The following is a 922,500-nucleotide window of genomic DNA, read 5'->3' on the forward strand; positions in this document are numbered from 1 at the left end:
CCAGTCGATTTCTACCGCAACCCCAATATCGCGCGTGGTTATTCCATCGATTTCTCCGACATGTCGCAGTACGAGCCGCTCGATCTCTACAAACCGGTCTATGGCGCCAATCCTGTGCGCCAGTTGCAGCTCTACACCTCGAACAATACAGTGACGCAGTACACAGGCATCTACCTGCAGGATCACGTCCGACTGCCACAGCACTTTACCGTCACCGCTGGTGGCCGCATCGATTTCGCCAAGAACGAAAGCAAGGGTACGCCGAACCAGAACTCAACAGGTCTTACGCCGCGCATCGGTGTCACCTGGCAGGCCATTCCATCCACGACGCTCTATGCCAGCTTCAGCAAGTCGTTTATGCCACAGTCGGGCATGGTCTATAACGGCTCGACCACCGGGACCTTTGCGGCGCCCGAGCGCGGCCAACAGTGGGAAGGCGGTATGAAGAGCGCTGCATGGGGAGGCCGGCTGATGACGACTCTGGCAGTCTTCCAACTCAATCGTGGAAACGTATTGACCAGCGATCCTGCGCATCCCAATTTTTACCTCGTCACCGGAAAACAGCGCAGCCGCGGAGTCGAGTTGGAGGCGACGCTACATCCGCTGGCAGGTTGGAATCTGACGACCGCCTACTCTTACATCGACGCCGAAGTGACACACGATACGACCCTTCCCGTGGGAACCCCAACCATCAATGCGCCAAAGAATCTGTTCAACATCTGGTCGACGTATGAAATTCCACGCGGATTTGCGAGAGGTCTTGGCTTCGGAGTTGGCGGACGCCGTTATAGCGACCAGTCAGGCGACTTGGCGAATAGCTTCCAGCTTCCCGGATATGGAGTCGCCGATGCGTCAGTTACCTATCGCCGAGGCCCTTCCCAGTGGCAGGTCAATATGAACAACCTGGGCAACACACGCTATTGGGCCGGATCGTATAGCAATGTGTACGTGAAGCCCGGTGAGCCGCGTACGATTCGAGCCACAGTTTCATGGAACTTCTGATTCGGATTTTCGGATAGTTAGAAGAAAGCCCGGCATCGCGCCGGGCTTTTTGTTGAACGGAATAAAACAGCTACTCGGTCCAGCGCTTGAAGATCAGCGAGCCATTCGTTCCTCCGAACCCGAAGGAGTTCGAAAGCGCGTGGTCGATCTTCGCCGGTTGAGGCTTGTTGGGAACGTAGTTCAAACGGCACTCGGGATCGGCCTCGACGAGATTCATCGTCGGAGGAGCAATCTGGTTCTGCATCGCCATAATGGTGATGCCCGCCTCAAGACCACCCGCACCGCCGAGGAGATGGCCGGTCATCGACTTGGTGGAACTGACCAGCAGAGTTCCGTTCTTGGCACGATCGCCAAAGACGTTCTCGATGGCCTTCGATTCGAGAGCATCGCCCAGCGGAGTCGAAGTCGCGTGCGCATTGACGTAGTCGATCTTGTCCGGCGAGAGTCCGGCGGACTTCAGCGCATGATTCATCGAGCGATAGCAGCCTTCGCCCTCGGGAGCCATACCAGTCATGTGGTAGGCATCTGCCGAGAGACCGTAGCCAATCACCTCAGCAAGGATCTTCGCGCCGCGAGCCTTGGCAAACTCCAGTTCTTCCAGAATGAGGATGCCCGCGCCTTCGCCTACGACAAAACCGTCGCGATCCTTGTCGAAGGGTCGGCAGGCGTGCGTGGGATCGTCATTCCGGGTCGAGAGAGCCTTCATCGCGGCGAATCCGCCTACGCCCATGGGAGTGATAGCGGCCTCAGCGCCTCCGGCGATCATCACATCGGCATCGCCACGCTGAATAATGCGGAAGGCATCGCCAATAGAATGCGCACTGGTGGTGCAAGCAGTCGCAGTGGCCTCGTTTGGTCCCTTGGCTTTGAAGCGGATGGAGACATGACCCGCTGCCAGATTGACGATAGAACCCGGAATAAAGAACGGCGAGATCTTGCGGGGGCCGCCAGCAAGCATGGCGCTGTGCTCACGCTCGATGACATCGAAGCCTCCAATGCCGGAGCCGATATGGACTCCGACGCGATCGGCAATCTCGTCTGTGACCTGCAGGCCCGAATGCTTCATCGCCTCTTCCGACGCAGCCAAGGCAAAATGGATGAAGCGGCCCATCTTCCGGGCTTCTTTCTTGTCCACAAACTTCAGTGCGTCGAAATTCTTGACCTCGGCGGCAAAGCGCACGGGATGGCCGGTGAGATCGAATGCGGTGATCTCCGCCATACCGCTCTTGCCGGCCATCAGGCCGTCCCAAACCTCAGACGCAGTGTTGCCGACCCCGCAGATTAATCCGAGGCCGGTTACGACAACGCGACGCTCAAGCATGATTACTTCGCCTTCTGGTTCTTCTCGATGTACTCAATCGCGTCTTTGACGGTCTTGATCTTCTCGGCATCCTCATCGGGAATCTGGATGTCGAAGGCTTCTTCGAACTGCATGACGAGCTCGACTACGTCGAGCGAGTCGGCACCAAGGTCCTCCTGGAAGCTAGCTCCCGGGGTCACTTCGGCCTCATCCACCTGAAGCTGCTCGACAATAATCTGTTTTACCTTTTCATCAACTGCTGCCATGTCGTTCTCCTGTTTATGTTTCCTAGGGTCAAAACCGTTACGATACGCAAGTTTTCATGATCTCACGCAGACCAATCTCAAGCATACTGAGGGCCCAGCAGAGTGTAAAGCAAACCGGGGCTGCGGAAAATCAAAAGATCGAAAGATTTTTTCAATCGTCCTCGCTGGAAGCCGCAAGAAATGTTGTAATTCCGGCAGCCTGGTCGAAGTCAATCGGGATCGCGCCGGGGAGTGTCTTGTCAGTCTCTCCAACCTCGCGCAACGTCCGGTTAATGGCACGGGTCCGCACGCCCAGCTTCTGAATGGTGTTTTGCACAGTCCCAACCTGGGACTCCATCTTGGTCATTAGCGTCTCAAACGTGCCGAACTCCTTCTTGGTGCCTTCCAGCACCTTCCAAACCTCATCGCCTTTCTCCTGAATGGCAAGCATGTGGAAACCCATCTGGAAACTGGTCAGGATGGCCGATAACGTGCTCGGCCCCGCGATCGTGACCCGGCACTTCGATTGCACCTCGGCCTGTAAAGCGTCACGCCGCATCACTTCCGCATAAAGGCCTTCGGTGGGCAAGAACATGATGGCGTGCGGAGTGGTCTTTGGAGGATTGATGTACTTGGAACAGATGCGGTCACCTTCGGTGCGTATTGCCTGCTCGAAGGCTTTTCCAGCAGCGACGATTTGTTCAGCGTTGCCACTCTCATAAGCGACTTCCAAACGCTCCCAGTCTTCCCGGGGAAACTTGGCGTCGATCGGCAGTAATGTCTCACCCGAGTGCCCAGGAAAGCGCACGGCAAATTCGACAACTTCAAGCGAGCCTTCTTTGACACGCGCGTTGCGAATGAACTGGCTCGGCGCAAGCATCTGTTCCAGCAGCATGCCCAGCTGTACCTCAGCAAATCCGCCACGCGACTTCACATTGGTGAAGATACGGCTCAGATCCTGAACACCATCGGAGAGCTTCGTCATCTCGCCCAGGCCGCTGTGGACCTTGTTGAGCTGATCGGTCACCTGCCCAAAGCTCTCGGTCAACCGCGTCTGCAACGTATCGTTCAGCTTCTCGTCGACCGTCTGGCGCATCTTCTCCAGCTCTTTGGAGTTGTCCTCGTTCAGCTTGTTCAAACGGTTTTCGACAGCGGCACGCAACTGCTCCTGCAAGGCAGTATTACTCTGCATCAGATCGTTCAACTTCTTATTCAGCGTTTCGCGTAGTTCGGTGTGCTGCCTGCCCGTTTCAGAGGTAAACGACGTAACACGCTGCGAGATCGCATCCATTTGCTCCAGCACAGCCTTGCGAAGCATGTCGTCTGAGCTCTTATTGTCGGCGCGGAATCCGTTCAGTCCCGTCTGCAGAATCTGACCCAGCTCGGCGATATTTCGTGTGACTTCGCCACGCAGTGATCCAAAGTCAGCCGCGCTGGCCTCACGTGTCCGCTGCGCCTCGGTGGCAATATCGCTGCGCATCTGCGCCATCGATTCACGAATACCGCGGTCGAGCGCCTCGCTGCGTGCGTCCAGTCGCGTGATCTGGTCAGGAAGCTGTGCCAGGCGCTGATCCTGTGTCGGGGCCTGCGGTTTGCGGAGCAGCAGGACCACCACAGCAAGAAGAGTCACGACCTGACAGACAAGCAGAAAGATTAACATTTCGCATTTCCTTCGCCACAGAATAGCACTGGCCTGGGCCTTTTTAGCGGAGCAAAACAGAAGGAGAAAAAGATTCGCAGAATCAACGCAAGCCTTCGAGAAGGCGATCGGCTACAGATGTTGCCTCGATAGCAGCCTGTACATCATGAACCCGCACGATATGCGCTCCCGCAAGAACAGCTGCAACGTTCGCTGCAGTCGTTGTATTGAGTCGCGAGTCTTCCTTTTGAGTTGCAAGCATACGCACAAGGAAGCTCTTGCGGGAAGCCCCGACAAGAATAGGCAATCCAAGCTGATGCATCTCTTCAAGATGAGCGAGGATCGGAAAGTTTTCATCGAGTCGCTTGCCGAAGCCGATTCCAGGGTCAATAACAATGCGGTCGCGCTCTATACCGGTGGCCTCTGCTGCGGCGATTCGGTCACTGAGATTCTTGAGGATCATCGGCATCACCTCATCCTGTGAAAGAGGTGGAAGCGTGCGCCACTCTGAGGGTTTGCCGCGAGCGTGCATCAGAATACTGCCGCAGCGCAGACGGGCACAGGTGTGTGCCATCTCCTGATCCCAGAGATGACCGCTGACATCGTTGACGATCTCTGCTCCTGCTTCGATGGCGCGCTGCGCAGTGCCGGCATGGAAAGTATCGATAGAAAGAATCGCCTGTGGCCGTTCGCGCAGGATGGCTTCGATCACCGGCATCACCCGCGTTTGCTCTTCTTCGGCAGAGAGCGGCGTCGCGCCCGGGCGTGTGGACTCACCGCCGATATCGATGATGTCTGCTCCCTGATCGAGCATGGAGAGTGCGTGTTCGAGCGCCCGTTGCGGAGCCTCCTCCGGCGTGTAAAAGTGCCCGCCATCCGAGAAGGAATCGGGCGTCACGTTGAGAATGCCCATCACCAGCGTGCGACGTCCCAGCTCCAGAGAGCGGGTTTGCAGCTTCCATCGGGCATGAGGACGGGCGACAAAGGGCATAGAAAGATTTTAGTTGTCCCGGACCATCACACGCGCCATGCACTATCCTGAGCGCATGGCTTTCCCAGCCCAAACCCATGCCGTTACCGGCTTTCGGCCCCTCGGGTCCCGTTGGCTCGATGCGCAGGCATGGACCTTGCGCCGACTCTACGCTCTGCACCGTACACGCTCCGCTCAGCACCTTGAGACCGGAGCCCTCGGAGAACGCGAAGCACTCTTCTATCTCCGGCGCGTGGGATACATCATCGTTGCTCGCCGCTGGCGGACAGCCAAGCTACGCGGCGATCTCGACCTCATCGGCTGGCATGGCGAGACGCTTTGCTTCATCGAGATCAAGACCCGCAGCCAGCGCGATACCTTCGCCGCCGAGCTTGCCGTCGACGACGATAAGCAGCGTACCTTGCGGCGTCTTGCACGAGCCTATCTGCATCGCCTTCCCGTTGCGGCTCGCGAGGCTGCTACCCGGTTCGATGTCGTCTCGTTGTACCTTGCTGGCCCGCAATCTCAACCAGAATTCGTCCTCAACCAGGGAGCCTTCGAATGGGAGTGACCTATACCCAGGGAACCGATCCCGAGCTTCTCAATCCCGTGGAGCTCAGTCAGCACCTCTCCGCAACTCTTCGTAACTCCGTCGCATGGCTTGCCACTCTTTCCAATGCCGACGCAAGCGTGTCCGAGCGTGAAGGAAAATGGTGCGCAAAAGAAATCCTCGGCCACCTCACCGACTCCGCCGTTAACAATCTTGGCCGCATCGTGCGCATGCAGATTGCCTTCGAAGAGATGCCCGGATACGCGCAGGATTCATGGGTTCAGCTTCAGGACTACCGTGAGCGGGAATGGGCCGAGGTACTCGCGCTCTGGTTTGCTCTCAACGAACACCTCGTCTGGACGATCGGCCACATCAATCCACACAACCTCTCGAACCCTGGCGTCGTTGCCGGAACCCCACTGACCCTCGGCTTCCTCATTGAGGACTACATCGCCCATATGGAACACCATCTCACCGCTCTCAAAGCCTGGATCCACCCAGGAGAGAACTGAAAAATAGAGCTACTTGAAAAAATTTCTTGCACTTCCTTTTCTATTCATGCAATAACTACGTTATGCGTAGTACGCGTGGCGTAGTATCCAGACAATCCGAAGAACTTGGCCAGTACTCCGACCCTCCTCTGCTGGTTCTGGCAAGCCTCGCCAATGGACCAAAGCATGGCCACGCCATGATCGAGGACATCGTGTATCTCTGCGGCACCCGTCTTGGGCCGGGAACACTCTACGGAGCCATTACACGCCTTGAGCAGCAGAAACTTATCGAGCCTCTGCCTGCTGAGGACCGCCGCCAGCCCTATCGCATCACCGCGCAGGGTCTCCGCACCCTGCGAGCAAAACTCACCACTCTGCATCAGTTCTCAAAGATCGGGCTCAAACGTTTGGAGGCTTTATGAAGCCAATGCTCGCGGCTCTGCTTCTTCGTCTCTATCCGCGCATCTGGAGGGATCGCTATGGCACCGAGTTTAGGGCCGTGCTTGAGTCCTCTCCTTCCGGCCCGCGCGCCATTGCCGACATCCTCTTCAACGCTCTCTCTGAGCGCATCTTTCCTATCTTCGGAGGAACCATGGGACAGCAGACCTATCCCTTCAGCACCCTCGTCAGAAAGCCTACCGCCTTCCTTCCCATCCTCATGTCGCTCACCGCTCTGTCGGTCGTCGTCGTTACGCTCTCCGTCTTTGGTGTTGCGAATCAACCGAAGGATGAAGGAATCGCAGCTCACATCTGGCAGCTGCTTATGGCTGGACAACTTCCTCTGCTGGCATTTTTTGCGATCAAGTGGCTCCGTCGCGCGCGACGCCAGGCTCTTTATGTTCTCGCTTTACAGACAGGGGCTATCGTCGCTTCACTAACCCCTGTTTTTCTTTTTCATCTCTAATCGGGGCTTCCACAAAAAAAGAAGACCCAGCATCAATCGCTGGGTCCTTTCTTCTGTACATTCTTTTGAACTACATCCCGGTATAGGTGATGCGCCAGATCGCGTTATACGCATCATCGCTCACCAGCAACGAGCCGTCCGTTGCAGCCGTCACCGCAACCGGCCTTCCCCATACATCACCTGAAGGAAGAACGAAGCCGGTCATGAAGTCCTCGTACTCGCCCTTGGCGCGGCCGTTCGGCGTCATCGGCACACGAATCAGCTCATAGCCCACGCGAGCCGCGCGGTTCCACGAGCCGTGCTCCGCGGCGAAGAGGTCGCCCTTATACTCCGCTGGAAATTGCTTGCCCTCATAGAAAAGAATGCCGAGCGAAGCGTTATGCGGATTCAGCAGCACGTCGGGCACGATGACCTTGTCCTTCAGTTCCGGATGCTTGCCCGCATGACGAGGGTCCTGGTTTGCCCCCATATACCACCACGGCCAGCCGTAGAAGCCACCGGGCTGGACATGCGTAATATAGTCCGGCACCAGGTTGTCACCCAGCGCATCGCGCTCGTTCACCGAGCACCACAGTTCGCCCGTCTTCGGATGAATCGCTTCGCCAACACAGTTGCGAATGCCGTAGGCATAAACCTTCTGGCCGCTACCGTCCGGGTTGAACTCCAGAACATCGGCGCGGTTCTTCTCTGCCGGAGTCGTATCGGGATCATCGACGTTCGAACCCGAACCGACCGAAACCAGCATCTTCTTGCCGTCTAGCGTGAAACGAATATCGCGCGTCCAATGTCCCTTGCCGTTGGCTGGTAGATCAACGACGTGCTCCGGCTTGCCCGTGGCAACCAGATCGCCATCCTTATAGGCGAAGCGAACCACGGCATCGGTATCGCCGATATAGAGCCACTTCGGATTCGGTCCTGCCGGGTAAAAAGCGATACCGAACGGTCGGCTCAGCCCGGTCGCGTAGACGCTGGCCTTTTCTGCTTTGCCATCCGCGGTCATGCCACGCAAAATCGTAATCTGCCCCTTCATGCTTTCCGCAACCACGATGTCGCCGTTCGGCGCCGTGCGGATCATGCGAGGACCATCAACATCTTTCGAGTACAACTCGACCTTAAAGCCCTGCGGAACCTGCGGCCATACCCCCTCAGGCTTCGCGACGATCGTCGGGCCGTTACCGGCCGATTTCGTCGCATAGGGCTCCGGTAGATCGGCAACCGTGATCTTGCGCGTCAGGCCAGGCTTCTCGAACCGGAAGTCCGTAAACGGGGCCTTCGGTGGGGGAGCATCGAACTTCGCCTCCGATGCCTCGTTCTTCGCCGCAGGTGCCGCTGCGGCACCCGCACCCGAACCGCCGCCCAGTGACTTCAGATAGGTGACAACCTGCCAGCGTTGATCGTCTGTCAGAGTCGTTGCCCACGAAGGCATCCCGTTCGCCAGATCTCCCTTGGTGATGTACCAGAAGAGTTCACCCGGCTTTGCCGTCTGCGCCGGTCCGCTGGCAAGTGCAGGGATGTTGGCGACACCCTTGGCCGTAATGCCATGACAGCCCGCGCAACGCATCTCATAGAGTTTCGAGCCAGCCTCGGCGTCCGCCTTGGTCGTATGGGGATTCTCTTTCGATGCGGCGTCAGCCGGAGCATTATGAAAGCTCTGGGCCGACAATGAGCCAACCGCCGCAAAGACAGCGATGGCCAGGGTTGAGACAGATTTCCTCGGTTTCAAAGCGTCCCTCTCTTGTTGTTGAATGCCGTTTGCGAAGCGGAATGAATGTTTGACGTACGTCCAAACAGTGGCGTCAGGGAAAAACACTGAAAATTTCCACTTGCAACTTTAGCAGGTACAGGTTGCTGCTGGTATCGGGCAGCAAGTCCTGCATATTTTTTGGCGGATGCTGAATATAAGACAGATGACCCACTCAACGCAGCATCTTGCCCCAATCGCCAGATGCTGCGATACTTAATCGTGCACACCACGCACAAATTTCCAATTCAATTCATGAGGTCGCGGAAATGTCTGCAAAGTACATCTTCGTAACGGGCGGTGTTGTGTCTTCGTTAGGAAAAGGGCTCGCAGCGGCCTCGATTGGCTGCCTGCTTGAGGCCCGCGGACTCCGCGTCAACCTGATGAAGTTCGATCCTTATCTCAACGTCGATCCCGGCACGATGTCGCCGTTCCAGCACGGCGAGGTTTTCGTCACCGACGACGGCGCCGAAACCGACCTCGACCTCGGCCATTACGAGCGTTTCACCCACGCCAAGCTCTCCCGCGACAACAACCTGACCACCGGCCGCATCTACGAGCAGATCATTACCAAGGAGCGCCGCGGCGACTATCTCGGTAAGACCGTCCAAGTCATCCCCCACGTTACCAATGAGATCAAGAACGCCATGCGCAAGGTTGCGCAGGACACCGACGTCGCTATCGTCGAGATCGGCGGCACCGTGGGCGATATCGAATCGCTCCCCTTCCTCGAGGCCATCCGCCAGATGCGCCAGGACCTGGGTCGCGAGAACACCTGCTTCGTCCACGTCACCCTGATTCCCTGGATTGCCGCCGCACAGGAGCTGAAGACCAAGCCTACCCAACACTCCGTCAAGGAGATGCTCTCCATCGGAATCCAGCCCGACATCCTGCTTTGCCGCACCGAACGCGCCGTTCCGCGCGAGATGCGCCAGAAGATCGCCCTCTTCTGCAACGTGGAAGAGGCCGCTGTCATCGCCGCCCGTGATGTGCCCAGCATCTACGAGGTTCCCCTGAACTTCGCGCAGGAAGGAGTTGATGAGCTCGCCCTCAAGTACCTCCACATCGATGCGCGCAAGCCCGATCTCTCCCAGTGGCAAGACATCGTTCACCGCGCCTACAACCCCAAAGACGAAGTCTCCATCGGCATCGTCGGTAAGTACGTCGAGTACGAAGACTCCTACAAATCTCTTAAGGAAGCCCTGGTCCATGGCGCACTTGCCCACAACCTGAAGCTTCGCGTCACTTGGATCGAAGCTGAGGGACTGGAGACACAGGACGCCGAGGGCCGCCCCACGCAGGAGTATCGCCAGCAGTTGGAAGGATTCGACGGCATCCTCGTTCCTGGTGGCTTCGGCAAGCGCGGTATCGAGGGCATGCTCAACGCCATCCGTTTCGCCCGAGAGACCAACACTCCCTACTTTGGTATCTGTCTTGGCATGCAGACCGCCTGCATCGAGTATGCCCGCAACGTGGCTGGCCTCAAGGAGGCCAACTCCGGCGAATTCGACCCCGCCACTCCGCATCGCATCATCTATAAACTCCGCGAGCTGACCGGTGTGGAAGAGATGGGCGGAACCATGCGTCTCGGCGCGTGGCCTTGCGTGCTCGAGCCCGGCTCACTTGCTGCCAAGGCCTACGGCACCACCGACATCTCAGAACGCCATCGTCACCGCTACGAGTTCAATCGCGAGTACGAGGCTGTGCTGACAGGGGCAGGTCTGCGTCTTACCGGAACCACTCCCGACGCCACCTACGTCGAGATCGTCGAGATCCCCGGCCACCCCTTCTTCCTCGGCTGCCAGTTCCATCCCGAGTTCAAATCGAAGCCGCTCGAGCCACACCCGCTCTTCCGCGACTTCGTCGCCGCCAGCTACCGCAACCGCGAGCGCCGTGTTACGGAGCCCGCCGAGATTGCCAGCAGTCGCGTTAGCTAGTAGAACAAACGGGGCCCATGCACATCGACCTTGAGCAGACCTCTGCACCCAACAATCTACATAGCACCATCTGCATTATCGGCGCGGGGATTGCCGGTCTGGTGCTGGCGAAGCGTCTGGCGCACCAAGGGATTGATGTCTGCCTGCTGGAAGCTGGTGGACTCAAACCAGAGGAGCGCAGTCAGGCGCTCTACCGCGCTCACATCGCTCCGGGCGCCCAGGAGCATCACGGTGTCAACACCGGTCGCTTCCGCACCTTCGGCGGAACCTCTACCCGTTGGGGAGGGCAACTGCTGCCCTTCACTCCGGACATCTTCTCGCCCGGCCCTGGCCTACCCAATCTGGCGTGGCCCATTCCAGAGCGGGAGCTGACACCCTACTACGACGAGATTCAGCAGCTTCTCGGCGTCGATAGCCTGCCTTATACCTCTGAACTCTCCCAGGCGCTAGGCGCACCTCCGCTTCCCCCATCCGAAAACATCCGCGTGCGCTTCTCTAAATGGATCCCTTTCCAGCGCCGCAATCTTGGCCAGACCCTTGGCGTCGAAGCGCTCTCGCACCCCAAAATCACCGTCATCACCCATGCCAACACTGCCTCGCTCGAGGTCGATCCGACCGCGCCTTCGCGCATTGTTCGGGCCCGGGTACTCACTTACTCAGGACGCGAGCTGAGCTTTACCGCCGATCGCTTCATCGTCGCCTGTGGCACCATCGAGAGCAGCCGCCTTCTGCTGTGCTCTCCCTCTGTCCCAAATCCCTACGATCTGATTGGCCGGTACTTCCACGATCACGTCGTCTGCCATGCCGCCCAATTCCGTTCTCCAACCCGGGAGCGCGTCGCCCGTTTCATTGGCCCCTTCTTCGTCGACGGAACCATGCACACCTGCAAGCTCGAGGCCTCCGACCAGCTTCGCGAGCGCGAGAGACTGCTCTCCGTGATGTCCCACGTTGCTGTGGTCGAACCCGAGGACTCAGGCCCTGCCGCCATCCGCAACCTGATGTGGTCGCTGCAGCAGGGGCGCCTACGCGAAGCGCTCACACGCAATCTTGTCCCCATGATGCGTGGACTGGGCGAGGTCGCGCACCTGGCCTGGTCTCTGAAGTTCCGACGGCGACGTCCCATCAGCAAACGCGCCATACTTTATCTCAATATCGATGTCGAGCAGAACCCCGACCCCAACAACCGCATCACTCTGCACCCCACCGAACGCGACGCCCTCGGGCTCCCGATCACCGTTGTCGACTGGAGAATTGGAGAAGCCGAAAAACGGACGGTACTCGCCTACGCCAGGATCATCCGCGAGTACCTTACCGCGAATGGGCTGGACCCAGTAGACTGGGCCCCCGAATGGGCCGAAGGAAACACCCCTCCGCTGGTAGACACCATCCACGCAATGGGCGGCCTGCGAATGGGCGACGATCCTGCCACAAGTGTCGTCGACCGCAATCTGCGCCTGCATCAGCTGGAGAATCTTTATGTGGCCAGCTGCGCTGTCTTTCCTGCCGGCTCAAGCTCCAACCCAACCTTCACCATGGTTGCGCTTGCCATGCGACTGGCCGACCGGATCGCAAGCGAACTGCGCACGCAATAATCCGGTTCTGGAATCCTTATCCGACCTTTTCGGCCAGTGCCTGCATCCGGTTCCGCAACAGGGCAAGCTCCGCAGGAGTAAAGCGACATTCTGTAACTGCACGCACGTTGCTCTGAATGTGCCTTAGCTGCATCATTGCTGGAACCACAGCGCCCACACCGGTGCCATTGAGGATGCAATTAAGCAACACCTCTGGCAGTACCTGCGGGTCCGCCGGATCCAGCTTCTCTCGAAGCTCCTGCGGAAATCCCGGCGACGCATTGAGCGAGGCAATTAATGCCTTGCCTCCCGCAGCCCCCGTAGGACCGCCGTAGGGATGATTTCCCACCAGTAGAAGATCGTTATTTGCAGTGGTCGTCTTCACCATCTCCATATTTGAAGCATTCAAAGCAAACTGCGCGGTCGTCAGCATGGCCGGACGCTGTTCGAAGTAACGAAGAATCACCTCACTGTCACCCGAAATACCCGCCATTCGTACCTTTCCCTGATCCACCAGCTGCTGCATCGCCTCCAGGAGATCATCCTGTTCCAGCACTGAGATCGGCGCGGCATGCAACAGGAGCATGTCGACATAATCGGTCCTGAGCTCACGAAGGCTGGTCTCAAAGCTCGAATGCAGTGTCTGGACCGAAAACTGCCCCCCGACAAACTGCGTTCCCGCTTGCTTGCGGACCGCCCCGCGTAGCCCTGGAAATGCCTTCACAAGGCCACGCGCCAACGGCTTGAGTCTTTGCTTCCATCCTCCCTGCAATGACGGAAGAATTCCAAACTTGGTGCAGACCACCACCCGGTCACGACGTCCCGCGAGAAACTCCCCCAGGATGCCCTCTGCCTGGCCGTACCCATAGGATCGGGCCGTATCGAAGAAGTTGATTCCCGCGTCAAAAGCCGAACCCAGAGCCGAGAGGGAATCCTTCCGTGAAACCCTTCCCCCCATCGCGGAGCAGCCAAACCCCAGCACAGTCAACGGAAGCATCCCGGTAGCCTTGCTCTCCAGCGTCGGTATCCTATTCATCTCGTTATTCTAATAACCCGTTTTCAGAAAAAGTTCCGAAGCAAATTCTTGGGGCGCTGCGCGTTTCCCGTTTGCAAACGTCGTGTATCGCCCTGAATTCGTCACAAAGTGCGCTCTTTTTCGGCGCAACTCTTTGCACATTAAATGTGCATCAATCCACAGAAGAAACCTCTTTTCCTCTTCAAGAGTGACTTTCTCCTCTTCAAAGCCCTTCTTCTGCGCTCTGTCCGGGCTTCTCCTGCAATCCTCTGCATCCCTGCAGGAAATATTTTTCCCGTTGACGATCTGTAACTCATAGAAATACTTAGGGATATATCTCATTGTTTAGATCGAAAAGGAGAGTCCCTTGTTTCGTATGCGCAATTTTTTTTCTGCATTGGTTCTGATTTTTGGTTTGGCTGTGGCTCCGGTTGCCGCTCATGCGTCGCCTGTCACCTATAACCTCGCGCTCACCAACGTCATCGGAAACCTCTCCGGTGGAACCGGCTCCTTCACCATCGACGATTCACCCAGCGGGTTCTTCGACACCTTCTATCAGAACGGAACCCCCGGCAACGTTCTCGCTGACCTGACCTTCAGCATCGGCGGCAATACCTTTACTCTTGCCGATTCGATCGGGACCGCTTCCGTCAACTTTCTTCTCGGTAACGTTGCCAGCATCAACTATGCAGGCTTTCTCAACGGAAACCTGACCATCTCGCTGGCCTCCGGCTTCATGGGCTACACCTACACCGATTTCTTCGGGCAGGAGACCTCGACCGGTATCATCACCGCTTCGCAGGCAACTCCGGAGCCCTCGACGCTGCTTCTCTTCGGCACCGGAGCTCTCGGGTTCGCTGCCTTCGGTCTCCGCAAAATCGCCGCTTGAAAGAAGAATGTCCTCTCTTTAAAGGGGAGCCCAAATGCTCCCCCTTCATTTTTTACTGATATATCCCTCCTAGAACACCTTTCGCAGCCACTCACCCCAGTGAGATACCATCCCAATCAGGGATGACAACGCAATACAGAACCGCTCGAAGCTCTTGGGGAAGTCTTTTTGCCTTTCTGCTGGCTCTGTTGTTGGGAGCAGCCGCCCTGGCGCTCTTCTTGCGCAACGCGACCAACGGAACCATGGGACACCTTGCCGACCGAGTCCTCGGCCGTGAGACCGCCTACGACACCTCAGTTCCCGCAATCGTGCATCGTATCCAACGCCTCAGCCGGCTTGAGACCGTCGTCTATTCTCTCGACACCATCGTCGAAGGATCGAAATCCAGCGCCGTCCTTCCTGACCTTCTCGCTGGAGACCGCATCTTGCTAGTGGTCCATGGCCAGGCAATCGCTGGCATCGACCTGTCGCAGCTCAAGTCAGAAGACATTCGTATCACGAATGGGAATGGCACACGGACGATTCACGTCACTCTGCCCGCCTCACAGCTCTTCTCCACCACGCTCGACAACCAACATACCCGCGTCTACGCGCGCACCACCGGAATCCTCGTGCCGGTTGATCAGAACCTCGAAAGCGAGACCCGCGCCAAAGCCGAGCTCCAGTTGCAGCAAACTGCGCTCTCCGATGGCATCCTCGATACAGCACGAAAAAATGCGCGATCCACCGTAACGATGTTGCTCTACAGCTTGGGCTTCCAGAAAGTGGACGTCAACTAGACCATTTCGGATCCCGTCAAACGGGAATCTCCTGTGGCTCCTGCCAACGAGCTTCAACCTGCGCTATCATCCTTGCATGAAGTCCGCTTGCACCGAGGATTCCGCAGCCTCTGCCTTGAAGAACCTCCCATTTCCAGAAAACGAGGAGGAATCCGCTCTCTTTAAAACCATCGGCTGGGTTTCTGCCGGTCTTGGAGCGGTTGCTCTTGGTCTGTTTATTGGCCGTGAACTGCGTCAGCGATACAAATTCAATCGCCGCACCCCCTATGACTTCTACTCCCACTCCGGCGACGAAGAAGATGTCGACTTCGGACTTGGGACATAAGCCCTTTAGAACCAGCACGATCCTAAAACAATCTTCCCTGATTCCCAAAATGGGAATCCCCTGGTCGCACTCTTCCTCTTCAAGCGACAGGATATTTCGCGCAACTCTCTCGCCTTGATAAAGTAATAAGACACCCTGGGCTCACAAAATTCCCCCTTCAGATGGGATACACGGTATAGGAAATCTCCGTCTGACCCTTGGTGCTGCGCAGGTGACTCCCGTTGAGCAGGCAGCCTGAACGCAACTCCACACTCTGGTTTCCGGAGTTCCGACGGCTCGGCTGGCTCTTTCTGCGCCTGGCGGTCATGCTCTTCTGCGTTTCGCCTGGAACCACGACCACTTTTGCTCAACAATTCAATTTTTTTCATTACGGTCAGGAACAGGGGCTCAGAAACCTCGATGTTCTCGATCTGATCGAAGATAACTCCGGACTGCTGTGGATCGCCACGGAGAATGGCCTCTATCGTTACGATGGAGCCCAGTTCCATCGCTTTGGACCGGAAGAAGGACTGATGGAATCTCTGATTCTGGGACTCCATAAGGACGTCTCAGGCCGCATCTGGGCCGCTAGCGACGATCACATCTACTTCTTCGACGGCAAGCGCTTCACCGCAGCTCCTGCTGAAGGGCCCCCACTTCGGCTTCTGCCTGGAGAACCGATCCGCTCCATCGATCCCGACCATATTCTCTTTCTTGAGAGCGGCAGCCTGATGCTTCTCTCGCGGTCCGAAGATAAGACTGGTCGCCCATCATGGAAGCTGCAACCGTTCTTTACTGCTGCCGAGATCAGCGCCAAAACTGCGCTTGCGCATCTCCATAGTCTTCTCATCTCTGCCGATGGATTGAATCTCTGGCTGGGATGTGGACAGGCCCTTTGCCGCATCCGGAACCCGCTCGGGGGAGATTCCCGCCAGATCGAAGTATTTGCGAACACCCAGAACATTCCTTCCGACGACTGGGTCTCTCTCTTTGAAGACCGCAATGAAACGCTCTGGGCTCGCAGCAGTCAGCACATTCGTATTCTTGCTCGAAGCGACTCTACCTTTCGTACCCGCGACCTTCCCTCTGTCAATGGCGCGAACGCCTACCAGGACTTCGGCATCCTCACCATGGCCGAGGATCAGCAGGGCCGCGTGTTGACCCAGGCCAACCGTGGACTGGCTCGCTGGGAAGGCTCTTCCTGGAAGATCTTCGACTCCCACAATGGCATCGACTTCAAAGACGTCAGCGCCATCCTGGCAAATCGCAGCGGAATCCCCTGGTTCGGTACGCGCGGTCATGGAATCGTCCGCTGGCAAGGTTACGGAGAAGTCGAGAACTGGACGATCGCACAGGGACTACACGACGATGTCGTTCATTCCATCTTTCGTGACTCTCAACATCGTCTTTGGATTGCAGACCAATTTCAGGTCGAGCAGATGAACGATCTGGCCGGCAGGTTTGATGTTCCCCGCCTCTTCGAGGAGAAGCCGCTCCTGCATGGCATTAACTTCGCAGAATCTCCCGACCACTCGCTTTGGTTCTTTACAAAAGATGGGGAGGTCTATCGGACCGACCCTGCCCTCGAACGCATCGTTTTTTCGGAAAAGCTTCCCCCGCTGGCCAGCACCTTTACCGACTCTTCGCATCGCATCTGGGTTCTCTCACAAAAAGGCCTTTACGTCATCCGTAGACCGGATACTCCTTCGATCGATAAGATCGCCGATCCGCTGATGGCATCCAGCGCATGGGCTGATGCAGCAGAGAGCCCCGATCACTCCCTCTGGTTTCTCGGCGCACAATCTCTTTACCGTTTCACTCCATCGGACCGGCGCTTCTCGCGGATTCCACTCGATATCGCCTCCTCCTTCCAGATGCGCAACATTGCCGCCGCACCGGATGGCACTCTCTGGATCGGCGGGACGGCGGGATTGCTGCATCTGCAGATCGATGGAGATCATGTGACGGTTCTCGATTCCATCTCGAAGCCGCGCATTGCCTCATCCGACGTTCAATTCGTGCGGCTCGACACCCGGGGATGGCTCTGGGTCGGCAGCAGCGCGGGAGTGAATGTCTTCGATGGTTCACGGTGGCGCCTGCTCACCCGACAGGATGGCCTGGTCTCCACCGACACCAACCAGAGTGCCTTCCTCGCAGAAAGCGATGGCTCCGTTTGGATTGGAGCCAATGGCGGGGCAATTCATCTTCTACATCCGGAGCATCTCCTCTCTCCATCGCTCCTCGATGTCCGCTTTACCTCCGCGACCCTGGGAGACATCGCCCTCTCGCAGTACGAGACTCCCGAGCTTCCCTGGAAGAATGCCTCATTCAACGTCCATTTCACCTCGTTGAACTTTGCTCGAGACGGCAGCATCCGGTTTCGTTATCGTCTGGTCGGCAGAGAGAGCCGCTGGAGAGAGACGAAGGACCACCGCCTGCACTATTCAGGGATCGCACCCGGAAACTACCGCTTCGAACTTCAGGCCATCGATCTCGATCGGCAGAAGCAGTCCTCCGTAATCTCGCTGACGTTTATCGTGCAGCCTCCCTGGTGGCAAACTCCTGCCGTTTACATCATGCTGTTCGTCTTTATCCTTCTGGCCCTTGTTCTGGTCTGGCAATGGCGCGAGAGGCACCATCTCCAGCGTCAGCATCTGTTGGGGCAGATGGTGGCGCAACGCACCCAGGAGCTCGAAACCGAAAAGGCCGAGCTGATGGCAGCACGAGAGATTCTCAGCCAGCAGGCGACACGCGATGCTCTTACCGGCATCTGGAACCGTTCCGCCATCATCGACATCCTCGTCCGGGAGATGGACCGCGCGCGCCGCACCAGCGCGCCGCTTGCCGTAGTGCTGGCTGACATCGATCACTTCAAACAGGTCAACGATACGATGGGCCATCTCGCAGGAGACTCCATCCTGCGAGATGCCGCTCGACGCATGTTCCATAACATCCGCCCTTATGACTTCATCGGGCGTTATGGAGGCGAAGAGTTCCTCCTCGTACTGCCGGGACTGCCCTATCGCGATCCCAACGAACGGCTCAACCAGATCCTGCAGTCCATCTCGCACGAGCCATTTCTCTTCGAGGGACGCACCGTTCCCGTCACCTCAAGTTTTGGAGTCGCATGGTTAGCGGCCGAAATCTCCGATGTTGAAGACTTTATTCGTCGCGCCGACGAGGCACTCTATCGCGCCAAATCTTCCGGACGTAATCGCGTCACCTTCCACGAAGAGTCGCCACCCAATAACAAACCTGTAAGCTAACCGGAAACTGGCTCGGAACCGACATCCAATCGTCGGTTCACCAAACAAGAACGTGTCATCCTGAGCGAAGTGACCCAAGGGAACGAAGTCGAAGGATCTGTGGGAAGGATCTGTGATTGGTTAGCCTTCAATTCAACTACTCCCTCGCTCCTTGCCCTAGCCTATTGCACAGTCCTTCGCTCCCGTTCATTTACGATAGTCAGCGATGACAAAACCAGTTTTTCTCTTTCCAGGCCAGGGTTCCCAAACGGTCGGCATGGGCCGCGATCTCTACGACAATTTCCCTTCTGCACGCGCAGTTTTTGAAGAAGCCGACGACGCGCTCGGCTTCCCGCTCTCGAAGCTGATCTTTGAGGGGCCCGAAGACCAGCTCAAACTCACCGAACACACCCAGCCTGCGATCCTCACCGTCTCCGTCGCCGCCGCACGCGTTCTCGCCGAGCGCGGCCTCACCGCTACTCTCGCTGCTGGACACTCGCTAGGCGAGTACTCCGCGCACGTTGCCGCAGGCACCTTCAGCTTCAGCGATGCCGTCCGCACCGTCCGCGCACGAGGACGCTACATGCAGCAGGCCGTCCCCGCAGGCGAAGGAGCCATGGCCGCCATCCTCGGGCTCTCCGCACCGCTCATCCGCGAGATCTGCTCGCAGGTATCGGATCAACTCACCCCGCTCCCCAGAACCCCTGAGGCTCAGGACTTCAACCCCAACAGCGCGGTCGTCTCTCCTGCGAATCTCAATTCGCCTGACCAGACTGTTATCTCCGGCGCCGTTGGCGCTGTCGAACGCGCCGCAGCTCTATGCAAAGAGGCGGGAGCCAAGCGCACCGTCATGCTTCCTGTCAGCGCTCCCTTCCACTGCGCGTTGATGCAACCCGCGCAGGATGCACTCGCAAAAGATCTCGCAGCCCTTACCCTCAATGATCCTGCATTGCCGGTGGCGGCCAATGTGGACGCACGACTCGTCACCACCGCCGATGATGCACGGGACTGCCTCGTGCGTCAGGTCACCGGCTCCGTCCGTTGGGTCGAATGCATCCAGCTTCTCGCCGCACAAGGAACGACACACTTCATCGAAGTCGGCCCAGGCAAAGTCCTCACTGGACTCAACCGCCAGATCCTCGGCAAAGACTCGCCAATTCCTTCGCTCAACGTTGAAGACTCAGCATCACTGGAAAAAACATTGCAAAGCCTGAGCTAACTGAGACTGACATAAATAAAGAAGTGTCATCCTGAGCGAAGTGACCAGGGGGAACGAAGTCGAAGGATCCGCGTCTGTCGCCCCACAGACTTAACATCAGAAAGAAGAGAAGACTGTCGTGATACCTGCCCGTCTCGTTCGAAATCTAATTCCAGCAGTTCTTCTCTTCGGCACGGGCGTCGCTTTAGCGGCGCCCGTCGCCGGATACAAAATCGTCGCCAAATACCCACACTCCACCTCGAGCTACACCGAAGGTTTCTTCTATCTCGATGGACTCTTCTACGAAGGCACAGGGATGAAGGGCCGCTCTGCTCTGATGGTCATCAAGCCCGAAACCGGCAAGCCACTTCAACAACTTGATCTGCCTCCCTCGTATTTTGGAGAGGGCATCGTCGATTGGGGATCAAAAATCTATCAGTGGACCTGGCAATCGCACATCTGCTTCGTTTACGACCGTTTCACCCTCCGCCCGATCAAGCAATTCACTTACGCCGGCGAAGGTTGGGGTATGACTCGCACGAACAAAGAGATCATTACCAGCGACGGCACCGCGATCCTCCGCTTCCGCGATCCCGAGACCTTCAAGGAAATACGCCACATCGTCGTCAAGGACGGATCGACACCTGTGCAGATGCTCAACGAACTGGAGTACGTCAAAGGCGAGATCTATGCCAACATCTGGCACTCCGACCGCATCGCGCGCATCTCACCACAGGACGGCCACGTCATCGGATGGATTGATCTTGCGGGCATCCTTCCCGATAGCCAGAAGGTCGATGCAGAATCCGTCCTGAACGGCATCGCCTACGATGCGCAACATGACCGCCTCTTTGTCACAGGCAAGCAATGGCCGACCATCTTTGAGATTAAAATTGTCAATCAGCCAACCATGCTCATCAAACCATTAAGCCGTTAAGATTGACTACAAACAAGGAAGGAAACATCATGAAACCCGGCGACAAGGTAGAAGATTTCACTCTGCAAAATCAGGACGGTGAAGACGTATCCCTCTCGAACTTCAAGGGCTCGCCTGTCGTGCTCTTCTTCTATCCGCGCGCCGATACTCCCGGCTGCACCATCGAGTCCTGCGGCTTCCGCGACGCCTTCAAGAAGTTCCAGAAGGAAGGTATCGTCGTGCTCGGCATCTCCCGCGACACCGTCAAGGCGCAGAAGAAGTTCAAGGATAAATACGACCTCCCCTACGACCTTCTCGCTGATGACGAGATGACCCTCATCAATCGCTACGATCTCATCAAGCCGAAGAACATGTACGGCAAGCTGGTCAAAGGCGTAAAGCGGACCACCTATCTCATCGGCCCCGACCAGCGTTTGATCCACATCTTCGAAGACGTCAAACCAGAGGGCCACGCCGAAGAAGTCCTCGCCCTGCTCAAAAAGCAGTCGAAGAAGGATTAGTCTCTAACGAGGCTTATACTGTGTCATTTCGACCGGAGGCGGCCTCGCCGTCGAAGTGGAGAAATTCCCATTTCCTCCACGTGGATCATCTGCTGAGTGCCCATTCATGGAGCGATTTCATCGCGATATGAGTGGGTTCATTCGCGCACAACGCGGAACCCTACTCCAGCTCATCCAGCGTATTCGCCCAGCCCAGATCGCGCTCCGAGACGATCTGCCACCGTCCATCTGCACGCTTCAGCTGAAGCAGCGAAGGAACATACCACTGCGACGTCAGTTTGCCGTCCTTGCGAATGGTGAAGTGCTTAATCAGGTGGACAGAAGCTGTATCGTCTTTCTGCTGCACCTTGATCTGCTCCATCACAACAGACCACCCATCCGCTCGCTTTCCGATCTGAGACTGCTTATCCGCCAGAATCGAAGCCCGGCTAACGTCGTGACGAAGAAAATAGCGATCCACCGGATCTGCATAAAATCCCGCCTGCTTCGTGGCATCCGTCGATTGCAGCGCTGCCTCCCAATCCTTCACCATCCCCGTCGGCTCTTGTTCCTTGACCGGAACATCCACGGAAGCAACGGGAGCAGGAGCGGATTCCGCTGCCGCGGCGCCAGTCGGCTGCGTCGTTGGGCCTGGTTGTGTCTGCTGTGGTGCACTGCTATCGCCATGAGAGCCTCTCGGCAGATACAGCCACGCTGCAGGTGCCAGCACGAGCACGATAAATGCAGCTACCCACGCGCTCCACTGCAATAATCGCGACGATTTTTTCTCTTCCTCCACAGACTCTGGCTGACTCACAGGAGCCGCGACGAGCCTGGAGATTTTCGGAACCCCAGGTGAAGTCTTCTCTTTCGAGACCGTGGCCTTCTTCTCTTCCGCAACCTTCGCAGGAACAGCAACAACCGGTTTCGGCAGCAGCGCGCTCGCTTCCTTCTCCTCTTTAGCAACAACAGGCACTGTTACAACTCCATCTTTGATGGCCTTCTCTTCATCGCTCTTGTTTGCAACTCCCGCGATAATCTTTGGCTCTGGTACCTGCACCTCAACCACCATCGCAGGCTTCTCAGATTCCGCCTTAACCTCGGCGCGCTCCACTACGGGAATAGGCTCAGACACAGTAGCCTTCTCATACTTCGTCTCAACCTCGGCTGGCTCTGCTACAGCCGCAGCGGGTTCCAGTACAGCAGGCTTCTCCTCGCGAACTGTTTCCACCTTTACTTCCGGAAACGAAGGTGGTGGTGTGACCGGAACCTCGGCCGCAAATCGCATCTTTGGCAACTCATGGAAAGGTTCCGGATCTGCCGGCGGTGCCTTTGCAATCTCCCTGTGCGCTTCCACTGCTCGCGCCGAAACTGCCTTTACGCCGAGTTCCTCCCGCATCTCTGCGAACACGCGCTCCAATTTGGCCCGCACCACCGCGTCCTGCGGTGCATCCCCCAATAACGATGAGGCCTGATAGGCGATGTCTGCCGCGATCATCGTGAACCCATCCTCGACCTTCACGTCAATCACCGTCCGGTCGCGCCGGTTCATCGCTCGCGGCGAGGGCCCTAGGCCCATCAGCGTAATTCTGTCTCCCTCTCGCACCACTTCACTCGAAACCGTGCGTAACCGGTCTTCCATCGCCCGCAAAACAATTTCCGGATCTGCAACCGGAATCTTCTCGACCCATTGGAATTTCAAGTGATCTCTCCTGGAACCGGCAGTACTTCATCAACAACAACTTCTCTAAACCCAACAAACTGTCTTCTGACGAAAATTCGTATCGAAGTGATTCCCGCCCACTTTAAGCGTAACTCCCTGCGCGGGAATTAAAACTATGACAGCATTAAGACTATGCCTGATGGTGAGAGTCGAAGACCCACTGCGGGGGATGCCTTTCGTTCGCATAATTTTCGCTTGTATCAAAGCGCCCGCCTGATGGCCGTCATCGGAGCCGAGGCACAATCGGTCGCCGTCGCCTGGCAGGTCTACGAAATCACCCACTCCGCGCTTGACCTCGGACTCACCGGTCTCGCACTCTTCCTTCCCGGCCTGCTTCTTATGTTGGCCGCTGGACACGCCGCCGACCGCTTCGACCGCCGCAGAATCATCCTGCTCTGCTATGGCCTTCAGGCCATCTGCACCGCCGTTCTGCTCTGGCTTTCGTTCAGCACCTGGGCACTCGCCAACGGACGCGTCTGGCCCATCTACATTGTTCTGATCGGAATTGGCATCGGTCGCGCTTTCAGCGGACCTGCCTCCAGTGCCTTGCTCCCTTCGCTCGTCCCCAAGGATCACTTCGTGAATGCGGTCACCTGGGGAGCCACCGTTTATCAGATTGCTAATATGTCTGGCCCCGCTCTCGGTGGATTGCTCTACACCCTCCCTCTCTCGAGTCGTTTGGCACACTGGCGAGGAGCTCCCTCTGTCTATCTCCTCACCCTTCTCATGCTCTGTTGCTATCTCCTCCTCGTGGGTATGATCCGGCCCGAGCCAGTCGAAAGAAAGGCCTCCGGATTTAGTGCGCGTACCGTGCTCGCCGGACTCGAATATGTCTGGCGCACCAAGCTCCTGCTCGGCTCTATCTCGCTCGACCTCTTCGCTGTCATGCTCGGCGGAGCCGTAGCTCTGCTCCCCATCTTCGCCACCGACATCCTCCACACCGGTCCTCGTGGACTCGGCCTGCTTCGCGCCATGCCCTCTGTCGGAGCTCTCATCGTCTCGCTCACCCTCGTCGCTCGCCCTATCAAACGTCGCGCCGGGGCCAACATGCTCCTCTGCGTTGCTATCTTCGGAGCCGCCACCATCGTCTTCGGCCTCTCCCGCAATCTATGGCTCTCCCTCGTCGCACTCTTCATCACCGGAGCCGCCGATATGGTCTCCGTCGTTGTGCGCTCCAGCATCCTCCAGCTCGCCACCCCGCCCGAGATGCGAGGCCGTGTTTCCGCCGTGAACTGGCTCTTCGTCGGAGCCTCCAATGAGTTCGGCGAATTCGAAAGCGGCCTCACCGCCCACTGGTGGGGAGCCGTTCCTGCCGTCATCGTTGGCGGCATCGGCTCACTCCTCGTCACCCTCGCTGCGACTGTCCTCTTCCCCAGACTTCGCCGCGCCGACGCCCTCACGACCGAATCCCTCATGGAAGTCGAACGCGAACTCAGCGCCGCTGAACCTCTCCACTAAACTGTCCAATTTTCCCAGACGCGTCATTTAGTCTCTTCGACTACAAGTGTCGGGTACACCATTATCCGGCGGTTTTATCGCCAGATATGAGTTCATGTGCGCACGAGCGAAGCGCGTCGAACGGGGTGAAATCTCCACATCTGTCTCTTTCAGCTTTATCGTTCACAAATAAAACAAGTTTCTTGCAAGCAAAAAATTGTTTGACAGTACGGGTAGCCTCTCCCTACTCTGGTTGACGATTTCCCGATAAATTTTCACAGGCGGAGAAATAAATTCATATGCGAATCACCCACCAAATTTTGAGAGCGCCAGTATTCAGCCTGATCCTTTTTCTCCTTACCCTCCCCGCGGCCCATGCGCAGATCTCCTCGGCGGCCGTCAACGGCACCGTCCGTGATCAGGCAGGAGCGGCCATTCCGAACGCCGCCATCATCCTGCGCAATACCGCCACCTCCGTCGAGAGGACCACTACCGCCAATCAGGGCGGCAACTACTCCTTCCCCAGCGTCACCCCCGGCCGCTACACCCTGACGGTCTCTGCCCCATCCTTCCAGACTGAGCAGGTCAGCGCCTTCGACGTTGCCGTCGATCAGGTCATCGCCATGAACTCAACCCTCAGGCCTGGTGACGTCAAGGTCGCCGTAACGGTGGAGGCCGAAGGCGTTCAGATCGAAAGCTCCACCTCGCAGCTCGGCACTGTCATGGAACAGAAGAAGGTTCAGGATCTTCCCCTGAATGGCCGCAACTTTACTCAGCTGCTTACTCTTACCCCAGGTGCCACCCCCGTAACCGTTGGTCAGGCCAGCAGCAGTACAACTGCCATTACGGCAGGCTCCGCCTATTCGTTTCCGTCCATCAATGGCCAGCCCAATCGGTCGACCCTCTATCTCGTCGATGGCATGAACGACAATAACGCCTGGTTTAACTCCTACGCTGTCTCTCCCGTGATCGATGCCATCCAGGAGTTCAAGGTCAACTCCCACAACGACGCGCAGTACGGCCAGGTCACCGGCGGCGTCGTCAATGTCGCCACCAAATCCGGTACCAACGCCTACCACGGCTCTGCATGGGACTACATCCGCAACAACGCCTTCGATGCCCAGCCCTACTTCTCCGCGCTCTCGAACTATCACCTCAATCAGTTCGGCGGAACCTTCGGCGGCCCGCTCAGCATCCCCCGGCTCTACGACGGACACAACAAGACCTTCGTCTTCCTCTCCTATGAAGGAACGCGCTATAGCAAAGGCAACGGCATCTATTTCCTGCAACCCACCGCGGCACAGCTTGGCGAAAGCACCTGGGGTGGTCCGCAGAATCTCGCGTTCGGCGACTTCAGCACGGGCACGACTGGTGTCCAGGGTTGCTCCGACAAAACCGCAACCAGCACCGCGAAATGCCAGCTCTACAATCCGACCATCGCCAACACCGCCTCGAACCGTCCTGCCTTCGTCGGCAACCAGATTCCTGTCTCCAAAATGGACCCCCGTTCCGTCGCCGTCATTCATAAGATCTTTTCGGCCCCCGTCACCATCCCCAACTTTGCGCCCACACAGTACAACGGCGTCATCACCACGCCAACGCGACAGACCAGCCACAACTACAGCGCACGCCTCGACCAGCACATCGGCGACAGGGACTTTATCTTCTTCCGCTACAGTGGCATTAAGCTCACGACCACCTCGCCGGCAAATCTTCCTCATCTGATCAGCCTGAACGCCATCCCTTCCGAGCAATATGGAGTCAGTTGGCTTCATGTTCTCAATGCAAAGACCAGCATCCAGGTCCAATATGGAAGGACCCACGTTGGTCAGCAGGGCTCAACCCTCTATGACTTTGGCAACTCTGACCTGCTGGGAACATTCGGAATCGACCCATCCTTCTCCAGCTATGTCGGCAGCGTTTCTCTTTTCCCTTCGCTCAATGTCAGCGGCTACTTCAATGCCGGCGAAAGCAACAGCCCCGCCAAGAATCTCTCCAGCATTCATGAGTGGAAAGGACAGGTCATCCATACCCTCGGTCGTCACCAGATCACCTGGGGTGGAGGCTGGGACCAGGTCAACTTCGAACAGTATCAGCGCAATGGCTCCGTCACCTTCAACGGCGCCAGCACAGGAAACTTCGCCGGCAACCCCGGATCGACCGTTGCCTCCGGCCAGTCCACGCAGTCCGGCAACGGTCTCGCCAGCTTTCTGCTGAACTACCCCTCAAACTTCAACTTCCGTAACGTGCTCATCACCGAGCGGCCCGGCGGCATCGCCTCGGCCTTCGTTCAGGATTCCTTCAAGGTCACTCCTACTCTCACAATGAACATCGGCGTTCGTTATGACCGCGGCGTGATCCCGCAATATGGCACCGACGCGACGATAGGCCAGCAGGGTTCTCCCGAAACCGGCACCTTCGACTTCAACACCGGACAATACATCGTCCAGAAGCTGCCGCCGCTTTGCTCCGTGCGCGGACATGCCCCCTGCCTTCCCGGTACAGGAGCGTTGCCTCCCAACGTTGTCGTTTCATCCAACGGCAAACTCTACAAAGGTACGAAAACCAACGTTGGCCCACGCTTCGGTCTCGCCTACAGCGTCAATTCCAAACTCGCCCTCCGCGCCGGCTTCGGCATCAACTATGACAACTGGTCCGCTATCGTCCAGTTCCCGCAGAACCCTCAGGGCTCATGGCCCGACATTGGCACACGCGCCCTCGACAACACCAACACCCCTGGAACCAACTACACCTCCGCGCAAAATCCCTTCGGTTCCAGTTCCGGAAGCCAGCCTGCTCCAACCCCCTTCGACGCGACCAACGTCAACTACTTTGTCGATCCCAATATCAAGAACCCCTACTCCGAGCAGTGGAACCTCGGCATCCAGCAACAGCTCGACAATTCCACCGTCTTCTCGCTTAACTACGTCGGTTCGCAAGGTCACCGCACTGACATCGGTGGCTACACCAACATCGGCCAGCCCGGCCCCGGCACATCCTTCGCCGCCCGCCGCGCAGCAGGAACCGCAGGACAGCCCTTCCCCTATACCGTCCCGAACCGCTGGGACACCTCCAACGGCAACTCCAGCTACAACGGACTTCAGGCGTCTCTTCTGCGCCAGTTCCGCAACGGCTTCGGCTATACCGTCGCCTACACCTGGAGCAAGTCCATGGACTCCGGCCAGTCGGGCTGGTTCGGCGTTGAAGGCAGCCAACTGCAAAACCGCTATGACCTGCGCGGAAGCCGCAGCGTCTCCGCCTATGACATTCCCCACATGCTCGCCGTCGGGCTCAACGGCGATCTCCCCTTCGGCAAAGGCCGCCGTTACTACACCGGCAATCGCTTCGCGGATTTCGTCCTCGGCGGCTGGCAGCTCAACATGATCTTCACCGCGCGCTCCGGTCAGCCCTATAGCGTCACGGCGGCGGGCGACATCGCCAACGTCGGCAACGGCAGCACCTATGAGCGAGCAAACCTGGTCGGCGATCCCGGCCTCGAAAACGCCTCGGCGGCCAAATGGTTCAACACGGCAGCCTTTGCCATTCCCGCCTCGGGAACCTATGGCAACTCCAGCCGCAACATGCTCCGCTCACAACAGCTCTGGAACCTCGACACTTCGGTCTTCCGCAACTTCCCGCTCTATCGCGAGATGCAGCTCAACCTCCGCGTCGAATCCTTCAATGTCGCCAACCACCCCACGCTGTCGACTCCCAACGCAACCATCACCACACCCTCATCCTTCGGAACCGTCACCAGCGTCGTCGGCAACCAGCGCCTTATGCAGTTCGCCGCCAAGATCAACTTCTAGGATTCTGCTGACGCGTTTTCCGGGTTTCTAATAATCGTCGCTGCGGAATTTCTGCTGCTGCATTGCATCGACATATAGTTCTAGGTTGTATCTACATAAGATACCCATAAGGGATCGACAAATTGAGAAAGTTTCATCCTGAGCGAAGCCTCTCGCAGTCTCATCGCGAGCGGCGCAGTCGAAGGACTTGCTGTTGCTGACCTCGCCGATGTTTCTGCACTATTTTTCGCATCGCCAGAACTTGTCATTTCGACCGAAGCAACGGACAACTTTATCGTCCGTAGCTGAGCGGAGAAATCCGCTTCTCTACCCATACATCGGGGTGCCCCGGACCTTTGATGAGCGTTCCACTGCGAAAGACATAGCTTCTCCGAGATTGGCCCGGTTCAGCGGCGGGCTGGTTTAATCTTGATCTGAAGCTAGAAAATGACGATACTTACCTCCGCTGCTGCACTTTCTCCCAGCGAGCTAACTCAAACAACAGATCTCAATGATCGTTGTATTCAGACTTGATTTCCAACGGAGAAATGCCGATGCGTTCAAAATCTGTACTTGCTCTGATTGCTTTCACAGCATTATTACTGTTGCCCGCTCGTCATGCATTCGCGGGAATTTACTGTCAATCGCTTTGGGCTTCGGAACTGGTAAATGTCACAAATTACTGTAATTCAACCGGGCAGTCATATTCCGAGTGCAAAAAGGATCCTGTAACTATAGGTCTGTATGAAGATATGACATGGGATTACGTCGGATGCATGAATATGGTTTCCCACCCCTACAGCTACATCCAGACACCGGCGAGCCCTATACCAGTAGCGTGTTATTGGGCTTCGAACCCGAACACGATATATTGCGAATCGCGAGCGCTGGATCCCCGGCAGCTATTCCCATTTCGGGAATCCAAAGGGCAGGCGAAGGATTGCTCAGTCCCGGCACACCTTTTGTATAAGCGGCGGATGCGAGCAACCTAAATCATCTGATTGCGGCTTTGTAGGCCAATAGAATTGGAGCTATTTGAAACGCCTGGAAAATAAATTCCCAGGCGTTTCAATTTCAAGGCGTTCGGCATGCCGAGTGCCCCATACATGGAGCAGCCTTATAGCGACATGTGTGGGATCATTCGCGCGTCAGCGCGAACCCTTACCAGGATCGTCCTTTTCCAACGTGTCATTCCGACCGAAGCGCGCAGCGCGTAGAGGAGGAATCCCCGCATTTGGCTTCTCCTCGACTCCAGCGGGAACGAACCTCCCCCTTCCCTCGTATCTCGAGCCATGACGCGCCATCTCGCCGCTGTGTGCCTTGCCGCTATTGCGATCCCCTGCCTTGCGCAACACTCCGCTGAACCGGCACTTACCGCCGATGCCATCATGGCACGCGTCGCTGTCAACCAGGACCGGGCCGAAGCCGAGCGCGTTCACTACGTGTACATTCAGTACGCCCGCGTCCTCTCCCGCAGAGGCTCCACCCTGATGTGTGAAGAGATCAACGACTCTCGCGTCACCCCCTCTGCTTCTGGTTCCGACATCCAGCTTCTTCATCTCGATGGACGCCTCCTTCACCAGGACCAGTACGTTACCTACAACACCCTTCTCAACAAAACTAACGAGCCACCGGAAAAAGATCCCGACGAGTTTAAGGGAGAACAAATCGACCGCCACCTCGTCGAGAACATGCGTCGCAATCTCACCAATGACAAGTCCAAGGACGGACTCGCCACGCGACTCTTCCCCTTAACCTCGAAAAACCAGTCTGGATACCTCTTCCATCTCATTGGACGCGAACATAAAAACGGCCGAGACGTCTTCCACATCGACTTCCGTCCAAAAGAAAAAAGCGAATACGCCTGGAAAGGGGATGCCTGGATCGACGCCACCGATTTCCAGCCTGTTGTCGTCAGCACAGCGCTCGCCCGAAAGGTTCCCATCGTCGTCCGCACCCTGCTCGGCACAAATATCTCCGGCCTCGGCTTCACCATCGTCTACGCGTCGCAACCCGACGGAGTCTGGTTCCTCGTCAGCTTTGGCAGAGAATTCAAACTACGCGTCCTGTTTTTCTTCACACGCCAGATCGTCATCGACGCTCAGAATCGCGACTTCGAGAAAACTCACGTCACCTCGACCATCCTCCCCACTACTGCCGAAGCTACTCCTCAATAACGCGAAGTAAAAAAACGCTACTTCCTTTGTTGCCATTCCGTGGCAAAGCGAAGGAATCTGTTTTCGCGGCTCCCTGACCTCTCAAAAATCTCTGTCAAGCTAAAAATCGGATAAGTCATTCATCGACAGCAACATACATTTGCAGATTCATCTCCTTCGCCTCGATACAATAGATATAGAGATATAGGCGGAAAAGTTCGGGTAACTTCGCGTAAGCTGCTTTATTTTCAATATTTTGCGACTATCTCCTTTGTTTGCAATATTTTACGGTTTCGATCCGGAGATAAGTCGCCTGTTTTGAATATTTTGCTCACAATCTACCAGGGGTGAGGCATATTCGGTTGAATCCACTCCGTCCCTTCATTTAGGGTCGATGCGACACAATTCAGCTCTGCGGAGGCACCTTGGAGAACGGCAAAAAGGCGGCAATCGGTGGAACCCTCTTATTTTTCATCGTTGTAGGTGTGCGCGTCGGCATGATCTATCGCGAGCGCAACGCTCCCGAGAAACCCGCCGCCGCTCCTGCCCGCGAGAAGATCGCCGACGATGATCTCGTCTTCCTCAAGAAGAAGCGTCAGGACTCCATGGCCAACGCCCGTGAGCTGAACGGCTCCACCCTCTGGGTCTCCGCCGGCGGACAGATGGACTACTACCCGGTCTCCGGAAAGCGCGTCGACTATGCTAAGACCTCCGGCACACTGCTCGGAGCCCAAAAACTTGAAGTCAAAGACTTTACCGAACAGGTTGCTCCGAAAGCGGCAACGCATCGCATCCCCGGTGGCGACCGTCAGGTTCTGATGCTCTTCACTCTGCCCGATTCCGAAAAGCCGACACAGGTCTACGGCGTCCCCGTCGGGTATCACGAAAACGGACAATACACCTTCTACATCGACGAGATTTTCTTCTACGACGATCCTCATGAGCTCTACAAACACTGGGGGCCCGAAGTCTGGAAAGCCGTCGACTCACACCAGGTCATCCTGGGAATGTCGGAGCGGCAGGTACAGATGGCCCTCGGCCAGGTCTCCAAGAGCCTCTCGAACGACTACGGAAACCGCCTCGTCGTTTATGCGAACTTAGGCAAGCCCATCGCCGTAACCTTTGTTAAGAACAAGGCGACCGCCTTCCGCCCCGACCAGGGCTTCTAGGCAGTCTCCGATAAAAACTCGCGTAGTGAAATTAGGTGCCATTCTGAGCGAAGCTTCTCGCAGCTCCATCGCGAGAAGCGCAGTCGAAGGATTTGAGGTTAACTCCATCAAAAGCCGTTCGCTGTTTCAAGGAAGGTCTCCATGTCGAGAGTTCCAGCAAGCGAATCCCATCAGTCCACCTGGGCGCGGCCTGTCCTCTATATCCTGTGCCTCATCGCAGCCGCGGCTGCCTTGCGCCGGATCGTCGCCCTACTTCTCGTTGGAGCGTCCTCGCTTACGGGTCAGTACGCCAATCTGGACCGTGTCTTTGCAGAACACAAAGGCCTGACGCTGGCGCACATCGTTCCTGCGCTCGTCTTCGTGGTCCTGCTGCCGCTCTGGTTCTCCGCACGCGTGCGTTCCAGCGAACCGTTGCATCGCCGCATCACCGGGGCGCTCTTCGTCCTCGGCTTTATCGTAGGATTGACTGCCATCCCGATGGTGGCTCATCCCGTCGGAGGCGTTACGGAGCTCTCCGCCATCATCGTCTTCGACGGAATCTTTCTCTTCTCCTTCGTCCGAGCACTGATGCTCTTCCGCAAGCATGAGCCTCGCTATCGCGAATGGATGATGCGAGCCATCGCCGTCCTGCTGGGAATAGCAACGACGCGGCCCGTCATGGGAGTCTTCTTCGCGACCGCACGACTCACACACCTCGAGCCGCGACAGTTCTTCGGCATCGCCTTCTGGATCGGCTTCGCCGTAACGTATCTCGCAGGCGAGTGGTATCTGCAGCGGCATCCCGTAGAACTCAACACAGCCGCCTGAAAGATAAAGATCAGCCCGTATTCCGCAGCCCAGCGCTGATACCGTTGATCGTCGCCGAGATCGCCCGGTTCAGCTCAGCTGACTCGGCATCTCCTTTTGCGATAGCAGCGCGCTTCCGGCGGATCAGTTCCACTTGAATGAGGCTCATCGGATCGACGTAAGGATTTCGCAGCCGGATCGAGCGCTCGAGCACAGGATTCGTCTCAAGCAGCCGCTGTTGTCCCGTCACGGCGAGCAGCATCTTTTGAGTCAGCTCGAACTCCGCTTTAAGCATCGTGTAGACGCGCTCACGCAATCCTTGGTCCTCGACCAGCGAGGCATAGAGCTTCGCGATGCCGAAGTCTGACTTCGCCAGAGCCATTTCCACATTGCGAATGATGTCGACAAACAGTGGGAAGTTCCGCGTCATCGATTGCAACTGCTCCAGGCCGTTCGGATTCTCTTTCACGAATGAATCCAGCGCGTAGCCAACACCAAACCATGCAGGGACCAGTTGGCGCGATTGCATCCAGCCGAAGACCCACGGAATCGCGCGCAGATCCGCCATCGTCCGCTTGCCCGTACGTTTGGTGGGTCGCGAGCCGATGCGCGCATTCTCCAACTCTGCCACCGGAGTTGCCTGCTCGAAGTAGGTGAAGGTCTCGGGATTGTCGATGATGTGGCGCCGGTAGAACATGTACGAGGTCTCGGACAGCCGCTCCATCGCGGCCTCCCACTCCGGCGTAATCTCTCCGGTCAGGTGCGGAGTCGACGCCCCCTTCTGCAAGACCGCATCGGGCCGAGCGAGAGCGTCGAGCGAAGCCGCAATCATCAGCTCCAGGTTGCGTTCGGCCAGCACCACGTCGGAGTACTTCCAGTTCAGTACCTCACCTTGCTCCGTCAACCGCAGTTCTCCTGAGAAACTGTCCACCGGCTGCGCAAAGATGGCGCGATGCGTCGGACCGCCACCGCGACCGACCGTTCCTCCACGACCATGGAAGAGGCGTAGCGTCACACCACACTCTGCCGCGACGCGATGCAACTCGCGATGTGCCTTCCATATCTGCCAGGTGCTGGTGATCATGCCGCCGTCTTTGTTGGAATCCGAGTAACCCAGCATGATCTCCTGCCGATGTCCCCACGACTTCAGCAACGGCTGAAAGGCCTCACAGGACCATAACCTGCGCATGATGCCCGGCGCATTCTCCAGGTCTTCGATGGACTCGAACAGCGGAACCGGCTGCAATCCCGGATCTCCGTTCAGTCCCTCATTGTCGGCCTCAACCTTAACTCCGCCCAGTCTGGCCAGCCACAGCACGTTTAGCACATCTTCTGCGCACGTTGCTCCGCTGATCACATACTGGCGAATCGCCTCCGGCGGAAACTTCTGCTTCAGCTCCGCGATGGCGCGGAAGGTTTCCAGCACTTCTGCGGTCTGGGGTGAAAGGGCCGCTGGTAGCCGCAATCCAGAAGAATCAGTGCCCGCCTCCACACGTCCCGCAATCTCTGCGACGGCCGCCGCGTGTACCCGTGCATGCTGACGAATATCCAGCGTCTGCAGGTGCAGACCATAGGTGCGAACCTCAATCAGCAACGGATCGATCAGCATCGCGGCCAGCCGCTTGCCGCGATGCTGCATCAGGCTGTTGCGCAGTACTGTAAGGTCCGCCAAAAGATCGGCAGCCTTCGTATAAGGAGCCAGTGCAGGATTGGGGGGCAGCGGTACCGAACTCTGCGGAGTCGCACCCAGCCGCATCATGATGCAGGCGATCAACAGCCGCAGATATTCGAAGTGGAAACGCTCCTCAAGAGCCGTCTGGCCTGCGGTGCGAAGCTGCGTAAGGTATTGGTTCAGCAGCGTCTGCAGCTCCGGAGAGATTGGCACCTGTTGGGTGGAGCTGCCCAGTTGCTCAAAAACGTTCTGCAGGCGACGACGGTAATGGTTGACCAGTAACCCCTGCGCCATGGTCAACGCTTCGCGCGTTGTCTCCGCCGTTACAAAAGGGTTGCCATCACGATCGCCACCAATCCATGAGCCGAAGTGGACCAGTTGCGGCAGCTCGGTAATCGCCGCCTTCTTCTCTGGGTATTCCGCCTCGATTGCTGCCGCGACCTCGGTATAGAGCACAGGCAACGTATCGAAGAGTGAGGCCTCGTAGTAATCGAGCGCCATGCGAATCTCGTCGCGCACCATCGGCCGAGCACTGCGCACATCATCGGTCTGCCATAATGCTGTGATCTCGCCGGTCACCTCGCGCTCCAGCGCCTCCAGCTCCGCCTCAGGAACAGCGATGCGGTCCAACCGCTCCAGCAGGTCTGAGATCCGTCTGCGCTTGAACATCACCGAGCGCCGAGCCACCTCGGTGGGATGCGCGGTAAAGACCGGAGTAATCGCAATGCGCTCCAGCATCTCCAGAGCGTGTTTCGCATCGAAACCCGCTTCACGTAGCCTGCGCAGAGTTCCGCGCAGGTCGCCACGCAACGGAGCAGCATCGTTCAGCTGACTCGACTGCCGTCTACGCTTGCGATGATTCGTCTCCGCAAGGTTGATGAGTTCGAAGTAGAAGCTAAAGGCGCGGGCTAGCTGGTAAGCGCGCGTAAGGTCGTTGGCGTGGCTGTGAACGCGCTCCAGGGCCTGCTGCAAATTAGAGCTGGCCGCGGCATTCTCTCCAGATCCATCGGCCTCGCGCCGCGCAATGGCGGTGCGGCGAAGCTCTTCGACCGCGTTGTAGAGCTCTTCGCCCGACTGCTCCTTCAGGACCTCGCCCAGCAGCATGCCCAGGGAACGGACATCTCGACGCAGGGGAGCTTCTTTTAGCTCACCGGTTGTAGCCAGAATTTCAGAGAGGCGTTGCGGCCAGTTGGAAGGAGTCCAGAGCGACGGCATATCTTTGATTATGCACTGCGGACTGGACTCTCTGCCTGTTTGTGCCGGAGTTACATCACCATCGCCAGGCGTTCGAACTCCTGCTGCATCTGCTCGACCGGGTAGCGTGTGGATTCCAATCGAGAAGCGGTGGAGCGGGCGGCCGATCCGGAGACGCCATAACCCCGCGTTGCCAGGTACTGAATGATGACATCGGCAGCCTGCCAGGAATCGAGATGGGCGTTCAGCAGCTCTTCGCGCAAACCTGCCAGGTCGGCGGTCGGAAACTTCTCTACTCCGATGATGGATTCTGCTGTTGTCATCGCCCCTCCTCGACGAATGCGACTCCTGTTCCATTAGACGCGGATGAATATCCAAAGATTCGCCTGCGTTCTAAAGAACAATACGAAGAAAATGGGAAGAAAAGTTCCCTGTTTCAATGCAGATCGGCGACGTGTCATTTCTTTGTCATTTTCCGCCGCGATACCATGGAAGAGATATGGCAAATCTTCCTCAAGTACTGGATGGAGTGGCAATCGCCGCCGAGATTAAGGCCGAGGTGGCCCACGAGGTCACTGACCTTACCTCACGTGGAGTGCGTCCCGGTCTCGCAGTTATTCTCGTCGGCGAGGTTCCTGCCTCACAGATCTATGTTCGCAGCAAGGTAAAGACCTGCGGCGAATTGGGCATCTACAGCGAGATGCTGACCCCGCCGGAGAGCATCACCACTGAAGAGATGCTGGAGCTGGTTGCGAAGCTTAACGCCCGCGACGATATCGACGGCATCCTCATCCAGCTTCCTCTGCCGAAGCACGTCGACACCAAGCGACTGCTTGAAGCGGTCTCGCCCGATAAAGACGTCGATGGCTTCCATCCTGTGAATGCAGGTCGCCTGCAGAGCGGTCAGCCGGGACTTGCTCCGTGCACACCGGCAGGCATTATCGAAATCCTTCGCCGCACAGGGCTCCCCATCGCAGGCCAGAATGCCGTTGTTGTCGGGCGTTCGGACATTGTGGGCAAACCTGCCGCGCTGATGCTGCTGAATGAATCGGCGACGGTGACGGTCTGCCATAGCAAAACACGCGATCTTCCCGCGGTCACCCGCAATGCCGACATCCTGGTCGCCGCCATCGGACGACCCGGCTATGTCACCCCTGAGATGGTTAAACCCGGAGCCACGTTGATCGACGTGGGAATCAATCGCCTGACCGATGCAGCAGATGTTGAGAGGTTTTTTCCCAACGATGCCGAGCGCACCGCTACTTTCGCCAAGCGCGGTTCCGTAATCGTCGGCGATATCGACCCCGCAGCGTTTGCAATCTCGGGAGCATACACGCCCGTTCCAGGAGGCGTCGGAGCCCTGACCATTGCGATGCTCATGCACAACACTGTCAAAGCAGCCAAACTTCGCCGCGGCATCCCCACGGAGTCGCGCTAAATCCCATGTTGCGCGTTGGCCTCACCGGCGGGCTTGGCAGCGGAAAATCCACCGCAGCACGTCTCTTTGCGCAATATGGAGCCTACATTCTTGAGGCCGACGCCATCGGCCGCGAGATGATGCAGCCCGACGAAGCCGTTTACGCAGCCATCGTGGAGCACTTCGGCCCTGCGGTGCTGCGTGAAGACCGGCAGCTTGATCGAGCCGCCCTGGCTCGCATCGCCTTTACAGAAGGCCGTGTCGAGGAGCTGAACGCTATTGTCCATCCGGCAGTGATCGCCCGTCAGGCAGAGCTTGCCCAGGAGATCTTCGCCAGCGATCCCAGGGCCATCGTCGTTGTTGAGTCCGCACTCATCTTTGAGACTCGCCATACAGAGGTGAAAGACGGAGAATCCGCGCCCTGGCGCAGCCGCTTCGATTGCATCATCCTTGTGGCAGCCGCGGAAGAGGTCAAGATCGAGCGTTACCTGCAACGCATGGCCGCAGGGGCTCCGCTCACTCCAGAACGTCGCGCCGAACTCACTGCCGACGCCCGCAGCCGTCTTAGCCAGCAGATTCCCGACGCTCGCAAGGCAGAGCTCTGCGACTTTGTGCTCGTGAACGATGGCTCAATCGCCGAGCTGGAAGAACAAGTCGATGAGCTATGGCCTGTGCTCCAGTTTGCGTCGGTCAATACCTAATGACTATTTGATCTTCTCTCGAACCCTTACTCCCTTTAGCTCAATAAGTTGATCGGTCAAACGAGGAATGTGCGCTCGGGATCTCTGCCCTTTTCGGCGCCTGACTCGATACAATCGATTGAAGGTCCTATGGGAATGTCCAGAAATTCTACGATGAAATTTCGTCCCGTTCTTCTTGTACTGCTTCTTCTCTCCGGTTTTTATTATGTGACGACCCATTCATCGTCCACCGGAAAGCTCTTCCCCTGGCTTCAGCGCGCTCCTGCTTTCACAGGCGCAACCAATACCAATACCGCCGCGATCAGTGGCCCCGTGGGGAAGTTTGAGCTGACGGTGGCTTCTGCCGCTCCGGCCTTTGACTCGGAAGAGCAGCAGAACATCGCTGTCTACAAGAAGGTCCTGCCTTCGGTTGTGAATATCACCTCAACCGAGGTTGCTTTCGACTTCTTTTACGGTCCGGTTCCGCAGCAGGGCCAAGGCTCGGGATTCATTCTCACCAAAGATGGCATGATTCTGACCAATAATCACGTCATCGGAGGCAATCCGCAGCGGCTTGAGGTGATGCTTTCGAACAAGCACAAGTACAAGGCTCGTGTGCTTGCAGCGGACAAAAACCACGACCTGGCCCTGATCAAGATCGACGCGCCCGACCTGACTCCGGTTACGCTCTCCGACTCGCGAGGCCTGATGGTGGGACAGAAGGTTTACGCAATCGGCAATCCCTTCGGCCTGAATGGAACCATGACGCGCGGTATCATCTCGGCGATTCGTTCCGTCCGTGGACCACAGGGAAACCCGATTGAAGATGCCATCCAGACCGATGCTGCCGTCAATCCCGGAAACTCCGGTGGACCGCTGCTGAACTCGCATGGCGAGGTCATCGGAATCACCACGATGATCGCCAGCAACGGAGCAGAGCAGAGTTCCGGTATTGGCTTTGCCATCCCGATCAACACGGCACGGGCCATCCTCGATGACTACGCGAAGTATGGCTACATTCGCCGTCCATCGCTCGATATCGTTACGCTGCCCATCGGACCGGATATCGCCGAGCAGATCGGCCTGCCTGCCGATTACGGCGTTCTGATCGAGCGCGTTCTCCCCGGAGGTGCAGCCGACAAAGCCGGCCTGCGTGGCGGAACCCAGCGCGCATACCAGGGCAATATTCCTGTCATGCTGGGCGGAGACCTGATCGTCGGTATGGATGGACAAGATATCACCAGCCCACAGGACCTTTCCGCGGCGATGAACTCGCATCGTGCAGGCGATACAGTGACGATCACCATCTATCGCGGTCGCAAACGCATGGATGTCAAGGTCGTGCTCGGTGATGCTCGCGATCAGCAGGGCCGAGGCGGCCAAAGCGCGTAGAGGGACTACGACTTCGGCAGATATCGGCGATCCACGATATGGTATTTTCCGCTGAGCACTCGCGAGAGCGCTTCGGGATAGGCAAGATGCTCCTGCTCGAGGATGCGTGCCGAGAGCGTCTCTGCCGTATCTTCATCGAGTACAGGAACTGTCTTCTGCAGGATGATGACGCCGTGATCGACAGCCTCATCGACAAAGTGCACCGTACATCCGGCCACTTTGGCTCCATACTCGAAAGCCTGGTGCTGCGCATCGAGCCCAGGGAATGCTGGAAGCAATGAGGGATGCACGTTGAGGATGCGGTTCGGAAAAGCCTCCACAAAGGCAGGCGTAATGATCCGCATGTATCCGGCCAGACAGACCAAATCAACGCCGTAGTCGGTGAGCGCGGCAATCATCTTCGTATCGTGAGCCTCGCGTGCAGCTTGTCCTTTGCCCTCCTGCGGAATCGCCAGCGCATTCAGCCCCAGCGAATGTGCTGCCTCCAGACCTGCGGCATCGGGCTTATTGGAAATCACGACCGCAATCTCCGCGTCGCGAATACGCCCGTCCTCAATTGCCCGATGAATGGCAAGAAAGTTGGAGCCGCGCCCCGAAAGAAGAATTCCTAGCTTGTGCACTGTCGATTTCCTTTCGGCGAAGAAGATCAGTTATAGCTGACCTTTCGTTCGCCGCGAACCGTTCTGCCGATAATGTGGAACCGCTCGTTGGCGCGATTGAGGATCGCCTTGGCCTTCTTCACCTTTTCGGCCGGAACCACGACAATCAGCCCGATTCCCATATTGAAGGTCCGCAGCATCTCATCCTGGTCCACGTTCCCCAGCTTCTGTAGATGCTCAAATAGCGGCGGAACCTGCCAGGACGCCAGGTCGATCTGCGCTCCAATCCCCTTGGGGAAGATTCGCGGAAGGTTCTCGGTAATACCGCCACCGGTGATGTGCGCCATTCCGCTGACGACCTCGCCTGCCACCAGCTTCTTGATGATCGCCAGATAGCTACGGTGCACCTTCATCAGCGCAGCGCCGGTCTTATCCTTCAGCTCGTTCACATACTGTTCGGGGCCATACTTCGCTTCTTCAAACAGCAGCTTCCGCGCCAGCGAATAACCGTTCGTATGCAGGCCATTGGACGGCAAACCCAACAAGATATCGCCGATCTGAATTCCGTCGCCTGTAATGATCTTGTCGCGGCTCACTGCGCCGATAATCGTGCCTGCCAGGTCATACTCACCATCGCCATAGAAACCCGGCATCTGAGCTGTTTCGCCACCGATCAGGGCGCACCCATTCGCGCGGCAAGCATCCGAGATGCCCTGCACCACTGTTTCCACAACGGAGTTCTCGAGTTTGCCCGTCGCCAGATAATCGAGGAAAAACAGCGGAGTCGCGCCCTGCACCGCGATATCGTTCACGCAATGGTTCACCAGGTCCTGGCCTACGGTGTGGTGAATCCCCAGCTCGAAAGCCACCTTCAGCTTGGTTCCTACACCATCAGCCGAAGATACAAGCACCGGGTTGGGATATTTCTCAAGATCGAGTGCAAACAGGCCACCAAAGCCGCCGATCTCGCTCAGCACCTGCTTGTTGAAGGTCTTCCGCGCCAGCATCTTGATGCGGTGCTTCGACTTGTCTGCCGCGGAGATGTCCACGCCTGCGTCCGCGTAGCTGATCGACTTCTTCGAGGCAGCTCCTTTTTGCGCGGTCGCGCCACGCTGCTTCGCCTCCTCCGGCTTTCGCGTTTTGCTGTCTGGGGTGGTCGCGTCGGTCGTGGGGAAGTTCTCCGGCAAAGTACTCTCCAGGGGGAAATTTATGCAGAAAAGCAGAGATTCCAGTCTAGCAGGAGGAGGCGAAGCAGCGTTGAAACGCCCTTAATATCGCTCAATCCAGGGAAATCGGCCTCAGAATCCTCAATCGAACGTCACAAATCTAGCTCTCACCTCGGGCTGCGGAACAGGACAGATCTCGTATTTTCCGAACAACCGGTACCTTACCCTGGCTACAACGCCGTAACCTACCTCGCGCAGGGCATGAGGAATGGCCTTCAGGGTTCGCCCGAGTACTTTCCACCCCAAAAGCAGCAAAGTCTCTGCGACAGCATCCGACCTGCCGTAAATCTTCTGCTTGGGAGTCAGAGTATCGGTTATCAGTACGACCCCATCGCCAGTGGCTCTGCCGCCTGCAAGTTCCTGGGCAACAACACTCTGAAGCGGCGCAAACCGAAACATCCCCTCCCGATCGAAGCGCAAGACGAGCTGCACGATCCCATTACAGAGCGCGCATACGCCGTCGTACAGCAGGACAGGCCGCCCTGCAATCCTCGTCCGCTCTATCTCCGTCACAATCTCATCCTAGTTGCAGATTGTCGGGCAAGCTTCTCAAGCTGTAACCGCCAACCGGCAACTTATACTTAATACGATGTCTCTCTCGCACAGCCGCTCCCATCTTTTGCAGCAAAAAGCCGAAGCCATCTTCCCTGGCGGAGTGAACTCCCCCGTGCGCGCCTTCCGCTCCGTCGGTGGCGAGCCCCCTTTCCTCACTCATGCCGAAGGCGCGTGGCTCTACGACGAGGACGGCAACCGTTATCTTGACTTCTTTGGCTCCTGGGGGCCCATGATCCTCGGCCACGCCTTCCCGCCCGTCGTCGAGGCCATTCGCGAGGCAGCAGGCCGCAGCGCCAGTTTTGGGGCCTCCACCGCCGCCGAGGCTGAACTCGCCGCACTCGTCCAGCAGTGCTTCCCTTCAGTCGAAAAGCTGCGCTTCGTCTCCTCCGGCACCGAGGCCTGCATGACCGCCATCCGTCTGGCCCGCGGATTCACCGGTCGCAACTTCATCATCAAGTTCGAAGGTTGCTATCACGGCCACTCCGACTGCCTCCTCGTCAAAGCCGGCAGCGGAGTCGCTACCCTCGGAATCCCCGGCTCCGCCGGTGTACCTCCCGAAACCGTGATGTACACCTTGGCCCTGCCTTTCAACGATCTCGAGGCCGTTCGCGCAGCTTTTGCGGCTCATCCTGACCAGATCGCCTGCATCATCCTCGAGCCTGTCGTCGGCAATGCCGGAACCATTCCCCCCGCGCCTGGCTATCTTGAAGGTCTGCGCGAGATCACCCGTGAGCACGGCTCCCTGTTGATCATCGACGAAGTGATGACCGGCTTCCGTGTCACGCTTGGCGGAGCCCAACGCCTCTACAACGTCCAGCCCGACCTCACCACCCTGGGCAAGATCATCGGCGGCGGTCTGCCCTGCGGAGCCTTCGGCGGACGTGCCGATGTGATGAACTGCCTCGCCCCACTCGGCCCCGTCTACCAGGCCGGAACTCTCAGCGGAAATCCTCTCGCCATGGCAGCAGGAATCGCCATGCTCAACCACCTGATCGTCAACGAGCAGACGATCTATCCGCAACTTGAGCGCGCCACCGCCCAGATTGCCGAAGGAGTCGCCGCTATCGCTCGTGAGCGCAATATCCCACTGACCACCAACCGCGTCGGCTCGATGTTCACCTGGTTCTTTACCTCGCAGCCCGTTACGGACTTCGCCTCCGCCAGCACCTCAGATACCGCTGCCTTCGGACGCTTCCATCGCGCCATGCTCGATCAGGGAGTCTGGCTGCCGCCCAGCCAGTTCGAAGCTGCCTTCGTCTCCACCGCGCACACGGCGGAAGACGTCGCCTTCACCCTGAATGCCGCACACACAGCGTTGAGCGCATAGTCAGGCGGTTGGATGGATGGAAAACCGGCCCATAGGTCGATCTACCTAAAAGCCTGCTGTACCTGAGTGCTAGAATCCGGCCATCGAAAGGAGTGCAATCCACTCTTCCTATGGCCTCCAGGAGCATGAAATTCCTCCGCGCAGCTGCTTTTCTCCCGTTTCTCTTCGGCGCTTTTCTAACCATCTCTCCTGCTGTATCGGCACAGTCTGCGCCACAGACGAAGCTCTCCGTCCATTGGGAAGAGCTCACCGGCCCTGACTTCATCAAAGCCATCCAGCAGGCGCAAAGAACTTGCATTCTCCCGATTGGCATCCTTGAAAAGCACGGGCCGCACCTGCCGATCGGCTCCGATCTCCTCACCTCGCGCTATACCGCGCTGCACGCAGCCGAACAGCAATACGCCGTCGTCTTTCCCGAATATTACTTCGGCCAGATCGCCGAGGCGCGTCACGAGCCCGGCACCGTCTCCTATCCACGTGAACTACAGCTTGCACTGTTGCAGGCCACAACCGACGAGATGGGACGCAACGGCTGTAAAAAGATCCTGATCGTCAACGGCCACGGTGGCAACAACCACCTTCTGCCTTACTTCGCCCAGACACAGCTGGATAAACCGCATGACTACGTCGTCTACATCTTCGACCAGCGCGTTCCTGCTTCCGGTGGCCCGAAGAAGAAGACCACCAACGACCAGCACGCAGGCGAGAGCGAGACCTCCAAGCTGATGATCATCCGCCCTGACCTCGTGCACCCTGATCGCGCTGCCAACGAATCCGGCGCCGACCAACATCATCTGAACCTTCCCGAGGGTGTCTACACCGGCATCTGGTGGTACGGCCGCTTCCCCGATCACTACGCAGGCGATGGAACCGCCGCCACCCACGAACTGGGCGAGTACCAGATGAAATGGTGGGTCGATTCGGTCGCCAAAGCTTTGGCTGCCATCAAAGCCGACAACGACAGCCTCCGGCTCCAGAAGGAGTTCTTCGAAAAGGCGCAGCACCCGCTCGATACGCCACAGTAAGTCTCCTTCAGGATTACTTTTCCTTCAGCCGTTCAAGCAGACGGCTCAACACCTCGCGCTCCTCTACGGAAGGCTGGAAGGAGAGCGGCTTTCTTCGGATATAGCGCAGGTTCAGGTTTGCAATGTCCGACGCCATCACGATAAACAGATTGCCGGGAACATTGAACCAATACTCCTCGGCAGTCGTCGCAAGGTCTTCGGCCTTGGCCTTACGAAACTCTGCACGCTCAAATCGTCGCGGATTGGCCAGCGTGATGCTCTGCAGGGAGCCGTCTGCGTTCAGCATGCGATCCTGAATTGCTCCCTGATAGAGCCCGCCAGTCTTCGTCAGCACATCGGCCATGATGCGAAAGCTTCCCTCAGGCAGCAGCATGTCGCTGAACAGCAGGTCCCACTCCGAGATGCGTGGCACGATGGTTGCCAGCAGCGTGCGCATCCATCGTTTGTCCAGGTGCCGCCAGATGCGGTTGTAGTTCAGCACCACGAGGATGCGAACCAGGCAGGCAATCATCACAAGGAAGTAGAGCCGCCATAGGATGGCGTAGTTCATCCAGAAAAAAGCGTAGAGGCTCGTGAAGAACTGGGCGTGATGCGTCTGAAAGAAGTTGTCGCTTTGCAGCGCGGAGAAGACGATCTCCACATCGGCCTGCGTGCCGCGCGCCCATAACGCTCCCGTCCATCGTGCCCATGCAATCGCAAGCAACAGTGGAATCGCCGCCGCAAGGATAGAGCGGGCGACTTCTTCGGCATGGCTCTGCGACCTCGTCTTGCGAAAGACAACAAGATCGGCGGCCCAGCGTGCGATCAGGTTGGGGCCAAGCAGATAAACAGCGATGAGGAAGCTGACGAGTAGCGCCAGCAACGTGGTCTCCTAGGCGACAGCTTCGTGAAGGTCGGCGAGGTTCAGCGTAATCTCGCCGAACGAGGTTGGAATCACGGCCGACTCGTGCGCACGGAGCTGTGCCAGCACCGCGTCCTCATGCCGCTGAATAAATTCGATGATCTCGGCGCGCAGCCGCTTCTGGCTGGTGCCAACATTGGCATCCCGCAGCGAAAGCACGTACTCAAGCTCAGAGCTGCTCATATCGAAAAACGCCCTCAAACGCACTGCACGAAAATCAGTGCATCTCAAGATGAAGATACCACGGGATGTGGAAATCTGCGTGTCGAACTTCGGAAGAGCAGTTCAGAAGCTAACGATCAATCTCCACGTCAGAATCAGAACAACCAACAACAGCACCCAAAACACAACGTACAGGAGATAAGCTCTCCTGCCACGGGGCGAATATAAATGTGGCTAGAAGTGCTCCGACGATAACGACTGTAGTCTCACAGGTATCTATAGCAGTTCCTGGGCCTTCAACACCGCCGCCACAGCCTCATCTGCTGTCGCTCCGACCGCAGAAAGATGCCCCATCTTGCGCCCCTTACGCGGACGGTGCTTCTCGTAGAGATGCAGCCTTACCCCCGGAACCGCAAGCACACGGTCAAACCTTGGCTCCTTCGGGGAGCCATCTTCGTTGAGCCACACATCTCCCAGTAGATTCGCAATCGCGCACGGCTGCACGATCTCGACCGCGCCCAGCGGAAGATCGCACACCGCACGCACCAGTTGTTCAAACTGGCTGGTCACGCAGGCGCGTTCACTCGCGTGATAGCTGTTGTGCGGCCGGGGAGCCAGTTCGTTCACCAACACCTTGCCGTCCTTGGTGACAAACATCTCCACCGCAAGAATTCCTTCGAGGGCAAAGGTGTCGGCGATGCTCTCCGCAAGCTGCCGCGCCTCTGCGGCCATCGCATCCGTCAGCGGAGCAGGCATCACGCTCCAGGCCAGAATCTGGTTCTCGTGGTGGTTCCACGCCGCCGGATAGACCTTCACCTCACCCGAAGGCGAACGGGCCACCAGCACCGAGATCTCGCGCTCCAGCTCGATTGCCTTCTCGATGATTCCCTCGCACTCGCCAAGCGCTTCCCAGGCACCGCGCAGCTCCTGCTCCGGGTCCGCGCCAGCACGGAAACCGACCTTGCCCTGACCGCGTCCGTCATAACCTCCGGTCGCGCTCTTGCAGAAACATCGTCCGCCCAGCGCCAGAATCGCCTCGCGCAGTTCGACTATCGAGCGAACCGCGCGATAGTCGCCTACAGGAAAACCGTGCTTCCGCAGCCAGTCTTTCTGCTCGACGCGATTCTGAATCACAGCAAGCACGGCACGCCCTGGCCGCACTGGAGCGAAGTTTGCCGCAGCATCCATGCTGGCCAGCGAGATCTGCTCGATCTCCAGAGTCACAACGTCGCATCCACGCGCCAGATTTGCCGCCTCGCGCGCATCGTCCCAACTGGCCTCGATGCATCCGTCGACGACAAAACGCGCCGCGCACGCCGGATCTGGATCGAGCACCTGAATGCGATATCCCATCGCGCGCGCCGCCATTGCGGTCATGCGGCCGAGTTGGCCACCACCGAAGATGCCAATGGTTGCGCCGGGAAGAATCGGCTTCGCTGCTTTGACTGTTTTAGAATCCGCGCTCACGCCTTGGCTGCCCCTTGCTCTTCGTCGATCCCCTGAGCCAGCACCTCATCGCGTCGCGCCGCACGCCACGCCGCCAGCTTCTTTTGCAGAGCGGCATCGGTCGTCGCAAGAATCTGTGTCGCCAACAAGCCTGCATTAGCCGCTCCTGGAGCACCGATGGCCAGCGTGCCCACAGGCACACCCTTCGGCATCTGCACGATGCTTAGCAGCGAATCCATCCCTTGCAGGGCGGTCGCCGGGATCGGCACACCGAGCACCGGCACCACGGTCTTCGCCGCAACCATGCCCGGCAGATGCGCCGCTCCGCCTGCTCCAGCGATGATGACACGCAAGCCACGATCCGCGGCTGTCTGGGCATATTCGAAGAGAAGATCAGGCGTGCGATGCGCCGAAACCACACGAACCTCATGCGGCACGCCGAACTCGCGAAGCATCTCGACAGCGCCGCGCATCACCGCATAATCGTTGCGGCTTCCCATAATGACTCCAACCAGCGGTGAGGCATCCATGCGCTGATTATACGGGTTTTGCGGATGCTTCCTGCCAGCCCAAAGAGCCTCCAGTCCACTTACTTCGTGCCCACCAGAAACTGGTTGCCATCCGGATCGGCGAAGACCGCCGAAGTTCCCCAGCCGGCCTTTGCAGGCCCCTTCAGGATGGTCACACCTTTTCGCTTCATCTCGCCAACCGTCGCCTCTACATTGTCGGTCCAGAAGGTCATGTTCATCTGGCCACCGGGTTTGATCTCTTCTCCAAAACGGAAGAGCACTACTCGCGTATCCGCTCCGGGGATTCCAAGCTCGATCCAGCGCTGCTCCTCGCTGAAGGGCTGGTCCGTTACCAGCCGAAAGCCAAGCTTTTCGGTATAGAACGCGAGCGCACGGTCCTGGTCCAGGACAGGAATGCTAACGAACTTAACTCCTCGAATCATCGACCCCTCCTATGACAACTACAACATTGTCGGCAGGAGGGATCTTCTCTGGCAAGGTATCTATAAAATTTATTACTATAGTTTTTATGCACCATGTTGCCATCGATGACTACGTGCTTGATGTTCTGTTGCCAGACCTTACTGGACACGATCACTCCCCAGCGGCCTTTCTCGTCTACGTCATCCTCTGGACAAGGCTTTACCGCTCCGAGCAGCGAAGCGTTGCGATCAGCCTGCAGCAGTTTGTCGAATCCACCGGATTGTCGAAGACGGCGGTGCAGCGATCGCTCCAGTTGTTGAAACGCCGCAAACTGATCTCCATTACTAAATCCAACCGCACCGCCGTGCCTCGTTATACGCTGATGCGCCACTGGTTAAAGCGGCGCAGTCGATAGGCAACCTCACGGCTTCGCCCATACACTCGCGTTCAGACATTCCACCACGCCATCAATGATGCCGCTGAGCCCTGCCGTAAAGCGGTCAGCATCGGCGATCTGCTTTGTTGCAATTGCGTCCGTAATGTTGATAGCAGCTCCAACGACCTCAATGGCCGCCTTCTTCTTTTGCTCGCCGCTGCCCTCCCCAAAGAGGGCCTCGGCACCGTGAAGCGCGCCCGGAAGAAATGCCAGCGCGCGCAGAAAGACCTTCATGAAATCCATCGTCATTCTCCAGTTTTGTTTGGTTATCGCCGCAGATAGTTGATTGCCACATGTATCAGCGTCACCAGCGCCCCAATCGCCGTCGTAAATCCCTTCAAGCGCTGCACGCTACGCTCATGCCGTTCGACGCGCTCCTCCAGCTGCGTCAAGCGGCCTGGCTGGCCAATCCCCATCAGTTGGTCCATCTGACTCTTCAACACACGCAGATCGGCCAGCACCTTTCCTTCAAACTCCGTCATCGCACACCTCTTTTTTGTTTTCGTAATCAGCCGACCGGCAGATTGGTAAAGACCGCGCTCGAAAATCGCGAATACACCGGTGGATTCGAGTTGTCGTACATACGCACGTAATAGCGCTCCACCTGGGCTGCTCGCGGAATCGAAAAACTCCGCACTGGCGAACGCAACACGAGGTCCTGGTCAACACCGGCACCGAAGGCCCAGTCGCGTCGCCGCACCTCGAAGCCACCACCCGCGGGCGGATTGATTCCTGCATCCATCTGCAATGCCGTTCCTGTAGCACTGGTCACCTGCAACGACTGGAGGTTGACCAGTACATTTGCAGGCGTGCTGGCCGCTGTCTCGGGCAACAAGGCATCGACAGCGACACCCTCCGCGAGCTTCAAACCCAGGCTCTCAGCCCAATCGTTAGCAAAGCTGATGTGATAGCTCGCGAGCTCGGGGCGGGCATGGCCGTCTTCGACCACCACCTTGCGCACCAGCAGCTTCAACGTGTCGCCACCAGAGCCGATAGCGAGTACATCGCCAGGCCAGATGTCCGCACCGGGATTCATCATCGTGTACGTGCCTGCTATTGCAGCCGACCGGCTGGAAGCAAAGCGCAGAACGGCTAACGCAGCGGTCTCACAGTCCACCGAACTCCGTGCGAGTGGCTTGGCCACATGGCCCATCCACTGCGCCATGCCGGGCACTCCACCCGCGCTCTCTCGCGCAATGCTGGCTGCATCGCTCAGTCGAGCTACCGATCGCCTGCGTCCGCGATAGAAGACTGTGAACTGCTCACCCGCGACTGGAATCCTTCCCGCAAAGAAGGTGATCCTTCCCGCAGGCGAGACCATGCAGTCCACGCCCTCTCCAGCGGCTCCTGTCATCCGTACTGTCTGTGAGCCGCCCGGCAGAGTGCTGACGATCCACACCGATCCCGCCTGTGTAATGCGGCAGTACCCCACCGAGCCAGACAATGCCACGCTGTTCACAACAGCAAAGTTGCAGCTTGCCGGAGAGATCGCAACCGCGCCGGAGTAAAGCACCATTGCCGGAGTATTCGAGGCCGTGCCCTCATCCACCAACTCGAAGAGCAACGACATTGGTGCTGCAACTGCACCACCACCGTAGCTCTCGAGCACACCATCGACCATCGTCGACCAGGTCTGCAACACACGCTCGGTCTCTACGCAGTGCAGCCGCATCCGCAGAGTGTATTTGTGGCCGTTCTGGATCGTGAATGGCGTTCCCACCTCTGCGCCATTGATGAATGGAACCACAACGGTCGTGCCAGCGCTCTGCCGCACGTTGTATCCGGCAAAGCAGTTCCCGCTGACAACCTCGCCGTTATAAAGCCCGCACACGATTCCAGTGCTCGGGCTTGCAAGCTGCACGTTGCCTGCCTCGACCACCAGCGTTCCTCCCATCTCGATGGGATCGATGGCGGTAAGCGTCGTCTGACCGTCGAGCCCGTTGCCTCCAGTCATCGTCAATCCCGCTGACGTGAGCTTTAGAAACGAGCCAGGATCGGCGATCTGCCATATGCGCGGATTCAGCACGCCCTGGTTGAAGCTGTCTAAGAGCGCCTGCGAAGAACTGGCACTCGCAGCTGAATGTGTAAACCGTGTTGGACGATACGGTGCTTCAGCAAGATTGAAGACACTCGTTGTTCCATCACCTGCGAAGCTCTCAGCGATATACGCTGCAGGCTCCATTTCGCCGCTCAGCGTTACGTCATTGGCCAACTCGCGCACCGCTACCGTATTCAGCGCGGCAGGATTGAGCGAGCCATCGCCATCGCTCAGCACGTGCGTTACTGCACCCGCTGTTGCCAGGCTGACGGCTCCATTCAGCACACGGTACGAGGCATACGCTGCATTGGCAATCTCGCCTGCATTAGTCGACCACGACGATGTCTGCTTCGGAGCGAAGACCCCGACCTTCGCTCCTGCAACAACTGCATCGGTTGAGAACAACCCGGCATCGACTCGGTCCGTTAGGGTGCGGAGCAGATCTCCTGCCGTTTGACTCAACCCTGTGCCTCCGGGCGAGAGGCTCTGCTTATCAAGCAGCCATTCGTCGCTCACCGCATTGAACACAAGCCGATGCACTGGTCCCATCGTTGCCACACCTGCGTAGATGCGCGCTGGCTCCGTTGCAAGATAGCCGGTGAACAACACTGCGCCTGCATCCGAAGCCACAACCACACGAGCGCGCCGCGATGGAACCGGAAGACTCAATGCGCTTAGGTCAAGTAACCCCGTGCATCGCGAGGGAGCGTTCAGCGTACGCTCGATCTTCAATGGGCCATCGGCGGCGACGGCAGCGCTATAGTCGCGCGCGCCTGTTCCGTCCAGATTGTCGATCGTGATCCTCACAGACGTCCTCCCTCGTTGGCCTGCGTAAGCGGCGGAAGCCCGCGCATGGCCCGCACTTCATCCACAGTCATGACTCCCGTTTCGATCAGCGTCTTCTGGATCGCCGCCTCGCTCGCCTCGTCACGCCCCTCCAGCTCGTTGAAACAGAACTCGAACTCGCGCCAGCCCAGCTTCTTGCTGACCAGGTCGCGCGTGATGTGCTCGGCAACCAGCTTCGCTACTGGAACCACCGCGCTCTGAAAGGCCTCGTTCGCCAGCTCTGCTGCCGTAGAACGGTTCACATCGCCGGGAACACCCAGCAGCATCGGCGGAAGCTCAAATGCATTCGCGATCAGACGGATCAACATCTCCTGCCACTGAAGCCGAAGATCCGCGTCCGTACCTCCCGCAAAGCGCAGCACCTCGGGCTTGTTTTTGCTGCTCAGTACCGGGACGCGGCCAGTGCCTTCAATCTCGTCCTGCCACCAGCGAATCAGCCGGTCATGCTGCTCGGGAGTCACCTCGTTCAGCCACAGCGCATATTGCACCACGGAGTTCGAAGCCAGCCGCCCCGCATAGCGATTCGCACTCAGAAACTGGTTCACCGTCTCGAAGGCCACCTCCAGCCGGCCTAGACCGAACGGCGTATGTGTGCGCGGATTCAGCCGCACATACATCAGCTCGTCATCACGCAACGGAATCAGCGCATCGGTGCCCAATCTTCCCGTCGCCTGCGCATAACGAGGGCGTGCAGGATCACCATCCCAGCGCGTATCGATCTGGATGGTCGCGCCATCAACGGCCCACAGATGAAAAGGCCGCTCCGGATCGCCAGTGGTTTCCATCTCCACCGCACCGAATCCACCGACCAGCAGGTCTTCGATCACCTGCTCCCACAGCACGCGGAAGCTGTCGGAGACGTTTGGTTCTTCGAGACCGCTCCGCAGAATCAGCAGCCGCTCCTTAGCGTTCGCCACATCACTCATCTTGTAACCGCGACGGATACGAACCTGCCAGTCCATACTGGCGACTTTATCCTTCACCACATTGATGGCGCGACGCACCACGGGTGTCTCGGCAAACCGGCGAAGATTCGCCGGGGTCGGCTTAGGCAACGCATTCTGCCCAACGCGCGCTCCCTGATATGGGGAGAGAATCGCAGGCAGCGCCTTGGTCTTTCTGTCTCCCTGGCTGGCATTGATCTCAGCGGCATCGACGCTCGCAACCTTTTGCCAGATATCCTTTACTGTCTCTCGAATTCTCATTTCGCGTTCACCTCATTCAAGTTCAAAACAAAGCGGCATGGCCCGAAGGCCATGCCGCTTCTCTTTTCTCCTGCTCTCTGGCGCTTACACTCTCAACTCCAACCTTGCGGTCTCGGCCACGCGAGCCAGATCGCTCAACGTAACCACTCGAATCTGCTCGCGCTCCATCGCCTCTACGCCGAAGCGATAGCGTTCTGCTGATTCAACCTCTTCTTCCTTACCCTTTTTGACCGCTTCAACCACTGCGGTCAGCTCCAGGCGTGCGTTCTCCACGCGCTCTACTCCTTCGCGAAGCTGGGGCGCCGACCACGCCAGACTCTTGGCTGCTTCGACATCGCCTTCAAGCGACACTGCCTGGAACATTCGGATCAACCCGCCCTGCACGGCGCGATATCCACAATCGATCTTCATCGGATCACCAGGCCGTGTATAAGTCGAAGCCGCGATCCGCTTGCGCATCAATCCCCATACTCTCGCACGCTCAAACTCGTCGCGCATCACTTCTGCAATGGCTGCTCTGCCTGATTTCCTGCGTTCCTGCTTCACCTTCAGGGGCTCGACATACATCCGCATCAATTGCTCAAGCTCGGCAGTCATGTTCACAGCCAGCGAGGCCCGCGCTTCTGTGATCTGCACGGAGTTCGAAAGCGCGTCTTCAAGCAGTTGCATCACTGGTTTGGTATCCGCAGCGCCCAGCAGCAGGCGCTCGGCAATCTCGCTCTCCAGCGACTCCAGCAACCCGACATCTGCGTCAGCATCCATGCAGCGCACGCGGCTCCAGTCACGCGTAAAGCGCACCACGGTATTCGGCTCACGACTTGCAGGAGAATTCACTTCACGCAGCACCACGCCGATGTTGGTGAACTCGCCCTTCACCACATCCGGCACGTACCGGATGAGGAAGAATTCGCATTGAATACGATCAGGCATACCTCTACATCACCCATCCTCTCTCATTTGCCACCGTAGCAAATTGTTGAGAGACCACAACCTTCGCGGTCTGGTTCCACATCGGGAAAGGCTCACGGTTCGAATCGCGAAACGACGTGATCAGCTCGCGCACTCGTGATCTACGCATCAGCAGTTGCTCCATCAGGCGTTCCAGCACTAACGTATCGCCGCCGTACCATTCTGGCGGAACCTGCTCGGCAATCCTCCACAGCGTATCGGCCTCCATCGCTTCTATCTTGCTCAGCCAAGGCTCAAAGCTCTGCCATCCAGTCACACCTGCATAGACGCGATTGCGCTGGTAGACGCCGCGCAGCGGCGAATCGGGAAAGCTCCACTCGCCCGCATTAAAGCAAAATCCCTGATCGATGAAGCTGGCGCGGTATCTGCGCTCTCGTGGCCTTCGCTCGAAGACCGCCTGACGGCCGTTACAATTGCCGGTCCATTTATCGATGCACAACATCCCGGCGAACTCGCGCAGGTTCTTCACCTCGTCGAGCTGCGGATCTGGAAGATAGTCAACTACCTGTCCAGGCATCAATCCGCCGACAAACTGTGAGCCGAACTGTAGCCCCGGACTGTATCGTTCCCGCAGTCCACGAGGAAGCTCGACCGTCATCTCCGGAGTGTTCGCGACCAGCCACTCCGTCACCTCGACCACATCGCAGTCCGGAACAGTAAGCCCTGCGGCGGCAGCCAAGCGCGTGACGATGAACTCGTTCGCCAGCACACGGCGGTGCTGTGGGTTGTTCTGGAACTTCACCACCCACAGCTTGCTGTCCGAGCCCAGCATAAGCTGGCTCTGTGCCCCCCCGCGCATTCTTCGGATTGCCTGTACTGCCTGAATCGCCAACCGAACTTCTCCCCCGCTAAGAATACAAGTTGCGAGTTTGCTGTTGCTATACAACTACCTGAGCATCTCTGCTCTTACGGACTGCGCAATTGCCATAGCCATCACGCAATCGTCGTGCGCTCCATTTGCCGCACCGGTGCGGCCATTCGCCATCCGAACAAACGTCCTGCACTCCTCGAGCAGACGGCGACTCATGAACCGCCAGGGCGAGTCGACCAGCAGCGATCCGAGCTGCGCGATCATGTTCGGCTTATTGCCTGCCGTCGTCAGCCATCCTGCTACACCATCCATCTCATATACATTCGCATAGTGCTCAACGGTGCTTAGATAGGCCAGCACGGCCGCTCCGTGGTTATTGCGCTCCACAGCGATCTGCGCGTTGTTGTACTCCCGAGCCAATGAGGCCACGGCTTGTGCCAGTTCCAGCGGGCCGAGCCGCTGCTGCAACTCCGCGCATTGCAGCCCTGTGCTAATCTCGACCACTTGTACAGCAGCGAAGTCCCCTTCCGATCCCCCTCCCGCCGTATCCGCAGCAACGATATAACGACGATCGCTCTGGGGAGGCAGCCAGATATGGAGAGCACCGCCGCGACGTATTTCCAGTGGCTTCGGAGCCAGCTCAATCCGCTTCTCAATCGGCCCTACTTCGAAATAGCAATCACCTGTTGCACGAAAGCAACTTACAGCATCTTCCGCGAATTCCTGCGAACGCAGCCCCTGATAGCTGGCCTCGAGCGCGCGACGGAAGCCGATTTGTTCGTCCTTCAATCCATGCGCCAGCACTAGCACCTTCTCCTCATCGGTGAAGTCTGTAACCGGATCGGATACATAGACCTCCTCCATCCACCAGGGAAAGAAGTGACGCCTGGTCCCGTTGGCCTCGGCGCGATTCCACTCGTTGTAGAAGCAGCCATAGGCACCATTTGGAGTGGACTCGATCACCATCTCACCACTCGGGGAGAGCGCAGCGCGCAGCCCGGCCAGAGTCTCCTGCGCATCGCCGGGCCAGCGGCTTACCTCGCTCAGGTGCAGGTTCTGGATCGAGAGTCCACGGCCTGCTCCGGTCGCGTCCGCGCTCAGAATACGAAACTCGCTGTCGAGTTCGGGAAAGCACATCTGCCCGACATTGGCACGACTACGGCGCAGCGGACCTTCGCGTGCATCCTTGGGCAGATGCTCCCAGAAACGCTGCACCATACGGAAGATTCCCTCGGCAGCTTCGCGGGTCTGCGCCACCTGCACAGTCAGCGTGCCGCTTGTTGTGATCGTCTTCATAAACATTCGCGCTGCCACCCAGGTGGTGATGCCCATCTGCCGCGCCTTCAGCACAATGTTTCGTCGTTCTTTCTTCTGCTCGAATGTGCGTTGCACCGTGTTGGCCTTCAGCGGAATTACCTTGCCATTGCGGTTGCGCACCTTCATATGTGCTTCAATCGCGGTAATCATCCTCTCCGGGCTGGACTGGATCTCCTCGCCCAGCTTCAAGACTCCTGCTACATCCCAGATCATCTCTTCCCACCATTTCTTCTTTGTTCTCCCTGTCCACCCCAAAACGATGGCCGGTGCGCCGCAAATTAATCTGCGGCACCACCGGCCACACCGATACGATCGCGTTCAAGACTCTGAATGGAGAACAAAATATTCTCCATTCAGAGCAATTACATCTCCCAGTGGCAGCCGCTCACGTTCTTAGGGTTAGGTACATCCCGCAGCGTTAGCGTGCTATTTGCCGGAACAGTAACGACGCTCGCGAACTCCAGCCCGTTGATCAACTGACTGGAGTTCAGAGGAGCCACCGTTACCGTGTAGGTCGATTGAGGATTATTGATGCGATAGATCGCGCCGCTCTGTCCTGTGCAGTCCGGCAGCGTCATCACACCTGCATTTGCCAATCCGGAGAGCGATACCGCGCCGTCGGCTGCCGTCATGCTGTAAGGCAGTGCGGCAACAACATGTGGATTCGTCTCGTTGTAACCAAAGGTGTAGTTCAGCACGTTGCTGACGGCGTTCGCCAATAGCTGCTGACCTGCCTGGTTGGGATGCACTCCATCGGCATTGAATACCGAGGTGTTTGCATAAGCACCGTCTGCCCCGAGTTGAGGATTCGCAGCAAAGTCGACGATGCCATCCGCCCCGGCCTGACGTGCCTTACCCAGGACCAGCGCGTTATAGGCGTTCTTGTCGCTGTCGAGCAGCACGCTGCGGCCATCGACTCCAGTACGTGAAAGCATCGTCCCCACAAAGACCTTGCAGCCGGCTTGTTTCAGCGTTTGAATTTCCCCGGCCAACGCCGCAAAGGTCGTCGGCGCGTCGAAGCCGAAGCTTAGGTCGTTGGTTCCTGCGAAGACTACTGCTACCGAAGGTCCGCTGCTGGCCAGGCAGCGTTGTCCCACGCGGTTTGCCTCCGATCCGTTGAGCGCCTGAAGTAGAACACCATAGATGCCCCAGTTCTTCGTGGTATACGCTGGCTGATTGCTCAGCGAGAGCAGTGACGGCCACGGCGTTGAAGCGCCTGTGCCGAAGGTGATCGAGTCCCCGATTGCATGGAGTTGCGGAGTCGCCGAAACGATGGATTGCGGCGTTACCACCACTCCACGGTTGGCGACCTCATTGCGAATCGCCGCGCTGATCGTCTGCACATCAACCGCCGCCAGTTGCGTAGGATACGTGCGCAGGCGATAGAAGACACCGTTCAAGCCAGAGGTCGTCCATGGACTGACTCCGCTTGAGCCGAGATACAGATTGCCCGTCGTCTGCGCTCCGGCAGAGGTTCCTTCCTTGATGTATGAGGCCACCTCAACGCCATCGATGTAAAGACGGTCCAGCGATCCGCTGCCTGAGCCGAGGGTCACAGCCAGCACGTGGAAACCACTGATGAAGTTTGCCGCGCTGGTCACCGGATAGCCGTTGGTGTACACCCGCGGAGCATAAGTCTGCGGAATCAGATTATTGCCATCGGGAGTCGCGGACTGGTACATGAAGTTGAATCCGTTACCTCCCATCGAACTGGAGATCAACACCGGATAGCTATTGCCGGGCTGATTCCCTGCGGTCAACGGATTGATATAGACGGCCAGAAAAAACGTCCTGGTCGCGTTGAGTGCGGAAGGAAGCACGACTCCCTGTGCCGTTGCGAAGGAGAGTCCTGTCGAGGTCCACGTGGGCGTGGCGGCACCAGTCAACAGTGTGGCGTTGTTTCCATTCGTGGTGCTGTCGGCAACGGTTGTGCCTGCGCCTTGCAGGAAGTTGTAATCCGCCGTGGCGCCTGCAAGCAACGTACCTCCTGTGCCGTTTCCTGGCGGAACGGCCCAGGTTCCATCTTCGCGAAGGAAGCGCGTCGTGCCTGCGGTTGCGCCGGGATCGGGAACGGCCCCCTGCGCATGGCTCGCTCCCGACGCATTGAAGACAGGGATCTGCGAGGCAGCGATCGAACCGTTTAATGTTGTAGCGTTCACGGTTGTAGCGGTGATGGTCCCGGCGGCAAATCCCTGTGGCGTGAAGCTGTACCCTGTCCCGCGCAAACTAAAGTTGAGCGAGCTCGTGTTCGGAGCGAAGCTGATCGTATCCGTTCCAACCGATGAGTTCATCTCGAAGAGGTTGTAGCCGGAGTTCCAGCGCCCGCATCCGTGCGAATTACATCGGATGGCGAAGACGGCCCGCTCACCCGCATCGAGAATCATCGAGCGCTGCCAGACGCCTTTGGTTACCAAGGCTGCGTCGGGAGCCGTATGAGTGCCTCCGTTGCCGAAGTAGTTCGATGCCGGCACTGCATTGTTGATGAACCATCCCTGAAGACCTGGCCCGTTGTTCCCTTCGTACTGTATGCCGGTCATCTGGTAGGACGAAGGACGTGGAGTCGTCTGACCGATATATTCAACGTCTCCGCCCACCTTCTGCTGGTAATAATGTGGCTGCTCCACTGGATCGTTCGCAGCCCAGCTCACGTTGTTCGGCGCAAGTGTCATCTGCCCATCGACAAGTTTGGTCGAAGGATTCATGACGCTTAACACTTCAGCCATGGGATACAGCGCATAGCCACCCGTGAGCAGAGCAACCGTTCCACCGGAGCTTGTGCCATCCGCCCCATTCTGCGTATACGTCAGCTTATTGGACGCCGTTGTCGTCACAACATAGCTGCCGTTGAAGCTGGAGTCTGCAATTCCAGAGATGACAAGTGTCAACCCATTGAGGTCCGCAGGAAGATTGCCTGCCGTCGTAAGCGTTACTGTATTTCCGCTGCGCACGGCAGACGTAATCGGTAGCGCAATATTCGCGAAGGCTGAAGTACTGCTGTTGGCTCCCACGATGGGAGTTGAGCCTCCGGCATAGTAAAGCCCGGTGGAAGAATACGAACCGATTACAGGAAAGACCTGGCGGATTCCATTCGCTGTATCGACGGTCTGTTCCAGACCGTAGCCGCACAGGCCTCCAATCGCAACCGTTGCCTGCGCCGCATGCGCGCGTTTGAAGGTGAACTGCAGGTGCGTCGCATCGACGACACTGTAGTTCGCCATCTCATAGTCTTCAAAACCAAAGTTTGGCGCTGAGGGATCAGCCACGCAGGCCACTCCTGTTTGCGTGGGCGCTGACGAGGTGCTGGCAGAAAATCCTGCGGGCAGGCCCGTCGTATTGATGGCCAGGGTCACGGTTCCCGGAGCAATATCGTGGGCCTGTGATGGGGCGGCCTGCGCAAGCTGAAGGAAGATGCTAACCGGAAAGCTGGTTCCACTGAAGGACGCCGAGGCATTCGCTCCACTTGTTCCTGTTCCGATAAGCAAGCCTGCATTGAGAACGTTCGCCGGATTTGTGTTGATGAGATAACGGCCGTCTCCCTGGGTTCCTCCATTCGTCAGTGGAGCAATCGCGACAGAGGTTGAGCCTGGTGTACAGCCGGAGATACAACTTCCCGTGAAGACCCGCGGATCCTCACGGATCTGCAAATCCATTGGATGTGCTCCTTCATCGGCATTATCGCGGAAGCCACCAAAGGAACGGATGAATTGTGCTCCGGCCAGACAGTCGCCCACGCCGAAGCAACTGACATCCAGTGGTGCAAGCACATGCTGGCCCTGAGTGTTGTAGCGTCCATTGACCATCAAGGCACTGTAGCCCATCTTGAAGTAGGGCACCGTAGCATCGATGTTCTCTGGGAAATGATTGGAGCCGCCCGCAATGGCCTGGTGATCGATCTCGAGTCCAACTGAACCTGGAGTCTGCGTTCGTGTCGTCTGATGGATCATGGCAGTAGGACGAGTAGCTGTAACATTGATGACCTGTCCAGCCTCGAGGCCTGGAACCATGACGCTCTCGGGGTTCAGATAGCTGTCGCGTCGCTGCCCTCCGCGCATGTCCTCGATGTGAGTTCCGTCGTTCCACCGCGAAGGATAGTAGAGCTCCGGAGAGGAATAGTTCTGCTCTGCCTTCAACTCACAGCCACTGGCGCAGTCCGGGCTGGCCAACGCATTCGCGATTCCGTTCGCTCCACGACCATCCTGATACTGGCTGGCGTATTGCACGCCATTCAGCCGGTTCACTGACACCTGTGTTCCCGCAGGCTGCGCAATGGTCTGGTTTCCCGGAGGAAAAACACTGAGCTTTTGCGAAAGACCGCTTGCCACCGATGCGACGTTGACGTCCACATAGTTCTTGGTGGAGGCCTGCGAAGGAGTTGAAGGATCTCCGGCGAGCGTCAAGGCGCCGGTCATGGCATCGCCGGTCTTCTGGATATAGGGTGTTGAATCCAGTGGCTGACCTGCGACAGCGTTGGCGATTGCAGTATCGACATAGCTCTTGCTGACTGTCTGCATCGCCACAGCGGTAGGCAGAACAGCATTCCGTACTGCGCTGATGTGTACTGGAGCCGGGCTGACCGGAACCACCCAGTACTCGCGATCAGCCTTTCCGTCGTCAAGATGATAAATGACGGTGTAGTACGTCCCTACAGGATTGGCACCTGCATTGGGAGCGAGTTGGGTGTTCAGTACACCGGCCGAAGTCAACGTCACTGACGTACTGCCGCTGGTCACCGGTTGGCCATTGGCCGTGGTGAAGGTAGGCCAACTGATCAGAACTGTGCCCTTCGCGGGAGTCCCATCGGCACGATAGATTGTATCTGTAACTTGCGTGGTTACAACCTGAGCCACTGCGGTAACATTCGCGCCCACCAGCACAAGGATCGCAGGCACAGCCAGCAGGATGGAAACCAATATCCTTCCTCGTCTTCGTAAATTCATCGTCGTTCTCTTTCTTTGTTGGCAGAATCGAATTCAATTCGTTTTCAAGCAGGCAGATAGCTGCGGAAGCACAAAGCGCGTTCGCCATCGCTCGAATCGATAACAGGAAGCGCGCGAAACGCCCCGGCGAGCTTGATCCGCTCGAGTGGAGCGGCGATCGTCTCCATCGTTTCGGCAGCACTCTGCATGGTTTGCAGGCGCGGATAGTGATAGATCACACGGTCGCCTTGTTCGCCCTCATGGACAAAGAGCGCAGACCACTCCTGGAAGAAGCTGCTGCCTTCGCGATCGACAAACCCCGCCAGCCGCGAGACCTGCATGCCAGCAACGGGATCTCCTGCCAACAAAGACGACTCCAGCGCGAGTGTTCCGTTCTGGATCGATGCGATGCGACCCACGTTCAGCGAGATTCGCCGGATGTAGTTCACATCGCCATTCACCTCGGCAGAGTTAAGGAGATAAGCTCCGCTGATGCCGCTACCGAGATAGCCGGTCTGCCCGGTGTAGTCCAGATCGACAACAACGAGATCTCCCACAGAGAACTGGGGTGCGGCAGCACCAATCAAAAGCGACGACGCCGTCGATCCAGGCTGGACAGGAACAGCCACAGGCGCGCTTCCATTGCTGGCCAGCAGGTTCATCTGCTGTGACCCACAGGTGAGCGCCATCTGCAACTTGCCCCAGCACGTGAATTCAATCTGGACAGCTGCCTCGAATTCGGTGCGTACCTGCGTCGCAGTGAACGAAGGTGCGCCGGTACGCAGGGCAACGATGCCGTTCTTTGCGCCGTTGTTGCTGCGGCGAAAGTTCTCGCACCATCCCAGATCGATCCAAGGCGCCGGAGGAACATCGAGCGCAAACCGTCCATTCTGCGCAGCATCAAAGAGCGTTGGCGTTCCAGTGGCTCTGTTGACTGGAGCGAAGTAAGCGCGGATGCGTCGCGCTACAGGGGCAATCGAATGTGTAAGCGTACTCATTGCAGCCCCGCTTCCTGATAGCTGAAGACTTCGATAGTCGCTATCTGTTCCAGCTGTTCGCCGTTGACCGTAATCGCGCCAAAGTTGACGTCGTTCCAAAATATGTTCGTCCGCATAGGAGCGGGCGGAGTCGCGGTGTAGTCGGTCTTGATGGTGTTCTGTGGGCTCTTGTTAAGAGCCGCCGCAAGCTCGGCATCCATCGCTGCCATCAACCTGCCTCGATCCATGCTTCCGTTGTCCGCGTTTCCTGCGGTAGCGTAACGGATCTCGCAGCGCATGGAGACCAGCGGCATCGTCTGCTGTGTGTTCATGGAAGTCTCATTCCAGCGCAAGCGGAAGATATCGGTCAGTGGAACCGCTGTGACGAGCTCGTTCTCTTCGACCAGGACACCGGGCCGCGTAACACCACGCACCAGCACCGTGCGCGCTGGATTCAGCGCAGCGATGCGATCGCGCAGCGCGATATAAAACGTGTCCTTCGCACGTTGCATAAGATGGAATCCTTTCTATGGAGAGTTGGGCAGAGAACTACACCGTGTTCTTCGGCGGTTCGCGCAGAACGAGCTTGTAGGCATAGATCAGACCGCCAGCCTCAAGCTCGCTAACGTTGGTGATCGCAAGCAGAAGATCGTCGACCACAACGCCCGCGGCAGAGGCGAAAAATGTATTCGCTGAGCCATAGCTCAACAAACCGGCAAGTGCTTCCACCGCTGTTGCGGAGACCAGTAGCTCGCGGCGCTTTGCTTTGTCCCCGACCATCGTTGCAGTCGATGAGCGGAAGACGACAGGAGTCAGCTCAACATCCTGAAACTGTGGTGCAGCAAAGCCAAGCTGCTCTCCGGGATCGACAGCGTTCGCTGGCGCAGGAATGCGTAACAGAACAGAACGCGCGCCGGAGCCATAAAACATCGCATCGGTCATGCGGCGCAGCGCAACTACATGCAAGGGAGTGGTCATCGCAATCACCCCATCCTTTCCGCAACGTAAGGACGCAGAAGCTGCTGCACCTGATCATCGAGGAGCGAGCCGCTAAAGTACTCCATCTGCATGGTGTCGATGCGGCTGCTCTTCACGTTGACCGCAGGTGTTGCCTGAGCATTCTTAACAATCTGCGCACAGGCCACCTTGATCGCCGGTGGAATGACATCGAACCCGGAGGTATAAGTCACCTCGACTTCGTTGTAGTTAAGGCCGAAGAAGTTCGACGGAAAGGTAAGTTCGGCTGCGGCCAAATCGATATCGACACTCGCGGGATCGAGCATGCTCCAGCTTCCCGGCACCGCGAAGGCATAGGCCACCTGTTCACGAAAAAGATCGGGCATCTCTCCACGCCGTGGCCGCGTATAACGCACGCGCACCTGAGTCAGAGGAGAGCTTGCTCCATCCGCTGCGGCGAGCGGACGATAACTGAGACGCACACTCTGCGCTCCAGGCGCGAGGCGCATCCTCTCGACATATTGTGTAATCAGCAGGCTGGGCCGACGGCAATGAGCTTCCATCAGCGCCGAAGCCGCGGTAACCAGGTCGTCTGGTGTTTCGGCGCTCAGCCCGTACTGCACGTACTCTGTTGGCGACAAGTACCCCACAACACCTCCTTAGAAAAAGAGACAGGAACCGGACAAATGCTCCGGCTCCTGTCTGCCCTCAAAACCATCGAACGACTGCCTCGATTTAGCGGTCGACGAGAACTTCGCAGTGAGCGTAGCTGGCGCCCTTGACGACAAGTCCACCGAACTTGACCACGACATACTGCGAGGCCAGTGAGCCGGGAACCCCGAGCTGGAAGACGCGTGGGTTCGGATCGCCCAGCCAGTGGTACTCGATGAGGTCTTCGGTGACGATGTATGCGGGCAACACCGCTGTGCCTGAACCTGGTGTTCCGCTGTAGCCGAGTGTCCACTCTGGAATCAGAGGCAAATCGCCAGCCTGGGTCGAAAGCGTCTTGACGCTGAGCCCTGCAGCGATCTCCTTAGTGGAGAGAACAACGTTGAACTCCTGCTTCATCTCGCGATCGATCAGATCGAGCAACACAGGATTGGCATAGATTGCCGTAGGACGAACACCATACGACGTGTTCGAAAGCATCTTCGCAACTGTGGATTTCAATTTATCGACGATGCTATCGGAGGCCGCAACGGTGATGCTGTTGCCGCCAGCGGAGATCTGCGCAGTGGCGCCGAAGTATTGCGGCGTGGTTGGCGTGCTGAGGCTATTGTCGGTACCGTTCCACAGTGCAATGTCGTGCGTGCGCAGAACGCCGTCAACCGTGTCGGCAAGGTCCTTGGCCTGCAGATAAGCAAACTGCGACTGCTGCTGACCTAGCTCAAGATCGAAGAGGTTGTAATTGATCTGCGAGACCAGTGCCTTGAGAGGAACGCTGCGCTCGACGCGGGTTGGCGTAACAAGCGGTGCGACAATGTTGCGCGGATCGACGAAGCCGGAGGCAGCGGTCGGGGCCGGGATCGCCGTCTCCTCGAAGAAGCGCGAGGGATGACCCGTTGCTGGAACCTGCTTGATGCGACGGCCGAAGATGCCGCGACGCTGCACCAGATCGGTGATCTCGGACTGGTAGGCAGGAACCTCAATCGCTCCTGGCCCGAGGAAGTCGGCGGCGGCATAGATCTCAGTAAACTTCGCGTTCATGATTCTCCTTTTCAAAAACGAAAGGCGTGGCTCGTGGCCAACGCCTTTGGGTAATGTGGTGCGGTTCAGAATGATGGAAGACTTCTGTCGTTAGCTGAGCAGTCCAGCTCGAAGCAACCGCGCCTTCACGGCGATACGCTGCTCCAGGCTGAGGCTACCGAGCGCGGTATCGAGCGCGCCGGCATCGAGCGAGCTTACGGCGACTCCCTGCTTGGTGAGTAGTGTGGCCATCTCGGCAGGGATCGTCTTCCTGCGATTTATAACTTGTTCTGGAGCTTTTTCTGTTGCTGCGGCTTCCAGCTCGGCAATCCTTGCCTCAGCGGCAGCCAGACGCTCTTCGAGAGCGGCCTCGACCGTGGCAGAGATGCGCCCAATGGTCGTCTCAGCTGCATTCTGACGTTCGGCCAGGCGCTCCATTGCCTGCTCCAGCAACACCGCAGCGGCTGACAAACGAGCTACAGTCGATTCAAGCTCAACACTCTGTTCCAATTTCTCCATCTCCATTGGTTCCTCACTTGATTTGATTGTGTCCACCCACTGATAATCCTGATCTACGCCTTGATGGCGGATGCCTGCATCTGCTGCACGTTCAAAATGGCGACGACAGCAGAAACGATACTGGCGATGTAATTTGAATCGGCAATGATACCGGCTTTTGCGAGAAGCGTGGCCACGGTCCGTTCGGTGAGAAGCAGCACCTCAGCCAGCTTCTGAGGGCCGGTTCCACTTTGCGCTCCGCTGGCAGCGTACTTCTGCTCGATCAACAGAACAGCGTTCTGGATCAGCGTGGTCGCGTCGAGAATTTCAACGGCGATAGGCGCTGCTGAGGGAAACAGCAGCATGACCAGTTTTTCGACCGGCACTGCGTAGGCCAGCGCCCACTTCAATCCCTTGGCGAAGCCCTTGCCGATGGCTTCGAGTACACCGATAAAGCTCATGAGTTCTCCTTTGGTGTTTGTCATAACTAAATGCGAGGATTTCTCCACTTCGCTGCCGCCTAATGGCGTTCTCTTCGGTCGAAATGACGCTCTTCTAAGCCGTCGCTAATTTTCTTCGGGCCACGGGACGCCTCACACGAAAGCTGGTGTTGCGGTAAGCAGCCTTCTCGCGCAGCAAAATCGCGGCTCCGGTGAAGGTGGCGCGAGTCACAGTCCAGACGGAGGAGTGCATGTCGGCAACATGCGCGTCAGCGAGCTCGTAGCTCATCCCCATGGAGTCGGAGGCATGAAGTTTCTCTTCCAACTCAGGAAAGTCGCGCGCAAAGAGATAGCCGGAGACCGTGAGGCGATTGCCTTCGATCTCAGCGGAAGTGATGATGCCGCACTTCTGGCGAGCATTGTGGCCGTCCCATCCGGCCTTGTAATCGACTGCCATGCCGAGCAGACTGGGAAGCGCCTTCTCCGCCGCGCCGCGTGTCAGAATGACCCGGTGACCTCGCGCTCCATTGGGAGCCTTATCGCTGGCAACATCGAGCAGCGTGAGGACTCCTTCAAAGGGCAGCCGGTTGGGATGGCCGTGCACGACTGGAAACTCGACGGCCATCGCGTGAAGCTCCATCGCTGTACTGCGCTGCGCACTGGCTGCACGGCGATGGCGAAGTGTTGGATGCATGGGTTCTCTTCTCCCTTCCTGTTGGTAAGGATTCGTTCCTTAAAGCAAAACGGGAGAAGCCCGTTGGCCTCTCCCGTCTTCAGTCTTGATTACCTTTCCAGAATATCAAGTTGCACAGAGTAAATCCGCAACTTGGAGGGCAGAAAAAACTTCAATCACAACAAGGGTTTAGGGCCTATGGGCGGATTTCCACCTCTTGACAAGCCACGAAGGGTTCCAGCAGTTTGCGTTCGAGGAAGAGCGTCGTCAGCAGATCAAGTGTGCGCTCGTAACGACGCACCAGGGTCCAGACCGGCAGATGAAACATCTCGGCGGCTTCGCCCTGCGTGTACTCCTGCAAGGCAATGCGGGTGATAAGGGCGTTCTGTTCCAGGTCGAGCTGCTGAAGACATCGGCTGACGTCGTGAACAAAGATGACCACATCGTCGAAGCACTGCACGCGATACTGCGTGACTTTGCCGCGAAACATCTCCCGCCCCAGGAGAGAAGGAGCGCGTCCCGCCTCCATGGAGAGCTTCATGTAACGGCGCAGCAGGCCCTCGGTGTACTTCCGATAGAAAGCCACCTGAGGCAGAGTTTTGGGAGCAGGCTTCTTTTTGGCGGGTGCGGGTGTTTTCTTTCGTTGAACCGCTGCGGCTTCGATGCGTGGCAGAACAACAACGGCTGCGCTCATCGTGCACCTCCTGCGGCAGGTTGGATTTTGCAACGCGAAGCTCGTCGTACACCTGGTTTCGATCCGCGACGATTTCTTTCCCTGGGAGCTGGGAATTCGGCCAGGCGAGAGGCGCAGTGCCGGCAGTAGATTCCCTTCGTTGAGGCGCTCCGGAGCCACAGGGCTCCGCAGCCTTCACATACTTTCAGATCCAAACGCAAGTACTTCATGTAAGTCCCTTTCAAAGCGTACGTCTCCCCTGGCGGGCCTTGTGGTTTCAGTGGTCGAAAGGGCTCGCCCAGGATGCTATGGAGTGACGGCGTCTAATGGGAAGAGGAACTCTTCACCAGGCGCCTGGCCTCAATTGGTTTGGTTTCTTCATACAGCAACAACCGACCTTGGGATTCTTGACCTGTTTCCTCTTCCCCTGGCGAGCCAAAAAGGCACGGTTACGCGTTCCCCGGAGAAGATTTCTCCGTTGCAAGGGCGCCTTTCGGCTTTCCGGCGAAGAAGGAAAGTTTCAAGGTTATAGCTTTCGACAAAGTTAAAGTCAACTGGAATCTTTCCTCAGAGAAGCAAGAAAGATAAATCCATATTTCCTCTAGGATTAGAAGAGATACTGGTTGCACAAAGCTAAATTTTCGCCTAATCTTCGTCTTGCGAAATGATATTTAATTCCAGGAAAGTGATCTGAACATGAATTTCCAGGACCTTCACGAGCTCGTCCGGCAGGAGCTGTTACGACGCATCGAGCGTGGCACACTCACAGGCAGCCGCCTGGCGCAGCAGGCCGGGTTTCAACAGGCCCATATATCCAATTTTCTTAACAAGAAGAGAGCGCTTTCGCTGGAGGGTCTGGACCGCGTAATGGAAGCGCAGCGGCTGACGGTGGAGCAGGTCCTTCCGCTGGAGCTGGCTGGAACTTCAATGCCCGGAATTGAAGAGCAACGCGAGGAGCAGATGGAGGTGCCGATCGTCTCGTCATCAGCGGCAATGGACGATATGCAGATTGCGGCCTCGGAGGTGATCGAAACGGTGCCCATTTTGGCGGCGCGGCTGAGGGAGAACAGAGCCAAGCCCGCTCCACGACGAGGACAGTGGGAACGCTTCGTTGCAGTGCGCGTGGACGCACAACAGGCTGCCGCGATGGCGCCGGTCCTGGCCTTAGGGGCCTTGGCAATTGTAGATCGGCACTGGAACTCCCTGGCGCCGTATCGCGCGAACCAGCCGAACCTCTACGCAATCCGGTCGGGCTCAATGCTGATGTTGCGGTATGTGGACTTCGATGAGCGACACCTGATCCTGCGACCCTTCCTGCGAGAGTTTCCGGTGCAGCTGATAGGACTGAAAGAGGGAGAGAGTCCGGCGGATTACGTGGTGGGAAGAATCTGCATGGTGTTGGCGGAGGTGTGAGAGCCTGCATCGTGTAATTTATGAGCGTAAGGATCATGACTTAGCGCGGATCCACCGATCACATCGATTGGAAACGAATAGAGGGTTACCCGTGCAATCCTTGGGAATTCGCGGCCGTTTCTGCCCAACTTGGTAAACTTAATTAATGCTTGGAAAGTTTTATGCGAAGTGGATGTACGCCTGGGAGACGGCGCTGACCACTCGCGATACGAACCGCATTGTGCGGCCCCTGGAGTGGGGAGAGGACTGGCTCGAAGAGTTTGTTGCCAGCGCAGGATTAAGTGAGGCGGACTCAGAATTTGAACGCATGGTCCGGCTTAATGAAGCCATCGTTGGGCGATGCGAAGAGTTCTTCGGATACGAGACGCCGACAGACTACAGGCTGGAGCTTCGCTACCCGCAGCTCTTTCCTACGAATGTACGACCGGAGACCCTGGAGCAGGAAGCTGAGTACATCCGTCAGGAGGAGACGGGCGAGGGTGTACGGGCAGAGTTTCTGCGCTTCACCTCACCGCTACGGACGCGCTATCCAGAGAACGATATCGTGAACGCGCGGTGGTATCCGGCTCCTGCCCATAAACAACCTGGCAGGCCAAAACAGGCGATTATTGTCATGCCACAGTGGAACGCCGATGCCTTCAGCCACAATGCGCTCTGCACATTGTTCAACCGCTTCGGCATTTCGGCGCTACGGCTCTCGAAGCCGTATCACGATATTCGCCGGCCTGCGGAGCTGGAGCGCTCGGACTACGCAGTAAGCTCCAACATCGGCCGCACTATCGCTGCGTGCAGACAGGCCGTAATCGACATTCGTTGCTGCATCGACTGGCTGCAGCAACAGGGTTATGAGCAGTTTGGCGTGTTGGGAACAAGTTTAGGAAGCTGCTACGCCTTCATTGCCGCGGCGTTCGATCCGCGCCTGCAGGTGTGCGCCTTCAACCACGCCTCAACATGGTTTGGCGATGTGGTGTGGACGGGACAGAGCACGCGCCACATCCGCGCAGCGTTTGAGCAGGAAGAACTGACGCAGGCCGATGTGCGGAAGGTGTTCACTTCGATCAGCCCCATGTCGTACATGGATCGATTCGCCGCACATCGCAAGCAGGTCCTGGTGATTCACGCGACATACGACCTGACGTTCATCCGCGAATTTTCGCTCGATGTGCTGAAGAACTTCGATCGGCTGGGAATCGACTATGTCTCGAAGGTTCTGCCGTGTGGGCACTATACGACCGGCGAGACGCCATACAAGTACATGGATGGGTGGTTCCTGGGATCGTTTGTCTATAACGCCTTCAAGCGGCTTCGCGAGGAAAAGACCGAGGTAAACCAACCCGTATCGAGCCGGGTGGGTGAGCTTCGGTAGCTCACAGCAAGCCTAGCGCACGGCAAGACGAGAAGGTGGCGGCTGCGTCTCACTATGTCCTTCGCGAGCCCGAGCCAGTAAGGCCATCGTGCACGCAATGGGGAGTCCCATCACGTTGAAGAAGCAGCCTTCGATGCGCGGAATCCATCGAGCAGCATATCCTTGGATTCCGTAAGCTCCAGCTTTATCCATCGGTTCGCCGCTCGCAATGTACTGATTCAGTTCATCCTCGTGAATCAGATCGAAGTAGACCTGCGTAATTTCAACCTCGCTGAAGAGCCCTCGCAGCGAAACGGCAGCGATCCCTGTAAGAACCTGGTGCGTACGTCCGGCCAGCATACGCAACATACGGCGCGCATCAGCAGGATCGATAGGCTTACCGAGAATCTCGCCATCGCAGACGACGGTAGTATCGGCCCCTAAGACGACGAGATCCTGCGACTGTTCTGCTTTATGGTGCTCCCATACGGCCTGAGCCTTTTCGAGCGCGAGTCGCTGGACGTAGGTCGCCGGAGCCTCACCAGGCTGGGCGCTCTCATCGACGTCGGAAGATTCGACAGTGAAATCGAGCCCTGCGAGTTGAAGAAGCTGGCGGCGACGCGGCGAAGATGAGGCGAGGATCAGCATGGCATTCGAAAAAAATGAACTACACTCGATGCGTGCGTCGAGAACAAGTCTTGACGTATCGAATCAAACCACATGATATCTCAGGCAGCAAAACAACAGTTTTTCGTGAAGATACAGCGCGGCATGTGCAGGATCGCATTCCTTCTATGTGTTGGCCTGCTGCTTTCTCCACATCACGCCATTGCGGATACCTCTGCTGCGGCGTTGTTTGCAAATGGGACCGATAGCTATGCATGTTTTCGCATTCCAGCGATTGTAAGAACGCCAAAAGGAACCCTGCTCGCCTTCGCAGAAGCACGTCGGCATAACTGCGGAGACTTCGGCGAAGTTCGTATCGTGATGCGCAGCAGCCGCGACGAGGGAAAATCCTGGAGCCCTTTGACGACCGTAGCGACAAATGGCGAGTTACAGGCGGGCAATCTGGTACCCGTCGTGGACACCAGAGATCGGCGCTATCCCCGCGGCCGCATCTTCCTCGTCTACTGCACTGGGAACGCTTCAGAAGCTTCCATCCTCAAAGGAGAGGGCGCGCGGCGTATCTGGTATAGAACAAGTACCGATGAGGGCCTTACATGGGGCACTCCTGTGGAGATTACAGCCAACGTGAAACTCCCTTCGTGGCGTGGCTATGCGACGGGCCCTGGCCATGGACTCCAGTTGATGCACGGGCAACACGCCGGACGCATCCTGATTGCCGCAAATCACTCCGAAGGGAATCCGCAACCGCATGACCACTCCTATGACGCACACGCGTTCTATAGCGACGACCACGGCCAAACCTGGCACCTTAGCGATTCCATCCAATGGCCGGGAAGCAACGAAAGCACCGCCGCAGAAGCCGCTGACGGCGTTGTTGTCATGAACAGTCGCGACCAGAGTAAAGAGACTAGCACGCGCATTCTCGCCATCTCAAACGATGGCGGTGCACATTGGGCATCAACCTTTGTCGCAAAGGAACTGATCGATCCCGCCTGCGAAGGCAGCATGCTCAGTTATCGCTACGGCAAACGACAGGTACTCCTCTTCAGCAATGCGAGTGATCAAACCCAACGCATCAACCTGACGATCAGCGCTAGCTTCGACAACGGGAAAACGTGGCCAAAGCGCACCGTCATCGAGGAAGGCCCAGCGGCATACTCCGACATCGTCGCGCTAAAAGGCAAACAACTAGGCGTGCTTTGGGAACGCGGCAACGACGGTGGAATCTTCTTCACCGCGCAGCCAATTGATCCTCTTCTGCGCTGAGAGCCTACTTCGTTTTGGCGACAGTAACGTGCGCCTCCATCACATGCGTGGAACGCGGCGCAAGTGTGACGGTGTTGGGAGCAGCATTGACGGTCTCCACACAGATCAGCTTCTCCCACTCATCGGGCCCGAGGTCGGGTAGCTCACGCCAGGGATTGAAGACGACGGTCGTGTTGGAGTTCTTCTTTTCAATGGCGATCGAACGCTTGCCAGCCTTGTCATGAATCGTGCAGGTGGCGGTGGTGTTGGGATAGACACGATCCGTAAAACCAGTGGGAGTAAACGGAGCGTTCGCAGCTGGCTTGAAGCGGAAGTTGTCTGTCTTATCGATGTAGCCGGTGGGCTCAAGGCCCGTGACCATGACCTCACGGACATCAGCCACTTCAAAATAAGTATGCAGCGCCTCTTCAAAGACCAGGGGAGTTTCAGCTTCATTCGCAACGGCAAGACGCATCGTCAGTGTCCGGCCGAGGATCAGTTCAAAAGCAAGGCGAAAGTGATCGAAGCCCATCTGTCGGCTCAACTCCGTTGGACCGAGTGTGAAGGTCAGGTGAAGATCATCGCCTGCAAGCGCGGCAAAGCTCAGTGCCCAGTCCTGTATGCGCGCAAAGCCGTGTGAAGGACCCGGCTTGCCTTCGAAACGATCAGCCTTCGAATCCGTCGCGAACCATGGGAAAGCAATCGGCACGCCTCCACGCATGGGCTTCCCAGGGGCCATGTCGCTCTTCTGGCTCATGTAGAGCACAGGTTGTTCGCCGACAGGCTGCCAGTGGGCGAGATGAGCGCCCTGCAGATAGATTGTGGCGCTGGCGGCAGGCGCGGTAACGATGGCCCGGGTAAGTCCTTCGTGTTGGTCGAAGCGGAGGACGCCCGCAATTCCGAAGTGATCGTTGAGCTGATTCAAATCCATATCTGAACCAGTGTAGCTGCTTATGAAGAACTCAGAAGAAAAGCTCTACTTTTGCACTTGGGTTAAGGTTTTCAAGCGCTCTTTATCCAGCTTCAACACTAGATTCACGTTACGGTCAGCCACCTCGGCAACCTTATACTGTGACGCCGTGCCCAGCACCTGTGCGATCTCCGAAGGAGTCAGCTTGTAATCATCCTCAAGCCATGAAGCCATGTTCGATGTTGCGGCCCGAAAAGCATCATCGAGCGACCCTGCGATTCCGGTGGCGATGATCGTGGACCCATTCTCCACCCGAGGCTGTGGCGGACGCTTTCCGGGAATAACATCGACCGTGACCTCAACGTCCATCGAGGTCTCGAGAGCATTGCCATTCAACTCGCCATCGCCCTGCGCAGCGTGGCCATCGCCAAAGTAAAGCAGGGCCCCGGGATTGGACACAGGCAGGTAGACCGTCGCGCCTTCCGTGATCTCGTTGAAGTCCATATTGCCGCCATAGTAGCCGGAGTCTCCCGTAGGCGGAGGAGCCTGCGCAGGCCCTACTGCAGTGGCGACACAACCCAGCATGGGGCGCAGCGGAATCGTGTACTTCGCAAGATGCTCTGAAGGTTTCTCTGGAGTGGCCGTTCCTGCTGCCGTATCGAGATGCCAGCGGATTCCTTTGCCGTTGCCCTTTACTTTTACTGCAAGATTGCTATCGGTCGCGCGGTCCACAAGGGCGTCGTCGCTTCCTGCCCAGTCGCGATTCAGACGAAGGCGATTGATATGGACCACCAACGTATCTCCAGGCATCGCCGTTTCAACGTAGAAAGGGCCAGTCTGCGGATTGCCGCCAAGCACGCGTCGAACATTGTTGCCATCGACTCCCCCGGCATCGACCGTTGTCGTATGGATCGTATCGCCAGGATTGATGCGGAGGACAGGCTTGTTCAAAGGAGAAAACTGGCGATAGAAGATTGTAGGCGCGAACTCATGGCGTTGCGGCGCAGCCGTAGAACGCGCCGGGGCCAGCACCGCCGTGAAGGTGTACTTGAAGGGATGCGCCAAATCGTCTCCTCTGGTTTCAACCACATCGCCATAGAGTGTCCCGTTCTCAAGCCGGCCTGTAGCTTCCTCTGTGCCTCCATTCCTGTCCTTTGCAAGGAAGTGATACTGGCTGCCATTCACCTTACCTTCCAGGGGATCGCCGCCAAAGGTTCCCTTGAGCCCCTCCTCTTGTTGATTGAGATCTACTTTCAAATAGAGCGGCGTGCCAAAGAAATCAAGGGTCGCGAGCCATTTGCCTGCAAATGGAGTCTTCGTCGCTGGCACCTGCGCATAGACAAGGTTCGCAGAAAACAAAAAGCTGAACAGGATGAGACATCGTTTCATAAGAAACCCTCCGATGGTCACGTTATACGAATAATTTCGTATAACACAAGACGAATCGTCACTTTTCTGCTCATCGATCTAATAGATCAGGCTTTCGGGAGCTGGCTCGATTGCTCGTCTAACTTGTCGCTGCGGCAATTCCGGTCATCACGATCAGACCGAACAACCACCATCCCACGACGACCGCAGCGGCTTTTCCGCGTGAAACCTTGGCCACAATTGCCGTTCCGATGACGAGCAGTGCGAGTACCCACAAACCGATCACATCGAAGAAGCTGAGCAGGCTGCGCAGCCACGGAGCCGCATCGGGCACGTAGTAGGCGAGGTTTGTGCCCACCGGGTTCTGCATGTTGTAGCTGTCGATATTAACGCCGGCCATTAACAGCACAATCGCCAGCAGACCGCTGATGAGCTTTGGCAGCGAGGCATACATCCACACGGCGAACATCTGGCCGTAGGTTGTCTGCGCACCCAGGCCGAAGTTAAAACTCACCCAATAGAGAAGCGCGGCAGCAGCAACGAAGATGAGGATAAAGACAAACGAGTAGTAGCTGGTATAGCGATATCCCTTCTCCATTCGAAGCAACTGCGCTGCTTTCTGCTCTGGAGCGAGATTGTTGAACCGGTCTTCCTGCTTCGGGCTCTGGTGGATCTGGTTTTCGGCGACACGCACGAAGCCAACCTGCTTATCAACAGCGAACGTTGCGCCCACTGTAATCAACAGCATCAGGATAAACGGGAGCCACCAACTCGCGTTGCGCAGAATGTCGGTAAAGGTCTTTGAGGGTGCAACGAAGACATCGACAACGCGTTCGACTTCACTCAGCCCTGCATCCTGGCTACCTGCCACCGTTTCCACAGTCATCTGCACACGCCTTCCTGGAACTAGGATCTCAGCTGGAAAACATCGCTGGAGGATTTTAGCTCGAAAACCCGCGCAGAGTCAGCGATTTATTCGCTGCGAAGTGTTACCGCTGGGTCCACGCTGATCGCTGACCGGGCTGGGATAAGTGTCGCCATCAGGCCAACAAAGATCAACAGAAGGATCACCAGGCTGTAACTCAACGGATCATACGGACCAACGCTGAACAACAGATGTGACAACATTCGCGAGACCATCAGTGAGAGCGCCAACCCCACCAGAGTTCCACTTGCAATCAGCCGCAGACTTCTCCCCATCACCAACCGAAGAATATTGCTCCGCGTCGCGCCTAGAGCCATCCGTACTCCAATCTCCCGTTCGCGTTGCGCAACAAGGAAGGAGAGCAGGCCATAGAGCCCGATAATGGCCATCGCCAATCCTGTGATGGCAAAAAGGCTTACCAGCACGGTCTGGAATCGCGGCTGATCTTCCAGGCTGCTTACCCGCTCTTTCATTGTTGCGATATCGATCGGCAGGGTTGGATCCACCGCAGTAATGCGAGAGTGAACCCACTGCACTGTCGTTTCAATCGGTGCTGAACTACGGACAACAAAAATCACCGTCCGGCTCCAGACGCCATGCGTGTCCCAATGGTCGGAGCCGTAACGCCGGAGAAGATAATATTCGGGAACAGTCTTATCGGTTAGACCGCTGTTCCTTACATTGCCTGCAATTCCAATCACCGTATACCAAGGGGAATCCGGATCAAGCTTACCGAACCGCATTCGCTCTCCCAAAGGGCTCTGCCCTGGAAAGAGACGTTCTGCAAGAATCTGGTTCAGAATGACGGGGCGTTCACTTGAGGTCACCTCATCTTGGCTAAAGCCCCTGCCCTGCAGAATAGGAATCTCCAGTGTAGGAAAGTATCCAGGGGATACCCATCGGGATGTAATCACTTCACCTGCTCCTGCTGTCACAGGCGGCTTGCCCGCGACCACAACCTGATTGAGGCGCCCTCCGTTTTGATTCGGCGCAGGAGGGAGAGAATCGGTCACAGCAACAGCACTCACACCCGGACCGTATCTCAGTTGATCTTCAACGGCTTCAGAAAAATGCGCTTGGCCTGCAAGTTCCGGATATTTGTGTACTCCAAGCGTTACCCTTGCCGTAACGGTGTTATCCACGCGAATCCCCATCTGTTGATGGTCGAGGTTTCGGAAACTTCGCACCAGCAGCATCGCCACTGTCAGCAAAATCATGCCTGCAGCAATTTGACCTGCCACCAACAATTGCCTCACAGAGGCATGCGTCATTCTCTTCTCCGCGCGCCCGGTCAGCAGCTCTGCATTCGGCCGCTGCAATGCCGGTATCAGACCAGAGAAGATTCCACAAAGCATCGAAACCGCAAGGGTAAAACCAATCACCCTGAGATCGAGTTGAGCCTTATGTACAAACGAAAGTCTGGCAGGAGCAAGGGCAAGAAACAACCGCAACAACCCCTTAGCAAACAGATAACCTGCTACAGCACCGGCGATCGACAATAGCATCGTCTCCGTCAACGTTTGCCAGAACAATCTTGCTTTGCTGGCCCCCAAAGCCACCCTTACCGCCAGTTCTCTTTGCCGCGACGTGCCTCGCGCCATCAATAGACTCGCCACATTGGCACACGCGATCAGCAATACCGAGATGACGGAACCGAACAGGACCCAGGCCATCAACCGTACATTCTGTGTCTGTATGTCACGCAACGAACGTACGCTCAGATGGATATCCTTTCGAATGTCTGCGGGGATCTGTTTGTTTGCGTCATGAAACAGTGGTTCCATTGCAGACCACGCCTGTTCCAGACTGACTCCAGGCTTCAAGCGAGCAAATACTCTCCTTGGAGATCCATACCCGCCATTTGCACTATGATCGGCAACCTCGTCGATCATAATGGCGCGGAGTACATCCACGTTCTGTAGACGAGGCATCTCAAACGATTGGGGAAGAACACCGATCACACGAACCGGTTTGCCATCGATCTGGATCGTCTTGTTCAGGATCTTCGGATCAAGGTTGTAATGCGTGAGCCACAAGCGATACGAAATCAGTGCGACATCGGGACCGCCTGGACGAGCTTCCTCCGGTAAAAAATTGCGCCCGAGAACGGGCGTTATGCCGAGCGTGGAAAGGAAATTCCCTTCCACAGGCTCGCAGTCCAATTGCACGGGAGTGCCTTCTGTAAGGTCGCACTCGTGCGGCCCCGTCGCTTCGGAAGTTATCTCCTCAAATGGCTTCTGATTATCGCGCCAGATGTAGTAAGTATTCCCCATCAGAAATCCTTGGGTTTCAAGCGAATGCACCATTCCGACGGACACGAGCTGATCCGCATGTTCATACGGCAGGCTGCGAAACAGAATTCTGTCTACTACGCTGAAAACCGCGGTCGTCGTTCCAATGCCAAGCATCAGCGTGGCCACAATAGTCAGCGCAAATACCGGATTCCTCCGAAAACCACGAAGAGCATACCGCACGTCTTGAAATAATCTTTCGACCCAAAAGCCAGGGCGGCTCTCGCGACATTCATCTCTGGCTCGTCCCATCGCACCGAATGCGATTCGAGCTTGCCGACGCGCCTCTTCCGACTCCATACCTTGGGCAAGGTTTTCTTGCGTCTGCCGTTCCAGGTGAAATTGAAGCTCTTCATCCAGCTCAACCTCTTCGTTGCGCCGGATGATACGGCGGAGTAAAGCTTTCCATGCGCTGAACATCTCCATGGTCAGGCTCCCTTCAGAACCAGGGCGATGGCCGAGGAGAGACGCTCCCAGTTTTCCAGTTCCGCCTCAAGCTGCTTCTTGCCTGACTTGGTGAGCGAATAGAACTTAGCGCGACGATTATTCTCGGACTCTCCCCACTCCGCCTGAATCCAACCCCTGTACTCCAGTCGATGCAGCGCTGGATAAAGCGACCCCTGACCAATCTGCAGCACATCTCGCGAAATCTGCTGGATGCGTTGCGCAATTCCCCATCCATGCATCGGTTCCAGAGCAAGAGATCGAAGAATCAGCAGATCAAGCGTGCCTTGCAGAAGATCAGAAGACGGCGGCATGATGACTCCCCTTGATGATCGACAAGAATGCTCTTGCCTCCTGTCGAATGTCAAGGGGAACTTTAGCCTACTCGATGATGACGAGAACTTCTCCCGCATTGACCGTCGTATCCGCTAAGGCTGCGACCTTCACAACGCGACCTTCCTTGGGAGACTTCAGCTCGTTCTGCATCTTCATGGCTTCAATTACGATGATGCCCTGCTGCTCGGTAACCTCGTCTCCCTCTTTGACGAGCACGCGAACAACACGCCCAGGCATAGGAGCCTTTACAGAGCGCACTCCCATAGCTCCTTCATTCCTATTGCGGCGGCTTCGCAACGACCGCGGATCGTTCACTGCGAACTCTATTCGGCGGCCTGCAACGATTACAGCATCCCCGTCGAGGACGCATCGATACTGTTTCCCTTCGATCGCCAGCGAGAGCACTCCTGGACGAACCGCACAAACATCCGCATTGATAGGTTTTCCATCCAGCGTGCACGAGATCGAACCTTGATTCGGGAGCTGTGCAGGAAGATCAATACGCTTTTGACGCCCCTCAATCTCAAGCCAAAGAGTCATGCACGTACCCCTTCGCATCGGCCTGCAGTAATCCAACGGCTCTCCGCTGCCCCAGCGGTCGGAACAGAGACCTCACGCTGTTGTGCAGCAAACAGCGCTGCTGCAAGTACAACGACCTCTTCAGGCACAGCCGCTCCCTCCGAGACAGGGGCAGAGGCCAAAAGGCGTTCTAGGTAACTAGTATCGATACGCGCCGCACGGAAGTCTTCGTCAAGCAGGATGCGCTGGAAAAACGCAATGTTCGTTCGAATCCCCCCGACGACGTACTCATCAAGCGCACGAAGCATTCGCCTAATCGCAACCTCGCGCGTAGCCCCATAGCTGATCAGCTTCGAGAGCATCGGATCGTAATCCAGAGGAACGTTCCATCCTTCATATACACCACAGTCTTCGCGAATCCCCGGACCTGAAGGCTGCAAGAGACGCGTGATCCGCCCCGGCGAGGGAAGAAAGTTGTTCTCTGGATCCTCTGCATAGAGCCGGCATTCGATCGCATGGCCGCGAAGATGAATGTCCTCCTGCCGCAGGTCGAGCGGTTCACCCATCGCTACACGAAGCTGCATCTGGACGAGATCGAGCCCGGTGACCATCTCCGTGACCGGATGCTCCACCTGAAGGCGCGTATTCATCTCGAGGAAATAGAAGTTCTGCTCGGCATCGACCAGGAACTCCACCGTGCCTGCGCTCACATATCCCGCCGTGCGAGCGAGTCGAACCGCCGCTTCGCCCATCCTCCTGCGCAGGTCCTCACCCACAACGGCCGAGGGAGCCTCTTCGATGACCTTCTGATGGCGCCGCTGCACCGAGCACTCACGCTCACCCAGATACAGACAATTACCGTGCTGGTCGGCCATTACCTGGATCTCGATATGGCGAGGTCGCTCGATCAACTTTTCGAGATAGACCTCGCCCGAACCGAAGCTACGTTCGGCCTCACTGGAAGCAGTTGCATATGCTGAAGGAAGATCCGCGGCAGAAGTGACTGCGCGCATTCCTTTCCCCCCGCCCCCGGCGGCCGCCTTCAGCATAACCGGATAACCAATCTCTGCCGCAACCTGTAACGCTTCTTCTACATTGGCTAAACCAGTCACACTGCCAGGAACGCGCGGCATCCGAGCAGCATCCGCCGCCTGACGCGCTTTGGTCTTCGAGCCAAGCGCACGCATCGCACTGGCGGGAGGCCCAATGAATGTGATCCCCGCTGACTCACAGGCCTCCGCAAACGATGCATTCTCCGAGAGGAACCCATAACCAGGGTGGATTGCATCCGCCCCGACCTTCTTAGCAATCTCGAGGATTCGGTCGCCGCGCAGATAACTCTCCGCTGCAGGAGCTGGCCCAAGACGATAGGCTTCATCGGCATAAGTCACATGGAGTGCCGCCCGGTCCACATCGGAGTAGACGGCTACCGTCGCCAATCCCATCTCACAACAGCTCCGCATCACGCGCAGCGCAATTTCACCACGATTGGCAATCAGCACCTTTTTCATGCGGGCATTGTAGCGAGATTGAGCAATCGAATCTATGGCAACGAAAAAGGCCCCGCGAAGGGCCTTTTTCATTTCGAAACGATAAGACTACTGGAGAGTAACGCCACCCTGCGTCTTCTCTTCCTTCTTCTTCTCGTTCTCCTTGCGAGCGCCCATGGCCTTCTGGCTCCAGTCGTCGGCCTTCGCCAAATCATCCTTGCGGGCGCTGTCGTTGCCACACTCAAGGTTCGCCTTCTGACGATAGGAGAGATTCAGGTAGGACATAGCATCGTCGTAGGTCGGATTCAATTCGACGGCCTTGTTGAGATACTCAAGCCCTTCGGCAACCAAAGCCGTATTGCTATCCTGCAGCTTCTGGCAGGCAGCTTTGCTCTTCTTTACGTTGCCGTTGCCATCGTCGGTCATCCCCTCACCAGCAAGCACGGTACGAACGTTCTGATAGGCCTGCATCCAGTCCACGACACCAACGGTGTAATAAGCTTCAGCATCTTTAGGATCCAGAGCGATGACCTTCTTCTGGTATTCCTTCGCCGGCTCAAACTTCTTGGTGTTGAAGTTGATGGAGGCGATCTGCTTGAGCGCTGTTATGTCGTTCGGGTTGTTGGCCAGAACCTCTTGAAATCCTTTGAGCGCCTTATCCGCAAGGGCAAGATTCTCCGGAGTATCCAGGTTCGGAACGACCTGGTAGGAGTAGGCAGTTGCCAGATAAAGTTTTGCATCCGCGGAAGTGGGATCCAGGCTGATTGCGTTCTGGAAATGATTCACCGCTTCTTCATAGCGCGCATTTTTGAATGCCTGTACACCTTTTACCAGCTGGTCGCGTGACTTCAAGCGGTTGCACCCGGTTACAGAACCAAGCATCAGCGCCAGCAAAGCAGCCGTAACCGGAATCCGTGCGGTCAATTTCATGGGACGTGATATCTCCTTCAAATGGGCGCGTGTCGTCTGTGGACGGTAAAAATGATAAAACAAACGAGATTAATGCTTGCCGGTTGATTGTAAAGGTATACCGCTATCTGTGACTAGAGGCGGATGCCCTATTCCGACGATTCTTTCGAATATTCTCAGTACCAAACCTGAAGCGCAAACTCAACGGGGGCACTCAGGAAAAAGTAAATCTCTTCTCCACCGAAAATGCAAACGAATCGGGCGGCCGCTTTTATAGCCGGACCGCCCGAACAAAACTGGCGCGAGACCTGACTATTTACTGTCCTGCTTCGACTCGCGGAGTAATCAGACCGATATTGTCTACTCCAGCCTGATGGCCATAGTCAATCACTTCGGCAATCTTGCTGAAGTCTAGGTCCTTATCGCCCTTCACAAACATGACCTTTTCCTGGCGGGCCGAGAAGATCTCGACGAGCTTCGGTTCGATATCCTGTTTGTTGAAGGATGTCTCATTGATCTTGTACGAAGGAGCACCAGCGCCATTCGACAGGACCTGAACCACGATCGTCCGATCATTCGGCTGATCTTGGGTCTTATTCTTCGGAGGCTGCGGCACGAGCGTATCTAGTCCCTTCGGGGTCACCGGAACGATAACCATGAAGATGATCAGTAGCACCAGCAGCACGTCGATCAGCGGGGTGACGTTAATCTCGGAGACTGCTCCGCCTGAACTTCCAGCTGACATTCCCATAACAAACTCTCCTGATACTTCATCCTGGAGATTCCAGGCATCAAACCTTTAATTTCCTGTCGTACTGACAGTCTCTTCACGCTTTTCAGTCAGCAGCCCTAGCTGGGATACTCCCGCAGAGCGGATGCCATCCACAGCATCCATCACCTTGCCGTAATTGGCACGTGCGTCGGCCCGCATGTAGACCTCTTTTTGAGTCTTGTTTTCGAGCTTCGCCGAGATCTTCGGTCCCAAATCATCGACGGTGACCTGATCACCGCCGAGGAAAATATGGCCATCGCGGGTCACTGCGATCGTTACAGCATCTTCCTTGTTGGCATCTTCCATCACCACGGCCGAATCGGTCTTGGGAAGATCGACGTTCACCTTGTTGTTCAGCATGGGAGTGATCACCATAAAGATGATCAGCAGCACCAGCATCACGTCCACCATCGGGGTGACGTTAATGTTGGAGTTTACCTTGCTCCCCTCGTTTCGCGTTGCCATCGCCATAGCTTCTATACTCCGTCCGGATTCGCCGCGTTCCTGCTTCAGCGATCAAACCAGCGGAACAACCTTTTCTCTTGGTTTCCCTGGATACATTCAGTATCCAGGGAAACTTTCGAGCTGTGTCGTTCTCGCAGGGTATCTCAGTGTTTACCGGTGGCTCTGCTTGATGAAGTAGTCCACCAGCTCAGAGGAGCTGTTGTCCATCTCCACGTCAAAGGCCTCGACCTTGCCGGTGAAGTAGTTGAAGGTCATAACAGCCGGGATGGCGACGAGCAGACCGAAAGCGGTCGTTACGAGAGCTTCCGAAATACCGCCGGCAACCGCTCCGATACCAGAGGTCTTCTGCGTAGCGATCTGCTGGAAGGCGTTTAAGATACCGACGACGGTTCCGAACAGTCCGATAAAGGGGGCCGTCGAACCGATGGTCGCCAGACCACCCAAACCGCGCTTCAGCTTCGCATGAACGATCGCCTCAGAACGCTCGAGTGCACGCTTGGAGCTCTCGATCTGCTCGTCGGTGATTGCTCCGCCCGAACCGAAGCTGCGAAACTCTTGCAGACCGGCGGTGACCACCTCGGCGAGGTGCGATTTCTTGGAGCGATCGGCAACCTTGATCGCCTCATCCAGACGCCCATCCTTCAGTGCGCCGGCAACCTTCGGCGCAAACTCGCGGGACTGCTTGCGGGCGGCCGAAAAGTACAGCGCACGATCGATGATGACAGCCAGCGACCAGATCGACATGATGAAGAGAATGATGACGACCGCGCGGGCCAGATTACCCATGTTGCCCCAGAGCTGCAGAGGGCTGAATCCTACCTGCTGCTCTTGGAAGAAGAGGGCAAGCGAGGTGGGCACATGAGCCAGATTTGTGAGATGAGCGAGAATCACAGAATATTCCTCCTGGTTGGAACTCTAACCTTCGTACTGCACGCTCGAAAACTCCTCTGATGAGGTGTTCACGAGGAAAACATTGTCGTCTCGAACCGCCCAAACCGCAGGCGGCCCGCATGAAAGAACCTAGCCGCCAAAGTTGAAGTTGACGGTAATCGTGGTTTCCACCTCAGTGGGCTCCCCATTCAGAACGTAGGGCTTGTATCTCCAGTTCCGAACGGCATCGAGAGCGGCAGCCCGCAACATCTCAGGACCGCTGATCACCTGAAGGTTCTGGATCGTTCCCGCCTTCGAGATCACCGCATGAAGCACCACGGCGCCTGAAACGTGAGCGGCCTTTGCAATCGGGGGGTAGATCGGCTTCGGCTGAGAGATTGCCATACCGGCAACAACACCGCTCGAAACGCGAACCGGGCCCTTGGGCTTCTCAACCGCCTTGACGACGGGAACAGGAGCCGTTCCGATTCCACCCATTACTCCGCCAGGAACACCAGAACCGGATCCCATACCGCTCATACCGGCAACACCGGCCATCGTCGGAGGAGGCGCAGCCTCTTCCTTCAACATCTTGATGTCCTTCGGAATCTTGGTTGGAGCATGCAGGCCCTGGTCGATCTCCGAAACCATCTTGATTGGCTTAACAATCTGCTGCGGAGGGGGTGGGGGCGGAGGGGGCGGGGGTGGGGGCGGAGCCGTAAGCATGGCGGTCATCGCCGTCTTCGGCAGCGCCTCGGGATACAGCAGCGGGATCAGGATCAGCGTTCCAAGGATCGCTCCATTAAAAGCAAAGGTTGCGATCATCCAATACTTGGACTTGGTCTTGATCCTGCCACCGGATTCCATCAATGCGTCTTCAAACATATCCAGCCTCGCGAGGAAGAGCTATTTGTCTATAGACACCACAGCTTTTCCGTTTGTTCCCGATTTAAAGACTTCTTTCAGGAAAAAATTCTTAAGCCTTTACGCGCCGGCCCGTGGGGAGCGTCGCGCCCTTGCCATGCTTCGTCCGCCACTCCTGGTAAGCCACCAGCATCGGTGATGCCACCGCGATCGACGAGTAAGTTCCGATCAGGATTCCTACCACCAGGGCAAAAGAAAACCCATGAAGGACTTCGCCGCCGAACAGATACAGACTCAAAACCGTAAGGAATGTCAGCCCCGATGTCAGCACCGTTCGGCTCAGGGTTTGATTGATTGACTTATTCACAACATCACCCAGCGACTCCCGGCGAGATGTTGCCAGATTCTCGCGAATCCGATCGAAGATCACGATCGTGTCGTTCATTGAATAACCGATCAGCGTCAGGAGAGCCGCGATCACTGTCAGAGTGATCTCCTTGTTCGTCAGACTGAAGGCGCCCACCGTAATCAACGTGTCGTGGAAGACCGCAATGACCGCCGCCACACCATAGATCAGCTCAAACCTGAACCACAGGTAGATCAGCATCCCGATCAACGAGTAGAGTGTGGCCAGCAAGGCCTGCTTCTGCAACTGCTTACCCGCCGTGGGCCCGACGATCTCAACCTGCTCCACGGTCGCCTTCGAGTCGTGGTAGTCCTTTGCCAGCGCGCCCTCGACAGCCTGACGCCCCGCATCGTGGGCCTGGTCGGTCGCCGAAGAGATCGGCAACGAGATGATGACCTTGTTCGCCGCATGGCCGCTAGGATCGCTGACGCGTTGGATAGTTGCATTGTGCACTCCACCCTTATCCATCGCCGCGCGGATGTGGTTCTCATCCGGCGTCTTGTCGAAGGACACGCGAATCTGTGTGCCGCCCGTGAAGTCTACCCCCTTGGGAATTCCATGCCAGAACAGGATGCTCAGCACCCCGACAATAGAAAAGATCAGAGAAAACCCAAGGAAATACCACTTCTTCCCCAGCCAGTCGATATTCGTATTGCGAAATAATTCCACGTTGCTTTTCCTTATTACTTCCAAAAACCTGTCATTCCGGCCGGAGTGAAGCGGGGTGTAGGAATCTGCTTCTCCACCTCAGCCTCTTCCATCCAAAGCTGCCTAAATCGAGATCACCGCTCCGCGCTCCTTACCCTTCAGGTGGGAGTCGAAGATCACGCGCGAGACATACACCGCTGTAAACAGGTTCGCCAACAGACCGAACGCCAGCGTCACCGCAAACCCGCGAACGGGGCCCGTGCCGAAGAGGAACAGGATCAAGGCCGAAACGATAGTCGTAACGTGCGTGTCGATAATCGTAACCCAGGCGTGAGCGAATCCCTGCTGCACCGCAATCGCAGCCGACTTACCCGCGCGTAGCTCTTCGCGGATACGTTCGAAGATCAGCACGTTCGAGTCCACGCCCATACCGATCGTCAAAATCACACCGGCAATTCCCGGCAGCGTCAGCACCGACCCGGCAAATCCCATAAACCCGAGCAGGATCACGAGGTTGAGAATCAGCGCGAGGCAGGCGTTGATGCCGGCGCCGCGATAGTAAATCAGCATGAAGACCATCACGGCCAGAAGTCCGGCGACTGCCGCAACAATGCCCTGGCGGATCGAAGCCGCTCCCAGGCTTGGTCCAACGGTTCGTGTCTCAAGGAACGAGATCGACGCAGGCAGAGCTCCGGTGCGGAGCATCAGGGAAAGGTCCTGCGCCTGCTGCTTAGTAAATCCACCCTCAATCTCGCCGCGGTCGCTAATGGCCGAGTTGATGCTGGCCACCTCACGAACTTTGTTATCCAACACAATCGCCATCGAACCAGGGCTTGAGCTCGTCGCCGAGTGCGCACTCGTGTACGCGTAGAAGCGCTTGCCTGCCTCCGTTGTCAGCGTAAACGTAATGTTCGGACGGCCATTCTGGTCCGTCGATGGCTGGGCATCGCGGAAGTCCGTTCCCTCGACCTCGCTCACCCGCTTCAACAGCCATACCTGGTCAGGCGCGCCTGCAGAGGACGAACCATGTACCAGAATTGCGTCCGCAGGAATCATCCCGCCGTTCGACTGCAAAGCATCCTGGTCACTCGCAAAAGGACCGCCCACCACCGCATGAATCTCCAGCTTGGCCGTGGATTGGATCACCTCTTCCACGCGGGCCGGATCATCCAGACCGGGTAACTCCACCAGGATCTGGTTATCGCCCAAACCATACTTCTGGATCACCGGCTCGGTTACGCCCAGCTTGTCGATACGGTCACGGATCGTCTCGACGGAGGTCTCTACCGTTCGGTTGGTCAGGTCAGTAGCGGCAGACTGTTTCATCGTCAGCGTCTGGCTGCCGTCCGGATTCGTTCCCAGGTCATACGAGGAGTAGTTCAACCCGTTGAAGATCGTCCGGGCATCGCTGATCTTGTCGGTCGGAATCCCGGTCACGATGATCGTCTGGGGACGAGCCGAATCGGACCGCGCAGCCGTCACCCCCGAGATGCCGGCTGCCTGCAGATCGGTCTGCAAACGGGCCGCGTCGCGATCTACAGCCGAAGCAACGGCCTCATTCGTATGAACCTGGAGGACCAGGTGGGTTCCACCCTTGAGGTCCAGTCCCAGATTGATGCGCCGGGTGATCGATTCCTTCAGACCACCCTTCGGGATTCCTACAATGCCGTAGCAGAAGACCAACAGCACTGCAACGATGAATGCCGTTTTACCGGCCAGATTCTTTCCCATTGTCTCTCTTCACAGCGATACGGCAAGATCGCTTACAGCTTCTGCCGCATCCATTTCCTTATCAAATCTTTGTTTCTTCTTTTAAGCTGCCGATTCGTCTGTCGTCACGGCAGCGATCGCGCTCTTTACAAACTCCAGCTTCACGCCATCAGGCTGCACCCGAAGAATAACCGAATCGTCCTTAACCGACAGCACCGTGCCGCGGATTCCGCCATTCGTGGTCACGCGGTCTCCGGACTTGATCTTTCCCAGCATCTCCTGCCATTTTTTTTGCTTCCGCTGGTTTGGGACGATCATCAAAAAATACAGCACGATAAAGAACAGAATCGGCAGAGCTAGACCGCCAAGACTTCCCAGACCGCTCGTCGCGCTCTGCAACCACATTGCAACCATTCTTAAAAACTCCGTCCCTTGGGTGACATCAGGCACCGCGCTCAAAAGACGCGAAAATGCAGCCCTCCGCGGTTGAGGCTGTAATTTTGATGCCTAGCCCCTAAGCATCGCTGCTCATGCACCCCGGTGTCAAGAAAACCCCGGCCGTTCCTCAATCAAAATTCCCCCCGAAACCCTACTCTCCATCACCCAGCGAACGGAACGGACCAACGCTGAAATGGTCGAACGTTACCGAAAAATCCTCCTTACCCGGCGCTGCCGCCATCATGCCGATCCTGACCGGAACCTCCGGAGGAAAATACGCCTGACGCACCATCGTCCACGTTGCGTCGTCCAACGAGTAATCGATCTGCACCGTGTCCTTATGTCGTTGAAGACGCAGCCAGATCGACCCCGGGCGATTCACTTGCGGGATCACCGACCAATCCGAGGCTTCCCGCGTCACCACCGCACTGACATTCTGCTGCCCGTTCGCAAACTCAATCCCTGTCTTGATCCAGTTCTTCTCATCGATCCGGATCATCAGGCCGGCATGATGGTAGAGCTCGCGGTAGGTTCCTGCAATGCGGACTTTCGCCTCAAAATCGCCGATCTGTTCCACATATCGAAACGGCCCATTGTCCCGAATCGCCCCACTGTGCGTCACTCTCCAATAGTCTGTGCCCGCGGGGACCGTCACGGTCAATACACCGGACGACTCGCTCCATTGAGCAGGCTCATGTTCCCAGGTAAGTTGAATAGTCTGCCCGTTTAGTTCGAGAGCCAAGATGATCCCTCCAGCAGTTAGTCTATGCCACCAGAAAATCTCCGATCTTCTTTACTGAGAGCAGGAAGTATTGGTTGCCGTATCTCTTATCGCCTCTATTAAATGAGTCCTTTCCGGGAGCAGCATACTCCCATAGCCAAGAGGTCGCCCATGACTCCTTTGTCATCTTCTTCCATTGAGCGTTTCGCGGCCCTCCGGGCCTCCTTCCGCCGTCTTCACGAGTCTGGATTTTTCATAATCCCCAATCCCTGGGATGTCGGGACGGCCCGTTATCTTCGCTCGCTAGGGTTCAAGGCATTGGCCACGACCAGTTCCGGATTCGCCATGTCCAACGGTCTTCCGGATGCAGACTGGGCTGTACCCCGCGATGCCATGCTCGGACACATCCGCTCCATCGTCACCTCCGTGGACCTCCCCGTGAATGCAGACTTCGAGTCCGGCTACGCCCACTCCCCCGAAGATGTCGCCGCCAACGTCCGTCTCTGCGTCGCTACCGGAGTCGCCGGGCTTTCCATCGAAGACGCCACCGGCGACCCGAACCGCCCTCACTACGACCTGTCTTTGGCGACCGAACGCATCCGTGCGGCTAAGGAGGCAATCGGCAAATCGGGAGTCCTGTTGACCGCGCGCGCCGAGTGCTTCCTGACCGGTCACCCCGATCCCTTGCGGGAATCCCTCCGCCGCCTCGAGGCCTATGCCGTCGCCGGAGCCGACGTGCTCTACGCCCCTGGCGCCCGCACTCGGCCCGAAATCGAGGCCATCGTTAAAGTCGCGAATCCTCTTCCCGTCAATGTGCTGGTCACCTCCAGCGCGCCGCTCTCACTCCCCCAGCTTGAGCAGCTTGGCGTCCGCCGCGTCAGCACAGGCTCTGCCCTGGCACGCGCCGCCTGGACCGGCTTTATCGCCGCCGCCCGCGGAATGGCCCGCGAGCACACCATGGCGGGGCTGGATCACATCACATCTTTCGACGAACTGAATAGCTTCTTCCGCAAGGACCGCGCCGAACTCGCCATCGCCGAGGCCGATTCCACGCCGCCTGCAAAACCGTTGGGCTGATCGCTGGATATCATTTTGCTAGGGACTGAATAAACCCAGCATGTGTGGGGCATTCGCGCGTTAGCGCGAACCGCATTGTTAAGGGCATGGCTTCAGCCATGGCGTAAGAACCGCCGCGAAAGCGGCGACCGCTCTGCCGAAGGCCCCGGGTTCAAAACGAGTTTGCTCGTTGGGGTGGGAGATCGAAGCGCAGTCCGAAGGGACGGAGTGACAGGGTGTCATATGCGGTAAACACGCCACAAACCTCTGCACCACGAAATCCCCAATCCCCACGCGCCTTTCACCCGCCTTCCACCGCAAAAATTTGACACATCCTGCTATTCTTAAATCAGGAAGTACAACAGCGCCCGGCCAGTTGGCCGGGCGCTGCATTTAACTCATCTCATATGACACCCCTGAAGTTCGTCACGGAGAAAGTGTCATCCTGAGCGAAGTGACCAACGGGAACGAAGTCGAAGGATCTGCGGTTTCACTCCCATCAACCGAAGTACGCACCTAACTTATCTATTTCGAATACTTTGCACCAAAAATATGGGGGGGGAGCGTAACCCTCTTGGAGAGACAACTAAAAACACGCCTCTGCATACGGCACGAGGACTCGTTGCGAGGCATAAAGAACGATCTCCGTCGGATCCGATTTCAGTACTCCAGCACGGATAGCCTCGTACTCCAGAGGAAGGTATGCACTGATCAGCGTCTCCGGAATCTCCACCGAGTTCAGATTCCGAATCAGCGCTTCAACCGCCTGTGAAATCTCCGGAACGTTCCAGTAGTAGCGAATCCGGTCGCTATAGCTGTAAGTCCGCAAAATCCGCTGCTGTTCAGGACTTCCGTGATAGTGCCCCTCCCAGTCTTTGGGAGAAGCCAGCATCACCCTTTCGACGACATTGCGCAGATTGGACCGCTTTCCGTCGGGGACCAATTCATCCTCAATCCGCGTCAGTGCGAAGATCGCCTCTCGCATCGCAAAGGTGACCGCAGGCCCAACCTTCAGGATGGCGAATCCATCGCGAACCAGTTCGCGATAGGCCTCCGGCAGTTGATAGTCCGTGGAGTGTGCCTCGAAAACAAGGGGCCGACGCCTGTCGATCCATGCACTCAGCTCCCGTGCCTTGCCCGCGTCGTAGTGCGAGACGGAATCGTGATTGAACTCCACCCCAGGCTGCACCACCATCGCAACAACACGCGACCATGCATCTTCCAGGCCGTGTTTCGCGAAGACGCGGCGATGCACCTCATATGTCTGCTCCGCGTCGCTGGTAGCAGTGGCGTGAACACCGGAGATCGACTCCGTCGCTCCTCCCGGCGTAGGGACCTCGGTCCCGATGACATAGACCGGATGAACTTTCGCAGCAGCCGCAGCCTCTTCCGCTGCCAGACACAGTTGGGCCGATCGCTCTGCAACCGTTTCTACCGGAAGCGCCTCAGGATCTCCCGTGCAGGCCATGCTCGCATCGAGGTGAATCTTGGTGAATCCTGCAGCGGCGTACTCACGCACCATCGCTTCGGCAAGAGCCATCGCCTCCGTAGCGGGCTTCTTTCTCCACGGATTCGGCCCCAGATGGTCGCCCCCGAGAATGATGCGCGCCTCCGGGACACCCTCCTCCTTCGCGAGATTAAAAACCAGCTCTCGGAAGTCCTTGGGCCGCATCCCGGTGTAACCACCCTCCTGGTTCACCTGATTCGAAGTTGCTTCGATCAGAACCGGAGAACCGTCTTGGACAGCCTGTCGCAAAGCGGCGCGCAACGCCCAGGGATGCGAGGAACAAACAGAGTAGATTCCGCGGGAAGCTCCCTCCCCGGACCGGTTCTTAAGCAGATTCCTCAGGAGTTCGGACATTCAGATCACCAGCCAAAACGAAGTTTCGTGCGCTGGTTACCAATGATAACGAATAATATCTTTTCCTTTCTATTTCTCTTCTAACCCTGAAGAAGCCCGAGATCGATCTCGCCCATCTGTCCGGGCTCTGCAACGGCATCGATAGAGGCAATCTTTCCTCCGGAGAAGCCGAACTTCAGCACACGGAAGAGGCGGCCCTGCGGAGCAACCACCACTCCCACCGCACCTTCCACCAGCGCTGGAGCGGCAAATCGCGCCCCCTTGAACAGCGTGACTGCTTCCTGGGCCCACGTGCGAGCTCCATGTACCTCCATTGTGCCTCCGGAGAAGGAAGCGAATTTGTCAGCTCGAAGGACAAAGTCAGGATCAAGTACCGCAACCAATCCTTCAACATCTCCGGCACGAAGCGCCGCCAAAAAACGGCTAACGAGATCGCGCTGACGATTTAACTCGGTCTCATCGATCGCTGGAGCTCCCTGCACCCTTCTCCGTGCCCGGCTGGCAAGCTGCCGGACCGCCATCGCAGAGCGATCCAGAATGCCTCCAATTTCCTCAAAGGGCACAGCAAACAGATCGTGCAACACAAATGCGAGTCGCTCAGCAGGCGTGAGCCGATCAAGCACGACCATCAGAGCGAGCCCCACCGAATCGGCCAGCAAGGCCTCCCGCTCGGGATCACCACCGGCATCAGGCTTCGCGACCGGCTCCCGCACGCCCGGCTCAATCGGTTCCTCATGACGTGCCTTGCGAGAGCGCAGCATGTCGAGACATACACGAGAGACAACCGTCGTCAGCCATCCGCCAAGATTTTCAATCGCATTCGCATCCGAACGGCTGAGCCGGAGCCATGCCTCCTGCACCGCGTCGTCGGCCTCACTCGCCGAGCCAAGCATCCTGTAGGCCACCGCCCGCAGATGCCCGCGGTTCTCTTCAAATTGCCCCGCTAGCCACTCCTGTTCCATCGTCTTCTACTCCTTAGCCTTGTCCTGAACCATTAACGAATAAAGTTGTACGGATGTGACAAGTCGCGAAAAGAAAATTTCTCTCTGCTGTCACACTTCACCGAAACCCTTCGTCAGGGTGGTGACGGGAAGAACCCGAACCAACGCGAAGGAGAACAACCATGCAACCCCGAATCCCGAATATCACCATGCTTCTGCCCGAAGTCACACAATCCCTGATGGCACTGGGCGCAGCGGTCAAGAAAGAAACTGGCGTTCCATCCAAGACCCTGGGTATGGTGCATCTGCGCGCCAGCCAGATCAACGGTTGCAGCGTCTGCGTGGACATGCACGCCCGCGCTCTCAGGAATGAAGGTGAAACCGACGAACGGCTTATCTCCATCTCCGCCTGGCGCGACGCCCCCTACTTTACCGATGCAGAGCGTGCTGCGCTTGCGCTGACGGAAGAAGGCACCCGTATCGCCGATAAATCGGAAGCAGTATCTGACGAGATCTGGCGTGAGGCTGCACGGCACTATGACGATCGCGCTCTCTCCGTTCTCACGCTGCACATCGGAATGATTAATCTGTGGAATCGCCTCAACATCATCACTCGTCAAGTGGCGGGAGAGTGGCTGAAATCTGACGCAGCCAAAAAATGGCAGCAGGAGAACGCTGCTGCACTAGCGGCTCGATAAACCTCTGATGGCCAGCGCAGCTGACGCGCTGGCCTGTCTTTTTTATCCGACATGGGTGCTGGTCGTATCCAGCGCCTCCAGAAGTTCCCGCGTCTCGCTGAGAACATCTTCGGCCTTTGCACTGGTCAGAGGCCAACGCAGAACGCCCTGCGGAGTGAACTGTGCTCCGCGCTTCGTATTGCGGCTGACCAGCTTCATCAACACTCCGGGATCGACCGCATTTCCATTCGACGCCTCGCCATCGCGTTCGGCGAACTTCACGTGCAGCATCTCGACGAAGGTCTTAACCTTGTTCAACTCAAGCTGAGCGCGCTTGCGATCGATCTGCGCAATTCCGAGCAGTTGTGCGTGCAGACGAATCTCGCCAGCGCCAAGCAGGTTCTCCACCGATTCGGGCAGAGCGCCGTACCGGTCCTTCAGCTCTGCCCGAATCTCTTCGAGCTCCTGCAGAGTCTCTGCGCCAGCGATCTTCTTGTACATACGCAGCCGCTGGTTCTCTTCCGGAATATAGTCGGCATCGATGCGAACCGACACGCCCAGATTGACCACCGTAGTAGCGTGTGCGGGCATCTCCTCCTCACCCTTGATCTTGCGCACCGCCTCTTCGAGCATCGAGGTGTACATCTCGAACCCGATGGCCTCGATGTGTCCGCTCTGCTCGCCACCCAGCATGTTACCCGCGCCACGTAGCTCGAGATCGAGCGCAGCGATCTTGAAGCCTGCTCCGAGGTCCGAGAACTCTTTAAGAGCAGCCAAACGGCGGCGAGCAATCTCAGTCAGTTCCTTCTCAGGAGGAATCAGAAGATACGCATAGGCGCGACGATTGGAACGGCCAACGCGACCACGAAGCTGGTAAAGCTCACTGAGCCCATGACGATCTGCGCGATTGATGACGATCGTGTTCGCTAACGGAATGTCGAGGCCGTTCTCGATGATAGAGGTGGCGACCAGCACATCGTACTCGTGGTTCATGAAGGCGAGCATTACGCGCTCCAGCTCAGCCTCGGGAAGCTGACCATGACCGATGACGATGCGTGCCTGCGGAACCAGTTCGCGAATCTTCGATGCGATGTCGTAGATCGACTCGACGCGATTGTGCACGAAGTAAACCTGCCCTCCGCGCTCCAGCTCCATCTCAACAGCCGTACGGATGAGCTTGTCATCGAACTTCGCCACAATGGTCTGGATGGCCATACGGTCCTTCGGCGGCGTTTCGATCACACTCATGTCGCGCAAGCCGATCATCGACATATGAAGTGTGCGAGGAATCGGTGTAGCCGACATGCTCAAGACGTCAATCGCTGCCCGCATCTGCTTCAGCCGCTCCTTGTGGCGCACACCGAAGCGTTGCTCTTCGTCGACGACTAGTAAGCCGAGGTCCTGAAACTTCAGGTCCTTTGAGAGAAGGCGATGCGTACCAATGAGGACATCGACCTTGCCGTCTGCGACTTTCTCGAGAATCTCCTTTTGCTCCTTCGCGGTACGGAAGCGGGAGATCATCTCGATATTGACCGGAAAGTTGGCGAACCGGCGCTTGAAAGATTCGAAGTGTTGAAAGCTGAGGACGGTCGTCGGCGTCAGCACCGCGACCTGTTTGCTGTCCTGCACAGCCTTGAATGCGGCTCGCATGGCGACTTCGGTTTTGCCGTAACCCACGTCTCCGCACAGCAGACGGTCCATTGGACGCGTCGACTCCATGTCAGTCTTGATGTCCGCAATGGCACTGAGTTGATCGTCGGTCTCATTGAAGTCAAAGGCGTCCTCAAACTCGCGCTGCATATTATTGTCGGGCGAGAAAGGCGTGCCCTGGGCGGCTTCGCGCTGCGCGTAGAGCTTCAGCAGCTCGGCCGTCATATCGGCCATCGCCTTCTTGACCCGAGCCTTGGTCTTCTGCCAGCTCTGCGAGCCCAACTTATTAAGCTGTGGTGCAGGACCGGTCTCCGTCGAGCGATACTTCTGAATCAGGTCAAGCCGCGTAAGAGGAACGTAGAGCTTGGCCTCGTCGGCAAACTCCAGAATCATCAGCTCCAGCGGCGGTTGATCATTTTCTTCGATGACACGTAGCCCCATATAACGGGCGATACCGTGCTCAACGTGAACAACGTAATCGCCAACTTTGAGGTCGCGAAAATCGGAGATAAACGCAGATGACTTGGAGCGCCCGCGCCGCACAGTGCGCGGAGCGACATCGACCTCATCAGAAAGGTCCTGTGCACCGAAGAAGACGATCTGCTTCGCGGTCGCTTTGTCGAGATCGAGAATCTGCACACCCGCTGCGATCGGCGTCTTCACAATCACGGGAGTACGCAGGTCACCTGCCAGATAGCTCGACTCGGAGTAAACCGTCGATGAACCATGCTGGTCCGCGCGCGAACCCAGACGGTATGGGACCTGGTACTCCTGCAACAACGTAACCATCCGTTCGACCTCGCCCTGGTTGGCGGCGGCCAGCAGGATGCGCGCTTCCTGTCGCATGAGGTTGTTGATTGCCTCAATCAGTGCAGGAATGGAGCCATGAAACCGCTGCGTGGGTCGTGTAGCGAACTCAATCTCCGAGAGCTCGTTGCGCTCCGCATCAAGGACATCGACTGCGCCGAGTTGATCGAGATCGCATCCCGTCGTTCGGCGTAAACGATCTTCCAGGTCCCACGGCGAAAGATAGATGTCCTCAGGACGCACCAACGAGCCGATGCCAGAGCGATCGTGTCTCTGCTCGACCTTGTTCCACCAGCGCTCACCCTGGTTCTTGACCATTGCAGGCTCTTCGACAAAGACGCGTGTGGCCGTTCCCATCAGGTCGAGCAGGGTTTTGTTGGCTCCTGCAACCGGCGCAAAGAATTCCCATCCGGGAAATACGGTGGCCTCTCCCGTGCGCGTGGCCACGTGGGTCTGCAACTCTACAGGCTCTTCGCCACCTTCGAGCGCTGCACCGGCTGCTCCTGCGCGGGTCAGACGAGCGTTGATCGCGGAGAGAAGTTTTTCTGTAACCGGCGTCTCTGTAAGCGGAAGTAACAGGACGTGCTCCAAGGAAGCACTGGAGCGCTGCGTATCCGGATCGAAGCGCCGAATGGACTCAATCTCATCGCCAAAGAAATCAACGCGAACCGGACGCTCCTGCTCCGGAGGATAGACATCGACGATACCGCCGCGAATCGTCACCTGCCCGGGCATCTCGACCACATCCACGCGTGTGTAGCCCACTGAAAGCAGGTGCTCCAGCAGCATCTCAGGAATGTGTTCTTCTCCGACGCGGAGATGCAGGGCCAGCGCGGCATAGTAATCGCGGCCAAAGAGACGCATGCAGGCCGACTCGATGGGAGCGATTACCAGGCAAGGGGCATGGCCGGAGCAGATCTTCCACAGCGCAGCTGCACGCGTCTCCTGAATCTCAGAGTGCGGCGAGAGGTTTTCAAAGGGCAACACATCATGCGCCGGAAGCCGCAACACCTCTGACGGATCGAGTGCTCCGGTTAGCTCACAGGCAGCCAGCACCGTGGCATGGAGAGCCTCGGCGGCCTTGTTGTCAGCGACGACGACAAGCGCAGGAGCCTGCGCCGCACGAATAAAGTAAGGAAGATAGAGTGCGCGGGCAGTTGCCGTCAGCCCAGAGACACGACGACGCCCCGATCCGACGCTCAGGTGACGCCGTACACGCTCAAAGGCTTCAGAGTGTTCCAGGTCCGCAAGCAGTTCACGGACAAAGGGTAAAACCATGCTCTTCTGATTTTAGAAGAACCTTTCGGTTGCAGTATTTTTGTCCATCCCGTCTGCCAAAGTCGCCGGAACAGGCGTATCATCCACTGCGCCGCGGTTTCGCGACGCTGCCCGATGAATCGGGTTGTGCGAGAGTCGGACAGCATGTCTCATGCGGAGGTCTTCCAGATGAGCGTGTGGATCAAGGGCATCATTGTTGCGTTGGTATGCGTGCTTCCGCTGCTCGAGGGATGCACCCGGCACTCGAAGAAGGAACATTATTACCTCATCACCGTCAATGTCGACCTTCCTTACTGGAAATCAGCGAATGAAGGCTTCCAGAAAGCGGCGTCGGACTATGGCGTCTCGGCTGAGATGCGAGGCCCTTCTAGATTCGATCCACAGGCCGAAGTCCAGGAGTTCCGCACCGTCGTAGCGCGAAAGCCCGCCGGGATCCTGGTCTCGGTTACCAATCTCGACCTGCTTCGACCGGAGATCGACGAGGCAATTGCAGCAGGAATCCCCGTCATCACCATGGACTCCGACGCTCCGGCAAGTAAACGGCTCTACTTCATCGGGACCAATAACCTCGAGGCTGGCAGACTTGGTGGACAGCGCGTAGCTGCCCAGTTGAATGGTAAAGGTAACGTCGTCTTCTTCACCATGCCCGGCCAGCCAAACCTCGACGAACGTTTAAAGGGATATAAAGACGTCTTCTCCGGCTATCCCGAGATCAAGATCGTCGAGATCTTCGATATGAAGGGAGATTCCGGTCTCGCCATGGATAAGGCCCAGCAATATCTTGGCCTCAAGGGAAAGGACAGGATCGACGCATTGATCTGCCTGCAATCTTCTTCAGGAAGTGGCGTGGGTGAGGCGCTACGCCGTGCAAAGGCTGAGGGCGACCCCGGCCGTCTGCTGGTTGCGATGGACACAGATGATTCCACCCTGCAACTGATCAAAGACGGAGTGATCGATTCAACCATCGCGCAGAAACCTTACACGATGGCACTGATCGGCCTCAAAGCACTGGATCAGGTACACCATGACCCAGTCAAGCAAATGGGGGGCGACTACGCGCTGGATCCCTTCTCTCCCTTCCCGGCTTTCGTCGATACCGGCGTTGCCCTGGTCGATAAAAGCAACGTAGAGACGATCCTCACCCGCAAAGAAGCAGCCGGGCCATAACCACTGAAGGTGGATGGGCTTTCAAAAATAATTCGATAGCTAATTTATAGCCATGTGCTGTATCAGTAACAGATATGCGTTCGACTGTTGTTTTGCTTGCCTTTGCCCTGGTGATGTCCGTCATTCCGAGTTCCGGTCAAGAGACCCGACATACAGACTCCGCACTTCCCAATAAAACAGCCTCTTCTGTCCCTCCTGAATCGGCGTCAGCCGCGAAGCCGGATTATTCGGCTGAGTCGATCATCGTGGAACGGATGGACTCGATCTACCGATACACCGCAGATGGAACCGGAACACGCGAGACCACCGCTGTCGTTCTGATTCAATCGGATGCCGCTGCGCGTCAGTATGGAGTTCTGACGTTTCCATTCGCCGGCGACAACCAGCGCGTTGAGATTGATTACGTTCGCGTAAGGAAGCCTGATAACAGCCTGGTTGAGACTCCCGCCACAGACGCCCAGGAGATGCCGCAGGAAGTCACACGTCAAGCTCCTTTCTATAGCGATTTGAAAGAGAAGCAGGTTCCGGTGCGTAATCTCCGTCTCGGCGATCGATTGGAGTACAAAGTTCGCATCATTGACTCCAAACCGGAGATTGCCAATCACTTCTGGGGGCAGGACACTTTTGGAAGTTGGGCGGTCATCCTAAGTCAGAACATCGAACTCCATGTTCCAAAAGCGATCTATGTCAAAGTCTGGAGCCCAGAGCATGCTCCAGCCAAGACTGAGACGGGGGATGAGATCATCTACCGCTGGGCGGGATCGCATACGGAACCCACGGTTGGCAAAGACGGCAAAGCCATTCAGCGGGAGATCGACCCCAACGGAGAACTTCCAGATATCGCATGGACCACCTTCAAGAGTTGGGACGCCATAGGTAACTGGTATCAGGGGCTTGAAGCCGATCGCGTCGTGCCCGACGCGGCAGTAAAGGCAAAGGTAGCCGAACTCCTTGCGGGTAAATCAACGGATACCGAAAAAGCCCAAACACTCTACAGCTTTGTCGCCACACAGATTCGCTATATTGGCGTGGCCTTCGGGATTGGGCGCTATCAGCCACACCCAGCAGGCGAAGTGTTACGCAATCAATATGGCGATTGCAAAGACAAACACACTTTATTGGCTGCCATGCTGACTGCAGCAGGACTGCATCCTGAAGCATTCCTGATTGGCGCAGGAATTCGGCTGAACGAAGAAGTCCCCTCGCCCGCAGCTTTTAATCACATGATTACCTTTGTTTCGATTGGTGGATCTCCAGTGTGGCTGGATACTACATCGGAACTTGCGCCATATCGGATGCTGCTGCAAGTAATCCGAGATAAGCAAGCTCTGGTTGTCCCGGAAACAGGCGTGTCAAAGCTGGAGAAAACTCCTGCCGGCCTGCCCTTCACGCCTTTTACGAATTTCACCGCGAAAGGAACGCTGACGAAAGACGGCACCATGAAGGCGCAGATGGAATACGTGACCCGTGGAGACGACGAGATCGTCATGCGTACACTTCTACGTCAGGTTCCCCGCGGCCAATGGAAATTCAAAGAATTTCGCAGGGGTACGGTTTCGGTGGCACGACAAGCAATCCCGATGCAACCCGCCCTGAAATAACCAGCGATCCCATAAAGATCACGTATGACTACGAGCGAGAGAAGACAGGCGATTGGGAAAATCACAGGATCGTACCGCTGTTTCCTCTGATCTTTCTACCAACGGTCGATGAGAAAAAACCTCCAAAAAAATTCCCTATCCAGCTTGGGGAACCCAGAGTGGAGACATCTTTTACAACCATCAAACTCCCTGCCGGATGGGGAGCGGATCTACCAGCGGCTGTCCATCAAAAGACCTCGTTCGCCAACTTCGATAAGACATACAAAATCGAAGGAGACACGCTCACCATAGAGCGAAAAATTCAAATCCTGACCAAAGACGTTCCGGCAGCGAATTGGAAGGACTACAAGAAGTGGTGCGATGCCAGCTTCTCCGACGGCGAACCCTTCATCAGCCTCATCAGCACGGAAACCGATAAGAAGACTTCCACGACTTCTGACTCTGTTAACGCGCGCTCTGCAAATTTGCTCAGGCAGGCCTACGAACAGATTCAGCGTGGAGAGATGAATGCTGCAGAACAAACTCTAAACCAGGTGCAGCAGATCGATCCGAATTCGATCTGGTATTACCGTGCTCTATTGCCGTTACAAAGTATGAGAGGTAAGCAGGAAGAAGCAGCGGATACGATGCGGCATATCTTGAAGATGAAAGATGTAACAGAAATCGAAAAGAAGGCGGCCGCACAGATCTTCTACAGCCTCGGCCATTATGATGAGGCGCTCCCGTTATTGGAGGCGCAAATAGCGACGGAACCGGAAAACGAGAAGTTGCAGTTAGAGCTGGCCACTTCTCAGATGAGAACAGGAGCCGTAACAACAGGCAGCAAGTCGCTTCTGCCCCTGCTGGCAAAATCCAGCGACGAAAACACAATCAACAACGCTGCCTATGAGCTGGCTCTCGCAAACGTTGAGCTCGGAACGGCAGAAAAAGCTACCCGCGGCGTCGTAGATACGCTTACAACGGAGTCAAACTCTTGGGTAGTGAGTGCTTCAACAAAAGGCCAACAAATGAGGCAGTCCCTTTTAGTGGCAACATGGGACACGCTCGGCTGGATTCTTTACCGGGAAGGCAGGATTGAAGAAGGAGAGAATTACGTTCGAGCATCCTGGAACAATCAACAAGGGGGAGAATCCGGCCTTCATCTAGGTGAGATCGAAGAAAAACTGGGCCATAAAGCCGCAGCGATGGGCATCTATCAGATCGCGATGGGGACCTTCCCTCCAGAGACGCTGGTAAAACCCTCTGTCCAGATGAAGGAACAGAAAAGTAAGCTCGAAGAACATATCGCTGCTTTGAAAAAGCAAGGCATCGCTCCTCAGGTCCAGAATCCGCCGGTTGCCCTGCAGAAGCTTATGACAATGCCGCTCGGCCCCTGGAAGGGACGGAACAGCATGGTTGAATATACCTTTGTCCTCCAACAAGACAAGATCGGCGATCTGCAGCAAAGCGATCCAGAGGCTACAGCCATCACTGGAGGTAACGCAATGTTAAGGAAGGCGACCTTCAATCATTGGATTCCCAATGGCTCTGAAGCTCGGCTACTTCTCAAGGGAACATTGAACTGCCACGGCGCGGTTTGCGAGCTGGTTGTTCATCGCCACTAACCCGGCCATGGCACGTTCAATCGCTTCCATTCCTACGACGTTCGCTTGCGAAGATCGACTGCGCCCACTGCGGCGTGTTTTTCAATCTCAGCCAGCTCTGCTTCGGTAAAGGAGAGATTCTTCACTGCATCCAGCGAGTTCTCAAGCTGTTCCAAGTTACGGGCTCCGATCAACGCTGACGTAACGCGCGCATCGCGCAGAACCCAGGCAAGCGCCATCTGCGCCAGTGTCTGTCCGCGGCCTTGAGCAATCTCGTTAAGAGCCCGCACACGCTGTAGGTTGTCTTCGCTGAGAATCTCTTTCCTGAGCGAAATTCCTCGAACTGCGCGAGAGTCCTGCGGAATACCGTCGAGATACTTGTTCGTCAGAAGCCCTTGCGCCAGCGGCGAGAAGGCAATACAGCCTGCGCCGATCTCGTCCAGGGTGTCAAGCAGCTGCTCTTCGATCCATCGGTTGAACAGGGAATACGACGGCTGATGAATAAACAACGGGACACCTTCACTGCGCAGGATTGCCGCCGCCTCTCGTGTACGGTCCGGTGGGTACTGCGAAATCCCCACATAAAGCGCCTTACCCTGGCGTACGGCCTGGACCAGCGCTCCCATCGTCTCTTCCAGCGGAGTGTCCGGATCGGGACGATGCGAATAAAAGATATCGACATACTCCAGCCCCATGCGTCGCAGACTGTCATCCAGCGAAGCAAGAAGATACTTGCGCGAACCACCAATCCCGTATGGTCCCGGCCACATGTCCCAGCCAGCCTTGGTAGAAACAATCAGCTCATTACGATAAGGGCGAAGGTCCTTCTCAAAAATCCGTCCGAAGGTCTCCTCAGCCGAACCGTAAGGAGGGCCATAGTTATTGGCAAGATCAAAGTGCGTAACTCCACGATCGAAAGCGCGAAGGACCATAGCGCGGCCCGTCTCAAAGACATCGACGCCTCCAAAGTTCTGCCACAGACCGAGAGAGATCAGCGGAAGAACGATACCGGACCGCCCACAACGACGAAACTGTGCATCTTCATATCGCTTCTCATTCGCTACATAACTCATCAGACAAATCTCCTGGGATTAACTGCGCAAGACTGTCCTGCCACCCACTATTTCCACCATCCAGTCAGCCAGTTTCCCTTAGCTTACTGAAAAGTTGGATGACCTGGCATCTCACACCTGAATCATCTTCAGGACCTCCGCCGGAGAGAGCCCTCGCTGCCGCAGACTACGGATCGCGAGAGCATGGTGACGCTTTGCGAGTCGAATACCCTGTTCGTCACGCAATAACGGAGCGTGGAAGTAGGCCGGAGTTTGCAGACCGAGTGCGCGTTGCAGAAGAATCTGGCGCGCAGTGGATTTGAGCAGGTCGGCTCCGCGTACAACCTCGGTGATCTGCATCTCGGCATCGTCGACGACACAGGACAGCTGATAGCTCGGCAGAGAATCTTTACGCCAGATCAGAAAGTCGCCAAAGTCTTGGCCTGCGATAAAACTCTGCGAACCGAGGTTGCGGTCGATAAAGGTGATTGCCTCGCCGTCAGGAACGCGAAAGCGGTAGTTGGTGTTCTCTTGAAGAGATTGTGCAGGGGAGTTTGTCGCTGGCCGACACTTTCTGTTGTACACGGGTTCATCATCTACATTTCCAGGCTGATCTGCTTGCGTTTCTTCATGCGGTGCCTGCGTCATCTGTGCAAGATCTCTGCGCGAGCAGGTGCAGGCATAAGCATGGCCCGAGGCGAGCAGACGTTCGAAGGCTGCACGATAGAGCGCGATGCGCTCGGATTGCACGATCATCGGAAGTGTCCACTCTATGCCCAGCCATGCGAGATCTTCGATCATTGCATCGACGTACTCTTGCCTGGATCGTTGTGGGTCGAGATCTTCATTGCGAAGCAGAAGTGTACCGTTGTGCTGAAGTGCGCGCTGATAGGCTGTCCAGAAAGTAGCCGCATGGCCAAGATGGAGAAGGCCCGTGGGGGATGGTGCTAGGCGGCCGATGTAACGTTCAACACTCACTAAAGCAAGCGTACCTTACATATAGTCCACGCCATACTGCACTGGAATCTGCGTAAACGCGATGCGCGTCGGCGCGGATTCGCGTGCCGGCAACATACTGCCGAAGTGCAGCGTAGTGTGTCCGTATTTCAGGTTGAGCTTGTCCATTGTGGCCGAGAGTTGTGTGCGATTGTTGGGATCGCCGAAGAGCTCTTCCTGATGCCTGTTCTCGGGTACAAGATTGTGCAGAGTAATGCCAACAAAAAAGGGCCGCTGAAACTCCTGCCCTGTAGGACGCTGTGCCCAGATGCCACGCATCGCCTCGAGCAACGTGAGGGTGTCCTGAGATTCGCGGAAGCGCGCCTCCATCCCCCAGCCGGAGTGTCGGATTCCGCTGTTGTGGCGCTTCGAGCGGAGCTGCTCGGCCTGTTCGCGCGTCAGCTGGTAGCGGATGACGAACGACATGGAGCCTGCATAGAACTTCTCCATGCGCAGCCGCATCGCAGCCTTGTGGAGCAGCTTGTTGGCGACGGCCCATGCTCCTTCATCGCTGCGGAACTCGGGAGCCATCACATGCGAGTGGCCAAGCGATTTCTGTACGTCGCTGGAGACGGGAGCGCCATCGTCACCAGTGTTGCCTCCCCGCAACCAATGGTAGATGCGGTCACCCCATACGCTGTTCCATAGCTTGTGCATGCCATTCAGATCGAGCGCGAGCAACTGCTCCATCGTGCGGATACCCTTGGCATGGAGCCGTGCCTCAGTACGAGCACCTACGCCGGGAAGATCGCGCAGATCCAGATGAGCAATTGCCTTTGGCAATTGCGATGGCAGAAGCCCGATGAGGCCATCGGGCTTCTGCATGTCGCTGGCGATCTTTGCGAGGTAGCGATTCGGAGCCATACCGATAGAGCAGCGCAACGCCTCGCCGACATTTTTGTAGATCGATTGCTTGATCTCGAGCGCGATCTTGCGCGCGCGAGGAGGCTCCTGCTCACGGCCCATGAGTTCGCAACACATCTCATCGATGGAGGGATTATGTGAAACATGGCAGGCGAGCTCGACCGCGTCGTTGATTGCCTGTGAGTACTTTGCATACTCGGTGTGGCTGCCCTCAATAAGGATGATGCCGGGACACATCTTCTTCGCCTCGCCCACCTGCGTACCTGTCTTCACTCCGAGGGCCTTCGCCTCGTAGCTGGCGGCGATACAGCAGGTGGTGTCGGTCATCGTAGGAACAACAGCGACGGGCTTACCGCGATATTCCGGATGCAACTGCTGTTCGACCGAAGCGAAGAAGGAGTTCAAGTCGATGTGCAGATGGGTAAAGCGATCGGGATGGGGCGCGAAGGACATGGAAAGCGAATCTTCAAGAATTGTATTCGCTTTTTATTTGCCTTCATGAATTCTGTTTAATGGCTAGCCGTAGCAATTTCCGCAAAGCACTCTGCAAAGCTATTGGGCACTGAAGAGTCCAGCTTTTTCACCCATTGCACAATCGACGGCTTTTCATCGGGCGTGGCATAGCCTCCCCAAACATCGTGAAACTTTAAACCACTCGCATTCTGTGAATAGAAGAAGACACCTTGCTCAGCGCCAGATGGAGTGGCCCAGACCGCTGTCCAACTGCCGACCGTAATTGCTCTATCGATCCTGATCTTTGTAGGAGGTTGCCATTGGGTGAGATTGCTAGAGATCGAGCGAGCATACATCTTCTTTTCCGCTGTCGTCAGCGTCTTCTTCGCCGTCGCACAGGGATCGGCCGCAGCCGCCGTCAGTGTTGAAACCGCAAGAATCAATAACCCAATCCGCCTCATGTCTTTCCCTCCAGTCCATTGAAATCAATCCATAAAATTCTCTGTCAAGTACTGTTCGCGGGACAAAGCTCTGTAAGTTCCTGGAAAGAGATAGCTTACGCCGCATGGCCAGTTTGCCGATTAATGAGCCCCATTGGCTAAAATAGAAATATAAGCGGCAATAAAGATGAACCGGGCCAGGGGGGTCGGTTTTTAGCAAGTACAAAGAGATGAATACTTTACGTCTCTTTCTGATCTGTAGCGCAGTAAAATCAATACTTTACGAAGAGCCTCAACGGAAGTACCAGGCTAAGTCTAAACTATTGAATACTTTGCGTGAAAATTGAGGGAGGGGTAGGGTGCAGATCAGGTTGCACCCGAGCTTGCTAAAATCGCTGCCTATGGCGGCAACGGAACATCCCCCAACTTCTAAGAAGCCCGCAGCACACCAGATTCGCCTGACCGAGCTGGCTGCTCGTCATGCCATCGCCGAAGAAGGTGGTGGGCCGGAGCGACGCGCACGTGAGACAGCTGCAGGAAAGCTTTCCGCGCGCGAACGCATCGACCTGCTGCTCGACGAGGGCAGCTTCGAGGAAACAGATAAATTCGTCACGCATCGCGCATCAGATTTCGGCATGGACGAGCAGCGTGTCCCCGGCGATGGCTTCGTCACCGGTCATGGGCGCATCGATGGGCGCGTTGTCTTCGTCTTCGCGCAGGACTTCACCGTCTTCGGCGGATCACTCTCCGAGGCGAATGCAGCAAAGATCGTGAAGATCATGGACCTCGCCATGAAAGTCGGCGCTCCCGTCATCGGGCTCAACGATTCGGGAGGCGCGCGGATTCAGGAAGGCGTGCTTTCGCTCGCCGGTTATACCGATATCTTTCTGCGCAACACTCTGGCCAGTGGAGTCGTGCCACAGATCTCGGCGATCCTTGGGCCATGCGCAGGCGGAGCGGTTTACTCCCCAGCGATTACCGACTTCACCCTGATGACAGAGCGCACCAGCTACATGTTCGTCACCGGCCCGGACGTCATTAAAACCGTGCTGCACGAAGACGTCACGAAAGATGCGCTGGGCGGTGCGGCGACACATAACGAAATCTCAGGCGTGGCTCATTTCATGGCGCACGACGATCGCGAGTGCCTCGCAATGATTCGTGAGCTGGTTAGTTTCATCCCTTCGAACAACCTCGACGATCCGCCGCGTCGACCAACCAGTGATGATCCTGCGCGTGCCGATGCCGCGCTCGATACGATCATTCCTGACGAGTCGAACCAACCTTACGACATGGTCGATGTGATTACTCGCATCGTCGATGACGGCTATCTCTTCCAGGTACACGAGCACTTCGCGCGCAACCTCGTCGTTGGATTCGCCCGCATGAACGGTCGTCCTGTAGGCATTGTGGCAAATCAGCCAGCGGTGCTCGCCGGTGTGCTCGATATCGATGCGTCTGTAAAAGGTGCACGATTCGTGCGGTTCTGCGATGCCTTCAATATCCCGCTCATCACGTTTGAGGATGTTCCGGGCTTCATGCCGGGAACACGGCAGGAACATGGCGGCATCATTCGTCACGGAGCCAAGCTGCTCTATGCCTTTGCCGAAGCCACCGTTCCCAAGCTGACGGTCATCACTCGCAAAGCCTATGGCGGAGCCTACTGCGTGATGAGCTCCAAGCATCTGCGCACCGATGTAAACCTGGCATGGCCCACGGCAGAGATCGCCGTAATGGGCCCGGAGGGCGCGGTCAACATCGTTTACAAACGCGAGCTCGATGAAGTGCTGCGTCGCTCGCAGGCTGTGATGCCACAGGGAGTATCGCTCAGCGAAGAGCAGAAGCTGGAGATTCTAGCTGAAGCACGCACCGTGAAAGTCGAAGAGTTCCGCGAACGTTTCGCCAATCCATATGTGGCTGCGGAGCGTGGCTATGTCGATGCGGTAATCCGTCCCAGCGAAACGCGCCGACGCCTGAACACAGCGCTCGATATGCTGGCGACCAAGCGCGAAAAAAATCCGCCAAAGAAACACGGCAATATTCCGCTGTAGAACATCAACTCAAAAAGCGGAGAAACGCGGGTACTGGTTCTTACCTTCCGTTCCTTGTTCCCTGTACCCTGCTTTTATGTCTGCCCAAATCATTTCAACTGCCAACGCGGATCACTACACTTGGGGAAACCGCTGCGACGGCTGGTTTCTGGTTCGCACGCCCGAGCTGAATATCATCGAAGAGCGGATGCCTCCCGGAACCAGCGAGACGCGGCATCATCATGTGCGTGCGCGACAGTTCTTCTTCGTGCTCGAAGGTGAGTTGACCATGGAGATCGAGCAGCACAGGTTAACGGTGCACGCAGGCCAGGGAATCGAAGTCGCTCCCGGTCAACAGCACCAAGCCATCAACCGCGGTCCAACGCCGCTGCGGATTGTGGTGACAAGCCAGCCTCCAAGTCATGGCGACCGCATCGAAGAGACACCATAGGCGCTCTACCCCACTCGCCCTGCCGGAACCGCAGCCCTCTACTTGCCTAGCTTCAGATCGATGTAGAAGTGGTTTTTACTGTCGAAGGAGCTGATGGACTTCACAGCGCTCTTCTTGCCGTTGGATTCGGCCCAGATCTCATAATCGGTGTTCTGCGTCAGTTGGCCAAAACGGTACTCTCCCTGATCGTCGGCGATAAAGCTCTTCACAGAGAGCGTCCGCCCATCCTTCAGGTAAACCACAGCCCCCTTGATCGGAGCATTGTCGTGATCGGTAACTTTGCCTTCGACGACACGCTGTACGGGCCCACGTTGCTGCGCGATAGCCTGCGACCCTGAAATCACAGGGACAGCAGCCACAACTCCAAGAGAAGACATGACCAGAGCAGCTTTACCAAGACGGGAACGAAGCGACAGGAAATCCTTCATACGCCCAGTATACGGGGATTCCATTTAGGGGTGAGCAGAATCATTCCTCGTCTTCGCCCGACAATAGAGCTGAGTCTTCTTCGTCGTAGCCAGCCTCTTCTACCGCGACCAGTTCGAGAGGATCGGTAGAGACGACCTCGAGCTCGGTGCCGCATTCTTCGCATTGCACCGTCTCGCCCGCATCCAGGTCATCGTCGAGATCGATCGGGTAATCGCATTCCGGACATACCACAGCCATCACAAGCCTCCGCACTGGAGCGGGTGCGGCGAGCCAAATCGGTAAAACGGGCCCGCAGAACGCTCCGCTAATCATTAAGCGATTCCTCTCGATGGATCGTCAAGGGTTAGGATGGTAACAATTTCACCCGCTCCTTCAAAGGAGAATTGACGTGAACGTAACCTCCTGCTTGCGCCCGATTTACCTTGCCGGGCTTCTTCTTGCGCCTCTCGCTCCAGCGCAACAACCTGTGTCCCCTGCGCCGGTTGATCCTGCCATCGAAACCGCCCTTCGTCAGGTTTCCCCTGAACATGTTCAGGCCACAATCGAGAAGCTGGTGAGCTTCAACAATCGCAATACGCTCTCCAGCATGGAGGCTAACCTGAAGTCCGGCACCGGAATCAATGCTGCCGCGGACTGGATTGAGTCTGAGTTCACGCGCATCTCCGCGGATTGTGGCAATTGTCTCGATGTACGAAGAGATGAATTTATCGAGCAGCCACAACCCGGACCCCGCTCACGCATCCTGAAACCGACAAAGCTGACGAATGTATACGCCATCCTGCACGGCTCGGACCCTGCACAAGCAAACCGCATGGTTCTGGTCACGGGTCATTACGACTCGCGCAATACCGATGTGATGGACACACATAACCCCGCTCCGGGAGCCAATGATGATGCCAGCGGCGTTGCTGTCTCGCTCGAATGCGCTCGAGTGCTCTCAAAGCTGAAACCACCCTCTAGCATCGTGTTCGTTGCGGTTGCCGGCGAAGAGCAGGGACTGAATGGAAGTCATCATCTTGCAAAGCTGGCGAAATCGCAGAGCTGGCAGCTTGAGGCCGCGCTGAACAACGACATCGTCGGAGGCGACACTACGCCCGGCGATACCCAACAAAATAAGAATGTCGTCCGCGTCTTCTCTGAAGGCATCCCCTCGGCAGCCACGCCAGAACAGGCCACTGCACTGATCAACCTGGGTGCCGAAAACGACTCTCCCTCACGCGAGGTGGCACGCTCCATCGCCGAGATCGCCTCCACGTACTTCCCTCTAACGATGCAGCGCGCACAAGCCGGCAATCCGCCGCGCATCGCGAGAAGTAATTTGGTCCGGGCTGTCGAAAACTTTCACCCTGTGCTCATCTTCCGTCGTGATCGTTATCTTCGCGGAGGCGATCATTCAAGCTTCAACGCCGAAGGATTCCCTGCTGTTCGTTTTACCGAGTGGCGCGAAAACTTCAACCATCAGCACCAGAACCTGCGCACAGAGAACGGCATCCAGTATGGCGATCTTCTACAGTATGTCGATTACAACTATGTTGCCAACGTCGCGCGTCTCAATGCCGCAACTCTCGCCACACTCGCGTTCGCTCCCGGTATACCGCGGGAGGTTCACGTGGAAACCAACAATCTGGACAACAACACCGTTTTGACTTGGAGCGCTCCCGCTGGAGCCCCACAGGGAACAGCCTACGAGATTGTCTGGCGCCCCACAGACCAGCCGCTGTGGACGATGGTCCAAAACGTCGGAACAGCAACCAGAATCGAACTGCCGATCTCGAAAGACAATGTCATCTTCGGGGTTCGTGCAATGGATGCCGCTGGACATCGCAGTCCGGCCGTTATGCCAAACCCCTCCCGGCCCACGCGCAATTTTACGCAACCTGCTCAAAGCCCTAAGTCCTAAAATCTCTGCCGCCCTGCACGGAAGTCTTCCCTGTGATGAAATAAAGGTCAGGCTACGATGCGCCGTACAGGAAACATCTCGTTTGCCATGCCGTCCTTTGGAGGGGCCGTTCGCAGCCTCATCCTGCTCAATGTCGGTGCGTTCTTCGCCCTCGCCATTTTGTCGTGGATTTCTTCGGACCTCAGCCGCTTTCTTGGGACATATCTCCCGCTGGAGCCGCTGTCCGTCGTTCATGGACAGATCTGGCAGCTTTTTACTTACTCCCTGGTTAACCCTGGGATTCTTTCGTTCGCCTTCGCCATGCTGACGCTGTGGTTTACCGGCGCGCTGCTTGAAGGAAGTTACGGTAGACGGTGGTTTACAGAGTTGTACTGGACCTCGGTCGCCGGCGGCGCCCTCATCGCAACCGCGCTCTCGTTTACACACCTCTTCGGTCTTCGCCCGGACGTGATTGCCGTAGGAGCATGGGCCGGCATCTTCGGACTGCTCGTCGCGATCGCCATGCTCTTCGGCGATCAGGAGTTTCTTCTGTGGTTCGTGCTTCGCATCAAGGCGAAGTACATGGTTGCAATCTATATCTTGATCGCGGTCGCTGTTCTTTTGAAGGAAAAAGACAACTTCGGAGCATTAGTACAACTCGCCGGGGCTCTTTCAGGCTTTTTGTTTGTTCGCTTTGCACCGCGCCGTGGCCTTGCCTTTGGACTGACGGAACGCTTCTACGGGATACGCAACACCTATTACCGATACAAGCGCCGCCGCGCCGCGCGCAAGTTCGAGGTCTATATGCGCAAGCAGAATCGCGAAGTCCACTTCGACAAAGACGGACGCTACATCGACCCCGATGAGCTGCGGCGCGACCCAAATGACAAGCGCTGGATGAATTAACCCGTTTTCCAAATCCTTTCCACAGGAATTGGTTGAGGAATCGTCTTCTTCCCCTATAATTGCCTCAATTCGTTCTGACCTTACAGGTCGCCGTAATGCAGAGTTCCTCCCCGGTCCTTAGTCAGTAACCTTCCGTAAAAAACTGCCCTTGGCGTGTCAACCGTTAACGATAGCTCTGTGCCAGAGTAACGACAAATAACTCTGTGCTCAAAGCTGTAAGGAGTATTGTGTTCATGCCACGTAACCTCCCCATGGTGGCTCTACTTGTTTTGTCCGTAGGTGCATATGCATTCGGACAAGGTGCGTCTTCTTCGAATACACGCTACAGGATCGTGAAGCTCAAGGCACCTAAACCTGTCACGCCTCCCACAACGACACCAACCGATCCATCGACTCCTCCTACAACAACGCCGACCGATCCATCGACTCCTCCTACAACAACGCCTCCAACCGCCACTCCCACTGCCTGCAGTGGAATGGATCTGGGAGCAGGGGCAAACCTCAATGGATTTGTGCCATTTGAGACAACAAATCCATGGCGGCAGAACATCGCGAATGCCGCTATAGATCCGAATTCAAGTAACTACATCAACTTCATCGGATCATCGAATCTCTACGCTAACTTCGGCGCAGGAACCTATGACGGAAACATCATCGGCATCCCCTATACCGTCGTCAGCGGCTCACCCTTCACCAACATTGCCTATACGGACTACGGCGACGAGAGCGATCCCGGCCCCATGCCCATCTCCACCTCGACCCTGATAGAAGGTTCTCCGAATCCCGGCGACGGTGATCGTCACGTGCTCGTTTTGGATCGTGACAACTGCTGGCTCTATGAGATCGGCGGTGCCTATCCGCAGGGAGATGGGACCTGGCAGGCGATGGCCGGGGCCGTGTGGGATCTGACGAATCAGAACGCTCGCCCTCTCCGCTGGACCTCCACCGATGCCGCTGGTCTCCCGGTCTTTCCCGGCCTGGTGCGGTACGACGAGGTGGCAGCTGGCCACATCGATCACGCCATCCGCGTGACACTGCGGCGCAGCAAGGCAGCCTTCGTGGCTCCAGCTACACACTGGGCAGCGAACTCATCTGATCCGAATGCCGCTCCCATGGGCATGCGGATGCGGCTTAAAGCCAACTATGACATCTCGTCGTTCCCGCCACAGGCAAAGGTCATCCTGACAGCGTTGAAGAACTACGGTTTGATCATGGCCGACAACGGCAGCAACATGTTCATGATCGGCGCCCCGGACGATCGCTGGGACAACAACGACCTCACCTCGCTCAAGCAGGTTCCTGCCTCAGCGTTCGAGGTCATACAGTCGCCCGCGGTATATACGGCGGCAAATATTCCACAAGGGTCTGCTCCCAACATCACCAGTTTCACTGCAGATCATCTAACAGTTTCGTCTGGAACAGCAGTCACTCTAAGCTGGGCGGCCGATGGCGCAAGCTACTACGTTGTTTCGCCAGAGGTAGGGGCCGTGCGCGGAAACTCCGTAGCGGTTCATCCCACAACGACAACAACCTACACGCTGTATTCCACCAACCAGTTTGGTCAAAGCACAAGCACCATTACGATCACCGTGCAGTAAGCCAACTGTCATAAACCAGGCCGCGTTGGATCGACCTCCAGCGCGGCTTTTCTGCGTAACCGACTAAATGGCAGGGTGGCGTGTCCGATGGATATCGTCAACCACGGGCATGATCGCCAGAAGCATGAGAATCGCGGCAAGCGGCAAGGTAAACAGAAAGCCAACATACTTAAAGCCGAGCGCACCAGTAACGCCGCCAACAAAAAAGAGAACGATCAGCGAACCCAGCAGGCGCAGCTTCGACCATTCCTCTTGACCGTCGATCCCCCCGGGATCGTCCTTGTACTGCCTGCTGAAGATACGGCCCAGCGCAATACCGATATCCGTAACCATACCGGTAAGGTGAGTGGTCCGAATCACCGAGTCGGAGATCTTGGAGATGATAGCGTTCTGCAAGCCCATCGTGAAGCAAAGAAGAACGATGATGCCCAGCACATGGCCGCCGGTAAAGATTCTGCCTTTCGTCCCGAAGACAATCAGCATGCCAGCTTCGATAATGAGTGGCAAAGCATACTCGCTCTCAAATTGGCGCGCACGCGCCCAGCGCACCAGTAGCGTCGTTAGAAATGCTCCCGCGAGAAAAGAGAGCACCGAGACAAAACCATCGAACACAAGCCGCATCTGGGTGAGCGCAAAGTCGTCAGCCATCGTAGAGATGATTCCAGACATATGCGACGTGTAATGCCCCACAGCCAGCAGGCCCCCTGCATTCGTCGCACCCGCAATGAACGCCAGGTATCGTGCGAGGTGGCGGTTCGCCTTTTCGCTACGCTGGCTTCCGGTAAGACGACGCAGATAAAAGAGAGGCATAGGTTCGTCAGCTTCGTGGAGAAGTCTTCAGATGCAGCTCCTTCAACTGCTGCTCTGTCGCTGGACTGGGGGCATCGACCATCAGATCGATCGCCTTCGCAGTCTTCGGAAATGCAATGACCTCGCGCAGGCTCGTAGCTCCGGCAAGGATCATCACGATGCGGTCGAGGCCGAGCGCGATGCCGCCATGCGGAGGCGTACCGTATTCCAGTGCATCGAGGAAGAATCCAAAGCGCTCCTTAGCTTCTTCGTCGCTCATGCCCAACGAGCGGAAGATCTCGGCCTGCACATCCTGCCGGTGAATACGGATCGAGCCCGACCCCAGCTCCGTTCCATTGAGCACAATGTCATAGGCCAGAGCGCGCACAGATCCCTTGTCGTTGAACAGTGCGCCTGACTTGATGTCGTCCTCGTGAGGTGAGGTGAAGGGATGATGCGCTGCATTCCAGGTCTTCGCCTCTTCGTCCCACTCATACATCGGGAAGTCCGTAACCCAGAGAAACTTGTAGTCCTCTGCGGTCCCCGTCTGGGTAAAGCGCCCATGCTTGTCGGCGAACTTCTGTGCCAATTGCAGACGCAGTGCGCCCACACGCTTGTAGATCCACTGCGGATCGTAGTTCCACTTCTCTGGCGTTCCCAGCTTCGGCGTAACGACGACAACCAAGTCCTCTGCGGTTGCTTCCAGCTTCTGCGTAATCGTCGCTGCCAGTGGAGCAAAGGCTTCGTTCGTCTTCAGCCGTTCAGTGTCGAGCAGATCCAACCCTGTCTCACCAAAACCCGCGCGGACCTCGCTCAGCAGCTTCTTGCGCTCCGTTCCGCTCAGCCCACCGGACTTCGGAATGATGAATCCGAGGATCGGCAGCTTCTGCTCGATCTTCAGCGTTGTGCGCAGCTCGGGAGTCAACTCTTCCGTCAGCTCCATCATCGCAGGCAGACGCATGTCCGGCTTATCGATGCCGTACTTACGAATCGCATCGTCATAAGTCATCTGAATAAAAGGGGCCTTCAGCTCGATGCCTGCGGTCTTGAACGCCGCCGTCAGGAAGCCTTCCACCACCCGGAAGACCATATCCTGTTGCGGGAAGGTCATCTCCAGGTCGATCTGGGTAAACTCAGGTTGACGATCTGCGCGCAGGTCCTCATCGCGGAAGCACCGCGCCACCTGGAAGTAGCGGTCGAAGCCCGAGATCATCAGGATCTGTTTGAAGATCTGCGGCGACTGCGGCAACGCATAAAAGTCCCCGGGATGCACGCGACTCGGCACCAGATAATCGCGCGCCCCCTCTGGCGTTGAGCGCGTCATAAACGGCGTCTCGATCTCCAGAAATCCATTCTCTGAGAGATACTCCCGAATCGCGCGCGTCACGTTGTGGCGCGTCAGAAAGTTCTTCTGCATCTGCTCGCGGCGCAGATCGAGGTAGCGATACTTCAACCGCACCTCTTCGTTCGTAATCGCATCCTCGGCAGGAGAGAACGGAGGTGTCTTCGCCTCATTCAGCAGCAACAGCTCTTTGGCGACCACTTCAATGGCGCCGGTGTCCATATTCGGATTCTCGAGACCGGCTGCGCGACGGCGCACCTTGCCCTTCGCCGCCACCACATACTCCGGGCGGGCAGCTTCAGCCTTCGCATGGGCATCGCCGGAGATCTCCTTGTCCATCACGATCTGAGTAATGCCGGTGCGATCGCGAAGGTCCAGAAAGATGAGATTGCCGTGGTCGCGGCGCCGGTTCACCCAGCCCATCAAAACCACGTCTTGTCCATCCTGCTCCACACGGAGCTCGCCGCACCGATGGGTGCGCTGCAAGTTGCCTAAAAAGTCGAGTTTCACGATCTTTCTATTGTACGAAGCATTGGGCTGAATCGCTAAATTCCGCCCAATCCGGTCCCGGGTTGCCACTGGAATCGCCAGCGTTCGTCAATCACCGGGAATTGTCGTAACCTTTTGAGGCACCATCAGGGGGGACAACCGCATGCCGATGACTCGACGTAACTTCCTTCAGCAGGGCACTGTTGCCGCAATCGCACTCACCGCGGCTCCATCGCTGATGGCCGATCCGCTGGGCCTGCCCATCGGCTGCCAGACGTACCCCGTCCGCGCCTCCATCAATACCGACTTTTCCGGAACAATGAAGGGGCTCTCCGCGGCTGGCTTTCAAACCATCGAGCTTTGTTCGCCCTTCGCCTACAAGGATTTCTCCAGCCTCACGCAGTACAAGCCGCAGGAACTGCGCAAAATGCTGAACGATTACGGCCTTACCTGCATCAGCGCTCACTTCGGCACGGATGAACTGTTCAATCACGCTGAGGAACGGATCGCATGGGCCAAGGAGCTTGGGCTCACGCAGATGGCAACCGCCAGCCTCGGCTTCGGCACGCTGCGAAAGGGAGTTCCGCCCACCATAGACGACGTAAAACGTATCACCGATCTCTTCAATACCTTTGCCGCCAAGGCTCACAATTCGGGGATCGTTGCCGTGCTCCACAACGAAGGCTTTGAAGTGACCAGCATCGATGGCAAACGTGTCTACGATATGGAGATTGGATATCTCGACCCGAAGACCGTGAAGCTGCAGTTTCAAATCTCCACCATGCAGAATGGATTTGATCCACTGGATTACTTTGCTCGCTTTCCAGACCGTTACATCTCCATGCACTGCCAGGACTGGATCGTCGAACCCGATGGCAAGGCAAAGCAGGTCCCGCTGGGCAAGGGTGTCGTCGATTGGAAGAAGGTCTTCACCGCCGCAAAGAAGACTGGCATCAAGAACTACTTTGTTGAGTTGGAACAGGACCCCTCGCTGATGCCGCTAAGCATTCCTTACCTGAGGAGCTTGACCGTTTAGAAAAACATCTCTTCGTCAAAGATCGAGGGCAGCCTCTTGTGATGTGTCATTTCGACCGAAGGCGGCATAGACGCCGAAGTGGAGAAACCCGCTTCTCAACCACATGGCCCCCTCTAACCACCGTGTCATTTCGAGCGAAGCACGTTAGCGCGAGCCGAGAAATCCCCTCATTTTCCTTACAGCCACCCTCAAATCCGCTCCGCATGGGCCTTCACATACTCATCCAGCGAGTGGTCCGGGCCAATGTAGTGGAACTCCTCGGCATACTCTAGGCCGTACTTTGCCCCGATCTGCTTATCTCGTTCGACAAAGGCCGCCTGGATATATGCATCGATCGCTGCGTCTGAGTTCCCCGCAAAGGCAGGCACCCGCAGGCCACGCGCCGCCAGCGAATCATTCTCACTGCGCACCATATTGCCGATCATCGTCTTGCATGAGGCGATATACGCTGCCTTCTGCTTGATAGTGGGAGCGATATCGACCACCCGGTTGACCAACTGCGGACCGCGCGCGAAGTAATATTTCTCGCTCACGGAGTGTGGCTTAACCCCCACCTCAAACTGCTCCGGAAAATCCAGGTGGTCAGCGGACATCCAGCAGGCGGCCTCAACCGCCTGGGCAGTCACGTAATGGTCCGGATTCTCCTCATAGTGGCCCCACGGGTCATAACTCAATATGGTATCGACCTTCAGCAGTCGGAACAGAAAGATCAGCCGTACCCGAATCTCCATGCGGGAGATGTCATCGAGACCATGATTGCGGTATTGCAGGTCGTACCGTTTCTTCAGCCCAGCGACCTCAACGAAACGCGCGGCGTCCTTCTCATTCGCCAGAACAGTCTCACCCAGCGTCAGGTTGTACGAGTCCTTTTCATCATTGCTCACGCGGATAAAGTAGCCGGTGTATCCCTCGTTCAGCAGCTTCGCAACCGTACCGCCCGCGAAGATTGGGCCATCATCCAGATGAGGAGTAATCAGGGCGAAGACCTTGCCTCGCCCTGGTTGATTGAGATTGGAGCGCTCAATAACAGGAGGTTGCGGTGAGGGAAGTACCTGGGCACCGGATTGTGCAGTAGCGCCCGCAAAACCAGCGGCCGCAGCCATCTTGAAGAACCCTCTACGCTCCATCCAGTCGCTCCTTAGAATCCCCGTTCGGCTGCCGTATCGATATCCAGGAATACTAATAGAAGAGTGTCATCCTGAGCGGAGCAACTCGCGCTTTTTGCGAATTGCGAAGTCGAAGGATCTGCTTTCTTGCCTATGCGACCACAACCTTCTCCTGACAAGGATCAGAGCCCAATCACGGATTGGCCGATACAGCTTGCGACTTCAGCTTCGCCACCAGCTCCGCACGCGGAACCTTCTCCTGCTCACCTAGAACAAGATTCTTGACCGTCAGGATGTCGCTCTTTGCCTCATCCTCTCCATAGATCACCATGATCGGGGCCAACTTGTCGGCGGTATCAAACGCTTTTCGCAGCCTCCAGATTCCGTCGCCAATTTCAACTCTCAGTCCTGCGCGGCGTAGCTCCTGGGCCAGTTTCAAAGCGCCGGGATTCTGTGCTGCTCCCATAGGAGAAATAAAGGCATCCATCTTTCTGACGGCTTGCTCCCCAGCCTGTGCTTGAAGCGTCAGAATCAACCGGTCTTCGCCAATTGCAAAGCCAATTCCTGGGGCCTTTGGACCACCCAGCATCTCGCTCAACCCGTCGTACCGTCCACCGCCCAGCAGTGCGTTCTGTGTCCCCAGGCCGCTGCCATCCGGCACGGTGAACTCGAAGGTCGTGCGTGTGTAGTAATCCAGCCCACGCACCAAACGCGGTTCGAGGGTGTAAGGAACCCCACAGGCATCGAGCGCGGCCTTCACCTGCTCAAAGTGAGCACGCGAATCTTCATCAAGAAAATCGGCAATCTTCGGCAGGCGGTCGATGATCTCCTGATCATTGGGGTCTTTGGAATCGAGCACCCGCAAAGGATTCGTCTCCGCTCTCCGTTGATTGTCCTCGCATAGCTGATGCTTAACCGGGGCCAGCGCCTCGCGCAGGGCTTGGCCGTATCGCTTTCTGTCCTCCGCCGAACCCACAGAGTTCAGCGCCAGCCGCCAGCCTTTTACGCCCAACTCATCCAGCAGGGTCGCCAGCATCTCCAGCACTTCAGCATCGCGCAAAGCCGAGTCCGACCCCGAAAACGGCGGCCCCAATACCTCCGCACCAATCTGCCAGAACTGCCGATATCGTCCGCGCTGCGGACGCTCCCGCCGAAACTGCGGGCCAATATAGAAGAGCTTCTGCAACAGACCGCTTTCATCGAGGTGATGCTCAATGTAGGAACGCACTACTCCAGCCGTATTCTCAGGCCGCAGCGTCAGCGATTGCCCCTTATCGCTCTCTGCGCGTCCGCGATCATCCCATGTGTACATCTCCTTGGAGACAATATCGGTCTCCTCGCCAACGCCACGCGCAAACAACTCCGTGGCCTCAAACACCGGCGTACGAATCTCGCCGAACCCATACCGGGTAAAAACGCTCCGCGCCGTCGACTCAACTCGATTCCATAACTCTGTTTCGGGAGGCAGAAGGTCCCGCGTCCCCCGCACTGCTTTAATCGTTGCCATTACTCCTCCAGTGTAGCGAACGGGTTTCGATCGACTGAACGCTCACACTCGAAAATCTGGGTTGCTTTCGCAACGCGCCTCAGCTTCGGGCAGTGTCAAGCCCAATATGCACCTAAACCAAACAGATAGAGTAAGTTGCAGATTGCAGATTACCTGGTTCCTATTCGATACACTGTTAAGTAGCGCGAATCAGGAAAAGACCCTCGAGATCTTTGAGGCTCTTTTTTGAGGCCAATAAACCTTTTGTTTCAATACTTTACCTGTAAGTCTTTTATCTGGAATACTTTACACAGATATACCCTTATAAGTATTTCAAATCAGATACTTTAGCTTAGAACAAGGGGGAGGGGGTCCTCCCCTCGATCTCTAGACCAGGGTGGCGTCCAGCGTGATCTGGGCAGCCTTAAGCACCTTCGAAACCGGGCAACCGAGCTCAGCCTTATGAGCCAACTCATCGAACTTCGCCTTATCGATATTCGGGATCTTCGAGGTATTGGTCAGATGAATCTTGGTGATCGTAGGACCTTCGCCGTGCAGATCGAGCGTCACCACAGCCTTGGTCTCGATCGACTCAGGCTTGAATCCCGCTTCGGTCAGCTGTGCGCTCAGAGCCATCGTGAAACATCCCGCATGGGCTGCCGCGATCAGTTCTTCCGGGTTGGTGCCTACGCCCTCGGCAAAGCGTGCCGCAAAGCTGTACTGCGTCTCCTTGAGCGTGCCGCTCTGGGTGGTAATCGTGCCTTTCCCCTCTTTCAGGGTGCCATGCCAGATAGCGCTTGCGAAGCGATCCATGGAAGTCTCTCCTTTGGTTTCAAAAACACCGTGTTCTCGACAGTACATGATTCGATGCATTTTCCGCTGAACAGCAATGTTGAAAATTCTGGAAAAGCATAAGGACGATATCACCAACCTGGTTCTGGCAATAAAAAGGAAGGCTGCCTCATAGAGAGCAGCCTTCTCGATCTGGAATCACATCTCTGTATCGATTCGTGAGCCTATGCCTCCACACGGTCGGCAACCTTAAACTTCAGGCTGCCGTCCTTTCCGGCATCGACCACCACATGATCACCATGCAGCACCGTACCGTCGAGGATCTTCACCGCCAGCGGATCCTGCACCAGCCGCTGGATCGCTCTCTTCAGCGGACGTGCTCCATAAGCTCGGTCGTAACCGGCCTTGAAGATCGCCTTTCGTGCCGCATCGGTCAGCTCCAGCGAGATGCGACGATCAGCCAGCAACTTCTCCAGGTCCTTCAGTCGCAGATCGACAATATGCGTCAATTCCTTGTCGTCCAGAGGATGGAAGACCACGATATCGTCCACGCGGTTCAGGAACTCGGGCCGGAAGGTCTGCTTCAGAGCGTCAATCACACGCTCCTTCGCCTCCTCGAAACCCTCTTCACCCTGCGCCCAGGCGCTGGTCAGCTTGTCGGCACCGGTGTTCGAGGTCATAATCAGCACCGTGTTCTTGAAGTCCACCGTGCGGCCCTTCGAGTCCGTCAACCGTCCGTCATCCAACACCTGCAACAGCAGATTGAAGACATCTGGATGAGCCTTCTCGATCTCGTCGAACAGGATCACCGAGTACGGACGACGACGCACGGCCTCAGTTAACTGACCGCCTTCGTCATAGCCCACGTATCCCGGAGGCGCCCCGATCAACCGTGACACGGCATGCTTCTCCATGTACTCGCTCATGTCGATCCGGATCATCGCCTGTTCATCATCGAACAGGAATTCCGCCAACGCACGAGCAGTCTCGGTCTTACCAACACCCGTCGGCCCAAGAAAGATAAACGAGCCAATCGGACGCTTCGGATCGGACAATCCTGCACGCGAACGACGAATCGCATTCGCCACCACAGTCAAGGCAAGGTCCTGGCCAATCACGCGCTCGCGCAGACGATCCTCCATCTGCACCAGCTTCTGCGTCTCGCCCTCGAGCATCTTCGAGACAGGAATCCCCGTCCACTTGGAGACGATCGCCGCAATATCCTCCTCGTCGACCTCCTCCTTCAACATGCGTGAAGGCTTTTTGCCAACACCCTTCTTCGCATCGGCCTTGTCCTCACGAACAGCCTCTTCCTGCAGCGCGGTCAGCGCGGTCAGCTCGGCTTCCTTCTTCGGAATCTCGCCATACTGCAACTCGGCAGCACGCTGCAGGTTGCCCTTGCGCGTCTCCTCCTGCATCTGGAAGCGCAGCCCTTCAAGCTCTTCCTTCAGCTCAGCAATACGACCAATTGCACCACGCTCTTTTTGCCAGCGAGCACGCAGAGCAGCCGACTGTTCCTTGATCTCGGCCAGCTCCTTTTCAACTTCTTCCAGACGCTCCTGCGAATTCGGATCCTTCTCACGCTGCAACGCGGCACGCTCGATCTCGAGCGAAGTTGCACGACGCTCCAAATCATCGATCTCCACCGGCACTGAACCAATCTGAATCGCCAGCGCAGACGCTGCCTCGTCAACAAGGTCGATGGCCTTGTCTGGCAAAAAGCGATCCGATATGTAACGATGCGACAACGTCGCCGCAGCCACGATGGCCGAGTCCTTGATGCGCACCTTGTGGTGCGCCTCATACTTCTCCTTCAGGCCGCGAAGGATCGCAATGGTATCCTCCACGTTCGGCTCGCCAACATATACCTGCTGGAAGCGCCGTTCCAGCGCCGCATCCTTCTCGATGTACTTGCGATACTCGTTCAGCGTCGTCGCGCCAATGGCACGCAGCTCACCACGAGCCAGCGCAGGCTTGAGCATATTGCTCGCGTCCATTGCGCCTTCGGCGGCTCCTGCTCCAACAAGCGTGTGTAGCTCATCGATGAAGAGGATGATCTCTCCGTTTGAGGCTTCGATGTCCTTCAGCAACGCCTTCAGGCGCTCCTCAAACTCGCCGCGGAACTTCGCACCCGCTACCATCGAGGCCAGGTCCAGCGCCACCACTCGCTTGTTCTTCAGAATCTCCGGTACGTCGCCCTGCACGATTCGACGCGCCAGCCCTTCAACAATGGCCGTCTTACCGACGCCGGGCTCGCCGATCAGCACCGGATTGTTCTTTGTACGGCGCGAGAGCACCTGGATCACTCGACGAATCTCTTCATCACGCCCGATCACCGGGTCCAGTTTGCCCTTGCGTGCAAGATCCGTCAGGTCCTTGGCATACTTCTCGAGCGCCTGGAACTTACCCTCAGGATTCTGGTCAGTCACGCGCTGAGATCCTCGAACATCGGCCAATGCCTTCAGAATGGCGTCATACGTTGCACCAAACGAAGCCAATGCGCTCGCTACAGCATCGCCCTTCTGCTTGGCCAACGCCAACAGAAGATGTTCCGTCGAGACATAATCGTCCTTGAAGTTGTCCGCTTCTTTAAAGGCCTGCTCCAGCACCTTCTGGGTCGCCTGCGCCAATCCTGGCTGCGCCCCTCCCTGCACCTTCGGCAGCTTGCCGATTGCAGAGTTGATCCCGCTTAGAAGTTGCTCTACTGGCACACCCAGCTTGTCGAGCACCGGAATCACCACGCCTTCGCGGTCCTCAAGCAGTGCCGCCATCAGGTGCAGCGGCAGCACCTCAGGATTGCCGTTCTCCGCAGCATGCGATACCGCGCCCTGCACAGCTTCCTGAGATTTAACCGTCAGCTTTTCCCACTTAATCGCCATTCAAAACTCTCCTCAAAATCCATGTGGAGAACTCTGTCTCCAAATCCTATTCCTCACCCATAAACTTCTGCGCTCTATGCCTCATACGAAAAGACGGGAGACTGATTTGTCTCCCGCCATATCTATCCTGCATACAGCAGAGATCCACCATCCTTACGCCGCCTCAACCTGCTTGGCCGCCTGTTCACTCGCAGAAGACGATCCAACCTTGATCTTGACCTGCTTCGGCTTGGCCTCTGCCTTCTTGTTTAACGTGATCGTCAGAACTCCGGTGTTGTAATCCGCCGCAACAGACTCCGTATCGACTGTTTGCGGAACCGTAAAGCTGCGAACAAAGCTCCCATAACGGCGCTCAATGCGATGGAAGTTTTCCTCTTTCTCCTCTTTCTCGAACTTCCGATCGCCCTTTACGGTCAGGATCTGGTCCTCAAGCCGTACATCGAGATCGTCCTGCTTGATTCCGGGAACCTCGAGCTTCAGAATGACCTTCTGGGAGTCCTCATAGACATCAACCGGAGGAACGAAATTACCGGTTGTAAGTGCCTCATTCTGTTCGGCAGACCACTCAAAGTCTTGAAACATCGAGTCCAGGCGATTCTGCAACAGCGAGAGATCGCTGAACGGACTGCGGAAAGGGGTGAAACGAATAATCGCCATAATTGAACTCCTTCAATGAAATCAGTTACTTGGACTAAACCACTCGCTTGGGCTACATACATAAGACGTTTCAAGAGGTAAGGAGGTTGCAAAATATTATTATAACACACTCATATTTTATGAGTGTGTTATAATATATGACTAAATGCCCTAGGAACGGCATTCAACTTTGCTGTGCTAGCCTTGAATGGCTATGCACGAAGTCACCGTCTTTGTCGGTGGTTCAACGGGCTCTGAACCCTACTCTCCCCGAACATGGTCCGGTTCCTCCCCGTTTCTTCTCCGCGCCATGGAGTCAGCAGACCTGCTTAACAAGGCAGTTGGAATTCGCGTTCCTAGCCTTTCCAACAACTTACTGTTGGCCAAGAACTTCTCGCGGAACCGTGCCGTGTGGCGAAAGCACTTCTATTTCGATCCCGCATATCGGAAAGCGCTGACTCAGGCTGCCTCCCGTGTCTCAGACACCAGCCCGATCCTGATGCAGATCGGACATATGTTTTCCCTTCCTGAGGTTTTTCCTGCCCATAAAACGGTCTCCTACCACGATGGAAATCTGGCGGAACTATTAGCCAGCGGCTTTGGAATGGAAGGAGTCTCACGCACGAGAATTGATCAGGCGTTGCGCTACGAAGAGCAGGCGGCAAAGCAAATGACCGCAGTCTTCACCTTCAGCGAATATCTTCGTCAATCCTTTATCAAAAACTATGGTGTTCCTTCTGACCGGGTGTTCAACGTGGGCGGCGGAATTAATCTTGAAGAGCTGCCAGAGCTGACCCTAGAAAAGGACTATCACGCAGCTCGTATTCTATTTATCGGGACCGAATTCACGAGAAAGGGTGGCCCCCAACTCCTTAAGGCCTTCCGCATCGTCCGGCAGTCCATTCCTTCGGCGGAACTGCACATCGTCGGCCCGATGCAGCTCAACGACCTTCCTGCTGGCGCGGTCCTGCATGGGCATCTCTCAAAATCTGATCCGGAACAGCGTCGCAAGCTCGATTCGCTATTCCGCGAGGCAACGCTCTTTGTTCTGCCCTCGCTTTATGAACCCTTTGGAATCGCTCCCCTGGAGGCGATGCTCTATCGGCTTCCGGCTGTGGTCACCGATGCCTGGGCCCTACGCGAGTTTGTAATACCTGGGGTGAATGGAGCGCTGGTCGAGAAGGGCTCGGTCGAGGACTTGGCTACAAAGCTCATTCAACTGCTCTCCAACCCAGACAGCCTGGCCGAGATGGGACAGCGAGGACGCGAGACCGTGTTGTCCCGCTACACCTGGCCTTCCGTGGTCGATCGCATGGCTGCCATCGTTCGATCGCCAGCAGGATGCTTCTCCTCGTGATACTCCTGCTCGGTGTTGATCTCCCACAGCGCCGATTTATCGACTTTGCCAGCAACTAATCCATCCACTACAGCCATTGCAGTCAACATGCTGTGGTCCTGGTTGTTGTACTTATGCATGCCGTTTCTGCCGACCAGGAACAGATTCTCGAAGGAGTCCGTAAACTGACGCAGTTCGTCAAAGCGGTCGTATGTACCGAAGTACGCAGGATAGGTCTTGGGCACTCTTACAACATGGCCGTCGCTCACATCTTCGGCTCGCAGAATCCCAATCTTCGCGACCTCGTCAATGGCAAAGCGCTTCAGCTCCTCATCCGGCATCTTCCATAGTGGATCGGTGTCGTAACAGAAGTACTCCAGGCCAATCCACACCTTGTTTGGGTCAGCTACGAGATAAGGACTCCAGTTGTTGAAGATCTGTAACCGTCCCAGGAGCACGTCCGGTTCCTGCACATAGATCCATGTATCTTTCAACAAGCCGCCATCGGGTTCCTTAACCTTCAATCGGTCGGCCAGCAGGCCCACGGTAATGAAATCGCGATACTGCAACCCGTCACTGACCTCACGCACATTGGCGGGAACAGGAACATCCATAGCGCGAATCAACTCTTTCATCGGCATCGTGGAGAAGAAGTAATCCCCGGCGAAGCTTCTTCTCTCGCCAACCTCGTTCACAGCTTCGATCAAAATGACCTTGCTTCCCTCGCAGTGGATGCGGTCAACCTTCCATCCCATCAGGATCTCTCCGCCTCCCTCGCAAACGAGATCGGCGACATGTTCCCAAAGCTGTCCGGGTCCGAACTTCGGATACATGAATCTCTCGATTAAGCTGGTGTCTGTCTTCTTCTGTTGCAGATCGCCAGACTGCCGTTGAAAGGATTTTTTGACGAAGTGCTTCACAGCAGTCGTAAGGCTGAGCCCTTTGATTCTCTGCGCGCCCCATTCCGAAGAAATCTGATTGCAAGGAGTTCCCCAGACCTTCTCGGTATAGCTTTTGAAGAAGGTCAGATAGAGTTCCCGGCCAAAGCGATTGATCAGAAAATCTTCAAGGCTCTTCTCGGGCCTGACCTGCGTGATCTGAGATTTCAGATAGCTCAACCCAACGCGGAGAGTTCGCCATGCACCCAGGTTCTTCAATGTCGTCGCAGTTAATGTGATGGGATAGTCGAAGAACTTGCGCAGATAGTAAATGCGGCTCTTGCGTGGCCGGATCAACATGACCAGGTCTGGACTCTCCGGATCATGCGTAACCACAGTTTCAGTGTGGCCATGAGCTTTAAGATCTTCGATACCGAACCCGTCCACCTCTTCGGTTTCGGTATCGACTTCAAGCGGCCCCATGCCACGCAACGGTGGATGCTGTGGAGAATCTGCGGGGATCTCGACGACGCGTTGTTTGCCCTGATAGCTGATGATCGCATCGGGGTCCGCTTGCGGGGGCATCAAGTCGATCCACCACTGCATCACTCGATCGCTCTTCGAGAAAAACCGATGGCCGCCGATGTCCATCCGGTTTCCTTTGTAGCGAATCGTGCGCGAGATACCGCCGATCTCGTGGCTCGCCTCAAGAACAATAGGTTTGATCCCGGTACGGCGGAGAAGCTCGAGTGCAGCCGTCAACCCGGCTGGCCCGGCTCCGATGATAACTGCTTGTTGCATGAAATTCCTTTTAGAGATGTAAGGAGTGCAACTGTGCATCTCTGACGTTCTCAAAAATCTGGGTTCGAGAGGCAATTCTTATCCAATCTCTCAATGCCACAGTCTACCCCGCTGCAAGGCGGCGAAGACACAATTCATGGTGAGACTCTCTCAATGAGAATTGGGTGGTAGGAGAGTGGAAGATTTCCTCCCTTTTCTTTGCAAGAGATTGCTAACATCAGGAACATGCAGAGGGAAGAGACCTTAGCGCAAAACCAGGATAAAGGGGAAAAACTGGAATGTTCCCTGGATTGGGAACACCATCAGGTCTATTGCCCCACGTGTTCCTCCCGGCTTGAGGATAGCCGGTGCAAGCTGGTCTGTCGCACCTGCGGATACTTTCTAAGCTGCGCCGACTTCTACTGAAAGATCGGCTTGAAAGGCCCTACAAATCTATTCTTCCAGCTTGTCCTCGATTGCTTCGATAGCCTCTTTCCAACCTGCTTCCGTGCTTTCCGCAAACTCATCCAAGGCCTCGACAGCCGAAAGCCCCTTGCTGCGAATGAACTTCTTCAGTGCAGCAAGCTCTCCTTGCAGATGGTCCAGGATGGAATGCCCTGTTTCTTCGATACGTTCACGGATCGCTTCAACATCCATCTTCGGCTTTGGAGGTTCCTTGGGTTTACGCGGAACTCGACCCTCAAAGTTGAGATCGTCAATAGGGACGCGGAATCGCTCAAGATTCGTTCCGGGAATGCTGAGATTCACCTCGCGTCCGCTGTAGCTCACCGAACTGACGGTCCAAACTGTAGTACTGCCGTCAACAGTGACGCGATCGCCCACCTGTGGAGTTTCCGCCGCGGAGTGTTTTTCTGACTTCGAGCGTTCGCTCAGCGACTCAGCCAGCCTGGCGCTGATGTCGATGGGTTCGGCCTTCTTCTGTGATTTCTTTCTTGTTGCCATCGCTTCTCAACACTCCAGTCGCTCAGGCGATCTCGAACTTCCAGTTAGCTCGGGTTACATCGGCTTTCGTGCGTAACTGCACTCGATAAACTGCTGGCCCCCATGATCTCCGCATTCCCGCATCCTGCAGCTCCATCTTTTCCATGTTGAAGGCGAGCGCAGCCGCATCATACCGAAGCGAGACATCCTTAACACCTGCCTTCTCCGAATGAAGCACAAAGGCTCCTGAGCCACTCTCGGAGGGGATTCGCGATGTCATAAACGACAACGCGACAGAGCCGCTCTTCGTCAGCTCGAAGTCTTCCGCCAGACGCACGATACCAGCTTTGCGATCGAGCCGAATCTCGCGCATCCAGCGCTCCACACCAGCTTCTGGCGGATACGCTATAGCGAGATTTGCCGTCATGCCCGCGCCATCATCGCTGGTTGTGTACTTCACCTCACTGGCTGCATAAGGATTGCCTTCGTGCTGCATCACACCATTAATCGTTGGAAGGTTGTGGAATGCCGACTGCATCGTCCAGATGGTGTACCGTTCGGGGCTAAATGTCTTCGCGGTGTATGCCTCTACACCTACATCGATAAATACTGGCTCACCATCATGGAAGAGGATGAAGCTTCCTGAATCATTGTGTCCATGGCTGCGACCATTGCTAGCGGCCTGCACCGCGAGATAGAACCCGTCGGTCGTGCCAGCCTTCTCTCGTGCCGTCATCAGATGCAGTGCCGGATACCAGGAATCGCGGCCTAGAGCATCCACCTTTTGCGAGGTACGAATCTCACTGGCGCACAAAACATCCGGTAGTATGCGCGCCAGCGAAGGTAGCCCTGCGCCCAACGCGCGCTCCAACACAGTGGAGTTACCTGCGGCTCCGAGGCTGTCCTTTGCGGAATAGAATGCACCAAATTCACTCAGTGTAGGCAGCTTCGCGGCCATACCGTACCGGTACACCAGCTCTGGCGTGGGAGCATCTTCCATATGCGCATCGCCATAGTTCACATACGCGTGGCCTGCGATGTGTACGTCGGCGATGTACTGCCCCATCTTCCGTACAAACGGATGCGTCATCACATCTGCTGCCCCACCGGTCGCAGAAGCCAGTGTCCGGCAGCAATCGAAATACGAGCCCGGCGAGCGCTGCCAGTAAACAGGCCCCTCTTCACAGCCACCATCTGGCGAATAGTCACTTAGGAACTCATCCAGGCTGCGACAGCTCCTCTCGATCGCTTGCTGACGGCGTTCGGCATCTTCCTCCAACAGCAGATTCGTCATCAACCAATTGGAGTTAATCCAGGGATTCCAGTTATTCAGATGTCCCCGCTTTGGCTTCAAACCCATCCATCCAAAATCGTCTCGCATCAGCAGAGGATCAAGTACACGCCGTTTCGCTTCCAGGCGAATGCGCGGAACAATTCGCGGCGATACGCTATTGAGTCTCTCCGCGAGTAGGTACTCCACTAAGGCCATCGTTGAGGCCGTCTCTGCCGCGAAGAGATCGACGATGGGCTCTGCTACATCCGGCAACCCAATGCCCGCACGCTGCGCGCCGAGATGCGCTGGAGCTCCCCAGAAACTCTCCTCGCAGATCAGCCACGCACCATTGGTGATATCGTCCAGAAAACGTCCCTTGCCTTCGGCGCACTCTCCCAACACCAGATCGATCAAGCGATGCCGCCGCCCAAACTGCTGATCTTCGTAGCGAGAGCGATTTCCATTGCGTTTGTAATCGAGCGCAGTTGTCGCCAGCAGGGAAGGCCAGTCCTTGCCGTGCCACATCTCTGCACGCTTTACCATCGCGGCACGCAGATCTTCAGGCATCTGCATCCAGGCATCGCGTTCTGTCGCGCGCGGATAAGGATGCCATTGCCCCGGCAGTACCAGCTTGGTGCGCAGAAGCTCGGCGGTGAAGGTTGAAATCAGCAGATGCTTCGGCGGACCCGCAAGCTGATCTACGTCTTGCACAACTTCGCTCCAACCCGAGAGCGGTGAAAAGTATCCAGCTCCCCATAGAGCGGCTGAGCCACGCAGAAGATCGCGTCGATTCATGCCAACCACTATCGCATCTTGCAGGTAAAAAACGCTATCCCGCCAATTCTGTCCTGACTCGCTCCATCGTCGCAAGATAAAAATGGAGGTTGTGGATCGAATTGAGCGTCAGCCCCAACGGTTCGCCAGCAGTAAACAGATGCCGAAGGTAGGCCCGTGAGTACCGTGCGCAGACCATACAACTGCATGATGCATCAATAGGCCCATGATCCTCGGCGTACTCTTTACGTTTGATGTTCATGCGCACGATACTGCCATTTTCAGCGCGCGTAAACAACAAGCCATGACGCCCTGCTCGAGTGGGCAGGACGCAATCCATCATGTCGACGCCCATCTTGGCGTACTCTTCGATCTCGTCGGGATAGCCAACCCCCATCACGTAACGAGGCTTGTCCTTCGGCAACCATTCCAGCGTTCGCGCAATCATCTCGCGCGTCACTTCGCGCGGCTCGCCTACGGCCAAACCACCAATCGCGTAACCGGGAAACTCCATCTCGACCAATCGCTCAGCCGATTCCTTGCGTAGATCGACATACATGCCGCCCTGCACGATGCCAAAGAGGTTCTGCGTCGCTCCATTCAACTCTGCGTGCCACGGCACCTTGTGCTGGTTCGCTTCGAAGTGCTGCTTCGAACGTTCGGCCCACGCATGCGTCAGCCCCATGGACTCCTTCGTGCGCTCCCAGCTAGCCGGTGTCTCCACGCACTCGTCGAAGACCATCGCAATGTCTGCTCCGAGTGCGATCTGCACATCCATCGAGTGTTCCGGAGAAAAGAAGTGCCGCGAGCCATCGAGGTGCGAGCGGAACTCCACTCCATCGGGAGTGACCTTGCGCAGGCTGCTGAGGCTGAAGACCTGGAAGCCACCAGAGTCGGTCAGCATCGGCCGCTGCCAGCTCATGAAGCGATGCACTCCACCGAGTCGCGCGATTAACTCATGTCCTGGCCGCAGATAAAGATGGTAGGTGTTCGCGAGGATGATCTCTGCACCACGTTCTCCCGGGCCGATCTTCTCCAGCACACCTTGCTCTACTGTCTTCACGCTAGCCGCCGTGCCTACTGGCATGAACACTGGCGTCTGCACCACTCCATGCGGCAGCGTAAGCGCGCCACGCCGTCCGCCGCTCTCTGTAGTCCTGCTGATCTCGAACTTTAAAGCCATCTCTTTGATTGTAGAAGCATCCTTGCATGGCCGGGTTATAGTGGATGTCCCATGAACAAGCCTCTTCTGCTTGCGCTCTGCCTCACGCTCCCCGCAGCTGCACAAAACTTCTCTGGCCCCGCACCGCCTCCGCCGCCCCTGACCGGCAACTCACTCCAGAATCCCAACGTACCCGTCGGTACCCTCTCTGAAAAGCTGACGATCTCTAGCCATATCTACGATGGGATGACCAGCAACTACTGGATCTATGCCCCCGCCCAGTACGATCCCAAAACTCCTGCCGCCGTGATGGTCTTCAACGATGGTGGAGGATATATCAACCGCAAAGGGAATCACCCCGCCCTCAATGTGATCGACAATCTCATTGCACAACATAAGATTCCAGTGATGATCGCCATCTTCACGGATCCCGGCGATATCTCCGGTGCTCTCGGCACACCGACCTACAAATTCGTCGACGCTTACTCGAAAAAGTGGTCACGCACTCTAAAAGATTCGATGCGCTCCACCGAGTACGACACCGTTTCCGATCGCTATGCTCGCTTCCTGCGTGACGAGTTGTTGCCTGCAGTCGCCGCAAAGTACAACCTCCGCAAAGATGCCTACAGCCATGCCATCACCGGCATGTCCTCGGGAGGTATCGCATCCTTCAATGCAGCGTGGCAGATGCCTGATGAATTCAGCCGCGTCATCTCCTGGATTGGCAGCTTCACCGCCATTCAGTGGCATGAAGACCCTGCCGTAGCAGACGGTGGGCAGAACTATCCCGAGAAGGTGTTGCGTGAGCCGCATCGCAATATCCGCGTCTGGTTGCAGGATGGCGCTAACGATCAGGAGAACCCTCGCTACGGAAGCTGGCCGCTCGCGAATATTCGTCTGGCCAACGCTCTCAAGCTGAAGTCCTACGATTCTCACTTCAGCTTCGGAACCGGCCCGCACAGCCCAGGCGAAGGGGCAGCCGAATTCCCCGAAGAGATGATCTGGCTCTGGCGCGACTACGATCCCAGCCGCACCGACCAAACCTATACGCAAGATCCCGCAGAGGCTACGAAGCCGCCTTTCCGCGTTTCTATCTCCAACCGCGAAACGCACTAAATCCTAAAGCTATAGGCCACCAAAATGGTGGCCCATAGCTTGTGACAGTAGCAGTTAGGAGCTTTAGAACAATACCTTCGCACCGAACTGGATGATGCGCGGATCAAAGGTGCTGGTAATCGTTCCACCACTCTGTACGGTTACATTGTTACCGTTGGAATCCTTCGCAGTTGTATTTGCGATGGTTCCACCAGGCTGGGTAAAGTTTGTGTGATTGAAGGTGTTGTAAAGCTCTCCACGAAATTCGACCTTCATCCGCTCTACCGGAGTATCAAAGCGCTTATTGAAGGCGAGGTTTAGCGTCGTAAAGATTGGGCTTCGGCCTGGATCCCGTGACAGATTTCCGAAAGGACTATTTAGCACATTGTTGATCGTGCTTGAAGGGATCGCTATTGCTCCACCATTGGGATTACTCGCCGTATTGATGTTGATATATTGCAGCGAGGTCCCGTTTGATTTCGACTTATCCAGCGAATTCAGTTTCACTCCCGAAACACGATTCGGGCGATAAAGGTTCGATCCACGATAGCTGGCAGAGATGCCCGACACCTGATTGCCTGTTGGAGGGTTGTAGTTGATCTGGTAGGGGAAACCCGACATCGCCTGGTTGACCGCCGAAACCTGCCACTGACCAAAGACTTGATTTAGAACGCCGCCCCGATCCATATAGTGGCGACCACGACCAAAGGGAAGCTCGTAGACCAGCGAGGTCGTATTGACAATCGGCTGGTTGTACTCCGATTGTCCGTAATCGGCTGCCGGATTGCGATAGTCCTGCAATGACGGCGTATTGGCCTCGAGCGAAGCCCCTGAATTATCCAGTGCATGCGACCAGCTGAACGAGTTCAGCAACGTCAGACCTGCCACCATGCGCTGCTCATATCGCACCTGCAGAGCGTTGTAGTTGGAGTACGCTTCGTGCATCGCAATTGTGATATCGCCATAGGTTGAAAGAGGACGGGTAAATTTTCCGTTCGTAATCACCCTCGGATCAGCCTGATTGTAATTGGCGAATTGCAGCAACTTCAGACCGTGATTGCCCACATACGCGATGTCGAGCATCGTGTTCTTCATCAGCGTACGCTGCACATCCAGGTAGTAGTTATGCACGTAGCTGTCGCGGTATCGATTGGAATCGATATAAGCGACATTGGCCGTAATCGGATTGAAGTTCAACGTCGAGGCCGGGAAGCCCTGATCCATCGGCACATAGCTCGCGCTTCCACCCGCATTGGGAGCGCTCTGCGTCACCGTCACGAACAGCGCATTGGGAGGATTGATGGCAAGAATATTGCCTGAACCTGCGCGATCGTAGTGCGAATAGCTGATGCCGTAACCGCCACGGATCGCCGTCTTGTCATCCACTGCATAAGCAAAACCAAAGCGCGGAGCGAAATCGTTGCGATCCGGTTCATAGCCATATTTGTTCCCAGTGGATGACACCGGAACCATCGCCGTGCGTGGGTCCGAGGCATTTGCAAGCGACGGATTGAAGTTCGCCTGGCGGTTCTTCTCTTCCCAGTACGGCGTCGTGTACTCATAACGGAGACCAATGTTCAACGTCAGCTTGGGAGAGACCTTCCAGTCATCTTGCAAGTAAGCGAAGTTAGAACGGTTGCGAAGCTGCGCTACAAAGTAGCTCGACAGCGAGTAGGCGCTCGATGCTCCCCAAAGAAAGTCGGCAAAGCTGTTGTCGTTCGTCAATGTCTCCGAGGTCTTGCCTCCCACATAGTTGCGGCTGTAGCCGCCAGCAAAGGTGAAGCCGCCATAAAGAGGGTTCGTGTCCTGCACATCCATCCAGATCTGCTGGTACTCATAACCAGCCTTCAGAGAATGGTTCTTAACCACCCACGAGTAATTGACCTTGGGATTGAGCAGTGAAGGATTCTGGAACTGCGGGTTCGTCGTTTGACGCCCCAGTGCAGAGAAGCCCGTGATCGAGATGCCTGGAATGCCTCCGGCGACGAGTGGATCTGTCGGCAATCCCGGAAAGCTGAAACCCGGATTCGTACCGATCGAAAGCGAATACTTCCCTGCTCGCGTGCGCGAGAAGCCGAGACGTACATCCAGCAGCTGGTTCGAGCCAATCACGCGTGTATATCCGCCGGCGATCTGCTGGTCGAGAATCCGCTGCTTACCATTCGAGCTGCCGTCCAGCGGAAGACCGAAGATCGGGAAGTCTGTCGCATTCGTCTTCAGGTGTGAGGCCCGCACAAACACGGAGTTCTTAGAGTTGATGGAGTAATCCAGGCGAAGATCACCCTTATCGGTATAGTTGTTCGAGCGCTGAAAAGTAGTGAAGTTGCTGTTCGCCGCCGACGTCGGATTTAGCTGACCAATCAACCCTGCCATCGTTCTGGCAGAAGGTGAGATATCCGGTGCATTCAGGATCGACGTACCCGCAGCATATTTGGTCCCGTTATAGGGGTCGTAAACATCCTTGCTGAAGACCCCTTTCAGCTGGTTCGGCGTGGGCAGTGTCGCCGTTGAAATCTGCTTGCGTACCTGACGAAAACCCTCGTAATCAAGGAAGAAGAAGAGGTGGTCCTTAATGATCGGCCCGTTGAAGTTGCCACCAAACTGGTTGCGATTGTAGGAAGGCTTCTTTCCTCCCGGTGGACGGAAGAAGCCCGTCGCGTTTAGATCCGTGTTGCGAAGAAACTCGTACACACGTCCGTGGAACTGGTTGCCTCCCTGTGCAAACGCCACGTTGACCACTGCGCCTGAAGCGCGCCCGTACTCTGCCGTCTCGTTATTGGTCACAACCTGAAACTGCGCGATTGAATCTGGTGCAGGCTGGATGATCTGGTTCGAGAATCCCTGGTTCGATTCGCCATAGGCGTTATTGTCCATACCATCGAGCAGGAAATTGTTGAAGATCGAGCGCTGGCCGTTGACGTTGAACGAGCCCTCACGGGTAAGTCCCGTATTCGAGGTGCTGGAATAGGACTGAGTCGTCTGCCGGACACCGGTCGTCAGCCCAATCAGGTCAGAGTAGTTGCGGCTTACCAGAGGAAGGGCCGCCGTCTGATATTGCGTCACTACCTGCCCGCGCTGGCTGGTATCGGTCTCCACCTGCAGTGAGACGCCTGAAACTTCAACCGTTGTACTCGTCTCACCAATCTGTAGAGTAAGGTCGATTCTCTGACGGGCTCCGACCGATACCGAAATATCGGTTGCACGTCCCGGCGCGAATCCTGTCTTGGTCACCTCGATGTTGTACTGACCAACGCGCAGAGCCGGAACTTCATAATCGCCGCTGGTGTTGGTCTGGCGGGTGCTAACCACTCCGGTCGCGATATTTGTAACCTTGACTGCAGCATCGGGAACAACTGCACCTGAGCTGTCGTGAACCGTGCCTACAATGCTGCCATTTTCATACTGGGCCAACGCCGGAATAGGCAACAGGGTCAGGCACACTAGTGCCAATGTCAGGAAAAAGAGATTTCTGCGCATACAAACAAACTTAACGACGCCATGTATACGCACGATGACGGGATTGTGAATGGAAGATTGCATAAGGCGCTCCTTGAAAGAGAAAACTGGCGCGGCAGATCGTTTCTTAGCGGTTGTCTGCCGTCGCCCTTAACTGCTCTGGAACCAGCGGGCTCGACAACAGCTTCATCGAACCCGTCAGATAGTACGTCGGAATCTTCGGATGCTGCTCAGCGATCAGCCATAGTGTCCGAAAATCAAAGCTCTGCACCTCGGCGCGCGAGACCATCTTGTTCTGCTCGATCGCTCCGCACAGCGCATCGACAAACGCCTGAGGACCCACCGTGTGGTTCTTGTGCTCCTCGTCCGTCGCGATTCCTTCCGGCATGATCTTGGTCTCAATGTTGAATCGTGCGTGCGCAGCGTTTTGCGCTCGCTCTTTGGCATGAGCGGTGCCCTTACCTGGCCCCTTGGTGTAGTACTCCACGTAGAAGTTCACAAACCGGAAGAGCTGGGCCGCATATGTTGGAACGTAAGGGCTGATCAGGCCTTCCTTCTTCGCGAACGCTACCGCCACCGGCGACAGCGAGAGATCGTTCTTCTGCTCCGCGTCGAAGTGAACCTTGTCGCAGATAAATGTCTTCTGCGCATCGGTGCTGGAGATGTCCCGAAGAAAGACGCGGTTCTCCAACGTGTAGGGAGTACCATCCGCCCTGCGGCAGCTCTCCGGATTCAGAAACTGGTCGTGCCAGATCAGCGAGACTCCATCGGTTGTCACGCCGGTATCGGTCTCCAGCGTCGTAACCAACTGATCCAAACCGCTCTCAAACGATGGCAACGTGTTCTCCGGTCGCAAGCCACGGCCGCCACGATGCGCTGTCACATCGAATTTCGCCAGCCGCACTCGTTCTTCGGCTGTCTTCGCCGCATCACGCTCTTCTCCCACGACCTGCTGCAACAGGTCCGGCCGGTCCGTGATCAGCCCATCGACCCCCATGCGGATCTGTGTACGCATCTTCTCTGGATCATTGGTCGTCCACGGCACCACCTTAAAGCCGCGGGCCTGCAGCTCCTTCAGGGGAACTTCCCCGTTCAGGATGGTGGCATCCACAGGTGAGAGTACTGGTTGCACCGCTCCATGCGCCTTCGCGTGGACCCACGCCTTCTCCATCACCTGCAGGTAAGGATTGGTTGCCGCCTTCAACTCCTGTCCATTCGCCGCCATCGCTAACGCCGGAACCACCACTGCACTCAACAAAGCTCGTTTCATCGGTACAAACAGAATCAGCCTCTCAGGTTACGAAATCATGAACGGACAGCACTTTACTCTGTCCACTCTTCAATCGTCACCCTTTTTCCGAGGCTCTTGAACTCTATCCGTTAACGCTTACGTGAAGTTCTCTTCCTGGCAGACTTAGTTCTGGCGTTCGTCGGCTTCTTTTTCATCCAACCCACCAGTTCCTTCCAATCCTTCTCCGTCTGATCGGCATACGCAACAGCAAACTGCACCACGGCATCATCGAATCGTTGCGAGCCACCGAGATATCCCGCTAGTTCTTCGCAGTCACCCGACCTCGCATGCCCTCGCGCCAGCATCTCGCCACAAACCTCGGCGTACTCTAACAGCTCCGTATCTCGCAGATCTTCTACCTGAATCGACGCCTTGTGATCATTCAACTGACGCACGAGATAATCGCGTCCTTCCAACGTCGTCCAGCCCAAAAATGTATCCGACTGCAACTGCATGGCAATTTCACCCTCAACAACCCTCTGGCCCTGATGTCGTGGCGCGTTTCTGTCCTTCGCAAGATACGGAGCATATGCCGATACCGTTTCTTCCTTAATCTGCAGAAACAGTGGGTCCTTGGCTCCATTGCCTTCCATATAGATGCAGTAGTCTCGCATCCCGACCGACCCCGTCCCCACCACCTTGAACGCCACATCCTGTGGCCTATACTGCTCCAGAAACCTTCTTCGTTGCGGTTGAATACTCTTCTCATACGTCTTCAACGAAGCAATCACCTTCTTTGCTGCTGCGCCTGAAAGCCGCGTCAACACCGGAGGCTCCGACTTGAAGACTCGCTTCTTTTCGCCTTGCGATCTTCCAATTCGTTGCTTCTGCACCTCCGTCAATTGCTGTAGCGTATGTATCGGAGTTGCTCTCTCCGCCATCTGGAGCAGCCCGCCCACAGAGACTGTGCTCTTCAGTCGATGCACCTGATACCGCGCCATGTCCAGTACCGGCATCCGAGCAAACTCCAGCATCATCTCGCGATATCGTTCAACAAACACTCGCGCTGCATCGCGGCAATAAGGCTCCTTCTCGCCCGTCCCTCTTCCGGCAAGCATCAGACTCGTCGCCATGCGCTTTACATCCCACTCGAATGGGCCGCGAATCGTCTCATCAAAATCGTTGATGTCGAAGACCATTCGTCCATCTGGACCTGCGAACGCTCCCAGGTTCCGTACATGGGCATCACCGCAAAGTTGGCTTTCGATCCCTGTGTTGCTCAACCGCGAAAGGTCATAGGCCATCACTGGAACTGCACCGCGGAAGTACCCGAACGGCGAAGCCGCCATACGCGCATACTTCAATTCAATCAGAGAGGGCACCCTGCCACGCATTGAAGCCCTCATTAGCTCCAGTGTGTTCGCCTGACGTTTTTCAGGACTCCACACTGCATGGTCCGTTCTCCGGACCTGTTTCCGTTTTTGACGTCCTCGTTCCCAACGCTCTTTTGGAAGAAGCTTCATCGCATGCTCCTTAGGACAACCTACTCTCCGTCAACCGCCTGCCTCTCCATCCAACGCCGCGCTGCCTGCATCTGTGGAAGGTTCGGATCCGCACTGGCCCATACCTTCAGCAATCGCGCATAGTCTTGAGTCGTCTCGGCTCGGCGCCCTGCACCTGCGTCTGCCTGCGCCATTCCATACAGAGCGAAACCCGTGTTCGGACGCTGAGTCAGCGCTACTTCATAAGCCTTTTTCGCCTCATCAAAGCGTCGAGCCCACAACAGAGCATCGCCACGCGTCTCTTCCACAGGACGAATGTAGAACGGAGGCTCGCGATACCCCAGCTCCTTCTCCGCATCTGCTGCCTTGCTGAACAGTGCGTCGGACTCCACTCCGCGCCCTTCCGCCAGCAACACACTTGCGCGCAGTTCCATCGCCGCAACATCCAGATAGCTATACACCGGCATGGCCATCGCATCCTTCGACATCGACATCCCCGCCATTCCCGGCATATCGTCCGGCGGAGTCATCGGCTTCGTCTTTACGTAGACATCCAGCGCATCACTCTCCGTTCGCGCCCGCTTCGCATCTCCGCGCTCCAGTGCTGAAAGCCCCCGCGTGTAGTTCAGCATCGCATCGCGCAATTCCGTAAGGTTCTTCCATTCTGGATCAGGCTTGCTCGCCTCCAAAACTTGCGTCGCGTTCTCCCATGCTCCCGCCCGCAACAGCACCGGCAACGCTACATTCAGTCGCGTCATGCCATCCCGAGGACTATGCCGATACAACGTCGGTCCCACCTCACCGCGAGCCTTCGTCAGCTTCGCCGAGATCTCCATTGCCTCAGTCACTCTGCCCGCTTCCATCAGATCGGCAATCAGGTACATCAGGTTATGAACATAGTTCCAGTCATCCGCAACCCCTACACCCTGCGCGCGCATGTAGGCCTCATCTACATGCATCGAATTCTCAAAAGACCGGCGCGCCGTCTCATAGTCTCCTACGCGACAGAAGATGTGCCCTGGCATATGCACCATGTGTCCCGAGGCAGGCGTCAGCGCGCCGAGACGTTTTGCGCTCTCCAGCGCAAGCTCCGGATGATTGCCCGGCTCGACCGCATGGATCCAGTAATGATTGGCTGCGGTGTCGTCCGGATGCTCTTTCAGAATGTCCGTAAGAATTCTCTGCCCCTCAGCCGTACCCTGCCTCGGTTCGCCCTTTCTGTCGAAACCGTCCATCATCGATTCAGCCAGATAAATTCTTGCCTGCACATCCTCCGGCTCCATCTTCACTAACTTGCGCAGAACCTTCGTCTCGGCAGAATCCTTATAAGGCTCCGCTTTATTACCACCCGTATTCGGTCCATTCTTCGACCGTGCCGCATGCTGCTTCTGGTCCTCCAGCGCAGCTTCGATATAGAGCCGCTCCGCCTTCGTCGCTCGCTTTTTGTCCTTGGCCAGATCTGCTGCTCGCTTCAGCGCAGCCTCACCCCAGCTTTTACTATCCCCACGAAAGTTCGCCGTCTCGTATAGACCCCAGTAGCACATCACGCAATTCGGGTCAGAACGCACTGCCTGCTCGAAAGCCTTCGCAGCCTCGTAATCCCAGAAATCATGCCGAAGGTTCAATCCTTGAATGAACCACTCCCTGGCCTCATCGTTGGCTGCGGTAATCTTCATCGTGCTGTTACCGATACCGGTCATCTTCACCGGCGGAGGGAGCTTCTCCGGTACAACAATCCCCACTGCATCCTGCGCGCTCGTGCTGTGACACATCGGTTGCTGCGCTGCGATGGACCTCTGCACCAGTCCCATAACAACGACTCCCAGCACAACAACTTCTCGACACCCCATAGAACCTCGTCCAAAGCCAATCGGCGATATCCCAGCATAGTCTTCAGAAAGGCTTATCACCAGCAGCGCTTTTTGGTTCACCTTGGGGGTCGAATCCGGTTTCGTTCTCAGTGTGAAGACTGTGCCAAATCTCTCTCTTGTAGCTTGTAATACCGATTTCTCAACCAGAAAGCTACGTTAACGAGGGAGATCAAGGCAGGCATCTCAACAAGCGGTCCAACGACACCCACAAAGGCCTCCCCGGAGTTCAAGCCGAATACAGCCACCGCAACCGCGATTGCCAGTTCAAAATTGTTCCCAGCAGCCGTAAAGGATAGTGTCACCGACTGCGCATAGTCAGCGCCGAGACGTTTGCCCATCCAGAAACTGACCAGAAACATCACAGCAAAATAAATGACCAGTGGCACCGCAATGCGAACGACATCGAGCGGAAGACGCACGATAAGATCGCCCTTGAGCGAAAACATCACCAGAATCGTGAAGAGAAGTGCAATCAGGGTGAGTGGACTGATGCGCGGGAGAAAATGCAGCCGATACCATTCTTCACCTCGTGCTTTAAGTAGTAAGAAACGAGTCAGGAGACCGGCCATGAACGGAACACCCAGATAGAGGCCGACGCTCTTTGCCAGCTCGCCGATGCTGACATGGACGACTGCACCTTCAAGACCAAACCAGACCGGTAGCACCGTCAGAAATACCCAGGCATAAAGACTGTAGAAGACAACCTGGAAGATTGAGTTCAAAGCGACCAGACCGGCAACGTAATCCGTGTCTCCTTCGGCAAGCTCGTTCCATACAAGAACCATCGCAATACAGCGCGCAATGCCGATCAGGATTAGACCGCGCATATACGCCGGGAAGCCATGCAGAAAGAGCGTGGCAAGCCCGAACATCAACACCGGACCCACGAGCCAGTTCTGTACGAGCGATAGGCCAAGCACACGGCGGTTACGGAAAACCTCGCCAAGTTTTTCGTAGCGGACCTTGGCGAGCGGAGGATACATCATCACGATCAGGCCAATGGCAATCGGTAGATTGGTTGTTCCCACCTGAAAGCTGTTTACGAAGTCGGCCGAAGCAGGGATGAAATGACCGATCGCAACGCCGATTGCCATTGCCAGAAAAATCCATAGCGTCAGGTAGCGATCTAGAAAAGAAAGCTGTTTCCGCGCTGCAGGAGAACAGACTTTACCTTGCGTAAAAGGAATGGCTGCCATCAGCACGCCTCACAGCATTCGCTGGCAATCCCCGGCAACGGTGCGCCTTGTAATGCGGCGAACTTCGCTGGCGCACAACAAGCCTTCGTGAGTCGTGCGCTGTCAGCCCGCATCTCCTTCTCTTCTTTCAACCACAACATCGTCTCCCGCAGGATCTGTGTTGCTCCGATATGTGGAGGCATCGCGATCCGGTAATGCATCCACTTTCCTTCCCGTCTGGCCTCAACCATTCCGGCAGAACGTAAATAAGCAAGATGCCGCGAGATCTTCGGTTGCGGAAGCGCAAGGATCTCCACAAAGTAGCAGACGCAGATCTCCTGCTCGCCCATCAGGTTTAGCAACCGCAGTCGCGTTCTGTCCCCCAGCGCTTGAAAGAATCGCTCCATATCGTATGTCGCTTTTGCCATATTTACATATTCGTATTGACGAATACGAAAGTCAAGGAATATATTCGCTAAATCAGATATGTATTTCCTCAAAAAGGAAGAGAAAAAATGTCCGAACAAGTCATCGAATCTGTAAAAGCGAAATATGGAGCTGTAGCCGACAGCTCACTCTCGAATGACCATGCCGGCGTGCAGGCCGTTGCCGAGGCCTTTGGCTACAGCACCGAAGAGCTCACGTCCATTCCGTCTGGCGCAAACATGGGCCTCTCCTGCGGCAATCCCACGGCAACTGCGCATCTGAAAACCGGCGAAGTCGTGGTCGACCTGGGTTCGGGCGGAGGCCTCGATGTCTTTCTCGCAGCAAAGAAAGTTGGCCCCACAGGCAAGGCTATCGGTATCGATATGACGCCAGCCATGATCGAGCGGGCCCGAAATAATGCGACCTCGGGCGGCTACTCGAATGTTGAGTTCCATCATGCGACCATCGACCGCACCGGACTTCCCGATGCAACAGCGGACTGCGTTATCAGCAACTGCGTCGTGAATCTCGCGCCAGACAAACAGGCTGTCTTCCATGAGATCTTTCGCATCCTCAAGCCCGGCGGTAGAGTTGCGATCAGCGATATCGCCCTTAAAGGCGAGCTGCCCGAAGCTGTCGCAACCAGCCTCGCTGCTTATGTTGGCTGTATCGCTGGTGCAATTCCGATCGAACAGTACCGTACCGGTCTGCGTGCCGCCGGTTTCGAACACATTGAGATCATCGATACTGGCGCAGACCTCAATGCTTATACGAAGATCGAAAACCAGTCGGGATGCTGCTCGCCAGCAGGCGGCAACTCCGGAACCTCTTGCTGTAGTCCAAGCACAGCTACACTGCACGAAGACCTCTCCTCTTTGTTATCCACCTATGACGTCAACGCAGCCGCAGCAAGCGTGAAGATCTACGCACTGAAGCCGAGGACGTAATGAGAACCTTTATCTTTGCCTGTGTACACAATGCTGGCCGGTCGCAGATGTCCGCTGCCTTCTTCAACCATCTTGCCGACCCGCAGCGAGCCCATGCGATCTCCGCCGGTACGCAACCCGCCGAACGTGTACATCCGGTCGTCATAGAGGCCATGCGCGAAGTAGGCATCGACCTTGAAGGGATAAAGCCGCAGAAGCTCACTCAAGAACTCGCAACCGGAGCAGAGATGCTCATCACCATGGGCTGCGGAGACGAGTGTCCCTATGTTCCTGGTCTCGAGCGCGCCGACTGGCCTCTACCGGACCCCAAAGGTCAGGGCATCGAGGCAGTCCGACCCATTCGTGAAGAGATCGAACATCGGGTGCGGTCTCTACTGATGGAGAAACAGCTCCTCCCAACCGGGAGTCTCTGAGGTATCTTGTTCCAGCAGGCGATTCAACATCTTCTCTGCTGCGAGCGCGCAATGATCCGAACCCTCACCCTGGCTGCATTTCTCATCTGTTCTGGCGCAACTCTTCTTCCAGCCCCTGCGCAGACCTTTACGCTCCAGCAGGTCATGAGCGCTCCGTTTAACTCCGATTTACATGCCTCTCCCAAGGGCTCGCGCATAGTCTGGGTCGCCAGCCAGGAGGGCAAACGAAACCTCTGGACCGCCGAACTGAACGGATCATCGTCCGCAAAGCAGCTCACCAACTACACCGCCGATGATGGCCAGGACCTCAGCGACATCGCCTGGACTCCCGATGGAAGATCCGTCGTCTATGTGCACGGTGGAGACTTCGAGTTTCCAGGCCGGCCCGATCCCAATCCCGCCCTCATCGCCAGCGGAGTAGAACAGACCATCTTCATCGTCCCCATCGATGGCGGTCAGCCCCGTCGACTCGCAGCTGGACGCTCACCCAGTGTCTCTCCGGATGGAAAGACTCTCACCTTTCTCCATAAAGACGGCATCTGGAGCCTCCCTCTATCAGAGAACGACCCTAAGCCAGAACAGATCTTTCATGCGCGTGGGGAACTTGGCCCACCATTATGGTCGCCAGATGGACGTTACATCGCCTTTACCAGCGACCGCGGTGACCACGGTTTCATCGGTGTCTACTCCGTCAGCGAGAAGACCATCATCTACCTCGACCCGTCGACCGAAACCGACCAATATCCCGAGTGGTCACCAGACAGTCGGCAGATCGCCTTCATCCGCATCGCTGGAGAGTCCCGTCACCCGGGGGCACATCGCACCGGCGAGCCCTGGTCCATCCATACCGCAGATGTAACGACCGGAGCGGGCCACGAGATATGGCGCGCAGCAAAAGGGCAAGGCAGCGTCTTTCATGCTCTGGCTACCGAGGATCACCAACTCTTCTGGACACCCGGTGGCCATCTCATCTTCGCTTCAGAGCTCGACGGCTGGCTGCATCTCTATTCTGTTGCCGCGAACGGTGGAACAGCCACACTCCTCACTCCCGGAGACTTTGAAATCGAGCACGTTGCAACAAGTCCCGACCGCGCGAATCTAGTCTTCAGCTCCAATCAGGGTGACATCGACCGCCGACATGTCTGGCAGATTGCCGCAGACGGCCACGCCGCCCCACGACAGCTCACCAAAGGAGACGGCATCGAAGTCCATCCCGTCATAACTGATGGCGGAGCCGTTGCCGTGCTTCGCTCCGATGCACGTGTTCCGGTCCGTCCCGCACTTGTCTCCACGAACGGAGAGCTTCGCGACCTCGCACCCCAACTGGTGCCAGCAGATTATCCAGCCAACAAACTCGTGGTTCCACAACAGGTGATTCTCTCCGCGGCGGATGGTATGAAGATTCACGGTCAACTGTTCCTGCCCGCAACCGCGAACGATGGTAAGCGACACCCCGCGCTCGTCTTCTTCCACGGCGGCTCCCGACGACAGATGTTGCTGGGTTATCACTACATGGGCTACTACTCCAACGCCTATGCGATGAACCAGTATCTGGCCAGCCTCGGCTACATCGTTCTCTCGGTTAACTACCGCAGCGGTATTGGCTATGGATTGAGCTTTCGCGAAGCTCTGAACTATGGCATCAGCGGAGCAAGCGAGTACAACGACGTCCAGGGCGCAGGACTCTATCTGCGGAGCCGTTCCGATGTCGATCCAGCACGCATTGGAGCCTGGGGCGGAAGCTACGGTGGCTATCTGACAGCACTGGCCCTGGCACGCTCCTCAGACCTCTTCGCCGCAGGAGTTGATTTCCACGGAGTACACGATTGGTCTGCGCGTTTCCGCTCACAGTCCGGAGAAAACAGCGTAGACCCGAACATCGTTCGCATTGCCTTCGAATCTTCTCCCATGGCCTCCATCAAGACATGGAAATCGCCCGTACTCTTGATCCAGGGAGACGATGACCGCAACGTAGCCTTCTCCCAGACCGTCCGAATGGCAGCGGCGTTACGCGCCCAGGGAGTCGAGTTCGAGGAACACGTTTTCCCCGACGAAATCCACTCTTTCCTCATGCATCGTAGCTGGCTTACCGCCTACGGACTGACAGCAGACTTCTTCGGACGTCACTTCAATATGCCAACTTCAGATCGCCGATCTCAATAAAGAACCATCAGCTTAGCTGCGCCAGCATCTCCGTCACAGTTTGACCGAGCACCGGATGCACCCAGTCCGGAGCAATCTCAGCCAGCGGTTCCAGCACAAAACGCCGCGAATGCATCTCCGGATGAGGCAGGGTCAGCTCTGCCGTATTCAAAATCTTGTCTCCATACAGCAGCAAGTCCAGATCGATCACGCGCGGCCCTTTGGCGATCACCCGTTCGCGCCCCATCGATCGCTCAATCTCCAGCAAAGCGCGTATCAGCTCAACCGGAGTCAGTTCTGTCTCCAGAATCGCAGCCGCATTCAGGAATCGTGGTTGATCCAGGTAGCCCACCGGCTCGGTGTCGTAGAACCCCGACACAGCCCTAACCTGTCCAAGAGCCGCTAACCGTTGAAACGCCTCACGCAGGTTACCCTCTCGGTCGCCGAAACCCGAAGACAGATTCGACCCTAAAGCAATTGCCGCAGCGCCCATTAACTAGTCAAACCCGTTTAGACAGTTACCGGCTGCAGATGTGCCGGAACCCTTTCAGTCTTCATCTCCTGCGCTTCCTCGTGGCCATGCGCCAGCTCCCACGACGAACGGTCGCGCAACAGGCGTTGCACCAGGGCCGTATGCATTGCATGCCCAGCCCGTTCAGCCACAACACTGCCCTCGATACGCCTTCCCGCCAGGGCAAGATCGCCAATCAAATCCAGCACTTTGTGCCGCACAAACTCATCAGAAAATCTGAGCGGCCCGTTCTCCACCCCTGTGCGCGAAAGGATGATCGCGCTCTCATCGGAGACTCCGCGGATCAGCCCCATATTTCGGAGCATTGCCTCATCTTCCTTGAACCCAAAGGTTCGTGCCGGGGCGATCAGTTTTGCATAATCTCCCGCAGCCAGATCGATCTGCAATCTCTCATAGCCGATCGGTTCCGGGAAGTCGATGACGTAATCGATCGAGTAGCCCTCACCGGGATAAACGCCGATAAACTTCTCTCCATCCCGTACCTCAACGGGCTTCAGGATGCGCATGTACTCACGCTTGCGACGTTGCTGCTTTAAACCTGTCTCTTCAAAGGCGCGGATATACGGCAACGAGCTGCCATCGAGGATCGGTACCTCAAGGTTGTCGATCTCTACGATCACGTTATCGACGCCGTAGCCGATCAGTGCCGAGAGCAGATGCTCTGTCGTCGAGATCAGTACGCTGCCCCGCATCAGGCTGGTGGCATAACTTACCTTGGCAACGTTCCGCCCTGTCGCCGGAACTTCAAAATTATCGAGATCGGTCCTGCGGAAGACGATTCCTGAGCCCGCAGGAGCCGGGACGAATCGCATCGACACCGGTGCGCCGCTGTGTAGTCCTACTCCACAGAACTCAATCGCCGCGCGAACTGTTCGCTCAAAATGAGGGTCCGATGCCACCAGACAACTTCTCCGCTACAATCCGTCTGTTAGGTTACAGGGCTGTCAATGCCTTTTGGTGTGGCAAAAAAGACACACCTTCGCATCTCTTTCGGTTGTTTTACAAGGATTTCTTCAAGCTAAACTGTTTCCTATCAATAGGATTACAAAATGAACCCTCAGGCTATTCTCGCCAGCACGCAAACTGTACTCCCTTGGTTCCTGGACCATCTCGAGCAACTCGTCCGCGTAGAAAGCCCAAGTGAAGACCCTGCTGCAATTAACGTCGCCCAGGAGCTTGCGGCGAAGTGGGCAGTTGCATTAGGAGGCCGGGTTAAACGTCATCGGCAAAAAAAATTCGGGGATGTCTTTGAATTGAAATTCGGGGAACTTCGCTCCGACCCACGCTCTTCAAAGCAAAAGCCGATCCTCCTGCTCGGACATTTGGACACGGTCTGGCCGTTAGGTACCCTCAAATCCATGCCTTGGCGCGAAGCCGATGGCAAGATCTTCGGCCCCGGCACTCTCGACATGAAGGCCGGAGTGATGATGGCACTCGCAGCCGTCTCGGTCCTGCGCGATCTGAAACTTCTGCGCCCGATCACGCTGCTGCTGAACAGTGAAGAAGAGATCGGCAGTCCCATCTCACGCCCCATTACAGAACGGCTCGCCAAAGAGTCCTCCGCGGTCTTCGTTCTGGAACCTGCCCAAGGGCTGGCTTTGAAGACCGCGCGCAAAGGTGTGGGCCATTACGATGTGCACGTCACTGGTGTCGGGGCACACTCTGGCGTCGACTTCGAACGCGGCCACTCCGCTGTGCTTGAACTGGCGCGACAGATTGAGCGCATCTCCGGATTCACCGACCTCAAGCGCGGACTCACCGTAAACTGCGGAGTCATCTCCGGCGGAACCCGCTCCAACGTGATCGCCGCCGAAGCTCACGCCGAAGTGGACGTGCGCATCGCCCGCGCCAGCGACGAGAAGAAGGTCGATCGCCTCTTCCGTTCGTTCAAACCTATCGATCCAGCCTGCAAGCTCACCATCACCGGCGGAATCAACCGCCCCCCCATGGAGCGCAAGGCCGGAACCATCGCTCTCTTCAAACGGGCGAAACAGCTGGCTGCCGATCTGGGTTTCGATCTCGAGGAAGCTTCTACCGGTGGCGGCTCGGACGGCAACTTCACCGCCGCCTTGGGAATTCACACGCTCGACGGCATGGGAGCAATCGGCGCAGGAGCCCACGCCGCACACGAGCATATTGTGAAGGAACACATCGTTCCGCGCACGGCTCTCCTGGCCGCGATGATTGCCACTACACCTTAGACAATCATCGCACCCGGACCGGCGGAGCTATCGCGGAATCTGGTTCCAAATCGAGCGAGCCTTCGACTTCACTTTATCGGAAGCCGCAGCAGGATTCGATTGCGTCGCCGGTGTACTCGCCGCAGGAGCAGCCGTACGCGATGAATCTGCATCCGCATTGGCCGATGCTTCTTGCAGCACTGACTCAGTCGCCGGCCCATTCACACGGATCACCAGCGCACCGGAGGGATAGCCGGGCGACAGCGCTCCCATTACCAGCATGTACTCATTACCCTTGTGAAAGGTCCCATAACGAACGTCATCGTTAGTCGCATCCAGGCTATCAATCATCCATGAAGCCCAATTGCCGACATGGATGGAATCAATCGTGGGCTGGCTGAGAATCGTGGCCAACGAGTAACCACTGCCGCAGGTCTTGCGCGCGCAGCTCCATACCTCCGTATACCCTGCGGCTGTCAACTGACTGGTCAGTGTCGTGTATGTCGTCAGCGACGAAGCCGTTTTGGGTCCGGCATAAGCCAGCACATCAATTGGTCCAGTAACCGTTGTACTCTTGCCTAGTTCCTTGGAGTTGGACTCCACCGGTCCCAGCGGAATCGCATACTCATCGTTATCGATGTGTCTCGCTCCAATGATGAAGCTGTTAGTAGGCCGGGTGAGAACATGAAAATCCGAAGCGCCGGGAAAATCTGAAGTGGGCTCAGATGCCACTGCAACAGACACCGTAAACGCAAGAAGAACAGCAGAGGAGGACAGAAAACGATATACGCTCATTGACTTCCATTAAAAGACATTTCTGTTCATTTAGGATGAATGATTTTTCAGTAACTTCATTCAGGTCAAGGTTTAAGTCACGAAGACGAACAGTAGTAGCTATACTCGACGCACATATTCCTCTGAGCGAAAGAGGTTCCCAATGTCCCAACAAGCTCCATTGCGCTTTGTCTTCTATATCGCTGCACGGCCAGATAAAGTTTGGGAGGGGTTCGTCTCCCCGGAATCCAATCGCATCCTCTTTATGGGATCTGAGCTGGAAGTTGAGCTAAGGCCCGGTGGCCCGATGAACTGGATTGGCACTGGAGCGGATGGCAAGCGCACGACCTACGTTCGCGGCGAAGTCATCCAGGTCAAGCCGCACAAATTACTGCAATATACCTTCGCCACCTTTTCATCCACCAAGTTCTCTCGCGTCACCATAGAACTCGTGCCGGAAACCGAAGCCACCAAGGTCACAGTGACTCATGATCAATGGGCAGAGGACAATACCGACTACTCCCCCTGTTCGGATGGTTGGCCCCGCATTCTCTCTCGCCTCAAGACACTGATCGAAACAGGCAAAACATTTAAGCCACACTGAAATAATCCCGAGCGGAATTCCAGGTTCGCCGTCTTTACTGGATAGATGGACCCTATGGCATCGTTTGAGGAAAGCCTGGTATTGCTGTCTTCCATAAAGAGCGCCGAATCGGAGATCGACCTCGCCGCTCTCGTGGAAACCTATTCCTCGCTGCTTTATCGCGTTGCCTACTCCATCCTGCGTAGTCACACTGACGCAGAAGATGTTGTGCAGGAGAGTTTTCTTCGCGTGCTTCAGCATCGAGGAACGCTCCCGGTAATTCGCGACATGCGCATCTGGCTCACGCGTATTGCATGGAACCTCGCGATTGATCGCCGCCGAGCCACACGGACGACACAGATAGACGAAGCGTTCGCTGAGAGCCTTGTCGCCGCAAACCTACCCGCCGATCAGGCACTGGATGAATCTCGACGCATGAAGACAGTTCTTGATGAGATCGAACGGCTCCCTCTCGCCGAACGCCACGTCCTGCTGCTCTCTTCGCTGGAGGAGCTCAGTACTCCCGAGATCGCAACTGTCCTTGAAAGAACCGAATCCGCTGTTCGAGCCCTGCTGTTTCGTGCACGCACGCGCCTGCGCCAGAGACTTGAGAAAGGAGGAAGCCGATGAATCATCCGGAAAGAGATATCGAAAGAGTCCTCATGGGTCTGAGAGATTCACCTCTACCTCGGGGAATGGAAGATCGTATTCTTGCAGCACTTGGAGAACGCAGGACGCAGCCCTCTTCGAGATGGCTTGCGTTGTCATCAGCCAGCCTAAAGATTGCTGGAGCATGTTCTCTCGCGATGACGGCTGCGCTCGCCATTTTCTTCTTCAGCGGCAGACATGCAAAACATGCTTCGCAACCACCCGCCGCAGCCGTAGTCACTCCGCAGTCTTTGCTTCCGGGTGCGGGCATTGAACCCGTCACTAGCCACGCGCCGCCTCTTATCCGAGTGCCAAAACTCAGGCGAGTGCAGGCCGAACTCCCGCGGCAAGAAGCCGACGCAAACGAAGCTGTCCCCATCAGCACGCCCGCGCCTCCCATTCCCCTCACCGAGCAGGAACGGTTTCTGCTACGCATGACGCGTCAAGGCCGTACAGAAGACTTCGCTCAGATCAGTAACGACCGCAAAGCTGCAAAGGAAAAGCAGGACGCTGCTGAATTCCAGGCATTCTTTGAACCACCACCCATCAAAATCGGAGAAAGTGAATGATATCCGCACGCTCCCATATGAGCTTCATCGCAGGCTTTGCTCTCGCTACAGTCCTAACTCTCAATGCCTTCGCCCAAACTTCGGAGACCACGCTGGGACCGCAACGTCCACCCTATGGCCCTACCATCACTCGTGTCTTCCACCTTAAGAACATAACAATGCAAGCAGAGGCTAATGAGCTCCTCATGGCTTTGCGCAATAATGTGGATCCACGTGACCACATCACCCTCGTGCCTTCGCAGAATGCCATCATTATGAAAGCACCCACCGAGAGCATAGACACAGCCGAAAAAGTTATCAGCGAGCTCGACAAGCCCAGGAAGACCTACCGCCTCATCTACACTCTCATCGATTTCGCAGGTACAAAGCGTGTCGGCGACCAACACTACTCTATGGTTCTTGTCTCCGGTCAGCATGCCATCCTCAGACAAGGAGACAAAATACCCATCTTCACAGGGGCCACCCCGAAAGACCTTCAAAGCCAAGTCTCTTATATCGACATTGGAATGAATTTTGAAGCAACTATCGATGATGCTGCTGGCGTTCCCCGACTCAAGACTAAAGTTGAGCAGTCCAGCGTTGTCGAAGATCGCACCAGCGCCCTTGCGCAGGACCCCATCATCCGCCAATCTATCTTCGAGGGTAGTGCCGTTCTCGCCCCAGGTAAGCCCCTCACCATCGGCTCACTCGATATTGCTGGCACGACCCGTCGCATCGAGATTCAGGCAACCATCGAACTTCTCAACCCATAGGAGGAGCGTAGCCAGCACAAGAACTGTCTATCGCGAGCAGTTGCACGAAACCAGATGGCTTGATGGCATAGAACCATCCATTGCCGGGATGCAATGTCCATGTGGGTCGCGCTCCGGATTGCCCAGCTTCGCTGCTACTCTCGCTTCGAAATGCTCTGAGATGAAGTGCTCCAGCCGCTCAGCTTCGTCGTGCAGTTCTTCGATCGGATATCCGAGCACTTCAAAGAGAAATGTCTCGATCAGCCTGTGGTGCCGCACGATTTCCAGAGCTCGTTTACGCCCCGCGTTCGAGAGACGAACCCCGCGGCCACGTTCGTAATCAATCAATGGACGACGTTCCGCAGCCAGCTTCTGCAACATATTCGTGATGGAAGCGGGAGCCACCTCCAACCTCTCCGCAAGCTCTGAGCTGCCTACACGGCGCTGCTGTTCCCCTCCCAGGCGATAGATCGCTTTCAGGTAGTCGTCGATCGATTCGCTTGTGACTCTCTTTACCTGCACCTGGACATGTCCCGTCTTATGATTTAGGTTAACCTAAATTCAAAATTAGGCAAACCTAAATGATTCGCTTATTAAATTTTGGGGCACTTATTACCCTCTGCTCTCTTTCAGCATCGGGTCAACAACGCTCGCTCATGATCATAGTCGAGGATGCAACCGGAGCAATACTCCCTCGTGCGGAAGTAACTCTGCAATGTGCGGGACAGAGGGACCTCCGCCAGGTAACCGACACTCAGGGCACTGCGACCTTTACCGCTCCGGACACCGCTCCCTGCTCCGCGACCGCATCTGCCGAGGGCTTCGTTACCGCTACCCATATCTTTGCCGAAGAATCCCAGGTAGAGATACGTCTCGCAGTCGCAGCCAATACGCAGGTGACAGTCTCCGCCGGAAGCGAGCAACTCCAGGCCAACATCCCTACTGCTCAAGGGGTGCTCAGCGAACAGCAGATCGCTGCGATTCCTTTCTTCAACCGCGCTACGGGCTTCAGCGATTTGATTACTCGAACTACTCCCGGAGTCGCCGCCGACGCTAACGGCTTCGCCCACCCGCTGGGCGAGCACGCCGATACCTCCATCTCGCTCGACGGGCAGCCCATCACCGATCAGCAGGCCAAGGTCTTCTCCAATCAACTCGACACCAACATCATCCAATCCCTGACGGCCATCACAGGAGCGCCACCGGCAGAGTTCGGCGACAAAACCAGCCTGGTCATCACCGTGAATGCCCGCTCCGGCCTGGGACGAAGGCCCTCCGGGACCCTCTCCAGCGAATACGGCAGCTTCGGCACCTGGGGCACAGGCCTTGTGCTCGGAGCGGGCGGCAAACGCTGGGGTAACTTCGTTGCGCTCCACGGCGAGGGCTCGGGCCGTTTTCTCGACTCGCCCGAGTTCGTGCCTTTGCACGACCACGGCAACAGCGAAGGCTTCTTTGACCGCATTGACTGGCAGCCCGGTAATAAGAATCTCTTCCACCTCAATCTGGGCGGAAGCCGTTCGTGGTTCCAGACACCCAATAGCTACGACACTGCCGCCGCAGAGCAGGATCAACGTAGCCAGATTCGCAACGCGAACATCGCTTTCGGCTGGAACTACATCTTTTCGCCATCGCTATTGGCCGCTTTCACGCCCTTTTATCGACACGAAGAAGCGCAGTACTTCCCCTCGGCCAATCCTCTGGCCGACACCACCGCGACCATGGCGCAGAACCGTATGCTGACCAACACCGGCTTTCGTCTCGAGACCGTCTACGCCAAAGGCGTGCACACCGCGAAGATTGGTGGAACCTACTGGCACACTCTGCTACACGAGCGCTTCTCGATTGCCTTGACCGACCCGCTCTACAACGCGCCCTGCATCGATAGTGCGGGAAATTCAATCGTCGCACCTGGCATCTCAGACTCCAGCGATTGCGCAAAAGAAGACTACACGGCGAACCCTGCTTTTCTTGCTAATCTTCTACCCTACGATCTGACACGCGGCGGAACACTCTACGACTTCGACCAAACTGCCGATATCGAACAAGCGGCCTTCTATGCACAGGACGACATCAAGTGGGGCCACTGGCTCCTCAGCCCTGGCCTGCGCTACGACATCTACAACGGACTCAGCCGCGGACGCCAAATCCAGCCGCGCCTCGGCATCGGCTACCGTCTGGGTTCCACGTTGCTTCGCGGCTCCTATGCGCGGCTCTATGAGACTCCTTACAACGAGAACCTCATCTTCGCGAATGAATCGTCTGCCGACACCACCAGTAAAAATCCTTTCGCCACCTATCGCTCTGAACCTGTTCGTCCCGGTACACGCAACCAATTCAACATCGGCTTTGAGCAGAGCTTCGGTAATCACCTGAACGTCGACGCCGACTACTACTGGAAGTTCACCCGCACAGCCTTCGACTTCGACACGCTCTTCAATACTCCGATCACGTTTAGCGTGGCTTGGCGTAAATCGAAGATCGACGGGCTCGCTCTACGTGTCAGCCTGAACGACTGGCACGGCCTCAACGCCTACAGCGTGATGGGCCACGTGCGTTCGCGTTTTTTCACTCCGCAAGTCGGTGGACTCATCTTCGGCCCGCCCCCTCCCGTCCCAGTCTTCCGCATCGACCACGGCGAGGAGTTCGAACAGACCACCAACTTCCGTTATCAGCTTCCATCGCGTCTAGTCGGATCGCATCAGTTGTGGATTGGCGGCTCCTGGCGTTACAACAGCGGACTTGCTCTACCCGACACTGTGCCTACCTACCTCGATGCGCTTCAGCTCACAGCCAATCAGCAAGCTCAGATGGGACTCTTCTGCGCCAGCGAGCGTGCGACACCCAACTATGCCATTCGCGAGTGCAGCCCTGAGGCCTTTGGGGCCACACGCATTCGCATCCCTCCATACGGCACTGAGGACGAAGACCGCAATCCCGTCCGCGTGATGCCACGAACTCTCTTCGATCTCTCAGTCGGGAACGACAATATCTTCCATACTGAACGTTTCAGCGTCGGCGCGCATGTGACTGCAATCAATCTGACCAACAAAGACGCACTCTACAACTTTCTCTCCACCTTCAGCGGGACCCATTTCATTCCTCCCCGCACATTGCAGGCAGGACTCTCAATTCGTTTCTAGGGAAGATGCCTATTGGTTTGCCAGAAGATAGTTTCCGCCACTTGTAGCAACGACTCGAAAACGCTTCTCAAGCAAATTCGTCAGATGTGGCATGTCCGTTCCATAGACCAGCAAGTATGTCTGTTGCGGACGGAGCCATAAGTTCTTCAGCTCCGCATCACCAATGAATACCTGCCTTGCATCCGGAGCGTAGCTGCCGTACTCCAGGTTTGCGCTCCTTCCGTTCCACAACAGGGCTGTGCGATTTGTGTAAAAGAAGGTTGCAGAAAAAGCATAGTAGGCATCGCCTTCAATCAGCTGACCGGGGGGCGAGCTCTCCAGCGCCTCGGCCAGTTGGTAGGAGCCGAGATAAGGATCGAAAGTGATCAACGCCTGTCGTGCCGCCTGAATGAAGATCAGCATCGTCACTGCCAGCACCGCCACGATCGCTCCTGTTCTGCGAGCGCGAAACAGTCCGACGACTCCGATCAACAGAGCGCATCCGGCGAGGACCAGTGGCAGACGAAGATACGCAAAGGCGCGCAGCGTTAGATCGCTCATGTGACCAAGCGAAAGCGTATAAAGATTGGGATTCTGCGTCAGTGCGACTGAGATATCACCGGGCGTTGGCAGCTTCGCGGTATAACCCAGCAGGAAGACAACCGCCGCCAGACAGAACGCGAGGACAGAGCCTAACGCGATCCGCGCAAACTTTGGATATCTCTCCCGCGTCGCAAGCTGGCTGCCCAGCAGCATCGCCAGCGCAGGATAGATCGGAAGCGAATAGTACTCCTGCGTCGTCGAGAGCGTGAAGAAGCACAGGACGAAGAGAATCCATACCAGCGACAACAGACGCGTCCTGCCGGCACGATCATTGGCGCGATAACTCTGCCGGAAGGCCAGAGGAAGGGTGAGACTCCAGGGAAACAGCCAGACAAAATGCAGCAGCCAGAACCACAGCCGCGGAACCGTGTTGTAGTCGCGCGGATAGCGCATGTTGAGGAAGCGGAAGAGATGCTCGTTCAGGAAGTAGAACCAGAAGAAGCCGTGATACTCGCCTGGGCTCGAATGCATCGTCCAGTCGAAGTATGGCGGATTCCGCAGCGTAGCCAGGATATGCCACGGAGCTGCGATCACAAGCACAATGGCCAGGCCGCTCAGCGGGCGTAGTCGCCGCACAAGCTCTCGCAACGACGTCTGCCGAGTGATCGCCAGATAGATTCCTCCGATCACAACAGGAAAGACCGCTGCAATTAACCCCTTCAATAGAAGCCCGCAAGCCAGGCTGATGTACAGAATGAAGAACCAACGAGTAGGTCGCTGCTCTTCTGCATCCAGCAGGCGCAGCATCGCCCACAGAGCCAGCGCAATCGTCAGTGTCAGAGCGGCGTCGGGAATGAGGATGCGCGTGAAGAGGAAGATGCCGATACAGGTGGCAAGGATCGTCCCCGAGTAGATCGCTGCCTTTCGACCGAATGCCCACAGCGCAAAGCGCGCAGTCACCCAGCAAAGCGCGATGTTGATCAGTGCCAGCGGAAGTCTCGCGGCCCAGTCGTGCACGCCAAAGACCTTGTACGACACCGCCATGACCCAGTAGATCAGCGGCGACTTCTCCAGATAAGCAATCCCGTTAAGTCTCGCCGTCACCCAATCGCCGCTCTGCAGCATGTTGCGGGCGATCTGGGCCTGCACGGCGTCCACATCGTCCATCAGGTGCGGAGGACTCAGGGCAAGGGGGAGAAAGATGAGGCAGCTGACGAGAAGGACGATGGTATCTGCACGGGCATGCTCGAAAAATCTGCCGAGAGGTCCTCGGGAGCCTCGATGTCCTGTCCGCATTGGATCTTCCATTGCTTGATCCACAGAAACAACATCATCATGCCCCATAAGTGATACCCGTAGTTCGCCTTTCTTTCCATGTGAAGCGTTATCAACGATTGAAGATGACGCCAAGAGATGATGCCGCTCTCCTCGACCGTTTTCTGGTTCAGCGTATCCAACAGTAGAGGTTTCAGATGGCCGCGCAGCCAATCATGTACAGGAATATCGAGTCCCTGCTTTCGCTTTGCCGTAATCCTCTGCGGCAGTTTGTCCTTCATCAGGTTGCGCAGCAGCAGCTTAAGATTACGCCCCTGGATGCAGTAGTGGGCCGGAAGTGTGGCAGCAAATTCTACGATGCGATGATCCAGGAATGCAGGTCGCACCTCGAGCGAATGCGCCATGCTCATGCGGTCGACCTTTACCAGCAGGTTATCCGGAAGGAAATACGCCTGGTCGAACGCCATGAATCGCCGTACATCGCCGTGCGCGGGAATAGTGGCCAACAGCTTGAGCAGATGCGTGCCTCCCTGCGACAACATCAGGTCCTTGCGCTGCATCTGCGAAAAGGTTCCGTTCCAGAACACATGCGAACTGCGCTCGTCCAGCAGCGTGCCATATAGAAAGCGCTGTAATTTGTAATCCAGCCCGATCTTTTTGTTCGAAGCAGGCAGACGATTTGCAGAGTGCAGAGAGAGCCTGCGCAAGGTGCGCGGAACCATTCTTGCCCGACGAGCATACTTATCGGCCAGATAAGTGATGTAGCCGCCAAAGAGCTCATCGGCCCCTTCGCCACTCAGTGCAACCGTCACCTGCTTGGCCGACATACGCGACAGGTGCCACACCGGGACCGCTCCGGCATCGGCATTCGGTTCGTCGGCGTAGTAGGCAAGCTCCGCAATCGAATCCGGCGTTACGGTCGACGGCCCCAGATCCAACTCCTGATGGTCGGTTCCATAGGCCGTCGCCATCTCGCGCAGATAGGGCGCTTCATTGAACTCGCGCCCTTCAAAGGTGATCGAAAACGTCTTCAAAGGTGTGGATGCATGTTGGCTTGCATAGTGCAGGATGGTCGACGAGTCCATGCCACCGCTCAACCAGATTCCTACCGGGACATCGGCTGTCAGATGCTCCTTGACCGACTGTGAGATCAAATGACCCAGGCGCTCCGTCGAATCGGCAAGCGAGGTATGCGCGCTCGGATCGATTCGGTCCACCTGCCAATAGCTGTGTGTAGAGACCTCGCCATCGTGCCAGGTCAGAAAGCAGCCCGGCATCAGCTTCTGAACACCTGCGGCGAGGGTGCGCGCGCCGGGAACATAGTTCAGCCCGAGGTAGGCATCCAGCGCATCGACATCAATATGACGCGGAACCTCAGGATGGCAGAAGATCGACTTCACCTCGGAGCCGAAATAGATGTCACGTCCAGCCCGCGCATAATACAAGGGCTTGATTCCCATTCGATCGCGCGCTAGAACCAGGCGGCGGCGCGACTCCCTCCACGCGGCAAAGCCAAACATCCCGCGCAGCTTCTCGATGCAGGCCGTATCCCACTGCATAAAAGCACGCAGCACGACTTCGGTATCGCATGTGGTTCGAAAGCGATGTCCGCAGGCGATCAGCTGCTGCCGCAGCTCGGCGTGGTTGTAAATCTCGCCGTTAAAGACAACAACGACATCATTGTCTTCGGAAGTCAGCGGTTGCCCGCCAGCCGCCGTGTCGATGACCCGCAGCCGAGTCGCGCCAAGAGAGATCGAGGAACTTTGCCACACCCCCTGGTCGTCAGGACCACGGTGAATGATGGAAGCAACTGCCTGGTGAATCCTCTCGGGTAGAAAAGGACGTACAACGTGGGTAAATCCCGCAATTCCGCACATTTTTGGGGAAAGCCCTATCTATAATTTTTCCCAATATACGCGAAACTTTTTTCGAAATTATGTTTTTAAAGGAATCCTCCTGTTTTTTTTGTCATCAAAGAGCAACATTTCGACCTTAGATCACATCAAAAATTTTTTTAAGTCTTTATCGGATAACGTTTAGCGGGTTGCTGCGTCTTTAATTGGGTTTTCTCGGCCTTCAAACCGCAAATATCCCCACCGCTCAGGAACATGCATATTCACCACTCCCTGTGGCGACCAGACCCAGTTGTCCTCCTTCGGCTGCCCTGCCTTCCACTCCACCCGGCTGAAGTTGATCCTCCACTCCGTCCCGACCTTCGGCTTAGGCACAGCTTGGCGACTCGCAAAGGCAGTCCACGGGATCGCGATCTCCAGCGTCCATCCTTCATCCTTGTCCGCGGGATTGTTCAGGGTTCCCTGAATCGCGACAGCCGTCTTCGCCCCCTCCATCTCCCAGCTGTTATCGGCCTTGCCTCCAAAGCGATAAGGCTTGTTCAGGTAGAGGTCCCAACCGGTGTTAAGAGCATTCATCTCAAACTCGAAGTATCCCTCTTCCTTCGGCAACGGCTTAAGAAATACTTCGAAGTCGTTGTCGTGGAAGATCACCGAATCATGCTTTGTCAGAGTCGCCTTTACGTCCGGCTCCTCCAACTCGGCAGCAATATACAGATACTGGTCATCCCACAGCATCTTGGCTCGTGTACGGAAACGCGGCTTCAGACGGATGTCTCCTTCGATGTCAACAAAGTCATCGGTCCATGCGGCTTTCTTCCATGCCGCATCATCCAGCTTGCCATCGATATCGATCGGCCCCGTAGTTCGAGTGACCTGATAGACCTTCGGCTCCCCGGCAGGTGGAGGAAGAGGTGGTGGTTCTTTTACGGGTACATTCTGAGCCAGCAAAGACACCGAGCTGATGAAGGCACAAAAGACAAAGCCAGCACTCTTCGAAACAAAAAGCATCCAAGGCTCCTTCAAACAAATGTCAGAGAAACGATCTCAATATCATCTCTCAAGCCTTCCTTCGGATGAATCAGACTTCTGCCTTAGATTTATCCGTTCCAATCTTGCCGAACCCCGGATGCACTCCCGACGTCAGCCCCTGGCGCTCGGCCACACGCGCCAGCAACGATGCCAGGGTCTCCTGCTCCTCTGCGCTCAGGCTCTCGAACAGCGAACGCTGATGCTCACGCGCAACGCGGCCAATCGTCTCCAGCGCGACCTCGCCCTCCTTGGTCAGATAGAGCGCATAGAGCCTTCGGTCCGATTCCGAAGGTCGCCTCTCGATCAAACCGCGCTCCTCCAGCTCGTCCAGAACCCCCACCAGCCGGCTCGCATACATCCCCAGTCTCCGCGCAAGGTCCTGTTGCGATATCCCCGGCGAAAACGACAGTAGCCGCAGAATCCCCGCATCCTGGGGGCGAAACCTATGTGGTTTCAATGCTTCAGCAAACCGCATCGCCGCATGAGCCCCCACCTGGGCCACTAAAAAACCCGCCGAAGCCCCTCCTGGAATTCCTGATCTCGCCATAAGTTTGATTTTTTCATGAATCGAATGATTATTAATAGCAATCATTACATTATGTAATTATAATTTATCTCAGGAGCAACCCCCATGAGCTCTACTTCTTCAGTCCATCCTCCTTCCATCAAATTCCGTGGACCTCATCTCGGTATCGTCGGACTCGTCTTCGTCGCCCTGTTTGTCGCTGCACTCTTCCCGGTAACAGCCTTCGGCGGACTGCCTTATTTCCCCGGCCCCGGCGCAACCGTCGCAGAGATGATGAACTTCTTCTCCCGCCGTCAATCCGGAGTCCTCCTTTGCGCCTTCCTCCAGTTCGGATCCGCGATTCCACTGGGAATCTTTACAGCCACGGCATCCAGCCAGCTCCGTTTTCTCGGAGTGCGTGCCGCCGGAACCCAGATCGCTCTCTTCGGCGGCATCCTGACCGCAGCCAACATCATGATCACCTCTTCCTTCCTCTGGGCCATGATCTATCCCGGCGTCGCTCAGGACTCAGCACTCACCCAGGCCCTCTACCGAATCTCCTTCGGCCTCGGTGGTCCCGGTTTCTCTGTTCCGTTCGGCATCCTCCTCGCGGGCATCTCCGTCACGGCTGGCTTCTATCGTCTGCTGCCAAAGTGGATGGTCGTCCTCGGCCTCATCATCGCGGTAATCGGCGAACTGAGCTGGTTCGAAATGCTGAATATCCATCTGCTGCCTCTGATCCCGCTCACCCGTTTCCCTGGATACCTCTGGATCATCGCGGCTGGCTTCCTTCTTCCCAGAAAAAAGCTCATCCGAGCGAAGAGCTAATCACTCCAAAGGAGAAAGACCTACACCACTTGTCACTCACATCTTGACAATCAAGATGAGAAAGAATAGCGTCTCCTCATGGTCGACACCAACACTGATGTGATCCAGGGGACGCTGGACATGCTGATCCTCAAAACTCTGAGCCTCGGCCCGCTGCACGGATTTGGAATTGCACGGCGGGTCGAGCAGATCTCCAACGGAGTCTTCAAGATCAATCCCGGATCGCTCCTCACAGCCCTGCAACGCCTTGAGCGCGCTGGCTGGCTGAACTCCGCGTGGCGGCAGACGGAAAACTCGCGGAAGGCCAAGTTCTATACCCTCACAGCGGCTGGACGAAAGCAGCTAAAAGCCGAGATGACTGACTGGAACCGTCGTGTCGGAGCCATCGCACGGTTGCTCGAGATGGAGGCCTGAGATGTCCCTCTGGCGTCAGCTGAGCTATGGTCTTCGAGGGTTGCTGCAACGCCGGAAACGGCAACAGGACCTCGCCGATGAAGTGGCGCAGTTCTACGAAGATGCCGAAGCCGACTTGCGCGAGCGTGGACTCACTCCCGAAGAAGCAAGAAGAACCGTACGGCGCAACACAGGAGACATGGCCGCCGCGCGCGATCACGCGAGCGAATATGGTTGGGAGAACTGGATCAAAATACTCAGCGACGACCTTCGCTTTGCTGCACGACAGCTGGCCAGACATCCGGTATTTACTGCAACCGCCGTCCTCACGCTGGCCCTTGGCATTGGAGCCAATACAGCCATCTTCACCGTTGTAGAGCGAGTGCTGTTGGCCCCGCTTCCCTACAACAATGCGGAACGGCTGGCGTTCCTCAAGACCTATCGTAGCCAGATTGGCAGAGCAATTCCCAGAATGACAGGGCCGGATGTCGTAGACGTACGCGAGCAGATGAAGAGCCTGGAGGCGGTGAGTCTCTATCACGGCGGGAACATGGGCGTGCAGCTTGCCAACCATGCTGCCTACACCACCGTTACCATGGCAGATGCAAACTTTGCTCGCGTCTTTTCGCTGCGGCCTGTCGCCGGAAGACTCTACAACGATGCGGATGCCGGACACGCAGCACTCGTAAGCGAGCGATTTGCACGCGACAACTTCGGAACTGCGCAGGCCGCCATAGGGCAGGTCATGGGAGTGGAAGGAGACCCTGCGGAGATTGTCGGCGTATTACCCGCAGGGTTCGATTATCCCAATGGAGCGCAGGTGTGGCTTGCTGCTCCGCTGATGCCGCAATCCAAATCGCGGACGTCCTTCAACTACAAAGCAGTCGCGCTGGTACGCAAGGGGACAAGTCTCGCCGAAGCACAATCTGAGCTGGATACGTTGACCGCGCGCCTTCAGACCGCATACCCAAAAGACAACCATGGCAAAGCGCTGAAGATCGTATCCCTGAAGGAATCGCTGACCGGAGAGTCGCGGTCGACACTGATGCTCCTGTGGGCCGCTGCCGGGCTGATTCTTTTAATCGCCTGCGTCAATGTAATGCATCTGGAACTGGTACGCGCAATTGAGCGCCAAAGAGAGCTGGCGATACGCAGAGCTCTTGGTTCGTCGCGCTGGCGCGTCATGCAGCCTGTATTTCTGGAGAGCATCCTGGTGGCGTTGATCGGCGGTACCGCAGGAATTCTGTTGGCATTTCCCCTCGTGCGAGTGCTGGTCGCAATGGCCCCGAAGGAACTCCCACGAGCAAGTGAGATTCATCTCAACCCCTGGGTGCTCGGTTTTGCTTTTGCTCTCTCCGTGGCAACAGCAGTGATCTCTGCAATTCTTCCCGCAATGAAAGCGGCCAAAGTCGATCCTGCCGAAGCACTAAAGAGCGACTCTTCACGGGGAATCACTCGGCGTAACACCGGCTTCATGCGCGATGTTCTGGTGATCGCAGAGATTGCAGCAACGTTTGTGCTGGCCATCGGCGCGGGGTTATTGCTGCGCACCATGATGACGCTTCAGACAAACGATATGGGTTACCAAACCCGGCAGATGCTGGTCGTTGATGCCGATGCACCTGCAACCAGAGAAATATATGCGATAGATTCGAGCCATGTCGTAGGACTCTTCAATCAACTCTTTGTAAATCTGCGCAGACTTCCCGGTGTCGAGCATGTTGCAGGAGTCATGGGACTGCCGACAGGAAACTACGGCTCGAATGGCTACTACGACGTGCAGGGAGGTCTGCCCGTGGACCCGGAGCATCCGGCATGGTCGAACTTCACTGTGGCAAGTCCGGGATACTTCGCAACCATCGGGATCCCTTTGAAACGTGGTCGCGACTTCAGCTCAGAAGATACGCACGAAAGCGCAATGGTAGCAATCATCAGCGAATCGCTGGCCAGGCAGAGCTTTGGCGATTCTGATCCGATCGGCAAGCAGATTCGTTGTGGGTTGGACTCGGACAAGTGGATGACAGTTGTCGGAGTCGTTGGCGATATACGTCAGGAATCTCCAGCGGAGAAGCCCGGACCAGCGCTGTACATGCCGATGACACAACATCCTTTCTATGCCAACCAGATTCACATCGTGCTGAGGACAGCAGTAAAACCATTGTCCTTGATGAGCGCTGTAGAGGAACAGATTGTGCGCACAAATCCGCTGATCGCGCGACGCTATACAACATTGGACGCGTTACTGGATAAATCGCTGGCGGTAGAACGATTCCGCGCTGCGTTGATTGCATCGTTTGCCGGCATCGGTCTGCTGCTCGCGATGTTGGGCGTGTATGGAACGGTGGCCTATTCCGTTGCGCAACGAAGGTTCGAATTTGGAGTGCGCATGGCCTTCGGAGCAAAGAGAGAAGCGATTATGCAATCGGTGCTCGGTCACGCAGTCAGAATGGCCTCGATCGGAATCGTAGTCGGCGTCGTTCTCAGTGCAGCTCTGGCCCGACTGGTAGAGAGCATGCTGGTCGGCGTACGCCCGACAGACCCCATCAACCTGATCGTAGTAGCCGTTCTGATCCTGATCACCGCTTTAGGAGCAGCATTAGCCCCGGGATGGAGCGCGACACGCGTAAGCCCCATGGTAGCGTTGCGAGCGGAATAGCTCGATTAGGAAAAACCTTTGATTTAGGCTGCGTCGACATGTTTCGGGAGTCATCCCCTCCGGGAAATTAAAGGTTAAACAACTCCTCAATCTCGTGTCATTTCGACCGAAGCTGACGCCGTCAGGCGACAGCGAAGTGGAGAAACCCGCTTCTCTATCGATTCTTCTCTTCCATCACAATTTGTCGAGGCGCCCACGGTCGAGCTTCGTTAAGGGCATGGCTTTTGAGCCTGTCCTGAGCGCAGTCGAAGGATGCCGCAAAAATGTTCAGCACAGGAAGGGCTTTGGAAGGTATTGAAAAATCACCTGTTTTGTTAAGAGCATGGCTTTAGCCATGCCGCAAAGTTCAGTACTGGAAAGGGGCTTTAGCCCCTGAGGGCCAGAGCTTCTCTAAATCTCCTGTGGATTCGTTACTTCTGATACCTTCAAGGCACAATGATTCGTACGTTTCGCTTCACCGCTCTTCTGTCCGTTCTCGCCGTATCGCTAGTCCATGCTCAGACCAAGCCTCCGGCGTATACTCCTGCGGAACAGGCCGTCGTCGATCAGCTCAAGACACTCCGTTCGGTGCCTGATTCGCAACGAGGACAGAAGACCACGGATCTCGCTCTCCAGATTCGCTCTCTTCCTTCCACACCCAACAAACTGCGCCTGGCTGTGGGGCTGACTCATCTCTCCACAGAGGGCGACTTCGGCCGCCAGACACTTCAATCCGTCGCCGATACTCTTGCCTCCACCCTGACAGCCAATCCGCTTCCTCCGGCTAAAAATGGTGGCCCCGCCTCACCTTATCTCGATCTGGCAAAGCTCGTTCGGTACGAACACGTCACCACGAGCCTCAACGACCCACAGTACGCCCAGGCCATGACCCAGTTGACTGCCGAAGAGACTGAGATCGAAAAGGCCGACTTCACCTTGAACGATCTCAACGGCAAGCCCTGGACCCTGTCTTCTCTTCGCGGCAAAGTTGTTCTGGTCAACTTTTGGGCCACCTGGTGCCCGCCCTGCCGCAAAGAGATGCCCGATCTCGATGCCCTGGCGCATAAGTTCAAATCGAAGGGCCTTGTCATCCTCTCCATTAGCGACGAGGACGCTCCTAAGGTCAGTTCCTATATCTCGGCACACAATATCCGCTATCCGATCCTGCTCGACCCCGGCCGCAAGGTCACCGAGAGCTTCCATGTCGATGGCATTCCCAAGAGCTTCGTCTTCAATCGCGAGGGCAAGCTGGTGGCTCAATCCATCGACATGCGCACACGCGGACAGTTCCTCCAGATGCTCGCCGCCGCCGATCTGAAGTAATTACTTCCACTACTCCCACAGTGTCATTCCGACCGAGCGCGAAGCGCGAGTGGAGGAATCCCCGCATTTAATCCCTTGTCAAGCTCAAAACCACCCTAACCACCACAAACCAAAGCACATCTGGATTGCAGATCCTCCCTCTTCCTTTTGCTACACTTAAATCAGCAGCGAAAACCCCGGGCATCTGCCCGGGGTTTTCATTTAGGCCCGGTAAGTCCGAACCTAACCGACATGGATTGAATACTTTGCACAAAAACAGGGGAGGGGACCCTACGGCTCAGTCCCTCCCGGCCCATGAAGAATCGTCTGCTCCTGGTCCCACGGCATCATCTCGTACTCCTTCGGAGGAGTTTCGCCCGCAAGATAGCGTACGAAGTAGTCCCATCGCCGCCGGGTCATATACGGTGTCGCTGCTCCATAGCCATGCGCTACGTTCGGAATCAGCAATAGATCGAAGTCCTTATTGGCTTTGATCAATGCATCAACCACCAGCAGCGTATTGTTCATGGGGACGTTATCGTCCATCGTGCCGTGCGCCAGCAGAAGATGCCCCTTCAGGTTCTTGGCGTAGTTCTGGTTGGCCTGGCTGTCGTAGTTGCTCGTGCCGTCGGGATTCTTCACCTCAAGTCCGGCCCACTTCTCTGCCCAGTCGTCCTCGTAGTCGCGCTGATCGTGATTGCCGCTCTCAGCGATCCCGACCTTGAAGAAGTCCGGATACTTGAACATCGCTGCTGCCGTCGCATTGCCTCCACCGGAGTGACCGTAGATTCCCACCTTATCGATGTCGATCCACGGGAACCTCGACGCCAGCTCCTTCATCCCGGCCATCTGGTCAGGAATCGTGTTGTCGCCAAGATTCGCGTAGTAGTACTCGTGGAAGGCCTTCGACCTCCACGGAGTCCCCATGCCGTCGATGCAGACGACAATAAATCCCAGCTCGGCCAGCGACTGCATATCGCGGTGCGCCGCAGAAAAACTTCGGCTGCCGCATGAACCCGTCTGCGGCCCCGGATAAACGTTGTTCACAATTGGGTACTTCTTTGTGGAATCGAAGTTCGTCGGCTTGAACAGAAAGCCATAGAGGTCCGTCTTGCCATCGCGAGACTTCACTGTAATCGGAGTCAGCGGAACCCAACCTGCGGCGCGTAACCGTGTGATGTCCTGCTTCGTGACTTCGAACGCAAGATCGCCATCCGTCTTCCGTACGACCGTCGTCTGCGGCTCCGTTGGCGTGGAAGCAACGTCAATGAAGTACTTCCCGTCGGGAGAAGCTGACACCTCGTGGTCTGCATCCTCCGGAGTCAGCAGCTTCATCCCACTGCCGTCGAACCGAATGCTGTAGTAGTGGCGGAAGTAGGGATCGCGCCCCTTCTCCTTGCCTACGCCGAGGAAGTACAGCGTGCGCTCGGCAGCGTTCACCAACAGCACCTGGGTTACGTTGCCTTCGCCGTGCGTGATCTGGTTCTTCAGCTTGCCGGTCTTGCCGTCGTAGAGATACATCTGGCCCCAACCATCGCGCTCGCTAAACCACAGCACCTCATCGGTGCCCCACAGATACTTCCAGTTCACGCGATCGTTTCCGCTCTCAAAGAACTTCGGGGCCGTCTCGGTCATCACCTCGCGCACATCGCCGCTCTCAGCGTTCGCCACGCGAAGCCACTCCTGCTTGTGATCGCGCGAGGTCGAAACAAATGCAAGCTGTTTGCTGTCGTCGCTCCACTGCACGTCGTCCCACCCTCCGTTGCAGCTCACGTCATCGCAGATCGTTGAACGGTGATGGTCAGGTGGCATCTTCAAGCGAATCACCTTGCGCGTGTCCACATCAATCACTACGCGCTCGATCATCGTCACGTTCTCATCGCCAACCAACGGATACTTCCATGCCTGGAGCTGTGGATGACGATTCGTCACCGGAACCAGATACATCTCACCCACTTTGCGCTGGTCCTGCTGAAAGGTCGCGATCTTCTTCGAGTCCGGCGACCACAACACGATGGGACGATCGCTGTGCTGCCATCCTGCATTGTCAGTCGCGTATCCAAAGTCTTTTACACCATCGGTTGTAAGCTGCATCTCTTGCCCAGTCGCTGTATCGCGTGTCCACAGATTCCAGTCGCGAATGAAGACCGCTTCTTTACCATCGGGGGAGAGCTCAACTGGGGCTGTTGGGCCTCTGCGTGTAGCGCGAGGACCTGGAGCTACCGCTCCTGCCTTATCGGTCGAAGCGCATACCCCTGCACCACTCAAATCGCAACGCCAGTGCCTCGATCCGGTGGCAAGCGCTACAACCTTATCGCTCTCTGAAAGAGAGAACTCTGTGATTGGCAAATGATGCGAATTCAATTGCTCCTTCGGCTTCATCGCCGTTTGCAGAGCGACTGCCAGTTTTACATGATCGAATGCTGGTCCTTTGGTCTTCCTCTCTGGATCAACCAGGACGAATGTCGTTCCTTCAGCAGTATGGTCGCGATACCAGAAGCGTCCATCGCTCAGCCACACCGGATGCTCCACTGTATGGTCGACCAGAGGATTGACGTTGTAGTTCATAAACCGCTCGGCCCGCGCATAGTCCTCGAAGGTCAGCTGCCTTCCCTGTTGAGCGGTTCCCGCCATGCTCAACGACGCCAATAAGACTCCAGCCGTGACACACTTCATCCTTCCCGATGCCATGCATCTCTCCTTCTTCGGGTCCAGCAGTTACAGGGGTGTTTCATTTTACGTCGATGTTACAAGAAACAGGAGATAAGATAGTTTCATAGTCGATTGTTGCTCTCTCGCGGTTACACACCTGATTTGCCAGACAGTACATCTTCTAGATATCACTTTCCGTAGCGCTTTTCATGATGGCGAACAGATAACCTCGAACACTCTTGACGGCTTGCAGCCTTCTCCCCCTGGAGTGCAGATTTGAAGACTCAGATTCTCCACAAACATTACACCGCCCTGGATGGCCTGCGTGGGCTCGCTATTCTTATGGTGTTCTGCCGTCATGCCTTTCTGACAACCCACCTGCATTCTCTGCCTACACGAATTGTTGCGTGGCTTGGAACCGGCGGATGGCTTGGTGTCGATCTCTTCTTCGTGCTTTCAGGCTTCCTGATCACAGGGATTCTTATCGATTCCCTTGGCTCGAACCGGTTTTACAAGAATTTTTACATTCGCCGATCGCTGAGAATCTTCCCTCTCTTCTACGGTGTTCTACTGCTCTGCTGGATCCTGACTCCTGTTCTGCATCTGCAATGGAAACCGGGGCATCTTTCTTATCTTTTCTATTGCCAGAACATCATGACGAATCTCGACCCCTCCCTGACCTCCGTTCCTCCTGCGTTGAATCTGGAACACTTCTGGTCGCTGGCCGTGGAGGAGCAGTTTTATATGATCTGGCCGTTCATGATCGTTATGCTGCATGAGCCCAGACGGATCATGCGATTCTGCGTTTCGATGATAGGCCTCTCTCTGCTGCTGCGTTGTGTCCTGCTGTGGATGTATCCCTCGGATACGACAATCGAGTGGATCTACAAAGAGCTTCCGACGCATGCCGATGGACTTCTTATCGGAGCATTTCTTGCGGCCGGTCTACGGACCTGGAAGCATGAGGAGCTTTTATCCCGTTTCCGATGGCCCACGTATGCATCTGCCATCGGCGCAATTGCCATCGTTGCAATTACACGTCGGCTCGACTTTCACTCCTATCTGATGTCCTCGATTGGATACACCATTTCCGCCATCCTCTTCTCGTCCTTGCTCCTGAACTGCGTACTCCCTTCGACCAGGGCCTATCGCATATTCAGTCTGCCTGGACTTCGCTTTTTTGGCCGCTACAGTTACGGAATTTACGTCTACCACTTGCTCTTCAGTCCGCTTCTGACACTGATGCTGCACTGGTTGCAGGCACGAACTTCGCAAGCTGTAGGCGCCGCGTTGTATCTTTCGCTTTGGTTTGGGCTTTCGGTTACGATCGCCATGCTCAGCTATAAGTACTTCGAATCACCCTTGCTGAGATTGAAGGATCGATTTGCTCCACCAGAGAACAGGCCCCTCAATCCGTCGATAGACGGTCTGGCACGCGAGTCCGCACTGCAATAACATCGGGCCCCCATTTATTGATTCATCGAGGTGCTCAATTAACCTGCATCCTCTTCCGCTTTGATTTTCCAAAGCATCTGACGCAGTACGCCCATCCATACCGGAACATCGGCAGCCTGGAGCCCCATACGCAGTACCAGACGCCGTATCTGCTCCTCGCTACAGTTCGACGGATGTCTGCGCGTGTACTCCGATACCTCGAGCACTCTACGGAAGAGCTCTACGAAGCGTTCCACTTCTTCAGCGCGAGCCGATTCGCGAATCCCTTTAGCTGCATAGACTCCCTCAGTCCGCACCAGCTCATACAGACACACCGCAACCGCCTGCCCAAGGTTCATCGACGGGTGACGCATCTCCTCTTGCTGGTGCATAGGAATTGTCAGCAAACAGTGGCAGTAACTCAGCTCTTCATTGCTCAGCCCCGTCTTCTCGGAGCCAAACAACAACGCAACGTGACCATCCTGGTTGGCAACTTCTTCTAGGATCTTGTTTGTGGCCTCTGACAGCGCATAGAGCGGATGTTCCAACGCTCGCTCACCGACAGCAGTTGTTCCTACAACCAGCGTGCAATCTGCGATAGCTTCGGCCACAGTGATAAAACTCTCTGCCGATGTCAGGATCTCTACAGCGTCCACTGCAGAACGTGCCGCCTCTAAAGGAGGTGCATATTCGCTAACAATACGCAGATGGCGAAAGCCAAAATCGTGCATCGCTCGTGCGACTGCACCTATGTTGTTCGGATTGCGCGCTCGTACCAGCACGACAACCACCCGGTCCAGAAGTTCAGGAGTCACATCAGCCATTTTATGGGACAAAAAAGCGGCTCGAGATTACCCTCGAGCCGCCATCTTTCGGGCTTATTCTAGCGACGTTCCCGTTCATTGTTATGCGTATCGCGGTTGATCTGTTGACTTGCGCGATTCTGCTCTCGGTTGACCTGCTGGCGTTCCGGCTGGGTCAGATGACCGCCGTTCGCCTGTCGATCAGCACGAACCTGCTGGTTGATATGGGTTTCGTTGCGCTCGATGTTGCTGGTCTCGTGTGGGGTAAGTTGACCAGAACGAACCCCATTCGCGACCCGCTGCTGCTGCATGTTGCCGCGCTCCCCAACCCGAGACATCGCCATCGTCTGAGGACGCCCATGATTAGCCGAGGCAAGTTGCCCACGGTCGTTGCGCATCGCCTGCTCGTGCGACACCTGGTTTGAGGTGGGCTGGAAGCGACGTTCGTTGAAGGCCGTCTGTTCCTGAGCATTAGGACGCGCCTGGAGACCACCCTTGCCGCCGTTATAGCTCACGTGGTTGTTGACGTTATTCACTATGACGGTCTTGTTATAGACATTCGTCACCTTCGTGACATTGATATTGTTCACGGTGCGGTTGTAATAGAAGTTATTTCCATTCCAGTAGCCGCCGTGATATCCAACGCCGGTATATCCGAAGCCATAGTTCACACCACCATAGAAACCGATGTGTGGTCCCCAGTATCCGGCATGGAAGATATAGGCTCCGCCACTCCAGCCCCAATAACCGGGCGTCCAAAGCATTCCTGGCGCAGGCGCCATAACCCACACGCCGGGAACCCAGTAATATCCTTCAGGTCCCCAGGCCCAGTAGCCGGGAGTCCAGATATAACCTGCTCCAGGGCACATCGGCTGCGTGTAAACAGGAAGAACCGGGGGAGGCGTGTTCACCGAGATTCCAATTCCAATATTGACTGAGGCCATGGCTGCTGTAGGCAACGAAATAGCAACTGCAGTAGCCAGTAATATGGTGCGGACTTTCTTCAGGGAGAGCATCGTAGTAACTCCTTTAGAACATGCTGTTCAAAAAAAGGGACAGCTCAAAGTTCAGCGTTTGAGCGGGTCTTCTTGCGGCCCGTTCAGGAGACTTCCAGACGAATAAACCCATGTTGTCGCGCTAAGTTTTCTTAAACTTCAATTTCTACGTGCAACTCTTTTGGAAAAATTCCGTCGGTCACGGGCAACTCTTCCGTTGCATAGGCGCAGGAACAATCTCGCGCATCGCATCAGTGAAGAGAGTGCAGTTCGTTGGAACCGGAAGAAAGAGATTTCAACAGAGATTCCGGCTCCAGCACAATGCGATTACGCCCGGCTAATTTTGCCTCGTATAGTGCATGATCGGCACGACGCAGAGCGTCCTCCAGCGTGTCACCAGGATGAAGGATGGCAATTCCAAAGCTGGCCGTGAACCCCAAATTGTAGGGTCGTACAGGAATACTGAGAGCCGCCACACTCGAACGAAGACGTTCAGCGGTAATGACTGCATTCTCCCGGTTAGTGTTCGAGAGAACCACAATGAACTCCTCACCACCGAGCCTGGCCGCAAAATCATGACCACGCATCGCCGAGGTAAGAGCTTTAGCGACAGAACATAGAACGGTGTCTCCGGTCTCATGTCCATATTTGTCATTGATGTTTTTGAAATAATCGAGATCGATTGCCAATACGGCTAATGGAGTTCCCTCTCGTCGACTTCGTCCAATTTCCCGCGTGGACTGATCTTCCATGCCACGTCGGTTCAACAGTCCAGTGAGAGAATCAGTTCGTGCAAGTAGCTCCTGATTGGCGTAGAGGCGGCTAGAGGTCATCCAGAAATAGCCCACCGGAATTCCAGCAATCAAAATATAAAAACCTAAAAAGCCGATGAGTTGCGAGGAAGAGGCGACAAAATAGTCCTGCGGTAGACCCCAGAAGATAATGCCGACACACCGAATCGATGTCATTATGCCAAAGACGACATAGAGCGCAGCGGTCGCGCCACAAGGTATTCGCACAGCATCGTCGGCATAACGAATCAACACATACGCGGTCATAGCTGCTATGCCGGCAAACGCCAGACTCATAAGCAGAGATCGTGCCATATAACTCGGATGGATATGTGTGTAGTACGCCAGTCCAATGCTGGTGGGAATGAAAAAAAAAGCTTCGAGCCAACCAGTACGAAAGCCCTTTTTGAGAAAGGCCATAAAACAATGATGAACAAGGAGGAGAGCAGCAATCAGCATCACATTGCTGAGCACTAGAACGAAGAAATCCGGGATATGCCCCTGCTGCATCCGCAGCGCTGTACTCAAACCGCCGGTAGCGTATGCAATCGCCAATAAGAGGAACTGACGAAAGCGCTTATGGTGGAAGGCAATGACCGATAACCCGAGCGTACACCCAGCGAGCAAAAATATGTTGACGTACAGGATGGTGCGGACATCCATCGAATCTGCCAGGGCCCCGATCGAATTCTAAAACGGTGGAATCAGTATATGCTTCGCGGTTCTCCGACTATAAATGAAGTTATTCCAGATCTTTGAAAGCGCTTATTCCGGAGTTCTGCTGCTTATCGTGGTACTGACGATTGCCTGTCTCTGTCTGAAAGCCGTACGGCGAACCCGCATGGAAGTGGTCGAGCGCTCGATATATGAAACGCGACAGAGCTCTCATAACACGATAAGAGTCTTGTTTTCAGATTCTCTGCAGGGTTCGACTGAGCTATTATGCCAGCGTTGATCGAATGTCGTATAACGCAGAAGCAACGGGCTCAGCAGTTCATTTTTTACATTGTGTAAAAGGAGAGTCTTATGGCGAAGATGCGTGCCGTGCAGGTTCCCAAAGCTGGTGGCGAGTGGGAGTTGGTGGAACGGGAGATTCCGGAGCCCGGACCAGGTAAGGTTCGAGTGAAGGTGCACGCGTGCGGAATCTGTCATAGCGACTCTGTGACCAAAGAAGGCTTGTTTCCGGGAATTCAGTATCCGCGCGTGCCGGGCCATGAGGTGGTTGGTGTCGTGGACAAGCTGGGCGAGGGCACTAAGGGATGGAAGGTTGGCCAGCGCGTTGGTATCGGCTGGCATGGCGGCAACTGTGGTTATTGTCATAACTGTCGTCGTGGAAACTTCTTTGCTTGTACGAACGATCTGCAGACGACTGGGGTGAGCTTCGACGGTGGTTACGCGGAGTACATCGTGGCTCCTGCGATTGGGTTGGCGGAGGTTCCTGAAGGATTAAGTGCAGCAGAAGCAGCTCCGCTGATGTGCGCCGGAGTAACGACGTTCAATTGCTTGCGTAATGCGGGTGCGCAGCCGGGCGATGTAGTTGCGGTGCTTGGATTAGGTGGATTGGGACATCTCGGCGTGCAATATGCAGCAAAGATGGGAATGAAGACAGTCGCGATTGCGCGTGGAGCTGACAAAGCCGAGCTGGCAAAGAAGCTGGGCTCTGACATCTATATTGATAACCAGACTCAGGATCCGGCGGCCGAGTTGCAGAGGCTAGGCGGAGCGAAGGTTGTACTCGCCACCGTTACAAACGCGGATGCAATGGCAGCAGCGATGGGCGGTCTCGGCGTGAAAGGAACCTTCATGATTGTCGGCGCGGTACCGAAGGTAGAGGTTCCAGCGATTCAGATGATCCTGAACTCTCAGTCGGTACAAGGGTGGTATTCAGGGACCTCGATCGATTCAGAAGATACGCTAAACTTCAGCCTTCTCGAGGGTGTTCGCTCAATAAACGAAGTCTACAAATTTGAGCAGTACAAGGAAGCCTATGACCGGATGATGAGCGGGAAAGCACGGTTTCGGGTTGTAATGACCATGGAGTAAGCATCGCATTTGGGCAGGCTTTGAAGCCTGCCCCGCCAGTGTGCTGGAATCACCAGTGATCAGTGAAGGAAATTGAACGTGTTGGTAGCATCGTCGACGAAATAGACACCATCGGGGACCGCGATCAAGCCGAACAATGCACCTGCTCCTGGAGGCGGTCCGCCGGAGTTATCTACGAGTTTCACCGCAATCTGGCGGCCCGTTTCAGGGTTTATTTCGACGAGGTTTCCGTCGTTTCCATTCGCAGACACCAGGTGATGATTGGGGGTGAGCGTCATGCCCAATGGGTCATTGAGCGACCCTCCTTCGGACACCGTGCGGCCCTTCGACACATTTGTGCGGAAGAGTGCATTCGGAATTGCTGCTATGCGATTGGCAAGGCTATCTGCGACATATAGATTCCCTGTGAGATCGTCGAATACAACTCCTGTCGGTCCAATGACAAGCGCAGCAGGATCAGAGCGCTCAGGAAAACCGGAAGCAATAACAGTACTATCCAGTAACTGAGGGGATTGCCCATCAAGAGTTGCCAACAGCAACCGAACCACACTTCCTTCATTCACAACGTTTCCATTTGCGGCCACGGTTCCATTCAGCACATTTGTGACGAATAGAACGGCGAGAACGCCTCCATCGAGCGCGGTCATGTCCCACGGCCCGTTCAGGTGATGGTCTGAAAACGTCTCCACCACATCGCCCATGCTATTCAAAACGATGAGGCAGCCTGCCCCGGCGGTTGCCGCAGTGCCATCGGTTGTAGGTAGACTTCCAACAATGACAAACCCACTGCGTAGTGCGACGAGAGCAGTTGTCAGCCCAACGCCTCCTGGACAGGAGATTTTGGATGGGTCGATCTGGGAGAAGAGATTGGATGTTCCATCCGGAGCGATTTGAACGATTGTTGTTCCTATTCCCTGCTTATTCGCTCCATTGTTGAAATTACTAATTAGAAAGTTGCCTTCAATGAGTTTGCCCTTTGTCTCCGGAACCCGGGCGACCCCGTAGGGATTTTGGTCGCCATTTCCCGGTACCGTCGTACTGATGGTCGTTATCGTATTGAGAGGCTGAATAAAGGAATGATTCTGAGCAAGGGCTGCATCCGCTGTAACAAAAATCATCATCCATAGCACCAGGCCCAACACATGAGTTCGAGCGGAGAGGGGGTGTTTCGACTTCATGTCTTGCCTCCTTAGCGAGGAGCACAGCTATACGATCAGAGATGTGCAATCTCTATTGACGCTATGAATTTAGATTTTTCGCTCGGTAAGCGTTGTCACAAACTTTTCGCAATCTTGTAATTTTCTTTCGACTTAACAGCTTGCATCTCACCTCTATTTTTTCGGCAGCGCAAAAGCTACATAGCTACCACCGGACGGATCGTTCGATTTTCCGCCGCCTGCTGCGATTACCACGAACTGCCGTCCATCAGCTTCATACATCGCTGGTGTGGCGTTCCCTGCGGCGGGTAGCGTCGTTTCCCACAACAGCTTGCCTGTTGCTTTGTCGAAGACGCGGAACTTCTTGTCGTAGTTAGTGGCTGCGATGAAGAACAGACCGTTCGCGGTGACGATGCCTCCGCCGTAATTTTCGGAGCCAGTGTTGGCCTGCCCCTTCGCGACGAGCGCAGGATATTCTCCAAAAGGAATCTGCCAAACGATTTTTCCTTTATTTAAATCGATTGCGGAGAGCTGTCCCCAGGGCGGTGTGATCGCGGGATAGCCTTCTGAATCAAGAAATTTGGGATACCCGGCGATCTGATATTCAGCAGGCGGCGTCTGTAATCTGGCGGCCATCACGAGATCATCTGCGCCGTTGATCACATAGCGGGCGATGGCTCCAGCCTCCGGATTGCTGAGATTGGGAAATGCCGGCATACGACCGTTGCCACCATGGATGATCTGCGCAACCTCCTGCTCCGTATATTTCTGATCAATATCCTGAAGCGAGGGAAAGTCCGGAGGGGTGCCGCTGCGATCCGCTTTGTGGCATTGCGCGCAGGTGCTTTCGTAGAGCGTCTTGCCGCTGGCAACAGCGGCTTGCGGAGGACGCTTTACGATTTTGAGCACCCAGGCCATTTCGTTTGTGTTGACGTAGAGATATCCGGTCTCCGGATCGAAGGCCGGGCCACCCCATTCCTGCCCGCCATCGAAACCCGGAAAGATGATCGTGCCTTGCAGGCTTCCAGGAATAAACTGCCCATCGCTCCTGATTTTTTTGAACTGCTCCAGTGCCTCTTCGTGGGCCTTTGGGGTACGGGTGGTCAGGTCCTTTTCATCCATACGTTGACGCGCAAACGGAGGAGGAGCGACAGGCAGCGGCTGCGTTGGCGAGGTCCACTCGCCGGGAATATCGCTCTTGGGATACTTCTTCTCCTCGATGGGATACACAGGTTTTCCTGTAGCACGGTCGAAGATGAAGACGTAGCCGGACTTCGTTGTCTGCGCGACGGCATCGATGGTCTTGCCGTCCTTGTGCAGCGTCACCAGCGTGGGAGGAGCATTCAGGTCGCGGTCCCAAAGGTCGTGGTGTACCGTCTGGAAGTGCCAGATGCGCTTTCCGGTGTTGGCATCGAGCGCGACGAGAGAATCGGCAAAGAGATCATTCCCCGGTCGGTCTGCTCCATAGAAATCGGAAGAAGCAGAACCGAGTGGAGCGAAGACGATACCACGCTTGATATCGATGCTGAGCCCAGCCCAGTTGTTGGCTGCGCCGCTGTACTTCCACGCATCCTTGGGCCAAGTATCGTAGCCGAACTCACCTGGATGCGGGATAGTGTGGAACTGCCAGCGGATCTTGCCAGTGCGTACATCGAAGGCCCGAATGTCACCGGGATAGGCCGGGAGCTGCTCGGAGACGATGCTGCCGCAGATCAGCAGGTCCTTATAGATGGTTCCGGGGGTCGATAAGCCTACGGACAGTCCTTCGCCCTCGTGGCCCAGTCCTTCGCGAAGATCGACCTTGCCCTGGTCGCCGAAGCTCGAGATCAGTTTTCCGGTCCTGGCATTCACAGCGTAGAGATACTGGCGCATCGAGACGAAGATGCGTTCATCGCCTTTGCCATCGGTCCAGTAGGTGATGCCGCGATTTCGTGTACTGCCGATGATCTTGCGACCTTCGCTGGGATCGAAGACCCACTTCTGTTTTCCGGTCGCGGCATCGATGGCGAAGAGACGAACCTTCGGGCTGATGAGGTAAAGCGTGTCGCCAATTTTGATGGGCGTCGCTTCGAGCTCGGTATGAACGCCGGGCGTCGCGTCGCCTGTGTCAAAAGTCCAGGCCACTTTCAAATCCTTCACGTTCTCGCGGGTGATCTGCGAGAGCGTCGAGTAGTGGATGGAGTCGGGACCGCCTCCATAGGCCGGCCAATCGTTGCTGTTGCCTTTGGCCTGAGCGTGAGCAATGTTCCAGGGGGAAGCGATGATCAGAGCAAACGCAAGACTTTGCCAGGAACATAGGAGAGATGGATGGCGAGGCATGCATCCCTTCTACAACAAAAGTTCAGAGGTGAATTGCGTCTGTCTAAATAAGTCACTTCTGATTCTTTGTTCACCCTTTTTCATAGAAACCTTACCTTTGCTATGAGAGTAAGAGCCCCCTCCTCTGTTTTGGTGCAAAATATTGATTCTGAAATATTTAGCCTGGCATCTCCAATGCAAAATATTGACCAGAAAGGGTTTATCGGCAAAATATTGATAACAAACAAGATGGCCCCGGATTCTTCGGGGCCACTGCTTTTTCTGGTCTATTTCAAGTTTAGCAAACGAGATGGACTGAATCTGCAATCTCTATCTTGCTTGTTATGAGTTAATTACGCGGTTTAAGGACTTGACACGCGATCTTTTGACTTATTAGCCAAGAACGGCAGGCTTCAGGACCTCTTCGCACCACTGGCGGAAGCTGGTCGGGGTCGTATTTTCCGGAGTTCTTGGCTCAGCATTATCGAGGCCGTTGCTCTTAGCTGCGTACATGATTACTAATCTGTCCGCGAAGTGCTCACTTGCTCCAAACTTCAAGAGCTGGTCTTTGTAAACATCTGGAAGAAGTTGTTGGTAGGTGATCGGCTTTCCCAGGACCTCGGTCATGATGGCGGCCATGTCGTTGATGGACAGATTCTCCGGCCCCAATATTGCGACACCTCCCTGTCCTGTCCAGGAGCGATCGCGAAGAAGTCTGGCTCCGACTGACGCGATGTCGCGTGTGGCAACATAGGGAACCTTTACATCAGGGCGAGAAGGGAGAAAGAACATTCCCTGATGCTTGAGAGCGTCTATCTGCATGAGCATGTTCTCCATGAAACCGGGGCACCAGAGAGCGCGAAAGTCGACGCCGGATCTCTCGATCTCTTCGTCCTTCGCGAAGGAGTCGGAGACTACTCCCCCATCCATAGGAAGTCCTCTCCCCAGCGCTGATACAGCGACGACCCGCTTCACTCCCTGTTTTTTGATTGCGCGGGCCGCGGGTCGAGCGAATTGCAGATAGTTTTCCCTGACGTTGTTCGTTGCGAACGAAGGAGGGACAACGAGGAAGAGGCTCTCTGCACCTTGAAAGGCTCTAGACAATACACTTTCGTCGTCGCTGGAGCCCTGTATAACTTCGACCTTGCCCTGGACTTCCAGGGCGAGTCTGGCTGGGTCACGAACGATGACACGTACCGCCTCGTTGGCGGCAAGAAGATTTTGAACGACCTGCGATCCGATTTTTCCTGTGGGCGTGGTGACGACGATCATGAGGATTCTCCGTTTTAAGTAAACTATACTGTACCGTTTACTTAACGAGACTCTACCGTACCGTATACTTGCTGTCAAACGAATGAGACCAACAACCACCACCGGAGCAAGACGAGGCGAAAAGCTGCGCGAACATATCCTCTGGATCGCCAAGGATGTGTTTCTGGAGATGGGGTTCGAGCGGGCATCGATGGATGTGGTCGCCGCGCGCGCGGAGACCTCGAAGCGGTCTCTGTATGCTCACTTCGAGAGCAAAGAGAAGCTATTCCTGGCGGTGATCGAGCTGGTACGCGGACTCTTTCTTGGCAGATTGAAGATACCCGGCGACTATTCAGACAAACCTGCGGAGGCGCTGGTGATGTTCTGTGGCCGGTACCTTGAGGCCCTGCTCTACGAGAAGGGGATTCAGATGTGCCGCGTGAGCATGGCGGAAACTGCGAGGTTTCCCGAGGGAGCGGCGCAGTACTTCGACGTGCTGTTCACGCAGGTCGAGACCTTCCTGAGCGCCTACTTGAAGACAACCTTTGGGATCTCGACCCGGGCCAGTGTTGAGGCGACGCACAGGCTTCTTGGACAGACCCTTTATCCACATCTTCCCCGGGCACTCTTTGGCATCGATCCATTGATCAAAAGCCTTGATCGCGAGGCCATCGCGCCAGAGGTCGATCTGAAGTTGATTCGCAAGGCCGTTATGGATCTGATTGAGTCGCTGCCGACTAGCCGTGTTTCTTAACTTGTCGAAGATGAAATGCCTGAATCAAGGGGCTAAAGCCCTTCTCTTCACAGAACGTTATGGCACCCTTCGACTTCGCTCAGGGCAGGCTCTAAAGCCATACCCTAAAGTAGAGCGGCTCGAGCTTTCCACCCCAGCGAGCAAGTTCCGCCGGGACTCCGGTTTCGCTCGAATAGTCTCATTCATGCCGTAGGCATAAATGGAGCCCCCGGCATCGCGGCTAAAGCTTCGCACTTGCGGCACGTCCAGGACGTCTGATCCGAGTTGCTGAGGCATGACTACGGGCAGTTGCTCGCCCAGAGCGTTTTTCGAGGTTGAAAGTTATTTTTGTTTGGATGCGATTGCAACCGGATAGGTATAGACTGAAGCCTCGCCAGCGTTTGGCAGCAATGGTCTGCCGACGATTAAGACGCTGCAGTTCACCCGCGCTTCAGAGAAAAACAAGGAAAATCTGATCCGCCGTAAAGAAGTATCGGAGGCATCATGCGTTCTGAAGCGATTTTTCGTGCCAAAAAGACTCTCTCGAACAGCTATCAGCTCTGCCAGACGGCGGCGAAGGCCACACGCCGGATGCATGTCCCCTCGCAAAACCCTCAGGACACGATCAATAGCGCGTTCGAGAAGATCGCTGCGGATTCGCCGGTGGCGACCGTCAAGCCTACCAAGGTTTCGTAAACCAGGGTTCGAGCTGCGCTCGACTGATCCCACTCATGCGTGCGGCATGAATGGGGCACCAGAAGCATCGGCAAACTGCTGGAGGAGTACGGCCTGATCGGAAGAACAACCTTCGACACGTGAACGGCTAGTAAGTTTTGATGAAGCTTGCGGGCGTGCCGTCGGCGGGGTTCACGAAGTGGACGTCCTCGGGCGGGCGGCGTGGTGTGTCGATGGCGAGCACGATGTAGGGCTCCTCGACGATGCGTGGCATGGCATGCACGGTGTTCTTCTTGAAGAAGACCAACTCACCAGGGCCGATGATGCGCGGTTCGGAGCCTTCGATGTGGATCTCTGCGCGGCCGGTGAGGACGTAGAGGTACTCGTCGGAGCTGGTGTGGTAGTGAGCAGGCACGGCACGGTAGACGCGAAAGATGCGGCAGCTGGCGTCGTGCTCGTCGGTCAGGCGCAGGTCGGTGAGCATGGTCTCGGCCGTCTCGGGTAGCGTGCGGGCGAGGGCGGCGATGTCGAAGAAACGTGTCTCGGTAGACAAGGATTCTCTCTTTCTTTTCCATGTTTATGATGACTCAACAGGGCTTCGCTCGAATGCCCATTCATGGGTACCCGGCATTGCTTGTATCGTCGTCTATGTGGGCACCCCCTTGTTTTGTGCAAAGTATTCAAAGCAGATTATTTAGGTCTGGACTTCGGGCGCACCAAAGGAGAATATCCAAGTAAATCGACTTGGGATGCTCGCAAAGTATTGGAAATAGATTATTTACTGGATCAACAAGAAGCCCCGGCGGATGCCGGGATTTGCTTTGTTGAGCTACTTCTATTGTAGAAAATCGGGCTCTGGTAGTTCACACTTTTAGCCGGCTTATTTTCTGGCGAAGAAGTGATTTGGATGGTTTTAGATAGGAGATTTGGGGGATAGTTTTTCGCGGGTTGGGGGCTTGACAGGGTTTTCGGGATGTCTCGCCTTGAATGGCTGCTCGATATGGGGCTTATTTATTGAAAGGCAATTCGGTCGTTCCGCCCTTCGGACTTCACTCCAGCCTTCGGCAGAGCGGTAGCCGCTTTCGCGGCTGCTTGTTTCGGCACGGCTAAAGCCGTGCCCTTAAGCAAGGCGGTTCGAGCTTCGCTCTAATGTCCAATCATGCGCTAAGGCTGTATGAATGGGTACACGACCTCGAATTGTTCCACTGGAGTCTTTGAGGTGAATCATGGGATGGGTAGATTCTGCTGAAGTATCTAGGCGAGATCCTCCGTCTAAAGCGGAGATCGCACAAGTCGAAGACTATCGAAAACGCCGTGCCAAAGTGCGGTTTTACGCGGACGAAAACTTTCCAATGAAAGCAACTGAAGTACTTCGTGGCATGGGTTCCTCCGTAAAAACAGTACAAGAGGTTAGACTGCGTGCTCATCCCGACGAAAATCACGCCGCGTACGCTCTTCGCAATAGATACGTACTGGTCAGCTGCGACCGCGACTATCTCGATAATCGCCGTTTTCCTCTTATTCATTGCCCGGTTATCGTGGTTTTCGACTTTGGTGAGGGGTCGATTGCCGAAATCCGTGCAGCCTTTCGCTGTCTTACAAGAATGTTCGAGGCCCCTCAGTTCTATGGCAAGTGGATGAAAATCGAAGCATCGCGCAGCTCATGGACAGAATCCGCGCGTTTTCTTAATGGCACAACTGCTCGTTCGAAATATCGGATCTTTCGGGGGCAAATCCAAGAATGGGTAGAAAAAACAGAGGCGTAAGCGTTTTGAAAATGTTCTAGTACATACTAGATTTTGACAGATCCTTCTAATAGGGCGTCTCGCCATTCACCAAGCGTTTGGCCGTCTTCGAGTCTCCACTCGCGGGGGCCTGACGAATTGCGGTTATTCAGAACAGCCGCTGCTGCCGAAGGGCTTCGAAATACCACATCAGCTAAAAAGCGAATTCCACCGTCTGGTAATTTTTCGAGTTTCCCCTCATCGAGCAATTGTTGTCGCAGAGGTGCATATTGATTGACCTTAAAGACACTACCCGTCCCTGTAGAACCTTCTAAAACCACAATCTCGCCGTCTTCATAGTATGCGCGTGCAGCAACACCACTGCTGAGGTGGTTAAGAGTGAGCAGTACGCGTGGAGATGGTGTCAGCGTTGTGTCAGATATCAAGTTGGAACTAGAAGCTATTGTGGGAGGTGAAATCGAGGGCTTAGCCCTTAGGAATTCCATGCCTACAGTTGGTAAGAGAATTTGAATCTGTAAAAGAAAAAACTCCATACCAGACAAGTCTGCCTCAGGCAGAGATCCAGAAGGTGGTTCATTCCCATTCACAATTTGTGCTCGACCACTATTGCTAATGATTTGCACTAAGCGACTCTCTAAATATCTAACGTGCGCTTTAGTCAGATTCACGTCCTTTGACGTAATAAGACAAACCCGCTCCCAAAACTCTTTGTCGACATCTTTGGCGTGTTTTTTAACTCTGTCTGCTATGCAATCTCCCTCTCCAACATAAACAATGGAACGACCTGCTTCCTCACCAACTAAAAAATAAACGCCTGTTTTTAGGGCCTCTGGTCGTACCAAAGCCTCCTGAATTCGAGTGCGAGGCGCAACCAGAACGTGGCCTGTCCAATTGGGGATTTCTGCAGTCAGGAGTCCGGTTGGCGTCCCATCTACCAGAAAAAGTCTTATAGATCTGCCAGTCGACATGGAAAGCAGTATAGACGTACAAGAAGGCCGCGATTGCTCGCGGCCTTCTTGGTGTTCTGAATTGATGTTACTTAGACTTCCTTCACGCCATCCACGAACGCCTTCAGCTTGCGGGATCGGCTGGGGTGGCGGAGTTTGCGGAGGGCCTTGGCTTCGATCTGGCGGATGCGCTCGCGAGTGACCTGGAAGCTCTGGCCGACTTCTTCAAGCGTGTGTTCGGAGCCGTCCTCGAGGCCGAAGCGCATCTTGATGACGCGCTCTTCGCGCGGCGTCAGGGTGCGGAGAACCTGCGAAGTGTACTCCTTGAGGTTGACGCTGATGACCGCATCGCTGGGCGAGACGGCCATGCGGTCTTCGATGAAGTCGCCAAGGTGCGAGTCTTCCTCTTCTCCGATGGGGGTCTCGAGCGAGATGGGCTCTTGCGCGATCTTGAGGACCTTGCGGACCTTCGCGACCGGGATGTCCATGCGACGTGCGATCTCTTCCGACGAGGCTTCGCGGCCAAGCTCTTGCACGAGCTGACGCGAGGTGCGGATGAGCTTGTTGATGGTCTCGATCATGTGCACCGGGATACGGATGGTGCGGGCCTGGTCGGCGATGGCTCGAGTGATGGCCTGCCGGATCCACCAGGTGGCATAGGTCGAGAATTTGTAACCGCGGCGGTACTCGAACTTGTCGACCGCCTTCATCAGGCCGATGTTGCCCTCCTGAATCAGGTCGAGGAACTGAAGACCGCGATTGGTGTACTTCTTCGCGATGGAGACGACGAGGCGAAGATTGGCTTCGATCAGCTCGCGCTTGGCGCGCTCGGCGTCCATGTCGCCCTGGATCATCTCGCGCTGAGTGCGCTTGAGATCGACGAGCGAGATGCCTGCATCCTCTTCGAGGCGCTCGAGGTCGACGCGGCAGTTCTTCTGCTGGCGCTTGTATTCCTTCTTGAGCTCTTCAGACTTCGAGGCTTCGTGCTTGCTCTCGAGGGTCTTGATCTGGCGCTCGAGGGTGCGCATGGAGTCGACGGTCTTGTTGACCTTATCGAGCAGGCGCTTCTTCTCGGCGTTGGTGTACTTCAGCTCGCGGACGATACGGTTGATGAAGACGTGCTCGCGGCCGATGAGCCAGCGGTTCTTACGCACATCCTTCGCCTTGGCCTTGGCGTCCTTGCCATGCGGAGCGGCAAGCTTTTCTTCGAGCTGCGCGATCTTCTTCTGGTGTTTCAGGAGGACATCGATGCGACCGACGGTCTGCTTGACGCGTGCCTGCAGAATCTCTTCGGTAAGTTCTTCTTCATCGAAGGTGACGACTTCCTTGATGTTGCGGACGCCGCGGCGGAGATCTTCGCCGAGGGCGGTGATCTCGCGAATGACAATCGGCGAACGCGAGATGGCCTTCATCACGCGCATCTGGCCGCGCTCGATGCGCTTGGCGATTTCGACTTCGCCCTCGCGGGTAAGCAGCGGGACGGTTCCCATCTCGCGCAGGTACATGCGGACAGGGTCGTTGGTCTTTTCCAGCTGACCGGGTGAGAGATCGAGCTCGACGTCTTCCGACTCTTCGCCCATCTCGGAGTCGTACTTGTCGCGGTCGTACTTGTCTCCCGAGAGCACATCGATGCCCTGGGTGTTAATGGTGGTGAGCAGATCGTCGAGATCGTCGGGGGTGGTAATATCGCCCGGCAGAAGGTCGTTCACTTCGCCGTAGGTCAGATAGCCCTTTTCCTTCCCGGTCTCAATAATGCGGTCTACGTCTTCTTCGTACTTGTCGAGTTCTTCGGCCACGAGGGTGCGCGCTCCTGCAAAAATAATCTTTATTTGGGATGCCGCTCAGGCGAGCTCCTGTAGTATCCGGGCGGACTTATCCCTGGGTTGTTCCGTAATGGCAGGGAGCAGAGAGCGGTTTAGACCGCTATGGCCAAGCCGAGAGACCTTCCGAGAGGTTCGGCATTCTAAGGGCGTACTTCCCCAGCGAATCACAGGATACCACAGTATTTAGACGACTCAGGCGGAGAAAAGATTCGGTGGCGGGTCGCGCAGGGGCTCTCCACGGGCTCCGCCCTGGTGTGCGGGACAGCGGCGGGCGTGGATATCAGTGCCGTTGGAGCCATAATCGTGTCCGCAGTGGCTGCAACGAAGGTGGTAGATGGTCTGGCCGGGAAAGCTCTCGGAGGGAAATCCAGTGCGACGGATGACGACCTGACCGTGAGGATTGGTGAAGCCGGGATCTGTGGTTCTGTGGCGAGGCATGGCTATATGGATTGTAAATTCCTGTTAAATATGAATTTACACAGGATGTTCAGGGTCTTCTGTGTCCGCGAGACGCTTCAAAACATCACGGTGTTCGCGCATCACACAACTTATCGCTTTGCGCATCTCGGGCTCGATAGAAGAAAGATGTATGCCATTTGCCTGCTCTGTCAGGTAAAGAGTATCTCCAACCCTCACATTAAGGTGTTTCAGGCTTTCAGGCGGGAGAACGACTCCGAGTTCATCGCCAATGCTGATTATTTTGACTATCGCCATTCTTCCTCCTCTCAACGGACTAACAGCAGATCCTTCGACTACGCCTCTCGCGAAATGCCACGAGAGGCTTCGCTCAGGATGACACATTCAAGGTTTTGCTGCTAATTCAAGATGCCAGCGAAGAGGGTCGCGAGCGGCGAAGGCGAGCCATCAGGGCTGCCGGGCGTAAAGATTGTGGATAGTGCAACATGCTAGCAACAAATGCCGGGAAGGTATCGTCCGAGAGCCGAAGCGAGGCCGGCAGGACATAGAAATTCATCACTAGCTCGGAGAGCAGCAGTGAGGCTGCGGCCCAATTGAGATCACCATACTTCGCTGCCAGGTAGGTCACGACGACGGTCACACTAGTGCCGAACAAATACCACGCCGCCAGTCTTTGGTGCAGATTGACGGCCGTCAGCAGGGTGGAGCTGGTAGACCAGAGCGAATAAGCAACGACAACTGCGAGCAGGATGCTGAGCAGGGTCCGCTCCGGGGGAACGTGACCTCCGGTCCAGTGATTTAGGAACCAGGGGCCAAGCATGACCACCGCGGCAACAACGGCAAAGGCGACGATAAGTCCCATCTGGCAGGCGCGGCGGTGCAGGGTGCGGGTCAGGGCCATGTCCTTGAGTCCAAAGGCGTGCGACAGCTCCGGCCAGAAGGTGTTGTTGATCATCTGCACCATCTGCAAGGCTACGCGGGAGACGGTGCGGGCGGTTCCAAAGATGACGACGGCGGTGGGACCAAGGGCGTATCCCACGGCCATCAGGGTTCCTTGAAGATTGATCGCAATGCCGATGGGAAAGGCCATGAAGGCAAACGCAGGACCGCTAAGACGCTTAATTTCCGAGAAGGTTGCGTGCTCCCATCCATAGCGGATCCAGGGAATATCGCGTTTCACCATGACGCAAAGCACCAGGGTAATCACGATGTTTGCAGCAGCGAAGACGAGAGCTGTCTCGCGGGCTCCTCCCCCCATGCAGACCGGGACCAGCATCAGCGCGAAGGCGACAAGCGAAAACATGCTCTTCAGGAATGAGCCGTAGGGATAACGGCCGATGCAGCGATAGGCCGATTGCAACAGAGTTTCAAGCTGGCCCAGCAGGACGGAGCAACCGAGATAAAAAATGATCCACTTGGCATCGGTTTCGTTGATCTCGTGCAGCTTGAGCAGGCGGGCGGCGGGAAGGAAGTACAGCACTCCGGCAAGAAGCGCCATGCAGGCCAGGCAGATGAGCGTGATGAACCACCAGCAGCTCTGGAAGACGCGCAGGGCACCTTCGCGGTCTCCACGTGCGGCCATCATGCTCATCTCGTTGCCAGCGACGCTTCCGAAACCGAAATTGCTGACGTTCAGGTACGAGGGCACAGCGATGACGATCATCCACTCGCCGTAAAGGGGAACGCTCCAGAAGTGCAGAAAGACAGGTACCTGGACCAGCTGAATGATGGTGGTCGCAAGTTTGCTGATCCAGTTGGACAGAAAGCCTAAGGCGAGCCGTCGTTTGGTTGATGCGTCCATGCAGTTCCGATCTCAGCCTGACGTCGCTGGGGAGAGAGCGACCCTGTCGTAGAGACGAGCCGGTTTGGGGAGGTGGACAGGAAAAATCTCCGGAATCTCTGCGTGCCTGGAAGTGGAGATCTCAGAGAAGAGGGTCAAGAAGCTGGCCATCGCTATTCATTGTAGCAATCCAACTGTTACGACAATGTCAGTACTCGCGAAGACGACGATCAAGCTGAAGCCGTTCTTGCAGCAACTTCCCCAGCATCTCCTGGTCGTTACGGCGCTCCGCCTCGGCGATCAGGATGCGCATCTCGCGCTGGCGACGTTCGAGATAACGCCGCTCAAGAGTATGCAGCGCATCTTCTACCTGCTCGGAGAGAGAGGGGGGAGAGGAGATAAGTCCCTCGGCAGGCTCGTGGTGATGAAGAGCGCGGGCCAGCAGCACTCGACTGGGCTGATCGGGTGCAACATCAAGGGGATTTTCAGGCGCGGGGGCCAACGTGAGTGCTTCAAGAATCGGCGAGGAAGGCAGACCGTCGTACCACTCAGGATGCTCAGAAAGACGGGCCGACGCTAACTGGCGCGCGGAATCGTTTTCCGGCAATACGAGTGCACGGAGAAGGATGCGCTCGATCTCGCTGGCAGGATCGTGGCTGTGCGAGCGCACGCTTTCGGCACGTTGAATCGCTGCCTGGCGAAGCTCCTGACGAAGGATCGCGGAATCGATGCCGAGCTTCTGTGCGGCATCAGCGGCGAACTCGTCGCGTTGTAACGGCGATGGGATACGCCGGATGTGCGGAAGCAGGAAGTTCATCGCCTTGACCTTGGCTTCCGGAGTGCGTGCAGGAAACTCCTGGCGAGCTCGTTCGATGAGGTAGTCCATATAACGATGCGCGCTGCGCACCGCTCCTGTATAGCTCTGTAACCCACGCTCACGGATAAAGCGATCGGGATCAAGACCGTCTTCGAGCAGAACGATGCGGACATCGAAGCCTTCTTCGACGAGCATGGCCCCGGCTTTTTCCGCGGCATTGCGGCCAGCCGTGTCGGGATCGAAGTTCAGGATGACCTGTTTATTCGGCGTGAAGCGCGAGAGCAGACGCACCTGTGCTTCGGTAAAGGCAGTGCCCGAGGTCGCAATGACATTGCGAATGCCGGCCATGTAGACGGAAATGCAGTCCATCTGGCCTTCGACAAGAAGAGCGAAGCCGAGATTGCGAATCTCCTGCCGCGCCTTATCGAGATTGAACAGCACGTGGCCCTTGGTATAAATGGGGCCTTCCGGCGAGTTCATGTACTTGGCGATATCGCGGCCCTTCTCATCCTGCGTGTCGAGTGCGCGGCCGGTAAAGGCGATGGTCTTCCCTTGCTCGTTCGCAATAGGAAACATGATGCGCTTGCGAAAACCCGCGTAGAGCTGCCCTGCCGAGCCGTCGGCCTGCTCCTTCCATTTGAAGAGTCCGCTGGAACGAAGCACCTCTTCGGAGAAGTGCGGGCTGAGCGAGTTGCGCATGTGATTGAAGTCGTCCGGCGCATAGCCGATGCGAAACTTCTGGATGGTTTCGGCTGTAACTCCACGACTGGTGAGATACTCGCGTGCGCGTGCGGCCTCCGGAGACTTCAACGCAGCCTCAAAGTACTGTGTTGCGGCTTCGTGGATGTCGAGAAGCTGACGACGCAATCCCGCTTCGCGAGCCTCTTCCGGAGAGGTGAACTCACGCTTGGGAAGTGGAATTCCCATCTTCTGCGCGACAAAGCGGACTGCTTCGGGAAAGCTCAGATTCTCGAGCTTCATCACAAAGGTGAAGACATCCCCTTTTTCGTGACAGCCAAAGCAGTAGAAGTAGCCATGCGTCGCGTTGACCGAAAAAGATCCTGTCTTCTCTTTGTGGAAGGGACAGAGGCCAGTGTAGTTCTGCGCTCCTGTCTTTCGCAGCTTCACATACTCGCCGACAATGCGCACGATATCAGTCTGCTGCTTGACGAGTTGGGAAAAATTATCGGACACCGCTGAAGATTCAGTGTAGTCGATTGGCTTTAAGGCTTAACACTCGTTCAAGTCAATAACGCCGATATGAATGCTACCTTCGGTACTGTTCGTCGCTGACATGCTCCATCCAATCGACAACCTTACCGTCGAGTCTCTCCTGAATGGCGATATGGGTCATGGCTGTCGTCGGCGCAGCTCCGTGCCAGTGGCGCTCGTTAGGTGCGAACCAGACGACATCACCGGGAAGGATCTCCTCGACGGGACCACCTTCCCGCTGAACCCAGCCGCAACCAGAGGTGACGATCAGAGTTTGGCCGAGCGGATGCGTATGCCACGCGGTCCGGGCGCCGGGTTCGAAGGTGACGCTGGCGCCCTGCACAAAAGCGGGATCAGGAGCCTGAAAGAGTGGATCGATTCGCACCGTGCCGGTGAACCACTCGGATGGACCCTTCGCGGAAGGTTGTGTGCCGACTCTTTTGATCTCCATCGTTAATCCTCGATTCGCAATATTCTTCAAAATGGGTCGTAGCCGGGCTTCTTGTAAAGCTTGTCCCACTGATCCTGGATATCTGGTTTATAGACCTTCTCTGTCCAATCCTGCGCCTTAACCTCTTCAAATGCTACGGAGACCGACTCCTCTCCATAGTTCAGAACGGACATGATGTTGTTGGTTATTTCAGCGGCAAGCCTATTCTTTTGTTGTTCCGATTTTCCAGGCCACAGCTTCACGACAACATGAGGCATCGTTTCTGCTCCTTAAAAACTTTTTAATTGCATCGATTACTGAATTACCTTCTCCTGCGACATTGCTTTGGTCCGGTACGATTCGCGCCAAAGTCCCGGAGGAACGCCTTCCCAGGTACGGAAGGCACGGACAAAGGAGTTCGCATCCTCGTATCCAAGCAGGTAGGCGGCTTCGTTCAGCTCGAGAACAGAGCTGCTGAGGTAGTAACGCGCCATTTGATGTCTCGCTTCGTCGAGGACACGCTGGAAACTGGAGCCGGATTCCTGCAGACGTCGCTGTAACGTGCGCGAGCTCATATGCAGCCGACGCGCAATGTCGTCGATGGAAGGTCGATGGCCAGTCAGTTTCTCCTGAATCGCTCCACGAACTCGTTCCGGAAAATTCTCCTGATCTTCTTCCCCCTGCCGAAGTTGCTTAAGCTCCTGATCGAACTGCGGTGCAAGCATGTCAAGCAGCTCGGCGTTACGTGTAACGAAAGGAGCCTGCGCATCCGCGGCACGAAAGACAATGGCATTGCGAGTTGCTCCACTGATCACGGAACAGCCGAAGTGTCGCTCAATCACCTTCGAATGTGAACGCGGCTGCATGAACTCCACACGAAGCGGAGAGATATTTGTGCCCGTACCCAGACGTCCAATCGTTTGAACCCAGGCAAAGCAATGCTCCGTAAGCGTTGGGGGCTCGATCCCAAGTGCAAGTAACCAATTGAACTGAATACTCCACTCCGCTTTATCCGTATGCTGCACGATCTCTTCCGGACAGCAGAGCTTCTTATAGCGGGCCATGTGACTGATCGCTGTGCCGAAGTTCTCGGTTGAGAGAACAGCGATCCCCAGCGGATCAAAACGCTCGGGCCTTGTCTCGGTAGCGAGCCTCAGGCTGATGGCAGGATCTCCGCTGACCTCGCCGATGGACCGCCAGAGGGCGAAGAACTCCTCCGTGCTTAAGAGAATGCGTGTCTGCTGAAAGAGGTCCTGGGAGAGTCCGGCTCTGCGCAAAACGTCAGAGACACGGACGCCCAGTTCTTCCAATTTCGTATTGAGGCGGCCAGGAACTCGAAAGCGTTTATTCATGATTACTCGGACCGTAAAGAGGCCATATCGATAGTGAAGCGATACTTCACATCGGACTTGAGCAGTCTCTCGTAAGCTTCGTTGACCTTCTGGATGGGGATGACCTCCACATCGGCGGTAATGTTGTGCTCACCGCAGAAGTCGAGCATCTCCTGGGTTTCGGCGATTCCGCCAATCGGCGAACCGGAGAGGCTACGACGTCCAAAGATCAGACCAAAGGCAGGAATAGAGAGCGGTTTATCGGGTGCTCCAACGAGAGTGAGGTTGCCATCGATCCGGAGCAGGTTGATGTACGCATTAATGTCGTGGTCAGCAGAGACCGCATCGAGGATGAAGTCGAAGCTGCCAACATGCTTTGCCATCTCGTCTGCATTGCGCGAGATCACGACTTCATCGGCTCCGAGGCGCAATGCATCCTCTTTCTTGCTGGGCGATGTGGTGAAGACAACGGTATGAGCGCCGAAGGCATGGGCGAATTTCACGCCCATGTGGCCCAGTCCGCCAAGACCGACGATGCCGACCTTCTTGCCTTTGGTTACTCCCCAATGGCGCAGTGGAGAGTAGGTCGTGATTCCAGCGCAGAGCAGAGGAGCTGCCGCGGCAAGATCGAGGTTCGATGGAACACGCAGAACAAAATGCTCATCGACGACGATGGTGTCGGAATATCCGCCAAGGGTTCCGCCTCCCAACTGTTTGTCCTGCGAACCGAAGGTGAGCACCATATTGGGGCAAAACTGCTCCAGGCCGGCCTCGCACTGTGGGCAGGTACCGTCGGAGTCCACCAGGCAACCTACAGCGGCAAGATCGCCAGGCTTGAACTTGGTGACGGCATAGCCCACCTTCGTAACGCGGCCTATGATCTCGTGCCCGGGAACGCAGGGGTAGATCGTCGGCATGACGTCACTCCACTCGTTACGAGCGTAGTGAAGATCGGAGTGACAGATTCCGCAGAACAGAATCTCGATCTGTACGTCGTGCTCGGCTGGATCGCGCCGCGCGATCGTGGTGGGGGCGAGCGGCGATTTCGCACTAGCAGCGGAGTAGGCTTTTACGTTGTTCATGCCTCTACGTTAGATGTTGGACGTATGGCACGATATGCAAAATCCGCCATTCTATCTGCACAGCGCGCCAGACTTTCTGACTCACTTCTTCGAGCCATGGGATTGGAGATCCTGAAACTTCTGCAACTCTTTGGCTATACTGCCGTTTATGCTTCGCATCCTGGTTCTCAGCCTTCTCTCCTGCGCGCTTGCTGCACAGGCACAGCAGTACGATCTCGTTCTCCGCAACGGCCACGTCATCGATCCGAAGAACAACGTCGATGCCAAGCTCGACGTCGCCGTCCGCGATGGCAAGATCGCAGCGATTGAACCTTCGATTCCTGCCAGCGCGGCCAAGCAGGCCGTCGACATCTCCGGCCTCTACCTCACCCCCGGACTCGTCGATATCCACGAGCATGTCTTTATCGGGCTTCGTCATAACGCCTGGGGGAATGGCGATCTCTCCGTCCAGGCCGATGTCATGGCCACTCCCAATGGAGTGACAACGATTGCGGATGCCGGCTCCTCCGGCTGGCGCGACTTCCCTGAGTTCCGCCGCCGTGTGATCGACACCTCGAAGACGCGCATCTTTGCCTTCGTCAACATCGTTGGCGCAGGTATGGCCGCAAGCGACGATGCCGCCGAGCAGAACGAGCATGATATGGATCTCGATGCGCTCTCCAAACTCATCGAGCAGAACCGCGACATCATCGTGGGCATCAAGACTGCACACTGGGAGCAACCCAACTTCATCTCGGTCCGGAAGGCGGTTGAAGCTGGCACACGCAATCACCTTCCCGTGATGGTTGACTTCGGCTGGTTCGACAACAAATCGTATGAGGAGATGATCCGCACCATCCTGCGGCCGGGAGACATCAGCACACACGTCTTCCGCATGCCTGCGCCGCTGCTCACTCCCGATGGCAAACCTGCACCCTACATGCTCGATGCACGCAAGCGCGGCATCAAGTTCGATGTCGGACACGGCGGCGGATCCTTCAACTTTGCTCTCGCCGAACCGATGATCAAGGGTGGCTTCTTCCCGGATTCGATCTCGACCGACCTCCACATTGGCTCAGCCACGGGTGTGATGCTGAATATGCCGAATGTGATGAGCAAGATTCTTGCGCTCGGAGTTCCGCTCAAGGAAGTGATTCGCGAGTCCACGACGAACCCGGCGACAGAGATTGGGCATCCTGAGTTGGGCCAGATTGCAGTTGGCTCCGTAGCCGACATCGCTGTGCTTCGTGTTGATCACGGACACTTCGGTTATGCCGATCTTGCCGGAGGTAAGGTAGACGGCACCGAACGCATTGTGCCCGAGATGACCGTCCGTGCCGGTCATGTTGTCTTCGACCTCAACGCCCGCACGGCTGTGCCCTGGCGCGAAGGGCATCTGAAATACTCACCTCGATAAACCTTTCGACAGAAGCTTTACTCCAGAGGTACTGCATTCCGTATCCTCTGGAGTAACCTTAGGTTAAGGTCTGGTTATGGCGATCCCACATATTCGCCGGTACCTTCTCTTCGTTCCGCTGCTCCTTCCTCTCAGCGTGAACGGGCAGGTTCAGACGGTCGCTGACGACATGGAGAACTGCCGCGTCCACCGCGTCACGAGTCTCCCTGGAAGTCATCAGTTCGCCAGCGAATATATCGAAACCATCGCCAGCGATCCCACCAACGACAATCCAAACGTGATCTGGGGCCTCACAACTGATCTCAGCAATGCGCTGCCACAGCAAAGTCGAGCGATGTACATTTCGAAATCGACGGACGGTGGCGCTACATGGTCCCAGGTCGCGCGAATCGGTTCGAGATATTTCGACGAACACATCGGCGAGGGCATACGAAACGGATTGAGCATCTCACCGGGCGGTTCATCCTTTATCGTCACGACCCAACGAGGAGCCTTTGAGGTCATTCCGCAGCCGAGCATATCTTCACCGGTGGTGAAAACAATCGTCGGCCCGCAGGTTCCGGATTCGCCTCCTAAAATTCCTATCGCAAAGCATCCGGGCGATCCTGTCAGGGCAAACATCGTCCAGATGACCTCCGACGGCAAACACCTCATCCTCGGATATGGGTACTTCGATCTGGACCCGAAGCTCTTTACCTATCACAAAGACGGGGATGGCTCATGGGTCGAGGATGGCCCCCTGCCTCCCATTCCCACCGATATGGATCTCCTCTCTGTCCAATTCGATGAGCCGAAGCGCGCTGACCCTCGCTTTCTCTATGTGGGGACAGGCGATCAGGCCTACCTGCTGAACCTTCGCAGCATGAAGTGGAGTCGCATCGATGGTGTTGGGCCGGACTCCGCAATCCACAACATGAATGTGGTGGGAGGACTTCATCTTGCGGCCTGCTGGGGGATCTACAACCCTGTAGGTCCCGGCATGGTCGAGCGCGTGACCAATGCTCACTTCCTGCTGCATCGAACCTCTGACGAAGCAGGCTCCAACATCCGGGCGTATAGCGTTGAGGTTGATCCTGCACAACCAGACCATGAAGTGGTCACCTCTCTCACCGGGGTTTACATCAGCGACGACCGCGGCGAAACCTGGCGGAGGATCAACGATCTTCCCAATGAAGAGTTCCGCACCTCGCACATCAACTCCGACGGAAGCATTCTGGTCTCGGGAGTCGCGGGAACGTTCCTGATCAATCCTTTTTCCGATACATGCGAGCCGCATCTGAAGCGTCGCAAGAAGTGACCGCAGCTTTATCAACATCCCACTCTCGCTACGGAGTCATTAGCCACGAGACCTCATCAAACGTGTCATCTTGAGCGGAGCCCTGTGAGAGCAAGGGCGTAGTCGAAGGATCTGTGGTTTGCTTTGGTTGAGCAATAGAACTTCAGAAAGACCGCAGATCCTTCGACTGCGTTTGGCGCGTTAATGTGCGCCAAACTTCGCTCAGGATGACACTTTCTGAATAATCTAGCGAGCAAGTTGGCTCCGTAGCTTTGACCTTCTTCCGGACAGGTGCTACAGTCCTTCCATCTCTCCAATCGGGCCGCGTTTCTCAAATCTCTCCTCAGGAGAACCTCCATGAGAACGAAGCTCTTCCTTCTTTGTCTCGTTCTGTCTTCTTTTGCGATCCTTACCCCGGCCGTCCATGCGGATCTGCTGCCCATCGGAACCTACTGGCTTTCGGCCGATACGCCAACTTCGGGGATTCATTCCGGCTCCGATGTAGGCACCCTCACCGGAACCCTGACCTTCGATGCGTCTTCAATCCTCGTATCGGCTGATCTCGTCTTTGACGACATCACCTCGGGAAAGACCTTCTCCTTCACCAACCCCGGCGCCACCAACATCCAGATACCGCCGCCCCCGCCCGGCCTGGTCAGCGCGACCATCTATAACGCGATCAATCCCAGCGAGCTTTACCAGTTCAGCATCCGAATCCCGAGTAATTCGTCCGGCGTTTTCACACTCAACTGTGGAACCGACTGCGACACATGGATGCTCGTAAACGATGGCGGACCAACTCTGACGTATGTCGAGGTCGCCGGAACAATCACACCGGTTCCCGAACCCTCTTCTCTAATGCTCTTTGGAACAGGTCTCTTTGGAGCTTTCACTGTACTGCGGGCCATACATGCACACAGGAAACAGCGCGTGTAGCTTCTCCGCCTCGGCGGAATGCATGCGGGGCCAGACAACTGGCCCCCTTTTTTATCCAAACCGATTCGCGCTGCGGGCCTTTGCTTTGGCAGCTTCTTCTTCGCGATTCTTCGGGGGCGCAGTCGTCTCGAGCGAGGCAAGAAGCTGTGACGACACATGAACCACTCCGTCGATCGCTGCCAGAAATGCGGCTTCGTTCGCCTTAGAGGGCTTATTGAAACCGCTGATCTTTCTTACAAACTGCAGCGAAGCGGCCCGAATCTCATCTTCCGTCACGGGCGGGTCGAAGTTGAAGAGCATCCTGATATTCCGGCACATTTGCAGAACCTTCAGCGCAGAGATTGGCGAACAATCGATCCTTGTACTTCAACTTTACGCCCGTGCCTGATCTTCTCTCCCGCTATCGGTCACTTTTCACCACGGGCTTTCCCTTCTCGTTCCACTCAATTCGCGCCATCGGGGTGTGATGGTCATGAGTAAAAAGTACGAGCCAATTCTCCGGGATCGCCCTCTGATAGAAGCGTTTGCGTTGGGCGATTGTTTCCAACGGATCGAGATCGTATCCCATCACCCACGTAGGGTCGAGATGCGCCGTCGTTGGAATCAGGTCGGAGATGTAGCAGGCGTGCTGCCCACCGGACTCGATATGGACAGCCATCAACTGACGCGTATGCCCAGGGAAGAGTTCGACGGAGATCCCGGGAACGATCTCCGGGTTCTTCGCAATCCCTTCCGTCGTCAGCAGCGTCATCTGCCCCGATTCGATCAGCGGATCGTAGTTGGGCGAAAGATAGCTGACCCGGTCGCGGTCCAGTTGCAGATGTCCGTGCTCCACCTCACCACGATGCGCAAAGTAACGGGCGCGGGGAAACGTCGGGGTCACCGAACCATCCGGATGAAGTGTCGTGTTCCAGCCGCAGTGGTCAAAATGCAGGTGAGAGTTGATGACGATGTCCACCTCTTCCGGCTTCACTCCCGCAGCAGCAAGAGAGGTAGGAAGCAGCTCCTGATTCTGGTGGATCTCGCGCATCTTCTCGTTCTGCTTATTGCCGATCCCGGTCTCGATCACAACCGTATGGGAACCGGTACGCACGACAACCGTGTTCAACCCAAGCAGTATGCGGTTTAACTCGTCTGCCGGGGCGCGCTTCTGCCACAGTGTCTTCGGAACCACGCCAAACATTGCTCCACCGTCGAGGCAGTAGGGCCCGTCCGTGCACACGGTTAGATCGAAGCTGCCAAGCTTCGTGCGAGCGCGAACCAGATCAGAAATGCCAGGAAGGGAAGAAGAAGACTCAGCTATCATCCTGACCATGGTACGGCCAGGATGACCCCTTTTGGGTTGACCCGCCAGATCAGGCGGCTTGGCGAGGTACGCCGGTTGCAACGGACATCGCCTCAGCGCTGCCCGCCACCAGAGCTGCAGCCGGGGGGTGAGTTGCAACAAGCTCTGTCGTCATGGTGCTGACTGGGGTAGCCTGCTTGTTCTTGAAGCACTGACGGCACAGGACTGGTCGGCCCTGCGTCGGTTTAAACGGAACGGTGGTCTCGATTCCGCACTCCGAACAATTCGTCCGTGTCTCTGTACGCGAGATGCCTGCTGCGGCAGGACCGGAACCGGTACGCGCCGCGGCTGCGCCTGCCCGCTTAAACTTGCAAGGTTTGCACCGCTTTGGATCGTTCTTGAATTGTTTGTCGAAGAAAAAGAGTTGTTCGCCCGCAGTGAAGATGAACTCTCCACCACAATCTGCACAGGTGAGGATCCTGTCTACGAATTCCATAACCGCGTCTCCCGATCTGCGGAACAGGCAAACGCTCAAGCGGAATTTTGTTGGAATCTCCCGTGAGTAATCTACCTGCCGGATAGATGATCTAAACGCCTGGGAACCGCCATGAGGCGGAAAGCACTTCAATACAACCGGACTGCGAACCGGCCGACAGCGGGAGTCTATCGTCGGTTTGGTAAGCTGGGCCATCTCTCTTTGGTAACCTGCGAGAGATGGCCTCAGGTGAAACTTGTTAGTCCTGCTCTTTGCGGACCTTCTTACGATTGCGCTTGCGGGCAAGGGCTTCTTTTACGCGCCTCTTTTCGCCCGGCTTCAGATAGAAGGAGTGACGCTTGACTTCCTTGATGATGTCCTCGGTCTGCACCTTGCGCTTAAAGCGACGAAGAGCATTCTCAAGCGGTTCACCTTCCTGAACTCGAACCTCTGCCAATGAAAAACACCTCCAAACATACCCAGAGAGGGACAGCCTTCAGAATACCCCAAGTTCATACTGCATTTAAGGTTTTTCCTTGAAAATTGCTCGATTCCCCTTCTCACCTGCGAAGAATTGGCGTCTGGAAATCCTGTCAATAGTCGCCATAGAAGATAAGTCCTCTAAACCACACAAACGATTGCAGTAAGCAACATTTTTCAAAGTGCGGATTCGATACCCGCCGATTGTTATCCTTAAATCAGCGATACAACGAATCGATCCAGCATGGGAGAGAGCCATTCGGCTTCTCTCCCATTTCTTTTTCAAGGGAGAACGATGGCAAATCTTACCTATAGCGATGCAGGTCTGGCACTTACAAAACAGTTTGAGGGTTGTTCTCTGGAGGCTTACCAGGACCAGGCTGGCGTGTGGACCATCGGTTACGGCCATACCGGGCAGGTCAAGCCCGGCACGGCCTGCTCTCAGACACAGGCCGACGCCTGGCGACGCGAAGACATTGCCAAAGCGGAAACCTGCGTTCATCACCTCATTAAAATCCCGCTGACGCAGGGGCAGTTCGATGCGCTGGTGGACTTCGTCTTCAACCTGGGCTGCTCGAACCTGGCAGGATCGACATTGCTTCGCTGCGTGAATGCAAGACAGTTCGAGCAGGCGGCACTCGAATTCCTGCGCTGGAACCATGTAGGGGGTGTAGAGGTAAAGGGGCTGACACGACGCCGGAAGGCAGAGGCAGAACGATTCCAAAGTTCGACCTTGACGAGTTGAGTCTGAGCCTCTCTTCGGAAGCCTCTTACCTGGGTAAGTACGAAGCTAAGTATTGTTTATGGAATACTTTGCAAGGTTTATATACAAGGGGGCTCACCTATGCGATCAGCGCCGGATCGACCAGTTCAGCTCCGCTCCCGCCATGACAGTGCGACCCTGCACCGGCACACCGGGAACCTCCTGATACGAAGTATTCGTGAGATTGAGCACCCGCACATACGGGCGGAACTTTCCCGTATTACGGGCCAAAGCGACGTCCCATAGAGGGTAGGGCGACTGCGTGGTCTTCTGGATGACTGCAAGCTGGCTCCGTGCCACGATTTGACCCGGGAATTGCCCGCTCCATGCAATCAGCGCTGACTGCGCCGCGTAGTTGAAGGCGTACTCGGAGATCAGACCCGGCGGTGGCGAGGTGGCCTGCACCGCGGTATAGCCAAGCTGGAGCTGCTGCGAGGCGGGCAACCTTAGTCGCATGCTGGCCTCAGCACCGTTATAGGCGTTGTTGGCAACATTGACTGCCTGCCAGGGCTTGGAGAGGTCGTACTTCGAATAGTCGATGCCGTCCTTCAGTCGAAGATGGAACCCTGTAGCGCTCAGAGTGAAGGGCGAGTTCGCTGGAGTCCAATCAAACCCGCCCTCGTAGCTCCACGAAGACTCAGGCTTGAGGTGCGGATTCCCAACCGTCGCCGGATCGGAGTAGTAGAGGTCGAGGTAGGTTGGCAGGCGATAGCCATGCCCTACGGAGCCACGCAATCTCAACGTTCCGGTGAGTGAATATGCTCCTGCGACATTCGGCGAAAAGACAGAGGTGCCGCCGGAGAAGACCTGTTCGCGTGCTCCAAGCGAGAGCGACAAGCGCTTCAACGAACGCAGCGAGAGATTCACGTACCCTGCACCCTGATTGCGGGCATGGATGCCCAGGTTCGTGCTGTGGATGTCGTCGCCGTTCGCTTCAAGTCCATAAGAGAGCGTGGTGTTGGTTCCAAGCGCATCGGCGCGGCGTAGCGCACCCTGCCACGCCGTGGTGATGTGGTTATTACGGTAGTAGTTCGGTCGTTCGAGGAGCAGCACAAAGAGATCGGTATGGCGTCGATAGGCAAAGCTCGCCGAAGTGCGCTGACCAAGCTGCTGCTGCAATGCGGCAAACCAACCCTTGGTACGCTCCCACGAGTTGTAGTTTCCGTAGAACTGATTAGCCCCGTAAGGACGATCGCTAGTGGCAAGCAGGATGTCGGTCGTGCCGGGCTTCAACACACTCAGCCACGTCTCCGACGACAGCGCATTACTCGAGTAGTTGCGATTGTGGATGAAGCCATCGGAAGTATCGCGACTTCCGCTTAGCTCTTCGCTGATACGGCGGCTGCTCCAGTCCGCACGGAGATGGTTCTCCAACGATCCATAATTCCCTGCGCCGGACTTCGCAATCAGGCTGAAGCGCGTATCCGCGGGAGGCCGCTGCGTAATGAGATTGACGGCTCCTCCAATCGCGTCCGAGCCATAAAAGGTCGAGCCCGAACCATGCAGAACCTCGACGCGCGAAAGAGCATTCAACGGAACCGAGATATCGAGGTTCATGTGCGCCGTCTCAGGATCGTTGATACGAAGGCCATTCAGTAAGACCAGCGACTGCTCAAAGGTAGTTCCACGAATCGACAGGTCCGCCTGCACTCCATTCGCAGCGCGAGACTGCAGATTCACCGTCGTGTCCTGCCGCAGGTAGTCGGTGACGTTGTTGAAGAGCAGCGGCTGCTCGCGGGTATCGAGCGTCTGGACCGAACGATTCGACTCCGAAAGCGGAATCGGCGGGATGGCAGTCGTAACCGTAATGTTCTCCTGAACAGGAGCAATGGAAGTCGACTGCTGAGGTTGTTGGGCCCATGCAAACGTTGAGAGACCGGCGACGATCAAGAATGTTCTTGAATTCAACACAAGAACATTCTTGATCAGGAAATGTGGCTCCGCATGGGTAATTTTGTATAGATGTAAGTAATTGAACGTATCAACTAAAATCTCTTTGTATGCGTATCGAATCGTTTCTTGAGCAGAGTCCTGTCTTTCAGGTCAGCCGCATCGCCCGGCGTATGGAGTCCTCGCTGAACGCTGCGCTAAAGCAGGAAGAACTTATGTTCTCCGAGTCCCTGATGCTCGCGGCGATCTTTCTGGAGAAGAAGCGGGTTCGCCCCTCGGAGCTTGCACGTACCTTTGAGACGACACGCGGTAATGTCAGCCACATCGTTTCTTCGCTCGAGGCCAAACGGCTGGTTCGCCGCCGTATCGATCCCGACGACGCGCGCGGCTTTCTGTTGGAACTGGAGCCCGCCGGTAGGCGCAAGGCAGCCCGCGTGGCCGGCATCCTCGATCGCATGCAGTCCGGCATCGAGCGCGAGATCGGCGCTGCAAAGCTCGAAGCCGCTTTGCGCCAGATGGATGCTGTAGAAAAGCTCTGCGGACAACTTACTCGGGGATGATCTTGACGAAGATTCCGTTCGGCAGCGTCTGCCCTCCGAGCACGTGAACCACGCCATCGCGTGTAAATCCTCGCAGCATCGTTCCCGAGCTGGAACCAGCCGCACGGGGCGCGTCCGGATCAGGCGGAGCCGAGGACTTCGTTGGGTACGGAGTCGCTTTCAAAGGCGCTGGCGCCGGTTGGCCAGGAGCCTGCGGACGCTTCATCCCCCGATCCATCGCCTGATTGGCCAGCCGGTCAGCGTCCTTGTTCTTGTGCCGCAGAGCGTGGGAGATCTCAAAATCTTCCAGGCGCGCAATACGATTCTTCGCCTCCTGCCAGAGAGGCTTCAGGTCGGGTGAGTTAACCCGGTACTTGCCCTGAATCTGCTTGACCATCAGTTCTGAGTCCGAAACGACGCGCAAGCGTCTGTAACCGTGCTGTAAAGCGTAGTCCAATACACCGAGCAAGCCGGAGTACTCGGCGTAGTTGTTGGTACGGATTCCGAGGAACTCGCTCAACTCAGCCAGAAGCTCCCCGCCCGGGCCGGTAAAAACAGCCCCATACCCTGACGGACCGGGATTTCCCCGGGCCCCCCCATCGCAGTGGGCCGTGACCCATCCGGCCTGGCTGGAAGGCGAATCTGAAAAGAGGCTGGGAGCGGTCGAGCGATGAGACATAGATGTGAGTTTATAGGGAATCGTGAACGTTGAAGATGCGGATAGCAAATCATCCGTCTCACAGGCCTGGAACCGAAGAACAAGGACTGATTTGGCCTTGCTTACCTTTCCACAAGCAGGTGGGTCTATTTCTTCAGGAAGACATTGTTCCTGACTCCGGAGTCGGACGAATGAAGGTTGAAGCGATTGTGATTACCCCTGGCGGGGAACTGGCATCCAGGCTCTCCTCGAGTTCTCGAGGGCGGCGTCCCAGCCCCTTTGCGCTGGGTTTACAGGATGCGGCGGTAAAATCGTTGCCAGGCATGGCAAAGGCAGCGACCCAACCCGGCGCGAGAAACAAACTGACCCCGGCGCAGCTGGAAGCCCGTGCGCAACAGCGTATTGAGGACGATGAGCTGATCCGCGAGGCCCAAAAGGGCAACCGGGCTGCATTTGACGCCCTGGTGCGCCGCTATGACCAGAGCGTGCTGCGGCTGGCGCTCCACATGCTGGGAAATGAACAGGATGCCCAGGACGTGCACCAGGAGGCTTTCATCAAGGCCTACCGGCACCTGACGAATTTTCGGTTCGAGTGCAGCTTCTACACCTGGCTGTACCGCATTGTGACGAACCTTTGCCTGGACCAGCTGCGGCGGCGCAAGAGTCGGAGAGAGGATCCTTCAACGGTCATGGATTCCAGCGGCGACGAGATGGACCTGCTGGCTAATGTCTCCGACGATCGTTCGATGTCGAACCCGGCCCGGGAACTGGAGCGCAAGCGCATGGGCGAACGCATCCTGGCCGCGCTCGACAAGTTGACTCCGCGAGAGCGGATGGTTTTTGAGCTGAAGCACTATCAGGGATTGAAGTTGCGCACTATTGGCGAGATGTTGAATACGACAGAAGAGACGGCCAAAAATACTTTGTTTCGCGCGACCCGAAAATTGCGGGCGAACTTGGCCGAGCTGCGAGGAGCTTAGAAATTTGTAAAGAAAAAAACGGGCGAATCGATCGATACAGACCCGGGAGAACGATCAATTTTTGAGGCTGGTTGAGGTAAGGAACATGAAGTGCGAGATGGCGAGAGACAACGTAATCCTGGCGTACTACGGCGAGCTGCCGGACGAGTTGGCGAGCACGTTGGAGCAGCATCTGATGACCTGCGAAGAGTGCCGCGCAGAGTTGAGCGCCCTTGAGGGGATCGAGCCGCAGCTGGCGACGCTTCCCGTTGCGGAGCCAACACCGAACCTGCTGGCGCAATCGCGCATGCGTCTGGATGATGCGCTGGACGCGATTCCTCCTCACGGGTTCTTTACCCGTCTGCGGGCAAACTTTTTTCTCTGGGTGGGACACCTGCGCAGTGCGCCCGCCTTGGCCACGCTGCTTATCGGCGTGGGATTTATCGGCGGGAACTTCCTGAACCGTTACGAGGTCGCGAAGCAGCCTCAACCTCAGCCGGCCTCCACCAGCAGCGTTCCCGCCCAAAGCGTAGTCGCCAGCGTTACCGGCATCGATCGTACGCCGGACTCTGAGATGGTGCAGGTGCATTACAACCGCATCGTTCCTGAAACCATCGAGGGTTCTCTTGATTCCAAGGAAATCCGCGATCTGTTGATGAAGGCAACAACCTCTCCCACCGATGGCATTCGCGCCAACTCTGTCCAGCTGCTCGCCAGCGAGTGCAAAGCCGGCCATGAATGCGCAGCCCGTGACGACGGTAAGGGTGTCCGCGGAGCGCTTCTTGTCTCTCTGCGTTACGACAAAGACCCCGGGGTCCGGCTCAAGGCACTTGAGGGATTGGAAAGCTATATCGGGCAGGACCGCAGAGTTCGCGATGCTGTTCTCGAATCGCTCGCACATGACCCCGATGCACAGGTGCGGATGGCGGCAGTAAGCCTGCTGACCCCGGTCCAGCACGATTCCAGCGTCCGCCAGGTCTTGCGTACCGTTTCTACCCAGGATGAGAATCCCTATATCCGCACCGTGAGCTACAACACGTTGCAAGGATCGGATTCAATTCAATAGATTGGGTCTTTCCCCTTTTCGCTGCAAATCACACGATGCAAGGAATTACGCAATGAGTCACGCAAAGTCGTTCAGCGTTCTGGTTCTGGCAGCGGGAGTAGTCCTGCTGAATGGAGCCTCGTCGCTGGCGCAGCCTGGCCCCCTGCACACTTCCGCAATGCTGAGGGTGGTCGGACTCTCCGGAAAAAATTCTCAGGGATATCTCGGCGTTGATCTGAAGGACATCAGTGAAGATCAGGTCTCCGCGTTGAAACTGAAAGACACGCATGGGGCCGAGATCGTCGGTGTCGATCATGATGCACCGGCCTGCAAGGATGGCCTGGAGCTGCATGACGTGATTCTTCAGATGAATGGGCAGGCCATCGATGGCGAAACCCAGCTTCGACGCATGTTACGCGAGATGCCGGCAGGCCGTACCGTAACCTTCCTCATCAGCCGCGATGGCCAGCAGCATACGATTCAGACGCACCTTGCCAACCGGGAAGAGGTCGAGCGTGAGGCATGGGAGAAACACTACACGGTGCCTGAGCCCTCCAATAGCTCCTCTGCCGATGTCTCCCACCCGGGAAACTCCTTTCTTGCTCCCTCGAAGTCGACATCGGTCAAAGGGACCCATACTTTCCTGGGAACCACGGTGCTGGTCAGCTCCTCATATACCGGGGCAAAACTCGAAGTAATGGGGCCGCAGCTGGCGGAGTTTTTCGGCGTACAAGGCGGTACTGGACTCCTGGTGCGCAACGTTGAACCGAGCAGCCCTGCAGCTGACGCCGGTCTGAAGGCCGGTGACGTGGTCGTGAAGCTTAACGCTCTGCCCATCGCCAGCGGAAACGATTGGTCAAAGACGATTCACGAGAACCGGGGAAAGACCGTCAACGTCGTTATCCTTCGCGATCGAAAGAAACAGACCCTTACTCTGACTCCCGACACGAAGAGGCGCTCGGCCGTCACACCGTGGACCAGCCTGGAGGGCTACTTCGGCGATTCAGACCAGGCACAACAAACCCGCGCCATGCTTGCAGAACTGCAGCCCGTCTTCGACGCAATGGCTGCAAGGATGCGCCAACAGCTCGAGGATGTCCGCTTTAATCCGGAGACTGCGCAGATGATCGCTAGACTGAACGCATGGTCACACTATCCCGACTTTCAGCGCCAGATGAATCAGACCCGCCGACAGGTGATGGCTGCCGCCGAAGCGGCGCGCCATCAGCTGAACCCGCCGGTGGTTCGTGACAGGGTGAGCACCCTGCACCAGCAGATACAACACATGGTGAGACTGGACTAACCCTCCTCTTTTCCTTTCCTTTGTTGTATTTCCATGCGGTTCGCCCTGCTTTCGGAAACGTCAGTCACCCCTCTCCTGGCCCAGGGTTCGATATACTTACTTCTGGCATGTCTTTCGTCCTCAGCCCACCTATCAAGCGCAAGATGACTCTCCGCCGCCGGCTTAAAGCAGCGAACCGCCTGGCGCGTGAGGTCGAGTCTGTCGCTTCGGCCATCGCCTCGACGGACCACCCCTACATGGCGCAGATTGTGCCCATGCGGCGGTGTAATCTGGCCTGCGCTTATTGCAACGAGTACGACGACTACTCCGATCCGGTGCCGATTGATGAGATGCTGGGCCGCATCGATGATCTTGGCCGGCTGGGAACCAGTGTCATTACCATCTCGGGCGGCGAACCTCTGCTCCATCCCGATCTCGACCAGGTCATCGCGCGCATCCGCAGGACCGGAGCCATTGCGGGCATGATCACCAATGGCTATCTGCTCATGCCGGAGCGCATCCAGCGCCTGAACCAGGCCGGGCTCGATCACATGCAGATCTCGATCGACAACATCATGCCGGATGACGTCTCGAAGAAGAGCCTGAAGGTTCTGGATAAGAAGCTTCAGATGCTGGCGGAGCACGCCGACTTTCACGTCAACATCAACTCCGTCGTCGGTGGTGGTGTCTCCAATCCCGACGATGCTCGCGTGATCAGCGAACGCGCTTTGGCCATGGGTTTCAGCACGACCATCGGGATCATCCACGACGGCTCAGGCCAGCTCAAGCCTCTCGGTGATTCCGAGCGCAAGGTGTGGGACACCGTCCGCTCCATGACTCGTCGCAGCTACACTCGCTTCAATCAGTTCCAGGAAGCCATCGCCAACGGCCAGACCAACGACTGGCGCTGCCGCGCAGGCGGACGTTATCTCTACATCTGCGAGAATGGCCTCGTCCATTACTGCAGTCAGCAGCGCGGCTTCCCCGGCGTCCCGCTGTCCCAGTACACCACCGAGGACGTCAAGCGCGAGTTCCTTACCGAAAAGAGCTGTGCCCCCAGCTGCACCATCAGCTGTGTTCACCAGGTCAGCTATATCGATCACTGGCGCGCTCCACAGAATAGCGGTACGGTCACACCGGGTTCTGGTCACACACACGGTCAGCTCGTTCAGATTCAGTAGCAGGGAGGAAGGCGATGGGCCTTCGGCGTCTCGCAATTGCTGTCCTGGCCTCAATCCTTCTCTCCAGCCATGCCTTCCCCCAAACTGCAACTGCGCCGCAGGAGACGGAGACGCCGCGCCAGACCAGCAGGCCCTATACGGGCGACCTCTCCATCTTCGAATCTCCAGACCGCGACAAGAAGCTCCAGATCGACCGCGTAATGGATCTTCTCGATATCAAAGCAGGAAAGAACGTCGCCGATATCGGTGCTGGGTCGGGCTGGTTCACGGTACGCGCCTCAAAACGGGTCGGAGTGACAGGAGCCGTGATTGCCGAAGACATCAATCCGCTGGCCATCGAATCCATTGGCAAGCGCATCGCCAAAGAGAATCTAACGAATATCCGCACGGTTCTCGGCAAACCGGACGATCCGATGCTCCCGCCGGGTAGCGTGGATGCCGTACTTCTGCTGAAGGTCTATCACGAGATCGCGCAGCCTCTGGAATTCATGAAAAACCTCCGACCCGCGCTCCGCCAGGGGGCAAAGGTCGGCATCATCGACAGGAATGGAGACGGGACCAATCACGGCCTCGACCACCAGGTTGTCGAAAAAGAGATGGCTGAGGCTGGATTCCGCCTGTCCGCGACCTACGACTTTACGAAGGCGGACGGACAGGATTACTTCCTGATCTTTGTGGTGAAGTAGGTAGTCTCCAGCTATCGCTTTATTTCCAGACACTTATGGTTGTCGCCCTAAGTTTAAAAATATCTGTTGAATCTTTATCTTGATATCAAACATCTTTATATCAAGAAATATGACAGACACGACCCAACACGAACCTGATCTGAGCGGTATCCACCTTTGGCTTTTACTCTGGAAAGCCGCACGAGCCGTCGAGGCACACTCGACGCGCAGTATAGGCCGATTTCAGATGGGAGCGACAGACTTCGGCGTACTCGAAGCTTTGCTCCATAAAGGACCGCTGACCATCAGTGAGCTACGGCAGAAGGTGCTGCTGACCAGTGGCTCGATGACAACGGCTGTCGATCGGATGGAGACGCGCGGCCTGGTAGCGCGATCAGACGATCCAAAAGACCGTCGCACCCGCATCGTCGGACTTACGCCCGAAGGACGGAAGCTCATCGAGTGTGCCTTCACACAGCACAGCGAAGAGATGGAGGCAGCCCTGGCTGGTTTCAGTCAACAGGATCGTGCGCAGCTCTTGCCTTTGCTGCGGCGGCTGGGTCGTACTGCCGAAGCAACTTTTCACACAGCACCGCAAGTAACAGGCGTCAACGGACGCCGAAAGGAGTAACACAATGGCCACCACAACCACCACGCAGAAAAAAGTCCTCGGAACCTATGGGGCGGGTTCGAACCACTGGGTCGGCGACGGCTTCCCCGTCCGTAACCTCTTTCCCTCGAATGGAGTGCAGCTTGAGGTTTCGCCGTTCCTGATGCTCGATTATGCCGGACCGCAGTACTTCAAACCGGCGCCGAAGCCACGCGGAGTCGGCGAACACCCGCACCGTGGTTTTGAGACCGTGACCATCGCGTATCAGGGTTCAGTGGCGCATCGCGACTCCTCTGGAAACTCCGGCACGATCTATCCCGGCGACGTTCAGTGGATGACCGCTGCCTCCGGAGTTCTGCACGAGGAGCTGCACGAGGCCGAGTTTACGAAGAACGGGGGGACCTTCGAGATGATCCAGTTGTGGGTGAATCTGCCCGCGAAGGACAAGATGTCGAAGCCCGGGTATCAAGCCCTCACCAAGGAACAGATCCCTACGGTGAACTTCCCGACCGGCGGACATGCTCGCGTAATCGCAGGCTCACTCAACGGAACCAGCGGACCAGCAAAGACCTTTACTTCGCTCAACGTCTGGGACGTCATCCTGAAGGCTGGCGAAAAGGTTGAGCTCACTGTCCCCGAGGGACACAACACTGCAGTCGTACTTCGCAAAGGAGACGCCATAGTAAACGGAACCGCTACACTGACCGGCGAGGCTCGCATCGCGACCCTCGGCCGCGAAGGCGACACCGTCACGATCGAAGCCACTGCCGATTCCGAGCTTGTGCTGCTGAGCGGTGAACCGATCAACGAGCCCATCGCCAGCTATGGTCCCTTCGTAATGAACACTCGAGAAGAGATTGTTCAGGCCGTCGAGGACTTCAAGTCAGGCCGCTTTGGCAACCTGTAAAACAACCCAGGGCCTTCATCATTGAAGGCCCTTTCTTTTTCCCAAAGGACAAGCCATGTCATCCATATCGACCTTGTTGATCCGCAATCTTCATGATGTCTTTGGTGAAAACGATCCCGTGCGCAGGCGCGCTGCGATCGACGAGATCTACGCCGAAGATTCCGTATTCTACGACCCGAATAACGGGGTCTATCGAGGGCGTGACGAGATCGACCGTGTCGCAGGTGCGATCAAGGCGACTCATCCCGACTTTCAATATCAGCCCATTGCCGAACCCGAAGAATCGGGCGATGGCGGTCGCGTCTCATGGGTATCGGGCCGACCCGGTGAAGCACCAGCTTACGCAGGGACCGACTTCATCATTGCGCGGGACGGTCGAATTGCAGCCGTGTATCTCTTTTTCGACAAGCTACCCTAAGCCAGACTCTATTTACTTCTTCTGCATGGAGAGATACTCCACACACTGCCTCACTCCGTCTTCATACGGAGTCTTCTTTACCGTGCCAAGCAGCGTCGTCAGAGCTGTATCATCCAGCAGCACAGGATTCGTTTGCAGGTAATGCATCTCCACCAGTTCGCGCATAAATGGCTTGAAGAGTCCAATTACACGCAGCATGGTCTTGCCTGCTACACGAATCTTCATCGGCTTTCCCGTTAGCGCGAAGGCCATCTCGGCCATCTTGCGTTGACTCGTGATCCCTGCCCCGGCAAGATTCCACCAGTGGCCTCGTGCTTCTGGTTTTGCAGCCAGATCGAGAGCAACCGGACCCACATCGGGCACGAAGACAAACTCGTGCGGCGTATCGATCGGTCCCACCATGTCGGCGGTTCCTCCTGAAACTGCTGCCTTGAAGGCTCCATCGAGAAAGCTGGCCTCTACACCCGGTCCATAGAAATCCGGAAGCCGCAACACCACTCCCTCGATCTTTCCGGCAGCATCGGCAGCAAGCAGCAGGTCTTCCTGCTCCTTACGCATCTTGCCTTTGAAAGTTGTTGGATTGCGCGGATGCTCTTCTGTAACCTTTGCGGTTACAGGTGTTCCATAGGGATAGACTGTACCGATCAACAAGATGCGGCGCACATTTTCCGCAATTGCTCCATCCAGTGTTTTTTGCATTACCTGCGGATGCAGCTCGAAGTGGTTATAAGGCACACCGACAAGGTAGATCAGGGTATCGATTCCGCGTGCCGCTTCGCGAACCGATGCTGGATCATCCAGATTCCAGGTTGCGATCTCTACGCCAAAGCCGCCAAAGGTCTTCTCCAGACGTGCTCGATCGCGACCCACTACGCGATAACCCTCACCACGTTGTTGCAATGCGTCAGCCAGACTGCGGCCAATTGCGCCCGCAGCTCCAAACAGGGCAATCTTTGCCATAGGAACCCTCGACTGCGCTCTACACTAGCAGAGCTTTACTACAACTACATCGCATTCGCTTCCGGGAAGATCTGCTCTGATTTGGCTGCGATCACGCGGTAGAGCGCGAATTGCCGCGAGGTCTGTCCGCGAAGTTCGAATAGTAAGCTCGCGCGATTGCTGGCTTCCACATCGACAGCATCCACCAGCCGCATCCAGGGAGTGCGATCGAGATGCGCGGCATCGGTCACGCTGGCCAGCGCAATCTTCAACTCGCCCATACCATTGTCCTGCGCGACGATCGTCACATAGCGCATCACTGAACCTGTTTCGACCGTGTGGGCCATGTAGACATAGGTCGGTGAGCCACCGTAACTCAGCGTGTACCCCTTGAGCTCCTCGTCGGCAAGGGTGACCGGCGAGACTGTAGTGGCGTGGTGTCCCTTCGTGCCAGCGCGCTTCGCCGTTGTCTTGCTGACTTTGGGCGCAGGTGTAGATGCGGAAGCCTGCGTCGGGAGTGGCTTGTCCTCTGTGGTAACCGAAGACTTCTGCGGAATACCTCGCTTCAGCGTAGGAGGTCCGGAATCGGGAGTCGTGTCTGAGATCGTGCCTGTTGCGGGAGCCGTCGCGACGCCTGCAATTGCAGACGGTGGAGTTATGCCCGGCACCACTCCATACGCTGCCAGCTTCGCCCGTGCGAATCCCTGCATCTTGGTCAAAATCGCCGCATGCTCATTCGAGTCTTCCCACGGTCGAGCAAAAGGATGTGTATCGCGGTTTTTCGCATCCGAGACCGCCACCATCTGATGCATGTCCTTCGGAAGCCCCATCAGCTTCGGCATGTCCTCGCCACCATCCTTGTTTGCGTCTCCACGCTTCAGACGAGGACGATCAGGATCGTCATTCAGAGAGCCTGCTCCGGTCACGGTAGCAATATCGTTTTTCTTCTTCTGCTCCTTGGCTGCCTTTTCCTCTTCAGGAGAACGGCGTTTCAGCGTAGGACGTTCTGCGGGATCGTTGGAGGAGTCTGTCGTGCCGCTTCCGTTCCCCGAACCCGAAGAAGTTCCGGCTGTATCGTCTGGAGCGGTCCTGCGATGCATCGTCGGACGATCAGGATCGTTGCTGGAAGTGGTTGTATCGTTTGTATCCGTGCCCGATCCAGACTTCGTTCCCTGCTTCCCTGAATTCGTGCCCTTGCTTGCAGAGTTATCGCCGCTTTTATTTGTCAGGTGAGGTTTGCTCGAATCTCCTCCTGAAACCTGAATAACAGGAAGGTTCTTCGACGGCTTCAGAGCTGTCGCCGGTTTCGATGCAGCCAGTGGCTTATACGTGCCATAGGCAGTCCAGCCCGCATCGAAAGCCGGCCCTGGAGCACCATCCGGCAACCTGGCATTCAGGGCCGTCTCAAGCACAAGGTCCCCTTTGGGCAATCCGGCATCCTGTAACTGGTAGATATTCCCGGAGAGCAACGCAAACGGCACAGGCTGCGGTTTGTAGAAACCGGCATCTTCCAAGTCGCCATTGATGAACACCGTTACCGGAACAAAGCGGCTTCCGGTCGGTTTGGACAAATCCCCTGTCCACTCATACACGCCTACGGCCCGTACAACGGTCTCGGGCGTGGGAGCCACTTTATGGGTCTGGGCCACGCAAGTCGCTGTAGCAGCAAGGACAACACCCGTGATCGCGCTTCGTATCCGATCTTTCATCGCTGGTTAAGTTTAGACGCGATCTTGAGCGCAAAGTTGGGGTGCCAAGCCGTGCTTTACTCAGCCCGAAGAGCCTCCATCGGATCGACGGCTGCCGCTCGCCGGGCAGGGAGATAGGCCGCGACCAGACCGCTTGCCAGTAATAGCGCGGAAATTGAGGTTAAAGTCCAGGCATCATAGGCAGTTACCCCATAAAGAAAACCACTGACGAGCCTTCCGCTAAAGTAGACCAACGCAAGCCCGATCAGAGCTCCTGCAATCAACATGCGACCGGCCTGACGCATCACCAGCCAGAGTACCGCTCCGCGGTCGGCGCCCAACGCCATCCTCACGCCGATCTCGCGGGTACGTTGGGTAACCAACTGGGCCAGCAAACCGTAAAGCCCTGAGAGGCACAGCAGCAGGGCTGCACATCCGAAGACGACAAGAAGGCGCGCGATCAACTGTTGATTGCCATAGGAGTCTTCAACAATCTGATCCATGCTGGTAAAGGTAGTGTTCGCCAGCTCGGGACTCGCCTTGCGCATCAACTCTTTGATCTCCGGCACGATCGACGACGAAGGCCGTTCCGTGCGCACCACAAGGTCCATCGCGATGCCCTCTGCCATCTTGTAAAAGGTACTTACCGGAGTCAGTTGCGGAAGATAAATCTCGATCTCGGGTTGAGACTGCTTTGCTACTGAAACCTGCCGCGTATCGTCGAGCACGCCCACTACAATGGCAGGCTTGCCCTTTTCGAGATTGATCAGATGTTCGCCTATGACTTTATCTGGGTCATTCGTCAGGGAAAACTCCTTGACGAAAGCTCGGTTTACGACGACAACAGGTTGGGAGCCTGCCGTATCTCTTCCATTAAAAAATCTTCCTTTGAACATGCTGAAGCCAAACACTTTCTGTGCATCCGGCCCAACAACGCGGAGCGTAGCTCTGAAATCACGCTTCCTTACAGCATCGGCGCTGTTACCCTCTCCACCGAAGGAAAAGGTGACATTAAAAGTGTGCCCCAATGGAACCTCTGTCATAAGAGTTGCACTCTCCACCCCGGGTAGAGCCTTTACGCGCTCCAGTAGTGGAGTATAGAGCTTGCTCCCGAGGTCCTCTCCGGTAAAGCGGTACGAGGGAATCGCCATGCTTCCCACGAGGATGTGATCCGTCCTGAAGCCAAGCGGGGCATGGCGTAGAGCGTAGATGGTCCGCAGCAAAAGGCCGCAGGAGACGAGCAGCACCAGCGACATTGCGATCTGGGTTACGACCAGCAGGGAACGAAGCCTGTGCTGGTCGCGGGTGTGGCCGGCCTGTCCGCTTCCCTGACGCAAAGCCGGCTCAATCGACGCTCGTGCACTTGACCATGCAGGCCACATCGCAGAGAGAACTGCGCTCCCAATCGTTAGGACGAGCAGGACCAGAATCACTCTTCCATCCGGCATCACGCTTTTGATACTGAGTTGTGTTGCCAGACCATGAGCAAAGATCTTCAGCAGGCCGATGGCCAGACCCAATCCCAATAATGATCCTCCCGCGCTCAGCAAAAACCCTTCCATCATCAGCTGGCGCACGAGGCGTCCACGACTCGCTCCCAGTGCGCCGCGGATCGCGATCTCGCGCTGACGAACAGTGGCGCGAGCCAGCAATAGGCCAGTTACGTTGATGCAGGCGATAAGCCACAACACGCCCGAAGCACCAAACAACGCCAGCAGAGCATGTCTAACCTCAGGCTTAACCAGCGAATCCCCGTAAGGAGTTACCGTGGCCGAAGTCACAAGATCTCTCGAATAGGGATCGGTATAGAGCTTCGCCACATCGGCCTGAATCACCTTCATCTCGGTCATGGCCTCGGAGATGCGGACGCCGCGCTTCATCCGGGCAATTGCAATATAGGCTCTCACGGGATCGATGCGAGTATCGTCCGATTTCTGGAAGCGCGCTGCGCTCCAAACCTGAGGAAAGGATGTGCGCCAAGGGAAAGCAACGACACGAGGCATCACTCCCACCACCGTGTAGGGGTCGCCGCTGATCCGGACGATCTTGCCAAGGATATCTTTCCTTGCTCCGAAGGCATCGCGCCACACCGCATCGCTCAACACAATCGTGTTCTCATCACCGGCATGGGCAAAACGCTGGTCTTTGCTATCGGTAAAGCCGCGGCCAATTGCAGGGCTGACTCCAAGGACAGAAAACAAGTTTGTGCTGACCTGATAATGATCGATCTGCTCCGCTACAGTATCGCCTTCAAGAAAGGAGCGGCCATTCCCACGATAAAAACCGATGTCCTCGAAAGACCGCGTCCTGATCTGCCACTGTTCAATGTCTGGCCACGGTGTCTGGTCTCGGTCGCCGCGTCGGCCGGACTCCTGGATAGAGGCCAGCCTCTGCGGATCGGAGTAAGGCAGGACCTGCAGAAGAACGCGATTAACGATCGTAAACATGGCTGCCGTTGCGCCAAGTCCGATGGCAAGCGTCGTAACAACCATGAACGAAAATCCTGGCGACCGCCGTATCTGACGCCAGGCATATCGCAGATCCTGCATCAGGCGATCGAACCACTCCCATCCCCACATGTCACGCGTCACTTCACGGACCAACAGTGGATTACCAAACTCTCGTGCCGCCGCACGACGCGCCTCGTCGGGCGACTCTCCTTGTTCTTCCCGGTCTGCCGCAGCCATCGCCAGATGCGTCGCAATCTCTTCGTCGATGTCGTCCTTTCTGCCACGCCGGAGCTTCACTCCTCACCTCCAGCGGGAGAACCCTGCATCACGGCCGCAATCGCTTCCACCATCTGCTGCCAACGGCTGTGATCCGATGCAAGCTGACTCTTACCGGCCGCCGTGATCTGGTAAAAACGCGCCCGCTGATTGCTCTCGGTCTGTTTCCACTCTGAACTCACCCAGCCCTGCCGTTCCAGCCGGTGCAACGCCGGATAGAGTGAGCCGGTCTCCACCTGTAGAACTTCTCCCGATCGCGTACGCAGAGCCTGCACGATGCCATAGCCATGCTGCGGACCCCATTGCAGAGTCTTGAGGATCAGCATGTCGAGCGTCCCCTGCAACAGTTCGATTCTGTTCTGGTAGGTGTCCTTCCGCGCCATCGAGAGAAATTCTGCTCCTTCGTCAAAGATGTAGACACTCTACTCCCCAAGCAGTAGATCGTCTACTACCATCCATGCAATACATTCAATGCATGGCCTCCGATGCACTTCTGAAGATCGAGAACCTGTCTATCTCCTTTGGACAACACAAAGCCGTCGAGAGGATCTCTTTCCAGATTCAGGAAGGCGAGACATTGGGGCTGGTCGGAGAATCGGGCTCGGGAAAATCGGCGACCTCTCTGGCCATTCTTCGCCTGCTTCCTCCCACGGCAACAGTAACTGGCTATCTCGGTTTTGATAGTTATGATCTCCTCGCCCTCTCCGAGCCGGAGATGCGGCGTCGACGCGGCCGGGAGATCGCCATGATCTTCCAGGAACCCATGACCGCTCTCAATCCTGTCATGCCGGTGGGAACGCAGATTGCCGAAGCGGTACAAGCACATCACCCGGAGCTCTCGCGTCATCAGGTGCGCGACAAGGTGCTGGAGGCCATGCACGAGGTGGCTCTTCCTGAGCCCGAGCGCCGGGTGCGCGACTATCCGCACCAGTTCTCCGGCGGGCAGCGGCAGCGCATCCTGATTGCAATGGCCATCGTGAACCGTCCCCGGCTTCTCATCGCCGATGAGCCGACGACGGCTCTGGATGTGACGGTGCAAGCGCAGATCCTTGTACTGCTCAACCGCCTCCGCAAAACACATCATCTGTCGATGCTCTTTATCTCTCATGATCTTGCCGTGGTCAGTCAGGTGGCAGATCGGGTTGCGGTAATGCAACACGGCCATATTGTGGAGCAGGCTTCGGCGACTCAGCTCTTTCACGCGCCAGAGCATCCGTACACGAAACGTCTGCTGGCCTCGGCCCCCACGATGCAGACTGACCGTAGCCAGCCGCTGGCTACGTTGTCATAGTTAGCAGGAAGCACCTCTGGAAAGAGACTCAGAGTAAGCGTGTGATTCTGGTTTAATCCTTGCCATCCGTGGTCATCCGCGGTCGTAGATCGCTGTTGGAGCAATTTGCAGGTCTGCTTCAAAATCCTGTCAAGCCCCAAACCTATCTAACCTTCACAAATCAAACGACATCCGGGTTGCAATATTACCCTTGCGAACCTGCTACTCTTTAAGAGTAGAGAGAAAACAGAAAGAGGACCCTGGGAAGCCGCTCGGGATCTCTTTCATTAAGCCTTTTGTTTTCTATATTTTGGCATCTAACCCTTTTATTTAGAATATTTTGCGAGATAAAATTTCGATAAGCGCAACAAAATAAAAGGCTTGCCAGTTCAGCATGAGGGGGGACCGCTCTACATAGATTTGTCATCCTGAACGGAGATGCAGCGCAGAGCCTGACCTGAATAAAGACCTGTATTTTTGTTCTATCTTTTGGTTCGCATCTTCCATGCCGATCCGCAGCCAACTGGCTTGCCGTGATATCGGTACAGATCGGTGTTAAGTCTTTCCTCCAGCAGGATATGGGTCGCGCCTTTGAACCGGATCGGGGTAGACTAGCCGGAGGGCCGTCAGGCCACCCTTGGACCTCATGCGCGCCCTGATTCTCTCGGACATCCACGCAAATCTCGAAGCCCTGAACGCCGTTCTGGAAGCTGCAGCAGGAACCTATGATGTGCTGTGGAATCTAGGGGATGTCGTTGGTTATGGAGCCAGTCCGAACGAGGTCATCGAAATCATCCGCCCTCTGGCGCAGCTGAATGTCCGAGGTAATCACGACCGGGTTTGTTGCGGTCTGGCTTCGGCTCTGGGATTCAATCCAATTGCCCGCGCTGCTGCGAACTGGACCCATGATGAGATGACAGAGGAGAATCGCCAATGGCTGGCAGGGGTTCCGAAAGGCCCTATCCATCCGGAGGGTGTTCCGGGAATCGTTCTGGCGCATGGCTCGCCTCTGAATGAGGACCAGTACATCCTGACGATGCGGGACGCCTGGGCTCCTTTGCAACAGACCGGCATCGAGATCACCTTTATCGGTCACACTCACCTGCAAGGCGGATTCTGCCAACGTGAAGAACAGTGGCATGAACTTCGACCTCGCTATGAGACTCGCAATGATGCTGAAAGCTGGATCTTGCCCCTTCCGGAAAGGACCCGCCACCTGATCAATCCTGGTTCCGTCGGACAGCCTCGCGACCACGACTGGCGCGCGGCCTTCGCGATCTACGACAGCGAAGCGTCAGAGATTGTGTTCCATCGGGTTCCTTACGACCTGACGACCGCGCAGGGGCGCATCCTGATGGCAGAGCTTCCGGAAAAGCTGGCGCTGCGGCTGCGCGAGGGCCGGTAAAGACGGATATTCTGAAGGGGAATAACGCGGATAGGCAGGTTTATGTCGCTTTACAGCTACCGAAGTGCTGGGACTCTTCGTCAGAGCAGAGACTGCAATCTCAACAAGCTCCCCAATTCAATGAGATTTATTCCTTCTGCTTTTCTTCTAATTTTTTTGGGTATGACAGGCGCTAACAGTCTGGCCCAGGGTAGCGGCTGCAAGGATACATTAGCGATTGAAAGCCAATTTGCCTCGCCCATGGGCTCGACCTACGTGCCGCTGGATAGCTGGATTTATTCGGCAATCGACCGTTTGCATGGGCTTGGCTATGCGGACCAAGCCTATCTTGGGATGCGTCCCTGGACCCGCATGAGCATTGTGCATATGCTCGCCGAGACCGCGGACAAGATTGCAGATGCGAACGACGACGAAGCCTGCACGATCTTCCACAGCCTTCAACGGGAGATGGAACCCGATGTAGAGGATTGGAACGGATCGCGCGAGCCACGAACGAAACTTGAGAGCGTCTATACCCGGTTATCCGGCACAGCAGGAACTCCGCTGCGCGACAGCTTTCATCTGGGCCAGACATTCGTCAACGACTATGGCCGTCCTTACCATGAGGGTTTTAACAACATTACCGGCTTCAGTACGCGTAGCTCGGCAGGACGGTTTTCGCTCTACTTCCGCGGCGAATATCAGCACGCACCGGGAGCCCCGGGATATAACAACGCACTCAGTACGTTGCTCTCGAATAATGACCTCATCTCGTTCACAGACCATCCGAATCAGGCCACTATTCCTTCAGGGCCGATTCCGGCAGCAAATAACTTTCGGATTGTCGAAGCGAATGTTTCTTACCTTCTGTTAAACCACCAGTTCTCTTTTGGTAAGAGCGACCATTGGCTTAGTCCAGCGCAGGGCGGAAGTTTTGCCTGGAGCAACAACGCCGAGAACATCTACGCGTTTCAAATCGATCGCGTCGAACCTCTCTACATCCCGCTTCTCTCCCAGATTACGGGCCCCTTCCGGTATCAATTCTCCGTCGGTAGCTTGAAAGGGCACACGACACCGAACGCTCCGTGGATGCACGTCGAAAAACTGAGTTTCAAACCGACGGAGAACCTGGAACTGGGCTTTGGGAGAACCGTCATCTGGGGTGGACAAAGACACGTGCCGATCACTTTCGGAACCTTCTTCAGGAGCTTCTTCCATATGACCAATGTTTCGGCAGAAGAGAAGTTTTCCAGAAATGATCCGGGGGCACGGTTCAGCTTCTTCGATTTCTCCTATCGAGTGCCCTTTGCGCGGAACTGGCTCACTCTATACTCTGACTCCTTCGCGCACGACGATGTAAACCCCATCAGCGCTCCTCGCCGGGCAGCCATCCGGCCGGGAATCTACCTGTCGCATTTTCCGGGATTGAAGCAACTGGACTTCCGTGCCGAGGCGGCCAGCACCGATCCTCCGACGAGCCGAAGCAATAGCGGCGCTTTCATTTACGCCGAAGCTGTCCAGCTACAGGGCTACACCAACAAAGGATCCATCCTGGGTGACTGGATTGGCCGCGAATCGAAAGGCGGACAGGCGTGGCTTACCTATCATCTTTCGCCTGAAGAACAGGTGCAGGTCTCCTGGCGTGGAGCTAAAGCCGCGAAGGACTTTATTCCAGGCGGCACGACCCAGAACATCTTTCAGGTCTCCGCGATCAAGAGATTTCACAAGGACTTCGAAGTGCGTGGATTGTTCCAGCACGAGCAATGGAAAGCACCGGTGTATAAGCCAGGTGGCCAAAGCGACACGAGCGTTTCCATGCAGATTACCTGGTTGCCAAAATCTATAAAGTAACGCTCTTACCGCCTGAGCGAATTTATTTGGGCATGGGGATCGATTCAACCTTGCCTGTGGCTCGCTCCGTAAACCAGAGAGTATCGCCTGCGGGTTCGATGCCGGTCGGCGTCTTAAGCCCTTCTTTGAGAACAGTAACGTTCGCCTTGTCTCCGTTGACGGTGAGGGCCAAAATTCTGCCGCCGCCATTTTCGGCGACGAAGAGCTTACCGTTCGCAGCACGCATGCCATCGGGAGCTTTGACCAACTGGTCCATCCAGATATCCACGGGAGCACCGGGTTTTCCATCAGCACTTACCGGAATGCGGTAGAGCTTATTGAAGACGACGTTGTTCACATAGAGCGTGCCATCCAGGAAGGTAATGCCATCGATGCCATTGAGCGTCCGATGTTCCAGATAGAGCTCTGCGGTGGAGGCGCCTGCCGGCAACCGGAAAATCTTACCGTTCGCGGTGTCGGTTATATAGAGCGCCTTATCAGGCCCGATCGCAAAGTCGTTGCACATACTGTTGTCTCCGGGCAGGTTCCAGCGAACCTTCTGTGCTCCGGTGCGGAGGTCGAAGCCCCGAAGAGCGGTATGCCGTTGCACGGGAGTCGTGTTCGGCACCGGGGTAAGCTGACACGTCCACAATGTATTGCTGGCAGCATCCGCGAGCATGCCGAAGAAGAATGTTCCGGGGCCTTCGGCGCTGGCGTCGATGAACTTTTCTGCTGTGGAGGAACCCGAACGCACCCGATAGACGAAGGGCGAGCTGGCGCTACCGGCGATCAACACGCCTCCTGGCGCGACGGTCATGCTCTCGGGCTGCGACTTCGCATCGCCGATCAGGATCTCAGCAGCGGATGCGACCTGGGCAAGACTTATGATGAGAGCAATGCAGGTAGCCAGACGGCGAGCGTTCGAGATAGACATCGTAAAAATCTCCTCAGTGTGATCGATTCGTACCCATGCGATGCATGGTTTTCATAGACAGGTACGAGAGCTTGTGTCAAACGATCAGTCCAGTATATGGATGAGGTCAAGACTCGGCCACTTTCCGCCTGACGCCAGGATCGTCGCGGACATGGCAGGTCACGGCCTGCTACCCTATAAGAGTCCATGTTTCACCCTACAAATAACCTCAGAATCAAGTCCTCCAAGGTCGTCCTGCCTCCCGTCTTCCTCGAAGAGGAGATGCCCGTAACGGAGCAGAGCTCCAGTACCGTCTTCGAAACGCGGCGGCAGATCGGCAACATCCTTGAAGGCACGGATGACCGCCTGGTTGTAGTCGTCGGCCCTTGTTCCATTCACGACGTCGATGCCGCACGCGAATATGCTGCACGGTTGAAAAAGGTCAGCGACACGCTCGCCAACGAACTGCTGATCGTGATGCGCGTGTACTTTGAGAAGCCGCGTACGACTCTGGGCTGGAAGGGGCTAATCAACGACCCCTATTTCGACGAGTCGTTCCACATCAACGATGGCCTGCGCATCGCTCGCCATCTGCTGCTCGATCTCGCCAAGATGGGCGTCCCGGCAGGCACTGAGTTTCTGGACATGATTACGCCGCAGTACATCGCCGACCTCGTCAGCTGGGGAGCGATCGGAGCGCGCACCACCGAGAGCCAGGTACATCGCCAGCTGGTCTCCGGACTCTCGTGCCCGGTTGGCTTCAAGAACGGCACCTCGGGCAATATCAAGATCGCAATCGAGGCAATCGTCTCGGCCAACCACCCGCACACCTTCCTGGGAACTTCGGAGACGGGCCAGTCGGCGATTCTGTTTACGGCGGGCAATCCGGAGTGCCACATCATCCTGCGCGGAGGTGGGCAGGTGACTAACTTCGATGCAGCCTCGGTCCAGACGACCGCAGAACAGATGGAGAAGGCCGCCATCAAACCACGTATCATGATCGACTTCAGCCACGCCAATAGCGGTAAAGACTTTCGCAAACAAGCAGCGGTATGTCGCGACGTGCGGGAGCAGATCGCAGGCGGCGATAGCCGCATCATGGGCGTGATGATCGAAAGCAATCTGGTTGAAGGTGCGCAGTCACTGGTGAATGGCAAGGCTCATGTCTATGGACAGAGCATTACCGATGCCTGCATCGGCTGGCCGGAGACCGAGACACTGCTCGGCGAACTGGCTGAAGCAGTGGCCAAACGCAGGGAACTGCGTGAAGCACGCTAGCTGTTGAAGCTATTTAGTCATTGATCAACTTCATATAGGCGTAGTCGATCTCGGCAGCTTCAAGAGGCGTCATCCCGGTCATCGGTGGGTCCTGCTCGACGAAAAAATGCTCCACACCTGCGCGTTTAGCAGCGGCGAGGATGGGCTTGTAGTCGATGTGGCCCCGTCCAAGTTCGGTGGGATGCGGTGCCCCAGCACCTCCCATCGTGGTCGTCACCTTCGTTCCCGCAGGAAAGTCTTTGACGTGGATGACACGATAACGATTGGGATGACGCTGGAAGTACTGGATAGGATCGGCGCCGGCGGTGACCATCCATCCACAATCGGCCTCAAACTGAACTACCACAGGGTCCGTTTCAGCGAGCAGAATCGCATAGCCGGTCTCGCCGCCGCCAAGGTCGCGGAACTCGTGCGTGTGATTGTGATAGGCGAACTGGACTCCCGCCTTCTTTGCCTCTTCTCCAATGCGGTTGGCACGTTCTGCGATGCGCTTGAAATCGTCGGCGGTCAGGCTGTTGAGTTTTGCCATGATCTCGCCGAAACCACCCGCAGTGGATGGTGGGGCGCCGGACGCCGGCAGCAGGATGGAGCTCGCGGCATAAGGTACGCGTAGCGCCTTCGCCTCCTCCAGCACCTTGGCTGTCTCTTTGAAGCCAAACTGCAGATGCGCCGCAGGGCACTTCAGGCCTGCATCGTCAATGAGCTTCCGTAATGCGGCAGGAGTGAGATTGGCAAAACCCGATACCTCGACCTCCTGATACCCCAGCGCAGCAATCTTATGCAGGGTTCCGGCCGGATCTTTTGCCAATGGCTCGCCAACGGTGTATAGCTCCAGCCCGATAGGCGATGAGGAGGCCTCGGCCCATGCCCTGGAACCGAAGGATGAGGCAAGCACAACCGCTGTTGTCTGAGCGAGAAATTTCCGTCGTGAGGTCTTAGCCATGAGACAGGATCCCCCTTCCTGAAAAGAACAGGAATCACTATACCCCAGCGCTTGACTGGTTAGGCGTCAGTGAGTTAACGACGAAGTTGATGATTTTCTTCGAAGAGCCAAGACTAGACAAACGCCAATAGTTGAAGACTCAAACGGCCTGACTGCTAAATGCTAGCCAACTTTCGCAATTGTCTCCGGTAGGAGCCTCATAGCACGTTGTTCAGAGGCTGTGATAGTTTCGCCCTCAACCTCTTTCCAAGGTAAGGTGAGTCGCATATTCCGAAACCTTACGGTCGGTTACCGAATACCCAAGTCCCCGCAGATCCAACCCATCGAACAATGCTTCGCCCGTGCCTAAGAGAATGGGCGCCGACACGATGTGAAGCGAGTCGATTAATCCAGCCTGCAGATACTGTCGCACGGTCGACACCCCGCCTCCAATCTTGATGTCTTTCGTTCCCGCAGCTTTCTTCGCGCGATCCAGTGCTTCCTCGATCCCACCAGTAACAAAGTAGAAAGTTGTTCCCCCTTCCATGACGATGGGCTCACGTTCATAGTGAGTCAGGACGAAGGTCGGTGCATGATACGGCGGATTGTCGCCCCACCAGCCCTTCCATGAATCGTCCGGCCAGGGACCACGCACGGGGCCAAACATATTGCGTCCAAGGATGAACGCACCAAAGTTTTCCATTGCCCGAGAAGCAAATACATCGTCGATGTCACCAACCGATCCGCCCTCTTGCCCGACCATTGAACAGAAGGTCCTCGTATGGAAGTACCACTGAAAGAGATCCTTTCCTCGCTTTCCGAGGGGATCAGTCAGGCTCTGTTCGGACCCGGCGCCGAAACCGTCCAAAGAGACTCCAAATCCGGCGACTCGCACTCTTGACATATCTGTTCCTTTCTCTCGTTTTTGGTTGCTAGGCGGTCACTGTCAATCACGCTCGCTGTTCCTCCAACGCCATCGCGAGTACTTCCCATTCGGCCGTAAGTATCGCTTTCTCGCTACGCAGGTCGTCGAGCTCGGCGGCATCCTTCTGCGACTGTTCGGCGGAGACAAAATTGCCTAACCGCTCCTCAGCGGCGGCAATCTTCTCTTCGAGTCGCGGGATCTCCTCTTCAGCGAACCTGAGGCGGTCTTCCATCTGTTTGAGCTTGATGGGATTCAGCTTCTTCACCGAAGCGGAAGGGGGCTCTACGACAGCCACAGTAGCGACGACAGGCTCAGGCTCTGCAACTGGCGGCTTCTTGAGATCAACGATCAGCGACTCTTTCACCTTCTCGGGGCCGCCCTGTTTGCGCCACAGGTAATCCTCATAGTTGCCGGGGAAGATGTGGACGCGCTTGTCCTCGACCTCGAAGACGCGCGTGGCGAGGCCGTCGATGAAGTAGCGATCGTGCGAGACAAAGAGCACCGTGCCGGTAAAGTTGCGGATGGCATCGAGCAGCACATCTTTCGCGCGAAGATCGAGGTGGTTCGTCGGCTCGTCGAGCAGCAGCATGTTCGAGGGCGAGACCAACATCTTTGCCATCGCGTAACGGTTGCGCTCGCCACCGGAGAGCACGCCGAGTTTTTTGAAGACGTCGTCGCCAGAGAACATGAAACAGCCAAGAAGCGAACGCAATTCGACGACGGGGACCTTGGGAGAGGAGGCGGCAATGTCGTCGAGCATCTCGGCGTTGGGATCGAGCACCTTGTACTGGTCCTGCGCGAAGAAGTCGACCAGCGCATTGTGGCCGTAACGCACCGTGCCTGAGGTGGGAGCTTCCTGCTCGCTGAGCAGGCGGATGAGCGTCGATTTACCCGCTCCATTGGCTCCAACAAGTGCGATGCGGTCACCACGCTCAATGGTGAAATTGAGATTGTCGAGGATGGTCTTCTGACCGCCATCGGGCGTGGGATAGACCTTGGTGAGGTTCTGCACTTCGATGACGGTACGACCCGAGGCCGGCGGCTGCGGGATGGTGAAGTGAATCGTTGCTTCTTCCTCGGGAATCTCGATGCGTTCGATCTTTTCGAGTTCCTTAATACGCGACTGCACCTGCTTGGCCTTGGTCGCCTGGTAGCGGAAGCGATTGATAAAGGCCTCGAGCGCGTCGATGCGATCTTTCTGATTCTTATAGGCAGCGATCAGCGTGGTGCGGCGCTCTTCCTTCTGGGTAACGTACTTCTCGTAGTTGCCGTGGTAGACATGCATCCGCTTGTTCCACAACTCCACGATCTTGTTCACCGTCACATCGAGAAAGTAGCGATCGTGCGAGATGAGGATGAACGCATTCGGATAGTCGTGCAGATAGTTTTCGAGCCAGTTACGGCTCTCAAGATCCAGATGGTTCGTCGGTTCGTCAAGCAGCAGCAGCGAGGGTTTCTGCAGCAACAGCTTGGCAAGCGCGATGCGCATCTGCCATCCACCGGAGAACTCTTCGGTTTTGCGCTGCCAGTCCTCCTTCGAGAAGCCGAGGCCACCGAGAACGGCACCGACCTGTGCATCGAGCGTATAGATGTCGTGCACATGGAGCTGATCAGCGATCTCGGAGTAACGGTCGGCTGCGGCCTGATACTCCTTCGACTTGGGGTCCTTTTCGGACATCGTGGTCATCAGCTCGAGAGATTCGGCCTCGAGAGCGTGTAGATGTTCGAAGACGGAGAGGCACTCCTCAAAGACAGTCTTGCCGCGCATAGCGAGGCCATCCTGAGGAAGGTATCCAATGGTCATTCCCTTTACGCGCGTCAGCTGGCCATAGTCCAGCGACTCGATGCCAGCCAATACCTTCAACAGCGTCGATTTTCCGGTGCCATTACCACCCACCAGAGCTGTACGCTCGTTCGGCGTAATCAGCCAGTTCACGTCTTCATATAGGAGCTTTAGGCCAAAGCGTTTTCCGGCCGAGATGAGTTGCAGCATGCACTTCTATTTTCGCATCTCGGACGTGTGGCCGCTGTTGACAGCTCTACTTGTGGCGTTGTGCGGTCCACTGGCCCTCGGCCTGGCCGTCTACCTTCATACGGCCATGGCCAGAATCGTCATCGATCCATCCAGCGAGCCGCGTTGGAGCAGGTGCTGCACTATCGCGCCAAGTACCAGTAAAGACTAGCTCGACGTAACCATCGCGCCAGGTGCCACTGACAGGCAGGTTATCGCCAAGGTCGCCGGACCAGGTCCCGGAAAGCTTGTTATTGTCGCGAGTCAGGTTCATGGTGCCTTTCATTGGGCCAGCATCGGTATTGAAGGCTACATCCCACATCCCTGCGGCTTCGCCTCCATTTTTGATCGGTTCAGGCGCAGCGGACGTGATCTTCAGGTTGGAGAAGTAAGCCTCTTCGCCCATAAAGCTGTACAGACCGATGCCGCCCCGGAGGTCTTCGCCCTTCAGTCCATCGACGATAAGACTGGGATTCGGAGAGCCGTTGATGTACAGCTTCGCGCGACGTCCGTGGACTTCGATTTTGACCCTGGTCCATTCTCCAGGCTGCATATCGGTGTACGCCTCGTAAATTGCAGGCCACTGTGTGCGTAGGACGGGCCAGCCAAAGTCGGGTTCGGAACTGTATTGCACGGAATGATTGCGCATGGCCTGGTCTTCAGCCTTTGAGTTGCCGGGCCGGAGGTAGAAGAGCTCGTACCGCGAGGCGTCTGGGCGAGCGCGGAAGGCGATTCCGATGAAGCCCGGCATGCGTACCCCGGGAGGAGTCGTGATTTTGGCCGCAACATCGGCCTCGATAGTCCCGTCGCGAAATTCGACGTCCTTGAGAAGGGTGAATCCAGATCCAGTTTTCGATTGCGTGATGATATGCAGGGCTTTGCGGCCTTTATATTCGACGACCTCAGTTTTCGCTCCCCGTGGAATAAGGTCTGCGGTGTCGGTGAACGCAAAACTGCGCGGCTCCGAAGTGGGCTTCTGTGTCTGTTCTGCGGCAACGGAGGTTCCAACAGGGAGGAAGACAAGAAGGCTGGCGAAGGCGAGGAGCGACTTTGTCGTAAGCATCAGCGAGAACGGTAGTCCACATGATGGAATGTCACAAGCTATCTGTGACGAAACGAAAGGGATATGAGGTGAACCAGCAGGGTTTCCTGGCAGAGACAACAACAAAGCTGCTCCGATACACTCAACAGTGAGAGCTTGATGCCAGGTCAGCCCCAATTATTTCCGGATCACGAACCCACTGTATTGCCTCAGCATTCGGGGGATCCCGCAGAGCCGAAACGCGCTGCGGCCCCCGTATGGCTCCAGCGACTCTCTCTGTTTGTTCTGGTGCTGTTCTGTGTCTACCTGGGCGTGCTGGTGATGCTGCTGCCGTGGTGGACGAAGGTGTGGGACCACAACCTCTTCTTCCAGTCTCACCCAACACTGGGGACGATTCTGCGGAATGGAGCGGTGAAGGGTATGATCTCAGGGCTGGGACTGTTGGATATCTGGATCGGTATCTCCGAGGCAGTCCATTATCGTGACTATCGGGGATAAATGGCCCACTGTCTCCCTCAGTTGTCAGAAAAGCGATTCTTTGAAACCTTAAGTGACTAAGCTCAACCGACGGAGAACGGCGAAGATGGCGACCCCCGAACAACCCGAAGCTCTGGAAAGCGCTGCACTGGCTTATGAAGATCCCGCTTTTATCAACTCTCCGGATGCACGCATCCTGCGCATTATGGCCGAATATCAGGAGCCGCTGACGCGTTTTCGTCGCGAACGCATCCAGGACACGGTGGTCTTCTTTGGTTCGGCACGTTTTCGCGCGCTCGATGTGGCGGCGGCGAACTTCGAACTGCTGGCCAATACGGGATCGAAGGAGCGGGCCCCTGAACAACCAGCCCGGCTCGAAGAGATCGAGCGCGGGCAGGCGACGGGCGAACGGCTTCGCCTTGCAGGAGCGGCGATCGAGATGGCTTCCTACTATGAAGACGCGCGCATCCTCGCCAGCAAGCTCGCCACCTGGGCGAAGTCGCTGCCGGGACCGCGGCATCGTTTTGTTGTCACCTCAGGCGGCGGTCCGGGAATCATGGAAGCTGCCAATCGCGGGGCCTACGAGGCCGGCGCGAAGACGATTGGATTGAACATCAAGTTGCCCTTTGAGCAACAACCGAATCCTTACATTACGCCTTCGTTGAACTTCAACTTCCATTACTTTTTCATGCGCAAATACTGGTTCGCCTACCTGGCGAAGGCGTTGGTGATCTTTCCCGGAGGATTCGGGACGCTGGACGAGATGTTCGAGCTGCTGACACTGGCCCAGACCCATAAGCTCGCCAAGAAGATCACGACGGTTATCTACGGCACTCCATACTGGAAGAGCGTCATCAATCTGGACGTGCTGGCCGAAAAGGGAGCGATCGCACCAGCCGACCTGAAGTTGTTCCGTTTTGCAGACACTCCGGATGAGGCTTTTGAGATTCTCAAGGACGACCTGACAAAGAACCACCTGAACTCCGACTACGAGAAGATGCTGCAAGAGCGGGCGCGACGAGCTGCAGCAGAGCATCTCGTTCCGCACGATCCTCTGCCGACTGCACAGGAGCTGCTTGGCCCGGATATTGCGTCGACGCGATGACATGCAAGCGATTGGCGCATTTTTCACTGTCGGCATCAGCGCAAGTCGGTACTGTAACCAGCTCGGTTAATGGGTCTTATCGATATTCAAGCCCTGTTCTTGGTGCAGTCATCGCATCGTTACATAGCTCCTTCATACTGCCCCCGAGTAGCTAGAACGCTCGGAGGGCCCATGAGCCAGTCCACCATTTCGCATTTGTGGCGTGAACCGCAGGCCGCTCGCGGCTTTAATACCGGTGTTTCCCTACATAGCCATACGAATCAGTCCAAGGAGACACTAGACTTCATCGCCGAGCTCTCACGCGATTGGGGTCTTTTACAACCTATTATGCGTTGGGCCGAACAGCGTTCGCAGCGATCCTCGGGGATCAGCCCCGACTATGCCAACAGCTACTGGACTCCACCGTTGACCCCACGGCTTGCCTTCGATCTGGAGAGCTCACAGATCGAAGACCGCTTGCAGCTTCCGGCGCTGGTCTCGATCACAGACCACGACGATATCAGCGCACCCCTGCTGCTGCGCTCCGTACCTTCGGCGCGCCACATCCCGATCTCCGTCGAGTGGACAGTTCCGTTCTGCGAGAGCGCCTTCCATATCGGAGTTCACAATCTTCCTTCCGCGACTGGCGTAGAGTGGATGGAGCGTCTCCGAGCATTTACAAAGCTGACCATTGCGGAGCGTCCACCGAAGCTGCTGCGCGAGATCCTGGCCGAGTTGGATGAGATCCCCCAGGTGCTGATCGTCTTCAACCACCCCATCTGGGACTTATATCGCGTGGGCCGAGAGCGGCACCAAGTACTCGTCAATGAGTTTCTCGCCGTATACGGACAGTACATCCATGCGCTGGAACTGAATGGGCTGCGCGATTGGAAGGAGAACCGCGAGGCAGCCACACTGGCCGGCAAGTGGAACCAGTTGGTGATTTCCGGTGGTGACCGTCATGGCGTGGAACCCAATGCCAACGTCAACCTGACTCGAGCGACCTCGTTTACCGAGTTCGTTCACGAGGTTCGTCGCGAGCGTCAGAGCCACGTACTCTACATGCCGCAGTATGCCGAGCCGTGGAAGCATCGCATTCTCCAGTCCACGCTGGACGCCATCCGCAACTATCCTCACTTTCCAGAAGGCAGCCGTCAGTGGGACCAGAGGGTCTATCATCCTGATGCGGCCGGCAATATGCGCCCACTTTCTGAGTTGTGGACTTCGGAGGGCAATCGCGCTCCCTCTTGGATTCGTATGATTCTTGCTTGTGTCCGCATGATGGGAGCAGCCCCGCTTTCTGGAACCTTGCGCTTTGCCTGGGATGACTCCGCAAAGATGCGTGCGGATCTGGCACAACAGGAGATATAGAAGATATCCATCCGAACAGCGATGCCGTATGCCCTTCCGCTTGTTCTCTTATAAAGCATCTTTCGTGATCGGAGTCTTCTGTCTTCGGCTATGCTGATGTGCAGAAGGAGAAGGCATCCGCATGATTCACTTCGACTTAGCGCATCGCAAGGTTCATTACCCTGATGACCGCCGCTTCAGAATCTGGATCGACCGGCGTTTCGTCTATGCGTTCCTACTGCTCGTATTCGCCGCCTTCGCTGCTGCATGGATTCAGCGAATAGGTTGGGGCCTTCCGCATATCTCCATCAACCCAGATCTGGATCAGGGCAAGATCAGTGGCCCCCATGGCTTTCCTGGATGGATTCGCTGGACACACTTCTTCAATTTTCTCTTTCTTACCATGCTGATTCGTAGTGGTCTGTCGATTCTGATGGATCACCCCCGCCTGTATTGGAATGACGACTGCACCGCGAACTCCGAGTGGATACGCTTTACTCCTCTTCGAGTCCCAACGGACCGAATCTGGACCGCAAAGGATGATGCTCGATATATCACCCCGCTAGTTGGACTCCCTGGATACAGACATACAGTCGGCATGGCTCGTTCGTGGCACTTCATCAATGTCTATGGATTTGTGTTGACGGGTGTGGTCTTCGTGGTTGGACTTTGCACGACCGATCAGTGGTTGCGGCTGGTTCCCACATCGCCAGCAATCTTCAGCGAGGCATGGGCGACCTTCGTGCACTACGCAACCTTTACGCTGCCACCAGAGCCCAACGGATTCTACGGGTACAACGCGCTTCAACAGCTCGCTTATTTTTCCACTGTGTTCATCATGGCTCCGCTATCGATTCTGACCGGGCTGGCGATGTCGCCCGCCTTGGTGAACAGGGCACCATGGTATGCGCGGCTGTTTGGCGGAAGGCAGTCGGCGCGCTCGATTCACTTCCTGATGCTGGTGGGGTTCTCGGCTTTTATCGTCGTACACGTCACGCTGATTGTGCTGACTGGGTTTACCCGGAACATGAACCACATTGTTCTGGGCAAGGATGCAGCAAGTTCGCTCGGTCTATGGCTTGGGCTGACCGGAATCGCAGTTGTGGTTTGCGCATGGATTGTTGCTCATCTTGTGGCCTGGAAGTATCCGCGAAGAGTTCAGCACGCGCAGAAAGCCATATCGCAACCTGTGCGTCTTGCAACACTCAATCGGCTCTCTCCTATCCACACCTACACGCGCGATCAGATCTCTCCTCGTATGTGGCCCAACGGGATGCTTCCCCTAAGAGAAGACTGGAAGGCGCTACGCGACCAGGGATTTCGAGATTATCGACTGAAGATTGGCGGCCTGGTGGAGCACCCTCTCGAGCTCTCGCTGGCCGAGATGGAAGAGATTGGGCGCAGCGAAACCATTAGCATGCATCACTGCATCCAGGGGTGGTCAGGAATCGCGGGCTGGGGAGGAATCTCCTTAGCGAAGATCATCGAACTCGCGCATCCATACCCAACGGCCCAAACCATTGCCTTCTACTCCTATGGCGAAGGTTTATATGGAGGGACATATTACGATACGCAGTCCATCGAGAATGCACTGAAGCCAGGAAGTATGCTCGCCTATGAAATGAACGGCAGCAGGCTCAAAGAAGAGTATGGCGCTCCTCTGCGTTTGAGAGTGGACAATCAACTTGGATACAAGATGGTGAAGTGGGTCGAACGAATCGAGTTTGTGGAATCCGAGAAGGTCGTTGGTAAAGGAGAGGGCGGCAAGAACGAAGATGACGAATATTTTGATCTGTTACCGAATATCTAATGTCCAACTCTGACGCGCATCGTAATGCAAATACCAACTTTGCTCACGTCGAGCTTCTGCTGGAGAGGCTACGCCTGCCCTTCCTGTTGCGGCATCTTCCTTCAAAGCTCGTCTGGACAACTTACGTTTGCATCAATTGCTTCATCAGCATTGCGCTTTTAGCGCTGCTCGCCGAGGTCAGCGGAAGCCCTTTTGTCTTCCCCTCACTCGGCCCCACGGCATATCTCTTCTTCTTCTCTCCGCTGGCAGAGGTTTCCAGCCCCCGAAACACGATTCTGGGCCATGCAGTTGGATTGATCTGTGGGTATGGGGCATTCTGGGTTACCGGAATGCACGCTTTTTCTCAAGCGACAGGGCAAGGAATCTACTGGCCACGAATTTTTGCTGCCGCGCTGGCGCTTGCAGCGACCGGCGCCCTGATGGTGCTGTTCTCTGTCAGCCACCCTCCAGCAGGAGCTACTACACTGATCGTCGCGCTCGGAATCCTCGCAAAGTTTCAATACCTCTTCGTCATTGAAGCTGCCGTTGTTTTGCTCACCATCCAGGCTTGGGTCTTCAACCATCTGGCCGGATTACCTTATCCGAAGTGGCACACCCCAAAGGGATGAATCGCCGCATGCACAAAGCATCGCAAAGTCTTTAAACTCGTCACAAACTGTTTGACATAGATAATCTATGCCAGGTACGGTCGTATGACATAGACAGTCTATGTTAGGTTGAGGTGTCAAAAGTGAAACGCGATGAAATTCCCCCTGGAACGCTCTCCATGCTCATTTTGAAAGCGCTCTCACTGCATGGGTCGCTGCATGGATTCGAGATGGCGAACTTCATTCAGCAAAGCTCAGAGGATGTGCTTCAGGTGGAAGAAGGCTCACTCTACCCTGCATTGCAACGCATGCTCATCAAGGGCTGGGTGACAGCTGAGTGGGGAGTTACAGATGGCAATCGCCGCGCACGCTACTACAAACTGACCGCCTCGGGTCGCAAACAGCTTGCCACCGAACTCTCACAGTTTCAACGCGTCTTCGGGGCGATCAACCGCATCGTCCAGACTGCATAGGAGCCGGATATGTCTTTGAACGAAGCTCTACGACGCATACAGATGTTGTTTCAAGGCAATCGCTTTCAGCAGGACCTGGAGGAAGAGATGCGTCTGCATCGAGAGCTTCGTGAGGAAGAGTACATCGAGCGCGGCGAGAATCCAGAAGTGGCGCACAGAACTGCAAACCAGAAATTTGGCAATCCCACTGTACTTCGGGAGAAGAGTTATCGGGCTTGGGGATGGAATGGTCTCGCGACCGTTCTGCAGGATCTCCGCTATGGAATGCGTTCCATGATGCGCAGTCCCGCGCTAACGCTTGTGGCGTTGTTGTCACTGGCGTTGGGTATCGGAGCGAATACAGCCATCTTTAGCTTTCTGGATGCGGTGATGCTTCGTTCGCTGCCAATCAAAGATCCGAAACAACTCGTCCTTCTAGGAGAAGGACTCGATAGCGGCCAAACTGATCGTTACGGCTCGACCGATCTCTATTCCTACCCCTTCTTCCGGCAGTTGCAACAGAGAAACGCTGTCTTCTCTGATGTTGCGGCAGTTCTAAGCATGCGCAATGATGTTCACGGTACAGTCGACGGACGTGATGAGACAGAGTTAATCCATGCGCAGATTGTTTCGGGCAACTACTTCGCAACGCTTGGTGTGCAACCGGTGATGGGAAGAATGTTGAACGAGGCTGACGACAGCAGTGAGGGCGATCATCCCGTCGTTGTCATCAGTGATACGTGGTGGAAACGCGGGCTGGCAGGCGATCCCAATGTACTTAATCGCAAGATCAAATTGGGCACAACAACCTTCAACATCGTAGGCGTTGCTCCGGCCGAGTTTTTCGGAACAAAAGTTGGCGAGAAACCTGACATATGGGTGCCCGCTTCCATGATCCAGTCCGTGCCTCCGAACTGGAACTACTACAAACAGAACTTCTCACAGTCCTTCTTGATCGTTGGGCGCTTGAAACCGGGCACCACAATCAAACAGGCTACTTCAAATGTGGATGTACTTTATCACCAGATCATTCGCGGTTTCTCTGACGTGGATACCAGCAAGAGGAACATGGAACATCTGGATGAGGCGCACGTCCAGCTGACCTCTATGGCCACTGGCATCTCGGGTCTGCGTCAGACCTTCTCTGAACCATTAAAAATCCTGATGGCCATTACAGCGTTGGTTCTACTGATCGCCTGCGCTAATATTGCAAACCTGTTGCTGGCTCGCTCGACAGTGCGTGTACGCGAGTTCGCGGTCCGACAGGCTCTTGGCGCGCAGCGCGGTAGGTTGGTGCGGCAGCTACTAACAGAGAGCCTGCTACTAGCGACAATCGGCGGCATGCTTGGTGTTGCATTTGCCGCGTTTGCCAATCGCCTGTTGCTGCGCATGATCTCTTCTGGACCAGATGTGATTCCGCTGGATGTCTCGATCAACATGCGGTTGCTGCTGTTCTGCATGGCGATCACGGTTCTTACTGCACTTATCTTCGGTTGCATCCCGGCGTTGCGCGGTACGCGAATTGCGATTACAGAGACGTTGAAAGATGGCCGCAGCACGTCGAATACAAACGTGCGAAATCCGCTTGGCAAATCGCTCATCGTCTTACAGGTAGCGATTTCACTCGTGTTGATGGTGGGGGCGATTCTCTTCATACACAGTCTTGCCAACCTGAACAAAGTCGATACCGGTTTTAATCGCGAAGGCGTGCTGCGGATGGAGATCGACGCAACAGTAACGAACATCAAGCCTAGCGATCCGCGAATGATCTCTATGTTTAGGGAGATCGAGGAACGCGTGAGCACCTTACCCGGAGTTAAGGCTGCGAGTTTTGCTGCATTCTTCTACCACCAGGGAACCTGGAATAACAGCATTCATGTTCCTGGTGTTCCCTACAACGAGAACATCGACGTCAATCACAACGTCATTGGCGACGGCTACTTCAAAACAATGCAGATTCCTCTGCTGGCCGGGCGCAGCTTCGGACCACAGGACACGTCAACCTCGCAACGCGTCGCCATCATCAGCGAGAGTGTAGCCAAGAACCTCTTCCCAGCAGGCGTCAATCCGATTGGTCATCACTACTACACACCGTCGGAACAGCCTGCGAATGACCGGGTCGTCATAGGGATTGCGAAAGACGTCAAGCTCAGAAACCTGAATGAAGAACAACAATACATCGACTATTTTCCGAGCACGCAGTCTCCGTGGGGCTTCCAGCACTTTGCTGTGCGCTATGACGGGGATGTTACGATGATCGCAAATGCAGTACAGCAGACAATCCACAGCATTAACCGAACACTGCCGATCGGCAACATTACTACGCTCGACAAGCAGGTAGCCAGCTCAATCACCAATCAGCGTCTTGTGGCACAGCTCTCCGCTTTCTTTGGAGCACTGGCTGTTTTCCTTTCCTGCATTGGGATCTATGGTCTGATGTCGTATATGGTGGGCCGACGAACCAATGAGATCGGTATTCGTATCGCCATCGGAGCAACACGAGCAAACGTGCGTTGGCTGGTCATGCGAGAGATTGTGCTGCTGGTTGCTATCGGGGTCGCAATTGGAATCCCCGCTGCTTTCGCTGGAAACCATATCGTCGGCAGTATGCTCTTTGGCCTCAACGGAATGGATGTAGCCAGCTTGTTGTGTGCAATTCTTGCCTTGCTCGGTGTTGCTATCGTCGCAGGCTATCTGCCCGCGCAACGTGCTGCACGGGTCGATCCTATGGTTGCACTTCGCTACGAATGAGGGACCATTATCCTCCCAACTCCGTGATGTTAAAAATGCATGAATGTAAAACGGCGTCGAGAGATCGCGAGCCTCAAGTAAAGTATCTTCATGCGCATGCCGCGGGTAGCCTATCTTCCCGATTCCTTCCATGAGATTAACGGCGTTGCGCATACTAGTCGCAATTTCGCGGCCTATGCTGAACGGCATAACTTGCCCTTCCTTTGCATCCGCGCTGGCTCGCGTCCGCACCCCTTCGAACAGATTGCGGAACAGCGTACATTGGAGTTGCCGCGATCACGAGCAGCCTTTCAACTGGAGAAAGACCTCCAGTTCGATCCTCTCTTCTTCCGTCATGCCGGAACGATCAAACGTGAGTTACTTCGTTTTGCTCCAGATATTATTCACATCACCGGCCCCAGCGAGCTGGGCATCTTTGGTGCTTACTTCGCCTGGGAACAGGGGATTCCGCTGGCAGCCTCGTGGCATACCAATGTGCATGAGTACGCCGCCCGCAGGCTGGAGTGGCTGACACGACATCTTTCTCCAAGCTCTGCACACGGCCTTGAGCAACACGTTGAGGCTGGCTCCCTCTGGGCCACCGCGCGGTTCTACTCGCTTGCACGGGTGCTCTATGCACCGAACGAAGAGCTGTGTCACATGCTCGAGCAGGCTACACATCGCCGATGCCATCTGATGCAACGCGGTGTTGAAACAGAGCAATTCTCGCCAGCGCATCGCACGCGGCCTATCGATGATTCCACCCTGGTATTGGGTTATGTCGGAAGATTGTCGATCGAGAAGAACGTCGCCTTGCTGACACAGATTGAGCTTGCTCTCCTTGAGCGTGGCATCTCGAACTTCCGGTTTTTGATCGTAGGTCATGGAGCGGAGGAGGCTGCTCTGCGCTCAGCGCTCACCCACGCAGATTTACCTGGAGTCCTTCGCGGTGCCGATCTTGCCCGCGCCTATGCCAACATGGACATCTTTGTCTTTCCCTCGCACACCGACACTTTCGGTAATGTTGTGCTGGAGGCGTTATCGAGTGGCGTGCCGGCGATTGTTACCCCCGACGGTGGCCCGAAGTACATCGTGCGCGATCAGCAGACCGGTTTCATCGTTCCGGATGAAGGTTTCGTCCCGGCCATCGCAGCTCTCGCGCAGGATCGGAACCGCCTTACCGAGATGCGAGTCGCGACACGTGCCTATGCGCTTGCATGCAGTTGGGACGCAGTCTTCGACCGGGTTTACAAAGGCTATGAAGATGCGCTCAATGAAAAACGAGAAGCATCCTACGCGACTGATACACACGGGTAAACAAGAAGCTAACGGTTGGCCATGGAGCTATGGCGCGCGCTACGCAGTTCGATCGCCTGGGTTAGGATACGGTCCGCCATCGCGATCTTAGTGCTTTCCTGCAGTTCCGTCGTCTCCGCTGGAGTCAGGAACCACCCGGCATTACGATCTGAATCAAAGCCGGTTACAGTTCCCGAAACATCATTGACGACCAACGCATCGACACCTTTGCGTGCAAGCTTTGCTCGCCCATTAGCGAGTACGTTCTCCGTCTCCGCGGCAAAACCCACTACGAGGGTACCCGGCTTCTTTCGCTCGACAATCTCACGCAGAATATCGGAGGTCGGCTCAAGCTGGAGAGTCCGGGGACCTTCTCTCCTGATCTTTTGGAGCGACGCCTCGGCAACACGATAATCGCTGACGGCGGCAGCCATCACAACAAGACTGGCTTCCCCAAACCGGGCTAGCACGGCAGAGCGCATCTCCTCGGCGGTCGTAACCGGAATCATCTCGCACCCCTCTGGCATTGGCAACGATGTAGGTGCGCTAATCAGAATGACTCGCGCCCCACGACATCGCGCGCGGGCAGCCAGTGCGTAACCCATTTTTCCGCTGGAACGATTCCCGATAAAACGGACCGGGTCAATCGGCTCGCGCGTTCCGCCCGCAGTAATCAGAACCGTCTCCCCGGCAAGATCCTGCAATGGCGGGGTGTTATGCGAAAGCACCTCAGCAACTGCGGCGACGATTGAGCTTTCCTCCGCGAGGCGACCACCGCCAACCATCCCACAGGCGAGGTAACCGCTGTTTGGTTCTACGATAGTTACCCCACGTTGCCGAAGAACCTCAAGATTTGTCTGCGTGGCAGGGTGCTGCCACATGACGACATTCATCGCAGGAGCCACAATCACCGGAGCGGTGGTCGCAAGATACATTGTCGTGAGGAAGTCGTCGGCGACACCGTGGGCAAATTTGGCGAGGATGTTGGCGGTTGCAGGTACGACGATCAGGGCAGCAGTGGTTTGGGCTTCGTTAATATGCTCAATGCCTGAAACCTCACCGCCGGAGGCGCCTGCATCTTCGCTCCACAAGCTGGAGATCACCTTGTGGCCAGTAATCGCGGAAAAGGTTAGGGGCTGGATAAACTTCTCGGCTGCTTCGGTCATGACCACGTGCGGATCGAAGCCCGCATCCTGAAGCTGGCGCACGACTTCGACAGCTTTATAAGCTGCGATTCCGCCGGTAACCGCTACGGTGACCTTTACGCGCTCGGTAGCCATCTGCAACCCCTCCGCTTCTATATATACGCCTTTGTATGCTCGACCACGAGGAACAGCTGCGCAAGAGCGTGAACGTTATCATTCCTAACGAATTGCAGCCATTGCGGCGCGAAAGAGGGTTTCAAAGTCTTCAGCGACCGAGGAATCCTTTTCGATAGCAGTCTCTATGGCCTTCTGGGCGACAGGACGAGCATATCCAAGATTGACCAGCGCGGAGAGAGCATCGTCCCCAGCGGGTCCATGGTGCGGGCCTGCGACTGCTTGCGGCACAGCCATATCGTCAAGCTTGTCTTTCAGCTCAAGCACCACCCGCTCGGCGGTCTTCTTTCCGATCCCAGGGATCTTGGTCAGTGTGGCATGATCTCCGCCACGAATCGCAGCGACGAGCCGGTCGGACGAGATTCCGCTCAGGACGGTGATAGCGAGCTTTGGTCCGATACCGCTGATGGTCAACAGCCGCTCGAAGAGACGCTTCTCCTGAGTATCCGCAAAACCGAAGAGCGCAATCTGGTCTTCACGCACATGCGTATGGATGAACAGTTGGGCTTCAGCACCCTCAGCGGGAAGCTCGGAGAAAGTTGTGACCGAGATTGCGACGTCATAGCCGACGCCGTTGCAGTCGATGATGGCCTGGTTGGGTGTCTTGGAGAGCAGGCGTCCGCGAAGGTGAGCGATCATGCTTTCACGATTCTAACTGCCAGACCTTAAGCGGTCGCGGATTGAGACATGGAAAGGAACAACTCCATTGATGGTAGCCACGGACATCGCGTACTATCGAGCGGCAACAAGGACCCTAAAACAAGAACGCAATCTTTTGTCCGAGGAGGCGTGATGAAAGCAGATTCAAAGAGCTTCAACCCCTGGGTAAGGTTCTCTGCAATTACGGCGACATGCGTTGCCATGATGTTGCCCATCGTGCCTGGCGAAGCTTCCGGCCAGACGGACTTGAAGCCACAGACGATGCCTGGTATTGGACAGGTGGATGCTCGATATCTCTCCTACAACATTGAGGCGGTTGAAATTACGGGTGGGCGATTCTGGAAACCCTACAAAGACATCGAGGCCCAACAATCGGCGCGCACGGCGCAGGTAGACGAAAACCATACGGTAGGGATGGACCCAGCGTTGTTCCAGTATCGTTCTCCGATCAACCTGGAGAATCCTCGACTACGTAAGCTCACCTTGGCTCTGGGACCCGCGTATGTCCGGGTGAGCGGCACCTGGCGAAACAGCACGTATTTCCAGGACAACAATGAGCCCGCCCTGAAAGAGCCTCCGAAGGGCTTCAACAGCGTGATGACACGCGCCGAGTGGAAAGGCGTGGTGGACTTCTCTCGTGCCACGGATGCGCAAATCGTCACATCGTTCTCTATCAGTCCTGGAGTAAGAGATGCTGATGGCGTATGGACGCCACAGCAGGCAAAAGAGGTGCTGGATTACACGAAGCAGATCGGCGGCCGTATTGCGGCAGCGGAGTTTATGAATGAACCAACGTATGCAGTGATTGGTGGGGCTCCACGAGGATATGACGCGACTGCATTTGGCAAAGACGTCAAGGTTTTCAAGATGTTTTTGCGTGCCGAGTCTCCGGCAACGGTCTTCCTGGGCCCTGGCGGAGTGGGCGAAGGAGTCACACTGGTTGGCCCTTCGCAGATGCGAATGCTCAGCTCTGAAGATCTGATGAAAACGACTGGGCCTGTCTTCGATGCGTTTTCGTACCACTTTTATGGAGGAGTCTCGCAGCGCTGTGCAGCGGGACCTGCGGCAACAATGGGCACAACTGCAACGGATGCGCTTACTGCTGAATGGCTGGATCGCGCGAACAGGGTAGAAGCCTTCTATGCGAAACTCCGGAATGCTTATCTGCAAGGTAAGCCAATGTGGCTTACTGAGACCGGACAGACAGCCTGCGGAGGCGATAAGTGGGCCGCGGAGTTTGTCGATAGCTTTCGCTTCCTCGATCAGTTGGGCGCCCTGGCCCAGAAGAGTGTAAAGGTTGTAATGCACAATACACTTGCGGCGAGCGACTACGGTCTACTGGACGAAGAAACCCTGGAGCCACGGCCCAATTACTGGGCTGCACTGCTATGGAAGCGAACTATGGGAACGCGCGTGCTGGATCCTGACGTTGCTCCAACCGAAAATTTACGGGTGTTCGCGCAGTGCATGAAGGGTTCCCGCGGCGGGGTTTCGGTGCTGGTTCTGAACCTGGATGAAAAGCAGGAGCAGACCATCCAGTTTCCTCTGGCGGGCGAGCTCTATACGCTCTCGGCTCCGGCGCTGTCCAGCAAAGAGGTATTGCTCAATGGCATTGCGTTGAAGGCAGCTCAGGACGGAACGATACCTGCCCTCAAGGGAAAGGCCGTCAAAGCAGGTACGCTGCGCTTTGCACCATTAACGATCAGCTTTGTGACTTTGCCGGATGCGCAAAACGCAAGCTGCATGGAACCATAACAAGCTACGTGCTAGCGAGGCGAATCAATATACGCGTTGTTTCCAACGAGAAACCTTTTCGGTGTATCTTGGCAGATACCTATGCGAAACCTTCTGTGGAAGCCCTCTACACTCTTCGTCCCCGCTCTTGCCATTGCAATGGCTGCGCCTCTGGCCACTCAGCTCATCGCGCAGGATGCAGCCCCTAAGCCTCGGCATCAAGACACCGAGGTGTATGAGCCGGTGCCTCCGATCGTGACGCCGGGCAAAACCGATTCAGACCCTCCTTCAGATGCGATCGTACTGTTCAATGGCAAGAATCTGGACGAGTGGGTTTCCGCACAGGACCAGTCCCCGGCCAGATGGAATGTCCACAATGGCATCCTGACTGTCAGCAAAGAGAAGGGTGTCGGAAATATTGAGACAAAGAAGAAGTTTAAGGACTATCAGCTCCATATCGAGTGGAGGATACCGAAGGACATCACGGGATCGGACCAGGCGCGCGGCAACAGCGGTGTTTTTCTGGCCTCGACCGGTCCGCGCGACGACGGCTACGAGTTACAGGTATTGGACAACTATAACAACAAGACCTATGTAAACGGGCAGGTGGGCGCGATCTACAAGCAGGGGATTCCGCTGGCAAATCCGGCGCGCAAGCCAGGCGAGTGGCAAAGCTACGACATCGTGTGGACAGCCCCACGCTTCAATGAAGATGGTTCGCTAAAGACGCCGGCCTATGCCACAGTCTTTATGAATGGCGTGCTGGTGCAGGATCACTTCGAACTGAAAGGGCAGACGCTATACATCGGAAAGCCCTTCTACAAAGCGTACGATGAAGCCCCGATCAAGCTACAGGCGCACGGCGACAAGAGTGAGCCCATCAGCTTCCGAAATATCTGGGTACGGGAGTTGAACTTTCGGCCGGTAATGAAGTAAGTAAGTTATCACCCCTCCTTCACCAGTTGGAGGAGGGGTATGGGATCGTTCGATGGCATTCGTTAGCGTAACGCGATTGCGGGTCCGGTCACTGCGTTTCATCCCCTCATTTGCCGTTCACACACTGCGCTCCCGTCAACAGGTGAGGAAGGCACTGGGATTTGTGACCGGTGCCCTTCTGACTGATCGGAACATGACGTTTTGGACGATGACAGTGTGGGACTCGCAAGAGAGTATGCGAGCCTTCATGACAAGCGGAGCTCATAAGCGAGTTATGCCCTATCTGCTGAATTGGTGCGATGAGGCCTCGGTAGTGCACTTTACTCAGCCGGACGAAACGCTACCCAGCTGGGCAGAAGCAGATGCTCATATGCGCGAGAACGGGCGCGCATCGAAGGTACTGCACCCCAGTCCTCAACATGCCACTTTGAACTATCGCGCTCCGCGTATAACTGCCGGTGCACTGATCCGCCGGTAGCTTATGCCTTCACCGGCCAGGCGGTTTTGCCACCGTGATGATAGGCGAGATTCCCGATATGCCCTGCACGTGCCGCAGAAACACCGGTCTCCACAGGCGCATTGGGTTCCTTGCGACTCTTAATGCAGTCAAAGAAGTTGCGCGTGTGAGCAATGGTACCGTCTTCGAAAGACTCCTCTCGTAGTACAGGGTTCTTATCGTTCCTGACACCTTCGCGGTAAAGCGTCATGCCACTGCGAGTGAGCTTTAAAGTGGCTTCTGTGCCGCGGAACTCCAGGCCGCCATCATCAATTGAAGAGGCCATCATTCCTTCGTAGACGACGTCGAAATGGGGATAACGGAAGGCGGCCTGAATCGTGTCTGGGCACTCCCAGTCCTGATAGACGCGTTTATCACCGAGCATGAAGGCTGTGGTCGGTTCGTCGGACTTCATCGCCCAGTGGACGACGTCGATCCAGTGGGTGAAGAGGTCGGTCATGGCTCCGCCGCCGAAGTTCCAGAACCAGCGCCAGCGGAAAAATTTCTCGAGCGTAAAGGGCTGTTCCGGCGCTCCACCGAGCCAGCGATTCCAGTCGAGCTGCGACTGATCCACTGGCTTGGGTACCCAGCTGAAGCCGTAATTCTGCCACCAATAAGTACGCACCTGCGGTATCTTGCCCAACGCTCCGCCTTGAATCAGGTCGACTGCGTTACGAAAATGCGACCAGCTACGCTGCTGCATACCGCACTGGAGGACCTGTTTGCCGGAGCGCACGGCCCTGGTCAGCACGGCCCCTTCTTCGAGCGTATGTGTCACAGGCTTTTCGAGATAAACATCCTTGCCTGCGGCGAGCGCAGATGCTGCGATGCGTACATGCCAGTGATCGGGTGTAGCGATGAATACGGCATCGATCGTCTTATCGTCGGTTACCTCGCGGTAGTCAACATGTTCGGTTGCGGTTGACGCATTCGAACGAGCCTTGATCTCGGCACGACGCGGCCCATACACATCGCAAACGGAGACGATATCGAAAGGGACACCGGTCTGGTCGGCTGAACCCAACACTCCCTTCATACGGCCTCCGGCACCGATGATGCCGACGCGCAGGCGCTCGTTGGCGCCGAAAGCGCGGGTAGAAGCAAGCGCGGTCAAACCGCTAGCGACGAGGAAGCTGCGACGGTTGGTACTGAAGGACATAACTCTCCGGATTCTCCTCTTTGGAAGTCGGGAGGATGGTACCAGATGGAGGCATCTGGATTGAGAATGCTTGCGATCTAGGCCGCGTGCCTTCTTCTGGGAGTTTCGATATCCGGCAGAAGACCTGTGAGCAGACCAATAGCAGGCAGGTAAGCGCAAAGGTGATAGACGAAGAAGATTCCTTTCACATCGGCCATCTTGCCCAGGACCGCGGCTCCGATTCCGCCCATGCCGAAGGCGACGCCAAAGAAGAGACCGGAGATCATGCCGACGCGGCCCGGAAGAAGCTCCTGCGCATAGACCAGGATGGCGGAAAATGCTGACGAAATCACGAAGCCGATGATGAAGCTGAGAACTCCTGTCCAGAAGAGATTTGCGTAGGGCAGGATGAGCGTAAACGGCAGCACGCCGAGAATCGAGAACCAGATCACGAGCTTGCGGCCATAGCGATCGCCTGCCGAGCCTCCGATCAGCGTTCCAGCAGCCACCGCCCCGAGGAAGATGAAGAGCATGATCTGCGAGGTCTGCACAGAGACCTGGAAACGCTGAATGAGATAGAAGGTGTAGTAGCTTGTCAGGCTGGCAAGATAAAAATACTTCGAAAAAATCAGCGCGATCAGGACCGAGATGGCAACAGAGATTCTTGTGCGTGAGAGAGGAACGTGGGCGTGACGCTCCTCATTTTTACGCTTTGCGGACTCAGCCTGCCGTGCCTTGTACCAGCGGCCTACGCGCATCAGCACAACGATTCCAACGATGGCCGGGATCGCGAACCATGCCATTCCTTTTTGTCCCTGGGGCAGGACGATGAAGGCGGCCAGCAGAGGTCCGATCGCCGAGCCGGTGTTTCCGCCCACCTGAAAGAACGATTGCGCGAAGCCATGTTTTCCGCCCGAAGCCATGCGCGCGATACGCGAGGATTCCGGATGGAAGATCGCCGAGCCAACGCCAACCAACGAAGACGCGATCAGCAGCCAGGTGAAGTCCGGCGCAACAGCCAACAAAATCAGCCCTACGAGCGTAAACGTCATACCAACAGGCAACGCATAGGGTTTGGGCCGCGCGTCGGTGAACTGTCCGATCACAGGCTGAAGCAGCGAGGCCACGACCTGATAGGTGAGCGTGAGCAAACCGAGATGCGTAAAGTCCAGATGAAACGAGCTTTTCAGGATGGGATAGATCGCGGGCAGCAGCGACTGCACCATGTCGTTGAGCAGGTGGCAGAAGCTGATGGCAGCCAGCACCCGAAAGAGCGCCTTCGAAGGCCCCTGTAGTCGTGGGGCTTCAAACTCGGATGCAGACGATACATCAGAGGCAGGAAAGCTCGCGGTAACGGAGATCTCGCTCATAACGGGTATGTTTTTAGTGTACTTCCGGGTCGATCCAGGATCGATTTTTATGAATGAATCTAATGATTGGATAACGAGCGCACTGAGGAAGATGCGGAATCCACATCAGCGAAACGTCCATTTCTCGTTAAAATAAGAGGCGCAATGGCGTTTCCAATCAAAGTCTGTGTCGTGTGTCACGAAGAGTTCGAGCTGAAGCCCGATAAACCGGGTTTTGCCAATCGCTGTCCCGAGTGCAGCATGGAGGATGAGTCCTCCACGGGCGAGAATCGTGCGGCGGATGCCGCCGAGCGCGAGTACGAGCGTGGAGCCAACGAGGCTCGACGAAAAGCCATCCGCGACATGCTCTACCGCAAAGATAGTTAATTACAGGATGTAGCGGCTCAGGTCCTGGTCCTTCACGATCGAGGCGACCTGCTGCCGGACATACTCTGGATCGACTACGATCACCTTCTCGGCCCCGCTTTCTGTCTTGCGCTCAATCACGGGGAGCGGCGAAGCGGTTGGAGTCGAGGCGGAGATCTGCGCGACCACGCCTTCTTCCGTTGCCTGCGCCCGCGAAGCCTTCATCAGGTCGGGCGCCTGGAAGCTGATCTCGTCCAGCACGCGTTCGAGGATGGTGTGAAGCCGACGTGCGCCAATGTTCTCGGTCGTCTCGTTGACGCGGAAGGCGAACTGCGCCATTTCGGCGATGGCTTCCTTGGTGAATTCCAGCTTGAGACCTTCGGTTTCCAGCAGAGCTGTCGACTGCTTGACCAGCGAGCTCTTGGGCTCAGTGAGGATGCGCACGAAGTCATCGACGGTGAGCGATTGCAGCTCAACACGGATCGGGAAACGCCCCTGGAGTTCGGGGATAAGGTCCGAGGGTTTCGAGACGTGGAAGGCTCCCGCAGCAATGAAGAGGATGTGATCGGTCGAAACCATGCCATATTTGGTATTGACGGTCGTGCCTTCGACGATGGGAAGGATGTCGCGCTGCACACCCTCGCGAGACACATCGGGACCGTGCCCGCCCTCGCGTCCGGCGATCTTGTCGATCTCGTCGAGGAATACCATGCCGGAGTCTTCGACGCGCTCGACGGCCAAGCGGGTGACCTGATCCATGTCGATGAGGCGGGACTCCTCTTCCTGCACAAGATATTCGAAGGCTTCAGCGACCTTCATTTTGCGTTTCTTGGTACGTTGCCCGAAAAGACCTGGAATCATGTCCTTCAGGTTAATGTCCATCTCTTCGGCGCCCTGGTTGGTGATGATCTCGAAGCTGGGTTGGTTGCGGTCGCGCACGTCGATCTCGACGATACGGTCGTCCAGCTTCCCTTCGCGGAACTGCTGGCGCAATTTTTCGCGGGTGCGCTGTTCGCGGTCGCCGGGACGGTCTTCTGTCTGAGACTCAGGTGTAGAAGCCGGAAGCTGAATCACGTTGGTTCCCTGCTCATGGGTAGCCGCTGTTGTGACGGAAGCCGTGGGCGTAGGCGGCAGAAGCAGATCGAGCAGGCGGTCTTCAGCAGCGAGCTCGGCCTTGTCCTCCACTTCTTCGAGCTTCTCGTCACGCACCATGTCGATGGCGATCTCCACCAGGTCGCGCACGATGGATTCAACATCGCGGCCAACATAGCCGACCTCGGTAAACTTCGATGCCTCAACCTTAAGAAAGGGAGAATTGGTCAACTTGGCGAGACGTCGTGCGATCTCCGTTTTGCCCACGCCGGTCGGCCCAATCATGATGATGTTCTTCGGCATAATCTCGTCGGCAAGCTCGGGAGTGAGCTTCTGGCGGCGCATGCGGTTACGCAGCGCGATTGCAACAGCGCGTTTCGCGGCGTGCTGGCCAACGACGTACTTGTCCAACTCAGCGACGATCTCGCGCGGAGTCATCTCGTCGAGCGCAAGCGCTTGGTCTTCTGCTGTTCCGGGTAGGTAGATTGCCATCGGGTGAAGCTCCTGGGTGAAAGAGAGTCAGTAAGTTAGCACTATGAGTTCGCTTTCAGCTCCTCAATCGTAAAGTTCTGGTTGGTATAGATGCAGATGTCGCCGGCAATCTTCATTGATTTCTCGGCAACCTCGCGCGCGGAGAGCTGTGTATTCTCCAGCAGGGCGCGACCGGCGGCAAGAGCGAAGCTGCCGCCGCTGCCGATGGCACAGATACCTTCGTCAGGATCGATCACGTCTCCTGTTCCAGAAAGCATCAACGTCGATTTGGCATCAGCGACGATCAGGAGCGCTTCAAGCTGACGCAGCATCTTATCGGTGCGCCAGTCCTTGGCCAACTCCACAGCAGCGCGGCTCAGCTGGCCGGCGTACTGCTCCAGTTTGGTTTCAAAACGAGCAAAGAGCGAGAAGGCATCGGCGGTCGAACCGGCGAATCCGGCAAGCACCTTATCCTGGTAGAGCCGACGGATCTTCTTCGCGGAGTGCTTCATCACGGTTGATCCCATCGAAACCTGTCCATCGGCAGCCATCACCACCGAATCTCCCCGCCGAACGCAGACCACCGTGGTCGAACGGATGCGGCGCCCCTCCGCCAGATCGAGCGGATGAGCAACAGAACCAAGGGGCTGAGCAGGGTTGGAAGCGGATCGCGAGGTCGAAGGGGTACGTTTTTTGCTCACATCCCAGTATATCGCCGACGAAGGACTGCTTTTGACCATCCCATAAAGGTGTGCTGTTGTCGTAAAAGCAACATCCAATCAACCTGTTTATCCGCAAATTATTGACCTGGGCTATGCTTTGCGTAGACAGCCGTGTTCACCAACGTGCCAGAATACCTCTTGGTTCCCCTGCGCTCTCCTCGGAATGCCGCCCTTACAGCGGCTGCGACGATGGCCGTCGGAGGCCTTGTCTGGTATCTCTTTCGTCGCCCTCGCCCCACCGCGGAAGAGATTGAACGCACTCGCCGCGACCTGCTCGCCGCGAATGGCCGTATTACGGACGGCAGCATCATCGAGGCTCCTTTTACCCAGCAGGACGACTCTTCTTCCTCCCGGCAGGTCATCGTCTATAACTACCGCATCGCTGGAGTCAGCTATGAGGCAGCGCAGGATGTCGCGTCGTTGGGCGAACTGGTTCGCGATATTCGAACCGATCTTCCCATCCAGGTGCGGTATGAACCACATAATCCGGCGAATAGCATCGTAGTCGCCGAGGCCTGGAGCGGATTGCGACTCAGCTCCACACATCCCCATCCCGATGCGCAAGCAAACTCCGATTGATCCTGTAGATCGAAGTGGCTAGCGAAGACTACACTTGACCTATGCACATGGTCGCCACCCCGAACCGCCGGATGCAGCAGGTCCTGAAGGCGTCCATGGGCCTCACTGCCGCCTATGTTCTGGCAACGTTCCTCTTCGGTCTCAAAGCTCATTCCCTGGCCCTGATCTCTGAAGCAGGACATAACCTCAGTGATCTGCTCGCCATCGTCCTCTCCTACGTGGCGGTGTATTTTCAAGGCCGTCCCGCTACGGACGAAAAAACCTTCGGCTATCAGCGCGCAGGAGTTTTAGCTGCCTTCGTAAACGCGGCAACGCTGGTCGTACTCTCCGTCTGGATCGCGGTTACAGCCATCCAGCGGCTCAGCTCGCCGGTCGCGGTCCAACCCGAGATCATGATGGAGGTCGCTGTCGCCGGAGTATTGATGAACGGCACGGTCGCGGCGCTCCTATGGAAATTCTCCGGAGACGTGAATATTCGCAGCGTCTTTCTGCACATGCTGGGAGATACGCTCTCTACTGCTGCTGTTATCGTCGGCGGCGCAGCCATTCTGTTTACCGGAATGTCCTGGGTGGATCCCGTTCTCTCGCTCATGATCGCTGTGATGATCCTATGGAGTTCCGTCGGCATCCTGCGTGAGACACTGAACATCCTGCTGGAAGGTACGCCCAGAAACCTGCAACTCGGCGCCGTACGCCTGGCTATGCAGTCCGTTCAGGGAGTGCTGGATGTGCACGACCTTCACATCTGGAGCCTGGGAGCGCAATCCCATGCACTGGCCAGCCATGTAACCGTTGCGGAGATGCCCGCGTCGGAGTGTACCTCCATCCTTACCGAGATCAACTGTCGTCTACGCGACCGCTTCCATATCAATCACACGACGATCCAGTTTGAGACAACCGGATGCGAGACGACACACGGTTGCAGCTCTCCTCCCGAGCCGGAAGAGGTCGGTGCCCATGATCATCACCACCACGGCCACAGCCATTCCCACTAAACCATCTATGCGGGGCCGAAGTATCGCTTGAGACGAAGGAACCGCCGTTCGTAAAAGCGAAAACTCAGCCACGCGAGAGGGAACGTCAACATCAGGTTGCAGATCAAAATCGCAGCGTGAAGACCTCCCCTGGAATGGATATGTGTTTGCAAAAATGCCGCATAGATCACTCCCATCATCTGATGGAAGATATAGATGCCATAGCTGTACTTCCCCAACCAACGTAAGACGGACCAGTTCATTATCGACGCTGTTCTTGATCCGGGTACTAGCGCCATCGCGATCAGCGAAGTGCTGGCGAGGGCAAGTATGCTGTAGCCGAGACCATTGATAAGCCGGTTATCTTCCCAATTGAATGATCCCGTTTTCCAGGCGATTATCAGGCAAGCGACCACCGCCAAACCGAAGACTGGGGCAGCAGCGCGTAGAATACTCTCTCGATGTTTTCCACGAATTGCCAGAGCAAGCCACCCACCGGCAAGGAGAGCATCCGATCGGCAGATCGTCAATTTGTAGGTTGCCTCAAAGTTTGCTCCATGTGCTAGCAAAATCATCCTGGTTACAGGAGCGGTAAAAGCGAGGGCAAGCGCAACCCAGAGCAGCTTTCTACGATCTCGAACGAGAAACACAATCACAGGCCAAACGAGATAAAACTGTTCTTCGACAGCGAGAGACCATAGATGCCCCGTAATATCTTTGATCGCTGCAACCTGAGATCCATGCCACCACAAAGAGGTGTTCTGAAGGTAAAACAGGAGCACATAAAGCTGGCGTCCTGTATTCCATGTAGGACGAAAGACGAGGAAAAGAACAAACAGAACGCCGTAATACAGAGGGAAGATCCTCAAAGCCCGGCGCATGTAAAAATTTCGGAAGTAATGTTTACCCGTCAGCGAATCAAACAGGATTCCGGTGATCAGAAATCCGGAGAGGGCAAAGAACAGGTCCACCCCAATCCATCCCGCATTTTTAACTTTCAGAAGAAGATCAATAAAAAAAGACCCGGTAGGCCGGTTGCTGGACCATAACAGATGGACCAGCAGAACGAGAGTGATCGCAAGTCCGCGAACGCCATCGAGTGCCTGGATATGCGGCATCCTCTTTTCGTGCGAAACCGCCGATTCTCTTCCTGGCGTTGCAGCAAGTACCGTCTCAACCATTCGTACCCCATGTTTACGGCAACGAAGCCATCGCCCTGAATTCTTTTTGCCTGCGTCGCAACAGTCCAGACGGATAACGGCAGAATTTCAGCAAGGCAGAAATCTTTGTGGTCTTGTATTTTGTCGTGTTCAGACCGGCGGGAAAGGGGGAGGTTATAAAGAAGACCGCGTCACTGGACGCGGTCTTCTAAGTTGTATCTGTGAAGAATTAACGTGCTGCGGCAGGTTCGCCGATCTCTTGGAGTCGCTTCGCCAAGGTCTTTTCCAGATCCTCAAGCGCCTTCGAGAAGCCTTCGATGCCTTCCTTCAGTTTGTCGTTTGCCATGCGATCGGCGGCGTGCATCTTGTCGAAGGTCGCCTTGTCGACGACGATCTTCTCGATCTTCATCGTCTTGGCCTTCTCCGGGTCGAGCTTGCGTTCAAGCGTTCCGCTTGCGGCTTGAAGCTCACCGAGCAGCTTGGGTGCGATGGTCAGCAGATCGCATCCCGCCAGCTCGACGATCTCGCCGGTGTTGCGGAAGCTCGCGCCCATCACCTGAGTCTTGTAGCCAAAATGTTTGTAATAGTTGTAGATGGTTGTAACCGACTGTACGCCGGGATCGTCCGCCCCAACATAATCCTTACCGGTGTCTTTCTTGTACCAGTCGAGAATGCGGCCAACAAACGGGGAAATCAGGGTGACCTTCGCCTCGGCGCAGGCAATCGCCTGGTGAAGGCCGAAGAGAAGGGTCATGTTGCAGTGAATGCCTTCCTTCTCCAGAACCTCGGCGGCCTTGATGCCCTCCCATGTGGAGGCGAGCTTGATGAGAACGCGCTCGCGAGAGATGCCGGCGCTTTCGTATTGCGCAATGATGTCGCGAGCCGTCTCGATGGACTTCTCCGTATCGTAGGAGATGCGGGCATCCACCTCAGTGGAGACGCGGCCGGGAATAATCTCGAGAATCTTCTTGCCAAAGGCGACGGCCAGGGTCTTGAAGGCCAGCCCAGCAACCTGCTCATCGGTCGCGCTCGGGCCTGCATTTTTGCGTGCCTGCTGTAGCACATCATCAACGATGGACTGGTACTCCGGCATGCCGGCAGCAGCCTGAATCAGAGATGGGTTGGTTGTGGAGTCCGTCGGCTTGTACTGCTTGATGGCGTTGATATCGCCGGTATCGGAGACCACAGTGGTCATGCCACGAAGCTGTTCGAGAATTGTCGCCATAATCTTTGCACTCCTTCGCTGCTTACTTTGATTTTATCAAGCTGTGAAGCGTTACGCAGGCCCCCGGTACCGGGACAATGATAAAAAGACCTTCAAAATACAGGATTTACGCCTATTTAGAGGCAATGGCTTAACCCGTTCATATCAAAGGATTATTCAGCGCTGAAACTGTTCTTCAGCACGCCGAGTCCGGTGATCTCCACCTCAACTGTATCGCCGGTCTGCACCGGTCCTACTCCCGCAGGCGTACCGGTAGGGATCAGGTCACCCGGCTCAAGCGTGATCGAAGCTGAGATGTAGCGCAGCAGAAAATCTAAAGGAAAGATCAGGTCAGCCGTCGACCCATTCTGCTTCACCTGGCCGTTGAGACGTGTCGTTACTGTGACCGGATCGCCGTCAAGAGGATCTATCTCATCGGAGACGATAGGACCAACGGGGCAGAAGGTATCCCATCCTTTACCCCGCGTCCATTGCCCATCCGATTTTTGAATATCGCGCGCTGTGACGTCGTTGACGATGGTGTAACCACGAATGTAATCGAGCGGGTCCTCGGCAGGACTGAGATGGCTGCAGCGTTGACCGATTACGATTGCCAGCTCACCTTCGTAATCCACTCGCTTCGAAAGCGCAGGCATCTTCACCGTACCTCCCGGAGCAAGCAGCGACGACGGCGGCTTGAGGAAGAGCAATGGCTCCTTTGGCACTTCATTGCCCAGCTCTGCGGCGTGCTCGCGGTAATTACGACCGATACAGATGATCTTGGAGGGCGTAACCGGCGGTAATAAAGAGAGATTCGCGAGAGGCGTAGGAGTAAATGCCCTGTCCGCAGGCTGGTTCAAAGCGGCCAGGCAAGCCGCAAGGTCCTCTTCAGGGGGAGCCATCGACTGCACCGCCCAAAGGAGTCCGTCCCGCTCCTCAACCAGGGCATACTGAGCAACTCCATCTGAGAGGTACCTGCAGTACTTCATCGGCGGTTGTCCTTTCTTCTCCGAAAGAATATTTCAAAACTTCCTGGCCGTCTCGGTGACCTCGTTGGAAGGTGAACTCTCGTTTCCAGTGCCATCAACGGCAGTTACGCGGTACATGTAGGTATGGCCCACCGACGCTGTCGCATCGGAAAATCCAGGACCAACAACTGGGGTCGTCGTGATCCGACGGAACACATCCGAGGAGCCCTCCCGACGATAGACGTTGTATCCGACCAGATCAGTCTCCGTATTGGCCTGCCAGGAGAGATCGATTGTGGCAGTAGCGCCCTCTGTTCCGGGAGCAGCCGCCAGTCCGGTGGGGGCTGCCGGAGCAAAATGATCCGTCATGATCAGGGTGATCGGGGCAGAAAGCTCTCCACGCAGCTCGAACCTGTCGCCGCCGATCTCGACCGTTCGGATGCGCTGAGCGCGATAGCGATACTGCTGTCCGCGAATGGCTGTGCGATCCATGGTTCCTCCATGATCAACAGAATCAGCATCGGGATTAGCGGCGCGCAGTTTCACCTCGATCGGCTGTTCTTCAGGAAGAGCGACCGCAGCCTTTTTGGATGTCTTAGCGGTAGGTACCGAGAGAAGCGTGCGGTCCAATTCCATGACAGAGATTGCGTTCGAAGGCTGCCACTCTACCATCGCACCGGTGCGGGTCGGTGTCGCCTTCAATCCCATCACCATAGGCGGCGCCTCACCCGCGGGTACCAAAGCTGCTCGCGAGATACCCGCCGATCGCCCCTGTGGGTTCAGAATGCGAATACGGTATCCAAGCAGCACGACCGGATCATGCGTGAGAGCCGCGGGCAACTGGTCGTCGGCCTCGGTTACGCCGGACTTGACCGTAAGATGAAGCACAATGCTGCACCCGGGCGCCTCCTGAAGCGGCAGGGTTTGTCGCGAAGGTTTTACCGGAGCCGCCTCGGGCTTTGGAGAGATCTCACGGCAGATCTCCGCTGTAAGCGGAGAAGGAACCTTGAGGCCATCGGTCGTACGCTGCGGCGTCGTCCAGCGGAGATGGACGCCCTCGCCGACCCGGTCCGCCGTCAGGTCCGTAACCACCTCAGACAGATGAAGCGAGGGTGGATGCGGTGGACCAGGACTGGCGCAAGACGTCAGCAGCAGAACAAAAGCGAAGGCTGAGAGTGTGGAGATGCAGAGGCGTTGACGGCTCAATCGCAGGGCTTTGGGTGGGACTTGCATCCGTCTTCAGCCTAGCATCTTGTGCAATTTCGCTAAACCAGGCAGTGATCAGGGCCGCACATTCGTATTCACCGGCGTCCATAAGAAGAAACTTTGCGTTTATTCAAGGGTTTGGGCGACAATGACCTGCCAGTTCCGTTGTAGAAAGGATGGGAACGGATGTACTCTTCACTGCTCCTACTCTGTTTTCTGATCGGGTGTGTCGCCGGACTGCGCTCCATGATGGCTCCCGCCATCATTTGTGCGACGGCATACGTGCAATGGATTCACTTGGAAAAGACTCCTTTAGCTTTTCTGGACACGATCGCGGCTCTTTCAATCTTCACCCTGTTTGCCATCGGAGAACTGATCGTAGACAAGCTTCCGAAGACTCCTGCCAGAACAGCCCCCGTTGGACTGATCGCTCGTATCATCACCGGGGGGCTCTGCGGTGCGGCCCTCGCCATGAGCGCAGGAAAAGGAGTTCCTGTGGGAATCCTGCTGGGCTCGCTCGGAGGGATCACGGGGGCCTTCGTCGGCTACAACGTCCGGCATGGGTTGGTAACTCACATGAACCTGCCCGATTTTGTGGTTGCCGTCGTCGAGGACCTGCTGGCGATTTCCGGTGGACTCTTTGTGGTCTCCAAAATGTGACCGTAAAACTCTGTTTGTCATTCCGTAACGTATTGGAGGAATGGCAAAGAGCCGGAACTGGAAAAACCCGGCATTGCGGTGGCGAAGCTGGTAATTCCTTACTTCAGGGGCGAGAACGGCAGCGGACGCCACATCGTGTTGCTGATGTTGGCGACAATCTGCGAGTCCTTGAGCTCAGGCGGAGCGCTGAGTTTCTTCCACTCGGGGTCCGAGCCAAAGGCATGCCAGAGCTTTTCCCGCTCGGCAAGCGAATCGAACGAGAGCATATAGGTGATGTTTGGCTGACGCGGGCCAATCACAGATTCACCAATGAAGACAGGTCGCATCCCCAGGCGCTGAAAAGTCGCGATCTCGCCGTTGTTGAACATCCCTGACTTCTTCTGACGCGCCGGCACAGACTGCGACTGGTAGGTACGAAGTTCGAAGATGCGCGGTGGCCGGCTGGCGGCATCGTTAGGAAGAACAGCCGCAGGCAGGATAGCGAGACTCTGTAGCAAGCTGCTTTCAATCGTGACGAAGGGGAGGCCAGGGCCATCGTTGAGCGCCTGGAGCGCCTTCTGATGCGCGTCGTCAGTTTCGAGCGCAGCAAGAGCCTGCTGCATGGCAGCAAGATTGGTGTGCTGAGTGAGTGCCAGGATGGAAGGACCGTCGGGGCCAATAAGATTTGCAAGAGCAGCGACCGGCCTGGAAGACGCGCGGGTGAGCGCGGGGAAAAGTCCGCTCTCAAGGTAGTCCGAGACGCGCTTGACCTGCGACTCGTCACTATTGTGCAGGCGCCATGTGGTGAGCTCCAGGAAGCTCAGTGGTGTTGCGGCGGCAGCTTGGGACGAGGTAGCGAAGAGAGCAGACATAGCGGCTGTACCAGCGATAAGTTGACGACGATCCATAGAAGCTACGGTATCAGAGCAGTACATGTACGTGTATCTCGGTTGCTTCGTCGTGATGTTCGCCTTACTATCGCCTTGAGTGGATTTTTCAAAGACCAAGTCGAAGATCAATCTGAACGGTCCAAAGTCTGAAGCCGAGCGTCTGGTTTCTGCAGGACGCGTAGATGACGATGCCGCCTTCGATCTGAAACTGCGACCCACGCGTCTCAACGAGTTCATCGGCCAGACCAAGGCCAAGGAGCAGCTTGCCATCGCACTTGAAGCGGCAAGATCACGTGGCGAAGCACTGGATCACGTGCTCCTCTTTGGGCCTCCGGGATTGGGCAAGACGACGCTGGCAACGATCATCGCCAACGAGTTGGAGGTCGGCTTCCAGCAAACCTCGGGACCGGCATTGCAGATTCAGGGCGACCTGACGGCGATCCTCACCAACATCCGCGACAGGCAGGTGCTCTTTCTCGATGAGATTCATCGGCTACAGCCCGTGCTGGAAGAGAAGCTTTACACCGCGCTTGAGGACTACAAGCTCGACATCATGATTGGACAGGGTCCGGCAGCGCGTACGCATGTGATGGACATCAAGCCCTTCACCTTCGTGGCCGCGACAACACGCCCAGGGTTGCTCTCTTCGCCGTTGCGATCGCGCTTCGGCATCTTATTGCGGCTTGAGTTCTACACCGACGACGAATTGCGCTTTGTGGTGGAGCGATCGGCCGAGGTACTTGGCGTTCCGATCGATCACGATGGCGCAGCGGAGATTGCCATGCGCTCGCGGGGAACACCCCGTATTGCCAATCGTCTGTTGCGTCGCGTGCGCGACTACGCACAGGTTCGCGCGGCAGGAAAGATCGACCGCGATACGGCATGCAAGGCGCTCGAGCTGCTGGAGGTCGACGCCCACGGCTTCGACGAGCTCGACCGCCGACTGCTCCGCACCATCATCGAAAAGTACGATGGCGGCCCAGTCGGCTTGAACACGCTGGCTGCAGCTCTGGCCGAGGAGCAGGACGCTCTCGAGGAAGTCTATGAGCCATTCTTGATCCAGATTGGTTTTCTCGATCGCACGCCACGGGGCCGCGTGGCAACGCGTCTGGCCTATGAGCACCTGGGAATCGAGATGCCTCGGAAGCTCAGCCTGTTTTAACCATTGGAGCGCGGAAATAAGGAAAATTCCTGCATATCTCCTTGAGAAGGCTACAGATGTGGAATATCCTTCCCTACGGAAGAAAGAATAAAGTACACAGATGTATAGCATGGGCCTTGCATGGACTACACCACGTCTCACATTTCCTTCCTGGTCTCCGTCGGGTTATTCACGATCGCATTGTTTGCGCTCTCCCTTGCAGATCGTTGCGTAATTGGAGCTCGGTGGTTCGCTGCGTCAACGCTGATTGAGTTCATCAAGACAGCTCTACAGGGCCTAAATGGCCATATTCCGCGACTGTATACGGTTTGCCTCGCCAATGAACTAAACGTTTTGGCCTTTTTCGCCATGTTTCTGGGGTTCCGCTGGTTTGTGGTGCGCAGGCCATTCCGTGCATGGGGATGGCTGATTCCGATGGCAGCGACAATGGCAGTTTATCCCTTCATGTTCCTACTCAAGATGCGGAACTGGTCGTTCAGTGTGATCGGCCTACCCGTACTCGGCATTTGCCTCGCTACGATATTGGTACTGTGGCGGCAAAAGAATGAGCGCTTTGCGATACCGGCACGACTGACAGCTTTTTTGGTGGGGATTAACTTTGTGATGTTGCTTTACCGGTGCGTACTGTCGATTCGAGAAAATTCGGCGGTAGGTATAACGACACCGTGGCAGGACCCACGATGGATGTATTCCATGTTGGTGATTCTGTTTGTTGCCTATTGTTTGCTGCTCATGTACACGCTGTTCACTGTGTTGGAGATGCATGCGAACGTTACACATGTTGCTGGCGTGGATGCTTTGACAGGCGCATTGAATCGCCGCATGTTGATGAAGTATGCCTCCCGGAAGTTTGACCTGAGCCTACAGACAGAAAGGCCTTTGGCAGCGATCGCCGTGGACCTCGACAACTTTAAGCGCGTGAACGACACCTATGGCCATGGCGGCGGCGACGTTGCACTCTGCGCTTTCGTAGAACTGGTGAAGGAGACTCTTCGTCCTGATGATGTGATTGCACGCACCGGGGGCGAGGAGTTTGTGCTGGTCTTGCCAGGGATGGATAGAGATAGCGCCGCGGCACTGGCAGAAAACCTGCGATACAGCCTGGAGCAGATGCGCATTCATTACGATGGTCGGCTCATTACAATGACAACGAGTGCGGGCGTAACAGAGCGGCGGCCAGAAGACTCGCTGGCAGCAATGCTGGAGCGTGCCGATCGATTACTCTATCGAGCGAAGGCCCATGGACGAAACTGCGTTGTAACGGACGACCACTTGGCGCAACACCCGAAACCCATACTCGTAGAGAGGCTTCGGGGATCACGATCGCAGAGTGGAAAAATGGCTTAAGCCAGCGCACGGGCAAGACTTCCGCCTGCCGCAGCGAGCTTTGTTTCGGCAGACGCGCGATCCAAGCCAAGTTTCTGCATGGCAATCGCCACCTTCACGCTGCCTGCCTCAGTAAGTAGTTCCGCAGCTGTTGTCCGATCCACTTCTGTGGCCTCTGCAATAATCCTTTGGGCACGATCGATCAGCTTGTCGTTGGTCGGCTGCACATTCACCATCAGGTTGCCGTAGACCGCTCCGGTCCGAATCATCACGCCGGTTGAGAGCATATTCAACACCAGCTTGGTCGCAGTGCCCGCCTTAAGACGAGTGGAACCGGTAACCACCTCGGGACCAGTCACTGGAGCGATAGCAATCTCTGCAATCTGTGCCATCTCTGAGCCTTCCACACAGGTGAGCGAGATCACCAATGCGCCCATCATTTTGGCATGCTCCATCGCTCCAATCACATACGGTGTGCGACCACTGGCAGCGATCCCGACGAGGGTGTCCGGCGCTTCGTTCCTTCTAAAACCCGCTGTACTAAGGTCCAACGCGCCCTGCTCGCGCGAGTCCTCTGACTTTTCGCTCGACTTGCGCAGCGCCGAATCACCTCCAGCGATCAGCCCCTGCACCAGGGTAGGCGGCACCGAGAAGGTCGGCGGGCATTCGCTGGCATCCAGCACACCCAGGCGACCGCTCGTTCCAGCTCCGATGTAAAACAGTCGGCCTCCTCGTTCGAAACGCCGGGCAATCTCGTCGACCGCCTGCGCGATCTGCGGAAGTTCCTTCGCAACCGCCAAAGGAACGCTCTGGTCCTCCTGGTTGATGACCGTCAGCATCTCCAGTGTCGAAAGCTGGTCGATGTGGGTGGTGCGTGGGTTACGGGTTTCCGTCGAGAGCGTAGCGAGATTCAGATCAGCATTCATTCCTCTTCCATGATGGAGGACAAAGGCCACAAGAGCAATGGATACAGAAGACGAATGAGTGAATACAGATAGACCAATTGAGGAATACAGAAAAATAACGGCATACAGCAAAGTTCTTGATTCGACAGGAGTGCCGCCTTCCCCATGCGATATGCTGAACCGTCAAGCCCTGTATCAATGTAATTTTGTGCTGCACACTGCAACGTTCCGCAGTATGATCGCCTTCAACATCGGACGGAGGCCGCGCATGCACGAGACCATCCATGTAGGCGGGATGAATATTACGTTCCTCCAGACACGCCACGAAACTGCTGATGCGCTGGACGTCTTTGAGCTCACCATTCCTCCCGCGGCCAGTGTCGTCGTTCCCCATACGCATCTTCACTATGACGAGTGGATCCTCGGCATGGACGGCATCACCACCTGGACGATAAACGGGGAAATCCTTCTGATTCATCCAGGCGAAAGCCTCTCCATTCCTCGAGGATCTCCACACTTCTTTGCTAACCTGCACGATCAAGTCGCAAGGGTCATCTGCCTGCAAACCCCTGGTGTGATGGGACCGGAATACTATCGTGAGATTGCAGCCTTTTACCGTCCTGGCGATCCCGATTTGGCCTCGATCGGAAAGGTGATGCATCGGTATGGCGTAGAGCCGCTTATCCCTGCAAAGCAGCCTGATTCTTCCCAACTTACCAATCGGTAATCTATCCCTCTTCGTTTTGCAGGCGGCACCCGTCCGGTAGCTTACACTGCTTGCAGACGACCATGGCCATACGTCAGCTCATTACTGCCCTGTTTGGAATCGCTATGCTTTCTCCTGTTGCTCCAGCCCAAAGGGTCACCGCCGATGGCGCAGCCCAGACCTTCCGCTTCGTCTCCGATCAGTACTTCTCCGATGTCCTCTTCCACTTTTCGCCCACGTATGGCACACAGGCCGGATTGCATCAGTACGACATACATCTTGAGGACTACTCTGCCGCCGCGGTTCAGAAGCAGGTTGCCGCTCTGCACACCTACGAGAAGAAGATCGAAGAGATTCCCGCCGATGGGCTGGACGCCTCCGTTGCCGCCGACCGCGAGATTCTGCTCAACAGCATTCGGTCCCAACTTCTTTCTTTGGAAGTGATTCGGAACTGGGAAAAGAACCCGGACAATTATTCCAGCGGTATCACCAACTCCATCTTTGTCTTGATGGAGCGGCCCTTCGCTCCCGTGAACACGCGCCTACGTGCCACTGTTGAGCGCGAGAAGCAGATCCCGCAGGTCTTTATTGAGGCCCGCAAAAATCTCAAGAATCCTCCACGTATCTTTACGGAGATCGCGCTCGAACAAATCGACGGTCTTGTCAGCTTCTTTCAGAACGACGTTCCTGCTGCTTTTGCCGAGGCTGACGATACAAAAGCAAAGGCGGACTTCGCTCGTACCAATGCCGCCGTCATCCAGTCCTTGAAGGACTACGCCGCATGGATGAAGACGGATCTGCTGCCTCGTTCTAACGGCGATTACCGACTCGGCGCTGATACCTTTGCTAAAAAACTTTCCTACGACGAGATGGTCGATATTCCTCTGGATCGTCTACTGCAGGTCGCCTTTGACGATCTGCATCGCAACCAGGCCGAGTTTGCCCGTATCGCCAAAGAAGTCGATCCTAATAAGACTCCGCAGGAGGTACTGGCTGAGCTTGCCACGATTCACCCTGCCCCAGACAAACTGCTCGACTCCTTCCACAACACCTTCGACTCGCTGATCGTCTTCATCCGCGCGCACAACATCATCACCATTCCCAGTGACGTGCAGCCCACTCTTGAAGAGACTCCACCCTTCATGCGCGCCACAACCTTTGCTTCAATGGACCCGCCAGGACCATTCGAGACGCGTTCCACTAAGGCTTACTTCAACGTGACTCTCCCGGAAAAGGATTGGACAGCCGAGCACGTTGCCGAACACATGGCGAGCTTCAACACCGGCACCATCATCTCCACCAGCGTGCATGAGGCCTATCCGGGCCATTACGTGCAGTTCCTCTGGCAGAATCAGTTTCCGTCGAAGATTCGCAAGCTGATCGGTGCAAACTCGAACATTGAGGGATGGGCTCACTATACCGAGCAGATGATGCTTGATGAGGGATATGCGGCGCCACCTGCAAACGCCACTCCGGATCAGGTGCGCGAAGCGAAACTGATCCGCCTGGGCCAGTTACAGGATGCGTTGCTCCGTGACGCTCGCTTCGTCAACTCCATCAAGCTGCACACAGGGTTAGGCGAGCCGGACGGTAAGTGGACGATCGATCAGGCTGTGGACTTCTTCGTGAAGGAGGGGTACCAATCCCGCTCCGTGGGCTTGGTCGAAACCAAACGCGGAACCGCGGATGCAACCTATCTCTACTACACTCTGGGCAAGCTCGAGATCATGAAACTGAGAGAAGATCTGAAAAAGAAGCAGGGATCAGCCTTCAACTTGCAGAATTTTCATGACGACTTCATGCGGCAGGGTTTTGCGCCTATTAAGGTGATCCGTAAGGCTATGCTGCACGATAACTCGCCGGTGCTGTAGGAGTTTGCCGTTCAGGCAACCCGGAAAAGGCTTTTATCACCAAAAACTTAAGAGTCTTTAAAAGACGATCGCTATAGATCGATACTCTTGTAGTAAGAGAAATGAATTTACGACCATAGGAAACCTTCCCCATACATGTCAAAAAAGATTCGTAAAGCAGTCATTCCCGCAGCAGGACTCGGAACCCGTTTTTTGCCGGCAACCAAAGCCACTCCCAAAGAGATGCTCTGCCTCGTCGACAAGCCACTGATCCAATACGGCGTTGAAGAGGCCGTTGCCGCGGGCTGCACCGAGGTCATCATCGTCACCGGACGCGGCAAGACGACGATGGAAGATCATTTCGACAAGTCCTTCGAGCTCGAAGCCACGCTTGCTGCCAAAAACAAAACTGCGCTGCTTGAGGTCGCTCGTTCTGTTTCGAAGATCGCGAAAATTATCTACACGCGACAATCCGAACCGCTTGGTCTGGGACATGCCGTGCTTCAGGCAAAAGAGATCGTCGGCGATGAGCCTTTCGCAGTTCTGCTTCCCGACGATATCGTCGACGCAAAGATTCCCTGCATGAAGCAGATGGTCGAGGCGTTCGAGCAGACGGGCTCGTCCATCCTTGGATCTGAAATTGTCGAAGGCGATGCCATCTCCGCCTACGGTTGCCTCGCTGTCACGCCCGATACAAAGAACCCGCGCCTGCTCGCCGTCAGCGACATGGTCGAAAAGCCAAAGCCGGAAGAGGCTCCTTCACAGAACGCCATCATTGGCCGCTACATCCTCACCCCACGCATCTTCGAGATGCTCGAGACGATCACTCCCGGAGCTGGCGGTGAACTCCAGCTCACAGACGGTATCAAGGCATTGTTGAAGTATGAGAAGGTCTTTGGCTTCACTTACGACGGCAAACGCCACGATGCCGGCGACAAGCTCGGCTTCCTCAAGGCAACAGTCGAGTTCGGACTGAAGCACGACAAGCTGGGCGCAGACTTCAAGGCTTGGCTAAAGCAGTTCCCGCTCTAGAAACCCAGGAAAGGTACTATATTTTGAACGGCCACGAACGATCGGTGGCCGTTCAATGTTTACGGAGCAGATTCGATCAAAGGGTGGCGGAATGAAAAACTTCAACGAGCAAAGCGCTGTTCAATTTCTTAAGGACGTTCGCAGGCCATTGCTGACGCTGCATAAGTCGATTCTTGATCATGAGCGTGCCGCATATGAAAAGACCGTTGGACCGATTACGCCTGCGGCATTTCTGCAGGAGTTGATTAGCGGTACAAACTTCCGCTGGATCGCACCACTAACGACTGCCATCACGAGCATCGACGAGCTTCTCGACGAGAAAGAAACCACAGACGAAGAGAAAGTTGCCGGTGCACAAGCCATCTCCGCTCTGTTCGCACCAGATGCGCCAGATAACGCTTTTCGCCAGCGCTATCTAACGTTATTGCAGGAGAGTCCGGCCATCCTGCACGAACATAGCAAAGTGATTCAGGCTCTAAACAACGTCGGCTAAGCTAGCAAGCGGATCAGGATCTCGAATCTTTCATCGTTCGCCAATCATCGAACTATCCGTAAATAAATTACGGAGTCATCATGCCCTCACTCTTCGATCCCATTCAAGTCGGTGATCTTCAGCTTTCGAACCGCATCTTTATGGCGCCGCTCACACGCCTTCGCGGCACGCCCGACCACATCCCAACTCCCATCATGGCCGAGTACTACACGCAGCGCGCATCGGCCGGTCTGATCATCTCGGAAGGGACTCCGGTCGATCCCCTGGGAGTGGGCTATCAGAACGTTCCCGGCATCTGGTCGCGCGAACAGGCCGAGGCATGGAAGCCCATCGTCAAGGCCGTGCACGACAAAGGCGGACACATCTTTGCGCAGATCTGGCATGTCGGCCGCATTTCCGACCCCTCTTTGCTCAACGGCCAGGCTCCTGTAGCTCCCAGTGCCATCGCTGCGACGGGACACGTCAGCCTCTTGCGCCCGCAACGTCCGTATCCTGTTCCTCGCGCACTTGAAACCCACGAGGTCAAACAGGTTGTCGAAGCCTTCCGCCGTGGTGCACAAAACGCGCAAGCTGCTGGCTTTGATGGAGTCGAGCTTCATAGCGCCAATGGCTATCTGCTCGATCAGTTTTTGCAGGACGGCTCCAACCATCGCACCGATGAGTACGGCGGCCCCATTGAGAATCGCGCAAGGTTGTTGCTCGAGGCCACCGATGCTGCCATCTCGGTCTTTGGCCCAGGGCGAGTCGGTGTTCATCTTGCTCCCCGTGGCGATTCGCACGGTATCTCCGATTCGAACCTCACCGCGACCTTCAGCTACGCAGCTACTGAACTTGGCAAGCGCAGAATTGCCTTCATCGCAGCGCGCGAGCACGTCGGCCCTGACTCCCTTGGGCCCCATCTCAAGCAGCTCTTTGGTGGAATCTTCGTCGCCAATGAAGCCATCGACCAAAAGGTCGGTCAGCAGTTGCTCGACGAAGGAAGGGCAGACGCCGTAGCCTTCGGCAAGCTCTTCATCGCGAATCCCGACCTGCCCACCCGCTTTGCGAAGCACGCCCCGCTCAACCGGCCAGAGCCGAATACCTTCTACGCTCCCGGACCCCACGGCTATACCGACTATCCCGCGCTTGCTGAATAATCACCCATCCACAAAGGGCAGCGAACGCTGCCTTCTCTTTTCTGCATCCCATCGGATAGGCTCTGCTTCGATCTCGAAAACGAGAAGGAGACGATTCGTAATTATCGCCGCCGCGTCAAACAAGCCAACGAACTGAATTCACTCTTGGAGAGGAACTTCGTGAGATTCTCCGTGACGAACAGGACCACCTCAATGCCCTGGCAAACGGCACTCGGAATCGATACTCCTGACCCGGGAATTGCAGACGCATAATCGATAAAGCCCGCACGTGCTGCGGGCTTTATGCTTTAGTTTTTAAAAGGTAAATGCGATTCCCATCGTGAAACGGTCCTGGAGAAATTTCTTCTCTGGCCCCTCACGAATGATCATCGTGTCATACGTCGCATCCAGGTCATGCGAGTCGAAGCCCTCGTAGCTGTTCGCGATGATGTCAGGGTTCTTGCTCCACGTCTCTCGGAAGTCTGCCCGAAGCATAATGCGCGGCGTCACTCTGTACTTAATTCCCCCGCCATACTGTAGGCCGATCTGGAAGATTCCACCACCATCCAGTGGAGGCGTATTGCCGAAGTCGAATGCCGCTTTAAGCAGGCCAATATTCTTCAGACCCAGTGTGAACGGACCCGCGGGTTTCTTCAAGGGAGCGCCATTCAACGCCACAAGCTGCAACACGGGTCCCACAGCCGCATAGGGCCGCCATCGCGAGGTCGGCCGTGTCGGATGAATCAGCAGGTTGTATTCGAACTGACGCGTCACCAGGCCAACCGGAATGATATCGAGGTCATTTTCGTCAATCACGACATCCGTATCCGGAGGAATCGTCACATCCGCCGTGCCCAACCTGTACTTCACCTGCTGCCGGAAGTAAGAAAACTCGTTGGAGAAGTGTTTCCAGCTGTTGACCGTCACGGATCCACCCGCAGCCCAGCCGTCCCCTACATCGTCAGCAAGAAAGAGAAAGTAGGCATCTTTCTTCGGATCTGACGATATGTCCAGAATTCCAACGGCAGAGAGATAGCCTTCTCTCATGTGCATGTAGCCGCCTTGCAAGGCGAACTCGTATCGCGGCGGGTCCCACTTATGATCTTCCTTGGCCTTCCGGATCTCGGCCAGGTCCTCTGGACTGGGGGCCATACTCTGGTCTCCGGGCGCTCTGCGTTGCAACCCAGGATTGCTCCCATAGCCTCTGTAGTCCGAGCCGGAAGCATCGGTCTTGCGCCACGCCCCGGTATCCTGGGGAAGCTCGCTTGAGCTGCGCATAAAGTCCCGAACCTTCAAGCCACCCGAGATACCCTGGTAGATAAGGTTGCCGCGATAAAAGCTATTGCGGACGATCAGGGAGGTGTCGCGCGTCGATCTCTCCAGGCGGTTCGGTCGCGGAGCGGCCGTCTCCGGAGTCACCCTCGGATTGTCGCAGTTGTTGATCTTCAGCACCGCCGCTTCACCATCCGTCAGCAAGCGGTCTCCAGTGGAGTTGTACGCATCGCGTGGAACCCACGGACGCTCCACCATGTCCAGACTCTCCACGCAGCCCGTAAAGATAAGATCGTTGACCACCTTCGAGCGTTCATTGTCGATGTGCTGGTCGATCACATGGATAAATGTCTTCTGCTTTCTCGAAAATGCAATCCCGATATCCTGCGTCGACGACGAGGTCAGCACCGTCTTCCCGTCGTAGCGGTCTTCGGTCGGAAACACGCGAAGATGATGCCGCGCTGCAAACGTATTCGTCGTCTTGCTCAGCGTGAAGATCGGCGGCCGTTCGTCGAGCAGCAGCACCGACATCGGCGCTTGCGTGTATGTCTGGTTGCCCGTCAGCGTCTTCACCGTGCGGAAGGTCGAGCCCGCATACAGCTCATCGGTCTGTTGCCATCCTGCCGCTGTAAATGCGCGCCGCAACCCCGCAGGAGGCCCGATAAAGACAAGGTTCGTAAGGTCCGAAACCTTGTTCGATCCCTTCGTCCGCGTGCGGAATGGCAGCTTTTTCACGAACGCCTGCAGCTGTTCTCTTCCGGCAGCGTCGTGCTCCATCGGCAACACCGATGGAGGATACACGGTCGACGTGATTAACGGCTTCTTGTTCTCCAGGATCAGCTCCGTACCGCCCGGATACAGAATCTCCGACTCCGCTACACCCAGCACCGCAGGCCCAGAGGCCGAAGCGAAAACATAAGCTACGGGATCGATTCCCGCCAGTGACAGCACTCCATTCTCGACCGAGCTTCCAATCGTTCCCGTCGAGCGGATCCCTTGGATCTTGCCCTTCTCCGTAACCTTCTCCTGCGCGTTCTCCACCTCAAAGACGCGCGCATCCATCTCCAGCGTCCGTCCATCCGGAAGCGTCGCCTTGGTCCATTCAATCGTCAACGACGCCGTCTCGTGCTTGAAGCCCCAGCCCACGCTGTCGGCCTGAATGACCTTGCCTTCAAACTCTGCGCCTAGGGGAACTAGAATCTCTCCATCCACCACAACAGGAGTAATCAGGACTGCTTTGACCGTATTGCCTTCATGCGTCGTCCGCGACGAAAGATCTTCGGTCAGCCGTACAGAGATCTTCGCGCCTGCGGGTACTCCCTTCACCGCATTAAGTTCACTGATCGGAACCGAGTACTTCGCTGTCTCTCCTGTAAGGTCAAGGATCTCGCCGTTCGTGCTCCAGCGGCCTTTGCGCAGCGTGCCGTCTTTCAGCTCTGCCACCGTCTGTCCCGTCGGAAAGACCTGCATGTACTTCGGCGCAGTCTGCTCACCCTGCGGAGGTTCATAGATCGCGTGCAGGTCTGTCCCCAGCAGAACTCCTAGCTTTGCTGTCCTCTTCTCTCCGTTCGAGACGTATGTCAGGTTCTCATCATCTTGAAAGACAGGTGAACCGGCATTCCGCAGCAATCCCGGAATCGCCTGATCATCTCCCACAATCACCACAGGCGTTTCGCCGACCGGATCCGCTCCACTGAGCGCAAACGCCCATCGGTCATCATTGGCCTTCGTCTCCACCAGCGAAGCCGAGCTCATCGGAATCGTTCCCAGGTTCCGCCGTCGTCCGCTGTCCAGATCGTAGTAACGAAGGACATACCGCTTCGCATGGTTCTTCTCGTGCTGCAGCACAACAACGAGAACGCCCTCGCTTCCGCGCACCCTCCACGCAGTCACCGCATGAGGAGCAATCTTGCGGACCTTGCCCTTCTCCACCATCTGCGCCTGGCCATCTTCATGTCCGGGCTTGCGCACGATCGTGATCGGCACCAAAGAAGTAGCCTGCTTCTCCTGCCCATACCCCATCGGCACAACCAAAGCACTCAATAACAGCCAGCACAACATGCGAGAATCAACAGCCGTTCGCGGTTCCATACGGTCTCTCAGATTTTCTTTTTGAATAACGCGGGGTGAGGCCCACCACCGCCAGAAACATCATAAAGGAGCCGAAAGATGCGAGAACGGCCTAAACTATGCTCGCAGCAGCCTTTATCTACAACAAAAAAGCGGCCGGAAGACTCCGGCCGCGCCATAACTGCCACTTTCGTGTCAGATCTCCACGCGCTGAGCAAACACTCCCGCAAATGCCTTGCGCGTCGCTGCAAAGACCACTGCCCAAAGCAACGTCGTCACCAGGGCCAACGGCAATCCTTCCGGAGCCAGGAAGGCATGGAAGCAGATGATGTTCACGATCACTGGTCCTAGAAGAATCAGGGCCAACGGCACATAGCGGTTTGCTAGCAACAACACGCCTCCCAGCAGTTGCACCAGAAACACGATCACCAGGTAGTGCGAAACAAATAACGCTCCCATATACTGCCCGGCCAATCCCGTGGGAGGCTGCATCGGAATAAAGTGAAGAAACCCGTTCAGTCCAAAGACCGTAAACAGAAGGCCCAATAAAATACGTGCAATCGTAGAAGCAATCTTCATCGTTCTCTCCTTATCGCGGAACCGGACAGCCTTATGCTGCCAACGCTCTCACTTGCTCCAGGGTGGGTTTCAGAAACGCGTCGCGGTCCACAGCTCCACGGAGTACCTGCGCCGCTCCGCCTGCCGTGATGAACCGAACATCGGTAATTCCAATAAAGCGCAAAACGGCTTGCAGATAAGGCTCAACAAAGTTCAGCGCTGCAGCTGGGGTTCCGGCGTCGTATACACCGCCACTCGCAATAAGCACCGTCGCTTTCTTTCCCTTCAAGAGTCCTTCAGGACCGTTGGCTGTATAAGCAAAGGTCTTGCCGCCTCGAGCGATCTGGTCGATCCAGAGCTTCAGCACTGAGGGAATCCCAAAGTTATGCATCGCCACACCGATTAAGATCTCATCAGCCTGCTCCAGTTCAGCGATCAGGCTGTCGGACTCCGCAAGTAACGCTTTTTGCTCAGGAGTGCGCACATCGTCGGGAGTAAAGTTTGCACCGACCCATGTCTGATCGATCGGTTTCGAGGGCGACAGGCTAAGATCACGGCGAATCACCCGGCCGTCGGGGTTCTTTTGCTTCCACGTTGCTACGAACTCTCGCGTCAGCTCACGGCTGATCGAGCTTTCAAGAGGACTTGAATCGATATGTAATAAGGTCGGCATCTCTGATCTCCATAGACGACATAAGATGGATAAACCTCATTCGTCGTCTTCATCCCAGTAGACGACATTTGTTGCCCCGGCGATTCTTTTTCTCTTTGGTAGCCTCTAATACATAGACCGAATTGTTTTTCGAGTGAAAGAAAAGCGAAACTAAGTTATAAAGATTAGAAGAACTGGATAAGCTATGCCGATCTCAGACTGTGAAGTTCGCGACCCGCGCATCCGCAAGACACGCCATGCTCTCCAGGCAGCGCTCGGCAATCTGATGCAGCAGAAGAGTTTTGAAGAGATCTCTGTGCAGGACATCACTGACCTGGCCGACGTCAACCGCGCTACCTTTTACGACCACTACACCGACAAGTTTTCTCTTCTCGACGCCATGGTTGGTGGCGGTTTTCACAAGCTTCTGATTGAGCGAAACATTATCTTCGATGGGACCTGCCCATCAGCGGCCAGCGTGATTATTCTTGCCACATGCGATTACCTCACCACCAGCCATGCCCATGCGGATTGCAATAAGAACAGCGCTTTTGAACCCTTGATGGAAGCCGGAATTGTCGCCGCGATTCGACGTACCCTTCTTAAGGGAGTTGAAACCAAACCTGTTCCCGAAGGTCTTACTCCGGAGATTGTTGCCACCACCGCAGCGTGGGCTATCTTTGGCGCGGTGAAACAGTGGTTCTATACGCCGAACCGTCGGCCTGCTTCAGAAATGGTGCAACCGATTCTGCGGCTCATCTTTCCGATTCTGATGCCTGGAGGATCTCCCGATCAGCACCATCCATTGGAATCGTCCTTGGTCTCTGCCAACTAATCCCCACACCAAAATAAAAGCCCAGCAATTTGCTGGGCTTTTATTTTTTCCGACACTGTAAGGCTATTTCTGGGTGCCCGACGCATGTCGCAACTTGGAGTTGGCAGACGTTGCCGTCTTACCGGGCGTGCTGGCTGCAACCTGCGATTCCAGATTATCGATCGTCGTATACAGCTGGCTCATGTCCGTCACCTGAACCCAGGTCTTCTGGGTCACCACCCAGACCGTTGGCGTCTGAGTAATGCCGATTCGCTCGCCGAGTGTGTAGTCGGCATTGACCTCGGCATTGAACCGGCCTGCCGGATCGATGACAAAGGGCTCATTCAGCTTGTGAGACTGGAAGAACCGGCGCGTAAAGTTAGCCAGATCTTCCTTGGACGCGATGGACTGCTGGGCCGCAAAGACTGCGCCACGGAACTCATCGGCAACCTGAGGCGAGACCTTGTCCTGCAGGTAGCGGGCCGTGATCGCCGCGTCCCGGCTCCAGATATGCATCTTCAGCGGAAAGTCATAACGAACCACCGGAATCTTGTATCGTTCGGCTGCGGAGTGAACGATCGGATACGCATGGCTGCAAGCCGGACACTCCAGGTCTTCAAACTTGATAATGGCGATCTTCGCTCCCGCAGGCGGCTTGAGCGGAGAGGTGTCCTTGAAAGTATTTCCCGTATTTGGCGGGGCGGAGTACTGGGCCGCGGCTGGAAGGCAAGCGGTGGCCAGCAGAGTGGCGGCTAGAAGGATGCGGGTCATAGAGGTTGGACGCATAAAGCCTTTGTTTGTACCTGTATTGTAGATGAGTCGGGAAAGACCCAACGAACAATCAGATTTTCGCAACCCGGTTTGGGGGCAGGGAATCTAATTTCGAGAGAACACAGAAGATAGCATCGTTTTATCCGACTTTTCGATGAAAGTGGAGTTCCGTTCCTCAATGACAAGGAAGTATCTGCCGCTCGCTGCCGTCTGGCTCACCCTGATTGCGACAGCCCCGGCACAACAGACAAAGCCCGAAGAGCTGCCCTCTGCGCCCGAGCCGAACCTACCCGTTACGAAGTTGGCCGGAGGTGTTGTCATAGAACGGGCTACGTCGAATGCTCTTCCTTTGAGCATCGATGAAGCAATCGCCCGTGGGCTTGAACACAATCTCGGCATCGTACTCGACCTTCAAAACCAGCGTTTAGTCCACGGACAGGTCCTGCAGGTGAAGAACAATCTCCTGCCCAGCATGACCGCAGTCGCGAAGACCTCCACCCAGCAGGTCAATCTTGCTGCTTTGGGATTCAAGCCCAGCTCCATTAATATCCCGGGCTTCAACGGAAACTTCCCTACAATCGTAAAAGTCGACGTGACCTCGGCACAGCTGAACCTCTCCCAGCAGCTCTTCAACGTGCCAGCATACTTCTTATATCGAGCAGCGCAGCACGCCGATCAGGTTGCCTCCTGGACCACCCTCAATGAGCGTGGAACCGTGGCCCTGAACGTAGCGACCCAATACCTTCGCGCCGTCGCCGACGCAGCCGAGATCGACAACGCTCGGGCTCTCCTCAAAGCCGATCAGATCGCCCTGAATCAGGCCGTCGCTCAAAAGGAGGCGGGGGTTGGAACGAATCTGGACGCGCTCCGTGCTCGCGTACAGCTTCAGACCCAACAGCAGGCACTGATCAACGCCGAGAATACCTTCGCCAAAGACAAGATCGCATTGAATCGCCTTCTGGCACTACCCGCCGACCAGGAGCTTATCCTGACCGATAAGGCTCCCTATGCCGAATTCGCGGCGCTCCCCCTGGACGAGGCCATGAAGATCGCCTTCGAGCGACGCAAAGACCTCCGTTCACTTCAGTCCCAGATGGACGTGGCAGACCGGACTCTGAAGGCTGTGAAGTACGAGCGCTTGCCCTCGCTCTCCTTTAGTGGCGACTATGGAGTACTGGGAGAAACCCATGGCCTCTACCACGGTATCTTTTCCGCCACCGGAAAACTCTCCTTTCCCATCTTCCAGGAAGGACAGCTTCGCGGCGAGCGTGAAGTCGCTCAGGCACAGTTGAACGGCCTTCATCAGCAGATCCAAAGCCTCAAGGTCACCATCGAGCAGCAGATTCGCTCGGCGATGCTTGATGTTCAGGCTACGAATGAACAAGTCAACGTCGCTCGCAGCAACGTCGATCTCGCCACCCAGGCCCTACAGGACACGACCGATCGTTTCGCCGCCGGCGTTGACGATAACCTGCCTGTCGTCCAGGCTCAGGCCACCCTTGCAGCCGCACAGAGCAGACTGGTCGAAACCCTTTACCAGTACAACCAGGCCAAACTGACCCTTGCCCGCAACACCGGCGTCGTCGAAACCCAGTACAAGACTTACCTCGGAAGATAAAACGTATCGCTGTCTTCCCTCTGAATTGTCATTTCGACCGAAGTCCCGAAGGGACAAAGTGGAGAATCTCCGCATTCTTCCATCGTCATTCTGAGCCGCAGGCGAAGAATCCCTGTATCTTCATCTTCTGATCGCATCGACTTTATTTCTTCACCCATTCATATCGATACGACCTAACCCCACGCATCCACCCTGACAAACTTTACGTCGCGGTGTTTCTGGATCAACTTCTCTACGGCCCGCACGGTTTCAAGCCGCGGAGCACCCAGTCCGGTATGCCCACCATCGTGCAGCAGGATATTAGATCCTCGGCCCATTCGCCGGTTGCGCGCCACACCCTTTTCAACATGCGACGCAATCGCATCAGCGGAGATAGTGCGCCAGTCATAGCCCATCGCATTCCACTGCACCGAAACCATACCCAGTTCGCGTGCGGCGCGCAGCACGATTGGCCTCCTCGCTCCGTGCGGAGCGCGGAAATAATGGACGGGCTCTCCAAGAACATCCTCAAGGATGCTGCTCGTCATACCCAATTCTTCCCGGATGCGTTTTTCTGTCTGCCATGCCAGCCAGGGATGCGTGAGAGTATGGTTACCCACGAGATGCCCGGCTCCGGCGATCTCCCGAATAAGCGCCGGGCATTGCTTCGCAAAGCTGCCGATCACAAAGAAGGTCGCCTGGACTCCCGCACTGGCCAGAACCTCCAGCAAGCGAGGAGTCGCCTCAGGGTTGGGGCCGTCGTCAAAAGTTAGGGCAAACTCATTGGGAGTGGAGGGAGCGATCAGAGTCTTACCAAAGATCTGGGACCCCGGAGACAGCGCCGCCCAGGCCAGAGTCCCTCCTGCAGCCATCAATCCGATTCCTATAGCCAAAGCCGTTGGAATCGCTGGCGAAGCCACGGCCAGGGATGCAAGGTTGAATGACTCTGTTCGCACCAAAGCTCTCCTGATCCATCATCGCATTCTGCAAAGAGTCTCTTTAATCATGGACCCTCCAAAACCTTGTCAAGGCCTTAATCGACGTAAACAACACGATACAAACGAGATTTAGGTTGCAGAATCAACCTCTCCGATTCGCTATTCTATTAATAAGCAAAAAGCTCCATAAACCCCGATTCCCCTTGTTTCCATAACCCATTTGTTTTCTATATTTTGATATCTAACCGGCCTGTTTTCTATATTTTGCCGCACAGAATTCCAGTAACCGGCACAAAACAAATGGTTTATTCAAAACAAGCGACAGGGGGGCGAAAAGAAGCTAATGGGCCTGCATCCAGTCGCGCAGGATAACGGCAGCCGCGATCTGATCGATGACATACTTGCGATCTCGGTGGTCATGTCCAGAGTCATCAAGGATCTCGTTAGCTGCAACCGAGCTGAGCCGTTCGTCCCAAAGCTCCACGGGTAAACCGGAACGCGCCTGAAGCTCCTCGGCAAACTGCTGCACTTTAGCGGCCCATGGACTTACATCGCCTGACATGTGCAGTGGATTGCCGACGACGATCTTCGTCACTTCGTGCTTGCGAATCAGGCGCAGAAGACTCCGCATATCGTCACCGCGGCTCTTGCGCCAGAGGGTCAACAACGGCTGCGCGGTGTAACCCAGCGGATCGGAGAGCGCCACGCCGATGCGTGCCTTGCCGACGTCCAGCGCCATTACTCGTCCAGCAGTCATAGCTCTTAGTCTATCGGGCCACGCAATAGTGCCTGAGACTATGATTGTTCGCGAGATACGCCGATGAATAGCAAATGGCTGGAACGGCTAGGTACAGTGCGCGCCTGGATGTTAGGGGCTACTTTGATCGTCGCTGGAATCGTCTGGTTGGCAAAACGCTAGCTCCTTTCTACGAGAACAAACCTGCATTTCTTCCTGTAACCTCGCTGGCACGGCGGTGCTCTAACGATTCGATTGGGTAGAGTCCGCAACAGCGCTTGTATTCCGGTTTCATGACCCATCATTTGTTCATTAAGGAGATCTGCACATGTTCGATATGAAGAACCTCACACGGTTGAAGAAGCTGGATGAAAACGCACCCGAATCGATGAAAGCATTCTGGGAGTTTGATAAAGCGGCTTTTCAACCTGGCACCATCGATGGATTACATAAACAATTGATGGCGCTTGCGGTGGCGCTGACGACACAGTGTCCTTACTGCATCGAGTTGCATCGCCGCGCTGCCGTGCAGGCTGGCGCAACCGAACCGATGCTGGCCGAAACCGCTGTGGTCGCCGCCGCCATGCGTGCTGGCGCAGCTGTGACTCACGCAACACACCTGTTCAAAGACTAATGTTGCAGGGAACGATCGAAGTGCCATCCTTTATCAAAAAGGATGGCCTGATTATTCGGCTCCCACAAGGCGCGAGCACGCATTCCTGACGCGAAGCGCGTTTCTTGGAACGATGGGGCAGTGTATTCTGTGCGGGTGTCGAAACCAACTGGAAAATTGCTCTCTGCGAAAACCCCTGAGACCACCGAACTCTCGCGTGTCGATCGTCGTGAATTTATCAAAACGGGTTCTCTGGCCGCTGGTGCGGTCGCGTTCGGCGTGCCTGCGCTTTTGCGTGGACAGAATCTCAACAGCAAGTTAAACATTGCCTGCATCGGAATCGGCGGGAAAGGCCGGAGTGACACGGATGCCTGCGCCGGCGAGAACATCGTCTCGTTGTGCGATGTGGATTCAGGTTCCGCGGCTTATGAGACTCAGACCAAGAAATATCCGAACGCGAAGTTCTACAAGGATTTCCGCCAGATGCTGGATCAGATGGGCGATCGGATCGATGCGGTGACGGTTTCGACACCGGATCACATGCATGCAATCGTAGCGTCAATGGCGATGAAGAGAAACAAGGCTGTATTTTGCCAGAAACCGCTGACGCAAACGATCTATGAAGCGCGTTATTTGCGGCAGATGGCCCACAAGAGAAAACTCGTTACACAGATGGGCAATCAGGGCAGTGCCTCGGACGGTTTGCGTCGCGCGGTGGAGACGATCCAGGACGGACTCATTGGACAAGTGCATGAAGTTCACGTCTGGACGAACCGCCCGGTTTGGCCGCAGGCAATGGAGCGTCCAGCTGGAGAAGACCCAGTTCCTGCGACATTAGATTGGGATATGTGGATTGGACCGGCTCCAATGCGGCCCTATAAGGGCAGCCGCAATCCAAAGGATCGAGATGGAATTTATGAGCCGTTTAATTGGCGTGGCTGGCAGGATTTCGGCACCGGTGCGCTGGGCGACATGGCCTGCCACACAGTCAATATGCCGTTTCGCGCTCTAGATCTCGATCACCCGACAGAGATTGAAGCGATGCCTCTCGGCCCAATGAACAAGGAATCGTATCCCCTCGGCTCCAAAATCCGTTTCGCCTTTCCCAAACGCAAAGGCCGCATTCCCCTTGAGCATCCGCACCTGTTCCACCATTACAGAAAGATTGAGCACGACCCGGTGACACTGTGGTGGTACGACGGCGGCCAGCCTGACCCAGCAGCCCGTGGCGGCCATGACCTGAGCAACAAGCCGCCGATCGAATTGACCGCCGATATCGTCGCGCTGCAAGGCAAGGTTCCCAATAGCGGTTGTCTGCTGATTGGCGATAGAGGAACAGTGTTTTCACCGGACGATTATGGAACCAATTTCTTCGTGAAGCTGAAGGGCGAAGAAAAGTTCGTCCACTACCTCGAACACCCGGCTATGGCGCAATATCCGGAGCGGATCCCTCGCAACCTTCATCCCGGAAATCTCCTTCATCCTGCAAATCTCGTTCTTGCCCATGCGCAGGAATGGCTCACTGCTATCAAGGAAAACAAGCCGGAGATGTGCTACTCGCGTTTTGATGTCGCAGCACGTCTCACAGAGATCATGCTGCTGGGCTGCGTGTCATTGCGTGCCGGCCAGAAGATCGAATGGGACGGACCGAAGATGGTTGCGGAAAATTGTCCTCAGGCGGCGCAGTTTATACGGCGGCAAGACCGTTCCGGTTGGGATCTTTCCTGATGTACTATCCTCGACGAACCAAATAGGTATTACCGCTCAAAATGAATGGGAATAGCATATTGGCTCTGCATGTCGCGCAGTTTTAGAGCACTTCCAGAAGTTACTGGATGCTCTGGATTCCAATCCTGCTTAGTGCATATATGCCTTCTCCGCCCGTTACAAATCCTGCTTTACCGTGATCCACATGCTTATGATCACAAGCCCGAAGGCAGCGGCTAGAAAACCGGCGATAGGGAGGAGGGCATAGGTGTTCGTCCAAAGCATCGTCGCTCGGTCGAGGTAACGAGGGAAGAGCCCACTCATAAAGTCGGCTACATGCAGGGGGAAGCGTCTGAGACCGGGATAGCGAACCGCCGCGAGGTAAAAGACGTACGTGATATACGCGACGGCGAGCGAGACGTACTCACTGGGAAAGAGCACTGACGCGAGAAACGAGATGGCGTAGGTGAAGATGCCTCCTGCAGCCCATAGTGGGATGAAGCGCAGGGAGTAGCCCAGCGGGAGCTGTTGGCCAATTCCCTGCGATGCCGCGGTAACAACGAGCGACGGAATGAGAGCAAGCACAAACACCTGCAATACGCCGAGTACAGCTCGCGAGGCGATGAGGCTGGAGCGGCTGACTGGAAGCGCGAGCGTGAAGCCAAGCGTATTTTGCTTACGGTCGCGCTGTAATCCACCCAGCCCCAGAAGAAGGCAGCTGAGTTGCAGGATGCCACGCGTGGCTCCGCCGAAGATGGTCCAATGGATGTACTGTGTGTAATTGTGAACGTGCGACGTTGCATTCGCGATGGCGGGGTAGAGGCGGCTTTGAAAGAGTGTGTAGACCAGACACATCAGGGTGATGATGGCGGCGCTGAGCAGGAACCGCAAACTACTTTCACGCCAGGCTTTATACCAGAGCATATGTGCTCTCCTAGAAGTCGAGCGGCTGAATACGCCGTATAGCAAGAACAATAAAAACCGCGCTGACAGCAAGCATGATGGCTAATGCGAACCAGGGCAACGGAGCGACGAGCAGATGCTGGGTTTCGTTGAAAAAGGGCATATCCTCACCGTTGATAATGTCGAAGATGTCGAGCATGCGCAGGCGCGCGAACCAGGGAAGATTGAGCAACACACCATAGAGCATGAGCGATGGAATCGCGAGCAACACTGCGATATAGTCGCCCTCGATGCGATGGGCAAGCAGAAAAGTAAAGCCGTAAAAGATTGCACCGCAAGCAGCCCAGAGAGCGAAGAAGCCCGCCGTCTGCGCAGCCGGATAGAACTCGCCAACATAGCGCGATGTGAGGGGCACAGCGAAGATGGGTACAGCCGCGATGGCCAGCACACCACAATAACCAATAACGGCACGGGTGATCACGATACTCCGTCGACTGACAGGAAGCGCTAGCGTGAAACCGGCAGTACCGTGATTGCGCTCCTGCAACAGACCTCCGGAACCAAGGATGATGGAGAGAATGAGGAAGATATCGCGGCCGATGCTGCTGTAGACCGACTTCCAGACATAAGCGATGTAAGTCATGGGCGCGTCGGCATGGGTACGCATAGTGTGCTGATTGAGGACGATCAGCACACACGCAACAGTCATAGCAGCCATGCCGACAAGAGTGATCGTGCGAAGCTCGCGAAAAGATTTATACCAGAGCATCTTCGCGCTCCCCTTGCTGTTCCAGGCCACGCTGCTGATCCTGGCGATTTCGTTCATGCACCGTCTCCAGAAAAATCTCGCGAAGATTGACGGGAGAGATATGGATATCGACTGCTCCGCGATCACGTCCCATCTGAGAGATAGCATCGGCGTTGCTGCTGGCGAGGATAGTGATCTGACGGCCATCGCTGCGTATCTTCTCGACGCCGAGAATGGGCTCAAGTCGCGGCGCTACGGTAGAGAAGCCGAGGGAGACGCGGCGGTAGTTCTCGCGAATCTGCTCGAGCGACATATCGAGTACCGCAACACCGTGGTCGATCATCAGGATGTCGTCAGCGATGCGCTCTACCTCTGAGAGCTGATGCGAAGAAAAGAAAACCGTAGTTCCGTTGGCCGGTGCACTGACGAGCGTCTGCAATAGCTCTTCAATTGATACGGGGTCAAGACCCTCGGTGGGCTCGTCGAGAATCAGCAACTCCGGACGACGCGAGAGTGCAAGCAGGAGCGCAAGCTTCGTCCGCATACCTTTGGAGAGGGCCTTGACCTTGCGGCCAGGCGGAAGGCGGTATTCAGCGAGCAGACGACGCTCGACCTCTGGCCGCCAATCGCGATAGAAGGAGCGGGTGAAACGAATCAGCTCGGCGACAGTCATGTAACCGTAGAGACCCTTGTCTTCACCGACGTAGGCGATGCGACGACGGATCTCGATACTCTGCCTGGGATCGTCGATGCGGTAACCCAGGACAGTACCGACGCCAGAGGTAGGTCGGATCATGCCAAGAAGCATCTTGATGGTGGAGCTCTTGCCAGCGCCGTTCCGGCCAAGGAAACCGGTGATGCGTTCGGCACGAACGCGACAGTTGAGGTGGTCGACTGCGCGGAAGTTTCCGTAGTCTTTGGTGAGGTCAGTGGTATGGATGACACGCTCAGGAATCATGATTTCCTCGCAATAGCAGCCGTATGGATGAGCCGTGCTTCGAAGAGGCGGCGAATCTCATCAGCGGAGAACCCGTCATCAAGCAGTTCTTCGACGACGTCGCTGACGCGGGTTTGCGCTTTAAGCAGCTTGGCCGCCCGCTTACCGTTGCGCGGAGCCGTGATAAAGGCACCTGAGCCATGGCGCAGCTCCAGCAAGCCTTCGTGTTGCAACTCGATATATGCCTTGGCGACGGTGTTGTGGCTAATGACAAGCTCTTCGGCAAGAGTGCGAATACTAGGCATCAAATCACCCTCTTGCAGAACGCCCGTCTCAACAGCGTGGCGCACCTGTTCCATAAGCTGTAAATAGAGTGGATGACCTGAAGCGGGATTAAGTCGAAAGATCATGCCGCAAACTGTACCACAGTACTGGTACATTAAGTCAATCATTCAAATTCTTCTATCCGCAAAAATGTGTACCCTCGCCTTATATAGCCGACCCAGAACATCTATAGGCTTCGGCACAAAGGAAATTCCCTGGCCTGAGCCAGGGAATTAGATCGTTAAGACTAGGAAGAACTGGTTCTCTAGCGCCGTTTGGTGCGATGCGAACGTGCGTGATGGGAACGTTTGGCACGCGGCGAGTACGTCCATTGACGAACCGGCCCGACATCCACATGGATAAACTGTGCCTTCGGGTAATATCCCACGCCACCGGCGTCGAGCGACAGGGCGGCATCGCGCAACCGCGCAGCCGGGACTCCGGGAACACGAAGGTCGATCGCCTTGGCCTCGATGTGTTGCGAGTGCAGAGCAGCATTCGTGGTACCGCTCTCACGCAAAGCGTCATTGGTCTCCTGCGTACGATAGGCGGAAAGGATATTGACTGGGCTACCGACTTTGCCGACCTTCGCCAGCATCGTATGCAGCACATCGAAGGTGCGCGGATCGTACTCGCTCACCTCCTCGTTATGACTATCCCGGAGAAACTGATTCAGCTTGTCGAGAGCTTCGGGAATGTAAGTATCGCCGATGCGATAGACCACATCGAGGACCTCGCCGGTGTAGGTGCGCACCAGCTTCAACTCGTAGGGCTGACCGTCGGGGGTAAGCTCGTCTTCGTCGTCGGGCAGGAAACCGACAGCAGGCATCGTGACATTAACGAAAGCGTGTGCGAGCGTGTGCAGCCGAGGGTGCCTGCGGGCCGATGGCTTGCGAGAACTCGCTGCCGATGCCGGGACAACGCCCACGAGCACTACGGCAAGAAACGCGGCGAGTCTGCGCGAGCAGACAAACGACCGTACAAAATCAGACAACGAAAAAGGCAAACCGGAAACACTCCTGTAGGTATCGATACTGCATATGCAGATTGGGGGATGCAAATGCAGGTTCGCAATCTGCATTTGCATCCTACGATTGTACGAAAGAATCCGGAAGTGGGGATCTACAACAAAAGCGTAATTTTCCACCGTGGTTCCACATTAGGGACGGGGTCTGGTATTGGGCCGAAAGCGGACTTTTCTTCTGTGGCAACGGGGCAGCCTTCGGTCGGAATGACACAATGGCGGATTGTCCCGTTGCCTGCTAACTCACCGTCCTGCTATTGATACGCCTCCGGATGGATCGTGATAGAGTCCGGCGGGAAGCTCTCAGGCTTCGAGCCCAGCTGCCTGTTCGGCGTGTCGCCCATGGTCAACTCCAGTCTTCCCCCTTGTACGAGGTCGGAGTGCCGGAACCAGACGCGGTCGAGCGGCCTGCCGTTGAGCACGATCTTCTGCACATACTTGTTCTGTCGGGAGGCGTGCGGCGCGGAGATCACGAAATCTTTGCCGTTGCGCAGGTGAATCGTTACCTTCTCGAAGACCGGGCTGACGATATCGTAGGTAGGCACCGTCGGCGTGACGGGATAAAAGCCCATCATCGAGAAGACGACGAAGGCGCTCATGCCTCCACCGTCTTCGTCGCCGGGAATCCCTTGAAGCGTATCGGGAAAGAACGACTCCAGCAGCATCCGGACACGCTCCTGCGACTTCCACGGCGCGCCCAGCCGGTCGTAGATGTACGGGATCGCGAAGCTGGGCTCGTTGCCCATCGAGAACTGCCCCACCATCGAGGTGGAGTCGGGAAACTTCGCCTGGAACTCGTACTTCGAGCGCCCCAGCGGCTCGCGGAAGAGCTGGTCGAGGTTCGCCTCCGCCTTCTCCCTGCCTCCCATCATGGCGAAGAGTCCGGCGTAGTCGTGCGCGACGTCCCACGTGTAGGTGTAGCCGTTGTTCTCGTCGTAGTAGTCGCGCCCGCCCATGCCGCCGTCGAACTTCGGGTCCATCGGCTCAATCCAGTTGCCGGCGTCGTCCTTCGGCCACATCAGGGCCTTATCCACGCGGAAGAGGTTCTTGTAATTGGCGGCACGCTTCATAAAGAGTGCCTCGTCGTCGGGTTTCTTCAGCTCGCGCGCGAGCTGCGCAATCGACCAGTCGTCGAAGCTGTTGCCCAACGTAACCGGCACCGGCTGGCGCTTCTCAAACGGATGCACCTCTGCAACGGTCTCCTTCTCCCCCGGACGCAACGCAGGCATGTAGCCGTGCTGCGAGTAGAACTCATCGAGCGAGGTGCGCGGCCCCAGCCGCCACGGCAGCATGGTCACATCGAGCGAGCGCTTGCGGATGCCTTCATACGCCACCGGCAGGTCGAAGTCGCGGACGCCCTTGAACCAGGCATCGGCAAACCACGGCGCCGAGTGATTGCCGTTCATGCAGGCGTAAGGTCCCGTAAGAATGGTAAAGGTCGGCATGATGCCGCTCTGCTGATACATACGGACATACGATTGCAGCTTGTCCGCCTCCATCTGCGGATTGAGGATGGTCTGCAAAGGCTCGAGAGCGCGGAAGGTGTCCCATAGCCAGTTATCGACGTAGAAGGGGCGCGGATCGGTGTGCACCTTGTGGTCGAAGTTACTGTAGTATCGACCATCCTCGGTGATGTTGATCATGCGCTCGGAGCTGCGATAGAGCGCCGTGTAGAAGACACGCTTCTGCGCCTCCGTTCCGCCTTCGACGGTGATGCGGCCGAGCGTCTGGTTCCACTTTGCCTTGGCCGCCGCTTTGATGGCGTCGAAACCGGCTGAAGGAATCTCGTGCTGAAGGTTCTTCTTCGCCTGCTCCACGCTGATGAACGAGATGCCATAACGGAACTCAAGCGTGCGTGCCTTGCCCGAGAGTACGAGCCGCTGTTTGCCATTCGCGCTGGTCGAGGTAGCAGTCACCGGCGCGCTGAACTCGCCGTAGACGTAGGCCTTCATGCCATCGAACTGCTCCTCGCCTTCAACGATGTTGCCGTTATGCAAAGAGAGCGTTCCCGCAATCCGGTTCGCGAGCACCAGGCTGGCGCTGCCGGGGAAGGTGAAGCGGAAATAGCCCGCACGCTCGGTTGCGGTGAACTCCGTGACGTCCCCCGACGCGCGCAGCCGCGAGGAGTAGTAATACGGCGTCGTTGTCTCCTGGTCGTAGGCCGCCGGAGCGCCGTCGCCCGGCATGATGCTGAACAGCTCGCTGATGCGGTGCGAGCTGATGGTGAGCGGAAACCCGTGGATGCGGTCGTCAAGCGCGTCGGCGCGCAGAGGGTACATCCTGATCATGCTATTCGGCAGATAGACCGTGGGTCGCGTAGGCACCAGCAGAATGCCGACATTGCCGATCGTCGGATCGACATACTCCACCTGCGCGCGCATTTGTGTTGCCGCGAGAAGAACGAGGAAACAGAAAACCTTAACTACACCCTTTTGAGACCGCATCCGCCTGATAGCAATCTGTAAAGCCACGTGAAACCCTCATTGTTTGAACCAGATCATCATATCGTCTGGAAGCGGCTGCATCACACTCAACACTTTGTCATCCCGAGCTTGCAGCTCCTCCAATTGTCATCTGTCATCCTGAGCGAAGCGCTGAAAGCGCGTAGTCGAAGGACCTGCATTTTTGCTTCGCTCCCGAAGGCTGAATAGAGGGGCCAGCAGTAGCCTCAGTCCACTCCGAGGTCTTGCGCGATGCGGGCGCCGTAGAGAATCTCTTCCGGTTTTAAGGCTAGCTGATCAACAAAAACGGCCACCACAGCGTCCCATACGCTTTGGGGTGACCAGGGGAGGACTTCGGGCGGTGCTGGCAATGGCGTGTGCTTGTAGAGGAACAAGAATGTCTTTTCTTTTTGCGTGATCACAGGAAGCTCTGCCGAGGTAACGGGGACCCGAAGCGGAGTCACATTTACCTTCGAGCAGATAAGTTATAGAAGTTCCCCACGGTTCGGACAGCCGCGGCTTCATCATCTTCGATAGTTATGGCGAATAGTTCTTCTGCACGCAAGACGATCTCTACGGCGTCGAGTCCCATCGCTAGAGGTTAGCGCATCACAACTCTCCCCACTCTCCAAATTTGCAGTCCTGATCGTATTTGCACTCATTCCACCACGTTTGAGTGCAATGCGCTTAGGACTGCTACTCGCGATCATGGCCGTCAGCTACTTTGCTGTGAAGACATTTCTTTGAGGGAGACACCTTAATGAAAACAAAAAGCGACGACTCCATGAAGGAGCCGCCGCCTAATTTTGCACCGAAGGCGCGCGAAGCGCGCGTCCCGCCGAACGCGAAGTTCAGCCGATGTCTTCTGACCAGTTCTCGAGGTAGTTTTTGAAATCGGTCATGAACTTGCCGGCGTCAGCTCCGTCGACGATGCGGTGGTCGAAGCCCAGTGTGAAGCGCTGGATGTTCCGGATGGCGATCGAGTCGTTGCCGTCCTTGTCCGTCAGCACCATCGGCTCCTTATTGAGTCCGCCGATTCCGAGAATAGCGACCTGCGGCTGGTTGATGATCGGCGTGCCGAACTGCTCGCCGAAGATGCCCGAGTTGGTCAGCGTGAAGGTGCCGCCGGAGATTTCATCCGGGGCGAGCTTCTTACCGCGCGCACGGTCGGCCACATCGATGATGGCACGCGTGATGCCGAGGAAATTTCTCTCCTCGCACTGCTTGATGACCGGAACGATCAGGCCCCAATCCAGCGCGACGGCGATGCCGATGTTGATGTTCTTGTTGTAAAGAATCGCATCACCCTGCACAGCGGCGTTGACCACCGGATGCTTGCGCAATGCGACGATAGCAGCGCGGGTAATAAACGGCATGTAGGTCAGCTTTACGCCGTTACGCTGCTCGTACTTGTTCTTCTCCTTCTCGCGTAGCTTCACGATGCGGGTCATATCGACCTTGAAAACCGTGTGTACGTGCGGCGAGGTGCGCTTGGATTCGACCATGCGCTGCGCAATGATGGCGCGCATCTTCGTCATCGGCACCAGGTCGCCGGGCTGCGGCGCTGAAGCTGCCGCTGCAGGAGCAGCAGCGGGCTTGGCAGCAGGCGCTGCCACTGCGGGGGCTGCGGCGGGCTTGCCTTCGATATGGCCGAGGATGTCTTCCTTGGTAATGCGGCCCGCGGAGCCGGTTCCGGCAACCTGCGAGAGATCGACGTTGTTCTCCTGGGCGATCTTGCGAACCAGCGGCGAAGAACGTCCACGCTCGCCAGCCGAAGCAGCCGCGATAGGAGCAGCCGGTACAGGTGTTGCCGCAGGCGCGGCAGCGGCAGCAGGTGCAGCCTTCGCCGGGGCGGCAGCCGCCTTTGCAGCACCGCCACCAATGACGGCGACAACCGTATTGATGCCAACCGTGGTGCCCTCAGCAACCTTGATCTCCGTCAGCGTTCCAGCAGCGGGCGAAGGAATCTCAGCATCAACCTTGTCGGTGCTGATTTCAAAGATCGGCTCGTCGCGCTGAACCGAATCGCCAACCTTCTTCAACCACTTGGTGATGGTGCCCTCGGTGATGGACTCGCCCATCTGCGGCATCAGCACTTCGGTGCCGCCACCCGCCTCAAGAATAGTGCCTGCTGCGGCAGAATCCGCTTCCGCTGGATTGGCGAGTGTCGTCGCCGGAGCAGCCTCAGCGGCGGGAGTAACGGAATCGTTCTTTGCGGAACCGGCCGTCTCAACCGGTCCAGCCGCAGCGCCGTCAGCGTCGATAACGGCAACGACTGTGTTGATTTGCACCGTGGTACCTTCGGTGATCTTGATCTCCTTCAGGGTTCCGGCGGCAGGCGAGGGAATCTCGGCGTCGACCTTGTCGGTCGAGATCTCAAATAGCGGCTCATCGCGCTGGACACTGTCGCCCGGCTTCTTGAGCCACTTGGTGATGGTGCCTTCGGTGATGGACTCGCCCATCTGCGGCATAACTACATCTGTCGGCATGCATTTCTCCCTGAAGCAGTTGCGGGCGGGGGTTTAAACGACACTCCGTCCTGGCCCGGCTGATTAACCGAGCATACGAATGGGATTATACGGCGATTTCAACAGGACTGGCTTGGAGTCGGTGCGGTTAGCGGACGAAGTGTCCAACAAGCGGACAGATGACCTAGAAGAACATTACACCGAGGTTAACAGCGAGTAGAGCGGGCGTGCAGAGTTCATCTCTATAAGATCAATCGCCCATTTGTGTATATCGGAAATAATCTCCGACAATGTCGATCCCTTGTCTTCCCATTCGACATAGAGATAGCAGGCGGTCCAACACGCTCTTACAAAGGAGGCTCTAAATTATGAAATTGCTCACCTACCTCAACTTCGGCGGTAACTGCCGGGAAGCCTTCCGTTTTTATGAACAACATCTCGGCGGAAAGATCACTATGATCATGACCCACGCTCAGGTTCCCGGAGTCCAAAATGTTCCGGCTGACCGTGCCAATGATGTGGTGCATGCCCGTATGACCCTCGGTGAGACCGAGTTGCTGGCCTCCGACGTTCCACCCGAAGCAAACTACCAACCCATGCGCAGCGCCTATCTCTCGCTCAGTTTCGGAAGCACGGCAGAAGCCGAGCGCGTTTACGCTCTGCTTGCAGACGGTGGCCAGATCTTTATGCCCATCGCGGAGACCTTCTTCGCTTTCCGTTTCGGCATGCTGCGTGATCGGTTCGGAACCAACTGGATGATCGCCCACGAGCGCCCGATCCAGTAGCGCCCAGGATTTCAAAACTATGGTTAGATGAAGCGCCAAGAGCTGCCCTAAAGATACGATCGGTTTACAGTTCATTCAGATGAAGTACATAAGGTGGCAGGGATGGCGTTCAGCACTCTCGGCAGCGCAAGCGCTTAGCCTTGCGCTCGCAGCGATGTGGCTGCTCGCCGCCTTCACTCTCGTGGGACTGCGCTGGATCGATCCTCCGACGACCGCAGTACACGTGCAACGGAGGGTCCAGTCATGGTTCAGCTCCAGGCCGTATGAGCTGCGCTATCACTTCGTTCCGCTTACGCAGATTGCCCCCGACATACAGCATGCAGTAATCGCAGCCGAGGACGGACGCTTTTATCAGCACCATGGCTTCGATTGGCACGAAATCAAGATCGCTGCGGAAGAGGACAGGGAAGGCGAGCGCGTTCGCGGTGCCTCTACGTTGACGCAACAGTTAGTGAAGAACCTGTTCTTCGGTACGGGCAGGTCAATATTGCGTAAGGGAGCCGAGGCCTCGCTGGTTCCAGTGGCAGAGCTTATGCTCGGCAAGCGGCGGATTCTGGAGCTCTATCTGAATGTGGTGGAGTGGGGACCAGGAGTGTATGGCGCGGATGCGGCCTGCCAATACTACTACCGCGTTCCAGCCAGGCGTGTGAACCGGCAGCAGGCGGCGCGGCTGGCTGCGATTCTGCCTGCCCCGCTACGACGACGCCCGGAGAGGATGAATAGCTACAGCGGGATCATCCTGCAGCGTATGGCTCAGATGGGTTGGTAGGAGCTTGTAGGATAACTTCGTTTGCCGTGCCAACGGGAGCATAATGATCTGCGAAATCTTCTCTACTTTCCTGTGCCTCAGGTGAATCTATGAGACTCCTAGCAGGACTCATCGTAGTTGTGATCATCTTTTTCATGTTCAGACGCTTCTTCAGGGGTCGGTTGAAGCGAGAGATGCCGAAACGTGATGAAGCTCCGCCACCTCCGGCAACAACAAGCACCCATTCGTCCATGGGTACGACTGCCTCTCCACCGCCCCCCAGACCTTCGAGCACTCCGCTGCCGCCACCCATTTTTGAGAACGCTCCACATCCATCTGCGAGTGCTCCGTCGCCGCCACAGTCGACAAAACCTGTACCTCCGCCGCCGGCTCCTGCTTTACCGCATTTCCCTGCTGCGAGTGCGCCAGCGAATACGACTTCCTCTCCAGAGTCATCGGGCTACGTCGGACATGAATCGAGGGAGGGTGACCTCACGCGATCAGGAACAGTCCGAAAAGACGCTGCCACGCTGGTCCGGGTCTTCTATGCGACGGACAGATTGCGCGTTGAGGGTTCAACGGACAATGCCGCATACAACTGGGGCCGGTCACCCGAGGGAAGGCTGGAGTATGGCGAATGTCAGGTATCGATCCCTGCCGTTCATCTCCTGGGAAATTTCGAATCGCCTTCCTGGTTGAAGTTCGAGTTTCGGCCCGATCCCAACAAACACATCGTCCTGGCAAAAACTACGACACTTGAAGAAGATCTGTTCTTCGAAGAGGTGAGACAGTCCATTCTTAGCTCCAAAAAGAAGGATGCCTTCGTCTTCGTTCATGGCTACAACGTAACGTTTGAGGACGCTGCGCGAAGAACCGGGCAGTTCGCCTACGATCTGAAGTTTGTTGGAGCGCCGATCTTCTACAGTTGGCCCTCCAACGGCAAGGTCGCGGACTACCTGAAGGATGAGACGAATGCGGCCTGGTCCATTCCGCACTTTCAAACTTTTCTTTCTCTGTTGGCGCAACGAAGCAGTGCGGAGCGCGTCCACGTGATTGCCCACAGCATGGGCAACCGAGTGGTTTGCGAAGCACTGAGGCTGCTTAGTTCCGACCCTAGTAACGACATGCAGCTCAACCATCTTGTGTTGGCAGCACCGGATATCGACGCTGCGACGTTTGCAGAGCTTTCGCGGCTGCTGTGTAAGCGATCGGCCAATATCACTCTCTACGAATCACGAAACGATAAGGCTCTTCTGGCCTCGAAGAAGATCCACGGTTACGTCCGCGCAGGGGAGCCGTTACTTGTGCTTGAGGGACTGGATACGGTCGATGCATCGGCGATCGACACAGACTTTCTGGGACATTCGTATTTCAGCTCGGACTATGCGCTTTTGTCCGATATCCACTCGATGCTTTCCAGCGATGAACCCGCGGCCAGAAGAATTGGTCTGAATCTTAAACAGAGTGCCTCAGGTTCGTATTACGAGTTTCTTCCACATGGATGAGCTGCTGTCCGACAATCTGGGATTTTTGAGATATCGATCTACAAAAGCCGAATTAATGGTGGAAAGGTTAGAAGCAGGCTTCCCGTTAATAACGCCAGGGCTATCTTTACAGCAAAAGAACAGGATGGCGGACGTTTGCCCCAAAACACCGCAAGTCCGATCCATGACAAGAAAAAGATGAGTGTGCCGAAGAGAAGCACTCCGCTGAGCGCGCCCGATGGCGGGTAAACGCTGAGGAAACGATTGATCGCAGGACTGCTATTTCCGAGAAGATAGAACAGACCGAAGGCGAAGCATCCGACGGAAGACGCGACTAGCATGGAGCAGGCGGAGATGGAATTCGAACGATCCTGGCTCATCGCACCTCCATCGAAGAACTCACTGCATCGATTATGGGAGCAGATTTATTCAGCAAGGCTCCCGTCAGCCCGGCAACCCCGGTCGCAAAGAGTGCGGTCGCTGCAAAACTCAGGACTCCCAGACGCAACACCGGATACTCGCGCAACGCCGCGCGGCATCGGATAAAAAGAAAAGCTGCCGCCGTGAAGGCCAACGGCGCAATCAGGGCAATATGCTCCTTCCACTCCATGCCAAGGGAATGAAGCGGCGCTGTGGAAGCATGGGCGAGGAGAAATGCTCGAGGGTGCATGTGGATGTTGTCGCCTGCCGTCAGAGGAGAGCGATACCAGGGGTACACGACGAAGGTTCCCGAGATGACGGCAGCCCATCCGAAGAGCGCTGCACCGACGAGATAAGCCCGCTCCCACAAGGGAAGCCTCTCCGGCAAAGGGAGATGTCGATAGTAGCGAAGGCTCTCAAGGAGCAAAGCGTAAGAGGCCAGCAGAAAGAAAGCACCGAAGAACAAGCCGTGAAGCTCTGTCCAAAGTGCGTGATGCGTCATTCAGAATTCCTCCAAAGCAATGTAGACGATAGGCGAGGATATCAGGTCGATGCAAAATGTTTGTGAGTTTAAGAAGACTGGGACCAAACTACGACTGAACAACCGTAGACATCAATTCATCCAGTGAGTTGCTGGCGACGATCTGGCGTTCAAAGATGCGACCGAAGTTGCGCGCTGTGGAGTGGATCGCATTCTGCATCGTCGGCTGGCGAGCAGGATCGTCCGTAGGCTGTGCTTCGAGTTCGAGCGAGGTGACGGTGCGATCCGTAATCCCGCAGGGAACGATCAGGTCGAAGTCGCGCAAGTCGGTCGTCACATTGAGCGCGAAGCCGTGCGAGGTAACGCCCTGCGAGACGTGAATCCCCATGGCGCACAGTTTCTTCTCCTGCATGCTTCCGCTGGCAATCGTCCACACGCCGGTGCGTTTGGCGATGCGTTGCGCCGGTACACCAAAGTCATAGCAGACGCGGATGATGGCCTCCTCCAGCATGCGCATAAAGTCGACCGGGCCCAGATGTGGGCCTTTCTTGCCGGGCCATTCGCCACGCAGATCGAAGATCGGATAGCCGACGAGCTGTCCGGGGCCGTGATACGTCACATCGCCACCACGATTGATCTCGTGCAACTCGACACCGCGAGTAGCAAGAAGATCGTCGCTCGCAAGCACATTCTCGCGATGCGAGTTGCGGCCCAGTGTCAGCACAGGCGGATGCTCCAGCAATAACAATGTGTCGCCGATCAACCCCTGCTTGCGCGCATCGATCACACGCTTCTGGATAGCAAGACCTTCTGCATAGAGCACACGGCCCAGTTGAAGGAGATGGATGTAACCTTCGCTCACGCTTTTATTATCCGCCTCGCAGATGCCGCAGCAGCCGCGGATCGAAGTTTGCTCTGCTCGAATCGACAATGCGTATGTGTTTCGCGTCGCGATGCAAGGGGTTCAGCAGATAGTTAAAGGTGTTGGGCAGAATGGCCGAGGGAACGCGGGCCAGCGCAGTCTTGCCTGCTTTCAGCCAGGCATCGCCAAGGCTGCGGCTTATGTTGAGATCGGTCTTCCAGTCGTCGCGTTTACCGGAGACTAGTTCGTCGACGGCAACACTGGCCGGGGTCTCCACTCGCAACAATGTGTATGCAAACGGAAGCTCATCTTCGGTCAGCTCAAGATGAACGAGAACTTCAATCATCGCTCCGGCAGGTGATGCGGCAAGATAAACAATCGGTTTCCCCGCCGTGTGCCAACGCGCCGAGTACAGCAGGCCTCCCTCGCCTGAGAGCGAGCGGAAGTTGCTGATGCGCCAGAGTTCGAGCTTTGGTTCAGCCGCAGCCATCAGGCGAACATGCCGTATTCGATCTGTCCGAGCATCTCTTCCACCATGCGGCCGCCGAGATCGGTGCGCAGCATCTGCATTGGCGTGCGCTGGTCGAAGCGCTTCTTTGGCTTACCCAACCATTCGCGTGCATGTTCTGCATCGCCGAAGACCGAAACTGCATGATCGAAGACACGCACCAGCCTCGCGAGCTTATCGGACTCATCCGCCGAGAGCGACTCGCGGCGTGCACGGCGGTGCTTCAGCGTACGCGCCGGAATGACAACATCGTAGATGTCCTTCAACTCCACACCGGAGGCGGAGACAAAGCTGGTCATTGTGTCCACAGGGACTCCCGCCTCGACGCTCTCAAGGTTGAGATGCAAGCGAGCGGATAGCCTTGCGGAAGTACGGGATTTTGTGGCAATAGCCATATAGACATTATGCCATTAATATTTCGGCAAAATGCCTTCATGTTGCAGATCCTTTTGCCTTTTCTTAGGCAGTATCAAGTTTCTTGCAATCAAAAGAGATACGTACTCCACAAAGCAGCCAACAGCAAAGAGCTGACCTACTCCGTGAGGTTTTCGGCTTAGGTAAGTAGCAATTGTTGGTAGACACAGAAGATGAAGCGTAAGTGCCACCACTAGAAATAGCCAGAACGAATATGACCATTTAGTCCTGCTAGCCACAATGATTGACACAAAAATAAAGGCCGTCGCTATCCAAAGAATAATCCACTGATAGCTCATACCGTTCAGTGTGCAAACCACCAGGAAAATAATCGCTGCGCTGCTGATAACGATATATATCGCGAAAATCTTTGAGTCGCGATTGATGACGATTCGTTCGTGACATGGTGATGATCTTGAAGCAAAAGGGAGAGCCTCAATAGGCTCTCCCTTTGAATATAGGATGTTCTGCTACACGTTGATCGCTTTACCCTCAACGCTCGAGAACGCATCCAGCAGCGCCTCGGCCACTGTCGGGTGGGCGTGGATGGTGAACATCATCTCCTCGACTGTTGCTTCGAGCTGGAGGGCGGTGACGGCTTCGGCGATGATCTCCGTGGCGGCGGGGCCGATGATGTGCACGCCGAGAATCTCGCCGTACTTCGCATCGCTGACCACCTTCACGAAGCCGTCGTGCGCATCGAGGATCGTCGCCTTCGAGTTGCCGACGAACGGGAACTTGCCGACCTTCACGTTATAGCCCTTCTCTTTAGCCTGGGCTTCGGTGAGGCCCACGCTGCCGATCTGCGGCTCGCAATAGGTGCAACCCGGAATGCGGGCGCGGTTAATGGGCTTGGCATATTTACCAGCGATACGCGCGGCGACGACGAGTCCGGCCATCGCGCCGACGTGCGCTAATTGCGGCATGCCGCCCACAATGTCGCCGACAGCGTAAACGCCAGGCTCGGTCGTCTCCATCCACTCGTTCGTCATCACGAAGCCGCGCTCGGGCTTGATTGAGGTCTTCTCCAGGCCAATGCCTTCGGTGCGCGGTGCACGGCCCACGGCCATCAGCACCTTCTCCGCCTGCTTGGACTGCTGCTTGCCGCTGGAGTCGGTCCAGGTGACCAACGCACCCTGTTTGTTCTTTTCGATCTTCGTGTCTTTGATCGAGAGATTCACATCGATATTGCGCTTCTTGAACTGGCGCAACAGTTCCTTCGAGATTTCCTCGTCTTCCACAGGCACCACGCGTGGCAGCACCTCGAGGATCGTCACCTCGGCCCCGAAGCTGTTGAAGACACTGGCAAACTCAACCCCCACAGCACCCGAGCCGATAACGATCAGCGACTTCGGCATCTTCTCGATCTTCAGGATCTCGTAGTTGGTCAGGATCGTGTCGTCGGGCTTATAGCCGGGCAGCACGCGTGCATCCGATCCGGTGGCAAGCACGACCTTCTTCGCCTTAATCGTCTCCGCTTTGCCGTCGCTGAGTTTGACGTCGATCGTGTGGACACCTTCCTTCGCCGGCCCAGTCAGCTTACCGAAACCCTTGAAGGTGGTGATCTTGTTCTTCTTCATCAGGAAGTCGAGTCCCTTGGTGTGGCGCGAGATCACGTCGTCCTTGCGGGCGATAACATTCTTCCAGTTCAGCTTGGGTGCTGCGACGTCGATGCCGTAGCGGTCAGCATGCTTCAGATGGTCCCACAGCTCGGCAGAGAAGAGCATCGCCTTGGTCGGGATGCATCCCCAGAGCAGGCAAGTTCCACCGAGTCTGTCGTTTGCGTCGACCAGCGCAACCTTCAACCCATACTGCGCTGCGCGGATCCCACAGGTATATCCCGCAGGTCCTCCACCAAGGACCACTACATCAAAGATCGTATCTGCCAAAGCTCTCTCCTTCTCGTTACCCCAAACATTCTAGAGTACAGAAGCTGTCAAGTGCCTCGGCAGAAAGTCCTAAAAGGATGGATTGGGTCGATAAACGGACCTTCCTGAACTATGTATCGATATAGTGTTACCGACATGCGATTCTCCGCGCTGACTCTTTTGCTAACCCTCGCATTTTCAGCACAGGTAACTTTTGCGCAAACCAGACCTGCCACCAAGATCATCGTTGATACCGATGTGGGAGACGACATCGACGATGCCTTTGCCATCGATCTCGCGCTTTCGAGCCCGGAGTTGCAGATCCTGGGGATATCCTCGGCCTGGGGAGATACGACCTTACGCGCTCGCATGCTCGATCGCATGGTCTGCGAGACCGGACGCAAAGAAATCATCGTAAATTCCGGAATTTCAACCAAATCCGCTACCACCTTTTCTCAGGCTGCCTGGGCGAAGGCAGGAATAGAACACCCGCACGCGGACGCCGTAACCTTCCTGCTGGAACAGATCAAGGCACATCCGGGCGAGATCACTCTTCTTGCGATTGGCCCTCTTACCAATATCGGCGCCGCGATCGACCGCGATCCCGCGGCCTTCCGTAAGTTGCAGCGCGTCGTCCTGATGGGCGGCTCGATCCACCGTGGATATGGACCTGTAGGAACAGCACCCGAGCCCGAGTACAACATCGCACGCGATCCAGTATCGGCTCAGAAGCTGCTCCGCTCCGGTGTGCCGATCTTTATGCTTCCACTGGATTCTACGCAGATTAAATTCGATGCAGCAAAACGATCTGAGCTAGCTTCCATCAGCACTCCCATGACCGACGCACTGCAGGTACTTATTGCAGAATGGAGCCGTTCCACGCACCAGGACTCACCCACTCTCTTTGACGCCGTAGCCGCAGCCTATGCCATCGACGCCAAAACCTGCCCCATGACTCCACTGCATCTCGAAGTAGATGACAAGGGCATGATGCGTACGACCCCAGGCAGTCCCAATGCAAATGCCTGCCTCGAGCCCAAGGAAGATGCCTTCTTTTCGCTGTTGATGCCGCGATTACTGAATCAGCGACTCGTCGGAACAGAAACCTGTATCGCCGCGAAGTAATCTACTTCGCAGTCAGTGCCTCGAGCAGAGCCACAGCCATTGCATTCGTTGGAGTAGGAATGCCGTGTGCGTGTCCCTTTCGCACGATGGCTCCGTTGCGGGCGTCGATCTCCATCGGGCGGCCAGCAATCCTATCGGCATGGAGCGAATTGATCGAATCCGGAGCGGCTCTACGGCATGCGGACAGCACCTCTTTCGCGAAGGAATCTGCAAAAGCTGCGCCTTCAGCCCGGCCAACCGCAATGCACTCCCGCACCATATCGAGAGCAACCGCCCCAATCGCCTCTTCGCGAAGAACCCCTGCTGGCTTCAATAACAGGGCAGGAAGAGCGCCGACAGCATTGTGGCAGAGTTTCTTCCAGGCCACTGTCGTCCAGTCTTCCACTGCTGCAGCATCGGCAGCAGTCCCGGCAAAGAGATCTACAAACTCACGCCCAAGATTGCCCTCGGGAACGCGCAGGCTCATAGGACCACGTTGAACGATGTGATTTACACCTTCCTGTGAAGAGCGCCGTTCCGCAGGACAGTCCACGATCACCGGCACGATCTTTTCTTTGGCCTGATAAGGAGCGAACCGCTCACGATGCTCAACTCCGTTCTGCAACACAGCAACTGGAGCGCCTTTGGCGCAAAGTGCATCGAACCAGCGTGCCGTTGTTTCAACATCGTAGGCCTTCGTGGCAACCATCACCCAATCCACAGAACTCGCCTCTTCAGGGTGCGTAAGAATGGTCGCCTTGATGTGTATCTCCTGCTCCGGAGTCTGTACCACAAGCTGCTCAAGAGGCCGCCGCACGCACAACACAAGTTCATGGCGGCCAGCTGTCTGTAGCAACGAAGCAACAACACCGCCGATCGCCCCTACTCCAACGATTGCAATTCGTGCCATGCAGCGATTTTAGAATCTCAAACCATCCCATCGGTGACGAATCTCCATGTAGTCTCGAAGAGAACGCTATGAAAGCAACCGCCTGGGAGTTTCGTCTTCGTTACTGGATTCACCTCGTCATCTATGTGCTCGGCTTTACGGCTCCGTGGGACCGCTGGCTGCATCTGGATTCCATCCGGACATGGCAACTGATGGCTTCGTGGCCGGCAAGGAGCAAATGGCTGAGCTTCAGCAACGCAACGATTGCGGTCCTGGCCGTGGGCATTGTTCTTGCCCTGCTCGCCGCGTTGCTGCGGACGTGGGGTGCGGCTTATATGGACGCATCCGTGGTTCACCATACCGCAATGCACGGGGAGCAGGTCGTTGCCGATGGACCCTATCGCAGGGTCCGCAATCCCTTGTATGACGGGATGTTTCTCCACACATTGGCTCTGGCGTTACTGATGCCTCCGAGCGGTGCGGTCTTCGCCATCGTGCTAATCGGCGTGTTTCAGTTGCGACTGATCCTGGCGGAAGAGGTTTTCCTCACGGAAAAACTAGGGGAACCCTATCGCCAGTATTGCTCACGGGTCCCGCGACTACTGCCTGCCCTGCAACCGAAAATACCAGGATCAGGGGTGCAGGCGTCCTGGGGAATGGCCTTTCTAAGTGAGATCTATATGTGGGGCGTGTTCGTCTCCTTCGCCGCGCTGGGGTGGCGGTATAACTCCATGCTGATTCTTCAGGGAGTCATCGTCTCGCTGGGAGTTTCACTGGTGACAAGGGCGTTTCTTCCCAAAATGCGGGTTGCCGCAGAGTAAGCGATCACACGCTGCTTATTTAGACATAAATGGTTCAGCCACTCAACGACCTGAATAACTATGTCGATCTGAGACAGATGTCCGTTGCCTCTTAATCTGCACAATCGCTAGAATTTGGCGTTTGCCTTTGATTGCATAATCAAAAATTCACGCCAGCGCTCAGGACTTCCGAACAACGGTCCAATGGGTGTTCAGGGGTTATATGCTCGCCGAACGTTCGACACGGGTCCGTCTGTTTCTTGCCTTCTGGCTCTTCATTCTGAGTGGCGTTGCCTTTCTGGATCGCACCAATATCTCCATCGCGGGCCTGCACATCAGCACAGAATATGGTCTTGGAAATCAGCGGCTTGGCTGGATCTTCAGTGCCTTTCTGATCGGATACGCCATCTTTCAGCTACCGGCAGGATGGCTGGCGGCGCGTTTTGGCCCGCGTAAGGTCCTGACCGTCGGGGTGATCTGGTGGGCGGTGGCCACTGCGCTGACGGCGATCCTGCCGTCGGGGATTCCCCACGCTGTCTCCCTCTTGATTGCAATCCGCTTTGGCCTCGGCGCTGGAGAATCGGTGGTCTATCCCGCGGCAAATCAGTTCGTCGCCCGCTGGATTCCGACGGAAGAGCGTGGCTTTATCAATGGACTGATCTTTGCCGGAGTCGGTGCAGGAAGCGGTCTTACACCGCCTCTGCTGACCTGGATGATTACCCATCATGGATGGCGAGCTGTCTTCTGGTTCAGCGCGATCCTTGGCCTCGCGGTAGGACTCGTCTGGTGGTATGTGTCCCGGGATACTCCGGACGAACACCCCTGGATCTCTCCCGCGGAGCTGCGAGAGATCCACAACGGGCTGCCTGCAAACCCTATAGTGGCAACAGAAGAGGGTTCTGTTCCTGAAAAGATCTCCTGGAGCGCAATCTTTCATCGGCGCGATTTGGCGGCCCTGATGATGGGCTACTTCAGCTTTGGCTATATCGCGTGGATTTTCTTCAGCTGGTTCTTTCTCTACATGGCGCAGGTACGTGGCCTTGATTTAAGAGAGAGCGCACTTTTCACCATGCTGCCGTTCCTTTCGATGACAATTTGCAGCCTCGGTGGTGGAGTTTTGAGTGATCGGCTGACTCATCGCTTTGGGTTACGCGTCGGACGGTGTGCCGTAGCGGCTGCGGCGCTGGCACTCACCGCAATATGTCTTGTAGCCGGATCTCAGGCCGCGCATCCGCAGACCGCCGCAATTATTCTTGCGATTGGCGCGGGCGCTCTCTATATCTCGCAAAGCTCGTTCTGGTCGGTCTCCGCTGATATTGCGGGACACAACTCGGGCGTATTCTCCAGCGTGGTTAATATGGGAGGGCAGGTGGGTGCAGCGATTACCGCATCCTTGACTCCCTGGATCGCCCTACGGTTTGGATGGAATGTATCGTTTGGCGTGGCCGGCGCCCTAGCCGTCATCAGCGCCCTCTGCTGGTTGACGGTCCATCCAGAACGCCCCTTGGATACGAAGGGGGCTTGAGGTACATAACTTCATATAGCGCCGTTAAAACTAAGCGCCCACCCATGCTTTCCGCAGGAGTGGGCGCTTTAATTGAGATTGCTGTCGAAGTTAGAGCGCAGCTCCTCCAAGCAGGGCCGCGGCTGAGAACTGCGGAAGCCCGGTCCAGTTGGGGATATTGAACGGCGCACCAGGATGAGGAGAAAGTCCCGGATAGCTGTGGTGTTCGCGCAGCGCCTGCAGGATGTTGGGGAGGGTGTCATCCTGCTGATCGCGTGAAGAGCGTTCCCAGTAGAGAAGGAAGCCCTGCCCACACATGGGACAGTGAACGTCCGGAGTAGCATCCGTGGGTTTGCATAAGACCTGCATGGAGATTTCCTTTATAAGAGATGATCGCGTCTCAGGATGGACTCGAGGTTTTGTCTCTGGAGCGGTCGTGCGTATTTGTCATGTCCGTCTATCCGCAGTACGGATAGATATCTATGGATGGATGCGTGGAACCGGGGAGGAGTTGGCGCAGACGAAGCAAAACAATCTCTGCACTAAGAAATAACGCTGCCGGGTGAACAGAATATTAAGAAATGCAGTGGATGCAAGACGAGACAGAATATCTCCCATCCATTTCTGAGAGTCGCGTCCGGCAACACACTGATTATCCAGCGATTGTGTTCAGGTCCTCGATAGCTTCAGAAGGCAGTTTCAATCCAGCGGCAGCGATATTTTCGCGCAGATGCGTATGAGATGATGTGCCTGGAATCAGCAGGATATTCGGCGAACGCTGAAGCAACCAGGCCAGTGCCACCTGCATGGACGTTGCAGAGAGTGCAGATGCGGTGGACTCAAGCGTAGACGATTGCAGCGGCGTAAATCCTCCAAGCGGGAAGAAAGGCACATACGCAATCCCTTGTGCTGCGAGAAGATCGATAAAGGCATCGTCAGTACGATTCGCCAGGTTGTAGAAGTTCTGAACGCAGACGACAGGAGCAATCTTCTGTACCTCTTCAAGCTGTGTTCGTGTGATGTTCGAAAGCCCGAGATGCTGAATGAGGCCTTGTCGTTGCAACTCAGCAAGTACAGTGAAGGGTTCGCCGATGGAAGCTTCTGTCGGCTGGCTTACTCCACCTACGCGCAGGTTCACAATATCAAGCCGTTCTAGGCCAAGATTACGCAGATTGTCATGGACACTGTCGATCAGGCATTGCCGGGAAGTGTCGAGAATCCAGGAGCCATCGTCGCCACGGCGTGCGCCGACTTTGGTAACGATGGTGAGGTCCTCCTGATACGGATGCAGGGCTTCCTTGATGATCTGGTTGGTGACATGCGGCCCGTAGAAATCGCTGGTATCGATGTGGTTGACGTTACTTGCCACAGCCTCGCGCAACACGTCCACTGCTTCGTTGTAGTCGCGCGGCGGACCGAAAACATGGGGTCCAGCCAGCTGCATAGCGCCGTAACCCATACGGTTTACAGTGATAGAGGTATGGGGAAACGTAAAGGTCCCGCCAGGATGGCTCTTCAGATCGCTCATACGTGTTTAGATGAAGCGCGGTCCGCTCCAGGAGTTCGCATTTGCGAAAGCCACTGAAACCTCCACTGGAGCCTCGTAAATCGCCTGTGCAGGCGCGTTCGAGTGCAAGTGTGCAGGCCATTCGCGAAGCCGCTGTTCAGGTTTTGCTCAAAGAGGGTAAGGAGCGTCTTACAACCAGAAGGATCGCAGATCGCGCTGGCGTCTCCGTGGGAACGCTCTATCAGTATTTTCCAAATAAGAGCGCTTTGTTGCAGGCGGTGCTACGCGATCATCTTGAGGGAATCGCCGAGGCGCTTCGGGCGGCTTGCGAAGAGTGGAAGGGCGCGACACTCGATCAGATGGCTACTGGATTGGTCGATGACTTTATGAAGGCGAAGCTGCGTCATGTGGAGACCAGCAGGGCACTCTACTTCATTAGCGACGATATAGGTGGCGCCGCCATCGCCCGCCAGAACGCAGTGCACAATGTCTCCGCGGTCGCCGCGCTGCTGGAGTCCGCACCGCAGAAACTGATCGAGAGCCCACAGGTAGTCGCGTCGATTGTACTGGCTACCCTGGCAGGAGTAAGCCGGCGAATGCTGGAGGCCCGACTGCAAGACGGCGAACTCGAGGCGATGCAGCAGGGATTAAAAACGATGGTACGTGCCTATCTACAGGCGGTAACCAGCCCCGCCTGATCTTCCATTTTCCACCGGCGCCCTATACAGCTATAGGCATCTATGGAACATTCGCGCGCACCGCGAACACGCATCAGTATCCCAGAAAAGTAAAAGGCAGCGCTGCTTTGAACTCCTTCGCCACGTTGCCCGAAAACGTGTTGCTCTGGTCTTTTCCTAAATCGAGCTTTCTGACCCCGGTACTGGTGGAGAAATCGACGTCTTTGAAGTTGACCCAGAAAGTGTTGGGTGTGAGCGCAGATTCGAAGCAATAAATCAGGCGTTTCTGGTCAGCGACGGTGCGCCATCGCGTGGAGGAGATGTTGGGCTCGCCGGGAGTGGTGATGCCATAGGGCACGGAGACATTGCGCATGACGCTGAAGACGCTGGCGACCTCGATGTCGGGATTGTCGTCCTTCGGAATGGCATTGATGTAGAAGGAGGCACGTGCGAAGCGGTCGGCGGCTCGATTCGTACCGGGAAGAAAGGTTGTGCCCCCGATCTGTTTCCAGTATTGCTGTAGAGCAAGTTGCTCTTCAAAGATGGGGGAGTTGGTCATTACCTGGTAGCTGCGATTGTGGTGGATCACCTGCCGCCCCTCGATGTACTCCACAATGGCGCTGTCTCCAGTAGCGTCAGAGATGGAGAAGTGGAGCGTGGCCAGTCTTTCTTCGCCAGGAATGCTCGTAGTCCAAACAAGAAAAGGTTCTTTTTCAAGCGTGGAGACGGCCTCCTGCACGGTCGCGAAGTTGTCCAGGACATACTGGGCCCAGATGGAGAGCGGAAGAACAGGTTTGCTGCTGGAGTGAATGTCGGGATATTTCGATTCGACCAGCCACAAAGCATTGGCAACAAGGCCCTTTTCATTCATTCCATCCGTAGTTGCCGCCTCATATCCGGTCGCGACGACACTGCCATATTTGGAGGTCCATTCGAGGGAACGTGGATTGGCCTTACCCACATGATGAATGCCGCGAGGCAGAATGTAGAGGTTGGTCCCAACATCGACCTTCCAGTCCATCGTGCGGCCGGTAATAACCGCCCCATTTTCTCCAAGGAAAACTGCCCGGCTGCACGCATCAAGGGACTGGGTGGCAGAAACAAGCAATGCAGCAGCGAACGCGGAAGCCCTGAAGAATCCTGTATCTCTCAACATCGATCTCTCCTGTATATTTCTGATTTTTCTGAAGCGAACGTGAATTCGCGGTTCGGGCGCCACCATCATACTGCTGCCCGTGTCCCATCTTCGCGACGAAGCCGTTAAGGGTGGGTATTTGCGCAAGACGATGCGAACCAGAACCCAGGATCTTCAGGCAGAAATTGGTGCAACCGAAGCAAAGCAAATATGCTGGAGAGACAAGGTTTTTATGAGCGAGCAGATAAAGATACAGCTTCCGGATGGGTCGGTGCGCGAGGTTGCGCGCGGAACAACCCCATATGACATTGCGATGAGCATCTCTCCACGCCTTGCGGCGGCCGTAGTCGTGGCACGGGTCAAGCCGCTGACGCAGGAATCAGCGAATAACGAGGAAACGACCGACGAGACGGAGGAGAACTCCGAAGCCGCAATGTATGGCGGCGCTGGCGAGGCCGGCGAGCGGTTGGTCGATCTATCCGCTCCGCTCACCGAAGATGTATCGCTGGAGCTGTTGAAGGAAACCGACGCTGCTGCCCTCAAGGTGGTGCGGCACTCCGCCGCCCACGTCATGGCGACAGCAATCCTCGAGCTTTTCCCCGAAACCAGGTTGGGGCATGGGCCTGCAACCGATCAGGGATTCTTCTATGACGTCTACCGAGAGACTCCGTTCAGCGAGGCCGACCTCGCAGCGATCGAAACCCGCATGGCCGAGGTGGTCGCACGCGACGAAAAGTTCGTGCGCGAACATGAGTCTCGCGAGAAGGGGCTTGACGACTATAAGAAGCACGGCGACTTCATGAAGGTGCACTTCATCGAGAGGTTCACGAAGCCGGGTGATGAAATCTCGCTGTACAAGAATGGCAACTTCACAGACTTCTGCCGCGGGCCGCACGTGCCTTCGACGGGCCGTGTAAAAGCCTTCAAGGTGACCAGCATCGCCGGGGCGTACTGGCTGGGGGATGAGAAGAATCAGCAGTTGCAGCGCGTCTATGGCACAGCCTTCTTCAACGCGAAGGACATGGAGGCGCACTTCAAGCGGCTGGAAGAGATCAAGGCGCGCGATCACCGCGTTTTGGGCAAGCAGCTTGATCTGTTCTCGATTCAGGAGGTCGCAGGCGCGGGCTTGATCTTCTGGCATCCAAAGGGCGGGCTAATCCGCAAGACCATGGAAGACTGGATGCGCGATGAATGTATCCGTCGCGGTTACGAAATGGTATTTACGCCACATATTATGAAGCGGGAGTTGTGGAAGATCTCGGGCCATGATGGCTACTACGCGGAGAATATGTATCCGCCAATGGAGCTTGATGACGCCGAGTATCGGCTGAAGCCGATGAACTGCCCTGGCCACATCCTGATCTACAGGAACTCTCCGAAGAGCTATCGCGACCTGCCGCAGCGGTATGCCGAGCTGGGCAACGTCTATCGCTACGAGCGCTCTGGAACCATGCACGGACTCTTGCGCGTGCGCGGCTTTACGCAGGACGATGCGCACATCTTCTGCACTCCGGAACAGGTCGAGAGCGAGATTGCTGCATGCGTGGAGTTCGCTGACGAAGTCTTGAAGGCCTTCGGATTTGCGGAGTTCAAGGTCGAACTCTCTACCTGGGACCCGAAAGATCCAAAAAACTATGTCGGCAAGGCAGAGCACTGGGACGGCGCCGTGGCTTCGCTCGAAAAAGTGCTGGATGCCAAAGGAATCCCCTATCGCGTGATTCCGGGCGAAGCCGCCTTCTACGGCCCGAAGATCGACATCAAGCTAGTCGACGTACTGGGACGGCTGTGGCAACTCTCCACAGTGCAGTTCGACTTCAACCTGCCACAGCGCTTCGAGCTGGAGTACACCGGCGAAGACGGCGAGAAGCACCGACCAGTAATGGTGCATCGCGCTCTGTTCGGCTCGGTGGAGCGGTTCTTCGGCGTGCTGATCGAACACTATGCTGGAGCATTTCCGCTATGGCTGGCTCCGGTGCAGGTTGGCATCGTACCGATCAGCGAAAAGCACCTGGAATATGCAAAGAGCGTAAAGGCGAAGCTCGAAGCCGCTGGGTTACGAGTGGAGTTGGATGAGCGGAACGAGAAGATGAACGCAAAAATCCGCGAGTTCACTCTACAGAAGGTGCCGTTCGTCCTTGTCATGGGAGATAAGGAAGCTGCCGCCGAAGCAGTTAGCGTGCGGACACGAGGCAAAGGCGACGAAGGCTCCGTTGCTCTGACAAGCTTCATCGAGCGGGCAACCGCACTAGTGGCCAGCCGCGGCGTAGCGCTGTCGTAAGTTACAGATTGTCTGTGCAGGTTAGATTCTGATTTGTCGAATAAATCTGTAATCCTGAGCAAAGGCGTAGCCCGGAGTCGAAGGATCCGCATTGATTCTGCGGTTCCCGCCTTTACCGGGTTCCCCACCTTGGCGATGATTTCATCTCGCCAAGGTGGGTTCGCAGCCGACCTGAATCCACGTTATCAGTGCAAAATCGGTGTTAAGCCTTCCTCCCACCATGTCCGGAAATGCAAAAGAATTCAACTTCGTCTCTGCGAAGAGTAATATTTCTGCGCATTGCCGTAGCTTCCCAAATGGTGACTGGATACATCTAACAAATACGATCTGACGACTGACTTGAGCTTACGGATGGTTTTTCTCCCTATGACCACGATCCGACTTACAACCTGGATAAATGCACCGGTGGAGCGATGTTTCCAACTGGCAACAAGTATGGGGATGTCCTCGCCTGTCCTGCCCGCCTCAGGAATGCGGGTAGGCTCCTTACAGGCTGGAGACATCATCCGATGGCAAATGGGACTGGGAAAGGCCCGGCTCGAGTACCGTAGCCGCATCGACATTATCCGGCCCTACTCCTACTTTCGTGAGGTTATGGCCACCAAGGGTATCTTCCTCTATTACGAGCACGAGCATCACTTTGCGCGAATGGACGATGGAACCAGAGTGCGCAACGAGATTCGTTTTACTACCCGGCTGGGCGTCCTGGGACGCCCCTTGGAGCTCACCCTCTTCCGAACAGGCCTGATGCAAATGCTGGCCCGCCGGAATGCGCGTTTGAAGGCCATTGCCGAATCCAATGAGTGGAAAGGCTATCTTCAAGTAGCACCGGCCGTTGCGGGCCAGGGCAAATCGCAGGAGAAGTTTGCTGTTGCCGAACCGCAAAGCCGAATCAACATGCAACGTTTTGCGTAGTAATTTACGAAAACTCCTTCCTTCCCTTGAGCGGAAAGGGAAATCCGTTGCCCATTTTGTGTGCAAATTGCACACTTTCGGCGGCAAATCGGTTTGGCGCGGCAATTGCATTCATTCAGGGCAGTAAAACTTTCGGTGAGCGAAAAAGCCACCATGGGCCTTGGGTTATTCCGATGCGTCGCGTTTCTATTGCCTTACTTCTTCTCCTGGTCTTTGCCTCCGCTGCGACGGGGGTGCAAGTCCACGCCTCCACCGAGTGCGCACGCTGGGTTGCGGAGTATCGTGACGAGCTGGCACACTCCGACTTGGTGAAACGCGCAAACGCGGCGCGGCACCGGTTGCATCGCTATGTGCATCGCAAGGTCGCCGCCTTCCATCCTTCTCAGCCCAAGCCTCGAGTCCGGGTGCTTCCGGCTCGCTTCCAGCGGCCAAAGATGACCCGTGAAGAGTTATTACGCCAGCTCGAGTTTGCCTGCGGTGATCTTCCAGCAGATCCAGTAGAACTGGCCGAGAACGTCAAATTCCAACCCACCCCGGCCTTTACCTTTGGCATCGCCCCAGGCGATGACTTGACCGGCCCTCTGGGTGGAGGGGATGCTCCACAGAGCTTGCTGGCTTCAAATAACGGGCCAGGTTATGGCGGAAACTATCCGATCGGCGGTATTGGAGGATGGGGAGGTGGTGGCGGATCCGGCCCTAGAAACCCCGGCGGCAATGGAGGAAACAATCCTCCTGGAGAAGGCAATCCCGGCGGAGGGAACCCTGGAGGCGGAAATCCTCCGACAGCAGTAGCACCTGAACCGGGCAGCCTCTTATTGATGGCGACCGGACTGGTTGGGGCTGCAGGCGTGATTCGACGCCGCAAGGCATCCGGACGTTAGATATGCCTCAGCACCAACAGGTCTTCTGTTTCCCTAATCCGCTATGAGACGTTAACGGCGGCGGAACCGCTGGCGAATCGCCTTGACGCGATCTTCTTTCGTGGGCCCCGGAGCCGGTTTTTCTCCCTCGGGGTAAAGGACGACAAAGCGGCGAGCCCCGTCCCCTGAAGATTCCGTATGGAGGCCTGAGGACGCCAGCGCAAGATGCAAAAGGCGGCGCTCCCGCGAATTCATGGGGGAAAAACTATACGGCTGCCCAGTGCGCCGAACGCGCTCGATAGCCACCTCAGCCGCCATGCGAAGCTCCTGATTACGGAGGACCTTGAAGTTCTCTGCATCAAAGGAAATGCGATCGTGGTCTTCGTGCTCGAAGCGAAGGACCTTGGCTGCAAGGTGTTCAAGCGAAAGCAGCAACTCTCCATTGCGCGCAAGCAGTAGGGGAACATCGGGCCCAGAAAACTCAACCGAAATCTCGGCAGAAGAATCTGCGCTGGCAGGGGGAGTGTCAAGGATAGTGAACTTCAGATTCAGACGACCCGGAGAGGTGAGGGTCTGGAGGAAGTCAGCGACCTTCTTCTTTTTTGCTTCCAGATTTTCCATGGAAATATGCAAGTTCAGTATACGGAATTAAACGCTAAATAGCTTTCGGGACGACGCTGGTAATGGGAAAACTCGAGTCGTCAATCCATACAAAAAAGTTCTTATGGGTGACCGATTTGCTCCCAGATGACAGCCAGATGATGGTCGTCGTGCTCCGCAACAAAGTAAAGATGATCGACCAATCGCATCGGCGTCTTCAGGCGCGGGTGCGGAATGGTCCGCCCAAAGGGTTCAGGCCCCAAAGTCGCGATGCGATTGAGAAGTTGAATGCGCTGCGTGCGGAAGGCAAAAAGAATGTCTTCGAGCGGTCGGGCGTTATGGTTAGCTTCATCGGTGCGGCGATTCTGGAGATCCGTTGGTGTGAGGATCTCAGTATCAGAGACAAAATCGTTCACTCGGGCCAGCCATAGGGGTTCAAGATCAGCGAGATGACCGGCGTGCTCCTGTGCTGACCAGAGTGGACGGGATGGTCCGACCGGTTGAACATGAAGAGTTGACGGAAGACAATCGCGTAGCGCTTCGTCGAGCCGCGCTGGAGTTCCGCGAAGCCGGGCCAGCAGGTTCGGCAGTAGCTCACCAGGAAAAGTAAATTCAAAATGACGTTCAAACCAGGCAGGTGGATGGGTCATGAAACTTGGATGATTGGGCACTCGATGGGTTTCGAGAAGTAACACCGCTGTATCGACAAATGGGAAAGAATCTCTTCCCTCAAATAACGAGGGCTCCATCTCTGGAGCCCTCTGGCGTACTAATCCCTGTTAAAACCTTCTCAGCGTTTGCCTTGGATAACCGGCGCTCCAGCCTTGCGACGGGCGCGCTTTGCGGCGATCTCGCGCATCTCCTTGCCCAGTGAGGTCTGGTTCATGACCCACTGCTGCGCGATACCGAAGAAGTTGCTGGTCGCCCAGTAGAGGCCAAGGCCCGAAGCATATGTCAGGACAAAGTATCCAGTGACCAGCGGCATGGTGAAAGCCATCATCTTCTGCTGTTGCGGGTCTACACCCGGCGAAGGCGTGTAGTACTGCATCAGGAACTGGCTGATGACCATCACGATCGGCAGAATGTAATAGGGGTCCGAAGCCGTCAGGTCAGGAAGCCACGCCCAGTGTGCATGGCGCAGCTCGACGACCTTCGGGAGCATCGAGTAGAAGGCAAACAGCAGCGGGAGCTGGATCAGAGTCGGAATACAACCGCCGAACATGTTGACCCCGTTGTCCTTCTGGAGCTTCATGATCTCCGCGTTCATCTCGTTGCGCTTGGGGTCGTTGATCTTGTACTTCTTGTACCTCTCCTTGATGGCATCCATCTGCGGCTGAATGCGCTGCATCTTCAAGCCAGACTGCATCGTCTTGATACGCGTCGGAAGCAGAAGGATGTTGATCGCCAGGGTGAGCAGGATGATCGCCCATCCCCAGTTGGAGACGACATGGAGGTGAATCCACTGGAGGCAGAGGAAGAGGAACTTTCCGATGACTCCCCAGAAACCGAACTCAAGCAATGGAGAAAGCGAGATCTTCGTTCCGTTGGTGGAGGTGGCATAGATGTTCTTGAGGACGTTGATGGCCTTGGGCCCGACGAAGAGGCGGGTCTGGGTGTGGCCGCTGGTGTCTCCAAAGGCTGCGCCCAAAATGGAGACATCGATCGCCTTGGCCGACCGGGAGGTCGAACCGAAGCCTGAGCGATGAATCGTCTTGGCGACGTCAAGCTCGTTGTGAAGGGTAACGAGGCTGGCAGACGCCGGTGAGTCAGGAAGGAAGATCGCAGCGAAATAAGTATCGCTTACGCCGGCCCAGTCAAAGGGCCCGTTCATTGTCTCTCCGCCGGAGACCTTCTTCGAAGCGATGTGCTCGTCATGGGAGTCGCGAGAGTAGTCAATCTGCGCTCCGGCATAGCCCAGCGCCGTATCCTGGTCGCCAAAGCCGCCCGGCCAGGAGAGCAGCGCACGCACCGGCGAACCGTTACGCGTCACCTGCACGTCCACGTGAAGGACATACGTCTCGTCGAAGGAGAAAGTCTTGGTGACCTCAAGGCCATTGGCCGAATACTGGAAGGTCAGCTTCGCAGGCGCGGTCAGCTGGCCAGTCGCCGAAGGAACATAAAATGCACTGGCGAGCGTTGCATTCGTCCCGGCATCGTACGTGTGTAGCGAAAGCGGGTAACCAAATTTCTCCGCCGCCTGGGTGTGGACGAGGTTCAGCGGATGGCCGTCGGTGTCCTTGTACTGCTTCAGAACCCAGCTCTTGACCTGCGCGCCGCGATTCGTGAACTCAATGCGGTAAAGCTCATTCTCGACCACGGTGGTGGACTCAGCCGCAGCCTGGACAACAGGCCCGGCGGCCGCCGCCTCCGGTGCACGCTGGCTTGTCGCATCTGGTGCTGGCACAGAGGGGGAAGGCGTTGCAGGCTGCTGCGGCTGTGTCGCTGACTGTGTCTGGGCCGCCTGCGAGTTCGGCGAAACCGTCTTCGGGTTGGTCTTCTGCCGGTAATAGCTCAGGCCAAAGAAGACGGCAATCATGAAGAACATGACAACGAAGAGCGACCGGCCGTCCTGCCCGCCACCGCCCTGCTGATTTGGATTTTTGAACTCTGCCAAGGATGTTCCTGTTCTGTGGTGCTACTTAAATGAACGCGCAAAGAGCGCGGAAAGACGCAGCCTCTATGGTAAATCAGGGGGTATTGCCGGGAACTGATTTTGCACCATGAATGGGGCATGCCCGGACCGTCGGCCAGTCCCCATCTGGAATACGGGGCTATTTACCCTGCATCTTTGGGATTGCGTCATGAATTGAGCTTAAGGGAGACAATCTCCGGGAGAGGATCTTCCTCAAAGATCAGCTCTTCTGTCTGCTGCGCTCGCGTGCTGGTAACCAGATGCAAGACAATGGTCGCGATAGCGAGGGAGAGGATCATGAGGAGGAATCCGCTTGTGCTGTTGAGCATGCGGCCCTCAAAATCGGCTGCCTGTTTGAGCCAATAGATCGAGCACATGAGCACTACCCAGAAGACGAAATGCAGGTTTGCTTTGCCGGGAAGATACGAGCAGGCAAAGGAGATCTTGCGGAAGGTGAAGAGACATAGCTCGACGATGAGTGCGCCGAGCAGTGCCATGGCCACGATGTGACGGACGATCTGCAATAACGCATAGTGTGTGAAGAACGCCGCCGAAATCGCGAACAGGACAGGAACGACTCCCAACAGGAGAAGCGAAATGCGCACGGCGCGATGGTACATGTGAGCCGGACGCAGCTGCGTAGCACGGAAGATCCAGTTGGCCCTGAGCGTGATGGGAATAGCGATGACGACACGGAGCGCGAGCACAGTAAGCGAGACGGTGAGAATGCTTGCGAAAAGAAAAGTGGTGCTGATGCTGCCGAAAGATGGCGCAAGTCCGATGAATTTAGTGTGGGCAAAACCGAGAATAATGGTGAGCCCAATGCCGACGTAGAAACTGAGGATCATGCGATGCTGCCGGCTGCGAAGCAAAGTGCGCAGGCTGAAGAGAGTAATGACTCCTGCAAGTGAGTTGCCTAGGTTGAGTGACCGCGAACGCGTGGCGGGAAGGATGTCGGGCTGCTCGACGATCTTTGGCAGCATGCGGAAGTAGGAGAGCAGCAGCGCTGCAAAAGCGCCGAGCGCGACGAGGCCAAGCGCGAGCCACGCTCGGTGCGCCAGAGGAACCAGCTCAGGACGCATCGACCCGTTGAGCTGATTGAAGAGTCCCATAAACCAATATGCAGGAAGCCAGTGGAGCATGCGCTGATTCTGTGGCGCGCTGAGCGCTGCGGGCGAGTTGAGCGAGGGCCCGAGAAAGTAAGAAGAGAGAAGAAGACAGAGCAAAGCAGCTTGCAGAAACGCTGAGAGGTGAAGGAACAACTGACGTGGAAGCATGTTGGCGGCCAAGCCTTGCAGGGCAAGCACGCTGAGCACAAAGAAAGCTCCGGCTGCAAAGATGGTGAACCAGTAAGCGGGTAATGTGCGTAACAGGCTCAGTTCGCTGCCGAGGCCAACGGCAAAGACCATAGGCCAACCCGCACCGGCAAAGAAGTTGAAGGCGAGCATCCCCAGCAAAGGCGCGGCAAAGAGCGCAGCGATCTTGGAGAAAAAAAGCGTGTTGGTGCGCACGGGTAGCGGGCCGAGAACGAGCATATCGCGGCGATCGGGAAAGGCTGAGTCCCAACTGAGAACAGCGATGATTCCGGCGATGGTCATCGTGGTCTCGATGAGGAAGTGTTCGAACGTCCACATGGCGGGCACGGGTAAAGGTTTTCTCATAGAGAGGATGAATGGGACGGGGATGGTACTGAAAAAACTGATGGTGCTGAAGACAGTGGCGAATTGTCCCATCAGGCGTGAAGGATCGCCGTCTGTCGAGAGAATCTCAAGGTCGATGACGCGAAGAAAAAAGACACGATAGAGAACACGGAAGGAAAACGGAAGACGTGATTGGAGGGCTGCTGAGAGTTGGCTTATATATCGCAGCACGAAGGTTCTCCTGGGATGGGATCATGCACGAATAATGCTCGGTTTCTTGTCCCACTCGAGCTCGAATCACTCAGGCATGGATAAGGTCCGCGATCTCGCGCGAGATGGCGTTGAAGTCGTGTTCGATGGCGAGCTGTGAAAAGATGCCTTCGAGCGTCGGTAGCTCCATCAACGTGCGCAGGCGTTCGATGGAGTCGTCGGCAACGACCTTGCCGCGATGCAGAATAACGATGTGCGAGCAGATGCGCTCGACCGTCTCGAGCTCGTGCGAGCTGAAGAGCACTACCTTGCCACGGTGCGCCAGCTCTTCGATCAGGCTACGCAAAATGAGCGATGAACCAACGTCAAGACCAGAAAAGGGCTCGTCGAGAAGGACGAGTTCCGGGTTGTGCATCAGAGCAGCCGAAAGAAGAATCTTCTGCCGCATCCCTTTGGAGTAGGACGACATGGGAACATCACGATCACCATAGAGCCCGAAGAGATGCAACAGGCCACGAATGCGTTCGATGGAGAGGTTGCGTTCCATGTCGCGAAGCTGCGCGACCATAACGAGGTATTCGATTCCGCTGAGGTGAGTGTAGAGATGCGGTTCTTCAGGAACATAGCCCATGCACTGGCGATAGGCCATAAGATCGACGCCGATAGGCTCATCATGAAAGAGGATCTCGCCCGAGCTGGGTTGGATGAGACTGGTAATCATCTTCATTGTGGTCGACTTGCCGGAGCCGTTGGGCCCGAGGTATCCAGTGATCTCACCAGGACGCGCAACGAAGCTTACGTTATCAACAACCGTAAGACTGGAGTAACGTTTGGTGATGTTGCGGAGCTCAAGCATTGTCGGCCCTCAGTTCGCTGCAGGAAGAGTGGAAATAAAAGCGTTCATCTCGCGTAGAACGTCGGCTTCGTTCGAGTTGAAGACGTAGTGATCCGCATTTGGAATACGAACGACATGAGCGGAAGGCGCCTGGCGCTCGAAGGCTGCGATCTGATCTTCGACATTGCGCTTATCGTTAGCCTCCATCGCGGCTCGCGCCTTCGGATCGTCTTTCATCCTTTGCCCGAGATTATGGGGCGCAGCAAAGATCACGAGTGCAGGAGCACTAATGCTGGTGAAGCGTTGCTGGCCAAGCATGATCGCAAGACCGGCAGGAGGAGGGGACGGACGAGACCCACGCGGCGGTGGTGGAGGTATATCCTCCATGCTCTGTCGTTGCACGATCGCTTCTTTTTCAACGAGCTTGAGATTAGCGATCAATCCGTCGAGCGCTTTCATCTGGTCTTCAGCCATAGTAGGGCCAGGAAGGATCTGATTGAGCTGCTGGCGCAGGTCGATCGCGTCGATCAGGAAGTTACCGTTCACCTGGTCATACATCGCGTATGGATAGCCCGCGTCGAGATAGATAAGCCCCGCGATCTTCTCAGGATGAGCGTTGCCGATGTAACTAAGCTCTTCGCCTGCGACAGAATGCCCGGCGACAACAGGTTTGTTGAGATGGAGAGCGTCGATAACAGCGAGCACATCTTCGCCGAGACGTGCGGCCGTATAGTTCGTCGCATCCGGTATCGGAGCGCTTGAGACCCCGAAACCGCGGCGCGTGATTCCGTAGACGTGATAGTTGGCCGTAAGCTTAGGAGCGAACTTATCAAAGACGTGTGCATTGTTGCCTAGCCCTGTGAGCAGGACGAGCGGCCTGCCGGTGCCTCCCCAGTCGAGGACCTCGAGCTTGACGTCCTTGTCCACAGGAATCATCTGCACAGTGTGCGGCGAAGGATCGATCTTCCACGCCGTCTCTTTCGTGGCGCGCTCGAAATTCAGCGGTTTCGGAGAACCCTGCGTCGCAGTTCCGGTGATCGTATTGCCATCTGGGCTCAGTACGCCCTCGTATGAAACGTGGAGGCTGTCGATGGTGAATTTCAGTGTGGGGTTCGCAAAGGAAAGCGTTGTGGTGTGATCCGGATCGGGACGCTGATCGATGCTATAGACCGTTCCCTTGAGCCCACCATCTGCCGCCTTATCGATCTGAAGGACGATGCGGAGCTTCTCATTCTCTTTGAGATTAAGCGTGCCTTGCCAGGTCCCGGCAATCTCCTGGGCATGAAGCGCCAACGAGAACAAAACAAAAGCCATCAGCCTGACAACGTTCATAACGCGATGCTGCATGGGCCTCTCCTTTTGAGATACCTCGAGCCTGGTGATCCTCGTTGCGATTCAGCGCCCGCCTGTTGGAATCGATGACAGAAGTTTAATGGGCGTATAGAGCAAGCCATTGATCGAAACCGAAACCTTCGGCACGACCATGCTCATAAACAGTGTGAGACTGAGTGTGCAGCAGAGAATCACGAGTGTGGCCTGCGCATACCGTTCCGCAGGAATCGCGGAATCGACCTCACGGTAGATTGGCCCTGCGGCTTCCACTTGCTGGACTCGCGGCCGAACGGTCTGGATGGCGATGGAGCATATGCCATCGAGAACGAGGCGTGGAAGGGCTGCTCCATTGCGCAGCTCTTCCTCGAAGATCCACAGCATCTCCGCGCCGAACTCCTCGCGGAAATTGCGCGGGTGCAGATAAAGGATGGCGCGGTAGGCAAGACGAAATAGATCTCTCATGCGTTGCGCGGCCTCCTCATCCGCAGACGCGATTGCGCCTCGATAACGATGCTGTGCAGTCGGTCGATCTCGGCGGAAAGTACGGCACGACCTTCCTGGGTGAGGTGATAGAAGCGACGATCGTCTTCGTTGTCTTTACGACTATTACGCGGAGCATCGATGACCAGCTTCTGATCCATCAGCTTCTTCAGGTTGTCGTAGAGCGTACCAGGACCAACACGATAACTGCCTTGTGTCTGACGGGCGATCTCCTGGATGATGCCGTAGCCATGCAGGTCTTCGTTGGCCAGCGCAAGAAGAATGTACTGGGCTGCGGTGGAAAGAGGCGGGTTTTTGGAATCGTTCTTCATAGCTCCCTCTAGTCGGGACAAGACTATATCGAATTCCGACCTTTTTTGGCAAAAATATTTTTTTAGGGAGGGCTCAAAACTAACGCTGTGCAGCCACCAACAGAAACATCGGTCGCTCAAGCTCTTCTGCAAGTTCTGGACGAGAAGCGATCTGTTCATCCGTTGGACGCCACTCTTCGACATGGGAGAGGGTGAATCCCGCTTGCAGCAGGAGGTTCAGGGTAGTCCCCATCATTCTGTGTTGTTTAAGAACGCCTTTGGCAAGCCAATCAGTAGTTCGCGGACCTTCCATCAGATACTGATTGAGCGGCCAGGTCTTGCGGCCATCCCGATCGAGGAGCCACTCGGGATGGGTAGGTGCCATATAAATGGGGTGCTCGATGGAGAAAACCAATCTGCCGCCCGAAACCAATGCACCGTGTATGGTGCGGAAGAGCCGCGGGAGATCCACCACATAGTGAAATGCCAGAGAGCTGTAGACCAGATCGAAGGAAGCCTGCGCGAGATCGAGTGACTCAAGGTCAGCCCGCTGATAGGTGATGTTCGCGTCCGAAGTCATCACTTCGGCGCGAGTGAGCATCTTTTCGGAGATGTCGATTCCAAGAACGCGGCCAGCACCGTGTTCGCGTGCCCATCGGCAGAACCATCCGAACCCACAACCAAGATCGACAACACTACCGCCATGGAGCGGTGGCAGGAGAGCACGAAAAGAGGACCACTCTGGAGCGCCATCCAATCCCTCAAGGGACCGGCGCATCTGACTGTAGCCGACAAAGAATTCTTCGCGATCGTAAATGTTCTGGGTCATTCGCCGGGATGCTCCTTCGCAGCGGGAAGGTCAGGTACGGGGTCGAAGCCGCCTTTGGCAAAGGGATGACAACGAGCAACGCGACGTAGCGCGAGCCAGGATCCTTTGATGGGTCCGAAGCGCGTCAGCGCAACGTAGGCGTACTCCGAACAGGTTGGGAGATAGAGACACTGCGACGGACTGAACACATGCAGCACAGGCGAGAGTACAGATTTATAGAAGCGGAAGAGCACACGGACTGCGAAACTGGGTTCAGAATCGGACATAGCGGCTCTGCTTTGATTGTAAGCGTGATCTACACCTGCAAAGACTGTCAGGCGTTCGGCTTGCCGACCAGGGTCTTCTGAATGCCGCGGAAGACCTGGGCAATCTCGCGATCGAGCGTGGCGAAGTCCAGATCGATCACGCTGCGACGAGGATGCAGAACCACATCTACCGGGCCTTCAAGAATCGCAACATTCCGGCGAACGGCCTCACGCATCCGGCGCTTGATGCGATTGCGATCGACAGCCTTTCCCATCACTTTGCCGACAGTAAGACCAACGCGCGGAATCGCCTCTTCCGAGGTATCAGGTTCGCGCAGCGCGAAGAAGTAACTCATCTGTCGCGAAAACTGTTTACGACTGGCCTGGTACACGCGCTGATAGTCAGCGTGTTTGCGAAGACGAAAAGTGAGCGCCATGAGATCGATTGGGACGTCGGAAACAAGCGCCCTCAAGGTTAAGTCTATCGCGACTGTAGAACGCTTACATTGAAGAAGGGCGCGAGAGTTCCTCGACCAGCTCCTCAAGCTGGCGTCGCCCACGATCGCTGAGCCGAAGAATCTGAACCCCGATTGCCCCCGTGGATTGAATACGCCGCACGATGCACAATGCGCGAAACGCGAGCCGGTTTACCTCAAAGCGAAGTTCCAGTTGATCGCCCACTCCATAATCGGTCGTCCGATGAGGCTCAATCAGACAGCCTTCAAGACATAGGTTGAGTATGCGGCCCCTCCGCAGGTGCCAGCCCAGGATGCGAAAGTCGATCGGACCGGCACAGGAATAACGCGGGCTTCTTCGCCGTTCTGGAAACCGATTCATGGGACACGTAGATAGAGTTGCCCTCTGTTTATCGGCAAAAGTGCGCAGAAGTTGAACCACCAGAAAGAGAGCCTGCCGTAATGGCAGGCTCTCTTCAATCTTTCTGCTAAGACCTATTTCTTCTGTCCGGGAGCAGATTGCTGACCGTGGCTGCCTTGACCAGGCGAAGTATACCCACCCTGACTAGGACGGTTGCCCTGCTGGGTCTGCTGACCCGTACGCGAGGGATTCTGCTGTTGTTGCTTATCCGGCATCCCCTTGTTTGGATTCTGCTGATTCGGTTGATTCATTTGGATTTCTCCTATGGGCCGGCGGAGCACCTCGTTCGCGTTCGCGGCACCGGTCCAATCCATAAGATGGCAGATCGACAAGGGTGCGGTTGCCTTCATCAAAAGGCAGCCTGTTGAAGCATGATTCTGTTGAATTTATGCAGACGCCGTCTTTGTAAACCACAAAAGCTCATGCATCTTGCAAATTATTGGGAGGGGGAGGAAACGGAGGCGCAGGACAGCGCCTCCCATCTGAAACTAGTCGCGATAACCAGCGCTGACCGCGATCTTGTGGCGGCCCTTGGCGCGGCGACGGCTAAGAACAGTGGCGCCAGCCTTCGTCTTCATGCGGCTGAGAAAGCCATGGGTCTTCGAGCGGCGGCGGCGGTTGGGTTGAAAAGTACGCTTCGGCATGGAACTAAACTCCTAAGGGTGGGCAGGAGACAGTCCTCATCCCGCCAGATCTTTTTCGCTATAGCAGCAATTTCTGATTGTACCCGATCGGACGAGATTTTCACAGGGGTTTGTGTTGCGACCTCCAACGAATTGCTCTTCATTGGAACAGGACGGATCCCTGGCAATGTTTCTAACTGTTTGCATTCATTACAGGCAGTCCGTGCTTTGAAGACAGACTAGCTCTGTTTTCGTTCATGCTTTTCTAGCGCAGTTAAGATTCACGACGAACAAATTTTGATCAGCAAATCGAGAAATCGGTTGAGCATCTCGTCTGTCACTTTCTCGTTGAGTCACAACAAGACACAAAGGCATCGAAAAAACTTTGGTCACATCGAAAAGAAAGAATCGGATTTCGGCAATCGATTTGCACCGCTCAAGTGGGGCACACAACGTATCACAAAGATGCCACTGGGTGTAGAGACAAATGGGTTCGAATGAGATAGTTTTTTTCGCAATACAACGAAGGTTTTACATGTCTTCACCGTGAATGGTGCAACTGATTTTTTTTCCGTGGCAACGCTTGAAAAGGGTCTGGTTTTCCGTGCTACTATCGAACCCGATTCGTAAGAAGTTTTTTCGCAGGTCCAACAGTTCCGCACTCTGGCTTACGTTGCACTACTCCTCTTCACGATGCATGTGATGGATGCGTACGGAAGAGAATTCTGGCGAGACAGAACCGTCACCACTTGCCCTTGTGGGTGAGAAGGACAGCTGTTTTGCTGGCTTCAACTTTTTTGCCGAGGACGATATCGCAATAGTGCGGACGGTTGGTGATGACAGGGAACAAATAAAAGGAATTTAAGAATGTCATTCGTTCCGACGGCTACCGCCGTATTGAATTACTGGGTTCGCATTCTCGCCGCGCTCGAGAAGAAGATCAATCGTCAGTCGTACGAGACATGGCTGAAGCCGACGCGATTTTCTCACCTTGAAGGCAAGAAGCTCTTTGTGCGGATCCCCTCAACCGACTTTCAACACATCGGTGACCGCTACGCCGACCTGATCCAGGAAGCGATCGACAACCTGGGGCTTGAGGTCGAGACTGTAGTGTTCACCACTCCCGAACAGGACCCGCGCGTTCCCAAAGTTCGCGAAGATGGCGGCTTTGCCCCGGTCCCAAGCCATAGCCAGAACGCGCCCCGGCAGACGCGCCCGGGATCGCTCATGTCGGGCGCCCCAAATGCGCCCGCGCCAGAGCAATCGCGTTTCGACTGGAACACGGCATCGCAGTTGAACCCCAAGTACCAGTTCGACTCCTTCGTCGTCGGCAGCGGCAACCAGTTTGCTACCGCCGCATCCCAGGCTGTGGCAGAGCGTCCCTCGAAGGCCTACAACCCGCTGTTCCTGTATGGCGGCGTAGGAATGGGCAAGACCCACCTGATGCACGCCATCGGCCATGAGGTAAAGCGCCGCCAGGCGCATTCGTCCATCTGCTACGTCAGCGGCGAGAAGTTCACCAACGAGATGATCGACTGCGTGCGCTATCAGAAGATGACCAGCTTCCGCGACAAGTTCCGGAATGTCGACGTACTTCTCATCGACGACATTCAATTCCTTGCCGGCAAGGAGCGTACGCAGGAAGAGTTCTTCCATACCTTCAATGCGCTGCATGAGTCGATGAAGCAGATCGTCATCGCCAGCGACCGCCCTCCCAAAGAACTGCCCGACTTTGAAGATCGCCTGCGCTCGCGCTTCGAGTGGGGTCTCATCGCCGACATTCAACCACCGGATCTCGAGACGAAGGTCGCTATCTTGCAGAAGAAAGCGGAGAGCGAACAGACGCCGCTCCCAACCGACGTAGCGCTGTTCATCGCCTCCAATGTGCGCACCAACGTGCGCGAGCTAGAGGGCGCGCTGGTACGGCTCATCGCATGGTGCTCCATGCATGGCGTAGAAATCACGCTTGCGGTCGCTCAGCAGTGCCTCAAGCAGTTCATCGATACGCAGGTTCGCAAGATCACGATTGAGACGATCCAGCGCACCGTCGCCGAAAGCTTCGGCATGCGTGTGGCGGAGCTGAAGCAGAAGAACAACTCGAGACAGATCGTGGTGCCACGGCAGATCGCAATGTATCTGGCCAAGCAGTTGACGGAAGCATCCCTGCCCGAAATCGGACGACAGTTTGGTGGTAAGCACCACACCACCGTGATGCACTCCATCGGAAAGATCGACGAGCAGCGACGCGCCGACAAAGATCTGAACCGAACCATCAATAAGTTGATGGAAACACTCAGCTAGGGATCCTACCCGCAAGCCCCGCGGTCATGCGACTTGCGGGGCTTTTTCGTTTTTCCGTTCAGAGAAGTTTGACCGAAGAAACCTGCAGAACGTCGCCCTTCACCGTTCCATCGACATCGACCCGAAGATGGTCCTTTTTATCTGAAGCTTTGAGCTCTTCGGTGATCTTCTTATTCCCTGCGGCGTCGAACTTCAGGAAGTGCTGATCTTTGGTTACGATTCCGTAACCGCTGGCAACGCACTTCAAAGCGCACTCGCGAGTGTGTGAATCGGGATCGGCAGCAACTTTTTTGGAACAGTTGACATCGACCACCGGCACATCCTTGTAGCTCTCGGCAGCAGCAAAGGCCGGCGCCGCACAAAGAGCCGCGAGCGCTAGCAGTGAAGTCAGTTTTTTCATGGTTGTCCTCCCTTTCAGGTTGGCCGGTACGAGCTTACCGGGGCGTAACAAGCGTTGATGGTGCCTCCACATTTGGGCGCAATACATTGTCTTCGTGCAGGATGGAAAGCTGTGAAAGTGCAAAGGCCCCGAGAGCGATCTCTACGTCTCGCATTGCCAGGTCGTAGAACATACCAGTAGTAAGCAGATTGACGGCAATGGCCAGCAGCCATGCCATAACAAGATAGCTCCCAATTCGTGTCCAGCGGCTCAATACGAGGATGCCCGCCAGAATCTCGACAACACCCACCGTTCGCATAAAGAAGGTCGCGCTGACTGGAAGAATCTTGGTCGCAAGTGGGCTGAGATACATACTCCAGTCGGTGAGTTTATTGAAGTATTTGTCGATACCGGTCACGATGGGTCCAACTCCCAAACCGATCTTTAGTGTCCACCAAGCCAGTTCGAGAGGATTCCGAGGACGACTCTTCAGGTTTGTCATTGTTTTAGCCTTCTGCTTAACAGAGCAGCAAACCAAAATTTGGTTACACCGGTTCAATATGTCTCAGGCGCGGCCTGTTCGAGAAAATCGGCGTGTAACCTTTCTCTCGATCCGTACTCTCTGTTAGATGAGGATTATGGAAACGACGGCAAGTCTGGAGCGGGCAATTTCTGAAGATTGGACGGACCAGCAGGTGGTCGATCAGGTAAAGGCTGGAAACACAGCTCTTTTCGAGATCATCATGCGACGTTACAACCAACGACTTTACCGTGTAACCCTTTCGATCCTGCGCGATGGCGCGGAGGCCGAGGATGTAATTCAGGATGCATATGTGCGGGCCTATCAGCATTTGGATCAGTTCGCCGGACAGGCGGCGTTTTCTACCTGGCTGACCCGCATTGCGATTCACGAGGCCCTGCGGCGGCTGAAGTTGCGTCAACGCGACCAGCAGATCGCGGAGTTCCAAACCAATGAGGAAGAATCCATGAGCATAACCGAACCATCCCTCGACCCGGAGCAGAGAGCATCGATGCTGGAACTCGGTCAACTTCTGGAGGAAGCGGTACTGGAACTCCCAGGCCAGTACCGCAGCGTCATCATGCTTCGCGATATCGAAGAGCTGAGTACCGCTGAAGCCGCTGCTGCACTGGAACTTACGGAAGAGAACGTCAAAATTCGCCTGCACCGTGGGCACGCAATGATGCGCGATCGTCTTTACGCTCGGGTCGGCTCTCAGGGAAAGACCGCGTTCCCTTTTATGGGATCTCGTTGCGACCAGGTGGTAAAGAGAGTCTTCGCCAAATTGCTCGAATTGAACGCGCCCTAACGCCGCACAGCATCCACGACCCGTACAAACTCGTTCAGGGGACATGCATACTTCGGTCCCGGATCGCTGCATCCCGGCACGTACACCGGCGCAATGGAAGGTTTCTCTGCTCCTATGAGTGGAGTCAGATTACGAATCTGTTCAAGCGTCTGGGCAATGAAGAAGACCTGTACCGTATCTGCGTTTGTGCTGCTGTTGTGGTGCAACTCGAAGACTAGCGCCGAGCCAGGAGGCGTGGCATTGAAGGTCTCATCGCTCACCATCCAGTCCATGCGCAGCAATCCACCGAGCCACGTCAGGTTCGCATCGTGCGCCGAAAAATACACTAGGCGCGGCGTTTTCACCCCTTCCTGCAGAAACGCGGCAATCTTCTGCGCCATGGGCCCTGCGGCTTGTTGTGCGTAGTAAGGCGTGCGCAGCATGAAATCGTGATAGCGCGTATTCATCTCCATCAGGTCATCGAGCTTCGCGCGATCGACGCGGCCCCAGCCCACCTGGTCCATCGGCATCCCTTCGACGTATTGGAGTAGAAAGTTCTCTGCGAAGTCTGCTCCAAGAGAGGCTGCATTCTCCTTTCTCGCATCTCTCGGAATCAATGCACCACGGCTGGAGCCCTGCGCCTGCATCATGCTCTGCGGTTGTGCTCCGGGTTCGAGCATCATGGCGCGAAAGTCCGGAACCTGCTTACATCCATCGCATTTCGTCAGCACATCGTGCATCTCTGCCAACGGTCGCCCAAACGCGCGTGTAAACCACTCCGGATCATTTCCCATTCGGCCGTTAATGGCATCGGTCAGCTTGGCTTTGTCGATCGAAGGTGGATCGGAAGTAAGATCTGCCATGACTTTTATGTCGCAGCTTGGCAAAACAGCGGACATCACCGCTTTAGCCGAGCCAATCGTGCGTGGTGTGTTCGTCGACTCCACAGCTGCATTGTTGCAACCGTTTAATAACGCGGCATAACGTTGCTGATAGAACTCGCCCATCCGCTTCAGCGCATCGACGCCATGTGGCGTAAGCATCCCTGGCTGCGTTGGCCACTTCGGCCATGGCTGCGCGTTAAAGACTCCAGAGCGCGTCTCGTTCTCGATCGGTGTGCGAACCCCATGGCGCGCTACGATGACAACCGCGCGAAGCTCTTCCTCATTCGAACCCTGTCCAAACGAATACAGCGCTGAGAACAGCAACACTACCGTTACAAGCATCCTGGAGAACATCTGTCTTAGCCTCGTTTCCCCTGCGAGGTCAGTTTACGCAGCCTCTCTGCCGCCCGTGTACTCGCTGGAGTAGAATTTCCGCTCCGGCCCTAATAATCAAAAGACAAATTGAAAGAGGAACAACATGAGCACCACCGCTTCCACTGTTACACCTGAACGCATCATGCAGTTTGCCTGGGGTTATGTTCCAACCATGGTTCTCGAGGCAGCGATTCATCATCGCGTCTTCGATGTTCTCAACGAAAGTCCGAAGACCCTGAAGGAGACCGCCACTGCAACCGGCGCATCCGAACGCGGACTCCGCGCCATCATGAATGTCCTCGTAGGGCTGAATTTTCTGGAAAAAGAAGGCGATCGATACAAGTTGACGCCAGAGAGCGATGCCTTTCTTGTCAGCACAAAGCCCAGTTTTCAAGGAGGCCTTCTGCGGCACACCAGTGAACACCTGGTTCCGAAATGGCTTCGCTTGAACGAGATCGTTAAAACCGGAGGGCCTGGAGCAGGGGTCAATCAGGAGAGTGATGGCACCGCTTTTTTTCAGAGCTTTGTGATGGACATCTTTCCCATGAGCTATCCTTCGGCCACCACACTTGCTTCACATCTCGCGCTCGAGAAGCGTAGCAAGCCCGTCGAAGTTCTCGACATCGCCGCCGGATCCGGCGTATGGGGAATCGCGCTCGCGCAGAGCGCGGAGAATGTCTCCGTCACCGCCGTCGATTGGGAAGGCGTACTCCCGGTCACGCAATCCTCGGCAGACCGTTTTGGACTCCTCGATCGCTTCTCCTTCATCGCAGGTGACCTGAACAAGGTCGATTTCGGGACTGGATATGACGTCGCCACTCTGGGACACATCCTGCACAGCGAAGGCGAAGCCAAGAGCCGCCACCTCCTGCGCAAGGTCTTCGATGCGCTTGCCAGCAAAGGCACCATCGCCATTGCAGAGTTCCTGGTCAACCCAGACAGAACCGGCCCCGTCGGCTCGTTGATGTTCGCCGCAAACATGCTCGTGAACACCGACGAAGGCGACACCTACTCCTTCGAAGAGATCAGCCTCTGGCTCAAGGACGCCGGTTTTACCGACATGAGGCTCCTGGACGTTCCCGGCCCCTCTCCTCTCGTGCTTGCAACCAAACCATAAGTCGTTGCTTCTTCGTAGTACCTGTCAGTCGAAAGTCAGCCCCTTCACTTGACCTTTCGTCGGGGCTGACTCATCGTAATGGCTGTTATGTCATGGATACGATACGCAGCCTGGGCTATCCTGCTGGCACCGCTGTGTGCAATCAATGGGGCGGCTCCGCGCATTCCGCATTCGCAGACTCCTCGCATGCGCGCACTGCCACGGCTGACAGTCTGGGCATGGGAGCGCCGCGAAGATCTACGCTCTCTCGACCCACACACCACCGCTGTCGCATATCTTGATCGAACCATCACACTTGATGCGCGTGGCATCACCACGACACCGCGGCGCCAGCCTCTCCTGTTACCAGCAGCCGACAACCTCACGCGGATTCCCGTCGTCCGCATCGAGACAGCTCCCGGCGCACAGTTGAACGACGATACTGCCGAGATCACCGCACGGCGCATCCTTGAAGCAGCCCTGCGCAACGATCTGGAGGCCCCCGTCCCGGCCCTCCAGATCGACTTCGACGCAAAGCTCTCCGAACGCCCCTGGTACCGCACGGTCCTGGAACACACGCGACAGGAGCTGCCTCCCGCCGTGCCGCTCTCGATGACGGCGCTCGCCTCCTGGTGCAGCTATGACGGCTCCTGGCTTCGCGGTCTCCCCGTGGATGAGATCGTGCCGATGTTGTTCCGCATGGAGCCGGATCGCAGGCAGTTTGCGCCCAACGATCGCCCTGCCATCCCGCAGCAGTTCGCTATTCGTGAGTCCGCCTGCATGGGCTCCGTAGGCATCTCCACTCGTGAGGCATGGCCGCGGGTACTCGCGGGCAGGCGTGTGTATGTCTTTCCAGATCGCGGTTGGCAACGCGACGGACTTTCCGAAACAGTGAAGGAGTTATGGTGAAACAGAAAAAGATGGCGGTTGCTGTAGCGATTGCGACCCTCGCAGTGGCTGTTCCGCTGATTGTCGTCATCGCTTGCGGCCCAGACTTCGGGCCCGATGTCTTCGTCCCGGCTCCCCACCCACAGAACCCCGATGTCTTCGCGAAAGGCCATCTCGGTGTCCTCCAGCCCAGTTACTGGCGCGCAGACAAGGTCGTCGCTTATCGCTACCTGGTCGGAGGCAAGCTCAGTGACGCCGAGCGCGCAGCTTATGCTCCCGCCACAGAAGCGACAAAGCCGTACAACCCGACGACCTGGCAGCAGCAGTACGATGCCCAACAGGCGGCGCTTCCCGTAAACCAGTGGCGTGCCGCACGCGCAGCCGTCCTTAAGGTCGATCTCAAAGGCTCCCCCGAGATCTCTCAGGACCGCTCCCTCGGGACCAAAACCAACGACGGCTTCGAGCTGGACCCTGTATTGAACTGCCCAAACGACGCCTTCCTGACGGCAAAGGCAACACTCGAATCGCGGACAAAGCAGTGGGGCCAGGGTAGCCCCGCCCTGGCGGAGTGGCTTCGCGGACAGGATGCCGTCTTCTCCAACTGCAGCGCCTCCGGCCAGATCCCCTCGCCTCTGCCTGCCAACGCAGTGCCGCTTCTTCGCATGGATCGCGAGTACCAGATTGCAGCAGCGAAGTTCTACGCGACCGACTACGACGGCGCAATCTCGGGCTTTGAGGCCGTCGCCAACGATGCGGCCTCACCCTGGCATCCGTGGGGCCAGTACCTTGCCGCGCGCGCCGAGGTGCGCAAGGCAGCCAAGGCTGCATCGCCTGCACAGTACGGAGACATGGCCGCCTTCGATAAGCCTCTGTTGGAGCAAGCGAAGACGCGGTTAGAAAAGATAGCCGCCAACCCAGGCGACCCACGCATCAAACATGCCGCCGAGGCGGAGTTGAGCTTTATTCAGGTTCGACTCGATCCAAAGCAGCGACTGAACAATGTAGCGACTGCCATCGCGGGCCCCGCACCCGATCCCGACTTCGTCCAGCACCTGGCCGATCTGCGCTTCCTTGCCGACCATGGCGTTCAGAGTGACGCCGACCTGATGCTCTGGATGGATGCTCTGCCAGCTCCTTCTTCCGATACATCCGAGAAAACCGGGCCCAAAATCGACTCCTTAGCCGAATGGCGAACCCGGCAAACCACGCCCTGGCTGGTAGCCGCTCTGATGTCGGCAAAGCCAAACGGTGCAGCAAACGCCGAGCTGTTACGCGCCGCCGCGAAGATACCGGCATCTTCACCTGCCTACACCTCGGTAAGCTATCAACGCGTGCGCCTGATGATCGCCGCAGGCAACACCGCTGAGGCACGCAAACTTGCGACCAGCGTAATCGACGGGCTGAAAGGCGACGATACAACGGCAACACGGAACGCTATGCTTGGCCTCCGCATCCAGACAGCGACCAGCTTTCCAGAGTTCCTCGACGATACTCCGCGTTCCGTCCTCAATTGGCAGTCGCAAGCCGCCTATGCCTCCAATGCCATGAAGAGTTCACCGTTCACGTTCGACGTAGACACCGCGCGGGCCTTCAATCGACAGCTTCCGCTCTCGCTCTGGGTTGAGGCCGCAAAAGCGAAAGAACTTCCCGAGCGTCTGCGTGGCGCTGTCGCCATGGCTGGATGGCTCCGTGCCCAGGGACTCAACGACGAAGCGACCGTGAAGGCCCTCGCTCCGCTGCTTCCTTCTGCTCTTTCGCAGGCAGTAGGCGATAGCATGGGATTCCCAGCCACCCTCGCCCTCCTGCGCAATCCAGGCCTTCGGCCCTACCTGGAGCAGGGAGCCCAGCGCTCGTTTGCTCCAGGCAGCCTCGAAGAGTTTCGTGACAACTGGTGGTGCGAGAAGTGGGGTTCCGGCCCGCGCGCTTTCGACCAGCAATACAACCCACTTACCTTGCCGCCTTTGCCGCTCGTCTTTCTGACCGCGCCCCAACGCAAGGCGGCGGCCGACGAACAGGCAAAGCTAAACTCCCTTTCTCCGGGTGTCGTCTGGGTAGGCCACCGCGCGCTCGATTATGTAAAAGCACACCCGGACGAGAAAGACGCTCCCGAAGCTCTCGCTCTGATCGTTCGCGCAACGCATTATGGTTGTTACACCGGAGATGAAAAAGCAACTCCGACCATTGAACAGAAAACTCTCAGCAAAGAGGCCTTCACGCTGCTACACCGGCGCTATCCCAAGACAAGCTGGGCCGCGAAAACCCCTTACTACTACTGAGATTTTTGTTTTTAGAAGTGCCATTTCGACCGAAGGTCCGCAGGGCCGACGTGGAGAAATCCCCGTATTTTAGTTTCCATTCGGGTGCCGGGTGCCCATATCTGGCAGTTTTATCGTCAGATGTAGGTCCATTTGTGCACCGCGCGAATCGTGTCAATACCCGATATAAACGCCCCGCTGAATCCACTCCCCTTTACCCAACTCCCGCAACATAAACTGTGCAACATCGGCTCGAGAAATATGACTCGAACCCGCAGGCAGGGCATCCCCATCCACCCGAATTCTCCCCTTTGCGGTTCCATTCGTCAGCATGGGGGGCATTACCATCGTCCAATCCAACCCGCTTCTTGAAAGCAGCTGGTACTGCACTCTCTGCTCTTGCACCGGCCATTTTAGGAACAGTGTGTACACCACGTTCTCGACAAACCAGCGACGCCACGCCGGCTGCTTATCCAGCGAATCCGGCAACGCCCCCGCTGAGCCCAGCGCGATAATCCTGCGCACTCCCATCTCTTGCATCGCCTGCACGATCACCGGAACGGCCCGCGGAAGTACATTCTCATTTCGAAGAGGCGAATGCGCTCCCAACGCGGAAAAAACCGCCTCGGCCTCCTCTAGGGTTTCCTTAACCGTAGGCAGCTCGAAGACACTGCCTTGAACGACCCGAACCGTCTCCCAAAATTTAAACGCATCCGGATTACGAATTAACGCCGTCACCACATGCCCTTCTTTTAGGGCATATTCGGTCAACAAACGACCCGTCGCTCCGTTGGCTCCAAAGATAGTGACTCTCACGCCCCCTCCGATTCAGAACCGATTATCCTCTGTCTTCTCCCATAGATGTGCAAAATAAGAATCATTAAAATGATTGATTCAAAAAGCCTTATCTCGAATTCCCACGATCCGCATCAAGTCTTCTTCGCACTGCGAGAGAAACGGCTGTGGACAACAGGGATAAACACAGACCCTATTCAGGGTTTTCGATGCGTCTTCCCGGTATTCCTGCTTTTCCTCACCCAGTTTCCTAAAACAGGACACACATCTAAATAACTGATATCAAGATAGATGGGATAGTTATCCACTTTTCAGACGACAACGGTTATGACGGCGATCTATATCTCCTGTTTAAGAGCTTTTCTCTAGAAGCATTCCCTCGCGCAGCCCACCTTCAGCTCCCAATCCGCACTCTCGCATCCGGTCCTATTTGCCACATACATGGTGCAGCTTTCCACAGGCATCTTGGCTCGCGCAAAACCGCTCCGCACCCTAGAATCGAGCTGTCGCTTCTAATCTTTCAGTAGGCCGTAGCGTACCGATACAATTCGGTGTAAAGTTTGGCCAATAGCTCTATGAAACAGGGTTAGTTGCGAGCGAAAAGACAGCGCGACGGGAGAAAAACACTGTGACCACCGCTACTCAGGACTCCGAGATGACCGCCAATCAAGCCCCAACGGGCAACCTCGAGATCACCGTCTCACGCGCGGAGTTACTGCGTGAGCTGACGGCCGCTCAGTCCGTGGTCGAGCGCAAGACGACCATCCCGATCCTGTCCAACTTTCTCTTTGAGGCTACGCAGGACGAAGGCGGTGACCGCCTCACCATCACCGCAACCGATCTCGATCAGAGTATGAAGACCAGCTGTTCCGCGCGAGTCAAGAAAGCCGGCGCATGCACCATTCCTGCTCGCAAGTTGTATGACTACATCAAGCTGCTGCCTGAAGGCGACATCTCCATCAAGCTGATGGATAACCACTGGGTCCAGATTCGTGCTGGCCGCTCCAACACCAAGATGGTGGGCATGGCGCGAGTCAACTTCCCCCAGGTTCCCGAGTTCCCCGCCAGCGGCGCTGTAAAGCTGCCCGTGGCCGGTCTCAAGAACCTGATCTCCAAGACCATCTTCTCTATCTCGAACGAGGAGTCTCGTTACACCCTCAACGGTGCTCTGCTTGTCCTCAAGGTTGAATCCATGGCGATGGTGGCCACCGATGGCCACCGCTTAGCGCATATTGAGAAGTTGGGTGAGCAGCTGGAAGGAATCCAGGGAGAGAAAAAGACCCTGATTCCGCGCAAGGCCCTTGGCGAACTCGCTGGCCTGCTGTCGAATACCGATGCCGAATCTCTCGAGTTTGCCGATGATGAGCAGACCCTCTTCTTCCGGGTCGGCGGACGCGTACTGACCAGCCGCAAGCTCACTGGCCAATTCCCCAACTACGAGGCTGTGCTTCCGCGCGACAACAACAAGTTTGTCATCGTGCGCTCCGAAGACCTTATGGGCGCGATTCAGCGTGTCGCTCAGTTTGCGGACGAGCGCTCGGGAGCCATCAAGATTCGCCTCGAACAGAACGAGCTGAAGATCTCTTCTTCCTCAACCGATGCTGGCGAATCCGAAGATTCCATCGAAACCCCTTACAACTACGATCCTTTAGTGGTAGGCTTCAACAGCCAGTACCTTCTGGATTTTCTAAAGGCAATTGGTAACACCGGCGAGGTCAGATTGGAGTTCAAAGATGCCCAGTCTGCTGGTCAAATGCGTCCCGAAGATGGAAATGAGGACGTAAAGTACCGGTACATCCTGATGCCGATGCGCATCTGAAGTCCTTTCCCACCCAGGGAAAATAAAAAGAAGGAACCCTCCGGCAGACATGCCATGGGTCCATTTTGTATCTGTCCTCACGCTTCATCGAAGGCGTGGTGACAACACTTTGCGAAATCAATAAAGAAATTTAGGTCCGGCAGTAGCTTTTCCACTCAGAAAGCACGAGGTGGAGTTATGCCTTTCCAGTTTGAGGTCGTCCGTCCCGACGACCTTCTTCGACTGACTTTTCAGTGCGACAACCTGCGCCTCGACATCGACCATCCCGACGCCCCGGCGCTGGTGGTAGACAACGCGCACCTTCCCGCATTCCTGACCGTCTTCTTTCCTCCCCAGAGCATCACCGAGACCGCGTTCTTCGAATCGAGCCTCGTCACGCCGGACGGCAATAAGCCAGATCCCGACGGCCCTTCGACGGTCTCCGAGCCTCTCCCCGGTGCAGGAAATGTAAAGGCGCGCGTCGCGCATCCAAGTCGTCTCGTCTTTAAAATTCCAGCGCAGGCACGAATCCCCTACACGGTCGAAGGTGTTCTCGATTGGTCTGGGCTTGAGCTTAGCGTCAACCCTATTGCTGCGGTTCCTCCCAATCCCACGCAGCAACAGATAGACGCCGCTCCTTCGATTGCATCTCCAAAGCCGACTGAGACCGCGCTTGAGCTTCCCTATCGGTTGACCATCTCGCCCAATGCAGCAGTTCGTTGGGCACATCGGCTGGAACCCTTTACCTCGCGTGGACGCACAGAGCTTTGGCATACGCGCCTGCAACTGGCCACTACGAGCGGCCCCGTGGAGCTCTCCGAGGCGAACCCCGCGCCTCTGCGTGCAATCTTCTCTGAGGACTACAACGCAATTCATCCGCCCGCGCCCACGCTCAAAGATGCCGATCTCGGGCGCACTGCAATGGCGCCGAACGATCGTCACCAGATCGTGATCCTGACTTCCGCATTTCATGGATACGAGGTCGATGAACAGATCCTGATTCCATTCGGGGGAGGTATTGGGAACCGAATCGCGTCCATCAAGGGCCTCCCGATGAAGTTCACGGTTCCCTATGTACCGCAGCCCTTCTTTGCCGACCAACTGATGTTGTCCTCGCTTGGCGGATGGCTGACCTCACGCGGCCAGTGGAATCCTCCACGAACAGCGAAGCCGAAACAGCCACCCGTCTTTCAGACTGTCGGCGACCTGCAGACAAAGTTCTTCAATACCCTTCAACTCCCGGAGCGCAGGCTCGCTTCTCGCACAGTCTCTCTTCCGGTAAATCTCACGGCCGTTCCCGTGAACCCTGTAGTCGTCGAATCTCCTCCTTGGCTCGGCGGTATTCTCTTGCCTCAGCCGGAACAGGAGCAGCTCGATCTCTCCGAGTGGGCCCACATCGCCACCCAGGGACGCGATCACTACGTGCGCATCGTTTACGAAGGTGAGTTGTGGCCCTTTCGCAACCGCGCCGCGCTCATCAAGGTGACAGAGCGAAAGTTCAAGGAACAGAACGGCGTCGTTGTGGCCTACCTGTTCCAGCACATGTTTATCGTCGTGCGCGAGCCGCTCAAGACCTTTGCTTTCAGCGACCGCGGCATGCCCTACAAGCAGGTGCGCCTCACAACTCTCGTCACGCCCGATATCGCTGATCCCTCATTAATCGCGGGAACCCAGCGCTCCTTCTGGGTGGAGGTCACAACAGGAGCCTCGAGCCGCGCGCGCTTCAAGTTTCATGCCATCGGCACAGATGTCGCAGGCAATGAGACCGACTTCACCATCCCGATGATGTTTGTCTCCATCCGCGAGAATGCAACCAACCGCGCGAATGCAGCCACGGCGTATAACTCCACCAAGACGGCCAATGATCTGACACAATGCTCTGCCATTGTCCCTGGCCAGAAGATCGTCTTTGCGGAGCGCAACGCAGCTAACCCAACCGACAACACTCAACTCGTCACCGAAGCGATCAACTTCGTCATGGATACAGCGGGCAATGCTCCCGCCATGTTGAAGGCCGACGTAAAGATTCCGCAGGTGCAGCAGCTTCTGGGTAGCGATTCTGCAACTACTATTCGTTACTTCCAGCAATATGTGAAGAGCGGCATTGATGCAAAAACCGGCGTCTTTGCCGAGATCGTAAAGGAGGACTTCAGCAAGCTCTCCAGTGGCGATCTTATCAACGGTCTGGTAGCGAATACGGTCGGAGTTGAGTTTCAGAGCAACCAGGCAGGCGGCTTTGCCACTCCGAATCTTGGCATATCCTCGCTCACACGCGAGCTGGGTCCGCTGGCCGGAAAGACCGCCGATGCGCTGATCGACAAGTTCGATCCCTCGACCTTCTTCCAGAAAGGAATGGCGCAGCTCTTTGGCAGCTTCGATCTGACTGATCTGCTGCCCTCCAGCAGCATGGGGACAAACGCCCCCAAACTGCGCACCTCGTCTAAGGACATCGCCGGAGGCAAACTCCTCATCGCCACGCTCGATTGGGAGCCGGAGGTCCAGAACGTCGATCTCGGCGTCGCAGCTTTCGAGAAGGATTATCAGGGCAGAAAATCCAAGCTGCTCATTCATGGTCGTATCGAAAAACCGGTAACACTGAACAGCCTTGGCAATCCGGTAGCGCAGAATGTTACCGCCGATTTCGATGGAAAGCTCAATGACTTCCGCGTGAGCGTTCTGAAGTCGGTCTATCTCAACTTCACCGAGTTCGGTTTCACTGCGAAGAGCAAGTCGAAGGCTGATGTTAGCGTAAAACTCGATCCAGCGAGGCCGGTCGAGTTCGCTGGCGATCTGAAGTTTGTCGAAGAACTGCGGAAAGCCATTCCTCCCGATCTCTTCGGCGATGGGCCAAGCCTTGATATCTCTCCAACGGGAATCCGCGCAGGATTTGCTTTTGCGTTGCCTCCTGTTGCGGTGGGCATCTTCGCTTTGAAAGATGTCAGCCTTGGCGCGGCACTCACGCTCCCCTTTTTAGATGGCAAGCCAGCCTTCGACTTCAACGTCTCCGAGCGTGCGCATCCCTTCTTGCTGTCGGTCGCTATCTTTGGTGGCGGTGGATTCTTCCATCTGCAGATCGATACTGCGGGCATCAAGCTCGTGGAAGCTGCCTTCGAGTTCGGCGCATCCGCGTCCATCGACCTTGGAGTCGCTAGTGGCGGTGTGCAGATCATGGCCGGAATCTACTTCAAGCTGGAACGCCAGGATCCCGGCAACCAGCTAGCCCCCACCCTATCTGGCTATCTCAGGATGGGAGGTTATCTCAGCATATTGGGCCTCATCAAAATCTCTCTCGAATTCATGCTGAGCTTTACCTACCACGGAGCGAAGGACAAGGCCTATGGGCGTGCCACCCTCACCGTCAAGATCGAGATTCTTTTTTTCAGCAAGTCGGTGGAAGTCACCGTCGAAAAATCATTTGGTGGCCATAGCGGCGACCCGAAGTTCCTGCAGGTGTTTACCGATGCGCCCGTATGGGCCGAATACGCGGGGGCGTTCGCCTAAGAAAGGGGAAAGATCACCATGGCACCAGGAAAGATCACCATGGATTTAGGAAAGATTACTGCAGAACTGGGAAAGATCACTGCGGTACCAACCAAGCCCGACACGACGCCCACAAAGATTCCTGCAACGACGGCGGCAACGCAGACTGTTCTCTTTACGGTTCTCCCGCGCGGCTTTTGCACCAATCCCGGAACACTTCCGGTCTCGGTCTTTGTCTCGCCGCGACTCGTGGGGGCCGATAACCTCGGTGCTTTTCCCGACTGGGTTAACTGGACCGCGCAGCTCAAAGAGCGCGGCCTCCTCCTCGTCTTCCGTAGTGGAACAAAGCACGCCGAGGTGCGAATCGACCCATCGGTCCTGCAGCCGCAACTCTGGAGCGCGCTCTTCAATCGCCAGACCCTCGTGCGTTCGCACACCTTTGACGACTATTCATCGCACGGCATCCTCTCCTTTTCGATGCGCGAGAGCCTCAGTGCATTGAAGGCGGTGTATCAACAGGCAGGCGTTGTGCTTGCGCTGCCCTCAGGCGCGAACAATCAGGAAGGTGGGCGTAGCGGAAACCGCCGTATTCTCAGCAATCTCGTCGACGGCCTTGATGTTCATTGGAACGGTGATCGTGCAAAACAGTGGCGCGACGTCGTCCGGCGTCGAAATTCCTCTGGAACTCCAGCGACGCAACATCGTGCACTCAATGGACCGCTCGATAGTGAAGGGCTGATCACAACCTCTCCCGATGCTGGTTCCTTCCAGGGAGTTGCTGTTCCATTCGCTGTTTTTAACCACATGCCCACTCCCGATCACGAAACGGCGGGAGACGTCAGCATCGATCCCAACGCCATCGATTTTCACCAGGCGCTTGGCTCGCTTGAATCGCATCCGGAGTTGTTGCGCGCCCTGGGCCTCGTCTTCGATGTAGAGCTACCCCAGGACTTCCTCGCGCAGACGGCAGTAAATACTTTCAACACTGTCGCCGTCGAGAAGACAAACTTCCCCTGGCAGCTCACCACCAAGTCACCTGCGCTCGACACCGCCTACTGCTACTTTGCTGCGGGACAGAACCGCTTCTTCCTCACCGCCTCACGCACCATGACCAAGCAGCCCTCGCCTTCTCAGGTGCTTGGACTTGTGAATCTCGATCCCGAGCGCTTTGGCCTTGCGCAGGTCGATGTCGATGGCGGTATGCACAAGGCCATCATGCTGGCCGAGACGTGGAACAACCCCGACCCGGATCGGAATCTCGATTCCGGAGTGACACCGGAGCAGGCTCCGCATCCAGAGGTCTACGATCCGGAGGCGACTCTACCGTCGCTTCGTTCCGGCGGTCTCCAGCTCTATGTCGATGGACGTGGGCTCCATGTGCTCGATGCAATTCAGCAATCGAAAGCATTCAACGATGCGCTGCAGGCAGGCGGAGCGCAGCCCCGTCCCTTCTTCGCCGAAGATCTTCTTCGTGGCCACCGGTTAGATGTTTGGGATTCGACGACCAACGCCTGGCACTCGCTCCACCAGCGCAGCGGCGACTACCAGATCGGCGACAACCGCATTCCCTTCCAGACACCGAAGGAAGAAGGTTTTCAGCAATTCGCCGCGACACAACCCGCGCCTGGAGCCAATCCTGCCGACAAAGATCTCTACATCCACGAGGCCATCGCCCGCTGGGCAGGCTGGAGTCTCAGTGTCACGATGCCGGGCAAGGTGCTCAGTCGTTTTGGAGATCCCGACAAGGCCATTCCTCCCGATGGTGACGATCCGGACTACAGCACTGACGAGGCGATTACGCCCTACAAGGTCCGTGCAACCTACAAGGTGCTTCCCGGTACGTTGCCCCGTCTCAAATTTGGACGCCGTTACCGGATGCGTGCTCGCGCCGTCGACCTCGCCGGAAACAGTATGCAGGTTGACGATCCGCTCGCCACTTCGCTAGCCGCCATCATGGCTCTCCCTAGGGACCCCGGTGGTTTTACCTATCTGCGTTACGAGCCCGTGATCTCTCCACAGGTTGTCATTCGCGACCAGCAGGCGGTGACGCTTCCCGGTTCCGCCGTCGATCGCATCGTCGTCCGTACCTACAATGCGAACCCTGCGCAGGATGGAGTCGCCGCTGACCTTACCGCGAATAATCGTCACATCCTTCCGCCGCGAACCAGCGTCGAGATGGCAGAACGTCATGGCATGTTCGACGATGCCACCGGAAAATTGAAGAGCGATGCTGCAACCTACAAGCTCATTGCCGACCGCGACGCAGCCGAGCTGCCGCAGGCGTCCATCAACGTGGCCGGTAAGGTCGACAACTTCCCGATGGTTACCGATGCGGGCGTGACGGATCTTCCCTATCTCCCTGATCCTCTCTCTCGAGGCGCTGCCCTTCGCAACCTGCCGGGTGCCGACGATCTTGCCGTAGGCAAAGCTGCTCCTGGCGCAGGTGCTGCCGCATCGATTCAATATCAAATACTGGGCGATCCCAATCCGCGCCCGGGATCAGCCACCATCATCGCTTTCAACGCCAACGACGATTGGCAGAAAACGACCGGTTTCCGTCTCGTCCTGGCGGAACCGCAGTCTGGCGCAACCGATCTACGTCCGCAGTGGGACCCCGCAGCGCGCGTATTGACGGTTTTCTTGTCAAAAGGACAGATGGCCGTAACTCCGCTCAGCAGCTATATGACCCCCGAAGATCTCAAACTGATGGGTGTGTGGCAATGGTTGCGTGAGTTTATCGACCGCGCAACCATCTTGCAGGCACAGCCCGAGCAGCTCTTGCCCGGATATCCCGTCGATCAGATTGCCTATATCCTCCAGCGCGCCGTCGAGGGCGGACACTGGATGCTTACCCCGCCGCACCTGCTCACACTCGTGCACGCCGTGCAGCAGCCAATCGGCGTACCGCAGTTTGATGCATTGCATGTGGACCACCAGGACCTCAAATACGATACCAATCCATTACAGACCGCGCGGATTCGTGGACGCAAAGATCCAGCAGAGTTGGGAGCCATCACCGCGTGGCGCCAGCCCGGATCAACCGATGCCTTTTTGATGGGAACCGTCAAAATCCACGGTGCCAGCACCGCGCAGGTCGACCTGATGGCCGAGTGGAGCGATCCCGTCGATGATCCATCGTCGCCTGCTCCCGATCAGACCCAGACAATGGCGCACGCCGATACTCTACCTCTGCCTCGTTTGACCGAAGGATATCTCCAGGCACAAGAGAAGGAGTACCGCACTGTGGGCTACTACGATCCTGAACACGACCAGATCGCCATGGTGCGCTCCGGCGATCGCGGAGCACCCGCTTCAACATGGGATCTCGTCTTCAGTCAGGCAGCTCCCCGCCATCGCTTCAACGACACCAAGCGGCATCGCGTGAACTATACAGCAGTTTCTACCACGCGTTTTCGCGAATACTTTCCTCAAGACCAGCAGTTGGATTTCACGCGATCGAGCGCTCCGGTTCTCGTGGATATCCCTGCCTCCGCGCGCCCGCTCGCGCCCGAAGTCGTATACGTTGTGCCGACCTTCGGCTGGCAGCGCCAGACCGATACCAACATGAAGCGCAGTGTCCGCTTCGGTGGAGGGTTGCGCGTCTATCTGAAGCGTGGCTGGTACTCCTCCGGCGAAGGTGAGTTGCTTGGAGTCGCTCTGTGGAGCACGGCCAATGGACAACTCAACAATGCGCAGCGCGACAAATTCAAACCCTTCATCACGCAGTGGGGAATGGATCCCATCTGGCAGACAGCAGATCTCAGCTCTGTGCCTGGCACCTACAACTTCCCCGACGCCGTGGAATCCGACACCTCTGTGTCGCTCGAAGAGAGCAGCGCCGCGAAGTCAGCCACCGAGCCCGGACGTGTCGATGTCGTAGGATTCACGCCGCAGTACGATCCAGCCCGGCAGCTTTGGTTTGCCGACCTTACCGTAAACCTCGGTCCTACCTACTCGCCGTTTCTGCGGCTGGCCCTTGTGCGCTATCAACCGCACGCTCTCGATGATGCCCGCATCTCTCGCGTGGTGTTGGCCGGCTTTGCGCAGCTCACTCCCGATCGCGTCGCAACCGTTACTGCCGACCCGTATCACCCCCGCACCATGCGCGTGACGGTCAGCGGAGTCGCCCCGCGCGGCCCGCAACCCGACGGGCCCGGTGAGCCGCGCCCCGCACGGCCAACCCACGTCGAGGTGCATGTGCAGCAGCGGTCTGTGCCCGGCAGCGATCTCTCCTGGCAGGATGTACCCGTAACCGTCGCCACCATTACACAGGGCTACGAGGGTCCAGGGCTGAACCAGCCCGATCTCGCGCTGTGGTTCGGAACCATCAACTTTGCTTCGATACCACAACCCGGTCAGCTCCGCATTCTGGTGGAGGAGTTCGAGTTCATCTCTGCCAGCTATGCCACCGCCGACCGCAAAGCTCCGGGCCGCCTGATCTACGCCGAAACGTTTGCAGTCGACGCCGCGCTGATCACCGAATAACCCCGAGCTACATCGACCAACCCACCCTTCGAAGTGCCATTTCGACCGAAGCTGCCGCCAGCCCGGCAGCAGCATCGCCATTGGTCACAGTTAATACAGAAAATACCGAAACATTAAATCTGCATCACACTAGGGAAGAATGGGGTGTTACAGTCGTTTACACCCAAAGAACATGAACAAAAGCATGAAGTCTATGCCAAACCTCTTCCGAGTCACTATCGCGCTTGTAGTTTTTGCAGGATTTACTGCGCCCGCCCTCGCGGCCGAAAAAGTTCCGCCCAGCTGTAGCCGCCTTACGCAACTCCGCCTCGACGAAACCACGGTGGAATCCGCCTCCGAGGTCGAGGAAGGAATCTTTACTCCTCCAACCTCCAAGTTCACCTTGCACAGGCTGCCCGCCTTCTGTCGTGTGACCGCAATCACTAAGCCATCGATTCGTTTCGAAGTATGGCTCCCCATCGAGAAGTGGTCGGGTCGTTTTGAGTTCGTCGGCAACGGCGGCATGGCAGGCTCCATCAGCTACAGTGCCATGGCCAACGCATTGCGTCGTGGCAACGCCGTCGCAAGTACCGATACCGGTCACATTAACGCTCACGGAGATGGATTCGACGCGAGCTGGTCGCTCGATCGTCCTGACCTGATCGAAGACTTCGGGCATCGCTCCGTACATCTCACCGCCGTCAATGGGAAAAAGATCATCCGTGCGTTTTACCAAAAGCCTGCGGACCGCGCGTATTTCGTCGGATGCTCTAAAGGGGGCCAGCAGGCCCTCATGGAGGCGCAACGATACCCCACAGACTTTGATGGCATCGTCGCCGGTGACCCGGCCTACAACTGGACCCGTCATTACACCGGCGCGCACCTCTACTATGCGCAGGTCACCCTCAAAGATCCCGACAGCTACATCCAGCCCGCAAAGATCAAGCTGCTAGCCGATGCTGTCAACCGCGCCTGCGATGCCAGGGATGGCTTTGTCGACGGGGTGCTTGACGATCCCCTCTCATGTCACTTCGATCCCGAGGTGCTCGCATGTAAGGAAGACCAGGACACCGGGACCTGCTTTACGCCGAAACAGATCAAAGCCGTGAGAGAGATCTGGGCAGGCTTCCGCGATGACAGAGGCAAGCTGATCTCGCCCGGACTCGTCCCTGGCGGAGAAGCCGGACAAGGTGGGTGGCAGAGCTGGGTCACCGGCTCTGCTCCCTATAAGGCGACGCACTGGAAGGCGGCAGACAGCTTCTTCCGTTATATGGTCATGCGCGATCCGGATTACAACACCATGACCTTCGACTATGACCGCGACAAAGCAGCTCTTGAAAAGCTCTCTCCTGCATTGGACGCCGTAGATGCCGATCTACGTCCCTTTGCGCACAGAGGAGCGAAGCTGATTCTCTACCACGGCTGGAGCGACCCCGACATCTCTCCCCTCAGCACCATTCACTACTACCGCGAGATGCAAAAATTCACCGGCTCGAAGACCGACAACTTCGCCCGGCTCTTCATGGTTCCGGGAATGCAACACTGCGGTGGCGGCCCTGGCCCAGATGTCTTTGATCCGGTCTCCGCAATCCAGCGTTGGGTCGAAGAAAACCAGGCCCCGAATCAGATCGTCGCTTCGCACATGTCGACGCGCGGCATTGTCGATCGCACCCGGCCGCTCTGCCCTTACCCGCAGGTCGCCGTCTACAACGGCAAGGGCAATTCCAACGACGCAGCTAGCTTTGTCTGTAAAGCTCCGCAGGAACACCACGGAGAGTAACGCACCATTCGGTCGCCTATTGCCGCAACTCCACCTCGGTCGCGCCCTGTCCCCCCAGATTTTGCGGAGGCTCTGTAATATTCGCCACATGAGGATGGTTGCGCAGATACTCCCGCAGAGTGCGCCGCAGAATTCCCATTCCGGTTCCATGCACCACGCGAACGCGAGGCAGACCTGCAAGAAACGCGCGGTCGATGAAACGTGCAACCTCGTCATGCGCTTCATCTGCTGTGCGGCCAATCACATTGATCTCTGAACTCATGTAATCAGGATCTTCGCTCGTCGCAACCGTAATTCCCCCGCGCTTTCGTGCAGCCTCCAGCGGAGTCATCGTCTTTGTCTTCTCAACCTCTGTGATGTCCTCCAGTGGGACACGCATCTTCATCGGTCCCACTGAAACCTCAAAGGTCTTCTCGTCGATCACTCGTTCCACACGCCCTTGCCTGCCGAGCGATTTCAGTTTCACCATATCGCCGGCGGCAGGAACATCAATCGCGTCCGGCTCCTTTGCAATGACTGCACGCACTCCCGCGCTCGTCACTGAGTGCGCGGCAATCGTCGTTTGAAACTCACTGGAGAATTCACGTCGTGCACGAGCCAGCGCAAGTGCGGAGTCTCGTTGAATGCGCTTCGCAGCAGCTTTATCTCCAATCGCCTTCACCGACTCGCGAATCTGCACTGCGAAGTTGTCTAACAGCGCGCTTAGCTTTGCCTCCAACTCACGTACGCGAGCACGTTGCTCGGCACGGCCCTCAAGATCAAGCTGCACTCTCGCCCGCGCCAGTTCCTGCTCACGCTGTTGCAGCGTCTCGCGTTCAGCGGTTACAGCTTCCAGCTGATCGTGCAGTTGGTCAAGGAACGCCGCGATATCTGCGGTCTGCGTCGTCAGTTGTGCGCGTGCTGCGGCAACAATCGCCGGATCGAGTCCCAACCGCGATGCGATATTTAATCCCGCCGAAGCTCCAGGTACACCCAACCGAAGCTGATATGTCGGAGTCAAGGTCTCCTGATCGAACCCCACAGCAGCATTGAGCACGCCCTCGTGATTGGCCGCGTAGATCTTCAGCGATGTCAGGTGTGTCGTGATGCAGCACCACGTCCGCACTCGCAAAAAGTGCTGTGCCACTGCGACCGCCAGCGCAGCGCCCTCTTCCGGATCGGTCGCAGAGCCCAGTTCATCCAGCAGCACCAGCGATGACGACGTTGCCTCGCGCGAGATGCGATCGAGATTTACAACATGCGCCGAGAAGCTCGAGAGATTTCGCTCAATCGACTGCGCATCGCCGATGTCGGCATAGATACTCGTGAAGAGCGGAAGCCGTGCCTCAACTGCGGGAACAGGAACGCCTGCCTGCGCCATCAGCGCAAGCAGTCCCACCGTCTTCAGCGAAACCGTCTTGCCGCCTGTGTTCGGTCCGCTGATGATGAGCTGCCGTGCATCATTCCTCAGTGCCACTGTGAGCGGTACGGGAGATCGTGCCGCCGTTCCCTGCGCGCGCGTCTCTGCAATCATGCGCAGCTCAAGCAGCGGATGGCGAGCTTCTGTAAACGAGAGCTGCGCTTCTGCAGAATCGACTGCAAAGACCGGTCGCACACAGTTCAGCTCTGCTGCAAAGCGTGCACGCGCAGCATGCGATTCAACCTCTGCAAGAATCCCCGCCCCTGCCAGAATCGCGCCCGCTTCGCCCGCCAGTGCGCGTGTCATCGCAACCAGAATGCGATGGACCTCCGACTGTTCCTCATCGAGCAGACGAACCAACTCATTGTTCTGCTCAATCGTCTCGATCGGTTCAACGAAGACCGTCTGGCCCGAAGAAGAAGAGCCATGTACGACTCCAGGAACCTTGCGCTTGAACTCCGAGCGCACCGGAATCACAAAACGATCGCCGCGAATCGTGATCAACTCATCCTGCGTACTGCCTTCTGCGGCAAGTCGCGACAACGATCGCCGCAGGCTCTCTTCAATCGCGCGATGCTGACGTTCAATCGCCCTGCGAATGCGATGCAGCTCTGGTGAGGCATCGTCCGAAAGCGAACCATCCGGCTCAATCTTTCCGCTCAACTGCCGCAGCAACGATGTCAGATCAAACTCACGTAATGGTGCCGAAAGCTTTGTCAGCCCGGAAGTTGTTAGCCCAGTCGTCTGTGCCGCGCCCGTTGGAAACATCCATCGACTCCACGCAGCAATGCGTTCGACCACGGTCACCAGTGCAAGAATCTCCAACGGCTCCAGCGCAGATCCTTCAATGCGGGCCTTGTCGAGCAGGTCCGTGGGATCGAACAGGCCATGAAAGTCAAAGCTCGCACCGGACTCATAAAAAGCGCGCATCTCTTCCGTGCGCTGTTGCTGCGTCTCGATCCAACCCAGATCTGCTGAAGGTTCAAGCGCCAACACCCATGCCTTTCCCAGCGGAGAAAAGGTCCGTGAGGCAACATGGTCGCGCAAGCGCGGCCACTCCAGGGCGGCGGAACTTGATTCTGGTAAAGGTGACGGAATCTTCGCGGCTAAAAAGGCAGGGGGCACGTCTATTATCGTAATCGCGCACGGAACCGGCCGCTGGCCCCCTGCGTAGCAAACAGCAGTGAGATTTTAGATCGTAGCTTGTTTGATTTGTTAAGGGCAGCTTGAGCCCCAGTCTTGAGCGTAGCGAAGGACCTGTAGGGATTCGTTAAGGGTACGGCTTTAGAGCCTGTCCTGAGCGTAGTCGAAGGATGCCGCAAAGCTCTGAGAATAAAAAGGGGCTTTAGCCCGGAGGTCCTTCAAACCGATCGGTGATCTATGGTCGCCTGGAGGTAACACATGATCTGTCAGGCTTGTGGAAATGAAGTAGAACCGGGAGGACGATTCTGTCCTCGTTGCGGAGCCCAGATAGCTGCTCCACCCCCCAACCCTCCGATGGGTTACATTCCTTACCCACCAATCATCGGATTGCCACGGGTTCAGCGACACTTGCAAACCCTGGGAACCCTTTGGTGCGCTTTCGGCGTCTATCGCGTCGTCGCCAGCCTCCTCGGGTTCTTTGTCTTCCGTGCAATGGCCTGGCATCGCTTCATGGGGGACTGGCCAATGGGGAGATATGGATTCCAAGGTCCTCCCTGGCTCATGATTGCTCCTTTTCTCGTCACCATGACGGTCATTTTGGCCGCCCTCGCACTCTTCACGGGATACAGCCTGCTCACCCGCAAATCCTGGGCGCGTATGCTGGCCATCGTCCTCGGAATCCTGGCGCTGTTCAAGTTCCCTCTCGGCACCGCGCTTGGAATCTACACCCTCTGGGTGCTGGCCCCTGCAAGCTCTGCCGTCGAGTACGACGCCATCGCAGATCCAGGCTAATCAACGCGAAGGCCGGTACGTTACTTCAACCGACCTGGGTGCCCCATTCATGTCGCAGGTATGAGTGGGCATTCGTGCACCGCGTGAATCACAAGAATTCGGCCCTCGCACAAGTGTCATTCCGACCGAGCGCAAAAGCGCGAGTGGAGGAATCCCTGCATTGCCTTTCTCCTTCACGAAGAGAAGGCTTCGCACGAACGGAGTCGGGTGTTGATGCCCATTCATGGACCATCGCGACATGAGTGGGTTCATTCGCCGAAAATGAGAATCCCTTTATTTGTTTGTAAGGTGCCAATCGGCGATAGGTCTTTCAATACTCCCTGTATGCGAAAATGGTGCTCTGTGACCACCGGAACAGAGCCATCTCCAGCCATGACCCGCCAGGGACCTCCCACGGCTCCGGCCTTCTTCCGCTGGCTTACCTATCTGCTCCTGATACCGCTTATCGCCGCGTCTACCGTCTTCTTCGGCTGCATCTCTCTCATCTGCGGCCTGTGGGATAAGTCCGGACGCCAGCAACATTTCATTGCGCACGTGTGGGCCCGCTCTCTACTGCTCTTCAGCCTTTCTCCTGTCACGGTCCTGGGAAAAGAGAAGCTCCAGATTGGCCAAACCTCCGTTTACGTCGCAAACCACCTGAGCTACTACGACACCCCGGTTCTCTTCGGAAAACTTCCCTTTCAGTTCCGTATCCTCGCCAAGCAATCGCTTTGGAAGATTCCCTTCATCGGCTGGTACCTCAATCGCTCCGGTCAGGTACCCGTCGATCAGTCCAGCGCCCGAAACGCCATCGCCAGCCTCAACCGTGGTGTCCAGACACTCAAACACGAACTTCCGCTCGTTATCTTCCCCGAGGGCGGACGCAGTCTCACGGGCCAGCTCCAACCCTTCGTTGCAGGCGCAGCCTATATGGCCATCAAGGCACAAGTTCCGATTGTCCCCATCACCCTCATCGGAACCTATGAACTGCTCCCCATGCACATCTACCACCTCTATCCTCGCCCCCTGGCCATCATCATCGGTGATCCCATCCCGACTACCGGGCTCTCCACCCGCGATGCCGACTCTCTCAGCGAACAGGTCGCCTTCGTCATCCGCAAGACCTACATGGACTACCATCCGGCTTAGGGAAGCGCCTTATCCCGATTCACAAGTCATTAAGTGAGCCACGGGAAAACCAAGCCGCAAGCGTGAGCCATTCGCATTTACGATACTCACCATGGCCCCCTCTGCTCCGCACTACACCCCTGAAGCCATCAAGTTTCTTCGCGGCCTCAAGCGCAACAACACCCGCGACTGGTTCAACGCCCGTAAAGACATCTACGAGCGCGAACTGAAAATCCCTTCTATTGCTCTTGTCGCCGCCATCAACGAAGCCATGCTCCGCTTCGCCCCTCAGAACATCCAGCCGCCACAAAAGGCCATGATGCGCATCTATCGCGACATCCGCTTCAGCCCCGATAAGCGACCCTACAAGATTCATCAGGGCATCTGGTGGGCTCGCGAAGGACTCGAAAAGACCTCCGGCGGAGGTTTCTACTTCGACCTCTCCGGCGAACAGGTCACCATCGCTGCTGGCGTCTATATGCCCGAGCGCGAACAGCTTCTCGCTATTCGTCGTCACATCGAAGCCCACCATCAGGAGTTCCGCCGCTTGCTCGCCTCAAAGAAGCTGCGCTCCGTCATGAATGAATTCGATGGCCAGAAGCTTACTCGTCCACCCAAAGGTTTCCTGCCCGAATCGCCAGCCATTGATCTTCTCCTCAACCGTCAGTGGGGCTTCAGCGCTCACCTGCCGGTTGAAACCGCGACCAAACCAGCCCTGCTTAAAGAAATTGTGAAACGTTTCGAGGCCGCCGCTCCTCTTGTCGCATTTCTCAACACACCCCTGGCCACAACCAAACCTCGACGTCCTCTCTTCTGATAAGAAGGATCTCGCGTCGAGCTTTCCCTCTTCAATGCCCTCTTGAAATTGACGTCATCGCTGTAATCTGCGTGGGGCTTTTAGCCTATTTACTGCCGCAAAATGTCTCAAAAAGCCCTAAATTCGTATAAAAACGGGAAAAAACCCGAAAAAACCTGTGGAAACCGAAGAAATCCGATTGACAAAGTCCGCGAAAAGGCTGAAGGTGAATTGCGGTACGGTTTTCTTGCACCCGCATGAACACTGACGATTCGCGCATCGCAGACGCCCGGACGGCCAGTTGCAAAAGGGGAAAATAGAAGACCTGCTTTAGACCAAAACAAGTACGTTTCAAGGAGCAAGACATGGCAAAGGGATTGACTAAGACAGCGCTGGTTCGTCAACTGGCGGAGAAGCTCGAGCTGACCAACAAGCAGACCGCCGCGTTCCTCGACCTGCTGGCCGAGACGGCCGTCAAGGAAACCAAGAAGAACGGCGAGTTCACCATCCCCGGCATCGGTAAGCTCGTCAAGGCCGAGCGCAAGGCGCGCCTGGGCCGCAACCCCCAGACCGGCGAGACCATCAAGATCAAGGCGAAGACCGTCGTCAAGTTCCGCGTCGCCAAGGTCGCCAAGGACACCATCGCTCCGCCGAAGAAGTAGCCTCTTCCACACTGCGCTCCAGCGCAGCGTGAACCGGAGCGGCCCTCCCTTCCTGTCGTCTCGTTGCAATACAACGCCATGCGGCGGCAGGAGAGATACGCAAATGAACGCCCGTCTTGTCATAAAGGCGGGCGTTTCTTTCATCATGGCTATTACCCTCGCCATCCCGTGCCAATCCTCGATCAACACCTAAAATAGATCCATGTCCTACACCGCAGCGGTCGATCACCTTTACGCCCGTGGTCTCGAGCTGGCCTCCGACTCCTCTTTGCCTCCAGGCAAGCGCCACAAGTTCGACCTCGAGCACATGCGAATCCTCGCCCGCGCCCTCGGCAACCCCCAGGACTGTTTTCCCTCCATCCTGATCGCCGGAACCAACGGCAAGGGCTCCACGGCTGCTACCCTGGCCAGCATTCTCGCCGCTGCGGGCTATCGCACTGCGCTCTACACCTCGCCGCACCTCTCGCGCGTTAACGAGCGCATCCAGATCGACGGCCGGCCCATCTCCGACGACGACTTCGCCCGTCTCTACTTCCAGGTCGACTCCACAGCCGGACGTCTCGTCACATCAGGCGAACTCCCCCAGCATCCCAGCTTCTTCGAAACCCTCACCGCACTCGCCTTCCTCTACTTCGCCGAGGCTGGCAAGGAAGCGGAGAATGCGCCGCAGACTCCATCCGCCCTGCGCGCACCAGTCGACATTGCAGTCCTCGAAGTCGGTCTCGGAGGCCGTCTCGACGCCACCAACATCGTTACCCCCCTCCTCTCCATCATCACCGACATCTCCCTCGACCATCAGGAATACCTCGGCAATACCATCGCCGAAATCACCCGCGAAAAGGCTGGAATCCTGCGTCCTCGCGGAACCCTCATCACCCTCCCGCAGCATCCCGAGGCAAACCAGGCTATCGGAGAGGTCGCAGCAGAACTTGGCATTCACGCGATCAATGCCGCTTCCTATATCCCCCATACCCCTGTCCCGCAAAATGCGCGTCCATCTACCTCATCTGAGTTCGCGCCAGAGGCGCCCTTCGCTATGCGTGTAGCACCTCGCAACCGCTACAACGTCACTCTCGAGCAGCAGCCCCTCCATGTGGACTCCCCTCTTTGGGGGCAGCACCAGCAGCGCAATATTGCTCTCGCCATCGCAGGAGCAAAGGAATTACGTAACCCAACCGGTTACAACATCGACAATAGAAACAGTAGTAGTTACAAAATCAAGAACACTCAGATCGAAACTGGCATTCGTAACACCCGCTGGCCTGGCCGGCTTGAGGTCCTCCCACTCCCAAACTCCGCACCTATCCTTCTTGATGTCGCCCACAACCCCGCTGGCGCGTGGACCCTCCGCGCCGCGCTCTCCCAGCTTCCCGAGGATCTTCCTCGCACCCTTATCTTCTCCTGCCTGCGCGATAAGGACCTCCGCGAGATGAGCCAGATCCTTCTGCCACTCTTCGATTCTTCCTCTCCCGACCGCCCCCATGATCACATCCTCTTCGCGCCCATCAACAGTCCCCGCGCCGCCTCGCTCGATGATTTAGCCGCCACTGCCCGCGATCTCGAGATTCCCGCCGAAACCACCCCCAGCCTTACCGAAGCTCTCGCCCATGCTCGTGCCATCACCCCATCCAACGGACTCATCGTCGCCACAGGCTCCGTCTACCTCATCGGGGAACTTCGCGCCCAGGTCGTTGAGGCGACGACTTAGCGCCCCATACCTCACGCGCGTAAACTTAACCCATGAACTTTCCGGTCACCCGTATGCGCCGCGTGCGCCGCACTGAGGCGATGCGCTCCCTGGTTCGTGAGACCCATCTGCATCCCGGCGCCCTGATCTATCCCCTCTTCATCTGTCCCGGAGAAGGTGTCCGCAAGCCCATCAGCTCCATGCCCAACGTCTTCAATCTATCGTTGGACGAAGCTCTCAAAGAGGCCGAGCAGTGCGCCGCTGCGGGAATCGGCGGCTTACTTCTCTTCGGCCTCCCCTCCGAAAAAGATGAGCAGGCCACCGGGGCCTGGGCCGACGACGGGATCGTGCAGACCGCGCTACGGGAGTTCAAGAAGAATCGCAAGCTCGATTCTCTGGTCATGATGGCCGATGTCTGCCTCTGCGAGTACACTTCCCACGGCCACTGCGGTGTCGTCGCGAGGGATGGTGATCACTATGAGATCGAGAACGACTCCAGCGTCGCCCTTCTCGCAAAAACCGCTGCCTCCCTCGCAAAGGCGGGCGCAGATATCGTCGCTCCCAGCGACATGATGGACGGCCGTATCGCTGCCATGCGTGAAGCCCTCGACGAGGCCGGACACGCAATGACCCCCATCCTCAGCTACGCCTCCAAGTTCGCCAGCGGATTCTACGGCCCCTTCCGCGAGGCCGCCGACTCTGCCCCGCAGTTCGGTGACCGCAGAAGCTACCAGATGGATGGTGCAAACCTGCGCGAAGCCATGCGCGAGATTGACCTCGATGTGGCTGAAGGTGCCGACATGCTTCTGATGAAGCCCGCCATGCCTTACCTCGACATCATCCGTGCCGCGCGCGAACGCTTCGATCTTCCTATGGGCGCCTACCAGGTTTCGGGAGAGTACTCCATGCTCTGCGCCGCCTTTGAACGAGGATGGCTCGAGCCTGAACGGACCATGATGGAGTCACTCACATCGATTCGCCGCGCCGGAGCCGACTTTATCGTGACTTACTTTGCAAAGGATGCAGCGAAGGTACTGGGTTAGATCCCTCTACGGCCCACTTCAACGCCGCCCTTGCCAGAAGCCGTGTAGAATCCAGCGTCGGCAGCGGTGAGTTGTTGTCATTCATGATCAGGGGAATCTCGGTGCAGCCCAGTACTACGGCATCGCAGCCCTCCGCCTTCATGCGCCGGATAACCTTATGGAAGAAGTCCACGGCCTCCGGTTGAAAATTCCCGGGAACGAGCTCCTCCATAATGACGCGGTTCATCTCCGCACTTTCTTCCTCGGTTGGGCGCAGATACCCCAACCCCGCAGCGGCAAGCTTTTCTGGATAGACATTACTCTCCGCCAGCCAGCGAGTTCCCGTAATTCCGAGGCGATGAAAACCACGTGTCGCCGCCTCTTGCGCGACCACTTCAGCAATATGCAGCCAAGGTATCGGCGACCGGCTCTCAATCAACGGCAGCGCCTGATGGATCGTATTGTCTGGACAGATCAGAAACTGCGCTCCGATGCTGGCAAGCTTCTTTGCCGACGACAGCATAATCTCGCCAACGCCCTGCCAGTCATTCCTGCCAATGCAGTCCACATAATCGGCGAGAGATTGCGAGTGCAGTGAAATCTCCGGATGCGCGTGCGGCCCCATGACGGCTTCTGCCTCCGCACAAAGCGTGCGATAACACAGCGAAGCTCCCTCGGCAGAACAAGCGACGATTCCAATATGTTGGGCCATAACGTAATTCTAAGGCGGATGGCATCGCTGATGTCGGGTGCTCCATACATGGAGCGCGGCGACATGTGTGGGTTCATCCGAGCGCAGCTCGAACCCCTCCCCACCCTCACGGTGTCATTTCGACCGAACCCTGAGCGAACGGAGTGAGTCGAAGGGGGAGTGGAGAAATCCCCGCATTTGTCTTTCTCCTCGATCTCTCCCCAAAAGAGGGGAAATTCGCCGGGTACCGGGTGCCCCATATCTGGCACAGCCAGATGTGGGAACATTCGCGCATCGCGCGAACCCATTCACCCCCCTTCCATCCTTTCGAGAACGCGAAGACACACCTGCCCTGAATGAGCGCAGCGAGTCGCACGGGAAATAATCCCCTGGATTCGTTCTCCCGTTCTCAATAAAGTGTCATTCGAGCACAGCGCGTTAGCGCAGAGTCGAGAAACCCGCTTCTCTCCCCCAGAAATAAACCCTCCACTGGTGTCATTCCGACCGACCCTGAGCGAAGTCGAAGGAGAGCGGAGGAATCCCCGCATTTGCTTCCACCAGATTCGCTTAGACCCTTCTTTGCTTTTATCTTTCTTTAAAATCCGTGGTCTCCGTGCCGATCCGCGGTCGAAGCGGTGGCATCGGTATCAGTCTTAATTTGTAACCAAACAAGCTACAAATTAATGCCAGCCCCACCCAATGCCGTCAGCAACGCATCGAAGTCCTCAAGGTTCGAGTACTCAATTGTGACCCGTCCCTTGCCCTTGTTGTCCTCGATCTTCACTCTCAATCCTAGAATCCTCCGCAGCTGGTCCTCCGCCTCACGCACGTTCGGGTCTTCCGCCTGCGCATTGGTAGCCTTCTGCTTCTTCTCCTTCGACTCCGGATTGATCAGTCCTTGGACATAGTTCTCCGTCTGCCTCACCGAAAGCGATAGCGCCAGTACCTTCTGGGCCGCCGACGTGATTGCCTCCGGTGAATCCAGCGCCAGCAAAGTCCGCGCATGTCCAAAGCTCAGCTCACCCGTCTCCACCTTCGCCTGCACACCCTCCGGTAGACGCAATAGGCGCAAAAAGTTCGCCACCGACGCGCGGTCCTTCCCCGTCTTCGTCGCCATCTGCTCCTGCGTCAGCTTGAACTCCTGGCTCAGCTTCTGGTACGCCCGTGCCTGCTCAATCGGGTTCAGGTCCACCCGTTGCAGGTTTTCGACGATCGTCATCTCCAGAACCTGTTCGTCCGGAATCTGCCGAACAATCGCCGGAACCGTCGTCTTTCCGGCCTTCCGCGAGGCCAGCCAGCGCCGTTCTCCCGTTACTAGTTGGTAACGACCATCGACGTTCGGAACCGGTCGCACCAGGATCGGCTGCACCACCCCGGTCGCCGCAATCGATTGCGCCAGCTCATCCAGTTGCGCCTCATCGAACACCGACCGGGTCTGCCAGGGATTTCGGCTGATCTGATCCAGCGCAATCTCCATTGGCTTTCCCGCCGGCTCAGCCACAGAAGCCGCGATCGTGGGAACAACAACCTCATGATTTACAGGGGGTGCAGCTGGACGCTTCGGCAGTAATGATTCAAGCCCTTTTCCCAGGGCACGGCGTTTTGTATCAGCAGGTGCAGTCGCCATAATCTCATCTTCCTTAACAAAATCAATTCCACCGGTCTCTACCGGGTTTCCAAATCAGGTTTCTTTCGAAATGTGCTCCGCGCAGCCCTACGAATCTTTCTTTGTCCAGAACCGTTTCTTCTTCTCCGGTACCTGGAACGACTTCAAGCTGCTGGCCGCAGCTGCAGCCGCAGCCTTCCTCCGCTTCACCTCAGGCGATTCCATTCCACGTCGTGCTAGTAGCTCCAACGCCAGCTCACGATAAGTCTCCGCTCCCCTCGATTTAGCGTCATACAGGGCTACCGGTTTGCCATGGCTCGGAGCCTCTGCCAGCCGTACATTTCGAGGAATCGTCGTCTTCAGTAGCTTGTCATCAAAGAACGACTTGAGGTTCTCCGTCACCTGGATCGCAAGGTTTGTCCTGTCGTCGTACATCGTCAGCAGCACGCCCTCAAGCACCAGCCCTGAATTGAAGCTCGAGCTAACCCGATCCAGCGTCGACATCAGCTCCGAGATTCCTTCCAGAGCAAAATATTCTGCCTGCATCGGAACCAGTAGCCCATCGGCCGCGACCAGCGCATTCAGCGTCAGCAGATCCAGCGCCGGCGGGCAGTCCAGCAAAATGAATGGAAACTGCGACTTCACCGGTTCAATCGCTTCCCGCAGTTTGAATTCGCGCCGTTCCATGGGAATCAGCTCAATCGTCGCTCCGATCAGATTCTTGCTCGAAGGCACGACCTTCAGGTTCTCCATCTCGGTAGGAAGCATGGCCTCGGCAACCGTAGCCTCGCCCAGTAGAAGATCATAGGTGCTCTTCCGGTGGTCGTCTCCATCCCCCTGGCGTGCAATTCCCAGACCTCCCGAGGAATTCGCCTGCGGATCGCAGTCAATTAACAGTGTCGGAATTCCTTCCAACGCAAAGGACGCAGCCAGATTGATCGCTGTCGTCGTCTTTCCCACGCCGCCTTTCTGGTTCACCACCGCAATGACACGCGAGGTTGGCGTCGCAGCTTCTCCATTCTTCATGGAAGACTCTTTGGACTTCGAAACCTCGCCGTTCTTGCTGGACGCAGGCTCCGTAGGGAGCGGTTTTGAGGTGGGATTCGACATGGTCATTACAGGTAAGAAAAGGTTAGTCACATGACTGCAAGAGGGCAATCCTTACTCGCTTGTGAAGAACTCCCTGAACCTGTGGAGAACGTGTGGAACGCTAAATTCCCCGCTGTTTTGAATGATTTCCGGGCACTTGATGTGGAAATCTTTCTTCAGTTCCATTGAAAATAACCCATGAAAACTCTTAAATGAGGAGAAATCTAGACGCCATCTAGAGAGGATGTTCCACGTGGAACATCCCTAAAGCCCGCGACTCCTAGCAGGACTTCTGAGTGTTCCACGTGGAACACTCAACCCCTCACCGCGCGAAGCAAGGCTCCTGTATGGCTCCCAGGAATAGGTAGGCTCTCTTCAGCTAAAAACCCATCTGGAAGATCAGGGGTTCCCGTAGTTAAAAGAACAATCTGCTGCAGTGCGCGAGGTCCTGCTGCTTTCAACGCCGCTGCCATGTCGTCTACGGCTCTTAGCGTAACCGTATGGAACCTACAGTCTTCCGGCATAGTCTCCGCGCGTCCGGCCCAGATAGTCACGTTTCCGATTTCCAAGGTTCGCACGACTTCTCGCAGGAACGTCGCCTTTTTGTTCTGCGATTCAGCCAGCGTAACCTTAATCTGCGGATAGAGTAGTGCAATGGGTAATCCGGGGAATCCGGCACCAGATCCCAGGTCCAGAAGCGTCTCTGGAAGAAGACTTCCAAGATTCTGGGCAGCAAATAGGCTTTCTCCAAAATGCCGCTGCACCATCTCCTCAGGCGAGCGGATCGCCGTCAGGTTGGTCCGGCTATTCCACTTCACCAGTAGATCTAGATAAAGGCTGAGTTGAGGCAGCAGTGCGGCTGGGATCGGGCTTAAGTAAGGAGCTAGAAGTTCCTCAATGCGAGATTTAGGAAGGGTCATCCCCTCCATTGTTCCACGTGGAACACTCTAAGAAACACTCGCGACCGAAGTATGGATTGGGCGAGGCTTCCAGACTGCGGCTTCGGAGATGAAGCGCGAAAAGAGTGCGCGAGAGGCTGGGCTGATGTCACAGGTCCGTTCAGGATGCCATTGCACTCCGAGGACGAAGTGGGCCTGGGGATTGTGCGGATCCTGGCCGCCCTCAACTGCTTCCACCACTCCGTCTTCAGAGCTGCGAGCGACCACACGGAGTCCGTCACCCGGGATTCCGATGGCCTGGTGATGGCTGGAGTTAATAGGAAGACGGAGAAAGCCGCTCTGTTCAGGAGCTTCGTCGCTGGAGACGATTCCGCCTAACGTTGAGTCTGGAGCGACGCTGGCAGAGTGGGCGACGGCGACCGTGCGTCCAGCAGAATGATTGACCGGGACGGGGGAAAGGTCCTGGATCAGGGTCCCTCCGCGCCAGATGTTGAGCGATTGGGTTCCGAAGCAGATGGTGAGGAGAGGTTTGTAGAGATTGTGGGCGTCCTGAATGAGAAGCTCGTCGACGTTCTCGCGGGCCGGGTCTGCTGCGTTACATTCCGGGAGGGGCTCCTGGCCGTACTTGTGAGGGTTCACGTCGGCAGGTGATCCAGGAAGCAGGACTCCCTGACAGGTGTTAATAAGGTCTGCTGTTTCGCGCGGAGTTCCATTGAGAGGAATCTCGACCGGCTCACCGCCTGCATTTCGAACGGCTTCTGCATACTGGGGCCAGGAGCGGGAGTTGTACTCAGGATTCGTGCTGGTCGGGACGGGAATGGCGATTCGCGGCTTCATACTGCGACCATGATACGACCTGACGGCCATGGATTTAATACCTAACCTCGATTGAAGGTGACAGCGACGCTTTTATAGGGGTAAACGCGAATTATCGAGGGTCCTTTCCTACTCTTTTACCCTCAACCTCGACAAGCCAAATATTCTCTGGATCTCAATCTTCGCTTGTACCTAGTTGGATGACACATGGAAGGATGTCCGGGAATGGACGGGATAGTCCTGAAGCGGACACTTACTGTAGAGAATCGCGCTCTACCATTTTGGTAAACTATTGATAATAAGAATCTTATTATCGAGTCGCTATTGGTTCGTGGCTTGCATGACAGGGATTAGAGGCTATCTATATAAAGTAGGCGTCGAATGGGATCGATTGTGCAGGATGTGCGGTATGGGTTTCGGCGGCTGAGGCGGTCACCGGGGTTTGCGGCGACGGCGCTGCTGACACTAGCGCTCGGAATCGGAGCAACGACGGCGATCTTCACGCTGGTGTATCAAGTGATGTTGAAGTCGATGCCTGTTGATCATCCGGAGCAGCTCTACAAAGTCGGGAAAGAGATCGAGTGCTGTGTCGATGGCGGGATGCAGGGGCACTGGCGCATCTTTTCGTATGATTTGTACCGCGATCTACGCGATCACACGCCAGGGATCGAGGGCATGGCAGCGGTTGAGGCGGGAAACATTACAGTGAGCGCATGGCGCAAAGGTGAGCCAGTTGCGCAGCCACTGAATGTGCGTGTGGTCTCGGGGAATTATTTTTCAGTATTAGGCGTGAGATCGTTCGCAGGTCGATTGCTGCGGCCAGAGGACGACCACGAGGGTTCGCCAGCGGTAGCGGTGATCAGTTATGCCATATGGCAGTCGAAGTTTCATGGCGATCCAAGCATCGTAGGCGAGACGATGATGTTTACTGGTCATCCGGTAACGATTGTAGGGATCAGTGCTCCGGGATTTTTGGGCGACCGGAACCAGGGGGACCCGACGGGGGTGTGGCTGGGGCTGGCGCAGGAACCGATACTGCAGCCGGAACGGAAACTCTATACGCAGCCGCAGTCGCACTGGCTGGACGTATTGGTGCGTATCCGCGACCCCAAGACGGTACCCGCCGTGGAGAGCGCGATTCGAGTGGAACTGATGCGATGGATCCGGGCCAACCGTGACGCCGCAAGCCACGATACCGAGGCGGAGATTGCCAAACAGACGACAGAACTGGCTGCCGCGAATGATGGAATCAACGATCTGCGAGATCAGTACGAGAAGAGCCTGAACATGCTGCAGATGATCGCGGCGTTCGTTCTGGTGATTGCGTGCGCGAACCTGGCGAACCTGATGCTGGTGCGAGGTGTGGGGCGCAGGCAGGAACTGAGCGTTCGTACGGCGCTGGGAGCATCGCGAGGGAGATTGATTCGAGAGATGCTGGTTGAGTCGGTGGTGTTGTCGATTCTTGGCGGCGCACTGGGGCTGGCCGTTGCCTATGCCGGTGTAAAGGGGATGCTGGCATTGGTGATGCGCGGAGTTGAGGTGAATCCTCTCAGTGCGAGTCCTTCGCTTCCGGTGCTTGGATTTGCGCTGGGGGTATCGGCGTTGACGGGAGTTCTGTTTGGGATTGCTCCGGCGTTTATTGCATCGCGTACGAATCCTGCGGAGGCGTTGCGCAGTGCGAACCGGACGACCGGCCATGTGAGCGGATTGCAACGGATGCTTGTGATCCTGCAGGCAGCGCTTTCGGTGGCGCTGCTGAGTACGGCGGGATTGCTCATCCTGAGCCTGCAACGGATGGAGCAACAGGACTTCCACTTTCAAACGCAGGGCAGGCTGATCGCCTTCATCGATCTTCAGGCGACGGGCTACCGGTATGAGCAACTGGACGGATTTTACCGGCAGATCGACCAGACCTTTGCGGGGATTCCTGGATTGCACAACACGTCGTATGCAACGTATGGCCCACTGGCATTCAACAACTGGGGCACGGAGATTACGATCACTGGCGGCGATCCAAATGCGCATCATCATGTGAGCTACGATTCGGTGAGTCCGCAGTATTTTGATGCGCTCGGAACGGGCGTGCGGATGGGGCGCACGTTTACGGAGAAGGATACTTCCACGAGCCCTGCTGTTGCTGTGGTGAACCAGACGTTTGTGAAGCAGTTTTTTAACGGTAAGAACCCGATTGGGATGCACTTTGGTCCAGACCCAAGCATGAAGAACGAGTACGAGATCGTCGGGGTGGTCGATGATGTAAAGTACTGGGATCCGGCAGGGAAGGTACGGCCAATGTTCTTTACGCCAATGGCGCAGACGACGAACTTTGATGCGCTTGTGGCGAGCCAGATGACGCGCGACCGGGCGAATAAGAATGAACGGTTCCGGCACTTCGCGACGAATGTGATTGTGCGCTATGAAGGCGATCCGGCGGCAGCGACGGCTGAGGTGCGAAGAGCGTTGCAGCAGATCAATCCGGGGATGGTGATCGATCAGCTAACCACATATGACGACCAGGTCGGGAACTACTTTACGCAGCAGCGCCTGGTGGTACGGCTGACATCGATCTTTGGCGCACTGGCGCTGATTCTTGCATCGATCGGGCTGTATGGCGTGACGGCGTATGGCGTGGCGCGGAGGGTTCCGGAGATTGGATTGAGGATGGCGTTGGGAGCGAATCGCGCCAATGTAGTTCAACTGATTCTGCGCGGGGCCGCGATCCAGGTGGTGATTGGGCTGATCGCGGGAATACCGCTGGCGCTGTTGGCAGGCCATTTTCTGGAAGCGCAGCTCTATGAGGTGAAGGGATATAGTGTGCTGCCACTGGTGACAGCATGTGTGGCACTGGTGTTGAGCGCGCTGATCGCGAGTGTGGTTCCAGCGAGAAGGGCATCGATCATCGAGCCGATGCAGGCGCTGCGGACGGAGTAACCCACGTTATCAAAAGCTCAGAGAACAGGAATTTGGGTCTGATAGGGCTTATGTCTATTGCGAACGTCCCGTCCGGGGTCTATAAAGCTCTTCGTCTCGAAATTGATCTTTAAGGATGCTGGAGGCTTTATGCGTGGAGAGCGTGTGGTCCGGGTTTGTGCCGGGATGTTGGTTGCGGCGTGTCTGTTTGTGCCTCGACTTGTAGCGCAGGCGACTCCTCCGTCTGCGTCGGCGGCTTCATCGGATGCACACTTCGAGGAGAAGCCGTACGACCTGATTCTGAAGGGTGGTCATGTCATCGATCCGAAAAACAAGGTCGACGCGATCCGAGATGTAGCTATTAAGGATGGGAAGATTGCGAAAGTGGCCGTTGGGATTCCGGTGAGCTCGGCAATCAAGACGGTGAACGTCGCGGGGCTTTATGTAACACCCGGGCTGATCGATATCCACGTTCACGTCTTTTGGGGGTTGAAGAAGGACGACTATGCTGGCGGCGACTGGGCCGTTATGCCGGACGGGTTTACGCTGCGAAATGGCGTGACGACGGTGGTGGATGCCGGATCTTCGGGGTGGCGCAACTTCGAAACCTTCAAGGAGCGGGTGATCGACCGGTCGCAGACACGTGTTCTGGCCGAGCTGAATATTGTAGGCGCGGGCATGGGCAGCGGCGCGATCGAACAGAACAAAGAAGATATGGATGGCGAGAAGACCGGCGAAATGGCGCTGAAGTATCCGGGCATCATCGTCGGCGTGAAGAGCGCACACTTCACGGGGCCGGAGTGGCTTCCGTATGACCAGGCGATCAAGGCGGGAACGATCGCGCACATTCCAGTGATGATCGACTATGGTGCTCGTCGCGTGGAACGTCCGTTGGAGCAGTTGCTAGAGAATAAGCTGCGGCCGGGAGATATCTATACACATATGTATGGTGGCAGCCGTGGTGAGCAGGATTCGGAGACGGGTGGACCGGGCAAGGGGATGTGGGAAGGCCGGAAGCGCGGCATCTACTTCGATGTGGGTCATGGGCAGAGCAGCTTCCTGTTCAGCGTGGCTGTGCCGCTGATCAAGGCGGGTTTTATTCCTGACTCGATCTCGACGGATATTCACTCGGACAATGTGAATGAAGGTCTGAAAGACCAACTGACGACGGCGGGCAAGTTTCTGGCGATGGGGCTTCCGCTGAAAGAAGTGATTGCAGAGATGACGTGGCATCCAGCGGTGGAAATGCAGCAGACGCAGCTGGGGCAGTTGTCGGAGGGCGCGATTGCGGACATCGCAGTGCTTAACGTGCGTCATGGCGACTTCGGCTATATCGATGGCTCGGGCGCGATGATGAAGGGCCACGAAAGACTGGAGTGCGAGCTGACGCTGAAGGACGGAAAGTTTGTCTACGACCTGAATGGCCGTGCATCGGAGCCGTGGGACCTGCCGCCAAGTTCGGCGGCGAAGCAGGCGAAGAAGTGGACGTCGCTGCGTATTCCCACCGGCATACCGATGCGTCCGCTCAACCCACAGATGGCGGCGCGAATGGCACAGTTCCCTCCACGCTGGAAGCCATATACCGAGGATGCGAATGGCAAGGTGACGGTGAAGGCTGCGGCGAAGCTGACGCCGCAGGGAGCAGCGAAGCCGAAGCTGGATGTGCCTCCACCTGCGTCGACGTGGGCAACGCCTCCCGCGGACTCATGGCCTGCTGCGAGACGGTAGAGCCGGTCTATTCAATAACGTTTACGAGAACCCCATACGCAGGTATGGGGTTTTCTGATGAATAATCGGATTTTTGACGCTCTTCTGTTACCACGATTTACGCGATAAAAATTCGGTTGCTATGAATGATGTGTGTGGGTACTTCGTTTGTGGAGGACACTTTTTAGCAAAGACATAATTTTCTTGAAACCCGAGAGTGAAAAATCAAGATTGTCGATACAGCACTAGACGAGTGCAATCTCAAGCGAGGTAACACTGGCGGGAGGAAATGTATGGACGAGCTTTCCTCCCGCGGGTTTGAGGGACGCGATTGCGCTGGGTTTGACGGCATTGGGGTGAGCGAAGTCGTTGTGGGCGTGGACGTCGTTTTCGGCGAGTACGGTTCCCTTAGCGGATGTGATGGAGGAGCCGCGTACTGCGATCTCGGTGGTGCGAGGTTGCGTGAGATGCGGATTGACCACGGTCAGGGTGAGGGTCTTGCCGTGGAGCGAGGCCGAGCCGCTGAGTCCTGCGAGCGATTGAATGGGAGGAAGCTGGCCGATGTAGCTGCTGCCTCCGACCTGGCTGGGTGCGGTACCCATAGGATTCGGGATAGAGGGAGCGTTGAATTCGGTACGGACGGCCTGGGCGCCGCGATGAGCAAGGTACATCTGGAAGATGTGGAAGGTGGGGGTAACGCAGAACTTGTCCTCTTGCGCAAGCATGAGCGAGTGGAGGCAGTTGATGGACTGCGCGACGGCTGCTGCGCCGACTTTGTCGGAGTGGCGCTGGAAGATATCGAGAGTGATGCCGGTGAGCAGAGCATCGCGCATGGTGGACTGTTGCGAGAGGTTGTATTGGGGCGCTAGTTCTGTACCCTTGCCGTACCATGCTCCCCACTCGTCGACAACGAGGCGGACGGAAGGACGCGATTGGTTGGAGAGCGCGTTGGGGACGGATTCGCGGATTGCGGTCCAGTGGTCAGTGACGACTTTTTCCATCAGACTTCCGCGGGTGAGCAGGTCATAGAACTCGTCGTTGTTGAAGGCGAGCGCATCGCCTGCGGCAAACTTGGAGGGGCTTCCGGAGGTGTAGTAGTGGATGGAGAGTCCCCAGAGGTGGCGGCGCTCGGGGTTGCCGTAGAGAGCTTTAAAGAGACGGCGGGTCCAATCGACATCGTCTCCATTGGGACCGACAGCGACGAAACGCAGAGGTGTGGAGCCGTAGGTTGGGGTCCATGCGGTGAAACGGCGGTACTCGGCGGCGTACTCTTCGGGAGTCATGTTACCGCCACAACCCCAGGACTCGTTGCCGACTCCCCAGAGATCGACGTTGAAGGGGGCGCGGTCGCCGTTGGCTGCACGTTGTGCGGCGAGGGCATTTGGGGTGGCGGGCGCTGCGGAGTTGGATGGGACGTCTCCGGCGGGGGCGTTGCAGTACTCGATCTCCTGATAGAAGTCGCGCGCAGGCTGAGTGCGGAGGTTTGCAGCGAGATAAGGCTTCGCACCGATGGCGCGGCACGTCTGCATAAATTCGTGCAGACCATAGGTGTTGGGGTCCTGCTGGTTCCAGAAAGCGGTGCGGGCGGGGCGGCGAGAGCGTGGGCCGATTCCATCGCGCCAGTCGTAAGAGTCCGCAAAACAACCGCCGGGCCAGCGCAGTACCGGAGCCTGAACGGCGCGCATGGTGTCGATGAAGTCCTTACGGACGCCATTGATGTTGGGGATCTTTGAAGATTCGCCGACCCAGACTCCGTCGTAGATGACTCCACCGAGATGCTCGATGAAGTGGCCATAAATCTCGGGGGAAATCGTGGCGATGGTTTCAGAAGGGGAGATGTCGATATGAGCGTCGACTTGTGCTGTCTGGGCAAAGGAAGAGGAGCCGCGCAGGGCGACGGCAGCAGCAGCGAGCGAAGAGGACTTAAGGAAGGCGCGGCGCGACGAATAGTTTTGAGACATGGAAAAAATCGTTCTCCCTTTGGAAACACCGTTATACAGGAAAGCCAAGGGTGAGGAAAATTGCACGTGATGCCGAAGATGGCTGTCCATCGGTGGACAGCAAAGAACGGAAATGGACAGGGCCGCAAAAGAGGCGCCAGCGTAAGTGTTTGATAAATGCGGGGATGTGGTTTGCCATTGGTGGAAAGCGACGTGCTTCTCTTATCGAGAGGGAGTGTGGGCCAGCCGTTCCTGCAAGGAGAACAAGAGATGACAGTGTTGATTCAGGACATCCGGTATGCACTGAGACAACTGCGTAAGACGCCAGGGTTTACTGCGACGGTGCTACTGACGATCGCGTTGGGTATCGGTGCGAATGCCGCGATCTTCACGCTGGTGAACTCGGTACTGCTCCAGAACCTTCCCGTGGCTGATCCTGCGACGTTGGTCCATATCGGCGAAGGTACCGACTGCTGCGTCAATGGTGGAGCCAAGAAGGATGGCAACTACTCGCTCTTCCCTACCGAGACTTATCAATATCTGAAGAAGAACGCACCGGAGTTCGAAGAGTTAGCGGCGATGCAGGCAGGGTATGCGTATCGTCCGCTTACGGTGCGTCGCGATGGAGCAGATAGCCTGGCGCAGTCTGCCCAGGGAGAGTTTGTCTCCGGAAACTACTTCCGTACTTTTGGTCTTCGGCCCAACGTCGGTCGCCTCTTCACCGATTCCGATGATGTCGAAGGCGCTCCAATGACAGGTGTGATGAGTTACAGCACCTGGCAGAAGGACTATAACGCCGATCCATCGGTGGTGGGCAGCACCTTCTGGGTGAATACCAAACCGGTGACGGTGGTGGGCGTGGCTCCCAGGGGATTTTTTGGCGATCGTGTGACCAGTACTCCGCCGGAGTTCTACCTGCCTATTCAGTCGATGGACGCATTGTCGAACGCGTCCTTTGTGAAGGATCCCAGAATAAGCTGGCTTTATTTGATCGGACGCACGAAGATGGGCACCGCCATGGTTCCATTGCAGCAGAAGGTGAATGCCCTGTTGAAGCAGGAATTTACCACCCTCAAGGACTACAAAGGCCCCGAGGGTGAAAATTTGTTGTCGAGGGTTCATGCCACTTTGACACCCGGGGGAGCCGGCATTCAGGCAATGCAGAAGCAATACACCTCGCACCTGCACCTGTTGATGTGGGTTGCCGGGTTGGTATTGCTAATTGCGTGCGCCAATATTGCAAACTTGCTTCTGGTGCGCGGGATGAATCGCCGCACGGAGATGTCGGTACGCACAGCGCTTGGAGCACAGCGGATGAGGATCGTGCGTCAGTTGTTGACGGAGAGCGTGGTGCTGTCGGTGCTTGGCGGAATTGCCGGGCTGGCGGTCGCATACCTGGGAGCGAAGATGCTGCTGGCGCTGGCGTTCCCCGGTGCGACGAGCGTGACAATTAATGCTGCTCCCTCGTTGCCGATTGTTGGTTTTGCCTTCGCGTTGTCGCTGGTGACGGGTGTCCTGTTTGGAGTAGCTCCCGCATGGATGGCGGCCAAGGCAGAACCTGCGGATGCGTTGCGCTCGGGTACGCGGACGACGACGGGCGGCGCTTCGCTGTTACAGCGCTCGCTGGTCGTGTTGCAAGCTGCGCTCTCGGTGGTGCTGCTGGTGGGAGCAGGGTTGTTTGCGCAGAGCCTGAGCAAGCTCGAGAGTACGGACATGAAGCTGAACGCCACGAATCGATACATTGTGCATATCAACCCGCAGGCCGCAGGCTATGCCACGACGCAAGCGGAGACCCTCAATCGCACGATTGAAAATAATTTTCGTGCGATTCCCGGCATTGTGAAGGTGGGGCTTGCCAGCTACACGCCAATGGAGGAGGAGAACTGGAGCAGCGGCATACAAGTGCAAGGGCAGCCCGATCCGCACAAGGGTGCTTCCTTTGTAAAAATTAATTCTGAGTACCTCGATTCTGTCGGTACGCACGTGGTGATGGGCCGGGGCTTCGGTCCGCAAGATACTTCAACCTCACCCGCTACGGCTGTCGTCAATCAATCCTTCGTCAAGCAATTTCTCAACGGCGAAAATCCCATTGGCCGACGCTTCGGCGAAGGCAAACCTGAAGCCGCAGGCGACTATGAGATCGTCGGGGTCGTCGAGGACACAGCTTATGTGACGGTGCGCTGGAAGGACCACAGCATGTTCTTCCTTCCGCTTACACAAAGAGCGCCCAGTGATACGAAAACCCCTATAGAGAAAGACACCAGCCTTTATGCATACGCCATCGTGATCCAAACGGATCGTCCGATGAATAACATGGAGTCGCTCACGCGCCGCACGCTGGCCGCGATCAATCCCAACCTGACGGTCGTCAAATTTCAAACGTTCTCGGAGCAGATTGCAGGGCGATTCACCGAGGAGCGTCTAATTGCGCGGTTGACGACGTTGTTCGGCCTGCTGGCTCTGCTACTGGCGACGATTGGGCTGTATGGGGTGACGGCGTATGGTGTAGCACGGCGGACATCGGAGATTGGAATTCGTATGGCGCTGGGCGCAGAGCGTGGCAGTGTTGTGGCGATGATTCTACGCGGCGCAATGCTGCAAACCGTAATCGGCCTGGCGATTGGAGCTCCAGTGGCGTTCCTTTGTGTGCGGTTCGTGAAGTCGCAGCTCTATGAGATTTCGCACGCGAGTGTTGCGGTGATGGCGCTTGCGATGGTGACGCTGACGGTAGCGGCATGTATCGCGGGAGTGATTCCGGCGCGGCGTGCAGCTTCGATCGATCCGGTGCAGGCTCTCAGGACCGAATAGATATCTCCTCAGTGCTCGCCGCGCCAGTGCTCATGTGGTCGCGGCGAGCCCCTTTTTACTTTTCAGTGCTGGTCGAAGAGACTGCGATTTGGCTCGGGTCCCATGATGAATTCGAGTGTGCCTCCGCGCATGAGGTCAGAGTGTTGGATGCGAGGAGTTTTCAGCGGTCGACCGTTGAGCTTAGCTGATTGGATGTAATGGTTCTTTGCGCTGGCATTATGGGCAAGGATAATGAAGCGTTTTCCTCCGGGAAGATTGAGGGTTGCGGAGGGAAAGCGTGGCGTACCGATCCAGTATTCCGGGATACCCGGAGCAACGGGGTAGAAGCCGAGCGAGGAGAAGATCCACCAAGCGGACATCTGTCCGGCGTCGTCATTTCCGGGTAGACCGGAGGGTGTGTCGTTGTAGACATCAAGCAGCGTTGCGATGCGCTGCTGTGTCTTCCAGGCGGCGCCCGCCTGATCGTAGAGATAAGCGATGTGATGGCCGGGTTCGTTGCCGGGGTCGTAAAGATTTTTGGCAAAGAGGCCATCGAGTTTCGCTATGAAGGCATCGTTGCCGCCGAGTGCAGCGATGAGGCCGTCGACGTCCTGCGGGACATAGAAGGTGTATTGATAGGCGTTGGATTCGGTGACGAAGCTGGCCCACTTGTCGTAGACGAAGGGAGTGATCCAGGAACCGTCTTCATGACGTCCGCGAGCGAATTTCGTTTCGGGATCGATGACATTCTTCCAATTGCTGCCGCGCCTGGTGAGGACGGCTGCGTCGTCCTTATGTCCGAGATCAGAGGCGAGATGCGCAATGATGGCGTCGTCGAAGGCGTACTCGAGTGTGCGTGAGACTTGTTCTTTTTGGTGGAAGGCTTCATTGACAGGATCTTCGAGCGGAATGTAGCCGTACTTGATGTACGACTGAAGAGCACGCCGGCCGAGGCCATCTTTGTATTGCTCATAGGGCGGCGTGTCGAAGGCATTCTGACGAATGAGACGCCATGCGGAGGCAACGTCGAAATTGCGCAGGCCCTTTGCGTAAGCATCGGTGATGACGACACCAGTGTGGTCGCCGATCATCTCGGAGGTGTAGCTGTTCCATGCCGGGAAGATGGGCAAGTAACTTCCCTGTTCTCCTTTGAGGACGAGTGACTGCATCATAGAGGGGATGCGTGCGGGATCGAGGATGGTGAGAAGCGGAAGCTGCGCGCGATAAATGTCCCAAAGGGAGAAGTCGTCGTAGTAGACGCCGCTGGGGATCTTTTCAATCTTGCTGCCGTTCGCAAAACGAGGATAGGAGCCGTCGGCATCGCTGACGATGCGCGGCAGCATCATGGAATGATAGAGCGCGGTGTAGAAGGTGCGGCGCTCGGCGGCTGTTCCTCCCTGAATCGCGGCAACATCGAGAGCCTTGGTCCAGACACGGGTCGTCTTAGCGCGGAGAGCTGCGAAGTCCCACGCGGGAATTTCGTCGTTGAGGTTTTTGCGTGCGGCGTCAAGAGAAGTAAACGACGTACCGACTTTGGCGAGCAAAGGTTGTGCAGGGGAAGCAGCGAAGCTGATGTAAGCCCCCATGTGTTCGCAGTGTCCTTTGCCGTTGAGCTCCTGCTCACGGGTGATCTTCGCGTCGCACCATGTGCCGGATTGAGAAGGCTTGCTGTTGAAGCGAATGACAAAGTAGCCACTGAAGCCAGCGGGTTTTCCATTGCCCTGATAGATGCGATAGACGGGGTTATAACCGAGGATCTCATTGTGTGAGAGGTCGACCTTGACCCAGCCATCCTTCATGCGAGCGTTGGGTTCGATGATGAGATTCGCAGTGCCAGGCTTGGTGTAGGTGATACGTAACATTCCGGCACGGATGCCTGCGGTCATCTCAACTTGCTCGTTGTAAGCAGGCAGTTTGACGGAGTAGAAGGCGGGCTGAGTGATCTCGTCGGCGTGGGTGAAGGCCGCGGCGCGTGCTTCGGGCTCGGGCTTGAGATCGCCGAAGGTCGGCATGAGGGTGACGGAGCCGTAGTCCTGGGTGCAGGAGCCGCTCATCCAATGCGAGGCACGGAAACCAGTAAGTTTGGTGTCGGAGAAGAGATAGGGTGAGACGCATTTCTTCTCGGTGGAGTGCGCTTCGGGGATGAAGTTGGTCATGGCGAAGGGCTCGCCGACGGCAGGCGTTGTCTGGCCTTCATTCGCAGTGCCGATATGCGGATCGACGAGAGAGTAAGGCGTCTGGGCAAAGGCAAAGGCAGCAAGCAATGGGATCAGGGCAAGAGTTCGCTTGAGAAGAGGCATCGGGAGAATGATAGCTGAGCGATCGATGCCAATGCATTGAAAGCGCAGTTGTTTACAGGGTAAAACGACGTACACATCGTATCTCCTAAGAATTTAGTTGACAAAGTTTGTTCGTAAGCATAACGTCTCCTAACGAATTAGGAGGTTAAGGCATGGGGCGAGGGGAAAAGGAAGCATTGACCAAGCTGGAGCTCGAGATCATGCAGGTGATCTGGAGGCAGGGCACGAGCACGGTCAGCGCTGTGCAGGAAGGGCTGGAGCAGGAGTTGGCTTATACGACCGTGCAGACAATGCTGAACATTCTGCACCGCAAGGGAAAGTTGAAGCGCAAGCTAAAGGGCCGCGCGTTTGAGTACAGCGCGGTGGTGAGTGAGGCGAAGGCATCGCATCATGCTCTTCGGGATCTGGTGGATCGCATGTTCGGTGGATCGAGCGAAGAGCTGGTGATGAGTCTGGTCAAAAGCAAGCAGATTGACGCCGAGCAGCTTGCTCGTCTGACACGCAGGTTGGAGAAGGAAAAAGGGGATGAGCAATGATGCTGCGATTACTGGAGTACATGGTGAACTCGTTGTGGATGGCTCCCCTTGTGTTTGCAGCGGCATGGCTGGCTGCGCGCCTTGTACGACGTGGGATCCCTGAGGTGGCGCACCGGATATGGGTGAGCGCACTTTTTCTAGAGAGCGTTCTTCCTGCGGTTCGCCCGCAGCCGATTGCGGTGTTGCATGTGTTGCAGAGTTTATTACGGTGGCCCTTTACCGGTCAGGCGAAGGCGGACCAGGGAGGAGTCACGGTGTCCGTGGGTGCAGGGATCGTTAATGGATCACTGACGGTGTCGACTCATTGGATGCTGGCGCTCGCTGCTCTTTATGGAGGCGTGGTGTTGTATTTCGCTGCGCGCCTGGTGTGGGGAGTATGGAGTACATATCGAATTGAACGCCGAGCACAGGAGGCGTCGTTACCGGATGCGTCGCGTCGCGTATGGCAACGTTGCTGTGCCCACTTCAAATTGGAGGAGACGCGAGTCGCTGTGTCACAGGAGATTGGCGGCCCGGTGACGGTAGGGCTTGGCAGGCCGCTGCTTCTGCTGCCGTCTTCCTTCTTTGAGCGCGTAGTCGATAACGATCTCGATGCCGTGATGGCGCATGAGTGCGCGCATATGCAGCGGCGCGACTTCATGAAGAACTTGCTGTATCGCATCCTGTCGTTGCCGATGGCCTATCATCCACTGCTTTGGATGACACTGGCTCACATTGCTGAGAGCCGCGAGATGATCTGCGATGCAATGGCAGCGAATGCGGTTGAAGGAAGACAGAACTACGCACGGTCACTTTTACGGTTGGCGGCAACGATGACAATAGCGCCGCCGGCCAGGACACTTCACGCCATCGGGATCTTCGATGCCAACACGTTTGAAAGGAGAGTTATGCGACTGACAGAAAGAAGTGTAGAGATGGGACGCGGCCTACGTCTGGTAACGGCTGCGGCATGTGTGACGTTGGGCGCAGCAGCGTGTGCCTCGGCACTAGCGTTGCATACGGAGATTGCCGCGCCGGGATCGGCAGTGATGGATAAGAAGGAAGCTCCTTCGAGCTTGAAGGTTGCAGCCGGTGTGATGGCAGGCAATGTGATTTATCAGAAGAAACCGGTGTATCCTCCAGAGGCGAAGGCAGCCCATATAGAGGGTGCTGTCGTCATGAAGGCGATCATCTCAAAGGAAGGAACGGTGCAGGATCTCCAGGTTGTGAGCGGACCGAAAGAGCTGCGTGCGGCATCGATCGATGCGGTTAAGGAGTGGAAATACAAGCCATATAGACTGAACGGTGATCTGAGAGATGTGGAGACGACGATCACGGTGAACTATTCCATAGGACATCTCGAATAAAAGTAGCAATGTGCATGAGTAAACGAGAGACAGATCAACGTCTCTCGTTTTTGTGTTGATGACCTAAATTCAGAATTCGATGCCACGCTGGGCGAGGATTCCCTTCTGATAGGCATGCTTGGCTTCGCGCATCTCGGTGACGGTGTCGGCCAGCTCAACCAGGGTGGGGTGTGCGTTGCGGCCGGTGAGGATGACGTGGACCATCTCGGGTTTCTGGCGCAGGACTTCGGCGACCTTCTCCGGGTCGAGCATCTTGTAACCGATGGCATAGTTGATCTCGTCGAGGATGACGAGGTCCCAATCCCCGGCGAGGATGGCCTGTTCGGCATCGTTCCAGGCATCCTGGACCATGCGCAGATCTTCGGGGTCGGTTTCGGCTCCACCGACTTTGACGAAGCCGCGTCCCATCTGGCGGATAACGATGGCAGGATCCTCAGGGGTTCCGAGAGCGGCGCCCAAGGCAGAGATCGCGTCGAGCTCGCCGTAGTGCCATGAACCTTTGAGAAATTGCAGGATGAGCACGCGCATTCCATTTCCGGCGGCGCGAAGGGCGGTTCCGAGGGCGGCAGTGGTCTTACCCTTGCCGGGGCCGGTGTTGATGAGGATGAGTCCGCGGCGCGAGGTTTCAGTCATAGAGATTAAGGATAGCTGGGTGGCGAGCTTTCAGAGAACATCGAGCTAGTGGCCGGAGTGGTAAGGGTGACCGGCGAGGATGGTGAAAGCGCGGTAGACCTGCTCGGTCAGGACGACGCGGGCTAGCTGGTGCGGTAAGGTAATGCGTCCGAAGGAGAGCAGGAGATTGGCGCGTTTGTGGGCTGAATCCGACCATCCGTCGGCTGGGCCGATGGCGAAAACGAGTCGCTGAGTACCGGAGTCGCGAAGGCGGCCGATGGTCTGGGCCAGCTCTTCGGAGGAGAGCTGTTTACCCCGGCTATCCAGAAGGATGAGGTGGGCGGGGGTTCGAGTCGCCTGACGGTCGAGCCAAACGAGGAAGATAGATTCGGAGGGAAAAGCGGGAGCGTCCACGGGAGTGTAGTGGCTGAGGCGGTCGAGGTAGTCCGCAGCCAGAAGAGAAGCCTGGTCCGATCGTGAGGGATTACGACGGGTATGTATGGAGGCCAGTTGAATGATCATAGGTCAGTTATGCGCCTTCTAAATAAAGGTCAGTCCTCCCATTTTTGGAATCTCGGTAGGGATTTTGGAAAATTATCGCTGGAAACTTAGTGATGAGATGGATTTACTTGGGAAAAATATTGCCCTATATTTGGCAGGGTAATTGCACATTACACAAAAGTAACTCCCCGATTCAAAAGATAAGAATCTGATAAAGGTTTTTTTTCCCAAAGAGGTAATCGAGTTTATGGGTCGTCTGAAGAATATTATTGCCCTGGTTATTTTCATCTGCCTGTCCTCCGCGCTTCATGCGCAGGCAACGGCAACGGTTACCGGAGTTGTTACGGATCCCTCCGGTTCGGTGATCCCCGACGCAACGGCGGTTCTGTCGAATCCATCAATGGGAACGGACTACACAACGACGACGAATACGGCGGGTTCTTACCGCTTTACCAGCATTCCTCCTGGACCGGGTTATACGCTGGTGATCTCGCGCAGCGGATTCAACTCCTTTAAGGTAGAGAACATTTATGTCAATGTCGCGAACGTTGTGAGCCGCAATGCGACGCTGACGCCCGGTACCCAGGTCGAGGTTTCGGTCAGCGCTGCGGGGCAGGGTGTGACTCTCAATACAGAGGACGCGACGCTCGGAAACAACCTTCAGGTTCAAAAATTGGATGAGCTTCCGATTCAGAACCGAACTTCTCCGGCGATCCTTTTTCGCTTGCAGCCGGGTACGACACTTACGGGCGAGGTAACGGGTGCTCGCTATGACCAGAACTATGTCTCGGTCGATACGCTGGATGTGAACGACCTGGCGACGGGACAGTTCGGAGCAATTACTGCCAATGCGCCTGTGGATTCGGTGCAGGAGTTCCGTGGCACGGTGGCCGGATCGACTGCCAATACCGGTCTGGGCGGCGGCGGCCAGTTTGTGCTGGTGACGCGTAGCGGAACCAATAACTGGCATGGCCAGGCAAACCTCTATCACCGAGATAACTCAACGACGGCGAATGACTGGTTCAATAACCTGGCCGGAATCCGAGCGCCGAAGCTGGTCCGCAATCAGTTCGGAGGATCGGTTGGCGGTCCGATTCTTCATGACAAGGCCTTCTTTTTCTTCGATTACACGGCGTCGCGGATTGCTGCGGGAGCGGCGACCGTTCGTAAAGTACCGCTGCCTTCGTATCGTTCCGGTCTTGTCTCGTATATCAATGACAACCCTAATTGCGATAAGAGCAGCCGTCAGAACACGACTCCCGGCTGCATCAGCCAATTGACTGCGGCACAGGTACGGAATGTCGATCCAGCGGGGATCGGCGAAAGCCCGGCGTTATTCAACCTGTATAACTCCCGCTATCCTGCGGTGAACGATGTTACCTACGGCGACGGTGTCAACACCGGAGGGTTCCGTTTCAATGCCCCGAACAGCGACAACCTGAACATCTTTGTCGGCAGGGTGGACTATAACCTGACGGACAAAATTCGGCTTTGGGGACGTGGTACGGTATCGCGCGAGAATGCAGTCAATGCGGTGCAGCAGTTCCCTGGCGATCCGGATGCGACAGATTTTATCGACCGCAGTTATGCCTATGTTGGTGGAATCGACTGGCAGGTCAGCTCGAACAAATTCAACCAGTTCACCTATGGTTCTACAGTGCAGGACTATAACTTTACCCAGCCGACGAACAAGTTGGGTATCGATCAGCTTAATTTTTCCACGGGTTCGATTACGTTTTTGGATAGGCCATACTCTAGTCCGATCAATGCTCAGGGACGTCATGTTCCGATCCCTCAGATCTATGACAATTTCACCTGGAGCGTGGGACGTCACTCAATTACGTTTGGTGGAATGTTCAAATGGATCAAGAACAGCAGCTATTCAATCCTTGATTACAATGATCTGGGAATCGGAATTGGCGGCAATCTTGGCGGTCTGACTGCATCATTCCGGCCAACGAATGTTCAGTCGAGTGTGACTGCGCGTTCGACTTATGACAACGCCCTGGTTGCGGCACTGGGACGTATAAGCAATGCAGCGCTGACCTTCAATTACGGCATTGACGGAAGTGCACTGCCGCAGCCAAGTGGATCGCAGCGCGAATATCAATCCTACCAGACCCAGGTCTTCGCGTCGGATAGCTGGAAGGCGACTCCACACCTGACCCTGACCTATGGCCTTGGTTATCAGTACTACTCGGTTCCTTACGAGATCCATGGATTCGAGACGGCACAAAACACTCTGTTCTTCAACGATTACATCGCTCAGCGTGTGCAGCAGAGCCAGGCCGGCAATACCGCGGCGGACGGGCTTCCCTTCCTGACCTACCAGCTGGGCGGCGCGCACAACAATGGCCCGGCGCTGTATCACCGTGACCCCCTGAACTTCTCACCCAAGGTTGCTTTTGCATGGAACCCGAAGTTCGACGAAAAGACGGTTTTCAACGGTGGAGCGGGTGTGGTCTATGACCGCACGGTGATCAATGCCGTTCAGTACCAGCAGGACCAGTACTCGTACCTTTTTCAGCAAAGTCTTCAGGACAATTTTGGTACGCGGGATCCTTTGGTTTCCCTTACTAGTGACCCCCGGCTGGATTCACTTCCGACGTTTACGGCGCCTCCAACTCCACGGCCGCCATTTACACCTTTTGTCGATGGCGGTATTCCAAATGGCCTGATCGATGGCCAATTCAACCAGATGATCGATCCGAATCTAAAAACGCCATATTCCATCATGGCCAATTTGGGATTCCAGCATGAATTCCCCGGATCGACGATCCTTAAGGTGAGCTGGGTGGGCCGGTTTGGCCGCAGGTTATTGGCGCAGGCCGATGCGAACCAGGTCATCGAATTTCCCGACAAGGCTTCTGGTCAATTGCTTGGCGATGCCATGGGGAATGTTACGAAGCAGCTTCGTGCAAACGCCGATCCTAGAAATCTTCCAGCACAGGGCTGGTTCGAAAACCAGATTCCTCCGGGATACGGAGCCACACAAACTTACGAAGACGACAACGGTGTGACCCACAACTATCCGAACAATACATCGTGGATTGCTGACAACCTTCAGACCTATATTGCCAGAGGTGATTTTGCGGACACAGTTCAGCAGCTCTCCCCTTTCCTCGGCAACAACGTGGGCATGGCCTCTCAGTTTGCCGGAAATAATGTATTTACCAGCAAAGGGTTTTCAACTTACAACGGACTTCTGGTTACGGTGCAGAAGAACCTGACGCAGGGCTTGCAGTTCGATGCGAACTACACATGGTCGCACTCGATCGACAATACCTCACTGGCCGGTAACCAGCAGGCGATTGGTGGTTATGGCTTTATCTGCGATGTGCTACGCCCGAGATTGTGCCGGGCCAACTCGGACTTCGACACCACGCACTACATCAATGCCGATGCGACCTATAGCCTTCCCTTCGGTCGCGGACGCACCTACGGCGCAAATATGCCGTGGCTTCTTGATGAGATGGTCGGTGGCTGGGACCTGAGTAACATCGTGAGCTGGCATACGGGCGTTGCGTTTTCCACGGTTTCGTCGGCGTTTGTCGCGGGGTATGCCAACAATGCTCCTGCGATCTTCACCGGAGACTCTTCGGATATCCAGCGCAAGGTACACAAAACCCAAGGAGGTACGTTGACGTTGTTTGCTGACCCGCAGCGCGCAGTCGGCGCCTTCGAAGGTCCGATTGGATTCCAGATCGGGCCTCGCAATTCTCTGCGTGGACCCCAGTACTTCAACCTGGATACAGGATTGGCCAAGACCTTTACGTTGATGCCGGAGAGGGGGTTGAAGCTGAAATTCCGTGGTGATGCGTTCAATATTCTGAATCACCCCAACTTTGCCGCTCCTGGCAATAACTCGTCTTATGACGACATTACGCTGCCAAGCAACTTTGGTCAGTTGACCTCGATGGCCAATTCGACAGGTGGCAGAGGATCAAGCGCACGCGTGGTACAGATTTCGGCCCGATTCGAGTTCTAGACGCCCGCTGACTACGATCAAAGGCCACTGCGGAGATCCGCAGTGGCCTTGTTTTTTAGGAATGATTCATTGAATGCCAGATGCGAGGACTGTGTAGTTACTTCTTTGCGGCTTTCTTCGCGTTTTTCTTCGCAGTGGTCTTCTTCGTCGAGGATTTTTGGGCAGGAGATTTTGCGACTGTTTTCTTTGTTACTTTACTTGCCGGGGCCTTGGTGGCTTTCTTTGCGGCGTTTTTCTTCGCGGTTTTGCGAGTGCTGGTGATCTGGGCTTTCAGATCGGCATTGATTTCATCGGCCGAGAGCGTAGTGGCGGATTTGCGCAGGCGCTCGAGGCCATAGAAAGCACGTTTCTCGGGTGAAAAGACGTGGACGATGAAGTCAACGTAGTCCATCAGGATCCACTCGGCCTGGCGGCGGCCTTCGACGGAGTTGGGATAGACGCCGAAGTCGCGCTTGATTCGCAGCTCAATCTCGTCAGAGATGGCGAGATTCTGGCGGTCGTTGGTTCCGTTGCAGATCAGGAAGTAATCCGTCAGTCCGCTCTCAGAAGGGTCGAGGGCAAGGATGCGGATATCTTCAGCTTTTTTATCTTCAGCAGCGGCTGCAGCGGTGAGCAGCAGTTGATTGGTTTCGATGGAAGGCATGCAACTCCTTATATCAAATGGTAGCCGGTTGGGCGCAGGGATGGAAGCAAGAACAATGCCTGGATCGGGATACTGATTGGGAGGCGCAGGTCCACCTTAGCGGCTTCGCCGCGAAGATGGGGGCAGGATGCAGAGATTTCTTTCACCCAGCGAGTGAACCCGCCGGGCCCCAATTCTCCACTTCGCTGCTCCGATCGAAATGATACTTCGGGAGGAGTCAGCGGGTGAGTTTTATTGGGAGCCCTGGTAAAGACCATGCTGGCGAATATATTGCTCGACTTCTGGTGGAAGCAGGTTCCGGCAGGGATCGCCGACTGCAAGGTATTGGCGCAGTTGGGTCGCCGAGATATCTTCGTGCACGGTGGTGAGGAGGTGAACGTGGCTGTGCTGCTCCGGGGTAAGGTGCAGGCTCGAGAGGTCATCCAGAGATGAACCGGGGCGGCTGACGACGATCCAGTCGGCCAGAGTAAGCAACCGGTCTGGCTCACGCCACTGTCGCAGGGTGAGGAAGCTATCGGCGCCGACCAGGTTGAAAAGGGTGGCATGGGGCATCTGCTGCCGAAGTGTGGCGAGGGTTTCGACCGTGTAGTTCGGCGTTCCGTCGGGTTGAGGAGCATCGGACAGCGAGGCATGGAAGCGATGGTCGATCTTGCAGGCGAGGCGAACCATCTCCAGACGGTCCTTGAAGGGAGAGGTGTGGTGATCGGTCTTGAGCGGCTGAAGTCCAGCGGGGGCGAAGAGCACGGAGTCCAGCTGGAATGCGTCGGCGGCAGCTTTCGCGATGGCGAGATGTCCCAGGTGTGGGGGATCGAAGGTTCCGCCAAAGAGAGCTACGCGCATGCCGCCTACGCTATCACAGACGAGCAGTGGATTTACCAGACGCGCAATACGAGTCCGGTGGTGAGGATCTTCGCGTTGACGGATTGGCCGGTCAGGGCGCTGTAGTCAAATTCAACGACGCGCCAGTCGAGACGTGGGATGATGGTCATGTCCAATCCGCCAGCGACCTGGTAGTTGAAGTGAGTGCTGGAGTTGTTGGAACTGTACTGCACATTACCGACGCCAACGAGTCCTTCGACGTATGGGCGAAGCGGAAGGATGGGGGCCTTGAAGGCAATGCGTGGCCCGACCGCTCCAGTGTAGTAATGAAAGCCGTCGTGATTGAGAAATGTTCCACGAAGGTCACCACCGACACTGATGAGATTCATAGCGTAGCCAGTCTGCTTATAGATGCCAACCTGCGCGCCGTATGCGGTGTTTGTTCCTGCTCCACTAACAGGTGCTCCACTGAATCCGGCGTAGACACCGATTTGAGCGTGAAGTGCGAAGGGAACTAAGAAAAGAAGAGCGAAAAGAAGCAGTGTGCGATGACGAATCATTTTGGGGAGGACCTCTACTCCTTAGAGTAGCGTTTCCTCCTGTGGAGTGGTCTGGACGCAGTGAAGATGAACCCGAGGGATAAACCATCTTTCGAGAAATAAAAATGGTTTGTGGGACGAATGGCGTTGCGCTCTGACAAAGCAGCCCCACTCATAAGAGTGGGGCTGCTGAACGTTCGTTCGAGGAGCTGCTAGAACAGGTACTTCACTGCAAGCTGGAGTTCGCGATTGTTAATCTTTGTTGAGGAGATCTGTCCGAAGTTTGAATTACCAAAGGACGCGTTTGGATTGGAGAACTGCGGTGTGTTCAGAGCATTGAACGCCTCGAAGCGCACCTGCAGGTTGTGGGACTCAGCGTAGGGCATGGCGAAGTTTTTCATCACGGAGAGATTGACCGTCTTCGTGCCGGTGCCGCGCAGGTAGTTCCTCGGCGTTGTTCCGAAGGCCCGCCCGCTGGAGACGAACGCATTTTTGTTGAACCATCCGTTGATGGCGGATTTGTTGGTCATGTATGGATTGACTCCCGGTACGATGCTTGGCCGCTGCCATGGATTATCGACGTTCTGGTCATCTTTATTCTGCGTCACGTTGATCGGGGTTCCGCTTGCAAGGCTGACGAGCCCGTTCAGCGTCCACCCGTTTACGCCATATCCTGCCAGCTTGCTCTTCGCGAAATCGGGCAGGCGATAGACATAGGCAAGCACGAAGTTGTGTCGCTGGTCGTTGCTTCCCGAGGCCCACTCGTGCGGGTTGCGAACGTCCTGGCAGGTGCAGCCACCTGCATTGGTCGATGCTCCCTGGTTGTCGAACATGTGTGACCACACATACGACGCAGTGATGTTTGAGCGAGGATTGACGCGCCATTCCAGGTGCTCTTGCAGTGCGTTGTAGTTCGACGAACCACTGAAGTCGAGCATTCGGATACGAGCGAAGGTAGGATACGGACGCCTGTCTTGGATAGGCCCATCGCCTGGAGGCGGCGAGTTCCAGTAGTGCGTGCTGGTATCCAGGTTTGAACCCTTTGTTCCTACATACGAGGTGTCCAGAACCACCGTGTGGCCGAATTGCTGCTCCACGGTAAGGTTCCACGTCTGCACCATTGCATCCGGGCGATGACGGTCGGCTGGAATCGTTACCACGTTGAAGAACGGGTCTTCTGGATACAGCGCTGCCGGGACTGGTGTCTGAATCGTCGCTACGGGCGCGTCCCAGATGCCTTTCACGTACTCCCCCTTCGGATTGGTGATGGTGAGGCTTCCTGCGGTTGGTGGGTTCAATTGCAGGATGTTGATGTTATCGAACTGACCGGCGTAGTAGGTGATTCCATAGCCTCCGCGAATTACCGTTGCTGGGGTTGCGCTGTAAGCGAAGCCCAATCGCGGAGCAATGTCCTTATAGCTGATGCTCCAGATATTGTTCAGCCTCTGCCCTGGTGCAGGTGTCAGCACTGGTGGGTTCTGGCTGAAGTCGAGTGTGCGCGTTACGTTGTTGGTATCGACAGGAGGAGCGTAGATTTCGTAACGCGCGCCGAGGTTGAGGGTGAGCTTGTCGGTCAGACGCCAATTGTCCTGGAAGTACTCCGCCGTTCTCCATTGGCGGGCAGCGGTGATTGGCACTCCTTCGGGGGTGACGGATGTCCGTGGTACGCCGAGCATGAAATCTGCTGGAGCGTAGTTGGTAATGTCGCCGGTAAAGCTCTGCTGACCGAAGGGAGTATTGTTGGTGGTTGCGTTGCCCGCCACCTTGCGGATGTCGGTACCGAAGAGCAGCGTGTGCTTGCCTTTGGTGAACGTTACGTTATCGGCCAACATATAGGTCCGGCTATAGTCGAGATTTGATGCCGCAAGCCCGTCGCCCATGCCCAGAAATCCTGAGATGTTGAGCAAAGGGAAACCTTCTTCGTTTGGCTTTAGAGGACGTCCTGCCGGTCCGCCTATGAGGAATCCATTGATTCCCAGAGACTCGATGGTGAAGCCCGTACCTGTTCGCACGCTCAACTGCTTCACGTTTTCGAGATTCGCTCCCACCCTTACCTCGTTGACCAGGCGCGGCGAGAAGACGTGAATGTATTGCAGCGCAGCGTTGTGCATCGGATATGTCCCCGTGTAACGGAAGTTCGGGTTCACGCCCGTGTTTGGGAAGTTCCGTTTGCTGTAGATGTAGTGGATAAAGATGGAGTCCTTGTCGCTGAACCTGTGATCGAGTCGTCCGATGTACTGGTTGTTGGACTGATTGCCGATGCTTGCGCCGGAGTAGTTGTATCCGCCGGAAAACGAGCCGTTTGGCAGTGGCATGTACTGGTCGATGATGCTCTTCGAGACGGGATCTACCGGGATCTGGTTATTGGCGTACGTCGCATTTGGAACATATGGATTTTTGAGAGTTCCGCCGTAGCTGGAAAAGTCGCCGTTGCGTTGGGCGGGAGTCAGTACATTGGCAAGCGAAGGGACCTCGGCGATCGACCGCAGTCCCTCATAGCTGAAGAAGAAGAAGGTCTTGTTGCGATAGATCGGACCACCGAGCGTTGCGCCGAACTGATTCTGCTTGAGTACATTCTTCTTGGCTGGAGCCACGCGGAAGTAGTTACGAGCATCGACCGCATCGTTGCGAATGAATTCGAAGGCCGAGCCGTGGAACTGGTTGGTCCCGCTCTTAAGTTGCACGTTGATGTTGGTGCCTGCGGAAAAACCATATTCCGCTGAAAAGTTTCCCGTCTGAACGCGAAACTCTTCGATGGCGTCGACGGAGGGATAGTTGTTGACGTAAGCGGAGCGCGTGTTCGTCATCACGATGCCGTCTACCTGGACTGCACCCCAGTCGCCGCGTCCGCTGTTGGAGGCGATAGTCGATCCGGCAGTCGAAGAGGAGTGATTGTCGGGATTCGAAATGCGGACCCCAGGCGTGAGCACCGCCAGATCGTTGAACTTGCGGCCATTGAGTGGAAGGTTCACAGTGCGATTGGTATCAACAGTGGTTCCCAGTGTGGCATTTTCGCTTTGCAGGAGAGGTTGAGTTGTATTGACGTCGACGGTCTGTTGGGTGCCACTCAGAGACATGGATACATCCAAGCGGACTTGCTGCGAGAGGGCAAGCTGGATTCCGCTACGCACAGACTGTGCGAAACCTGCTGCGTTGACGGTGACGGTGTAGATACCGGGCACAAGATATTGCACTCGGTACTGTCCATCGCCGGTGGTTTTGACGGTCTGGGTCTGGCCGGTTGCATCGGAATGAATGACAACCGTGGCTTCTGGAATGACGGAGCCCTGCGGGTCGATCACAGAGCCGAGAATAGAGGTGTCAACAGTTTGGGCTAAGAGGGGAATTCTCGGAAATAGAAGGAGTGCGAAGAAACAGAATGCTAGCTTGCGCATAGATTCTCTCCGGACAAAATGTAGGAGTGCGGTTGAGTCGGTGTTACGAGCACTCACCGCACTGCGTTTTTTTAGTTGTGCCGCTGATGGGGATTAATTTATCGAGAAATTAGAAAGCCGAATAAAGATGCTGTCTTGCGACATTTGCCCTAAGAGAATTTAAGGAATTCGAGTCTTGCTGCAGATACTTCCTTAAAAAGAAGAAGGGGGCGATTTCGCCCCCTGAAGCGCAAAACTGAATCGTTTGGACTATGTCGAAGCAAATCCAAAGGCCGGTTCAGGCCAACTAGAAGAGATACTTCACCGCTAACTGCAATTCACGGTTGTTGATCTTCGTTGAGGAGATTTGTCCGAAGTCGTCTGCTCCCCAGGAAGAAGAGGGGCTCGCGAACTGGGGCGTATTGAGCGCGTTGAAGGCTTCGAAGCGCACCTGCAGGTTGTGTGATTCAGAGTAGGGCATGGCAAAGTTCTTCATCACAGAGAAGTTGACCGTCTTCGTGCCGGTGCCGGTGAGGTAGTTCCTCGGTGCATTGCCGTAGGCAAAACCGCTGGAGACGAAGGCATCGGCGTTGTACCAGCCGTTCAAGACGGACTTGTTGTTGATGTATGGATTGACACCCGACACAAGGCTGGGTCGCTGCCACGGATTGTCTACATTTTGGTCATCGTTGCTCTGTGTCACGTTTACGGGTGTACCGCTCGCCAGATTGACCATGCCATTGAGGGTCCAGCCATTGACGCCATATCCGGCCAGGCGATTCTTTGCGAAGTCGGGCAGGCGATAGACATAGGCAAGCACGAAGTTGTGGCGTTGATCGTTGGTTCCCGGAGCCCATTCATGCGGGTTGCGAACGTCCTGGCAGGTGCAGCCGCCGGCGTTGGTTGATGCTCCCTGGTTATCGAACATATGCGACCACACGTAGGAGACGGTCACGTTCGAACGCGGATTGACGCGCCATTCCAGATGCTCCTGCAGCGAGTTGTAGTTCGATGCGCCGGTGAAATCGAGAATGCGGATACGCGCATAGGTTGGATACCGACGCCGTGCCTGGATATCGCCCGGGCCGGGAGTTGGCGAGTTCCAGTAGTGGATGCTCGTATCCAGGTCAGAGCCCTTCGTGCCGACGTAGGATGAGTCGAACACGATGTTATGTCCAAACTGCTGCGACACGGTGAAGTTCCAGGTCTGCACCATCGCGTCCGGACGATGACGATCGGCGGGAATGGTTACGACATTGAAATACGGGTCTTTGGGATAAAGTTGCGATGGGACCGGCGTTTGGATCGTCGCTACAGGTGCGTTCCAGATACCGTTATCATATTCACCTTTCGGATTGGTGATCGTTAGACTACCTGCTGTTGGAGGATTCAACTGCAAGATGTTGATGTTGTCGAACTGTCCGCCGTAGTAGGTGATGCCATAGCCACCACGCAGCACTGTAGTAGGTGAGGCGCTGTAGGCAAAGCCGACACGCGGAGCAAGGTCGCGGTGCGTGATGCTCCAGATATTGTTAAGGCGCTGTCCGGGAGCTGGTGTGAGTGTGGGCGGATTCTGGCTGAAGTCCAGCGTACGCGTCACGTTGTTGGTATCGACGGGGGGAGCGTAGATCTCGTAGCGAACGCCGAGATTCAGAGTCAGCTTGTCGTTGAGACGCCAGTTGTCCTGGAAGTACTCTGCCGTCCGCCACTGGCGTGCCGCCGTGATCGGCACGCCTTCGGGTGTGACGGATGTACGTGGTACGCCGAGCATGAAATCTGCCGGAGCGTAGCCGGTGATGTCGCCGGTAAAGCTCTGCTGACCGAAAGGAGTATTGTTGGTGGTCGCATTGCCCGCTACCTTACGGATATCGGTACCGAAGAGCAGCGTGTGCTTGCCTTTCGTCAGCGTTACGTTGTCGGCGAGCATGAAGGTGCGGCTGTAATCGAGGTTCGATGAGGCCAGGCCATCGCCCATGCCGAGGAAACCATTGATGTCGAGTAGCGGGAAGCCTTCTTCATTGGGCTTGAGCGGGCGTCCGTTCGGTCCGCCGACTTTAAAGCCGTTGATGCCGAGCGATTCGATGGTGAATCCTGTGCCTGTGCGGACGCTGAGCTGTTTGACGTGCTCCATGTTCACGCCCGCGCGCACCTCATTGACGAGCGTGGGTGTGAAGACGTGCAAATATTGCAACGCCGCATTGTGCATGGGATAGGTCCCGGTGTAACGGAAGTTGCGATTAACGTCCGTATTGGGGAAGTCGCGTTTGCTATAGATGTAGTGGATAAAGAGGGAGTCTCGCTCACTGAACTTGTGGTCCAGGCGCCCAATGTACTGGTTGTTGGACTGATTGCCGATGCTCGAACCGGAGTAGTTGTATCCGCCGGAAAACGAGCCGTTTGGCAGAGGCATGTACTGGTCGATGATGCTCTTCGAGACGGGATCTACAGGGATCTGGTTATTGGCGTACGTCGCATTTGGAACATATGGATTTTTGAGAGTTCCGCCGTAGCTGGAAAAGTCGCCGTTGCGTTGGGCGGGAGTCAGTACATTGGCAAGCGAAGGGACCTCGGCAGTGGAGCGCAGGCCCTCATAGCTGGCGAAGAAGAAGGTCTTGTTGCGATAGATCGGTCCACCGAGCGTTGCGCCGAACTGGTTCTGCTTGAGGACGTTCTTCTTGGCGGGAGCAGCAACGAAATAATTGCGCGCGTCGACGGCATCGTTGCGGATGAATTCGAAAGCAGAACCGTGAAGCTGGTTGGTGCCGCTCTTAAGTTGCACGTTGATGTTGGTGCCTGCGGAAAAACCATACTCCGCTGAAAAGTTTCCCGTCTGCACGCGGAACTCTTCGATCGCATCCACCGACGGGTAGTTGTTGACGTATGCAGAGCGCGTATTGGTCATGACGATACCGTCTACCTGTACGGCACCCCAGTCTGCGCGGCCACTGTTCGAGGCGATGGTGGAGCCGTCAGTCGAAGAGGAGTGATTGTCAGGATTGGAGATACGAACACCGGGGGTGAGCACTGCCAGATCGTTGAACTTACGTCCGTTGAGTGGAAGGTTCACGGTGCGGTTGGTGTCGACGGTGGTTCCCAGTGAGGCGTTTTCGCTTTGCAGAAGCGGCATGGTTGCGCTGACGTCGACGCTCTGCTGAGTTCCGCTCAACGACATGGCGACATCGAGATGGACTTGCTGTGAAAGGGCGAGTTGGATTCCACTGCGCACGGCCTTGGCGAAGCCTGCTGCATTGACGGTGACGGTGTAGGTTCCGGGTACAAGGTACTGCACGCGATATTGCCCGTCGCTGGTGGTTTTGACGGTCTTTTCCTGGCCGGTGGCATCGGCATGAACGACGACAGTGGCTTCGGGAATGACGGAGCCTTGCGGATCAGTCACAGAACCGAGGATGGAGGTATCGACGGTCTGGCCCATAAGAAAACTGCTGGAGAGGAGAAATATGAAAAAAAACGAACAACCGATCAGCCTGCGCATAGAACTCTCCGTGAAAACGGGTAGGAGTGAGTTGAGCCATCGCAAAGATGGGCTCGTTTGCACTGCGTTGAATTGTCGGTATTACGGGGAGTTAAATTCTCGAGAAATTAAAACGCGGAAACGAAGAGCCGTCTTACGGCAATTGGCCTAAAGAAACAGGGATATTTTTTGCAAAATTTCAGATGTGCATATTGATTTTCAAAAATTAAAGCGTTTGGAGAGGTTCTTCCGACGTTCATTTCTGGACAGACGGTGATGAATGCGGACACGGCGAGGCTCCTCTCCTATGGCTAAGCTGCTGAAAATAAACTTCCTTACAATGGAAAATAAACTGCATATCCGGCAGCAGTATTTTCGATCTCCTCCGAGGAGGATCGTTTGGATGCAGAACGTTCTGGACGATCTTCGATTTGCGCTGCGACAGTTACGGCGCTCGCCCGTCTTCATGTTGACGGTGGTGCTAACGCTGGCGTTGGGGGTTGGAGCGAATACGGCGATCTTCTCGCAGGCAGAAGACCAGCAGAAGACTCAGCACCCGTGATGGTACTGAGCTACGACTATTGGCAGAAGCATACGGGTGGTGATGCTTCGATCTTGGGGCAGACCATCTCTCTGAATGATCGTCCGTTCAAGGTGATCGGTGTCGTCGGCGCAAACTTTCATAGTGCGGTATGGGGTGAGACGCCTGCGCTGTTTGTGCCAATGTCGATGCTGGAAGAAGTACTGCCCGGCCGGGTAAGGCGCTGATCGATCATACAGACCGGTGGCTGAATATTGTGGGCCGCCTGAAGGATGGCGTAACAACGAAGCGCACGAAGGAGATCGGTATTCGAATGGCGCTCGGTTCATCGCGATGGTTGATCTCGCGGCTGGTCTTCAGCGATGTGTTGAAGCTAGCAAGCGCGGGAATGGTTGCCGCAGTTGCTATATTGGCCGCGTTGCTACCCGCAAGGAAGGCCGCTTCGGTAGAACCTTCGGAGGTGCTGCGGGCAGAGTAGATCAGCGGCGGCTGCGGCGGGCGGAGGGCGCAGGCGGCGGATAGGCCGGCTTATGCTTGGCCGTGGGGGTAATCCCGATCTCGATAGGTGCAGGGCGATGTTCTGCGACGACCTTTGCGATGGCGTACTTCAGCGCATCGACACCTTCACCAGTAACTGCGGAGATGGGATAGAGAGCCATCTTCCGTCGTTTTGCATAGGTAGTGAGTTTTTTGAGCTTATCCGGATTGGCGACATCGGCCTTGGATGCAACCAGCAGCGTAGGCCGTTCGGGGAGCGATGGGTCGAAGCTGCGCAGTTCTTCAGTGATGACTTTGTAATCTTCGACAGGATCGGGCCGTCCACTGGCGTCGGAGACATCGATGAGGTGCACGATCACGCTGGTGCGTTCGATGTGCTTGAGAAACTGTGTTCCGAGCCCAGCGCCGAGGTGAGCGCCTTCGATCAGACCGGGCAGATCAGCGATAGTGAAGGACTGCTCGTGGGGGAAATCGCCGACCTTGACCACACCAAGATTGGGTTCAAGAGTGGTGAAGGCATAGTTGGCGATCTTGGGCCGGGCAGCGGAGAGTCGCGAGATCAGGGTAGATTTGCCCACATTGGGATAGCCGACCAGTCCTGCGTCGGCCAGCAGGCGCAGTTCGAGGCGCAGACGCCGCTCTTCGCCGGGCCGTCCGAGCTCGTGTTCTCGGGGAGCCTGGTGGGTTGAGGTGGCGAAGTGCTGGTTTCCTCGTCCGCCGCGTCCACCGCGGGCGATGACGACGGTTTCGCTGGGCCGGGTGAAGTCGTGGACGAGCTCGCCGGTGTCTTCGTCGTAGACGAGGGTGCCGATCGGAACCTGGAGGATGAGGGGGTCGCCGGAATGGCCGGACATATTGGACCCCATGCCGTGTTCGCCGCGTTCGGATTTGTGCTCCGGATTGAAGCGGAAGTGGACTAAAGTATTGTGGCTCAACGACGAGGTCATCAGAATGTCGCCGCCATGGCCCCCATCGCCCCCGGAGGGACCGCCTCGGGGAACGAACTTTTCGCGCCGGAAGGCCATGCAGCCATTTCCGCCGTCCCCGGCTTTTATGCGGATTTTTGCTTCGTCAATAAACATTTTTCATATTCAGTTTACAGTGCGCTTGTTAAACTAAGCGCATACACAGACTTGTTTAGTTGTACCCGGTAATTCCCTGGTCTCTATATAGATACGAAAAATATAGGGATTCAGAGCGGGAGCTGGGCGACATCATGATCCGGATCGATGCTTGAGAGTCCGGCCGTACCCTTCCGATAAAGGGCGGATCGTTATGGGGGCTTCCCCATGACGAGTGGTCTGTTTATTACCAATACGGACAAGAACGGATAAAGCCGGCGTGGCTGCACAGCTGCGAGCGGTCGAGTTTTTCAGGAGACCTTAAATGAAGATCAAAAATCGAATGCGGTACGCGTGGATCGCGTTGCTATTCGCCGGAGCATGTCTCTCCAGCTACGCACAGTCGCCTACACAGGGTGCGATCGTCGGCACTGTGACCGATGAATCCGACGCTGCGATTCCTAATGCTCGAGTCGTCATCCATAACGATGCAACCAACGCCGATCTCGTATTGACCACAGATTCGTCCGGCCTTTTCCGTGCGCCTCAGCTCAATCCCGGCACCTACAGCGTGACCATCACACAGCCCGGCTTTTCTGAGAACAAGATCACCGGCGTTGCGGTGCAGGTCTCCAACGTGACCAGCCTCAGCCCACACCTGAAGGCTGGCGACGTGGCGCAGACAGTCGAGGTGGTAGCCGACACCCCTGTGCTCAAGTTCGACTCGCCTGATTTCGGTGGCTACCTAAGCAATAAAGAGATTGAGAACATTCCTATCAACAACCGTCGTTGGTCCGCACTCGCTCTTGTGACCCCGGGTGTTACAAATGACACCAACGGCTACGGCTTGCTAAGCTTCCGTGCAACGAGCGCTATTCTAAATAACGTTCAGATTGATGGTACAGACGACAATCAAGCGTTCTTTGGTGAAGAGCGTGGACGTACTCGCGCCGGCTACTCCACCTCGCAAGTCGCCGTACGCGAGTTCCAAGTGCTGACTGGTGTTTACTCGGCGGAGTACGGTCGCGCCGTCGGCGGCGTAGTAAACTCTGTCACCAAGAGCGGCGGCAATCAACTGCATGGCGAGATTTACTTCATGCGCCGCGACGACTTCCTCTCCTCGATCAACCCCAAAGTTAACCTTTCTGTTTTCAATCCCAACACGGGGACGGCAACCTCCATTCCTTTCCGCCCCAAGGACAAGCGTAACCAGTATGGCTTCGGTGTTGGCGGCGCACTCATCAAGGACAAACTCTTCTGGTTCTATGCATGGGACCAATACCGTCGCAACTTCCCCGGCACTGCTGTAGCCGGCAATCCTTCAACCCAAGGTTTTTACGCACCGCCATCTACTGCCATTCAGAACGCGCTCGCGGCGAAGCTCAATGTGTCGCCCGCAGTTGCACTGCAGCGGTATAACGCCGCGCTCCAAGAGTTGACGACAGATCTCGGCCCTGTTCCGCGTTTTGGCAATCAGGACATCAATACGCCAAAGCTCGACTGGCAGATCAACCCCAAGCATCATGCCAGTTTTATGTACCACCGCCTACGCTGGGATTCGCCCGGAGGTGTGCAGACCCAAGCCTCAAACCCCTACGCCCGCGACAGCTTTGGTACAGACTTCGTAAAGCTGGACTATGGTGTTGCCAAGCTGGATTCACTGATCGCCAGCAACATCTCCAACACGCTTCGTTTTATGTACGGTCGCGAACTCAACTGGGAAGGCCAGCAGCCGTACACTGACTACACGAAGAATCACTTTACTGCAGCAAATGGCAACGTTCCCGCCCTGAGTATTCAGGCCCCAGCGGTCGGTTTCTACGCCGGCTCGCAGTACTATAGCTACCGTACTGCATACCCGGACGAGCGCAAATGGCAGGTGGGCGATACGGCATCTTACCTGTTTGGCAAACATAATCTCCGTTTCGGTCTGGACATTATGCACAGCTACGATGTCTTCAACAACCTTTATCAGAGCAACGGCTCTTACAGCTACGGGACGCCAGCCAATTTCATCGCCGATATTCTGGTTCCTTCCGGTGCCTGCGGGGCTTCGACAGGATCAACGCCAACCATCTCGGCGACCGGAACCTACGCCTGCTACTCCAGCATCAACCAGGGCTTCGGTCGCTCGAAGTTCGATCTTGCCACCAACGACTACGCGTTCTTCGTACAGGACGACTGGAAGGTAACTCCGAGGCTGACGCTGAACCTCGGTGCTCGCTACGACTATGAGGCTTTGCCTGCACCGTATTCCTTTGCGGCGACTACGCCTCAGACGCTCAACCATCCTTCCGACAAGAACAACATCTCGCCTCGTCTCGGCTTTGCTTATGATCCGTTTGGTCTGGGCAAGACGGTGGTTCGTGGCGGTTTTGGCTTCTATTATGGCCGCAATCCCAATGGTCTGCTGCTGAATACATTCACAGGAACCGGTTCGCCGGCAGCGCAGGGAGCCTACACCTACTACAACACCACAGGTATCAAGCTGCCTAATGTGTTGACAACGGTGCCGACCTCACAGGCGACGCCAAGCATTTACTACCTCGCCAATAATCTGCAGAATCCCTACTCGGAGCAGTTCGACCTGGCGATTCAGCAGGACCTGGGCTACAGCCATGTTCTGTCCGTTGCTTATCTCGGTTCGCTGGGTCGCGAGCTGCCGAACTTCATCAACACCAATCTTGATCCGACGAAAACTTACACCCAGACCTATACAATCGCTCGCGGTACGGATGGGACATGCGGACCCTATGCCTGCGGCACGCAGTTCACAAACAAGGTCTATGCGAACCGAACTGTAACCTCGACGGGGACGGCTTTCAACACGCTGAACCCGAACTACAACGCGATCTCGGGCACGTTCAGCAACATCAACTCCAACTACCATGCGCTTTCGGTGGACGTCACCAACCGTAACTCGAAGCGCCTCAGTTACGACGTGAACTATACCTGGGCCAAGGCGATGGACTTCAATGCCACACAGTTGACCAATCCGATCGCGAATAACTGGTTTGACCCGTACGGCAATGCGCGAGCCAACTATGCGGTCTCGTCGCTCAACGTGCGGCATCGTTTAGTTGGTTGGGCTATCCTGAACGTTCCGGGATTGCATCGTCAGACGGGGCTTGGCTATCTCACCAACGGTTGGTCGCTGAAACCTCTGGTTCAGATGCAGAGCGGCCTGCCTTATTCCGTCGGTGTCTCAGGTTCTGGTACGAATCAGTGTGCACAAGTGGGATGCTTTGCTCCATATTCCACTGGTCTCGGGGGAACGGGCGTAACCTACATTCCGCAGATCGGTCGTAACACTCTGAACTCACCGCGCACAATAAACGTAGATGCTCGTCTGCAGAAAGATTTCAAGCTGCACGAGAACTACAATCTGCAGTTCACGGCGGAGGGCTTTAACCTGGCGAACCACCAGAACATCACCGGTGTCAACACGACTGCGTACTCGATCCAGACTCTTGGAACGGCTCCCAACACGATGCCGAACCAGATGGTTTGGCAGCCGAACTTCGGTATGTCGTCGTCGTCGGGTGTGAACGGAAACTACGCTTATCAGGTGCGTCAGTTCCAGTTTGGCGCTCGCATCATGTTCTAACTTTCAACGAGAGTCATTCACACAAGGCGGTGGCTTCGGCTACCGCCTTTCTCTTTTATTTCTTCTAACCCATTTGGGTAGTTTACTTGCCTGCAAGATTCGCTAATCTTCTCCTGACTCCTTTTCAGTCCGTATTGATCTGTATCGGGCCCTCAGTCTCATAGGCCAAGAGGAGCGTCGGCTTGAGGTACGTCTTCGGTTCCGGTCGTACGTCTATCGACATTTCGGAGAGAGGACATATTCGGTTCGCGAAGACAGTGATGTTCTTCGTGTCAGAAGCGGATGGTTGTGAGGCGAATCGGACAATTTAGGTGGCTAATATTTTTGTTTTTTATAGTTTTGCTACCTCGATTTCAAGGACAAACGGCGTCGGACGGAGCGATTCGAGGTCTTGTCCTTGATAAAGCCGGGACCGCTATCGCGGGGGCTGCGGTTCGCGTAGAAGACAATACCCGCGGACTTCTCTTTCGAACCACGAGCAATGCTCAAGGAGAATTCTTTCTCGCGCATCTTCCCGCAGGCAGCTACAGCGCCAATATCAGCGCTCCTGGTTTTGCTTCTTCCATCCTGGACGCGATTGTCAGCGAGGTGGGCGCAACAACAGAAATCAATCTTCGGTTGCGAGCGGCGAGTTCTCAAGCGAACGTCATCGTTCTTGGCAATATTGATCCGGGTGCCGGTGAAATCAGCCTGGAGGAACCTTCAGGAGCGGCGGTCACCAATGTGATAAGAGCGCAGGAACTGGAGAATCTTCCTGCAAATGGCCGTCGCTGGCAAAGCCTTGCATCGTTGACTCCGGCGGCAAATCTTGAGGGACAAGCTGGAGATCTCCAGAGCTTTCGCGGATTATCGGCATCGCAGAATGTAACCATGCTGGACGGAGCCTCGGATGATCAAAGCTTTCAAGGCATTCCTCGGGGAGCTGAAAACGGTGGGAGCGATCGTGAGGAAGAGACAGGGGTGGAGCCAGGGGGGGCGCGGAGAAGTGCAGCTTCGTGGCGAAGGTCGGGAGCTGCCTACACGTTTTCGCAGCAGGCTGTACGCGAGTTTCGCGTAAGTACGCAAAATTACTCCGCACTATATGGACATGGCGCTGGCGGTGCGATCGCGACTATTTCGAAGAGCGGAACGAACGATGTACACGGCTCTGGCTTCTACATTGCGCGATCGAGCGGATGGTCTGCGGCAAATCCTTTTTCGATTGCCACAAGCTATCAAGATGGATTGGTAACGAGCCGCGTGGTCAAGCCTCATGACCTACGCCAGCAGTTTGGCGGAACGATTGGCGGAGCCGCTGTTCGGAACCGGCTGTTTTATTTCTACGCGTTTGATCAGCAGCGGCGGGGTTTTCCTGCGATTTCTTCTCCTGGCGATCCGAACTTCTATCGTTTGACCGCAACCCAGGCAGCGTTGCTGGCGAATCGCGGAGTTAGGTCTGCGCAGGCGAATGCGGCGTTAAATTACCTGAGCGGGCTTACGGGCGAGACCAATCGTCGCGACGACCAGACGATCAACTTCGCCAAACTGGATTGGCAACTCTCCTCCCGTAATCGCCTGAGCGTGCAGTACAACCGTGTGCGTTCGGCTTCGCCCGGCGGATTGCGGGGTGCTCCTGTAGTGGATCGTGGAAGAGCAAGCCTGGGCAGCGGATATACAAAGCTGGACGCAATCTCAACGAGTTGGACGTGGAGCAAGTCGCATTTTGCGAACGAACTACGAGCTGCTTATGGTCGCGATCTTCAGTACAAACAAGCTCAGGCGCCGCTACCAGAAGAACCTGCAATCGGACTGGGAGGGTATGCACCGGAGATTGCGATTGATTCCGCAGGGCTGACGTTCGGAACACCTGCCGGTGTGGGACGAACAGCTTATCCCAACGAAAACAGGAAACAAGTAGTGGACACGGCAACCTGGGGATTCGGGAGGCATCTTCTCCAGACAGGATTTGATCTCAGTTTCCTTCACGATGAGATTGGTGGACTGGATAATACGATCGGCAGCTTCCACTATGACAGTGGAACGACAAACGGCCATGCGGGTGGATTGGTGGATTGGATCACAGACTACACCTTCAATGTCCACGCATATCCAAATGGCGGATGCCCTTCTATCAATGCTTCGATCCACTACTTCTGCTTCCGATCTTTCACACAGAGCTTTGGGGAGCAGAAGATCTCGTTTCGCACACAGGAGTGGGCCAGCTTTGTTCAGGACAGCTGGCACGTTATGCCAAACCTGACACTGAACGTTGGCCTGCGTTATGAATATGTCTTGTTTCCGTTGCCACAGCATCCGAATGCGGCGCTGGATGCGGTCTTCGGCGACGTAGGTGCAACAGGAGTTCTGCCGGAAGACCGAAACAATTTCGGTCCGCGCATCGGGGCGTCCTGGGCTCCCTTCGGTACCCGACGTGGTGTTGTCCGGCTGGGATATGGCGTGTATTACGGTCGCGTTCCGGGAACTCTGATTCAGAGTGCATTGATCAATACGGCGCAAAGCTCCTCGACGACGCATATCCGCATCACGCCGACGACGATTACCTCGTGTCCGCAGGTTGCGAATCAGGGGTTCGGATATGTGTGTACATATGTCTCGACTCCGCCAGCTGCAATTTCCTCGACGACATCGGCCACGGTCTTCAACAGAAGATTCCGTTCTCCGATGGTGCAACAGGGAACGTTGTCCTACGAGCAGCCCATTGGAAATGGTGTAGTTGCAAGCGCTACCTATCTGATGAACATCGACCGTCAGCTCGCAGGTGCTGTTGACATCAATATTGCTCCATCGACAGCTACGAGAATCTTTCAGGTTCAGGGAGGAGATGACGTCGCTGGTCTTCAGAGTGGTCAATTTTTCGCAGTGCCGGTGTACAGCCTTCGAAGAAGTAACGACTACGGTCCGGTCACCGCGATCACATCCAATATTTCCGCGAGTTACAACGCGCTTACGCTGGAAGCTCGCAGACGCAATCGGCACGGGCTGGAGTTTCGCACGGCATGGACATGGTCGAAAGCTATTGACCAGGGGCAAAACGCAGGAGCCACACCACGGAGCAACTCTCAGTTCGATCCATTTGATGTGAGATACGATAAGGGCCTTTCGCGGCTCAACTTTCCGCACAAGCTGGTTGTAAGTGCGGTTTGGGAGCCGCGCGTACAAATTGCAGATCGTTTCTTTTCGCGTGTTGCAAATGGATGGACACTCTCAGGTGTCTTCTTCGAGACGAGTGGAAGACCTTACAGCTACGAGATCTTTGGAGGGACGCGGCTGACGGGAGGAAGAGAGAGCATCAACGGCTCGGGTGGGGCAGTGTATCTGCCTACGGTCGGACGTAACACTCTGTGTCTTCCCGATACCAACCGGATCGACCTGCGATTGACGCGAGTCTTTCAGGCAGGAGATCATGCGCGCGTTCGCACGATGCTCGAAGCCTTCAATGTAGTGAACCACGTGAATTACACGGGAATTCAGCAGAGGGCTTTTCTCGTGGGCACTCCATTGGCCAATGGAGTCACCCCGCTGATCTATCAGGATGCTGCGACGATTGCCGCCGAAGGACTCAATGTGCGTCCCTTCGGAACCTATACAGCATCGACAACAAATACCTCGCGCGAGCGTCAGGTTCAGCTAAGTCTCAAGATTGATTTTTAGTCAGACGAACAGGGAGTTTGATGGATACGTGCAATTTTTTGCACGCTAATATTTTCCACATGAGATTCACTTAGCAGAACAGATTCATCCCTATCTTACTGAGCGCAGGTCACATCGTAGTTTTGTGATTCCTGTGTTATTTTTCCGCAGCCTTTATTGCATCCAACTAACGGGGGAACAGGCAATGGAGCTAAAGCTGCATGAACGAAAAGACTACGTCGCTCGTGGACGAAGTAGAGATGCATGGCCCGACGGTTAAGCGATTCCAGTCGTTGTGCGATATGCATCGTGTTCCTTTTGGGGAGCCCGACAATCTGAACGATCTTGTTACCAGCCTGCAACAGAACCGCCATTTCGCGATGGATTTCTGGGCGATAGCGGGTGAGTTGAGTGTGCGAGAGCGAGGTGCGCTTTCAGATGAAGAGATGCTAGAGGTTGTAGTGGCAGGGGCGTCCAACCTGACTCTAGAGGCTGCAGAAAGGGATTATGGTGAGACGCTTTATGCGCTGCGGCAGATGCTTGCAGGCGTGGATGTTGCTGCGCCCAATCTGCCACCCCCAGTTGTTAAGCCACAGGAGGAAGCGTTCTCTTCAGAATCTCCAGAAAAACTAGAACAACTGGAACAATTGGACTTCGCTCAAAAAGTTTTGCGGCGCAGAGAGGAGCAGTACTCTTCGAAGCTGAATCAGGCAAGGTCCTCCGATACGGTCACTCAGGCCATCGCAGACGCCTTACAACGATTAGAACGATCGAATCGTGAATTGCAGGAGCAACTTTCTGCCATGAAGCAGGAAAAAATCCTGCCTGCATCTGAATCAGAAAAGCCAAGGGCGGCAAAACCAGAAAACGTTGCTCCTGTAGAGCCACCGATACAGCAGGCGCAGGCTCCGCGCATCGTAGAAGTGCCAGCTGTGTCAGAGCGAGAGATTTTTGCTCCCCGTTCCAGGCGCAGCCTTTCAAGACGCGGGCTGATCCTTTCAGATCCAGACGACGATCCCTCGATCCACGTTCCCCTGGCTACGTATTCCGAAGACCATCCTCGAAGCAAGGTGGTCCGTATCGGAATTCCGGCCGTTCTTCTTCTGCTTGCAGTTGCGGGTTGGTTTGCCATCAACCGTGGATACGGCCGTCAGATGGTGGAGCGTTACACCCCGTGGGCGAAGGAGAAATGGAATTTCTTTCAACAGGAAGTTCAGGGCCTTGTTGGCAAGAAGCAACAGCAGAATCCCGCGGCGAATCAGCCTGCAAGCAGTCCGACATCGCAATCGAGTCCTGCTCCTGTTACCCCTGCGCCGACGCAGCTGCCTGCTTCAGATAACGCAACCCAAGCGGCTTCACCGGAAGTGCAGAAGCCAGCAGAGTCCTTGGCTGTTCCACAGCAACAGAGCGCGCCAACTAGAGGAGCTTCTTCTTCTACACCTATAGAACAAGTTACAAGCCAGAATGCGCTTGCATTCGATGAGTTGCAGCAGGGCGCGGTCCGTGTATCTTCCTCGACAATGGAAGATAACCTGATGGTCTCGCGCGTTCCGGTTTATCCGGAGGCTGCTAAAGCCAGAGGAATTGAAGGGCCCGTGCAGGTTGAGGTGGTGATCTCTCCTTCTGGAGCGGTGGAGGCGGCGCGAGCTATCCGTGGCGATCCTCATCTGTATGCTGCTGCGGAGGAGTCGGTGATGAAGTGGAGATACAAGCCATATCTCCTCAACGGGAGGCCGGTGAAGGCTGTCACGCAGGTGCGCGTGATTTTTCGTCTTCCGGAATAGCTTCTTCAGGTTCTCTGTTTATTGACGACAAAGAACCACGCAATTGGGAGAGACAGAAGGAGAAGCAGAGCAGAAGCCGAAAGCAATAGGTAAGGAATGGCGGCATGCCGGTTCAGTTCTTCGTTCAGACTTCGGAGTGCGCGCTTGAATGCAGTTGTTGAAGAGTCGCCACCATGTCCTCATAGAGACGCAGCAGTTTGAGTTACTGTGTCGCTCAACCACGATGAAGAAGGGCTGAGATTTGCGACGTATCGACAAGTTATGCAATCTCTTTTTTGAGATCTCCCATATAGTCATTCCACCGCGAACAGGGTCCCCACTACGCAGGGCGAAGATGACATTTCAAAATAAGGCCGAAGGATCCAATTGGTCGTATACGCCCTCATGATCGAACTGCTTTCACCTCGTGTTTCAAATCCATTCTTTAGCTTTTTAGTCCGTGTTCTCCGTGCTGATCCCGCGGTCGTCATTTTGCAATCGGTGTGACCGGTGGCAATCGGTGCTAAGCCTTTCTCTCGAACTTATTAGGCAGGAACAAGCTCTCGCCGCAGCGGGCTATGCAGCTTTTCGTAGGTCGACCATAGGCCAGCGCTCGGTGTGGAGATGTAGAAGACCTCTTCGCCATCGGGCATCGTGTTCCAGCCCTCCTTCATCCTGTCGGGGCTGTAACGTTGCTGTACCTCGGCAAGTGAAGCGTACTGATAGCCGATCTGCTCGATCTCCTGCTTTGAGATCTTTGGACCCGGAGCGTAGGTGATGGTGAAGCGCCCTTCGCTCGATCCATGGATCAGGTGAGCGACTCCATGCGGAATGGCCTGCATGTCTGCTTCGGTTTTGTAGAACTCGAGGGTGCGTGGAGTTCCTTTGTACCCGTACTTGCGGATCAAAGCATCGACCTCAGGCTGTTCGCCAAAACGCTCGACACCGGGAGCGATGATCAGCAGTTCGCCGCCATTGGCGATTGCCATGCGGGTACGATAGACGGCTTTATTCGCTACCCACGTTGCACGGAACTCATCGGCCTGCATCACCGCTACCACCTTTTTTACGGGCTTCTCAAAGATAGTGATGTTCTGTTCGCGCGAACGACGAGCTGCCTGAAGATAAGTCTCCGGGTCGTCCCCGATATAGAGCCCGCTGGTAACCAGGCGGTTTTCGGCGTCGCGTTGCATCACGATCTGGAGATAGACATCCGGAAGATGTTTGAGCATGGCTTCCTCGGCGTAGTTGAAGCAAGCGCGAAGAGGTGTAACCAGGCAGCCGAGGTTCTTCTCGATTCCATAGACTGCTGCAGCGATGTGCGCTGCACAGATCGTCTGCTTGCCCCCAAGGCCGATGAAATAGTTCTTATTGTGATTGGCGAACCCCAGCACTTCATGGGGAACAACATGGCCCAGATTGACGATCAGGTCCCAGGGCTGATCCATCAGCGTGGAGTTGAGCTCGACGGGAATCTCCCAGTCAGCAGCCCCGCCAGTGGTCTCGGCAACCAGTGAGGCAGGAATCGTGCCTACGGGCGAGACACCATTGCGCCAGTCGTGCGCGAGAATCACATCGTTCGGAATCGAGCCGAACATCCACTTATTTTCGGCTTCCGTGTGGGGGACATGCTGGCCAAGAGTCGGGATGATGCGAATGTATGCATTGGGCTCGCGGGCAAGAATCTCCTGGTAGACCCATTCCGTAATCTTGCCGACTCCTGAATGAGCACGGGTCAGGTCGGGCGGCAATAGAAGAACTCGTTTCAGCTGCGGCGCGATGCGGTGTTGCGCTTCGTCGACCAGCCGTTGGGCAGCTTCTTTAATTTGTTGTTCCGTAAGTGCGTCTGCTTCTACAGAAAACCAGGGCATTGGCTGGAACCTTCTCTGGATAAATGGTTAGACCAGTTTATATAGAAAAGAAAGTAGAGGCGTTCAGTTGAGAAAGATTGATTACTTCAACGTCTCGACGGCGATATTTTCAGGGATTTTCAGCTCGAACTGATCGTCGTCAAGTTTGCCATTGAGGGTGAGCTTGGTGATGTTGACGGTCAGGGAGTAGTGATCGCGAGGCCGCTCGATGATGATGTTCGAAGGATAAGGAGTGTTGCCGTAGAACTGGTAGTTGCTGTAGTGCGCCTTCGTAACTACCTGGCCGTTGGTATCGTAGATGTCCTGCTGATAGGGCAGCAGGTCGGTGGAGTTGATGTGGATCACGCGAAGAGTGCGGACGGTCTGGTCGTCGGGTTTGGCAAGAATCTGCAGAGCATAGGCGGGCTCTTCGATCAGATCCTTTTTCTTCTTTCCGGACTCGATCACCCGGATATCGGTGGTCATCGAGATCAGCTGGCCTTGCTCCGGTCCCTGGATGAACATCGAATCGAAGAAGACGTCCGGCCGGAGGTTTTCCAGGCCGTTCTTGGAAGGTGTTGTGACGGTGTTACTCCCTACAATGGCCCGGTGGCGAGGAGGGATCAGAAGCTTGAAACTCTGTCCATCAGAGACCATATCGAGGGCCTGTGTACGCACGACGGGAACCAGCAGCAAGACACGGAGGAATTCCGGCTTACGCATGAGGATGTAACCGGCGAAAGAGGTGTACTGGATCTCCTTTCCTTGAAGACCGCCACCGGTCGTAGCCGAAATCTCGACACTAGCGTTGAAGGTCTGCATGGAGTCGTAGCGGGATACGATCTGCCTTGCCATGGCGTCCAGCGAAGTGCTGATAATGACATCGGCGACACGGGTCTTCGGGACATAACGGGTGTGGGAGAGGCATCCCGTTAGTGTGGGGAGGAGCCCAACCATCCCCAGCGCCAGGGCTTGTTTAATCTTCATGCGCACGAAGCTTAAGTATATCCGTCTGGATTTCAATGGAAGCTGTTGTACCAGAGGATTTAGATGAGTGGGGATACGCAAAGGTTCCGCAAAGTGCAAGGTTTTCTTAACGTTGTCGTGCTTTGCGATAGGCCTGGACGTTCTGGTTGTGCTCTTTGAGGGTGGCGGAGAAGCGGCTGTGTCCTGCAGCATCGGAGACAAAGTAGAGATAGTCGGTCTTGGCCGGAGAGAGCACAGCCCGGAAGGCAGCCATACCGGGGTTGCAGATGGGGCCTGGCGGTAGTCCTGCGCGGCGGTAGGTGTTGTAGGCCGAGTTGGATTGCAGGTCGGAGACGTGGATGGTTCCACGCCAGCGGTTCTCGAGCATCGCCGCGTAGATGACGGTCGGGTCGGTCGCGAGTGGGATCGACTTTTCGAGGCGATTCTCGAAGACACCCGCAACGAGCGGCCGTTCGGCGTCCTGTGAGACCTCTTTCTCGACGAGCGAGGCGAGGATGACGGTACGGGAGATATCGCCTTGAAGGTTCAGTTGCTGTGCTGCCTGGCGGAACCGACGCACCATGGTGGCCAGGATGTGCACGGCCGAGGTGTGGCGGGCGAAGTGATAGGTGTCTGGAAAAAGATAACCTTCAAGCGAGTCGGGTGGATGGGGGGCGTTGGTGGTCCACTCGGCGATCAGCTCGGTGTGCTGGCGCTCGGCTTGGAGGAACTCGTCCCGTTGCCCCAGCCCGGCGTCCTGGACGGCCTGGGCGATATCAAAGATGTTGTAGCCCTCGGGGATGGTGAGAGCGTGGGTGAAGATATCTCCCCGGACGAGGCGGTTATAAACCTCGGTCATGGGGGCGGGGTGGTCGAAGCGGTACTCGCCGGCTTTGAGAGTTCCGCCGCGGACAAGGCGGAGCAACTCAAAGGCGTGCCGGTTGCGAATGATCCCGGCACCTTGAAGCTGCGAGGCCATGGCCTGGGTCCCGGTGTGCGGGGTGATCTCGACGAAGGTTTCGTTCGAAGGGCCGAAGGGGGTGTAGGCAAACCAGTACGCTGCGCCGGCGGCGAGGAGGACGAGGAGAAACAGGGTAACGAGAAACTTCAAAGCGGGGAGAGCCTCCGGTTGGCCTCTATTTTAGAGGAGGAAAGGGATTCGTTTTGCACTGCTTGTGTCATAGACACCCTCCCCCGTCAATTTGATGCAAAGTATTCAATTGTCGATAGTTAGGCTTGTACTTGTTCGGTTTACGGGTGGTCGGGTGCAAATCGACAGTTGAGGAAATGCGGGAATTTCTCCACTGCGCTGCGCCTACGGCTGCAGCTACGGTCGAAATGACACTTCGAGAAGACATGAATTTCTGAGTTGGAGAAGCAGGTTTCTCGGCTCTGGCCCTATGGGCTACGGTCGAAATGACACTTCTGTCGGGTTCGATCAAATTATTACTTTTGGTCGTTAGTTCTATTTTAGAGGAGTGGATCGGGTGATTCTGCATTTGTAAGGCTATGTTTCTAAAAGAGATAAATAGAAACAGACTTGACATGGTTTTGCGGGGGACTGGAGGAGGTATGGGATGGACGGGCGATTCTGACGCGAAGTCGTATAATCATCTTTTCGACCCCCAAACGCGAGCTTTTGAGCCTGCGGGGGAATTCCCTGTTTGTGGATGATTTACGGGTCTGAAACATGCCAGGTATCAGGAAGGCAGAATGCCAGAACAGATCATGAAACGGCTCCAGGAGGAGATCAAGCAGCTGGAGTATGAGCTGACGACTGAGCTTCCAGCCGAGATCAAGAAGGCGGTCGCCCTAGGCGATCTGAGCGAGAACGCCGAGTACCACATGGCGAAGCAGCGTCAGGAGTTTGTGAACGCGCGCCTGGGTCAGCTCAAAAAGCGGATGGGCGAGTTGGCGTTGGTAAATCTTTCGAACATCCCGCACGACAAGGTTGGCTTCGGTGCCACCGTCACGGTGTTCGATACTTCGAAGGACGAGGAGATCGTCTACAAGCTGGTGACCAGCGAGGAATCGGATGTCGCCAAAGGGCTGATCTCCACGACGTCCCCAATTGGCCGCTCGCTGCTTGGAAAGCAGGTGGGCGATACGACTACTGTTGTCACTCCGAACGGCAAGCGTGAACTTGAGGTCCTTAAGCTGGTGACGATTCACGACGTGACGGAGTAAGGTTTGGGCGCACAGCAGATTGCTGTGCCAGCAGTAAGAAGCGGTAGAGGAAGAGATTGACCTGGACAAGCGCATTTGGGAAGGGGAGCGGCTGGCTGTTGCAGAAGATCGTCAACGGTCTGGCGCTCTCCCGTATTTCTCCAAACACGCTCACGTTCATTGGTCTGATCATTAATATTGTTGCCGCGCTTTTCTTTGGTTTTGCGCGGGGTCCACACGCCAACCGCATGTTCGTCTATGCCGGCCTGATCATTATTGGTGCTGGAATCTTCGACATGGTGGATGGCCGGGTGGCACGTCAGACGAACCAGGTTTCGATCTTTGGAGCGTTCTTTGATTCCGTGATCGACCGGTACTCCGATGTCGCCATCTTTTTTGGCCTGCTGGTCTACTATGCACGCGGCAACCGGTTGTTCTATGTGGGGCTGGTGGCGTTTGTGATGACGGCGTGCCTGATGGTGAGCTACACGCGTGCCCGGGCTGAGGCGCTGATTGGGACCTGCAAGGTCGGCTTTATGGAACGTCCGGAGCGGATCGTCTGCGTCATTCTGGGTGCGCTCTTCAATCGTTGGGGCGTGATGGCCGCTGCTCTCTGGGTGCTTGCCGTGTTTTCGACGATTACGGTGATCCATCGGATCCGGTATACCTATCTCGAAACCGAGCGCCGGAAGGTATCGCAGGCGGTTCTTGAGGCTTCCGTAAAACAGTAGCGGGTCAATGACCCCACGCATGTCGCTGCGCTCCCTTATATCAGCACGCGGCCCACGCTCGTTTCCTTCGAAGTCACGCAGGGCGACACGGTTAGCGTTTGATTGTGAGCGCGAATGTTCCCACTGATGTCGCCTTTTTCCATAAATGAGAACCCAGCAGCGAAGATGATGGATCTCGCTTTTTTGTTGTTTTCGTAAAGAAAAGCATCTATCTAAAGTGAGAAACAGCGTTAGTATGTTTTTGAGTCTCTTTGTGAGCTCGCACGTGGGCCCTGACGGATCAGCTGACTTACTTGCATCAGTTTTTGCCTGAAAGCTGCTTCTTTTTCCGAGGGGATTGGATGTATGTATTCCACAGTGTCTGTGAGCTCCAGTAGTGCTGTCTCGTCTCCAGCGCAGTCTTCAAATCTTCACGTGATGCGTGGAGCTTTTTCAATTTTACAAATGCAATCGGCCCTTAAAGGACTTGCTAACCGATGCATTCAACCCGGCGCCATGGACGACCTGAACTTTTTTCTTTCCCGTCCGCAGCTTCGGAAGAAGACGCCTTCTCTTCTATCACTCTCTCGAAACATTCAGGCTGATGCCCCTGATGCAACGGTGTTGTTGTACGAACACCATATTGCGGGACGCGGGACCGGGATCTTTGCGACGGACGACACGACGGGTCGAAGGACACTAGTCTCGAGACCTTCTCAACGAACGTTGTTTGCCCTGTCTGCGTGCCGCCATCTGCTGAAGCGGGGCGCACAGTGTGTCCTGATCTCCTTTCGACATGAGGAGGTCGCGATCAATACCGCGCTAGGGGAACAGGTGCTGGAAGACTCGAGGTATTCGTGCCGTTGGGCCAGCCGTGAGCGCGAGATCGCGGGATATCTTCCGTTTGAAGCGACGTTGGACATGACACTGGCGAAGCTGGGAGCAAGAACGCGAAACCATCTGCGTTACTATCGCCGCCGTGCCGAGAACCAGTTGGGATGCGTATTCGTTCCGGAGGTGAAGATTTCGCGCGAGGACTTCATTGAGCTGAATCGCATCTCGGCGTATCCGGTATCGGATGAGACGGCAGGATGGCGCTATGATTCGCTCGGCTATATGAAGGCCCCGTTGTTTTGCGGTTTGCGGGACCGCGATGGCCGTTGGTTGAGCCTGATGGGAGGTCGGTACTACGACTGTAACTTCGAGATGCACTGGCAGATTAATCGCACGGACATGCCGGAGTACTCTTTAGCAACCGTGATGCGAGCTTTTCACATCGAGCATGAAGTGCAGCGAGGCACGCGGCGCATGTATGTGGAGGGCGGAACGACCCATTCGATGAGCCACGCTTTCGTTCCAGAGAAATCTACGGACCTGATTGTAATGCGGCAATCGCCAATTGCACGGATGATTCCCGGGATGGTGAAGCGGTTTCTTCCGCCGGAGAATATGCTGCTGCAGGTGCTGGAAGATGAGGCGATGTCGTGGCACACGGTGAAGAGGATGTAGTGCTAAGCGTAGACCTTTGGCGGAACTAATCGCAGATCTTTTGATTTCTCAATTTGCAGAATGCGCAAATTACTTCGTTCAAGATGACACTTCATCGGAGTTGAAGGGAATCCTGCAACAAGACAGGGATTCTTCGCTGCGATGGTGGTTCGATAAACCTGTGGGTTTGGTGGAACGTTATTTAAGAATTCGCTGGAGAATATTCGTCTTTGCCAGATCGAGTACCTCGTCGCCGCGTCCACTGAGAACGGATTTTGCCGCCCAGAGAGAGAAGCCTTTGGCCTGTTCGAAGGTGACGGACGGAGGCATGGAAAGCTCCTGCCGATTCACTATGACTTCAACCAGTGCAGGGCCAGGGACCTGGAAGGCCGTTCGCAGAGCATCTTCAAGGTCGTTGGGCTGCTCGACCCGAACGCCGTGCAGGCCTGCCGCAGTCGCCAGATTGGCGAGGTTGGGGTTGTCGAGCGCGGTGCCATAGTTCACGATGCCGGCGGCCTTCATTTCCAGTTCAACAAAAGCAAGCGAGCTGTTGTTGAAGACGACGATCTTGATGGGGAGTTTGAGCTGTCGAAGGGTGAGGAGATCGCCAAGCATCATAGCGAGTCCGCCGTCTCCTGCGAGAGCGACGACCTGACGTGTGCGATGCGATGCCTGTGCTCCGATTGCCTGAGGGACGGCTGAGGCCATAGAGCCATGCACGAAAGATCCGAGCAAGCGCCGTTGTCCATTCATGGTGAGGTAGCGTGCGGCCCAGACTGTGGGGGTTCCGACATCACAGGTGAAGATGGCATCTTCCGCAGCCAACTGATCGATGAGGCGCGCGACATACTGCGGATGAATGGGAGTGCGATTGTTGTCGGGCTGCGCGAGATCTTCGAGGCCCTCACATACTTTTTTGAAGTCGTTGACGTGAGTCTCGAGATGGGCGGCGTCGGTCTTCTGGTTCAGTAATGGAAGCAGCGCGGGCAGAGTGTGCTGGATGGTGCCGACGAGGCCGAGATGAATCGGTGTACGGCGGCCCAGTTGCTCGCCACGAGCATCGATCTGAAGGACGGTTGCCTTCGTGGGGAAGAACTGCTGATAGGGAAAGTCGGTGCCGAGCATCAGCAGGGTATCGCAGTCTTCCATGGCGTGATATCCGGAGCTGAAGCCGATCAGTCCAGTGAGGCCGACGTTATAAGGATTGTCGTATTCGATATATTCTTTGCCGCGCAGGGCATGGACGATGGGTGCTTTCAGCTTTGCGGCTGTAGCAATCAGATCATCGTGGGCACCTTTGCATCCGGCTCCGGCAAGGATGGTCACTCTCTTTCCTGCGTTCAGATGGTTCGCGGCTTCGCGCAACTCTTCATCATTCGGGCGAAGGAGTGGTTGTGGAGTACGGATAGGCAGGATGGGGTTGTCGTCGAGAGCATCGTGAAGAAAGATCTCGCCAGGAACGACGATGACGGAGACGCTAGATCGAGAGACGGCACTTCGCATGGCAATCTCAAGCATGCGCGGCATCTGTTCGGGGATGCTGACCATCTCGCAGTAGTCGCTGCACTCTTTGAAGAGATTCTGGGGATGCGTTTCCTGGAAATAGCCGCTGCCAATTTCGACGCGAGGGATGTGGGCCGCGATGGCGAGGACAGGAACGCGGCTGCGGTGGCAATCGAAGAGTCCGTTGATGAGGTGCAGGTTGCCGGGGCCACAGCTGGCGGCACAGACGGCGAGTGATCCGGTGAGGTGCGCTTCGGCTCCGGCGGCGAAGGCGGCGACCTCCTCATTGCGGACGTGGGCCCACTCCAGAGCGGCATCTTTACGGATGGCATCGGTGAAGCCATTCAAGGAGTCACCTGGAAGGCCATAGACGCGTTTGACTCCGGCGTTCTTTAGGCTTTCGACCATCACGTCTGCAATTGTCTTTGCCATCAATGTCTCCTAAGGGCGATCTGGGTTCGCAGGGTGAATGATATGAGATGAGCCGACCCGTTCGTAAGGATGCTGGCGTGCTTTGAAGATCTGATTCAGATATGTTCCTTTGGAAAGAGCAGAGCGAAACTCAGCATACTCCTCAGGCGCGACTTCGTAGTAACGATAGGCTCCGCGCTTGCCACGGTAGATGATGGTGAGGATGTGGGCGCGGTCGTCGTAGTGCATGGCGGCAATGACGCTAGAAGGCATCGTGGGTGATCCGTATGTTCTTCGATGCGTGTTTCTGTACCGCTGAAACATAGTCAGCTTAAGTCACACTTAGTCTTCAAAAAGAAGGCGTTGAGTATAAATCACCTGTTTGCAGCGATTTAAACCTTGCATTCACGTCCTGTTAAAAACCTCGTTACAAGTCCGCTCTAGTTTCAAAGTCACGATGAAATTTCAGGCGGTACTTCTGCAAGGCGGAGTGAATCTTCGCGGTCGCAGGAGCTGGAGTCTGCGCGGCAGAAACCTGCTGGCGCTTCCTCTGGGGTGAACAGATCAGCAGAGTTTTCTCCGAAGTGAAAAGGTTGTGCAATTTTGGAGGTTTGAGGCATGCATAGGATAGGTTTGAAAAAGATAACGACGCTGATGTGCGCGTTCGTTTTGGGATTCGTATTGACAGCGACGCTGACGGCGCAGCAAGCGGGGCTGATCACAGGAAGTGTTGCGGATACGAAGGGGACGGGAATTCCCCATGCGACGATCGTTTTCAGGAATGAGAAAACGAATGTCGTAACGAAGATCGCGGGCGATGATCTTGGACGCTTTACGGTTCCTGCACTTGCAGATGGAAGCTATACCGTAGAGGCCTCGGCCCCGGGATTTGCGCTCGGTACAAAGAAAAATGTTGCGGTGGCGGCGGGACAGCCGATACAGATTGGCTTTACGCTGAACATCGGTTCTGTGACGGACCAGATCACGGTAGAGGCGAGCAACGCGAACTCCATCGCAGCGCAGTACGCTCCGATGGATGGGCTGCTGGAGGCACGCAGCGCACGCACAGAGGTGAACACGGCGTTTATCCAGAACTTTAGTTCGCCTGTGGCGGACTATACCGAAGTGATGCAGATGACGCCGGGTGTCTTCAGCATCAACTCCAATGGTGTTGGGCTGGGCGACGCGAAGATGTACTTCCGCGGTTTCTCAGATGGCTTGTACGACATTACTTTCGACGGTATTCCGTGGAACGATACGAACACGCCTTCGCATCACTCGTGGGCGTTCTTTCCGTCGCAGTGGCTTGGTGGAGTGGACTTTGATCGCAGTCCGGGAACGGCGTCCACTCTGGGGCCGACTCCCTTTGGCGGTTCGATCAATCTGCTATCGAAGGAGATGACCGATGTGCGCAACCTGCGTCTTGGGATGAGCTATGGGTCGTTTAATACGATTCTTTCGGATGGGCAGTTCGATACTGGCAACTTCGGTGGCGAAAAGAAACGCAACAATCTGCTGATCGATATACATCGCATGACATCAGATGGCTTCCAGACGCTGAATCGCCAGGAGCGGAATGCCGGTTCGTTGAAGTATCAATACAAGTTTTCTGACACGAAGGTGCTGACGGGGTTTGCCGGTGTGATCCGGTTGACGGCGAACACACCGAACATCAAGGGACCGACACGGGCGCAGATCGCGCAAAATGGTTACAACTATCTGCTGCAGAACAACGATCCTACGCAGCAGAATTACCAGGCGTATAACACGTACTGGGTCCCGACGGACTTCGAGTATGTGGGATATAAGCAGCAGTTTGGTAATGGATGGTCGCTCGATACCAAGCCCTACACGTACAGCTACTACAACGCACAGTACTATGCGACGCAGCCGAAGAACAATGGGCCGATTAATGCGAAGAACTGCACTACAGGTACTTCCCCCAATCCGTGCGCGGTTGACAAGCTGAACAGTTATCGTAAGTACGGCGAGATTACCTCGTTGAGCAAGGTTTCGAAGTACGGCATCTTCCGCACTGGCATGTGGTACGAGTGGGCAACGACCAACCGTTACCAGATACCTTCAAATCCGCTGACCCGTAAGGACGATGCGCTGCCGAACTTCCACGAGCAGTTCTGGACCAACAGCTATCAGCCGTATGCTGAGTTTGAGTACCGCGCGACGAACGCGCTGACGGTGACGGCTGGTTTCAAATGGGCGCACTATAACCAGGACCTGAAGCAGTATGCGGACAATGGAAAGACCGTCGGCAACCTGAATGGAGCCGCTTTTGTAGCGCATTCGGCCGGATACAACAGCTATCTGCCCAGTGTGGACGCGAACTACCGCATCAAGCCAAACTGGAGTGTGTACGGGCAGTTCTCGACAGGTTCGGTGATTCCGCCGAGCTCGGTCTTTGATGTAACCGGTGCTGTGGTTTCGACATTGCCGAAGCCGACGGGAGCCAAGAGCTATCAGGGCGGCACGGTGGTTAAGCTGCGTCACGCAACCGTAAATGCTGACTACTTCTACATCAACTTCGAGAACGTGTACACGTCTTCGCCGGACCCGAATAACCCAAGTGCGACCTCTTACTCTCAGGCCGGCAACAGCGCGGCGAAGGGTTTTGAGGGGGAAGCGAATCTATATATCTATAAAGGTTTGAGCCTGTACGCTAACGGAACTGTGGGAACGGCGAAGTATGTTTCGCAGACGATTGGCGGGGTAGCGAATCCGAGCTATAACAAGTGGGTTGCCAGCACGCCAGGCGATACCGAAGGACTGGGCCTGACCTACCAGCAGAAGTATCTGGACTTCGGCATCTTCAATAAGCGTATCGGTTCGATGTGGAACGATGGTGGCAAAGGAAGCACGGTCATCAACCAGTATGTGCCGATCGATTCCTTCAACCTGACGAACCTGTTCTTCAACTACACCATTCGCAAGGGGTCGTTCTTCGATCAGAGCAAGCTGAGATTGAGCTTCAACAATCTGTTTGATACTCGGCAGATTACCAGTCTCACTCCTGCGCTTTCAGGTGCAACCTACAAAGCCGATCCAGGGGATACGTTGGGGCTTCTTGCTGGCCGCAGCGTGACGGTATCTTTCGTGATCGGGCTTTCGCCGCATCATGAATAGAGATTTGCAACGAATACTCTCCGCGGGAGCAGCTATTGCTGCTCCCTTATTTTTGGAGAGCTAATTGGTTCTTATTCTTTGATTTTTCATTGAGAAGCGAATTGCCAAAATCAGAAAGACGAAATACGGGGATTTCTCCACTACGCTGTCGCCTGACGGCGACAGCTTCGGTCGAAATGACGAGGGGTGGAGGCTCTGGGTTTCCCACACATGCTCCGCATGTATGGGGTATCCAGCTTGCTCAGGATGACGAGGGTTTGCAGCGCAAATTTGCATACAATCGAGTATGGAATGAAGACCTCTCCTATTCTGCTGATTCACGGCGGCGCATGGGCGATGCCGGACGATGCGATTGCTGCCCATGAAGCCGGAATTGCCAATGCTCTTGCTGCTGGATATGCGTTGCTGGAACGGGGTGCGAGCGCCGTGGACGCTGTGGAAGCAGCCGTTGCGGTGATGGAGGACGATGAGGCCTTCGATGCGGGCCGAGGATCGTTTCTGACGCGCGATGGGCGTGTACAGCTGGATGCCCTGCTGATGAACGGCGAGAATCTTCGCACCGGTGGAGTGGCCTGTGTAGAGCGGCTGAAGAATCCGATCCGCGCGGCTCGGCTGGTGCTCGATCACAGCCCACATGTCTACTTTGTTGGCACAGGTGCGGAGCGATTTGCGCGGCAGCACGGCATGGATCTGATCGATAACACGGAGTTGATTGTGCCTCGCGAGCGAGAGAGGCTGATGGCCTTTCAGAAAGCAGAACTGGTGGGGGCAAAGGATACGACCTTTTCCGGGCCGCTCGATTCTCATGACACGGTCGGTGCGGTTGCGCTCGATCAGCATGGCCATATTGCTGCGGGTACGAGTACCGGAGGGACCCTGTCGAAGGCTCCGGGACGGGTGGGGGATTCCTCGCTGATTGGCTGCGGTTGTTATGCCGATGACGAGTCTGCGGCGGTTTCGCTGACCGGCTGGGGCGAGCCCATTATGAAGCTGGTGCTAGGCAAGTGGGCTGTAGATCGTGTGGCAGCGGGAGCATCGCCGGAAGAGGCTGCAAAGGCAGCAATTGATTACCTTTATGCGCGGTTAGGTGGACATGGCGGCATGATTCTGCTTGATCGCAAAGGCCGTGTAGGATTGGCTCACAATACTCCGCGTATGGCGTGGGGACTGCAGGCTGAAGGACGCGTACAGGTGGGAGTGACGCGAAATTAAATAAAATAGAAGGAATGCAGGCAGCCCGCGAATTATTTCCAGCGAACGATGGTGAAGGAGCATCCTTCCGGCGTCCATTGACACCGGAGGAGGCGGACCGGCTTCCGCATATTCATCGGCTACTGCTCGGATATTTTGGTGAGCAGAAGCCGCGTGAGCCGTGGGACCCGCTTTCGCAGTTCATTTATTCCCTGCTCTCTTCGCGCACGAAGACGGAGACGACGTATGCGGTGGTGCGTCATCTGCGCGAGAGGTTTGGCACATGGGAGAACCTGCGCGATGCATCGCTTGCTGAGATTGAGGATGCGATTCGGGATGTCAGTTTTCCTGAGCAGAAGGCAGTACAACTGAAGGCCTCGCTGGAAGGAATTACGCAGCGATACGGCAGCCTGACCCTGGATTTTCTTGCGCGATACCGTACAGACAAAATTCGGGCCTGGCTGGAGCAGTTTCCTGGCGTTGGGTCGAAGACAAGCGCAGCGGTGGTGAACTTCTCCACGCTACGGCGACGAGCGATGTGCGTGGACTCGCATCATCTGCGAGTGACACAGCGCCTGGGACTGACTCCACGGGCTGATGCAGCGACCACAGAGGAACGATTAATGCGTTTGGTTCCCGAGACGTGGAGCGCGGAGATGCTGGATGAGCACCACCAGCTGATCAAAAAGCTTGGTCAGACCATTTGTACTTTTTCAGAGCCTAAATGTGGGGAGTGTCCGTTACTAAAGATATGCCCCTATGGCCTGAAGCAACCTTCACGCAAGGTTGGGGTGGAGTAATAAATCCCGGCGTTTTGCCGGAAAGTTGATCTTCCGGACGCCGGAAAAAGGTTGCCTCAATTCATTCAGAATCTATGCTCTGGTTTGCCTGAAAACAAGCGTCTAAGTATTGCAGAGCTTGTATTTAGAAAAGACCTTAGGGAACCGAGCAACTTCAATTTTCGTATTGGTTTTTAGATAGAGATGAACTTGATTTTCACTTTCTTGACTTCTACGGCACAGAGATTCTCGAGCTCTGTGCGACGCGGTAGTGTGTGTGTTGTGGGGATTGCGGTGTTCTTTTTGGTGGGTGGGTTGGCTGCTGCTCGGGCTGATGTTGCTTTCTTGATGGAAGAGCCTTACGGCGGTTTTGGAAGCGTCAACCCGACCGGGCACGGAGCGCTGTATTTCAATCACATCTGTGCGGATTCGCCGACGCGTTTGAGGATGTGCCACGAAGGAGAGCAAGGCGTCGTTCTTAGCCGATATCACAAGATTGCAGGCTACGACTGGCTGGCGATTCCGTTGGTGCCGTATCTCTATGCTGTCGATCGCGTCGAAGATGTTCCTGCGACGGCGGATGCGACCCTACGGGAAGACTTACGAGACCGCTACCGCAGGAACCATCTGCAGGAGCTTGCTCCTGATGTTCTTAATCGTCAGGGAGTCGCTGAAGCGCCGAAGGGAGAATGGGTCCAGCTTGTAGGTTCGTCGTACGACCGCAAGATCTATGGATTCCAGGTCGAGACGAGCCGCGAAGAGGATGAGCGGTTCATCGCGCATTACAACGATAAGCGAAATGTCAGCCACTTCAACCTGTTCTTCCATAACTGTGCGGATTTTTCGCGTGTGGCGCTAAATTTTTATTTTCCTCATGCGGTGCATCGCAGCATGCTGATCGACCTGGGGATGACAACGCCGAAGCAGGTGGCGAAGTCGCTGTCGAAGTATGCGAAGAAGAATCCAAATCTTCCGTTTACGGTGTTCATGATTCCGCAGGTTCCAGGGGAGATTCCGCGAAGCCATTCTATCGATGGCATTACGGAGTCTCTGGTGAAATCGAAGAAGTATGTGGTTCCGCTCGCGCTCTTCTATCCGGAGTTTACGGCGGTGGTGGGCGTCGCGTATCTGACGGGCGGAAGGTTTTCTCCGCCGAAGGACACGCCGGCGGTGATGCTGCCGGGCGAGGACGCGCGGGTGATCCTTGCGGAGAAGCGCCTGAAACAGGAGAACGCAACGTCGATAGCGTTAGTTGACGCTCATACGGGCGTCGACGTCGAGAACAAGCAAGGATCCCTGGACGAGCATGGAGTGGATCTTGAGGGCAGTCAGCGAGAAGGCATAGCCCGTGGTTTCGGCGGACCGGCTCAGTAGCTGCCTCATCAGATCGGCGGCGTTGACCTTCATCTGCTGTGGGAGCTCACGGCTCAGGAATGGAACAAGAAGAAAATTAAGCTCGCGAGAGTTGGAGAGATGGTCGATTCGGGCATCGCGAAAGCCGATGGTTTCGCCCTGCGCATCGGGCAAGATGGAGACGTCAACCTCGCGGGTGATAGAGACTCCCATGCAGGCTCCCCGGATGCCGGTACCCAGACGGGCGCGAGTGTGGACGCGGACGACAACACGATCCTGATCGAAGGAGACGCGAGGCGAGTCGGCATAGACATAGCAGGCGGAGCGGGAATCACCGCGTAGATAGTAGCGACCTTCGGGACCGTTGAAGAGCTGCGTCTTCAGGGTGCGCTCGAGGGCCTGGGCGGAGATGCCAACCTCAATGGCGTGGACAGGGATGATGGCAGAAAGCAGGAACGCGCAGACCAGCAACGTGCGGGGCATGGCTTTAGGATAACGGGCCTGTTTACAACAAAGATGAAGATTGTTCACGCTGAGTTCAGAAGTTGTAGCGCAGACCGGCCTCAACGCGACGACCGGGGTCGGCGGCAAAGGGGCGATTGAAGAGCGGAGAGGCCAGGACTCCACCCATGGCCGTGACATTGGTGTGGTTCAGAATATTGGCAGTGCGAAGGTTCACGGTGAGGGTCTGCTGGTGTTCCGCTTTGGCGTTGCGGGTGAGTTTGAAGGCGCGTTGAAGATTGGTGTCGAGATAGAAGACCCAGGGCATGACGCCTTTATTACGCGGGAAGACGCCGGTACCTCCACTGGCGACGAGTTGTCCCCAGGGAGTTGGGATCACTTCCGTCTGGCCAGAGATGGCGTACTGTGGCCGGTCATTGAAATTACCATCGCCGTTGTTGTCGAAACCAGTGGTGATATTGAAGTGACGCTCACCGCCGCCGTTGAAATTGGTGCTGAGTTGGATGCCAGCAGGCAATTTGAAGGTTCCGTTGCCGAAGATGTTCCAGACGTTCTGATTGCTGCGGTAGGCGAGTTCGCCAGCATTTGAGGTGGAGCTTTGCGGGGTGGAGAATTCGTTGTCGTCGGTGTCATCGAGGAGATTGACGCGGACGGTACCGAAGAAGAATTGCACACGCTTGAAGGAGTGTTGCTCGATACCAGCGAATACGGCATTTACGCGGCCCTGACCGCTATTCTGCATCTGAAGGATGTTGAGATTGGCGGGGCCGGGGCGTGGGCCGTAAGGACTGTCGTTGAGAGGTGAGTTGATGTTGTTGGAGCGCGTGTAATTCCAGATGCGACCGTTGTAGTAGTCGACAGAGAGATTGAAGCCGTAAGGGAGAACGCGTGTGCCACCGATGTTCCATGCTCCCCAGGTGAGGTTGGAGATGTGTGGAGAGAACTGACGGATGCTGTGGATCGGCGTGGAGTTGATAAAAGGATCGCCATAGATGGGGTTATAGATGGTGCTGGTGATGCGATTGACGCCGTCCATGCGGGTGACCTCGGCGTAGTCGCCCTTGCCGTAGCGCCCGGCGAAGAGTCCGCCATGAGCGTGGAGGGTCCAGCGATTTTTCTTATCGGGTGACCAGAGGATCCCCATGCGGGGCGTGGCAGAGCTAAGAACAGTCGGGTTGTTCTGCCAGTAGTAACGCAGGCCGGCGGCAATGTGGACGCCGTGACCGACGTTGTAGTCGTCCTGAATGAACCATGCATTCTGGAAGAGGTTGAAATTGATGTTCGGCGTACCGGCTACATTGGTATATGCGGTAGGCGTTCCACCGGGAAGATGGAGCAGAGCGCGGCGGTACTGCTCGATGCCGGTGATGGTTGTGGTTTGCCCGGGAACGGGGTTGCCGTTTGCATCGAGAACGGGCGCGGAGCCGCCACCGAAGTTGTAAGTGCCATTGAAGTTGCTGGTTAGCTGCTGGTTCTCTTTGTAGAACCAGAGCTGCGTGCCGAACTTGAGAGTATGTTTCTTTGTGGTGAGGATGGCATCGTCGTCGTATTCGATGGCGAGTTCGCGGATGCGCTGTGGGCCAAGGGTAGCGCCTCCACCAGTAAAGGCGCCAGCAACCTGGAGTTGAGGTGCAGTGGAGGTGGGGCTATCTGTCTCTCCGTCCCACTTGAAGCTGAGACGGGCCTCGTGCATGAGATGAGCAGAGGCGGTGGTAATGTTGCTGACGCGAAGAACATGCTCGTACTGTTGGGAGTCATAACCAGCCTCAGCCAGCGCAGTTCCGCCGACGCCGACGTTCTGAAGATGATTGACGTTGGCGTTATAGCTGGCGATGAAAGTGTTTTTTGCGCCGAGCTGCCAGTCGAGACGAGCGGTACCGATCCAGAGGCGTTGTGGGGTGGCGACATTGGCGACGGTTCGCTGCTGGTTGCCATTGCTATCGAGCGTGATGGCGTTGACGACTGCGAAGTTGTCGATGCTGCGGTGCTCAAGGGTCATGGTGAAGTCAGAGCCCTTTTTGCGAACGGGACCAGAGAGTTCGAAGCCGTAACGCTGCTTGCCGATGGCGGCCTTGCTGGTAGAGAAGGGGTCACGCGCATTCATCCACGGGCTGCCATTGGTGGCGAAGAGAGCCCCATGATAGGCGGGTTGGCCGGGTTTGGTGTAGACCTCTACGCGGCCTCCGCCGAAGGGAGGTTCACGGTATTCGGCTGAGAACTGGTCGGGGTTGACCTTGATGTAGGCGATGGAGCTTTTTGGCGGCAGCTTGCTTGAGTCCTGAAATCCATCGACGGAGATGGTCGCGTTGGAAGGGTTACCTCCTGCGGCTGCGGCAAGCTGCTGCAGTTGGCGGAGCAGGTCATCGGGGTCGTCGGCAAGAGATTGAAGACGACTGGAAGAGATGGTTTGCGTGGGGCCACTGGACGCTGCACTGTTCGCTGCCGAGGTGGCCTCATCGCCGCTGACGTCGACCTGGGTCTCGACTTCCTGGAGCTGAAGAATGAGATCGAGTGAGGCGGAGTGAGGCGTTTTAACCGTGAGGGTTTGAGTCGCGAAGCCTTGTGCCGCAATGGATAGCTGATGTGTGCCCGTCGGGACGCAGGCAAAGCGGAAGTGTCCGTCGGCGCCACTGGCTTCCGCAGGCCCACCGTCGAGTGTGAGCGATGCTCCGGGAATGATCGCCTGCGTGGTGTCATGAACGATGCCGGTGAGCGTAGTCCCGGATGTTTTGGCGCAGGGTGTCTGCGCTGGAGCATAAGGGAGCGCAAGCGCAGCAAGGGCTGCGGCAACGAGAAACTTCATAAGGCACCTCTTTGGTCGATTCAGGTGCAGAGCAGGACTGCACAACCTGCCTGGCCCAGGACATGGCTGAAGGTGTTCTACGCGAGGGTGCGATAAAAAGTTCCCAGCGGCAGATGGGCGGATCGGATGGTAGTCTTCTTCGCGTAAGAAAAGTGCTAAGTACTGAGTTACGAAGAGAGAAGCTAATTTTGTTGGTTACAGGAGGCGAAGTCTGATGGATGTAACGCGGAGGGCTCTATTAAAGAACGCCACGCTGGCAGCAGCGGCCTGCAAACTGAATCCTGGCCTTATGGCGCAGACGGCGAACAAGGTGATGCCCGGGAAGTTCAAGCCGACATGGGATTCGTTGAAACAGTGGCGCATGCCAGAGTGGTTCCGCGATGCGAAGTTTGGCATATGGGCGCACTGGAGTGCGCAGTGTGTACCGGAGCAAGGCGATTGGTATGCGCGACGCATGTATCTGCAGGGCGACCCTTGTTACAACTTCCATGTAAAAACCTACGGACACCCAACGAAGGTGGGCTTTAAAGAGATCGACCACATGTGGAAAGCGGAGCGCTGGGAGCCGGAGAAGTTGATGGACTTGTACGTGAAGACGGGCGCGAAGTACTTCATGGCGCTGGCCTGTCATCACGATAATCTGGATTGCTTCGATTCGTCGCATCACAAATGGAACACGATGAATGTCGGTCCGAAGAAGGACATCATCGGCACGTGGGAGAAGCTGGTGCGTGCGCGTGGGCTGCGGTTCAGCGTGTCGAACCACTCGTCGCATGCATGGCACTGGTTTCAGACGGCATATGGGTACGATCTCGAAGGCCCACTGGCGGGTCAGCGTTATGACGCCTATACGTTGACGAAGGCGGATGGCAAAGGCAAGTGGTGGGACGGGTTCGATCCGCAGGAGTTGTACACGGGCAGGAATATGGTGATGCCGGACGGCATCAAGACGATTGCCGAGGCGAATGCGTGGCATAAACAGAATGACGGACGGTGGTTGGAGACGGTGCCCCCGAACAACCCTGAGTTTGTGCGGACGTGGTACCTGCGTTGCCAGGAATTGATCGACAAGTACAAGCCGGACATGCTGTATCTGGATGACGAGGAGCTTCCGCTGGGGCAGGCGGGGCTGGATCTGGTCGCTCACTTTTATAACGCGAGTGCGAAGTGGCATGGCGGGGAGACTCAGGCAGTGGTTTCGGCGAAGGAGTACACGAAGGAGCACATGGGCGCGACGATGCTCGACATCGAGCGCGGCCGTGCACAAGGGATCATGGAGGCTCCGTGGCAGACGGATACCTGCATCGGCGACTGGCACTACAAGCGTTCGCTTTATACGGAGCACAAGTACAAGACTCCGGAGTGGGTGGCACAGGCACTGGTCGATATCGTGAGCAAGAACGGCAACCTGATGCTGAATATTCCGGTGCGTGGTGATGGCACGATCGACGAGGACGAGTACAAATTTCTCGATGAGTTCGGGCGATGGATGCGCGCGCATGGCGAGGGTATCTACGGTACGCGGCCATTCAAGATCTATGGTGAGGGATTGCCGGACGCTGCGGACTCGCACAACTTTAACGAGAACAAAGGCAGAAAGTTCGGCGCGAGCGATATACGCTTCACGGCGAAGGGAGACACACTATATGTCTTCGCGCTGGGCTGGCCGGAGGGCGGTAAGTTGAAGGTGAAGTCGCTGGCAAAGGGCAACTCGCTTTATCCGAAGGCGATTCGTGGTGCGGAGATGCTTGGAGGCAAAGGAAGATTGCAGGTAAAGCAGGATGCAGATGGGTTGGAGATTACGCTGCCTGCGAAGCCGGCGGATCATTTGAACGCATATGGATTCAAGGTGCTGACGTAACGCTAATCGCAGCGAAGCGTCTGTGCTGGATCAATCGATGCTGCCCGTGCAGCGGGCAGCATGCACGCAAGAGTGGCTGCGGCTAAGAGGACTGCGGTCACCGGAGCGAAGATCCAAAACGATGCGTTGTTTGCGGGCATCCAGTGCTGGATTAGTTTTTGTAGCGCAAGGTTGAAGGCGAGTCCTACGACGATACCGCAGGCGATGGTAGAGAGCATTGTGCGGGAGACGGCCCAAACGATATGGGGGCGTCTTGCACCGAGCGCCATACGGATGCCGAGTTCGTTACGTCTGCGTGCAGTTGCAAACAGAACGGTACTTGCGATGCCGAAGAGCGACAGGAAGAGTGCGAGGCCGCTGAAGAAGCTGAACAGGATGGAGAAGAGATGTTGCTGCATCCAGATGGGCTGATGGCTCAAGGCACCTTCGAGGGTTTCGATTTCAGTTGTGAACGAGATGCGTTGTTCAGGATTGAAGCTGTGTAGCGCGTTGCGAAGCGGCAGCAGGATACTTTGTGGGTCGCCTGCGGTACGGATGAAGAGCTGGGTATAGTTCCACATGAAGGTGGTATAGGGAACGTAGATGGCCGGGGCAACGGGCCGTTCCAATCCATTGTTTTGCGAATCAGCAACCACACCAAGGATCTGGCGCCAGTCGCCGCTGTTCGGTGAGGTGATCGTAAGCGGCCGATCATCGTTCTTCAGGGAGTCCGTACGCACTTGCTGGCCGATGATGTTGTGTCCTGCGAAGTATTGCTGGGCGAAGGTTTCGTTGACCACGGCGACGAAGTCTCCGCGGCGATTTTCATCTTCATTCCACATGCGGCCACGAAGGAGAGGAATCTTCAGGGCGGCAAAGTATTCTGGACTAACGAGCGGCACTAGTGCGTGTTGTGGTTGCTTAGGTGGATGTCCAAGTATTTCGAAGGAGGCTGGCAAACCAAAACCGCCGAAGGGCTGCGACGGCGGGATTCCACTGGACATCACTCCAACCGAGACGACGCCAGGGACTGTGGCTACGGTGTCGCGCATGCGGGAGATGTAGTTGGTATACGCCTGTTGGTTCTTGTTCGGGTCACGCTTGATCGGAATACCTATAAAGCATACGTTGTGTGGGTCGTAACCGAGCTTCATGGAGGTAATGTGCATGAAGCCCGCGATCGCTGCGCCTGCAACGCCGAGCAAGATGAAGGTGAGGGTAATCTGTGCGCCGATGAGTATGTTGAGCGGCCTGCTGTTTGTTGTGCTGAGTGTACGTGCTCGCGCCTGCATCATGGTCGAGACATCGGGGCGGGAAAAACGCAAAGCAGGAGCGAGGCCGAAGAGAACTCCCGTGACGAGGGCCAGCGTCACGGAGAAGGCGAGCACCGGCCAGTTGATGGCGATTGCTGCCTCTTGAGGAAAGGTGCCGGGCATCAGCTTCAAAGGTAATTTAGCCAGCCAGTACGAGAGTGCGGTCCCAAGTGCTGCGCCTGAGAAAGCGATTGTCAGCGATTCCACGAGCAGCTGACGAATCATTCGAAACCGGCTGGCGCCGATAGCAGATCGGATCGAAAGCTCATGCTGGCGTGCCTCTCCGCGGGCCAGCAGCAGGACGGAGCAGTTGGCGCAGCCGATGAGAAGAAGAAAAATGACGGCGGCGAACAGCATTGCCAGTGTACGCCCGGTACGGCGCATATATGGAGCGGTGATCGGCTCCACATTAGCGCGAAACTGCTCTGGGAAATGTCGCGGGGTTTCCTGTTTGAACTTGTTGAGGTAGGCCTGAAACTCTGCATTGGCCATCGCTGGTGTGACGCCGGGCCGGAGCTTGATCCACGGAAACAGCGCAGAGCTGCGAGATGCACTCCAGGGGATGTAAACGTCCGCGTTACTCACGGTCTCCGTAAAGGTAAATCGCGATGGCATCACACCGATAATGGTGAAGCTCTGATGGTTGAGGTCCAATATATGTCCCAGAATTTCGGGGTCACCACTGAATCGGCGCTGCCAGTATTTGTAACTAAGCACAACCACGTTCTGCGAAGCGTCGGAGAGCTGGAGTCCGCGCCCAAGCAATGGGGGAACCTTGAGGAAGGTGTTCATGTTCGATGTCACATATGCGGTGCTGACATTCTCTGGGAACGGTCCGCCTGTCTCAGGCTGACCGGCGAGCATGAAGCCTAGTACACTCTCGATCGACTTCGCCTTGATAAAACTTTCGTACTGCGCTGGCTCAAGAGCGAACCAAGTCGGCACCAGTGGTTGTTTTTCGTCGATCAGCGAAGGGTTCACGATGCGGTCGGCATCGGCATAAGGAAAAGGATGCAGCAACGTGGAGTAAATAACGTTGAACATCGCGGACGTTGCTCCAATGCCAAGCGCAAGCGAAAGGACAGCTGCGATGGAGACAGACGGCTGGCGATAGAGCGAGCGGATGCCGTAGCGGATGTCACCGCCGATTTCATGTAGAGGACGAAGTCCGATGGCTGCGCGATATTTTTCCTTTTGTATACCAACATGACCGAATGCGATCTTCGCCTGTCTGGCGGCGTCTGCTGGTGTAAGCCCTGAATCGATGAGCTGCTGTGTGTAGGCGTCGATATGGAACTGAAGTTCTGCTTCGACATCACTGTCTGTATCGAGGCGATGGACGAGTGCATTCCACCATGAGCGAAGCGGAGCAATGAGATTCATAACGCCTCTGGAGTGGCATCGAGGATGGAGCCGACGACATCTGTCATCTCATTCCATTTTTCTGTCTCTTTTTTCAGTTGTTTTCGCCCTGCAGCAGTAAGCGAGTAAAACTTGGCGCGCCGGTTATTCTCCGACTCTCCCCACTCGCCGCGAATCAGACCCTTGTGCTCCATGCGGTAGAGAGCGATATAGAACGAACCCTGAGGAATCTCAAGACGCCCCTGTGAGATCTGCTGAATACGGAGGAGGATGCCGTAACCATGCAGAGCTCCTAGCGAGACAGACTTCAGGATAAGGATCTCGAGTGTTCCCTGTAGTAGATCTACCTTGTCTCCCATAAAAATCTTCTCTCCTATTTGGAATAGGAGAGTAGGCAGTAACGGGGATAAAGTCAAGTCGTTAGCTGTTGCGAGCCTGATTGAGCCACTGTTCCATCTGTTGATGGCCAACGAGTCCTGCTTGCTGGAAGACGAGCTTGCCTGCATTGAAGACTGCGAAATTGGGGATGCCGCGGATGTTATAACGTGCGGAGAGCTGAGGGTTTTGTTCGGTATCGACCTTGAGCACTAGAGCACGTCCGGCCTGATTGGCCGCGGTGCGTGCGACCTCGGGAGCTGCCATGCGACAGGGACCACACCATTCAGCCCAGAAGTCGACGAGGACAGGAACGCGGGATTCGCGGACGATCTCATCGAAGAGGGTTGTATCCACAGCGATAGGTTCGTTCATAGGAGGGAGAGCGTTTTTGCACTGGCCGCAACGACCCGTGTCGGTAAGATGATGTGCCGGGACGCGATTCTTTTGGCCACAGTGAGGACAGGTGCGAATGATAGGCATGAGAAGGTCCAATTGATCGGTTCAGAGATTTTCGGGGGTTCCGCCCCAGTCACAAGGATCAATGTCCGCGACGGACTGGGAGAAGGTCCAGGTGCGTCCAATGAGATCGGCAACGCTGTACTGACGTTCGCCGTAGGGGTAGGTGATGGGATGACGGAGAACGCGTGCACCATACTCAGACGCATGAAGATAATGTGCATCGACATCCGCAACTCGAATCAGCAGAGAGTGCGCCAGCGGTGTTACGGCTCCGGCGGAAGGGTGGTGGGTGAGGACGATGGCGCCATCCCCGACATTAAGTTGGGCGCGATGATCGCCGATGCGGAGACGAAGAGTAAAACCGAAGGCTGAACACAGCCAATGGATCGCATAGCTCAGATCGGGATAAGTCAATTCAGGGATGACTGTGCAGTTTGGTATGGAGCGATTCGCGAGCATATTTCTCTCTCCTGCAGGAGCTGAATGCAGCGAGGCCCCTCTTTTTGGGCTCTATGTCTAGGATGCATCGTTCCGGCAGATTGAGGTGAATATTCGTTCCTTAAGTCAGGCTTAAGGAAACGTGACAGAAGAGATGTCGCCGATACAGGTCGTCATGCGCGACGGCGATACCGGACAGCGAACTCATAGCCAGCATTGGGCGGAAATAGTTTGCCAACAAGGCGGAGCCGTTCGCCGAGGGCCTGGGGGGCAAGCAGCGGATATTCGCGTTCGCGAAGCTCTGTATAGTCGAAATCGATCGCAAGCGAGAGCAGATAGATTGCGATGGAATCGGAGAATGCGCTTTCGAGGAAGCTGGTTTTGGCGCGTTCGTCGACGATGTCTGGACTGTCGGATTTTCCGGAGAAGGAAAGATTGCGGCTTTCCCATGCGTCCTGTGAGGTTTCGCCACGAACTCTGGCGACGGCCTGGGACCAGGCAAGCTGCTGGAAGCTGTCGGGAACTCCGGTGACATCGACAAAGGCGTGCGCCACATTAATGAAGAACTCAAACGAGAGGGCGAAACGGTCGCCGAGCAGGCGGGTAGAGATGAAGACCCCGTCAGCGTCGTCGAGGGTAACGTTGCGGTGGCAGGTGGCCTGATCGCCAAGCTCGGTGGTGTAGGCGGGAGCGACCAGGGTGGAATCGCCCGTGCGGCCCTCGCTGAGGGCGAGAGGCACAAAGTAGTACGCTTTGCGGGCGAGCGCAGCGGCGATTGCTGATGGAACAGCCTGGACGATACGTTCCAGATCGCGCCCTTCGAGGCTGTTATCGCCAAAGGCCCCGTAGGCAATACCGTTAGGAGCGCGATGCACTGCTGTTTCGCGGGCTACCTGAACTGCCCGCAAGAGTCCGTTTTGAACGCCTTCTGCCATAAAGCAGTATTCTACTGGTATGACGCAAAGACCGCAGGCAGAAGGAATATCACAACAAACGCAAAATCAACAGGGAAGATTGTTTGGTGTTCCGCTTGGCGATCTGGGTTGGTTTGCCAGTCTACTGATCGGAGCAGCCGCCGGTGTGATCGGATTCTTTGCGACGACGTTTGTGGGGATCTTCGGGATTATGATCTACAACGCGGTGACCCACGCTAACGTGGACTACGAGTATGCTTACGCTCGTGGGGGGCTCACTGTGGGGATCATTACCCTGGTGGCGGCGTGGGGGTATTTGGGGACACTCTGGGTAAAGCGAATTACGCGCAAGGGATAAAAAGGTAGGTTTGGGGATCCACTCATGTTGCGGTAAGCGACAGTAGGAGTGGATCTTCCTGTTTTAAGTAGCCTTGCGCTGGAAGCTGGTCTTCTTGTGCGCCGCGGCTGACTTGGTTTTGGGTGTATTGCCAGAGGAGGCGGAGAAGTTCTTTTCGCCGCTTTTTTGCTGAGCCATCTTCTCGCGAAGGGCCTGCAGTTTCTGCGCCTTGGGACTGAGGCCACCGATGCGAGGGCCGGTGGGTTTCTGGGGAATGAAATCGCTCATGAGGGAGATTTTCTCATGCGGAAGCCCGTTCTGGAGGCTCGTTCTGCTATTCTTCGATCTTTGAAAAGCCAGTTTTGTGGAGGACTATTTATGTCATTTGTACGCATGGTCGCGCGCTGGAGCTGCTTTACGGCGATAGCAACGACACTTGCACTCCCCTCGGTTGCCGCTGATAAGAAGGCCGCTCAAAAAGAGCCTGTTGCGGAAATCCCATCCTATTATGGGTCTCAGCCAGCCAAAGAGAACCTCGACCTGACGATGTATGCGCGGATTCGCGAGGAGGGTTTCAAACACTCACACGTGATGGAGTTTGCGGATGCCCTGACAAACGGCATCGGGCCGCGTCTGACAGGTTCGCCGAATATGAAGAAGGCGAATGAGTGGACACGAGACACGCTAACGAAGATCGGTCTCGAGAATGCGCATCTGGAAGACTGGGGCGAGTTCGGAATGGGCTGGCAGCAGATCAGTACGACGGCGAAGATGATCGCTCCGGATACGGCTCCGCTGTGGATGCAGGCTGCGCCGTGGTCACCTTCCACGAATGGATCGGTGACCGGCGAGGCGGTGTTGATGAACGTCTCCGAGTTGAAAGACCTAGACCAATACAAGGGCAAGCTGAAAGGGAAGATCGTGCTCTTCGGCGCGATTCGCACGACACCCGATCTCGACAAGCCGCTATTTACGCGCTACACGGATGCCGAGCTGAAGGAGCTGGAGACGGCTGAAACCCGTGCCGGCCGCGACATCGTTGCGTTGCTGGCACAGCGGCGCAAGGTGTATGAAATGCGGGCGGCTGCGCTGAAGATGATGGTGGAGGAGGGAGTGGTGGCTATTATCACTCCTTCGCGTGATGGCGGCGCCGGCGGTGGTACGGGGATCATCTTTGATGACAACGGAGCCAACCTTGCGATGAGCGCGCAGAAGAAGGAGAACGCGATCACGATCCCTAACGGCCCGATGATTGTCGAAAACTACAACCGAATTGCGCGTCTGTTGGAGCATAAGGTTCCGGTGACGCTCGAGGTCAACATCGATACGAAGTTTACGGGAGACCATGAGCACGGATTCAACACAGTAGCGGAGATTCCGGGCGCCGATCCGAAGCTGAAGGACCAGGTGGTGATGGTCGGCGGTCACCTCGATAGCTGGATCTCTGGAACGGGTGCGACCGACAATGCTGCCGGTTCCGTGGTGGCGATGGAGGCGGTGCGTATTCTCAAGGCTCTTGGTGTGAAGCCGAGGCGCACGATCCGAATCGCGCTGTGGTCTGGCGAAGAGCAGGGACTATATGGATCGCAGGGATATGTGAAGCAGCATTTCGGAACGTTTGCTGAGCCGGAGCATCCCGATCCGCCGAGCACACCGAGCTTTATGCGTTCGAAGGGCAAGCTGACGACGACGAAGGAGTGGGAGACGCTGGATGCGTACTACAACCTGGACAACGGTACAGGCAAAGTACGTGGCGTGTACACGCAGGAGAACTTCGCCATCGCGCCGATCTTTGCGCAATGGATCGCTCCGCTGAAAGATCTCGGCGTCACGACGATTACCAATCGCAACACCGGCGGTACTGATCATCTGTCGTTCGATGCTGTGGGGCTGCCGGGGTTCCAGTACATCCAGGACGATATGGATTACGAGACACGCACGCACCACTCGAACATGGACACGTTCGATCGCTTGCATGCAGCCGATCTACAACAGGCTGCTGTGGTCGAGGCGATCTTCCTGTACAACACCAGCGAACGAGATGCGATGATGCCCCGCAAGCCCTTCCCTCATCCAGAGCTGGAAAAACAGAAGACTGAGCCGATTCCCGGAATCTATCCGAATGCAATGGACCCTGAAGTGAAGTAGATCGATAGCTGAAATCGGCAGGGGTCTTGATGGTCCCTGCCGATTCTTTTTTGCGAAGAGAAGAGTTACGCCACAGAGTCAGACGTTATTTCAGAATGATGTTGACTCCTGTTGTGAACTGAAATGAGTTGCGTTGATTCGGCGGCGCAGGATAGATCGCTGTCGGGGGATTATTCAGGTAGCTGTCCTGTGTGCCGATCTGGAAACGGAATCGCTTATAAAGCGGGAAGGTCAGGCTGTTGGTCTCGTTGGCCGAATATGCATTAGGAAGGTTGTAGGCAGGCAGATATTGGAGCTGCTGCTGAAAGACGATTTTGAGAGGCAGGTTTCGAAGGTAGTTCACGCTGAAGGTCGAACCGATCAGGTCGGTATTAACGTTAATAGAGCTTGCTAGAAAGTCCTGCTTTTCATATTGCAGGGTCGCCTTCAGATCCAGCGTCTGTTGCTGGTTCTTGATGACGGTCCAACCTACACCACCTCCATAGATCTGCTGCAAATCGAGGCCCTGGGAAAAATTGTGGTCGAAGGCCACTGCGCCCAGCAGGTACATGCGGGAAGACAGGTACTCATCACGTTCTGAATCTACGTGATAAATCGAGGTCTTTAGATCGGGCAATACAGGCGCATCCTGTGCCTGTCGTTGCGTGATGCGGCTGTAGGAGCCGGAGAAATTGGCGAAGGTCCGATTGCGCGGGGGCAGATAGTCGACCATTGGCATGTTGCGAGCCAATGATGCGCCAGCCGTATAGGTGTAGTTGTTCTGTGTGGCCTGAATCGCAGTGATACCGAGGGTGGCGGACCCTTTCCAGTTCCGGAAGAAGTTCGTGTCCCGGTGGGCTTCGCGGCTGAAGGTATCAAGATCGAGCACATCGGCGGTGCTCTTGATCGGCATCGTCTGGGTTTCCTGTTTGCCTGTCAGCTCAATCTTGTTGTCCGATACCTGGATGCTGCCGGAGGGGATCTTCTGTGTATTTCTCCAACTCCAATGAGAGTTCTTGCCAAGCACGACGAACTGGCGATTGGAGCGCAACTCCTTCACCTTCGACCAGGGCACGGTGATATCTCCTGCCATATCGCTGTGGAACGAAACGGAGTCGCCGGTCGAATGCGTAAGCTTTCCGGTCAGCTGGTCGCCGTTGACGAAGATCAGCGTGTCGGGGTCTTGCGCTTTATTGCGATCATTCCCATTTCCTTGTGCCGAAAGAATCGTAGTCACAAAGAGGAAGAGAAAAAGAAGGGAAAGGTGCGTTTTTTTCATCCTTTTTAAAGCGTAACCAATACACCTGTGTGATTTTCTGGTGGTACCCAATCAGGTATAGGCCGTTTGTGTGAGAGCAGACGAGGCAGCAGAGATCCTTACGATCAATGGCCACGAAGTGCGGGTAACGCATCCAGATAGCTCTATTTCTCCAGGCAGGTGCGAGTTACAAAGCTCGATCTGATCCGCTACTACCTCGTGGTTGCCCCGGGAGCGTTGCTGGAGATTCGTGATCGGCCCATTGTGCTGAAGAGTTTCGTCAACGATCGAGCGGCTTTTGATCGCGACTCTGGATGAGAAGCTCATCGCCATCGCGAAAGATGAAGGCGCGAAAGCCATCCCACTTTGGCTCGAAGATCCAGCAGCCTTCGGTTGGGATCTCTTCGACTCGCTTGGCGAGCATGGGAGGATCGGCGGAGGGCGCAGGTAGATTCACGGACCGATGCTATACCCAGGCGCTGACGATGCGCCCGGCGGTTCCAAGGAGCTTCAGGTTGTCGGTGCGGCTGGAGAAATAACGGGCGTTGAGCTCGATTGATCCGAGATCTTCGATGTTATGGAAGTCTGCGAGCTCCTCTGCCATCTCCGATGGAGTGAAGAAGAGTTGGAAGGGTTCCCCTGCAAGCTGCACGCGTGAGGCCAGCGAGTCGTGCGCAAGCTGCTCGAAGTATGGAAGAGCGGAGCGGGGTTGGCCGTAGTCCATTACGATGCCGGACCCTTTGGCTGAGGCCGCGACCAGCGAGAGCGTCGATCGGAAGGCCGCTTGCGTGAGGTAAGGCACCACGCCAAGCCATGCAAAGAAGGCAGGTGCTGCGGGATTGAAGCCTTCTACTATGAGTTGAGTGGAAAGCTGCTGGTGCTCGAAGTCGACCGGTGCGTAGGTGAGATTGGCCGGGATAGAGATATTGGTAGCGGCAAGTAGATCACGCTTCCATTGCTGTGTCGCGGGGTGATCGACCTCGAAGACGTGCAGATCGGGAAAAGGATTGCGATAGGCGAAGGTGTCGAGTCCGGCGCCGAGCAGAACATACTGGGTCACGCCGCGGGCGACGGCCTGGGCCAGGAGATCTTCCGCGTATCGGCTACGCGCAACCATGTGGGCACGCAACCCAACGGAATGTGGTTTGTTGAGCTTGAACTGCGTGCGCTCGACCTCGGGAAGGAACTCGTTGCCGAGGATGGGGACGGCAACGGGGTCTTCGAAGACGAGCGGTTTGGCGTCGTAGATCTGATGTGCGGCTCGTCGCATAGCGACGCGAAGAGCGGTGCGTGAGGGGCGGGCTGCTTCCATTCGTTTCAGTTTAATTGCAGTTTGCTGATGCTACTTTTTGGATGCGGGGATTTCTCCACTTCGCGGCTGCGCCACTTCGGTCGAAATGACACTTCTTTGATTTCTTGCCCCTCATCTTAAATCTGCACCTAACTGAGAACCTGTAACCTGCGACCGACAACTGTAGAGTTAAATGACGGTGACCGATCTCTCCTCCAAACCCTTGCCCCAGCCCCGAGCTAAAGGCTTTCTTGCGCGCTCGTCTGCGGTGGCAGTGGCAACGGGCATTCTGATGAGCCGTCTGCTAGGGTTGGTTCGTGACCGTGTCTTCGCGCACTATCTCGGTAACTCCGATGTAGCCGATGCTTTTCGTGCGGCTTTTCGTATTCCAAACTTCCTGCAAAACCTCTTTGGAGAAGGTGTTCTTTCTGCATCGTTCATCCCGGTCTATGCTCGTCTGCGTGCCGAGGGCAAGGACGAGGAAGCCTCTGAGGTAGCCGAGGCGATCTTTGTCCTCCTGATGCTGATCACCTCGGTGCTGGTGCTGCTGGGCATCTTTGCTGCGCCCTGGCTGATCGATGCCATTGCTCCTGGATTCCATGGCGAGAAGCGCGAGCTGGTGATCCGGCTGGTGCAGATCCTCTTCCCGGGCGCGGCGCTGCTGGTGCTCTCGGCCTGGTGCCTGGGGGTTCTGAACAGCCACAGAAAGTTTCTGCTCTCCTATGCCGCACCGGTGATCTGGAACGTGACGATGATCGCAGCCTTTCTCTGGAATGGCGGCCGCCAGGGACAGAGACATCTGGCAATTGTGATTGCATTCGCCTCGGTAATCGGCAGCGCCTTGCAGTTTGCCGTGCAGGTGCCTTCGGTGCTTCGCCTGTTGTGGCCGCTGGCGCTCCGTATTAAGTTGCGTAGCGACTCGGTCCGGACGATCGTCCGGAACTTCTTTCCGGTCTTCCTGAGCCGTGGCGTGGTCCAGATCAGTGCGTACCTTGACTCGTTGATTGCGAGCTTTCTGCCGACAGGTGCAGTCTCGGCCCTGGCCTATGCGCAGACCGTGAACTCACTGCCGGTGAGTTTGTTTGGCATGGCGATCTCCGCCGCCGAGCTGCCTGCGATGTCGAGCGCTCTGGGGAGTACTGATGAGGTTGCGGAGACTCTGCGCAGGCGGTTAGCGCAGGGGCTCCAGAATATTGCGTTCTTTGTAATTCCTTCGGCGGTCGGGTTCGTTGTTCTAGGCGATGTCATCGTGGCGACGATCTACCGTTCAGGAAAGTTCACTGCCGCCGATGTGACGTTTGTATGGAGCGTGCTGGCGGGCTCCGGGGTCGGACTGCTGGCCTCGACCTCGGGCAGACTCTACTCGTCGGCCTTCTATGCGTTGCGCAATACGCGAACCCCGTTGATCTTCGCGTTGATTCGTGTAGGACTGACGGTGGCACTTGGATACTTCTTTGCGCTACCTCTGCCAAAACTTCTCGGAGTAGACCGTCACTGGGGCGTCGCCGGACTGACTTTTTCCGCCGGTTTGGCCGGATGGGTGGAGTTCGCCCTTCTGCGGCGAGGATTGCATCAGCGCATCGGCGTCGTCCCGGCGGCGCGGGCTCGGACAGCCAAGCTCTGGGGTGCCGCGATTGTGGCTGCGGCGGTTGGCTATGGTGTGAAGCTGGTGCTTCCTGTTCCTCCGGGTCACTTCTCGTCTTTGATTCTTGGAGCGGTTGTGCTGCCTTTGTTCGGAGTGCTGTATCTGGGCTTCACTCACGTTCTTGGAATTGAAGCACCGGGAACTTTACGGCGATTCCTGCGCCGTGGCTAGAAGGCCGGCGGGTACACCCCCCATCTATTTTGTACAAAGTATTCATTCGATGGAAGTTAGGTTCGGACTTCAAGTGTGCGATCTATCCTGGTTCGCCCTGGCTCTATGAGAATTCCCTCTACTTTTAGTGTAGTGATTCGGGAGGGGTGGTTTTGCAGGTTTGAGGAGTTTATTTTGAGGGGTAAGTTGTTTTTTTAGTGATGGTTGCAGGTTTATGCCCGAGGGGATGAGCTTGACAGAGGAGTTCCCGACTCTTATCAATGACGCCGATTCGACCTCGGATGGGCGCGGATTTGTAAGGTAAAGGCAAATGCGGGATTTTTCTCCATTCGCTATGCTCGTCCAGAGAAGCTGCCCGCGTTTTCAGAGTGTTGAAAAGTGTCTCAGCGAAAGAAAAGAGTCCCTCAGCGGCTAAAGCCGCATTGAACCCAAGAGTCTTACGGCACGGCTAAAGCCGTGCCCTTAACAAAGCAGATATTTTTCAATGCCCTGCTGGCCGAACGCGTCAGCTTTGGTCGAAATGGGTTCGCGCTATCGCGCGAATGAACTCACACATGCCTACGGCATGTATGAGGCACTCAAAGCCCAGATCAGCCAGGTTTTTAAGAGGCCTGGGAGTTGGAGGTCATCCAGCTGAGAGTGTCTTCGAGGTATTGCTTCATGTCTTTGCGGTCGACGATGGCATCGAGGAAGCCGTGCTCGAGGAGGAACTCAGAGCGTTGGAAGCCTTCGGGCAGCTTCTGCCGGATGGTTTGTTCGATTACGCGAGGTCCGGCAAAGCCGATCAGTGCTTCGGGTTCGGCGATGTTCAGGTCGCCCAACATGGCGAAGCTGGCGGTGACGCCGCCCGTGGTGGGATCGGTCATCACGGAGATGTAGGGAATCTTTGCCTCATCGAGCTTCGCCAGACCGGCGGAGACCTTGGCCAGCTGCATCAGGGAGGCAATGCCCTCCATCATGCGGGCGCCACCGGAGGCGGAGATGATGATGAGCGGATGACGGTTCTCAAGTGCGCGGTCGACAGCGCGCGCGATCGTCTCTCCTACGACCGAACCCATCGAGCCACCGATGAAGCTGTACTCCATGGCCGAGATGACGACAGGATGAGGTCCAATGTTGCCGATTGCGTTGACGATAGCATCGTTCAGGCCGGTCTTCTTTTGAGCGTCCTTCAGGCGGCCTTTGTAGGGCTTCAGGTCGGTGAATTGAAGCGGGTCGGTTGAGCGCAGTTCGAGATCAACAAGCTGATAGCCGGGTTCCAGCAGGTTCTCGATCCGTTCCCTGGCTCCGATGCGGAAGTGATGGCCACACTTGGGGCAGACGTGGAGATTGGCTTCAAGATCAGCCTTAAAGATGACCTGACTGCATTTGGGGCAGCGAACCCAGAGTCCTTCGGTGCGAACTGTTCGCTCGGCGTCGTTGACGATCTCGTTGTCTTCGCGTTTAAACCAGCTCATGCCTGTTTGTATGCCTCTGGGGAACCCTCGACTATTGTAGCTGCTGTGGGTTGCAGGTGGTGGTTGGGAGAGGCTAACACCGATTTGTCCCGATGACACCGATTCGACCGCGGATTGGAGGCGGAGGAATGCGGATTTGGGTGGCAAAGGGGATTTCTCTCTATTCGCTATGCTCGCTCAGGCAGGCTAGTCGCGTTTCAGAGTGTTGAAAAAGTGCGTCCGCGAAAGAAAAGAGTTCCTCAGCGGCTAAAGCCGCATTGAAACCAAGCGTCGTGTGGCACGGCTAAAGCCGTGCCCTTAACAAAGGAGTCTCCTGGAAAGGCGTAACGCCGATTTGCACCGATAACACCGATTCGACGACGCGGATAGGAAAGACAAAGGCCAATACAGGGGATTCTTCGTTGCGCGATGCTCGCTCAGAATGACGAGCAAGGCAAATGCAGGTCCCTTCCAGGGCAGGCTCTTCGACTGCGCTCAGGAGGACACTTTTAGGGGTGATCCAACTGACAATCTGCAACCTCCAACTGGCAACTACCCGGTGATGATGCCCATACAGATGATGGTGGCTGCGATGGCAAAGACATCTTCGGTTAAGGTGACATGCCAGGTCTTGCAGCCAAGACGGTGGGTGAGCTGATGCCGGAGCTGGTAGGCACAGAAGGAGCCGACGAGGGCTCCAAGAACACCGAGAATGACTCCCTCGACCCCAGGAGCATCGAGAGAAGAGGCGACGATGGCCCCGATCAAGCCCCCAAGGAAGAAGCGGACGATCAGGGCATAGGGACGCGTAGGGCGAGGCATGTGGGAGTACTTATCGGCGAGGTACTCCATGACGGCGAGTGCCGTAAACAGCAGGGCGATGGCAAGTTTTGCTGCCCACCATGCCCAATCGTCAACGGGAAGCAGCTTGAGCCAGGCAAACCAGCAGAGGACTGCCATGGGCGTCATAGACCGCATACCTGTAATGAAGCCGAGCAGCGGAATTGCGATGAGCCATGTCAGGACCTCAAGGGTCATGCTGCGCACTCCCTCCTTCCCGATAACACTGTAACTGCAAGTTATCGCTTATGGGATGACGAGAAGAGAGGAATGGAAGTCTCGCATGGAGATTGTGAGGTACAGGTTGTCAGTTTCCGGATCGTGCGTCACTGGCAACCTGTAACGGGAATCAGGCGACAGGCTGTGGCTGGCGCAGGAACTCGTAGAGGGGGAAGCGGTCGGCGAGTTCGGTGACCTCACCGCGAATCTTACGGAGCGCGGCCTCGTCGTTGCGGTTCTCAAGAGCTCGGGCGATCCAGACGGCGATCTGCTTCATCTCGGGCTCCTTCATGCCGCGAGTCGTCAATGCAGGGGTGCCAACGCGGATTCCGCTGGGTTTCATCGGCGGGTTGGTGTCATAGGGGATGGCGTTCTTGTTAACAGTAATGCCAGCCGCGCCGAGCGCGTTCTCTGCTTCGGAGCCGAACATACCCTTCTGGAAGACATCGACCAGGATCAGGTGGTTATCGGTTCCACCGGAGACGATGCGGAAACCCTCAGCGGCGAGTGCTTCGGCCAGTACCTTAGCGTTGGCGACGACCTGGTGAGCGTAGGTGGAGAAGGCCGGGTCGAGAGCTTCTTTGAAGGCCACAGCCTTGGCCGCGACGATGTGCATCAATGGGCCACCCTGCTGGCCGGGGAAGACGGAGCGGTCGACGGAGGCGGCGAGGTCCTGGGTGCAGAGAATGAGTCCGGCACGGGGTCCGCGCAGCGTCTTGTGCGTGGTGGTGGTAGTGATGTGCGCGTGCGGTACCGGTGAGGGATGCGCGCCGCCGGCGACGAGTCCGGCGAAGTGGGCCATGTCAACCATCAGATAAGCGCCAACCTTGTCGGCGATCTGGCGCATGCGAGCGAAGTCCCAGAAGCGTGGGTAGGCTGAACCTCCGCCAACGATGACCTTGGGCTTCTCGGCGACGGCCTTGGCCTCGAGCTCGTCATAGTCGATGGTCTCGGTGTCTTTGCGGACCTGATAGCCGACGATGCGGTAGAGCTTGCCGGAGAAGTTGAGCTTGTGGCCGTGGGTGAGGTGTCCGCCGTGAGCGAGATCGAGCCCGAGCAGGGTGTCGCCCGGATTGATGATCGACATGTAGGCGGCGGCATTGGCCTGCGAGCCCGACGAAGGCTGGACATTGGCGTGCTCGGCACCGAAGATCTTTTTGGCGCGGTCCCGGGCGATGTTCTCCACCACATCGGCGAACTCGCAACCGCCGTAGTAACGCTTGCCGGGATAGCCTTCGGCGTATTTGTTGGTGAAGACGGTTCCGGCGGCCTCGAGCACGGCGCGGGAGACGAAGTTTTCTGACGCAATCATCTCGAGTCCTTCGTGCTGGCGAAGAATCTCGTTTTCAACCTGAGCATAGACCTCAGGGTCCGCGGCGGCGAGCGTGGCGTTCGGATCGATGGGCATAAGTCTATTTTATGCCGGGGTGGAGGCACAGGAGTAGGGCATACGGACTATCCCCGGAGAGGGCTCATTTAGACGCCTGAAAACGTGATCCCAAGGCTTTCGTCAGGTCAGGAAGATCGAGGTCCTGCAGAATTCCGGGAACGACGATACTGGGAGGCTGATTGTTCAGCTTCAGTTCCGTCATGGCCAGAAAGGACATCGGAGGCGTATCGCAGCGAATGCTTTTGATCTTCGGTTCCAATACGGTGGCAAAGATGCCGACGTTGTTGGCTATCCCCTGTGTGTGCAGGGAGATTTCGCGCGGATCGACATCGGGCCGCGATGCCAGATAGTGGAATGCGTTGAGAGCATCAAAGGTCTGCATCCCAGGCATGGATTTACCGACGAGAATTGCGCGCATCGCCACCTGATAGTCGTTGTGATAGCCGGAATTCATCTTGTTGGGAGGAGCGCTCTCTCCCCAACCACGCGGATCAATGGCCAGAACGAGATTGCCTTCCGCGACGAGCTTTTCAATTGGGCCATTCTCACCGGCATCCGCTGCCATTCCAGAAGGGTTCAGGTAGAGCACGGCATGCTTGCGGGACGGTCCTTTGGAGGGATGAAAGACGAGTCCGGGCACGGTAATGCCGGCCTCTGACTGGATTTTGATCTTTTCGATGCGAATCCCATTCTGGGTGAGAGAGCCTGCCTCTTCGACAGAGGGATGCATGACTACATCAGGGATGGTGAGGCGTCTTCGGAGCAGTGTAGCGAGCTGGCGCGTGTCCTTTGGCGCGGGTTTTTCCCTGAGCTTCTGCGCAAATTTTGCATTCCATGACTGAACTGTCTCCGCATCGGGATAGGACGTAATTACCTGCCCGGAGGCGGTGGCGCTCAGCTCGGATGGTGTATCCAGCTTGAGCTCGGCTTCCACGCCATCGTCGGGCCGGTTCTGGAGCCATCGCATGAGCCATTGATAGGTGGCGAGGCGTCTGGGTTGCGACCATCCGTGGGTATCGTCGGCTTCAAACATAGCGATTTTGTCGTCGACGCCGAGAAGGTGAAAGATGTCCTTTCCTTCGGCGAATGTCGCATGGGCTCCTGCGATGGGAAAGAAGTCGCGAGTGGCCACGGCCATTTTGACGGGCCTTGGCGCGATGCTAATGAGAAAGTCCGGGAAATCGAGGTGGTCTGCCAGAAAGCCATCCAGCACCTGCTCTGAATCCTGCGGTCCCGGGCCGGCCCACAGGGTATTCCATGAGGTCATGTAACAGGAGATGACGGCCGCAGCAACGCGAGAATCGAGGGTGGCGGTATAAGCAGACTGCGTGCCTCCACCGGAGTTTCCGGCAACGCCAATGCGGGCCTTATCGACGTCATCTCTGGATTCGAGATAGTCGATCGCTCGCATTCCATCCCAGAGGAAATAGCGCGCGATGGGGGTTCCGGTTAGCAGTGTCTGTAGTCCATCCGCCATGTGTTCGGCTGTTCCGCCGGTAGATAGCAGCGATTTATGCGTTACCGGATCGAGATGTTGTAAGCGCTCTCCCTGGCCAACGGGATCGATGGCGATGACGAGAAATCCACGCTTCGCGAGCGATACCCATACCGTCTGGTAACTGGAGTAAGCCTTGCCATCACCGCTGTGTCCTGCAAATCCGAGGACTGCGGGATACGGTTTTGGCGCATGTTGAGGAACGTAGACATTTGCAGTGACGTAAAAATGGGGAAGGCTTTGATACACCAGTTTCTGAACCGTGTAGTCCTCGTGGTGTATGACTCCGGTGATCTGGGCATGGAGCGGAGTCTTTTCAGGCCATTCGCCACCCAACTCGCGCATCAGGGTTTTTCTTATATAAGCCTGGCGATTTTTAATCGCGAGTTTGTCATGGATCTTTGCTATCTCGTCGTGCCTTTTGGACAAGTCCTGTTGTTCAAGGGTGGTGAGATACGCGTCCGTCATCCCTTCCAAACCGGTCGTCACCTGCAAAGGCGATTGAGAGATTGCTGTTCCGCAGACTCCGAGTGCTGCGGTTAGAGCGATGATCCATAGGGACTTTTTCATGGGGCCTATTTTATGGCGAGAGATTGATTCGATTGCTGCTTCGACCCCAGATTCTATGACTCGTTCTAATGCCGTGGTTGTTAGAAGACAACGACGCCTTCTTCGGTGACGAGTTGATCGACCCGGATATTCATCGTTTCACCCAGCCGGAAGAAGTCTTCTCGCCACTCCTCGGTCCAGTAGCTCTTATCGCTACGCCGCAGAAGATCATTCCAGATGTTCTGGGCCTGCCAGAAGTTCACTTCGAAGGGCAGCTGGCGTAAGGTCTCCGCCACCAAGAGAGTATCGGAGAGGACCCGGGAAGAGATCTCCTCGCCGGCTACAGCCGCTTCAAGTTGTACCATTGCGCGTTTCATGCGCTGACCGGAAACGTATCCGAGCTCCGCGATGTTGAGGGTAATTTGTCCAGCTTTAGCGCGCGCCACCAGAGCAAGTATTTGTTCGGAGTCAAACTGGTCTGCCTCGATTACACGGCGCAGCGTGGAGCTGATGGCGTAGTTGGCGACAACTTCGAGAGCAGACGGAGGGGCCATTCCGCTATCGGTCAGGAAGTCGAGCAGAGAGGTGTGGTCCTCGTAGATCTTTCGCAGAGAGTCTTCCATCTCCGAAACAGTCTGGGTGAGGATCGCCCGAAGGATACGGTGCTGTTCGTCGGCAAACAGCGAGAGCAGCGAATAGTTCATCCCGCCAAAAAGCTGGTCGATCAGCCGGATGACCTCGGGGAGGTTCGCCCGGCGCATGGCCTGGCCTATGTTGCGCGAGAAGGCCTCGAAGTCGGCTACCTGTTCCGGATTGGACGAATCGTAACGCTTAACCGCGGCGGAGAGATTTTGATCTCCAAGATGAAGCACTGCAAAACAGATCTCCTCGGTTTCTTCCGTGATACGGGAGTCGATCCATGCGCTTCCAAGAGCAACACGGCCACGGCCTGAGGTGAAAACCTGATGGCTCTGACGCCGTACGTTGTAGCAAAAAATTTCTCCCTGCTCCGGGTAAGAACGAAAGATCGAGCTGATGGCGTAGTGTGCGCCCACCTGTTCCAGGCCGATCTTCATGCTTGTTACGTAGTGCCGATAGACCTCGGCTCCGTTACCGATCTCGGATAAGTTGCTCGAGGCCTTCGAGAGCGTCTCGAGAAAACGGGATTCCAGAGCTTCACCAGGTTTGCCGAAGAGGCATGCAGCGAGTTGGAGTACACGGGCAGCATAGGCGATGACCTGCGTAGTCTCAATGCCAGAGATTTCATCGAAGAACCAGCCGCAGCTGGTGTACATCAGTTGTGCATGCCGCTCCAGTTCCATTAACTCTAGTGCGGTGGTGCGTTCTGCCTGAGTGAGCACACGGGTGGAAAACTCTGCGAAGAATGCATCCACGTTTGATCGCGAGCGGTTGAGAATGATGCGGATGTAGGCGTCGCGGGCGGCCCAGAGGTCCTTGAAGAACTTTTTGGAGAGCTGCTCAGCGAGCGGAATCGTAGCATCGCGAAGTTGATCGAGCGCTTCACGGAGAGGAGCACGCCATTGCTGGTTCCAGCCCGGATGGCCCCCGCTGTTGCAGCCACAGTCGGAGCGCCAGCGCTCGACTCCATGGGCGCAGCTCCATGATGTGTCCTCTACGACCTCAGCTTCCCATTGCGGAGGATGCTTCGCGAGGAATGCGGCATAGTTTGTCAGCGGGATATGTTGCTGGTCTTCGAGCCAGTGCATGGCATACGAGAGCGCCATCTCCCCGTGTCGATGATGGTGACCATAGCTCTCCCCATCGGTGGCGACGTGCGAGAGCAACGCGATACCGTTTTCGTCTCCGTTGTCTCCATGCTCGAATCCGGTGAGGAGACGATTCGCGAAGTCCACGCCGCTGTTCAGGAGTCCTTCAAAGGCAATGGCGCGGGAGTTCGGTCCGTTATAGAAGAAGACTGTGATCGAGAGGCCTTCGTTGAGCTGGACCTGGTAAGGATGTCGTGTGTCGACGGAGCCGTCAGGGGTTTCCGTCCAGGGAGGATCTTCAGAATTGTCTAAAGGCCGAACGTGCGTGCATTGATGTGGCGCCAGGATGGTGAACTGGATGCCTTCCTGCGCCATGAGATCCAGGACTGAGTGGCTCACGGCAGTTTCCGCCAGCCACATGCCTTCGGGTTTGCGGCCGAAGCGATGCACGAAATCGTAGATGCCCCAGCGAATTTGCGTTCGTGCATCCCGCTCATTGGCCAGGGGCATGATGATGTGGTTGTAGACCTGCGCGATCGCAGAGCCGTGCCCCTCGTGACGCTGCGCGCTGGTGGCGTCCGCGTCGAGGATCATGCGATAGGTGCGCGGTGCAAAGTCATTGAGCCAGCTCAGCAACGTGGGTCCGAAGTTGAAGCTGATCCGCGCATAGTTGTTCATGATGCGGATGATCTTGTTTTCCTGATCGGTGATCCGCGAGGCCCCGTTGGGGGCGTAGCACTCTGCTGTGATGCGGTCGTTCCAGTCGTGATAGGGCGCGGCGGAGTCCTGCACCTCGACTGTCTCCAGCCAGGGGTTTTCGCGTGGTGGCTGGTAGAAATGGCCGTGAATGCAGACGTATCGTTCTGCTTCCTGGGCTTCGGGAGCCTTTGAAGATTGTTCCGAGGTCGCCATCTTTACCTTAGAGACTATCGCGAAGCCTGGGGTTGGTATGACAGAGAGGTGAACCGCAGACTTATGGATTTGTCTCGCCTGGTCTTGGCACCAGGGTTCCATTGGCGAGATCGCAGGCACGCCACATATACCAGCTTGCAATCGAACGCCACGGAGCCCATTTCTTTCCACGCTTGTGCATGGTTTCCGCATTGGGAAGATCGGAGGGCTCGACTTTCTTCGTCGGCTTGAGTCCCTGGAAGGTCAGGGCGAATCCTTTGCGCACCCCGTAATCGGAGACAGGAAAGATATCCGGCCGTCCCAGCCGGAAGATCAGGAGCATCTCGACGGTCCAGCGTCCAATTCCACGGACCTGTGTGAGGTGTTCGATGATGTCCTCGTCAGACATTTTGCGGATGGTTGCCAGTGTAGGTACGGTACCGTCGATGGTCTTGGCGGCAAGGTCGCGCAGGGCGAGCATCTTGTTCTTGGAGAGACCGGCAGCGCGGAGTTGATCGTTGGGGCAATCGAGCAGATGCTGGGCCGAGGGATGGACCCCGATGCCGCAGACATCGTGAAAGCTCTCGAGCATGCGTTTGTGAATGGTTGCGGCTGCCTTGCCGTGGAGCTGCTGGTAGACGATGGCCTCTGTGAGCGCTTCAAAGGGCGACTGCGTACTGGCAACGCGCAGGATAAAGGGTCCGGCGCGCTGGATCAGTTTGCCGAGTTTGGGGTCGGCGGCGGAGAGCTGGGCGATGGCGGCGGCAGAGTCGTAACGCGGAACGCGCGAGGTGGCACTGGAACGAGGCATAGTTTTTATTCCATCGACTCTCTTTGACTGCTCCAGAGCATTGAGTTCATCGAGAGTAGCGGATGGATATCGGTGGTTTGGTCGCTTGAGGGTAGCACGGCAACGGTGTGGAAGGCGCAGACCCCGAAAGCAACTGTGACATAAGTCATAGTTTGCGCCTGAGATTGTCGATTAGGTTCTTGTGAAGATTAATGAGCAGTGACAAAAGTGACGAACAGAAAAACGGACTGTTTTGGTATGGATTTACAAGACCGATACCTTTCGGGCAGGTTAGATGTTGTGGTGCGAGAGACCCTCGCCGCTCCTATGCACGAGATGTTGTGCAATCGCTTTTCTCGAGGGGAATCATCGGTTTCGATAATCGGTGAAACGTAGGAAAATCCATGGCGAGTATCGGCCAGTGGTCTTGGGGAATGCCTTTTTCCACTGCTATACTCAAAATTTCTGAGACACGAATTTTTCAGGCTGAAGCGTAAGAGTGGACGCCTGAACGGTTGATGGAGTCATTAGCCGGTTCTGGGAAGCCAGTCACTTCAACCTTTTGACCCTTCTCCTCGACGGAGAGGAAGCAGGAAAAGCACTCATGGCGCAAGTTTTTGACCGCAGTTCGAACGCGCTGGCTCGCATGAGCCTGGTTTTGACAGGCCTGATTGTCATCGCGCTCGGCGTTGCTCTCAACGAGTTGCAGCGATCTCCCTGGGTTACGCGACAGGGCCAACGGCCGGACCAGCCGATTCCCTTCAGCCACAAGCATCACGTGGAGGGCCTCGGGCTGCAGTGTCAGTACTGCCACACGCAGGTTGAGAAAGCTGCATATGCAGGCATCCCCCCGACCAAGACCTGTATCAATTGTCACGCGCAGATCTGGACCAACGCCGACTATCTTGAGCCGGTACGTGAGAGCTGGGCTACGGGAGCTTCCATTCAATGGATCCGCGTGCACGACCTTCCGGACTACGTTTACTTCAATCACGATATCCACGTGAATAAAGGCATCGGTTGCGCCAGTTGTCATGGTCGTGTCGATGAGATGCCGCTGATGTATCAGGAGAATACGCTGCAGATGGAGTGGTGCTTGAACTGCCACCGTAATCCAGCCGTGAACCTCCGTCCGACCTCCGAAATCTACAACATGGCATGGCAGGGGCCGTCGAGCTCGAAGCCGGTCTGGTGCGCTTCGACCGGAGCAGAGGGTCCGACCTCTGGATCGGTTGCCTGCACCACGGCGGATCCTTCGGGTAAGGGGCCAGAGCTTGCTCTGATGCAGACGGCTTCGTCGCAGACTGCAAGCGATGCTCCTGCGGGGATCACGATGCCGGCCAGCTACCAGAAGTTCACCAGCCAGATTGAATTAGGCAAATACCTGATGGCGCAGTATCACATTCGGACGGCGAACGAGCTCTCCAGTTGCGAGACGTGCCACCGATGAAGACGACAGGGATTGGGACAGAACAGATCATGACTGATACCAAGTCACAAACAGAGGCCGGGGCGCAGGTTGTGACCAGCATTGCTCCGGCGAAGCCGAAGAAGATGACGCTCGCCGAGGTTCGGTCGAAGCTGGACGGAAAAACGGGACGGCGCTTCTGGAAGAATCTTGATGAACTGGCAGAGACTCCCGAATTTCAGGAGTTGATGCAGGAAGAATTTCCTCGTCAGGCAGGCGCGGGTGAGTGGGTTGACCCGGTCTCCCGTCGCGGCTTCCTCAAGGTCATGGGAGCTTCCTTCGCTCTCGCGGGACTTGCCGGTTGCACCAAGCAGCCTGATGAACCGATCTATCCTTACGTCAAGCAGCCTGAAGACCTGGTGCTGGGCAAGCCGATGTACTTTGCAACGGCGCATCCCTTCCCCACGGGAGCGATTCCGGTCCTGATCAAGTCGGATTCTTTCCGTCCGATCAAGGTGGATGGCAACCCGGAGCACCCGATGTCGAAGGGTCGTTCCGATGCCATGAGCCAGGCAACTCTGCTTGATCTTTACGATCCTGACCGCTCGCAGCATGTGCGTTTCCGTGGACAGAATTCAAGCTGGGGCGAGTTCCAGAAGGCCCTTCAGGATGCAGCCAGCAAGAGCTCGGGTGGACGCGGTCTTTACTTCCTGAGCGAGACGATTACCTCTCCTACCCTGGCCGGCCAGTGGAAGGCGTTGCAGGCCAAGTATCCCCAGGCGAAGCTGGTGCAGTGGGAGCCGGTCAATCAGGATTCTTCCCGTGCAGCTTCGAAGGCAGCTTTTGGAAGCTATGCTGATGCGCAGTACAAGCTTGAGGATGCCGACGTTATCCTTTCGCTCGATGCGGACTTCCTGGGTGGCATCGGACATCCTGGATTCCTTCCTCTCGCAGCAGCTTATGCTGAGCGGCATCGCTGGGAAGAGGGCAAGAAGATCAATCGTCTGTATGTTGTCGAGACGATGCCGACCGTTACAGGCTTCAAGGCAGAACACCGGTTAGGGCTCAAGCCAAGCCAGGTGGCCCAGTTTGCCGATGCATTGGTGTACGGCACGGCACCTTCCGGGTTGAATGCCGAGCAGCAGAAGTTCTTTACGGTACTTCTGAATGACCTGAAGAATCACAGCGGTAGGGCCGTTGTGATTCCGGGTGAGCAGGCTCCTGCTTCGGTGCATGCTGCCGCCTATGCAATCAACACGCTGATCGGTGCGGTAGGCAAAACGGTGGTTTACACCGAGACGGTGAACCCGCTGCCGACCGAGCAGTTCTCTGAGTTCAAGCCTCTGGTTGCCGATATGAATGCGGGCAAAGTGCAGTGGCTGGTGATGCTCGGGGTTAATCCGATTTACTCTGCCCCTGCTGACCTCAACTTTGCCGATGCTCTGGCGAAGGTCCCGGTGACGATTCATCTTGGCTCGCACGTTGATGAGACCGGCTCGATTACGACGTGGCATGTCAACAAGGCGCACTATCTGGAGAGCTGGTCGGATGCGCGCGCCTATGACGGTACGCTCACGATCATTCAGCCAATGATCGACCCGATGTACGGCGGCAAGGGCTCGCACGATGTCTTCCAGACGCTTTTGGATAACCCGCAGGCTTCGGCGTATGACGCGGTCGTTGCCAATGCAAAGAACTACGTCAAAGGCGATTTCGCCACGGGTTGGCGCAAGGCTCTGCACGACGGTTGGGTTGAGGGCACAGCCTTTACGCCTAAGGCCGGCGTTCCGGCGCGAGTGACGGCGTTCGCTGCTCCTGCCTCTTCTGCTTCCGGTTACGAGCTTTCCTTCCGCCCCGACGTTTCGCTTTACGACGGCCGCTATGGCAATGTGGGCTGGCTGCAGGAGCTTCCCAAGCAGGTCACGAACCTGAGCTGGGACAATGCCGCTCTGGTCAGCATGAAGACCATGGCAGACCTCAAGGTCGAAGAGACGGAGTTGATCGAGCTTAGCCTCGATGGCCGCAAGGTCACAGCTCCTGTCCTTATGGTGCCGGGCCATCCCGATGATGTGATTACAGTTCATCTCGGATTTGGCCGTAGCGTTGAAGCGGGTCGCGTGGCTGCCGGAGTCGGGTTCAGCGGTTACAAGCTGCGGACCTCCTCGGCTCCCCTGGTCGCTTCCGGCGCAACAGCGAAGAAAGTCGATGGCAGCTACTATGATCTTTGCGTTACCAAGGTGCATAACGTTGAGCACCGTGGTTCATTCGCGCAGCAGGATCTTGAGCGGCCGATCTTTGATACGCAGGGAACCTTCTCTCTGGCGGGACATGAAGCGATGGAGCGTTCCATCATTCGCTACGCCACAGTGGAAGAGGCGGAGAAGAACCCGAAGTTCGCTGAAGAAGGTGCAAGCGGCACCATCGTCAACAAAGTTGGATATGGTCCGCAGGGCGAAAATCCTGTCCATGGCGATCCGGGTTGGAAGTCGCAAAAAGAAGTCAATCTCAGCATGTTCCCGAATGCCTGGCGTTATGACCGGACCGATCCTTCCTCGCACAAGAAGCAGAATGCCTGGGGGATGGAGATCGACCTGAACAGCTGCATTGGCTGCAACGCCTGCATTGTCAGCTGCTACGCCGAGAACAACATCCCCGTGGTTGGGCGTGAGCAGGTCAAGGTCGGACGCAATATGCAGTGGCTTCGTATCGATACCTACTTTGAGGGCGATCTTCATGCTCCCAAGGCTCACTTCCAGCCGATGGCTTGCCAGCACTGTGAAAACGCCGGTTGCGAACAGGTTTGCCCGGTGGGAGCGACGGTGCACACGCCCGAGGGCCTGAATGTGATGGTCTACAACCGTTGCGTGGGAACCCGCTACTGCTCGAATAACTGCCCATATAAGGTCCGTCGGTTCAACTTCCTTTTGTACTCGGACTATGACACGGAGAGCCTCAAGTTCGGACGCAATCCGGACGTTTCGGTTCGTTCCCGTGGCGTTATGGAAAAGTGCAGCTACTGCGTGCAGCGCATCATGTCCGCCAAGATTACGGCTGACAAGGAAAATCGTGAGATTCGCGATGGCGAGATTGTGACGGCCTGCCAGCAGGCTTGCCCGACTGACGCCATTGTCTTCGGCAACATCAACGATCCTGCGAGCAAGGTTGCAAAGCGTAAAGAAACGGAGCGCAATTACTCCGTTCTGGGCGACCTGAACTATCGTCCGCGCACAACCTACACGGCTGGCGTCATCAACCCGAACCCGGAGCTGGCATAAATGGCGACCAAAGTACCCATCAACGACCCGATGATCGATCCGCGAACTGGCGAATACGCGGTCATCGCCCCGGGCCACAACTTCAAGTCGGTGACGCAGAAGATCGCCAGCATCGTACTTACGTCAAATACCCCGCTGGGTTGGTTCTTCGGCCTGCTGGTGGCGGGCGGCGTAGCTACGCTGGTGGTCATCTCGGTGACCTGGCTCTTCCTGAAAGGCGTCGGCATTTGGGGCGTCACGATGCCAGGAGCCTGGGGCTTTGCCATCATCAACTTCGTTTGGTGGATCGGTATCGGCCACGCCGGAACCCTTATCTCGGCGATTCTTCTGCTCTTCAAGCAGACCTGGCGTAACTCGATCAACCGTTTCGCCGAGGCGATGACAATCTTCGCCGTTGTCTGCGCGGGCATGTTCCCGCTGATCCACGTAGGGCGTCCGTGGCTGGGTTACTGGTTGTTCCCGTACCCGAACACGATGAACGTCTGGCCGCAGTGGCGCTCTCCGCTGGCCTGGGACGTCTTCGCAGTCTCGACCTACGCAACGATTTCTGTGGTCTTCTGGTACATCGGTATGATCCCGGACTTCGGTACGTTGCGTGATCGCGCGACGCTGCCGCTGGCCCGCTACTTCTACGGAATTCTCTCGATGGGCTGGCGCGGATCGACGCGGCACTGGATTCGTTACGAGACAGCGTCGCTGCTTCTGGCTGGTCTTTCGACTCCCCTCGTACTCTCGGTTCACACGGTCATCAGCTTCGACTTTGCGGTGGCGGCGCTGGCAGGATGGCATACGACGATCTTTCCGCCCTACTTCGTCGCGGGCGCCGTCTACTCCGGCTTCGCCATGGTGCTGACGCTGGCGATTCCAATCCGCAAGTGGTACCACATGGAAGACCTGGTCACGTTGCGCCACCTGGACAATATGGCCAAGGTGATGCTCGCAACCGGTTCAATCGTAGGCTACGGCTACGGCATGGAAGTCTTCATGAGCTGGTACTCGGCCAGCCACTGGGAGTTCTTCATGATGTGGAACCGTATGTTCGGTCCCATGGGCTGGGCGTACTGGATGCTCATCCTGACCAACATCGCGATTCCGCTGACGACATTGTGGTCGCGCAAGTTACGGGTGAACGTGGGCTTTCTGTTCGTTCTCTCGTTCATCATCAATATCGGTATGTGGTTCGAGCGCTTCGTCATCGTGGTGACTTCGCTCTATCGCGATTACCTGCCATCGAGCTGGGGAACTTACCGAGCGACCAAGTGGGACTACATGCTGTTCATCGGAACGTGGGGACTGTTTACAGTGCTGTTCCTCTTCTTCGTCCGTTTCCTTCCGATGATCCCCATGTCTGAAATTCGCATGATGCTGCCGCAGACCAAGATCACGCGTGGCGGTAAAAACGCTGAGACCGTAAGCGAGGAGATGAGCTAATGCCGCGCAGAGAGGGAATCTACGGACTACTGGCGGAGTTCAATACTCCTAGCGAGCTAGTGTATGCGACCGAACAGGCGCGTGCAGCCGGGTACCGTCGTATGGAGTGCTACACGCCGTATCCGGTGGAAGAGGCTGCTGAAGCGCTGGAGTTTCACAAGAACCGCGTTCCGCTGGTATGCCTTCTGGGCGGGCTGATGGGAGTCACCACGGCCTTCCTGATGGAGACTTGGATCTCGGTCTGGGCCTATCCGCTGAACATCGCGGGACGCCCGCTGTTTTCCTGGCCGGCGTTCATTATCCCGGCCTATGAGTGGACGATTCTGTTCTCCGGTCTCTCGGCTGGGTTCGGGATGCTCGCCCTCAATGGTTTGCCGCAGCTCTATCATCCATTGTTCAATGCGCCGAATTTCCGCAACGGTGCGACCACGGACAAGTTTTTCCTGTGCCTGGAGTCGACGGACCCGAAGTTTTCGCCGACCGAGACAAGATCTTTTCTGGAACAGTTCCATGCGGTCTCCGTGGTGGAGGTGGACCATTAATATGCAGAACAAACACATGAGGCTGGGTCTGGCGGCAATGGCGACGCTTGCGATGGCGGCGACAGTCGGTTGCCGACAGGACATGCATGACCAGCCCAAGTTCTTCCCGCAGCGAGGCACGACGCTCTACGCCGATGGCCGTTCCGTGCGTCCGCAGGTCGCCAATACGGTAGCCCGCGAGCAGCTGCATGAGGACTCCTACTTCTATACGGGACTGGTGGATGGTAAGGAAGGCGATGGACTTCCCTTCCCGGTCAGCATGAAGGTCCTCGAGCGCGGTCAGGAGCGGTATAACATCTACTGCACTCCCTGCCACTCGCGCGTGGGCAATGGTGAAGGCATGATCGTGCAGCGCGGCTACGCCAAGGCCGGCGATTTCCATACGGCTCGCCTGGAAACAGCTCCGCTGGGTCACTTCTTCCACGTCATCACGAACGGTTATGGTGCTATGCCCGACTACGCGGCGCAGGTTACGCCTGAGGATCGATGGGCGATTGCTGCTTATATTCGGGCTCTGCAGTTGAGTCAGAAGGCGCAGCAGGCCGATGTTCCGGCGGGTGCGCACGTCGAACGGCTCTCCGATCTCGCAGAGCAGCAGGGACTGCCAGCAGCATTCGTCAAGGAATGGCATGTGCCCGCCACTGCAGTCACCGGAACACCGGATGGCCAGCCAATGGCTCTTCCCGCACCCGGCGAACCTGCCAAAACAACTTCAGCTCAACCTGCAGGCCGCCAATCGGCGAATAACCCTGGAGCAACACCACAGCAGTAATCTCGGAAGCTTCCGAACGAAGGCTTGAAACGCATGTCACATGGACACGAACATCACGGAGGAGCGGGGCACAATCACCATGGCCCGCGCACACTTCCTGCATCGCTGGCCGCTCCGGAAGAGATCAAGGCCTGGCGGACGCGTCTGTTGGTCGTTGGCGGAATCGCCACGCTGATCTCGCTGGTCTTTCTCATGGTCAAGGGAGGCCCAGGCCACATTCTGCGTGCCTACCTGATGGGATTTATGGTCACGTTTGGATTCGCCGGCGGCGGTCTAGTCGTGTTGATGCTCCAGTACGTCTCGGGCGGTAAGTGGGGACTCCTTCTGCGTCGCCCGTTGGAGGCGATGTCCCGCACGCTTAAGCTGGTCGCGCTGATGGTGATCCCGGTGCTCTTCTTCATGAAGCACCTGTATCAGTGGGCTGCGTATCCCAATGCCAAGGCTACGGCAGCGGCTTATGCCAAGGGGCTGATGACTCAGGAGCAGATGCTGACCGCAAATGCGAAGCATGCCATGCTGAGCCCCACCTCAGCCGTGGTTCAGGTGGTCATTGTCTTCGGCATCCTTCTCACCTTTGCGTTCTTCCTCAATCGCTGGTCGCTGCAGCGGGATGCTGATCCGGAGGCTGGCTCGCAATCCAGTTTCGACTCCTGGCGCATCAAGTTCGAGAATCTCTCTGGAATCGGAATCTTTATCTATGTTGTGCTGCTGACCGATCTCTCGATTCTGTTGATCAAGTCTCTCGATGTGACCTGGTACTCCTCGATCTATGGTCTTCAGTTCCTTGTCGGACAGGGCTATCAGGTGCTTGCGCTGGGTATTCTCTCGGTTGTTTTGCTCTCGCGTTTCGAGCCGATGAAGACCCTATTGCGCGTAACCGAACAGCACGATCTGGGCAAATTTCTATTCGCCTTTGTCATGCTGAACATCTATCTCTGCTTTGCAGAGTTCCTGATTATCTGGTCGGGTAACGTCCCGGACGAAATTCCCTGGTACCTGGCGCGTATTCAAGGCGGCTGGTGGGTCATCTGCTCGCTGGATTTTATTTGCCACTGGCTGATTCCGTTCACCCTGCTGCTCTCGCGAGATCTGAAGCGTAACAAGAAGAAGATGATCTGGCTGTGCGGCTGGATGATCTTTGCTCGCAGCCTGGATATGTTCTGGCTGATTGAGCCGAACTTCCCGGATGCGGCTGGAAACCTTCACCTGAGTGGAAATCTCGGAATTCTTGCCTACATTACGGTTCCGGTGGCTGTGCTTTCGATTTGGGGAGCGTACTACCTCACCGAGCTGATGAAGCGTCCGCTGATGAACGTCAACGACCCCCACCTGGAAGAGATGTTGGAGCCTGAACATGCCCACTAACGATCACAACCCGCATGCCAAGCACGATTCGCACGCCCATACATCGGAAACTCCGGGGTATGAGACAACGGACGTCAACGTCAACGGCGTACTGGTCTTCCTCTCCGGACTGGCTGGATCTGTCTTTGTTTTCTTCATCTTCTGCTGGCTGATGGGTAAGGTCATCAACGGCGCGATTCAGAAATCGGACGGCCCCGCAGACAAGTGGCATCAGACAGGCGAGAAGTCGAGCTACGGATTGACGAACAACCCGGAGTTTGAACAGCGTCAGCTGCAGCAGCTGACGGCGTCCTTTCCGGAGCCTCGCGTCAATACGACTGATGATGCTCAGCAGACCGCAGACCTTCACGCGCGTGAAGACCTCTTGCTGGGGTACTACAGCAGCACTCCGGGCCAGGATGGGATTCGGATTCCTATCGAGCGGGCGATGCAGCTGATCGCGCAGCGGGGACTTCCGGTTCACGCCGCACCGGCGGGTACTGAGGTCAAGATGGTTGGCGATGCCAATCCTCATATCCAGGCTCCCTTGACCAATGGGTTTGCGCGTACGGGATTGGAGCTGGAGGAGATCGAAGCGCGCAAGCAGAAGATGGACTTCGGCAAGGCCGAAGCGGCAGAGCACGCGCAGCTGGCTCCCGTTCGGTAATCGACGGGTTCCAGAGAATTTCTGAAGTCGCTTCCTTAAAATGGAAGCATGAGCAACCGCAGCAGCAGTTCAGCAAAGGATCTGGCAGGGATGGAGCGGAATACAACAACACGGAAGAGATGGCAGGCAGCGGCAATGGCGATGCTTGGCTGTGCGCTGCTGTGTTCTCCGCTAGCAGCCCAGGTTTCCAGTTATGGAGACAAACGGGCTGGCGAGAACTCCGGTGATCAACTTCCGCAGGTCCTACAGCGGGTCGGGGTCACGCAGAAGCTCAATCAGCAACTCCCCCTGGATGCGCAGTTTGTGGATGAAACGGGCAAGTCGGTCCGGCTGGGAGATTACTTCGGCAAGCGACCTGCGATTCTGACGCTGGTGTACTACACCTGCCCGATGCTCTGTTCTGAGGAGCTGGACGGTTTAGCGGGTGCGTTGGAGATGGTGAAGCTGACGCCCGGAAAAGACTTTGACATCATCGTCATATCAATCGATCCGAGCGATACGCCAGAGGCGGCTGCCAAGAAGAAAGAGTTTTACCTCAAGCGTTATGGCAGGCCGGAGACGGCGAACGGATGGCATTTCCTGACTGGCCAGCGTCCTGCGATCGATCAGGTGACGGATGCGACAGGTTTTGGCTACGTCCGGGTCCCTGGTCCTGACGGGAAGCTGACGCAGTTTGCACACGCCAGCGCAATTGAGATAGTTACGACCGATGGTAAGCTCGCGCAGTACTACCTTGGCGTGGAATATTCGCCCAAGGACATCCTGCTGGGCCTGATCGAAGCCTCAGATAACAAGATTGGTTCTCCTGTTGCCAATATCCTGACCTACTGTTACCACTACGATCCGCAGACGAACAAGCACTCATTGATCGTCGCGCGTATTGTTCAGCTCGGTGGGGTAGTCACGATGGCTGGTCTGGGTGGGTTCATGTTCATCATGTTCCGCAAAGACATCAAGCTTGGCCGGGACCACGATTTGACGAAGAAAGAGAATGGATAAAGGGTAACGATGCATATCAGTCCCGTACTGTGGCAATTTCTGGTGAAGTGGCTCAACGCTTCGGCGCTGTTCCCCCGCGAGGCGTCTACGATTGCGCCGTATACCGACGCGCTCTACTTCTTCCTTCTGCTGATCACGGTGGTGGGTCTTACGCTGGTGGGAACGCTCGTCTTCGGCTTCTCGATCCGGTATCGTAAGGAACGCAATCCGGTCGCCACGCAGGTGGAAGGCTCCACGCTGCTCGAGGCTACCTGGACCATCATCCCTCTGGCGCTGTTTCTTATCGTCTTCGTCTGGGGCGCGCTGCTGTACTTCCGTATCTATAACCCGCCTACCAACGCGATGAACATCTACGTGGTGGGTAAGCAGTGGATGTGGAAGGCTGAGCACCCGGGTGGTCAGCATGAGATCAATAATCTGCATGTTCCGATGGGTCAGCCCATCCAGCTGACGATGATCTCGCAGGACGTCTTCCACAGCTTCTCGATTCCCGACTTCCGCGTAAAGCGTGAGGTGATTCCGGGGCGCTATTCGACGGTGTGGTTTGAGGCGACAACGCCTGGAACATACCACATCTTCTGCACGCAGTACTGCGGCACCAAGCACTCGGGCATGATTGGCGAGGTTACGGTGATGACGCCCGAGGACTATAAAAAGTGGACGGAGAGCTCCACCAGTGGCATGTCGCTGGCACAGAATGGGGAGCGACTCTTCGCCAGCATGGGATGCAACTCCTGCCATACTGGAAACGCAGCTGCGCGAGGTCCGGACCTCGCCGGAGTCTACGGATCGAAGCTACGTCTGGCGAACGGCTCCGAAGTTTTGGTCAATGAAGCTTATCTCCGCGATGCGATTCTTAATCCGTCGCAGCACGTAACCGCGGGCTATGCGCCCATTATGCCCACCTACCAGGGGCAGATCAGCGAAGAGGGCCTGATCGATCTGGTGGAGTATCTGAAGACCCTCAAGACGAACTACCGTGTGCAGCAGACGCTGACTACGTCGGAGTCTAACCAAGCGGCGCCGATGACGCCCGAGGCGGTGAAGCCATGAGTGCTACCAGTTCAACCATCGTCAACCTTCCAGATCAGCGGACGGCGACTATTCCGAAGAAGAATTATCTGAACGCGGAAGATGGCCTTCTCAGCTGGCTCCTTACGGGCGACCATAAGCGTATCGCGATGCTTTACCTCATCTCGATTACGTTCTTCTTCTTCATCGGAGGAGCGTTTGCCGGCCTGATTCGCTTGGAGTTGTTGACTCCGCAGCCGGATCTCGTTGCATCGGACACTTACAATAAGCTCTTCTCGATGCACGGCATCATCATGGTTTTCTTGTTTCTGGTGCCTTCGGTTCCAGCAACACTCGGAAACTTTTTGATCCCGATCATGATCGGAGCTAAGGATCTTGCTTTTCCGAAGATCAATCTTCTGAGCTGGTATCTCTATCTGGTCGGCGGCATCATGACTCTGGCTGCGCTGGTTCTGGGCGGCGTGGATACCGGATGGACCTTCACGACTCCGCTGTCGACCCACTATCTGAATACTCACGTGGTGACGGCTGGACTCGCGATCTTCGTCGCGGGATTCTCATCCATCTTTACCGGTCTGAACTTTATCGTGACCATTCATCGTATGCGGGCTCCGGGTATGACCTGGTTCCGAATGCCGCTATTCGTGTGGTCCAACTATGCGGCTTCGATCCTGATGGTATTGGGGACTCCGGTTCTGGCCATCACCCTGGTGCTCGTCGTTCTTGAGCGTACGATCCACATCGGCGTCTTCGATCCTTCGCTCGGTGGAGATCCACTGCTCTTCCAGCATTTGTTCTGGTTCTATTCGCACCCCGCTGTGTACATCATGATTCTCCCGGGCATGGGTGTGATCTCCGAGATCATCCCCACCTTCAGCCGCAAACGGGTTTTCGGCTATACAGCCGTTGCATTCTCTTCGGTGGCGATCGCGGTCTTCGGCTTCTTCGTCTGGGAACACCACATGTTCATCATGGGGGTTTCTAACTACTCGGCACTGGTCTTCTCGCTGCTGACCATGCTGGTGGCCGTTCCTTCCGCAATCAAGGTCTTCAACTGGTCCTTCACCCTGCAGAAGGGCTCGATCACCTTTGAGACCCCAATGCTCTACGCCTTCGCCTTCATCGGTCTGTTTACTATCGGCGGTCTTACGGGCGTCTTCCTCGGCTCACTCGGCATGGACATCCATCTCACCGAGACCTACTTCATCGTTGCTCACTTCCACTACGTGATGGTGGGCGGTATGTTGATGGCCTTCCTCGGCGGAGTTCATTACTGGTGGCCGAAGATGACGGGTCGTATGTATCCCGAATCTCTCTCGAAGCTCTCAGCTGTCACGAGCTTCATTGGATTCAACCTGACCTTTATGCCCCAGTTCATCCTGGGTTATCTGGGAATGCCGCGCCGTTACCACGCGTATCCGCCGGAGTACCAGGTGCTGAATGTGCTCTCTACGGCAGGTGCAACCGTGCTCGGAATTGGGTTCCTGCTCCCGCTTATCTATCTGGCCTGGTCGCTCAAGTATGGTGCGATTGCAGGCAACAATCCCTGGCAGGCGACGGGCCTTGAGTGGCAGATTCAATCTCCGCCGTTGACTGAGAACTTCATTGAGACACCCGTTGTCGACTTCGAGGCATACGACTTCGAGTGGCTCGCGCGTAAGACGGAACAAGAGGTGACGACCGTTGGATAACACGATCGTAGCAACGCATCATGATACGGCTGTAGAAGAGCACCACCACTCGCTGCCACAGCACCGGCATCACTTTGAGACGCAGGAGCAGCAGCGTGAGGCCGGAACCTTCGGCATGTGGCTCTTCCTGCTTACGGAAATCATGTTCTTTGGTGGGTTGTTTTTCGCCTACCTACTCTACCGCAACTGGTACAACCCCGCCTTTGTGGTCGCGTCCAACCAGCTCAGCATTCCGTTAGGAACGGCGAATACAGCCATCCTGATTACCTCGGGCTTCTTTATGGCCCTCGGCGTATGGGCCGCGGAAGTTCGCAAGAAGGGCTTACTGGTGGTGATGCTTCTGCTCACCACATTCTTTGGCCTGATCTTCCTTGGCGTCAAGTACGTGGAGTACGCGGAGAAGTTTGAGAAGCACCATGTTCCGGGCTCGAGCTTCGATATCTCGGAGTTCGTCAATCCTCCGCTGAACCCAAAGACGGGTAAGCCGATTGAAGAGCCACTCTCGCCGGACATGGCAAAGAAGACCCAGGTCTTCTTCTCGCTCTACTTCGCCATGACCGGTATGCACGCGCTGCACATGATCATTGGTATTGTGTTGCTCGGGTGGCTCACCTGGCGTGCGCAGCGGGGAGACTTCAGCTCGGGCTACGTCGCGCCTATTGAAAACTTCGGACTATATTGGCACTTCGTCGATATTGTCTGGATCTTCCTATTCCCACTGCTGTATCTCATCAACCGGCATCCAGGCACGTAGCCCTGTCGCAAGGAGAAGATCATGTCGTCTCATTTTCATGACCCGGCCAACGTGACCAACCCGGAGCACGCTGAGCATCGCATCGTTCAGCCGGGAACCTATATCGCTGTGTATATCGCTCTGCTGATCTTCACGGGCATTACCGTCGGAGCGGCATTTGTCGATCTGCACATCTTCAATCCGATCATCGCGGTTGCGATTGCCTGCATCAAGGCAGTGATCGTTATCCTCTTTTTCATGCATGTCATCTTTCAGTCCAAGCTGATCAAGATGACCGTCGCTGCCGGTTTCTTTACCTTCCTAATCCTCGTGGCCATGACCCTGACCGACTATCTGAGCCGCGCATGGGGACTCTGGTAAAGCACAAAGTTGTTTCAAACGATAAGGCGGCCTTCGGGCCGCTATTTTTTTGTGATTCAGGAAACGCTGATGGTGGACATTACTTTTCCGAGATAGAGCAGTTTTAGCTTCGCCAGTGTAACGTCACTGGGGCCAGGAGCGGATGATCTCCTGTTCCCTTCAAGCGTGCCTGCTTAAGCGCGAAATACCACTTTGCGGGTTTGTCGGCATCGTCGATGAGCATCAGTCCAGGATGGAAGCGCAGCCCTTGGGCTTGCTCGATCATTGTCTGTTGGTCCTGGCGTACGAAGCGCGCACCGAAGAACCGTGCAATGGGAGTGACAAACGGCACGTGATAAAAAACATTCCAGGCTGCGATAACGTCGATCCGACAGGTTGAAGCCGTCACAGGAGTAACCGTTGTCAGGCTCGAAAACCACTTTGCGCCCGCTCGGATCGTTTCATAACGGCGATTGGGAAGAACGAAATCAATCGTGGTCGTGATGGGCTCGCCATACACTCCGAGTAGTTTGTACGGAGCGGAATTTGCGCTGGGCGCGTGAGACGACATTCTGAAGCCAGCATTTCTCCCATGGTTTTCGCGGTCTTCCAGCGGTTCGAAATGCTTTTCCTTTTCATGGATGCTGGCCTGGCTACGCCACCACCATGCCTGATGCACGAATGGGCCGTGCGCTGGATCCATCAGTCCGATAATGCCGTGATCCACATTGCACGGTAGATCAGCCACAAGATGCGCGCTGCGGTACTTTTCGGAGAACTTCGGAAGCTCTGGTACAGGTGGTAGTTCGTTCCCTGGGCCTCCCAGATTGCGGCCTGTGCCAGCTTCAGGAACGTACACCCAGGCATACCCATCCCGCTCTTCGCACGGATACGCTCCTGCATAGATCCTGCCCGGATCGATCGTATCGTGCCGTGTTAGCGAAGGGATCTCTGCACACTGGCCGGAGCAGGGTTCAAATTTCCAGCCATGGTACTTGCACTGCACGTGTTCACCGTCAAACCATCCTGCCGAGAGCGGAATTCCACGATGCGGACAGAGGTCGCGCATACAGAACAGTCGCCCGTCGCGCTTGCGGCCCAGTACCAGCGGAATGCCCAGCAGGAGCGCCTGCGTCATTTTGCCAACACGCAGATCCTGCGAACGCAGCGCAGGATACCAGTCACCGAAGATCAGTTCGGCTGGTGGCCCAGGCATCGAGATTGCAGGCGGAACAAGATCGTGCATTGCTATCAGCCTGAGTCTACACAAAGATAGCCACGGATTTTCGCAGAACCTGCGGAGAATGCAGAGGCTTAACAAGATTCCAGAATCGCTGGTGACCGATACACTGGTTTCGTGCCCATCGAGCTCACGCCGGTCAAACGTAACCGCCTTATTCTGCTCGTGCTGTGGTTTGTCTTTTATTCGAGCTTTACACTGCTCACTCCGCCCTTGCTGGACGATGCCGACTCCGTGCACGCCGAGGTGGCACGCGAGATGCTTGTCCGTCACGATTGGACTACGCTCTACGCCAATGGCATCCGTTACCTCGAGAAAGCACCTTTGCTTTATTGGTCGATGGCGACGAGTTTCAAGGTCTTTGGTGTCGGAACCGCAGCGGCGCGGATTCCGTTGGCATTGACGGTTCTCGCACTTGTTTTCGCACTCGAGGCCTTTGCGCGACGTGCGTTCAGCAATGTGGAGCAAGCAAATACCGGGCCGCGAGCCGGTCTGTACGCCGGTCTTATCCTTCTCTCCAGCTTCGGAATCTTTATCTTCACCCGCATCACGATTCCCGACGCGATGGTTTGCCTTTGGCAGACACTTGCTATCTTCTGCTTCTGGGTAACGGAGCAGGAAAAGCAGCCGAGCCGCCTGCCTTGTTTTGGATTTGCCGTTTGCTGCGCCCTCAACGTCCTCACCAAAGGACTCATCGGCATCGTCTTTCCCGTCGGAATCATCGCCGCGTATCTTATCCTTACCCGCGGAGTCCGTGGCGCCATCGCTCGTATCCTACGTTGCCATCCATTTACAAGCGCAGCAATTTTCTTCGCAATCGCGGCTCCCTGGCACATCCTCATCGGGCTGGCTAATCCCACTCAGGGCGACCCCGGCAGCATCACTTTTCACAACGGTCACTGGATCGTTCCGCAACCAACGAATGGGAATGTTCATGGCTGGACCTGGTTTTACTTCGTCAATGAGCATCTCCTGCGTTATCTGAACCTGCGCGTCCCTCGTGACTACGACACGGTTCCGTTGCTGCTCTTTTGGGGGCTGATCCTCATCTGGCTGATGCCCTGGAGTGCCTTCCTGTTTCATTCCCTCACGCAGATCGAAGCTCGGGCAGCGCTTGCTGCTTCACCTCTCTTGTCACAGTGGAACTGGCTGCAACGCAAGCTTAATCCGGATTCGCATGAGGTCTCTCTTACGCCGCAGGAACGCACCCTGCTGCTACTCGGAATCTGGGCTGCACTGCCGCTGCTCTTCTTCTCCTTCTCTACGCGACAGGAGTATTATGTGCTGCCTTCGCTGCCCGCGCTCGTGCTTCTGATTGCTTCCTGGCTTACCAGCGAAGTCGACGAGGCTGAATCCTTTTCTGTCCCTGATCGCAAAGTCAAGGCTGGTCAACGGATTGCTTTGGTCCTGCTGATGTTCGGGTCGGTCATCGCTCTCGCCGCGCTCTTCTTCATCATGAAGACGCAGCCTCCGGATCCCAATACCGATCTGGCCAGTCTTCTCCAGCAGAACCCAGGCGAATACGCTCTCTCCTTCGGTCATTTTCTAGACCTTAATGGCAAAGCCATGGGGGCCTTCCGCACACCGCTCGGTATGACTGCATTCTTTCTCTTCGGAGGAACGCTTGCGGCCTTCCTGTTGCGCCGATCCTATCGTCCTCATCTGGGAAATCTCTGGCTCGCGGGAGGAGCCTTCGGATTCCTGTTGGCCGCACATCTTGGGCTCCAGATCTTCTCGCCGGTCTTGACCTCAAAGCAACTTGCCGACGCTATCGCTCCGCAACTCAAACCAGACGACCTTCTAATCATTCACGGTGAATATGAAGCAGGCAGTACCCTTGGCTTCTATCTTCAAAGAAACGATATCCATATCTTCGAAGGCCGCAGCTCGAATCTCTGGTACGGAAGCTTCTTCCCCGATGCTCCTCGCATCTTTGAGAACGAAGCCTCCCTCAACCTCCAGTGGACAGGGCCGCAGCGGGTTTTCCTGTGGCAGGACGTAAGCCAGCCGCTTCCAAAGCTGCGTGGCCGAAGTTACCTTGTCCTGCAAAGTGGAGGCAAAGAGCTTCTAAGCAATCGGCCCTTTTTATTTCAATGAGTGATGGCCCCGGAATCGTATTTGCGATTCGCGGGGCCATTTTTCTGCAGACGGCTCGTAAGCCGAATTCTGTTCTAGATGATCATTCCTCTAGGCGACGCATTACTGCGGCGCTCCAGCAACCTACCCGCAGGTTTCGGAGCCCTTTCGGGCCTCTTCGCCTGAGCGTACCGGGCCGATACGCCTCCGCCGCCTGAAGAGAAGCGACGAAGTCCCTGCCTATTTGGTCTTGCTCCGTGTGGGGTTTACATTGCCGCGTCTGTTACCAGCCGCGCGGTGCGCTCTTACCGCACCTTTTCACCCTTACCCCGATCTTGCGATCGTGGCGGTATGTTCTCTGTTGCACTGGCCGTCCAGATGGCTTGAACCATCCGTCCCGGACGTTATCCGGCACACTGCCCTTCGGAGTTCGGACTTTCCTCTCCCGGCAGATCATTCGACCTGCTCGGCAGCGATCATCCGGCCGCCTGCAGGTTCTAGTTTAGCAGGCGCCGGGATTGAGAAGCGCCGTTTGTCACAAGTGTCTTGACAAGTAAGAAGTGAACGAATATTTTTCCCCTAAATCAATTAGGGAAGATACATGACAACGCGAGATGAAAATACGGACTCCGGAGCGCTGCTGCAGGGAACGCTGGAGATGCTCATTCTGAAGGCGTTACTTCGTGGGCCACAGCACGGGTATGCCGTAGCCGAGTGGATTCATCAGACTTCACAGCAACTGCTGCGTGTTGAAGAAGGTGCGCTGTATCCAGCGTTGCATCGGCTGGAACTACGCGGATTGCTACAGGCTGAATGGGGAGCGTCCGAGAACAATCGGCGAGCTAAGTTCTACCAGTTGACGGCTGAGGGGAAGAAGCGACTCAATGCCGAAACGCAGCGCTGGGCGCGGCTCTCCGCCGCCGTGGCGTTTGTAATGCAGGCTTCGTAGGGAGAGGGGCACGTATGTCTTCAGGGATACACGAGCTGTTGGGGCGGCTGAGATCGTTGTTTCGGCGTCGGCGATTGGACCGCGAGATGGTTGAAGAACTGGAGTTTCACCAGGAACAACTCCGCTCGAAATATCTGCGCGAAGGAATGCCGGAAGAAGAAGCGAAAAGAGCGGTGAGAAAGCGTTTTGGCGACCAACGTCGCTGGCAGGAGCGTCTGCGCGAGGTGTGGCAGTTCCGTTGGTTCGAAGATCTGACTCGCGATGTGAGATTCTCCGCACGGCTGCTGATGCGGTCACCTGGGTTTACGACGATCGCTCTGCTCACACTGGCTCTGGGCGTGGGTGCGAATACAGCGGTCTTCTCGCTGATCAATGGGTTATTGCTGCGCCCGTTGCCGGTGCCTGATGCACAGCAGATGACCGTGCTGCATATTGATGAGGGCGGCTCCCTGCCCAACTATTCGTTCTGTACGCCGTTCTTTCGTGCGCTGGAGAACAAGCACGACGTGTTTGCGAACGTCTTTGCCTTTAACGATGATGTGCTCCAGGTGCGCGGAGAGGCTGGCAACGAGAATATTCCCGGCGTGCTGGTGAGCGGACAGTATTTTGCCGCGATGCAGGTTGCTCCATTACTGGGCCGCTATCTGACGCCCCAGGATGACAAAGTCGGCGGAAACCCAGAGGGACTTGCTGTGGTGATCAGCGAGCCGTTTTGGGAGCGTTGGTTCCATCGCGAGCCCGATGTTATCGGGCGCAAACTGGTGATCGCGAATACGCCGTTCACGGTAGTAGGCGTGATGCCGAAGTGGTTTACAGGAGCAGAGCCGACAATGAAGCCGGAGATCTTCGCTCCTCTGTCAGCGGATCCGATCATTGATGCGCCACGAGATCACATCAATTCCGGAGTGCATTCGTGGTGGTTAACAGTGATGGCAAGACTGGCGCCCGGTGCCACGCTGCAGCAAGCGAATGCGCTTCTGGTCACTGTCTCTGAGCCTATCCTGCATGCAGCAAGCGACGATGCAGAGTATATCAAGGATGAGGAGGGACATTTCCGCTTTGGCGCGGAGCCTGGGTCGAATGGATTTGCCTTTGCGCGCTATCTGTTCCGCAAGCCGCTGGTGACAATGTTTGCAATGTGCGTCGGCATTCTGCTGCTGGCTTGCCTGAATCTGACCAGCCTGTTGATGGCGCGTGGCGCGTCGCGTGAACGTGAGTTGGCGACGAGGCTAGCGTTGGGTGCGACGCGACGCAGGTTGGTGCGGCAGCTTCTGATGGAGAGCCTGCTGTTGGCGGGGGTAGGGACAGCACTTGGTTTGGTGGTAGCGCCGATGGTCAGCCATACGCTGGCGGCGATGCTGCTTGGCGGCCGCAACATAGGCCAGAAGGTTGCCCTCGATACGTCGATCGATATGCATGTCTTCTTCTTCTCGGCCTTGATTGCGTTGACGGCCGCCCTGCTGATTGGTCTGGTGCCAGCATTACGAGCGACGGGCAACGAGCTGAATGAACAGATCAAAGAGGGTCAGCATACAAGCCGAGCGCCGGAACGCAGAAAGCTGCTGCCGCGTGCGCTGATGGCAACGCAAGTAGCTTTGGCCCTGGTTCTAGTTGCGGGCGCGGGTCTGCTAGCGACGAGCCTGGTGCGGCTTTATCGCTCTGGTTTGGGCTTCGATCCACGCGGCGTGGTTAACATTGCCTTCAGCATGGACAAGCAACAGCTCGAAGGCGATGAACTGATGCAACTCTACCGGCAGATCGGCGATGGATTGCGGACGCAGCCTGGCGTGAAGGAGGTGAGCTTCGAGTCACAGGTGCCGCTGTCGGGAAGAGGCTGGAACGCGAACATCTCAAGCCCAGGTGCCGGAGAACACGTGATCTGGATGAACAGTGTGGGGTCAGATTACTTCAAAACGATGCGCATTCCACTTTATAAAGGTCGCGAATTTAACTGGAACGATACGAAGGCGAGCGGGCCGAAGATCATTCTGAATAAAGCTGCTGCAAAGCAGTTCTTCCCTGATGGAGAAGCGATCGGGCGGCAGGTGACGTATGTACGCCTGAAGACTTCGTATGAGGTGGTAGGCATAGTCGGCGATACGAAATACAAAGACGTGCGCAGGCCCGCTGCTGCTGTTGGGTATCTTCCGATGCAGCAGGACCTGGAGAAAAAAACGTCGCTGACCGCTGTGGTGCGTGTGGATGGGCCATGGGGTCCGATGGCTGCGGCGTCGCGCTCGCTGGCATCACGGCTGGCTCCATCGATTCCGGCGCCAATAGTGTATCCCTCAGATGAGCTAGTGGATAATTCGCTGGGCACAGAAAGGATGATGGCGGTATTGGGTATTTTCTTCGCGCTGTGCGCGTTGTTGGTGACGGCGATCGGACTCTACGGGACACTGGCCTATGCAACATCGCGCCGGACAGCAGAGATCGGCATTCGCATGGCGCTGGGTGCGCAACGGTCACGCGTGATGGCCATGGTCTTTCGCGAGAACGCAGTCGTTGCAGCGATGGGGTGCGTGGCCGGGTTGGTTGCGGCAATTATGTTGTCGAAGCTGCTCGTGAGCTTTCTGTATGAGACGCCGCCGCGTGATCCACTGGTCTTTGGCGGATCCATCCTGTTGCTGACGACGATTGCTTGCGCAGCTTCGTTCCTGCCAGCCCTTCGCGCCGCGCGTATTGAGCCGATTTCAGCGATTCGGTATGAGTGATCAAGATAGTCGACTACCATCGCGTGTCGATGCAGTTTAGACCAAAAAAGAACCAGGCATGCCGATGCCACATGCCCGGTTGAAGAGAGGAGAACTGTTACTGGACGGTAAGAGCAATTGTCGTTGTATGGACGATGCTTCCTGAGGTTGCCGTCACGGTGACCATTGAAGTGCCTGGAGTTACTGGTGGGGTAGAGGAGGGCGTAGAAGAGCTCTTCGTGGCTCCGCTGCATCCACCCAGAGTCAATGCGATCGTCAGGAAGGCTCCGCTGCAGAGCGCCATGCTTTTCCAAGCCTTTCTGCGCCTTCTTATCACTGGGAATAATCCTGCCAGTCCTATCGGGAACAGACTCCCCGCAAGAAGCATCCGACTGTGCAGGCTTCCCTTCATAGCAGTGGAATAGGGATTCGTTGGTGGCGTCGGCGTGGGTGTAGAGCTGTTACCCGAGATCGTCAGTGTCGAACTGGCAGCCTTGCCAGCCGTGGGAGTGACGGAGCTGGGAGAAAACTGGAAAGTGAGTCCCGTCGGCAATCCTGATGCTGTCAAACTTACTGCCGAACCGAATCCATTTGCGGGCGTGATGTTGATCTGAATTGTACCGGGAGTGCCTTGAGTCACAGTCAACGAAGATGTAGAGGCTGCTATCTGGAAATCTCCAGCAGGAGTGGGAGCCGCGGCGGTGATTGCGCCAAATAGGCCACCCTTCTCATCGTTGATGCCAGCAGAAAAGTACAAAGTGTTGGGATCGCCGGTTCCGTTCTCTCCAAAGAGAATCTCCCAAAGGCGATCATTGACGATGACCTTTCCATTTGCGTCTTGCAACTGACCTTTGAGCGCGAACGTGCTCGGATCGAAGGCATTGATCGTGCCATCACCAAAGTTTCCAACTAGAAGATCTCCGCCGAATGGTCCGAAGGAAGCAGGCGCGAGAACAAGTCCCCATGGTGCGTTCAGATTTCCTCCTGAGATCGCCCGCTTAATAAAGTTGCCATTTGTGTCGAAGATACTGATATATCCAGCGCCTGCTCCAGCAGTTGGAGGTCCTCCACCCGGTGTCTGCATCGCGTACATGACATAGACCTGGTTATTCAGCACGTGGACATTGAAAGGCGCGAATCCCTGAGGGATCGTGGGATCGGTGAAGCTGCTCGCCAGATTTGCGGGAGCAAATTTCGTATCGAAGACATCGATCTTGCCGGAGGCTAGGTTGGCGGTCAGGATGAAGTTTGCCGTGCTATTGTTAGCGATGGCCAGTCCGGTATAGACCGCTCCGGCAGCGGAGTTATCGACGACCGTCACAGCGTTCGTCAGGCTGGAGTTCCAGGCCGAGATGGTTCCATCCAGCGAATCGAAGAGGAACAGTGCCGACGATCCCTGCTTCAGAACGAAGTCGGTTGTAGAAGAGTTGAAGGCGATTCCGGTGGGAGAACCGCTCTTACTCTTGCTTCCAGCTGCTGGCGGTATGGTGACGATGAACTGCTTGTTCGCGCCGCCGTCATACACCTCGGACAAGCCCGTCCCTGTGGTGTTGATCCAAAAGGGAGTTTGTTGTCCGATCGCTACACCCCACGGATTGATGAGGTTCGGATCCGTCTGCTGCGCTTTCACGGAGCCGTCCGAGATCAGGTTGGACTGCGTATAACTGTTGCCGGTCTGGGCCTGTGCCAACCCCGGCAATAGCAAAAGCGGAGCAAGATAATGAATCCGTCCAAGCATTTGCCCTGTCACCTCATATGAAGGATCTGCGCAAATGACACTGCTATGCCGTCTGGTTTATGCGCAGTCATAGGGGATAACTGCGACATGGCGTTTTTATTCCGCGCTTGGATCAGAAAATTTGGGAAGAAGCAGGAAAGACAACGGTCTTTTGCAAATTATGATTTGCTTCTGCTACGGAGTGTTAGCTGAAATGACTTCCGCGGCAGTGATCACCCCACCGCCTGCTGAATTAATTCTATCAATTTGCATCTCTCAGATTCGCCTTCAAAATTTTTCCGTTCGCGGGTATTGTTGAGAAGTTTTGTCATGTGCCGAAGCAAAATGTTCTGCGACTTTCGACAATAACTATACATCCGTATAATTACTCACCCTCACGAGGCGCCAATGACGACCAGCACAGCCACCGCCAATCGCCGGACCATGATGCTCGAGGGCCCGCTTACCCGCTCGCTGTTTACTCTTGCTTTGCCCATCACCCTGGCCAATATTTTGCAGACCGGCTACCAGATGACCGATGCCTTCTGGGTAGGCCGCCTCGGGGCCGCGGCAGTTGCAGCCGTTGCTATCAGCTTTCCTGTAACTTTCCTCATCATCGCCCTCGGCTCAGGTCTTGCCATCGCTGGAGCTACGCTTTCGGCGCAATATATGGGAGCGGGCAAGCAGGAGATGGTGGACCACGTCGCCGGGCAGACGATGCTGATGGTCGCCTTTACCTCGATCATTCTTGGTGGAATTGGATTTATCGCCGCGCCATATCTCCTAAACCTCATGGGAGTCGCGCCAGACGTCTATCGCGATGCTCTCGGCTTCATGCGGGTGTCCTTTGTAGGAATCATCTTTGTCTTTGGTTATGCCATGTTTCAGGCGCTGATGCGCGGCATTGGTGAAACAAAGCTGCCTTTGGTGATTGTGCTGGGGACGGTGTTGCTTAACTTTCTTCTCGACCCGCTATTCATCTTCGGATGGGGCCCGATTCCGGCAACGGGAGTGATGGGCGCTGCGATCGCCACTGCCATCACACAGGCTCTGGCTGCAGCGGTTGGCATCTTCATCTTTGTGCGGGGACGGCATGGAATTCACCTGCATTGGGGAAATCTCAAGCCGGACATGGAGTACATACAACGTGCCCTGAAGCTTGGATTGCCAGGTTCCATCGAGCTCTCGACGCGCGGACTCAGCCTTATCGTGCTCTCATTCTTCGCTGCCAGCTTTGGAACGCTGACCACTGCAGCCTACGGCGTTGGCTCGAACATCTTACAAGTAGTGATGATTCCTGCCATGGGAATCTCGATGGCAGTTTCCACCATGGTGGGGCAGAACATGGGTGCGGGCAAGGTGGAGCGTGCTTCGCGCACGGCCGTGCTTGGAGCGATTACCAGCTTTATCGGGCTCTCGCTGGCAGGTGTGGCCGCGTGGCTGTTTGCACCGCACATCGTTCGCTTTTTCGTGCCGCACGATGCAGCGGTCATCGCGGAAGGAGCGCGCTATGTTCGCATCATGTGCCTCGCCTGGGGATTCATCGGTATCCAGTTCTGCTTTATCGCGGTCTTCCGAGCCAGTGGCAAGATGGTGATGGCGATGGCGATTGCGCTGTTGTCGCAGTGGACGGTGCAGTTCCCGCTGGTTTGGCTGCTCTCCAAGCACACCAGCCTGCACGAACACGGCTTGTGGTGGTCGTTCCCGATCAGCAGCACCGCAGGAGCAATCTTCTCTTCCATTCCGTTCTTTACAGGGGGTTGGAAGAAGAAACGTCTCACCGACGAGATCGCTCTGAAAGCAAAGGTAACCGAGGAGGAGATCGTCGAGGAGGGCCTGCGATGAGCCGGCCTTCGCGCAATCAGGATCAATTGCTGATCGAAACCGCTAAGCGTCTATATCCAGAAGTAGGTGCTAGTGGCATGAGCCTCAAACGCGTCGCCGAAGAGGCTGGGGTCAACCTTGGGATGTTCAGCTACTACTTCGGGTCGAAGTCGAACTTTATGCGCAAGGTGCTGGAGGCTCTTGTAGAAGAGGCCGGAACCTACGCCACAATCCCTCTGCCTGCAAGTGCTTCTTCCATTGAGCGTTTGCGTTGTTTCTTGATCACCTTGGGTAGAAACTACCGTGACCATCGCCGCCTTGCGCTCGCGATGTATCGTGACTTTCTTAACCAGGATCCCGATGTCACGGATCATCTGTTTGAGAGGATTCAACAGCAGATGATTGGGCTGACCCCGCTGATTGAGGAATGCCAGCGCGATGGTTACGTGGACGGCATGCTTTCCATGCAACAGATCATTAGTTTTTGCATGGGGACGGTGAAAACGCCGATTGTGGTGGCTGCTTCGCAGGAGCGCGGTCCCCGTCGTGGTCCTAAGTTGCTACGTGAAGGCACTAGTAAAATGCTTACTGATGAGGCTATTGCCCAGAGAGTGGAGCTGGCTCTGCGCGGCATTGCAAAACCACAGAGCGCTCGCAGGTAGTTATGGCATTGTTTTCAGAAAGGCGATCACGTCCGCGCGTTCCTGCGGTTTTACGACGTGGAAGTCCATGTTGTTCCCGGCGACGAAGGCGTCGGGATCGGTAAGCCACCGTTCCAGCGAGTGCTCGTCCCAATGGATGTGGGATTGTTTCAGAGCGGTGGAGTAGTCGAAGCCAGTGACTGATCCGGCCTCGCGACCATAGACTCCGCGCAAGTGTGGCCCTTCGCGGTTCTGATCGAGAGAATGGCATCCGGTGCATCGATGTTGAAAGACGTCTTTGCCGCGCGCCGCGTCCGCTGCGATGGATACTTCCTGATTGAGTGTTCCGGGGTCTGGCGTTGAACTATCGTCCACCCAGCGAGCGATAGCGTCGATCTCCGGTGTAGTCACAATGCTGCCCCGGTGAATCAGACGATATTGCGGTAGGGGCATCTTGTGCGACCTGGTCTCAAGCAGGATCTTTTCCCGGAAGGCGTCCTGCTCATCCGTAGAGTAGCTGTTCCATTGTGAGAGATTCATTGCCTTGCGGCCTTCGACAATGTCGCGTTCGACCAGCCAGGAGATGGGCGCCAGTCGAGCATAGAAGGGCAATCGTGGCTGTATCGAGTGACAGTCAATACATTTCGACTCAAGCGTAGTACGCACTGCGTTCGGGATAGAAGCGTGCTGCATGATGGGCTGCAATTGCTGAGGAGTCTCGTCAAGACGAGCGTCGCCGAACGGATGTGCGCGCGCCAGCAACAGTGACGATGCCAGCGCAACGATGCTGCCGATCATTACGGTGCGCCCGGTCATGCTTTCTGCGCCAGGGAAGAGTCGGCAATGGCAAGATGACTGTGCCGTGCAATGTAATGGACTTCAGTGACGCCAAGTACGCTACGCAGCTTGCCCGCGGGAACAACCATGGGTCCAGCGTTAGGGGCCGACCCTGGAGCAGGCTGCGGAAAGGCTGTCGAAGTTGCGGTGTGGAATGCAACGTTGCCTTCGACTTTCTGGACGATCTGATGAATATGTCCATTGAGCACGGTGACTGAACCGAACCGCTTGAGGTACGAGAGGGCCTCGGCTCCGTCCTGTGTTCCCCAGCCCCATTGGGGATAGACCATCCAGAGAGGGATATGCGCAAAGATGACGATCGGTGTCGATGGGGTAAGGCGCGCAAGATCCTTCTTGAGCCATGCAAGCTGCGCCGCGCCGAGCTTACCCATGGCATCGATTTGTTGCACATTATTCAGCCCGATGAAGTGAACGCCTTTGTGGTCGAAGCTGTACCATCCATCCCCAACAGTGCCTTTGCCGAAGCGCTGGCGATACTGCGCGCCGTCGTCGATGGCGGTGTCGTGCTCGCCAGGTACATAGAAGATCTCACCCGCTCGCGCCGTCTTGATGATCTGCTGGGCCGTGTCGAACTCAGCGGGCTTCGAAGATTGGGTGATATCTCCGGTGTGAAGCAGAAGGTCAGGCGTAGCGGGTATCTGGTTGATCTTGTCGATGGCCAGCTTCAGAGTTCCGGTAACGTCCTGGTTAGCGGCCTTGTTGAATCCGATGTGACTGTCGCTGATCTGGACGAAACTGAAGGATGCTGCCTGAGCAGCTTTGCCTGCATCCGAACTTGCAGCAAATACCTTCGACGTGGGTATTCCGCCTACGATACTCCAGAGCAGCCCAGTGCCTGCCCAGGCCATGCAACTGAGAAAGTTGCGGCGGTCGATTCCGTCGTTGGCCACAGGTCCATCTGTTGATGGACTAGCAGTCTCCGCTTGCTGAGCAATGTATGCGGGCGTAAGGTTTTCCATATTCTTCATGTGTGCATCCTCTGGGGATGCAAACCGTCGGAGATACGATTTATTCCAGCCAGACGGGAATAAATCTTTGCGTCAATAGTTTTCTTATGCAGTGAGGCAAACCAGTACGATGACTCTGCTGCCATGGAGGCGCGCAGTGCAGAAGGTGGATGTCAAGCCCTCGACCTTCGAGGAGTTGGCGCTGCCGTTGTTGCCTGCACTGTACAACGTGGCGCGGTGGCTTACGCGCAGCGGCAACGATGCAGAGGATCTTGTGCAGGAAACCTTCGTGAAAGCCCTGGCAGGATTCACAGGCTTCGAACAGGGCACGAACTTCAAGGCGTGGATCTTCCGTATCCTGCGGAACACGTATCTGACCTCACGCAGTGGACTGGCTGCGCGTCGCACGGTTGCGTTGGAGGACGAGTTGGACGATCGCGGCGATGTGTCATTGCTTGACGGAGCGATCGACCGGCAGACCCCGGAGTTGAATCTGCTCCGTCTGGCCGATCAGGCAGCGGTGGCAGAGGCGATGGAAAAGCTCCCCCCTCCTCTGTTGGAGGTAGTTTTGATGTGCGACGTAGAAGAGATGAAGTACAAGGAGATCGCCGCTGTGCTTGAGGTGCCCATCGGAACCGTCATGTCGCGTATTGCTCGCGCACGGGCCTATTTGCGCCGGTTGCTCGAAGAAGATCAACGCCAGCCAAAAGGATGGAATGCATGAACGAACACCTTTCAGCCGCAACGCTTAATGCGCTGGTAGATGGCCAGCTCGCATCGGAGGAACTGCGTGCGGCGAAGGGACACCTCGACTGCTGCTCGTCCTGTACGTCCGAGGCCCTGGAATACGCGCTCTTGAAGAATTCCGTGTCACGGAACGGCCAACGCTACAGTGTGCCTGCGGAGTTCGAGATGAAGATGCGGTCATTGATCGCGAATGCGTCGGTTTTGCCGGCAATCAGGAGTGGGACAGTCCAACGCGGAGATGCTCCACGTCGTGCGGCTTTTGCCGGATGGGCTGTGGCCGCGGCCATGCTGCTCGCTGTCGGGGGAGTTGTGGTGTTGGAGCAACACATGCGCCACTCAGAAGTAGCTACGACGCAGAGCGCATCACTGGCGAGCGAGATTCTTGACCAGCATGTGGCAACATTGGCGAACAGTCAACCGCCGCAGGTCGTCTCGTCGGATCGTCATACAGTGAAGCCGTGGTTTCAGGGCAGGATTCCGTTCAGCTTCAATCTTCCTGAGGCGCTGCCACAAGATACAAAGCTCGATGGTGCCAACCTGGTATATCTCGATGGCCGTCCAGCGGCGCAACTGCTGTACAGCATTGGAAAGCATCGCGTTTCAGTGTTTGTCGAGGAGCGAACAGGCACAGAGATATTGTCGAAGACACTACGCGAGCGTGAGGGATATCATCTGGTTTCGTTCAATATGGGAGCGCTCGATGCTATCGCCATCAGCGATGTGGATCCTGCAAAGCTTGCTGAATTGGTCCGGGTGATTGAGCAAGTGCAAAACGGGAGCCGCTGATAGCGGCTCCCGTTTTCGATTATGGCTTGGTTTTGAGGAAGGCGAGCAGGTCGTCCAGGTCCTTATCGGTCAGGTTCGGATGCGGAGGCATTGGGGGCTTCGCATCCGGAATACCTTCTTTGGCCACCGTGCGGACGTGTTTCTCGCCAACACGGTCCACCACTCCAATCAGTGATGGGAAGACGGGTGGCATTCCCGCGCGCGTGGGCTGGTGGCACATGGAGCAGTTGGTTCCGTAGACTTCCTTGCCGTGCGAGGCATCGCCCTTTGCCGCAGGCTTTTCAGGCGCTGCTGCCTGAGGTGCAGCCGGTGCGGTTGCGCTGGCGACCTCAATATTCTTGGCGGATTTTGTAACAGCTACAGGAGGCTGCGCTGCTGCCTTTGCCGGAACAGTCTCCGGAGCTTTCGCGGATGCCGTTACTGACGTCGTGGCGGAGATCGCAGGGGCCGAAGCCACTGCCGGTGCGCTCGATGTCGATGAACCGGCGGACCCTACCCACGGATTCAGAAAGTCGCTCGAAAATCCGTTGCTCTCCTCGACGGCGCTGATGGGAACGACCCGTGCGCCCGAGGGAACATCGGTTCCAGCGGCGTTCTGGCTCAACTGTAGAGCGCGGATATAAGCAGCGATTGCCCAGCGATCCTCGGGACGAATCTGGGCAGCATAATCCGGCATAGCGCCATAGCCATTGCTAATCACATTGAAGAAGTGGCCCAGCGGAGCCTGGCGCAGGCGATAGGAGTGGAAGCTGGTCGCTGCATAATAACCGCGTTGCACAATCATTCCCTTACCATTGCCGACACGCGAGTGGCAGGGCGTGCAGTAGACGTTATAGCGCTCCTGGCCGCGCTCCAGCACAGGCAGTGTCACCTTGTAGGGCATACCGTCGCCCTCGGCTCCATCCACCATGCCGGTCATGAAGTAGCTTCCGGCCTCTCCTTGAGAGCGTGCCACGGTGTTGACGACCTGCGGACGCACCGAGCGTCCGTCGGCGTAAAAACTTGTTCCGCGCTGCGGAAAGAACTTAGGTTGGTCATGCATGTCCTGACGACAGCCCGCAAGAGTGGCTGTAAGCAGGATCGCGCTCGCAAAAGAAACACAACGGCCAAACGGTCGGGGAAGCCAATGCATAGGTTCAGGTTCCACCATGAGGAAGATTTTTAAAGAGATATCTGCCGTACTATCTCCTGTTCGAAAGGCTATCGAGAAGGGGTGGGGTTTGTAAATCCCCATAGGACAGCGTTTCCGTATTGGGTTGATAAATCACGGTATTTTTGAGGGAACGAAGCAGAGCCGGCCTTCGTACATGCTGCATAAGAGAAGTGCGTTTTTTCTCCGTTGGCCCAGTTTTTGTCCAGGTACGAGAAGGTGATCTCGCTGTAATGAGGGGAATCCCGATGGCTTTATTGCGCCAGAACCTTATCTATTCCGGCCGCCGGTTTATGCGGATGCCCGGCGTCGTCCTTGCAGTCATCCTGTCCATCGGAATCGGTATTGCCGCAAACGCAACGATTTTCTCGATGGTCAGCACATTTCTGCTGAAACCCGCTCCGGTAGGAGATCCGGGAACGCTGATCGGGATTCATAGCTACGAGCGAGGCGATCGCTGCTGCAATAATCTGACGTGGCCGCTCTATCGTGATGTTCAGGAGCGGACGAAGTCCTTTTCAGGCGTGGCGGCGATTGCTGAGCTACTACCTGCCTCCATCGGCGGGAACGGAGAACCGCAGCGTGTCTGGGGGCAGGCGGCGACTAGCAATTTCTTCGATGTAACGCAGCTCCGTATGCCTCTGGGACGTGGTTTTCGCGCCGATGAGGAAAACCAGCATGTGATCGTGCTGGGCTACAACCTCTGGAAACGGAGATTTGCGGGCGATACAGCCTTAATCGGTAAGGTGGTTACGGTTTCAGGACAGCCATACACAATTGTTGGAGTGGCGCCTCTCGGATTCCATGGAGTTGATCTTCTGCTGAATCCGGAGTTCTGGGTTCCGTTGGGCAATATGGAGCAGCTCGCTGCGAACATCTCGAATCGCACCTCGCGAAACTACCATTGGCTTAGTGTGATCGGCCGCCTTGCTCCCGGTGCGACGCAGAGTTCGGCTGCGGCGGAACTTAACAGCCTTGCTGTCGATCTGGCTAAGGCATATCCAGCAACGGACAAGAACAACAACTTCCGGATTGACGCTGCAGGTTCGCTGCCGCAGAGCTTCCGCTCGTCTGTGGTTCTTTTTCTTGGGGTACTTGCGATCGTCGCCCTCCTGGTCTTGTGCATTGCCTGTGCAAATGTGGCGAATCTTATGCTCACGCAGGCCGCAGCCCGCCAGCGGGAGATGGCGGTCCGGCTCACGCTGGGAGCTACTCGTGGCCAGCTAATGCGCCAGATGCTGACAGAAAGCGTCGTGCTGGGGCTTGCGGGAGGATTGCTCGGCGTCTTCCTTGCCTTGTGGGCAACCTCCGCGCTCTCGTCGTTCCATCTCCCAGCGCCGGTTCCGATGGAGATCGGTGTCAGCGTCGACTGGCGCGTGCTCAGTTATGCCTGCGCACTCAGTCTGGGCGCTGGCTTGTTTTTCGGAGTTGCGCCTGCATGGGTCGCCTCCAATCCCGCCATTGCCAGCGCACTCAAAGGAGAAGACGCGCTCGCCCGCCCTGGAAGGCGGTTCAATCTACGGAACATGTTAGTCGTATTGCAGATAGCCGTCTCGCTGGTGCTGCTATGTGTGACAGGCCTGTTTCTGCGAAGCCTCAATCGCGCGGCGGGAATCGATGTCGGCTTCCGCTCACAGGGATTGCTAATGGTCTCGGTCGATCCTCGGGTCCATGGATATTCAGCAGATCGTACGATTCAATTCTTGAATGAGCTGCGAGAGCGCGCAGCAGCGCTGCCTGGAGTGACTTCGGCCGTGACCACGGATGTCGCTCCGCTGTCGATGGGCAATCGTAGCGATGGATTTCATGAGCAAGGAGTGAAACCAACTGGGGCCGAGCCTTCCGTCGACCTCTACATGGTTTCGCCGGGCTATTTCCAGACAATGGGGATACCTCAGTTGCTTGGTACGGATGTATCGAATGAGTCGGCGACTGCTCCCAAGGTAGCTGTGGTCAACCAGACATTCGTTCGTCGCGTGCTGCAAGGAGCCGATCCCGTCGGCCGCAGTGTCGAAGGAGGTGGAGTAACGTACCGCATCATCGGTGTTGTCGGCGATACCAAATCGCGAACCATTGGCGAGGAACAGCGGCCGGTTCTCTACCGCCCGCTGACGCAGTCTATTGGATCGGATCCATCATTCCTCGGGTACTCGCTGATCGTCCGGACCTCAGGCGATGAAGCGGCTGTGGCATCTGGAGTCCGCAACATCATCTCGTCGCTCGACCCTGCGATGGCGGTCTATAACGCAGAAACCATGCAGCAGCATCTGCGGGATGCACTGGTTCTGCCTCGCCTTGCCGGAACGTTGTTCACCATCTTCGGCAGCGCCGGATTGATTCTGGCAGCAGTCGGGCTGTATGGGGTGGTCAGTTATTCGGTCCGGCGACGTAGGCAGGAGATCGGCATACGGATCGCACTCGGATCTCCGCTTGTGGCTGTGCAGAGACTCATTCTTGGACAAGGGCTACGGCTGATCGCCGTGGCGCTTGTGATCGGATTCCCCACGGCCTGGATGGCGGCTCGATTTGCGCGCAGCTTCCTTTATGGAGTTCAGCCACATGATCGAGCGACGTTTATCGCGATGCCGCTCTTTCTGGCTGCGATCGCTCTAGTGGCCGCCTGGATTCCAGCCCGTCGCGCCGCCACAGTCGATCCAATGACGGTGTTGCATTATGAGTGAGATTACTTTTTCTTTTCGATCAGCTCGTCCCGGCATCCGGCTGGCGCGTTGATCGGATTGCATCGCGCTGCAAGGCCATTCGGCAGACCCACCGTATATCCCGTCCACGGTGCGGGCTCGCTGACAGGAAAGTCCGTACTGACCATCTGGGCTCCGCTTCTGAGCGTCTCGTCCTTGCGAGTGGTGTCATTGGTCCTTCCTTGGTCGGTGTTGAAGTCTGCGCGCGTCCGCACCAGATAGCCTTTCTTCACCAGCGCAGAGATCTCGTCGGCCTTGCCCTGGTCCTGCTCGACAAAGCCTGCCTCCGGCTCTCCCGGTCTTCCATTCACAAACAGCACGCGGCCCTTCATCATCGCGTGGCCTTCAAGATATGCCGGAGCCGACTTACGGTTGTAGAGCAGAAACACCACCTTGCCCCGAGCGTTGGCCAGGGTTGGCCATTTACCTGCCAACACGGCTTCTTCCAACGTCGCCGCGTTACCGCGCACCTTATCCGGGGTAATAATCTCGTTTTCCTTGAACACCGAGCGAATCTCCGCGTCCATCGCATTCCAGGTCGCAGTGATCCAGGGTTCGGCCGTGACTGCACCGGGCAAGGGGCTCAATCTGCCCTGCTTGTCCTCGATCAGCAGAAAAATCGGCACGTGCCCCCGATGCGCCTTCGACCATGCGCGAATCTCCTTCAGACATGAGGTGAACAGGATGCAGGCGCTCCGCTGATTCAGGTCGCCCAGGTGCAGCACCTTGAATCCCGGCCGGATCCATTCATGGTTCGGGTCGAAGTCTGGATCGGCGGGCAGTCCGGCCTCCTTTGTCAGCTCGACAATCTTCGGATGCGCAAAACGTCCTCCTGCGGGATCCTGCACAATGTCCAGTTCAAGCTGGCGCACACCGGCATCGAGCTGTCGGGTCAGTGTCTGATGGTGATACTCCACCCCGTGGTAAACCTTGGGGTAGTGCTGTTCAAAATACTTCGCCTCGCTGGGGGCGAAACCCAGGTTGTAGCTGTTGTGCGTGCCAATCACCTGGATCTGATTCAGGTGAATCAGCTTATCCTGCGCGCTTTGTGTCTGCGCCCAGGATGTAAAAGACGCAAAGGATACAGCTGCCAACAATCCCGCTGAGAGAAAACGCAACATGGGTCAAGCCTCGATGGAAGAAGAATGGAGATGAAGAAAAGACCGGTTCTTCAACCATATCAAGGCGACAAGCACCGGACGGCTGGAAGGCCGCATTTCGTCAATTTTCCCCGGCTTATGGGATGGAAGACCTCGCTTTGAGGGCGATGGGCTGATACTCTCAAACCTGCCCATTAGTCCGGTTTTAGCGCATACGGAAACGCCATGGAATTCAAGGAAGCCGTCAAGATTGCTCTGCAATCCCTGTGGTCCAATAAGCTGCGTTCCATCCTGACGCTCCTCGGCGTTGTGATCGGAGTGTCCAGCGTGATCGCCGTTGTTACGCTGGTCAACGGCGCGAACACCTTTGTTACCACCAAGCTTTCCAACTATGGCGCCGATGTCTTCACGGTGTCCAAAATGCCGCAGATCATCACCAGCGCGGAAGAGTATCAGCGGTTCCAGAAGCGCAAGAACATCCTCTTCGACGATTACAAGTACGTCGCTGAGAACTGCAAACATTGCGTTGGCATTGGAGCGCAGCAGGCGGTCACGGGAAAGATTGTGCGAGGGACGCAGTCGACGACCGATACCACCATCCGCGGGTATACCTGGCAGATGCCATCGCTGCAGAACCTGAATATCGTGCAGGGACGCGGCTTCACCGAGGCCGACGAAGAGCATGCCTCTCGCGTGGCCGTCATTGGAACCGATATTCAGGACCACCTCTTTGCGGGCATCGATCCGATAGGCCAGGAGCTGCGCGTCGATGGCGTTCCCTATACGGTCATTGGCATTAGCGAAAAGCAAGGGAGTACCTTCGGGGCGAGCCAGGACAACTGGGTTGCTGTGCCGCTCACCTCGTTCCAGAAAAACTATGGAACGATGAAAACCCTTACGATCTATGTAAAAGCAGGAGCGGCAGGTTCAGTGCTCGAGACGGCCGCCGATGAGGTGCGGGTCTTGGTGCGGGCCAAGCGTCACGATGGCCCGGGAACGCCCGACTCCTTCGAGCTGGACACCAACAATACGCTGGTGGGCTTTTTCAGCATGATTGCCAGTTCATTTGGAGCGGTCGCGGGCGGCATCGCGCTGATCGCTTTGATCGTCGGTGGCATCGTCATCATGAACATCATGCTGGTCTCTGTGACCGAGCGCACGCGCGAGATCGGAATCCGAAAGGCGCTTGGTGCGCGGCCGAAGGACATCATGTTGCAGTTTTTGATCGAATCGGGAACGATGGCCTTTGTCGGCGGCATCTTCGGCGTCATGGGCGGCATCATCGTGGCCGAGGTGATTACGATCGTGGCCGGCTTTCCGTCAACCATCGCGCTATGGAGCGTGCTTGCCGGTCTAGTGATGGCCGCGGGCACGGGAGTCTTCTTCGGCGTCTATCCAGCGCGGAAGGCTGCAATGCTCGACCCCATTGTGGCGTTAAGGGCAGAGTAAGGGATAAATCATGCGGATCGCCGATACAAAAGAGACAGTCACCATGGCGCTGGATACCCTCCGGGCCAACAAGCTGCGCAGCGGCCTGACGATTCTTGGCATCGTGATCGGCGTCATGACCGTCATCATCATCTCGTCGGTCATTAATGGCCTCAATTCGAACGTCTCCAACCTGGTCGAATCTCTCGGGACCAACGTGATGTGGGTCTTCCGTTTTCCGGTCATCGGCGTGCGGCCGACGACCGAGATGCTGACACGCAAGCAGCTCACTTACGATGACGCCATGGCGATGCGCGATCTGCCGCATGTTGTGGCCGTCACCCCCGGTTTGCAATACCGCGACAACCGCGGTATTCAGGGGACCGTGGCCGTAAAGTGGGGAACCAAAAAGTTTGAGGGCACCACGCTTGAAGGCGATACCGCGAGCGTCAAGGACGTCTACGACCTCAACATGAAAGAAGGCCGATTCTTTACCGATACTGATGTCGAACGGGCGTCCAATGTCGTTGTGCTCGGTAACGATACGGCGGAAGGACTTTTCGACACGGTCGATCCCATTGGCCAGGAGGTCACGATCGCCGGTTCGGTCTTCACCGTAGTTGGTGTCATGGATAAGCAGCCGCAGGCTTTCGGCGGAGGCAAAAATCCGGAGGATAACAAGGCGTACTTTCCAGTCACGACCTTCCACAAGATTCATCCTGAGGTACTGGACTACTGGATCAGCCTCAAGTTTGACGATCAGAAGAACAAGGCGGCAGTGCAGGACGAGTTGGAGGAGTTGCTTCGTCGTCGCCGCAAGGTGAAGAACGATGCCCCGGATAACTTCGCAATCTTCGGTACCGACTCGCTGACGCGCCTCTGGGATCAGATTACTTTCGGGCTATTCGGCCTGATGTTGTCACTCTCGGCAGTGGGTCTTATGGTCGGTGGCGTGGGAGTGATGAACATCATGCTCGTCTCTGTGACCGAGCGCACCCGCGAGATCGGGGTCCGCAAGGCCATTGGTGCCACTAAACCGATGATTATGACCCAGTTCACCCTGGAGGCGATGACACTGTGCGCGGTCGGAGGCATCATTGGCGTGCTGGGTGGCAGCGCCGTCGCCTTTGCGGTGCACTTTTTCTTCCCCGCTGCTTTGTCGCCGCTCTGGATCGGCGCTGCCTTCATCTGCTCGTGCACGATTGGGCTGGTCTTCGGAATTTACCCGGCCTGGAAGGCTGCAAACCTGAACCCCATCGACGCGCTTCGATATGAGTAAGTCTCCCCGGAAAGGGACATCACATGGATCGATTCGGTTCGCATCGATGATAAAGTCGTCCCCTTTCAGGTATTAAACTCCAGAAAAATATCCCCTCCCGGATCGAAACTTGCTTCCACCCACCTGGGTTTATCCAGAAGCATGTTAAGGGGGCCAGGATCGTGACAAATGTTTTGCCTGCGGCTGTGCTTCTCTCATTTTTGATCGCCCCGCTTGGTTTGGCTCAACAAGCGGCGCCTACAACTGCCGCGCAGAATCCTCCACAGGCCCAATCCACTTTTCAACAGCCGGCACAAAGCGGCACAGAAGCTACGCGTGACGATAACGGCACCTACACCATCACCCGCACAGCCCGCATTGTGATCCTCGATATGGTGGTCACCGATCGCAAGGGCAATATCATCACCGACCTCAAACGCGACGACTTCCATGTCACAGAATCGGGCGAGCCCCAAACAGTCCTCAACTTTGATCCGGCAGGCGCTCACACGACCACACCTGGGCTCAACATCAACTCCACTACCGAGCTCGATGCCCTGGCCCCCAACGCTCCGGTCGATATCATTCTGCTCGATGAGTTCAATACCCGCTTTGAGGACATGGCCTTTGCTCGCTACTCGCTCAAAAAGTTCCTGGAGCGTCAGCCTGGCAAACTCACGACACCAACCATGCTCATCGCTGTCGACCTGCAACACTTCACCGTGCTGCACGATTACACACAAAATAAAGACGAAATCATCTCAGCTCTCAATCATCACTTCGCGGCCTATCCCTGGCAGGTGCATCAGCATGCCTGGCTCGCCGAGCGATATGCCACAGCCTTTATTACGCTGCGCCGTGTGGCCCAGGCGGTCATCGGTCATCCCGGTCACAAGAGCATGATCTGGATCGGCCGCGGCTTCCCCAACCTGAACATGGCCAACTATCCTCTCGATACAGCGCAGCGCGTCGATAACGCCGTACAGAATTGCGTGAACGTGCTGCGTGATGCCCGTATTACTCTTTACACCATTGATCCCGCCGGTCTTAAGTTCGACCAGCAAGCTTATGGCTCCGACGCCGAGCTTACCGACCCCTTTGGCGGCAACTATCAGTTCGCCAAGCTTGCCACCGCGACCGGTGGCCACGCCCTCTACGGCCGGAATGACGTCGATGCCGAAATCGGAACCGCCATCCGCGATGGAGCCAGCTTCTATACCCTCACCTACCGGCCTACCAACGATTCCACCGACCCACAGAAGTTTCGTCGCATCAAGGTTACGGTCGATCGCCCGGGTCTCACCGTCACCACACGTGAGGGCTACTACCTTTCGCGTGCAGCAAATCCCAACGACTCTAACCCCGTTAAGCCTGCCGACCTGATGGTCCATGACCTCATCTCGGCTTCAAACAGCACCATGCCCTACGATGGTGCGAACATCTATGTCCGTCGCAGCCCGGCCGCTCCAGATGACTTCATCATTCACATCAACGCCAAAGATCTGGTTTGGACCTACGCCACAGATACCGAGCCTCGTCATACCGAGGTCGTCCTTGTAGCCTCCACCTTCGATAAAAAAGGAAAGCCGCTAAAGAGAGACGCCAAGGTCATCCGCGCCAAAGCCACCACAGATGTTCCTCCAACTGGCCGTTTGGAACGCGGTTTGGATCTCCATTACGTGCTTGGTCACGACCCCAAAGCGGCGCGCATCCGCTTCGTCATCCGTGTCACGAATTCGGGACGCATCGGAACTGCCGATATCGATCTCACGAAACCGCTGCCGCCTCTGAACTCTGAGCTTGCTCCCTCCGCCACTCCATTGCACTAGCTTGTCAGTCCAGACCAATAGCTCTTTAATCGAAACCCTCTCTCTGGCGTCATCCTGAGTGCAGCGTAGCGGAGCGAAGAATCTCTGTATTTTCTTTCCTCACTTCCTCGACACTCCCGTCCACAGTGTCATTTCGACCGAAGCGATCACCGTTAGGCAATCGCGGAGTGGAGAAATCCCCGCATTAATTTGTGTCAAGTCTAAAACCACTCTAAACGGCACAAACCAAATCACTTCCGAATTGCAGAACTCCCCCGCCCGCATTGCTAAACTTAAATCAGCACACAAAAGATCCGGCAAAGCCGGGTCTTCGTTTTTACGGCAACAAAATGAAACGACCAACATGCCGAAGTACGAGCTTAACTAACCTGAATGGAATACTTTGCGCAAAAAGCTAGGGGAGGGGGGACTATCCCCTCTCAGCCAGTAACCGCTCCACCAGTTCGTCCATCGCGCTCTCCGGGCCTTCTTCGCACAAGCCAGTGTGAACCGGCGAGACCTGAATGATGGTGCTGCGCGGCGAGACCAGCCAGTGAAACCGGTCGCGCTGAGGAAGCTGGGCGATCGGTCCTGCCGAGGCATCGCCTGCCGCGATCTTCGGGATCGCCTCCAGGTGCCGTCGCACCAGATCGAGATCGAGGTGCGGCCACAGCGCCCTGAGCCGCGCCTCGTCCACAACGATCCGGGCTTCAAGGAATCTGCGTTCGAGGCAGAAGACAATGACACCGGCGTTGATAAACTCTCCGCGTTCGACGCGAGGGACAACGCGCACTACGGCGTAATCAAACGAGCTGGGCACGGGCACGGCTGGCCTCCTCTCGAAAGATCGCGGAAGCCCTCAATCTCCGCAGAAAGAAATCGCAGTACACCTTGCGCTTCGTTGCAGCGCTCAGGCCTTCGCCTTCGCGCAACAGCCACTTATCAGGGACCTGTTCGAGAATCTGCTCGATCTTCTCCTGAGTCAATATCAGATGCGCCCGCTCGTCTGCCTCTGCAAGGCGGCTGGCCCAGGGCAGAAGAATATGGTCCTTGATCTGCCGGAAGGGAGATTCTGCGCGCTCCAACATCGTCTCCCAGTCGTGATGCACGTAGATTGCAGCGCCATGATCGATGAAGTAAAGCTCGCGATGCCAGCACAGCAGGTTCGCATTGCGCGGAGTACGGTCGACGTTCATCACAAACGCGTCGAACCACACCGCCATCGAGGCTGTCTCCGCATCCGCCACATCACCTGCTGCCCGGTCGAACATCGTTGAACCCGGCAGATAGTCGAGCGCAAGATTCAGCCCGACACTGGCCTTCAGCAGGTCACGAATCTCTTCGTCAGGCTCATTGCGGCCCAATGCGGAGTCGACCTCAACAAAGACCAGTTCAGGAACATTGAGTCCCAGCTCGCGACCCATCTCACCGGCCACAAGCTCCGCCACCAGCGCCAGCGGACCCTGGCCCGCGCCGCGAAATTTGAGCACGTACAACCCAAGATCGTCACCAGCCACAATCGCCGGGAGACTTCCTCCTTCGCGCAGTGCGGTGACATATTGGGTGGCCCTGATGGTTCGGAGCTGCATGATTCCAGTGTAGCGACTATTGCCCTTTGGAAACTCCGATGTTTGTTTTCGCAGCAAACTCCTCGTTGATCCACTGCTTGAGTGCAGTAAGGTTCTGCGGTCGCCCCAGAAAGTCCTTCACCAGCTCCGCGGCCGGCTTGGTCGCTCCGGGTTCGAGCACGGTCCGGCGATAACGCATCGCCGTTGGGCCGCCCAGCAGGTTCGACTTATCGAACTGCGAAAAGAAGTCAACCGCAATCACCTTGTCGAGCACATAGGTGTAGTAGTTCGACGAGTAGCCTGTCAAATGCGTAAAGCTGGCATACATCCGGTTGCCATCGACAAAGCTGAAGTGCGAAAACCGTTCCGAGTCTTCACGCAACAGAGCATCGAAATTGACTTGCTCTGGAGCGCGATCATGTACCTGCAGCGAGTACGTGGAGTAGAACAACTGCGACTGCATCCAGCGTCCCCGTCCGTAGGCCCCAGCGGCGTCCATCTTATCGATCAACGCTGTTGGAATCGTCTCACCGGTTTTGTAGTGTTTCGCGAAGCTCTGCAGAATGCCGCGGTCGCGGAACATCTCTTCGAGCATCTGCGACGGCGCCTCGACGAAGTCGCCCTCGACGTTGAAGCCGCCCGCGTTGGACCACTCACCCTGACCTCCGAGGATGTGGTGCATCAGGTGTCCGAACTCGTGGAAGAACGTCACTACTTCGCTGTACTCCATCAGGCCCGGATCCCCGGGCACGCCGCCCGAGAAGTTGCAGATCAACGCTCCCTCAGGAAGCTGTCGCCCACGAATCCCAGGGACCACCGGCGCGCTCGAAAACCACTTGTCCTTTCCATCGCGTGGATGCATGTCGAGGTAAATTCGACCGAGCTTCTTCTTCGACGCGGTGTTATCGAAGACATCGTAGGTCGAAACCGACGGGTCCCACGTCTTCGCATTGGGAACTGCGCGGAACTCCACATGGAAGAGAGCAGCGGCGGTCTTCAGGATGCCTGCCTGCACTTCAGCATAAGGAAAATAAGGCCGCACGCTCTGCGCATCGAAGTCATACTTGGCGCGACGATACTGCTCAGACCAGTAGTTCGCATCGGAAGACGGAATGCCCGTCAGTCCGGGTTCCTGCTGCTTCGCATAGGCTTGCAGAAGGTTGAATTCTTTGTCGGCTGCTTCCCGCGAAGCATCGTCGACGTCCTGCAGGAACTTCCGCAGGTTGCTGGCCGAGCCCATCATCTGGTCGGCCATCGCGAGGTCGGCAAAGGTCTTGTACCCGAGAGTGGTGGCCAGCTCCTGACGCGCCTCGAGCACACTCTTCAGCACGGCAACATTCTTCGGATACGCCCGCTCGTTATAGGCAAGATACATTCTCCTGCGCAGACCAGCATCTGCCGCAAAGTTCAGCACCGGCGTGCTGTCGGGAGAGTCCGTCGTCAAGGTATAGGTCCCATCGGCGGCGGGCTTGTGACGGGCAATGTAGTCTTCCGGCAATCCTTTCAGTTCGGATTTGGTGGCCTTTACGTCGAGCCTGCCATCCGCGACATTGCGGCCAAAGACAAGCGACGCTTCAGTGATCTTGTCCTGTAGCTGACGAATCTTCGCGCGGGTCGCATCGTCCTTGTCGACCCCGGCAAGACGATACTCGAGCAGAGTGTGTTCCAGGTAATGTTTCGCTGCCGGATCATTTGCGGGAGCAGGAATTGCTGCCAGAGCACGATATACCGCCTGATTCAGGCTGAGATCGGTGGCGGCAGAGGAGACCTTGGAGACAAGCTCCTGCCCCTTATCGCGCAGTGGAGCCGAATCACCGACGGAATACATCAGGTAAGCCTCATTGCCTGCCAGCGCCAGCTCATTCTGCGCATCGTCGTAGAGCCGCAGGGTATTGGCAATCGTGTGATCGCCTTTGATGGCCGTCAGCTCGTCGATATCGGCCTTGACTGTAGCAAGACGGGCATTGACCCACGTCTCGAGTGTGGCGGGAGTAGTTCCGCTCTCCCATACGTGCAACGAATTCTGGGCCATTCCTGTTACAGATCCGGCAAGCAGCGCAGCGCCACAAACAGCGCGCATGGACAGCCTTTGTACAAGCGTCATCGAAACCTCCCAAAGAGGACAAGCTAAATAAAGAAAGCCCTGAAGATAAAAGAATAAGACAAATCGCGGAAACAGAAGGATAAGACAAACCCTGGGGAATAAAGATAAAGTTGTACCGGGCGAAGTAAAGACGACGCCACAAAAACTCTTCCTCGATGATAAGGATCTTTTTATGGCCTCATCCGCAGACCTCGCTCGTGTCGTCCATCAGGAAACCGAGCTGCGCCTCCCCCGTTTCGACCATGATGACGCCTGGCGTCTGGGTACTCTGTTACGTGATCTTGCAGTTGCCCGCAAACACTCCCTGGTGATCGATATCCGCCGTTTTGGTCAACCAATTCAGCCGCTCTTCTATGCTGCGCTTGCAGGCACTACGCCCGATAACGCCCGATGGGTACAGCGTAAGGCCAATGTTGTCGCGCGGTTCCATCGCAGTTCGTACCAGCTGGGGCTATATCTTGCGCAGAGCAATACAAGCATCCGCGAGAAGTACGCTCTGGATGAAGCCGACTATGCCGCACACGGTGGCAGCTTTCCTCTGCACGTGATCAACGCCGGTATCATCGGTGCGGTCACGGTTTCCGGACTTCCGCAGCGCGAGGATCACAACCTGGTTGTCGAGGCGCTGGCGCGTTTTCTTGAGCGTGATCCTGAGCCGTTGCGGCTGCCCTGATCTCTATGCAATCCTCTGCGGGCTATCGCCAGCACGCTTCGTGGCATCTAAAGGTTCAGAGCAGGAAACGAGGATTGCAGAGAACCGAACCGTCCTCGTAACCGCAGAACGCTCCCAGCCGGAGTTCGGTTGAGGAGCAATAACCGTCCAGATTGGGCCGTGGCTTTCACGATGAGGGCTGCGGCCTTTTCCGTTGCTGTAATTTATCGCAATGTATCGCTCGGCTTGAGGGCCGGCGCACCAGGAAGGTTGGCTGGGACGTGAAAGGGGATGGGTAGAGAATGTAGGCGGTTCTGGCTTGACCGATCTCCCGCAGCGACAAACAATGCAGGATCTCCGTGATCGAGTGGAGTAAATCCCCCAATGGCCTTTGCTGGAAATGCGACCGGCAGACGACGCACAGGATAACGGTGATTCCACAGATCGCGCACCAACCAGTTTCCATCGCTGGCGAGAATCAGGTAATCTGCAACGTTTTTCTGGAAGTCGGCCAGCGGAACGATCGAGAGATGGTACAGGTTCCGTCCTGCCCACAGATTCTCCTCCGGAGAATCTTCTCCGCGAAAAAAACGGATCGCTGGAAAATCCACTGGAAAGACCATCCGTGACGCAATCGCGGGAGGAGCATAGTGCGCCAGCGGTAAGGCCATCAGAGGATCGGCCACTGCGATCGGCTTATCTCCAGCAGCCCCAGGAAGACTGTTCAGCACCTGGTAGAAGCACTGCTTCTGCTCGTGATAACTCCATCCCACAAAGAAGACTCGCCCCAAAAAGACTGCGGCGCACAGCCCGAAAGCAATCATGCCTGCGTAGCGAAGATGTCCAAAGAGATGGTAGCCGGCAATCGCACCGCTGATAGCAAATCCGAAGCAAACCGGAATTACAAATCTGGGCGAAAGCATCCCTCCATGAATTGATGCGACAAGGTATCCAAGAAACGGGTACAGCATGAGCAACAGCACCGCGACTGCTTCATGCAGTGGAAGTAACAGCCCGGAACAATACACGTGCTCGTCGGCAAGATTCGCAAGCCATCGCGGACGCAACCGTCCCCGGCAATGAGAGCACATCCGGGAGAGCATCCAGACCAATGCGACAAGCGCTATCAACACAACGACAGGGATCAGGATGACCTCAACCATCTCGAGGTAAGAATCCGCGACCTGATCGAAGGAGACCTTGTTCCACGCGTGCGGAGCAAACTGTTCAATCGAGCGTTGAATCAGCCCTCGAAATACAAGCAGAGGAGTTGCCGCAACTGCCAGTGCTGTCCAGATGCGAACATCAATCCTCGGCCGCGAGCCAGAAAGACGGAACGTACGAACCAACTCTCCTCCTGCGATCGGAAAGAAGGCGAGTACAGCAAAATAGTTTGTGCAGATGCCAGCAGCGAGCGCAGCTGTCATGCCTAAAAGCACGAACCGGCGCCGGGGTTGCGAGATATATGGGTCGATTGTGACGCTCCAGCAAAGCACCGCGAGCATCGCGAGACCGTAGAAGATGCCGTAGGAGCGGCTCTCATAGCTGTAATCGAAGGCGGCATTCGACATGGAAAGTAGAACTCCTGCCAGCGCCCATACCGTGGGAATGTGCCGCCTGAGAAAGATGAAGAGCGAGAGCAGGCCGATCCAATATCCCAGGATTGCCGGTAATCGCAATGCGAACTCATAATCACCGAAGAGGCGCAATGACGCCAGCACTGCAAGATGCGTCAGCGGAGGGTTTGGGTCTGCTGCATGCGCGAGCGCATTCCAGATGGCCTTTGCACTGCCGAGCTGCGCAATGTGCAGCGTAATCAGCTCGTCCAGCCAGAGCACCTTGTTGTGCGATAACGCGCTCACCACGAGAAAGTACGCAGCGGAGAAGATCGCAAAGAGAATTGCCGGTCGATGGTTAGCAAACTCCGCAAAAGTATCCAACGCACGACGTACAGCGGAAGACTGTCTAGGGGGATCGAAGACTACGGTGAAACCCACAGCAACATGCTCCAAAGACGGGGAGAATCAGTCGAGCAACGTTCTATTTGGTTGTTAGACGCAGCAAACCGGGGATGATTTGCTTGAGAATTTTTTCTGCTTGAAAAGACGGGATATTTATTGTCCGGCTTCGACATCCGCCAGCGTCGTCACCCTGCTCAGGCGGCCGTCGCGAAGGTGAAACTGCTCTCCACGCCACACCACCGTATCTCCTGCAAAGCTCCACAGCCAGAAGCCGAAGGCGAAGAAATCGCGCAGAGGAAGGAGCCAGAAGTCTCGTAGAACCTGTTCGTCGCGAAGGATGCCGACCCCCACAGAAAGCGCCACGGCCACGCGAGCCAGCAGAGTCAGGCTCAGGAGAGTAAAACTCCACAAAGCAAAGCCGCTGGCGATGCAGGTGGCAACTGCCCAGGGGAGACAGAAGGTAATTCCCAATCCGACATAGCCCAGCTTGCGGGAATCGCGTGTGGAGCGCGACCAGCGGAGCTGATGGTCTACGAAGCCGCGCAGACTGTAGGCCGGGACGGAGGTCTCCACCACCTCGTCAGCCAACTCCACCTTGTAGCCTGCCTTGGCGATCCGCACTCCCATCTCGTAGTCGTCGGCAAGGTACTCGACAAGCGACTCGAGCCCTCCGGTCCGGGCCAAAACAGTTTTGGTTGTAGCCAAAGTTGAGCCCAACCCGAAGCGGATACCTTTCTCGAGCTTACGCGCGGTGAGTACTCCGGCGAAGAAGTCCGTCGAGATTCCCAGAGCCTCGAGGCGCGACCACAGTCCGGCATGTTTCTGCGGGGTACGACCGATATACGGTGCCGTCACCAATCCAACCTTCGCGTCTTCTTTTCCTGTAGAGCCTGCGAAACAGCTCATGATCCGTGTCAGGTAATGTGGGGAGACGAGGATATCGCTGTCGTTGATGACGATATGCTCGTACCGGGCTTCTTCGAGCATCTGGACCAGGTTGCTGACTTTGCCGCTGGTTCCGAGGCGGCGTGTGCACTCCACCAGCCGAATTGCGACCTCAGGAAATTCATTTCTGAGCCGTTCGATTTCGGGCACGGCAGGATCTGAGAGCGAGGAGACGCCGAACACAATCTCATATCGGCCGGCATACTGCTGGCGGCAGTGGCTCACGAAACCGTCATACATATGCTGGTCAATACCCTTGACCGGCTTCAGAATCGATACTTCGGGAGCAAACTCTTCTGCCCTTTTCCGGCCGCAGCAGGTGCGATGAAAATCGCGTGCGCTCCAAAGGACCAGCGTCATGTAAACCACGCCAGCCAGCGCCAGCAGTGCAGTAAGGCCCATGATGCAGTTTGCCAGCATATCTTTTCCAGTCTACCGGTTCGGCCTCTGGAACCGTGATCCGCATGAGATCGTGCCGGTCCCCTCCCCGTCCTTTTTGTGCAAAGTATTCCAAACAGGAAAGTTAGGTTGGTACTTAGGATTCAGCAGAAGGGGGAGGGCCGAGTCCCGAAGATTGTTTTAACCTACTGATTTAATTGTAGCGGGTGGGGCGGGGGAATCTGCATCGACTAAGTGGCTTGTTTTTAGGGTGATAACTGGCTTGGAGTCTTGACAAAGAGAGGAGGCGCTTCGGAAGCGATGCGCGTATTGGCAGCGGATCGGTGAATCGATGTCGATCGGTCTTAAGCCGTTGGATATGCGTTGATTAGCATTGCTCTGTCGCCGGACTGATATTCTTAAGGCTTGGCAAACTATCTCATTACTGGTGGCGCAGGTTTTATCGGTTCGCACCTGGTCCATGCGCTGGTTGCGCGTGGAGACCAGGTCAGAGTACTCGATAACTTCGAAACAGGGCTTAAAAAGAATCTCGAACCGGTGTGGGACCGGATTGAGGTGCGCGCGGTCGATTTGGCCGATGCCGATGCGGTGCAGAGTGCATGTGAGGGGATCGATTACGTGATGCACGAAGGCGCCCTGCCCAGCGTCCCGCGAAGCGTCAAGGAGCCGCGCCCGAGCCATCGGACAAACATCGAAGGCACTTTTAACGTGTTGGAAGGCGCACGGCTGGCCGGGGTGAAGCGCGTGATCTATGCGGCATCTTCCTCGGCATATGGGAACCAGCCGGGTTTTCCACGCGTGGAGACGATGGCTCCGCAGCCGCTTTCTCCTTATGCGGTGCAGAAACTGACGGGCGAGCTGTACATGCAGGCTTACTGGAGGGTCTATGGACTGGAGACGGTCTGCCTGCGTTATTTCAATATTTTTGGGGCGCGGCAGGTTCCGGATTCGCCTTATTCCGGGGTGATGGCGCGGTTCATTTTGATGATGATGCGTGGGGAAAGACCCACGGTCTTTGGCGATGGCGAACAGGGTCGCGACTTTACCCACGTGGAGAATGTGGTTCAGGCGAACCTGCTTGCGGTGGACGCTCCCGCAACTCTTGCTGCAGGACGCGTGTTCAATATCGCGTGTGGCCAACGCCACACCCTTAACGAAACATATGCGCTTTTAGCAACCTTGCTGGACTTCAAGCATCCACCTATTTATGGCCCCGAACGGGAGGGGGATGTTCGTGATTCGCTGGCGGATATCTCAGCTGCCTCCGCTGCCTTGGGGTACGTGCCGCGCATTGATTTCGAAGAAGGATTGCGTCGCACCGTCGCATGGTATCGCGATGAATTTGCAGGTTAGGAAGAGAAGAGAGTGACGCCGATAAACTTGGCCGTATCCGCAGCAGCAGGACTGGAAGAATGGATTGGGAGCGTGGACCGGCGCACGGCGCGGGTTGGAATCATCGGACTCGGGTATGTTGGACTCCCTCTGACGCTGTTATTCAGCGAGGAACGCTTTCGGGTCACCGGCTTTGATATCGATTCGCCGAAGGTCGCCAGTCTTAACAGTGGCCAGTCGTATATCCATCGCATAGAACCGGAACATATTGAGATGGCGCAACGCAGCGGGTTTCGCGCGACCTCAGACTTTGCAGAGGTCGCCGGAATGGATGCGGTGCTGATCTGTGTGCCTACGCCGCTGAATCCGGACCACACGCCCGACATGAGCTATGTTGTCTCGACGATTGAGGCAATCGCTCCGCATCTGCGCGCTGGACAGCTTGTGGTCCTGGAGAGCACGACGTATCCAGGTACGACGGAAGAGATCATCGTAGAGACGATTAACCGGCATGGAAGCAAGAAGGGCCTGAAGGTTCTGCGGAACGAAACAAGTTCTGACCTCGATGGCGTGATGGTAGCGTTTTCGCCTGAACGCGAAGACCCGGGCAACATGATTACTCCGCGGCGCGAGATCCCCAAGGTGATTGGCGGAGTCGATGCACGCGCAACGAGAGCAGCTTCTGCGCTTTATGGCAGCATCTTCCAAAAGACTGTTCCGGTCTCAACGCCAGCAGCAGCGGAGATGACCAAGCTGCTGGAAAACATCTACCGCTGCGTGAACATCGCGCTGGTCAACGAGCTGAAGCAGCTCTGCGAGCCGATGGGGATCGACATCTGGGAGGTCATCGACGCAGCAGCGACCAAGCCCTTCGGCTTCCAGGCGTTTTATCCCGGACCGGGTGTGGGCGGCCACTGCATCCCGGTGGACCCCTTCTATCTGAACTGGAAGGCTCAGCAGTTTGGAGTGCAGGCAAAGTTCATCGAGTTGGCCGGCGAAGTGAATGAGGCGATGCCAGAGTACGTGGTGCAATCGACGGCGCGTGCATTGGAGCGCAATGGCTCAGCCTTAAAGGGCGCGAAGGTGCTGGTGCTCGGCGTGGCCTATAAGCGCGATGTAGACGACCTGCGCGAATCCCCGGCGCTGGTGGTGATCGAGAGTCTTCGCAAGGCGGGAGCAGAGGTGGCTTATAACGACCCGTTCTTCGAGGAGGTCGGACGCGGCCGTCACTACAACCTGCAAATGCATTCGACTCCGCTGGAGAATCTCGATCGCTTCGATTGCGTACTGATTCTTACCGACCACTCGCTCTACAACTATGGTGAGATTGTGGGCCAGGCGAAGCTGGTCGTAGATTCCAGGAATGCCACGCGGGCCATCGACTCACCGAAGATCGTGCGCTGCTAACACAGCCCCTCGGCCGACCTGTGTTTTAAACGATATTGATAGAGAACTCTCGAGAAAGATGAGAGTTCTCTTATCCTTTTCTGGAACGACTCCGCTTTCTTTTTCCTCTTCTGCGTTGACTCCTCGTGTGCTGGCTTGCAGCATCGGAAACAGGGTGTCTGCACCGAGTTTTTAGCACGCTATGGGATCGAGGAGAAGCTTACAGCTCAACGTGTGTCGTGTGGTCGCAATTGCGCTGTGGATGCTGCTCGGTTTTTTGACGCATGGTGTAGCGCAGACGCGCTTCGATGCTCCGTGGCAGCCACTGGGCCCAGCTCAGGTAATGAGCACAACCTATGGAAAAGTCACAGGGCGGATTACGGCGATTGCCATCGATCCAGCGGATGCAACTGGAAATACGGTGTACCTGGGCACCACGGGCGGAGGCGTATGGAAGTCGACGAATGCGGCGGGGCCAGCTTCGGCGGTGACGTTTACTCCGCTAACGGATACGTTGCCTGTCTTTCGTCCGAACGCGGGGAATGCGGCGATCCCTTCGCTGAGCATTGGGGCTTTGAGTGTGCAGGGTTCTCTGGTGCTGGCGGGGACGGGCGATCCGAATGATGCAGTGGACTCGTTTTATGGTCAGGGTCTGTTGCGTTCGACGGATGGAGGATTGATCTGGACGCTGGTCAGTGGGTCGCAGGATGTTCCGTACCAGAACTACTTCTTTAAAGGACTCGCCTTTGCCGGATTAGCGTGGAGTACGACTTCATCGAATACGGTGGTCGCGGCGCTCTCGCAGTCTGGGGAGGGGATGCTCGTTGGCTCGGTGGACCCGTCACAGAGCATCATGGGGTTGTATTACTCCACCGATGCAGGCGTGACCTGGCATATGAGCACGATTAAGGATGGATCGCAGGTCGTGCAGCAACCTTTACCGACGGGTGGGATTACATCCGGGGGCAATGCGGCGACATCGGTGGTGTGGAATCCTGTGAGAAAGCGTTTCTATGCTGCTGTGCGTTTTCACGGGTACTACGAGTCTGCCGATGGTGTGACATGGACGCGGCTGGTACAGCAGCCGGGAGTTGGACTAACGACGAGCGCATGTCCGGTGAACCCGAATCTGGTTGGAAGCTCAAACTGTCCGATCTTTCGTGGCGTGCTTGCAGTGGATCCGGTGAGCGGCGATATGTACGCACTGACGGTCAGCTCAGGAAATCATGATCAGGGTTTGTGGCGCGATGCCTGCTCCAGCAATGGTACGGACTGCGCCGGGCCGGTCAGCTTTGGCTGGCGCATCGGAGGCAGTTCGCTGGAGTCGGCCTGCACCTCGAGTGCATCAAACGATTGCATCCAGCAGGGTGATTACAATCTTTCGCTTGCTGCTGTGGCCACAGGAAGTGACACATTAATCTTTGCCGGAGCGGTAGACCTTTACCGTTGCTCACTGAGTTCGGGCTGCGCTGTAATGCGCAATACGACGAATGCGTTGAACGGATGTGGCGCTCCAGCGAAGGTGGCTCCGGCACAACATGCGATCGCGGTACGAGCTACTGGTAGCACGTCCGTACTGTTGTTGGGCAACGATGGCGGGCTGTGGCGTTCGAACGATGGAGTGAACCAGCAGGGGCAGCCGTGTTCGCCAGATGATGCCGTGCACTTCGAGAACCTGAATGGTGGGCTGGGTTCGCTGGCTGAGGTGGAGAGTGTGGCGGAGCATCCGTCAGATCCTTCGATTGTGCTGGCGGGGATGGGAGCCAACGGCACTGCGGCGACGACATCCGCTTCCACCACGGGCTTTGACGTGTGGCCGCAGCTTGGGGCAGGCGAAGGCGGCATGGTCGCAATCGATCCTGCGAATCCGGAGCTCTGGTACATCACGACAAAGGCAGGAGTCAGCATCCGCCGATGTACAAAGGGAAGCGCATGCACATCGACGGACTTCGCAGGGGATCCGACGATCGGGTATGGACAGACGGCGATGGATGCTTCGCTGATCCATACGCCGTGGTTGCTCGATCCGGCACTGACCACGAATTTGATTGTGGGAACCTGCCGTGTGTGGCGTGGTCCTGCCGAAGATGCCAATCTGTGGGCCACAAGTAATGCAATCAGCGCGATGTTTGCCGGTTCGCAGGGGAGCGCCTGTGCAACAACGAATGCTCTGATACGGTCGCTAGCGGCGGGTGGGCCATCGAGCAACGCAGCGAATGCGCAAAGCTCCGGCTCGCAGGTGATCTATGCCGGAATGGCCGGGAATGGTTTAGGGGGGGGGAGCGCTGCGGGTCATCTCTTCGTGACACAGGCAGCGGAGAGAACAACCGGCACGAATCCGTGGAGTGATGTTACGGCTTCGCCGGTTATAAACGCTGCGGGGAATTCCTTCAATCCAAAAGGCTACGATGTCTCCTCCGTTGCAGTCGATCCGCACGATGTTACAGGGAACACGGTCTATGTGACGATCCGCGGATTCGGGGTGCCGCATGTGTATCTCTCGCAGGATGCAGGAGCGCATTGGACGAACATCAGCAGGAATCTTCCCGATGCTCCAGCCAACAGCATTGTGGTCGATCCAAATGATGCCAACACGGTCTATGTGGCGATGGACACCGGCGTCTATGCAACGACGCAGGTCTCCACATGCGGGACGAGCGATTGTTGGACGGCATATGGAACAGGACTGCCCAATGCTCCGGTGATGCAGCTTGCTGCGGCGCAGGCCATGGCGACTGGTGATGGCCGCACGGGCGAACTGCGAGTTGCCACTTATGGGCGCGGTATCTGGCAGATTCCGCTGTTGACGGCTACGCTGCCTGCGCAGGCGGCGATCTCGGTGAGTCCTGCTGCGCTGGTTTTCACGGATCAGGCGATCGGCACAGCGAGTGCGGTGCAGAGTGTGGCGGTTACGAACACGGGGAATGCTCCGTTGAATATCAGTCAGGTCACGGTCAGCCTGGCGCAGCTTCCACTGGGGCCACAGGCAGAGTTTTTCGAAACGGACAACTGCATTGGGAGCAGTGTTGCTGTAGGACAGAGCTGCACGCTGCAGGTGCGCTTTGGCCCGGCGGCAGCGGGAGATCGCACGGCGACTCTGACGGTCTACGCTAACGTCGCGGGCGGACAAGCCACAGTGCCGTTGAGTGGCAAGGGGATATCGGGAGGAAATATCGTTCTGACTCCGCTGTTCCTCAGCTTTGGTTCAGTGGATGTCAATGCAACCAGCCCGGCGCAGAACCTGACCTTGTCGAATACTGGTACTGCGGATGTCAATATAGGTGCGCCTTTAGTGACTGGCGACTTCCACATCTCGGCGAATACTTGCGGTGCAATCTTGAAGAGCAGCAGTGGATGCACAGTTGGGATCACCTTCACGCCGGCGAGTTCGGGAGTGCGCGCGGGCAGCTTCAGCATTACGGGCGATGGTGCTGCCCTTACGTCTTCGCTGAATGGAAGCGGGACTCTTCCTGCAACCGATACGATTGCGCCCATGGCGCTCTCGTTTGCTGCGCAACCGTTGGGCACCTCGAGCTCGGTACAGCGTGTGATCCTGACGAATGCAGGCGATACAGCGCTGAAGTTGATTACTGCGCAGACGACCGGAGACTTCATTGCCGTAAACTCATGCGGCAACTCGTTGGCTGGTCATGCGAGCTGCTCGATTGGTGTGATCTTTCAGCCCACAGTTCTCGGGGCAGCGGCGGGATCCCTCACCATCTCGGACCAGTACCGTGCGCAGAGCGTCACGCTTAGTGGCACGGCCGTAGCTCCACCGGGAGTTTCGCTTTCGCCACTCTTTGGCATGAACTTTCCTGCGACAGGTGTCGGAATATCCTCTTCACCCCAGATGGTGACACTGACCAATAACGGCGGAGTTCCGCTTGCAATCTCGACCATTGCGCTGAGCGGCGATTTTACGGTTGTGCCGGACAGTAATCGTTGTGGCGACTCACTTGCCGTGGGTGCAGCCTGCACGATGCAGATCGCCTTCCGTCCTACAGCAGGAGGAGTGCGGCCGGGAACTTTGGTTATTGCCGATAATGCTACCAACTCTCCGCAGACGTTGCCGCTGACCGGCGTGGGTGTCGACTTTGCGATTGCGATCAATGGGTCGCCTTCGGTGGCGATTTCGAGCGGGCAGAGTGCCGTCTTTCCGCTGCTCTTTACCTCGGGACCTACTGCGGCAGGCCTAAAGGTGAACCTTAGCTGTTCCGGGGCGCCGGTGAACTCTACCTGTAATATCACGCCTGCGAGTCTCTCGTTGGATGGCAATGCGACGACGGTATCGGTCACAGTGCAGACAGGAGTCGTGAATCTGAGCCAGAAGACTCATGCACGTCGATATTTATGGTTTGCGCTGCTGTTGCCTGTTGGCCTAGTTCCGTTCAGTCGCAGGCGATGGAAGGCGATGGCCTTGCTCAGCGCGGTTCTTATGGCAGGTGGGTGCGGAGGTGGCCGATTGATTCCTCCATCTGGAGGACCAGGTTCTGGCAGTGGGAACAACGCGATTACGCCGTCGGGAACCTACAATCTTGTTGTAACGGCCACAAGCGCAGGGCTTACCCGGACAGTGAATCTGACGCTGGTTGTGCAGTGATCATACGGCGCGGCCAGCGCTCGCTCCCGAGGCCCAGGCCCACTGGAAGTTGTAACCTCCCAGCCATCCGGTGACATCGACGACCTCGCCGATGAAATAGAGGCCGGGAATCTTACGGCTTTCCATTGTCTTGGCATCCAGCTCAGCAGTATCGACGCCACCCGCTGTAACCTCGGCCTTTGCATAACCTTCGGTTTCAGCAGGGGTGATGTGCCATGTGTGCAGTTCGTTTTCAAAGTGCTCGAGCGCAGGATTGGTCCAGCCCTTCGGAGGATGCGTTGCAAGCCATCGCTCTGCAAATCTTGCCGGCCATACGGAGCGTAGTGCCGTGAGGGCAGAGGTGGAGTCACGCTTTGCACTCTGCGCGATGAGAGGAGCGATGACACGAGCCTCTGGCGCAAGATTGATCTCGATGGGTTGTCCTGGTTGCCAGTACGAAGAGGCTTGCAAGATCGCGGGGCCGCTAAGTCCTCGATGTGTGATGAGCATCTTCTCGCGAAACCTCACAGGGCGCTTTATTCCGACAGCAGACGTGATGACTTCCGTGGAGACTCCGCTGAGGTCACACCAGCGGTGGTGGTCTTCAGGATTGAAGACAAGCGGCACCAGCGCAGGACGACAGGAAGCCACGCGAATTCCAAACTGCTCGGCGATCCTGTATCCAAAGTCGGTGGCGCCCATCTTTGGGATGGAGAGGCCGCCGGTGGCGATGACGACAGACTTCGTACTGATATTTCCGAACGATGTTTCGAGGGTAAAGCGATAGCCCGTTGTCTCTGTCGTTTTTGTGAGCCTGTTGATCTTTGCGCTGGTCAGAATGCGTACGTTCGCATCGCGGCACTCTCGTTCCAACATATTCACAATCTGTTGCGCAGACTGATCGCAGAAGAGCTGTCCCAGCGTCTTTTCGTGGTAACGGATGTTGTGTTTTTCGACCAGTTGGATCATGTCTGCCGGAGTAAACCGCGCCAGCGCTGACTTGGCGAAGTGCGGATTTGCCGAGAGAAAGCTTTCGGCGCGGCAATGCAGATTGGTGAAGTTGCAGCGTCCTCCGCCCGAGATGAGGATCTTTTTGCCGATGCGGTCGGCATGATCGAGCACGAAAGAACGTCTTCCTCGACGACCTGCTTCGATGGCGCACATCAATCCCGCTGCGCCTGCGCCTATAACCAAGACATCAACTGTTTCCACAGATTCCTCAATCTTGATGCTATCAATCCGGGCTTCTCCCTGTGCCCCTCAGCGATGTGCGACCATAACAATGGATGGCGAAAGAGAAACAAGAACGGACCCCTCAGATACTGGCGACGCAGGAGCATGGCCCAGCAGTTGTCATTAACCGAAGAGCCTCAGACCGACTGCGTGCCGGACATCTCTGGGTCTACCGGTCAGATGTCACTGCGCTTGTGCCGCCGCAAGGAGCGGAAGAACCTGCTGCCGGATCTCTGGTGACCGTGGCCGATGGCCGTGGTATTCCGCTTGGATCAGGTTTATATAGTTCAGCCTCGCAGATTGCGGTCCGCATGGTGAGTACAGAGCCACAGCTTGGCCGCGAGGCATATCTCCGCGATGTACACAGCAGAATTAAGGCAGCGCTTGCCCTGCGCAAAGAGATTGCTCCTGAATCGGCTACAAATAACTCCCACCGGCTGATCTTTGCCGAGGCCGACGGATTGCCGGGCATCATTGTGGACCGTTACAACGATCTTGTGATCGTGCAGCTTCTCACCCAGGGAACGGCCCAGGCGGATCTTCGTGCTGTACTAGGCGAAACTCTCCGAGAAGATCTTGGTGCTGCCGTGAAGATGATTGTCGAGCGGCCTGATCCGAAGATTCGCGAGCTGGAAGAACTTGCGCTGCCACCTGCAGAACCACTCTACGGAGGTACAGCGGCAGAGCCTGTGACGATCTTTACGATGAATGGAATGCGCTTCCACTATGATGCTTCTGCCGGACAGAAGACCGGAGCATTCCTTGATCAACGCGTAAACTACGCTGCTGCCGCCGAGCATGCGCATGGAGTGGCGCTGGATGTCTGCACTTATCAGGGAGGATTTGCGCTGCACCTGGCACGAAACTGTGAGCGTGTTACTGGAGTGGATGTGAGCCGTGCGGCGCTTGAAGTTGCCGATCGCAATCTCGCGCTCAATTCAGGTCTACATGCAACGGTCGATTGGATCGAGGCCGATGCATTCGAGCTTTTGCGCGAATATGATGCAACCGGGCAGCGGTTCGACACGATCGTGCTCGACCCCCCGGCCTTCGCAAAGTCTAAACGAGCCGTGGATGGGGCGCTGCGCGGATATAAGGAGATGAACCTTCGCGCGATGAAGATGCTGCAGTCAGGCGGAACGCTTGTTACGTGTTCGTGCTCACATCACGTCGGACGCGAAGAGTTTCTGGGAGTCGTCGCGGCAGCGGCTTCGGATGCACGGCGGCGAGTCCAGGTGCTGGAGGTACGAGGGGCGGCGCCCGATCATCCAGAGATTGTTACGTTGCCTGAGACAGCATATCTGAAGTGCATCATCTGCCGGGTTAGTTGATTCTTACTGGCTACGGAGGTTGGGCAAGCTTGGATGGATGATCTACTCTGGGCGACGACAGAAGTTCGTTTTTGACCGCGCCGCCTGACGCGCATTTTTGAGGCAAGCAAAAAGAGGCCTATAAAAGGGCCTCTTTGCTTTTAAGTCGTAAGGTTTTGTTAGAAGCGCAGCTCCATAAAAACATTGGCACGCACGTAGGGTGAGGGTCTGGGCGGCAGATGTTTGAAGCCAAGAGATTCGTACAAGTGAATCGCGTTGGCGAGCTTGCTGTTGGTCTCAAGATAAAGCGAGGTGGCTCCGAGAGCACGACCTTGCTCGATGGTGTACGACAGCACACGACGTCCGATGCCGCGGCCCTGCCAGAGCTCGTTGACCGCCATCTTTGCAACTTCATAGACACCGGGTGAGATCGGGACAAGAGCGCAACTGCCGATCGGGATCAGGTCTGCAACAGCAAAGAAGATATGGCCTCCTTTGGTGAGGACATAGCTTTCCGGGTTGCTGAGGATCCGGTTGTCGGATTCCTCCAGGCCAAAATATTTCTCAATCCAGGCTTCGTTCAAGCGGCGGAATGCCTCTGCATCGCCGGGCCGGAAGGCTCGAAGCTCGATTTTGGGTTCATAGCGCAGGTTTTCGTTGGAAGGGATGTCAGCGAGGCTAAGGGTCGACGCCATAACGATCTCCTTTATGAGATTCAGCCTAGCGACCGCCCGATCATACGTCCAATATATTGGACATTGCAATTATGATCTATTAAGTATGGATCGCGAAATCGAGTTACGCCATCTGCGGTACTTCGTCGCTGTTGCTGAGGAACTGCACTTTGGCCGTGCCGCCGAGAGATTGCATCTGGCTCAGCCTCCCCTTTCGCAACAGATCCGCAAGCTGGAAGAGATTCTTGGGTATCCACTTTTTTTGCGGACTTCGCGGGCGGTGAAGTTGACCGCGGCGGGAGAGGTCTTTCTGGAGCGCGCACGACGCACCCTACGCAATGTCCAGGAAGACATGGAAGAGGCGCGTAGCATTGGGCGTGGCGATGAAGGTTTTTTGCGGGTCGGGTTTATCGGGTCAGGTATGTTAACCCCGCTGCCTGCGATGCTGGGGCATTACCGGCGTTTATATCCTCGGGTCCAGCTTCAGCTTTCGGAGAATTACACGGCGGGCATCGGGCAGTCGCTCAATCGCGGGACCCTGGATGCTGGATTTTTACGCGATGGTGGTTCGATAGAAGGGCTGCGTCTGGAGGCGCTGTTTTCTGAGCCGTTTGTTGCTGTTTTGCCGAGTAGCCATCGCCTGGCAGACCACAAGTTGATCTCGGCTGCTGATCTTCGCGATGAGCCATTTGTCTTCTTCAGTCCAACGGCGGGTGCGTTGGCGTATGAGAAGCCAATCTCGTTATGCGAAGAACATGGGTTCCGTCCCCGGGTGGTGCAAGAGGCCCCGCAATGGCTGACGATCCTGCGACTGGTCGGCGCAGGGCTGGGCGTCACGATTGCTCCGGAGTGTGTGAAACAGATTGCGGGAGAAAACGTCGTCTGCCTGAATTTGCGCGGTGCGAAGGTGATGAGCGATATCGAGCTTGCCTATCGGAAACACGAAGACCGCGCTGTTGTAGGAGCGTTTGCTGCGGTTGCGCGCGCGAGTTTTCGCAACGCGGTTCACGAAGAAACTGGCCTCAATATGCAGGCTAGCCGAGAAATAGCTTCTCGACGTCGAGCCAGTCGTTGACGCGGCGATACCCTTTAACGTCGATGTTGTGTGGTGAGGTGAAGAGGATGCCTTCTCCCTTGAAGCGGCGCAGCTGTCGCGGGTTGTCGTCAATGAGGAAGTCGGCGTTGAGGATACTCTTGTCGCCACAGTAGACGATATGCGACGGAAGAATGAAGGGAAAGTGACGTTCGAGCCAACGGAACTTCTGATGGAACGAGGTGGGAACCTCCATCGCGGCAGTGGCAATAAAGACTTCATAGTCTTGTTGCAGTCGGCGCATGACTCGCTGGGATTCCGGCATAACGGAGAGGTTTTCGAAGAAGTCGGCAGAGGATAGATAGCCGAGCAGTGTGTTGTGCCGATCAAAGGAGACGACATCCCAGAGCGCCTTGCCTTGCAGGTCGTCGAGTGAGAGCTGATCTTCGTGGTCTCGGTTATAGCGGCGCAGATGCTCAGCAAGAGCGTCTGCCATGACCTCATCCATATCAACGCAGATACGTTTCACAGGGTGGCTCTCACAATCGAAGCTGCAATGCTCTCCTGACGTTCGGCAGGCTTCTTTTGTGGGGCATCTCGAGCGGGGTCCCAATAGAGCAAGCGTCCGCAGCTTTCGCAGGTCAGCATCAGTTCATGGTTGCTGCGGTCGCGTAGATCGTTCCAGGGCTGCGGCCGAACGACCATCTGGCATGCAGAACATTTGTGGTCGACTCCTTCAGCAAGTGCAGTGCCACGCGATTTTGCGATTCGGTCGTACATTAATAATGAGTTTTCGCCGATCTGCGGTCGCAGTTCGGCTCGCTTCGCATTTGTTTCTGCAAGGAGGGCTTTGTTGCGGTCCAGAGCCTCTGTGGTACGAGTGGTTTCGTCAGCGTGACGGCGCGCGAGGTTGGCGATGGTTTCTTCGGTCGTCTGCTTTGCGGTTTCCAGCCCCTCGGTTCGCTCCATACTTTCAAGCTCGGCGTCTTCAAGACGGCTGACTTCCTTCTCAGAAAAGGAGATCTCGTGTTCGAGAGCCGCGGCCTGGGCGGTTGTGGTCACGACATCCATCTGTTTTCGCAGGCGGGCGATCTTCTGTTGATGATCCTTGATGTCCAGTTCCTGCTGACGGCGCAGGGTTTCTTCTTTCGTCAGGTCGCTGAGAATCGAGGCAAGTTTCTTCTTTGCCGCAGCGTGATCCGACGCCAGGGCAGCGACTTGTTTGGGCAACTCAGCCATTTCGTCGTTCAGGCGGCGGACTTCGAGGTCCAGCCCCTGCAGCGCAATCATCTTTTCAAGATCGGGATGCATCCGAAACCTCTTCTTCTGCGGGGTTGCAAAATCCTGCACAGACGCAGGAACCGCAGGAAATCGCAGTCTAGCATGGCAGCGGAATACGAACCAATTTATGCACATGCAAAGCGTGTCAGACGTTGAGATGGCTGAAGAATTAGGGAGATAATGGGAGGTATTGCGGGCCGCTTTCCGCCGTGCGTACGTTCCGGCAGCGAGAGCGGCTAATGTTTCACTTGCCCAAGGGGCACACTCCTGCACCCATTTCCCTTAGGACTGGTTTGTATATGCAACTGTGGAATGACTACGAAGGAAGAACGATCGCTGATGCGTATCCGCTGAAAAAACTGGTTCGGCCTGAGGGTCGTAGCGCCTTTTTTCTGACAACGAATGGGACGGGAACTCCGGCGATGGTGCGATTGATCGAGGCGCACTTCGATGAGTCGGAGATTCTATCGCGGTGGAAGAAGGTTTCTGAGATCAAGCAGGAAAACCTGGTTGCGATCCGAAAGTACGGCGAGACCGTACTGGACGGCACTCCGCTGGTGTATGCGGTGATGGAGCCCACGGAGATGAGTCTGGCAGACCTGCTCCAGAACCGCACCATGACCATTGACGAAGCAAAGCAGCTTGCCAACAGTCTGCTTACGGCGCTCACAGCGCTGCACTCGCGTGGTCTGGTGCATGGGCACATTGAGCCGGTGAATATTCTTGCAGCGGGAGAGACCGTCAAGCTGCGCAGCGATTGCGTACGCGAGGCAGCGGAGCCGGATGGAAGCGAGGCAGATATCACCCGCAAGAAGGCCGAAGATACTCATGCAGTCGCGGTGGTGTTGTTGCAGGCATTGACGGGAAGACGCAATCTTCAGGGATCGGCAACGTTGTTGCCTTCTCCTTTTGATGGAATTATTCGGAATGGCTTGAGCGGTAAATGGGGGCTCAGCGAGATGGCTGCCGCTCTAGGGCCAGTCGCTCCGGTGCAGGTCGCTGCCGCGGTCCCAGCGCCGCGTCCTACGGAAGTGAAAGAACAGCCGAAGGAAAAGAGCGCGACCGTAGTCGAGGAGTCGAAAGAGGCGAAGCCCACGAAAGAAGCGCAGGCGAATCTCTTCGAGAAGGCGGAGACAGCTTCTACTGGAAAGGTTGGAGAAAGGATCGCTCCCCAGACAGCGAAACCAGCTACGCCGGTATCGCGACCTACTGTTACGCAGGCTCCTGATGTACGACATCGGATTGTGAAGCCGATTGAGGAGGGCACAAAACGAACAAGACTGATGATTGCTGCTGCCGCAGTAATCCTGCTGTTGGTGTTCTTTGGATGGCGAATGACACGGAGCGAACCTGCTGTGGGAGCCAGTGAAGATGCGCGAACAGCAGTGGCCACACCGCAGCCGGTTTCGACTACTCCGGCACCAGAGAAGACCTCTGCGGCACGGCCCTTACCGGGAAGAGAGATAACATCCGTAGTTCCGGCTTCCGGACGCACTCAGTGGCGAGTGGTGGCCTACACCTACAATCACGAAGCTCAGGCGCAACAGAAGGTCGAAACTCTGAAAAAGCAACAGCCGTCGCTGAACCCGGAGGTTTTTTCTCCGAACGGACGTGCGCCGTATCTAGTCACCCTTGGCGGGCCCATGACGCGGGAGGATGCCGAGGTGTTGAAACGAAAGGCTCGCAGCTCCGGATTACCTCGCGATATCTATACCCAAAATTACGATCGCTAAGTTGTTATTAACGATGAGGGTGCAGCTTTCCTGAAGCTGCACCCTTTCGTGTGCAAATGCCAAAAAAATCAGCCAGAAACTGAATCAAGAGGCTCTGGAAGGGAATCCAAAACTTCGACCCATGGCCTCCACCACATTAGATTTACCAGAGTTACCGGAACCTGTTCAGGAGCACGCTGCTCCCCACGCTATATGGCGTCCGAAGATTAATCCATGGATCGTCGCCATGACCGTCACGCTGGCGACCTTTATGGAGGTTCTGGACAGCTCCATCGCCAACGTAGCCCTGCCCCACATTGCGGGCGGCCTTGGAGCGTCGCAGGACGAGGCAACCTGGGTACTGACCTCCTACCTGGTCGCAAACGCCGTGATTCTTCCGGCGGGCGCCTACATGACGACCTTTATCGGGCGCAAGCGGTTCTACATGATCTGCGTCCTGCTATTCGGGATCAGCTCGGCTCTGTGCGGTCTGGCTCCTTCATTGCCGTTACTGGTGTTCTTCCGCATCCTGCAGGGGATCGGGGGAGGCGGTCTGGCTCCCTCGGAACAGGCTATTCTCGCGGATACGTTTCCGCCGGAGAAACGAGGCCAGGCGTTTGCGATGTATGGTCTTGCGGTCGTCGTTGCTCCAGCGATCGGACCTACACTCGGCGGATGGATTACTGACAACTACGATTGGCGCTGGATCTTCTTCCTGAATGTTCCTATCTGCCTGCTTTCGCTCTTTTTGACATCAAGGATCGTGGAAGATCCGCCGTGGGTGGCCGATCAGGTGAAGGAGTCACAGAAGGGTGGCATCAAGCTCGACTTTCTGGGTTTCGCATTGCTGGGTATAACCTTCGGCTCGCTGGAGTTCATCCTCGACAAGGGTCAGGAAGACGACTGGTTCGCTTCGCCCTTGATCACCTTCTTTTTTGTCGCGATGGTCATCGCCTTCGTGCTCATGATCTGGTGGGAGCTGCGGCAGCTGCGAATAGGGCATCGACCCATTATCAATCTAACGCTGTTTAAGCGACGTAATTTTGCCATTGGCTTCATCCTGATGTTTGTGTTGGGTTTTTCGCTTTATGGCACGACGGTCTTGATTCCCCAGTTTGTGCAGACGTTGCTCGGTTATACAGCTGAACTTGCAGGCATGGTGCTTTCGCCGGCGGGCTTGATGATGATGGCGATGATGCCGGTCGTCGGATTCCTCTCAAGCAAGGTCGATCCGCGCAAGCTGATGGGCTACGGTTTTTTGATGCTCACGTTGTCGCTGATTACGATGCACACGATGGACCTGGGTATCAGCTATCCTCGCCTGGTATTTCTGCGTATCTTCCAGGCCTCGGGGTTGGCCTTCCTGTTCATTCCGATCAACATGATCGCGTACATCGGGGTGAAACAGTCGGAGAGCAACGACGTCTCCGGCCTCACCAATCTAGCCCGTAACATCGGCGGATCATGCGGAACGGCTTTTGTAGCAACTATGTTGACGCGCCTGACTGCGGCGCACGAGACGCACATGATCCGTAATCTGACGCCGGGCAACCCGGCCTTTGTCGATCAGGTGAAGAAGCTACGCGGAATGTTCGGCGGCCACGGCGACGGAAATCCCTTCCTCGGCGACGCAGCGCACTCGGCGCAGGCATACATCTACAACCAGCTGCATCGTCAGGCTGGGATGCTGGCATATCTCGACATCATCCAATATATGGCGATCTTCTGCGCCTGCATGCTTCCTCTTCTGTTCTTTATCCCCAAGCCGCCAAAGGGAATGGGGCCGGGAGCAGGGCACTAAGAAAATCTGAATTGACGCAAAGGGCGCAGATGAATATCTGCGCCCTTTTCTATGTGATGAATGGTGTTATTTCGTATCACCCAGCATAGGTTTGCTTAAACCGCGCACGGTGTGACCCATCCTTCCTTGAGCATCGAAGACGATGACGTCGTTGCTCCCTTCTACCAGCCACGGCGCAGGCGTATAGAGCGTTTTCTGCGGACCAACGTTCCATATTCTCCCCATGGCATGTCCATTCAACCAGAGCTGTCCCTTGGTGAATTCTGTAGTGTCAAGGAAGGTGTCGGCAGTCTTTGCGAGTTTGAAGTCGCCACGATAGAAGCAAGGTCCTTCGCACGGTTTAGTCGCAAAGGGTAGCTTGTCAGTGTGCGTCATCGTTAGCGGATAGATCTCCCAATCGAGTAGCTGTTTCCCCGCAAGTGTGACCTGGTGGGTGATGCCTGCGCTTTCTCTGCCGATCGTCTTGCCGAAGTTCACCCGGCCGGTATTTTCCACCAGAATATCGAGTTGGGCGCCCACAGTGCCATGAAGAGCAATGCGATCCTGCTTCAATCTCCGGTCGATCGTTCCGATCAGCTTCTTGTTGAGATACACCTGCGCATAGCTGTGCAACTGGTCGAGTACAAGTTCACCATCGGCATCAGCTTTGAGGTGAGTGCGATAGAGAATCCAACCGTAAGCCTGGCCGATCTCTTCCATTGTCTCGATCCTCTCCGAGCGGATTGCAGTTGGCAGGTTCTCCCATAGCGAAGCTGCTTCAGGCAATGCAACAGCAGGCACAGCCATTGCCGGAGCTACATTTGGAACCGGAGGTAGCTTCGCGCCGGTGGCCTTCGCAATTACGTCGCGCATGGCGAAATACTTGGGCGTTGGTCGACCGCTCTCATCCAGAGCCGAGTCGTAGTCATAGCTCGTCACGTCTGGCTCGTAACTTCCCTTGCCATCGGTGTTGGCTCCGTTCATCCAGCCAAAGCTGGTGCCGCCGTGAAACATGTAGATGCTGACTGAGTAGCCCTGTTCAAGCATCCACTTGAGGTTTGCCACTTGCGCCTCGGTGTTCGTGTGCGCGTGCTTGCTCCCCCAGTGATCGAACCATCCTGCCCAGTATTCGCTGTTGAAGAAGGGACCATTTGGGCGATACTTCTTCAGCGTCGCAAAGGCTTCTTTTGCCTCTCCATCTTTTTCGCCACCGAAGTTGATGCCGACCGGAAGGTCCGGCAGCGAGCCATCCGGAACCTGCACCGGACCATCGGCCGTATAGAGCTGCGATTTGGTGAAGCCTGCATCGACCAGCAGCTTGTGAATGTGCTGCATGTACTCATGATCTTTGCCGAAAGAACCGTACTCATTCTCAACCTGTGTCAGGATGATAGGGCCGCCATTGCCGATCTGCAGTGGCGCCAATTCCTGCCCAAGCCGCTTGATCCAGCGCGCAGCAGGCTGCATAAACTTTGGATCCGTGGTGCGAACCACAGTAGAGGGATCTTTGAGTAGCCACGCTGGGTAGCCTCCCCACTCCCACTCTGCGCAAACATAAGGCCCGGGGCGAAGAATGACATAGAGCCCTTCCTGCTTGGCCTCGCGGATGAACTCTGCGACATCGTTATTACCGCTGAAGTCATAAACTCCGGGTTGCGGCTCATGCACATTCCAGAAGACATAGGTTGTGATTGTATTGAGCCCCATGGCCTTTGCCATACGCAGGCGAGCACGCCAGTATTCGCGAGGAATACGCGGATAATGCATCTCGCCAGAGATCACACGGAAAGGTTTGCCGTCGAGGACAAAGTGTCCATCCGCGACTCGAAAAGTATGGGGTGTCGTCTGTGCGTAAGAAGAGAGGGTGAAGCAAGATGCAAGAACACAGGCGCAAAAGAAGCGTGCGGCTCGTGAAATATTCATCGCACCCTTATAGTACTGGCATCGGGATGGCTGCTGCTGCTCTCTAAGTGACTTAGAACTTGTAGATGAGGTCGACTCCAAAGAAGAACTGGTTGCGGGCCGTTCCGTTGTCATATCCTCTTCCATCCCATGAGTGATCGAAGCGGAGTTCGGGTCGTAGCATCAGCGTAGAGCTAAGATACTGCGTTATATAAATCGTGTTCTCTGTATATTTCCCAGGGATACCAGTGCGTTGGCCACGCTTATCATTCAGAATGTCGAAACGAAAACCTGCAAAGAGCTTTGGACTGATCTGACGATTGATATAGCTCACCAGCGCATATGCTGGAGCTGTACAGGTGAGCTGCCCATTAGCGCAGTAGGCTCCATTCGCTCCTATCTTTGTGGGGACAGGATTGGCAACATTCCCGGCGACGTTTGGCACATCGAGTTGATACATGTACCAGGCCTCGCTGGCTATATGCCACTTCGTGTTGAATCGGTGATACCAGGTAGCATCGTAATGTTGTACGTTGTCGTGGCCGTATCGGCCATCGTTAATTCCACTGGCGCACAAATACATATTGTCGCGATGGCTATAGGTTGAATAGTCCAGGCAGGCAAGCGCAGATGCCCTGGCATCTTCAGTCCATGGAGCGACATCGTGACCCGCTGTAATGCCCAACTGTACGATCCATTGTTTCGTCAGCTTCATGCTGGCAACCGCGCCGGTTTCCGTAGAGGGAGCAGCGGTGTAAGCGAGTGAATGCGTCATGCTGTAGTTATTAGCGGAAGGCTGCGATTCAATACCTGGCATCGACATGAAGCGGCCGATGCGGATGTTCATGCCCTTTTTCATCGGAAGATAAAGATCGACATACGCCAACATCGGATCGAAGCCATACTGGCGATTCTTCTGATACAGCTGCTGGCTGAAGTAGCCTTCCGAGGTTGTAAACCGGTAATCCGTTCCATAAAGAGCCATCACGTGATAGCCCCAATCGAACTTATTGCTCTGCACCGTATCGGGAATTCGTTCAAAGTTCAGAACCGCTTGATTCAGCTCTAGGCGATTGGCATAGATGCTGTAGGAGACCGGGTAAGTACTCTTTCCTGAGGTGGTGGCATCCACGCCCATAGCAAACCATCCATATATATGAGAGCGACCTTCTTGCACCCCAAGCTGTTTCAGCAGAGGGCAGGAATCGCCATCCGGCGCGCCAATAGCCGGAGAACCGCCATAGCTCCAATCCGAGGCCGGAAACGGAGGTGAGTTCAATGGCATTTCGGAGATCTCGACCTCGGATCCGTTGGCATCCGCTGAAGCATTGCCAGGGCTTATTCCGGAAATCTCTTTTGTTTGGGCACTACATTGCATCCACACGCCTGAAAAGCTGCATGCAAAAAGCAGCACGACGCATGCAGCCTGCGCCGGGCGCAGCCTGCTTTTCAATCTCATATTTTTTCCTGTGGAGTGATACGAAAGGGACTCGTCGTGGAGCCTTATCTACGACGAGATAGTATCACCCGAAACAGGCAGATTGGTAACAGATTTTAAAAACAAAAAGGCCGCGGAAGACCGCGACCTGTCTATACAAATCTAAAACTTGTAGATGAGGTCGACCCCGAAGAAGAACTGGTTGCGGGCCGTTCCGTTGTCATATCCTCTTCCATCCCATGAGTGATCGAAGCGGAGCTCCGGTCGGATCATGATCGTTGAGCCGATATATTTGGTTGCGTAGAGGGTGTTCTCGGTGTACTTGCCCGGGATGCCCGTGCGCTGTCCCTTCTTGTCGTTCAACAGATCCGAGCGGAAGCCGACGAACAGATGAGGATTGAACTCACGATTCACATAGTTGACGAAGGCGTATTCCGGAGCCGTGCAGGTCAGTTGTCCTGCGGCACAGGTTGCGCCATTCGCGCCGAGTTCTGGGGTAATCGGATTCTGGACATTGCCGGCAACGTTCGGAACCTCGCGCTCATACATGTACCAGACCTCGGTAGCCGTATGCCACCTCGCGTTAAAGCGGTGATACCACGTTGCATCGTAGTCCTGCAGATTGTTGTAAGCGTACTTGCCGTCGTTGATGCCATTGGCGCACGCATAAAAGTTATCGTGATTGGATTTGGTGGAGTAGTTGATACAGGCGATTGCAGATGCCTTGCGATCATCCGACCAGATAGCCACGTCATGACCGGCGGAGACGCCAGCTTGAATCATCCACTGCTTCGTCAGTTTCAGGCTGGCAATTGCGCCTGTGTCAGTAAAGGGGTCGATGGTGTAGAGCAGCGAGTGCGTCATGTTGTAGTTATTCGGCGCAAGCTGCGCTTCGATACCTGGTACGGAGAGAAAGCGCCCGATACGGATGTTCAATCCCTCTTTTACCGGAAAATAGAGGTCGACATATTCAAGCACAGGGTCAAAGCCGTAGCGACGATTCTTCTGTAACAGCTGCTGGCTCAGATAATCCTTTGCAGTAGTAAAGCGATAATCGATCCCAAAAAACGCAGTAAGGTGATAGCCCCAATCGAAGTGGTCTTTCTGCACCGTATTGGGTAGGCGCTCGGCGTAGATGACCGCCTGGTTGAGCTCCAATCGGTTGGGGAAGATGTCATAGGAGACGGGGAAATTGTTGTTTGAAGACGTGCTGGCGTTCACGCTTACAGCGAACCAGCCATAGATCTTCGAACGGCTGTTCTGCTTGCCCAAGGCCGTCATCAGAGGATAGACATTTCCATCCGGAACTCCGATTGGCGGCGACCCGCCATAGCCCCAATCAGAGCTTGGAAACGGCGGCGAATCAAGTGGCGCATCCAACATCCGGCGAGTTGTGGCCGGAGGGTCGGGGAGATGTCCTGTCCAGTCCGCTTTATAAAAGGCCCCGAGACGCTGAAAGAAATTCCCCTGAGATTGTAATGATGAAGATGTTGTTTCTTGCGAATCCGAAACACCGGGGATGGAGTATATTACGCCTGCATTTGCAGGTTGGTCGATTGCAGGCTTGTTCTCTTCAGAGATCGCTTCTCTGCAAAATAAGGCAAGAAAAAAGCCCGCGCAGAGAATCCGCGCAGAGCTTCGCTTCCAAAGGATTGAGTGCATACGTCTCCTGCCGTGGCGACCGGAACATTCGCAGTTCTCGCTGCCAAAGTGCGGCATATCTAACGTTAGCGCGCAAAGTATAAAGAAGCTGTAAGGAAACAGAAAAGAGTCTGTAAGGAAGCTTCTTGAGCTCCCTTACAGCAAGAAGTTATACCGGTAAAGGATTACGTTCGCCAAACTGAACCTGATGCCAGTAAGGATAGGCACGCTGTACTTCACTGGCCGCATCAAGTTTAGCGATCTGCTCGGGCGTAAGCTTCCAGCCCACTGCACCCAGATTCTGCTTCAGCTGCTCTTCGTTGCGCGCGCCGATGATTAGTGTAGAGACCGTCGGCCGTTGCAGCAGCCAGTTCAGAGCGATTTGCGGAACAGTCTTTCCGGTCTCCTTGGCGATCTCATCCAACGCATCGACCACCTTGTAGACGTATTCCTGTTCCGGCTGTGGACCGTTGTCGACCACGACCTTCGTCTGTAGGCGGCTCTTCTCCGGCAATGGTTGTCCGCGGCGAATCTTGCCCGTCAAGCGCCCCCATCCCAGCGGTGACCATACCAGTGCCCCTACGCCCTGGTCGAGCGCCAGCGGCATCAACTCCCATTCGTAATCACGTCCGATCAGAGAGTAGTACACCTGATGGCCTACATATTTAGCCCATCCGTAACGCTCGCTCACCGAGAGAGACTTCATCAGATGCCAGCCGGAAAAGTTTGAGCAGGCGATATAACGGACCTTGCCCTCACGTACGAACTGGTCCAGTGTCGTCAGCACCTCTTCGACCGGAGTAAGGGCGTCAAAGGCGTGCATATGGTAGACGTCGACGTAGTCAGTGCCCAATCGCTTCAGGCTGCCATTGAGCTGCTGAATCATGTGATAACGGCTGGAACCCGTATTATTCGGCCCTTCGCCGAAGCGAAAAGTCGTCTTTGTCGAGATCAACACATCTTCGCGCTTGTAGGGCTTCAGGGTTTTGCCTAGTACCTCTTCGCTCGACCCATTCGAATACACATCCGCGGTATCGAAGAAGTTCACGCCTGCATCCATACAGATGCCGACAATACGATCTGCTTCCTGTTGCGTCGTCTCACCCCACGCCTTGAAGAACTCGTTGTTTCCGCCGAAAGTTCCCGCACCGAAGCAAAGCTCCGGCACCTTAAATCCTGATCGTCCAAGAAGTCTGTATTCCATAGTTATCTATGATGCTTCAGACTTCAGCAGTGATTCCACAGGCTGAGGCCAGAGAAAAACCGTTTCAGACAAACAAAATGCCGCATCGGAACCCGATGCGGCATTGGAAAGGGCTAATCAGTGCTCACTTACCGAGATGCCAGCTTTCTGCGAGCAATTCCAGCCGCGGAGACTAGTCCCGTGCCCAGAAGAGCAATCGTAGAGGGCTCCGGTACAGCCGGAGGTGCCGGTGCGCCGATCAGGAAGAACTGCTCGGCACCGTCATTTGCAATGGGCATGGCCATCGTGAAGAAAACCTGATCGCTCTCAGCAAAACCCGCGAGACTGAAGCCCTGGAGTAGATAGTCGGCATAGCCATTACCGTTGTTGACAGCTGGAACCGGGGTCGGCTCGCTGGGGTCATACCCTGCTACCTTAATCCCGTTAACAAACATGTCAAAGTAACCCAGGTACTGCGTCTCGCTGGTCTGATTGATATCAATTCCGATCCAGAACGAGGTGGAGTTCACAACGCCCAGGATCTGGCTGACGGTGTACGTCGGCGACTGGGTATCGGGATAGCTCGACACATTGGATTTAATCAGGGTGTAGTCGAGGCCAACTGGATTCTTGCATGAAGCGTTACCGATCACGCAAGGGCTGTTGGTCGATTGCTGGTAATTCTTGGCGGGGTCAGAAACCAAGGTAATCGTATCAGCGTAAGCGACGGTGCCTGCAAGCAACAGTACCGCCAGTCCAATTTTCTTCATTCAATTCTCCAGTTCTAAAGACTTATGAATTTTGTACAAACACCTTCTCAGGGAAAAGTTCATATTTAGAAAGCAACAACCTGGCCAAATCCGTATTTCTCGGCTATGGATGAACTAAGCGCTTGAGGAAGCAACAGTTACCTGCACGTCGAAAATGGGTGGATGGGGAGACTCGATCTGTGAAAAAGATTGTCACTGTGCAAGTCAAAGGCACATTTAATGGAACTGCTTCTCCTAATTGACTTTTCCAACTAGAAAAGCCGTGCGGTAACTTGCAGCCGAATCGATGCAAACAAGGGCAAGGCTACGCGTCTCTTTCGCCGTTCGATAATCGTGGCTTGTCAACCTGCGACTGATACACCTCTTCCACACGCACTACGGTGTCAATTTCATTCACAGGTTTGTCATCGCGGATTCGCACGATGCGCGGAAAGCGCAGCGCGAAGCCGCTCACGTGGCGATCGCTGCGCATAATGTTGTTGAAGGCCACTTCGAGGACTCGCAGAGGCTCGACCGTGCGGAAGAAGCCGTGGTCTTCAAGCGTGTGATCCATCATCCACGCGCTCATCTCTGCAATCTCGGTGTCGGTAAGGCCGGAATATGCCTTACCGACATTCAGTAGCTCACCTGTTTTCTCGTAGTGCGGTCCACGCACTGCAAAGGTGTAATCGCTGAGAATGCCAGCGCGTTTGCCGTGGCCAAACTCCGCGCCAGTCACCACAACATCCAACGTTGCCAGCTCGCGCTTGAGTTTTAGCCATGCTAGTCCACGGCGCCCTGGCTGATAGGTGGAGTCAGCCGCCTTCAGCATCACGCCTTCATTCGCTCGTGCGCGAGCTTCAGCATAGGCGCGGTCGATGTCCTCGGCAGACTCAACCAAACGCGATGGTGAGAGCAGCAGGCGTTCCACGCCTTCACCGTCAGGTTCAGGAAACATTAAACCTTGCGGCTCTCTTTTTCGCTCATCTACCGTGAGCGGCGAGCGCACATGCTCCACCAGCTTTTCAACAACCGCTTCGAGTCGGTTGCGTCTCTCCTTTAGCGGTAGATCAAGTAACAGTTCACCATCCGCATAGAGCAGATCGAACGTCATAAAGATGACAGGGACTTGCTCGCGCCATGCATTCGAAACACGCTTGCGGCCGATTCTCTGGCCCAGTACAGCAAAGGGTAGCGCTCTACCCTCATTCAGGTCCCAGCCCAGAATCTCTCCATCGAAGATGAGCGACCCTGTGCCTGCTTCACTCACTTTCGAGAATGCTTCTTCAAGGTCGGGATAACTTTCCGTTACATCCTCTCGATTGCGAGAGTAAATAGCGACACGGCCCGGGTGTCGAGAATCGCCGCAATGCACCTGCGCTCGCATGCCGTCGTACTTGTCCTCGAGAAATGCGTCGATGCGAACTGTATCTAAAGAAGTGTCATCCTGAGCGAAGCGTAGCGAAGTCGAAGGATCTGCGGTTGCTTTTATATCTGACTTGCCCACAAAGCGTTCTGCCGCCTCCTCGGGCGAATCCACCGGGTTCGCCAGCATGAAACCCAGTGGATGAAATAGTCGCATCCGTGCATCTTTCAACGCACCTGCAAAAGCACGATGTACAGCGAGTGCAAGGTCTGCCTCGAGCATCACTGCATGACGAACCTCAGTTACTGGAACCTCAGCCGCAACAGCAATAGCTTCTTCAACCAGACTCTGCTTCACCCCGATGCGCATGTCACCGCTCATCAGCTTTAGCAAATACTTCGCTTCCAGTGGAGTCGCGCTCTGCAATAGTCCTATTACCAGGGCTTCACGCGCCGCAGTCGTCTTCGCGACAGCCATTTCCGCGAATGCTTCGTAGACATCGTCCAATGTGAGTGAAGCAGGCTGCTCCCCGGCTTTATCCATCAGCTCGTATCCAGCCGCGCCTAGATCACCATGCCGCTTATAAGCAGCGGTCAATTCGACGCTTGTTGCTCCACTGACTGACAGTAGCGCCTTTGAGAGCAACGCCCCACCCGCATTCAGTTTGCGTGGATCGGCTTCGGCAAAAGGAGAACCCGCAAGATACAGCGCAAACCTCCCCGCATCCTCTGTCCCCGGTGCAGCTTCGTGGACTCGCCGGACTGCCTCTGCGATTGCAGCGCGCTTTTTCAGTCTGCCGGGCTCCTTTGCCAGCGCCTCGGCCAACTCGGCGAGTTCACGAAATAACGCCATGATGAAATTCCCTTACAGTTCACCTTCATGGATGCCGAAAGGCACCGCACCCAGCTACAATCCTTTCAAGATATTCAACACCCAGGGCCACAATTCCTCCATTAAGGAGCCCAAAAGTGGGACATCGATATTCCAGTATCCTCGATACCGTAGGTCATACCCCCGCAGTTCACATCAACCATCTTGCTCCTGAAGGCGTGAACCTCTACGTGAAGGTAGAGGCCTTTAATCCACTCGGTTCAGTAAAAGACCGTCTCGCTCTCGGTGTGATCGAAGATGCCGAACGCACTGGCAAGCTCAAGCCCGGCCAGACCGTTGTCGAGGCTACCAGCGGCAACACCGGCATCGGTCTTGCTATGGTCTGTGCCGCGAAAGGATATCCATTGGTTCTCGTGATGGCCGAGACGTTCTCAGTCGAGCGCCGCAAGCTGATGCGTTTTCTTGGTGCGAAGGTTGTCATCACGCCAGCCGCCGCTCGAGGAATCGGTATGGCGGCAAAGGCTGCTGAATTGGCCGAGAAGCACGGCTGGTTTTACACCCGCCAGTTCACCAACGAAGCCAACGCCGATTTCCATTCCAAGACTACGGCTGTCGAGATCCTCGACGACTTCCGCGATCAGCCGCTCGACTATTGGGTTACCGGCTTCGGCACTGGCGGAACGCTCAAGGGCGTGGCGCGTGTCCTGGCCAAAGAATCGCCCAAAACAAAGATTGTCGTCTGTGAGCCCGCTGACGCTCCCATGGTCAGTAGCGGCCAACCGCAACCGCGTGACGAAAACGGTGACCCTACAAGTGGACATCCCGCCTGGAAGCCGCATCCCCAGCAGGGCTGGAGCCCGGACTTCATCGCAAAGTTGGCAGGAGACGGAGTGGCCGATAACAAAATCGACCAGGTGCTGACGATCGAAAATGCTGAGGCGATGAAGTGGAGCAAAGAACTCGCCCGCAAAGAGGGTATCTTCGTTGGCATCACCTCAGGTGCAACCTTCGCAGGTGCGATGAAAGTCGCTCAAAAAGCGCCAAAGGGTTCGACGATCCTCTGCATGCTGCCCGACACCGGTGAGCGCTACCTGAGTACGCCACTCTTCGGAGAGATTGCTGCGGACATGAACGAGGAAGAGATAGCGATTGCGCAATCCACTCCGAGCGCGCAGCTCGCACCGGCATCTGTATAGATCAATGAAGTTGATCTTTCTGTACGGCCCGCCTGCTGCTGGAAAGCTCACGGTTGGAAGAGCGCTCCAGCAGAGGACCGGCCTTCGTCTCTTTCACAACCATCTTGTCGTGGACACGCTGTTGTCTGTCTTCCCTTTTGGCTCGCCCTCGTTCGTCAAGCTGCGCGAACAGACTTGGCTCTCGGTCTTTGACGCCGCAGCCAGAGACGGCATTTCGCTTATCTTTACCTTTGCCCCCGAAGCAACAGTGAACCCCAGCTTCATCGAATCAGCCATCTCCACCGTGCAGAAAGCAGGTGGTGAGATTTGTTTCGTCGAGTTGACCTGCCCCATCGATGTAATCGAACAACGCATGGAGAATCCCTCCCGGGCGCAGTTCCTCAAACTGCGCTCTGTCGAATTCTTTCGTGAGTCGCGTAGTAAAGGCGCCTACTGCTTTCCGAAGTTTCCCGCTGATCTTACCCTCGACACAAGCACGGTGGAACCACCAGAGGCCGCCCGCAGAATCTGCGAACACTTTCAACTCGATATCTTGACGGCGACTCCGGACGCACATCACGATCCTAGAGCCTGAGCAATCCAAAGATTACTTGCATCTGGGTAAGAGGGCCGTCAACCGATTTATGTTCTCGCCTCTTCTTATCTTTATCGCCTGACGATGCAGATGCCGCGTGGGATCGTCAGGACCGCTGTCATCATCCTCGTTCACCTCTTCCTTGAACTTCTCTTCAATGACGTACCTCGCCCGCGGCTCGGCAATCGTCTGCAATTGGTGAAGAGCGTTGCCCAAAGAAGCTGCTCGTGGATAGAACCCCGGGTTCTTCCCCTTGCGTGTTCTTCGTCGCCAGCGCCATCGTTGATAAAAAAATACGCATGCAAAGAGACACGCCATTCCATAAAGACTGGCTAGCAAAATCCGGTCCGGAACCATCAAAAACCTTCCGTTTCGCCGAAAAGGGAGTTGCTGCCTCCGGTGCAAGAGGCAGATCGATGGACGCGTAGTCCACGGCATCAGCAGATTTCAGGAAAGAGAAGGAGGAGGGCGTTGAAAAAGCGCAGAACGAACGGGGTGAGAATTTGGTAGAACTTCGTTCTCAACGATTGCCAGCGACCATTGTGCTGTGTTTTCAATCTTCCCGAACAGAAAGACGGGTAACAGAACAAAACACAAGGGCACAAGCACAGGATGGACAACCGCAGTAACAACAAGCAGCAACGCAAGAAAGCCCACGATGGCCAGAATCCACGCTGGAATCCCTGATCCGGGCTGCTGCTTGCGCATGTTCATGCCGTCAGTATATCGGCACGCCGCTGAGCAACTTTCCGGTATCCGCATCGACCCCGACCGGAGTAACATCTATATAGAGATGCGATTCATAGCCGAATTCCCGGTGTCCTTTCCCGGCGTGGCCTCCAACCGCCACGACTTCGCCTAGCTACGCCCACGCTCACCTTTCCGCCTCTAACCTCAAATTTATCAGCACCATAAGAAGGATTTCCCATGTTTGACCGCCTTGACCAGATGGAAGCGCGCTATGAAGAACTCGGCCAGCAGCTTGCTGACCCCGCGCTCGTCTCCGATCAGAAGAAGTTCTCCGCCACCGCCAAGGCGCACCGCGACCTCGAGCCTGTCGTCGAAAAGCTGCGTGAGTATCGCCAGGTGAAGCAGGGCGTCGCCGACGCCAAGGCCATGCTCAATGAGCAGGATGCCGACATCAAGGCGATGGCCGAAGAGGAACTGCTTGCACTGGAGCCTCGCCAGGCCGAACTCGAAGAGCAGCTCAAGATTATGCTGCTGCCTAAGGACCCCAACGACGACAAGAACATTGTGATCGAGGTTCGCGCTGGCACCGGCGGCGACGAGGCCTCACTCTTCGCGGCCGAGATCTTCCGTATGTACGTCCGCTTCGCAGAGCAACATCGCTGGAAAGTCGAAGTTCTCAGCGAATCCCCCTCCGACGTTGGAGGTCTGAAGGAAGTCACTGCCATCTTCGAAGGCGACAAGGTCTACTCGCAGATGAAGTATGAGTCCGGCGTTCACCGTGTGCAGCGCGTACCGGCCACTGAGACTCAGGGGCGTGTCCATACCTCCGCGATCACCGTCGCTGTGCTGCCCGAAGCCGAAGAAGTCGACGTCAAAGTCGAACAGAAAGATCTTCGTATCGACACCTTCTGTTCCTCCGGCCCCGGCGGACAGTCCGTTAACACCACGTACTCTGCGGTGCGCATTACGCATATTCCCACCAATACCGTGGTCAGTTGCCAGGACGAGAAGTCGCAGATTAAGAACCGCGAAAAGGCGATGCGCGTTCTCCGCTCACGCCTCTACGAAGTCGAGATGGAAAAGCAGCATGCTGCGCAGGCTGCCGCCCGCAAGTCGCAGGTTGGCTCGGGAGACCGTTCGGAGAAGATCCGCACCTACAACTTCCCGCAGAACCGTCTCACGGACCATCGCATCGGCCTAACGAACCACCAACTCGCCATGGTGATGGAAGGAATGCTGCAACCAACCGTCGATGCTCTGATTGCGCATGATATCGCCGAGAAGATGAAGGGTGAAACGACAGCCGCTTGAAGCGCGCTTGAGGCGCAGGAAGCTTTCCGGCGGACAATCTTTTCAAACGGAGTCATCTAAGCGTTTTTGGAGCGCGAGAGCAGCGTATCTGAGAGAATCACCTTGAAGGTCACCTCAAGGAATTTCGTCCGATGTCTCTGCGCCGCATTTGTTTCCTGGCTATCTTCCTCGCATTCTTCCTTCCGCTTCAGGCGCAGCAGACGCCGCCCTTAGCTGGCATCGCTCATCTTGCCCTTCGAGTGCGTTCGCTCGATGCCTCCCGCGAGTTTTACAACAAACTCGGCTTCGAAGAGGCCTTTGCACTTAAAGACAAAGAGGGCAAGCCCCGCGAGAGCTTCATCAAGATCAACGATCACCAATTCATCGAGCTCTACCCCGCGAATCCCGAAGTCCCGCGCGAGGCCTCCATCGGTTTCCTTCACGCCTGCTTTGAAGGCGATGACCTTCAGGCAGTTCATGACGACTACGTCGCTCACGGACTCCCCCCCACCGCAGTTCGCAAGGCCGGGGCAGGAAACCTTCTCTTTACGATGAAAGGCCCTGAGGACGCCAACGGCACCGCGCAAAACCTCGAATACACCCAGTACCAACCCGGATCTCTCCATTACAATGATCGCGGCCAACATCTTGGTCAGGATCGCGTCGCCGATTCGATCCACTCCGTTGCCCTGGCCATGCGCGATCCCTCTGCCGCACGGGACTTCTACCTCAACCAGCTCTCCTTCAAGTCCATTGCAGGCGACCCCATGTTTCTGCACATGCCCGGAAACTCCGGGCAGGAGGTCGAGATCACTCCTGCGGATTCGCTTGGTCCAAAGGCCCGCTTCACGTTGCGCACGTCGAACCTTTCGCGGGCAGCCCGTCTCATCCGCAAGCAGAAGATAGAGGTCCTCAAATCGAAAGATGCGCTCACAATCTCCGATCCCGACGGCAATCTGATCATGATTCGGGAGCAGTAGGACCGTTGGAGGTTATAGGTTGTCCGTTGCTGGTAACACCTTAGGGAATGTCATTCCGAGCGGAGTGCGCAGCACGCAGTCGAGAAACCTGCTTCTCTCCCCATTTCTTAATGATCTCCAAAACCCCTACCGCCAGCGACGCCTCGGCAACCTGTAACCTGCAACTGGCAATTTTTATGACACTCCGCGAAGCCATCCAATCTGCCGCAGAACGACTCGCCCAAGATCAACATCTGCGTGACAGTGCTCGTCGCGACGCTGAACTGCTCCTGCAGCACCGGCTTAACCTCACGCGGGCAGGCTTGCTCGCCAATCCAGCTCGTAGCCTCACCCCCACCGAACTACAGGATTACGAGAACCTGATTGCCCGACGCCTGCTCCACGAACCCGTCCAGTACATCACCGGCGTGCAGGAGTTCTATGCTCTTCCTCTTCGCGTCACCCCTGCCGTGCTTATTCCTCGGCCCGAGACCGAACACCTCGTCGAGGCCGTGCTCGAACGGCTTCCGCACGACCGCCCCGTTACCATCGTCGACATCGGCACCGGCTCCGGAGCTATCGCCCTCGCGCTGGCGACCCATCTTCCTCAGGCAGCGATAACCGCCATCGACCTTTCCCCGGCGGCATTGGAGATCGCCAAGGCAAATGCCCACGCGCTTGAGCTCTCCTCACGGGTCCGTTTTCTTGTCTCTGATCTGCTGGCTTCGCTCTCCCCTTCGGAAATACATGCCGGCTTCGATGCCATCGTCAGCAATCCGCCTTATATCCCCGCTTCCGATGCTTCTGGACTACATCCCCAGGTTCGAGAGCACGAACCACGGCAGGCCCTCTTTGCCGGTGTCGACGGACTCGAGATATATCGCCGCCTCATCCCCCAGGCCTTTAAAGCTCTCAAGCCAGGCGGTTTGCTCGCCGTCGAGATTGGCCACGGGCAAAAAAACGACCTCGCTACCCTCCTCGCAGGCTGGACGCAGGTGGTTTTTGTGGATGACCTTCAGTCCATTCCACGGGTCGCCCTGGCGCGGCGGACGGTTAATTTGGTCTGACCGTTTCTGCCTCCCGCGGCTTAATTCAAAACATGAACTATTTCCAGTTGACATCGGTCTCAACCCGTCCATATAGTCCTTTGGCACGGGAAATAGCCATTTAATCGACGTGAAATGTAGATGTGCCGTCCGTGCGATGAAACCAGCTTCGAGGCCTGACATGCAAAAATCAAAAGTAATTGGACTATCCAATCCTAAAATCCTGCTCCTTCTGTTCGCCCTTTTACCGTTCCTATGTCTCCCGCAGGCATGGGCGCAGGCGGCGGGTACTGCCAGCATCCAGGGCAATGTTATCGACCAGACGGGAGCTGCCATTCCCAGTGCGACCGTCACCTTGACCAATACAGGAACGCGCGTCGCCCGCACCACCGTCACCGATGGTTCCGGCCTCTACAGCCTTCCCAACGTTCCCATCGGTCCTTACTCGCTTGGGGTTAGTGCCACGGGTTTTCAGACCTATACCCAGACTGGCATCGTCCTTCAGGTCGGCAATAACATCCAGATCAATGCCACCCTGCAGGTGGGCAACGCCAGCGAGCATGTTGAGGTGCAAGCCTCGGCGGTCGCGCTCGATACGGAAAACAGCACCTTCAAGCAGGTCATCGACCAGACCCGCATCACCGAGATGCCTTTGAATGGTCGTCAGGCAACCCAACTCGTGCTCATCTCCGGTGGCGCCGTCAATGCACCTGCGGCTGATATCAATACCAGCAAAAACTATCCCACCTCCGTTGTTATTGCAGTTGCGGGTAGCCAGGGCAACTACAACAACTACGTCCTCGACGGCGGCTATCACACCGACAACTTCACGAATACCAATTTGCCGTATCCGTTCCCCGATGCGTTGCACGAGTTCTCGGTCGAATCCAGCTCGCTCCCGGCCCGTAACGGTCTCCATCCCGGTTCGCTGGTCAATGTTGTGACGAACTCCGGAACCAACCAGTGGCACGGAACGGTCTTCGATTTCGTCCGCAATAACGTCATCAACGCGACCAACTTCTTCTCCACGGCCAAGGACACCGTCAAGCGGAACCAGTTCGGCGGAACCCTTGGCGGAAAGATCATTAGCGACAAGCTCTTCTTCTTCGGCGGCTACCAGGGAACCCGCGAGCATAAGATCGGAAACGCGACCGGCTACTGTCTTCCGACACCAGCCATGCTGAACGGCGATTTCAGCCAGATGCCGAAGAGCGGAAACTGCGCCAGCACCGGGGCGGCTTTCAAAGATCCCCTCACTGGAGCCGCAAATCCCAGCCGCAAAATTCCAGTCTCCGAGTTCAGTCCTGCGGCCCTGGCGCTGGTTAAATATCTCCCGCTCTCGCAAGCGGACGCCAATGGTCGCGTGAATGTTGCGCTTCCGGGCAACAATACTGAAGATCAGTACATCGGCCGTATCGACTACACCTGGAGCGCCCGTCACTCGCTCTTTGGCCGTTATTACCTCACAAACTACAACCTGCCCTCCTACTACTCGCCTTCGAACATCCTGCTCACGACCGTCGCGGGGAACGACCTGCGAGTGCAGAGCTTTACTCTCGGCGATACCTTCATCTTCACGCCGAAGTTCGTCAACACCTTCCACGGCACCTACTCCCGCCGCCGCAACAACCGCGGCCCAATCGCAGGTGGCATCAACGCCAATACTCTCGGCGTCAAGATCTACCTCTATGCTCCCGTTGATCTTCGTGTCCAGATGAACAGCGGCTTCAACGTCGGTTGCGGAACCTGTACTCCTGGCTTCTTCAACGTCAACACTGAACACTTTGCCGACGACATCGACTGGCTTGTCGGCAAACACCAGATCGCTCTGGGCGGTGAATTCCTTCGCACCGGCGATAACACTCACGTCGGCTATCTCTTCAACGGCAGCTATTCCTTCGGTGGAGCAGCCTCCGGAGAGGTCCTGGCGGACTTCCTCACCGGCCAGATGACCAGCTACGGAACGACCAACGCGTTCAGCCAGAGCCGCGCTCAGGACACCACCTATCGTCAAAACGTCTTCGGCCTCTATGCCCAGGACACCTGGCATATCACGCCGAAACTCACCATCAACTATGGCCTGCGCTGGGAGCCAAATCTCTTCCAGACTGATAAGTTTGGCCGCGGATCGACCTTCGATCAGGCAGCCTTCAACGCCAACAAGCACTCGACCACGTTTCCCAATGCTCCTGCCGGGTCCTTCTACTACGGCGATGCTGGTGTTCCCAAGTCCTTCACCAATAACCAATGGAAGAACGTCTCGCCGCGTGTCTCCATGACGCTCGATCCCTTCGGCACCGGCAAGACCGTCTTCCGCGCAGGCGGGGCTATGATGTACGACACGCCCGCCCTCTATACCTCGCAGCGTGTCGCCTCCAACCCGCCGTTCGTCAATGAGATTGACATCAACGCACAGACGTCTTTTGACGATCCCTGGAACGGTTATCCCGGTGGAGATCCCTTCCCCGGAGTCTTCCCGCCAAATGCCTCGGCGACCTTCCCCACCAATACCCTCTGGGTGCTGTTGCAGAAGAACATGAAGACCCCGGTTATCTACCAGTGGACGGCCAGCGTTCAGCAGGACTTCGGTCGCGGCTGGATGTTCTCCATCAACTACCTTGGCAACCAGCAGGCCCATCAGTGGATCGGCAACGGCATCAACGCCGCCGTCTTTATTCCGGGCAACTGGTCAGGGCCAAGTTCTTGCCAGGGCATGCCCCAGATTATAGTCGGAACGGCTCTTTATCCCGGCAAGATTGGCGACCCCTGCTCGACGGTCGGTAATCCAAACGCTCGCACCCCGTTGACTCTGGCCAACAGCACCCAGGGACAGGGTTACAGCCCCACCATGACCCTGATCACCGATGGAGGAACCACCAGCTATCACGGTGTCATTACAGCCATCCAGCACCGCATGTCCGACAACTTCAGCTTCCTGGCCAACTACACCTGGTCCAAGTGCCTTGCTGTTGCGGATAACCCGGGCGACATCGCTGGTCCGGCCTACGAACACACGCTGAATCCGCGGCTCGATCGCGGTCCGTGCGGCTTCGACGTTCGTCATATCTTCAATACGTCCATCGTCGCTCGCAGTAACTTCCACTCGCTCCAGGGCTGGAAGGGCGCGCTGGCCAACAACTGGCAGGTTGCCCCGCTCATCCGTATCCTCTCCGGAACGCCTCTTAACGTGACCTCTGGTGTGGACAACTCCCGCAGCGGCATCGGACTCGACCGGCCAAACCTGGTGACAGGCGGCTCCGTATACACGGGTGCCAAAATCTACCAGAAATCGCCCGGCAATCTGGCTTACCTCAACAAGGCTGCATTTGCTCAAAACACCGTGGGAACCTACGGAAACCTGAGCCGCAATGCTTTCCGTCAGCCGAACTACTATAACGTGGACATGTCGGTCAGCCGGATCTTCCCGGTCCATGAGCGGCTCAACTTCCAGCTCCGGATGGAAGCCTTCAACGTCCTTAACCATCCCAATCTAAACGCCTTCACCACGTCGCTCAGCTCGGGGACCTTTGGCAACGCCACCGGTGCGGCCGATCCTCGTATCTTCCAGCTCGCCGGGAAGTTCAACTTCTAACCCCTGCTGTATCAATCGAAAGATAGGGCTGTCCCGTCTGAGGACAGCCCTATCTTTTGCACCGGTGAAACTCTCTCTACCCTGAACAACGTCAAATAGATATGATGGCCACGGCTGAATTAGACAAGATGACGACGGCTGAATTACAGGAACACCTCTACTCTCTCGAAGAACGTCTTCTCCACCCCGATCGCGAAAGAGACCGTAACGCTCTGCTCGACCTGATCGTGCCTGAATTCAAGGAGTTCTGCACCTCTGGCCGCGTCTTCAACGCCAATCAGCTCGGCCACGAGCTCCTCAGCAGTGCCGCCCGACCGGCAACCATGAGCTACTTTTACGTCACTCCGCTGGGAGAAAACTCCGCGTTGGCCACCTACCAGATCACGACGTCGAACTCTACCTCCCGCCATTCTTCCATCTGGGTTCGCCGCAACGGCCAATGGCAGATGTACTTCCATCAAGGCACTGTCTCCGCCTAGGAAGGTTCGCGGCCTCTTTCTTCCCATTCGCGTTCTCGGTAAGGACGATCTCTCTGAGATTTGCCCTCTTCCTCTTCACGCCATTGTCGGCGTTGTTCTTGCTCCTCGCGCTCTTCACGGCCATCGCTCATTCCGGCCTCCTGTCACAATAAAGCAGCGAAGGACTATTCACTGGATTCTGCCGATTTCGCCAATCCATACAACTCCATCTCGAACCTCTGGATCATCGACTCCGACCATGCATGGGTCGACTTTCGCCAGGTATCTCCCTTTTCCTCCAGGAAGTTCGGGAAGTTCATGCGGCAGTATCCGGCACGCTCCTTGAAGTCGTACAGTCCCTGCGGAATCCCGTCCAGGTACAGTACGGCCTGCAATCCATCCCGTGACCACTCCACCGCGGCAATCCGTTCCGGCTCGGGACGCTCCAGTTCGGCATCACTTTTGGCCAGCGCAGCAACGTTATAGATCAGCATCGCGTCCAGGATGCTCTCTTCGTGCGTCGTCTGCGAACGGTCGCAGGCGTAAAAGTATCCTGCGATTCCCTCATCTTCAAACACCACCGTCCACGGCGGGGCCGTCGGCGAATCCGAGGACAGAAAAGCGCGGCCGGGGGTAAAAGTAAGCGACTCCATATATCTCTCACGATACGATAGAAGCGATGTTCTGTCGCTTAATCACCCAGAGAACGGAGACCCGCTTGATCCTTCAAAAGGAGGCGGGCCCCCGTTGAAGCTCCCTGCATTTAAGATCGGCTGGCCTCAAAGGCTGGCTGCATTCCTGCTCGTCCTCTTTCTCGGCCAGTGTCTCTGGGTCATCTCCCGCCAGCAGCTCTCCACCGACGACTATCGCTTCGCTCGCTGTGGCCGCGAGATGTGGGAGAACCCCTCGCCCCTCAACGGCTACTTCACCTCCTGTGGCAATCTCAACGGCGATGGTACCTTTGGCTACCGCGTCGCTGGTCTTCCTCTGACGGCGCAGCGTCTCACTCTTCTGACCATCGACAAATTTCGCAGCCCCGAGAACCGTGTCTACTCCGCCGGCAGTCTCAGCGGCTCCACTTGGGAGTCGCGTCACGAGCTCTCTTATGTCAAATATCTCCTCCATCTGCCGGTTGTCTTCTTCGCTATCTGGTTGGGAGCAGGACTCTGGTGGGTTGCTCGTCGACTCTTCGGCAACGAAGGAGGGTTCTTCGCTCTGGGCCTCTATTGCTTCTGCCCCGAGATCGTTCGTTATGCCGTGTCTCCTAACAACGACGTGCTTGCCATGTGGGGGGTCTACGGTCTCGTCTACACGGCGATCGGAGTCGCTCACGCCATGCAGGGACCACGTCGCAAATGGCGACCACGAATCCTGCTGCTGATCATGGCGCTCGGCCTCACTGCAGCCGCACATCTCCTCGCCGCTATTGTAGGATTTACCGCCGCGATCTTCTTCATGATGTACCTGGCCGAGCGTCGCCGCAGCTACGTCATGCAGATTCTTGTCTTCTCGATTCTTGGAGCCTTGGTCGTCGTCTTTGCTTTCTACGCTTTCCATCTCTCCGCCTTTACCTACATCTTTACCGGAGGCAGCGCGCGGTTCTGGTTTTCGCTCGAAGCAGCGCGCAACTTCTTTTCCACTCCCACCAATTCGGCCATCACGATCGCTTCGGTCGTGGCGGCCGTTCTTTATCTTGGCATTCGTCGCTGCCGTTACTTCGGCAACACAGCTCCACTGTTGATGACGCTTGCGCTCTTCCCATTGGTCACGACCCAGACAATCTCACGTCCCTGGTTCTGGGCTTTGCCCTTTCTGTTTACCTTCCTCGGGGGGGTCTTTGGCGACATCCTTGAGACCCGCTACCGCAAACTTTTCTTAACCTTTACCGGGCTCATTCTCATCACCCAGGCAGCTTTGTGCATCTCAGTCCTTACAACCATCGCTCACCAGTCTTAGACTTGTTGAGGACCTCGACTTTGATGAAGTTTTCTCTTCGTTCTTCCGGTACTTTATGTGCCGTTGCTCTGCTTCTGTCTCTCTCCGGTTGCCAGCGCCATCGCAAGACCACCTCTGCGCCGAATACCACCAACTACTCCGACGCACTCCAGTCACTGACAACTTCCAGCAAGATCCCCTTTCTCCGTTGGCCGAATATCTCCGACTATCAATCTGCGGTTAAGACCTTCTATGACGACCGCAACTACGAGATCGCCTGGACGCGTAATGGCAAGCCCACTCCTGCATCTCACGGCTTCATCCAGGCCTTTGCCGATGCAGGTGCCAAGGGCCTGAACCCCGAAGACTACGACAGCTCACTCTGGGAAGCACGCATCAAGGCGCTCTCTCCGCAGAAGACCGACAGCATCGCACAGTTTGATGTCGCCATGACGGTCTGCGTTATGCGCTTCATCTCCGATCTCCGTATCGGCCGTGTCAATCCACAACACTTCAATTTCGGCGTCGACGTTGCGAATAAGAAATACAACCTTGCCGAATTCGTCTCCGATCACGCCGTCGATGTCACCGATGTTCCTAAACTTCTCACCACGGTCGAGCCGGACTCCGAGCTCTATCGTCGCGCCCAACAGGCATTGGCTCGCTACGTCGATCTCGCTCGCCAGCAGGAACAGCAGGGGGCAGAGCCTCTTCCCGATGTCTCTGCCTCGATCACCGTGGGGCATGCTTACCCTGCGGCCGCACAGCTCTTCGACCGGCTCAAACTCGAAGGCGATCTCGACGACGCGGATGCAGATACCGAACCCCCGAAGAGCACCTACACCGCAGTGCTCTCGCGTGGAGTCAAAAACTTTCAGCACCGCCACGGCTTTACCGAAGACGGTCACCTCACTTCGCAGACCATCGCCGCTCTCAACGTTCCTTTAAGCAAACGCGTCGAGCAGCTACAGGATGCACTTGAGCGCTGGCGCTGGCTTCCCGAGCCTTACCTCAATCCGCGGCTCATGGTGAACCTTCCGGAGTTCGTCCTCCGCGGATATACGCCGGATAATCATCTCGACTTCACCATGAAGGTGGTCGTGGGTAAGGTCGTCGATGAGCACCAGACGCCGGTCCTCGCGCGCATGCTGCGCTATATCGTCTTCCGTCCTTACTGGAATGTGCCTACGGATATCGCGCGCAAAGAGCTCGTCCCTCACCTTGAGAAGGACCCTCACTATCTCGAAACCCACAACTTCGAAGTCGTTAACACAAAGGGCCAACCAGTTCCCCACTACACTGCGAAGCAGGTCGCGCAGGGCGGAGTGATGGTGCGCGAAAAACCCGGTCCGAAAAACTCGCTCGGACTGGTGAAGTTCATGTTCCCCAACCAGTACGACATCTACCTGCACTCCACGCCGGCCACACAGCTCTTCAATCGCACGCGCCGCGACTTTAGCCACGGCTGTGTGCGTGTACAGCATCCTGACGATCTCGCTGTCTGGCTGCTCGACGGACAGAATGATAAGGACGGACAGCCCTGGGATCTCGAGAAGGTGCAGGAGGCTTTCAATACTGGCCCCGACAATCATCAGGTCAACCTTAAGACGCCAGTTCCCATCGTCATCTTCTACGTCACTGCCGAGGTCGAAGACGACGGTGAGGTTCACTTCTTCAACGACATCTATGGCTACGACGAACAGCTTCAGCAGGTGTTGTCGAAAGGGCCACCCTATCCCATCCGACCCTACCCTGTTGCGGCGAAACCTAAAAATGGCGACACCGTGTAGTTGTCAGTCGACTGAAGGCGGCATTACCGCCGCAGTGGAGAAACCTGCTTTTCACCACACAGTCTTCCTAGGTGTCATCCTGAGCGAAGTGACCAACGGGAACGCAGTCGAAGGATCTGGGGTTACGGTTTGTCAGATCAGCAAGTTTTAAATCTCAGAGTGTGACCTGCCACTAACTCGCGGTACACTGCTTCCACGATGAAAGCCGCCGAATTCTTCGACCCTCGCGTCGACGCCTACATCAACAAATCCGCAACCTTTGCCCAGCCCATTCTTGAACATCTGCGCAAGCTCTTCCACAAAGGTTGCCCTCAGGTCGAAGAGGCCATCAAGTGGTCCATGCCCTTCTTTACCTACAAGGGCCAGCTCTTCGGCCACATCGCTGGATTCAAACAGCACTGCAGCTTCGGTCTGATCGGTTCGCACAATCGTTCCTTGACGAAAGCGAAGTTCGAACAGAAAGATGGCATGGGAATCGTCGGCAAGATTACAAGTCTCGACGACCTACCCTCCGACAAGGAGATGCTGCAACTCATCCGTGAGGCAGCAGTCTTTGTTGATGAAGGCGGCAAGACGATGGCTCGAACGAAAAAGGCCGCGAAGCCCGTTCCTGAAGTTCCTGCTGAATTCGCCGTCGCTCTGAAGAAGAACAAGACCGCCCAGAAGGTTTTCAAAGACTTTAGTCCCTCCGCTCAACGCGAGTACATTGAGTGGATCGACGAGGCCAAGCGTGAAGAGACCAAACAGAAGCGCATTGTCCAGGCTGTTGAGCAGATTGCAGAAGGCAAGCAACGCAACTGGAAGTACCATAATCTTTGAGTTGTCCGGCGCTCACTATCTCTGACGCGTCATTTCGACCGAAGCTGCCGCCGTTAGGCGACAGCGAAGTGGAGAAATCCCGCATTTTGCTTCGAATCGCAATCAAGCCTTAGCGTTGTCATTTTCCCGCATACAGAGCCACAGTCTTCCCCCACTCTTCGCTCAGATCTTTCCATTCTGGATTATTCGCAACGATAAGCTGAATTTTCTTAACCCGGGACCATCTCTTCAACTGTTTCTCTCGCGCAATCGCATCTTCGATCATGCCAAAACGCTCCAGATGAACCAATCGGTCTATTTTGTATCGAGAGGTGAAGCTGTCAGGATACCGGCCGTTTTTATGCTGCAAAATGCGCAGCTCTATCTCGCTGGTTACGCCGATATATAGCACTCTGTAAGTGCTCGACATGATGTACACATAAGCCAGGTCCGGCATGAAAGAAGTATTTCAGGCCGAATCATAAAATGCGGGGATTCCTCGACTCACAGCTTCGCTGTTCGCTCGGAATGACACCCGATGAGCTGCCGGCATCTCTGCTTCCAGAATGAAGTGTCATTTCGACCGGAGGCGGCGTTTCTGCCGCCGAAGTGGAGAAATCCCCGCATTTGATCCCATCTTTCAATCCGATCTCTGAGCGATGAGTCATCTTCAACCTGTCAAGCCCCGCTGTTTCTCCAATAAGAGCCATAACTAACCCCGAATCAACCACTTAAACCTCCAAAAAAACCTCTCCAAAAACTGCAAATTTACCCTGCTCGATTTTCTACAATGTTCTTAGAGCCAAAAAGGGATAGGGTCCGGCACGAATCCGGACCCTATCCCTTTTATATTCAATATTTTGATGTCTAAGCTATTTAGAATCTATATTTTGCGTCAGTGGTCCAAAGCTAAGCTACATCGATTCAGGACTTTGCCTACTTTCCGTGGGAGGGGTACCCATGCAGCAGTGGACCCACGGAGTTTGAGAAGTTGTAGTTTCCGCGACGGTCTCCATCGATCGTCCAGAACATTGCGCCGATCATCTCCGGATAGCCGTCCGGCTTCTGCAACTTGTAGGTCGTGCCTGCCGGGGCCTTGCCGGTAATGATGAAGTCCATCGCCTGGTTGACCTCCGACTCGCTCGCGTCGCCCACCAGGAATCCGACTGCGACCTGATTGGCTGGCAGCGGTGGGAAGAAGTGGTTCGGATCGCCGCCTACGTTGAAGCCGTGCAGCAGCAGCTCCGTCATCGCGGCGTGATAGTCCACGTTGCCTGCCTGGTAGATCTCGCCATCGAGTCCCTGCAGCGGAGGTGTGTTGTAGTCCTGCACGTCGATGAACGTGAGAATGTCCTTGATGGCATACGTGATTGGCAGGTACGAACCGAACTGCCCACCATAGCTCGGGTAGCCGGCAGGAATCTGCGTTCCCTCTGGAACCAGCGAGATCATGAACTTCGAGCCGAAGTGGTCGTGCAGCTTCCGTAGCGCTTCAATCAGGTTCACGATCGAAGGTGTGGTGGGATGTTTGAAGTCCGTGTCGCCTGGATCGATGGAGAGTGACGGGCTCTCGAAGTCGATATCGATGCCGTCGAAACCGTACTCCTCCACGATCTTCGTGACCGAAGCGATGAAGTTCGGCACCCGTGCTGGATTCGCCAGCGTGAAGTGCTGTCCACCGCCGCCGAGCGAGATCATCACCTTCTTGCCTTTGCCCTGCAGATACTTCACATCGGCCTTGAAGGTTGCGTCATCCATGCCTGTCGGCGGATGGAAGCGCATTGTCCCCTCAGGAGCTTCCTTGTCCGGAATCGCAAAGGCGACGAGGATGTAGTCCCACTGTGGCGAGACATCGCGCAGCGGAAACGTTGAGTTGGCGCTGCCGTACCCGGCCCAATAGCCGATCAGCTTGTGACCGTTGTCTCCGCCCTTCAGGGCTGCCGGTTCTACCGTGGGTTTCGCCGGCCCAGGGAAATTACCGCCTGCACGGCGCGTCGGGCAAGGCTTCGCTGCTTCCGACAGCACCGTTGCATCAGGAAAGCTGAAGGTCGAGCCCAGGGTTTCGGAAGAGCCGATGTACCACTGCAACAGTGCGGCGTTCTGCACGTGATACGTTGCTCCCGAAGCAGAGACTACAGACGGCTTCGAAGACGGGAAATTGTTCTTCAGGTTCGTGTCGGTTGGTTGCAGCAGGAAGTATGTCGTGCCCATACGCGTTCCGCCGCACCGACCTGCATCGCCCGGCTTCATCGCCGCTGGACGCAACCAGCTGACCACATTGCCCGGGACCGAAGCAGGGCTCAGGTGTTGATCGTACTGCTCATGTTGATAGAGCGGATCGAACAACGGATCGTTCAGGAACTCTGCCAGTTGCTGTGTGATCGGCTGAACATCTTTGTCTTCGACGATTGTAGGAGCGTTGTGCAGATAGCTGGCCAGCACAAACGAGTTGCCGGTTGCGCGGTCGACGCCATGCGTCCCCCACCCGCAGCACACCGTCGCATCGCCCATCGCGTAGAAGGTGGTGTTGTGCGTTACTGCCAGGACGAACTTTCCGTCCTGCTTTGGCACCTGCTTGAAGATCTCCTTCTGGAGAAACTCCAAATCGACCACTGCAACTTCAGAGGAGGTCTTCTTCGAGGTCAGCACGTAGCCGTAGCCAGCGGGAATCGTTACCGTCACTGGCTTAACCTCTGGCTTGCCCAGCAGGGTGTGCCAGTTCGTGGCCTTGGGGAAGGTGGAGCGCAGCAGAGCGTCGCCGTACTGTGTCGTGCCCGCTACGCCGAAGGAGGACTTCGAGAAGACCGGCGACTTCAACAGACGCGGAACGTCGCTCGTGGCGTCCATCGCGAAGGGTTTGCCAGCAACCTTCTTCGACTCGAACGAGAGCGTCACCGGAACCACGACCGTCGGAATGGTGGTGGTCGTTCCCTGGGCCGGATCGTGGCCGACCAACGTGTAGGTCTTACCACCGGACTCATGCGTAAAGGTAGGAACCGTTCCCTGCGCCATGCCGAAGCGCAGAGTCATCATCAGAACAGCCGAAAGACAGACGAATTTGAATCGCATAGCCACTTCACCGATCTCCCTGAAAAGAGTGCAAACAGAATTCAATATTCAGGATACGTCTGGCATCAGGCAGATGGCCTATTCGTGGATTTAGCGCGGAAGAACGTGACCGGTGGCCAGATCGCATCCTTACGGTAAAAAGGCCTCGTGGATGCGCATCCACGAGGCCACGGGCTATGAAGCTTCCGTATTAGAACTCGACCCTGGCGTGGAACTGTGCCAGACGAGGATTGGTTAACAGCTTGGTCGCATTTCCAAAGTTATTTGGGCTACCAATACTGGAGGAAACGGATTGCGCGTCAAAACGCACGCTATTTGTAACGTTGAACAGTTCAATTCCAGCCTTGACCTTCAAACGTTCAGTCAAGGAAAACGCCTTCTCCAAACCGGCGTCCTCCTGGAAGAATCCATCGCCACGAAGCGGATTTCTGGTTCCGGAGCCTCCCGGCAGAGTGAAATCAAATGCTGCGAGGACCGCTGCAGGATTGGCAAACTGCTGTTGCAGCTTTCCGCGCCCGCCGGGGATTTTTCCGATCTGTGTCGCAAAGCCCTGGATATCGTAGTTTGTCGGATAGTTGCTTCCGTTGTTGACGCCGAAGGGAAGTCCACTGGTCCAGCGAACGATTCCTGTTGTCTGCCAGCCGCCGATCAGCATATCGGTAAGCCGGCCGACCGAGAAAGCAAACCGCTGTCCTCGGCCAAACGGTAATTTCCAAATGTAGTTGGCATTGATTTGATGCCTTAGATCGAAGTCCGAGGGCCCATAGAGCTGGTTCGGGTTCCATGTGTTGAAGATCTGAGCATTATTGATGCCTCCCGACGATCCAAGCCTCTCCGCTTGTGAGGTTGAGTCCAGCGATTTGGAGTAGGTGTAGTTAAAATCAGCCTGTAAACCCAATCCGACCTGCTGCCGATACGTTGCCTGCAGAGCGTTATAGTTCGAATTGCCAATCGATCTCCACGCGTAGAGCGCTGAGAATTGATCGTGGTAGAAACGGTTCGACGGATACGCCCCGTCCGGATTGATTCCGGCTTCAGTTGCCGCATCCGCCATATCCAGGGCATAGAGTGCGTTGGCTTCGTTGTAGATGTTCTGCTGATAGAGCTGGTAGATGTTTTGTGTGGCCGTAAAGCCGGGACCAAACCCGATGTCCTTCCCATTCAGCGCACCGAACAGTTGTTGCCAGTAAGCGATGGGTTGAACCGTCGAGACATCCACTCCGTTGGCGTCGTTAGCGCGCGCCATCTTCGACATCTCGGCTGCTGCCGCAAAGTAAGTGGTTCCCGCGGCTGCCAGGTTCGTCGGCATGGCTACATCTTCCTGCTCCAGCAGGCGATGAGCGAAGCGTCCAACGTACGTTAGTTCCAGTGAAGCTTTGTTATGAATCTGTCGCGAGATTGAAAAGTCTACGACATGAGCATAGGGAGTCTTGACTGCGGAGTCCTGCGACCAATAGATCGCTCCGCTGGTAGGGCCGCTTTGTACGGGAATGCCAGGGAAACCGATCTTCGGCGGAGCTGGCAGCAGGCTTTGGGGAACGTTGTTGACCCCGGTGAATCGTGGCGCATCTCCAATCTTTAAAGCGCCGGCGCTGGTTTGCAGTGTTGTCGCAAGGCCGAACGATCCCTCGTTGACGAAGTTGTCCACAATTGCCGCACCGAAGTGGTCGAACACTAGCGAATATCCTGCGCGGATGCTGCTCTGTCCGTTCCCCAGAATCTTGTTCCAGACTCCTGACGAAGGATTCGGAGAAAAGGCGAGCGCGAACCGTGGACTGAAGTTTGTTTTCTCTGGCGTCCAATAGTCCGGTTTTCCGTTGTAACGGCCGTTCAGCGGGAAGCCAAGTTCTCCGGCTCCGCTGACGGACTGCCCGATGGCAGCCAGTTGACCGCTCTGATTGACATAATCGGTCAATGAAAAATTCCCTGGTGCGCAGGCGTCATTCACGATCCGGCATACGCCGACTTGCGTTCCGGAGGTCTCGGCGGGGACCTGCAGATAGGAGTACCTCAATCCAAAGGTCAGTGTCAGGGTGCTGAGCGCCTTCCAGCTGTCCTGCGCATAAAACTCATACTCGTTCCAGCGGTAGTCGCGAGCGACGGGAGCGCCTACGGGAAGCGTCGATCCGTCCTTCGTTGTGTTGTAGGTAACGTTTCCTACATTGATGATTCCTGCGATGCCCATCAGGCTGCCGTTGTAATTACCCCAGTATTTGCTGGAGACAGCAGGAAGACTAAAGGCTCCCGGATCGAAGGGGCCACCTCCCCCAGCAATCTTTGCTGGATTCAGGTACTGATAGGTCCCTGTGGCATTCGAATAGGAGAGCGCGTTGCTCGATGTACGCGTCTCGATGAAGCGGATGTTCGTGCCGAACGCCAGGTTGTGGTTATGCTTCGTCCAGGTGAGATTGTCGACCAGGTTATACACCGGAGCGATCGTCGAATTGGATGAGGTTGTTGGGATGAGCGAAGTAATACTCTGCAAAGTCACATAGGGTCCAGACAGAAGACCTTTATTGCTGTATCCCTGGCGGGTAAGACCAAAGGCGAGATTGTTCACGAGGCTATTGCTCAGCAGTTCGGTATAGCCAGCGGCGAACCCCTTGCTGTTTGTCAGCAGAGTATTTGAGCCGGGTTGTCCCGGAAACTTCGGGCCGTCAGGCTCGGTGTCGTTCTGCATGTTTCCGCGCCAGAAGAGCGTGTGCTTTCCATTGCCTTTGATGTCCCAATCGAGGCGCCCGGTATAGGCGTTATAGCTGCGCTTGGTGACATACGAAAAGCTGTACCCTTCGTTGTTTAGCTTGTCGCCTACAGTCGGGTTGTTTGCTGCAGGATATGTCTTCAGTAGATCCAGGACTGCGGAATTGACTCCAATCCCCTGGGGGTCCATAGCTTTCAGATCGGCAGGGGACAGGGTATAGACCATGAGGTTCCCTTCCGGATGACAACGTGCATCGGAGCTATCTGCGCAGACGTACTTCAGGTTGCCTTGGCGGAAGCTATCCGTTGGAACGGTTGTGCCATTCGAAGTGAAGCCTTGCGTATCGCGACGACCCTCATAGTTCAGGAAGAAGAATGCTTTCTGTTGCTTGATCGGACCGCCAACAGAGGCACCAAAAACGTTGCGGATCAACTTTAGAGGAACATTGGGTTGTCCATTGTTCAGCTGCGTTTGCTTGTTGAAGAAGTCATTTGCGTGAAAGAGGTTGTTGCGGTTGTAGGCATAGACCGAACCGTGAAAGGCGTTGCTTCCGCTGCGGGTTACGAGTGCGACCTGAGCGCCAGAGGAGCGGCCATCCTGCGCATTCGGATTGCTGGTCGTGACGCGGAACTCGCCGACCGCATCCTGCGATACGCGCAACACACTGGTAAACGCATAGCCATTGTTGATGTCGTTGACGTCAATGCCGTCGAGAGTAATGTTGGATTGATCTGAGCGCCCACCATTGATTGCTCCGCTTCGAGAGTCGCTGCCATTGTTTCCGTTCGAGGTCGTACCTGTGTTGTTGTCTGTACGACCTATGAACGTGATGCCCGGTTGCAGGCTCAGCAGATCGGGAACATTTCGCGCTTCGCTCGGCAGATTGACGATCTGTTGCTGAGTAAAGGCAATGCCCAGCGTTGCGTCCGTCGTGTTCAACATCGGCTGAATGTCGGCGCTTACGGTTACATCGGACGAGACCGAAGCCACGCTCAAAACGACGTTGATCGTCGCGGGCTGGCTCACCAGAAGCTCGATGCCAGTTCTCTTCTGTGTGGCAAACCCCTGCGAGGTAACGGTCAATTCGTAACGACCTGGAGCCAGGAGTGAAAACTGGTATTCGCCGCTGTTATTGGTTTTCCCGGATCGAGATAATCCAGTCGTGGTGCGGGTAAGTTTGATGTCCGCTCCGGGAATGACTGCGCCAGCAGCATCGGTTACGCGCCCGCCCAGGGAGGTGCTTGCCTGGGACCAGGCAAACGGGGTGAAAAGGAAGAGCAACCAAACGAGAGAAATTCGCAAAGTGTACTTCAGAGTCATACGGACGAACCCTTTCTTGAACAGACGGGAGTTCAGGAATAGGCATGGCCGTTCCTGAGAATGCATTCCACCAACTTTGATTTCGTGAGTTACCGGTAACTTTGAGTCAGCAAAATTATTACCCGAAATGTGCCTGGGGATATCAGTATTTTTTTAATCGTTTATGATTTTTTTGCATAACCGTCGAATCGACGACCTTTACTTCCTGGATAATCCACTGAACGAAGGCTGCTGCAAGGGGTGAGGAGGCCTTCGCCTCGGGCAGCACTACGTAATAAGAGTTTGCACTCCGAAGGGGGTGTGCAAAGAGGGGGATCAGTTTGCCGGAAGCCAGCTCCTCTTCGATGAGGAGCTTTGGCAAAAGCGCCACTCCCAACCCACAGATTGCCGCTTGCGCGATCATCCCGAATTGCTCAAATCGAGGACCTCGAAGTGGATGTGAATTCTCGATTCCCATGATTTTGAACCATTCCGCCCACGCCTCGGTACGGGTGGATTGATGTAGCAAAACCGTGCGAGCCAAATCGGCAGGTTTCTTGATGCGCTGTGCCGTTTCGAACGTTGGACTACAAACCGGAACGGTATCTTCATCCATAAGGTGGTAGGCCACGGTACCCGGCCAATTTGTCGATCCATAGTGAATTGCAGCGTCAAAAGGCTCAACATCAAAATCGAACTGCTCAGACCGCGCCGAAAAATTTACCGTAACGTCGGGATGTTGTCGTAGAAAACCCGGCAGTCGTGGGACTAGCCACCGGGTTCCAAACGTTGGAAGAACGGCCAGGTTGAGCAGGCTGGCACTTCCTCCACACGCCATGATCCGGCTGGTAGAACCCTTCAGGTCGATCAGGACCCTGATTACGTCTTTGAGATAGAGTTTTCCAGCATCGGTGATGACCATCCGTTGGCGCACTCGTTCAAACAACGCAACATCTAACAATTGTTCGAGCTGGTGGATCTGACGGCTCACGGCGCTCTGCGTGAGGTTTAACTCGATCGATGCGCGAGAGACACTCCCATGTCTCGCCACACTCTCAAAAGACTGCAGGCAGGCAATCGATGGAAGCGAGGTCATGTCTCCCCTCCTCAAGGCAATCATGCTTAAGACGCATGAAGTGTTGAAAGCATAGCATTTTACATTTCGATAAAACGAAGCGATAACTGGTTGCAGATAGTGATTTACCGCGATCGAAAAGGTGGAGAAATGATGCAACCTGTGCATGGCGGAACTTTACAAACGATTCTTGATCGATCCATTGGCTCTGAACGGACAGCGCGACTATTTCAAGTTCTCGTGATTGATCTCGCGCTCATGGAGGATTCAGCACAGCGAGCTTCAAGAGCAATTCTTGCGCAGGCTCTGAATATGCTCCTCTTCGAGGACCTATTGGAACGCGTTCCTGCAGCCAAAACCTATGTGGAGCACTGCCTTAGTCACGGCAAAACCGTTATGCACGATCACGGAGCGGTTCGTACGATCGCCATGTCAGGTATGGGAGATCTTCCTGCAGGAGAAGAGTCGATCGCCCGGATCCTGCGCCCACTTGGTTATGCTCTTAACGGGGTTTATCCATTAGAACGGTTGCGCATGACAGGACGTTCCTATGCTCAGGTCGACTTTCCGGAAGAGATTGCTCAGTTTTTCATCAGCGAACTTCATCCCGAACGCTTTTCTGCGGAGTTTCAGGCTGCTCTGAAACACATTGTGACGACATCAACCAATCCGCTGACTCCTGAAGCGAAGGGCCTTTTAGAAGAGCTGGAATCTTCGCACTCATTGAACGTAGATCAGGCTGTCGTACTTCTGCCCGTGCTCGTCTCCTGCTTCGGACGTCAGCATAAGGAAGTTACGCTTGCTGACTATGAAATACTCCTGGCGGAATCGGCTGAGGCGGCATGGATCTCAACCGAGGGGAATGCATTCAATCATGCTACAGATCGCGTTGAAGATGTCGATCAGTTGGCGTCCGAACAGAAGGCTTTAGGACAACCGATGAAGGCTGTCGTTGAAACCTCGCAATCTGGCCGAGTGCGCCAGACGGCATTCCGTGCAGCACAGGTATCCAGAACATTTCGGATGTCCGACGGAAGCCCCCTGGAGAAGGAGGTTCCCGGATCTTTTCTTGAATTTATTACTCGTCTTCCACTTCCTGAAGAAGGCGCAGGGAAAAGGCGGTTAGACTTGAGCTTCGATAGTTCCAATGCACAGGCTATTTTCAAGATGACTTCGGCTGCAAAGTCATAACTTATTGATCACATCGCAAAAAGCTGCGAGGGAGAGTCTCTCGCGACTGATATGTAGATTACAGTGGATAAACTCCCAACTCACGCAGGCCGCCACCGCGCTGGGGCTGGATCATTCCTCCGCTGGTGCGTACGGTAAGAACCCCGCCGTTGATGACAGCAACGTGATCGATGTAGGTCATAGTTGTCGACGGAAAACGCCTGATTTGATGTGAACGAGCAAGATTACCGGTGGGGATGATTTTCTGAAGACCCGTGGACTATTTCTATCCTCGGCGCCGTTTCGTAGACTCGCCAGAATCCCGGTAGATTTCAATCGCTTATGGGCTTGGCAACAGTTATTGCAACGTCATATTGAACGTTGTCGACGCCGTGATCGACAAGTTCACTGAATCGGTGCCTGTCAGCTTGAATGTGTAACTCATAGGCTGTGTCTGCGGAGGAGTGGGATTGTTATTGTTACCACCCGTTCCGCTACTTCCACTGCCTCCGCATCCCGTCAGTCCTGCGCTCAGAAACAGCGCCACTGTTATCACCCCCAACAGGCTCATGAATCTTCTCCGCCGCTTCATTCCTAGCGTTCCAAAGATCACAAGTCCCGCGTATATTGTGCCTGCTGGCAGGTCTCGTCTTTGCGTATGATCTGCTCCAATACTTGCTTGTGTAGCCTGCACGGCAATCCGAGCCTGTGGCTGAACATTGCTGCACGCCGACCCCATGCCCATCTTCAGCTGCGTCGTGACCGTACCGTTTACTAGCAATGGGGTAATCCAATAGCATCCCGAAAGCTGTGGCGCACCCGGCGATGCAGCTGTTGCGCTCAGCGACCAGACGACTCTGCCGTTGTATCCACCGGTCGGAGTCACTGTAACCTGCGTCAGCGCTGTGGAGTTATTGGCGACTGAGATGTTTGGCACGCTCAGCGTCATCGAGCCGGTTGCACTGATGCTTCCCACTGTTAGCGAGAGAGCGCGTGCCACCGGTGCATGGGTCGCATCGCCGGAATAAGTTACGGTAAGCACATGCGATCCAGCAGTGGTTGGCGCAGTGACAGCATAAGACGCTGTGTATGAGTTGGCTCCACTGCTCGTCGATGGAATCTGCAAAGCCGTAGGAGAGATTGCTCCGTCAAAAGAGATCGTGATAGTACCCGCGTAATTCCCCGCATTCGTGTTGCTGTTTACAGGCTGCAGGGTGATCGATACAGGAACCTGCTGGCCAGGCGTCGCCGAATAAGACAGTCCGCCACTAATACCTGCAGCAATGGCAGTCAGTCTCATGCTGGTAGCCACCAGACTCGCTGATGGACCTAATGGCCAGACAGCAGACAGAGCGTTGAAGTCCACGCTTCCCAGACCTGTTACCGGGTCGTACCCTACCCCTGCCATATAGCTCGATTGCCCTGCCGAGGAACACATGCTTGCCCCGGCGGTACATGCATTTGTTCCCATGGTGATGTCATGGAATGCCGAGGCATACGTTGTCGCATTACTCGCCAGGTTGTAAAGTGTCGGATTAATGTTTCCCAATCCAGTCGCGTTCTTCGACTGATTGAGGATTGCGAGATAACCAGCGAAGATTGGTGCTGCGAAACTCGTTCCTCCGGCAGTCGTGTACGATCCATTACTGCCTTTGAGTCCATTGTTGCAACTGGACGACTGCCCTGATTCTGCCACGAGAAATGGATCGCTCGTACATAGAATGAATCCCGGACTTTTAGAGGACGACTGAAACGAGACATCTGGTAGAAGGCGGTTTGAACCCGATGGAATGCCTGGAACGCCACTTTGCCAGTTTGGTCGGGGGTAGTAGCTGCTGATTCCTCCTCCTCCGGCAGAGATTCTGCTCGTTGTTCCTTCGTTCCAGGCGACCTCTGGCACATAAGTGAGTAATGAACCCGTCAGGTCTAGGCTTCCAGCGCTCTGCCAATAAGTCCCCGCGTTCGCCCCAAAGGTTCCTGGCGCCATCTGGGTTCCCCCTATTGCCGTCACATAAGGGCTGCTTGCCGGAAAGCTGACAGAAAGAGCCTGCTGTTGAGCCGTAGTTGCTGCGCTATATCGTGCGCACTCGGTAGATCCGCTATCGCCGCTGGAGGCGACCAGAGTTTGGCCTTGCGCTGCCGCTTCCGCGAACAGCGAATTCGCTTGGAGCAAGGTGCTTTGACTCAATGCAAGCTCGCACGATCCATAACTGATGCTTACTATAGGCGCAATGTTTTCTGTAATGGCATATGCAAGCGAGTCGAAGACGTTGAAGTTCTGGTTTGATCCGACATACACCAGGAAGATATCTGCTTTTGGGGCAATTCCTGAGGCGTACTCGATGTCAATCTCCGATTCCCCTTGATCTCCCCATGAGACTGCATTCACCCCTGAGCCCGGAACCAGGACTGGCGTTACGTTTACCCCCAAACCCAGGCTCCCAAAGAAGTTGGTTAACTGCACCGACCCAAGGTTCACATACGATTGCCCTACCACGGCTATTCTCTGGCCATCGCCATACCAGTTCTTCTGATAGAGCGGAGTCAGGTTGTACATCGTCGCAATATCTTTTGGCGTCAGGAAGTGTTGTTGCCCGGAAGCTGAAGTTAAATTGGGCTGCACAGTGTCCCGTGTGATTACGTAAGCCTTTGGCCGAAAGTCCGATAGATGGAGCACTGCCGCTGTCATAGGGGCAAGCTGAGCTGGCAGGCTCAAGTCATTCGCGGGAGCGAAGTGCATCTCTTCATCCACGCGATACTTCCGCAATTCCGCTCCGAATGCCGCTTGCGCCTGCGCCGCTGTACCCGAAAACGTAATCCGGTCGCGGCTTCGCGCCACGCTTTCTACGTGAAACCCTTGTGCTGTCAGCCATGCCTCGGTTGCGGCAAGGTCCTGATCGGCTACTCCAAACCGCCCCGCAAATTCATCCGGCGTCAGCCATCGGTGATACAGCGGCGATGCCGGGTCCTGCTGCGCTATCAGCAAGCTCTGCAGCGCAGCCTCTTGCTCCTCCGACCGTTGAAAGACCAACGTCATGCCCGGCACCTGAGTCGTTGGAGCCAGAGCGCCCGCATCCCGCGCATCCTCTGCGAGTGGCGTGCGCGAATGAGCCAACGTTATCCGTTCCGACTTGTCGATTGGACCGCGCAGCCTAGCTACAGGCCGCTGCCCGAATCCAGATATCTCAAGAACCAAAACCAAAGCAAAGAAAGACACAAAACGGCAGAACAACTTCACAAGGGCCCCCAAAGAGACACATGTATCCTCCGAATCTCGAGGCATCCAGTGGTGGATATGTGCAAAAAAGTCTATCAAACGAGCAGTGGCTATTTTCCGATGCAGAAGCTGGAAAAGATCAGGTGCAGGATGTCATCGGCAGTAGTCGCACCCGTTAGGCGGTCCAAGGCAGAGAGCGCCTCGTAGAGATCCAGCAGGATCATTTCATGCGGAATGCTTGCACGAACTGCGGCGACTGCGTGTTCCAATGCGGCAAGCGTGTCCAGAACCGCTTGTCGTTGCCGCAGATTTGTAACCAGCGCCGTCTCCTGAGGGGGCGTACCCTTTGTGGCGATTTTAAGAATCGCCTGGCGAAGCTCCGCGATGCCTTCGCCAGTTGTGGCAGAGGTTCGCACGACGCGCGCTGAGGTTGGCAGAGGGATTTTGATCGCTCCAAGGTCACACTTATTTGCTGCCACCAGCATCGGTCTGTCAGCAATAGAGGCGATGGTCGCCGTGTCCTCGGGATGAATCTCGGAAGCACCGTCGACAACCATGAGTACAAGGTCAGCCTCGGCGATCGCCTCGCGCGATTTGGTGATTCCGATCGTTTCGGCCTCGTCGATCGCTTCGCGCAGACCGGCGGTATCGATGAGCTCGGCTGGAATTCCCTCCATCGAAACGCGCTCGGTCACCAGATCCCGTGTGGTTCCCGGGGTCGCCGTTACGATGGCGCGGTCGCGTTCGACCAGCCGGTTGAAGAGCGAAGATTTGCCGACGTTGGGACGTCCTACAATCGCGAGTCGTAGCCCATCATGTACCAGCCTGCCATAGCCGAAGCTACGTTCCAGCTCGCGCAGCGGAGATTCGATCAGCTGGAGCCGCGTGATAATTCCCTCTGCGGCCATGGTTTCAATATCGTCCTCGGCAAAGTCCACGCCTGCCTCAAGACCGGCGATCAGGCCGATGAGCCGCTCCTTGATGGGAGCGACTTTGCGCGATAGCGCGCCGCCTAACTGCTGGGCTGCGATGCGTGCCTGGTGCAGCGTTGAAGCATCAATCAGATCGCGTACTGCCTCTGCTTGAGTCAGATCCAGACGGCCTGAGAGGAATGCGCGCTCGGTAAACTCTCCCGGTTGAGCCAGCCGCGCACCCGCTTTTAACGATTGTTCCACCGCGTAGTTCAGCAACACCGGCGAGCCATGCATGGCTATCTCGACTACGTCCTCAGCGGTGTACGAATGCGGAGCGGCGAAGAAGGTGACAACGATCTCGTCCAACACATCGCCAGCTAAGTCGATCATGTGCCCAAACCGCGCTCTCCCAGCCTCCAAAGGCCGTGCCAGCTGGACCATGCTCTCGGCGATTGTCTGTGCGCGGCTGCCGGAGAGACGTACGATACCGATTCCGCCCCGACCGGGGGGAGTCGAGATGGCCACAATGGTGTCCTCGAAGAGGCGCCCTGGCGTGTCTGGAGTGTGCTGGTGCATAAGGAAAGTATGTCAGAGCGGAGGTTGATATTTACAAAGTAGTAGGCAGTGGTAGGACATCTTGCATAGAATGGCGACGTCGCCTTTTCCGACAAACCTGCTCAACCAAGATGAGGTCAAAGATGCGTTTGAATATTGTGCTTACTGGTTGTCTCCTACTTGGCGCCCTCCAGGCCGGCGCACAGGAAAGCTATTTTACTAACTGGCCGGCAGGGACCAGCCCGCAGGAAGTGGGCAAGCATCTGTCTGACCACTTTGTGGCCAGTCCGCATCAGTACACCAAGACGATTCACTACTCGGAGGTATGCACGTGGTATGGAGCACTCCGTTATGCCGAGCTGACGCATGACACTGCCCTTCGCGATCAGTTGATCAAGAAATTCGAGCCGCTGATGCCTGGTGGAGCCGAGGCTGAGCGTCGCCCTGTTCGTCATCACGTTGACGACTCCATCTTTGGCGTTGTGCCGCTGGAGATTGCGCGCGAAACCAAAGATGAGAAGTTCCTCAAGGAAGGCGTGTGGTGGGCTGACCGTCAATGGGAGAATCCGCAGCCCGATGGTCTTTCGGCCGAAACTCGTTACTGGATCGACGACATGTACATGCTCACCATGTTGCAGCTGGAGGCTTATCGCGCTACAGGAGATAAAAAATATCTCGATCGCGATGCCAAAGAGATGGTGGCTTATCTTGACAAGTTGCAGCAACCGAACGGTCTCTTCTATCACGCACCGGACGTGAAGTACTTCTGGGGGCGTGGAGATGGATGGGTTGCGGCTGGCATGGCCGAGATGCTGAGCGAGCTGCCAGAGAACCATCCCGATCGCGCCCGCATTATGAAGGGCTACAAGCTTATGATGTCCTCTCTGCTCAAGTACCAAGGCAAAGACGGCATGTGGCGTCAGTTGATCGACAAGGACGATGCATGGCCGGAGAGTTCCTCGTCAGCTATGTTCGCCTATGGCATGATCATGGGCGTCAAGCATGGCTGGCTCGATGCGAAGACCTATGGCCCGGCGGCTCGCAAGGCATGGATCGCTGTCGTGGGTTATGTCGATCAGAACTATGACGTGACCCAGGTATGTGAAGGTACAGGCAAGAAGGACTCGCTCGAGTACTACTACCAGCGCAAGCGCCGCACGGGAGACTTCCATGGCCAGGCGCCAGTGCTGTGGTCTGCTACGGCACTGTTGCAGGATGGTGTGAAGTAGGGCTGATTGTTTGTCAGATGATTCATGCCAATCAACACATACGCACTATGCAAATGGTCTTCTCTGCTTTGCTATCATTAACCCGAGGCAAAATAAGCAGCCTTGAGCAACCTCTCCGAGCCTTTGCAAGCTGCTGACAAAGTACTGGGAAGCTCTCGTGGAGAGGGTGAGAAGGCTGCCCCAGCCTAGCGGATTTTGCTTTCGAAACGGCGTGGATTCAAGAGTGTCATATCTTTCTAGCGCACATGGTTTTGTGGATTGGATCGAATGCGAACAAATGAGAATATTCTTGGTGCAGCCATATGGCTGCGGGTAATCTCATTCGCGCTGAGGTAAGATCATTCTAAAACACAGAATGATTGCGTTGTGTGATTTGCTGGGGGCTTGTTACAACACATCGAATGCTTTCACACTTTGCATGTTTCGAGGAGAGATTGGTTCATGGAAGGTAGACCTACATCTTTGGTAACTGGTGGTGCCGGATTTATCGGGTCGCACGTTGCCGACCATCTAGTCCAAATGGGACATGATGTCGTGGTGCTTGATGACTTAACAGGAGGCTTTCGTGAAAATGTGTCTTCGGCAAGTCAATTTGTTGAAGGTTCGATCCTCGATCACGATCTAATAGATCGTCTTTTCGAGAAGCATTCTTTTGACTACGTTTACCACATGGCGGCCTACGCGGCCGAAGGGTTGAGTCATTTCATCAAAAGATTCAATTACAACAACAACCTCATCGGCTCCGTAAACCTGATTAATGCCTCGATCAACCACAGCGTAAAGCGCTTCGTCTTTGCCTCATCGATTGCAGTCTATGGTGCGGGGCAGAGTCCAATGAGCGAGGATATGATGCCGGTGCCTGAAGATTCCTACGGAATTTCCAAGCTGGCCGTGGAACAGGAACTGCGTGTGAGCCATGACATGTTTGGTCTCGATTATGTTATTTTTCGGCCTCACAATGTATACGGAGAGCGGCAGAATATTGGCGACCGGTATCGCAATGTCGTTGGAATCTTTATGAACCAACTTCTCCGTGGTGAGCCCATGACGATTTTTGGGGACGGGACGCAGCAACGTGCATTCACGCACATTGATGATGTCGCACCGATCATCGCCGCATCCGTCGATTTCCCAGCAGCGCGCAACCAGATATTCAATGTTGGTGCCGACGTGCCGTATACCGTCAACGAACTTGCGGAAGTGGTTGCACAGGCAATGGGAAAGCCTTGCGATATCAACTATCTTGACGCTCGCAATGAAGTTAAGATTGCATTCTCCGATCACTCGAAGGCGGAACAGATGTTCGGTAAGCGCTCCAAGACTACATTGTTGGAAGGTGTGCGCTCCATGGCCGAATGGGTACGTGAGCATGGCGCTCGGGAAAGCAACATTTTCGAGGGAATCGAAGTGACCAGGAAAATGCCGGCAAGCTGGGCTAAGGTTGCTTCAGTTAAGGTTTGAAGCCAAGGGAGCTGATCCGATGGTTGATTGTTCCATCTCGATTCTGACGAAGAATGAAGGTCCAAATATCGGGCCTTGTCTAGAGGCGGTCTTTTCTCAGAAAGGCGTTGGCGAGTTCGAGGTTCTTTTAGTGGACTCCGGCTCAACCGATGACACTCTAAAGATCGCAAGCCAATTCCCTATTCGGATTGAGCAGATTCGCCCGGAAGAGTTTCACCACGCACGTACCCGAAACTTTGCCGCGAATCTGGGAACTGGCAGGATCATCGTAAACCTTTCGGGCGATGCGCTTCCTGCATCGGACTTCTGGCTTAAAGAACTGCTGGACAATTTCAACGATCCAGGCGTGGGGGCCGTCTACGGTCGTCAGCTGCCCAAGCCGGGCTCTCCGACAGAGCGGCATGATACATACGACAGGATTTACGGCGATAAGAAGATTGTGAAGGACCCGGCTCATCGCAATGAGGTGGGCTACCGGTTCTATCATTTTTCTGATGTTAATTCGGCGCTTCGTCGAAGCATGTGGGAGAAGATTCCCTATCCGGAAGAGTTCAAGACGTTTGAGGACTTAGCCATTGCCAAGCGCATTCTGGATGCTGGCTGGAAGATTGTGTACGAGCCTAATGCGCCGGTCTATCATTCACACCATTACACTTCGGCGCAGTTGGTCAAACGATATTTTGATATTGGCTACACACTCAAGCAATTGGGAATCTGGGAGGCTTCGGGGACCCGATCCTCCTTGCTGCAGGATTTGGGTAAATTGCTGTCAAAGCAGCTTGGCCATCGCAAGGCAGCGGATTCCGTCCGCCGGGCTCCTGGGGACGTGGGACGAAGTCTCGCCAAAAGCGCAGGGCTTCTCCTTGGACTCAATCAGCGGTTTCTGCCGATGGCCCTGAAGCGCCGCTTGAGCTCTTATCGGGTGTACGACACTCTGTAACTCCGCGACGATTCCATCCTCGGATTTAACGCTCAAGATCCTGATATACAGGCGCTATGCCGACAATCGAGTCTCTGCCAGCCGCGTTTTGTAGGTGCCACCTATTTGACGGAGGTTCGCTGAATTCAGATATCTTTCGGGGATTGTAGGGATTGTACTGGAGTGGCGTTGGTGTCCTTGGACGAATGATTGATGTGGCTCCGGGAATTCTCAGACATGCCGAAGCGAATTGGTGTGGGGCAAGAACCTGCGATGGCGTGGTTGTCGCGATTAGAGGCGGAGGCTCGATGCTGTACTTTGAGCTTCGTGATTATCGGCACAAACCGGAATTCCTGTGGGTTGAGGAGCAATGGAATGAGTTGTGGAAGTGTGCTCGAGCAGGATGAGAGTTAAAGGCTAAATACGGGATTCCTCCACCTCATTACCACCTACGATCCGAATGATATTACAGGGCGAATCTCCGATGCTGGTGCGGTAGTCTTGATAAGACGCTCATCGAGGAGCGATGGAGATGAGGGTTCAGGCGAACGGTGCCTGGCGTTCGGGAAGAGGAGATGATTCAGGCATGGAAACGAAGCAAAAAGATGCTGGCACACCGATTCTTGTGACTGGCGGCGCCGGATTTATTGGCTCGAACTTTGTGCTGGAATGGCTGGCCGCAGGTAAGGGTCCAGTGGTGAATCTCGATAAGCTAACGTATGCGGGCAATCACGAGAATCTGGTTACTGTGGAAGAGAGCCCGGCATACACTTTCATTCATGGCGACATCTGCGATGCTGCATTGGTTAAGGGGCTTCTGGAGAAGCACCGGCCGCGTGCGGTGGTTCACTTTGCGGCGGAGAGCCATGTGGACCGTTCCATTCATGGGCCAGAGGCGTTTCTGAGGACGAATATCGACGGTACCTTTACTCTGCTACAGGCGGCGCGGGCGTACTTCGGATCGCTAACGGGTGAGGAGCGAGACGGCTTCCGATTTTTGCATGTCTCGACCGATGAGGTTTACGGCACATTGGAACCGGAAGATCCGGCTTTTCATGAGGAGACACCGTATGCTCCAAACTCGCCTTATGCTGCTTCGAAGGCGGCGAGCGATCATCTTGTGCGGGCTTGGGTGCATACCTATGGGCTTCCGGCGATGATTACGAATTGTTCGAACAACTATGGGCCGTATCAGTTTCCGGAGAAGCTGATTCCGCTGATGATCGCGAATGCTCGTAAGGGCAAGCCTCTGCCGGTGTACGGTGATGGCCAGCAGGTGCGTGACTGGCTTTACGTGACAGATCATTGCCGTGCGCTGATGACGGTGCTGGAACGCGGCCAAGTGGGCGAGACCTACAATGTGGGCGGAGGAAATCAGCGCAGCAACCTTGAGGTGGTGACAACGCTTTGTGCATTACTGGATGAACTTTCGCCGGAGTCGCCACTCAAACCACATAAACAGCTGATCACGTACGTGGCAGACCGGCCAGGACATGATCGAAGATACGCGATCGATGCGCGGAAGCTCGAGGGTGAACTGGGGTGGAGAGCACAGGAGAGCTTTGAGACCGGCCTGCGCAAGACAGTGGAGTGGTATCTGGCGAATACAGCCTGGGTGGGGAGCGTGACCAGCGGAGCGTATCAGCAGTGGGTGAAACAGAACTATGGCACACGTGAAGGGATTGCTGCGGAGGAGACGCGATGAAGGGGATTATTCTCGCGGGCGGCTCGGGAACGCGGTTGCACCCTGTGACGCAGGCTGTTTCGAAGCAGTTGTTGCCGGTGTATGACAAACCGATGATCTATTACCCGCTTTCGGTGCTGCTGCTGGCAGGGATTCGCGAGATTCTGATCATCTCAACCCCACAGGACACCCCGCGATTTGAGCAGCTTCTGGGATCGGGAGAGCAGTGGGGGATTCACCTGGAGTATGCGGTTCAACCTTCTCCGGATGGACTGGCTCAGGCGTTTTTGATCGGCAAGAAATTTATCGCAGGAGAACCGTGTTGCCTAGCGTTGGGCGACAACATTTTCTACGGACACGACATGGTGAAGACGCTGCAATCAGCAGCAGCGAGCAAGAATGGTGCTACAGTGTTTGCCTATCCTGTGCTCGACCCAGAGCGCTATGGTGTGGTGGAGTTCGACGCGAATCGTAAGGCAATCTCGATTGAGGAGAAGCCTGCGAAACCGAAGTCTCGGTATGCGGTGACGGGAATCTACTTTTATGATTCGCAGGTAGTGGGGATTGCAGAGGGGCTGAAGCCCTCTCCGCGCGGCGAACTGGAGATTACGGATGTGAACCGTTGGTATCTGGAGCGCGGGCAACTGAAGACCGAAGTGCTGGGTCGCGGCATGGCATGGCTTGATACAGGTACACACGACTCGCTGCTCGAAGCGGCGACATTTATCCAGACAATCGAGAAGCGCCAGGGGTTGAAGGTGGCGTGCTTGGAGGAGATTGTTTATCGGTTGGGATATATCGATGAAACGCAGCTCAGCTCGTTGGCGAATGTGATGGGGAAGAGCAGCTATGGGCAATACCTGACGAGGCTGCTCTCGGAGCCGGTGTACTGAGGATGAGTGGACGGATTCTGCTGACAGGAGTGACGGGGCAGGTGGGGAGTGAGCTTGTCCGGATGCTGGCGCATCTGGGCGAGATTATTGCCCCTGGGCGAGTCGAATTGGATCTGGCGAATACAGCCTCACTACGTGAGAGGATTCGCGCAGTTCGCCCGAGGTGGATTGTGAATCCCGCGGCATATACCGCAGTAGACAAGGCAGAGAGTGAGCCAGAGCTGGCCTATGCGATTAACACTAAGGCTGTACAGGCAATAGGCGAGGAGGCTCGCGAGATCGGCGCGGGAGTGATTCACTTTTCGACCGATTATGTTTTTGCAGGCACCGGAACTGCGCCCTATGTAGAGACGGATACCACCGGGCCGGTAAGTGTCTATGGCGCGAGCAAGCTGGCAGGAGAGCAGGAGCTCGCCGCGACGGACGCAGGGTACATGATCTTTCGCACCAGCTGGGTCTATGGATCAACGGGGAAAAACTTTCTGCGGACGATTCTGAAGGCAGCACGCGAGCGAGACAGACTGCGAGTGGTGGCGGATCAGCACGGTGCTCCGACATGGAGCCGCGATCTGGCGCGGATGACGGCGCGGGTGATCGAGCGAGTGGAGAACCAGGCAGCGCAAAAGGGATGGGATAAGGCATTGCGGGAGTTCAGCGGAATCTATCATGCTGCGGGCACAGGAGAAACGACGTGGTTGGGATTTGCTGAGGAGGCGATCCGAAGAGAGCGAAAGCGTGATTCGGAAGCGAAGCTGGCTGAGTTGGATGCAATTTCGACGGCAGAGTATTCAACTCCAGCAAAACGACCCGCGAACTCGCGTCTGAATTGCGAAAAACTGGCGGAGAGATTTGGTTGGAAAATGATGGATTGGCGGGACTCCCTGGGCGAGGTGATGAAGGAGCTATGAGCGAGTTGCAGTTTGACCACATCGGCCTGGTGGTGAGTGATATGGCTGAGGGCAGGGAGTTCCTAGAAAGCATGTTTGGCCTCGACCGCTGGACAGAGGTCTTCGAGGACCCCGGTATTGGAGTTTATGTGCAGTTTGGGCGCACGGAAGAGGGGCCATGCTATGAGCTGATTGCTCCATTCGGAGAGGCCAGTCCGGTGGCAACGGCACTGAAGCGAGGGGTCAACATCCTGAACCATGTGGCTTATCTGACAGCTAACCTGGATAAAGATGCGAAGCGGTTGGAGGGGCAGGGCTCGATCATGGCGGGACCTCCGAAGCCTGCGGTGGCGTATGAGGGGGCGAGGGTCCAGTTCTGGATTACTCCGCAACGATTCATGGTGGAGCTGATTGAGGCTCCTGGACACCAGCACAGTTACAGGAAGCTTGGATGAGCAAAAAAGCACTGTTTCTGGATCGTGATGGAGTGGTAAATGTAGAGATCGGTTACCTGCATCGTATTGAGGATGTGAAGTTTATCCCGGGAATTTTTTCGCTGTGCAGAACCGCGATGCGGTTGGGATACCGGCTAGTGGTCGTGACCAACCAGGCAGGGATTGCGCGTGGGTTCTATACCGAAGCGGACTTTGAGCGGTTAATGTTCTGGATGAGAGGTGAGTTGCGCACCCAGGGGGTGGAATTGGACGCGGTTTATTACTGTCCGTATCACCCAGAACACGGCATTGGGAAGTTCAAGCGCGAGCATGAAGACCGGAAGCCTGGAATCGGCATGTTGAAGAGGGCAGAGCGAGAGTTTGGGGTTTCCCTGGCAGATAGTGTTCTGGTGGGGGATCGGTGTAGCGATATCGCGGCGGCGAATAAGGCCGAGCTGCTACAGGCATTCCTGGTCAGCGGGACCGAAGAGGCCCACTGTCAGGGTGACTACATCGAGATCCAGCAGCTCAGCGAGGTGGAGCAGTGGCTGACGGACAATTCAAGGTAAGTCGGCAGTAAGGAAAGTCCTACCTGCTGCATCCTTGTCGCTGACCGTAGGGGGAGTCCCGTCGAGGGTATCTAGGGGCCAGGTGATATTGAGGGTGGGGTCATTCCATAGGATGGATCGTTCGCCAGACGGAAAATAGGGATTCGTGGTCTTGTAAAGGACTTCTGCGGAGTCCGAGAGCACGAGAAAACCGTGGGCGAATCCCTCAGGAATCCAAAGAAGTTCGAGATTTCCAGCTTCGTTGCATGGCTTGAGGTGGAATCCTGCCCATTTGCCGAAGTCAGGGGAGTTACGACGGAGGTCTACGGCAATATCCCAGATGTGGCCGGAGAGGACACGGATAAGCTTTCCTTGGGGTTTACCGAGTTGGTAATGGAGTCCCCGGAGAACCCCTTTGAGGGAAAAAGACTGGTTATCCTGAACAAATTCAGAAGGAAGTCCTGCTTTAGAGAAGGAGGAAGTGTTGAAGACTTCTGTAAACCAGCCGCGACTATCGCCAAACCGACGGGGTTGAATTAACTTAACATCTTGCAGTGGTGTATCAAGGACCTGCATCTCACTAGTCTAGCCGATGAAAGAGCCGCATTAACCAGATGGTTAATTTAGAAAGTTTAGGCGGGCTATCCTAAAATAGATTGTAGTAGAACGAGATCCAGTGATTAGAATGAATGGGTTGTGACAGCTGAATAACTTTCCTACATCTGTCTGTTGGTTGCAATGTTTTGAAGGACATGAATATCCAGTTAGCTCGAAGGTCGGTCTACCATTCTGTGAACCAGATGGATACGAAATCGGAACCGATCATTGCAATCAATGAACGTACGAACAACCAGTATTCCGGGACCAGCGCACAGAAGCGAGGGTAGCGTTATACAGATACAGGATTTCAATGCAGGCTGAATTTCAATCTCCTGAGTCGCGGATGGCGGCTATCGAAGATAGCTATTCGTTTACGGAGACAGTCAGCAGGCCGGTATTCGATACCCATCCTCTTGACCGGATGCCCGCAGAACTATTCCGCTATCGCGTGGTCAAGCGGTTCTTCGATATCTTTATGATTCTTGTGGCATCTCCGATTGTTTTTCCTCTCATGGGGCTGGTTTCCTTATTGGTAATGATCAGCTCTCCAGGACCGATCTTCTATTCGCATCGCCGTATCCGTCGTCATGGTGCGTTTTTTTCCATGTGGAAGTTCCGAACGATGTGTGTGAATTCGGCCGAGGTTCTGGAAGAATATCTTTCTCAAAACCCAAAAGCTCGCGCAGAGTGGAACCGGGACCACAAATTGCGCCACGATCCTCGGATTACTCCGATCGGGTCTTTTTTAAGACGATACAGTGTCGATGAATTTCCTCAATTGTGGAATGTTTTGGCTGGTCATATGAGCCTGGTGGGGCCGCGCCCAATTGTGGCGGCTGAAGTTGAAAAATATGAAGATTCTTTTGAATGCTATTGCAGAGTAAGGCCTGGTCTCACTGGACTTTGGCAGGTTTCTGGTCGTAGTGAACTAACCTACGATGAGCGAGTCGCGCTGGATTGCGATTATGTCAATCATTGGTCATTGCGAAGAGATCTTAAGATCCTTTTAAAGACCTTCAAGGTCGTTTTGAAGCAAGACGGTGCGTACTAAAAAAAGACCTAGGGGAGTCGAGCGAGCCTTCAGAAGGTTGTTAATCGTCTCTGCGACGATTTAATTTCCTCTTGGTTTTCCTTCAAGCGGTGAACCTAAATTGGGGTTCTATGCTTCATTCAGGCTAAATCATATGGAACGGATGCGGGATGTCGTCAGAATGGGGTTGCGTGAGGGACTGAAGTCTTTTTCCCCTCTGGATAAGATTGTGATGGCTTGGCTTGCTGCGTGCGGTCCGATTCTGGCAGGGCGAGGTGCCGTCGTGGGGTACGACGAGGGAGTCGTCAGCGTAGAGGTCAGCGAGAAGGCATGGCTGGACGAGATGCGTAATATGAGCAGTCATTTGGAGATGGAGTTGGGCCGAATCGCTGGAATCAAGGTGACCAAGCTACACTTTATAGTGAAGAGATAAGAGGTCAACCGATGAGCGGGCAGGCTGAAGTCAAGATTGAGGATGTGCGGCGGGTGGCTGAACTGGCCAACCTGGAACTGACTCCAGAGGAAGAGCCGCGCATGCAGCGCGATCTGAATGCAATTTTGGGCTATATTGCCCAGCTGAATGAACTAGATACCAGCAAGATTCCACCGATGGCGCAGGTGGGCGAGGTGCTTGAAGAGGCCATTCGCCATGCTCATGGCGAGACGCTCCGACTAGATGCCGTGCAACCCTCAGTGGATCGCGCTGAGGTGATGGCTGCTGCCCCAGAGACGAACGGGCGATTCTTCAAGGTTCCTAAAGTGATTGAGCGATAGGTCTGGCACCGCCGGATGGGTTTGGGAGAGACAGGTTTTGACGGTAGATAATCTGACGAGTTTGGCCATCGATGAAGTGCGAAGCGCGATTGCTTCCGGCCGTACCACAGCCACCGCATTGGCGGAGGCGCACTACGAGCGGATTGCATCGGGAGATAAAGAAATTCACAGCTATCTTTCGCTAAGCCGTGAGCGGGCCTTGGCTCAGGCCGCGAAGATCGATGCGATGGCGCAACGCGGAGAAGTGTTGCCGCCTTTGGCGGGAGTTCCGGTGGGAATCAAAGATGTTCTAGCCATGCGAGGTGCGCCTGCTACGGCGGCGTCGCAGATCCTGAAGGGCTACCGACCTCCGTATGATGCGACCTCCGTGGAGCGGTTAGAAGCAGCCGGTGCCGTATTGTTGGGCAAGCTGAACTGTGACGAGTTTGCGATGGGAAGCTCGAACGAGAATTCCTCCTATGGGCTGGTGCGGAATCCAAGAGCACTGGATCGGGTTCCTGGAGGCTCGAGCGGCGGTTCGGCGGCAGCGGTTGCAGCTGGCTTTGCGGTGGCGACGCTTGGTACTGATACAGGTGGCTCTATCCGCCAACCGGCGGCGTTTTGCGGTGTAGTAGGGGTATTACCCACCTATGGCCGCGTAAGTCGCTATGGCCTGATCGCATTTGCGTCTTCTTTGGATCGCGTAGGACCGTTTACGAAGAATGTGAAAGACGCTGCTACGATGCTTGAAGTGCTGGCTGGAAAAGATGCGATGGATGCTACTTCATCTGACAAACCAGTTGATAACTATGTCGCTGCACTCGACCGCCCGGTAAAAGGGTTGCGGATCGGAGTTCCTGAAGAGTACTTCGGTGAGGGACTGGATTCGGAGATTCGTGCCGCTATCGAAAAGGCTTTGGGTACTTTGAAGGTAGTTGGATGCGAAGTGAAGAAGGTCAGTCTTCCCCACACGAAATATGCAGTTCCGACGTACTACGTGATTGCGACGGCTGAGGCTTCGTCAAACCTCTCGCGATTCGATGGTGTGCGATATGGGTTGCGCGACGCGGATGCGAGGTCGCTCGCGGATATGTTCCGCAAGACGCGTGATGCCGGGTTCGGTCCTGAGGTTAAGCGAAGAATTCTATTGGGGACTTACGCTTTAAGTGCCGGCTACTATGACGCCTATTACAAGAAGGCACAGCAGGTGCGAACACTGCTGACCCGAGACTTTCTGAAGGTGTTTCAGGAGGTTGACGCGCTGGTTGCCCCGGTCACGCCAACTCCCGCATTCAAGCTGGGGGAAAAAACGGACGATCCGATGAAGATGTATCTCGAGGACATCTACTCGGTCGCCGCCAGTCTGGCAGGTGTATGTGGCGTGAGTGTTCCTTGCGGAGAGACAAAAGGGGATCTGCCCATTGGGGTTCAGGTAATTGGCCGCCATTTCGACGAGGCGACCATGCTGCGGGTTGCAAAGGCAGTGGAGGACGGGCAATGTTCCGCGCAGTGAAAACTCTTTACAAGGGGTATAGGGAAAGCTGCATTTGGAAGTTTTTCGCTGTCCTAAGCGATCGATTTCAGTATGCTGGAGCAAGCGAATCGGCTCGAAACCGGTCCTGTTCACAAAGAAGCGAGCTGTGGATGCAAGAGGTCCTTGCAGTAGGAAATTGGTGAAGGACACAAAGTTTTTAGAGGGTTGAGGGGCGACGGCAGATGCGGTCTGGTGTAGTAAGTGGTGCCTTATTGAGTTTGGCAACTTTGCTGATGTATGGGACAGGGAGTGTTTCAGCGCAGTTGACATTGCCGATACTCACGCAGGGGCTAGGTGGAGGAAGTCAGCAAAGTTCCTGCAATCCTACAGATCCTAACTGTAGCAGCAGCAGCGATATGAATACACCGATACGTCCTTCGTCGACAAACGGACTGGGGAGATCGCAGGGGATCAGTTTGGATCAGTATGAACCGGGAGCCACACAGCTTCAGACCCAGCCGACACAGCGTGCTCAGCTTCAGGAGCCTAATCTCCCGTTGGATCCTCCGACCGAATTTCAGCAGATGGTAGCTAACTCCATCGGCAAGATGCTGCCTATTTACGGGGCAAAACTATTCCGTACCCCGCCGTCGACCTTTGCACCAGTGAATCAGGTTCCGGTAACTCCCGATTACGTGATTGGTCCGAACGATGAACTGCTAATTCAATCCTGGGGACAGGTTACGTTGAATAACCGCTTCGTCGTGGATCGCTCTGGCGGAATCTATATTCCTCAAGTTGGTAATATCCACGTGGCCGGTGTGCGCTTTGATCAGTTGCAGCCGTTTATTAAGGCGCAGATGGGCAGGGTTTTTCGTAACTTTGACCTGAGTGTCAATATGGGACAGCTACGCTCCATTCAGGTCTTTGTTGTCGGCCAGGCACGTCGGCCAGGTACGTGGACGTTGAGTTCTTTGAGCACGCTGGTGAATGCAATTTTTGCCTCCGGAGGCCCTGCACCACAAGGCAGTCTGCGGCATATTCAGCTACGGCGTGGCAAAGAGACGATCATTGATTTCGATTTGTACGATCTGATTCTGCATGGCGACAAGTCGAAAGACGTTCCACTGCTGCCTGGTGATGTGATTTATATCCCACCTGTAGGGCCGCAAGTGGCGGTTGCAGGTAGTGTTAATACGCCGGCTATTTATGAGCTGAAATCAAACGCGGACGGGACAGTTGAAGAGGCGTTGGAGTTGGCTGCAGGCCTGTCAAATGTTGCTTCTGGCGAAACGATGCGTCTGGAGCGTGTGGACGAACGCCGCCAACGTAGCATGATTGAGGTGCCGTTTACGACGGAAGGCAAAGCAACACATTTGCAAGATGGAGATTTGCTAGAAGTGGTAGCGGTTGCAGGCGCATATAAGGATGCGGTCACGCTACGTGGCAATGTTGCCAATCCAGGCCGTTACATGTGGAAACCGGGAATGCGGGTGAGGGACCTCATTCCTAGTAAGGAAGCTCTTATTACGCGCGATTATTGGCTAAAGCGCAGCCAGCTTGGCCAGCCTTCGATGACCTATGTGCCTACCTGTTTGCCTACGACACCATACGGAATCCCGGGACTGCGATATGGCATTCCAGTAGGAGATGAAGGGGATGATCCATATTGGCGCTATTCTTCGGTGAGGAGCCAGGGCTCCACGAGACTGCTTGGCTTGCCGATGACAGATTCCAGTGTGGATTCACGGAGCGTTACAGATCAACCCGCAAATCTCATCACGACGGGTGCGTCCACGATCGATGGTGTGACCGCAACAGACGGTGGTTTGGATTGCGGACGGGAACGGCAATCGACACTGCAGGGATATCTTCCCTTGTCGTCTACGGATACGACCCCCAATGGTCAACAATTATCGCCCTCTCAAAGTTCTGCTGGCCAGACCGCTGTGAGCAACAGAATGAGTTCAGCGAACGCCAGTGTAGGTGCGACAGTGAACAATGCTTCTGCAGGTCAGTTTCTGCCGAAGAATGATGTAAAGATGATTGAGCCGGATATCAACTGGGCTTATGCCGTCATCGAGAGACAGAGTCGTGAGAGCCTGACAACATCACTGCTTCCTTTTAATCTTGGCAAAGCCATCCTCGATGGGGACGATTCGCAGAATCTGGAACTTTTGCCCGGCGACGTCATTACGATCTTCTCAAAGGCAGATTTTCGCGTTCCGCAACAACAACAAACACGCTTTGTTCGGTTGGAAGGAGAATTTGTTTCCTCCGGTGTCTATAGCGTCAAACCCGGAGAAACATTGCGTCAGCTTGTTCGCCGAGCTGGTGGCTTTTCATCGGACGCCTATCTTTATGGAGCAGAATTTACACGCGAATCGACACGGCGAGTGCAACAGCAGCGCTTGAATGAATATGTCGATCAGATTGCTTTGCAGGTAAGCACCAATGCTACGAACAGTGCGAGTCGCGCGATCAGTTCAACGGATGCAACTGCGCTTGCTGCACAGCAGTCTCAGACGCAAAGTATTATTGCGAATTTACGTAATGCACGTGCCACTGGACGAATTGTGCTTGAAGTAGCTCCAGATACCAACAATGTTGATCAGTTACCTGACCTGCCCCTGGAGGATGGAGACAAATTCATTGTGCCTCGAGTGCCTTCAACCGTGAGTGTGGATGGAGCGGTCTATAACCAGAACTCGTTCCTGTACGATCCACATCGTCGGCTAGGTGACTATGTGCAACTGGCTGGAGGTGCTAATCGGGATGCTGATAAGAAGCGAGCTTTTGTAATTCGTGCTGGCGGTGAGGTGATCAGTAAGCAATACAGTTCGTCTTTGCGCGGACACGGATTCGATTCTGTACACCTTTACCCCGGGGATACAGTTGTAATTCCGTTGAATCTGGATAAAGGCAAAACGATCCGCACCGTAGTTGATATCGCACAGATCGTAGGTCAGTTCGGTATTGCGGTTGCTGCGATGAATACGGTGTTAGGAAAGTAGAATAGGCTACCAGATCGACAGAATAAGGAGCGTTCGTGTTGAACGTATACCTCCGTGAACCTGCAGGGGCCTCAATCAACAACATTCTGAGTTACAACTGATTTAGAATGTGCGAAAAATACTGGACACTACCCATTATTGTTGCGGTGCAGGTGAATAGCGAGAAGAAGATTCTTGCGATACGAAAAGAAGGACAAGATAGTGACGTAGCCGGCACCGCATGAGCTGGAATACAACTGCGGGGCTTATCTTTTTAGATGGCTAAGCCGGTCCGAGGTTCGCTCAACGAAGCGATTGCAGTATCCGATCTCGATGAATATTATTTTTAGATTCGATTCTATCTCGATCTAGCTGCTGGTCTTCTTCATAAACCTTCATTGCGGAAAGCCACCGGTAATATAGCATTTGAGCTAGTAAAAAGTATCCCGGCATTCCGGCCCGGTATCCTCTTCGAAACAGCAAACTATTAATAAGCATCTTTGCTGAGGAAAGGCATAAACCTGATATGCGGGGTACTGGCCGGTTTTCTGTGCTTTCCGTATCGGTATAGCGGTCCATGGCATGGAGGTAGGACTTCGCCGTGTTTGAAATGAAATGATGTACAAAGTGCTCTAAGGGAAGAGAACAGATACGGGCGCTCGGCATAACTCGACCAAACTGATGTATCTTGTTCCCATTGAAATCAATGGAATCCTTCTTAAAGATACGGTTCATGCGATCAGAAAAAAGGTTTTCGCAGAACCGGCCATAATAATAATTCTTCCTGGCGATATTGATAATGTCATATCGATCGGAGCTTACGGCGGAAACAATTGCTCCCATCGTTTTCGCCTCGACCATCTCATCAGAGAATCCCCAGTAGATCCATGGAGTTTTGACGGCGGCTTTAACCTTGGATGTCGTCGCCTCATCCTCGACCCAGCCTGCATTTTTATTGATCAATATGTCGCAGCCATACTGTGATGCGATCTCAAGCGTACGATCCGTGCTCTCGTTATCAACGATCAGCACCGGTCCATAGCGTATAAAATTGAGGATTACGCGTTCGATGCGGTTCTCTTCATTGAAGGTGAAGAGAACAAAAGTGATGTCCTGTGAAAGCTTAGACATAGGTTACCTCGCTGAAATCCTCTAAATTTCTATCTTATGAAATAAGAGATATAGACTATGCTTCCATTCGCAGGAAGAGATTGCTTGAATAGTTCATATCGAACTAAGAACCGGGCGATATCTTGCCGCCTTACATGTCGCGGAAAATTAGAAAGCTTTTGCGTGACCGGGAGAGGAGAGTTTAAAAAAGCATCCTCTAGTTGGGCGACAACACCTGACTCGGTTTTAGTGTGCTTTTCGGAATGATGACCTAGGGAGGATAGGGATCCTGAATCTTTCATGGGCGAACAGAATACCACACGTAGTAAATTAGCGACTTTTCATGGCAATGCACGGCAATTTAAGGCCAGGGATTTTGGGTCCCATTGCGTGTTCGATACGGCTCTCATTCATTGAATGAAGTTACAAAAGTTTGTAAAAGCTCAGATATAGGCTGCCTCGCTAGAAGCACTTCTCTTGGCCGTGAGGAATAGGATGACGCAAACAACCAACTGTGAAAATACAAGCGCTGCACCGAGCAAATAGTAGCTGTGCGGGCGCCATATCAGGCAAGCTGATATCCCCAGGCCTGCGGCCAGTAACCCTGCTATATTCGCCGCCACAAGATGAGAAGCTGTTTGCTTGATTGTGAAATAAGTTGAAGCTGCACCGATCAGAAGGTTGCCGGTCTCTATGAGGACCCCGAAGATCATGAGAATCGCGTACGGTTCAAATTGCTTCTTTGTAAGAACCAATAGCAACACCTTTCCAAACGCCAAATAGCCGAGGAGTACAACAAGGGATAGTAGAATCGCATACTTCAAGTATTGAAAGATATAACTTCCCTTGCTTGCATAGACTCGAGGTAGAAGCATCTGGGAAAATACAGTAGAAGACGCGTTCATCCCCATAAGACCAAGATTTGAGACAGCGGCATAAAGTCCGGCGATCTCAGGTAGTCCAAGCCAGACATAGATGATGCGGTAGCCCTGTAATTGAAGCCAGTTGCACAAGGCGGAAAAGGAGACCGGGCTCGATGTTTTAAGCAGAGACCTGAAATGCAGGTCCGTCGTTTCATCCCATGCAAACGGGACTCGAAGATAGAAGAAGACAGCAAGAAGCAAAACCTCTATCAGAAAGGCGATGATCGTCGACAGGACAAACGCATTGATATGAGAGGTGCCAAGGACAAGAAGCAGCAAAAAGCTAAGGACTTTAATTCCTGCTTCCAGAAATAGCATGGCGCCTGTGAACAAATTATGCCCGCGATTATTCAAATAGTTTCTGAGCGATGTGGAAAAATACAAAAAAGCAGCAAGACCGAAGATCAGGACCAAATCGAAGGGGCTGAGTTTCCCTGACATACAGATGGGTGTGCCAAGAATGGCAGCCAGTATGATCGCCAAAAGCAGGATTTTCTTGTTGAGAGAGATGATAGAGCCGAGCGGGAACAATTCATCTCGATACGAAGTGAGGACTGCTTGTTGGTAAAAATCCGCTGGAACCAAAATCAGGGCGTTAATGGCGTAAGACAAAGCGGTCAGGTAGAACGCATATCCAAGTTCTGTGACGGTCAAATAGTGAGTGTAGGATTTGACGTAAGCGAGTTGAAGTGCGATGGACAGTATCCGCAGAAATATAGAAAGATTCGTTTTCATCAAGTCCGGCTATGCGGTTTGCCTATTCTTGCTTTCCTCAAAAACTTCCCTGCTATCATTCAATACTGTCATGGCAGTTCCGTATTACTTCTTTTATCTATCATTGTCAATTATAGCTTCTGCGGTAGCTGCCTGGGGTGCGAAGGGTGCTTCAAGAGGTTTGTTTTGTCGCGGTTTTCTTAATCCCATTTAAAATCTAATTTGGGAGATTCGATGCGGTTCGTTAAAGAAACTGTGAAGACCTTGTTCTACCGACCTTTTGGAGTGAGCATAGGCGAGCGCTCTTATATTCGACGCCCTTATTCGATTGCTGGCCGTAAATATGTGCGGATCGGCAATCGAACCTCGATTCGAGGTGATCTACATATTGAGGCAATTACAAAATATGCTGGTATCACGTACAAGCCCACTATTGAAATTGGCGACAATGTATATATCGGCGGCCATGCATATCTGACAGCTGTGGATCGTATTTCGATCGGTGATGGCTGTGTTCTGAGTGAGTACGTGTATATTACCGATGAAATCCATGGGTTCGATCCCCAGGGGGGTCTTATCATGGAGCAGGCACTCGCTAGCAAAGGTCCGGTAACCATTGGACGAAACTGCTTTCTTGGCTTTCGCGTGGCAGTGATGCCAGGGGTTACATTGGGAGAGCACTGTGTCGTCGGTGCCAACTCGACCGTCACACGATCCTTTCCTGCCTACTCCATGCTCGGTGGCTCGCCGGCACGAATACTGAAACGCTACTCGCAAATTCATGGGAATTGGGAACGTCCAAGTGATGGATCACATTAGGTTTATGCTCTCTTCTAATGAGGTTCATTTTTATGAGAAAAGCCTACGCTTTAGGAACTGCTACAGTTGAAACAAGGTTCAGGTTCGCACCCGTTTCGCCGCAGCTAACGATGGGGGTAAGCGGTCTTTTTATATGGAACCTGTAGAAAAAATGGTGATATTAGTTTGAATATACTCATTACGGGTGGCGCCGGCTTCATTGGAACGCGTCTTGCGCGTGCGTTGTTGCATGACGGATATTCTGTCACGCTGTTGGATAACTTCAGTCCTCAAATTCATGGCAGCAACGTCGAACTCCCTACGGACCTTAGAGACAACGTGCACCTGGTACGCGGGGATGTCCGCGATGCAGCGATGTGGGCCTCTACGTTGCCCGGTCATCAGGCAATCGTCAATCTAGCGGCTGAAACCGGCACTGGGCAGTCGATGTATGAAGTTGCAAAGTATGAGCAAGTAAATCTAGCGGGAACGGCACTTCTATACGATCTACTGGCTAAAAACGCGGGCTATGGTGTTGAGCGGATCGTAGTTGCCTCCTCTCGCGCGATCTATGGTGAAGGCGCCTATCACTGTAGGGAACATGGGCTCGTCTATCCGCAACCGCGTACCAGCGCGGATAAGAAGAACGGGTTCTTCGAACCCGTATGTCCGGTTTGTGGTGGGGTATGCTTCTCTGTTCCGACGCCGGAGGACGCGCCGACTCAGCCTTCATCGTTTTATGGGCTTACCAAGCAAGTGCAGGAGCAGATGACAATTCTGTTTGGCCAGGTGCTTGGCATCCCATCCTTCGCTCTGCGCTATCAGAATGTGTATGGCCCTGGGCAATCACTAAAAAATCCGTATACGGGTATCCTCGCAATTTTTTCCAATCTGGCGCGTGCAGGTGCCGATATTAATATCTTCGAAGATGGCGAAGAGAGTCGCGATTTTGTCTATATCGATGATGTTGTGCGTGCGACGGTAGCTTGTATCAGTAGTTCAGCGACGAGTTCACAGGCAATCAATGTCGGATCGAACGAACGGACTACGGTCATGCAAGTCGCGCAAGCAGTGAACGGCTACTTCGGTAATAAGTCGAAGGTCCAAGTCAGCGGCGCATTTCGCGAAGGAGACGTCCGTCATGGGATGGCGGATTTGGAACGGGCCAAATCGTTGCTTGCCTATGAACCAGAGGTCATGTTCAAGGAAGGGCTCAGCCATTTCCTAGCCTGGGCAAAGGAAAATGAACCCGAACTCAGCGGCTATGAACGTTCCCTTGAGGAGATGAAGCAGCGGGGGCTCCTGCATGTCGGCTAAGTATGTAGACGAGCGGCTTTCCCTACCGGTCCAATACACTCCAGGCAAGATTGGTGTTGTTACGGTGCTTTTCAATAGTGAAGGAGTACTCGAAGACTTTTTTGATTCTCTCGAGGGACAACATTACACTTCCTTTGTCGTCTACTGCGTCGATAATGCTTCTTCCGACAACTCTGCCGACCAGTGTCGTGCTCGTGGCGAGCGATATGTCGTAATTGAAAACCAAGAAAATGTAGGTGTTGCAGCGGGCAACAATATCGGGACGCGCAGGGCCATCGCCGACGGATGTGAGTTTGTGATGTATCTGAACAACGATGTTGTGTTCGGGCCCGAACTTTTCGATCAACTGGTAGAAGGGCTCAGCTTATACAAGTGCTCGATGACGACACCGATTATGTACTACCATGACCGTCCGAATATGATCTGGGCGGCAGGCGGTTACTTTCAACCGTGGTTCGGTTATCGCTGCCTCCATTATGGAGACGGAGACCACGATCGCGGTCAGTATGACTTACCGAGGCAGGTCAAGTACACGCCGACTTGTTGTGTTCTGGTCCGACGCGATCTCTTCTCGACCATAGGCATCATGGATGAGCGCTACTTCGCATACTGGGACGACACGGATTTCATGTTGCGGGCCCATCAGTTTGGCGAGATTCTTTACCTGCTGCCGTACGCGAAGCTATGGCATAAGGTCAGCAGCTCAACAGGAATAAATTCTCCCTTTCGCACACGATATGTGCATCGAAACCATGCCCTCTATGGGCATAAGCATTTGCCGCCGTCCATAGCGTATCTTATTTCTTTTATTTACTGTACCGGATATCTACTTCTATCACTGGTTCGCCGAATCTCTCTCTCGAATGCAACGGACCGAATCAAATACTGGCGCGAAGGTATTCGCGCCAGCCGATATCTCTAACAAGGCTTGATTTGGTAAGTCCTTGGGTTATTGGAGAGCTTGACCAAGTTTTCCCCATGATGTGCGTGGCCATGAAGCCTGTTCCATTGAGCTTTCAACTTTTCGGCCACTAGAGCGGGGTCTACGCCATTGAGGCAATAGATTTCAGGCTGGCTGCAAACCGCCTTCCTGCAAGGCTGACAGGGAAATCGTTTTTCGTAAATTGCTTCGACATAGCCTCGAAGATCGATAATGTCGGCGGGGTTTGTGTACCCAAAGACAGCAATGGAAGGTATTTCTAGAACTTGAGCGAAATGCATGTTGCCGCTGTCCATGATAAACAGGGTGCTGGCAGACGCAAGTGTCTGAATTGATTCGAGGATCGTGCCAGTGATGTAGCTGACCGGACGGTCTAAAGGCATCGTCTTCTTGACTATTGCGAGGTCATCAGGAAGACCGAGCAACGCAATTCTCCACGAACGAGGTAGGTTGCTCACTAGTATTCCATATTTGTCGAGTGGCCATTTCCTGTTCTTTGCATTAGCTCCCGGATGAATGACCAGATCGTAAAGCGGGCTTTCCTTACGCCGGGCACTGATCTCCGGTATGAAGCTGATTTTTGGCGGTCGTTCCGATAGAGCCTCACCGTAAAAAAGACGGTATGCGTTCCATTCCCGTTGTTGCAGAGAAAGTTGGCGATCTACGGGCAATCGTCGATGAAAAAGCAGCGAAAGCCGCTCGGTATCGGCACCAACTAATCGCGCATCTCTCCAGATTAGAGACTGGATCGTTCGGAGAACTAAAGGGATTTTCCAACTTGAGTCTGCTGCTGGCGCATGCGGAGAGATCCAGACCATCTCTGGCGTAATACGGCGCATTTCGGTGAGGAACTGCTTCCACTCGGCAAGCCCTCCGGAATCGGGAATCGAGTGCAAGTGTAGGTTGTTCTGGTGCGGAGAAAAATCGATGAGATTGCAGAAATCGTGAAGCGTCGGACTTGGGAAGAGCAAGAGGTGGACGGATTTGTCTTTTCGCAGCTCCGACAGAATGACAGGCGCTGCACATAGCAGATCACCCATTCCTTTGAAGGTGCCAAAGACGATACTTGTTCTAGGAGATGTCATTCTAAAAAGAATCTCGAGATGAAAATCTCAAGACTATTAATCTTAACTGGTAACGTACATAAGTAGTGCCAAATGCGGAAACTTTCCACATTACATCGCCGGTTTTAATGCTCTCCATACGATACGCTGATCTTTACCCACTGGGCCACTTACAATCGAGAACTGCAATCCAGATGAAGAGAACATGTCGATGGCATCAAGCCCAAAATCCCAGAATGCAAGAATTCCAGCTGGATTTAAAGGATCGCTATGATATTCAGGTTCAGTCAAATGTCTAATTTGATTATCGACGATTTCCGCTCGTTTGCGAGTCATTGGGCGTGTCGGAATAGTAAAAATATGGCTGCCACCGGGACGAAGCACCCGATAGCTCTCTTGGAATGCGACTTCAAGAGCGGGAACATGTTCAAGAACATCACTAGAGATAATGAGATCGAGGCTACAGTCGGGATAGGTAAGATTAGTGATGTCTTCACAGCGAATGCCATCTCTATGCATTGAGCCACGCTCTTCGTTGGGGAGTAAAAACTTCGCTGATAAACCTTTCGCTTGGGATAACAACATACTCAATGGTGAACGAGAGTCAAGCTCTAAGACAGTCATATCTTCAAGAGATTTGGACAAGGAACGTATAAATCTGGCAAGCATCTCGTAGCGGAGATTGCCCCGACAGCGTAGACATACTTTTCGTTCTTCTCCCTCACTGAGAGCGACGATGATAGACAGCCTGTCGCAGCACAAACATTTTCATAATTTGGTTTGTGGTAAGTACTTCCATCCGCCACGGACGACTCTCAATTTTTCTTGATGTTCATGAGCATTTCGAAGAATGCTATGTGTCCCGTCTCTTTTCAGACTCTATAGGTGCCCCGTTGCATTTCAAGGGATCGTCTCAGTAAAGAGAGGCATGCAATCGTTGCCAAAATTATGCCAGGATAGACTGCAAGCTTGACGCTAAAAAATCCCGCGCCTGAAGGAGACAGGTCCGCGGATAATGCGCACCCGCAATATAAGAGACAATCCTCCGGCAAAAAAGATCGCTTCTGGCAGGTAATTTCCGCTGCCAGCCGTAATGATCGCAACTCCAGCTAGATAGAGAACGACAACAAACGTACCGGGACTTGGCCATTGTCGCAAATGAAATAACGCGCTCGACATAATCCATGCAGTACATCCAGAAAAGAAACATAGAAAGACAATCGATATCGGGCCAAAGTCCGCATACTGAAGTCCAATATCAAATGCAGGTGCACCCTCGCCAGCCCGATATGCCGCGGGTGCGTACGTTTTGGCAAGAAAAAAGGGGCCGAAATCTTTTGGTTTATCTGGCATCAGCGCTCTGGGAATTCGCGAATAAACTTCATTCTCGAGCGTGAGCCGACCGTAATATCGTTCCCCTTGTTGGTCGTCTATGACAAGCATCGAATTCCTCACATAGTCGGCATAGGACATTACAGAGTTGGCAAGGTCGACGATATCTCCCGCTGTCGAGAAAAGCGCAAAGGAGCCGATGACAAGAGCCGCGACTCCCGACAAAGAGACAATCGCGGCAAAAGCGCTGATGGTTTTTCGGCCCACATAAACGCGATAAAGCATCCAGATAAGGGCATAAGTTAGGATAATGCCCTTGCTTCCATGCCAATAAGCCAGAGCCGCGCAAATCCCATAAAATGAGAGCGCGCTACAGACGGTTTTATGTTTTTGAAAGAGATACGTTACGAATGCAAGGGCCGTTACGGTTGTTGATCCGAAGAACCAGAGTCCATAGCCGGTGCGTGTTAACGCATAGATCCGACGTGGATCGCCGAGATAGGCTCTGAACTCAATCAAGATAGGCAGGTAGAGCAAGAATCCCAGCAGCAACAATATCCATGGCCATAGCCCTACGTCTTGGGTCGAATGTAATGGAGGTCTAAGCTTAAAGGGTTTAACGAAGGTGTATACGAGGGCGGCAGTTAGAAAAGATAACGCGTAAGTCGTGTATGAAAAGAAATACGCATAGTGGCTTCCACTAGGATTTATAAAATATAGGTAAGCAAATTGAAATATATACCTTCCCCCCAACGTAAAAAAGAAAGCTGGGGTAGCCCAGTTGATCCAGCTGCGATCCTTCCACACGATCAATAGATACGAACCGCATAAAACCATGAGAGAAACGATCATGGTTATCGCTTCGAAAGCTTTTCCGTCTAGCAAAGCGAAGTTCCTTTATGCAGAAGAAGTGTAGGAGTGCCGTTGATTCAACCGAGGCATTTGGTCCGTGCTTAATTTTTGCCTAGGCTAAGTTCGCGTCGTAGCTGTTCAAGTCGCACAGCTTGCCCAGGGATTTGCCGCATTTCAGCCAACAAATGCTTTGTGAATGCCCATATTGTTGAAAGAAAAAAGCCAGCCAATCCAAGGCCTGCCGTAATCAAAACTCGAGATGGTCCTGATTTGCGTTCTGGAGCTTCAGCCGGGTCGACAACCTGAATCAGCGGGGCTGATTTTGCCTCATCCAAGCTTGCGGCTTCTCGCTGCTTGGCCAGCAATTCAAATAGAGACTCGTGATAGCGTACTTCACGTAACTTGCGCAAATATTCTAGGCCAACTGCTGGGACCTGGCCTCCAGGAATCTGTAAGTCGCCTGGAACCATGTGCTGCTGCTTATCCTCTAAAATCTCAAGCTGCGTCTTTAGAGAAGAGATCTCCTGTTGCAGCCGAATTACACTGGGGTTTTGGTCTGTTGCGTAAGTTTGGGCCACCCCGAGTTCCACTTGCCGAGCGGCAATTTCCGCTCGTGCAGAAGCAATATTACGGATGGTCATTTCTGCCTGCCCATTGAGCTGGATGAGGCCTGTTTTCTCCTGCGTTTCTTTCAAGCTGTCTTCTGCGGCGGTAAGAGCTTTTTTCTCTTCTGCAAGTTGTTGATCATAGAACAGACGTCGTTGAGAGGCCTGACCGACTGCAAGGTCCGAGTTCATCTTCTGTAATTCATCGACATAACCATTTGCCAGCGCTGCAGCTTGCTTTGGATCATGATCTTTTACGCGGATGTAGATGAGGTTGTTCTTTGCGGCTTCGAAGTCGGAATAGCCTCGTAGTACCCTACGAGCGTCGGTGCGCAGCTTTGTGTGATAAATGCTCTGCAAATGGAATCGATCGATCAGATCATCTGCGATCACGCGACTCTGCAGCATCCCGACATACATATCGCCTGGGTTCTTCAATCCCAGCTCAGAAGCTGCGCCTAAACTGCCCAGTGAGCCAAGCTGGCCCAGTAGCGTTCCGGCTACCGACTGCGCTTGTTGGGGAGGCATAATGACCGCAGTCGCAGTAAATACGGGCTTCAGGCAGAGGGATATCCCAAGACCAATAGCCAGAAATATAGTTGTCCACAATGCAATAAGACGCTTTGCTTGTAAGAGAGATAGAGCTAGATCAATCACGTCGATTCCAACGGCTTCTTCCAGGGAAGCTGTCTCAGCTGTTTTCGACTCTGTAGAGGGCGAATATTGCATTGTCATATCGTAAACATTTCCAGATACAGACAGGCAACTGCACCAGCCATATGGATCGTTTTGACAGTAGAGCTTGAAAGCTTCACGATTCGATTATGGATTGTATCAGTGCATATTGTTAGATGGCAGTTCTCTAAACAGAATACGTAGTAGCTCAGAGTTCAGCACTCTCTTTGCAGCAACGAGAATACCCTCAGTACTTACCCCTTGGTCTGAACGAAGCTGCTCCTGTGAACCGGACAGCCGTATAGGATCGCGTCCCAAGCGGATAGGATAAAAGGAAACAGCGGCTCGGATAGAGGTCAGAACCTCGGCGGTCATAGTGCCCAAGCCCCCGATGCCATGCTCTTCAATCGTGATGATTGCAGCTGTCTCGCTGGCTGCTTTCGCGATTGCGTCAACGTCCAGTGGTACCAGGCTTGGCATACTCAACAATCGGACGGAGCACCCAGCACTTTTGAGCTGTCTCGCAGCCTCGACGGCGAGGCCTAATACGCCACCAGTGCTCAGGATTGTCAGATCGTGACCGTCTTGCATCTGAATTGCGCGACCGAGGTGAAAGTCTATATCTTTTTTGTGCCAAATTGTCTCCCCTGCCTTACCTAGTCGAAGATAAGCGGGACCTGGAGTAGATGCAAGGGCCGCAGTTGCGGCACGTGTTTCTATTGGATCACCGGGGGCAACGATTGCCATATTCGGCATAGCACTCATAACAGCAAGGTCTTCGACTCCATGGTGGGTATAGCCGTGGCTACCATAGGCTAATCCTCCACCAACAGCAACTACTTTCACATCCAGCTTGTGATAACAGACATCATTACGAATTTGCTCCAGGCAACGCATGATGGGAAAGTTAGCAATGGAATATGTGAAGACGACCTTGCCCATGAGTGCAAGTCCAGCGGCGATACCGGTCATATTCTGCTCGGCAACACCTGCATTCAAATATCGCCCCGGAAATCTTGCGCTGAACGCTTCGAGAACTGAGTAGCCGAGATCGCCACAGACCAGCCATACACGCTCATCCCGTTCAGCGATGGCAATGAGTTCTTCAATAAAGGCGGTCCTCATCGTGTGGTCTCCAGCTCTTTGAGAGCGATCTCGATCTGTTCATTTGTAGGGCTCTTATAATGCCAGGCGAGTTGGTTTTCCATAAAACTTATCCCTTTACCCTTAACCGTGTGAGCGATGATGGCTGTGGGGCGGCTGTTCTCCAGGGGAAGAGAATGGAAGGTCTCGACAAGTTCCTCCATATCATGACCGTCCACTTCTTTGACACTCCAACGAAAGGCACGGAACTTATCGGCGAGCGGATCGAGATCCAATACATCTTTCACCGAACCAAAACTTTGAATTTTGTTGTAATCAATGATGACCACTAGGTTGTCGAGCTTGTGCTGTGGAGCAAATAAAATGGCTTCCCAGTTAGAGCCTTCATCCAGCTCGCCATCACTCAGTAAAACGAAGGTACGAAAGGGAAGATTTTCTCGTTTTGCAGCGAGCGCTATGCCACAGGCTACAGGAAGGCCGTGTCCTAATGAACCAGACGACAATTCTACGCCAGGAACTCCACTGGTAACATGACCAGTAAGGCGCGATCCGTTCTGGCAGTAGGAATCGAGTTCCGCTATTGGGAAGAAACCTCGTTCGGCGAGTGCGGCATATAAAATTGCTGCCCCATGGCCCTTGCTTAGAAAAAAACGATCGCGTCCTGGCGATGCAGGGAGTACTGGATCAATGCGGAGGGTGTTCCAGTAGAGGCAGGTAATCAAGTCCGCCATCGAAAGGCAGCTTCCAAGATGGGACGCTTTTGAGCGATGGATCATTTTCAATGTATGGATACGAAGAACGCGAGCACGGTCACGTAGACCCTGAATCAGACCAGCGGATTGTATAGGAACGATATTCTGGCTCATGACTATTTGTTGTGTTTCAGGCAATTCCTGCAAGCAAAGCGTTCTACCTGGTCTCCGAAAGTGGAATGCGTTTTCGCGTCCAGGCTATAGTTTGTGTAAGACCTTCTACGAGGCTTGTTTTGGGTTGCCAGGAAGTAGCCGCACAGAGATTGGAAATGTCGGCTTCGAGGAACATGACTTGGTCGGGGCGATAAGGAATCTCACCGAAACCGATGGAGAGGCATGGGTCGATCAAATCGCGAATCTTCTCCACGACGGTTCTTAGAGTGATCGCGCTGCCAGAGCCAAGATTGTAAATACCGCTTGTTTCTGTTTCGAGTACTGCGCAAAGGGCTTCAGCTACATCGTCCACGTAAATATAATCCCACATCTGTTCACCGAGTGTAAGCGCTGGACGGCGTCTAGCAAGAAATGCTTGGATAACGGAAGGGATCATGTGGCGCTCGTCATCTCCTGGACCGTAAGCCGAGAGCAGACGTAGCCAGACATGGCGCATTCCGCAAATCTCGGACATCTTGGCTGTGGTAAGTCCTGCAGCGAGCTTTGCTACCCCATACGCGGTTACCGGAGCTGTCGGAGTATCTTCGCGCAGGACGTGATCGACTCTTCCGTATTCAGCTTGAGAGCCTAGTCCAATCCAAATTCTGCATCCGGCTTTTTTTGCCGAGTTCCACAGTTCGAGCGTCGCGACGAGATTCGTCCGGATTTGATCCGGATCATTTCGAAACTCGGCTGTGACGCCGAACCAGGCGAGGTGAAAGACCGCGTCAAGTTTTCCTAGGTTAATTTCCTGCGGCAGGCTCTGAGTGCCAAAGTGCAACAAGTCACCGTACAAGAGGTCGAGTTGAGGAAGGTAGGGCTCCAGCAGTGTGAGGTCTGAGGAGTGTCTCACTAGGATAACGACATGGTGACCTCTTGCAAGCAGTTTCGGGACTAGTGCAGAGCCGACAAAGCCCGACGCTCCCGTTACAAGGCAACGCATTATTTTGTCTCCCAGATCACTTGCGGCAAGGTCAAAGTTAAAGTACCCTGAACTCATTAAGCGTCACAATGAAATGCGTCATCGTCTGAGCAATGAAGTCGAGCATTGGTTTCGTTAGACCGGGGTATATCCCGATCCAGAAGACGCGGTTCATTACAAAGTCGGTATTGGTAAGTGTTCCGACTACCCGGTACTCGTATCCTTTGTAGGCCGGCTGACGCAACAGGTTTCCTGCAAATAATAGCCTCGTGCCGATCTTGTGGGCCTCCAGCGCTCCAGTCAGCTGGTCCCGGGTAAAGGGAGCTTCTTCCTTGATACCGATGGGGAATCCAAACCAACTCGGATCTGAATTTTCACTGGCAGCCGGAAGCATGAGAAACTCCTCCAGAGGTTTCAGCGCGGCTTTCAGATAGGCGAAGTTTTCTTTGCGACGCTCGATGAAGTGAGGCAGCTTGGCGATTTGTGAGACACCCAGAGCTGCCTGCATATCCGTGGCTTTTAGATTGTAGCCAATATGAGAGTATGTGTATTTATGGTCGTATCCACAAGGTAATGCACCAAGTTGCCAATCGAACCGCTTTCCGCAGGTATTGTCTACTCCAGGCTCACACCAGCAGTCCCGTCCCCAATCGCGAAATGAGTCGATCAATACTTGCAAAAGGGGTTTGTTGGTCAACACTGCTCCACCCTCACCCATCGTGATGTGATGGGCTGGATAAAAGCTAACAGTGGCAATATCACCGAAGGTTCCCACGCTCTGGCCTCTGTAGGTTGATCCCAAGGCATCGCAGCAGTCTTCGATGAGCCACAGGTTATATTTATTGCAGAACGCGGTAATCGCATCGAGGTTGAAGACATTGCCAAGGGTATGAGCGATCATCACTGCTTTGGTCTTTGGGCTGTGCGCCTCTTCTAATCGGGTTACATCGATCTCGAGAGTTGGTAGTGTTACATCGAGAAAAACCGGGATCAGACGATTTTGCAGAATAGGATTGACCGTGGTCGGAAAGCCAGCGGCAACCGTGATTACCTCATCGCCGGGTTTCAGCCGTCGATCCCCAAGTTTCGGTGAGGTGAGCGCGCTTAGTGCCACCAGATTTGCAGAAGATCCGGAGTTCACGAGCGAGGCAAACCGGACCCCGAAAAAGCGTGCCAGCTTACGTTCGAAGTCCTTGGCGAATCGACCGGTTGTAAACCATCCGTCCAGCGCAGAGTCGACGACCGAACAAATGTCGTCCGGTCCAATCACCTTCCCTGATACGGGTACTACCGATGAGCCCGGGACAAAATCTTTCTGCGGAAACATCTCCGCGTGAAATTGTGCAGTTAATTCGAGAATCTGTTTTCGCAGCGCTGTTGCTTTTTCAATCATAACTGAAATTAAGACTATACCTAGCGATGCTTTCTCGGACAGCTTTTGAAGGAGTCAGAGGACTTACGGATATCTCATAAACAAGCGAGTATGATATCTCACAGAGATTAAATCCGAGGCAGAGTAAATGAAAGCGGTTATCCTTGCCGGCGGTCTCGGCACCCGTATCAGTGAAGAGACGTCGGTTCGTCCCAAGCCGATGGTTGAGATCGGCGGACTCCCTATCCTGTGGCATATCCTCAAACTGTACTCGACTCATGGGATCAATGATTTCATCATTTGCTGCGGCTACAAGGGCTATGTGATCAAGGAGTATTTTGCTAACTACTTCCTGCACACTTCGAACGTGACCTTCGATATGAAGGACAATAAGATGACGGTTCATGGCTCCTTGGCTGAGCCATGGCGTGTCACACTGGTTGATACGGGGGATGCAACAGGAACAGGTGGGCGATTGAAGCGTATTGCGCCCTACGTGGGAGGCGAAGACGCCTTCTGCATGACCTATGGCGATGGGGTCTCCGACGTTGATATTGCGACCTCTATCTCGTTTCATCGCTCTCACGGTAAGATCGCTACACTTACGAGCATCCAGCCAGTAGCCCGGTTCGGCTCTCTAGGTTTTGTCGGCACCGAAGTGCACTCTTTTCACGAGAAGCTAGGGGATGAGGGTGGTTGGGTTAATGGCGGTTTCTTCGTCCTGTCGCCCAAGGTTTTTTCCTACATCACTGATGACAGGCAAATGTTCGAGCGAGAACCGATCGAGTCGTTAGTTGCCGATAGGGAGGTCCACGCTTTCTTCCATCGGGGTTTCTGGCAGCCTATGGATACAGTTCGCGATAAACAATACCTCGAAGAGCTATGGAGCTCCGGGAAGGCGCCGTGGAAGACTTGGTGAACGATAATAATGTGTTTCTACATCGCGAGCAGCGCCCAGCAGACAAGCCGGATCTAAATTCCGCATGGCGTGGGCGACGCGTGTTTCTCACTGGCCATACTGGATTCAAGGGTGGATGGCTAGGCCTGTGGCTGGCGCGGCTCGGTGCGAATGTCCGAGGCTATGCGCTGGAACCCAGCACGGAAACGAACCTCTTTACGGTAGCCAGAGTCAGCTCTGTGGTCGAGGACGTTCGAGGCGATATTCGTGATGCTGCAAAGCTTGATGCGGCTATGCGCGAGTTCGCTCCTGACGTTGTCTTCCACCTCGCCGCCCAACCCCTTGTTCGTTATTCCTACGAAGATCCCATCGGCACTTTCGAAACCAACGTCATCGGGACGGCCCGTGTGCTGGATAGTGTTCGTCGCACGTCGAGCGTTCGTGCGGTCGTGTCCGTGACAACTGATAAATGCTATGAAAATAAGGAATGGGTGTGGTCCTACCGTGAAACCGACCCGTTGGGAGGATACGATCCCTACAGCAGCAGTAAAGCTTGCGCAGAGATTGTCAGCGCAGCCTATAGGCAGTCGTATTTTCCCACCGGTAGGCTAGGAAAGCCACATGGTCATCAAGTAGCTATTGCGACTGCTCGCGCTGGTAATGTTATTGGCGGAGGCGACTGGTCTCCCGACCGTCTTATCCCCGATCTGGTTAACGGATTCATCTCAGGTAAACCAGCCCTGATCCGCAGTCCGCATTCTATTCGTCCATGGCAACACGTTCTCGAGCCACTTCATGGCTATATCTGTCTCGCGGAGCAACTGCTAACAGGTGATCCGCAATACGCGACGGCTTACAACTTCGGTCCAATCGAAGACGATGCCCGGCCTGTCTCTTGGATAGCGGAGCGGATGGCAGGATTATGGGGAGGAGGCGCATCTTGGGTATTGGACGAGGAACCGAGCCCGCATGAAGCTGGATATCTAAAATTAGACGCCAGTCGCGCACGCGCAGAACTGGGTTGGGTTCCTCTCCTTCGCCTCGATGGCGCGCTTGATTTTCTTGTGCAGTGGTATCGAGCATGGCAGTCTGGAGCGGATATGCACAACTTTACCTTGGGCCAGATCGAAAACTATATGCCTCTTCTAGCTGGGGCTCCTGGAACCTCTTGGATCGTATGAGAGGGTTGCTGGATATCGGCTGGGCAGTATGGAGCTTTGTTGGGCTTGTTGAACCGGCAATGGAGCAGGAAAGTAACTTATGAACTTTATCCAGTAACTATTTCTGGATCGAGAAGTTAGGGTTCCATGTGAGCTGAAACCAGCCACTGGTGTTGTGCTGTGAACCCGCCATATACGATGGGATAAGAAACCGTTCGTGTTGCAGGAAAAGCTGAGCTGTCCAATGGCGATTGATAGCTAAGGAACCATTAATAAAACCATCTGTAATGGTTCCTCCTGCTGGCAGAAAGCCATTTGCAATTTTGTTCTGACGATATCCTGCCTCAACTCGGGTTCTGGAAGAGAACCAATAACCGCTGCGAGCCTCAATAGCGCGACCATCTCGTCCCACCGCATTTCCCAGTAGAAAGCCTTTGTTAGTATTGCTATCGAGATACTGGTTATTCATAAAGAAATGCTGCCCTCCAAAGTCACGAACGAGCCCTTGAGAGCTAGCTGCTTCGACGCGTAAATCCACGTGTGGAAGCCATGGAAGCCTCGCAAAATAAATTCCAGGATTCCAAGCGGCACGCCGGGGTGCGGAGATGGGGTTGGGATCGTCGTCAGAGTAAGCATCGGCGTACAGAGTGACGATTTTGCCTAGAAATGGCGGTTTGTATCGGAAGTCAAAGTTGCTCTTGCGGTCACCGGGATCCAGACGGTCTCCATAGGGAGCAGCTCCATTGCCAACATAGCTTCCTGTTGAGTTGAAGCTAAAGATGTTGTCTTTAAAACTGTGGAAGGTAATGGGATGTCCGACCCCCCAGAAAACGGACCAGCGAGTGAAACTCATTTCCAAGTTGTCGCCAAAATTAAACGATACTTTTTGGCCGTTGTACCAGGGCCGTGCAGGATAAGAGTGACCGGAGAGTTTGCCAAGAACAATATCAAATCGATAGGTTCCCCATGATGGGACGAGAGGAAGCGGGTGTGGGCGCGCGGCGACAAAACGCAAGCTGTAAGTTGGTTCTGAGTTATTTGAGAAGGAAAGTGGGCCCATTGTTGTTGGCCCCCAATACAATTGTTGTTTCCCGAAAGAGAGTGCGTTACCGGAAAAGGCGTAGCCTGCATACATCTCAATGGGGCGCTGTCGTTCATAGGCAGCCCTTGCAACTGGAGGCTGAATGTAGGGATCGTCGCTTTGGATGCGATCCAATTGGTTGATCAAAGCTGTTCTTTCCGCAGATTGCTCCGAAACTCCAGGGCTATGTTGGTACTCCTCGCGGGTGTAGAAGAAGAGGCGGCCGTAGTGGGCACGGATTGAGAAACCAGCAATGGCATTTGAGCCGCGACCCTGCGGACGGCCAAAGTCGTTCCACCAGGTCTGGCCGAAGTGAAAGCTATCATTGAGCGCGGGGCCGGCGATCGTTCCATAGCGTGCGTAAACGGATTCAAGTGCGACTTCCTGGTAGGAAGTCGATTCGTTTGCGAGTTCGCGGTCGAGGTCGGTCATCAATCGCTGAGCTTCTGCAACAAGCCTCGGACTTGAGCTGTCGATACGGTCGGAGATCTCCTGGGCTTGGCGTAGCTGTCGGAGGCACTCCTGTCGCGTCCAGGGGCGGATGGCTGCGTTCTGCGTCGGGATTAGGCCGAGAGCGGCGAGTCGCTCGAGCGCGGGGTAGATCCAGCTGTCCATCGGCACGTTGGTGGAGCCGATGGTGTCTGGATCTGCATCGAAGAGCGCTGGAGGCCGGTGCTGGATGGGGTCAGGAGGCAGGCCGAACTGTGGTGGTGGTGGTGGAGTGGGAAGAGAAAGCGGGGTAGAGCCTGGTTGCGGATTGATGTGAGCGACGTAGTTCTTCGGCAGCGGCGGGGAATCGTAGGGATTGAGGTTGTAGTTATGGTGCGCTTTATAGACGTACTGGCCGATCAACCAGCCTGCTACGCTGCCGACGAGAACGTCGGAGGGAAAGTGCTGCTCGGCGAGAACACGGCTGACACTGACAGTGCTTGCCAGACCGTACACCGCGGTTCGCGATAACCAGCCGGGGTATTCAGAGCCGAGAACTGAGGCCATGGACCAGGCCATGACCGCATGGTTCGAAGGGAAGGAGCCGTCGTTCCAGGCGGAGCTGAAGAACTTGCCCTGCGCATTGTTGGTCAGCGGACGATCGCGGCGGAAGGTGAATTTCAGGACTTCGCTAACGGCGAGTGAGTTGGCAAGAGCCTCTCCAGTGAGGAGTGCTGTCTCATGAGCCTGTGGAGCGTGGTTGAAGAGGCTCCATAGATACATGGAAGCGGGCGCGGCGGCTATGCCGACAAGCGCTCCGTTGGAGAGCGTGTCGGCTTTGTTCCGTGAATCGTCGTTCATGTCGATCAGGTGCGTCATGGTGTGGTGATCGCTTCCCATCAACATTCCGGTGGCGGCCCCGAAGGGGGCAAGCCAGATTCCATCGCTGGGTTTGAGGCGTAGCGGGCTGGTCCAGATGGCTTTCTGATCGTTCAGCAGGCGCTTGGGCGTTCCGGCGAGAGTAATGTCTTCGGGCTCGGTGGAGCGGGAGTTCGGATGAATCTCGCTCGGGAGCGGAGGGTTCTGCGGTTGGGGCGCGTCGGGAAGCTCGGAAGAACCGAAGGCGGCGTGAGGTGCGGCGTTCTGAGAGAGGCAGGGTTGAAGGGGGAGTGCAAGGAAAACTGCAGACAACAACGGCGGCCAGAGCTTCTTCAGGGTCACATCCATGGCAGTGATTTGGAGGTTGCTGAAATCACGCGACCCCTGAGAGGAGGCTACCATAGCCGGGCCAGTCGGATGGGTGCCTGAGACGGTTCGCTCTGGGGTACCCCTCCCCCCAGCATTTTGATGCAAAATCTTGGATTCAAATAGTTTAGATTCGGACCTCTGTGAAGCGACACCCGGCATGACCGGGCTCCCCCTCACGCTTTGGAGCTGCTTTAAAGCGATGGCAATTTCCGTTGGTGTTTCTTTCAACCTGTTTTAAGTATAGAGAATGGACAGGGGTGATCCTGCAAATGCAAGTTATTGATTCCTAACGCGTTGACAGATTTGTTGCTTGACAGCGCAAAAGAGGCTCTTTGGAACAGGTGTTCCACAATCACTCAGAATTTATAGATCGAAGAGAGCATGAATCGTAATAAAAAGAAATAAATGCTTGTCAAACGAATCAGAAAGAGTCAATATAGCAAACCATCAACCAGTAATGAGTTGAACATACGCCCTAAAAAGCACATTAGGAGGTCTCCCCCTATGCCTCTCCTCTCTTTTGCGAATGGAAGGTCATTTTCGTTCTACCGCCCTTCGAAGAGCAGTCCACTACTTTTACATTTCGTTTTTCTACTTATTGTTAGCTGTTGTTCCAGTTTGACAGCTCAGACCCTGAACGCAACTTTACGTGGAACGGCTGAGGACAATACCGGTGCCGTTGTGGCTGGAGTAGAGGTCACTCTTCTGGAACCGGCTACCGGGCAGACAGTGCGGCGCGCTACGACGACTGTGAGCGGAGACTTCGAATTCAACGAACTGAAGCCTGGCACTTATGAGTTGCGCGGTACCGCGAAAGGCTTTAGAGCGTTTGTAGCGAAAAACATTGTTCTGGATAGCGGACAGGTTCGGCGTCTGGATATGCAGTTCGCTCTGGGACAAGCTGAGGAGGAGGTGACGGTATCGGCGGGAGCGGCCGTTATCACTACAGAGTCCTCGACGATTGCCGACCTGTTTACGGCGAAACAGCACGAACAGTCGCCACAGGTCACGGTATATCCGAGCACATGGTATCAGCTGACGACGCTGGCAGGTGTGCAGGGCGGCAAGTATCCTCCGGTCGCCAACGGCGAGCAGCAGTCTCAACAGTCCCAGACGTTCGATGGTATTCCGAATGACCTGAATGGAATCCAGAACAACAATGCCAATTTCTATGAACAGGTGGCGGCGACGCTGTTCAATGCACCAGCGGAAAGCGCAGTTCCAGTGCAGTTGAGCTCGGTCACGAAACGTGGAGCCAATGCCTTTCACGGGAAGGCCACGTACAGGATCTACAGTTCGGCGCTGAATGCGCAGGGTTATTTTGATACGCAGAAGACGCCTTATCTGCAGCATGAGTGGGACCTTGAGGCATCGGGCCCGATCTGGAAAGACCACACCTTCTTTTATGGCGGATGGTTTGCGCAGCGCATTCCTCTGGGCACGTCTTACCGAACGAGCGTTCCGACCACGGCATGGCGGAATGGCGTGTTCTCGTCGACGATTATTGATCCCACAACGGGACTGCCGTTTCCGAACAATACGATTCCGGCGAATCGCATCAGTTCGGTTTCAGCAGCGATACAGAACACCTACTACCCCTCTCCGAATGTTGCGACCAATGAACCCGTCAACAACTACTCGTATCAGTTTCCATTCAACAGTGATCTGTATCGCGGAGACTGGCCGATTGTGCGTGTCGACCATAATTTGACGAAGAACAACTCCGTGTTCGTCCGCTGGCAGTTGCGACAGACTCCTTATGTTTTGAGTGCCAACGGCATCCCTGGGATCTTCTGGACGCGAAATCGAAAACACAGCCAGTGGGCTGCCGGCGACACACATATCTTTTCTCCGACGATTGTGAACAACTTCCGGTTCGGATACTCGACAGACAACATCGTGGATGGTGATTCTCAGGGCGGGCAGACTCCGTTTGATGGAAGCAAGGTGCTGACCGCCGTTGGGCTTCAGGGCGCGAATCCAAGCAACCTGACAGGGCAAGGTTTTCCGACGATCAACATTACAGGTCTTACTTCCCTGTCAAACGTATCTGGAGGCACCAAGGGGGATAATCATATCCTTACGCTGAACGATGCCGTCGATTGGCAGCGAGGGAAACATTCATGGAAGTTCGGCGGGAGCTTCATGCACTACCGTAATTTCTACGGAGTGGTTCCGAACTACGGAACGTTTGCCTTCGACGGATCCATTACAGGCAAAGGTCTCAACCCAACTGCCGATAATGCCTATGCAGACTTTCTGCTCGGGTTGCCGCAAAATAGTCAACGCGTTAATCCTCTTGGAAACCGCGAGATGACACTCAATGAGTATGGCATTTACGCGGAAGACTCCTTCAAGGTGACCCGCAAACTGACGCTAAACTACGGTGTGCGTTGGGATCTGTACGGCACACCCTCTGCCGGAGACCACCTGGCCTATAACTGGGACCCGTCAACAGGCAATGTCATTGTTGATTCAAAGGGCATCGGAAAAGTAAGCCCATTGTATCCATCAAACATCACCGTAGTGCCGGGCCAGGTGCAGGCCATTATGGACAAGAGCAACATTGCTCCCCGCATTGGCGCAGCATATTCGATCACCGATCATTCAGTTATTCGCGGAGGTTATGGCATCTATACCTCCCGCTTTGATGACGGCAGCGGCAACTTTAACAACTTCCTACCCATCAATCCGCAACTAGGCTCCACGGGACCGTTTGCGATCAGCGAGAGCTATCAGAACGCAATCACTAACGGGGCTCCGCTACTTTCCTTTCCGAATCCCTATCCTTCGAGCACCGCGAGCTCAAAAGCTCCGGGCCAGAGCGTGAATGGATATGAGCGCGGCATCAGCCATGGACGGATTCATCAGTTCAGCGTGAGTTATGAGCACGAGATTGCGCGAATTGGCCTTCGCGCTTCCTATCTCGGGTCACGCAGCACGGGGTTGAACTACAGCGTGAATGTAGATCTCCCGCGGCCGGGGACGATTCCTTTCAGCTCAACAGGGACAGACCCAAAAGGGAATCCCTGTAATCCACCAAATCAACAACCCATTTGCATCACAAGACCATTTCCACAGTTTACTTCTGCCAAGATGCTCAAGTTTGATGGAGGAGCGCACTATGATGCTTTACAACTGGCAGCTAATCGCAGAACGGGCGATCTGACCTTCAGCGGTAGCTACTCATACACACACAGCACAGTGAACTATCTCGACACGGAGAATCCGTACGATGTGTTGAGCCACTGGACCAATGATGGCGTGACCCGTCGGCACTACTCTTCAGTCAGCATGGTGTGGGCATTGCCGTTCGGAAAAAACAAGCGTTATCTGACCAATAGCGGAGACATGGTGAATCGTGCCGTTGGAGGATGGTCGACCAGTGTAGCAACCTATCTTGCCTCTGGTTTGTGGTTCTCACCTAAATTCGATGGTGTCGATTCATCGAATACGGGAACTGTTGGAGGTCTGCCGGACAAGATAGGCGATCCAACCAGCGTTCCTGGTGGCAAGAATAAAAACAACTGGTTCAATATGGCGGCGTTTGCAGTTCCGCAGCCGGGGCACTTTGGAAATGCGTTGCCGAACAGTCTGGAAGGGCAACGTCTGTACCAGACACACGTTTCTCTCTCGAAGTCGACTGCAATTACAGAGAGAGTGCACTTCAACTTTGTGATGCAGGTATCGAACCTGTTCAATCATCCGCAGTTCCTGAATCCGAGTGGAGATATTTCAACACAAAGTGGAAATCAATTTACGAGTCAGTATGGAACGTTTGATTCTCTGGAGAGTGGGCAGGTACGGCAGATCACCTTTTTGGGAGGGTTCACCTTCTAATCGTTGTTTGCGTCTGAGGCGTCAAGAAAACGCACCCACATCTTCCATGCAGAAGTTCGCTCTGCATGGAAGAATGTTGGTGTGAGGTATAGCAGATGACGTCAGAAGAGCAGGCGCGTTTGAAGCAGCAGGCAGCGGAGCGGGCGTTAGGGCTGGTGGAATCGGGCATGACGGTGGGGCTGGGTTCCGGCTCGACTGCGACGCTGTGGATCAAGCTGCTGGGCGAGAAGGTTCGCAAGGGTGAACTGAAGATCCGCGCAATTGCCAGTTCGGAAGACAGCGAGAAGCTGGGCCGAAGCTACGGGATTCCATTTACAAATTTTGATGAGACGAAGGAACTGGACCTAACAGTGGATGGGGCCGACGAAGTTGCGCCGGGACTGGCACTGATCAAAGGCGGCGGAGGCAAGCTGCTGCGGGAGAAGATTGTGGCCAGCGCGTCGAAGCGATTCGTGGTGGTGGCGGATGGATCAAAGCAGGTGGAGAAGCTGGGGAAATTTCCGTTGCCGGTCGAAGTGATTCCGATGGCTGAGCCGTTGGTGAATGAGGCGTTGCGGAAGCTTGGGTTTACGCCGAAGGTGCGGGTGAATCCGGATGGGTCGCAGTACATCACAGATGAAGGGAATCTGATTCTGGATTGTTCCGGCGTGCTGATGGACGATCCTACTGTGATCGGTGCCAAGCTGGATTCGATTGTGGGCGTCGTAGAACACGGGCTCTTTCTGGGGATGGCGAATTTGGCGCTGATCGCAGAAGAGGGTGGGGTTGTGGAGCGGACGCGCTAGAGCTTGTATCGATCTGTAGTGTCATCCTGCTCAGGGCAGGCTCTCCCGCGGCCCTTTCGGGCCGCTTCGCTCAGGATGACACTCAGAGAAAATCTAGTGATTATTTGGGTTGAGTTGCTTTGGGCTGGGTCGCAGGCGCGGGCTGGCTGGATTGCGGTGCAGGCGCCGGGGTAGAGGAGAGCTCCTGCATCTTATGCGCGAAATCTTCGTTGGCCTTCTGGATCTGCGGCTGTACAGTGGTCATCTGCTCATTGACCAACTGCATGGTCTTGGTCATCAGCTGTGGCGACTTGGAGATGAACGCCTGGCCGGAGGGTGAGCGGTAGAAGTTGAGGATGCCATCGAGCTCGCTGTCTGTATAGGTCTCCGTGTAGATGGTGGTGACCTGCGATTTGACTTTATCCCAGGAGACAGCGTCCTGGGTGATCTTCTGGATCTGTGCGATGTAGTCGTCGACAGCCTTCTGCTGATCGGGAGTGTAGGGGTGTCGCGCATTCTGCTGAGCTGCGGCCTGCTTCATCCGGGCGGTCATCTGCGTGCTCATCTGCGTCATGAGCTGATCGAGCTTGGTGATGCGGATGAGCTCCTCAACCTTGGCGTTCTTGGCAGAGTCATTGCCTGATGCGGTGGAGGAAGCGGTTTGCGCGCCCGAAAAGAGAGGAAGCGAGACCAGGAGTAAGAAGAGGGAGAGACGTTTCATTTGGAGACCTCGTTGGATGAGTCGAGCGGTTTGCGCGCGAAGTAATAAAGGGAGTAGGCGAGCGCGGCGAACATGAGAACGCTGACCCAGTCGTGGTGAAGGATGTTGTGATCGCTGAACCGAGGGATGGTGCGGTCGGTTGCGGATTCGTAGAGCTTGGTGGCGACTCCGAGGAGGCCGACGATACCGCCTGCAGCGATGAGTCCGGAGGCGAAGAGAGAGCCGGAGGAGATTTCGGACTCAGCTTCGGGATCGCGCAGGCAGAAGCTTCTGTCCGGCAGGCCGGTGGCGGTGTCGAGATGGGCCGGGTTGGCGGGATTGAAGTCCGGGTGTTGAGCGAGCCAGGCATCGCGGTCGCGATTCCAGAGATCGAGCGAGGCTTGAAGCTCTGCTTCGGCGTTGCGCTCGTGGTGCTTCTGGACGGCGCGGTCGACCATCCAGCGTATGACTCCGCCGACGAAGATGGCGAGCGTAGTACCGATGGAGAGATAGGCTCCGACGGCAAGGGTGAGGGAGCGGATGCCGAGCAGCTCAACCATAATGACCAGCGCGACACCGAGCAGGACGAGCGACCAGGGGAGCTTGCGGCTGAGAATTCCATTGATGACAGTGGCCATCAAACGACCCTGTGGCGCGGCGGCCTTTTCACTGCCAATACCCTGGACCCACTGGATCTCGATCTGGTGAGTTGAAGGGCTATAGAGGTATTTTCCGTCGGCGAGAACGGAGGAGCCTATGGAGTTGAGGAGAATGTAACTGCGTGCGCCGGTTCGTTCAGAGTGATTGGACGAGGAAGTGTCGGTAAGAGTGATATGGTCGCGGGTGAAGTTACCCTGGTTCTGCACGCCGTCGGGAAGGTGGGAGAGGTCGATTGCGATGGGCTGAGACATTGACTGGAAGGATTCCAGTCCCTTGTTCATTGCGTTCAGCGTGGTGCCGATGGAGAACACGGAGATAATGACGCCGATCATGATGGCGATCTGCTGTTTCCAGGGTGTGGCCCCGATGAGGTAGCCGGTTTTGAGGTCCTGCGCGGTATCACCTGCGTTGGAGGCGGCGATGCAAACGATGCCTCCAACTGTGATGGCGAGGGCTCCGAAGGCAGGAGCAGTCCAGCCTTTAACAAGGAAGATCGCGGCGGTGGCCATGAGGGTAGCGATGGTCATTCCGGAGACAGGCGAGGCGCTTGAGCCGACAATCCCTACGATGCGTGCTGAGACTGTGACGAAGAGGAATCCGAAGACAACGACCAGCAAAGAGGCGGCGAGATTGGCGAGGGCTCCGACCTGCGCTCCGGGGACAGGTTTGAATTGAAGGAAGATCCAGAGCAGAAGGACGAGAAGGACGGAGCCTCCGATGACGACCGACCAGGGGAGATCGCGCTCAGTCCTAGCCGGACGGGCGGAAGCTTCGCGTGGCTGTCCGGAAGAATCCGTATCGGATTTTCTCCCAATGGAGCGGAAGCCCTCGGCGAGGGCGGCGAGGATGGTGGGGGCGGTGCGGAGCAGAGTGATGAGTCCGCTGCAGGCGACGGCACCGGCGCCCATAGGGCGGACATAGGTGATCCAGAGTTCGGAGGGACTCATGTCGCGGATGAGCATGGTGCCGGGGTAGAGCGGCGTGGAGAGATGCGATCCGAAGAAGTAGATGGCCGGCATGAGGACGAGCCAGGAGAAGACTCCGCCGGCGAGCATGACGGCGGCAACGCGCGCGCCGATGATATAGCCGACGCCGAGATATTCGCTGGTGACGTCGGCTCGGATGGCTCCGCCTTTGAGGAGATGTTGTTCTCCGAGATCGGGAGAGTAGTTGGGGGTGGAGGGGAAGAGCCCGAAGAGGTTGTCGTTCTGGAAGAGGGTGTAGAGGCTGCCGAGCCCGAGTCCGAGGAAGACGCGGGAGGCGAAGGAGCCGCCGCGCTCTCCTGCCATGAGGACGTCGGCGCAGGCCGTGCCTTCGGGATAGGTGAGAGAGCCGTGCTCTTCGACGATGAGTTGTCGACGGAGCGGAATCATGAAGAGGACGCCGAGCCAGCCTCCGAAGAGTGCGAGGGCGAAGATGCGCGAGGATTCGAGATCGAAACCGAGGAAGATGAGCGCCGGGAGGGTGAAGATGACTCCCGAGGCGATGGACTGGCCGGCGTTGCCGGTCGTCTGGACGATGTTGTTTTCGAGGATGGAAACATCGCGCAGGCGAAAAGCCTTCGCTAATGCGCGGAGGATGGAGATAGAGAGGACGGAGATTGGAATGCTGGCCGCAACGGTCAATCCAGCCTTGAGTCCGACGTAGACGGTGACGGCTCCGAAGATGATTCCGAAGAAGGCTCCTAGCAAAAGGGCACGGACGGTGAACTCAGGGCGTGACTCCGTGGCCGGGACGAAGGGACTGAAGGTGGGGCGGGTAGTGGTGGTGGCCATCGCTCAGTTAATTCTTTCTTTGCACATCAAGTGTTGGGATAACCCAGACGGGAGTGTAACAGCGGTAGAGGTGGTTTGCGACGACTGGATTGTACTTGTCGTGATCCCACCCTCCCCCTCCTCGATATTCGTGCAAAGTATTCAAAATATTATGGTTAGGTCCGTACTTCTTATTTGCTCCCTGTATAAAGTATTGAAAATACAGTGATTGCATTGGGGCCTATCTGCAAAGTATTCGATCTCCATCGGTTAGATGGTTGGATGGCACGAAAGAGAAAGCCCGGGATTGGCCCGGGCTTTCTCTTTCAGCTCTATTTCTATTGTAGCGATTCAGAGGGTATGAATCCGCAATCCGCAGTGAATGGGTTAGTGGCTTGGTTTGTTGGAGTTGGCGGTATTTATGGCTTGGAGAGGGCTTGACAGCTGTTGGTGATGAAGTGAAATACAGGGATTCTTCGTCGCTCCGCTCCTCAGAATGACGAGGTGGGGGTGGTTAGGCTTTGCTCGACAGAAATCTGAGAATGACCTCAGCGGCTGAAGCCGCTTTTCCAGTTGATCGCATACGGCATGGCTAAAGCCATGCCCTTAACAAGACGTTCGAGCTTCGCTCGAATGATCCCACAGTCTGGCGATCAAGCCGCCAGATATGGGGCACCCGCTTGACATCTCAATTTCGGCTCGACGAGGTAAGAGCGAAATGCAGGCCCCTTCCAGGGCAGGCCCTTCGACTCGCCTGCGACTCCGCTCAGGGATGACAGTTGTTCAGGTGATGTTTATTGAAGGATATGGATGGTGTGGAGCCAGGTTTCCACCAGAGTGGGCCATGTGGTTGCGGGGTATTTCGTTCTTCGGAGACCGAAGGCGTGGCCTCCTTCTGCATAGGAGTGGAACTCCACGGGGACGTTCGCCTTCAAGAGCGCGGCGTAGTAGCTTACGGCGTCCCAGATGCTGTCGATGTTATCGTTCTCGTTTTGCAGCAGGAACGTCGGCGGAGTCTGGGCGGTGATGTGGTTCGCAATGTCGGGATTCAGCTCGATGGTTCCTTTCTTAGCGTGAAGATGGCCGGGATATAAGGCCACGGCGAAGTCGGGGCGGCAGCTTACTTTGTCGACAGCATCGACCTCTTTATAGATCCGCTTATCGAAGTGAACGCTGGTTGCCGTGACGAGATGGCCGCCTGCAGAGAACCCCAGGACTCCGATTTTGTGGGGATCAATGTTCCACTCGGAGGCGCGCGAACGGACGAGACTGATGGTTCGTTGCGCGTCTTCCAGAGCAATGGAGGATTGACGCCAGGTTTTCCATTCCGGAACAGATGTAGGCGCAGGTACACGGTACTTCAGGAGGACGCAGGTGATTCCCTTTGTAGTCAGCCAGTCGCAGACTTCGGAGCCCTCAAGATCGATGGCGAGGATTTCGTATCCTCCGCCGGGAAAAACGATGATGGCTGCTCCAGTGTTTTTGCCTTTGGGGGAGTACACGGTCATGGTGGGGAGTGCGACGTGCTCGACCGAGGTCCACGGTTTGCCTGCGACGAATGATTCGGGGCCAGTGATTTTCATGGTTTCTGGTGTGGTGGCAGGCTGAGCATCGGGAATTGATCCGGACCAGATGGGGATTTGTGTATGACCAGGGGAGGGCTGCCACACATTTTGCGCATGGAGCACTCCTGATGCGAAGAGGACGCAAGCGACGAGCAGATTCTTCCTCATGAAGACCGCCTATTCAGTTGGGATATACGGAGCCAGAACGGAGTGGTCGTCTGGTAAGGCACAGTCTAGTGGCGATCTTCGCGGTGGATTTCTGTGGATTCCGGATGAACCTAAGAGGTAACGAGTAAGCTCTCGTTCGCGGGAGAGTATTCCCTGATTCCGAGAGCTCTTGATGAGCTCCGGCATATCGACGTGAATTCCTGTTGTCTTAATAGTCGTAATCCGATATAGTCGAAAACCGACATAAGATCGTCGGAGAGCAAACGTGATGCTTGAGCTCAAAAGTCTTTACAAATACTTCCGAGGGATTCCGGCGATCGAAGATGTCTCCTTCAGCGTGGCGGCTGGTGAGATCGTTGGATTTCTGGGCCCAAACGGAGCTGGCAAATCAACCACCGTTAAGATCGTCACCGGAATGTTGCGACCGGATGCCGGACACGTCTTTTATGAAGGTCACGATATCCGCAATGACATGGTGGCCTTCCGTCGCGTAATCGGCTATGTGCCAGAGGAGGCCCATCTCTACGGCTACATGTCGGGGCTCGAATATCTGCAATTTGTTGGCAGGCTCCGTGGCTTCACGGAAGCGTTGATCGAAGCCAAGGCCACAAGCCTGCTCAAGCTTCTCCATCTCGAATCGTCACAACATTCACCGATTTCCAGCTACTCCAAAGGGATGCGTCAACGAGTACTGATTGCTGCTGCTCTTCTGCACGATCCGCAGTTACTGATTTTTGACGAGCCTCTTTCCGGACTCGATGTGATTTCCGCACGTCTTCTCAAAGACCTGATGGAGCTTCTTGCGGCACAAGGGAAAGCCGTTCTGTATATCTCGCACGTGCTGGAAGTGGTGGAACAGGTTTGCCAACGAGTTGTGGTGATTGGAAGAGGCAAGATTCTGGCCGATGCACCGCCTTCCGAGTTGACGCGACTGATGAGTCTCCCCAATCTCGAAAGCGTTTTTACGCAGTTGGTTCGGCAGCAAGATACTACAGCCGTTGCTCGGCGGATCGTCGAGGTTATGCGCAATGGCCATGCGTAAATTCATCCAGCGTCTGTTGATGTCGGAGCGAGAGGTTCTCCCTTTACAAGCACAGGCTAGCCTCGGACCGATGCGCGAGCCGGAGCGGAGCCAGTTTGCGCATCTGCTCCGTCACTTCCTTGAGCGATTTTTCAATCCCGAAACTGCGTCTCCGGATGGAGATGCCAAAGCTCGCCTCGTTCAGGTTGCAGCGGCGGTGGGGCTTCCGGGATTTGTGGTTGCGATTTACTTGTGGCCGGTCTACCACCAATTCATCCCTTCTCTCCAAAACCATCGGGTTCCGGGTCCGCCGTCCTATTGGCTTCAGGTGAATCACCACTTCTTCTTTGTGGTCTATTCCTTCGTGGTCATGGGCATCATAACGGTCTTCGAATGGGACCTCTTTTTCCCTGATCTGCTGGACATCCTGGTTCTTAAAACTCTGCCGGTAACGGACCGCAGAACGTTTCTGGCTCGCGTGACTGCGATTGTGATTCTTCTTGGCGGCTTCTTGTTCGATGCCAATGTATTTGCGACGCTCGTATTGCCATCGGCGATCGATCCCCCTAACTGGCTGCGCTTTATGGCAGGTCATATTTTGGCGTGTGGCGGAAGTGGATTGTTTGCCGCCGGTTCAATCCTGGCTGTGGAGTGCGTTATGCTCTCCGTTCTGGGAGAGCGATATTTCCGTCGCGTCTCATTGTTCCTGCAGTGCTTCCTGATTTCAGCACTGCTCGTAATTTTGTTATTGTTTCCGGTGTTCTCGGGTGTTGTACCCCATCTATTGCAATCGGGCAGTTGGTACGTCCGCTGCATTCCTCCGCTTTGGTTCCTCGGCATTTATCAGCGTCTGATGGAAGGACCGGCCGCGCTGCCGATCTACGGTCAGCTTGCACGAATCGGTTCTTTCGCTACGCTCGTTGTATTCGCGATTGCGGTTGCAACCTATCCGCTTGCCTATCTTCGGAAGACACGCCAGCTTGTTGAAGGCTCCGCTTCGCATCGGGGACGGAAAGGGGCTTTTGGGGCTATAGCACGCATCCTCCATGCCACGATTGTTCGTAACCCTGAACAGCGCGCTATTTTTCATTACATTACGCAAACCATATTTCGTGTTCCACGTTACCGTATCTATCTTGTTCTTTATGGGGGAGTGGGCTTATCTATTGTCGTTGCCAGTGTTCTGCGCTTTTCGATTGCAAATGAGCAGATTCACATGGTGGTTTCTACTGACGGTTTGCGTGCTTCGGTCGGCATCGTAGCCTTCTGGGCAATTACGGGTCTACATCTGGCCTTCCTTTCGCCAGGCAACCATCAGGGGAGTTGGATCTTCCATCATGTACATGGAAGGCCGCCGGAAATTGGCGCAGCACTGGAACAACTAAGCGCTGCCAAAATCTGGGCGTTTCTCTTTGTGGCCCTCCTGACTGGCAGCGCGCTCCTCATGACTTATGGCATCGCTCCACAAAATTTTCAAACGTGGCGTGTGGTTACTGCTCAAGTCCTTGTTGCTATCGGTTTCTGTCTGTTGTTGACAGATCTCTTTTTTCTCCATGTCACGACAATTGCCTTTACAGGTGAACCAACCGCTGAATCACCAAGTTTGGCGATGACGGTTGCAAAGTATTTCACTTTCTTTCCGATCGTTGTATGGCTTTCGGTTTCGTTGGGGCCGTGGATCGAGAATCGTGGCTGGCACTATATTGCGATTTTGGCTGGCCTTTTCGTGGCGCACCGGCTGATCGAGCTGCGCCACTATGAAGTCGTTCGTTACCATTGCCAGTATTTTGACCCGAACAATCGCGAGAATCTGTTTCTCCTGCAACTTGACCTACGTGAGTATGGGGTTGGTTCAAGGCTCGGAAAAATCCAGCAATAGAAGATGGCCCCAGGCCATCAGTGACAATCTGAACCGATGTTTTCCGGATACATCTTAGAAGTCATAAGAGATCAATCTTCACAGGGGCGATCACCGCAGGTAACTTCCAGAAGAGGATTTGAGGTTAGGTTTTGATTGACTTTCAAAGGAGCGAAGATCACAAAGCTCGCGGCGGCCAGAATCCAAACACCAATTCCTCCATACAACATGACAAGCCCAAAACCATGCACGAGCGCAGTATGAACAATCGATCCAGATGGATCGAAGGAAGACAGTTCTGGAAAACCTTGTTTGAGGGAAGCAAAGTTTCCAGCCGCGATCTTTTCTGCGAGCGAACGTAATCGTGAGGAGTCCAGAGATTGAGGAAGTGTGCTCTTCAGATAAGACAACACGCCTTCGACCAGGATGAATCCCATCAAAGCAATGTTGATGGCCAGAGTGATCAAACGTGCGCTCATGTCGATCCCCGATGCCATTCCCGCGCGAGTGCTGGGAACCGAGCCCGTGGTTGTATTTGTTACGGGGGTATTGGTCATGCCGAGTCCGATGCCAGCCAGCAAACAGCCAGGGAGCATGGTAAGTCGGCTTGGGTGAGGCAAGTTGCTACCAAACTTCATCAAGATGAAGCCCAGTCCAATGGTGAACATGCCTGCGGGAATTACGACTCCGGGTCGATATTTATGTGCAAGCCGCTCCGCTACCGGGGGAACAATCAGTGTGGGCAATGTGTAGGCCAGTAGCGACAATCCAGCAGCAACGCTGCCATAACCCAGAGCGCTTTGGAAAAAGATCGGCAGATAGATCATGAATGGCCAGAAGCTAAAGTTCATACCCATTGAGCCAAGAAGAGCGCCGGAAAAATTGCGAATCCTGAAGACAGAGAAATCAAACATAGGGTGAGGATTTCTCTTTTCGACGAAGAGAAAGACGAGGAAACTAACAGCAGAAGCAACGATGATGCCGATCGCGGCGGGACTGTTGAAGCCGAGATCGGGACCCTGCGTAATGAAGTACGCCAATCCAAAGACTGCCAGCGAAAGCGTGACGATGCCCGCTGTGTCCAGTTTTTCTGCATGCGGATCGCGCGATTCCTGAACGCCACTGAAAACAAGAATCAAGGTGATGGCCGAAAGAACGACGTGGACCAGGAAGACCCATTGCCAGTTGGATACGGCGATAATCATGCCGCCGATGATAGGTCCGAACCCGAGCCCAATCCCGAAAATGATGCCCCATGCACCGAAGGCTTTGACCCGCTCCTTACCTTCCTGAAATTGGTGAGAGAGCACGGCCACCTGGCAGATCAACATGGTTCCGCCACCCATTCCCTGGAGGAACCGACTCATGATCAGCATAGAAGCACTCTGGGCCAAGCCGCAGAGTAGAGATGTGATGCCGAACGCGGCGATACCGATGATGAAGATGCGCCGCCGTCCAAACCGGTCAGCCAGCGTTCCTGTTGCCATCAGAACGGTCGTGCAGGCAATGGTGTAGGCATTCATAATCCATTGCATGCCTTTGAAATCGCTGTGCAGGACTGTTTCAAGAGTTGGCAGGATCACGGGAACACTGGAGATTTCCAGACCGAACATCAGCGATGCCAAGCAAACAGCAGCCAGAGCGACGGTATTCTTGCGAGCAGGGGACAGCGTCATTCGCTCATCTTAGGCAGCTTTTCTCTATGACGGAAATGATCTTAATTTGTGTCATTTATGAGCAACGATCATCTATTAAATGGTTATGGATTTTGATTAGGGATGGCTATGGATTTTGATCCGGGACTCTTGCGCGCCTTTGTTGCAGTTAAAGAAGTTGGCGGATTCACACGAGCAGGTCAGCGGTTGAATCTCACGCAATCTGCCATCAGCCATCAAATTCGACGCCTGGAAGAACAGGTAGGCCGACAGTTGCTGCATCGCACGACGCGGCACCTCACATTAACCGAGGATGGCGAGGAATTTCTTCGTCATGCTGTGCAGATACTATCTTCGCTGGATGCATTGGCGCAGCGCTTTCAGCCTTCGCCCGTTACGGGTGTTGTGCGCTTCGGTGTGCCGGAGAGTTTTATGGGCGATCGGCTGCCGCCGCTGCTGTGCCAGTTTGCTCGCGCATTTCCTTCTGTTCGTCTCGACGTCAGTGTTACGACTTATCTCGATCTGCGCACCATGATCGAAGCCGATGAGCTGGACCTTGCAGTGGTGCTAGCCACGACAGACAAAAAGAACGAGTTGGTATTGCGTCGAACGCAGTTTGTATGGGTGGCCGCGGAAACCTTTGAAACCTCATCTGGCTCACTTCCTCTCGCGCTCGCTCCTGCACAATGCGTAAACCGGCAGGTTGGTCTTCGGGCTTTAGCAGAGACGTCTGTTGAATGGCATGTCGTCTTCACTTCGCCCAGTCAACAAGGTCTACGCGCGGCAGTGCTCGCAGGACTTGGTGTTACGGTACTGACACGCGAGGATGTTGAGCCGGGCATGAAGATTGTCGATGGCCAATATGGTTTGCCACCTCTGCCAAAGGTCAATTTTGCTCTGGTCTGGGGCCAGAGCGGACAGACATTGGCCGCCCGAGAGTTCGCCCAAATGATTCTGAATATGCCGCCAACACCTCGCTTGCCGACTCTCAAGAGTCGCATTGAGAACGGAAAAGGAACTACAGCAAAAGCGACGAACCAGATCAACCGTGGTTCAGTCCAATAGCAATCATCGCTTGCGGGAGCAGATATCTGCTCCCGCGCGTTTTTATACGATTTCCTTCCGGCGGCGCCAGAGAGCAGCCATGCCCGACAGGCCCGTTCCAAACAGAAAGAGCGTACCTGGTTCGGGTACAGGCGATGCAGTGACATCCACGGCATAAGCCAGCCCATCTATATTGTTCGGGCTGAAAGGAACACTGTTAAAAGAGTCGTTGAGCTGGTAGCCGCCCAATTGACCATCACTCCACAAGTCGACGGTGTACCCTCCTGCCACGTTGAAGGCCATTCCGTAGACGTCAAAGTAACCGCCATAAAACGCCAGTGCGTCAGTACACACGGCTGGCGAGTCCGCATCCGGCCAGAAAAGGTTGTCGTAGGAAAATCCGGCGCTGGTGAAGGCAGGAGCACCGAAGGTGTTTGGCGCCGCAGGAGGGGAGAGGTTGAATGTAGGCGGGGGAGCAAAATTTAATCCTGTGATCGCCCCCGAAATGTTGTTCGCCGCATCGGAGAATGTCCCTGTGATTCCCGTTACCGTCGATGCGCCGAGAGGACCGGTGTTGGAGACCGTGATGAGTCCCGAGGCATCGATGCCGGTTGTATTGTTTATCGAAAAGTAATAGACGGTATCCGCTCTAGCGCCCTGTGTCAGCCCCAGGGTGGTGATCAGCGCAATCGCCGTGAGCAAAATTGTGCGATATGGCTTGGCAAGAAAGACATGGTTTTTCATAAGTTGAGACCTTTCAGGGACCTCTTTTGAGGTCGGAGACTTTACTGCGGGTGCAGCCTAGCACTCAGGGGTTGCGAGTTTCCCGCAACCTTTCGTGGTGTTTTCGTGAGGTTTTTATGAAGGAGGCTACGAAGCAGATTCCATTCGCTGATGCGATCCGAAACTTTCTTGATCGGGGATATAATTGGCACGCTCTTCCTGCCATGGGGCATGGTTGGCGCTGTGGCTCGACTATGGATTCCGCTGCAGAGCAGCGGTTATCGGCGAAGGTACGCTGATGATCTACCGCTTCGGAGACTTCGAGCTTCGCGAAGAAGATTTCTCTCTCATCCACAATGGATCGCGTGTTGCGCTTGAGCCCAAAACTCTTTTGGTTCTGCTCCATCTGGTTAAACACGCGGGGCATCTGGTCGAGAAAAGCAGCCTACTGGACACCGTATGGGCAAATACCTTTGTAGAAGAGAACACCTTAGCGCGGGCCATTACCGTCTTACGTCATGAACTCGGCGATAGTCCACGGGATCCCAAGTTTATCCAGACGATTCCGACCCGTGGCTATCGTTTTATCGCCGCTGTGGAGGCGCAGGCGGCCCTCTCCTCGTCCGTACCGCCAGTAGCAGATACCTTTATGCAGCCTGCTACTACCGCGAGTACCTCATCGAACCCGCAGCCGATACGCAGGTGGCTGCCAGAGATGGTTGCTATCGCCGTGCTTTTTGTCCTCATCGCTACGGCGTTCATGTTTTTCTGGCCGTGGCATAGAACGAATGCCGTTGTGCGCCCCGCATTGATCTCGATAGCCGTGCTTCCTATACAGAATCGTACCGGGGAACCGTCGCTGGATTATGTTTCGGATGGAATGACGCAGAACACCATCCAGGCTTTGGCAGGTATTTCCGGCTTGCGCGTTATTGGAAGCACGACGGCCTTCCACTTTCGAGATACCACCCAGGATGCGCAGAGCATCGGACATACGCTGGGAGTCAATGCGGTCCTGGTGGGGCGGCTGCAACGAAACCAGGACAGACTGGTCCTGAATATGGAGTTGAACCAGACGAGTGACAACACAATTCTTCTGAGCCATCAGTACTTATCCGATCTCGCGAACCTTCGCGATGTACAGGCCGACCTTCTTCACGATACTTTGCAGGCGCTTTCATTTGATACTGCGAGGCTCGGTGGCCAATCTCCACTTCGTCCACACACGGACAATCCGGGAGCGTACGAGGAGAACCTTCGTGGAGAGGCGCTTATCCGGACTGATTCCCATCAGGCATTCCGTGAGGCGATTGGACATTTCCAGAACGCCACACAGATGGATTCTCAGTTCGATCGCGCATGGTCCGATCTCGCTGCGGCCCATCTCTTTTTGGGAATCTATTATGAGTCGCCTCTCGATCACATGCCGATTGCGCGGCGTGCAGCTCAGAGGGCGCTTGAACTTAACCCTTCTCTGCCGGAAGCTCACGGCTCATTGGGTGTGATCGATCTGCTTTACGACTGGGACTCTGCCAGCGCTGCTTCTGAGCTCGAAAAGGAAGGAGCTTTGCGTTCAGCAATGAGTCTCCTTGCCTGTTCTGTTCATCTACGCGAACAAGCCGGGCAGGCTCGTAGCGCAGAAGAGGAAGTACGCCGTCTGTTATCGTACGATCCTCAGTCAGAGATGCTGATTTCGGAGTTGGGATGCGCAGCTTACTACGAGCATCACTTCGATGATGCAGTCCGCTCCTACCGCTCCGCGATAGAACTCGCTCCCAGCTCACCGTTACCTTATCTCGGGCTGGGGCGATCCTTGACGGAACTCGGACACGATCAGGAGGCGGTAGAAGTGCTGGACTCTTTTGCAAAACGCAATGGATTCGCTCCACCAATTCTTCTTGCCGAATCGGGCTATACGTGTGCTGTTTCAGGCCATCCGGATGCTGCTATGCAGCGTATGCATGCACTCGAAAAACAGGCGAAATCCATGTATGTGGACCCCTATCTGTTCGCACTGATCTATCACGGACTCCACGACCACGATCAGACGATCTTCTGGCTCAAGAAAGCGGCTGCCGTCCATTCTGCGCTTCTGTTCTCCGTTCTCAGTGATCCGATGTGGCAGAATGCCCAAGCAGATCCTCAGTTTATGGCCATCGTCGAAACGATGAAGTCCAAAAGCAATTGAACCAGCAGGCAAAGGGCGCGCGAGTGTTCTGATTTACAGCGCCATTGCTTCGGAATGTTGCTCAGGATGACACATTAAATTTTTTTTCAATTCATATATACAGCGTATAGGTTTAAGTATACAGTGTATACGTGGATGACAAGAGCACAACTTCGCAGCAGATTTACCAATCTGCGCTTCATATTCTTGAGGCTGAGGGACCCCAGGCTGTAAGTATGCGTCGCGTGGCCAAAGAAGCCGGCATCACCGCCATGGCCATCTACCACCACTTTCCCAGCCGCGAGGCTCTTCTGGACGCAGTAGTGCAATCTGAGTTCGAGAAGCTCGTTGAATTCTTTGGCCGGTCGAATGGAAAGCGTAGTTTTGAAGCGGCGATGATTCACATCATGGATGGGTATATCGATTATGCCCTCGCCCATCCGCGCATCTTCGACTACGTTTTCGCGGCTCCTCGCCAAGGAGCCCGGCGTTTTCCTGACGACTTCCGCGCGCGGAAATCGCCGACCCTGAATCTTACGTTCGACGTCGTTTCTTCTTGGATCAAGCTCGGCAAGCTCAAGCGCGATGATGCCTGGGAGATCTCGATGGAACTCTGGGCGCTCGCTCACGGCTACCTCGCGCTTTGGAGAGGAGGCCGATTCGATTTGCCGGAAGACGAATTTCGCAAGCTCGTTCACCGTTCCGTTCGGAGGTTGTTGTATGGATTGGCACGCTAATTCTCTACGCCGTGCAACAGTGATTTTAGGTGCGACTGTGTTGACGGCAGGCGCGTTCTTTTTGTCGTTCGGGTTTCATCGCGTTTGGTGGCTGGTGTGGCTCGCGCCGCTTCCTGTGCTTCTGGTGGCTCCGAGGCTGCGCATTTGGCAGACATTCACCATTGCTCTGGTTGCACGCGCGCTCGGGACACTCAACGTCTGGAACTATCTGTACCACGTCGTTCAATTCCCGCTCTGGCTCGTATTGGTCACGGTTCTGGTTCCGGCAGCTTTGTTCGCTTTAGCGGTAGTGTTCTATCGCGGGCTGCTGCGGAACGATCATCCATGGCTCGCCACGGTTGCATTTCCTGTGACTATCGTGGCGGGGGAGTATCTTTTCAGCCTTTCCCAAGGCACGTTTTTCAATACCGGTTACACACAATTGGAGAACCTTCCTGTTCTCCAACTTGCGGCGATTGCAGGCCTTTGGGGAATCAGTTTCAGCGTCAACCTGTTTTCGTCCGGGACGGCTGCACTCGCTTCCGTGCCATCCAAAGAACGCGTTCGTATCGCTGTTACTCTCGCTGTTTTTTATGTCGGTATTTTTTCCTACGGTGCGATGCGCCTATACACTACGCCTCAAGACTCACAATCAGTTCTTGTTGGGCTAGTTGAAACTCACGCCGGACCGAATATCTTTCCTGCGGACGCCCAACCCACGATGGCCCTGATGCAGGAGTATGCCGCTCAGGTTGAGCCGCTCGCTGCTCAAGGTGCACGGTTCATCGTATTCCCTGAGATGTCAGCACTGGTTCCCGACTCTACTTTGTCCCAGGTCGACGAACTCTTTCAGCGTGCAGCGCGCGCCGCGAATGTGCAGATTCTTCTCGGCGTGCTTCACATTACCAATCACGCGGGCTACAACGAAGGCCGACTTTATTCCTCGACAGGCGAGATCGAGACGGTCTATCGCAAACATCACCTGGTTCCCACGTGGGAGAGCCGCAGCACGCCGGGTACTGAGTTATCGGTGCTTCCTCAGCCAGTGGGAAGAATCGGTATCGAAATTTGCAGGGATATGGACTATCCCGAGTTGGCTCGCCGCTATGGGAAGCAGCAAGTAGGACTCGTCCTGGTACCTGCCTGGGACCAAGGAGTGAACGTCGATGCCGCCTGGCACGGACACCTGTCTTTGATGCGAGGTGTAGAAAACGGCTTCACCATGGTGCGCGATGCGAAGGATGGCCTCCTTACAGTCAGCGATGATCGCGGCCGCATTCTTGACGAAAAGCCAACCCGTTCCGACGGAGCTTTGGTCACTATGCTGGCCACCGTTCCGGTGCATCATGATTCCACCCTCTATCAGAAATGGGGAGACTGGTTCGCGTGGGTGGACCTTATCGCATTGGTTGCGTTGCTTGCGTTCTGCGTGGCCAACCTGAAGCAATCGGCTACAGTCGCCGGATGAGTGCTAGATGTAGAGGTATCGCTGCGGCTTCTGGAATGAGCGATCGCGTCCTGATCCTCTGAATAAATAAAGGCGCCCGGTCAATTGAGCGTATTCTCGCGAAAGCACACATCGAGGTTGACTTGCTACCAAGAAGTCAATTTGCCGAACGTTGTGTTTTGTCTGTTAGCATGCCAGCCATGAATAAACTCTCCCCATTTCTCTGGTTCGACGACAATGCAGAAGAAGCCGCTGAATTTTACCTGAGCATATTTCCACATGCGCGCAAGGTTGGTGAGCTGCGTTCTAAAGGAGTTGGTCCCTGGCCCGTGGGTAAGATTGCTACGATCACGATCGAGCTTGAAGGGCAGGAGATGGTTTTCATGAACGGTGGTCCTGCGCATCCGCTTACTCCAGCGATCTCGTTTTTCATACGCTGCGACACGCAGGAAGAGATCGACGACTACTGGGACAAGTTGATGGCAGGTGGCGGGAAACCCATGGCCTGCAGTTGGCTTACCGATCGTTTCGGTTTGTGCTGGCAGATCGTTCCGCGCAATATCGAGGAACTGATCAACCACCCAAAGGCTATGGAAGCCATGATGGGAATGATCAAGCTGGATCTGCATGCGCTTGAAGCGGCTGCGCGCGACTGACAGGCTTAATCTGCAAACAGATGAACATGGAAGCCAGGCAGCATTGGAGGAGTCCATGGAAGACGAAGAGAAACGAATACGTGAAGCTCTGAATGCGCACTGGCAGGCATCAGCAGTCGGCGATGCAAGCGCGGAACACGACATCTACGATAATGATGTCATTTGTGACTATCCCCAGTCGGGCGAGCGAATCCTCGGACGAAGTAATTTGCAGGCTTTGCGGAGCCATCATCCCGGCAAGCCGTCAGGTTTTAATGTCAAAAGGATTTTTGGGAAAGATGACCTCTGGATCACGGAATACAGAATCACCTACCAGGGGAAGCCTGCATACACTGTGAGCATTATGGAGTTCTGCAACGGTAAGGTCGTGCATGAGACGCAGTATTTCGCGGATCCCTTCGAGGCACCGGCCTGGCGAAGCCAATGGGTTCAGCCGATCGCATGATGCCGGGTTTATGGTTCGAGCACTGGTTTATGTTCCAGTATCGGTAGCCGACCTTTCTGTGCCAATTCCATTTTCGGTTCGTGCGCCCCTTGATGGCTGGTCTACACTACCAATGACGGCTCTCCGTCAGACCTTCTCTGGCTCGATGGGGAACGCCTGAGGACTACCATGCAGCAGTCCCTGCCTACCGGAGTTCCTGCTCTCGCTGTTCCCCACTTCTATGTCATCGGCCGTCAGCCGCTCCGACCCGGTGCCATCCTGCTCGCGATTGTTGTGGCTTTCGTTGCGCTCTCTTCGGTCCTCTATGCTTTGAGTCACACCGGACACGTGCATCTCGTCTCCGACAGCTCCGGTGTTGCGCGTTCGGCGGGCGCTACCTCGGGAGCGGATCAGAGAGACGAGGATGACGATCCCAACCAGATTGATACCATCGTTCTCGGTGATCCTGCCGATGCTCCAGTACCAGCGCGCAAGGGCGATCACGTTAGTCCTGTTCATCCTTTTGTGATCGTTCACCTGCCGCGCTTTGGCGAGCAGGTCGGGCTGATTCCTGATACTCCCTCTGGTCACCTGCTCTATAACTGGCTTGCTGCTTTCAATCAGGCAAGCTATCCCGCGCTTGGGAACGCTTTACCGAATGTCGCGCTCGCCTCCGCGACTGCTGCACAGATGGAGCTTCGGCAACAGACCGGGGGGTTTACTCTACTCTCGGCGAAAGAGGTCCAGCCTGGGGTGCTGGTCTTCCGGCTCCGCGATCAGACTCCGGCGGCGACTGAGGTCCTGGGCACGCTGCAGGTGATTCCAAACTCGAATCCTGCTGCTATCGCGAGCTTCAGCCTACGTGCAGTTCCCTCACCTCACAGGGCTGTTGGGAATCCATGACAATTTGAAATGTCCAGGGATTCTTCGCCGCTGCGCGACTCAGAATGGCGCGGCGTAAGAGAATGCTGCTGCCACGACAAACTGCAAATCCTTCCCATTCGACTCGCTCAGGGCAGGCTCTGCGACATTGCTTGGCAATGCCTCCGCTCAGGATGACACTTCGTTGGTAGCCTTTGAGCCGAAGAGGGTGTGGCGTAGCAACACGGCGATTGCGCAGGCCATCAGGAAGAACATTGGGCCGGTGAAGAGGAAGCGGTCGAGGGCCCAGCGGTTGTCGAAGAGAGCTGGCGTCTGAGCGTTGAGGGTTCCGAAGAATCGGGCAGTGCGGCCTACGGTGTTGTTGCTTCCAATGACGCTGGCGTTGCGTGATTGCCAGGTAAAGAAGCGGATCAGGAAGGCGATGGTGACGGGAAGCCACGCTAGGTAGATTGCCGGGATGGAATCTTGCTCTACGACTCGGGAGAGGCCGGGTGCGATCTCGATAACAGCTTTTCGGAGACGACCGAAGGGGATGAGGCCGAGGATGAATCCGGAGACAGCAAAGATAGGAAGGAAGTAGTTGAGGAGAAAAACTGCCTGGTTAAGGTTGGACCAGTGCATTTTGGTCGCGACTGCCCAGGTGGGAAGGACGAAGATCCAGGCGAACTTGATGGCAAGTGTGGCGACGAGGATGTATAGAAAGAGGCACTTGGCGCACCAGGTGACGATACGAGACATGGTTCAAGGTGTAGCACAGTTGCCGGCGAGGTGGATATTCCTGTTATTCGGTGCGAAGAACAGGTTTGATGTCTATGACGGGTGTGCCGTCGATCGCTTCGAGCGGGCCTACTTTTAGCCCATCTTTTTTGTTGATCTCAAAGACAGTGACTTTGTGCATTCCGATCGGGTTGGGGCGATCGGGCGAGCGTGTAGCGAAGACTCCGGTGAGCGGATTGGCAGCGTTGTTGCGCGGATGGGTTTTGAGCGTTGCACGGTCGGCAAGATGGAGCCAGGTGAAAACGAGGATTTCTGCGCCGGTGCTTAAACCGTCGATCGCTTCAATAAACTCTGATGAAATTTGCAACCAGGCATTTGGGGAGCCCTCGTTCCCTTGTCGTGGAGCGTTGCGGCGATCGGTTAGCTCAGACCGGACAACTCCAATGGGGTGAATTGCATAGGTATCGGATTGAATCACAAGGTTGTCTCGCTCGTTGTCGCGGTTAGCAGGTTGATCTAACAGATTAGGAGGGTATATGGAGAGATGCACCCCCATGGGGAGTGGCGCTCGCAGGCAAGACCGAATTATACTGCGCTTAGCAAACACAGAAATTGTTCTGTGACAGGCGAGTGAGGTGCGTCTTCAGCCAACGCTGGATAGACAATTCGCTCGGGAGTGCTCAAGGAGCTCCGCCGGGAGGACCGCCGGGCGGGGTGGAGGAATGGCGCGCTGTGTCCCGCGTGCTGAAGAGTCCGGGTCCAATAGTTCGGGCAGTATTCGATGATCTGGTAACAACCTTCTTTCCAGCCGATTGCAGGGTCTGTGGGGGACCGCTGACGAGCGCTGGGCGTTCTCCTTTATGCGATGCATGTGTGAACGATCTGCGCGAGCAGACAGGGGCGTTGTGTTCCTGCTGCGGTGAGGCGCTCGATCTGGATGGTCTCCGATTCACGCAACAGTTTGAGAACAATAACGTCTTGTGCACGCCTTGCAGGATGGTTCCTCCGGAGTTTGAGCGGGCTGCTGCATGGGGTGTTTATAGCGATGGGATGCGTGAGGCGATCCATCTACTGAAGTACGAGAGAGTAGAGGGAGCTGCGAAGCCGCTGGGTGAGTTGCTGGCCCGGGTAATCGAGACGATGTATACGGCAGGAATGGGACGCGATCTCGCAGTAGTCGCAGTGCCGCTGTCTGCGACCAAGCAGCGGAGACGTGGGTACAACCAATCGGTGCTGCTGGCCGATGAAGCGATGCGGAAGCTGAGACGCCGCGAAGAGTGGCAGTTGAAGATTGCGCATGAAGCGATGATTCGAGTGCGCGAGACGGAGAGCCAGTTTGGATTGAGTACCCATGCGCGCAGAAGGAATCTGCGTGGGGCCTTCGAGGTGATCGATCCTGCGGTTGTGAACGGGCGAGAGATTTTGCTGATCGATGACATTTACACGACTGGAGCGACGGCGCGGGAGTGTGCGCGGGTGCTTCGCAGGGCTGGAGCCACAAAGGTATGGGTAGCGACGGTGGCTCGGGCTCAGAGAGAGATGGTTGCAAGTTGGGATAGAGGAGCGGAGGCAGCTGCTGGGTGGAATTTAGACCGGCAGATACGAAGGATGGATTGACCGGAGGGCAGGACGATGCAATCGAGTAAGTTTCGCAAGCAAGGGATGATCGGGAAGCGGCACGCGGGACATGTGGCGATCAAGACCGGACGCGTGCTGACCGGGGTGGAGGTGCGGGCGGGGGTCTTTCGCCAGCCGGCGATGCAGACTCCCGTGCTGGTGCTGAATGCATCGTATGAGCCGATCAATATCTGCGGAGCGCGACGGGCGCTGGTGCTGGTTCTGAAGGGAGTCGCGCGCACCGAAGAAGAGCAGGGACAGATGCTGCATGCGGCGCGAGTACAGGTCCCAATGCCGAGCGTGATTCGCTTGCTGGAGTACAGGAGGATTCCGCATCAGACTCGAGCGCTCTCGCGAAAGAACATTCTGCTGCGCGATCGCAACTGCTGCCAGTACTGCGAGACAGTCCTGACCGCTGCGGAGTTGACGCTGGACCATGTGATTCCTCGGTCACGAGGCGGTACTTCTACGTGGGAGAACCTGGTGGCCTGCTGCCATGATTGCAACCGCAGGAAGGGCAATTCGATGTTGCATGAGTTGACGGACATGAAGCTGAAGCGCGAGCCGCGACCGTTTTCGCTGCATACTTCGCGACACATTATGCGCATGATCGGAAGTGCGGATGCTGCGTGGCGGAAGTATCTCTACTTCGAGCACACGGAGCCGGCAGCGTAGGTCAGAGCGCTGTTCAGCGGGATTTCGGCATCAGTAGAGTGATGTTCCCGTAGACAACCTGCGGGGTGTAGTGTGCATGGATGTAGTTATCCAGCGCGGTGACTCCGCTGGAGTATTGGCTCTGGTTGGGTTCGATGGTGTTGTCCCAGGTGGAGTTGAGGACGATGACAGGCGGATCAAGACGCTGCATGGAGTCGATGATCTGGTTCTGGATGGGGCGCGTGGTCTGGACGCCGGGGTGGAGATCGTACCAGCGGGTAATGGACCGGCGCGCGGAGAGGAAGTAGAGGCGGACATCGTTCCAGAAGATGCGATCATGGCGTCCGTCGCCAACGTAGATAGGCTGGTCCGGGGAGCTGCGGCGATCGATCGCTGTGACAGCCTGGGCGACCGTGGGCTCAATGAGGATGCAGCGGGCACGGCTCAGCTCGGCCGATGGATGGCAGCGGTGATAGAAGGAGTCGGGTGCGTTTGGGTGAACGGTGTCGTGGAGGTTGAGCCGGGCGAAGCCGACGAGATGCGAAAGTACCGGCAGCGTGCAGAGTGCGAGATAGGCAGAGGTGATGTAGAGCGAAACCGTGATGCGCCGGTCGAGTTGCGAGAGATGTCCGAAGAGGACGGCCAGCACAGTGAGGCAGACGATGATGCTCTGAATCATTTGGACTGGACCTACGCGAATGAGCCCTTTAACGAAGAAGAGCGAGGCCAGGAGAAACAGCAGAGAGAAAGTCTGACGCTGCCACGTTGTGGGAAAGATGCGGGACTGCCGTGAGGTGAGCAGGCAAAGCAGTGCCGTAATCATCAGCAGGATAGGGAAGAAGACGATCAGGGATTCAACGGCGATTCGCCCATCCCACGAGAAAGGATGATGGAGCTGTTGCAGAGTTTCTGCAGAGAGAAATGGCAGACTTCGGACCTTGGGATAGATCACTCCGGGAACATAGAAGAGATCGTAGAAGAGGTTCTGAAAACCTGCATGCCATAGGATGACGCCATAAACCGGCCCGGCGACAAGGACGACACCCGTGAGATAGATCAGGAGTTGTTTCCCGAGTATGGCGAGAAGTTCGCGAGGGGGCGTTCCAGTGCGGCTCTGTACGATGATCCAGATCATCATCAATAGTTCGGCAAAGCAGATGTAAAAGCCAGAGTCGTGACGAAAGATCGTTGCGACGCTTACAAATAAGCCTGCCCAGAAGAGAGGATGCATAGAGTCGCGGGATTGAAGAAAACGGCTGAAGAAGATGCAGCTGATGAGTGAAGCCAGCATCGCAGGATAGACCGGAAAGTTATAAGCCGGGTAATAAATACAGGCGAGCCAGATGATGACAGCTGCAAAGGCAGCGAAGGCCCATCGTGCAGGTGTGAGCAGACGAGCCAGCACGAAGCAGGCGCAGGCAATCCCGGCGCGGATGATTGCGTCATAAAAACGCCCGGTAAGGATGCTGGTTCCAAAGATTTTGAAGAATCCTGCGAGGAGATAAAACTGCGCTGGACCATACATGGTCCAAAAATCCCGATACGGAAGGTCGCTGTGAAGAACCCGGTCAGCTCCGTAGAGTGAAAGGAACTCATCGTAAGGACCACAGGTTCGTTTGAAGGCGATGACCTGGATGAGAAGTGCCAACAAAAAGAGTCCACAGAGCGTTATTGCGTTCTGGAACGCGGGAGAGCGGTTTTGAACGACAGAAGGGCTGCTGGTTGTAGACGTTGCGATCAAACAGGAAGCTCCATGGTGTGCGAAGGGCCTGGCACATGCTTAGGTGCAGATTCGGGCTCAGGGATAGCACGGGCCATGGCGCGGCCAAGACGTACGCTTTCAGCAATGCCACGATCCTCTGGATAGTAGTAGCAAGTGTCGGCGATCTGTAATCCCGCGATGGGAGTTTGAACTGGAGGAATCTTCGAGGCGAATCCGGGTTCGCATATGGGTTGTCCATAGCGAAGACGGGCGACATGTGTACCGAGGATGTCAGCGGAGGTGAGGTTGGGATTGAGTCTCTGGAGACAACCGAAGCTTTCAGTCAGGAGACGTTCTTCTGGCCAGGAGAACTTTTCGTTAGTAGTGGGCATGTAATAGGGAACATAGACGATGGAGTTGTCGAGATCGCGGCGCAGGTTGGAGAGCTCAACGACCCCTGGAATCGTGAGGTTAGGGACGGAGACGTTGACCCAGAAGTGCGAGGTGGCGGGTCGACGCAGCTTGAAGACAACACAAATGACTCCGATGTTCTGGATCGCGCGATAACGCTGCTTCCAATCCTCGGGTAAATCGGGGACCATGTCGGCGATATAAGGCGTCGGCATCGTGGAGATAACGAAATCGCCAGAAAAACTGCGTTCAGGGGTATCAATGCCGGTGACTCGATTGTTCTGTGTGGTGACACGCTGTACAGGGGATCTGAGGTGAAGCTTTCCGCCTGCGGATTCAAAAGAGCGCACGAGAGCGTCGATCAGAGTTTGGGAGCCTCCCTCGATGTAGCCGAGTTGCTCCTGCATGATGCTGGAACGTGAACGACCGATACGGCGGATGCGCGTCCAAATCCAGGCGGCGGAGATGTTGTCGGCGTATTCGTAGAACTTGAACTCCAGAAGTGTCTTCCAGAAACGTCGATAGGCGTCTTCTCCGCACCAACGGATGATCCACTCCTTGGCGGACGTATTCTCAAGCTCTGGCCATTGATCGCGGCGAGTACTGATGAAGGCGAGCAGCCCATAACGCAGTTTGGAGATGAGGGGTGCGTTGGGAAGGCGGAGCAAGGCAAGCGGGTTTCCCCAGGGATGAAGCTGTCCATCGGTATAGAACCCCATGGTGGTGGTTTGCCAACGGAGGCTGTCCTCCAGCCCGAGCTCGCGAAGGAGGTCGAAAGTTGGGTAGTCTGTGCGGCAGACGAAGTGGTAGAAGCGTTCGATGGAATCGCCATCGAAGTTGAAGTGTGCGGCCATGCCTCCGGGTTCTGGAGCAGCCTCCACCAGGTCGACCTCATGGCCGTCGCGAATCGCCTGCCAAGCTGCAGCAAGGCCCATGACACCAGCACCAATCACAAGGACTTTCGCCATAACGAAACCTTTGTTCCAAGGTAGTAAAGTGCCCACTTACGGAAATCGAACAATTCTGGAGGCCGGAATCAAGTGGTGTCGTCAAAAACTCTTCTAGGGGAGGACTGCCAGGTGCTTGATGGATGCCAATATGACCAGTCTGGAGTTGGATGCAAATCAGGGAATTACGGTTTGCCTTGCAGGTTGCGATTTATGATGGTGCAGGTTATTGAATTGCTTAACAAATCGGTCTGTGGAGGATGAATGCAAACCAATAAACGAAAACAATGGAGCGCAATTCTTTTTGGTATCGCTGTAGTTGTTCTGGTGTGGCATTCGAAGACTCCCACGGAGGCCGATGCGGTAATGGCCGCTTCAAAGCTGGCAGCAGCAGGCTCGGGAATTCCGGGCGCGGCAGGCGCAGCGGGATCAAGCTCTGGTCCGCACATTGCTGGTTGCCCGATTTTTCCTGCGGACAATGTGTGGAATACGCCGATCGATGCTCTGAAGAAGGACAAGCACTCCGATGACTATATTCAGCGGATGGGACCGGCGCTGGTGATTCATCCCAACTTTGGATCTGAGCCTACGAACGGCATTCCAATCACGATTACCAAGTCAAATCGTGCGCGGATTCCGATTACGTTTACCTATGGAGATGAGAGCGATCCCGGACACTATCCCACTCCGGAGGGTGCACTTGTCGAGGGAGGATGGAACTCACCTGAGGACTCAGACCGGCACGTGATTATGGTGGATGAAGGGCGTTGCGTGTTGACCGAACTGGGTGGCGTGGTGAAACAGAAAGACGGAAGCTGGGGTGCGGGAGCAGGCATCAAGATGGATCTGACCAGCAATGCGCTGCGCGCCCCGGATAAAACTTCGACGGACGCGGCGGGGTTGCCGGTAATTGCGGGTCTGTTGCGATACGACGAGGTTGCTTCCGGGGAAGTCAAGCACGCGATCCGGTTTACGACGCCGAAGACGCAGAGAGCCTATGTGTGGCCGGCACGACACTTCGCTTCACGGCTTACTGACCCAAGCTATCCTCCAATGGGGCAGCGGTTCCGCTTGCGGGCCGATTTTGATATCTCCGGCTTCTCCAAGGAGAACCAGGTCATCCTGAAGGGATTGAAGAAGTACGGCATGATCCTGTCGGACAATGGCGGACCGTGGTTTATTATCGGCGAGCCGGACAAGCGATGGAGCGACAGCGACCTGGCTAAACTGAAGAGCATCAAAGGCGAGAACTTTGAGGCAGTCGATGAGTCTGACTGGCAGATGCTGGCCGATTCAGGGCGCGTAGACCCGGTTGCTTTGCGCTAAATCAAACGAAGGTGGTGGGAGAGAACGATGGCATACACCGAGAGTTATACGTGTGACGTCTGCGGTAACGCGAAAGAATCGGATGGATGGTGGCTGGCCTGGATCGATTGTTTTCCGGGCCGCTCTCCGGAGGAAGATCAGCCGCTGATCAAATTGACGCGATGGCAGTCGTACCATGCACATTCGGATGGCGTGAAGCACCTGTGCGGAGCACGGTGCGCAGGAACCCTGATGGATCGGTGGATGATGGAGCAGCATGCCGATCCTGACGCACACTGCGCGACGTAGAAAAGCCGGCCAGTCTGCGATGACATGTTGCGGGACAGTCGCAGGCTAGTCTTTATTAATTTAGTGAATAAAAAGTTATCTCTGACTTGACAGGAATGTATTGTCCAGTTATTTAACTAATAAGTTAATTAACTTTAAGGTTAAATAATTGGACAACTCTCTTGATCGAGCGTTTGCAGCCCTGGCGGATCCAACGCGGCGAGCCATTCTGGCGAAACTGACGCTGGGAGAGACTTCTGTGACGGAGCTGGCCGAGCCGTTCGAGATGAGTCTGCCTGCGATCTCGCGACACCTGAAAGTGCTTGAGAAGGCGAAGCTGATTTCACGGGGTCGCGATGCGCAGTGGAGACCTTGCCGGATCGAACCGCAGGGATTGAAAGAGATTGCCGAATGGATGGAACATTACCGTCGCTTCTGGTCCGAGAGCCTGGACCGGATGGAACTTTACGTCGCCAAACTGCAAGCGGCGGAGAAGACAAAGAAGAGAACGAACCGGAAGCAATAGCTTGTGAACTCAAAAATTGATTGAGGAGTCGAAGATGAGCAGTGCCGGTCTTTCGAAATTGCGGTTAGAGCAAATGCATCAAGTGTTGTCCGGACACATCGAGCGCCAGGAAATGCCTGGATTGGTTGCGCTGGTGAGCCACGGTGATGAGGTTCATGTGGAGGAGCTTGGGACGCTGGCGTTCGACACCAAAGGTGTTCAGTGATTTCTGGACATTGGCCTATGCAGCGATGGAATAAAGAGAAGTCGCGAATTGAATTACGAAAGGACGAGAGTATGGCAGTGGAGAAGGTTATAGATATGACAGATCGAGAGATTTCGGATACGCGAATCGTGGATGCCACGCGGGAGCTGTTATGGACGATATGGACGGAACCTGAGCATGTTATTCAGTGGTGGGGGCCGGAAGGTTTTACCAACACAACCGAGAAGATGGATGTGCGAGCGGGCGGGGAGTGGAACCATGTGATGCATGGTCCGGATGGCACGGACTACATCAACAGAATTGTCTATCGCGAGGTGGTTAAACCGGAGAAGCTGGTATTCGATCACATCTCGGTTCCATATCACCGCACAACGGTTGTGTTTGAGGATATCGGTGGCGGGAAGACGAAGCTGAGCTTCCACATGATCTTCGATACGACGGAGGAGAAGCGTTATGTCGCAGAGAAGTTCAAGGCGGAAAGCGGCTTGAAGCAGACGCTGAATCGTATGGAAGAATACCTGGCTAGACAGTAGCCCACCCCCCAGGGGGTGATTCGCGTAAGAAGCCTGGTTTCAGCATTTTATGAAATTTGAACAAGGTAAAATATAGAAACCAAGCGGTTTAACCCTAAAAATATAGATTCCAAAAGAGTTATCCCCCGTGTTGGTAACGGGGGATAACTCTTTTGTCTTTCGAGCTGTTTTAAGAGTAGCAGGTGGGATGGGGTGATTTTGCAGATTTTTGTGACTCTATCTTGTTTGGATTGAAGTATTTGTAATTTTTGGGGGCTTGACAGGTTTTTCGCTCCAGTCAGGCGGCTTCGTCGTCGAACCTGGAGCACCCGTGCAATCGTGCGATGAACACAGGGACTCTTCCCTTTCGATTCGCTCAAGGTCAGGTATTTGGGGAGAGAAGCAGGTTCCTCGACTCCGCTGCGCTATGCCTGGAATGGCACCTCTAGAGATTCCACATGACACCCTCATGAATATGAAACATGTGGATAGACATAGGACAGATGTGAGATGCCGGTGCTCCCCAAGGAATGAGAAGATGCATTAGAAACACTTCACAGGAGAAGGAAACGATGAAGAAGCTGTATTCACTGATGCAAAAGCGCGGTCTTATTCTGGCCGGGGTTATCGCGGTCTGTGCTTCGGGCAGTGCGTTTGCCCAGAACAAGGCCATCGACTTTAAGCCGGGCAATCCTTTTAGTGATGGAGTCGTTGCGGGCAATACGCTTTATGTTGCCGGTCAGCAGGGTCCGGATGCGAATGGGAAGGTCACCGGAACCGACATCACTGTGCAGACGCGCAACGCGATTGCTGCGGTGAAGAAGGTGGTGGAGAAGGCCGGCTTCAAGATGTCGGATATCGTCTCTGTGACGGTGTATGTGACGGACCTGAACGATGTGAAGAAGATGAACGAGGTCTACATCAAGGATATGCCGGACCCGAAGCCAGCCCGCGCGACAGTGCAGGTTGCAGGTCTGATCGGCGGAGCCCGGATCGAGATCGCCGCAATTGCTGTGAAGCACTAAGCAATCGCTCTGGTGTAGAAAAAGCCCTCCTCGCGGAGGGCTTTCTGCTTGTAAATGTGAAGAGGAGGTGGCGAACTAGCCTTGCGATTCGCCCTCTTCTTTCTTGCCGAGAAAGTTTTCGAGCGCACCCTTAATGGCGTCAGTACCCTCGAAGCCTGCAACCGCTGCGGCACCTTCCTCGAGGATATTTGCGTTCGGGTTCAGCTTCTTTACGCCTTCAATGGCGGCTACAGCACCTGCAACTTTTTCTGCTTCGTCCATCAAACCCATGGAATGTCTCCTTCCGAATTGACTGAACCGTACCCTGACCTGAGGGTAGGGGGAGAATCATAAATGAACATTGCTGGATTTGAATATGAGGCTGCCCTGGCGATGGTCTACGTCTGCCTATCCTGCTGAATCAGTTCGTAGTAGCGGGATTCGGGTGCGGCGCAGGAATGACAGAGGATGCGGCCTTTGGGATCGATAGCGTTGCGGTCGTAGTTGATCCCTTCGCCGCAGAGAGCGCAGGCGATGCGAGCGGATTTGTAGCCCGGCATTTCGCGGGGATGGATGGGGACGCGGACCCACTGCTCGTGAAAGAGTTCAGCATCGGGAAGCTCGCGATAGGCGAGCATCTGTTGCTGGTTCTTGTTTTCGATCTGTGGGTAAAGCTCGCGGGCACGTTGCTTGGAGGACTCGAGCGCCGAGATGCGGATGCCTTTGTAAGCGGGAGTTCCATCGGATTGCGGCGCGAGTTGGTGGTTGAGGTCGACGAAAGTCGCAGCCATCTTTCCCCAGTCGCGGAACTTGAGAGCGCGTTTGCCGAGACGGCATCCGGTGACGACGGCAATGGCGTCGGTGGCGCAGCGGTCGATTTCGACGAAGGTGACGAGGCGTTTGCGGTCGGTGGTGCGGGGTTCGACGATGCCGAGGCGCTGACAGCCGAGCATAGCTAGGCGGACGCCGAGGATCTGTCCGGCGCAGAGATGGCCGTGGGCGAGTTCGGCCTGGCGCATGAGATCGTCGAAGGATTCCATGAAGAGATGATACGGGGGATGCGATATTGTTGCAGGGGGCCGCTGAAGTAAGAAAACAGCCGTACGTGGAGGGAATCGTGGGCGTCTTATGGAAGCACTTTGCGCTGGGATTCAGCGCCCTGTTACCGTTGGTGAATCCGCTGGGATCGGCGCTGGTGTTTCTGGGAATTGTGGGGCTGCAGCCAGCTTCGGTGTACCGTTCGCTGGCTCGTCAGATTGCGGTGAACATGGTGCTGTTCTTCGCGGTGATTGAGCTGATCGGATCGTACCTGCTGTCGTTCTTCGGAATCTCACTGCCGATTGTGCAGCTTGCGGGAGGCGTGGTGGTGGCAGCGATCGGTTGGGGAGTGTTGAACCAGCCCGATGCCGAAGATGCGAAACGGACAGCAAGTATTCAGATCGCATCCACGGAAGACGATGCGCAGCAGCGATGGGGAGCGAAGACGTTTTATCCCCTGATGTTTCCGATCACAGCGGGTCCAGGATGTCTTGTCGTCATGCTGACGTTGAGCGCGCACACGATGGAGGGAGACAGCCTGACTGAAACTGTGCTCGCGCGCATTGGGTTGCTGCTGGCAGTCGTGTTGTTGAGTGTGTTGGTCTATGTCTGCTATGCATCGGCTCCTAAGCTTGCGTCGAAGATCTCTCCTGCAACAACTCATGGAATTCTGCGTGTGATCGCATTCATCCTGCTATGCATCGGAGTGCAGATCGCATGGAAGGGGTTGGAGTCGTTGATCAAGCCACTGCTGATGCTGCGGAGTTAAAGGCCTCTATGAGGCAGGAGCGATCGTCACAACGACCTTGCCGTGGCCGGAACGATGAGAGGAAGAGTTGGAGTAGATTTCCGCAGCCTGAGAGAACGGAACGGCGGCATCGACGAAGGTGACGAGTTTGCTGGTATCGATGAGTGCGGCGATCTCCATGAGCTGGCGCTGGTGCGGTTTGACGATGAAGAAGGCGTGTTGAATGCGTGGGTCCTGAGAGGATTCCTTGTCGGAACTGATGGTGACAGCAAAGCGGCCGGGTTTCAGGAGAGGGAAGGAACGGAGAAGAGCATCGCCGCCTACGGTATCGAAGACGATGTCGACGGGCTGAGAGATGGCATCTTCGAAGCGGGTGGTGTGATAGTCGATGACCTCGTCGGCTCCAAGGCGGCGGACGAGGTCGAAGTTGTGCGCAGAGGCGGTAGCGATGACGTGGGCTCCGTGGAGGTGCGCGATCTGCACGGCGAAGATCCCAACCGCTCCTGCGCCTCCGTGGATGAGGACGCGATCGCCGGGATGAAGGTGACCGTGCTCGAAGAGTCCCTGCCATGCGGTAAGGGCGCTGATGGGAATGGTCGCGGCCTGAATCGGTGTGAGTGTGAGAGGGGCAGGAGCGATGGAAGAGGCCTCGGTGAGGCAGTACTCTGCGAGCGCACCGGCGGCGAACCAGTCATTCATGCCAAAGACAGCCTGGTCGAGGGTGAAATCATGGGTGCCTTCACCGAGAGCAGCGACGGTCCCGGAAAATTCATGGCAGGGGATGGCACCCGTGCGCGGCTGGCCGGATGAAGTGTGCGTTGTGGGATACCAATCGAGCTCGGTCGGAGTGATGGCGGTAGCAGAGATGCGGACAAGAACCTGTCCGGGACCGGGCTGAGGTGCGGGGACGGTGGTTTCAATCAACCGGGGCGAGGCGTTGGAATCTGCAAGGCGCAAGGCTTTCATGAAAGGCTCCAATGCTGGCAAGATGCAACGAGGCTGATGTTATTTACGCAGAGCGCGACGAATCTTTTGATCGGTGTTGTATTGGCTAAGAGCGTACACGGCCCAGATGGTTGCCGGAATCCAACCAAGAAGGGTGACCTGCAGAACAAGACAGATCATTCCGGCGAAGGGTCGCCCGATGGTAAAGAAGGTAAGCCAGGGAAGTAGAAACGCAATGATGAGTCTCACGATAAGCCTCTCTTCAGAGGAAGTGTCTTATTTTGTTTTAGATGCTCGACAGGGCGCAAGGTTACTGAAAGTGAAAAGACCCTGCTCGCGCTGTTAGATTCAGTTTCTTACTGTCTTCGTTGTCTTTTGATGTTTGTACCATCAATGACGATACTTCGCCTTACGGTTGATGCGACAGATTGCGATTGAAGGTTTTGTGTTGGTAGCTTTGCGGGAGCGATTGGTGTGGGTTTGGTCATCGATCCGCTGGAGGCGTTACGGGCGGAGTAGTCCGGCTTAGTTTGAGGTGTGTGAACGAACCGCAGGTCCTTCGACTTCGTAGTTCGCAGAGAAACGCGCACCACTCCGTTCAGGATGACAATTTTAGGTGAATCCGCAATTAAGGTAAGTCGATGGACACAGCTTTTGGCCAGCCGTCAATTGCTGTCATCGTTGTCCCCCTCTTCGATGATGGAGGAGGTCCCGACGACATCGTAGGTCGTGGCCTGTCCCCCGGTGGGCTGGATGGTGACGCGCAGGGGGAGGCGCTCCCATTTTGCGGACTGGCAGACAGGAATGAAATGGTTGGGCTCGGGCCAGCGGCCAATCGCTTTTTGTACTACAGGACGGCGAGCTCCAAGTTGGGCGACAACGACGTAGAGATTTCCGCCTCTGGTCGTGGTATTGGTGCCACAGTAGGCAGCATAGTCGCGGAACCATATGGCATCGGAGACCAGAGGATCGAAGTTCGGAAGATGCAGAGCGGTGATGTGGCCGGTGACGCGGTCAACCGTGATCCAGGGACCGGGTTGCCAGATCCAGCGCGGGGCAGAGTCTGAAGGCAGAGCATCGTTGATGCGTAGAGCCCGCCGGATCGCAAAGGTTCGATCGGTGATGTCGTGCGTTTCGCCGGTTGTCCACTCTTTTTGACGGCCATCGATGATGAGGGGGCGAACTTTGATGGTGGAAGTCTGGTCGAGTTTTTCTTCCGGGGTGGCATCGGGCTGGGTGTAGGAGACGCGACGCGCTGCTCCCAGGGCCACGGTGTGGATCTTTGGGCCAGCAGAAAATGCAGGCGTGGACAGGAAGACAGGGATCAGGCAGAGAAATCGCGCAGGGAATCTCAAGTGCATTTCCAGTAAGAAAGGATATAAAGCAGAAATCCAGTGAAAATATGTACGGCAGCGTTCAGAGAAAGTGGGGACATGGTATCCAAATTGGGTTTGGATGTGGAGAGATGTGCCTGCCACTTTCGTGGAAGGTGGAACAAAAGGGGTTACAGAGGGAAGAAAATTCATCGGAAAGGGAAAGAGCTTCCCGAGAGTGTTGAAGGAGATTCAAAAACTGTGGAATTCCCTGTGAATGTTGGTTAATTCGCAGTGTGCCGCGGAGTAGTATCGTTGACAACAGGGTGCGTCGCAAGATGTGTACCCAGATGGAGCCCGTAGAGGGGTCATCTCCAGCAGTGAGGAAAGGAATAGAGACAGATATGTGGAAACCGAATCAGCCGGGAAGCAATAGCCCCTCCACCCCAGAACCGTCGCGGCCGACTCCGCCATCGCCGAGCTACGAGGCTCCGCGTGCGGCAGCACCCAGCACGACCAATGCCGCTCCTGGAACGGGCGAACAGGCGACGATCGGCAAATCGCTGGTTGTTAAGGGCGAGGTAACAGGTTCTGAGTCACTGTACATCGACGGCAAGGTGGAAGGAGCGATCAACCTTCCGGGCAACCGCGTTACCGTAGGGCGGAATGGCCAGGTGGCGGCGAACATTGTCGCTCGCGAAGTCGTGGTGCTGGGCAAGGTGCGTGGCAACTGCCAGGCCAGCGACCGCGTGGATATCCGCAGCGAAGGTTCGCTGACAGGCGACGTGATTGCTGCGCGCATCTCCATTGAAGATGGTGCTTTCTTCAAGGGCGGCATCGATATCCGCAAGCCCGGCGGCACCGATCTGAAGGGCGGAACCGCGCAGGCCGCGTCGACGACAGAGCCAGCAGCAGTCCAGGCCTAAATTGTTTGTTTGAAAAAGTGGCTCCCTGCGCGGGAGCCACTTTTGTGTTTAAAGGTTTCGCGCGATGGTAAAGATGATGGCAACTGCAAATGCTGAGTAGAGGATCGTCTGCGGAATCCGCGGGCATTGGAGCGGCTTGCGCGCAAAGATGATCCAGCCGGCGATTACAGGAAGGCTGAGCGTAGTGAGCGCATTGAAACGGAGAGCTTCCAGCAGATGCCCGCGAAGAAGTGCGGCGATTGCGCGCGTGGTTCCGCAGCCAGGGCAGAGAATGCCGAGGTAGTGATGAATGGGGCACTGCGGATAGAGGAACGCATACTGTTCGGGCGGGAAGCGCAGAAGTAGTATGACGATAAGAGACGCGGAGATGATTACGGCGGCGAATAAAAGACTGGAGCGGCTGTCCTGATCGGAAGTCTTCACTCCGGGTGCCGGAATATTAATCCTCCGTGCAGCTGTATCCATGACGATTTAGAACCCGCTGCGATAACGAAGTGCCTGTTTCATGGCATTGATGCGATTGAAGTGGTACTGGAAGTAGAGCCCGCCAAAGAAGAAGGTCATGATCGGACCGAGGCGAAGTCCGACGGGGTCTGCGCTGTTGTAGTGACGCTCCAGTGAATCGCGCATAGAGAAACGGTAGAGGATCACCAGAACAAAGACTGCGATGCTGATGAGGGCGGAGAGCAACGAGGGGTGACGATGGCCAGTGTGCAGCATCATCATATTCGCTCGCATGGAGACGCCTCCATTGAGGAACGACAGAATTGCGTAGCCAATAAAGTACGGGAAAGCCTTTGTTTGTGGTTCGATGCGCTTCATCCAGAGCACCTGGACGAAGTCCCAGATCACGGAGAAGAGGCCGCAGGTAAAGATCGTAAACAGTAGGACCAGCACCCAGTGAAGATTAGGGGGATCGGGATAGGGCGAGACTGCATAGCCGCCGGGCTGCTCATACGCGGCGACAGGAGGGACATACGCAGGCGGGACGGGCGCTCCGGGAAAGGGCGTGCCTGCGGTTGCCGGGTTGAGAATCTGTGCGACGGGAATCCAGTCGGCCATCTCGTCGGATTTCGCAAGGTCGGTGAGGAGGATGTTGCCAGTCGTGACGTATCGCTGCAGGTCCTCAAGAGTATAAGGACCGTAGGTCTGGCCAGCGCGAGAGATCATGTAGGGCATGAGGTGACTCCTGGTATCTGCAAGACAGATGAGAACACGGCAGAGCCGTCAAAACAAATACTTTCGGCGAGTTCCGTTAATGATTGAGGTGGGCAATGAGGGCAGCCGGAAAATCGCGGCACGTGCCGTATGAAGCATCGTTCGAGCTTCTTTTGGAGCTATGGTCCAGGCGATAAACGAAGTCGGCGGAAAAGAGTGTCAGGATTCCTTTGCCTCACGCCACATAAAGCGATTATTGAGCCCGAAGATTGCTTCTTGTGCAATCACGTTGAATCCTTCGGACTCATAAAGCCGCACGTTTTTGTCGACTTCGGCTTCGAGGTAAGCAGGGACATGGTCCTGGTCGGCCTTCTCGAGAAACGCACGCAGTAAGGCTCTTCCGATGCCGCGTCCTTGAAATGCTGGAAGGATGCCGAGAGGGCCGATATGCCAATGGGGCTTCTGCGGATCGTACTTTACCCAGGTGCCGATAAGCTCCATCGCTTTGGGCATGGAGGTCCCCAGGGCCTGATACATGGCTGGCCCTGTACTTTTCTGTTCAGCAGCGTCCATTTGGCAATGGGGCCACTGTGCAGCGTTGAGGACTCCAGCGATCTGCCCGGAGATCTCTGCGACCAGCACATAGCTGTATCGCCGGCCCAGCTTGGCGAAGTTCGCTATCGCGTGCATTGCGTGTTGCGCCTTTGCGGTATCGCCGTTGGTGATCGCTCCCATATTCGGGTTATCGGCAAAGGCCAAGCTAATGACGTTGCAGGCTGCTTCCAGCTCGCCCGCAAGCATCGGGCGGATGGTGATGCTCTCCATCGTTTTCTCTCTGCTCATCTCCTACTTCGATACACCAACCAACAGTTCGATTCAAGGAGAGGTTTTCCTCAACGGAAGGTTTATTTGACTCCCTTCGAGGGGTCCCACGATCCCTGTTCCTTCCGGACGAAGACGATCTGCCCGATGTGGTAGGCGTTGTGGGTTCCAACGTGGGCGATGAGCGAGGCGTTTTTTGCGATGGTTGCGTCATCGGCTGCTTCGACGGCCTTCTCCCAGTCGGTCATGACCTGGTCGAATTGCTTGACGAGATCATTCCACTGCTTTGGGGTGAAGTTATTGAAGGTCTCGTCGTTGTTTCCATTGAACTGAGCGGTCTTCTCGCCTTTGAAATCCATGAGAGCGCGCTTATCCCAGAAAACGAGGTGATAAGTAAGCTGGCCGACAGAGTGGTTGCCTTTGCCGTCGGTCCATTTCGCCTGCTCGGCGGTGAGGCCGTGGATGGCGGTATTGCCGGAGGCGAACCAATCCTGGGAGTTGTGGGTGGTGCGAAGCTGCTCTAACAGGACGCCTTTGAGGGTTGTCGGTGGCTTTGGCGCAGGCGACTGTGCTGCGGCGGCGAATGTGAAAAGACAGATCGCAAAGCTGAAGACGATTTTCATGCAGGGGAGCCTCCTCGGAAGAACGAATGCGCCTGCTAGTGTAGGAGTTTGATAGGAATTCGGGAAATATAGCGTGGTCGTTTTCGCTAAATATTGTGACGAACGGCGCAGGTACCGAGAAGGGCACTAGATGTACTGATGTTCACAGAAAAATCCTCCAGGAAGAGTGCCATGCTTTGCGCATGACCCGGTTGAACTCTTCTACGCGCTTCCATTTTTTATCCGTACTGTTTATGTTTGCCGTTCTGCTGGCGGGGAAGGCAGTGGCTCAGAATCCCGAATGGACAGAGCCGTTTCCTCCGCATCGCATTGCAGACAATCTCTATTACGTGGGGAGCAAGGACCTGGCCTCGTACCTTGTGGTCACACCAGAGGGCAATATCCTGATCAACAGCAACCTTGAAAGTTCGGTGCCGCAGATCAAGGCGAGCGTTGAGAAGCTCGGGTTCAAGTTCAGCGACACAAAGATCCTACTAATTAGCCATGCACACTTCGATCACGACGCTGGAAGCGCCACGATCAAGCGGTTGACGGGCGCGAAATACATGGTGATGGACGCCGACGTTCCTGTGGTGGAGGACGGGGGAAAGAGCGACTTTGCCTATGGCCGGGATAAGCGCAATTGGTACAAGCCTGCGAAGGTCGATCGAGTTTTGCATGATGGTGATGAAGTCCGTCTGGGTGGGGCCATTCTGGTGGCACACAAAACATCCGGACATACAAAGGGGTGTACGACCTGGACGATGCGGGTAAACGATAACGGGAAGACAGAAGATGTGGTGATCGTCGGGAGCACCACCGTAAATCCCGGATACAGGCTGGCGAAGAATCCAAGCTATCCCGGTATTACGGCGGACTATGAGAAGACCTTTCAGACCCTTAAATCCTTGCACTGCGATATTTTCCTGGGAGCCCATGGCAGCTATTACGGGTTGGAGGAGAAGTATGCGCGCCTCAAAAAGGGCGACCATGAGGCATTTGTCGATCCAGCCGGATATACGGCGTTTATTGCTGACCGGGAAAGGGTTTTCCGCCAGGAACTAGCTCGGCAGTTGCGATAACGAGACAGGCAGCAGATTTTTTGCAGAAAGTTATCGTTTCCGCTTGCCAACCGTTCTCTGGAGGGCCTATAGTTACCGCTAACTAAGTGCTGCGCCCGGAGGAATAGAAGATGGCCGTCACAACAGTCGCACCGAATGCTCCCCTTGGAAAAGACATGGAGGAGTGGGACGAGTTTTTGCAGGGCCGCTACCAGGAAGGCAAGAGCCAGGAGGAGTTTCGCCAGTACGACGAGAAGGCGAACCCCGGAGTAGCGGAGTTCTACCGGCTGAACCACCATCACCAGACCTTTGACTACGTGATGGGGAAGGAAAAGGAGTACTTCAGTCTGAAGAAAGGCAAGAAGTCGATCTGGGAGGCGGCCGAGTTTTTGAACACGCTGGTCGACGACAGCGATCCTGATACAGATCTTACCCAGATTGAGCATCTGCTCCAGACCTCGGAGGCAATTCGCAAGGATGGCCATCCTCGCTGGTTTGTACTGACGGGCTTTGTCCACGATCTCGGCAAGGTGCTATGCCTGTACGGCGAGCCTCAGTGGGGCGTGGTGGGAGATACCTTCCCGGTGGGCTGCGCATACTCGGACCAGATTGTGTTTCCGGAGTACTTCAAGGCGAACCCGGATTACAACAACTCGAAGTACAACACGAAGTATGGCATCTACGAACCCAATTGCGGTCTGGACAACGTACATATGTCGTTCGGCCACGATGGGTACATCTATGAAGTGATGAAGCCGTACCTGCCGGACTCGTCGCTGGCAATGCTGCGGTATCACTCGTTCTATGCCTGGCACCGTCATGGAGCTTACGAGCACCTGATGAACGAGAAGGACAAGGAGAGCTTGCACTGGGTCAACCAGTTCAATCCGTATGACCTCTACTCCAAGGGGCATACCAAGCCAAATATGAAGGAGTTGAAGCCTTACTACGACGACCTGTTCGCGGAGTTCTTCCCCGAAAAGATCGACTGGTAAGCGCTGCGCGTCCGTCTACAGTCTCAAAACGGTATCCTGAGAGTCCCGGGTATTTGTTGAAGCCCGGGACTTTTTGCGTTTGAGAGAAGAGTTACCGCTTATTTACCGGAGATTTACAAAGAACCGGCATGATGGATTCATACGCTTTTTTCGGCTATTGCGAGCTCTGTTCAGGTGGTCAGCGTTTCCGCTAAATGATTTTTATTTTCAAGATAAACACTTTATTCAAATCTATTTACCATGTGCATTCCGATAATCCAAGTTATCGGTAACGTAAAGTATTTTCATTGACAGCGATCCAACGCAGTCAGTAGTGTTTTGCCGGAACCTCAAAAAACAGAGCTGTCGCTTTGGGAATAACAGAGACAGACACAGACATAGCTAATGGTTCGGCAAAAAACCTAACCGACGGGAACAACAGGTGATGCAAGAGAGGCACATCATGACGACACAGATCGAAGAACTTCGATTCCCTCCCAGGAATCTTCAACAACCAATCCAACGGATACTCGGCTTTAAGACAAAGGCGCTATTAACTTTGATCGCCGCAGTATGGTTCGTGCTCGGTGGAACCGCAGCGTGGGCGCAGTTTGAATCGGCCTCGGTGCTTGGTTATGTCAAGGACAGCTCCGGAGCGGCCGTTCCCAGCAGCAACGTCACCCTAACGAACGCTTCAACCGGAATCCAGCAGACCAAGGCGACGGACTCCGAAGGAAAGTTTGAGTTTGCCAGCGTTCAGCCGGGCAACTACCAGATCACCGCTGAGGCCCAAGGCTTCAGCCGTGCCGTGACAGAGACCTTCTCGGTATTGACCAATGCCCGTCAGCGCGTCGACGTAACGTTGAAGGCCGGTTCGGTTTCCGAAGAAGTTACAGTTACCTCGGCAGCGCAGCTTCTGGACACGGAGACCAGCTCGCACTCGACGGTCATCGGTACCAAACAGGTTGAAGACCTTCCTCTGAACGGCCGCTCGTATGCGGACCTGGTGCTGCTGGTTCCGGGTGCACGCAAGTCGCTGCTTGAGAACACGACGACGTCGAGCCGCGAGGGTTCGTTCAACATCAACGGTCAGCGTTCGGCCTTCAACAACTATCTGCTCGACGGTCTGGACAACAATAACTACGGCACCTCGAACCAGGGCTTCGCCAACGAGAATATTCCGCCTTCGCCGGATGCCGTCAACGAGTTCCGCGTTGAGACCAACAACTACTCGGCTGAGTACGGTCGCAGCCCCGGTGCCGTGATCAACGCATCGGTCCGTCGCGGCACGAATCAGTTCCACGGCCGCGCCTGGGACTATATTCGCAATACCAATTTCAACGCTATTGGACCGTTTCTGGCTACTGGTGCCACCAAGCCCAAGTTCATCCGCAACCAGTTTGGCGGAACCTTCGGCGGCCCTATCTGGAAGGACCACACCTTCTTCTTCGCCGACTACGAGGGTGTGCGGCAGATCTTCAACAACGCCAACGCTACCTCCACGCTCCCCTCTAACAACCAGCGCAACGGCCTGTTCTATCTGAACGACGATACCTCAAATCCGAACAACGCCATTCCGCTACAGAACCCGATTACCGGCAAAAAGTACCTGGGCCAGATTCCGACTGCGGATATGACGCCGTTCGCACGCGCTGTTATTGGCGCCTTGCCCACAGCTAACAACTCGGCCATCCTGTCCAACAACTTTGCCATCACTCCTCGCGGCATCATCAACGACGACAAAGGTGACGGCCGCGTCGATCACACTTTCAACGACCGCTGGACCGTTTTCGGCCGCTACAGCCAGCATCAGGGCTATATCTTCGATCCTCCCAGCATCCCCGGACGCGCGGGCGGAAACTCGAATGGCAATGTCAACATCAAGAACAAGAACATCGCTGGTGGTGTTACCTGGACGATCGCGGCCAACAAGCTGCTCGACATCCGCTTTGGCTGGTCGAAGAACGAAGGCGGCAAGTTCCCCATCGGCCAGGGACAGAGCTCGCTGCTGGTTGAGAACGGAATCACTGATGGTCTTCCCACCGACCCGCTCGTTGTCCGCTCGTTGAACGCGCAGTCAGTCACCGGTTATTCGCAGTTTGGAGCACAGCCGTCGAACCCTCAGTTCCAGAATCCAACAATCTACAACCCGAAGGCCAACTTTACCTGGATCAAGAGCAAACACTCCATGAAGTTCGGCTACGAGTGGCAGGCCGTCAACACGGTACTGAACGACTTCAATCCCAGCTATGGCCAGGACAACTATCAAGGCCAGTACGCAGCTGATAAGTCAACCAACGGCGGTAACCCGGTAAACACCGCCATAGCCGGTGGTGCGCCGTCGCTGAATTCGCAGCTGCAGCAGGCGCAGAACCTTGCCGACTTCATGTTCGGCAACCGTTCTGCCTACTCCATCACCACCTACGCTGTCGTCAACCTGCGTCAGCGGTACAACTTCATGTACTTCCAGGACGACATCAAGGTGTCGCCCAAGCTGACCATCAACGCCGGTCTACGCTATGAGATCGTCACGCCGCAGTATGAAAAGGACAACCGTCTCTCGAACTTCGACCCGGCGACCAAGTCGCTGATCCACGCTCGCAACGGCGGCATCTACAGTCGTTCACTGGTCAACACCCCGCTGAACAACTGGGCTCCTCGCTTTGGCTTTGCCTACTCGGCTGACGATAAAACGGTCATCCGTGGCGGCTACGGTATCGTCTACACGCAGTGGAACCGTGCCGGTGGCGAGAACAACCTCACCTATAACGGACCTGATGTCGTCAACGCAAACATCTCTCCGCAGGTCGCTCCGACAGCAGCATCGCTCTGCCAGAACGACACGCAGCTGCAATCCTCCTGCTTCCGTCAGACCCAGCAGGGCTACGCGTCGAACCTGACCACCGCAGCCTACTTCAACCCGTTGAACGTGCTCTCACGCTACATTCCGAAGAACTTCCAGACTGGTTACGTGCAGCAGTATCAGTTCGGCGTTCAGCGCCAGTTGCCCTATGGCATCACGGCTGACTTGGCTTATGTGGGCAATAAGGGCACACACATGCAGATTCTGGCCGACTACAACCAGGGCACTCCCTGCCGCGGTACCGGTTGCGCTACGACCTTGCAGCCTCGCCGTCCGATCTCGAACTTCGCCGGCATCGAGGTGGCATGGGGCGGAGGTTCAGCTAACTACAACTCGTTGCAGTTCAAGCTCGAGAAGCGTGCATCCAAGGGCCTCTACCTGCTGAACTCCTTCACCTGGAGCCGCTACTTCGATATCTCCTCGGGTCACCTCGAGACCTCGAACGGCGACACCTCTCGCGTCAACTTCGCCAACCCCAGCCGCGACTACGGCCCGGGAGGGTACGATCAACCTCTGGCCGACACACTCTCCATCGTTTATGACCTTCCTTATGGTCACGGACATCGCTGGGGTGGATCCTCGGGTCGCCTGATGAACACTGTAGTCGGCGGATGGCAACTTACGCTGATCAACACGATGACCAGCGGTTTGCCACTGAACGTCACCTACTCGCTCTCTAACTCGAACCCGATGTATGTCTCGGATCTGGTTAACTACCGTCCTTACCGCGTAGCTGGCCAGCCTCTCTACGGCAAGACCAAGACCAAGACCGCAACAGCCCTATCGGGTTACTTCAACAACAGCGCCTTCCTGCTTCCCACTGATTCGTCGATCAGCTCGGCTGATCCTTGGGGTAGCGCATCCCGTAATCTTGCACGTTCCAACGCCTTCTACCAAGCCGACCTCGGCCTTCACAAGGCATTTCCACTTTGGAACGACACGTCAAACTTCGACTTCCGGGCCGAAGCTTTCAACGTGCTAAACAAAGTCAACTATATGGGTGCCAACACCACTTTCGGTGGTTCGAGCTTCGGCCAGATCACTACCGCATTTCCGGCACGTCAGCTGCAGCTTGCCGCGAAGATTATCTTCTAACGGGCTGCACGTTTTCTTCCTGCGGCGCCGTGTCATGATGAACGGCGCCGCCGTTTTTTGCAGATAGACTCGAACCATGAGAGGAGCAACGATGTTTCGAAGCGCACTAACAGTTATGGCTGGCACTGCAGTTTTCACCGCTGGTGCCGCAATAGCGCAAACGACACAAGCCGCGCAGGACAAGATCGTGAAGATTAACCAGATTCAGGTGATCGGATCGCATAACAGCTACCATGCCGGGTTTGCTCCCAGCGAGCGGAAGTATCTGGAGATGAAGAATCCGAAGGCACTGCGTTCGCTCGATTACATTCACGCTCCGCTTCCTGCCCAGCTCGATGGTGGTGTACGTCAGATCGAGATCGATGTCTTTGCCGATACCAAAGGAGGGCGTTATTCGCATCTGGCTATTGATGATGCGGCCGTCAAGGCAGGCCTTCCTGCTGATCCTAACTTCGATCCCAATCACGAAATGGACAAACCTGGATTCAAGGTCATGCACATCCAGGGCGTCGATCAGCGGAGCACCTGCCGCACCTTTATTCTCTGCCTCACGCAGGTACGGGAGTGGTCGAAGAAGCACCCACAGCACCTTCCCATCTTCATCCTGGTCGAGACGAAAGACGATGAGAAAACCGAGCCCGGCAGAGTCCCGACGGAGCCGTTTACCCCACAGGTCTTCGATGCTCTCGATGCAGAGATCCGTTCGGTTTTTCAGCCCAACGAGATCATCACTCCCGACGACGTGCGCGGCAATGCCACAACCCTCGAAGCCGCCGTTCTGGCAGGCCACTGGCCGACGCTGGAGAAAGCACGGGGACGCGTCCTCTTCCTGATGGACCAGCATAAGGCCGGGCCGGCCTATACCCAGGGTCATCCTTCTCTCAAGGGGCGCATCCTGTTTACGAACTCCGATCCGGGAAAACCGGATGCTGCTTTTGTTGAGCAGAACGAAGGTACTCGTGAAGCCATCGATGCTCTGGTGAAGAAGGGCTATCTGGTTCGTACACGCTCCGACGAAGGTACGGAAGCCGCACGCACGAACGATACAAGACGGCGCGATCTGGTGCTAAGCAGTGGAGCCCAGATGATCAGTACCGACTATCCTCCCGCGGAGCCTTCGCAGTGGACCTCTTACGTTGTGAAGTTTCCTGACCATTTGGTGGCTCGCTGCAATCCGGCCAACAAGCCTGCTGGATGTGTCGACCAGTTACTTGAGCCCGCTCACAAATAAATCAGGCTTCATGCCACTGGCATGAAGCCCATAGATCTGCTGGCTGGGGTTAGCGCTCCAGCCAGTTTTTTATGCGTGAGCGATAGGTGCGGCTCATCGGAATCTTTTGACCATTGACCAGATGGACACCATATTCGCCATCTACCTCGGGTCGAACCTCTTTGACATATTTTAAATTCACGATAGAGGAACGATGGACGCGGAGGAAGACGTTCGGGTCCAGCTTCTCTTCGATGCGTGTCATGGTTTCCCGCAACAGATGAGATTCTGTCTGTGTACAGATGCGAACGTAGTTTTCTTCTGCGCCAATCCAACAGATCTCCGAGACGGGAAGAAACAGGATGCGCCCCTTCGATTTGAAGACGATACGTGTCGTATAGGGTGACCCATTCGGGTTTTTTGGTACAGTGGCGTTCGGATTCTGCTTCACGGCTTTGATCTGATCAAGCGCGCGCTGCGTGGCCGAGCGGAAGCGCTCCAGGGTGAAGGGCTTCAGCAGGTAGTCCACAGCATGAATCTCAAAAGCGCGCAGGGCGTAGCGATCATAGGCCGTCGTAAAGATGATGCACGGCATGGTGGGGGCTCCGGCTGCCGAGAGCTGACCCACGACATCGAATCCATCCATATCGGGCATCCGGACATCGAGAAAAAGGAGATCGGGTTTCGTCGCGCGCACCAGCTCGATTGTTTCGGCTGCGGACGCACCTTCCCCTACAACATCGATCTCGGGAAACTCACGTAACAACTGGCGAAGCTTTTGCCGTGCCAGTACCTCATCATCTGCCAGGACTGCCTGAATCATCACGCACCGTATCCTGTTGGCTGTATCGCTGCATGTTCTGCAAAGCGAAGCGGAAATGTTATGACGACCTGTACCTGGCTTTCATCAATCTCCTTAATCAAAAGCGAATGATGATCGCCGTAATGCATCTTGAGACGGTCCCGAACATTGGCCAAACCAACTCCTCTGCCGGGAATTCTTCTTGCAGGCTGAATCCCTACTCCTGAGTTCGTCACGCTCAGGCGAAGAGCCGAACCTACCGGGATGGCTTCAATTGCGATCGTGCCATGCGAGCTGATCCGCGAAAGCCCATGTGCAAATGCATTCTCTACGATGGGCTGAAGGATCATGGTCGGAACGATGGCGTCGTGCACATGGGGATCGATATTGATCCTCTGCTGTACGCGCCCGTCAAACCTGCGACCCTGCATGGCCAGGTACATCTCAATGAACTCCATCTCATCGCTTAATGGGATGAACTGCGACTCCCCGCGATGCAAGGTAATACGCAATAGCTGGCTCAGTTGTTCCAGCATTAAATCTGCGGCAGCCACATCGGTCCTCATCAGGCTGGAGATACCGTTCATCGTATTGAACAGAAAATGCGGATTCAGCTGCATTCGCAGTGCCCTCATCTGTGCCTGAAGCAATTGAGCCTGTAACTGCGAGGCCATACGCTCTTTCTCGCGATAACTCTGGTAGTAACCAATCCCGCGAAACAGAAAGAAGGCAGACCAGAAGAGCACCAGGCTGTCGATCAACTCAACATCGAGATGGAACAACAGCCGTTGCAAAAACGGCATCGGTGGTCTTCCCATCGGCAGTTTTGGAAAGAGCAGAACCCAAATCACCTCCTCCACCACACTGGCCAGAAGGCTCAATGGGAAGAAGAGACACAGAATGGTTTTGAGGTTCGCGGTATTGATCCGCGATCTCAACGTCCACCATAAAATCCAGCACAGGACTCCCCAGATGAAGTACTGCACTCCCCAGGCCTCTGCCAACAGGCTCAGTTTGACATGCTCATTCCACGAGCGTGAGTAGATCCATTCCTGCAAGGCGAACAAGAGGCCAAGCGACACTGCTCCTGAGATAAAGAGGAGCGGATGCATCACCAGAGGCTGGCCGGTTTCGTTCTTCCAACGCTTGAAGGTCAGGGGCGTAGTCCTCGATCTTTCTTCTCTACACCAACCGTCCCAGTTGCGCTTTCATGCGCTCAACAAAGCTCATTGATCGCAATCCTGAGTCGCGGAAGATTGCGGCTGATCGCAGAAAGAAGTGGAATGGCTCGAGGGGAGATAGACCACTGTCGCGAAGAGCAGCAGAGAGATCAGGATGGATTGTTTCAGAGATAGAAAACGCATCGCAAATTCCTCCGGACGAATCAGCAGCAGCCCAAGTCGAGCCTTTATAAGACTCGCTGTTTGTTCTTTTACTCTTAAAAATAGATCGGGCCCGGTTAATGCATGGACGTAACAGAGTATCGCTCTGTCATCCACGATCTCCTGGAAGAAGGCAGTGTTTCATGGCAGAAAAGGCGTTCTATATCGTCAAAAATCGCTGTTCGTCACAATTTTCTGCCGTTCGTCACAAATCTAGCTATCTTTAGCCCAGATACTAAAAGCAATTTTATTGCGCTGGGGTGAGGATTCCCACGCCTCGGCCGGTAAGTTCATGGATCAACTCCACTTCGCGTTGGCGATAAGGGCTTCCGTCCTGACGAAAGACCTCGTGGAACCAGATTGTCGGCTGAGAAAGAACATAGGGATGCTGCCAGGAGTCCCAGGGAAAGTAAGTCTGGGTTTTTCCTGCCACAAGCCCCCAATTAATGGCCGCTACGTTTAGTTTTTTCGCGAGAGGGAGAATTGTGTCGAAGGTACTGCCACTCCCTCTCGCCATGTATTCGGTGCATAAGATAGGGCGGTGCAGCGGCTCAAGCGATCGAACGCGGGCTTCAAATTCTTCAGGCCAGCCATAGTTATGGAAGGTAATGATGTCGCTTTCGGCGAGCTGAATTTTCGTCATCGGCGATTCCTTAGCCGGATCACTCCAGTCGCCAGCCCATACGCCGCTGGTGAGCGGTTGAGTCGGTTGAGCGGATCTCGCCCACGCAAAGACCTTCGGGAGCAGAGCGGCTACGAGCTCGGGCTTGTTCTTCGGTTCCTGAAAGCGTCCGCCGTTGGTATTGTCTGGTTCATTCCACAGGTCCCAGGCGAGGACACGGTCGTCCTTTCCAAAGGCAGAGACAATTCCGACGACATACTCCTTGAGCTTGGGCTCGTAAGAAGGATCGGAGAGCTCTGCAGCGCCGGGGCTCTGGACCCAGCCCGAGTTGTGGACACCGGGAATCGGCGGATGCTGAGGGCCGAGATGCGGGTTGGGCTCCCAGCAGGAATCGAACAGCACGAGAATCGGACGGATATGGTGCCTGGATGCGATTGCAAGAAAAGTGTCGAGGCGCTTGACGAACCCCTTCGGGTCCTGCTGCCAGAGCTGGTCCTGCAGGAAGACGCGCATGGTGTTCATGCCGATGGATTCGGCCAGGCCGAGTTCACGGTCGTTGATGGTTGGGTTGAAGGTCGCTGCCTGGAACATCTCCAGCTGATTGATCGCGTCCGAGGGCACGTAATTGGCTCCGACGATCCAAGGCTGGCGAGCATACCAGGCGTTGGCCTGTTCTTCAGTCCAGCGGGACTGACCCTGTGTTGTGGAGCCAATCAGAAAGGTGAGAAGAAAGGAAAGGGCAACAAATCGCATCGGCGCCATCATACGCGAATGTGGCAGAGAATACCTTTACATAAAGCCTCTTAGCGCTGCCTGAACAGAAGAAAACACTATACGAACAGCATGGAGAGTGGGATTATCTGAAGACTGCATTTTGGAAACCGTTTGCGACATACAACGATGCCAGGCCGAGGCTGGGGACTGCGTCAGAACATGGATGTCTCTGCCAGCATCGGCGAAGATAAGAGCAGGAAAGGACAGCAAACGAATGAAGTGGCAGAGATGGGTGGGCATGATCGGGCTGGTTGGGTGGATGAGTCTGGCTGGCTGGTGCCAAAGTCCCAAAGGAGTCGTCGGAAAGCTGAAGGTCTACTTCGTGGATGTGGAGGGAGGGCAAGCTACCTTATTTGTCACTCCTGCCAGTCAGTCGCTGCTGATTGATACAGGTTGGGGGGACAACGAGGGGCGTGACGCCGATCGAATTGCGGCAGTAGCCAAAGATGCCGGGCTGAAGAAGATCGACTATGTGCTCATCACCCACTTTCATGAAGATCACGTTGGCGGAATTCCACAGCTCCTTGATCGGGTGAAGGTGGGAGCCTTTATCGATCACGGTTCGAACCGCGAGGATGCGCCCGCAGCGCAGCGGGGGTATGCGACATACGAGAAGGAAATCGCTGCCAACAAGATCAAGCGCATTATCGCCAAACCCGGCGACGTGCTTCCTATCGTGGGAATGAAGGCCGTCGTTGTCAGCGCCGATGGCGAACTGATCAGCGCTTCGCTCGAAGGAGGAGGAGCAGTCAATCCCTTTTGCAAGGATGCGGAGACCAGACCAGCCGATACGACCGAGAACTCCCGTTCCCTGGGGGTGCAGATCACATTTGGCAAGTTGCGCCTGCTGGATCTGGGTGACCTGACCTGGGACAAGGAGATGGAGCTTGTCTGTCCGGCGAATAAGCTGGGCCGGATGGATGTCTATATCGTTTCGCACCACGGATGGGACCACAGCTCGAGCCCTGCGATGGTGGATGCAATCAGTCCGCGAGTGGCCATCATGGACAATGGAGAGCGCAAGGGGGGCTCAGCTTCGGTTCTGGATACCATTCAGAAATCTCCTGGGCTGGAGACGCTCTGGCAGCTCCATTTCTCCGAAGAAGGCGGCGAAGAACACAATACGGAAGATGAGTACATCGCCAATCTGGAAGGGCAGGAGAACGGCAATTTTCTGGAATTGATCAGTGCGGGGGATGGCACCTTCGATGTTTTCAACTCCAGAACCGGCAAGATGAAACGTTACGGATCTACTCCATCGCCAAGCGTTGCTCCGCATATCTCCGCACCGGACGTGAACCCGTGAAATGATCGACAGACCCTAAGGCTTTTGTTACCTTTGTGGGAAATGCGATCTGCTGCAGCTCGACCCGTAAACGTTAAACCCCAGGGAAAACGCTATTATCCGACGCCCGCGCTCGAGAAGGGGCTGGACATTCTTGAGCTCTTTGCCAGCAACCCTGAAGGGATGACTGTCAGCGAGGTGGCGCGTCGGTTGAACCGCACGATGTCGGAGATCTTCCGCATGCTGCTTTGCCTGGAGCATCGCGGATATCTAGCGCAGTCGGCCAGCAAGGATCGCTATCACCTGACACTGCGATTGTTCCGGTTGGGGCAGGAGCATCCTCCGACTAAGCGCATGGTCACCGAGGCGCTTCCGGTGATGCATGCGGTCGCTCATAAGCTGCGTCAGTCCTGCCATCTTGGAGTCCTCGATGGAGGTCACGTCGTCATCCTGGCGCAGGTGGACTCCCCGGAATCTACCGGATTTTATGTTAAGGTCGGTTCGAAGGTAGACCTGATGCACGCCGCAACGGGCCATGTCATCCTGGCTCACCAGACCCCTGATGCCTGCGAACGCGCGATCCAGGAATGGGTACGGGAGACGGACAAGAAGAAGCCCGCCGATCTGGACGATCATCTCGAGAAGATTCGCTCCCGCGGTTATGAGCGTCGGGCGAGTTATGAGGTGACAGGAGTCGTAAATATTAGCTTCCCCGTCTTGAACTCGCAGGGCAATGCGATCGCCGGACTGACGGTGCCTTACGTGAAACGGATTGAAGACACGGTCAGCGTTCAAGAGATCATTGATGCGCTAAGCGAGGCCAGTCGCCAGATCTCTGAGGCGATGGGCGCTTCGACAGAAGAGCCACTCCAAAAGCCGTCGGACGCGCCAAAGAAATCTTCCCGATCCAAGAAGTAGCACAAAGGGACCCAGGTTCTTCCCTTTGCTCGCTCTACGGCAAATACGAGGGGCGTTTTGTTCCGCAATGCTGGTCAGCGTTTAGGCGCGATAAGTGTCCGAAAGTGGACGGTTAGTTTCGTTTGCGGACGCCAGACCTCTCCGTCTCTCTTGTAAGTAATTGAAAAGACATTATTGGGAATGGCAGCGCGGTTGCGATCTGTATTGTCGCAATGGACATTCAGAGACCAGATATCAAGAAGAAGAAGGTTCGGCGGCAGTGGATCGTCGGCGGGATTGCGGTGCTGGTACTGGCGACCGCGGGTTTTTTCGTTTCCAAGCTGAAGCCGGCTGCGCCAACCGTGGATCGGGCGACGGTGTGGACTGACACGGTGAAGCAGGGGCCGCTGCTGCGGCAGGTACGTGGACCAGGATCACTGGTTCCGCGCGAGGATAAGATTCGGCTGATTCCCTCCGAGACGGAGGCGACGGTGGTGCGAATTCGTGTTCTACCGGGTGCGAAGGTCGAGCCGAACACTATTTTGATGGATCTTGTTGATCCGACCGTGCAGCAGGAGTTGCTGGATGCTCAGCTGCAGTTGAAGGCCGCGCAGACCGACCTGACCAACCTGAAGGCAAAGCTGCAGAGCGACTTGATGACCCAGAAGGCCGGAGCCGCAACCGTAAGCGCGGACTATAACCAGGCGAAGCTGCAGGCCCAGACGGATAAGTCGCTGTATGACCTGGGCGTCATCAGCGGCCTGACGTATAACGCTTCGAAGGGCAAGGCCGATGAGCTGACCACGCGCGATGAGATTGAGAAGGAACGCCTTGTGGTGAACGAGAGGGCGATTGCAACCCAGATTGCGGTGCAGCAGACGAAGGTGGAGCAGGCACAGGCGCTCTTGGCCCTGAAACAGAAGCAACAGGATGCGCTGAGCGTAAAGGCGGGGATTAGCGGCGTGCTGTCGGATATGTCGCACCAGGTGGGTGAGCATGTGGCTCCGGGAACGACGTTGGCGAAGGTTATTCAGCTGGATCAACTGAAGGCCAGCCTGAAGATCGCGGAGACGCAGGCAAGAGACATCCAGATCGGACAGCCCTCGGAGATCGATACACATAACGGCGTGATTGAAGGCAAGGTTATGAGAATTGATCCCGCAGTCGTGAACGGAACCGTGACAGTTGACGTAGAACTGGAAGGCGCGCTGCCGCAGGGCGCTCGTCCTGACCTGAGTGTGGATGGGACGATCGATCTGGATCGCATGGCTAATGTGCTGTATGTCGGACGGCCAGCATTCGGAAATGAGAACAGCATGATCAGCCTCTTCAAGCTGAGTCCGGATGGAAAGACCGCGGTACGGGTTCCGGTGAAGGTTGGCAAGGCTTCCGTGAATGCAATTCAGGTGATTGAAGGATTGCAGAGCGGGGATACCGTCATCCTTTCGGACATGAGCCGATGGGATAACACCGACAGGATTCGCCTGGAGTAACGGAAGAAGAGAGAAAAAGGAGAGAGCGAATGGCGGAGTCAATTATCGAGATCGAGCAGCTGACGAAGATCTTCTACACGGATGAGATCGAGACACACGCGCTTTCAGGCGTGCATCTACAAATCAATCGCGGAGAGTATGTGGCGATGTCAGGGCCTTCCGGCTGCGGCAAGTCGACGCTGCTTTCAATCATCGGGTTGCTGGATACACCGACCGGCGGACGCTACCAATTAAATGACAAAGAAGTGGCCAACCTGGACTTCGCCGACCGATCGCGGATTCGCAACCAGGAGATCGGTTTTATCTTCCAGAGCTTCAATCTGATTGGCGATCTCAGCGTGGCGGAGAATGTAGAACTTCCGCTGACGTATCGTGCGGGCATGCCTGCGGCCGAACGTCAGAAGAGAGTCAAAGAGTCTCTGGAGCGGGTGAACATGGCCCATCGGATGCGGCACTATCCAGCGCAGCTCTCGGGTGGTCAGCAGCAGAGAGTCGCTGTAGCCCGTGCACTGGCAGGTTCGCCTTCAATCCTGCTCGCGGACGAGCCTACAGGAAATCTCGACTCGAAGAATGGCGAGGCCGTGATGAAGTTGCTGAAGGAACTGCATGACGAAGGAGCGACGATCTGCATGGTGACGCACGATCCGCGTTTTGCCGCGCACGCGGAGCGTCAGATTCATCTGTTCGATGGCAAGGTGGTTGCGGAAGGAGAGCTAAGCCAGTTGATGGCGGAGGCGTAGTCATGATCCGTGGAGTGATCCAGGAAATAAGGCAGATCGGGTACGAGATGCCGGCGTTTACCGCAGCGTTTCTACTGCTGTTCGCGCTGTGCATCGGAGTCCGTTGCGCCATCTTCTACGAGGCGGATGGAGAGCAGCTGCGGTTTATTGCCGATCGAAACGGTGTAAGGAGCGATGTAAAGACGGACATGGAGGGAGATCCGATGCAGCGAATGTATGCGCGGGTCGAGTGTCCGGTTAAGATTCCCGGGGTCACAGTGATCGTCGGTTTACGCCAATACAGCATGGAGCTAAGTGTCCCGATTGCCAGCTTTCGCGCACTGATCCGAGATGAGCAGCGAATATAGCTTGTCATCGTTTTCCACGAGAGTATTTCAGACGTGTAATGAGCAATCGAAGGAGTGAGCATGAACCGATTGATGCAGGACGTAAAGTTTGCGCTGCGGCAGCTGCGAAAGGCCCCGGGGTTCACAATCACGGCTGTCATCACGCTTGCTCTGGGAATTGGAGCAAACGCGGCGATCTTTACGCTTGTTCATGCGGTTTTGCTGAAGAACCTTCCGGTTGCGGATCCTTCCTTGCTAGTTCGGGTTGGTGATCGAGATGACTGCTGTGTGAATGGTGGAGTGCCGGATGAGAACAACTATTCCATCTTCGCCTCGGAGTTGTATGAACATCTCCGCGATAATTCGCCCGAGTTTGAAAACCTTGCGGCGATGCAGGCGGGTGTCGGAGACGGTGGGATCACAGCGCGAAGTGCACGCCCAGGCGATCTGCCAAAGGCGATGCGGGGAGAGATGGTCACGGGCAATTATTTTCAGGTTCTCGGCCTGAATCCCTATGCGGGCAGATTGATCGTGCCTTCGGATGATGTTCCTGGTGCGCCGATGGGCGTGGTGATGAGTTATCAGGCTTGGCAGCGCGATTACGGATCGGATCCATCCGTGGTGGGGAGCAAGTTCACATTGAACACATATCCCGTGACGATCCTCGGTATCACTCCGCCTGCGTTCTACGGAGACCGCATGACGGATTCTCCTCCGGACTTCTATATTCCGATGGTTCTCGAGCCTCAACTGGGGCCTGCTTATCCGACAAGCCTTCTGCACCGCCGAGGAGCAAATTGGCTCTATCTACTGGGCAAGGTTAAACCGGGCACGAACGTTGCGCAGCTTCAGGCAAAGATGAGTGCTTCGCTGCGGAATTATCTGGCGACACTGGATAACTACAAGAAAGAAGGGATGGCCAAGAACCTTGCCGATTCGCATGTAGTGCTGACACCTGGAGGCGCAGGCATTGCCAATATGCAGCAGGAGTTCGGTAAGGGGTTACGGCTTCTGATCACGATCTCGGCGTTGGTGTTGTTGATTGCCTGCGCGAACATTGCCAACCTTGTGCTGGTGCGCGGTATGGCGCGTCGTGCAGAGACTTCGATTCGCATGGCGCTGGGTGCGCAGAGAAAGAGACTGATTCGGCAGATGCTCACGGAGAGCATTGTGCTGTCATGCATCGGCGGTTTTGCGGGATTACTGATTGCTTTCGGAGGGACAAAGCTGTTGTTGGCCATGGCGTTCCCACAGGCCACGAGCCTTCCGATTGAGGCGAGTCCTTCGCTTGTGGTGCTGGCATTTGCCTTTGGGTTGTCATTGCTGACAGGACTGGTTTTTGGAATTGCTCCAGCCTGGATCACATCACATTCGCAGCCGGCTGAGGCTCTGCGTGGATCGAATCGATCGACAGGTGACAGTGCTGGATGGTTGCAGAAGTCGCTGGTGATTCTGCAAGCGGCACTTTCGCTGGTGTTGCTGGTTGGCGCTGGTCTGATGGCGAAGAGTCTGAATAAACTGCAGAACCAGGACTTCGGCGTGATCACTGAGAATCGTGTGGTCGCGCACTTCAGCCCAGAGAATGCTGGCTACAAACAGGAACAACTCCAGGCACTCTACGACAGGATCGATCAGAACCTCCATGCATTACCAGGTGTGGAGAAGGCATCTCTTTCGCTCTACACACCGTTGGAAGGAAATAACTGGGGTGAGGGCGTGTTTATTCAGGGGCGTCCAGAACCCAGAGTGGGAGATCACATTGGCGCCTCATGGCTGAGGGTGAGTCCGGAGTACTTCGACATCGTGGGCCATCGTGTACTTCGCGGGCGCGGAGTAACCGTGCACGATACGGCGACGTCAGCTCCCGTGGTTGTCGTGAATGAGACATTTGTGAAGAAGTTCTTTCCGCATGGAGAGGATCCGATTGGAGCGCACTTTGGTGTATCCGGTATGGAGAGTGTAGGCGACTGGGAGATTGTAGGAGTTGTCTCAGACATCAAATACAACAATCTGCGAAATCCAACCCGGCCGATGTACTTCCGTCCACTATTGCAGGTTGCGCACACTAAGCCGGAAGACGATATCCGATCGCTTTATGCCGGAGCGATCATGTTGCAGACCAAAGGACAAGTGGACGGGTTGGAATCGCAGATACGCAGAACGCTCGCCAACATTGATCCCAATCTGACGATCACGCGATACGAGACCTTCGCAGAACAGATCCACGGACAGTTCAATCAGGAGCGATTGATTGCCCGGCTCACATTAATGTTTGGCCTGCTGGCCCTGATTCTTGCCTCTGTTGGTTTGTATGGAGTGACGGCGTATTCCGTAGCGAGGCGTACACCGGAGATTGGCGTGCGGATGGCGTTAGGTGCAAACCGCAGCAGCGTGGTCGGCATGGTGCTAAAAGAAGCGATGCTACAGGCAGGTATCGGTCTTGCAATTGGAATTCCGGTGGCATGGATATGTGCGAGGTTTGTGCAGTCACAACTGTATGGTGTAGGTGGGCACGATGCGATGGTTCTGGCAGGAGCAATTCTAGTGCTGGTATGCGCGGCATGCATTGCTGGGTTGATTCCAGCACAACGAGCGGCATCGACAGATCCGGTAAAGGCGCTGCGAACAGAATAAGAGGTCATCATGATTGAGCTGAGGAACATTGAGCGCAGCTACAAAGCTGGGCATACAGAGACATGGGTTTTGCGCCGCATCAACCTGACGATTCAGCCGTGGGAATTTGTGACCATTATGGGGCCGTCGGGAGCGGGCAAATCCTCGCTGTTGAATGTGTTGGGCATGCTGGACGACCAGTGGAAGGGTGAGTTCGATTTCGATGGCGAGGCCGTTCATCGGATGAACCGCAAGCAGCGCGCCGACCTGGCGCGCAGACGCATCGGCATGGTCTTTCAGAGCTATCACCTGCTGGACGATCTGACGGTCGCGGAGAACATCGACCTTCCGCTCTCGTACAAGGACATTCCTCGAGCGGAGCGCCAGGGTATGGTGGCCGATACTCTGGACCGATTCCAGATTGTGGGCAAGAAGGATCTGTATCCACATCAGCTCTCGGGCGGACAGCAGCAACTGGTAGGAATTGCGCGCGCGATGATCCACAAGCCGTCGCTGTTGCTAGCTGATGAACCCACGGGAAATCTGCAATCGAAACAAGCGAAGGAGATCATGGAGATGTTCCGGCAGTTGAATGAGGAAGGCACGACGATCGTACAAGTGACACATTCGGAGGCCAATGCTGCCTATGGCACGCGCACGATCGAGCTGCGGGACGGATGGGTCTACTCCGATACAGCGGGTACGGTTGCCGGTGCGGCCGAGGAGGTGAACCAGTGAGGAGTTTCTTTCCCCGTTCTGTGAGTGCATTTCTTCTGCTCGCGATTCCCTCGTGGGGACAGGCGACACAGGCCCCAACGCTGCGGCTGGATATTCCGCACTCCCACAACCCAATTAATGCCTATCGAGCCACGCTGGTACCGGAGCCGAACCTGGCGAATACTCCGCGGATCGACACACTGGTGCATGATGGCGTGCTGGAGCTAAGCCTGAAAGATGCGATCTTGCTGGCGCTGGAGAACAATCTCGACCTTGCGATTGCGCGATACAACATTCCTATCGCCGAGGCGGACATCCTTCGTACACGCGCTGGCGCTTCATTCCGTGGTGTGAATACAGGCGTGGTCCAGAATACGCCTGGAGGCGGCGCTGGAGGGTTTGGCTCGGGAGCGAGCGGTGCTGGAGCTGGAGGAACCTCGAGCGGTGCCGGCGGCGCTGGTTCGGGAGCGTCAGGATTGGTGACCTCAACGCTCGGTGCAGGAACCAATGTCCCATCGTTCGATCCGTCATTAACTGGGACGTTTAATAATGAGCACTACACTCAGCCACTCTCGAATATTTCAATCTATGGCGTTCCTTTGTTACAACAGAATACGACGGAGGGAAATCTTAGCTATACGCAGGCTTTCCCAACCGGGACAACATTATCAGCGGTGTTTCAAAACAATCGCGGGGCGACGAACAGCCCAAGAAGCTATCTGAATCCAACGTTGAATACTTACTATCACATTGCTTTGCAGCAGCAGTTGTTGGCAGGATTTGGTTTTGGCCCTAATCTTCGTTATCTGCGAATTGCGAAGAACAACCAGAAGATTTCTGATCAGGCGTTCAAGCTACAGGTAATTACGACGATCACGCAGATCGCTAATATGTATTGGGATTTGGTCGCCGCTTACGAAGACGCAGGCGTGAAGAACCGCGCACTCGATTTCGCAAAGCAGACGCTGGATAGCGGACGCAAGCAGCTTGCCCTGCAGGCGATTCCGGCAATGGATGTGATGAAGGATGAAGCTGAGGTTGCGAACCGCGAACAGGACCTTACGATTGCGAAGACAACCCTTCAGTTCCAGGAACTTCTGATGAAGAATGCTCTGACCAAAAATCTGGATGATCCTATCCTGGAGGCGATGCCGGTTCGTCCCACTGATTCAAGTGCAACGATGAATACTCAGACGGGGGGCTCAACCGAGGAAGATATTGTGCTTGCCTTACGCGATCGGATTGAATTGAGCGAATCGAACATCGATCTCGAAAACCGCGAGATCAGCCGCAGTGCAGCCCGTAATGCATTGTTGCCCACGGTTGCATTGACTGCGTTCTACGGTGGAACCGGCCTTGCGGGACCACAGAATCCCGCTGCGGGAATTCCTTCAACTGCACCTCCCGATTGGGGTGGAGCATTACATAATGCGTTCAATAATTCTGCTCCGGACTACTATGTGGGACTTTCTCTCAATGTGCCAATTCGCAACCGTGTAGCAAAATCAGATCAGTACAGGTCGGAGTTGGAGACTCGGCAGGCCGAACTGCGTTTGCAACAACTGAAGAAGCAGATTCGCATCGAAGTTCGCAATGCGGAGTATGCGTTGGAACAGAGTAAAGCGCGTGTGGAATCCGCCCGCAAGGCGCGCGATCTGGCTCAGAAGACATTCGATATCACGGCGAAGGAACAGGAGCTGGGTGCAGGTTCCAACTATCAAACCCTGACGGCGCGCCGTGATTTGTCGGCAGCCGAGTCGGCCTTGGTGGCAGCGATGACGGCATACCAGAAGGCGAAGATCGAATTAGATCGCTCGTTAGGGACGACGCTGGATGCGAACCAAATTTCGATAGAATCGGCGAGGACGGGTGTTGCCCCGAGCGGTCAGTAACGGAAGAGGTTTTCATGGTGGGAGAAGAAGCGGCAAAGGACACGCGGACAGCGAATCAGGAAGCTCCGTGCAGACTGCTTGTCGCGGACGATCAGCCTCATATTCTTGAGGCTCTTCATCTTTTGTTGCAGCCCGAAGGGTATGAATTCGAGATGGTGCGGACTCCAGCCCTGGCGCTGGAAGCCCTCACCCGCGAGAGTTTTGACGGAGTGCTTGTCGATCTGAACTATACCCGTGACACGACTTCAGGCGAGGAAGGGCTGGAACTCGTCGCCCGTATTCGTGAGATCGATTCCCAGGTGCCTATTGTCGTGATGACGGCATGGGGCAATATCGATCTCGCCGTGAAGGCGATGCGGAGGGGTGCGGGAGACTTCATTCAGAAGCCGTGGGAGAACGCCCGACTGTTGAGCGTCTTGCGCACTCAGGTAGAGCTTTACCGCAGTCAGCGCCGTGCGCAATGGCTGGAGGCGGAGAACAGGATTCTACGTGCGTCCGGCACCCCCGACTTTATTGCTTCGGCTCCCGCAATGCGTTCGGTCGTCGAGACCATTGCAAGAATCGGTCCTTCGGATGCCAATGTCCTTATTACAGGCGAGCATGGCACCGGGAAAGAGGTTGTTGCACAGACGCTGCACCGGCTCTCCTCTCGTGCCGATCGAACCCTGGTTGCGGTCAACACGGGAGCTTTGCCTGAAGGAACCTTCGAGAGCGAACTGTTTGGCCACATGAAAGGAGCTTTTACGGACGCGCGTGCGGACCGCATCGGAAGGTTTGAGCTCGCTAATCATGGCACGTTATTTCTCGATGAGATTGCTAACATCCCCGTGCGGCAGCAGGCCAAGCTGCTTCGCGTTCTGGAGACTGGTGAGATGGAGCGCGTAGGCTCATCGAAGACGCAGCGGATCAATGTGAGGATTATCTCCGCAACCAACGCTGATCTACGTGCGGAGTGCGCTGCAGGAAGGTTTCGCGAGGATTTACTATTTCGGTTGAATACGGTTGAGATTCAGCTGCCTCCGTTACGTGATCGCCGTGAAGATATTCCCGCACTGGCCGCGCACTTTATGGCGCGTCACGCTACGCGGTATCGTCGACAACTTCAGAGATTTGACGCGGCTGCGATGCAACAGATTCTGCAATACAGCTGGCCGGGAAACGTTCGCGAGCTCGACCATACGATTGAAAGGGCGGTCCTGATGGCACGCGGAGAACGAATCGAGGCGGCAGACCTTGGTTTGCACACTCCCCGAAGCGTATCTGGACAGAGTCTTGAGGAGATGAGTCTCGAGACGGTAGAGGCGGTCCTGATTCGCAAAGCACTTGCGCGCGCCAATGGGAATGTCAGTCAGGCGGCTGATGCACTTGGCTTGAGTCGCGGCGCGCTCTATCGTCGTATTGAGAAATATGGCCTCTGATCCACGACCGCGTTCGAGACCCGAGCGAATCCCTCTGGGGGGAACGCGAAGGCGGGTTGGTTTCGAGCGTCGGTTTCGCCTATGGCTATTTCTGACGGGCGTACCCACTCTGGTGCTGTCCTGGGTGCTGTTGCATCAGGCGAAAGTCGATAGTGCGATCCAGTGGATATTGCTCCTGCTGATTGCAGGAGTATGGGCGTTTCTAGTGTCAGTGCTGATGGAGCAGCTCATCCGACCACTCCAGACCCTTGCGAATGTTGTAGCGGCCTTGCGGGAGGATGATTACTCCTTTCGTGCTCGCGGGGCGATACGCAATGATGCGATGGGAGATCTTGCGCTTGAGATCAATGCTCTGGCCGGTATGTTGCAGGGGCAGCGTGCCGGAGCACTGGAAGCGATGGCTCTTGTGGAGCATGTTTTGAATGCGATGCAGTCTCCTGTTTTGGCATTCGACCCGTATGGGAAGCTGAAGTTGATGAACGCTGCAGCAGAACAAATGCTGGGTCTGAAGGCAAACGAAGCGATCGGCAACTCTGCGGAGGAGTTTGAGCTTTCGTATCTGCTCGATGCAGAGGATGATGACCTGTTTTCGCGAGGCAGCGGACAGCAGGCAGCGCGATGGATCGTGAAGCGTGCCAGCTTTCGCCTGCGTGGCGTTCCTCATACGCTGGTGGTACTTGCGGATGTCAGTGCCGCGCTGCGAGAAGAGGAGCGACTGGCATGGGCTCGGTTGATCCGCGTATTGGCACACGAAATCAACAACTCTCTGGCTCCGATCAAATCCATTGCTGAAAGCCTGCGAGGGAGAATCGCAGCCTCTCTCCCCAAAGCCCAGCAGAACGACTTTGAACGAGGTCTAGAGGTCATTGAGAATCGCGCCGAGTCGCTCAATCGCTTCCTTCAGGCCTATCGGCAACTGATGGGCCTTCCGGCTCCACGACTTGAACCTGTCTCCATAGGTCCACTGATTGCCCGGGTTGCTCAGTTGGAGACGCGGCTTGATGTGCAGATAGAGAAGGGCGCTGAGATTACGCTCTCGATGGATGTGGATCAAATTCAACAGGCGCTGATCAATCTTGTGCGGAACGCCGCAGAAGCTGCTTTGAGTCCTGATGCTCAGAACAATGGGTCTGCTTGTGTTGCGATCAGTTGGAAGATCCTGAAAGACGATGTCGTGATCGGAATTGAAGATAACGGTCCTGGTTTGACGAATACCAGTAACCTCTTCGTGCCTTTTTATACGACTAAGCCTAACGGCACCGGTATTGGACTAGCCCTGGCGCAACAGATCGCACAGGCTCATCATGGAACGGTGGAGCTTCACAATCGAGCTGAAGCCCTGCACGGATGCAGGGCCGAGCTCAGACTTCCGCGGCGAAACGATTAATCTCCATGTCCTTCGCGGCGAGCGAGCTCTGCTTTGAACTCATCGCGGGTCATCTTCAATTTTTCCGGATGCTGATCGATCCATTTTGCAAATGCCTGGTATTTTGCGCGGTTCCAGCCACCTTCGAACTCTGCTCCATTCTTTCCGGCGGCATTCAGCTCGAAATTAAAGGCGTCCTCAAGATTGGTGAACTCGGCCGAGGCAACCGCGGCAGAGGCGAGAACCGCGGGAACGAAGAGGATCCCATCCTGCTTTGCGATCACCAGGTCACCGGGAAGCACCGTTGCCCGGCCGATGCGGATCGGCGCGTTGATCGAGGTCAACGTCATGTCCTTCCATGCAGAAGGATCGCTGGCGCGGTAAAAACCATTCAGATCCGGAATCTTTTTGTTCTCTTCTACGTCGCGAATTCCCGCATCGAAGACGAAGCCAGTATGCGAGTGTGCGGCGATTCCGCTGCCGAGGTTCGATCCGATCAACGTTCCCTCGACGATCTTTCCAAATCCGTCCGCCACATACACATCGCCATTCTGAAGCTCATTGATGGGCCACATGTTGTTTCCGCCTGTCCTGCCTTCCTTCTTGCCCTCATCTTTGATCGCAGAGACCATGTCGGGGCGAGCAGGCATGTACTGGGCGGTCAGAGCGCGTCCGGCCATCGGCTTCTCGATGTGCAGCGCCTGCCATCCACCTTCATACTGACAGTGGTATCCATGCTCGGTGAGATAGTCCCATAGGTCTTCAAGAGTGACGTCGAGAGCACGCTGCAGGAGAGAGTCGGGAATCTTAGGACGTCCATCTGGGAACCGCTCCCCTTTCCACCCCGAGGTGTAAAAGAGGATCTGCTCTTTTGTGGTCTTCACCTGCGCTGAAAGAGAGGCGGTGCAGAATATCGCGAAGAAACAAAATGTAGAGAGAAGAATACGTCGCAAGTGGACACCCCTTAGAGATGATGTTCAATATTCCTGATGCTTCCAGGACACTCATCGCAACAGAGGCAATCCGTGCCTCTTGCCTTGGAAGAGCTTCTAGCCAGCGTGAAAAAACTATCACACTGCATCGGCAAACACCACGGACAGAAAGCCGAGCTTAAATAAAAAATCCCTTAGAAGTCGCCTGTTTTCAGACGGCCTTCTAAGGGATCCCAGAACGAACGATATGTCTAGAACGTAATCTTCGCAGCCATCTGCAATTGTCGTGGAGTGCTTGTGATGCTTGTCACAAAGCCCGCGTTCGAGTTGCCGATCGTCGTTCCAGGAGCGGCCAGAATCTGAGCGTTGTACACATTGAAAGCTTCGGCTCGCAGTTCAAGCTGGATCTGATCGTGCAATGGAGTGACTTTGATCAGCGAGAAATCCAGATTGTTATAAGGCTGCGTACTTAGGACGCCGCGCCCCATATTTCCGAACGAAGCAGAAGGTGCTGCAAATGCTCCTGGGTTGAAGACGCAATATCCTGCTCCGGTGGGAGACTTTGCTCCAATCGCAACGGAGCCGCAACTTCCCTGCCCAGAATCGCCAACAACATTGGGGCGACTATAGCCAGAGACCGTTCCATTGTTGCCGGAGATGTTGGCCGGATCGCCATTGACGGTAAGGTTATAGGGTTGTCCAGAACGAATCTGGAAGACGTAGTTCATGCGGACTCCGCCGAAGATATAAGACGAAACACCGCGGTTTAGCCAGCGCTGTCCTTTTCCGAAGGGCAGACTATAGTTGGTGCTCCAGGTGAAGTAATGAGGAATGTTGTAACTGCAAACTCCGTAGGCGTTGGCCGGATCAAAATAGTTCTGCACAACGGAGCCGCCCCCGGTTCCGTTCTCTGCGTTGAAGAGCCCCGAGCTATTGTCCATGCACTTAGACCAAGTATAAGAGGCGATCGTCGAGAGCGATTGTGAAAAGCGCTTCTGAAATTGTAGTAAGAGGGCGTTGTAGTTAGAGTATCCAGTCGAAGAAGAGTAATTCCATGCCGGTGAAGACCATGGCATCAGCTTCAGAGCATCGATTGTTGCTGCAGGTGTTCCATTGGGAGAAGCCTGACGTGCGGCATTTACCTTACCAGTGAAGTTGAGACGAGTGTTTTTTGAGCCTGCATAACCGATGGAGAAAAGGGTCGAAGGCGTGAGCTGTTGTTGTAACTGAAGATTGTATTGATGTGACCGAGCATCATCGTAGCTGGGCGAATTGACATACGCGGATGCCAACCAGGGTGAGGCGGCAATGATTGGATTCGGGAAGTTGCCCGCAAGTGAAGTGATGCTGACCAGCGGATTTGCTGAGGCACCTGGCCAGATTCCCGCGGTCTGGACGTTCGTTGTCTGATTGGTGATGCCTTTGGTGTAAGGCCATACAGTGCCTTCGATATTGTTTTGCGCATACTGGCTGCGGCCACTGATGGTGTCATAGACCAGGCCATAACCTCCACGCAGTACGGTATTCGGTTGGAACTGCCAGGCGAAACCTACGCGCGGGCCGATATTGTCGGTCAAACCGCTCATTGCCTGTTTGGTGTTTCCGCCAAATACGATGTGATCGTTAAAGGGCACACTGGAGATTCCACCAGGGATACATGGGTTGACGAAGGTTCCTGAGGTCGCGCAGGTTGGAACATTTGCTGCGCCGATGGTGTATTTCTGATTGAAGAAATCAATCTGGTTGGCTAGTCGCTGGTTATCGATGATCACCGGAGTGCCGTAGTCATAACGAACGCCAAGATTGAGTGTCAGGTTTGGCGTGACCTTCCATTCGTCCTGGATATAACCCGAGATGGTGGCGAGGTGGAATATAACTGCTCCATACTGCGGAGTCTCTGCGCTGATGCTCGCAGGGAAGCCGAGCAGGGCGCTGGCTGCGGAGTTTCCGGTTCCCGACGTATTCTTGTTGCTGGTGATGGAATCAGAGAACGTGAAGATCTGCTGAAGATTGGATTGAAAGCGGCTCTGATAAAGGTAGGCGACTCCTCCTTTGATGCTGTGATTGCCCTTCAGCCAGCTCAGGTCAACGCCTGCACTGATGACAGGATTGCGGCGATAAGAGGTCCCCTGGTTACCGGCAGCTGATGTCGTATATGGGGCAGCAAGATTGATCACCATGCCGCCATACGTGCCGAGGTTCGAGAAGCCCGCCGATGTAGCAGATGCGAACCCATCCGGAGCCGCACTCTGGCTGAAGACATAAGGCTTGAACATAACGCCGCCGCGTGCATCCAGCATCAGCCTGTCGGTAAAGGCATGGGTAAAGCCCCCGCCAATGTTGTAAACATGATAGTCGCTGACAGCGGATTCGATGGTTCCAGTGACTGGCTGGGTGTCATGGACCCACATTTGGCTGATTCGGAAGAAGCCGAAGTTTCGATCGTTGAAGTGATGATCGAGACGGAGCTGCCAGCTGTTATTCGTATCAATTTGCGGCCTCTGCTCGATGTAATTGAAGCTATTCGAAGGGCCGCTCGGTGCATTGGTTTGCTGGTAATAGGCAGCCAGATACTTCTGCATCTGTGGGCTGATTGCGCCGGTCGGAATCTTGTTGCAGGGTGTTCCCGCAGGCTGGGTGCCATTGCTGGATAAGGAAAGGGCGTTGCCAGCGGTGTCGCAGCGAAAAGGCTGGACAGTACAGGTAGTTCCTGCACACTGAGTTGAAAAGGGATTGTAGATCTGCTGCTTATAAAAGCTCTGCGAAAAATCACCGTTGAGCTCAGCCGCGGTTGGGACAAGGGCTGTGGAAAGTGTCGGCTTGCTGTAACGCCACCCCTCGTAGGCGGCAAAGAAGAAGGTCTTGTCCTTGAAGATAGGACCGCCCACCGCTGCGCCGAACTCATTCTGGGTGTAATGGCCGGGTGCGGCAGGAGTTGAGGTGGATGATCCAGCGCCACAACGCGCCGGCGTACAGAAATCTGTGAAAGGATTTCGTGCATCGAAGATGTTGTTCCGCACAAACTCCCAGGCTGAGCCGTGGAACTGGTTTGTTCCCGAACGGCTGGCCATGTTAACTACGCCTCCGAGTACGCCCCCGTACTCCGCCTTATCGTTATGCGACTGCACCTTGAATTCGCTGGTTGCGTCGATGATTGGAAGGAAACCATAGATTGAAGTACGGAAGTCCGTATTGTTGATTCCATCGAGCAGGTACATCGTCGATCGGTTCTGCTGGCCGAAAACAGCTGGCTTATAGAAGGCGGTTCCCGGAATTCCCGTAACACCAGAATCGGTTGTACTTACGCTCGATCCCTGCGCCGTCGAGACTGGAGTGACTCCAGGGGTAAGAATAAGTAGCTGAGTAAAATTGCGGCCATTCAAGGGAAGTTGCTGCACCTCTTTCGTTTCGATGACGGTGCCCAATTCGGAAGAGGACTTTTGTGTCAAATTCCCGACCAGCGACGAAGAAACCTCAATCGTTTCGTTCGATGCGCCAGTTTGCAGTGTCTGATTCTGGGTGACTGTCTGGTTCACATCGATGGAGAATGCTGGAGACTGATTGGTCTTGAATCCAGACATTGCGACCTTCAACATGTAGTTTCCTGGTTGGACGCTCAGGATAGCAAAGAAGCCTGTTCCGTTCGTGACCGTATGTCGAACGATGCCGGTGTCGGTCGCCACGAGATCAACGGACGCTCCGGGAATGACAGCTCCGGTCGGGTCTGTGATCGTTCCATTTACAGCGCCCGCGGATGTCTGGGCAGGTGCTGTACTGGTGATGAGGAGCATTACAACAAGGGAGAAAGTCAGATAGATTCTGCGCAAATTTTGATGTAGATCATTCATGGTGTCACCTCAATGACGAAATACGGAGCCCAAATATCGCGGAATTTAGGGGGAAATCGAGTTATATCGTTGACAAAAAATAATTGTCAATAATGAAAACGATACAAATGGAGATTTGTTCAATTTCGAGTGACGATCACCGGAGTGCGCGGAGAAACTTCAATCGCGATCTCCCGATCCTGCACTTTGACAGCAACCGGCTGTGGTCCTGTTTTTGAGGCCGCCTCAGCTTTGATGTTTTGTTCCGTCCACCCTGTAGGGAGCGGATGTCGTAGCGTGCGTGCTTCCGTGGAGTAGAAAGCAATGCGATGATTGCCCAGCGGACAGGCAATCCAGTTACGTGCGGCAACCTGTGCTCCATCGATGGTTACGGTGTACTCGCCGGTTTCGAGCGAGACGTGAACTTCACCGCCCTCAACCCCAATACGCGACTGCTGTCCTTCATCGACAAACGAAAGAATGTTTCTACGGTGAAGCAGCATCCAGGGCAGCGCCTGGAGATAGAAAGTTTCTGCGACAACCATACGGTCTTCTTCATAACGGGTCATGAAGCGCGGGCCGCCACCATGGAACACCTGGAGCGCTCCCGGAGACATATCTCCGCGATGCATTCCGTCTCCCCACACTGCAGCCTGGCGATATACAGCAGGAAACATGGGAATAGCTCGACCACCCATCGGACAAGGGCGGATTCCGCAGCCTTGCCAAAAGAAGCTGACCTTGCCCATAAACGGATATCGTGGTGCCTCCGAACTCACGTCAATGCCGTGCTCATGAAACGCATCCAGAATCTTGAACTTTCCGTCCGCCAAATTGGTGTAGCCGCTGGCAGGATGCTGACGGTCCCAATCGTTGCGCACGGCATAGTAGGTCAATACATCGATGTGAGTCGTGCCCGGCAGCTTGTATTGCTTGCAGGTGTAATCGACACGCTCCAAGGCTCCGTGACGAATATACTTCGCCAGCCCAAGGATGTAGGACTTCTCTCCGGTCCATGAACGGCTGTTATACAACTCGCCGTCAGGGCGTCGGGCGACAATATCTTCGCTCCATGCAGGGCTGCTACGATAGCCGTCGTCATAGTTGTCCGAAAGGGTGACGCGGGCGTTGTATTTTTTGGCGTTCTCCATCAAACGCATCATGCCCTCGTAACCTCCGATGCGCTCATCCACTACGTTGACCGCCGGATACCCTGTGTCTTTGCCTTTGAATTGCCAGCCCCATAGATGGACGATCTGCGGAGTGTTTCCTGTAAGCGAGGCCACCTCGCGAATGATCTCTTCGCACTGTGCAAATGTCGTCGCCGGGTGCGGCCAGGTCGGCTCATCCACCCGGATTCCATAGGTATAGACATCGTCATACATTGTGGTGCGCTTCGGGGGAAGCTGCGTTCGAACGTGATGCGCACCAGCCAGCCAGGCCTGTTTCCAGTCCCCTATGACTGGAAAGAAATCCAGATGGCAGACGGAAGGTTGACGAACCAGAAGGTTCGGTGTTCCTGAATTCCCGCAGTTGAGCGGCTCGCCTTTGCCTAGATTCAGATCGGCACACTGCGATCCATCCACTCGATACCGCTGCACCGTTCCCATAGCTCCGCGCCCGTCAGTCGAGACCGCCATCGCTCCGCCATCCATAAACGATGCATTGGTCAATACGCAGAATGTCTTCGCATCGCCTGTCATCAATACAGGAAGAGTGCTGAGAATGTCTCCCCAGAACTGGTTTGGAGCGAGCTGGCCCGGTTTTGCGTCTGCCAGCTCAATTAGCGCTCCGCCGGTATCACCATGAGCCATCCATACGTTCTGCTGCTGCCTTCGCACCGTAACCAGGGCAGGAAGGCGGACCTCTAAGAGCTCATATCCATTCTTTTCGGCGACCTGCTCAAGAGTGACCGTCAGGCGCGATCCGCTGACAACATAATGAAGAAGAAACGATGTCGCTTCCGCGCCTCCAGAGACGGCGGACATGCTGAAACTGACTCCGCTGCCTTCGTTGCGCGTGGAGAGGACGCGTGCAGAAAGGTTCTCTTGCTGCCAGGGATCTTTCTTGCAGACTCGCACCACGATCGGGGCCGCGGTGTCGTCTCCCATCAGCCGGCGGGATCTTCCTGCAAATGCATATTCGGCGGGAGTTCCTGCCGTTCCATCAAAGGTTACCTGGAGGGCAGAGGTCTGGAGAACCACTGGGTGCTGAGTTTTTTGGGGTTCTCCCGCATAGATCTTTTCCTCGGCAAGAAAGCTCCCGACACCGGTAGCGGCAGCAAATTTTACGAATGTCCGGCGATTCAGCTTCAGATCCTCTTGTTGCATGGTCTGGACTCCTTGTTCCTCTCGGTAGGCAATAGGCGTCTATTTCATTTTTAGAAACAATCTTCTATTGTCAAAAATAGATAAAGTGCATCCTACTTCTTTCAGGGGAAGATCGTCCAGCAAAAACCTAAATTTGTTTATAGAAAGAACTATTTCCTGATCAGAAAGAAAAATGCCCTCGCGAAGAGGGCATTTTGGTAATGCAAAGCAAATGGTGATCTAAAACTCTGTGGCAGCTTCCGGAGAGAAAGAGTGATCCGAAGAGATGTCAGTTTGCGGAGCAAGAGCGCGGCCTCCCGCTCCAACCCAGGTTCGCACCCATTTGCGCGCGACGATACGCATCAGACCCAACACGCAGAGAGCAAACAGGGCGTAGCAGACGAATCCCGCAGCGAAGGAACCAGTGTGTTGCTTGGATTGTCCAAGCAGGTTTGGCAGAATGCTGCCGCCAAGCGCTCCGATTTCGCCAATCATGCCACCAGCCACCGCGGTGGTCAGAGGCCAGCGTAACGGTACCAACTGGAAAGTGGCGCCGTTTCCTGCTCCCAATGCGGCAAAGCACAGCATGAACAGAAGCGTAGTCACCATGAGCGAAGGCGTGGAGGTTAATCCCAAGAGTCCCGCAATTACTACCAGGAAAACGACCGATAGAGTTGTGATTCCCCCGATGCGATCGGCGAACCACCCTCCGGCCACTCGTGTCAGAGATCCTGTTAGGGTGGCCAAGACCGTAAGAGAACCCGCCTGAACCTTCGTGACATGAAATTGCGAGTAGAAGAACGAGGGTAGAAATGTCGATAGCCCAAGAAAGCCGCCGAAGGTGATGATGTAAATGAGATTGAAAGACCAGCCATCTTTCTCCCACAGGCATGAGAGATGCTGACGCAACGTCTGATGCTCAATATCTGGTGGTTCTTTGGCGAACAGGATCATCACCATAAGGGGAAGCAGCATCATCAGTGCAGCGAATCCATAAACCCTCTGCCAGCCAAAGTGCATAGCAAGTCGAGGAGCGAAGAGTGCCGCCAGCGCAGTTCCGCTGTTGCCCGCGCCCGCTATTCCCATCGCGAGGCCCTTATATTGTTTTGGAAACCACCCAGAGCCCAACGAAAGAGCTACGCCAAAGCTTGCACCCGCAATGCCCAGCAGAACTCCCATCGCGAGTACATCGTGATACGTGTGCACAAATAGGAACCCATATATGAGAGCGATGACAATTGCACTCATCTCAACAATCGCGGCATTCTTGCGGCCGATGTATTGCGACAGCACTCCGAGAGGGAAGCGCATCAACGCACCGGCAAAGGTCGGAACCGAGACCATCAATCCGATCTGCGCGGGCCAGAGATGAAACTGTTCCGAGATAAAAGGCCCCATCGCTCCATTGAGAACCCACACAGCAAACGAGAAATCAAAATAGAGAAAGGCACTGAAGAGCGTCGGCAGGTGTCCGGCTTTGAGAAATCCTTTAAGGTTTTCCATAGAATTCTTCTCCGTGTCGTTTAACTGCAAAACAGATTTTTCAATATCAGCGGCGTGCTGAGGATGAACGCCGGTCTCGCAGCGGTGTACGTTCGATTCGCACAGCACATTGTTTGAAGTTGGGTTCGCGAGAGATCGGGTCGTAGGCTCCAAGCGTCACAATGTTGGAGTTCGTCTCCGAGAAGTGAAACGGCATAAAGACCTGGCCAGGAGCAACGATTCCTGTAATGCGTAGCTCAAGATCGGCGACGGCTCCTCTGCGGCTGCGCACCGTGACGCGATCATGTGGTTTTAGCTCGAGTCGAGCAGCATCGGAAGGATTCATCTCGAGCCATGCATTAGGAACCATGTCGTTGAGGATCCCCACCTCCGCGGTCTTAGTGCGCGTGTGCCAGTGCTCTACCGTACGGCCTGTGTTGAGAATGAAGTTGTAATTCGAATCAGGTTGCTCTTGGAAAGGCTCGCATGGAACGGAATGAAGGCGCGCCCGTCCATCTTCTGTTCGGAAGATGCCATCTCGATAGAGGGAGCTTCCTCCCCATTGAATTCCATTCGCTTCTTCGATCTGTTGCCAGGTAAATTCGGAGTAGTCGCACAGACGACCCGAAGAGACACGCTGCCACTCAAGAAAAGCATCGTGTGGAGTGCTCCAGCCGGGATAGAGCTCATCTTTCACTCCTAACCGTTCTGCGAGAGCGAGAAAGATATTGAAGTCTGAGCGAGCTTCGCCCGGCGGCGTAACTATGGGATTCACCTTCGAGACGCGTCGTTCAGAGTTTGTGTACGTGCCCTCTTTCTCTCCCCAGATCGCTGCAGGAAGAACCAGGTCTGCAAACTCGCTTGTTGGTGTTGGGTGAAAACCATCCTGTACGACCAGAAATTCCACGGAGCGAAGCGCGTGCTCCAGCAGCTTATAGTTTGGGAAAGAAACAGCTGGATTCGTGGCGATAATCCACAGAGCCTTGATGCGCTCTTGCACGGCAGCTTCGATGATGTCGGGATATGCGAGTCCCCGCGCAGAGGGAATGCGGTCTACAGGAAGATTCCAGATGCGAGCGAGGTCCTCGCGATCTTTCTCACTCTCAAATTTGCGATATCCAGGTAGTGATGAAGCGAAGCCACTCTCTCGCGTGCCCATTGCATTGCATTGACCGGTGATCGAGAATGGTGCAGATCCAACACGTCCGATATTTCCTGTAATCAGCGCGAGGTTGTTGATGGCTGCTACAGTTACAGCGCCTTGTGTCGAGTGATTCACTCCCATTGTCCAGCCTATGAATGCGGATTTCGCGCGGCCGTACAAAAGAGCGATTTGGAGAACCTGTTCTTCTGTGAGTCCCGTTACAGATGTGACGTGTGCAGGCGTAAATGCAGAGACGAATTCCTCGAACTGAGTGAACCCAGAGGTGTGTTGCTCGATGTAATCGTGGTCAATGAGTCCTTCGCGAATCAGGATGTGTGCGATTCCATTGAGTAAAGCGATATCCGATCGCGGCTTCACTGCAAGATGGATATCGGCCATCATCGCCGTCTTGGTCACACGCGGATCAACAACAATAAGGGTGCGCGGTTTGGTACCCGGCGACGTACGATCGACGCGATGGCAGAGGATGGGATGATTGTCCGCGATATTTGCCCCGATCAGAAGGATGACGTCCGCATTCTCCATGTCTGCATAGGAGCCAGGTGGACCATCGGAGCCGAAAGAAAGTTTGTATCCCGAAACGGCAGACGCCATACAAAGCGTAGTGTTGCCATCGAAGTTGCGCGTACGCAGTCCCAGCTGAACCAGCTTGCCCAACGTGTAGAACTCTTCAGTGACAAGCTGTCCAGTGCTGATAACGCCGAGCGATTCATGACCGTAACGTTCTTGAATCTCGCGAAAGCGTGTGGCCATTGTTTCAAGCGCCTCATCCCACGACACAGGAGTCAGGACACCGTTCTTACGCAACAATGGGTGTTTTGCGCGACCAGGAGCATCCAGAATGTGGTGCTCTGAAAGACCCTTCGGACACAGCTTGCCGCGATTGACAGGATGATGCGGATTCCCACGAACGGCTACGGCTTTGCTATCGCGAACTCCGACCAGCATTCCACAGCCTACAGAGCAGTAACCGCAGGTTGTCTTCACCCATCGTTCCGCAATACGTGACTGAGAGATGTGTCCAAAGACGGGGTCTTTCGCGTACGCGTACTCTTCACGACGAGTGTCGATCCCGGCAAATCGCTTCATGAGTTGAATCAGTGTCGTCATGCGTGTACCCGCCTGACGAAGGTGAGAGCCATATTCAGCGGAACCACAGAGACAAAGAAGAGGTATCGAGCTGAAATCACTCCAGCTAAAGCAGTAGGAAGAGCAAGTATCGGTTGTCCAGCTAACGAAAACAGAACGGCGAGACCGACAAACGCGAAGGAGACCAGAAAGGTTCCCCGCAGGTTATAGGTATTCAGTAGCGAGGCTGATGCCCGGCATTCATAAGTTGCTGAACGATGGAGTCGAACTGCCCTCACAATATGATTCAAGGTCCAAAGCGCAGAGGAGAGAATGAGCGGCAGGACCGGAAAACCAGAATTGGCCCTGCCTGTAATCACATAAGCATGGAAGAGATCACCAATGGCCACTGAGGAGCCAAGCAGAAGCGGTGCCGTAGCGCAGCCAAGGAGAGCAGAGCTTAGAAGAAAATCGATGGGTGTGTGAAGTGTATTCCATGCGGGCCGCGCAGGAACCAGATAGATTCGCGCGCTGGCAAAGATGCCAGCGACTCCAACCACAGAAGCGAAGAGACCCAGGCAGGAAAGAATTGTCGCTGCGAGTCGTACAGCGTGAACTGTTGCGAACCATGAAGCGACTGTTAGCAGTGTCAGCGAGACAAAGAAAATTCCGAAGAGGAGCACCTCACGCGAGAGCCACGAACGTCGCCACATCTTGAGAGCGCGCCATGCATAGGCAGGACGTCCAAGGTGAAATACAGAGATATTCAGCGTGAAAACAGTTAGCAGGAGAATCAGTGATAGTGCAATTGCGTCTGCATGGCTCGCAAGCAGTGTCGCAGCGAGCGTGCCGACCGAGAGCTGGATCAGGGATGTCATCCAGACCAGCGACCAGTGTGGATGTTCGGTGCGAAGAGTCTCGATATCGACGCGTTCCAGTGTTGAGGTCGCCCCTTCGGGTAAGGTAATGCGTGTCGTAGAGATGGTATGGCCCGCACTCGGCATCCCCGGAGCATTCGCCGCCGCATAATCGCTGCGCCATTCCAGCTGATCGACAATCTCGATCTCAATTGCGTTCTCCGGGCAGGCGTTGACGCAGGCCGGCTCCAGCCCATCAGTCAGACGGCCATGGCACATGTCGCACTTGCCCACGACACCACGCTCTGCATTGAACTGAGGTACAGAGTATGGGCAATTCCACACGCAGTACTGACATCCAATACAAGCCTCCGCCGAGTGAAGGACAATGCCCGTGACAGGATCCTTTTTGTAGGCATTCACAGGGCATCCGCGCAGGCAGTCCGCAGACAAGCAGTGATTGCAACCCATCGAAAGGTAAAACCGAGAGGTGTTTGGCCATGAGCCGCCCTCGATCTCACCAATTCTTCGCCAGCGAATGTCGGAAGGGTTTCCATTTTGTTCATTGCAGGCAACCTCGCAGGAGCGACAGCCGATGCACTTCGTCATGTTGAAGTGAAATCGATATTGTTCACCAGGTCCGAGAGAGCGTGCCGGAATCAATGAAGTCGTAATCTCCGCCTGCGCATTACCGAACTCCAGGCCGTTCTCCGTCAGGCGCACGATCGCATTCGTTGCGTCAGAGACTGCGAGTTCGTGGAGCGGGAGCGGCATAGCTTCGGTTCCTGGAGAATTAGCTTGAATTGGAAAAATTAATAAACGTCACGGTGATATCGGTGTTGCTCTTTCAGTTGCTGCACATACTCCATTGCATCCTCAGTACTGTGGCGCCCCTGCTGTTCAACGATAGTGTGCAGGGTTGTGTCCACATCTTTTGCCATGCGGGAAGCATCTCCGCAGACATAGATGCTGGCTCCGTCTTCGAGCCACTTCCAAAACTCCGAAGCCTGGTCCATCATTCGGTTTTGTACATAGATCTTGCGTTCCTGATCGCGGGAGAAAGCTAGATCGAGCCGGGTAAGATGGCCATCTTTTTTCATATTCTCCAGCTCTTCGCGATATAGAAAGTCGCTTGCGGCGGTGCGTTCGCCAAAGAAGAGCCAGTTGCGTCCTGAAGCTCCAGTGGCGCGCCGCTCGTGTAGGAATGAACGGAAGGGAGCAATCCCCGTACCTGGGCCGATCATAATGATTGGAGCGGTGGAATCTGTAGGGAGCCGGAACCGCTTGTTGGGCTGGATGTAAACCGGAAGAGCCTCGCCTGGATCGGTGCGATCTGCAAACAGCGTCGAACAGACTCCCCCACGATCGCGATTATGCGCGTGGTAGCGAACAACCGCCACCGTTGTGTGGATCTCTCCCGCGTGAGCAGAGGGGCTCGACGAGATTGAATAAAGGCGCGGAGCCAGTCGCGGCAGCATCGCGATAAGATCAGCAGGGTCGCGCAGTACTCCAGGATAGTCATACAGCAGATCGATCAGCCCACGGCCATACAGATAGCTGCCGAGGTTCTCCTGCTGCCCCGGTGCTAAAAGAGCAAAGAGGTCTTTACATCTTCCGATCGTTGCGTAGGCCTCTACGACTTTTCGTGTAAGACATGAGATCTGGAGATGGCCGAGAAGCGCATCCTGCAAAGTTGCAGTTCCGCCCTTTGGCAGCTGCACAGGCACGGAACCACTGAAGCTCAGCAAATGAAGAATCTCGTCTACTAAAAGCTGGTCGTTTCGTGGTATTACGCCACAGGCATCCCCCGCTTCATACCGGATATTGGAGTCGCTGATGTTGAATGCCAGATGCAAAGTCAGTTTGCTTGATACATCGTGAGTCAGTGGACGTTTCTCAACGAGTGGAGCGAGAAAGGGATTCTCTCGCGTATGTGATGGAGCGATCTCCTTCTTGCTTGCAGAAGGGAGTAAGCCTGGCATCGCTGCTATGGGCGAATGAGAGGGTCGCGCAGCAACAATCTCATCCAGGCGAGCAAACAATATGCTTTTCCACTGTGCAAAGCTTTCGTCTAAATCGACGTCGCAATCTACTCGCTCGCAGAGTCGCGTACCTGCAAGCGATGCCAGTTTGCTATCAAGATCGACCCCGAACTTACAGAACTGTTCGTAGTTGGAGTCTCCAAGCGCAAGCACCGCGTACGAAAGGTTTCCGCAGCAAGGAAAGTGCTCCAGGCAGAGCTGCTCGTAGAAGGGGCGTGCGTTATCAGGAGCCTCACCCTCTCCGTAGGTGCTGGCAATTATGACTGCATAGCTTTCTGCAAGCAGCGAGGCTGGGGTATAGCCCTCCAACGAATGTAGTGATGCTACATGTCCCTTTGCCTTCAGCTCTTTCGCAACCTTACGCGCAAGTCCTTCTGCTGTGCCCGACTGCGATCCATACAACACGGCGATCTTCAGCGAAGGCGGAGGATCGACCGCCGGGCTCGCAATTTGTGCAGAGGAATATAAACCCGCCAGGAAGCCATTGAGCCACCTTCGTTGCTCAGGAGTAAAAGGAGCGTTGTCTGGAATAAAAGGAACAGTCTGCATGATTATTTGTCCTCCAGTCCGCAGAACAACCGCAGCGCTTCGATATCGTGTCTTCGCGTGAAATTCAGAAAAGTCTCGCCGGCTTTTCGCTGCGCAATATACGCTTCAAAAAGCCCATCGAGTTTTGGCGCGAGGTCCTTGAACTGAATCGACGAGATCAGTTCGCGGGCCATTCCCTGGTCCTGATCGGATCCTCCGCCAATCAAAACCTGATATCCTTCTTCGCCCCCTACCTTCACTCCCATCAGGCCGATGTCGCCGATGTAGTGTTGGGCGCACGAATGATGACATCCCGTGACATGAAGATTGACCGGCTGATCGAGAATCGGGAATCGCTCATCCAAATGGCGGGCTAACACAACCGCATGTGTTTTCGTATCTGCTGCAGCAAAACGACAGCCCTTGTTTCCAGTGCATGCAACGGTCCCGCTCAGCACAGTTCCAGCCTCGATATCAAGCCCAGCATCGCGGATCGCTTGGCAAGCAGCCTCAATCGACGTAGCGGAAATGTTCGGAATGAGGATGTTCTGCCAGACCGTCAGACGAAGCTCGCCATTCCCGAATCGCTCGGCAATCTCCGCAAGTTTCCGCATCTGTTCTGCAGGAAGCCGTCCAACAGGAACGGACACGCCAATGTAATGAAGTCCAGCTTGCGATTGCGGATGGATCCCCAGGTGCGCCGTACGATCAATTGGTCGGCGCGGCTCGCATTCCGCGAGCGGAACACGAATCAATGGGAACGCCAACAGCTTCTCCGTCTCCTGCAGAAACCGTTCCGTCCCCCACTCGTCAACGAGGTATTTTAGGCGAGCCTTCTTACGATTGGTGCGATCGCCATGTCGCAGAAATATTCTTACCATTGCGGCAGCTACCGCGACGATCTCCTCTGGCCGAAGCAACAGACCACAATCTGTCGCGAACTGGCGATGCCCAGTAATGCCGCAGAGAAGTACGCGGAAGTAAACTCCAGCAGGAACGCTGTGGCCCTCTCCAATCCGTATTGCCGCAAAGCCGATATCGTTCGTATCGACCACAGTTGAGATCGCCCCACCGTTATCGAAAGCGATATTGAACTTGCGCGGAAGTTCATACATATCGCGTGAGTTCGTAATGTAAGCCTGCATTGCCTCAGCCAATGGAGCAACATCGATCAACTCCTGTGGGTCGAGTCCCGTGATGGGCGAGGCTGTAATGTTGCGGATGTTGTCAGCACCAGTGCCGCGAGACGATAGACCCAGCGACTGCACTTGGTGCAACACGCGCACGATATCGCGCGGCTGAAGCTCACGAATCTGAATATTGCTGCGCGTAGTTAGATCAGCGCGCCCCGAGCCATAGCCCTCCGTGAGCTTTGCCAGCCCGCGAAACTGATGGGCCTGTAGCACACCTCCTGGAATGCGAAGTCGCAGCATGAACGAGTCCTGCGCAGGAGCGACATAGAACAGACCGTAATATTTCAAACGGAAGCGATCGTCTTCTGTTGGAGCAAGGTTTTGATTGTTGTATGCAAGCACTCTGTCCCATATCGCAAAGGGATCCTGCTCGCGTTTCCAGCGCTCTTCTTTGCAGATATCTGAGACGGGAGTCTCGAACCACATCTCTTCTGTTTCGACAGCTGCTGCCTCGTTTGGAAGCCCGGAAGATCGATCTGCTGTAATCAAGCCGTCAGCGGTGTGCCCCACAAACGGCATAGGTCGTTGCGCAACGCCGGTGAAGAAGCCTTGCAGATACTGCTTCTGCTCTTCGGTAAAATCCGACGGATTGATCGTAGTGCCGAGGCTCACGTTACAAGCTCCTAAGGTGCAGGGCGCGATCACGAAGATGCGCAGGCCGAAAAGGGCATCGCAGGTCATGAGACCGCGAACCATCATCAGTGCTCTTCAGGGAGCTTGAAAGAAAAGGAAAGAAGAACCGGGAAAGCCGCTCGCACATCCGAAGGTGCAAACCGCTTTAATCACGCCATCAGTGGGCGTATCTGCATACTAGAAGCAAATCCCCCTGGCCGCAAGTGAATTTCTCAATGACGATGAATTTGTGCCTTGTCGTGACACAAAAGACATGGCACGATACCAACACCCCTTCTCTCTCAATTTGACACCTTGAAGTGTCAGTGGATGCGGCCAGGCTCTCCGGATACCACCCAGTGTGGACGGGAGCTTTGTCCCAAATACAACATCCGTCTAAAGAAAAGCTCCTGTGAGCCTGCGTTTTGCGTGCCTCGAAGGAAGTGATTCCCCGCGAAATCCTCCCTCATCAAGGCAGGTCAAACTCCTCTGTACTTCAGCGGATGTTGTTCCCATCACCCTTCGGAGGATTCTCATGTTTAAATCAGCCGCTGTCGTGTGTCTTGCTTTTGTGTTCGGCAGTCCTTTGGTTTCTGCACAATCCGGCTTCTTCCATGCCTGGCAGGATCGCGTTCGCTCAACCTCTGCCAAACAGCCCGGCTGGCCTATTCCTGTGGTTTCGCCGTCTGCGGTCATTGTTCAACTGGCGCGCGTGGATTTTGTGCGCCAGTACACCTCCACTCATACAACCACTTGGAATTATGACAACGGCAAAGGAGTCAACTTCATCCCTTTTGCCCGTACGGAGGTCGACATCAACCTGCCACCTTACATTCAGCACAACTCCAGTGCTAAAGATGGAGCAGGTGATCTATCTTTTGTTGCGAAATACCGCATGTTCGCTCGTAATGAAGGTGGCAACTACTCCACCGCCGTGCAGATGGCCTTCTCGGTTCCTACCGGAAGCTACAAAAACGGAACAGCCGTCTCTACGTTGACTCCGACCGTGGTTGGCGGCAAAGGCTTTGGCAAGTTGGTGATCCAGTCTGCCCTCGGCGGTGTTCTGCCCACTAGTTCTGTGCGGACAATCGGCCGCACGATCTCTTGGAACACTGTGGCGCAATACAAAGTAGGCAAATACTTTTGGCCCGAACTCGAGGTAAACTCCAGCTTCTATCGCGGCGGACCAAACGATGGACGAAACCAGACCTTCCTGACCCTTGGCCTGATCGTCAGCCGTATCAAGCTGCGTGAGAATCCCAGAGACAGGCTTGGAATTGTCTTTGGTGGCGGAATGCAGATCGCCACCTCACAGTACCACAGCTATAACCACGGTCTTGTGCTGACCAGCCGTTTAACCTTCTGATCGCCTGTAAGGCGCGATGTTTCCCGGAGGCAAAAAGGTTTCGCGTTGCCTCGCGGATACGCTGCGGCTAAAATTTAAATATCTTCTTGCTCGCTGCCCTGCCCTTGCGCGAGCGCTGTTGCCACGACGCAGCGGAAATAACCCTTGATGATCCTGGATTGGAGGAAGCGTGGCGCATGCAAGCTTCAAGGGGCTCCGTGTCCTTTCCCTGGAGTCCCGCCGTGCGAAAGAAGTCGAAAAGCTGATTCGCACTTATGGCGGCGAGGCCATCGTCGTGCCTTCGATGCGCGAGATCGGTCTCGAGTCCAACGAGGCTGCGCTCGAGTTTGCTGCTGGTCTGTTGCGTGGAGACTACGACCTCATCATCTTTCTTACTGGAGTTGGCGTTCGCACTCTTCTCAACGTTGTTCAGGAGCGGTTCGACCGCGAGGAATTCCTCGCCGCTCTTCGCAACGTAAAGATTGCCGCTCGTGGAGCGAAACCTGCGACAGCCTTACGTGAACTTAAGATTCCTGTGCACGTTGTCTCCGAAGAGCCGAGCACTTGGCGAGAGATGTTACAAGCCATCGATGCAAAGTATGGTGACTCCCTTGCACAGATGAACGTTGTCCTTCAGGAATACGGCGCCTCGAACCCCGAGCTTCTGACCGAGCTCAGCGGCCGCTGCCAAAGTCTCGCCAAGGTTCCTGTCTATCAGTGGGCGTTACCCGAAGATTTGCAACCTCTGCGCGAGGCTGTCTCAGGACTCCTTAATGGTTCGATCGATGTCGTTCTGTTTATGACTGCCGTACAGGTCATCCATCTATTTCAAGTCGCTGAACAGATGGGAGTCGCTGATCAACTGCCTGAAGCGTTGCAATCCATCGTGATCCTCTCGATCGGCCCGACAACCTCTGAAGAGCTAGCACACTATGAAATCCAACCAGACTTTGAGCCTTCTCGGCCCAAGATGGGCTTTCTGGTCAATGAAGCTGCGCAATACTCTGTTCGTCTGCGGGAAGAAAAGCGCAATCGCAGGATTGAAGGTGTCATTGCCGAGACCGTTGAGGCCGAAGAGACTCCAAAATCCGTGCGCCGCGTTGCTCCTTCCACCCCGACCATGGCTGGATTCCGCGATGGTTTGGCCCAGATCGACTTTCTTCACGAGATTAGCAGCCGTATCGCCGCGGCCGACTCTCTTCATCTTGTACTCGATCGCATCGTCAGCTTTATCTCAGGCGTGATTCCATGCGATTCCTGCTTCATCTATGTGCTTGAGGGCGACAACCTCGTCATGCGCGCCTCCAAAAACCCTCATGCCGATCTGGTTGATCAGATCGATATTCAGATCGGGCAGGGAGTTACCGGATGGGTTGCCAAGCATCGTCAACCGGTCGCACTCGCATCTGGAGCATCGAACGATCCTCGCTTCAAGGCATTCAAAGGGCTGCCGGAAGATCACTTTGAAGCCATGCTTTGCACGCCCATCATGTGCGCCGGACGCGTCGTTGGCGTCATTAACCTGCAGCATCGATTGCCCTATCGGCATACAACGCACGAGGTTCGTCTACTCTCCACGCTTGGAGCGCTCGTGGGGGCCGAGATCGAGCGGGCTCGCCTGGAGACGGAAAACGCTCAGCTTGCCAACCGGCTCGAAACCCGGAAGGCAGTTGATCGCGCCAAGAGCATCCTGCAACGCGATCTTTCGCTCAGCGAAGACGAGGCCTACCAGATGATGCATCGCGAGAGCCGCCAGCGTCGTAAGTCCATGCGCGAGATCGCCGATGCCATCCTGCTCTCAGAGGAGCTGCGCCGCGCACAGACAACCACCTAGGGTGTATCGACAGATTCGATCGTCTATTCACAATGTGTCATCCTGAGCGGAATTTGGTGTGCTTTAGCGCGCCAAATTGAAGTCGAAGGATCTGCGGTTGCGCCCTTGCCCAGGTGTCATTTCGATCGCGCAATCGAGAAATCCCCGCATTCATCTATCGGTTGACATATCTGCGATGTCCCGACTCGTTCAAATCCAGGTAATGGTCGCAGCATCCTCTTTGCCCACAAAATATTTGTCCAGCGCCCGGCTGAAGATCAGGTCCTCTTCCGACATGCTTGCCGCATGTGCAAACAACGTCATACTCGAATGGAATTTCAGATCGTCTGGATATCCGAAGATCTCGATAGCTGTCTTTCCTTCCAGATTGAGGACAATACCTGTGCACTCTCGAAGCCTTGTTCCGAGGATGGGATGTTCCAGGTAGGCCTTCGCTTCCTCTAGGGAAGAGATGGCATAACGCTCCGCCATCTCGCTCGACCCAAGCCCCTGGATCTGCGGAAAGATAAACCACATCCAGTGGCTGCGTTTTTTGCCCGCACGCAACTCAGCTTGAGCCTGGTCGTAGACGTTTTCCTGGGCCGCCAGAAACCGCTCCAGGTCGTGCGAGTTCTCGTGTGCCATGGTTCTTCCTCATTCAAAAGATCAGGGCCAAATCTCGTTTACTTTAGATGCTTACGGCAGAGGTTGTTTTGCCGCATAACGAGATTACTTCTTGGCTCGCAGAATTAGAAATACGCTCACCAGTACCAGCGCCGCTCCCATCGCCATTCGTGGCGTAATCGCTTCCCCGGCAACGAAGTATCCCAGGGCCACAGCTACAACCGGGTTTACATACGCATAGCTGGAGACTGTGCTCGCCGGCATCTTCTGCACAAGCCACACATAAGCCGTAAATGCCAGCAACGATCCAAAGGTAATCAGATAACCGATTGCCAATGCTGCCCTGAGCGAAACATGTGGCCACGGATGAAGTTCACCAAACCCCGCCGACAGCAACAGCAGCACTGCACCGCCGATCATCATCGCACCGCCTGAAGTCATGGGGCGAGATTCCGGAAGCGTCAGCTTCCTGCTCAACACCGTGCCAAGACACCACCCTGCCGTTCCGACCAGAATGGCGACACACGGCAGGACTGGCAGCGGTTGGCGCGCATCCGGCATCATCAGTACGCCGACGCCACCAAAACCCAGGATTACTGCACTTACTAGGCTCCAGCGAAACGGCTGCATCCGGAAGACGAAGATCTCCAGAGCAATCGTCATCAGCGGAACTGTTGCCGATAGAACAGCCGCAATTCCCGAGGGGACAGACTTTTCAGCCCAGAACAGTAAGCCATAGTCCAACACGAACATCAGGGAGCCCATCAGTGCCAGACTCTTCCATTGACGTGCGTTCGGCCATGGCGTGCCCTTTGCCAGCATCCAGCCGAAGAGCACGGTTCCGGCAACGAACATGCGCGTTCCTGCCGCAAATAACGGCGGGACCTCTGCGACGGCGATTCGGATGGCAAGAAACGTCGTGCCCCAGAGGATGTAGATCGCCAGAAAAGCGAGAAGCACTCCCAGGTCAATAGATTTTTTTCGTTCTGAAGTGCTAACCATCAAATTCGACATAGATGGTTACCATCTTTACAGTCTCTAGCTAACCTGTAAAGATGCTTTTGGAGGTTACCCAGAAGAAGAGTGACGAAACCATTTGAGCTCGTCGCCAGCCACCCCGTCCTGGATTTTGTGAATACGCTGGACTGGCGTTTTCGTGAATCCGGATCGGAGGAGTTGCTGGCCGATTACTCCGACCTTCTGCGTTTCGCGGCACAGGCCAATCTGCTTACGGCAGAGCAGCATCGCCGTCTGCGCCGTTCTTCGACAGAAAACGATCCGGCGCAGGTCTTTCGTCGCGCGATTGAATTGCGTGAGGCGATGGCGCAGGTCTTTTATGCGCTGGTCGATGGAGTTGTGCCTCCAGTCGCTGCGACCCTCAAGCTCGACCAGTATCTCCACATGGCGCAGACCAATCGCAGGCTCCGCTGGAATAAGTCTCGTTTTGAATTGTCCTGGTCTGCGGGTGAGGATTCGGAGTTGCAGCTTCCACTCTGGCTGTTGGCTCAGTCTGCTTCCGAGCTGCTGATTGCCGAAGCCGCGCAGCGAGTCAGCGCCTGCGCCAATCTGGAGTGCCGCTGGCTGTTTCTCGATACCACTAAAAACCACACGCGCCGCTGGTGCGATATGAAGATCTGCGGAAATCGTATGAAGGTACGGCGCTTCAAAGCCCATCGTCAGGCGTAAATCCACCTCGATCGACTATCCTGTAAGAGACACCTTTTTTGAGCCGAATGCGCTCGACGGAATAGAGGAACTCCCTTGCCTTTGAACTGTGGAATCGTCGGGCTGCCCAATGTGGGCAAGTCCACCATCTTCAACGCCCTTACCTCGGCCAAGGCCCAGGCGGCGAACTATCCCTTCTGTACCATCGATCCCAACACCGGCACCGTGACTGTACCGGATGAACGGCTGGATCAGATCACTAAACTCGTCGTTCCGAACCGGACGGTCCCCACCACGATGGAGTTCATCGACATCGCCGGTCTGGTACAGGGAGCCAGCAAAGGCGAAGGGCTCGGCAACCAGTTCCTCGGTCACATCCGTGCCACCGATGCCATCGCGCACGTGGTGCGCTGCTTTGACGATCCCGAAGTCGTCCACGTCGCCGGATCTGTAAACCCATTGAATGATATCGACGTCATCAACACTGAGCTGATGCTGGCCGATCTCGATACCGTCGAGAAGCGCTCGCAGCGTGTCGAGAAGATGGCCCGCAACACACAGGATCCGAAGATCAAGGCCGAGGCATCTGCAGTGGCGAAGTTGAAGGCAACGTTGGAAGCAGGGAAGCCTGCTCGCACCGCCGACCTGACCGATGACGAATGGTCCGCCGCGCGAGAGCTCTTCCTCATCACAGCAAAGCCGCAGCTCTATGTTGCGAACGTGGATGAAGCAGCTTTGACAACCGGCAACGCCTACACCGAGGCCGTCGAAAAGCGTGCTGCTGAAGAGGGGTCGCAGGTCGTTCGCATCTGCGGCGCACTCGAGGCCGAAATTGCCCAGCTTGAGCCAGCGGAGCGTACGGAGTTCCTCGAATCGGTCGGCCTCAAGGAGCCGGGACTTAACCGGCTGATTCACTCGGCTTATCGACTGCTCGACCTGATTACTTACTTTACCTCCGGCGTGCAAGAGGTCCGTGCCTGGACTATTCGTAGGGGAACGAAAGCTCCCGGAGCTGCTGGAGTGATCCACTCAGACTTCGAGCGCGGCTTTATCAAAGCTGATTGCTACTCCTGCGACGACCTCTTCAAATACGGCAGCGAGCAGGCCGTCAAAGAGAAGGGCCTGCTACGTTCGGAAGGCAAAGAGTACGTTGTGAAGGACGGTGACATCCTATTCTTCAAGTTCAACGTCTAGTGAACGCTGAATTTGGGATAGAGTGCGATTCTGGTCGAAATGCCACGCAGATACCCTTTGTTAGCAATAAGTTATCTTGATAATTTGAGAGTATCTCCGATACATCTTTCCACGCAGAAGGCAACTTATTTAGTTTAATTGTTGTTATAAATGGGTGTAGTATTTTTTGCGCCATTGCAATTTTTTGCAGTCATGTTTCCCTGTGGTTTGTTTGCATAGAGGCTTTGGATGTCTCTTCGGTTGGAGTAAATCCCAACAAATGGAGGCGTATCGCAGTTTCTGTGCGAAACGAAAAAAATGAAAAGCAAAATTTGGGCTTTTTTCCTGGTAGTAAGCTTTACCGTCGCCGGAGTAGGAATTCTAGCTTGTGGTGACAGTTCTTCTTCAGGTACCGGGACAGGAATGGTGAAGGTCAGCATTAGCGATCCGGCAACATGTGCGGGCCCAAGTGGCCCGTTTTCTCATGTGTACGTAACCATTACTGATGTTCAGGCGAACGTTAGTTCCACCGCAGGAAATAGCGACTCAGGTTGGAAGGATCTGACTCCTAATCTCTCGAAACAACCTCAACAGATCGACCTTCTCGGACAGGCGAGTAATAATTGTTTTCTGGCAACACTTGGAGATGTCCAGCAACTCCAGGCAGGAAATTATCAGCAGATTCGATTGATTCTTGCCGACAACAACACCACTATTGCCAATAGTCCCTGTGGCAACTCAGCGAATTGTGTCATTTTGGCCTCAGACAATAGCGTGCATACACTTCAGCTTTCGAGCGAGACCAAAACAGGTCTGAAGATTCCTTCCGGCCAGATTGCCTCAGGTGGCTTTAATGTCACGGCGGGGCAGACCAAGGATCTCAATATTGATTTCGATACGTGTGCGTCCATTGTGCAGAATGGCAACGGACAGTTTCGCCTGAAGCCGGTGCTCCATGCAGGAGAAGTCAGTACAACCTCTACATCGATTAACGGTAAAGTGCTCGACAAAACGACCGGCAGCCCTGTAAATGGCACCGTATTAGTCGCTTTGGAGCAGAAGGATGCTACCGGTGTAGACCGTATCGTGATGTCCACGCTGGCAAACGTTGATGGTAGCTTCGTCTTCTGCCCGATTCCAGCAGGAACTTACGACGTTGTGATCGTCGGCGTACGTTCGGACGGAATAGCGTACCAGCCATCCATTGTCACCTCCATTACCAACGGAGAGACGACTGGCAATGTCAATCTGTACGTCGCAACTGTGGGAACGCAGGGTAGCGCAACTCTTCAAGGAGCTGTTACTTCAGAGAACAGCGTGAACGCCGGTACTGTTGTCGATGTTGCATTGAGTGCATTGGAGACTGTGGGAACGGCGACGCAGGCCGCCACCTACACCATTCCGCTGCTTCCGACAGCAACGCAGCACTCGGCCACGTTGTCCCTGTCAACGCAGTCGTCGACCAGCTGTGGAGCGGGTGGGGATTGTGTGAACTACACAATGACGCTTCCAGCCGGCGGTTCCTACGTCGGTACCTATTCGTCCAGCGGAGTGACGTTGACACAGAGCGCCCCTCTGGCTACATATGTTGTAGACGGTATAGCCTTTGTGAGCTCTTCGGGTGGCCAGATGAATTGCTCACCCTCTGAGCAGAAGACGCAGGCCTATGCGCTGTCGAACAACTTCTCCATTTCTGTGGGAACCCTGGCATTCACTCAATGCCAGTGATAACTAAAACAAGAGCGGAGCCTTATGGCTCCGCTCTTGTTTTCTCGTTATCTGCCGAATTAGCTAACAGCAGGAGCCTGTACTGCCTCGGCCTCGGGCTGGTCGCTCTTGACGACAACCTTTACGTGGCTGGTGACTTCGCGGTGCAGCTTCACCGGAACGTGGTACTCGCCCAGGCTCTTGAGGGGCTCATCGAGCGCGATCTTACGGCGATCGATGGTGTAGCCCTTGGCCTCGAGCTCGTGCGCGATGTCGCTCGAGGTCACCGAGCCAAACAGGTGGTCGTGCTCGCCCACCTTGCGCTCGAAGATCAGTTCGACTTCGCCGAGCTGATTGGAAAGTCCCTCGGCGTCGACCTTCTCCTTCGCGGACTTGCGAAGGGCCGAGGCTTTCATCTGCTCGATCACGGCCTTGTTTGCCTTGGTCGCTTCAATTGCGAGCTTCTGCGGCAGCAGGTAGTTACGCCCATAGCCCTCAGCGACTTTGACGACGTCGCCGCGATGGCCGAGCTTGTTGATGTCTTCCTTCAGAATGACTTCCATTGCAATCTCCAATTCGTTCTCAGGCCGTATGTCAGGGGCGGCCTGCAAAAAGTTAGTAGCGCGTGGCAAAGGCAAGCAGGGCGATGTTGCGCGACTGCTTAATCGCCAGCGAGAGGTGGCGCTGATGGCGCGTGCAAACGCCGGTCAGACGGCGCGGAACGATCTTGCCTCGCTCGGCGACAAAGCCCTGCAGCAGGCGAACATCGCGGTAGGAGATGGCTTCGATCTTCTCGGTGCAGAACTTGCAGACTTTTTTGCGGCGGAAGAACTTGCGTCCGCCAGGGCCGCCCGCACCGGGAGCGCCGGCGGGTCGAGCCGGACGACCTGCGCCAGAAGCAGGACGGGAAGTTTGTTCAGGAGATGGTGTGCTGGTAGTTTCGTCAGCCATGGGTTGAATTCCTCTCTTCTTTTCGTTGGGCCTTTTGTCGCTCCAGCCACGCGGTGGTGTCTTTGGACATGCTGCCCTTGCGGGCGGTACGGAAGCGGTTCGAGGCGGTTCGTTGTCAATTTGCGATGCCTCATGGCAACGCAGAACTTATTGCGGCCGCAATCCTAAACGGCGGCGGGTTCTACAGGAGCTGCCTCAGCGGGGGCGGGTTCTCCACTCTCGGTCGAAGTGCTGCGCTTAACCTTCGTGTCGCGAATGGCCTTGATCTTGGACAGACGCTTCTCTTCCTCATCGATGCGGACGGTGATGAACTTGATCACCTGTTCGGAGACGCGCAGACGGCGCTCGATTTCTCCCACCAACGCTCCGGGAGCGATGATCGTCATCAGCACATAGATACCGTCGTTGAACTTGCGCACCGTGTAGGCCAGGCGACGACGGCCCATCTTCTCGGTGGAGACAACTTCGCCGCCACCATCGGTGACGTTCTTCTCAAAACCCTCAACCAGCTTGTCGAGGTCTGCCTCTTCCAGGTCCGGACGGACGATGTACATCACTTCATATTTACGGCTCATACGTTCACTTCTTTCTGCGAAGTTCTGCTTCGCACCGCTCTGCGTTGATCTGCTGAGCCGGTATGGAATCTACTGCGTTTTCTACTTCCCGTCGCTGGAATCCTTCTCCTCACGACGGTTGAACTCATTCATCGCAGTACTGACACCCTTTGTCAGTACCGTTTCGACCGCCAGCTTCACGCGATCGAGCACTTCATCCAGCGTCGCAAGCTCCTGCTTGCGCATCGGCGTCAGCAGATAGTCCCTGCCTCCCGCCTTAACCTCTCTGCCATCCTCCAGCGCGGGCTTTCCAACCCCGATGCGGATGCGCAGCCAATCTTCTGTTCCGAGCGCGCCCAGGATCGACTTGATCCCGTTGTGCCCATTCGCCGAACCGCGTTCCGCAATGCGGAAGCGGCCCATGGGAAAGGCCAGCTCGTCATAGATCACGATCACGTCTTGCGCGACGTTCTCAATGCCGAGTTCGTTCACCAGGGCGGCAACCGAAAGCCCGCTCAGGTTCATGAAGGTTTCGGGTTTAGCCAGCAGAACCTCTTGTCCTGCAAGCCTGGCCTTCGCCGTCAGCGCCTTTCCTCGCCGGTTGCTGACGACAACACCGCAATCCTCCGCGATGCGATCGATGGCCAGAAACCCGGCGTTATGCGGCGTGAACTGATATTCAATCCCGGGGTTCCCGAGTCCGACAATCAACTTCACGCCGCGTTCTCCAACTCCTGCCTAGTGCTCTTCTCTAGGCTCTCGTTCCTACTTCTTTGCCGGAGCAGCTTCGGCAGCTTCGGTCTTGCCCTTCTTCGCGACCTCAGGCTCAGCCGGAGCGGCCTCGGCAGACTCAGCCGGAGCCTCTTCCTTAATGATGGTGACGTGCGCAACGGTTGCGTCCTCATCGCCCAGGAACTTGATCTTGCCCGAGTGAGGCAGGTCAGCGATACGCACAACGCCATGGAGTTCCAGGCCGGTGATGTCCACGTCGATGTGGCCCGGAATATCGCCTGGGAGGCACTCGATTTCGACCTCGCGTAGAACATGCTCGAGGATGCCGCCCTGGTTCTTGACGCCGGTTGCTGTGCCCACAAGCTGCACCGGAACCGAGACGCGCATGAGCTTGTCCATCGCAATACGCTTCAGGTCGATGTGGAGCAGTTTGCCCTTGATAGGCTCATGCTGCCAATCGACGATCATGGCCTTGGTCACTCCCGCGCCTTCGACGCTCAGGTCGAAGATGGTGTTGTGGCCCGACTCCGAGTGCAGAATCTTCGTAATGACCTTGGGATCGACCGTAACGGCGACGGCGTCCTTGCCTGCTCCGTAGACCACCGCGGGAATCTTGCCTGCGACACGAACGCGGCGAGCCGCATTCTTATTAAACTTGCCCTCGCGAGGAGTGGCGACGACTGCTTCAACTGCTGCCATATCTACTTTCCTTTCGGGCACGAGGTTGAGCCTCGCTCCCTTCGCGGCTCTGCCGCTTGATTTGTACTTCAACTAACAACGAACAGCCAGCAACGAACAACTAGTTGAAGAGCGAGCTGACGCTCGTCTCCATGTGGATACTCTCGATCGCGCGGCCCAGAAGACCGGCGATGGAAAGCACCTTAATCTTGCCCACCTTCTTCGCCTCCTCACGGAGGGGAATGGTGTTGGTCACGATAACTTCCTCCAACCGTGACTCCGCGATGCGCTCAATCGCCGGGCCCGAGAGCACCGGATGCGTGGCGCACGCATAAACCTTCTTCGCGCCCTGATCCAGCAGGGCATCGGCCGTCTTCACCAGTGTTCCGGCCGTATCGATAATGTCGTCGAGGATCAGGCAGGTCCGGCCCTTTACATCGCCGATGACGTGCATCACCTCGGTTACGTTAATGTCGGTCCGCCGCTTATCCACGATGGCCAACGGCAAATCCAACTTCTTAGCGAAGAACCTTGCGCGTTCTACGCCGCCGGCATCGGGCGAAACCACCGTCAGGTCCGGCAGGTTCATATCCCGGAAGTAGCTCACCAGCACCGGGCTGGCGAATAGGTGGTCCACCGGAATATTGAAAAAACCTTGTATCTGCGCTGCATGCAGATCGACAAACAACGCGCGGTTTGCTCCCGCCGTTGTCAGCAGATCGGCAACCAGCTTCGACGTGATCGCCACGCGGGGACGGTCCTTGCGGTCCTGCCGGGCGTAGCCGTAGTACGGAATCACAACCGTAATCCGTCCGGCGGAGGCACGCTTCAGCGCGTCCATCATGATCAGCAGCTCTACAAGATGCTGATCCACCGGGTAGCACGTCGGCTGCACAAGAAAGACGTCCGCACCGCGAACGTTCTCGAGCAGCTGAAAGTGAACCTCTCCGTCAGAGAACCGTTGCAGGCGGGCCTCGCCTACCGGAACTCCAACGAATTTGCAGATCTCCTCGCACAGCGCGGGGTTCGACGATCCGCAAAAAATCTTCATGCGCTTATTCTCACTGGTCCGCGGAGCGCGCTTCTTTTCCGCTGACTTGGTTTGAGCCGGTCCAGGTTGGGAGCCGTTTTCTGCTTCCTCAACCTGACCACGAATAGGGGAAAGAACTGCAGTCGCGTCTTTTTCGTTCACGATGAAACCTCCAGGCTGGTTGACCTTGAATAGTTCCTGCTGCGTTGTCCTGATGGAGCCTTGTTGCGACTCCATGTTTTATCAAAAATCCTTGTTGCGAACCCTTGAAACTTCGAAGACCGTTCTTCAAAACTCTCTGATCCTGTTGGCCGACCCGGTTCTTTCGTTCTTTCTGCGGGCCGCAGATTTCAGATCCTGTCTCAACTTCGGCGGCAGGTTGCTGCCGCAAAATCCCTCATTCAACTCTCTTCGCTTGCGAACGACCTTGTTGGTTGGGCGACTAGGATTCGAACCTAGACAAAGTGCGTCAAAGGCACTTGACCTACCATTAGTCGATCGCCCAGTAATTCGCTGGCCTTCGTAATCAGGCTCCGCGAGGTCACTCTGCAAACATTCTCGACCAGTACGTGCTTCGGGGCAAGGTCTTCGTAATCAGGGCCTTGGTCCCCGCGTCCTGGACGCGTTGTTGAGCCGCTCGTGCATCCGCTTCGGACCGGTAAAGTCCAAACAGAGCCGAACCCGAACCCGAAAGCGCAGCGTATAACGCAGCTTTCCGGCCGGTACCCATCAATTCACGCTTGATTTCACGCAAGGAGGGATATACAGGAAAGACGACTCGTTCAAAGTCGTTTTCAACCCCGGTGCGGACAAGCGAGAGAAGGGTATTCTCCGCCAGATCATCCTGTTGACTGCCCTGAGCCTGCTCAGAGCCCCCCTGCTTGTTTCCAGGGTTCGAGCCACGGATGATACCGGAAGTGCCTGGCTCCGCATGTAACGATGCGTAAGCGAGACTCAACTCCTTAAGTCTATCGGGTTTACTATCCTGCGTCAATTCAAGAGCATCCCAGTCGCGAAACGCCTGTGGGGTGGAAACCCCAACCTCTGGAATCGCCATGACGCAGAAAACACTTGGGATATCAGGAAACGGATAGACCAGCTCACCCCTTCCCAGACCCAGTATCGTTCCTCCAATCAGAAACAGGGGAACGTCGGATCCCACCTCACCCGCCAGTTGCAGTCGCTCAGTTCCTGGTAGGGCTGCTCCCAACTCTCGTTCCAACCCAATCAGTGCCGCCGCCGCATTTGCACTTCCGGCGCCCATGCCACCCTGTACCGGAAGTCGCTTCTCTATATGGATAGAAACCTCGGCTGCTATATCCAACCGGCCCAGCGCTTTCTCAACCATCTTCCAGCAGGTATTCTTCGCGTCTGTAGGGACACGCTCATCATTGGTCGTCAGAGTAATCTTTGTCTCCGCCGCGCGAGCCGCCGAGACCGTCACCAGATCATGCAGCTCCAGCGTCTGGTAGAGAGTCGTCAGCCCGTGAAAGCCATCCGGACGGACCGGTCCGATGACCAGACCCAGATTGATTTTGGAATACGAACGAACAACGGTTGGCATGTAGCTTCCATTCTACTGACTAGGAAGCTGGCCGTTGCCGATCTCTACTGTTATCGGGCAGTGATCACTGTCGCAGCTCCACTCTTGATGCTTGCCAATCGTCACGGACATTCCTGCCGTCCATGTTTCGGGGAGAAAGATGTAGTCGAAGTGGTATGGCTTCGCAAGATGACGGTAGAGGTGGAACGTAGGAGTTTCTTCTTTGCCATGCTCGATCCCATAGCCCGCGTGATACGCACTCACAAGGCCATATCGATCTCTTAGTTCGTCAACCATTGTGGTGTGGTTTGCCTTCTTGCGTTTTTTATCCAGGATGGCGTTGCTGTTGAAGTCTCCAGCCATCACGATAGGGCCCGCTCCAAACCAGCTCCTTCTCCACCGCAGAGCTTTGTGGATCTGGCCAACATAACTTGCACGGTGATTACCTCGAATCGCGCACGCCCACACTGCAATCAAGGTGAAGCTGTATTCGCCTTCGATCGAGAACGGCACGATCCATTTAGGATCAGCCCCTCTGGTCTCGACCATAGGACGCACTTTCCAGCCTTCTTTTACGAAGACCGCGATTCCTTTGTGAGGATTCTTACCGACCCAATGCCCTGCGAAGCCTTCGAACTGCCCCGGCTCTGCCGATCGCTTCGAGCACTCCTGAATGACCGCGACATCCGGGGAATCCTCAAAGATACGCCAGGCCTTTTTGAGGAAGGCCTGCTGACAGTTCCAGGTCACGATCTTCATGGCACAACAATTCTAGGCCCGTGCGATTTAGAAGATATGGAAGTCCACCTGAACATACATCTCTACCGTTACCGGCTTTCCATTCTCCATCGCTGGTTTGAACTTGTATTGCTTCACCGCGTTCACCGCCCGCTCATCCAATCCCATTCCAATCCCCTGCACGACGCGCACATGCGACGGTAGTCCCCGCTCATCAACCCAGAGATACACCATTACATCTCCCGAGACCTTCGCTTTCCGTGCCTCTTCTGAAAACTCCGGGTCAACCATATAGAGAACCTCAGGTTTGCTCACCGAACCACCTACATGCCGCAAGCCTCCGCCAGTATTGCCTCCGGTTCCGTTTCCTACTCCTGGTCCATTGCCCGGGCCGATTCCTGTGCCTCGACCATCTCCCATCGAGACGCCCGGCAACGGCGAATTGGGCATGCCGACATTTGGCATGGTGTTGTCTGCAAACTTCAGGTTCTCAAGAACAATCGTTGGCTCAATCGCAATCTTCGGCTGTTGCAGTGGAGGCTGTGATGGCGGAACGATCTGTTGATCTGCAATCTTCGGGAGGTGTCCTTTGCTGACCGGAGCCACGCCCGGCTGCCCTCCGCCTCCTCCTGTATGCTCAGCCAACTTCGCGGTGACGTGTAGCACTGGAGCCATCAATGGAGTGACAGCGGTCTTCGCAGGTTCAACTTCACGGATCTGTGCTCGTACAACAAATCCGATCAGAAAGATCGCCATCGCATGCACAGCTATCGCATACGCTGTCGAAGCATAGTCTCCTTCCGTCGTCATGCGATCCTGTACTGGAATCGGCTGTGACTCCAGCACCAACGGCGGAAGCTGACGCGGAAAAATGCGTTCTCGAACTCCATTCCATAGCGAGGTAAATAAGCCCTCGCTCGAAAGTCCGCCCGCCAGAACAAACACATCGGCTACAGGAGAAGATGCTGTCGCTGTGCGGACAGCAGAGAACACCGTTTCCTTCAAAGAGTGCGAAGGCTCAGGATTTGCACTCTCGTGCAGTACAGAGTCCAGAAGAGTTTCAAACTGGATGTCATCTCTCATCGCTGGACCTCCTTCATCGCCTCGAATCTCTTCTTCAATTCAGCCTTGGCGCGCATCACTCTCGTCCGCACCGTTCCCTCGGGAATCCCCATAATCTCTGCGACCTCGCTCGAGGTCATCTCTTCGATCGCGCACAGCATCAAAGTTCTTCTCAGATCCTCCGGCAAGGCATCAATCATTCGTCGCAGCAACTCTCTCTCATCGCCTCCAGCAGCCCACTCCTCCGGAGTCGCTCGAGTGGAGGCGATCTCAATTTCAGCCGCATCCTCCATCGTCCGAACCGGCGGAATCCGGTCGAGCGCAACCCGCCACACTGTCCGCGAGAGAAACGCCCTCTCATCCTCGATGCGCTGCCAGCCATTGGTGCGGTACAGCTTCAGCAACGCCTCCTGCACTGCATCCTCGGCGTCATGAGTATTGCGAAGCAGGCTGTAGGCCACGCGAAACATTCTCTTCGCGTTCCGTTCGACCAATGCGGTGAACTCCTCGGCAGCTCTCTCTTCGTTCAAAGCCGGCTGCTCCTTCTCCGCATACCGCGTCCACTCTGCTGCTACGTCCATTGATTGCCCCTGCTCACCCTCTAAGACCGTCGCTTTCACCAAATCGTTCAAAAATCTTTCTTGTTCGAATTGCAGAAAATCCGATGTCAAGCCTCCGCAGAGCTTGACCACACTCGCTGCGCTCTGTATGTCTCAGATATCAAACCACTTCCCAGACAAGAAAACTCTGCTCCAAAACTGCAATTCAGGTCATCCCTTCTCCGTAAAATTAATGAAGAGGGTGGTCTCCGCATAGGTTTCCTTCCAGAAGAAGGAACATCGCCTCGGGCATGAAATCGCTAAAGTGAGAAAGTTTCGGGCGTAGGATGGATGCGTTCCGGCAGCAGCTTTGCGATTCGGTGAATGCAGGCAAGGAGAAGTGCGTGATGAGGCGGAGATCATTTTTGAAAGCGGCAGGGGCAACGGTTCCGACGGCACTGTTGGAGAGGTTGGCGCTCGGGCAGGGTGGGGATGGCGCTTCGAAATTGGCAGCGAGCGGTGAGGCGCATGTGGTGGGCGAAGGGCAGGATCGTTTTGGCGAGCATCATCCACTAGGCTTCACCACGATCCTGTTTCGTGTGGGAACGAAAGAGTCGGGTGGCAGCCTGTTTGCGATTGAACACAGAGGGCTGGGCAAAGGGGGGCCTCCGGAGCATGTCCATCTCTATCAGGACGAATGGTTCTATGTGCTGGAGGGCGAGGTCCGGTTCCGGGTGGCGGGCAAGGAGACCGTGGTGAAGCCGGGCGAGAGCGTCCTGGGGCCGCGGATGGTTCCACATTGCTTTGCAGGAACTGGCGAGAAGCCGGCAAGGATGCTGATTACGTGTACTCCTGCGGGAAAGATGGAGGAGTTCTTCCGCGCGGTAGCGGTGCCGAACGGTCCGAAGATGGATGCTGCGCTGTTTGCGCGGTACGAGATGCAGTATGTAGGGCCGGGGATCGTAGGGTAGTCGGGTATGTAGCCTTTGCAAAGTAGCTCTCTGGTGGTACGGACCTAAGCCATATCGATTGAATACTTTGCATCAAATCGGTACGGGGGAGGGGGCGATTCAGGCTATGCTGGTCACCAGCATCCTTGCTCAGCCCAGCCACTGGAGATCGCCTTTGCGTCAAGTCGTCAACCGTGCCTCTGCACTCCTTGCCTCCTTCTCTTTGGTCGTCGCATCGGGCCTTGCCCAGCAGCCCGGCCTCGAGCCGACTCGCGCGCAACACGCCATGGTGGTCACCATCCACCACGACGCCTCCGATGCCGGGGTAGAGATCCTCAAGCAGGGCGGCAATGCAGTGGATGCAGCCGTTGCCGTCGGCTTCGCGCTCGCTGTTGTCTATCCGGCGGCAGGAAATATCGGCGGTGGCGGATTCATGCTGATCCGCGACAAGCACGGCAAAACGCATTTTCTCGACTACCGCGAGATGGCTCCCGCTGCGGCGTCGCGTGACATGTATCTCGATGAGCATGGCAACGTCATTCCCGGCATGTCGCTGGTTGGATACAAAGCCTCGGGAGTCCCGGGAACCGTCGCCGGACTTGCCTATGCCCAGAAACACTATGGCAAGCTGACGCTAGCCCAGGACATGGCCCCTGCAATTCGCCTGGCAAGCGAAGGATTTGTCCTGACCCCGGAAGAGGCTCGTAATCTTCATAGCAAGAACCTCTCCCGCTTCTCTGCTTCGGCGCGGATCTTCCAGCGCAACGGCGACTTCTATAAAGAAGGCGAGACCCTCAAGCAGCCTGAGCTGGCTGAGACGCTGCGCCGCATCGCGAAAGATCCTAGCGATTTCTACAAGGGTGCGATGGCGCGCCAGATCGCAGATTTCGAGAAGGCAGGCGGCGGACTGATCACCGCCGAAGACCTCGCCAACTATCAGGTGAAGGAGCGCAAGCCGATTAAAGGGAAGTATCGCGGCTACGATATCGTCACCGCGCCGCCCCCGTCCTCTGGCGGAATCGTGCTGGTTGAGATCCTGAACATCCTCTCAGGGTTCGATCTCCCCAAACTTGGAGCCGATCGCAGCGCAGCCCAGGTTCACATCATCACCGAGGCATTTCGTCGCGCCTATATGGATCGCGGCGATTACCTTGGCGATCCGGACTTCAACCAGCTTCCGCTGAAGCAGATGGCGAATCTGAAGTACGCGAAGGCGTGGCGCAGCTCCATCGATCCGGCGAAGCCGACTCCTTCGGCCTCGTTAGTACGCCCGGCAGGATTTATGCCGCCTCCACCGCAGGCCGCGCCAGTCAAGGAATCGACGCAAACGACACACTTTTCCATCGTGGATTCTGATGGAAACGCAGTAGCGAGCACCTACACACTCAACGGGGGCTTTGGTTCAGGAGTTACGGTCGAAGGGCTCGGCTTCCTGCTGAACAACGAGATGGACGACTTCACCTCGAAGGTCGGCGTTCCTAACGTCTATGGATTGATCCAGAGCTCGGCAAACTCCATCGCTCCCCACAAGCGTCCGCTGTCGGCGATGACCCCGACGATCATCACGCGCAAGGGCAAGCTGGCTTACGTGATGGGAACTCCGGGCGGCTCGACGATCATCACTACCGTCGCCAACGACATCATCAGCTCGATCGACAACGGATTGAATATTCAACAGGTGGCGGACGCTCCACGCTTCCACCACCAGTACCTTCCCGACCGGCTGGATCTGGAGAAGAAGTTTCCTGTGCCCGCAGCGGAAGAGCTCAAAGCGATGGGATACACGATCAACCGGCTTGCCGTGGCGGACGAGAAAAACCCCGGTGTCTGGGGCGACAGTGAGCTGATCGCGGTCGATCCGAAGACCGGCGAGCTATTGGGCGGCCACGACTCGCGGAGGAACTACGGCAAGGCAGCAGGGTATTAACTTGTGTTTTGGCAGGACGGGAGCATACTGACTGCACGGCAACCGAACTAATTGCACAGGGAGATGCGATGCAGAACAATGATTCTCGCCGTCAGTTTCTTCGCAATAGCGGTGTTGTTATGGTTGCGGCAACCGTGAGCCACGATCACCGGATTCTTGCCGCTCCTGCGGACCGGCCTTCACCCGACCACGTCCTCAAGTTCATGCTTGAGGGGAACCAGCGCTTCGCCACAGGTAAATCGACTCATCCGCGCCGCACACCGTCCGACTTCAAACCGCTGGCCTCGGGACAAAGTCCGCTCGCTTGCGTCATTGCCTGTGCCGATTCGCGCGTTACGCCGGAGATCTTCTTCGATCTTGGTATCGGAGAGCTCTTCGTAGTGCGTGTCGCAGGCAACTATGTCGACGGAGCAGGAGCCGCTGTCAAAGGCTCCGTCGAGTACGCCGTCGCCGAGTTGGGAGTCTCGCTCGTCATGATCCTCGGTCACACCGAGTGCGGCGCTGTGAAGGCAGCTATTCAGCACATTCGCGACAATGATGTTTTGCCCGGAGCCATCAACGATCTGGTTAGCACCATCAGGCCTGCCGTGCTAGCCTCCGAGCATCAACCAGGCAACAAGCTCGAAAACGCCATTATCGCCAATGTCAAGCGCGGCGTTGATCGTCTCAATGATCTTCAGCCGATCATTCGGCCGGCGATACAGTCAGGAAAGATTAAGATCGTCGGCGGAGTCTACGAACTCGCTACTGGTAAGGTACAGATGCTGTAGCCAGCCCCTAGTGTGCATCCAGCTCGATGTGTTTCTGCGCGGGTGGCCGTTTGAGGAAGAAAACCAACGGCAGCATGCAGAGCATGATGATGCACAGCATCTTGAATTGGTCCATATAGGCCAGTAGCGATGCCTGTTGCTGCATCTTCTGGTAAAGCTCTGCTAACGCCCTGTAGTGAACGTCAGCATGATTGCCGGGAGTTGCGGACATCTGTGCCAGCGCCTGTTGCACCGCACCATCCGAAGCTCCAATATGCTGGCCAAGCACCGACTGGAAGACCTGTGAGCGGCGTTGCAACATAGTGCTGACCAGCGCGATTCCGATGCTGCCTCCCTCGTTTCTGACGAGTGCGTAGAGCCCTGCGCCTTGGGAGCTCTCCGTCTTCGGAATAAAGCGGAAGACGACGGTGCTGATGGGAACCGTGATCAGGCCGAGACCAAGCACCTGAACGATGCGCGGAAGGATTAGGTCGCGTTCGGCGATATCCAGGTTCAACGAGCCCATCCACCAGCAGGACGAGGCGATAATCAGCATTCCGCAGAAGACCATCTTGCGCGGATCGTAGCCCCTTGTCAGTACATAGCCGACAAACGGTACCTCGATCATGGTGAAGATACCGGCTGGTGAAAGTGCGAGGCCGGCGGTCGTGGCATCGTATCCCATCATCTGCTGCATAAAGGTGGGCAGCAGATATGTCGTGGCATACAAGACGGCATACAGTCCCAGGATGACCAGGCAGCAGACGGCGAAGTTTCGTTCCTTCAACAAGCGAAGATTTACGACAGGATTCTTCGTATGCAGTTCCCAGAAGACGGCGGCTGTCAGCGCAACCACCGAGATCGTAGCAAAGAGGACGATGAAGGGAGAGCCAAACCAGTCCAACTCCTGCCCTTTATCCAGTACGATCTCGAGCGTAGCCAACCCGATGGAGATAAAGCCGAGGCCACCCCAGTCGACCGCCACCTTACGGGCCTTCGCTTTGGCTTCCTTCATGTAGGGAGGATCTTCGAGCACGATGCGCGTCAGGATTACGCACAGGATTCCGACGGGAATATTGATGTAGAAGATCCAGCGCCAGGAGTAGTTATCCGTGATCCACCCGCCGAGTGTTGGTCCGAGTACGGGAGCTACGAGAATCGCCACAGTATAGAGGGCCATCGCCATACCGCGCTTTTGTGGAGAGAAGGTATCGGCAAGGATGGCCTGCACCGAGGGCTGAAGGCCTCCCCCTGCAAGACCCTGTGCAACCCGAAACAGGATCAGGATGGCCAGGCTGGGGGCCAGCCCGCAGGCGGCAGAGAAGACGGTGAAGAAGAAGACAGAGGTGAGGTAGAAGTTTTTGCGCCCCATCAACGAGGACAACCAGCCGCTGATAGGAAGAACGATCGCATTCGCTACCAGATAGCTGGTTAAGACCCAGGCGCCTTCATCCTGCGAGGCCGACAGGCTGCCGGAGATATGAGGAAGCGCGACATTCGCGATGGAGGTGTCCAGTACCTCCATAAAGGTCCCGATCGTGACGACAAGCGCCACGAGCCACGGATTGAAGGATTTTGCTTCGGGCAGACGTTCGTTATCAAACTGCGGAACGCTTTCTGCGAGGGCCGCTTCCGCCTGGGACAATTCGGGTTCTTCAAGAAGAGCGGACATAATGACCGGACAGTACTATAAGATGACTCATTGGTCATTTGGTCGCAAGTTTATGATCTCCTGAAGATGCCACGCCCCGCTAGCAGTAGTAAGCAGAAGGTTGTCACCGAGCTTCGCCGCTCCGAGATTCTCGCTGCGGCCACAAAGGTCTTTGGAAACAAGGGTTTCGATGCCACGTTGATGGACGAGATTGCTCGCACGGCCGGACTGGCCAAGGGAACGCTCTATCTCTACTTCAAATCAAAGGACGATATTTACCAGGCTGTCGTGCGCCAGGCTCTGGCCGAGTTGGATGAGCTGACCCGGCAGCATGTAAATGCAGTACCTGACTTCGCGGGTAAATATGCTGCCTTTATCCGTGTCCGAATCGCCTTCTGGCAGGAGCAGTATTCGCTCTATCGCGTGATTCTGAGCATGAGCCGCGCTCCGCAATATCGCAAAAAGAGCATCGGCTGGCAGCGCGAAGCCGTCCTTTACCTGGCGGAGCTGTTGGAACAGGGTGCGGCTGCCGGCGAGGTTCCGCAGCAGGACTTTCTGGCTACTGCCTGGACCACAATGGATGCAATTCGCGGGGTCAATGAGCGCCGTGTCTTCTCTGATTCGGCTACCCGGACCGTCGAAGAAGATACAGCCTTCCTGACCCGATTTCTGCTTACAGCGGCGGGCGCATAGGCGGTTCCACTCGAAATTGCCAGGCTGTAAGGCTGGATTTAAACCTGTATAGTTCTCTAGGGTAATTTTCGTCGCTCGTTGAGCGAAGGAGATTTTTCGCATGACCCCTACTAATGCCGATGCTTCCCTACATCCCTTTCCTGGAGTGACACTCCCTTGAATCGAGCAATCGTTCTCACATTCGCCCTTGCTATGTCTTCTCTGGCTCCTGCACAAACCTTCACGAACACTCTCCTTCCTCAGCCGTCGCACTTGACGGCGGAAACAGGATCGCTCTCTTGGAACACTTCCATCACTGTGGGGGTAACGCATTTCCACGATCAGCGCCTTGATGACGCCATCACGCGTACGCTGGAGCGGATTGAGCATAAGACGGGTGTTCCTCGTCAGCGTGAGATTGGAAATAACAGTGGGGCGACCCTGGTGGTGGATGTCGATGGTGCAGGCGAGGCAATTCAGTCTCTCGATGAAGATGAGTCCTATACGCTGGCGTCGACACCCACCAGTGTAAAGATCCATGCCGCGACCGTGGTGGGCGCGATGCGAGGACTTACGACATTGGAACAGCTGATCCAGACGGACGGGAAGGGCTTCTTTCTGCCTGCTGTACAGATCGACGATACACCTCGATTCCGCTGGCGCGGTCTGATGATCGACGTAGGCCGCCACTTTGAGCCGGTCGAGGTGATCAAGCGCAATCTGGATGCGATGGCAGAGGTCAAGCTGAACGTCTTCCACTGGCACCTGACCGAAGACCAGGGCTTCCGCATCGAGAGCAAGCTCTATCCCAAATTGGCGGGATCGGGATCCGATGGCCTTTACTACACACAGGAACAGGCGAAAGAAATTGTTGCTTATGCGCGAGCACGAGGCATTCGTGTGGTGCCTGAGTTCGATATGCCAGGCCACACACGTTCATGGCTCGTCGGCTATCCAGAGCTTTCGAGCGACCCTGGTCCTTACACTCTTCGCCGCGAGTTCGGTGTCGAAGATGTTGCGCTGGATCCTACAAAGGAGAGCACATACCAATTTATCGATGCCTTCCTCGGTGAGATGGCCACGATCTTTCCTGATCCTTATCTTCATCTGGGTGGTGACGAGACACCTGGAACGCAATGGAAGAACAATCCCCGCGTCGTCGCTTTTATGAAGGAGCACAACTTCAAGGACACTGAAGAATTGCAGACCTACTTCTCGCAGCGCGTGTTGGAGATTGCGAAGAAGCACGGAAAACATATGGTGGGTTGGGACGAGATCCTCAATCCTGCGTTGCCGACCGATGCCGTTATCCATTCCTGGCGAGGAGCCAAGTCGCTCTATGATGCGGCGCAGCGTGGCTACCAGGGCATCCTTTCACAGCCTTACTACCTCGATCATATGAAGACGGCTGAAGAGTATTACCTGGCTGATCCGTTGCCTGCGAACAACGGGCTTACGTCAGAGCAGAGCCAGCGGGTGCTTGGAGGCGAGGTGTGCATGTGGGGCGAGCACGTGAATGAACTTTCGATCGATTCGCGCATCTGGCCACGTACAGCAGCGGTTGCCGAGCGGCTATGGTCGTCAGCCAATACTCGAGATGTGGATGATATGTACCGGCGTCTTGGGGTCGAGTCGCTCCGGATCGAAGCGGTAGCGGGAACGGCCCATCTCAGCCGCGAAGGAGCTGGACTGCGTGAGTTGGCAGGAACGGAGGATATCGCCGCTCTCCGGACGTTCGCCTCTGCGATTCAGCCGGTTACTTTTGGTGACCGATATAAGGAGCAGCACACCTCATACCTTACGCCGCTCGATCAGCTGGTCGATGCGGTACGGCCTGATCCACCTTCACGCCACCAGATCAACGTTCTGGTTCGCGAACTGCTTAAGCAACCTCGAGCAAACAGTGAAGCCCGTACGCAGCTCAACAACATTTTCCAGAGTTGGACCAACGCGGTACCCGTCGTTGAGGCTCAGATGAACCGTTCACCATTGCTTGCATTGGCTCGTCCACGTGCAGAACAACTGGCAAAGCTGGCTCAGGCTGGACAGCAGACGTTGGGATATCTCAGCGGCAAGAAGGCTCCGGCGGGGTGGAAACAGTCTACTCTTGCAGAGATTGAAGCAGCGCGTAAGCCGCAGGAGTTGGTGCGTTTCGTCTTTCTCGATTCCCTTGAGGAGATGGTGAAAGCTGTGCAGTAAATTATGGTGGTGGCAAGATACCGAGCTGATGCATCATTCCGAGATTGTCCATTAGGATGCGGCTGTCGGTCATCTTGCCATCGACAACACGGTCAATCACGACGCCTTTTACACTGACGGGCCTGTCTGTGGCCGGAATGCCGAGGAATGTTCCCTTGTGCGTTCCGGTCCATGTAAATCGGCTTACGACCTTCTCGCCCTCTTCCACTACTTCTTCGATTACCCAATGAATGTCGGGGAATGCCGAGCGGATCATCCCGATGACTTCCTTCAAACCATTTCGACCTTGCTGTTGGCTAGGCAAAGGGTCTAGTTCGACAAAGTCCAGAGCGACAATCTCATCCGCAACCTCAAGCCGTCCCTGGTTGATCACTTCTTCGACAAATCGTTTCACGACGACGCTATTTGTAAACATCAATCCCTCAAAGTGTTGGCATTCCTGCGACCATTACCTAAGAAAATCCACGAGCAGCGGATTTACTTTGTCAGCATGGGTTGTGATCAAGCCATGCGGAGCATCTTCGATCACGGCCAATCTGCTTCCGCGGATTGCGCGTTGAAGCAGGCGTGAGCTTCCTTCCATCGGTACAATCCGGTCTGCGCTGCCATGGATGATGAGAGATGGGACATCAATTCTGGCAACACAGCCGCGGAAGTCGGTCCACCATGTTCCAACGGACTTTAAAGTTGCATAGGGCGAGGCCATGGAGGCGATGTTCCAGCTGTAACGAAGCTCTTCTTCGGTAAGACGTGAGCCCAGCAAGACATCGGCGTTGTACATGTTTTCAAAAAAGCTAGTGAGAAAACCTAGTCGGTCCTGTTTGATTGCAGTTTCGATCTGGGTGCGCACCGTTGTATCTACGCCGGAGGGATTTTCTTCTGATTTCAAAATATAAGGTGGCAAACCCGCAATAAAAACAGCCCGATCGATATGGGTGGAGCCATATCGTGAGATGTACCGGGCCACTTCTCCGGTACCCATCGAGAACCCCACCAGCGAAGGGTACTTGAGGTCGAGATGCTTGATGAGCTTGCGCAGATCTTCTGCGAAGGTGTCGAAGTCGTATCCCGCAATGGTCTGGGAGGAGCGCCCGAATCCTCGCCGATCATAGATGATGACGCGGTGACCGCTTTCGACCAGGGACGTGACTTGTTTTTCCCAAAACCTTCCGCTTAGCGGAAAGCCGTGGATCAGGATTATAGGGTTGCCGACACCGTGATCTTCAAAGTAAATGTCGATGTTGCCTGCGTCTCTTCCGACCGTAAGGTATGGCATCCTGTGAGCTCCTTCTGCGAGTCGTTCACTTCCATGAGACCGGATACAGATTTCGAAGAAACACTACAGCAAAATCTTCCGTTACTAAAGTCCTAATTCGCTAAGGCCAGGATGATCATCTGGTCTGCGGCCGAGGGGCCAGTGGTAGAGCCGCTGAGATTCGGTGATGGGGAGGTCGTTGATGCTGGCGTGGCGCACCTTCATCAATCCGCCCTGGTCGAACTCCCAGTTCTCGTTGCCATAGCTGCGCCACCATCGTCCGGCGGTATCGTGGCACTCATAGGCAAACCGCACAGCGATCCGCGTTTCGTCGAAGGCCCAGAGCTCTTTAATCAGACGATATTCCAGCTCGCGCTCCCATTTGCGCGTAAGAAAAGCAACGATCTCTTCGCGGCCGTGAATGAATTCTGAACGGTTGCGCCACCGGCTATTGAGCGTGTACGCCAGGGAGACGCGCTGTGGGTCGCGAGTATTCCATGCATCTTCAGCCGCTCGCACCTTTCGGATGGCAGTCTCGCGCGTGAAGGGCGGAACCAAAGGCTCCGATACGGGGGAACCTTCCATGGGCGACCTCCTTAGTGGGCCAGGGCTTCGGCAATCGCCTTTTCGGCCAGCGGAGACATGATCGCATATCCCTTGGCGGTGGGGTGAACTCCATCTTTAGCAAGCTCAGGATCGAGACCGCCGTTCGCGTTTGTCATCGCGCTGTAATAGTCGAGATAGACCAAGCCGTCCCGCTGGCAGAGGGCCTTGAGCCGCATATTCATCTGGCGGATCTGGTCGGCGGGCTGAACCCCGGGACGCCAGGCGTAATGATCTGCGGGAAGAATCGAGGAGATGATCATCTTGATATTGTTGGCCTTGGCAATCGCTACCATGGAGGCGAAGTTGTCCTCGATCATGTCGGGAGTCGAAGGTCCGGTGTTGCCGGCGATATCGTTGGTTCCGGCAAGGATGACGACGACAGCGGGTTGCAGGTGAACGACGTCCTGCTGGAACCGCACTAGCATCTGCGGTGTTGTCTGTCCGCTGATGCCTCGGCCAATGTAGTGCTTGCCGGGGAAAAATTCGTCCGGATTCTTTGCCCAGGCATCGGTAATGGAATCACCATAAAAGACAACGCGCTTTTCTCCAGAAGCGACGGGAGGCAATGCAGCATTTGCATCGCGATACCGGGCAAGTTGGGGCCAGTCATTCAGCTTCTGTTGCATGGTGGCGATCTGTTTGGCCGAATCGACAGGAGCCTGCGCAGGAGCAGGCGTTTGTCCAAGGGCGAAAGTCGGCAGAAACAATCCTGCAAACAAAGCAAGAGATCTGTGAATCATGACGAGTATCCTTTCAGGCGCATCCCGCGATCATGTTATCTGAACTTTCCAGCCCAGTCTGTTGTAACTTCTAATTCAGGATGCAGCGCGGAATCTCGACTCACGTCTTCCTCTCCCATCGTCTTCACCCTGGCTTGCTGGATGATCTTCGGCGAGCTGGAGCCGCGACTGTTGAGCTATTTGCCGCGCGTCATCACTTCGATTACACCGACCGCGCTCTGGTCCGCGAGATCGCTACCTGGTTTCGAGACACTGGATTGACGGCGACTCTGCACCAGCCAATCTTTACCCGGGAACAGTCGGAAAACTGGTCGCGCCATGTCACCCCAACACTCTCGCTGATCGCACTGGAGAAGGTACATCGAATTGAGGCGATGGACGAGGTCAAGCGCGCACTGGAATCCGCGGAACAAATTCCTCTCAAGGCAATGACCTTGCATCTTGGCCTGAAGGACGATCCGTGGGACGAGAGAGCCATCGAGAACTCGCTTACGGCCATCGAGCACATCCATACCTTTGCTCGCCCGCTCGGCGTCAAGGTGTTGCTGGAGAACCTGCAAAATGACGTTACGACTCCTGAGCATCTGCTGGAGATTCTCCATGTAGGTCACTTCGATGATGTTGGTGTAACGCTCGATGTCGGGCACGCAAACCTCAGCGATTCAGGGCTTGACCATGCCGTTGAGCTGTTGCGCTCCCGCATTGGCGAACTGCACGTTCACGATAACAATGGTTTACGCGACGAGCATCTGTGGCCGGGCTCTGGCACGATCGATTGGACGCAGTTCATGCGGCTTGCCACGACGCTGCCAAAAGAGATCCCAGGCATTCTGGAGATTGCTTATGATCTGGGAGACTCGGTCGATGCTGTCGTGAGAAGAGGAATGGAGAGCTTCTTCGTGCAGGACCGACTCGAAGAGACGCTTGGGGAGCCCCAGTAACGCTCGGGATCGAAAACGAACGTTATTCGTACTTCAAGGTTTGGACTGGATCGAGTCGCGCGGCGCGGTTGGCTGGAAGAGTACCGAAGAGAACTCCGATCAGGACCGAAGTTCCAAGCGCGATTACGGCAGACCAGATCGAGATCGGAATCTGGAAGGGCGTAAAAAAACGGACAGACAGTGGAACAGCAAGACCGAACGCAGTGCCGATGATTCCTCCACCAAGGGAGAGGAAGACGGCTTCCGTAAGGAACTGCAGGCGAATCTCGTGGCTGGTAGCTCCAATAGCCTTGCGGATGCCAATCTCGCGAAGGCGAGACTGAACGTTAGCCAGCATGCTGTTCATGATGCCGACACCGGAGACGATCAGGGTGATCGCTGCCGCCAGCGTAAGTACGATGGTGAGCATATTGGCGATCTTTGCCATTACGCCAAGGACCTGCTGCATTGTAAAGGCTGTGTAGACGGAACTTGCCCGGTGTCGGCTCTTAATGATCTGCAGAATCTCTTCTGAGGCTGGAGTGACATCAGAGGTATTTCTCATGCTGAAGAAAATCTCTTTCACGGTATCTGTACCTGTGAAGTAGCGTGCGACCTGATATGGAATAAGAATGGTCTGATCGGAGACCTCGGATTGACCAAAGGTGTCAATTCGCATTTTGAAGACACCGATGATCGTAAATGGAATTCCGTGAATACTGATCGAGTGCCCAACCGCGGCTGCGGAGGAACCAAAGAGAGCACGGGCAAAAGGCTCTACCATTACCGCTACTTTGGCGTGAGTGATTGCATCCTGATCGTCGAAGAAGCGTCCCGTGACGACCGCCAGATTACGTACAATGCGGTACTGCGGCGAGACACCGAGAATCATGGTGTTGCGCGTGATTCCGCCACCCATGCTGACATTGTCATGATCTTCCAGCATTGGTGAGGAGGCAACGATACCCGGAATCTGTTCCCGTACGGCAGCCTCGTCTTCGCGAGTCATAAAGTCCGGCGTGCTGGTGTTGTCAGGACCTATAACGTTTCCACCGTTGTACGACATCTCAACCATGGTCGGTCCAATCGAAGCGATCAGGTTGAGCGCGTACTGCTTGCCGGTCATGCCAAGGGTGTAGACCAGAATGATCGAGGCAGATCCGATGATCATGCCCAGCATGGTGAGCAGAAAGCGAACCTTACTGGCTCGGAAGCTGTCGACCGCAAGCCTTGCGATCTCGCTGAACATCATGGTCGAACGAGCGCTCTGTAGTGTTCGCTCGAAAGAGGTCAGCCTCGATTTTGGTGCAGCTTCGGGTTTGGGAAGGTTAGCGGTAGCCATCGGCTGTTTCCAAAAGAATTAGACGCCTTTTAGTATCTCAGCGGCGCAGTGTTTTTCGCTAATCTGCGGATTTTTCCAAGGTTTTTGAGGGCTACCTGCATCATTTCGCCGTTGGGTTCGTAGCTTGCCTTGGGGCTTCAGGATGTCGTATCCAAGAGGAGGTCCTATTGGAAAGGAAGTGTTTGTGAACGAATTGTTCAGGATTCTTGTGCTGCCGGGGGACGGCATTGGCCCCGAGGTGATGGAGCAGGCAGTCCGCGTGCTCAAGCAGGTAAGTGTCCAGGCTGGTGCGCATCTCGAGCTGGAGTATGCACTTGCCGGTGGATGCGCCATCGACGCGCACGGAACGCCATTGCTGGATGAGACGATGGAACGTGCACGCACCTCGCACGCCGTTCTCTTTGGCTCGGTCGGCGGTCCGAAATGGGAGGGGCTGGGGTTCGATCTTCGTCCGGAAATTGCGATTCTTCGCCTGCGCAAGGAGCTGAATCTCTTTGCAAATTTACGTCCTGCTACACTCTTCGCCCCCCTGATTGAAGCCAGTACGCTGAAGCCGGAGGTTATCCGTGGGTTGGATCTGATGATTGTGCGAGAGTGTGCCGGAGGTCTTTACTTTGGCGAGCCACGTGGCATCGAGACTCTCGCCGATGGAAGCAAACGTGGCTACAACACAGAAACTTACTCGACCGAGGAGATCGAGCGAGTCGGTCGCGTCGCCTTCACTCTGGCGCGCAGTCGCCGCAACGAGGTCTGTAGCGTCGAGAAGGCCAACGTCACCGAGAGCGGCTTGGTGTGGCGCGAAGTAATGACCGAGCTGCACAAGCGTGAGTTTGCAGATGTAAAGCTGCGCCACATGTATGCCGACAACTGTGCGATGCAGCTGGTGCGCGCCCCCAAGCAGTTCGATGTCATTGTGACAGGCAATATGTTCGGAGACATCCTCTCGGACCTCGCCTCCATGCTTACGGGGAGCCTTGGTATGTTGCCCTCCGCGACGATCGGAGCGACAAAGACTGCCCAGAGCCATGATCAAACGCGGTTTAATCCCGCCGTTTACGAGCCGATTCACGGTTCGGCGCCAGACATTGCGGGCAAGGGAATCGCGAATCCCATGGCACAGATTCTGAGTGTTGCAATGATGCTTCGCCTCTCGCTGGGAATGCCGAAGGAGGCTGCGTTAGTTGAACAGGCATGTATTGAAGCGCTTGCAGATGGAGCGCGAACACCTGATCTCGGCGGAAACTTTACGACATCTCAGGTGGGAGATGCTGTGCTGACCAGACTGGAGCAGCTTGCAGTTGTCTCGACATGAAGATTTGCACGATTGCAAGATTCGGGTATATGCTCCAACGCATGAATTGCAGAACGACGCGCGAACCCGTATTCAACTTGCAAGACAAACTGCAAGTAGGCTCGCTTGCGTTTGAAGCGATTGCGATTCGGCCTATTATTTCGCCCATTTCCAGTGGTGGCGCGACGTAACGCTCCGAATCGAAACCGGAAGATGCGAAGCCCGCCACAGCAAAAACTGTGGCGGGTTTTCTTTTTCAAAGAGTGAAAGGTTAGGCAAGAGCGATGGTATGGACGTATCGAATCACAGCAGTAGCAAGACCCAGGCTCGTCATGCGGTTGGCACAGGTCTATGACCAGCATCTGCTCGAGATCGATCGCATGAGCATTGTTCGCGAGCGCGATGTGACGGCGGTTCGTATCGAGGTACAGTGCGATGAATACCTTGCCCATCGCATTCACGCGAAGCTATACCGGCTTACCGATATCGCCCACGTGGAGCTCTCCAACGCGCAGGAGGGAATTGTTAGCGAGGGAGACATTCCTAGTCCCAATGCTCCCTCGCAGTTTGATCCTATGACTCCGCAACCTTGATTACAGAGGCGGAGTGAAGCGACCGTCCACAGCGGTCCATCCGCCGTCGACAATGGTAAGCGTACCGGTTACAAATGAGCCCGCGTCCGAGGCGAGATACACAACGGCCCCGGCCATTTCATGCGGCTTGGCCCAGCGTCCCAGCGCACTCTTCGTGGCATAGGCGTTGTACCATTCCTTGTTGGCGGCGATTGGGGCGGTCAGTGGAGTATCCACAACTCCCGGCCCAATCGCATTCACGCGAACACCATGCGGTCCCAGTTCAGCGGCAAGTGCGCGACACATCTGTAAAACGCCCGCTTTGGTTGCAGCATAGACACCTTGACCCGGCTCGACGACGTGAGCGCGAATGCTGGCAAAGGTGATGATGCTGCCCTTTCCGCGCGCCTTCATGTTGCGGCCTGCGGCGGTAATCAGGCGGAAGGTTCCCTTCAGGTTGAGCGTCATCACCCGATCAAACTCTTCTTCCGTCATGTTGAGCAGCTCTTTGCGTACGTTGATTGCAGGCGTACTGACCAAAACATCGAGATCGGGAAGCCCCCCAATTATTTTTTTTACGCCGTCGCCATCACGCAGATCGAATGCGATCGCTTCGGCGCTTCCGCCCGTGCTCTTGATTGCGTCGACGACTTTTTGAGCACCCTCAAGGTTCAGATCACCACACAGAACATGCGCTCCATGCGCGGCCAGACCCAGAGCTGCTGCTTCCCCAATACCGCTTCCTGCTCCGACAACGAGCGCCTTTTTACCTGTGAGATCGAAGAGTTTCTTGTAGTCGTACAAAGCGCTGCTTCCTTTCGAAGGTGAGTTGTTTCCGAGGTGTGAAGTGCGCTTCGATACGTTCGATGCGCAACGATGTTTACTCTAAACCCGCCTATGGTGTTTTAAGCAAATCGGGTCTGTTACGCGGAAGCGATTCTTGAAGCTCCCAGGGGCACTACTGGTATGCTGCATCGCAGACATTTCCAAACCCTGATCTGAGGTCTTGTGTCATGCGCTTCTCATGGTTTTTCCGCGCTACTGTTGCCTTGTTGCTCTCGCTTGCAGCGCAGAGTTTGTTTGCACAACAAGGCGATACAAACGATCCTTCGCTTGAGATCGAGCTTCACGGAAATATCACGCCCGAGAAATTAGGTACCCACGAGACCCAGACCTTCGAGATGCCAAAGGGAATCCAGCGCATGGATGTGGAATTGGACTCGCCCGGTTTTCAGAAGGGCATGTATGTGACCGTAGGGATGTGGGATCCGGATCGATACCGCGGCGAGGGGCGCGCAAAGTTCTCCATCACAACGGTCACAGCCACAGGGCCGTATCTGCCAGGTCCGTTGGTTCCGGGCACATGGAAGGTGTCGTTCGGTTTCAACTATGTTGCTCCCACGGCGCATGGCGAATACACATTGAAGATTCACCTCTCGCGCAAGCTTGATCCCGAGCACGATATCGTGCTGAACTCGAAATCCGGCTGGTACATGGGCGACCTGCATTCGCACACTGGTAATACCGATGCAATGTGCAAAAGCCAATCGGGGAAGAATGTTCCTTGCCCGGTGTGGAAACTGCTTGAGGCAGCGGCTTCGCAGAAGCTCGACTTCCTCGCCGTGACCGACCACAATACCCAGGCAACATTCAACGAGATGCAACAGGTGCAGCCGTACTACGACAAGTTGCTGCTGATCGCAGGCGAGGAGATGACGACTGTACGGGGTCACTCCAACGTCTGGGGAACCATCGGTATGATCGACTATCGCGCAGCGGATCACGGATTCACGATCAACGACATGTTCGATCAGGCCCACGCGCTGGGCGCGCTGGTCAGTGTCAATCACTACTACTGGCCCTGGGATGGACACTGCCCTGGTTGCGGATGGGGATGGATGCCGATCACCGATTTCTCGAAGGTCGACGCAATCGAGGTCCTCAACGGCTATCACGAGCATGGATCGTGGTTTGTCCCACCACCAGGAAACGGCATTCCGTTGTGGGAAGAATTGCACGCGAAAGGGCTACGCCCCACAGGCGTTGGTGGTGGAGATGAACATCGCGGCGGAGAGCAGTTGCCGCTGCACGATGGCGTGGGTATTCCCACAACGGTCGTTTACGCGCGCGAGCTTTCGCAACCTGCGATTCTGGAAGGTATCAAAGCAGGCCATGTGTACATCAAGACCAACGGACCGGATGGCCCTGAGCTTCTGTTGAACGCAGGCTCGGCGATGATGGGCGACGAACTGAAAGTTACAGCTGGAAGCGCAGTGGAGTTTACGGTCAGCACAAACGATCGTTCTGGAGCACAGCTTCGCCTGTATCTGGATGGCAAACCGATCGCACAACAGCCAGCCCTGGAGAATGGGAAAGCAGTGTACCGTTGGACCTCGGATGGGAAGCGTCACTGGGTGCGAGCCGAGTTGGTCGATGGGAATCCCGGAAGCGATCCTGTAGTGATGACCAACCCTATCTATCTGAACTGGAAGTGATTACAAGTCGGTATACAATTTATTGACTTCTGTCGATTGTCTGTCTACGATGGAGTTTCTTCAGCATCAGCCAATCTTCCTTCAGGAGACGGCATGTTCAGGACTCGCGCGCGCTTTGCGGTTTTACTGACAACAGCGATCTTGTGTTGTTGTTCGCTGGCGATTGCGAAAGAGCCTCTGGTAAAGCAGGTCATCCTGATCTCAGTCGATGGCATGACTCCCATCGAGTATGAGCAGGCAGATGCACACGGCCTGAAGATTCCCAATATCCGGGCGCTGATGAGCACAGGTTGCGCTTCACCCGGTGTGATGAGCGTCTTCCCGGCCAGTACCTATCCCAGCCATACCGCGATGATTACCGGCCAGCCGCCGGCTGTGCATGGGGTGATCAGCAACACGCCGATGGACCCATTCAATCTGGAGTTCGGCGGTTGGTATTACTACGCTGAGAAGATCAAGACGCCAACGCTCTGGCAGGCGCTGCACGCCGCGCATCTCAAGACTGCGGCAGTCTCCTGGCCAGTGACCGTCGGTGCGGATGTGGACTACCTTCTCCCAGAGTATCGCCCGGTTCGTACCGACGAAGATATCGCACTGATGCGAGTTATCTCAACGCGCGGCCTCTTCGCTGAGATGCAGAAGGTGAATGCAACGGCACGGCCGATGAGCGACGAGTGGCGCACTGATGCGGTGATTGCGATCCTGCGCACTCGCAAGCCGTCTTTGATGGCGTTGCATCTGAGCGAGCTGGATGAAGCGCAGCACAAGTATGGTCCACACGCTCCGGAGTCACACGCTGAGCTAGAACGGATTGATGCAGAGATCGGAAAGATTCGCAGCTCTGTAGAGCAGTCTGGGCGGATGAAAGAGACAGCATGGGTAGTTGTCTCCGATCACGGGTTTCTTCCGGTTACAAAGCTCTTCCATCCGCTGATCGCATTGCGCGAGGCTGGACTGATCACGACCGACAAAAACGGTCGTGTCACCAGTTGGAAGGTCTATCAACGCAATCTGACTGGCTCAGCCTTCTTCGAGGCGAAAGATCCGAACGACAGCGCGAGTATCGAGAAGGCGACCGAGCTCATCAAAGAGCTTGCCGCGGATCCAGCGAATGGAATCGCCCATGTTTACACCCCAGAGGAGTTGAAGACTTTGGGCGCTGATCCAGAGGCTTTCCTGGCGATCGATCCTGTGAAAGGCTTTGGGTTCGGCAGCAATCTTACTGGCCCGCGCGTGACGGATTCGATCGGCAAGGGGGCGCATGGTTATAATCCCCATCTGCCGGAGCTTCGGTCGTCGCTGATTCTTTCTGGAGCGGGTGTTCAGCGATGCAGCGCTCTTGAGGGGGTGACCGTGGAAGACATCGGTCCGACGGCTGCCGCGCTTCTGGGTGCTTCCATTCCCAACGCACAGGGACGGGATGTGCGTTCTTTGAGTGTCAAATAATATTGCGTATTATGCAATAATATTTGACTATAAAGAAATGTAACATCTATTGTTGAAAGAACAATCGCTTTCGTATCTTCGAGAAGAGAGGTTCATTTATGGCATCCACAGTAGCGGTACCTGGGATTAAGGCTGCGGAGAAGTCGGCACTTCGCGAGATCACGCACTGGATCGGAGGCCAAAGAGTCGCTGGTAGTTCTGGTCGATTTGGTGATGTCTACAATCCGGCGACGGGACAGGTCCATGCCAGGGTCCCACTGGCAAGCCGTGCCGAGCTGGACGGGGTTGTGGCTACAGCGAAGGCCGCGTTTCCTGCGTGGGCTGCACAACCTCCGCTCAGGAGAGCTCGTGTCCTCTTCCGCTTCCGTGACCTGTTGGAGAAGAATGCGGACAGAATCGCCGAAGCGATCACCTCGGAGCACGGCAAGATTTTTTCCGATGCTAAGGGCGAGGTGACGCGCGGCCTCGAAGTGGTCGAGTTCGCCACCGGGATTCCGCATCTGCTGAAGGGGGAGTTCTCCGAACAGGTGGGTACGGATATCGACAGCTGGTCGATGCGGCAGCCGCTGGGAGTGGTGGCTGGAATTACACCGTTCAACTTCCCTGCGATGGTTCCGATGTGGATGTTTCCTGTCGCACTTGCCTGCGGGAATCCCTTTATTCTGAAGCCGAGCGAGCGCGATCCCAGTGCATCGGTCCTGATCGCTGAGTTGCTGAAGGAGGCTGGGCTCCCTGACGGTGTTTTCAATGTGCTTCACGGCGATAAGGGTGCAGTGGATGGGTTGTTGGAGCACCCTGATATCCAGGCAGTGAGTTTTGTTGGCTCGACTCCGATTGCGGAGTATGTGTACGGCAAGGGCACAGCACATGGGAAGCGTGTACAGGCGCTGGGCGGAGCGAAGAACCACATGATCGTGATGCCGGATGCTGATCTCGATCAGGCGGCCGACGCCCTGGTGGGAGCGGCGTATGGTTCTGCCGGTGAGCGCTGCATGGCGATTTCGGTCGCGGTGGCCGTGGGAAATTCTACGGCGGATGCGCTGCGCGAGAAGGTGATCGATCGTATTGCCAAGCTCAAAGTTCTGCCGGGCATGGAGAATGGCTCCGACATGGGGCCATTGGTGACGAAGCCGCATCTGGAGCGGGTGAGTGGATATCTCGCCACCGGCGCGACGGAAGGGGCTGAGTTGGTGGTCGATGGTCGCAACGGTGCGCTGCCGAAGGGAGATGGTTTCTTTCTGGGAGCAACGTTGTTCGATCATGTGAAGCCGGAGATGCAGATCTATAAGGATGAGATCTTCGGGCCGGTGCTGGGACTGGTTCGCGCGCGCGACTTTGAGACAGCGCTTGAACTAATTAACAAGCACGAGTTCGGGAACGGAACCTCTATATTTACCCGCGACGGAGATACGGCGCGGGAGTTTGCTCACGCGGTGCAGGTCGGCATGGTTGGGATTAACGTGCCGATCCCGGTTCCGATGGCGTTCCACAGCTTCGGCGGCTGGAAGCGGTCGCTGTTTGGCGATCATGCGATGCATGGGCCGGAGGGCGTCCGGTTTTATACGCGGATCAAGACCATTACGGCTCGCTGGCCAAAGGGTATCCGGGCCGGGGTGGATACGACGATGCCGACGCTGGGGTAACCCCCCCCATTTTGATGCAAAGTATTCAATCATTTTGACTTAGGTTCGGACCTCAGACTGCAATCGGTGCGTACCTAAATTATTGCGATGGCCCTGGGATTGATTTCCCAGGGTCATCGCTTCTCACCTTTTCTATCGATACCTAATTAAAGAATAGCTGAAGGAGGCAGGTGTTTCTGCAATCAGCATGTCATCTATTTTCAATAATTTACGTCTCCAAAGCACTTGACAGAGTAAATGGGCAAGCTTTGATTCCCTTGGAATGACGGAGTGGAGTAGTTTGGCGAGATGCAGCTGGGGCCCATATCGAAAAGATATTTCGTAGTCGGGGTTTCCACACGCGATGGGTCGACCGTTCCCATCTTCTTGCAGCAAAAGGGTGATTGCTCACGAAGTTGCTCCTCGTCCTCCTATCTTGTAAGTACGTCTCCACATGATCCATGTTCATATCGTGGGCCACTAGAACGTCAATCGTGAGAAACTCTGTCGATTACAGCCATTTCCATAGAACGAGGGCGCTTCGCTTTTGAGGGATTCAGAATCACGAATCCACCTGAATGGCTGAAATAGATGCTATGAAATAAGTACGTCGGCAGCGTTCCATCAATCCCTGTGGGTGAGTGCGGTTGATCGTCCATGATTGCCAACAACATATCTACAAGGTTCACATTGCCTACTCTGAGGGTGGGTACTCGCACAAGCTGCGCGCCTTGTCTGTGGCCACCCTCAATTACGCTAGTCATATTCCCCTGTTGGTGCAGAAACAGCGTCCCGCCAACCCGCGAAAAAAGTATTGCCATATTCGTTCCCGAGTCCAGCTGCATGGCAAGATCCCGTCCTGCAAGCTCGAACGATCGCGCATGCACCACCAACTGTTTATAGATCGGCCGGCCGTCTAGAGAAGACTGTCGCGGCAAATCCAAATGTGTTCCCTTCATAGTCGATAGCAAAACTCCCGGCTCCTGCTCGAACACGAGCCGTTGTTCTTCGTTATCGAGCAGAAAATCGAATTTCTGGAGAAAGTCTTCACCCAGAATCCCATGGACGGTCGGCGCAATCGACTTTTCCCCTTCCAGGGGATCTACTATCACCTCAAGATTCGATGTCACGATCCGGCCAAGCTTAATCTCCTTCGCGATCACCAGCGAGACGACTGTCTCCCGACTTACTGAAACCAGGGTGGTCCGCCCTACTATCGGCATCTTCAGCGCCTGCGCAATTTTCGGATCGACCATCGACGTCTCGCATCCATTGTCCAAAATGAAATCAAACGGACCGACCCCATTGACACTCACCGAGACAATTGCATGTCCAGCTACCACCCGAAACGGAACCTCCGACAGGCCGGAGGCATTTTCCTGAGAGATGGCAAACACCCTCACAGGAGGCAGCAGTAAAAGTCCAACCAAAACTTCACCAAGCAGAAATCGGTTGAGAAAACGGCGATAACGCGTATTGCCGACCGAAAGAACGGCGCAAGATGAAAAGAGTTGCATAAAGCCTCCTAAGCAGCTTCCTCAGCCTGTCATCGCAGTGCTGAGGAAGTACTTTGGTGACCCTTTGCCTCTTCTGAGATTTTTATGAGAATTTTGTACGGCGGACGAAAGGTATGCCGTGATCTATCGCTTTGGAGATTTTGAGCTACACGAGGGTGGTTTCTGCCTCATTCGTAACGGGCATCGGATAGCTTTGGAGCCAAAGGCCCTGAGCGTTCTTTTGGTGCTGGTAAGCCGTGCCGGACGCTTAGTCGACAAGCGCTCTCTTCTGGAATTGGTATGGAATGGGACGTTCGTCGAGGAGAATACCTTGACCCGGACCATCGGTGTAATCCGCCGCGAGTTGGGAGACAGCACCAAAGAGTCTCGATTCATCGAAACTATCCCTACCCGCGGTTATCGCTTCATCGCGCCAGTCGATACTCTCCCCGAACAAGCCTCCGCATCGACGCTCGCCTGCGCCGCGCCCGTGTCCAGCCCTACTCCTCGTGGCCGGCCCAATCGCCATATTCTCATTCTGACGGCCATCGCCGCTGTCATCATCGTCTCCGGCTTTGCAGTCTGGCGCCTTTACGCAAAAGCAGCCTCTGAAGAACCAACGGTAGTGACCCCCGTTCCACTTACGACCTATCGAGGCAGCGAAAACGCTCCATCCTTTTCCCCTGACGGAGATCAGGTTGCCTTTGAGTGGAACAGCGAAAAACAGAACAAATTCGATATCTACATAAAAGTAGTTGGTTCAGATTCCACCCCACTCCGTTTGACGAACGCCCCCGATCCCAGCCGATGGCCTTCCTGGTCGCCCGACGGCCGAACGATCGCCTTCGAGCGCGTCGTCAGTCCAGGCACGGTATACCTAATACTGATTCCAGCTCTAGGCGGCCCCGAGCGAAAGCTTGCGGAATTCCACACCTGGACGGATGCCCAAGGCTCCAGCCCCACCTGGTCTGTCAACAGCAAATGGCTTGTCTTGCCAGCCGTTGTCGAGTCTCGTCCTCACCTAGTTCGGATTTCAGTCGATACTGGTGAATTCAACCCCATCACGGACCCACCCACGTCGCTGGCTGACGCGTTTCCGACCATCTCACCTGATGGGAAGACGTTGCTCTTCGCTCGGCACGGGGCCTTCAATGCAGGCAGTCTCTATTCTGTTAAGGTGGACGCCGATGCAAAGCCCCTTGGCAGTCCTACCCAACTTTCCGTCGGTCCAAGATTTTGGGAATCACGTTGGACCGCAGATAGCAGCGAGATTATCGCGCACACCTACGGCGATCGCTTCCACGGAGCGGTGCGTATCCGGCCAGATGGTTCGCCCCCTTTCCAGCACATTCCCTGGCTGAATAGCGAGGGCTCGTTCGACATAGCACGTCGAGGTCATCGGCTTGCCTTCTCCGCTGTTCACGGCGATACCAACATCTGGCGGATCGATCTAACCGCCAAACCTCTTCATCCCGAGCCATTCATTGCGTCCACTGTCCGCGATGTCTTTCCTCAATACTCGCCCGACGGGCGCAAACTTGCATTTCATTCCAGCCGCAGCGGCACGGGATTGGATATCTGGATCAGCGACAGCGAGGGAAACCAGGCGCGGCAGCTCACATTCATGCGCCCCGGACTCACCGGATCCCCGCACTGGTCTCCGGACGGCCAGACTCTTGCCTTCGACTCCAGCTCTACCGGACATTTCCAGATCTACACCATGAGTTCGGATGGCGGAAAGATAAGCCAGAGGACTCATGGCAACTTTGACAGTTTTGGCGCAACCTGGTCACGCGATGGCCGCTGGTTGTACTTCACTACTAACCAGAGCGGTAGAAACGAGATCTGGAAGATACCTGTCACGGGTGGAACATCCATCCAGGTAACTCACAATGGAGGAGCGATGGCGATCGAATCCCAGGATGGCGCCACTCTTTATTTCTCCAAGGAAGCAGGAACCGGATCCATCTGGAAGATGCCCATCTCTGGAGGTCCTGAGCAACAGCTTACAGACTCACTCTTCCGAACCAACTTCGCCGTCACCAAAAAGGGAATCTATTTCATGACCGCTCCCAGCATCGATGGCACATCTGAGATCCGCTTCTATAGCTTCGTTACTGGTGCTACTACAATCATTGTGCCAATCGGTCTGCCTGAATACGGCCTTGCTGTTTCGCCCGACGAGCGATACCTCGTCTACGATCAGCTCGACGACCCAGCCAGCGACCTGATGCTTGTCGATAATTTTCACTAATTTCCTAGTCGGTAAAACTTCCTTTCCACTTGACAGGCAAGTGAATAAAGTCCATGCTACGTTTCAAGGACCACTTGAATGTCTAGTAAAGAAAAAGAATCGATTCAACTGCTGCAAGGCACGCTCGACCTCATCGTGTTGCGAACACTCTCCACGATGGGGCCGCAGCATGCTTATCAGATCGCTACGCGGCTCCAGCAGATCTCCGACAGCCTGCTCAACCTCAATCAGGGCACGCTTTATCCTGCGCTGGTGCGGCTGGAGCAATATGGGTGGATCAAGGGTACGTGGGGAAAGACGGAGAACAACCGTGAAGCCAAGTTTTATGCCATCACGAAAGGCGGACAGAAGGCGTTGAGCGAGGAGACTGAACGATGGAGAAAAATGGCAGGCCTAGTGGAGCGGCTTCTGCTTGAGGAGTCCTAGATATGAAGAACCTGCGACGCTTCTTTCTGAGAATTTTTAGCCTCTTCAGCAACGACGAGACCGAAGCAGAACTCGATCGCGAGATTGTCGCTCATCTTGCACTGCTGGAAGATGAGTTCCGGAAGAAGGGTATGAGCCCTAAAGAAGCGCGGGTGGCGGCTCGACGCGCCTATGGCGGAGTTGAGCAGGCAAAGCAACTGCATCGTGATGAACGCTCTTATCCATGGCTGGCGCAGACTCTTCAGGATATTCGCCATACCTTGCGTCAGCTGCGCAAGTCTCCGGGGTTCACGTTGACTGCCATCCTGATGCTAGGGCTGGGAATCGGTGCGACCACGGCAATCTTTTCCATCGTTGAAGGTGTGTTGCTGCGTCCGTTGCCCTTTCCTGAGCCTGGACGGCTGGTGACGTTGGGCGATGTTCTGGAGGGATCCAATTCTTCGTCTGGCAGCGCTGCGGTTACCGCTCCTGATATCCGAAACTATATGCGGGACACGCATAGTTTTACGCATTTGGGAGGCTATCAGCAAAGATCGTATGAACTGTCGGGCAGCGATGAGCCGCAGCCTGTACGAGCATCGCGCATGAGTGGAGAGGTTTTTTCTGCGCTGGAAGTTGCGCCGCTGCTTGGAAGAGTCTTTACGCAGCAGGAAGACGATCAACACCAGCCGTTTGTTGTGCTCAGTTACAGCTTGTGGCAGGGCCGTTTTCATGGCGATGCAAAGATCCTGGGTTCCAAAATCCTTCTCAACCGGAATCCGTACATCGTTATTGGTGTGATGCCACGCGATTTTGAGTTTCCGCTCTCGCCCGGGCTGGGGTACCAAAGCGAGCTCTGGGTCCCGATGAGTCCTGACCCTGGAGAGTTTCTGGCTGGCGCCGCTGCATCGTGGAACCTGCGGATGGTGGGCCGATTGAAGCCGGGTGTTACTCCCGAGCAGGCGCAGAGCGATGCGCAACGAGTGGCGATTGAAACGATGCGGAATTATCCGGCATACATGAGCAGCCTTCGGATCCACGCTGAGGTGAAGGGGCTGCAGGAAGACACGGTCGCCCGTGCACGTCCGCTGTTGCGCACGCTCTTCTTTGCTGTAGTCGTAGTTCTTCTGATTGCCTGTGCAAACCAGGCTGGTCTTTTGCTAGTGCGTTCCATCCGTCGACGAAGGGAGATTGCGGTGCGTCTTGCACTTGGCGCCCGTGCGACGGCGCTACTGCGCCAGGCTGTGATCGAGAGTATGATCCTGAGTCTGGGTGGAGGCGTTCTTGGTCTTGCGTTCGCGGGCATCGCGCTACGCGTTGGCTTGAACCTGCTGCCGCAGACGCTGCCGCGCGTCCGGGAGATCGGTTTGGACTGGGTGGTTGTGAGCTTCGCGCTCGGGCTGGTATTGCTTACGGGTTTCCTTTGCGGGCTGGCACCCGCGTTTGCCGCAATCCAAACAAGCGTCAACGAGACGCTGAAGGAAGGTGGCCGCACCGGAAGCTCGGGAAGTGGTCATACGCGGCTGCGTTCCACGCTGGTGGTGGGAGAGATTGCGGTTGCTTTGATCCTTCTGGCTGCATCCGGACTGTTGCTACGCAGTTTTGAGAAGATGCGTTCTGTCGATATGGGTTTTCAGCCGGACCATACATTGGCTGCGTACTATTCTCTGCCGGGGAAGCAATATACGACACAACCACAGATCGATACCTTCAATCAAATGTTGCTCGATGGTCTTCGGCAGCTGCCTGGTGTTGAATCCGTAGGCATGACTGGCTTGCTGCCTGCAGGAGGGTTCAACGGAGGAGGTATCTCGATTCTTCCGGAAGGCTATGTCTCTTCGAAAGGAGCAGGGTTGCACATGGCAGCCTCCACGCAGGTTAAGGGTGATCTGTTTCCTGCGCTGGGAATTCGTTTGCTGCGCGGTCGCCTGTTCACAGAAGCAGACAGAGAGGGTTCACCGTTGGTAGCAATCGTGAACCACAAACTGGCGGAACACTACTGGCCCGGAGAGAACCCTATCGGTAAGCGCCTGCGCCGAGGCATGCCAGAGACTTCGACACCTTGGATGACCATTGTGGGAGAAGTGGGCGATGTGAAGATGGGTTCTGCTGATGGGCAGACACCGGAGCAGTTCTATCAGCCTGCAACTCAAGTGGTGGCTTCAGAAGGCGTCTTTGCCGCGGCGGGCGAGTTGATGGCGAATTACGGATGGGTTGTGCTGCGCACGAGTGTTCCGCCTGAACAGATGGAAAATTCAATGCGGGCCGTGGTGCAGAAGATTGACCCGCAGCTTGCATTCATCAAGATGAAGACACTCGATGCGGTGGTTTCAGACAGCGAGGCGCCGCGCCGGTTCAACACGGTGTTGATCTCGTCCTTTGCGATTGCAGCCGTGTTGCTGGGGGTGATGGGAATCTACAGTGTGATCGCGTTTACGGTTGCGATCCGCGAACAGGAGATGGCAATCCGCATGGCGCTGGGCTGCGAACGCTCTCGAATCTTGCAATTGGTGCTCGCCTCCGGAGCGAAGCTGGCAGCGGTTGGCTGTGTTCTTGGGTTGCTTGGAGCGATCGCTGTTTCCAGCTTGCTTCGATCTTTTCTGTTTGGAGTGAGTCCATTCGACCCGGCGGTGCTTGGCACTTCTGTAGTCGCTATGCTGCTGCTTGCGCTGATGGCCTCTCTGTTGCCAGCGCTGCGTGCGTCCATGACCGATCCGATGCTTGCAGTGCGCGGCGACTGACATGCGAGGAGGAAGGGTGACGCATTCCTTGAACAAACGCAAGGAAACTGTGGCGATTGATTGCACGATGGACCGAGAAAGTTTTGTTCCTCTCTATCTGCAAATCAAGAGTTGGCTTCTTAGCAAGATCGAGGCAGGGCAATTATCCCAGGGAGATGTGATTCCGTCGGAAACGCAGTTTACCTCGGCCTTGAGAGTAAGCCGCGGGACCGTCAGGCAGGCGCTTTTCGAGCTTCGCCTGGAGGGGTATCTCGTTCGCAAGAAGGGGCTCGGAACGTTCATCGGATTGTCGGACTCTAATATGCTCAGAGATTCGCGATGCTGAGTTTGGTGTCGGCATGCTTCCATGCTTTGCGAAACTGGGCTTCGGTTTTTGTGGCTTCGGCAGATTTATGTTGAGCGAGGTGGCTTTGCCAGAGGCCATAGAGTGAGCGGCCGTTGCCGGGATTGATCTCGAGATCGCGGCGGAAGACTACTTCAGCTTCGGCGGGTTGGTGGGCGCGAAGCAGGGCGCCGCCGAGGGATTCGCGGACGGGATAGTACCAGTCGGCGGGTTCGTTGTAGAGGAAAGTGTCGTTGAGCGCGACAGCCTTGCGCCATGTCTCGATAGCCTCGGGGAGCTTGCCTTGAGCTTCGAGGATGCGGGCGTCGAGGACATCGAGAGCGAGCTGAAGCGCGGACTTTGCGGGATTCATAAAGTCGGGAATGGCATCGGCAGGCAAGGTGTTGGTTCGCTCGGCAAGTGCGTCGCGCTCTTGCTGTGCTGCCGGGATATTGTGTTGTGCGGCATAGGCGCTTCCGCGAGCGTAATGCCAGAAAGCGGTCAGGTTTTTGAGGCGCGGTTCGGGCATGGGCGCCGCGAGGATCGTCTTCCACTGCTGGAAGCGAGTGAGCATCCAGGGCTGCGTTGGGGTGTACCACTCGGTCTCGGGGTGTTCCTTGGTGGCGGGGAGGACCTGTGCGATGAGTTCGGCTGCGGCTTTTTGAGTGCAGACGTTATTGCCTTCCATCGCGCAGGAGGCAGCCAGGAAGTGGATGTTATGGACGTAGTACATGTTGTAGTACATGTTCGTCACGGTTTCGAGATGTTGCGACTTGAAGTAGGCTCGGTCGGCTGTGACGGCGTTCTGATTGGCCAGCTGTGCCCCGTTGTAGTTGCCGATACGTTGGTAGGTATGGGCGGGCATGTGTACGAGATGGCCGGCGGAGGGGGTAGCGTCTTCGAGGAATTTTGCTGAGGCAAGGGCGATCTCAGGATGTGGAGATGCCTCGGTTGCATGGATAAGCAGATGGTTTGCGCCAACGTGATGCGAGTCTTTTTTCAGAACTGCCTGAAGCGTGGAGACGATCTCGCTGGTGTTGGTCGATGGCGAGCCATCGGGATTCCAGAGCTTCCAGGGGTTGAGATCCATAAGGGCTTCGGCGTAGAGCGTAGCAGCGTCGAGATCGTTGGGGTAACTGGCTGCGAGCGTCTTCATGGCAGTGGCGTATTGTTCGCCCTGGACAACAATGTTGCCGCCAGTGCCGCTGTATCGTGCGGAAAGTGCGTTAATGTAGTCGCGTTCGGTCTGCGTCTGGGCTAGGGTGCGAGCGTGGGCGAGTGCATCGATAGCCTGTTGGGCACGGGCGTGGCCGATGTCGATGTCGTTGTAGTTCGGGCCAACGGCGAGGGCGACTCCCCAGAGCGGCATGGCGGCGGTGGGGTCGAGGTCGGCAGCGCGTTGAAATGAACGACGAGCCTCGTCGTGATTAAATGCCCAGATGTAGTCGAGGCCTTGATTGAAATATTTCTGGGCTTCGGGATTGCGAGTGCTGATGGTGTGGTTGGAGTTGCCGAGTCCGGCGACGAGTGGGACGGGGCGTGTGTCGTGAGCGGTGTGGTCGTGCGCCATCTGCGTTTGGGCGAGGAGAGAAGAGGAGAGGAGGGTGATGGCGGCGGTTAATTTCATTGGCAGCATGCTGTACCTCAGCGGCTAAAGCCGCTTGCGGAGGATAAGTGTTTTCAGCACGGCTAAAGCCGTGCTCTTAAGCAAGGCAGTGCGCACTGCTGCGTGTGTCCTTTGTTGAACCGCAGATCCTTCGACTCCGCTACGCTCCGCTCAGGATGACACTTCTTCTTTGCATCACTGCTCCCTACCTTCGTAATGCATAACGGTTATGCAGTCGTATGTTGTGGCAACAGGTCATCGGCGAGGACGAGGGCGCTGTCGAGTGCGGCGACTGCTTTGTCGATGTCGGCCTTCTCCACGATGAGCGGCGGGGCGAGAACGAAGTGGCTCATCCAGGCCTGCATGACGACGCCTTCGGCCAGCATCTTCGCGGCGACCTGTTCGACGACCATTGGTTTGCCGTCGAGCTTCTCCTGCCAAGTGTTGAAGGGAGTCTTTGCCTTCTGGTCTTTGACGAGTTCGACAGCCCAAAAGAGGCCGAGGCCGCGGACATCTCCAATGGAAGGGTGTTTTGGCTTGAGGGCGTTGAGTTTTTCACCAAGATAGGCGCCGATCTCGTTGGCGCGTTCGACGAGGTTGAGACGGCGCATCTCCTGGATGGTGGCGACGGCAGGGCCGAGGGTCATGGGATGCGCTTCGTAGGTGTGACCGTGAGCGAAGTAGTTCTCTTCAAAGAAGTCAGCGATCTTTTGCGTGGTGGCGCAGAGACCGAGAGGAACGTAGGCCGAGGTGATTCCCTTGGCGGTGGTGAGGATGTCGGGTTTGAGATCCCAGTTGTCGACGGAGAACCACTTGCCGGTGCGTCCCCAGCCAGCCATGACCTCGTCGGCGATGAGCAGGACACCATGTTTGTTGCAGACTTCACGGAGCTTTTTGAAATATCCCTGGGGCGGGATGAGGACTCCGTTGGTTCCGACGACGGGTTCAACGAGGACAGCGGCGACGTCGCCTTCATTGGCAATCATGTAGTCAAGGTAGTCGGCGCAGGCGATGCCGCATTCAGGATAGGAATGCTTGAGGGGGCACTTATAGCAATTGACCTCGGGTGAGAAGAGGATGCCCTGGCCTTTGCCGCGGGGCTCCATTGGCCAGCGGCGCGGATCTCCAGTGGCGGCAACGGACATAGAGGTAGAGCCGTGATAGCTGCGGTAGCGCGAGATGATCTTGGTCTTACCGGTGTACATGCGCGCAATCTTGAAGGCCGCTTCGTTGGCATCAGTGCCAGAGGTCGTGAAGAAGAACTTGGTAAGGCCTTCGGGAAGGACTTCGAGCAGGAGCTTCGATAGCTCGGCGCGCGCGGTAGTGGCGTAGAAGGGCGCAGCGTAGGCGAGAGTTTCGGCCTGTTTCTTGATGGAGTCGATGACGGCCTTGTTGTTGTGGCCGAGGTTGGAGCACATCAGCTGAGAAGAGAAGTCGAGGAAACGTTTGCCGTTGCCGTCGGTGAAGTAGCATCCATCCGCGGAGACGAGATGATTAGGATTCCAAAACTTCTGTTTGCGCCAAGTCCCAAAGTTGTGGTCTTTAGTGAGCTGGATGACTTGCTGCGAGGTGAGCTGGTCTGACATTGGAGGGCTCCGTGGTGGTGCAGGTTGAAGAGTGAGGCATTCAGGGGATATTCGATTTATGAACTGCAGATCCTGCGACTCGCTCAGGATGACAATATCTTCATCGCATGCTCTAAGTGCGACGGGCACGGGAGCGAGTGTTGGGGATGGTTCCATCGAGCGAGTTGCTGTTGGCATCGAAGACGGCCTCGCCGAAGCGGATGGCGCTCATCAACAGGCTGGCACTGCGCTCCATGGCCATTCGAATGTGCTCACTGGCACGACATCGCGCCTCCTGCCCATTCCGTTCGCAGATGGCATCGACGATGCGGATGTGTTCGGCGACAAGTGCAGGACCGTAGGAGTCAAAGGGTAGACCGAGGTAAAAGAAGCGCATCAGCCGGATGTGGATGTTCGAGACGACTTCGATCAGGCGCTTGTTGCGTGTGGATTGAGCGATAAGCGTGTGGAGCTGGTAGTTTTTCTGGATGAACTCGCGGTAGCTGGAGCGATCGCCAACGCGATATTCGTAGGTGGCGAGTTCTTTCATCTGGGCCAGCTCGTCGGAGTTGGCGCGCTCGGCGGCGAGGGCAGCTGCCTCGGGTTCAAAGATGAGCTGCATCTCTTCAAGGTCGTGGAATTCAGCGACAGAAAGCGGAGCGATCATGTAGCCGCGGAAGGGGATGATGCGAATGAGTCCTTCGTGCTCGAGGCGGCGGCAGGCTTCGCGGACGGGAGTGCGGCTCGCGTTATAGAGGCGTCCGAGCTCGGCTTCGGAGAAGGCGCGCCCGGGAGTGAGCTCGCACTCAACGATGTCCTGGCGGACGCTGCGGTAGAGAGGTTCGACGACGCTTTCCATTGAGACTCCACAGGAAGAAGGTTTTAGGGTACGGCTAACTGAGCAAGAATATATGCGTCATGTGCGTGCAGACGTCGTATGGAATTTTTCGAGATTAGTATACAGATTGTTGACAAGTATTCCATCTCCGTATATTGTCGCTCCAATCCCAGTCGTATAGCACCACGTTGTTTCGCAAGAAGCTACACCCTCTTTGTATCGATTGCCCTGGAGGTTGTTTATGCGTGAGGCATTTGTGTTTCGTTCCCTAAGGTCTTCTTTGGCGGTGTTGGGCCGTCTTCTTCCTGTTCTGATGTTGCTGGGCTTGTGTGGGCCGCAAAAGATGTTTGCGCAGGCGACCGGCCAGGTGAGCGGCGTGGTTTCGGACCCCGGGGGGCAGGTGGTTCCTGGCGTGAAGATTGACCTGACCAACGTTGCGACCGCGGATGTTCGCACGACGGCGACGGGCCAGGATGGAGCGTACGCGTTTCCGTTGGTGAATCCGGGAGCCTATCAAGTGAAGGCGACGGCCCAGGGGTTCAAGACGACGCTGGTTGATAAGGTCGTGGTCCAGGTGAATGGCACCACGCGCATCGACGTGCATCTCGCGGTCGGCGGGGTGGTGGAAGAGGTGACGGTGACGGGCTCGGCTCCGCTGGTGGAGACTGGCAACGCCACGCTCGGTACAGTGGTGGACCACCAGGCCGTGGTGGATCTTCCGTTGAATGGCCGCAACTTTGCGCAATTGGGTACGCTGATTCCGGGAGTGATTGCGGCTCCTTCAGCCCTGGGAGGAGCCGCGGGCAATGCTACTCCGGGAGGCTTCGGCAACACGACGGGAAGCTTCAACGTGAACGGGATGCGGAACCAGTCGAATAGCTTTCTGCTGGATGGCGCACCGAACAATGATTCGTTCAACAGCGGATTTGTAATGCGGCCTCCCCCGGACGCGATTCAGGAGTTCAAGATCATGACGCACTCCTACGACGCTCAGTATGGGCGAAGCGCAGGAGCGATTGTGAATGTGGTGACGCGCGCTGGCACGAACACATGGCATGGCAGCGTGTGGGAGTTCAACCGTGAGGCTGCGCTGGCGGCGAAAAACTACTTTACGCCTGCGAATAAACCGAATCCGAATTATCAGCAGAATCAGTTTGGTGGGGCTGCGGGCGGTAAGATTCTTCGTGATCGACTCTTCGTGTTTGGTTTTTATGAGGGATTCCGCCTGAAGGATGCAACGAGCAATGTGCTGAACCAGAGAGTATTGACGGCAGCGGAGCGTAGTGGAGATTTTTATGCCGATTACGTTCAGGGACCAACTCTAGCGAATGGCCAGCCTAACCCAAATGCTGGCCAGCAGTGCACAGTTGTTAATCAACCGAATTGCATTAACAAAGTTGTTGATCCAATAAACGGAACCCAATTTGCTTACAATGGGCGACCGAATGCGATCGATCCCTCGCGTATTAGCTCAGTTAGTCAATATCTGTTGAACAACTATATTCCAGCACCTAATGCGGCAGGAGGCTTTTATTCCGCAGCACCTGCCAATATCGATAACCGCAATATGGCCGGGCTTCGATTGGATTTCAAAGTAGGAGCGCATTCGTTGCTCGGGCGGTACATGTACAACCATACAAATCTTTATGGACCGATTACGCCCTCAAACTTTCCGGTGACAGGAAACCGCCAAATTATGACGTTGCAGGATGCGATGGCGTCGGACACCTGGCTGATTGGCTCCAACAAGATTAACGTAGTTCGATATGCACGACAGTGGATCTCCGGTAAGCCGAATCTGACCAGCGGTCTTGATCTGACATCGGCGGGTTATGCATTCAACTCCACGAACGCCCTGGCGAGAGGATTACCCAACGTAACGATTACCAGCTATTTCACGCAGGGCGATGCACAGCAGCCGTTTGCTTCGCGCAACAACAGCGTCGATACGATTTCGGACGATTTCACCTGGACGAAGGGTAAGCATACATTCCAGTTTGGCGGAGAGGCGCGCCGTGACGGAATAGGCCTGCTCTATATCAATCGACCAAATGGAGCGTTCACGTTCAATTCGAACTTTACGGGATTTGCGCTGGCGGACTTTTACCTGGGATTGCCGTACATGTTCCAGCAGGGTTCGGGCGATCCGGCGATGAATGGAAAATCGTGGACATACTCGGGGTATGCGCAGGACCAGTTCCGCGTGAATCCGCACCTGACGCTAGTGATTGGCGGGCGCTATGAGGTCAACCAGCCTTACACCGAGGCGAAGGGACATCTGGCCGCGTTGCATCCGGGGCAGCAATCGACGGTGCAGCCGAATGCACCGGTGGGCCTGGTCTATCCGGGAGATAAGGACACACCAGCCGGAACTTACTATGCGGACACGAATAATGTTTCTCCTCGTCTGGCAGCGATCTTCGATCCTGTTGGCGATGGTAAGACGGTGCTACGCGCAGCGTGGGGAATTTATTTCGACAGCGTTCCGGGGCAGGGAGACTTCTTCCAGAACGGCACGCTGGCTCCGCCTTTCCAGCCGTTGCAGGAGATCGATTTCTACCAGCGCTCTGGATCTTCGGCGACGTCGCAGTGGTTTTCGAATCCCTATGCAGGGGTGACGGGTGGGGCCATCGGGTTTCCTCCGGGACTGACTTTTATTGGATGGGGCCTGCCACACTCGTATAAGACGCCGAACATTCAGCACTACAACCTAGGGATTGAGCACCAGTTTACGCAGCAGATGGGCTTTGAGCTTGGATATGTAGGAACGCGTGCCAAGCAACTGCCGATCTTTATCGAGGTGAATCCGACGAATGTGCTTCCGGCAGCGGCCACGTCGCCGAATGCCTATGCGGCGGGATCTCGCGCGGTCTTTCCGGCATTTGGTCTTACGCGCCCGACCTTTTCTGCGGCGAAGAGCTGGTATGACTCTCTGCAAGGGCAACTCACCTTGCGCAGCTGGCATCGTGCGACTGCAATGGCAGCTTATACGTGGAGCCGCGCCATCGACGACGTATCGGGTCTAAACATCGGCAACGATTCGCGGCCGGTTCTTCCGGTGACCATTGGAGACGATGCGTCGATCGAACGCGCAATGGTGCGGGAGCGTGGGAATGCATTGTTCGATACGCGCAACCGGTTTGTGCTGAGCTTTGCTTATGAACTGCCGCAGCTGCTGGGCAGGCCAGCGGCGGAGCGGTTACTGATCGGTGGCTGGCAGATCAACGGTATCTTCCAGGCGCAGTCGGGTAACCCGTTTACGGTGGTCAACTCGTCGACGACGGCGCAGTCTTTGACCTTCCGTCCAAACATGACCTGCAACCCCAATAACTATGCGAAGCGGAATGTAGGAACGACTTCGACATTCTTCAATACAGCGTGCTTCGCGCTGCCGACGCTTGGCTCGAAGATCGATAACAGCCAGTCGGGCAATGAATCGCGCGGAGTGGTTGTGGGACCGGGCTTCAACACGACGGACGCTTCGATCTTCAAGATCTTCCGGATTACGGAGAACCAGCATGCGGACTTTCGGTTCGAGGTCTTCAATGTCTTCAACGAGGCGCACTTTGCCCAGCCGGGGCTGACGTTTGGTACGTCGACGTTCGGCCGGATTACGTCGACGGTTGGCAACGATTCGCGCGTGATTCAACTGGCGGTCAAGTACGGCTTCTAATCCTGCTCGTCCGGGAGACGCACGATCTTTCTCGGGAGACACTAACATTTGTGGAGCGGCTGGTTGTGGTCCAGAGCGTTCCACCCGAGGTATCGAAGATGGCAGCAGTATCGGCAAAGATTCAGGATGCAATTTGTAGTGGCGTGGACCAGATTCAGGAAGAGATGATTTTATTTCTTCAGGATCTGGTTCGCGTTCCAACGGTGAATCCGCCGGGTGAGGTGTATCGAGAAGGAGCCGAACTGATCGGCAATCAATTGAAGAAGTTTGGTTACGAGACGAATTTCATCACCGCTGAAGGACTGAAGGAGCATACAGCAGAGCATCCGCGGGTGAATGTATTTGGAAGAATGAAAGGAGCTACAGCGAGGCCATCACTTCACTTCAACGGGCACTTCGATGTGGTTCCGGTGGGAGAGGGGTGGACGCGCGATCCGTTCGCGGCAGTGATCGAAGACGGAAAGATGTATGGCCGTGGAGTTTCAGACCAGAAGGCGGGGATTGCCGCTTCGATCTTTGCAATCGAAGCAGTGAAACGTGCGGGGCTGAAGCTGCGGGGAACGGTCGAGCAGAGCGGAAGCGTCGATGAAGAGAGCGGTGGATTCGCGGGCGTTGCGTATCTGGCACAGCAGGGATGGCTGGGCAAGGACAAGAACGACTACGTCATCATTACCGAGCCGACGGACACACACCACATTTACCTTGGACATCGCGGCGTGTACTGGTTCAAGGTGACGACGCATGGAAGGATTGCTCACGGAAGCATGCCTTATCTGGGAGTAAGTGCGATCGATCATCTTGCAGATTTTCTTCATGGCGTGACGCATGATCTTAAGCCCCGGCTAGCGACACGGAAGACAGAGATCCCGGTGGAGCCGCCGAAATCGCGCTATGCGAGTATCAATGTGAATGCTGTCTTTGGCGGGCAGCCGGAAGAGGGAACGCAGACACCCTGTGTTGCGGATCGTTCGGGCGCGATCTTCGACAGGCGATTCTTGTCGGAAGAGCCGTTCGAAAAGGTGCGCGAAGAGATTGTGGAGATGCTGGAGGAGTATCGGTCCGCGAATCCAGAGTTCAAGTACACGCTGGAAGACCTGATGGTGGTGCATCCGGTACAAACGGATAGGAACTGCGATCTGGTACAGACGTTAGCGGGATGCATTCAGCAGATCGCGGGCAAAGAGGCGGTGTTTGCGGCAAGTCCGGGCACTTATGATCAGAAGCATGTTGTTCGGATTGCGAATGTGGCGCAGTGTGTCGCCTACGGACCGGGGTTGCTGGCTCAGGCGCATCTACCTGATGAGTACTGCCGGATTGACGATATTGTGGCCTCGGCCAAGGTGATGGCGCTGGCCGCCGTGCAGCTACTGGGAGTGGAATAGGGTCCTGAATGAATATCTATCTCATCGCACTGTTGTTGTACTCCATCTTTCTGATGGCGCTTGGCATTGTGATGAGCCGGCGAGTGAAGAACTCGTCAGACTTCCTGGTGGCGGGTCGGAGTCTGGGGCCGGGGCGGTTATTTGCCACGTTCCTGGCAGCAAACATTGGCGCTGGTTCGACGGTAGGGGCAACGGGTCTCGGTTATCGGATGGGAATGTCTGCCTGGTGGTGGGTGGGATCCGCCTGCATCGGCACATTTCTGCTCTCGCAGTTTCTAGGACCAAAGCTGTGGAGGATTGCAAAGGAGCATGGACTGGCGACTCTGCAGGATTATTTGGAGTTCCGCTATAACAAAGCGGTGAAGGCGATCATCTCGATCCTGTTTTGGTTCGGAGCGCTGGCGATTCTTGCTGGTCAGCTGATCGCCATCTCGTGGATCCTCAATACAGTTGCCGGAATCCCGAAGTGGGAGGGATGCCTGATCGGCGGAATTGTAGCAATTGTGTACTGCACTGCCGGCGGGATGATGTCGTCGTCATTCGTAAATATGTTCGAGCTGGCGGTGACGATGTCGGGCTTGCTGCTGGCGGTGCCATTTGCGTTCCACGCGCTTGGGGGCTGGGCGCACATGCATGAGCTGGTGCTGGCTAACACGGGCAGCGCGGCGAAAACAAACGCGCTTTTCAGCATGACCGGAGCAGGTACAAAACAACTGCTGGCTTGGATCGCGATTCTTGTGCCGTCGTTTATGATCTCACCCGGACTAGTGCAGAAGGTCTATGGGGCACGCGATGTAAAGACAGTGCGGTGGGGCGTGGGGCTGAACTCGTTAGGACAGGCGATCTTTGCGTTTGTTCCTCCGGTACTGGGATTGTGTGCCTTTGCAGCCATGCCGCACTTGGCGAATGCCGAGCTGGCGCTTCCGACGGCAATGAAGACCCTGCTGCCGGAGTGGCTTGGAGTGTGGACGCTGGCCTCGATTTTTTCTGCAGAGCTGAGCGCGACGGACGCAATTCTGTTTATGCTATCGACCTCGTTGGCTGTCGATCTCTATAAGACCTTTCTGAATCCCGGGGTTTCACAACAGAAGATGTTGTGGGTGAGTCGCTTGTCCTCCATCGGCGCAGGAGTGGTGGGAATATTGTTGGCGGCGGTTTTGCCTTCTATTATTCAGGCTGTTTCGATCTTTTATGGGTTGATTGCTGTTGCGTTGTTTGTTCCGGTAGTGGCGGGGCTTTACTCGCGGCGGGTGCTTGCTCCTGCGGCGATGTGCAGTATTGTTGCTGCACTTTCGGCAACGGTGTTGACGATTCGACTGACGCATGGTGCGGGCGTTGGCGTGCTGTCGCCCCAGGCCATTGGGATTGCGACGGCGGCGGTGGTAATGATTGGGTTTCGCGTGTTTGCTCCTTCTCGACCGACGACGGAGGTTTCTTCGTCGGTGCAAGGAGCCGTGTTGTAGATTTCTCTGTGAGGTTCGAATATGAAGCGCCGTGAGTTTACCCGAAATTTGCTTGGACTTCCTCTGGCCGCGGCTCTGCCCGCAGAGGCTGCATTTGCTCTTGCCCGAGAATCATTTCCCTTGCCCGAGGGCGGATCAATCACTGATGTTCCCGGTCTTAAAGTAGGGCACCATACGCTGAGCACGCGACCGACAGGGTGCACGGTGCTGATCTGCGAGAAGGGCGCGACGGCGGGTGTCGATGTGCGTGGTTCGGCTCCGGGAACGCGAGAGACAGATCTGCTTTCGCCCATCAACTCTGTGCAGCAGGTGCAGGCGATCCTGCTTTCGGGAGGTAGCGCTTACGGGCTTGCAGCAGCGACGGGTGTGGTGCGCTGGCTGGAAGAGCATAACCTCGGATTCAAGATTGGCAAAGGTGTGGTGCCGATTGTGCCTGCGGCGATCCTGATGGACTTGGGAGTGGGCGACTTCAAGATTCGTCCGGGCGATGAAGATGGATACAAGGCGTGTGTCGCTGCTACAACAGAGCCGGTGGCTGAGGGTAATGTTGGCGCTGGTGCTGGCGCAACGATTGGGAAGATGTTTGGACCGAAATTTACGATGAAGTCTGGCCTGGGTACAGCGAGCGTGAAGATTGGCGACACCGGCATCGTTGTCGGGGCGCTGGTGGCCGTGAATGCAGTGGGGGATGTCGTCGATCCGCATTCAGGCAAAGTGGTTGCGGGTGCTCGATCGGAAGATGGTAAAGGGTATCGCGATTCGATGGACGCCATCATGAAGGGATATCGTGTGGTGGTGCAGAAGGGTGCGAATACGACGATTGGTGTAGTCGCAACTAATGCTCCGTTTACCAAGACACAGATGACGAAGATTGCGCAGATGGCGCATGACGGCTACGCGCGCGCGATTAATCCCGTGCATACGATGGGGGATGGGGACACGATCTTTGCCATGTCGACCGGAACCACCGATGTGAAGGCAGATGTGACTGCAATTGGTGCGATCGCCGCGACAGTGATGTCGCGAGCGATTGTGAGAGCGGCGATGCAGGCGACTAGCCTGCCGGACCTCGGCTTGCCAGCATATCGCGACTACGTAGGCAAGGCTTAGCGGGACGCCTGGATTTCAGGCGTCCCGCTGTTTGCCTTCAAACGTGGAGTAGACGACGGGTACCAGGATCAACGTCAGTAGCGTTGAGCTGAGCAAGCCGCCGATGACGACGATGGCGAGTGGTCGCTGAATCTCAGAACCTGCACCATTCGAAAACAGGAAAGGAACCAGTCCGAGGGCCGCAACCGTGGCGGTCATCATAACGGGGCGGAAGCGCAGGCGAGCGCCCTCGCGGATGGCGTCCTCCTGCGAGCGTCCTTCTTCACGCAGCTTGCGGATATAAGAGACAAGAACGACTCCGTTGAGCACTGCGATTCCCCACAAAGCGATGAAGCCGACCGAGGCGGGAACAGAAAGGTATTCACCGGAGACGAAGAGTCCGATGACGCCGCCGATCGATGCAAGCGGCAGCACGGTGATGATAAGTGCGGCAAAGCGCACAGACTGGAAGAGGATAAAGAGCAGGAAGAAGATCGCGCCGATCGTGATGGGCACGATGATCATCAGGTGATGCATCGCGCGCTCCATATTGTGGAACTGCCCACCCCATTCGATGTAGTAACCGGCTGGTAGTTGAACCTGCTGCCCGACCTTCTGTTGCAGTTCAGAGACGTATCCGCCGAGGTCGCGGTCTTGTACGTTGATACCCACGACGATCCGTCGTTTGCCCATGCTGCGATTGATCAGCGCCGGGCCTTCCTTGACACTGACCTTAGCCAGATTTTCGAGGGGAATCCGTGGTCCATCTGGTGAGCTAATCTGTAGCTCGCGGATATCGGGTACGCTATCACGAAGATTCTGCGGAAGGCGAACTACGGCCTGAAAACGGCGCTCGCCCTCGTAGATCTCGGTTGCTGATTTGCCAGCGATTGCAGTTTCGATTACGTCGTTTACATCGGCTGCATTGAGGCCATAGCGTGCAATGGCCCGGCGATCGATATCAATATTGAGATACTGTTGACCTCCGACACGGTCGACGCGGGTATCCTGCGTTCCGTGAATGCCGGTGGCGACGCGAGCGATCTGGCGGGCCTTCTCGACGAGAACATCCAGATCGTCACCATAGAGCATGACTGCAATGTCGGCGCGGACACCTGAAACCATCTCGTCGACACGGTCGGAAATGGGCTGCGACATGACGAGGTTGATGCCTGGAATGACGGCAAGCTTTTCACGCATCTGGTCTGCAATTTTTTCCTGGGTCATGCCACTTGGCCGTTCGTCAATCGGGGTCAATGAGGCAAGGACGTCGGCTTCATTTGGACCTGCAGGGTCGGCAGGAGATTCGCCACGACCTACGCGGGAGACGACATTCTCCACGCCCGGGACGGTGAGCATAATCTTCTGCATCGACATCTCCATCCGCAGAGATTCATCGAGGGAGATATTGGGAACACGATCGGCATTGGGTGAAAGTGTGCCTTCTGCCATCTCTGGGATGAATGCTGTGCCAAGGAAAGGGAAGAGGCAGAGCGCGAAGATGAAGAGGGCTACTACGCTCAACACGGTCGTGCGACGGTGAGCCATTGCCCAATTCAGCAACGCATTGTAAGGACGTCGGATCAAACGTACGAGCCAGGTGTCATCTTCCGAACCCCCGCGCAGCATGTAAGTGCATAGTACCGGCGAGAGCGTGAGTGAGAGCAGAAGCGAGATGCCGAGCGCAATGGCAATCGTATAGGCCAGCGGAGCAAACATCTTTCCTTCCATGCCTTCAAGGGTCATTAGGGGAAGAAAGACGAGAATAATAATCGTGACGCCGAAGAGAACGGGTGTTGCAACCTCACCGACTGCATCGAGCACGATGTGCATTTTGCCCTGGGCAGATTTGACCTCGTGTCCATGGTGGCGCGCATGGCTCAGTTTGGCGAAGACGTTTTCGACAACGACTACGGAGCCGTCGACCATCAGGCCGATGGCAATCGCAAGACCGCCCAGCGACATCAGGTTCGCTGAGAGTCCGACTTTGTTCATTACCAGAAAAGTGAGTAGCGGGGTAAGCAGAAGGGTCGCGCTGACGATGAGGCTGGAGCGCAGGTCGCCAAGAAAGAGGACCAGCACGATGATGACAAAGACGATACCTTCGCCAAGAACTTCGGTAACGGTATGGATCGCAGCGTCGACCAGCTTTGAGCGGTCGTAGTAGGGCTTGATCTGGAGACCGCCGGGGATCATGTGCTTGGAGTTGATATCGGCGACGCGTTCCTTTACACGGCTGACAATCTCCTTGGCGTTCCCTCCAGTGGTCATCAGGACGACTCCGCCGACGGACTCGGTATAACCGTTTTTAATCATCGCGCCGTAACGGACCTCGGTGCCGAGGCTCACGTCAGCGACGTCGCGGATGTAGATGGGAGTGGCGCCAGATTCTTTGAGGACGATTCCGCGGATATCGTCGAGATCGCGGATAAGGCCAACGGAACGGATGAGGTATTGCTCCGCATGTTGCGGAAGGATGCCGCCGCCTGCATTAGCGTTGTTGTGGGCTAGAGCATTGCGGACGTCCTGAATGGTGAGGTTGTAGTAGCGCAACTTTTGCGGATCGACCAAAGTTTCGTACTGCTTGACGAAGCCTCCAGTGGAGTTGATCTCGGCAACGCCGGAGATCGAGCGCAGCAAGGGGCGTACGACCCAGTCTTGAATGGTGCGGCGTTCGATCAACTCTTCCTTGGTCAGTTGCCGTTTACCGTCATCGGATCGCTCGAGAGTGTACTGATAGACCTCGCCCAAGGCATTCGTAATAGGCCCAAGGACAGGCGTAACGCCTTCGGGCATACGGTCGCGCAGCTCGTTGAGGCGCTCCGAAACCATCTGGCGCTCGAGGTAGAGATTACGTCCATCTTCGAATACCAGGGTAATGAGCGACAGGCCAGGCTTGTTGAGAGAGCGCATGTCTGTCATACCCGGGAGTCCAGTCATGGCGATCTCGACAGGGATCGTGATGAAGCGTTCGACTTCTTCCGGGGACTTGCCAGGAGCTTCAGTGGCGATCTGAACCTGGACATTGGTGACGTCAGGAAATGCATCGACGGAGAGATGCTGAGCAGCATTGATGCCGAAGCACATCAGAATAATGGCAACAACGACGAGAATGAGGCGATGCTTCAGTGCACCGTGAACGATGGACTGGAGCATGGTTACTGACCTCCCTTGATGGCATTCTGTTTGCGCTGATTATTGAGATGGAATGCTCCATCGAGAACGATCTTTTCCCCGGGGCCGACTCCGCTTTCCAGTACGCGATCGTCTCCGTTTTCCAACCCGAGAGAGACCTCGCGCAGCATGAACTTCGTGGGCTCCACCTGGATAAAGACATAATCCTTATTCTCTTCGCGGACGACAGAGGTTGAGGGGACGGTCGTCTTCCGCTCGGTGTGTTCGAGGAAGGTCATTCCGGCGAGCATGGCAGGCTTGAAGATTCCGTGCGGGTTGGGCAGGTCCATGCGCACCTGAACGGTACGTGTGACGGGGTCGACGATGGGAGCAACATAAGAGAGCTTGCCTTCGACATGCTGATCGGGAAGTGCTGGGATTTTGACAATGACGTTCATTCCCTTGTGCAATCTGCCTGCACTCTCTTCCGGAACATCAGCGAGTACCCAGACGTTAGAAAGATCGGCGACGAGGAAGGTAATTTCGGCGGGCTGCACGATCTGCCCGATGGTGACCTTGCGCTCAAGCACGGTGCCGCCGATGGTGGAGAGAACGGGGTAGTCAGGGTTGAGCTGACGGGTGTTTTCAAGCTGGCGAATCGAGGTGTCCGACATGCCTAGGCCGCGAAGCTGAGTGCGGAACGCTGCGGCTTCGGCAGTGGCCTGCAGCAACTCGGCACGGCGGCGCTCCAACTCGGCACGTCCCATGACGTCGGCTTTTACAAGTTGTTCGGCCCGGTCTGTGGCCTGCTCTGCAAGTTTCTGCTGAGAGTATGCCTTGATGAAAGAGAACTGCGTATCGGAGAGTCCTGTGCTGTGCAGCGTCGCGAGCGTAGCGCCACGATGAACATTCTGGCCTTCGAGCGCGAGCAATTTAATGATGCGTCCGGCAACGGGCGATCCGATGCGGGCAATCCGGCTGGCATCGGTATCGATACGGGCAGCAACCTGCAATGAGCCGGCGACTTCCTGCACTGTTGGCTCGCCAACCTTTAGCTGTCGCGCAAGGTCGGGCGTAACTGAGATGGTCGTCGGGTCCTGTTCTGTGGGGGCCTCAACCGGCGGCGGAACGTTCTTTTTGCAGCCAGTCAGGACAAGCAGAGTAAGGACGGAGGCCAGCGTAAAGGCCCTGAGAGATCTTGTATGCTTCACGGTCTTCAATGCTTTTCTCCAGAGGGAACGACACCAAGTTCTTCAAGATCGACGAGAGCCGATTGACGAGCGAAACGGGCATCCAGCAGATCGCCTCGGACACTTTGTAGAACGCGCTGTGCATCGAGCACTTCAACGATGCCGCGCTCCCCGAAGCGATAGGCAGCCATGGCAGCGTCCACCGCGGTCTCGGCTTCGTGCAGAGAACCTGCCTGTAACGAGTTTGCCTGCTGATCGGCAAGCTGATAGCTTTCGTAGGCGCGCTCAAGCGCAGAGGTCAACTCTAGCTGGCGCTGATTCCGGATCGCAGCCGATTGTCGAACAGTAGCCTGAGCGTCGGAGATCTGGCCGCGTCGCTTGTCCCATAGAGGCAAGGGAACGTTGACTCCAAGTCGCCAGAAGGTGAGGTCGGGTTGATGTTCCCATTCCCCGTACAGAGTTGGTTGGGGAATACGTAATGAACGTTGATGATCCAGCTCAACCTCCGCCTGTTCGATTGCGGTATTGGCTCCGGCAATAACGGGATGACTTTTGAGGACAGCAACACGAAGTTCATTCAGCGGACCAAGACGGACATGCGGTTCCAGATCTCCTGTGGGTTCGATTGCCAGATCGGGAGGAGCAGCAATAGTGGCGCGAAGCACTGCGACAGCATTGGCAAGATTGATCTGCGCGCTACGGACAGCGAAGTTCGCTCGGGCAAGTTCGGCCTCTGCGCGAGTCAGTTCCAGTCGTCCTTTTTCGCCGACCCGGACTTCAACTTCAACGCGGTTGCGGAGGTCCTGGACAAGAGCGAGATTGGCGCGAGCCTGCGCGACCTCATGTTTCCAGCGCAGTGCGTTGTAGAACGCATGTTTTACATCGGCTTTGACGGATAACTGTTCCGTATCGCGTTGATAGCCCTGTCCGGCTCGCCCAAGATCGGCGGCCTGACGTCGCAGAGCACGTTCGCGGGGAATCTCAATCGTTTGTGAGCCGCCGTAGTGTTGCAGCAGGCCGGGAACGCCTGGAGTAGGGATATTGCGAGCGCTTTGCTTGCCGGCGTAGAACTCAACCTGAGGATTCGTATAGGCTCGCGCGGTTTGACTTGCTGCCGCGGCTCGGTCCATCAAGGCGTTGGCTACATGCAGGCGAGGGCTATTCTGCTCCGCCATTTTGAGGGCCTCGCCGAGAGTGAGAGGGGCCGAAGCGTGTTCTCCGGGCGAAGGAGAAGGCGGCAGAGAGTTTTCGTCTGCAGGCTGTTGCGCAGCCGCAAACCGGAAAGATACGAGTAGAACAATCAAAAACCATTGCAAGTGCACATTCAGAGAAGAGCAATCGGAACGCCAAAGGCGAAACTGCTTGTAATTACAGGCTTATGGAGATAGAAGTGTCCCATTTGGTACAGGTCTGCCATGAGTTCTGTACCCTTTGAGGCAAAGGATGCCGGATTTCTAATGGTTGCAATAAGGGAAGAGATGGAGATCGAATTGCATCTTCTTCCGTCGATGCACTCCTGGTTTTCAGCAACGGTCACGATGACGAGACCCCCTTCCTTGATGGAGCAGGAACATCCGACCGCATGGGACAATAAGGAGATGGGGCTTGTAAGGGCGTCCTTAAGATTCTTGCGGACTCCGCAGGTAAAGGCTACGGCGATTGCGTTGTTGATCGTGCTGCTGGCCCTGACAACCTGGTTTACCTCGCCGCGTGCAGTCGCTCTCCATAACGTTCTGCATCACTTAAACTTCCTTCCGTTCATGATGGCCGGAATGCTCTTCGGATGGCGAGGAGCTGTAAAGGCTTTTGCGTTCGGAATCCTGATGCAGTCGCCCATTATTGCCAGGCACTGGTCGCATTGGCCGATGGATGCCCAGGATCAACTGTTGGAGCTGACCATCTTCGGAAGCGCGGGCATTATTGCAGGGTTGCTAGCGGATCGGGAGCGTGTGCAGCGTCTGAAGGTGGAATCTACAAAGCGCGAGCTGGAAGGTGTTTATACCGAGTTGCGCGAAAACGTTGAGAAGATGAAGCGAACAGAGCGGCTTTCGGCTGCGGGACAATTGTCGGCAAGCCTGGCGCACGAGATTCGCAATCCGTTGGCAAGTATTTCGGGGGCGGCGGGAATCCTGAAGCGCGGCAATGCCTCCCAGGAGAACAAGCAGGAGTGCCTGGGGATCTTGGAAAAAGAATCGCAGCGGCTCAATAAGTTGCTGACGAACTTTCTTGATTTCGCTCGTCCACGACTACCTCGTTTTCAGAAGGTTGACGCGATCTCTCTGGTGAAATCGGTGACAGTGCTTGCGAAGCATGCGGCGATCCGTCAGCAGGTAGAGATTGTCGATGAGCTACCCGACAATCTTCCTCTGGTGAATTGTGATGCGGAGCAGATGAAGCAGGTGTTGTTAAATATCGTTCTGAATGCGATTCAGGCCTCTCCAGGAGGAGGTCGCGTCGTGGTGCGAGCGTTCAAGATAGGAACGATTCTCTGTATTGATGTCTCCGACGAGGGCAGTGGCATGTCTCCCCAAGATCTCGATCGTATGTTTGAACCGTTTTTTACGACCAAGGAAAGCGGTACTGGGTTGGGGCTGGCGGTAGCTGCCAATATCGTGGAACAACATGGAGGCACGCTTCGAGCTGCCAATAACGCAGGTCGCGGAATGACATTTTGCGTGGAACTCCCGCTGGAACATACTCAAAAGGCGGTGGCGACGCTATGAGCGGGAAGCGCATCCTGGTTGTCGATGATGACAGCAGCCTTCGCAGCGTGATGAAGATGCAGTTGGAGGAGGCGGGTTATCAGGTTACGCTTGCTGCCGATGGGGCCGAAGCCTATGACCTCATCCACGAGACGTGTCCGCAGTTAGTCATCAGCGATCTGAAGATGCCTACCAGCGGTCTGGAGCTGATGCGCCGTATCGCAGAAGGAGACATCCAGCCTACTCTGATTATTGTGACTGCATTTGGCACAGTAGAGACTGCAGTGGAAGCGATGAAGCTGGGAGCATACGACTATGTGACCAAGCCGCTGGACTTTGAAGAACTTGTGTTGGTGGTGCATCGCGCCATGGAGCGCCAGACTCTGCTGGACGAGGTAAGAAATCTTCGGTCGGCACTGGATGAACGATATGGATTTGAAGGAATTGTGGGACGCGCGAAAGTATTTCTTCGCGTGCTCGATCAGGCTTCGCGGGTAGCGCAGCGCGACACGACGGTATTGATCCAGGGAGAGACTGGGACAGGCAAAGAGCTGATGGCGCGCGCGATCCATCAAAACAGTCCAAGAAAGAGCAAACCCTTTGTGACGATCAACTGCGGCTCCATTCCCAAAGAGCTTGTGGAGTCAGAGTTGTTTGGCTATACGCGAGGCGCTTTCACGGGTGCCAATGCCACGCGGCCAGGGAAGATTGAGCTTGCCGATGGCGGGACGCTTTTTTTAGATGAAGTGGGCGAGCTTCCCTTGGATGCCCAGGTCAAACTGCTTCGTGTTTTACAGCAAGGTGAGATTGCTAAGATCGGTGCAGCCGAGGCACAAAAGGTCGATGTCCGCGTAGTTACAGCAACTCATCGCAACCTTCAGGCGATGATTGAAGATGGGACTTTTCGGGAAGATCTCTACTACCGGCTGGCAGTAGTTCCATTGCTGCTGCCGCCGCTGCGAGAGCGAAGAGAAGATATTCCGGAACTGGTCAAACATCTCTTCAGCAAGGCGAAGCAGCGGCATGGCATGAAAGATGTGGAATTATCTTCGGAGGTGGTGCAACATCTCGCGCGATATCGCTGGCCAGGAAATGTGCGCGAGCTGGAGAATGTGCTGGAGAGGATGCTGGTTCTCAGTTCTTCAAATATGGTGACGGAGGCTGATCTTCCAGAAGAGATTCGTCGTGTGCCTGCCGACAACTCATTCTGGATTGACCTTCCAGAAGAAGGTGTCAGCCTGGAGGCCGTCGAGCGTGAGTTAATTATGCGAGCCCTGGAGCAGGCAAAAGGGAATCAGACGAAGGCCGCAAAGTATCTCGACATCAGTCGAAGGACACTCATTTACCGTATGGAAAAGTATGGGCTGACCCAAGAGTGAGCCTTTTGGCTGCTTTGCCATTGATGGCAGCAATACCTTTTGGCCTGTTGCGCATTTCATCTTCAGCTTCTGATTCCTTTTAGTTTTGTTCTTTTTCTCGTAACCTAGGCGACAGGGCATATCCTGTGCCGATATGCATTGGCATTCGCTTTTCGTAGCTATGAAGGATCTTTTCGAAGGTTGATTTAGCGCAAACGAAGGAGCAGCGTTGATGTCCGCAAGTCTTCTGGCTGCGAAGCCAGCCCATTTCTCCCTTGTCTTCTTTCTGTTGGGAACCGTCGCACATGCTGCTTCTGTCACTAAGGCCATTACGGTTAGTGAAGGAACTGATATGCAGGTTACGGTTTCTCCTGATCGGAAAACCATCCTCGCTGACGTTCAAGGACTGATCTACGCGATTCCGTTCTCTGGCGGCGCGGGGCATCAGCTGACCCAGCCATTGCAGGAAGCATCTCATCCTGACTGGTCGCCGAAGGGCGATCTTGTTGCATTGCAATGCTACGCAGGCGGTACCTTCCACATCTGGACGATGAAGCCGGACGGCAGCAGCCTGAAGCAGGTGACGACTGGACACGGCGACGATCGTGAGCCGCGAATCTCACCTGATGGAACAACGATTGCTTTTGCTTCTGATCGAGCCTTTCAAGGATCGTATGACATATGGACAGTGAAGACAGATGGAAGTGATCTGAAGCAGATTACGAATTCTGCTGCCGACGAGTTTGGACCGAGTTGGTCACCGGATGGTAAAAGACTCGTCTTCATTTCAGGAAGCGGTATTCAAGGGGCCTCGATCGAGACGATTGATCTTGCTTCTAATGAGAGATCGATCGTGCTGTCCGTCGATCCAACGAAACAGCGCCTCGAAGCGCCCAGCTTCTCTCCCGATGGTACAAAGATTTCTTTTGTGAACTTTGAAGTTCATGGGGCAGCGGTCAGCGAAGCTCATCTCACCGTTGTTTCTGCTTCAGACTCAACAACGGTCTACACCGGAAGATCCGAAGATGCCTTTCCTTTTCCGGCGGTTTGGCTCTCAAACTCTGAGCTAGTCTACTCTGCTGAAGGAAAAATTTTGCGCTTGAATCTGGCGACTTCTTCGGAGATACCCATTCCATTTACGGCGGCGATTCCAACTGTTCGCCCACGGTACATGCATAAACGCTATGATTTTGACGAGATAAAGCCGCATCCTGTCAAAGGCATCTACGCTCCTGTGCTTTCACCAGATGGCAAACAGGTGGCGTTCATCGCGTTGAACCAGCTTTATCTTATGACCATTGGCCAGAAGCCGGTCGCGCTGACCAACGACACCTTCTATAAACAGGGGCCAATCTTCTCTGCAGATGGCAAGTATCTCGCTTACGTCTCCGATCGCGATGGTATCGAGAACATTTATGTTCACGACCTTACCAACAGAGATACTTCTTCGGACAAACGGATTGCTCCCGGCCAGAATGCGCAGATTATGCCTGCATGGTCTCCTGATGGCAAGTTAATCGCTTTTCAGGATCAGACAGGAGCTACTCTACTCGCTGATGTAGCTACCGGCAAAGTGACGCCTCTCACGCCTTCGACGTTCTTTCCAGGGCGTGCCTCGTTCGCTCCTAATGGAAAGACCATAGCTATTGCCACCATTCATCCGTACACCAAGCGCTTCCGCGAAGGCACCAGCGATATTCTGACCGTTGACCTTGCTACCAAAGCGGCGAAGTTCTATTCACCCGCACCTTACAAATCCATTACCACGCGTACGGAAGATGGCCCTATCTATGCTCCCAATGGAAGAGAGATCGCCTTTGTTTTGGAGGATCTTCTCTATACCATGCCGGTCGATGCAGAGGGCCATCCCTCCGGTCCAGCCGTGAAGCTGAACGATGAGATTACGGACACTCCGACATGGTCGGGCGATTCGTCTCACATTCTGTATCTATCGAATGGAAAGCTACGTCTCATCGATCGCGTCACGGGCCAGATTACTCCGGTGCCTGTCGATCTCACCTACACGCAAGCCAAGCCAACGCAGAAGCTGCTCATCCATGCTGGGCGCTTCTGGCCAGGAAAGGGAGCAACAGAGCAGAGCGATGTCGATATCCTTATCACCGACAATCGCATCACGAGTGTAACTCCTCATTCAGTTACATCTCCTGCGGGCGTCACCCGTACTGTCGAGGCCCCGAACTCGACAGTGCTTCCCGGTCTTTTTGAGAACCACGTTCATGCCGACTCCGACAACGGGATCTACTACGGCGATCGCATGGGACGGCTCTGGCTCATCTATGGCGTTACCGAGCTTCGTGGTATTGCCGATAACGCTTATCGCGCCGTAGAGCACAAAGAGGCGTATCTCTCCGGAACGGCAACCGGACCGCGCGTCTTCAATACCGGCGAAGCTGTTGACGGCGAGCGTGTCTACTACCCCATGATGATCGCGACGACCTCCGAAGAGCAGCTCCATCGCGAGTTCGATCGTCTCAATGCGCTCGATTTCGACTTCATTAAACTTTATGTTCGTCTGTCGTATGCATGGGCCAAAGAGGGAATCGACTACGCTCATACGCGCATGGGCGTGGAGACTGCATCGCACTATCTCTTGCCTGCAGTGACGCTCGGAGAAGATGGAATGAGCCATATCTCCGCGACCGCACGAACCGGATGGGCTTATTCGCGTTCGCAACCAGGACGTTCCTACGGTGACGTCAGAGATCTTCTTGTCGACTCAGGCATGTGGACCATCTCTACGACGTTTTCGCAGGTTCCTTATGCTGACGATCCCGGAATGGCAAGCGATCCGCGCCAGGCCGTGGCCCCTTCTTGGGAGAACAAACGCCTGCGCACTGCGGTTGAAACGGTAACTCACACCAACGTCGCACCCATGCTCCAGCGCCTCAAAGATGAGGAATCGACTGTGGCCGAAACCTACCGTCGAGGTGGTCTCATTCTTGCAGGAACCGATTCCCCACTTGATATTCCCGCCACCAGTCTTCATCTCAATCTTCGTGCGCAGGTTAAGCAGGGTGGGCTTGCGCCGTGGCAGGCGCTGGAGACAGTGACCAGTCTTCCGGCCAAGGCTTATGGTCTTAGTAAGGATCTTGGAACGCTTGAGCCCGGCCATCTGGCTGATCTCATCATTGTTGATGGAGATCCGCTCAAAAACATCGACGATCTTGCGCGCGTGCAGTGTGTTGCTAAAAACGGCAAGTTGCAATCGGTTGCCTCGATTATGAAACCGTTTGCGAAGTCAGATATAGGTGAAACCATCTGCCCGTCTCATTGAGGCTTCCCCGTTGATACTGGCTTTTCCACTTTGAGCGAGACCAAAAGGAAGACCAGCATCTCCCCTCAGTCAAAGCGGCATGAAACAATCGTTCTATCCCCTGTGCCTGCCTGGACTCCATTGCCGTTGCATCTCCGCACATTGGCTGCAACTTCGTCGAACGCTGTCTTACTCGAGACCTCACGTTACGACGAGCACAATCGGCGCAGCTATCTCTTTCTTGAGCCAGTGGAGATCGTCGCTGCTCACACGATGGATGATCTACCCGCACTCTTTGACCACATCGAATCCGCGCGCAGTAACGGACTTCACCTCGCTGGCTACTTTCACTATGAATGCGGATATTTTTTTGAACGTAATCATTTTCAGCAATCCAATATGTCTCCCGGACCCATCGCCTGGTTCGGAGCTTATTCTGAGCCCATCGTCTTCGACCATCTCGACGGGGTCTTTCTGACAACTCCTCCTTCATCGGTTGATGTCGAACCCACTCCTGCGAGCTTTGCCACATATGCAGCACTCAGTATTCCGCAAGGAGAGTACGAAGAGAAAATTGACCGCATTCAGCGCTACATCGCATCCGGTGATACTTACCAGGTCAATTTCACCGATCGCGTCGCGGTCTATTCACAACATTCGGCTGCGGCGTCCTTTGCCGCGCTTGTTGCAGCACAGCCCGTCGCGTATAGCGCGCTGATTCATCACGATAATCGCCATATTCTTTCGCTTTCGCCCGAGCTCTTCTTTCGCATCGAAGGAAACCGCATCATCACGCGACCAATGAAAGGAACCATGCCACGCGGCCTCGATCTTGCCGAAGACGAGCAACAGGTGGCGCGCTTGCAAGCCGATGAAAAGAACCGCAGCGAGCATGTAATGATCGTTGATCTTCTTCGAAACGATCTCGGCCGCATCTGCCGTTCCGGCTCAGTTCATGTGGAGGACCTCTTCTCTGTTGAGCGTTATCAAACGCTTTTGCAGATGACCTCAACCATTTCAGGAGAGCCCCGTTCCGGGCTCGCTTTTTACGATATTTTTCGCGCGCTCTTTCCCTCTGGCTCCATCACCGGAGCTCCCAAGCTTCGCACTATGCAGATTATTCAGGAGCTCGAGCGCAGTCCGCGTGGTGTCTATACGGGTGCCATCGGGTATATTGCTCCTTCGGGAGACACAACCTTCAATGTTGCCATCCGCACCGTTGTGCTTCGTGACGGTATTGCGAACATGGGTGTTGGAGGAGGTATTGTCGCTGACTCCAATCCTTCATCGGAGTATCGCGAGTGCCAGCTCAAGGCGTCATTCTTGACCCGACAGCATCAGAAGTTCCAGCTCATTGAGACGATGCTCTTTGATGGAACCACTGTTCCATACCTTGCACTGCATCTCGATCGTCTCTCTGCCTCTGCACAGTACTTCGACTATTCTTGCGATCATAATGCTATCGCTTCTCGTATCTCTTCTTTCGCTTCCACGCTACCAGCTGCGCGCCATAGCATTCGTTTACTGCTCTCTTCTGATGGTGAATTTACACTTACCTCTTCGGCGCTGGCGCCGGATGCTCCTGCGATCGCTGTACGTATTTCTCCGCATCGTACGTATAGCGGAGATGTTTTCCTTCGTCACAAAACAACACAGCGCGATCTCTACAACTCCGAACTGTCTCGCGCCCGCGCTGAAGGCTTCGATGAAGTTCTCTTTCTGAATGAGCGAGGAGAGCTTACGGAGGGTGCCATCAGCAATCTTTTCATCCGTCGCGATTGTCATCTGCTTACTCCGCCTCTTCCCTCTGGAGTTCTTCCCGGTATTTTGCGTCGCCACATTCTAACCACCGACCCAACTGCTTGCGAACAAATCCTAGTGCTCGAAGATCTCAACCGAGCCGATGCGATCTATCTTGGCAATTCCGTCCGCGGTCTTCGGCAGGTCACTCGTCTGGAAACAAACAGTTAGCCTTGCAGCACACGAAAGTGAGTACCTATTTGCACAATTGACTCCCTTTGATGATGATGGATAACCGCGCCCCCACGACGTGGCGCAGGGAGTCAAATCATGAACTCACAAAACGGAATCCTCCGGCAGCTTCTTGAGACTCTTATCGGAGCTGAAAGAACCGACCACCTTTTTCGTGCCCTTATCATCCATTCCGACCTGTCTTCCAATCCAGGTCCGCACGTCTCTCGCGCTGTCCTTGCCCAGGCGCTTAACATGCTTCTCTTCGAAGATCTTCTTGAGCGAGTTCCAGCTGCTGAGCAATATGTTCAGCGCTGCCTCGATCAGAACCGCACCGTCATGCACGATCATGGCGCCGTTCGTACCGTGGCACTCGAAGGAATGGGAGCTCTGCCCGCCGGTCAAGAGGCCATCACCCGCATCCTGCGTCCTTTGGGGTATGCACTCAATGGGACTTATCCTCTCGAACGGCTCCGCATGACCGGCCGATCCTACGCGCAGGCCGATTATCCGGAAGATATCGCACAGTTCTTCATTTCCGAGCTGCATCCCGAGCGCTTCTCGCGTCCATTCCAGGAGGCGGTACTTCGCGTCACGGAGCAATCCAAAGACCCTGTTACCCCCGAGGCGGCTGCGCTCCTGAAAAAAATCGAGGCCGAAGGATCACTCTCGCTGGAAGATTCGGCAAAACTTCTTCCTGTACTCGTACAGGTCTTCGATCGCCAGCATCCGGAGTTATCTCTCCTCGATTACGAAGTTCTCCTGGCTGAATCGCCGGAGATGGCCTGGATCTCGACAGAAGGCAATGCTTTTAACCATGCTACCGATCGCGTACCCGATGTTGACCAGCTCTCAGCCGAACAAAAGGCACTTAAGCAGCCTATTAAAGACGTTGTTGAAAAGTCTCAGTCCGGGCGGGTGCGGCAGACTGCTTTTCACGCCGCTCGTGTTCAGCGCAGCTTCCGTGGCGCTGACGGGAAGATGGTTACGAAAGAGGTGCCGGGTTCCTTCTATGAGTTCATCACGCGCCTGCCCATGCCGGAAGAGAAGGAAGGCAAACGCAAGTTGGATCTCAGTTTCGACAGCTCAAAGGCGCAGGCCATCTTCAAAATGACGGCGAATTCCACGTGAATATATGATCCCACCGATCGACGGGATTACACACACTTAGCGAAAATATGGAAAGGGCAACTCCGTTAGAGGGATCTACTTTCCGCGCGGATGGAACCCGTTCATTCCACAGTTTCAACATGTTATGTAGGGGCTTCATGGCACAAAGCACTACAATAACTCGCATCCGACAATGTCTACGACAACCCCTACCTCCGCTACGCCCTTTACCATTCTTCCCAGCTCACACGCCCGTGCGCACGAGACCTTTCCTCAAGCTGTGCAGCTTGAGCAGGCACTTCGCCAGAAGGTTCGGGGCGAGGTGCGCTTCGATGAAGCCTCCCGCGCTCTCTATGCGACCGATGCTTCCAACTATCGACATATCCCGATCGGCCTCGTCATCCCTCGCGATGAAGAGGATGTCATCGCTGCCGTTTCTGTTTGCCGTGAGTTTAAGGCTCCCATCCTCTCGCGCGGCGGAGGGACATCGCTCGCCGGTCAGTGCACGAACTTTGCCGTCATTTTTGATTTTTCGAAGTACATGAACAAGATGGGACCGGTTGATCCGGTTACTCGGACGGTGCGCGTGCAACCCGGTATTGTGCTTGATCGTGTGCGCGAAGCGGCAGAGAAGCATGCTCTTACGTATGCTCCCGACCCGGCCACACACTCGCGCTGCACCATCGGCGGCATGATTGGGAATAACTCGTGCGGCGTCCACGCACTGATGGGTGGAAAGACTGTTGACAACATCCATTCGCTCGACATCCTTTTATACGATGGAACACGCCTTACTGTGGGACAGACTCCTGATCGTGAGATCGCCGGTCATATTCAATCAGGCGGCAGAATTGGCGGCATCTATTCTTCGCTCAAAATCCTTCGCGATACCTACGGTAACCTCGTCCGCCAGAAGTTTCCCAACATTCCGCGTCGTGTCTCGGGATTCAACCTGGATGAGCTGCTTCCAGAGAACAACTTTAACCTCGCGCGCGCCCTGGTCGGAAGCGAAGGAACCTGTGCCATCATTCTTGGAGCGACGCTCAATCTCGTCGAATCTCCACAGTTCCGCACATTGGTTGGCGTGGGGTTTGAAGATGTCTTCATTGCTGCCGATCATGTTCCGCTCGTCTTGACCCACAAGCCCATTGGTCTTGAAGGTATGGATGGCCTTCTACTCGATTCACTGCGCGCTAAACAGAAAGCGCTCGACGATATTCCTCTGCTGCCCGAGGGGCGAGGCTTTCTCCTTGCCGAGTTCGGCGGCAATTCGCAGGTCGAATCCGATCAACGCGCCCATGACTTCGCTGTTGCGATGAATGGAGTGGCCGAGGCACGCATCTATAGCCATGCTGAAGCGCATCGTGTCTGGGCCATTCGTGAATCAGGCCTCGGTGCCACAGCCTTCGTTCCCGGCAAGCGCACGGGGTGGGAGGGTTGGGAGGACGCCGCGGTTGCACCCGAACAGCTTGGCTCCTACCTGCGCTCGCTGTACAGGCTGATGGAGCAGTACGGCTATTGGAGCCCGATGTATGGACACTTCGGCCAGGGCTGTGTCCATATGCGGCTTAGTTTCGATCTCGAGACAGAAAAAGGTATTCTCGATTTTCGCCGCTTCATGGATGAGGCTGCTGATATCGCTATCGCTCATGGTGGTTCGCTCTCTGGCGAGCACGGTGATGGGCAGGCCCGCGGCGCTCTTCTGCCCAAGATGTTCGGCCCCGAACTGATGGAAGCTTTCCGCACCTTTAAGCGCATCTGGGACCCCGACAACAAACTCAATCCCAACAAGATGATTGATGGTCATGAGATCCATGAAGATCTCCGCCTCGGAGCGGACTATGCTCCATGGGAGCCGGAGACGCACTTCGCCTTCGCTTCGGATAATGGTTCCTTCGCTCGTGCAACATTGCGTTGCGTCGGTGTTGGAGCGTGTCGCAAGGCCGATGCCGGAACCATGTGCCCCAGCTACATGGCAACCGGGGAGGAGCAGCACTCCACACGTGGACGCGCTCATATGCTTTGGGAGCTCATGCAGCGCGAAGTGCTCCCGAAGGACTGGGCTAACGAACAAGTTCGCGAGTCGCTCGATCTTTGTCTTTCCTGCAAGGCCTGTCGTTCTGAGTGTCCTGTAAGCGTCGATATGGCTACCTACAAAGCCGAGTTTCTTTCGCACCATTACGAGCATCACTCGCGTCCGCTTGCGCATTATGCTTTCGGCCGGATCGATCGCTTCGCCCGCCTGGCCTCCATCGCTCCTGGAATCGTCAATTTCATCAATGGACTTCCCGGTATCTCGCACCTGATGAAGGAAGTGCTACACATCCACCCCAGCCGCAAGTTTCCGCGTTTCTCGCGTCCATTTACGCCGGATCGTCGCATGGCCCGTGACGCCAGCCGCCTGCGCGGAGATCGCCGCACTGCTGCATCTGCTGAAGCGCCGAGGGTCTTTCTCTGGGCCGATACCTTCAACAACTACTTCCATCCGGTTACCATGCGAGCGGCCTACAAGGTTCTTACCGATGCCGGTTTCCAGATCACGGTTCCTAATCGCCATCTCTGCTGCGGACGACCACTCTACGACTTTGGCATGCTGGATACTGCAAAGCAGTATCTGGAGAAGGTGCTCGATGCTCTTACTCCTCAGATTGAAGCTGGGACTCCCGTTGTCGTGCTCGAGCCCAGTTGCGCCTCTGTCTTTCGCGATGAGCTTACAAACCTCATCCCCAACGATCCCCGCGCTCAGAAGCTCCGCTCACAGGTCTATCTTCTTAGCGAGTTCCTGGTGAAGTTCGCACCGGATTATCAGCCCCCGCGTGTCGACCAAAAGATCGTCGTTCACGGCCACTGCCATCACAAAGCTATGACCGGTATTGGCGAGCATGGCATGACTGATGAGATCAAATTGCTCCGCGCAACCGGCGCTGATGTCCAGGTGCTCGATTCCGGTTGCTGCGGTATGGCTGGACCCTTTGGGTTCGAAAAAGACAAGTATGAGGTCTCGCAGAATTTAGGTGAGCGTGTTCTACTTCCAGCGGTTCGCAATAATCCCGAGGCAATCATCGTTTCTGACGGCTTCAGCTGCTGTGAGCAAATTACACAGAACACCAATGCGAGACCGAAGCATTTAGCTGAAGTGTTAGCCGGTAACGACAACCATCGCTGACATTGTCATCTTGAGCGAAGTACAGCGGAGAGTCTGCCCTGGGCGAGCCGAATGGGAAGGACCTGCATTGTGGTTGTAGCAAGCAGACCTCACACAAAAGCGAAGGGCGGTCACCCTTACGGATGGCCGCCCTCATCTTCCGATTTTCGAAGATCCGGTTCGGCACCGAACCCGAGCGACCTGTTCTCTTAGTTCCGTCTGGTACTTGCGAACCGAAGTCCGCCTTTCCCAACCGTTCCTACGATTACCGTCACTCAAAGAACTCTCTCGGCTCTATCGTCCTGCAACCAGCGTCCTGGCTACTTGACTCGATTCCTTCTGGCTGGTTCCCTCTAGCTTCCCTTGCGGGCCGCCTGAATTTTCCTTCCAGATCCTCGCGGATAGTTCCTTGTTTGTCCTCTCCTGCTGGAGGATTGCTCCCCCGGTGAAAGTGATATTACTCCCGAATGAATTTGAGGCAAGAGCTATTTGCATGTGGAAATACGCGGGTTTTGTGGGAGATGTGGATATTTTTGATCGTTTGCTCCATGCGTGGTGCAAACAGTTGGGAAGAGATCAAATCTTCTGCACTCTCTGAACCTCACGCACTCCAGGGACGCGGCGAAGGCGTTCGACCAGGCGGTTCAGATGACGCACATCTGTCGCTTCAATCACGAAGTCGACCATAGCCTGTCCATCAGGAAGCGGCTTTGTATCCACGCTTCGAATATTCGTTCCGTCGTCAGAGATGATGGCCGTGAACTCTTTCAACATTCCGGTGCGGTCTTCGCAGAAGACGGTTAGTTTCACCGGATAGGTCTGGGCTTTGATCGAACCGGATTCTGTCGGCATTGGTGCCCATTCCACCTGAATCCGGCGGTCGGACTCATAGAGCAGGTTCTGGACGTTGGGACAGCTTCGTGCATGGACCGCGACACCTTTGCCGCGAGTGACGTAGCCGATAATCTCCTCACCGCGGATCGGGTTACAACATCTTGCCCGGTAGACCAGCAGGTCGTCCTGTCCTTCCACCTGCAGGGACTCCGAACCTCGGCTGAAGAAGACGCGCTTGACGGCTTCCGACATCTGCCCCACTGCGTTGCCGACTATTCCTGGTTCAGCCTGCGTAGTTTCGACGGCAGCCGTTGAGCCTGGCTCGAGCTTATTCAGTACTTGTCGCGCGGAGTATTTGCCGAAGCCCACAGCGGCCAGCAGCTCAGCTTCGCTGGTCATGCCATACTCTCCGGCCACGCGATCGTAGTCAGCACTCGAGTAGTGGCTCAGGGCGATCTTGTATTTGCGTGCTTCGCGATCCAGCAGCTTGCGGCCAATCTCCATCGCGCGTTGGCGCTGATGTTCATTAAGCCAGTGCTTGATCTTGTTGCGCGCCTTGGAGCTCTTGGTAAAGCTCAGCCAGTCGCGGCTTGGAGTATGTCCGGTCTGCGTCGTGATCTCGACGATATCGCCGTTCTTCAGCCGAGTCCGCAGGGGAACGATTCGGCCATTTACCTTCGCGCCGACTGTAGTGTTTCCAACCTCGGTATGAATCGAATAGGCAAAATCGATCGGGCTGGCATCCTTCGGCAGAACGACGACCTTACCCTTCGGTGTAAAGGTGTAGACCTCTTCCGGGTACAGGTCGATCTTCAGCGTCGACATGAACTCGTTGGGGTCGGTCATTTCGCGCTGCCACTCCATCAGCTGACGAACCCAGGCGAGCCTCTGCTCGTCCTTTGCACTGACGTTGTCATCTGCCTTGTACTTCCAGTGTGCCGCGATGCCCTCTTCGGCCACGCGATGCATGTCTTCGGTGCGGATCTGTACCTCAAACTGATGTCCGCCTTCTGCGATCAGCGTGGTATGCAGCGACTGATAGAGGTTCGGTCGCGGCATCGCGATAAAGTCCTTGATGCGCCCCGGTACCGGCCGCCAGATCGAGTGCAGCAAGCCTAGCAGGGCGTAGCAATCCTGCACGGTCTTAGTAATCACGCGAACCGCCAGCAAGTCGTATACCTGATCGACAGGGATTCTTTGGTCCTGCAGTTTTTGCTGGATCGAATAGAGTCGCTTGATACGCCACTCTACGCGGCCTTCGATCTTAAACTCGCGCAGCTTATCTTCCAGTCGTGCGACGATCTTCTTCAGGAACTCCTCACCCGCTCCACGCAACGCATCGACTTCAGTCGAAACCTGCTCATAGGTGAACGGATCGGTATAGCGGAAGGCCAGATCTTCAAGCTCGCCACGCAGTTTGCCCATGCCGAGCCGGTGCGCCAGAGGAGCAAAGATCTCCAGCGTCTCGCGTGCGATCTTCTGCTGTTTCTCCGGCTTCAGGTGCTCAAGCGTCCGCATATTGTGTAGGCGGTCGGCCAATTTGATGATGACCACGCGAACATCGGTGACCATGGCCAGCAGCATTTTGCGGATGTTTTCGGCTTGGTGGTCCTCGCGGTTGGCAAACTTGATCTTGTCTAGCTTGGTAACGCCTTCGACGATGTGGGCGACCTGTTCACCGAAACGTTTGGCGATTTCGGCGGAAGTGACATCCGTATCTTCGACTGCATCGTGCAGCAGACCGGCGGCGATGGCCGTGGAGTCCATCTTCAGCTCGGCCAGCACCTGACCAACTTCAAGCGGATGAATCACATAGGGCTCGCCGCTGGCTCGTTTCTGTCCCTCATGTTGTTGCAGGCAGAAATCCCATGCCTTTCGGATAATCCCCAGATCATCCGCAGGACGGTTCTGGTGAACCGTGTCCAGAAGCTTTTGGAACTTTTCATCGATCGTGTGGATCTCTTCGGTTGCGAATCCCTGAAGATGCGAGGCAGACGACGGTGTGGTCAAGCCGCCGGAGGAAACTCCCGCCAACGGAGCAGCCTTGGGCTCAACGTTTGCAGGGCTATCTGGAGTCTCCGGGTGGCCGTTCGAGTCATGCGAGTCTGGCTCGGAGCCGGCCTGCTTGGGGGCCGGATTAGCGATTGCCATAGGTCATTATAGGCCGTATGTGCAAGCATTTCCCAATAGCCAGCTAACGGAGAGGTTCTAGCTACTCAAAAGAACCTTCCAAAGAGCATCTTTCTTGAAAGACCAAATATCTAAACTGGGAGTATACTTTCTCCGCCTGCCGAGTCGGCAAGCCAGGTGCTCTATGCGAGGGAACTGGATCGCGGCCGCAATTTTCGTTGGGTTGTCGACTGGACTCGTTGCCCAGGAGAAGATCTCAACCTCCGCAAATAGCGTAGAGACAAAGTTTTCTGACACCCCCAGCCAGACCCATCCTGTACAAACACCGCAAAACCCTGTCGCTACTTCGAATACAACAACCTCTCCTGGCGATTCCTATGTACGCATGGTGCGGCTAAGTCAGGCACAGGGAAAAATTGGATTTGATCGCGGCAATGGCAAGGTCGAGGGGGCCGTGCCGAATATGCCTCTTGTGCAGAATGCTCGGCTGGCGACCTTTGATGGTTATGCTGAAGTCGAGTTTGAAGACGGTAGCTCTCTACGGGTTCCAGAAAACTCGCAGGTGAACTTCCCGCAGCTTATTCGGCATAGCAGCGGAGCCACGGCAACAACTGTTCAACTGCTGAAGGGGACGATGTACCTCAGTCTTGAGAAGACAAAAGGAAACGAGTTCACGATTAAGGCAAACGGCACAACCGTGAACGTCGAACCCGGGACGCACCTTCGCCTTGAGACGGAAGGGAAAAAGACGACCCTGGCTGTCTTCAGTGGTAAAGCTGCAATGCAGGCGGGCTCATGGTCCACAACAGTGAGCAAGAAACAAACCGCCGTTTATGACCCCGCTGTTTCGCCGGAAAAGATCGAGGTCACCAAGAAGATCGAAGAAGCTTCTTACGACGATTGGGACAAGGACTCGATCAAATATCACGATCGCTATGCGAAGGCCAAAGCCTTTACCGGATCGTCGTACATGTACGGTGTCTCCGATATGAACTACTACGGGGCCTTCATGAACGTCGGAGGCTGTGGGTCATTCTGGCGACCATACTTTGCCAATGCGGCCTGGGACCCTTATGGCAACGGGGTGTGGGCGTGGTATCAGGGTGCCGGTTACTCCTGGGTCTCACCTTACCCATGGGGATGGCTTCCTTATCACTCCGGCTCCTGGGCCTTCTGCCCTGGAGTGGGCTGGGGCTGGCAACCGGGTTCATCCTGGATAGGGTTGGCGAATGGAACGCCGCTGATTGCTGGAAGACCGATTCCCAGTAAGCCTGGAACACCGCAAACGTCACGCGGAGGGATAACTCTTAGACCGCCCGGACCGGTACGCCCTGGCACGACACCGAAAGATACGCTACTTCCTGCGAACCGCACTCCACTGGTCTTTTCAAGGGTGGATCGTCCCGGTAACTTCGTTTTCGAGAAAAACTCAGCAGGTCTTGGTGTTCCGCGAGGTACCTGGGGAGGCCTGCACGGCATCTCCAGTCATGTCGAGCACAGAGGATTCGTCAACCGTGAGGTCTATATGCCGCCTGCGGCTCCGCAAGGTGTGCCAAATCGTGAGACTGCAGCGAACCGCATAGCCACACCCGGTGTTGTGCATCCGGGATTACCGAACGGATCTCATCAAAACGCACAGTCCTGGCGATCTGAATCGAATAACCCATCCAACTCGTTCCGCAATGAACACGCAGGAAATGCTCCATCTGGATCATGGCATGGAGGAGCTTCTGCTTCTGGAGGTGGAGGGTTCCGTGGCGGAAACGGCGGCTCAATGGATAGCGGAAGCGGCTTCCACGGAGGTGGTGGCTCAGTGGGTGGCGCAGGCGGTTTCCATGGTGGTGGTGGTGGCGGAGGCGGTGTACCCAGCGGCGGTTCAAGCAGCAATAGTGCTGGCGGGCACAAGTAATACTTTCTACGGCGAAAATCGCGATTGAACATAAAGAGCGCTGCAGATAGTGCTCATCTCTGAGGCAGCTGCGTAAAGCCCAAGCCTCATCTTTTCGGTTGACATGCAACCATTTGGTTGCCTATTGTCTATAGCAATGGATGCGGATCTCGTCTTCCGGGCTTTAGCAGACCCAACCCGTAGGCAACTGCTGGATCGGTTGTTTGAACAGAACGGCCAAACGTTGAATGAGCTGTGTGCGGAGATGGAGATGACGCGGCAGGCAGTCTCCAAGCATCTGGCCTTGCTGGAAGAAGCAAACCTTATCGTTACGCGCAAACACGGACGCGACAAGCTGCATTACCTGAATCCTGTTCCGATCCATGAGATCGCAGATCGCTGGATCGGGAAGTATGAACGGGCACGGCTCGATGTACTGAGCGAACTGAAGAAGAAGCTGGAAGGAGAAGAGCATGGCTGAGCCAATCACAAAAGGCGAACGTTTTGTTTATGTCATCTGCATCCGCACCACAGCCGAGAAACTGTGGGACGCACTGACGAAGCCGGAATTTACACGCAGATACTGGGCCGAGACTTGGCAAGACTCCGCTTGGGAGAAGGGATCGTCCTGGAAGCTGATGATTCCCGATGGTCGTGTGGGAGACAGCGGAGAAGTCGTCGAGATCGATCGGCCGCGCCGACTGGTATTGAACTGGCAGAATCAGTTCATTCCCGAGATGAAGGCCGAAGGCGTTTCGCGCTGCAGCTTCGAGCTGGAGCAACAGGGCGATATGGTCAAACTCACGGTAGCTCACTCCATTGAGGTCCCTGGATCAAAGCTGCTGGGAGCTGTCTCGACCGGTTGGCCGTCGATTCTTTCAAGCCTCAAGAGCATGCTCGAAACCGGCGAGCCGCTTGAAGCAACGACGAAGTGGCCAAAGGGAATGTAGAAACAAGGCGAGATGGAGATGCGGTGCATTCCATCTCGCTTCTCTATGGCGGCTGTTGTGAATTGATTTTGGCTTGATCTTATAGTCGAATACCGATATAGTCGTAATCCGATCAATAAACGCCACAAGCCCAACGCGCTTTGACAGCTGTTTCTTTGCAATTCGGTTGGATTGAACTCGTGAGAATGAGGTGATGTCTGGATATCGACTACGTTGTTTCTCCGGCAATTATCCTGCTTGTTGGAATTCTTATCATTTGGTTGATTCTTCGTCGCATGCGCTCTCTCTTAACGAAGAGTGTCCCGCGATGGAGAAAAATTATCGAGTGCATTATGTTGTGCTTGATTCTTCTTGTTACAGCGGCGATCGCAGGGAGCAGCTCGTTTAACGCAATTGCGATCCGCCATTTCTGGTCGTCACACCCGCCTTCTGGACAGTTCGTCCAGGTAAACGGGCGCAGAATGTACATCAATTGCACTGGTAGCGGATCCCCCACTGTCATCCTTGATGCTGGCCTGGGGAATGACTCTACAACTTGGGGAGAAATCCAGCCAGTACTTTCAAAGACTACCCGCGTTTGCTCTTATGACCGCGCGGGATTCGGTTGGAGCGATCCACAGCTAGTGCCTCGCGACGCAGATCACATCGCAGATGAGTTGCACCAAATGCTATTTCAGGCCGATGTTACTGGCCCGATCATCCTCATGGGACATTCCATCGCCGGGCTTTATGTGCGTGACTATGCCACGCGCTATCCAGATAATGTAGTTGGAATGGTATTGATCGATGTATCGACGCCATTGCAGGATCAGAATCCTGCTTTCAATACTGGGTCAAAAGGACCTCCGTCATGGCTTTATAGAGCAGCAATGATAGCCGGCATTCCACGTCTCATTGGAATGTGTTCGCCTTCGGCGCAAGGTGCGAATGCTGATTTCAGAAAATTGCGGGCTGAAGACATCTGCCGAATGCATTACAGCGCTATGTCCGGAGAGCTGGACAGTTTCCAGGCATCTGGGGAAGAGACAGTCCATACCGGGCCTTATGGCTCCCTTCCAATTCTGATCATCTCGCATGATCCTGCCAAAGTGCTGGTTAAATCGCATTCCACGAAACAAGAGATTGATAGGCAAGATGCGTGGACTCAGATGCAGGAAGACCTGAAAAAACTCTCAACAAGAAGTCAAAGAATTATCGCGAAAGACAGTACGCATAACGTAATGATTGACCGTCCGGACTTAATCGAGAACAAGGTGACTCTGTTCATCGAAGAGGTCCGTGGCCACGCTCTACAGCTTACAAAATACGGTGATACAACAACGGAGTGATCAGGTAGGTAGGTAGGAGTGGATACCAAAGACGATTAGCGCTGTCACGGCTCCCATCAAGACATCGAGTGCATAGTGATAGCGTCCGACGACAGCTCCGAGAGAGATCAGCACCGCGATCACCAGAAAGATCGCTCCGAGCCATAGAGAGTGATGGAGCAGCACAAGCGCGATGGCAAAGGCCGAAGCTACGTGTGCGCTGGGAAACGAGATGGCATGGATGCTTCCGTGCTTCAGGATCCAGCGATTAAAGACGCGGCCTTTATTTGCCTCTTGGCCTCGTTCCGCAGACATCGGTGGCTCGCCTGAAGGCGCGCGCGGCGGAAATGCTGGAACCAGGGGCGTGATCGCGTAACAAAGATAGGTCGAGATAAGAAGTACAAACCAGAATTCGTCGATCTTCTCACGCAGCCCAGCAGCATAAACAGCGATGAGCGCGAGCGGAACCAGCGGATAGCAGGAGAGGTATGCCATCTCCAGAACAAAGCCGATCGAGTTGCGCTTCGTGCCAGATCGTGAAGAGATATTGGGCAGCAGCCAACGATCGAAGGCTTCGAGCCGGTTCTGGACCTGCGGATTCGGCCCAAGAAAGAACTGCCCGGTCTGCCAGTAGGGAACAAGAAAGAGCGCGCCGGTAACAACGTCGAGTAGGGTTAGAAAACTGTCGTGCGATAGATGCGGTTCTGCGAGATGCACAAAGGCGATGACAAGGAACGCCACAACCGCAAGCGCAGAGACTTTCCATCTGCGGCTCATAGGTAAAGGTCGAGGCGTAAATGCCGTTGCCCAGGCTGCAACCGTAAAGACAGCGGCAAAGCCGATTTGAATCCACTCGGAGGTGCGCATGCAGAGAATTCGCTCCTTGATTCCGATTCTGGCGGGCGAAGCCATTATCCCTTGTAACTGGGACTTCCGAGTAAACTCAATATTGCTATGTCCAGTGAAGTCGCTACGGTACCTGTTGTCACTATCGCCACTATCGGCCAGCATGAGGGCCAGACCATCACCCTGCGAGGATGGCTGTACAACATCCGTTCCTCGGGCAAGTTGCTCTTCCCCACCTTCCGGGACGGCACGGGAACGATCCAGGGCATCGTACCCAAAGCTGCTGTGCCCGAAGAGGTCTTCAATACCCTGAAAGAGCTGCAGCTTGAATCCTCGTTGACCGTCACTGGTAAGGTGCGGGCTGATTCGCGCGCGCCCTCCGGTTACGAGCTCGACGTCGAAGACATCCACGTCATCTCACCCGTTTCCGCTGACGATCCCTTTCCGATCACGCTCAAGGAGCACGGCGTCGACTTCCTGATGGAGCATCGTCACCTCTGGCTGCGTACTCCGCGCCAGTCCGCCATCCTGCGCGTGCGCGCCACCATCATGCGCGCAGCGGCCGAGTACTTCGACACCAACGGCTTCATCCGCACCGATCCGCCGATCCTGACGCCGAATGCATGCGAAGGCACCAGCGAGCTCTTCGAGATGGACTACTTCGACGACGACAAGGCCTACCTCACCCAGTCCGGCCAGCTCTACATCGAAGCTACCGCGCTTGCGCTCGGCAAGGTTTATAGCTTTGGCCCCACATTCCGCGCCGAGAAGTCGAAGACCCGCCGCCACCTCACCGAGTTCTGGATGATCGAGCCTGAGGTTGCGCACCTCGAACTCAGCGGACTGATGGACCTCGCCGAGAGCTTCATCACGCACATCGTTACTCGTGTGCTCGAATCGCATCGCGCTGATTTGAAGGTTATCGGCCGCGACGTCTCGAAGCTGGAAGCTATCACTGCGCTCGGGCCGTTTCCGCGTCTGTCGTATGAAGAAGCGCACGCGATGCTGGAGAAGGCCTACGCCGAGGGCAAGCTGGAGAATCCGCACAAGGACGGCGACGACTTCGGCAGCCCCGACGAGACGTACATCTCAAGCCAATTCGATAAGCCGGTGATGGTGCATCGCTACCCCGCGGCTATCAAGGCCTTCTACATGCAGCCCGACCCTGCCGACCCCACCAAGGCCCTCTGCCTCGACGTCCTCGCCCCCGAGGGCTACGGCGAGATCATCGGCGGCTCCCAGCGGGTCGACAACTACGACCTCCTCAAAAGCCGCATCGAAGAACACAATCTCCCACTGGCCGCCTTCCAGTGGTATCTCGACCTGCGCAAGTACGGCAGCGTCCCCCACGCCGGCTTCGGCATGGGCATCGAACGAGCCGTAGCCTGGATCTGCGGCCTGGACCATGTAAGAGAAACGATTCCATTCGCAAGAACATTGAACAGAATTTATCCGTAAGGCTTAGGACTTGGTGGATATTTTGAACTCTTTCGTATGCAAGATGGTCGTCGACAATGGGGGCGCACCATGCATCGCAGATAAGAGGCTTTCCTTGCTATTTGGAAACCGATCATTCGAACCAAGGCTACAAAGGATGACTGGATTTTTGGTTTCTCTGGAAAGACCCTTGCCAAAAAGGGTATAAATGCGGGAGATGTTCTCACGCGTGGGTACGACGTAACTCACTGTGGGAGAGCCAAAGGTTTGTCCAAGCTCCAAATCTCCTTATTGGAACAAACCGCGCAAGCTCAAAATCAAGGCATCATAGCCACGATCTTTCAAATTTGGCGGAGAGAGGGGGATTCACACCCCCGACTGTGTACTAGCACAGTGCCGTGGTTTTGCAGACCACCCCATTTTTACTCTGGCATCTCTCCGTTGAAGGGTGCAGGCAGGGAACCCGCCTCAGAAACGACTCCCTGCCTGCGCTGCTACACCGGAATATCAAACCCTCCCCGTAAAACTCTAAAAAGGTATGTCGTCAGATTTTTCAATCCAGCGGTAAAACACTTTTCCGTCCTCTTCTTTTTCGCGAAGGATTTCTGGCGTACTGCTGCCCGCCAAACGAGCAAGTATCTTGTAAATAGAAGCCATAGGCGCAGACAACGTACTCATATCGAAGCCTTTTTCGCGCAGCTCGTCATGCACATCCTTGGGAGCCATTCGCTCCTTCGATTTCTCCATCACCCATCGAATTGCGTCTGTAATCCCCAAGGTTGCGAGATTCTCTTTTGCAGGAACACCTGCAAGCGGAGCGAGATGGCTCATGATTTCGTTGAGATGCCCGATCTGGGTGTTTATATCGCTGAGCTCGGCCTCAAGAGTCGCTCTGCGATCCGTGAGCTCCACCTTCTTCATGAACACATTTTTCCAAGTTTCGGCGTAATCAATGTCAGTCGTATCTGCCATGCCTAGGAGAATACACATGTCAGTAGACACTGTAAAGACAAATGCGATTAAGCATCTCGTGAAGGCCATAGACATGACTTGGCAGCGTCTAATGATAGACGCCGAATAAGATCTCCAATCACGCAGATAGATATCTAACCGACTTCGTAAGCCTAGTTATTTCTCAAATAAGTACTAGACAGTCAAATCCTCGTCCCCAAGACTATGAGGTAGACAATGTAGATTTCTTGGGCAGAAGAATGGATATTTGGGCATGGGGGAGATATCGGGCAAAGCCACATGAATATCGGTAAGCTGTTTGTTTGCAATATTTTAAAGATAAGCCATTTATTTTGTATATTTTGCGGAAAAAAAGGGAGATCGAACGTGAATACCGTTCTCGGCACAGACAGGCGGGGTGCCCCACATCTAACCAAACCTACACAATCGGGTGCCCCATCTTCGGCGCCAACGCCGGCTAAGGTGGGTATTCGCGTGAAAGCGCAAACCGCCTTCAGCCCCCACTAAAAACTAGCCCGCATCTCAACCCGTTCGGCCACCGGCTCCACAATCTTCTCTCGTCCATGCCCCGGATTGATCTCCTTTCGCGTTCTGAGAGCACCCACTCGCACCAGCTTCAGCACATCCTGCCGCACCGACTTCGGATCGCGCTTCAGGACTGTAGCTAATCCCGTAACGGACAAAGCCTGCTTCCTCGGAAGCGTTCGACCGTCAGCACCTTTCTCATCTCCAGCGCCGACTCGAAGTTGATCGTCTTCTCCGCAACAACCTTTTCCCCGCGTGCAAGCTTTCCCGCACGCTCCTGCGCACGCTTCGCTTACCCCTCAAATCCATCGGTCCGCACCGACAATTTCATGGCCGCTTCTCCAAGAGGAACGCGAGAATATCACAGCACGGGCATAACATGACCCACCTGCTCAACCCGCCGCGACCAAATTGTTGTCAAGCCCCCGCAAATTCAATCATCCGAATAAAGCCCTCTAAATCAAGCACTTGAACAATAAAATAAAGGCTTCAAAACCGACGATGAGTTTCCACCAATTCTCTAAACTTAAAACTGGGGGAGAACTGCCAAACGTCGCATTCAAAGGACATGCAGAATCGGTAAGTCGTTTATTTACAATATTTTACAAATAAACCATTTGTTTTGAATATTTTGCAGCAAAACAGGGGGAGGGGGTCACACGTGAAATACCATTCTTGGCACAGCCAGCAACCACACACACGCACAAACGTAAGCCGCTCTCACGCGTTACCATTAGTCCCCATGCGCACCCGAACCCTCCTAGCCCTCACTCTGGCCGCCACCCTCCCTGCCATCGCGCAAGCCCCCAACACCCTCACCGCAGCCGAAAAGGCCCAGGGCTGGCATCTCCTCTTTGATGGCAAGACCTCTAACGGCTGGCGCGGCGACCACAGCCCCACCTTCCCCTCCACCGGTTGGGAGGTCAAGGATGGCATGATCTCCGTCACCGAGCATGGCGGCGAAGAGGGCGGCAACGCCGGGGACATCATCACCACACGCAAGTACGCCAACTTCGAGCTGCTCGTCGACTTCCGCATCACCTCCGGAGCCAACAGCGGCATCAAGTACTTCGTCGACCCTGACCTCAACAAAGGCCCCGGTTCGGCCATCGGCTTCGAGTACCAGATCCTCGACGACGCCGTGCACCCCGACGCGAAGAAGGGCGTCAACGGCGACCGCACCCTCGCCTCGCTCTACGACATGATTCCCGCCGCGGCCAACAAGCCCGTCAAGCCCATCGGCGAGTGGAACACCGCGCGCATCGTCGTGCGCGGAGCCCACGGCGAGCACTGGCTCAACGGCGTGAAGGTCGTCGAGTACGAACGCTTCACCCCCGAGTTCCGCAAGCTCGTCGCCGACAGCAAATATCACGTCTGGCCCGGCTTCGGCGAGAAGCATGATGGCTATATTCTGCTGCAAGACCACGGCTTTCCCGTCTCCTTTCGGAATATCAAGATTCGCGAGCTTCCTCCAACCCCATAAGCCTTTCTTCATCTTCTGGGACACTTGGCTGGTATAAGCTAACGTCGCCGACACGGCGCAAGACCAAACTGCTCCCTCTGAAAGGCACGCATCATGCCGACTCCGCAGAAGAGCCTCCCCGCCAAGAAGCAACCGAAGCCTCCAACCAAGCCGAAGCCCGGGAACCCGAAGACTCCCCCAAGTCTTCCAAAGACAAGCAATCCGATCTTTGGCCAGCCTGCGCCATCACCAGATCCGACTGGATTTAAAAATCCTGTCACCGACCAGAAGGATGTCGGGCTACAGGTTGTCGAAGCTGTTCCTCAACCGGTCAACGGTGCCGTCGAGCCTGTCCTGACACTGGCGCAAGTCTACGGCTCCCAGGGAACAACGATTGTCTCGAACATCCAGAAGGCCGGCCAGATCGTCTTCCACTCAGTGGGCGACACCGGCAGCGCCAAAGGCCCCGCCACCCAGTCGCTTGTAGCAGATAAGATGGTGACGGACTTCAGCGAGACCAACTCCGCCGATGTTCCCTCGTTCTTCTTCCATCTCGGCGATCTCGTCTATTACTTCGGGGAATCCAGCTACTACTACGATCAATTCTTCGAGCCCTACCGACTCTATCCCGCGCCTATCGTCGCAATCCCCGGCAATCACGATGGCGTCGTTTACGCTACTGATCCCGAAGCCACACTTACAGCCTTTCTACGCAACTTTTGTGCGCCGTCGTTTGGGCTTTCTCCCGATGCAGGTGGCCTGTTACGCAGCACCATGATCCAACCCGGGGTGTACTTCACCTTTGACTGCCCCTTCGTTCGCATTCTGGGTCTCTACAGCAATGTTCTGGAAGACCCAGGCGTCATCTCCGACCAGAGCGGCACTTATAAGACGTTGGATTCGCGGCAGGTTGACTTCCTCACCGCCGCTCTCAAGCGCGTGAAGTCCGACAACTTCACCGGCGCCGTTATTATCGCCGTGCATCATCCTCCGTTTACGGGCGGCTCCGTGCACGGAGGAAGCCCGCAGATGCTCGCTGACATCGACTCAGCCTGCAAGAGCGCAGGTGTATGGCCGCACGCCGTCTTCTCCGGCCATGCGCACAACTACCAGCGCTTCACCAGGACGATTAACAACCTGCAGATTCCTTTCCTTGTCGCGGGCAGCGGAGGACATTCGCCGCTCTCCAACATGCGCTCCGCCTATCGCACTCCCTACAAGATCGACAACACGTTGACGCTTGAGAACTACAACACCATCGAATACGGTTACATGCGCGTTGTCGTCAATGCGACGACACTTCGTATAGAGTTCCACACAGCCGCCAGCACTGGAGTCGGCAAGACTCCTATTGATTCAGTCTCGATCGATCTCGCAACGCACATCATCGCCGGCTAACCTGCATGACAACAACGGCAGCAGTTCATCCAGGCTCTGATGCCGTTGTTCTCTGTCCTTTTTCTAGTTCGAGCCGATCGCCGGAGGAATCCAATCCCCGTCGAGCACAACCTGATCCGGCATATACAACCGCAGAAACGCAATGTAACCGCTCTTCGGTGGTGTAGGCAACCAGTTACACTTCTGCTGGACATTCGTTGGTGTAGTTGGCTGCAGGTAGATATCCAGCGAGCCATCGCTGTTCGGGCACGCTGGATGATTCTGCACCATCGGTATTCCTACGGCATTCCATTCCACCGTCGAATCAGGACTCGGCACGAGCTTGCCGTTCGCGTCGTAGATCGTCAGCGACCAGAATGCCTTCGAGCTTACCGGCGGAATCCCCTGATTCAGCCCCGGCTTTTTAAAGTGAATGACATAGTTCTTGCTGCCGTTTAGCGCATTCCCACTACCGTCGGTCTGGGTATAGCCGTACACCGCATCGACAGCGCGATTGGCGCCTAACGCATCTTTAGCTACCTCGGCGCGTAGCAAATAGCGAACGCCATAGTTCCCCACATCCAAAGACACGGTCCATCCTGTTCTGGTAGGTCTGGTCGCGATGTTCGTGTCCAGAATCTTCTTTGCAAGAATGAGCCCCTGCTGGATGCTGTTCAGCTTATCGTCCCGTAGCGTTGTGCAATCAAAGGGTTGTCCTGCAACCACACCCAGCCTCTTCAGCGCCAGGACTGCGAGGTCATCCTGCTGTTTCACTGGAGGGTTGTAGTACAGCATCGATGCAAGATTGCCGAAGAATGCGCATGCTTCCATGGCATCAACTTGCCGTACCGGCGGTGTCACAACATCGCCATAAGGCTGCGTCGACAGTGTGTCCGGGGGAGTGTATGGCTCGCCCTGTTTGTACTTGCTCCACGGCGTTAACGTCAGGCCTGGGTAGATGCTGCTCTTGATGTAGTTGATATCTGAATCCGAACCGCTCGTGTAGATACGTCCGATGATCCACATCGAGCTGGTTGGCATCCTGATGACGTCCACAAAATTGCCTGTAATCAAGGGCTGTTTGTAGGCTCCGCAGTCCGGCCCTACCAGCACATAATCACCTTCCATGCTGCCCAATCGGGTGCCAGGCGACTGTGCGCTCACTTCGGTCCATCCATCCAGCATCTGCAGGATGAAGAAGCGGCCGCTCATATTCGGAATATGAAGAATGACCGGCTCCTGACACAGATTCAGAAACGACGAAGCATAAAGTGTAGACGTGCTGGGAAGCACAACTGCAGCAAACGTGGCATCTGGCAGAACCATTTCTTTACCGAACTGGTTAAGAGGAGCGCCGCCTAATTTTGTCATTGCATCGGGGACGTTGTTTCCAATCCGCCCGGTGACCCCGAACATCATCAGCGGATAGCCATAGATGTAGCCCAGCGCGGTGTCTGCAACCACACCCGGAGCAAGGCGCTGAACATCATCCAGGATCGTCGCCTGTCCGAAGGCTCTGAGGCAGGTAACTGTAGTGGAAAGCGCGATGGCGAAGGTACAAACTGCTTTACACAGTCTGTTCATATGCATCTCCATTCTTCAAACATGGATCGATTGAACGCATAGCCCTGTAAAGCTGTATCGGAGGCCGATCACGAAGGCAGATCCTTGAAAACAGCCCAGAGTAGAACGGGCGTCATCAAGCTGCTTCGTCTGACTAGCGGAGTACCTTGCAGTCGTGGCTGCAGGCGTATCCATGGCCGGAAGAGGCCCGAGAAATACATGGGAGCCAGGGAAACGAGCCCAAAGGGGAGATGGTGGGAACCGGATATCAATCTAGCCCATACCTGCTCGAACGTCCAGTCATGTTTTGGCCGCGGCTGCCGTGACATGACAAATCGCTCGTAAAAGCGTCCAATAGTACTGGAGTTAAAAGCATGGCAATGAACGACTATCGTATGGACCAGTACCGCGGTTACCCTACCGTCATCGATGCCCCGCGCGAGGAAGCGACCTCGTTGCTGGCAAAGGTGCTTGGCATTACCGCGCTCGGTTTTCTGATTACTGCTTTTGGTGTGGCCACTGCACCACCATGGGGAACCTTTGTCGGGTTTATCGCTGTTATCGGCCTGATTTTCGCCATCAACCTTACGCGCCGCCAGAGCCCTGCGGTTGCGCTCGGCCTCTTCCTCTTTCTCGCTTACTTCATGGGATGGGAGATCGGTCCGCTGATCCAGCGCTATATCCGCACTTTCGGCAGCGGTATGGTCTTCAATGCTGCTGCGACAACTGGTTGCGGTATGGCGGTGATGGGCTGCATCTCGTATCTGTTCAGTATCAACTACCGCCGCATCGCGGGCATTGGATTCGCCGCGTTGATTCTGCTGATCATCGCCGGTATCGCCAGCATGTTCTTCCACTTCCTTACGCCGGATACCTACTCCTGGTTGACACTCGGTGTCTTCACCCTGCTGACAGTGGGAGACTTCGCGCGCATTCGCGCAGGTGGCGACGGAGCTTCGGCCACCATGCTTGCGCTGTCGATCTATCTCGATGCCATCAACATCTTCCTCGCTGTGTTGCAGCTGATGGGTGGGCGCCGCAGTCGTGACTAATATTGGGAACATGACTTCCGCAAACACGCTTCATGGTGTCATGCTTAAACCATGAAGCGTGTTTTCCTTTTAGGCTCCATCGCCGCCCTCCTTCTCGCGCCTCTTGTGCTGGCAGCCCAGGAATTAGGTTATTGGCGAGCCGCGAGCAACACAGCGAAGAGCATTACCGGCGATATCGTGCTTGCCGAAGAGAAATTGACCATCAACTTCTACACCACCACTATGTCTCGGATTCGTGATATGAATGCAGCCGAGGTGAGTGCAGTCTTCGATACCGATTCGAACAGCGGTGGTGCTGGCAGTCTCTACCGCCTGAATGTTCCTGCGGCGAAAACATTCCTGCACAAGAACAACCTATGTGGAAGCGAAAACGTTCAGTGGATGGTCACGTATGCGTCCGGAAATACTCTTCAGCTGGCTTTCTTCTCGGGGGCCAAACCTCCGGTCTTTACCTTTGATGCTATCTCGAACTCCACTGATAAATGTGGAACCTTCACATATGTGAGGTAGTTCGGTATACCGCGCAATAGGATTTTCATTTCACCAGAATCTGCTCCGCAACCCACGGCGCAGTCTTGCGTCTTAATCCATCAGGGGGCGTCGCCGGTTTTATGAGGAGTAAGAGTTCATCGGCGGAGATCCTCCATGCCCTCGCGCCAGTCCGCCGGCCTGAACTGGATGCTCTACGCGGCCTCTTTCTGGTTTGGATGACACTCACTCATCTGCCAACACGGATGAGCGAGTTGGTGAATACTCCCTTCGGCTATGTCACCTCGGCGGACGGCTTCGTCCTGCTTTCGGCCATGCTGGTAAGCCAGATCTACTTGCGCAGAGCTGCGGGCGATCCTGAACGTCTCCGCGCCTCCTTGTGGAAGCGCGCTTTCCGGCTTTATCAGTACCACCTGTTCATGCTCACCGTGGCTTTTACGGTAGTGGCGGCGATTGCTGTTCGGCACCATCGGATTGCTCTGACGAATCTATTGGACTTCTATCTGGCACACCCGGTTGTCGCCATTATCGGCTCGCTGTTACTGATCTATTGCCCGCCATTGCTGGACATCCTGCCGATGTATGTCCTGTTTCTGCTGCTGACCCCGTTTATTCTTTACCTTGCTCTGCGGAGGGGATGGACGCCGATCGTTCTCTCGAGCTTCACTATCTGGGTGCTGGCGCAGTTTGGTCTGCGTGTGTTGGTGCACGACATCATCGTAAAGGTAACGCACCTTCCCATTCCGCTGCAGCAGACAGGGGCCTTCGACCTCTTCAGCTGGCAGTGGCTCTGGGTTGCGGGGCTGTGGATCGGCGCACGCTCTGATGAGGGCGAAAATCCGCTTCGACATATCCGAGGCGGGTGGGTGGCATTGTGCGCTGTGCTTTGCGTCTTCTTTGTTGCCTTGCGACACCAGTGGCTTGGGCCGCACGTGACACCACAGGCCTTTGGCTACTCATTGGATAAGTGGCGCATCGGGCCACTCCGGATGGTGAATCTCGTGGCCTGCGCCGGGGTGCTTTATTGGTCGCGAAGGTACGTCAAACGCATCGTCTCCCGCGAGCCTTTCCTGACACTGGGAGCCGCCTCGATGGAGGTCTTCTGCACACATCTGCTCTTTGTTTTCGTCGGATTGGCGATGCTCTATAACGAGGTACCGGAGCTGCACGGTATTTACGCTCTGCTTCTATTGATCGGAACATTTATTGGCCTGATCTTCGTTGCCAGCCGGCAAGTGCGACGCAAACAGAAGGAACGAGGTATGCGGAGCGCGCGTGCTGCCACTTGAAACATTATTTCCCTGTAGGAGTAGTTTCGATGGGTCAAACTTTTATAATTCTGTTCACGCGCAACTCGAATCCCGGTAAAGTACTCTAACCATTTCGTTATGTTTGATACCGACATTGAACTTCTCGTAAAGACTCTTCGGGCCAAAGGTCACAACGTCAACGGTGTTCATCATGTTCCGGATAATGCGGGCGAGTATGGATTGATCGTCGATGGCAGCGGGGTCAGCCTCGAAGAGGCCCGTGAGCTCCTGGAGCGGGACGAGCCAAAATAATCTCTTTTCTGCTGCGGCTCCCCATGAGCCACAAAGCGTGGGAGAATAGCGCCCATGAGAATTCTTCTTGCCGGCGCATCTGGAGCTATGGGACGAACACTCCTCCCTATGCTGGTTCAGCAGCAGCACGAAGTCTTCGGAGCCTTTCGTAATCCTGCACATCGCGACCTCGTACAGTCTCTTGGAGCGACACCGGTTGTTCTGGATGCCCTGGATGCAGATGCCGTTCAGGCCCGCATGGCCGAGATCAAGCCACAGGCAGTTCTTCACCAGCTCACAGCGATTCCCGCTCGTCTCGATCTTCGTCACTTTGAGCGTGAGTTTGAGATGACCAATCGGCTTCGCACCGAAGGCACGCGCAACCTTGCCACCGCCGCAGCGCGGACAGGAGTGGAGCGGTTCATTGCACAGAGCTTTGCGGGTTGGCCTTATGCACGCAGAGGAATCACCCTTAAGACAGAAGAGGACAATCTCGATCCCACTCCTCCTCCTCAGATGAAGAGCACGCTGGATGCCATCGAAACCCTTGAACATACGGTTCTTCGCGAGCAGGGATTTACCGGCATTGTGCTTCGCTACGGCCCCTTCTATGGCCCGCACAGTTCCATTGCCCAGGATGGCGCTATGGTGGATGAAATTCGTAAACACAAAGTTCCAATCGTGGGTCAGGGAACTGGAGTGTGGTCTTTCATCCACCTTCATGATGCTGCAACAGCGACTCTGGCTGCGCTCAGCCATGCACAACGAGGCATCTACAACATCGTTGATGACGATCCCGCGCCTGTTGTGGACTGGCTGCCGTTTCTTGCCCAATGTGTCGGTGCACAGCCGCCGCGGCATCTTGCCAACTGGCTGGCAAAGATCGTTGTCGGAGAACATGCTATAGCGCTGATGAACGATATTCGCGGCGTCTCGAATGCCAAGGCGAAGACGGAACTCCATTGGACCCCGAGATGGAGCAGTTGGCGGGAAGGTTTTCGCGAAGCGTTGTAGTGAGTTTCTATTGCGGCATGAAAAAGGCCAGCCGTAAAAGGCTGGCCCGGTGAGTCTGTACAGTGGAGCGATCAGTGACCGTGTTCCTCGAGGTACTTCTCGACCTCGAGCGCAGCCATGCAGCCTGATCCAGCTGCGGTGATCGCCTGACGATAACGGCGGTCCTGAATGTCTCCGCAGGCAAAAACGCCTGGAATGATCTCGCCATTCTTCGTCGTGAAGACGTTGTTCTTGGTGAGGATGTAGCCGTCGTTATCGAGGTCCAGCATTCCTGTAAATGCCCTGGCATTCGGCTCGTGACCGATACCAAGAAACATCGCAGAGACGGGAAGGGTCGATTCTTCTCCGTTGACTCTGTTCTTCAGGCGCAGTCCTTTGACGTCCTTCTCCTCTACACCGAGGACCTCTTCCACTACGGTGTTGGTGAGGAACTTGATCTGTGGATGAGCCACCGCTCGATCAAGCATGATCTTCGAAGCGCGGAAGTGCTCACTGCGATTGATCAGGGTGACCTTTGTGGCAAAGCGCGTCAGAAAGAGAGCCTCTTCCATCGCCGAATCACCACCGCCGATGACGGCAATCTCCTTGCCGGAGAAGAAAAAGCCATCACAGGTCGCGCACGAGCTGACGCCGTGTCCGATCAGGGCCTGCTCGCTGGGAAGGTTCAACCAGCGAGCGCTTGCACCCGAGGCGATGATCACGGTTCGGGTATGGATCGTCTCCTTGCCAATGCTCAACGTAAAGGGACGCTTGGTCAGATCGATGGAGTTCAGGTGTGCCATCTTTAGTTCAGCACCAAAGCGGACAGCTTGCTTCTTCATGTTCTCGATCAGTTCCGGGCCCTGGATACCCTCCGGCCAGCCGGGGAAGTTCTCCACTAGGGTCGTGATCGAGAGTTGACCGCCAGGTTCATGTCCTTCCAGCACCAGGGGCTTCAGATTGGCCCGGGCCGTATAGATAGCAGCAGTAAGCCCCGAGCATCCGGAGCCGAGGATGACAGTATCGCGAGTCGTGTTTTCGCTCATAAGCCTTCTTAGTGTAAATGCGCGGGAAGCCAAAAAGATGCAGATCTCTGATCTCGCCGTGGGTTCCTGGGCCGCATCTACAATAAAACTATGGCAAATCTGACACTGGTCTATGGAATGAGGCTTTTACCCGCCGATGAGATCGCCCGCGTGGGAGATGCTCCGATCGAACTGAAGAATGGTAATCAGGCGCAGGTGACGATGCACGTCCTTGAGGGAAGCCGCGAGCAGATCGAAGCGCAACTCCGCATGAGCCTCGACGCTTTTTTCGACTTCTACCCCGAAATTTAGAGTTACCTCACCGTTTCAGGCATAGGTAAGAGGCACCTGACGTTTCTGTTGATACATTCGCTGGTCTGCCAGTCGCCGCAGCAGGACCTCATCCGTGGTGTCGTCTGGATAGAGCGAAACACCCACGCTTCCTCCAACTGTGAATGTCTCTCCTCCGGTATGAAAGGGCCGTTCGATTGCCTCGAGGATGCGGGAGGTCGTCATCTCTACGATCTGTTCAGATGGCATATCTTTCGGAAGATCTGTGGCGATGACGATGAACTCGTCGCCACCCAACCTCGCCAGAGTGTCAGTGGAACGAATCACGCGGCGTAGATGATGTGCGACATGCTGCAACAACCGGTCCCCGATCTCGTGTCCATACGTGTCATTGATGATTTTGAAGCCATTCAGGTCAATCATCAGGACTGCAATCCGCATCCCGGTGCGCTGAGATTGTAGAACCGCCTCATCCAGCTTGTTTTCGAAGTAGCGCCGGTTTGGCAGACCGGTCAGCTGATCGTGTAGCGCAAACCACTCGTTGCTGGCGACCTGGCGTTCCAACATCACCAGCAGCATGCCAATCGTTACCAGGAACTTCTGCCAGTCCCATATCTCGGAAGCGAAATCGATGTATTGGGGGCGGTTCGAGACCCAGGAATGAAACAAGAAGACTAGCGACCAGACTACAAATCCCAGAACGATCGCGATCCTGCCCAGACTTCCTCGAGGTAGGCTAAGGCCGAAGACGATGGCCGTTACAAGATAAAGCAGAAACAGCGCAGTGTACGCCGCGTCTCGAAACATCAGGTTTGATGCATAGGTCCAAACCGAAACCCACAGTACGATCTGAGCGAAGACCAACCACCACGCCTTGCTCAGTCGTAGACCGCGGCACAGGAAGACCGGCGTTGCCAGACCGATGATCAAACCGCCGACCGCAATCACCTGGTATGGAACCGGACGGCGCACATCCAGCGCATAGGTCGTCTGAAGCGCTGCCAGCGCCAGAGTATTGGCGACCAGATAGATCAGGGTCGCCCGGCGAGGGAAAAGCTCTTTCGATGCTGCCCAGAGAAAGATGATGCCTGCGGCTAGATAGGAATCGAGGGCGATGATATGCGACGGGATATGCCGTGGTCCCGAAACCGTATAAAAAGCATGAGCAAGTGCTTCCAGAAAGATAAAAAGCAGGCCGACAAACCACAGCCCGACGCCTTCCTGGAGATGGCGTCGTCGCAAAAAATACAAAATCGCCAGTAACGTGGCCATTGCTGCCAGGTCAGGCAGAAGATTAATATTCATCGCCCCTCTTTCAGGCGTAAGACGATCTATCGTCTGAAGGCCCAGATTCCTGAATTAAAACGATCAATGTATGCAGTAACAGCATCATGTGGGCGCATGGATTGTCAACGACTGGAGTCACTCTCCACGCAGGGCGAAGCTTTTCTGCTACTCCACGCCGAAGGGTTTGAGTTGCTGCGAGTCTGGCGCGGTGGTTGTTAGGCTCACTGCGACCAGGCAGATCAGCGAGGCGACTAATGCTGGAAAGATCGCATCCCGATGTCCGATTGCGGCAGGTAGATGGGGAGACACAAACTCCCACGAAACCGTAACTACCGTTCCAACTGCAATACTGGCCACTGCAGCTGCTGCCGTCGCGCGACGCCAGAAGAATGCTGCCAGGATCACCGGGGTCAGCGCTGCCGAGTAGATCGTATAGGCGTAGAGCGCCTTCTTCAGCACCGATTCCGTTCCCAGGGATTGAAACAGTGCCCAGACACCAAGCAGAACAACCATCAATCGGCTTACGATCAAGATCTTTTTATTGGAAGCCTTTGGATTCACATAACGGACGTAGATATCGTTGACCAGATTTGTTGCAGGCGAGAAGAGCCAATTGTTCGCCGTCGAGATAATCTTGGCGAAGATTGCTCCCATCAGCAGCGCCCCAAGAAGGCGCAGAGCAGGGGAGGCATCTCCGAAACCGTGCATTCCGCAGTAAGCCAGAATCTCTCGCGGTGCCTTGCTAACTTCGCCGGTCGGAAACAGGGCCGACCCGGTGACAGCAATTGCGACAATCACCGTTTCCAGAATCACCGTTCCGATGATCCATCCCACGACGGCAGTCCGTGCGTCCTTCTCCGATTTCGCCGAAAAGAACTTCTGGTACATCGACTGATTACCCAGTAGCAGCAGGCAAGTAGGCAGGAAAAGCTCCATACATTGGATAAAGCTGAGATCACCCAGAACCTGAAAGTGCGTCTCTGGCAAGGCTGCATGGACTGCCGGCCATCCGCCAGCCCGATGAATCAACACCGGCAGTGCAAGGCACATCGTCGCTGTTGCCAGCAATCCGATGAACAAGTCCATATAAGCCACCGAAGACATTCCCGCGATCATCGTGAAGACGATCACAAAGGCCGCAAGAATATATCGGCCAAGAATCGGAGTGACGAGATCGGGAAAGATCAGGTGCAGGATGTCGCCGCCGCCGATGAACTGATAGCTCGTAATCGCCGTGTAGGTCAGTAGGATTGCAATCACTCCCAACACGCGAGCAGTCTGGTTATAACGTGCCTCCAGCAGGTCGGGAATCGTGAACTGGGCAAACTTCCGTGCGCGAGGAGCGATGAAGTAGATCAGCAGCAGACCTGCCCATCCTCCACCAGCCTGCCACAAGGCAACAAAGCCGTGGTTATAGGCGTTTTCTGCGCCTCCAAGCAGCGATCCGGAGCCGATCCACGACGACAGTAGTGTAAAGATCAGCACAAAGGCCGGCAGGGATCGCCCGGCAACGAGGTAGTCTGCCTTGGTCTTCACCTTGCCCAGGCGGGCCAGCGAAACGGTAAGCAGAGTAAAGACAATGACTGCAAGAACAGAGACGTAGAGATTCATGAAGTACCGTGAAGATTGTAGTCCTTCTTCGCGGTCAGGCTCTTTTCTGCCGTAGCCGTCTCAATGTACACCGGACGATCACTGCTGGCGGAACCCATTCAAGGCTCCACAGTGATCGCAGTGGCGATTGTGAAACGTAATCCCAAATCCGCTGTTGCAGCGGACCAGAGGAATTCTCAGAGAGGGGATTTACGGAAGCGATGGTTAGTTCCTCATCTTTTGATGTGCTTGCAATATCTCCTCGAAAATAAGATGTAGGATTTCCTCGGGAATCATAAATGTGGCGAGAAGCTTTGCAGGTCGCATCTCATCGACGATGAGGGACGTCTAATAAAAGTGAGTCCGCAACAAGGAACCGTAAGCAGGTTATGGCGGCGAAGACCCTTTGCCGTTACGAAAGCGGGGCAGCTCTGGCGTCTGGTTCGAGAGAGCCATCAACAGCCTTTGCAGGGAGAATCGAAGCCTGTTTCTCTCGTGACTCCACAAGAGCTGGGCATTACCTTCATAGGTCACTCTTCCTTCTTTCTCCAGATCGGCGGTCGAAACATATTGATCGACCCGGTCTTTGCCACCAATCTTGTGGTGCTGCGCCGCCAGCGTCGCCCCGGAGTTCTTCCCGAGCAGCTTCCTGCCATTGATTTGGTTCTGATTACCCATGCACACATGGATCACCTCAACATCGCTTCACTGCGAAAGGTGATCCGTGCCACGCGCCGTCTTAGAGGCCGTGGCCCCGAGGTTGTTGTTCCGCATGGTGTCGATGACCTCGTCTCTCAACTTGGCTTCCGCCATACCTACACCATGAAGTGGTGGCAGCAGATTGAAGCTGCTGGTCTTCGTATCACCATGACACCTTGTCGCCACTGGGGCGCGCGAATGTTTAATGACACCCACCGGGGCTATGGCGGCTACGTGCTTCAGAAGGACAGCCATTCGGTCTACCACTCTGGCGATACCGCCTACTTCAACGGCTTTGCCGAGATCGGTAGCCGCCTGGCGCCTGCGGTCGCTCTTCTGCCGATTGGAGCTTACTTTCCGGACACTTACCGGACTGTTCACACCTCGCCGGAAGAGGCCGTGCGCGGATTCGTCGAGATGGGTTCACACTGGATGGTCCCCATGCACTATGGCACCTTCCGGCTGGGTCGCGAGCCGATGGACGAGCCGCTTCAACGCCTTCAGGCCGAAGCCGCTCGCCTCGGAATCAGCGATAAAATTCGCGTCTTAGCTGAGGGCGAAACTATGCACCTCTAGCCCTCATAATCGTTCGAACGATGGAGTGCATCCAATCTCTATGGCTACTCAAAAAGCTGCGGCAAACGCAAAGGCAAGTGGAACCTTTCAGCTTGGCGGCGATCTGCCCATCCATCGTCTCGGATTCGGAGCTATGCGCATCACCGGCAAAGGGATCTGGGGTGAACCGCAGGATCCGGAGAATGCGAAAAAGGTTCTTCGTCGAGCGGTCGAACTCGGTGTGAACTTTATCGATACGGCGGATTCCTATGGTCCGGAGGTCAGCGAGCGTCTCATCGGCGAGGCACTTGCGCCCTATGCGAAGGGAGTCGTCATCGCCACCAAGGCCGGTCTTACCCGCCAGGGACCTGATCGCTGGCTCCCTGTCGGTCGTCCCGAATACCTGCAGCAAGAGGTCGAGATGAGTCTGCGTCGACTCAAGGTCGAACGTATCGATCTATGGCAGCTTCATCGCATCGACCCCAAAGTTCCAGTAGAGGAGTCGCTTGGAGTCATCAAGCAGCTTCAGGAGCAAGGTAAGATTCGCCACGTTGGTCTCAGTGAGGTCAAGCCGCACGAGATCGATCAGGCTCGCAAGGTGATTGAGATCATCAGCGTGCAGAACCTCTACAATCTCTCCGACCGCAAACACGAAGATGTGGTGAACTACTGCGAGAAAAACGACATCGCTTTTATCCCCTGGTTCCCCGTCGCAGCCGGTAAGCTGACGCAGCCCGGCGGAGCGCTCGCGGCCGCAGCAAAACGTCATAACGCTACCGTCTCTCAACTCTCGATCGCTTGGCTGCTCCACCGCTCGCCCGTCATCCTTCCAATTCCCGGAACTTCTTCGTTGGAGCACCTTGAAGAAAACATCGGCGCGGGTAACGTGAAGCTCAGCGCAGAGGAGTGGAAAGAGATCGAAGATGCCGCAAAGTAATTCTCGATACCTGCTTTGGCGTGCAGTGCGAATTCGACTAGATCTCAGCTCGAAAGGTTTTGCCTAGTTCACGTCCGAGTCCAAAATAATGCCGGAAGTTATAGATCAGCGGCTGCCACCGATCAGGTGCAATGTAGTTGTCGTGCAGCACCAGGTCTTCCCGGACATGGACTCGAACCACTTTAACCTCAACAGCAGCAGCGCCGCCTAATTCAATCAGACGTTCCTCTCCATCTAGAACGTGAATCTTCCGCAACTTTGCTTCCATCTGCACAGGGCACTCCTTCACGCGTGGGACTGAAACCATCTCCGATGGCAGCGATGTAAAGAATCCCGCGGCAAATTTGTCAGGCTCGTATTGGAATTTTGCTCGCTTCTTCTCCGGAACCGGATTCAGGCCGGTGAGAGGAGCCAGACGCTCGACCTGCTCCCACATCTCCGGTGTCGGCAGATTAATCACGCAGTCGGATTGCCGCTCAAAATTCCGCAGCGTCTGAGTATCGTTCAGCAATCCCAGCGTCACAGTCCATCCCAGTGCCCAGAAAGATGAGATCGGTGCCAGGTTTGCGGAACCGTCATCGTTCACTGTGCTGATGAGCGCGACTGGTGTCCCGAAGTACAGGATTTTAGGAGAGATTGTGACAAAGGGGAGTTCATGATTCGGCATTGCGCCTATCTCCTGTCGGAGGAACGATTACCCACGCGCAGGATGGTTTCCTCAGAACCGTTTTGTAGGAACAATGGCTCAAGGTTCCGTACCCCAAGCGCGGTAAGGCGCACGGCGCGGCTACTGCCTTCCTGAACGATCCAGCGTGAGGAAAGCAATCTCTGACAGATTGCCTCGCCCAGCGCGCCTGCAACGTGATCGCGCCTCTCTGTCCAGTCCAGGCATCGGCGCACAAGGACCCTGCGACCGGTCCGAAGTTGCTGTACGTTAATCTTCCAGCTTTCAAAGAACTCTTCTCCGGCAGAGGTCACCTCAAAATCGTTTTCCTGAGTCCGCGTGAGCCACTTTTTCTCTTCGAGAACTCCGGTCAGCTTTACCGCCAGAAAACCGGCAAGGTGGTCGTAACAGGTTCGCGCATATCGAATAGGATCGTGGTTTCGCGCAGGTTTCTGATTTGGCGCCAGTGCAATACAGCCCAGGGCTTCCATGGCGTGAGCCACTTCTGGCGAGGCAATGCGGTAATAACGATGGCGCCCCTGCGCATCGACCGACACCAGATTGCCATGGAGCAACTGGGCCAGATGCATACTCGCTGACTGGGCCGAGATATTCGCAGCCTTGGCCAGTTCGCCTGCTGAAAATGCTCGCCCTTCCAGAAGAGCCGATAACATCGCCGCTCGTGATGGGTCGGCAAGCAGAGCCGCAATCGACGCAATCGAATACTTTTCGTTCACCCTTAAAGCCTATCGCTCTGTCGGCCAACGATATTTCAGAATTGATTGAAATAAAGCCGCTCGACAGCTAACCATCATAATCAATTACGGTGGTTAGCCATTCAGCAGTTTCAGAAGACCTACCTCGTCCACCACCTTCACCCCAAGTGCTTGTGCCTTCTCGAGTTTTGAGCCGGCCTCTTCTCCCGCGACAACGTAGTCCGTCTTTTTACTGACGCTTCCTGAAACCTTTCCGCCCGCAGCTTCAATCTTTTCTTTTGCTTCATCCCGAGTAAGGTTTGGCAGGGTTCCAGTCAGCACAAAGGTCAGCCCTTCCAGTGTCGTGCCGACGACGCGCTTTTCGGCTGTCATCTTCAAACCAAGTGATTCCAGATCGTCGATGAGTTGAAGGTTCTTTTCTACAGCGAAGAACTCCACGATGGCCTGGGCGACCTTGGGGCCAACTTCATTGACAGCCTCCAATTCCTCTGCCGAAGCCTCGCGCAGGGCCTTCATCGAGCCGAAGTGCTGCGCCAGCAGCTGTCCTGTACGCTCACCGACAAACCGAATCCCAAGCCCCAACAGAGCGCGGGCCAGACCAGCTGCTTTGGATCGCTCGATCTCAGCCAGCAGGGCATCGGCAGTCTTCTCGCCGACGCGCTCCAATCCCAGAAGCTGCTCGCGCTTCAGGCGATACAGGTCCGCAATAGTGTGGATCAGCGGCTTGCGCGTCGTAATCGGTGCACCCTCTTCGGTCACAGCTTCCGTACCTTCATCGAAAGTCGGGTTCTGCCCCAGAAGCTGTGCCACCATGGCATCGCCGAGCCCCTCGATGTTCATCACACTCCGTGCAGACCAGTGCAACAGCTCCTCTCGAACACGCGCTGGGCAAGAACTGTTAACGCATCGCCAGTCCACCTCGCCCTCAACCTTCATCAGCTCGCTTCCGCAAACCGGACATACGGAGGGGAAGACTATTTCCTTCTTTCCGCGTGGATGCTCTTTGTCGTCTATGACCGAGACGATCTTGGGGATAACGTCCCCGCCGCGCTCCACCTGCACGAAGTCCCCAATCCTGACGCCGAGCCTTTCGATCTCATCAGCATTGTGGAGCGTGGCGCGTGTGACAGTCGTGCCTCCAATCAACACCGGAGTCAGCGCAGCAACAGGAGTAACCTTGCCCGTTCTTCCTACCTGAAAGAGCACGTCTTCGAGCTTGGTGATTCCTGCTCGTGCCGCGAACTTATAGGCGATCGCCCAGCGAGGAGCCTTGCCCGTAAATCCCAAACGACGCTGCTGTGCAGTGGAATCCACCTTGATCACAACGCCATCGATCTCGTATCCGAGCGTCTCGCGCAACGGCTCCGCTTTGGCGATGAACTCAATCACCTGATCGATGTTCTTTGCCGTCGCCCCATGCGGGTTCACGCGAAAGCCAGCTGTCTTCAATGCCTCCAGCGTTTCAGTATGCGTCGGAAGCAGAGTCTCTCCATCCCGCAACAGGAAATAGGCGTAGAAATCGAGCCGACGTTGCGCCACAATGTTCGGTTCCAGTGTGCGAATCGTCCCTGCAGCAGCGTTACGTGGATTTGCTGCAGGAGCAAGCCCCTGAGCAACACGCTCCTCGTTCATTTTGACGAAGGCCGCCTGCGGCAGCACGACTTCGCCACGCACCTCGAAGCTTTGGGGCAGATGTGCAGTATGGAGCTTCTTTGCTGCAACACTCAGCGGCACCGAACGGATGGTTCTGACATTCGTCGTCACATCCTCGCCCGTCGTGCCGTCACCCCGAGTCAGGCCGCGCTCCAGATGCGCCGATTCATGCGCGCCTGCGCCGTATTGCAGAGCCAGGGAGAGGCCATCTAACTTTAGTTCGCAAACATAACGCAGAGTTTCTGAAGACGGCAGGCCGGCTCGAACGCGCTGATCCCATGCTCGTAGCTCTTCTTCGTTATAAGCGTTATCGAGCGAGAGCATTGGCCGTGAGTGCGCAACCTTGGCGAAGCCCTCACGCGGCTTGCCGCCCACTCGTTGCGTAGGAGAGTCCGGGGTAATCAGCTCAGGATGTTGTTCCTCCAGCTTCTTCAACCGGTTCATCAGTGCGTCGTACTGCGCATCGGTGATCTCAGGAGAGTCCAGAACGTAGTAAAGATGCTCATGGTGGTGAATCTCTTCGCGCAGCGACTGAATCTGTTCTTCAGCTGTGGGTACGTGAGCCATAGCGACGATTATAGAGAGCGCTCGGCAGTGGATGCAGAGACTAATCCAGTGCCTTCAGCGTAGGCTCAACCCAGTGCATACGCGCCTCAGTCGAACCCGGTAGATCGAAGTCATAGTACTCGCGAAAGATATCGCGTTGTGGGCCGAATCGCTCTACGGCCAATGCCGCAAACTTCGCTCGGTGCATCGATGCGCTCTCGCGAAGGAGATGGTCCAGAAGGCGAATCCACATCACGGTGATGGTCTCGTGGTATCCGCTGGTCGACGTATTCTTTCCGCCGACCGACTCGTTGTACTGCCGTACGCAGGAACGCATCTTCGCAATCGCGGCCTCTCGGCCGAGTGTATGCACATAACAAGCGCCCGTCAGAAGATGCGCCGCGTGGGTCCACTCTGCTTTGGGCAGGGTGCATCCTTCGAACGCCGCAAGAAAGGCGTCGATCTCTGTTTCAGAAGAAGGCAGAGGCATCTATCCAGCATAGCGAAAACAGATTTACTGCTGGATTTATTGCGCATGCGTTTCGAGACGGGCCAGATGAACACGTCCCCAGGCGCAGATCTGTTCCAATACCGGAAGCAGGGTCATGCCGTAATCAGAGATGGAATAGAGCACGTGGCGTCCGCCCTGTTCTTCGGTCCGCACCAGGATGCCATCGCGTACCAGCTCCTGTAGGTGCCGGATCAGCATCCGCTCCGTGATCTGAGGAATGCTTCGTCCTAGCTCGGCGGTGCGCATCGGTCCATCCAGGAGTCGCCAAAGGATAGTGCCCTTCCAGCGGCCATCGATCACCGAGAGCATGGCATCGATCGGGCACGGAGAGATCTCTTTTTTGGATACCGGCATCTGTTCCTATCCCTTCTACAGACAAATTTGTCAGCCTGTCTTTATGCGTCATCTTGCACAGGCCGCGACTCTCAAGAGAGAACACATTCCAGGAGGCTTGATGTTATGCATCTTCTCGACATCTTCACTATTGTCTTCGCCGGATTGCTGGCCGGCAACGAGCTGACCGTATCGCTCTTTATCAATCCCGTGATGCGAAAGCTGGACGCAACCGCCCAGACGCGCGCCCAGAGCCTCTTTGCGGGCCTGCTGGGCTGGGTGATGCCATTCTGGTATATCCTCTGCCTCGTTCTCTTCGCGGCAGAGACCTTTGTTCATCGCGGTCGAGCAGTATTTTCCCTTTTGTTGGCGGCGACGATTCTCTGGGTCTTCATCATCGTCATGTCGATCTTTGCATTGGTTCCCATCGCTAAGCGCATTGCTGCGCTCAGAGAAGACGCTCCGCTTGAGAGATGGCTTCCAGAGAGCACGCGGTGGGAGCGCCTGCATCGTGTACGCATCGCCTTAGTGCTGGTTTCGTGGATTCTGGTGATCTACTCCCTGCTAGTTTCCTAGCCGCCGCGATATGCTGGAATCCTCATGGACCCTGTCACGCACTTTATGACCGGCGCTGTTCTCTCCCGTGCCGGATTCAATCGGAAGGCTGCATATGCAACGCTGGCCATGACGCTCGCCGCCGAAGCTCCCGATCTGGATGTCCTCTGGGGGGGCAAAGGACCGGTTGCAGCATTTGAGCATCATCGTGGGTGGACCCACACGCTGGTGGGTATTCCCTTTGAAGCCGCGGTCGTGGTGGGCGTCATCTGGGGCGGCCACAGGCTACTTCGGCGATGGCGTTCGTCGCGTGGGGCCGCTGTCGGGCGGGCATCGAACCTTGCGCCTGTTCGCTGGGGGCTGCTATACCTCTTTTCCGTTATCGCTCTGCTTTCGCACATTCTGCTCGACTGGACCAACAACTATGGTGTGCGTCTGTTCTTCCCCTTCAATCCGCGTTGGTATGCAGGTTCATTCGTCTTCATCATCGAACCAGTCATCCTTCTTCTTCTGCTGATTGCACTGGTGGCTCCGGCGCTATTCGGACTGGTCAGTAGTGAGGTGGGGGTTCGTCGCAGACCTTATCGGGGACGAGGATGGGCGATCGCAGCTCTTGTCGGCATCGTCGCGTTCTGGGGTTGGCGAGTCATCGAGCGCCAGAAGGCCATCGAACTGACCCGTGAAGCTACTACCGATCCAATCGTGCGGATTACGGCCGATCCTTATCCCATCAATCCGTTCCTCTGGCAGACATTGGTTGAGACGCCTCTCATGTATCAGGTCTCGACGGTCAACCTGTTCAACGGTGAGATTCGCTCCTCGCCCGAGGCCGATGTCTTCCGTAAGCCACCCACGACGCTTTCCACCCTCGTGGCCAAGCGAAGCTGGTTTGGCCGGATCTATCTGGATTGGTCGCAGTATCCGTTGGTGAACGATATGGGGGCCGATTCCGATGGCATGACGACGGTCCTCTTCCGCGATCTTCGCTTCGTCTACAACACGCCCATCTTTGGCCGCGACCTTGACCGCAGGCAGACACCTCTCTCCGGGACGGTGATCGTCAACGACGATCGTAGGGTCGAACGCATGGAGATGGATGGAAAGGTCCAGCAGTAGCTTTTGTGAGCAGCTATACGCATCTGGGCCTTCGCTCGGCTAAAATGAGAGACCGAGGTTTTTATGAGCGCCTACTTTGCACTTTTCATCGCCATCCTGAGCCGGATTCTGCCCCATATGTTCCTGACCACCAGCGTGGGCTTTACCGCTGTCGGTGGTGGACTGCTCTATTTTGGTGCGCGGCGCGGTCGCTGGCATACCGTAGCTGCGGTGCTTGCGCTGATGGTGACGGACTACTACCTCACCACCTCTGTCTATAACTACCCCTTCCATGTCAGCGCATATCTCGCCACATGGGTGTGGTATGCGGCGGTGATCCTGCTTGGCCACCAGGCGCTGGCTGGCAAGTCGACGTTCCTCCGCGTCGCCGGAGCAGTGTTGGCAACCTCGACCTCATTCTTCCTACTGAGCAACTTTGCAGTCTGGGCAGGTAGCATGATGTATCCACACACAGCGGCTGGACTCGGCGCCTGCTACGTTGCAGGAATTCCGTTCTATGCCAATGACCTGATGTCGACCGCGATCACGGCAGGTGCGTTCTTTGGACTTCCTGCCCTGGCCCGCGATATCGCTGCCACGGTTCGTGAAGGACTTCATAGCCAGCGACCAGCGTAATCTTCTAGAGAGATTAATGGGGGCTGTGGCGATTGCCACAGCCCTTTGTTCTTGGAGGAAGTCGGTCATGTCCCCCCCCCCCCCCCATTTTGGCGCAAAGTATTCTATCGATTTGACTTAGCCCTGGACTTCTATGCCAAAGGTTCTCTCGATCGGTGCATAAGAAAAGCTCCGAATCATCCGGAGCCTATTTCTAAGGACCTGCTACTTCTGCTTAATTCTTTCTATTTCTATTGTAGCGAATGCAGACGGGACAATTTGCAGTTGAGATCTATTTCGAAATGAGTAACTTAGCCCGATTTTGGGCTTGACAAGGGTTTCGTCCTGGGAACCTCTCGAATGACACGAGTGGGGAGAAGCAAAGGTTGTCTCGTCGGCCAGCAAGAATTTCTGGCGGTCGGGAATTTTCTGCCCGAGGTCTCATGACTTCATAAACTGGAACCCACAGACAGCCAATGACTTGCAGTTTCAGTAACTTGGAACCGAACGTGCTTTTTGCCATGGAAGGAAGCGTCTCTGGAGGCACGTCATGGAAGATTCCCTTATGACTGGGGCTGCGCCGATTGCGAAGCGCGTGGCCCCTTATATCGTTGCATTGGTTATCGCGGGAACAGGCATTGGCTACGCGGTACATGAGCACCACAGCGCGCAGAGTTTGGCAGCACAAGCGCAAACCCTGGAAGCACAGAATAGTCAGGTAACCGCCCAACTCAGCGCCACGAAGGGCCAGATGGATGCGCTTACCGCAAAGGTAAATGCGCTTGCCGTAAGCAACGAAGCAAAGGCTGCACCTTCCGTCGCGGCAACGACCGGCCGTCCTCGTGCAGCTCATACTGCCAGTGCCCAGGACGTCCGCTTCAAAAAGCTGCAATCGCAGCTCGATGCCCAAGGCAAGGAGATCGAGGATACCCGCAATAATCTGGCCAGCACGAGCACGGAGCTGACCGGATCGATTGCGCGCACCCATGATGAGCTTGTCGTGCTGGAGAAGAAGGGCGAGCGCAATTACTCTGAGTTTGATCTCCAGAAATCCAAGCAGTTCCAGCGCGAAGGCCCGCTTAGCATCAGCCTAAGAAAGGCGAACACCAAGCACCAGTATGCCGATCTGCAGTTAATGGTGGACGATCGCAACCTGTCTCAGAAGCATGTCAATCTCTACCAGCCCGTGATGTTCTATCAGCCCGACAGCCAGCGCCCAGTTGAGATCATTATCAATAGCATCACCAAGGATCATGTCCACGGATATGTCAGCTCGCCAAAGTATTTGCAGTCGGATCTGACTGCGATGGCCAATGGAGGCAATAACTCTGCGCCAGCCACGAACCAGGCTGCGAACTCGAACGCGCAGCCTTCATCCCGGCAAAGACTCCCTCTGCCCCGATAGTGCACTAATCGTCAGTAGTGAAGAACTGTCTCCTAGCGGCGGCAGACTGGTGTTCGGGGCAATGAAAAGCCTCAGTTTTTACTGAGGCTTTTCATTGCTCTTCTGTTCACATCGTGAGTGCAGTGGTATCTGAGCGATGTTTCTGTTCGACTCTCTTGAGGCCTTAGTCGGGAATATCGTTTTCTTCTTCGATTGGAAGCGGGACGCCTTTACGCCGGTCGAAGATCTTGCGGGTGACCCAGATGGCAATCAGGCCGACCATGATGCCGGCGACGATCAGGACATATCCCAGGTGATCGTGCATGGCCGCGCTGATCGTGCTGACGATCTTGGGGCCGTACAGGATGGTGATGATGCCCCAGACCATGAAGCGGAGGAACTTGCCAAGCAGGATGGCACAGAAGAACCAGACGGTCTTCATTTCGAAGACACCGGCGGCGAACTCGAAGAGCTTAACCGGCATCGGCGGAGGCATCATGGCCGGAATCATGATGGCCAGGAATTCTTGGCGTTCGAAGCGGTCGCGAAGCTCCTCATAACGTTGGCGGTTGATCCGCTTGAGCAGGAAGAGCTCCCCTCCGGCTCGTCCCAGGAAGAAAGGCAACAAACTGCCGATGGCAGAACCCAGTGCTGCCATAAAGCAGTAAAGAACAACGCGAGCATGGTCGTGGGCGATGTAGTCGATGACCAGCGCATCGATCGGCATCGGGATTGCGGCGGAATCGATGATTGAGATCGCACCGATGCCCCAGGCGCCGAATGGGGCCATGGCTGCCAGCATGGCAGCGTTCCACTTATGAAAGAGAGCAACCGGGGAGATCTTCACGGGATTCTTCTATTTTACCTGTGATGCCTGGGTATGGTCGTGCGCGGTCCGTCCATTGAGGAGATCGAGCGCATGAGGCAGCAGCGGCAGGATGGCTTCGAGAGAGCTCTGCGCTCCGGCAGGACTTCCCGGGAGATTGACGATCAGGGTGCTGCCTCGCGTACCGCAAACGGCACGGCTTAGAGCTGCCAAAGGAGTCTGTTTGGCTCCCTCGGCCCGCATCCGCTCTGCCAGCCCTTCAATAATGCGGTCGCAGACCAGGCGGGTGGCCTCCGGAGTCACATCGCGGGCTGTAAGCCCCGTGCCTCCCGTCGTGACGATCAGGTTGGCTCCTTCCGCAGCTTTTTGCAGGGCTTTGGAGATGGTTTCGACTTCATCCGGTACGATCCCCCGTTCGATGGCTGCAATTCCGGCCCGTTCCAGCAAATCGAGGACAGCAGGGCCGGAGAGATCTTTCTGAGTGCCTTGAAAGCATCGGTCACTGACGGTGAGAACCAGCGCCTTCGTCTCCGGGGAGAATCCTGTGCTCATCCAGCCAGTCTAGGGCAATTCCCCTGTCATTGTAATGTCCTGAAGCATTCGCAAATGCCGTTTTTCGTGAGGAAAAACGGCGTGAACGGTCTATCTTCCGCTCTCCCCCTACAGGGAAATTGCCATAACGAAATCCTTTGAAATCTTTTGATATCTCAAGGCAGAAGGGCTGTAGGGAGTTTGTAAATAATGAGAAAATAATAGAGAGAACCGTCTGGCCCCGTGGGAGGCCGGGGAAGCATCTGTTTGAGTAACAGAAACTTTAGCGTTCACCAGCCGTCTGACCAGATAACCCGATGCCATCTCTCGAGACCCCGCCCAACGCCGCTCCGCCGACTCCTCCGACCCGGGTGCGGACGAACCGCTATGGTGACCTCGAAGAGCATGAGCTGATTCATCTTCTGGATGCGCTGGATGACGAACGCGCCCGCGCGCGGTTCCGTGAAGCTGTCTACATCTCGATCATTATCTGGCTGGCGATTGGGTGGTTCGTCCTCTATGGCCCGCAGGTGATCTTCCATCAACCGAGACTCATCAATCCGGTGGATGTCCTGAAGGAGCGCGACAAGCAGCTCACTTATCTGGATATGCCGAAGGACATCAGTAAGCAGGTTCCGAAGAAGCCGAGCAACGTCATCAGCGACAAGGACCGCGTCCAGCAGACCACGAAACCGACCATCGATCGCAAGACGCTGGAACAATTGCAAGCGATGCGTAAGGCTGGATCTCCCGGAGCGACAACAGCTCCTCCTGCTCCCGTACCGCAGCCGCAGCCGCAACAACAGGTCCAGCAACAGCCTCAACCTCCAGCACCGCAGCCTCTGCCGCAGCATCCTCCGCAGCAGGCTGTTGTGGAAGCTCCAAAGCCGGCTCCGACGCGACCTGACTTCGGTCGCCAGAGCATGTCTGCAGGAGACGCGATTCGTCAGGCTGCACAGCAGGCAGCTCAGGACCGTGGCCAGGGAGGGAACTATGGTGCAGGCATTCCAGTCGAGCATCAGGGCCTGAACACTGGTGTCGACATCCTGTCCGATACGATGGGGGTCGACTTCAACCCCTATCTCCGTCGCATCCTGCGACAGATCTATAACACCTGGCTTCCGCTGATTCCCGAGGAGGCCCGGCCGCCGCTGAACAAGTCGGGCGAGACGCTGATCCGCTTCTCGATCCTTCCCGACGGCCGCATCGGTTCGATGCATCTCGATGGTTCGACACAGGACCAAGCGCTGGACCGTGCTGCCTGGGGCTCAATCACCGGAGTCGGTCAGTTTCCTCCGTTGCCGAAGGAGTTCCGCGGCCCGAACCTTGAGTTGCGGATTCACTACCTCGTCAATAAGAGACCAGCGGAGTAGCCCCGTCCGATGGCCGCACCGTTCTCCCGCATGAAGGATTATACGGAGCGACTCCAACTGGAGCGTCGCCGTCAGGTTCGTGGACTCGTGTTGCTGGCCTTTGGCGTTCTCTTGTTCAGCATCCTGCGTGCCGGGGTACATCATGTCTTTCCCGCAGGATGGTGGAGGCTGTGGTGAAGCAGGCAGACGTACCCATGATTGTGGTGGCTGGCCCCACGGCAAGCGGGAAAACCAGCCTGGCGATCCGGCTGGCGGAACGGTTCGGAGGCGAGATTATTTCCTGCGACTCCGTCGCGGTGTATCGCGAGATGGAGATCGGTACGGCGAAGCCCAGCTTTGAAGAACGGGCCTTGGTGCCGCATCACATGATTGATATTGCGCGTCCTGATGAGCAGGTGACGGCGGGGGATTACAGTCGTTTGGCGCGTGAGGCGCTCCGCAGCATCACTGAGCGTGGAAAACTTCCAATCGTGGCTGGCGGGACCGGGCTATATCTCCGCGCATTGATCGATGGATTATTTCCCGCTCCTACTGCAAGGCCGGAGTTGCGAGAGCGCTTGCGCGAACGAGTAGAAAAACGTGGCGCGGCGTATCTGCATCGGATGCTTAAGCGGTTGGATGCAGAGGCTGCAGAGGCAATTCATCCCAATGATGTCCCGAAGGTGATTCGTGCGATTGAGGTCTCGTTGAGCGAGGCCCCGATGACGGAGCAGTGGAAACGCGGACGCGATCAGCTTACGGGCTATCGCATTCTTCGTCTGGGGCTTAATCCTCCACGACCGCTGCTGTATGAACGGATCAATCAGCGCGCCGCTGCGATGTTCGATCGTGGATTGATCGAAGAGACCTCACGCCTGATCGAGCGTTATGGTCGCGAATGTCGCGCACTGGGTTCGTTGGGATACGCTCAAGCCGCTGCCGTGCTGACCGATGAGATCAGCCGCGAAGAGGCCGTGGCGCAGGCGCAGCAGGGACATCGGAACTATGCCAAGCGCCAGATGACGTGGTTTCGCCGCGATGAGGAGATGCACTGGCTTGCTGGCACGGGAAGTGACGATTCGATTGCTGGTGAAGCTGTGCGCCTGGTGGAGAGCTTCCTGATGTCTGAAGGATAATGAAGTATGAACTACTTTGAGGTGTTTTCTCTTCCTGAGAAGCTGACCGTCGATACCGCCGCACTGGAGAAGCAATTTTATTCGCTGAGTCGCAAGCTGCATCCAGATCGCTTCGCCTCGCGCCCGGCGGCAGAGCAGGAAGAGGCGTTGCGCCAATCCTCGTTGCTGAACGATGCTTATCGCGCGCTCAAAGACCCAATTCTGCGGACACAGTATCTGCTCAAGTTGCAGGGCATCGAACTGGAGGAGCAGTCGAAGGCTGCGACCGATGCAGCGCGACAGAGTGGTGGCGAAAAGAAGCAGGTCGTTCCTCCTGAATTGCTGGAAGAAGTTTTCGAGTTGAACATGCAGTTGCAGGAGATGCGCATGGCCAAGCAGATGGGCGAAGATGAGCCTGAGTTACGCCGCGATCTACTGACAGCTAAGGACACCTTTGATGCGCGCATGTTGGAGACTCAGGCTGAGCTTGAGAATCTGTGGGCGCGATGGGACAAGGCTGTTGATGCAGGCGATCAGGCGCAGAAGACCTCTACGCTGGGTGCGATGGTGGCGCTGCTCAATAAGAGAAGCTATCTCCGGAATCTGGTTCGCGATGTGAATGAGGCATTGGAGTAAAAGCAAAGGCGCTTATCTCCGGAGATAAGCGCCTTTGCTTTACTTTGGCTAGAGTGTCTGATCATCAGCAGTTGCCAGTTGCGTATCTTTCGCGGCGCGGCTGAGGGCGATACGAAGATCGGTAACCTTGTGGAGTGCGAAGGCCGCAGGGGTTGTGGGAGCAGTAACGGCAATGAAATCGGCGCGATTGATCCCGTCGAGATAAAAGCTGGGGCGCGCGTCGGGGGTGCCTGGAGCAACTTCGACGTGGCTCATCTCCAGACGGTCGATATGACGTAGAAAGAAGCCCTGCGACGGTGTCGTGTGCCCGAACATGCCAGGATCGGGATAGGCATTTTCTTTTTCAGGCATGACAATTTTTGCATCGTCCGCAGTTCCTGCGCCCTGATGTTGGATATAGACGTTAGAGATTTTGACATCCTGAATAGCGTGGCCTGGGATTCCGCTGAGGATGGATGAGATGTGGGAGCCGGTGTTATAGCTGACGAGATTATCGACCATGATGCGTTGTAGTGTGCCGACCTGCGTGCTCTCTTTTGGACCGCGCAGGCGAGCGCCAAGTCGGAAGAACAATGGCGCGCTGACGACATCGCGCATGGTGATGTTCGAGATGGCGATGTCCTCGCAGAGCGCTCCGTCTTCGCTCTCGAGTGCCAGTCCCATGCAGCTGTCGAAGACGCAGTTTGAGATGGTGATGTTTTTGAAGCCGCCGTTGGATTCTGTTCCGCACTTGATGCGGCCGTTCCGTGCGACGCGAGGGGCATCGGCGGGAATCTTCTTATAGGTTCCATCGAGCATCGCCCCAAGTTGGTACGAACCGGCGACGTAGCAGTTCGTAATCGTCATGTTTTCGGTAGCGCGAGAGTAGCCGAGTGCGTAGCTGGATTTTGGACAGATGCCGTCGTCCCAGGGCGAGTTGACGTAGCAGTTGGAGGCGCGGACGTTGCGGCAGCAATCGATATCGATGCCGTCACGGTCGGTATCGATGGTGATGTTATCGATGGTCAGGTTGTCGACGCCGGTGAGCAGAAAGCCGAAGTGTCCTCCCTTAAGGATGGAGAAGTCGCGGAAGATAACGTTGCGGCAGTTTTTGAGCGCGATGGTTTTGTTGCCGACTCCGGGCTGTTCGGCCTGATACATGGGATAGTCACCGCGAGACGGCCGGGATGGAGGTGGCGTTGGGGTTCCCGACAGGCGTTCTGGGCCGAAGCCAGTGGTCTTCGGTGCTCCGGGAGGACGACCGGGTCCTGCACCGAAGCTGAGCCCTTTGCCGTAAATCAGGCCGGGGCCAGTGATAGAAATGTCTTGAAGATCGATGCCCCAGAGAAGAGAGTTCTTCCAGTGATTGTGACCATAGTCCTGGTAGGGGTCCCAGGCGGTGTTAGGTTCGGCGGTATCGTAAGTGCCACCGTTATAGCCAGTGGTCTGTCCAGGGAGCGGGGAAGCCGCCGCCTCGATGATACAGCCCTGGGAGAGGAAGAGCGAGACGTGGCTCTTGAGCCGGATGGAGAAAGAGAGCCAGGTTCCAGCCGGGAAGAAGACGGTGCCTCCACCAACTGCGGCTGCTGCCTCAATGGCCTTATTGATTGCGGGCGAATCGACGGTTTTTCCATCACCGACAGCTCCAAAGGAGCGGATGTCGAAGATGGCCCCTGCCGGAAAAGCTGCAGAGGATCGAGGAGCAGCGTGGACGGACGGCACGGCAGTAGCGGCTGCTGCGGCAGCCGCTACTGCCGTGCCACCAAGCTTCAACAGGTCGCGGCGGGCAGAGTTGATGGAGTTCATGCGCAGCCATGCTACCAGAGAATTGGTACGACCAAAAATATTCTTGACGTCGGATAAATCTCTCTTAGCCGGCGAACGTGGGGCAAAACCTACTTTGGCGCGGTAGCTGGTTGGGCCTTGTCCTTACCATTCTGGTTGTTCTGGTCATCCGGAGCGCGATTGTTGGTGATGTCCTCGCCGTTGTAGATGATGCGGCTGGTGGCGCGGAATTGCTTGTAGTCGGTGTAGCGAACGATGTTGCGCATGTGCACGTCCTGCCGCATGTTGCCGTTTGCCGCCGGGAAGTGCAGGACTCCTTCAGCCTTGGTGTAAGTAGGAAACCAGTATTTTCCGTCGATCTGCTCGTAGTAGGTGGTGAAGGGCGGCTGCAAGTCCTCGTGGCCTCTGCGTGTGTCCTGCGGAACCGTCTGGCCGTTGATGAGGACTATCTGGAAGTCCTGCTGGTCGACCCAGACCTTGCCCTGGAAGTAGTGTTTGCCTTTTTCGAGAGTCCTGGGGCCAGCCTCGAAGACGTAGGTGTCTAGCTCATCGACGCGCTGGCGGCCCAGATACTTGATGTCGTACTGGGGCATCTCTTCGGCGGTGAGGACGAAGGGAAGACGGTGCTGGATCTCGTCGAAGTCAACAGGCGACATCATGACGCGTTCGAGCGTGGTTTGTGGGGCGAAGACGACATGCTCTTCGCGACGACCCTGTTTGTCGAAGGTGATGTCGGTGACCTGGTAGTACTCGCCGTCGGGTTTGCCAGTGTCGTCCGAGATGGTCTGGATCTTTACGGTCTGGCGAAAGATGTAGTTGTCGCGGGCGCGGTTGAAGGCCGATTCGCGTTCCCCAAACTTCTTGATGATCTCGTCGACGGTGATGTTCGAGGGGGGCGCAGGATCGAGAGGTCCGAACCCTTCCTCTTCCGCAGCGTGCACTGTTGCGTTCCACTTTGGGACAAACCTGAAGGCGGACGGAAAGATTGCCGATCCGGAGACAAGAGACGCTGCGAGAATGCTGGCGAAGAGGGGCGAAGCGAGCTTCATCGAATTCGGTGCTCCAGTGCGAGGAGAGTTGGTCGAGTCGACAGGGTTCCCCTCAACAGAATAGACGCTTCAGGCGGAGGTTTGGTTGATGCTCACGGAATGGCAAGAAATATATGGTCTTGTTCTGCTGGGTTTTGCTGGTTTGTTATGGACTGCCTGGCGTCATTGGATGGCGGCCCAGACGGAGCGCGTACGAGAGCGTCGCGGACGGGAGGAGATCGAAGCCTATCTGCGGTTGGATACCAGGATGAATGGCGAGGAGGACCTTCCGGAGCTGGCGCGTCGGGTCTGCGCAGTGGTGGCGTCGCGCAGTCCGTTCTGGCGGGTGGCGATGCTGTCCAGTGATTCTGCGGGTCGGTATCGGCTGATGGCGAGTGAAGGCATGGACTCTGCGATACGGGCCGTAGCCGAGAGTTGGAGCAACCAGGAATGGAGAGGCGTGCCGGTCGGAGCCAATAGCATGGTGGTTTCCCTGGATGAGACGCTGCGCGCCATTGTGGTTCCAGTTGGAAGGCAGGCAGCACTCCTCGTCTGTGCTGAAAGTATCCTGCAAATTCCTCGTCGCATGGCTGAGGAGTCGGTAATCGGGCTGGAGGCTCTGGCTGTGAAGTTGCGACGAGAGATGGAAGGCTTCGAAACCAGAGTTCCCGAAGCGCAGTATTCGGTGGTGGGTTGTCTCCAGGAACGGACCTGCGCGTAGGTGGATACCAGTTTGAAATCCTGCCCGACATAGAACGCATGAAACGATCGTTATAGACTGACGCGGGAGTTATCTCGCTTATGAAGATGTTGGGATATGTGCTGGCAGGATTTATGGCCAGCGGAGTCGCCGCCGCCCAGGTTGCCGCAGTTAAAAATTCTTCGGCGAGTATCGCCACAGAACAGGATGCAGCAGCAGGCGCTGGGCGAAGGCCAATGACCTTTGCTGATCTGCAACGAATGAAACGATTGGGCGATCCGCAAATCTCCCCTTCAGGCAAATGGGTGATGTTCTCTGCTGTCGATGTTGATCTTGCCGCGAACACCAAGGTCTCGCATCTCTGGGTGGTTCCTCTGGCGGGTGGGCGAGAGCAACAGTTGACGTTCTGGAAAGAGGGCGAGAGCGAAGGCCGCTTCTCCCCGGACGGAAAACATGTTGCGTTTATTTCAGTGGACGGTGGCACGTCTGCGCAGATCTATCTTGCCGATTGGAATGAGGCCGAAGGCAAACTGGGAACTCCGCGGCAGCTGACCCATGTAAGCACCGAGGCGGATGGGCCGGTCTGGTCGCCGGACTCGCAACGGATTTTGTTTGTTTCGCGAGTGTATCCGGAGTGCAGCGAAGAGGAGTCATGGCTTGACGAAGAAAACTGCAATAAACGCCGTGATGAGGCAACGGCGAAGAATCCCGTAAAGGCGATGACCTTCGACCATCTTCTGTATCGGCATTGGGACTCCTATATTGGTCCGAAGCGAAGCCACGTACTCGTGGTGAATGCAACGGATGGAAATGGTGTGCGCGATCTTACACCGAAGCGATGGATCGGAGATGCAGAGGCGCCGGTATTCTCGTTGGGCGGGCCTGTAGGGTATGCATGGGCTCCTGATTCGCATGAGATCGCCTTTGTCACCAATCTGGATGCGGTGCCAGCGGCAAGTACGAACAACGATGTCTTTACGCTGCGGCTGGATGAAGCCGGTGTGCGGCCGATAAAGATCTCGATCTCACCGGGGAGCGACGACGCTCCAGCGTATTCACCGGATGGGAGCTGGCTGGCGTTCCGCTCGCAGGCTCGCGCAGGATATGAGAGCGATCGTTTTCGGTTGATGGTGTATGACCGGAGCAAGCCAGCGGGTCAGCCAGAAAGCGAATCGACAAGTCAGAAGGTGAGCGAACCAGCGCGACCAGTAAGTCAGCGAGGCAGGCTGTCGACGGTGCGACGCGCGGTCGAGGCGACTGAGATGAAGGGGCCGTTGCGGGAGCTGCTGCCGAAGCTCGATCTCTGGGTGGATGAGTTTACGTGGGCTCCCGACTCGAAGACGATCTACTTCGTCAGCGAGGAGATGGGCGAGGCCAATGTGCTCTCGGTGCAGGTGGACCTGCCAGAAGCAACGGCGATTGCGAACAAGGCGGAGTATGGCGATCTGAAGGTCTCCCCCGATGGTCGGACGATTGTAACTTCGATGATGACGGTGCGGAGTCCAGCGGCGATCTCGGCGATTCCGTTGGATACGGAGGGTCACGGCGGCGCTCCGGTGGTGCGACTGACACATATGAACGATGCTGTGCTGAGCCAGCTCGATCTGCCACGCATGGAAAGCTTCATGTTCCCGGGCGCGGAGAGCACGGCGGTACAAGGTTTTCTGCTGCGCCCGCCAGGATTCGATGCGACGAAGAAGTATCCCATGAAGTTTCTGATTCATGGTGGCCCACAAGGGGCTTGGGGAGATGCGTGGAGCTATCGTTGGAACCCAGAACTGATGGCTGCAAGCGGATACGTGGTGGTGATGATCAACCCTCGTGGTTCGACGGGCTACGGGCAGTCCTTTATTGATGGAGTGAATGGCGATTGGGGAGGTAAACCATACATCGACCTGATGAAGGGATTGGACTATGTCGAACAGCACTATAGCTTCGTCGATAAGACGCGGGAGTGCGCGCTGGGCGGCAGCTACGGCGGCTACATGGCCAACTGGATTCTGACTCACACGAATCGTTTTGCCTGCATCGTGACGCACGACGGCATGTTCAATCCGCAAAGCGCCTACGGCACAACCGAAGAACTATGGTTCAACGAGTGGGAGTTCCGCGCGCCGGGAGATAAAGAACCTGGACAGCCGTGGCGATATTCTGATCGACCCGTGGCCAACGATCCCTTCCGCAAATGGTCACCGCTGCTTTCTATTAAGAATGCGAAGACTCCGACGCTGGTGATTCATGGTCAGAAGGATTACCGTCTGGATGTAAGCGAGGGTTTCCAGCTCTTTACTGCGCTGCAGCGGTTGAATGTGCCTTCACGGATGCTCTATTTCCCGGATGAGGGCCACTGGGTGCTGAAACCCAAAAACTCGCAACGGTGGTACGAAGAGGTTGGCGAGTGGTGCGACCGTTGGACGAGGTCCAACACATACTCCAGCGCGGTGCAGTAATGGCGTTCTCACGATCAAAGAAGAAAAAAGAACCGCTCAACGAGGCGGAGTTGCTTGAGTATGCGGTCAATGCGCTGGCTCGCAAGATGCGAACTGTACGCGACCTGAAGCGATTGATGCGGACTCGTGTCGAAGAGGGCGAGGCCGGTGAACGCCTGATGGATCGCGTGGTCACTCGGTTGAAGGAGCTGAATTACCTTAGCGATACTCGCTTCGCTGCGGACTACACGCGACTGCGTAAAGAGAATGAGAAGTTCGGTCAAAGACGTGTCCGGCAGGACCTTGTGCAGAAGGGAGTGCATAAAGACTTGATTGCCTCGACACTGGCCACCGCCTATGAAGACGTCGACGAGGTTGAGCTGGCCCGGGCATATATCGCACGCAAGCGTATGAAGCGCCCTGAAGGAGAGGATGCGAAAAAACAAGCAGCACGTGTGATGGGAAGGCTGATGCGCGCGGGATTCTCCCCTGGAACGATCTATAAAGTGTTGCGTTCATGGGAGATCGATGTGGATGAGATCGATGAGCCGGTGATGGACGAAGAAGCCTGATCGATATATTACCTGGTTCGCTAGATGGCTCGCAGGACGCGAGCCGGAAGGAAGAAGAGTGCAGCGATTAATTCGAAAGCACCGCCCACGACGATTCCAACCAATCGGAATGGCAATAGCAGCAGCCAGATCAGTGGATAAAGCAGTACGGCGGCAATTGCAATCGGCCAGCAGGTAACGAGCAGAAGACAGAAGAGGAGTAGTTTCAGCATTGGTATATCTCTCCTATGCTCGATTACGCCTGCGGCCGGTGAAAAGTTCCCGCACCGTAAAATGAGAGCGCAATGGAAGATCTGGACCGCATTGTGGCGGTGGACTGGTCAGGGCGCATCGATGCGGCAGGACAGCGCAGGCATATTTGGGCAGGCATCTGGAGCGCGGGTAAGGTATCGCTCGAAGCGGGGCGCACTCGTGAGGAGCTGATCGAATGGCTGATCGCAATGTCGCGAGAGACCCCGCGAATGGTGGTGAGCTTCGACTGCTGTTTCAGCTTCCCGGCCTGGTTCCTGACGGAGCATGGCTGCGTCACGGTTTTTGAATTCTGGAAGAAAGTAGCCGAAGGCCAGGGAGAACGGTGGCTGGCGCGTGAGTGTAAGGAGATCGAACGCGATGTGCGATTCTGGGGCGCTCCTCACAAGCGGCCTGAGGAGTTCTGCGGCGAGAATCTGCATCGCATGTTGCGGCTGACCGATGTCGATAACAAGGTGACTCCAAAGCTGATGGGGGAAGACCCGGAACGAGCCGCAAAGGTGAAAGGGATTACTCCGAAGTCGCCATTCCAGATCGGAGGATCGGGCAGCGTCGGGACAGGAAGCTTGCGGGCGATGCCGTTCCTGCTGCGCATGTGGCAGTCGGGGTTTCGAGTGTGGCCTTTCGAGTCGGCTCGGCTTGAAGGGGTGAAGCCTCAACCGTTGGTGGTGGAGATGTATACGCGACTGATGACAGGTGCGGTCGCGAAGAGTAATGAGACAGCTCGGAAAAATTATTTAGCTGCGAAGCGAAAGATGGATTCGCTTTATTCGGGACTGGGGCGAAACGTAATGCAAAAGGCCCAGACCAGCGAAGACGCCTTCGACGCTCTGGTCAGTGTGCTTGAGATGGCTCGCTGGTCCGGTGAGTTTGCGAGATTGAAGGCGACAAAGGATGATGCGCTGCGGTTAGAGGGCATTACCTGGCGGCCGAGAATCCGCTAGACCCGATAAATCCGATTCCTACACGCTGATAAACTTAAATTTCTATGAGCTACAGGTCAGGAAGCCAGATTCGCGAAGATTTTCTGCGGTTTTTTGAGGGCAAGGGACACCGTCGAGTGCACTCGTCCTCGCTCGTTCCCGCAAACGATCCCACGTTGCTGTTTACCAACGCAGGAATGAACCAGTTCAAGGATGTCTTCCTGGGCCTGGAGAAGCGCGATTATGCTCGCGCCACGACCTCGCAGAAATGTGTGCGCGCCGGTGGCAAGCATAACGATCTGGAGAACGTCGGCTTCACCCGCCGTCACCACACCTTCTTCGAGATGCTGGGGAACTTCAGCTTTGGCGACTATTTCAAGAAGGACGCCATCGCATACGCATGGGAGCTTCTGACCTCGAAGGATTGGTTCGGGATCGACCCCGCGAAGTTGTACGTCACGATTTTTGAAGGTGATGAAGGTGTGCCTCGTGACGCTGAGGCCTACCAGTTCTGGCTCGACGCTGGCGTTCCCGCTGAGCGCATCTTCGAAATGGGGGCAAAGGACAACTTCTGGGCGATGGGCGATACCGGTCCGTGCGGTCCTTGTAGTGAGATCTATTATGACCTCGGCCAGGCTGCGGGAGAAGATCCTTCGGTCAATAAGTCCTTTGGTGAAGACGAACAGCGTTATGTCGAAATCTGGAACCTTGTCTTCATGCAGTTCGACCGCACGATCACTTCTAGTGGCCCGCTGCTCACTCCGTTGCCGAAGCCGTCGATCGATACCGGCATGGGCCTTGAGCGCATCGCATGTGTACTGCAGGGAGTTCTTTCGAACTTTGAGACCGATCTGTTCACGCCATTGATTAAGCGCGCCGAGCAATTAACTGGACACAAGGTTCAACCAGACCATGAGGTTGACGATCGTTCCCAGGCTTCTTTGCGCATCATCGCTGACCATGCGCGAGCAGCGACGTTTCTCATCTCCGACGGTGTTCTTCCTTCGAACGAAGGGCGCGGTTATGTGCTGCGTAAGATCATGCGCCGGGGCATCCGTCATGGCCGTTTGCTGGGGCAGGAGAAGCCCTTCATGCACGAAATGGTCTATGCCGTTCGTGATGAGATGGCCGCGGCCTATCCGGAACTGAAGGAATCTGCGGATCGTGTGACAAAGGTGGTGCTTGCTGAAGAACAGCAGTTTGCACGCTCCCTGGAGCTTGGTCTGCGCAACATGACCGAGGAGACGCTGCGCGACGGTGTGAAGGCATTCAGCCTCTACGAGACCTTCGGTATGCCGCTCGACTTCATGGTCGATGCTGCTCGTGACGCAGGCATTCAGTTCGATATGGATGGCTTCGAGCGCGCTCGCTCCGAAGAGCAGGCCCGCGCCCGCGCATCGTGGAAGGGCGGCTCACAGAAGACGGCGGCTCCGGTGTATCGCGAACTCGCCAAGACCGAGTTCGAAGGCTACTCATCGCTGAAGGTTGAAGGCGCGAAGATTCTCGCGCTGGTTAAGGATGGCGTTGGCGTGCCGGAGCTGAAAGCTGGAGAACAGGGCGAGGCCGTGCTCGATGCGACCAGCTTCTATGCGGACTCGGGCGGTCAGGTCGGTGACACTGGCTGGCTGTACTCGGATGACCACAACACCATCGTCGCCGATGTCTACGGAGCGACCAAGCCGGTGCAGGGTGTCTTCGCTCATAAGGTGAAGGTCCGGCAGACGCTGGCGGTTGGCGACACGGTCGACACTGTTGTGAATGCGGAGAATCGTCGCTCCACCGAGCGCAATCATACTGGAACTCATCTGCTGCACGCCGCTTTGCGCGAGGTTCTTGGCAAGCACGTCAAGCAGGCTGGCTCGCTGAACGATGCGACGCGCCTGCGGTTCGACTTCTCGCACTTCACCGGTGTCGCGGAGGAAGAGCTTGAGCAGATCGAGAACATCATTAACCAACAGGTTTTCGCCAACACCAAAGTCGAAACCCTGGTCGATGTTCCTATCGATGTAGCCGTCAACGAACTTGGCGCGATGGCACTCTTCGGTGAAAAGTACGGCGAACGCGTTCGCGTGGTGAAGATTGGCGATTTCTCCACCGAGCTCTGCGGAGGAACCCATACGTCAGCGACGGGTGAGATCGGAGTGCTCAAGCTGGTGGGCGAAAGCTCTGTCTCCTCCGGTGTCCGTCGTGTTGAAGCGGTCAGCGGAACGGGTGCGCTCAGCGAGTTCCGGCGCGGCTTCGATGTCGCCCGAGTGGTCGGACAGGTAGTGGGCGCAACCAGCGCGGCTCCTGCGGATGCTCTTCGCCAGCGACTCGCCTCGCAGGAAGAAGAGATGAAGAAGCTGCGCCGCGAGCTTGAGCAGATGCGGATGAAGTCGGCTTCAGCAGCCGTCTCCGACGCAGCCTCCTCCGCAGTTGAGGTGAAGGGCGTCAAGGTTCTTGCGCAGCGCGTCGATGCGCTCGATAAGAGCCAGATGCGCAACCTCGTCGACGAGCTGCGTGGCAAGCTGGGTTCCGGTGTCGTGGTGCTGGGCGCTGCGGCCGATGGCAAGGTCTCGCTGATCGTCGGAGTTACAAAAGATCTGACTGGCAAGGTGCAGGCAGGCAAAGTAGTTAGTCAGCTTGCAGCTTTGGTAGGCGGCAAGGGAGGCGGAAGGCCTGACCTCGCCGAAGCCGGCGGGAGCGATGCTGGCGCGCTCGATGGTGCCTTGTCTAAGGCGTCTTCTGTTGTTGAAGGTTTGTTATAGATTCTTTGTAATGCAGGTGATCGGGACGAAGAGCGGTCTTCGTCCCGATTATTTTTTATAGGAAAAGTTGCGCTGGTTTTGTGGGGGTATCGCAGGGAGTACCGCCTGAGTTTTCACACAGAGGAGCGGTCACCCGACCTCTTAAACTGAAGTTGCGATGTTGGTGTGCAAGAAGCTGCGGGGTCTCGGGGTATGGTGTGCTGTTTGCGCAGCAGGACTAAGTTGTGCCAGTGCCATTGCTGCAAAGCCCTCGAAGACGAGAGGTTCTGCGCAGAAGCGTGTTGTTGAACTGACTCCGTGGGAGAAAGCCTCACAGGGACGCGATACGCTGGAGGCGATTCCGCATAACAACCGCAAGCGTGCTGACTATACGCGCGCAATGGACCGGTTCCGCGATATCTATCATCAGAATCCCGGAAACAAGTATGCACCCCCTGCTGTAAATGCTGTGGCTGAGTTGCTGGCTGAGCAGGGACGCGATCTCAACGACACCAAGAGTCTGAAGGATGCCATCGCGCAGTATGAATTTCTTCGAAGCCAGTATCCTGGCAGTTCGCTGCGCGTGAATGCTTTGCTGGCCGAGGCGCAGATTTATGAGAATGATCTGCATGACTCCGCTGGGGCAAAGGAAAAATATGCACTCTTCGTTAAGCTGTATCCGCGAAGCGAGCGGATCGAAGAGGCAAAGGCAGGTCTGGCATCGTTGAAGGCCGGGAATAAGACGCAGGCATCAGCGAGCAGCGAACCGCGAATTACGAAACGCCATACGAGAGAGACGCAGAGTAAAGAGCCTGCTATGTCTTCTCGTGATGCGGGTATGAGTTCGCTTGCTCCGATGCCGACGACCGCTGCTGCTGCGAGCAATTCACAGCCACGTCGCAGTACAGCGATTCCTGTGAGTTCGAACACAGATCAAAACCAGCCGACAGCTGCAGCCACCAATTCCGGTATCCAAAACGGACCATCGCATGTGGCTTCTATGACCAGTCGGCATGGCTTTGCGCAGGTTTCGGGAATCCGTCACTGGTCGACCCCGAACTATACGCGCGTGGCAATTGATCTTGGGGACGACGTGACCTATGAGGCTGCGCGCGTTCCGAATCCTGATCGCATTTATTTCGATCTTCACGATGCACGGCTGGCGCAGGATCTCGTCGGCAAAAACTTTACCGTAACCGACGATGGTTTTCTCAAGCGGATTCGTGCTGCACAATTCTCGAACGACGTCACCCGCGTCGTCCTGGATGTGAACGATGTTACGGAGTACTCGGCGTTTCTATTGCCGAACCCCTATCGCCTCATCATCGACATTCACGGCAAGGGACAATCGACACAGATTGCTACTAACAACCCTGAGCCTCAACCGCAGACGAACACTGCTAATGTTCCGGCTCCAAGAACTGCACCGGATGACAAACCATCTTCGCGGCGTCCTGTGCCGAACTCTGTGGCGACGAACAATGCTGGTGCGACAACCGAAGTGGCATCTCTGAGCGATCAACCCGGCAAGATCGAGGCAACGAAGGCCCCCACCTCGAATCCAATCGCTGTGGTTTCAAGCGCGCACGCAGACGATGCGGACAGCTCTTCCTCAAACGCGGCTCGCAGAAGCCGTCGTGGTAAAGCTGCAGCGACCAATCCGGCGACACCCGCGCGTGCGGCCGTTCCTACAGCCGATGGAGAGACTTCGCTGGTGCGCGCTCTCGGCCTCAAGATCGGCAGAATCGTGATCGATGCCGGTCACGGCGGTCACGACTCTGGAACCATTGGAGTCGATGGCCTGCAGGAGAAGGACGTTGTGCTCGACGTAGCGCTGCGACTGGGTAAGCTACTGCATGAACGACTTGGCGCCGAGATCATCTATACGCGCTCGGACGACACCTTTATCCCGCTCGAGACGCGCACTGCGATTGCGAACAAGGCACAGGCCGACCTGTTTCTCTCAATCCATGCCAACTCTTCGCGTGACCCCAGTGCTCGTGGAGTCGAGACCTACTACCTGAACTTCACCTCGCAGCCGGACGCTCTGGAAGTGGCCGCTCGTGAGAACGCGGTGAGCGACCAATCAATCCATCAACTGAGCGATCTGGTTAAGAAGATCACCTTGAAGGACAAGATCGACGAGTCCCGCGAGTTTGCTTCCAACGTAGAAGAGAACCTCTATGCGGGGCTTCAGCGTGGAAACGCCGGGCTGAAGAATCGCGGAGTTAAGAAGGCTCCCTTTGTGGTGCTGATCGGAGCGAACATGCCTTCGATCCTCGCAGAGATCTCATTCGTGACGAATCCGCGGGATGCGGAGCAGCTTCGCCAGCCGGAGTACCGGCAAAGGGTTGCGGAGAGCCTCTATAAGGGAGTCGAGAAGTATGAGGCCGGTCTAAGCGGCACTCGTACTCCTGTAGAGCGGGCCAGCACGAGATAGCACCCCCTTGTTTTTCACGCAAAGTATTCTAAAGCAAAGACTTATTGGTGGACTTCTGCCGCAAAGTATTCGAAATAAATAAGTTAGATGTCAAAATATAGATAAGCAAGGACTTAGCTTAGAGATAAAGCAGGCCCATTCGACTTTGCTCCGTTGCGGAATGACAACGATTCGGGCCCCTTCTTCTATTGTATGGAATGGAACGGGGTGATTCTGCAATTGGTATCTCGTTCAGGATCATAGAGTTGGGCGAAGTTAGGGCTTGACAGGTTTTGATCCTGGAAAAATGCTGACCCTCAGTGGTTAAAGCCGCTTCCCGGCTTCGCGCAGTCAATCGGGGATTTCTCCGCTTCGGTCCTGTGGGCCTTCGGTCGAAATGGCATTCGGGAAGGTGCTGGCAGCATCGCTTAGACACTTGTGTCGTGATGGTTCCCAGAGACAGATTATTTAGGGTTGATGATTTCGTACTCGCTCTGAACGAGGCCGTTGGGGTAATGTCGGGTCGCGATGTGGTTAAGAAGGAGGTCGGTGGGGAGAGAGCCGAAGAGTGGAATGCCTTCTCCAATGAGGACAGGGACGCGGGTAATGGTGAGGTTCTGGATAAGGCCGGCACTCAGGAAGCGCTGCACGGTGACGCCGCCGTCGACATAGAGGTGTTGGGCTCCGCTGGCGGCGAGTCTAGCGACGATTTCGGAGGGAGGGCCGGACATCTGTTCGACCGTGTCCTTCGGTACGCCGGGCAGGGTGGAGAGATTGAGATGCGTGCTGCTTAGGACGACGACGCGCTTTGTGCCGTAGGGCCAGGGCGGTGTGAAGCTTAGGACGAATTCGAAGGTCTTGCGGCCGATGACGATGGTGTCGACCTGAGCGATGAACTCCTCATAGCCATGGGGTTCGCTGCCTCCGCGCTCGAGGAAGTCGAGACCGCCATCTAGCCTCGCAATGAAGCCATCGACGCTGGTTCCAACAAAGACCGAGGCTTTCATTCCGCAAATTTAGTCTTTGTTACGGATGGCGGTAAAGGGCTTTATCCATGTTCTAAGGGCTTATTGGAGAGGGTGGGTCATGTCGCAGCGGACCGTAGGCTCTACCTTTGCCGCGCAAACTCTGCTTAGGATGACACGAGTTAGAGAGACAGGAATATGTCACCCCTCCAGTGGATCGTTTGACCCCCCTGCATGCTCTCTTTTGGCATGGCTAAAGCCATGCGCTTAACGGAGCGGTTCGCGAGGATGCGCGAATGAACCCACATCCATCCGGTTCGCCACATATTTTTATTGGCGTAGGTCATCTGCCCGATTGAGGACGTGAGCCGAATTGCGTAGAGTGGTCGGAACTCTTAAAAATTGTTTGAGGTGAGATCCATGGAGTCAGGGAAGAAGGGCTGGTCGCGTCGTGATGTTCTGAAGAACACAGGTTTGATCTCGGCTGCGGGAGCGGTGGCTCCGGCTTGGAGTGTTGCACTGGCGGCTCCGGTAAAAGGCGCCTCTGCTGCTTCAGGAGCATCGATGGCAGGGCAGATCCTGACCAAGGACCAGGTTCCTTTCACGGACGGCAATTTTCAGGACAACCTCTACACGCGGATTGGTGTGCGTCCGCTGATTAATTGTCGCGGAACCATCACGGCGATCAGCGGATCGACCTCGTTACCCGAGGTGAAGCAGGCGATGTACAACGCCTCGCTGTATCACGTGAGGCTGGACGAGATGATGGAGGCGCTGGGCGCTGAGTTCGCAAAACTGAGCGGAGCGGAGTGGGGCGTTGCGACCACTGGAACAGCGGCCGCAACCTGTCTTGCGACCGTGGCCTGCATCGCAGGAACGGACGTCGAAAAATCACAGGCCCTTCCTTATATCAAGAAGAAGGACCAGGTCGTGATCCCGAAGACCTCGCGCAATCCCTATGACATTGGTGTACGCATGTGCGGGGTGGAGCTGGTGGAGTTTTCGTCTCCCGAGGAACTGCGCGAGAAGATCAGCGAACGCACGGCGATGATGTATATCCTTGCCAATCCAAAGTGGGACGACACTCCCATGAGCACGAAGAATCTAGCTGCCATCGCGAAGGAGCATGGGGTTCCGGTGTTTGTGGATGCCGCAGCGACGGAGCTGGATCTGCCGAATCCTCATATTGAGGCAGGCGCGGACCTGGTGGCGTACTCCGGTGGCAAGAACATGCGGGGGCCGCAGTCCTCAGGTCTGCTGATCGGGAAGAAGGACCTGTGCAAGGCAGCGTACTTCCAGGGAGCACCACACCATAATTATGGTCGCGCGATGAAGATCAGCAAGGAAGAGGCGATGGGGCTGCTGGCCGCAGTTCGTGCATGGCGCAAGCGCGACCACGAGGCCGAGCAGAAGATGTGGATGGGCTGGGCGCAGTCGATCGCGGACCGTATGCAGGGGCTGCCTTCGGTGAAGGCGACAGCTTATCCTGCGACCCAGAAGGGCTCGATCGACCGCAGTCCGGGCGTACGGATCAGCTGGGATGCCAATGTCGTCGGCATTACCGGAACGGAGATGGCCAAGCTGTTGGATGAGGGGACCCCGCGCATCGTTCTGGGAGGCACGGGCACCCGTCCGGACCACATGGAAAGCTCGGTGAACATCAACGTCTACATCATGACCCCGGCTGAGATAAAGATTGTTGCGGACACGATTTATCAGCATCTGAAGAATCCACCGCGCTTTGAGAATCCGGTGGTTCCGAGTGGAGCACCTGCTTCAGTGGCGGGGACATGGGCAGTAACGATCCACTACCTGCGGGGGACGGGTGAACAGCAGTTTGTGTTGAAGCAGGATGGCAACGCTGTAACGGGAGATCAGCACGGCGAGATCTACAACACGACGATGTCGGGAGCGGTCCATGCCAATGAGATCGCGTTAACCAGCGTATTGCCGGTGACCGGTTACCCGCTGACCTGCCACTTTACCGGAAAGGTAGACGGCAATCGGATGTCGGGCACAGTGACGCTGGCTGAATATGGCACGGCAGAGTGGGAGGCTGTGCGGGGGTAGGATTTGAGCGATAGCGATGGAACAGGATTCGTTATCGCTCGAGAAACTTTGCAAGTTGCTTCAGACTTAGCTGTGCGCCGGCATCGTTGTCTTCTGGCCGAAGGCCGGGAGGAAGATTGGTGAAGCGCAACGTCACGTTGGTTCCATCAGCGACTTCGTCAAAGTTTGCAATCATGGCCATCTCGCCGTGGAAGGACGGATCGTCGCTGACAAAGCGAATCGATTCGACGATTCGATAAGGCGGGTCGAGTTCTACAAAGCGGACATCGACCCGATCTTCCTTCGCTGAGGTTTTTCCACGGAAGTTTTTCTCGTTTTCTGGGTAGAACAACGACATGGAGTAACCTCCTCCTATGTGCGCGTCGAAGGAGTAAATCTCTGCTCGCATCTGGGCAGGAGGAAGCCATGCCAACAGCGCGTCGCGATCGAGGAAGGCTGCATAGGCTTGCTGGCGATCGGCATGGATGAGTCTTGATGTCGAGGTTGTCGCCGGTTCTTTATTTGTCACGATTTGCATCTCCTACTCGGAAAGATAACCAGCATAAAGGATTCACAATGCATGCTTCGGGAGCTTTTTCGGATTGCGTGGTGTCTATCTATAGATGCAGCTGTGGGCGTTCGCGTGGAGCGTGTGCAGTGGTGTAATCTGCCCCTAGTAAGGCGGTTTTTATGGTTCCAGGCTGGCTCCTGAAAAAAAATAGAACGCAACGGATGTTGTTCAGCTTTGTTGTGGGCGGGGCTATCCTGAGCGGAGCCATCGGCCATGCCCAGGACACGAAGACAACCCTGGTTGAGCCTCCGGCGCCGTTGCTACCGCAGCAGATCGGTGACTGGGTCCGTCAAGAGAAGCCAGCAGACACGACGTTGCAGCCTGAGAATGACCAGAAGCTCGATACGGTTCTTACAGAAGACGGTCTGAAGCGAAGTGAGCAGGCAATCTACCGAGAGAAAAACGGGCCTGCAATCACGGTGACGGCGAGACAGTTCGTCGATGCGACTGGGGCACATGCTGCATATAGCTACTTTGAGCGTCCGGCTCCGGTTTATCGGGGCGCGGGACTTGGAGATGAAACGAGTCTGAGTGGCGACCACTACCTCTTCCGTAGCGGAGCGAGTGTGGTGGAGGCGACCGGTGGACGAGGCGAGAAGGTTGAAGCTCTGCTGAATCGGGTCCAGGTGGGGTTGCCGAAGGTGAGCGGACCGAAGGGAGTTGCTCCACTGCTTCCAACGTTGCTGCCTGAGAAGGGGCTGGAACGGGATTCGGTGAAGTATGCCCTGGGGCCGGTGAGTTACGAGGCGATGGGTGGTGTGTTGCCTGGACAGATCCTCGGGTTCGATAAGGCTGCCGAGGCAGTGACGGCGCGATATGCCGGTAAAGGGAAGCTGACGCTGCTGTTCTATCCCACGCCCGAGATTGCAGGAGCGAAGCTGCGGGCGATCCAGGCAGAGATTGAAAAGCAGGGCAAGACCGCGGGGACAGTGGTGATGCGTCGTTCAGGCACGTTTGTCTTTTTGACGACGGGTAACTGGTCGTTGGCGGAGGCAAAGTCGCTGGTTGGAGGGATTCATCCTCGCATGGAGGTGACGTGGAACAAACCGATACCTCCGGAGTTCCACACCGAGGTGCAGAAGACTTACAGCCTGCTGGCCAGCATCGCGATCTTCTGTGGCTTTGGCGCACTGGCTGCCGTTGTGCTTGGTCTGTCGCTTGGGGCGGGACGCGCGGCGATTCGGGTACTGCAAGGCAAACCTGCGGCGACGGAACCGGAGTTTCTTCGCATTGATCTGAGCGGAAGTCCGGCCCCGATCCAGAGAGACAGTGGGCGAAGCAGTTAGGCGAATGCGGGGATTTCTCCACTCCGCTGCTGCGCAGCTTCGGTCGAAATGACACTTTTTTGGGAGGTAGCGCGGGTCCTTCGACTGCATCATTGCTGCGCAATGACTTCGCTCAGGATGACATATCTGGGTGGGGACAGAAGAGGGGATGCGAAGAGGTGTCCTCGGCCTCTTGAAAGTTGTGAAGACCAACGCCGACCAGGCGATAGAGCTGGTTGGCCGCGTCTACGCGTTCTCTGAGAGCCAGGGCGATCTCGACCAGTTCCTCGCAGGAAGATGGAGGGGCAGTTGCGGTATGGCTTCGAGTGAGGATGCTGAAGTCCTTTGTCTTCAGTTTGAGTACGACAGTACGCGCGATGCGCGTTTCTTTGCGTGAAGCGGTCCAAACTTTTTCGGCGAGTCGGCGAATCATCGGTTCTGTTTCTTCAAGAGGAAGATCGCGTTTGAAAGTGTCTTCGGCAGAGATCGATTTGGTGGGTCTGTCGGGAACGACAGGGTTGCGGTCGATACCGCGGGCCAGTTCGTAGAGACGTATTCCATAACGACCGAAGTTCGCTTCGAGGATGGCGAGGTCCAGGTTGCGTAGGTCGCCAACGGTCTTGATGCCGATCGTCTCCATACGTTTTTCCGTCACTTTGCCTACACCGGGGATTCGGTAGACAGGCAGGGGTGTAAGGAAGCTCTCGACCTCATTGGGTTGAATCACGAAGAGGCCGTCCGGCTTCTTCCAGTCGGAGGCGATTTTTGCCAGGAATTTATTGGGCGCCACACCTGCCGAGGCGGTCAGGTTTAGTTCTTCGCGAATCTGCTGGCGGATGGTTTTGGCCACGCGGGTCGCCGTGGGCAGATCGGTCTTGTTGGAGGTGACGTCGAGGTAAGCCTCGTCGAGGCTGAGAGGTTCGATGAGATCAGTGTGGCGTTTAAAAATCTCGCGTACACCTTGTGAGACAGCGCGGTAGCGGGAGAAGTCGGGCGGCACAAAGATAGCGCGAGGACAGAGCCGCTCCGCATGAACAGCAGCCATAGCGGAACGCACGCCAAATTTTCTTGCTTCGTATGAGGCCGCGCAGACGACGGAGCGATTGCCTTTCCATGCCACGATGACCGGCCTGCCACGCAGAGCAGGATCGTCGCGCTGTTCGACAGAGGCGTAGAAGGCGTCCATGTCGATGTGAACGATCTTTCGAGATGGTTCCTGTGCGATCAAGAACACCTGTCGAGAAGGCGCGGTTGAAGATTCGCCTTTTATTCCCCTATTATAGGGATCACTTTGAGGGGCGAACCATCAAATTTCGATGTTCCATGTTTCGAGGTCCCGGGCGGTCTTGGTCTTCGTACAGAGCTGAGCCTGCGGGCGCTGGAGTTTGCGAAGACTCGGAAACTTCTGCACGAACGGACCGATGGCGAAGTTCCGGGAGTTCTCTTTGGAGTGGATGACGAGGGTAGACATGGGAACTTTCATCCTCTTGCCTACGAGCAGATTCGAAGAACTTCAGAGTGGTCGAAGCGTTTCTGCAAGGTGCATACGGCCTTCAAACGGTTCCGGGCGAGAGTGAACTGGGAGTGGAAGGAGTTGGATTGCGCCCACAGCTCTGATGCGTTGTTGATGAGCATCTTCTGCCATCCTCAGGTTCTGACATCGGTGCGAGTACAGAGGTTGCTGGGGATTGAGGCTGAGGCTGTTCCAGAGTTCGGGTTCAAACCGAGAACTCCTTTATGCAATGGGAAGTACGACCATACCGAGATCGATATGAGGCTTGGAGAACTTCTGGTGGAAGCCAAGCTGACAGAATCGAATTTTCAAACCGCCAAATCTGACCTGGTTTTTCGCTATCGAGATCTGGAGAGAGTCTTTCTGCAGGACGAGCTTCCTTTACGAAACGGAATGTATCTTCACTATCAACTCATTCGTGGCGTTCTGGCCGCGTATGCGGGAGGCGGCTCATTCTGCGTGTTCTGCGACGCGCGGCGGCGCGACTTGATAGAGGCGTGGTATGCGGTGATTCGGGCTGTTCGTCTCTTCGATCTTCGCTGTTGTCTCAAATTGCTTACGTGGCAGGAGCTTGCGGCGGAGCTGCCGATGGAACTTCAGGAATTTCTTGGCATGAAATACGGAATCTTTGCGGTGGACTGCTTCTCCCGATAATGCTCTTTAGAATTTATGGAACATGAAGAAGGCCCCGCCAACCAGACAGCAGAAGGCGACGGCGTGGTTCCAATGCAGCTTGTCTCCAAAGTAAAACGTGGAGAAGACACCGAAGACCGAGAGGGTGATGACTTCCTGGATCACCTTGAGCTGGTCTGGCGTGAAAGTACGCGCCCCGATGCGGTTTGCGGGAACCTGAAGGCAGTACTCAAAGAACGCAATCGACCAGCTGACGACGATGACCTTCCACAATGGGACCTCGCGAAATTTGAGGTGGCCGTACCAGGCGAAGGTCATAAAGATATTTGAGCCAATCAGCAGAAGAATGGTCCACATGCGGGGTCGGGTCTCCGTGAAAAAGGGTGGTTGCAGCAAGTAAGATGCTGGTAGAGATGAGTATCGCGGAAAATATCGTACGTTTGAAGGATGAGATTGCCGTTGCATGCCGTCGTGCCGGTCGCAACGAGAATGAAGTTGCACTGATGGCGGTGAGCAAGGTTCATCCGGCAGAGGCCATTTTGGAGGCTTACGAAGCGGGGCAGAGGCTCTTTGGCGAGAATCGCGTGCAGGAGTATGAGCAAAAATCGACCGTACTTGCAGGGCTGAAAGATGCTTCGTTCCATCTGATCGGGCCGCTGCAATCGAACAAGACGAACAAGGCCGCCGAGCTTTTCGATGCGATTGACGCGGTGGACTCTCTTCGGATTGCACAGCGGCTCGACGCTGCTGCAGAGGCTCGGAGTAAACAGTTGCCGATCCTGATCGAGGTCAAGCTGAGCCACGAGGAAAGCAAACACGGTATCGCTCCTGAAGAGCTACCTTTGTTGCTGGATGCCGCCCGCGATCTTCGTTCAGTTGAAGTGGTTGGATTGATGACGGTACCGCCGTGGTCTGAAGATGCCGAGACGGCGCGGCCGTATTTCCGCGAGCTGAGGCGACTGCGCGATGAGGCGGTGAAGACCCATTCGAAGCTGACGCAGCTTTCGATGGGGATGTCGAACGATTTCCCTGTCGCCATCGAGGAAGGCAGCACCTGTGTTCGGGTTGGTACGGCCATCTTCGGAAAACGGGTCTATCCTGCTGTTCCGTGACTTTTGCCATGAATTCTGAGGGCCAGTTCGCTAACGATGTGCCAGATGGTTGCACTCTCCGGGTGCGGATTCACCCAAGCGCAAAAAAGAATGCGGTGACGGGAATCCACGATGGAGCTTTGAAGATTGCCTTGACAGCTCCACCCGTGGACGGACGCGCGAATGAGGCTCTGATTGCTTTTGTGGCAGAGCGACTGGGGCTTCCGCGGGCCCGGGTTGCGCTGGTTTCGGGGGCTTCGAACCGAAGCAAGCTTTTACGCATTACAGGAAGAAGCGCGGCAGAGGTCGGGGCGGCGCTTCTTCCCAGCGTTGATTGCTAATTATTTGAGATCGACCTTTGCGCTGGGAGCGATGTTGATCGCTTGCCCCTGTGCGGCGATGACATGCACATCTGAACCTTTTATCTCGGCAAAGGCGATGGTCATGCCTTTTTCTGCGGTGATGTTGACGTTCTTCAGGATGACGTTCTTCACCGGAGATTCCGGTAATCCGACGATCACGCCCGCGGTTCCGCTCTTGACCGAGTTTACGTTCTCGATGGTGATGTCATGGAAGAAGGGCGTCAGGCGAGTGATTGGAGCAGGCGCAACATCACCCTGTGGGAGGACCTTCGGGTAGTACTTGCTGATGAGGATGGAGGTCTTTACGTCTTCCATCGTGATGTCTTTGAAGCTGATGTTATCGACCTGATTGCCACGGTCACGATTGGCCTTGATGCGGATGCCCTGATCGGTCCCTTTGAAGTGAATCCGCTCTGCACGAATGTTGTTCGCTCCACCTGCTATTTCGGAGCCGATGGAGAGGCCGTGGCCATGCATAAACTCGCAGTCGGTAATGGTGATGTTGCGGCTGGGTTCGTCGGGACCGGGCGAGTTGATGATGCCGCTCTTGATGGCGATGTTGTCGTCCCCTACATCCGCGTAGACGTGATCGATCACCATGTTCGAAGAACTGAAGGGATCGATGGCATCGGTATTGGGTGAGTGCTGCGGTGCGAGGATGCGGACATTCCGGATGACCATATCGTCGGTGTAGTAGGGAACGACCTGCCAGCTGGGCGAGTTTTGGATGGTGATCCCTTCCATGCGCACATGCTTACAGTGGTCGAAGACGACGAGACGAGGGCGGAACTGCACGGCTCCTACGACCCCGGCATTGTGGGTCGCACGGACCTCAGCCCACCAGCTTTCGCCGTTACCGTCGATGGTACCGCTGCCGGTGATGGCGATGTTTTCGGCATTGGTTGCGCTCACGAGGGATTGGGTTCCGGGAGCTCGGAACTCGGTCTTAGCGGGGTAGTCGGCGTGATTGGGCGAACCCAACAGCGTCGTGCCCTTATCGAGGTCGAGAGCTACGTTGCTCTTGAGTACGATTGGAGCGGAGAGGAACGTTCCTCCGGAAAGCTTGACCGTTCCGCCACCTGCTTTGGCGCAGTCGTCAATCGCAGCCTGAATTGCCTGGGTATCCTTGGTGACACCATCGGCCTTCGCACCATAAGATCGAGCGTTGCAGACCTTGGCCGCCACGGGAAGTGAAGCGATCGCAAGGAGCGCGAAGGAGAGGAGGAGACTGCGATGGTTCATGATTGCCTTTCGCCGTTACGGGGTTCCTCGGGAATGATATCTGAAATTGGTCCTACCAAAACCGTTTTCCTGATAAATACAGGAAAAGCAGGGTCCGCTGGTGCTGATTGAGAGACGTCATTTACTTTTTTGAAGCAAAGTTAGCGCTAAATCTTATACATTGGCTCGTGGCTTCCAGACGGCGAGCGGAGAGACTAGAAAACGCTCACGCCGTTATTCCTGAAAAGTTTTTTTGTGCTGGGCAACAGAATTGTTGCAAGGCCCTTTTGTACCTAAAAGGAGGTTAAGTTGTCCGCTAAACGTTGCATCCTGGCTCTGGATCAGGGCACGACAAGTTCACGAGCGATGGTTGTCGATGAGACCGGCGCGGTTGTTTCTGTCGCACAGCATCCTTTCAAGCAGATCTTTCCCAAGCCCGGCTGGGTGGAGCACTCGCCCACCGAGATATGGTCTTCACAGAGTGGGGTAGTAACTGAGGCGCTGGCCAAAGTTGATCTGACAAGTCGCAGCATCGCTGCCATCGGCATCACCAATCAGCGTGAGACCACCATCGTGTGGGACCGCGAAACAGGCGAGCCAATCTATAACGCCATCGTATGGCAGGACCGCAGGACCGCAGAGTTCTGCGACAGATTGCGCGCCGATGCGGGCAGTATGATTCAGCAGAAGACAGGCCTGATTCCGGATGCGTATTTTTCCGGCAGCAAAGTTAACTGGATTCTTGCGAATGTTGAGGGTGCACGAGCAAAGGCTGAAGCGGGAAAGCTGGCCTTTGGTACTGTGGACAGCTGGCTGATCTGGAAACTGACCAAGGGCGAGCGTCACGTCACCGATGTGACGAACGCCTCGCGCACGATGTTGTTCAACATTCACACGATGGAATGGGACGAGGAGTTGCTGAAGCTGCTCGGCGTGCCGCGTTCCATGTTGCCCGAAGTGGTGGCTTCGAGTGGCGTGTGCGGGACGGCAAGCGGTTTGGTTCGAGATGTTCCCATTGCAGGGATCGCTGGTGATCAGCAGGCGGCGCTCTTCGGGCAGATGTGTACTTCGCCGGGCATGGCGAAGTGCACCTATGGCACTGGAGCCTTTATGCTGCTGAACATTGGCCAACAGCCGATGACTTCAAAGCATCGCCTGCTGACGACAGTTGCATGGAAGATCGGCAATACGGTTGAGTATGCCTTTGAAGGCAGCATGTTGATGGCGGGTGCTGTGGTGCAATGGCTCCGCGATGAATTGCAGCTGATCCGTACCTCTGCGGAGATTGAGAGCCTGGCGGCATCGGTCAGCGATGCGAATGGGGTGGTCCTGGTGCCGGCGTTTGCGGGTCTGGGAGCTCCACACTGGGACCAGTACGCTCGTGGGGCGCTGGTCGGACTGACGCGTGGATCGTCGCGCGCGCACATTGCTCGAGCAGCACTCGAAGGCATCGCGTTGCAGGCAACCGATGTTCTCGAGGCCATGCAGGCGGACTCGGGTCTCTCACTTTCGCAACTGCGCGTGGATGGAGGAGCGGCGGCGAACAATTTGCTGATGCAGATTCAGGCAGACGCGCTGGGCATTGAGGTGGTGCGTCCGAAGAACGCCGAGGCAACGGTGATGGGAGCGGCGTATCTGGCGGGTCTTGCGGTTGGATACTGGCCGGATCAGGAAGCGATTGCGAGCCAGTGGCAGATGGATCGCATCTTCCAGCCTAAGATTGGGCAGCAGGAGCGGGACAAGGTGCGCGCGACGTGGCGTCGCGCACTGGAACGGGCCAAGCAGTGGACGAAAGAAGAGGAGACGGCAAGTTGAGCGATCGCGCTGAAATTTTGCGCAGGCTTGGTGAGCAGACAGAGTGGGATGTGCTCGTCATCGGTGGAGGGGCGACTGGCCTGGGAGCGGCTGTAGAGGCTGCTTCACGGGGCTACAAAACGGTGCTGATTGAGAGAGCAGACTTCGCTAAAGGAACCTCAAGCCGCAGTACGAAGTTGGTGCACGGTGGTGTGAGGTATCTGGAGCAGATGAACATCACGCTCGTGGTGGATGCATTGCGCGAGCGCGGGTGGATGCTGGAAAACGCTCCCCACCTGGCGCACAACCTCTCATTTGTGGTTCCAGTCTTTGATTGGTTCGGGCTTCCTTATTATGGCTTCGGTCTGAAGGTGTATGAACTGCTTTCGGGCAAGCTATCGCTGGGCCCTTCGCGGATGCTCTCTGTGAAGGAAACGGCGGAGATGCTGCCGGGAATCAGGAAAGAAGGGTTGCGTGGCGGTGTGCTCTATCACGACGGACAGTTTGATGATGCCCGCTATGCGATTGCCTTGATGCGAACCCTCGAAGATTTGGGAGGAACTGCAGCTAACTATGTCGAAGCGACCGGCCTGATCGAGCACAACGGCAAGACCGTCGGGGTGCAAGCGCGTGAGATCGAGAGCGCTGCGCGATTCGAGTTGCGGGCGAAGGTTGTGATCAATGCAACGGGCGTCTTCACCGAAAGCATCCTGAAGATGGACAACGACAGCGAAACGCTGCTCTCGGTGAGTCAAGGAACGCACTTTGTTCTGCCACCCTCGTTTCTTCCGGCGACAAACGCGATGATGATTCCGAAGACTTCAGATGGGCGCGTTCTGTTTGCGATTCCGTGGCATGGCGCGACTGTGGTCGGTACGACCGATGAAGCGGTCGTACGCGCCAGCGTGGAACCGCATGCGATGGCCAATGAGCGCAGCTTCCTGATGGAGCACATCACCAAATATCTGGGACGCAGGCCGAAGCGCGAGGAGATTCTGAGCGTGTGGTCTGGCTTGCGTCCGCTGGTTCGCAAGGGCGGGGGAGCAACCTCGAAGCTGTCGCGGGATCATACGATTCTGATTCGTCCTTCTGGTCTGGTGACGGTGACGGGAGGCAAGTGGACGACTTACCGGAGGATGGGTGAGGACACGATCAACCGTGCAACAGAGGTTGCGGGATTGAAGAAGACTTTATCACAGACCCGTTCGCTGCGGCTGCATGGATGGACCCGGGAGATCGCGAAGGCTGAGTCGGACCGTGTGTATGGATCAGACCTGCCGCAGTTGGAAGAGCTCTCCCAGCAAGAGGCTTCGTTGAATGAGTTGGTGCATCCGCGGCTTCCTTACCGGATGCGCGAGGTCGTGTGGGCCGCACGACATGAGATGGCAAGGACGGTCGAAGACGTTTTAGCGCGGCGGACGCGGGCGCTGTTTTTGGATGCGCGGGCCGCGATCGAAGCTGCTCCGCGTGTTGCGGATGTGCTGGCGCGAGAACTTGGGCGCAGTGAAGAGTGGAAAGCACGCGATCTCGAGGGTTTCTATGCAGTCGCAAATGGGTATGTGTACGAGGGCGAGTGAATGATCGATTGGTCTCCTGTGATTGGTGAGTTTGTCGGGACGTTTGTCCTGATTGTGTTGGGCAACGGCGTTGTTGCAGGCGCGCTGCTGAAGAGGTCGAAAGCTGAGAACGCCGGATGGATCTCTATCACTGCCGGGTGGGCCATTGCTGTCTTCGCCGGTGTAGCAGTGAGTGCTGCTCTGGGAGATGCCGATGGACATCTGAACCCGGCGTTTACGGTGGCTTCTGTGATGATGACGGGCCATGCCGAGCGGCTCGTGACATATATTCCGGCGCAGGTGTTGGGTGCGCTGCTGGGAGCAGTCGCGGTGTGGTTGCAGTACAAGCCGCACTGGGAGCTGACTGAGAATGCAGGCTTGAAGCAGGCTTGCTTCTGCACAGCTCCGGCGGTGTATGCCCCGGTATGGAACCTGGTGAGCGAGATTCTGGGAACTTTTGTACTGGTGCTGGTGGCGACGGCGTTGTTCTCAAAACGAATTGCACCGGCGGGTGTCGCTCCAGGGCTGGGACCGTTGCTGGTGGGATCGTTGGTGTGGGGAATTGGTCTGTCGCTAGGAGGAACGACAGGGTATGCGATTAATCCGGCCCGCGATCTTGGCCCCCGTATTGCACACTCCCTACTTCCGATTGCAGGGAAGGGGAGCTCAGGGTGGAGATATGCCTGGATTCCGGTGCTGGGTCCGGTTCTGGGAGCAGGGCTTGCAGCGGTGGTGATTCGCGGATTGAAGATGTTTTAGTGCGTATTGGCCAATAAGCAGATGTACCCACCTGCGCTATGCAGCGAAGGTGGTACTCGAGATTTGGTCAGGAGGTTTTCATCGCTGCGATGGCTTCGAGCCGAGCCTGTTTCAGTGTCTTCGTGGGGTCGCCGAGAGACATGAACTCCATGCAGATGTAGCGGTCATAGTGAAGCTCTGCGAGTTTTCGATAGATGTTGGAATAGTTGATTTCGCCTGTTCCAGGCTGATGCCGTCCCGGGACATCTGCAATATGGACCAGACCGACCTGATCGATATTCTTTTCGAGCTTTTCAATCAGATTTCCCGCCTGTCGTTGCTCATGGTAAAAGTCATACAGAACTTTGACCCTTGGGCTCCCTACAGCTCGAGTAATTTCAAATGCTTCGGCCACGCTGGTGACAGCTTCCTGTTTATGTTCCAGAAGGTCGATTGGCTCCAGCACAATCTCGATTTCATCTTTCTCCAATAGATCTGCCGCGTATTTGAGTGTGTCTACAATTGCTGCGCGCTGTTGTTCGGGAGTCTGCCCAGGGACACGGGTATATGCGGTGTAGATAAATTGTTTGCAGCCCAGTTCTTTCGCACCGGGAATTGCCTTCATCAGATCATCATGCAGTGCAGTTCGCTTGGAATGATCGGCCAGTGCGTTGCGGCCAGGCACTGCGCTATCCACTTCGATCCCAAGAGCCTGCTTTTTCGCGAGATTCTGCTTCCACTCTGCAGGCGTCCACTTTTCATATTCGTTACCAACCTCTACACCTTGGAAGCCAGCCGCCGCAGCCAGGTCCAGTTGTTGTTCGAAGGAGAGACCCTTAGGGAGGGTCCACAGCATGATAGAAAATTTCTGCTTGGTTTTATCTGGCAAAACAAATGCGGACGCAGCCGATGCGATGTTGCCTTTTAGAAGTGGAGTAAGAGATGCTCCTATCGACAGCTTATGGAACTCACGACGGTTCATTTGGTTATCCTTTGCCAGGTGAACAAGTATAAAGAGTAGGTAGCTCTGTGCGGCGCTTATGAAATTATGCCGGAAGCGACAGTTTTCGGCAGACTGAATTGCGATGGTGGAGTTTGTCTTGATGAAGAAACGTTTGCTGAAGTTTTGGGGGATCTCATTGCTGTGCGTTGGAGCGAGTTCGCTTCAAGCCCAGTTTCCGCGATCGCCAGTGAATCCCGACTCTGCCGGGCGTGGATCAAAGATCTACGCAAGCAACTGCGCTCGCTGTCATGGTGATGATGCTCGCGGTACAGCAAGTGCTCCGGATCTGCTGCGCTCGCTGGCCGTTCTGCATGATCGTCGAGAGATGTTGTACGGCAAGGAACTTGGTCCGTTGCTGGCATCTGGTCCGAATCACAATTTTAAGTTTGACGAGAAACAGCTCGCAGATTTGTCTCAGTTTCTGACTGCATCGATCAATGGCATTTTGCGCAGCGGTTATAACGCGCAACCGACGAACCTGTTGAGCGGAGACGCGAAGGCTGGGGAGGCCTACTTCAACGGTGCGGGCGGCTGCAATCATTGTCATTCCACGACGGGCGATCTGGCCCATGTGGGAAAGAAGTATGCGCCCGCAGCCTTGCAGCAGAAGTTTCTTTTTCCGAACTACGGTTTGTTCATCAAGCACAAGGTGCAGGTAACGGTGAAGCTGCCCTCCGGCAAGGTTTACAAGGGGGATCTGGTTCGCATGGATGACTTCACAGTGGCGCTTCAGGACGAGTCGGGCCAGTATCGCTCGTTCAACCGGATTCCGGGAACGACAGTTACGACTACGGATCCCTTCGCCGCGCACTCCGAGTTGCTGGACCACTACACCGATGACGACATCCACAACCTGACGACATATCTGGAAACGTTGAAATGAGATTGCTACCCGCCCTCCTGTTCTCTGTATTCTTTTCCGCGGTTTCGCTTTACGCCGAGGCTCCGATTGAAGCTGCGAAGCCGGATCTCGCGCATTTGACCGATAGCTGGCCCACCTACAATGGCGACTATTCCGGACGTCGCTTCAGTCCTCTGAAGAAGATCAATACGGCGACGGTAAAACAGCTATCGCTGGCATGGAGCTTCCGGGTTGAGACCAATACTGCAGGGGGGAGACGTATCTCCGCTACGCCGTTGGAGGTCGATGGAGTTCTTTATTTCACCGTTCCCAGCCATGTATGGGCTGTTGATGCGCGCACGGGACATAAGTTGTGGCAGTTCGACTGGGCCAGCAAGGGAGGAGAGTCGATTGGAAACCGTGGTGCCGCCGTCCTGGGGAACACCGTGTATTTTGAAACGGAGGATTGCAACCTGGTTGCGATCGACAGAGAGACCGGGAAAGAGAAGTGGCATGTCTCGATTGGAAATCCGGACCAGTTTTACTTCGGCAGCGTAGCGCCGGTGATTGTAAAGAACCATGTGATGGTCGGAGTCAGCGGAGATGACTTTGACATTCCCGGCTATATCGAAGCGCATGATCCGGAGACAGGAGCTTTGCAGTGGAGATGGTATACGCATCCGAATCCGGGCGATCCGGAAGCAAAGACCTGGCCGAATGATGAGGCCATGTTGCATGGCGGCGGAATGACCTGGGTTGCAGGCACCTATGATCCTGAGTTGAATCTTTATTACTTCGGAACGGGAAATGCGCAGCCGGTCATCAATGGTCGAGCACGGCCTGGCGCCAATCTATATACCTCAACGATCTGCGCGTTGAATCCCGATACCGGCAAGTTGGTATGGTATTTCCAGCCCAATCCCCATGACACTCACGATTGGGACGCGGTGCAGACGCCGGTGCTGATCGATGGAATCGTCGACGGTCACAAACGTAAGCTGCTTGCCCAGGCCAGCCGCAATGGATGGTATTTTCTCCTGGACCGCACGAATGGGAAGAACCTGTTGAGCACGCCATTTGCGAAGCAGAACTGGACGCTTGGTGTCGATGCAAAGGGGTCACCGATTCCGAACCCTGCGAAGATGGCCCAATTGAATGGCGCACTGGTTGCACCGAACCAGGCAGGAGCGGCGAACTGGTATCCTCCCAGTTTTAGCCCGGAAACCGGACTCTTTTATGTTCCGGCTTATGACGCATACAGCGTTTATTACATCTACGACAACAACAAAAAGCCTGAGGGTTGGGCGGGGAACGATCGAGGCGGATGGTCACGAGCCTCGCTACGCGCAATCGACTACAAGACAGGCAAGGTGCGTTGGAACCATCAATGGCCAAGTCCTGGCGGGCGTTCTGGAATATTAACGACAGCGGGAAATTTGTTGTTCACAGGAGATACAACATCTAATCTCGTTGCCTTTAATGCGACGAACGGAGAGATTCTGTGGCATGCAGGGCTGACAGGAATCGTGAGCAATGGGCCGATCACCTATGAGCTGGATGGTCTTCAATATGTGGTCGCAGCAGCGGGCGATACGCTCTATGCGTTCGCCTTGCGGTAAAGGGACGACCTTGGGTGATCGGGTGCGATCCGCTGTGTGGTTTTTGGATAAAAAAGCGTGATTTTTCAGGCGAATACGTTTGGGGAATTGACTAGAGTAATCGATAACCCTTAGCATTGCGCCCATGAGACGGCGCGATTTTGTAAAGGGCTTTGCGGTTGCTACCGCCACGGCAAGCACTGCATTGGGTCAACAATCTTCACCTCAGGCGCAGAATCCTCCGCCTGCGACGACTGCACCATCGGCTGCGGCTTCAGGTTCGCGAGCGAGGAACCGCGCAGAGCAAATGGCGCGATTCCACACCCCAAATATCCCGCTTTCGCAGCCGGATGACGTTGCCATTACGAAGGCTCGTTACTTTACCCCTGTGCGTTACGCGACGCTGGTGCAGCTATGCGAGATCTTCATGCCCGCGGGAGAAGATAATCCCAGCGCGAGTAAGGCGGGCACCCCTGAATTTCTGGATTTCTATATCGGCGCTTCTCCTGCGGAGCAGCAGGCGCTATACAATAACGGGCTCGACCGGCTCGAAGCAGATTGCAGGAAGCAGTTCAATGTGTCGTTTGCCAAGGCGGATGAGAAACAGGTAGATGCGGTGATACGTCCGCATCTGAAGGGGTGGATGAATGACCATCCTCCGCGTGAAGGGCAGGAGCGCTTTATCGGCCTGGCACATCGCGATATTCGCGAGGCGACGATCAATTCGCCTGCATGGGCGGTGGCGGCGGAGGCTTCGGGCGAGCGCACACCTGGGGTGGGGCTGTACTGGCATCCCATCGAGCCCGGCATTCAAACCTGGGTGAACCACGGCGCAGCTCAGAGCAAATCCACCACGAAGCATAAGGCTTAGGCACCTCAGAGAAGGAAATAAAGAGACATGGCACAAAAGAAGGTGGACGTCCTGATCATCGGGTCGGGACATACTGGCGGTATGGCCGCAAAGATCCTGACGGAGAAGGGTATCTCCTGCACGATGCTGGACGCAGGTCCGATGCTGAACTTCGAAAGATACCGCGAGCTGAAGCCTGTGAACGAACTGCCCTTTCGCGGCTTCCTCGCACCTGGACAACTTCCGCACGTGTATCAGGCGAACGAGTTCAACGCGAACTTCTGGGTAGACGAGAAGACGATTCCTTACAGCCATCCGGCGGACCAGCCTTACAACTGGGTCCGAGTGCGCAGCGTGGGTGGACGTTCCCCTGTATGGGGGCGCCAGTCGTTCCGTCTGAGCGACTATGAATTCAAGAGCAAAGATCATGATGGCTTTGGAGAGAACTGGCCGATCACACTGAAGGATCTGGCGCCGTACTACTCCCGCGTGGAGGAGATCTTTCGCGTAACGGGTCATACGGATGGCTTGCCACAGTATCCGGACGGAAACTTTATCGAAGACAACTCGCCGTGGTCGGGCGCGATGCAGCGATTCGTCGATGCAGGTAAAAAGCTTGGCGTGCCTGTGACCAAGCCGCGCTCCTCGCTGGGCAAGGACGGGATGGCTGCGTCGTTGAACCTGCTACTTCCGGATGCGGTGGCAACGGGTAAGCTCACTACAATTCCGAATGCGATTGTGCGTCAGATCACGGTCGATAAGAACACGGGGCGGGCGGATGGAGCGATCTTTATTGATCGGCACTCGCATCGCGAGATGGTGTTGAAGGCGCGCGTGGTGGTGGTTGCTGCGGGCACACTGGAGACGACTCGCCTGTTGATGCTCTCGGAGATCTGTAACTCAAGCGGAGCGCTTGGTCATTACCTGTGTGACCAGATCTATGGAGCAGGTATTATCTGCTCCGTTCCAGAAGCGCGTGACGGTAAGGGTGCGCAAGGTTTGATGGGAGGCGGAGCTTTGATTCCACGTTTCCGCAACCTGGAGACGAAGAGCAATGGATTCCTTCGTGGCTACGCTGTGAATGTTTCATGCAGTAATGGACCGTTCGACTCACGTGCCCTGCCTTTCTATGGCAAAGAGCTTGAAGAGAAGCTGAAGAGCTATAACGGCAGCGGATTCGGTACAAACATTATGGGCGAGACGCTTGGACACTATGAGAACCACGTCACGCTGAACAAGCAGGTGGTTGATGCCTGGGGTATTCCTACGCTGAATATCAACACGAAATACACCAACAATGAAACCAATATGACAAAGGACTACATCGATACCATGGCTGCGATGGCCGAGGCGGCAGGGTTCGATGTTCTCGTGAAGAACTACGAGTTCAATCCACCAGGTTACTCAATTCACGAGCAGGGCACAGCCCGCATGAGTGACGATCCAAAGAAGGGCGTTGTCAATCAGTGGAACCAGAGCCATGACATGAAGAACCTTTTCATTACTGACGCTAGTGTTTTTGTCAGCGCAGGATGGCAGAATCCGACGATTACCATGTGTGCACTCGCAATGCGTGCATCCGAATATCTGGCAGAGGAGATGCGCAAGGGCAACGTTTAACATTGCTGGCGTAATCTGAAAGGTCATCGGGGTGCCTTCTCTGTAACGAAGCGGAGAAGGCACGTTCGGTCTAAAGAGAGGTTTCCAGTGCAGAAGTTTCTGCTGATGCTTGTTGTTGTCTTCGGACTCGCCTCGATCGCCCAGGCGCAAAATTCCGGTTCTCCTGCGCCGGAGCCTTCGGCGACTGCTCCGGTGCAGCCCATCGCTTTCAATCACAAGCTGCACATTCAAACGGCAAAGATGGCCTGCAATAACTGCCACGAGCCGCGAGGCGATGGTTCGACGCTGGCTTTACCGCAGGCGGGCAAATGCATGAGCTGCCATACCTCGGTTGCAACGGACAAGCCCGAGATTAAACGCCTCGCTGAAGCGGCCAAGAACGAAGATCCCATTCTATGGGTACGCATCTACCGTGTACCTTCGTTTGTGACCTTCAGCCACAAGACCCACTCCGGCAATACCTGCGAGGAGTGCCATGGTCCCGTAGCTGAACGGACAACGCTTGCCCGGGAAAAAGATACAAATATGGGGAGCTGTATCGCCTGCCACACGGCGAAGGGGGCTCGTACGACATGCGACACGTGCCATGCAATTATGTCAAAGAATGGTCACTCACCATTAGAAATTGACGCGACGGTATTGGCCCATCTCCATATACAAGCAAGGCCGTCTGCTCCGGTTTCGGCATTGAATAACGGTACTCGCGTTGGGCAGCTTACGAGTCTCGCCAGTTTTCTGAATGCTCCGATGTTGTAACGGGAGAAAATCTTTCAGTGCCAAACGGAAGAGGCGAAGCCATATTTGGATTCGCCTCTTCTGTTTAAAAAGGCATTCATCGGATCGCCGCATATTGGAACGACAGCAATCCCATGCCAATTTCCTATACCTGAGGTTCGAAGGTGCATGTTATTGTTACGCGTAATTTCAGAGAGCGATAAATTTCCGGCAGCAAAGCCAAAAGAGGCCCATAAATTTCATGAAGAGCAGAAGAAGCCGTCGCGACTTTCTACGCATGGCCGTAACCTCGGCAGGAGTTGCAGCCGGAACGAGAATCTTTCCGGCGAGTATCAGCAAGGCGCTCTCAATCCCAGCCAATAAAGTTAGCGGAACGATTAAGGATGTCCAGCATGTTGTCATTCTGATGCAGGAGAACCGCTCGTTCGATCACTATTTCGGAAGCCTGAGAGGCGTTCGAGGGTTCAACGATCCCCGGCCGGTGCGATTTCCCAATGGGAAACCGATCTGGTATCAGCCTCCTGCTACGGTTCATACCAGCCGGTATCACTCCAGGGGGTTGCGGGCCGATGCACCTTATGTTTTGCCTTTCTACCTGAATCCGAAGGCGACGACTGAGTTTTCTCCAGGTACAGATCATGGTTGGAGCAGTGGCCACTTGGCTTGGAATCATGGGAAGCACAACCAGTGGGTGAATCAAAAACAGGACGTCGTGACGATGGGGTACCTGAAGCGCGACGACGTGAGCTTTCACTATGCGCTAGCGGATGCTTTCACGATTTGCGATGCCTATCATTGTTCGATTCATTCGAATACCGCGCCGAACAGAATTTATCTGTGGTCTGGAACGACAGATCCACGCAATGTCTATGGGAACAAACCGAATGGTCCTGGAATGGAAGAACGTGGCGAGACGAATGGATATACATGGAAGACCTATCCAGAGCGTCTGGAGGCCCACGGGGTTAGCTGGAAGTTATATCAAGGAGGCTCTGGAGAGCCAGGTACGCCGACGGACAACTACACGGATAACTCTCTTGAATTCTTTGCCCAGTACCAAGTTAAAGAGGGGGCCTCGCCTACAAGCCCTCTGGTGGTGAAGGGAGTGTCGAACTACACGCTTCGCGAGTTCCATGAAGATGTTGTGAAAAATCGTCTGCCCCAGGTCTCCTGGATTGTCGCTCCATATAAGTACAGCGAGCATCCTGAGGCTTGTCCATCGGATGGCGCGCACTATATTAATTTAGTTCTCGAAGCTCTGACAGCAAGCCCAGAGGTTTGGAGCAAAACGGTCTTCTTCATTAACTACGATGAGAATGATGGCCAGTTCGATCACATCGTTCCCCCCATGCCTCCTCTGACGAGTGAGATGAATGCGCACGGTATGGTGTCAAAGGATCTCTTGGAGAGCCTGGGAGACGAGATTCTGGATCTGGATAAGTATCCGGAGAATAAGCGGCCACTAATTCCTAACGCTGACCCTGGCGGTCTTCAGCCGATTGGTCTCGGACCACGAGTGCCGATGTTGATTATCTCTCCGTGGACTACTGGCGGATGGGTATGTTCACAGGTCTTCGACCATACATCGGTACTGCGATTTCTGGAGAAGAGGTTTGATATTCCTGAGCCGAATATCAGTGCGTGGCGCCGGTCTCTCTGTGGCGACCTGACGGCGGCCTTTAATTTCTCGAGCCTGCCGGAACCTGGTATCCCTCACTTTGAGGTACCGAAGCTGATCGTCTCACAGCATCGTCCTTACCATGTACCGGACGTGCAGTCGATGCCGAAGCAGGAGCCTGGCGTTCGTAAGGCACGTCCGCTTCCGTATGAGTTTTTCGTTCATGCGCGTCTTCGGGATGATAAGACAGATGCTGTTACGGAAAAGGTCTGGATCGATTTTGCAAATACAGGCGAGGCAGGCGCTGGATTTTATGTGTACGATCGCGTGAAGCCCGATGATGCGCCAAGACGTTATACGATTTCGGCAGATCATCGTCTCTCAGATTATTGGTCGACGAAAGAAGCACATGGGGCCTACGACCTTGCAGTATATGGACCCAATGGATACCACAGTTACTTCCGTGGAAATCTCGAAGAGGTAAGGCTCCAAGCTAAGGCGCATCCAGAAGTGAAGATGCGATACGACGTTCCGAAGGGAGATGTCTCTTTAACCTTGACGAATTCAGGTTCATCGCCCTGTAGCTTCAAGGTAGTTAATGCGTATAACAAGACCGCTCCGCATGTTTACTCTGTCGCTCCGGGAGCCAGCATTGACGATCATTGGGAACTTGCTTCCAGCTCGAACTGGTACGACTTGTCTGTTTCGGTAGCCGAGATGCCCTCGTACTTGAGGCGTTTCGCAGGACACGTTGAAACAGGACGCCCCGGAACAAGCGATCCAGCCTTCTTTGAAGAAGGAACTGAGTAGCCTGCTATTGCAATAGTGGTTTGATGGAGAGATATCGGCAATCTTCTAGTTAAATGACGAATCGAACACTTAACTGAATGGAATGCAGCATATCTTGCCAGGTACAAACACACGACTCATTTAATTTGTCGACAAATAAAGCACATATATAGAGAAAATCCATATTATCTATTTATTATCAATGATATACGGGAAATTGCCTTCTCTATAATTTGACTATTCCTCGATCGCTTTAAAGTCATTTTTTCGTTATTTGTATCCGATAGGTGGACAATTGATATCCAGATGAGATAGTTTCGTGCGAAATGAAATCATGCCCGCACGGGCGCAATACCTCTTCAGCAGAGAGAATGCGGCCGCAGCGATGCAAAAAGGAACATCTGATGAACACTCTACGACGCGGTGCCGCAGCGCTCTTTCAGGTCTTCAACATGTCTGGTTGTAATTGGAGAATTTTCCGTAAAGCAGCCTGCATGTTAGCGGTTGTTGTCAGCGCGGCTTTTGCTTCGGCGCAAGTTAACTCCACAGGTACAATCTCGGGCCGTATCACCGATGCACAGGGAGGCGTTCTTAGCGGCGCCACTGTTTCGATCGTAGAGCGATCGACCAATGTCGAAACAAAGCTTACGAGCAACAGCTCTGGCTTTTACTCCGCCGGCTTCCTTAAGCCGGGGACCTATTCCATCAAAATCAGTGCTGACGGATTCGAGAGTGCCTTAAGCAGCGGGCTCACCCTGCAGGTAGGACAGGTGCTCAACCAGGACTTTTCGCTCAAGGTTGGCCAGGTTACGGAGACTGTCAATGTTTCAACCGGCGCTCCTCTGCTCAATACAGAATCCGGAGAGCTAGGTAACGTCATCTCGCACGAGCCTGTGGTTCAGCTACCACTCAATGGCCGCAACTTCTCTCAGCTTGCGCTTCTGGTTCCTGGTGTCAATTCTGGTTCCGTTGGCGGAGTTCGTTCCACCGGAGGAGGAAATGAAACCCAGCGTGCTGGCACTTCGATCACAGCAAATGGCGCTCGCGGCAGCTTCAACCTCTACATGATCAATGGTATCCAGAACGTCGATCAATCTGTAGGAACCGCGAAGGTTTTTCCGAACCTCGAAGACATTCAGGAATTCAAAGTACAAATTGGTAACTCAGACGCACAGTTCGCGGCTGGAGGCGCAGTGGTGAATGTTATCACCCGTTCCGGCTCCAATGGATTTCATGGATCTGCATTTGAGTTCTTCCGCAATTCGGCACTTGATGCCCGTGGTTACTTTGATGCGGCCAAGCCGATCTTTCAGCAGAATCAGTTCGGTGGCTCGCTCGGTGGGCCGATCAAGCGCGACAAGCTCTTCTTCTTTGCCGATTATCAAGGGTTAATCACGCACACCGCGCCCACAGCGATTACCAGCGTTCCGACAGCTGCTATGCGTGCAGGAAACTTCCAAGGATTCGCCAACATCTACGACCCCAACACCTATAACGCCACGACCAAAACGCGTACGCAATTTGCCAGTAACCAAATCCCTACATCACGCTTTGATCCCATTGCAGTTAATCTGCTGCAGACCATTCCGCTTCCGAATCTCCCCGGAAATGCAAATAATTTTCGTTTCAACAATCTACAGGTTAACGTGCAACATCAATACGATGTACGCATTGACTATGTGCTTAGCGCCAAGGACAGCTTATTTGCGCAGTACACCAATGGCCGCGCGGACGTAAGTTTTCCAAGCACCCCGGTGAAGATTGGAAATACTTGGAATCCTCTGGCCTTTGCAGGAGCCAACCGCAACAACCATGCGCCAAGCCAGCAAGCCACCCTACAAGAGACGCACGTCTTTTCGTCGTCATTAGTCAATGAGTTGGCTGTAGGGTACACGAGGTTCGTCTTACTCGTATCCCCTCTGGACCGGGGCTATAACACCTCACTAGCCCTGGGTCTGCAAGGAGCGAATACTGCCTCCAATACTGATGGCTCTGGACTCGCCTCGCTCAGCATCACGGGATTCAGCGGTTATAGTGCCAGTTTCCAACCGGAAATCGTACCGCAAAACACAATCCAGTTCTCCGATAATCTCATGCTGAACTATGGAGCCCATGCCATGCGCTTCGGCTTCAGCGGAGTGCACAATAACTTCGGCTTTAATCAGTTGCAGGCTCCATCGGGCGCATTGACCTTCTCAGGAACGTATAGCAATAACACAATTACTGATCCGGTTACGGGTAAAACATCAACTGTTGGCGGCTCTGGATTCGCCGACTTCCTGCTGGGCGTTCCGGTCAGCGCCTCTAAATCCACTCTGCCTCAAGGGATGCCATATATCAGCTATACCGATTTTGGTGCGTACGCGCAGGATACGTGGCGCCTTACGCCGAAGCTAACTGCCGTGCTCGGCATGCGTTACGATCTTTTCACCTCTCCTGTCGATCGCAAGAATCGCATGTCAAATTTTGTTCCTGATGGAGGTGCAATCTCACAGGTCGCAGGCGGAACCGGGAAGATTGTTACCGCTGATCAGGATGGCTACAGCCGGGCGATCATCCAAACACGTAAATTGAACTTTACTCCACGCATCAGCCTTGCTTATAAGATCGGCAATAAAACTGTGGTGCGTAGTGCCTTCGGTGCCTACTTCTTCAATGAACAGGGAACCGGATCTTCTGCCCGTCTTTTCCTTAATTACCCATTCGCTCAGACATTTAGCACAAATTGCTCATCGACCACTCCCTGCCTCAGTACATCCGCAGGTATTCCACTGTCGCCTTCAGCGAGCAACGTGCCGGTTGTCGTCTACTATCCACTGCGAAATCCGAGCCCTTATGTCAACCAATGGAACCTAACGATCGAGCACCAGGTTACAGACTCCCTGGTTGTCCGCGGTTCCTATGTAGGGTCGAAAGGAACGCACCTCGGCATCGCACTTAATGAGAATGTTCCGATTCCCGGTCCCGGAAATGTTCAAGCTAATTCTCCCTATCCGGCTTACTCGACGATCCAGTCCTGGGAGAATCGCGGCGTTTCCAGCTATAACGCTCTGCAGCTTTCGGCGGAGCAACGTGCATGGCATGGTTTACAGTACCTTGCCGCATATACCTGGAGCCGCAGTCTCGACCAGGGTTCCGGTGGAAACTCATCCTCCAGCGAATCCCGCATCAACATCCAGAATCCCCGCAACCTGTCTGCTGATTATGGTCTTTCAGACTTTGACCATCGTCAACGCTTTACCTTCAGCCCTGTATACCAGCTTCCGTTCGGGCGTGGACGACAGTATGGCGGAAGCGTAAATGGCTTACTTGATGGGGTAATTGGTGGCTGGGACCTTACCGGTATTGTGACGTTACAGAGTGGAGCTCCGTTCTCTGTATCCATGTCCTCCAACGCCTCACTCAACACGGGTACCTTCCTTCGGCCCGATCGCGTCTGCAACGGTAATAAATCTGGTGATCAAAGAACCCTAATTGCGTATTACGACACAAGCTGTTTTGTGAATCCGCCGCAATACACCTTTGGCAATACCAGACGCAATATTTTGATTGGCCCAAGCTATCAGACAATCGACGCAGGGCTGCATAAAGACTTCCGCATTCGCGAATCCCTAGGAATGCAATTCCGCGCTGAATTTTTCAATCTATTCAACACTGCCAATTTTGGGATGCCGGGAAATAGCATCGGCTCCGCCTCTGCTGGGAAAATCTCGTCGTTGGCTACTGGAGCAACGGCGCGTCAGATGCAATTTGCCATGCGGTTCCACTGGTAAGCAATCTAGGAGAAAAGAGATGAAGCGTAGGACATTTCTGCAGGGGACGGCGGCTTCTGTCGCCCTCTCTTGCGTAAGTCGCAGCAGCATGTTGCATGCACTTGATGCCAGCCTTACTGACCTCAATCACTGTACCGTTATCATTCCTTCCTCGCCTTCAAAGCGAGAGGTCGTCGCAGCCGAGATGGTCACCGACGAAATCATGAAACGCTGCGGTATCTCGTGGACGCAGGGAAACCGTGCAGGAGCTGTCAGAATCTATCTTGGTACACGCAGCAACTGGCGTGATCTGGGTTCTGCTGTTTCCAGCGTAGCTGCAAAAGCAGCAAAACTTCCTGCCGAATCTTATGCCATCGCTTCGGGTGGCGAAGGAAACAGTGCGTGGATCGCCGTTTGCGGAAGCGATGAGCGTGGTCTGATCTTCGGCGCCGGCCGAATGCTGCGAATGTTGCGTCTCACCCGTCGCTCGGTCAGCGGTGACCTCAAAGCGATGAATCTCACCAGTTCACCGCACTATGCGACCCGCGGACATCAGCTTGGTTATCGCCCGAAGACGAATGCCTACGACGCTCTGACCGTCGAGATGTGGGATCAGTACATTCGTGAACTCGCTATCTTTGGCACAAACACTGTTGAGCTGCTGCCACCTATCTCTGACGACCTTTCCGATAGCCCGCACTTCCCGATCCCGCCGCAGCAGATGATGATCGAAATGTCACGCATCTGTGACAAATACGATCTTGATGTCTCGGTCTGGTATCCAGCCATGGCTAAGGACTACGGCGATCCCAAGACCGTTGAAGAAGAGATCCGCGACTGGGCTGCTGTGTTGCACGATCTTCCCCGTGTTGACATTGTTTTTGTTCCTGGCGGTGACCCTGGGCATACTGATCCAAAAAACATGTTGCCCTTGCTCGAAAAACAGAAGGCCAGCCTGCGCAAAACTCATCCGAAGTTACAGATGTGGATGTCCCCACAGTCCTTCAATGCCGAATGGACCACGGAATTTCTCAAGATGGCCGCAGAGCCGCACACACAGTCATGGCTTGATGGCATCGTTTTTGGTCCTCAAAACCGTCTCTCGATTGGAGAGCTGCGCAAAGCCCTGCCTGCCAAATATCCCATACGCTTCTACCCGGATATCACGCACAGCATTCAGTCTCAGTACTCCGTCAATAACTGGGACCTTGCCTATGCTCTCACCGAAGGCCGCGAAATTATCAATCCACGCCCCGAAACTGAGGCAGCCATTCTACGTTCGGAGTTGAAAGACACTATAGGCTTTGTCAGCTATTCTGAAGGTGTCAACGACGATGTCAACAAGTTTGTCTGGAGCATGATCTCCTGGGATCCCCAGATGTCTGTTCCCGTTGCTCTGCGTGATTTCGGAAACTATATTGTTGGTGCACATGATGGCTCCGCCTATGCACAGGGTCTCCTCGATCTCGAGCACAATTGGGAAGGATCACTTGCAGCCAATGAGCTTGTCGATGTTACGCTCGCAAAATTCCTTGCTATAGAAAGAAATGCATCACCCTTTGTCCTGGAAAACTGGCGTTGGCAACAGGCTATGTTCCGTGCCTGTTGTGATGCTTATGTACGCCAGCGTCTGCTCTTTGAGTCTGGAGAGCTTGCTCGGGCACGGAGCGTTCTGGGTCGTATTGAAGACTTCGGTTTTGCCTCCGTGCCTTGGGGCATTGGGGACAAACCTGCACAGGAACCAGCCAACGGCATCGATCCGCAGAATTTGATCGATGAAGCTATCGAAATCTTGCGTAAGTCCTCCACCACGCAAATTGCACCTGCCCTCCGTACACGCATCAGCGAGCTTGGCTATGCTCTGCTACAAAGCATTCATCAGCAGCTCGCCGTCGAACGTTTTCAAGGCGAAGCCGTTGATCGTGGAGCGCCATTGGATACGATCGATCATCCTGTCACCGACGGTCCCTATTACCTGAAGCAGCTACGCAAGATGAGCTCTATCGAAGATCAGGAAAAGAAGATTGACGCTATCCACGAACTGCTCAATCGCACCAATCCTGGTCCGGGTGGCTTCTACGACGAACTCGGTAACATCAATAACCGTCCTCATCTCGTTATCGATAATGCAGCGAACGACTTTGACTTTCGGCATTCAACGCATGTCGGTACCAGTTATCCCGATCATCTCGGCGCCAATGCTCCAATGGCGTGGAAGCACTGGGCCGAGGGTCTTTATGAGGCTCCGCTAAAGATGCACTACACCGGCCTCGATCCGAATGTGGACTATAGTCTTCAAGTGGTCATCTCTGGTGATTCGCGCCGTGTCAAAACCAAGCTCGTCGCAAATGACTCGATTGAGGTTCACCCGTTGCAGTTGCGCCCATGGCCTCCTGCGCCGCAGACTTTCACACTACCAAGGGCAGCCACATCATCCGGAGAGCTCCGCCTCACCTGGACACGCGAGGCAGGTCTCGGCGGGAATGGTCGTGGATGCCAGGTTGCTGAAGTGATGCTTAAACCTATCCATAAGGAGTCGTAACACGATGCCGGAAGAGTACATTGCCGATCGTCATCCCTCCTCGCCTGACACATGGAATGTTGTCCGTGAGCGTCTTAAGGCAGGAGACTACGTCATCGGCATGACCGTAATCTCGAACAATATCGAGACCGGTGCATATGCTGCAACGCTAGGGTTCCACTTTCTTTGGAGCGAGATGGAGCACTCCTCTCTCTCGCTCGAATCCTTGCGCAGCCTGGTACTCGCTACTCGCGGACTACCGGTTCCTGTCTTTGCACGTGTCCCGTGGGCTGAGCTTTGGCTGGCCAAACGGGTGCTCGATCAAGGTGTGCAAGGCGTCATCTTTCCCTTCGTCTCGAGCGTCGAGCGGGCCCGCATTGCCGCACAGGGATGTCACTATCCTCCTTTTGGTCGACGCGGCTCGGGAGCGGGACTTGCCGTTACCACCTGGCCTGTTCCAGGAAACTACTACGATTCTGCCGATGCCAATGTTCTTGTCGTTTGTGTCATCGAAGAAGCATCTGGTGTGGAGCAGATCGAAGAGATCGCGGCAACTCCCGGGATCGACGTTCTTTTTATCGGCGTCAGCGATCTATCCTTCTCGATGGGATTGCGTGGTCGACAAGAAGATCCCATGCTTGAAGAGGCTATTGCGAAGATCGTCGATGCCGCAAAACGGCATGGAAAATGGCTTGGTCGACCTGCAGGGAGTGCCGAGGAAGTTCTACGCTTTCACGCGCAAGGCTTTCAATTCTTTCAATCTGTTACAGAACTCGGCCTCATGCAACTTGGTACAAAGTCGTTGCTCGAGCCGCTGGGTATCAAAGAGAAGCCGCGCGAACAAAGCACCTTCTACTAAAATCCAGAAGATAGCAATGGCGTCTTCCATCCATAATTTTAGTAGAAAAACACATCAGGATACCTATGACAATCGTTGTGCTCGACGGATACCCCCTCAATCCGGGCGATAATCCCTGGACGCCTCTAGAAGAATTAGGCGAAGTGCACGTTTACGATCGTTCCACTCCTGCTGAAGCGCACGAGCGAGTTGCAAAAGCCGACATTATTCTCACCAATAAGACTCCTCTATCCCGGGACATCATTCAGAATGCTCAGCATTTGAAATTCATCTCGGTACTCGCCACTGGTTACAACATCGTCGATATCGATGCAGCGAAGCAACAAGGCATCGTCGTTTCGAACGTTCCAGACTATGGCACGAACACCGTGGCCCAATTTGTTATGGGCCTTTTGCTTGAACTCTGCCATCGCATTGGCGATCACTCGAATGCCGTCCACTCTGGAGCTTGGACAACTTCGAAGGATTGGACCTTCTGGAATTCCCCACAGGTCGAGCTCTATGGCAAAACCATGGGTATTGTTGGCTTCGGGCGTATTGGTCGTCGAGTCGCCGCATTAGCAGAATGCTTCGGTATGCGAGTCATCTATAACGCCCGCACCCCACGCCCCGATTCACTTCAGCAGTACCGTACACTTCAACAACTCTTCGTTGAATCCGATGTTGTGTCGCTCCATTGTGCTCTTACCCCAGAGAACATCGGAATAATCAATTGCGCTCTTCTTGAGAAGATGAAGCCCTCAGCATTCCTGATCAACACAGCTCGGGGAGCGCTTATCAACGAAAGTGATCTCTCTGCTGCTCTCAACAGTGGCAAGATTGCCGGAGCTGCGCTCGATGTTCTTTCCAGCGAGCCACCTTCCAACGACAATCCTCTACTTGCCGCGCGTAACTGTATCATTACACCGCATATGGCATGGGCTGCGCTCGAAGCTCGAAAGCGCATTATGGAGGCCACAGTCCACAATGTGAGGTCTTTCCTTGGTGGAACTCCCGTCAATATTGTGTCCTAAAGGGCACGTTCGAAGTCAGCTTATATACTGCGCCGATCAGTCTATTATCCTCAGTGGACCACAGCCGAAACAATCTGTTGGATAAATTTGGAAGGAGAAGACTCAAAGGCAGTAGGCGAGGAGCTCCCACTTCGCTAAATTATCCGTGTGCTAATTTGTAGCGATACAACGATGGAGAGACGTATCTAACCCGTATATCCTTTATGCGGATTGTTGTGAACTTATGACACGAAGAGCTCGGCTAGTTCTGCGCGCTACCGTGATTTGTTATATCTTCTGGTACGGTGATTCATTTGGCGCTCGGTAGCTTAATCTCCAGGTGTGCCGTTTCCAATTGTTGATTCAAGCGATGCCGCAAGTTTAGACATGCTGCGGATGCAGATATTTTTGTAGGACGTAACCACAGCATCAAGCCGTGGTTTCTTAGAGAGCTGTGCGCTAGGAACCATAGCAATCCTTGACAATTTGGGATCAACGCGTGGGATTTGCGATGGCGGAATATCGTACCTTTCCCGCTATTTCTATAGGTCAAATGCCTTGTTCACTATTTCTGGTGGGCAGAATATTCTTGCTCATAAGATTGAGCTTGTAGGAGATTACCCTTGCTGACCCGCCGCCAGTTCATTGGTTCCAGTATTGCTTCCCTTCACGGGGCGAGTACTTTTGCTCAAGAAAGTGCAGACCGGATTGTGCATCAGGTCTCTTCTCGCGCGTTGAAGATTCATCAGCATGCTTTTGTCTTCGATGCGCACGTGCATGCCCTCGATCGCGAATTCTACGACGGTGGAAGTATGGGCGACCGAAAATCGAACGGACAGTGGGACCTTCCCCGTGCTCGCGAAGGAGGGGAAGGCGCATTTTTCCTGTCTGTCTATGTTCCGGAAGAATATTATCCCAGCCGTTTTGAAACTCGCCAAACATTACGCCGGTTGGATCATGCGCTTCGACAGGTTCACGAGAACCAAAATCAGGTTGAGTTAGCATTGAATGGAGCCGATATTGACCGGATTCGCGCCAAAGGCAAGATAGCAGCTGTACTGGACATCGAAGGCAGCTACGATTTAGACGGCGACTTAGGCATTCTGCGCGATCTGCACGCTCTCGGTCTTCGCTCAGCGCAGCTCTCCGCGCATAATTGGAATCAGAATTATGCCGACTCCTGCTGCTCAGTGCCAAAGTCCAACGGGTTGACCGCGCATGGTCGCGAGTTGATACGCGAGATGAACCGTCTTGGTATGGTTATCAACATCTCACACTCTGGAGACGACACGATCTCTCAAGTGCTCGATATTAGTGAGCGCCCCGTTATAGCCACTCACCATGGTCTACGCAATGTTAATGATATTCCTCGTAACATGCCCGACGGTCTTATGAAGAGGCTCGCAGATAAAGGCGGCGTTTTCTGTTTTCAGGCCGGCAGCGAGTTTAACTATCTGAAAGAGTACAAGTGGCTTACTGCTGAGCGTGGTAAAACCTTCTTTGATACCACCAGCATTCCGGAACGTGTCAAAGGCAAGAGCCTTTACGAGGTAGATGCGCTCGTGGCACCGTCATTCCCTATGAAGGGCGCTACGGTTCCTAATTCTGTAGCAATGACCGTTGATGACTGGGTTGCCGTCGTCGATCGTGCCATTAACCTCATCGGCGAGGATCATGTTGGGTTTGGAAGTGACTTTGACGGTGGTCCTACACTTGCAAGAGGAATGCGCGATGTGAGAGATCTCTCCATGATCACTGATGCGATGCTCCGTCGGGGATTTACGGAGGAACGCATCCGCAAGTTTTGGGGAGGAAATCTGCTGCGAGTTTTCCGACAGATCACTCTCTAATCTGAGGGATGTTTTTTGTGAGCTGTCCATTTTCTTCTCGGCTCAAGTCAATTGAACAGTCAACTCTGCCTCAATAGTATTTGGAGTCAAGAGCATTCCTGCTCTGGTTTAGACAGAACCACTAAGTGGAGTCAATTGCGAAATGAACCAGAGACGGCAACCTTTATGATTTCATCGCTTTTGGAGATCCATATCTTACCGAACAATTGCGATCGAATTCGCGCTCTGCCGGAGAGATCAGCCCCGACACCTGCGAGAGCAATGTGACTCAACTTACGCAGTATGGATTCGTACTGAAGCCAACGGCTCAGGAGCTATCTTCCTTCAGGTGAATACGAGGAACGAACCACCGTGCTGAAATAAATTGCATACAACTTTAGTGGATTGCTAGCCATAAACTCCAGCTGTATTTATAGAGCCAGCGCGGATATATGCGCGTTGCACGCTTAGGAAGGATCGTCAGTATTCAATATGACGGGAGCGGACGTACTACGCTCGACACGCGATCATTATCTCCGAGGTCCTGTTTTGCCTGGGGCCATATCCTCCAGCGCGATGCAGATAACGATCCATGCTTGGTCGAATAGATCTTTGACTCTCTACGAAACAGGCCGACCGTCCATAGGTACCTATCGCTTATCTTCGGTGGGTCCAGAGAATCTACCTTTCGTTTTGTTTATGTCATTTAAGTGCTAGATCAGGAGAGAACGATGAAATATTCACTTCTTTTCCTGTTATGTCTAAATGCGTTATTCTGCCGCGGCCAAACTGTCGTGGTTCAAACTCAGAATGGAACGGCAAACGTTAACAATTCTGGTTACAGTGCTTACGGCTATCCATGGTCCGCCTTGGCGGGTTCAGATCGTGAACAATATGTTTCGGTTTTCGCTGAGGTGGATAACATCACCGCATGGTCTGGAGATGGATCGAGTGTTACGTTTACCACCAATAACCATTTGTCCGCGAACGATGTCGTCTCTATAAACTATGGAACTTCGCCTGGATGGCCATTTAATTGGAAGATTTATCAGGTTGTGTCCGCGACGCCAACGAGCTTTACGATTAGTGACGGAACTGTTGGTAGCGGTAGTGAATCAACTGCTACTGTGTCCAAACGCAGTGGCGCAGGATTCAGCTCGCTTGGTACCTGGGAGATTATAAATACTATCGGATCAAGCGAGACATATAAGCTTTATACCCAAGACGGAACGCAAGCTACTGGCTTTTCTCCTCATCCAATAATTAGTGGAGCACCACAGTTTATCAATTTCGTGGTTGGGTCAATTCCTGGATCGTGTTTCACAACTGGTTCGATCGCTACAGGCGATTTCGCCATACACTCCACGATCGAATTCGACATCAAATTCACATCTGCAGATGATTCCACGAAGACCGGAAGCTACCACTATGTGGTATGCGCCAATGGAGGAGGCACGGGGTATTCAGGAGTGGCCCATGTAAGCCCTGGATATAGACAGGTTTTCAAAAATCGATACATCCCTCTTGCCGGCCAGGTGTTCGGAAATACTAACCAGATGATTGATTGGACGATTGTCTCAGCGCCTGCGGGCGGGGATGCACAGCTTCTGTACTCAAACTTTCCTCAACCGGTCTTTTATTCGGGCACCATTGCGGGACAGTACGCCATCCGCGGCTGTCCGCATGTCGATCATTCGCCTGGAGCCTGCGATGAGCTTGCAGTCTGGGTATCCCCCAATAACTCTCCGAGCGGAAACGTGGACAGAGTAGAACAGGTGCCTTGTGACGTTGATACGACGATGCAGCCGGCTACCATCATCGATATTGGTCCCTCGCAGACCTTTCCAGACCTGTTGGCGGTTCCTCAAAACTATGCTGCGCCACTTCTCGTTCGTGTACACAATGAGGGGGGAGATGGCAATCCGACCGTATATCACAATCAACTCCAGGTAAACATACCCAGTTCCGGAAGCTGGGACGATCGCCATCCTGCAGTGTTGCTCTGCGGTGTTCCTAACCCTCGCACTGGAGAACTCCCGATCATTGACGGAGAAAATGCAACAACCAACTCGTGGACAAGCCCATGGGTCGTTGCTCCATATGGATTGATTTCTTTTGTCGGAGTGAATGCAGGGCCGCAGGTAAACGATGGCCGGGTCAAACCGTTTCATCACGTGACGGTTTCTGGACTCCACATTCGGAATGTAACGAGCGGATTTTCATACTTCGACCAAAGTGGTGCTTCCGGAACCTGGGGAGGTTCCATGGGATTTCGACCTTTTGGAGTTCAATATTGGTCTGTAATCGGAACCCATGCCGAGAATGTTGCTACCCCATATTTCGACGACTGCAATACTCAGGTCAGCGGGTGGTCAGCCTGTACGCTAGACACCTTCTACGAAGGTAATCATGGTGAAGGGTACGGAAGGAGCGGAAGTTATACCGAACATATGTTTTATCTTCAGGCTTTCCGGGATACATCCATGCTGAATCTTCAAGATGGAGGTGTACAAGGGGACCAGGGGACTACATGCTTCTCGGATAGGGGTACACGCAGCTTTCACATGTATAGCCGTTGTGTTCCCACCGGGAACTACAGCACAGCATCAGTGATGGGCGGTCACTCTGAGATTCAGGATGCCTACAATTACGTTTTACCAGATGAATTCTGGGGATATCAAGGTTCATCCAGTTGCGCAACTACCTATTCCATAGCTCCAGGATGTGCTGGTGCATTTGGAGGAGAAGACTGGTTTGCTGCCTTAACCGAAGAGCACAATAACTCTGATTTTGTTATAGGAAACTATTACGTCAATGCGAGTGGGGGAACGAAATATCTAGGCATTGCGACTACGCATAATACCACTGGCATAGATAATTCTTCTCAAGGGTTTTATGCATATAACACTCTCCTTTATTCTCCGTTGGCGCTTCAAAATGACGGAGGCTTCTTATGGGAGGATACTCGACTAGGTCCGGCCGATAGGTTCACCGATGCCTATCTTCCAGCAACCTGGCCAAGAGCGCAAATCCAGAACAATATTATCCCGTGGAAAGACAATACGAACTGCGCTTACCGATGCTCGGTTCTGAGCACATCCGGCCATTCGCAATTGACATTTCAGACCAATTTAATCGCACCAGGGCAAATAACAGTTGCTCCCAATATTCAGCCAACCGGTTGGCTTGCGGGCGGAATCTTTCATAACGGAGTTAATACATCCTGGAGTTATTTTGATCCGGGCAATATCGTACCGATTAATCACTTCCTCGCCGGGTTTACGAGTAGCAATTTCATTCCTTACAATTTTTTTCCGGTAGATACGAATACAGGAAGAACAGTTTCTGGGTCGAATGCCATCGGAGCAGCACTTCCTTTGTCGGGACAGCTTTCGTATTACCCGCCCCGGTTCAATCCTGTTACTTCAAATTTGGACCCATTTGTACTGCGCACCGACCTAACGACAATTGGCGCCACCGATCCAGGCAACGTACCTGCTTTGACATCAATCGCAGTAACTCCAAATCCGGCATCGATCACTCGATCGGGGACGATTCAGCTTACTGCTACTTGCAAATTTGCGGACTCATCTATATCCGATTGCACTCATTCGGCATCTTGGTCCACAGCATCGTCAGCTTTCCATCTGGATGCAACGAGTCCAGGATTGGTTTATGGAGACAATGTTGGAAGTGGGGCCATCACAGCTACGATTGGTTCCGTCTCTGGAACCGCCACGATCAACGTGACAAATTCATCGCCAGTTTTAGCTTCTATAGCCATAACACCGAATCCTGCCCAGCTAATCACAGCAGGAACGCTTCAGCTCAAAGCTATTTGTACCTATACCGACGCTTCGATATCTGACTGTACGAATTCGGTATCCTGGTCCACATCATCACTATATTTTCGTTTTGACAACTCGATTCCAGGACTAATTCATGGATATACACCTGGAACAGGAACTGCAAGTGCGTTTGTTGGAAGTGTAGTCGCGAATTCGACCGTAAATGTTGTCCAGCTGCCGGCAGCAAGTACGACAACAATCCTTACCAGTTCGGTAAACCCCTCTGCAAATCACCAACTCGTTACCTTTACAGCTACCGTTGCAGCGGCGACGAGAATATCGGTTCCAACTGGAACCGTGCAGCTCAAGGCTGACGGAACGAACATAGGTAACCCCGTCCACCTGATCAACGGAGTGGCGCAATTCAGCTTGAACTCGCTTGAAGTTGGCCGCCACACCATCGTAGCCACCTATACACCGGATTCGGGCAGCTATGCCATGAGCACCGGTTCCATAATCCAGCATGTGAATAGTGGGCAGAAGGGCTCGACGACAGTCGCTCTGACGATCTCGCCGAATCCCTCCACCGTTGGACAATCTATCTACATCACGGCGACAGTTTCATCAGGTGCGACTGGAACAGTGCAGTTTGTAGAGGGGGCGACCGTGCTGGGTACGAGCACGATCTCAGGTACAACGGCTACGTTCACGACAGCGTCTTTGCCGGCTGGGACACACCTGGTGAATGCCATTTATGGAGGAGATAATTATTATCGCTCCGCAACTTCAGCTACTGCGACCCAAGTAGTCCGTAGCGCCTTAGGAAGCTCGGTTCCCGAACTGACGTTAGAACCGTCCAATTCTGTTTACGGTCAACCGGTCACGGTTACGATCTCCGTTCCAAAGACAGGCAGCACAATTCCGACCGGCACGGTGGTGATCTACTACAACGGTAAGTCGATCAGAACCGGGAATCTGGGAACAAACGGGGTGGCTTTGGTAACACTTCCCGGAGGCACGCTCCCCGTGGGAACGGGAATCATTATGGCCAGTTATAGCGGCGATAGCGCATATGCCCCCTCGAATACCCAATCGAAGTCGATCACAGTGGTATCAGTTGCCGTTCTAGACTTTACCTTGGCCCTTACTGCAGGACAGAGCCAAACAGTGATTTCCGGTGAAGTGGCTCCGATTGCTGCGCATATTGCCCCTACCAGCACGACCTATCCTGGACTGGTAACCTTCACAGCGACTGGACTTCCTCCGGGAGCTACAGTCAGCTTTAGTCCCTCCATTCTTGCTCCTGACGGAGGACCGACGCCGGTCAACGCAAACGTACAGACAACGGTTGTACTTAGCGGTAGGAGGAGCTCTAGCTATGCTGCATCAATTGCTTTGGGAATCCTATTCCTTCCGCTGGCGAGAACAAAAGTGTTACTAAGAAATAGGCGCGCGATGAGCAGATATCTCTTGCTGTCAATTAGTTTGCTTATGGGTATTACTGCAACAGTTGGTCTGACAGGTTGCGGATCGGGTTATGTTCGACATACTTACGACATCACTATTACCGCGACCAGCGGAACTATCCAGCATTCTATTAATGCAACGCTTAATGTGCAGTAGAAAAGATAAGTAGATGATGGTACATCTCGTATTCCAAAGGGCTAACCCTTAGGTTAGCTGACAGGCATAGTATATGTCTGCACAGATCTGAGGCGCTTAGTGAAGACAAGCTACTACCACATAAATCATAGCCTTCCTATGCAGGCGTGATCGGGTTCTAGCATTCAGTAGCCGATCTCTACGACTACCTAAAGGCTAATGGATTTCTGTCTGATCTCTCAATGGAGAATTAGATCTTTGGCTCCCACCCTTTTTGGTATTCGCGACCCCACATCTGCATGGCGTCGCGGTCGTTCTTGATGTGGCCATTGGTCGTATCAACCTCCAACTCACGGTTGACGAAGTAGGAGATATTCGCCAATTGTAAGGATGTAATCGACACATTAATGTCTGATATATCCGAGTTTGGCTTGTCATTAGATTTGATCGCGGCAATAAAGTTAGCGAAATGAGCATTGGTCATCTCATCCTGGCCGAGTAGGTCATTGCTTGCAAAGACCTTGCCAACGCGATATTCGTCAGTCTTCTTGCCTTTCCAGTCATAGACTTCGTATCCATCGTGGGCAAGAATAACGGATCCTTTTGTGCCCTGAATCATGGCGCCGCGATCACGACCGTAGTACTGCATGCCTTGATCACTTTTGCCTTCCCAACTAATCATCTTGTCTGGATATTTCAAGGTGAGGATCAGGGTGTCGTAGAACTCCCAATCGTCGTTGAATTGATAACGACCACCCTGAGCCACTACTCGCTCCGGGAATCCAACTCCAAGCGCCCATCGACAAACGTCGGTCTCATGTGTGCCATTATTTAGTGCTTCGCCTGTGCCATATCTCCGCAACCAATGCCAATTGTATGGATGGATATTATCCTTATACGCTGACCGCGGAGCTGGCCCCTGCCAGAGCTCCCAGTCCAACTCGGCGGGAACGGGAACGACTTTCCCGATTCCCATCGTTGGACGATTGTTGGCATACCAGGCTTTGGCAAAATAAGCCTGACCGATGAAGCCATCATGGATCTTCTGCACCATCATTCGCTCGTGTTCGCACGACCGATGTTGATTCCCTACCTGTACGACCTTGCCATACTTCTTTTGTGCTCCGACCAGCAGTTCTCCCTCACGAGGATTGTGGCTGGAGGGTTTTTCGACATAAATATGTTTACCGGCATGAAGGCCAAGAATCGCCATTGGAGCATGCCAATGATCGGGGGTCGCAATCGTAATGGCGTCGACGTCCCTGGAGTTAAGTATGTTGCGGAAGTCACCGGTAGTGGCAGGGGAGTATCCCAGGACATTCTCTGCCTTTGACGCGAACTTTCCTAAATTACGAGAGTCAACGTCGCATAAGTGCGTGACCTTTGCAGATGCGGCGTTGGCCTTTAGGCTGGCCAGATGAGCAGTTGCACGGGAGTTTGTGCCGATGATGGCGACATTGATCCGGTTGTTGGCTCCGAGGATCTGTCCGTAGCTCTTTGCGGTCCATGCAGCGGCCGACATGGTTATGCCGTCGATAAATTGTCGTCTCGAAATCATCTACATCCTCCAGCGCAGGCCCCGACACACATCTCTCCAGATAAAGAATAAGGAGAGGGTAGATGTGTGTGTTGGCTCGAACGCTATCATGCAATCGATTGCAAAATCAATCGAATTTTACCCATTTGCATAGCCATCAGGCCCCCTATTGATATGGTTCCTTAGGATTGGACGCGGTGTCGGCCAGATTTGTGCGCTTGCGCTTTGTGGGTGCCAGAAGCAGGGCCTGTTGTTCCACGGATCACAAGCCATGTATCGAGAACGCACCGAACGTCTCCAAGCTTTCTTGTCTGGAACACACCTAGCAATAGGTCTGCGGCCATGCGTCCGGCCTCGTCGCATCGGGCAGAGACACTTGTAAGGGCAGGATAGGTTGATGCGCCAAGAACGTCGTCACATCCAATCACGGAGAAGTCCTGCGGGACAGTAACTCCTCTTTCGGCTAGACCAGCGAGTACGCCATGAGCGACGAAATCGTCGAATGTGATGGCAGCCGTGACATTGAGCTTCAGAATTGAGTCAGTAATCTCTTTGCCTGCCTCAAAGCTCGGATGTCTCGCATGAACGGAGCGAATACGTATCTTGTGTCTTGCAGATGCCTGATCTACCGCCAGGTGGCGCTGTTGATCGGACCAGGATGCTGCAGGCCCGCTGACATACACCAGTCCCTTATGTCCGAGACTTGCGAGGTGAGCCACCGCAGCATCAATCCCTACTACAGGATCGATAAGTACACGCGGCAGGCCTGCCGTATCGCGATTAATCAATACCACCGGTTGGCGCTGTGCTAATTCCAGGATCCGTTTATTCTGCAGACGTGACGAGGCAAGGATGAACCCTTCCACTTGCATCACTAGCTTGTTGACGAGCCTTAACTCTCGAGCGGGGTCTTCGTAAGAGTCGCCGAGAAAGACACTGAAGCCCGCCGCGTCTGCTGTGGCCTGAGCGGCACGAAGCAGCGGGGGGAAAAAAGGGTTTGCAATATCAGGAACAATGATGGCAATGTTGCCCTGTCGGCCTGTACTGAGTGCGCGCGCCATAGGATTAGGCAGGTAGCCCAGTTGGGTTGCAACGCTGCGAACTTGGGCCACTGTATCTTCCCGAAGCATCTCTGGGCGGCTGAAAGCCCGGGAGACGGTTGACGTGGAGACTCCAGCCACCTTAGCAACATCGCTAATAGTAGGGGCGGGAAGCGGCTTTGTCGATGGCATAGCTGTAAGTGTACGGCGACCTTATCGAAATGCAAAAAATCGTAAAAATGTCTCGATGCGCTGCGATTTATCTTTCGGCGGCCGGTATGGCCTTTCGCTTCTTTTGAAGTTCCAGTTCGCGGGCAGTGGGGGGATTGCGTTTTGGATCCCGAAATGTGTTGTCAATTAGGTCCTGCAGATAAAGTTTGGACAGTTTGATATCGGCGATCTGCTGCGGGCCTGAAATCTCTCGTTCAATTGTGATGGTGCGTGTGTAGTTCACATCCCGCAGCCTTCTGAAGAGGGTCGGAAAATCGACCTTTCCGGTGCCGATGGGAACTTCTTCGCCGAGATCGCGCGGATTCTTCGGGAAAAGCCCATCCTTCATGTGCGTGCCACGTACCAGGTGTCCGAATACATCCATAGCGTCGACAGGGTTGCCCTTACCGTAGAGGATCAGATTGGCCGTGTCGAGATTGACGAAGACGTTGCCAGTGCCAACGTCCTGGATCATGCGTAGCATCGTAATCGGCGTCTCTTCTCCGGTTTCGCACAGGAGCATAATCCCTTGTTCCTTGCAGTGCTGTGCAACTTCCTTAATTGCGGTGATTGCACTTTCATAAAGGGAGTCGTTTGGGTCTTCCGGAATGAAACCCAGATGCGTGTGAATTGATGGAATGCCGCAAGTCTTAGCGAAATCTGCTGCAAACTTCAGAGCATCAATTCGCTCCCTGCGATATTTTGAGGGAACAATGCCGATTGTCTGCGGTCCTTGGTAGAAGTCAAAGATCCTTGGCCCGGGCTTGTGCTCGCTGAGTGCTGACACCTGTACATCGTATTTTTTTGTGGCAGCCAGAAGCGGAGCGGTTTGGCTCATGGAGAGCTCATCAAAGTAAATCTGACAAGTAGGAATCCCCAGATCGTACACATGCCTGATGGTGTCCTCAGCTGTTCCGCCTTTAGTTACTTTTACGACAAGTCCAAGACGCGGAATACTTGTGTTCTGAGGCTGGACTGGTTCGGCTTTCATCTGAAAGGTAGTACTTGCAAGGCTCGTCGTGGCGAGTTGAATAAAGCTACGGCGGTTCATCGGCTACTCTCCTTGAGGTCTTAGCGAAATCTAGAGTTGCGATTAGGTGGTAGCATATCATGCAATCGATTGCATGATATGACAAAACTTGCTACTGTTTTAGAGGTTTTTATTCGGTGTTACCTAGCTCAACCTATATCACTGCATGCTCATCTCAAGCCCGGAGGAGTCTCATGGAAAATCATCTTGCCCGTCGCCAGTTTCTAAAGACAGTCAGCGCTTCCTTGTTTGCTGGTGGGTTGATGCAGCCAGTTACTACGCAAGCGCAGAGCACTTCTGATGCTGGCGAAACAGCCAAGACCGCACGGTTGTTCTCAGGTTGTTGCGCTTATACCTATCGCCATGCGTTTGCTAATGGCTCGCTGACGCTTGAAAGCTTTATTCAAAAGGCTGTTGATCTGCACCTCAATGGCGTAGATATGACGGTTTATTACATGAAGAGCACTGATCCTGGCTACATCGAGAATCTACGCTATCTGGGCTATAAAAATGGTGTTCCATTTTCCGGAGCAGCATGCGGTGCAAGCCTGGTTCAGGCCGATGCCGCAAAGCGTGCCGAAGCGCTCGCTGATGTGAAGAAATGGATTGATGTCACGGAGCGTCTTGGTGCCTCACACCTGCGAGTGTTTGCAGGTAAGCTGCCATCAAGCGCATCCATGAAAGATGCCATCACATGGGTTGTCGATGGGATGAAGGCCGCCAGCGATTATTCCGGTAAAAAGGGAATTGTGCTTGGTTTGGAAGATCACGATGGTGTGTCGCAAACTGCGGACGTATGTTTAGAGATTATGCATCGCGTTAACTCAAAATACGTTGGCATCAATATCGATATCTCACACTTTGTTCCGACAAAGGAGCAAGATTCATACGCTCAAATTGCTGCATGCATTCCCTATGCAACCCACACGCATATTCGAAATACATTCGATGATGGGTCGCCAATCGACATGGACCGAGTTTGGAAGATGTTTGCTGATGCTGGGTACAAGGGCTATATGTCGTATGAAGGGGAAGAGAAGAGCTTGACTGGGATCCCTACGCAGATTGCCGAGATCCAGCGGCTATGTAAGAAATACTCTACTGTTTAATTGGATTGGCTTGATACAAACAGGCCCCTGGAGAACAGCCTCGTCTGTTCAACGAAAACGAGTAAGATCTGCGCGTCGCCAGTTCAGGCGTTCTGCGTCCGTAGCCATTGCGAGTAATTCGACCAGCGATAGTCCATCACTCATCTGATTGATCGTGATGCAGAGAAAGGGTGACGAGGTCATGACTTGCCTCATGCCAGCGTTCGAACTCAGCCCGTGACGGTTGGCGAACAAATTCGGATCTTTAGTGCCAAAGATGTTTTCTCGGTGATCTACCGGTTGAGCCGTGCGCTTGATTCGCGATCGAGATATATCGTGCAATGCGGATGAGTGCGCAACGCGGTGGCCGGCCATTCGCCACTGATTGGATATTCAACCATAGCCTTTACAGCCGCGCTTTTATTGGCTCCTGGAACGCAACAGAAGAGCCGTTGTCCGCTAAGCAGAGTGGGCACTGTCAATGAAATTGCTTTACGCGGTACGTCAGAGATTGTCGCAAAACAATCATCATCGACTTGCTGCTGTCTGCAGATCTCGTCTAACTCCACTTCCTTTACCGCAAGCGGATCTTCAAGGTTCGCAGGGGGATCGTTAAACGCTAGATGTCCATTCGCGCCTATGCCGAGCAGTACAAAATCGATGGGTGCCTCGGCAAGCTTGCTGGCATATTGCCGGCTGGCTGCCGCAGGATCATCTCCTGGTTCAATCAGATGGTAGGCTGCGAAAGGAACCCGATCGAATATGACCTTGCGCAGCCAATTGCCGAATCGCTGGGGAGCATCGGAGGGCAGACCGACGTACTCGTCCATGTGGAAGGCCGTGATACGACTCCAGTCGATATAGGGTTTGGCGATCAAGGCAGACAGCATCTCACTCTGGCTGGGCGCTGCGGCCAGAACGATGCGCAGGTGTGACTTCTGTTGAAGGCCTTTGCGGAGTGCGTCCGCGATATCCGAGGCGGCTAGTCTTCCCATCTCCACGCGCGTGTCTGCGATACGAATATCCATTGAGGTTCTTAGTGTCGTCGTATTCATGAGAATAGATTGCCAGAGAGGTTATCGAAGTGGCAAAACGGTTTCTTCAACATCAGAATCAAAGGCCATCAGCAAAGCGTCCGAGTCCTCGTTTGTTGATGGAATGATAAAACCAAGGGCGATATAGGTGACCAAAGCAGTTAACATGGGGGCTCCCACGGTAAAGGTATTCGTGTATTGCGAGCTTAGGGTGAGCCAATTCTGCGGTGGAAATATCTTTAATGCACCAAAAGTTATCGCACCTACAAGCCAACATCCAATAGCAGCGGCAGGGCCACTCCTGCGGAAAGGGAAGAGCAGACCAAGAAGAATGGGAATAGCGATCGGTCCACTTAAAGCGCCGTACCAGAGAATCACAATACCAATCACCCCTCCAAGATGAGAGGCGAAGAGTGCCAGTACCATACTGAATAAGAGGAATAAGAAAGTGACGATCCGGCCTAACAGGAGCTGCGGAGAGTCCTTCAGTTTCGCCCGTTGACCGCGGAGAACAGGAATGATGTCGCGAACAATCACCGCGGAAACTGCATTAGCATCCGACGATGTCATGGCCATGGTATGAGCAAACAGTCCGGCCAGTACTAGTCCGATCAATCCCGACGGAAGAAGCGTCTGGGTAAGCAAAGCGTAAGACTCCGATGGGTCCTGCAGGTGCGGGAAGATGAGTGGAGCTGCCCACATGGGAAAGAACAGGATCGGCGGCCATAGCAAATAGAGCACTGCAGAAAGCGCTGCTGATCTGCGAGCATCGGCAGATGTCGGCGAGGCAAGAAACCGCTGCGCCAGACTCCAACTTCCGCCGTTGTATGAGAGCATATTGACGAAGAAATACGTGGCGGCAAACAAAGCCGAATATTCGCCGTGGAACGGCTTTAGATGATCTGGTGGCAAAAGTTTCCACATATGCCAGAGCGAGCTGACTCCACCCAGTCTGATCAGGACTGCGACCAGCATAGAGATACCGGCGACCAGTTGAATGATGAATTGGCTTAGGTCGGTAAGCGCGTCCGCCCAAAGTCCTCCCATCACGGAGTAGATCACCGTGACGCCGCCCGTGAGCAGGACCCCCCACAGAAAGGGTACTCCCGCGAACACGTGCAAGAGAATTGCGGACGCACTCCACTTAGCGCCGACATCGAAGACCTTCAGAAAGGCTCCACTCCATCCAAGCAGCTGTTGTGTGGGAAGGTTATATCTGATCTTCAGATATTCCAGCGGTGAGATGACATTAAATCGCTGCCTCATGCGAGCCCATCTTGCTGGAAAAATCCCCATGCCCAACAGCAATGAGAGCGCAATTGACAGAGCCCACCAGAAGTAGACGCTGATTCCTAAGGTGTAGGCCAGTGCCGCATAGCCAACAAAGACTGCCGAGCTGTATCCGGACATGTGATGTGAGATTCCGGAAAGCCACCACGGCATGGAGCCGCCCGCGGTAAAAAAATCGCTGGCATTCCTCACTTTTTTGCGCGCCCAGTAACCTACGCCGATCATCAGGGCAAAGTAGGCTCCAAGAACTAACCAGGCAAAGAATCCCATAGATTCAACTCTCGTTTGTCCAGAAAACATCATCTCATGCAATCGATTGCATTGCAAAAGGATGGCTCGGGCATTATCGAATATGCGGCAATGAGGTTTTTACATATCTCTGAAACGCTCGAGGAATTCACCAGAGAGTGCTTCGCTATAAGATTTCCGTTATCCTCGCAATCTTTCTAGTCCCTGCAGGCTTCTATCTGGCCTATCGTAATAAGTCCGTTGTGGCAGATGCTTGAGACATAAATTAGCAGAACCTGCGTTGCTAAATCGACTCACAGCTATGTACGCAGTTTTGACTTTCAAATGATTCGATCTCTTATCGGGCCGAGACACAGGCGATAGCATGATGATTTGCAAAGGTGCCTCCAGAGCAAGATGGATACTGGCTGGTGGCCATGTTTTTGGGAAATTCGTTTCTCCTTCTTATCTTATATATAGCTATGCGAGGGCCGTGGCCCTCGCATTTTGCTTTGCCTGTTGTTGTGTTTTAGAAATCGAGACGAACCGCAACCTGACCATTTCGAGCACCGAGCACCGAAGTGCCTGACCCCGAGTCGAGTGTCCCCGTGATTCGCCCGAAGGTGGGAGAACTAACGTTCATGTTCGGATCGCCGAGATTGGTGTGGTTCAATACGTTCTGGAAGGTGCCTTCAGCCCGCAAACGCACTCGCTCCGTAATCGCGAAGGACTTGCTCAGGCCGGAGCTGAGGCTAACCGTACCGGGGCCAACGATCACGCCCGTGCCAGCATTACCAAAGCGACCAATCGGCAAAGGAACAGGGCCGCTTCCGCTGCCTGTCGTGCAGGGAGTCCCTTGCTGCCAGTTTGGATTTCCAGGACACGTGAACGCAGCCTTGTTCACCCATGTCATCCGCGTACGGTTCGAGGGTGAGATCGGCGCACTGGCTACGCGATCCGGATACTGGTTGCGATGTCCGGGATCGTATCCGGTACCGGAGCCATTGAGGCCAGACCCTGTACCCGATGGATCGCCTTGTCCGCTGGGGAAGTAGGGAGATTCAAATGGACCCGATTGTAGAAGGAAGATGTTCGTCATCTGCCATCCGCCAACGAGCAGATCGAGCATGTGCGACATATTGCCACCATACATTCGACCACGGCCGAATGGAAGGTCGTAGACCATGGTCGTATTCCACAGGCTGCGACGCGTGCCGTACACATTGCCGAAATCAACGCGGTGATCCAGAATCGTCGTGGCTCTGCCGCCGCCGGCTTCACCAGTGAAACTGGTGCTACCCGGGCCTTGGTTATTGGCCAGTCCCTTGGCAAAGGTGTAGATCGAATCGAACTGCAGGCCGTTGTGATAGCGATGCGCGAACTCAAGCTGCATGGAGTTATAGTTCGAATTCGCACCCGTATCGCGGGTATTGATGCGCCCCCAGTTCGGGAAGCGACGCGCGCTCAGCGGCTGATTGTATGCCGAAACCGTGCTTGAGAACGGCAGTGTGTTTTCGTCCGGCGCATACACCAGATGGCGTGTGATCGAACCGATATACGACAGACGCATTGTGTAGCCCTGCCCCAGGTCCTGGTCGATACCCAGTGACCATTGCTCCGTGTAAGGGTCTTTCCAGTTAGTACTGTTTGCTGTACCGAAGTAGCCCTGACCATAGCAGGTGAAGCAGCCGCCGTTGCCGGCGCCGGCATAGATGTTGGGCCATTGGTATCCGATGGCGTTGGTCGTTGGGTTGTAGGTGTTGGTGTACTGCGTGGTCTGCGCCTGAAGCGTGCCGGTCAGCGAGTAGAAGTTGCTGCCCAGCAGCGTGATGTTGTACATGCCAAAGCCGCCGCGCACCGAGGTCTTGGTGTTGCTGAACGGACGCCACGCAAAGCCGAAGCGCGGCATAATCCGGTACTTCGGATAATGCTTCAACCCACCTGGATAACCAGCCTGGCTGTTGGAGAGCACGGGCATGCACGGTGCTCCGTTGATGGTTGCGCCTGAGCTGGTGCCGTAGGGCATGCAGGCGTTGGCGCTTGCCAGAAAGCCAGTCGCCAGCAGATTCGAGAATCCGTCCGGATAGATTACCGAACCCGAAAGCGCGCGCGACGGGTCGAAGTTGCCGATGTCGCCATGGACGTCGGAGTATGGCGGATGCAGTTCGTACCGCACTCCGTAGCTAAGAGTCAGGTTCGGCGTAGCAGCCCATTGATCCTGAGCGTAGAAGTGGTAATGTGTCGATTTGCCGTTGTTGTCCTGGCTCACCACATCGTAGAACGTCTGGTACGGAAGTCCCAGTAGAAAGTCCGCAAAGTCGACGCCAGTAAACAGTCCTTGGCTGCCACTGGTATTGAAGCCAAACGTGCCATAGTTGTCGGCGCCATTGAAACCGAGCGGAGTAATCGCCTGGATGGTGCGGATGTCGAGGCCAAACTTCAACTGGTGCTTACCCAGCGACCAGCTTAGACCGTCAGTGTAGACCGAGGTATTCGATTGCGAAACCGAATCCAGACGATCAGCATCGAGGTTCGTCAGATTGTTGAAGTCCAGCTCCGGAAGACCATTGTAGAAAAGATTCTGCAATCCATTCAGCCCTAGGCCATTGGTAAAGTCTTTTCCATTGAAGCTGTTCGTGGTGCCGGAGGAGTAGCGCGTAAAACCATAGCCAAACTCGTTGATCAGTCGTGGTGTGATGGTGTAGTTGGCGTCGACCTTCAGTACGCGCGATTTAATCGTGTTTTGCGATCCCTGCACACTTAGGGTTTGCGGCTGGTTCTGCGGGAAGTTCTTCCAGGTATACCTTCCCCAAACCAGAAATTTTTGATTGCTGCCGAAATACTGATCGCCGCGGATATCAAACTGATTTGAACTTTTGCTCTGATCTTTGTTTGTAATATAGTTCGCCGATCCGTCATCGATGTAGGAGCCGATGTTTCCAGTATTGGGATCCGGGAAGAACTGCAATAGCTTCTGCGTAGCTGCGTTGATGGAAGACGAAGGCAGCACCTTTCCGTAGCTGGCTCCTGTGAAAGGGTTTTGCAGCCCCGCAAAGCCCGGAGAGTTATAGTTTGAGAAATCGCCCTTCTTCATCGCCGCCGTCGGCACAACATACCGCTTTGTCGTCTGAGCCGGATACCGCCAGCCTTCGTAGTCACCAAAAATGAAGGTGCGGTTTCGACCGTTATACAGGTGCGGAATTACTACCGGACCGCCAAAGCTGGCCCCGAATGTATTGGCAACCAGCTTCGGCTTCGTCGGTGTAATCGGAAACGTATAAGGGATGGCATTGAATGCCGCGTTTTGGTGATACCAGAATGCAGATCCGTGCATCACGTTCGTGCCGCCCTTGGTAATGACCGTAATCTCGCCTGGCTGCCCAAACTCAGCGCTGTTCTGCGTTCCATCGGCCCTCATCTCCGAGATGCCTTCGCTCGACGGGAATGCGTCGCCTAACGGACCACTGCCTGAGGTGTTCTGCACTGTAATGCCATCAACCGAAATTTCTGTTTGGAATGGCAGGCCGCCCTGCAACGAGAAGGCGCCCTTAGCGGCCTGAACCCCAGGGAGTGTTCCTACAATATTGATGGCGCTGGTTCCAGTGCTGCTTGCCCGCGTGTTTACCGGCAGAGTAGCAATCTGCTTCGTGTTATAGCTGCTGCTGATCGAAGGGTCGTCTGTCTCGACGCCATTGACTGCTTCGGCAGAAACGACCATCTCCTGTTGAACGCTTCCGGCGTGCATCGTCGCATCGATACGGAGATCCTGGCGAGCAGCAAGGATAGCGTTTGTGACCGACCATTTCGCAAAGCCCGGCGCGGTCACCTGTACAGTGTAGTGACCGGCCTTTGCGTCGATAAATCGATAGTTACCGTCGGAACCGGTAGTGGCCGTACGGCTGGTTCCTTCATCGACGTTCATCAGGGTGACGGTAGCATTTGGAATAACGGCATTTGCTGAATCATGCACGTTTCCGATGACAGAACCTTGAATGGACTGCGCATTACTGTTCGCGGTTGGAAGAGCGATACAGAGTAATCCCAGAACAAAGGTCAATCTTCCTGGTCGCTTTAGATGGTGGAACTTGGAGCGGTTCGGCATTTGGCTTCCTCCGTAAATCAAGCATGACTTTCAGATTTTCAAGTGGTACCTATTTGGGATGCGGTGTGAGAGCTGCTTTTGCGCAAGGCCGCAAGTCGGGCCGTGGAGTCACTGCGCAAACAGGATCCACAACATCGCAAATGGAAAATCTTGCTGCTGCGAGAATACGAATCTAGGAGAATGGGTCGTTATCGAGATTCGGCAAAAGAATAGATATGGGCGCTTCGAAGCAAGCTATCGGAAGGGCGTTCTCCGAACAACTTCTTGTAATCACATGCAAACTGGCTCGGATTCCAAAATCCCCACTCCGCTGCGAGATCTTGGACTCCTTGCGTCCCCGGGATAGCGGTGCGCAAAGCGCGGCGAACGCCATTCAAGCGCAGAACACGCAGATAGGCGTTCGGGCTAACGCCACAGACCTCATGAAACGCATATTGCAGTGTACGGCGACTTACCCCGAAGGTTCTACAGAGTCTTGGGATCGAAATTGGTTCATCCTTGTGGTCCAGAACAAAATCACGGACCCGATGCATAAGGCGATAACGTCCCATCAATGTCAATGACGGTGTCTCGGGAGAAGTTCCCGCCGTGCAGGCTTCAGCAATCAAGCTGAGCAGTGCTTCACGCAGAGACTCCTGAACGTTTTGGTTCTCCAGGTATAGTTCTCCCGTTTTGAATACCACCGCAAGAGAATTTGTCAGATGTTGACGTGCCTTGGCGCAGGGGCGGAGAACCTCAGACTCCAAGGCAGAAATTTTGAGGTCGACGTGCTCCATCTCAGCGATGTATTTGAGCAAATGTTCTGTATCGATAACTACGCCAAGAATCCGGAATGAAGCTGGTGTGACGAGTTCGAACGCGCGTCCTCCGGGCCGCACTGCGATATCGACACGATCGAGTAAGCGCGCACCGATCCGGCCGCAGAGGCCGTCGCTTACAGGAATTCCGAACCAACTCGCTCCCTTCCACACCAGGCAGCTCTGGCGTAAAGCATGACTCGTTGTCTCCTCAAAAACCTGCATCTGGGGGCCAAGCCAAAACTCACGTAGGATCCCCTGGAATCTTCCCGGAGCCAGTTGATCGTACGTCTGCTTCCAGCGGGTCAAATTGGCAGCATGATCGTCGGCGTCATTCGACGTAGCAACCCGAATCCCGTCTGATGCAGAATGGGGCAACGGAAATCCATCCAATTGCGTCATCCGCAGACTCCTTATGGAAGAATGGTTCAATTATGCGTCAGCAATGGTTACAGTAGAAGAAATTTTGCAAGCAGCGAGGATGAGTCGGGAAAAGCAACAAACCTCTTATGCGACTGGCTCACATCTCTTTTTGCCGAATCTCGCTAGTGGTGCGAGCGGGGTTGTCGCCTACACTAGGACTCTCTATTTAACCGTCTGAGGTACGACTTGTGTCACAAGAAGTACATTTGAAGGCGACGCTCGGCACCGTTCAGCTCTGGGCCATCGCCGTTGGTCTGGTGATCTCCGGAGAGTACTTTGGCTGGAGTTATGGCTGGGCCAGTGCTGGGACACTCGGCTTTCTGATTACAACCGTTTTTGTGGCAGCAATGTATACCGCCTTCATATTCTGTTTTACCGAACTGACTACCTCAATCCCTCACGCCGGAGGTCCATTTGCTTACGCGCAACGAGCCTTCGGTCCCACCGGAGCATATCTGGCTGGGGCCGCTACTCTGATCGAGTTCGTTTTCGCACCTCCGGCCATTGCGCTTGCGATCGGGTCTTATCTAAATCTGCAATTTCCCTCACTGGTACCGCGTACTGCGGCGGTAATTGCTTATATCGTCTTTATGCTGCTGAATATTGTTGGCGTGCAGGTCGCTGCTACCTTCGAACTGTTCGTCACCTTGCTTGCCATTGGAGAGTTGCTGGTCTTCATGGCGGTAGTCTTTCCCGGAGCACATCTTAGTAACTTTGTCAGTCACGGATGGGCTGGCAGCAATCACATATCCCCTCATCTATTCGGTGGTTTGTTCGCGTCAATTCCGTTTGCGATCTGGTTTTTCTTGGCTATCGAGGGTGTTGCAATGGCTGCCGAAGAAGCTCGCGAGCCTAAGCGTTCGATCCCGATTGCTTATCTCACCGGTATAGGAACACTTTTGCTGCTTGCCTTTGGCGTAATGATATTTGCTGGCTCAGCAGGCGATTGGCGTATGTTGGCAAATATTAATGATCCTCTGCCACAAGCAATGAAGCTGATTGTCGGAGCGCGAAGCGGATGGTTGCATATGTTGGTATGGCTAGGGCTCTTTGGCCTGATTGCATCTTTTCACGGAATCATTCTCGGCTACTCGCGCCAAATCTATGCTTTGGCGCGAGCGGGATATTTGCCAAGCTTCCTTGGCGCGATCCATCCTTCTTTCGGTACACCTTGGCTTGCCATTCTTGCTGGCGGTGTCGTCGGCATTGCTGCGATCTTCAGCGATAAGGTAATCAGTTTTGGCGGCCAACCTTTAACGGCAAACATCGTTACAGTATCAGCGCTGGGTGCACTGTTGATGTACATCCTGAGTATGGTTGCGCTCATCGTTCTTCGGAAAAAAGAACCCGAATTGCCACGCCCATTCCGCGCAATTGGTTATCCTTTCACCCCCATCTGGACATTGGCGTGCGCATGTATCGCTATCGGCAGCTTGGTGTACTACAACCGGCTGGTTTCGTTGCTATTCGTCGCGCTGCTGGTACTGGGCTATGGTATCTACAGGTTGAGCCATCGAGCCACAATGAGAGAGGCACCTGTGCTCGACCACGAGGTCCAGTGACGATCACAGGCAGCAACGCATACTTTCAACGCTTATAGAGAAATGCGTAGATGGAATGATTTCGGTTGGGTGAGCGAAGCATATCCATATCGAGAAAGACTGGCACCATGTCCGGAATCTTTTATTCCTGTCCACGGGAGCGCAGGATCCACATAATCACAGCGGTTCATAAACCAGGTGCCGCTTTCTATCTGATGTCCAATTTTCAGAGCAGCATCGGCGTCCGACGTCCAGACCGAAGCCGTCAACCCATAACGACTGTCATTCATCAGGGCCACTGCCTCGTGATCGTCTTTTACCCGCATCAGCGGAGCTACCGGTCCGAATGTTTCCTCCGTCATAATTGACATTCCATGGTTAACATCCACAAGTACCTGGGGTGCGAGGTACGGTGTGCCTGGCTTGTTACCTGGGAAAAGCGAGGTGTCCACCAAGGGCCGTGCTCCTCCCTCATGAATGGCCTCTTCCACCTTCATGCGCACTGAAGCCGCAGCCCGCTCGTTGATCACAGGGCCCAGAGTAGTTGCAGGATCCAAAGGATTGCCCAACACATACTTCTTCGTAAGCTCGACGAACCCTTCTACAAACTTTTCCCAGACATCCTGATGGACATAAATCCTTTCGACGGCGCAACAGGACTGCCCAGAGTTGAAGAACACGCCATCCACAAGGTTCTCAATCGTTTGTTCCAGAAACGCGTCCGCACGAACATAGGCCGGGTCTTTTCCTCCCAACTCTAAGCCTGTGCCGATGAAGCGCTCTCCCCGTGCGTGTTGTATGCTGTGCCCGCCAGTCACCGATCCGGTGAACGCCACAAAGTCGACTCGTGGATCACAGATTACCCGTTCTACCTGGTCATTCGTCAGGTGTAGGAACTGAAAAACTCCTTTCGGCAATCCGGCTTGTTCAAAGGATTCCGCATATCTTTCGGCGATCAGCGGGGTCTGAGGCGAAGGCTTGAGAATTACACTGTTGCCCGCCATGATGGCAGGGATGATCAAATTGCCGGAGCACAGATAGGGGTAGTTCCACGGCATAATTGCGAACACTACACCGATCGGCTCTTTGCGAATGAAGCGGCGAAAATTATCTTTCGGTTCTACCTCAAGATCCGCAAGTTCAGATTCTGCGATATCGATCATGTATTGGGACCGCTCTTGAAAACCGTTCCGAATCTCCATCGGGCTATAGCGAATCGGGCGCCCCATCTGCCATGTAAGTTCGGTTCCAAGCTGCTCGGCGCGATCAACCAGTAGTGCTACAGCTTTCCTGCAGATCGCAGCACGCTCGGCAACCGGGATAGTTTTCCACTCTCGTTGCGCCTTCTTTGCTTTGATAAGAGCAGCTTCAATTTCTACTTCGGATGCCCATGGACGTTCCACATAGACAGAGCCATCGACAGGGCTGATTGTCCTGACTTGAGAAGAACTAGCGGCAGTGCTGCTCTGTAACATGTTCACTCCGGAGTTACATAGGCGGCCGTGATGCCACCATCCACCAGAAATTCTGTGCCCGTCACAAAGGAGGAATCATCCGATGCCAGGAACAATGCAGCGCGAGCGATCTCTGCCGCCTCACCAAAGCGTCCGATGGGGATATGGACAAGCCTTCTTTGCCGTTTCTGTTCTGTATCAAGAAACTTCATCAGCAACTCAGTCCTCAGTGGTCCCGGACATAGCGCATTCACCCGGATATTCTCACGTGCGTGAATCACTGCAAGTTCACGAGTCATGGACAGCACAGCTCCCTTACTTGCTGTATAGGCAATCTGTGGAGTCGCCGCTCCAAGGAGCGCCACAAAAGATGCTGTATTCACAATGGAGCCGCCACCGGCTCTGCGTAATGCTGGAATGCCATGTTTACACCCAAAGAACACGCCCTTAGCGTTGATGTTCATTGTGATATCCCAGATATTTTCTTCAGTAGAAATTGCGTCATCGTCCTTGGGGTGCATAATTCCAGCATTGTTGAATAGCACATTCAATTTACCGAACTGTTCCTCGGTGAACGCTACCATTCGTTCACAATCCGTCGCTTTGGAAACATCCGCATGAACAAATGCTGCTTTTCCATTCTGCTGTTGGATCATCTCTACCGTTTGTTGGCCACCCTCATCATCGACATCGGAGACCACCACACAAGCGCCTTCACGCGCAAACAACAGAGAAGCTTCACGGCCAATACCACTGGAACCGCCCGTAATCAAAGCAACTTTATTCTCAAGTCTCACGATCGCCTTATCCTCTCATCGGGCCTTATGCCCTAACACGGCTGCACCCTTTAGATTCTTTCGAAATACCTTTTGCGTTCCCAGTCCGTAACTGCGCTATTGAATGCATTCTGTTCGGTTTCGAAGAAGTGGGTGTAGTGCTCTACGACTTCTTCGCCAAAAGCTTTCCGCGTGAAATCGCTGTTCGCGAAATACCGGGCAGCTTCTGCTAATGTCTTGGGCACGCGGGGGATGTCGATCGCATCATAGAGGTCTCCCGAGATGCATTCCGGAGGCTCGATCTTTTCTCTGATCCCATCGAGACCTGAAGCCAGGACTGCAGCAAAAGCGAGATAAGGATTGCAATCCGCACCCGGTATCCGGCACTCGATGCGAAGACTCGAGCCATGGCCAACGATCCGAAATCCTGCAGTGCGATTGTCGTAACTCCATGCGATACGGGTCGGCGCCCATGATCCCTCGACATACCGTTTATAGGAATTGACTGTCGGCGCATAAAACACCATGACTTCCGGAACATGACGAATCCAGCCGCCCAGAAACCAGCGAAACAAGTTCGAGCACTTTACCGGTCCACATGACTCATCACCTACGAAAGCATTGACGCCATCCCTCCACAGGCTCAGATGGATATGGCTGCTTGACCCAGCTGTGGTGGCGGAAAATTTCGCCATGAAGCTCACGCTCAATCCCTGCTGGTCCGCTATTTCCTTCATGCATTGCTTATAGATCACATGGCGGTCTGCCATCTCTAGCGTCTCTGTATGGCGCACATTGAGCTCGTGCTGGCCTGTACCCCATTCTCCTTTGGAGCTTTCCACCGGCACTCCAGAGAGCTTTAGATGATGACGCACGGCTGCCGTGAAGTTTTCATTCCGCGTTCCCTGGAGGATGTGATAATCCTCCGAATACCAGCCTGCTTCTTCCAGGCCGGAATAGTCTTTCAAAGCCGCATCGCGATAGCTATTCCGGAACAGGTAGTACTCCAATTCCGACGCAGCCATACTCTCAAGCGACAACTCACGTGCGCTTTCCAACTGCTGCTTCAGGATCGATCGGGGCGCGATGGCAACAGGCTGCCCGGTTTTCTCGCTCTTTACATCACATAGAATCATTGCTGTCTTTTCCAGCCAGCTTGCCAGTCGCAGGGTGCTTAGGTCAGGCGTCAGAAGCAGATCGCCATAGCCACTCTGCCAGCCAGTAAAACGATATCCGCTGACCGGCGCCATCTCCATATCGTTTGCCAGCAAGTAGTCACACACATGCGTACCGTGTTCGCTCACGCTTTCGAGGAACATATCTGCATCAAATCGCTTCCCAATCAGACGGCCGCAGTGATCTGTAAAGGCAACGATGACAGTCCGAATCTCATCGCGCAGAACCAGGTCTTTCAGCTCTTCCACTTTGAGCATCCCAGATATTCGAGATGCGCCATCCAGTCGAACACCACCCATAACTGCATGCCTTTCTATTCTCAAATACGACCCAAAGTACCCTTCCATTCTGGTAATGGTTTGCATCAACTTGATTATGATTCTATTGGCCAGAGTGCTTCGGTTTACCCATCAGTAGTTGGGCATCCTATGGATGCACCATACTAACCTAGCAATGCGTAGCTCGACACTGTTATCTAATTTTGGCAAAGCTATTTAAGCCGCGTGATATTAGGAGCGGTTTATTTTCGAATTTTCAAACTGAGAGACGTGCCGTTTCTTTTGGAACGTTGGGATAAGTCCCATCTATATCCATTACCTTATCCATTACCTTTGTTGAACGAGATTTCCGGCGGTGTGGTCATGCTGATCAATTTCTCGAAGTGGTTCATATCCATCGCATAGTCGATGACGAAATCTTTCATGGGCCAACAGCGAGCGATGGACAGACTCGTATCGAACGATTCTGTTTGTATCGCAATGGTTTTTGTAGGGTTAAAAACGCTCTTAGGTTGATCAGCTGGTGACAGTTCGACACTCTTTTGGGCTACTTAGGCTTATAGGAAACCTGTTGATTTTTTTAGAGAGAAGACTTAATGGCGGAGGGAGAGGGATTCGAACCCCCGTTGGCCTTTCGACCAAAGCGGTTTTCAAGACCGCCTGTTTCAACCACTCACACATCCCTCCGCATGAGGCAGGCGGGCCTTCTAAAGGCTAACACCAGCCGGGGCACGGAACTGCAGCAATCTCCACCCGGAAAGTGGAGCCGATGAGCGGATTTGAACCGCTGACCTACTGATTACGAATCAGTTGCTCTACCAGCTGAGCTACATCGGCGCTAAGGATTCCACGAACCACCCATCCGTGGGTACAGACTTTCCCTGCCTTGATAAGTTTATCCAGAATAAACGGCAGGCGCAACGGTCGGATGCCCGATGCTTGCAGCCCCCCTTCGATTACTCTCAATGCACCATGCAATTCTCAGGAATCTCGTTTTTCCGGCTCGCGGTAGCTTTCATCGCATTCTGTGTGCCAGGGCTTTGTTTTTCTATGAACTCCGCCGATACAGCTTCTGTTCAACATGGTCCGGCCGCAGTGACCCGCGAGGTGATCGCCTATGTGTTTCCCAGGGACCGCGTTCTGGGCCCGGAAGAGGTGAATGCACGGCGGTTGACGCGGATCAACTATGCCTTTGCCAATGTCAAGAATGGCGAGATCGTCGAAGGCTTTCCTCGCGACGCGGAAAACTTCGTCATCCTTAATAAGCTGAAGCGCACCAATCCCTCGCTCAAGATCCTCATCTCCGTTGGGGGATGGACCTGGTCAGGTGGTTTTTCGGATGCTGCTCTTACCCAACGCTCCAGGGCCCGCTTCATCGACAGCGCGGTTCGCTTTGTTGAACGGCACAAGCTCGATGGTGTCGACATCGACTGGGAGTACCCGGGCCAAATCGGCGGCGGTAACACCTTCCGTCCTGAGGACAAACGCAACTTTACGCTGCTACTCGCCGAGCTTCGCCAACGGCTCGATCGCGAGCAAACCCGGCTTGGCCGCCGTCTCTACACTTCGATTGCTACGGGAGCCTCAACGAAGTTTCTCGACAACACCGAGATGGCGAAGGTCCAGCACTACGTCGATACGATCAACCTGATGACCTACGACTTCTATGTGGGTGGTCCAGCAACGGGGCATGACGCTCCTCTCTTCCACAATCCTGCGGACCCGAAGAATGTCTCCGCGGATCGCTCGGTTACGGAGTACCTGCAAGCGGGCGTCTCTCCGCGCAAGCTCGTTCTTGGCGTTCCATTCTATGGCCGCAGCTGGGGCGAGGTGGAGAACAAGAACCACGGCCTTTTCCAGGCGGGCAAGGCGGCGAAGGGAACTCATTTCTCGTACCCTGACCTGCCCAATCTACTGGCCAGTGGGTATGTTCGTTACTGGGACGCAGAGGCTTCTGTTCCTTATCTCTATAACCCGCAGAAAAAGATTTTTGTGACCTACGAAGACCCTCAATCGCTTGCCGCCAAGTGCAGATATGTCACCAAGCATCACCTCGCGGGAGTGATGTTCTGGGAGTATTTTAATGACTCTACTGGAATCCTGCTGGAAGCTGTTCACGCCGGGCTTACTCCTCTCGGTACCACATCCTCTAAAGGCAACTAAAGATGGCCGCCGCTCAGCTCGGAACCCAGACAGCCGACACCACTGTACAGGCGCCGCGCGTCGCCTCCATTGACGTCTTTCGTGGTCTCACCATGCTGGTCATGATCTTCGTCAATGATCTGGATGCGGTCAAAGGTCTTCCGTGGTGGACCTATCATGCGCCGGGCAATGTGAATGCCATGACTTACGTCGATATGGTCTTTCCTGCCTTCCTCTTTATTCTTGGCATGGCGATTCCCCTCGCGATTGAACAGCGATTGCGCAAAGTTCCTTCGCAGGCGCAATTGTGGAAGCATGTGGTGTCCCGCTCGTTCTCGCTGCTGGTGCTGGGACTGATCCTGGCGAATGCACGTGCGGGAGATCCAGCGTTGATCCATATGAAACCGCATGTCTGGGCCATCCTCGCGCTTCTGGGTGGTGTGCTTTTCTGGATGGTTTATCCAAAGGCGGAAGAGCATAAAGTTCTTGTCAGGACACTTCGTTTCTCTGGGCTGGCGTTGATGATCGTGATGTTCGCGATCTTCCGGCGCACGGCGAAGGACGGAAGCGTCGCCTGGATCAGGACTGCGTATCCGGAGATTCTCGGGCTGCTTGCCTTTGCTTATCTCACTACCTGCATCCTCTATATCCCGACTCGTCGTTGGCGTTGGGCCCCTTTTGCGTGGCTCACAGTGCTTACGGTCTTTTGTTGCTTCTGCACGGTCCACTGGATCGAGTTTCCCCGACATGCCGGACTCTATCTCTGGCCCTTTGGCAATGGTTCGGACACTCTCATCGCCATGGCTGGCGTGGCTACGTCCATCATCTTCGTCGGCAAACAGAGTGCGCATTGGCCGACGGTGCGTTCCAAGATGACCACTGCAGCTGCTTTTGCAGGGATCTGTCTGGTGGCGGCGTATCTGCTGACTCCGTTGGGAATTTCGAAGATTCGCGCGACACCGACATGGAGTCTCTACTGCGTCGGATCAAGCATCCTGATCTTCATGTTGCTTTATTGGATCTGCGACGTTCAGAGGTATACGCGCTGGGCTGCCTTCGCTCGTCCGGCTGGAGCGAACACGTTGCTGACTTATCTTGTGCCGGACTTCTGGTACTTCATCCTCGGTGCGTTGGGGATCACGTGGTTTCGGACTCACTTCGTATCGGGAGTTCCCGGCGTTCTCCGCTCCCTGATCTTCACCGCATTCATCCTGGGGATTGTTGCCGTGTTGACTCGGTGGAGGGTGCGTCTCCAGCTTTGACGAAGGACCCCTCCCCCCGTACCTTTGTGTGCAAAGTATTCAATCGATACAACTTAGCTTGGTACTTCGTTGCAGCATAGGTAGTCTTGAATCTTTTATCGGTAAGAGGGATATCGCAGATCCCTCGACCTCGCTGTGCTCCGCTCGGGATGACACCTCTCCAAGAGTCTGGCTACAGATTGGTGACCTGATCTGTTTATGCAGCCTAGTTAAATTCTAGCAATCGGAGAAGTTTATTCCGCACTTTGTATTGCATTGTCGATATTGGGTTTAGATGGTTTCTGGGGTTGACAGAGATTCTTCGTTTCGCTGCACTTCCTTCAGAAGGATGGGTAGGTTTGACCGCAGATCCTTCGACTTCGTTTTTGTCGCGCGAGGGCGCGACAAAACTTTGCTCAGGATGACACATTCCATTGAATGGGAGCGAACTGTCCAATGACAGCGTCGAAACTTGGTACTGCGGAGAGAGTGCGATATGTCTCTAGAGACGCGAAGAAGCCGCCCGGCAACAGGGCGGCTTCTTCCTTTTAGGGAGAATAGTTCCAACGGAGGCAAGGCCATCAGAACTTTCTGGCGAAATACTATGTTTGGCAAAATGACGTGTCAAGGTTTAATCCGAGTAACTATAAACAGTTATTTTTCAGTTAGTTACTAGGTTTACCAAGTGGATAACCTCAGGTTGTATTTTCGCCCATATTTCGCTTTTACTCTGATCGAATCCAGCCAAACGGTCGTTGAATCAGCCGCTTAGCTTTTGGGGTGCACTGTGCCTGGTGCAGAAATCTACTCCTGCACCACGGCCTTGACGAGGTTGCGCGGATTATCGACGTCGATGCCGCGAGCCGTTGCCATAAAGTAAGCCAACAGCTGGAGTGGTACCACTTCATAGAGTGGAGAGATGTACTCTGCGGCGCGAGGAACTTCAATGGCGTGATCACTCAGCTCGGCGACGCGGGTATCTCCTTCTGTGACGACGGAGAGGATCTGAGCGCCCTGCTTATGCATGTCGCGAACGAGGTTGACGGTCTTCTCGTAACGGAGGACAGAATCGGGTGCGGAAGGATCGCAGGTAGCGAGAACGACAAGAGGATTGTTCCGACTGACCAGAGCATTGGGACCGTGCTTGAGCTCGCCGGTGGGATAACCCTCGGCCTGAATGTAAGCCGATTCTTTGAGCTTGAGGGCGCCTTCGCGGGCCATGGGGTAGTGAACGCCGCGCCCGAGGAAGAGAAAGCTTTCGGCATCCTTCAGAGCTGTTGTAGTCTCGGAGACTTGCTTTTCCCAGCGTGGGAGAGCTGCTTCCATCGCCTCGGGCACATGGAAGAGGTGGTCGAGGTGGGATTCCACCACGGCACGGGTCATACGGCCGCGTACGCGGGCGGCATAGAGTGCGAGCAGGGAGACGACGACGAGCTGGGTGGTAAAACTCTTGGTGGCTGGGACGGCACGTTCGACTCCTGCATAGGTGGGTAGAGAACAGGCGGCGAGCTTCGCCATTGAAGACTCGGGTTTGTTCGTGATGGCGATCGTCGAGCTGCCTCGGGCGATGGCTTCGCGGAGGGCCTCGGAGGTATCGGCGGTCTCACCGGATTGCGAGATAACGACGAAGCAGGGGTTCTTGAGAGTCTGGGTAGAGCGGTAGATGTACTCGCTGGCGTACTCGACGTCGACGGCAATTCCGGCGAGGTCTTCAAAGAGAATCTCTCCAGCAAGGCCGGCGTGGCGGCTGGAGCCGGATGCGGCGATCAGGATGGAGTCGCGGCCGACGAGGGCCTGACGGGCAGCGAGAAAGACATCTTCGCGAAGAGTGGCCTGATCGGCATAAGCGGCGAGAGTTTCGGCGATGGCGCTGGGCTGCTCAAAGATCTCGCGAAGCATGGCGTGTGGAAAGTTACGTGTGGTGACGTTCATTTAACTTGTCTATACCTCTATACCAATTTAGAACTTACTGTGTGAAAAAAGAACCCGTAGACGATGATGGAGAAAAATCTGAGGGTTTACGATCACAAAAACCGAAGTTTCTTCAGGAGCGATGGAATGTCCTTCCTGGCTCATGAACTATGATAGGCTGCGCGACCTCCAAAGATATGCAGGCGACAGGAAGAAATGCAAAAACACGATAGGGCATTTTCGTGAGAAAGATACATAATTTTTCGGAGCGACGACAGGCAGCCGTGTTCTTCCTGTTTGTTATAACGGCGCTTCTCCTCCTGTTTTATCCCCTTGATCGGCTGGTCCTGCAGATTAAGTTCGGATGGCACAACATCGTTGGCCAGCAGTTTGCAATGGATGGTGTTGTATGGGTGGCCTGTATGGCCTGCCTGGTCTGGATGTGGAGAATTGCAAGCTTATCCAGCACGAATCTTCCACTGGTCTTTACTCGATATTCCCTCTTTCTTTTGGTTCTCTTTTTTGCCATGGAGCGGTTTATCGGTATTGCTCTCTCGGTGTTCCATCCGGCTCCGCTTCCGCACAGGATGGCATGGATTCAGCTGTTGAGCGCGATTCCTCTTGCTGTGGGAGTCATGGCTGTTTTTTCTGAGCTGAGGAATATGAAAGAGAGTGCGATGCTGGTGCAAAAGGAGCACGCCCGATTTCTTGCTTCTGTCGAGAGCAGCCTCGACGACTTCTATATCTTCGACGGTATCGCGGATGCCTCGGGCGAGATTGTTGACTTTCGCTTCAGCTATATCAATCCCAACGCAGAACGCCGATTGAACACGAGGCGCGAGAAGCTGTTGGGAAAGATTCTTACCGAAGTTCGTCCTTACATGATGACTTCGGGGTTGATTGAAAAGTACAAAGAGGTGGTTCGGACTGGCGTTCCGTTGGCCTGTGAGGTCTTTATCGACGACGAGAGGATTAAAGCCACCTGGCTGAATATCCAAGTGGTGAAGCTCGGTAGCGGAATCGCGATTACGAGTCGTGATGTGACGGAGAGCAAACTCATGGTGGACCACGTTCAGCATCTGGCCCACCATGATCAATTGACTGGCCTGGCCAACCGCACCCTGTTGCAGGACCGCCTGCACCAGGCCGTTCTGCGAGCCCGCCGGTATCGTCACAGGGTCGCATTTTTTGTGCTGGATATCGATCATTTCAAGCAGATCAATGATTCTCTCGGTCATGCGGATGGAGATGCTTTACTCGTCGTCATGGGGGAGAGATTGATGTCCTCTGTCCGGGAGACTGATACGGTGGCCCGCATGGGCGGCGATGAGTTTGTGATCGTGATGCCGGATTTCAAGAATATTGAAGACGTCAGACGTTGTGGTTTTGAGATTGTGAAGAATGCAGCTCAGTCGGCGGTGATTGGTGAACGCGAGATCCATATCACGGTCAGCGTGGGTGTTTGTATCTTCCCGGACTTTGCTCAGGAAGAGGAGGAACTTTACAGAAATGCCGATGCCGCCATGTACGTGATTAAAGACAGGGGGCGGAATGGGATTCATTTCTTTGGTGAGGACACAGCGAAGAAAGACGACGTTGCGAAGATTGAGTTGGAGAAAGACCGAAGCTGATCAAAGACCGCGTATCGGTAAAGAAGATGCGTTCAAAAAAAATGCGGTGCAGGAGTTTCCTCCCGCACCGCCGTGGAGAAGGAGTTAATTTCCTGACGCTGAAGCAGGAGCCGCATCCTTGCCCAGAGCAAGACCTGGGTTCTTGCCCATGCTGATCAGGTTGGCCATGATGCGGAAAGAACCGGGAACGCCATCGGGCATCTGGCGGAAGAAGGCGTATGCCATGTAGACATAGGCCCCTTTGCCATAACGGGCGTAGAGCAGCCCGCCCTTCTGGGGGTCCTGATCGGTATCGTGCATCTCGGTCAGAGCGATGTAGTGCGAGTCCCACTTCCGCATGAAGCCGTGACCACGCTCTTCGACCCAATCGTTGAAGTCGGCAGTGGTGATCTTGTTGGGCCAGTTGAGGACGGGATCGTTGGGGGCAAGGATGGTGACCTTGTTGTCCTCTTCGACCACCTTCTCGGGATCGCTGGAGAGCGTCAGCGGATAAGGGCCGTAGTCGTGGTCGTACTCCTGGGTTTGGTATTGGACGATGACAGTGCCGCCATTTTTTGCGTAATCGAGAAGACGATTGTTGAAGGTCTTCAGTTCAGGCCGTGCAGCATAGGCGCGAATGCCGAGGATGATGGCGTCATACTTCGAGAGGTCTGCCGAAGCAATCTCACCAGCCGAAAGCATCGTGGGGTGGATGCCGATGTCTGCAAGGGAAGTGGCAACATCGTCACCGGTGCCCATAATGTAGCCGATGCGCAGGTCTGATGCAGTCTTTACGTCAACGCCAGTGGTGCGATAGGTGGCTGGCCGATAGTGCGGATAGGGCCGCAGGCCAGGGTAGCCGACGGTCTGGAATCCCTGGGTGAACTTCTCTCCATTGAACTCGGCAACCGCAGTGATGGTGTATGGTTTGGCCTCGACGCGCTCAGGCTGGACCTTGAAAGTAAGGTTCTGGTCTTCGCCTTCGCGCATGGTGGAGAAGTTCGCGACCTCGGGAGTGGATTTCCAGCCCTGGGGCAGATCGAGCCGAACGGTCCCCTTGGCTGGGCCTTTGATGGAGCTGTGCAAGGAGACGTGCAGGTCGAGGTCTCCATCGTTGATGGGGACGATGCCAGCATAGGGAGAGACGGAGAGAGAGATGGCCGGCGCGATGAGCAGGGGCTCGAGAACGGGTCCTTCACCGTTGATGCGGTGAACAGTCTGGACGACGCCGGTGAGCTTGATGGCGACATCATGATATGTAACCGTCGCGGTTGCAAGCAGCGGATAGGGGCGGGTGGGAAGGTTGAGATAACGAGGATCGTCGAGGTTATAGTAGGGCTGCTCGAGGTTGGGGCGGCTAAAGTAAGGCTTGGTGAGTTCGGCCGAGCTCGGGACAACGACGTTGAAGGATTCGTCGCGCGCAGCGCCAGGGGCAAGCTCGCCGGTGGACGAAGATTGCGGATTGATCGTAAAGCCCTGGCCAGCCTGGGAGACAACGTCTATCGCAGAGAGAGAGACCGGTTCGGTTCCCTGGTTTGCAACATGGACGGCAACAGTGATCTTGTCGCCAGGAACGACCGTTTGCGAGGTTGGGATCTGGGTGGACATATCTCCCATCGGTCCCATGCGGCCGCTGCTGGGAGCGCCATCACTGGTGTTCGAGAGAAGAGTTAGACCAAGCGACTGCTCAAGCGCAAGGTTGAACTGCTGCTGTTTGATGCGCAGCTCGTGGGTCATGTTGTAGCGAGCTTCAGCAGAGAGCTTGCTTTTGGCGACCTCATCAAGAAGAGCGTTGGTCTGTGCGAGTCCTTTGGCAAGGGTCGGGGCGATTGCCGCAGGCTTCTCTGCGTTGAAAGAGGAGAGCGCGGAGTCAACGGTCTCATTCAGCGCATTGAGCTTCTCGCGCCAGGATGCCTGCTCGGCCTTGGGAGCATAGGAGGCGATTCCAGCCAGTGTGATGTCGATTCCATCGAAAAAGCTCTTCTCATGCTCTGACGAAGGGACGCGAGAGGCATAGAGGTGATACGGAGTCGTGACGGGGCGGGGAAGCGGAATTGCGATGCCGCCCATCTGGGTCTTCTGCTGGTTCAAGCCCTCGCGAGAGGTCTGGAGATAGGAGAAGCCGAGCATGGGATTGTAGGTTCCGCTAGGGATCTCCAGGGTGGTGGAGGGAACGCCTTCAATCCAGGTGTTGGTGACGTAGTTGCGGAAGCGGACGGGCTCCCAGTGCCCAGTTGCGTAGTCGTAGATACCTTTTTCGGTTACGCGGGCGAAGGGGACGCGGGCATAGACCTTGAGCGGAGTCCAGGGAAGGAGGCCGGCCTTGATCTGATCGGGGAAGACCTTGGGATCACCGGCCATCGCGTAGACACGTTGTGCGGTGTAGCCGGCGACCTGATGGTGACCGTGTCCATCGGAGACATTGCCAGCGAAGACGCTGGTGACGACGAGCGGGCGTTGCATACGGATGACACGTACGGCGTCATAAAGGACGCGATCTTCGCCCCAGGTCTTGAGGGCCTCTTCGATGCTCTTGGAGAAGCCGAAGTCGGCGACGCGGGTCCAATACTGGTGTACGCCGTAGTAGTTTCCGGCGGCGAGCAACTCCTGGGTGCGGAGTGTGCCAAGCTGGTCCCAGTAGTCGGAGGTCATGACATTCTGTCCTCCTTCGCCACGATTGAGAGTAAGAAGTGTAGTGTCGACTCCCTGCCCACGGCTCTGGTAAGTGAGCATGCCACCGTCTTCATCGTCGGGATGCGCGGTGACCATCGCGAGCGACGCACGGGTGTGCAGTTTCTGCAGGGTCTGGGAGAGCCCCACGGAACCGCGATCGATTGGCAGCGGTCGGGCATAGGCAGATTGATAGCGGGCAGGCGGCTCGTGCTGCTGGGCCACTGCAACTGCTCCCTCCATGACAAGCGAGAGCGTGAGAAGCGTGGCAATGGTCCCGCGACGGAGATCAGGTCTCATGGGCAAAAGGGCTCCTTGAATGACATCTCTTTTTGGTGCGAAAACCCCGCCGTCAGATTCCGGAAATTTCCGGCGCAGAACAGAAGGCGTTTTCCTGTATGGATGAAATGGATATCAGCTACAGTAAACTTTGTAAAGATTATTAAGAAATTTAGGTTATGATGTCTCGACAGACGACCTCATGCGATTCTCATCTTCTACTTCAGTTCAGTCCTCTGCCGATTCCGCTGTGCAACCTTCACGGCCGTCGCATCTTCGCCAGGTGAATGCACGTGGACTTCTGCGATTGTTACGGGAGCACAGTCCTTGTTCGAAGGCCGATCTCGTTCGTCTCTCCGGCTTGAGCGCGCCAACGGTATCCAGCGCAGTAGCGTATCTAGAATCTTTGGATCTGGTTGAAAATCTCGGAGATGGAGAGTCGAGCGGTGGTCGTCCTCCGGAGATGCTGCGCTTTAATGCGACCCACGGCTATGTTGCTGGAGTGGATATTGGCGGAACGCGGCTTCGGATGGTGCTGGCGGACTTGAACGGCCGCATTGTGACGCAATGGGCTACGCAGTTTACAGACCAGCAGAGAACTCCCAAGGCTGTCTGCTCGTTGGTCCACGATGGACTGAAGATCATGTGCCAGGAGGCATCCACCTCGCTCAAGAAGGTTCTTCATATCACGGTAGGGGCGCCGGGTATCACGAATGTAGATTCGGGAGTCGTCATCTCAGCTCCCAATCTTCGGGATTGGAACAATGTTCCGCTACGCGCCATGATCGAGCGCGAATTAGGAATACGGGCCACGATCGAGAACGATACGAACCTTGCAGCCGTGGGCGAGCACTGGAAGGGCTCTGCCTCGGGTATCGAAGATTTTCTCTTTGTTGCCCTGGGGACGGGCGTAGGCGCGGGAATCTTTTTGCGTGGGCGATTGCACCATGGAGCGAACTGGAGTGCTGGTGAGATCGGTTATGCCGCGGTGAGCGGCCATTCGCGCCAGGCACTGGAGGTGCATTCTCCGGGGCAGATGGAGCGGTCGATTGGCGGGTTGGGGATTGAAGCGGAGTGGAAGAGCTTGTTGAGCCGCGTGGGGCAGGCTTCCGTAGGAGAGTTAGCAAAGTTGCGTGCAACTGAGGTTTTTGATCTGGCTGTCGATGGCGACCGGCAGGCTGCGCAAATCGTGGAATATACCGCGCAAATCCTGGCGGATTGCATTGTGGATCTTGCGCTGTCGATTGATCCTGAAGTTGTGATTCTAGGGGGCGGAGTGGGCTCGCACCCGGAGCTTTGTCGATGTACGGAAAGGCTTCTAGCCCGCAATGAATTCGCCAAGCCGCAGGTCCGGTCGAGTTCGTTGGGGACGCAAGCCCAGCTTTATGGCGCAATTTACCTTAGCCTGGCAGCCACCGAGGTCCATCTGCTGGAATAATCAGGATTCAAAATTTTATTGACAGTACTGTAATGATTCACTATCGTGAAGCCACCTTCCGAACTTCTTAAATAGATTTTAGGAAGTTTTCGTTCCGCTCGGTATTTGCGAAACGAATTCGTTTTCTGTTTTGGAGATTTCTCTTTCGCGTCCCAGGAGGCCATTTTGTTGACTTACCGCAGTATTCGAACCTCACTTCTCGGGGCCGCGCTTTTGGCGGGGCTCCCTGTTCTGATCGCGCCGCCAGTGGCGCGGGGTCAGTCCCAATCCATTAACGGTACGATTCGCGGACATGTAACCGACGCGAGCGGGGCCTCCATTGCCGGGGCAACCATTACGATCAACAACGCCGCGTTGGGATACACCAGGACGTCGACGACGGAGGGAGATGGTTACTTCGTCATGCCGAACCTTCCGCTGGGAACCTATAGCGTTTCCATTAGCAAGGACGGTTTCTCGACCGCGCACTATGAGCAGATTGCATTGTCGGCTGGTAAGGAAGCCACGCTGGATAGCTCCCTGGTCGTAGGCAGCGCGAGTGAGCAGATCGAGGTAACAGCTACGGCCACTAACATCGATCCCTCGACGCTGAATGTGCAGCGCACGCTAGACTCGCGCGAGATTGAAAATCTTCCTTTGACCTCGAGGAACCCATACAACTTCATCCTCTTCCAGCCCGGCGTGAGCGGACATCCCAATCAAGAACTTGGCATTCCTCGCACGCTGAATACGAATGGTTTGCTGGACCGCATCAACTACCAGATGGACGGCATGGTGAATACGCAGAGCGACCGTATCGGTCTACGTCTGTTCCCCATCGGCAACATCTTTGTGAAAGAAGTCCAGACGGTCTCGAACAGCTTTTCTCCGGAATTTGGATGGACTTCGGGCAACGTTTATAACGTTATCTCGAACAGCGGAACCAATAACTTCCATGGCCTGTTCCAGTGGCTTCGTCGTTGGCAGGATGCGACTGCGTATCCCTTCTTTGCGGATAAAACGAAGGCCAAGCCGAATTTGCAGCTTCAGGACTTCTCCGTCAATGCTGGCGGTCCGGCTATCAAGGACAAGCTGTTCTTCTTCGGCGCTTATGAGCATGTCACTCGCGGACAACCTGCGCCTGTGACGATTACTGCTGCCAACATTGCAGCGTTGGGACTGCCTGCCGATCAGGTGGCTGCCGCTCCCGGCCTGTTGCACGGCAACTTCGTGATGGGACGCGGCGACTGGACCATCAACAAGAAGAATTCGTTGTTTATCCGCTACAACTACTTCAAGAACGACTTCCCCTACAACACTCAGGTCGGTGGCTTGAATGCGCGGAGCACGGGAGTAGACTTCCTCGATCGTGCGCACGTGATTGGGATGCAGCTGACTACGACCTTTAACGATCACCTGCTGAACGAGCTTCGCTTCTCCTGGCCTTTCCGTAATAACTCGCACTTTGCGGGGCCCCAGGGTGGGAAAGATCCGGCGGTCGTGATTTCTGGTGTTGCTAACATTGGCGCTTCGTACAGTGGAGGCGACCAGTACACCGATAAGGTCCCCAATGGCAGCGACAACATTACCTACATTCGCGGGGCCCATACGATCAAGGGAGGATTCAATATTTCTCAATTGATCAATCGTCAGCGGCTGGTGAGCTACAACCGGTACACCTTTACCTCTCTGGCGAACTATCTTCTGGCGAAAAACGGAACTAATCCATATGCCTACAGCCAATTCGACAGTCAGCAGGACAAAAACGGTGTTGGCTACGCCTCGATGTTCTTTGGGACATATATTCAGGACACGTGGCGCATTACCCCGCGCATAACCATGATCTATGGCGCCCGCTATGATCGCTTCAAGGGACCGCAGGCGAATCCGAATGCTCCTTTCGTCAATTCGCGCAGCTTCAACACGCCGAACACGAATTTCTCACCGCGACTCGGCTTCTCGTACCAGCTGGATGACCATACGGTGCTGAAGGCTTCCGCGGGTATGTTCTACCAGGCGACGCCAACGAACCTCTGGTTCAACGCGCTGAACCTGGATGGATCAAACCGTACTAACAGCTTCAGCTATACGATTACGAACGGAGTTGTTCCAGCTGGTGCTCCCGCCTTCCCGAATCTTCCTTCCACGACTGGTGTCACTCAAGCTCAGAATGTGACTACGATTTCGCCGAAGTTCAAGAATGAGTACACGTGGAACGCGACGATGCAGCTCTCGCATGAGTTCAGCCGCTACGACACTCTGATGCTGGGTTACATCCTGACCAACGGCCGGAACCTTCAGTATCTGCACAATATCAATCCCATCAATCCGACAGGGCAACTCGCGGACGGACGTCCGACCTTCAGTTCAGTTGCGAACGCTTCAACCCGCCTAGATACCCGCTTCAACCAGATTAACCAGGTGGAATCGGGAGCGAACACCAGCTTCAACGCGTTGATTGTGAACTACACGCGCTCCCTCTCGCGTGGTATCCAGATTAATGCGAACTATACCTGGTCGCATACGATCTCGGATGCTCCAGAAGTCAATACCTTTGAGCAGAGCTCTTCCATTCAGGACACCACGAATCGAAAGAGGGATCGCGGCAACAGTATTGTTAACCATCCCAGCGCCTTCAACCTGACTGCGGTGATGCAGCCGGAGTTCAGCCTTCGCAAGGGTTTCTGGAACACCCTGGCCAACAACAACATGATTGCACTGCTGGCGAATGTTAGCTCCGGCGACCAGCAGAACATCATCACCAATGTCTCCCTTAATGGAGACTCTTCTGTCGCTTCGGTCACACGGCCGCTGTTTGTCGGAAGAAACTCGCTTCGCTCTCCCAGTGTCTACCAGTTCGACGGACGCTTTACGCGCACCTTCCCCAAGTTGTTCGAGCGCATCTCGCCCTCGTTCATTCTTGAGGCGAACAATCTCTTCAACCATACCAATGTGACTGGCCTTGCACCGGTACAGGCGGTCATACAGACGAATAACGATCCCCGCGGTCCCTATGGAACCGGGCTTGGAATCACGACCAACCGCAGCTCGGTGCTGGAAGCACGTATTGTGCAGTACGGTATTGCAGTTCGTTGGTAAATCAATCCCCGGTGGCGCGAACCGATACCATAATGGTTTGCGCCACCTCTTTTTTGTCTTGAAGCAGGAAACGCAAGAGGAAGATGGATGAAGAGCTCCGGGCAGTCGACAAAATTTCCAGCGCCGATCTATCGCGATACTGTGCTGGCCCCGGTCTTTGCCGATGCAAAGCGGTATTTTCTTGAGCCTCTGCTGGAGATCGAGTACGCCCATACCCTGATGCTGGCCCGCCAGGGGATTATGCCGGATCAGGAGGCCGCCAGCTGTATTCGTGCGCTTGATGCGCTGGACCGCGAAGAGATTCGCAGCGCTGAGTACGATGGTAGCTTTGAAGACCTCTTCTTCTATCTCGAGAAAAAGTTCGCCGCTGCCTGTGGAGAAGAGGTCGCGGGCAAGATGCACACGGCGCGCAGCCGCAACGATATCGACTTGACGATGTACCGCATGGTGCTGCGTCAGCATCTACTTCATCTTTTCGAAGGTTTGTTGGAGCTTCGCAGCACGCTGGTAGAGCTGGCCTGGGAGCATCGAGCCGCGTTGATGCCTGCGTATACGCATAATCAGCCGGCACAGCCTACCACGCTGGGTCATTACCTGATGGCTTACATCGAGATCCTCGAACGCGATGCGGAGCGTATCCGCAATGCTTATGTTCGAGTGAACCGCAATCCGCTGGGGGCCTGTGCGATTACGACGACCGGCTTTCCCATCAATCGGAATTTTACCGAGAAGCTACTTGGCTTTGAAGGGTTGCAGGTGAACTCGTATGGTGCGATTGCAGCGACCGATTATGTGGTCGAGAGTTGTGGAATCCTGGCCACTGCAATGCTCAGTCTGGGGCGGTTCGTGCAGGACCTGCTGCTGTGGAGTACCGCGGAGTTCGGTTATCTTCGCCTGAGTGATGCTTATGTGCAGATCTCGAGCATTATGCCGCAGAAGCGCAATCCGGTGCCGCTGGAGCACTCCCGTGTACTGGCCAGCCGCGCTCTTTTTGAGGCTCAAAGTGTGGTCGGAAGTTTGCACAATACTCCTTTTGCCGATATGAACGATGCTGAAGATGATCTTCAGCCGCTGGTTTACACGGCCTTTGAGGATGCGGAGCGCAGCGTTCGCCTGCTGGCAGGAGTCCTGCAATCGGCGCAGTTGAATACGGCCAAGATGGCGACGGCGGCGGAGGGGAATTTTCTTCCTGTAACCGAGCTTGCTGACACTCTGGTGCGCTCCACAGGGATGAGCTTTCATTCGGCGCATTCTATCGTTAGCAAGGCCGTACGTGAGCTGAATGGCAACTATGATGCTGATGCGATGACCGATCTTGTAGCTCGGGAACTGGAAGGAAAATACGCAGTCCAGCGCGATCAGATTCGTGCTGCGCTCAGCGCGAAGAACTTTGTTGCTGTGCGAAAGATTGTAGGTGGCCCGGCCCCGGAGGCACTGGAGCCGGAAATTGCTCGCTCGCGCGAAGCTGTGGCCAGTGATCAAGCCTGGACAGAACAAAGATCGAATCGTCTTGCAGAAGCGCATCAGGCGATATTGAAAGAATGTAAAACGTTATTGGAACGGGTGTGATGAGCGCGAATTCATCCATGCAGGTGGAAGGTACGAAGTCTCCTGAGCTGCAGCGTGGTCTTTCCACCATGTCTGCGCTTGGATTGAACGTCATTGGCATGGTGGGGATTGGTCCCTTTGTCACGCTGCCGCTGATTGTCGCCGCGATGGGCGGCCCTCAGGCCATGCTCGGCTGGATTCTGGGAGCTGCGCTTTCGCTCTGCGATGGCATGGTGTGGAGCGAGCTTGGCACTGCGTATCCTGAGGCCGGAGGATCCTACTCCTACCTGAAGCACCTTTACGGCGAACGAAAACTGGGGCGCGTCTTTTCGTTCCTTTATGCGTGGCAGATTCTGTTTAGCTCGCCGCTCTCCATTGCTTCGGGCTGCATCGGGTTTTCGCAGTACATCACTTTCTTTGTTCCCAACGCAGTACATCCACTCGTTTCCGCAAAGTTTCTAGGGGTTCCGATTGTTGTAAGCGGCCAGACCCTGATTGCGATGGGAGCCTGCGCCTTCGCGCTTGCGCTGTTGTATCGCAGCATCCTCTCGATCGACAAGATTGTTCGCTGGCTTGGAATCGCCGTGGTCTTCACGTTGGTGTTCATCATCTTCGCGGGTTTCACGCACTTCGATTCAAAGATCGCCTTCGATTTTCCTGCAAATGCGTTCCAGCTGGATAGTGCCTTCTTCATGGGACTCGGTGCGGGGCTTCTGGTTGCGGCCTATGACTACGGTGGGTACTACAGCGCCTGCTTTATGGGCGCCGAAGTGCGCGATCCGCAGAAGACCATTCCGCGCGCCGTGCTGGGTTCGGTGATTATCGTTGGCATACTTTACCTGCTGATGAACATCAGCGTGCTTGGCGTTCTCCCCTGGCAGGAGCTAGCTCAGGAGACAGGCAATAGCCATGCGCGGATGTTCACGATGGCTGTCTTTATGCAGCGGCTCTACGGACATAGTGCTGCCGCCATCATCGTTGTGCTCATTGCCGTGGCGGCGTTGTGCTCTGTGTTCGCGCTGCTACTCGGGCAATCGCGTATCCCCTTTGCCGCGGCACGCGATGGCAATTTCCCCAAGTGGTTCGGAGCGATCCACCCGCAGCTGCGGATACCGCATCACGCGCTGTTGTGGCTGGGCACGATCACGATGGTCTGCTGTGTCTTCCGACTGCAGGAAGTTATCACTGCGCTCGTTGTCATCCGTATTCTCTTCCAGTTCCTGTTACAGGGGTTGGCGGTGCTGTTGCCGAAGCACAGGCGCGAGCGCAAGCTGCGGGGATTCCGTATGCCGCTTTATCCACTTCCTGCTCTCCTCGCGCTCGCAGGATTCCTCTTCATCCTGTTTTCGCGGCAAAACTTTTTGCGCGAGATCAGGACGGCTGGCATCATCCTATTGGCGGGACTCGCAGTTTATGGCATTCGCTTTCTGATCGAGAGCCGGGCGGCTCAGCCGGAAGCTTAAACCGGAGATCCTTCGACTCCTCCCCTTCGACGAGCTCAGGGGGAGAGTCGCTCAGGATGACACGGAACGAATTGACGTTACTTTAGGAGCTCGCGGTAGTCCTCGCGGGTGGGTGTAAAGACATCGAGCACTTCAGATTGCTCCAACGCCCGGGCTTGATGTTCGACACCGCCATCCACAATAAAGCTGTCACCAGCGTGCGCGTCGAAGGTCTTGTCACCAACCTCAACCCGGATGGCTCCTCGAACGACATAAACCAGCTGGTGGTGGGGATGGCTGTGGCGCGCTCCTACCCAGTCGGCATCGAAGAAGTGACGAACGAGCATCAACTGGTCTGTATTTGCTAAAACCTGCCGGCGCATGCCGGGCTCGGGTGTAAAGGTCTGCGGCTCCTGATTTTTAACAAAGTTCATTGTCCCAGCTTAGCGAACCGTTGGGGTTCTTGTGGAGTGTCTGATGTTTCGCTTTTGCGATTGCTCGTATCAAATCCCAAAGCTGGATTTTAGTACCGCAGCTCTCCGATAAAGACCATATGTGGTGCAAGCGTCATTCCATCCAGGTGCAGCGCTCCCATTCCGTTGTCTGACCGGAGCAGAGGGCGCAGGAAGCTACCTCGGAGCCGCAGCTTCTGCATATCTGCCTTGAGCGACAGTGTTACCGGCTGATCCGAGAGATTCTCCACGACGACCACCGCAGGCGTTGCCAGTGAGGCAACGGGAGGTCTGCGTACCCAGGCCAGCACGTTCTGGTCGTCATGGTTCAACACCGTGATGGCTCCTGTGCCAATCGTGCGGTTGCTGTGCGCGAGTGCACTTAGCTGCCGATACCAGTTCAACAGCGAGTTCGGATTTGTATCCTCTGCCGCAACGCTGGCCGGTGCAGGCTGCTCTCCTTTCTTCGGAGTAACGAAGGATATTTCTTTTGTGCCATCCGGGAGGCCAAGCTCCTGGCCATAGAAGAGCAGCGATCCGGCCCGTGTGGTCATCAGCATCGCCGCAATCGATTTTGCGATCTCCACATCATGTGTTCCATCGCCATAGCGACTTACGCTTCGCTTCAAGGTGGGACCATCGGAGAGCAGCAGAGGAACGCTGCGTCCTTCGTCAGCGATCTGTTGCGTTGCTTCAAGAGCTGGCCGGATTGCCGATGCGACGAACTTTTCCTGCATGCCCACTTTCGCATCCACAACGAGTTGCGGCAGATTCTGTGCTCCCGCTGTATCCAGGTCACCGATGACAATGCGCTGCCCGGCGAAGCTATTGGCCAGGTTTCGAATCTCGGTAAGCTGAGCTGCGTTTGCCTTTGCGGCATAAAAGCCTGCAACGCCTCGCACCAGCCATAGGTGGGCCCTTGCAGCCATATCAGGAGCGGTCGCATCGAGTTCGACCAGTACGCGGACATTCGACTGGCTGGCCTGGCGAACAATCTCGTCCACATCATCCATCGTTCCAAGCGTGGGATCGATCGCGTGTTGTGCATCTCCTCCCAGCGAGGACAACAGCAGGGCATCTGCGCCGAGTGAGCGAATATAGTCAAGATGCTCTGCAACGCCGTGCAAGCCCCCGAAGCCACGAGGATCGACCCTGTACACCACGGCATGTTTCCACCACGAGGTGACGCTGATCCCGGAGCCTGCCCATCCGGGACGAGCAAGGACCTGGCTGTGAGCCAGTCCCGCAAAGGTAAACACGATAGAGAGAGCGATGGCCTTGAGACGGAGCGAGGGAGAGATGGACATAGGACAATGCGGGCGAACTCGATCGCCTGAGTCCGCTGTCTACTGATGCTAAATGTCTTGGAGCGAGAGAGGAAGTTTGCTTACGGAAACGAAAGACCGTCCCAAATGCCTTGCAGGAGAACAGTTGCTTCGGTGAGAAGGGCCCGGAAGATAGTGCGTCTGATCGAGGCGGTAGCTTTCTTCGAAGAAATTAAATTTGCAAACCGTCTTGTAAAACTGAATTTTTACGGGTAGGTTAAAACACATTTTATGAACAACGACTCGGTTTTTGTACATCCTCGACGATGTACTCAGCAATCTCCCACGTTCTGAGGGCCGTGCGTCTGTAGCTGGAGGCCCTGAAGCCTCATCCTGCTTTCAAAACAAAAGACGTAATTGAGGAGAGTCCTGTTATGAGGTCGTTCCAGAAGTCTATCTATTCCTTTTTCATAGTGTTGGCATTGATGCTGACTCCGCTCCTGACCGCCCAGACCTTCCGGGGTGGAATCGCCGGAACGGTTCAGGATTCCAGCGGAGCCGCTATTCCGAATGCGAGAGTTTCTCTTACCGGAACCGAGACCGGGTTCAAGCGTGAGATGGTCACTACCGGTTCGGGAGACTACAGCTTTCAAGACCTTCCGCTCGGCGATTACAGTGTCGAGGTGAATCTTGCCGGTTTCGCTTCCCGCAAGGTCGATCACGTTATCGTTCGCCCTGGCCAGGTGTACGCACTCGACATCAAGCTCGGCATCGCTGCCGAGAATACGCAGGTTGAGGTTAACGCGGATGCCATCGCCGTCGATACGCTCTCCACGACGAATACCTCGGTGGTTCCGGAGAAGGCGGTTTCGAATATTCCGCTGAATGGCCGCGATTTCACGCAGCTTATCAAGATTACGCCCGGCTACAACGGAGCCGGATCAGTGAATGGTGCCCGCACCAACCAGAACAACTGGCAGATTGATGGCGTCGACAACAACGATATCTTCCATAACTCGCAGGGTTCCAACCAGGGTGGCGTCTCCGGTGTGGCCGGCGTTACGCTGCCGATCGAAGCGATTGACCAATTCTCCGTGCAATCGCAGGGAAACGCCGAGGTGGGACGCAACGGCGGCGGCCAGATTAACATGGTGGTCAAGAGTGGCACCAATAACTTTCATGGCAGCGCTTACTACTACTTCCGCAATGAGTTCTTCGCGGCGAAGAGCGCGTTTCTAGCGCCGACTGCCCGGACCCCGAAGATCCGCAACAACCAGTGGGGAGGTTCACTCGGCGGCCCCATTATTCACGACAAGCTCTTTTTCTTCATTAACTACGAGCGTCAGAAGTACATCATCGGAGCGCAATCGGCTGCGACAGAGCCGACCGATCAGTGGGTTAATAAGGCAAAGACGCTGCTCGCTGCACACAACGTTCCTGTGAGCCAGACTTCGATGAACCTGCTGACGGCCCTGTGGCCTTACGGCAACAAGCCTGGCGCTGCGACCACAAACAACATTCTCGATCCCCGTCCACAGAATGGTTACAGCGATAACGTTGTCGGCAAGATCGACTGGAACATCAACTCCAAACAGACTCTCTCGGCGCGTGCGTTTATTGGCTCGGGGCGTCAGCTGGGCAATGCAGGAACAAATATTTACGAGTACTACCAGCTTGCGCCGACCCATGTACACAACTATGCCGTAACGCATAACTGGATGATCACCAATCATCTGTCGAACCAGGCGCTCGCGGGAGTGAACTACTTCGGGCAGACCTTCAACGACAACGTGCACAACCAGAACATTCCTGCACTCGGGTTGAATACGGGCGTGACCTCGCCCAGTCTCTACGGTGCTCCAACTATTACGATGAATCCATTCGATCAGGTCGGCGTTACTCCTCCGCTGGGCCGCCAGGATTACACAGGCCATGTCACGGATACCGCAACATACGTTTACGGCAAGCACCAGTTCCGTTTCGGCGGAGAGTTCCGTCGCAACTATGTCAACCTGCTTTACCAACGCAATATCCGAGGAAACTTTACGTTCAACGGACAGGCTACGGCGGCGTTGCTCCCAGCAACCGGGACCGGTCCTACTGCCTACGCAAACGATGCTTCACAGGACTCCGGAGCGAAGGACTACACCGTTCGTACCCTGGCGGACTTTCTAGCCGGCTATGGATCTTCGGGCAGCATCGCTCGCGGCCAGTTGCAGCGTGATCTGTATGTCAACCAGTGGGACATCTTCGCGCAGGACCAGTACCAGGTTACCAGCAACCTGACGTTGAACTATGGCATTCGTTGGGACTACTCCGGTCCGGTCTATGCGACCAACGGTAGCTTGTCGAACTTCAACCCAAACTCCGCGAGTGGATATTCCGTCGTCGGCGCTGATATTGCTACGCTCTATCCGCGTCGTTATACCAATGTTTCGCCGCGCTTCGGGTTCAGCCAGAAGGTGACAGACAAATTTGTGGTTCGCGGGACCTATGGTCTGTACTTCGATCTGCCGAACCTGAATGGCTTCTTTGATAATCGTCCTGGCAATGGGGCTTCGGCTGGCGTTCAGGCCAATAACGCGGGACCAAACCCAGTCTTTACGGTGTCGAAGTCTTCTCCCTACCAGATCATCACAGGAGTCGACCCCCTTCCTTCGTCTGGTGCCACCTTTGGTGTCTCCAGCGTTTCATCAGGCTTCAAAAATGCCTACATACAAAATTTCAATCTCAACACGGAGTATCAGTTGAGTCGCAACACGGTCGTCCAGCTCGGCTATGTCGGCTCGGTGGGTCGTCATCTCTTCAACCTGCGCGATATCAATCAGGGTGCGCTTTCGAGCACGCCGAATACAATTGTGAGTCCGACGACTGGGCAGCCTTGCACTCCTACACCAACGTGCGGAGTGTCCTACCTACAATATTCTCGCCCGTATTTCTCGAAATTCCCGACACTTACGGCGATCAACCAGTACGAATCCAGCGCCGGATCGAACTACAGTTCGCTGCAGGCGATGGTTCGTACTAGCGGCTTTCATGGTTTGACGGCACAAGCAGCTTACACCTACGGTCATGCACTCGATAACGTCTCGGGAACCCGTGGTTTTGCTCCACAGGATTCACGAAACCTTGCAGCTGAATATGGGAACGCGGACTTTGACATTCGCCACACCTTCAACGGTTACATCGTGTATGAAGTTCCGAGTTTCAGCAGCCATTTTCAGCGATTGACGCAAGGATGGGAGGTCAATAGCTTTATGACTTTCTACACCGGCAAGCCGGTCAATCCCAAGACGAGCGCCAACAACTCGGGTGTAGGCGAGTTTCAGGACCGCGTAACCAAAGTGAGCGATTCTTCTTCTGTAAATCGTTCCTTTCAGCGCAATTCCAGCGGCACCGGATTTGTGCAGTGGTTCGCCCCTTCGTCCTATGCTCTTCCGACGGCGGGAACGTTCAGCTCGACGCAGAGGAACTCCGTTTACGGTCCTGGTTTTGCAACTGTGGATGCGTCGCTGATCAAGAACACAACCTTGCACGAGAACGTGAAGTTGCAGTTGCGCGCGGAGATGTTCAACATCTTCAACCGGCTGAATCTGGCTACACCGAGTTCGATGGGGAATTACAACTCTGCGAACTTCGGACGTTCCACTACGACGGTGGGTGACAATGCGGGAGCTCCGGGGCTTGGTTCTGGTGAGCCATTCAACGTGCAGTTTGCAGGCAAGATCATCTTCTAGTTTCGATCAGCGCTATAAGCCGCGAGCGGGATGAGGACGACTTTCGTTCTCGACCCGCTCGTTGCGGAACGTTATTTATCTGTGGAGAGTGTTTAATGAAGCGTTTTGCTGCGCTTGCAATGTGTGCCGCTCTATTCGCAGCACAGAGCGGGATGGCTCAGATAGGAGCTCCGGGGGAACGGCCTGCGCCACTCACAGCGATTCCTGGCCCTCTGGCCACGAAGTACAAGGCCGATGCCGACAGAATTATTGAGGCTGCGATGGCCGATAACGACGGCTATGCCGCCTTAACATATCTCACCGATCACATCGGTAAACGCTTGAGCGGTACGCCGCAGCTCAATACAGCAGTCGCCTGGGGAGCCGAGCTAATGAAGAAGACCGGCTTTCAAAATGTACAGATTCAGCCCGTGATGGTGCCGCATTGGGTTCGAGGGAATGAGTCGGCGACGATTACCTACAAAGGCGAGGCTGAAACAATCACCAAGCCACTGCACATGCTCGGACTCGGTATGAGTGTTGGTACAGCTAAAGGAGGGATCACCGCTCCGGTTGTTTTTGTTCATGATTTCGCGGAGCTGGATAAGTTGCCGGACGCTGAGGTCAAAGGCAAGATCGTTGTTTTCAATCCCGGATGGCATGGGTACGGCGTTGGTTCGATGTATCGCACGGGTGGGCCGTCGCGCGCCGCAGCTAAGGGAGCAGCTGCCGTGTTGGTTCGTTCGGCGACAGGGCTCGCTATGCAGATTCCTCATACAGGTACATTGCGTTATGACGAAAAACAACCAAAGATTCCCGCTGCAGCCATCACGGTTGAAGATGCTCTGCTGATTGAGAGGCTTGTGAAGGATGGTCCCGTTACAGTGCATCTCGAGATGGAGGCACATATGGGGCCGGAGGTGAAGGCCGGCAACGTGATTGGTGAGATTGTCGGTTCGGAACATCCCGAACAGGTGGTTGTGCTTGGCGGCCACATCGACTCCTGGGATGTTGGGCAAGGCGCACAGGATGATGGTGGAGGCATCATGTCTACCTTCGAGGCTGTTTCACTGATCCACAAACTTGGCCTCAAGCCAAAGCGCACGATCCGCGTTGTCTTCTGGGTAAATGAGGAGAATGGCGGTGCGGGCGGACGGGCCTATCGGCAGTGGATCGGGGACAAGATCGGCGATCAGGTGGCCGCGATCGAAAGCGACGGCGGTGTAGAAAAACCGCTGGGCATCGGCTACGGCGGATTCTTCGGTGGACCACGCAGACCCCAGGCTCCTGCGCCAGGAGCTACTGTGGCAGCGGCACCTGTGCGGCCTGCGTTCGATGAACGCGCGCTCTCGCCGGAGGAGAAACAATCCTTCGATGCTCTCCGCGATATCGTGTCGCTGCTGAGCTCAATTGGTACCGATACCGTTTCACTGGGAGGTGGAGGCTCCGATATCGGCCCGATCGTTGCCGATGGCGTGCCGTCGCTCAGCCCCCGTACCGTGGGAGATCACTACTTCGACTGGCACCATACAGAGGCAGACACGCTGGATAAGGTCGATCCTGATTCCTTTAAACGCAATACAGCCATGCTCTCAGTTGTGGCATACGTGCTGGCCGATATGGATGGAAGGCTCGTGGGACACAAGGGCATTGCGAGAGAGTAGAACAGTCGTCTATGCAAGCACGAAGGCTTCCTCTGATGCGCGGAAGCCTTCGATGCTTTTATTCATCGATGTCGAAGACGACGCCTTGAGCTAGCGGAAGCTCTGTCCCGTAGTTGATGGTGTTGGTGGCGCGGCGCATGTATTGCTTCCATGCGTCGGAGCCGGATTCACGACCACCGCCGGTTTCCTTTTCACCGCCGAAAGCTCCCCCGATCTCTGCGCCTGAGGTCCCGATATTTACGTTGGCAATACCGCAATCAGAACCGGCGGCCGAGAGAAAGAGTTCGGCCTCACGCATGTCCATCGTGAAGATCGAGGAGGAGAGGCCCTGGGGGACATCGTTGTGCAGTGCGATGGCCTCGCTGAAGTCGCGATAGCGCAGGATGTAGAGGATCGGCGCGAAGGTTTCGTGACGAACGACTTCGCTTTGTTGGTCCACTTCGACCAGTGCTGGACGGACGTAAAAGGCCTTCTCTGCACCTGCTATTTCTACGCGTTCGCCGCCATGAACGGAAGCCCCACTCCTACGTGCTGTGTCGAGCGCCTGCTGCATCGAGTCGTAGGCGCGTTGATCGATCAATGGGCCTACGAGGGTTCCCGACTCGCGGGGGTCGCCGATCGTGACCGAGCGGTAGACCTTTTGCAATCTCGAGATGAGCGAATCATAGATGGAATCGTGAACGATCAGCCTGCGCATGGTCGTGCAACGTTGTCCAGCAGTTCCCATGGCAGAGAATGCGACGGCGCGCAAGGTGAGATCGAGATCGGCGGAGGGGCAGACGATTGCCGCGTTGTTTCCTCCCAGCTCGAGGATTGGGCGCGCAAAGCGCTGTGCAAGCCGTGGCCCTACAGCGCGGCCCATCGCAGTAGAACCGGTTGCCGAAACTAGCGGAACGAGCGGAGAGTCGACGAGCGCCTGTCCGGCGGCTACTTCTCCAATCAGCAGAGAGCAGAGATTCGCGGGTGCTCCGATCTTCGCTGCCGCTCGCTCGAAGATTGCCTGGGCTGCAAGCGCCGTGAGCGGAGTCTTCTCCGAGGGTTTCCACACGACGGTGTTACCGCAGATCAGAGCCAAGGCAGCATTCCAGCTCCACACGGCGACAGGAAAGTTGAAGGCGGAGATCACTCCTGTGACTCCCAGGGGGTGCCAGGTCTCCATCATGCGATGGTTGGGCCGTTCCGAGGGCAGGGTAAGGCCGGCGATCTGACGCGAAATTCCGGCAGCGAAGGTGCAGATGTCGATCATCTCCTGGACCTCGCCGACGCCCTCGGAGAGGATCTTGCCGGCTTCCAGGGTGACGAGGCGGCCTAAGGCATCTTTTTCTGAGCGGAGTTCTTCGCCAAGCTGTCGTACCAACTCGCCACGGCGTGGTGCAGGCACAGTACGCCATACCAGAAAAGCCTTATGCGCATTAGCGATCGTGGTTTCGGGCGAAGGCGCTGTTTTTACCGAAGCGATGGTTTCGCCGGTAACAGGCGAAGTGACCGCCAGTGGCCCATTTGTGAAGGCATCGGCGGGGACACCAAGTTGCAGAAGAAGGTTGCGAACTTCCTGCTGGATCGTCATATATGTGAGGGTAAGCGTAGACTCTGGCAGGCGCTCTGGCAAATAGGCAACGGGATCGAAACGATGCCGCCGGGCATAGAATCTTCGGTTCGTCCATGGTTTTCCGATAGAATTTTCGTTGGCGCAACAGCGCATGAGGACGGAAGCATATGGCATCAGCGATGGCAGGCATCGAAGCGTTAAAAGGAACCCACCAGGAGTTGAAGTCCAGGATGGAGAAGTCGGTGGAGGACTTTCGGGCGCACCTGGTTTCGACCCGCACGGGCCGGGCAAACGTTCACATGCTCGACCAGGTGAAGGTGGACTACTACGGTACGGACACTCCAGTTGCCCAGCTCGGTCAGGTCAGCACGCCCGAGCCCACGCTGATCCTCGTCCAGCCCTACGATAAGGCGATGGTCTCGGCCATTGAGAAGGCGATTCGCACCTCGGGCACGGGACTGAACCCGATGTCCGATGGAACGGTTGTACGGGTCCCTGTTCCGCCGATGACTGAGGAGCGTCGCAAAGAAGTGGTTAAGCATCTGCAGAAGACGCTTGAAGACCACAAGACGGCGATCCGCAACATTCGTCGTGACGGCAACGACCAGATCAAGAAGGCGGCGAAGGACAAGCTGATCTCTGCCGATGATGAGAAGCGTGCCAACGAAGAGGTGCAGCAGCTGACCGACGCCGAGATCAAGCGCATCGAAGATCTCTTCAAAGCGAAGGAAAAGGAAGTTATGACAGTGTAATTTTGAAGTTGAAAAGAGACCTGAAGGCCGCCGATTCTGGCGGCCTTTCTATTGGATCAACTTGTCGTATGGTCGACGATGATCTTCCACCCCTTCTCAGTTTTTTCCAGCACCAGCGAAAAGATTCCCTGGGCGTTTCCGCCATCCTTTTTATTGCGCTCCAACGAGTAATGTCCGATGACCACAGAGAATCGATCGTCGAGTGGACGAACCTCAAGACCCGAGAACGATAGAGTTCCCATGGCGGCTCTGGTGGGATACTCCCGACGATACGCGTCCAGCATCCCGGCGAAGCCACGATTTACGGTGGAAGAGATGAAGAGTGTGTCCGGGGCGTCCTTATAGGTTTGCGAGAAGGCTTCGAGGTCGCCACGATTCCAAGCGGCTTCCTGTGCCAGCAAAACTTTGATGACATCGAGCTGCTGCTGGGGAACCGTCGAAAGGGTTTGTTGTGAACGTGCAGACGAGGAGGCAAGCAGAAGCGCAACAATGCAGAAAGCGAGACGAAAGCGGAGTAGCACAGGAGCACCTCAAATCGGTTTCGCTCCACTTTAGCAAAAGTGTTTTATCGATTGTCTTCGGAGACGGTGCAAGGGGTCGCTGCTGTCGGGATGATCCAGATGATGGTGACCAGCGTGATGATTCCCAAGGCAACGTAGGGATGAAAGTGCGCCAGCGGAATGGATGCAAGATACAGCACAAGGCTGAGGATGTGTTTCCGCTGCGTGGCTGTATCTTCCCGGCTGAGGTCACCCGACAGCCGCAGCAGTCGTTCAATGGCGAGCCGAAGCAGGAAGAAGCAGAACCCGGTAAAGATCATCGATGCAGCATAGAGCGCAACCGAGAATGAGTTCGAATGTTTATCGATGACGTAGGCCGTAAAGAAGGGAAGCAGCGACGCCGCAAAGAGATAGGTGAAGTTTGCATAGAGTACGCGATGGTCGCACTGTTCCACGCGACGGATCAGGTGATGGTGGTTCACCCAGTAGATCGCTGTGAAGGAAAAAGAGAGCAGATAGATGAACAGAATCGGTGTGATCGAGAACAGGCCGGCGACACCATCCTGATGCGGCACCTTCAATTCCAGCACCATGATAGTGATCACGACGGCCAGCACACCGTCCGAGAAGGCTTCGAGGCGGGTTGTCGGGAATAGTTTTTCTGTCATAGAAACCCTGAAAGCCAAGAATATACAGCAACGCTGGCAGGCATAGAATAGATGCATGGCGGAGAGTCCGAATACCCGCGTGGTTCGCGCAGTCTGTTCGCATGACTGCCCGGATTCATGTGCCGTGCTGGTGACCGTTGATGAGCTCACTGGCCGCGCTACGAAGATTCAGGGCGATCCCGAGCATCCGGTTACCCGGGGATTCCTGTGCGGCAAGGTTGCGAAGTATCTTGACCGCGTCTATTCGCCACAGCGGTTGCTATATCCCATGCGCCGTCGAGCCGGGGTTCCCAAAGGACCTGTGCGGCAAGGAACAGAATTCGAAGTCTTTGAAAGAATTACGTGGGACGAGGCGCTGGACGAGATCGCAACACGATTGAAGGCAATCGCTGCAGAGTACGGACCGGAGAGCATTCTTCCTTATAGCTATGCAGGAACCATTGGCCAGCTCGGGTATGGTTCGATGGATCGTCGCTTCTTCTATCGTCTGGGAGCTTCGCAACTTGACCGGACGATCTGCTCCGCGGCGGGAGGAGCTGCGCTAACCAGCGTCTATGGGATTCGCCTGGGGACCGCTCCTGAGGATTTCGTTCATGCAGGACTGATCTTCGCCTGGGGCGCGAATATTCATGGCAACAATATTCACCTGTGGCCCTTTATCGAAGAGGCCCGCCGTCGCGGCGCACGGCTAATTGTCATTGACCCATATAAGACACGCACTGCGGCTTTAGCCGATGAACACCTGGCGATCCATCCCGGTACCGACACTGCATTTGCATTGGGGCTGATGCATGTGATCGTGCGTGAGGGGCTGGAAGACCGCGAATACATCGAGCGCTGCACTCAAGGCTTTGCCGAGTTGAAGGCGCATGTGCTGAGGCCCGAACACTCTCCGGAGGCGGTTGCAAAGGTGACCGGCATTGCTGCCGAGACGATTGAACGGTTGGCCCGACAGTATGCGCAAAGTGGACGGAATGGTATTCGCCCCGCAGCGATTCGTCTGAACTATGGGATTCAGCGCAGCGAAAACGGCGGAACGGCGACGAGGGCTGTAGCGATGCTCCCGCTGCTGACCGGGGCTTGGCAGTATGTGGGTGGCGGTCTGCAACTTTCGACTTCCGGCTCGTTTCCATTCCAGTCGGCGGCGTTGCAGATGCCGCAATTGATGCAGGCCAGTCCGCTGGGACGCGCGGCGCGCATCATCAACATGAACCAGCTTGGCGAAGCACTGACGTCGCCCGATGCTGGCGTTGGCGGTCCGCCGGTGAAGGCACTTTTTGTCTATAACTCGAATCCTGGCGCGGTTGCCCCCAACCAAAACGATGTTCTGCGCGGGATGCGGCGCGCTGACCTGTTTATGGTTGTCCACGAACAGTTCCTGACCGATACAACTGACTACGCGGATATTGTGTTGCCTGCCCCAACCTTTCTGGAGACGAAGGACGTGCAGGGAGCCTACGGACATCTTTACGTGCAGATCTCGCAGCAGGCGATTGCTCCTCTGGGTGAGGCTCGGAACAATGTGCGTCTCTTTGGCGAGCTTGGCCGAAGAATGGGATTTCCTGAAGCCTGCTTCGATGATCGTGAAGACGAGTTGATTGACCAGACTTTGGCAACGGAGAATCCCTGGTTCCGTGGCATCACACGGGAGCGGCTGGAGCGAGAGAGTCGTGTGCGCGTGTTGATGCCGCAGAGCGAGGAAGGGAATGTATTGCCGTTCTCGACTCCGGAGTGGTTCCGCACGCCATCGGGTCGCGGCGAACTGACGCCGGTTCCTGTCTTTCGGGCCCCGACGGAGTCTCGCGCCAATGCAGCGCAGTACCCGCTCGAGTTGCTTGCGCGCAAGGCGGACAACTATATGAATTCGACCTTTGCCAATCTCCCATCGCACCAGCGTATGGAGGTCAAGACCGCAGGCGTGCTCGAGATGCATGCTTCGGATGCGGAACTTCGGGGGATTGCGAGTGGTGACGAGGTCGAGGTCTTCAATGCGCGAGGCAGTATCAAGTTACGCGCGCATGTCGATGGACAGGTGGGCACAGGCGTTGTGGCTGCAAAACTCGCATGGAACAAGTTGTCGCGCGGCGGATCGAATGTCAATGTGCTGACCAGTGAGCGGCTGACGGACATCGGTGGCGGAGCGACCTTTTATTCGGTTCTGGTTGAGGTTCGGAAGGTCGCAAAGACTTCGAGCCGATAGATTCCGAAGCAAAAGTCACCCTGACTGCATCGGATCGACTAAACGGAGAAATTTCATGAAAAACGGATTGCCTGGCCTTGAAGAGATTCGTCAGGCGGCAGAGCTTGTGTATCGCACTATGCCGCAGACGCCACAGTACCGTTGGCCGCTCCTGAGCGAGCGTGCAGGAGCCGAAGTTTGGGTCAAGCACGAAAATCACTCTCCTGTCGGAGCCTTCAAGATTCGCGGCGGTCTGGTCTATATGGACTGGCTCCAACGCGAGCATCCGGAGATTACGACTGTCGTCACGGCAACGCGGGGCAATCATGGTCAGTCCATTGCGCTGGCTGCGACGCGCAGCGGGATTCGTTCCGTGATTGTGGTTCCTCATGGCAACAGCGCTGAGAAAAACCGTGCCATGCGCGAGCTGGGCGCGGAACTGATCGAAGAGGGCGAGGATTTCCAGGCCGCCCTTGAATACGCTGTAAAACTGGAGCGAGAAAACGGCTGGCACTGGGTCCCGAGCTATCACCGGCTCCTGGTGACGGGAGTCGCTACAGCCGCGCTTGAATTCCTTTCCTCGGCTCCTGGACTGGATACCGTGTATGTGCCCATCGGTATGGGGTCTGGCATCAGCGGCATGATCGCGGTTCGAAATGCCCTTGGATTGAGGACGAAGATCGTTGGCGTTGTCTCGAAGCATGCCCCGGCCTTTGCTCTGTCCTATGCGGCAGGATGTGTGGTCGAACATCCGGTGGCGACACGGATAGCCGATGGTGTGGCATGCAGGAAGCCGGATATTGCTGCGGTCGAGGTGGTCCGCGAGGGAACCGACCGCGTCCTTGAGGTGGAGGACGCCGAGGTGGAGGCAGCGATGCGGTATTACTTTGCAGATACCCACAACGTCGCCGAGGGAGCGGGCGCGGTGGGACTGGCTGGGCTGCTGCAGGACCGACCTCATGGCGGTGCTCGGGTTGGCACTATTCTAGGGGGCGGGAACGTGGACAGCAGCGTCTTTGCGGCGGTTCTGGCGGGCGCGGGCAGGCCGCATCGCTAAGGTCTGCGAGGGAGGCAGGTTGTACCAGCTGGGCGAAGTGAATGAGAAAACGGAGGCTTCCTTTTCGAGAAGCTGGACAGGAACTCGCTAAGGTCGCTTGCGCTCCCATATAATCAAGACTCCCCCATGAGGAACCTGCGGGGTGTGATTTTCAGTCAGCAGTGAGGGTGTGCGTATCTTTACCGTAGATCGAGAGAGCGGAAGCTCCCTGAAGAGAATGTCCAGGCCTGTGTGCACGCGCTCCAGCTGCTCCCGCATCGCTTACGCCGTGTCCCGTGCCGCTTTGGCGGTGTTGTCGATCGCCTCTGTGGTTGCCGTGGTTCCGTCGGCAAGGGCGCAGGCGGTCGGTTCTGAAGCCCAGACGCTCTGCCAGCCGCAGGTCGTCGGCAACCGCAGAATTCCGAAAGAGTCTGTGTTGGCGCGTCTATTCTCGCACCAGGGAGATCTGTACGATCCCCAGGTCGTTGAGCGCGACTTCAACTCTCTCTGGAATACCGGCTACTTCGATGACGTTCGCATTGAGCGGGTTAATAGTGAGAAATGCGTTCAGTTGGTGATCTATGTCCGCGAGAAGCCCACGATCCGAGAGATTAACTACAAGGGCATAAACGCCGTCTCGCAGTCCGATATTATGGACGCCCTCAAGAAGGCCAAGGTCGGTCTTTCGGTGGAGAGTCAGTATGATCCCACCAAGATCAAGCGGGCCGAGGTCGTCCTGAAAGAGCTGCTGGCTGCGCACGGCCACCAGTTTGCGACCATCCGGACCGAGGTCAAGACGATTCCTCCGGCGGCGGTGTCGCTGACCTTCTCGGTGAAGGAAGGTCCGACGGTAAAGGTCGGCAAGATTCAGTTTGACGGAAATAACAATGTCTCCGATCGCACTCTGCGGAATGCGATGAAGAACCTCAAACCGATCGGAGTTCCGCACTCGATCATCCTGGAGAATCTTTTTGCTCGTACCTTCGATGCCACTAAGTTAGATGAGGATACGGAGCGCGTCCGTCAGGCATATCGTGATCGAGGCTACTTCAAAGCATTGACCAGTGAGCCCAGCACGCATGTTCGCGATGCAGGTGGCCTGAATCCATTCACGCTGCGTCCTTCCAAGGGCAAGCGTGTCGATATCCTGATGCCGGTAGAAGAAGGCGAACGGTATCGGCTGGGTGGCATCACCTTCAAGGGCAATAAGAACTACCCGAATACCAAGGCGCTGCGCGCACAATTTGCCGAGAAGGATGGCGAGTGGTTCAACGCGACCATGTTCGGCAAAGGGCTGGATCAGTTGCGCAAGGCCTATGGTCAGGGTGGATATATCAACATGGTCGCAAGCCCCGTCCCACGGATCGACGAGGCAAAGAAGCTGATCTATCTTGATATCGACATCGACGAGGGTAAGCCATTCTATGTTTCCCGGATCGAGTTCCAGGGCAACAGTATTACCCGTGACAAAGTTATTCGCCGCGAGCTTCTTCTGGAAGAAGGACAGGTTTACAACTCCCAGCTCTGGGAGATGTCGATCATGCGTCTGAACCAGCTGAACTACTTCGAGACGCTCAAGGTGGATCAGGACTCCGAGAGTCGTCAGAACACGGACGATTCCACCGTCGACCTGCTGCTGAAGCTTAAGGAGAAGGGAAAGAACTCCATCGGTCTGAACGGAGGTCTCAGCGGTCTCTCCGGCTCCTTCATTGGCCTCAACTACGAGACCAACAACTTCCTCGGTCTGGGTGAGACGCTCTCGGTGCAGGCCAATATCGGCGACCTGCAGCGCAACCTGAGCTTCGGGTTTACCGAACCTTACTTCCGCAACAAGCCGATCTCGCTCGGTATCCAGGTTTTTACCAGCAAGTACGACTTCAATCCGGCGAAGGGGTATTCCATTGCGAATAACCTTAGCCAGAATCTGACGACTGCACAGCAGTCGTTGTTGACGAACTATAACCAGTCCCAGACAGGTATGACCGTCTCGGTCAGCCAGCCGTTGCGTCACCTTTTCGCCCGTTCCGGTGTAACTCGCGTTGGTGTCTCGTATGCGCTCTCGCGTTCTTCGGTTACCACGTTCAACGACAATACGCGCAACGTCTTCCAGACGCTGGCGTTTCGTTCCGGCGTTCAGGGGCAGAACCAGCTGAGTGGCATCATTAGTTCCGTCATCACTCCCAGCTTTACGTTCTCCAGTCTGGACCGCGCTGTGGGGCCGCACTCCGGTAAGGACCTCAATGCGGCTTTTGCGATTGCGGGTGCCGGTGGAAACGTGAAGTATATCCAGCCGGTCGTGGCTTGGCGTCAGTACTTCCCGATGCACAATCTCAAGGTGAGTCGTGACGGACACAACGTTCTGGGATATCGTATCCAGGCATCGCATATTGCGGGCTTCGGTGGAGAGGTTGCGCCCCCGCAGAACCGTATCTACTCCGGCGGCGAAATGGACGTCCGCGGGTTCGATGTCCGCTCCACCTCGCCGTACACGTTTATTCCGACGAAGATCATGTTCAACCTGACGAATCCCGATGGCACAGTAGTTCCTCGCGATCCGTCCAATCCGGCCCTCGGAAATGTGCAGATCCCGCTGCCCATCTATCGTCTGGTTTCTATCGGTGGCGACACCAGCGTGACCGCGAACGTCGAGTACAGGATTCCGATCATCAACCAGGTGACGTTTGCCTTCTTCACCGACTTCAACATGACCTTCGATGTATGGCCCAACCAGCTTCGCCAGAGCATCGCCGGCCAGCAGGAGATGTCGAGCCCAATGTATGGCTGCCCGACGGTGGTCAATGGCGCCTGCTTTGGCGGGAAACAAGTCTCGTTCCCCAACCCGCTGCGCGTGGTGCCTGGAACCAACTACGTTCCCCGCATGTCCAATGGTGCGGAGCTCCAGGTCATTCTTCCTATCGTGAATGCTCCCTTCCGCATCTTCTATGCGTACAACTCGCTTCGCCTGTACAAGGATGTTCCCCAGGCGCTGGCGACCGATCCCGCAACGTTCCGAAGCTTCTTCCCCGACTCTGGCGCAGGCCAGTTCTCGTACCTCCAGGCGCTACAGTATTACGGCGCAGACTACACGCTGCGTGAGCCGAGAAAGACCTTCCGTCTGACGGTATCGACCACCTTCTAACCAACGTCACTGCTTCAAGAGAAGCGGCTGCGCTAAAGAGCGCAGCCGCTTTTGTCTTCTAGATGAAAGCATGAGAGCACCTGGATGATCGGGATGCATTCATCCTGATGTTGAGGTCAACGCCGAAGAGGCGATGAGCTTCTATGACTTTCTTCGAGGTCGCTGGAGTCGCTAAACACGCGTTCTCATAGGACAAGAGCTTTATCCAGTTGAACAGCGATGGTTTTCAGCGCAAATTGGCCTGGGCAGGTGACCGTTTTGGAGTCGCCTTGTAACTGAACCATTGAGGAATGAGCCTAATAGCTTCGTTGGTACATACGCGAGATGCGATCATGCCAGCCGAGACGTTCCTCATCGAGCAGCGCCCACAGAACTCCCAACCCAAGCGATGCTGAGGAGAGCGCAAGGGAGAGGATGCGGCGGCGCATCGCTGCACGCGACGGGTTCTCGTCCGAGAAGGTGCAGAGCCCGATGTGGGCATAGCGCATCCCCGGCGTAGAGTTCGAGAACGTAAAGAAGAGCATCTGGTAGAAGAAGCCCAGAAGCACAATCGCTCCGACGGACGAGATTGCCGCATTGGTCAGGGGCATATGCAGGGGGCCTGGAGAAAGTCTGGTCGCGGTCAGGACGGCGACCGCCGCAAAAACCACAGAAGCCGCCAGGATAATGCAGCCATCCACCATCGCGGACATCAGGCGCAGATCGAGCGGAGCGACCGCAAGAGGTGTTGTATAAAGATGCTGCGTCTCCTCGGAGTACTGGAGATGCTGCGCAGCATAGGGTTCTGTGACTGGAGCGTAGAAAGCGATTTCTGCAGCAGCTGATTCGGTAGCGAGGGAGCGGGGCTGGGCATCCAACAGGATGGAGGTCCACTCCGGCGCCGAGTTCTCCGCGACGGGCTCCTGTGAGATCTGCTCGGCCTCCACCTCAAAGATGCGGAGCTGAGACAGCGACGAAGACTCGATCTCCTCGCGCAGAGGACCCTCTGCCAGACGGGGACGCGCTTTGCGTGGAGCCACGAGCTGCCGCGGAAACTCGATCAGATTTCCGGGGATCTCTACGGGGGGCTCGATAGGGTCAAAGGTTGGATCCTGCCGGAATGCGATCTCTTCATCCAGGGAAAGAAACTCCGAAGGATCAGCGAGAACAGTATCGTTCTCCAGAACCTCTTCCGCTCGATGAGCGCGGAAGACCGGTTTTACTGCATCGCTGGCCGGCAGATGGAGATCGTTGGCCAAACGGACCGTAAAAACCGGAGGAACTGGTATAGCCGGCACATCGAAGTTCAGTTCCGGAGTCAGGTCTTCCTGCGGAACAGGACGAGGCCCCTCCTGCCGCGAAGGGCGAGAAAGAGATGGAGCAGGATGGGTTTCATCTGCATACTGATCCAATTCGGCCAGAAGGTTGAACTGTGCCTGCGCGACAGCTTCGGCGTTTCGCGCCGCTATCGCGGCTGCCGCTTCTGCCTGCCGGGCGGCTTCTTCCGCCTCGCGAACTGTCCGCTCAGCTTCTTCGGCCAAAAAGTCCCGGTAGCTCTTGGAGTGGGCATAACGTTCGGCAACTGCGGCTGCAATTTTGGAGTTTCGCCCTCGCGACCTACCCTCGGAGCTGGGCTGTTCGGATTCGACCGTCTGCGGGCGCCGGGAGCGATGGGCAGCCAGGCGCTCTGCAACCTGCTGACGTAGCACGAATGGCTCCTGTGGGGCCTCGGCTTCGGCGATGGCGCCTTCGACGGTTTGTATCTTTCGTTCCGCGCTCATTTCTTTGAAAACCTCAAACCCGCACAGAGTGAAATTCGGTTAGCCTCAATAGAGAGTGGTGGTAAGTCTGATACGTCTTGATCCAAACGAACCGGTAATGAGGGCCCGAAAGCCATATGCCTTTGCCCGACGTAGCAGATTTTCTGCTACGGCAGGCTCCTCGAGACCTCGATGGTTTGTAGGTCTGGAGAGCGTTTATATTCTGATAACTATCATGTGGATGGCTCTGAGTCATCCACAGTTACGGGCGCAGGCGTTGTCGAATCAGGAACCTCAGGCTTCAACGGTGGAGGCAAGCCTTCCGGATGGACCTAGCGCGCTTGAGAATCACTATCCCGATGCCATTGTCCTGCCCGCGTCAGACGATGGCTCCATGGTAGTGATCGAGAGCTCAGGCCCACAGACCAAGACCGGAAACCGGTACACGCTGGATGGCGATGTTGTCATCACGTACAAGGACCGCCGAATCGAAGCCGATCACATCGACTACGACAGCGATACGGGCGAACTGAATGCGAATGGGCATCTGAAAGTCTCAGGTGGTCAGAACAACGAGAGCATATCTGCCAGCCACGGAACCATGAACATGAAGACGCAGACGGGCCGCTTCTTCGATGTGAAGGGCTCCGTTGGCCTTCGCCCTGGGGCGAGACCTATCTATGACAACGGCCAGCCCTTCCTGTTTGAAGGTAAGGTAGTCGTTAAGACCGGACCACAGTCGTATGACGTGTATGGCGGTTCGGTGACTTCATGCCAGATGCCGAATCCGGACTGGCAGCTGTTTGCCGGTAAGTTCAGTATTGCCGAAGGGAAGGCGACTGCCAGAAACAGTGTCTTTCGCGTCATTAATATCCCTCTGGTTTATCTACCGTATGTGACGCATCCGGTTGTGGGGGAACAGCGGCAGACTGGCCTGCTGATTCCTGTGATCGGCGAGTCTTCGACCCGTGGCATGATCCTGGGAGAGCAGATCTACGTTTCCCTGGGCCGCAGCGCGGACATGACCGTCGGAGTGGAGTATTTCTCTAAACGTGGATGGCAGCAGTCGGCGACCTTCCGGTATCGCGGTTTGGGGAATAACTTTGTCCTGGCGCACTATAGTGCCCTATGGGATCGAGGGTATGTGACCGGCGGTCAATATGTGAACCAGGGTGGCCAGGATGTGGTTTTCTCTGGACGATATGATCTCAGCCCACAGACACGCTTTGTCGCCGATCTGGAGTATCTGAGCTCCTATCCGTATCGCGAGGCGTTCACGGAGAACTTCAACCAGGCGGTGTCGAGCGACATCCTGTCGATTGGCTATGCCGTGCATAATGCCGATGGCTATGCCTGGTCGATGCGTGCAGACCGTTACCAGGGACTGAAGGGAGCAGCCACAACAACCACTCCCGAGCGCCAGATCCGTATCTTCCACTCTCCATCGGTCGACCTGTTTAGCACTGAGCATAGACTGGGAGAATCGCCTCTCTTGTGGAGCGTTGAAAGTTCCGTTGCATCTCTGAAGCGCGTCCAGCCGAACTTCTCGACGACTGGCCTGACCCACCGGTTTGATGTCCATCCGAAGATCTCCCTCCCGCTCAACGCAGGGGGATGGCATCTGCGTCCTTCTGTTGCGGTGCGGGACACGATTTACACGAGAAGCAGAGAACTCCGGCCCAACTCCTCGACTCCAGTGGAAAGCGGAGAGGGAATCAATCGTGGCGATGTTGAGGTGAGCGTGGAGGCTCGGGCTCCCGTATTGGAACGGACATTTACTTCGCCCCTGGTCCACAAACTCTTTGCTTCGGATGTGAAGCACACCATCGAACCGATAGCAGCGTATCATCTGGTGCGCGGTGTCGATAACTTCCGGCGCCTGCTTCGTTTTGACGATATCGATGTGGTCAGCAATACCAACGAGGTGGAGTACGGAGTAACCCAGAGGTTATTCCTGCGACAGAAATCCAGCGAATCCAGCGAGCCATGTTCTGAGCCGAAAGACGATGCTGCCGGCAGCGCGGCCTGGACCGGGGCTGCCGCGGCAGGCGTCATGGGAGGCGTAAGTAATGGTGCTGCTTCCGACGCAGGGTATGTGGGGACTCAACCGGGTTGTGGTAACCGGGAGTTTCTCAGTTGGAGGCTCTCGCAGAAATACTTCCTCGATCCAACGTTCGGCGGCGCAATCGTTACGCGCAGTCGCAATATCTTCCAGACCACGTTGGCGCTCTCCGGAATTGCTTTTCTGACAGAACCGCGCAATATCTCTCCTCTGATCTCGCGCCTGCGGTGGAAGACCTCCGATCACTTCGATGTGGAGTGGAACTTCGACCTGGATACCGGTGCCAAGAAGTTCACCTCGAATAATGTGTTGGTGAACTTCCATGAGGGGCAGGTTTTTTCTGGTCTGAGCTACGCTCGGCTGAATGCTCCTGGCCGTTTCAACATTGCCGGATTTTCTTCGGCTGTATCGGATTTTTCGCAGCTCAGGATTTTGCTGGGTTATGGTGGTCCGGCAAAGCGGGGATTTGGAATCGCCGCCAATACGGGACTCGATCTGAACAGTACACAGGTCCAGTACGGAGCCCTGCAGGTGCAATATAACTGGGACTGTTGCGGATTGAGCGTGGAGTACCAGAAGTATCAGCTGGGATCGGTTAGAAATGAGAATGCCTACCGCTTTAACTTCACCCTGGCTAATATCGGAACAGCCGGAAACCTGCGCCGCGCCGAGAGGCTCTTCTAAAGGGGAAACAGGCCCTGCGTGAGATAATCAAAGGTATTGTGTTGAATATTGCCCGTCTGGTTCGCCCCTTCCTGTTTGTCCTGTTGCTGGCTGCCACAGGTTGTCATGCGCAGAGTTCTTCTACGGAAGGAAAGCTCTCTCCCGACCTCGCTCGTCGAGTGGAGATCATGCTTCGGTCCAAGGCGAATCTTCCGCCTTACTATGACGTCTTGATCGGACCACGCGCGAAGAGTACTGTGCCGGGTTTTGACGAGATCACGGTCACTTTTTCTTCAGATGGAAAGGCGACCCGGCCGATGACCTTCCTGCTCTCGACGGATGGAAAGACGCTGGCCCAGTTCAATAAATTCGATATCAGCAAAGACCCGAAGGAGATGGTCAGTGCGGATGGTCGGCCAGCCCGTGGAGGTCCGGAGAATGCGCCTGTGGTGATCGTAGGCTTTGACGATCTGGAGTGCCCATTCTGCGCAAAGATGCACGCTCAGATCTTCCCGGCTCTACAGGCGCGGTATAAGGACCAGGTGCGCATTGTCTACCGCGACTTCCCCTTGGTTGAGATTCACCCCTGGGCCATGCGCGCGGCGATCGACATCAACTGCCTTGCTGCACAGAGCCACGACGGATACTGGAACGTGGTCGACTACATTCATGCACACTCCTCCGAGATCGGGGGATCAGAAAAAACGGTAGCCAAAGCCAACGAAACTCTGGATACTTTGACCCGTGAGGAAGGCAAGCGTCAGAAGGTCAACATGACCATGTTGAATGCCTGCATCGAAAAGCAGGACGATTCGGTTGTGAGGGCATCCATGAAGATAGGGTCCGACCTTGGGGTAGAGGCAACCCCCGCGCTATTTATCAATGGCGAACGATTTGAAGGAGCGCTGCCGATCGAATATGTTTATCGGGTGATCGACAATGCGCTTGTTGCCGCAGGGAAAACGCCACCACCGCCTGTTCCTGTGCCTTCGCCGGATGCGTCGGCCACGACAGCAGGGCAGCCACCTGCCCGCACATCTAGCGAATAACGAAGATTGAGGAGATTTCGCAAGTGAAGAAAATCTGGACTTCAGTAGTGAGTGCGACTCCGATGCGTTGCATGGCCCGCGTGTCGCGCCCCATGGCCCTGGTTATGGTCACCGCGCTGGTGGGTTGCAACCATGCGCACAATGCCGATGTAATGGCGACGGTCAACGGCAAGGCAATCATGAAGGCCGAGCTGGATAAGTCCTATCAATCACAGCTTGGCGATACTCCGCAGCAGCAGCAGCCCACACGCGAACAAGCCGACTCGTTGCGGCTGAATGTTCTGCGGCAGCTCATCGATGAAGAGATTGTGGAACAGCGCGCCGCCAAGATGAACCTGACGGCGACCAATGAAGAGGTCGATGCCAAACTGACGGAGATGAAGGCCCCCTATTCCGAGGACCAGTTCAACGAAAAGCTGAAGGCCAGCAATCACACGTTGGACGACGTGAAGCACGACATCCGGCGGACTCTTACGATCAATAAGCTACTCTCAAAAGAGATCGACTCGAAGATTACTGTAACCGACAGCGATGTATCGAATTACTTCAATTCGCATAAGGCTGAGTTCAATCTTCTGGAGACTCAATATCATCTTGCGCAGATTCAGGTCACCAGCGTTCCTTCGGACCAGCCAGGCAATCTGCAGAACAGCAAGGCCATGAACGACGCCGAGGCTAAAAAGAAGATTCAGGCGCTGAAGAACAGACTTGATAGTGGAGAGGACTTTGCAGCCCTTGCGATGAACTTCTCTGAACGCCCGGAGACCTCCTCCAGTGGTGGAGACATCGGCTTCGTAGCCGAATCGCAGATGAAGGGTGACCCTGCAGTTTACAGCGCAATCATGAAGCTTAAACCCGGGCAGATCACCGATATTTTGCCCTTGCTCGATGCGCAGACGAGAAAGCCGGCAGGATATGCCATCTACAAGTTGATCTCGCGGGAACCTGCGGGCCAGCGCGAATTAAGTGATCCGCGCGTGCAGCAGGCCATTCGGCAGCAGCTTCGCGATGCTCGTTCACAGCTTCTGAAGAGCGCTTACTTTGAGATGTTGCGCGATCAGGCTAAGGTCGAGAACTTCTACGCCGAACAGATCTTCAAGAACGAAGCTCACTAACGAAATCAACTCTACGAATTGTTGAAAACCTTGTTAAGGGCACGGCTTTCGTCGTGCCATATAGAGCATCGGAAGAGGGGCTTTAGCCCCTGCGGTACTTGTTTCAAAAGATTCAGTACTTAGCCTGTTGGAGCTGCTTCTTCTGGCGCTCAGGGGGATTTATATGACTGCAACGATTCGTTTTGCAATCCTTGGCTTTGGGTTGCATGCCGTCCGCAGGCTACTTCCTGCATTTGCTCAGTCGGAGAAGACGCGCCTGGTCGGGATGTGGCGGCGCGATCAGAATGCAGCCCAGAAGAACTGCGCGGAATACAGCATTCCGTACTGCTTTGCCTCGGCGGAGGAGCTTTGTGCTTCGCCTGAAGTCGATGCGGTCTTTATTACCTCTCCGGATGCGATGCACTATGCGGATACGTTGATGGTGATTCGTTCCGGCAAAGCCGTACTGTGCGAAAAGCCTGTTGCGATGAACGCGGCTCAAGCTCGCGAAATGGCCGAGGCCGCAAAGCAGGCTGGCATCCTCTATGGAGTCGCGCAGAACTTTCGCTACAACCGCAGCCTAGCCTGGATGCGTGAGCAGATCCAGATGGGGAAGATCGGTCAGCCGCAATTCGCACGCGCCGAGTTCGATTATCCTGCCGACCGTGCTCCTCGCAAGTGGATCAAGGACCCAAACCTCGCTTGCGGAGGGCCTATCGGCGATGTTGGCGTGCATTGCATCGATGCTCTCCGTTATATCCTGGGCCAGGACGTAGAGAGTGTAAGCACGTTGGCAACGAAATCTGCTACGGAAGACCAGGTGGAAGCAACAGCCATGTTGCAGATGCAGATGACTGGAGGTGTGCTGGCCAGTGTTGCCGTTAGCGCGCGAACTCCTTATCGCACCCTGGTTGAGATTACTGGAAGCGATGGTGTGCTGATCGCAGAGAATGGGCTTACAGTCGACCGACCCATCGAGATCGTATTGCGTCGGGCGGGTGAGACGGTAGAAACCATGACGATCTCCAACTCCGATGCGTACTCCCGTATGCTCGATAGCTTCGCGGGAGCAATGCGGGGAAGCGAACCTTTTGCTGCAACGGGAGAGGACGCCGTACACAATATGTTGGCTCTCGATGCCGCCTTCCGTAGCTGGAAGACCGGTCAGCGCGAGTTTCTATAGAACGAGCTATTGTCCCTCTAAAACAGAGGTGTCATCCTGAGCGTAGCCGCAGAGTCTGCCTAACGGGGAGGATCTGCTTTCGCTATGAGCCTTCTATAAGAAAGGCAGAAGGATTCTCTAGTCGATCGCCGCAGCCAGCGCGCTGGTGCCTCCATGACGTTTAGAAGCAATGCTGCGCCGTGGAGCTCCGGTTGAAGGCATGTATTTCTTATAAACACTGATGTGGAAGCAAGCCTGCTGAAACTCTTCTTCGACATCGATGCGTCCCTGTTGAATCAGCGGTAGAAGATAGCCGCGCAGCCATGCAATTTCTGTAAGCGAGAGTCCATGCTTGGCGATATCGACGGCCTGTCCAGTCAGATGAGGTGAGGCTGTTTCACCCTCAGCGGGAGCGGCGTTTCCGTTGGTGCGCATCAGCCGCTGTTGAAACTCGACTGTGCGAACAGCGGAGTTGACCTGGAGTGGGGTGTGGAAGCGCGCGTAATGAGCCCGAGCCAGCGTCGACAGAAACTGTGCAGTCCACGGACGGCTATAACGGCGATTCCCCGGTAGGCGATCATCCACCGTAAGGGCGTGGCTTACCGGAAGGCTTACCAGCAGGTGCTGCTCTCTCATTCGAACGAGATCATTGTCGTCCTGAATTCTCTCCAGGCCATCGCGGTCGGCAACGACGTTCTGGCGGACCAGGATCTCTCGCGTTCCCTTCAGCGGCGGAGGAACCACCAGCCGTCCGCGCTTGTTGTACAGGGTAGGCAGGATGATCGGAGTGGAAACCTCATTCGCAACATTCTCTGAATCAGTCCCGGATGGCTGTTCGCTTGAAGCGGATTGGATCTCTTTGGGAGAATCCGCCGGTGCTGAATCCGGCGCGCTCTTTAGTGCTTTGGAAGACGAGGTCTTCGGCGTCTTCGCGTGGGCATTGGCAGCTGCTACGAAATCCTCCGAGGTGGCTTTGCGATGCCTCTTCGAAGTCTCGCGCGACGAGACAGTTCTGACCTCTGTTACGTGCTTGCCACGGTGTGATTTTACGGGTGTCCGCTCTACTGCTTTTGCCTTATGGCGGTTATGCGCATTAACAGTTGTGGCTTTGACTTGCGGCTTTCGTCGCTTTGAGGATGCGCCTGTTGAAGTGGCAGAAGCAGTGGTTTTGCGGGCAGCATGATGCACCTTCCGCGTCGTGGCAGAGAGAGTCGCAGGCGTGAGGAGCAGCGATGCGACAGCCAACAGAACTGTAGTGAAGACGTTCGAGCGCATCCTGAATACTGAGGACGCGGAACGCCAGAGCATCTCCTACCTTATCGGGAACCCCTTCCGCACGTAAGTAATCAGGCGGGTTCCGTATACTCTTCGGTTAACCGAAGGTGCGCAGAGCGGTCTGGGTGTAAGCCGTGTTGCAGAGTCATCGGCCGACTGAAAATATTCTGATAATCCTTACTCCCCTGGCGTCTAATGCAGTATGGGAGCAGTGGGGGCAGGTCGGAACAGCTGGGCCAGGAAAGCAGGTGGATGGGGTCTGCTTGTGGCAGGTGTGGCTGGGTGCATCCTTCCTGTCATTCCTGGGATCCCTTTGCTGCTGGCGGGACTTATTATTCTCGCTCGCGATTATGCCTGGGCAAGGGCGGCACTTCGCAAGGTAAAACGTAAGGTCGTCTCAATGCGGCGCAGGACAAGAGTGAAACGAACCACGAATATGGTTGCGACGAAGGACATCTGAATCGGAAGATCCTTAGGGAAGCATGCGGTGCAGATGCTCCTTGTAGGCTGCAAGCGCGGCATGGCTTCGGTTCGATAGCTCAGTGACTAGAGGCGAAGATGATCCAAGCTCCTTCTTCGCAATTTCTGCAAGGACTAGCCAGTCGTGCCAGTCGCCTCCGCTCTGTTGCAGGTCTTCGAAGGATTGGGCGAGCTGGCGTGTTGCACGAGCCTTCTTCGGAGCATTCTCTGCGAGGTAGCGCGTGAGTTTCGCTACTTTGCGAATGTCGTGCAGATGATCGGGTGCGTCTGCTTCTCCATCGCTGACTACTGGCAAGTTAGTGTGGAACCAGTTCTTTGCAAGATTTTTGAGTTGAGCAGAGCTAAGCGAGAGAACCTCAGCAGACTTCAGAGCATCGAGCAGATCTTTCAAAAGAAGCGTTAGTTCAAGCTTTTCCTTCTGGAGTAGTCGGCGCAGCTTCGTTGCTGATCTTTTCCGATTCTTTTTGAGATTGGAGCGAAGGCTCTCGGAATCCTTTGTGATCTCTTGAGTTGGTTTCTCGTCTGCAATGGATTGGATGAGATCCATCTGGACGTCGAGGTCACGGACTTCGCCAGCGGCACGGCGAAGTTTTTTGAGGCTTCGCTTGGTTTTACGAGCCAGCTTTGCGTGGTCTGGAATACCGGGCAGGAGATCAAGCAGGGCAAGTTGTGCTTCGATGCGACGGGTGGTCGTGCGGAGACGGTGGACATGCTTGGTATTCGGGTCAACCAGACAGAGGGTGATAGCGGCTCCGAGCGTGGTGATGTACTCACGAAGAGTCCGGATGGGGTGCGCGGAGGTGGAAGAGGCCGCCATAAGCTTTGGATGCCGGACTTGACAAGGGGCAGGGGAACGAGGGAGCGTGGAAGGAGTATATCGCTGTTCCATCTGTTCTAAATGGCGGTTGATCGCCATTGTTTCTTTCCTGCCGGGGCCAAAGATCAGTTCAGATTATGGAGTCGAGGTCGATGAGTCGAGGCCTTTCTTTATTCCTTCTTGCAAGTGTCGTTTTTTTGAGCCAGAGCCTTCCGGCACAGACCGCCCGGAAGACCAAGGCTGCTCCGGCCAAGCCGGGGGCGGCGGCGTGGACGCCAGAGGTGCAGCAGTATCTCGGAGTTCAGCAGGGGAGCTTTACGATGGTGGGGCTGAACAAACTATCGAAGGCTCAGCTGGATGCGCTGGTGACGGCGGCGAAGAACAATGCCACCGATCCGCGAAGGCATGTTTTGACTTGTGCGATTCTGCCGGCGGATGGGGCGCGAGTTTTTCTGACGGTTTCGGGGGATGATGCGTCGGGGCAGCGGGCGTCGGAGATTCGCCAGGCGCTGGGCGGGGTGAATGGGGTGCAGCTAGTGGATTCGGCGGCGAATGCGGACCGGACGCTGCACGTCGTGATTCAGGAGCAGACGCTCGGGAAGAGGACGATCGGTTATACGGCCTCGTATGTGACCGGGACTCCTTGCACCGACGAGTTTCGCAAGGCGGATGCAGAGCTGAAGGGGCAGCTCGGAACCTATACCGATCCAAAGGGAACGGATCTGGCAAATGATCTGGCTCGGATGCTGGGGCAGGATCTTCGGGCGGCGAGAAGCGGACAGTAAGACCCCCTCCCCCCATCAAATGGTGCAAAGTATTCGAAGCAAATCACTTAAGCCAGGACTTCGTTAACTCTTTCTGTTGCAATACTTTGTCCGTAAATTATTGTAACAACGTGAGTTGCGGTAAAGAAATTCGAGGATTTCTCCACTGCGGCTTGTGGCCTTCGGTCGAAATGACACTTCTGAATAAGGCGGGCGCTACAGGCTGTGCAGTCATGGCGTGTTCAAGTCCACCTTCTTTTAATCATACAGAGTTCGGAGCATCGAATTGCAAATGGAAGTTGCTGGTGGGTCATGGTTTATCTGGGAATAGGGCTTGACAGCTTTTTAGGCATGAAAGAAAGGGTTGTCAGGAGGAGGTGAGTGGAGCTATAGTCGTTCATCGATATATCGATCATCGATTTATATTCACAAGACGATCGATACGAGAGTTGCGATATGCCCAAAAAGATTCTTGACCCTTTACCTTCGGCGGCTTTTCAGATCCTGCTGGCATTAGTGGATGGGGATTCGCACGGCTATGGGATTATGCGTCATGTTGCGGAGCAGACGGCAGGGCGGATGCGGCTTGGTCCGGGTACTTTGTACAGCTCGATCCAGAGTTTGCTGGAGGCGGGATGCATTGAGGAGATCGAGCGCGAGAGTGCGGACCGGCGGCGTTGTTATCGGCTGACTTTGGCGGGGCGGCGATGCGTTCGCGACGAGGTGGAGCGGCTGGAGGAACTGGTGCGGGTGGCGCGGTCGAAGAAGAAGCTTCTGGAGGGTGAGTATGTCTGAGCGAATCTATCGCGCGCTGCTACGTCTTTATCCCCGCCGGTTTCGCGCCCACTATGGCGAGGAGGCTCTGCAACTGTTTCGGGACAGGATGGAGGATGAGCGAGGATGGCTGCGACGCTCGCGGCTGTGGCTCGATCTGCTGCTGGATCTGGGAGCAATCCGGATTCGTGGGTATCGTGAGGCGACGGTGGTGGGCGCAGTGACTGTGGCGAAGCCGGGCGCGGGGATTCCTTCGTTTGCGAGCCTGGAGGTGCGGGCGCTGGAGACTCGTTTTCTGATTTGGGGCGGATTTCTGTCGGTGGTGTTCTGCGGGGCGGTTCTGTTTGCGCTACAGCATGGAGGAGGCCGACTGCCGCTGATGCATGCGATGGTCAACTCAAATGCTCCGGTGATCAAGGCGAAGGAAGTTCCGAAGATTACGTTCAGCTACGAACCTGCGGATGCCACCGGAGGCTCGATGGTGCGGCTGCATACGGTGGTGAAGGCCAACGGAGATGGTCCAGTGCCGACGGGGAAGGTGAACTTCCTGCACGGCTGGAATATCTTTGTGGACGGAAAGCTGGTGGATGGGACGGTCACGGTGGTTGCGAAGGTGCCCAGAGGGAAGAGGCTTCCCCTGAATGCACTTTATACCGGAGATATGAATTATGGCTCGGTGAGTTCGGTGGAGAAGGCGCAGTGAGTTGTGTGAGTTGCTCCGACTAAGGGCTTTCATCTCCGGCCCTTAGACTGCACTCAGGACAGAGCGGAACCCATTCATCGCTTTTCGCGATGAATGGGGCACCCGATTCGTGATTGGATTCAATGTATGGCCCACCCGCCCAGATCCTCTAATAGAGCTGTTGAATTGAAACCTGTGATCCTAATTTTTTTCTCAGTATCAGAGAATTTTCTTTAGTGATGGGATCAAATTCATAGAGTCTCACAATATTTGTTTTTCTGCCTGTGACTAAAAGAGCAATCTTGTCGTGACGAAGATTCCATGCGAGACTTCCAGGTTGAATCGAATCAGTTGGCTCTAAGAAACTTGATGACACTATTAGCGAGGAGTTGAACTTTTCGTCCATTATTTCGAGGCCAAGTTGTGACCAAAGCGCAATCTTGCCTTGTTCTCCAATCGCGAAAGAAGCAATCTGTCGATCGGAGAAAAGTTGTTCAGATTGCCCTGTTGACAAGTTCAACCTTTGCAAATGACTGGCGAGGCCCATCGCTTCACGTGTTACTTTGAGGTACAAAATTTGGTTGGCGCCAGTAATCGCCACAGGCCGAGTTACCCAATTCGGAAGCGTTTCCCATTCTGACAACTGTTTCCAGCCTAAAGTTTCGAGTGATAACCCCCAGATGCTTGAAGCATGTAGGTCTTGCGAGAAAAGCGTCGCGAGTACAACTGTGCCGTTAGGTAAAACGGAAACATCAAGGACACTGCACTTCCCACTAACTGGATTTTTTACGATTGACTCGCGTCCTCGAAACGCTATTCTTAGGTTAAGTTTTGAAAGATCAGAAATATCAGTTTCTGGAAGGATGCTTGCGGTTATGATGCTAATCTTTTCATCCGTTGCGATAGTAAAGCACCGCATTCGATCTCTAGCACTATCACCGCACAAGCGAGAGAGAGAACTGCGCGGAGCATCATAAACATATGCAGCATCGCTGCCCGGAGAATTTCCGAGAACATTTATGAGATAACGTCCAGTTCCGTGCGGTCGGTTGCAACCAAAAAAAAGCATAAAGAAACATGAGGCGACAGAGATAAGTATTCGTCGCCTCATCATATAGTTAATTTTAAAATTGGAAACAAATCGCAGTTATTATTCCCCCTCCGCCTGGAACATAAAACGATCCTTGACCAACGGGACATTGTGGTATAGCCCTATTCCAAATAGTAATGACGTTCCATATTACATCAGTTTCAGCCTTTGGATTATCACTTAGGCCGCCTGATCCAGTTATTCCGTCAATGTGGGGAATGGTTCCAGTGTTACCAGCACCTACTGGGCCAGATATATCTCCACTATAGGAAACACCTGGAACTGGAAACTGTGAATTGCCAATACCGCCGATTTGTTCCACGGTCTTTATTCTGACCCCCGTTGTGAAAGGCGGGTCCTCAAAACATCCGGTTGAGAACAGTAATGTAAATGACACGAATACAGTAGCAAATAAAACGTATCGTTTTCTCATGATGCCCCCTCCACCTGTTTTTTGATTCAGATATGAATTAATGAATGAGTGTCGAAACGACGTTATTGGTCATGTCAATGCGTCGAATCGCGTTATTGTTCTCATCCGCTACATACATGAATCCATTTGATATAGCGATAGAGGTGGGGTGAGAAAACATTGCTTGTGAGTTTGAACCATCTTGCAATCCGCCATTAGCTTGGCCCGCATAAGTAGACACATTTCCGGCAGGATCAATGCGACGAATACAGTTATTCAGAGCATCAGCGACGTAGGTGTTTCCATCGGCTGCGTTATACTTAATACTCAGTGGCATCGCAAATTCTGCTGAGTTTGCTGGACCATCAACGTAACCTTGAATACCATTTCCTGCGAATGTAGTTACGTTGTTCGATTGGTCAAGTTTTCTAACAACAAAATTGCCGCTATCTGTAAGTAGACTGCTATCGGGTGTAGCTGTCATGCTCGTTATTCCACGAAACAGGGCGTTTGCAAGGGGCCCGTTTAGATATCCCGGAGTATTTGACGAAATGACCGTTTGGACAGTGTTTCCAGTTATATCAACAGATCGAAGAGCATTATTGCCAAGATCGGCGATAAGTTGTCCCTGTAATGTATATGACGATCCAAACGAACTTGGATAGCTGAACCGTGCTTGTGCACCCGTTCCATCCTGATAACCAGATTGCCCTCCAGAAGAAGTGACTACACCGGTTGCGGGACATGTTGGAGGGACAAAAGGGTTTCCGATGCTATAAATTCTGCATATGCGGCGCACGGCATTATTACCCGCATCGACAACGATCAAATCAAGATTTACAGTCGGTGTGCAGGGAACACCTACACATCGTTGAATAAATCCCCAGCCGCTAATTCCCGTTGGAATGTTGAATCTAGCGGATGCTAACGTACCATCTTGATTGCCTGCGTTTCCATCGCCTGCGAGTATTTGCAAGCTGCCTGCGTTAAAGACGTCGATCTGGTTATGGCCGCTATCTGCAATGAATAGATAATTTGGATTTGTGGGGCTAATGTAAACGGCAGATGGCCGCAAAAGTGAGTTTGTTGTGTATTGAGCGTAAATAGGTATTGTGAATACCGCAGGCGAATTTTGTCCTCGGACGGTCTTGTAAGCAACTACTGAAGATACTAACAAGACTAGTAACGCAAGGCAGATTTTGCGCATAGTGGCAATCCTCTCTCGGAGTGATAGGAGACCTAGGATTATCCATGATGCAGCAGGACCTAACAATTACATCAGGCAGTGCAAAAATGAGTTGCACATAAGCTTTGTTTGCTTATTGTGATCAGTATTACCACAGGTTTATAGGGCGATATATTTTTTTGTGATTACAAAAATCGATTTTTCCCACATCGGGTGAGCGACAATTGGATCTCGAATATGCCAGACGGACTGATATTCATGCCCTGAGTTTTACTGCAATAGCATTCCCGTTTCTGGTTCCGTTTTAGCTTCCTCGGGTGGGATGACGACGGCGGCGGCTACCTTGTCGTCGGATTCCAGGTTGAGGAGTTTGACTCCCTGGGTGGAGCGTCCGGCGGCGCGGATGGAGCTGGTGTCGATGCGGATGATCTTTCCGAACTGCGAGATGGCCATCAGCTCGCTGGCGTCGTTGACCAACTGAACAGAGGAGACCTTGCCGGTCTTCGCCGTTGCTTTCATGTTGATGACGCCGGAGCCACCGCGGGACTGCAGGCGGTACTCCTCGACATTGGTACGCTTGCCGAATCCGTTCTCCGTCACAGAGAGGATGAGGCAGGGGCTGAGGCCGAGCTTCTCGTCGAGATCGTCGCGCTTCTCGTAGGCGGCGTCGCGTGACTTGCGGGCGGCCTTGACCTTGTCGTCCTCGGTTCCTCCGGCGGCCTCGCGGGCCTTGGTGAGAGCTTCGTTGACGGAGTCGATTTCGGCGCGGACCTTGGCGAGTTCCTTGATGAGGTTCTTTTCGGCGGCGAGCTCGTCGCGGCGCTGGGCGCGCTGCTCGGCCGAAGGCGTGACGGCGAGTCCGATGACGTAGTCGCCCTTCTTGAGGGTGATGCCCTTGTTGCCGGCGGCGTTGCGGCCCATGGGGCGGAGTCCGCCGGACTTCTCGGAGTCCTTGTCATAGAACTCGGAGAAGCGGACGGCCATACCGTCGTGGGTGGCGAGGAAGACGACATCGGAGCCGGAGGTGACACGGCAGGCGATGAGCTCGTCGTCCTTGTCGATGTTGATGGCGATGATGCCGCGGCTCATGACGTTGGAGAAGTCGGTGAGCGGGGTCTTCTTGACGGTGCCTTCGCGGGTGGCGAAGAGGATGAACTTGCCCTCTTCGGTGAGGTCGCGGATGCCGAGGATGGTGATGACCTTTTCGCCGGGCTGGAGCGCGAGAAGCGAGGCCATCGCCTTGCCCTTGCCTGCAGCTCCGACGTCAGGGATCTCGTAGACCTTGAGCCAGTAGACGCGTCCTGTATTGGTGAAGCAGAGCAGGTAGGCGTGGGTGGACTCGACGATGAGCTGGGCGACGAAGTCCTCTTCGCGGGTCTTCATGCCGAGACGGCCTGTGCCTCCGCGACGCTGCTGGCGGTAGGTGGAGATGGGCGTGCGCTTGAGGTAGCCGGTGTTGGAGATGGTGACGGCGACCTGCTCGTCGGCGATGAGGTCTTCGAGCTGGATCTCGGTGGTCTCGTCGATGATCTGGGTGCGGCGCTCGTCGCCGTACTTGTCGCGGACCTCTTCGAGCTCCTTGACGATGACGCGGCGGAGCTTCTTTTCGGAGGCGAGGATGGACTCGAACTCTTCGATGTTGTCGCGGACGTTCTTGAGCTCGTTGAGCAGCTCGTCGATGGAGAGCTGGGTGAGGCGATAGAGCTGCAGTTCGAGGATGGCGTCGACCTGGCGGTAGCTGAGGATCAGCGTGCCGGTGGTCGAGAAGGTCATGTCGATGGAGTACTTCGCGGGGTCGAGTTTGACGCCGGCGAGTTCGGTGCCGCGGAGGTTGATGCGTTTGTTGGAGAAGTAGCTGAAGAGGTTCTCACGGGCATCGGCGCGGCTGGACGACTGACGGATGATCTTGATGACGTTGTCGAGGTGGTCGAGCGCGATCTGATAGCCGAGCAGGATGTGCTCGCGGTCGCGGGCCTTGCCAAGCAGGAAGGCGGTGCGGCGGCGGACGACTTCGATGCGGTGCTCGATGAAGGCGCGGATGGCCTCGTCGAGTGGCAGGACCTTCGGCTGGCCGTTGTGCACGGCGAGGAAGATCATGGAGAAGCTCTCCTGCATGGGGGTGTGCTTGAAGAGCTGATTGAGGACGATCTGCTGCTCGGCTCCACGCTTGAGCTCGATGACGATACGCATGCCGTCGCGGTCGGATTCGTCGCGGACGTCAGAGATGTCGTCGATGACCTTTTCGTTGGCGAGCTCGGCGATGCGCTTGATGAGGTTGGCCTTGTTGACCTGGTAGGGGATCTCGGTGACGACGATGGCCTGACGTCCGCCGGAGATGTTCTCGGTGCCGACTTTGGCGCGCATGATGAAACGTCCGCGGCCGGTGGCGTAGGTCTGGGCGATTCCGGCGCGTCCGTAGAGATAGCCGCCGGTGGGGAAGTCGGGTCCTTTGACGTGTTCGAGGACGAGCTGAATGTCGCGGCGGTTGTCGGTCTTCTCCTTATTGATTAAGGAGATGGCCGCGTTGATGACCTCGGTGAGGTTGTGCGGCGGGATGTTGGTCGCCATACCGACGGCGATGCCGTTGCCGCCATTGACGATGAGATTGGGGATGCGCGCCGGGAGGACGGTGGGTTCTTGCGTAGACTCGTCGTAGTTGGGGGCGAAGTCGACGGTGTCGGAATCAATGTCGGAGAGCATCTCGCCGGCGAGGCGGGTGAGGCGCGACTCGGTGTAACGCATGGCCGCAGGTGGGTCGCCGTCGATGGAGCCGAAGTTGCCCTGGCCGTCTACGAGGGGGTAGCGGAGGGAGAAGTCCTGTGCGAGGCGGACCATGGCGTCGTAGATGGCAGAGTCGCCATGGGGATGGTAATTACCCATGACGTGGCCGACGACCTTGGCGGACTTGGTGTATTTTTTGTTGTACTGGAGGCCCATCTCCTGCATTCCGTAGAGGATACGGCGATGTACGGGCTTGAGTCCGTCACGAACGTCAGGAAGGGCACGTCCGATAATGACGGACATGGAGTAGTCGAGATACGACCGGCGCATCTCGTCTTCAATATTGATAGGGAGGAGCAGCGCCGCACCGGGGCCCTTAATTGTGCTGTCTGAGCCATTTGGGTTGTCGGGGTTGGAGCCGAGCGGGAGCTGGGGGTTCTGATCGTCTGCCATGATTTCTCTCTATCTATTATAGAGGGTCTTGTACGTCTCTGCCCCCCACGAAAGACTAGCCTGAAGGTGCTTGCGACGAGTCCTTGCGAGTGAGTGCGTCAGCAGCAGTCCCGAGGGGGAGGAAGGTACAGATTCCTCGACTCCGCTCCACTCGGAATGACACTTCTGTATTGGCCAAGAATTTGTTGATAAAGCCTAGTTAGAGATAGAGAGCTTTGCCGCTTGACGTTTATAGTCCTCTGCCTTAGCCGAATTACCTTGCCTGATATAGATGTCTGCGAGAGCAAGATACAGCTCAGAACTGGGGGGCTGAAATTGTAGCTCGTATTCCAGGATGCGGGTGGCTTGTGGGTAGTCGCCGATCTGCACATTCGCCTGTGACATTTGAATAGCCGTCTGCTGGCTAAGCTCATGATTCATCTGGAGTTTGTTCGAGAGTGCCGCGATCGTTTTAGAGTCACCGGTTCGTGCAAGGGAGTCGATCAGGAGCGTCAGGGCGGGAGCATAGCTGGAGTCGTCTTCTACAGAGCGCTTATACCATTGGATTGCGATTGGGGATTGTCCCTGGGCGGTCGCACTCAGACCGCGCTTATAGTCATCGATGGCGCTTCCGCGACGGCCGTCTGCTGTGCTGTCATAAGCAGTCCAAATATCGGTTGTTTGTGGGTCAGGGACGATGTGAAAGGCAAGGCTAGCGTAGGCTTTTTGTTGCGTTGTTTCATCTGTTGCCGTGATCACAACGCGATAATTGCCTGTCATCAGACCGTCTGTCGAGAGTGTTCGACCGGTCAGCATCGTACCGGAGGAGTCGAAGTTGGCGGCGTCTATTTCTTCATCTTCCTGATGAATCTGTTGCCCTGCCTGCATTGTGCCGTAGACATAATGCACTTTAATCTTGTGCCCGGTGAGGGAGCCGGGGTCTGCCGGTTTATTCCATATCTGGAACAGGAGACGCAGAGATTCTCCTACATGAAGAGAGACCTGTTGGAGGCCTTTGGGAGCAAAGCGCAGTCCCGAGAAACTGAAAGGGAGCTGTCCGGTATTGTCGTGAACCGGAGGTTGAGGGGAAAAGACGACGACTTTGCTGAGTGCTAACGTCTGCTGGTTTGGATCGGGTACGGAGACATCCGCTCGTTGACGAACCGCAAGATGATTGAGTTCGTTGGTGAGCGTCGTCTCGATTTGATACTCCCCAGGCACTAAAGGGAGTCTGCCTTCTGCAGCGAAACGCTTATTCTTCGCGACAGCTGCCTGCGCTTCATTGACAGCTGCTGCGAATCGATCGTTCTGCTCATAAACAAAAGCACCTGTATGGGTAAAGACTCTGGTACGCAGGCTGAGGGAATAGCCAATTCTCTTGTCTGGCAAGAGACCTACGATGCCAGTCTCAGGGCGTTCATACGCCATCAGATAATCGACAATCATTCGTCCATTCGCGTCGCGGAAGGCGGCGGATTGCAATGTGGCCGAGTTTTCTCCGAGAAAGATGCTGGTGGTGACGCGTTCATTTGCACGCCGTTCGGAGAGCATCTCTTTTGTAATGGGGTTGTCCGCCAGGCCTTTAATCGTGCTGAGCAATACATCCGATTGCATGCTCGGTGCGTAGTCTGAGAAGTTTACAGGCTCCGTGGGAATGAGAGAGAGGGTTGTGCGAGCGACTTCATCGCCAAGCGACCGCCGTAAGATATCGAGATTATTGGTCTGCACATTTTTCCCTTCAAGACCGGTTACCAGGCGAGTGGGCCCGTCCATGTAGGGCGAGTAAAGTGTGTAGTCCTCACCGATGCTGCGTTTGTAGAAGACGATGTAGAAGTGAGACGGCAGCGCAGGATTGGTAGCTTGATAGAACCATATCTGCAGAGGTCTTACATTTCGTGACTCAGGGTAGTTGGCCTTTTGTTGCGGCGGGCCGAGCACGATATAAATGTGCCCGCGATCCGTTCGCCATCCATCCTGCGCTCCGATATTGCCGAAATTCTGGTTGGCATAGGCCAGCCGCTCGTAATGCTCTTCCTTGTATGTATTGATCTCTGAGCCGGGCGTGGGGTTACGAGCCTCCCAGAATTGTTTAATGAAATTTTCCCGCTCATCATCCGTGGTTAGAGAAAGGAATTGTCTGCGTTCTTCCGTTTCGATGATGTAAGGGACTTCTTCATTGAGCCAATGCTTGAAGTGTGGGGAGAGGTTTTTTGCTGGATCCACGGCATGAAGCGAAGGGCTAGCAAACGGCAGGAGAAGAAGGAGGAGAGAAAAGAACTTCAGGCGAAAATACAGCGAGAAAAGTTGCAAGTTTGATCCCCTTCAATAACGGAGGGAGAGTGCGAACACACTCTCCCTCACATCGCTCAATCGATGAAGCTTATCCTAGTAGTAAGTGCATGATCCATTAGCGCAGACTGCCTCCGACCAACTCGCACAAACGCAAGCATCATCTCCCTGGGAGCATGCAGTACCGCATGCTCCGTAATTTACGTTAATGTAATACCCAGTGTTGCGTATGCCACCCATATAAACTCTTGTGCAACTGGTGGTGTCGTAGTAACCGACTGCATTTGTAAATGTTGCATCATCATAGTACGTGATGTATGTAGCGCAAAAAGGAGCGGTGTATGCTTTGGGCGGTTTAATAAATACGGAGGCTGCAAGGAAGATCAAAAGAGTGAGTTTAGCGGAAACCCTAGCGATGTATTTCACATTGAATCTCCTAAATGTTGAGGTTATAAGCCAATTTGTTTGAAGACTTCTTTTTCTGTTGTAGGAGACAGTCGTCCTACCCAAGCATTTTTCACTTTCCCGGTTTTATCTACCAGCATTAATGTAGGAGTTCCAGTTGTTTCCTGTAATAGCTGTGGTGCACTAATTACTTCCGAAATAGGAATTTGATGTTTTGCGAGATATTCTCGCGCTACATCTTCCTTTTGTGGGAAGGCGGCTATAATCGGGGTTTTAGGATGTGCTTGTACAAGTCTTTTATAAAAGGGCGTACTAGCTATGCAATATTGACAGTCGGTGGAAATAAATAAAATTAGCGTTCGATCCGCCTGAAAGGCGTGATCAGCGCCGAGATTAATATGACGACCAATCACTTGTTGGGAGGCGGAATCTTTAGCACCATTGAATTGGTTATATAAAAATCCGCCTCCTACCAAAAGAGTTACAACGAGCAAAACAACGTTTGTAATAGTTTCGAGTTTGTTTTTCAACTAGGTCCCCTAGCCTGCTAGAATTCAAACCGCACCGAACCACGAGCATAGAACGGAGTTTGAAAGCCTGTAGGACGGTTATAGTCCAAGTTCAAAGCTGGTGGGACGCCAATAAAAGAGCCAGTCGTCTGTGTGTACTGGACGCGGCCGGTCTGAAATTGGCTATTGGTTACGTTGAACATATCCATCGCTAATTTCAGACGATAGCGCTCCCAGCGTGATCCCAACGGGACGTTGTAATCCGTATGTAAATCGAGCTGCATCGTTGACGGTGTACGTCCAGCAGCGCCACGGCCGCCGATTGGTATCTCGCCCTGGTTGAGATAAGCGGGATGATCTCCAAGGATACTTAGCGGAACTCCTGCCTGTCCGCGCCATCCTGCGCCAAGAGTCAGACCTCGCGCACCATGGATAAACGGTGTGTCGGAGCCGACGTTGTAGCTCAGGAATAGATTGCCGACAGTACGACGGTCGGTACTCAGATAGCCGGGGGTGAATTGATCTCCCAGGAGGTTCAGCTTGCCAGCCGTGAAGTCAAACAGCGAGCTGATTCCCGGGTCGGACTGGCCATTGTCATTACGGTATGCGCCCTCGTAGTTGCCCCAAAGGTTGCCCCAGCGGAAGTTGATGAGAGCAAGCCAGTGATTGCTGAAGCGCTTGTCGACTTCGAATTCGACAGCGTTATAACGTCGAATGGGATTTACGAAGCCGTCGGGTTGACCATCTGCTCCGTTTTTTCCAGGTCCCGGCCCATCCATCGTGGCGAGGTTCAAGAAGCAGGCTCCGCCAACGGGGTTGTTCCTTCCGTCGATGAATGGCCCACCCACCCCAAAGAAGGTATCGTTCGATGCGGTGCAACCGGTGACAGGAGCCTTGTAGGTGGAGGAGCTCGGGTTTCCTCCAGGGTTTGCAGCCAGGAACTGTGCCTGCGTGTAGGTCACTTCCTGCTCATTAATTGCAATATCCGTACTTTTATTTGGATTGGAGATACCTCCGTTGAAGTTCGAAGTCATCGTAGATCCTTCTACGGACTGCGAGCCGATGTCCTCAATGATTCTGGGAAGTCGACGGTCGGTATAGCGCGCTTTGACGACGATGGTCGGGGTTAGCTGACGCTCTACGCCGAGCACGTATTCATCTTCATACTCTCCCTTTGTTCCGGGGATGATGCCTTCTCCGGTTGAGGACACGAAGCTCGGAGCTCCAAACTTCGAGACGACTCCACTGGAGCTTGTTGATCGTGGCAGGCCATTCAGGGTATGCGCCGCATCCGGGATGATTGTGATGGACCCATCGGAGTTGATGACGGGAGCAAATGCATAGCTGGTGTCGTCCTGTTCGTTGCCGAGCTGGCGAATCGCTGCATCCAGAGGCATTGCCCAATAGTTGCGACCAAAGTTGAAGAAGAGTTTGCTCTTGTGGTCTCCCACGGGATCGATGTTGATGCCGATACGAGGCGACCAACTTCCTGTGAATGTGTACGATAACAGGGTTCCTGCAATTCGCTCCTGTTCCCAACGGACGCCTGCATTGATGGTGATGAAGCGATTCATCTGGTAGACATCGTTTCCATAAGCCGTGTGATATCGGCCGGTCGCATTTACCAACAAGCCTTGATAGGTGCCGCGGTTGATGGAAGCAAAAATCTGCTGACCGTTTTTATTGATGGGACATTGTTGGCAAGTTCGATCTGTCGTCGTAAGCGTCGGATCGGTGTTTGCTGCGGAGATTCTAAACAACGCATTGGTCATCGCGCCGATTGCGCGAGCAGGGATGTTGGGAAAAAGCGTGGACAGAGTCTGACCGTTAGCATTCTGATTCGGGATTGCGAACAGCGCGCCCGATCGTGAAGGCTCATCGAGGAAATTTGTGTGGTCGTAGGCATATCCGGCCGAGAAGGTGTGCTGGCCGAAGAACGAAAACATTTTAGAAGTGTTGACGGCGATGCTGTACGTGTTGTTCTTCGAGGGTTCATAGGCGCCAAGCCCGGAGATTATGGAACCGGTAGGCTGGGGTAGCGAATTGCCGCTTGCGTCAGTAATACCGTAATCGGTTGTCGCGGGGTATTCATTGAAGTGGTTGTAGTTGTAGGCGTACGAGACATCCGCCTCCCAACTACTGGTAATGGCATGGTTGAGACGGGCAATGGTATTCCGCGAGCCAAACGTCCAGGAACTGGCAGTTGTGTGTGGGAAGAGCGAGGAAAGACCGTTGATGCCTACGGCGAGAGGTTGAGCATTGTGCCGGGACGGGTCGCCGAATGCGGATGCTTCAAAAGTGGTCGTAGGTCGGATTTTATAGGTTAGCTTGCCTGCCCAGCTTACGGTAGTGGTGCTGTATTGCAGTGCTCCCAATGCAACTGAAGGAGTAGGAGCATTCGGATTGGCCCGCATGATGTCCTGTCTCAGTCCAGGATTGAATGCGCCGAAGAAGAACAACTTATCTTTGAAACCAGGAACATAGCCGCCAAGCTCGACTGCTGCATCATACTGCGGGCTGGAGAGCGTCGAAGGCGGAGTCGCCTGCCGATAACCGAATTGGTAGTACTGGTAGCGACTGGCGTACCAGGCTCCAGGGCCGAAGTAGGCAGCTATCGCACCGTGGTATTGATTTCCGCCTGACTTGGTGACGATCTGGACGATTCCACCCGTAGCCTTACCGTATTGCGGCTCAAATGCTGTAGTCTTTACGTCGACCTCTTTGATAAAGGCAAGGTTAATGCCGGTGCCAAGTGCTCCATGGTAGCGGTTATAGGTTCCAATGCTTCCAAACGCCTGGTCTGTAATCGTGACTCCGTCAACGACATATAGATTTTCAAGTCCTGAGGAGCCGCCAATCGAAGGATTGGACTGGCCCGGGCCGATCTGACCGGGAGATCCAGCAACCTGACCAGCAGCGACGCCGGGAGCAGCATAGAAGATTGCCGAGACGTTACGGGGCATTGGAACGCTGTTGTAGAAGGTGTCCGTCAGATTGGAGGTAATCGCCGTGGACTGAGTGTCGATGGCGACAGCCGAGGCCTGGACCTCAACAGTCTGGCCGAGGCTACCTACCTGCATCGTAATGTTCAGAGTCGAAGACGAGTTGACCACGACTTCGTTGTGCTTGGATTCAAGCTTCATAAAGCCGTCTTTGGTCACCGTTACGTCATAGAGGCCGGGAGTGAGACCGGCAGTACTATAGCGGCCTAAAGAATCGGTTGTTAGAACACGAGTACCCTGGGGGCCCACAAGCGTTACTGTCGCACCTGGGATAACTGCACCTGAGACATCGCTAACTGTCCCATTTAGGCCACCGGTAATGGAAGTTTGTTGTTGGCCCGCCATTGTGATGACGAGCAATATGCTGGCAGCCACCCATCCTGCCATCCTTCGCAAGCTCTTCATTTTCCCTCCGTGCGTCAAAACCTCTTTTTACTTTTCGCGCGACCCTATTTATCTGAGTAAGTAGCCGCAAATCTTTCTAAAGCAAGAAGACTCGGAGATTACGTCCGCACAGAGGTGCAATTCGATCACCAAACAAAAGCCTCTTCGGTCTACGCGGCTATGTGGTTGAAAAGCAAATATAAGTAAAACTTATTTATGGATAACTACTTCAGAGGGGAGTGGAAGTCATCAATAAGATATGAAATTTGGGATGAAATGCTTTTTTAAGGGATGAATTAACAGATTTTAATTGTTAGGACACGAAGGGATTTTGGGTGTAAGTGAAGGTAAGTCGTTGGTTACAGTGGCGCTTATTACATTTATGGAATCTCTTCAGGAAATGGTCATCAGATTGCCACAGGAGCTTCGGAACGTCATGCTCAACGCCAGGTAACTACATCTCTGTGGAGAGATAGGCTGAGGAGCGGCGTAAAGGAGCTTCAACTTCGATGAAGAAATTATTTGGACTTGCGATGATGTTGCTGGCAGTAGTGAGTCTTGGTTTTGGACAGGTCATTTCGACAAATGGTGGCGCGATCCAAGGCTCAATTACGGATTCCAGCGGGGCGGTAGTTCCTAATGCAAAGATAACGATTAAGAACGCTGATACCGGATTTACACGTTCACTTACGACCGATGCTGCGGGATATTACAGCGTAGGCCCCTTGACCTCGGGTAACTATCAGGTAACCGTGGCATCCGAGGGTTTTCAGACATTAACAACCAAAACTGTAGTCCGAACAGGAACTGCAACCAGTGGTAATTTCAAGTTGTCGATCGGTTCATCAAGCGTGACTGTTGAGGTTGATGCCGGAACTGTGCAGGTCAACACTGAGCAAGCGGGTGTAAGCGACGTTATTACGAAACAGCAGATTGATTCTCTGCCAGTCAATGGGCGAAATTTTTTAGATCTGGCACAGATTGAACCAGGTGTAATTCTGCAGAGCGGTGAATCATTCGATCCCACGAAAGCAGGCTACTCTGCGATTTCAATCAGCGGTGTTTCTGGACGCACGACTCGTATCTTGCTTGATGGTCAGGACATTACAGATGAAACAGTTGGAACGACGATCTTTAATGTTTCTCAGGGATCTATTGGCGATTTCCAGCTAAATCGTTCAACACAGGATGTGTCCGGTGATGTAACTTCGACAGGCCAAGTCCTGGTTTCAACGAATTCCGGAACGAATGCATTTCATGGGCAAGCTTTTTACTATTTTCAAGATCATAACGCTCTGTTTGCGAGAACTGCGGGTGGTTTAGATACACCGTTTCAGCGGAATCAGTTTGGTGGAAGTATTGGTGGCCCGATCATCAAGGATAAGCTGTTCTTTTTTGGCAACTCTGAACGCATCAAGCAGGAGTCGCCGGTTTCCATCACAATGGCGCCGGTTTTTTCTGCAATTCAGGCAGCTCATCCTTCGATTCCATCACCTTATCGTGAGACGTATTCCACGGTTCGTCTCGACTATAACGGTCCATTCCACGGCCACTATTTCGTACGTGGAAATTACAACGTCAACCTCTCTAGTTCGAACTTTGGTGCGGGTTACCAGATTTATAACAATCGCGACAACACACCGGGTCTTGCCGGTGGAGCAGATTTTGCAACTGGCCACTTTACCCACTCTTTCCGCGCAAGCTATGAGAAATTTCATAACCTTCTTGTAGATGGAACCACGGGAAACTCGAGCGTGTATAACGGATTTCCAGGCCTGAATTTTCGTCTTGCAAGCGCTGGTCTCTATTCTGGTCCGAACGTTGACGCACCGCAGAATACTTATCAATCGGATAAGCAGTTTCGTTACGACGGCAGCTGGACTAAGGGGACCCATAACATCCGCTACGGATATAGTATGAATCGTATCCTTGGAGGCGGATTTGCGAGCTTCTTTGGGCTTGCCCCCCGAGCTACGATGACTGCGGCCACTTTGTTGGCAAACTGTGGAAACGTCGCTGGAGCTGGACCATGCGCCTCCGATCCATTGAACGGGTACTCGCTCTCGCGGGTTACGTTGGGCAATGGTGAGGGATTCTTTACTGAAAATCCAGGATTCAAATTGCCGGGTGGAGGTACTGAAGACTGGCGTCAAGGTGCTTATATTGCAGACAGCTGGAAGATAACACCCAGCTTTACCCTGACTGCCGGAATTCGGTGGAGCGTCGATACAAATCGGGCGAATCAGGATTTGCCGACTCCATTGTGCTCGGATGTCGATCCCTCTCTTCCTTCTCCCTGCTCAGGGAATCAACCATTACTTGACCAATTCCAGGCTGGATTTGGCAAAAAAATTCATCAACCCTGGACCAATTTTGGACCGCAAATTGGTTTTGCGTTTAGCCCTGGCGACCACAAGACAGTCTATCGCGGAGCATTCGGTATCTTTTATGAGAACGATGTCTTCAACAATACGACGAATGCACGTGCAGGCTTGATCACGAAAGGTCTCTTCAATAACTTTACCTCGATCTGCGGTGGAACCACTACGTTGACCTTGCCAGATGGAAGCGTCGTGACAGGCGATGGCGGTGTTTCGATTGCAACACTCTGCTCGCAGCCCCTTAGCCAGTCTGGCCAGCACTTCATCAATATTCAAAAGACCTACCAGGCCGCGACAGCAGCTGCTGGGCCAGCGAGCAATCCCAATTATGTTGGAAACACACTGACGATTGCTAACGTCTACGGAGCCCCGTATCGTACGCCCTATGCTGAGCAGTGGAACGCCGGTATTCAGCGCGAGATAGTCCGTGGCGGCGTCCTGTCGGTTGACTATGTACATAATTCAACGCTAAAAATCACTCAGCAGATCGATGTGAACCATGTCGGAGCTGCCCGTACCCTCAATAAGGCAAACGCCACAGCAGCAATCACGGCAACGGCAAATAGTTATGCAACTTCTTCAGGTGCGACACCATGTGCCGGAATGTCGGGATCCAACGCGATCAATTGCGTGATCTCGAGTGGTGGCACGATTGTTGATTTTGCACATAACGGTCTCGATTCAGGAAATACCTTTCTAGGCAGCAATCCTGCAGCCTATGCGGGGAAACCCGGTGCCGCATTTCCTGGCATCAACCCTCTGCTCGGCCAGGGGTTGTTCCTGCTTCCGGCTGGTCGTTCTGGTTATGATGCGTTGCAGGTTGTCTTCCGGCAGCAGGCAGCCCATCCAGCTCCTGGAATTGTGAGTTCAAATCTCCAAATTTCGTATTCTCTTTCCCGTATTGTGAGCACGGCGAATCCGGGTATAAACAATGGCAATACGGGCGTGGGAGACCAGTTCTTCTCATCGCCTTCTTATGACTACGATCATCCGACCCAGTACATGGGCCGCAATGGTTTGGATCATACGCATCAGATCTCATTCGGCGGATCGGCAACTTTGAAGTATGGCCCGCAGGTCAGTCTTATTGGTCACTTCTACTCGGCAGCAGCGACTGATCTGAACTTGGATAACGGTGGAATTAGTGGTGACTCTACGGCAGGTATCTTTATGTCTGACGTCACGGGCGATGGAACAATTGGCGACCTCGTCCCTGGAACGAATCCCGGCTACTTCATGCATGAGTATAAGGGTAATAACCTTAACAAACTGATTAACCAGTACAACGCTACCCATGCTGGGCAGATGACGCCCGCAGGTCAAGCGCTTGTAAATGCAGGACTCTTTACCCCGGCACAGCTTTCGCAGCTCCAGGCGGTTCAGCAGCCAATTGCTCCAGTAGCTGAAGCCCGTGGACCAGAAAATGCATTTTATCGCAACCTTGACGTTAGCTTTGCGTACCCGATTCATTTGAGTCGGTTACGTGAAGGCATGTCCTTGGTTCCAGCAATTGCGTTCTACAATATTGGAAACTTCTCCAACTTCAAGAACTACAACAACGGAACTCTTGCCAATACGACGACTGCATCAGGGGGAGCTGCGGCATTGAGTGGCTTGCTTAACGGTCCGAATACTTTCGCAGATCACGATCTGAATCGCTCACAGCGTGGATCGGGTACGTCGAATATTGGCGGACCTCGTACAACGGAGTTTCAGTTGAAGCTGAACTTCTAACCTGATTCTTTAGTAAACCCTCTTATTGAGGCGGCGGAGAGCATTGCTCTCCGCCGCTTTTTTGTGTGAAGAGACATATGGAAGCGGAAAATTTGTGCGGGTATCGAATAGGCGACTGAGTTTGTCGCATATTTATCTTGATATAGGACTGATATTGTCTTATATTCAAAAATATCAGGAATTACTGAGAGATTTCGAGGGTTCTGCTGGATGGGCTCTGGGATTTTTCAGGCAGTACTGAAGCGAAGTGGAGAGGCAGATTCCTGCGGGTTGTTCTCCTGGCAAGGATCTGAGCACTGGAAGATCTGGGCACTGACTGTCGATGACAGCAGCCTGATTTTAGGAGTGTGTTGAGGCGAATCAACGAAACTCCTCCCCGCCATTTGCTTCCATTTTCAGTCGTGAAGTCGCTGTCGCGCGAGAAGGTCGCGAGAACGGCGTCGAGCGGTTATTGCCCCTTCGTGCGCTTTTTTCGGGTGCGGAGGCCTAGAGAGTCGGAGAAGGAACGATGAAGAAGGGTGCGAGAAGAGAGCGGCGGAGGCGTCAGTTTGCGACGTCAAAGAACTGGCTGGCGGTGGGGACCCTGGCGGCAACGGTGATGGGGGTGGGCCGGCAGTCGCAGGCAGCAGTGAGCGGAAGCGAGAGCGCGTCGTCGGCGGGTGCTCCAGCGGCTGCGAACCTTCCAGTGAAGAGGATCACTATTGCTGCTGGAAGCCTGGAAGATGCTCTGAAGGCCTATGAGCAGGCGACGGGCCTTCATGTAAAGGTGAATCTTCCGGATGGAACGCTGGCAGGGTTTCAGACGAAGGGTGCGTCGGGACTCTTCTCGGAAGAAGAGGCGATGCGCCATCTGCTGTCGGGCACAGGACTGAGCTATCGTCGCGAAGGCGGAGACATTGTTATTGAACTGCGTGCGAATGACTCGGTCGATGTTTCTACTTCGCCGAACTCAATTGAGCTGGGACAGTTCACGGAAACGCTGACCGACACTCCGCAGACGGTGAATGTGGTTCCGCAGTTCATCATGCAGGAGCAGGCGGTAACGACGCTGCGGGACAGTCTGCGAAATGTTCCGGGCATCAGCATTGCAGCGGGTGAGGCGGGTGCGCAGGGAGACAACCTGACGATCCGTGGATTTTCAGCGCGCAACGATATGTTTATCGATGGCATTCGTGACTTCGGCTCGTATTATCGCGACTCGTTCAACTACGAGTCGGTTCAGGTGCTGCAAGGGCCCGCGGGTGTGGAATTTGGACGTGGATCGACGGGTGGTGTGATCAATCAGGAATCGAAGTTTCCAGCCGATCATGAGTTCATTCGTGGATCTCTGCAGCTTGGCACGAATGCGATGAGAAGACTGACGGCGGATGTAAATGAGCCGTTAGACAACATTGCTCCGGGAACAGCGCTTCGGCTGAATGTGATGGGAATGCAGTCGAATGTGGCGCAGCGAGACTATGCAGAGACAAAGCGATATGGCATTGCTCCGGCGATTGCGTTTGGACTGCATCGAGCGACGCATGGAGACATTACGTATCTGCATGAGGCTGAAGACAGCGTTCCGGACTATGGTCTGCCGTACTTCGGTGTCCAGACGGCAAAGGTCAATCGCAAGACGTTTTATGGATATGCGCATGAGAGCTATCTGAAGACGACCCCGGATATTGTGACGGGGAGAATCGAACACGACTTTACGAATGGGTTGATTCTGCGGTCAACGGTGCGGTGGGGAAATTATCCGCGCGATCTCCGAGTCGTGGAGCCGCAAATCAATACGGTGCCAACGTACTCGGTGGTGAATGGAGTTGGCATGGCGACGTGTTCGCCGACGGCTGCGACTCCCTGCTACAGCATGAATACTCCGCTGAGCAATGTTAAGGTGCGCCGCGCCATTATTGCCCGGAATGCAACCGAAGATATTTTGTGGGACCAGACGCAGGCGATTGCCCGGCTGAAGGTCAAGAACATTGAGAACAACTTTGTCGTGACCATTGAAGGGGGACGGGAGCGTTCGCGTCCCCGTAGCCTCAGCTATGCGGCGACGATTTTTACTCCGGCGATCAATCCCAGCGCAGAGGATCTTCTCCCGGCGGCAACATCGGTTGGCGCACGCACGTATGTGACTTCGAATGCATATGGCGTCTCAGGCATGGACACGCTGAAGCTTACGCAGTGGTTGCAGCTTTCCGGTGGTGTGCGGTTCGATTACTTCAACACTACGGTCGATCCGACAGCGACGAGCCCGAAGGTTTCGCAGCTGATTCAGCAGCCAACGTATCGCGGCGCAATTGTGATCAAACCAGCACGCAACGGTAGCGTGTACTTCGATTACGGGACTTCGTTCAATCCCGCAGCGGAGTCACTTTCGCTGAGTGCTAACAATGCTCTGCAGGACCCTCAGGAGAACGAGACCTATGAGGTCGGTACGAAGTGGGACCTGTTGAACGACAAGTTGAACCTGAACGGAGCTTACTTCCGTACGAATAAGTCAAACGTGTATGAGACGAATCCTGTGGATACAACGCAGGTGTTGAATGTTGGTAACCAGCGGGTGCAGGGAATCCAGGTTGGTGCACTGGGCCACATGGCGTCGCACTTTGACCTGATCGTGGGGTATGCGTATCTGAATGGCATCGTGACCAATAGTGTCTTGAATGCGTCGCCTTTCAGCTCGTTGTTCAAGCCGAACGATCCAGTGTTTGGGATTTATCCGTACTTCATTTCGCCAAATAATTTTCCACTGGCGAATGTTCCTAGAAACTCGGGCAATCTATGGGTAACGCACAATCTTCCGTGGCGGTTTGTGGGAGGCTTTGGAGGGAACTTTGTCGGACCGCGCCGGGCCAGTTCAACGGCGATGGTTGCTGTTCCGCAGACAAGTGCTGCTACTCCGGTTCTTGCGACTCCGCTGGCGTTCAAGTCGATCAATGGTTATTGGACGTTCAATGCGATGCTGCGCAGGCCCATCAGCGACCGGTTGGAGTTTCAGGCAAACCTGATGAACCTGACAAATAAGTTTTTCATCGATCAACCGCATCCGAATCACTTGATTCCTGGCGAGGGATTCAATGCACAGTTCGGATTCAATGCACACTTCTAAGGTCGGGTGGACGATGAGGCAGAGGAGGGATTGTCTCCCCCTTCTCTGCCATTTTCTTTGTGTGACGTAGTCCTAAATTTGGATAGGATTTCTTATGCTGATTACGATTCCTGACGTACTGAGTGCAGCGGAAGTAGCGCAGATGCGGGCAAAGCTCGATGCGACGAACTGGGTGGATGGCAAGGTGACGGCGGGTTACCAGGCGCAGCGTGTTAAAGAGAATGAACAACTTCCAGAGACTTCGCCGCTTGCGCAGGAATTGGGTGATCTTGTGTTGAAGGGACTCGCACGATCGCCGATGTTTATGTCGGCGGCGCTCCCGTTGCGGGTGTTTCCGCCGATGTTTAACCGCTATCGCGGTGGGGGGAAGTTCGGGACACATGTGGATACGGCGATCCGGCAGCAGGTGACGACGGGGCAGAGAATCCGCACGGATATTTCCGCGACGTTATTTCTTACGCCGCCGGAAGATTATGACGGCGGAGAATTAGTTGTCGAGGACACATACGGAACGCACAGCGTGAAGCTGCCGATAGGCCATATGGTGTTGTATCCAGCGACCAGTCTGCATCGCGTGGAGCCGGTAACACGAGGGGCACGGGTCTCGAGCTTCTTCTGGATTCAGAGCATGATTCGCACAGATGCAGATCGCGCGATGCTGTTCGAACTGGACCAGACAATACAGCGGCTAGCAGTGGAGCTTCCGGGGAGCCCATTAGGAGTGAATCTTACGGGGGTGTATCACAATCTATTGCGGCGTTGGGCTGAGATGTAGAAGAAGATTCCTTCGCTACGTTGCGGAATGACAAACCACGACGACGCTATGATTCTTGTTCTGACAGCTGCTGCGGCTCTTCGAAATGTGGCAGGAAGAGTGAGAAGACCGTGCCATGGTGGATAGCGTGCTGTGTACTGCGCAGCGTCAGCTTCCCCTGATGACGTTTGACGATGCCGGAGGAGATCCAGAGTCCCAGGCCCGTGCCGTTGAGATCCTTCGTGGTATAGAAGGGTTCGAAGATGCGAGCACGAACCGCAGGGGACATCCCGTAGCCGGTATCGGCGATTGTGATACGAATTCCCTTGTGTCCGTTGCGTTGATCTGTGGCATGGTGCGCCCGGATGATTAGTCTTCCTCCCTGGCGCATGGCATCGATTGCATTCGCAATCAGGTTGTTGAGAACCTGGCGAATGTCGTTTTCAAAACAGAGAATGGGCTGTGAGGTTGCATACAGCGTTTTGACCACGATGCCGGAGTTGAGAAGACGGCCGTGATAAAGATTCAGCACTGCATCGATAAGGTCTTTGGCGGTGACCCATGTTGCGCTGACTGCCTGACGATGGAAGCGAAGGGTCTGGGTTGCAATCTGGCAGACGCGTGAGAGTTCACTTTGAGCAGTGTGAACGTAGCCTGCGAGACTGGGCGGAAGATCGTTGGAGGATTGGATGAGATACAGAAGATTGGTGATGGCCTCGAGTGGGTTATTGATCTCGTGTGAGATAGAGCTTGCGAGCCTGCCAACAGCAGCGAGCTTTTCACTCTGAATGAGAGCCCGTTCCGCTTTCTTTTGATGTGTCATCTCCTGAATGACGGCTGCTATTGCCTCAACCTGTCCATCTGAGCCATGAACAGGAGCGTAGTTTACGTTCCAGAAACGATGTTCTCCAGGACGTGTAGGAAGCACTCCCTCAAAGAGGTGATTGCGAACGGCTCCACCGGAGGCGACCTGACGAAAGAGATCTTCGATTCCATCGAGTGGGGCGATTTCGGTGATGCTTCGCCCAATGATCTGTTCGCGCGATAGACCAATGGTTTCAGCTTGTCTATCGTTTACGCGGAGATATCGAAATTCAACGGGATCGAACAGGGCGAGGCCAACAGGGGCCGTACGGTAAATGGTTTCCAGCTCGGCGCGCTGGCGTTCGGTTTCTTCCTGTCGCTGTTGCAGCGTTTCAGCGAATGTCTTGCGATCGGAGATGTCGAGCGCAAGGCCACGCAAACGAATAGCAACTCCGTTAACGATCAGCGCCTGGCAACGGCACTCAATCCATAGGATGGAGCCATTGGCAGCACGGATGGGGAAATCTGTGACAATCATTTCGCCAGTCTGGCGTGTCTGAAGTAGCAGTTCATCGATCGCTGTGACGTGCTCGGAGGGAATGAATTTGCGGAAGGCGCGCAGGTCAGGGAGATCAGCGAAGGGATGGCCAAAGACAGGATAGGAACCTATTCCGAACGTGATTTTTCCAGTTGAAAGCTCAACGTCCCAGGTCGCCACTCGGGCGGTTTGTTGGACGATTGAGAGAAGGTCGCGCTGTTGCAGGAGAGCCTGGTCCGCTTTGCGGCGCGTAGTGATATCGCGAAAGAAGATCACGACTCCGTCATCAGAAGGTCGAATCTGAATCGAGAGCCAGAGATTGAGAGGCTCGGGATAAAAATCTTCGAAATCACTGGCAATGCCATCGCACATGGCGCGATCGTAATGATGGCGAAACTGGTCGGAGGATGCAGGGAACTCATGCCATATTTTCTTGCCGAGGAGGTCTCCTTTGGCAGAGAGCATCTGGCGCGCGCGGCGATTGAGGAAGGTAAAGGTCTCTTCGCGGTTTACGCTGACGACTGCATCCGTAGTCGCCTCAAGTACCTGTAGGAGCTGACGGGATGCGACATCACGAAGGAGTTCTGCTCCTTTACGGTCGGTGATGTCATGCAGAACAAGAGAGATTCCGTCAGAGAAGGGAAGGATGTGGATCTCTAGCCAGATATCGCGGCGCCTGCTGAAATATTCCAAATAGGCTGGGATGCGGGCGTGCATAACGGAGCGGGAGATATGCTCGAGATCGGTGCCGACGAGATCTGGGAATATCGTCCAAAGGATATCTGTTTGGATATGCCTGGGATGGATATCGAGAATTCTGCGGCTCTCCGGATTGGCGAAAGTGATCTGCCATGCACGATTGATGCAGAGAATACCTGCGGGAATCTGGAGCAACAGGCGAGAGAGATCGTCGCTGCGCATGTCATCCTGTCGTCTTCCGATGCTCTGTCTGCGGGAGAAGCTATCGTCCGGGATGACATTTGGATTCGACATGATTTCGTGTTGGTCACTGATCATCGCATAGGATGCCCGAGGATCACGAAGAAGATTCAAGTGTCTGGACGCGCGCCTGGAGCGTGGCCAGCGTTTCGTTGAGATGGTTCAATGCGGATTCCAGCTCGGTGACTCGCTCAGCAAGAGAAGGAGCATAAGGTGTAGACGATGAAGATGCCACCTGGGGAATCTCGGGAGCTCCAGAGAGCAGGTGAGCATAACGGGACTCGCGTGAGCCAGGTTGACGGGGAAGCATGACGACGAGCGGCCCCGTAGCGCCAGGGCTGGCAGGCGGCTCGGTGGAGGCTTCGCGTGAGGCCAGCCGATCCAAGGTGGACTGCACGGACGAGATGTCGTCGAAGGCATAGAGACGCTCGGAGCGACCGCGAAGTTCGCCCGGAGTCTGCGGACCACGCAGCATCAGAAGGCAGATTACAGCAGTTTCATCGCGGCGAAGATTAAGGACGGTGCGGGCGCGGTGCTCGTATTTCGGAACTCGAGCGTCATGGACGGTGGTGATAAAGCCTTGATCTTCGAGTGTATGCAGGGCCTGGCGAACCTCGTCGTCGGTGAGTTCGAGAACCGGGTCGCGGCTGGAGCGTTGATTACAGGCATTAACCAGAGCATTCAACGATAGAGGGTAGTTTTCTGGTGTAGTGATCTCTTTTTCAATAAGAGAGCCGAGGACTCGGACCTGGACAGCGTCAAGAGACATATATCTCCATCGTACACAGGGATGAGGAATGGAGAGTAAAAGTAACTGGTATAGAAGGGCTTATGCCTGAAACTGAGCTATTTAAAGAAAGGTTACGTAAGGTCTGCTTCTGGAAAGCGGAGTTCGATAGACTTGAAGGAGGTGAATGGCAATCTGTAAATTGCATTTACGATTGCTCATCTGGCACGGGAAATTACCTCCCAGGAGTAGAGATGGGAAAGATAAGCAGGCTGGGCTTGGCCGCAGCTTTCGTAGGGGCGCTTTTTGCGGGACAAAACCATCTGGCCCATGCCAGGGATGTAGATAGCAAAGCCTCTTCCGTGGGGGAGGAGTATCGGCTACGGCTGCATCACCTGCATACAGGGGAAGACATCGATGTAGTGTATCGAGTGGGAGATACCTATCTGCCCGCAGCGATGGAGAAGCTGAATTACTTTCTTCGTGATCATCGGACTCAGACAGAGAGCGAATACGATCCGAAGGAATTCGATCTACTGCATTCCCTGATGGAGAAGCTAGGCCGGCCGGATGGAGTGATTGATATTGTCTGTGGATACCGTACGCCGTGGAGTAATAAGCTGCTGCGTTCCCGGTCACGAAACTCTGGTGTAGCCGAACATAGCCAGCATATGCAGGCCAAGGCGATTGATATTCGGGTACCCGGAGTGACGACAACAAATCTGCGCGATGCTGCACTCAGTCTTGGTGCAGGAGGCGTGGGATATTATCCGGTGAATCAGTTTGTGCATGTGGATGTAGGGCCTGTACGGGAATGGTCCTATGGCCGTGTTAGCCGCCGTCGCGTACAGAGACGATCGATTGCAAAGTCTACAAGGCGCTTGCCTCATCGTGCCAGCTCCACTGTGACCGGCGAGTAGATTTTGTCTGGAGATAATAAGAGGGGCCCCCAGTTGGGGGCTTCGTTGTTTAAGTCTGTATGTCTCTGCTCGAGTCGAAGCCCGGCTTCGGTTCTCCTGTAGAGAGGAGGACTTGAGACATGCAGGCAGTCAGATCATTCGTTGGGATGGACGTCCACAAGGAGACCATTTCGATTAGCGTGGCCGAAGATGGACGGAACGGCCCGGTGCGGTTTATCGGCGTCATACCCAACCAGCCGGATGACATCGCGAAGATGGCCAAGCGGCTTGCGAAGCACGGCGAGCTCGATTTCTGTTACGAAGCCGGCGGTTGCGGCTACAACATCTATCGCCAACTCACTGCGTTGGGCCACAGTTGCACGGTCGCGGCGACCTCGATGATTCCGCGCAAGCCGGGTGAGAGGATCAAGACGGATCGGCGGGACTCGCAGAAGCTGGCGATCCTGCACCGATCTGGTGACCTAACGCAGGTGTGGGTGCCGGACGCGACACATGAGGCGTTGCGTGATCTCGTTCGTGCGCGTGTGGATGCATCCATGCATCTGATGCGCTGTCGTCAGCAGTTACTCGCGTTCCTGCTCCGCCACGGGCGATCTTATCCAACCGGCAAGCACTGGACGCAGCGCCACCGTTCCTGGCTAGCTGGACAGACCTTTCAAGTGGAAGTTCATCGCATCGTGTTCCGTGATTATGTCGAAGCAGTGTGGACTGCACAGGAGAGAAGAGACGCGCTGATCGAACGGATCGGTGCGATGACGGCAAGCTGGTCGCTTGGCCCATTGGTCGAAGCACTGCGCGGCTTGCGAGGGATCGACCTACTCTCATCTGCCACGTTCTTGGCTACGACCGGCGACCTGAGCCGCTTCGAGTCGCCACGGATGCTGATGGGCTACCTCGGCCTCGTTCCGTCCGAACACTCCAGCGGTGGCAGCATCCGTCGCGGAGGTATTACGAAGACCGGCAACCGCGAAGCACGGAGGATGCTGATCGAAGCGGCATGGAGCTATCGCTATCCAGCCCGTGTCGCTAAGGAGAAGGCCGAGATCCTCGTCCGCTTGCCGAAGAACGTTAGGGATATCGCGTGGAAGGCACAGACCAGGCTTTGCGCTCGCTATCGAACGATGATTGCGCGCGGTAAGAAGCCTACGGTCGTCGTGGCGGCACTTGCACGCGAACTCGCGGGCTTTATCTGGGCTATCGGTCAGGAGATGCGATTGTCTGGAGCATAGGTATCTCTATCGAGTCCTTTGCTATTGCGCTTTTCGGCAGGCAGATACCACTTGCCTTTTCCAGTCCTTCCCATCTTTCACCGGATTGTCTCCGCTGATGGGTGTCATCCACTCGGCCAAGGCTGATGGACGACGAGCAACACCAACCAGATACACCGGGTGGTCCGGTGTGCTGCTCTTATCTAAAAGACGACGATCGAGTACCGTGGCCAGCTTTTATCTGAGTACACGGGTTTTCGAGGTCCACCGTCGGGGAACTGTGAGGTGCCTAGCGCAACCAGCTTCAACTGCTCCGGCTGACTTGTCAGATCGCTTGTCACGTATGTGCGGAGATTGCCGAGTTCAGGATCGTGAACTTCCTGGCCGGTGACCGCAGCTGTGCAGGTCAGCTCTAGTTCCGACTCAGATGGTGGAACCCGTTTCAGACGAGGCAGACCACTGCCTGATCGGATAGCTCGGATATTCCGTTCGACCGCATCTTCCGAAGCGGGTTGACGCACCACGGAGCTACTGGAGACTCCTTGAACAGACATTGTCTGCGCTGGAACGGTCTGCTCAACAAGAAGAGCAGAGACAGCCAACGCGAACAGAAGCTTGAGCATGACAACACGATAGCAAACGCCCACGCTTTACCGCTTTACCTATGGTGTGGGGAACCGGGTAGCCGGTCATGGTGATCCTCGTGAGCCCCTTGGGCCGGTGTACCTTCCGACGCCCGCGCTAAGTCCGAGGCAAGCCTGCGACGACACACGTTCGTGCGGTATCCAACCCGCGTATGGAAGTTTGAGCGACTGTCGCTGAACGCTGCCCGGTTCCCGACCCCATAGGAACTCGAAGAAACAAAAACAACTGCTGCCTTAATAAGGCAAAAAAACGCAGTGCAAATATTCCTGCGCTTGACACAGAACTAGAGACATGGAAGGGGCGCAGCCCGGCTGGGATAAACTGCGATCTATGAGCCGCGAATATTTTTCGAGTAATCCTGCCGCACCCTTCTCAGATGCCGTTCTTGTGGACGGTAAAACTCTCTATCTTTCGGGCCGCATAGGGCTGATTCCGGGGACGACCAAGGTTCCGGACACGGCAGAAGAAGAGGCGCATCTTGTGATGCAAGATTTTCAGCGTGTGCTGGCGATGGCAGGGATGACGATGGAGAATCTGGTGTCGGTGCAGATCTTTGCCAGCGATGTCTCGTTGTGGGAGCAGTTCAACGCGGTCTACCGCAGCTACTTTACCGGGAAGCTTCCGGCGCGTGCGTTTCTTGGCTCGGGCAAATTGCTGTTTGGGGCTCGGTTTGAGCTACAGGGAATTGCAACGAAGGATTAGTCTCCGTGGCTAAAGATTCGGTGCGTTTGCTGGGCGAGGGGCCTTGGAGTCTGGATCGGGCGATGCGAATCGCGCAAGAGATTCAAGGCCAGCGCAGAGTTGTAAAGGCTCTGGTCGAGACGATGTTTGGTGAAGATGCCGAACTTCGCAAGCGAGCTGCCGATGTTGCTTGTCGAGTCACGGACAACGATGCTTCGGCTTTATATGGCTATGCAGACGAGCTGGCAGGATTGCTGGCGGAGATCGCTCTAGAAGAATCGCGGACGCGATGGCACCTGGGATTGGTAGTTGCTCGTGTGGCGCATACACGAGAGCAGCGATTACGGGCGGCTGGGCTGATGGAACTCCTGATTGAGGATGAGAGCAATGTGACGCGCTGTTCCGCAGTCGAAGGGATTGGCCTACTGGCATGTGAAGAAGCCTCGTTGCGCGAGATCGCCGAGGAGATCGTTGAGCAGGCTCTGCGCGAAGGGACCCCGGCGATGAAGGCGCGGGCGCGACATGCGAAGCGGAGGCTGGCGAAAATCGATGGGAAATCTGGGACGAAAGTGAGTGCGTGACGTTCGAGAAGTAGTCTAGACTTCCGGACATGCAAAAATGGCTTGCTGTTGTGGGGCGGACTTTTTATGCCGTCGGGCTGGCTTCGATTGGCCTGATGCACTTCTTCTACAAAAACTTTCCCGGTGTGGTGATTCCGGAGTTTCCATCCTGGCTCCCGCTGCGGCTGCTATGGGTGTTTGGGATCGGCGCGGTTCTGCTGGCGTGCGGAGTCTGCATCCTATTCAACTGGGCGGGGCGAAGAGTCGCCGCGTGGACTGGGGTTGGATTGCTGGTGCTGGTGTTTGTGGTGCATGTTCCAAACCAACTGGCAAGCCCGTACGCGGCGGTGCTTGGGGCATGGGCGAATGCGATAAAAGAATTGGCGCTGGCAGGAGGAGCCTGGATCGCAGCACTGTCTTTCGGCACTGAGGACAGTGCATTGCCGGAATGGTTGGAGCGAATGTTGCCGGTGGGGCGGTACTTCTTCGCAGGATTACTCGTGATCTTTGGATCCGAACACTTTCTCTATGCGAAGTTTGTGGAATCACTGATCCCAGCCTGGATTGGCTCGGCAACCTTCTGGACCTATTTTGCTGGAGCCGCGTTGATCGCGGGTGGAATTGGAATGATGGTGAAGCGAGTCGCAAAACGAGCATCATTGCTTACAGGGGTGATGATCTTTTCGTGGCTGCTCATGCTGCATATTCCACGAGCGATTGCCGATCCTTATACCCATGTGGGAAACGAGTTGGCGAGTGTGTTTGAAGCGCTGGCATTTAGTGGGATGGCATTTATGTTGGCTGGACAATCAAGACTAGCGAACATTTGAACAAAGAAGAAGGCCGCCATTGCTGGCGACCTTTATGTTAATGCGTTGAAAGTGCTTAGTCCCCGGCGACGAGGTCCTTGTCCTCGGTCTTTGCGGGGGCAGCTGGAGCGGCCTTGATCTCGCCGAGGGCGATGAAGCCGGGCTGCTCCTGCTCCTTGAGGATCTCCTTGCGGTAGAGCTTAGCCATGCGGGCGTTTTCGGCGTCCTGCTTCAGCTTGGCGTCGCGTGCACGGATCTTCTCTTCGCGTGCATTCTTGGCGATACCGCTCTTCTCAAAGGTATCGTTGGCGGCAGCGTTGACGTGGGACTCATTGAGCACCAGGTCGTACTTCTCCTGACGCTCAATACCGACCTTCTTACCACCGGCAAAGATCTCGTGACGGCCGTGCTCCTCATACCACTTGGTGAGGGTGGCGGTCATGTGCATCTTCTCGATGATGTTTCTCCAGCCCACGCCGGTGTTGTAGGCGCAGAAGCTGATCTCACCTTCCTGAGTGGCGTAGGGGATGATGCACTGCTCGGTACGGCGGAAGTCGTAGTTGAACAGGTCCTGGAACCACATGCCGGCGATGAAGAGGAAGTTCCAGCGGTCGGCGCGGCGCTTCTCGATGTCGGCCATGGTGCGGTCGCCGGTCACCTTACCGTAGTTGCGGCCGGTGGCGCCGAAGCACTTGTCGAACTTCTGCAGCAGGTCGACGATCTTGAAGTGTGTAGGAGCCTTGGTGGGATCGTAGTTGCGCAGCAGCGCAAGCGATACGCCGACGATGGAGAGGAACTTGCCGCGGGCGGCGTCGTTGATGCGGGCGACGTCCTTGGCGAGCTGCACGGCGTTGAGGAAGCTGGTTACAGGAACCGCTTCTTTGGTCTCCTTGTCGATCATTAGCGCCATGCCGATACCGCAGTTCGGGTGGCATCCGCAGGAGAGCTGGCCCCAGTCATGATCCGGTCCGTGAACCAGGTCGGCCCAGTCGGAGAAGGTGGACATGAAGGAGATGGGGAACCAGTCGCGGGTCGATTCGCCGAGACCCGTCTGGTTACGGATGTCGTGCGCGAGGTGTGACAGGGTGTAGCGCTGTGCGGCACGGCGCTCGTCGGAGACGGCCTCGTCGCGGCCCGTGAAGGAGACAGGCTGGAACGAGAGGAAGTTGATCTTCTTCGGGTTGTCGAGCGCGAACTCGATGATGCGGCCAACCTGCTCGTTGTTGATGCCATTGACGATCGTCGTGACGGGAACGATGTCGACGCCAGCCTCGTGCAGGTTGTGGATGGCCTGGAGCTTTACGTCGAACGCGTTGCCGACCTTGCGGTGTGAGTTGGCGGCGTTGCCGATACCGTCGAACTGCAGGTAGGCGTAGCGCAGACCAGCCTCAGCAGCGGCCTTGGCAAATTCCTTGGACTTTGCGAACTCGATGCCGTTGGTCGCGGCCTGTACGGAGTTGTAACCGACCTTACGGGAGTAGGCGACGGCGTCGAGGAAGTAGGGCGAGAGCGTGGGCTCGCCACCTGAGAACTGGACTGACATCTGACGGCGCGGCTTGATGGAGATCGCGTTGTCGAGCATGGTCTTGATCTCGTCCCAGGTGAGCTCGTGGACGAAGCCGACCTGGTTGGCGTCCATGAAGCAGGGATCGCACATCATGTTGCAGCGATTGGTCAGGTCGATGGTCAGAACCGAACCGCGGCCGTGGGTGACGGTCGAGGTGCCGTGATTGTGAAGCTTCTCGTCATTGTGGGCGCGGATGTCGCGGCCGGGGAAGACGTCTTCGAGGTGCTTCATCATCGGCGGGTCGATGGACATGACGTCCTCGAAGTGGCCGTGGATGGGGCAGTCTTTCACCATCAAAATCTGACCATCGCGCTCGATGATCTGGGCCTTGATCTCGCCGACCTTCTCGTTCAGAAGGATCTCGTGGGGTAGCTTGCCGTCGACGATCTGCTGGCGGATCTCAGGGATACACTTGGGGCAGAGGGAGTCGGTGGTACGGGGCCAGCCAAGGGGGGGCTTCTCTTTCTGGTAGGACTTCAGGAGGGGCTTGTCGCTCCACTTGGGGGTGAAGCTGGGGTTGGGCGAGATTGAGTTCAGCTTGTCGAACACAGCCCAAGCGGCCTTTGCTCCATACGTGAGAGCCTTCTCGGCTAACTTCGCGGACTTTGCCATATACGTTTCTGTCTCCTGATTCCGTCTAAAAATCTTGTGAAGCCTGAACAGCTACCTTTTGAAGCTTATTCGGCTGCGAGTGCTCCCGGAAAGTGAACACCCTGATTCAACCCCCTTGTTCTCTTGCCAGATAAGTTAATGAGATACAAGGGCTTGAACCGTCTTTAAGCGTACTCAGGCAGGCCGGAGGGTCGAAGCATAGAGAAGCGAACGGCAGGATTTTGCATTGAACGGTAGCGAGGGGAGGCTAAGCGGAGTGGCCAGATTTGACTGGAATTTTTGTTTCGGTCTGCTCTGGGGCTACATCATGCCGTTTCCAGAGGCGGCGATATTGTTGAGTATCTGCTGAAAGAAGATGATGCGAACGTGGATGTGTTTGGCGACATCGGGCAGAAACTCATTAACAAGGTTGTTGACGGGGTCGAGTGCAAGGCCGGTGGCAATACGTTCGGCGGTGGAGGCTCCGTCGCTCTGGATGCCTGGGACGTAAAGATTCCCCAACTCGGCCACAATGGGATACGTCGCAAAGACTCCATAGTTCGGGATGGTTCTACCGTCGTCGCTTCGCGAGACGTAGCTGCGTGAGACGGAATAGAGAATGCGCTTGCCGATGGGGCGGTGGGGCATACGGTAGTAGCGCGGGTCTTGATGGACGAGTGCAGGGACGGCAAAGGTGCCGAAGAACTCGGCGGTCGCATTTTGCAGCAGACTGACTCCAGCCAGCTTGCCGAAGCCCGCCCAGCCGGGTCCATAGGCTGTGTGCGAGTCGATTGCGATATTGATTCCCGAGATCCCTGTGATAATTCCTACGCTGCCCGGATCAGTTGTGAAGTGGGCCGCAAGATAGCCCTTCTGTTTCCAATTCAGGGGAATCGGAATATTCGTGTCGAGAAAACGCTGATAGGGATAGAGCAGCTCTGTGCATCGGGGATGGGCTTGGTCGACTTTGGAGGGATCGAAATAAATGGGGCCAAGGGCTCGAAGCAGATTGCAAGAGGCCGGATCCCTGCCCTCTCTCTGGAAGGAGGTTTTCGCCGTGGCGACTACATCCTGTGATTGAGACTGTACAGTGCTGGGAGCATCTGGAAGTTCCGTGTCAGTTGAAGAGGAGCTTTCTGCAGGAAAGGACGCTGCCGACTGGGCCATGGTTACTCCCGTCGAGATCAACACCCCCAGTATCAGAGCCCTGTACATGATCACCTATTTTTCTTCGTCTGTATGTAAAACACGGGACACGGGAGGTCTACTCGCGCTTTTTCAAGTGCACCCACTCCAGGGCATCGTCGCTAAATTCGCTGACGAGATATCCAATGGAAGAACCGGCAAGCGTTGTCCCCCAGGTTGTGGCGAACTGGCGGACATGAACATTTCGTTCGGGATAATAAGCCTGGGTGAGCGCCGAGGCGCTACCCGAACCGAGAATGAGCGCGTAGTTCGGAATGGCCTTGCCGCTGTCCGTCCTTCCGACTACGGTTCGTGTGGCGGCGTAGATGGCGCGATCGAGGATTTTGTGGCTATGGCCCATCTGGTAGTAACGCGGGTCCTGATGAAAAGCAATGGCAAGAAAACCGTCGCCAAAGACCTTCTTGCTTGAACTGAGAGCCGCCGCAGCACCGAGACGCTGGGCGTAGGCTTTTCCATTGACGCCATAGTGTGGAGGAGTATTGAGCAGTTGCGACCATTCCGCGGCAAAGGCCCAACCCAGCATGCTTCCGGGGGTAATGGATTCCCGCGCGCTCAGCAGTAATTTGTCGCCGGCCGTTTGTGGAAGTGCCGATTGACCGGGTGCGACAAGTTTAGCGCTCGCTCGTGCGGGGGGTAGGTTACTGTTGGCATTGGTTTGCGCAGCGGGGATGATTCCGTCGAAGCTGGATGATGAATCGCTATATGCAGTAGCTGCAACGACAGCTCCGGGTGAATCTGGGAGTGAAGAGGTTTCTTTTGCATCGTGTGGTTTCGGCGCTATCTCGGCAGAGTATGCGCGGCGCGGGTGGGCGATAAGGCTGGAGAGAAGAATGAGGAGTAATAAGCAGCGGGATGGATGAGATACAAATACCGTCAAAGAAAATTACCTCAAAAAGAACTTACGGTTTCGCATCTCTCGGAAAAAGAAAGCCGCGAATAACCCTGGCCTGACGCTCTTTTGATAACGCTCCTCTTATAGGAGGGACGCCTATCGGCAGCAGCGCGTTGTATCGAGGGCTGTGCTGTCAGTGCTCTGTGTTTGACGTTACCACCTCGACACTGTGCTGGCCAAAGCGATTGACCCCATATTTTCCGTATTTCCATAATTAAAGATGGAGAAGTGTAGATGCCGAACGAAAGCTCAAAACGCCCATGGGAAGAGCAGTTACACGAAGCTGGTAGTCGCATCGAAGAAGATGTGCGCGAGTTTATCCGCTACTTCAACAACCAGATCGTTCCCGATCTTCGAAAAAATGGTTCTGAGGCTTTACGTGTTGCCGCTCGCGAGTTGAATCGAATCGCGCAGCGGATGGATGAACGTGCGGGTCGTACGCCACCCTCCGGCAAGGATGTGCCGAAGTCGTGATTCGTTTTCGGTTTCCACCTGTCCTGCTATTGCCAGCGTTTTTGCTGGTTATGACGGGATGCCATAAAAAGCGCGTGCGTGCCTATCAACCCCCTCCTCCGCCGGCAAAGTCAGGGGCGGGAACTTATGCGAATGGGGGGGCGCGATCTTCCGGAAACTCAGTAGGAACGGCCAAGCCGTTGCCGCCTCCGGTCCCTCCCAATGTGCGGGGCAGGCCAGAGATCGTAGAAACAGGGGTTGCGAGTTGGTATGGTCCTCCTTATGCAGGCCGCAAGGGAGCCGATGGCACAGTCTACGATCAGAACGCGATGACCGCCGCGCATCTTACGCTTCCATTGGGATCGATGGCGCGTGTTACGAATCTGACGACCAACCAGTCTGCGATGGTGAAGATTACCGATCGCGGGCCATTTGTGCGCGGACGCATTATCGACCTCTCTCTCGCAGCAGCGAAGGCGACGGGACTCTATCGCATGGGTGTCGCGAAGGTTCGCGTCGAGGCGTGGATGCCAGGTCCGAGTACCAATCCCAACGCGATTCCTGGAGGACGCTGGTGCGTGCAAATCGGAGCATTTCAGCGGGAGAAGGATGCGCTAAAGCTGAAGAACGATCTGCTGCGACGGTACTCGACTGCCAAGGTGATCGAATTTCAAGGGCCGACCGGGCACTGGGTCCGGATCAATCCTGCGCGTCCAGATAAAGCCCATGCCAGTGAAATCGCGGAAAATATCCGTGTCTCCGGTGGGGCGGAGCCGTATCTCACGCGAACGGATTGAAGCGGGCGCGGCCACGTGCCGATGGTTTAACGAAGGGCCCGTTTGCCGGTGCGACGCTCGAGTTCTTTACGGAACTGTTCCGATCCACTGTGATTCCAGGTATGGGTAATGCTGACGCGGTTATCGCCAAGCACGCGAGTCATACGCCCTGCGCCGATAAACTGGACGCTCATCACCTCGTCGTAACGCATCGACTTCTCCTTGCGAAACCAGAAGCGTTGAATCAGCGTCGTCGGCGTGAAGATGATGGTGCCCGGCATCTGGAAGCCGACCAGGGCGAGTAACGCGAGCAGGAGAACGGGAAGCCACCAGGGAATGGGCCGGTGCTCCTTCCAGAGCGGCCACGCCAGCAGCACAAAGTAGAGCGGAACGACAACGGCACGCGCCCAGAGCACAAGAGGTTTCAGCGGAAAGGAGAGGCCCTCCGGTGTCTCCTTCGGAGACCCTTTCACCAGGCGCCCGGCATAGATCAGGGAGAACAGAGCTGCCAGAGCAAGGAGCTGCACATTTTGGGAATCAAGCGGCATGGTTATTCCTTATGCTTGAGGTCTTGTGTCTCAATTCTGAGACGATTTTGTTTGAGGTGGAGGATAGTACGGCAGTTTCTGCTGCTCTTCCGTGGCCCGTTTTACCCCAATATCCCCAAACAGCAGGCTGGGAACGATGGTGGTTTGCGGCACTGCGCCAAGCGAGTTGTTCACGTAAGGATCGTCTCCGGCGGCCAGGATCTCGGAGCGCAGGCTGCGATTATCCAGCTCGTCGAAGACCGCGCCGCGAACCAGTTGACGGTTGCCATCGGGGTGGACAAGGTAGAGCAGGCGCGGAACTTCGCCTCCCATCGTCTCGACTGCGTAGACGTCGCGTTTCTGCTCCTTCGCCATGCCAAGCAGACGGTTGTTCAGATCTGCAACCGACACAGGATGATTCGATTTGAAGACCATGACACCGCTACGTGAGTGTGCCGGCGCTCCTGGAGCAGCCCTACCATGCCCGTTGGAAGAGGGGAAGTCTTTGATGGGTTCGCGACCGATCAGGTAGTTGTCGAGCCGTCCGTTCGTCACGATATCGACCGATTGCGCAGGAACGCCTTCATCGTCGATCAGGTATGCGCCAAGGAGTGATCGCCCGGAAAATTTTGTCTCCAGCGGATTATCGACAACGCTCATGAACTCCGGTAGAACACGGGCTTTGAAGCTGGAGCTATAAGCGCCACGGGTACGCGCGGTCGTGCCCAGCTCGGGGCGGTCGGCTTCGACATTTCCGACAAAGAGGCGATTCATCACGTCGGAAGCGGCGTCACCCGAGAACAACACGGGGCCGTGATAGTCCTCGGCATCGACCAGGGGAGCCTTACGAAGTGCATCGAGGCTTTTAAGATCATCGATAACCTGCTTGCGGAATTCAGGCCAGCTTTCAAGCTCGTTCGCTGTGACTGCAACCGAACCATTATCGCGAGCCAGTCTCATGCCATCGGGAGCCTGTCCACCTACACTGATGGCGTTGTTATATCCGCTTAGGCCATAGCGAACAACGGTGCCTTCTGTATTGACGAGATAGCGGTTCAACGTCATGGCGCGGATGTTTGCGGTCGAGTACTGTATCTGATCGGCAAAGGTGCGTACCCCGGGATCGGTCGCATAGAGGCCGCTGGCTTCAATGATGCGCTTGCGCCATTCCTTGCGATCGATTTCCAGCTTGCGCAAAGGCTCGATGTGTTGAACCGGCTTCTCCTGAGAGAAGTCCTTTTCTGCACGGACCGATTGAAACTGCTGCATGGCAGCCAGCTTGGCGGAGTAAGTGCGAAGAGCATTCTTGTAAGCCTCGTCGGTGGCAGTCCACAGAGCATAACGGAGCGCGACGGGATCGTTGTCACCGGGAGCGAGCTGCACGGCACCATCGCCTCGACCGGTGCTGGAATCAGTGATGTAGTCTCCCACCCGAACGGTTACGCGCACGACGCGCTGACGGCCCTCTTCTTCACGGGTAAGGGCGCCGTAGTTGGCCACGGCCTCATAGCTCGAAAAGTCATCAAGCCGGTACTCAATGAAGTAGGGCCGCTGCATTCCCGGGAGCACAAGCTGTGCTTTTTCCCGTTCCAGCTCAGCCTGCATTGCCTTGAGCATGGGGTCGTCTGTTTGGGCAGCGCAGGGAATTGTTGCCAGCGCAAGAACGCAGAGGATCGAGGATCTTTGCAGGAGTTTCTTCATCGCTTGCTCTCCTTTCCGCCTTCACTCATGGGCGGAGGTGGAAGGATCGGCGGACGTGCCGTACCCTGGGCCTGCCGCTGCGTTTCAATCTCGCTGACGAGCATTGCGGGAGCTACAGCGCTTACCGGGATACTCCCGGATTCGGCTCCGCAGATTCCGTTGAAGACATCCTGCTTATTGTCGGTGGCAACGATACGGTTGAGTGCAGCCTGCGGGGTGCCGACGATGGAGACACCTCGTACCAGTTCATCGGGGCGACCGTCGACATAGACGCGGTAGACCACCAGCGGAATAACCTGGAAGGCTTGCGGGGATCGACGTGCGGTCACGGCAAAACCGGAGGAGATGTCTTCGAAATAAAGTCCGTAAGGCTTGCCTTGTCGCTTGGCCTCGTCGATCAACATCTGGCGAAGCTCTTTGTCGCTAACGGTCTTGGTCGAGCTGACGATGAGGTTGCCCTGGCGTCCTGTGGGCATGCGGCCGACCTCGGCGCGGCCATGTCCGTTGGAATTTGCAAAGCTGGCGATGGGAAGCCGTGACATGAGGAAGGTTTCGAGTACGCCATCTTTGATCAGGTCGACGCGCCGCGCTGGCTGGCCCTCATCGTCATAGCTGTAGTGACCGCTCAGGGATTCCCCATTGAAGTTTTTCAGGGTGGGATCGTCGGTCACGCTCATGAAGCTGGGGAGAATCTGCTTGCCCAATAGCTTGGTAAAGGTCTGGCCTTCGTTGTCGCCACGCTGACGCTGGCCTTCGAGCCGGTGGCCGAGGACCTCGTGAAAGAAGACGGCAGAGGCTCGGCCGCTGAGAATCGCCGGGCCATTATAGGGTTCGGTTACAGGAGCTGTCCGTAGAGCGACGAGGTTCTTTGCCATCGCGGTGGCTTTCTCGACCAGGGTCTTCTGATCCGGCAGATGTGCAAGGGAATCGGCCTCGAAGGTTTCAGCGCGGAAGAGGTCCATACCATCGTCTGCTCGGGTCCGCACAACGATGACCAGTCGTGCAACCTGATTTGGCGTAGCGACCTTTGTCCCCTCCGACGAGACGAAGTATGCGGTTTCTGTTCCAGCCTGGACGGTCACATTATCGAAGAAGATCTCGGGATACTGACGGAAGATCTTAGAGAGATCTCGCAGACGGTTTTCCCATGAGGTTTGATCCACCATAAGAGGCGAGGAGGCTGGCAGCACTGCCGTTACGGGCTTCTCCGTTGAGAAGTCTGCGGAGCTATCTTCTTCCTTGGCCCGTACCTGCTGCTCGGTCTTTACCTTCAGGTAGCTGTCGAGCGCCTTGGCATATCCACGATTGGTCGCAAACCAGAGACTGCGCTCGATGGCGGTGCGGTCATCGGTGAGAGGGAGGGGAATGGTGGTCAGAGCGCTGGCGCGATGGTCGCCGTGGGTATTGTCCTGCTCCGGGGTGCCGATGCGGAGCTGGACATCGGCGGTGCGACGGCGACTCTGATGCGAGAGGGCGATCGCTCCGTATTGGGCCGTCATATTGAAGCTGTCGGAGTCGCTGAGCGAATAGCTCAGGAAGTATGGTTTGGGTTCCTGTGCGGAACCGGCGCTACCGAGCGAGTTTATGGCGCGGTGCAACTCTGCATCCATAGCATCCAGAAGAAGTGCGTTGGGTTGTGTTTGTTTTGAGGGTGCAGCTTCAGCATGAAGCAACGGAGAAGGCAGGGCCAGCAAAACGGCGATCAAGGCGCAGACGGCGCGAACGTTCTTCATCGGGATAAACTCGTTTCCCTCGATATAGCAAAATCGGGACTGAGCAGAGTGTATCGGAAGTGGCAGCGTAGCACCTTAGACAGTCTGGGTTGGAAGATTGCAGGAGAGTTTGTAATCGTGACAAACTGGCTCAACTCGGGAGTAAAAATGCGCCTTCGGATCCTTGTTTTTCTTCTCCTGCTTTCGGTTTCTCTCCTCGTACCTTCCCCGCTGGCGGCGCAGACCTCGGCGGAACCCACCACTCAAGTACAGACAGATTCCAATTCGCAGCAACATTCTGCCTATTCGCTTTCTCCGGAGAAGCTAGAGCGCGCGATTGCCTATTCGCGCATCCGCGTAATTCTGGATTTTGCCGGAAGCGGATGGGGAATTCTGCAGCTTATTCTCCTACTCGGATTGGGTGTCGTGGCCAAGATGCGCAACGTGGCGATTCATCTGAGCCGCAACCGCTGGGCCCAGGGATTTGCGTTCATCTTTCTTTTATTGGCTGTGACGACGGCACTTGATCTGCCACTGGATCTCTATGGCCATCATGCAGCTGTGGTCTATGGCCAATCGGTACAGGGGTGGGGAAGCTGGGCCTGGGATGCGGTCAAGAGCTTTCTGCTGACGCTAGTCTTCGGCGGGCTGCTGGTGATGCTGTTGTTCTGGGTGATTCGCAAGTCTCCGAGCCGGTGGTGGTTCTGGTTCTGGATTCCGGCGATGGTCGCCGTGCTGATTGGAGTCTTTGTCGCACCAGTGTTGATCGACCCCCTCTTCAATAAGTTTGAGCCGTTGGAGAAGACGAATCCTGCACTGGTCGAGCGTCTTGAAAAGGTCGTTGCTCGTGGCGGTATTCATATCCCGCCCGATCGCATGTACCTGATGAAGGCCAGCGAGAAGGTTACGACGCTGAATGCTTACGTTACGGGTTATGGAGCTTCGAAGCGAGTGGTGGTGTGGGATAACTCCGTCAACAAGGCCACACCGGACGAGATCAGTTTTATCTTTGGCCATGAGATGGGGCACTACGTCTTAAATCACATTCCGGCGACCCTGATCTTCTTAGGCATACTTCTGCTGGTGGAGTTTTACATAGGATTTCGTGGTGTGCGTTGGCTGATTGCTCGTTATGGAAGCCGCTGGAAAATTGCATCGCAGAACGACTGGGGAGCGCTGGTAGTACTTCTGCTGGTTCTGGCGGTACTGTCTTTTTTCAGTGAACCGATTGTGAATGGCTATAGTCGGATGCACGAACACGAAGCAGATGTCTATGGACAGGAGGCAATCCATGGAATCGTTAGCGATCCGCAGAAAGTTGCACAACAATCTTTTCAGCTTCTGGGAGAGCTCTCCCTGACCGATCCCAATCCGAATCCTTTTGTGGAGTTCTGGAGTTTCAGTCATCCTTCGGTTGCGAGCCGCGCAGCCTTCGCAGAAAAGTACAACCCCTGGGTCGCGGGTGGGCATCCGAAGTACTTCGCTAAATGAAGTCGCAGCAACGTAAAAACGAAGGACAAAAAGAACGAGAGACGAACGATGAATCCAGATTGCTTGTTTTGCAAGATTCTTGCCGGTCAGATCCCTGCAAACCGCGTCTATGAAGACGAGTACTGCATTGGGTTTCCTGATATCAATCCCCAGGCACCGACGCACCTGCTCCTTATTCCCAAGGAGCACATTGCATCTCAGGCAAAGGCCTTGGCCGAACACAAACCGCTTCTCGGACACCTGATGGCGGCCGCGGCAGATTTAGCGCGGGCACAAAAGTTGGATAAAGGATATCGAGTGGTGATCAATACTGGAGATGACGGAGGCCAGACGGTCCATCATCTCCATCTGCATCTTCTGGGCGGACGCCCAATGGCGTGGCCTCCAGGATAAAGAGGCCACACCAGGCGGCAGAATTACTGGTTGTAGTTGTTGTCGTCGTCCTCGGCGGTTCCATAACGTCGCAGAAGGTTGGGAAGATTCTGCGAGAAGGCTGCTCGTGGCATAACCGTATCGCAGCCGGCCTCTGTGGCCTTTGCCTTCAGATCGCCTTGGAGATGCGAGAGGAAACCGATGATCGAAGTCCCTTTCTTGAGCTTTGCCTTCAGCTTGGGGATCAGGGTCAGGGGCTTGGCGTTGGTGTTGTTCAGATCGAAGACGATGAGGCCGGGACGCTCTTCTTCATTCGCGCTGGTCAGCTGCGCGATGACCTCTTTATCGTTCTTCACAAAGGCGACCTTGACACCGAGTTTGCGTGAGGTCTCCTGAATCTTGGCCAGGAAGAAGAGATCTTCGATGAAGAAGAAGATCTTTGTGGGCGCATCTTCCGGAATAGGAATAGCGCGGCCCTGGGAGTAGTCAATAGGCTGGGAGTCGGTGGCGTAGAAGCCGCGTCCGTTGCCACCGGAACGCCGGGAGTTTCCGGTATCGATCGTGGAAGGTGGGGTATCGGCGAAGTTGCCGTTGACCTCGCGGTAGCTGTGGTCCATGGGGCCAACGAAGCTTCGAGCTCCGCGCTGCTGCTGTTTTCCACCCTTGGAGCGTTTGTAAGCGTTGTTGCCGGGTTGGTGAGAATCGCGGAAGCCACCGTTGCCGCTGTTGAAGTCGGCGTTGTTTCCCGGATTCTGGTCGGAGCCGCGCTGTCGATCCCGTCCGCGGAACTTCTTCTTCCAGCGCTTGCTTCCGCCCTGTCCCTGTTGGCCATTGCCCTGAAAGGGCTGGGAGGGAGCAGACGGGGCTGTGGCCTGAACCGTGGGAATCACATTGCTCTGTTCGCCGCTGGGCGAAGGGGAGACTGCTGCTTCCATCTTATTTTTGCGCTTTCTGCGCCGCCGGCGGCTGCTTTTGGATTGACCCATGCCTGGAGCGCTCGGCCCACCAGCATATTGTGACTCCCCGTCCTGGACAGGGGCCGCTGCGGAACCCTGGTGCGTCTGCACCTCGGGTACATTCTGCTCTGAAGTCATGCTTCCACTTCCTGTTGCGCCAAAGCGCAATTAGCGATTCACTCCCACGACAATGGAGCTTCTTCCTTCGTCTAGGGAGACGAAGAGAGGAGAACCAAACCCGTATTGCAGCGTCGGAGGAAACGATCTCAATTTGTACTCAAAACGGACTTCTCTTTTGCCGCTACCTGCCGTCGGCTCATGAGCTTCAGCCCGGACGACACGGAACGCCTGAAATCGGACGTTCCTTTTCACCCTTTCATTCCTTTTGAAACCTTGCCGGCTACGCCGGTCCATTCAAATCGAATGCCTCGATCACTTTAGAACGGTTGCGTCGGTACACAGAGTCGGAACCCACGACCAGTTCATGAGGCAAACACAGGGTATCCACAAAACCTTGTGCTTGGCAAGCACTCTATGTGGACACTCTTATTTTACCGGGATTCCGATACGATGTCCATTTATCTGATCGCGGACAGAAACGACAGAGCCACTTCCGTAGAAGCGGCTCTACCCAGAATGGCCAGTCACTGGCCTCCCATAAAGGGAACTCTGTGGAGTTCCCGCCACTGATCGTTTCGGCTGCACCGGCGTTGGATGAAGCTCGTGCCCAGAATCAGGGGGTGTTCGAATCTCAGCGCAGGGGCCTTGGACTACGAGACACATTCATGGAAAGAGCAATTTCCATTCCAAAGTAGGAAGCCTTATTTTGCAGGCAGTTTCGCGATTTTCGGTCGGACCTCTGTCCAGAAAATTGGGCATTGCCTTTGACGTGCTCCATATTTTGGGATTCGCGTATTGGTGGAGGTTTTGTTTGACCGTCTCAGTGCGCGGTCCTATAATCGACCTGTTCTGGCAGCCCTCTCGCTCACTGCCGGCGGTGACGCTGGATGGTCGAGGTATAGATGATGTGCATTAACACATCATCGAGCGGATGCAGGGCCATTGGCTCGAAAGGCAGCGATCCTGCACCTACGGCCGGATGATTTTTGCACGATCCCCGAAGGAGTACCGAACACCGCATGAATCGCAATGTTGTTTTTGGTTCCGCCCTTGCTGCGGTGTTAACCTCTGCCGCCAGTTTGGCGCAAGCCCCCGCGGCACAGACAGCCCCCGCTCCAGTAGCCCCCCAGGCGGTTCCCGCAAAGATCGCCATTATCGAATACGAACAGGCCGCTGCTGCAACCAACGAGGGCCAGCGGAGCCTCCACGAGATTCAGCAGAAGTATCAGCCTAAAAAGACTCAGCTCGACGCCCTTGCGGCGGAGATTGAGACGTTGCAGAAACAGCTTCAGTCTGCTCCGGCGACGATGACAGATGAAGATCGCGCCTCGCGTGCGCGAGCAATCGACACCAAGCAGAAGCAGTACCAGCGCGATGCCGAAGATGCATCCAATGCCTACTCCGCAGAAGTGCAGGAAGCAATTGGCAAGATTGCCCAGAAGCTTGGCCCTGTCGTTATCAAATATGTGCAGCAGAACGGCTACACAATGCTGCTCGACAACAACGGGCAACAACAGGGTGGTCTGACCCTGATGTGGGCTCCTGGAACGGATATTTCGCAAGCAGTAGTCGATGCGTATAACGCGTCTTCCGGCGTTGCCGCTCCTCTTCCGGCTGCGCCGTCGGCACCCCGCCCTCAGCCAACGGCTCCCACAGCGAAGCCAGGAGCGTCCAAGTAACTACGTCGGCAATTTTTGTATGATCCGCGAAGGCAGTTCTTCGCACTAACTTTGTACGATCCCGAAGGAGTATCAAACACCGCATGAATCGCAACCTTGTACTTGTCTCCGCACTTACCGCGGGACTGTCGACTGCCGCTGCGATGGCGCAGACGGCTGCAACCCCCGCTCCCGCCACCGCCGCTCCTGCGGCTGCTGCAACCAACACACCGCCACCGCCTCCGCAGGCCGTTCCCGCCAAGATTGCCCTGATCGCCTTTGAGCAGGCTGTTTTTGCCACTAATGAGGGCCAACAGGCAGTACAGACCGTGCAAAAGAAGTACGAGCCGAAGCGCCAACAGATCGAATCTCTGGGGCAAGAGGTCGATTCGTTGAAGAAACAGCTTCAGAGTGCTCCGGCAAGTTTGAGCGACGAAGAGCGTGCTACCCGTCTGCGTAACATTGATGCGAAGGAAAAGCAGCTCAACCGCGATGCGGAAGATGCCAACAACGCTTACCAGGCCGACCTGCAGGAGGCATATGCCAAGGTTGCCCGTAAGGTCTCGGCCGCTGTGCAGAGTTACGTTGCCCAGAACGGCTACACGCTGCTGCTCGATGTCAGCAACCAGCAGAACAGCAATGTGATGTGGGCCAGCCAAAACCCGAATATCGACATCACGCAAGCTGTAGTCACTGCTTATAATGCCTCTTCGGGTGTTTCAGCGCCTCCTCCAGCCGCTCCTTCAGCAGCCCGTCCTCACACCGCGGCACCGGCCGCTTCACATCCTTCCACGACCAAAAAGTAAAATCCGCTTATCTTACAGGGAGGGCCATTCAGGCCCTCCCTGTTTCTGTTTAAAGATTTTTGGGCGCAAGGACGATTTTCTGTGGAAATCCTGTGTATCGCTAGAACGGGGAGGTGCGGAGCAAACTTGAAAATCATCTTACGGGATGGGGTAATTTTCAAATATAAAATCTCTAACCTTTGCAGTTACGAGACTTATCCCGGTATTTTTCGGGATGGATCTCGACGTGCTTCATCTTGCTGTGGTTACAGGTAGAAATGACGCTTTCCACAGGGCAACGTTACGGGACTGTTACTGTGGTGTCGCTGTAAGTAGCTTGAGATGTTGACTTATGCAAAATATTGCAAGTTAAGATTACTCCTCGCCGACCTTGAGTACGGCAAGAAATGCCTCTTGAGGGATGTCGACTTTGCCAATCCGCTTCATTCTTTTCTTGCCCTCTTTTTGTTTTTCGAGCAATTTCCGTTTCCGGCTGATATCGCCTCCGTAACATTTGGCGATGACGTTTTTGCGCATCGCTGCGACGGTGGAGCGGGCAATGATCTTTGAGCCGATGGCGGCCTGGATAGCGACCTCGAACATCTGCCGCGGGATCAGTTCGCGCATCTTTTCGACCAGAGCTTTGCCGCGCTCATAGGCAAAGTCGCGGTGCACGATGATGGAGAGCGCATCGACGGGTTCTCCGGAGACGAGAATGTCCATCTTGACCATAGGAGAGATCCAGGTTCCGGCGAGATGGTAGTCGAGAGAGGCATAGCCACGTGAGACGGACTTGAGGCGGTCGTAGAAGTCGAGCACGATCTCGTTGAGAGGGAGCTCGTAGGTTAGCATCACACGAGTCTCGGAGACGTACTCGAAGTTCTGCTGGCGACCGCGCTTGTCTTCGACGAGCTTGAGGATACCGCCAACGTATTCCTCGTTGGTGAGGATCTTTGCGGTGATAACGGGTTCTTCGATCTGCTCGATCTCGCTGGGGTCGGGCCAGCGGGAGGGATTATCAACCTCGACCATGGAGCCGTCGGTCAGGGTGATCTTGTAACGCACGCCGGGCGCGGTGGTAATGAGGTCGAGGTTGTACTCGCGCTCAAGGCGCTCCTGAATGATCTCGAGGTGGAGAAGACCGAGGAAGCCACAGCGGAAACCGAAGCCGAGAGCGGCGGAAGACTCGGGTTCGAAGTTGAAGGAACTGTCATTGAGACGCAGCTTCTCAAGTGCATCGCGCAGAAGACTGTGCTCGTGCGAGTCGACCGTATAGAGTCCGGCGAAGACCATGCTCTTGATGTCTTCAAAGCCGGGAAGCGGCTCAGCGCAAGGGCGCTCGACGTCGGTAATGGTGTCGCCTACCTTAGTGTCGGAGACGTTCTTGATCGTGGCGACAAAGAAGCCGACCTCACCAGCCGAGAGCTCGCTGAGCTCAACCGGCTTCGGAGTCATGACTCCCATGCTCTCGATGTCGAAGATCTTGCCGTTCGACATGAGCTTGATGCGCTGACCCTTTTTCATGCGACCGTTGATGATACGGGCCAGTACGATGACGCCACGATAGGGATCAAACCAGCTATCGAAGATGAGCGCCTGCAACGGAGCTTCGGCGTCTCCTTTTGGCGGAGGAAGCAGGTGTACGACGGCTTCAAGAATCTCATCGACATTCTGCCCGGTCTTGGCTGAAACAGGGATGGCATCGCTGGCCGGAAGTCCGACGGACTTCTCGATCATCTCTTTGGTGCGCGCGATATCGGCGCTGGGAAGATCGATCTTGTTGATGACGGGAAGAATCTCGAGTCCATTGGAGATGGCGAGATAGGCATTCGCCAATGTCTGTGCTTCAACGCCCTGGGATGCGTCCACGACAAGCAGCGCGCCTTCGCACGAAGCCAGAGAGCGCGAGACCTCGTAGCTGAAGTCCACATGGCCCGGGGTGTCGATCAGGTTCAACTGATACGTTTCGCCGTCCTTTGCTTTGTACATCATGCGGACGGTATGGGCCTTGATGGTGATGCCGCGTTCGCGTTCGAGATCCATTGCGTCCAGCACCTGCGCCTGCATCTCGCGTGCGGTCAGCGAGCCGGTCAGTTCAAGCAGGCGGTCCGACAAGGTGGACTTGCCATGGTCAATATGCGCGATGATCGCGAAATTTCGGATGTGACTGGGATCCATACAGTACGAGTTAATGCCTCAATCTAGAGTGGAGTTCCTGATGCTATACAACGGAAAAAATAGAAGAAAGCCGTTTTCCTTGATAGAAAACGACATTAACAACCGTGACTCACTTTGCCACCTCAGGAAACCACTCAATCGATGATATCAGCGCAACGACTCTACGCGGCTAAGGTTTCGCAGAACAATCCCGACGACGGCTCAGGTTTTTACATTTCGTACGTCATACAATGAGCAGGAACAATGCATTGGTCGAAAAGGAACAGTAGGGTGCAGCGCTGGCTGCTGCTAACAGCATGTGCGCCGTTGGTTCTGCTTGCAGGATGCCCGCAGGACAAGGCGAATCAAGCTGGCGCACCGGGAAAGATTCCCGCGCAGGCGACTGCTCCTGCTACAAAGACAGCTCCTGCTACGAGCAGCGCGCAGACGCTGCCACACACGACGGCCCAGACGGTAGAAGATTCGACCAAGGCCTATAAAGCACAACAACTGATTACCCGGGTCGAGCAGGTTTATCGCAGCGGCGTTGAGAACTATCGCGCCGGCCATCTGGAGGCAGCACGCGCTGACTTTGATTCCGCAGTCGATCAGATGCTGACTAGCGGCTTGGATCTTAAAGGCGATCCGCAATTGAGCGATGAATTTGAGCATCTTCTCGATGCGGTGAACTCTCTGGAGATTGCAGCCCTAAAACAGGGGAATGGTTTGTCGCCGACGATTGAGGCAGCTCCACTGGATGCCGCCAATGAGGTGACCTTTCCTTCGAATGCGGAACTGACAGCACAACTCAATGCAGAACTGAAGACGACCCAGTCGGACTTTCCTCTTGTGGTCAATGATTATGTCGCCGGCTTTATCAGTTACTTTACGAACTCCTCTGCGGGCCACGCACATCTTCTGCGTTCTCTGGAACGCGCAGGCAAATATAAAGACATGATCTCGAAGATTCTGCGTGAGGAGGGAGTGCCGCAGGATCTGATTTATCTTGCAGTCGCTGAATCGGGTTTCCAGCCGCAGGCACTGAATGCCCGTTCGGGAGCAGGAGGCATGTGGCAGTTCATGCCTTTTGCTGGAGCCTACGGGCTTACGCGCAACGGGTGGGTCGATGAGCGTTTCGATCCGGAGAAATCTTCGCGCGCCTACGCACGCTACATCAAATCGCTCTACAACCAATTTGGCGACTGGTATCTCGCGATGGCAGCCTACGATTGGGGCCCAGGGTACGTGCAGCGTGCGGTCATGAAGACCGGCTACGCAGATTTCTGGGAGTTATATCGTCGTGGAGTATTGCCGGGTGAGACCAAGAACTACGTTCCCGGAATCATCGCTGCCATCATCATGGCGAAGAACCCGCATCAATATGGGCTGGATAAGATCACGCCGGATGCTCCGGTGATCTCCGATACGGTCACGACCGATTATGCGATCGATCTTCATCTGGTGGCCGATCTCACTAATGCATCTCTCCAGGAGATCGTTGCGCTGAATCCAAGCCTGCTGCGGATGAGCACACCGCAGGATCTTTCCTTCGATCTGCATATTCCCACCGGTACGAGGGACGCTTTCCAGGAGAGGGTGAAGGAGATTCCGGAAGATAAGCGATCCAGCTGGCGCTTCCATGTTGTGAAGGCTGGCGAATCGCTCGACTCAATCGCAACGCTCCTACATGCACGGTCTGCCGAGATTATTGAAGCGAACGATCTCAAGGCAGGCGACAGCGCCGCGGAAGGTGACGAACTCGTTATTCCCGTGACCGTTGCGGCAGCCGCGCGCGCGCAGCATTACACGGCACGCCGCGGAGACACGCTCGTTACGGTTGCAGACCGCTTTGGGGTTTCGGTCGAAGACCTGCGCCGTTGGAATCGCCTCTCGTCCAACACGATCCGGCCGGGACATGTGTTGCGTGTCGCAGAGCCGGTAAAGCTGGCTCCGAAAGGTCGCGCGCATAGCAGGAACTCGACGAAGAAAGGCTCGCAGCATGTCACTGCATCCTCCTCGAAGAAGAAGACGACGCACAGTTCTTCTAAGGCGGCATCGACAAAAGCTACGCGCAGCTCTTCTGCATCTGCACACAACGCTCCCGCGAAATCGTCCAAAACAATATCGAAGTCCTCTTCCAAATCGAGATCAAAAGCTACACGATAAGTTTCGTCATAAAAAAGAATGCTTGCTATTGCTGGCATACAGAGGCATCCTGTTGCTAGAATCTCGTGCCAGGATTGAAAGTGAATCTTTCATCTGCACGAATGAGAGAAGAGATTGCGGCAGGGATAAGTCAAAGCAGCCAGAGGATGAGTGATCATGATGTTTGAGGATGAAACAATCAGGTTCTATGCAGCGGCCGCCGACGAGAATGATTATGATGACGACGATCTTGGCCGCCGTTTTCTCGAAGATGAAGAAGAGGAAGAGGTACTCATCTCTTCCGATGATGATGACGATGATCTCGGTCGTGGAGGGCGGGGTGGTCTCTTTGGTGAAGAGATCGAGGATGAAGATCGCGCCGAAGACGCAAGGATCTTTGCTGCGCCTCCAACGACAACAGCTCCTTATACTCCTGCGGTTCGCGAATCGGTGATTCCGGTTAGCGAGCCTGTACGGGAAGTGAAAAAGCCAGCGGCCAGAAAAGCTCCTGCAAAGAAGGCCGCGGGAAAGAAGACAACGGCGAAGAAGACTTTGAAGGCCCCTGCGAAGAAGGCAGTCAAAAAAGCTGCTGGAAAGAAAGCGGCGAAGAAGGTGCCTGCGAAGAAATCCGCCAAGAAGAGCGTGAAGAAATCCGCTCCGACAAGATCTGCCGCGAAGAAGGCCGGGACCCAGCGCGGCGGGAAGAAAGTCGTCTTGAAAAAGGCGACTCGCAACAAGGTCTCGGTAAGCAGTAAAAAATCAACGAAGAGAGGTACTACTCACTTGGCAACGAAGAAAGCAGCAAAAAAGGCAACGAAGAAGGCTGTAAAGAAGGCCCCTGCGAAGAAGGCAGCTAAGAAGGCCGTGAAGAAGGCCGTCAAGAAGGCTCCTGCAAAGAAGGCGGCCAAGAAGGCTGTGAAGAAGGCAGCCAAGAAGTAAACACGATTTACTAAAGGCAAGCAAAAAGGCCCGGTCTGCTCCTCGTGAGCGCCCGGGCCTTTTTGCGTCTGGAGGAATTAATTCTTCAAAACATAATTCCTGCCTGGATTTACTTCTTATTGGCTGCGATCTCTGCCAGAACCTCTTCGCTGTGCTTCTGCACATCGACCTTAGGCCATACCTTTACAACCTTGCCTTTGGGAGAGATCAAAAATGTCTGTCGGCTGGCGAACTTCATGTCTCCATGCGTCATCACAGGAACGCCATATTCGTCGACCACCTTGTGATCGGGATCGGCAAGCAGCTTAAAGCTGAAGGTATCCTTGGCGCACCATGCTTTGTGACCTTCAACGGTGTCGAGGCTTACACCCAGCACAACGGCGTTTGCAGCGTCATACTTTGGCATGTCGCGCTGAAAGTTATGGGCCTCAATGGTGCAGCCCGTCGTCTGGTCCTTTGGGTAGAAGTACAGCACGACCCATTTGCCCTTGTAGTCGCTCAGACTGACTGGTTTGTCCTCTTGCGAGGGAAGAGTAAAGTTCGGGGCGGTTGCTCCCGCCTGTACCTCGTCGGTTGCGGCGTGTGCCTGTATCTTGAACCCGCACGTTGCAACCAGAGCCACTGCTACTGCGATCCACATTCCTTTGCGCATCTTCGTTCCCCTTTTGTAAGCACGAGCTTGTAGACGAATGCCTGTCGGTTTGACGCGAGCAGCCACCCTCGCGCAACAAGAATTTTACTCCTCAGGTGACGAATGGCTTATTCCGCCACGATGGCGATACCGGCCTGGTCGGCTGCGGTCACGATGGCGGCGGGATCGAACATCAGCGTTCTCCCCGCTTCCAGAGCAAGGCAGGTAGCTCCGGCCCGCTGCATGGTCTGGATGGTGGGAACACCAACGACAGGGACATCGAAGCGCATGTCCTGGTTGGGTTTGGCGACTTTAACCACAGTGAGCGAGCGTCGTAACGTGGTAGTTTCGGTGCTGTGTTCGCGTACGGCATCTTCGATGTCCAGGGTGCGAAAGAGAGATCCTGCACGCTCAATCGTGGCATCTGTGCCTTCCATGGCTTCGATGGCAACACAGGCTTGTGCAGCTACGACGACGGTCTGGCCAAGGTCGTAGCCGGCGATAGCACGAGCGATGGTACGCCCATAGACGATGTCTTTCTGCTCCTGCTCGTCAGGGGGGCGCCGGGTGAGTACGCCCGGTTTGGCCAACAGCGGCTCCAGGAACTGCGTGGAGGAGATCAGCTCGATGCCTTCGTCGCTCAGCACTTTGGCGACTGCGCCTAGCAACATGTCAGTCGAGCGCGTGCGCAGGTTGAGCAGGAGTTTGGCCAGCCGCCAGTCCGGACGAATGCTGGAGAAGATCTGCTTGTGCTTCACCTGCCCTGCCATTACGGCACGGCTTACGCCTTCGGCATGAAAGGTCTCAATCAGACGCGAGAGCTCGCCGAGCGACATCCAATGGACCCGCACATTGGGATCGGCCGCAGCCCGTGCGTTTATGGCCAGATCAGTCTCTTCCTTGATGGCGGCGACAATCACGGTCAAGCCGTGAGCACGCGCAGCGTCAAGTAGGAGAAAAGGGAAGCGGCCGTTGCCTGCAATCAGCCCCAACCGCTCATTCGTCACCATAGCTTTAGGATATCGTCTGCGTTGGAGCAAGCATGACGGATTATTTGATAATTCCGCGTTCACTCTTTGCGATGAAGTCGGCGAGATAAGCGACCTTTTCTCCAAACTCACCTGAGGCAACCTTCTCCTGGATGGCAACAAGAGCATCGGTCGTATTGAGCTTTGAGGCTTGCAGCAACTTATAGGCAGCGCGTAGCTGTTTGATCTCTTCAGGGGTGAATCCCTTGCGCTCGAGCCCTACCTTGTTGATCCCGTAGGCGTGGTTGTTCCGTTCGATGCTGGTTAGCGAATAAGGCAGCACATCTTGCGTGATGGTCGTTCCGCCACCGACATAAGCGTACTTTCCAATCGTGCAGAACTGGTGGACGGGATTCAACGCGCCGACCGTGGCGTAGTCCTCCACTGTGACGTGGCCGGCGAGTGTTGCTGCATTCGCCAGAATTACGCCATTCCCGATGATTGAATCGTGCCCAATGTGCGTGTACGCCATGATTAGGCAGCCGGAGCCAATGCGAGTAACTCCGCCTCCGCCTTCGGTGCCACGCGAGATGGTGACGTACTCACGGATGTCGTTTTTGTCGCCGATTACAAGTTGGGTCGGCTCGCCTTTGTATTTCAGGTCCTGCGGAGCGATTCCGAGGCAAGCGAAGGAGAAAACGCGGTTGTCATCTCCTATGGTCAGGTGGCCATCCAGTACAACGTGAGAGACCAGTTCGCAGCGCTCGCCGAGCACGACGTTCGGTCCGATCGTGCAGAACGGCCCCACCGTACAGCTCTCCGGGATCACAGCCCCTTGTGCAACGATCGCAGTCGGGTGGATACTCACGTGGGCTAGGCCTCGGCTTTCTTTGCAGCACGTGGAACCAGAGCGCACATGACGGTGGCCTCGCAGACGACCTTGCCATCGACGGTCGCCGTACCCTGCATCCTCACTGCGGTGGAACGCCAATTCAATACCTTGACCTCAATGCGGACCTGATCGCCAGGAACAACGGGTTTCCGGAACTTTGCGGAGTCGATCCCGGTGAAGACCATCAACTTGTTGTCGCGATCAGGAATCTCAGTCAGCAGCAGGGCTCCGCCGGCCTGGGCGATGGCTTCGACCATGAGGACGCCGGGCATGATGGGGTAGTCGGGAAAGTGGCCCTGAAACTGAGGTTCGTTGAACGAGACGTTTTTGATGGCGACGATGCGCTGCTTCCGCTCGATCTCGACCACACGGTCAATTAAAAGAAAGGGGTAGCGGTGGGGGAGGATGGACATGATCTCGAGGATGTCCATGGTCTGCTTCGCCTCCGGCGTCTCGGCTGCCGGGAGCGTAGAAGTTTCAGTCGATTCAGTCATGACAGCCCTGAGTATAAACCGCGGATCGCGGGAGGATGCGGGGTAACCGGTAAACGCGGGATAGCCGGTTACTTCTTTTTGAGCAGGTTGTCTGGATTGAACAGGTCGGGTGATAGGTTCTGGTTGTAGGTCACCTTGGTCAAAAAGCGTTGGTTGACCATGTCGCCATTCCGATAACGGGTAACGTTGTAAGGCGTGGGAATCCCCTGGACAGTGTGGTAATCGTCGTAAGTCTCCGCTTCTTCGTCGAAATCGTTGAACGTTTCGTTGCGCCACCGGAAGGTGCGTCGCAGGGGCAGGTGGGTCGTGGCGTCCAGCTCGAGAGTGACGGCATCATTGTTGGCGCTCAGAACAGAGACTTTGTCGGCGATTCGACGCTCGACCATAGTGGTTCCTTCAGCGAGGATCATGACGCCGGGGGCTTTAATCCAGTTGCGCACGATGCTCTCGATGGAGTGGTCTTGCCGTCGGTAGTAGTCAGCCACCTGGTCCTTCGGCAAGGTGGTCTTCCCTTTGTAGGTCACTTCGTAGCCGTTGCCGTTGGTCCAGATCTGTACGACATCGATTTTCTTACCGGGCACAATCATGCCTTTAGGAGTCAGAAAGCCGATACGTTCGGCTCCGCTCTGAGCTGCATCGGGAAAGCGTCGCCAGCCGGTGTATTCGATGACCGTGCCGTTGGGGGCTCCCCGGTAGAAAGCTGCCGTACGACCGGAGACCTGCATGTCCTTCCGGTTCAGCCATACTTCGCCTCCAAGGGCTTCGACCATCTCGTCGAGCAACTTCTTTCCTACCTGCTCTTGGGTTGAGCCTTTAGGTTCTGACACAGCCGCGCTTGGAATTGCGCTGGCCTGTGCGTAAAGAGCAGAGGGGATCAGGAATCCGAGTAGGACAAGCAAGGCAACAAAAGATTTCATCATCACTCCAGTTAACCCACCAGCACGGCGCCGCCGTTGACGTTGAAGATTTCGCCTGAGATAAATCCCGCCAGTGGCGTGCATAAAAACAGGATAGGGCCAGCAATTTCTTCGGGCCGTGCAACGCGACCGAGGGGAATCGTGGCCAGCACTTTTTTTGACGTCTCTGGGTGCATGAGGGCAGCGGCGGACATCTCGGTATCAACCCAGCCCGGGGCAATACAGTTGCAATAAATTCCATCGCCGGCCAGTTCGCTGGAGAGACTTTTCGTCAAACTGACCAACGCTCCCTTGCTGGCGGCGTAGTCGACATGAAAGGCCTCGCCGCGTTGGGCAGCGGTCGAAGCAACCAGAACGATGTGCCCACGGGCTCCTGTAATAGGTGTTTGCTGCTGCATCTGGGCGACGGCTGCACGCACCAGGCCGAAGGTGCTGTCGAGATTGATTGCAAGCGTGGAGCGCCATTGATCGTCGCTCATGGAACTTATGGGAACGTCGTAAGGAGGCCATACACCGTGATTGACGACGAGGCAGTCCAATCTGCCGAAGGCCTGTACTGCGGAGCGAACCAAAGTTGCACCGTCAGCCGGAGATGCCAGCTCCTGTTGAGCGCATTGGCAAAGCTCAGTACCGCCGCATTCCGCAGCCAGAGAAAGGGCCTGTTCCTGTGCAGAGCGGTAGTTGAAGAAAACCCTGGCTCCAGCCTGACGGAACATCCTTACCGCGGCCGCACCGATGCCTCGCGAACCGCCTGTAATCAGAGCCACTTTTCCGGAGAGCGAGAGCGAAACGCCCTCTTCGGCTAACTTTTCCATACGCTGACGCTACTGAAATCCTCTATGATGGTGCAACTCTTGCTTCGCCGTCTTACGCAGTCCAGTTCACCTGCAAGGAGAATTGCTTCGTGAAGATCGCCGTGCTCATCGCTCGTATCTTGCTGGGGCTTATATTTACCGTCTTCGGCCTCAATACCTTCTTCCACTTCTTGCCGATGCAGTTGCCGCCTGGCGACGCCGGAACGCTGATGGGGATCATGTTCAAGTATGGATGGTTTACGTTTATCGGCATACTTTACGTGATTGCAGGAGTCCTGCTGCTGATCGGACGTTATATCGGCGTGGCCCTCACCATCCTTGGCCCAATCATTGTCATTATTCTGCTGTATCACATCACCATGGATCCAAAGGACATCGGTCCAGGGTTGTTTGCTGCTCTGCTTGAGATATTTCTCATCTATGCTCACTGGCATCATTTCGACGATGTCTGGCTAAGCGGTAAAAATCCATCGACTGGCGTATAGAAGTGAACTAGAACGATTGCGTGCGCTGGAACTCTCTATGGGAAATTGACCCCGGTCATCTGGCGGCATTCTTCCCATAGACGAGCGGCGGACGCTTCATCTTTGGCATGAGGAGCGATCTTTGCTGGCCCAACGACCTCTCCACGCATCTCGTCGTATCCTTGTGGCCCGTAGTAGCCGCCGTTCGCCGCATCGGGTGAGGTTGCAGCATAGAGTGTGGGGAGAGCCCCCTCTGCTTCGTCGTTGAGAAAGGTGCTGATTCCGTATCCGATTACAGTGCGAAGGGCCTTGATCAGAGTGGAACGTCCTTCTGTACGGAAGAGAGCCGTGGAGGCGACGCCGGGATGTGCTGCAACACTCCGGATTGAGGAACCTGCCGCACGAAGGCGACGACCCAGCTCCAGCGCAAGCATCAGGTTTGCCAGCTTAGATTGCTGGTAAGCGCGCAGGGGAGAGTATTCCTTCGCCGAGTGAAGATCTTCCAGGTTGAGTAGCGTGCGTTTGTGGGCAATCGAGGCAATGGTTACGACGCGGGGTGGAGCGGCGGATTCCTTTGCTGCCTGTTCGAGCGCGGGCCAGAGGAGCCCCGTCAGGGCAAAGTGGCCCAGCACGTTGGTTCCGAATTGCATCTCGAATCCATCAGGGGTGAGAGTGCGTTGCGGAACCGCCATAACTCCAGCGTTGTTGATGAGAACGTGCAGGGGGCGGCGACGTTCCAGTTCTTTTGCTGCAAAATCACGAACGGAGGCGAGCGATGCGAGATCGAGTGTTGCAACTTCAGCGCGAACTCCGGGAGCTTCTTCGCGAAGACGAGCCAGAGCAGCTTCCGCTTTCTGTGGGTCGCGGCAGGCGAGAATCAGCTCCGCGTCTTTGCGCGCGAGTTTCAGTGCGGCGTAAAACCCGATGCCACTGTTGGCACCGGTGATCAGGAAACGCCGCCCTGAGAGCAACGGAATGTACTCAGCCTTCCATGAGCCACTCATCAGTAAGGTTTTGGACGCTCTGGAGTTATAGGAGTTGCAAATTTTGCTTCAAATAATTCCAAGTCGAAGAGTTGTGATTAAACCCATTCAACCCGCACAGCGCGTTTTCCCAATCGTAGTACTGGATTAGAACCCAAAGTCTCCAGCGAGATCGCTCGTTCGGAGAACTTTGTTCCATTGATGCTTACGGCGTTTTCGTTGAGTTTGCGAGTCGCCTCACCAGTAGATGCAGCCAGTCCGGTGAGTTGGAGCAGTTTTGGCAGACGAATAGCATCCCCCTCGGGAGCAACGAGGCCATCGGTGTCCCGTGCGATTTGAACGACAGGGACATCCTCGCTCACAGCGCGTTGCTGGAACTGCGTAGCCCAATTAGCTGCTGCCGCATCGGCTGCCTCCTGCGAGTGGAAATCACGAGTAATGCTGTGGGCGAGGTTCTTCTTTGCCTGCATGGGATGAAGCGCGCCAGAGGTCACATCGGCCTTCATCTCGTCGATCTGTCGTTGCGAGAGATCGGTGAGAAGGGTGTAGTAGCGCCACATGAGCTCGTCGGAGATGGACATGAGCTTGCCGTACATCTCGGCGGGCGGTTCGTGGATCCCGATAGCGTTGTTCAGGCTCTTGGACATCTTCTGTACGCCATCGAGGCCTTCAATGATGGGCATCATGAGGACGATCTGGGGCGGTTGACCGGCGTCACGCTGTAGATCGCGTCCGCGCATCAGGTTGAACTTCTGGTCGGTGCCGCCGAGCTCGACATCGGATTCGAGCGCGACCGAGTCGTACCCCTGCACCATGGGGTAGAGAAGTTCGTGGATGTGGATAGGCTGTTCGGCGTCGAAGCGGCCGTGGAAGTCTTCGCGCTCCAGCATCTGGGAGAGCGTGAATTTGGCGGCGAGTTTGATCATTCCGGCTGCGCCGATTTTGTTGAACCACTCAGAGTTATAGCGAACTTCAGTCTTTTGGGGATCGAGAATCTTGAAGACCTGATCCCTGTAGGTTGCGGCATTCGCGTCGAGTTCTTCCTGGGTGAGAAGTTTGCGAGTCTGGCTCTTGCCAGTGGGATCGCCGATGAGGCCGGTGAAGTCCCCGATGAGAAAGATGACAGTATGGCCCAGCTGTTGGAAATGACGCAGCTTGCGGATCAGTACGGTATGTCCGAGGTGGAGGTCAGGGGCCGTGGGGTCGAAGCCTGCCTTGATGCGCATGGGCTTACCGGTGGCGATGGACTGCTGAATGCGCTCTTTGAGAGCCTCCATGGGAATGATCTCGGCTGCACCTTTGGCGATGAGATCGAGCTGGTCTTCAACGGATGGAAATGTCGGCATGATCTCTTTCAGTATAAAGATTGCTCCGAAGATCCACGGAGGTCCTGCCTATACTCAGAGGCATGGATGCCGAACAAATGCGCAAGCTGTTGCTGGAGATGCCGCATGTAACCGAGACCATGCAGTGGGGCGCCAAGCTGGTCTTCTGGGTCGGTGATAAGGTGATCGGCGGCAAGATGTTTGCTCTGGTGAACCTGGAGGGCGATGGAATGGCCGTGATTTCCTACGCCGCTGGACCAGAGCGATATCCCGAGCTTCTGGAAAGAGAAGGGATTCGGCCTGCGCCATATCTTGCACGAGCATACTGGGTCGCAGTCGAACGATGGGGCGTGTTTCGTCAGGACGAATGGAAGGAAGAGATGCAGGCTGCACACGCGTTGATTTCCGCAAAACTACCGAAGCGCACGCGGGACGTGCTGGCGATGCCCACAAGAGAACGTCAACGGCTGATTGTAGAGAGAAAAGCGTCGTACGCGAAGACAGCATCGTAGGCTCACGGGGGCGATCGATCAGCAAAGTTAAACACAAAGAGGCAACCCATTGGGCTGCCTCTTCTGCTATAGGACCGTGTTTGCTTATACGCCGACCGGTTCCGCTACCTTGACATTGACCGGCGTTAGCCAGTTGTAGCGATCTTCCTTCAGTCCGTTCACGATGCCGAAGAACTCCTCGTGCAGAGCGGAGGTGATCGGGCCCATCGAGCCATCGCCGACCAGGATGCGATCGACGGAGCGGAGGTGCGTAACTTCTGCAGCGGTTCCGGTGAAGAATGCCTCGTCGCAGATGTAGAGAAGCTCGCGCGGAAGCGCCTGCTCGACAACCTCGATTCCCAGTTGACGCGCCAGCGTGATAACTGAGTTGCGGGTGATTCCGCTAAGGACTGAGTTTGCCAGAGGAGTGGTGTAGAGGACTCCATTGCGCACCAGGAAGAGATTCTCGCCCGAACCCTCGGAGAGATAACCATTCACATCAAGCGCAATGCCCTCGGAGTAGCCATTGACCTCGGCCTCCATGCGGATGAGCTGCGAGTTCATGTAGTTGGCTCCAGCCTTCGCGAGCGAGGGCATGGTGTTGGGAGCCAGACGCGACCACGAAGAGACGCAGACATCGGCGCCTTCGTTTCCAGGAACATACTTGCCCCAGGGGAAGTTCGCAATGTAGACGTCGATAGGAGAACGTAGCGGATTGACGCCGATTTCGCCGTAACCACGGAAGGCGATGGGGCGGATATAGCAGGGAGCGATCCCGTTGGCCTCGATGACGTCGACGACTGCTACGGAGAGCTGCTCAACCGTGTAGGGCAGAGGCATGCGGTAGATCTTGGCCGAGTCGGCCAGGCGCTGCATGTGCTCCTGCAGGCGGAAGACACCTGCGCCTTTGGGCTGGGTATAACAGCGGATTCCTTCAAAAACAGAGGATCCGTAATGGACGACATGGCTCATCACATGGATTTGGGCCTTGTCCCAGGGGATCAACTGTCCGTTATGCCAGATGTTTGCTGTGGTTTGAATGGGCATGTGGGCTCCTCGCGTAGAGATTCCATTATAGCGGCAGCCGGAGAGCGTTTGAAGGAGCTTCGTCCCATGAGAATAGGGAAAAATTCAAAGAAAACCGGTATTCGAGCGTTGAAATACGATTACTCCCTGGCAGGTCATTAGAGAGAATTCGATCCTTAGTTACGCTGATTGGGCATGATGATTGGTTGTTTTGAGATGCATTTTTGAAGCGGCAGGGAATCGCGCCCATGAAAGAATGTGATGGTGATCTTTGAGCCGCATTCTCCGGTGAGCTTCTATGGTCTGCAGCACTCAGTTTATGTACGGTTTTCCGTGCTGGCGCTCAGTTCGATCTTCTTTCTGGTCGATCCCTTTGCAGCGTTGCCCACGTTTCTGGCGGTGACAGCGGGTTCTAGCACCGCACGTCGCAGACGGATGGCGCGTAAGGCCTCGTTGACGGCCCTGATCTTTCTGAGTGCGTTTGCCTTAGCAGGCCAGTACATCTTTCGAATGTTTGGGATTACGTTGCCGGCGTTTGAGATTGCGGGTGGCGTGATTCTGCTGCTGATTGGGCTGGACATGCTCGAGGCCAAGCGCTCACCGACGCAGGAGGCCAGTGGAGACGCGGAGGAGGCGGCCAGCAAGGAGGATGCGGGCATCGTCCCGTTGGGAATCCCAATGCTTGCGGGACCAGGCGCAATTGCCAGCGTGATGGTGCTGGTGGGGCAGGCCCAGACGAAATGGCAGATGGTGGCGATTCTTGCATCCATCTTTATTACGGCGGTGATCTGCTACTTCGTGCTCGGTAACTCGGATAAAGTGGCGCGCGCCCTGGGAGAGACGGGGATCCGCATCCTGGTGCGCATCATGGGTTTGCTGCTGGTTGCGCTGGCAGTACAGTATTTCGTAAATGGAATGGCCGATCTCGGCGTGATCGCAAAGCCAGAGTCGTTTGGCCAGGCAGGGATGTAGTTGTTGCAGGTTTGCAGGGATTGATACGAGAAGGTGGTTGAGACATGCTGCGAAACAGATATACAGCTCGGCTGGTGATGACGGTAGGGATCCTGCTTGCGGGGACAACACAGGCGGCATGGGCCCGCTTTCGGGTTCCTCCGCCCTGCAAGAACGTGATGTCCGTCGAGCAGGAGCAGACAGAAGGCGCGAAGTACGCGGCTGAGATCTTCAAG

The 922,500-nt window shown here is 55.5% G+C and carries 745 protein-coding genes, 4 tRNA genes, 1 other RNA gene and 2 pseudogenes (1 of these 752 only partly in view); 366 read left to right on the plus strand and 386 right to left on the minus strand.

Annotated elements, in window-relative coordinates; translation table 11 throughout:
* The first annotated feature begins 357 nt into the window (after positions 1-357).
* Positions 358-1,002 carry a TonB-dependent siderophore receptor gene (locus H7846_RS00010; RefSeq protein WP_186696484.1) on the plus strand — a complete coding sequence of 215 codons (645 nt, stop codon included), beginning with the start codon at positions 358-360 and terminating at the stop codon, positions 1,000-1,002.
* A gap of 70 nt (positions 1,003-1,072) precedes the next feature.
* Here H7846_RS00010 and fabF read toward each other — a convergent pair whose 3' ends face one another.
* From fabF to folP, 4 genes are all read right to left on the minus strand, one after another.
* On the minus strand, positions 1,073-2,323 hold the full coding sequence (gene fabF, locus H7846_RS00015; protein WP_186694168.1) for a beta-ketoacyl-ACP synthase II: 1,251 nt from the start codon (positions 2,321-2,323) through the stop codon (positions 1,073-1,075).
* A 2-nt stretch (positions 2,324-2,325) separates the two neighbouring features.
* On the minus strand, positions 2,326-2,568 hold the full coding sequence (locus tag H7846_RS00020) for an acyl carrier protein (RefSeq protein ID WP_162402935.1): 243 nt from the start codon (positions 2,566-2,568) through the stop codon (positions 2,326-2,328).
* A gap of 151 nt (positions 2,569-2,719) precedes the next feature.
* The gene (rmuC, locus tag H7846_RS00025) at positions 2,720-4,207 is read right to left on the minus strand and encodes a DNA recombination protein RmuC (protein WP_186694170.1); all 1,488 of its coding nucleotides are present in this window, start codon (positions 4,205-4,207) and stop codon (positions 2,720-2,722) included.
* A gap of 82 nt (positions 4,208-4,289) precedes the next feature.
* Positions 4,290-5,177, minus strand: coding sequence for a dihydropteroate synthase (folP, locus tag H7846_RS00030; RefSeq protein WP_255460738.1), 888 nt, complete (start codon positions 5,175-5,177; stop codon positions 4,290-4,292).
* A gap of 13 nt (positions 5,178-5,190) precedes the next feature.
* Between folP and H7846_RS00035 the strand changes: the two genes are divergently transcribed.
* From H7846_RS00035 to H7846_RS17915, 4 genes are all read left to right on the plus strand, one after another.
* Positions 5,191-5,727 carry a YraN family protein gene (locus H7846_RS00035; RefSeq protein ID WP_255460739.1) on the plus strand — a complete coding sequence of 179 codons (537 nt, stop codon included), beginning with the start codon at positions 5,191-5,193 and terminating at the stop codon, positions 5,725-5,727.
* Positions 5,718-6,218: a DinB family protein gene (locus H7846_RS00040; protein ID WP_186694172.1), complete on the plus strand. Its 501-nt coding sequence runs from the start codon at positions 5,718-5,720 to the stop codon at positions 6,216-6,218. The genes H7846_RS00035 and H7846_RS00040 overlap by 10 nt, the downstream gene beginning before the upstream one ends.
* 62 nt (positions 6,219-6,280) lie before the next feature.
* Positions 6,281-6,619: a PadR family transcriptional regulator gene (locus H7846_RS00045; protein WP_186694174.1), complete on the plus strand. Its 339-nt coding sequence runs from the start codon at positions 6,281-6,283 to the stop codon at positions 6,617-6,619.
* Positions 6,616-7,101 carry a hypothetical protein gene (locus H7846_RS17915; RefSeq protein WP_255460740.1) on the plus strand — a complete coding sequence of 162 codons (486 nt, stop codon included), beginning with the start codon at positions 6,616-6,618 and terminating at the stop codon, positions 7,099-7,101. The genes H7846_RS00045 and H7846_RS17915 overlap by 4 nt, the downstream gene beginning before the upstream one ends.
* 70 nt (positions 7,102-7,171) lie before the next feature.
* Here the strand turns inward: H7846_RS17915 and H7846_RS00055 are convergent, their stop codons facing one another.
* The gene (locus tag H7846_RS00055) at positions 7,172-8,824 is read right to left on the minus strand and encodes a PQQ-dependent sugar dehydrogenase (RefSeq protein ID WP_186694176.1); all 1,653 of its coding nucleotides are present in this window, start codon (positions 8,822-8,824) and stop codon (positions 7,172-7,174) included.
* Between the two features lie 287 nt (positions 8,825-9,111).
* Between H7846_RS00055 and H7846_RS00060 the strand changes: the two genes are divergently transcribed.
* Positions 9,112-10,779: a CTP synthase gene (locus H7846_RS00060; protein ID WP_186694178.1), complete on the plus strand. Its 1,668-nt coding sequence runs from the start codon at positions 9,112-9,114 to the stop codon at positions 10,777-10,779.
* Positions 10,780-10,796: 17 nt separating this feature from the next.
* Positions 10,797-12,371, plus strand: a complete 1,575-nt coding sequence (locus tag H7846_RS00065) for a GMC oxidoreductase (RefSeq protein ID WP_186694180.1) — start codon at positions 10,797-10,799, stop codon at positions 12,369-12,371.
* A 16-nt stretch (positions 12,372-12,387) separates the two neighbouring features.
* Here the strand turns inward: H7846_RS00065 and H7846_RS00070 are convergent, their stop codons facing one another.
* A complete protein-coding gene (locus tag H7846_RS00070) occupies positions 12,388-13,386 on the minus strand; it encodes an aldo/keto reductase (RefSeq protein ID WP_186694182.1) in 999 nt (332 codons plus the stop codon).
* A 355-nt stretch (positions 13,387-13,741) separates the two neighbouring features.
* Here H7846_RS00070 and H7846_RS00075 point away from each other — a divergent pair, with 355 nt between their 5' ends.
* The 7 genes from H7846_RS00075 (at position 13,742) to bcp (ending at position 21,217) form a co-directional block, all read left to right on the plus strand.
* The gene (locus tag H7846_RS00075; RefSeq protein WP_186694184.1) at positions 13,742-14,254 is read left to right on the plus strand and encodes a PEP-CTERM sorting domain-containing protein; all 513 of its coding nucleotides are present in this window, start codon (positions 13,742-13,744) and stop codon (positions 14,252-14,254) included.
* A 122-nt stretch (positions 14,255-14,376) separates the two neighbouring features.
* Positions 14,377-15,033 carry a DUF4230 domain-containing protein gene (locus H7846_RS00080; RefSeq protein WP_186694186.1) on the plus strand — a complete coding sequence of 219 codons (657 nt, stop codon included), beginning with the start codon at positions 14,377-14,379 and terminating at the stop codon, positions 15,031-15,033.
* Positions 15,034-15,109: 76 nt separating this feature from the next.
* Positions 15,110-15,358, plus strand: coding sequence for a hypothetical protein (locus H7846_RS00085; protein WP_255460741.1), 249 nt, complete (start codon positions 15,110-15,112; stop codon positions 15,356-15,358).
* A gap of 221 nt (positions 15,359-15,579) precedes the next feature.
* Entirely contained in the window at positions 15,580-18,603 is a 3,024-nt protein-coding gene (locus H7846_RS00090; protein ID WP_186694194.1) for a ligand-binding sensor domain-containing diguanylate cyclase, read from the plus strand.
* A gap of 205 nt (positions 18,604-18,808) precedes the next feature.
* A complete protein-coding gene (gene fabD, locus H7846_RS00095; RefSeq protein WP_186694196.1) occupies positions 18,809-19,801 on the plus strand; it encodes an ACP S-malonyltransferase in 993 nt (330 codons plus the stop codon).
* Between the two features lie 118 nt (positions 19,802-19,919).
* Positions 19,920-20,717, plus strand: coding sequence for a glutaminyl-peptide cyclotransferase (locus H7846_RS00100; protein ID WP_255460742.1), 798 nt, complete (start codon positions 19,920-19,922; stop codon positions 20,715-20,717).
* Between the two features lie 29 nt (positions 20,718-20,746).
* Positions 20,747-21,217, plus strand: coding sequence for a thioredoxin-dependent thiol peroxidase (bcp, locus tag H7846_RS00105; RefSeq protein WP_186694198.1), 471 nt, complete (start codon positions 20,747-20,749; stop codon positions 21,215-21,217).
* A gap of 160 nt (positions 21,218-21,377) precedes the next feature.
* On the opposite strand, the gene H7846_RS00110 is transcribed toward bcp, so the two are convergent.
* The gene (locus H7846_RS00110; protein WP_186694200.1) at positions 21,378-22,898 is read right to left on the minus strand and encodes a Cif family virulence factor; all 1,521 of its coding nucleotides are present in this window, start codon (positions 22,896-22,898) and stop codon (positions 21,378-21,380) included.
* A 153-nt stretch (positions 22,899-23,051) separates the two neighbouring features.
* Here H7846_RS00110 and H7846_RS00115 point away from each other — a divergent pair, with 153 nt between their 5' ends.
* The 5 genes from H7846_RS00115 to H7846_RS00135 all read left to right on the plus strand — a co-directional run bounded on the left by H7846_RS00115 (position 23,052) and on the right by H7846_RS00135 (position 32,276).
* Positions 23,052-24,377, plus strand: a complete 1,326-nt coding sequence (locus tag H7846_RS00115) for an MFS transporter (RefSeq protein WP_186694202.1) — start codon at positions 23,052-23,054, stop codon at positions 24,375-24,377.
* Positions 24,378-24,655: 278 nt separating this feature from the next.
* Positions 24,656-28,165, plus strand: coding sequence for a TonB-dependent receptor (locus H7846_RS00120; protein WP_186694204.1), 3,510 nt, complete (start codon positions 24,656-24,658; stop codon positions 28,163-28,165).
* A 1,271-nt stretch (positions 28,166-29,436) separates the two neighbouring features.
* On the plus strand, positions 29,437-30,321 hold the full coding sequence (locus tag H7846_RS00125) for a hypothetical protein (RefSeq protein WP_186694206.1): 885 nt from the start codon (positions 29,437-29,439) through the stop codon (positions 30,319-30,321).
* 404 nt (positions 30,322-30,725) lie between these two features.
* On the plus strand, positions 30,726-31,469 hold the full coding sequence (locus H7846_RS00130; RefSeq protein ID WP_186694208.1) for a hypothetical protein: 744 nt from the start codon (positions 30,726-30,728) through the stop codon (positions 31,467-31,469).
* Positions 31,470-31,610: 141 nt separating this feature from the next.
* On the plus strand, positions 31,611-32,276 hold the full coding sequence (locus H7846_RS00135; RefSeq protein ID WP_186694210.1) for a DUF2306 domain-containing protein: 666 nt from the start codon (positions 31,611-31,613) through the stop codon (positions 32,274-32,276).
* 10 nt (positions 32,277-32,286) lie between these two features.
* Here H7846_RS00135 and ppc read toward each other — a convergent pair whose 3' ends face one another.
* Together ppc and H7846_RS00145 are read right to left on the minus strand one after the other, a co-directional pair.
* Positions 32,287-35,142: a phosphoenolpyruvate carboxylase gene (gene ppc / locus H7846_RS00140; RefSeq protein WP_186694212.1), complete on the minus strand. Its 2,856-nt coding sequence runs from the start codon at positions 35,140-35,142 to the stop codon at positions 32,287-32,289.
* 50 nt (positions 35,143-35,192) lie between these two features.
* Positions 35,193-35,444, minus strand: a complete 252-nt coding sequence (locus tag H7846_RS00145) for a hypothetical protein (RefSeq protein WP_186694214.1) — start codon at positions 35,442-35,444, stop codon at positions 35,193-35,195.
* A 176-nt stretch (positions 35,445-35,620) separates the two neighbouring features.
* Between H7846_RS00145 and H7846_RS00150 the strand changes: the two genes are divergently transcribed.
* The 3 genes from H7846_RS00150 to H7846_RS00160 all read left to right on the plus strand — a co-directional run bounded on the left by H7846_RS00150 (position 35,621) and on the right by H7846_RS00160 (position 38,610).
* The gene (locus tag H7846_RS00150) at positions 35,621-36,559 is read left to right on the plus strand and encodes a bifunctional 5,10-methylenetetrahydrofolate dehydrogenase/5,10-methenyltetrahydrofolate cyclohydrolase (protein ID WP_186694216.1); all 939 of its coding nucleotides are present in this window, start codon (positions 35,621-35,623) and stop codon (positions 36,557-36,559) included.
* Positions 36,560-36,564: 5 nt separating this feature from the next.
* Positions 36,565-37,239: a dephospho-CoA kinase gene (gene coaE / locus H7846_RS00155; RefSeq protein WP_186694218.1), complete on the plus strand. Its 675-nt coding sequence runs from the start codon at positions 36,565-36,567 to the stop codon at positions 37,237-37,239.
* A gap of 153 nt (positions 37,240-37,392) precedes the next feature.
* The gene (locus H7846_RS00160; protein WP_186694220.1) at positions 37,393-38,610 is read left to right on the plus strand and encodes a S1C family serine protease; all 1,218 of its coding nucleotides are present in this window, start codon (positions 37,393-37,395) and stop codon (positions 38,608-38,610) included.
* Between the two features lie 5 nt (positions 38,611-38,615).
* Here H7846_RS00160 and purN read toward each other — a convergent pair whose 3' ends face one another.
* The 3 genes from purN to H7846_RS00175 all read right to left on the minus strand — a co-directional run bounded on the left by purN (position 38,616) and on the right by H7846_RS00175 (position 40,948).
* Complete coding sequence (purN, locus tag H7846_RS00165; RefSeq protein ID WP_186694222.1) at positions 38,616-39,230, minus strand: phosphoribosylglycinamide formyltransferase; 615 nt, start codon at positions 39,228-39,230, stop codon at positions 38,616-38,618.
* Between the two features lie 26 nt (positions 39,231-39,256).
* A complete protein-coding gene (gene purM / locus H7846_RS00170) occupies positions 39,257-40,279 on the minus strand; it encodes a phosphoribosylformylglycinamidine cyclo-ligase (protein WP_255461014.1) in 1,023 nt (340 codons plus the stop codon).
* A 237-nt stretch (positions 40,280-40,516) separates the two neighbouring features.
* Positions 40,517-40,948, minus strand: coding sequence for a thiol-disulfide oxidoreductase DCC family protein (locus H7846_RS00175; protein WP_186694226.1), 432 nt, complete (start codon positions 40,946-40,948; stop codon positions 40,517-40,519).
* Positions 40,949-41,024: 76 nt separating this feature from the next.
* On the opposite strand from H7846_RS00175, the gene hemL reads away from it, so the two are divergent.
* Positions 41,025-42,317 carry a glutamate-1-semialdehyde 2,1-aminomutase gene (gene hemL / locus H7846_RS00180; RefSeq protein ID WP_186694228.1) on the plus strand — a complete coding sequence of 431 codons (1,293 nt, stop codon included), beginning with the start codon at positions 41,025-41,027 and terminating at the stop codon, positions 42,315-42,317.
* Positions 42,318-42,442: 125 nt separating this feature from the next.
* On the plus strand, positions 42,443-43,342 hold the full coding sequence (locus H7846_RS00185) for a creatininase family protein (protein ID WP_186694229.1): 900 nt from the start codon (positions 42,443-42,445) through the stop codon (positions 43,340-43,342).
* A 13-nt stretch (positions 43,343-43,355) separates the two neighbouring features.
* Here the strand turns inward: H7846_RS00185 and H7846_RS00190 are convergent, their stop codons facing one another.
* The 5 genes from H7846_RS00190 to H7846_RS00210 form a co-directional block, all read right to left on the minus strand.
* A complete protein-coding gene (locus H7846_RS00190) occupies positions 43,356-44,204 on the minus strand; it encodes a hypothetical protein (RefSeq protein ID WP_186694231.1) in 849 nt (282 codons plus the stop codon).
* 9 nt (positions 44,205-44,213) lie between these two features.
* On the minus strand, positions 44,214-44,426 hold the full coding sequence (locus tag H7846_RS00195) for a hypothetical protein (protein ID WP_186694233.1): 213 nt from the start codon (positions 44,424-44,426) through the stop codon (positions 44,214-44,216).
* A gap of 255 nt (positions 44,427-44,681) precedes the next feature.
* A complete protein-coding gene (gene purK / locus H7846_RS00200; RefSeq protein WP_186694235.1) occupies positions 44,682-45,872 on the minus strand; it encodes a 5-(carboxyamino)imidazole ribonucleotide synthase in 1,191 nt (396 codons plus the stop codon).
* Positions 45,869-46,381 carry a 5-(carboxyamino)imidazole ribonucleotide mutase gene (gene purE, locus H7846_RS00205; protein WP_186694237.1) on the minus strand — a complete coding sequence of 171 codons (513 nt, stop codon included), beginning with the start codon at positions 46,379-46,381 and terminating at the stop codon, positions 45,869-45,871. Before purE ends, purK begins: the two co-directional genes overlap by 4 nt.
* Positions 46,382-46,440: 59 nt before the next feature.
* Positions 46,441-46,803 (minus strand): VOC family protein, encoded by a 363-nt coding sequence (locus tag H7846_RS00210; protein WP_186694239.1) that lies wholly within the window; start codon positions 46,801-46,803, stop codon positions 46,441-46,443.
* A gap of 86 nt (positions 46,804-46,889) precedes the next feature.
* Here H7846_RS00210 and H7846_RS00215 point away from each other — a divergent pair, with 86 nt between their 5' ends.
* The gene (locus tag H7846_RS00215) at positions 46,890-47,198 is read left to right on the plus strand and encodes a helix-turn-helix domain-containing protein (protein WP_186694241.1); all 309 of its coding nucleotides are present in this window, start codon (positions 46,890-46,892) and stop codon (positions 47,196-47,198) included.
* Positions 47,199-47,204: 6 nt separating this feature from the next.
* On the opposite strand, the gene H7846_RS00220 is transcribed toward H7846_RS00215, so the two are convergent.
* The 17 genes from H7846_RS00220 to H7846_RS00300 all read right to left on the minus strand — a co-directional run bounded on the left by H7846_RS00220 (position 47,205) and on the right by H7846_RS00300 (position 65,246).
* Positions 47,205-47,462: a hypothetical protein gene (locus tag H7846_RS00220; RefSeq protein WP_186694243.1), complete on the minus strand. Its 258-nt coding sequence runs from the start codon at positions 47,460-47,462 to the stop codon at positions 47,205-47,207.
* Between the two features lie 23 nt (positions 47,463-47,485).
* Entirely contained in the window at positions 47,486-47,701 is a 216-nt protein-coding gene (locus H7846_RS00225; RefSeq protein WP_186694245.1) for a hypothetical protein, read from the minus strand.
* Positions 47,702-47,727: 26 nt separating this feature from the next.
* Positions 47,728-50,064, minus strand: coding sequence for a hypothetical protein (locus tag H7846_RS00230; protein WP_186694247.1), 2,337 nt, complete (start codon positions 50,062-50,064; stop codon positions 47,728-47,730).
* Positions 50,061-51,308, minus strand: a complete 1,248-nt coding sequence (locus tag H7846_RS00235) for a phage portal protein (RefSeq protein ID WP_186694249.1) — start codon at positions 51,306-51,308, stop codon at positions 50,061-50,063. Before H7846_RS00235 ends, H7846_RS00230 begins: the two co-directional genes overlap by 4 nt.
* 84 nt (positions 51,309-51,392) lie before the next feature.
* Positions 51,393-52,238 (minus strand): DUF3037 domain-containing protein, encoded by an 846-nt coding sequence (locus H7846_RS00240; protein WP_186694251.1) that lies wholly within the window; start codon positions 52,236-52,238, stop codon positions 51,393-51,395.
* Positions 52,239-52,242: 4 nt separating this feature from the next.
* A complete protein-coding gene (locus H7846_RS00245) occupies positions 52,243-53,109 on the minus strand; it encodes a HipA domain-containing protein (protein WP_222597531.1) in 867 nt (288 codons plus the stop codon).
* 54 nt (positions 53,110-53,163) lie between these two features.
* The gene (locus H7846_RS00250; protein ID WP_186694252.1) at positions 53,164-54,618 is read right to left on the minus strand and encodes a phage terminase large subunit family protein; all 1,455 of its coding nucleotides are present in this window, start codon (positions 54,616-54,618) and stop codon (positions 53,164-53,166) included.
* A 149-nt stretch (positions 54,619-54,767) separates the two neighbouring features.
* Positions 54,768-59,342 carry a GDSL-type esterase/lipase family protein gene (locus H7846_RS00255; RefSeq protein ID WP_186694254.1) on the minus strand — a complete coding sequence of 1,525 codons (4,575 nt, stop codon included), beginning with the start codon at positions 59,340-59,342 and terminating at the stop codon, positions 54,768-54,770.
* Between the two features lie 44 nt (positions 59,343-59,386).
* Positions 59,387-60,319, minus strand: a complete 933-nt coding sequence (locus H7846_RS00260) for a hypothetical protein (RefSeq protein WP_255460744.1) — start codon at positions 60,317-60,319, stop codon at positions 59,387-59,389.
* The gene (locus tag H7846_RS00265; protein ID WP_186694255.1) at positions 60,316-60,810 is read right to left on the minus strand and encodes a hypothetical protein; all 495 of its coding nucleotides are present in this window, start codon (positions 60,808-60,810) and stop codon (positions 60,316-60,318) included. Before H7846_RS00265 ends, H7846_RS00260 begins: the two co-directional genes overlap by 4 nt.
* Positions 60,811-60,847: 37 nt before the next feature.
* Positions 60,848-61,276 (minus strand): hypothetical protein, encoded by a 429-nt coding sequence (locus tag H7846_RS00270; protein ID WP_186694257.1) that lies wholly within the window; start codon positions 61,274-61,276, stop codon positions 60,848-60,850.
* 5 nt (positions 61,277-61,281) lie between these two features.
* Positions 61,282-61,905, minus strand: coding sequence for a hypothetical protein (locus H7846_RS00275; RefSeq protein ID WP_186694259.1), 624 nt, complete (start codon positions 61,903-61,905; stop codon positions 61,282-61,284).
* Between the two features lie 85 nt (positions 61,906-61,990).
* Positions 61,991-62,962: a hypothetical protein gene (locus H7846_RS00280; RefSeq protein ID WP_186694260.1), complete on the minus strand. Its 972-nt coding sequence runs from the start codon at positions 62,960-62,962 to the stop codon at positions 61,991-61,993.
* 90 nt (positions 62,963-63,052) lie between these two features.
* Positions 63,053-63,460 (minus strand): hypothetical protein, encoded by a 408-nt coding sequence (locus tag H7846_RS00285; protein ID WP_186694262.1) that lies wholly within the window; start codon positions 63,458-63,460, stop codon positions 63,053-63,055.
* Between the two features lie 53 nt (positions 63,461-63,513).
* Positions 63,514-63,900 carry a hypothetical protein gene (locus H7846_RS00290; RefSeq protein WP_186694264.1) on the minus strand — a complete coding sequence of 129 codons (387 nt, stop codon included), beginning with the start codon at positions 63,898-63,900 and terminating at the stop codon, positions 63,514-63,516.
* A 94-nt stretch (positions 63,901-63,994) separates the two neighbouring features.
* A complete protein-coding gene (locus H7846_RS00295; protein WP_255460745.1) occupies positions 63,995-64,573 on the minus strand; it encodes a hypothetical protein in 579 nt (192 codons plus the stop codon).
* 175 nt (positions 64,574-64,748) lie between these two features.
* On the minus strand, positions 64,749-65,246 hold the full coding sequence (locus H7846_RS00300) for a hypothetical protein (RefSeq protein WP_186694265.1): 498 nt from the start codon (positions 65,244-65,246) through the stop codon (positions 64,749-64,751).
* Positions 65,247-65,921: 675 nt separating this feature from the next.
* Between H7846_RS00300 and H7846_RS00305 the strand changes: the two genes are divergently transcribed.
* The gene (locus tag H7846_RS00305; protein WP_186694267.1) at positions 65,922-66,638 is read left to right on the plus strand and encodes a hypothetical protein; all 717 of its coding nucleotides are present in this window, start codon (positions 65,922-65,924) and stop codon (positions 66,636-66,638) included.
* A gap of 145 nt (positions 66,639-66,783) precedes the next feature.
* On the plus strand, positions 66,784-68,004 hold the full coding sequence (locus H7846_RS00310; protein ID WP_186694269.1) for an alpha/beta hydrolase family protein: 1,221 nt from the start codon (positions 66,784-66,786) through the stop codon (positions 68,002-68,004).
* 12 nt (positions 68,005-68,016) lie between these two features.
* Here H7846_RS00310 and H7846_RS00315 read toward each other — a convergent pair whose 3' ends face one another.
* Complete coding sequence (locus H7846_RS00315) at positions 68,017-68,631, minus strand: Maf family protein (protein WP_186694271.1); 615 nt, start codon at positions 68,629-68,631, stop codon at positions 68,017-68,019.
* A 123-nt stretch (positions 68,632-68,754) separates the two neighbouring features.
* Here H7846_RS00315 and H7846_RS00320 point away from each other — a divergent pair, with 123 nt between their 5' ends.
* The gene (locus tag H7846_RS00320) at positions 68,755-69,876 is read left to right on the plus strand and encodes a sialidase family protein (RefSeq protein ID WP_186694272.1); all 1,122 of its coding nucleotides are present in this window, start codon (positions 68,755-68,757) and stop codon (positions 69,874-69,876) included.
* A 4-nt stretch (positions 69,877-69,880) separates the two neighbouring features.
* Here H7846_RS00320 and H7846_RS00325 read toward each other — a convergent pair whose 3' ends face one another.
* From H7846_RS00325 to H7846_RS00400, 16 genes are all read right to left on the minus strand, one after another.
* On the minus strand, positions 69,881-70,786 hold the full coding sequence (locus H7846_RS00325) for a D-hexose-6-phosphate mutarotase (RefSeq protein ID WP_186694274.1): 906 nt from the start codon (positions 70,784-70,786) through the stop codon (positions 69,881-69,883).
* 45 nt (positions 70,787-70,831) lie between these two features.
* Positions 70,832-72,154 carry an acetamidase/formamidase family protein gene (locus H7846_RS00330; protein WP_186694276.1) on the minus strand — a complete coding sequence of 441 codons (1,323 nt, stop codon included), beginning with the start codon at positions 72,152-72,154 and terminating at the stop codon, positions 70,832-70,834.
* A gap of 118 nt (positions 72,155-72,272) precedes the next feature.
* A complete protein-coding gene (locus H7846_RS00335; RefSeq protein WP_186694278.1) occupies positions 72,273-73,019 on the minus strand; it encodes a YIP1 family protein in 747 nt (248 codons plus the stop codon).
* An 86-nt stretch (positions 73,020-73,105) separates the two neighbouring features.
* Positions 73,106-75,775 (minus strand): ABC transporter permease, encoded by a 2,670-nt coding sequence (locus tag H7846_RS00340; RefSeq protein WP_255460746.1) that lies wholly within the window; start codon positions 75,773-75,775, stop codon positions 73,106-73,108.
* Positions 75,776-75,777: 2 nt separating this feature from the next.
* Complete coding sequence (locus H7846_RS00345) at positions 75,778-76,107, minus strand: PadR family transcriptional regulator (protein ID WP_186694280.1); 330 nt, start codon at positions 76,105-76,107, stop codon at positions 75,778-75,780.
* Positions 76,108-76,174: 67 nt separating this feature from the next.
* On the minus strand, positions 76,175-76,669 hold the full coding sequence (locus tag H7846_RS18050) for a biotin/lipoyl-containing protein (RefSeq protein WP_304487884.1): 495 nt from the start codon (positions 76,667-76,669) through the stop codon (positions 76,175-76,177).
* Complete coding sequence (locus H7846_RS00355) at positions 76,666-78,111, minus strand: acetyl-CoA carboxylase biotin carboxylase subunit (RefSeq protein WP_370561414.1); 1,446 nt, start codon at positions 78,109-78,111, stop codon at positions 76,666-76,668. Before H7846_RS00355 ends, H7846_RS18050 begins: the two co-directional genes overlap by 4 nt.
* Positions 78,112-78,246: 135 nt before the next feature.
* On the minus strand, positions 78,247-79,068 hold the full coding sequence (locus tag H7846_RS00360) for a tetratricopeptide repeat protein (protein WP_186694284.1): 822 nt from the start codon (positions 79,066-79,068) through the stop codon (positions 78,247-78,249).
* Positions 79,069-79,363: 295 nt separating this feature from the next.
* The gene (locus H7846_RS00365; protein WP_186694286.1) at positions 79,364-79,798 is read right to left on the minus strand and encodes an ExbD/TolR family protein; all 435 of its coding nucleotides are present in this window, start codon (positions 79,796-79,798) and stop codon (positions 79,364-79,366) included.
* A 48-nt stretch (positions 79,799-79,846) separates the two neighbouring features.
* The gene (locus H7846_RS00370; protein ID WP_186694288.1) at positions 79,847-80,290 is read right to left on the minus strand and encodes an ExbD/TolR family protein; all 444 of its coding nucleotides are present in this window, start codon (positions 80,288-80,290) and stop codon (positions 79,847-79,849) included.
* Between the two features lie 144 nt (positions 80,291-80,434).
* A complete protein-coding gene (locus H7846_RS00375) occupies positions 80,435-81,175 on the minus strand; it encodes a MotA/TolQ/ExbB proton channel family protein (RefSeq protein WP_186694290.1) in 741 nt (246 codons plus the stop codon).
* A 129-nt stretch (positions 81,176-81,304) separates the two neighbouring features.
* On the minus strand, positions 81,305-82,039 hold the full coding sequence (locus H7846_RS00380) for an energy transducer TonB (protein ID WP_186694292.1): 735 nt from the start codon (positions 82,037-82,039) through the stop codon (positions 81,305-81,307).
* Between the two features lie 91 nt (positions 82,040-82,130).
* Complete coding sequence (gene secF / locus H7846_RS00385) at positions 82,131-83,093, minus strand: protein translocase subunit SecF (protein WP_186694294.1); 963 nt, start codon at positions 83,091-83,093, stop codon at positions 82,131-82,133.
* 102 nt (positions 83,094-83,195) lie between these two features.
* Complete coding sequence (gene secD / locus H7846_RS00390) at positions 83,196-84,803, minus strand: protein translocase subunit SecD (protein WP_186694296.1); 1,608 nt, start codon at positions 84,801-84,803, stop codon at positions 83,196-83,198.
* Positions 84,804-84,884: 81 nt separating this feature from the next.
* The gene (gene yajC, locus H7846_RS00395; protein WP_186694298.1) at positions 84,885-85,196 is read right to left on the minus strand and encodes a preprotein translocase subunit YajC; all 312 of its coding nucleotides are present in this window, start codon (positions 85,194-85,196) and stop codon (positions 84,885-84,887) included.
* Between the two features lie 175 nt (positions 85,197-85,371).
* The gene (locus H7846_RS00400) at positions 85,372-85,962 is read right to left on the minus strand and encodes a DUF1349 domain-containing protein (RefSeq protein ID WP_255460749.1); all 591 of its coding nucleotides are present in this window, start codon (positions 85,960-85,962) and stop codon (positions 85,372-85,374) included.
* 150 nt (positions 85,963-86,112) lie between these two features.
* On the opposite strand from H7846_RS00400, the gene H7846_RS00405 reads away from it, so the two are divergent.
* The gene (locus H7846_RS00405) at positions 86,113-87,018 is read left to right on the plus strand and encodes an isocitrate lyase/PEP mutase family protein (RefSeq protein WP_186694300.1); all 906 of its coding nucleotides are present in this window, start codon (positions 86,113-86,115) and stop codon (positions 87,016-87,018) included.
* 565 nt (positions 87,019-87,583) lie between these two features.
* On the opposite strand, the gene H7846_RS00410 is transcribed toward H7846_RS00405, so the two are convergent.
* The gene (locus H7846_RS00410; RefSeq protein ID WP_186694302.1) at positions 87,584-88,858 is read right to left on the minus strand and encodes a D-tagatose-bisphosphate aldolase, class II, non-catalytic subunit; all 1,275 of its coding nucleotides are present in this window, start codon (positions 88,856-88,858) and stop codon (positions 87,584-87,586) included.
* An 80-nt stretch (positions 88,859-88,938) separates the two neighbouring features.
* Positions 88,939-89,820 (minus strand): sigma-70 family RNA polymerase sigma factor, encoded by an 882-nt coding sequence (locus H7846_RS00415; RefSeq protein WP_186694304.1) that lies wholly within the window; start codon positions 89,818-89,820, stop codon positions 88,939-88,941.
* Between the two features lie 161 nt (positions 89,821-89,981).
* On the opposite strand from H7846_RS00415, the gene H7846_RS00420 reads away from it, so the two are divergent.
* Positions 89,982-90,497: a carboxymuconolactone decarboxylase family protein gene (locus H7846_RS00420; RefSeq protein WP_186694306.1), complete on the plus strand. Its 516-nt coding sequence runs from the start codon at positions 89,982-89,984 to the stop codon at positions 90,495-90,497.
* A 42-nt stretch (positions 90,498-90,539) separates the two neighbouring features.
* Here the strand turns inward: H7846_RS00420 and mfd are convergent, their stop codons facing one another.
* Positions 90,540-94,211: a transcription-repair coupling factor gene (gene mfd / locus H7846_RS00425; RefSeq protein WP_186694308.1), complete on the minus strand. Its 3,672-nt coding sequence runs from the start codon at positions 94,209-94,211 to the stop codon at positions 90,540-90,542.
* A gap of 144 nt (positions 94,212-94,355) precedes the next feature.
* Between mfd and H7846_RS00430 the strand changes: the two genes are divergently transcribed.
* The 3 genes from H7846_RS00430 (at position 94,356) to H7846_RS00440 (ending at position 98,583) form a co-directional block, all read left to right on the plus strand.
* Positions 94,356-95,378 (plus strand): substrate-binding domain-containing protein, encoded by a 1,023-nt coding sequence (locus H7846_RS00430; protein ID WP_255460750.1) that lies wholly within the window; start codon positions 94,356-94,358, stop codon positions 95,376-95,378.
* A gap of 74 nt (positions 95,379-95,452) precedes the next feature.
* On the plus strand, positions 95,453-96,979 hold the full coding sequence (locus H7846_RS00435; RefSeq protein ID WP_186694312.1) for a DUF3857 domain-containing transglutaminase family protein: 1,527 nt from the start codon (positions 95,453-95,455) through the stop codon (positions 96,977-96,979).
* A complete protein-coding gene (locus tag H7846_RS00440) occupies positions 96,901-98,583 on the plus strand; it encodes a tetratricopeptide repeat protein (protein WP_186694314.1) in 1,683 nt (560 codons plus the stop codon). The genes H7846_RS00435 and H7846_RS00440 overlap by 79 nt, the downstream gene beginning before the upstream one ends.
* A 32-nt stretch (positions 98,584-98,615) precedes the next feature.
* Here H7846_RS00440 and mgrA read toward each other — a convergent pair whose 3' ends face one another.
* The 4 genes from mgrA to H7846_RS00460 all read right to left on the minus strand — a co-directional run bounded on the left by mgrA (position 98,616) and on the right by H7846_RS00460 (position 102,388).
* Positions 98,616-99,635, minus strand: a complete 1,020-nt coding sequence (gene mgrA, locus H7846_RS00445; protein WP_186694316.1) for an L-glyceraldehyde 3-phosphate reductase — start codon at positions 99,633-99,635, stop codon at positions 98,616-98,618.
* Between the two features lie 111 nt (positions 99,636-99,746).
* Positions 99,747-100,592, minus strand: a complete 846-nt coding sequence (gluQRS, locus tag H7846_RS00450) for a tRNA glutamyl-Q(34) synthetase GluQRS (protein WP_186694318.1) — start codon at positions 100,590-100,592, stop codon at positions 99,747-99,749.
* Between the two features lie 15 nt (positions 100,593-100,607).
* Positions 100,608-101,927 carry a Y-family DNA polymerase gene (locus H7846_RS00455; protein ID WP_186694320.1) on the minus strand — a complete coding sequence of 440 codons (1,320 nt, stop codon included), beginning with the start codon at positions 101,925-101,927 and terminating at the stop codon, positions 100,608-100,610.
* A 56-nt stretch (positions 101,928-101,983) separates the two neighbouring features.
* Entirely contained in the window at positions 101,984-102,388 is a 405-nt protein-coding gene (locus H7846_RS00460; RefSeq protein WP_186694322.1) for a hypothetical protein, read from the minus strand.
* A gap of 380 nt (positions 102,389-102,768) precedes the next feature.
* On the opposite strand from H7846_RS00460, the gene H7846_RS00465 reads away from it, so the two are divergent.
* Entirely contained in the window at positions 102,769-104,418 is a 1,650-nt protein-coding gene (locus H7846_RS00465; protein WP_186694324.1) for an acyl-CoA carboxylase subunit beta, read from the plus strand.
* 76 nt (positions 104,419-104,494) lie between these two features.
* Positions 104,495-104,848 carry a cupin domain-containing protein gene (locus H7846_RS00470; protein WP_186694326.1) on the plus strand — a complete coding sequence of 118 codons (354 nt, stop codon included), beginning with the start codon at positions 104,495-104,497 and terminating at the stop codon, positions 104,846-104,848.
* Positions 104,849-104,886: 38 nt separating this feature from the next.
* On the opposite strand, the gene H7846_RS00475 is transcribed toward H7846_RS00470, so the two are convergent.
* Together H7846_RS00475 and H7846_RS00480 are read right to left on the minus strand one after the other, a co-directional pair.
* Entirely contained in the window at positions 104,887-105,300 is a 414-nt protein-coding gene (locus H7846_RS00475; RefSeq protein WP_255460751.1) for a carboxypeptidase-like regulatory domain-containing protein, read from the minus strand.
* Positions 105,301-105,316: 16 nt separating this feature from the next.
* On the minus strand, positions 105,317-105,514 hold the full coding sequence (locus H7846_RS00480) for a hypothetical protein (protein WP_186694327.1): 198 nt from the start codon (positions 105,512-105,514) through the stop codon (positions 105,317-105,319).
* Positions 105,515-105,665: 151 nt separating this feature from the next.
* Here H7846_RS00480 and H7846_RS00485 point away from each other — a divergent pair, with 151 nt between their 5' ends.
* The 3 genes from H7846_RS00485 (at position 105,666) to H7846_RS00495 (ending at position 109,660) form a co-directional block, all read left to right on the plus strand.
* Entirely contained in the window at positions 105,666-107,177 is a 1,512-nt protein-coding gene (locus H7846_RS00485; protein WP_255460752.1) for a M28 family metallopeptidase, read from the plus strand.
* Positions 107,178-107,234: 57 nt separating this feature from the next.
* On the plus strand, positions 107,235-108,062 hold the full coding sequence (locus H7846_RS00490) for a rhomboid family intramembrane serine protease (protein ID WP_186694329.1): 828 nt from the start codon (positions 107,235-107,237) through the stop codon (positions 108,060-108,062).
* A 233-nt stretch (positions 108,063-108,295) separates the two neighbouring features.
* A complete protein-coding gene (locus H7846_RS00495) occupies positions 108,296-109,660 on the plus strand; it encodes a hypothetical protein (RefSeq protein WP_186694331.1) in 1,365 nt (454 codons plus the stop codon).
* Positions 109,661-109,723: 63 nt separating this feature from the next.
* Here H7846_RS00495 and H7846_RS00500 read toward each other — a convergent pair whose 3' ends face one another.
* Positions 109,724-110,470, minus strand: coding sequence for a YoaK family protein (locus H7846_RS00500; protein WP_186694333.1), 747 nt, complete (start codon positions 110,468-110,470; stop codon positions 109,724-109,726).
* A gap of 7 nt (positions 110,471-110,477) precedes the next feature.
* On the minus strand, positions 110,478-112,301 hold the full coding sequence (gene aspS / locus H7846_RS00505) for an aspartate--tRNA ligase (protein ID WP_186694335.1): 1,824 nt from the start codon (positions 112,299-112,301) through the stop codon (positions 110,478-110,480).
* Positions 112,302-112,443: 142 nt separating this feature from the next.
* Here aspS and H7846_RS00510 point away from each other — a divergent pair, with 142 nt between their 5' ends.
* Positions 112,444-113,316, plus strand: coding sequence for a sugar phosphate isomerase/epimerase family protein (locus tag H7846_RS00510; RefSeq protein ID WP_186694336.1), 873 nt, complete (start codon positions 112,444-112,446; stop codon positions 113,314-113,316).
* 188 nt (positions 113,317-113,504) lie between these two features.
* Here the strand turns inward: H7846_RS00510 and H7846_RS00515 are convergent, their stop codons facing one another.
* The 5 genes from H7846_RS00515 to H7846_RS00535 all read right to left on the minus strand — a co-directional run bounded on the left by H7846_RS00515 (position 113,505) and on the right by H7846_RS00535 (position 120,236).
* Positions 113,505-114,443: a PIG-L deacetylase family protein gene (locus H7846_RS00515; protein WP_186694338.1), complete on the minus strand. Its 939-nt coding sequence runs from the start codon at positions 114,441-114,443 to the stop codon at positions 113,505-113,507.
* 172 nt (positions 114,444-114,615) lie between these two features.
* The gene (gene hisS, locus H7846_RS00520) at positions 114,616-115,929 is read right to left on the minus strand and encodes a histidine--tRNA ligase (RefSeq protein ID WP_186694340.1); all 1,314 of its coding nucleotides are present in this window, start codon (positions 115,927-115,929) and stop codon (positions 114,616-114,618) included.
* Between the two features lie 366 nt (positions 115,930-116,295).
* A complete protein-coding gene (locus H7846_RS00525; protein ID WP_186694342.1) occupies positions 116,296-116,721 on the minus strand; it encodes an OsmC family protein in 426 nt (141 codons plus the stop codon).
* A gap of 203 nt (positions 116,722-116,924) precedes the next feature.
* The gene (gene clpB, locus H7846_RS00530) at positions 116,925-119,579 is read right to left on the minus strand and encodes an ATP-dependent chaperone ClpB (RefSeq protein ID WP_186694344.1); all 2,655 of its coding nucleotides are present in this window, start codon (positions 119,577-119,579) and stop codon (positions 116,925-116,927) included.
* A 153-nt stretch (positions 119,580-119,732) separates the two neighbouring features.
* Positions 119,733-120,236: an Hsp20/alpha crystallin family protein gene (locus H7846_RS00535; RefSeq protein ID WP_186694346.1), complete on the minus strand. Its 504-nt coding sequence runs from the start codon at positions 120,234-120,236 to the stop codon at positions 119,733-119,735.
* Between the two features lie 193 nt (positions 120,237-120,429).
* Between H7846_RS00535 and H7846_RS00540 the strand changes: the two genes are divergently transcribed.
* Entirely contained in the window at positions 120,430-121,572 is a 1,143-nt protein-coding gene (locus H7846_RS00540) for a glycosyltransferase family 4 protein (RefSeq protein WP_186694348.1), read from the plus strand.
* Here H7846_RS00540 and H7846_RS00545 read toward each other — a convergent pair.
* From H7846_RS00545 to tgt, 4 genes are all read right to left on the minus strand, one after another.
* Positions 121,500-123,230: an NAD(P)/FAD-dependent oxidoreductase gene (locus H7846_RS00545; protein ID WP_186694350.1), complete on the minus strand. Its 1,731-nt coding sequence runs from the start codon at positions 123,228-123,230 to the stop codon at positions 121,500-121,502. The two genes, H7846_RS00540 and H7846_RS00545, sit on opposite strands and share 73 nt — an antisense overlap.
* Before the next feature lie 432 nt (positions 123,231-123,662).
* Complete coding sequence (locus H7846_RS00550; protein ID WP_186694352.1) at positions 123,663-124,172, minus strand: hypothetical protein; 510 nt, start codon at positions 124,170-124,172, stop codon at positions 123,663-123,665.
* A 22-nt stretch (positions 124,173-124,194) separates the two neighbouring features.
* Complete coding sequence (locus H7846_RS00555) at positions 124,195-126,219, minus strand: heparinase II/III domain-containing protein (RefSeq protein ID WP_186694354.1); 2,025 nt, start codon at positions 126,217-126,219, stop codon at positions 124,195-124,197.
* Between the two features lie 34 nt (positions 126,220-126,253).
* On the minus strand, positions 126,254-127,381 hold the full coding sequence (gene tgt, locus H7846_RS00560; protein WP_186694356.1) for a tRNA guanosine(34) transglycosylase Tgt: 1,128 nt from the start codon (positions 127,379-127,381) through the stop codon (positions 126,254-126,256).
* 51 nt (positions 127,382-127,432) lie between these two features.
* Here tgt and H7846_RS00565 point away from each other — a divergent pair, with 51 nt between their 5' ends.
* On the plus strand, positions 127,433-128,476 hold the full coding sequence (locus H7846_RS00565) for an alpha/beta hydrolase (protein ID WP_186694358.1): 1,044 nt from the start codon (positions 127,433-127,435) through the stop codon (positions 128,474-128,476).
* Between the two features lie 63 nt (positions 128,477-128,539).
* Here H7846_RS00565 and H7846_RS00570 read toward each other — a convergent pair whose 3' ends face one another.
* The 6 genes from H7846_RS00570 to H7846_RS00595 form a co-directional block, all read right to left on the minus strand.
* The gene (locus H7846_RS00570) at positions 128,540-131,995 is read right to left on the minus strand and encodes a TonB-dependent receptor (RefSeq protein WP_255460753.1); all 3,456 of its coding nucleotides are present in this window, start codon (positions 131,993-131,995) and stop codon (positions 128,540-128,542) included.
* Positions 131,996-132,038: 43 nt separating this feature from the next.
* On the minus strand, positions 132,039-133,181 hold the full coding sequence (locus tag H7846_RS00575; protein WP_186694360.1) for a glycerophosphodiester phosphodiesterase family protein: 1,143 nt from the start codon (positions 133,179-133,181) through the stop codon (positions 132,039-132,041).
* A 110-nt stretch (positions 133,182-133,291) separates the two neighbouring features.
* On the minus strand, positions 133,292-134,665 hold the full coding sequence (locus H7846_RS00580) for a DUF2252 domain-containing protein (RefSeq protein WP_186694362.1): 1,374 nt from the start codon (positions 134,663-134,665) through the stop codon (positions 133,292-133,294).
* Positions 134,666-134,685: 20 nt separating this feature from the next.
* Complete coding sequence (locus H7846_RS00585) at positions 134,686-136,494, minus strand: tetratricopeptide repeat protein (RefSeq protein ID WP_186694364.1); 1,809 nt, start codon at positions 136,492-136,494, stop codon at positions 134,686-134,688.
* 107 nt (positions 136,495-136,601) lie between these two features.
* Positions 136,602-137,711 (minus strand): ACR3 family arsenite efflux transporter, encoded by a 1,110-nt coding sequence (gene arsB, locus H7846_RS00590; protein ID WP_186694365.1) that lies wholly within the window; start codon positions 137,709-137,711, stop codon positions 136,602-136,604.
* Positions 137,711-138,118 (minus strand): ArsR/SmtB family transcription factor, encoded by a 408-nt coding sequence (locus tag H7846_RS00595; RefSeq protein ID WP_186694367.1) that lies wholly within the window; start codon positions 138,116-138,118, stop codon positions 137,711-137,713. Before H7846_RS00595 ends, arsB begins: the two co-directional genes overlap by 1 nt.
* 87 nt (positions 138,119-138,205) lie before the next feature.
* On the opposite strand from H7846_RS00595, the gene arsM reads away from it, so the two are divergent.
* From arsM to H7846_RS00610, 3 genes are read left to right on the plus strand one after another with little or no spacing between them, the layout of a single operon-like run.
* A complete protein-coding gene (arsM, locus tag H7846_RS00600) occupies positions 138,206-139,063 on the plus strand; it encodes an arsenite methyltransferase (protein ID WP_186694369.1) in 858 nt (285 codons plus the stop codon).
* On the plus strand, positions 139,063-139,476 hold the full coding sequence (locus H7846_RS00605; protein WP_186694371.1) for an arsenate reductase ArsC: 414 nt from the start codon (positions 139,063-139,065) through the stop codon (positions 139,474-139,476). Before arsM ends, H7846_RS00605 begins: the two co-directional genes overlap by 1 nt.
* Positions 139,477-139,527: 51 nt before the next feature.
* The gene (locus H7846_RS00610) at positions 139,528-141,639 is read left to right on the plus strand and encodes a S9 family peptidase (protein WP_186694373.1); all 2,112 of its coding nucleotides are present in this window, start codon (positions 139,528-139,530) and stop codon (positions 141,637-141,639) included.
* A gap of 7 nt (positions 141,640-141,646) precedes the next feature.
* On the opposite strand, the gene folK is transcribed toward H7846_RS00610, so the two are convergent.
* Together folK and lpxC are read right to left on the minus strand one after the other, a co-directional pair.
* A complete protein-coding gene (gene folK, locus H7846_RS00615; RefSeq protein WP_186694375.1) occupies positions 141,647-142,111 on the minus strand; it encodes a 2-amino-4-hydroxy-6-hydroxymethyldihydropteridine diphosphokinase in 465 nt (154 codons plus the stop codon).
* Positions 142,112-142,128: 17 nt separating this feature from the next.
* Entirely contained in the window at positions 142,129-143,049 is a 921-nt protein-coding gene (gene lpxC / locus H7846_RS00620; protein WP_186694377.1) for a UDP-3-O-acyl-N-acetylglucosamine deacetylase, read from the minus strand.
* 150 nt (positions 143,050-143,199) lie between these two features.
* Between lpxC and H7846_RS00625 the strand changes: the two genes are divergently transcribed.
* Complete coding sequence (locus H7846_RS00625) at positions 143,200-144,351, plus strand: M20 family metallopeptidase (protein ID WP_186694379.1); 1,152 nt, start codon at positions 143,200-143,202, stop codon at positions 144,349-144,351.
* A gap of 27 nt (positions 144,352-144,378) precedes the next feature.
* Here the strand turns inward: H7846_RS00625 and H7846_RS00630 are convergent, their stop codons facing one another.
* Complete coding sequence (locus tag H7846_RS00630; RefSeq protein WP_186694380.1) at positions 144,379-145,125, minus strand: hypothetical protein; 747 nt, start codon at positions 145,123-145,125, stop codon at positions 144,379-144,381.
* Between the two features lie 142 nt (positions 145,126-145,267).
* Between H7846_RS00630 and H7846_RS00635 the strand changes: the two genes are divergently transcribed.
* From H7846_RS00635 to H7846_RS00650, 4 genes are read left to right on the plus strand one after another with little or no spacing between them, the layout of a single operon-like run.
* Positions 145,268-145,708 (plus strand): SRPBCC domain-containing protein, encoded by a 441-nt coding sequence (locus H7846_RS00635; RefSeq protein WP_186694382.1) that lies wholly within the window; start codon positions 145,268-145,270, stop codon positions 145,706-145,708.
* A gap of 54 nt (positions 145,709-145,762) precedes the next feature.
* Positions 145,763-146,317: an RNA polymerase sigma factor gene (locus H7846_RS00640; RefSeq protein ID WP_186694384.1), complete on the plus strand. Its 555-nt coding sequence runs from the start codon at positions 145,763-145,765 to the stop codon at positions 146,315-146,317.
* Between the two features lie 32 nt (positions 146,318-146,349).
* Positions 146,350-146,904, plus strand: a complete 555-nt coding sequence (locus H7846_RS00645; protein WP_186694386.1) for a hypothetical protein — start codon at positions 146,350-146,352, stop codon at positions 146,902-146,904.
* Positions 146,901-147,656 (plus strand): secretin N-terminal domain-containing protein, encoded by a 756-nt coding sequence (locus H7846_RS00650; RefSeq protein ID WP_186694388.1) that lies wholly within the window; start codon positions 146,901-146,903, stop codon positions 147,654-147,656. Before H7846_RS00645 ends, H7846_RS00650 begins: the two co-directional genes overlap by 4 nt.
* Positions 147,657-147,683: 27 nt before the next feature.
* Here the strand turns inward: H7846_RS00650 and H7846_RS00655 are convergent, their stop codons facing one another.
* Positions 147,684-148,157 (minus strand): metal-dependent transcriptional regulator, encoded by a 474-nt coding sequence (locus tag H7846_RS00655; RefSeq protein WP_186694390.1) that lies wholly within the window; start codon positions 148,155-148,157, stop codon positions 147,684-147,686.
* 134 nt (positions 148,158-148,291) lie between these two features.
* Here H7846_RS00655 and H7846_RS00660 point away from each other — a divergent pair, with 134 nt between their 5' ends.
* Entirely contained in the window at positions 148,292-150,775 is a 2,484-nt protein-coding gene (locus H7846_RS00660; RefSeq protein WP_186694392.1) for a TonB-dependent receptor, read from the plus strand.
* A gap of 9 nt (positions 150,776-150,784) precedes the next feature.
* Here H7846_RS00660 and H7846_RS00665 read toward each other — a convergent pair whose 3' ends face one another.
* From H7846_RS00665 to H7846_RS00680, 4 genes are all read right to left on the minus strand, one after another.
* The gene (locus H7846_RS00665) at positions 150,785-152,593 is read right to left on the minus strand and encodes an ArnT family glycosyltransferase (protein ID WP_255460754.1); all 1,809 of its coding nucleotides are present in this window, start codon (positions 152,591-152,593) and stop codon (positions 150,785-150,787) included.
* Positions 152,479-154,449 (minus strand): asparagine synthase (glutamine-hydrolyzing), encoded by a 1,971-nt coding sequence (gene asnB, locus H7846_RS00670; protein ID WP_186694394.1) that lies wholly within the window; start codon positions 154,447-154,449, stop codon positions 152,479-152,481. The genes H7846_RS00665 and asnB overlap by 115 nt, the downstream gene beginning before the upstream one ends.
* 159 nt (positions 154,450-154,608) lie before the next feature.
* Positions 154,609-155,433, minus strand: coding sequence for a carbohydrate-binding family 9-like protein (locus H7846_RS00675; protein WP_186694396.1), 825 nt, complete (start codon positions 155,431-155,433; stop codon positions 154,609-154,611).
* A gap of 70 nt (positions 155,434-155,503) precedes the next feature.
* Positions 155,504-156,001 (minus strand): MarR family winged helix-turn-helix transcriptional regulator, encoded by a 498-nt coding sequence (locus H7846_RS00680; RefSeq protein ID WP_186694398.1) that lies wholly within the window; start codon positions 155,999-156,001, stop codon positions 155,504-155,506.
* Positions 156,002-156,085: 84 nt separating this feature from the next.
* On the opposite strand from H7846_RS00680, the gene H7846_RS00685 reads away from it, so the two are divergent.
* The 4 genes from H7846_RS00685 to H7846_RS00700 all read left to right on the plus strand — a co-directional run bounded on the left by H7846_RS00685 (position 156,086) and on the right by H7846_RS00700 (position 161,138).
* Positions 156,086-156,787, plus strand: coding sequence for a hypothetical protein (locus tag H7846_RS00685; RefSeq protein ID WP_186694400.1), 702 nt, complete (start codon positions 156,086-156,088; stop codon positions 156,785-156,787).
* 78 nt (positions 156,788-156,865) lie between these two features.
* On the plus strand, positions 156,866-157,201 hold the full coding sequence (locus tag H7846_RS00690; RefSeq protein ID WP_186694402.1) for a PadR family transcriptional regulator: 336 nt from the start codon (positions 156,866-156,868) through the stop codon (positions 157,199-157,201).
* Between the two features lies 1 nt (position 157,202).
* Positions 157,203-159,836 (plus strand): ABC transporter permease, encoded by a 2,634-nt coding sequence (locus H7846_RS00695; RefSeq protein ID WP_186694404.1) that lies wholly within the window; start codon positions 157,203-157,205, stop codon positions 159,834-159,836.
* A 435-nt stretch (positions 159,837-160,271) separates the two neighbouring features.
* Positions 160,272-161,138, plus strand: coding sequence for a TlpA disulfide reductase family protein (locus H7846_RS00700; RefSeq protein ID WP_186694405.1), 867 nt, complete (start codon positions 160,272-160,274; stop codon positions 161,136-161,138).
* Positions 161,139-161,408: 270 nt separating this feature from the next.
* Here H7846_RS00700 and H7846_RS00705 read toward each other — a convergent pair whose 3' ends face one another.
* Complete coding sequence (locus H7846_RS00705; RefSeq protein WP_255460755.1) at positions 161,409-163,808, minus strand: S9 family peptidase; 2,400 nt, start codon at positions 163,806-163,808, stop codon at positions 161,409-161,411.
* Between the two features lie 237 nt (positions 163,809-164,045).
* Here H7846_RS00705 and H7846_RS00710 point away from each other — a divergent pair, with 237 nt between their 5' ends.
* Complete coding sequence (locus H7846_RS00710) at positions 164,046-165,224, plus strand: acyltransferase family protein (protein ID WP_186694407.1); 1,179 nt, start codon at positions 164,046-164,048, stop codon at positions 165,222-165,224.
* Between the two features lie 38 nt (positions 165,225-165,262).
* On the opposite strand, the gene H7846_RS00715 is transcribed toward H7846_RS00710, so the two are convergent.
* From H7846_RS00715 to H7846_RS00725, 3 genes are all read right to left on the minus strand, one after another.
* On the minus strand, positions 165,263-166,039 hold the full coding sequence (locus H7846_RS00715) for an RNA methyltransferase (protein ID WP_255460756.1): 777 nt from the start codon (positions 166,037-166,039) through the stop codon (positions 165,263-165,265).
* 47 nt (positions 166,040-166,086) lie between these two features.
* On the minus strand, positions 166,087-167,022 hold the full coding sequence (locus H7846_RS00720) for a YXWGXW repeat-containing protein (protein ID WP_186694409.1): 936 nt from the start codon (positions 167,020-167,022) through the stop codon (positions 166,087-166,089).
* A 230-nt stretch (positions 167,023-167,252) separates the two neighbouring features.
* Positions 167,253-168,455, minus strand: a complete 1,203-nt coding sequence (locus H7846_RS00725; RefSeq protein WP_186694411.1) for a GGDEF domain-containing protein — start codon at positions 168,453-168,455, stop codon at positions 167,253-167,255.
* A 363-nt stretch (positions 168,456-168,818) separates the two neighbouring features.
* Here H7846_RS00725 and H7846_RS00730 point away from each other — a divergent pair, with 363 nt between their 5' ends.
* Positions 168,819-169,835 carry an alcohol dehydrogenase gene (locus tag H7846_RS00730; RefSeq protein ID WP_186694412.1) on the plus strand — a complete coding sequence of 339 codons (1,017 nt, stop codon included), beginning with the start codon at positions 168,819-168,821 and terminating at the stop codon, positions 169,833-169,835.
* A gap of 59 nt (positions 169,836-169,894) precedes the next feature.
* Here the strand turns inward: H7846_RS00730 and H7846_RS00735 are convergent, their stop codons facing one another.
* From H7846_RS00735 to H7846_RS00745, 3 genes are all read right to left on the minus strand, one after another.
* On the minus strand, positions 169,895-171,013 hold the full coding sequence (locus H7846_RS00735; protein ID WP_222597532.1) for a lactonase family protein: 1,119 nt from the start codon (positions 171,011-171,013) through the stop codon (positions 169,895-169,897).
* 153 nt (positions 171,014-171,166) lie between these two features.
* Complete coding sequence (locus H7846_RS00740; protein ID WP_186694414.1) at positions 171,167-173,311, minus strand: outer membrane protein assembly factor BamB family protein; 2,145 nt, start codon at positions 173,309-173,311, stop codon at positions 171,167-171,169.
* Between the two features lie 372 nt (positions 173,312-173,683).
* Positions 173,684-174,562: an NmrA family NAD(P)-binding protein gene (locus tag H7846_RS00745; RefSeq protein ID WP_186694416.1), complete on the minus strand. Its 879-nt coding sequence runs from the start codon at positions 174,560-174,562 to the stop codon at positions 173,684-173,686.
* Between the two features lie 82 nt (positions 174,563-174,644).
* Between H7846_RS00745 and H7846_RS00750 the strand changes: the two genes are divergently transcribed.
* On the plus strand, positions 174,645-175,295 hold the full coding sequence (locus H7846_RS00750) for a TetR/AcrR family transcriptional regulator (RefSeq protein ID WP_186694418.1): 651 nt from the start codon (positions 174,645-174,647) through the stop codon (positions 175,293-175,295).
* 483 nt (positions 175,296-175,778) lie between these two features.
* The gene (locus tag H7846_RS00755) at positions 175,779-175,970 is read left to right on the plus strand and encodes a DNA-directed RNA polymerase subunit omega (RefSeq protein ID WP_186694420.1); all 192 of its coding nucleotides are present in this window, start codon (positions 175,779-175,781) and stop codon (positions 175,968-175,970) included.
* A 127-nt stretch (positions 175,971-176,097) separates the two neighbouring features.
* On the opposite strand, the gene H7846_RS00760 is transcribed toward H7846_RS00755, so the two are convergent.
* Positions 176,098-176,502 (minus strand): cupin domain-containing protein, encoded by a 405-nt coding sequence (locus H7846_RS00760; RefSeq protein WP_255460757.1) that lies wholly within the window; start codon positions 176,500-176,502, stop codon positions 176,098-176,100.
* A gap of 673 nt (positions 176,503-177,175) precedes the next feature.
* Here H7846_RS00760 and H7846_RS00765 point away from each other — a divergent pair.
* The gene (locus tag H7846_RS00765) at positions 177,176-177,715 is read left to right on the plus strand and encodes a DUF5615 family PIN-like protein (protein WP_186694421.1); all 540 of its coding nucleotides are present in this window, start codon (positions 177,176-177,178) and stop codon (positions 177,713-177,715) included.
* 26 nt (positions 177,716-177,741) lie between these two features.
* On the opposite strand, the gene H7846_RS00770 is transcribed toward H7846_RS00765, so the two are convergent.
* The 10 genes from H7846_RS00770 to H7846_RS00815 all read right to left on the minus strand — a co-directional run bounded on the left by H7846_RS00770 (position 177,742) and on the right by H7846_RS00815 (position 187,533).
* Positions 177,742-178,536: a GIY-YIG nuclease family protein gene (locus tag H7846_RS00770; RefSeq protein WP_222597533.1), complete on the minus strand. Its 795-nt coding sequence runs from the start codon at positions 178,534-178,536 to the stop codon at positions 177,742-177,744.
* Positions 178,537-178,733: 197 nt separating this feature from the next.
* A complete protein-coding gene (rpoD, locus tag H7846_RS00775) occupies positions 178,734-180,437 on the minus strand; it encodes an RNA polymerase sigma factor RpoD (RefSeq protein WP_186694425.1) in 1,704 nt (567 codons plus the stop codon).
* Positions 180,438-180,656: 219 nt separating this feature from the next.
* On the minus strand, positions 180,657-180,902 hold the full coding sequence (locus H7846_RS00780; protein WP_186694427.1) for a hypothetical protein: 246 nt from the start codon (positions 180,900-180,902) through the stop codon (positions 180,657-180,659).
* Between the two features lie 36 nt (positions 180,903-180,938).
* Entirely contained in the window at positions 180,939-181,178 is a 240-nt protein-coding gene (locus tag H7846_RS00785; RefSeq protein ID WP_186694429.1) for an AbrB/MazE/SpoVT family DNA-binding domain-containing protein, read from the minus strand.
* 106 nt (positions 181,179-181,284) lie between these two features.
* The gene (locus tag H7846_RS00790) at positions 181,285-182,682 is read right to left on the minus strand and encodes a lipopolysaccharide biosynthesis protein (RefSeq protein ID WP_186694431.1); all 1,398 of its coding nucleotides are present in this window, start codon (positions 182,680-182,682) and stop codon (positions 181,285-181,287) included.
* A gap of 187 nt (positions 182,683-182,869) precedes the next feature.
* Positions 182,870-184,672: a DNA primase gene (gene dnaG, locus H7846_RS00795; protein ID WP_186694433.1), complete on the minus strand. Its 1,803-nt coding sequence runs from the start codon at positions 184,670-184,672 to the stop codon at positions 182,870-182,872.
* A 73-nt stretch (positions 184,673-184,745) separates the two neighbouring features.
* Entirely contained in the window at positions 184,746-185,141 is a 396-nt protein-coding gene (locus tag H7846_RS00800) for a (R)-mandelonitrile lyase (RefSeq protein ID WP_186694435.1), read from the minus strand.
* A gap of 26 nt (positions 185,142-185,167) precedes the next feature.
* Positions 185,168-185,398, minus strand: a complete 231-nt coding sequence (locus H7846_RS00805) for a tautomerase family protein (protein WP_186694437.1) — start codon at positions 185,396-185,398, stop codon at positions 185,168-185,170.
* Positions 185,399-185,434: 36 nt separating this feature from the next.
* Complete coding sequence (locus H7846_RS00810; protein ID WP_186694439.1) at positions 185,435-186,472, minus strand: AraC family transcriptional regulator; 1,038 nt, start codon at positions 186,470-186,472, stop codon at positions 185,435-185,437.
* A gap of 2 nt (positions 186,473-186,474) precedes the next feature.
* The gene (locus H7846_RS00815; protein WP_186694441.1) at positions 186,475-187,533 is read right to left on the minus strand and encodes an NAD(P)-dependent alcohol dehydrogenase; all 1,059 of its coding nucleotides are present in this window, start codon (positions 187,531-187,533) and stop codon (positions 186,475-186,477) included.
* Between the two features lie 148 nt (positions 187,534-187,681).
* Here H7846_RS00815 and H7846_RS00820 point away from each other — a divergent pair, with 148 nt between their 5' ends.
* From H7846_RS00820 to H7846_RS00830, 3 genes are all read left to right on the plus strand, one after another.
* Positions 187,682-188,929: an amidohydrolase/deacetylase family metallohydrolase gene (locus H7846_RS00820; RefSeq protein ID WP_186694443.1), complete on the plus strand. Its 1,248-nt coding sequence runs from the start codon at positions 187,682-187,684 to the stop codon at positions 188,927-188,929.
* A 76-nt stretch (positions 188,930-189,005) separates the two neighbouring features.
* A complete protein-coding gene (locus H7846_RS00825) occupies positions 189,006-190,226 on the plus strand; it encodes a beta propeller repeat protein (RefSeq protein ID WP_186694445.1) in 1,221 nt (406 codons plus the stop codon).
* A 336-nt stretch (positions 190,227-190,562) separates the two neighbouring features.
* Positions 190,563-191,141, plus strand: coding sequence for a PEP-CTERM sorting domain-containing protein (locus H7846_RS00830; protein WP_186694447.1), 579 nt, complete (start codon positions 190,563-190,565; stop codon positions 191,139-191,141).
* A 51-nt stretch (positions 191,142-191,192) separates the two neighbouring features.
* On the opposite strand, the gene H7846_RS00835 is transcribed toward H7846_RS00830, so the two are convergent.
* The 4 genes from H7846_RS00835 to rpsU all read right to left on the minus strand — a co-directional run bounded on the left by H7846_RS00835 (position 191,193) and on the right by rpsU (position 193,358).
* A complete protein-coding gene (locus tag H7846_RS00835) occupies positions 191,193-191,459 on the minus strand; it encodes a DUF2277 domain-containing protein (protein WP_186694448.1) in 267 nt (88 codons plus the stop codon).
* A gap of 82 nt (positions 191,460-191,541) precedes the next feature.
* Positions 191,542-192,447 carry an MBL fold metallo-hydrolase gene (locus H7846_RS00840; protein ID WP_255460758.1) on the minus strand — a complete coding sequence of 302 codons (906 nt, stop codon included), beginning with the start codon at positions 192,445-192,447 and terminating at the stop codon, positions 191,542-191,544.
* Positions 192,448-192,496: 49 nt separating this feature from the next.
* Positions 192,497-192,922, minus strand: coding sequence for a zinc-ribbon domain containing protein (locus H7846_RS00845; protein ID WP_186694452.1), 426 nt, complete (start codon positions 192,920-192,922; stop codon positions 192,497-192,499).
* Between the two features lie 238 nt (positions 192,923-193,160).
* Positions 193,161-193,358 carry a 30S ribosomal protein S21 gene (gene rpsU, locus H7846_RS00850; protein ID WP_186694454.1) on the minus strand — a complete coding sequence of 66 codons (198 nt, stop codon included), beginning with the start codon at positions 193,356-193,358 and terminating at the stop codon, positions 193,161-193,163.
* A 318-nt stretch (positions 193,359-193,676) separates the two neighbouring features.
* Here rpsU and H7846_RS00855 point away from each other — a divergent pair, with 318 nt between their 5' ends.
* Positions 193,677-194,126 (plus strand): lysozyme, encoded by a 450-nt coding sequence (locus H7846_RS00855; RefSeq protein ID WP_186694456.1) that lies wholly within the window; start codon positions 193,677-193,679, stop codon positions 194,124-194,126.
* A 105-nt stretch (positions 194,127-194,231) separates the two neighbouring features.
* Here H7846_RS00855 and H7846_RS00860 read toward each other — a convergent pair whose 3' ends face one another.
* Positions 194,232-196,052, minus strand: coding sequence for a TonB-dependent receptor plug domain-containing protein (locus H7846_RS00860; RefSeq protein WP_255460759.1), 1,821 nt, complete (start codon positions 196,050-196,052; stop codon positions 194,232-194,234).
* Positions 196,053-196,144: 92 nt separating this feature from the next.
* On the opposite strand from H7846_RS00860, the gene H7846_RS00865 reads away from it, so the two are divergent.
* Positions 196,145-196,594, plus strand: a complete 450-nt coding sequence (locus H7846_RS00865) for a MarR family winged helix-turn-helix transcriptional regulator (protein ID WP_186694457.1) — start codon at positions 196,145-196,147, stop codon at positions 196,592-196,594.
* On the opposite strand, the gene H7846_RS00870 is transcribed toward H7846_RS00865, so the two are convergent.
* Positions 196,581-197,252 carry a ribonuclease HI family protein gene (locus H7846_RS00870; RefSeq protein ID WP_186694459.1) on the minus strand — a complete coding sequence of 224 codons (672 nt, stop codon included), beginning with the start codon at positions 197,250-197,252 and terminating at the stop codon, positions 196,581-196,583. The genes H7846_RS00865 and H7846_RS00870 overlap by 14 nt on opposite strands.
* A gap of 170 nt (positions 197,253-197,422) precedes the next feature.
* On the opposite strand from H7846_RS00870, the gene H7846_RS00875 reads away from it, so the two are divergent.
* From H7846_RS00875 to H7846_RS00910, 8 genes are all read left to right on the plus strand, one after another.
* The gene (locus tag H7846_RS00875; protein WP_186694461.1) at positions 197,423-198,211 is read left to right on the plus strand and encodes an RNA polymerase sigma factor; all 789 of its coding nucleotides are present in this window, start codon (positions 197,423-197,425) and stop codon (positions 198,209-198,211) included.
* 85 nt (positions 198,212-198,296) lie between these two features.
* Positions 198,297-199,256 (plus strand): HEAT repeat domain-containing protein, encoded by a 960-nt coding sequence (locus tag H7846_RS00880; RefSeq protein ID WP_186694463.1) that lies wholly within the window; start codon positions 198,297-198,299, stop codon positions 199,254-199,256.
* A 52-nt stretch (positions 199,257-199,308) separates the two neighbouring features.
* On the plus strand, positions 199,309-200,538 hold the full coding sequence (locus tag H7846_RS00885; protein WP_186694465.1) for a PDZ domain-containing protein: 1,230 nt from the start codon (positions 199,309-199,311) through the stop codon (positions 200,536-200,538).
* A gap of 107 nt (positions 200,539-200,645) precedes the next feature.
* Positions 200,646-201,698 (plus strand): radical SAM protein, encoded by a 1,053-nt coding sequence (locus H7846_RS00890; RefSeq protein WP_186694467.1) that lies wholly within the window; start codon positions 200,646-200,648, stop codon positions 201,696-201,698.
* Between the two features lie 14 nt (positions 201,699-201,712).
* The gene (locus H7846_RS00895) at positions 201,713-202,384 is read left to right on the plus strand and encodes a class I SAM-dependent methyltransferase (protein ID WP_186694469.1); all 672 of its coding nucleotides are present in this window, start codon (positions 201,713-201,715) and stop codon (positions 202,382-202,384) included.
* 109 nt (positions 202,385-202,493) lie between these two features.
* A complete protein-coding gene (locus H7846_RS00900; RefSeq protein WP_186694471.1) occupies positions 202,494-202,994 on the plus strand; it encodes a MarR family winged helix-turn-helix transcriptional regulator in 501 nt (166 codons plus the stop codon).
* A gap of 4 nt (positions 202,995-202,998) precedes the next feature.
* The gene (locus H7846_RS00905; RefSeq protein WP_186694472.1) at positions 202,999-203,880 is read left to right on the plus strand and encodes a pirin family protein; all 882 of its coding nucleotides are present in this window, start codon (positions 202,999-203,001) and stop codon (positions 203,878-203,880) included.
* Between the two features lie 55 nt (positions 203,881-203,935).
* Complete coding sequence (locus H7846_RS00910) at positions 203,936-204,298, plus strand: nuclear transport factor 2 family protein (RefSeq protein WP_186694474.1); 363 nt, start codon at positions 203,936-203,938, stop codon at positions 204,296-204,298.
* Between the two features lie 12 nt (positions 204,299-204,310).
* Here the strand turns inward: H7846_RS00910 and H7846_RS00915 are convergent, their stop codons facing one another.
* The 4 genes from H7846_RS00915 to H7846_RS00930 are packed head-to-tail and all read right to left on the minus strand — an operon-like array spanning position 204,311 to position 210,034.
* Positions 204,311-205,258: an NAD-dependent epimerase/dehydratase family protein gene (locus tag H7846_RS00915; protein WP_186694476.1), complete on the minus strand. Its 948-nt coding sequence runs from the start codon at positions 205,256-205,258 to the stop codon at positions 204,311-204,313.
* A gap of 44 nt (positions 205,259-205,302) precedes the next feature.
* The gene (locus H7846_RS00920) at positions 205,303-206,946 is read right to left on the minus strand and encodes a hypothetical protein (RefSeq protein WP_186694477.1); all 1,644 of its coding nucleotides are present in this window, start codon (positions 206,944-206,946) and stop codon (positions 205,303-205,305) included.
* Positions 206,947-207,002: 56 nt separating this feature from the next.
* On the minus strand, positions 207,003-209,672 hold the full coding sequence (locus H7846_RS00925; protein ID WP_186694479.1) for an ABC transporter permease: 2,670 nt from the start codon (positions 209,670-209,672) through the stop codon (positions 207,003-207,005).
* Positions 209,669-210,034: a PadR family transcriptional regulator gene (locus tag H7846_RS00930; RefSeq protein WP_186694481.1), complete on the minus strand. Its 366-nt coding sequence runs from the start codon at positions 210,032-210,034 to the stop codon at positions 209,669-209,671. The genes H7846_RS00925 and H7846_RS00930 overlap by 4 nt, the downstream gene beginning before the upstream one ends.
* Before the next feature lie 74 nt (positions 210,035-210,108).
* On the opposite strand from H7846_RS00930, the gene H7846_RS00935 reads away from it, so the two are divergent.
* From H7846_RS00935 to H7846_RS00945, 3 genes are all read left to right on the plus strand, one after another.
* Complete coding sequence (locus H7846_RS00935) at positions 210,109-210,942, plus strand: ATP-binding cassette domain-containing protein (protein ID WP_370561314.1); 834 nt, start codon at positions 210,109-210,111, stop codon at positions 210,940-210,942.
* Between the two features lie 625 nt (positions 210,943-211,567).
* Positions 211,568-212,326, plus strand: coding sequence for a metallophosphoesterase family protein (locus tag H7846_RS00940; RefSeq protein ID WP_186694483.1), 759 nt, complete (start codon positions 211,568-211,570; stop codon positions 212,324-212,326).
* A 162-nt stretch (positions 212,327-212,488) separates the two neighbouring features.
* Entirely contained in the window at positions 212,489-214,156 is a 1,668-nt protein-coding gene (locus H7846_RS00945; protein ID WP_186694485.1) for a capsule assembly Wzi family protein, read from the plus strand.
* Positions 214,157-214,178: 22 nt separating this feature from the next.
* Here H7846_RS00945 and H7846_RS00950 read toward each other — a convergent pair whose 3' ends face one another.
* The gene (locus tag H7846_RS00950; protein WP_186694487.1) at positions 214,179-215,069 is read right to left on the minus strand and encodes an SMP-30/gluconolactonase/LRE family protein; all 891 of its coding nucleotides are present in this window, start codon (positions 215,067-215,069) and stop codon (positions 214,179-214,181) included.
* A 186-nt stretch (positions 215,070-215,255) separates the two neighbouring features.
* Between H7846_RS00950 and H7846_RS00955 the strand changes: the two genes are divergently transcribed.
* Positions 215,256-216,326 carry a 3-deoxy-7-phosphoheptulonate synthase gene (locus H7846_RS00955; RefSeq protein ID WP_186694489.1) on the plus strand — a complete coding sequence of 357 codons (1,071 nt, stop codon included), beginning with the start codon at positions 215,256-215,258 and terminating at the stop codon, positions 216,324-216,326.
* A 13-nt stretch (positions 216,327-216,339) separates the two neighbouring features.
* On the opposite strand, the gene H7846_RS00960 is transcribed toward H7846_RS00955, so the two are convergent.
* The 4 genes from H7846_RS00960 to H7846_RS00975 all read right to left on the minus strand — a co-directional run bounded on the left by H7846_RS00960 (position 216,340) and on the right by H7846_RS00975 (position 221,247).
* The gene (locus tag H7846_RS00960) at positions 216,340-217,269 is read right to left on the minus strand and encodes a sugar phosphate isomerase/epimerase family protein (protein ID WP_186694490.1); all 930 of its coding nucleotides are present in this window, start codon (positions 217,267-217,269) and stop codon (positions 216,340-216,342) included.
* Positions 217,270-217,504: 235 nt separating this feature from the next.
* The gene (locus H7846_RS00965) at positions 217,505-218,152 is read right to left on the minus strand and encodes a dihydrofolate reductase family protein (RefSeq protein WP_186694492.1); all 648 of its coding nucleotides are present in this window, start codon (positions 218,150-218,152) and stop codon (positions 217,505-217,507) included.
* 46 nt (positions 218,153-218,198) lie between these two features.
* The gene (abc-f, locus tag H7846_RS00970; protein ID WP_186694494.1) at positions 218,199-220,166 is read right to left on the minus strand and encodes a ribosomal protection-like ABC-F family protein; all 1,968 of its coding nucleotides are present in this window, start codon (positions 220,164-220,166) and stop codon (positions 218,199-218,201) included.
* A gap of 46 nt (positions 220,167-220,212) precedes the next feature.
* Positions 220,213-221,247 carry a family 16 glycoside hydrolase gene (locus H7846_RS00975; RefSeq protein WP_186694496.1) on the minus strand — a complete coding sequence of 345 codons (1,035 nt, stop codon included), beginning with the start codon at positions 221,245-221,247 and terminating at the stop codon, positions 220,213-220,215.
* A gap of 138 nt (positions 221,248-221,385) precedes the next feature.
* Here H7846_RS00975 and H7846_RS00980 point away from each other — a divergent pair, with 138 nt between their 5' ends.
* The 8 genes from H7846_RS00980 to H7846_RS01015 all read left to right on the plus strand — a co-directional run bounded on the left by H7846_RS00980 (position 221,386) and on the right by H7846_RS01015 (position 231,033).
* Positions 221,386-221,724, plus strand: a complete 339-nt coding sequence (locus tag H7846_RS00980; RefSeq protein ID WP_186694498.1) for a hypothetical protein — start codon at positions 221,386-221,388, stop codon at positions 221,722-221,724.
* Positions 221,725-221,809: 85 nt separating this feature from the next.
* Entirely contained in the window at positions 221,810-222,808 is a 999-nt protein-coding gene (locus H7846_RS00985) for an LOG family protein (RefSeq protein ID WP_186694500.1), read from the plus strand.
* A gap of 171 nt (positions 222,809-222,979) precedes the next feature.
* Positions 222,980-224,158, plus strand: coding sequence for a hypothetical protein (locus tag H7846_RS00990; protein WP_186694502.1), 1,179 nt, complete (start codon positions 222,980-222,982; stop codon positions 224,156-224,158).
* 121 nt (positions 224,159-224,279) lie between these two features.
* The gene (locus tag H7846_RS00995) at positions 224,280-225,947 is read left to right on the plus strand and encodes a molybdopterin-dependent oxidoreductase (RefSeq protein ID WP_186694504.1); all 1,668 of its coding nucleotides are present in this window, start codon (positions 224,280-224,282) and stop codon (positions 225,945-225,947) included.
* Positions 225,947-226,555 carry an HPP family protein gene (locus H7846_RS01000; RefSeq protein WP_186694506.1) on the plus strand — a complete coding sequence of 203 codons (609 nt, stop codon included), beginning with the start codon at positions 225,947-225,949 and terminating at the stop codon, positions 226,553-226,555. Before H7846_RS00995 ends, H7846_RS01000 begins: the two co-directional genes overlap by 1 nt.
* A gap of 122 nt (positions 226,556-226,677) precedes the next feature.
* Positions 226,678-227,007, plus strand: coding sequence for a PadR family transcriptional regulator (locus H7846_RS01005; RefSeq protein ID WP_255460760.1), 330 nt, complete (start codon positions 226,678-226,680; stop codon positions 227,005-227,007).
* A gap of 9 nt (positions 227,008-227,016) precedes the next feature.
* Entirely contained in the window at positions 227,017-229,737 is a 2,721-nt protein-coding gene (locus H7846_RS01010) for an ABC transporter permease (RefSeq protein ID WP_186694510.1), read from the plus strand.
* A gap of 90 nt (positions 229,738-229,827) precedes the next feature.
* A complete protein-coding gene (locus H7846_RS01015; protein ID WP_186694512.1) occupies positions 229,828-231,033 on the plus strand; it encodes a glycosyltransferase in 1,206 nt (401 codons plus the stop codon).
* Between the two features lie 8 nt (positions 231,034-231,041).
* On the opposite strand, the gene coaBC is transcribed toward H7846_RS01015, so the two are convergent.
* Both coaBC and ruvA read right to left on the minus strand, forming a co-directional pair.
* Complete coding sequence (gene coaBC, locus H7846_RS01020; RefSeq protein ID WP_186694514.1) at positions 231,042-232,292, minus strand: bifunctional phosphopantothenoylcysteine decarboxylase/phosphopantothenate--cysteine ligase CoaBC; 1,251 nt, start codon at positions 232,290-232,292, stop codon at positions 231,042-231,044.
* A gap of 84 nt (positions 232,293-232,376) precedes the next feature.
* Positions 232,377-232,970, minus strand: coding sequence for a Holliday junction branch migration protein RuvA (gene ruvA / locus H7846_RS01025; RefSeq protein WP_186694516.1), 594 nt, complete (start codon positions 232,968-232,970; stop codon positions 232,377-232,379).
* Positions 232,971-233,123: 153 nt separating this feature from the next.
* Between ruvA and H7846_RS01030 the strand changes: the two genes are divergently transcribed.
* From H7846_RS01030 to H7846_RS01040, 3 genes are all read left to right on the plus strand, one after another.
* Positions 233,124-234,746 (plus strand): hypothetical protein, encoded by a 1,623-nt coding sequence (locus H7846_RS01030; RefSeq protein ID WP_186694518.1) that lies wholly within the window; start codon positions 233,124-233,126, stop codon positions 234,744-234,746.
* Between the two features lie 81 nt (positions 234,747-234,827).
* Positions 234,828-235,661 (plus strand): 3-keto-disaccharide hydrolase, encoded by an 834-nt coding sequence (locus tag H7846_RS01035; RefSeq protein WP_255460761.1) that lies wholly within the window; start codon positions 234,828-234,830, stop codon positions 235,659-235,661.
* A 52-nt stretch (positions 235,662-235,713) separates the two neighbouring features.
* Positions 235,714-236,139 carry a DUF3291 domain-containing protein gene (locus H7846_RS01040; RefSeq protein ID WP_186694520.1) on the plus strand — a complete coding sequence of 142 codons (426 nt, stop codon included), beginning with the start codon at positions 235,714-235,716 and terminating at the stop codon, positions 236,137-236,139.
* Between the two features lies 1 nt (position 236,140).
* On the opposite strand, the gene H7846_RS01045 is transcribed toward H7846_RS01040, so the two are convergent.
* The gene (locus tag H7846_RS01045) at positions 236,141-237,316 is read right to left on the minus strand and encodes a Gfo/Idh/MocA family protein (protein ID WP_186694521.1); all 1,176 of its coding nucleotides are present in this window, start codon (positions 237,314-237,316) and stop codon (positions 236,141-236,143) included.
* Between the two features lie 77 nt (positions 237,317-237,393).
* Positions 237,394-238,665, minus strand: a complete 1,272-nt coding sequence (locus H7846_RS01050) for an MFS transporter (protein WP_186694523.1) — start codon at positions 238,663-238,665, stop codon at positions 237,394-237,396.
* 144 nt (positions 238,666-238,809) lie between these two features.
* Here H7846_RS01050 and H7846_RS01055 point away from each other — a divergent pair, with 144 nt between their 5' ends.
* A complete protein-coding gene (locus tag H7846_RS01055; RefSeq protein ID WP_186694525.1) occupies positions 238,810-239,031 on the plus strand; it encodes a hypothetical protein in 222 nt (73 codons plus the stop codon).
* On the opposite strand, the gene hslU is transcribed toward H7846_RS01055, so the two are convergent.
* Together hslU and hslV are read right to left on the minus strand one after the other, a co-directional pair.
* Positions 239,032-240,594 carry an ATP-dependent protease ATPase subunit HslU gene (hslU, locus tag H7846_RS01060; RefSeq protein ID WP_186694527.1) on the minus strand — a complete coding sequence of 521 codons (1,563 nt, stop codon included), beginning with the start codon at positions 240,592-240,594 and terminating at the stop codon, positions 239,032-239,034.
* A gap of 41 nt (positions 240,595-240,635) precedes the next feature.
* A complete protein-coding gene (gene hslV / locus H7846_RS01065; protein WP_449240078.1) occupies positions 240,636-241,274 on the minus strand; it encodes an ATP-dependent protease subunit HslV in 639 nt (212 codons plus the stop codon).
* Between the two features lie 159 nt (positions 241,275-241,433).
* Between hslV and H7846_RS01070 the strand changes: the two genes are divergently transcribed.
* Both H7846_RS01070 and H7846_RS01075 read left to right on the plus strand, forming a co-directional pair.
* A complete protein-coding gene (locus H7846_RS01070) occupies positions 241,434-241,874 on the plus strand; it encodes a DUF3592 domain-containing protein (protein WP_186694529.1) in 441 nt (146 codons plus the stop codon).
* 41 nt (positions 241,875-241,915) lie between these two features.
* Positions 241,916-242,869 (plus strand): cation diffusion facilitator family transporter, encoded by a 954-nt coding sequence (locus H7846_RS01075; RefSeq protein ID WP_186694531.1) that lies wholly within the window; start codon positions 241,916-241,918, stop codon positions 242,867-242,869.
* 5 nt (positions 242,870-242,874) lie between these two features.
* Here H7846_RS01075 and H7846_RS01080 read toward each other — a convergent pair whose 3' ends face one another.
* The 4 genes from H7846_RS01080 to H7846_RS01095 all read right to left on the minus strand — a co-directional run bounded on the left by H7846_RS01080 (position 242,875) and on the right by H7846_RS01095 (position 247,413).
* A complete protein-coding gene (locus tag H7846_RS01080) occupies positions 242,875-244,029 on the minus strand; it encodes an acyltransferase family protein (protein ID WP_186694533.1) in 1,155 nt (384 codons plus the stop codon).
* A 208-nt stretch (positions 244,030-244,237) separates the two neighbouring features.
* A complete protein-coding gene (locus tag H7846_RS01085; RefSeq protein WP_186694534.1) occupies positions 244,238-245,233 on the minus strand; it encodes a transaldolase in 996 nt (331 codons plus the stop codon).
* A 152-nt stretch (positions 245,234-245,385) separates the two neighbouring features.
* Positions 245,386-246,201 carry a fumarylacetoacetate hydrolase family protein gene (locus tag H7846_RS01090; protein WP_186694536.1) on the minus strand — a complete coding sequence of 272 codons (816 nt, stop codon included), beginning with the start codon at positions 246,199-246,201 and terminating at the stop codon, positions 245,386-245,388.
* Positions 246,202-246,234: 33 nt separating this feature from the next.
* Positions 246,235-247,413, minus strand: coding sequence for a fibronectin type III domain-containing protein (locus tag H7846_RS01095; protein WP_186694537.1), 1,179 nt, complete (start codon positions 247,411-247,413; stop codon positions 246,235-246,237).
* 159 nt (positions 247,414-247,572) lie between these two features.
* Between H7846_RS01095 and H7846_RS01100 the strand changes: the two genes are divergently transcribed.
* Positions 247,573-248,046: a DUF4126 family protein gene (locus H7846_RS01100; protein ID WP_186694539.1), complete on the plus strand. Its 474-nt coding sequence runs from the start codon at positions 247,573-247,575 to the stop codon at positions 248,044-248,046.
* A 98-nt stretch (positions 248,047-248,144) separates the two neighbouring features.
* Here H7846_RS01100 and H7846_RS01105 read toward each other — a convergent pair whose 3' ends face one another.
* Positions 248,145-248,960, minus strand: a complete 816-nt coding sequence (locus H7846_RS01105) for an NIPSNAP family protein (RefSeq protein ID WP_186694541.1) — start codon at positions 248,958-248,960, stop codon at positions 248,145-248,147.
* A gap of 52 nt (positions 248,961-249,012) precedes the next feature.
* Between H7846_RS01105 and ruvB the strand changes: the two genes are divergently transcribed.
* Both ruvB and H7846_RS01115 read left to right on the plus strand, forming a co-directional pair.
* A complete protein-coding gene (ruvB, locus tag H7846_RS01110) occupies positions 249,013-250,077 on the plus strand; it encodes a Holliday junction branch migration DNA helicase RuvB (protein WP_186694542.1) in 1,065 nt (354 codons plus the stop codon).
* A 120-nt stretch (positions 250,078-250,197) separates the two neighbouring features.
* On the plus strand, positions 250,198-251,424 hold the full coding sequence (locus tag H7846_RS01115; protein ID WP_186694544.1) for a GGDEF domain-containing protein: 1,227 nt from the start codon (positions 250,198-250,200) through the stop codon (positions 251,422-251,424).
* Here the strand turns inward: H7846_RS01115 and murQ are convergent.
* Positions 251,421-252,329 (minus strand): N-acetylmuramic acid 6-phosphate etherase, encoded by a 909-nt coding sequence (gene murQ, locus H7846_RS01120; protein WP_186694546.1) that lies wholly within the window; start codon positions 252,327-252,329, stop codon positions 251,421-251,423. The genes H7846_RS01115 and murQ overlap by 4 nt on opposite strands.
* Positions 252,330-252,576: 247 nt before the next feature.
* Here murQ and H7846_RS01125 point away from each other — a divergent pair, with 247 nt between their 5' ends.
* The 5 genes from H7846_RS01125 to H7846_RS01145 all read left to right on the plus strand — a co-directional run bounded on the left by H7846_RS01125 (position 252,577) and on the right by H7846_RS01145 (position 257,525).
* Positions 252,577-253,035, plus strand: a complete 459-nt coding sequence (locus H7846_RS01125) for a cupin domain-containing protein (RefSeq protein ID WP_186694548.1) — start codon at positions 252,577-252,579, stop codon at positions 253,033-253,035.
* A 62-nt stretch (positions 253,036-253,097) separates the two neighbouring features.
* Positions 253,098-254,885 (plus strand): DUF885 domain-containing protein, encoded by a 1,788-nt coding sequence (locus H7846_RS01130; protein WP_255460762.1) that lies wholly within the window; start codon positions 253,098-253,100, stop codon positions 254,883-254,885.
* A 135-nt stretch (positions 254,886-255,020) separates the two neighbouring features.
* Positions 255,021-255,896: a UTP--glucose-1-phosphate uridylyltransferase GalU gene (gene galU / locus H7846_RS01135; protein WP_186694550.1), complete on the plus strand. Its 876-nt coding sequence runs from the start codon at positions 255,021-255,023 to the stop codon at positions 255,894-255,896.
* Between the two features lie 91 nt (positions 255,897-255,987).
* The gene (locus tag H7846_RS01140; protein WP_186694552.1) at positions 255,988-256,389 is read left to right on the plus strand and encodes a hypothetical protein; all 402 of its coding nucleotides are present in this window, start codon (positions 255,988-255,990) and stop codon (positions 256,387-256,389) included.
* A gap of 80 nt (positions 256,390-256,469) precedes the next feature.
* Positions 256,470-257,525, plus strand: a complete 1,056-nt coding sequence (locus H7846_RS01145) for an alkene reductase (protein WP_186694554.1) — start codon at positions 256,470-256,472, stop codon at positions 257,523-257,525.
* 294 nt (positions 257,526-257,819) lie between these two features.
* On the opposite strand, the gene H7846_RS01150 is transcribed toward H7846_RS01145, so the two are convergent.
* From H7846_RS01150 to H7846_RS01160, 3 genes are all read right to left on the minus strand, one after another.
* Positions 257,820-260,867, minus strand: a complete 3,048-nt coding sequence (locus H7846_RS01150; RefSeq protein WP_186694556.1) for an LssY C-terminal domain-containing protein — start codon at positions 260,865-260,867, stop codon at positions 257,820-257,822.
* A gap of 174 nt (positions 260,868-261,041) precedes the next feature.
* Complete coding sequence (locus tag H7846_RS01155) at positions 261,042-261,425, minus strand: hypothetical protein (RefSeq protein WP_186694558.1); 384 nt, start codon at positions 261,423-261,425, stop codon at positions 261,042-261,044.
* 31 nt (positions 261,426-261,456) lie between these two features.
* Positions 261,457-262,077 carry an FMN-dependent NADH-azoreductase gene (locus H7846_RS01160; RefSeq protein WP_186694560.1) on the minus strand — a complete coding sequence of 207 codons (621 nt, stop codon included), beginning with the start codon at positions 262,075-262,077 and terminating at the stop codon, positions 261,457-261,459.
* A 184-nt stretch (positions 262,078-262,261) separates the two neighbouring features.
* On the opposite strand from H7846_RS01160, the gene H7846_RS01165 reads away from it, so the two are divergent.
* The gene (locus tag H7846_RS01165) at positions 262,262-262,891 is read left to right on the plus strand and encodes a TetR/AcrR family transcriptional regulator (RefSeq protein WP_186694562.1); all 630 of its coding nucleotides are present in this window, start codon (positions 262,262-262,264) and stop codon (positions 262,889-262,891) included.
* Between the two features lie 63 nt (positions 262,892-262,954).
* Here the strand turns inward: H7846_RS01165 and H7846_RS01170 are convergent, their stop codons facing one another.
* Positions 262,955-263,656, minus strand: coding sequence for a DsbA family protein (locus H7846_RS01170; protein WP_186694564.1), 702 nt, complete (start codon positions 263,654-263,656; stop codon positions 262,955-262,957).
* Between the two features lie 163 nt (positions 263,657-263,819).
* On the opposite strand from H7846_RS01170, the gene H7846_RS01175 reads away from it, so the two are divergent.
* Positions 263,820-265,259, plus strand: a complete 1,440-nt coding sequence (locus H7846_RS01175) for a TolC family protein (protein ID WP_186694565.1) — start codon at positions 263,820-263,822, stop codon at positions 265,257-265,259.
* Between the two features lie 173 nt (positions 265,260-265,432).
* Here the strand turns inward: H7846_RS01175 and H7846_RS01180 are convergent, their stop codons facing one another.
* Positions 265,433-266,194: a polysaccharide deacetylase family protein gene (locus tag H7846_RS01180; protein WP_255460763.1), complete on the minus strand. Its 762-nt coding sequence runs from the start codon at positions 266,192-266,194 to the stop codon at positions 265,433-265,435.
* Between the two features lie 322 nt (positions 266,195-266,516).
* Complete coding sequence (gene ruvX / locus H7846_RS01185; protein WP_186694568.1) at positions 266,517-266,933, minus strand: Holliday junction resolvase RuvX; 417 nt, start codon at positions 266,931-266,933, stop codon at positions 266,517-266,519.
* Positions 266,934-267,240: 307 nt separating this feature from the next.
* On the opposite strand from ruvX, the gene H7846_RS01190 reads away from it, so the two are divergent.
* Entirely contained in the window at positions 267,241-267,546 is a 306-nt protein-coding gene (locus H7846_RS01190; RefSeq protein WP_186694570.1) for a carboxymuconolactone decarboxylase family protein, read from the plus strand.
* Positions 267,547-267,702: 156 nt separating this feature from the next.
* A complete protein-coding gene (locus H7846_RS01195; RefSeq protein ID WP_255460764.1) occupies positions 267,703-269,253 on the plus strand; it encodes a Gfo/Idh/MocA family protein in 1,551 nt (516 codons plus the stop codon).
* Between the two features lie 156 nt (positions 269,254-269,409).
* Here the strand turns inward: H7846_RS01195 and H7846_RS01200 are convergent, their stop codons facing one another.
* From H7846_RS01200 to sucB, 8 genes are all read right to left on the minus strand, one after another.
* A complete protein-coding gene (locus tag H7846_RS01200; RefSeq protein ID WP_186694573.1) occupies positions 269,410-270,156 on the minus strand; it encodes an ABC-2 transporter permease in 747 nt (248 codons plus the stop codon).
* Between the two features lie 10 nt (positions 270,157-270,166).
* Positions 270,167-270,904: an ABC transporter permease gene (locus H7846_RS01205; RefSeq protein WP_186694575.1), complete on the minus strand. Its 738-nt coding sequence runs from the start codon at positions 270,902-270,904 to the stop codon at positions 270,167-270,169.
* Positions 270,891-271,841: an ABC transporter ATP-binding protein gene (locus H7846_RS01210; protein ID WP_186694577.1), complete on the minus strand. Its 951-nt coding sequence runs from the start codon at positions 271,839-271,841 to the stop codon at positions 270,891-270,893. Before H7846_RS01210 ends, H7846_RS01205 begins: the two co-directional genes overlap by 14 nt.
* The gene (locus tag H7846_RS01215) at positions 271,838-272,272 is read right to left on the minus strand and encodes a GntR family transcriptional regulator (protein WP_186694579.1); all 435 of its coding nucleotides are present in this window, start codon (positions 272,270-272,272) and stop codon (positions 271,838-271,840) included. Before H7846_RS01215 ends, H7846_RS01210 begins: the two co-directional genes overlap by 4 nt.
* Before the next feature lie 137 nt (positions 272,273-272,409).
* A complete protein-coding gene (locus H7846_RS01220; RefSeq protein ID WP_255460765.1) occupies positions 272,410-273,150 on the minus strand; it encodes a YcbK family protein in 741 nt (246 codons plus the stop codon).
* A gap of 272 nt (positions 273,151-273,422) precedes the next feature.
* Positions 273,423-275,612 (minus strand): GH92 family glycosyl hydrolase, encoded by a 2,190-nt coding sequence (locus H7846_RS01225; protein ID WP_186694581.1) that lies wholly within the window; start codon positions 275,610-275,612, stop codon positions 273,423-273,425.
* A gap of 224 nt (positions 275,613-275,836) precedes the next feature.
* A complete protein-coding gene (locus tag H7846_RS01230; protein WP_186694583.1) occupies positions 275,837-276,073 on the minus strand; it encodes a hypothetical protein in 237 nt (78 codons plus the stop codon).
* A gap of 387 nt (positions 276,074-276,460) precedes the next feature.
* A complete protein-coding gene (gene sucB / locus H7846_RS01235; RefSeq protein WP_186694585.1) occupies positions 276,461-278,098 on the minus strand; it encodes a 2-oxoglutarate dehydrogenase, E2 component, dihydrolipoamide succinyltransferase in 1,638 nt (545 codons plus the stop codon).
* A gap of 347 nt (positions 278,099-278,445) precedes the next feature.
* Here sucB and H7846_RS01240 point away from each other — a divergent pair, with 347 nt between their 5' ends.
* Positions 278,446-278,862, plus strand: coding sequence for a VOC family protein (locus tag H7846_RS01240; protein ID WP_186694587.1), 417 nt, complete (start codon positions 278,446-278,448; stop codon positions 278,860-278,862).
* A gap of 79 nt (positions 278,863-278,941) precedes the next feature.
* Positions 278,942-279,631 (plus strand): monofunctional biosynthetic peptidoglycan transglycosylase, encoded by a 690-nt coding sequence (mtgA, locus tag H7846_RS01245; protein ID WP_186694589.1) that lies wholly within the window; start codon positions 278,942-278,944, stop codon positions 279,629-279,631.
* A 150-nt stretch (positions 279,632-279,781) separates the two neighbouring features.
* Here the strand turns inward: mtgA and H7846_RS01250 are convergent, their stop codons facing one another.
* The gene (locus tag H7846_RS01250; protein WP_186694591.1) at positions 279,782-280,066 is read right to left on the minus strand and encodes a hypothetical protein; all 285 of its coding nucleotides are present in this window, start codon (positions 280,064-280,066) and stop codon (positions 279,782-279,784) included.
* Positions 280,067-280,170: 104 nt separating this feature from the next.
* Between H7846_RS01250 and H7846_RS01255 the strand changes: the two genes are divergently transcribed.
* Complete coding sequence (locus H7846_RS01255; protein ID WP_186694593.1) at positions 280,171-281,115, plus strand: alpha/beta hydrolase; 945 nt, start codon at positions 280,171-280,173, stop codon at positions 281,113-281,115.
* Positions 281,116-281,153: 38 nt separating this feature from the next.
* On the opposite strand, the gene H7846_RS01260 is transcribed toward H7846_RS01255, so the two are convergent.
* From H7846_RS01260 to lpdA, 6 genes are all read right to left on the minus strand, one after another.
* Positions 281,154-281,474 (minus strand): hypothetical protein, encoded by a 321-nt coding sequence (locus H7846_RS01260; RefSeq protein WP_186694595.1) that lies wholly within the window; start codon positions 281,472-281,474, stop codon positions 281,154-281,156.
* The gene (locus H7846_RS01265; RefSeq protein ID WP_186694596.1) at positions 281,471-282,016 is read right to left on the minus strand and encodes a hypothetical protein; all 546 of its coding nucleotides are present in this window, start codon (positions 282,014-282,016) and stop codon (positions 281,471-281,473) included. The genes H7846_RS01260 and H7846_RS01265 overlap by 4 nt, the downstream gene beginning before the upstream one ends.
* 88 nt (positions 282,017-282,104) lie before the next feature.
* On the minus strand, positions 282,105-282,857 hold the full coding sequence (lipB, locus tag H7846_RS01270; RefSeq protein ID WP_186694598.1) for a lipoyl(octanoyl) transferase LipB: 753 nt from the start codon (positions 282,855-282,857) through the stop codon (positions 282,105-282,107).
* 7 nt (positions 282,858-282,864) lie between these two features.
* Positions 282,865-283,347 carry an RES family NAD+ phosphorylase gene (locus H7846_RS01275; RefSeq protein WP_186694600.1) on the minus strand — a complete coding sequence of 161 codons (483 nt, stop codon included), beginning with the start codon at positions 283,345-283,347 and terminating at the stop codon, positions 282,865-282,867.
* Positions 283,347-283,760 (minus strand): type II RES/Xre toxin-antitoxin system antitoxin, encoded by a 414-nt coding sequence (gene parS / locus H7846_RS01280; RefSeq protein ID WP_186694602.1) that lies wholly within the window; start codon positions 283,758-283,760, stop codon positions 283,347-283,349. Before parS ends, H7846_RS01275 begins: the two co-directional genes overlap by 1 nt.
* 489 nt (positions 283,761-284,249) lie before the next feature.
* Positions 284,250-285,668: a dihydrolipoyl dehydrogenase gene (lpdA, locus tag H7846_RS01285; RefSeq protein ID WP_186694603.1), complete on the minus strand. Its 1,419-nt coding sequence runs from the start codon at positions 285,666-285,668 to the stop codon at positions 284,250-284,252.
* A gap of 135 nt (positions 285,669-285,803) precedes the next feature.
* Here lpdA and H7846_RS01290 point away from each other — a divergent pair, with 135 nt between their 5' ends.
* Positions 285,804-286,772 carry a nucleoside hydrolase gene (locus tag H7846_RS01290; protein WP_222597534.1) on the plus strand — a complete coding sequence of 323 codons (969 nt, stop codon included), beginning with the start codon at positions 285,804-285,806 and terminating at the stop codon, positions 286,770-286,772.
* Position 286,773: 1 nt separating this feature from the next.
* Here the strand turns inward: H7846_RS01290 and H7846_RS01295 are convergent, their stop codons facing one another.
* A complete protein-coding gene (locus tag H7846_RS01295) occupies positions 286,774-287,661 on the minus strand; it encodes a 2-dehydropantoate 2-reductase (protein ID WP_186694607.1) in 888 nt (295 codons plus the stop codon).
* A 68-nt stretch (positions 287,662-287,729) separates the two neighbouring features.
* On the opposite strand from H7846_RS01295, the gene H7846_RS01300 reads away from it, so the two are divergent.
* Both H7846_RS01300 and H7846_RS01305 read left to right on the plus strand, forming a co-directional pair.
* Positions 287,730-288,461, plus strand: coding sequence for a methyltransferase family protein (locus H7846_RS01300; protein ID WP_186694609.1), 732 nt, complete (start codon positions 287,730-287,732; stop codon positions 288,459-288,461).
* 202 nt (positions 288,462-288,663) lie between these two features.
* Positions 288,664-289,965, plus strand: coding sequence for an MFS transporter (locus H7846_RS01305; RefSeq protein WP_186694611.1), 1,302 nt, complete (start codon positions 288,664-288,666; stop codon positions 289,963-289,965).
* 90 nt (positions 289,966-290,055) lie between these two features.
* On the opposite strand, the gene H7846_RS01310 is transcribed toward H7846_RS01305, so the two are convergent.
* Positions 290,056-290,313, minus strand: coding sequence for a hypothetical protein (locus tag H7846_RS01310; RefSeq protein WP_186694613.1), 258 nt, complete (start codon positions 290,311-290,313; stop codon positions 290,056-290,058).
* Positions 290,314-290,596: 283 nt separating this feature from the next.
* Positions 290,597-291,472, minus strand: coding sequence for an aldo/keto reductase family oxidoreductase (locus H7846_RS01315; protein WP_186694615.1), 876 nt, complete (start codon positions 291,470-291,472; stop codon positions 290,597-290,599).
* Positions 291,473-291,513: 41 nt separating this feature from the next.
* Here H7846_RS01315 and H7846_RS01320 point away from each other — a divergent pair, with 41 nt between their 5' ends.
* Positions 291,514-292,149, plus strand: coding sequence for a TetR/AcrR family transcriptional regulator (locus H7846_RS01320; protein ID WP_186694617.1), 636 nt, complete (start codon positions 291,514-291,516; stop codon positions 292,147-292,149).
* Between the two features lie 73 nt (positions 292,150-292,222).
* Here H7846_RS01320 and H7846_RS01325 read toward each other — a convergent pair whose 3' ends face one another.
* On the minus strand, positions 292,223-293,284 hold the full coding sequence (locus H7846_RS01325; protein ID WP_186694619.1) for a linear amide C-N hydrolase: 1,062 nt from the start codon (positions 293,282-293,284) through the stop codon (positions 292,223-292,225).
* A gap of 211 nt (positions 293,285-293,495) precedes the next feature.
* Here H7846_RS01325 and thrS point away from each other — a divergent pair, with 211 nt between their 5' ends.
* From thrS to H7846_RS17925, 3 genes are all read left to right on the plus strand, one after another.
* Complete coding sequence (gene thrS, locus H7846_RS01330; protein ID WP_186694621.1) at positions 293,496-295,541, plus strand: threonine--tRNA ligase; 2,046 nt, start codon at positions 293,496-293,498, stop codon at positions 295,539-295,541.
* Between the two features lie 441 nt (positions 295,542-295,982).
* Complete coding sequence (locus H7846_RS01335) at positions 295,983-296,456, plus strand: SRPBCC family protein (RefSeq protein ID WP_186694623.1); 474 nt, start codon at positions 295,983-295,985, stop codon at positions 296,454-296,456.
* A 173-nt stretch (positions 296,457-296,629) separates the two neighbouring features.
* Complete coding sequence (locus tag H7846_RS17925) at positions 296,630-297,337, plus strand: PEP-CTERM sorting domain-containing protein (protein ID WP_255460766.1); 708 nt, start codon at positions 296,630-296,632, stop codon at positions 297,335-297,337.
* Between the two features lie 51 nt (positions 297,338-297,388).
* Here H7846_RS17925 and H7846_RS01345 read toward each other — a convergent pair whose 3' ends face one another.
* From H7846_RS01345 to rpmH, 14 genes are all read right to left on the minus strand, one after another.
* Entirely contained in the window at positions 297,389-297,937 is a 549-nt protein-coding gene (locus tag H7846_RS01345) for a Jag family protein (RefSeq protein WP_186694625.1), read from the minus strand.
* A 101-nt stretch (positions 297,938-298,038) separates the two neighbouring features.
* Positions 298,039-298,566, minus strand: coding sequence for a DinB family protein (locus tag H7846_RS01350; protein ID WP_186694626.1), 528 nt, complete (start codon positions 298,564-298,566; stop codon positions 298,039-298,041).
* Between the two features lie 140 nt (positions 298,567-298,706).
* Positions 298,707-300,530 (minus strand): membrane protein insertase YidC, encoded by a 1,824-nt coding sequence (yidC, locus tag H7846_RS01355; protein WP_186694628.1) that lies wholly within the window; start codon positions 300,528-300,530, stop codon positions 298,707-298,709.
* 185 nt (positions 300,531-300,715) lie between these two features.
* Complete coding sequence (locus H7846_RS01360) at positions 300,716-302,419, minus strand: hypothetical protein (protein ID WP_186694630.1); 1,704 nt, start codon at positions 302,417-302,419, stop codon at positions 300,716-300,718.
* Between the two features lie 70 nt (positions 302,420-302,489).
* Positions 302,490-303,254 (minus strand): ABC transporter ATP-binding protein, encoded by a 765-nt coding sequence (locus tag H7846_RS01365; protein ID WP_186694632.1) that lies wholly within the window; start codon positions 303,252-303,254, stop codon positions 302,490-302,492.
* A 9-nt stretch (positions 303,255-303,263) separates the two neighbouring features.
* Positions 303,264-304,580 (minus strand): alpha/beta fold hydrolase, encoded by a 1,317-nt coding sequence (locus H7846_RS01370; protein WP_255460767.1) that lies wholly within the window; start codon positions 304,578-304,580, stop codon positions 303,264-303,266.
* Between the two features lie 48 nt (positions 304,581-304,628).
* Positions 304,629-305,027 carry a hypothetical protein gene (locus H7846_RS01375; protein WP_186694634.1) on the minus strand — a complete coding sequence of 133 codons (399 nt, stop codon included), beginning with the start codon at positions 305,025-305,027 and terminating at the stop codon, positions 304,629-304,631.
* Positions 305,024-305,377, minus strand: coding sequence for a PadR family transcriptional regulator (locus H7846_RS01380; RefSeq protein ID WP_186694635.1), 354 nt, complete (start codon positions 305,375-305,377; stop codon positions 305,024-305,026). The genes H7846_RS01375 and H7846_RS01380 overlap by 4 nt, the downstream gene beginning before the upstream one ends.
* A 79-nt stretch (positions 305,378-305,456) precedes the next feature.
* The gene (locus tag H7846_RS01385; protein ID WP_186694637.1) at positions 305,457-306,185 is read right to left on the minus strand and encodes a class I SAM-dependent methyltransferase; all 729 of its coding nucleotides are present in this window, start codon (positions 306,183-306,185) and stop codon (positions 305,457-305,459) included.
* On the minus strand, positions 306,182-306,451 hold the full coding sequence (gene yidD, locus H7846_RS01390) for a membrane protein insertion efficiency factor YidD (protein WP_186694639.1): 270 nt from the start codon (positions 306,449-306,451) through the stop codon (positions 306,182-306,184). The genes H7846_RS01385 and yidD overlap by 4 nt, the downstream gene beginning before the upstream one ends.
* Before the next feature lie 47 nt (positions 306,452-306,498).
* Positions 306,499-306,867 carry a ribonuclease P protein component gene (gene rnpA / locus H7846_RS01395; RefSeq protein WP_186694641.1) on the minus strand — a complete coding sequence of 123 codons (369 nt, stop codon included), beginning with the start codon at positions 306,865-306,867 and terminating at the stop codon, positions 306,499-306,501.
* A gap of 64 nt (positions 306,868-306,931) precedes the next feature.
* Positions 306,932-307,267: a PilZ domain-containing protein gene (locus H7846_RS01400; protein ID WP_186694642.1), complete on the minus strand. Its 336-nt coding sequence runs from the start codon at positions 307,265-307,267 to the stop codon at positions 306,932-306,934.
* Between the two features lie 113 nt (positions 307,268-307,380).
* A complete protein-coding gene (locus H7846_RS01405) occupies positions 307,381-307,557 on the minus strand; it encodes a hypothetical protein (protein ID WP_186694644.1) in 177 nt (58 codons plus the stop codon).
* Between the two features lie 237 nt (positions 307,558-307,794).
* Positions 307,795-307,950 (minus strand): 50S ribosomal protein L34, encoded by a 156-nt coding sequence (gene rpmH, locus H7846_RS01410; RefSeq protein ID WP_186694646.1) that lies wholly within the window; start codon positions 307,948-307,950, stop codon positions 307,795-307,797.
* A gap of 846 nt (positions 307,951-308,796) precedes the next feature.
* On the opposite strand from rpmH, the gene dnaA reads away from it, so the two are divergent.
* Positions 308,797-310,230 carry a chromosomal replication initiator protein DnaA gene (dnaA, locus tag H7846_RS01415; RefSeq protein ID WP_186694648.1) on the plus strand — a complete coding sequence of 478 codons (1,434 nt, stop codon included), beginning with the start codon at positions 308,797-308,799 and terminating at the stop codon, positions 310,228-310,230.
* A gap of 58 nt (positions 310,231-310,288) precedes the next feature.
* On the opposite strand, the gene H7846_RS01420 is transcribed toward dnaA, so the two are convergent.
* Both H7846_RS01420 and H7846_RS01425 read right to left on the minus strand, forming a co-directional pair.
* The gene (locus H7846_RS01420) at positions 310,289-310,630 is read right to left on the minus strand and encodes a hypothetical protein (protein ID WP_186694650.1); all 342 of its coding nucleotides are present in this window, start codon (positions 310,628-310,630) and stop codon (positions 310,289-310,291) included.
* A gap of 34 nt (positions 310,631-310,664) precedes the next feature.
* Entirely contained in the window at positions 310,665-311,111 is a 447-nt protein-coding gene (locus tag H7846_RS01425; protein WP_186694652.1) for a hypothetical protein, read from the minus strand.
* A gap of 136 nt (positions 311,112-311,247) precedes the next feature.
* Here H7846_RS01425 and H7846_RS01430 point away from each other — a divergent pair, with 136 nt between their 5' ends.
* Positions 311,248-311,937 (plus strand): RNA polymerase sigma factor, encoded by a 690-nt coding sequence (locus H7846_RS01430; protein WP_186694654.1) that lies wholly within the window; start codon positions 311,248-311,250, stop codon positions 311,935-311,937.
* Here the strand turns inward: H7846_RS01430 and H7846_RS01435 are convergent.
* Positions 311,934-313,154, minus strand: coding sequence for a histidine-type phosphatase (locus tag H7846_RS01435; RefSeq protein ID WP_186694656.1), 1,221 nt, complete (start codon positions 313,152-313,154; stop codon positions 311,934-311,936). The two genes, H7846_RS01430 and H7846_RS01435, sit on opposite strands and share 4 nt — an antisense overlap.
* Positions 313,155-313,278: 124 nt before the next feature.
* Here H7846_RS01435 and H7846_RS01440 point away from each other — a divergent pair, with 124 nt between their 5' ends.
* From H7846_RS01440 to H7846_RS01450, 3 genes are all read left to right on the plus strand, one after another.
* Positions 313,279-314,292: a methyltransferase family protein gene (locus tag H7846_RS01440; protein ID WP_255460768.1), complete on the plus strand. Its 1,014-nt coding sequence runs from the start codon at positions 313,279-313,281 to the stop codon at positions 314,290-314,292.
* Between the two features lie 87 nt (positions 314,293-314,379).
* Complete coding sequence (locus H7846_RS01445) at positions 314,380-315,180, plus strand: hypothetical protein (protein WP_186694658.1); 801 nt, start codon at positions 314,380-314,382, stop codon at positions 315,178-315,180.
* Positions 315,174-317,435, plus strand: coding sequence for a hypothetical protein (locus H7846_RS01450; protein WP_186694659.1), 2,262 nt, complete (start codon positions 315,174-315,176; stop codon positions 317,433-317,435). Before H7846_RS01445 ends, H7846_RS01450 begins: the two co-directional genes overlap by 7 nt.
* 153 nt (positions 317,436-317,588) lie before the next feature.
* Here H7846_RS01450 and H7846_RS01455 read toward each other — a convergent pair whose 3' ends face one another.
* Positions 317,589-318,230, minus strand: a complete 642-nt coding sequence (locus H7846_RS01455; RefSeq protein ID WP_186694661.1) for an NAD(P)-dependent oxidoreductase — start codon at positions 318,228-318,230, stop codon at positions 317,589-317,591.
* Between the two features lie 634 nt (positions 318,231-318,864).
* Here H7846_RS01455 and dnaN point away from each other — a divergent pair.
* From dnaN to H7846_RS01475, 4 genes are all read left to right on the plus strand, one after another.
* Positions 318,865-320,028 (plus strand): DNA polymerase III subunit beta, encoded by a 1,164-nt coding sequence (gene dnaN / locus H7846_RS01460; RefSeq protein WP_186696116.1) that lies wholly within the window; start codon positions 318,865-318,867, stop codon positions 320,026-320,028.
* A 177-nt stretch (positions 320,029-320,205) separates the two neighbouring features.
* Positions 320,206-323,508 carry a hypothetical protein gene (locus H7846_RS01465; protein WP_186694663.1) on the plus strand — a complete coding sequence of 1,101 codons (3,303 nt, stop codon included), beginning with the start codon at positions 320,206-320,208 and terminating at the stop codon, positions 323,506-323,508.
* 18 nt (positions 323,509-323,526) lie between these two features.
* Positions 323,527-327,972, plus strand: a complete 4,446-nt coding sequence (locus H7846_RS01470; RefSeq protein WP_186694665.1) for a hypothetical protein — start codon at positions 323,527-323,529, stop codon at positions 327,970-327,972.
* Positions 327,973-328,156: 184 nt separating this feature from the next.
* Positions 328,157-329,731 (plus strand): tannase/feruloyl esterase family alpha/beta hydrolase, encoded by a 1,575-nt coding sequence (locus tag H7846_RS01475; RefSeq protein ID WP_186694667.1) that lies wholly within the window; start codon positions 328,157-328,159, stop codon positions 329,729-329,731.
* 16 nt (positions 329,732-329,747) lie between these two features.
* On the opposite strand, the gene H7846_RS01480 is transcribed toward H7846_RS01475, so the two are convergent.
* Positions 329,748-332,177 (minus strand): endonuclease MutS2, encoded by a 2,430-nt coding sequence (locus H7846_RS01480; protein WP_370561319.1) that lies wholly within the window; start codon positions 332,175-332,177, stop codon positions 329,748-329,750.
* Between the two features lie 354 nt (positions 332,178-332,531).
* Between H7846_RS01480 and H7846_RS01485 the strand changes: the two genes are divergently transcribed.
* From H7846_RS01485 to hemB, 6 genes are all read left to right on the plus strand, one after another.
* A complete protein-coding gene (locus H7846_RS01485) occupies positions 332,532-333,065 on the plus strand; it encodes a zinc ribbon domain-containing protein (RefSeq protein ID WP_186694671.1) in 534 nt (177 codons plus the stop codon).
* Positions 333,066-333,407: 342 nt separating this feature from the next.
* The gene (locus tag H7846_RS01490; RefSeq protein WP_255460769.1) at positions 333,408-334,193 is read left to right on the plus strand and encodes a lysophospholipid acyltransferase family protein; all 786 of its coding nucleotides are present in this window, start codon (positions 333,408-333,410) and stop codon (positions 334,191-334,193) included.
* A 91-nt stretch (positions 334,194-334,284) separates the two neighbouring features.
* A complete protein-coding gene (locus tag H7846_RS01495; RefSeq protein WP_186694673.1) occupies positions 334,285-334,989 on the plus strand; it encodes a DUF2461 domain-containing protein in 705 nt (234 codons plus the stop codon).
* 344 nt (positions 334,990-335,333) lie between these two features.
* Positions 335,334-335,630: an HU family DNA-binding protein gene (locus tag H7846_RS01500; RefSeq protein WP_162402759.1), complete on the plus strand. Its 297-nt coding sequence runs from the start codon at positions 335,334-335,336 to the stop codon at positions 335,628-335,630.
* Between the two features lie 202 nt (positions 335,631-335,832).
* Positions 335,833-337,338: a bifunctional folylpolyglutamate synthase/dihydrofolate synthase gene (locus H7846_RS01505; protein WP_186694674.1), complete on the plus strand. Its 1,506-nt coding sequence runs from the start codon at positions 335,833-335,835 to the stop codon at positions 337,336-337,338.
* Between the two features lie 32 nt (positions 337,339-337,370).
* Complete coding sequence (hemB, locus tag H7846_RS01510) at positions 337,371-338,360, plus strand: porphobilinogen synthase (protein WP_186694676.1); 990 nt, start codon at positions 337,371-337,373, stop codon at positions 338,358-338,360.
* On the opposite strand, the gene H7846_RS01515 is transcribed toward hemB, so the two are convergent.
* The 5 genes from H7846_RS01515 to H7846_RS01535 all read right to left on the minus strand — a co-directional run bounded on the left by H7846_RS01515 (position 338,314) and on the right by H7846_RS01535 (position 343,491).
* Positions 338,314-339,051 (minus strand): aspartate/glutamate racemase family protein, encoded by a 738-nt coding sequence (locus H7846_RS01515; RefSeq protein ID WP_186694678.1) that lies wholly within the window; start codon positions 339,049-339,051, stop codon positions 338,314-338,316. The genes hemB and H7846_RS01515 overlap by 47 nt on opposite strands.
* A gap of 652 nt (positions 339,052-339,703) precedes the next feature.
* Entirely contained in the window at positions 339,704-340,657 is a 954-nt protein-coding gene (locus H7846_RS01520) for a ParB/RepB/Spo0J family partition protein (RefSeq protein WP_186694680.1), read from the minus strand.
* 87 nt (positions 340,658-340,744) lie between these two features.
* Positions 340,745-341,662, minus strand: a complete 918-nt coding sequence (locus H7846_RS01525) for a ParA family protein (protein WP_186694682.1) — start codon at positions 341,660-341,662, stop codon at positions 340,745-340,747.
* Positions 341,663-342,039: 377 nt separating this feature from the next.
* Positions 342,040-342,645, minus strand: coding sequence for a 16S rRNA (guanine(527)-N(7))-methyltransferase RsmG (gene rsmG / locus H7846_RS01530; protein ID WP_255460770.1), 606 nt, complete (start codon positions 342,643-342,645; stop codon positions 342,040-342,042).
* 27 nt (positions 342,646-342,672) lie between these two features.
* The gene (locus H7846_RS01535; protein WP_255460771.1) at positions 342,673-343,491 is read right to left on the minus strand and encodes a gamma-glutamyl-gamma-aminobutyrate hydrolase family protein; all 819 of its coding nucleotides are present in this window, start codon (positions 343,489-343,491) and stop codon (positions 342,673-342,675) included.
* 330 nt (positions 343,492-343,821) lie between these two features.
* Between H7846_RS01535 and H7846_RS01540 the strand changes: the two genes are divergently transcribed.
* Together H7846_RS01540 and H7846_RS01545 are read left to right on the plus strand one after the other, a co-directional pair.
* Positions 343,822-346,371: an ABC transporter permease gene (locus H7846_RS01540; RefSeq protein WP_186694686.1), complete on the plus strand. Its 2,550-nt coding sequence runs from the start codon at positions 343,822-343,824 to the stop codon at positions 346,369-346,371.
* Between the two features lie 129 nt (positions 346,372-346,500).
* Complete coding sequence (locus H7846_RS01545) at positions 346,501-348,078, plus strand: amidohydrolase/deacetylase family metallohydrolase (RefSeq protein ID WP_255460772.1); 1,578 nt, start codon at positions 346,501-346,503, stop codon at positions 348,076-348,078.
* A 224-nt stretch (positions 348,079-348,302) separates the two neighbouring features.
* Here H7846_RS01545 and H7846_RS01550 read toward each other — a convergent pair whose 3' ends face one another.
* Positions 348,303-350,018 (minus strand): alpha-N-arabinofuranosidase, encoded by a 1,716-nt coding sequence (locus H7846_RS01550; RefSeq protein ID WP_255460773.1) that lies wholly within the window; start codon positions 350,016-350,018, stop codon positions 348,303-348,305.
* A 249-nt stretch (positions 350,019-350,267) separates the two neighbouring features.
* Here H7846_RS01550 and H7846_RS01555 point away from each other — a divergent pair, with 249 nt between their 5' ends.
* Complete coding sequence (locus H7846_RS01555; protein WP_186694690.1) at positions 350,268-352,805, plus strand: ABC transporter permease; 2,538 nt, start codon at positions 350,268-350,270, stop codon at positions 352,803-352,805.
* A 62-nt stretch (positions 352,806-352,867) separates the two neighbouring features.
* On the opposite strand, the gene H7846_RS01560 is transcribed toward H7846_RS01555, so the two are convergent.
* Positions 352,868-355,084: a GH92 family glycosyl hydrolase gene (locus H7846_RS01560; RefSeq protein ID WP_186694691.1), complete on the minus strand. Its 2,217-nt coding sequence runs from the start codon at positions 355,082-355,084 to the stop codon at positions 352,868-352,870.
* Between the two features lie 152 nt (positions 355,085-355,236).
* On the opposite strand from H7846_RS01560, the gene H7846_RS01565 reads away from it, so the two are divergent.
* A complete protein-coding gene (locus tag H7846_RS01565; protein WP_186694693.1) occupies positions 355,237-355,620 on the plus strand; it encodes a BlaI/MecI/CopY family transcriptional regulator in 384 nt (127 codons plus the stop codon).
* Positions 355,617-356,966, plus strand: a complete 1,350-nt coding sequence (locus H7846_RS17930) for a M56 family metallopeptidase (RefSeq protein ID WP_255460774.1) — start codon at positions 355,617-355,619, stop codon at positions 356,964-356,966. The genes H7846_RS01565 and H7846_RS17930 overlap by 4 nt, the downstream gene beginning before the upstream one ends.
* A gap of 69 nt (positions 356,967-357,035) precedes the next feature.
* Here the strand turns inward: H7846_RS17930 and cobO are convergent, their stop codons facing one another.
* Both cobO and H7846_RS01580 read right to left on the minus strand, forming a co-directional pair.
* Entirely contained in the window at positions 357,036-357,599 is a 564-nt protein-coding gene (cobO, locus tag H7846_RS01575) for a cob(I)yrinic acid a,c-diamide adenosyltransferase (protein ID WP_186694695.1), read from the minus strand.
* A 45-nt stretch (positions 357,600-357,644) separates the two neighbouring features.
* Positions 357,645-358,100: a 23S rRNA (pseudouridine(1915)-N(3))-methyltransferase RlmH gene (locus H7846_RS01580; RefSeq protein WP_186694696.1), complete on the minus strand. Its 456-nt coding sequence runs from the start codon at positions 358,098-358,100 to the stop codon at positions 357,645-357,647.
* 226 nt (positions 358,101-358,326) lie between these two features.
* Between H7846_RS01580 and H7846_RS01585 the strand changes: the two genes are divergently transcribed.
* Positions 358,327-362,067: a carboxypeptidase-like regulatory domain-containing protein gene (locus H7846_RS01585; protein ID WP_186694698.1), complete on the plus strand. Its 3,741-nt coding sequence runs from the start codon at positions 358,327-358,329 to the stop codon at positions 362,065-362,067.
* A 97-nt stretch (positions 362,068-362,164) separates the two neighbouring features.
* Here the strand turns inward: H7846_RS01585 and rsfS are convergent, their stop codons facing one another.
* From rsfS to H7846_RS01610, 5 genes are all read right to left on the minus strand, one after another.
* On the minus strand, positions 362,165-362,710 hold the full coding sequence (gene rsfS / locus H7846_RS01590) for a ribosome silencing factor (protein WP_186694705.1): 546 nt from the start codon (positions 362,708-362,710) through the stop codon (positions 362,165-362,167).
* Positions 362,711-362,941: 231 nt separating this feature from the next.
* On the minus strand, positions 362,942-363,550 hold the full coding sequence (nadD, locus tag H7846_RS01595; RefSeq protein WP_186694707.1) for a nicotinate-nucleotide adenylyltransferase: 609 nt from the start codon (positions 363,548-363,550) through the stop codon (positions 362,942-362,944).
* Positions 363,551-363,582: 32 nt separating this feature from the next.
* Entirely contained in the window at positions 363,583-364,089 is a 507-nt protein-coding gene (locus H7846_RS01600; protein ID WP_186694709.1) for a hypothetical protein, read from the minus strand.
* A gap of 191 nt (positions 364,090-364,280) precedes the next feature.
* Positions 364,281-367,463: a TonB-dependent receptor gene (locus H7846_RS01605; RefSeq protein WP_186694710.1), complete on the minus strand. Its 3,183-nt coding sequence runs from the start codon at positions 367,461-367,463 to the stop codon at positions 364,281-364,283.
* A gap of 286 nt (positions 367,464-367,749) precedes the next feature.
* Complete coding sequence (locus tag H7846_RS01610; protein ID WP_255460775.1) at positions 367,750-370,875, minus strand: TonB-dependent receptor; 3,126 nt, start codon at positions 370,873-370,875, stop codon at positions 367,750-367,752.
* A gap of 442 nt (positions 370,876-371,317) precedes the next feature.
* Here H7846_RS01610 and H7846_RS18170 point away from each other — a divergent pair.
* Both H7846_RS18170 and H7846_RS01620 read left to right on the plus strand, forming a co-directional pair.
* Positions 371,318-371,679: pseudogene (locus tag H7846_RS18170) on the plus strand (ABC transporter permease); the annotation flags it as partial.
* 32 nt (positions 371,680-371,711) lie between these two features.
* Complete coding sequence (locus H7846_RS01620) at positions 371,712-371,933, plus strand: FtsX-like permease family protein (RefSeq protein WP_186694715.1); 222 nt, start codon at positions 371,712-371,714, stop codon at positions 371,931-371,933.
* 1 nt (position 371,934) lies between these two features.
* On the opposite strand, the gene obgE is transcribed toward H7846_RS01620, so the two are convergent.
* A complete protein-coding gene (gene obgE, locus H7846_RS01625) occupies positions 371,935-373,035 on the minus strand; it encodes a GTPase ObgE (RefSeq protein WP_186694717.1) in 1,101 nt (366 codons plus the stop codon).
* A gap of 304 nt (positions 373,036-373,339) precedes the next feature.
* On the opposite strand from obgE, the gene H7846_RS01630 reads away from it, so the two are divergent.
* From H7846_RS01630 to H7846_RS01640, 3 genes are all read left to right on the plus strand, one after another.
* The gene (locus H7846_RS01630) at positions 373,340-376,621 is read left to right on the plus strand and encodes a TonB-dependent receptor (protein WP_255460776.1); all 3,282 of its coding nucleotides are present in this window, start codon (positions 373,340-373,342) and stop codon (positions 376,619-376,621) included.
* Between the two features lie 324 nt (positions 376,622-376,945).
* Positions 376,946-380,272 carry a TonB-dependent receptor gene (locus tag H7846_RS01635; protein WP_255460777.1) on the plus strand — a complete coding sequence of 1,109 codons (3,327 nt, stop codon included), beginning with the start codon at positions 376,946-376,948 and terminating at the stop codon, positions 380,270-380,272.
* A 200-nt stretch (positions 380,273-380,472) separates the two neighbouring features.
* Complete coding sequence (locus H7846_RS01640; protein WP_186694721.1) at positions 380,473-382,035, plus strand: energy transducer TonB; 1,563 nt, start codon at positions 380,473-380,475, stop codon at positions 382,033-382,035.
* A 524-nt stretch (positions 382,036-382,559) separates the two neighbouring features.
* Here H7846_RS01640 and H7846_RS01645 read toward each other — a convergent pair.
* The 3 genes from H7846_RS01645 to mltG form a co-directional block, all read right to left on the minus strand.
* Positions 382,560-383,885 (minus strand): lactate racemase domain-containing protein, encoded by a 1,326-nt coding sequence (locus H7846_RS01645; protein ID WP_186694723.1) that lies wholly within the window; start codon positions 383,883-383,885, stop codon positions 382,560-382,562.
* Between the two features lie 81 nt (positions 383,886-383,966).
* Entirely contained in the window at positions 383,967-384,851 is an 885-nt protein-coding gene (locus tag H7846_RS01650; RefSeq protein ID WP_255460778.1) for an outer membrane lipoprotein-sorting protein, read from the minus strand.
* A 106-nt stretch (positions 384,852-384,957) separates the two neighbouring features.
* The gene (gene mltG, locus H7846_RS01655; RefSeq protein ID WP_186694724.1) at positions 384,958-385,941 is read right to left on the minus strand and encodes an endolytic transglycosylase MltG; all 984 of its coding nucleotides are present in this window, start codon (positions 385,939-385,941) and stop codon (positions 384,958-384,960) included.
* 602 nt (positions 385,942-386,543) lie between these two features.
* Between mltG and H7846_RS01660 the strand changes: the two genes are divergently transcribed.
* From H7846_RS01660 to H7846_RS01670, 3 genes are all read left to right on the plus strand, one after another.
* Complete coding sequence (locus tag H7846_RS01660) at positions 386,544-387,017, plus strand: GreA/GreB family elongation factor (RefSeq protein WP_186694726.1); 474 nt, start codon at positions 386,544-386,546, stop codon at positions 387,015-387,017.
* A gap of 56 nt (positions 387,018-387,073) precedes the next feature.
* Complete coding sequence (locus H7846_RS01665; protein ID WP_186694728.1) at positions 387,074-387,727, plus strand: CDP-alcohol phosphatidyltransferase family protein; 654 nt, start codon at positions 387,074-387,076, stop codon at positions 387,725-387,727.
* Between the two features lie 345 nt (positions 387,728-388,072).
* Positions 388,073-389,215: a hypothetical protein gene (locus H7846_RS01670; protein WP_222597535.1), complete on the plus strand. Its 1,143-nt coding sequence runs from the start codon at positions 388,073-388,075 to the stop codon at positions 389,213-389,215.
* Positions 389,216-389,392: 177 nt separating this feature from the next.
* Here H7846_RS01670 and poxB read toward each other — a convergent pair whose 3' ends face one another.
* Together poxB and H7846_RS01680 are read right to left on the minus strand one after the other, a co-directional pair.
* Positions 389,393-391,129, minus strand: coding sequence for a ubiquinone-dependent pyruvate dehydrogenase (poxB, locus tag H7846_RS01675; RefSeq protein WP_186694732.1), 1,737 nt, complete (start codon positions 391,127-391,129; stop codon positions 389,393-389,395).
* A 9-nt stretch (positions 391,130-391,138) separates the two neighbouring features.
* Positions 391,139-391,381, minus strand: coding sequence for a KTSC domain-containing protein (locus tag H7846_RS01680; protein ID WP_186694734.1), 243 nt, complete (start codon positions 391,379-391,381; stop codon positions 391,139-391,141).
* Positions 391,382-391,741: 360 nt separating this feature from the next.
* Between H7846_RS01680 and H7846_RS01685 the strand changes: the two genes are divergently transcribed.
* The 3 genes from H7846_RS01685 to H7846_RS01695 all read left to right on the plus strand — a co-directional run bounded on the left by H7846_RS01685 (position 391,742) and on the right by H7846_RS01695 (position 396,237).
* The gene (locus H7846_RS01685) at positions 391,742-394,246 is read left to right on the plus strand and encodes a TonB-dependent receptor (RefSeq protein WP_255460779.1); all 2,505 of its coding nucleotides are present in this window, start codon (positions 391,742-391,744) and stop codon (positions 394,244-394,246) included.
* A 291-nt stretch (positions 394,247-394,537) separates the two neighbouring features.
* Positions 394,538-395,458, plus strand: a complete 921-nt coding sequence (locus H7846_RS01690; RefSeq protein WP_186694737.1) for an isoaspartyl peptidase/L-asparaginase — start codon at positions 394,538-394,540, stop codon at positions 395,456-395,458.
* A 14-nt stretch (positions 395,459-395,472) separates the two neighbouring features.
* Positions 395,473-396,237, plus strand: coding sequence for an endonuclease III domain-containing protein (locus H7846_RS01695; RefSeq protein WP_186694738.1), 765 nt, complete (start codon positions 395,473-395,475; stop codon positions 396,235-396,237).
* Positions 396,238-397,464: 1,227 nt separating this feature from the next.
* Here H7846_RS01695 and H7846_RS01700 read toward each other — a convergent pair.
* Together H7846_RS01700 and H7846_RS01705 are read right to left on the minus strand one after the other, a co-directional pair.
* Complete coding sequence (locus H7846_RS01700; RefSeq protein ID WP_186694740.1) at positions 397,465-398,052, minus strand: hypothetical protein; 588 nt, start codon at positions 398,050-398,052, stop codon at positions 397,465-397,467.
* A 55-nt stretch (positions 398,053-398,107) separates the two neighbouring features.
* A complete protein-coding gene (locus H7846_RS01705; protein ID WP_186694741.1) occupies positions 398,108-400,834 on the minus strand; it encodes a TonB-dependent receptor in 2,727 nt (908 codons plus the stop codon).
* A 214-nt stretch (positions 400,835-401,048) separates the two neighbouring features.
* Here H7846_RS01705 and H7846_RS01710 point away from each other — a divergent pair, with 214 nt between their 5' ends.
* On the plus strand, positions 401,049-402,695 hold the full coding sequence (locus H7846_RS01710; protein WP_186694743.1) for an alpha-L-fucosidase: 1,647 nt from the start codon (positions 401,049-401,051) through the stop codon (positions 402,693-402,695).
* A gap of 2 nt (positions 402,696-402,697) precedes the next feature.
* Here the strand turns inward: H7846_RS01710 and H7846_RS01715 are convergent, their stop codons facing one another.
* The 6 genes and pseudogenes from H7846_RS01715 to H7846_RS01735 form a co-directional block, all read right to left on the minus strand.
* Positions 402,698-405,370, minus strand: a complete 2,673-nt coding sequence (locus tag H7846_RS01715) for an ABC transporter permease (RefSeq protein WP_186694744.1) — start codon at positions 405,368-405,370, stop codon at positions 402,698-402,700.
* Positions 405,367-405,708 carry a PadR family transcriptional regulator gene (locus tag H7846_RS01720; RefSeq protein ID WP_186694745.1) on the minus strand — a complete coding sequence of 114 codons (342 nt, stop codon included), beginning with the start codon at positions 405,706-405,708 and terminating at the stop codon, positions 405,367-405,369. Before H7846_RS01720 ends, H7846_RS01715 begins: the two co-directional genes overlap by 4 nt.
* Before the next feature lie 61 nt (positions 405,709-405,769).
* Complete coding sequence (gene trxA / locus H7846_RS01725) at positions 405,770-406,099, minus strand: thioredoxin (protein WP_255460781.1); 330 nt, start codon at positions 406,097-406,099, stop codon at positions 405,770-405,772.
* A gap of 27 nt (positions 406,100-406,126) precedes the next feature.
* Positions 406,127-406,207, minus strand: a pseudogene (locus H7846_RS18085) (thiol reductase thioredoxin); the annotation flags it as partial.
* Positions 406,208-406,228: 21 nt separating this feature from the next.
* On the minus strand, positions 406,229-406,645 hold the full coding sequence (locus H7846_RS01730) for a VOC family protein (RefSeq protein WP_186694747.1): 417 nt from the start codon (positions 406,643-406,645) through the stop codon (positions 406,229-406,231).
* A 152-nt stretch (positions 406,646-406,797) separates the two neighbouring features.
* Complete coding sequence (locus H7846_RS01735) at positions 406,798-407,559, minus strand: hypothetical protein (RefSeq protein WP_186694748.1); 762 nt, start codon at positions 407,557-407,559, stop codon at positions 406,798-406,800.
* 19 nt (positions 407,560-407,578) lie between these two features.
* On the opposite strand from H7846_RS01735, the gene H7846_RS01740 reads away from it, so the two are divergent.
* The gene (locus tag H7846_RS01740) at positions 407,579-407,896 is read left to right on the plus strand and encodes a hypothetical protein (RefSeq protein ID WP_186694749.1); all 318 of its coding nucleotides are present in this window, start codon (positions 407,579-407,581) and stop codon (positions 407,894-407,896) included.
* A gap of 63 nt (positions 407,897-407,959) precedes the next feature.
* Here H7846_RS01740 and H7846_RS01745 read toward each other — a convergent pair whose 3' ends face one another.
* Positions 407,960-408,163: a hypothetical protein gene (locus tag H7846_RS01745; RefSeq protein WP_186694750.1), complete on the minus strand. Its 204-nt coding sequence runs from the start codon at positions 408,161-408,163 to the stop codon at positions 407,960-407,962.
* A gap of 90 nt (positions 408,164-408,253) precedes the next feature.
* Here H7846_RS01745 and H7846_RS01750 point away from each other — a divergent pair, with 90 nt between their 5' ends.
* Positions 408,254-410,023 (plus strand): M20/M25/M40 family metallo-hydrolase, encoded by a 1,770-nt coding sequence (locus H7846_RS01750; RefSeq protein ID WP_186694752.1) that lies wholly within the window; start codon positions 408,254-408,256, stop codon positions 410,021-410,023.
* An 85-nt stretch (positions 410,024-410,108) separates the two neighbouring features.
* Here H7846_RS01750 and H7846_RS01755 read toward each other — a convergent pair whose 3' ends face one another.
* Entirely contained in the window at positions 410,109-411,281 is a 1,173-nt protein-coding gene (locus tag H7846_RS01755) for a DUF481 domain-containing protein (RefSeq protein WP_186694753.1), read from the minus strand.
* A gap of 159 nt (positions 411,282-411,440) precedes the next feature.
* On the opposite strand from H7846_RS01755, the gene H7846_RS01760 reads away from it, so the two are divergent.
* Positions 411,441-411,578, plus strand: a complete 138-nt coding sequence (locus tag H7846_RS01760; RefSeq protein ID WP_186696485.1) for a hypothetical protein — start codon at positions 411,441-411,443, stop codon at positions 411,576-411,578.
* Here H7846_RS01760 and H7846_RS01765 read toward each other — a convergent pair.
* Positions 411,541-411,684, minus strand: a complete 144-nt coding sequence (locus H7846_RS01765) for an ATP-dependent DNA ligase (RefSeq protein WP_255461016.1) — start codon at positions 411,682-411,684, stop codon at positions 411,541-411,543. The genes H7846_RS01760 and H7846_RS01765 overlap by 38 nt on opposite strands.
* Before the next feature lie 42 nt (positions 411,685-411,726).
* Positions 411,727-412,572 (minus strand): class I SAM-dependent methyltransferase, encoded by an 846-nt coding sequence (locus H7846_RS01770; protein WP_186694754.1) that lies wholly within the window; start codon positions 412,570-412,572, stop codon positions 411,727-411,729.
* Positions 412,573-412,744: 172 nt separating this feature from the next.
* On the opposite strand from H7846_RS01770, the gene murJ reads away from it, so the two are divergent.
* Positions 412,745-414,367, plus strand: coding sequence for a murein biosynthesis integral membrane protein MurJ (gene murJ / locus H7846_RS01775; protein ID WP_186694755.1), 1,623 nt, complete (start codon positions 412,745-412,747; stop codon positions 414,365-414,367).
* 602 nt (positions 414,368-414,969) lie between these two features.
* Here murJ and accD read toward each other — a convergent pair.
* The 6 genes from accD to H7846_RS01805 form a co-directional block, all read right to left on the minus strand.
* Entirely contained in the window at positions 414,970-415,824 is an 855-nt protein-coding gene (gene accD, locus H7846_RS01780) for an acetyl-CoA carboxylase, carboxyltransferase subunit beta (RefSeq protein WP_186694756.1), read from the minus strand.
* Between the two features lie 531 nt (positions 415,825-416,355).
* On the minus strand, positions 416,356-416,841 hold the full coding sequence (locus tag H7846_RS01785) for a DUF4126 family protein (protein WP_186694757.1): 486 nt from the start codon (positions 416,839-416,841) through the stop codon (positions 416,356-416,358).
* Positions 416,842-416,992: 151 nt separating this feature from the next.
* Positions 416,993-418,270 (minus strand): serine hydroxymethyltransferase, encoded by a 1,278-nt coding sequence (locus tag H7846_RS01790; RefSeq protein WP_186694758.1) that lies wholly within the window; start codon positions 418,268-418,270, stop codon positions 416,993-416,995.
* A 64-nt stretch (positions 418,271-418,334) separates the two neighbouring features.
* Positions 418,335-420,317 (minus strand): alpha/beta hydrolase, encoded by a 1,983-nt coding sequence (locus H7846_RS01795; RefSeq protein ID WP_186694759.1) that lies wholly within the window; start codon positions 420,315-420,317, stop codon positions 418,335-418,337.
* 80 nt (positions 420,318-420,397) lie between these two features.
* Complete coding sequence (locus tag H7846_RS01800) at positions 420,398-422,935, minus strand: DUF3536 domain-containing protein (protein WP_186694760.1); 2,538 nt, start codon at positions 422,933-422,935, stop codon at positions 420,398-420,400.
* 61 nt (positions 422,936-422,996) lie between these two features.
* Positions 422,997-423,725 carry a DNA-3-methyladenine glycosylase family protein gene (locus tag H7846_RS01805; RefSeq protein ID WP_186694762.1) on the minus strand — a complete coding sequence of 243 codons (729 nt, stop codon included), beginning with the start codon at positions 423,723-423,725 and terminating at the stop codon, positions 422,997-422,999.
* A 583-nt stretch (positions 423,726-424,308) separates the two neighbouring features.
* On the opposite strand from H7846_RS01805, the gene H7846_RS01810 reads away from it, so the two are divergent.
* The 12 genes from H7846_RS01810 to H7846_RS01865 are packed head-to-tail and all read left to right on the plus strand — an operon-like array spanning position 424,309 to position 437,979.
* Entirely contained in the window at positions 424,309-425,154 is an 846-nt protein-coding gene (locus tag H7846_RS01810) for a cytochrome c3 family protein (protein WP_186694764.1), read from the plus strand.
* Positions 425,151-428,387, plus strand: a complete 3,237-nt coding sequence (locus tag H7846_RS01815; RefSeq protein WP_186694771.1) for a TAT-variant-translocated molybdopterin oxidoreductase — start codon at positions 425,151-425,153, stop codon at positions 428,385-428,387. Before H7846_RS01810 ends, H7846_RS01815 begins: the two co-directional genes overlap by 4 nt.
* Positions 428,388-429,818, plus strand: coding sequence for an NrfD/PsrC family molybdoenzyme membrane anchor subunit (gene nrfD / locus H7846_RS01820; RefSeq protein WP_186694773.1), 1,431 nt, complete (start codon positions 428,388-428,390; stop codon positions 429,816-429,818).
* Complete coding sequence (locus H7846_RS01825; protein ID WP_186694775.1) at positions 429,818-430,360, plus strand: DUF3341 domain-containing protein; 543 nt, start codon at positions 429,818-429,820, stop codon at positions 430,358-430,360. Before nrfD ends, H7846_RS01825 begins: the two co-directional genes overlap by 1 nt.
* A 1-nt stretch (position 430,361) precedes the next feature.
* Positions 430,362-431,132 (plus strand): c-type cytochrome, encoded by a 771-nt coding sequence (locus H7846_RS01830; RefSeq protein WP_255460783.1) that lies wholly within the window; start codon positions 430,362-430,364, stop codon positions 431,130-431,132.
* Between the two features lie 33 nt (positions 431,133-431,165).
* Positions 431,166-432,497, plus strand: coding sequence for a hypothetical protein (locus tag H7846_RS01835; protein ID WP_186694776.1), 1,332 nt, complete (start codon positions 431,166-431,168; stop codon positions 432,495-432,497).
* Positions 432,487-433,143 (plus strand): hypothetical protein, encoded by a 657-nt coding sequence (locus H7846_RS01840; RefSeq protein WP_186694778.1) that lies wholly within the window; start codon positions 432,487-432,489, stop codon positions 433,141-433,143. The genes H7846_RS01835 and H7846_RS01840 overlap by 11 nt, the downstream gene beginning before the upstream one ends.
* Positions 433,144-433,191: 48 nt before the next feature.
* Positions 433,192-434,142: an SCO family protein gene (locus tag H7846_RS01845; RefSeq protein ID WP_255460784.1), complete on the plus strand. Its 951-nt coding sequence runs from the start codon at positions 433,192-433,194 to the stop codon at positions 434,140-434,142.
* Positions 434,143-434,151: 9 nt separating this feature from the next.
* Positions 434,152-435,195, plus strand: a complete 1,044-nt coding sequence (gene coxB / locus H7846_RS01850) for a cytochrome c oxidase subunit II (RefSeq protein WP_186694780.1) — start codon at positions 434,152-434,154, stop codon at positions 435,193-435,195.
* Positions 435,192-436,865 (plus strand): cytochrome c oxidase subunit I, encoded by a 1,674-nt coding sequence (gene ctaD, locus H7846_RS01855; RefSeq protein ID WP_186694782.1) that lies wholly within the window; start codon positions 435,192-435,194, stop codon positions 436,863-436,865. Before coxB ends, ctaD begins: the two co-directional genes overlap by 4 nt.
* A complete protein-coding gene (locus H7846_RS01860) occupies positions 436,858-437,619 on the plus strand; it encodes a cytochrome c oxidase subunit 3 family protein (RefSeq protein WP_186694784.1) in 762 nt (253 codons plus the stop codon). Before ctaD ends, H7846_RS01860 begins: the two co-directional genes overlap by 8 nt.
* Before the next feature lie 21 nt (positions 437,620-437,640).
* On the plus strand, positions 437,641-437,979 hold the full coding sequence (locus H7846_RS01865) for a cytochrome C oxidase subunit IV family protein (protein ID WP_186694786.1): 339 nt from the start codon (positions 437,641-437,643) through the stop codon (positions 437,977-437,979).
* A gap of 103 nt (positions 437,980-438,082) precedes the next feature.
* Here H7846_RS01865 and H7846_RS01870 read toward each other — a convergent pair whose 3' ends face one another.
* Positions 438,083-439,204 carry a Rieske 2Fe-2S domain-containing protein gene (locus H7846_RS01870; RefSeq protein ID WP_186694794.1) on the minus strand — a complete coding sequence of 374 codons (1,122 nt, stop codon included), beginning with the start codon at positions 439,202-439,204 and terminating at the stop codon, positions 438,083-438,085.
* A 111-nt stretch (positions 439,205-439,315) separates the two neighbouring features.
* Between H7846_RS01870 and H7846_RS01875 the strand changes: the two genes are divergently transcribed.
* Positions 439,316-441,295 (plus strand): phospholipid carrier-dependent glycosyltransferase, encoded by a 1,980-nt coding sequence (locus tag H7846_RS01875; RefSeq protein WP_186694802.1) that lies wholly within the window; start codon positions 439,316-439,318, stop codon positions 441,293-441,295.
* 42 nt (positions 441,296-441,337) lie between these two features.
* Here the strand turns inward: H7846_RS01875 and rnpB are convergent.
* Positions 441,338-441,766, minus strand: an RNA gene (rnpB, locus tag H7846_RS01880) — RNase P RNA component class A.
* 109 nt (positions 441,767-441,875) lie between these two features.
* Here rnpB and H7846_RS01885 point away from each other — a divergent pair.
* Together H7846_RS01885 and H7846_RS01890 are read left to right on the plus strand one after the other, a co-directional pair.
* Entirely contained in the window at positions 441,876-442,223 is a 348-nt protein-coding gene (locus H7846_RS01885; protein WP_186694804.1) for a PadR family transcriptional regulator, read from the plus strand.
* 14 nt (positions 442,224-442,237) lie between these two features.
* Positions 442,238-444,937, plus strand: coding sequence for an ABC transporter permease (locus H7846_RS01890; RefSeq protein ID WP_186694806.1), 2,700 nt, complete (start codon positions 442,238-442,240; stop codon positions 444,935-444,937).
* 97 nt (positions 444,938-445,034) lie between these two features.
* Here H7846_RS01890 and H7846_RS01895 read toward each other — a convergent pair whose 3' ends face one another.
* A complete protein-coding gene (locus H7846_RS01895) occupies positions 445,035-446,654 on the minus strand; it encodes a TIGR03118 family protein (protein ID WP_186694808.1) in 1,620 nt (539 codons plus the stop codon).
* 387 nt (positions 446,655-447,041) lie between these two features.
* Here H7846_RS01895 and H7846_RS01900 point away from each other — a divergent pair, with 387 nt between their 5' ends.
* Both H7846_RS01900 and H7846_RS01905 read left to right on the plus strand, forming a co-directional pair.
* Positions 447,042-448,478 carry an MATE family efflux transporter gene (locus H7846_RS01900; protein ID WP_186694809.1) on the plus strand — a complete coding sequence of 479 codons (1,437 nt, stop codon included), beginning with the start codon at positions 447,042-447,044 and terminating at the stop codon, positions 448,476-448,478.
* Positions 448,475-449,119 (plus strand): TetR/AcrR family transcriptional regulator, encoded by a 645-nt coding sequence (locus H7846_RS01905; RefSeq protein WP_186694811.1) that lies wholly within the window; start codon positions 448,475-448,477, stop codon positions 449,117-449,119. Before H7846_RS01900 ends, H7846_RS01905 begins: the two co-directional genes overlap by 4 nt.
* On the opposite strand, the gene H7846_RS01910 is transcribed toward H7846_RS01905, so the two are convergent.
* Both H7846_RS01910 and H7846_RS01915 read right to left on the minus strand, forming a co-directional pair.
* Positions 449,120-449,914: a heme-binding domain-containing protein gene (locus tag H7846_RS01910; protein ID WP_255460785.1), complete on the minus strand. Its 795-nt coding sequence runs from the start codon at positions 449,912-449,914 to the stop codon at positions 449,120-449,122. It lies immediately after the preceding gene.
* Entirely contained in the window at positions 449,911-450,924 is a 1,014-nt protein-coding gene (locus H7846_RS01915) for a metallophosphoesterase family protein (protein ID WP_255460786.1), read from the minus strand. Before H7846_RS01915 ends, H7846_RS01910 begins: the two co-directional genes overlap by 4 nt.
* 136 nt (positions 450,925-451,060) lie before the next feature.
* Between H7846_RS01915 and H7846_RS01920 the strand changes: the two genes are divergently transcribed.
* Both H7846_RS01920 and H7846_RS01925 read left to right on the plus strand, forming a co-directional pair.
* Positions 451,061-451,627: a sigma-70 family RNA polymerase sigma factor gene (locus H7846_RS01920; protein WP_255460787.1), complete on the plus strand. Its 567-nt coding sequence runs from the start codon at positions 451,061-451,063 to the stop codon at positions 451,625-451,627.
* Entirely contained in the window at positions 451,624-452,436 is an 813-nt protein-coding gene (locus tag H7846_RS01925) for an anti-sigma factor (protein WP_186694815.1), read from the plus strand. The genes H7846_RS01920 and H7846_RS01925 overlap by 4 nt, the downstream gene beginning before the upstream one ends.
* A 19-nt stretch (positions 452,437-452,455) precedes the next feature.
* Here H7846_RS01925 and H7846_RS01930 read toward each other — a convergent pair whose 3' ends face one another.
* Entirely contained in the window at positions 452,456-453,568 is a 1,113-nt protein-coding gene (locus H7846_RS01930) for a c-type cytochrome (protein ID WP_186694817.1), read from the minus strand.
* A gap of 266 nt (positions 453,569-453,834) precedes the next feature.
* Here H7846_RS01930 and H7846_RS01935 point away from each other — a divergent pair, with 266 nt between their 5' ends.
* Positions 453,835-456,267, plus strand: a complete 2,433-nt coding sequence (locus tag H7846_RS01935; protein WP_186694819.1) for an ABC transporter permease — start codon at positions 453,835-453,837, stop codon at positions 456,265-456,267.
* Positions 456,268-456,269: 2 nt separating this feature from the next.
* Here H7846_RS01935 and H7846_RS01940 read toward each other — a convergent pair whose 3' ends face one another.
* Positions 456,270-457,406, minus strand: coding sequence for a phosphatidylinositol-specific phospholipase C1-like protein (locus H7846_RS01940; protein ID WP_186694821.1), 1,137 nt, complete (start codon positions 457,404-457,406; stop codon positions 456,270-456,272).
* 204 nt (positions 457,407-457,610) lie between these two features.
* On the opposite strand from H7846_RS01940, the gene H7846_RS01945 reads away from it, so the two are divergent.
* From H7846_RS01945 to H7846_RS01955, 3 genes are all read left to right on the plus strand, one after another.
* On the plus strand, positions 457,611-458,834 hold the full coding sequence (locus H7846_RS01945) for an ABC transporter permease (protein WP_186694823.1): 1,224 nt from the start codon (positions 457,611-457,613) through the stop codon (positions 458,832-458,834).
* A gap of 10 nt (positions 458,835-458,844) precedes the next feature.
* Entirely contained in the window at positions 458,845-460,092 is a 1,248-nt protein-coding gene (locus tag H7846_RS01950) for an ABC transporter permease (protein WP_186694825.1), read from the plus strand.
* A gap of 161 nt (positions 460,093-460,253) precedes the next feature.
* Positions 460,254-461,900, plus strand: coding sequence for a VWA domain-containing protein (locus H7846_RS01955; RefSeq protein ID WP_255460788.1), 1,647 nt, complete (start codon positions 460,254-460,256; stop codon positions 461,898-461,900).
* Between the two features lie 409 nt (positions 461,901-462,309).
* Here the strand turns inward: H7846_RS01955 and H7846_RS01960 are convergent, their stop codons facing one another.
* From H7846_RS01960 to H7846_RS01970, 3 genes are read right to left on the minus strand one after another with little or no spacing between them, the layout of a single operon-like run.
* On the minus strand, positions 462,310-462,699 hold the full coding sequence (locus H7846_RS01960; RefSeq protein ID WP_255460789.1) for a DUF3037 domain-containing protein: 390 nt from the start codon (positions 462,697-462,699) through the stop codon (positions 462,310-462,312).
* A complete protein-coding gene (locus tag H7846_RS01965) occupies positions 462,683-463,468 on the minus strand; it encodes a HipA family kinase (protein WP_186694829.1) in 786 nt (261 codons plus the stop codon). Before H7846_RS01965 ends, H7846_RS01960 begins: the two co-directional genes overlap by 17 nt.
* A 16-nt stretch (positions 463,469-463,484) precedes the next feature.
* Positions 463,485-465,551: a M3 family metallopeptidase gene (locus tag H7846_RS01970; RefSeq protein ID WP_186694831.1), complete on the minus strand. Its 2,067-nt coding sequence runs from the start codon at positions 465,549-465,551 to the stop codon at positions 463,485-463,487.
* Positions 465,552-465,723: 172 nt separating this feature from the next.
* Between H7846_RS01970 and H7846_RS01975 the strand changes: the two genes are divergently transcribed.
* Entirely contained in the window at positions 465,724-466,224 is a 501-nt protein-coding gene (locus tag H7846_RS01975) for a heme-degrading domain-containing protein (protein ID WP_186694833.1), read from the plus strand.
* Positions 466,225-466,427: 203 nt separating this feature from the next.
* On the opposite strand, the gene H7846_RS01980 is transcribed toward H7846_RS01975, so the two are convergent.
* Together H7846_RS01980 and hpnI are read right to left on the minus strand one after the other, a co-directional pair.
* Entirely contained in the window at positions 466,428-468,200 is a 1,773-nt protein-coding gene (locus H7846_RS01980) for a glycosyltransferase family 39 protein (RefSeq protein WP_186694835.1), read from the minus strand.
* Positions 468,201-468,317: 117 nt separating this feature from the next.
* Positions 468,318-469,529, minus strand: a complete 1,212-nt coding sequence (hpnI, locus tag H7846_RS01985) for a bacteriohopanetetrol glucosamine biosynthesis glycosyltransferase HpnI (RefSeq protein WP_186694841.1) — start codon at positions 469,527-469,529, stop codon at positions 468,318-468,320.
* A gap of 384 nt (positions 469,530-469,913) precedes the next feature.
* Between hpnI and H7846_RS01990 the strand changes: the two genes are divergently transcribed.
* The 3 genes from H7846_RS01990 (at position 469,914) to H7846_RS02000 (ending at position 476,826) form a co-directional block, all read left to right on the plus strand.
* The gene (locus H7846_RS01990; protein WP_186694842.1) at positions 469,914-470,861 is read left to right on the plus strand and encodes an SDR family oxidoreductase; all 948 of its coding nucleotides are present in this window, start codon (positions 469,914-469,916) and stop codon (positions 470,859-470,861) included.
* 21 nt (positions 470,862-470,882) lie between these two features.
* Positions 470,883-472,247, plus strand: a complete 1,365-nt coding sequence (locus tag H7846_RS01995; protein WP_304487889.1) for a nucleotide sugar dehydrogenase — start codon at positions 470,883-470,885, stop codon at positions 472,245-472,247.
* Between the two features lie 211 nt (positions 472,248-472,458).
* Positions 472,459-476,826 (plus strand): choice-of-anchor D domain-containing protein, encoded by a 4,368-nt coding sequence (locus H7846_RS02000; protein ID WP_255460790.1) that lies wholly within the window; start codon positions 472,459-472,461, stop codon positions 476,824-476,826.
* Here the strand turns inward: H7846_RS02000 and H7846_RS02005 are convergent, their stop codons facing one another.
* Positions 476,827-478,017, minus strand: coding sequence for a BaiN/RdsA family NAD(P)/FAD-dependent oxidoreductase (locus tag H7846_RS02005; RefSeq protein ID WP_186694844.1), 1,191 nt, complete (start codon positions 478,015-478,017; stop codon positions 476,827-476,829). It abuts the gene before it with no gap.
* Between the two features lie 74 nt (positions 478,018-478,091).
* On the opposite strand from H7846_RS02005, the gene H7846_RS02010 reads away from it, so the two are divergent.
* Positions 478,092-479,369, plus strand: a complete 1,278-nt coding sequence (locus H7846_RS02010; protein WP_186694845.1) for a class I SAM-dependent rRNA methyltransferase — start codon at positions 478,092-478,094, stop codon at positions 479,367-479,369.
* 158 nt (positions 479,370-479,527) lie between these two features.
* Here the strand turns inward: H7846_RS02010 and H7846_RS02015 are convergent, their stop codons facing one another.
* Positions 479,528-480,043 carry a GNAT family N-acetyltransferase gene (locus H7846_RS02015; RefSeq protein ID WP_186694846.1) on the minus strand — a complete coding sequence of 172 codons (516 nt, stop codon included), beginning with the start codon at positions 480,041-480,043 and terminating at the stop codon, positions 479,528-479,530.
* Between the two features lie 85 nt (positions 480,044-480,128).
* Here H7846_RS02015 and H7846_RS02020 point away from each other — a divergent pair, with 85 nt between their 5' ends.
* On the plus strand, positions 480,129-481,097 hold the full coding sequence (locus H7846_RS02020) for a LysR substrate-binding domain-containing protein (protein ID WP_186694848.1): 969 nt from the start codon (positions 480,129-480,131) through the stop codon (positions 481,095-481,097).
* Here H7846_RS02020 and H7846_RS02025 read toward each other — a convergent pair.
* Both H7846_RS02025 and H7846_RS02030 read right to left on the minus strand, forming a co-directional pair.
* Complete coding sequence (locus H7846_RS02025) at positions 481,057-481,584, minus strand: 5' nucleotidase, NT5C type (RefSeq protein ID WP_370561322.1); 528 nt, start codon at positions 481,582-481,584, stop codon at positions 481,057-481,059. The two genes, H7846_RS02020 and H7846_RS02025, sit on opposite strands and share 41 nt — an antisense overlap.
* Positions 481,581-482,366, minus strand: coding sequence for a zinc ribbon domain-containing protein (locus tag H7846_RS02030; RefSeq protein ID WP_186694850.1), 786 nt, complete (start codon positions 482,364-482,366; stop codon positions 481,581-481,583). The genes H7846_RS02025 and H7846_RS02030 overlap by 4 nt, the downstream gene beginning before the upstream one ends.
* A gap of 269 nt (positions 482,367-482,635) precedes the next feature.
* On the opposite strand from H7846_RS02030, the gene H7846_RS02035 reads away from it, so the two are divergent.
* Positions 482,636-484,069 (plus strand): serine/threonine-protein kinase, encoded by a 1,434-nt coding sequence (locus H7846_RS02035; RefSeq protein WP_186694851.1) that lies wholly within the window; start codon positions 482,636-482,638, stop codon positions 484,067-484,069.
* Positions 484,070-484,190: 121 nt separating this feature from the next.
* Complete coding sequence (locus tag H7846_RS02040; RefSeq protein ID WP_186694853.1) at positions 484,191-485,849, plus strand: DHA2 family efflux MFS transporter permease subunit; 1,659 nt, start codon at positions 484,191-484,193, stop codon at positions 485,847-485,849.
* 66 nt (positions 485,850-485,915) lie between these two features.
* Here H7846_RS02040 and H7846_RS02045 read toward each other — a convergent pair whose 3' ends face one another.
* The 6 genes from H7846_RS02045 to H7846_RS02070 form a co-directional block, all read right to left on the minus strand.
* On the minus strand, positions 485,916-487,751 hold the full coding sequence (locus H7846_RS02045) for a glycoside hydrolase family 35 protein (RefSeq protein ID WP_186694855.1): 1,836 nt from the start codon (positions 487,749-487,751) through the stop codon (positions 485,916-485,918).
* Positions 487,752-487,803: 52 nt separating this feature from the next.
* Positions 487,804-489,189, minus strand: a complete 1,386-nt coding sequence (locus H7846_RS02050; protein ID WP_186694857.1) for an outer membrane beta-barrel protein — start codon at positions 489,187-489,189, stop codon at positions 487,804-487,806.
* A gap of 141 nt (positions 489,190-489,330) precedes the next feature.
* Positions 489,331-490,830 carry an outer membrane beta-barrel protein gene (locus H7846_RS02055; RefSeq protein WP_186694858.1) on the minus strand — a complete coding sequence of 500 codons (1,500 nt, stop codon included), beginning with the start codon at positions 490,828-490,830 and terminating at the stop codon, positions 489,331-489,333.
* Positions 490,831-490,978: 148 nt separating this feature from the next.
* On the minus strand, positions 490,979-492,013 hold the full coding sequence (locus H7846_RS02060; RefSeq protein ID WP_186694860.1) for an aldo/keto reductase: 1,035 nt from the start codon (positions 492,011-492,013) through the stop codon (positions 490,979-490,981).
* 128 nt (positions 492,014-492,141) lie between these two features.
* On the minus strand, positions 492,142-492,762 hold the full coding sequence (locus H7846_RS02065) for a PEP-CTERM sorting domain-containing protein (protein WP_186694862.1): 621 nt from the start codon (positions 492,760-492,762) through the stop codon (positions 492,142-492,144).
* 304 nt (positions 492,763-493,066) lie between these two features.
* The gene (locus tag H7846_RS02070; protein WP_186694864.1) at positions 493,067-494,959 is read right to left on the minus strand and encodes an ATP-dependent DNA ligase; all 1,893 of its coding nucleotides are present in this window, start codon (positions 494,957-494,959) and stop codon (positions 493,067-493,069) included.
* Between the two features lie 116 nt (positions 494,960-495,075).
* On the opposite strand from H7846_RS02070, the gene H7846_RS02075 reads away from it, so the two are divergent.
* Together H7846_RS02075 and H7846_RS02080 are read left to right on the plus strand one after the other, a co-directional pair.
* Positions 495,076-496,134, plus strand: a complete 1,059-nt coding sequence (locus tag H7846_RS02075; protein WP_186694866.1) for a PLP-dependent cysteine synthase family protein — start codon at positions 495,076-495,078, stop codon at positions 496,132-496,134.
* A 4-nt stretch (positions 496,135-496,138) separates the two neighbouring features.
* Complete coding sequence (locus H7846_RS02080) at positions 496,139-496,708, plus strand: AAA family ATPase (protein WP_186694868.1); 570 nt, start codon at positions 496,139-496,141, stop codon at positions 496,706-496,708.
* Between the two features lie 447 nt (positions 496,709-497,155).
* Here the strand turns inward: H7846_RS02080 and H7846_RS02085 are convergent, their stop codons facing one another.
* Positions 497,156-497,422 (minus strand): hypothetical protein, encoded by a 267-nt coding sequence (locus H7846_RS02085; RefSeq protein ID WP_186694870.1) that lies wholly within the window; start codon positions 497,420-497,422, stop codon positions 497,156-497,158.
* A 213-nt stretch (positions 497,423-497,635) separates the two neighbouring features.
* Here H7846_RS02085 and prfA point away from each other — a divergent pair, with 213 nt between their 5' ends.
* The 5 genes from prfA (at position 497,636) to H7846_RS02110 (ending at position 504,764) form a co-directional block, all read left to right on the plus strand.
* A complete protein-coding gene (gene prfA / locus H7846_RS02090; protein ID WP_186694872.1) occupies positions 497,636-498,709 on the plus strand; it encodes a peptide chain release factor 1 in 1,074 nt (357 codons plus the stop codon).
* Positions 498,710-498,840: 131 nt separating this feature from the next.
* Positions 498,841-499,668: a VOC family protein gene (locus H7846_RS02095; protein ID WP_186694874.1), complete on the plus strand. Its 828-nt coding sequence runs from the start codon at positions 498,841-498,843 to the stop codon at positions 499,666-499,668.
* A gap of 110 nt (positions 499,669-499,778) precedes the next feature.
* The gene (gene prmC, locus H7846_RS02100; protein WP_255460791.1) at positions 499,779-500,714 is read left to right on the plus strand and encodes a peptide chain release factor N(5)-glutamine methyltransferase; all 936 of its coding nucleotides are present in this window, start codon (positions 499,779-499,781) and stop codon (positions 500,712-500,714) included.
* A gap of 160 nt (positions 500,715-500,874) precedes the next feature.
* Positions 500,875-504,285, plus strand: coding sequence for a TonB-dependent receptor (locus H7846_RS02105; protein WP_186694876.1), 3,411 nt, complete (start codon positions 500,875-500,877; stop codon positions 504,283-504,285).
* A gap of 101 nt (positions 504,286-504,386) precedes the next feature.
* On the plus strand, positions 504,387-504,764 hold the full coding sequence (locus H7846_RS02110; RefSeq protein ID WP_186694878.1) for a nuclear transport factor 2 family protein: 378 nt from the start codon (positions 504,387-504,389) through the stop codon (positions 504,762-504,764).
* A gap of 164 nt (positions 504,765-504,928) precedes the next feature.
* Here the strand turns inward: H7846_RS02110 and H7846_RS02115 are convergent, their stop codons facing one another.
* A complete protein-coding gene (locus H7846_RS02115) occupies positions 504,929-505,396 on the minus strand; it encodes a DUF2251 domain-containing protein (RefSeq protein WP_186694880.1) in 468 nt (155 codons plus the stop codon).
* A 94-nt stretch (positions 505,397-505,490) separates the two neighbouring features.
* Between H7846_RS02115 and H7846_RS02120 the strand changes: the two genes are divergently transcribed.
* The 3 genes from H7846_RS02120 (at position 505,491) to H7846_RS02130 (ending at position 509,287) form a co-directional block, all read left to right on the plus strand.
* Positions 505,491-506,699, plus strand: coding sequence for a hypothetical protein (locus H7846_RS02120; RefSeq protein WP_186694881.1), 1,209 nt, complete (start codon positions 505,491-505,493; stop codon positions 506,697-506,699).
* Between the two features lie 23 nt (positions 506,700-506,722).
* A complete protein-coding gene (locus H7846_RS02125) occupies positions 506,723-508,468 on the plus strand; it encodes a L,D-transpeptidase family protein (RefSeq protein ID WP_186694883.1) in 1,746 nt (581 codons plus the stop codon).
* Between the two features lie 198 nt (positions 508,469-508,666).
* Positions 508,667-509,287: a YdeI/OmpD-associated family protein gene (locus H7846_RS02130; RefSeq protein ID WP_186694885.1), complete on the plus strand. Its 621-nt coding sequence runs from the start codon at positions 508,667-508,669 to the stop codon at positions 509,285-509,287.
* A 118-nt stretch (positions 509,288-509,405) separates the two neighbouring features.
* On the opposite strand, the gene H7846_RS02135 is transcribed toward H7846_RS02130, so the two are convergent.
* The 4 genes from H7846_RS02135 to H7846_RS02150 all read right to left on the minus strand — a co-directional run bounded on the left by H7846_RS02135 (position 509,406) and on the right by H7846_RS02150 (position 517,431).
* Positions 509,406-509,723, minus strand: a complete 318-nt coding sequence (locus H7846_RS02135) for a GIY-YIG nuclease family protein (protein ID WP_186694887.1) — start codon at positions 509,721-509,723, stop codon at positions 509,406-509,408.
* Positions 509,724-510,202: 479 nt separating this feature from the next.
* Positions 510,203-512,335, minus strand: coding sequence for a glycosyl hydrolase family 18 protein (locus H7846_RS02140; RefSeq protein ID WP_186694888.1), 2,133 nt, complete (start codon positions 512,333-512,335; stop codon positions 510,203-510,205).
* A gap of 190 nt (positions 512,336-512,525) precedes the next feature.
* A complete protein-coding gene (locus tag H7846_RS02145) occupies positions 512,526-516,338 on the minus strand; it encodes a TonB-dependent receptor (RefSeq protein WP_186694890.1) in 3,813 nt (1,270 codons plus the stop codon).
* Between the two features lie 160 nt (positions 516,339-516,498).
* Entirely contained in the window at positions 516,499-517,431 is a 933-nt protein-coding gene (locus H7846_RS02150; protein ID WP_186694892.1) for a LysR family transcriptional regulator, read from the minus strand.
* A gap of 129 nt (positions 517,432-517,560) precedes the next feature.
* Between H7846_RS02150 and H7846_RS02155 the strand changes: the two genes are divergently transcribed.
* Positions 517,561-518,601 carry a DUF1338 domain-containing protein gene (locus H7846_RS02155; RefSeq protein WP_255460792.1) on the plus strand — a complete coding sequence of 347 codons (1,041 nt, stop codon included), beginning with the start codon at positions 517,561-517,563 and terminating at the stop codon, positions 518,599-518,601.
* A gap of 58 nt (positions 518,602-518,659) precedes the next feature.
* Here H7846_RS02155 and H7846_RS17935 read toward each other — a convergent pair whose 3' ends face one another.
* The 3 genes from H7846_RS17935 to mnmE form a co-directional block, all read right to left on the minus strand.
* On the minus strand, positions 518,660-518,782 hold the full coding sequence (locus tag H7846_RS17935) for a hypothetical protein (protein ID WP_255460793.1): 123 nt from the start codon (positions 518,780-518,782) through the stop codon (positions 518,660-518,662).
* Positions 518,783-518,938: 156 nt separating this feature from the next.
* Entirely contained in the window at positions 518,939-521,695 is a 2,757-nt protein-coding gene (locus H7846_RS02160) for a protease pro-enzyme activation domain-containing protein (protein ID WP_186694894.1), read from the minus strand.
* A gap of 212 nt (positions 521,696-521,907) precedes the next feature.
* The gene (gene mnmE, locus H7846_RS02165; protein ID WP_186694896.1) at positions 521,908-523,287 is read right to left on the minus strand and encodes a tRNA uridine-5-carboxymethylaminomethyl(34) synthesis GTPase MnmE; all 1,380 of its coding nucleotides are present in this window, start codon (positions 523,285-523,287) and stop codon (positions 521,908-521,910) included.
* Positions 523,288-523,409: 122 nt separating this feature from the next.
* On the opposite strand from mnmE, the gene H7846_RS02170 reads away from it, so the two are divergent.
* The 8 genes from H7846_RS02170 (at position 523,410) to H7846_RS02205 (ending at position 531,342) form a co-directional block, all read left to right on the plus strand.
* A complete protein-coding gene (locus H7846_RS02170) occupies positions 523,410-524,495 on the plus strand; it encodes a glycoside hydrolase family 88/105 protein (protein ID WP_186694897.1) in 1,086 nt (361 codons plus the stop codon).
* A gap of 441 nt (positions 524,496-524,936) precedes the next feature.
* Positions 524,937-525,956, plus strand: coding sequence for an NAD-dependent epimerase/dehydratase family protein (locus H7846_RS02175; RefSeq protein ID WP_186694899.1), 1,020 nt, complete (start codon positions 524,937-524,939; stop codon positions 525,954-525,956).
* Between the two features lie 19 nt (positions 525,957-525,975).
* Entirely contained in the window at positions 525,976-526,896 is a 921-nt protein-coding gene (locus tag H7846_RS02180) for a glycosyltransferase (protein WP_186694901.1), read from the plus strand.
* Positions 526,897-527,461: 565 nt separating this feature from the next.
* Positions 527,462-528,580: a dTDP-glucose 4,6-dehydratase gene (rfbB, locus tag H7846_RS02185; protein ID WP_186694903.1), complete on the plus strand. Its 1,119-nt coding sequence runs from the start codon at positions 527,462-527,464 to the stop codon at positions 528,578-528,580.
* On the plus strand, positions 528,577-529,452 hold the full coding sequence (gene rfbA, locus H7846_RS02190; RefSeq protein ID WP_186694905.1) for a glucose-1-phosphate thymidylyltransferase RfbA: 876 nt from the start codon (positions 528,577-528,579) through the stop codon (positions 529,450-529,452). The genes rfbB and rfbA overlap by 4 nt, the downstream gene beginning before the upstream one ends.
* Before the next feature lie 2 nt (positions 529,453-529,454).
* Complete coding sequence (rfbD, locus tag H7846_RS02195) at positions 529,455-530,360, plus strand: dTDP-4-dehydrorhamnose reductase (RefSeq protein ID WP_186694907.1); 906 nt, start codon at positions 529,455-529,457, stop codon at positions 530,358-530,360.
* A complete protein-coding gene (locus tag H7846_RS02200; protein ID WP_222597536.1) occupies positions 530,357-530,794 on the plus strand; it encodes a VOC family protein in 438 nt (145 codons plus the stop codon). Before rfbD ends, H7846_RS02200 begins: the two co-directional genes overlap by 4 nt.
* Positions 530,791-531,342, plus strand: a complete 552-nt coding sequence (locus H7846_RS02205) for a D-glycero-alpha-D-manno-heptose-1,7-bisphosphate 7-phosphatase (protein WP_186694909.1) — start codon at positions 530,791-530,793, stop codon at positions 531,340-531,342. Before H7846_RS02200 ends, H7846_RS02205 begins: the two co-directional genes overlap by 4 nt.
* Here the strand turns inward: H7846_RS02205 and rfbC are convergent.
* Positions 531,334-531,897, minus strand: a complete 564-nt coding sequence (rfbC, locus tag H7846_RS02210; RefSeq protein WP_186694911.1) for a dTDP-4-dehydrorhamnose 3,5-epimerase — start codon at positions 531,895-531,897, stop codon at positions 531,334-531,336. The two genes, H7846_RS02205 and rfbC, sit on opposite strands and share 9 nt — an antisense overlap.
* 334 nt (positions 531,898-532,231) lie before the next feature.
* Here rfbC and H7846_RS02215 point away from each other — a divergent pair, with 334 nt between their 5' ends.
* The 5 genes from H7846_RS02215 to H7846_RS02235 all read left to right on the plus strand — a co-directional run bounded on the left by H7846_RS02215 (position 532,232) and on the right by H7846_RS02235 (position 538,192).
* A complete protein-coding gene (locus tag H7846_RS02215; RefSeq protein WP_186694913.1) occupies positions 532,232-532,972 on the plus strand; it encodes a sugar transferase in 741 nt (246 codons plus the stop codon).
* Positions 532,973-533,105: 133 nt separating this feature from the next.
* Entirely contained in the window at positions 533,106-533,384 is a 279-nt protein-coding gene (locus H7846_RS02220) for a DciA family protein (protein WP_186694915.1), read from the plus strand.
* Positions 533,385-533,395: 11 nt separating this feature from the next.
* A complete protein-coding gene (gatC, locus tag H7846_RS02225) occupies positions 533,396-533,725 on the plus strand; it encodes an Asp-tRNA(Asn)/Glu-tRNA(Gln) amidotransferase subunit GatC (RefSeq protein ID WP_186694917.1) in 330 nt (109 codons plus the stop codon).
* A 37-nt stretch (positions 533,726-533,762) separates the two neighbouring features.
* On the plus strand, positions 533,763-535,217 hold the full coding sequence (gatA, locus tag H7846_RS02230; protein ID WP_255460794.1) for an Asp-tRNA(Asn)/Glu-tRNA(Gln) amidotransferase subunit GatA: 1,455 nt from the start codon (positions 533,763-533,765) through the stop codon (positions 535,215-535,217).
* Between the two features lie 377 nt (positions 535,218-535,594).
* Positions 535,595-538,192: an SLBB domain-containing protein gene (locus H7846_RS02235; protein ID WP_186694919.1), complete on the plus strand. Its 2,598-nt coding sequence runs from the start codon at positions 535,595-535,597 to the stop codon at positions 538,190-538,192.
* A 282-nt stretch (positions 538,193-538,474) separates the two neighbouring features.
* Here the strand turns inward: H7846_RS02235 and H7846_RS02240 are convergent, their stop codons facing one another.
* Both H7846_RS02240 and H7846_RS02245 read right to left on the minus strand, forming a co-directional pair.
* Complete coding sequence (locus tag H7846_RS02240) at positions 538,475-539,302, minus strand: glycosyltransferase (protein ID WP_186694921.1); 828 nt, start codon at positions 539,300-539,302, stop codon at positions 538,475-538,477.
* Positions 539,303-539,724: 422 nt separating this feature from the next.
* The gene (locus tag H7846_RS02245) at positions 539,725-540,939 is read right to left on the minus strand and encodes a polysaccharide biosynthesis protein (RefSeq protein WP_186694922.1); all 1,215 of its coding nucleotides are present in this window, start codon (positions 540,937-540,939) and stop codon (positions 539,725-539,727) included.
* A gap of 213 nt (positions 540,940-541,152) precedes the next feature.
* On the opposite strand from H7846_RS02245, the gene H7846_RS02250 reads away from it, so the two are divergent.
* The 3 genes from H7846_RS02250 (at position 541,153) to H7846_RS02260 (ending at position 543,955) form a co-directional block, all read left to right on the plus strand.
* A complete protein-coding gene (locus H7846_RS02250; protein ID WP_186694924.1) occupies positions 541,153-541,737 on the plus strand; it encodes an acyltransferase in 585 nt (194 codons plus the stop codon).
* Positions 541,738-541,902: 165 nt separating this feature from the next.
* Complete coding sequence (locus H7846_RS02255; RefSeq protein ID WP_186694926.1) at positions 541,903-543,033, plus strand: NAD-dependent epimerase/dehydratase family protein; 1,131 nt, start codon at positions 541,903-541,905, stop codon at positions 543,031-543,033.
* On the plus strand, positions 543,023-543,955 hold the full coding sequence (locus H7846_RS02260; protein WP_186694928.1) for a glycosyltransferase family 2 protein: 933 nt from the start codon (positions 543,023-543,025) through the stop codon (positions 543,953-543,955). The genes H7846_RS02255 and H7846_RS02260 overlap by 11 nt, the downstream gene beginning before the upstream one ends.
* On the opposite strand, the gene H7846_RS02265 is transcribed toward H7846_RS02260, so the two are convergent.
* The 8 genes from H7846_RS02265 to rfbH form a co-directional block, all read right to left on the minus strand.
* Entirely contained in the window at positions 543,952-545,058 is a 1,107-nt protein-coding gene (locus H7846_RS02265; protein ID WP_186694930.1) for a glycosyltransferase family 9 protein, read from the minus strand. The two genes, H7846_RS02260 and H7846_RS02265, sit on opposite strands and share 4 nt — an antisense overlap.
* A gap of 90 nt (positions 545,059-545,148) precedes the next feature.
* Positions 545,149-545,661, minus strand: coding sequence for a class I SAM-dependent methyltransferase (locus tag H7846_RS02270; protein WP_186694931.1), 513 nt, complete (start codon positions 545,659-545,661; stop codon positions 545,149-545,151).
* A gap of 351 nt (positions 545,662-546,012) precedes the next feature.
* A complete protein-coding gene (locus H7846_RS02275; protein WP_186694933.1) occupies positions 546,013-547,221 on the minus strand; it encodes a hypothetical protein in 1,209 nt (402 codons plus the stop codon).
* A 101-nt stretch (positions 547,222-547,322) separates the two neighbouring features.
* Positions 547,323-548,561 (minus strand): GumC family protein, encoded by a 1,239-nt coding sequence (locus H7846_RS02280; RefSeq protein ID WP_186694934.1) that lies wholly within the window; start codon positions 548,559-548,561, stop codon positions 547,323-547,325.
* A 99-nt stretch (positions 548,562-548,660) separates the two neighbouring features.
* Positions 548,661-549,626, minus strand: coding sequence for a transketolase family protein (locus H7846_RS02285; protein ID WP_186694936.1), 966 nt, complete (start codon positions 549,624-549,626; stop codon positions 548,661-548,663).
* A complete protein-coding gene (locus tag H7846_RS02290; protein WP_186694938.1) occupies positions 549,623-550,471 on the minus strand; it encodes a transketolase in 849 nt (282 codons plus the stop codon). The genes H7846_RS02285 and H7846_RS02290 overlap by 4 nt, the downstream gene beginning before the upstream one ends.
* Positions 550,472-550,514: 43 nt before the next feature.
* The gene (locus H7846_RS02295; protein ID WP_186694940.1) at positions 550,515-551,453 is read right to left on the minus strand and encodes an NAD-dependent epimerase/dehydratase family protein; all 939 of its coding nucleotides are present in this window, start codon (positions 551,451-551,453) and stop codon (positions 550,515-550,517) included.
* 37 nt (positions 551,454-551,490) lie between these two features.
* Complete coding sequence (gene rfbH / locus H7846_RS02300) at positions 551,491-552,825, minus strand: lipopolysaccharide biosynthesis protein RfbH (RefSeq protein WP_186694941.1); 1,335 nt, start codon at positions 552,823-552,825, stop codon at positions 551,491-551,493.
* Between the two features lie 127 nt (positions 552,826-552,952).
* On the opposite strand from rfbH, the gene rfbF reads away from it, so the two are divergent.
* Both rfbF and rfbG read left to right on the plus strand, forming a co-directional pair.
* Positions 552,953-553,723, plus strand: coding sequence for a glucose-1-phosphate cytidylyltransferase (gene rfbF, locus H7846_RS02305; RefSeq protein ID WP_186694943.1), 771 nt, complete (start codon positions 552,953-552,955; stop codon positions 553,721-553,723).
* The gene (rfbG, locus tag H7846_RS02310) at positions 553,720-554,883 is read left to right on the plus strand and encodes a CDP-glucose 4,6-dehydratase (RefSeq protein ID WP_255460795.1); all 1,164 of its coding nucleotides are present in this window, start codon (positions 553,720-553,722) and stop codon (positions 554,881-554,883) included. The genes rfbF and rfbG overlap by 4 nt, the downstream gene beginning before the upstream one ends.
* A 97-nt stretch (positions 554,884-554,980) precedes the next feature.
* Here rfbG and H7846_RS02315 read toward each other — a convergent pair whose 3' ends face one another.
* Positions 554,981-557,653, minus strand: a complete 2,673-nt coding sequence (locus H7846_RS02315; RefSeq protein WP_186694946.1) for a capsule assembly Wzi family protein — start codon at positions 557,651-557,653, stop codon at positions 554,981-554,983.
* Positions 557,654-558,238: 585 nt separating this feature from the next.
* Here H7846_RS02315 and H7846_RS02320 point away from each other — a divergent pair.
* Both H7846_RS02320 and rpiA read left to right on the plus strand, forming a co-directional pair.
* Positions 558,239-561,460, plus strand: coding sequence for a TonB-dependent receptor (locus H7846_RS02320; RefSeq protein ID WP_186694947.1), 3,222 nt, complete (start codon positions 558,239-558,241; stop codon positions 561,458-561,460).
* A gap of 95 nt (positions 561,461-561,555) precedes the next feature.
* A complete protein-coding gene (rpiA, locus tag H7846_RS02325; RefSeq protein ID WP_186694948.1) occupies positions 561,556-562,245 on the plus strand; it encodes a ribose-5-phosphate isomerase RpiA in 690 nt (229 codons plus the stop codon).
* A 100-nt stretch (positions 562,246-562,345) separates the two neighbouring features.
* Here the strand turns inward: rpiA and H7846_RS02330 are convergent, their stop codons facing one another.
* The 3 genes from H7846_RS02330 to H7846_RS02340 all read right to left on the minus strand — a co-directional run bounded on the left by H7846_RS02330 (position 562,346) and on the right by H7846_RS02340 (position 567,071).
* Positions 562,346-562,945, minus strand: a complete 600-nt coding sequence (locus H7846_RS02330; protein WP_186694949.1) for a DUF2059 domain-containing protein — start codon at positions 562,943-562,945, stop codon at positions 562,346-562,348.
* Complete coding sequence (locus H7846_RS02335; RefSeq protein WP_186694950.1) at positions 562,942-565,359, minus strand: OPT family oligopeptide transporter; 2,418 nt, start codon at positions 565,357-565,359, stop codon at positions 562,942-562,944. Before H7846_RS02335 ends, H7846_RS02330 begins: the two co-directional genes overlap by 4 nt.
* 773 nt (positions 565,360-566,132) lie before the next feature.
* Positions 566,133-567,071: an alpha/beta hydrolase gene (locus H7846_RS02340; RefSeq protein ID WP_186694951.1), complete on the minus strand. Its 939-nt coding sequence runs from the start codon at positions 567,069-567,071 to the stop codon at positions 566,133-566,135.
* 268 nt (positions 567,072-567,339) lie between these two features.
* Here H7846_RS02340 and H7846_RS02345 point away from each other — a divergent pair, with 268 nt between their 5' ends.
* Together H7846_RS02345 and H7846_RS02350 are read left to right on the plus strand one after the other, a co-directional pair.
* On the plus strand, positions 567,340-568,113 hold the full coding sequence (locus H7846_RS02345) for an ABC transporter ATP-binding protein (RefSeq protein WP_186694952.1): 774 nt from the start codon (positions 567,340-567,342) through the stop codon (positions 568,111-568,113).
* A complete protein-coding gene (locus H7846_RS02350) occupies positions 568,100-569,971 on the plus strand; it encodes a hypothetical protein (protein WP_186694953.1) in 1,872 nt (623 codons plus the stop codon). Before H7846_RS02345 ends, H7846_RS02350 begins: the two co-directional genes overlap by 14 nt.
* Positions 569,972-570,042: 71 nt before the next feature.
* Here H7846_RS02350 and H7846_RS02355 read toward each other — a convergent pair whose 3' ends face one another.
* Positions 570,043-571,626, minus strand: coding sequence for an MFS transporter (locus H7846_RS02355; protein WP_186694954.1), 1,584 nt, complete (start codon positions 571,624-571,626; stop codon positions 570,043-570,045).
* Between the two features lie 108 nt (positions 571,627-571,734).
* On the opposite strand from H7846_RS02355, the gene H7846_RS02360 reads away from it, so the two are divergent.
* On the plus strand, positions 571,735-572,670 hold the full coding sequence (locus H7846_RS02360) for a LysR family transcriptional regulator (RefSeq protein WP_186696134.1): 936 nt from the start codon (positions 571,735-571,737) through the stop codon (positions 572,668-572,670).
* Positions 572,671-572,712: 42 nt separating this feature from the next.
* Here the strand turns inward: H7846_RS02360 and H7846_RS02365 are convergent, their stop codons facing one another.
* Complete coding sequence (locus H7846_RS02365) at positions 572,713-573,393, minus strand: PEP-CTERM sorting domain-containing protein (RefSeq protein WP_186694955.1); 681 nt, start codon at positions 573,391-573,393, stop codon at positions 572,713-572,715.
* A gap of 184 nt (positions 573,394-573,577) precedes the next feature.
* Between H7846_RS02365 and H7846_RS02370 the strand changes: the two genes are divergently transcribed.
* From H7846_RS02370 to H7846_RS02395, 6 genes are all read left to right on the plus strand, one after another.
* The gene (locus H7846_RS02370) at positions 573,578-575,560 is read left to right on the plus strand and encodes a winged helix-turn-helix domain-containing protein (RefSeq protein ID WP_186694956.1); all 1,983 of its coding nucleotides are present in this window, start codon (positions 573,578-573,580) and stop codon (positions 575,558-575,560) included.
* Between the two features lie 131 nt (positions 575,561-575,691).
* On the plus strand, positions 575,692-576,276 hold the full coding sequence (locus tag H7846_RS02375; RefSeq protein WP_186694957.1) for a TetR/AcrR family transcriptional regulator: 585 nt from the start codon (positions 575,692-575,694) through the stop codon (positions 576,274-576,276).
* Positions 576,260-577,723, plus strand: a complete 1,464-nt coding sequence (locus H7846_RS02380) for a nitrilase-related carbon-nitrogen hydrolase (protein WP_186694958.1) — start codon at positions 576,260-576,262, stop codon at positions 577,721-577,723. Before H7846_RS02375 ends, H7846_RS02380 begins: the two co-directional genes overlap by 17 nt.
* Positions 577,724-577,902: 179 nt before the next feature.
* Positions 577,903-578,358, plus strand: a complete 456-nt coding sequence (locus H7846_RS02385) for a VOC family protein (protein WP_186694959.1) — start codon at positions 577,903-577,905, stop codon at positions 578,356-578,358.
* Positions 578,359-578,413: 55 nt separating this feature from the next.
* The gene (locus tag H7846_RS02390; protein ID WP_186694960.1) at positions 578,414-578,803 is read left to right on the plus strand and encodes a nuclear transport factor 2-like protein; all 390 of its coding nucleotides are present in this window, start codon (positions 578,414-578,416) and stop codon (positions 578,801-578,803) included.
* Positions 578,804-578,971: 168 nt separating this feature from the next.
* Positions 578,972-579,685: a hypothetical protein gene (locus H7846_RS02395; RefSeq protein ID WP_186694961.1), complete on the plus strand. Its 714-nt coding sequence runs from the start codon at positions 578,972-578,974 to the stop codon at positions 579,683-579,685.
* A gap of 147 nt (positions 579,686-579,832) precedes the next feature.
* Here H7846_RS02395 and H7846_RS02400 read toward each other — a convergent pair whose 3' ends face one another.
* Both H7846_RS02400 and tsaA read right to left on the minus strand, forming a co-directional pair.
* Positions 579,833-580,402: a hypothetical protein gene (locus tag H7846_RS02400; RefSeq protein WP_186694962.1), complete on the minus strand. Its 570-nt coding sequence runs from the start codon at positions 580,400-580,402 to the stop codon at positions 579,833-579,835.
* 43 nt (positions 580,403-580,445) lie between these two features.
* Positions 580,446-580,859 (minus strand): tRNA (N6-threonylcarbamoyladenosine(37)-N6)-methyltransferase TrmO, encoded by a 414-nt coding sequence (tsaA, locus tag H7846_RS02405; protein ID WP_255460796.1) that lies wholly within the window; start codon positions 580,857-580,859, stop codon positions 580,446-580,448.
* A 395-nt stretch (positions 580,860-581,254) separates the two neighbouring features.
* Here tsaA and H7846_RS02410 point away from each other — a divergent pair, with 395 nt between their 5' ends.
* Together H7846_RS02410 and H7846_RS02415 are read left to right on the plus strand one after the other, a co-directional pair.
* Positions 581,255-581,998 carry a ComF family protein gene (locus H7846_RS02410; RefSeq protein ID WP_186694964.1) on the plus strand — a complete coding sequence of 248 codons (744 nt, stop codon included), beginning with the start codon at positions 581,255-581,257 and terminating at the stop codon, positions 581,996-581,998.
* Between the two features lie 15 nt (positions 581,999-582,013).
* Complete coding sequence (locus tag H7846_RS02415; RefSeq protein WP_186694965.1) at positions 582,014-582,673, plus strand: HNH endonuclease; 660 nt, start codon at positions 582,014-582,016, stop codon at positions 582,671-582,673.
* Positions 582,674-582,686: 13 nt separating this feature from the next.
* Here H7846_RS02415 and H7846_RS02420 read toward each other — a convergent pair whose 3' ends face one another.
* The gene (locus H7846_RS02420) at positions 582,687-584,393 is read right to left on the minus strand and encodes a hypothetical protein (protein ID WP_186694966.1); all 1,707 of its coding nucleotides are present in this window, start codon (positions 584,391-584,393) and stop codon (positions 582,687-582,689) included.
* Positions 584,390-585,733, minus strand: coding sequence for an NAD(P)/FAD-dependent oxidoreductase (locus H7846_RS02425; protein ID WP_186694967.1), 1,344 nt, complete (start codon positions 585,731-585,733; stop codon positions 584,390-584,392). Before H7846_RS02425 ends, H7846_RS02420 begins: the two co-directional genes overlap by 4 nt.
* Before the next feature lie 243 nt (positions 585,734-585,976).
* Between H7846_RS02425 and H7846_RS02430 the strand changes: the two genes are divergently transcribed.
* The 6 genes from H7846_RS02430 (at position 585,977) to H7846_RS02455 (ending at position 589,573) form a co-directional block, all read left to right on the plus strand.
* Positions 585,977-587,038 (plus strand): hypothetical protein, encoded by a 1,062-nt coding sequence (locus tag H7846_RS02430; protein WP_222597538.1) that lies wholly within the window; start codon positions 585,977-585,979, stop codon positions 587,036-587,038.
* A 27-nt stretch (positions 587,039-587,065) separates the two neighbouring features.
* A complete protein-coding gene (locus tag H7846_RS02435; RefSeq protein ID WP_186694968.1) occupies positions 587,066-587,326 on the plus strand; it encodes a hypothetical protein in 261 nt (86 codons plus the stop codon).
* Between the two features lie 148 nt (positions 587,327-587,474).
* The gene (locus H7846_RS02440) at positions 587,475-587,831 is read left to right on the plus strand and encodes an ArsR/SmtB family transcription factor (protein ID WP_186694969.1); all 357 of its coding nucleotides are present in this window, start codon (positions 587,475-587,477) and stop codon (positions 587,829-587,831) included.
* A 34-nt stretch (positions 587,832-587,865) separates the two neighbouring features.
* A complete protein-coding gene (locus H7846_RS02445; protein WP_186694970.1) occupies positions 587,866-588,036 on the plus strand; it encodes a hypothetical protein in 171 nt (56 codons plus the stop codon).
* Positions 588,037-588,131: 95 nt separating this feature from the next.
* Positions 588,132-588,569 (plus strand): SRPBCC family protein, encoded by a 438-nt coding sequence (locus H7846_RS02450; protein WP_186694971.1) that lies wholly within the window; start codon positions 588,132-588,134, stop codon positions 588,567-588,569.
* Between the two features lie 551 nt (positions 588,570-589,120).
* On the plus strand, positions 589,121-589,573 hold the full coding sequence (locus tag H7846_RS02455; protein ID WP_186694972.1) for a RidA family protein: 453 nt from the start codon (positions 589,121-589,123) through the stop codon (positions 589,571-589,573).
* 75 nt (positions 589,574-589,648) lie between these two features.
* Here H7846_RS02455 and H7846_RS02460 read toward each other — a convergent pair whose 3' ends face one another.
* A complete protein-coding gene (locus H7846_RS02460) occupies positions 589,649-589,843 on the minus strand; it encodes a hypothetical protein (protein WP_186694973.1) in 195 nt (64 codons plus the stop codon).
* 107 nt (positions 589,844-589,950) lie between these two features.
* A complete protein-coding gene (locus tag H7846_RS02465) occupies positions 589,951-590,571 on the minus strand; it encodes an FmdE family protein (protein WP_370561324.1) in 621 nt (206 codons plus the stop codon).
* Positions 590,572-590,669: 98 nt separating this feature from the next.
* On the opposite strand from H7846_RS02465, the gene H7846_RS02470 reads away from it, so the two are divergent.
* Positions 590,670-591,359, plus strand: coding sequence for a MarC family protein (locus H7846_RS02470; protein WP_186694975.1), 690 nt, complete (start codon positions 590,670-590,672; stop codon positions 591,357-591,359).
* Between the two features lie 6 nt (positions 591,360-591,365).
* Here the strand turns inward: H7846_RS02470 and H7846_RS02475 are convergent, their stop codons facing one another.
* The 3 genes from H7846_RS02475 to H7846_RS02485 form a co-directional block, all read right to left on the minus strand.
* Complete coding sequence (locus tag H7846_RS02475) at positions 591,366-592,304, minus strand: NADP-dependent oxidoreductase (RefSeq protein ID WP_186694976.1); 939 nt, start codon at positions 592,302-592,304, stop codon at positions 591,366-591,368.
* Between the two features lie 39 nt (positions 592,305-592,343).
* On the minus strand, positions 592,344-592,532 hold the full coding sequence (locus tag H7846_RS02480; protein WP_186694977.1) for a YqaE/Pmp3 family membrane protein: 189 nt from the start codon (positions 592,530-592,532) through the stop codon (positions 592,344-592,346).
* 416 nt (positions 592,533-592,948) lie between these two features.
* Positions 592,949-593,644, minus strand: coding sequence for a hypothetical protein (locus tag H7846_RS02485; protein ID WP_186694978.1), 696 nt, complete (start codon positions 593,642-593,644; stop codon positions 592,949-592,951).
* 356 nt (positions 593,645-594,000) lie between these two features.
* On the opposite strand from H7846_RS02485, the gene H7846_RS02490 reads away from it, so the two are divergent.
* Complete coding sequence (locus tag H7846_RS02490) at positions 594,001-594,522, plus strand: bactofilin family protein (RefSeq protein ID WP_186694979.1); 522 nt, start codon at positions 594,001-594,003, stop codon at positions 594,520-594,522.
* A gap of 48 nt (positions 594,523-594,570) precedes the next feature.
* On the opposite strand, the gene H7846_RS02495 is transcribed toward H7846_RS02490, so the two are convergent.
* The 4 genes from H7846_RS02495 to H7846_RS02510 all read right to left on the minus strand — a co-directional run bounded on the left by H7846_RS02495 (position 594,571) and on the right by H7846_RS02510 (position 597,125).
* Positions 594,571-594,987, minus strand: coding sequence for a DUF2752 domain-containing protein (locus tag H7846_RS02495; RefSeq protein WP_186694980.1), 417 nt, complete (start codon positions 594,985-594,987; stop codon positions 594,571-594,573).
* Positions 594,988-594,993: 6 nt separating this feature from the next.
* Positions 594,994-595,701 carry a DUF4339 domain-containing protein gene (locus H7846_RS02500; RefSeq protein WP_186694981.1) on the minus strand — a complete coding sequence of 236 codons (708 nt, stop codon included), beginning with the start codon at positions 595,699-595,701 and terminating at the stop codon, positions 594,994-594,996.
* Positions 595,702-595,899: 198 nt separating this feature from the next.
* Positions 595,900-596,523 (minus strand): GNAT family N-acetyltransferase, encoded by a 624-nt coding sequence (locus H7846_RS02505; RefSeq protein WP_186694982.1) that lies wholly within the window; start codon positions 596,521-596,523, stop codon positions 595,900-595,902.
* Between the two features lie 62 nt (positions 596,524-596,585).
* Entirely contained in the window at positions 596,586-597,125 is a 540-nt protein-coding gene (locus H7846_RS02510; RefSeq protein WP_186694983.1) for a DinB family protein, read from the minus strand.
* 182 nt (positions 597,126-597,307) lie between these two features.
* Between H7846_RS02510 and bla the strand changes: the two genes are divergently transcribed.
* The 4 genes from bla to H7846_RS02530 all read left to right on the plus strand — a co-directional run bounded on the left by bla (position 597,308) and on the right by H7846_RS02530 (position 604,328).
* On the plus strand, positions 597,308-598,186 hold the full coding sequence (gene bla, locus H7846_RS02515; RefSeq protein WP_255460800.1) for a subclass B3 metallo-beta-lactamase: 879 nt from the start codon (positions 597,308-597,310) through the stop codon (positions 598,184-598,186).
* A gap of 110 nt (positions 598,187-598,296) precedes the next feature.
* Positions 598,297-599,160 (plus strand): inositol oxygenase, encoded by an 864-nt coding sequence (locus tag H7846_RS02520; RefSeq protein ID WP_255460801.1) that lies wholly within the window; start codon positions 598,297-598,299, stop codon positions 599,158-599,160.
* A gap of 442 nt (positions 599,161-599,602) precedes the next feature.
* Positions 599,603-603,097: a TonB-dependent receptor gene (locus H7846_RS02525; protein ID WP_186694984.1), complete on the plus strand. Its 3,495-nt coding sequence runs from the start codon at positions 599,603-599,605 to the stop codon at positions 603,095-603,097.
* A gap of 91 nt (positions 603,098-603,188) precedes the next feature.
* Positions 603,189-604,328, plus strand: a complete 1,140-nt coding sequence (locus tag H7846_RS02530; protein WP_186694985.1) for a phosphatidylinositol-specific phospholipase C1-like protein — start codon at positions 603,189-603,191, stop codon at positions 604,326-604,328.
* A 49-nt stretch (positions 604,329-604,377) separates the two neighbouring features.
* Here H7846_RS02530 and H7846_RS02535 read toward each other — a convergent pair whose 3' ends face one another.
* The 3 genes from H7846_RS02535 to H7846_RS02545 form a co-directional block, all read right to left on the minus strand.
* Positions 604,378-605,130 carry a LytR/AlgR family response regulator transcription factor gene (locus tag H7846_RS02535; protein WP_186694986.1) on the minus strand — a complete coding sequence of 251 codons (753 nt, stop codon included), beginning with the start codon at positions 605,128-605,130 and terminating at the stop codon, positions 604,378-604,380.
* Complete coding sequence (locus H7846_RS02540; RefSeq protein ID WP_186694987.1) at positions 605,130-606,191, minus strand: sensor histidine kinase; 1,062 nt, start codon at positions 606,189-606,191, stop codon at positions 605,130-605,132. The genes H7846_RS02535 and H7846_RS02540 overlap by 1 nt, the downstream gene beginning before the upstream one ends.
* A 547-nt stretch (positions 606,192-606,738) precedes the next feature.
* Entirely contained in the window at positions 606,739-607,866 is a 1,128-nt protein-coding gene (locus H7846_RS02545; RefSeq protein WP_255460802.1) for a cellulase family glycosylhydrolase, read from the minus strand.
* Positions 607,867-608,101: 235 nt separating this feature from the next.
* Between H7846_RS02545 and H7846_RS02550 the strand changes: the two genes are divergently transcribed.
* The 10 genes from H7846_RS02550 to H7846_RS02595 all read left to right on the plus strand — a co-directional run bounded on the left by H7846_RS02550 (position 608,102) and on the right by H7846_RS02595 (position 620,655).
* On the plus strand, positions 608,102-609,193 hold the full coding sequence (locus tag H7846_RS02550) for a ComEC/Rec2 family competence protein (protein WP_255460803.1): 1,092 nt from the start codon (positions 608,102-608,104) through the stop codon (positions 609,191-609,193).
* A 42-nt stretch (positions 609,194-609,235) separates the two neighbouring features.
* Positions 609,236-610,090, plus strand: coding sequence for an IclR family transcriptional regulator (locus H7846_RS02555; RefSeq protein ID WP_186694988.1), 855 nt, complete (start codon positions 609,236-609,238; stop codon positions 610,088-610,090).
* A gap of 212 nt (positions 610,091-610,302) precedes the next feature.
* On the plus strand, positions 610,303-611,562 hold the full coding sequence (locus H7846_RS02560; RefSeq protein WP_186694989.1) for an efflux RND transporter periplasmic adaptor subunit: 1,260 nt from the start codon (positions 610,303-610,305) through the stop codon (positions 611,560-611,562).
* 29 nt (positions 611,563-611,591) lie between these two features.
* Entirely contained in the window at positions 611,592-612,302 is a 711-nt protein-coding gene (locus H7846_RS02565) for an ABC transporter ATP-binding protein (protein WP_186694990.1), read from the plus strand.
* A 2-nt stretch (positions 612,303-612,304) separates the two neighbouring features.
* Positions 612,305-612,649: a hypothetical protein gene (locus H7846_RS02570; RefSeq protein WP_186694991.1), complete on the plus strand. Its 345-nt coding sequence runs from the start codon at positions 612,305-612,307 to the stop codon at positions 612,647-612,649.
* A 60-nt stretch (positions 612,650-612,709) separates the two neighbouring features.
* Positions 612,710-615,262 (plus strand): ABC transporter permease, encoded by a 2,553-nt coding sequence (locus H7846_RS02575; protein ID WP_255460804.1) that lies wholly within the window; start codon positions 612,710-612,712, stop codon positions 615,260-615,262.
* A 9-nt stretch (positions 615,263-615,271) separates the two neighbouring features.
* Positions 615,272-615,979 (plus strand): ABC transporter ATP-binding protein, encoded by a 708-nt coding sequence (locus tag H7846_RS02580; protein WP_186694992.1) that lies wholly within the window; start codon positions 615,272-615,274, stop codon positions 615,977-615,979.
* Positions 615,976-617,850: a TolC family protein gene (locus tag H7846_RS02585; RefSeq protein WP_255460805.1), complete on the plus strand. Its 1,875-nt coding sequence runs from the start codon at positions 615,976-615,978 to the stop codon at positions 617,848-617,850. Before H7846_RS02580 ends, H7846_RS02585 begins: the two co-directional genes overlap by 4 nt.
* Positions 617,851-617,864: 14 nt before the next feature.
* The gene (locus H7846_RS02590) at positions 617,865-619,268 is read left to right on the plus strand and encodes a sigma-54-dependent transcriptional regulator (protein ID WP_186694994.1); all 1,404 of its coding nucleotides are present in this window, start codon (positions 617,865-617,867) and stop codon (positions 619,266-619,268) included.
* Positions 619,258-620,655 (plus strand): sensor histidine kinase, encoded by a 1,398-nt coding sequence (locus H7846_RS02595; RefSeq protein WP_186694995.1) that lies wholly within the window; start codon positions 619,258-619,260, stop codon positions 620,653-620,655. The genes H7846_RS02590 and H7846_RS02595 overlap by 11 nt, the downstream gene beginning before the upstream one ends.
* Here H7846_RS02595 and H7846_RS02600 read toward each other — a convergent pair.
* From H7846_RS02600 to H7846_RS02635, 8 genes are all read right to left on the minus strand, one after another.
* A complete protein-coding gene (locus H7846_RS02600; protein ID WP_255460806.1) occupies positions 620,652-621,518 on the minus strand; it encodes an RraA family protein in 867 nt (288 codons plus the stop codon). The genes H7846_RS02595 and H7846_RS02600 overlap by 4 nt on opposite strands.
* Before the next feature lie 299 nt (positions 621,519-621,817).
* Positions 621,818-625,414 (minus strand): TonB-dependent receptor, encoded by a 3,597-nt coding sequence (locus H7846_RS02605; RefSeq protein WP_186694997.1) that lies wholly within the window; start codon positions 625,412-625,414, stop codon positions 621,818-621,820.
* Between the two features lie 119 nt (positions 625,415-625,533).
* Positions 625,534-627,723: an endo-alpha-N-acetylgalactosaminidase family protein gene (locus tag H7846_RS02610; RefSeq protein ID WP_186694998.1), complete on the minus strand. Its 2,190-nt coding sequence runs from the start codon at positions 627,721-627,723 to the stop codon at positions 625,534-625,536.
* 219 nt (positions 627,724-627,942) lie between these two features.
* Complete coding sequence (locus H7846_RS02615) at positions 627,943-629,205, minus strand: nitrate/nitrite transporter (protein WP_186694999.1); 1,263 nt, start codon at positions 629,203-629,205, stop codon at positions 627,943-627,945.
* A gap of 46 nt (positions 629,206-629,251) precedes the next feature.
* Positions 629,252-631,459: a molybdopterin oxidoreductase family protein gene (locus H7846_RS02620; protein WP_186695000.1), complete on the minus strand. Its 2,208-nt coding sequence runs from the start codon at positions 631,457-631,459 to the stop codon at positions 629,252-629,254.
* On the minus strand, positions 631,456-633,048 hold the full coding sequence (locus H7846_RS02625; RefSeq protein WP_186695001.1) for a DmsC/YnfH family molybdoenzyme membrane anchor subunit: 1,593 nt from the start codon (positions 633,046-633,048) through the stop codon (positions 631,456-631,458). The genes H7846_RS02620 and H7846_RS02625 overlap by 4 nt, the downstream gene beginning before the upstream one ends.
* A gap of 38 nt (positions 633,049-633,086) precedes the next feature.
* Positions 633,087-634,865 (minus strand): sulfite reductase subunit alpha, encoded by a 1,779-nt coding sequence (locus H7846_RS02630; protein ID WP_186695002.1) that lies wholly within the window; start codon positions 634,863-634,865, stop codon positions 633,087-633,089.
* Positions 634,866-634,867: 2 nt separating this feature from the next.
* Positions 634,868-636,736, minus strand: coding sequence for a NirA family protein (locus H7846_RS02635; RefSeq protein ID WP_255460807.1), 1,869 nt, complete (start codon positions 636,734-636,736; stop codon positions 634,868-634,870).
* Positions 636,737-637,184: 448 nt separating this feature from the next.
* Between H7846_RS02635 and H7846_RS02640 the strand changes: the two genes are divergently transcribed.
* A complete protein-coding gene (locus H7846_RS02640; RefSeq protein WP_186695003.1) occupies positions 637,185-638,015 on the plus strand; it encodes a transporter in 831 nt (276 codons plus the stop codon).
* Positions 638,016-638,184: 169 nt separating this feature from the next.
* Positions 638,185-639,828, plus strand: coding sequence for a uroporphyrinogen-III synthase (locus H7846_RS02645; protein WP_186695004.1), 1,644 nt, complete (start codon positions 638,185-638,187; stop codon positions 639,826-639,828).
* Between the two features lie 189 nt (positions 639,829-640,017).
* Here H7846_RS02645 and H7846_RS02650 read toward each other — a convergent pair whose 3' ends face one another.
* The gene (locus H7846_RS02650; protein ID WP_186695005.1) at positions 640,018-640,452 is read right to left on the minus strand and encodes a DUF1810 domain-containing protein; all 435 of its coding nucleotides are present in this window, start codon (positions 640,450-640,452) and stop codon (positions 640,018-640,020) included.
* 84 nt (positions 640,453-640,536) lie between these two features.
* Positions 640,537-641,445 carry an EamA family transporter gene (locus H7846_RS02655; RefSeq protein ID WP_186695006.1) on the minus strand — a complete coding sequence of 303 codons (909 nt, stop codon included), beginning with the start codon at positions 641,443-641,445 and terminating at the stop codon, positions 640,537-640,539.
* 69 nt (positions 641,446-641,514) lie between these two features.
* Here H7846_RS02655 and H7846_RS02660 point away from each other — a divergent pair, with 69 nt between their 5' ends.
* The 3 genes from H7846_RS02660 (at position 641,515) to H7846_RS02670 (ending at position 644,997) form a co-directional block, all read left to right on the plus strand.
* Entirely contained in the window at positions 641,515-642,117 is a 603-nt protein-coding gene (locus H7846_RS02660) for a CGNR zinc finger domain-containing protein (RefSeq protein ID WP_186695007.1), read from the plus strand.
* A 75-nt stretch (positions 642,118-642,192) separates the two neighbouring features.
* On the plus strand, positions 642,193-643,290 hold the full coding sequence (gene ychF / locus H7846_RS02665) for a redox-regulated ATPase YchF (protein WP_186695008.1): 1,098 nt from the start codon (positions 642,193-642,195) through the stop codon (positions 643,288-643,290).
* A gap of 297 nt (positions 643,291-643,587) precedes the next feature.
* Positions 643,588-644,997 carry a DUF4382 domain-containing protein gene (locus tag H7846_RS02670; protein WP_255460808.1) on the plus strand — a complete coding sequence of 470 codons (1,410 nt, stop codon included), beginning with the start codon at positions 643,588-643,590 and terminating at the stop codon, positions 644,995-644,997.
* Positions 644,998-645,056: 59 nt separating this feature from the next.
* On the opposite strand, the gene rplI is transcribed toward H7846_RS02670, so the two are convergent.
* The 11 genes from rplI to H7846_RS02725 all read right to left on the minus strand — a co-directional run bounded on the left by rplI (position 645,057) and on the right by H7846_RS02725 (position 652,845).
* Positions 645,057-645,539: a 50S ribosomal protein L9 gene (rplI, locus tag H7846_RS02675; protein ID WP_186696143.1), complete on the minus strand. Its 483-nt coding sequence runs from the start codon at positions 645,537-645,539 to the stop codon at positions 645,057-645,059.
* A 52-nt stretch (positions 645,540-645,591) separates the two neighbouring features.
* A complete protein-coding gene (gene rpsR / locus H7846_RS02680) occupies positions 645,592-645,927 on the minus strand; it encodes a 30S ribosomal protein S18 (RefSeq protein ID WP_186695009.1) in 336 nt (111 codons plus the stop codon).
* A gap of 164 nt (positions 645,928-646,091) precedes the next feature.
* The gene (rpsF, locus tag H7846_RS02685; RefSeq protein ID WP_186695010.1) at positions 646,092-646,502 is read right to left on the minus strand and encodes a 30S ribosomal protein S6; all 411 of its coding nucleotides are present in this window, start codon (positions 646,500-646,502) and stop codon (positions 646,092-646,094) included.
* 81 nt (positions 646,503-646,583) lie between these two features.
* A complete protein-coding gene (gene pth / locus H7846_RS02690; RefSeq protein ID WP_186695011.1) occupies positions 646,584-647,198 on the minus strand; it encodes an aminoacyl-tRNA hydrolase in 615 nt (204 codons plus the stop codon).
* A 48-nt stretch (positions 647,199-647,246) separates the two neighbouring features.
* Positions 647,247-647,912: a 50S ribosomal protein L25 gene (locus H7846_RS02695; protein WP_186695012.1), complete on the minus strand. Its 666-nt coding sequence runs from the start codon at positions 647,910-647,912 to the stop codon at positions 647,247-647,249.
* Positions 647,913-648,012: 100 nt separating this feature from the next.
* Positions 648,013-649,158: a ribose-phosphate diphosphokinase gene (locus tag H7846_RS02700; protein WP_370561325.1), complete on the minus strand. Its 1,146-nt coding sequence runs from the start codon at positions 649,156-649,158 to the stop codon at positions 648,013-648,015.
* A 194-nt stretch (positions 649,159-649,352) separates the two neighbouring features.
* Positions 649,353-649,426: transfer RNA gene (locus H7846_RS02705), tRNA-Gln, on the minus strand.
* 36 nt (positions 649,427-649,462) lie between these two features.
* Complete coding sequence (ispE, locus tag H7846_RS02710; RefSeq protein ID WP_186695013.1) at positions 649,463-650,485, minus strand: 4-(cytidine 5'-diphospho)-2-C-methyl-D-erythritol kinase; 1,023 nt, start codon at positions 650,483-650,485, stop codon at positions 649,463-649,465.
* A 12-nt stretch (positions 650,486-650,497) separates the two neighbouring features.
* The gene (locus tag H7846_RS02715; protein WP_186695014.1) at positions 650,498-651,223 is read right to left on the minus strand and encodes an exonuclease/endonuclease/phosphatase family protein; all 726 of its coding nucleotides are present in this window, start codon (positions 651,221-651,223) and stop codon (positions 650,498-650,500) included.
* Between the two features lie 27 nt (positions 651,224-651,250).
* Complete coding sequence (locus H7846_RS02720) at positions 651,251-652,285, minus strand: energy transducer TonB (protein ID WP_186695015.1); 1,035 nt, start codon at positions 652,283-652,285, stop codon at positions 651,251-651,253.
* Positions 652,282-652,845, minus strand: a complete 564-nt coding sequence (locus tag H7846_RS02725) for an RNA polymerase sigma factor (RefSeq protein WP_186695016.1) — start codon at positions 652,843-652,845, stop codon at positions 652,282-652,284. The genes H7846_RS02720 and H7846_RS02725 overlap by 4 nt, the downstream gene beginning before the upstream one ends.
* A gap of 365 nt (positions 652,846-653,210) precedes the next feature.
* On the opposite strand from H7846_RS02725, the gene H7846_RS02730 reads away from it, so the two are divergent.
* The 3 genes from H7846_RS02730 to H7846_RS02740 all read left to right on the plus strand — a co-directional run bounded on the left by H7846_RS02730 (position 653,211) and on the right by H7846_RS02740 (position 656,450).
* Positions 653,211-653,774, plus strand: a complete 564-nt coding sequence (locus H7846_RS02730) for a cupin domain-containing protein (protein ID WP_186695017.1) — start codon at positions 653,211-653,213, stop codon at positions 653,772-653,774.
* Positions 653,775-653,880: 106 nt separating this feature from the next.
* The gene (gene ggt / locus H7846_RS02735; RefSeq protein ID WP_186695018.1) at positions 653,881-655,680 is read left to right on the plus strand and encodes a gamma-glutamyltransferase; all 1,800 of its coding nucleotides are present in this window, start codon (positions 653,881-653,883) and stop codon (positions 655,678-655,680) included.
* Positions 655,681-655,748: 68 nt separating this feature from the next.
* The gene (locus tag H7846_RS02740; protein WP_186695019.1) at positions 655,749-656,450 is read left to right on the plus strand and encodes a carbonic anhydrase; all 702 of its coding nucleotides are present in this window, start codon (positions 655,749-655,751) and stop codon (positions 656,448-656,450) included.
* A 7-nt stretch (positions 656,451-656,457) separates the two neighbouring features.
* On the opposite strand, the gene H7846_RS02745 is transcribed toward H7846_RS02740, so the two are convergent.
* The gene (locus tag H7846_RS02745; protein WP_186695020.1) at positions 656,458-658,074 is read right to left on the minus strand and encodes a DHA2 family efflux MFS transporter permease subunit; all 1,617 of its coding nucleotides are present in this window, start codon (positions 658,072-658,074) and stop codon (positions 656,458-656,460) included.
* A 93-nt stretch (positions 658,075-658,167) separates the two neighbouring features.
* On the opposite strand from H7846_RS02745, the gene H7846_RS02750 reads away from it, so the two are divergent.
* Entirely contained in the window at positions 658,168-658,773 is a 606-nt protein-coding gene (locus tag H7846_RS02750) for a TetR/AcrR family transcriptional regulator (protein WP_186695021.1), read from the plus strand.
* Positions 658,774-658,929: 156 nt separating this feature from the next.
* Positions 658,930-660,951 (plus strand): beta-N-acetylhexosaminidase, encoded by a 2,022-nt coding sequence (locus tag H7846_RS02755; RefSeq protein WP_255460809.1) that lies wholly within the window; start codon positions 658,930-658,932, stop codon positions 660,949-660,951.
* Between the two features lies 1 nt (position 660,952).
* Here the strand turns inward: H7846_RS02755 and H7846_RS02760 are convergent, their stop codons facing one another.
* From H7846_RS02760 to H7846_RS02775, 4 genes are all read right to left on the minus strand, one after another.
* Positions 660,953-661,366, minus strand: a complete 414-nt coding sequence (locus tag H7846_RS02760; RefSeq protein WP_186695022.1) for an ester cyclase — start codon at positions 661,364-661,366, stop codon at positions 660,953-660,955.
* Between the two features lie 33 nt (positions 661,367-661,399).
* The gene (locus H7846_RS02765) at positions 661,400-662,227 is read right to left on the minus strand and encodes an alpha/beta fold hydrolase (RefSeq protein ID WP_186695023.1); all 828 of its coding nucleotides are present in this window, start codon (positions 662,225-662,227) and stop codon (positions 661,400-661,402) included.
* 84 nt (positions 662,228-662,311) lie between these two features.
* Positions 662,312-662,791, minus strand: a complete 480-nt coding sequence (locus H7846_RS02770) for a nuclear transport factor 2 family protein (RefSeq protein ID WP_186695024.1) — start codon at positions 662,789-662,791, stop codon at positions 662,312-662,314.
* Between the two features lie 11 nt (positions 662,792-662,802).
* Positions 662,803-663,552, minus strand: a complete 750-nt coding sequence (locus tag H7846_RS02775; RefSeq protein ID WP_186695025.1) for an SGNH/GDSL hydrolase family protein — start codon at positions 663,550-663,552, stop codon at positions 662,803-662,805.
* An 80-nt stretch (positions 663,553-663,632) separates the two neighbouring features.
* Here H7846_RS02775 and H7846_RS02780 point away from each other — a divergent pair, with 80 nt between their 5' ends.
* Positions 663,633-664,493: a sugar phosphate isomerase/epimerase family protein gene (locus H7846_RS02780; RefSeq protein WP_186695026.1), complete on the plus strand. Its 861-nt coding sequence runs from the start codon at positions 663,633-663,635 to the stop codon at positions 664,491-664,493.
* Positions 664,494-664,515: 22 nt separating this feature from the next.
* On the opposite strand, the gene H7846_RS02785 is transcribed toward H7846_RS02780, so the two are convergent.
* Positions 664,516-665,814, minus strand: coding sequence for an ABC transporter permease (locus tag H7846_RS02785; protein WP_186695027.1), 1,299 nt, complete (start codon positions 665,812-665,814; stop codon positions 664,516-664,518).
* 184 nt (positions 665,815-665,998) lie between these two features.
* Between H7846_RS02785 and leuB the strand changes: the two genes are divergently transcribed.
* On the plus strand, positions 665,999-667,126 hold the full coding sequence (gene leuB, locus H7846_RS02790) for a 3-isopropylmalate dehydrogenase (protein ID WP_255460810.1): 1,128 nt from the start codon (positions 665,999-666,001) through the stop codon (positions 667,124-667,126).
* A 263-nt stretch (positions 667,127-667,389) separates the two neighbouring features.
* Positions 667,390-667,698, plus strand: coding sequence for a hypothetical protein (locus H7846_RS02795; RefSeq protein WP_186695029.1), 309 nt, complete (start codon positions 667,390-667,392; stop codon positions 667,696-667,698).
* On the opposite strand, the gene H7846_RS02800 is transcribed toward H7846_RS02795, so the two are convergent.
* Positions 667,699-668,481 carry an SDR family NAD(P)-dependent oxidoreductase gene (locus tag H7846_RS02800; protein ID WP_186695030.1) on the minus strand — a complete coding sequence of 261 codons (783 nt, stop codon included), beginning with the start codon at positions 668,479-668,481 and terminating at the stop codon, positions 667,699-667,701.
* Between the two features lie 209 nt (positions 668,482-668,690).
* Between H7846_RS02800 and H7846_RS02805 the strand changes: the two genes are divergently transcribed.
* From H7846_RS02805 to H7846_RS02815, 3 genes are all read left to right on the plus strand, one after another.
* A complete protein-coding gene (locus H7846_RS02805) occupies positions 668,691-670,172 on the plus strand; it encodes a CehA/McbA family metallohydrolase (protein ID WP_186695031.1) in 1,482 nt (493 codons plus the stop codon).
* A gap of 93 nt (positions 670,173-670,265) precedes the next feature.
* Positions 670,266-671,618, plus strand: coding sequence for an alkaline phosphatase family protein (locus tag H7846_RS02810; RefSeq protein ID WP_186695032.1), 1,353 nt, complete (start codon positions 670,266-670,268; stop codon positions 671,616-671,618).
* A gap of 98 nt (positions 671,619-671,716) precedes the next feature.
* Positions 671,717-673,261 (plus strand): CoA-acylating methylmalonate-semialdehyde dehydrogenase, encoded by a 1,545-nt coding sequence (locus H7846_RS02815; RefSeq protein ID WP_186695033.1) that lies wholly within the window; start codon positions 671,717-671,719, stop codon positions 673,259-673,261.
* 467 nt (positions 673,262-673,728) lie between these two features.
* Here the strand turns inward: H7846_RS02815 and H7846_RS02820 are convergent, their stop codons facing one another.
* Positions 673,729-674,637 carry a retropepsin-like aspartic protease gene (locus H7846_RS02820; protein WP_186695034.1) on the minus strand — a complete coding sequence of 303 codons (909 nt, stop codon included), beginning with the start codon at positions 674,635-674,637 and terminating at the stop codon, positions 673,729-673,731.
* Positions 674,638-674,875: 238 nt separating this feature from the next.
* Between H7846_RS02820 and H7846_RS02825 the strand changes: the two genes are divergently transcribed.
* The 4 genes from H7846_RS02825 (at position 674,876) to H7846_RS18090 (ending at position 680,461) form a co-directional block, all read left to right on the plus strand.
* Positions 674,876-676,990, plus strand: a complete 2,115-nt coding sequence (locus tag H7846_RS02825) for a winged helix-turn-helix domain-containing protein (RefSeq protein WP_186695035.1) — start codon at positions 674,876-674,878, stop codon at positions 676,988-676,990.
* A 78-nt stretch (positions 676,991-677,068) separates the two neighbouring features.
* Positions 677,069-677,416, plus strand: a complete 348-nt coding sequence (locus tag H7846_RS02830) for a PadR family transcriptional regulator (RefSeq protein WP_186695036.1) — start codon at positions 677,069-677,071, stop codon at positions 677,414-677,416.
* Positions 677,417-677,418: 2 nt separating this feature from the next.
* Entirely contained in the window at positions 677,419-680,136 is a 2,718-nt protein-coding gene (locus tag H7846_RS02835; protein ID WP_255460811.1) for an ABC transporter permease, read from the plus strand.
* 67 nt (positions 680,137-680,203) lie between these two features.
* Positions 680,204-680,461 carry a GntR family transcriptional regulator gene (locus tag H7846_RS18090; protein ID WP_370561397.1) on the plus strand — a complete coding sequence of 86 codons (258 nt, stop codon included), beginning with the start codon at positions 680,204-680,206 and terminating at the stop codon, positions 680,459-680,461.
* Here H7846_RS18090 and H7846_RS02845 read toward each other — a convergent pair.
* The 3 genes from H7846_RS02845 to H7846_RS02855 form a co-directional block, all read right to left on the minus strand.
* Positions 680,442-682,085 carry a tetratricopeptide repeat protein gene (locus H7846_RS02845; RefSeq protein WP_186695038.1) on the minus strand — a complete coding sequence of 548 codons (1,644 nt, stop codon included), beginning with the start codon at positions 682,083-682,085 and terminating at the stop codon, positions 680,442-680,444. The two genes, H7846_RS18090 and H7846_RS02845, sit on opposite strands and share 20 nt — an antisense overlap.
* Positions 682,086-682,291: 206 nt before the next feature.
* Complete coding sequence (locus tag H7846_RS02850) at positions 682,292-683,650, minus strand: aminotransferase family protein (protein WP_186695039.1); 1,359 nt, start codon at positions 683,648-683,650, stop codon at positions 682,292-682,294.
* Positions 683,651-683,762: 112 nt separating this feature from the next.
* Entirely contained in the window at positions 683,763-684,488 is a 726-nt protein-coding gene (locus tag H7846_RS02855; RefSeq protein ID WP_186695040.1) for a GntR family transcriptional regulator, read from the minus strand.
* A 220-nt stretch (positions 684,489-684,708) separates the two neighbouring features.
* On the opposite strand from H7846_RS02855, the gene H7846_RS02860 reads away from it, so the two are divergent.
* The 4 genes from H7846_RS02860 to H7846_RS02875 are packed head-to-tail and all read left to right on the plus strand — an operon-like array spanning position 684,709 to position 692,095.
* Positions 684,709-688,140, plus strand: a complete 3,432-nt coding sequence (locus tag H7846_RS02860) for a TonB-dependent receptor (RefSeq protein ID WP_186695041.1) — start codon at positions 684,709-684,711, stop codon at positions 688,138-688,140.
* A gap of 50 nt (positions 688,141-688,190) precedes the next feature.
* On the plus strand, positions 688,191-689,522 hold the full coding sequence (locus tag H7846_RS02865) for an acetylornithine deacetylase/succinyl-diaminopimelate desuccinylase family protein (protein ID WP_222597539.1): 1,332 nt from the start codon (positions 688,191-688,193) through the stop codon (positions 689,520-689,522).
* Between the two features lie 8 nt (positions 689,523-689,530).
* Positions 689,531-690,985, plus strand: coding sequence for a sodium:solute symporter family protein (locus tag H7846_RS02870; protein ID WP_186695042.1), 1,455 nt, complete (start codon positions 689,531-689,533; stop codon positions 690,983-690,985).
* 21 nt (positions 690,986-691,006) lie between these two features.
* On the plus strand, positions 691,007-692,095 hold the full coding sequence (locus H7846_RS02875) for a P1 family peptidase (RefSeq protein ID WP_186695043.1): 1,089 nt from the start codon (positions 691,007-691,009) through the stop codon (positions 692,093-692,095).
* A 15-nt stretch (positions 692,096-692,110) separates the two neighbouring features.
* Here H7846_RS02875 and H7846_RS02880 read toward each other — a convergent pair whose 3' ends face one another.
* The 3 genes from H7846_RS02880 to H7846_RS02890 are packed head-to-tail and all read right to left on the minus strand — an operon-like array spanning position 692,111 to position 697,700.
* Positions 692,111-695,230: an efflux RND transporter permease subunit gene (locus tag H7846_RS02880; RefSeq protein WP_186695044.1), complete on the minus strand. Its 3,120-nt coding sequence runs from the start codon at positions 695,228-695,230 to the stop codon at positions 692,111-692,113.
* A 2-nt stretch (positions 695,231-695,232) separates the two neighbouring features.
* Positions 695,233-696,399 (minus strand): efflux RND transporter periplasmic adaptor subunit, encoded by a 1,167-nt coding sequence (locus H7846_RS02885; RefSeq protein ID WP_222597564.1) that lies wholly within the window; start codon positions 696,397-696,399, stop codon positions 695,233-695,235.
* Positions 696,400-696,404: 5 nt separating this feature from the next.
* Complete coding sequence (locus H7846_RS02890; RefSeq protein ID WP_370561327.1) at positions 696,405-697,700, minus strand: TolC family protein; 1,296 nt, start codon at positions 697,698-697,700, stop codon at positions 696,405-696,407.
* 93 nt (positions 697,701-697,793) lie between these two features.
* Between H7846_RS02890 and H7846_RS02895 the strand changes: the two genes are divergently transcribed.
* The 6 genes from H7846_RS02895 (at position 697,794) to H7846_RS02920 (ending at position 709,959) form a co-directional block, all read left to right on the plus strand.
* Positions 697,794-699,101, plus strand: coding sequence for a sensor histidine kinase (locus tag H7846_RS02895; RefSeq protein WP_255460813.1), 1,308 nt, complete (start codon positions 697,794-697,796; stop codon positions 699,099-699,101).
* The gene (locus tag H7846_RS02900; protein ID WP_186695045.1) at positions 699,098-700,459 is read left to right on the plus strand and encodes a sigma-54-dependent transcriptional regulator; all 1,362 of its coding nucleotides are present in this window, start codon (positions 699,098-699,100) and stop codon (positions 700,457-700,459) included. Before H7846_RS02895 ends, H7846_RS02900 begins: the two co-directional genes overlap by 4 nt.
* A gap of 211 nt (positions 700,460-700,670) precedes the next feature.
* Complete coding sequence (locus H7846_RS02905; RefSeq protein ID WP_186695046.1) at positions 700,671-703,733, plus strand: amidohydrolase family protein; 3,063 nt, start codon at positions 700,671-700,673, stop codon at positions 703,731-703,733.
* 30 nt (positions 703,734-703,763) lie between these two features.
* Positions 703,764-705,683, plus strand: coding sequence for an aminodeoxychorismate synthase component I (gene pabB, locus H7846_RS02910; protein WP_186695047.1), 1,920 nt, complete (start codon positions 703,764-703,766; stop codon positions 705,681-705,683).
* A 99-nt stretch (positions 705,684-705,782) separates the two neighbouring features.
* Positions 705,783-706,814, plus strand: a complete 1,032-nt coding sequence (locus tag H7846_RS02915) for a DUF1338 domain-containing protein (RefSeq protein WP_186695048.1) — start codon at positions 705,783-705,785, stop codon at positions 706,812-706,814.
* Positions 706,815-706,986: 172 nt separating this feature from the next.
* Positions 706,987-709,959 (plus strand): FAD-binding and (Fe-S)-binding domain-containing protein, encoded by a 2,973-nt coding sequence (locus tag H7846_RS02920; RefSeq protein WP_186695049.1) that lies wholly within the window; start codon positions 706,987-706,989, stop codon positions 709,957-709,959.
* A gap of 555 nt (positions 709,960-710,514) precedes the next feature.
* Here the strand turns inward: H7846_RS02920 and H7846_RS02925 are convergent.
* A complete protein-coding gene (locus tag H7846_RS02925) occupies positions 710,515-712,923 on the minus strand; it encodes a RelA/SpoT family protein (RefSeq protein ID WP_255460814.1) in 2,409 nt (802 codons plus the stop codon).
* A gap of 163 nt (positions 712,924-713,086) precedes the next feature.
* Here H7846_RS02925 and H7846_RS02930 point away from each other — a divergent pair, with 163 nt between their 5' ends.
* From H7846_RS02930 to H7846_RS02945, 4 genes are all read left to right on the plus strand, one after another.
* Positions 713,087-714,811 (plus strand): FecR family protein, encoded by a 1,725-nt coding sequence (locus tag H7846_RS02930; protein WP_186695050.1) that lies wholly within the window; start codon positions 713,087-713,089, stop codon positions 714,809-714,811.
* A gap of 136 nt (positions 714,812-714,947) precedes the next feature.
* Positions 714,948-715,271, plus strand: a complete 324-nt coding sequence (locus H7846_RS02935) for an ArsR/SmtB family transcription factor (protein ID WP_186696152.1) — start codon at positions 714,948-714,950, stop codon at positions 715,269-715,271.
* A complete protein-coding gene (locus H7846_RS02940) occupies positions 715,264-715,740 on the plus strand; it encodes an SRPBCC family protein (protein WP_186695051.1) in 477 nt (158 codons plus the stop codon). The genes H7846_RS02935 and H7846_RS02940 overlap by 8 nt, the downstream gene beginning before the upstream one ends.
* Positions 715,741-716,072: 332 nt before the next feature.
* The gene (locus H7846_RS02945; RefSeq protein ID WP_222597540.1) at positions 716,073-717,068 is read left to right on the plus strand and encodes an alpha/beta fold hydrolase; all 996 of its coding nucleotides are present in this window, start codon (positions 716,073-716,075) and stop codon (positions 717,066-717,068) included.
* Here the strand turns inward: H7846_RS02945 and H7846_RS02950 are convergent, their stop codons facing one another.
* Complete coding sequence (locus H7846_RS02950; RefSeq protein WP_186695053.1) at positions 717,069-717,914, minus strand: phosphatase PAP2 family protein; 846 nt, start codon at positions 717,912-717,914, stop codon at positions 717,069-717,071.
* 87 nt (positions 717,915-718,001) lie between these two features.
* On the opposite strand from H7846_RS02950, the gene asnS reads away from it, so the two are divergent.
* Entirely contained in the window at positions 718,002-719,351 is a 1,350-nt protein-coding gene (gene asnS, locus H7846_RS02955; protein ID WP_186695054.1) for an asparagine--tRNA ligase, read from the plus strand.
* A gap of 327 nt (positions 719,352-719,678) precedes the next feature.
* On the opposite strand, the gene H7846_RS02960 is transcribed toward asnS, so the two are convergent.
* From H7846_RS02960 to H7846_RS02970, 3 genes are all read right to left on the minus strand, one after another.
* Positions 719,679-719,770, minus strand: a tRNA-Cys gene (locus H7846_RS02960).
* 88 nt (positions 719,771-719,858) lie between these two features.
* On the minus strand, positions 719,859-720,302 hold the full coding sequence (locus H7846_RS02965; protein WP_186695055.1) for a hypothetical protein: 444 nt from the start codon (positions 720,300-720,302) through the stop codon (positions 719,859-719,861).
* A 503-nt stretch (positions 720,303-720,805) separates the two neighbouring features.
* The gene (locus H7846_RS02970) at positions 720,806-720,985 is read right to left on the minus strand and encodes a hypothetical protein (protein ID WP_186695056.1); all 180 of its coding nucleotides are present in this window, start codon (positions 720,983-720,985) and stop codon (positions 720,806-720,808) included.
* 584 nt (positions 720,986-721,569) lie between these two features.
* Between H7846_RS02970 and H7846_RS02975 the strand changes: the two genes are divergently transcribed.
* Positions 721,570-722,310 (plus strand): 3-keto-disaccharide hydrolase, encoded by a 741-nt coding sequence (locus tag H7846_RS02975; protein WP_186695057.1) that lies wholly within the window; start codon positions 721,570-721,572, stop codon positions 722,308-722,310.
* 93 nt (positions 722,311-722,403) lie between these two features.
* On the plus strand, positions 722,404-723,687 hold the full coding sequence (locus H7846_RS02980) for a metallophosphoesterase family protein (protein WP_186695058.1): 1,284 nt from the start codon (positions 722,404-722,406) through the stop codon (positions 723,685-723,687).
* A gap of 63 nt (positions 723,688-723,750) precedes the next feature.
* On the opposite strand, the gene H7846_RS02985 is transcribed toward H7846_RS02980, so the two are convergent.
* A complete protein-coding gene (locus tag H7846_RS02985; protein ID WP_186695059.1) occupies positions 723,751-725,250 on the minus strand; it encodes a DUF1254 domain-containing protein in 1,500 nt (499 codons plus the stop codon).
* Between the two features lie 353 nt (positions 725,251-725,603).
* Between H7846_RS02985 and H7846_RS02990 the strand changes: the two genes are divergently transcribed.
* The 5 genes from H7846_RS02990 (at position 725,604) to H7846_RS03010 (ending at position 729,325) form a co-directional block, all read left to right on the plus strand.
* The gene (locus H7846_RS02990) at positions 725,604-726,281 is read left to right on the plus strand and encodes a Bax inhibitor-1/YccA family protein (protein WP_255460815.1); all 678 of its coding nucleotides are present in this window, start codon (positions 725,604-725,606) and stop codon (positions 726,279-726,281) included.
* Between the two features lie 51 nt (positions 726,282-726,332).
* Entirely contained in the window at positions 726,333-726,791 is a 459-nt protein-coding gene (locus H7846_RS02995) for a hypothetical protein (RefSeq protein ID WP_255460816.1), read from the plus strand.
* 101 nt (positions 726,792-726,892) lie between these two features.
* Positions 726,893-728,059 (plus strand): OpgC domain-containing protein, encoded by a 1,167-nt coding sequence (gene opgC / locus H7846_RS03000; RefSeq protein ID WP_186695060.1) that lies wholly within the window; start codon positions 726,893-726,895, stop codon positions 728,057-728,059.
* Between the two features lie 99 nt (positions 728,060-728,158).
* Positions 728,159-728,332: a hypothetical protein gene (locus H7846_RS03005; protein ID WP_186695061.1), complete on the plus strand. Its 174-nt coding sequence runs from the start codon at positions 728,159-728,161 to the stop codon at positions 728,330-728,332.
* A gap of 54 nt (positions 728,333-728,386) precedes the next feature.
* Positions 728,387-729,325 (plus strand): NAD-dependent epimerase/dehydratase family protein, encoded by a 939-nt coding sequence (locus tag H7846_RS03010; RefSeq protein WP_186695062.1) that lies wholly within the window; start codon positions 728,387-728,389, stop codon positions 729,323-729,325.
* Between the two features lie 71 nt (positions 729,326-729,396).
* Here H7846_RS03010 and trxB read toward each other — a convergent pair whose 3' ends face one another.
* Positions 729,397-730,350, minus strand: coding sequence for a thioredoxin-disulfide reductase (gene trxB, locus H7846_RS03015; RefSeq protein WP_186695063.1), 954 nt, complete (start codon positions 730,348-730,350; stop codon positions 729,397-729,399).
* A gap of 90 nt (positions 730,351-730,440) precedes the next feature.
* Here trxB and H7846_RS03020 point away from each other — a divergent pair, with 90 nt between their 5' ends.
* Complete coding sequence (locus tag H7846_RS03020) at positions 730,441-730,641, plus strand: allantoinase (protein WP_186695064.1); 201 nt, start codon at positions 730,441-730,443, stop codon at positions 730,639-730,641.
* 15 nt (positions 730,642-730,656) lie between these two features.
* On the opposite strand, the gene H7846_RS03025 is transcribed toward H7846_RS03020, so the two are convergent.
* Positions 730,657-731,925 (minus strand): GGDEF domain-containing protein, encoded by a 1,269-nt coding sequence (locus tag H7846_RS03025; RefSeq protein ID WP_186695065.1) that lies wholly within the window; start codon positions 731,923-731,925, stop codon positions 730,657-730,659.
* Positions 731,926-732,072: 147 nt separating this feature from the next.
* Complete coding sequence (locus H7846_RS03030) at positions 732,073-733,518, minus strand: sodium:solute symporter family protein (protein ID WP_186695066.1); 1,446 nt, start codon at positions 733,516-733,518, stop codon at positions 732,073-732,075.
* 336 nt (positions 733,519-733,854) lie between these two features.
* Between H7846_RS03030 and H7846_RS03035 the strand changes: the two genes are divergently transcribed.
* A complete protein-coding gene (locus H7846_RS03035; RefSeq protein ID WP_186695067.1) occupies positions 733,855-734,772 on the plus strand; it encodes an MBL fold metallo-hydrolase in 918 nt (305 codons plus the stop codon).
* A gap of 40 nt (positions 734,773-734,812) precedes the next feature.
* Entirely contained in the window at positions 734,813-735,688 is an 876-nt protein-coding gene (locus tag H7846_RS03040; RefSeq protein ID WP_186695068.1) for an aldo/keto reductase, read from the plus strand.
* Positions 735,689-735,725: 37 nt separating this feature from the next.
* On the opposite strand, the gene H7846_RS03045 is transcribed toward H7846_RS03040, so the two are convergent.
* From H7846_RS03045 to H7846_RS03065, 5 genes are all read right to left on the minus strand, one after another.
* The gene (locus tag H7846_RS03045) at positions 735,726-736,355 is read right to left on the minus strand and encodes a flavin reductase family protein (protein WP_186695069.1); all 630 of its coding nucleotides are present in this window, start codon (positions 736,353-736,355) and stop codon (positions 735,726-735,728) included.
* 5 nt (positions 736,356-736,360) lie between these two features.
* On the minus strand, positions 736,361-737,089 hold the full coding sequence (locus tag H7846_RS03050) for an ArsR/SmtB family transcription factor (protein ID WP_222597541.1): 729 nt from the start codon (positions 737,087-737,089) through the stop codon (positions 736,361-736,363).
* A gap of 93 nt (positions 737,090-737,182) precedes the next feature.
* Positions 737,183-739,288, minus strand: coding sequence for an NAD-dependent DNA ligase LigA (ligA, locus tag H7846_RS03055; RefSeq protein WP_186695070.1), 2,106 nt, complete (start codon positions 739,286-739,288; stop codon positions 737,183-737,185).
* Between the two features lie 40 nt (positions 739,289-739,328).
* A complete protein-coding gene (locus H7846_RS03060; protein WP_186695071.1) occupies positions 739,329-739,757 on the minus strand; it encodes a hypothetical protein in 429 nt (142 codons plus the stop codon).
* A 36-nt stretch (positions 739,758-739,793) separates the two neighbouring features.
* Positions 739,794-740,132: a winged helix-turn-helix transcriptional regulator gene (locus tag H7846_RS03065; RefSeq protein ID WP_186695072.1), complete on the minus strand. Its 339-nt coding sequence runs from the start codon at positions 740,130-740,132 to the stop codon at positions 739,794-739,796.
* A 105-nt stretch (positions 740,133-740,237) separates the two neighbouring features.
* Here H7846_RS03065 and H7846_RS03070 point away from each other — a divergent pair, with 105 nt between their 5' ends.
* The 4 genes from H7846_RS03070 to H7846_RS03085 all read left to right on the plus strand — a co-directional run bounded on the left by H7846_RS03070 (position 740,238) and on the right by H7846_RS03085 (position 743,781).
* A complete protein-coding gene (locus H7846_RS03070) occupies positions 740,238-740,687 on the plus strand; it encodes an anthrone oxygenase family protein (RefSeq protein WP_186695073.1) in 450 nt (149 codons plus the stop codon).
* Positions 740,688-740,711: 24 nt separating this feature from the next.
* Complete coding sequence (locus tag H7846_RS03075; protein ID WP_186695074.1) at positions 740,712-741,782, plus strand: metal-dependent hydrolase; 1,071 nt, start codon at positions 740,712-740,714, stop codon at positions 741,780-741,782.
* 63 nt (positions 741,783-741,845) lie between these two features.
* Entirely contained in the window at positions 741,846-742,397 is a 552-nt protein-coding gene (locus tag H7846_RS03080) for a DUF6580 family putative transport protein (protein WP_186695075.1), read from the plus strand.
* Positions 742,398-742,926: 529 nt separating this feature from the next.
* Positions 742,927-743,781, plus strand: a complete 855-nt coding sequence (locus H7846_RS03085) for a hypothetical protein (protein ID WP_186695076.1) — start codon at positions 742,927-742,929, stop codon at positions 743,779-743,781.
* A 163-nt stretch (positions 743,782-743,944) separates the two neighbouring features.
* Here the strand turns inward: H7846_RS03085 and H7846_RS03090 are convergent, their stop codons facing one another.
* The gene (locus H7846_RS03090) at positions 743,945-744,607 is read right to left on the minus strand and encodes a YqaA family protein (protein WP_186695077.1); all 663 of its coding nucleotides are present in this window, start codon (positions 744,605-744,607) and stop codon (positions 743,945-743,947) included.
* Between the two features lie 9 nt (positions 744,608-744,616).
* Positions 744,617-745,138, minus strand: coding sequence for a MogA/MoaB family molybdenum cofactor biosynthesis protein (locus tag H7846_RS03095; RefSeq protein WP_186695078.1), 522 nt, complete (start codon positions 745,136-745,138; stop codon positions 744,617-744,619).
* 296 nt (positions 745,139-745,434) lie between these two features.
* Here H7846_RS03095 and H7846_RS03100 point away from each other — a divergent pair, with 296 nt between their 5' ends.
* The 4 genes from H7846_RS03100 to hscB are packed head-to-tail and all read left to right on the plus strand — an operon-like array spanning position 745,435 to position 748,220.
* A complete protein-coding gene (locus H7846_RS03100; RefSeq protein WP_186695079.1) occupies positions 745,435-746,490 on the plus strand; it encodes a TonB family protein in 1,056 nt (351 codons plus the stop codon).
* Between the two features lie 9 nt (positions 746,491-746,499).
* Complete coding sequence (locus tag H7846_RS03105; RefSeq protein ID WP_186695080.1) at positions 746,500-746,667, plus strand: hypothetical protein; 168 nt, start codon at positions 746,500-746,502, stop codon at positions 746,665-746,667.
* On the plus strand, positions 746,649-747,605 hold the full coding sequence (gene miaA / locus H7846_RS03110) for a tRNA (adenosine(37)-N6)-dimethylallyltransferase MiaA (RefSeq protein WP_186695081.1): 957 nt from the start codon (positions 746,649-746,651) through the stop codon (positions 747,603-747,605). Before H7846_RS03105 ends, miaA begins: the two co-directional genes overlap by 19 nt.
* 6 nt (positions 747,606-747,611) lie before the next feature.
* Positions 747,612-748,220 carry a Fe-S protein assembly co-chaperone HscB gene (hscB, locus tag H7846_RS03115; protein WP_186695082.1) on the plus strand — a complete coding sequence of 203 codons (609 nt, stop codon included), beginning with the start codon at positions 747,612-747,614 and terminating at the stop codon, positions 748,218-748,220.
* 48 nt (positions 748,221-748,268) lie between these two features.
* Here the strand turns inward: hscB and H7846_RS03120 are convergent, their stop codons facing one another.
* A complete protein-coding gene (locus H7846_RS03120; protein ID WP_186695083.1) occupies positions 748,269-750,005 on the minus strand; it encodes a rhamnogalacturonidase in 1,737 nt (578 codons plus the stop codon).
* 89 nt (positions 750,006-750,094) lie between these two features.
* Positions 750,095-751,033, minus strand: coding sequence for a hypothetical protein (locus tag H7846_RS03125; RefSeq protein WP_186695084.1), 939 nt, complete (start codon positions 751,031-751,033; stop codon positions 750,095-750,097).
* Positions 751,034-751,121: 88 nt separating this feature from the next.
* On the opposite strand from H7846_RS03125, the gene H7846_RS03130 reads away from it, so the two are divergent.
* From H7846_RS03130 to H7846_RS03140, 3 genes are all read left to right on the plus strand, one after another.
* Positions 751,122-751,733, plus strand: coding sequence for a hypothetical protein (locus H7846_RS03130; RefSeq protein WP_186695085.1), 612 nt, complete (start codon positions 751,122-751,124; stop codon positions 751,731-751,733).
* Positions 751,734-751,813: 80 nt separating this feature from the next.
* Entirely contained in the window at positions 751,814-754,162 is a 2,349-nt protein-coding gene (locus H7846_RS03135; protein WP_255460817.1) for a S9 family peptidase, read from the plus strand.
* Positions 754,162-754,713, plus strand: a complete 552-nt coding sequence (locus H7846_RS03140) for a regulatory protein RecX (protein WP_186695086.1) — start codon at positions 754,162-754,164, stop codon at positions 754,711-754,713. Before H7846_RS03135 ends, H7846_RS03140 begins: the two co-directional genes overlap by 1 nt.
* Positions 754,714-754,733: 20 nt before the next feature.
* Here H7846_RS03140 and H7846_RS03145 read toward each other — a convergent pair whose 3' ends face one another.
* On the minus strand, positions 754,734-754,925 hold the full coding sequence (locus H7846_RS03145) for a hypothetical protein (protein ID WP_186695087.1): 192 nt from the start codon (positions 754,923-754,925) through the stop codon (positions 754,734-754,736).
* A gap of 72 nt (positions 754,926-754,997) precedes the next feature.
* Here H7846_RS03145 and H7846_RS03150 point away from each other — a divergent pair, with 72 nt between their 5' ends.
* The 3 genes from H7846_RS03150 to H7846_RS03160 all read left to right on the plus strand — a co-directional run bounded on the left by H7846_RS03150 (position 754,998) and on the right by H7846_RS03160 (position 761,051).
* Positions 754,998-755,906, plus strand: a complete 909-nt coding sequence (locus tag H7846_RS03150; protein ID WP_186695088.1) for a hypothetical protein — start codon at positions 754,998-755,000, stop codon at positions 755,904-755,906.
* A gap of 44 nt (positions 755,907-755,950) precedes the next feature.
* Positions 755,951-758,632, plus strand: a complete 2,682-nt coding sequence (gene alaS, locus H7846_RS03155; RefSeq protein ID WP_186695089.1) for an alanine--tRNA ligase — start codon at positions 755,951-755,953, stop codon at positions 758,630-758,632.
* Positions 758,633-758,789: 157 nt separating this feature from the next.
* Entirely contained in the window at positions 758,790-761,051 is a 2,262-nt protein-coding gene (locus H7846_RS03160) for an N-acetylmuramoyl-L-alanine amidase (protein WP_186695090.1), read from the plus strand.
* Between the two features lie 443 nt (positions 761,052-761,494).
* On the opposite strand, the gene H7846_RS03165 is transcribed toward H7846_RS03160, so the two are convergent.
* Positions 761,495-762,037, minus strand: a complete 543-nt coding sequence (locus H7846_RS03165; protein ID WP_186695091.1) for a dihydrofolate reductase family protein — start codon at positions 762,035-762,037, stop codon at positions 761,495-761,497.
* A gap of 378 nt (positions 762,038-762,415) precedes the next feature.
* Between H7846_RS03165 and H7846_RS03170 the strand changes: the two genes are divergently transcribed.
* The gene (locus tag H7846_RS03170; protein ID WP_186695092.1) at positions 762,416-764,065 is read left to right on the plus strand and encodes an aminotransferase class V-fold PLP-dependent enzyme; all 1,650 of its coding nucleotides are present in this window, start codon (positions 762,416-762,418) and stop codon (positions 764,063-764,065) included.
* A gap of 31 nt (positions 764,066-764,096) precedes the next feature.
* Here the strand turns inward: H7846_RS03170 and H7846_RS03175 are convergent, their stop codons facing one another.
* On the minus strand, positions 764,097-764,573 hold the full coding sequence (locus H7846_RS03175) for an SRPBCC domain-containing protein (protein ID WP_186695093.1): 477 nt from the start codon (positions 764,571-764,573) through the stop codon (positions 764,097-764,099).
* Between the two features lie 203 nt (positions 764,574-764,776).
* Here H7846_RS03175 and H7846_RS03180 point away from each other — a divergent pair, with 203 nt between their 5' ends.
* A complete protein-coding gene (locus tag H7846_RS03180; RefSeq protein ID WP_186695094.1) occupies positions 764,777-765,901 on the plus strand; it encodes a DUF6599 family protein in 1,125 nt (374 codons plus the stop codon).
* Between the two features lie 112 nt (positions 765,902-766,013).
* Here the strand turns inward: H7846_RS03180 and dinB are convergent, their stop codons facing one another.
* Entirely contained in the window at positions 766,014-767,108 is a 1,095-nt protein-coding gene (gene dinB, locus H7846_RS03185) for a DNA polymerase IV (protein WP_370561330.1), read from the minus strand.
* Between the two features lie 63 nt (positions 767,109-767,171).
* Between dinB and H7846_RS03190 the strand changes: the two genes are divergently transcribed.
* Positions 767,172-768,047 (plus strand): PGN_0703 family putative restriction endonuclease, encoded by an 876-nt coding sequence (locus H7846_RS03190; RefSeq protein WP_186695095.1) that lies wholly within the window; start codon positions 767,172-767,174, stop codon positions 768,045-768,047.
* A gap of 6 nt (positions 768,048-768,053) precedes the next feature.
* Here H7846_RS03190 and H7846_RS03195 read toward each other — a convergent pair whose 3' ends face one another.
* Positions 768,054-768,383, minus strand: coding sequence for a DMT family protein (locus tag H7846_RS03195; RefSeq protein WP_186695096.1), 330 nt, complete (start codon positions 768,381-768,383; stop codon positions 768,054-768,056).
* Between the two features lie 56 nt (positions 768,384-768,439).
* On the opposite strand from H7846_RS03195, the gene H7846_RS03200 reads away from it, so the two are divergent.
* Together H7846_RS03200 and H7846_RS03205 are read left to right on the plus strand one after the other, a co-directional pair.
* Positions 768,440-769,138, plus strand: a complete 699-nt coding sequence (locus H7846_RS03200; RefSeq protein ID WP_186695097.1) for a YggS family pyridoxal phosphate-dependent enzyme — start codon at positions 768,440-768,442, stop codon at positions 769,136-769,138.
* Positions 769,139-769,146: 8 nt separating this feature from the next.
* Positions 769,147-769,458 carry a DUF167 domain-containing protein gene (locus H7846_RS03205; protein WP_186695098.1) on the plus strand — a complete coding sequence of 104 codons (312 nt, stop codon included), beginning with the start codon at positions 769,147-769,149 and terminating at the stop codon, positions 769,456-769,458.
* Here the strand turns inward: H7846_RS03205 and H7846_RS03210 are convergent, their stop codons facing one another.
* The gene (locus H7846_RS03210; protein WP_186695099.1) at positions 769,459-770,721 is read right to left on the minus strand and encodes a glycoside hydrolase family 28 protein; all 1,263 of its coding nucleotides are present in this window, start codon (positions 770,719-770,721) and stop codon (positions 769,459-769,461) included.
* A 288-nt stretch (positions 770,722-771,009) separates the two neighbouring features.
* On the opposite strand from H7846_RS03210, the gene glpK reads away from it, so the two are divergent.
* The 3 genes from glpK to H7846_RS03225 are packed head-to-tail and all read left to right on the plus strand — an operon-like array spanning position 771,010 to position 774,809.
* Positions 771,010-772,515 (plus strand): glycerol kinase GlpK, encoded by a 1,506-nt coding sequence (glpK, locus tag H7846_RS03215; RefSeq protein ID WP_186695100.1) that lies wholly within the window; start codon positions 771,010-771,012, stop codon positions 772,513-772,515.
* A complete protein-coding gene (locus H7846_RS18055) occupies positions 772,512-774,071 on the plus strand; it encodes a glycerol-3-phosphate dehydrogenase/oxidase (RefSeq protein WP_304487886.1) in 1,560 nt (519 codons plus the stop codon). The genes glpK and H7846_RS18055 overlap by 4 nt, the downstream gene beginning before the upstream one ends.
* Positions 774,072-774,809, plus strand: a complete 738-nt coding sequence (locus H7846_RS03225; protein WP_186695102.1) for an MIP/aquaporin family protein — start codon at positions 774,072-774,074, stop codon at positions 774,807-774,809. It begins immediately after the preceding gene.
* Positions 774,810-774,876: 67 nt separating this feature from the next.
* On the opposite strand, the gene H7846_RS03230 is transcribed toward H7846_RS03225, so the two are convergent.
* Entirely contained in the window at positions 774,877-775,770 is an 894-nt protein-coding gene (locus H7846_RS03230; protein WP_186695103.1) for a TIM barrel protein, read from the minus strand.
* 121 nt (positions 775,771-775,891) lie between these two features.
* On the opposite strand from H7846_RS03230, the gene H7846_RS03235 reads away from it, so the two are divergent.
* The 12 genes from H7846_RS03235 to H7846_RS03290 all read left to right on the plus strand — a co-directional run bounded on the left by H7846_RS03235 (position 775,892) and on the right by H7846_RS03290 (position 799,206).
* A complete protein-coding gene (locus H7846_RS03235) occupies positions 775,892-776,674 on the plus strand; it encodes a c-type cytochrome (protein WP_186695104.1) in 783 nt (260 codons plus the stop codon).
* Positions 776,671-778,251, plus strand: coding sequence for an acido-empty-quinoprotein group A (locus tag H7846_RS03240; protein WP_186695105.1), 1,581 nt, complete (start codon positions 776,671-776,673; stop codon positions 778,249-778,251). The genes H7846_RS03235 and H7846_RS03240 overlap by 4 nt, the downstream gene beginning before the upstream one ends.
* Positions 778,252-778,375: 124 nt before the next feature.
* On the plus strand, positions 778,376-779,101 hold the full coding sequence (locus H7846_RS03245; RefSeq protein WP_186695106.1) for a gluconate 2-dehydrogenase subunit 3 family protein: 726 nt from the start codon (positions 778,376-778,378) through the stop codon (positions 779,099-779,101).
* Positions 779,102-779,128: 27 nt separating this feature from the next.
* Positions 779,129-780,700 carry a GMC oxidoreductase gene (locus H7846_RS03250; protein WP_186695107.1) on the plus strand — a complete coding sequence of 524 codons (1,572 nt, stop codon included), beginning with the start codon at positions 779,129-779,131 and terminating at the stop codon, positions 780,698-780,700.
* Positions 780,701-780,787: 87 nt separating this feature from the next.
* Entirely contained in the window at positions 780,788-781,456 is a 669-nt protein-coding gene (locus tag H7846_RS03255) for a cytochrome c3 family protein (protein ID WP_186695108.1), read from the plus strand.
* A 220-nt stretch (positions 781,457-781,676) separates the two neighbouring features.
* Entirely contained in the window at positions 781,677-783,863 is a 2,187-nt protein-coding gene (locus H7846_RS03260; protein ID WP_186695109.1) for a phosphocholine-specific phospholipase C, read from the plus strand.
* Positions 783,864-784,246: 383 nt separating this feature from the next.
* A complete protein-coding gene (locus tag H7846_RS03265) occupies positions 784,247-787,615 on the plus strand; it encodes a TonB-dependent receptor (RefSeq protein WP_186695110.1) in 3,369 nt (1,122 codons plus the stop codon).
* Between the two features lie 19 nt (positions 787,616-787,634).
* Complete coding sequence (locus H7846_RS03270; RefSeq protein ID WP_222597542.1) at positions 787,635-790,136, plus strand: hypothetical protein; 2,502 nt, start codon at positions 787,635-787,637, stop codon at positions 790,134-790,136.
* 4 nt (positions 790,137-790,140) lie between these two features.
* Positions 790,141-790,974 (plus strand): HpcH/HpaI aldolase family protein, encoded by an 834-nt coding sequence (locus H7846_RS03275; RefSeq protein ID WP_186695111.1) that lies wholly within the window; start codon positions 790,141-790,143, stop codon positions 790,972-790,974.
* Positions 790,975-791,039: 65 nt separating this feature from the next.
* Positions 791,040-791,987 carry a D-2-hydroxyacid dehydrogenase gene (locus tag H7846_RS03280; RefSeq protein WP_186695112.1) on the plus strand — a complete coding sequence of 316 codons (948 nt, stop codon included), beginning with the start codon at positions 791,040-791,042 and terminating at the stop codon, positions 791,985-791,987.
* Between the two features lie 602 nt (positions 791,988-792,589).
* Positions 792,590-793,816: a dipeptidase gene (locus tag H7846_RS03285; protein ID WP_186695113.1), complete on the plus strand. Its 1,227-nt coding sequence runs from the start codon at positions 792,590-792,592 to the stop codon at positions 793,814-793,816.
* Positions 793,817-794,526: 710 nt separating this feature from the next.
* A complete protein-coding gene (locus H7846_RS03290; RefSeq protein WP_186695114.1) occupies positions 794,527-799,206 on the plus strand; it encodes an Ig-like domain-containing protein in 4,680 nt (1,559 codons plus the stop codon).
* A 229-nt stretch (positions 799,207-799,435) separates the two neighbouring features.
* Here the strand turns inward: H7846_RS03290 and H7846_RS03295 are convergent, their stop codons facing one another.
* From H7846_RS03295 to H7846_RS03305, 3 genes are all read right to left on the minus strand, one after another.
* Positions 799,436-800,743: a Gfo/Idh/MocA family protein gene (locus H7846_RS03295; RefSeq protein WP_186695115.1), complete on the minus strand. Its 1,308-nt coding sequence runs from the start codon at positions 800,741-800,743 to the stop codon at positions 799,436-799,438.
* A gap of 161 nt (positions 800,744-800,904) precedes the next feature.
* On the minus strand, positions 800,905-801,954 hold the full coding sequence (locus H7846_RS03300) for a LacI family DNA-binding transcriptional regulator (protein WP_186695116.1): 1,050 nt from the start codon (positions 801,952-801,954) through the stop codon (positions 800,905-800,907).
* Positions 801,955-802,021: 67 nt separating this feature from the next.
* Complete coding sequence (locus tag H7846_RS03305) at positions 802,022-803,023, minus strand: sugar phosphate isomerase/epimerase family protein (protein WP_186695117.1); 1,002 nt, start codon at positions 803,021-803,023, stop codon at positions 802,022-802,024.
* Between the two features lie 173 nt (positions 803,024-803,196).
* On the opposite strand from H7846_RS03305, the gene H7846_RS03310 reads away from it, so the two are divergent.
* Positions 803,197-804,111, plus strand: a complete 915-nt coding sequence (locus H7846_RS03310) for a sugar phosphate isomerase/epimerase family protein (protein WP_186695118.1) — start codon at positions 803,197-803,199, stop codon at positions 804,109-804,111.
* A 48-nt stretch (positions 804,112-804,159) separates the two neighbouring features.
* Here the strand turns inward: H7846_RS03310 and H7846_RS17950 are convergent, their stop codons facing one another.
* From H7846_RS17950 to H7846_RS03330, 5 genes are all read right to left on the minus strand, one after another.
* Positions 804,160-804,294 carry a hypothetical protein gene (locus H7846_RS17950; protein WP_255460821.1) on the minus strand — a complete coding sequence of 45 codons (135 nt, stop codon included), beginning with the start codon at positions 804,292-804,294 and terminating at the stop codon, positions 804,160-804,162.
* Positions 804,295-804,383: 89 nt separating this feature from the next.
* Positions 804,384-805,145 (minus strand): glucosamine-6-phosphate deaminase, encoded by a 762-nt coding sequence (locus H7846_RS03315; RefSeq protein ID WP_186695119.1) that lies wholly within the window; start codon positions 805,143-805,145, stop codon positions 804,384-804,386.
* Positions 805,146-805,166: 21 nt separating this feature from the next.
* On the minus strand, positions 805,167-806,684 hold the full coding sequence (locus H7846_RS03320) for a sodium:solute symporter family protein (protein WP_186695120.1): 1,518 nt from the start codon (positions 806,682-806,684) through the stop codon (positions 805,167-805,169).
* A 487-nt stretch (positions 806,685-807,171) separates the two neighbouring features.
* Complete coding sequence (locus tag H7846_RS03325; RefSeq protein ID WP_186695121.1) at positions 807,172-810,744, minus strand: TonB-dependent receptor; 3,573 nt, start codon at positions 810,742-810,744, stop codon at positions 807,172-807,174.
* A 188-nt stretch (positions 810,745-810,932) separates the two neighbouring features.
* Complete coding sequence (locus H7846_RS03330; RefSeq protein WP_186695122.1) at positions 810,933-811,943, minus strand: helix-turn-helix domain-containing protein; 1,011 nt, start codon at positions 811,941-811,943, stop codon at positions 810,933-810,935.
* 209 nt (positions 811,944-812,152) lie between these two features.
* On the opposite strand from H7846_RS03330, the gene eat reads away from it, so the two are divergent.
* Positions 812,153-813,526: an ethanolamine permease gene (gene eat / locus H7846_RS03335; protein WP_186695123.1), complete on the plus strand. Its 1,374-nt coding sequence runs from the start codon at positions 812,153-812,155 to the stop codon at positions 813,524-813,526.
* 32 nt (positions 813,527-813,558) lie between these two features.
* Here eat and H7846_RS03340 read toward each other — a convergent pair whose 3' ends face one another.
* The 5 genes from H7846_RS03340 to H7846_RS03360 form a co-directional block, all read right to left on the minus strand.
* Positions 813,559-814,980 (minus strand): aldehyde dehydrogenase family protein, encoded by a 1,422-nt coding sequence (locus H7846_RS03340; protein ID WP_186695124.1) that lies wholly within the window; start codon positions 814,978-814,980, stop codon positions 813,559-813,561.
* Between the two features lie 2 nt (positions 814,981-814,982).
* Complete coding sequence (locus H7846_RS03345; RefSeq protein ID WP_186695125.1) at positions 814,983-815,756, minus strand: glucose 1-dehydrogenase; 774 nt, start codon at positions 815,754-815,756, stop codon at positions 814,983-814,985.
* 50 nt (positions 815,757-815,806) lie between these two features.
* Positions 815,807-817,168 (minus strand): glutamine synthetase family protein, encoded by a 1,362-nt coding sequence (locus tag H7846_RS03350; protein WP_186695126.1) that lies wholly within the window; start codon positions 817,166-817,168, stop codon positions 815,807-815,809.
* Between the two features lie 618 nt (positions 817,169-817,786).
* Positions 817,787-817,876, minus strand: a tRNA-Ser gene (locus H7846_RS03355).
* Positions 817,877-817,950: 74 nt separating this feature from the next.
* A tRNA-Thr gene (locus H7846_RS03360) sits at positions 817,951-818,026 on the minus strand.
* 213 nt (positions 818,027-818,239) lie between these two features.
* On the opposite strand from H7846_RS03360, the gene H7846_RS03365 reads away from it, so the two are divergent.
* Complete coding sequence (locus H7846_RS03365; protein WP_186695127.1) at positions 818,240-819,352, plus strand: glycoside hydrolase family 18 protein; 1,113 nt, start codon at positions 818,240-818,242, stop codon at positions 819,350-819,352.
* A gap of 2 nt (positions 819,353-819,354) precedes the next feature.
* Complete coding sequence (locus H7846_RS03370; protein WP_186695128.1) at positions 819,355-820,593, plus strand: DUF5009 domain-containing protein; 1,239 nt, start codon at positions 819,355-819,357, stop codon at positions 820,591-820,593.
* 783 nt (positions 820,594-821,376) lie between these two features.
* Here the strand turns inward: H7846_RS03370 and H7846_RS03375 are convergent.
* Entirely contained in the window at positions 821,377-822,504 is a 1,128-nt protein-coding gene (locus H7846_RS03375; protein WP_186695129.1) for an SIS domain-containing protein, read from the minus strand.
* 221 nt (positions 822,505-822,725) lie between these two features.
* Here H7846_RS03375 and H7846_RS03380 point away from each other — a divergent pair, with 221 nt between their 5' ends.
* Complete coding sequence (locus tag H7846_RS03380) at positions 822,726-824,114, plus strand: diguanylate cyclase domain-containing protein (RefSeq protein WP_186695130.1); 1,389 nt, start codon at positions 822,726-822,728, stop codon at positions 824,112-824,114.
* An 84-nt stretch (positions 824,115-824,198) separates the two neighbouring features.
* Here the strand turns inward: H7846_RS03380 and H7846_RS03385 are convergent, their stop codons facing one another.
* Positions 824,199-827,063: a PIG-L family deacetylase gene (locus H7846_RS03385; protein WP_186695131.1), complete on the minus strand. Its 2,865-nt coding sequence runs from the start codon at positions 827,061-827,063 to the stop codon at positions 824,199-824,201.
* Between the two features lie 181 nt (positions 827,064-827,244).
* Between H7846_RS03385 and H7846_RS03390 the strand changes: the two genes are divergently transcribed.
* The 4 genes from H7846_RS03390 to H7846_RS03405 all read left to right on the plus strand — a co-directional run bounded on the left by H7846_RS03390 (position 827,245) and on the right by H7846_RS03405 (position 834,569).
* Complete coding sequence (locus H7846_RS03390; RefSeq protein ID WP_186695132.1) at positions 827,245-828,480, plus strand: ROK family transcriptional regulator; 1,236 nt, start codon at positions 827,245-827,247, stop codon at positions 828,478-828,480.
* A 168-nt stretch (positions 828,481-828,648) separates the two neighbouring features.
* Positions 828,649-831,558: a TonB-dependent receptor gene (locus tag H7846_RS03395; protein WP_186695133.1), complete on the plus strand. Its 2,910-nt coding sequence runs from the start codon at positions 828,649-828,651 to the stop codon at positions 831,556-831,558.
* Positions 831,559-831,645: 87 nt separating this feature from the next.
* Positions 831,646-833,127: an argininosuccinate lyase gene (argH, locus tag H7846_RS03400; RefSeq protein WP_186695134.1), complete on the plus strand. Its 1,482-nt coding sequence runs from the start codon at positions 831,646-831,648 to the stop codon at positions 833,125-833,127.
* A complete protein-coding gene (locus H7846_RS03405) occupies positions 833,127-834,569 on the plus strand; it encodes an APC family permease (RefSeq protein WP_255460822.1) in 1,443 nt (480 codons plus the stop codon). The genes argH and H7846_RS03405 overlap by 1 nt, the downstream gene beginning before the upstream one ends.
* Positions 834,570-834,646: 77 nt before the next feature.
* On the opposite strand, the gene H7846_RS03410 is transcribed toward H7846_RS03405, so the two are convergent.
* Together H7846_RS03410 and H7846_RS03415 are read right to left on the minus strand one after the other, a co-directional pair.
* Positions 834,647-834,982 (minus strand): cupin domain-containing protein, encoded by a 336-nt coding sequence (locus H7846_RS03410; RefSeq protein WP_186695135.1) that lies wholly within the window; start codon positions 834,980-834,982, stop codon positions 834,647-834,649.
* Between the two features lie 89 nt (positions 834,983-835,071).
* On the minus strand, positions 835,072-836,307 hold the full coding sequence (locus H7846_RS03415) for an alpha-amylase family glycosyl hydrolase (RefSeq protein ID WP_186695136.1): 1,236 nt from the start codon (positions 836,305-836,307) through the stop codon (positions 835,072-835,074).
* A gap of 392 nt (positions 836,308-836,699) precedes the next feature.
* Here H7846_RS03415 and H7846_RS03420 point away from each other — a divergent pair, with 392 nt between their 5' ends.
* Together H7846_RS03420 and H7846_RS03425 are read left to right on the plus strand one after the other, a co-directional pair.
* A complete protein-coding gene (locus H7846_RS03420) occupies positions 836,700-840,002 on the plus strand; it encodes a TonB-dependent receptor (RefSeq protein ID WP_186695137.1) in 3,303 nt (1,100 codons plus the stop codon).
* A gap of 95 nt (positions 840,003-840,097) precedes the next feature.
* Positions 840,098-841,645, plus strand: coding sequence for a M20/M25/M40 family metallo-hydrolase (locus H7846_RS03425; RefSeq protein ID WP_186695138.1), 1,548 nt, complete (start codon positions 840,098-840,100; stop codon positions 841,643-841,645).
* A 58-nt stretch (positions 841,646-841,703) separates the two neighbouring features.
* Here the strand turns inward: H7846_RS03425 and amaB are convergent, their stop codons facing one another.
* Positions 841,704-843,212 (minus strand): L-piperidine-6-carboxylate dehydrogenase, encoded by a 1,509-nt coding sequence (gene amaB, locus H7846_RS03430; protein ID WP_186695139.1) that lies wholly within the window; start codon positions 843,210-843,212, stop codon positions 841,704-841,706.
* A gap of 149 nt (positions 843,213-843,361) precedes the next feature.
* Here amaB and frr point away from each other — a divergent pair, with 149 nt between their 5' ends.
* Positions 843,362-843,946, plus strand: a complete 585-nt coding sequence (frr, locus tag H7846_RS03435; RefSeq protein ID WP_186695140.1) for a ribosome recycling factor — start codon at positions 843,362-843,364, stop codon at positions 843,944-843,946.
* 56 nt (positions 843,947-844,002) lie between these two features.
* Here the strand turns inward: frr and H7846_RS03440 are convergent, their stop codons facing one another.
* Both H7846_RS03440 and H7846_RS03445 read right to left on the minus strand, forming a co-directional pair.
* Positions 844,003-844,467 carry a YybH family protein gene (locus H7846_RS03440; RefSeq protein WP_186695141.1) on the minus strand — a complete coding sequence of 155 codons (465 nt, stop codon included), beginning with the start codon at positions 844,465-844,467 and terminating at the stop codon, positions 844,003-844,005.
* A 44-nt stretch (positions 844,468-844,511) separates the two neighbouring features.
* Positions 844,512-845,114, minus strand: a complete 603-nt coding sequence (locus H7846_RS03445) for a TMEM175 family protein (protein WP_186695142.1) — start codon at positions 845,112-845,114, stop codon at positions 844,512-844,514.
* Between the two features lie 55 nt (positions 845,115-845,169).
* Here H7846_RS03445 and H7846_RS03450 point away from each other — a divergent pair, with 55 nt between their 5' ends.
* The 3 genes from H7846_RS03450 (at position 845,170) to bamA (ending at position 851,468) form a co-directional block, all read left to right on the plus strand.
* Positions 845,170-847,314, plus strand: coding sequence for a molybdopterin-containing oxidoreductase family protein (locus tag H7846_RS03450; protein ID WP_186695143.1), 2,145 nt, complete (start codon positions 845,170-845,172; stop codon positions 847,312-847,314).
* A gap of 55 nt (positions 847,315-847,369) precedes the next feature.
* Complete coding sequence (locus tag H7846_RS03455; protein ID WP_186695144.1) at positions 847,370-848,350, plus strand: threonine dehydratase; 981 nt, start codon at positions 847,370-847,372, stop codon at positions 848,348-848,350.
* A gap of 217 nt (positions 848,351-848,567) precedes the next feature.
* On the plus strand, positions 848,568-851,468 hold the full coding sequence (bamA, locus tag H7846_RS03460) for an outer membrane protein assembly factor BamA (protein ID WP_186695145.1): 2,901 nt from the start codon (positions 848,568-848,570) through the stop codon (positions 851,466-851,468).
* A gap of 296 nt (positions 851,469-851,764) precedes the next feature.
* On the opposite strand, the gene H7846_RS03465 is transcribed toward bamA, so the two are convergent.
* Positions 851,765-853,228 carry an RDD family protein gene (locus H7846_RS03465; protein WP_186695146.1) on the minus strand — a complete coding sequence of 488 codons (1,464 nt, stop codon included), beginning with the start codon at positions 853,226-853,228 and terminating at the stop codon, positions 851,765-851,767.
* A gap of 220 nt (positions 853,229-853,448) precedes the next feature.
* Between H7846_RS03465 and H7846_RS03470 the strand changes: the two genes are divergently transcribed.
* The 4 genes from H7846_RS03470 to H7846_RS03485 all read left to right on the plus strand — a co-directional run bounded on the left by H7846_RS03470 (position 853,449) and on the right by H7846_RS03485 (position 859,258).
* Positions 853,449-855,953 carry an LPS-assembly protein LptD gene (locus tag H7846_RS03470; protein WP_255460823.1) on the plus strand — a complete coding sequence of 835 codons (2,505 nt, stop codon included), beginning with the start codon at positions 853,449-853,451 and terminating at the stop codon, positions 855,951-855,953.
* 38 nt (positions 855,954-855,991) lie between these two features.
* On the plus strand, positions 855,992-856,981 hold the full coding sequence (locus H7846_RS03475) for a DsbA family protein (RefSeq protein ID WP_255460824.1): 990 nt from the start codon (positions 855,992-855,994) through the stop codon (positions 856,979-856,981).
* 23 nt (positions 856,982-857,004) lie between these two features.
* Positions 857,005-858,096 (plus strand): SurA N-terminal domain-containing protein, encoded by a 1,092-nt coding sequence (locus H7846_RS03480; RefSeq protein ID WP_255460825.1) that lies wholly within the window; start codon positions 857,005-857,007, stop codon positions 858,094-858,096.
* A gap of 163 nt (positions 858,097-858,259) precedes the next feature.
* Positions 858,260-859,258 carry a Gfo/Idh/MocA family protein gene (locus H7846_RS03485; RefSeq protein WP_186695148.1) on the plus strand — a complete coding sequence of 333 codons (999 nt, stop codon included), beginning with the start codon at positions 858,260-858,262 and terminating at the stop codon, positions 859,256-859,258.
* Between the two features lie 117 nt (positions 859,259-859,375).
* On the opposite strand, the gene H7846_RS03490 is transcribed toward H7846_RS03485, so the two are convergent.
* Entirely contained in the window at positions 859,376-860,545 is a 1,170-nt protein-coding gene (locus tag H7846_RS03490; RefSeq protein WP_186695149.1) for a DUF5715 family protein, read from the minus strand.
* 169 nt (positions 860,546-860,714) lie between these two features.
* On the opposite strand from H7846_RS03490, the gene H7846_RS18095 reads away from it, so the two are divergent.
* A complete protein-coding gene (locus tag H7846_RS18095; protein WP_370561334.1) occupies positions 860,715-860,972 on the plus strand; it encodes a PGPGW domain-containing protein in 258 nt (85 codons plus the stop codon).
* A gap of 12 nt (positions 860,973-860,984) precedes the next feature.
* Here the strand turns inward: H7846_RS18095 and H7846_RS03500 are convergent, their stop codons facing one another.
* Positions 860,985-861,908, minus strand: coding sequence for a CHAD domain-containing protein (locus H7846_RS03500; RefSeq protein ID WP_186695151.1), 924 nt, complete (start codon positions 861,906-861,908; stop codon positions 860,985-860,987).
* A 53-nt stretch (positions 861,909-861,961) separates the two neighbouring features.
* Between H7846_RS03500 and H7846_RS03505 the strand changes: the two genes are divergently transcribed.
* The 3 genes from H7846_RS03505 to H7846_RS03515 all read left to right on the plus strand — a co-directional run bounded on the left by H7846_RS03505 (position 861,962) and on the right by H7846_RS03515 (position 864,050).
* Entirely contained in the window at positions 861,962-862,594 is a 633-nt protein-coding gene (locus H7846_RS03505) for an LPS-assembly lipoprotein LptE (protein ID WP_186695152.1), read from the plus strand.
* Between the two features lie 435 nt (positions 862,595-863,029).
* Positions 863,030-863,368: a PadR family transcriptional regulator gene (locus H7846_RS03510; protein WP_186695153.1), complete on the plus strand. Its 339-nt coding sequence runs from the start codon at positions 863,030-863,032 to the stop codon at positions 863,366-863,368.
* Positions 863,361-864,050: an Ig-like domain repeat protein gene (locus H7846_RS03515; protein ID WP_186695154.1), complete on the plus strand. Its 690-nt coding sequence runs from the start codon at positions 863,361-863,363 to the stop codon at positions 864,048-864,050. Before H7846_RS03510 ends, H7846_RS03515 begins: the two co-directional genes overlap by 8 nt.
* Positions 864,051-864,198: 148 nt before the next feature.
* Here H7846_RS03515 and H7846_RS03520 read toward each other — a convergent pair whose 3' ends face one another.
* The 7 genes from H7846_RS03520 to H7846_RS03550 form a co-directional block, all read right to left on the minus strand.
* Entirely contained in the window at positions 864,199-864,948 is a 750-nt protein-coding gene (locus H7846_RS03520; RefSeq protein WP_186695155.1) for a hypothetical protein, read from the minus strand.
* 205 nt (positions 864,949-865,153) lie between these two features.
* Positions 865,154-865,552, minus strand: coding sequence for a hypothetical protein (locus tag H7846_RS03525; protein ID WP_186695156.1), 399 nt, complete (start codon positions 865,550-865,552; stop codon positions 865,154-865,156).
* 37 nt (positions 865,553-865,589) lie between these two features.
* Positions 865,590-866,738 carry an NHL repeat-containing protein gene (locus H7846_RS03530; RefSeq protein ID WP_186695157.1) on the minus strand — a complete coding sequence of 383 codons (1,149 nt, stop codon included), beginning with the start codon at positions 866,736-866,738 and terminating at the stop codon, positions 865,590-865,592.
* A 249-nt stretch (positions 866,739-866,987) separates the two neighbouring features.
* Complete coding sequence (gyrA, locus tag H7846_RS03535; RefSeq protein WP_186695158.1) at positions 866,988-869,891, minus strand: DNA gyrase subunit A; 2,904 nt, start codon at positions 869,889-869,891, stop codon at positions 866,988-866,990.
* Between the two features lie 195 nt (positions 869,892-870,086).
* Complete coding sequence (locus H7846_RS03540; RefSeq protein WP_186695159.1) at positions 870,087-872,180, minus strand: GWxTD domain-containing protein; 2,094 nt, start codon at positions 872,178-872,180, stop codon at positions 870,087-870,089.
* Positions 872,181-872,608: 428 nt separating this feature from the next.
* Positions 872,609-873,094, minus strand: coding sequence for a TlpA family protein disulfide reductase (locus tag H7846_RS03545; protein ID WP_186695160.1), 486 nt, complete (start codon positions 873,092-873,094; stop codon positions 872,609-872,611).
* Positions 873,095-873,111: 17 nt separating this feature from the next.
* Positions 873,112-876,480: a TonB-dependent receptor gene (locus H7846_RS03550; protein ID WP_186695161.1), complete on the minus strand. Its 3,369-nt coding sequence runs from the start codon at positions 876,478-876,480 to the stop codon at positions 873,112-873,114.
* Between the two features lie 488 nt (positions 876,481-876,968).
* On the opposite strand from H7846_RS03550, the gene H7846_RS03555 reads away from it, so the two are divergent.
* From H7846_RS03555 to H7846_RS03565, 3 genes are all read left to right on the plus strand, one after another.
* Complete coding sequence (locus H7846_RS03555) at positions 876,969-880,574, plus strand: TonB-dependent receptor (protein WP_186695162.1); 3,606 nt, start codon at positions 876,969-876,971, stop codon at positions 880,572-880,574.
* Between the two features lie 508 nt (positions 880,575-881,082).
* Positions 881,083-883,674, plus strand: coding sequence for a TonB-dependent siderophore receptor (locus H7846_RS03560; RefSeq protein ID WP_186695163.1), 2,592 nt, complete (start codon positions 881,083-881,085; stop codon positions 883,672-883,674).
* A 94-nt stretch (positions 883,675-883,768) separates the two neighbouring features.
* Positions 883,769-884,449 (plus strand): Fe2+-dependent dioxygenase, encoded by a 681-nt coding sequence (locus H7846_RS03565; protein WP_186695164.1) that lies wholly within the window; start codon positions 883,769-883,771, stop codon positions 884,447-884,449.
* A gap of 46 nt (positions 884,450-884,495) precedes the next feature.
* Here the strand turns inward: H7846_RS03565 and H7846_RS03570 are convergent, their stop codons facing one another.
* On the minus strand, positions 884,496-886,763 hold the full coding sequence (locus H7846_RS03570; RefSeq protein ID WP_186695165.1) for a PAS domain-containing sensor histidine kinase: 2,268 nt from the start codon (positions 886,761-886,763) through the stop codon (positions 884,496-884,498).
* A 43-nt stretch (positions 886,764-886,806) separates the two neighbouring features.
* On the minus strand, positions 886,807-887,478 hold the full coding sequence (locus H7846_RS03575; RefSeq protein WP_186695166.1) for a YceH family protein: 672 nt from the start codon (positions 887,476-887,478) through the stop codon (positions 886,807-886,809).
* Positions 887,479-887,690: 212 nt separating this feature from the next.
* On the opposite strand from H7846_RS03575, the gene H7846_RS03580 reads away from it, so the two are divergent.
* Together H7846_RS03580 and H7846_RS03585 are read left to right on the plus strand one after the other, a co-directional pair.
* A complete protein-coding gene (locus H7846_RS03580) occupies positions 887,691-888,356 on the plus strand; it encodes a DUF882 domain-containing protein (RefSeq protein ID WP_186695167.1) in 666 nt (221 codons plus the stop codon).
* A 119-nt stretch (positions 888,357-888,475) separates the two neighbouring features.
* A complete protein-coding gene (locus tag H7846_RS03585) occupies positions 888,476-889,585 on the plus strand; it encodes an IS110 family RNA-guided transposase (protein ID WP_186695168.1) in 1,110 nt (369 codons plus the stop codon).
* Positions 889,586-889,767: 182 nt separating this feature from the next.
* On the opposite strand, the gene H7846_RS03590 is transcribed toward H7846_RS03585, so the two are convergent.
* Positions 889,768-890,211 (minus strand): WH2 domain-containing protein, encoded by a 444-nt coding sequence (locus H7846_RS03590; protein WP_186695169.1) that lies wholly within the window; start codon positions 890,209-890,211, stop codon positions 889,768-889,770.
* Between the two features lie 328 nt (positions 890,212-890,539).
* Between H7846_RS03590 and H7846_RS03595 the strand changes: the two genes are divergently transcribed.
* From H7846_RS03595 to H7846_RS03605, 3 genes are read left to right on the plus strand one after another with little or no spacing between them, the layout of a single operon-like run.
* On the plus strand, positions 890,540-890,911 hold the full coding sequence (locus tag H7846_RS03595; protein ID WP_186695170.1) for a RidA family protein: 372 nt from the start codon (positions 890,540-890,542) through the stop codon (positions 890,909-890,911).
* Between the two features lie 5 nt (positions 890,912-890,916).
* Positions 890,917-891,471 carry a hypothetical protein gene (locus H7846_RS03600; protein WP_186695171.1) on the plus strand — a complete coding sequence of 185 codons (555 nt, stop codon included), beginning with the start codon at positions 890,917-890,919 and terminating at the stop codon, positions 891,469-891,471.
* 29 nt (positions 891,472-891,500) lie between these two features.
* Positions 891,501-892,280 (plus strand): hypothetical protein, encoded by a 780-nt coding sequence (locus H7846_RS03605; protein ID WP_186695172.1) that lies wholly within the window; start codon positions 891,501-891,503, stop codon positions 892,278-892,280.
* Between the two features lie 55 nt (positions 892,281-892,335).
* Here the strand turns inward: H7846_RS03605 and H7846_RS03610 are convergent, their stop codons facing one another.
* From H7846_RS03610 to H7846_RS03620, 3 genes are all read right to left on the minus strand, one after another.
* Positions 892,336-894,438, minus strand: coding sequence for a radical SAM protein (locus tag H7846_RS03610; protein ID WP_186695173.1), 2,103 nt, complete (start codon positions 894,436-894,438; stop codon positions 892,336-892,338).
* 300 nt (positions 894,439-894,738) lie between these two features.
* Positions 894,739-895,584, minus strand: a complete 846-nt coding sequence (locus H7846_RS03615) for a hypothetical protein (RefSeq protein WP_186695174.1) — start codon at positions 895,582-895,584, stop codon at positions 894,739-894,741.
* A 97-nt stretch (positions 895,585-895,681) separates the two neighbouring features.
* Complete coding sequence (locus H7846_RS03620) at positions 895,682-896,500, minus strand: hypothetical protein (RefSeq protein WP_186695175.1); 819 nt, start codon at positions 896,498-896,500, stop codon at positions 895,682-895,684.
* A gap of 249 nt (positions 896,501-896,749) precedes the next feature.
* On the opposite strand from H7846_RS03620, the gene H7846_RS03625 reads away from it, so the two are divergent.
* Together H7846_RS03625 and H7846_RS03630 are read left to right on the plus strand one after the other, a co-directional pair.
* On the plus strand, positions 896,750-896,989 hold the full coding sequence (locus H7846_RS03625; protein ID WP_186695176.1) for a hypothetical protein: 240 nt from the start codon (positions 896,750-896,752) through the stop codon (positions 896,987-896,989).
* Positions 896,986-897,765: a septal ring lytic transglycosylase RlpA family protein gene (locus H7846_RS03630; protein ID WP_255460827.1), complete on the plus strand. Its 780-nt coding sequence runs from the start codon at positions 896,986-896,988 to the stop codon at positions 897,763-897,765. The genes H7846_RS03625 and H7846_RS03630 overlap by 4 nt, the downstream gene beginning before the upstream one ends.
* Positions 897,766-897,791: 26 nt before the next feature.
* Here the strand turns inward: H7846_RS03630 and H7846_RS03635 are convergent, their stop codons facing one another.
* Genes H7846_RS03635 through H7846_RS03645 form a run of 3 tightly spaced genes read right to left on the minus strand, consistent with a single transcriptional unit; the run spans position 897,792 to position 901,705 of the window.
* Positions 897,792-898,292, minus strand: coding sequence for a hypothetical protein (locus H7846_RS03635; protein WP_186695177.1), 501 nt, complete (start codon positions 898,290-898,292; stop codon positions 897,792-897,794).
* A gap of 30 nt (positions 898,293-898,322) precedes the next feature.
* The gene (locus H7846_RS03640; protein WP_186695178.1) at positions 898,323-899,972 is read right to left on the minus strand and encodes a metallopeptidase TldD-related protein; all 1,650 of its coding nucleotides are present in this window, start codon (positions 899,970-899,972) and stop codon (positions 898,323-898,325) included.
* The gene (locus H7846_RS03645; protein ID WP_186695179.1) at positions 899,969-901,705 is read right to left on the minus strand and encodes a TldD/PmbA family protein; all 1,737 of its coding nucleotides are present in this window, start codon (positions 901,703-901,705) and stop codon (positions 899,969-899,971) included. The genes H7846_RS03640 and H7846_RS03645 overlap by 4 nt, the downstream gene beginning before the upstream one ends.
* A gap of 147 nt (positions 901,706-901,852) precedes the next feature.
* Between H7846_RS03645 and H7846_RS03650 the strand changes: the two genes are divergently transcribed.
* Positions 901,853-903,175 carry a M48 family metallopeptidase gene (locus tag H7846_RS03650; protein ID WP_186695180.1) on the plus strand — a complete coding sequence of 441 codons (1,323 nt, stop codon included), beginning with the start codon at positions 901,853-901,855 and terminating at the stop codon, positions 903,173-903,175.
* A gap of 48 nt (positions 903,176-903,223) precedes the next feature.
* Complete coding sequence (locus H7846_RS03655) at positions 903,224-903,568, plus strand: HIT domain-containing protein (protein ID WP_186695181.1); 345 nt, start codon at positions 903,224-903,226, stop codon at positions 903,566-903,568.
* 23 nt (positions 903,569-903,591) lie between these two features.
* Here the strand turns inward: H7846_RS03655 and H7846_RS03660 are convergent, their stop codons facing one another.
* Entirely contained in the window at positions 903,592-904,641 is a 1,050-nt protein-coding gene (locus H7846_RS03660) for a response regulator (RefSeq protein WP_186695182.1), read from the minus strand.
* A gap of 1,001 nt (positions 904,642-905,642) precedes the next feature.
* Here H7846_RS03660 and H7846_RS03665 point away from each other — a divergent pair.
* Positions 905,643-906,302: an OmpH family outer membrane protein gene (locus H7846_RS03665; protein ID WP_186695183.1), complete on the plus strand. Its 660-nt coding sequence runs from the start codon at positions 905,643-905,645 to the stop codon at positions 906,300-906,302.
* 83 nt (positions 906,303-906,385) lie between these two features.
* Entirely contained in the window at positions 906,386-907,087 is a 702-nt protein-coding gene (locus H7846_RS03670) for an OmpH family outer membrane protein (RefSeq protein WP_186695184.1), read from the plus strand.
* Between the two features lie 354 nt (positions 907,088-907,441).
* Here H7846_RS03670 and lepA read toward each other — a convergent pair whose 3' ends face one another.
* Positions 907,442-909,244: a translation elongation factor 4 gene (gene lepA, locus H7846_RS03675; protein WP_186695185.1), complete on the minus strand. Its 1,803-nt coding sequence runs from the start codon at positions 909,242-909,244 to the stop codon at positions 907,442-907,444.
* A 270-nt stretch (positions 909,245-909,514) separates the two neighbouring features.
* On the opposite strand from lepA, the gene H7846_RS03680 reads away from it, so the two are divergent.
* Both H7846_RS03680 and H7846_RS17890 read left to right on the plus strand, forming a co-directional pair.
* Entirely contained in the window at positions 909,515-911,389 is a 1,875-nt protein-coding gene (locus tag H7846_RS03680; protein ID WP_255460828.1) for a transglycosylase SLT domain-containing protein, read from the plus strand.
* A gap of 156 nt (positions 911,390-911,545) precedes the next feature.
* The gene (locus tag H7846_RS17890) at positions 911,546-912,307 is read left to right on the plus strand and encodes a hypothetical protein (RefSeq protein WP_222597543.1); all 762 of its coding nucleotides are present in this window, start codon (positions 911,546-911,548) and stop codon (positions 912,305-912,307) included.
* 109 nt (positions 912,308-912,416) lie between these two features.
* On the opposite strand, the gene H7846_RS03690 is transcribed toward H7846_RS17890, so the two are convergent.
* The 6 genes from H7846_RS03690 to H7846_RS03715 all read right to left on the minus strand — a co-directional run bounded on the left by H7846_RS03690 (position 912,417) and on the right by H7846_RS03715 (position 917,024).
* Positions 912,417-912,959: a peroxiredoxin gene (locus H7846_RS03690; protein ID WP_186695187.1), complete on the minus strand. Its 543-nt coding sequence runs from the start codon at positions 912,957-912,959 to the stop codon at positions 912,417-912,419.
* Between the two features lie 107 nt (positions 912,960-913,066).
* The gene (locus H7846_RS03695) at positions 913,067-913,948 is read right to left on the minus strand and encodes an LpxI family protein (protein ID WP_186695188.1); all 882 of its coding nucleotides are present in this window, start codon (positions 913,946-913,948) and stop codon (positions 913,067-913,069) included.
* A 40-nt stretch (positions 913,949-913,988) separates the two neighbouring features.
* Entirely contained in the window at positions 913,989-914,774 is a 786-nt protein-coding gene (gene lpxA / locus H7846_RS03700) for an acyl-ACP--UDP-N-acetylglucosamine O-acyltransferase (RefSeq protein WP_186695189.1), read from the minus strand.
* A 5-nt stretch (positions 914,775-914,779) separates the two neighbouring features.
* Positions 914,780-915,292: a 3-hydroxyacyl-ACP dehydratase FabZ gene (gene fabZ / locus H7846_RS03705; protein WP_186695190.1), complete on the minus strand. Its 513-nt coding sequence runs from the start codon at positions 915,290-915,292 to the stop codon at positions 914,780-914,782.
* Positions 915,293-915,360: 68 nt separating this feature from the next.
* On the minus strand, positions 915,361-916,212 hold the full coding sequence (locus H7846_RS03710) for a hypothetical protein (protein WP_186695191.1): 852 nt from the start codon (positions 916,210-916,212) through the stop codon (positions 915,361-915,363).
* An 8-nt stretch (positions 916,213-916,220) separates the two neighbouring features.
* Positions 916,221-917,024: an SDR family NAD(P)-dependent oxidoreductase gene (locus H7846_RS03715; RefSeq protein ID WP_186695192.1), complete on the minus strand. Its 804-nt coding sequence runs from the start codon at positions 917,022-917,024 to the stop codon at positions 916,221-916,223.
* An 89-nt stretch (positions 917,025-917,113) separates the two neighbouring features.
* Between H7846_RS03715 and H7846_RS03720 the strand changes: the two genes are divergently transcribed.
* The gene (locus tag H7846_RS03720) at positions 917,114-917,509 is read left to right on the plus strand and encodes a DoxX family protein (RefSeq protein ID WP_186695193.1); all 396 of its coding nucleotides are present in this window, start codon (positions 917,114-917,116) and stop codon (positions 917,507-917,509) included.
* Between the two features lie 35 nt (positions 917,510-917,544).
* On the opposite strand, the gene H7846_RS03725 is transcribed toward H7846_RS03720, so the two are convergent.
* Both H7846_RS03725 and tyrS read right to left on the minus strand, forming a co-directional pair.
* The gene (locus tag H7846_RS03725) at positions 917,545-918,492 is read right to left on the minus strand and encodes an SDR family oxidoreductase (protein ID WP_186695194.1); all 948 of its coding nucleotides are present in this window, start codon (positions 918,490-918,492) and stop codon (positions 917,545-917,547) included.
* A gap of 77 nt (positions 918,493-918,569) precedes the next feature.
* Positions 918,570-919,817, minus strand: a complete 1,248-nt coding sequence (gene tyrS / locus H7846_RS03730) for a tyrosine--tRNA ligase (protein ID WP_186695195.1) — start codon at positions 919,815-919,817, stop codon at positions 918,570-918,572.
* Positions 919,818-919,879: 62 nt separating this feature from the next.
* Between tyrS and H7846_RS03735 the strand changes: the two genes are divergently transcribed.
* Positions 919,880-920,308 (plus strand): MmcQ/YjbR family DNA-binding protein, encoded by a 429-nt coding sequence (locus H7846_RS03735; RefSeq protein ID WP_186695196.1) that lies wholly within the window; start codon positions 919,880-919,882, stop codon positions 920,306-920,308.
* Positions 920,309-920,392: 84 nt separating this feature from the next.
* Here H7846_RS03735 and H7846_RS03740 read toward each other — a convergent pair whose 3' ends face one another.
* A complete protein-coding gene (locus tag H7846_RS03740; protein ID WP_186695197.1) occupies positions 920,393-921,334 on the minus strand; it encodes a branched-chain amino acid transaminase in 942 nt (313 codons plus the stop codon).
* 240 nt (positions 921,335-921,574) lie between these two features.
* Between H7846_RS03740 and H7846_RS03745 the strand changes: the two genes are divergently transcribed.
* Positions 921,575-922,285, plus strand: coding sequence for a MarC family protein (locus H7846_RS03745; RefSeq protein WP_186695198.1), 711 nt, complete (start codon positions 921,575-921,577; stop codon positions 922,283-922,285).
* A 44-nt stretch (positions 922,286-922,329) separates the two neighbouring features.
* On the plus strand, positions 922,330-922,500 hold the 5' end (the start) of the coding sequence (locus H7846_RS03750) for a M48 family metallopeptidase (RefSeq protein WP_186695199.1). The gene runs 1,323 nt beyond the window's last position; 171 of the gene's 1,494 nt are visible here — the first part of the coding sequence; it begins with the start codon at positions 922,330-922,332; its stop codon lies beyond the right edge, outside the window.

This window comes from Edaphobacter sp. 4G125 (genome assembly GCF_014274685.1).
GTDB lineage: Bacteria > Acidobacteriota > Terriglobia > Terriglobales > Acidobacteriaceae > Edaphobacter.

Excerpts from the sequence above, each read along its gene's own strand:
- H7846_RS00010 (WP_186696484.1), top strand. The coding sequence starts at position 358 with ATGCCACAGTCGGGCATGGTCTATAACGGCTCGACCACCGGGACCTTT.
- fabF (WP_186694168.1), bottom strand. The coding sequence starts at position 2,323 with ATGCTTGAGCGTCGCGTTGTCGTAACCGGCCTCGGATTAATCTGCGGG.
- H7846_RS00020 (WP_162402935.1), bottom strand. The coding sequence starts at position 2,568 with ATGGCAGCAGTTGATGAAAAGGTAAAACAGATTATTGTCGAGCAGCTT.
- rmuC (WP_186694170.1), bottom strand. The coding sequence starts at position 4,207 with ATGTTAATCTTTCTGCTTGTCTGTCAGGTCGTGACTCTTCTTGCTGTG.
- folP (WP_255460738.1), bottom strand. The coding sequence starts at position 5,177 with ATGCCCTTTGTCGCCCGTCCTCATGCCCGATGGAAGCTGCAAACCCGC.
- H7846_RS00040 (WP_186694172.1), top strand. The coding sequence starts at position 5,718 with ATGGGAGTGACCTATACCCAGGGAACCGATCCCGAGCTTCTCAATCCC.
- H7846_RS00045 (WP_186694174.1), top strand. The coding sequence starts at position 6,281 with ATGCGTAGTACGCGTGGCGTAGTATCCAGACAATCCGAAGAACTTGGC.
- H7846_RS17915 (WP_255460740.1), top strand. The coding sequence starts at position 6,616 with ATGAAGCCAATGCTCGCGGCTCTGCTTCTTCGTCTCTATCCGCGCATC.
- H7846_RS00060 (WP_186694178.1), top strand. The coding sequence starts at position 9,112 with ATGTCTGCAAAGTACATCTTCGTAACGGGCGGTGTTGTGTCTTCGTTA.
- H7846_RS00065 (WP_186694180.1), top strand. The coding sequence starts at position 10,797 with ATGCACATCGACCTTGAGCAGACCTCTGCACCCAACAATCTACATAGC.
- H7846_RS00070 (WP_186694182.1), bottom strand. The coding sequence starts at position 13,386 with ATGAATAGGATACCGACGCTGGAGAGCAAGGCTACCGGGATGCTTCCG.
- H7846_RS00075 (WP_186694184.1), top strand. The coding sequence starts at position 13,742 with ATGCGCAATTTTTTTTCTGCATTGGTTCTGATTTTTGGTTTGGCTGTG.
- H7846_RS00080 (WP_186694186.1), top strand. The coding sequence starts at position 14,377 with ATGACAACGCAATACAGAACCGCTCGAAGCTCTTGGGGAAGTCTTTTT.
- H7846_RS00085 (WP_255460741.1), top strand. The coding sequence starts at position 15,110 with ATGAAGTCCGCTTGCACCGAGGATTCCGCAGCCTCTGCCTTGAAGAAC.
- fabD (WP_186694196.1), top strand. The coding sequence starts at position 18,809 with ATGACAAAACCAGTTTTTCTCTTTCCAGGCCAGGGTTCCCAAACGGTC.
- bcp (WP_186694198.1), top strand. The coding sequence starts at position 20,747 with ATGAAACCCGGCGACAAGGTAGAAGATTTCACTCTGCAAAATCAGGAC.
- H7846_RS00115 (WP_186694202.1), top strand. The coding sequence starts at position 23,052 with ATGCCTGATGGTGAGAGTCGAAGACCCACTGCGGGGGATGCCTTTCGT.
- H7846_RS00120 (WP_186694204.1), top strand. The coding sequence starts at position 24,656 with ATGCGAATCACCCACCAAATTTTGAGAGCGCCAGTATTCAGCCTGATC.
- H7846_RS00125 (WP_186694206.1), top strand. The coding sequence starts at position 29,437 with ATGACGCGCCATCTCGCCGCTGTGTGCCTTGCCGCTATTGCGATCCCC.
- H7846_RS00135 (WP_186694210.1), top strand. The coding sequence starts at position 31,611 with ATGTCGAGAGTTCCAGCAAGCGAATCCCATCAGTCCACCTGGGCGCGG.
- ppc (WP_186694212.1), bottom strand. The coding sequence starts at position 35,142 with ATGCCGTCGCTCTGGACTCCTTCCAACTGGCCGCAACGCCTCTCTGAA.
- H7846_RS00145 (WP_186694214.1), bottom strand. The coding sequence starts at position 35,444 with ATGACAACAGCAGAATCCATCATCGGAGTAGAGAAGTTTCCGACCGCC.
- H7846_RS00150 (WP_186694216.1), top strand. The coding sequence starts at position 35,621 with ATGGCAAATCTTCCTCAAGTACTGGATGGAGTGGCAATCGCCGCCGAG.
- coaE (WP_186694218.1), top strand. The coding sequence starts at position 36,565 with ATGTTGCGCGTTGGCCTCACCGGCGGGCTTGGCAGCGGAAAATCCACC.
- H7846_RS00160 (WP_186694220.1), top strand. The coding sequence starts at position 37,393 with ATGAAATTTCGTCCCGTTCTTCTTGTACTGCTTCTTCTCTCCGGTTTT.
- hemL (WP_186694228.1), top strand. The coding sequence starts at position 41,025 with ATGTCTCTCTCGCACAGCCGCTCCCATCTTTTGCAGCAAAAAGCCGAA.
- H7846_RS00185 (WP_186694229.1), top strand. The coding sequence starts at position 42,443 with ATGAAATTCCTCCGCGCAGCTGCTTTTCTCCCGTTTCTCTTCGGCGCT.
- H7846_RS00195 (WP_186694233.1), bottom strand. The coding sequence starts at position 44,426 with ATGAGCAGCTCTGAGCTTGAGTACGTGCTTTCGCTGCGGGATGCCAAT.
- purE (WP_186694237.1), bottom strand. The coding sequence starts at position 46,381 with ATGGATGCCTCACCGCTGGTTGGAGTCATTATGGGAAGCCGCAACGAT.
- H7846_RS00210 (WP_186694239.1), bottom strand. The coding sequence starts at position 46,803 with ATGATTCGAGGAGTTAAGTTCGTTAGCATTCCTGTCCTGGACCAGGAC.
- H7846_RS00215 (WP_186694241.1), top strand. The coding sequence starts at position 46,890 with ATGCACCATGTTGCCATCGATGACTACGTGCTTGATGTTCTGTTGCCA.
- H7846_RS00220 (WP_186694243.1), bottom strand. The coding sequence starts at position 47,462 with ATGGATTTCATGAAGGTCTTTCTGCGCGCGCTGGCATTTCTTCCGGGC.
- H7846_RS00225 (WP_186694245.1), bottom strand. The coding sequence starts at position 47,701 with ATGACGGAGTTTGAAGGAAAGGTGCTGGCCGATCTGCGTGTGTTGAAG.
- H7846_RS00235 (WP_186694249.1), bottom strand. The coding sequence starts at position 51,308 with ATGAGAATTCGAGAGACAGTAAAGGATATCTGGCAAAAGGTTGCGAGC.
- H7846_RS00240 (WP_186694251.1), bottom strand. The coding sequence starts at position 52,238 with ATGCCTGATCGTATTCAATGCGAATTCTTCCTCATCCGGTACGTGCCG.
- H7846_RS00250 (WP_186694252.1), bottom strand. The coding sequence starts at position 54,618 with ATGATCTGGGATGTAGCAGGAGTCTTGAAGCTGGGCGAGGAGATCCAG.
- H7846_RS00255 (WP_186694254.1), bottom strand. The coding sequence starts at position 59,342 with ATGAATTTACGAAGACGAGGAAGGATATTGGTTTCCATCCTGCTGGCT.
- H7846_RS00260 (WP_255460744.1), bottom strand. The coding sequence starts at position 60,319 with ATGAGTACGCTTACACATTCGATTGCCCCTGTAGCGCGACGCATCCGC.
- H7846_RS00265 (WP_186694255.1), bottom strand. The coding sequence starts at position 60,810 with ATGCAACGTGCGAAGGACACGTTTTATATCGCGCTGCGCGATCGCATC.
- H7846_RS00270 (WP_186694257.1), bottom strand. The coding sequence starts at position 61,276 with ATGACCACTCCCTTGCATGTAGTTGCGCTGCGCCGCATGACCGATGCG.
- H7846_RS00280 (WP_186694260.1), bottom strand. The coding sequence starts at position 62,962 with ATGAACGCGAAGTTTACTGAGATCTATGCCGCCGCCGACTTCCTCGGG.
- H7846_RS00285 (WP_186694262.1), bottom strand. The coding sequence starts at position 63,460 with ATGGAGAAATTGGAACAGAGTGTTGAGCTTGAATCGACTGTAGCTCGT.
- H7846_RS00290 (WP_186694264.1), bottom strand. The coding sequence starts at position 63,900 with ATGAGCTTTATCGGTGTACTCGAAGCCATCGGCAAGGGCTTCGCCAAG.
- H7846_RS00295 (WP_255460745.1), bottom strand. The coding sequence starts at position 64,573 with ATGCATCCAACACTTCGCCATCGCCGTGCAGCCAGTGCGCAGCGCAGT.
- H7846_RS00300 (WP_186694265.1), bottom strand. The coding sequence starts at position 65,246 with ATGAGCGCAGCCGTTGTTGTTCTGCCACGCATCGAAGCCGCAGCGGTT.
- H7846_RS00305 (WP_186694267.1), top strand. The coding sequence starts at position 65,922 with ATGAATTTCCAGGACCTTCACGAGCTCGTCCGGCAGGAGCTGTTACGA.
- H7846_RS00310 (WP_186694269.1), top strand. The coding sequence starts at position 66,784 with ATGCTTGGAAAGTTTTATGCGAAGTGGATGTACGCCTGGGAGACGGCG.
- H7846_RS00315 (WP_186694271.1), bottom strand. The coding sequence starts at position 68,631 with ATGCTGATCCTCGCCTCATCTTCGCCGCGTCGCCGCCAGCTTCTTCAA.
- H7846_RS00320 (WP_186694272.1), top strand. The coding sequence starts at position 68,755 with ATGTGCAGGATCGCATTCCTTCTATGTGTTGGCCTGCTGCTTTCTCCA.
- H7846_RS00325 (WP_186694274.1), bottom strand. The coding sequence starts at position 70,786 with ATGGATTTGAATCAGCTCAACGATCACTTCGGAATTGCGGGCGTCCTC.
- H7846_RS00330 (WP_186694276.1), bottom strand. The coding sequence starts at position 72,154 with ATGAAACGATGTCTCATCCTGTTCAGCTTTTTGTTTTCTGCGAACCTT.
- H7846_RS00335 (WP_186694278.1), bottom strand. The coding sequence starts at position 73,019 with ATGACTGTGGAAACGGTGGCAGGTAGCCAGGATGCAGGGCTGAGTGAA.
- H7846_RS00340 (WP_255460746.1), bottom strand. The coding sequence starts at position 75,775 with ATGGAGATGTTCAGCGCATGGAAAGCTTTACTCCGCCGTATCATCCGG.
- H7846_RS00345 (WP_186694280.1), bottom strand. The coding sequence starts at position 76,107 with ATGCCGCCGTCTTCTGATCTTCTGCAAGGCACGCTTGATCTGCTGATT.
- H7846_RS18050 (WP_304487884.1), bottom strand. The coding sequence starts at position 76,669 with ATGACTCTTTGGCTTGAGATTGAGGGGCGTCAAAAGCGTATTGATCTT.
- H7846_RS00355 (WP_370561414.1), bottom strand. The coding sequence starts at position 78,111 with ATGCGGAGCTGTTGTGAGATGGGATTGGCGACGGTAGCCGTCTACTCC.
- H7846_RS00360 (WP_186694284.1), bottom strand. The coding sequence starts at position 79,068 with ATGAAATTGACCGCACGGATTCCGGTTACGGCTGCTTTGCTGGCGCTG.
- H7846_RS00365 (WP_186694286.1), bottom strand. The coding sequence starts at position 79,798 with ATGGGAATGTCAGCTGGAAGTTCAGGCGGAGCAGTCTCCGAGATTAAC.
- H7846_RS00370 (WP_186694288.1), bottom strand. The coding sequence starts at position 80,290 with ATGGCGATGGCAACGCGAAACGAGGGGAGCAAGGTAAACTCCAACATT.
- H7846_RS00380 (WP_186694292.1), bottom strand. The coding sequence starts at position 82,039 with ATGTTTGAAGACGCATTGATGGAATCCGGTGGCAGGATCAAGACCAAG.
- secD (WP_186694296.1), bottom strand. The coding sequence starts at position 84,803 with ATGGGAAAGAATCTGGCCGGTAAAACGGCATTCATCGTTGCAGTGCTG.
- yajC (WP_186694298.1), bottom strand. The coding sequence starts at position 85,196 with ATGGTTGCAATGTGGTTGCAGAGCGCGACGAGCGGTCTGGGAAGTCTT.
- H7846_RS00405 (WP_186694300.1), top strand. The coding sequence starts at position 86,113 with ATGACTCCTTTGTCATCTTCTTCCATTGAGCGTTTCGCGGCCCTCCGG.
- H7846_RS00410 (WP_186694302.1), bottom strand. The coding sequence starts at position 88,858 with ATGTCCGAACTCCTGAGGAATCTGCTTAAGAACCGGTCCGGGGAGGGA.
- H7846_RS00415 (WP_186694304.1), bottom strand. The coding sequence starts at position 89,820 with ATGGAACAGGAGTGGCTAGCGGGGCAATTTGAAGAGAACCGCGGGCAT.
- H7846_RS00420 (WP_186694306.1), top strand. The coding sequence starts at position 89,982 with ATGCAACCCCGAATCCCGAATATCACCATGCTTCTGCCCGAAGTCACA.
- mfd (WP_186694308.1), bottom strand. The coding sequence starts at position 94,211 with ATGGTTTTACCCTTTGTCCGTGAACTGCTTGCGGACCTGGAACACTCT.
- H7846_RS00430 (WP_255460750.1), top strand. The coding sequence starts at position 94,356 with ATGTCTCATGCGGAGGTCTTCCAGATGAGCGTGTGGATCAAGGGCATC.
- H7846_RS00435 (WP_186694312.1), top strand. The coding sequence starts at position 95,453 with ATGCGTTCGACTGTTGTTTTGCTTGCCTTTGCCCTGGTGATGTCCGTC.
- H7846_RS00440 (WP_186694314.1), top strand. The coding sequence starts at position 96,901 with ATGGAAATTCAAAGAATTTCGCAGGGGTACGGTTTCGGTGGCACGACA.
- mgrA (WP_186694316.1), bottom strand. The coding sequence starts at position 99,635 with ATGAGTTATGTAGCGAATGAGAAGCGATATGAAGATGCACAGTTTCGT.
- H7846_RS00455 (WP_186694320.1), bottom strand. The coding sequence starts at position 101,927 with ATGTCCTTCGCGCCCCATCCCGATCGCTTTACCCATCTGCACATCGAC.
- H7846_RS00460 (WP_186694322.1), bottom strand. The coding sequence starts at position 102,388 with ATGAGGCGGATTGGGTTATTGATTCTTGCGGTTTCAACACTGACGGCG.
- H7846_RS00465 (WP_186694324.1), top strand. The coding sequence starts at position 102,769 with ATGGCGGCAACGGAACATCCCCCAACTTCTAAGAAGCCCGCAGCACAC.
- H7846_RS00470 (WP_186694326.1), top strand. The coding sequence starts at position 104,495 with ATGTCTGCCCAAATCATTTCAACTGCCAACGCGGATCACTACACTTGG.
- H7846_RS00475 (WP_255460751.1), bottom strand. The coding sequence starts at position 105,300 with ATGGAATCCCCGTATACTGGGCGTATGAAGGATTTCCTGTCGCTTCGT.
- H7846_RS00480 (WP_186694327.1), bottom strand. The coding sequence starts at position 105,514 with ATGGCTGTGGTATGTCCGGAATGCGATTACCCGATCGATCTCGACGAT.
- H7846_RS00490 (WP_186694329.1), top strand. The coding sequence starts at position 107,235 with ATGCGCCGTACAGGAAACATCTCGTTTGCCATGCCGTCCTTTGGAGGG.
- H7846_RS00495 (WP_186694331.1), top strand. The coding sequence starts at position 108,296 with ATGCCACGTAACCTCCCCATGGTGGCTCTACTTGTTTTGTCCGTAGGT.
- H7846_RS00500 (WP_186694333.1), bottom strand. The coding sequence starts at position 110,470 with ATGCCTCTCTTTTATCTGCGTCGTCTTACCGGAAGCCAGCGTAGCGAA.
- H7846_RS00510 (WP_186694336.1), top strand. The coding sequence starts at position 112,444 with ATGCCGATGACTCGACGTAACTTCCTTCAGCAGGGCACTGTTGCCGCA.
- H7846_RS00515 (WP_186694338.1), bottom strand. The coding sequence starts at position 114,443 with ATGGAGCGTAGAGGGTTCTTCAAGATGGCTGCGGCCGCTGGTTTTGCG.
- hisS (WP_186694340.1), bottom strand. The coding sequence starts at position 115,929 with ATGGCAACGATTAAAGCAGTGCGGGGGACGCGGGACCTTCTGCCTCCC.
- H7846_RS00525 (WP_186694342.1), bottom strand. The coding sequence starts at position 116,721 with ATGGATCGCTTCGCAAGCGCTATCTGGCATGGCACCCTGAAAGAGGGG.
- clpB (WP_186694344.1), bottom strand. The coding sequence starts at position 119,579 with ATGGCGATTAAGTGGGAAAAGCTGACGGTTAAATCTCAGGAAGCTGTG.
- H7846_RS00535 (WP_186694346.1), bottom strand. The coding sequence starts at position 120,236 with ATGGCGATTATTCGTTTCACCCCTTTCCGCAGTCCGTTCAGCGATCTC.
- H7846_RS00540 (WP_186694348.1), top strand. The coding sequence starts at position 120,430 with ATGCACGAAGTCACCGTCTTTGTCGGTGGTTCAACGGGCTCTGAACCC.
- H7846_RS00545 (WP_186694350.1), bottom strand. The coding sequence starts at position 123,230 with ATGCAACAAGCAGTTATCATCGGAGCCGGGCCAGCCGGGTTGACGGCT.
- H7846_RS00550 (WP_186694352.1), bottom strand. The coding sequence starts at position 124,172 with ATGGCAACAAGAAAGAAATCACAGAAGAAGGCCGAACCCATCGACATC.
- H7846_RS00555 (WP_186694354.1), bottom strand. The coding sequence starts at position 126,219 with ATGAATCGACGCGATCTTCTGCGTGGCTCAGCCGCTCTATGGGGAGCT.
- tgt (WP_186694356.1), bottom strand. The coding sequence starts at position 127,381 with ATGGCTTTAAAGTTCGAGATCAGCAGGACTACAGAGAGCGGCGGACGG.
- H7846_RS00565 (WP_186694358.1), top strand. The coding sequence starts at position 127,433 with ATGAACAAGCCTCTTCTGCTTGCGCTCTGCCTCACGCTCCCCGCAGCT.
- H7846_RS00570 (WP_255460753.1), bottom strand. The coding sequence starts at position 131,995 with ATGCAATCTTCCATTCACAATCCCGTCATCGTGCGTATACATGGCGTC.
- H7846_RS00575 (WP_186694360.1), bottom strand. The coding sequence starts at position 133,181 with ATGAAACGAGCTTTGTTGAGTGCAGTGGTGGTTCCGGCGTTAGCGATG.
- H7846_RS00580 (WP_186694362.1), bottom strand. The coding sequence starts at position 134,665 with ATGAAGCTTCTTCCAAAAGAGCGTTGGGAACGAGGACGTCAAAAACGG.
- H7846_RS00585 (WP_186694364.1), bottom strand. The coding sequence starts at position 136,494 with ATGGGGTGTCGAGAAGTTGTTGTGCTGGGAGTCGTTGTTATGGGACTG.
- arsB (WP_186694365.1), bottom strand. The coding sequence starts at position 137,711 with ATGGCAGCCATTCCTTTTACGCAAGGTAAAGTCTGTTCTCCTGCAGCG.
- H7846_RS00595 (WP_186694367.1), bottom strand. The coding sequence starts at position 138,118 with ATGGCAAAAGCGACATACGATATGGAGCGATTCTTTCAAGCGCTGGGG.
- arsM (WP_186694369.1), top strand. The coding sequence starts at position 138,206 with ATGTCCGAACAAGTCATCGAATCTGTAAAAGCGAAATATGGAGCTGTA.
- H7846_RS00605 (WP_186694371.1), top strand. The coding sequence starts at position 139,063 with ATGAGAACCTTTATCTTTGCCTGTGTACACAATGCTGGCCGGTCGCAG.
- H7846_RS00610 (WP_186694373.1), top strand. The coding sequence starts at position 139,528 with ATGATCCGAACCCTCACCCTGGCTGCATTTCTCATCTGTTCTGGCGCA.
- folK (WP_186694375.1), bottom strand. The coding sequence starts at position 142,111 with ATGGGCGCTGCGGCAATTGCTTTAGGGTCGAATCTGTCTTCGGGTTTC.
- H7846_RS00625 (WP_186694379.1), top strand. The coding sequence starts at position 143,200 with ATGAACCCTCAGGCTATTCTCGCCAGCACGCAAACTGTACTCCCTTGG.
- H7846_RS00630 (WP_186694380.1), bottom strand. The coding sequence starts at position 145,125 with ATGAGCGTATATCGTTTTCTGTCCTCCTCTGCTGTTCTTCTTGCGTTT.
- H7846_RS00635 (WP_186694382.1), top strand. The coding sequence starts at position 145,268 with ATGTCCCAACAAGCTCCATTGCGCTTTGTCTTCTATATCGCTGCACGG.
- H7846_RS00640 (WP_186694384.1), top strand. The coding sequence starts at position 145,763 with ATGGCATCGTTTGAGGAAAGCCTGGTATTGCTGTCTTCCATAAAGAGC.
- H7846_RS00645 (WP_186694386.1), top strand. The coding sequence starts at position 146,350 with ATGGGTCTGAGAGATTCACCTCTACCTCGGGGAATGGAAGATCGTATT.
- H7846_RS00650 (WP_186694388.1), top strand. The coding sequence starts at position 146,901 with ATGATATCCGCACGCTCCCATATGAGCTTCATCGCAGGCTTTGCTCTC.
- H7846_RS00660 (WP_186694392.1), top strand. The coding sequence starts at position 148,292 with ATGATCATAGTCGAGGATGCAACCGGAGCAATACTCCCTCGTGCGGAA.
- H7846_RS00665 (WP_255460754.1), bottom strand. The coding sequence starts at position 152,593 with ATGCGGACAGGACATCGAGGCTCCCGAGGACCTCTCGGCAGATTTTTC.
- asnB (WP_186694394.1), bottom strand. The coding sequence starts at position 154,449 with ATGTGCGGAATTGCGGGATTTACCCACGTTGTACGTCCTTTTCTACCC.
- H7846_RS00675 (WP_186694396.1), bottom strand. The coding sequence starts at position 155,433 with ATGCTTTTTGTTTCGAAGAGTGCTGGCTTTGTCTTTTGTGCCTTCATC.
- H7846_RS00680 (WP_186694398.1), bottom strand. The coding sequence starts at position 156,001 with ATGGCGAGATCAGGAATTCCAGGAGGGGCTTCGGCGGGTTTTTTAGTG.
- H7846_RS00685 (WP_186694400.1), top strand. The coding sequence starts at position 156,086 with ATGAGCTCTACTTCTTCAGTCCATCCTCCTTCCATCAAATTCCGTGGA.
- H7846_RS00690 (WP_186694402.1), top strand. The coding sequence starts at position 156,866 with ATGGTCGACACCAACACTGATGTGATCCAGGGGACGCTGGACATGCTG.
- H7846_RS00695 (WP_186694404.1), top strand. The coding sequence starts at position 157,203 with ATGTCCCTCTGGCGTCAGCTGAGCTATGGTCTTCGAGGGTTGCTGCAA.
- H7846_RS00700 (WP_186694405.1), top strand. The coding sequence starts at position 160,272 with ATGATTCGTACGTTTCGCTTCACCGCTCTTCTGTCCGTTCTCGCCGTA.
- H7846_RS00705 (WP_255460755.1), bottom strand. The coding sequence starts at position 163,808 with ATGGCATCGGGAAGGATGAAGTGTGTCACGGCTGGAGTCTTATTGGCG.
- H7846_RS00720 (WP_186694409.1), bottom strand. The coding sequence starts at position 167,022 with ATGCTCTCCCTGAAGAAAGTCCGCACCATATTACTGGCTACTGCAGTT.
- H7846_RS00725 (WP_186694411.1), bottom strand. The coding sequence starts at position 168,455 with ATGGATGTCCGCACCATCCTGTACGTCAACATATTTTTGCTCGCTGGG.
- H7846_RS00730 (WP_186694412.1), top strand. The coding sequence starts at position 168,819 with ATGGCGAAGATGCGTGCCGTGCAGGTTCCCAAAGCTGGTGGCGAGTGG.
- H7846_RS00735 (WP_222597532.1), bottom strand. The coding sequence starts at position 171,013 with ATGAAGTCGAAACACCCCCTCTCCGCTCGAACTCATGTGTTGGGCCTG.
- H7846_RS00740 (WP_186694414.1), bottom strand. The coding sequence starts at position 173,311 with ATGCCTCGCCATCCATCTCTCCTATGTTCCTGGCAAAGTCTTGCGTTT.
- H7846_RS00745 (WP_186694416.1), bottom strand. The coding sequence starts at position 174,562 with ATGATCGTCGTCACCACGCCCACAGGAAAAATCGGATCGCAGGTCGTT.
- H7846_RS00750 (WP_186694418.1), top strand. The coding sequence starts at position 174,645 with ATGAGACCAACAACCACCACCGGAGCAAGACGAGGCGAAAAGCTGCGC.
- H7846_RS00755 (WP_186694420.1), top strand. The coding sequence starts at position 175,779 with ATGCGTTCTGAAGCGATTTTTCGTGCCAAAAAGACTCTCTCGAACAGC.
- H7846_RS00765 (WP_186694421.1), top strand. The coding sequence starts at position 177,176 with ATGGGATGGGTAGATTCTGCTGAAGTATCTAGGCGAGATCCTCCGTCT.
- H7846_RS00780 (WP_186694427.1), bottom strand. The coding sequence starts at position 180,902 with ATGCCTCGCCACAGAACCACAGATCCCGGCTTCACCAATCCTCACGGT.
- H7846_RS00785 (WP_186694429.1), bottom strand. The coding sequence starts at position 181,178 with ATGGCGATAGTCAAAATAATCAGCATTGGCGATGAACTCGGAGTCGTT.
- H7846_RS00790 (WP_186694431.1), bottom strand. The coding sequence starts at position 182,682 with ATGGACGCATCAACCAAACGACGGCTCGCCTTAGGCTTTCTGTCCAAC.
- H7846_RS00800 (WP_186694435.1), bottom strand. The coding sequence starts at position 185,141 with ATGGAGATCAAAAGAGTCGGCACACAACCTTCCGCGAAGGGTCCATCC.
- H7846_RS00805 (WP_186694437.1), bottom strand. The coding sequence starts at position 185,398 with ATGCCTCATGTTGTCGTGAAGCTGTGGCCTGGAAAATCGGAACAACAA.
- H7846_RS00810 (WP_186694439.1), bottom strand. The coding sequence starts at position 186,472 with ATGAATAAACGCTTTCGAGTTCCTGGCCGCCTCAATACGAAATTGGAA.
- H7846_RS00815 (WP_186694441.1), bottom strand. The coding sequence starts at position 187,533 with ATGAACAACGTAAAAGCCTACTCCGCTGCTAGTGCGAAATCGCCGCTC.
- H7846_RS00820 (WP_186694443.1), top strand. The coding sequence starts at position 187,682 with ATGCTTCGCATCCTGGTTCTCAGCCTTCTCTCCTGCGCGCTTGCTGCA.
- H7846_RS00825 (WP_186694445.1), top strand. The coding sequence starts at position 189,006 with ATGGCGATCCCACATATTCGCCGGTACCTTCTCTTCGTTCCGCTGCTC.
- H7846_RS00830 (WP_186694447.1), top strand. The coding sequence starts at position 190,563 with ATGAGAACGAAGCTCTTCCTTCTTTGTCTCGTTCTGTCTTCTTTTGCG.
- H7846_RS00835 (WP_186694448.1), bottom strand. The coding sequence starts at position 191,459 with ATGTGCCGGAATATCAGGATGCTCTTCAACTTCGACCCGCCCGTGACG.
- H7846_RS00840 (WP_255460758.1), bottom strand. The coding sequence starts at position 192,447 with ATGATAGCTGAGTCTTCTTCTTCCCTTCCTGGCATTTCTGATCTGGTT.
- H7846_RS00845 (WP_186694452.1), bottom strand. The coding sequence starts at position 192,922 with ATGGAATTCGTAGACAGGATCCTCACCTGTGCAGATTGTGGTGGAGAG.
- H7846_RS00855 (WP_186694456.1), top strand. The coding sequence starts at position 193,677 with ATGGCAAATCTTACCTATAGCGATGCAGGTCTGGCACTTACAAAACAG.
- H7846_RS00865 (WP_186694457.1), top strand. The coding sequence starts at position 196,145 with ATGCGTATCGAATCGTTTCTTGAGCAGAGTCCTGTCTTTCAGGTCAGC.
- H7846_RS00870 (WP_186694459.1), bottom strand. The coding sequence starts at position 197,252 with ATGTCTCATCGCTCGACCGCTCCCAGCCTCTTTTCAGATTCGCCTTCC.
- H7846_RS00875 (WP_186694461.1), top strand. The coding sequence starts at position 197,423 with ATGAAGGTTGAAGCGATTGTGATTACCCCTGGCGGGGAACTGGCATCC.
- H7846_RS00880 (WP_186694463.1), top strand. The coding sequence starts at position 198,297 with ATGAAGTGCGAGATGGCGAGAGACAACGTAATCCTGGCGTACTACGGC.
- H7846_RS00885 (WP_186694465.1), top strand. The coding sequence starts at position 199,309 with ATGAGTCACGCAAAGTCGTTCAGCGTTCTGGTTCTGGCAGCGGGAGTA.
- H7846_RS00890 (WP_186694467.1), top strand. The coding sequence starts at position 200,646 with ATGTCTTTCGTCCTCAGCCCACCTATCAAGCGCAAGATGACTCTCCGC.
- H7846_RS00895 (WP_186694469.1), top strand. The coding sequence starts at position 201,713 with ATGGGCCTTCGGCGTCTCGCAATTGCTGTCCTGGCCTCAATCCTTCTC.
- H7846_RS00900 (WP_186694471.1), top strand. The coding sequence starts at position 202,494 with ATGACAGACACGACCCAACACGAACCTGATCTGAGCGGTATCCACCTT.
- H7846_RS00905 (WP_186694472.1), top strand. The coding sequence starts at position 202,999 with ATGGCCACCACAACCACCACGCAGAAAAAAGTCCTCGGAACCTATGGG.
- H7846_RS00910 (WP_186694474.1), top strand. The coding sequence starts at position 203,936 with ATGTCATCCATATCGACCTTGTTGATCCGCAATCTTCATGATGTCTTT.
- H7846_RS00915 (WP_186694476.1), bottom strand. The coding sequence starts at position 205,258 with ATGGCAAAGATTGCCCTGTTTGGAGCTGCGGGCGCAATTGGCCGCAGT.
- H7846_RS00920 (WP_186694477.1), bottom strand. The coding sequence starts at position 206,946 with ATGAAAGATCGGATACGAAGCGCGATCACGGGTGTTGTCCTTGCTGCT.
- H7846_RS00930 (WP_186694481.1), bottom strand. The coding sequence starts at position 210,034 with ATGGCGCGGAAGGACACCTACCAGAACAGAATCGAACTGTTGCAGGGG.
- H7846_RS00935 (WP_370561314.1), top strand. The coding sequence starts at position 210,109 with ATGCAATACATTCAATGCATGGCCTCCGATGCACTTCTGAAGATCGAG.
- H7846_RS00940 (WP_186694483.1), top strand. The coding sequence starts at position 211,568 with ATGCGCGCCCTGATTCTCTCGGACATCCACGCAAATCTCGAAGCCCTG.
- H7846_RS00945 (WP_186694485.1), top strand. The coding sequence starts at position 212,489 with ATGACAGGCGCTAACAGTCTGGCCCAGGGTAGCGGCTGCAAGGATACA.
- H7846_RS00950 (WP_186694487.1), bottom strand. The coding sequence starts at position 215,069 with ATGTCTATCTCGAACGCTCGCCGTCTGGCTACCTGCATTGCTCTCATC.
- H7846_RS00955 (WP_186694489.1), top strand. The coding sequence starts at position 215,256 with ATGTTTCACCCTACAAATAACCTCAGAATCAAGTCCTCCAAGGTCGTC.
- H7846_RS00960 (WP_186694490.1), bottom strand. The coding sequence starts at position 217,269 with ATGGCTAAGACCTCACGACGGAAATTTCTCGCTCAGACAACAGCGGTT.
- H7846_RS00965 (WP_186694492.1), bottom strand. The coding sequence starts at position 218,152 with ATGTCAAGAGTGCGAGTCGCCGGATTTGGAGTCTCTTTGGACGGTTTC.
- abc-f (WP_186694494.1), bottom strand. The coding sequence starts at position 220,166 with ATGCTGCAACTCATCTCGGCCGGAAAACGCTTTGGCCTAAAGCTCCTA.
- H7846_RS00975 (WP_186694496.1), bottom strand. The coding sequence starts at position 221,247 with ATGCTTACGACAAAGTCGCTCCTCGCCTTCGCCAGCCTTCTTGTCTTC.
- H7846_RS00980 (WP_186694498.1), top strand. The coding sequence starts at position 221,386 with ATGCCAGGTCAGCCCCAATTATTTCCGGATCACGAACCCACTGTATTG.
- H7846_RS00985 (WP_186694500.1), top strand. The coding sequence starts at position 221,810 with ATGGCGACCCCCGAACAACCCGAAGCTCTGGAAAGCGCTGCACTGGCT.
- H7846_RS00990 (WP_186694502.1), top strand. The coding sequence starts at position 222,980 with ATGAGCCAGTCCACCATTTCGCATTTGTGGCGTGAACCGCAGGCCGCT.
- H7846_RS00995 (WP_186694504.1), top strand. The coding sequence starts at position 224,280 with ATGATTCACTTCGACTTAGCGCATCGCAAGGTTCATTACCCTGATGAC.
- H7846_RS01000 (WP_186694506.1), top strand. The coding sequence starts at position 225,947 with ATGTCCAACTCTGACGCGCATCGTAATGCAAATACCAACTTTGCTCAC.
- H7846_RS01010 (WP_186694510.1), top strand. The coding sequence starts at position 227,017 with ATGTCTTTGAACGAAGCTCTACGACGCATACAGATGTTGTTTCAAGGC.
- H7846_RS01015 (WP_186694512.1), top strand. The coding sequence starts at position 229,828 with ATGCGCATGCCGCGGGTAGCCTATCTTCCCGATTCCTTCCATGAGATT.
- coaBC (WP_186694514.1), bottom strand. The coding sequence starts at position 232,292 with ATGGCTACCGAGCGCGTAAAGGTCACCGTAGCGGTTACCGGCGGAATC.
- ruvA (WP_186694516.1), bottom strand. The coding sequence starts at position 232,970 with ATGATCGCTCACCTTCGCGGACGCCTGCTCTCCAAGACACCCAACCAG.
- H7846_RS01030 (WP_186694518.1), top strand. The coding sequence starts at position 233,124 with ATGAAAGCAGATTCAAAGAGCTTCAACCCCTGGGTAAGGTTCTCTGCA.
- H7846_RS01035 (WP_255460761.1), top strand. The coding sequence starts at position 234,828 with ATGCGAAACCTTCTGTGGAAGCCCTCTACACTCTTCGTCCCCGCTCTT.
- H7846_RS01040 (WP_186694520.1), top strand. The coding sequence starts at position 235,714 with ATGGCATTCGTTAGCGTAACGCGATTGCGGGTCCGGTCACTGCGTTTC.
- H7846_RS01045 (WP_186694521.1), bottom strand. The coding sequence starts at position 237,316 with ATGTCCTTCAGTACCAACCGTCGCAGCTTCCTCGTCGCTAGCGGTTTG.
- H7846_RS01050 (WP_186694523.1), bottom strand. The coding sequence starts at position 238,665 with ATGAGCGAGATCTCCGTTACCGCGAGCTTTCCTGCCTCTGATGTATCG.
- H7846_RS01055 (WP_186694525.1), top strand. The coding sequence starts at position 238,810 with ATGGCGTTTCCAATCAAAGTCTGTGTCGTGTGTCACGAAGAGTTCGAG.
- hslU (WP_186694527.1), bottom strand. The coding sequence starts at position 240,594 with ATGGCAATCTACCTACCCGGAACAGCAGAAGACCAAGCGCTTGCGCTC.
- H7846_RS01075 (WP_186694531.1), top strand. The coding sequence starts at position 241,916 with ATGCACATGGTCGCCACCCCGAACCGCCGGATGCAGCAGGTCCTGAAG.
- H7846_RS01080 (WP_186694533.1), bottom strand. The coding sequence starts at position 244,029 with ATGGTTGAGACGGTACTTGCTGCAACGCCAGGAAGAGAATCGGCGGTT.
- H7846_RS01085 (WP_186694534.1), bottom strand. The coding sequence starts at position 245,233 with ATGGCGACAATTCTCGAACAGCTTCGTGGCATGACCACTGTGGTCTCC.
- H7846_RS01090 (WP_186694536.1), bottom strand. The coding sequence starts at position 246,201 with ATGAAGTACTGCAGGTACCTCTCAGATGGAGTTGCTCAGTATGCCCTG.
- H7846_RS01095 (WP_186694537.1), bottom strand. The coding sequence starts at position 247,413 with ATGCAAGTCCCACCCAAAGCCCTGCGATTGAGCCGTCAACGCCTCTGC.
- H7846_RS01100 (WP_186694539.1), top strand. The coding sequence starts at position 247,573 with ATGTACTCTTCACTGCTCCTACTCTGTTTTCTGATCGGGTGTGTCGCC.
- H7846_RS01105 (WP_186694541.1), bottom strand. The coding sequence starts at position 248,960 with ATGTACTGCTCTGATACCGTAGCTTCTATGGATCGTCGTCAACTTATC.
- H7846_RS01115 (WP_186694544.1), top strand. The coding sequence starts at position 250,198 with ATGGACTACACCACGTCTCACATTTCCTTCCTGGTCTCCGTCGGGTTA.
- murQ (WP_186694546.1), bottom strand. The coding sequence starts at position 252,329 with ATGAATGCTGATCTGAATCTCGCTACGCTCTCGACGGAAACCCGTAAC.
- H7846_RS01125 (WP_186694548.1), top strand. The coding sequence starts at position 252,577 with ATGCACGAGACCATCCATGTAGGCGGGATGAATATTACGTTCCTCCAG.
- H7846_RS01130 (WP_255460762.1), top strand. The coding sequence starts at position 253,098 with ATGGCCATACGTCAGCTCATTACTGCCCTGTTTGGAATCGCTATGCTT.
- galU (WP_186694550.1), top strand. The coding sequence starts at position 255,021 with ATGTCAAAAAAGATTCGTAAAGCAGTCATTCCCGCAGCAGGACTCGGA.
- H7846_RS01140 (WP_186694552.1), top strand. The coding sequence starts at position 255,988 with ATGAAAAACTTCAACGAGCAAAGCGCTGTTCAATTTCTTAAGGACGTT.
- H7846_RS01145 (WP_186694554.1), top strand. The coding sequence starts at position 256,470 with ATGCCCTCACTCTTCGATCCCATTCAAGTCGGTGATCTTCAGCTTTCG.
- H7846_RS01150 (WP_186694556.1), bottom strand. The coding sequence starts at position 260,867 with ATGGAACCGCGAACGGCTGTTGATTCTCGCATGTTGTGCTGGCTGTTA.
- H7846_RS01155 (WP_186694558.1), bottom strand. The coding sequence starts at position 261,425 with ATGAAGATTGCTTCTACGATTGCACGTATTTTATTGGGCCTTCTGTTT.
- H7846_RS01160 (WP_186694560.1), bottom strand. The coding sequence starts at position 262,077 with ATGCCGACCTTATTACATATCGATTCAAGTCCTCTTGAAAGCTCGATC.
- H7846_RS01165 (WP_186694562.1), top strand. The coding sequence starts at position 262,262 with ATGCCGATCTCAGACTGTGAAGTTCGCGACCCGCGCATCCGCAAGACA.
- H7846_RS01170 (WP_186694564.1), bottom strand. The coding sequence starts at position 263,656 with ATGCGTCCAACCTCTATGACCCGCATCCTTCTAGCCGCCACTCTGCTG.
- H7846_RS01175 (WP_186694565.1), top strand. The coding sequence starts at position 263,820 with ATGACAAGGAAGTATCTGCCGCTCGCTGCCGTCTGGCTCACCCTGATT.
- ruvX (WP_186694568.1), bottom strand. The coding sequence starts at position 266,933 with ATGACTGCTGGACGAGTAATGGCGCTGGACGTCGGCAAGGCACGCATC.
- H7846_RS01190 (WP_186694570.1), top strand. The coding sequence starts at position 267,241 with ATGTTCGATATGAAGAACCTCACACGGTTGAAGAAGCTGGATGAAAAC.
- H7846_RS01200 (WP_186694573.1), bottom strand. The coding sequence starts at position 270,156 with ATGCTCTGGTATAAAGCCTGGCGTGAAAGTAGTTTGCGGTTCCTGCTC.
- H7846_RS01205 (WP_186694575.1), bottom strand. The coding sequence starts at position 270,904 with ATGCTCTGGTATAAATCTTTTCGCGAGCTTCGCACGATCACTCTTGTC.
- H7846_RS01210 (WP_186694577.1), bottom strand. The coding sequence starts at position 271,841 with ATGATTCCTGAGCGTGTCATCCATACCACTGACCTCACCAAAGACTAC.
- H7846_RS01215 (WP_186694579.1), bottom strand. The coding sequence starts at position 272,272 with ATGATTGACTTAATGTACCAGTACTGTGGTACAGTTTGCGGCATGATC.
- H7846_RS01225 (WP_186694581.1), bottom strand. The coding sequence starts at position 275,612 with ATGCGGTCTCAAAAGGGTGTAGTTAAGGTTTTCTGTTTCCTCGTTCTT.
- sucB (WP_186694585.1), bottom strand. The coding sequence starts at position 278,098 with ATGCCGACAGATGTAGTTATGCCGCAGATGGGCGAGTCCATCACCGAA.
- H7846_RS01240 (WP_186694587.1), top strand. The coding sequence starts at position 278,446 with ATGAAATTGCTCACCTACCTCAACTTCGGCGGTAACTGCCGGGAAGCC.
- mtgA (WP_186694589.1), top strand. The coding sequence starts at position 278,942 with ATGAAGTACATAAGGTGGCAGGGATGGCGTTCAGCACTCTCGGCAGCG.
- H7846_RS01250 (WP_186694591.1), bottom strand. The coding sequence starts at position 280,066 with ATGACTCTGGAGAGGAAGTCGTATTCGCTGGCGCACTCGCAGCAGGGA.
- H7846_RS01260 (WP_186694595.1), bottom strand. The coding sequence starts at position 281,474 with ATGAGCCAGGATCGTTCGAATTCCATCTCCGCCTGCTCCATGCTAGTC.
- H7846_RS01265 (WP_186694596.1), bottom strand. The coding sequence starts at position 282,016 with ATGACGCATCACGCACTTTGGACAGAGCTTCACGGCTTGTTCTTCGGT.
- H7846_RS01275 (WP_186694600.1), bottom strand. The coding sequence starts at position 283,347 with ATGGCTGCGGCTGAACCAAAGCTCGAACTCTGGCGCATCAGCAACTTC.
- parS (WP_186694602.1), bottom strand. The coding sequence starts at position 283,760 with ATGGCTATTGCCACAAAATCCCGTACTTCCGCAAGGCTATCCGCTCGC.
- H7846_RS01290 (WP_222597534.1), top strand. The coding sequence starts at position 285,804 with ATGCGATTCTCCGCGCTGACTCTTTTGCTAACCCTCGCATTTTCAGCA.
- H7846_RS01295 (WP_186694607.1), bottom strand. The coding sequence starts at position 287,661 with ATGGCACGAATTGCAATCGTTGGAGTAGGGGCGATCGGCGGTGTTGTT.
- H7846_RS01300 (WP_186694609.1), top strand. The coding sequence starts at position 287,730 with ATGAAAGCAACCGCCTGGGAGTTTCGTCTTCGTTACTGGATTCACCTC.
- H7846_RS01305 (WP_186694611.1), top strand. The coding sequence starts at position 288,664 with ATGCTCGCCGAACGTTCGACACGGGTCCGTCTGTTTCTTGCCTTCTGG.
- H7846_RS01310 (WP_186694613.1), bottom strand. The coding sequence starts at position 290,313 with ATGCAGGTCTTATGCAAACCCACGGATGCTACTCCGGACGTTCACTGT.
- H7846_RS01315 (WP_186694615.1), bottom strand. The coding sequence starts at position 291,472 with ATGAGCGATCTGAAGAGCCATCCTGGCGGGACCTTTACGTTTCCCCAT.
- H7846_RS01325 (WP_186694619.1), bottom strand. The coding sequence starts at position 293,284 with ATGTTGAGAGATACAGGATTCTTCAGGGCTTCCGCGTTCGCTGCTGCA.
- thrS (WP_186694621.1), top strand. The coding sequence starts at position 293,496 with ATGAGCGAGCAGATAAAGATACAGCTTCCGGATGGGTCGGTGCGCGAG.
- H7846_RS01335 (WP_186694623.1), top strand. The coding sequence starts at position 295,983 with ATGTCCTCGCCTGTCCTGCCCGCCTCAGGAATGCGGGTAGGCTCCTTA.
- H7846_RS17925 (WP_255460766.1), top strand. The coding sequence starts at position 296,630 with ATGCGTCGCGTTTCTATTGCCTTACTTCTTCTCCTGGTCTTTGCCTCC.
- H7846_RS01345 (WP_186694625.1), bottom strand. The coding sequence starts at position 297,937 with ATGGAAAATCTGGAAGCAAAAAAGAAGAAGGTCGCTGACTTCCTCCAG.
- H7846_RS01350 (WP_186694626.1), bottom strand. The coding sequence starts at position 298,566 with ATGACCCATCCACCTGCCTGGTTTGAACGTCATTTTGAATTTACTTTT.
- H7846_RS01365 (WP_186694632.1), bottom strand. The coding sequence starts at position 303,254 with ATGCTTGAGCTCCGCAACATCACCAAACGTTACTCCAGTCTTACGGTT.
- H7846_RS01370 (WP_255460767.1), bottom strand. The coding sequence starts at position 304,580 with ATGCAGCATCGCGTTATGAACGTTGTCAGGCTGATGGCTTTTGTTTTG.
- H7846_RS01375 (WP_186694634.1), bottom strand. The coding sequence starts at position 305,027 with ATGAGAGATCTATTTCGTCTTGCCTACCGCGCCATCCTTTATCTGCAC.
- H7846_RS01380 (WP_186694635.1), bottom strand. The coding sequence starts at position 305,377 with ATGAAGAACGATTCCAAAAACCCGCCTCTTTCCACCGCAGCCCAGTAC.
- H7846_RS01385 (WP_186694637.1), bottom strand. The coding sequence starts at position 306,185 with ATGACCCAGAACATTTACGATCGCGAAGAATTCTTTGTCGGCTACAGT.
- yidD (WP_186694639.1), bottom strand. The coding sequence starts at position 306,451 with ATGTCCGATTCTGAACCCAGTTTCGCAGTCCGTGTGCTCTTCCGCTTC.
- rnpA (WP_186694641.1), bottom strand. The coding sequence starts at position 306,867 with ATGGCGCTCACTTTTCGTCTTCGCAAACACGCTGACTATCAGCGCGTG.
- H7846_RS01400 (WP_186694642.1), bottom strand. The coding sequence starts at position 307,267 with ATGAATCGGTTTCCAGAACGGCGAAGAAGCCCGCGTTATTCCTGTGCC.
- H7846_RS01405 (WP_186694644.1), bottom strand. The coding sequence starts at position 307,557 with ATGAATCAACCGAATCAGCAGAATCCAAACAAGGGGATGCCGGATAAG.
- rpmH (WP_186694646.1), bottom strand. The coding sequence starts at position 307,950 with ATGCCGAAGCGTACTTTTCAACCCAACCGCCGCCGCCGCTCGAAGACC.
- dnaA (WP_186694648.1), top strand. The coding sequence starts at position 308,797 with ATGTCATTCGTTCCGACGGCTACCGCCGTATTGAATTACTGGGTTCGC.
- H7846_RS01420 (WP_186694650.1), bottom strand. The coding sequence starts at position 310,630 with ATGAAAAAACTGACTTCACTGCTAGCGCTCGCGGCTCTTTGTGCGGCG.
- H7846_RS01425 (WP_186694652.1), bottom strand. The coding sequence starts at position 311,111 with ATGACAAACCTGAAGAGTCGTCCTCGGAATCCTCTCGAACTGGCTTGG.
- H7846_RS01430 (WP_186694654.1), top strand. The coding sequence starts at position 311,248 with ATGGAAACGACGGCAAGTCTGGAGCGGGCAATTTCTGAAGATTGGACG.
- H7846_RS01435 (WP_186694656.1), bottom strand. The coding sequence starts at position 313,154 with ATGTTCTCCAGGATGCTTGTAACGGTAGTGTTGCTGTTCTCAGCGCTG.
- H7846_RS01440 (WP_255460768.1), top strand. The coding sequence starts at position 313,279 with ATGAGCACCACCGCTTCCACTGTTACACCTGAACGCATCATGCAGTTT.
- H7846_RS01445 (WP_186694658.1), top strand. The coding sequence starts at position 314,380 with ATGTCATGGATACGATACGCAGCCTGGGCTATCCTGCTGGCACCGCTG.
- H7846_RS01450 (WP_186694659.1), top strand. The coding sequence starts at position 315,174 with ATGGTGAAACAGAAAAAGATGGCGGTTGCTGTAGCGATTGCGACCCTC.
- dnaN (WP_186696116.1), top strand. The coding sequence starts at position 318,865 with ATGACCGCCAATCAAGCCCCAACGGGCAACCTCGAGATCACCGTCTCA.
- H7846_RS01465 (WP_186694663.1), top strand. The coding sequence starts at position 320,206 with ATGCCTTTCCAGTTTGAGGTCGTCCGTCCCGACGACCTTCTTCGACTG.
- H7846_RS01470 (WP_186694665.1), top strand. The coding sequence starts at position 323,527 with ATGGCACCAGGAAAGATCACCATGGATTTAGGAAAGATTACTGCAGAA.
- H7846_RS01475 (WP_186694667.1), top strand. The coding sequence starts at position 328,157 with ATGAAGTCTATGCCAAACCTCTTCCGAGTCACTATCGCGCTTGTAGTT.
- H7846_RS01485 (WP_186694671.1), top strand. The coding sequence starts at position 332,532 with ATGATCTGTCAGGCTTGTGGAAATGAAGTAGAACCGGGAGGACGATTC.
- H7846_RS01495 (WP_186694673.1), top strand. The coding sequence starts at position 334,285 with ATGGCCCCCTCTGCTCCGCACTACACCCCTGAAGCCATCAAGTTTCTT.
- H7846_RS01500 (WP_162402759.1), top strand. The coding sequence starts at position 335,334 with ATGGCAAAGGGATTGACTAAGACAGCGCTGGTTCGTCAACTGGCGGAG.
- H7846_RS01505 (WP_186694674.1), top strand. The coding sequence starts at position 335,833 with ATGTCCTACACCGCAGCGGTCGATCACCTTTACGCCCGTGGTCTCGAG.
- hemB (WP_186694676.1), top strand. The coding sequence starts at position 337,371 with ATGAACTTTCCGGTCACCCGTATGCGCCGCGTGCGCCGCACTGAGGCG.
- H7846_RS01515 (WP_186694678.1), bottom strand. The coding sequence starts at position 339,051 with ATGGCCCAACATATTGGAATCGTCGCTTGTTCTGCCGAGGGAGCTTCG.
- H7846_RS01520 (WP_186694680.1), bottom strand. The coding sequence starts at position 340,657 with ATGGCGACTGCACCTGCTGATACAAAACGCCGTGCCCTGGGAAAAGGG.
- H7846_RS01525 (WP_186694682.1), bottom strand. The coding sequence starts at position 341,662 with ATGAAGAATGGAGAAGCTGCGACGCCAACCTCGCGTGTCATTGCGGTG.
- rsmG (WP_255460770.1), bottom strand. The coding sequence starts at position 342,645 with ATGACCCTTCCTAAATCTCGCATTGAGGAACTTCTAGCTCCTTACTTA.
- H7846_RS01535 (WP_255460771.1), bottom strand. The coding sequence starts at position 343,491 with ATGGCCGTCAGGTCGTATCATGGTCGCAGTATGAAGCCGCGAATCGCC.
- H7846_RS01540 (WP_186694686.1), top strand. The coding sequence starts at position 343,822 with ATGGGATCGATTGTGCAGGATGTGCGGTATGGGTTTCGGCGGCTGAGG.
- H7846_RS01545 (WP_255460772.1), top strand. The coding sequence starts at position 346,501 with ATGCGTGGAGAGCGTGTGGTCCGGGTTTGTGCCGGGATGTTGGTTGCG.
- H7846_RS01550 (WP_255460773.1), bottom strand. The coding sequence starts at position 350,018 with ATGTCTCAAAACTATTCGTCGCGCCGCGCCTTCCTTAAGTCCTCTTCG.
- H7846_RS01555 (WP_186694690.1), top strand. The coding sequence starts at position 350,268 with ATGACAGTGTTGATTCAGGACATCCGGTATGCACTGAGACAACTGCGT.
- H7846_RS01560 (WP_186694691.1), bottom strand. The coding sequence starts at position 355,084 with ATGCCTCTTCTCAAGCGAACTCTTGCCCTGATCCCATTGCTTGCTGCC.
- H7846_RS01565 (WP_186694693.1), top strand. The coding sequence starts at position 355,237 with ATGGGGCGAGGGGAAAAGGAAGCATTGACCAAGCTGGAGCTCGAGATC.
- H7846_RS17930 (WP_255460774.1), top strand. The coding sequence starts at position 355,617 with ATGATGCTGCGATTACTGGAGTACATGGTGAACTCGTTGTGGATGGCT.
- cobO (WP_186694695.1), bottom strand. The coding sequence starts at position 357,599 with ATGACTGAAACCTCGCGCCGCGGACTCATCCTCATCAACACCGGCCCC.
- H7846_RS01580 (WP_186694696.1), bottom strand. The coding sequence starts at position 358,100 with ATGATCATTCAACTGGCCTCCATACATACCCGTCGTAATCCCTCACGA.
- H7846_RS01585 (WP_186694698.1), top strand. The coding sequence starts at position 358,327 with ATGGGTCGTCTGAAGAATATTATTGCCCTGGTTATTTTCATCTGCCTG.
- rsfS (WP_186694705.1), bottom strand. The coding sequence starts at position 362,710 with ATGCCTTCCATCGAAACCAATCAACTGCTGCTCACCGCTGCAGCCGCT.
- nadD (WP_186694707.1), bottom strand. The coding sequence starts at position 363,550 with ATGCGCGTAGCTCTCTTTGGCGGAACCTTCGATCCCCCACACCTGGGA.
- H7846_RS01600 (WP_186694709.1), bottom strand. The coding sequence starts at position 364,089 with ATGATTCGTCATCGCACACTGCTTCTTTTCGCTCTTCTTTTCTTAGTT.
- H7846_RS01605 (WP_186694710.1), bottom strand. The coding sequence starts at position 367,463 with ATGCGCAAGCTAGCATTCTGTTTCTTCGCACTCCTTCTATTTCCGAGA.
- H7846_RS01610 (WP_255460775.1), bottom strand. The coding sequence starts at position 370,875 with ATGGGCCAGACCGTCGATACCTCCATCCTCGGTTCTGTGACTGATCCG.
- obgE (WP_186694717.1), bottom strand. The coding sequence starts at position 373,035 with ATGTTTATTGACGAAGCAAAAATCCGCATAAAAGCCGGGGACGGCGGA.
- H7846_RS01630 (WP_255460776.1), top strand. The coding sequence starts at position 373,340 with ATGAAGATCAAAAATCGAATGCGGTACGCGTGGATCGCGTTGCTATTC.
- H7846_RS01640 (WP_186694721.1), top strand. The coding sequence starts at position 380,473 with ATGAACGAAAAGACTACGTCGCTCGTGGACGAAGTAGAGATGCATGGC.
- H7846_RS01645 (WP_186694723.1), bottom strand. The coding sequence starts at position 383,885 with ATGCCCTGGTTTTCTGTAGAAGCAGACGCACTTACGGAACAACAAATT.
- H7846_RS01650 (WP_255460778.1), bottom strand. The coding sequence starts at position 384,851 with ATGAAGATTAAACAAGCCCTGGCGCTGGGGATGGTTGGGCTCCTCCCC.
- H7846_RS01660 (WP_186694726.1), top strand. The coding sequence starts at position 386,544 with ATGCCAGAACAGATCATGAAACGGCTCCAGGAGGAGATCAAGCAGCTG.
- H7846_RS01670 (WP_222597535.1), top strand. The coding sequence starts at position 388,073 with ATGTATTCCACAGTGTCTGTGAGCTCCAGTAGTGCTGTCTCGTCTCCA.
- poxB (WP_186694732.1), bottom strand. The coding sequence starts at position 391,129 with ATGGCAAAGACAATTGCAGACGTGATGGTCGAAAGCCTAAAGAACGCC.
- H7846_RS01680 (WP_186694734.1), bottom strand. The coding sequence starts at position 391,381 with ATGCCTTCTAGCGTCATTGCCGCCATGCACTACGACGACCGCGCCCAC.
- H7846_RS01690 (WP_186694737.1), top strand. The coding sequence starts at position 394,538 with ATGAAGACCTCTCCTATTCTGCTGATTCACGGCGGCGCATGGGCGATG.
- H7846_RS01695 (WP_186694738.1), top strand. The coding sequence starts at position 395,473 with ATGCAGGCAGCCCGCGAATTATTTCCAGCGAACGATGGTGAAGGAGCA.
- H7846_RS01700 (WP_186694740.1), bottom strand. The coding sequence starts at position 398,052 with ATGCCCCGCACGTTGCTGGTCTGCGCGTTCCTGCTTTCTGCCATCATC.
- H7846_RS01705 (WP_186694741.1), bottom strand. The coding sequence starts at position 400,834 with ATGAAGTTTCTCGTTGCCGCAGCCCTTGCTGCGCTTGCGCTCCCTTAT.
- H7846_RS01710 (WP_186694743.1), top strand. The coding sequence starts at position 401,049 with ATGGATGTAACGCGGAGGGCTCTATTAAAGAACGCCACGCTGGCAGCA.
- H7846_RS01715 (WP_186694744.1), bottom strand. The coding sequence starts at position 405,370 with ATGAATCTCATTGCTCCGCTTCGCTCATGGTGGAATGCACTCGTCCAT.
- H7846_RS01720 (WP_186694745.1), bottom strand. The coding sequence starts at position 405,708 with ATGGGAGACAAGGTAGATCTACTACAGGGAACACTCGAGATCCTTATC.
- trxA (WP_255460781.1), bottom strand. The coding sequence starts at position 406,099 with ATGAACGAACCTATCGCTGTGGATACAACCCTCTTCGATGAGATCGTC.
- H7846_RS01730 (WP_186694747.1), bottom strand. The coding sequence starts at position 406,645 with ATGCTCGCGAATCGCTCCATACCAAACTGCACAGTCATCCCTGAATTG.
- H7846_RS01735 (WP_186694748.1), bottom strand. The coding sequence starts at position 407,559 with ATGGCAGAAGGCGTTCAAAACGGACTCTTGCGGGCAGTTCAGGTAGCC.
- H7846_RS01740 (WP_186694749.1), top strand. The coding sequence starts at position 407,579 with ATGACGCAAAGACCGCAGGCAGAAGGAATATCACAACAAACGCAAAAT.
- H7846_RS01745 (WP_186694750.1), bottom strand. The coding sequence starts at position 408,163 with ATGAGCGATTTCATTCCCCAGAAACCCACCGGCCCTCGCATCGGTGGC.
- H7846_RS01750 (WP_186694752.1), top strand. The coding sequence starts at position 408,254 with ATGTCATTTGTACGCATGGTCGCGCGCTGGAGCTGCTTTACGGCGATA.
- H7846_RS01755 (WP_186694753.1), bottom strand. The coding sequence starts at position 411,281 with ATGAAAAAAACGCACCTTTCCCTTCTTTTTCTCTTCCTCTTTGTGACT.
- H7846_RS01765 (WP_255461016.1), bottom strand. The coding sequence starts at position 411,684 with ATGCTCGCCAAGCGAGTCGAAGAGATCCCAACCGAAGGCTGCTGGATC.
- H7846_RS01770 (WP_186694754.1), bottom strand. The coding sequence starts at position 412,572 with ATGGAAGCAGCCCGCCCCTCACGCACCGCTCTTCGCGTCGCTATGCGA.
- murJ (WP_186694755.1), top strand. The coding sequence starts at position 412,745 with ATGACGGTGACCGATCTCTCCTCCAAACCCTTGCCCCAGCCCCGAGCT.
- accD (WP_186694756.1), bottom strand. The coding sequence starts at position 415,824 with ATGAGCTGGTTTAAACGCGAAGACAACGAGATCGTCAACGACGCCGAG.
- H7846_RS01785 (WP_186694757.1), bottom strand. The coding sequence starts at position 416,841 with ATGACCCTTGAGGTCCTGACATGGCTCATCGCAATTCCGCTGCTCGGC.
- H7846_RS01790 (WP_186694758.1), bottom strand. The coding sequence starts at position 418,270 with ATGCCCATCGATCCGAACGCCACGCTCGCCGCCGCGGACCCTGAGGTC.
- H7846_RS01795 (WP_186694759.1), bottom strand. The coding sequence starts at position 420,317 with ATGAAAAAGTCCCTATGGATCATCGCTCTAACCGCAGCACTCGGAGTC.
- H7846_RS01800 (WP_186694760.1), bottom strand. The coding sequence starts at position 422,935 with ATGGCGACCTCGGAACAATCTTCAAAGGCTCCCGAAGCCCAGGAAGCA.
- H7846_RS01805 (WP_186694762.1), bottom strand. The coding sequence starts at position 423,725 with ATGCCTCGTTCCAGTGCCACCTCGCGCGTTCCGCGTTACGACTCTGCC.
- H7846_RS01810 (WP_186694764.1), top strand. The coding sequence starts at position 424,309 with ATGGCGCAAGTTTTTGACCGCAGTTCGAACGCGCTGGCTCGCATGAGC.
- H7846_RS01815 (WP_186694771.1), top strand. The coding sequence starts at position 425,151 with ATGAAGACGACAGGGATTGGGACAGAACAGATCATGACTGATACCAAG.
- nrfD (WP_186694773.1), top strand. The coding sequence starts at position 428,388 with ATGGCGACCAAAGTACCCATCAACGACCCGATGATCGATCCGCGAACT.
- H7846_RS01825 (WP_186694775.1), top strand. The coding sequence starts at position 429,818 with ATGCCGCGCAGAGAGGGAATCTACGGACTACTGGCGGAGTTCAATACT.
- H7846_RS01830 (WP_255460783.1), top strand. The coding sequence starts at position 430,362 with ATGCAGAACAAACACATGAGGCTGGGTCTGGCGGCAATGGCGACGCTT.
- H7846_RS01835 (WP_186694776.1), top strand. The coding sequence starts at position 431,166 with ATGTCACATGGACACGAACATCACGGAGGAGCGGGGCACAATCACCAT.
- H7846_RS01840 (WP_186694778.1), top strand. The coding sequence starts at position 432,487 with ATGCCCACTAACGATCACAACCCGCATGCCAAGCACGATTCGCACGCC.
- H7846_RS01845 (WP_255460784.1), top strand. The coding sequence starts at position 433,192 with ATGAGCAACCGCAGCAGCAGTTCAGCAAAGGATCTGGCAGGGATGGAG.
- coxB (WP_186694780.1), top strand. The coding sequence starts at position 434,152 with ATGCATATCAGTCCCGTACTGTGGCAATTTCTGGTGAAGTGGCTCAAC.
- ctaD (WP_186694782.1), top strand. The coding sequence starts at position 435,192 with ATGAGTGCTACCAGTTCAACCATCGTCAACCTTCCAGATCAGCGGACG.
- H7846_RS01865 (WP_186694786.1), top strand. The coding sequence starts at position 437,641 with ATGTCGTCTCATTTTCATGACCCGGCCAACGTGACCAACCCGGAGCAC.
- H7846_RS01870 (WP_186694794.1), bottom strand. The coding sequence starts at position 439,204 with ATGCACGATCTTGTTCCGCCTGCAATCTCGATGCCTGGGCCACCAGCC.
- H7846_RS01885 (WP_186694804.1), top strand. The coding sequence starts at position 441,876 with ATGACAACGCGAGATGAAAATACGGACTCCGGAGCGCTGCTGCAGGGA.
- H7846_RS01890 (WP_186694806.1), top strand. The coding sequence starts at position 442,238 with ATGTCTTCAGGGATACACGAGCTGTTGGGGCGGCTGAGATCGTTGTTT.
- H7846_RS01895 (WP_186694808.1), bottom strand. The coding sequence starts at position 446,654 with ATGCTTGGACGGATTCATTATCTTGCTCCGCTTTTGCTATTGCCGGGG.
- H7846_RS01900 (WP_186694809.1), top strand. The coding sequence starts at position 447,042 with ATGACGACCAGCACAGCCACCGCCAATCGCCGGACCATGATGCTCGAG.
- H7846_RS01905 (WP_186694811.1), top strand. The coding sequence starts at position 448,475 with ATGAGCCGGCCTTCGCGCAATCAGGATCAATTGCTGATCGAAACCGCT.
- H7846_RS01910 (WP_255460785.1), bottom strand. The coding sequence starts at position 449,914 with ATGACCGGGCGCACCGTAATGATCGGCAGCATCGTTGCGCTGGCATCG.
- H7846_RS01915 (WP_255460786.1), bottom strand. The coding sequence starts at position 450,924 with ATGAAGAATATGGAAAACCTTACGCCCGCATACATTGCTCAGCAAGCG.
- H7846_RS01925 (WP_186694815.1), top strand. The coding sequence starts at position 451,624 with ATGAACGAACACCTTTCAGCCGCAACGCTTAATGCGCTGGTAGATGGC.
- H7846_RS01930 (WP_186694817.1), bottom strand. The coding sequence starts at position 453,568 with ATGCATTGGCTTCCCCGACCGTTTGGCCGTTGTGTTTCTTTTGCGAGC.
- H7846_RS01935 (WP_186694819.1), top strand. The coding sequence starts at position 453,835 with ATGGCTTTATTGCGCCAGAACCTTATCTATTCCGGCCGCCGGTTTATG.
- H7846_RS01940 (WP_186694821.1), bottom strand. The coding sequence starts at position 457,406 with ATGTTGCGTTTTCTCTCAGCGGGATTGTTGGCAGCTGTATCCTTTGCG.
- H7846_RS01945 (WP_186694823.1), top strand. The coding sequence starts at position 457,611 with ATGGAATTCAAGGAAGCCGTCAAGATTGCTCTGCAATCCCTGTGGTCC.
- H7846_RS01950 (WP_186694825.1), top strand. The coding sequence starts at position 458,845 with ATGCGGATCGCCGATACAAAAGAGACAGTCACCATGGCGCTGGATACC.
- H7846_RS01965 (WP_186694829.1), bottom strand. The coding sequence starts at position 463,468 with ATGCAGCTCCGAACCATCAGGGCCACCCAATATGTCACCGCACTGCGC.
- H7846_RS01970 (WP_186694831.1), bottom strand. The coding sequence starts at position 465,551 with ATGACGCTTGTACAAAGGCTGTCCATGCGCGCTGTTTGTGGCGCTGCG.
- H7846_RS01975 (WP_186694833.1), top strand. The coding sequence starts at position 465,724 with ATGGCCTCATCCGCAGACCTCGCTCGTGTCGTCCATCAGGAAACCGAG.
- hpnI (WP_186694841.1), bottom strand. The coding sequence starts at position 469,529 with ATGCTGGCAAACTGCATCATGGGCCTTACTGCACTGCTGGCGCTGGCT.
- H7846_RS02010 (WP_186694845.1), top strand. The coding sequence starts at position 478,092 with ATGGCGAAAGAGAAACAAGAACGGACCCCTCAGATACTGGCGACGCAG.
- H7846_RS02015 (WP_186694846.1), bottom strand. The coding sequence starts at position 480,043 with ATGGCGTCGACCCTTAGCCTCGCTGACATCCCTTCCAACGAAAACCTG.
- H7846_RS02020 (WP_186694848.1), top strand. The coding sequence starts at position 480,129 with ATGGATCGCGAAATCGAGTTACGCCATCTGCGGTACTTCGTCGCTGTT.
- H7846_RS02030 (WP_186694850.1), bottom strand. The coding sequence starts at position 482,366 with ATGCATCCCGATCTTGAAAAGATGATTGCGCTGCAGGGGCTGGACCTC.
- H7846_RS02035 (WP_186694851.1), top strand. The coding sequence starts at position 482,636 with ATGCAACTGTGGAATGACTACGAAGGAAGAACGATCGCTGATGCGTAT.
- H7846_RS02040 (WP_186694853.1), top strand. The coding sequence starts at position 484,191 with ATGGCCTCCACCACATTAGATTTACCAGAGTTACCGGAACCTGTTCAG.
- H7846_RS02045 (WP_186694855.1), bottom strand. The coding sequence starts at position 487,751 with ATGAATATTTCACGAGCCGCACGCTTCTTTTGCGCCTGTGTTCTTGCA.
- H7846_RS02050 (WP_186694857.1), bottom strand. The coding sequence starts at position 489,189 with ATGAGATTGAAAAGCAGGCTGCGCCCGGCGCAGGCTGCATGCGTCGTG.
- H7846_RS02055 (WP_186694858.1), bottom strand. The coding sequence starts at position 490,830 with ATGCACTCAATCCTTTGGAAGCGAAGCTCTGCGCGGATTCTCTGCGCG.
- H7846_RS02060 (WP_186694860.1), bottom strand. The coding sequence starts at position 492,013 with ATGGAATACAGACTTCTTGGACGATCAGGATTTAAGGTGCCGGAGCTT.
- H7846_RS02065 (WP_186694862.1), bottom strand. The coding sequence starts at position 492,762 with ATGAAGAAAATTGGACTGGCGGTACTGTTGCTTGCAGGCACCGTCGCT.
- H7846_RS02070 (WP_186694864.1), bottom strand. The coding sequence starts at position 494,959 with ATGGCGTTATTTCGTGAACTCGCCGAGTTGGCCGAGGCGCTGGCAAAG.
- H7846_RS02080 (WP_186694868.1), top strand. The coding sequence starts at position 496,139 with ATGAAGTTGATCTTTCTGTACGGCCCGCCTGCTGCTGGAAAGCTCACG.
- H7846_RS02085 (WP_186694870.1), bottom strand. The coding sequence starts at position 497,422 with ATGAACATGCGCAAGCAGCAGCCCGGATCAGGGATTCCAGCGTGGATT.
- prfA (WP_186694872.1), top strand. The coding sequence starts at position 497,636 with ATGTTTGACCGCCTTGACCAGATGGAAGCGCGCTATGAAGAACTCGGC.
- H7846_RS02095 (WP_186694874.1), top strand. The coding sequence starts at position 498,841 with ATGTCTCTGCGCCGCATTTGTTTCCTGGCTATCTTCCTCGCATTCTTC.
- prmC (WP_255460791.1), top strand. The coding sequence starts at position 499,779 with ATGATCTCCAAAACCCCTACCGCCAGCGACGCCTCGGCAACCTGTAAC.
- H7846_RS02105 (WP_186694876.1), top strand. The coding sequence starts at position 500,875 with ATGCAAAAATCAAAAGTAATTGGACTATCCAATCCTAAAATCCTGCTC.
- H7846_RS02110 (WP_186694878.1), top strand. The coding sequence starts at position 504,387 with ATGATGGCCACGGCTGAATTAGACAAGATGACGACGGCTGAATTACAG.
- H7846_RS02115 (WP_186694880.1), bottom strand. The coding sequence starts at position 505,396 with ATGGAGTCGCTTACTTTTACCCCCGGCCGCGCTTTTCTGTCCTCGGAT.
- H7846_RS02125 (WP_186694883.1), top strand. The coding sequence starts at position 506,723 with ATGAAGTTTTCTCTTCGTTCTTCCGGTACTTTATGTGCCGTTGCTCTG.
- H7846_RS02130 (WP_186694885.1), top strand. The coding sequence starts at position 508,667 with ATGAAAGCCGCCGAATTCTTCGACCCTCGCGTCGACGCCTACATCAAC.
- H7846_RS02135 (WP_186694887.1), bottom strand. The coding sequence starts at position 509,723 with ATGCCGGACCTGGCTTATGTGTACATCATGTCGAGCACTTACAGAGTG.
- H7846_RS02140 (WP_186694888.1), bottom strand. The coding sequence starts at position 512,335 with ATGCGATTCAAATTCGTCTGTCTTTCGGCTGTTCTGATGATGACTCTG.
- H7846_RS02150 (WP_186694892.1), bottom strand. The coding sequence starts at position 517,431 with ATGACCTCGCTTCCATCGATTGCCTGCCTGCAGTCTTTTGAGAGTGTG.
- H7846_RS02155 (WP_255460792.1), top strand. The coding sequence starts at position 517,561 with ATGATGCAACCTGTGCATGGCGGAACTTTACAAACGATTCTTGATCGA.
- H7846_RS17935 (WP_255460793.1), bottom strand. The coding sequence starts at position 518,782 with ATGACCTACATCGATCACGTTGCTGTCATCAACGGCGGGGTTCTTACC.
- mnmE (WP_186694896.1), bottom strand. The coding sequence starts at position 523,287 with ATGCACCAGCACACTCCAGACACGCCAGGGCGCCTCTTCGAGGACACC.
- H7846_RS02170 (WP_186694897.1), top strand. The coding sequence starts at position 523,410 with ATGCGTTTGAATATTGTGCTTACTGGTTGTCTCCTACTTGGCGCCCTC.
- H7846_RS02175 (WP_186694899.1), top strand. The coding sequence starts at position 524,937 with ATGGAAGGTAGACCTACATCTTTGGTAACTGGTGGTGCCGGATTTATC.
- H7846_RS02180 (WP_186694901.1), top strand. The coding sequence starts at position 525,976 with ATGGTTGATTGTTCCATCTCGATTCTGACGAAGAATGAAGGTCCAAAT.
- rfbB (WP_186694903.1), top strand. The coding sequence starts at position 527,462 with ATGGAAACGAAGCAAAAAGATGCTGGCACACCGATTCTTGTGACTGGC.
- rfbA (WP_186694905.1), top strand. The coding sequence starts at position 528,577 with ATGAAGGGGATTATTCTCGCGGGCGGCTCGGGAACGCGGTTGCACCCT.
- rfbD (WP_186694907.1), top strand. The coding sequence starts at position 529,455 with ATGAGTGGACGGATTCTGCTGACAGGAGTGACGGGGCAGGTGGGGAGT.
- H7846_RS02200 (WP_222597536.1), top strand. The coding sequence starts at position 530,357 with ATGAGCGAGTTGCAGTTTGACCACATCGGCCTGGTGGTGAGTGATATG.
- H7846_RS02205 (WP_186694909.1), top strand. The coding sequence starts at position 530,791 with ATGAGCAAAAAAGCACTGTTTCTGGATCGTGATGGAGTGGTAAATGTA.
- rfbC (WP_186694911.1), bottom strand. The coding sequence starts at position 531,897 with ATGCAGGTCCTTGATACACCACTGCAAGATGTTAAGTTAATTCAACCC.
- H7846_RS02215 (WP_186694913.1), top strand. The coding sequence starts at position 532,232 with ATGCAGGCTGAATTTCAATCTCCTGAGTCGCGGATGGCGGCTATCGAA.
- H7846_RS02220 (WP_186694915.1), top strand. The coding sequence starts at position 533,106 with ATGGAACGGATGCGGGATGTCGTCAGAATGGGGTTGCGTGAGGGACTG.
- gatC (WP_186694917.1), top strand. The coding sequence starts at position 533,396 with ATGAGCGGGCAGGCTGAAGTCAAGATTGAGGATGTGCGGCGGGTGGCT.
- H7846_RS02235 (WP_186694919.1), top strand. The coding sequence starts at position 535,595 with ATGAATACACCGATACGTCCTTCGTCGACAAACGGACTGGGGAGATCG.
- H7846_RS02240 (WP_186694921.1), bottom strand. The coding sequence starts at position 539,302 with ATGTCTAAGCTTTCACAGGACATCACTTTTGTTCTCTTCACCTTCAAT.
- H7846_RS02245 (WP_186694922.1), bottom strand. The coding sequence starts at position 540,939 with ATGAAAACGAATCTTTCTATATTTCTGCGGATACTGTCCATCGCACTT.
- H7846_RS02250 (WP_186694924.1), top strand. The coding sequence starts at position 541,153 with ATGCGGTTCGTTAAAGAAACTGTGAAGACCTTGTTCTACCGACCTTTT.
- H7846_RS02260 (WP_186694928.1), top strand. The coding sequence starts at position 543,023 with ATGTCGGCTAAGTATGTAGACGAGCGGCTTTCCCTACCGGTCCAATAC.
- H7846_RS02265 (WP_186694930.1), bottom strand. The coding sequence starts at position 545,058 with ATGACATCTCCTAGAACAAGTATCGTCTTTGGCACCTTCAAAGGAATG.
- H7846_RS02270 (WP_186694931.1), bottom strand. The coding sequence starts at position 545,661 with ATGACTGTCTTAGAGCTTGACTCTCGTTCACCATTGAGTATGTTGTTA.
- H7846_RS02275 (WP_186694933.1), bottom strand. The coding sequence starts at position 547,221 with ATGATCGTTTCTCTCATGGTTTTATGCGGTTCGTATCTATTGATCGTG.
- H7846_RS02280 (WP_186694934.1), bottom strand. The coding sequence starts at position 548,561 with ATGACAATGCAATATTCGCCCTCTACAGAGTCGAAAACAGCTGAGACA.
- H7846_RS02285 (WP_186694936.1), bottom strand. The coding sequence starts at position 549,626 with ATGAGGACCGCCTTTATTGAAGAACTCATTGCCATCGCTGAACGGGAT.
- H7846_RS02290 (WP_186694938.1), bottom strand. The coding sequence starts at position 550,471 with ATGAGCCAGAATATCGTTCCTATACAATCCGCTGGTCTGATTCAGGGT.
- H7846_RS02295 (WP_186694940.1), bottom strand. The coding sequence starts at position 551,453 with ATGCGTTGCCTTGTAACGGGAGCGTCGGGCTTTGTCGGCTCTGCACTA.
- rfbH (WP_186694941.1), bottom strand. The coding sequence starts at position 552,825 with ATGATTGAAAAAGCAACAGCGCTGCGAAAACAGATTCTCGAATTAACT.
- rfbF (WP_186694943.1), top strand. The coding sequence starts at position 552,953 with ATGAAAGCGGTTATCCTTGCCGGCGGTCTCGGCACCCGTATCAGTGAA.
- H7846_RS02315 (WP_186694946.1), bottom strand. The coding sequence starts at position 557,653 with ATGGTAGCCTCCTCTCAGGGGTCGCGTGATTTCAGCAACCTCCAAATC.
- rpiA (WP_186694948.1), top strand. The coding sequence starts at position 561,556 with ATGACGTCAGAAGAGCAGGCGCGTTTGAAGCAGCAGGCAGCGGAGCGG.
- H7846_RS02330 (WP_186694949.1), bottom strand. The coding sequence starts at position 562,945 with ATGAAACGTCTCTCCCTCTTCTTACTCCTGGTCTCGCTTCCTCTCTTT.
- H7846_RS02335 (WP_186694950.1), bottom strand. The coding sequence starts at position 565,359 with ATGGCCACCACCACTACCCGCCCCACCTTCAGTCCCTTCGTCCCGGCC.
- H7846_RS02340 (WP_186694951.1), bottom strand. The coding sequence starts at position 567,071 with ATGAGGAAGAATCTGCTCGTCGCTTGCGTCCTCTTCGCATCAGGAGTG.
- H7846_RS02345 (WP_186694952.1), top strand. The coding sequence starts at position 567,340 with ATGCTTGAGCTCAAAAGTCTTTACAAATACTTCCGAGGGATTCCGGCG.
- H7846_RS02350 (WP_186694953.1), top strand. The coding sequence starts at position 568,100 with ATGGCCATGCGTAAATTCATCCAGCGTCTGTTGATGTCGGAGCGAGAG.
- H7846_RS02355 (WP_186694954.1), bottom strand. The coding sequence starts at position 571,626 with ATGACGCTGTCCCCTGCTCGCAAGAATACCGTCGCTCTGGCTGCTGTT.
- H7846_RS02360 (WP_186696134.1), top strand. The coding sequence starts at position 571,735 with ATGGATTTTGATCCGGGACTCTTGCGCGCCTTTGTTGCAGTTAAAGAA.
- H7846_RS02365 (WP_186694955.1), bottom strand. The coding sequence starts at position 573,393 with ATGAAAAACCATGTCTTTCTTGCCAAGCCATATCGCACAATTTTGCTC.
- H7846_RS02380 (WP_186694958.1), top strand. The coding sequence starts at position 576,260 with ATGGATTGGCACGCTAATTCTCTACGCCGTGCAACAGTGATTTTAGGT.
- H7846_RS02385 (WP_186694959.1), top strand. The coding sequence starts at position 577,903 with ATGAATAAACTCTCCCCATTTCTCTGGTTCGACGACAATGCAGAAGAA.
- H7846_RS02390 (WP_186694960.1), top strand. The coding sequence starts at position 578,414 with ATGGAAGACGAAGAGAAACGAATACGTGAAGCTCTGAATGCGCACTGG.
- H7846_RS02395 (WP_186694961.1), top strand. The coding sequence starts at position 578,972 with ATGCAGCAGTCCCTGCCTACCGGAGTTCCTGCTCTCGCTGTTCCCCAC.
- H7846_RS02400 (WP_186694962.1), bottom strand. The coding sequence starts at position 580,402 with ATGTCTCGTATCGTCACCTGGTGCGCCAAGTGCCTCTTTCTATACATC.
- H7846_RS02415 (WP_186694965.1), top strand. The coding sequence starts at position 582,014 with ATGCAATCGAGTAAGTTTCGCAAGCAAGGGATGATCGGGAAGCGGCAC.
- H7846_RS02425 (WP_186694967.1), bottom strand. The coding sequence starts at position 585,733 with ATGGCGAAAGTCCTTGTGATTGGTGCTGGTGTCATGGGCCTTGCTGCA.
- H7846_RS02430 (WP_222597538.1), top strand. The coding sequence starts at position 585,977 with ATGCAAACCAATAAACGAAAACAATGGAGCGCAATTCTTTTTGGTATC.
- H7846_RS02435 (WP_186694968.1), top strand. The coding sequence starts at position 587,066 with ATGGCATACACCGAGAGTTATACGTGTGACGTCTGCGGTAACGCGAAA.
- H7846_RS02445 (WP_186694970.1), top strand. The coding sequence starts at position 587,866 with ATGAGCAGTGCCGGTCTTTCGAAATTGCGGTTAGAGCAAATGCATCAA.
- H7846_RS02450 (WP_186694971.1), top strand. The coding sequence starts at position 588,132 with ATGACAGATCGAGAGATTTCGGATACGCGAATCGTGGATGCCACGCGG.
- H7846_RS02455 (WP_186694972.1), top strand. The coding sequence starts at position 589,121 with ATGAAGAAGCTGTATTCACTGATGCAAAAGCGCGGTCTTATTCTGGCC.
- H7846_RS02460 (WP_186694973.1), bottom strand. The coding sequence starts at position 589,843 with ATGGGTTTGATGGACGAAGCAGAAAAAGTTGCAGGTGCTGTAGCCGCC.
- H7846_RS02465 (WP_370561324.1), bottom strand. The coding sequence starts at position 590,571 with ATGCGCCAGGCCGAACTCGCCCACGGCCATCTCTGCGCCGGACAGATC.
- H7846_RS02475 (WP_186694976.1), bottom strand. The coding sequence starts at position 592,304 with ATGAAAGCCTTGCGCCTTGCAGATTCCAACGCCTCGCCCCGGTTGATT.
- H7846_RS02485 (WP_186694978.1), bottom strand. The coding sequence starts at position 593,644 with ATGCACTTGAGATTCCCTGCGCGATTTCTCTGCCTGATCCCTGTCTTC.
- H7846_RS02490 (WP_186694979.1), top strand. The coding sequence starts at position 594,001 with ATGTGGAAACCGAATCAGCCGGGAAGCAATAGCCCCTCCACCCCAGAA.
- H7846_RS02495 (WP_186694980.1), bottom strand. The coding sequence starts at position 594,987 with ATGGATACAGCTGCACGGAGGATTAATATTCCGGCACCCGGAGTGAAG.
- H7846_RS02500 (WP_186694981.1), bottom strand. The coding sequence starts at position 595,701 with ATGCCCTACATGATCTCTCGCGCTGGCCAGACCTACGGTCCTTATACT.
- H7846_RS02505 (WP_186694982.1), bottom strand. The coding sequence starts at position 596,523 with ATGAGCAGAGAGAAAACGATGGAGAGCATCACCATCCGCCCGATGCTT.
- H7846_RS02510 (WP_186694983.1), bottom strand. The coding sequence starts at position 597,125 with ATGAAAATCGTCTTCAGCTTTGCGATCTGTCTTTTCACATTCGCCGCC.
- bla (WP_255460800.1), top strand. The coding sequence starts at position 597,308 with ATGACCCGGTTGAACTCTTCTACGCGCTTCCATTTTTTATCCGTACTG.
- H7846_RS02520 (WP_255460801.1), top strand. The coding sequence starts at position 598,297 with ATGGCCGTCACAACAGTCGCACCGAATGCTCCCCTTGGAAAAGACATG.
- H7846_RS02525 (WP_186694984.1), top strand. The coding sequence starts at position 599,603 with ATGACGACACAGATCGAAGAACTTCGATTCCCTCCCAGGAATCTTCAA.
- H7846_RS02530 (WP_186694985.1), top strand. The coding sequence starts at position 603,189 with ATGTTTCGAAGCGCACTAACAGTTATGGCTGGCACTGCAGTTTTCACC.
- H7846_RS02535 (WP_186694986.1), bottom strand. The coding sequence starts at position 605,130 with ATGATTCAGGCAGTCCTGGCAGATGATGAGGTACTGGCACGGCAAAAG.
- H7846_RS02545 (WP_255460802.1), bottom strand. The coding sequence starts at position 607,866 with ATGCGATTTGTTGCCCTTTCCTTTCTTCTCACCTTTCTGATTGGCTCC.
- H7846_RS02550 (WP_255460803.1), top strand. The coding sequence starts at position 608,102 with ATGAAGTGGCAGAGATGGGTGGGCATGATCGGGCTGGTTGGGTGGATG.
- H7846_RS02555 (WP_186694988.1), top strand. The coding sequence starts at position 609,236 with ATGCGATCTGCTGCAGCTCGACCCGTAAACGTTAAACCCCAGGGAAAA.
- H7846_RS02560 (WP_186694989.1), top strand. The coding sequence starts at position 610,303 with ATGGACATTCAGAGACCAGATATCAAGAAGAAGAAGGTTCGGCGGCAG.
- H7846_RS02565 (WP_186694990.1), top strand. The coding sequence starts at position 611,592 with ATGGCGGAGTCAATTATCGAGATCGAGCAGCTGACGAAGATCTTCTAC.
- H7846_RS02570 (WP_186694991.1), top strand. The coding sequence starts at position 612,305 with ATGATCCGTGGAGTGATCCAGGAAATAAGGCAGATCGGGTACGAGATG.
- H7846_RS02575 (WP_255460804.1), top strand. The coding sequence starts at position 612,710 with ATGAACCGATTGATGCAGGACGTAAAGTTTGCGCTGCGGCAGCTGCGA.
- H7846_RS02580 (WP_186694992.1), top strand. The coding sequence starts at position 615,272 with ATGATTGAGCTGAGGAACATTGAGCGCAGCTACAAAGCTGGGCATACA.
- H7846_RS02590 (WP_186694994.1), top strand. The coding sequence starts at position 617,865 with ATGGTGGGAGAAGAAGCGGCAAAGGACACGCGGACAGCGAATCAGGAA.
- H7846_RS02595 (WP_186694995.1), top strand. The coding sequence starts at position 619,258 with ATGGCCTCTGATCCACGACCGCGTTCGAGACCCGAGCGAATCCCTCTG.
- H7846_RS02605 (WP_186694997.1), bottom strand. The coding sequence starts at position 625,414 with ATGAATGATCTACATCAAAATTTGCGCAGAATCTATCTGACTTTCTCC.
- H7846_RS02610 (WP_186694998.1), bottom strand. The coding sequence starts at position 627,723 with ATGCAACAAGAGGATCTGAAGCTGAATCGCCGGACATTCGTAAAATTT.
- H7846_RS02615 (WP_186694999.1), bottom strand. The coding sequence starts at position 629,205 with ATGGAAAACCTTAAAGGATTTCTCAAAGCCGGACACCTGCCGACGCTC.
- H7846_RS02620 (WP_186695000.1), bottom strand. The coding sequence starts at position 631,459 with ATGACGACACTGATTCAACTCATGAAGCGATTTGCCGGGATCGACACT.
- H7846_RS02625 (WP_186695001.1), bottom strand. The coding sequence starts at position 633,048 with ATGCCGCTCCCGCTCCACGAACTCGCAGTCTCTGACGCAACGAATGCG.
- H7846_RS02630 (WP_186695002.1), bottom strand. The coding sequence starts at position 634,865 with ATGCAGACTGTTCCTTTTATTCCAGACAACGCTCCTTTTACTCCTGAG.
- H7846_RS02635 (WP_255460807.1), bottom strand. The coding sequence starts at position 636,736 with ATGATGGTTCGCGGTCTCATGACCTGCGATGCCCTTTTCGGCCTGCGC.
- H7846_RS02640 (WP_186695003.1), top strand. The coding sequence starts at position 637,185 with ATGTTTAAATCAGCCGCTGTCGTGTGTCTTGCTTTTGTGTTCGGCAGT.
- H7846_RS02650 (WP_186695005.1), bottom strand. The coding sequence starts at position 640,452 with ATGGCACACGAGAACTCGCACGACCTGGAGCGGTTTCTGGCGGCCCAG.
- H7846_RS02655 (WP_186695006.1), bottom strand. The coding sequence starts at position 641,445 with ATGTCGAATTTGATGGTTAGCACTTCAGAACGAAAAAAATCTATTGAC.
- H7846_RS02670 (WP_255460808.1), top strand. The coding sequence starts at position 643,588 with ATGAAAAGCAAAATTTGGGCTTTTTTCCTGGTAGTAAGCTTTACCGTC.
- rplI (WP_186696143.1), bottom strand. The coding sequence starts at position 645,539 with ATGGAAGTCATTCTGAAGGAAGACATCAACAAGCTCGGCCATCGCGGC.
- rpsR (WP_186695009.1), bottom strand. The coding sequence starts at position 645,927 with ATGGCTGACGAAACTACCAGCACACCATCTCCTGAACAAACTTCCCGT.
- rpsF (WP_186695010.1), bottom strand. The coding sequence starts at position 646,502 with ATGAGCCGTAAATATGAAGTGATGTACATCGTCCGTCCGGACCTGGAA.
- H7846_RS02695 (WP_186695012.1), bottom strand. The coding sequence starts at position 647,912 with ATGGCAGCAGTTGAAGCAGTCGTCGCCACTCCTCGCGAGGGCAAGTTT.
- H7846_RS02700 (WP_370561325.1), bottom strand. The coding sequence starts at position 649,158 with ATGGAGTCGCAACAAGGCTCCATCAGGACAACGCAGCAGGAACTATTC.
- ispE (WP_186695013.1), bottom strand. The coding sequence starts at position 650,485 with ATGCCAACCGTTGTTCGTTCGTATTCCAAAATCAATCTGGGTCTGGTC.
- H7846_RS02715 (WP_186695014.1), bottom strand. The coding sequence starts at position 651,223 with ATGAAGATCGTGACCTGGAACTGTCAGCAGGCCTTCCTCAAAAAGGCC.
- H7846_RS02720 (WP_186695015.1), bottom strand. The coding sequence starts at position 652,285 with ATGAGAGATGACATCCAGTTTGAAACTCTTCTGGACTCTGTACTGCAC.
- H7846_RS02725 (WP_186695016.1), bottom strand. The coding sequence starts at position 652,845 with ATGGACGTAGCAGCAGAGTGGACGCGGTATGCGGAGAAGGAGCAGCCG.
- H7846_RS02730 (WP_186695017.1), top strand. The coding sequence starts at position 653,211 with ATGAGGCGGAGATCATTTTTGAAAGCGGCAGGGGCAACGGTTCCGACG.
- ggt (WP_186695018.1), top strand. The coding sequence starts at position 653,881 with ATGCTGGTCACCAGCATCCTTGCTCAGCCCAGCCACTGGAGATCGCCT.
- H7846_RS02740 (WP_186695019.1), top strand. The coding sequence starts at position 655,749 with ATGCAGAACAATGATTCTCGCCGTCAGTTTCTTCGCAATAGCGGTGTT.
- H7846_RS02750 (WP_186695021.1), top strand. The coding sequence starts at position 658,168 with ATGCCACGCCCCGCTAGCAGTAGTAAGCAGAAGGTTGTCACCGAGCTT.
- H7846_RS02760 (WP_186695022.1), bottom strand. The coding sequence starts at position 661,366 with ATGTTTACAAATAGCGTCGTCGTGAAACGATTTGTCGAAGAAGTGATC.
- H7846_RS02765 (WP_186695023.1), bottom strand. The coding sequence starts at position 662,227 with ATGCCATACCTTACGGTCGGAAGAGACGCAGGCAACATCGACATTTAC.
- H7846_RS02770 (WP_186695024.1), bottom strand. The coding sequence starts at position 662,791 with ATGGAAGGTTCCCCCGTATCGGAGCCTTTGGTTCCGCCCTTCACGCGC.
- H7846_RS02775 (WP_186695025.1), bottom strand. The coding sequence starts at position 663,552 with ATGATTCACAGATCTCTTGCTTTGTTTGCAGGATTGTTTCTGCCGACT.
- H7846_RS02780 (WP_186695026.1), top strand. The coding sequence starts at position 663,633 with ATGCAGCGCGGAATCTCGACTCACGTCTTCCTCTCCCATCGTCTTCAC.
- H7846_RS02785 (WP_186695027.1), bottom strand. The coding sequence starts at position 665,814 with ATGGCTACCGCTAACCTTCCCAAACCCGAAGCTGCACCAAAATCGAGG.
- H7846_RS02795 (WP_186695029.1), top strand. The coding sequence starts at position 667,390 with ATGGTATGGACGTATCGAATCACAGCAGTAGCAAGACCCAGGCTCGTC.
- H7846_RS02805 (WP_186695031.1), top strand. The coding sequence starts at position 668,691 with ATGCGCTTCTCATGGTTTTTCCGCGCTACTGTTGCCTTGTTGCTCTCG.
- H7846_RS02810 (WP_186695032.1), top strand. The coding sequence starts at position 670,266 with ATGTTCAGGACTCGCGCGCGCTTTGCGGTTTTACTGACAACAGCGATC.
- H7846_RS02815 (WP_186695033.1), top strand. The coding sequence starts at position 671,717 with ATGGCATCCACAGTAGCGGTACCTGGGATTAAGGCTGCGGAGAAGTCG.
- H7846_RS02830 (WP_186695036.1), top strand. The coding sequence starts at position 677,069 with ATGTCTAGTAAAGAAAAAGAATCGATTCAACTGCTGCAAGGCACGCTC.
- H7846_RS02835 (WP_255460811.1), top strand. The coding sequence starts at position 677,419 with ATGAAGAACCTGCGACGCTTCTTTCTGAGAATTTTTAGCCTCTTCAGC.
- H7846_RS18090 (WP_370561397.1), top strand. The coding sequence starts at position 680,204 with ATGGACCGAGAAAGTTTTGTTCCTCTCTATCTGCAAATCAAGAGTTGG.
- H7846_RS02845 (WP_186695038.1), bottom strand. The coding sequence starts at position 682,085 with ATGAAATTAACCGCCGCCATCACCCTCCTCTCCTCTTCTCTCCTCGCC.
- H7846_RS02850 (WP_186695039.1), bottom strand. The coding sequence starts at position 683,650 with ATGTCAGACCAGCTCACCTCGCAGCAAGTCATCCAGCTCACTAAAGAC.
- H7846_RS02855 (WP_186695040.1), bottom strand. The coding sequence starts at position 684,488 with ATGGAAAGCGTCGTCGAACCTCTCTACCGCAGCGTCCGCCAGGACATC.
- H7846_RS02860 (WP_186695041.1), top strand. The coding sequence starts at position 684,709 with ATGCGTGAGGCATTTGTGTTTCGTTCCCTAAGGTCTTCTTTGGCGGTG.
- H7846_RS02870 (WP_186695042.1), top strand. The coding sequence starts at position 689,531 with ATGAATATCTATCTCATCGCACTGTTGTTGTACTCCATCTTTCTGATG.
- H7846_RS02875 (WP_186695043.1), top strand. The coding sequence starts at position 691,007 with ATGAAGCGCCGTGAGTTTACCCGAAATTTGCTTGGACTTCCTCTGGCC.
- H7846_RS02880 (WP_186695044.1), bottom strand. The coding sequence starts at position 695,230 with ATGCTCCAGTCCATCGTTCACGGTGCACTGAAGCATCGCCTCATTCTC.
- H7846_RS02895 (WP_255460813.1), top strand. The coding sequence starts at position 697,794 with ATGAGTTCTGTACCCTTTGAGGCAAAGGATGCCGGATTTCTAATGGTT.
- H7846_RS02900 (WP_186695045.1), top strand. The coding sequence starts at position 699,098 with ATGAGCGGGAAGCGCATCCTGGTTGTCGATGATGACAGCAGCCTTCGC.
- H7846_RS02905 (WP_186695046.1), top strand. The coding sequence starts at position 700,671 with ATGTCCGCAAGTCTTCTGGCTGCGAAGCCAGCCCATTTCTCCCTTGTC.
- H7846_RS02915 (WP_186695048.1), top strand. The coding sequence starts at position 705,783 with ATGAACTCACAAAACGGAATCCTCCGGCAGCTTCTTGAGACTCTTATC.
- H7846_RS02920 (WP_186695049.1), top strand. The coding sequence starts at position 706,987 with ATGTCTACGACAACCCCTACCTCCGCTACGCCCTTTACCATTCTTCCC.
- H7846_RS02925 (WP_255460814.1), bottom strand. The coding sequence starts at position 712,923 with ATGGCAATCGCTAATCCGGCCCCCAAGCAGGCCGGCTCCGAGCCAGAC.
- H7846_RS02930 (WP_186695050.1), top strand. The coding sequence starts at position 713,087 with ATGCGAGGGAACTGGATCGCGGCCGCAATTTTCGTTGGGTTGTCGACT.
- H7846_RS02935 (WP_186696152.1), top strand. The coding sequence starts at position 714,948 with ATGGATGCGGATCTCGTCTTCCGGGCTTTAGCAGACCCAACCCGTAGG.
- H7846_RS02940 (WP_186695051.1), top strand. The coding sequence starts at position 715,264 with ATGGCTGAGCCAATCACAAAAGGCGAACGTTTTGTTTATGTCATCTGC.
- H7846_RS02945 (WP_222597540.1), top strand. The coding sequence starts at position 716,073 with ATGTTGTGCTTGATTCTTCTTGTTACAGCGGCGATCGCAGGGAGCAGC.
- H7846_RS02950 (WP_186695053.1), bottom strand. The coding sequence starts at position 717,914 with ATGCGCACCTCCGAGTGGATTCAAATCGGCTTTGCCGCTGTCTTTACG.
- asnS (WP_186695054.1), top strand. The coding sequence starts at position 718,002 with ATGTCCAGTGAAGTCGCTACGGTACCTGTTGTCACTATCGCCACTATC.
- H7846_RS02965 (WP_186695055.1), bottom strand. The coding sequence starts at position 720,302 with ATGGCAGATACGACTGACATTGATTACGCCGAAACTTGGAAAAATGTG.
- H7846_RS02975 (WP_186695057.1), top strand. The coding sequence starts at position 721,570 with ATGCGCACCCGAACCCTCCTAGCCCTCACTCTGGCCGCCACCCTCCCT.
- H7846_RS02980 (WP_186695058.1), top strand. The coding sequence starts at position 722,404 with ATGCCGACTCCGCAGAAGAGCCTCCCCGCCAAGAAGCAACCGAAGCCT.
- H7846_RS02985 (WP_186695059.1), bottom strand. The coding sequence starts at position 725,250 with ATGAACAGACTGTGTAAAGCAGTTTGTACCTTCGCCATCGCGCTTTCC.
- H7846_RS02990 (WP_255460815.1), top strand. The coding sequence starts at position 725,604 with ATGGCAATGAACGACTATCGTATGGACCAGTACCGCGGTTACCCTACC.
- H7846_RS02995 (WP_255460816.1), top strand. The coding sequence starts at position 726,333 with ATGAAGCGTGTTTTCCTTTTAGGCTCCATCGCCGCCCTCCTTCTCGCG.
- opgC (WP_186695060.1), top strand. The coding sequence starts at position 726,893 with ATGAGGAGTAAGAGTTCATCGGCGGAGATCCTCCATGCCCTCGCGCCA.
- H7846_RS03005 (WP_186695061.1), top strand. The coding sequence starts at position 728,159 with ATGTTTGATACCGACATTGAACTTCTCGTAAAGACTCTTCGGGCCAAA.
- H7846_RS03010 (WP_186695062.1), top strand. The coding sequence starts at position 728,387 with ATGAGAATTCTTCTTGCCGGCGCATCTGGAGCTATGGGACGAACACTC.
- trxB (WP_186695063.1), bottom strand. The coding sequence starts at position 730,350 with ATGAGCGAAAACACGACTCGCGATACTGTCATCCTCGGCTCCGGATGC.
- H7846_RS03020 (WP_186695064.1), top strand. The coding sequence starts at position 730,441 with ATGGCAAATCTGACACTGGTCTATGGAATGAGGCTTTTACCCGCCGAT.
- H7846_RS03025 (WP_186695065.1), bottom strand. The coding sequence starts at position 731,925 with ATGAATATTAATCTTCTGCCTGACCTGGCAGCAATGGCCACGTTACTG.
- H7846_RS03030 (WP_186695066.1), bottom strand. The coding sequence starts at position 733,518 with ATGAATCTCTACGTCTCTGTTCTTGCAGTCATTGTCTTTACTCTGCTT.
- H7846_RS03040 (WP_186695068.1), top strand. The coding sequence starts at position 734,813 with ATGGCTACTCAAAAAGCTGCGGCAAACGCAAAGGCAAGTGGAACCTTT.
- H7846_RS03045 (WP_186695069.1), bottom strand. The coding sequence starts at position 736,355 with ATGCCGAATCATGAACTCCCCTTTGTCACAATCTCTCCTAAAATCCTG.
- ligA (WP_186695070.1), bottom strand. The coding sequence starts at position 739,288 with ATGGCTCACGTACCCACAGCTGAAGAACAGATTCAGTCGCTGCGCGAA.
- H7846_RS03060 (WP_186695071.1), bottom strand. The coding sequence starts at position 739,757 with ATGCCTCTGCCTTCTTCTGAAACAGAGATCGACGCCTTTCTTGCGGCG.
- H7846_RS03065 (WP_186695072.1), bottom strand. The coding sequence starts at position 740,132 with ATGCCGGTATCCAAAAAAGAGATCTCTCCGTGCCCGATCGATGCCATG.
- H7846_RS03070 (WP_186695073.1), top strand. The coding sequence starts at position 740,238 with ATGCATCTTCTCGACATCTTCACTATTGTCTTCGCCGGATTGCTGGCC.
- H7846_RS03075 (WP_186695074.1), top strand. The coding sequence starts at position 740,712 with ATGGACCCTGTCACGCACTTTATGACCGGCGCTGTTCTCTCCCGTGCC.
- H7846_RS03080 (WP_186695075.1), top strand. The coding sequence starts at position 741,846 with ATGAGCGCCTACTTTGCACTTTTCATCGCCATCCTGAGCCGGATTCTG.
- H7846_RS03085 (WP_186695076.1), top strand. The coding sequence starts at position 742,927 with ATGGAAGATTCCCTTATGACTGGGGCTGCGCCGATTGCGAAGCGCGTG.
- H7846_RS03095 (WP_186695078.1), bottom strand. The coding sequence starts at position 745,138 with ATGAGCACAGGATTCTCCCCGGAGACGAAGGCGCTGGTTCTCACCGTC.
- H7846_RS03100 (WP_186695079.1), top strand. The coding sequence starts at position 745,435 with ATGCCATCTCTCGAGACCCCGCCCAACGCCGCTCCGCCGACTCCTCCG.
- H7846_RS03105 (WP_186695080.1), top strand. The coding sequence starts at position 746,500 with ATGGCCGCACCGTTCTCCCGCATGAAGGATTATACGGAGCGACTCCAA.
- miaA (WP_186695081.1), top strand. The coding sequence starts at position 746,649 with ATGGTGGAGGCTGTGGTGAAGCAGGCAGACGTACCCATGATTGTGGTG.
- hscB (WP_186695082.1), top strand. The coding sequence starts at position 747,612 with ATGAACTACTTTGAGGTGTTTTCTCTTCCTGAGAAGCTGACCGTCGAT.
- H7846_RS03120 (WP_186695083.1), bottom strand. The coding sequence starts at position 750,005 with ATGAACTCCATCAACTCTGCCCGCCGCGACCTGTTGAAGCTTGGTGGC.
- H7846_RS03125 (WP_186695084.1), bottom strand. The coding sequence starts at position 751,033 with ATGAAGCTCGCTTCGCCCCTCTTCGCCAGCATTCTCGCAGCGTCTCTT.
- H7846_RS03130 (WP_186695085.1), top strand. The coding sequence starts at position 751,122 with ATGCTCACGGAATGGCAAGAAATATATGGTCTTGTTCTGCTGGGTTTT.
- H7846_RS03135 (WP_255460817.1), top strand. The coding sequence starts at position 751,814 with ATGAAGATGTTGGGATATGTGCTGGCAGGATTTATGGCCAGCGGAGTC.
- H7846_RS03140 (WP_186695086.1), top strand. The coding sequence starts at position 754,162 with ATGGCGTTCTCACGATCAAAGAAGAAAAAAGAACCGCTCAACGAGGCG.
- H7846_RS03145 (WP_186695087.1), bottom strand. The coding sequence starts at position 754,925 with ATGCTGAAACTACTCCTCTTCTGTCTTCTGCTCGTTACCTGCTGGCCG.
- H7846_RS03150 (WP_186695088.1), top strand. The coding sequence starts at position 754,998 with ATGGAAGATCTGGACCGCATTGTGGCGGTGGACTGGTCAGGGCGCATC.
- alaS (WP_186695089.1), top strand. The coding sequence starts at position 755,951 with ATGAGCTACAGGTCAGGAAGCCAGATTCGCGAAGATTTTCTGCGGTTT.
- H7846_RS03160 (WP_186695090.1), top strand. The coding sequence starts at position 758,790 with ATGTTGGTGTGCAAGAAGCTGCGGGGTCTCGGGGTATGGTGTGCTGTT.
- H7846_RS03165 (WP_186695091.1), bottom strand. The coding sequence starts at position 762,037 with ATGAAAGCCTCGGTCTTTGTTGGAACCAGCGTCGATGGCTTCATTGCG.
- H7846_RS03170 (WP_186695092.1), top strand. The coding sequence starts at position 762,416 with ATGGAGTCAGGGAAGAAGGGCTGGTCGCGTCGTGATGTTCTGAAGAAC.
- H7846_RS03180 (WP_186695094.1), top strand. The coding sequence starts at position 764,777 with ATGTTGTTCAGCTTTGTTGTGGGCGGGGCTATCCTGAGCGGAGCCATC.
- H7846_RS03195 (WP_186695096.1), bottom strand. The coding sequence starts at position 768,383 with ATGTGGACCATTCTTCTGCTGATTGGCTCAAATATCTTTATGACCTTC.
- H7846_RS03200 (WP_186695097.1), top strand. The coding sequence starts at position 768,440 with ATGAGTATCGCGGAAAATATCGTACGTTTGAAGGATGAGATTGCCGTT.
- H7846_RS03205 (WP_186695098.1), top strand. The coding sequence starts at position 769,147 with ATGAATTCTGAGGGCCAGTTCGCTAACGATGTGCCAGATGGTTGCACT.
- H7846_RS03210 (WP_186695099.1), bottom strand. The coding sequence starts at position 770,721 with ATGAACCATCGCAGTCTCCTCCTCTCCTTCGCGCTCCTTGCGATCGCT.
- H7846_RS03225 (WP_186695102.1), top strand. The coding sequence starts at position 774,072 with ATGATCGATTGGTCTCCTGTGATTGGTGAGTTTGTCGGGACGTTTGTC.
- H7846_RS03230 (WP_186695103.1), bottom strand. The coding sequence starts at position 775,770 with ATGAACCGTCGTGAGTTCCATAAGCTGTCGATAGGAGCATCTCTTACT.
- H7846_RS03235 (WP_186695104.1), top strand. The coding sequence starts at position 775,892 with ATGAAGAAACGTTTGCTGAAGTTTTGGGGGATCTCATTGCTGTGCGTT.
- H7846_RS03240 (WP_186695105.1), top strand. The coding sequence starts at position 776,671 with ATGAGATTGCTACCCGCCCTCCTGTTCTCTGTATTCTTTTCCGCGGTT.
- H7846_RS03245 (WP_186695106.1), top strand. The coding sequence starts at position 778,376 with ATGAGACGGCGCGATTTTGTAAAGGGCTTTGCGGTTGCTACCGCCACG.
- H7846_RS03250 (WP_186695107.1), top strand. The coding sequence starts at position 779,129 with ATGGCACAAAAGAAGGTGGACGTCCTGATCATCGGGTCGGGACATACT.
- H7846_RS03260 (WP_186695109.1), top strand. The coding sequence starts at position 781,677 with ATGAAGAGCAGAAGAAGCCGTCGCGACTTTCTACGCATGGCCGTAACC.
- H7846_RS03265 (WP_186695110.1), top strand. The coding sequence starts at position 784,247 with ATGAACACTCTACGACGCGGTGCCGCAGCGCTCTTTCAGGTCTTCAAC.
- H7846_RS03270 (WP_222597542.1), top strand. The coding sequence starts at position 787,635 with ATGAAGCGTAGGACATTTCTGCAGGGGACGGCGGCTTCTGTCGCCCTC.
- H7846_RS03275 (WP_186695111.1), top strand. The coding sequence starts at position 790,141 with ATGCCGGAAGAGTACATTGCCGATCGTCATCCCTCCTCGCCTGACACA.
- H7846_RS03280 (WP_186695112.1), top strand. The coding sequence starts at position 791,040 with ATGACAATCGTTGTGCTCGACGGATACCCCCTCAATCCGGGCGATAAT.
- H7846_RS03290 (WP_186695114.1), top strand. The coding sequence starts at position 794,527 with ATGAAATATTCACTTCTTTTCCTGTTATGTCTAAATGCGTTATTCTGC.
- H7846_RS03295 (WP_186695115.1), bottom strand. The coding sequence starts at position 800,743 with ATGATTTCGAGACGACAATTTATCGACGGCATAACCATGTCGGCCGCT.
- H7846_RS03300 (WP_186695116.1), bottom strand. The coding sequence starts at position 801,954 with ATGCCATCGACAAAGCCGCTTCCCGCCCCTACTATTAGCGATGTTGCT.
- H7846_RS03305 (WP_186695117.1), bottom strand. The coding sequence starts at position 803,023 with ATGAACCGCCGTAGCTTTATTCAACTCGCCACGACGAGCCTTGCAAGT.
- H7846_RS03310 (WP_186695118.1), top strand. The coding sequence starts at position 803,197 with ATGGAAAATCATCTTGCCCGTCGCCAGTTTCTAAAGACAGTCAGCGCT.
- H7846_RS17950 (WP_255460821.1), bottom strand. The coding sequence starts at position 804,294 with ATGACCTCGTCACCCTTTCTCTGCATCACGATCAATCAGATGAGTGAT.
- H7846_RS03315 (WP_186695119.1), bottom strand. The coding sequence starts at position 805,145 with ATGAATACGACGACACTAAGAACCTCAATGGATATTCGTATCGCAGAC.
- H7846_RS03320 (WP_186695120.1), bottom strand. The coding sequence starts at position 806,684 with ATGGGATTCTTTGCCTGGTTAGTTCTTGGAGCCTACTTTGCCCTGATG.
- H7846_RS03325 (WP_186695121.1), bottom strand. The coding sequence starts at position 810,744 with ATGCCGAACCGCTCCAAGTTCCACCATCTAAAGCGACCAGGAAGATTG.
- H7846_RS03330 (WP_186695122.1), bottom strand. The coding sequence starts at position 811,943 with ATGACGCAATTGGATGGATTTCCGTTGCCCCATTCTGCATCAGACGGG.
- H7846_RS03340 (WP_186695124.1), bottom strand. The coding sequence starts at position 814,980 with ATGTTACAGAGCAGCACTGCCGCTAGTTCTTCTCAAGTCAGGACAATC.
- H7846_RS03350 (WP_186695126.1), bottom strand. The coding sequence starts at position 817,168 with ATGCTCAAAGTGGAAGAGCTGAAAGACCTGGTTCTGCGCGATGAGATT.
- H7846_RS03365 (WP_186695127.1), top strand. The coding sequence starts at position 818,240 with ATGAACTCCGCCGATACAGCTTCTGTTCAACATGGTCCGGCCGCAGTG.
- H7846_RS03370 (WP_186695128.1), top strand. The coding sequence starts at position 819,355 with ATGGCCGCCGCTCAGCTCGGAACCCAGACAGCCGACACCACTGTACAG.
- H7846_RS03375 (WP_186695129.1), bottom strand. The coding sequence starts at position 822,504 with ATGAACGTCACCACACGTAACTTTCCACACGCCATGCTTCGCGAGATC.
- H7846_RS03385 (WP_186695131.1), bottom strand. The coding sequence starts at position 827,063 with ATGAGACCTGATCTCCGTCGCGGGACCATTGCCACGCTTCTCACGCTC.
- H7846_RS03390 (WP_186695132.1), top strand. The coding sequence starts at position 827,245 with ATGCGATTCTCATCTTCTACTTCAGTTCAGTCCTCTGCCGATTCCGCT.
- argH (WP_186695134.1), top strand. The coding sequence starts at position 831,646 with ATGAAGAGCTCCGGGCAGTCGACAAAATTTCCAGCGCCGATCTATCGC.
- H7846_RS03405 (WP_255460822.1), top strand. The coding sequence starts at position 833,127 with ATGAGCGCGAATTCATCCATGCAGGTGGAAGGTACGAAGTCTCCTGAG.
- H7846_RS03410 (WP_186695135.1), bottom strand. The coding sequence starts at position 834,982 with ATGAACTTTGTTAAAAATCAGGAGCCGCAGACCTTTACACCCGAGCCC.
- H7846_RS03415 (WP_186695136.1), bottom strand. The coding sequence starts at position 836,307 with ATGTCCATCTCTCCCTCGCTCCGTCTCAAGGCCATCGCTCTCTCTATC.
- H7846_RS03420 (WP_186695137.1), top strand. The coding sequence starts at position 836,700 with ATGAGGTCGTTCCAGAAGTCTATCTATTCCTTTTTCATAGTGTTGGCA.
- H7846_RS03425 (WP_186695138.1), top strand. The coding sequence starts at position 840,098 with ATGAAGCGTTTTGCTGCGCTTGCAATGTGTGCCGCTCTATTCGCAGCA.
- amaB (WP_186695139.1), bottom strand. The coding sequence starts at position 843,212 with ATGACGATCCAGCAGGAAGTTCGCAACCTTCTTCTGCAACTTGGTGTC.
- frr (WP_186695140.1), top strand. The coding sequence starts at position 843,362 with ATGGCATCAGCGATGGCAGGCATCGAAGCGTTAAAAGGAACCCACCAG.
- H7846_RS03445 (WP_186695142.1), bottom strand. The coding sequence starts at position 845,114 with ATGACAGAAAAACTATTCCCGACAACCCGCCTCGAAGCCTTCTCGGAC.
- H7846_RS03450 (WP_186695143.1), top strand. The coding sequence starts at position 845,170 with ATGGCGGAGAGTCCGAATACCCGCGTGGTTCGCGCAGTCTGTTCGCAT.
- H7846_RS03455 (WP_186695144.1), top strand. The coding sequence starts at position 847,370 with ATGAAAAACGGATTGCCTGGCCTTGAAGAGATTCGTCAGGCGGCAGAG.
- bamA (WP_186695145.1), top strand. The coding sequence starts at position 848,568 with ATGTCCAGGCCTGTGTGCACGCGCTCCAGCTGCTCCCGCATCGCTTAC.
- H7846_RS03465 (WP_186695146.1), bottom strand. The coding sequence starts at position 853,228 with ATGAGCGCGGAACGAAAGATACAAACCGTCGAAGGCGCCATCGCCGAA.
- H7846_RS03470 (WP_255460823.1), top strand. The coding sequence starts at position 853,449 with ATGGCTCTGAGTCATCCACAGTTACGGGCGCAGGCGTTGTCGAATCAG.
- H7846_RS03485 (WP_186695148.1), top strand. The coding sequence starts at position 858,260 with ATGACTGCAACGATTCGTTTTGCAATCCTTGGCTTTGGGTTGCATGCC.
- H7846_RS03490 (WP_186695149.1), bottom strand. The coding sequence starts at position 860,545 with ATGCTCTGGCGTTCCGCGTCCTCAGTATTCAGGATGCGCTCGAACGTC.
- H7846_RS18095 (WP_370561334.1), top strand. The coding sequence starts at position 860,715 with ATGGGAGCAGTGGGGGCAGGTCGGAACAGCTGGGCCAGGAAAGCAGGT.
- H7846_RS03500 (WP_186695151.1), bottom strand. The coding sequence starts at position 861,908 with ATGGCGATCAACCGCCATTTAGAACAGATGGAACAGCGATATACTCCT.
- H7846_RS03505 (WP_186695152.1), top strand. The coding sequence starts at position 861,962 with ATGAGTCGAGGCCTTTCTTTATTCCTTCTTGCAAGTGTCGTTTTTTTG.
- H7846_RS03510 (WP_186695153.1), top strand. The coding sequence starts at position 863,030 with ATGCCCAAAAAGATTCTTGACCCTTTACCTTCGGCGGCTTTTCAGATC.
- H7846_RS03515 (WP_186695154.1), top strand. The coding sequence starts at position 863,361 with ATGTCTGAGCGAATCTATCGCGCGCTGCTACGTCTTTATCCCCGCCGG.
- H7846_RS03520 (WP_186695155.1), bottom strand. The coding sequence starts at position 864,948 with ATGCGGTGCTTTACTATCGCAACGGATGAAAAGATTAGCATCATAACC.
- H7846_RS03525 (WP_186695156.1), bottom strand. The coding sequence starts at position 865,552 with ATGAGAAAACGATACGTTTTATTTGCTACTGTATTCGTGTCATTTACA.
- H7846_RS03530 (WP_186695157.1), bottom strand. The coding sequence starts at position 866,738 with ATGCGCAAAATCTGCCTTGCGTTACTAGTCTTGTTAGTATCTTCAGTA.
- gyrA (WP_186695158.1), bottom strand. The coding sequence starts at position 869,891 with ATGGCAGACGATCAGAACCCCCAGCTCCCGCTCGGCTCCAACCCCGAC.
- H7846_RS03550 (WP_186695161.1), bottom strand. The coding sequence starts at position 876,480 with ATGAAGAGCTTGCGAAGGATGGCAGGATGGGTGGCTGCCAGCATATTG.
- H7846_RS03555 (WP_186695162.1), top strand. The coding sequence starts at position 876,969 with ATGAAGAAATTATTTGGACTTGCGATGATGTTGCTGGCAGTAGTGAGT.
- H7846_RS03560 (WP_186695163.1), top strand. The coding sequence starts at position 881,083 with ATGAAGAAGGGTGCGAGAAGAGAGCGGCGGAGGCGTCAGTTTGCGACG.
- H7846_RS03565 (WP_186695164.1), top strand. The coding sequence starts at position 883,769 with ATGCTGATTACGATTCCTGACGTACTGAGTGCAGCGGAAGTAGCGCAG.
- H7846_RS03570 (WP_186695165.1), bottom strand. The coding sequence starts at position 886,763 with ATGTCGAATCCAAATGTCATCCCGGACGATAGCTTCTCCCGCAGACAG.
- H7846_RS03575 (WP_186695166.1), bottom strand. The coding sequence starts at position 887,478 with ATGTCTCTTGACGCTGTCCAGGTCCGAGTCCTCGGCTCTCTTATTGAA.
- H7846_RS03580 (WP_186695167.1), top strand. The coding sequence starts at position 887,691 with ATGGGAAAGATAAGCAGGCTGGGCTTGGCCGCAGCTTTCGTAGGGGCG.
- H7846_RS03585 (WP_186695168.1), top strand. The coding sequence starts at position 888,476 with ATGCAGGCAGTCAGATCATTCGTTGGGATGGACGTCCACAAGGAGACC.
- H7846_RS03595 (WP_186695170.1), top strand. The coding sequence starts at position 890,540 with ATGAGCCGCGAATATTTTTCGAGTAATCCTGCCGCACCCTTCTCAGAT.
- H7846_RS03605 (WP_186695172.1), top strand. The coding sequence starts at position 891,501 with ATGCAAAAATGGCTTGCTGTTGTGGGGCGGACTTTTTATGCCGTCGGG.
- H7846_RS03610 (WP_186695173.1), bottom strand. The coding sequence starts at position 894,438 with ATGGCAAAGTCCGCGAAGTTAGCCGAGAAGGCTCTCACGTATGGAGCA.
- H7846_RS03615 (WP_186695174.1), bottom strand. The coding sequence starts at position 895,584 with ATGGCCCAGTCGGCAGCGTCCTTTCCTGCAGAAAGCTCCTCTTCAACT.
- H7846_RS03625 (WP_186695176.1), top strand. The coding sequence starts at position 896,750 with ATGCCGAACGAAAGCTCAAAACGCCCATGGGAAGAGCAGTTACACGAA.
- H7846_RS03635 (WP_186695177.1), bottom strand. The coding sequence starts at position 898,292 with ATGCCGCTTGATTCCCAAAATGTGCAGCTCCTTGCTCTGGCAGCTCTG.
- H7846_RS03640 (WP_186695178.1), bottom strand. The coding sequence starts at position 899,972 with ATGAAGAAACTCCTGCAAAGATCCTCGATCCTCTGCGTTCTTGCGCTG.
- H7846_RS03645 (WP_186695179.1), bottom strand. The coding sequence starts at position 901,705 with ATGAAGAACGTTCGCGCCGTCTGCGCCTTGATCGCCGTTTTGCTGGCC.
- H7846_RS03650 (WP_186695180.1), top strand. The coding sequence starts at position 901,853 with ATGCGCCTTCGGATCCTTGTTTTTCTTCTCCTGCTTTCGGTTTCTCTC.
- H7846_RS03655 (WP_186695181.1), top strand. The coding sequence starts at position 903,224 with ATGAATCCAGATTGCTTGTTTTGCAAGATTCTTGCCGGTCAGATCCCT.
- H7846_RS03660 (WP_186695182.1), bottom strand. The coding sequence starts at position 904,641 with ATGACTTCAGAGCAGAATGTACCCGAGGTGCAGACGCACCAGGGTTCC.
- H7846_RS03665 (WP_186695183.1), top strand. The coding sequence starts at position 905,643 with ATGAATCGCAATGTTGTTTTTGGTTCCGCCCTTGCTGCGGTGTTAACC.
- H7846_RS03670 (WP_186695184.1), top strand. The coding sequence starts at position 906,386 with ATGAATCGCAACCTTGTACTTGTCTCCGCACTTACCGCGGGACTGTCG.
- lepA (WP_186695185.1), bottom strand. The coding sequence starts at position 909,244 with ATGGATCCCAGTCACATCCGAAATTTCGCGATCATCGCGCATATTGAC.
- H7846_RS17890 (WP_222597543.1), top strand. The coding sequence starts at position 911,546 with ATGATGTTTGAGGATGAAACAATCAGGTTCTATGCAGCGGCCGCCGAC.
- H7846_RS03690 (WP_186695187.1), bottom strand. The coding sequence starts at position 912,959 with ATGCGCAAAGGAATGTGGATCGCAGTAGCAGTGGCTCTGGTTGCAACG.
- H7846_RS03695 (WP_186695188.1), bottom strand. The coding sequence starts at position 913,948 with ATGGTGACGAATGAGCGGTTGGGGCTGATTGCAGGCAACGGCCGCTTC.
- fabZ (WP_186695190.1), bottom strand. The coding sequence starts at position 915,292 with ATGACTGAATCGACTGAAACTTCTACGCTCCCGGCAGCCGAGACGCCG.
- H7846_RS03710 (WP_186695191.1), bottom strand. The coding sequence starts at position 916,212 with ATGATGAAATCTTTTGTTGCCTTGCTTGTCCTACTCGGATTCCTGATC.
- H7846_RS03715 (WP_186695192.1), bottom strand. The coding sequence starts at position 917,024 with ATGGAAAAGTTAGCCGAAGAGGGCGTTTCGCTCTCGCTCTCCGGAAAA.
- H7846_RS03725 (WP_186695194.1), bottom strand. The coding sequence starts at position 918,492 with ATGAGTGGCTCATGGAAGGCTGAGTACATTCCGTTGCTCTCAGGGCGG.
- tyrS (WP_186695195.1), bottom strand. The coding sequence starts at position 919,817 with ATGCCGACATTTCCATCCGTTGAAGACCAGCTCGATCTCATCGCCAAA.
- H7846_RS03735 (WP_186695196.1), top strand. The coding sequence starts at position 919,880 with ATGGATGCCGAACAAATGCGCAAGCTGTTGCTGGAGATGCCGCATGTA.
- H7846_RS03740 (WP_186695197.1), bottom strand. The coding sequence starts at position 921,334 with ATGCCCATTCAAACCACAGCAAACATCTGGCATAACGGACAGTTGATC.
- H7846_RS03745 (WP_186695198.1), top strand. The coding sequence starts at position 921,575 with ATGGTGATCTTTGAGCCGCATTCTCCGGTGAGCTTCTATGGTCTGCAG.